872 protein-coding genes, 15 tRNA genes, 2 other RNA genes, 5 pseudogenes and 1 riboswitch (2 of these 895 only partly in view) are annotated in these 914809 nt (G+C 69.5%); of the genes and pseudogenes, 396 read left to right on the forward strand and 498 right to left on the reverse strand.

Annotated features, from left to right (window positions below; translation table 11 throughout):
- The 5 genes from NGH83_RS06215 to NGH83_RS06235 form a co-directional block, all read right to left on the reverse strand.
- Positions 1 to 1095, reverse strand: the 5' portion of a protein-coding gene (locus tag NGH83_RS06215; protein WP_251858193.1) for a major royal jelly family protein. Its footprint begins 42 nt before the window's first position; the window shows 1095 of its 1137 coding nt (coding positions 1–1095); the start codon lies at positions 1093 to 1095; the stop codon falls past the left edge of the window.
- On the reverse strand, positions 1092 to 1337 hold the full coding sequence (locus NGH83_RS06220; RefSeq protein ID WP_251858194.1) for a hypothetical protein: 246 nt from the start codon (positions 1335 to 1337) through the stop codon (positions 1092 to 1094). The genes NGH83_RS06215 and NGH83_RS06220 overlap by 4 nt, the downstream gene beginning before the upstream one ends.
- 60 nt (positions 1338 to 1397) lie before the next feature.
- Complete coding sequence (locus NGH83_RS06225) at positions 1398 to 1571, reverse strand: hypothetical protein (RefSeq protein ID WP_251858195.1); 174 nt, start codon at positions 1569 to 1571, stop codon at positions 1398 to 1400.
- Positions 1568 to 1777, reverse strand: coding sequence for a hypothetical protein (locus NGH83_RS06230; protein WP_251858196.1), 210 nt, complete (start codon positions 1775 to 1777; stop codon positions 1568 to 1570). The genes NGH83_RS06225 and NGH83_RS06230 overlap by 4 nt, the downstream gene beginning before the upstream one ends.
- 267 nt (positions 1778 to 2044) lie before the next feature.
- Positions 2045 to 3184: a glutathione-independent formaldehyde dehydrogenase gene (locus tag NGH83_RS06235; protein ID WP_251858197.1), complete on the reverse strand. Its 1140-nt coding sequence runs from the start codon at positions 3182 to 3184 to the stop codon at positions 2045 to 2047.
- Positions 3185 to 3369: 185 nt separating this feature from the next.
- Here NGH83_RS06235 and NGH83_RS06240 point away from each other — a divergent pair, with 185 nt between their 5' ends.
- Positions 3370 to 4179 (forward strand): CPBP family intramembrane glutamic endopeptidase, encoded by an 810-nt coding sequence (locus tag NGH83_RS06240; protein WP_251858198.1) that lies wholly within the window; start codon positions 3370 to 3372, stop codon positions 4177 to 4179.
- Positions 4180 to 4267: 88 nt separating this feature from the next.
- Positions 4268 to 5092, forward strand: a complete 825-nt coding sequence (locus tag NGH83_RS06245) for a hypothetical protein (protein WP_251858199.1) — start codon at positions 4268 to 4270, stop codon at positions 5090 to 5092.
- On the opposite strand, the gene NGH83_RS06250 is transcribed toward NGH83_RS06245, so the two are convergent.
- On the reverse strand, positions 5083 to 6552 hold the full coding sequence (locus tag NGH83_RS06250; RefSeq protein WP_371872773.1) for a lipase maturation factor family protein: 1470 nt from the start codon (positions 6550 to 6552) through the stop codon (positions 5083 to 5085). The two genes, NGH83_RS06245 and NGH83_RS06250, sit on opposite strands and share 10 nt — an antisense overlap.
- Between NGH83_RS06250 and NGH83_RS06255 the strand changes: the two genes are divergently transcribed.
- Together NGH83_RS06255 and NGH83_RS06260 are read left to right on the forward strand one after the other, a co-directional pair.
- The gene (locus NGH83_RS06255) at positions 6553 to 7572 is read left to right on the forward strand and encodes an LLM class flavin-dependent oxidoreductase (RefSeq protein WP_251858200.1); all 1020 of its coding nucleotides are present in this window, start codon (positions 6553 to 6555) and stop codon (positions 7570 to 7572) included. It begins immediately after the preceding gene.
- A 29-nt stretch (positions 7573 to 7601) separates the two neighbouring features.
- Positions 7602 to 7934 carry a TfoX/Sxy family protein gene (locus NGH83_RS06260; protein WP_251858201.1) on the forward strand — a complete coding sequence of 111 codons (333 nt, stop codon included), beginning with the start codon at positions 7602 to 7604 and terminating at the stop codon, positions 7932 to 7934.
- Here the strand turns inward: NGH83_RS06260 and NGH83_RS06265 are convergent.
- From NGH83_RS06265 to NGH83_RS06290, 6 genes are all read right to left on the reverse strand, one after another.
- Positions 7913 to 9286 carry a transaminase gene (locus NGH83_RS06265; RefSeq protein ID WP_251858202.1) on the reverse strand — a complete coding sequence of 458 codons (1374 nt, stop codon included), beginning with the start codon at positions 9284 to 9286 and terminating at the stop codon, positions 7913 to 7915. The two genes, NGH83_RS06260 and NGH83_RS06265, sit on opposite strands and share 22 nt — an antisense overlap.
- The gene (locus tag NGH83_RS06270) at positions 9283 to 12858 is read right to left on the reverse strand and encodes a bifunctional RecB family nuclease/DEAD/DEAH box helicase (RefSeq protein WP_251858203.1); all 3576 of its coding nucleotides are present in this window, start codon (positions 12856 to 12858) and stop codon (positions 9283 to 9285) included. Before NGH83_RS06270 ends, NGH83_RS06265 begins: the two co-directional genes overlap by 4 nt.
- 71 nt (positions 12859 to 12929) lie before the next feature.
- Positions 12930 to 13118: a DUF2795 domain-containing protein gene (locus NGH83_RS06275; protein ID WP_251858204.1), complete on the reverse strand. Its 189-nt coding sequence runs from the start codon at positions 13116 to 13118 to the stop codon at positions 12930 to 12932.
- 67 nt (positions 13119 to 13185) lie between these two features.
- Positions 13186 to 14322, reverse strand: coding sequence for a Vms1/Ankzf1 family peptidyl-tRNA hydrolase (locus NGH83_RS06280; protein WP_251858205.1), 1137 nt, complete (start codon positions 14320 to 14322; stop codon positions 13186 to 13188).
- Positions 14323 to 14359: 37 nt separating this feature from the next.
- Positions 14360 to 14581, reverse strand: coding sequence for a hypothetical protein (locus tag NGH83_RS06285; protein WP_251858206.1), 222 nt, complete (start codon positions 14579 to 14581; stop codon positions 14360 to 14362).
- Between the two features lie 46 nt (positions 14582 to 14627).
- Positions 14628 to 14873, reverse strand: coding sequence for a hypothetical protein (locus tag NGH83_RS06290; protein WP_251858207.1), 246 nt, complete (start codon positions 14871 to 14873; stop codon positions 14628 to 14630).
- Between the two features lie 229 nt (positions 14874 to 15102).
- Here NGH83_RS06290 and NGH83_RS06295 point away from each other — a divergent pair, with 229 nt between their 5' ends.
- Positions 15103 to 15897 carry an MBL fold metallo-hydrolase gene (locus NGH83_RS06295; protein ID WP_251858208.1) on the forward strand — a complete coding sequence of 265 codons (795 nt, stop codon included), beginning with the start codon at positions 15103 to 15105 and terminating at the stop codon, positions 15895 to 15897.
- Here NGH83_RS06295 and NGH83_RS06300 read toward each other — a convergent pair.
- Positions 15894 to 16658: a glycosyltransferase family 2 protein gene (locus NGH83_RS06300; RefSeq protein WP_251858209.1), complete on the reverse strand. Its 765-nt coding sequence runs from the start codon at positions 16656 to 16658 to the stop codon at positions 15894 to 15896. The two genes, NGH83_RS06295 and NGH83_RS06300, sit on opposite strands and share 4 nt — an antisense overlap.
- Positions 16659 to 16837: 179 nt before the next feature.
- Here NGH83_RS06300 and NGH83_RS06305 point away from each other — a divergent pair.
- From NGH83_RS06305 to NGH83_RS06330, 6 genes and pseudogenes are all read left to right on the forward strand, one after another.
- A pseudogene (locus tag NGH83_RS06305) lies at positions 16838 to 17718 on the forward strand (manganese catalase family protein).
- 156 nt (positions 17719 to 17874) lie between these two features.
- A complete protein-coding gene (locus NGH83_RS06310) occupies positions 17875 to 18270 on the forward strand; it encodes a hypothetical protein (protein WP_251858210.1) in 396 nt (131 codons plus the stop codon).
- A 168-nt stretch (positions 18271 to 18438) separates the two neighbouring features.
- Positions 18439 to 20499, forward strand: coding sequence for a hypothetical protein (locus tag NGH83_RS06315; protein WP_251858211.1), 2061 nt, complete (start codon positions 18439 to 18441; stop codon positions 20497 to 20499).
- A 2-nt stretch (positions 20500 to 20501) separates the two neighbouring features.
- Complete coding sequence (locus NGH83_RS06320) at positions 20502 to 22076, forward strand: bifunctional phosphatase PAP2/diacylglycerol kinase family protein (RefSeq protein ID WP_251858212.1); 1575 nt, start codon at positions 20502 to 20504, stop codon at positions 22074 to 22076.
- Between the two features lie 45 nt (positions 22077 to 22121).
- The gene (locus NGH83_RS06325; RefSeq protein WP_251858213.1) at positions 22122 to 22898 is read left to right on the forward strand and encodes a DarT ssDNA thymidine ADP-ribosyltransferase family protein; all 777 of its coding nucleotides are present in this window, start codon (positions 22122 to 22124) and stop codon (positions 22896 to 22898) included.
- Between the two features lie 197 nt (positions 22899 to 23095).
- The gene (locus NGH83_RS06330) at positions 23096 to 23371 is read left to right on the forward strand and encodes a GlsB/YeaQ/YmgE family stress response membrane protein (RefSeq protein WP_251858214.1); all 276 of its coding nucleotides are present in this window, start codon (positions 23096 to 23098) and stop codon (positions 23369 to 23371) included.
- Between the two features lie 34 nt (positions 23372 to 23405).
- Here NGH83_RS06330 and NGH83_RS06335 read toward each other — a convergent pair whose 3' ends face one another.
- A complete protein-coding gene (locus tag NGH83_RS06335; protein WP_251858215.1) occupies positions 23406 to 26774 on the reverse strand; it encodes a DEAD/DEAH box helicase in 3369 nt (1122 codons plus the stop codon).
- Between the two features lie 76 nt (positions 26775 to 26850).
- Complete coding sequence (locus tag NGH83_RS06340; RefSeq protein WP_251858216.1) at positions 26851 to 28131, reverse strand: uracil-xanthine permease family protein; 1281 nt, start codon at positions 28129 to 28131, stop codon at positions 26851 to 26853.
- Positions 28132 to 28286: 155 nt separating this feature from the next.
- On the opposite strand from NGH83_RS06340, the gene NGH83_RS06345 reads away from it, so the two are divergent.
- The 5 genes from NGH83_RS06345 to kynU are packed head-to-tail and all read left to right on the forward strand — an operon-like array spanning position 28287 to position 33275.
- Positions 28287 to 29558, forward strand: a complete 1272-nt coding sequence (locus NGH83_RS06345) for an amidohydrolase family protein (protein WP_251858217.1) — start codon at positions 28287 to 28289, stop codon at positions 29556 to 29558.
- 21 nt (positions 29559 to 29579) lie between these two features.
- The gene (locus tag NGH83_RS06350; protein WP_251858218.1) at positions 29580 to 29918 is read left to right on the forward strand and encodes a TIGR04076 family protein; all 339 of its coding nucleotides are present in this window, start codon (positions 29580 to 29582) and stop codon (positions 29916 to 29918) included.
- Positions 29918 to 30949, forward strand: coding sequence for an LLM class flavin-dependent oxidoreductase (locus NGH83_RS06355; protein ID WP_251858219.1), 1032 nt, complete (start codon positions 29918 to 29920; stop codon positions 30947 to 30949). The genes NGH83_RS06350 and NGH83_RS06355 overlap by 1 nt, the downstream gene beginning before the upstream one ends.
- Positions 30946 to 32028, forward strand: coding sequence for an alpha/beta fold hydrolase (locus tag NGH83_RS06360; RefSeq protein WP_251858220.1), 1083 nt, complete (start codon positions 30946 to 30948; stop codon positions 32026 to 32028). Before NGH83_RS06355 ends, NGH83_RS06360 begins: the two co-directional genes overlap by 4 nt.
- The gene (gene kynU, locus NGH83_RS06365) at positions 32025 to 33275 is read left to right on the forward strand and encodes a kynureninase (protein ID WP_251858221.1); all 1251 of its coding nucleotides are present in this window, start codon (positions 32025 to 32027) and stop codon (positions 33273 to 33275) included. Before NGH83_RS06360 ends, kynU begins: the two co-directional genes overlap by 4 nt.
- Here kynU and NGH83_RS06370 read toward each other — a convergent pair.
- From NGH83_RS06370 to NGH83_RS06375, 3 genes and pseudogenes are all read right to left on the reverse strand, one after another.
- On the reverse strand, positions 33272 to 33862 hold the full coding sequence (locus NGH83_RS06370) for a hypothetical protein (RefSeq protein ID WP_251858222.1): 591 nt from the start codon (positions 33860 to 33862) through the stop codon (positions 33272 to 33274). The genes kynU and NGH83_RS06370 overlap by 4 nt on opposite strands.
- A 72-nt stretch (positions 33863 to 33934) precedes the next feature.
- Entirely contained in the window at positions 33935 to 34204 is a 270-nt protein-coding gene (locus tag NGH83_RS15330) for an HNH endonuclease signature motif containing protein (protein ID WP_371872793.1), read from the reverse strand.
- Between the two features lie 45 nt (positions 34205 to 34249).
- A pseudogene (locus tag NGH83_RS06375) lies at positions 34250 to 35306 on the reverse strand (DUF222 domain-containing protein); the annotation flags it as partial.
- A gap of 794 nt (positions 35307 to 36100) precedes the next feature.
- Here NGH83_RS06375 and NGH83_RS06380 point away from each other — a divergent pair.
- Positions 36101 to 37051, forward strand: a complete 951-nt coding sequence (locus NGH83_RS06380) for a cation diffusion facilitator family transporter (protein WP_251858223.1) — start codon at positions 36101 to 36103, stop codon at positions 37049 to 37051.
- A 124-nt stretch (positions 37052 to 37175) separates the two neighbouring features.
- Here NGH83_RS06380 and NGH83_RS06385 read toward each other — a convergent pair whose 3' ends face one another.
- From NGH83_RS06385 to NGH83_RS06405, 5 genes are read right to left on the reverse strand one after another with little or no spacing between them, the layout of a single operon-like run.
- On the reverse strand, positions 37176 to 37868 hold the full coding sequence (locus NGH83_RS06385) for a histidine phosphatase family protein (protein ID WP_251858224.1): 693 nt from the start codon (positions 37866 to 37868) through the stop codon (positions 37176 to 37178).
- Between the two features lie 10 nt (positions 37869 to 37878).
- On the reverse strand, positions 37879 to 38148 hold the full coding sequence (locus tag NGH83_RS06390; RefSeq protein ID WP_251858225.1) for an HPr family phosphocarrier protein: 270 nt from the start codon (positions 38146 to 38148) through the stop codon (positions 37879 to 37881).
- Between the two features lie 60 nt (positions 38149 to 38208).
- Positions 38209 to 39039, reverse strand: coding sequence for a PRD domain-containing protein (locus tag NGH83_RS06395; RefSeq protein ID WP_251858226.1), 831 nt, complete (start codon positions 39037 to 39039; stop codon positions 38209 to 38211).
- Between the two features lie 56 nt (positions 39040 to 39095).
- Positions 39096 to 40547, reverse strand: a complete 1452-nt coding sequence (locus NGH83_RS06400) for a glycoside hydrolase family 1 protein (protein ID WP_251858227.1) — start codon at positions 40545 to 40547, stop codon at positions 39096 to 39098.
- Positions 40534 to 42495 carry a beta-glucoside-specific PTS transporter subunit IIABC gene (locus NGH83_RS06405; RefSeq protein ID WP_251858228.1) on the reverse strand — a complete coding sequence of 654 codons (1962 nt, stop codon included), beginning with the start codon at positions 42493 to 42495 and terminating at the stop codon, positions 40534 to 40536. The genes NGH83_RS06400 and NGH83_RS06405 overlap by 14 nt, the downstream gene beginning before the upstream one ends.
- A 239-nt stretch (positions 42496 to 42734) precedes the next feature.
- Between NGH83_RS06405 and NGH83_RS06410 the strand changes: the two genes are divergently transcribed.
- The 4 genes from NGH83_RS06410 (at position 42735) to NGH83_RS06425 (ending at position 45165) form a co-directional block, all read left to right on the forward strand.
- Complete coding sequence (locus tag NGH83_RS06410; protein ID WP_251858229.1) at positions 42735 to 43274, forward strand: putative glycolipid-binding domain-containing protein; 540 nt, start codon at positions 42735 to 42737, stop codon at positions 43272 to 43274.
- Positions 43275 to 43614: 340 nt separating this feature from the next.
- Positions 43615 to 43980, forward strand: a complete 366-nt coding sequence (locus NGH83_RS06415; RefSeq protein ID WP_251858230.1) for a DUF3054 family protein — start codon at positions 43615 to 43617, stop codon at positions 43978 to 43980.
- A gap of 52 nt (positions 43981 to 44032) precedes the next feature.
- Positions 44033 to 44434, forward strand: coding sequence for a DUF2256 and DUF3253 domain-containing protein (locus NGH83_RS06420; protein ID WP_251858231.1), 402 nt, complete (start codon positions 44033 to 44035; stop codon positions 44432 to 44434).
- 32 nt (positions 44435 to 44466) lie between these two features.
- On the forward strand, positions 44467 to 45165 hold the full coding sequence (locus tag NGH83_RS06425) for an HAD family phosphatase (RefSeq protein ID WP_251858232.1): 699 nt from the start codon (positions 44467 to 44469) through the stop codon (positions 45163 to 45165).
- Between the two features lie 9 nt (positions 45166 to 45174).
- On the opposite strand, the gene NGH83_RS06430 is transcribed toward NGH83_RS06425, so the two are convergent.
- Both NGH83_RS06430 and NGH83_RS06435 read right to left on the reverse strand, forming a co-directional pair.
- Entirely contained in the window at positions 45175 to 46047 is an 873-nt protein-coding gene (locus tag NGH83_RS06430) for a 3,4-dioxygenase subunit beta (protein WP_251858233.1), read from the reverse strand.
- Positions 46048 to 46192: 145 nt separating this feature from the next.
- Positions 46193 to 47023: a VOC family protein gene (locus tag NGH83_RS06435; RefSeq protein WP_251858234.1), complete on the reverse strand. Its 831-nt coding sequence runs from the start codon at positions 47021 to 47023 to the stop codon at positions 46193 to 46195.
- Positions 47024 to 47458: 435 nt separating this feature from the next.
- Here NGH83_RS06435 and NGH83_RS06440 point away from each other — a divergent pair, with 435 nt between their 5' ends.
- Positions 47459 to 48178: a gamma-glutamyl-gamma-aminobutyrate hydrolase family protein gene (locus tag NGH83_RS06440; protein WP_251858235.1), complete on the forward strand. Its 720-nt coding sequence runs from the start codon at positions 47459 to 47461 to the stop codon at positions 48176 to 48178.
- 46 nt (positions 48179 to 48224) lie between these two features.
- On the opposite strand, the gene NGH83_RS06445 is transcribed toward NGH83_RS06440, so the two are convergent.
- Entirely contained in the window at positions 48225 to 49070 is an 846-nt protein-coding gene (locus NGH83_RS06445) for an SDR family oxidoreductase (RefSeq protein ID WP_251858236.1), read from the reverse strand.
- 162 nt (positions 49071 to 49232) lie between these two features.
- On the opposite strand from NGH83_RS06445, the gene NGH83_RS06450 reads away from it, so the two are divergent.
- Positions 49233 to 49697, forward strand: coding sequence for a DIP1984 family protein (locus NGH83_RS06450; RefSeq protein WP_251858237.1), 465 nt, complete (start codon positions 49233 to 49235; stop codon positions 49695 to 49697).
- Between the two features lie 257 nt (positions 49698 to 49954).
- Here the strand turns inward: NGH83_RS06450 and NGH83_RS06455 are convergent, their stop codons facing one another.
- The 3 genes from NGH83_RS06455 to mftR all read right to left on the reverse strand — a co-directional run bounded on the left by NGH83_RS06455 (position 49955) and on the right by mftR (position 52661).
- Positions 49955 to 50428: a heme-degrading domain-containing protein gene (locus tag NGH83_RS06455; RefSeq protein ID WP_251858238.1), complete on the reverse strand. Its 474-nt coding sequence runs from the start codon at positions 50426 to 50428 to the stop codon at positions 49955 to 49957.
- Between the two features lie 95 nt (positions 50429 to 50523).
- The gene (mftG, locus tag NGH83_RS06460) at positions 50524 to 52050 is read right to left on the reverse strand and encodes a mycofactocin system GMC family oxidoreductase MftG (RefSeq protein ID WP_251858239.1); all 1527 of its coding nucleotides are present in this window, start codon (positions 52048 to 52050) and stop codon (positions 50524 to 50526) included.
- Complete coding sequence (gene mftR / locus NGH83_RS06465) at positions 52050 to 52661, reverse strand: mycofactocin system transcriptional regulator (protein WP_251858240.1); 612 nt, start codon at positions 52659 to 52661, stop codon at positions 52050 to 52052. The genes mftG and mftR overlap by 1 nt, the downstream gene beginning before the upstream one ends.
- A gap of 95 nt (positions 52662 to 52756) precedes the next feature.
- Between mftR and NGH83_RS15270 the strand changes: the two genes are divergently transcribed.
- From NGH83_RS15270 to NGH83_RS06505, 9 genes are all read left to right on the forward strand, one after another.
- Positions 52757 to 52891 carry a hypothetical protein gene (locus tag NGH83_RS15270; RefSeq protein WP_256470125.1) on the forward strand — a complete coding sequence of 45 codons (135 nt, stop codon included), beginning with the start codon at positions 52757 to 52759 and terminating at the stop codon, positions 52889 to 52891.
- Positions 52892 to 53257: 366 nt separating this feature from the next.
- Positions 53258 to 54064: a mycofactocin-coupled SDR family oxidoreductase gene (locus tag NGH83_RS06470; protein WP_251858241.1), complete on the forward strand. Its 807-nt coding sequence runs from the start codon at positions 53258 to 53260 to the stop codon at positions 54062 to 54064.
- Positions 54065 to 54211: 147 nt separating this feature from the next.
- On the forward strand, positions 54212 to 55030 hold the full coding sequence (locus NGH83_RS06475; RefSeq protein ID WP_251858242.1) for a mycofactocin-coupled SDR family oxidoreductase: 819 nt from the start codon (positions 54212 to 54214) through the stop codon (positions 55028 to 55030).
- Positions 55031 to 55053: 23 nt separating this feature from the next.
- Positions 55054 to 55893 carry a mycofactocin-coupled SDR family oxidoreductase gene (locus NGH83_RS06480; RefSeq protein ID WP_251858243.1) on the forward strand — a complete coding sequence of 280 codons (840 nt, stop codon included), beginning with the start codon at positions 55054 to 55056 and terminating at the stop codon, positions 55891 to 55893.
- Positions 55894 to 55900: 7 nt separating this feature from the next.
- Entirely contained in the window at positions 55901 to 56743 is an 843-nt protein-coding gene (locus NGH83_RS06485; protein ID WP_251858244.1) for a mycofactocin-coupled SDR family oxidoreductase, read from the forward strand.
- 23 nt (positions 56744 to 56766) lie between these two features.
- Positions 56767 to 57696, forward strand: a complete 930-nt coding sequence (locus NGH83_RS06490) for a MoxR family ATPase (RefSeq protein WP_251858245.1) — start codon at positions 56767 to 56769, stop codon at positions 57694 to 57696.
- Positions 57697 to 57795: 99 nt separating this feature from the next.
- Positions 57796 to 58671 carry a VWA domain-containing protein gene (locus NGH83_RS06495; RefSeq protein WP_251858246.1) on the forward strand — a complete coding sequence of 292 codons (876 nt, stop codon included), beginning with the start codon at positions 57796 to 57798 and terminating at the stop codon, positions 58669 to 58671.
- A gap of 185 nt (positions 58672 to 58856) precedes the next feature.
- Positions 58857 to 59684: a mycofactocin-coupled SDR family oxidoreductase gene (locus tag NGH83_RS06500; RefSeq protein WP_251858247.1), complete on the forward strand. Its 828-nt coding sequence runs from the start codon at positions 58857 to 58859 to the stop codon at positions 59682 to 59684.
- 125 nt (positions 59685 to 59809) lie between these two features.
- Positions 59810 to 60826 (forward strand): N-acetylglucosamine kinase, encoded by a 1017-nt coding sequence (locus NGH83_RS06505; protein ID WP_256470126.1) that lies wholly within the window; start codon positions 59810 to 59812, stop codon positions 60824 to 60826.
- A gap of 48 nt (positions 60827 to 60874) precedes the next feature.
- Here the strand turns inward: NGH83_RS06505 and NGH83_RS06510 are convergent, their stop codons facing one another.
- From NGH83_RS06510 to mftF (NGH83_RS06540), 7 genes are all read right to left on the reverse strand, one after another.
- Positions 60875 to 61585: an ABC transporter ATP-binding protein gene (locus tag NGH83_RS06510; protein WP_251858249.1), complete on the reverse strand. Its 711-nt coding sequence runs from the start codon at positions 61583 to 61585 to the stop codon at positions 60875 to 60877.
- The gene (locus NGH83_RS06515) at positions 61582 to 63288 is read right to left on the reverse strand and encodes an ATP-binding cassette domain-containing protein (protein WP_251858250.1); all 1707 of its coding nucleotides are present in this window, start codon (positions 63286 to 63288) and stop codon (positions 61582 to 61584) included. The genes NGH83_RS06510 and NGH83_RS06515 overlap by 4 nt, the downstream gene beginning before the upstream one ends.
- A 70-nt stretch (positions 63289 to 63358) precedes the next feature.
- A complete protein-coding gene (locus NGH83_RS06520; RefSeq protein ID WP_251858251.1) occupies positions 63359 to 64216 on the reverse strand; it encodes a branched-chain amino acid ABC transporter permease in 858 nt (285 codons plus the stop codon).
- Between the two features lie 57 nt (positions 64217 to 64273).
- Positions 64274 to 65464, reverse strand: a complete 1191-nt coding sequence (locus NGH83_RS06525) for an ABC transporter substrate-binding protein (protein ID WP_251858252.1) — start codon at positions 65462 to 65464, stop codon at positions 64274 to 64276.
- A gap of 61 nt (positions 65465 to 65525) precedes the next feature.
- Positions 65526 to 67085, reverse strand: a complete 1560-nt coding sequence (gene mftF, locus NGH83_RS06530; protein ID WP_251858253.1) for a mycofactocin biosynthesis glycosyltransferase MftF — start codon at positions 67083 to 67085, stop codon at positions 65526 to 65528.
- Between the two features lie 63 nt (positions 67086 to 67148).
- Positions 67149 to 68426, reverse strand: coding sequence for a pre-mycofactocin synthase MftD (mftD, locus tag NGH83_RS06535; RefSeq protein ID WP_251858254.1), 1278 nt, complete (start codon positions 68424 to 68426; stop codon positions 67149 to 67151).
- A gap of 91 nt (positions 68427 to 68517) precedes the next feature.
- Complete coding sequence (gene mftF, locus NGH83_RS06540; RefSeq protein ID WP_251858255.1) at positions 68518 to 70029, reverse strand: mycofactocin biosynthesis glycosyltransferase MftF; 1512 nt, start codon at positions 70027 to 70029, stop codon at positions 68518 to 68520.
- 215 nt (positions 70030 to 70244) lie between these two features.
- Between mftF (NGH83_RS06540) and NGH83_RS06545 the strand changes: the two genes are divergently transcribed.
- Positions 70245 to 70880, forward strand: coding sequence for a TetR family transcriptional regulator (locus NGH83_RS06545; protein WP_251858256.1), 636 nt, complete (start codon positions 70245 to 70247; stop codon positions 70878 to 70880).
- A 215-nt stretch (positions 70881 to 71095) separates the two neighbouring features.
- Here NGH83_RS06545 and NGH83_RS06550 read toward each other — a convergent pair whose 3' ends face one another.
- Both NGH83_RS06550 and NGH83_RS06560 read right to left on the reverse strand, forming a co-directional pair.
- Complete coding sequence (locus tag NGH83_RS06550) at positions 71096 to 72481, reverse strand: DUF1524 domain-containing protein (RefSeq protein WP_371872776.1); 1386 nt, start codon at positions 72479 to 72481, stop codon at positions 71096 to 71098.
- A 1230-nt stretch (positions 72482 to 73711) separates the two neighbouring features.
- Positions 73712 to 74545, reverse strand: a complete 834-nt coding sequence (locus NGH83_RS06560; protein WP_251858257.1) for a DUF429 domain-containing protein — start codon at positions 74543 to 74545, stop codon at positions 73712 to 73714.
- Between the two features lie 72 nt (positions 74546 to 74617).
- Between NGH83_RS06560 and NGH83_RS06565 the strand changes: the two genes are divergently transcribed.
- Complete coding sequence (locus NGH83_RS06565; protein ID WP_251858258.1) at positions 74618 to 76201, forward strand: carboxylesterase/lipase family protein; 1584 nt, start codon at positions 74618 to 74620, stop codon at positions 76199 to 76201.
- Positions 76202 to 76353: 152 nt separating this feature from the next.
- Here the strand turns inward: NGH83_RS06565 and NGH83_RS06570 are convergent, their stop codons facing one another.
- From NGH83_RS06570 to NGH83_RS06590, 5 genes are all read right to left on the reverse strand, one after another.
- The gene (locus NGH83_RS06570; protein WP_251858259.1) at positions 76354 to 77199 is read right to left on the reverse strand and encodes a helix-turn-helix transcriptional regulator; all 846 of its coding nucleotides are present in this window, start codon (positions 77197 to 77199) and stop codon (positions 76354 to 76356) included.
- A gap of 62 nt (positions 77200 to 77261) precedes the next feature.
- Positions 77262 to 78200 (reverse strand): SDR family oxidoreductase, encoded by a 939-nt coding sequence (locus NGH83_RS06575; protein ID WP_251858260.1) that lies wholly within the window; start codon positions 78198 to 78200, stop codon positions 77262 to 77264.
- A gap of 176 nt (positions 78201 to 78376) precedes the next feature.
- Positions 78377 to 79381 carry a hypothetical protein gene (locus tag NGH83_RS06580; RefSeq protein WP_251858261.1) on the reverse strand — a complete coding sequence of 335 codons (1005 nt, stop codon included), beginning with the start codon at positions 79379 to 79381 and terminating at the stop codon, positions 78377 to 78379.
- A gap of 175 nt (positions 79382 to 79556) precedes the next feature.
- Entirely contained in the window at positions 79557 to 79922 is a 366-nt protein-coding gene (locus NGH83_RS06585; RefSeq protein ID WP_251858262.1) for an SDR family NAD(P)-dependent oxidoreductase, read from the reverse strand.
- 45 nt (positions 79923 to 79967) lie between these two features.
- On the reverse strand, positions 79968 to 80132 hold the full coding sequence (locus NGH83_RS06590) for a hypothetical protein (RefSeq protein ID WP_251858263.1): 165 nt from the start codon (positions 80130 to 80132) through the stop codon (positions 79968 to 79970).
- A 124-nt stretch (positions 80133 to 80256) separates the two neighbouring features.
- Here NGH83_RS06590 and NGH83_RS06595 point away from each other — a divergent pair, with 124 nt between their 5' ends.
- Together NGH83_RS06595 and NGH83_RS06600 are read left to right on the forward strand one after the other, a co-directional pair.
- A complete protein-coding gene (locus NGH83_RS06595) occupies positions 80257 to 80616 on the forward strand; it encodes a metalloregulator ArsR/SmtB family transcription factor (RefSeq protein WP_251858264.1) in 360 nt (119 codons plus the stop codon).
- 11 nt (positions 80617 to 80627) lie between these two features.
- The gene (locus tag NGH83_RS06600) at positions 80628 to 81626 is read left to right on the forward strand and encodes an SRPBCC family protein (protein WP_251858265.1); all 999 of its coding nucleotides are present in this window, start codon (positions 80628 to 80630) and stop codon (positions 81624 to 81626) included.
- 98 nt (positions 81627 to 81724) lie between these two features.
- Here NGH83_RS06600 and NGH83_RS06605 read toward each other — a convergent pair whose 3' ends face one another.
- From NGH83_RS06605 to NGH83_RS06615, 3 genes are all read right to left on the reverse strand, one after another.
- Positions 81725 to 82036, reverse strand: a complete 312-nt coding sequence (locus NGH83_RS06605) for a DUF6157 family protein (RefSeq protein WP_251858266.1) — start codon at positions 82034 to 82036, stop codon at positions 81725 to 81727.
- A 178-nt stretch (positions 82037 to 82214) separates the two neighbouring features.
- Positions 82215 to 82622, reverse strand: a complete 408-nt coding sequence (locus tag NGH83_RS06610; RefSeq protein ID WP_251858267.1) for a thermonuclease family protein — start codon at positions 82620 to 82622, stop codon at positions 82215 to 82217.
- A 215-nt stretch (positions 82623 to 82837) separates the two neighbouring features.
- Positions 82838 to 83500 (reverse strand): response regulator transcription factor, encoded by a 663-nt coding sequence (locus NGH83_RS06615; protein WP_251858268.1) that lies wholly within the window; start codon positions 83498 to 83500, stop codon positions 82838 to 82840.
- Positions 83501 to 83648: 148 nt separating this feature from the next.
- Here NGH83_RS06615 and NGH83_RS06620 point away from each other — a divergent pair, with 148 nt between their 5' ends.
- From NGH83_RS06620 to NGH83_RS06630, 3 genes are all read left to right on the forward strand, one after another.
- Positions 83649 to 83927 (forward strand): GlsB/YeaQ/YmgE family stress response membrane protein, encoded by a 279-nt coding sequence (locus NGH83_RS06620; RefSeq protein WP_251858269.1) that lies wholly within the window; start codon positions 83649 to 83651, stop codon positions 83925 to 83927.
- Between the two features lie 164 nt (positions 83928 to 84091).
- Entirely contained in the window at positions 84092 to 84904 is an 813-nt protein-coding gene (locus NGH83_RS06625; protein ID WP_251858270.1) for an ABC transporter ATP-binding protein, read from the forward strand.
- Positions 84886 to 86460, forward strand: a complete 1575-nt coding sequence (locus NGH83_RS06630) for a transporter (protein WP_251858271.1) — start codon at positions 84886 to 84888, stop codon at positions 86458 to 86460. The genes NGH83_RS06625 and NGH83_RS06630 overlap by 19 nt, the downstream gene beginning before the upstream one ends.
- Before the next feature lie 66 nt (positions 86461 to 86526).
- Here the strand turns inward: NGH83_RS06630 and NGH83_RS06635 are convergent, their stop codons facing one another.
- Genes NGH83_RS06635 through NGH83_RS06645 form a run of 3 tightly spaced genes read right to left on the reverse strand, consistent with a single transcriptional unit; the run spans position 86527 to position 92513 of the window.
- Entirely contained in the window at positions 86527 to 89895 is a 3369-nt protein-coding gene (locus tag NGH83_RS06635; protein WP_251858272.1) for a DEAD/DEAH box helicase family protein, read from the reverse strand.
- Positions 89896 to 91047 carry a restriction endonuclease subunit S gene (locus NGH83_RS06640; RefSeq protein ID WP_251858273.1) on the reverse strand — a complete coding sequence of 384 codons (1152 nt, stop codon included), beginning with the start codon at positions 91045 to 91047 and terminating at the stop codon, positions 89896 to 89898.
- The gene (locus NGH83_RS06645; RefSeq protein WP_251858274.1) at positions 91044 to 92513 is read right to left on the reverse strand and encodes a class I SAM-dependent DNA methyltransferase; all 1470 of its coding nucleotides are present in this window, start codon (positions 92511 to 92513) and stop codon (positions 91044 to 91046) included. The genes NGH83_RS06640 and NGH83_RS06645 overlap by 4 nt, the downstream gene beginning before the upstream one ends.
- Positions 92514 to 92708: 195 nt before the next feature.
- Here NGH83_RS06645 and NGH83_RS06650 point away from each other — a divergent pair, with 195 nt between their 5' ends.
- The 7 genes from NGH83_RS06650 (at position 92709) to NGH83_RS06680 (ending at position 107214) form a co-directional block, all read left to right on the forward strand.
- Positions 92709 to 94613 (forward strand): hypothetical protein, encoded by a 1905-nt coding sequence (locus tag NGH83_RS06650; RefSeq protein WP_251858275.1) that lies wholly within the window; start codon positions 92709 to 92711, stop codon positions 94611 to 94613.
- 160 nt (positions 94614 to 94773) lie between these two features.
- A complete protein-coding gene (locus NGH83_RS06655; protein ID WP_251858276.1) occupies positions 94774 to 101220 on the forward strand; it encodes a DUF3320 domain-containing protein in 6447 nt (2148 codons plus the stop codon).
- Positions 101221 to 101723: 503 nt separating this feature from the next.
- The gene (locus tag NGH83_RS06660; protein WP_251858277.1) at positions 101724 to 102959 is read left to right on the forward strand and encodes an exonuclease domain-containing protein; all 1236 of its coding nucleotides are present in this window, start codon (positions 101724 to 101726) and stop codon (positions 102957 to 102959) included.
- An 80-nt stretch (positions 102960 to 103039) separates the two neighbouring features.
- Positions 103040 to 103537 carry a hypothetical protein gene (locus NGH83_RS06665; protein WP_251858278.1) on the forward strand — a complete coding sequence of 166 codons (498 nt, stop codon included), beginning with the start codon at positions 103040 to 103042 and terminating at the stop codon, positions 103535 to 103537.
- Between the two features lie 219 nt (positions 103538 to 103756).
- Complete coding sequence (locus NGH83_RS06670; RefSeq protein ID WP_251858279.1) at positions 103757 to 104299, forward strand: PadR family transcriptional regulator; 543 nt, start codon at positions 103757 to 103759, stop codon at positions 104297 to 104299.
- A gap of 5 nt (positions 104300 to 104304) precedes the next feature.
- Positions 104305 to 106038: an ABC1 kinase family protein gene (locus NGH83_RS06675; RefSeq protein WP_371872778.1), complete on the forward strand. Its 1734-nt coding sequence runs from the start codon at positions 104305 to 104307 to the stop codon at positions 106036 to 106038.
- 81 nt (positions 106039 to 106119) lie between these two features.
- Complete coding sequence (locus tag NGH83_RS06680; RefSeq protein WP_251858280.1) at positions 106120 to 107214, forward strand: PD-(D/E)XK nuclease family protein; 1095 nt, start codon at positions 106120 to 106122, stop codon at positions 107212 to 107214.
- A 78-nt stretch (positions 107215 to 107292) separates the two neighbouring features.
- On the opposite strand, the gene NGH83_RS06685 is transcribed toward NGH83_RS06680, so the two are convergent.
- From NGH83_RS06685 to NGH83_RS06710, 6 genes are all read right to left on the reverse strand, one after another.
- The gene (locus NGH83_RS06685; RefSeq protein ID WP_251858281.1) at positions 107293 to 108195 is read right to left on the reverse strand and encodes a nuclease-related domain-containing protein; all 903 of its coding nucleotides are present in this window, start codon (positions 108193 to 108195) and stop codon (positions 107293 to 107295) included.
- A 921-nt stretch (positions 108196 to 109116) separates the two neighbouring features.
- Positions 109117 to 110514 (reverse strand): FGGY-family carbohydrate kinase, encoded by a 1398-nt coding sequence (locus NGH83_RS06690; protein ID WP_251858282.1) that lies wholly within the window; start codon positions 110512 to 110514, stop codon positions 109117 to 109119.
- On the reverse strand, positions 110511 to 111323 hold the full coding sequence (locus tag NGH83_RS06695) for a carbohydrate ABC transporter permease (protein ID WP_251858283.1): 813 nt from the start codon (positions 111321 to 111323) through the stop codon (positions 110511 to 110513). Before NGH83_RS06695 ends, NGH83_RS06690 begins: the two co-directional genes overlap by 4 nt.
- Before the next feature lie 2 nt (positions 111324 to 111325).
- On the reverse strand, positions 111326 to 112267 hold the full coding sequence (locus NGH83_RS06700; RefSeq protein WP_251858284.1) for a carbohydrate ABC transporter permease: 942 nt from the start codon (positions 112265 to 112267) through the stop codon (positions 111326 to 111328).
- A gap of 97 nt (positions 112268 to 112364) precedes the next feature.
- The gene (locus tag NGH83_RS06705) at positions 112365 to 113708 is read right to left on the reverse strand and encodes an ABC transporter substrate-binding protein (protein WP_251858285.1); all 1344 of its coding nucleotides are present in this window, start codon (positions 113706 to 113708) and stop codon (positions 112365 to 112367) included.
- 204 nt (positions 113709 to 113912) lie between these two features.
- Positions 113913 to 115349 carry a PLP-dependent aminotransferase family protein gene (locus NGH83_RS06710; protein ID WP_251858286.1) on the reverse strand — a complete coding sequence of 479 codons (1437 nt, stop codon included), beginning with the start codon at positions 115347 to 115349 and terminating at the stop codon, positions 113913 to 113915.
- A gap of 161 nt (positions 115350 to 115510) precedes the next feature.
- On the opposite strand from NGH83_RS06710, the gene NGH83_RS06715 reads away from it, so the two are divergent.
- The 4 genes from NGH83_RS06715 to NGH83_RS06730 all read left to right on the forward strand — a co-directional run bounded on the left by NGH83_RS06715 (position 115511) and on the right by NGH83_RS06730 (position 118474).
- Positions 115511 to 116392, forward strand: a complete 882-nt coding sequence (locus NGH83_RS06715) for an NADP-dependent phosphogluconate dehydrogenase (protein ID WP_251858287.1) — start codon at positions 115511 to 115513, stop codon at positions 116390 to 116392.
- Positions 116389 to 116925 (forward strand): SIS domain-containing protein, encoded by a 537-nt coding sequence (locus tag NGH83_RS06720; protein WP_251858288.1) that lies wholly within the window; start codon positions 116389 to 116391, stop codon positions 116923 to 116925. Before NGH83_RS06715 ends, NGH83_RS06720 begins: the two co-directional genes overlap by 4 nt.
- 175 nt (positions 116926 to 117100) lie before the next feature.
- Entirely contained in the window at positions 117101 to 117925 is an 825-nt protein-coding gene (locus NGH83_RS06725; RefSeq protein ID WP_251858289.1) for a polyphosphate kinase 2 family protein, read from the forward strand.
- An 87-nt stretch (positions 117926 to 118012) separates the two neighbouring features.
- Positions 118013 to 118474 carry a VOC family protein gene (locus tag NGH83_RS06730; RefSeq protein WP_251858290.1) on the forward strand — a complete coding sequence of 154 codons (462 nt, stop codon included), beginning with the start codon at positions 118013 to 118015 and terminating at the stop codon, positions 118472 to 118474.
- A gap of 8 nt (positions 118475 to 118482) precedes the next feature.
- Here the strand turns inward: NGH83_RS06730 and NGH83_RS06735 are convergent, their stop codons facing one another.
- Both NGH83_RS06735 and NGH83_RS06740 read right to left on the reverse strand, forming a co-directional pair.
- Entirely contained in the window at positions 118483 to 119604 is a 1122-nt protein-coding gene (locus tag NGH83_RS06735; protein ID WP_251858291.1) for a glycosyltransferase, read from the reverse strand.
- Positions 119605 to 119791: 187 nt separating this feature from the next.
- Positions 119792 to 120616: an alpha/beta fold hydrolase gene (locus NGH83_RS06740; protein ID WP_251858292.1), complete on the reverse strand. Its 825-nt coding sequence runs from the start codon at positions 120614 to 120616 to the stop codon at positions 119792 to 119794.
- Positions 120617 to 120962: 346 nt separating this feature from the next.
- On the opposite strand from NGH83_RS06740, the gene NGH83_RS06745 reads away from it, so the two are divergent.
- Positions 120963 to 122195 carry a GAF domain-containing protein gene (locus NGH83_RS06745; protein WP_251858293.1) on the forward strand — a complete coding sequence of 411 codons (1233 nt, stop codon included), beginning with the start codon at positions 120963 to 120965 and terminating at the stop codon, positions 122193 to 122195.
- Positions 122196 to 122459: 264 nt separating this feature from the next.
- Here the strand turns inward: NGH83_RS06745 and NGH83_RS06750 are convergent, their stop codons facing one another.
- From NGH83_RS06750 to NGH83_RS06765, 4 genes are all read right to left on the reverse strand, one after another.
- Positions 122460 to 123491: a hypothetical protein gene (locus tag NGH83_RS06750; protein ID WP_251858294.1), complete on the reverse strand. Its 1032-nt coding sequence runs from the start codon at positions 123489 to 123491 to the stop codon at positions 122460 to 122462.
- A 420-nt stretch (positions 123492 to 123911) separates the two neighbouring features.
- Positions 123912 to 124697 carry an amino acid ABC transporter ATP-binding protein gene (locus NGH83_RS06755; protein WP_251858295.1) on the reverse strand — a complete coding sequence of 262 codons (786 nt, stop codon included), beginning with the start codon at positions 124695 to 124697 and terminating at the stop codon, positions 123912 to 123914.
- Positions 124681 to 125343 (reverse strand): amino acid ABC transporter permease, encoded by a 663-nt coding sequence (locus tag NGH83_RS06760; protein WP_251858296.1) that lies wholly within the window; start codon positions 125341 to 125343, stop codon positions 124681 to 124683. Before NGH83_RS06760 ends, NGH83_RS06755 begins: the two co-directional genes overlap by 17 nt.
- Before the next feature lie 55 nt (positions 125344 to 125398).
- The gene (locus NGH83_RS06765) at positions 125399 to 126229 is read right to left on the reverse strand and encodes an amino acid ABC transporter substrate-binding protein (RefSeq protein WP_251858297.1); all 831 of its coding nucleotides are present in this window, start codon (positions 126227 to 126229) and stop codon (positions 125399 to 125401) included.
- A gap of 330 nt (positions 126230 to 126559) precedes the next feature.
- Here NGH83_RS06765 and NGH83_RS06770 point away from each other — a divergent pair, with 330 nt between their 5' ends.
- A complete protein-coding gene (locus tag NGH83_RS06770) occupies positions 126560 to 127579 on the forward strand; it encodes a 3'-5' exonuclease (protein ID WP_251858298.1) in 1020 nt (339 codons plus the stop codon).
- Positions 127580 to 127588: 9 nt separating this feature from the next.
- Here NGH83_RS06770 and NGH83_RS06775 read toward each other — a convergent pair whose 3' ends face one another.
- Positions 127589 to 128161, reverse strand: coding sequence for a hypothetical protein (locus NGH83_RS06775; protein WP_251858299.1), 573 nt, complete (start codon positions 128159 to 128161; stop codon positions 127589 to 127591).
- Between the two features lie 124 nt (positions 128162 to 128285).
- Between NGH83_RS06775 and NGH83_RS06780 the strand changes: the two genes are divergently transcribed.
- The 12 genes from NGH83_RS06780 to NGH83_RS06835 all read left to right on the forward strand — a co-directional run bounded on the left by NGH83_RS06780 (position 128286) and on the right by NGH83_RS06835 (position 145132).
- A complete protein-coding gene (locus tag NGH83_RS06780; RefSeq protein WP_251858300.1) occupies positions 128286 to 128981 on the forward strand; it encodes an HAD family hydrolase in 696 nt (231 codons plus the stop codon).
- Between the two features lie 551 nt (positions 128982 to 129532).
- Entirely contained in the window at positions 129533 to 130903 is a 1371-nt protein-coding gene (locus NGH83_RS06785; protein ID WP_251858301.1) for an FAD-binding oxidoreductase, read from the forward strand.
- A gap of 3 nt (positions 130904 to 130906) precedes the next feature.
- On the forward strand, positions 130907 to 131275 hold the full coding sequence (locus tag NGH83_RS06790; RefSeq protein ID WP_251858302.1) for a hypothetical protein: 369 nt from the start codon (positions 130907 to 130909) through the stop codon (positions 131273 to 131275).
- Between the two features lie 74 nt (positions 131276 to 131349).
- Positions 131350 to 134124, forward strand: a complete 2775-nt coding sequence (locus tag NGH83_RS06795) for a BTAD domain-containing putative transcriptional regulator (protein ID WP_251858303.1) — start codon at positions 131350 to 131352, stop codon at positions 134122 to 134124.
- Positions 134125 to 134167: 43 nt separating this feature from the next.
- On the forward strand, positions 134168 to 136897 hold the full coding sequence (locus tag NGH83_RS06800; RefSeq protein WP_251858304.1) for a BTAD domain-containing putative transcriptional regulator: 2730 nt from the start codon (positions 134168 to 134170) through the stop codon (positions 136895 to 136897).
- 162 nt (positions 136898 to 137059) lie between these two features.
- Complete coding sequence (locus NGH83_RS06805; protein WP_251858305.1) at positions 137060 to 137707, forward strand: hypothetical protein; 648 nt, start codon at positions 137060 to 137062, stop codon at positions 137705 to 137707.
- A gap of 292 nt (positions 137708 to 137999) precedes the next feature.
- The gene (locus NGH83_RS06810) at positions 138000 to 139487 is read left to right on the forward strand and encodes a PTS transporter subunit EIIC (protein ID WP_251858306.1); all 1488 of its coding nucleotides are present in this window, start codon (positions 138000 to 138002) and stop codon (positions 139485 to 139487) included.
- Positions 139488 to 139549: 62 nt separating this feature from the next.
- Positions 139550 to 141439 carry an FAD-dependent oxidoreductase gene (locus NGH83_RS06815; protein ID WP_251858307.1) on the forward strand — a complete coding sequence of 630 codons (1890 nt, stop codon included), beginning with the start codon at positions 139550 to 139552 and terminating at the stop codon, positions 141437 to 141439.
- Positions 141440 to 141494: 55 nt separating this feature from the next.
- Positions 141495 to 141992: a PTS glucose transporter subunit IIA gene (locus tag NGH83_RS06820; RefSeq protein ID WP_251858308.1), complete on the forward strand. Its 498-nt coding sequence runs from the start codon at positions 141495 to 141497 to the stop codon at positions 141990 to 141992.
- Between the two features lie 4 nt (positions 141993 to 141996).
- Positions 141997 to 143424: a glycoside hydrolase family 1 protein gene (locus NGH83_RS06825; RefSeq protein WP_251858309.1), complete on the forward strand. Its 1428-nt coding sequence runs from the start codon at positions 141997 to 141999 to the stop codon at positions 143422 to 143424.
- Between the two features lie 13 nt (positions 143425 to 143437).
- Positions 143438 to 144277 carry a PRD domain-containing protein gene (locus tag NGH83_RS06830; protein ID WP_251858310.1) on the forward strand — a complete coding sequence of 280 codons (840 nt, stop codon included), beginning with the start codon at positions 143438 to 143440 and terminating at the stop codon, positions 144275 to 144277.
- Between the two features lie 498 nt (positions 144278 to 144775).
- Positions 144776 to 145132 (forward strand): STAS/SEC14 domain-containing protein, encoded by a 357-nt coding sequence (locus NGH83_RS06835; protein WP_251858311.1) that lies wholly within the window; start codon positions 144776 to 144778, stop codon positions 145130 to 145132.
- A 33-nt stretch (positions 145133 to 145165) separates the two neighbouring features.
- On the opposite strand, the gene NGH83_RS06840 is transcribed toward NGH83_RS06835, so the two are convergent.
- The 14 genes from NGH83_RS06840 to NGH83_RS06905 all read right to left on the reverse strand — a co-directional run bounded on the left by NGH83_RS06840 (position 145166) and on the right by NGH83_RS06905 (position 160183).
- Positions 145166 to 146314 carry a DUF4190 domain-containing protein gene (locus NGH83_RS06840; RefSeq protein WP_251858312.1) on the reverse strand — a complete coding sequence of 383 codons (1149 nt, stop codon included), beginning with the start codon at positions 146312 to 146314 and terminating at the stop codon, positions 145166 to 145168.
- Between the two features lie 68 nt (positions 146315 to 146382).
- Complete coding sequence (locus NGH83_RS06845) at positions 146383 to 147324, reverse strand: sugar kinase (RefSeq protein WP_251858313.1); 942 nt, start codon at positions 147322 to 147324, stop codon at positions 146383 to 146385.
- Complete coding sequence (locus tag NGH83_RS06850; RefSeq protein WP_251858314.1) at positions 147317 to 147958, reverse strand: bifunctional 4-hydroxy-2-oxoglutarate aldolase/2-dehydro-3-deoxy-phosphogluconate aldolase; 642 nt, start codon at positions 147956 to 147958, stop codon at positions 147317 to 147319. The genes NGH83_RS06845 and NGH83_RS06850 overlap by 8 nt, the downstream gene beginning before the upstream one ends.
- Positions 147955 to 149100 carry a pyridoxal phosphate-dependent aminotransferase gene (locus tag NGH83_RS06855; RefSeq protein ID WP_251858315.1) on the reverse strand — a complete coding sequence of 382 codons (1146 nt, stop codon included), beginning with the start codon at positions 149098 to 149100 and terminating at the stop codon, positions 147955 to 147957. Before NGH83_RS06855 ends, NGH83_RS06850 begins: the two co-directional genes overlap by 4 nt.
- A gap of 27 nt (positions 149101 to 149127) precedes the next feature.
- Positions 149128 to 150045: an amidohydrolase gene (locus NGH83_RS06860; protein WP_251858316.1), complete on the reverse strand. Its 918-nt coding sequence runs from the start codon at positions 150043 to 150045 to the stop codon at positions 149128 to 149130.
- 5 nt (positions 150046 to 150050) lie between these two features.
- A complete protein-coding gene (locus tag NGH83_RS06865) occupies positions 150051 to 151046 on the reverse strand; it encodes an ABC transporter permease (protein ID WP_251858317.1) in 996 nt (331 codons plus the stop codon).
- The gene (locus NGH83_RS06870) at positions 151043 to 152539 is read right to left on the reverse strand and encodes a sugar ABC transporter ATP-binding protein (protein ID WP_251858318.1); all 1497 of its coding nucleotides are present in this window, start codon (positions 152537 to 152539) and stop codon (positions 151043 to 151045) included. The genes NGH83_RS06865 and NGH83_RS06870 overlap by 4 nt, the downstream gene beginning before the upstream one ends.
- A 78-nt stretch (positions 152540 to 152617) precedes the next feature.
- Positions 152618 to 153817 (reverse strand): substrate-binding domain-containing protein, encoded by a 1200-nt coding sequence (locus NGH83_RS06875; RefSeq protein WP_251858319.1) that lies wholly within the window; start codon positions 153815 to 153817, stop codon positions 152618 to 152620.
- A 19-nt stretch (positions 153818 to 153836) separates the two neighbouring features.
- Positions 153837 to 154832, reverse strand: coding sequence for an ABC transporter permease (locus NGH83_RS06880; RefSeq protein ID WP_251858320.1), 996 nt, complete (start codon positions 154830 to 154832; stop codon positions 153837 to 153839).
- Entirely contained in the window at positions 154829 to 156040 is a 1212-nt protein-coding gene (locus tag NGH83_RS06885) for a M20 family metallopeptidase (RefSeq protein WP_251858321.1), read from the reverse strand. The genes NGH83_RS06880 and NGH83_RS06885 overlap by 4 nt, the downstream gene beginning before the upstream one ends.
- 60 nt (positions 156041 to 156100) lie before the next feature.
- Positions 156101 to 156592: a pyridoxamine 5'-phosphate oxidase family protein gene (locus NGH83_RS06890; RefSeq protein ID WP_251858322.1), complete on the reverse strand. Its 492-nt coding sequence runs from the start codon at positions 156590 to 156592 to the stop codon at positions 156101 to 156103.
- On the reverse strand, positions 156592 to 157455 hold the full coding sequence (locus NGH83_RS06895; RefSeq protein WP_251858323.1) for an IclR family transcriptional regulator: 864 nt from the start codon (positions 157453 to 157455) through the stop codon (positions 156592 to 156594). The genes NGH83_RS06890 and NGH83_RS06895 overlap by 1 nt, the downstream gene beginning before the upstream one ends.
- A gap of 95 nt (positions 157456 to 157550) precedes the next feature.
- Complete coding sequence (locus NGH83_RS06900; protein ID WP_251858324.1) at positions 157551 to 159137, reverse strand: Na+/H+ antiporter; 1587 nt, start codon at positions 159135 to 159137, stop codon at positions 157551 to 157553.
- A 653-nt stretch (positions 159138 to 159790) separates the two neighbouring features.
- Complete coding sequence (locus NGH83_RS06905) at positions 159791 to 160183, reverse strand: PPOX class F420-dependent oxidoreductase (protein WP_251858325.1); 393 nt, start codon at positions 160181 to 160183, stop codon at positions 159791 to 159793.
- A 181-nt stretch (positions 160184 to 160364) separates the two neighbouring features.
- On the opposite strand from NGH83_RS06905, the gene NGH83_RS06910 reads away from it, so the two are divergent.
- The 4 genes from NGH83_RS06910 to NGH83_RS06925 are packed head-to-tail and all read left to right on the forward strand — an operon-like array spanning position 160365 to position 166141.
- Positions 160365 to 161495 (forward strand): aldo/keto reductase, encoded by a 1131-nt coding sequence (locus NGH83_RS06910; protein WP_371872781.1) that lies wholly within the window; start codon positions 160365 to 160367, stop codon positions 161493 to 161495.
- Positions 161473 to 162495, forward strand: coding sequence for a 3-oxoacyl-ACP synthase III (locus NGH83_RS06915; RefSeq protein WP_251858326.1), 1023 nt, complete (start codon positions 161473 to 161475; stop codon positions 162493 to 162495). The genes NGH83_RS06910 and NGH83_RS06915 overlap by 23 nt, the downstream gene beginning before the upstream one ends.
- Positions 162492 to 165179: an alpha/beta fold hydrolase gene (locus NGH83_RS06920; protein WP_251858327.1), complete on the forward strand. Its 2688-nt coding sequence runs from the start codon at positions 162492 to 162494 to the stop codon at positions 165177 to 165179. The genes NGH83_RS06915 and NGH83_RS06920 overlap by 4 nt, the downstream gene beginning before the upstream one ends.
- Positions 165176 to 166141, forward strand: a complete 966-nt coding sequence (locus NGH83_RS06925; protein WP_251858328.1) for an NAD(P)-dependent oxidoreductase — start codon at positions 165176 to 165178, stop codon at positions 166139 to 166141. The genes NGH83_RS06920 and NGH83_RS06925 overlap by 4 nt, the downstream gene beginning before the upstream one ends.
- Positions 166142 to 166209: 68 nt before the next feature.
- On the opposite strand, the gene NGH83_RS06930 is transcribed toward NGH83_RS06925, so the two are convergent.
- The 4 genes from NGH83_RS06930 to NGH83_RS06945 all read right to left on the reverse strand — a co-directional run bounded on the left by NGH83_RS06930 (position 166210) and on the right by NGH83_RS06945 (position 169507).
- Positions 166210 to 167634 carry an Nramp family divalent metal transporter gene (locus NGH83_RS06930; protein ID WP_251858329.1) on the reverse strand — a complete coding sequence of 475 codons (1425 nt, stop codon included), beginning with the start codon at positions 167632 to 167634 and terminating at the stop codon, positions 166210 to 166212.
- An 89-nt stretch (positions 167635 to 167723) separates the two neighbouring features.
- Entirely contained in the window at positions 167724 to 168104 is a 381-nt protein-coding gene (locus NGH83_RS06935; protein ID WP_251858330.1) for a nuclear transport factor 2 family protein, read from the reverse strand.
- Positions 168101 to 168355 (reverse strand): zinc-ribbon domain-containing protein, encoded by a 255-nt coding sequence (locus tag NGH83_RS06940; RefSeq protein ID WP_251858331.1) that lies wholly within the window; start codon positions 168353 to 168355, stop codon positions 168101 to 168103. The genes NGH83_RS06935 and NGH83_RS06940 overlap by 4 nt, the downstream gene beginning before the upstream one ends.
- A gap of 105 nt (positions 168356 to 168460) precedes the next feature.
- Positions 168461 to 169507, reverse strand: coding sequence for a TerC family protein (locus NGH83_RS06945; RefSeq protein ID WP_251858332.1), 1047 nt, complete (start codon positions 169505 to 169507; stop codon positions 168461 to 168463).
- Positions 169508 to 169735: 228 nt separating this feature from the next.
- Between NGH83_RS06945 and NGH83_RS06950 the strand changes: the two genes are divergently transcribed.
- The 5 genes from NGH83_RS06950 to NGH83_RS06970 all read left to right on the forward strand — a co-directional run bounded on the left by NGH83_RS06950 (position 169736) and on the right by NGH83_RS06970 (position 173419).
- Positions 169736 to 170311, forward strand: coding sequence for an HhH-GPD-type base excision DNA repair protein (locus tag NGH83_RS06950; RefSeq protein WP_251858333.1), 576 nt, complete (start codon positions 169736 to 169738; stop codon positions 170309 to 170311).
- Between the two features lie 4 nt (positions 170312 to 170315).
- Positions 170316 to 171038 (forward strand): NAD(P)H-hydrate epimerase, encoded by a 723-nt coding sequence (locus NGH83_RS06955; RefSeq protein WP_251858334.1) that lies wholly within the window; start codon positions 170316 to 170318, stop codon positions 171036 to 171038.
- A gap of 119 nt (positions 171039 to 171157) precedes the next feature.
- Positions 171158 to 172471 carry an HNH endonuclease signature motif containing protein gene (locus NGH83_RS06960; RefSeq protein ID WP_251858335.1) on the forward strand — a complete coding sequence of 438 codons (1314 nt, stop codon included), beginning with the start codon at positions 171158 to 171160 and terminating at the stop codon, positions 172469 to 172471.
- Positions 172472 to 172614: 143 nt separating this feature from the next.
- Entirely contained in the window at positions 172615 to 173103 is a 489-nt protein-coding gene (locus tag NGH83_RS06965; protein ID WP_251858336.1) for a pyridoxamine 5'-phosphate oxidase family protein, read from the forward strand.
- 61 nt (positions 173104 to 173164) lie between these two features.
- Positions 173165 to 173419, forward strand: a complete 255-nt coding sequence (locus NGH83_RS06970) for a glutaredoxin domain-containing protein (RefSeq protein ID WP_251858337.1) — start codon at positions 173165 to 173167, stop codon at positions 173417 to 173419.
- A 21-nt stretch (positions 173420 to 173440) separates the two neighbouring features.
- Here NGH83_RS06970 and NGH83_RS06975 read toward each other — a convergent pair whose 3' ends face one another.
- Positions 173441 to 174421 carry an epimerase gene (locus NGH83_RS06975; RefSeq protein ID WP_251858338.1) on the reverse strand — a complete coding sequence of 327 codons (981 nt, stop codon included), beginning with the start codon at positions 174419 to 174421 and terminating at the stop codon, positions 173441 to 173443.
- Between the two features lie 63 nt (positions 174422 to 174484).
- On the opposite strand from NGH83_RS06975, the gene NGH83_RS06980 reads away from it, so the two are divergent.
- Complete coding sequence (locus NGH83_RS06980; protein ID WP_251858339.1) at positions 174485 to 174778, forward strand: hypothetical protein; 294 nt, start codon at positions 174485 to 174487, stop codon at positions 174776 to 174778.
- Positions 174779 to 174796: 18 nt separating this feature from the next.
- Here the strand turns inward: NGH83_RS06980 and NGH83_RS06985 are convergent, their stop codons facing one another.
- Positions 174797 to 175399, reverse strand: a complete 603-nt coding sequence (locus tag NGH83_RS06985) for a TetR/AcrR family transcriptional regulator (protein WP_251858340.1) — start codon at positions 175397 to 175399, stop codon at positions 174797 to 174799.
- Between the two features lie 133 nt (positions 175400 to 175532).
- Between NGH83_RS06985 and NGH83_RS06990 the strand changes: the two genes are divergently transcribed.
- Positions 175533 to 175925, forward strand: a complete 393-nt coding sequence (locus NGH83_RS06990) for a ChaB family protein (RefSeq protein ID WP_251858341.1) — start codon at positions 175533 to 175535, stop codon at positions 175923 to 175925.
- Positions 175926 to 176019: 94 nt separating this feature from the next.
- Entirely contained in the window at positions 176020 to 176382 is a 363-nt protein-coding gene (locus NGH83_RS06995) for an ATP-dependent DNA ligase (RefSeq protein WP_251858342.1), read from the forward strand.
- Here the strand turns inward: NGH83_RS06995 and NGH83_RS07000 are convergent.
- Positions 176364 to 176639 (reverse strand): hypothetical protein, encoded by a 276-nt coding sequence (locus NGH83_RS07000; protein WP_251858343.1) that lies wholly within the window; start codon positions 176637 to 176639, stop codon positions 176364 to 176366. The two genes, NGH83_RS06995 and NGH83_RS07000, sit on opposite strands and share 19 nt — an antisense overlap.
- Before the next feature lie 373 nt (positions 176640 to 177012).
- Between NGH83_RS07000 and NGH83_RS07005 the strand changes: the two genes are divergently transcribed.
- Together NGH83_RS07005 and NGH83_RS07010 are read left to right on the forward strand one after the other, a co-directional pair.
- Positions 177013 to 177333 carry a hypothetical protein gene (locus NGH83_RS07005; protein ID WP_251858344.1) on the forward strand — a complete coding sequence of 107 codons (321 nt, stop codon included), beginning with the start codon at positions 177013 to 177015 and terminating at the stop codon, positions 177331 to 177333.
- 3 nt (positions 177334 to 177336) lie between these two features.
- A complete protein-coding gene (locus NGH83_RS07010) occupies positions 177337 to 177666 on the forward strand; it encodes an ATP-dependent DNA ligase (RefSeq protein WP_251858345.1) in 330 nt (109 codons plus the stop codon).
- A 70-nt stretch (positions 177667 to 177736) separates the two neighbouring features.
- On the opposite strand, the gene NGH83_RS07015 is transcribed toward NGH83_RS07010, so the two are convergent.
- Positions 177737 to 177821, reverse strand: a tRNA-Leu gene (locus NGH83_RS07015).
- Between the two features lie 161 nt (positions 177822 to 177982).
- On the opposite strand from NGH83_RS07015, the gene NGH83_RS07020 reads away from it, so the two are divergent.
- The 6 genes from NGH83_RS07020 (at position 177983) to NGH83_RS07045 (ending at position 183788) form a co-directional block, all read left to right on the forward strand.
- On the forward strand, positions 177983 to 179287 hold the full coding sequence (locus NGH83_RS07020; protein ID WP_251858346.1) for a M20/M25/M40 family metallo-hydrolase: 1305 nt from the start codon (positions 177983 to 177985) through the stop codon (positions 179285 to 179287).
- A 53-nt stretch (positions 179288 to 179340) separates the two neighbouring features.
- On the forward strand, positions 179341 to 180627 hold the full coding sequence (locus NGH83_RS07025; protein ID WP_251858347.1) for a GAF domain-containing protein: 1287 nt from the start codon (positions 179341 to 179343) through the stop codon (positions 180625 to 180627).
- 35 nt (positions 180628 to 180662) lie between these two features.
- Positions 180663 to 181457 carry an SDR family NAD(P)-dependent oxidoreductase gene (locus tag NGH83_RS07030; protein WP_251858348.1) on the forward strand — a complete coding sequence of 265 codons (795 nt, stop codon included), beginning with the start codon at positions 180663 to 180665 and terminating at the stop codon, positions 181455 to 181457.
- Between the two features lie 88 nt (positions 181458 to 181545).
- Positions 181546 to 182439, forward strand: coding sequence for an undecaprenyl-diphosphate phosphatase (locus tag NGH83_RS07035; RefSeq protein ID WP_251858349.1), 894 nt, complete (start codon positions 181546 to 181548; stop codon positions 182437 to 182439).
- Between the two features lie 32 nt (positions 182440 to 182471).
- Complete coding sequence (locus NGH83_RS07040) at positions 182472 to 183458, forward strand: pirin family protein (RefSeq protein ID WP_251858350.1); 987 nt, start codon at positions 182472 to 182474, stop codon at positions 183456 to 183458.
- Between the two features lie 30 nt (positions 183459 to 183488).
- Entirely contained in the window at positions 183489 to 183788 is a 300-nt protein-coding gene (locus NGH83_RS07045) for a GNAT family N-acetyltransferase (protein ID WP_251858351.1), read from the forward strand.
- Positions 183789 to 184077: 289 nt separating this feature from the next.
- Here the strand turns inward: NGH83_RS07045 and NGH83_RS07050 are convergent, their stop codons facing one another.
- Positions 184078 to 185025, reverse strand: coding sequence for a PAC2 family protein (locus tag NGH83_RS07050; protein ID WP_251858352.1), 948 nt, complete (start codon positions 185023 to 185025; stop codon positions 184078 to 184080).
- Positions 185026 to 185165: 140 nt separating this feature from the next.
- Here NGH83_RS07050 and NGH83_RS07055 point away from each other — a divergent pair, with 140 nt between their 5' ends.
- The 10 genes from NGH83_RS07055 to lnt all read left to right on the forward strand — a co-directional run bounded on the left by NGH83_RS07055 (position 185166) and on the right by lnt (position 195359).
- Positions 185166 to 185867 carry an HAD family phosphatase gene (locus tag NGH83_RS07055; protein ID WP_251858353.1) on the forward strand — a complete coding sequence of 234 codons (702 nt, stop codon included), beginning with the start codon at positions 185166 to 185168 and terminating at the stop codon, positions 185865 to 185867.
- A complete protein-coding gene (locus tag NGH83_RS07060; RefSeq protein WP_251858354.1) occupies positions 185864 to 186895 on the forward strand; it encodes a tRNA (adenine-N1)-methyltransferase in 1032 nt (343 codons plus the stop codon). Before NGH83_RS07055 ends, NGH83_RS07060 begins: the two co-directional genes overlap by 4 nt.
- A 90-nt stretch (positions 186896 to 186985) precedes the next feature.
- Positions 186986 to 187942 (forward strand): FKBP-type peptidyl-prolyl cis-trans isomerase, encoded by a 957-nt coding sequence (locus NGH83_RS07065; RefSeq protein WP_251858355.1) that lies wholly within the window; start codon positions 186986 to 186988, stop codon positions 187940 to 187942.
- Between the two features lie 44 nt (positions 187943 to 187986).
- Positions 187987 to 188997 (forward strand): YafY family protein, encoded by a 1011-nt coding sequence (locus tag NGH83_RS07070; RefSeq protein ID WP_251858356.1) that lies wholly within the window; start codon positions 187987 to 187989, stop codon positions 188995 to 188997.
- Positions 188997 to 189971 carry a YafY family protein gene (locus tag NGH83_RS07075; protein WP_251858357.1) on the forward strand — a complete coding sequence of 325 codons (975 nt, stop codon included), beginning with the start codon at positions 188997 to 188999 and terminating at the stop codon, positions 189969 to 189971. The genes NGH83_RS07070 and NGH83_RS07075 overlap by 1 nt, the downstream gene beginning before the upstream one ends.
- Before the next feature lie 9 nt (positions 189972 to 189980).
- Positions 189981 to 190328 (forward strand): hypothetical protein, encoded by a 348-nt coding sequence (locus tag NGH83_RS07080; RefSeq protein ID WP_251858358.1) that lies wholly within the window; start codon positions 189981 to 189983, stop codon positions 190326 to 190328.
- Entirely contained in the window at positions 190318 to 190572 is a 255-nt protein-coding gene (gene tatA, locus NGH83_RS07085; protein WP_251858359.1) for a twin-arginine translocase TatA/TatE family subunit, read from the forward strand. Before NGH83_RS07080 ends, tatA begins: the two co-directional genes overlap by 11 nt.
- A gap of 2 nt (positions 190573 to 190574) precedes the next feature.
- On the forward strand, positions 190575 to 191363 hold the full coding sequence (gene tatC / locus NGH83_RS07090) for a twin-arginine translocase subunit TatC (protein WP_371872782.1): 789 nt from the start codon (positions 190575 to 190577) through the stop codon (positions 191361 to 191363).
- Complete coding sequence (locus NGH83_RS07095) at positions 191360 to 193816, forward strand: RNA helicase (protein ID WP_251858360.1); 2457 nt, start codon at positions 191360 to 191362, stop codon at positions 193814 to 193816. The genes tatC and NGH83_RS07095 overlap by 4 nt, the downstream gene beginning before the upstream one ends.
- On the forward strand, positions 193806 to 195359 hold the full coding sequence (gene lnt / locus NGH83_RS07100; RefSeq protein ID WP_251858361.1) for an apolipoprotein N-acyltransferase: 1554 nt from the start codon (positions 193806 to 193808) through the stop codon (positions 195357 to 195359). The genes NGH83_RS07095 and lnt overlap by 11 nt, the downstream gene beginning before the upstream one ends.
- A 100-nt stretch (positions 195360 to 195459) precedes the next feature.
- Here lnt and NGH83_RS07105 read toward each other — a convergent pair whose 3' ends face one another.
- From NGH83_RS07105 to NGH83_RS07120, 4 genes are all read right to left on the reverse strand, one after another.
- Positions 195460 to 195828: an RNA polymerase-binding protein RbpA gene (locus NGH83_RS07105; protein WP_251858362.1), complete on the reverse strand. Its 369-nt coding sequence runs from the start codon at positions 195826 to 195828 to the stop codon at positions 195460 to 195462.
- 147 nt (positions 195829 to 195975) lie between these two features.
- Entirely contained in the window at positions 195976 to 196749 is a 774-nt protein-coding gene (locus NGH83_RS07110) for a glycerophosphodiester phosphodiesterase family protein (protein WP_251858363.1), read from the reverse strand.
- Entirely contained in the window at positions 196746 to 197930 is a 1185-nt protein-coding gene (locus NGH83_RS07115; protein WP_251858364.1) for an SPFH domain-containing protein, read from the reverse strand. Before NGH83_RS07115 ends, NGH83_RS07110 begins: the two co-directional genes overlap by 4 nt.
- Positions 197927 to 198427 (reverse strand): NfeD family protein, encoded by a 501-nt coding sequence (locus tag NGH83_RS07120; RefSeq protein ID WP_251858365.1) that lies wholly within the window; start codon positions 198425 to 198427, stop codon positions 197927 to 197929. Before NGH83_RS07120 ends, NGH83_RS07115 begins: the two co-directional genes overlap by 4 nt.
- Positions 198428 to 198500: 73 nt before the next feature.
- On the opposite strand from NGH83_RS07120, the gene NGH83_RS07125 reads away from it, so the two are divergent.
- Positions 198501 to 199274 (forward strand): SDR family oxidoreductase, encoded by a 774-nt coding sequence (locus NGH83_RS07125; RefSeq protein ID WP_251858366.1) that lies wholly within the window; start codon positions 198501 to 198503, stop codon positions 199272 to 199274.
- A gap of 11 nt (positions 199275 to 199285) precedes the next feature.
- Positions 199286 to 199738: an NUDIX hydrolase gene (locus tag NGH83_RS07130; protein ID WP_251858367.1), complete on the forward strand. Its 453-nt coding sequence runs from the start codon at positions 199286 to 199288 to the stop codon at positions 199736 to 199738.
- A 58-nt stretch (positions 199739 to 199796) separates the two neighbouring features.
- On the opposite strand, the gene NGH83_RS07135 is transcribed toward NGH83_RS07130, so the two are convergent.
- Positions 199797 to 200285 carry a MarR family winged helix-turn-helix transcriptional regulator gene (locus NGH83_RS07135; RefSeq protein WP_251858368.1) on the reverse strand — a complete coding sequence of 163 codons (489 nt, stop codon included), beginning with the start codon at positions 200283 to 200285 and terminating at the stop codon, positions 199797 to 199799.
- A gap of 56 nt (positions 200286 to 200341) precedes the next feature.
- Here NGH83_RS07135 and NGH83_RS07140 point away from each other — a divergent pair, with 56 nt between their 5' ends.
- Both NGH83_RS07140 and NGH83_RS07145 read left to right on the forward strand, forming a co-directional pair.
- The gene (locus NGH83_RS07140) at positions 200342 to 202438 is read left to right on the forward strand and encodes an MMPL family transporter (protein ID WP_251858369.1); all 2097 of its coding nucleotides are present in this window, start codon (positions 200342 to 200344) and stop codon (positions 202436 to 202438) included.
- Positions 202435 to 203160 carry a phosphatase PAP2 family protein gene (locus NGH83_RS07145; protein WP_251858370.1) on the forward strand — a complete coding sequence of 242 codons (726 nt, stop codon included), beginning with the start codon at positions 202435 to 202437 and terminating at the stop codon, positions 203158 to 203160. Before NGH83_RS07140 ends, NGH83_RS07145 begins: the two co-directional genes overlap by 4 nt.
- Here the strand turns inward: NGH83_RS07145 and NGH83_RS07150 are convergent.
- A pseudogene (locus NGH83_RS07150) lies at positions 203126 to 204799 on the reverse strand (cation:proton antiporter). The gene NGH83_RS07145 and the pseudogene NGH83_RS07150 sit on opposite strands and share 35 nt — an antisense overlap.
- A gap of 30 nt (positions 204800 to 204829) precedes the next feature.
- Here NGH83_RS07150 and NGH83_RS07155 point away from each other — a divergent pair.
- The 3 genes from NGH83_RS07155 (at position 204830) to NGH83_RS07165 (ending at position 206859) form a co-directional block, all read left to right on the forward strand.
- Complete coding sequence (locus NGH83_RS07155; protein WP_251858371.1) at positions 204830 to 205723, forward strand: endonuclease/exonuclease/phosphatase family protein; 894 nt, start codon at positions 204830 to 204832, stop codon at positions 205721 to 205723.
- On the forward strand, positions 205720 to 206349 hold the full coding sequence (locus NGH83_RS07160) for a hypothetical protein (RefSeq protein ID WP_251858372.1): 630 nt from the start codon (positions 205720 to 205722) through the stop codon (positions 206347 to 206349). The genes NGH83_RS07155 and NGH83_RS07160 overlap by 4 nt, the downstream gene beginning before the upstream one ends.
- Positions 206350 to 206442: 93 nt before the next feature.
- Positions 206443 to 206859 carry a MarR family winged helix-turn-helix transcriptional regulator gene (locus tag NGH83_RS07165; protein ID WP_251858373.1) on the forward strand — a complete coding sequence of 139 codons (417 nt, stop codon included), beginning with the start codon at positions 206443 to 206445 and terminating at the stop codon, positions 206857 to 206859.
- A 290-nt stretch (positions 206860 to 207149) separates the two neighbouring features.
- Here NGH83_RS07165 and NGH83_RS07170 read toward each other — a convergent pair whose 3' ends face one another.
- The gene (locus NGH83_RS07170) at positions 207150 to 208430 is read right to left on the reverse strand and encodes an MFS transporter (RefSeq protein ID WP_251858374.1); all 1281 of its coding nucleotides are present in this window, start codon (positions 208428 to 208430) and stop codon (positions 207150 to 207152) included.
- Positions 208431 to 208500: 70 nt separating this feature from the next.
- Here NGH83_RS07170 and NGH83_RS07175 point away from each other — a divergent pair, with 70 nt between their 5' ends.
- On the forward strand, positions 208501 to 209115 hold the full coding sequence (locus NGH83_RS07175; protein WP_251858375.1) for a TetR/AcrR family transcriptional regulator: 615 nt from the start codon (positions 208501 to 208503) through the stop codon (positions 209113 to 209115).
- Positions 209116 to 209343: 228 nt separating this feature from the next.
- Here the strand turns inward: NGH83_RS07175 and NGH83_RS07180 are convergent, their stop codons facing one another.
- Together NGH83_RS07180 and NGH83_RS07185 are read right to left on the reverse strand one after the other, a co-directional pair.
- Positions 209344 to 209886 (reverse strand): dihydrofolate reductase family protein, encoded by a 543-nt coding sequence (locus NGH83_RS07180; RefSeq protein WP_251858376.1) that lies wholly within the window; start codon positions 209884 to 209886, stop codon positions 209344 to 209346.
- Between the two features lie 117 nt (positions 209887 to 210003).
- Positions 210004 to 210831 (reverse strand): AraC family transcriptional regulator, encoded by an 828-nt coding sequence (locus NGH83_RS07185; protein WP_251858377.1) that lies wholly within the window; start codon positions 210829 to 210831, stop codon positions 210004 to 210006.
- On the opposite strand from NGH83_RS07185, the gene NGH83_RS07190 reads away from it, so the two are divergent.
- Positions 210830 to 211291: a DUF2000 family protein gene (locus tag NGH83_RS07190; RefSeq protein ID WP_251858378.1), complete on the forward strand. Its 462-nt coding sequence runs from the start codon at positions 210830 to 210832 to the stop codon at positions 211289 to 211291. The two genes, NGH83_RS07185 and NGH83_RS07190, sit on opposite strands and share 2 nt — an antisense overlap.
- 24 nt (positions 211292 to 211315) lie before the next feature.
- Here the strand turns inward: NGH83_RS07190 and NGH83_RS07195 are convergent, their stop codons facing one another.
- Positions 211316 to 211879, reverse strand: a complete 564-nt coding sequence (locus tag NGH83_RS07195) for a TetR/AcrR family transcriptional regulator (RefSeq protein WP_251858379.1) — start codon at positions 211877 to 211879, stop codon at positions 211316 to 211318.
- Complete coding sequence (locus tag NGH83_RS07200) at positions 211876 to 212463, reverse strand: sugar O-acetyltransferase (RefSeq protein ID WP_251858380.1); 588 nt, start codon at positions 212461 to 212463, stop codon at positions 211876 to 211878. Before NGH83_RS07200 ends, NGH83_RS07195 begins: the two co-directional genes overlap by 4 nt.
- A gap of 38 nt (positions 212464 to 212501) precedes the next feature.
- Here NGH83_RS07200 and NGH83_RS07205 point away from each other — a divergent pair, with 38 nt between their 5' ends.
- Positions 212502 to 213737: an MFS transporter gene (locus NGH83_RS07205; RefSeq protein WP_251858381.1), complete on the forward strand. Its 1236-nt coding sequence runs from the start codon at positions 212502 to 212504 to the stop codon at positions 213735 to 213737.
- A gap of 52 nt (positions 213738 to 213789) precedes the next feature.
- Here NGH83_RS07205 and NGH83_RS07210 read toward each other — a convergent pair whose 3' ends face one another.
- The 11 genes from NGH83_RS07210 to NGH83_RS07260 form a co-directional block, all read right to left on the reverse strand.
- Positions 213790 to 215052, reverse strand: coding sequence for an MFS transporter (locus NGH83_RS07210; RefSeq protein ID WP_251858382.1), 1263 nt, complete (start codon positions 215050 to 215052; stop codon positions 213790 to 213792).
- Between the two features lie 10 nt (positions 215053 to 215062).
- Positions 215063 to 215434, reverse strand: a complete 372-nt coding sequence (locus NGH83_RS07215; protein WP_251858383.1) for a nuclear transport factor 2 family protein — start codon at positions 215432 to 215434, stop codon at positions 215063 to 215065.
- The gene (locus NGH83_RS07220; RefSeq protein WP_251858384.1) at positions 215431 to 216831 is read right to left on the reverse strand and encodes an MFS transporter; all 1401 of its coding nucleotides are present in this window, start codon (positions 216829 to 216831) and stop codon (positions 215431 to 215433) included. The genes NGH83_RS07215 and NGH83_RS07220 overlap by 4 nt, the downstream gene beginning before the upstream one ends.
- Positions 216828 to 219755 carry a glycoside hydrolase family 38 C-terminal domain-containing protein gene (locus NGH83_RS07225; RefSeq protein ID WP_251858385.1) on the reverse strand — a complete coding sequence of 976 codons (2928 nt, stop codon included), beginning with the start codon at positions 219753 to 219755 and terminating at the stop codon, positions 216828 to 216830. The genes NGH83_RS07220 and NGH83_RS07225 overlap by 4 nt, the downstream gene beginning before the upstream one ends.
- Positions 219756 to 219874: 119 nt before the next feature.
- Positions 219875 to 220387 (reverse strand): low molecular weight protein-tyrosine-phosphatase, encoded by a 513-nt coding sequence (locus tag NGH83_RS07230; protein WP_251858386.1) that lies wholly within the window; start codon positions 220385 to 220387, stop codon positions 219875 to 219877.
- A gap of 11 nt (positions 220388 to 220398) precedes the next feature.
- Positions 220399 to 221838, reverse strand: a complete 1440-nt coding sequence (gene argG / locus NGH83_RS07235; RefSeq protein ID WP_251858387.1) for an argininosuccinate synthase — start codon at positions 221836 to 221838, stop codon at positions 220399 to 220401.
- 52 nt (positions 221839 to 221890) lie between these two features.
- The gene (locus tag NGH83_RS07240) at positions 221891 to 222448 is read right to left on the reverse strand and encodes a dihydrofolate reductase family protein (protein ID WP_251858388.1); all 558 of its coding nucleotides are present in this window, start codon (positions 222446 to 222448) and stop codon (positions 221891 to 221893) included.
- 46 nt (positions 222449 to 222494) lie between these two features.
- Entirely contained in the window at positions 222495 to 222992 is a 498-nt protein-coding gene (locus tag NGH83_RS07245) for a glutaminase (protein ID WP_251858389.1), read from the reverse strand.
- Entirely contained in the window at positions 222989 to 223432 is a 444-nt protein-coding gene (locus tag NGH83_RS07250; RefSeq protein ID WP_251858390.1) for an SRPBCC domain-containing protein, read from the reverse strand. Before NGH83_RS07250 ends, NGH83_RS07245 begins: the two co-directional genes overlap by 4 nt.
- Positions 223433 to 223479: 47 nt before the next feature.
- Complete coding sequence (locus NGH83_RS07255) at positions 223480 to 223929, reverse strand: YdeI/OmpD-associated family protein (protein WP_251858391.1); 450 nt, start codon at positions 223927 to 223929, stop codon at positions 223480 to 223482.
- A 76-nt stretch (positions 223930 to 224005) separates the two neighbouring features.
- Positions 224006 to 224296 (reverse strand): 2TM domain-containing protein, encoded by a 291-nt coding sequence (locus NGH83_RS07260; protein ID WP_251858392.1) that lies wholly within the window; start codon positions 224294 to 224296, stop codon positions 224006 to 224008.
- Between the two features lie 151 nt (positions 224297 to 224447).
- Between NGH83_RS07260 and NGH83_RS07265 the strand changes: the two genes are divergently transcribed.
- The 3 genes from NGH83_RS07265 (at position 224448) to NGH83_RS07275 (ending at position 227111) form a co-directional block, all read left to right on the forward strand.
- Positions 224448 to 224855, forward strand: coding sequence for a DUF5684 domain-containing protein (locus NGH83_RS07265; protein ID WP_251858393.1), 408 nt, complete (start codon positions 224448 to 224450; stop codon positions 224853 to 224855).
- A 147-nt stretch (positions 224856 to 225002) separates the two neighbouring features.
- Positions 225003 to 225428 (forward strand): Fur family transcriptional regulator, encoded by a 426-nt coding sequence (locus NGH83_RS07270; protein WP_251858394.1) that lies wholly within the window; start codon positions 225003 to 225005, stop codon positions 225426 to 225428.
- A gap of 48 nt (positions 225429 to 225476) precedes the next feature.
- Positions 225477 to 227111 (forward strand): catalase, encoded by a 1635-nt coding sequence (locus tag NGH83_RS07275; RefSeq protein WP_251858395.1) that lies wholly within the window; start codon positions 225477 to 225479, stop codon positions 227109 to 227111.
- Positions 227112 to 227202: 91 nt separating this feature from the next.
- Here NGH83_RS07275 and dhaM read toward each other — a convergent pair whose 3' ends face one another.
- From dhaM to dhaK, 3 genes are read right to left on the reverse strand one after another with little or no spacing between them, the layout of a single operon-like run.
- Positions 227203 to 227886: a dihydroxyacetone kinase phosphoryl donor subunit DhaM gene (gene dhaM, locus NGH83_RS07280; protein WP_251858396.1), complete on the reverse strand. Its 684-nt coding sequence runs from the start codon at positions 227884 to 227886 to the stop codon at positions 227203 to 227205.
- Positions 227883 to 228518, reverse strand: a complete 636-nt coding sequence (gene dhaL / locus NGH83_RS07285) for a dihydroxyacetone kinase subunit DhaL (RefSeq protein ID WP_251858397.1) — start codon at positions 228516 to 228518, stop codon at positions 227883 to 227885. Before dhaL ends, dhaM begins: the two co-directional genes overlap by 4 nt.
- Before the next feature lie 3 nt (positions 228519 to 228521).
- Positions 228522 to 229523, reverse strand: coding sequence for a dihydroxyacetone kinase subunit DhaK (gene dhaK / locus NGH83_RS07290; RefSeq protein WP_251858398.1), 1002 nt, complete (start codon positions 229521 to 229523; stop codon positions 228522 to 228524).
- A gap of 219 nt (positions 229524 to 229742) precedes the next feature.
- Between dhaK and NGH83_RS07295 the strand changes: the two genes are divergently transcribed.
- From NGH83_RS07295 to NGH83_RS07305, 3 genes are all read left to right on the forward strand, one after another.
- Positions 229743 to 230501: an MIP/aquaporin family protein gene (locus NGH83_RS07295; protein ID WP_251858399.1), complete on the forward strand. Its 759-nt coding sequence runs from the start codon at positions 229743 to 229745 to the stop codon at positions 230499 to 230501.
- A gap of 174 nt (positions 230502 to 230675) precedes the next feature.
- Positions 230676 to 232190, forward strand: coding sequence for a glycerol kinase GlpK (glpK, locus tag NGH83_RS07300; RefSeq protein ID WP_251858400.1), 1515 nt, complete (start codon positions 230676 to 230678; stop codon positions 232188 to 232190).
- A 160-nt stretch (positions 232191 to 232350) separates the two neighbouring features.
- Entirely contained in the window at positions 232351 to 233232 is an 882-nt protein-coding gene (locus NGH83_RS07305; protein ID WP_251858401.1) for an endonuclease domain-containing protein, read from the forward strand.
- 52 nt (positions 233233 to 233284) lie between these two features.
- Here the strand turns inward: NGH83_RS07305 and NGH83_RS07310 are convergent, their stop codons facing one another.
- Both NGH83_RS07310 and NGH83_RS07315 read right to left on the reverse strand, forming a co-directional pair.
- Positions 233285 to 234847, reverse strand: coding sequence for an APC family permease (locus NGH83_RS07310; protein ID WP_251858402.1), 1563 nt, complete (start codon positions 234845 to 234847; stop codon positions 233285 to 233287).
- 94 nt (positions 234848 to 234941) lie between these two features.
- The gene (locus NGH83_RS07315; protein ID WP_251858474.1) at positions 234942 to 235739 is read right to left on the reverse strand and encodes an RNA methyltransferase; all 798 of its coding nucleotides are present in this window, start codon (positions 235737 to 235739) and stop codon (positions 234942 to 234944) included.
- 84 nt (positions 235740 to 235823) lie between these two features.
- On the opposite strand from NGH83_RS07315, the gene NGH83_RS07320 reads away from it, so the two are divergent.
- Positions 235824 to 236729: an NAD-dependent protein deacetylase gene (locus NGH83_RS07320; RefSeq protein ID WP_251858403.1), complete on the forward strand. Its 906-nt coding sequence runs from the start codon at positions 235824 to 235826 to the stop codon at positions 236727 to 236729.
- Between the two features lie 23 nt (positions 236730 to 236752).
- Complete coding sequence (locus tag NGH83_RS07325) at positions 236753 to 237376, forward strand: histidine phosphatase family protein (protein ID WP_251858404.1); 624 nt, start codon at positions 236753 to 236755, stop codon at positions 237374 to 237376.
- Between the two features lie 30 nt (positions 237377 to 237406).
- Here NGH83_RS07325 and NGH83_RS07330 read toward each other — a convergent pair whose 3' ends face one another.
- Complete coding sequence (locus NGH83_RS07330) at positions 237407 to 238498, reverse strand: glycosyltransferase family 1 protein (protein ID WP_251858405.1); 1092 nt, start codon at positions 238496 to 238498, stop codon at positions 237407 to 237409.
- Complete coding sequence (locus NGH83_RS07335) at positions 238495 to 239409, reverse strand: alpha/beta fold hydrolase (protein WP_251858406.1); 915 nt, start codon at positions 239407 to 239409, stop codon at positions 238495 to 238497. Before NGH83_RS07335 ends, NGH83_RS07330 begins: the two co-directional genes overlap by 4 nt.
- 164 nt (positions 239410 to 239573) lie before the next feature.
- On the opposite strand from NGH83_RS07335, the gene treS reads away from it, so the two are divergent.
- Both treS and NGH83_RS07345 read left to right on the forward strand, forming a co-directional pair.
- Entirely contained in the window at positions 239574 to 241304 is a 1731-nt protein-coding gene (gene treS, locus NGH83_RS07340) for a maltose alpha-D-glucosyltransferase (RefSeq protein WP_371872785.1), read from the forward strand.
- A 93-nt stretch (positions 241305 to 241397) separates the two neighbouring features.
- Positions 241398 to 242285, forward strand: coding sequence for a 3'-5' exonuclease (locus tag NGH83_RS07345; RefSeq protein ID WP_371872786.1), 888 nt, complete (start codon positions 241398 to 241400; stop codon positions 242283 to 242285).
- A 242-nt stretch (positions 242286 to 242527) separates the two neighbouring features.
- On the opposite strand, the gene NGH83_RS07350 is transcribed toward NGH83_RS07345, so the two are convergent.
- The 3 genes from NGH83_RS07350 to glgA form a co-directional block, all read right to left on the reverse strand.
- Positions 242528 to 242779, reverse strand: a complete 252-nt coding sequence (locus tag NGH83_RS07350) for a type B 50S ribosomal protein L31 (RefSeq protein WP_251858407.1) — start codon at positions 242777 to 242779, stop codon at positions 242528 to 242530.
- 124 nt (positions 242780 to 242903) lie between these two features.
- On the reverse strand, positions 242904 to 243692 hold the full coding sequence (locus NGH83_RS07355) for an ABC transporter ATP-binding protein (RefSeq protein WP_251858408.1): 789 nt from the start codon (positions 243690 to 243692) through the stop codon (positions 242904 to 242906).
- Between the two features lie 28 nt (positions 243693 to 243720).
- Positions 243721 to 244908, reverse strand: a complete 1188-nt coding sequence (gene glgA, locus NGH83_RS07360) for a glycogen synthase (RefSeq protein ID WP_251858409.1) — start codon at positions 244906 to 244908, stop codon at positions 243721 to 243723.
- Between the two features lie 84 nt (positions 244909 to 244992).
- Between glgA and glgC the strand changes: the two genes are divergently transcribed.
- Entirely contained in the window at positions 244993 to 246234 is a 1242-nt protein-coding gene (gene glgC / locus NGH83_RS07365) for a glucose-1-phosphate adenylyltransferase (RefSeq protein WP_251858410.1), read from the forward strand.
- Between the two features lie 20 nt (positions 246235 to 246254).
- Positions 246255 to 246893, forward strand: a complete 639-nt coding sequence (serB, locus tag NGH83_RS07370) for a phosphoserine phosphatase SerB (RefSeq protein WP_251858411.1) — start codon at positions 246255 to 246257, stop codon at positions 246891 to 246893.
- A gap of 15 nt (positions 246894 to 246908) precedes the next feature.
- On the opposite strand, the gene NGH83_RS07375 is transcribed toward serB, so the two are convergent.
- The 7 genes from NGH83_RS07375 to NGH83_RS07405 are packed head-to-tail and all read right to left on the reverse strand — an operon-like array spanning position 246909 to position 253685.
- Positions 246909 to 247886 carry a glycoside hydrolase family 43 protein gene (locus tag NGH83_RS07375; RefSeq protein WP_251858412.1) on the reverse strand — a complete coding sequence of 326 codons (978 nt, stop codon included), beginning with the start codon at positions 247884 to 247886 and terminating at the stop codon, positions 246909 to 246911.
- 33 nt (positions 247887 to 247919) lie between these two features.
- Positions 247920 to 248639, reverse strand: a complete 720-nt coding sequence (locus NGH83_RS07380; protein WP_251858413.1) for a ThuA domain-containing protein — start codon at positions 248637 to 248639, stop codon at positions 247920 to 247922.
- A 2-nt stretch (positions 248640 to 248641) separates the two neighbouring features.
- The gene (locus NGH83_RS07385; protein WP_251858414.1) at positions 248642 to 249439 is read right to left on the reverse strand and encodes a sugar phosphate isomerase/epimerase; all 798 of its coding nucleotides are present in this window, start codon (positions 249437 to 249439) and stop codon (positions 248642 to 248644) included.
- A 2-nt stretch (positions 249440 to 249441) separates the two neighbouring features.
- Complete coding sequence (locus tag NGH83_RS07390) at positions 249442 to 250485, reverse strand: zinc-binding dehydrogenase (protein ID WP_251858415.1); 1044 nt, start codon at positions 250483 to 250485, stop codon at positions 249442 to 249444.
- A gap of 49 nt (positions 250486 to 250534) precedes the next feature.
- Positions 250535 to 251437, reverse strand: coding sequence for a carbohydrate ABC transporter permease (locus tag NGH83_RS07395; RefSeq protein ID WP_251858416.1), 903 nt, complete (start codon positions 251435 to 251437; stop codon positions 250535 to 250537).
- Complete coding sequence (locus NGH83_RS07400; RefSeq protein WP_251855633.1) at positions 251437 to 252417, reverse strand: carbohydrate ABC transporter permease; 981 nt, start codon at positions 252415 to 252417, stop codon at positions 251437 to 251439. The genes NGH83_RS07395 and NGH83_RS07400 overlap by 1 nt, the downstream gene beginning before the upstream one ends.
- Positions 252418 to 252419: 2 nt before the next feature.
- The gene (locus tag NGH83_RS07405) at positions 252420 to 253685 is read right to left on the reverse strand and encodes an ABC transporter substrate-binding protein (RefSeq protein ID WP_251855634.1); all 1266 of its coding nucleotides are present in this window, start codon (positions 253683 to 253685) and stop codon (positions 252420 to 252422) included.
- 122 nt (positions 253686 to 253807) lie between these two features.
- Between NGH83_RS07405 and NGH83_RS07410 the strand changes: the two genes are divergently transcribed.
- The gene (locus NGH83_RS07410) at positions 253808 to 254836 is read left to right on the forward strand and encodes a LacI family DNA-binding transcriptional regulator (protein ID WP_251855635.1); all 1029 of its coding nucleotides are present in this window, start codon (positions 253808 to 253810) and stop codon (positions 254834 to 254836) included.
- 18 nt (positions 254837 to 254854) lie between these two features.
- On the opposite strand, the gene fabG is transcribed toward NGH83_RS07410, so the two are convergent.
- Positions 254855 to 255565, reverse strand: coding sequence for a 3-oxoacyl-ACP reductase FabG (fabG, locus tag NGH83_RS07415; protein WP_251855636.1), 711 nt, complete (start codon positions 255563 to 255565; stop codon positions 254855 to 254857).
- Between the two features lie 105 nt (positions 255566 to 255670).
- Between fabG and NGH83_RS07420 the strand changes: the two genes are divergently transcribed.
- From NGH83_RS07420 to NGH83_RS07430, 3 genes are read left to right on the forward strand one after another with little or no spacing between them, the layout of a single operon-like run.
- Positions 255671 to 255976 (forward strand): DUF3099 domain-containing protein, encoded by a 306-nt coding sequence (locus NGH83_RS07420; protein ID WP_251855637.1) that lies wholly within the window; start codon positions 255671 to 255673, stop codon positions 255974 to 255976.
- Positions 255973 to 256191 carry a hypothetical protein gene (locus NGH83_RS07425; protein WP_371872630.1) on the forward strand — a complete coding sequence of 73 codons (219 nt, stop codon included), beginning with the start codon at positions 255973 to 255975 and terminating at the stop codon, positions 256189 to 256191. Before NGH83_RS07420 ends, NGH83_RS07425 begins: the two co-directional genes overlap by 4 nt.
- Positions 256188 to 257024 carry an SURF1 family protein gene (locus NGH83_RS07430; protein ID WP_251855638.1) on the forward strand — a complete coding sequence of 279 codons (837 nt, stop codon included), beginning with the start codon at positions 256188 to 256190 and terminating at the stop codon, positions 257022 to 257024. Before NGH83_RS07425 ends, NGH83_RS07430 begins: the two co-directional genes overlap by 4 nt.
- Positions 257025 to 257034: 10 nt before the next feature.
- Here the strand turns inward: NGH83_RS07430 and NGH83_RS07435 are convergent, their stop codons facing one another.
- Positions 257035 to 258633: an ABC-F family ATP-binding cassette domain-containing protein gene (locus NGH83_RS07435; RefSeq protein WP_251855639.1), complete on the reverse strand. Its 1599-nt coding sequence runs from the start codon at positions 258631 to 258633 to the stop codon at positions 257035 to 257037.
- A gap of 153 nt (positions 258634 to 258786) precedes the next feature.
- On the opposite strand from NGH83_RS07435, the gene NGH83_RS07440 reads away from it, so the two are divergent.
- A complete protein-coding gene (locus tag NGH83_RS07440) occupies positions 258787 to 259377 on the forward strand; it encodes a biotin transporter BioY (protein ID WP_251855640.1) in 591 nt (196 codons plus the stop codon).
- A gap of 68 nt (positions 259378 to 259445) precedes the next feature.
- Positions 259446 to 259898 carry a VOC family protein gene (locus NGH83_RS07445; RefSeq protein WP_251855641.1) on the forward strand — a complete coding sequence of 151 codons (453 nt, stop codon included), beginning with the start codon at positions 259446 to 259448 and terminating at the stop codon, positions 259896 to 259898.
- 77 nt (positions 259899 to 259975) lie between these two features.
- On the opposite strand, the gene NGH83_RS07450 is transcribed toward NGH83_RS07445, so the two are convergent.
- Genes NGH83_RS07450 through sufB form a run of 5 tightly spaced genes read right to left on the reverse strand, consistent with a single transcriptional unit; the run spans position 259976 to position 264087 of the window.
- The gene (locus NGH83_RS07450) at positions 259976 to 260305 is read right to left on the reverse strand and encodes a metal-sulfur cluster assembly factor (RefSeq protein ID WP_251855642.1); all 330 of its coding nucleotides are present in this window, start codon (positions 260303 to 260305) and stop codon (positions 259976 to 259978) included.
- Positions 260305 to 261063: a Fe-S cluster assembly ATPase SufC gene (sufC, locus tag NGH83_RS07455; RefSeq protein ID WP_251855643.1), complete on the reverse strand. Its 759-nt coding sequence runs from the start codon at positions 261061 to 261063 to the stop codon at positions 260305 to 260307. The genes NGH83_RS07450 and sufC overlap by 1 nt, the downstream gene beginning before the upstream one ends.
- Before the next feature lie 43 nt (positions 261064 to 261106).
- Positions 261107 to 261436, reverse strand: coding sequence for a non-heme iron oxygenase ferredoxin subunit (locus tag NGH83_RS07460; RefSeq protein WP_251855644.1), 330 nt, complete (start codon positions 261434 to 261436; stop codon positions 261107 to 261109).
- Positions 261436 to 262665: a Fe-S cluster assembly protein SufD gene (gene sufD / locus NGH83_RS07465; protein WP_251855645.1), complete on the reverse strand. Its 1230-nt coding sequence runs from the start codon at positions 262663 to 262665 to the stop codon at positions 261436 to 261438. The genes NGH83_RS07460 and sufD overlap by 1 nt, the downstream gene beginning before the upstream one ends.
- A 3-nt stretch (positions 262666 to 262668) precedes the next feature.
- Complete coding sequence (gene sufB / locus NGH83_RS07470; RefSeq protein ID WP_251855646.1) at positions 262669 to 264087, reverse strand: Fe-S cluster assembly protein SufB; 1419 nt, start codon at positions 264085 to 264087, stop codon at positions 262669 to 262671.
- A gap of 488 nt (positions 264088 to 264575) precedes the next feature.
- Here sufB and NGH83_RS07475 point away from each other — a divergent pair, with 488 nt between their 5' ends.
- Positions 264576 to 265499 carry a heme A synthase gene (locus tag NGH83_RS07475; RefSeq protein WP_371872794.1) on the forward strand — a complete coding sequence of 308 codons (924 nt, stop codon included), beginning with the start codon at positions 264576 to 264578 and terminating at the stop codon, positions 265497 to 265499.
- A 376-nt stretch (positions 265500 to 265875) separates the two neighbouring features.
- On the opposite strand, the gene NGH83_RS07480 is transcribed toward NGH83_RS07475, so the two are convergent.
- Positions 265876 to 266805: a heme o synthase gene (locus NGH83_RS07480; protein ID WP_251855648.1), complete on the reverse strand. Its 930-nt coding sequence runs from the start codon at positions 266803 to 266805 to the stop codon at positions 265876 to 265878.
- Between the two features lie 175 nt (positions 266806 to 266980).
- On the opposite strand from NGH83_RS07480, the gene tkt reads away from it, so the two are divergent.
- Genes tkt through pgl form a run of 6 tightly spaced genes read left to right on the forward strand, consistent with a single transcriptional unit; the run spans position 266981 to position 275157 of the window.
- Positions 266981 to 269074, forward strand: a complete 2094-nt coding sequence (tkt, locus tag NGH83_RS07485; protein ID WP_251855649.1) for a transketolase — start codon at positions 266981 to 266983, stop codon at positions 269072 to 269074.
- A gap of 33 nt (positions 269075 to 269107) precedes the next feature.
- Positions 269108 to 270232, forward strand: coding sequence for a transaldolase (tal, locus tag NGH83_RS07490; protein ID WP_251855650.1), 1125 nt, complete (start codon positions 269108 to 269110; stop codon positions 270230 to 270232).
- Positions 270229 to 271836 carry a glucose-6-phosphate isomerase gene (locus NGH83_RS07495; RefSeq protein WP_251855651.1) on the forward strand — a complete coding sequence of 536 codons (1608 nt, stop codon included), beginning with the start codon at positions 270229 to 270231 and terminating at the stop codon, positions 271834 to 271836. Before tal ends, NGH83_RS07495 begins: the two co-directional genes overlap by 4 nt.
- A gap of 29 nt (positions 271837 to 271865) precedes the next feature.
- Entirely contained in the window at positions 271866 to 273404 is a 1539-nt protein-coding gene (zwf, locus tag NGH83_RS07500; protein WP_251855652.1) for a glucose-6-phosphate dehydrogenase, read from the forward strand.
- Complete coding sequence (locus tag NGH83_RS07505) at positions 273401 to 274393, forward strand: glucose-6-phosphate dehydrogenase assembly protein OpcA (RefSeq protein WP_251855653.1); 993 nt, start codon at positions 273401 to 273403, stop codon at positions 274391 to 274393. Before zwf ends, NGH83_RS07505 begins: the two co-directional genes overlap by 4 nt.
- A complete protein-coding gene (pgl, locus tag NGH83_RS07510) occupies positions 274390 to 275157 on the forward strand; it encodes a 6-phosphogluconolactonase (protein WP_251855654.1) in 768 nt (255 codons plus the stop codon). Before NGH83_RS07505 ends, pgl begins: the two co-directional genes overlap by 4 nt.
- A gap of 727 nt (positions 275158 to 275884) precedes the next feature.
- Here pgl and NGH83_RS07515 read toward each other — a convergent pair.
- The 13 genes from NGH83_RS07515 to NGH83_RS07575 all read right to left on the reverse strand — a co-directional run bounded on the left by NGH83_RS07515 (position 275885) and on the right by NGH83_RS07575 (position 290932).
- Complete coding sequence (locus NGH83_RS07515) at positions 275885 to 276247, reverse strand: RNA polymerase-binding protein RbpA (RefSeq protein ID WP_251855655.1); 363 nt, start codon at positions 276245 to 276247, stop codon at positions 275885 to 275887.
- Positions 276248 to 276297: 50 nt separating this feature from the next.
- Positions 276298 to 276549: a preprotein translocase subunit SecG gene (secG, locus tag NGH83_RS07520; RefSeq protein WP_251855656.1), complete on the reverse strand. Its 252-nt coding sequence runs from the start codon at positions 276547 to 276549 to the stop codon at positions 276298 to 276300.
- Positions 276550 to 276650: 101 nt separating this feature from the next.
- Positions 276651 to 277445, reverse strand: coding sequence for a triose-phosphate isomerase (tpiA, locus tag NGH83_RS07525; protein WP_251855657.1), 795 nt, complete (start codon positions 277443 to 277445; stop codon positions 276651 to 276653).
- Complete coding sequence (pgk, locus tag NGH83_RS07530; protein ID WP_251855658.1) at positions 277430 to 278632, reverse strand: phosphoglycerate kinase; 1203 nt, start codon at positions 278630 to 278632, stop codon at positions 277430 to 277432. Before pgk ends, tpiA begins: the two co-directional genes overlap by 16 nt.
- 5 nt (positions 278633 to 278637) lie before the next feature.
- Positions 278638 to 279642, reverse strand: a complete 1005-nt coding sequence (gene gap, locus NGH83_RS07535) for a type I glyceraldehyde-3-phosphate dehydrogenase (protein WP_251855659.1) — start codon at positions 279640 to 279642, stop codon at positions 278638 to 278640.
- Positions 279643 to 279756: 114 nt separating this feature from the next.
- Positions 279757 to 280383, reverse strand: a complete 627-nt coding sequence (locus tag NGH83_RS07540) for a superoxide dismutase (RefSeq protein ID WP_251855660.1) — start codon at positions 280381 to 280383, stop codon at positions 279757 to 279759.
- 151 nt (positions 280384 to 280534) lie between these two features.
- Positions 280535 to 281509: a DNA-binding protein WhiA gene (gene whiA, locus NGH83_RS07545; protein WP_251855661.1), complete on the reverse strand. Its 975-nt coding sequence runs from the start codon at positions 281507 to 281509 to the stop codon at positions 280535 to 280537.
- A gap of 59 nt (positions 281510 to 281568) precedes the next feature.
- A complete protein-coding gene (gene rapZ / locus NGH83_RS07550; RefSeq protein WP_256470095.1) occupies positions 281569 to 282480 on the reverse strand; it encodes an RNase adapter RapZ in 912 nt (303 codons plus the stop codon).
- A gap of 36 nt (positions 282481 to 282516) precedes the next feature.
- Positions 282517 to 284493 carry an excinuclease ABC subunit UvrC gene (uvrC, locus tag NGH83_RS07555; RefSeq protein ID WP_251855662.1) on the reverse strand — a complete coding sequence of 659 codons (1977 nt, stop codon included), beginning with the start codon at positions 284491 to 284493 and terminating at the stop codon, positions 282517 to 282519.
- Positions 284494 to 284503: 10 nt separating this feature from the next.
- Complete coding sequence (gene uvrA, locus NGH83_RS07560; RefSeq protein WP_251855663.1) at positions 284504 to 287392, reverse strand: excinuclease ABC subunit UvrA; 2889 nt, start codon at positions 287390 to 287392, stop codon at positions 284504 to 284506.
- A 79-nt stretch (positions 287393 to 287471) separates the two neighbouring features.
- Positions 287472 to 287894, reverse strand: a complete 423-nt coding sequence (locus NGH83_RS07565) for a VOC family protein (protein ID WP_251855664.1) — start codon at positions 287892 to 287894, stop codon at positions 287472 to 287474.
- A 43-nt stretch (positions 287895 to 287937) separates the two neighbouring features.
- The gene (gene uvrB / locus NGH83_RS07570) at positions 287938 to 290010 is read right to left on the reverse strand and encodes an excinuclease ABC subunit UvrB (RefSeq protein ID WP_251855665.1); all 2073 of its coding nucleotides are present in this window, start codon (positions 290008 to 290010) and stop codon (positions 287938 to 287940) included.
- 58 nt (positions 290011 to 290068) lie between these two features.
- Entirely contained in the window at positions 290069 to 290932 is an 864-nt protein-coding gene (locus tag NGH83_RS07575) for a LysR family transcriptional regulator (protein WP_251855666.1), read from the reverse strand.
- 68 nt (positions 290933 to 291000) lie between these two features.
- On the opposite strand from NGH83_RS07575, the gene NGH83_RS07580 reads away from it, so the two are divergent.
- Positions 291001 to 291900, forward strand: a complete 900-nt coding sequence (locus NGH83_RS07580) for a DMT family transporter (RefSeq protein WP_251855667.1) — start codon at positions 291001 to 291003, stop codon at positions 291898 to 291900.
- Here the strand turns inward: NGH83_RS07580 and coaE are convergent.
- The gene (coaE, locus tag NGH83_RS07585) at positions 291890 to 292498 is read right to left on the reverse strand and encodes a dephospho-CoA kinase (RefSeq protein ID WP_251855668.1); all 609 of its coding nucleotides are present in this window, start codon (positions 292496 to 292498) and stop codon (positions 291890 to 291892) included. The two genes, NGH83_RS07580 and coaE, sit on opposite strands and share 11 nt — an antisense overlap.
- A gap of 9 nt (positions 292499 to 292507) precedes the next feature.
- Positions 292508 to 293791 (reverse strand): MFS transporter, encoded by a 1284-nt coding sequence (locus NGH83_RS07590; protein ID WP_251855669.1) that lies wholly within the window; start codon positions 293789 to 293791, stop codon positions 292508 to 292510.
- Positions 293792 to 293933: 142 nt separating this feature from the next.
- On the opposite strand from NGH83_RS07590, the gene NGH83_RS07595 reads away from it, so the two are divergent.
- Positions 293934 to 294782, forward strand: coding sequence for a LysR substrate-binding domain-containing protein (locus NGH83_RS07595; protein ID WP_251855670.1), 849 nt, complete (start codon positions 293934 to 293936; stop codon positions 294780 to 294782).
- 83 nt (positions 294783 to 294865) lie between these two features.
- On the opposite strand, the gene rpsA is transcribed toward NGH83_RS07595, so the two are convergent.
- Positions 294866 to 296344 (reverse strand): 30S ribosomal protein S1, encoded by a 1479-nt coding sequence (gene rpsA / locus NGH83_RS07600; RefSeq protein ID WP_251855671.1) that lies wholly within the window; start codon positions 296342 to 296344, stop codon positions 294866 to 294868.
- A 246-nt stretch (positions 296345 to 296590) separates the two neighbouring features.
- Here rpsA and NGH83_RS07605 point away from each other — a divergent pair, with 246 nt between their 5' ends.
- The 3 genes from NGH83_RS07605 to NGH83_RS07615 all read left to right on the forward strand — a co-directional run bounded on the left by NGH83_RS07605 (position 296591) and on the right by NGH83_RS07615 (position 299296).
- The gene (locus tag NGH83_RS07605) at positions 296591 to 297589 is read left to right on the forward strand and encodes a methionine ABC transporter ATP-binding protein (protein ID WP_305881781.1); all 999 of its coding nucleotides are present in this window, start codon (positions 296591 to 296593) and stop codon (positions 297587 to 297589) included.
- Entirely contained in the window at positions 297586 to 298347 is a 762-nt protein-coding gene (locus tag NGH83_RS07610) for a methionine ABC transporter permease (RefSeq protein WP_251855672.1), read from the forward strand. The genes NGH83_RS07605 and NGH83_RS07610 overlap by 4 nt, the downstream gene beginning before the upstream one ends.
- A 106-nt stretch (positions 298348 to 298453) precedes the next feature.
- The gene (locus NGH83_RS07615) at positions 298454 to 299296 is read left to right on the forward strand and encodes a MetQ/NlpA family ABC transporter substrate-binding protein (protein ID WP_251855673.1); all 843 of its coding nucleotides are present in this window, start codon (positions 298454 to 298456) and stop codon (positions 299294 to 299296) included.
- 78 nt (positions 299297 to 299374) lie between these two features.
- Here NGH83_RS07615 and NGH83_RS07620 read toward each other — a convergent pair whose 3' ends face one another.
- Genes NGH83_RS07620 through polA form a run of 3 tightly spaced genes read right to left on the reverse strand, consistent with a single transcriptional unit; the run spans position 299375 to position 304275 of the window.
- Positions 299375 to 301057 carry a DUF885 domain-containing protein gene (locus NGH83_RS07620; protein WP_251855674.1) on the reverse strand — a complete coding sequence of 561 codons (1683 nt, stop codon included), beginning with the start codon at positions 301055 to 301057 and terminating at the stop codon, positions 299375 to 299377.
- A gap of 43 nt (positions 301058 to 301100) precedes the next feature.
- A complete protein-coding gene (locus tag NGH83_RS07625; protein WP_251855675.1) occupies positions 301101 to 301553 on the reverse strand; it encodes a PTS sugar transporter subunit IIA in 453 nt (150 codons plus the stop codon).
- Between the two features lie 28 nt (positions 301554 to 301581).
- Positions 301582 to 304275, reverse strand: coding sequence for a DNA polymerase I (gene polA, locus NGH83_RS07630; RefSeq protein WP_251855676.1), 2694 nt, complete (start codon positions 304273 to 304275; stop codon positions 301582 to 301584).
- Between the two features lie 69 nt (positions 304276 to 304344).
- Between polA and NGH83_RS07635 the strand changes: the two genes are divergently transcribed.
- Positions 304345 to 304770, forward strand: a complete 426-nt coding sequence (locus tag NGH83_RS07635) for a PaaI family thioesterase (RefSeq protein WP_251855677.1) — start codon at positions 304345 to 304347, stop codon at positions 304768 to 304770.
- Positions 304771 to 305021: 251 nt separating this feature from the next.
- On the opposite strand, the gene NGH83_RS07640 is transcribed toward NGH83_RS07635, so the two are convergent.
- A complete protein-coding gene (locus NGH83_RS07640; RefSeq protein ID WP_251855678.1) occupies positions 305022 to 305630 on the reverse strand; it encodes an ANTAR domain-containing response regulator in 609 nt (202 codons plus the stop codon).
- A gap of 50 nt (positions 305631 to 305680) precedes the next feature.
- Between NGH83_RS07640 and NGH83_RS07645 the strand changes: the two genes are divergently transcribed.
- Positions 305681 to 305763, forward strand: a tRNA-Leu gene (locus NGH83_RS07645).
- A 351-nt stretch (positions 305764 to 306114) separates the two neighbouring features.
- On the opposite strand, the gene pyk is transcribed toward NGH83_RS07645, so the two are convergent.
- From pyk to pyrR, 30 genes are all read right to left on the reverse strand, one after another.
- Positions 306115 to 307554, reverse strand: coding sequence for a pyruvate kinase (gene pyk / locus NGH83_RS07650; RefSeq protein WP_251855679.1), 1440 nt, complete (start codon positions 307552 to 307554; stop codon positions 306115 to 306117).
- 41 nt (positions 307555 to 307595) lie between these two features.
- Positions 307596 to 309053 (reverse strand): glutamate synthase subunit beta, encoded by a 1458-nt coding sequence (locus tag NGH83_RS07655; protein WP_251855680.1) that lies wholly within the window; start codon positions 309051 to 309053, stop codon positions 307596 to 307598.
- Positions 309046 to 313569, reverse strand: a complete 4524-nt coding sequence (gene gltB, locus NGH83_RS07660; RefSeq protein WP_251858479.1) for a glutamate synthase large subunit — start codon at positions 313567 to 313569, stop codon at positions 309046 to 309048. The genes NGH83_RS07655 and gltB overlap by 8 nt, the downstream gene beginning before the upstream one ends.
- A 262-nt stretch (positions 313570 to 313831) precedes the next feature.
- On the reverse strand, positions 313832 to 314815 hold the full coding sequence (lgt, locus tag NGH83_RS07665; RefSeq protein WP_371872795.1) for a prolipoprotein diacylglyceryl transferase: 984 nt from the start codon (positions 314813 to 314815) through the stop codon (positions 313832 to 313834).
- A gap of 49 nt (positions 314816 to 314864) precedes the next feature.
- On the reverse strand, positions 314865 to 315668 hold the full coding sequence (gene trpA, locus NGH83_RS07670; RefSeq protein ID WP_251855682.1) for a tryptophan synthase subunit alpha: 804 nt from the start codon (positions 315666 to 315668) through the stop codon (positions 314865 to 314867).
- Positions 315669 to 315673: 5 nt separating this feature from the next.
- On the reverse strand, positions 315674 to 316900 hold the full coding sequence (gene trpB, locus NGH83_RS07675; RefSeq protein ID WP_251855683.1) for a tryptophan synthase subunit beta: 1227 nt from the start codon (positions 316898 to 316900) through the stop codon (positions 315674 to 315676).
- A complete protein-coding gene (gene trpC, locus NGH83_RS07680; RefSeq protein WP_251858480.1) occupies positions 316897 to 317667 on the reverse strand; it encodes an indole-3-glycerol phosphate synthase TrpC in 771 nt (256 codons plus the stop codon). The genes trpB and trpC overlap by 4 nt, the downstream gene beginning before the upstream one ends.
- A 12-nt stretch (positions 317668 to 317679) precedes the next feature.
- Positions 317680 to 317913, reverse strand: coding sequence for an HGxxPAAW family protein (locus NGH83_RS07685; protein ID WP_251855684.1), 234 nt, complete (start codon positions 317911 to 317913; stop codon positions 317680 to 317682).
- 9 nt (positions 317914 to 317922) lie between these two features.
- Positions 317923 to 318609, reverse strand: a complete 687-nt coding sequence (locus tag NGH83_RS07690; protein WP_256470133.1) for a Trp biosynthesis-associated membrane protein — start codon at positions 318607 to 318609, stop codon at positions 317923 to 317925.
- Positions 318525 to 320054 (reverse strand): anthranilate synthase component I, encoded by a 1530-nt coding sequence (locus tag NGH83_RS07695; protein WP_251855686.1) that lies wholly within the window; start codon positions 320052 to 320054, stop codon positions 318525 to 318527. The genes NGH83_RS07690 and NGH83_RS07695 overlap by 85 nt, the downstream gene beginning before the upstream one ends.
- Positions 320047 to 320436 (reverse strand): phosphoribosyl-AMP cyclohydrolase, encoded by a 390-nt coding sequence (gene hisI / locus NGH83_RS07700; protein WP_251858481.1) that lies wholly within the window; start codon positions 320434 to 320436, stop codon positions 320047 to 320049. The genes NGH83_RS07695 and hisI overlap by 8 nt, the downstream gene beginning before the upstream one ends.
- A gap of 17 nt (positions 320437 to 320453) precedes the next feature.
- Positions 320454 to 321218, reverse strand: a complete 765-nt coding sequence (hisF, locus tag NGH83_RS07705; RefSeq protein WP_251855687.1) for an imidazole glycerol phosphate synthase subunit HisF — start codon at positions 321216 to 321218, stop codon at positions 320454 to 320456.
- Positions 321219 to 321227: 9 nt separating this feature from the next.
- Positions 321228 to 322067 (reverse strand): ATP phosphoribosyltransferase, encoded by an 840-nt coding sequence (gene hisG / locus NGH83_RS07710; protein WP_251855688.1) that lies wholly within the window; start codon positions 322065 to 322067, stop codon positions 321228 to 321230.
- 67 nt (positions 322068 to 322134) lie between these two features.
- A complete protein-coding gene (locus NGH83_RS07715; RefSeq protein WP_251855689.1) occupies positions 322135 to 322398 on the reverse strand; it encodes a phosphoribosyl-ATP diphosphatase in 264 nt (87 codons plus the stop codon).
- A gap of 49 nt (positions 322399 to 322447) precedes the next feature.
- Positions 322448 to 323116 (reverse strand): ribulose-phosphate 3-epimerase, encoded by a 669-nt coding sequence (gene rpe, locus NGH83_RS07720; protein ID WP_251855690.1) that lies wholly within the window; start codon positions 323114 to 323116, stop codon positions 322448 to 322450.
- Positions 323117 to 323152: 36 nt separating this feature from the next.
- Positions 323153 to 324505, reverse strand: coding sequence for a four-carbon acid sugar kinase family protein (locus NGH83_RS07725; RefSeq protein WP_251855691.1), 1353 nt, complete (start codon positions 324503 to 324505; stop codon positions 323153 to 323155).
- Positions 324502 to 325869, reverse strand: coding sequence for an RsmB/NOP family class I SAM-dependent RNA methyltransferase (locus NGH83_RS07730; RefSeq protein ID WP_251855692.1), 1368 nt, complete (start codon positions 325867 to 325869; stop codon positions 324502 to 324504). Before NGH83_RS07730 ends, NGH83_RS07725 begins: the two co-directional genes overlap by 4 nt.
- Complete coding sequence (gene fmt, locus NGH83_RS07735) at positions 325866 to 326786, reverse strand: methionyl-tRNA formyltransferase (protein ID WP_251855693.1); 921 nt, start codon at positions 326784 to 326786, stop codon at positions 325866 to 325868. The genes NGH83_RS07730 and fmt overlap by 4 nt, the downstream gene beginning before the upstream one ends.
- A gap of 54 nt (positions 326787 to 326840) precedes the next feature.
- Entirely contained in the window at positions 326841 to 328652 is a 1812-nt protein-coding gene (locus tag NGH83_RS07740) for a primosomal protein N' (RefSeq protein WP_251855694.1), read from the reverse strand.
- A gap of 56 nt (positions 328653 to 328708) precedes the next feature.
- The gene (metK, locus tag NGH83_RS07745; protein WP_251855695.1) at positions 328709 to 329914 is read right to left on the reverse strand and encodes a methionine adenosyltransferase; all 1206 of its coding nucleotides are present in this window, start codon (positions 329912 to 329914) and stop codon (positions 328709 to 328711) included.
- 103 nt (positions 329915 to 330017) lie between these two features.
- Entirely contained in the window at positions 330018 to 331211 is a 1194-nt protein-coding gene (gene coaBC / locus NGH83_RS07750) for a bifunctional phosphopantothenoylcysteine decarboxylase/phosphopantothenate--cysteine ligase CoaBC (RefSeq protein ID WP_251858482.1), read from the reverse strand.
- Positions 331212 to 331257: 46 nt separating this feature from the next.
- Positions 331258 to 331512 carry a DNA-directed RNA polymerase subunit omega gene (gene rpoZ, locus NGH83_RS07755; protein ID WP_371872631.1) on the reverse strand — a complete coding sequence of 85 codons (255 nt, stop codon included), beginning with the start codon at positions 331510 to 331512 and terminating at the stop codon, positions 331258 to 331260.
- Positions 331513 to 331588: 76 nt separating this feature from the next.
- Positions 331589 to 332485: a guanylate kinase gene (gene gmk, locus NGH83_RS07760; protein WP_251855696.1), complete on the reverse strand. Its 897-nt coding sequence runs from the start codon at positions 332483 to 332485 to the stop codon at positions 331589 to 331591.
- Entirely contained in the window at positions 332482 to 333360 is an 879-nt protein-coding gene (gene pyrF, locus NGH83_RS07765; RefSeq protein ID WP_251855697.1) for an orotidine-5'-phosphate decarboxylase, read from the reverse strand. The genes gmk and pyrF overlap by 4 nt, the downstream gene beginning before the upstream one ends.
- A complete protein-coding gene (carB, locus tag NGH83_RS07770) occupies positions 333357 to 336686 on the reverse strand; it encodes a carbamoyl-phosphate synthase large subunit (protein ID WP_251855698.1) in 3330 nt (1109 codons plus the stop codon). Before carB ends, pyrF begins: the two co-directional genes overlap by 4 nt.
- Complete coding sequence (gene carA, locus NGH83_RS07775; protein WP_251855699.1) at positions 336686 to 337948, reverse strand: glutamine-hydrolyzing carbamoyl-phosphate synthase small subunit; 1263 nt, start codon at positions 337946 to 337948, stop codon at positions 336686 to 336688. The genes carB and carA overlap by 1 nt, the downstream gene beginning before the upstream one ends.
- Positions 337945 to 338481 carry a hypothetical protein gene (locus tag NGH83_RS07780; protein WP_251855700.1) on the reverse strand — a complete coding sequence of 179 codons (537 nt, stop codon included), beginning with the start codon at positions 338479 to 338481 and terminating at the stop codon, positions 337945 to 337947. The genes carA and NGH83_RS07780 overlap by 4 nt, the downstream gene beginning before the upstream one ends.
- Complete coding sequence (locus tag NGH83_RS07785; RefSeq protein ID WP_251855701.1) at positions 338474 to 339787, reverse strand: dihydroorotase; 1314 nt, start codon at positions 339785 to 339787, stop codon at positions 338474 to 338476. Before NGH83_RS07785 ends, NGH83_RS07780 begins: the two co-directional genes overlap by 8 nt.
- Complete coding sequence (locus NGH83_RS07790) at positions 339784 to 340731, reverse strand: aspartate carbamoyltransferase catalytic subunit (protein ID WP_251855702.1); 948 nt, start codon at positions 340729 to 340731, stop codon at positions 339784 to 339786. The genes NGH83_RS07785 and NGH83_RS07790 overlap by 4 nt, the downstream gene beginning before the upstream one ends.
- Positions 340728 to 341273, reverse strand: coding sequence for a bifunctional pyr operon transcriptional regulator/uracil phosphoribosyltransferase PyrR (gene pyrR / locus NGH83_RS07795; RefSeq protein ID WP_251855703.1), 546 nt, complete (start codon positions 341271 to 341273; stop codon positions 340728 to 340730). Before pyrR ends, NGH83_RS07790 begins: the two co-directional genes overlap by 4 nt.
- A 168-nt stretch (positions 341274 to 341441) precedes the next feature.
- Between pyrR and deoC the strand changes: the two genes are divergently transcribed.
- The 3 genes from deoC to NGH83_RS07810 all read left to right on the forward strand — a co-directional run bounded on the left by deoC (position 341442) and on the right by NGH83_RS07810 (position 344839).
- Positions 341442 to 342140 carry a deoxyribose-phosphate aldolase gene (gene deoC / locus NGH83_RS07800; protein ID WP_251855704.1) on the forward strand — a complete coding sequence of 233 codons (699 nt, stop codon included), beginning with the start codon at positions 341442 to 341444 and terminating at the stop codon, positions 342138 to 342140.
- A gap of 99 nt (positions 342141 to 342239) precedes the next feature.
- Complete coding sequence (locus NGH83_RS07805) at positions 342240 to 344093, forward strand: choice-of-anchor I family protein (protein ID WP_251855705.1); 1854 nt, start codon at positions 342240 to 342242, stop codon at positions 344091 to 344093.
- A gap of 200 nt (positions 344094 to 344293) precedes the next feature.
- Positions 344294 to 344839 (forward strand): DoxX family membrane protein, encoded by a 546-nt coding sequence (locus NGH83_RS07810; RefSeq protein WP_251855706.1) that lies wholly within the window; start codon positions 344294 to 344296, stop codon positions 344837 to 344839.
- Between the two features lie 86 nt (positions 344840 to 344925).
- Here NGH83_RS07810 and nusB read toward each other — a convergent pair whose 3' ends face one another.
- The 15 genes from nusB to NGH83_RS07885 all read right to left on the reverse strand — a co-directional run bounded on the left by nusB (position 344926) and on the right by NGH83_RS07885 (position 360628).
- The gene (gene nusB, locus NGH83_RS07815; RefSeq protein ID WP_251855707.1) at positions 344926 to 345342 is read right to left on the reverse strand and encodes a transcription antitermination factor NusB; all 417 of its coding nucleotides are present in this window, start codon (positions 345340 to 345342) and stop codon (positions 344926 to 344928) included.
- A gap of 1 nt (position 345343) precedes the next feature.
- Positions 345344 to 345907: an elongation factor P gene (gene efp / locus NGH83_RS07820; RefSeq protein ID WP_251855708.1), complete on the reverse strand. Its 564-nt coding sequence runs from the start codon at positions 345905 to 345907 to the stop codon at positions 345344 to 345346.
- A 101-nt stretch (positions 345908 to 346008) separates the two neighbouring features.
- Positions 346009 to 346446, reverse strand: coding sequence for a type II 3-dehydroquinate dehydratase (gene aroQ / locus NGH83_RS07825; RefSeq protein ID WP_251855709.1), 438 nt, complete (start codon positions 346444 to 346446; stop codon positions 346009 to 346011).
- 49 nt (positions 346447 to 346495) lie between these two features.
- Complete coding sequence (locus NGH83_RS07830; RefSeq protein WP_251855710.1) at positions 346496 to 349120, reverse strand: RCC1 domain-containing protein; 2625 nt, start codon at positions 349118 to 349120, stop codon at positions 346496 to 346498.
- A gap of 170 nt (positions 349121 to 349290) precedes the next feature.
- Positions 349291 to 350367, reverse strand: coding sequence for a 3-dehydroquinate synthase (gene aroB / locus NGH83_RS07835; protein WP_251855711.1), 1077 nt, complete (start codon positions 350365 to 350367; stop codon positions 349291 to 349293).
- Complete coding sequence (locus NGH83_RS07840) at positions 350364 to 350876, reverse strand: shikimate kinase (RefSeq protein WP_251855712.1); 513 nt, start codon at positions 350874 to 350876, stop codon at positions 350364 to 350366. The genes aroB and NGH83_RS07840 overlap by 4 nt, the downstream gene beginning before the upstream one ends.
- On the reverse strand, positions 350869 to 352107 hold the full coding sequence (gene aroC, locus NGH83_RS07845) for a chorismate synthase (protein ID WP_251855713.1): 1239 nt from the start codon (positions 352105 to 352107) through the stop codon (positions 350869 to 350871). Before aroC ends, NGH83_RS07840 begins: the two co-directional genes overlap by 8 nt.
- 10 nt (positions 352108 to 352117) lie before the next feature.
- Positions 352118 to 352969: a shikimate dehydrogenase gene (locus tag NGH83_RS07850; protein WP_251855714.1), complete on the reverse strand. Its 852-nt coding sequence runs from the start codon at positions 352967 to 352969 to the stop codon at positions 352118 to 352120.
- Positions 352966 to 354285, reverse strand: a complete 1320-nt coding sequence (gene mltG / locus NGH83_RS07855; RefSeq protein ID WP_251855715.1) for an endolytic transglycosylase MltG — start codon at positions 354283 to 354285, stop codon at positions 352966 to 352968. The genes NGH83_RS07850 and mltG overlap by 4 nt, the downstream gene beginning before the upstream one ends.
- A gap of 11 nt (positions 354286 to 354296) precedes the next feature.
- Positions 354297 to 354758, reverse strand: a complete 462-nt coding sequence (gene ruvX, locus NGH83_RS07860; protein ID WP_251855716.1) for a Holliday junction resolvase RuvX — start codon at positions 354756 to 354758, stop codon at positions 354297 to 354299.
- A 2-nt stretch (positions 354759 to 354760) separates the two neighbouring features.
- Positions 354761 to 357412, reverse strand: coding sequence for an alanine--tRNA ligase (alaS, locus tag NGH83_RS07865; RefSeq protein ID WP_251855717.1), 2652 nt, complete (start codon positions 357410 to 357412; stop codon positions 354761 to 354763).
- 117 nt (positions 357413 to 357529) lie between these two features.
- A complete protein-coding gene (locus NGH83_RS07870) occupies positions 357530 to 357739 on the reverse strand; it encodes a hypothetical protein (protein ID WP_251855718.1) in 210 nt (69 codons plus the stop codon).
- A 53-nt stretch (positions 357740 to 357792) separates the two neighbouring features.
- A complete protein-coding gene (locus tag NGH83_RS07875; protein WP_251855719.1) occupies positions 357793 to 358191 on the reverse strand; it encodes a DUF948 domain-containing protein in 399 nt (132 codons plus the stop codon).
- 138 nt (positions 358192 to 358329) lie between these two features.
- Complete coding sequence (gene rpsD, locus NGH83_RS07880) at positions 358330 to 358959, reverse strand: 30S ribosomal protein S4 (RefSeq protein WP_251855720.1); 630 nt, start codon at positions 358957 to 358959, stop codon at positions 358330 to 358332.
- 220 nt (positions 358960 to 359179) lie between these two features.
- Positions 359180 to 360628, reverse strand: coding sequence for a replication-associated recombination protein A (locus tag NGH83_RS07885; protein WP_251858484.1), 1449 nt, complete (start codon positions 360626 to 360628; stop codon positions 359180 to 359182).
- Positions 360629 to 360779: 151 nt separating this feature from the next.
- Here NGH83_RS07885 and NGH83_RS07890 point away from each other — a divergent pair, with 151 nt between their 5' ends.
- The 3 genes from NGH83_RS07890 to NGH83_RS07900 all read left to right on the forward strand — a co-directional run bounded on the left by NGH83_RS07890 (position 360780) and on the right by NGH83_RS07900 (position 363573).
- Positions 360780 to 361562: a peptidylprolyl isomerase gene (locus NGH83_RS07890; protein ID WP_251855721.1), complete on the forward strand. Its 783-nt coding sequence runs from the start codon at positions 360780 to 360782 to the stop codon at positions 361560 to 361562.
- Positions 361563 to 361713: 151 nt separating this feature from the next.
- Entirely contained in the window at positions 361714 to 362943 is a 1230-nt protein-coding gene (locus NGH83_RS07895; protein ID WP_251855722.1) for a DUF349 domain-containing protein, read from the forward strand.
- A gap of 87 nt (positions 362944 to 363030) precedes the next feature.
- Positions 363031 to 363573 (forward strand): hypothetical protein, encoded by a 543-nt coding sequence (locus NGH83_RS07900; protein ID WP_251855723.1) that lies wholly within the window; start codon positions 363031 to 363033, stop codon positions 363571 to 363573.
- Between the two features lie 167 nt (positions 363574 to 363740).
- Here the strand turns inward: NGH83_RS07900 and NGH83_RS07905 are convergent, their stop codons facing one another.
- The 9 genes from NGH83_RS07905 to NGH83_RS07945 form a co-directional block, all read right to left on the reverse strand.
- On the reverse strand, positions 363741 to 365999 hold the full coding sequence (locus tag NGH83_RS07905; RefSeq protein ID WP_251855724.1) for a bifunctional (p)ppGpp synthetase/guanosine-3',5'-bis(diphosphate) 3'-pyrophosphohydrolase: 2259 nt from the start codon (positions 365997 to 365999) through the stop codon (positions 363741 to 363743).
- Positions 366000 to 366074: 75 nt separating this feature from the next.
- The gene (gene secF, locus NGH83_RS07910) at positions 366075 to 367061 is read right to left on the reverse strand and encodes a protein translocase subunit SecF (protein WP_251855725.1); all 987 of its coding nucleotides are present in this window, start codon (positions 367059 to 367061) and stop codon (positions 366075 to 366077) included.
- Entirely contained in the window at positions 367061 to 368824 is a 1764-nt protein-coding gene (gene secD, locus NGH83_RS07915) for a protein translocase subunit SecD (protein ID WP_251855726.1), read from the reverse strand. The genes secF and secD overlap by 1 nt, the downstream gene beginning before the upstream one ends.
- Before the next feature lie 77 nt (positions 368825 to 368901).
- Positions 368902 to 369315: a preprotein translocase subunit YajC gene (yajC, locus tag NGH83_RS07920; RefSeq protein WP_251855727.1), complete on the reverse strand. Its 414-nt coding sequence runs from the start codon at positions 369313 to 369315 to the stop codon at positions 368902 to 368904.
- Between the two features lie 154 nt (positions 369316 to 369469).
- Positions 369470 to 370480 (reverse strand): Holliday junction branch migration DNA helicase RuvB, encoded by a 1011-nt coding sequence (ruvB, locus tag NGH83_RS07925; RefSeq protein WP_251858486.1) that lies wholly within the window; start codon positions 370478 to 370480, stop codon positions 369470 to 369472.
- Between the two features lie 11 nt (positions 370481 to 370491).
- Positions 370492 to 371112: a Holliday junction branch migration protein RuvA gene (gene ruvA / locus NGH83_RS07930; RefSeq protein WP_251855729.1), complete on the reverse strand. Its 621-nt coding sequence runs from the start codon at positions 371110 to 371112 to the stop codon at positions 370492 to 370494.
- 78 nt (positions 371113 to 371190) lie between these two features.
- The gene (gene ruvC, locus NGH83_RS07935) at positions 371191 to 371775 is read right to left on the reverse strand and encodes a crossover junction endodeoxyribonuclease RuvC (RefSeq protein WP_251858487.1); all 585 of its coding nucleotides are present in this window, start codon (positions 371773 to 371775) and stop codon (positions 371191 to 371193) included.
- Between the two features lie 12 nt (positions 371776 to 371787).
- Entirely contained in the window at positions 371788 to 372549 is a 762-nt protein-coding gene (locus NGH83_RS07940) for a YebC/PmpR family DNA-binding transcriptional regulator (protein ID WP_251855730.1), read from the reverse strand.
- Between the two features lie 44 nt (positions 372550 to 372593).
- A complete protein-coding gene (locus NGH83_RS07945; protein WP_251855731.1) occupies positions 372594 to 373313 on the reverse strand; it encodes an AAA family ATPase in 720 nt (239 codons plus the stop codon).
- A gap of 102 nt (positions 373314 to 373415) precedes the next feature.
- On the opposite strand from NGH83_RS07945, the gene NGH83_RS07950 reads away from it, so the two are divergent.
- Together NGH83_RS07950 and NGH83_RS07955 are read left to right on the forward strand one after the other, a co-directional pair.
- Entirely contained in the window at positions 373416 to 374441 is a 1026-nt protein-coding gene (locus NGH83_RS07950; protein WP_251855732.1) for an SDR family NAD(P)-dependent oxidoreductase, read from the forward strand.
- A gap of 81 nt (positions 374442 to 374522) precedes the next feature.
- A complete protein-coding gene (locus tag NGH83_RS07955; protein ID WP_251855733.1) occupies positions 374523 to 375098 on the forward strand; it encodes a TetR/AcrR family transcriptional regulator in 576 nt (191 codons plus the stop codon).
- 20 nt (positions 375099 to 375118) lie between these two features.
- Here the strand turns inward: NGH83_RS07955 and pdxT are convergent, their stop codons facing one another.
- From pdxT to NGH83_RS07980, 5 genes are all read right to left on the reverse strand, one after another.
- Positions 375119 to 375706, reverse strand: coding sequence for a pyridoxal 5'-phosphate synthase glutaminase subunit PdxT (pdxT, locus tag NGH83_RS07960; protein ID WP_251855734.1), 588 nt, complete (start codon positions 375704 to 375706; stop codon positions 375119 to 375121).
- The gene (pdxS, locus tag NGH83_RS07965; protein ID WP_371872632.1) at positions 375703 to 376605 is read right to left on the reverse strand and encodes a pyridoxal 5'-phosphate synthase lyase subunit PdxS; all 903 of its coding nucleotides are present in this window, start codon (positions 376603 to 376605) and stop codon (positions 375703 to 375705) included. Before pdxS ends, pdxT begins: the two co-directional genes overlap by 4 nt.
- Before the next feature lie 108 nt (positions 376606 to 376713).
- Positions 376714 to 377289: an HIT domain-containing protein gene (locus NGH83_RS07970; protein ID WP_251855736.1), complete on the reverse strand. Its 576-nt coding sequence runs from the start codon at positions 377287 to 377289 to the stop codon at positions 376714 to 376716.
- Positions 377286 to 379232, reverse strand: coding sequence for a threonine--tRNA ligase (thrS, locus tag NGH83_RS07975; protein WP_251858488.1), 1947 nt, complete (start codon positions 379230 to 379232; stop codon positions 377286 to 377288). The genes NGH83_RS07970 and thrS overlap by 4 nt, the downstream gene beginning before the upstream one ends.
- A gap of 211 nt (positions 379233 to 379443) precedes the next feature.
- Entirely contained in the window at positions 379444 to 379740 is a 297-nt protein-coding gene (locus NGH83_RS07980; protein ID WP_251855737.1) for a TM2 domain-containing protein, read from the reverse strand.
- 305 nt (positions 379741 to 380045) lie between these two features.
- Between NGH83_RS07980 and NGH83_RS07985 the strand changes: the two genes are divergently transcribed.
- On the forward strand, positions 380046 to 380219 hold the full coding sequence (locus tag NGH83_RS07985) for a CsbD family protein (protein ID WP_251855738.1): 174 nt from the start codon (positions 380046 to 380048) through the stop codon (positions 380217 to 380219).
- A gap of 97 nt (positions 380220 to 380316) precedes the next feature.
- Here NGH83_RS07985 and NGH83_RS07990 read toward each other — a convergent pair whose 3' ends face one another.
- Positions 380317 to 381504, reverse strand: coding sequence for an MFS transporter (locus tag NGH83_RS07990; protein ID WP_251858489.1), 1188 nt, complete (start codon positions 381502 to 381504; stop codon positions 380317 to 380319).
- Positions 381505 to 381584: 80 nt separating this feature from the next.
- On the opposite strand from NGH83_RS07990, the gene NGH83_RS07995 reads away from it, so the two are divergent.
- The 3 genes from NGH83_RS07995 to NGH83_RS08005 all read left to right on the forward strand — a co-directional run bounded on the left by NGH83_RS07995 (position 381585) and on the right by NGH83_RS08005 (position 384915).
- Positions 381585 to 381869, forward strand: a complete 285-nt coding sequence (locus tag NGH83_RS07995; protein ID WP_251855739.1) for a hypothetical protein — start codon at positions 381585 to 381587, stop codon at positions 381867 to 381869.
- 180 nt (positions 381870 to 382049) lie between these two features.
- A complete protein-coding gene (locus NGH83_RS08000; protein ID WP_371872633.1) occupies positions 382050 to 384185 on the forward strand; it encodes an MFS transporter in 2136 nt (711 codons plus the stop codon).
- A 115-nt stretch (positions 384186 to 384300) separates the two neighbouring features.
- Positions 384301 to 384915, forward strand: coding sequence for a TetR/AcrR family transcriptional regulator (locus NGH83_RS08005; protein ID WP_371872634.1), 615 nt, complete (start codon positions 384301 to 384303; stop codon positions 384913 to 384915).
- A gap of 31 nt (positions 384916 to 384946) precedes the next feature.
- Here NGH83_RS08005 and NGH83_RS08010 read toward each other — a convergent pair whose 3' ends face one another.
- The 4 genes from NGH83_RS08010 to NGH83_RS08025 form a co-directional block, all read right to left on the reverse strand.
- Positions 384947 to 385237: a hypothetical protein gene (locus NGH83_RS08010; RefSeq protein ID WP_251855740.1), complete on the reverse strand. Its 291-nt coding sequence runs from the start codon at positions 385235 to 385237 to the stop codon at positions 384947 to 384949.
- 100 nt (positions 385238 to 385337) lie between these two features.
- Positions 385338 to 385412: transfer RNA gene (locus tag NGH83_RS08015), tRNA-Val, on the reverse strand.
- A 31-nt stretch (positions 385413 to 385443) separates the two neighbouring features.
- Positions 385444 to 385514, reverse strand: a tRNA-Cys gene (locus NGH83_RS08020).
- Between the two features lie 41 nt (positions 385515 to 385555).
- Positions 385556 to 385628: transfer RNA gene (locus NGH83_RS08025), tRNA-Gly, on the reverse strand.
- 148 nt (positions 385629 to 385776) lie between these two features.
- On the opposite strand from NGH83_RS08025, the gene NGH83_RS08030 reads away from it, so the two are divergent.
- Positions 385777 to 385852: transfer RNA gene (locus NGH83_RS08030), tRNA-Val, on the forward strand.
- Between the two features lie 72 nt (positions 385853 to 385924).
- Here the strand turns inward: NGH83_RS08030 and NGH83_RS08035 are convergent.
- The gene (locus tag NGH83_RS08035; RefSeq protein WP_251855741.1) at positions 385925 to 386719 is read right to left on the reverse strand and encodes an SDR family oxidoreductase; all 795 of its coding nucleotides are present in this window, start codon (positions 386717 to 386719) and stop codon (positions 385925 to 385927) included.
- A 160-nt stretch (positions 386720 to 386879) separates the two neighbouring features.
- On the opposite strand from NGH83_RS08035, the gene NGH83_RS08040 reads away from it, so the two are divergent.
- Both NGH83_RS08040 and NGH83_RS08045 read left to right on the forward strand, forming a co-directional pair.
- Positions 386880 to 388085 (forward strand): MFS transporter, encoded by a 1206-nt coding sequence (locus tag NGH83_RS08040; protein ID WP_251855742.1) that lies wholly within the window; start codon positions 386880 to 386882, stop codon positions 388083 to 388085.
- A gap of 52 nt (positions 388086 to 388137) precedes the next feature.
- A complete protein-coding gene (locus NGH83_RS08045; RefSeq protein WP_251855743.1) occupies positions 388138 to 388794 on the forward strand; it encodes an SGNH/GDSL hydrolase family protein in 657 nt (218 codons plus the stop codon).
- 21 nt (positions 388795 to 388815) lie between these two features.
- Here NGH83_RS08045 and NGH83_RS08050 read toward each other — a convergent pair whose 3' ends face one another.
- The 4 genes from NGH83_RS08050 to zapE form a co-directional block, all read right to left on the reverse strand.
- A complete protein-coding gene (locus NGH83_RS08050; RefSeq protein WP_251855744.1) occupies positions 388816 to 389025 on the reverse strand; it encodes a hypothetical protein in 210 nt (69 codons plus the stop codon).
- Between the two features lie 46 nt (positions 389026 to 389071).
- Positions 389072 to 390343: an ammonium transporter gene (locus NGH83_RS08055; RefSeq protein ID WP_251855745.1), complete on the reverse strand. Its 1272-nt coding sequence runs from the start codon at positions 390341 to 390343 to the stop codon at positions 389072 to 389074.
- Positions 390344 to 390485: 142 nt separating this feature from the next.
- Positions 390486 to 391757 (reverse strand): ammonium transporter, encoded by a 1272-nt coding sequence (locus NGH83_RS08060; protein ID WP_251855746.1) that lies wholly within the window; start codon positions 391755 to 391757, stop codon positions 390486 to 390488.
- Between the two features lie 215 nt (positions 391758 to 391972).
- On the reverse strand, positions 391973 to 392992 hold the full coding sequence (zapE, locus tag NGH83_RS08065) for a cell division protein ZapE (RefSeq protein WP_251855747.1): 1020 nt from the start codon (positions 392990 to 392992) through the stop codon (positions 391973 to 391975).
- 178 nt (positions 392993 to 393170) lie between these two features.
- Here zapE and NGH83_RS08070 point away from each other — a divergent pair, with 178 nt between their 5' ends.
- Complete coding sequence (locus NGH83_RS08070; protein ID WP_251855748.1) at positions 393171 to 394070, forward strand: sulfurtransferase; 900 nt, start codon at positions 393171 to 393173, stop codon at positions 394068 to 394070.
- Positions 394071 to 394506: 436 nt separating this feature from the next.
- On the opposite strand, the gene NGH83_RS08075 is transcribed toward NGH83_RS08070, so the two are convergent.
- Positions 394507 to 395820 (reverse strand): HNH endonuclease signature motif containing protein, encoded by a 1314-nt coding sequence (locus tag NGH83_RS08075; RefSeq protein ID WP_251855749.1) that lies wholly within the window; start codon positions 395818 to 395820, stop codon positions 394507 to 394509.
- 158 nt (positions 395821 to 395978) lie between these two features.
- Here NGH83_RS08075 and NGH83_RS08080 point away from each other — a divergent pair, with 158 nt between their 5' ends.
- Together NGH83_RS08080 and NGH83_RS08085 are read left to right on the forward strand one after the other, a co-directional pair.
- Positions 395979 to 396413: a SufE family protein gene (locus NGH83_RS08080; protein ID WP_251855750.1), complete on the forward strand. Its 435-nt coding sequence runs from the start codon at positions 395979 to 395981 to the stop codon at positions 396411 to 396413.
- The gene (locus NGH83_RS08085; protein WP_251855751.1) at positions 396410 to 397114 is read left to right on the forward strand and encodes a dihydrofolate reductase family protein; all 705 of its coding nucleotides are present in this window, start codon (positions 396410 to 396412) and stop codon (positions 397112 to 397114) included. The genes NGH83_RS08080 and NGH83_RS08085 overlap by 4 nt, the downstream gene beginning before the upstream one ends.
- 54 nt (positions 397115 to 397168) lie before the next feature.
- Here the strand turns inward: NGH83_RS08085 and NGH83_RS08090 are convergent, their stop codons facing one another.
- On the reverse strand, positions 397169 to 398407 hold the full coding sequence (locus tag NGH83_RS08090; RefSeq protein ID WP_251855752.1) for a S9 family peptidase: 1239 nt from the start codon (positions 398405 to 398407) through the stop codon (positions 397169 to 397171).
- A 105-nt stretch (positions 398408 to 398512) separates the two neighbouring features.
- Here NGH83_RS08090 and NGH83_RS08095 point away from each other — a divergent pair, with 105 nt between their 5' ends.
- The 5 genes from NGH83_RS08095 (at position 398513) to NGH83_RS08115 (ending at position 404570) form a co-directional block, all read left to right on the forward strand.
- A complete protein-coding gene (locus NGH83_RS08095; protein ID WP_251855753.1) occupies positions 398513 to 399106 on the forward strand; it encodes a DUF3000 domain-containing protein in 594 nt (197 codons plus the stop codon).
- A 112-nt stretch (positions 399107 to 399218) separates the two neighbouring features.
- Complete coding sequence (locus NGH83_RS08100) at positions 399219 to 400445, forward strand: HRDC domain-containing protein (protein WP_371872635.1); 1227 nt, start codon at positions 399219 to 399221, stop codon at positions 400443 to 400445.
- A gap of 78 nt (positions 400446 to 400523) precedes the next feature.
- Positions 400524 to 401795 (forward strand): thiolase family protein, encoded by a 1272-nt coding sequence (locus tag NGH83_RS08105; RefSeq protein WP_251855754.1) that lies wholly within the window; start codon positions 400524 to 400526, stop codon positions 401793 to 401795.
- Complete coding sequence (locus NGH83_RS08110) at positions 401792 to 403954, forward strand: 3-hydroxyacyl-CoA dehydrogenase NAD-binding domain-containing protein (RefSeq protein WP_251855755.1); 2163 nt, start codon at positions 401792 to 401794, stop codon at positions 403952 to 403954. The genes NGH83_RS08105 and NGH83_RS08110 overlap by 4 nt, the downstream gene beginning before the upstream one ends.
- 76 nt (positions 403955 to 404030) lie before the next feature.
- Positions 404031 to 404570, forward strand: coding sequence for a dihydrofolate reductase family protein (locus NGH83_RS08115; RefSeq protein ID WP_251855756.1), 540 nt, complete (start codon positions 404031 to 404033; stop codon positions 404568 to 404570).
- A 27-nt stretch (positions 404571 to 404597) separates the two neighbouring features.
- Here NGH83_RS08115 and NGH83_RS08120 read toward each other — a convergent pair whose 3' ends face one another.
- From NGH83_RS08120 to dut, 6 genes are all read right to left on the reverse strand, one after another.
- The gene (locus tag NGH83_RS08120) at positions 404598 to 405464 is read right to left on the reverse strand and encodes a carboxylesterase (protein WP_251855757.1); all 867 of its coding nucleotides are present in this window, start codon (positions 405462 to 405464) and stop codon (positions 404598 to 404600) included.
- Positions 405465 to 405557: 93 nt separating this feature from the next.
- Positions 405558 to 407513, reverse strand: coding sequence for a 1-deoxy-D-xylulose-5-phosphate synthase (gene dxs, locus NGH83_RS08125; protein ID WP_251855758.1), 1956 nt, complete (start codon positions 407511 to 407513; stop codon positions 405558 to 405560).
- A gap of 140 nt (positions 407514 to 407653) precedes the next feature.
- Positions 407654 to 410500, reverse strand: coding sequence for an aconitate hydratase (locus NGH83_RS08130; protein WP_251855759.1), 2847 nt, complete (start codon positions 410498 to 410500; stop codon positions 407654 to 407656).
- A 142-nt stretch (positions 410501 to 410642) separates the two neighbouring features.
- Positions 410643 to 411428, reverse strand: coding sequence for a DUF3159 domain-containing protein (locus tag NGH83_RS08135; protein WP_251855760.1), 786 nt, complete (start codon positions 411426 to 411428; stop codon positions 410643 to 410645).
- Entirely contained in the window at positions 411421 to 412053 is a 633-nt protein-coding gene (locus NGH83_RS08140; RefSeq protein ID WP_251855761.1) for a DUF3710 domain-containing protein, read from the reverse strand. Before NGH83_RS08140 ends, NGH83_RS08135 begins: the two co-directional genes overlap by 8 nt.
- Entirely contained in the window at positions 412050 to 412523 is a 474-nt protein-coding gene (gene dut / locus NGH83_RS08145) for a dUTP diphosphatase (protein ID WP_251855762.1), read from the reverse strand. The genes NGH83_RS08140 and dut overlap by 4 nt, the downstream gene beginning before the upstream one ends.
- A gap of 39 nt (positions 412524 to 412562) precedes the next feature.
- Here dut and NGH83_RS08150 point away from each other — a divergent pair, with 39 nt between their 5' ends.
- Positions 412563 to 413006 (forward strand): DUF3093 domain-containing protein, encoded by a 444-nt coding sequence (locus NGH83_RS08150; RefSeq protein ID WP_251855763.1) that lies wholly within the window; start codon positions 412563 to 412565, stop codon positions 413004 to 413006.
- Between the two features lie 179 nt (positions 413007 to 413185).
- On the opposite strand, the gene NGH83_RS08155 is transcribed toward NGH83_RS08150, so the two are convergent.
- Positions 413186 to 413479: a DUF4193 domain-containing protein gene (locus tag NGH83_RS08155; RefSeq protein ID WP_251855764.1), complete on the reverse strand. Its 294-nt coding sequence runs from the start codon at positions 413477 to 413479 to the stop codon at positions 413186 to 413188.
- 211 nt (positions 413480 to 413690) lie between these two features.
- Here NGH83_RS08155 and sepH point away from each other — a divergent pair, with 211 nt between their 5' ends.
- Entirely contained in the window at positions 413691 to 414860 is a 1170-nt protein-coding gene (gene sepH / locus NGH83_RS08160) for a septation protein SepH (protein ID WP_251855765.1), read from the forward strand.
- 63 nt (positions 414861 to 414923) lie between these two features.
- On the opposite strand, the gene NGH83_RS08165 is transcribed toward sepH, so the two are convergent.
- A complete protein-coding gene (locus tag NGH83_RS08165) occupies positions 414924 to 416066 on the reverse strand; it encodes an alkaline phosphatase family protein (protein ID WP_371872636.1) in 1143 nt (380 codons plus the stop codon).
- A 190-nt stretch (positions 416067 to 416256) separates the two neighbouring features.
- Here NGH83_RS08165 and NGH83_RS08170 point away from each other — a divergent pair, with 190 nt between their 5' ends.
- Positions 416257 to 418710 carry a DNA topoisomerase (ATP-hydrolyzing) subunit A gene (locus NGH83_RS08170; protein WP_251855766.1) on the forward strand — a complete coding sequence of 818 codons (2454 nt, stop codon included), beginning with the start codon at positions 416257 to 416259 and terminating at the stop codon, positions 418708 to 418710.
- A gap of 7 nt (positions 418711 to 418717) precedes the next feature.
- Here NGH83_RS08170 and NGH83_RS08175 read toward each other — a convergent pair whose 3' ends face one another.
- Positions 418718 to 419140 carry a VOC family protein gene (locus NGH83_RS08175; RefSeq protein WP_251855767.1) on the reverse strand — a complete coding sequence of 141 codons (423 nt, stop codon included), beginning with the start codon at positions 419138 to 419140 and terminating at the stop codon, positions 418718 to 418720.
- Between the two features lie 147 nt (positions 419141 to 419287).
- Complete coding sequence (locus NGH83_RS08180) at positions 419288 to 421381, reverse strand: type IIA DNA topoisomerase subunit B (protein ID WP_251855768.1); 2094 nt, start codon at positions 421379 to 421381, stop codon at positions 419288 to 419290.
- A 208-nt stretch (positions 421382 to 421589) separates the two neighbouring features.
- On the opposite strand from NGH83_RS08180, the gene NGH83_RS08185 reads away from it, so the two are divergent.
- Complete coding sequence (locus NGH83_RS08185; RefSeq protein WP_251855769.1) at positions 421590 to 421814, forward strand: hypothetical protein; 225 nt, start codon at positions 421590 to 421592, stop codon at positions 421812 to 421814.
- Positions 421815 to 421889: 75 nt separating this feature from the next.
- Here the strand turns inward: NGH83_RS08185 and NGH83_RS08190 are convergent, their stop codons facing one another.
- Complete coding sequence (locus NGH83_RS08190; RefSeq protein WP_251855770.1) at positions 421890 to 422375, reverse strand: MarR family winged helix-turn-helix transcriptional regulator; 486 nt, start codon at positions 422373 to 422375, stop codon at positions 421890 to 421892.
- A gap of 189 nt (positions 422376 to 422564) precedes the next feature.
- On the opposite strand from NGH83_RS08190, the gene NGH83_RS08195 reads away from it, so the two are divergent.
- Positions 422565 to 423176 carry a CalY family protein gene (locus NGH83_RS08195; protein ID WP_251855771.1) on the forward strand — a complete coding sequence of 204 codons (612 nt, stop codon included), beginning with the start codon at positions 422565 to 422567 and terminating at the stop codon, positions 423174 to 423176.
- A 40-nt stretch (positions 423177 to 423216) separates the two neighbouring features.
- A complete protein-coding gene (locus NGH83_RS08200; RefSeq protein WP_251855772.1) occupies positions 423217 to 424638 on the forward strand; it encodes a LamG-like jellyroll fold domain-containing protein in 1422 nt (473 codons plus the stop codon).
- Positions 424639 to 424747: 109 nt separating this feature from the next.
- Here NGH83_RS08200 and NGH83_RS08205 read toward each other — a convergent pair whose 3' ends face one another.
- The 4 genes from NGH83_RS08205 to NGH83_RS08220 form a co-directional block, all read right to left on the reverse strand.
- Positions 424748 to 425626 carry a hypothetical protein gene (locus NGH83_RS08205; RefSeq protein ID WP_251855773.1) on the reverse strand — a complete coding sequence of 293 codons (879 nt, stop codon included), beginning with the start codon at positions 425624 to 425626 and terminating at the stop codon, positions 424748 to 424750.
- A gap of 51 nt (positions 425627 to 425677) precedes the next feature.
- On the reverse strand, positions 425678 to 426256 hold the full coding sequence (locus NGH83_RS08210) for a dienelactone hydrolase family protein (RefSeq protein WP_251855774.1): 579 nt from the start codon (positions 426254 to 426256) through the stop codon (positions 425678 to 425680).
- 61 nt (positions 426257 to 426317) lie between these two features.
- Positions 426318 to 427748 (reverse strand): APC family permease, encoded by a 1431-nt coding sequence (locus tag NGH83_RS08215; RefSeq protein ID WP_251855775.1) that lies wholly within the window; start codon positions 427746 to 427748, stop codon positions 426318 to 426320.
- 129 nt (positions 427749 to 427877) lie between these two features.
- Positions 427878 to 428693: a putative protein N(5)-glutamine methyltransferase gene (locus tag NGH83_RS08220; protein WP_251855776.1), complete on the reverse strand. Its 816-nt coding sequence runs from the start codon at positions 428691 to 428693 to the stop codon at positions 427878 to 427880.
- A gap of 52 nt (positions 428694 to 428745) precedes the next feature.
- Between NGH83_RS08220 and NGH83_RS08225 the strand changes: the two genes are divergently transcribed.
- The 3 genes from NGH83_RS08225 (at position 428746) to NGH83_RS08235 (ending at position 432072) form a co-directional block, all read left to right on the forward strand.
- Positions 428746 to 429465, forward strand: coding sequence for an ABC transporter ATP-binding protein (locus NGH83_RS08225; RefSeq protein WP_251855777.1), 720 nt, complete (start codon positions 428746 to 428748; stop codon positions 429463 to 429465).
- Complete coding sequence (locus tag NGH83_RS08230) at positions 429462 to 430196, forward strand: ABC transporter permease (RefSeq protein WP_251855778.1); 735 nt, start codon at positions 429462 to 429464, stop codon at positions 430194 to 430196. Before NGH83_RS08225 ends, NGH83_RS08230 begins: the two co-directional genes overlap by 4 nt.
- A 64-nt stretch (positions 430197 to 430260) precedes the next feature.
- Positions 430261 to 432072, forward strand: coding sequence for a long-chain fatty acid--CoA ligase (locus NGH83_RS08235; RefSeq protein WP_251855779.1), 1812 nt, complete (start codon positions 430261 to 430263; stop codon positions 432070 to 432072).
- Positions 432073 to 432136: 64 nt separating this feature from the next.
- Here NGH83_RS08235 and NGH83_RS08240 read toward each other — a convergent pair whose 3' ends face one another.
- From NGH83_RS08240 to NGH83_RS08275, 8 genes are all read right to left on the reverse strand, one after another.
- The gene (locus NGH83_RS08240; RefSeq protein WP_251855780.1) at positions 432137 to 433714 is read right to left on the reverse strand and encodes an alpha-amylase family glycosyl hydrolase; all 1578 of its coding nucleotides are present in this window, start codon (positions 433712 to 433714) and stop codon (positions 432137 to 432139) included.
- Positions 433715 to 433761: 47 nt separating this feature from the next.
- Positions 433762 to 434625, reverse strand: coding sequence for a PhzF family phenazine biosynthesis protein (locus NGH83_RS08245; protein ID WP_251855781.1), 864 nt, complete (start codon positions 434623 to 434625; stop codon positions 433762 to 433764).
- Positions 434626 to 434688: 63 nt separating this feature from the next.
- Positions 434689 to 434898, reverse strand: a complete 210-nt coding sequence (locus tag NGH83_RS08250; protein WP_251855782.1) for a PspC domain-containing protein — start codon at positions 434896 to 434898, stop codon at positions 434689 to 434691.
- Positions 434899 to 434990: 92 nt separating this feature from the next.
- Positions 434991 to 435368, reverse strand: coding sequence for a DUF1801 domain-containing protein (locus NGH83_RS08255; RefSeq protein WP_251855783.1), 378 nt, complete (start codon positions 435366 to 435368; stop codon positions 434991 to 434993).
- Positions 435365 to 436177: a nitroreductase family protein gene (locus NGH83_RS08260; RefSeq protein WP_251855784.1), complete on the reverse strand. Its 813-nt coding sequence runs from the start codon at positions 436175 to 436177 to the stop codon at positions 435365 to 435367. The genes NGH83_RS08255 and NGH83_RS08260 overlap by 4 nt, the downstream gene beginning before the upstream one ends.
- 3 nt (positions 436178 to 436180) lie before the next feature.
- Positions 436181 to 436519: a hypothetical protein gene (locus NGH83_RS08265; protein WP_251855785.1), complete on the reverse strand. Its 339-nt coding sequence runs from the start codon at positions 436517 to 436519 to the stop codon at positions 436181 to 436183.
- Positions 436520 to 436591: 72 nt separating this feature from the next.
- Positions 436592 to 437215: a CYTH domain-containing protein gene (locus tag NGH83_RS08270; RefSeq protein WP_251855786.1), complete on the reverse strand. Its 624-nt coding sequence runs from the start codon at positions 437213 to 437215 to the stop codon at positions 436592 to 436594.
- 40 nt (positions 437216 to 437255) lie between these two features.
- Positions 437256 to 438659: a hypothetical protein gene (locus NGH83_RS08275; protein ID WP_251855787.1), complete on the reverse strand. Its 1404-nt coding sequence runs from the start codon at positions 438657 to 438659 to the stop codon at positions 437256 to 437258.
- Between the two features lie 94 nt (positions 438660 to 438753).
- Between NGH83_RS08275 and NGH83_RS08280 the strand changes: the two genes are divergently transcribed.
- Positions 438754 to 439125 (forward strand): hypothetical protein, encoded by a 372-nt coding sequence (locus NGH83_RS08280; protein WP_251855788.1) that lies wholly within the window; start codon positions 438754 to 438756, stop codon positions 439123 to 439125.
- Between the two features lie 9 nt (positions 439126 to 439134).
- Positions 439135 to 439305, forward strand: a complete 171-nt coding sequence (locus NGH83_RS08285; protein WP_251855789.1) for a hypothetical protein — start codon at positions 439135 to 439137, stop codon at positions 439303 to 439305.
- A 28-nt stretch (positions 439306 to 439333) separates the two neighbouring features.
- Here the strand turns inward: NGH83_RS08285 and NGH83_RS08290 are convergent, their stop codons facing one another.
- Genes NGH83_RS08290 through NGH83_RS08300 form a run of 3 tightly spaced genes read right to left on the reverse strand, consistent with a single transcriptional unit; the run spans position 439334 to position 441487 of the window.
- Entirely contained in the window at positions 439334 to 439975 is a 642-nt protein-coding gene (locus NGH83_RS08290) for a DUF3349 domain-containing protein (protein WP_251855790.1), read from the reverse strand.
- Entirely contained in the window at positions 439972 to 440259 is a 288-nt protein-coding gene (locus NGH83_RS08295; protein WP_251855791.1) for a hypothetical protein, read from the reverse strand. The genes NGH83_RS08290 and NGH83_RS08295 overlap by 4 nt, the downstream gene beginning before the upstream one ends.
- Before the next feature lie 13 nt (positions 440260 to 440272).
- Positions 440273 to 441487: an inorganic phosphate transporter gene (locus NGH83_RS08300; RefSeq protein ID WP_251855792.1), complete on the reverse strand. Its 1215-nt coding sequence runs from the start codon at positions 441485 to 441487 to the stop codon at positions 440273 to 440275.
- 120 nt (positions 441488 to 441607) lie between these two features.
- Here NGH83_RS08300 and NGH83_RS08305 point away from each other — a divergent pair, with 120 nt between their 5' ends.
- Positions 441608 to 442525 carry an NYN domain-containing protein gene (locus tag NGH83_RS08305; protein WP_251855793.1) on the forward strand — a complete coding sequence of 306 codons (918 nt, stop codon included), beginning with the start codon at positions 441608 to 441610 and terminating at the stop codon, positions 442523 to 442525.
- Positions 442526 to 442543: 18 nt separating this feature from the next.
- Here the strand turns inward: NGH83_RS08305 and NGH83_RS08310 are convergent, their stop codons facing one another.
- From NGH83_RS08310 to NGH83_RS08335, 6 genes are all read right to left on the reverse strand, one after another.
- Positions 442544 to 443944, reverse strand: a complete 1401-nt coding sequence (locus NGH83_RS08310) for an HNH endonuclease signature motif containing protein (RefSeq protein ID WP_251855794.1) — start codon at positions 443942 to 443944, stop codon at positions 442544 to 442546.
- A gap of 113 nt (positions 443945 to 444057) precedes the next feature.
- Entirely contained in the window at positions 444058 to 444459 is a 402-nt protein-coding gene (locus NGH83_RS08315) for a YchJ family protein (protein ID WP_251855795.1), read from the reverse strand.
- A 17-nt stretch (positions 444460 to 444476) separates the two neighbouring features.
- Positions 444477 to 444845, reverse strand: a complete 369-nt coding sequence (locus NGH83_RS08320) for a hypothetical protein (protein WP_251855796.1) — start codon at positions 444843 to 444845, stop codon at positions 444477 to 444479.
- A gap of 34 nt (positions 444846 to 444879) precedes the next feature.
- Positions 444880 to 445344 carry a DUF3817 domain-containing protein gene (locus tag NGH83_RS08325; protein ID WP_251855797.1) on the reverse strand — a complete coding sequence of 155 codons (465 nt, stop codon included), beginning with the start codon at positions 445342 to 445344 and terminating at the stop codon, positions 444880 to 444882.
- A 64-nt stretch (positions 445345 to 445408) separates the two neighbouring features.
- Positions 445409 to 446113 (reverse strand): type 1 glutamine amidotransferase, encoded by a 705-nt coding sequence (locus NGH83_RS08330; RefSeq protein WP_251855798.1) that lies wholly within the window; start codon positions 446111 to 446113, stop codon positions 445409 to 445411.
- Positions 446110 to 447372 (reverse strand): MurT ligase domain-containing protein, encoded by a 1263-nt coding sequence (locus NGH83_RS08335; protein ID WP_251855799.1) that lies wholly within the window; start codon positions 447370 to 447372, stop codon positions 446110 to 446112. Before NGH83_RS08335 ends, NGH83_RS08330 begins: the two co-directional genes overlap by 4 nt.
- A gap of 131 nt (positions 447373 to 447503) precedes the next feature.
- On the opposite strand from NGH83_RS08335, the gene NGH83_RS08340 reads away from it, so the two are divergent.
- A complete protein-coding gene (locus NGH83_RS08340) occupies positions 447504 to 448139 on the forward strand; it encodes a hypothetical protein (protein ID WP_251855800.1) in 636 nt (211 codons plus the stop codon).
- A gap of 73 nt (positions 448140 to 448212) precedes the next feature.
- Here the strand turns inward: NGH83_RS08340 and NGH83_RS08345 are convergent, their stop codons facing one another.
- Positions 448213 to 449586, reverse strand: a complete 1374-nt coding sequence (locus tag NGH83_RS08345; RefSeq protein WP_251855801.1) for an RNA polymerase sigma factor — start codon at positions 449584 to 449586, stop codon at positions 448213 to 448215.
- Between the two features lie 332 nt (positions 449587 to 449918).
- Positions 449919 to 451241, reverse strand: coding sequence for a nitrate/nitrite transporter (locus tag NGH83_RS08350; RefSeq protein WP_251855802.1), 1323 nt, complete (start codon positions 451239 to 451241; stop codon positions 449919 to 449921).
- 60 nt (positions 451242 to 451301) lie between these two features.
- Here NGH83_RS08350 and NGH83_RS08355 point away from each other — a divergent pair, with 60 nt between their 5' ends.
- A complete protein-coding gene (locus NGH83_RS08355) occupies positions 451302 to 452168 on the forward strand; it encodes an SDR family NAD(P)-dependent oxidoreductase (RefSeq protein ID WP_251855803.1) in 867 nt (288 codons plus the stop codon).
- An 11-nt stretch (positions 452169 to 452179) separates the two neighbouring features.
- Here NGH83_RS08355 and NGH83_RS08360 read toward each other — a convergent pair whose 3' ends face one another.
- Positions 452180 to 453094 (reverse strand): proteasome assembly chaperone family protein, encoded by a 915-nt coding sequence (locus NGH83_RS08360; protein WP_251855804.1) that lies wholly within the window; start codon positions 453092 to 453094, stop codon positions 452180 to 452182.
- 90 nt (positions 453095 to 453184) lie between these two features.
- Between NGH83_RS08360 and NGH83_RS08365 the strand changes: the two genes are divergently transcribed.
- From NGH83_RS08365 to sucB, 3 genes are all read left to right on the forward strand, one after another.
- The gene (locus NGH83_RS08365) at positions 453185 to 454687 is read left to right on the forward strand and encodes a leucyl aminopeptidase (protein ID WP_251855805.1); all 1503 of its coding nucleotides are present in this window, start codon (positions 453185 to 453187) and stop codon (positions 454685 to 454687) included.
- Between the two features lie 62 nt (positions 454688 to 454749).
- On the forward strand, positions 454750 to 456123 hold the full coding sequence (lpdA, locus tag NGH83_RS08370) for a dihydrolipoyl dehydrogenase (RefSeq protein WP_251855806.1): 1374 nt from the start codon (positions 454750 to 454752) through the stop codon (positions 456121 to 456123).
- A 100-nt stretch (positions 456124 to 456223) separates the two neighbouring features.
- Positions 456224 to 457873: a 2-oxoglutarate dehydrogenase, E2 component, dihydrolipoamide succinyltransferase gene (gene sucB, locus NGH83_RS08375; protein ID WP_251855807.1), complete on the forward strand. Its 1650-nt coding sequence runs from the start codon at positions 456224 to 456226 to the stop codon at positions 457871 to 457873.
- An 89-nt stretch (positions 457874 to 457962) separates the two neighbouring features.
- Here sucB and NGH83_RS08380 read toward each other — a convergent pair whose 3' ends face one another.
- Positions 457963 to 459333 (reverse strand): protein kinase, encoded by a 1371-nt coding sequence (locus NGH83_RS08380; RefSeq protein WP_251855808.1) that lies wholly within the window; start codon positions 459331 to 459333, stop codon positions 457963 to 457965.
- Positions 459334 to 459462: 129 nt separating this feature from the next.
- On the opposite strand from NGH83_RS08380, the gene NGH83_RS08385 reads away from it, so the two are divergent.
- Both NGH83_RS08385 and NGH83_RS08390 read left to right on the forward strand, forming a co-directional pair.
- Positions 459463 to 460176, forward strand: a complete 714-nt coding sequence (locus NGH83_RS08385; protein WP_251855809.1) for a DUF4191 domain-containing protein — start codon at positions 459463 to 459465, stop codon at positions 460174 to 460176.
- Positions 460177 to 460184: 8 nt separating this feature from the next.
- Positions 460185 to 460556 (forward strand): J domain-containing protein, encoded by a 372-nt coding sequence (locus NGH83_RS08390; RefSeq protein ID WP_251855810.1) that lies wholly within the window; start codon positions 460185 to 460187, stop codon positions 460554 to 460556.
- Between the two features lie 21 nt (positions 460557 to 460577).
- On the opposite strand, the gene NGH83_RS08395 is transcribed toward NGH83_RS08390, so the two are convergent.
- Together NGH83_RS08395 and NGH83_RS08400 are read right to left on the reverse strand one after the other, a co-directional pair.
- Positions 460578 to 461168: a dihydrofolate reductase family protein gene (locus NGH83_RS08395; RefSeq protein WP_251855811.1), complete on the reverse strand. Its 591-nt coding sequence runs from the start codon at positions 461166 to 461168 to the stop codon at positions 460578 to 460580.
- Between the two features lie 96 nt (positions 461169 to 461264).
- The gene (locus NGH83_RS08400; RefSeq protein WP_251855812.1) at positions 461265 to 461678 is read right to left on the reverse strand and encodes an RDD family protein; all 414 of its coding nucleotides are present in this window, start codon (positions 461676 to 461678) and stop codon (positions 461265 to 461267) included.
- Between the two features lie 135 nt (positions 461679 to 461813).
- Here NGH83_RS08400 and glnA point away from each other — a divergent pair, with 135 nt between their 5' ends.
- Together glnA and NGH83_RS08410 are read left to right on the forward strand one after the other, a co-directional pair.
- Entirely contained in the window at positions 461814 to 463250 is a 1437-nt protein-coding gene (gene glnA, locus NGH83_RS08405; protein ID WP_251855813.1) for a type I glutamate--ammonia ligase, read from the forward strand.
- Positions 463251 to 463443: 193 nt separating this feature from the next.
- Positions 463444 to 463920, forward strand: a complete 477-nt coding sequence (locus NGH83_RS08410; protein ID WP_251855814.1) for a DUF4160 domain-containing protein — start codon at positions 463444 to 463446, stop codon at positions 463918 to 463920.
- A 136-nt stretch (positions 463921 to 464056) separates the two neighbouring features.
- On the opposite strand, the gene NGH83_RS08415 is transcribed toward NGH83_RS08410, so the two are convergent.
- From NGH83_RS08415 to NGH83_RS08430, 4 genes are all read right to left on the reverse strand, one after another.
- Positions 464057 to 465346: an RES domain-containing protein gene (locus NGH83_RS08415; RefSeq protein WP_251855815.1), complete on the reverse strand. Its 1290-nt coding sequence runs from the start codon at positions 465344 to 465346 to the stop codon at positions 464057 to 464059.
- A gap of 123 nt (positions 465347 to 465469) precedes the next feature.
- Complete coding sequence (locus NGH83_RS08420; RefSeq protein ID WP_251855816.1) at positions 465470 to 468481, reverse strand: bifunctional [glutamine synthetase] adenylyltransferase/[glutamine synthetase]-adenylyl-L-tyrosine phosphorylase; 3012 nt, start codon at positions 468479 to 468481, stop codon at positions 465470 to 465472.
- Between the two features lie 12 nt (positions 468482 to 468493).
- A complete protein-coding gene (locus NGH83_RS08425) occupies positions 468494 to 469852 on the reverse strand; it encodes a glutamine synthetase family protein (RefSeq protein WP_251855817.1) in 1359 nt (452 codons plus the stop codon).
- A gap of 124 nt (positions 469853 to 469976) precedes the next feature.
- A complete protein-coding gene (locus NGH83_RS08430) occupies positions 469977 to 470639 on the reverse strand; it encodes a hypothetical protein (RefSeq protein ID WP_251855818.1) in 663 nt (220 codons plus the stop codon).
- 84 nt (positions 470640 to 470723) lie between these two features.
- Here NGH83_RS08430 and panB point away from each other — a divergent pair, with 84 nt between their 5' ends.
- Positions 470724 to 471539 (forward strand): 3-methyl-2-oxobutanoate hydroxymethyltransferase, encoded by an 816-nt coding sequence (gene panB, locus NGH83_RS08435; protein WP_251855819.1) that lies wholly within the window; start codon positions 470724 to 470726, stop codon positions 471537 to 471539.
- A 39-nt stretch (positions 471540 to 471578) separates the two neighbouring features.
- Here the strand turns inward: panB and NGH83_RS08440 are convergent, their stop codons facing one another.
- Positions 471579 to 471755: an SPOR domain-containing protein gene (locus NGH83_RS08440; protein ID WP_251855820.1), complete on the reverse strand. Its 177-nt coding sequence runs from the start codon at positions 471753 to 471755 to the stop codon at positions 471579 to 471581.
- Between the two features lie 44 nt (positions 471756 to 471799).
- Here NGH83_RS08440 and map point away from each other — a divergent pair, with 44 nt between their 5' ends.
- The 9 genes from map (at position 471800) to NGH83_RS08485 (ending at position 483188) form a co-directional block, all read left to right on the forward strand.
- A complete protein-coding gene (gene map, locus NGH83_RS08445) occupies positions 471800 to 472669 on the forward strand; it encodes a type I methionyl aminopeptidase (protein ID WP_251855821.1) in 870 nt (289 codons plus the stop codon).
- A gap of 180 nt (positions 472670 to 472849) precedes the next feature.
- Positions 472850 to 473662: a polyphosphate--glucose phosphotransferase gene (ppgK, locus tag NGH83_RS08450; protein WP_251855822.1), complete on the forward strand. Its 813-nt coding sequence runs from the start codon at positions 472850 to 472852 to the stop codon at positions 473660 to 473662.
- A gap of 531 nt (positions 473663 to 474193) precedes the next feature.
- Positions 474194 to 474283, forward strand: a complete 90-nt coding sequence (kdpF, locus tag NGH83_RS08455) for a K(+)-transporting ATPase subunit F (protein ID WP_251855823.1) — start codon at positions 474194 to 474196, stop codon at positions 474281 to 474283.
- Complete coding sequence (gene kdpA, locus NGH83_RS08460; RefSeq protein ID WP_251855824.1) at positions 474283 to 475959, forward strand: potassium-transporting ATPase subunit KdpA; 1677 nt, start codon at positions 474283 to 474285, stop codon at positions 475957 to 475959. Before kdpF ends, kdpA begins: the two co-directional genes overlap by 1 nt.
- Before the next feature lie 5 nt (positions 475960 to 475964).
- Positions 475965 to 478121 carry a potassium-transporting ATPase subunit KdpB gene (kdpB, locus tag NGH83_RS08465; protein ID WP_251855825.1) on the forward strand — a complete coding sequence of 719 codons (2157 nt, stop codon included), beginning with the start codon at positions 475965 to 475967 and terminating at the stop codon, positions 478119 to 478121.
- A 28-nt stretch (positions 478122 to 478149) separates the two neighbouring features.
- A complete protein-coding gene (kdpC, locus tag NGH83_RS08470) occupies positions 478150 to 478758 on the forward strand; it encodes a potassium-transporting ATPase subunit KdpC (RefSeq protein ID WP_251855826.1) in 609 nt (202 codons plus the stop codon).
- Between the two features lie 3 nt (positions 478759 to 478761).
- Positions 478762 to 481275 carry a DUF4118 domain-containing protein gene (locus NGH83_RS08475; protein ID WP_251855827.1) on the forward strand — a complete coding sequence of 838 codons (2514 nt, stop codon included), beginning with the start codon at positions 478762 to 478764 and terminating at the stop codon, positions 481273 to 481275.
- A complete protein-coding gene (locus tag NGH83_RS08480; protein ID WP_251855828.1) occupies positions 481272 to 481985 on the forward strand; it encodes a response regulator in 714 nt (237 codons plus the stop codon). Before NGH83_RS08475 ends, NGH83_RS08480 begins: the two co-directional genes overlap by 4 nt.
- Positions 481986 to 482033: 48 nt before the next feature.
- Positions 482034 to 483188 (forward strand): SLC13 family permease, encoded by a 1155-nt coding sequence (locus tag NGH83_RS08485; RefSeq protein ID WP_251855829.1) that lies wholly within the window; start codon positions 482034 to 482036, stop codon positions 483186 to 483188.
- A gap of 16 nt (positions 483189 to 483204) precedes the next feature.
- On the opposite strand, the gene rnpB is transcribed toward NGH83_RS08485, so the two are convergent.
- The 3 genes from rnpB to NGH83_RS08500 all read right to left on the reverse strand — a co-directional run bounded on the left by rnpB (position 483205) and on the right by NGH83_RS08500 (position 487613).
- An RNA gene (rnpB, locus tag NGH83_RS08490) (RNase P RNA component class A) lies at positions 483205 to 483583 on the reverse strand.
- 201 nt (positions 483584 to 483784) lie between these two features.
- Positions 483785 to 484549 carry a zinc ribbon domain-containing protein gene (locus NGH83_RS08495; RefSeq protein ID WP_251855830.1) on the reverse strand — a complete coding sequence of 255 codons (765 nt, stop codon included), beginning with the start codon at positions 484547 to 484549 and terminating at the stop codon, positions 483785 to 483787.
- A 10-nt stretch (positions 484550 to 484559) separates the two neighbouring features.
- Positions 484560 to 487613, reverse strand: coding sequence for a cytosine permease (locus tag NGH83_RS08500; RefSeq protein WP_251855831.1), 3054 nt, complete (start codon positions 487611 to 487613; stop codon positions 484560 to 484562).
- A 159-nt stretch (positions 487614 to 487772) separates the two neighbouring features.
- On the opposite strand from NGH83_RS08500, the gene NGH83_RS08505 reads away from it, so the two are divergent.
- Complete coding sequence (locus tag NGH83_RS08505) at positions 487773 to 488372, forward strand: cysteine hydrolase family protein (RefSeq protein ID WP_251855832.1); 600 nt, start codon at positions 487773 to 487775, stop codon at positions 488370 to 488372.
- A 370-nt stretch (positions 488373 to 488742) separates the two neighbouring features.
- On the opposite strand, the gene NGH83_RS08510 is transcribed toward NGH83_RS08505, so the two are convergent.
- The 7 genes from NGH83_RS08510 to NGH83_RS08540 form a co-directional block, all read right to left on the reverse strand.
- Positions 488743 to 489582 carry a DUF72 domain-containing protein gene (locus NGH83_RS08510; protein ID WP_251855833.1) on the reverse strand — a complete coding sequence of 280 codons (840 nt, stop codon included), beginning with the start codon at positions 489580 to 489582 and terminating at the stop codon, positions 488743 to 488745.
- A gap of 25 nt (positions 489583 to 489607) precedes the next feature.
- Positions 489608 to 490090, reverse strand: coding sequence for a hypothetical protein (locus NGH83_RS08515; RefSeq protein ID WP_251855834.1), 483 nt, complete (start codon positions 490088 to 490090; stop codon positions 489608 to 489610).
- A 150-nt stretch (positions 490091 to 490240) separates the two neighbouring features.
- The gene (locus NGH83_RS08520) at positions 490241 to 491260 is read right to left on the reverse strand and encodes a PHP domain-containing protein (protein ID WP_251855835.1); all 1020 of its coding nucleotides are present in this window, start codon (positions 491258 to 491260) and stop codon (positions 490241 to 490243) included.
- Positions 491261 to 491297: 37 nt separating this feature from the next.
- Positions 491298 to 491537, reverse strand: a complete 240-nt coding sequence (locus NGH83_RS08525) for a hypothetical protein (protein ID WP_251855836.1) — start codon at positions 491535 to 491537, stop codon at positions 491298 to 491300.
- 39 nt (positions 491538 to 491576) lie between these two features.
- Positions 491577 to 492584 (reverse strand): cation transporter, encoded by a 1008-nt coding sequence (locus NGH83_RS08530; RefSeq protein ID WP_251855837.1) that lies wholly within the window; start codon positions 492582 to 492584, stop codon positions 491577 to 491579.
- Positions 492581 to 493063 (reverse strand): transporter substrate-binding domain-containing protein, encoded by a 483-nt coding sequence (locus NGH83_RS08535; protein WP_251855838.1) that lies wholly within the window; start codon positions 493061 to 493063, stop codon positions 492581 to 492583. The genes NGH83_RS08530 and NGH83_RS08535 overlap by 4 nt, the downstream gene beginning before the upstream one ends.
- Positions 493064 to 493093: 30 nt before the next feature.
- A complete protein-coding gene (locus NGH83_RS08540; protein ID WP_251855839.1) occupies positions 493094 to 493600 on the reverse strand; it encodes a nitroreductase family deazaflavin-dependent oxidoreductase in 507 nt (168 codons plus the stop codon).
- 52 nt (positions 493601 to 493652) lie between these two features.
- Here NGH83_RS08540 and NGH83_RS08545 point away from each other — a divergent pair, with 52 nt between their 5' ends.
- The 3 genes from NGH83_RS08545 to NGH83_RS08555 all read left to right on the forward strand — a co-directional run bounded on the left by NGH83_RS08545 (position 493653) and on the right by NGH83_RS08555 (position 497258).
- Positions 493653 to 493919: a hypothetical protein gene (locus tag NGH83_RS08545; protein WP_251855840.1), complete on the forward strand. Its 267-nt coding sequence runs from the start codon at positions 493653 to 493655 to the stop codon at positions 493917 to 493919.
- A gap of 404 nt (positions 493920 to 494323) precedes the next feature.
- Positions 494324 to 495241: a PrsW family intramembrane metalloprotease gene (locus NGH83_RS08550; RefSeq protein ID WP_251855841.1), complete on the forward strand. Its 918-nt coding sequence runs from the start codon at positions 494324 to 494326 to the stop codon at positions 495239 to 495241.
- A 655-nt stretch (positions 495242 to 495896) separates the two neighbouring features.
- Positions 495897 to 497258 carry an HNH endonuclease signature motif containing protein gene (locus NGH83_RS08555; protein WP_251855842.1) on the forward strand — a complete coding sequence of 454 codons (1362 nt, stop codon included), beginning with the start codon at positions 495897 to 495899 and terminating at the stop codon, positions 497256 to 497258.
- 28 nt (positions 497259 to 497286) lie between these two features.
- On the opposite strand, the gene NGH83_RS08560 is transcribed toward NGH83_RS08555, so the two are convergent.
- Positions 497287 to 497363: transfer RNA gene (locus tag NGH83_RS08560), tRNA-Val, on the reverse strand.
- 112 nt (positions 497364 to 497475) lie between these two features.
- Here NGH83_RS08560 and NGH83_RS08565 point away from each other — a divergent pair.
- Positions 497476 to 497919, forward strand: a complete 444-nt coding sequence (locus NGH83_RS08565) for a GIY-YIG nuclease family protein (RefSeq protein ID WP_251855843.1) — start codon at positions 497476 to 497478, stop codon at positions 497917 to 497919.
- A 1-nt stretch (position 497920) separates the two neighbouring features.
- Here NGH83_RS08565 and NGH83_RS08570 read toward each other — a convergent pair whose 3' ends face one another.
- The 3 genes from NGH83_RS08570 to NGH83_RS08580 form a co-directional block, all read right to left on the reverse strand.
- Positions 497921 to 498766 carry an endonuclease domain-containing protein gene (locus NGH83_RS08570; RefSeq protein ID WP_251855844.1) on the reverse strand — a complete coding sequence of 282 codons (846 nt, stop codon included), beginning with the start codon at positions 498764 to 498766 and terminating at the stop codon, positions 497921 to 497923.
- A gap of 110 nt (positions 498767 to 498876) precedes the next feature.
- A complete protein-coding gene (locus NGH83_RS08575; RefSeq protein WP_251855845.1) occupies positions 498877 to 500046 on the reverse strand; it encodes an LPXTG cell wall anchor domain-containing protein in 1170 nt (389 codons plus the stop codon).
- Positions 500047 to 500218: 172 nt separating this feature from the next.
- Positions 500219 to 501340, reverse strand: a complete 1122-nt coding sequence (locus NGH83_RS08580) for a glutamate--cysteine ligase (RefSeq protein ID WP_251855846.1) — start codon at positions 501338 to 501340, stop codon at positions 500219 to 500221.
- Positions 501341 to 501628: 288 nt separating this feature from the next.
- Between NGH83_RS08580 and aceE the strand changes: the two genes are divergently transcribed.
- Together aceE and NGH83_RS08590 are read left to right on the forward strand one after the other, a co-directional pair.
- The gene (aceE, locus tag NGH83_RS08585) at positions 501629 to 504355 is read left to right on the forward strand and encodes a pyruvate dehydrogenase (acetyl-transferring), homodimeric type (RefSeq protein WP_251855847.1); all 2727 of its coding nucleotides are present in this window, start codon (positions 501629 to 501631) and stop codon (positions 504353 to 504355) included.
- Between the two features lie 31 nt (positions 504356 to 504386).
- Positions 504387 to 505583, forward strand: coding sequence for a CdaR family transcriptional regulator (locus NGH83_RS08590; RefSeq protein ID WP_251855848.1), 1197 nt, complete (start codon positions 504387 to 504389; stop codon positions 505581 to 505583).
- Between the two features lie 25 nt (positions 505584 to 505608).
- Here NGH83_RS08590 and NGH83_RS08595 read toward each other — a convergent pair whose 3' ends face one another.
- Positions 505609 to 506376, reverse strand: coding sequence for an SDR family oxidoreductase (locus NGH83_RS08595; protein ID WP_251855849.1), 768 nt, complete (start codon positions 506374 to 506376; stop codon positions 505609 to 505611).
- A 133-nt stretch (positions 506377 to 506509) separates the two neighbouring features.
- Here NGH83_RS08595 and NGH83_RS08600 point away from each other — a divergent pair, with 133 nt between their 5' ends.
- The 5 genes from NGH83_RS08600 (at position 506510) to NGH83_RS08620 (ending at position 510827) form a co-directional block, all read left to right on the forward strand.
- Entirely contained in the window at positions 506510 to 507457 is a 948-nt protein-coding gene (locus NGH83_RS08600; protein ID WP_251855850.1) for an ACP S-malonyltransferase, read from the forward strand.
- Positions 507454 to 508452, forward strand: a complete 999-nt coding sequence (locus NGH83_RS08605) for a beta-ketoacyl-ACP synthase III (RefSeq protein ID WP_251855851.1) — start codon at positions 507454 to 507456, stop codon at positions 508450 to 508452. Before NGH83_RS08600 ends, NGH83_RS08605 begins: the two co-directional genes overlap by 4 nt.
- Before the next feature lie 87 nt (positions 508453 to 508539).
- Positions 508540 to 508788, forward strand: a complete 249-nt coding sequence (locus NGH83_RS08610; RefSeq protein WP_251855852.1) for an acyl carrier protein — start codon at positions 508540 to 508542, stop codon at positions 508786 to 508788.
- 48 nt (positions 508789 to 508836) lie between these two features.
- On the forward strand, positions 508837 to 510072 hold the full coding sequence (locus NGH83_RS08615; protein WP_251855853.1) for a beta-ketoacyl synthase: 1236 nt from the start codon (positions 508837 to 508839) through the stop codon (positions 510070 to 510072).
- A 2-nt stretch (positions 510073 to 510074) separates the two neighbouring features.
- On the forward strand, positions 510075 to 510827 hold the full coding sequence (locus tag NGH83_RS08620; protein WP_251855854.1) for a class I SAM-dependent methyltransferase: 753 nt from the start codon (positions 510075 to 510077) through the stop codon (positions 510825 to 510827).
- Positions 510828 to 511338: 511 nt separating this feature from the next.
- Here NGH83_RS08620 and NGH83_RS08625 read toward each other — a convergent pair.
- Positions 511339 to 511842, reverse strand: coding sequence for a DUF3145 domain-containing protein (locus NGH83_RS08625; protein ID WP_251855855.1), 504 nt, complete (start codon positions 511840 to 511842; stop codon positions 511339 to 511341).
- Between the two features lie 203 nt (positions 511843 to 512045).
- Here NGH83_RS08625 and NGH83_RS08630 point away from each other — a divergent pair, with 203 nt between their 5' ends.
- The gene (locus tag NGH83_RS08630) at positions 512046 to 512621 is read left to right on the forward strand and encodes a PadR family transcriptional regulator (protein WP_251855856.1); all 576 of its coding nucleotides are present in this window, start codon (positions 512046 to 512048) and stop codon (positions 512619 to 512621) included.
- Here NGH83_RS08630 and NGH83_RS08635 read toward each other — a convergent pair.
- The 3 genes from NGH83_RS08635 to NGH83_RS08645 form a co-directional block, all read right to left on the reverse strand.
- Positions 512601 to 513419 (reverse strand): DUF1684 domain-containing protein, encoded by an 819-nt coding sequence (locus NGH83_RS08635; RefSeq protein WP_251855857.1) that lies wholly within the window; start codon positions 513417 to 513419, stop codon positions 512601 to 512603. The two genes, NGH83_RS08630 and NGH83_RS08635, sit on opposite strands and share 21 nt — an antisense overlap.
- Before the next feature lie 70 nt (positions 513420 to 513489).
- Positions 513490 to 515448: a S9 family peptidase gene (locus tag NGH83_RS08640; protein ID WP_251855858.1), complete on the reverse strand. Its 1959-nt coding sequence runs from the start codon at positions 515446 to 515448 to the stop codon at positions 513490 to 513492.
- Positions 515445 to 516377, reverse strand: a complete 933-nt coding sequence (locus NGH83_RS08645; RefSeq protein ID WP_251855859.1) for an NADP-dependent oxidoreductase — start codon at positions 516375 to 516377, stop codon at positions 515445 to 515447. Before NGH83_RS08645 ends, NGH83_RS08640 begins: the two co-directional genes overlap by 4 nt.
- Before the next feature lie 122 nt (positions 516378 to 516499).
- Here NGH83_RS08645 and NGH83_RS08650 point away from each other — a divergent pair, with 122 nt between their 5' ends.
- The 9 genes from NGH83_RS08650 to NGH83_RS08690 all read left to right on the forward strand — a co-directional run bounded on the left by NGH83_RS08650 (position 516500) and on the right by NGH83_RS08690 (position 524232).
- Positions 516500 to 517660 carry a hypothetical protein gene (locus NGH83_RS08650; protein ID WP_251855860.1) on the forward strand — a complete coding sequence of 387 codons (1161 nt, stop codon included), beginning with the start codon at positions 516500 to 516502 and terminating at the stop codon, positions 517658 to 517660.
- A gap of 85 nt (positions 517661 to 517745) precedes the next feature.
- Complete coding sequence (locus NGH83_RS08655) at positions 517746 to 518534, forward strand: DUF4239 domain-containing protein (protein WP_251855861.1); 789 nt, start codon at positions 517746 to 517748, stop codon at positions 518532 to 518534.
- 244 nt (positions 518535 to 518778) lie between these two features.
- Positions 518779 to 519558, forward strand: a complete 780-nt coding sequence (locus NGH83_RS08660; RefSeq protein ID WP_251855862.1) for a hypothetical protein — start codon at positions 518779 to 518781, stop codon at positions 519556 to 519558.
- Positions 519555 to 519971, forward strand: a complete 417-nt coding sequence (locus NGH83_RS08665) for a phage holin family protein (RefSeq protein WP_251855863.1) — start codon at positions 519555 to 519557, stop codon at positions 519969 to 519971. The genes NGH83_RS08660 and NGH83_RS08665 overlap by 4 nt, the downstream gene beginning before the upstream one ends.
- Positions 519968 to 520540, forward strand: a complete 573-nt coding sequence (locus NGH83_RS08670; RefSeq protein ID WP_251855864.1) for a DUF3618 domain-containing protein — start codon at positions 519968 to 519970, stop codon at positions 520538 to 520540. The genes NGH83_RS08665 and NGH83_RS08670 overlap by 4 nt, the downstream gene beginning before the upstream one ends.
- A gap of 90 nt (positions 520541 to 520630) precedes the next feature.
- Positions 520631 to 521722 (forward strand): YihY/virulence factor BrkB family protein, encoded by a 1092-nt coding sequence (locus NGH83_RS08675; protein ID WP_251855865.1) that lies wholly within the window; start codon positions 520631 to 520633, stop codon positions 521720 to 521722.
- A 112-nt stretch (positions 521723 to 521834) separates the two neighbouring features.
- On the forward strand, positions 521835 to 522392 hold the full coding sequence (locus tag NGH83_RS08680; protein ID WP_371872643.1) for a phage holin family protein: 558 nt from the start codon (positions 521835 to 521837) through the stop codon (positions 522390 to 522392).
- Positions 522393 to 522447: 55 nt separating this feature from the next.
- Complete coding sequence (locus tag NGH83_RS08685; protein ID WP_251855866.1) at positions 522448 to 523269, forward strand: DUF1206 domain-containing protein; 822 nt, start codon at positions 522448 to 522450, stop codon at positions 523267 to 523269.
- 75 nt (positions 523270 to 523344) lie between these two features.
- The gene (locus NGH83_RS08690; protein ID WP_251855867.1) at positions 523345 to 524232 is read left to right on the forward strand and encodes a helix-turn-helix transcriptional regulator; all 888 of its coding nucleotides are present in this window, start codon (positions 523345 to 523347) and stop codon (positions 524230 to 524232) included.
- 67 nt (positions 524233 to 524299) lie between these two features.
- Here the strand turns inward: NGH83_RS08690 and NGH83_RS08695 are convergent, their stop codons facing one another.
- Genes NGH83_RS08695 through NGH83_RS08705 form a run of 3 tightly spaced genes read right to left on the reverse strand, consistent with a single transcriptional unit; the run spans position 524300 to position 527271 of the window.
- Positions 524300 to 524716, reverse strand: coding sequence for a cupin domain-containing protein (locus tag NGH83_RS08695; protein ID WP_251855868.1), 417 nt, complete (start codon positions 524714 to 524716; stop codon positions 524300 to 524302).
- Positions 524717 to 524755: 39 nt separating this feature from the next.
- Complete coding sequence (locus tag NGH83_RS08700; RefSeq protein ID WP_251855869.1) at positions 524756 to 526231, reverse strand: MFS transporter; 1476 nt, start codon at positions 526229 to 526231, stop codon at positions 524756 to 524758.
- Positions 526231 to 527271: a zinc-binding dehydrogenase gene (locus tag NGH83_RS08705; RefSeq protein ID WP_251855870.1), complete on the reverse strand. Its 1041-nt coding sequence runs from the start codon at positions 527269 to 527271 to the stop codon at positions 526231 to 526233. Before NGH83_RS08705 ends, NGH83_RS08700 begins: the two co-directional genes overlap by 1 nt.
- Positions 527272 to 527458: 187 nt before the next feature.
- Between NGH83_RS08705 and NGH83_RS08710 the strand changes: the two genes are divergently transcribed.
- A complete protein-coding gene (locus NGH83_RS08710; protein WP_251855871.1) occupies positions 527459 to 527830 on the forward strand; it encodes a DUF2255 family protein in 372 nt (123 codons plus the stop codon).
- A 554-nt stretch (positions 527831 to 528384) separates the two neighbouring features.
- On the opposite strand, the gene NGH83_RS08715 is transcribed toward NGH83_RS08710, so the two are convergent.
- On the reverse strand, positions 528385 to 528804 hold the full coding sequence (locus NGH83_RS08715) for an arsenate reductase ArsC (RefSeq protein ID WP_251855872.1): 420 nt from the start codon (positions 528802 to 528804) through the stop codon (positions 528385 to 528387).
- A 53-nt stretch (positions 528805 to 528857) separates the two neighbouring features.
- Between NGH83_RS08715 and NGH83_RS08720 the strand changes: the two genes are divergently transcribed.
- Positions 528858 to 529496, forward strand: a complete 639-nt coding sequence (locus tag NGH83_RS08720) for a LysE family translocator (RefSeq protein WP_251855873.1) — start codon at positions 528858 to 528860, stop codon at positions 529494 to 529496.
- Between the two features lie 76 nt (positions 529497 to 529572).
- Positions 529573 to 530307 carry a hypothetical protein gene (locus NGH83_RS08725; protein WP_251855874.1) on the forward strand — a complete coding sequence of 245 codons (735 nt, stop codon included), beginning with the start codon at positions 529573 to 529575 and terminating at the stop codon, positions 530305 to 530307.
- Between the two features lie 12 nt (positions 530308 to 530319).
- On the opposite strand, the gene NGH83_RS08730 is transcribed toward NGH83_RS08725, so the two are convergent.
- On the reverse strand, positions 530320 to 530970 hold the full coding sequence (locus NGH83_RS08730) for a GNAT family N-acetyltransferase (protein WP_251855875.1): 651 nt from the start codon (positions 530968 to 530970) through the stop codon (positions 530320 to 530322).
- Positions 530971 to 531116: 146 nt separating this feature from the next.
- Between NGH83_RS08730 and NGH83_RS08735 the strand changes: the two genes are divergently transcribed.
- Positions 531117 to 531860 carry a response regulator transcription factor gene (locus tag NGH83_RS08735; protein WP_305881795.1) on the forward strand — a complete coding sequence of 248 codons (744 nt, stop codon included), beginning with the start codon at positions 531117 to 531119 and terminating at the stop codon, positions 531858 to 531860.
- A complete protein-coding gene (locus NGH83_RS08740) occupies positions 531857 to 533353 on the forward strand; it encodes a cell wall metabolism sensor histidine kinase WalK (RefSeq protein WP_251855876.1) in 1497 nt (498 codons plus the stop codon). Before NGH83_RS08735 ends, NGH83_RS08740 begins: the two co-directional genes overlap by 4 nt.
- Before the next feature lie 107 nt (positions 533354 to 533460).
- On the opposite strand, the gene NGH83_RS08745 is transcribed toward NGH83_RS08740, so the two are convergent.
- The 5 genes from NGH83_RS08745 to NGH83_RS08765 form a co-directional block, all read right to left on the reverse strand.
- A complete protein-coding gene (locus NGH83_RS08745) occupies positions 533461 to 535926 on the reverse strand; it encodes a transglycosylase domain-containing protein (RefSeq protein ID WP_251855877.1) in 2466 nt (821 codons plus the stop codon).
- Between the two features lie 150 nt (positions 535927 to 536076).
- Positions 536077 to 538308 carry a glycoside hydrolase family 3 N-terminal domain-containing protein gene (locus NGH83_RS08750; protein ID WP_251858496.1) on the reverse strand — a complete coding sequence of 744 codons (2232 nt, stop codon included), beginning with the start codon at positions 538306 to 538308 and terminating at the stop codon, positions 536077 to 536079.
- An 82-nt stretch (positions 538309 to 538390) separates the two neighbouring features.
- Positions 538391 to 539266: a carbohydrate ABC transporter permease gene (locus NGH83_RS08755; protein ID WP_251855878.1), complete on the reverse strand. Its 876-nt coding sequence runs from the start codon at positions 539264 to 539266 to the stop codon at positions 538391 to 538393.
- Positions 539263 to 540300 (reverse strand): carbohydrate ABC transporter permease, encoded by a 1038-nt coding sequence (locus NGH83_RS08760; protein WP_251855879.1) that lies wholly within the window; start codon positions 540298 to 540300, stop codon positions 539263 to 539265. The genes NGH83_RS08755 and NGH83_RS08760 overlap by 4 nt, the downstream gene beginning before the upstream one ends.
- Positions 540301 to 540315: 15 nt before the next feature.
- Positions 540316 to 541599, reverse strand: coding sequence for an extracellular solute-binding protein (locus NGH83_RS08765; RefSeq protein ID WP_251855880.1), 1284 nt, complete (start codon positions 541597 to 541599; stop codon positions 540316 to 540318).
- A 195-nt stretch (positions 541600 to 541794) separates the two neighbouring features.
- On the opposite strand from NGH83_RS08765, the gene NGH83_RS08770 reads away from it, so the two are divergent.
- Together NGH83_RS08770 and NGH83_RS08775 are read left to right on the forward strand one after the other, a co-directional pair.
- Positions 541795 to 542790 carry a LacI family DNA-binding transcriptional regulator gene (locus NGH83_RS08770; RefSeq protein ID WP_251855881.1) on the forward strand — a complete coding sequence of 332 codons (996 nt, stop codon included), beginning with the start codon at positions 541795 to 541797 and terminating at the stop codon, positions 542788 to 542790.
- A 50-nt stretch (positions 542791 to 542840) separates the two neighbouring features.
- Positions 542841 to 544367, forward strand: a complete 1527-nt coding sequence (locus tag NGH83_RS08775; RefSeq protein WP_251855882.1) for a glycoside hydrolase family 43 protein — start codon at positions 542841 to 542843, stop codon at positions 544365 to 544367.
- Between the two features lie 161 nt (positions 544368 to 544528).
- Here the strand turns inward: NGH83_RS08775 and NGH83_RS08780 are convergent, their stop codons facing one another.
- From NGH83_RS08780 to NGH83_RS08790, 3 genes are all read right to left on the reverse strand, one after another.
- Positions 544529 to 545809: an MFS transporter gene (locus tag NGH83_RS08780; protein ID WP_251855883.1), complete on the reverse strand. Its 1281-nt coding sequence runs from the start codon at positions 545807 to 545809 to the stop codon at positions 544529 to 544531.
- 99 nt (positions 545810 to 545908) lie between these two features.
- A complete protein-coding gene (locus NGH83_RS08785) occupies positions 545909 to 546877 on the reverse strand; it encodes an alpha/beta hydrolase (protein WP_251855884.1) in 969 nt (322 codons plus the stop codon).
- The gene (locus tag NGH83_RS08790) at positions 546874 to 547899 is read right to left on the reverse strand and encodes an alpha/beta hydrolase (RefSeq protein WP_251855885.1); all 1026 of its coding nucleotides are present in this window, start codon (positions 547897 to 547899) and stop codon (positions 546874 to 546876) included. The genes NGH83_RS08785 and NGH83_RS08790 overlap by 4 nt, the downstream gene beginning before the upstream one ends.
- A 79-nt stretch (positions 547900 to 547978) precedes the next feature.
- Here NGH83_RS08790 and NGH83_RS08795 point away from each other — a divergent pair, with 79 nt between their 5' ends.
- Positions 547979 to 548953 carry a LacI family DNA-binding transcriptional regulator gene (locus NGH83_RS08795; protein ID WP_251855886.1) on the forward strand — a complete coding sequence of 325 codons (975 nt, stop codon included), beginning with the start codon at positions 547979 to 547981 and terminating at the stop codon, positions 548951 to 548953.
- A 17-nt stretch (positions 548954 to 548970) separates the two neighbouring features.
- On the opposite strand, the gene NGH83_RS08800 is transcribed toward NGH83_RS08795, so the two are convergent.
- The 10 genes from NGH83_RS08800 to NGH83_RS08845 form a co-directional block, all read right to left on the reverse strand.
- Positions 548971 to 549879, reverse strand: coding sequence for a carbohydrate ABC transporter permease (locus NGH83_RS08800; protein WP_251855887.1), 909 nt, complete (start codon positions 549877 to 549879; stop codon positions 548971 to 548973).
- A complete protein-coding gene (locus tag NGH83_RS08805; RefSeq protein WP_251855888.1) occupies positions 549876 to 550778 on the reverse strand; it encodes a carbohydrate ABC transporter permease in 903 nt (300 codons plus the stop codon). The genes NGH83_RS08800 and NGH83_RS08805 overlap by 4 nt, the downstream gene beginning before the upstream one ends.
- Positions 550779 to 550802: 24 nt before the next feature.
- Positions 550803 to 552083 (reverse strand): ABC transporter substrate-binding protein, encoded by a 1281-nt coding sequence (locus tag NGH83_RS08810; RefSeq protein ID WP_371872645.1) that lies wholly within the window; start codon positions 552081 to 552083, stop codon positions 550803 to 550805.
- Positions 552084 to 552254: 171 nt separating this feature from the next.
- Positions 552255 to 553433, reverse strand: a complete 1179-nt coding sequence (locus NGH83_RS08815) for a Gfo/Idh/MocA family protein (protein ID WP_251855889.1) — start codon at positions 553431 to 553433, stop codon at positions 552255 to 552257.
- A 35-nt stretch (positions 553434 to 553468) separates the two neighbouring features.
- On the reverse strand, positions 553469 to 554512 hold the full coding sequence (locus NGH83_RS08820; RefSeq protein WP_251855890.1) for a zinc-binding dehydrogenase: 1044 nt from the start codon (positions 554510 to 554512) through the stop codon (positions 553469 to 553471).
- Complete coding sequence (locus NGH83_RS08825; RefSeq protein WP_251855891.1) at positions 554509 to 555327, reverse strand: sugar phosphate isomerase/epimerase; 819 nt, start codon at positions 555325 to 555327, stop codon at positions 554509 to 554511. The genes NGH83_RS08820 and NGH83_RS08825 overlap by 4 nt, the downstream gene beginning before the upstream one ends.
- Positions 555328 to 555364: 37 nt before the next feature.
- Positions 555365 to 556081, reverse strand: coding sequence for a ThuA domain-containing protein (locus NGH83_RS08830; protein WP_251855892.1), 717 nt, complete (start codon positions 556079 to 556081; stop codon positions 555365 to 555367).
- A 19-nt stretch (positions 556082 to 556100) separates the two neighbouring features.
- Positions 556101 to 556721 carry a TetR/AcrR family transcriptional regulator gene (locus tag NGH83_RS08835; RefSeq protein WP_251855893.1) on the reverse strand — a complete coding sequence of 207 codons (621 nt, stop codon included), beginning with the start codon at positions 556719 to 556721 and terminating at the stop codon, positions 556101 to 556103.
- A 59-nt stretch (positions 556722 to 556780) separates the two neighbouring features.
- The gene (locus tag NGH83_RS08840; RefSeq protein ID WP_251855894.1) at positions 556781 to 557590 is read right to left on the reverse strand and encodes a hypothetical protein; all 810 of its coding nucleotides are present in this window, start codon (positions 557588 to 557590) and stop codon (positions 556781 to 556783) included.
- Positions 557587 to 558645 (reverse strand): Gfo/Idh/MocA family protein, encoded by a 1059-nt coding sequence (locus NGH83_RS08845; protein ID WP_251855895.1) that lies wholly within the window; start codon positions 558643 to 558645, stop codon positions 557587 to 557589. Before NGH83_RS08845 ends, NGH83_RS08840 begins: the two co-directional genes overlap by 4 nt.
- 253 nt (positions 558646 to 558898) lie before the next feature.
- Here NGH83_RS08845 and NGH83_RS08850 point away from each other — a divergent pair, with 253 nt between their 5' ends.
- From NGH83_RS08850 to NGH83_RS08885, 9 genes are all read left to right on the forward strand, one after another.
- Positions 558899 to 560200, forward strand: coding sequence for an ABC transporter substrate-binding protein (locus NGH83_RS08850; RefSeq protein WP_251855896.1), 1302 nt, complete (start codon positions 558899 to 558901; stop codon positions 560198 to 560200).
- Positions 560201 to 560473: 273 nt separating this feature from the next.
- The gene (locus NGH83_RS08855; RefSeq protein ID WP_251855897.1) at positions 560474 to 560980 is read left to right on the forward strand and encodes a 2'-5' RNA ligase family protein; all 507 of its coding nucleotides are present in this window, start codon (positions 560474 to 560476) and stop codon (positions 560978 to 560980) included.
- Between the two features lie 132 nt (positions 560981 to 561112).
- On the forward strand, positions 561113 to 562216 hold the full coding sequence (locus NGH83_RS08860) for an amidase (RefSeq protein ID WP_251855898.1): 1104 nt from the start codon (positions 561113 to 561115) through the stop codon (positions 562214 to 562216).
- A gap of 153 nt (positions 562217 to 562369) precedes the next feature.
- Positions 562370 to 563455 (forward strand): AGE family epimerase/isomerase, encoded by a 1086-nt coding sequence (locus tag NGH83_RS08865; protein ID WP_251855899.1) that lies wholly within the window; start codon positions 562370 to 562372, stop codon positions 563453 to 563455.
- Positions 563452 to 564033, forward strand: coding sequence for an ATP-binding protein (locus NGH83_RS08870; protein WP_251855900.1), 582 nt, complete (start codon positions 563452 to 563454; stop codon positions 564031 to 564033). The genes NGH83_RS08865 and NGH83_RS08870 overlap by 4 nt, the downstream gene beginning before the upstream one ends.
- Before the next feature lie 77 nt (positions 564034 to 564110).
- On the forward strand, positions 564111 to 564461 hold the full coding sequence (locus NGH83_RS08875; protein ID WP_251855901.1) for a MazG nucleotide pyrophosphohydrolase domain-containing protein: 351 nt from the start codon (positions 564111 to 564113) through the stop codon (positions 564459 to 564461).
- Positions 564458 to 564895, forward strand: a complete 438-nt coding sequence (locus NGH83_RS15335) for an HIT family protein (RefSeq protein WP_371872647.1) — start codon at positions 564458 to 564460, stop codon at positions 564893 to 564895. The genes NGH83_RS08875 and NGH83_RS15335 overlap by 4 nt, the downstream gene beginning before the upstream one ends.
- Positions 564896 to 564948: 53 nt before the next feature.
- Positions 564949 to 565614 carry an SDR family oxidoreductase gene (locus NGH83_RS08880; RefSeq protein WP_251855902.1) on the forward strand — a complete coding sequence of 222 codons (666 nt, stop codon included), beginning with the start codon at positions 564949 to 564951 and terminating at the stop codon, positions 565612 to 565614.
- Between the two features lie 85 nt (positions 565615 to 565699).
- Positions 565700 to 566395, forward strand: coding sequence for a hypothetical protein (locus tag NGH83_RS08885; RefSeq protein WP_251855903.1), 696 nt, complete (start codon positions 565700 to 565702; stop codon positions 566393 to 566395).
- A gap of 52 nt (positions 566396 to 566447) precedes the next feature.
- Here NGH83_RS08885 and NGH83_RS08890 read toward each other — a convergent pair whose 3' ends face one another.
- The 6 genes from NGH83_RS08890 to NGH83_RS08915 all read right to left on the reverse strand — a co-directional run bounded on the left by NGH83_RS08890 (position 566448) and on the right by NGH83_RS08915 (position 571741).
- Complete coding sequence (locus NGH83_RS08890; RefSeq protein WP_251855904.1) at positions 566448 to 566984, reverse strand: AAA family ATPase; 537 nt, start codon at positions 566982 to 566984, stop codon at positions 566448 to 566450.
- A gap of 560 nt (positions 566985 to 567544) precedes the next feature.
- Entirely contained in the window at positions 567545 to 567979 is a 435-nt protein-coding gene (locus tag NGH83_RS08895; RefSeq protein ID WP_251855905.1) for a DUF3560 domain-containing protein, read from the reverse strand.
- A gap of 265 nt (positions 567980 to 568244) precedes the next feature.
- Positions 568245 to 568391, reverse strand: a complete 147-nt coding sequence (locus tag NGH83_RS08900) for a hypothetical protein (RefSeq protein WP_251855906.1) — start codon at positions 568389 to 568391, stop codon at positions 568245 to 568247.
- 13 nt (positions 568392 to 568404) lie between these two features.
- Positions 568405 to 569724, reverse strand: a complete 1320-nt coding sequence (locus NGH83_RS08905) for a 2Fe-2S iron-sulfur cluster-binding protein (RefSeq protein WP_251855907.1) — start codon at positions 569722 to 569724, stop codon at positions 568405 to 568407.
- Positions 569721 to 570875, reverse strand: a complete 1155-nt coding sequence (locus NGH83_RS08910) for an amidohydrolase family protein (protein WP_251855908.1) — start codon at positions 570873 to 570875, stop codon at positions 569721 to 569723. The genes NGH83_RS08905 and NGH83_RS08910 overlap by 4 nt, the downstream gene beginning before the upstream one ends.
- Positions 570876 to 570877: 2 nt before the next feature.
- Complete coding sequence (locus NGH83_RS08915; protein ID WP_251855909.1) at positions 570878 to 571741, reverse strand: IclR family transcriptional regulator; 864 nt, start codon at positions 571739 to 571741, stop codon at positions 570878 to 570880.
- Between the two features lie 268 nt (positions 571742 to 572009).
- Here NGH83_RS08915 and NGH83_RS08920 point away from each other — a divergent pair, with 268 nt between their 5' ends.
- From NGH83_RS08920 to NGH83_RS08935, 4 genes are read left to right on the forward strand one after another with little or no spacing between them, the layout of a single operon-like run.
- The gene (locus NGH83_RS08920; RefSeq protein ID WP_251855910.1) at positions 572010 to 572927 is read left to right on the forward strand and encodes a carbohydrate ABC transporter permease; all 918 of its coding nucleotides are present in this window, start codon (positions 572010 to 572012) and stop codon (positions 572925 to 572927) included.
- Positions 572927 to 573853 carry a carbohydrate ABC transporter permease gene (locus NGH83_RS08925; protein WP_251855911.1) on the forward strand — a complete coding sequence of 309 codons (927 nt, stop codon included), beginning with the start codon at positions 572927 to 572929 and terminating at the stop codon, positions 573851 to 573853. Before NGH83_RS08920 ends, NGH83_RS08925 begins: the two co-directional genes overlap by 1 nt.
- A 28-nt stretch (positions 573854 to 573881) precedes the next feature.
- Positions 573882 to 575447: an endo-1,4-beta-xylanase gene (locus tag NGH83_RS08930; RefSeq protein ID WP_251855912.1), complete on the forward strand. Its 1566-nt coding sequence runs from the start codon at positions 573882 to 573884 to the stop codon at positions 575445 to 575447.
- Entirely contained in the window at positions 575444 to 576436 is a 993-nt protein-coding gene (locus NGH83_RS08935) for a zinc-binding dehydrogenase (RefSeq protein WP_251855913.1), read from the forward strand. The genes NGH83_RS08930 and NGH83_RS08935 overlap by 4 nt, the downstream gene beginning before the upstream one ends.
- On the opposite strand, the gene NGH83_RS08940 is transcribed toward NGH83_RS08935, so the two are convergent.
- A complete protein-coding gene (locus NGH83_RS08940; RefSeq protein ID WP_251855914.1) occupies positions 576335 to 577375 on the reverse strand; it encodes a nucleoside hydrolase in 1041 nt (346 codons plus the stop codon). The two genes, NGH83_RS08935 and NGH83_RS08940, sit on opposite strands and share 102 nt — an antisense overlap.
- A 388-nt stretch (positions 577376 to 577763) precedes the next feature.
- Here NGH83_RS08940 and NGH83_RS08945 point away from each other — a divergent pair, with 388 nt between their 5' ends.
- The gene (locus tag NGH83_RS08945) at positions 577764 to 578459 is read left to right on the forward strand and encodes a hypothetical protein (protein WP_251855915.1); all 696 of its coding nucleotides are present in this window, start codon (positions 577764 to 577766) and stop codon (positions 578457 to 578459) included.
- Between the two features lie 50 nt (positions 578460 to 578509).
- Here the strand turns inward: NGH83_RS08945 and NGH83_RS08950 are convergent, their stop codons facing one another.
- The 4 genes from NGH83_RS08950 to NGH83_RS15275 all read right to left on the reverse strand — a co-directional run bounded on the left by NGH83_RS08950 (position 578510) and on the right by NGH83_RS15275 (position 581676).
- Positions 578510 to 579730, reverse strand: coding sequence for an acyltransferase (locus NGH83_RS08950; protein ID WP_251855916.1), 1221 nt, complete (start codon positions 579728 to 579730; stop codon positions 578510 to 578512).
- A 191-nt stretch (positions 579731 to 579921) separates the two neighbouring features.
- Positions 579922 to 580002: transfer RNA gene (locus NGH83_RS08955), tRNA-OTHER, on the reverse strand.
- 114 nt (positions 580003 to 580116) lie between these two features.
- Positions 580117 to 581409 (reverse strand): serine/threonine-protein kinase, encoded by a 1293-nt coding sequence (locus NGH83_RS08960; RefSeq protein ID WP_251855917.1) that lies wholly within the window; start codon positions 581407 to 581409, stop codon positions 580117 to 580119.
- 135 nt (positions 581410 to 581544) lie between these two features.
- Entirely contained in the window at positions 581545 to 581676 is a 132-nt protein-coding gene (locus tag NGH83_RS15275) for a hypothetical protein (protein WP_256470096.1), read from the reverse strand.
- Between the two features lie 346 nt (positions 581677 to 582022).
- Here NGH83_RS15275 and NGH83_RS15340 point away from each other — a divergent pair, with 346 nt between their 5' ends.
- Positions 582023 to 582358 carry a tyrosine-type recombinase/integrase gene (locus tag NGH83_RS15340; protein WP_371872796.1) on the forward strand — a complete coding sequence of 112 codons (336 nt, stop codon included), beginning with the start codon at positions 582023 to 582025 and terminating at the stop codon, positions 582356 to 582358.
- Here NGH83_RS15340 and NGH83_RS08965 read toward each other — a convergent pair.
- The 3 genes from NGH83_RS08965 to NGH83_RS08975 all read right to left on the reverse strand — a co-directional run bounded on the left by NGH83_RS08965 (position 582306) and on the right by NGH83_RS08975 (position 584872).
- The gene (locus tag NGH83_RS08965; RefSeq protein WP_251855918.1) at positions 582306 to 582974 is read right to left on the reverse strand and encodes a hypothetical protein; all 669 of its coding nucleotides are present in this window, start codon (positions 582972 to 582974) and stop codon (positions 582306 to 582308) included. The two genes, NGH83_RS15340 and NGH83_RS08965, sit on opposite strands and share 53 nt — an antisense overlap.
- Positions 582975 to 583151: 177 nt before the next feature.
- A tRNA-Ile gene (locus tag NGH83_RS08970) sits at positions 583152 to 583228 on the reverse strand.
- 108 nt (positions 583229 to 583336) lie between these two features.
- Positions 583337 to 584872, reverse strand: a complete 1536-nt coding sequence (locus NGH83_RS08975; RefSeq protein WP_251855919.1) for an MFS transporter — start codon at positions 584870 to 584872, stop codon at positions 583337 to 583339.
- A gap of 80 nt (positions 584873 to 584952) precedes the next feature.
- On the opposite strand from NGH83_RS08975, the gene NGH83_RS08980 reads away from it, so the two are divergent.
- The gene (locus NGH83_RS08980; RefSeq protein WP_251855920.1) at positions 584953 to 585528 is read left to right on the forward strand and encodes a TetR/AcrR family transcriptional regulator; all 576 of its coding nucleotides are present in this window, start codon (positions 584953 to 584955) and stop codon (positions 585526 to 585528) included.
- 147 nt (positions 585529 to 585675) lie between these two features.
- Here the strand turns inward: NGH83_RS08980 and NGH83_RS08985 are convergent, their stop codons facing one another.
- Together NGH83_RS08985 and NGH83_RS08990 are read right to left on the reverse strand one after the other, a co-directional pair.
- The gene (locus tag NGH83_RS08985) at positions 585676 to 586992 is read right to left on the reverse strand and encodes a glycosyltransferase (protein ID WP_251855921.1); all 1317 of its coding nucleotides are present in this window, start codon (positions 586990 to 586992) and stop codon (positions 585676 to 585678) included.
- A 141-nt stretch (positions 586993 to 587133) separates the two neighbouring features.
- Positions 587134 to 588048, reverse strand: a complete 915-nt coding sequence (locus NGH83_RS08990; protein ID WP_251855922.1) for a DMT family transporter — start codon at positions 588046 to 588048, stop codon at positions 587134 to 587136.
- A 46-nt stretch (positions 588049 to 588094) separates the two neighbouring features.
- Between NGH83_RS08990 and def the strand changes: the two genes are divergently transcribed.
- Positions 588095 to 588661: a peptide deformylase gene (gene def, locus NGH83_RS08995; protein ID WP_251855923.1), complete on the forward strand. Its 567-nt coding sequence runs from the start codon at positions 588095 to 588097 to the stop codon at positions 588659 to 588661.
- 104 nt (positions 588662 to 588765) lie between these two features.
- Here the strand turns inward: def and NGH83_RS09000 are convergent, their stop codons facing one another.
- Genes NGH83_RS09000 through NGH83_RS09010 form a run of 3 tightly spaced genes read right to left on the reverse strand, consistent with a single transcriptional unit; the run spans position 588766 to position 590670 of the window.
- Positions 588766 to 589071: an AzlD domain-containing protein gene (locus NGH83_RS09000; protein ID WP_251855924.1), complete on the reverse strand. Its 306-nt coding sequence runs from the start codon at positions 589069 to 589071 to the stop codon at positions 588766 to 588768.
- Positions 589068 to 589772, reverse strand: a complete 705-nt coding sequence (locus NGH83_RS09005) for an AzlC family ABC transporter permease (RefSeq protein WP_251855925.1) — start codon at positions 589770 to 589772, stop codon at positions 589068 to 589070. The genes NGH83_RS09000 and NGH83_RS09005 overlap by 4 nt, the downstream gene beginning before the upstream one ends.
- A gap of 7 nt (positions 589773 to 589779) precedes the next feature.
- Positions 589780 to 590670, reverse strand: coding sequence for a sensor histidine kinase (locus NGH83_RS09010; protein ID WP_251855926.1), 891 nt, complete (start codon positions 590668 to 590670; stop codon positions 589780 to 589782).
- A gap of 111 nt (positions 590671 to 590781) precedes the next feature.
- Here NGH83_RS09010 and NGH83_RS09015 point away from each other — a divergent pair, with 111 nt between their 5' ends.
- From NGH83_RS09015 to NGH83_RS09030, 4 genes and pseudogenes are all read left to right on the forward strand, one after another.
- Positions 590782 to 591120 carry a TraR/DksA C4-type zinc finger protein gene (locus tag NGH83_RS09015; protein ID WP_251855927.1) on the forward strand — a complete coding sequence of 113 codons (339 nt, stop codon included), beginning with the start codon at positions 590782 to 590784 and terminating at the stop codon, positions 591118 to 591120.
- A 62-nt stretch (positions 591121 to 591182) separates the two neighbouring features.
- Positions 591183 to 591686 (forward strand): annotated as a pseudogene (locus NGH83_RS09020) (LssY C-terminal domain-containing protein); the annotation flags it as partial.
- A gap of 47 nt (positions 591687 to 591733) precedes the next feature.
- A complete protein-coding gene (locus NGH83_RS09025) occupies positions 591734 to 592561 on the forward strand; it encodes an LssY C-terminal domain-containing protein (protein WP_251855928.1) in 828 nt (275 codons plus the stop codon).
- A gap of 87 nt (positions 592562 to 592648) precedes the next feature.
- A complete protein-coding gene (locus tag NGH83_RS09030; RefSeq protein WP_251855929.1) occupies positions 592649 to 593206 on the forward strand; it encodes a flavodoxin domain-containing protein in 558 nt (185 codons plus the stop codon).
- A 58-nt stretch (positions 593207 to 593264) separates the two neighbouring features.
- On the opposite strand, the gene NGH83_RS09035 is transcribed toward NGH83_RS09030, so the two are convergent.
- The 12 genes from NGH83_RS09035 to dusB form a co-directional block, all read right to left on the reverse strand.
- Positions 593265 to 593337, reverse strand: a tRNA-Asn gene (locus NGH83_RS09035).
- A 77-nt stretch (positions 593338 to 593414) separates the two neighbouring features.
- Positions 593415 to 594452, reverse strand: coding sequence for a beta-propeller fold lactonase family protein (locus NGH83_RS09040; protein ID WP_251855930.1), 1038 nt, complete (start codon positions 594450 to 594452; stop codon positions 593415 to 593417).
- 15 nt (positions 594453 to 594467) lie between these two features.
- Positions 594468 to 595469, reverse strand: a complete 1002-nt coding sequence (locus NGH83_RS09045; RefSeq protein ID WP_251855931.1) for a D-isomer specific 2-hydroxyacid dehydrogenase family protein — start codon at positions 595467 to 595469, stop codon at positions 594468 to 594470.
- Positions 595470 to 595571: 102 nt separating this feature from the next.
- On the reverse strand, positions 595572 to 596417 hold the full coding sequence (locus tag NGH83_RS09050) for an ATP-binding cassette domain-containing protein (RefSeq protein WP_251855932.1): 846 nt from the start codon (positions 596415 to 596417) through the stop codon (positions 595572 to 595574).
- A gap of 79 nt (positions 596418 to 596496) precedes the next feature.
- Complete coding sequence (locus tag NGH83_RS09055) at positions 596497 to 598179, reverse strand: ABC transporter ATP-binding protein (RefSeq protein ID WP_251855933.1); 1683 nt, start codon at positions 598177 to 598179, stop codon at positions 596497 to 596499.
- On the reverse strand, positions 598176 to 599132 hold the full coding sequence (locus NGH83_RS09060) for an ABC transporter permease (protein ID WP_371872798.1): 957 nt from the start codon (positions 599130 to 599132) through the stop codon (positions 598176 to 598178). The genes NGH83_RS09055 and NGH83_RS09060 overlap by 4 nt, the downstream gene beginning before the upstream one ends.
- A gap of 94 nt (positions 599133 to 599226) precedes the next feature.
- On the reverse strand, positions 599227 to 600315 hold the full coding sequence (locus NGH83_RS09065; RefSeq protein ID WP_251855935.1) for an ABC transporter permease: 1089 nt from the start codon (positions 600313 to 600315) through the stop codon (positions 599227 to 599229).
- A 98-nt stretch (positions 600316 to 600413) separates the two neighbouring features.
- Complete coding sequence (locus tag NGH83_RS09070) at positions 600414 to 602057, reverse strand: ABC transporter substrate-binding protein (protein ID WP_251855936.1); 1644 nt, start codon at positions 602055 to 602057, stop codon at positions 600414 to 600416.
- A gap of 177 nt (positions 602058 to 602234) precedes the next feature.
- Positions 602235 to 604115, reverse strand: coding sequence for a DNA primase (dnaG, locus tag NGH83_RS09075; protein WP_251855937.1), 1881 nt, complete (start codon positions 604113 to 604115; stop codon positions 602235 to 602237).
- Positions 604116 to 604632: 517 nt separating this feature from the next.
- The gene (locus NGH83_RS09080) at positions 604633 to 605457 is read right to left on the reverse strand and encodes an oxygenase MpaB family protein (protein ID WP_251855938.1); all 825 of its coding nucleotides are present in this window, start codon (positions 605455 to 605457) and stop codon (positions 604633 to 604635) included.
- Positions 605433 to 606677: a deoxyguanosinetriphosphate triphosphohydrolase gene (locus NGH83_RS09085; RefSeq protein ID WP_251858498.1), complete on the reverse strand. Its 1245-nt coding sequence runs from the start codon at positions 606675 to 606677 to the stop codon at positions 605433 to 605435. The genes NGH83_RS09080 and NGH83_RS09085 overlap by 25 nt, the downstream gene beginning before the upstream one ends.
- A 4-nt stretch (positions 606678 to 606681) precedes the next feature.
- The gene (dusB, locus tag NGH83_RS09090) at positions 606682 to 607848 is read right to left on the reverse strand and encodes a tRNA dihydrouridine synthase DusB (protein ID WP_251855939.1); all 1167 of its coding nucleotides are present in this window, start codon (positions 607846 to 607848) and stop codon (positions 606682 to 606684) included.
- A 119-nt stretch (positions 607849 to 607967) separates the two neighbouring features.
- Between dusB and NGH83_RS09095 the strand changes: the two genes are divergently transcribed.
- Both NGH83_RS09095 and NGH83_RS09100 read left to right on the forward strand, forming a co-directional pair.
- Positions 607968 to 608210, forward strand: a complete 243-nt coding sequence (locus NGH83_RS09095) for a hypothetical protein (RefSeq protein ID WP_251855940.1) — start codon at positions 607968 to 607970, stop codon at positions 608208 to 608210.
- Positions 608211 to 608255: 45 nt separating this feature from the next.
- Entirely contained in the window at positions 608256 to 608714 is a 459-nt protein-coding gene (locus NGH83_RS09100) for an aminoacyl-tRNA deacylase (RefSeq protein WP_251855941.1), read from the forward strand.
- 142 nt (positions 608715 to 608856) lie between these two features.
- On the opposite strand, the gene NGH83_RS09105 is transcribed toward NGH83_RS09100, so the two are convergent.
- The 3 genes from NGH83_RS09105 to NGH83_RS09115 form a co-directional block, all read right to left on the reverse strand.
- Entirely contained in the window at positions 608857 to 609048 is a 192-nt protein-coding gene (locus NGH83_RS09105; RefSeq protein WP_251855942.1) for a hypothetical protein, read from the reverse strand.
- Positions 609045 to 609701 carry a DsbA family protein gene (locus tag NGH83_RS09110; RefSeq protein WP_251855943.1) on the reverse strand — a complete coding sequence of 219 codons (657 nt, stop codon included), beginning with the start codon at positions 609699 to 609701 and terminating at the stop codon, positions 609045 to 609047. Before NGH83_RS09110 ends, NGH83_RS09105 begins: the two co-directional genes overlap by 4 nt.
- A 92-nt stretch (positions 609702 to 609793) precedes the next feature.
- On the reverse strand, positions 609794 to 612274 hold the full coding sequence (locus NGH83_RS09115; protein ID WP_251855944.1) for an HtaA domain-containing protein: 2481 nt from the start codon (positions 612272 to 612274) through the stop codon (positions 609794 to 609796).
- Between the two features lie 186 nt (positions 612275 to 612460).
- Between NGH83_RS09115 and NGH83_RS09120 the strand changes: the two genes are divergently transcribed.
- From NGH83_RS09120 to NGH83_RS09140, 5 genes are read left to right on the forward strand one after another with little or no spacing between them, the layout of a single operon-like run.
- Positions 612461 to 613564: a hemin ABC transporter substrate-binding protein gene (locus NGH83_RS09120; RefSeq protein WP_251855945.1), complete on the forward strand. Its 1104-nt coding sequence runs from the start codon at positions 612461 to 612463 to the stop codon at positions 613562 to 613564.
- Positions 613561 to 614649, forward strand: coding sequence for a FecCD family ABC transporter permease (locus NGH83_RS09125; protein WP_371872649.1), 1089 nt, complete (start codon positions 613561 to 613563; stop codon positions 614647 to 614649). The genes NGH83_RS09120 and NGH83_RS09125 overlap by 4 nt, the downstream gene beginning before the upstream one ends.
- Positions 614646 to 615434, forward strand: coding sequence for a heme ABC transporter ATP-binding protein (locus NGH83_RS09130; protein WP_251855946.1), 789 nt, complete (start codon positions 614646 to 614648; stop codon positions 615432 to 615434). The genes NGH83_RS09125 and NGH83_RS09130 overlap by 4 nt, the downstream gene beginning before the upstream one ends.
- Positions 615431 to 616201: a hypothetical protein gene (locus NGH83_RS09135; RefSeq protein ID WP_251855947.1), complete on the forward strand. Its 771-nt coding sequence runs from the start codon at positions 615431 to 615433 to the stop codon at positions 616199 to 616201. Before NGH83_RS09130 ends, NGH83_RS09135 begins: the two co-directional genes overlap by 4 nt.
- Before the next feature lie 59 nt (positions 616202 to 616260).
- Entirely contained in the window at positions 616261 to 616503 is a 243-nt protein-coding gene (locus NGH83_RS09140; RefSeq protein ID WP_251855948.1) for a hypothetical protein, read from the forward strand.
- A 57-nt stretch (positions 616504 to 616560) separates the two neighbouring features.
- Here NGH83_RS09140 and NGH83_RS09145 read toward each other — a convergent pair whose 3' ends face one another.
- Positions 616561 to 617943: a glycine--tRNA ligase gene (locus NGH83_RS09145; protein WP_251855949.1), complete on the reverse strand. Its 1383-nt coding sequence runs from the start codon at positions 617941 to 617943 to the stop codon at positions 616561 to 616563.
- Positions 617944 to 618038: 95 nt separating this feature from the next.
- A complete protein-coding gene (locus tag NGH83_RS09150) occupies positions 618039 to 619145 on the reverse strand; it encodes an aminotransferase class V-fold PLP-dependent enzyme (RefSeq protein ID WP_251855950.1) in 1107 nt (368 codons plus the stop codon).
- A 55-nt stretch (positions 619146 to 619200) separates the two neighbouring features.
- Between NGH83_RS09150 and NGH83_RS09155 the strand changes: the two genes are divergently transcribed.
- Positions 619201 to 619755: an AAA family ATPase gene (locus NGH83_RS09155; RefSeq protein ID WP_251855951.1), complete on the forward strand. Its 555-nt coding sequence runs from the start codon at positions 619201 to 619203 to the stop codon at positions 619753 to 619755.
- A gap of 6 nt (positions 619756 to 619761) precedes the next feature.
- Here NGH83_RS09155 and NGH83_RS09160 read toward each other — a convergent pair whose 3' ends face one another.
- The 3 genes from NGH83_RS09160 to NGH83_RS09170 are packed head-to-tail and all read right to left on the reverse strand — an operon-like array spanning position 619762 to position 621599.
- Positions 619762 to 620574, reverse strand: a complete 813-nt coding sequence (locus NGH83_RS09160) for an isoprenyl transferase (protein ID WP_251855952.1) — start codon at positions 620572 to 620574, stop codon at positions 619762 to 619764.
- Positions 620571 to 621317, reverse strand: coding sequence for a DNA repair protein RecO (gene recO / locus NGH83_RS09165; protein WP_251855953.1), 747 nt, complete (start codon positions 621315 to 621317; stop codon positions 620571 to 620573). Before recO ends, NGH83_RS09160 begins: the two co-directional genes overlap by 4 nt.
- Before the next feature lie 48 nt (positions 621318 to 621365).
- The gene (locus NGH83_RS09170) at positions 621366 to 621599 is read right to left on the reverse strand and encodes a hypothetical protein (RefSeq protein WP_251855954.1); all 234 of its coding nucleotides are present in this window, start codon (positions 621597 to 621599) and stop codon (positions 621366 to 621368) included.
- Positions 621600 to 621606: 7 nt separating this feature from the next.
- On the opposite strand from NGH83_RS09170, the gene NGH83_RS09175 reads away from it, so the two are divergent.
- The gene (locus NGH83_RS09175; RefSeq protein ID WP_251855955.1) at positions 621607 to 621762 is read left to right on the forward strand and encodes an SDR family NAD(P)-dependent oxidoreductase; all 156 of its coding nucleotides are present in this window, start codon (positions 621607 to 621609) and stop codon (positions 621760 to 621762) included.
- Between the two features lie 16 nt (positions 621763 to 621778).
- Here NGH83_RS09175 and NGH83_RS09180 read toward each other — a convergent pair whose 3' ends face one another.
- From NGH83_RS09180 to NGH83_RS09190, 3 genes and pseudogenes are all read right to left on the reverse strand, one after another.
- Entirely contained in the window at positions 621779 to 622444 is a 666-nt protein-coding gene (locus NGH83_RS09180) for a DNA glycosylase AlkZ-like family protein (RefSeq protein ID WP_251855956.1), read from the reverse strand.
- Positions 622445 to 622517: 73 nt separating this feature from the next.
- Positions 622518 to 623024, reverse strand: a pseudogene (locus NGH83_RS15345) (DNA glycosylase AlkZ-like family protein); the annotation flags it as partial.
- Complete coding sequence (locus NGH83_RS09190; protein WP_251855958.1) at positions 622906 to 623283, reverse strand: nuclear transport factor 2 family protein; 378 nt, start codon at positions 623281 to 623283, stop codon at positions 622906 to 622908. The pseudogene NGH83_RS15345 and the gene NGH83_RS09190, both read right to left, overlap by 119 nt.
- Positions 623284 to 623651: 368 nt before the next feature.
- On the opposite strand from NGH83_RS09190, the gene NGH83_RS09195 reads away from it, so the two are divergent.
- The 5 genes from NGH83_RS09195 (at position 623652) to NGH83_RS09215 (ending at position 627931) form a co-directional block, all read left to right on the forward strand.
- Entirely contained in the window at positions 623652 to 624188 is a 537-nt protein-coding gene (locus NGH83_RS09195; protein WP_251855959.1) for an alternate-type signal peptide domain-containing protein, read from the forward strand.
- A 153-nt stretch (positions 624189 to 624341) separates the two neighbouring features.
- Positions 624342 to 625697 carry an RICIN domain-containing protein gene (locus NGH83_RS09200; RefSeq protein WP_251855960.1) on the forward strand — a complete coding sequence of 452 codons (1356 nt, stop codon included), beginning with the start codon at positions 624342 to 624344 and terminating at the stop codon, positions 625695 to 625697.
- A 17-nt stretch (positions 625698 to 625714) separates the two neighbouring features.
- Positions 625715 to 626617 (forward strand): hypothetical protein, encoded by a 903-nt coding sequence (locus NGH83_RS09205; protein WP_251855961.1) that lies wholly within the window; start codon positions 625715 to 625717, stop codon positions 626615 to 626617.
- On the forward strand, positions 626614 to 627261 hold the full coding sequence (locus NGH83_RS09210; protein WP_251855962.1) for a signal peptidase I: 648 nt from the start codon (positions 626614 to 626616) through the stop codon (positions 627259 to 627261). Before NGH83_RS09205 ends, NGH83_RS09210 begins: the two co-directional genes overlap by 4 nt.
- Positions 627262 to 627271: 10 nt before the next feature.
- A complete protein-coding gene (locus NGH83_RS09215) occupies positions 627272 to 627931 on the forward strand; it encodes a trimeric intracellular cation channel family protein (protein WP_251855963.1) in 660 nt (219 codons plus the stop codon).
- Between the two features lie 220 nt (positions 627932 to 628151).
- On the opposite strand, the gene leuA is transcribed toward NGH83_RS09215, so the two are convergent.
- From leuA to NGH83_RS09240, 5 genes are all read right to left on the reverse strand, one after another.
- Positions 628152 to 629915 (reverse strand): 2-isopropylmalate synthase, encoded by a 1764-nt coding sequence (gene leuA, locus NGH83_RS09220; RefSeq protein WP_251855964.1) that lies wholly within the window; start codon positions 629913 to 629915, stop codon positions 628152 to 628154.
- Positions 629916 to 630104: 189 nt separating this feature from the next.
- Entirely contained in the window at positions 630105 to 632600 is a 2496-nt protein-coding gene (locus NGH83_RS09225) for a bifunctional lysylphosphatidylglycerol flippase/synthetase MprF (protein WP_251855965.1), read from the reverse strand.
- The gene (locus tag NGH83_RS09230) at positions 632597 to 633889 is read right to left on the reverse strand and encodes an esterase family protein (RefSeq protein WP_251855966.1); all 1293 of its coding nucleotides are present in this window, start codon (positions 633887 to 633889) and stop codon (positions 632597 to 632599) included. The genes NGH83_RS09225 and NGH83_RS09230 overlap by 4 nt, the downstream gene beginning before the upstream one ends.
- Positions 633890 to 634006: 117 nt before the next feature.
- Complete coding sequence (locus NGH83_RS09235; protein WP_251855967.1) at positions 634007 to 634699, reverse strand: response regulator transcription factor; 693 nt, start codon at positions 634697 to 634699, stop codon at positions 634007 to 634009.
- Positions 634696 to 635958 carry a sensor histidine kinase gene (locus NGH83_RS09240; RefSeq protein ID WP_251855968.1) on the reverse strand — a complete coding sequence of 421 codons (1263 nt, stop codon included), beginning with the start codon at positions 635956 to 635958 and terminating at the stop codon, positions 634696 to 634698. Before NGH83_RS09240 ends, NGH83_RS09235 begins: the two co-directional genes overlap by 4 nt.
- 221 nt (positions 635959 to 636179) lie before the next feature.
- Here NGH83_RS09240 and NGH83_RS09245 point away from each other — a divergent pair, with 221 nt between their 5' ends.
- A complete protein-coding gene (locus tag NGH83_RS09245; protein ID WP_251855969.1) occupies positions 636180 to 637184 on the forward strand; it encodes a hypothetical protein in 1005 nt (334 codons plus the stop codon).
- Positions 637185 to 637290: 106 nt separating this feature from the next.
- Here NGH83_RS09245 and era read toward each other — a convergent pair whose 3' ends face one another.
- The 8 genes from era to hrcA all read right to left on the reverse strand — a co-directional run bounded on the left by era (position 637291) and on the right by hrcA (position 644534).
- Entirely contained in the window at positions 637291 to 638199 is a 909-nt protein-coding gene (gene era, locus NGH83_RS09250) for a GTPase Era (RefSeq protein WP_251855970.1), read from the reverse strand.
- The gene (locus NGH83_RS09255; protein ID WP_251855971.1) at positions 638196 to 639524 is read right to left on the reverse strand and encodes a hemolysin family protein; all 1329 of its coding nucleotides are present in this window, start codon (positions 639522 to 639524) and stop codon (positions 638196 to 638198) included. Before NGH83_RS09255 ends, era begins: the two co-directional genes overlap by 4 nt.
- Complete coding sequence (gene ybeY / locus NGH83_RS09260) at positions 639521 to 640012, reverse strand: rRNA maturation RNase YbeY (protein ID WP_251855972.1); 492 nt, start codon at positions 640010 to 640012, stop codon at positions 639521 to 639523. Before ybeY ends, NGH83_RS09255 begins: the two co-directional genes overlap by 4 nt.
- Positions 640013 to 640015: 3 nt before the next feature.
- The gene (locus NGH83_RS09265) at positions 640016 to 641074 is read right to left on the reverse strand and encodes a PhoH family protein (protein ID WP_251858500.1); all 1059 of its coding nucleotides are present in this window, start codon (positions 641072 to 641074) and stop codon (positions 640016 to 640018) included.
- 94 nt (positions 641075 to 641168) lie between these two features.
- Complete coding sequence (locus NGH83_RS09270) at positions 641169 to 641519, reverse strand: HIT domain-containing protein (protein WP_251855973.1); 351 nt, start codon at positions 641517 to 641519, stop codon at positions 641169 to 641171.
- Positions 641520 to 641591: 72 nt separating this feature from the next.
- Positions 641592 to 642320 carry a 16S rRNA (uracil(1498)-N(3))-methyltransferase gene (locus NGH83_RS09275; protein ID WP_251855974.1) on the reverse strand — a complete coding sequence of 243 codons (729 nt, stop codon included), beginning with the start codon at positions 642318 to 642320 and terminating at the stop codon, positions 641592 to 641594.
- Positions 642321 to 642326: 6 nt separating this feature from the next.
- Complete coding sequence (gene dnaJ / locus NGH83_RS09280; RefSeq protein WP_251855975.1) at positions 642327 to 643430, reverse strand: molecular chaperone DnaJ; 1104 nt, start codon at positions 643428 to 643430, stop codon at positions 642327 to 642329.
- Positions 643431 to 643511: 81 nt separating this feature from the next.
- The gene (gene hrcA, locus NGH83_RS09285) at positions 643512 to 644534 is read right to left on the reverse strand and encodes a heat-inducible transcriptional repressor HrcA (protein WP_251855976.1); all 1023 of its coding nucleotides are present in this window, start codon (positions 644532 to 644534) and stop codon (positions 643512 to 643514) included.
- A 208-nt stretch (positions 644535 to 644742) separates the two neighbouring features.
- Between hrcA and NGH83_RS09290 the strand changes: the two genes are divergently transcribed.
- Complete coding sequence (locus NGH83_RS09290) at positions 644743 to 645216, forward strand: DUF4870 domain-containing protein (RefSeq protein ID WP_251855977.1); 474 nt, start codon at positions 644743 to 644745, stop codon at positions 645214 to 645216.
- Between the two features lie 102 nt (positions 645217 to 645318).
- On the forward strand, positions 645319 to 645723 hold the full coding sequence (locus NGH83_RS09295) for a DUF4870 domain-containing protein (RefSeq protein WP_251855978.1): 405 nt from the start codon (positions 645319 to 645321) through the stop codon (positions 645721 to 645723).
- 97 nt (positions 645724 to 645820) lie between these two features.
- Here the strand turns inward: NGH83_RS09295 and hemW are convergent, their stop codons facing one another.
- The gene (hemW, locus tag NGH83_RS09300; RefSeq protein ID WP_251855979.1) at positions 645821 to 647062 is read right to left on the reverse strand and encodes a radical SAM family heme chaperone HemW; all 1242 of its coding nucleotides are present in this window, start codon (positions 647060 to 647062) and stop codon (positions 645821 to 645823) included.
- Between the two features lie 245 nt (positions 647063 to 647307).
- On the opposite strand from hemW, the gene NGH83_RS09305 reads away from it, so the two are divergent.
- Positions 647308 to 647994, forward strand: a complete 687-nt coding sequence (locus tag NGH83_RS09305; RefSeq protein WP_251855980.1) for an HAD family hydrolase — start codon at positions 647308 to 647310, stop codon at positions 647992 to 647994.
- A 7-nt stretch (positions 647995 to 648001) separates the two neighbouring features.
- Here NGH83_RS09305 and NGH83_RS09310 read toward each other — a convergent pair whose 3' ends face one another.
- The 4 genes from NGH83_RS09310 to NGH83_RS09325 form a co-directional block, all read right to left on the reverse strand.
- Positions 648002 to 648682 carry a DUF1990 family protein gene (locus NGH83_RS09310; protein ID WP_251855981.1) on the reverse strand — a complete coding sequence of 227 codons (681 nt, stop codon included), beginning with the start codon at positions 648680 to 648682 and terminating at the stop codon, positions 648002 to 648004.
- 125 nt (positions 648683 to 648807) lie between these two features.
- Positions 648808 to 649947: a hypothetical protein gene (locus NGH83_RS09315; RefSeq protein ID WP_251855982.1), complete on the reverse strand. Its 1140-nt coding sequence runs from the start codon at positions 649945 to 649947 to the stop codon at positions 648808 to 648810.
- Positions 649948 to 650106: 159 nt separating this feature from the next.
- Positions 650107 to 651960, reverse strand: a complete 1854-nt coding sequence (gene lepA / locus NGH83_RS09320; RefSeq protein WP_251855983.1) for a translation elongation factor 4 — start codon at positions 651958 to 651960, stop codon at positions 650107 to 650109.
- Between the two features lie 202 nt (positions 651961 to 652162).
- Positions 652163 to 653311, reverse strand: coding sequence for a pyridoxal phosphate-dependent aminotransferase (locus NGH83_RS09325; protein ID WP_251855984.1), 1149 nt, complete (start codon positions 653309 to 653311; stop codon positions 652163 to 652165).
- 25 nt (positions 653312 to 653336) lie between these two features.
- Between NGH83_RS09325 and NGH83_RS09330 the strand changes: the two genes are divergently transcribed.
- From NGH83_RS09330 to NGH83_RS09340, 3 genes are all read left to right on the forward strand, one after another.
- On the forward strand, positions 653337 to 654086 hold the full coding sequence (locus NGH83_RS09330) for an alpha/beta fold hydrolase (protein ID WP_251855985.1): 750 nt from the start codon (positions 653337 to 653339) through the stop codon (positions 654084 to 654086).
- Between the two features lie 152 nt (positions 654087 to 654238).
- Positions 654239 to 654499: a 30S ribosomal protein S20 gene (gene rpsT, locus NGH83_RS09335; RefSeq protein ID WP_251855986.1), complete on the forward strand. Its 261-nt coding sequence runs from the start codon at positions 654239 to 654241 to the stop codon at positions 654497 to 654499.
- A 149-nt stretch (positions 654500 to 654648) separates the two neighbouring features.
- Positions 654649 to 655074 carry a rhodanese-like domain-containing protein gene (locus NGH83_RS09340; protein WP_251855987.1) on the forward strand — a complete coding sequence of 142 codons (426 nt, stop codon included), beginning with the start codon at positions 654649 to 654651 and terminating at the stop codon, positions 655072 to 655074.
- On the opposite strand, the gene holA is transcribed toward NGH83_RS09340, so the two are convergent.
- Genes holA through NGH83_RS09355 form a run of 3 tightly spaced genes read right to left on the reverse strand, consistent with a single transcriptional unit; the run spans position 655071 to position 659129 of the window.
- Positions 655071 to 656099, reverse strand: coding sequence for a DNA polymerase III subunit delta (holA, locus tag NGH83_RS09345; protein ID WP_251855988.1), 1029 nt, complete (start codon positions 656097 to 656099; stop codon positions 655071 to 655073). The two genes, NGH83_RS09340 and holA, sit on opposite strands and share 4 nt — an antisense overlap.
- A 10-nt stretch (positions 656100 to 656109) precedes the next feature.
- Positions 656110 to 658515 carry a ComEC/Rec2 family competence protein gene (locus NGH83_RS09350; protein ID WP_251855989.1) on the reverse strand — a complete coding sequence of 802 codons (2406 nt, stop codon included), beginning with the start codon at positions 658513 to 658515 and terminating at the stop codon, positions 656110 to 656112.
- Positions 658512 to 659129, reverse strand: coding sequence for a ComEA family DNA-binding protein (locus tag NGH83_RS09355; protein ID WP_251855990.1), 618 nt, complete (start codon positions 659127 to 659129; stop codon positions 658512 to 658514). Before NGH83_RS09355 ends, NGH83_RS09350 begins: the two co-directional genes overlap by 4 nt.
- Positions 659130 to 659362: 233 nt before the next feature.
- Here NGH83_RS09355 and NGH83_RS09360 point away from each other — a divergent pair, with 233 nt between their 5' ends.
- From NGH83_RS09360 to NGH83_RS09370, 3 genes are read left to right on the forward strand one after another with little or no spacing between them, the layout of a single operon-like run.
- Positions 659363 to 660793 carry a hypothetical protein gene (locus NGH83_RS09360; protein WP_251855991.1) on the forward strand — a complete coding sequence of 477 codons (1431 nt, stop codon included), beginning with the start codon at positions 659363 to 659365 and terminating at the stop codon, positions 660791 to 660793.
- A 47-nt stretch (positions 660794 to 660840) separates the two neighbouring features.
- Positions 660841 to 661695: a DUF4397 domain-containing protein gene (locus NGH83_RS09365; protein WP_251855992.1), complete on the forward strand. Its 855-nt coding sequence runs from the start codon at positions 660841 to 660843 to the stop codon at positions 661693 to 661695.
- Complete coding sequence (locus NGH83_RS09370) at positions 661692 to 662453, forward strand: class F sortase (protein WP_251855993.1); 762 nt, start codon at positions 661692 to 661694, stop codon at positions 662451 to 662453. The genes NGH83_RS09365 and NGH83_RS09370 overlap by 4 nt, the downstream gene beginning before the upstream one ends.
- Before the next feature lie 375 nt (positions 662454 to 662828).
- Here NGH83_RS09370 and leuS read toward each other — a convergent pair whose 3' ends face one another.
- Positions 662829 to 665375: a leucine--tRNA ligase gene (gene leuS / locus NGH83_RS09375; RefSeq protein ID WP_251855994.1), complete on the reverse strand. Its 2547-nt coding sequence runs from the start codon at positions 665373 to 665375 to the stop codon at positions 662829 to 662831.
- 185 nt (positions 665376 to 665560) lie between these two features.
- On the opposite strand from leuS, the gene NGH83_RS09380 reads away from it, so the two are divergent.
- The 3 genes from NGH83_RS09380 to NGH83_RS09390 are packed head-to-tail and all read left to right on the forward strand — an operon-like array spanning position 665561 to position 667700.
- A complete protein-coding gene (locus NGH83_RS09380) occupies positions 665561 to 666028 on the forward strand; it encodes a hypothetical protein (RefSeq protein WP_251855995.1) in 468 nt (155 codons plus the stop codon).
- Complete coding sequence (locus NGH83_RS09385) at positions 666025 to 667194, forward strand: zinc-dependent alcohol dehydrogenase (protein ID WP_251855996.1); 1170 nt, start codon at positions 666025 to 666027, stop codon at positions 667192 to 667194. The genes NGH83_RS09380 and NGH83_RS09385 overlap by 4 nt, the downstream gene beginning before the upstream one ends.
- A 50-nt stretch (positions 667195 to 667244) precedes the next feature.
- A complete protein-coding gene (locus tag NGH83_RS09390) occupies positions 667245 to 667700 on the forward strand; it encodes a hypothetical protein (protein ID WP_251855997.1) in 456 nt (151 codons plus the stop codon).
- Positions 667701 to 667715: 15 nt separating this feature from the next.
- Here the strand turns inward: NGH83_RS09390 and NGH83_RS09395 are convergent, their stop codons facing one another.
- On the reverse strand, positions 667716 to 668936 hold the full coding sequence (locus tag NGH83_RS09395; RefSeq protein WP_251855998.1) for an anthranilate synthase component I family protein: 1221 nt from the start codon (positions 668934 to 668936) through the stop codon (positions 667716 to 667718).
- An 11-nt stretch (positions 668937 to 668947) separates the two neighbouring features.
- On the opposite strand from NGH83_RS09395, the gene NGH83_RS09400 reads away from it, so the two are divergent.
- Complete coding sequence (locus tag NGH83_RS09400) at positions 668948 to 669742, forward strand: aminotransferase class IV (RefSeq protein ID WP_251855999.1); 795 nt, start codon at positions 668948 to 668950, stop codon at positions 669740 to 669742.
- Here NGH83_RS09400 and NGH83_RS09405 read toward each other — a convergent pair.
- Positions 669739 to 670980: an APC family permease gene (locus NGH83_RS09405; protein WP_251856000.1), complete on the reverse strand. Its 1242-nt coding sequence runs from the start codon at positions 670978 to 670980 to the stop codon at positions 669739 to 669741. The genes NGH83_RS09400 and NGH83_RS09405 overlap by 4 nt on opposite strands.
- Positions 670981 to 671088: 108 nt before the next feature.
- On the opposite strand from NGH83_RS09405, the gene NGH83_RS09410 reads away from it, so the two are divergent.
- Entirely contained in the window at positions 671089 to 671748 is a 660-nt protein-coding gene (locus NGH83_RS09410; protein ID WP_251858501.1) for a DedA family protein, read from the forward strand.
- A gap of 225 nt (positions 671749 to 671973) precedes the next feature.
- On the opposite strand, the gene NGH83_RS09415 is transcribed toward NGH83_RS09410, so the two are convergent.
- The 5 genes from NGH83_RS09415 to NGH83_RS09435 form a co-directional block, all read right to left on the reverse strand.
- Positions 671974 to 672912 carry an ABC transporter substrate-binding protein gene (locus NGH83_RS09415; protein ID WP_251856001.1) on the reverse strand — a complete coding sequence of 313 codons (939 nt, stop codon included), beginning with the start codon at positions 672910 to 672912 and terminating at the stop codon, positions 671974 to 671976.
- Positions 672913 to 672956: 44 nt separating this feature from the next.
- Positions 672957 to 673706, reverse strand: a complete 750-nt coding sequence (locus NGH83_RS09420; protein ID WP_251856002.1) for an ABC transporter permease — start codon at positions 673704 to 673706, stop codon at positions 672957 to 672959.
- The gene (locus tag NGH83_RS09425) at positions 673703 to 674410 is read right to left on the reverse strand and encodes an ABC transporter permease (protein WP_251856003.1); all 708 of its coding nucleotides are present in this window, start codon (positions 674408 to 674410) and stop codon (positions 673703 to 673705) included. The genes NGH83_RS09420 and NGH83_RS09425 overlap by 4 nt, the downstream gene beginning before the upstream one ends.
- Positions 674407 to 675282, reverse strand: a complete 876-nt coding sequence (locus NGH83_RS09430; RefSeq protein WP_251856004.1) for an ABC transporter ATP-binding protein — start codon at positions 675280 to 675282, stop codon at positions 674407 to 674409. Before NGH83_RS09430 ends, NGH83_RS09425 begins: the two co-directional genes overlap by 4 nt.
- A gap of 111 nt (positions 675283 to 675393) precedes the next feature.
- Positions 675394 to 676029 (reverse strand): TetR/AcrR family transcriptional regulator, encoded by a 636-nt coding sequence (locus NGH83_RS09435; RefSeq protein WP_251856005.1) that lies wholly within the window; start codon positions 676027 to 676029, stop codon positions 675394 to 675396.
- Between the two features lie 171 nt (positions 676030 to 676200).
- Here NGH83_RS09435 and NGH83_RS09440 point away from each other — a divergent pair, with 171 nt between their 5' ends.
- The gene (locus NGH83_RS09440; RefSeq protein ID WP_251856006.1) at positions 676201 to 676926 is read left to right on the forward strand and encodes an SOS response-associated peptidase; all 726 of its coding nucleotides are present in this window, start codon (positions 676201 to 676203) and stop codon (positions 676924 to 676926) included.
- 52 nt (positions 676927 to 676978) lie between these two features.
- The gene (locus tag NGH83_RS09445; protein WP_251856007.1) at positions 676979 to 678034 is read left to right on the forward strand and encodes an App1 family protein; all 1056 of its coding nucleotides are present in this window, start codon (positions 676979 to 676981) and stop codon (positions 678032 to 678034) included.
- Positions 678035 to 678056: 22 nt separating this feature from the next.
- Here NGH83_RS09445 and NGH83_RS09450 read toward each other — a convergent pair whose 3' ends face one another.
- Complete coding sequence (locus NGH83_RS09450; protein WP_251856008.1) at positions 678057 to 679454, reverse strand: glucose-6-phosphate dehydrogenase; 1398 nt, start codon at positions 679452 to 679454, stop codon at positions 678057 to 678059.
- Positions 679455 to 679571: 117 nt separating this feature from the next.
- Between NGH83_RS09450 and NGH83_RS09455 the strand changes: the two genes are divergently transcribed.
- A complete protein-coding gene (locus NGH83_RS09455; RefSeq protein ID WP_251856009.1) occupies positions 679572 to 680111 on the forward strand; it encodes a MarR family winged helix-turn-helix transcriptional regulator in 540 nt (179 codons plus the stop codon).
- 71 nt (positions 680112 to 680182) lie between these two features.
- On the forward strand, positions 680183 to 681241 hold the full coding sequence (locus NGH83_RS09460) for an aromatic acid exporter family protein (protein WP_251856010.1): 1059 nt from the start codon (positions 680183 to 680185) through the stop codon (positions 681239 to 681241).
- 25 nt (positions 681242 to 681266) lie between these two features.
- Here NGH83_RS09460 and NGH83_RS09465 read toward each other — a convergent pair whose 3' ends face one another.
- Positions 681267 to 682424, reverse strand: a complete 1158-nt coding sequence (locus NGH83_RS09465) for a glycoside hydrolase family 3 N-terminal domain-containing protein (RefSeq protein ID WP_251856011.1) — start codon at positions 682422 to 682424, stop codon at positions 681267 to 681269.
- Between the two features lies 1 nt (position 682425).
- Positions 682426 to 682911, reverse strand: a complete 486-nt coding sequence (locus tag NGH83_RS09470; RefSeq protein ID WP_251856012.1) for a hypothetical protein — start codon at positions 682909 to 682911, stop codon at positions 682426 to 682428.
- 148 nt (positions 682912 to 683059) lie between these two features.
- Here NGH83_RS09470 and NGH83_RS09475 point away from each other — a divergent pair, with 148 nt between their 5' ends.
- The 4 genes from NGH83_RS09475 (at position 683060) to NGH83_RS09490 (ending at position 687465) form a co-directional block, all read left to right on the forward strand.
- Positions 683060 to 684301, forward strand: a complete 1242-nt coding sequence (locus tag NGH83_RS09475) for an FAD-binding protein (RefSeq protein WP_251856013.1) — start codon at positions 683060 to 683062, stop codon at positions 684299 to 684301.
- Positions 684302 to 684306: 5 nt separating this feature from the next.
- On the forward strand, positions 684307 to 685455 hold the full coding sequence (locus tag NGH83_RS09480; protein ID WP_251856014.1) for an acyl-CoA dehydrogenase family protein: 1149 nt from the start codon (positions 684307 to 684309) through the stop codon (positions 685453 to 685455).
- Between the two features lie 6 nt (positions 685456 to 685461).
- On the forward strand, positions 685462 to 685986 hold the full coding sequence (locus NGH83_RS09485) for a 2'-5' RNA ligase family protein (protein ID WP_251856015.1): 525 nt from the start codon (positions 685462 to 685464) through the stop codon (positions 685984 to 685986).
- A 672-nt stretch (positions 685987 to 686658) separates the two neighbouring features.
- Positions 686659 to 687465 carry an alpha/beta fold hydrolase gene (locus NGH83_RS09490; RefSeq protein ID WP_251856016.1) on the forward strand — a complete coding sequence of 269 codons (807 nt, stop codon included), beginning with the start codon at positions 686659 to 686661 and terminating at the stop codon, positions 687463 to 687465.
- A gap of 6 nt (positions 687466 to 687471) precedes the next feature.
- On the opposite strand, the gene NGH83_RS09495 is transcribed toward NGH83_RS09490, so the two are convergent.
- A complete protein-coding gene (locus NGH83_RS09495) occupies positions 687472 to 687819 on the reverse strand; it encodes a nuclear transport factor 2 family protein (RefSeq protein ID WP_251856017.1) in 348 nt (115 codons plus the stop codon).
- Between the two features lie 46 nt (positions 687820 to 687865).
- Complete coding sequence (locus tag NGH83_RS09500) at positions 687866 to 689266, reverse strand: FAD-binding oxidoreductase (RefSeq protein WP_251856018.1); 1401 nt, start codon at positions 689264 to 689266, stop codon at positions 687866 to 687868.
- A gap of 152 nt (positions 689267 to 689418) precedes the next feature.
- Between NGH83_RS09500 and NGH83_RS09505 the strand changes: the two genes are divergently transcribed.
- Positions 689419 to 689841 (forward strand): DUF1801 domain-containing protein, encoded by a 423-nt coding sequence (locus NGH83_RS09505; protein ID WP_251856019.1) that lies wholly within the window; start codon positions 689419 to 689421, stop codon positions 689839 to 689841.
- Here the strand turns inward: NGH83_RS09505 and cydD are convergent.
- The 3 genes from cydD to NGH83_RS09520 are packed head-to-tail and all read right to left on the reverse strand — an operon-like array spanning position 689838 to position 695863.
- On the reverse strand, positions 689838 to 693176 hold the full coding sequence (gene cydD, locus NGH83_RS09510) for a thiol reductant ABC exporter subunit CydD (RefSeq protein WP_251856020.1): 3339 nt from the start codon (positions 693174 to 693176) through the stop codon (positions 689838 to 689840). The genes NGH83_RS09505 and cydD overlap by 4 nt on opposite strands.
- Positions 693173 to 694246: a cytochrome d ubiquinol oxidase subunit II gene (gene cydB, locus NGH83_RS09515; protein WP_251856021.1), complete on the reverse strand. Its 1074-nt coding sequence runs from the start codon at positions 694244 to 694246 to the stop codon at positions 693173 to 693175. Before cydB ends, cydD begins: the two co-directional genes overlap by 4 nt.
- Positions 694247 to 694276: 30 nt before the next feature.
- Positions 694277 to 695863 (reverse strand): cytochrome ubiquinol oxidase subunit I, encoded by a 1587-nt coding sequence (locus NGH83_RS09520; RefSeq protein WP_251856022.1) that lies wholly within the window; start codon positions 695861 to 695863, stop codon positions 694277 to 694279.
- A gap of 233 nt (positions 695864 to 696096) precedes the next feature.
- Between NGH83_RS09520 and NGH83_RS09525 the strand changes: the two genes are divergently transcribed.
- From NGH83_RS09525 to NGH83_RS09535, 3 genes are all read left to right on the forward strand, one after another.
- Positions 696097 to 696456, forward strand: coding sequence for a BlaI/MecI/CopY family transcriptional regulator (locus NGH83_RS09525; protein WP_251856023.1), 360 nt, complete (start codon positions 696097 to 696099; stop codon positions 696454 to 696456).
- Positions 696457 to 696842: 386 nt separating this feature from the next.
- Positions 696843 to 697619: a MerR family transcriptional regulator gene (locus NGH83_RS09530; RefSeq protein ID WP_251856024.1), complete on the forward strand. Its 777-nt coding sequence runs from the start codon at positions 696843 to 696845 to the stop codon at positions 697617 to 697619.
- 106 nt (positions 697620 to 697725) lie between these two features.
- Complete coding sequence (locus NGH83_RS09535) at positions 697726 to 698670, forward strand: M56 family metallopeptidase (protein WP_251856025.1); 945 nt, start codon at positions 697726 to 697728, stop codon at positions 698668 to 698670.
- Here NGH83_RS09535 and NGH83_RS09540 read toward each other — a convergent pair.
- The 4 genes from NGH83_RS09540 to NGH83_RS09555 are packed head-to-tail and all read right to left on the reverse strand — an operon-like array spanning position 698667 to position 701507.
- Positions 698667 to 699320, reverse strand: a complete 654-nt coding sequence (locus NGH83_RS09540; protein WP_251856026.1) for a GntR family transcriptional regulator — start codon at positions 699318 to 699320, stop codon at positions 698667 to 698669. The genes NGH83_RS09535 and NGH83_RS09540 overlap by 4 nt on opposite strands.
- A complete protein-coding gene (locus NGH83_RS09545; protein ID WP_251856027.1) occupies positions 699320 to 700228 on the reverse strand; it encodes a DMT family transporter in 909 nt (302 codons plus the stop codon). Before NGH83_RS09545 ends, NGH83_RS09540 begins: the two co-directional genes overlap by 1 nt.
- 23 nt (positions 700229 to 700251) lie before the next feature.
- Positions 700252 to 701025, reverse strand: coding sequence for an EI24 domain-containing protein (locus NGH83_RS09550; protein ID WP_251856028.1), 774 nt, complete (start codon positions 701023 to 701025; stop codon positions 700252 to 700254).
- Between the two features lie 2 nt (positions 701026 to 701027).
- Complete coding sequence (locus tag NGH83_RS09555) at positions 701028 to 701507, reverse strand: glutathione peroxidase (RefSeq protein WP_251856029.1); 480 nt, start codon at positions 701505 to 701507, stop codon at positions 701028 to 701030.
- 64 nt (positions 701508 to 701571) lie between these two features.
- Between NGH83_RS09555 and NGH83_RS09560 the strand changes: the two genes are divergently transcribed.
- The 4 genes from NGH83_RS09560 (at position 701572) to NGH83_RS09575 (ending at position 706268) form a co-directional block, all read left to right on the forward strand.
- Positions 701572 to 702906, forward strand: coding sequence for an FAD-binding oxidoreductase (locus tag NGH83_RS09560; protein WP_251856030.1), 1335 nt, complete (start codon positions 701572 to 701574; stop codon positions 702904 to 702906).
- A gap of 131 nt (positions 702907 to 703037) precedes the next feature.
- Positions 703038 to 704138 (forward strand): glycerate kinase, encoded by a 1101-nt coding sequence (locus NGH83_RS09565; protein WP_251856031.1) that lies wholly within the window; start codon positions 703038 to 703040, stop codon positions 704136 to 704138.
- A 57-nt stretch (positions 704139 to 704195) separates the two neighbouring features.
- The gene (locus NGH83_RS09570) at positions 704196 to 705215 is read left to right on the forward strand and encodes a RimK family alpha-L-glutamate ligase (RefSeq protein WP_251856032.1); all 1020 of its coding nucleotides are present in this window, start codon (positions 704196 to 704198) and stop codon (positions 705213 to 705215) included.
- Positions 705216 to 705239: 24 nt separating this feature from the next.
- Positions 705240 to 706268: an LLM class flavin-dependent oxidoreductase gene (locus NGH83_RS09575; protein ID WP_251856033.1), complete on the forward strand. Its 1029-nt coding sequence runs from the start codon at positions 705240 to 705242 to the stop codon at positions 706266 to 706268.
- Between the two features lie 12 nt (positions 706269 to 706280).
- On the opposite strand, the gene NGH83_RS09580 is transcribed toward NGH83_RS09575, so the two are convergent.
- Entirely contained in the window at positions 706281 to 706640 is a 360-nt protein-coding gene (locus tag NGH83_RS09580; protein WP_251856034.1) for a helix-turn-helix domain-containing protein, read from the reverse strand.
- Between the two features lie 64 nt (positions 706641 to 706704).
- On the opposite strand from NGH83_RS09580, the gene NGH83_RS09585 reads away from it, so the two are divergent.
- Entirely contained in the window at positions 706705 to 708978 is a 2274-nt protein-coding gene (locus tag NGH83_RS09585) for an LLM class flavin-dependent oxidoreductase (protein WP_251856035.1), read from the forward strand.
- Between the two features lie 7 nt (positions 708979 to 708985).
- On the opposite strand, the gene NGH83_RS09590 is transcribed toward NGH83_RS09585, so the two are convergent.
- The 5 genes from NGH83_RS09590 to NGH83_RS09610 form a co-directional block, all read right to left on the reverse strand.
- Positions 708986 to 709339: a UBP-type zinc finger domain-containing protein gene (locus tag NGH83_RS09590; RefSeq protein ID WP_251856036.1), complete on the reverse strand. Its 354-nt coding sequence runs from the start codon at positions 709337 to 709339 to the stop codon at positions 708986 to 708988.
- Between the two features lie 62 nt (positions 709340 to 709401).
- Positions 709402 to 711138 (reverse strand): ubiquinone-dependent pyruvate dehydrogenase, encoded by a 1737-nt coding sequence (gene poxB / locus NGH83_RS09595; protein WP_251856037.1) that lies wholly within the window; start codon positions 711136 to 711138, stop codon positions 709402 to 709404.
- Positions 711135 to 711434 (reverse strand): DUF6510 family protein, encoded by a 300-nt coding sequence (locus NGH83_RS09600; protein ID WP_251856038.1) that lies wholly within the window; start codon positions 711432 to 711434, stop codon positions 711135 to 711137. The genes poxB and NGH83_RS09600 overlap by 4 nt, the downstream gene beginning before the upstream one ends.
- Positions 711431 to 712153: an FAD-binding oxidoreductase gene (locus NGH83_RS09605; protein WP_251856039.1), complete on the reverse strand. Its 723-nt coding sequence runs from the start codon at positions 712151 to 712153 to the stop codon at positions 711431 to 711433. Before NGH83_RS09605 ends, NGH83_RS09600 begins: the two co-directional genes overlap by 4 nt.
- Positions 712150 to 712743 carry a sulfite oxidase-like oxidoreductase gene (locus tag NGH83_RS09610; protein ID WP_251856040.1) on the reverse strand — a complete coding sequence of 198 codons (594 nt, stop codon included), beginning with the start codon at positions 712741 to 712743 and terminating at the stop codon, positions 712150 to 712152. Before NGH83_RS09610 ends, NGH83_RS09605 begins: the two co-directional genes overlap by 4 nt.
- Positions 712744 to 712874: 131 nt before the next feature.
- On the opposite strand from NGH83_RS09610, the gene NGH83_RS09615 reads away from it, so the two are divergent.
- Positions 712875 to 714140: an NAD(P)/FAD-dependent oxidoreductase gene (locus tag NGH83_RS09615; RefSeq protein ID WP_251856041.1), complete on the forward strand. Its 1266-nt coding sequence runs from the start codon at positions 712875 to 712877 to the stop codon at positions 714138 to 714140.
- Between the two features lie 70 nt (positions 714141 to 714210).
- On the opposite strand, the gene NGH83_RS09620 is transcribed toward NGH83_RS09615, so the two are convergent.
- Positions 714211 to 714933: a hypothetical protein gene (locus NGH83_RS09620; protein ID WP_251856042.1), complete on the reverse strand. Its 723-nt coding sequence runs from the start codon at positions 714931 to 714933 to the stop codon at positions 714211 to 714213.
- A gap of 271 nt (positions 714934 to 715204) precedes the next feature.
- Positions 715205 to 715280: transfer RNA gene (locus NGH83_RS09625), tRNA-Ala, on the reverse strand.
- Between the two features lie 119 nt (positions 715281 to 715399).
- Here NGH83_RS09625 and NGH83_RS09630 point away from each other — a divergent pair.
- Positions 715400 to 715993, forward strand: a complete 594-nt coding sequence (locus NGH83_RS09630; protein ID WP_251856043.1) for an antibiotic biosynthesis monooxygenase — start codon at positions 715400 to 715402, stop codon at positions 715991 to 715993.
- A 15-nt stretch (positions 715994 to 716008) separates the two neighbouring features.
- Here the strand turns inward: NGH83_RS09630 and NGH83_RS09635 are convergent, their stop codons facing one another.
- From NGH83_RS09635 to rplU, 10 genes are all read right to left on the reverse strand, one after another.
- Positions 716009 to 716338, reverse strand: coding sequence for a zf-TFIIB domain-containing protein (locus tag NGH83_RS09635; RefSeq protein ID WP_251856044.1), 330 nt, complete (start codon positions 716336 to 716338; stop codon positions 716009 to 716011).
- A gap of 104 nt (positions 716339 to 716442) precedes the next feature.
- Positions 716443 to 716790 (reverse strand): ribosome silencing factor, encoded by a 348-nt coding sequence (gene rsfS / locus NGH83_RS09640; protein WP_251856045.1) that lies wholly within the window; start codon positions 716788 to 716790, stop codon positions 716443 to 716445.
- A 53-nt stretch (positions 716791 to 716843) separates the two neighbouring features.
- Entirely contained in the window at positions 716844 to 718394 is a 1551-nt protein-coding gene (locus tag NGH83_RS09645; RefSeq protein WP_251856046.1) for a hypothetical protein, read from the reverse strand.
- A 54-nt stretch (positions 718395 to 718448) separates the two neighbouring features.
- Entirely contained in the window at positions 718449 to 719048 is a 600-nt protein-coding gene (gene nadD, locus NGH83_RS09650) for a nicotinate-nucleotide adenylyltransferase (RefSeq protein ID WP_256470097.1), read from the reverse strand.
- Positions 719049 to 719056: 8 nt separating this feature from the next.
- Positions 719057 to 719272: a hypothetical protein gene (locus NGH83_RS09655; RefSeq protein ID WP_251856048.1), complete on the reverse strand. Its 216-nt coding sequence runs from the start codon at positions 719270 to 719272 to the stop codon at positions 719057 to 719059.
- 72 nt (positions 719273 to 719344) lie between these two features.
- Entirely contained in the window at positions 719345 to 720613 is a 1269-nt protein-coding gene (locus tag NGH83_RS09660) for a glutamate-5-semialdehyde dehydrogenase (protein ID WP_251856049.1), read from the reverse strand.
- Between the two features lie 28 nt (positions 720614 to 720641).
- Positions 720642 to 721475 (reverse strand): glutamate 5-kinase, encoded by an 834-nt coding sequence (proB, locus tag NGH83_RS09665; RefSeq protein ID WP_251856050.1) that lies wholly within the window; start codon positions 721473 to 721475, stop codon positions 720642 to 720644.
- Positions 721472 to 722992, reverse strand: a complete 1521-nt coding sequence (obgE, locus tag NGH83_RS09670; protein ID WP_251856051.1) for a GTPase ObgE — start codon at positions 722990 to 722992, stop codon at positions 721472 to 721474. The genes proB and obgE overlap by 4 nt, the downstream gene beginning before the upstream one ends.
- Positions 722993 to 723106: 114 nt before the next feature.
- Complete coding sequence (gene rpmA / locus NGH83_RS09675) at positions 723107 to 723367, reverse strand: 50S ribosomal protein L27 (protein WP_251856052.1); 261 nt, start codon at positions 723365 to 723367, stop codon at positions 723107 to 723109.
- 19 nt (positions 723368 to 723386) lie between these two features.
- Positions 723387 to 723695, reverse strand: coding sequence for a 50S ribosomal protein L21 (rplU, locus tag NGH83_RS09680; protein ID WP_251858502.1), 309 nt, complete (start codon positions 723693 to 723695; stop codon positions 723387 to 723389).
- Positions 723696 to 723942: 247 nt separating this feature from the next.
- Between rplU and NGH83_RS09685 the strand changes: the two genes are divergently transcribed.
- Positions 723943 to 724209, forward strand: coding sequence for a DUF4031 domain-containing protein (locus tag NGH83_RS09685; RefSeq protein ID WP_251856053.1), 267 nt, complete (start codon positions 723943 to 723945; stop codon positions 724207 to 724209).
- 362 nt (positions 724210 to 724571) lie between these two features.
- Here the strand turns inward: NGH83_RS09685 and NGH83_RS09690 are convergent, their stop codons facing one another.
- Positions 724572 to 726938, reverse strand: coding sequence for an Rne/Rng family ribonuclease (locus NGH83_RS09690; protein ID WP_251856054.1), 2367 nt, complete (start codon positions 726936 to 726938; stop codon positions 724572 to 724574).
- A 303-nt stretch (positions 726939 to 727241) separates the two neighbouring features.
- Here NGH83_RS09690 and NGH83_RS09695 point away from each other — a divergent pair, with 303 nt between their 5' ends.
- Complete coding sequence (locus NGH83_RS09695; RefSeq protein WP_251856055.1) at positions 727242 to 727793, forward strand: GNAT family N-acetyltransferase; 552 nt, start codon at positions 727242 to 727244, stop codon at positions 727791 to 727793.
- Positions 727794 to 727846: 53 nt separating this feature from the next.
- Positions 727847 to 728452: a vitamin K epoxide reductase family protein gene (locus tag NGH83_RS09700; RefSeq protein WP_251856056.1), complete on the forward strand. Its 606-nt coding sequence runs from the start codon at positions 727847 to 727849 to the stop codon at positions 728450 to 728452.
- Positions 728453 to 728733: 281 nt separating this feature from the next.
- On the opposite strand, the gene ndk is transcribed toward NGH83_RS09700, so the two are convergent.
- Genes ndk through ileS form a run of 4 tightly spaced genes read right to left on the reverse strand, consistent with a single transcriptional unit; the run spans position 728734 to position 734340 of the window.
- On the reverse strand, positions 728734 to 729147 hold the full coding sequence (gene ndk, locus NGH83_RS09705) for a nucleoside-diphosphate kinase (protein WP_251856057.1): 414 nt from the start codon (positions 729145 to 729147) through the stop codon (positions 728734 to 728736).
- Positions 729148 to 729192: 45 nt separating this feature from the next.
- Positions 729193 to 729576, reverse strand: coding sequence for a DUF4233 domain-containing protein (locus tag NGH83_RS09710; protein ID WP_251856058.1), 384 nt, complete (start codon positions 729574 to 729576; stop codon positions 729193 to 729195).
- Positions 729573 to 730946 carry a folylpolyglutamate synthase/dihydrofolate synthase family protein gene (locus NGH83_RS09715; RefSeq protein ID WP_251856059.1) on the reverse strand — a complete coding sequence of 458 codons (1374 nt, stop codon included), beginning with the start codon at positions 730944 to 730946 and terminating at the stop codon, positions 729573 to 729575. Before NGH83_RS09715 ends, NGH83_RS09710 begins: the two co-directional genes overlap by 4 nt.
- Positions 730939 to 734340 carry an isoleucine--tRNA ligase gene (gene ileS, locus NGH83_RS09720; RefSeq protein WP_251856060.1) on the reverse strand — a complete coding sequence of 1134 codons (3402 nt, stop codon included), beginning with the start codon at positions 734338 to 734340 and terminating at the stop codon, positions 730939 to 730941. The genes NGH83_RS09715 and ileS overlap by 8 nt, the downstream gene beginning before the upstream one ends.
- A gap of 314 nt (positions 734341 to 734654) precedes the next feature.
- On the opposite strand from ileS, the gene NGH83_RS09725 reads away from it, so the two are divergent.
- On the forward strand, positions 734655 to 735101 hold the full coding sequence (locus NGH83_RS09725) for a PLD nuclease N-terminal domain-containing protein (protein WP_251856061.1): 447 nt from the start codon (positions 734655 to 734657) through the stop codon (positions 735099 to 735101).
- 4 nt (positions 735102 to 735105) lie between these two features.
- On the opposite strand, the gene NGH83_RS09730 is transcribed toward NGH83_RS09725, so the two are convergent.
- Complete coding sequence (locus NGH83_RS09730) at positions 735106 to 736260, reverse strand: ROK family transcriptional regulator (protein WP_251856062.1); 1155 nt, start codon at positions 736258 to 736260, stop codon at positions 735106 to 735108.
- Between the two features lie 173 nt (positions 736261 to 736433).
- Here NGH83_RS09730 and NGH83_RS09735 point away from each other — a divergent pair, with 173 nt between their 5' ends.
- The 7 genes from NGH83_RS09735 (at position 736434) to NGH83_RS09765 (ending at position 743597) form a co-directional block, all read left to right on the forward strand.
- Entirely contained in the window at positions 736434 to 737552 is a 1119-nt protein-coding gene (locus NGH83_RS09735) for a substrate-binding domain-containing protein (RefSeq protein ID WP_251856063.1), read from the forward strand.
- Between the two features lie 88 nt (positions 737553 to 737640).
- Positions 737641 to 738648, forward strand: coding sequence for a phosphotriesterase (locus tag NGH83_RS09740; RefSeq protein WP_251856064.1), 1008 nt, complete (start codon positions 737641 to 737643; stop codon positions 738646 to 738648).
- On the forward strand, positions 738645 to 739556 hold the full coding sequence (locus NGH83_RS09745) for an ROK family protein (protein WP_251856065.1): 912 nt from the start codon (positions 738645 to 738647) through the stop codon (positions 739554 to 739556). The genes NGH83_RS09740 and NGH83_RS09745 overlap by 4 nt, the downstream gene beginning before the upstream one ends.
- Positions 739553 to 740554, forward strand: coding sequence for an ABC transporter permease (locus NGH83_RS09750; protein WP_251856066.1), 1002 nt, complete (start codon positions 739553 to 739555; stop codon positions 740552 to 740554). Before NGH83_RS09745 ends, NGH83_RS09750 begins: the two co-directional genes overlap by 4 nt.
- 9 nt (positions 740555 to 740563) lie before the next feature.
- Positions 740564 to 741790 (forward strand): alanine racemase, encoded by a 1227-nt coding sequence (locus NGH83_RS09755; RefSeq protein ID WP_251856067.1) that lies wholly within the window; start codon positions 740564 to 740566, stop codon positions 741788 to 741790.
- On the forward strand, positions 741787 to 742536 hold the full coding sequence (locus NGH83_RS09760; protein WP_251856068.1) for an ATP-binding cassette domain-containing protein: 750 nt from the start codon (positions 741787 to 741789) through the stop codon (positions 742534 to 742536). Before NGH83_RS09755 ends, NGH83_RS09760 begins: the two co-directional genes overlap by 4 nt.
- Positions 742533 to 743597 carry an SIS domain-containing protein gene (locus NGH83_RS09765; RefSeq protein WP_251856069.1) on the forward strand — a complete coding sequence of 355 codons (1065 nt, stop codon included), beginning with the start codon at positions 742533 to 742535 and terminating at the stop codon, positions 743595 to 743597. The genes NGH83_RS09760 and NGH83_RS09765 overlap by 4 nt, the downstream gene beginning before the upstream one ends.
- Here NGH83_RS09765 and NGH83_RS09770 read toward each other — a convergent pair whose 3' ends face one another.
- The 5 genes from NGH83_RS09770 to NGH83_RS09785 are packed head-to-tail and all read right to left on the reverse strand — an operon-like array spanning position 743598 to position 746430.
- Positions 743598 to 744590, reverse strand: coding sequence for a hypothetical protein (locus NGH83_RS09770; RefSeq protein WP_251856070.1), 993 nt, complete (start codon positions 744588 to 744590; stop codon positions 743598 to 743600). It lies immediately after the preceding gene.
- Positions 744587 to 744940, reverse strand: coding sequence for a GntR family transcriptional regulator (locus tag NGH83_RS09775; protein ID WP_251856071.1), 354 nt, complete (start codon positions 744938 to 744940; stop codon positions 744587 to 744589). The genes NGH83_RS09770 and NGH83_RS09775 overlap by 4 nt, the downstream gene beginning before the upstream one ends.
- A 53-nt stretch (positions 744941 to 744993) precedes the next feature.
- Positions 744994 to 745701: an SDR family NAD(P)-dependent oxidoreductase gene (locus NGH83_RS09780; RefSeq protein WP_251856072.1), complete on the reverse strand. Its 708-nt coding sequence runs from the start codon at positions 745699 to 745701 to the stop codon at positions 744994 to 744996.
- A 2-nt stretch (positions 745702 to 745703) separates the two neighbouring features.
- Complete coding sequence (locus NGH83_RS15280) at positions 745704 to 745838, reverse strand: hypothetical protein (RefSeq protein ID WP_256470098.1); 135 nt, start codon at positions 745836 to 745838, stop codon at positions 745704 to 745706.
- Between the two features lie 19 nt (positions 745839 to 745857).
- Positions 745858 to 746430 carry a TetR/AcrR family transcriptional regulator gene (locus NGH83_RS09785; protein WP_251856073.1) on the reverse strand — a complete coding sequence of 191 codons (573 nt, stop codon included), beginning with the start codon at positions 746428 to 746430 and terminating at the stop codon, positions 745858 to 745860.
- A 79-nt stretch (positions 746431 to 746509) separates the two neighbouring features.
- On the opposite strand from NGH83_RS09785, the gene NGH83_RS09790 reads away from it, so the two are divergent.
- The 4 genes from NGH83_RS09790 to NGH83_RS09805 all read left to right on the forward strand — a co-directional run bounded on the left by NGH83_RS09790 (position 746510) and on the right by NGH83_RS09805 (position 751496).
- Positions 746510 to 747856, forward strand: coding sequence for an MFS transporter (locus NGH83_RS09790; protein ID WP_251856074.1), 1347 nt, complete (start codon positions 746510 to 746512; stop codon positions 747854 to 747856).
- Between the two features lie 239 nt (positions 747857 to 748095).
- The gene (valS, locus tag NGH83_RS09795) at positions 748096 to 750702 is read left to right on the forward strand and encodes a valine--tRNA ligase (protein ID WP_251856075.1); all 2607 of its coding nucleotides are present in this window, start codon (positions 748096 to 748098) and stop codon (positions 750700 to 750702) included.
- Positions 750703 to 750766: 64 nt separating this feature from the next.
- The gene (locus tag NGH83_RS09800; protein ID WP_251856076.1) at positions 750767 to 751219 is read left to right on the forward strand and encodes a GNAT family N-acetyltransferase; all 453 of its coding nucleotides are present in this window, start codon (positions 750767 to 750769) and stop codon (positions 751217 to 751219) included.
- Positions 751212 to 751496, forward strand: a complete 285-nt coding sequence (locus tag NGH83_RS09805) for a hypothetical protein (protein WP_251856077.1) — start codon at positions 751212 to 751214, stop codon at positions 751494 to 751496. Before NGH83_RS09800 ends, NGH83_RS09805 begins: the two co-directional genes overlap by 8 nt.
- 6 nt (positions 751497 to 751502) lie before the next feature.
- Here the strand turns inward: NGH83_RS09805 and NGH83_RS09810 are convergent, their stop codons facing one another.
- From NGH83_RS09810 to NGH83_RS09820, 3 genes are all read right to left on the reverse strand, one after another.
- Positions 751503 to 752084, reverse strand: coding sequence for an HdeD family acid-resistance protein (locus NGH83_RS09810; protein WP_251856078.1), 582 nt, complete (start codon positions 752082 to 752084; stop codon positions 751503 to 751505).
- Positions 752085 to 752201: 117 nt separating this feature from the next.
- Positions 752202 to 752456, reverse strand: coding sequence for a hypothetical protein (locus NGH83_RS09815; RefSeq protein WP_251856079.1), 255 nt, complete (start codon positions 752454 to 752456; stop codon positions 752202 to 752204).
- Positions 752457 to 752798: 342 nt separating this feature from the next.
- Positions 752799 to 753605, reverse strand: coding sequence for a methyltransferase domain-containing protein (locus NGH83_RS09820; protein ID WP_251856080.1), 807 nt, complete (start codon positions 753603 to 753605; stop codon positions 752799 to 752801).
- Positions 753606 to 753664: 59 nt separating this feature from the next.
- Between NGH83_RS09820 and NGH83_RS09825 the strand changes: the two genes are divergently transcribed.
- Complete coding sequence (locus NGH83_RS09825) at positions 753665 to 755203, forward strand: molybdopterin-dependent oxidoreductase (RefSeq protein ID WP_251856081.1); 1539 nt, start codon at positions 753665 to 753667, stop codon at positions 755201 to 755203.
- Between the two features lie 54 nt (positions 755204 to 755257).
- Here NGH83_RS09825 and NGH83_RS09830 read toward each other — a convergent pair whose 3' ends face one another.
- The 5 genes from NGH83_RS09830 to NGH83_RS09850 form a co-directional block, all read right to left on the reverse strand.
- Complete coding sequence (locus tag NGH83_RS09830; RefSeq protein ID WP_251856082.1) at positions 755258 to 755464, reverse strand: hypothetical protein; 207 nt, start codon at positions 755462 to 755464, stop codon at positions 755258 to 755260.
- 62 nt (positions 755465 to 755526) lie between these two features.
- Positions 755527 to 756804 carry an ATP-dependent Clp protease ATP-binding subunit ClpX gene (gene clpX, locus NGH83_RS09835; protein WP_251856083.1) on the reverse strand — a complete coding sequence of 426 codons (1278 nt, stop codon included), beginning with the start codon at positions 756802 to 756804 and terminating at the stop codon, positions 755527 to 755529.
- A gap of 111 nt (positions 756805 to 756915) precedes the next feature.
- Positions 756916 to 757305, reverse strand: a complete 390-nt coding sequence (locus NGH83_RS09840; RefSeq protein WP_251856084.1) for a RidA family protein — start codon at positions 757303 to 757305, stop codon at positions 756916 to 756918.
- Between the two features lie 66 nt (positions 757306 to 757371).
- Positions 757372 to 758040 carry an ATP-dependent Clp protease proteolytic subunit gene (locus tag NGH83_RS09845; RefSeq protein WP_251856085.1) on the reverse strand — a complete coding sequence of 223 codons (669 nt, stop codon included), beginning with the start codon at positions 758038 to 758040 and terminating at the stop codon, positions 757372 to 757374.
- A gap of 37 nt (positions 758041 to 758077) precedes the next feature.
- Entirely contained in the window at positions 758078 to 758683 is a 606-nt protein-coding gene (locus tag NGH83_RS09850; RefSeq protein WP_251856086.1) for an ATP-dependent Clp protease proteolytic subunit, read from the reverse strand.
- Positions 758684 to 758868: 185 nt separating this feature from the next.
- Here NGH83_RS09850 and NGH83_RS09855 point away from each other — a divergent pair, with 185 nt between their 5' ends.
- The 5 genes from NGH83_RS09855 (at position 758869) to NGH83_RS09875 (ending at position 762148) form a co-directional block, all read left to right on the forward strand.
- Complete coding sequence (locus tag NGH83_RS09855) at positions 758869 to 759693, forward strand: DUF4397 domain-containing protein (RefSeq protein WP_251856087.1); 825 nt, start codon at positions 758869 to 758871, stop codon at positions 759691 to 759693.
- Positions 759694 to 759803: 110 nt separating this feature from the next.
- The gene (locus tag NGH83_RS09860) at positions 759804 to 760355 is read left to right on the forward strand and encodes a class F sortase (RefSeq protein ID WP_251856088.1); all 552 of its coding nucleotides are present in this window, start codon (positions 759804 to 759806) and stop codon (positions 760353 to 760355) included.
- Positions 760352 to 760933: an RNA polymerase sigma factor gene (locus tag NGH83_RS09865; protein ID WP_251856089.1), complete on the forward strand. Its 582-nt coding sequence runs from the start codon at positions 760352 to 760354 to the stop codon at positions 760931 to 760933. Before NGH83_RS09860 ends, NGH83_RS09865 begins: the two co-directional genes overlap by 4 nt.
- Positions 760920 to 761654: an anti-sigma factor gene (locus NGH83_RS09870; RefSeq protein WP_251856090.1), complete on the forward strand. Its 735-nt coding sequence runs from the start codon at positions 760920 to 760922 to the stop codon at positions 761652 to 761654. Before NGH83_RS09865 ends, NGH83_RS09870 begins: the two co-directional genes overlap by 14 nt.
- Positions 761655 to 761836: 182 nt before the next feature.
- Complete coding sequence (locus NGH83_RS09875; protein WP_251856091.1) at positions 761837 to 762148, forward strand: hypothetical protein; 312 nt, start codon at positions 761837 to 761839, stop codon at positions 762146 to 762148.
- A 93-nt stretch (positions 762149 to 762241) separates the two neighbouring features.
- Here the strand turns inward: NGH83_RS09875 and tig are convergent, their stop codons facing one another.
- The 3 genes from tig to NGH83_RS09890 form a co-directional block, all read right to left on the reverse strand.
- Positions 762242 to 763621: a trigger factor gene (tig, locus tag NGH83_RS09880; protein ID WP_251856092.1), complete on the reverse strand. Its 1380-nt coding sequence runs from the start codon at positions 763619 to 763621 to the stop codon at positions 762242 to 762244.
- Positions 763622 to 763697: 76 nt separating this feature from the next.
- Positions 763698 to 763771 (reverse strand) — tRNA-Pro (locus NGH83_RS09885).
- 109 nt (positions 763772 to 763880) lie between these two features.
- The gene (locus tag NGH83_RS09890) at positions 763881 to 764087 is read right to left on the reverse strand and encodes a hypothetical protein (protein WP_251856093.1); all 207 of its coding nucleotides are present in this window, start codon (positions 764085 to 764087) and stop codon (positions 763881 to 763883) included.
- A gap of 154 nt (positions 764088 to 764241) precedes the next feature.
- On the opposite strand from NGH83_RS09890, the gene NGH83_RS09895 reads away from it, so the two are divergent.
- The 4 genes from NGH83_RS09895 to NGH83_RS09910 all read left to right on the forward strand — a co-directional run bounded on the left by NGH83_RS09895 (position 764242) and on the right by NGH83_RS09910 (position 766907).
- The gene (locus NGH83_RS09895) at positions 764242 to 765012 is read left to right on the forward strand and encodes a DNA alkylation repair protein (protein ID WP_251856094.1); all 771 of its coding nucleotides are present in this window, start codon (positions 764242 to 764244) and stop codon (positions 765010 to 765012) included.
- 79 nt (positions 765013 to 765091) lie between these two features.
- Positions 765092 to 765165: transfer RNA gene (locus NGH83_RS09900), tRNA-Gly, on the forward strand.
- Between the two features lie 118 nt (positions 765166 to 765283).
- On the forward strand, positions 765284 to 765904 hold the full coding sequence (locus NGH83_RS09905) for a hypothetical protein (protein ID WP_251856095.1): 621 nt from the start codon (positions 765284 to 765286) through the stop codon (positions 765902 to 765904).
- Positions 765905 to 766616: 712 nt separating this feature from the next.
- Entirely contained in the window at positions 766617 to 766907 is a 291-nt protein-coding gene (locus NGH83_RS09910) for a hypothetical protein (protein ID WP_251856096.1), read from the forward strand.
- A 16-nt stretch (positions 766908 to 766923) separates the two neighbouring features.
- On the opposite strand, the gene NGH83_RS09915 is transcribed toward NGH83_RS09910, so the two are convergent.
- The gene (locus NGH83_RS09915) at positions 766924 to 767340 is read right to left on the reverse strand and encodes a nitroreductase family deazaflavin-dependent oxidoreductase (protein ID WP_251856097.1); all 417 of its coding nucleotides are present in this window, start codon (positions 767338 to 767340) and stop codon (positions 766924 to 766926) included.
- Positions 767341 to 767456: 116 nt separating this feature from the next.
- Between NGH83_RS09915 and NGH83_RS09920 the strand changes: the two genes are divergently transcribed.
- On the forward strand, positions 767457 to 767882 hold the full coding sequence (locus NGH83_RS09920; RefSeq protein ID WP_251856098.1) for a hypothetical protein: 426 nt from the start codon (positions 767457 to 767459) through the stop codon (positions 767880 to 767882).
- Between the two features lie 169 nt (positions 767883 to 768051).
- Here the strand turns inward: NGH83_RS09920 and NGH83_RS09925 are convergent, their stop codons facing one another.
- The 5 genes from NGH83_RS09925 to hisD form a co-directional block, all read right to left on the reverse strand.
- Entirely contained in the window at positions 768052 to 768447 is a 396-nt protein-coding gene (locus NGH83_RS09925; RefSeq protein WP_251856099.1) for a CrcB family protein, read from the reverse strand.
- Entirely contained in the window at positions 768444 to 768860 is a 417-nt protein-coding gene (locus NGH83_RS09930; RefSeq protein WP_251856100.1) for a CrcB family protein, read from the reverse strand. The genes NGH83_RS09925 and NGH83_RS09930 overlap by 4 nt, the downstream gene beginning before the upstream one ends.
- Before the next feature lie 98 nt (positions 768861 to 768958).
- Positions 768959 to 770461 carry a cytosine permease gene (locus NGH83_RS09935; protein ID WP_251856101.1) on the reverse strand — a complete coding sequence of 501 codons (1503 nt, stop codon included), beginning with the start codon at positions 770459 to 770461 and terminating at the stop codon, positions 768959 to 768961.
- 36 nt (positions 770462 to 770497) lie between these two features.
- Positions 770498 to 771337: a nitrilase-related carbon-nitrogen hydrolase gene (locus NGH83_RS09940; protein ID WP_251856102.1), complete on the reverse strand. Its 840-nt coding sequence runs from the start codon at positions 771335 to 771337 to the stop codon at positions 770498 to 770500.
- A 23-nt stretch (positions 771338 to 771360) separates the two neighbouring features.
- Complete coding sequence (gene hisD, locus NGH83_RS09945; protein WP_251856103.1) at positions 771361 to 772692, reverse strand: histidinol dehydrogenase; 1332 nt, start codon at positions 772690 to 772692, stop codon at positions 771361 to 771363.
- 72 nt (positions 772693 to 772764) lie between these two features.
- Between hisD and NGH83_RS09950 the strand changes: the two genes are divergently transcribed.
- Positions 772765 to 773685 carry a LysR family transcriptional regulator gene (locus NGH83_RS09950; protein WP_251856104.1) on the forward strand — a complete coding sequence of 307 codons (921 nt, stop codon included), beginning with the start codon at positions 772765 to 772767 and terminating at the stop codon, positions 773683 to 773685.
- 138 nt (positions 773686 to 773823) lie between these two features.
- Here the strand turns inward: NGH83_RS09950 and NGH83_RS09955 are convergent, their stop codons facing one another.
- Positions 773824 to 774027, reverse strand: coding sequence for a hypothetical protein (locus NGH83_RS09955; protein WP_251856105.1), 204 nt, complete (start codon positions 774025 to 774027; stop codon positions 773824 to 773826).
- A gap of 120 nt (positions 774028 to 774147) precedes the next feature.
- On the opposite strand from NGH83_RS09955, the gene NGH83_RS09960 reads away from it, so the two are divergent.
- Positions 774148 to 775677: a flotillin family protein gene (locus NGH83_RS09960; protein ID WP_251856106.1), complete on the forward strand. Its 1530-nt coding sequence runs from the start codon at positions 774148 to 774150 to the stop codon at positions 775675 to 775677.
- A gap of 19 nt (positions 775678 to 775696) precedes the next feature.
- Here NGH83_RS09960 and NGH83_RS09965 read toward each other — a convergent pair whose 3' ends face one another.
- On the reverse strand, positions 775697 to 775879 hold the full coding sequence (locus NGH83_RS09965) for a hypothetical protein (protein WP_251856107.1): 183 nt from the start codon (positions 775877 to 775879) through the stop codon (positions 775697 to 775699).
- 245 nt (positions 775880 to 776124) lie between these two features.
- Between NGH83_RS09965 and NGH83_RS09970 the strand changes: the two genes are divergently transcribed.
- Together NGH83_RS09970 and NGH83_RS09975 are read left to right on the forward strand one after the other, a co-directional pair.
- A complete protein-coding gene (locus NGH83_RS09970; protein WP_251856108.1) occupies positions 776125 to 779856 on the forward strand; it encodes an SCO7613 C-terminal domain-containing membrane protein in 3732 nt (1243 codons plus the stop codon).
- A 75-nt stretch (positions 779857 to 779931) separates the two neighbouring features.
- Positions 779932 to 780558, forward strand: a complete 627-nt coding sequence (locus tag NGH83_RS09975) for a flavodoxin family protein (RefSeq protein WP_251856109.1) — start codon at positions 779932 to 779934, stop codon at positions 780556 to 780558.
- 43 nt (positions 780559 to 780601) lie between these two features.
- Here the strand turns inward: NGH83_RS09975 and sufU are convergent, their stop codons facing one another.
- Together sufU and NGH83_RS09985 are read right to left on the reverse strand one after the other, a co-directional pair.
- Positions 780602 to 781054: a Fe-S cluster assembly sulfur transfer protein SufU gene (gene sufU, locus NGH83_RS09980; protein WP_251856110.1), complete on the reverse strand. Its 453-nt coding sequence runs from the start codon at positions 781052 to 781054 to the stop codon at positions 780602 to 780604.
- A complete protein-coding gene (locus NGH83_RS09985) occupies positions 781051 to 782346 on the reverse strand; it encodes a SufS family cysteine desulfurase (RefSeq protein ID WP_251856111.1) in 1296 nt (431 codons plus the stop codon). Before NGH83_RS09985 ends, sufU begins: the two co-directional genes overlap by 4 nt.
- 209 nt (positions 782347 to 782555) lie before the next feature.
- Between NGH83_RS09985 and NGH83_RS09990 the strand changes: the two genes are divergently transcribed.
- Complete coding sequence (locus tag NGH83_RS09990) at positions 782556 to 783053, forward strand: Dps family protein (RefSeq protein ID WP_251856112.1); 498 nt, start codon at positions 782556 to 782558, stop codon at positions 783051 to 783053.
- A 77-nt stretch (positions 783054 to 783130) separates the two neighbouring features.
- Here the strand turns inward: NGH83_RS09990 and NGH83_RS09995 are convergent, their stop codons facing one another.
- From NGH83_RS09995 to NGH83_RS10020, 6 genes are all read right to left on the reverse strand, one after another.
- Positions 783131 to 783853 (reverse strand): Pr6Pr family membrane protein, encoded by a 723-nt coding sequence (locus NGH83_RS09995; RefSeq protein WP_251856113.1) that lies wholly within the window; start codon positions 783851 to 783853, stop codon positions 783131 to 783133.
- Between the two features lie 77 nt (positions 783854 to 783930).
- Positions 783931 to 785430 (reverse strand): amidohydrolase, encoded by a 1500-nt coding sequence (locus NGH83_RS10000; protein ID WP_251856114.1) that lies wholly within the window; start codon positions 785428 to 785430, stop codon positions 783931 to 783933.
- Entirely contained in the window at positions 785423 to 786064 is a 642-nt protein-coding gene (locus NGH83_RS10005) for an FMN-binding negative transcriptional regulator (RefSeq protein WP_251856115.1), read from the reverse strand. Before NGH83_RS10005 ends, NGH83_RS10000 begins: the two co-directional genes overlap by 8 nt.
- Before the next feature lie 16 nt (positions 786065 to 786080).
- On the reverse strand, positions 786081 to 787130 hold the full coding sequence (locus tag NGH83_RS10010) for an Fpg/Nei family DNA glycosylase (RefSeq protein WP_251856116.1): 1050 nt from the start codon (positions 787128 to 787130) through the stop codon (positions 786081 to 786083).
- Positions 787123 to 787632, reverse strand: coding sequence for a ribose-5-phosphate isomerase (locus NGH83_RS10015; RefSeq protein WP_251856117.1), 510 nt, complete (start codon positions 787630 to 787632; stop codon positions 787123 to 787125). The genes NGH83_RS10010 and NGH83_RS10015 overlap by 8 nt, the downstream gene beginning before the upstream one ends.
- Before the next feature lie 52 nt (positions 787633 to 787684).
- Positions 787685 to 788677, reverse strand: a complete 993-nt coding sequence (locus NGH83_RS10020; RefSeq protein WP_251856118.1) for a DUF2332 domain-containing protein — start codon at positions 788675 to 788677, stop codon at positions 787685 to 787687.
- An 85-nt stretch (positions 788678 to 788762) separates the two neighbouring features.
- Between NGH83_RS10020 and pepN the strand changes: the two genes are divergently transcribed.
- The 9 genes from pepN (at position 788763) to NGH83_RS10065 (ending at position 800288) form a co-directional block, all read left to right on the forward strand.
- Positions 788763 to 791306, forward strand: coding sequence for an aminopeptidase N (pepN, locus tag NGH83_RS10025; RefSeq protein WP_251856119.1), 2544 nt, complete (start codon positions 788763 to 788765; stop codon positions 791304 to 791306).
- Positions 791307 to 791715: 409 nt separating this feature from the next.
- Positions 791716 to 793359 carry an amidohydrolase gene (locus tag NGH83_RS10030; protein ID WP_251856120.1) on the forward strand — a complete coding sequence of 548 codons (1644 nt, stop codon included), beginning with the start codon at positions 791716 to 791718 and terminating at the stop codon, positions 793357 to 793359.
- A gap of 52 nt (positions 793360 to 793411) precedes the next feature.
- Complete coding sequence (locus NGH83_RS10035) at positions 793412 to 794311, forward strand: ABC transporter substrate-binding protein (protein ID WP_251856121.1); 900 nt, start codon at positions 793412 to 793414, stop codon at positions 794309 to 794311.
- 2 nt (positions 794312 to 794313) lie between these two features.
- The gene (locus tag NGH83_RS10040; protein WP_251856122.1) at positions 794314 to 795312 is read left to right on the forward strand and encodes an amino acid ABC transporter permease; all 999 of its coding nucleotides are present in this window, start codon (positions 794314 to 794316) and stop codon (positions 795310 to 795312) included.
- Positions 795309 to 796088, forward strand: a complete 780-nt coding sequence (locus tag NGH83_RS10045) for an amino acid ABC transporter ATP-binding protein (RefSeq protein ID WP_305881782.1) — start codon at positions 795309 to 795311, stop codon at positions 796086 to 796088. The genes NGH83_RS10040 and NGH83_RS10045 overlap by 4 nt, the downstream gene beginning before the upstream one ends.
- Before the next feature lie 127 nt (positions 796089 to 796215).
- Positions 796216 to 797238 carry a mechanosensitive ion channel family protein gene (locus NGH83_RS10050; protein WP_251856123.1) on the forward strand — a complete coding sequence of 341 codons (1023 nt, stop codon included), beginning with the start codon at positions 796216 to 796218 and terminating at the stop codon, positions 797236 to 797238.
- Positions 797239 to 797294: 56 nt separating this feature from the next.
- On the forward strand, positions 797295 to 797708 hold the full coding sequence (locus NGH83_RS10055) for a globin (protein WP_305881796.1): 414 nt from the start codon (positions 797295 to 797297) through the stop codon (positions 797706 to 797708).
- Between the two features lie 40 nt (positions 797709 to 797748).
- Complete coding sequence (locus NGH83_RS10060) at positions 797749 to 799413, forward strand: FAD-binding dehydrogenase (protein ID WP_371872654.1); 1665 nt, start codon at positions 797749 to 797751, stop codon at positions 799411 to 799413.
- A complete protein-coding gene (locus tag NGH83_RS10065; RefSeq protein WP_251856124.1) occupies positions 799410 to 800288 on the forward strand; it encodes an aminoglycoside phosphotransferase family protein in 879 nt (292 codons plus the stop codon). Before NGH83_RS10060 ends, NGH83_RS10065 begins: the two co-directional genes overlap by 4 nt.
- 68 nt (positions 800289 to 800356) lie before the next feature.
- Here NGH83_RS10065 and NGH83_RS10070 read toward each other — a convergent pair whose 3' ends face one another.
- Positions 800357 to 801037, reverse strand: coding sequence for a hypothetical protein (locus tag NGH83_RS10070; protein WP_251856125.1), 681 nt, complete (start codon positions 801035 to 801037; stop codon positions 800357 to 800359).
- A 93-nt stretch (positions 801038 to 801130) separates the two neighbouring features.
- On the opposite strand from NGH83_RS10070, the gene NGH83_RS10075 reads away from it, so the two are divergent.
- Both NGH83_RS10075 and NGH83_RS10080 read left to right on the forward strand, forming a co-directional pair.
- The gene (locus tag NGH83_RS10075; protein WP_251858506.1) at positions 801131 to 801976 is read left to right on the forward strand and encodes an acyl-CoA thioesterase II; all 846 of its coding nucleotides are present in this window, start codon (positions 801131 to 801133) and stop codon (positions 801974 to 801976) included.
- Positions 801977 to 802213: 237 nt separating this feature from the next.
- Entirely contained in the window at positions 802214 to 802336 is a 123-nt protein-coding gene (locus tag NGH83_RS10080; protein ID WP_251856126.1) for a 50S ribosomal protein L36, read from the forward strand.
- A 70-nt stretch (positions 802337 to 802406) separates the two neighbouring features.
- On the opposite strand, the gene NGH83_RS10085 is transcribed toward NGH83_RS10080, so the two are convergent.
- From NGH83_RS10085 to msrA, 6 genes are all read right to left on the reverse strand, one after another.
- Entirely contained in the window at positions 802407 to 802871 is a 465-nt protein-coding gene (locus NGH83_RS10085; protein WP_251856127.1) for a thioesterase family protein, read from the reverse strand.
- A gap of 191 nt (positions 802872 to 803062) precedes the next feature.
- Complete coding sequence (ettA, locus tag NGH83_RS10090; RefSeq protein WP_251856128.1) at positions 803063 to 804745, reverse strand: energy-dependent translational throttle protein EttA; 1683 nt, start codon at positions 804743 to 804745, stop codon at positions 803063 to 803065.
- A gap of 53 nt (positions 804746 to 804798) precedes the next feature.
- On the reverse strand, positions 804799 to 805260 hold the full coding sequence (locus NGH83_RS10095) for a hypothetical protein (RefSeq protein ID WP_251856129.1): 462 nt from the start codon (positions 805258 to 805260) through the stop codon (positions 804799 to 804801).
- 178 nt (positions 805261 to 805438) lie between these two features.
- Positions 805439 to 805924 (reverse strand): single-stranded DNA-binding protein, encoded by a 486-nt coding sequence (locus NGH83_RS10100; protein WP_251856130.1) that lies wholly within the window; start codon positions 805922 to 805924, stop codon positions 805439 to 805441.
- A 258-nt stretch (positions 805925 to 806182) separates the two neighbouring features.
- Positions 806183 to 806389 (reverse strand): hypothetical protein, encoded by a 207-nt coding sequence (locus NGH83_RS10105; protein ID WP_251856131.1) that lies wholly within the window; start codon positions 806387 to 806389, stop codon positions 806183 to 806185.
- Between the two features lie 69 nt (positions 806390 to 806458).
- Positions 806459 to 806986, reverse strand: a complete 528-nt coding sequence (msrA, locus tag NGH83_RS10110) for a peptide-methionine (S)-S-oxide reductase MsrA (RefSeq protein WP_251856132.1) — start codon at positions 806984 to 806986, stop codon at positions 806459 to 806461.
- Between the two features lie 126 nt (positions 806987 to 807112).
- Between msrA and mgrA the strand changes: the two genes are divergently transcribed.
- The 10 genes from mgrA to NGH83_RS10160 all read left to right on the forward strand — a co-directional run bounded on the left by mgrA (position 807113) and on the right by NGH83_RS10160 (position 817057).
- The gene (gene mgrA, locus NGH83_RS10115) at positions 807113 to 808114 is read left to right on the forward strand and encodes an L-glyceraldehyde 3-phosphate reductase (protein ID WP_251856133.1); all 1002 of its coding nucleotides are present in this window, start codon (positions 807113 to 807115) and stop codon (positions 808112 to 808114) included.
- Positions 808115 to 808119: 5 nt separating this feature from the next.
- On the forward strand, positions 808120 to 809088 hold the full coding sequence (locus NGH83_RS10120) for a DMT family transporter (protein ID WP_251856134.1): 969 nt from the start codon (positions 808120 to 808122) through the stop codon (positions 809086 to 809088).
- Between the two features lie 57 nt (positions 809089 to 809145).
- Complete coding sequence (locus NGH83_RS10125) at positions 809146 to 809409, forward strand: hypothetical protein (RefSeq protein WP_251856135.1); 264 nt, start codon at positions 809146 to 809148, stop codon at positions 809407 to 809409.
- 33 nt (positions 809410 to 809442) lie between these two features.
- A complete protein-coding gene (locus NGH83_RS10130) occupies positions 809443 to 810273 on the forward strand; it encodes a hypothetical protein (protein WP_251856136.1) in 831 nt (276 codons plus the stop codon).
- Positions 810274 to 811111: 838 nt separating this feature from the next.
- Complete coding sequence (locus NGH83_RS10135) at positions 811112 to 811546, forward strand: MarR family winged helix-turn-helix transcriptional regulator (RefSeq protein WP_251856137.1); 435 nt, start codon at positions 811112 to 811114, stop codon at positions 811544 to 811546.
- Entirely contained in the window at positions 811543 to 812772 is a 1230-nt protein-coding gene (locus NGH83_RS10140; protein WP_251856138.1) for an MFS transporter, read from the forward strand. Before NGH83_RS10135 ends, NGH83_RS10140 begins: the two co-directional genes overlap by 4 nt.
- A gap of 87 nt (positions 812773 to 812859) precedes the next feature.
- The gene (locus tag NGH83_RS10145; protein ID WP_251856139.1) at positions 812860 to 814122 is read left to right on the forward strand and encodes a sensor histidine kinase; all 1263 of its coding nucleotides are present in this window, start codon (positions 812860 to 812862) and stop codon (positions 814120 to 814122) included.
- The gene (locus NGH83_RS10150; protein WP_251856140.1) at positions 814119 to 814832 is read left to right on the forward strand and encodes a response regulator transcription factor; all 714 of its coding nucleotides are present in this window, start codon (positions 814119 to 814121) and stop codon (positions 814830 to 814832) included. Before NGH83_RS10145 ends, NGH83_RS10150 begins: the two co-directional genes overlap by 4 nt.
- A gap of 78 nt (positions 814833 to 814910) precedes the next feature.
- Positions 814911 to 815666 carry an ABC transporter ATP-binding protein gene (locus tag NGH83_RS10155; protein ID WP_251856141.1) on the forward strand — a complete coding sequence of 252 codons (756 nt, stop codon included), beginning with the start codon at positions 814911 to 814913 and terminating at the stop codon, positions 815664 to 815666.
- Complete coding sequence (locus NGH83_RS10160) at positions 815663 to 817057, forward strand: FtsX-like permease family protein (protein WP_251856142.1); 1395 nt, start codon at positions 815663 to 815665, stop codon at positions 817055 to 817057. Before NGH83_RS10155 ends, NGH83_RS10160 begins: the two co-directional genes overlap by 4 nt.
- A gap of 1 nt (position 817058) precedes the next feature.
- Here the strand turns inward: NGH83_RS10160 and NGH83_RS10165 are convergent.
- From NGH83_RS10165 to NGH83_RS10175, 3 genes are all read right to left on the reverse strand, one after another.
- Positions 817059 to 817131, reverse strand: a tRNA-Arg gene (locus NGH83_RS10165).
- Positions 817132 to 817204: 73 nt separating this feature from the next.
- The gene (locus NGH83_RS10170) at positions 817205 to 818236 is read right to left on the reverse strand and encodes a methionine synthase (protein ID WP_251856143.1); all 1032 of its coding nucleotides are present in this window, start codon (positions 818234 to 818236) and stop codon (positions 817205 to 817207) included.
- A gap of 53 nt (positions 818237 to 818289) precedes the next feature.
- Complete coding sequence (locus NGH83_RS10175) at positions 818290 to 819282, reverse strand: putative oxygenase MesX (protein WP_251856144.1); 993 nt, start codon at positions 819280 to 819282, stop codon at positions 818290 to 818292.
- Between the two features lie 122 nt (positions 819283 to 819404).
- On the opposite strand from NGH83_RS10175, the gene NGH83_RS10180 reads away from it, so the two are divergent.
- Both NGH83_RS10180 and NGH83_RS10185 read left to right on the forward strand, forming a co-directional pair.
- A complete protein-coding gene (locus tag NGH83_RS10180; protein ID WP_251856145.1) occupies positions 819405 to 820346 on the forward strand; it encodes a LysR family transcriptional regulator in 942 nt (313 codons plus the stop codon).
- A 97-nt stretch (positions 820347 to 820443) separates the two neighbouring features.
- On the forward strand, positions 820444 to 821334 hold the full coding sequence (locus tag NGH83_RS10185; protein WP_251856146.1) for a DUF808 domain-containing protein: 891 nt from the start codon (positions 820444 to 820446) through the stop codon (positions 821332 to 821334).
- Between the two features lie 6 nt (positions 821335 to 821340).
- Here the strand turns inward: NGH83_RS10185 and NGH83_RS10190 are convergent, their stop codons facing one another.
- Positions 821341 to 821562: an SCO4848 family membrane protein gene (locus NGH83_RS10190; protein WP_371872655.1), complete on the reverse strand. Its 222-nt coding sequence runs from the start codon at positions 821560 to 821562 to the stop codon at positions 821341 to 821343.
- Positions 821563 to 821625: 63 nt separating this feature from the next.
- On the opposite strand from NGH83_RS10190, the gene orn reads away from it, so the two are divergent.
- The 4 genes from orn to NGH83_RS10210 all read left to right on the forward strand — a co-directional run bounded on the left by orn (position 821626) and on the right by NGH83_RS10210 (position 823923).
- Positions 821626 to 822246, forward strand: coding sequence for an oligoribonuclease (orn, locus tag NGH83_RS10195; RefSeq protein ID WP_251856147.1), 621 nt, complete (start codon positions 821626 to 821628; stop codon positions 822244 to 822246).
- A gap of 45 nt (positions 822247 to 822291) precedes the next feature.
- Positions 822292 to 822367 (forward strand) — tRNA-His (locus tag NGH83_RS10200).
- Between the two features lie 52 nt (positions 822368 to 822419).
- Positions 822420 to 822761 carry a metallopeptidase family protein gene (locus NGH83_RS10205; RefSeq protein WP_251858508.1) on the forward strand — a complete coding sequence of 114 codons (342 nt, stop codon included), beginning with the start codon at positions 822420 to 822422 and terminating at the stop codon, positions 822759 to 822761.
- Between the two features lie 25 nt (positions 822762 to 822786).
- Complete coding sequence (locus NGH83_RS10210) at positions 822787 to 823923, forward strand: benzoate/H(+) symporter BenE family transporter (RefSeq protein ID WP_371872799.1); 1137 nt, start codon at positions 822787 to 822789, stop codon at positions 823921 to 823923.
- Between the two features lie 13 nt (positions 823924 to 823936).
- On the opposite strand, the gene NGH83_RS10215 is transcribed toward NGH83_RS10210, so the two are convergent.
- Complete coding sequence (locus tag NGH83_RS10215; RefSeq protein ID WP_251856148.1) at positions 823937 to 824212, reverse strand: hypothetical protein; 276 nt, start codon at positions 824210 to 824212, stop codon at positions 823937 to 823939.
- Positions 824213 to 824283: 71 nt separating this feature from the next.
- Here NGH83_RS10215 and NGH83_RS10220 point away from each other — a divergent pair, with 71 nt between their 5' ends.
- Positions 824284 to 825531 carry a hypothetical protein gene (locus tag NGH83_RS10220; protein WP_251856149.1) on the forward strand — a complete coding sequence of 416 codons (1248 nt, stop codon included), beginning with the start codon at positions 824284 to 824286 and terminating at the stop codon, positions 825529 to 825531.
- Positions 825532 to 826111: 580 nt separating this feature from the next.
- On the opposite strand, the gene NGH83_RS10225 is transcribed toward NGH83_RS10220, so the two are convergent.
- The 4 genes from NGH83_RS10225 to NGH83_RS10240 are packed head-to-tail and all read right to left on the reverse strand — an operon-like array spanning position 826112 to position 829657.
- Positions 826112 to 826627: an ATP-binding protein gene (locus NGH83_RS10225; RefSeq protein ID WP_251856150.1), complete on the reverse strand. Its 516-nt coding sequence runs from the start codon at positions 826625 to 826627 to the stop codon at positions 826112 to 826114.
- Between the two features lie 35 nt (positions 826628 to 826662).
- Positions 826663 to 827460, reverse strand: a complete 798-nt coding sequence (locus NGH83_RS10230; protein ID WP_251856151.1) for an energy-coupling factor transporter transmembrane protein EcfT — start codon at positions 827458 to 827460, stop codon at positions 826663 to 826665.
- A complete protein-coding gene (locus NGH83_RS10235; protein ID WP_251856152.1) occupies positions 827457 to 828983 on the reverse strand; it encodes an ABC transporter ATP-binding protein in 1527 nt (508 codons plus the stop codon). The genes NGH83_RS10230 and NGH83_RS10235 overlap by 4 nt, the downstream gene beginning before the upstream one ends.
- A gap of 8 nt (positions 828984 to 828991) precedes the next feature.
- On the reverse strand, positions 828992 to 829657 hold the full coding sequence (locus tag NGH83_RS10240) for an ECF transporter S component (RefSeq protein WP_251856153.1): 666 nt from the start codon (positions 829655 to 829657) through the stop codon (positions 828992 to 828994).
- Between the two features lie 12 nt (positions 829658 to 829669).
- Positions 829670 to 829780, reverse strand: a riboswitch (TPP riboswitch).
- Between the two features lie 373 nt (positions 829781 to 830153).
- On the opposite strand from NGH83_RS10240, the gene NGH83_RS10245 reads away from it, so the two are divergent.
- From NGH83_RS10245 to NGH83_RS10275, 7 genes are all read left to right on the forward strand, one after another.
- Entirely contained in the window at positions 830154 to 831077 is a 924-nt protein-coding gene (locus tag NGH83_RS10245) for an LLM class F420-dependent oxidoreductase (protein ID WP_251856154.1), read from the forward strand.
- A 227-nt stretch (positions 831078 to 831304) separates the two neighbouring features.
- A complete protein-coding gene (gene glgX / locus NGH83_RS10250; RefSeq protein WP_251856155.1) occupies positions 831305 to 833509 on the forward strand; it encodes a glycogen debranching protein GlgX in 2205 nt (734 codons plus the stop codon).
- A 29-nt stretch (positions 833510 to 833538) separates the two neighbouring features.
- Positions 833539 to 835908: a malto-oligosyltrehalose synthase gene (gene treY, locus NGH83_RS10255; protein ID WP_251856156.1), complete on the forward strand. Its 2370-nt coding sequence runs from the start codon at positions 833539 to 833541 to the stop codon at positions 835906 to 835908.
- Positions 835905 to 837647 carry a malto-oligosyltrehalose trehalohydrolase gene (gene treZ, locus NGH83_RS10260; RefSeq protein ID WP_251856157.1) on the forward strand — a complete coding sequence of 581 codons (1743 nt, stop codon included), beginning with the start codon at positions 835905 to 835907 and terminating at the stop codon, positions 837645 to 837647. Before treY ends, treZ begins: the two co-directional genes overlap by 4 nt.
- On the forward strand, positions 837644 to 838849 hold the full coding sequence (locus tag NGH83_RS10265) for an NAD(P)/FAD-dependent oxidoreductase (RefSeq protein ID WP_251856158.1): 1206 nt from the start codon (positions 837644 to 837646) through the stop codon (positions 838847 to 838849). Before treZ ends, NGH83_RS10265 begins: the two co-directional genes overlap by 4 nt.
- Positions 838850 to 838953: 104 nt before the next feature.
- Entirely contained in the window at positions 838954 to 839295 is a 342-nt protein-coding gene (locus NGH83_RS10270; RefSeq protein WP_251856159.1) for a PadR family transcriptional regulator, read from the forward strand.
- A complete protein-coding gene (locus tag NGH83_RS10275) occupies positions 839292 to 840260 on the forward strand; it encodes a permease prefix domain 1-containing protein (RefSeq protein ID WP_251856160.1) in 969 nt (322 codons plus the stop codon). Before NGH83_RS10270 ends, NGH83_RS10275 begins: the two co-directional genes overlap by 4 nt.
- Positions 840261 to 840290: 30 nt before the next feature.
- Here the strand turns inward: NGH83_RS10275 and NGH83_RS10280 are convergent, their stop codons facing one another.
- The 4 genes from NGH83_RS10280 to NGH83_RS10295 all read right to left on the reverse strand — a co-directional run bounded on the left by NGH83_RS10280 (position 840291) and on the right by NGH83_RS10295 (position 843905).
- The gene (locus tag NGH83_RS10280; RefSeq protein ID WP_251856161.1) at positions 840291 to 840503 is read right to left on the reverse strand and encodes a DUF2945 domain-containing protein; all 213 of its coding nucleotides are present in this window, start codon (positions 840501 to 840503) and stop codon (positions 840291 to 840293) included.
- Between the two features lie 106 nt (positions 840504 to 840609).
- Complete coding sequence (locus NGH83_RS10285) at positions 840610 to 841881, reverse strand: DNA polymerase IV (protein ID WP_371872657.1); 1272 nt, start codon at positions 841879 to 841881, stop codon at positions 840610 to 840612.
- A 420-nt stretch (positions 841882 to 842301) separates the two neighbouring features.
- On the reverse strand, positions 842302 to 842820 hold the full coding sequence (locus NGH83_RS10290) for an isoprenylcysteine carboxyl methyltransferase family protein (RefSeq protein ID WP_251856162.1): 519 nt from the start codon (positions 842818 to 842820) through the stop codon (positions 842302 to 842304).
- Entirely contained in the window at positions 842817 to 843905 is a 1089-nt protein-coding gene (locus tag NGH83_RS10295; protein ID WP_251856163.1) for a type III polyketide synthase, read from the reverse strand. The genes NGH83_RS10290 and NGH83_RS10295 overlap by 4 nt, the downstream gene beginning before the upstream one ends.
- A gap of 272 nt (positions 843906 to 844177) precedes the next feature.
- On the opposite strand from NGH83_RS10295, the gene NGH83_RS10300 reads away from it, so the two are divergent.
- The 7 genes from NGH83_RS10300 (at position 844178) to NGH83_RS10330 (ending at position 850472) form a co-directional block, all read left to right on the forward strand.
- Positions 844178 to 844837 carry an SDR family oxidoreductase gene (locus NGH83_RS10300; protein ID WP_251856164.1) on the forward strand — a complete coding sequence of 220 codons (660 nt, stop codon included), beginning with the start codon at positions 844178 to 844180 and terminating at the stop codon, positions 844835 to 844837.
- A 2-nt stretch (positions 844838 to 844839) separates the two neighbouring features.
- Complete coding sequence (locus tag NGH83_RS10305) at positions 844840 to 845856, forward strand: magnesium and cobalt transport protein CorA (RefSeq protein ID WP_251856165.1); 1017 nt, start codon at positions 844840 to 844842, stop codon at positions 845854 to 845856.
- A 64-nt stretch (positions 845857 to 845920) separates the two neighbouring features.
- Complete coding sequence (locus NGH83_RS10310) at positions 845921 to 846754, forward strand: arginase family protein (RefSeq protein WP_251856166.1); 834 nt, start codon at positions 845921 to 845923, stop codon at positions 846752 to 846754.
- Positions 846755 to 846824: 70 nt separating this feature from the next.
- The gene (locus NGH83_RS10315; protein WP_251856167.1) at positions 846825 to 847625 is read left to right on the forward strand and encodes a crotonase/enoyl-CoA hydratase family protein; all 801 of its coding nucleotides are present in this window, start codon (positions 846825 to 846827) and stop codon (positions 847623 to 847625) included.
- On the forward strand, positions 847622 to 849088 hold the full coding sequence (locus NGH83_RS10320) for an NAD(P)/FAD-dependent oxidoreductase (protein WP_251856168.1): 1467 nt from the start codon (positions 847622 to 847624) through the stop codon (positions 849086 to 849088). The genes NGH83_RS10315 and NGH83_RS10320 overlap by 4 nt, the downstream gene beginning before the upstream one ends.
- Entirely contained in the window at positions 849085 to 849588 is a 504-nt protein-coding gene (locus tag NGH83_RS10325; RefSeq protein ID WP_371872660.1) for a hypothetical protein, read from the forward strand. Before NGH83_RS10320 ends, NGH83_RS10325 begins: the two co-directional genes overlap by 4 nt.
- Positions 849585 to 850472 (forward strand): SDR family NAD(P)-dependent oxidoreductase, encoded by an 888-nt coding sequence (locus NGH83_RS10330; RefSeq protein WP_251856169.1) that lies wholly within the window; start codon positions 849585 to 849587, stop codon positions 850470 to 850472. The genes NGH83_RS10325 and NGH83_RS10330 overlap by 4 nt, the downstream gene beginning before the upstream one ends.
- A 25-nt stretch (positions 850473 to 850497) precedes the next feature.
- On the opposite strand, the gene NGH83_RS10335 is transcribed toward NGH83_RS10330, so the two are convergent.
- The 6 genes from NGH83_RS10335 to NGH83_RS10360 all read right to left on the reverse strand — a co-directional run bounded on the left by NGH83_RS10335 (position 850498) and on the right by NGH83_RS10360 (position 855616).
- Positions 850498 to 851421: a siderophore-interacting protein gene (locus tag NGH83_RS10335; RefSeq protein ID WP_251856170.1), complete on the reverse strand. Its 924-nt coding sequence runs from the start codon at positions 851419 to 851421 to the stop codon at positions 850498 to 850500.
- Positions 851422 to 851481: 60 nt separating this feature from the next.
- Entirely contained in the window at positions 851482 to 852909 is a 1428-nt protein-coding gene (locus NGH83_RS10340; RefSeq protein WP_251856171.1) for an amidase, read from the reverse strand.
- A gap of 94 nt (positions 852910 to 853003) precedes the next feature.
- On the reverse strand, positions 853004 to 853582 hold the full coding sequence (locus NGH83_RS10345; protein WP_251856172.1) for a GNAT family N-acetyltransferase: 579 nt from the start codon (positions 853580 to 853582) through the stop codon (positions 853004 to 853006).
- A 53-nt stretch (positions 853583 to 853635) separates the two neighbouring features.
- A complete protein-coding gene (locus NGH83_RS10350) occupies positions 853636 to 854328 on the reverse strand; it encodes a uracil-DNA glycosylase (RefSeq protein ID WP_251856173.1) in 693 nt (230 codons plus the stop codon).
- Between the two features lie 6 nt (positions 854329 to 854334).
- The gene (locus NGH83_RS10355; RefSeq protein ID WP_251856174.1) at positions 854335 to 855057 is read right to left on the reverse strand and encodes a Type 1 glutamine amidotransferase-like domain-containing protein; all 723 of its coding nucleotides are present in this window, start codon (positions 855055 to 855057) and stop codon (positions 854335 to 854337) included.
- A 13-nt stretch (positions 855058 to 855070) separates the two neighbouring features.
- Positions 855071 to 855616: a phosphoribosyltransferase gene (locus NGH83_RS10360; protein ID WP_251856175.1), complete on the reverse strand. Its 546-nt coding sequence runs from the start codon at positions 855614 to 855616 to the stop codon at positions 855071 to 855073.
- Positions 855617 to 855696: 80 nt separating this feature from the next.
- On the opposite strand from NGH83_RS10360, the gene NGH83_RS10365 reads away from it, so the two are divergent.
- Positions 855697 to 857175, forward strand: coding sequence for an MFS transporter (locus NGH83_RS10365; protein ID WP_251856176.1), 1479 nt, complete (start codon positions 855697 to 855699; stop codon positions 857173 to 857175).
- A 152-nt stretch (positions 857176 to 857327) separates the two neighbouring features.
- Positions 857328 to 858689, forward strand: coding sequence for an HNH endonuclease signature motif containing protein (locus tag NGH83_RS10370; RefSeq protein WP_251856177.1), 1362 nt, complete (start codon positions 857328 to 857330; stop codon positions 858687 to 858689).
- A 455-nt stretch (positions 858690 to 859144) separates the two neighbouring features.
- Here NGH83_RS10370 and NGH83_RS10375 read toward each other — a convergent pair whose 3' ends face one another.
- Both NGH83_RS10375 and NGH83_RS10380 read right to left on the reverse strand, forming a co-directional pair.
- Complete coding sequence (locus NGH83_RS10375) at positions 859145 to 859951, reverse strand: potassium channel family protein (protein WP_251856178.1); 807 nt, start codon at positions 859949 to 859951, stop codon at positions 859145 to 859147.
- A 45-nt stretch (positions 859952 to 859996) separates the two neighbouring features.
- On the reverse strand, positions 859997 to 860773 hold the full coding sequence (locus NGH83_RS10380) for an SDR family oxidoreductase (RefSeq protein ID WP_251856179.1): 777 nt from the start codon (positions 860771 to 860773) through the stop codon (positions 859997 to 859999).
- An 84-nt stretch (positions 860774 to 860857) separates the two neighbouring features.
- On the opposite strand from NGH83_RS10380, the gene NGH83_RS10385 reads away from it, so the two are divergent.
- The 12 genes from NGH83_RS10385 to NGH83_RS10440 all read left to right on the forward strand — a co-directional run bounded on the left by NGH83_RS10385 (position 860858) and on the right by NGH83_RS10440 (position 872157).
- Positions 860858 to 861943 carry an acyltransferase family protein gene (locus NGH83_RS10385; RefSeq protein WP_251856180.1) on the forward strand — a complete coding sequence of 362 codons (1086 nt, stop codon included), beginning with the start codon at positions 860858 to 860860 and terminating at the stop codon, positions 861941 to 861943.
- An 84-nt stretch (positions 861944 to 862027) separates the two neighbouring features.
- Positions 862028 to 863344 (forward strand): bifunctional o-acetylhomoserine/o-acetylserine sulfhydrylase, encoded by a 1317-nt coding sequence (locus NGH83_RS10390; RefSeq protein WP_251856181.1) that lies wholly within the window; start codon positions 862028 to 862030, stop codon positions 863342 to 863344.
- A 109-nt stretch (positions 863345 to 863453) separates the two neighbouring features.
- Complete coding sequence (locus NGH83_RS10395) at positions 863454 to 864662, forward strand: homoserine O-acetyltransferase (protein ID WP_251856182.1); 1209 nt, start codon at positions 863454 to 863456, stop codon at positions 864660 to 864662.
- Between the two features lie 115 nt (positions 864663 to 864777).
- Entirely contained in the window at positions 864778 to 865449 is a 672-nt protein-coding gene (locus NGH83_RS10400) for a response regulator (protein WP_251856183.1), read from the forward strand.
- Positions 865450 to 865547: 98 nt separating this feature from the next.
- Positions 865548 to 865925, forward strand: coding sequence for a sensor domain-containing protein (locus tag NGH83_RS10405; RefSeq protein ID WP_251856184.1), 378 nt, complete (start codon positions 865548 to 865550; stop codon positions 865923 to 865925).
- Positions 865859 to 866815: a sensor histidine kinase gene (locus NGH83_RS10410; protein WP_251856185.1), complete on the forward strand. Its 957-nt coding sequence runs from the start codon at positions 865859 to 865861 to the stop codon at positions 866813 to 866815. The genes NGH83_RS10405 and NGH83_RS10410 overlap by 67 nt, the downstream gene beginning before the upstream one ends.
- A complete protein-coding gene (locus NGH83_RS10415) occupies positions 866803 to 867477 on the forward strand; it encodes a response regulator transcription factor (RefSeq protein ID WP_251856186.1) in 675 nt (224 codons plus the stop codon). The genes NGH83_RS10410 and NGH83_RS10415 overlap by 13 nt, the downstream gene beginning before the upstream one ends.
- A complete protein-coding gene (locus tag NGH83_RS10420; protein ID WP_251856187.1) occupies positions 867477 to 868328 on the forward strand; it encodes a hypothetical protein in 852 nt (283 codons plus the stop codon). The genes NGH83_RS10415 and NGH83_RS10420 overlap by 1 nt, the downstream gene beginning before the upstream one ends.
- Positions 868329 to 868511: 183 nt before the next feature.
- Positions 868512 to 869717, forward strand: a complete 1206-nt coding sequence (locus NGH83_RS10425) for a sensor histidine kinase (RefSeq protein WP_251856188.1) — start codon at positions 868512 to 868514, stop codon at positions 869715 to 869717.
- Positions 869714 to 871030 (forward strand): hypothetical protein, encoded by a 1317-nt coding sequence (locus NGH83_RS10430; protein WP_251856189.1) that lies wholly within the window; start codon positions 869714 to 869716, stop codon positions 871028 to 871030. Before NGH83_RS10425 ends, NGH83_RS10430 begins: the two co-directional genes overlap by 4 nt.
- 35 nt (positions 871031 to 871065) lie before the next feature.
- The gene (locus NGH83_RS10435) at positions 871066 to 871719 is read left to right on the forward strand and encodes a response regulator transcription factor (RefSeq protein ID WP_256470099.1); all 654 of its coding nucleotides are present in this window, start codon (positions 871066 to 871068) and stop codon (positions 871717 to 871719) included.
- Positions 871720 to 871860: 141 nt separating this feature from the next.
- Positions 871861 to 872157, forward strand: coding sequence for a GIY-YIG nuclease family protein (locus NGH83_RS10440; protein WP_251856190.1), 297 nt, complete (start codon positions 871861 to 871863; stop codon positions 872155 to 872157).
- Between the two features lie 433 nt (positions 872158 to 872590).
- Here the strand turns inward: NGH83_RS10440 and NGH83_RS10445 are convergent, their stop codons facing one another.
- The 7 genes from NGH83_RS10445 to NGH83_RS10475 form a co-directional block, all read right to left on the reverse strand.
- On the reverse strand, positions 872591 to 873832 hold the full coding sequence (locus NGH83_RS10445) for an MFS transporter (RefSeq protein ID WP_251856191.1): 1242 nt from the start codon (positions 873830 to 873832) through the stop codon (positions 872591 to 872593).
- 227 nt (positions 873833 to 874059) lie between these two features.
- Positions 874060 to 874392: a thiamine-binding protein gene (locus NGH83_RS10450; RefSeq protein WP_251856192.1), complete on the reverse strand. Its 333-nt coding sequence runs from the start codon at positions 874390 to 874392 to the stop codon at positions 874060 to 874062.
- Positions 874393 to 874416: 24 nt separating this feature from the next.
- Positions 874417 to 875685, reverse strand: a complete 1269-nt coding sequence (locus NGH83_RS10455; RefSeq protein ID WP_251856193.1) for a glycosyltransferase family 87 protein — start codon at positions 875683 to 875685, stop codon at positions 874417 to 874419.
- Positions 875686 to 875722: 37 nt separating this feature from the next.
- Positions 875723 to 877225 carry an FAD-dependent oxidoreductase gene (locus tag NGH83_RS10460; RefSeq protein WP_251856194.1) on the reverse strand — a complete coding sequence of 501 codons (1503 nt, stop codon included), beginning with the start codon at positions 877223 to 877225 and terminating at the stop codon, positions 875723 to 875725.
- Positions 877222 to 878109, reverse strand: a complete 888-nt coding sequence (locus NGH83_RS10465) for an FAD:protein FMN transferase (protein WP_251856195.1) — start codon at positions 878107 to 878109, stop codon at positions 877222 to 877224. The genes NGH83_RS10460 and NGH83_RS10465 overlap by 4 nt, the downstream gene beginning before the upstream one ends.
- Positions 878096 to 878596 carry an FMN-binding protein gene (locus tag NGH83_RS10470; RefSeq protein ID WP_251856196.1) on the reverse strand — a complete coding sequence of 167 codons (501 nt, stop codon included), beginning with the start codon at positions 878594 to 878596 and terminating at the stop codon, positions 878096 to 878098. The genes NGH83_RS10465 and NGH83_RS10470 overlap by 14 nt, the downstream gene beginning before the upstream one ends.
- A gap of 183 nt (positions 878597 to 878779) precedes the next feature.
- The gene (locus NGH83_RS10475; RefSeq protein ID WP_251856197.1) at positions 878780 to 879613 is read right to left on the reverse strand and encodes an ADP/ATP-dependent (S)-NAD(P)H-hydrate dehydratase; all 834 of its coding nucleotides are present in this window, start codon (positions 879611 to 879613) and stop codon (positions 878780 to 878782) included.
- Between the two features lie 91 nt (positions 879614 to 879704).
- On the opposite strand from NGH83_RS10475, the gene NGH83_RS10480 reads away from it, so the two are divergent.
- Complete coding sequence (locus tag NGH83_RS10480; protein WP_251856198.1) at positions 879705 to 880805, forward strand: NADH:flavin oxidoreductase/NADH oxidase; 1101 nt, start codon at positions 879705 to 879707, stop codon at positions 880803 to 880805.
- On the opposite strand, the gene NGH83_RS10485 is transcribed toward NGH83_RS10480, so the two are convergent.
- From NGH83_RS10485 to NGH83_RS10495, 3 genes are read right to left on the reverse strand one after another with little or no spacing between them, the layout of a single operon-like run.
- A complete protein-coding gene (locus NGH83_RS10485; RefSeq protein WP_251856199.1) occupies positions 880806 to 882050 on the reverse strand; it encodes an MFS transporter in 1245 nt (414 codons plus the stop codon).
- 16 nt (positions 882051 to 882066) lie between these two features.
- Positions 882067 to 883104: a hemolysin family protein gene (locus NGH83_RS10490; RefSeq protein WP_251856200.1), complete on the reverse strand. Its 1038-nt coding sequence runs from the start codon at positions 883102 to 883104 to the stop codon at positions 882067 to 882069.
- Entirely contained in the window at positions 883101 to 884453 is a 1353-nt protein-coding gene (locus tag NGH83_RS10495; RefSeq protein ID WP_251856201.1) for a hemolysin family protein, read from the reverse strand. The genes NGH83_RS10490 and NGH83_RS10495 overlap by 4 nt, the downstream gene beginning before the upstream one ends.
- A gap of 271 nt (positions 884454 to 884724) precedes the next feature.
- On the opposite strand from NGH83_RS10495, the gene NGH83_RS10500 reads away from it, so the two are divergent.
- Together NGH83_RS10500 and NGH83_RS10505 are read left to right on the forward strand one after the other, a co-directional pair.
- A complete protein-coding gene (locus tag NGH83_RS10500) occupies positions 884725 to 888687 on the forward strand; it encodes a multifunctional oxoglutarate decarboxylase/oxoglutarate dehydrogenase thiamine pyrophosphate-binding subunit/dihydrolipoyllysine-residue succinyltransferase subunit (protein ID WP_251856202.1) in 3963 nt (1320 codons plus the stop codon).
- A gap of 156 nt (positions 888688 to 888843) precedes the next feature.
- The gene (locus NGH83_RS10505) at positions 888844 to 889173 is read left to right on the forward strand and encodes a DUF4190 domain-containing protein (RefSeq protein WP_251856203.1); all 330 of its coding nucleotides are present in this window, start codon (positions 888844 to 888846) and stop codon (positions 889171 to 889173) included.
- Positions 889174 to 889226: 53 nt separating this feature from the next.
- Here the strand turns inward: NGH83_RS10505 and NGH83_RS10510 are convergent, their stop codons facing one another.
- From NGH83_RS10510 to NGH83_RS10520, 3 genes are all read right to left on the reverse strand, one after another.
- Positions 889227 to 889892: an SGNH/GDSL hydrolase family protein gene (locus NGH83_RS10510; RefSeq protein WP_251856204.1), complete on the reverse strand. Its 666-nt coding sequence runs from the start codon at positions 889890 to 889892 to the stop codon at positions 889227 to 889229.
- 94 nt (positions 889893 to 889986) lie between these two features.
- Positions 889987 to 890229 (reverse strand): zf-HC2 domain-containing protein, encoded by a 243-nt coding sequence (locus NGH83_RS10515; protein ID WP_251856205.1) that lies wholly within the window; start codon positions 890227 to 890229, stop codon positions 889987 to 889989.
- A 4-nt stretch (positions 890230 to 890233) separates the two neighbouring features.
- Positions 890234 to 891013, reverse strand: coding sequence for a sigma-70 family RNA polymerase sigma factor (locus tag NGH83_RS10520; RefSeq protein ID WP_251856206.1), 780 nt, complete (start codon positions 891011 to 891013; stop codon positions 890234 to 890236).
- A 207-nt stretch (positions 891014 to 891220) separates the two neighbouring features.
- Between NGH83_RS10520 and aroA the strand changes: the two genes are divergently transcribed.
- From aroA to NGH83_RS10535, 3 genes are all read left to right on the forward strand, one after another.
- Positions 891221 to 892660: a 3-phosphoshikimate 1-carboxyvinyltransferase gene (gene aroA / locus NGH83_RS10525; protein ID WP_251856207.1), complete on the forward strand. Its 1440-nt coding sequence runs from the start codon at positions 891221 to 891223 to the stop codon at positions 892658 to 892660.
- Positions 892661 to 892662: 2 nt separating this feature from the next.
- Positions 892663 to 893745: a ribosome small subunit-dependent GTPase A gene (gene rsgA / locus NGH83_RS10530; protein WP_251856208.1), complete on the forward strand. Its 1083-nt coding sequence runs from the start codon at positions 892663 to 892665 to the stop codon at positions 893743 to 893745.
- A 73-nt stretch (positions 893746 to 893818) separates the two neighbouring features.
- Positions 893819 to 894682 (forward strand): NmrA family NAD(P)-binding protein, encoded by an 864-nt coding sequence (locus NGH83_RS10535; RefSeq protein WP_251856209.1) that lies wholly within the window; start codon positions 893819 to 893821, stop codon positions 894680 to 894682.
- Here the strand turns inward: NGH83_RS10535 and NGH83_RS10540 are convergent.
- Entirely contained in the window at positions 894679 to 895623 is a 945-nt protein-coding gene (locus NGH83_RS10540; protein WP_251856210.1) for a glycosyltransferase family 9 protein, read from the reverse strand. The genes NGH83_RS10535 and NGH83_RS10540 overlap by 4 nt on opposite strands.
- Before the next feature lie 149 nt (positions 895624 to 895772).
- On the opposite strand from NGH83_RS10540, the gene NGH83_RS10545 reads away from it, so the two are divergent.
- Positions 895773 to 896756: a glycosyltransferase gene (locus tag NGH83_RS10545; protein ID WP_251856211.1), complete on the forward strand. Its 984-nt coding sequence runs from the start codon at positions 895773 to 895775 to the stop codon at positions 896754 to 896756.
- A gap of 3 nt (positions 896757 to 896759) precedes the next feature.
- Here NGH83_RS10545 and NGH83_RS10550 read toward each other — a convergent pair whose 3' ends face one another.
- Positions 896760 to 897887 carry a glycosyltransferase family 9 protein gene (locus tag NGH83_RS10550; protein WP_251856212.1) on the reverse strand — a complete coding sequence of 376 codons (1128 nt, stop codon included), beginning with the start codon at positions 897885 to 897887 and terminating at the stop codon, positions 896760 to 896762.
- A 155-nt stretch (positions 897888 to 898042) separates the two neighbouring features.
- Here NGH83_RS10550 and rfaE2 point away from each other — a divergent pair, with 155 nt between their 5' ends.
- From rfaE2 to NGH83_RS10570, 4 genes are read left to right on the forward strand one after another with little or no spacing between them, the layout of a single operon-like run.
- On the forward strand, positions 898043 to 899569 hold the full coding sequence (gene rfaE2 / locus NGH83_RS10555) for a D-glycero-beta-D-manno-heptose 1-phosphate adenylyltransferase (protein ID WP_251856213.1): 1527 nt from the start codon (positions 898043 to 898045) through the stop codon (positions 899567 to 899569).
- Positions 899566 to 900483 (forward strand): glycosyltransferase family 2 protein, encoded by a 918-nt coding sequence (locus NGH83_RS10560; protein WP_251856214.1) that lies wholly within the window; start codon positions 899566 to 899568, stop codon positions 900481 to 900483. The genes rfaE2 and NGH83_RS10560 overlap by 4 nt, the downstream gene beginning before the upstream one ends.
- Complete coding sequence (locus NGH83_RS10565) at positions 900480 to 901265, forward strand: inositol monophosphatase family protein (RefSeq protein ID WP_256470100.1); 786 nt, start codon at positions 900480 to 900482, stop codon at positions 901263 to 901265. Before NGH83_RS10560 ends, NGH83_RS10565 begins: the two co-directional genes overlap by 4 nt.
- Positions 901266 to 901275: 10 nt before the next feature.
- Positions 901276 to 902154: an EamA family transporter gene (locus tag NGH83_RS10570; RefSeq protein WP_251856215.1), complete on the forward strand. Its 879-nt coding sequence runs from the start codon at positions 901276 to 901278 to the stop codon at positions 902152 to 902154.
- A gap of 145 nt (positions 902155 to 902299) precedes the next feature.
- On the opposite strand, the gene NGH83_RS10575 is transcribed toward NGH83_RS10570, so the two are convergent.
- From NGH83_RS10575 to NGH83_RS10585, 3 genes are all read right to left on the reverse strand, one after another.
- Positions 902300 to 903745 (reverse strand): MFS transporter, encoded by a 1446-nt coding sequence (locus NGH83_RS10575; protein WP_251856216.1) that lies wholly within the window; start codon positions 903743 to 903745, stop codon positions 902300 to 902302.
- A gap of 82 nt (positions 903746 to 903827) precedes the next feature.
- Positions 903828 to 904724 carry a PfkB family carbohydrate kinase gene (locus tag NGH83_RS10580; RefSeq protein ID WP_251856217.1) on the reverse strand — a complete coding sequence of 299 codons (897 nt, stop codon included), beginning with the start codon at positions 904722 to 904724 and terminating at the stop codon, positions 903828 to 903830.
- 71 nt (positions 904725 to 904795) lie between these two features.
- Positions 904796 to 905479: a spermidine/putrescine ABC transporter substrate-binding protein gene (locus tag NGH83_RS10585; RefSeq protein WP_251856218.1), complete on the reverse strand. Its 684-nt coding sequence runs from the start codon at positions 905477 to 905479 to the stop codon at positions 904796 to 904798.
- A 91-nt stretch (positions 905480 to 905570) separates the two neighbouring features.
- On the opposite strand from NGH83_RS10585, the gene NGH83_RS10590 reads away from it, so the two are divergent.
- Genes NGH83_RS10590 through NGH83_RS10610 form a run of 5 tightly spaced genes read left to right on the forward strand, consistent with a single transcriptional unit; the run spans position 905571 to position 909235 of the window.
- Positions 905571 to 906536 carry an ROK family protein gene (locus NGH83_RS10590; protein ID WP_251856219.1) on the forward strand — a complete coding sequence of 322 codons (966 nt, stop codon included), beginning with the start codon at positions 905571 to 905573 and terminating at the stop codon, positions 906534 to 906536.
- A gap of 56 nt (positions 906537 to 906592) precedes the next feature.
- A complete protein-coding gene (locus tag NGH83_RS10595; RefSeq protein WP_251856220.1) occupies positions 906593 to 906868 on the forward strand; it encodes a glutaredoxin in 276 nt (91 codons plus the stop codon).
- A 33-nt stretch (positions 906869 to 906901) separates the two neighbouring features.
- Positions 906902 to 907549 (forward strand): HAD-IA family hydrolase, encoded by a 648-nt coding sequence (locus NGH83_RS10600; protein WP_251856221.1) that lies wholly within the window; start codon positions 906902 to 906904, stop codon positions 907547 to 907549.
- 52 nt (positions 907550 to 907601) lie between these two features.
- Positions 907602 to 908294: a MerR family transcriptional regulator gene (locus NGH83_RS10605; protein ID WP_251856222.1), complete on the forward strand. Its 693-nt coding sequence runs from the start codon at positions 907602 to 907604 to the stop codon at positions 908292 to 908294.
- Positions 908291 to 909235, forward strand: a complete 945-nt coding sequence (locus NGH83_RS10610) for an NAD-dependent epimerase/dehydratase family protein (protein ID WP_251856223.1) — start codon at positions 908291 to 908293, stop codon at positions 909233 to 909235. Before NGH83_RS10605 ends, NGH83_RS10610 begins: the two co-directional genes overlap by 4 nt.
- Positions 909236 to 909255: 20 nt before the next feature.
- Here NGH83_RS10610 and NGH83_RS10615 read toward each other — a convergent pair whose 3' ends face one another.
- Positions 909256 to 909861 (reverse strand): flavin reductase family protein, encoded by a 606-nt coding sequence (locus NGH83_RS10615; RefSeq protein ID WP_251856224.1) that lies wholly within the window; start codon positions 909859 to 909861, stop codon positions 909256 to 909258.
- 117 nt (positions 909862 to 909978) lie between these two features.
- On the opposite strand from NGH83_RS10615, the gene NGH83_RS10620 reads away from it, so the two are divergent.
- Positions 909979 to 910578, forward strand: coding sequence for a dihydrofolate reductase family protein (locus NGH83_RS10620; protein WP_251856225.1), 600 nt, complete (start codon positions 909979 to 909981; stop codon positions 910576 to 910578).
- A gap of 131 nt (positions 910579 to 910709) precedes the next feature.
- On the opposite strand, the gene ssrA is transcribed toward NGH83_RS10620, so the two are convergent.
- Positions 910710 to 911081: a transfer-messenger RNA gene (gene ssrA / locus NGH83_RS10625) on the reverse strand.
- A gap of 190 nt (positions 911082 to 911271) precedes the next feature.
- Here ssrA and NGH83_RS10630 point away from each other — a divergent pair.
- From NGH83_RS10630 to NGH83_RS10640, 3 genes are all read left to right on the forward strand, one after another.
- On the forward strand, positions 911272 to 911682 hold the full coding sequence (locus NGH83_RS10630) for a PPOX class F420-dependent oxidoreductase (RefSeq protein ID WP_251856226.1): 411 nt from the start codon (positions 911272 to 911274) through the stop codon (positions 911680 to 911682).
- Positions 911679 to 912611, forward strand: a complete 933-nt coding sequence (locus NGH83_RS10635; RefSeq protein WP_251856227.1) for an NADP-dependent oxidoreductase — start codon at positions 911679 to 911681, stop codon at positions 912609 to 912611. The genes NGH83_RS10630 and NGH83_RS10635 overlap by 4 nt, the downstream gene beginning before the upstream one ends.
- Positions 912612 to 912705: 94 nt before the next feature.
- The gene (locus NGH83_RS10640; protein ID WP_251856228.1) at positions 912706 to 912897 is read left to right on the forward strand and encodes a hypothetical protein; all 192 of its coding nucleotides are present in this window, start codon (positions 912706 to 912708) and stop codon (positions 912895 to 912897) included.
- Here NGH83_RS10640 and NGH83_RS10645 read toward each other — a convergent pair.
- The 3 genes from NGH83_RS10645 to ftsX all read right to left on the reverse strand — a co-directional run.
- Complete coding sequence (locus NGH83_RS10645; RefSeq protein ID WP_251856229.1) at positions 912886 to 913350, reverse strand: GNAT family N-acetyltransferase; 465 nt, start codon at positions 913348 to 913350, stop codon at positions 912886 to 912888. The genes NGH83_RS10640 and NGH83_RS10645 overlap by 12 nt on opposite strands.
- A gap of 8 nt (positions 913351 to 913358) precedes the next feature.
- A complete protein-coding gene (gene smpB, locus NGH83_RS10650) occupies positions 913359 to 913835 on the reverse strand; it encodes an SsrA-binding protein SmpB (protein ID WP_251856230.1) in 477 nt (158 codons plus the stop codon).
- 159 nt (positions 913836 to 913994) lie between these two features.
- Positions 913995 to 914809, reverse strand: the 3' portion of a protein-coding gene (gene ftsX / locus NGH83_RS10655; protein WP_251856231.1) for a permease-like cell division protein FtsX. Its footprint extends 100 nt past the window's final position; the window shows 815 of its 915 coding nt (coding positions 101–915); its start codon lies off the right edge, out of view; it ends in the stop codon at positions 913995 to 913997.

Raw genomic sequence — 914809 nt, forward strand, 5'->3', positions numbered from 1 at the left:
GAAGAGGTAGTAAGGGTAGCTCCGCAGATCCTCGCCACCCTGGTACTTCGCCTGACGGTGGAGCTGATTGCAGGTGACGTACAGGTGTCCGTCCGCCGCCACCGACATCGTGTCGGGCCACAGCATCCGCTCGTCGTGCACGAGGGTCTCGATGGTGCCGTCGACCCCGCGTCGGACGATCGCGTTGTGCTCGTAGCTCGTCGCGTAGATCCGCCCGGCGTCGTCGGTCTCGAGACCGTCGGCGCCCCCGCCCTTGTCGCCCTCGTCGCGCACCGTCTGCGCGACGGCGTCGTCGTCGATGCTGTGATCGACGAGTGCGTCGGTGGCGACGCTGTACCAGCGGCGTGAGGCGAGCGGGCAGTACCAGAGCCTGCTGCCGTCGCTCGAGATGGCGATGCCGTCGGCGCCCATCGTGACCGGCTTCGACTCCTCGCCCGGCGTGCGTTCGGCGAAGACGCGGCCCTCGGCGATGGGGACGAACTCGGCTCTCGTCTCGGCCTTGGTCGTGGGGTGGTCGCGCAGGCGTCGCCAGGCCTCGCCGCTCGCGAGGTCGACGACGATGATGCCGTTCTCGCCCTGGTCCGCGGAGTCGGTGATGTAGGCCACCCCTGCCTCCCCGCGGCCGAGGTCGAAGCGCACGTCGTTCAGGTAGGTCGTCGGCAGGGCGACGTCCTCATCGAAGACGATGCTCTGGAACACCTCGTTCGTGGTGAGGTCGATGCCGACGAGCTTCGGTCCGCCGTACTGCGTCGGCTGGAACATCGGCGATCCGGTGTCGAGCACCCAGAGCCGGTCGTCGGGGTCGACGACGATCGACTGGACCGACACGAACGCGGTCTTGTCCGCGTCCCCGGACGGGCTGTTCCAGCGCTCGTCGGGGAAGGCGCGGGGAACACCGTCGACGATCTCGACCACGGTCGCCTCGACCTCGTCGCCCCACTTCGGGAAGTTCACGAAGATCCGTCCGGTGCGCGAGACGCTGACGCCGGTCGGCATCGGGCCCGAGTCGAAGGCGTGGACGACCTCGAGCGCCCCGGCCGGTGCGTCGACCGATCGGATGCTCTGCTCGGGGCCGCCCGCCCAGAACCGGTTCACGACCCGAAGCCCTCCGGCGTCTCCGAGGTGGCGGACGGCTCGGGGTTGGCCTCGAACTCGGACCAGGCGCGCTCGTAACGCTCCCGGTTCGATTCGAGGCCGGTCTCGAAGTAGCCGTCGTAGATGGGCTTGCCGCCGGACTCCGGGAAGTCGTCGAGGGTGCCGACCTCGCGAGCGAACTCGCCGGTCTCGTCGTCGCGCTTCTGCTGGTCGTGCAGCCATGCGGGGAAGGTCTGGGTCATGTCGGAAGTCTTTCGTGTGTTGTGGTCGCGTGATGTCGTCGGGATGGCGGATGCGGCTGATCAGACGGGCGAGACGCCCGAGCCCTCGTCCGGAGCGTCCGGCGCGAACTCAGTGACCGCCGCCGTGCCGTCCGGCGGGATGACGGTGCCGGGCACCGGCTCGCCGAGCTCCTCGGGCTGCTGCTCGGCGTCGTCGTTTCCGGCGGCGTCCCGGTCGCGCAGCTCCGCCGTCATCGCGTCGCCGCTCCCGTGTCGAGGTCGTCGCCCGCCTGCAGATCGGGTCCGTCGGCTTCGGTGATGTCGATGCCCTCCTCGCTCAGCGGCTCGTCGTTCTCGGTTCCCGGGGCGGGCGGGACGGCGGCCGCTCCGCCGTTCATGTCGGGGACGAGGGTCGAGTAGTCGGGATCACCCAGGGTCGGTTCCACGTTCGGATCGCTCATGTCATCGATGCTCCGTCTCGTTCCTTGCGGTTCGGTGGGCACCACCTGGACGCGTCTCCAGCGTCCTCGGAGGAGGCGTCCAGCCGCGGCCGACAGGTTCGCTCTCGATACGCTCCTTCGTCGCTACTCGACGACCGGAGCGGACTCGGTCGTTGAGTAGGGCGAAGCCCGTATCGAAACGGGTCGAGTAAGCGAAGCGCATCGAGACCACCGCGCCGGGATCGGTGCGTGTGCTCTCGATGCGCTCCGTCGTCGCTACCCGGAAGCTCACGCAGCGGGGTGCAGGAGCACTTTCGTCCAGCCGTCGTCGCGCGCGTCGAAGTGCTTGTATGCGTCGGGGGCCTCATCGAGGCCGAGCTCGTGCGAGACGATCGCCGACGGGCTGGCCTTGCCGCGGATGATGAGGTCGCGCAGCTGACGGTTGTACTTCTTGACCGGGCACTGTCCCGTGCCGATCGCGATGCCCTTGGTGAACGCGGTGCCGAAGTCGAACGCGATGCGGCCCTTCGCTGCCTCCTCGTTCGGCGCCTCGGGGTCCTCGGGGACGTAGACCCCCACGACACCGAGCCGGCCCGTGGCGCGGACGACTTTCACCAGGTTGTCGAGCACCATCTCGGGGTGCTCCTCACCGGTGTGGTCGTGCGCCTGGAATCCCACCGCCTCGACGCCGCAGTCGACGCCGAAACCGTCGGTGTACTCCATGATCGCCTCCTCGACGTCGACCTTCGAGAAGTCGATGGCCGTGGCGCCCATCCGCTCGGCGAGCGCGAGCCGGTCGGGTTCCTTGTCGACGACGAACGTCTGCGAGGCTCCACGGAGGTTGGCGCTGAGCGCCGCCATCAGGCCGACGGGACCGCCGCCGAAGATCGCGACCGTGTCACCGGGAGAGACGCCCGCGAGCTCCGTCGCGTGGTAGCCGGTCGGGAAGATGTCGGAGAGCATGGTGAAGTCGTTCTCCCATTCGGTGCCGGCGGGCAGCTCCAGGAGATTGAAGTCCGCCCACGGCACGCGAAGAAGCTCGGCTTGGCCTCCCCAGTACGGTCCCATCATCGGATAGCCGTACCCCGCGCCCGGCTGACCCGACGGGTTCGCGCGCAGGCAGGCGCTCGTGAAGCCCTCGTTGCAGTTCCGGCACGTCCCGCAGGCGAGGTTGAAGGGCACGGACACGCGATCGCCGACCTTGATCCGCTCGACTCCGGCGCCCACCTCTTCGACGATGCCCATGTTCTCGTGTCCGAGAACCATTCCGGGATCGAGCGCCGACCGCCCCTCGTAGGGATGCAGGTCGGAGCCGCAGATGTTCGCGGTGGTGATCCTGATCACCGCATCGAGAGGGTTCTCGATCTTGGGGTCGTCGACCTCTTCGACCTGCAGTTCAAACGGTCCCTTGAATACCACTGCCTTCATCTGCGTCTCTCCCGCTCGCTCGCTGCGGCCGGATCGGACCGGGCCGCGCCCCGACGATCGGGGCCCTTTCAGTCGACCCGCCTCCCCGGAGCAGCGCCAAGGATCAGCACGAACCGCACAGGACACCGGCGGCGACAGTTCAGGAACCGCACCCCAATCGGCGTGTTTGCCTAGAGTTGTCGGCGATGACGATCGACGCCGTCCGCCCACCGTCCGCCTCCTGGGCGATCCTCCCCGCGCTCGGTGTCGCCGCCGCCGCGGTGCTGCTGTTCGGGTTCGAGCAGAAGCTCGCCGGCTACCTCGTGCTCGCCGCGAGCGTCGGGATCGCCTTCGCCGCGGGGCGGGAACTCGGCAAGGACCTGCTGCTGATCGGCGTCGGGATGTCGATCGTCGGTGCCGTGTCCGTCGAGGCCAACATCGACTGGTGGAACATCGTGCTGCTCGGCGTGGTGCTCTCGGCATCCGTCGCGGTGCCCTTCGCGATCGACCGCTTCGTCTACCGTCACCGCACCATCGCGTTCCCGGTGCCGCGGACACCGTGGACGACTCTCGAGCGCGCCTGGTTGATCGGCGCTGTCGTCGCCGCGTACCTGATCCTGCCGGTCTACTTCATCCGGTCGGGGGTGTACCAGAACTGGCCGGCCGTGCACGAGTGGCACGAGCTCCTGCGACTGTTCGTGGGCGTGAACGCGGTCGGCATCTGGGACGAGCTGTTCTTCATCTGCGTGATCTTCAGTCTGCTGCGCCGGCACTTCCCCGACTGGCAGGCGATCCTGCTGCAGGCCGTCATCTTCGTGTCGTTCCTGTGGGAGCTCGGCTACCGCTCATGGGGCCCCGCCATCACCATCCCGTTCGCGATCATGCAGGCGTTCATCTTCACGAGGACGAAGTCGCTGCCGTACGTGATCTGCGTGCACCTGCTGTTCGACTTCCTCGTCTTCCTCTCGATCGTGCACGCGCACAACCGCGAGTGGCTGCGGATCTTCCTCTACTGACGGCCCCCGCATTCACCTCGGCACGGGGCAGTTAACCGGCGTTCGCTAAGTTGTGCGCCAGCAACCGTCAGCGATCGAGGAGTTCCCGGTGTCGAAGAACGCCAAGAAGTCGAAGAACGTCAGCAAGCCCGACCACGGCACGAAGCCGGACGACGCCAAGGTCAAGGCCTCGAAGAAGGCGAAGAAGAGCGGCCCGTCGCTCGAGCATCTGCTCACCGTCGTCACCGAGACGGCGAAGGAGGCCGTCCGCGCCGGCGTCGCAGCGCAGGCCGCCGGCAACAAGGCGTCGGCGAAAAAGGGGGCGCTGAAGGAGGCGCGGGCCCGGGCCGCGCAGGCGAAGGCGCAGGCGGCGAAGGCCGCCGACGAACTGGCGATCGCCGAGGCCGCCGCTCGCGGCGCCGAGCACGATGAGCGTGAGGCGAAGAAGGCGCTCGCGAAGGCGAAGAAGAAGCGCGTCGACGCCGAAGCCGCCGCCTCGAAGGCCACCGCCAAGGCGGGCCGCGCCCGGGCGGACCTCGACGCGCACCCCTCGGCGCCGGCGCAGCAGGCTCAGGCGGCGGCGATCGTCGCGGAGGCCGCCGAGGTGCAGCCGGTCACGCACGACGACGAGCGTCCCGAGTCGGTGCCGACCGCCCTCGTCGAGGATCCGGTCGCCGTGCCGCTGGCCGACGACGCGAGCTCAGCGTCCGAATCGACCGAGGACCCCGCCGACACCTCGGTGCCGGACGAAGTCTCGGTGACCTCGGTGCAGGCGCCGACCGTCCCCGCCGTGGTGACGCCCTCCGGGGACTGGACCCTCGCGCGCCTGCGCCTCATGGCACGCGGTCGGGGCATCCGCGGCTACTCGGCGATGTCGAAAGCCCGCCTCCTCGAGGTGCTGCTCACCACATCACCGATCGACGGTCAGGGCTGACGACGTCGGGGGCGCGCGAAGTCGTCGATCTCGGTGCGCACCCACCACGCCCCGGTCTCCGCCTTCTCGGCTCGTGTCGTGAACCGGTAGGCGAAGAGCCGCGCCCTCACCCAGGTCGGCCGCTCACCGCCGAACGGGTCGAGCCGCAGCAGCGCGAGCGTCGGACGGTCGGCCTCGAGGAGGCGTTGCAGGAAGACGTCGAACCAGCGGGAGTCGCCCCCGAGCGGCAGGAACCACATCAGCCAGTCGAGTCGCAGATGGTACGGCGCGAACTGCCGTGGGCGGCGCATCGGGTCGCCAGGCTTGCCGCGGAATCCGTACTCCCGCCACGTCGCCGTCTCCGGGTCGGCGTCCAGGGTGCCTTCGACGACGACCTCGTATCGGGGTCTCGTCACACTCCCGAAGGCGCCGTACGTGTTGACCAGGTGCAGGCGGTTGAAGCTCGCGTTCATCAGCTGTCGACGTGACAGCAGATTCCGCACCGGCCAGAAGCTGAGCACGACGAACGCCACCGTGACGCCCACCGTGACGACGAGCCACCACAGCGGGGTCGACTCGCCGGATCCGAGGTCGGCGGGAACGAAGGGCAGCACCGCGTGGACAGCGTCGTCGCCGATCGCGGCGAAGGCGAGCACGATGGTGATCCAGTTCAGCCAGGCGAAGTTGCCGGTGACGACGAGCCACAGCTGACTGAGGACCACCAGGGCGCCCGCGACGGAGGCGATCGGCTGCGGGAAGAACAGCAGGAACGGCACGATCAACTGGGTGACGTGGTTGCCGACCACCTCCATCCGATGCGCCCGCTTCGACAGGTGGTGGGCGGCGCGGCTGAACGGCCCCGGCATCGGCTGGGTCTCGTGGTGGTAGTAGAGGGCGGTCAGATCGCGCCAGGCGGGGTCCCCGCGGAGCTTGATGAGTCCCGCCCCGAACTCGAGCCGGAACACCAGCCACACGACGAGAAGCAGTACGAGCGTCGGTGGCGGCACTCGATCGGATCCGAGGAAGGCGACGGTGAAGCCCGCCTCGAGCAGCAACGTCTCCCAGCCGAACCCGTAGAAGGTCTGTCCGACGTTGACGACCGACAGGTAGAGCCCCCACATGGCGAGGAACACGAGCAGCGGCAGCCACGGCGGCCCCGTCTGCGGGAGGCCGACGACGACGGTGAGGCCGAGGAGCGCGCCCACCCAGCACACGATGCGCAGCAGCCGGTCCGAGTAGTGCAGGCGGAAGAGCGTCGGGCCTCGGAGCGCGCGAGGTCCCCGGTCGAGTACACGACGTACTGGGAGGAGGCCTCGGTCGCCGAGCAGGGCGGGGAACTGCAGGGCGGTGGAGACGAAGGCGACGAGGAACAGCGCGGCGATCCCGCGTTGCAGCACGAACCGGGCGATCTCGCCGTCGCCCTGCGCGAACCAGTCCATCTCGTCGCCGACGATACGCCCGGTTTCGACGATGATCTTCATGTGAAACGAATCGGCTTCCTCACGTTCGGCCACTGGCAGCCCGTGCCGGGATCGCTCGCCCGCACCGCCGCCGACGCCTACCGGCAGACCATCGATCTGGCGGCCGCCGCCGAAGAGCTCGGCGTGGACGGCGCCTTCGTGCGGGTGCACCACTTCGCGCGCCAGATCGCGTCCCCGTTCCCGCTGCTCGCCGCCATGGCCGCGAAGACGAGCACGATCGAGGTCGGCACCGGCGTCATCGACATGCGCTACGAGAACCCGCTGTACATGGCGGAGGAGGCGGCGATCACCGACCTGATCAGCGGCGGTCGCCTGCAGCTCGGCGTGAGCCGGGGATCGCCCGAGACCGCCCTTCGCGGTTACGAGTCGTTCGGCTACATCCCGGACGAGGGCAGCAGCGACGCCGACGACGCACGCGAGCGCACCGAGGTGTTCCGCGCCGCCATCAGCGGCGCCGGGGTGGCGCAGGCCGACCCGCGGATGACCGGGACGGCGGGCGCGCTCGCGGTGCAGCCCCAGTCGCCGGGGCTGTCGGACCGCATCTGGTGGGGCAGCGGCACCCGGGCCACTGCGGAGTGGACGGCGGAGCGCGGCATGAACCTGATGAGCTCGACACTGCTCACCGAGGACACCGGCGTTCCCTTCGACGAGCTGCAGGCAGAGCAGATCTCGCTGTACCGCGAGAAGTGGAAGGCGGCCGGCTGGACTCACGAGCCGCGCGTCTCGGTCAGTCGGAGCATCCTGCCGATCGTCAACGACATGGACGAGATGTACTTCGGCGGTCGCGCCGGCGGTGAGAGCGAAGACCAGGTCGGCTACCTCGACGGCGGCCTCGCCCGGTTCGGCAAGAGCTACGTGGGAAGTCCCGAGCAGCTCGTGCGCGAACTCGGACGCGACGCCGCGGTGGCCGAGGCCGACACCCTGCTGGTGACCGTGCCGAACCAGTTGGGCGTCGACTACAACGCCCACCTGCTGGAGTCGATCGTGCAGTACATCGCCCCGGAGCTAGGCTGGCGCTGACTCCCACCTTCCCGTCAGGAGGTCAGCCCGTGGTCGGTGCCGATCATCCGCTCGTCGAACGAGTGAGGGCGATGCTGCCCGCCGATCGGGTGCGCGAGGTGTCGATGTTCGGCGGGCGCGCCTTCATGCTCGACGAGCGGATGCTGGTCTGCGTCGACCGAGGCGACGGCCTTCTCGTTCGGGTCTCACCCGAGCGCGATGGCGAGCTGATGACGAGGCCCGGTGCCGGCCGGATGACGATGGGATCCAAGCAGCTCGAGGACGGCTGGATCCTGGTCGATGCCGAGGCGGTCGCCGACCACGCCGGACTGACGTTCTGGGTGCAGGAGGCTCTCCGGTATCACGCCGAAGCGCGCGCCTGAGAGCCGGTGAGCGCTCGGAGCGCCTGAGCGAGCACATCGAGGTGCACGTCGACATCCGCCCGAGTCGTGCTGGGTGCCATCAGCGCCATGTTGTGGAACGGGGTCAGCAGGATGCCCCGGTTGGCGAGGAACAGGTGCAGGAAGTCTTCCAGCTCACCGTCGGCCGCCTCCGCCGCCTCGGTGCCGGTGCGCGGCGCCGGGTCGGCGAAACGGTACTCGGCCCGCGCGCCGAGCTGGGTGATCGACCAGGGGAGGCCGAAATCCTCGAACAGGTGCCGCACCCCGTCGGTGTAGTGGGTGGCGGTGTCGATCATCGTCTCGAAGGCCGCGTCGGTGAGGACCTGTTCGAGCGTCGCTCGCATCGCCGCGACCGACATCGGATTGCCGGCGAGAGTGCCGCCCACCCCGCCCATGTCGACCAGGTCGAGATCGTCGCGGTCGAGGATGCGGTCGGCCAGCTCTCGTGAGAGCCCGTAGGCGCCGCTCGGGATGCCGCCACCGATCGCCTTGCCGATGACGAGGACGTCGGGTTCGAGACCCCACGCCGCCGTCGCCCCGCCGGGGCCCGCGGAGAAGGTGTGGGTCTCGTCGATGATGAGGAGTGCCCCGTAGCGGCGGGTGAGGTCGCGCACCCGGGCGTGGTAGCCCTCGTCGGGCAGGACGATGCCGATGTTCGTGAGTGCCGGTTCGATGAGGACCGCCGCGACGTCACCGTCCGCGAGCTGTCTTTCGAGGCCCTCGAGGTCGTTGATCTCGGCGACCCGGCTGGTCTCGGTGACCGGCATGGGCGCGCCGACATTGCCGGGCCGGTCGATGCCGGCGCCGCCCGGCCCGGCGACGATGAGGGACTCGTCGACGCTGCCGTGGTAGCAGTAGCTGTGGAAGAGGATCTTGCTGCGACCGGTGACCGCCCGCACCAGGCGGATCGCCCACCGGTTCGCGTCGGTCGCCGTGAGCGAGAAGCTCCAGAGGTCGAGACCGAAGCGGCGGTGCAGCTCGGCGCCGACCCATTCCGCCTCCTCGGTGGGCAGCATCGTGGTGATGCCACCCCGTTCGGCGATGCGGCGGTTCACCGCCTCGACCACCGGCGCGGGCGAGTGGCCTGCCATCGCCCCGGTGTCCCCGAGGGCGAAGTCGAGGTACTCGTGCCCGTCGATGTCGCGCACCCGGTTGCCGAACCCGCCGTCGAAGTAGAGCGGGAAACCGCCGGCCTTCTTGTTCATCCACGTCATCGGGACGTTGCCGAAGAGGTGCGTCGCCGCTTCGTACGCCGCCCGCGACCGGGGGTTGCGTTCGGCGAACGACTCGCGTTCGGTGGCGAGCAGGGTGGTGAGGCGGGCTCTGTCGATCACCCGGTCAGTATCGCGGAGTGAGCCGCCTGAGAGCGAGGAACCGCACCGGTCAGGCGGAGGAAGCCGCTCAACTCGGCGACCCCTTCGGCGGTGTACGGAAGGTAGTCGCGGAGGGCGGGGGAGTGCACGAGGTAGGCCGCCCACTTGGCCCGTGAGATGGCGACGTTCAGACGGTTGCGCAGCAGCAGGAACGAGATGCCGCGTGGCACATCGGTGGCGGATGACGCGGTCAACGACACGATGGCCACCGCCGCCTCCTGCCCCTGGAACTTGTCGACCGTTCCGACCGGGGTGCCGGTGAACCCGGCCTCGTCGAGGCGGGTGCGGAGGAGGCCGACCTGAGCGTTGTAGGGCGCGACCACGATGATGTCGGAGGGGCGGAGCGGGTCGGCGACCCGTCCGGTGGTCGGGTCGGTCCACTCGCGGCCGACGTGGGCCCGCACGAGGTCGACGACCGCCGCCGCCTCTTCGGGCGACTCGGTCGCATTGCCCGAGTGCTCGATGCGGATCGGGTGCAACCCGGGTGCGGCCCCATCGAGCCGGCGCTCGAGGGTCTCGGGGAGCCGCGGGCTCAGCCGTCCCTCGTAGGACAGGTCGGAGACCGCGGCGCACAGCGTCGGGTGCATCCGCCAGCTCTGAGCGAGGAAGTAGCCGTACTCGGCGGGGAGCACGTCATGACCCGACGACAGCCAGCCGAGCGCCGACGTGTCGATCGGCTCGGGATGGAGCCCCTGACTGACCTGCGGCAGCTGCTGCGGGTCGCCGAGGAGCAGCAGGTTGCGGGCACTGCCGCCGACGGCGATCGTGTTCGCGAGCGAGAACTGCCCGGCCTCGTCGACGACGAGGAGATCGAGTCCGTTGCGGGGCACCTGCGACGCGTTCGCGAAGTTCCACGCCGTGCCGCCGAGCACGAAACCGCTCGTGCGACGGTCGAGCTGGAACGGCACCATCTGCTTGGGTTCGTCGAGCACCGTCCACGGCGGGGTCGTCTGGTAGCCGGACCGCGGAGGACGCTTGCCGACGAGGTCGGCGGGGACCCCCTCGGCGACGATGCGGCGGAGGAGGTTCTCGACCACCTCGTGCGACTGGGCGACCACGCCGATGCGCCATCGGTGCTCGCGCACCAGTTCGGCGATCACCTTGGCGCCGACGTAGGTCTTGCCCGACCCCGGCGGGCCCTGCACTGCGAGGTAGGAGCGGTCGAGTCGCGAGGTCGCGAGGGCGATCGGCCGCCAGCTCTCGGCGTCGGTCGGCTCCGGGAGGGCACCGCCGCCGGTGAGGCGGGGAGGGATGCGGCGCAGCAGATCGAGGCTCGGCTCGGCGCGCATCGCCGGCAGATCGTCGCCGATCGACTGCCCCCACTCGAGGATCGCGGCGCGCTGGTTCTTCGTCGCGATCGGCGCCGCCGGCGTCAGCGCCAGAGGGAGGGAGCGCCAGGTCTCGCCCTCGATGCCGGCTCCCTCTTCGATGAGCACGTCGGTGCGTTCGCCCTCGACAATGACCTCGATGACGCGGATGCCGGCATGCTCGCCCCGCTGCCCAGGGGGCACCGGGTTGCAGCGCGCGGGGAGCGGCTGCTCGTACATGGCGAACGGGTTCGACCCGATGTCGAGCCGGCTGCCGGGGGAGAGACGCCCGCGGAGCACCAGAGTCCGGGTCGGCTGGCGCCGCCCCTCGTCGACCGACCAGTCGGAGACGATGCGCACCAGGTCGACGACGAAGACGTCACGCTGATCGGCCCATTCCTCGATAGGGGCGACCTGGCGGTTGTAGTGCTCCCACCAGAAGGTCTTGTCCTCGCGGCGGTGGTACTCGATGGCGGCCGCGGCGAGAGCGAGCGCCGTCTGGTCGGCGTCCCGGTCGGCCGCGGGAACGCCCTCGACGCTGCGCAGCAGTCGGTTGCGAGCGGCGTCCTCGTCGCGTTCGAGTCGCTCGTTGCGCGGCACATCGGGCAGGACGTCGCTGCGTCTCGCCACCCCGCGCTCGTCGGCGCGCTCGATCAGCCAGTTGCGAAGACGGTGAGTGGAGACGCAGTCGTAGCGGTTGTACTCCTCGATCTGCGCCAACTGCGCGGCGGCCTCGTCGGCGCGTCCGGCGTCGACGAGCAGCGTGTAGTCGACGTAGGCGGTGATGGAGTCGGCCGCGTTGGTGACGTCGCTCTCGCGCAGCTCGTCGCCCATGTACAGCGGCTCGAGCTTCTTCAGGCTGTACGAGCGCTCGGAGATGCGGATGGACCGTTTGACGACGGGGTAGAGGTCGACGAACACGTGCTCGCGCAGCAGCTCGTCGAGGATCGCCTCGCCGACGCCGTACCTCGAGCACAGCAGCTGCAGGTGGGCCCGCTCGTAGTCGGCGTAGTGGTAGATGTGCAGGCCGGGGTGCCGCGCCCGCCGGCGCTGCACGTAGTCGAGGAAGTCGAGAAGCGCCTGCTTCTCACCCGCCCGGTCGTGCGCCCAGAACGCGCGGAAGTGCTCGGGCTCGTTCGGCTCGTGCTCGACGACGCCGAAGAGGTAGTCGAGCCCCCAGTCGCGACCGTGCTCGTCGCTCCAGAGCGGGTCGCCCTCGAAGTCGAAGAAGATGTCGCCCTCGTCGGGTGCGGGCAGCGCGGCGAGGCCCATGGAGTCGTACACGTGGTACGCGACCCGGGCCCGTTCGCCCGGTTCGTGCGGCGGCGCCTCGAGCTGCATCCGCGCCTGATCGCGCAGCTTCTCGAACGTCGCGGGACCGATGCCCGGCACGAGATCGGCGCGTGCCGCGAGTTCGTCGATCGTGCGGACCCCCGCCGCGGCGAGATGCGCGCGCTGGCCCGCACGCAGGCCGGCGACGAGGAGGACGTCGCGGGTCGCCTCGACCTGCACGGTGCACTCGGCGCACCGGCCGCAAGCGACGTAGCCGTCGGCGCCCCAGGCGATCGGAGCGGTATCGGCGACACGGGCGTCGATCATCGCCCTCAGGCGGGCCATGCGGTCGAGGAAGACGGGCTCGACCTCGTCGAGGCGATGCGTGGTGAGGGTGCCGTCGCCGAGGATGAGATGCACCTCGTCGTCGACGGGGATGCCGATGCGGCGCAGTTGACCGGCGTAGGCGGCGAGCTGCATCATCGCGGTGATCTTCGCCTTGCGCGCGAGCTTGGTGTCGTACACCGCGAACCGGGGGAGCCCGCCCTCGTCGCCGGTGCGCACGAGGAAGTCGGCGAACCCGACGAAGCCCTCGTCGACGAACGTGGCCTGGTACACGACCTCGGCCCCGTCGCGGAGCGCCTCGAGCGTTGCGGCCATCGCCTCGCGGAGCGCGTCGAGATCGCCCTTCGACGCCGGTTCGGCGATCTCGGCCACCCCGCCCGAAGTCCCGGGCGTGTACGGGCCGAAGCTCTCACGGAAGCGGCCGAGCTCGCGCTGTTCGTGCTCGCCGCCCAGCACGCTCGCGCGCTCGAGCATCGCATCGACCGGCTCGGGGACGGCCTCGATGCGGCCGAGCTTCGCGTCGAGACGGCGCATGAGCGCCCACTCGCACGTGACGGCGGCGGTCAGGTCTGACGCGCTCGTGAAGACGACGTCATCGCGGACGAACATCGCGGCCTCCTTCCAGGATCGACCTGCTGAAGCTAACAGCAGCCGCCGACACCGGAGGGGGCCGCGGATGCTCAGTCGAAGATCGCCGCGCTGACGCCCGTGGGGCCGTCGTAGGTCTTGTCCGGGATGCCGCGGAGGGCTTCGAGGACCTCGTCGCTCGCGCCCGACGACTCGGCGTTGCTCACCAACGCTTCCTTGTCGGCCGGATAGTCGACGCCTCCGAGCGCCTTCTGGATGTCGATGGGGCTGACGTCCGCCATATGTCGTCCTTTCCGTTCTCTTCTTGTTCTTCTTCTTCTTCGGATCGCTTCTTCTTGGATCTCTCCGTCAGGAGGGCGTGCCCGGCCAGCGGAGCAGGGCCGCGGCCCCGCCACCGCCCGGAAGCTGCGACGCGGTCACGAAGCGGATGTCCGCGTCGGTGATGATCGCCGCGCGGGCGAGCGCCTCTGCGGCGGGAACGGGCGCGATGATGCCGGCGGGTGCGGCGTCCTCGGGTGCCGTGGCGACCCAGGGGACGTCATCGAGCGCGAGCAGCGTGCGGTCGCCGAGCGAGTCCGGGTCGAGGAACAGCGTCTCGACCTGAGCCTGGCGCAGCGCGTGGACGACCCAGCCCACCCCGGTGACCCCCGAGCTGTCGCCACGGCCCACCTCCTGGCGCAGGCGGTCGAGGCGGGAGTCGAGGTCGGCGGCGCACAGCGCGTCGATGCGCTGCTCGACGAACTCCTGCAGGACGGTGGGCGAGGCGCCATCCGCGCGGGTGTGCACGGGGAGCTCCTCCACGAGCGCGCGGGTCGCGGGCGCGAACGCGTCGAGGAGGAGCTGGCGTGCGCGCACATCGCCGCTCACGACCACCAGGCGGGGACGGTGCTCGAGGACGAGCGCGTCGACGGCCGCCGCCAGCTGGGTCTCGTTCTGTTTCCAGATCTCCTCGCTGTGGTGCTGCCAGCGCAGGTGCGACCAGCCGCCCATCTGCACCTTGGGGAGGCTGTCGGTGCGGCCCTGCACCGTCTCGGTCAGTTCGGCCGCGACGGAGCCGGTGCGGTACAGGGCGATATCGCCCGCGTCGCGTCCGGCCTCGACCACGAGGTAGCACATCTCCAGGCGCCGCTGTCGCAGCAGCGGCACCAGCAGGGGGAGCGGACCGTACGCCGCGAGCTCTTCGACCGGTGGCGTCCCCGGGATGGCGTCCGCGAAATCGATGCGGTCCCCGTGGGCCAACAGGCACCGGGTGAGCGGACTCGGCATCCCCAGCGGTTCGAGGAGCGCGTCCTCGATGCGGTCGATGAGACCGTCGGGCGCGCCCTCCTTGCCGAGCGCATCGCGCACGGACCGGCGCCGCGACGCTGCGAGACCCGCCGGATCGGACCGGTCTCCCGAGACATCGACGACCACGCTCACCCACGGCCCCGGCGTCCGCACCAGTTCCGACAGTCGTTCTTTCACCCCTGCTCCGGCGTCCGCCACTGCAGTTCCTTCCTCTTCGTCCCTCGCCCGCGGTCCGTCAGTCCTGGTCGGTCGCGCCGGGGCGCGTGCTGTCCTGCAGGTCCCCGTCGACGCCCAGCGCCTGCGCGGCCTCCGCGTCGTCGGTGTCGTCGGGAAGCGCGGTGCTCTGCCGCCATTCCTCGACGTGTCCCGACCCGTGTCCCTGCACGACGGACTGCGCCTCGTGCTTCAGCTCGTCGTCACGCTGCTGTCCGTGGGTCCCGCTCGATTGCGAACTCATCGCTTCTCCTCACTCGTCGTCGTCGATCGACGCACTGAACGCGCGCCTAGGCCTCCGGGTCGCCGAACTCGCCGTCGGAGACCTGCGGCGCGGCGGCCTCCGGCTCGCTCGCACCCGGCTCGGTGCCGAGCGCCGCCGTGTCGACGTTCACGCCGACCGGGCGGTCGGGATGCGTCGGCTCGGCCGCCTCGACGTCCTCGGTCGTCGATGCGACCGCGGCGACCGACGCGACAGTCGGGGGAGATGCCACCTCGGTGTGCTCCGGTCGGCCGTCGTGTGCGCTCGTGCTCATGGGCATGCCTCCTCGCGTCGTGGTGTGCCAAGCCAACGCCTCGCCCCCGCCGGGCGGCAAGCCGGTCCCGGCGACTCGCCGCCAAGGCCCCGGGGATTCACAGGGACGCGGAATCGGCGCCCGTTTCTCCCACCCCGTCATCGGCATCCACTCAGCCACTGAGGCGGGAGGTACGCCTAGATTCTCGTTCCTTGCGACGTGCGAACCGCGCGCGACGTGGGAGGGAACGATGACGGTCGGAAACAGAACCGGGGGACGCCGGGCGCGCGCCGGTGACGCGGTGCTCACCCGCAACGTGGCGCCCGGAGTGCATCGGCTGGCGCACGCGTTCGTCAACTGCTACCTCCTGGTGGAGGGCGACGAGGTGACGATCGTCGACGCAGCGCTGCCCAAGACGTGGGCCCTGCTGCCCGCCGCCCTCGAGGCGATCGGGGCCGACCGGCGGGCGGTCAAGGCGCTGGTTCTGACCCACGCCCACTTCGACCATCTCGGATTCGCGCGTCGGATGCACGAGCAGTGGCGCGTGCCCGTCTTCGGCCACCCGATCGAGGACTACATCGCCGCCCACCCCTACCGCTACGCGCACGAGAACCCGCGGGCGATCTACCCGATCGCGCACCCGCGGGGCATCCCGATCCTGACCCGCATGGCGGCCGCCGGCGCCTTCGGAGTGCGCGGCATCGAGTCGCTCCGAGGATTCGCGCCGGGAGACGTCCTCCCCGTCCCCGGTTCGCCTCGCGTGGTGTTCTCACCCGGCCACACCTACGGGCACAGCGCCCTCCACCTGCCCGAACGCGACGCGCTGCTCTCGGGCGATGCGCTCGTCACCCTCGACCCGTACACGGGCAGGACGGGGCCGCGCATCGTCGCCGGTGCCGCGACCGCGGACAGCGCCCTCGCCCTCGCCTCGCTCGACGCCCTCGCGGCCACCGAGGCGCGCATCGTTCTGCCCGGTCACGGCGAGCCGTGGCGGGCGGGGGTGCGCAGCGCGGTCGCCCTCGCCCGCTCGGCCGGACGGGCCTAGACGGTCCGCAGACGCCGTCGAAGCGCTCGGCCGGAGAGCCTCGCCCAGCGCAGCGGCGGCAGGTCGTGGGGCCAGTGCACGAACACCGAGCGGAACCCCCGCGCCAGACGGGTGAACGCTCCGCCGCGCAGCGGATCGGCGGAGATGCCGACCGTGAGGGCGGGATCGAACACGATCCTCGCGCGCTCGCCGACGTGGAAGCTGAGGTCCATGTCGTCGTGGAGGTCGGGCGTCAGGTGCACGTCGTCTCGGATCGCCCGCCACAGGCCGCTCCGGACCGCGAGGTTCGATCCGAAGAGCGGCGGATGTCCGAGGGCCGTGCCCGCAGCGAGGCGGTAGGCGCCCATGTACGCCCACGACAGGGGGCGATCGAACGCGCGGGCGACGCCGGTCAGACCGTAGAAGCGACCCGGACCGCTGACGGCGCCGACGTGCGGGTCGTCGAACGCGTCCACCATCCGCTCGAGCCAGTCGCCGGGGAGTCGCGAGTCGGCGTCGCAGCGGGCGATCAGGTCGCCGCGCGCGGCGTCGAACCCCGTCGCCGCCGCGGCCGGGATCCCCGGTCGCCCCTCGGGCACCACCCGGGCGCCCATCGCCCGGGCGACCGACCCGACATCGCGCGAACTCGCATTGTCGACGACCACCACCTCGTCGGCCGGTCGCGTCTGCCGGGACAGGTCGACGAGGCAGCGGCGGAGCTCCTCGACATCGTCCTTGACCGGGATGACGACGCTGATCGTCTCGATGCGCTGACGGGGCATGGGGGAACTGGATCCTCTTCTTCCGTATCGACGGCACGCGCCCCCGTCAAGGGGCGCGTGCGGATGCTCGGAAAGTCTGTCTCGGCTTCCAGGGAGTGGTCCGAGAACGCCCAGCGGAACCCCTTGGTATGGATGCGCGGGCAATCGCCTGCGAGTCGAAACCCCGAGATTGGACACGCATGTTCTTCCACCGTCAAGAACTCCAGCACAAGGCCGTCCCCGACAAGCCCGACGCCATCTACGCCCGTCGACTCCAAGAGGTGCTGGGTGGCCAGTACGGCGAGATCACCATCGCCATGCAGTACGGCTTCCAGGCCTGGAACACCCATATCCCCGGCAAGTACCGCGACCTGCTCTACGGCATCGCCGCCGAGGAGTTCGGACACGTCGAGATGCTCGCCATCATGATCGCCCAGCTGCTCGAGAAGGCCCCCGTCCAACAGGCCGAGGATGCCGCCAAGGCCGACCCGGTGCTCGGCGCCGTGATCGGCGGCATGGATGTGCAGCACGCCATCGTCGCGGGTGCGGGCGCCCGCGCGGTCGACTCGAACGGCAACCCGTGGCAGGGCAGCTACATCACCGCGAGCGGCAACCTGCTCGCCGACTTCACGGCCAACGCGAACGGCGAGATGCAGGGGCGCCTCCAGGCCGCCCGGCTCTACCACATGACCGACGACAAGGGGGTCCGCGATCTCCTGTCCTTCCTCATCGCGCGCGACACGATGCACCAGAACCAGTGGATCGCCGCCGCCCGCGAGCTGCAGGAGGAGGGCGCCGAGCTGCTGCCGGTGCCGAACAACTTCCCGCAGGCGAAGGAGGATCAGGACGTGCACTACCAGTACCTCAACTTCTCCGATGGGGCCGCTGCGGCCGAGGGCAGCTGGGCCAAGGGACCGACTCCGGACGGGAAGGGCGAGTTCAGCTACCACGACGGCCCCACCTCGAGCGTGCCGATGCCGCCGCCGACGGTGCCCGATGAGCGCTTCTACGGCACCGATCCGAAGCCGAACCTCGTCGAGAGGCGACGGGAGCCCTGAAGGACGCCGTCGAGAAGAAGTAGACGTAGCACGACAACGAGTCGGCGTGCCGGGGTGTCCCGGCACGCCGTCTGCGCGTCGCCTGCGCGTCGGCCGATGGGCGTAACCACACCCTGACTGGGGGTTCTTCTCCTTCCCGGCGCGGCAATAGCGTTCAGACACCGGATTGGGGGATCCACATGTCTGTTCCGCTCGCTATGTCTGCTCCGCTCGTTCCCGAGCTCCTGCTCGGTCTCGGCGCCGGCGTCGCCGGCGTGCTGCTGCTCGTGCTCGGACTGCCGCTGTGCGGTGCGATCTTCGGCCGCCGCTTCGTGCGGGCCTACCGGCACCGCCGACTCGAACGCGTCACCACGGCGCTCGCGATCACCGCAGCGGTCGCCGTCGCGGGCATCGGACTCTGGAGCCTCGCGATCGCGAGCGCGCCCGGCGTCTACGACGAGCCGCTCGTCATGCTGGCCGTGACCTTCCTGCCCTTCACCGTCGCTTTCGCGGCACTGGCCGTCGTCGTGCAGCACTTCACGGTGCTGCCCGCCCGGCCCGTCGCCGCCTCGGTGCGTCGCGCCAGCTTCCACTGACTTCCGGTCCCGCTCGCCCGGCCCGCCGCTAGCACCACCCAGCCACGCCCGCGGCGAGCGACCCGCCGCCAATCCGCTGAACGACCGCTGTACAGCCGTCGGCAGGCGGCTCACGACGCGCCGAAAGCCCTTGTCATGCCGTCGCGGGTATACGCACACTGGGCGTAGGTGGCAGCGAGGTCCTTGCAGGAGGCGTACATGGGCGGTTCGGTTCGGCGCGACCAGCGAGGGACCGAACCGGGGACGCGCCGTCGCAGGCTCGTCCTCGCGGTCGCCGTGACGTTTCTCGCCGGCGCCGCCCTCAGCGGCTGCGCCGCGACGGCCGGTCCCGCGCCCGCGGTCACCGCGCTGTCCGCGGACGACGCGACGGTCCAAGCGGTCTGCGACCGCGCCGCCACGCTCACCGACTCGGGCGAACCGGACGCCGCGCTCGACCTCATCGACCGCTACCGCGACGGCGCCCCGACGCCGGCGCCCACCGTGACGCGACGCACCAGCACGCCGACGCCGTCCCCGACGCCGGTGGTCGACTGCGAGCCCGAGCGGCTCGCCGCGCTCGACGCCGCGGCGCAGGCCGGCTCGATGCAGGAGGTGCCGTCGCCCGCCCAATCGTTCGCACGCGACTGGGATCGCGTCGCTGTCGGTCTCATCGTTCCGCTGCTCCCGGCACTGTTGACCGCCGGGGTCGCCTTCCTCGTCTTCGCGATCCTCGGCCGTCTCGCGGCGCTCCTGCCGGGCATGCCGTGGCCGGCGGTGCGGAGCCGTGTGCGGCGGGTGACGGTCACGTCCGCGGGGCTCGTGCTCGCGGCGGCCGGCGCTGTTCTTCTCGCTGCGACCCTTCCGCTCGGCATCCCGTCGCTCCTCGCGCTCTGGGCTCTCGTCGGTCTTGCGGGCAGCGTGCTGCTCGGCGCCGCCTTCGCGGGAAGGCTCCGCATCGGCATCGAAGTCCGCGAGGGGGACCGGAACATCCGAGAGGCGTCCGCTCAGGTCATCGCTCAGCTGCAGTCGATCGGCGCGGCGCCGCCGCGCGGAGTCGAGGCGCCCATCGGCTCCGACGTGACGGCCCTCGCCGATGCGGTGCTGCAGGCTCCCGCGACGAACCCCGTCGTGCAGCTCGTTCGTCTCGTCGGCTCCGCGCTCTTCACGACGACTCCGTGGCGCGTCCTCGTCGCCATCGAGGACGACCGCGCCTCCGTCATCGTGACCCGGAACGGCCGCGCGGTCGCCGCCCACGAGGTCGACCCGTCGCGCCTCTTCCCGGTCGGCATCACCGATCCGGCGAGCGGGGAGTCGAGCCCGCCCGCGATCGCCGCCGCCCGACCCGTGGACGAGCCCGCGCCGCCCGTGCTCCTGCCGTTCGTGCACGAGTGCGCGGCCGCCGTCGTGATCACCGCGCTCGCGACCGAATACGACGGATTCGAGGCGCTCGGCTCGACCTCATGGGAGAGCGTCGCACTCCAGTACGTCGCGACCACCGCGTTCGATGCCGACCCTGAGACGAAGCGTCGGCTGCTCGCCGCGTCGCTCGAAGCGGATCCGGACAACCTCGTCGCCGAGAGCGCACTCCACCATGCGATGTTCCGGCACGCGGACCGGCCCGAGGAGATCGTGCCCTACCTGGAGCTGCTCGAGCGCCGGATCGAGTCGCTGCTCGTGGCTCCGTCGAGCGTTCCGGCGTCGACGAGCCCCGTGGTCGTGACACCGGACCCCGAGGTCGGCCACATCGAGGGCGAGATGCCGGCGCCCGGTTCTCTCGACCTCGTCCGGCGTCTGCTCATCGGGTACCTCGCCGCCTCCCTCAACCTGCAGGAGTTCGGCATCGGCGACGCCCGCCGTGAGCGCAACGCGCGCCGTCTCGTCGACCTGCTCGCCAACGGCACCCCCGCATCCGGCGGTCTCCGCGACCGCATGCGGCTGTCCGCCGGGCTCATGTACGTCGAGGTCGTCCCGGGGGAGAAGGGCACGTCGTCACCGGTGGACCTCTGGTCGCAGCGCGCCCTCCGGTCCTCGTCGCCGAGGGTCGCCTTCAACGGCGCCTGCTACTTCTCGACGCAGTGGCGCGACTCCCTGCCGCCATCGCAGAAGGTGGTGATCGAGGCGCACGTCGCCGAGCGGCTGCGGTACGCCCTGGTCGTGCCCGAACTGCGGGCGGCGGCGCGGGTCGACCCGGTGCTGGCGCACCACCGTGGCCACCCCTGGTTCGAAGACCTCCTCGACTCGTACGAGTGAGCATGAGACACCCGGTCGTCGCCTACCGCCGTGCCCGGCTGCTGCCCGGTTGGGTGCGACGTCTCGATCGACGCGCGGGTCGACTGATCAACGCACGTCGCGCGCACCGGTGGCGCGACGGCGGATATCGGCGGCTCTCACGGACGGCCGATCACGGCCGGCTCTGGTTCGCGATCGCCGGCGTCCTCTTCCTCACCGGGCGTCGGCGGGCCGCGATCCGCGGTGTGCTGTCCCTCCTCGCCGCGAGCGCTCTCGCCAACCTCGTAGGGAAGCGTCTCTTCGGCGGTCCCCGCCCGCTCGTGAAGCACATCCCGCTCGCCCGTCGCCTGCACGTCTATCCCGCGTCGGCATCCTTCCCATCGGGGCACTCGGCGAGCGCCGCCGCGTTCGCGACCGGGGTGACGCTCGAATCGCCTGCGGCCGGGTTCCTCGTCGCGCCGCTCGCCGCCGGGGTCGTCTACTCGAGACTGCACGTGGGGGCCCACTGGCTGTCGGATGTCGTCGCGGGAGCCGCCCTGGGCGGTGCGGTGGCGGTCGTCGGCCGCCTCGTCGCTCCGGCGCAGACACCGAGCGAGCAGCCGATACCCGGTACGGGCGAGGCGGTCGAGCTGCCGACGCTGGGCGATGGCGCCGACGCGTTCATCGTGATGAATCGCAAGGCGGGCAAGGACGTGCTGCGCGCGGATCCGCGCCTGCAGATCACGCGCCGGCTACCGGCGGCGCAGGTGCACGAGCTCCGTCCCGATGAGACGGCCGACGACGCCGTCCGCGAGGCGATGGGCTCCGATCGGCCGCCGCGGGTGCTCGGCGTCCTCGGCGGCGACGGTTCGGTGTCGCGGATGGCGCATCTCGCGCGCGAGTTCGACCTCCCGCTGCTGGTCCTTCCCGGCGGAACCTTCAACCACTTCGCCCGGGCCGCCGGCGTGCCCACCGTCGACGATTCGCTGGATGCCGCGGAGCGCGGCACCGGCGTTCTGGTCAGTGCGGCCGACCTCGAGGTCGACGGGCGGTCTCTGACCGTGCTGAACACCGCGTCCGTCGGTGTGTACCCGGACTTCGTGGCGGACCGCAAGAAGCGCAAGAAGCGGCTCGGCAAGTGGCTCGCCGGGGTACTCGCCGCCGCCACGGTGCTGCGCTCCGCGTCGCCCGTCGATGTCGAGGTCGACGGCCGCCGGATCCGGGTCTGGTCGCTGTTCGCGAGCGTCGGCCGCAACGAGCCCGAACAGATCGCGACGATGCAGCGGCGCAGTCTCGACGACGACGTGCTCGACGTCCGGATGCTGCACGCGCGCGGTTCGCGGCTTCGCGCCATCACGTCGTTGGCGTTCGGGCGCAAGACCTCGGCGGTGCTGCGCGTGCTGCACCTGCTGCCGCCGCGATCCGACGTCGAGTCGTTCACGGCGTCGTCGGTGCGCCTCGGCGTGACGTCGAAAGGTCGCGGGGATGTGCCGTTCGCCCACGACGGTGAGCTCGAACGTCCCGGCAGCGACTACGGGGCGGAGTTGAGGGTGCAGGCGCGGGCGCTCCGCGTCTATGCGCCGCCCCCGCGGCGGCCGGAGGGCTCCACGCTCGCGTAGCCTTGGAGGCAGGACGAGACCGGCGAGAGGGGCTGTTTTTTGGCGGTGGCGGAATGCATTCACGGATTCGACGAGGGCCTTTGCGACATCTGCTTCCCGCGGGAGGAGCCGAAGAAGGCGGTCGCGGCGCCGAAGACCCGCGCGCGAGCGGCATCGGTCGGCCCGCGCAGCAGGGTTCCCGGCTCGTCGAGGAAGGCCCCTGAACTCGACTCGGCCCCGTTCGCGGAGCGACGGATCTACCACGTCACCCACCTGCGCAATCTCGACGCGATCTTCATCGACGGCGCGATCCGTTCGTCGGCGGTGCCCGAGTTCGACATCGCGTCCCCGTTCCTGCGCGAGCGACGCGCGGGCGTCGAGGTGGCGCCCGACGCGCCGCTGACCGACTTCGTGTCGTTCTCGCTGAGCCCTCACGCGTCGTGGTGGGACGAGGTGCGCACCGGAGCGCACGACGGACGCTGGTCACCGGAGGCGCGTCAGTCGAAGCCGACCCAGTTCGCGGTGCTCGTCGGCACGGTCGCCGCGGTCGGGCCCGAGATCGTGGTGTCCGACGGCGACGCCGGTGCGCCGTCCTCCCGCTTCGGGGTGGGCTCGGTCGCTGCGTCGCAGCTGGCTCGCCGAGCCGAGCTCGCCGACCCCGAACTGCTCGATGCCGAAGTCCTGGTGCGAGGGGAGTACCCGCTGGCGAAGGTCGCGGTGCTCGCCGTGCCGAACGAGCCGGTGCGAGACCACGTCCGTGCCACTCTGCGCGAGAGCGGCACGAAGGCGCCTCGCATCGTCGTGTACCCGCCGTGGTTCCTCCCGGTGCCCGAGAACGTCTGACCGGGCACCTCGGCGCGATCCTCGACGCGATTCCTTCAAGCGCGGGCAGGGCGTTCTCAGGGCGCACTCGCGGCTGACGTGCGTGTCAGCCGAGCATCAGCTGAGTGTCGGCTGGTCAGCTGGCATGAGCGGGCCGTGGATGATCGACTTGTCGTGTCGGGGCGGAAGCGTCCCGTTCGCATGTCGAAAGGAACACCGTGATCGGTCTCATCATCAGCATCATCGTCATCGGCTTGATCGCGGGTGCGCTCGCCCGGCTCATCGTGCCGGGACGTCAGAGCATGTCGATCCTCATGACCATCGTCCTCGGTGTCATCGGATCGTTCGTCGGAGGCTTCCTCGGATTCCTCATCTTCGGCGCCGACTCGCAGGACGGCTTCTTCCAGCCGGCCGGCATCATCGGCTCCGTGATCGGCGCGATCATCGTGCTGCTCATCTACATCAGCGTGAAGGGCCGCGGCGCCCGCCGCTGACCCGAAGGTCACGCCGCATCCGCGCGCTGCTCGTTCAGTCGAGCAGCGCGCGGATGTCGTCTGCCGTGAGGGAGTCGCTGAACATCGCGTCGTCATCGATGACCGCGTCGAAGAGTCGCGCTTTCTGCTCCTTCAACGCCATCACCTTTTCCTCGATGGTGCCGCTCGCGACCAGCCGGTAGACGTTCACCGACCGGGTCTGCCCGATGCGGTGCGTGCGGTCGACGGCCTGTTCCTCGGCGGCGGGATTCCACCACGGATCGAGTAGGAAGACGTAGTCGGCCTCGGTCAGGTTGAGGCCGAAGCCTCCCGCCTTGAGGCTGATCAGGAACACCGGGGCCGGACCGGTTCTGAACCGGTCGATCACCTCCGACCGCCGCGTGGTCGACCCGTCGAGGTATTCGAAGTCGATGCCCGCAGCCGTCAACCTCTCGCCCGCCTTGCCGAGGAACGAGGTGAACTGGCTGAAGACGAGCGCCTTGTGGCCCTCTGCGATGACGTCCTCGAGGTGTTCGAGCAGGGCGTCGAGCTTCGCCGACGGCGTGCCGGCGTACTTCTCGTCGAGCAGCGATGCATCGAGGCTCAGCATGCGCAGCAGGGTGAGCGAGCGGAAGACGATGAACCGGTTCTTGTTCATGTCCGCGAGCAGTCCCAGCAGCTTCTGACGTTCCCGCTGCAGGAACCGGTCGTAGAGCGCGCGGTGCGCGGGAGCGAGGTCGACCCTCAGCTCCTGCTCCTGCTTCGGCGGGAGATCCGCGGCGACCAGCTCCTTCGTGCGGCGCATCATGAGCGGCCGGATGCGGCGGCGCAGCGTCGCCAGCTTGTCGAGCCCGCTGCCCGAGGTGATGGGCCGCAGGTAGTCCTCACGGAACCGTCGGGACGAGGGGAACAGGCCGGGGGCGACGATCCGGAACAGCGACCACAGGTCGGTGAGACTGTTCTCCATCGGCGTGCCGGTGATCGCGAACTTCACCGCCGCGTCGAGCTCCACCGCGTTCTCGTGCGCCTTCGACTCGGGGTTCTTCACGAACTGTGCCTCGTCGAGCACCAGAGCCTCCCATCTCACCGCCTTGTAGCCCGCGAAGTCGAGGCGGAACAGGGCGTAGGAGGTGATCACGATGTCGGCCTGCTCGGCGTGCGACGCCGGCGAGACCCGCGATTTGCGCTCGGTCTCGGTGATGCCGACGACCCGCAGACCGGGGGTGAACCGCTTCGCCTCGCTCACCCAGTTGGGGACCACCGAGGTGGGAGCGACGACGAGGAACGGCCGGCGCTGCGCAGCGGGCCGGGTCTCGACGGCGTGCGCCGCCAGGGCGAGCGTCTGGATCGTCTTGCCGAGTCCCATGTCGTCGGCGAGGACACCGCCGAGCCGGTGCTCCCAGAGGAAGGCGAGCCAGTCGAACCCGTCGTGCTGGTACGGGCGCAGCTGCGCGTCGAGCCCGGTCGGCAGAGGCGTGTGGTCGACGCCCTCCTTGTCGACGAGGGCCAGCAGCCCGGCGACGGATTCGCGCCACGCGATCGACTGCTCGCTCTCGTCGGCGAGGTCCTCGAAGTCGGCCCAGAGGCCCGCCTGGTAGCGGCTGATGCGGACTCCGGTCTCCCACTCGTCGAGCTCGGAGGCCTCGAGGATGAGGTCGCGGAGCCGGTCGAAGACCGGCTGCCGCAGGTTCAGGTACGACTTGTCGATGAGCAGGAGCTTGTTCTGCCCCTTAACGAGTGCCTTGAAGATCGGACCGAACGGCACCTTCTTGCCGTCGATCGTGATGATGACGCCGAGGTCGAACCAGTCGCGCTGGTCGGTCTCGACGGTCGACACCGTCAGCGAGGGGTCGCCGGAGAGCTCGCGGTAGTCGGGCTGGTCGCCGATCACGACGACCGTGACCCCGGGAATCTCTCGGATCCGGGGGAGCTGATGCTCGGTGAACTCGGCGGCGTCGACGCCGTGCAGGGTCGTCGCGTCGGTCGCCGCGACCGCGATGCCGGCGGCCGCGGCCTCCTGGAGGATCTTCGTCTCGGCGTCGGGGTCGCGGAATCCGTCGCCCGTCGCGAACGGGAGCTTCGCCCGATCGGGGCCGTACTGCCAGCGCCAGTCGAGACGCAGCACGTCGCCCTTCGCGAAGGTCGCGGTCAGCTCGAGCACGGCCGACGGGGCGGCCGGCAGGTCGACGGACGCGTCGGGGCTGCTCACCGCGATCGTGCGGCGCAGAGTCGGGAAGTACTCGGTGAGGAACTCGTCGGCGTCGGCGGCGGGAACGACGACGGTCGTCGGGTTGCGCAGCAACTGTCGCTGCTCGCCCGACACTGGCGCCGATGTCGGTGCGAGCGTGAGGCGGGTGGCGGGGTCGAAGCTCCACGAGTACAGGCCGTGGTCGCCGATCAGACGGGTCGTCGCCACCGGTCGGGCTTCGCCGCCGATGCGCACGGCGGGGACCACCCGGAGGTCGCGCGGCCCGTCGGCACTCCCGGTGGAGTCGTTCGACGCGAAGATCTCGACGGCGATGCTGGCGCTGTCCCCGAACTCGATCGGGTCGCCCTTCTTGCCGGTGACGAGCGCGATGCCGAGGTCGTCGGCGCTTTGCAGCAGGGGCCACAGCAGCGGGCTCGTGATGTGGTCGAGGTAGATCCAGTCGGCTTCGGTGAAACCGAAGTTGCCACGGGTCGACCGGTCGAGGGCGGCGATCTGGCCGAGCCAGCTCTGGTGGTCGGGGTTCAGGCGCAGGCGGCCGGTGTGGTAGCCGACCGTGCTCCAAGTGACCGTGTTGCGGACCCAGTTGCCGGCACCGCTCCGGGTCACGGGTCGGACGGCGAGGCGCACATCGGCGCGGTCGGGGGTCGCGGCATCGGCCGTGCGGGCGGAGGCGCCCCGCCACCGGTCGCGTATCGCGCCCATCTCGCGCAGTTCGAACAGCAGCCCCATCGAGGTGTACGCGGTGGGTCCGTTGTCGGCGAGGCTCCGCGGCACGGTGAGGGCGGTGAGCGCCGACTTCCAATCGTTCGGGGCGGGTGCGGTCGGCGTCGCGGTCTTCGAGGCGACCACCTCTTCGGTGACGGCGCCGCCGATCTCGCCCCACCGCATCCCGCCGCCGATGCGCTCCTGGACGGTGAGCAGGTTGCGCCGGATCAGCGTCGCGGCGACGTGCTTGCAGTCGCCGCCGACGGGGCAGGTGCAGGTGCTGGTGATGTTCTGCGCCGCGTCCTCGGGGAAGTGGATGCGGCTGAGGTAGGGGCGCGGGGCGCCGCCGCGCACCCGACCGGTGAGCACCGACTCGTCGGCGTCCCACGACAGCTCGAGCACGTTGCCGCGCGAGGCGTAGTCCTGACCGCGTTCGAAGGACTGCGGACCGACGAGTTGCGCGATGCCGCGCACGTCGAGGAAGGGCTGCGCGCCACCGTTCGAAGGCATCCTTCCAGGATAACGGCGCCCCCGACATCGACGGCCGCCGCGAGTGCGGCGGCAGTCGTTGTCGGGACCGGTCCGGTCAGCTGAGGCGCTGCTTCTCGGTTCCGCGCAGGCGGGCGATGCCCGTCATCAGGTGGTAGACGACGATCGCGGCGATGGTGCCGAGGACGATGCCGCTGAAGCTGAGGTCGCCGGCCATGATCGTGAAGTTCGCGATGCCCATGATCAGGGCGATGCCGGCGGTCAGCTGGTTCGCCGGTCGGCTGAAGTCGACCTTGTTCTCGACCCAGATCCGCACGCCGATGATGCCGATCAGACCGTAGAGCGCGGTGGTAACGCCGCCGAGGACCCCCGGCGGGATGGTGTTGATGATCGCGCCGATCTTGGGTGACAGTCCGAGCAGGATCGCGGTGAAGCCGGCGACCCAGTAGGCGGCAGTCGAGAAGACGCGGGTCGCGGCCATGACGCCGATGTTCTCGCCGTAGGTGGTGGTGGGGGAGCCGCCGCCGATGCCGGCGAGCACGGTCGCGATGCCGTCGGCGAAGAGCGCGCGTCCGGTCAGGGGGTCGAGGTCGCGGCGGATCAGCTGACCGACGCCCTTCACGTGGCCGACGTTCTCGGCGATGAGCGCGAGGACGACGGGCAGGAACATCAGGTAGATGCCGATCTGGTCTCCCGAGAAGGTGGGAGTGGTGAACTGCGGCAGACCGATCCACGCGGCGTCGCCCACCTCGCTGTAGTCGACCTCGCCGGCGATGACCGAGGCGACGTAGCCGACGACGACGCCGATCACGATGGAGAGGCGGCCGAGGAAGCCCTTGAAGACCACGGCCGAGAGCACGATGGCGAGCAGCGTGATGGTGGCGATGAGCGGCGAGAGCGCGAAGTTGTCGCGCGCGGCGGGTGCGAGGTTGAAGCCGATGAGCGCGACGATCGCGCCGCTCACCACCGGCGGCATGAGGATGTCGATCCAGCGGGTGCCGACGACCTGCACGAGAACGCCGACGAGGGCGAGGATCGCGCCGGTGATGATCATGCCGGCGAGCGCCGTGCCGGGGCCGCCCGTGGTTGTCGCCGCACCGATCGGGGCGAGGAACGCGAACGAGGAGCCGAGGTAGCTGGGGAGCTTGTTGCGGGTGATCAGCAGGAACAACAGCGTGCCGATGCCCGAGAACAGGAGGGTGGTTGCGGGCGGGAAGCCGGTGATGAGCGGCACGAGGAAGGTCGCGCCGAACATGGCGACGACGTGCTGCATGCCGAAGCCGATCGTGCGGCCCCATGTGAGTCGCTCCTCGGGGAGCACGATCTCGTCGGCGCCGACGGTCTTGCCGTCGCCGTGCAGAGTCCAGGGAAGTGCCATCGCTAGCTCCTTGCGGCCCGATGGGATCGGAGGGGGCGCGAGGCGCGCGGCGGGCCGACGCCGAGCGTAGCGGCGTGTCGCGCCCCGACGTGCGCGCCGCGCGAGGTGTCGCGTGTGAAACGATGCGAAGGACATCCGGCGACGAAAGGCCCTGAGTGAGCGACATCGACCTCTTCCTCGCGGGTGCCGCCCAGCCGGACGAGCTCCTCGTGACCGACGCGCGGGTCATCGACGTCGTCGCCGGAACCGCGTCCCCGGGGGCGCTATGGATCCGCGCCGGACTGCTCGAGGCGGTCGGAGCCGAGAGCGACGTGCGCGCGGCGATCGCCGCCGCGGAAGCGAACCCGGCGGAGCTCGACCTCGACGGCGCCTACGTCATGCCCGGGCTGATCAACATGCACAACCACCTGTCGCTGTCGCTGCCCGGCAGCGCGGGCGAGGTGCTGAACTCGCTCGACGCGGCGGGGCTCGCGCTCTACATGGCCGACGGCGCACGCCGCACCCTGCACAGCGGGGTGACGACGGTACGCAGCGTCGCCGAGAAGGGGCACGCGGACTTCGCGCTGCGCGACGCGATCCGGGCCGGACGCGCGCAGGGTCCCGATATCTTCACCGCGGGTCGCGCCCTCGTCTGCACCGGTGGGCACGGTCACGAGGGGGACGACACGCTCGAATGCGACGGCCCCGTCGGGTTCGCCACCGGGGTGCGCAGCCAGATCAAGGCCGGCGCCGACCTCATCAAGGTGATGATCTCGGGCGGGATCGCGGGCGAGCACGAGGGCATCGCCACCCCGCAGCTGACCGACGACGAGATGGCCTCCGTCATCGAGATCGCCCACGCGTGGGGCCGCAAGGTCACCGCGCACGCGGGCCCGGCGCCGATCATCGGCCGCGCCGTCGAACTCGGGCTCGACTGCGTCGAGCACGGCTACGAGCTGACCCCCGAGGTCGCGGCGCTCATGGCGGAGAGGGGCACAGCACTCGTGCCGACCCTCATCGTGACCCGCTGCGGCGCCTTCTTCGACGAACTCGGCGTGCCGGCCTGGATGCAGGAGCGCTCGCTCGGCGCCGGTCCCCGGCACATCGAGTCGTACCGGATGGCGCTCGACGCGGGTGTCGAGATCCTGCTCGGCAGCGACATGCCGCCGTTCTGGCGGTTCGAGGGGACCACCGCGATCGTGCGCGAGCTCGAGCACATGGCCGCGTTCGGACTCGACCCGGCGGCGGCGCTGCGCGCGGCGACGATCGCGCCGGCACGTTGGCTGCGAGCCGACGACGCGATCGGCAGCGTCGACGTCGGCAAGCGGGCCGACCTGATCGCGATGGACGAGAATCCGCTCGAGGACGTCAGCGCCCTGCGTGGCATCCGCTGGGTGATGAAGTCGGGCGACGTCGTCCGCGACGACCTGCTCGTCACCGCCCGATGAGCGATCGCGGAAGGGACACCGATGCCCGCTGAGAACCTCGGCTCCGATGGCAAGCCCGACATGGAGCTGTACGACATCAAGGTCGTCGTCGACCGTATCGAGGGCCGGTCGGTCTGCGATATGCGCGTCGGCGACTACGCCGAGATCGTGCACTCGAGCAGGCTGAAGATCCCGCGTCACTTCTGCATGTACGCCCTGCAGGCGGTGCTGCCCCTCATCCCGGCGAAGCAGCGTCAGCTGCCGGAGCACGACTGGCTCGAAGGCGAGCAGTACGTCGCCTGCCCCGATCCCGAGGAGCGCCTCATCATGCGGATCGAACGTGGCGCGCTCTGCGCCATGCGGTCGGATGAGCTGACCTGATGGGCGCGGAACAGGGGCAGCGGATGCCGATCGAGATCGGTCTGGGCATCCAGTCGGACAAACGGCCCGGCGAGTACGCCGCCATCGCGCGGACCGCCGAGCGGTACGGCATCGACGTGCTCAGCGTGTTCAGCGACCTGCTGTTCCAGCCGCCCATCGCGGCCCTGCTCGAGATGGCCGCCGCCACCTCGCTGGTGCGCCTCGGTGCCGCCTGCTGGAACCCGTACACGCTGCACCCGTACGAGATCGCCGGTCAACTCGCCGCGCTCGACCTCGCGAGTGACGGACGCGCGTACCTCGGGCTGGCGAAGGGGACGTGGCTCGACGCCATCGGCCGCGAGCAGCCGAAACCCGTCGGGCACCTGCGCGATGCCGCCGGCTTCATCTACGCGCTGCTCTCGGGGACAGGCGAGGGCTTCGATGGCGAGTACTTCGCGCTGCAGCCGGGCGTCGCACTGCGCTACCCGGTGCTGCGGACGAGGCCGCCGCTGCTGCTCGGCAGCTGGGGGCCGCAGGGCGCCGCCCTCGCCGGACGCATCGCCGATGAGATGAAGATCGGTGGCACCGCGAACCCTGCCATGGTCGCGGTGATGCGGGATCGGATGGCACCCGGAGCCGCGCGCGCCGACCGCAGCGCCGACGACGTCCGCCTGGTGCTCGGCGCGGTGACCGTCGTCGACCGCGACGGCGCCGCCGCACGCTCGGCGGCTCGCCGCGAGGTCGCCATGTACCTCGACGCCGTCGCCGAACTCGATCCGACGGTCGAGGTCCCCGCCGATCTGCTCGCGGGCGTTCGCGACCGTCTGCGCGACGGCGATCACGAGGCAGCCGGACGCGCGATCCCCGACGACATCCTCGATCTCTTCGCGTTCGCGGGTACGCCGGAGCACGTCGCCGCTCAGGCGCAGGCGATCATCGATGCGGGCGCCGACCGCGTCGAGTTCGGCACTCCGCACGGGCTCACCGACCTCGGGGGAGTCACCCTCATCGGCGAGGCCGTCGTGCCCCTGCTCGACCGGACGCGACGGTGACCGCGACCCTCGTCGTCGTGGTCGCCGACGACCTCCCGGTGGACGCGGACCTGTTCGACGAGACGGTCGCCGGCGCGGCCCGGCGTCGGGACTGGGTGGCGGAGGTCCGCCGGGTGCCGCGCGCGGCGCTTCCGACCGAGATCGACTCGGCCGCCGCCTCTCCCGTCCTCCTCGTTCCGGGCATGACCGTCGGGGCGACCGAGCTGGAGTTCCGCGACCGGGTCGACTCGGCGCCGGTGACCCGGTTCGACCTCGGGCGCCGGCCCCGGGACACCGATCCGCGCGTGCGTCATCACCTTTCGGGGCTCGGCCTCGACCACATGGCCTGGGCGGTGCTCGCCGCGATCGACGCCGCGCGGTCGCCCGCCGAGCGAGTCTCCTACGGCGGCGACGTCGACCAGTACGTCGACGTCCGTCGCCCGGCTGAGTCTCGTGGCACCGTCGTCCTGCTGCACGGCGGCTTCTATCGGTCGCGTTGGCAGGCGTCGCTGATGGACGACCTCGCCATCGATCTCGCCTCCGCCGGCCTCACGGCGCTCAACGTCGAGTATCGCCGCCCCGACGTTCACGACTGGGCGGAGACCGTCGCCGACGTGCGCGAGGCGATCCTGCTCGCCGTGCAGATCGCGCCCGGCCCGCTCGTGCTCGTCGGGCTCTCGGCGGGTGCGCAACTCGCGCTGCAGGCGGCGGAGCATGTCGCCGCGGGCGGCGACATCCATCCGACGCTCGCCGTCTCCCTCACCGGAGTGCTCGATGTCGTCGAAGCGGACGCCCGCTTCATGGGGGAAGGCGCCGTGCAGATGGCGCTCGGCGGCCGCCCGTCGGAGCTCCCCGCCGACTACGCCGACGCGTCGCCCATGGCGGTGCGCCACAACTCGGTGCCGTGGCTGGTCGTCGAGACCGACCGCGATTCACTCGACTTCCGGGAGATGGCGCGACGCCTCGCCCGCGCGGCCACCGGGCCTGTCGACACCATCGAGGGCGAGGGCGACCACTTCACGGTGCTCGATTCGGGCAGCGCAGTGTGGCGGCGGACCAGGGAGCGCATCCTCGCCGCGGTCGAGGGAGGCCGACGATGAGCGACCTGGCGACCGCTCGCGAGCTGGACGCCCGCGACCAGGCGCCGGCTCGGGACCAATTCCTCTTCCCGATGCACGGCGATCGCGAGGTCGCGTATCTTTCGGGCAACGCGCTCGGCCTGCAGCCGAAGTCTGCTCGCGCCGCCGTCCTGACAGAGCTCGATCGGTGGGCGGGCCTGGCGCACGCCGGCCACTACGAGGGACGTCTGCCGTGGACCCGGTACGCCGAGGCGCTGCGCGTGCCGATGGGGTCGATCGTCGGCGCCCTCCCGCAGGAGACCGTGGCGATGAACGGGCTGTCAGTGAATCTGCATCTGCTGCTCACCACGTTCTACCGGCCGAGCGGCGCGCGCACGAAGGTGCTGATGGAGCGCCACGCGTTCCCGTCCGACGTATTCGCGATCCGCAGCCATGTCGCCGCGCGGGGTCTCGACCCCGACGTCGAGATCCTCCTTCTCGAGCCGCGGGAGGGCGAGGACACGCTGCGCACCGCCGACATCATCGACACGCTCGAGCGACATGGGCAGCAGATCGCGGTCGTCCTCTTCGGCGGAGTGAACTTCCTCTCCGGCGAACTGCTCGACATCCCGGCGATCACCGCTGCCGCTCGGGCCATGGGGTGCCTCGTCGGCTGGGACTTGGCGCACGCGGCGGGCAATGTCGAACTGGCTCTCCACGACTGGGACGTCGATTTCGCCGCCTGGTGCACGTACAAGTACCTGAACGGCGGCCCCGGTGCGGTGGCCGGGGCGTTCGTGCACGAGCGCCACCTGGGCCGCGCCGATCTGCCGCGTCTCGCCGGCTGGTACGGGCAGGACGTGTCGGATCGCTTCGGCGACCACGAACGCCTCATGCCTTCTGCGACCGCCGACGCGTGGCAGATCAGCAACCCGGCGATCCTGTCGCTCGCGCCGGTGCTCGCGGCGGCCGAAATCACCGCTGGCATCGGGATGCCCTCGCTGGCTGCGCGCAGCCGGCGGCTGACCGGATACGTCGAAGAGCTCGTCGCTCCTCTGATGGAGGCAGGTCGGCTGGACCAGCTCACGCCGTCGGATGCAGATCGGCGCGGAGCGCAGCTGTCCTACCGTCTCGACGGGTCGTCGCAGGAGGTCGTCGACGCGATGCACGCGCTCGGCGTCTCGGCGGATGCCCGAGTGCCCGACGTGCTGCGCCTTTCCCCGTCGCCGCTATACAACTCGTACGAGGACTGCGCCCGCGCGGTCGCCGCACTGGTCGAGGTGCTCTAGCCCGCTGCCGTCACGGTCTCGGTCGGCAGGGAGTCGAGGACACGGCGTACGCGTCGCTCGTGCCGGCGTTGCAGCGGGATGAAGACCACCTCGGAAGCCACGACGAAGACGAACAACCCCCACGCGAAGGGGGCGAGAGGACCGGCCTGCATTGCGAGGCCGACCGCGATGAGCGCGATGGTGGCGAATCCGAGCCTCGAACTTGCCTGTTGAAGGCGGATGTTCAAGAGGAAGGATCGGGCGTACCGGCGCGCGATCTGCGTGTCCGGAGGTGACGGCAGAGGCCCCGTATGGCGGAGGGCGTGGCGCAACCATGCGGCGAGGTCGATGTCGGTTGCTTCACGTGCGATTCGAGCGGACAGTGCGGTGAGACGGCAATCGCGGATGAGGATCGGAATCTCGGCGGTGAGAAGAACGAATGCGAGAGCGATCACGCCGAACGCGAGAGAGCTGGCAGCGTCGAGCCGGAGCAGCCAGGCGGCGAGGGTCACGACGGCGGCGACGACAACGAAAGCGCCCGCGGCTGCGAGAAGGACATCACGTCGGAGGTGTCGGGTGATGCTGGCAGGGTCGAGCACGTCGGACATGGGGTCTCCGCGAGGGTTGGGGTCCTCGAACGCTAGCGAGTGGGAGCGGAAGCGCCAAGCGACGCCGGTTCCTCAGTGCTGCGGGATCTTCACTCTTCCGCCGCGGCGGGGTCTTCGAGTGGAGTCGATGTGGGATGGCGGTGTGAACCACGGCACCCCGTCGATCATCTGCAACGTCCACCCGTCTTCGTCGTATCGGCGATGGTGGAAGTGGCAGAGGAGAACGCCGTTCTCGATGTCGGTGCATTGGGATGCCGACCACGGGTCGATGTGAGCTCCGTCGCACCACCGCGGGGGAGCGGTGCATCCCGGCCAGACGCAGCCGCCGTCGCGGGCGGCCATCGCTCTGCGCTGGGCGGCGGTGAAGTAGCGCTTCGTCGCTCCCAGTCGGAGCGGCTGCTCTCGTCCGTCGAGCAGTACCGTGACGATCTCGGCGCACTGCAGGACCCGCTTCACCGTGGCCGCCGACACTGCGGCGGCGACGCCTTCGAACCAGGCGGCTCCCTGACCGGTGGCAGCCATTTCGGATGAGATGTGGAGGACCGCTGTCGCGGGCGAGGTCGACGAAGGCATCGGCGCGCTTCTGCTTCCAGCTGCGGTCGTCCCATTCCGTCGGGTCTGGAAGGAGTTCGCTTTCGGCCGTGTCCGCGTCGTCGATATCACCACCGTCGACCTCGCAGAATCTGACCTGACGTCGAGGAGCGGTGCGGGCATCGAGGGCCGCGTCGACGTAGGCGGAGCCCTCGGCGTCGACGCGGAGCAGGTACTCGAAGAGGTTGTCGTCGACCTGGCGCTTGGTGAGCTCGACGCGGGCTCGCGCCGCCTTCTCGCGCGGCTCCACCCCGTCCGGATCGAACTGATCGGGCAGCATCCGGCAGACGTCTCGAAGCTGAGTGGCAGTCCAGTCGGACACTGCGCCGTCGACGAGGAAGCCTTCGGCCCACTCGAATCCTTCGACGGTGGCGTGCGGCCCGATCTTCGCGAGTGCCCGGACGATTTCGCGACCGGCACGGGCACTGAGCAGCCCATCGCTGAGTGCGCCGGCGAGGTGAGGAAGGAACGACGGGAGGATCTCGCCGGTGATGCCTTCGCGTGGGGTGACCGCCAAGCCGAGCGCGCAGTGCATCGCGATGTCAGCCTCTGACTGCTTGGTGCGCTTCGCCAGCAGCTCGACCGCGTTCTTCTCGCCCGACCGGCGCGCGAGCGGCTCGGGCACCGTCGGCTCGCTGCGCCGCGCGACCTCGCCCGCCGCGGCGACGACGACGGCCTCGGCGAGCCGAAGGACCTCGACCGCGTGCTGGTGCATGGCGAGCAGATCGGCGTCGGTCGCCGCCATCAGTGACTCGACGACCGTCGACGACTCCGGCCGAGCGGCCAGCACGTCGGCGCGCGTCGCCAACGCGACGGCCTCTTCGGCCAACCGTGTCGTCGTGCGCCCCGCCATGACTGCACTCTTCCACCACCCTCCGACATCGCCTTCTGGCGGCTTCGCGCTTCGCGACGGCCGTGGACGGCCTCCTCAGCGACCAGGGTGTTCTGGTCATTGAGGAGGGCCGCCAGGCCCGTCGCGAAATGACATGAGTCGATGGTGCGCCGAGTTCGGCGCCCTGTTGCGGACCCGCGCTTCGCGACGGCCGTGGACGGCCTCCTCAGCGACCAGGTTGTTCCGGTCATTGAGGAGGGCCGCCAGGCCCGTCGCGAAATGACATGAGTCGTTGGTGCGCCGAGTTCGGCGCCCTGTTGCGGTCCCGCGCTTCGCGACGGCCGTGGACGGCCTCCTCAGCGAGCAGGGTGTTCTGGTCATTGAGGAGGGCCGCCAGGCCCGTCGCGAAATGACATGAGTCGTTGGTGCGCCGAGTTCGGCGCCCTGTTGCGGTCCCGCGCTTCGCGACGGCCGTGGACGGCCTCCTCAGCGAGCAGGGTGTTCTGGTCATTGAGGAGGGCCGCCAGGCCCGTCGCGAAATGACATGAGTCGTTGGTGCGCCGAGTTCGGCGCCCCGTTGCGGTCCCGCGCTTCGCGACGGCCGCGGGCGGCCTCCTCAGCGAGCAGGGTGTTCTGGTCATTGAGGAGGGCCGCCAGGCCCGTCGCGAAATGACATGAGTCGTTGGTGCGCAGAGTTCGGCGCCCTGTTGCGGTCCCGCGCTTCGCGACGGCCGCGGGCGGCCTCCTCAGCGACCAGGGTGCGGGACCAGGGTGCGCGGGCGGGGTCCTCAGCGAGCAGGTGACAGGATCTTCCCGTGGATGACGCAGCAACCGAGAAGCAGGGGAGCGGATCGACTCTCACGGTCGTCATCGCTCTCGCCGCCAATGCGCTCATCGCTATCGCGAAGACGTTCGCCGCCGTAATCACCGGGGCGGCCTCGATGTTCGCTGAGGCGGCGCACTCGTGGGCCGATGCCGGCAATGAGATCTTCCTGCTGATGGCCGACCGCCGCTCGCGCCGGCCCGCCGACGAACGGCACCCGCTCGGCCACGGTCGCGACGCGTACGTATGGAGCCTGTTCGCCGCGTTCGGACTCTTCGCCGTCGGAGCCGCAGTGTCGGTGTTCCACGGCGTCCAGGAGCTCTTCGAATCCGAGGAGGCCGGCAACTACCTCGTCTCGTACATCGTGCTGGCCCTCGCGTTCATCCTCGAGGGCATCTCGTTCCGGCGCGCAGTCGTGCAGGCCCGCGGAACGGCACGCGAGAACGAACGCGACCTGTTCGACGAGATCCTGTCGACCTCCGACCCCACGGTGCGTGCGGTGTTCTTCGAGGACGCGGCCGCGCTCATCGGCGTGCTCATCGCGTTCACCGGCATCCTGCTGCACCAGATCACCGGGTCGCCGATCCCCGACGCGATCGGATCGATCCTCGTCGGCCTGCTCCTGGGCGCGGTCGCGGTGGTACTGATCCAGCGCAATCGTCGCTTCATCGTCGGCGAGGTGGTCGACGAGCGGGTGCGGCGAGCGGCGCTCGGACGGCTCGGCGAGCACCCCGAGATCGCGTCGGTGTCGTACCTGCACATCGAGTACGTCGGCCCGGCGAGAGTGTTCCTGGTCGCCGCGGTCGACCTGGTCGGAGACGAGACCGAGCACACCGTGGCCGCGCGCCTCAACGCCATCGAGGAAGAGTTGCAAACGAGCGAGCGCGTCGTGCGCGCGGTGCTGACGCTCTCGGCACCCGGAGCGGCGGCGCTCGTCGCCTGAGCGTGAAGCCAGCCCAGCTCGCCCTCCCCGCACGGCGGTCCGAGGGACGGCAGATCCCGGAGTGTGTCGCATCGCGACAGCCGTGAACGGCCTCCTCAGCGACCAGGTTCGCAGGTCGCGCGGCTCAGCGGGCCGCGGCCGCCGGCTCCGGTAGCGAGCAGGAGGCGTCGACCTCGCCGACCGTGCCGGCACCGTCGGCCCACTCGACTGTGACGACTCCGCAGTTCGGGAAGCCGGGCAGCATCCGATGCGCCGGCACGAGGTGGCGCAGGATGCTCTGCATCACGCTGCCGTGCGTCACGACCAGCACATCCCCGCCGCTTTCGACCGCGCGCAGCACGGTCGCGAGCCCGCTCTCGATCCGCTCGCGCACCTGCACTCCCGTCTCGGCGCGCCCCATCGGGTCGGCCGCGGCGATGGCGTCGAGCAGGGAATCGAAGCCGTTCTCGGTCATCGCCGGCCAGGTGCCGGGAACATCGGCGTAGTCCGCGCCGAGACCCGAGAACACCGGATCCCACAGCGAGTCGTTGGGTTGCCCCTCGAAGCCGCCGAAGTTCCACTCCCGCAACTCGACGAGCGGCACCGGCTCGATGGACGGATGATGCCGCAGGGCCGCCGCCATCGTGGTGCGGGTGCGGGTGAGGTCGCTCATGAAGGCGGCCGTCAGTGGAACGTCGCGCATCCGTTCGCCGAGCGCTGCGACCTGCCGCTCACCGTGTTCGGTGAGCGGCGAGTCGCACCAGCCCTGCAGCTGGCGGCGGATGTTGAAGAGGGTCTCGGCGTGCCGGACGAGATGCAGTCGCGCAGCGGTGCTCACGCAGCAGTGCTCACGCGGCGTCGAGGTCGGACTCGAGCAGCGCGTGCAGCTCGTCGGCCACTCGATCGGCGTCGGCGCCGTCGACGTCGAGCACGACGGTGTCGCCGTGCTTCGCGGCGAGCCCCATGATGCCGAGGATGCTCTTGGCATCGACCGTCTTCTCGTTCACCGTGATCTTCACGTCGTGTCCGGTCGCCGCGGCGGCGGCCTTCGAGAAGATGGCGGCGGGACGGGCGTGCAGTCCGACGCTCGACGCGATCGTCGCGGTGCGCTGTGCCATAGGGGTAGTGCCTTTCGTGGTGGATCGGGTGGGGCGGGTGCGGCGGTTCTGCCGCATCCGTCATTCGGGGGAGTTGCGGGCGATGTGGAGCGCCAGGTAGGCGACCTCTTCGTTGGGCAGCGCCACCTCGTACTCCTTCTGAACGAAGCTGCGCACCCGCTCGGCCGAGTCGACGGCCTTCGGGTAGCGCTCGCTCAGAGTGGTGAAGAGGAAGTCGTCGTCGCTCGTCGAGAGCTTCCCGTCGAAGAAGCGCTCGGCGAAGTACTGCAGGTGCGCCACGAAGCGCGAGGTGTGCAGGTCGTCGCGGCTGAGCTGCGCGGCGCCGGTGTGCGACACGATCTGGGCGATGCGGCTGATCAGCTGCACCACCTGCATCGAGTCGACCCCGGCTTTGCCGACGGCCGCGTTGACGAGGTGGAAGGCGATGTTCGCCGCCTCCTCGTCGGGCAGTTCGACGCCGAGCCGCTCACGCAGGGTGTCGACGGCGCGCATCCCCACCGCGTACTGCGCGGGATAGACCGTCTTCACCTCCCACACGAGCCGGTTCACGATCTTCATGCCGCGACGCTGCCGCTCGACGGCGAAGTTCAGGTGGTCGGTGAGAGTCAGGTATACGTGCGGGTCGAGTTCGAGCCCGTTCGCCGTCGCGTCGGCGACGATCGAGCGGGTGATGTCGACGAACTCGGCGGGGATCTGCGCGAGCAGCTCTACCAGGTTCCGCTGGTCGGCGTCGGGCAGCGACACGAAGACCTGGTCGACCGCGTCGGCTTGGACAGGGGCACCGGGCTTCTGCCCGAAGCCGATGCCCTTGCCCAGCACGACGCGCTCGACGCCGCGCTCGTCCTCGACGAGCACGACGCTCGAGTTGAGCACCTTCTTGATGGTCTGCATGTCAGTCTCCGTCGACGTCCGCAGCGACCCCGCCTCAGCGGGGAGGGTCGCCGACGTCACGCCAGGTCGGATCCGTTCGTCGCGATGACCTTCTGGTACCAGAAGAACGAGTCCTTGCGTCGACGTTCAAGACTGCCATGCCCGAGGTCGTCCATATCGACGTGGATGAACCCGTAGCGCTTGCTGATCTGCGACGTCGAGGCGCTGATCAGGTCGATCGGCGCCCAGCTGACGTAGCCCATCAGGTCGACGCCCTCCTCGACGGCGGCGATCATCTGCTCGAAGTGCGCGCGGAAGTAGTCGATGCGGTACGGGTCGTGGATGGTGCCGTCGTCGTTCAGCTCGTCGCGCATGCCGAGACCGTTCTCCACGATGAAGAGCGGCTTGCCGTAGCGGTCGTAGAGGTCGATGAGCGAGATGCGCAGGCCGACCGGGTCGATCTGCCACCCCCACTCACTCGACTCGAGGAACGGGTTCTTCACCCCGAGCACCGTGTTGCCGGGGGTGCGCTCGGCGTCGGGGCGCACCGACTCGGTCATCGACATGTAGTAGCTGAACGAGATGAAGTCGACGGGGTGCTCGCGGAGCACCTCGACGTCGTCCTCCTCGAACGGGATGGTGACGCCCTTCCGCTCCAGCGCCTTGAGAGCGAGCACCGGATAGGCGCCGCCCGCCTGCACGTCGGTGCAGAGGTAGAGCAGCCGCTCCTTCGCCTGCGTCGCCGCGACGTCGTCGGGGTGGCAGGTGTTGGGGTAGGTGGTCAGCATGGTGAGCATGCAGCCCATCTGCGCCTCGGGCCACAGCTCCTTCAGCGTCTTCGTGACGCGGGCGGAGGCGACGAACTGGTGGTGCAGCGCCGAGTAGCAGGCCTGCTCGAGGCTGCCCTCGACGGTCTCCTCGATGATCGCGCCCGAGGTGAACGGGTGGCGGATGATGCCGTCGATCTCGTTGAAGCTGAGCCACAGCTTCACGATGTGCCCGAAGCGTTCGAAGCAGGTGCGCGAGAACCGCTCGAACAGCTCGATGGTGCGCCGCTCCACCCACCCGTTGTGCTTCAGGGCGAGGGCGAGCGGCGGGTCGTAGTGCGACAGTGTCACGAGCGGTTCGATCCCGACGCGCTGCATCTCCTCGAACAGGGCGAGGTAGTAGGCGACGCCCTCCTCGTTCGGCTCGAGCTCCTCGCCGGTCGGGTAGAGCCGGGTCCAGGCGATTGACACGCGAAGGGTGGTGAAGCCCATCTCGGCGAAGAGCGCGAGGTCTTCGGGGTAGCGGTGGTAGAAGTCGATGCCGCGGCGCTTGGGGTAGTAGACGGTGTCGTCGTCCGCCATCGCCTTCGTGATGCTCTCGACGGTGTGGATGTGGTGCGCCGCGTATTCGCGCGGGTCCATCTTCGGCTTGTAGGTCGCGACGTCGGACACGGCGGGGCCGCGGCCGCCTTCACGCCAGGCGCCTTCGACCTGGTTGGCGGCGAGTGCCCCGCCCCAGCGGAAGTTCTCAGGCAGCGCCATGGGTGAGCTCCTTCTCGTTCGCGGCGGCGCTGTTCGCGGCGGCGCTCACGAGCGCGTCGCCGGCGGTCACGGATCCGGTGGCGTGCACGGTTACGGGGTGGTCGGCCGAGTTGACGACGACGACGGGGGTGACCGTGTCGAAGCCGGCGGCGGTGATGGCGGCGAGATCGGCGGTGACGAGCAGTTGCCCGGCCTCGACGCGGTCGCCCTGAGCGACGTGGGCGGTGAACGGCGCACCGTTCAGCTGCACGGTGTCGAGACCGACGTGCACGAGCACCTCGACGCCGTCATCGCCGCGGATGCCGATGGCGTGCTTCGAGTCCTGCAGCGTGGTGACGACGCCCGAGATCGGCGCGCGCACCGCGCCGTCGGTGGGGCGGATCGCGACCCCGTCGCCGAGGATCCCGGCCGAGAAGACGGCGTCGTCGACCGCACTGAGTGCGACGACCTCACCGGTCAGCGGGCTGACGACGCGGGAGTGGACGGGTCCGGTCGCGGCGTCGCCGGGCGCGGGGGAGAGATCCTGCTCCTTCTCGACGCCCGACTCCTTGTTCAGCGCACGGATGGTGCCCGAGTCGGAGTCGCGCCAGAGCAGCGCCGAGACGACGAACGAGACGACGACGGCGATGACGAGGCCGATCGCGGCGTTCACGATGTTCATCGGGTTAAGCGCATCAACGAACATCGAGAAGCTCGCAAGCCCCGGGCTGACGACGGCGAACGCGGCGACCTGCGTGAGTCCGAGGTAGGTACCGGCCGACAGGCTTCCGACGATCACGGCGGCCAGGGTGCGGCGGTTCTGCAGGGTCACACCGTAGAGCGCGGGCTCGGTGATGCCGAACAGCGCCGAGATGCCGCCGGACAGCGCGGTCGCGCGGAGCGTGGTGTTCTTGGTGCGCACGGCGACGGCGAGGTTCGCGCCCGCCTCGCTGAGGTTGTGGGCGAGCGAGGCGACCAGGTAGAAGGGGTCGCGGCCGGTCGCGCCGACGGTGGCGATGGTCGGGGGAATGAACGCCTTGTGCATGCCGACCGAGATGATGAGCGGCAGGATGGCGGCCATCAGGGCGACGGCGACCCAGCCGAGTCCGCTGTACAGGCCGAGCATGGCGCTCGTCAGCAGCGAGCCGAGGAAGTAGCCGAGCGGGCCGAGCAGGAAGATCATGATCGGCGCGACGATGATGAAGCACATTAGCGGCACGAAGAAGGTGCGGATGGGGCTCCACGTGATCTTCATGAAGAAGCGCTCGACACCCCAGAGGGCGAGCACGGCGAGGATCGCGGGGAACACCTGCGCGTTGTAGTTGACGTTCGGCACGGTGAGGCCGAACAGCTGCACGCCGCCCTCCTGCGCGAGCAGGGCGGTGAATGCGGGGAAGACGAGCACGCCGACGAGGCCGAGGGCGACCGGACGGTTGACGTCGAGCTTCTTCGCGCTCGTGTAGGCGACGAGCAGCGGCAGGAAGCCGAACACCGCGTCGGGGATCGCGGACAGCAGGCGGTAGTCGTCGCTGTCGGTCGCGAGCCAGCCGACGGCCGACGCGAGTACGAGCAGCGACTTGAAGATGCCGGCACCCGCGATGGCGGGGATGATCGGCGTGAAGACGCTGACGACGAAGTCCATGATCGCCGAGCCGGTGCGCTTCCAGGAGAACCCGCGCTTCGGGGCCGCAGCGCCGCCGCCGGCCTGGGCGGGGCCGGAGCCGCCGCTGGTGCGCTCCTTCTCGACCGCGCGGTACACGTCGGCGACGGCGGTGCCGACGATGACCTGGGTCTGCGCGCCGGTCACGACGCCGATGACGCCCGGGATCGCCTTGAGGGCGTCGGCGTCGACCTTGGTCTCGTCGTTCAGCGCGAACCGCAGACGGGTCGAGCAGTGGTGGAGGTTCGAGATGTTGGCGGCTCCGCCGACGTTCTCGAGGATCGCTTTCGCGTTCTCCTGCGTGGTCATGGTTCTCCTTGGTGCGGGCGGACATACACGCTCCGATGCGCTCCCGGCGATGCAGTTTCGGGCAATAAAAAAGGACCCGACCGCAAGCGCTTACGCACTCATCGTTCGGATCCTGCCTGCATGACCAGTCACATGTCCGCGGACAGGTTAGACACATGGTCTTGGCGTGCGCAAATCGACACGGGTGCCCGCGGGGGCGTGAAGCTGGGTGCGTTCGAAGGTCGCGGGAGGACTCTGACGTGGTGACGGAGTACCACTGGACCGGTACCGATCCGGCGTCGACCGAACGGCTGAGACTCACGAACGGCGGGTCGCTTCTCGCGCGCTCGGAAGTGGATCGGTCGGGCACCCGGTACCGCTACGAGGTGCGGCTCGACTCCGACTGGACGTTTCGATCGTTGCGGATCGCGATGATCGGCGGTTGCGCGGTGACGCTCGAACACTCGGCGGAGTGCGGGTGGGTGGTGGACGGGACGGTCCGCGATGATCTCGACGGTGCGGTCGACATCGACCTGGTGGTGAGCCCATTCACGAACACGCTGCCGTTGCGGCGGCTCGGGCTCGAGGTGGGGGCGTCGGCGGAGGTGGTGGTCGCGTGGGTCGACGACGACCTGAACGTCCTGCCCGACCCGCAGCGGTACACGCGTCTCGGCGCCGACCGGGTGCTGTTCGAGTCGCTGGACTCCGGGTTCTCGCGCGAACTGCTGGTCGATCCGGATGCGTTCGTCGTCGACTACCCGGGCCTCTTCCACCGCACCGGCTACCGCCCCGTCCGTTGAGCGAAGCGATACGAAGGGGTGCGGCGGCTGCGCTCTCGATACGCTCGTTCCTCGCGGGGGACTCGGTGCGCTTCGCTTACTCGACGACCGAAATCCCGGTCGTCGAGGAGCGACGAAGGAGCGTATCGAGTCCCTGGCGCAAGCGTGCGCCATGGGCCCAGGGTCGAGTAAGCGAAGCGCATCGAGACCATGGGCGCAGGTGGGACTGTCGCCTCCGTATCGCTTCGCTCAACGAGCGGGCTGTTTCCGGTCGTCGAGTAGCGACGAAGGAGCGTATCGAGACGGGTCGAGTAAGCGAAGCGCATCGAGACCATCGCGCCGAGCGCGCTAGCGTCGTCAGGTGCGCATCGACCGTCCCGCCCTCGTCGCCTGGGCGGTCGACGCCGCCCTCGTCGCCGCGTTCGTGCTCCTCGGGCGGCGCAGTCACGGCGAGGACCTCGCCGGATTCGCGACCACCTTCCTGCCCTTCTTCGCCGCGCTGCAGGTCGGCTGGCTCCTCCGCTCCGGACTCGCAGCCACGAGCGTCGCCTCCGGCCTGATCGTGTGGCTCACCACCACCATCCTCGGCCTCCTGCTGCGCCTTGCCACCGGCGACAGCGCCGAGCTGCCGTTCGTGATCGTCACCGTCCTCGTGCTTGGCGTGCTCCTGCTCGGCTGGCGCGCAGCCTGGACCGGAATCCGCCGGCTGTCGCGGTCGCGGGCGTGATCGCGGGCACGCTGAGGCAACGGCCAGGGTCGGCGACGAAGATCGAGGTCCTATGTCGCACCGCCGAACCGCCGTTCCCGCCGCCCGGAAAGAGAAGACCTGCGCGGTCTGCGGGCGCCGCATCGAGTGGCGCAAGAAGTGGGAGCGCTCCTTCGACGAGGTCAAGTACTGCAGCGACTCCTGCCGCCGGTCGAAGCTGACCGAGGCGGACGAACGCTACGAGCGGCGCATCCTCGAGCTGCTGTCGACGCGCGCCGAGTCGGCCACGATCTGCCCCTCGGAGGTGGCCCGGTCGGAGTCGGCCGACGAGTGGCGCGACCTGATGGAGCCGGTGCGCCGCGCCGCCCGCCGACTCGTCGCCCAGGGCGAGGTCGAGATCACGCAGCGCGGCTCGGTGGTCGACCCGTCGACCGCGAAGGGGCCGATCCGCATCCGTCGCGCGCGCCGACCGTGACGGCTCCGGATGCCGGTTAGGGTTGACCGGCCATGGTGAGACCGGTCGGCGCAGTCGCGTTCTTCGACATCGACAACACGCTGCTTCGCGGAGCATCGCTGTTCCACCTGGCGCGCGGGATGCACCGCGGAGGTCTCGTCTCCAACCGCGACATCGCCCGTTTCGCCTGGAAGGCCCGCCATTTCGCCAGCCGCGGCGAGAACCTGTCGCACCTCGACGAGATCCGCGCCCGCGCGCTGCAGCTCGCCGCGGGCATCTCCGTGGTGCGGATCGACGCGATCGCCCGCGATATCTACGAGAACTACACCGAGTCGGCGCTGTGGCCGAAGAGCGTCGCCCTCGCTCGGCAGCACATCGCCGACGGTCACGAGGTGTGGCTGCTGTCCGCGACCCCGCAGGTGCTCGCCGGCCTCATCGCCGAACGGCTCGGTCTCACCGGAGCGGTCGGCACCCGGCTCATCGAGGCGGACGGGCACTACACGGGTGAGATCGACGGCTCGGTGATGCACGGCGCCGCGAAGGCAGTCGTTGCCGCGCAGCTCGCCGAGCGCGCCGGCGTTGCCCCCGCCGACTGCTTCGCCTACAGCGACTCGCACAACGACCTCCCGCTGCTCGGCTTCGCCGGTCACCCGACCGCCGTCAACCCCGACCGTGCTCTGCGCGCGCACGCGGTCGCCGCGGGATGGCCGCTCCTCGAGCACCGAGGCCGCCGCAAGACGCTCGGCCGCTGACCGATCCGGCTACACCCCGACGGTGAGCGCCGCCGTGTACCCGGCGGCGACGGATCCGGACATGGTCGCGATCTGGTGGATGCCGCCGTCGTCGCCGAAGACGTTGTCGGATCCGAGGGACACCTGCGCGACGTTGCGGACGCTCTGCTCATACCCGCTCGTCGCGTACACTGCGGTGCACGCTTCGACCGGCAGCGCGATCTGCGACGTCTTCACGATGGGTCCCGACGCGACGGCGGTCGCGACGTCGGAGTACACCTCGAAGTGGATGTGCGGCCAGCGTCCCGAGTAGCAGGCGGGGAAGATCGACGTGAAGGTGACGGTGCCGTTCGCGTCGACCTCCTGCACCCCGCGCAGGTAGTTCTCGTTCGCGAGGCCGTTGCTGTAGAGCGAGTAGTTCCCGGCGCGGTCGCAGTGCCACAGGTACACCGCCGCGCCGGTGAGGGCGGCTCCGGTTGCGGCGTCGCGCACCCCCAGCTGAATGGTCAACGGAACGCCCTCGGCGACGGTCGTTGATGATCCGAAGCTCGACCGGATGTCGCTGCGCACGATGCCGGAGTCGTCGAGCACGTTGACGCCGTTCGACCCGTCGGCGGGATACGGGCCGCCGGTCTCGTCGGGCACCTCGGTCAGCGGGGAGGTGGCCGACGTCGCCGTCGGTGACGGGGTCGACGTGCTCGACGGCGTGGAGGCGGTCGTCCTCGTGGTGCCGGTGAGGGGAGCGCACGCCGCGAGCAGCGCTGTCGCAGAGATCCCGCCGAACAGACCGAGCACGCGCCGCCGGTCGACCAGGGTCTGCACGTCGTAGACGAGGCCGCGATCCTCCTCGTCGATCTCCTCGCCGTGCGGGTCCCGCCACTCGCGGGTGCTTCTCTTCGCCATGACTCGTCCTCTCGATCGGTCGTGGTCCAGTCAGTCAGCCGTCGCTATGCGCGCCCGATGCGATGGCGATGCGGCGCCGGTGGAGACGCGATGGGTTGTCAATGCCGCCTGACTCGCTTCGCGGGGCGGGCGGGGAGTTGGTGGCTCAGGCGCGGACGAACTGGCTGGCGGTGAAGACGGCGCCGGCGGGGTCGCGGATGAGTGCTTCGTGGGTCCAGTCGGTCTCCCGAGTGGACACGACGGTGGCACCGAGTTCCGTCGCCGACGCGATCGCCGCCTCGCGGTCCTCGACCGAGAACTGCACCCGCCAGCGCGCAGGCTCCCCATCGATGCTCGGACCGATGCCCGCGACAACATCGGCGAACCCCTCGGGTGCGCCGACCTGTCGCTCGAAGATGTCGGGGTCGACGGTGTCGGTGAGGTGCTGCCCGTAGCCCGGCTGCGCGACCATCAGATCGCCGAGCGCCGAGTCGGAACCGATCGACGTCCAGCCGAACACCGCGGAGTAGAACTGCAAGGCGGCCCGCGGGTCGGGGGTGTCGAGGATGCTGAAGTTCCACGCACCGGGAATGTTGGTGACCTGCACGCCGAGCCGGTTCTTCGCCTGCCAGAGCCGGAATTCGGCCCCCGCGGGGTCGGCGCAGACGGCGAGCCGGCCGGCGGGACCGATGTCTTGGGCCGGAACGAGCACGCTGCCGCCCGCCGCTTCGACCTTCTTCTCGTAGGTCTCGACGTCGTCGACGGCGATATAGGTGTTCCACTGCGAGTCGGCCTCGGTCGGCCCGCTGATCGCCGCGGCGTCCGCGCCGTCGAGGGTCGCGACCAGGTACTGCGGCTCTACGCCCGGAGGAGTTGCGACGGTGAACTCCCAGCCGAGCACCGCGCTGTAGAAGGTGGTGGCGGCGCGGGTGTCGACGCGTTCGAGGTCGATCCAACTGGGGACGCCGGTCGGGTAGGTGTGCGGGGGAGTGGTCATCGTCGTGCCGTCCTTTCCGTTACGGCGCCAGGGTAGAACCGGGAAGCGGACACACCCCCGTCTCGGAGCCACCTCCCAGTTGCGCGAGCAGCCCCGGTCGCCGAGTAAGCGGAGCGCATCGAGACCGCAGTGCCGAACTCCGGGGCTGCGCTCTCGGTGCGCTCGTTCCTCGCTTACTCGAGCCGTCTCGATACGGGCTTCGCCCTACTCGACGACCGGTGTGGGAGTCGTGTCCTTCGTATCGCTGCGCTCAACCGGCGGGATGAACCCGGTCGTCGAGTAGCGACGGAGGAGCGTATCGAGACGGGTCGAGTAAGCGAAGCGCATCGAGACCGGAGTGCCGAGATCACCGCACCGCCGTAGCGCGGCGTCATATTCCAGGCGCCTCCGCGCCCCGCGGCATATCGTCGACACCTACGCCGCAGGAGAGGGGACATGATGACAGTACGTCGCGTCGCCGTCCTGCACGTCACCGAGTCGCGCGAGACGAACCCGCGGTACCAGCGGCTCGCCGACGAGCTCAACCTCTCGGCACTCGCCACCATCCGCTCGCTCGGGTGGCAGCCGCGGCTGCACGCCAGCGGCGACGCATCCGTCACGGCCACCCTCGAGGTCGTCCGCGCCAGCGACCTCGTCGTCATCGTCGGCGGCGAAGACGTGCACCCCGACTTCTACGGCGGCCCTCTCGACTACGTCGGCGGCGGAAACCACCGCGAGGCGGCCGACGAGGCGCAGCTCGCCGCGATCGCCGAAGCGGCCACCATCGGGGTACCCGTGCTCGGCATCTGCCGCGGGCACCAGATCGTCAACGTCGCGTTCGGCGGCGACCTCATCCAGCACCTCGACGACACCGACCACCACCGCGTCGACCGTCCCGGCGCCGGCTCCTTCACCCGCCACACCGTCGACCTCGCGGGCGGGCGGCTCCGTGGTGCCATCCGACCCGGCGAAGAGGTGCAGAGCTCGCACCACCAGGCGGTCGCCCGGCTCGGTCGCGGGCTCAGCGCCGCCGCATCGAGCGAGGACGGCATCGTCGAAGCCATCGCGCACGACGATCTCCCGATCCTCGGCGTGCAGTGGCACCCCGAGCACCACGGCGCCCCGACCGACCAGTTCGGCCGACTGCTCCGACACCTCGACGCCCACGCCGCCTGAGAGACGACGCGGGCGTCGGAAGCCCGTCGAACGCTCGACCTGACGGTCAGGCTCCGAGAATCGGTTTCCCGCCGGTGACGGGCAGCACCGCGCCGGAGATGTAGCTGCCCTCATCCGAGGCGAGCAGCACATAGGCGGGAGCAAGCTCGGCGGGCAGGCCCGCTCGACCGAGCGGGGTGTCGCCGCCGAAGTCCTCGACCTTCTCGGGAGGCATGGTCGCGGGGATGAGCGGCGTCCAGATCGGTCCCGGCGCGACCGCGTTGACGCGGATGCCCTTCTCGCCCCACAGCTGGGCGAGCGACGCGATCATGCTCGCGAGCCCGGCCTTCGTCATCGCGTAGGGCAGCAGGTCGGGGCTCGGCGAGTCGGACTGGATCGACGACGTGGCGATGACGGCCGACCCGGCCTTCAGGTGGGGCTCGGCGGCCTTCGACAGGTGGAAGAACGCGCTGAGGTTCGTCGCGACCGTGAAGTCCCACTCCTCGTCGGGGGTCTCCTGCAGGCTCGGCCGCGACATCTGGAAGGCGGCGTTGCTGACCAGGATGTCGAGTCCGCCGAGGTCTTCGACGGTCTTCTGCACGAGGTAGCGGCACTGGTCGGGGTCTGCGACGTCGCCGGGCAGCAGGATGGCGCGGCGGCCGGCCTGCTCCACCCAGTGCGCGGTGTCCTTCGCGTCCTCCTCCTCCGAGAGGTAGGAGATCGCGATGTCGGCGCCCTCGCGGGCGTAGGCGATGGCGACGGCTTTGCCGATGCCGCTGTCGCCGCCGGTGATGAGCGCCACCTTGCCCTCGAGCAGGCCGCGCCCCTGGTAGCTCTGCTCGCCGTGGTCGGCGGTGGGCGTCAGGTCGGCCTCGGTGCCGGGCACCGGCTGTTGCTGGGCGGGGATGTCCATCGGATGTTCTCCTTCGGCGTCGTGGTTCGCGCCGCGCCGCCGAGAGGCGGGCGGTGCTCGTCGTGTTTCCCATCCGACCGGGCCTAGCTGGGGGAACTCCGACCACCAGCTGAGTCGACGCCTTCTCAGCGCCGACAGGTCGGTGTGCGCCACACTGGGATCATGCGTCTAGCCGAAGCTCTGATGGAACGCGGTGACTTGCAGAAGCGCATCGAGCAGCTGCGCGCACGCATCGCGGCGAACGCCCGCTACCAGGAGGGCGAGGAGCCCGGTGAGGATGCGGCCGCACTGTTGCTCGAGGCGATCGCCGCGGTCGACGCCCTCGGGGTGCTGGTCGCGCGCATCAACGCCACCAACGCGATCACTCGCGGCGCGTCCGATCTGACCGTCACCGACCTGCTCGCCTCGCGGGACACACTGCGGATGCAGCACTCGCTGCTGACCTCCGCCGCCGATGCGGCGACCGGTGCGAGCGGGTTCCGTCAGCTGCGCAGCGAACTGCGCACCGTCTCAGCACTGCCCGCGGGCGAGCTGCGCCTCCGCGCCGACGAGGTCGCGAAGCGTCTGCGCGAGGTCGACAGCGAGATCCAACGCATCAACTGGGAGGCCGACCTGCTGGGCGAGTGACGACGGAACGCGATGCGGTGAGTCGGTAGGCGCACCGGGGCGAGTACGAACCCGACGGGTCGGCGGGATCTCCGACCCTCCTGTGGCGCTGAGGGCGGCGCCGTGGCTCACGCCGCGCACTTCGCAGCCCAGCACGCCGCACGAGTGACAGCGCACCTCGCACTGTTCATCACCACGTACTGACCGGATGCGCCGAGGGTGGGCTCGGGGACCTCCACCGCATGCTGAGGCGGCGTCACGGCGGCGCCGCGGCGCTCTCAGCGGGCGACGAACTCCATCGCCGCGGCGATGGCGACCTCGTGATCGATGACGTCCGGTTCGCCCGAGGTAGTGATGGTCGCGACCAGCTCGTCGTCGACGAAGATCGGCACGGCGCCGCCGTGCGCGGCGAAGTCGGCCTCGTCGAGGCCGCCGTCGGCGAGCGTGTGCCCCTCGGCCTCGAGGCGGCGGCGGACGAGCAGCGACGGCTCGCCCCGGCGCTTCGCCGTGTTCGACTTGCGGCGCAGCCAGTCGGCGGTGTCGCCCGAGACCCCGTTCAGCGCGGCCTTGTAGACGACGTGCTCGCCGATCACGATCTGCACCGCCATGACGAGCCCCCGGTCGCGGATCATCTCGGCGGCGATGGTGCCGAGGGCGTACGCGTCGTCCTGGTCGAACGAGCGCAGGCGCAGCAGCGCGAGCTGCGGCTCGAGGCTCTCGATCGTGAACACGGGCAGCGCATCGTCGGTCATCCCCCCATTCTCCCGGATCCGATATTGCGGGCACAGACGCACGTTCCGGCGGGCGCACGTGCCCGGAACGTGCGTTCTCGTGGAGCTCCTGGCGATTACCGCATCGCCCGAGCGATCACCTCGCCGACCAGCACCGCAGAGGCGGCAGGGCCGCGGCGCGGGGTGTCGGGCAGGATCGACGTGTCCGCCACCCGGAGTCCGGTGACCCCGTGCACCCGTCCGCTGCCGTCGACGACAGCCGCGGGGTCGCTTTCCGACCCCATCGGTGCGGTGGCGCTCGCATGCACCGAGGTACCGAGGCGCGCCCCGATCCACGAGTCGAGCCGGTCGTCGTCCGAGTCGAGCAGCGCCGGTTCGGCGTTCCGAACACCGACGTCCTGCATGGCGTCGCTCGCGAGCAGCCCCGCGGCAATCCGAACGGCGTCGCGCAGCCCCGCTCGATCGGCCTGCTCGCTCAGGTACTGGTAATCGATGATCGGCGGCCCGTTCGGATCTCGCGGGTCGAGCCGGAGTGTTCCGCGCGACCGCGACACCTGCAGGGACACCAATAACGGCAACGGCAACTCCGCGCCGTCGGAGTCGTCGCCTGCGAGAACGGCGAGAGGGGTCGACGATTGCAGGATCTCGGCTTCGCCCGCCTCGCCGCGATGCTCTGTGCGCAGATTCAGAGCGTGAGAGAGCCACCGCTCCGACACCTCGAGCGGCGCCGACCGAGCCGCCTCGACGATGACCTGCGGGTGATCGGCGAACGAGGTGCCGACCGGCGAATCAGCGACGACCTCGACCCCGGCTGAGGTCAGTGCGTCGGCGGGCCCGACTCCCGACCGAAAAAGCAGCGCGGCGCTGCCGAACGCGCCCGCGCACAGCACGACCTCTCCCGCCTCGATCAGCTCCACCCGACCGGCGCGAACGACCTCCACGCCGACCGCCCGGCCGTTCTCGATTCGGATGCGGTGGACGTTCTCGTCGCCGCGGACCTCCAGATTCGATCGGCCCATCGCGGGAAGCAGGTAGGCGGCTCCCGCATTCCAGCGCACGCCATCGGCCACGTTCATCGGCACCGGCCCCACACCGATAGGACCCTCGGCGTTCTTGTCGACCTCGTCGACGTGACCCATCGAACGGGCGGCATCGGCGAACGCCCGCGACCACGCATCATCCGCTCGGGGTCTGCTGACGGGGATCGGGCCGGCGTCGCCGTGCAGGGCGGACGCACCGTAGTCGAGGTCCCGTTCCATCCGCCGCAGCACCGGCAGGACGTTCGGGTATCGCCACGCGTCGCCTCCCGCCTCCGCCCACCGTTCGAGGTCGATGCGGCGCGGGCGGATGAAGTAGCCGCCGTTCACCGCCATGGAGCCTCCGAGCATCCGCCCGCGCAGCACCGTGTAGTCGCGATCGGACGTCAGCCGGACCGGGTACCGCCACACCTCCTCCGTGCGCGGATCGGCGCCGGGGACCCGCGCCGCATCGAGCAGCGCCGAGCCAAAACCGGCCACGTCGGTCGGCACCCGCCCCGCCTCGAGCACCAGGACACGTCGATCGGGGTTCTCGGACAGCCGCGCGGCGAGTGCCGACCCGGCCGCACCGGCGCCCACGACGATGACATCCCACCCGTCCCGCATCAGTCGCGCCTCAGCTGGTGTCGTTCGAACACGGCGAACGCCGCGTCAATCAGCGTCGCGAGATCCGCGTCGTCGTGCCGGAGCCACTGCTCGTAGGCCGAAAGCGAGAGCGAGAGTAGTGCCCAGCCGAGGGTCTGCGGCTCGAGGTCGTCGGCGGAGAGGCCGAGACGCTCGGCTGCGTACTCGGCGATCACCTGCCGCCACGAGGCGTAGCGGAGGGTCGAATGGGCGACGAGCGAGGGAACGTTCAGCAGCAGCGTCATTCGCTGGCGGTGGTACTCGATCTCCTCGTCGGGGAACGCGTTGAACTCGATGACCGCCGCGTGCAGGGCGTCGATCAGCGGCACCTCCGGCGGCACGGACGCGAGGTAGTCGCGCATCGAGTCGAGCAGGTCCTCGAACTCGCCCCACGGCAGGTCGTTCTTCGATGAGAAATAGCGGAAGAAGGTGCGTCGCCCGATTCCGGCCGCTGTGGCGATGTCGTCGACCGTCGTGGCATCGAAGCCGTTCTCGATGAACAGTGCGAGCCCGATGTGGCTCAGCTCGGTGACGGTGGTCGATCGTTGCCGCCCGGTCCGGGGGCGAGGAACCGACGGATCCGCCTCACTCATCGATCTGCCCCTTTCCTTCGGCACTGGGTGTCATTAGTCTCGAACGCAAGCAGAGAAATCGCCAACAGAGCCGATTCTCGTCGTGAGGAGCAACGATGCACATCGCCGAACCGACCGCCTCGAACCTGTCGTTCAGTGCCGACGAATCCGTCACCGTCGGCGAATTCGTCGGCCGAGCCGACGCCCATTTCGAGAAGGCTTCGATCGAGAGCCTGTGCAGCGTCTACTGAGCCGACGCTCGACCATTCTCGGGCCGATGCGCTTCCGACCCCGATCACCACACGCCGCAGGGTGCGACCAGACACCGCACGCCGGTCTCTCAGATCGCACCCGTCGCAGTGTTCCCGGTCGCGGCTTCGCCAGCCAGGGCACGAGACGAGATCCTCACCGTGGGAGTGACCAGCCCACCTTCACAAGGAAGCTGCCGCGTATGCAGCGCCGACCCCGCTCGAGGAGGTTACGGCTGCTGACACCGAGACACCCCGCGGGCCGCCCCATCGGGTGAGTGCGCGTGAACCAAGCGCGGGTTCCGACCGGAACCTGTGATCGACGGCCCCGAACCGGGGACCTGGATGAGAGAAAGAAGGTGCACGCACATGGGGCGTGTTGAAGGAAAAGTCGCGTTCGTCACCGGGGCAGCTCGTGGTCAAGGGCGTTCGCACGCGCTGCGACTGGCGCAGGAGGGCGCCGACATCATCGCGGTCGACATCGCGGAGCACATTCCGAACATCGCCTACCCGTCCCCGACCGAGGAGGACCTCGCTGAGACGGTGCGGCAGGTCGAAGCGCTCGACCGTCGCATTATCGCCACGAAGGCGGACGTCCGCGATCGGGGAGCGTTGAAGAAGGCGATCGACGACGGCGTGGCCGAGCTCGGACATCTCGACATCGTGGTCGCCAACGCCGGAATCTGCGTTGTCGCCGATTGGCAGAACACCACGGAAGACATCTGGGATCAGACCGTCGACACGAACCTCAAGGGTGTCTGGAACACGATCTCGCTCACCGCCCCGCACCTCATCGAAGCCGGCGGCGGATCGATGATCCTGACCAGCTCGGCCGCCGGGCTCAAGGGCCTGCCGTTCCTCAGCGCCTACGTTGCAGCGAAGCACGGTGTCGTCGGTCTCATGCGGGCCTACGCGACCGAATTGGCTCAGCACAACATCCGCGTCAACACCATCCACCCGACAGGCGTCGAGACGCCGATGGGTGAGATGGGCAACGCCTTCGGTCCGCTGCTCGAGAAGAACCCGGCCGTGGGCGGCATGCTCGCCAATCTGCTGCCGATCCAGAGCACCAAGCCGGTCGACCAGAGCAACGCGGTGCTGTTCCTCGCCTCCGACGAGGCCCGTTACATCACCTCGCTCGCCATGACGGTGGACGCCGGCAACACGCAGTACTGATTCATCGAGGGTGCGCCGCCGCACGCCGCGGCGCGCCCTCGATCAGTAGGCGCCCTAGCGGGCGCATCTGACGGAAGACGGCCCCGGCCACGCCTTCCGTCCCTTCTCGGCCGGGACGATGAAGATCCAGCTAAGGAAATGAACACAATGGGCAACACACTCGAAGGCAGAGTCGCCTTCATCACCGGTGCGGCGCGCGGTCAGGGCCGCAGCCACGCCATCCGGCTCGCGCAAGAGGGAGCCGACATCATCGCGATCGACATCAATGCGCAGATCGAGAGCGTCAAGTACCCGATGTCGACACCGGAGGACATGGAGGAGACGGTCCGGCAGGTCGAAGCGCTCGACCGGCGGATCGTCGCCCGCACCGCCGATGTGCGCGACCGGGCCGCACTGCAGGCGGTGTTCGACGAGGGCACCGCGGAGCTGGGTCCAGTCGACATCGTGCTCGGCAACGCCGGCATCGCGCCCATGTCGATGTCTCCCACCGAGCAAGAGTGGTTCGACGTCCTCGACGTCAATCTCACCGGCGTCTACAACACCGTCGAGGTCGCCAAGCCGTCGATGATCGAGGGAGGCCGGGGCGGGGCGATCGTGCTCACCAGCTCCACCGCCGGCATCGCGGGCATCGGCGGGAACTCGCCCGGCGGACTCGGCTACACGGCCGCCAAGCACGGGGTCGTCGGCTTGATGCGCGCCTATGCCAATCAGCTGGCCGAGTACAGCATCCGCGTCAACACGATCCACCCGACCGGGGTGAACACGCCGATGGTCATGAACGACGTCATCCAGGAGTTCCTGCAGAGCGACCCGTCCATGTCTCAGGCGATCCAGAACGCACTTCCCGTTCCGATGATCGAGGCGGTCGACCTATCGAACGCGATCCTCTTCCTCGTCTCGGACGCCGCCCGTTACATCACGGGCGTCACCCTGCCGGTCGACGCCGGCTTCCTCAACAAGAAGTGACGGAGAGGCAAGGAGAAGGACTGATGGCAGGACGAGTCGAAGGCAAAGTCGCCTTCATCACCGGCGCGGCACGCGGACAGGGACGCAGCCACGCGTTGCGACTCGCGCAGGAGGGCGCCGACATCATCGCGATCGACGCCTGCGAGAAGCAGCCGAACACGCCCTACGACGGGGCGACCGAGGAGGACCTGCAGGAGACGGTGCGGCAGGTCGAGGCGCTCGACCGTCGCATCGTGGCGACGAAAGCCGACGTGCGGGACTTCGCGCAGCTGAAGGGCGCCGTCGACGACGGGGTCGCCGAACTCGGCCGGCTCGACATCGTGTCGGCGAACGCGGGGATCAGCGGCATGCCGCACCTCTCGGAGGAGATCGAGGACTCCGAGTGGGTCGACATGCCGGAGGTCAACCTCAACGGAGTGTGGCGCACCTGCAAAGCGGCGATCCCTCACCTGAAGGCGAATGGGAAGAAGGGCGGGTCGATCATCCTCACCAGCTCGGACGCCGGCCTGTTCGCCTACCAGAACATTTCGCACTACGTGGCCGCAAAGCACGGCGTCGTCGGGCTCATGCGTACCTTGGCGCTCGAGCTCGGGCCGCACTTCATCCGCGTGAACAGCATCCACCCGACGACGGTCGACACTCCCATGGTGCAGAACGACGACATCTACAGGCTGTTCCGGCCCGACCTCGACTCGCCGACGAAGCAGGACTTCGCCGACGCGGCCACGCAGATGAACTCCCTCCCGATCCCGTGGGTCGAGGCAGTGGACATCAGCAACGCCCTGTTGTTCCTCGCCTCCGACGAGTCGCGCTACATCACCGGGGTGCCCCTCCCGGTCGATGCGGGCGCGGCGGTGAAGTAGGCGCACGATGGCAGGACGCGTCGAAGGCAAGGTGGCCTTCATCACGGGCGCAGCCCGAGGCCAGGGTCGCAGCCACGCGCTGCGACTCGCCCAGGAGGGAGCCGACATCATCGCGGTCGACGTCGCGGAGCCGCTGCCCGGGATGGACCGGTATTACGCCGGCGCGACTCAGGCCGACCTCGACGAGACGGTGCGGCAGGTCGAAGCGCTCGATCGGCGCATCATCGCGCGCAAGGCCGACGTCCGCGACTACGGGGCTCTGAAGGGCGCCCTCGACGAAGGGGTCGCCGAGCTCGGCCACGTCGACATCGTGAGCGCGAACGCGGGCATCTTCGCGTTCGGTGACAAGACGCAGGACGTCACCGACGAGGAGTGGGACCTCGTCAACGACATCAACGCGAAGGGCGTCTGGCACACGGCGAAGGCGGTGATCCCGCACCTCATCGAGCAGGGCACGGGCGGATCGATCATCCTGACCAGCTCGACCGCGGGCATCAAGGGCACCCCGAACGTGGCGGCGTACACGGCGAGCAAACACGCGGTGGTGGGCATCATGCGCACCCTCGCGCTCGAGCTCGCCCCGCACCGAATCCGGGTGAACACGGTGCACCCCACCGGGGTCGCGACGGACATGATCCTCAATGAGGCGACCTTCCGCCTCTTCATGCCCGACGTCGAGCATCCGACCAAGGAGCAGGCGGCACCGATCTTCGAAGGCACGAACGCGCTGCCCATTCCGTGGGTGGAGGCGGTCGACATCTCGAACGCGGTGCTGTTCCTCGCCAGCGACGAGGCACGGTACGTGACCGGGACCGAGCTCAAGGTCGACGCGGGATACACGATCAAGTGACAGCGGAAGTAGGAGAGGTGTCGATGGAACGCACGACGCAGACCGGGGGAGGGCGCCTCACCGAAAGCCGTGCTCGTATCGCCGAACGCATCGTCGGCCGTGAGCGTGAGTTGGAGCTCACGCTCGCGGCCGTCGCCGCGGGGCGCGACATGCTGCTCGAGGGGCCGCCCGGTACCAGCAAGACGACCATGCTGAAGGCGATCACCGAGGAGTGGGGCATCCCGCTGTTCTTCGTCGAGGGCAATGCCGACCTGACACCCGCGAAGATCGTGGGTCATCACAATCCTTCGCGCGTGTTGAAGGAGGATTACAGCGCCGACAACTTTGTCGCGGGCCCTCTCGTCGAGGCGATGCAGCACGGCGGGTTCCTCTACATCGAGGAGTTCAACCGTGCCCCCGAGGACACCCTCAACACTCTGCTCACGGCGATGGCCGATCGTCGAATCTCGATTCCCCGAGTGGGAACGGTGGCGGCGAAACCGACCTTCCGGGTGATCGCGTCGATGAATCCGTACGACAACGTGGGCACCACGCGGCTGTCGACCAGTGTGCACGACCGCCTCAACCGGCTCGCCGTCGACTACCAGGACGAGGAGGCGGAGCGGGGCATCGTCGCTCTGCGAACCGGGGTGACCGGTCCGCTCGGCGAGCGTCAGATCGCCGACTCCGTCGCGGTGACCCGTGCCACTCGCACGCATCCGGATGTGCGCCAGGGCAGCAGCGTGCGTGGAGCGATCGACTGCGTTCTCGTGGCATCGCAACTCGCTGTGCTGCGCGGAGTCGAGCGCGCGGACGACGAGCGGTACGCCGAGCTGATGTACGACGCGATGATCGTCTCGCTCTCGGGGCGCATCCACCTCGACGAGGCGATCGGCACGACGCCGGAGCGGGTGCTGCGTGAGATCTGGGAAGACCGGTTCATTCTCGAACCGGCGACCGCGGCGCCGGGTTGAAGAGCGGTCGAAGCTGAGACGCCGATTACCCGTCGGTCTGAGGCCGGTGCGCCGCCGCGGCGGCGTCCGAAGCCGAAGCAGCTCGACGAGGCGCCGACGGTGTTCGAGCCGTCGGCGGGTTCGGGAGGTTTCGTACTTCAGCCGCGGGCGCGGGAGCGCGCCGCTGGCGGGGAGACGCGTCCGGGCGGTGTCGTCGCGGGGTTCACCGACGAGAAGGGTGAACTGGTGGGCATCGACGAGTTCGCCGAGGTCGACCAGCTCGTGCGGCAGCGGGCGCGACAGATCGCATCGCGGCTGGCCCTGCGCAAGCCCCGCAACGACGCGTCCGCCCGTCGCGGCGTCGGGGACCTGATGAGCATGCCGTACCGGGGCGGCTCCGACGACATCGACCTCGACCGCACCATCGAGCTGCTGGCAGAGCGCCCGATGCCCGAGGACGAGGACATCATCGTCCGAGACCGGATGCGCACGGGACGTTCAGTCGTGCTCGCCGTCGACGTGAGCGGATCGATGAAGGGCGAACGGGTGAGGACGGCGGCGGCGACCGTCGGTGCGCTGGCGGCCGAGCTGCAACGCGACGACCTCGGCGTGCTCGCGTTCTGGTCGGATGCGGCGATCCTGCTTCCGCTCGGCGCAGACGTGCGACCTCTCGAGGTGCTCGACGACCTGCTCCGCATCCCGGCGCGGGGTCTGACCAATGTGAGCTTCCCGCTGGAGATCGCGGCGACGCAGCTCGCCGGGGCTCCGGCGCGCGACTCGCGGGTCGTGCTCCTCTCGGACTGCGTGCACAACGCAGGCCCCGACCCTCGCGTCGCCGCCGCACGGCTCCCAAGACTCGACGTGCTGCTCGACACCAGCGGCGAGAAAGACGTCGAACTCGGCCGCGACCTCGCTCGCGTCGGGCGGGGTCGGTTCCGCGCGATCCGCTCTTTCCACGACGTCGCCCCGGCGCTCAGCGCTCTGTTCTCCGAGTGATGAGTGCCGCGGGGTGGAACCGAGGTCGCACGCGTGCTCGACATCGTGAGGGCAGCCATCCCTTCGAGCGAGGGAGAACTCAGGAAGGGCGTCGGTGGCAGCCGCTGCTGTAGCGCTACGCAGATCTCCTGCGAGATGCAGGGAGAATGCCCGCCACGAAGCGGGAACGAGAGAAGGAAGAAGCAATGGGCAAGCTAGATGGCAAGGTCGCGTTCATCACCGGCGCGGCCCGAGGACAGGGTCGAAGCCACGCGGTGCGTTTGGCGCAAGAGGGTGCCGACATCATCGCGATCGATATCGCGGGCCCGGTCGAGACGGTGCCATACCCGGGAGCGACTCCGGACGACCTGGCTGAGACGGTGCGGCAGGTCGAAGCGCTCGACCGCCGCATCGTCGCGACGAAGGCCGACGTGCGCGATGCCGCCGCGCTCAAGGCCGCCGTCGATGACGGGGTCGCGCAGCTGGGCCGGCTCGACATTGTGCTTGCGAACGCGGGCATCTCCACGCCGGCATCCACGCTCGAGATGGACGAGGAGGTCTGGCAGACGATGATCGATGTCAACCTCACCGGAGTGTGGAAGACACTCAAGGCCTCGGTTCCGCACATCATCGCCGGTGGTCGCGGCGGGGCAGTCGTGATCACGAGCTCCCTCGCGGCGATCTACGCGAACCCGAACACCGCGCACTACTCCGCGGCGAAGGCTGGGCTGGTCATGCTCTCGAAGGTGCTCGCCAAAGAGCTCGGACCGCAGTCGATTCGCGTGAACACGGTGCACCCGACGACGGTTGCCACCGACATGATCCTCAACGACGCGACCTACCGGCTGTTCCGACCCGACCTCGAGCAGCCGACTCGCGCGGACTTCGAGCAGGCTGCGCTCACCCTCAACAAGCTGCCCATCCCGGCGATCGAGTCTGAGGACATCTCGAACGCGATCCTCTATCTCGTCTCCGACGACGGGCGATACGTGACCGGGACGACCCACATCGTCGATGCCGGCGGTCAGTTGTGATTCTTCGCTAACGACCTCGAATGCCGGGCGGGACCTCGTGCTCGAGGGCCCGCCCGGCACGAGGGAGTCGAGGTGGGAGAAGTTATTGTGCTGAACATGCCTCTCGTCGACGACAGCGCGACCGAATGACCGCGGACACTGCGCTCGGCGGCACATCGCGTCGCCCATCGGTGGTGGTCGCGGTGGACGGCGGCGGTGAGAAGACGGATGCTGTCGTGCTCACCATCGAAGGCGAGTTGAGGGCGCGCGTCACAGGGCCTGGGTCCAGCCCGCGCGTAGCGGGAGTCGAGAAGGCCGCCGCGACGCTCGAGGACATCGTGGGCACCGTGCTCGCCGAAGCCGGTGAAACGACACCGGACGGTGTTCATGCGTTCGTGTCGGGTTTGAATCTGCCGGACGACACCGTTGCTCTTCGCGCCGCGCTCGGTCGTGCGCCGTGGACGCATCGAGCGGTTCTCACGCTCGACAACGACATGCCCGCGTTGCTGCGAGCGGGCACCGACGCCGCAGACGCGGTCGCCGTCGTGTGTGGAACGGGAATCAACGCGCTGGGCGTTCGCGCGGACGGCGCCACCGCGACCTTCGCCGCGCTCGGCACGATAAGCGGTGACTGGGGCGGCGGCTGGGAGCTGGGTCAACAGGCCCTCTGGCACGCTGCCCGATCCCGGGACGGGCGGGGCCCGGCCACGCTCCTCGCCGACGCCATCCCCGCTGCCTTCGGGATGTCGACTCTGGACGACGTCATCGCCGCGCTGGACGGAGGCCGGCTGCCTCATGCAGAACTGCGCCGCCTCGCTCCGGTCCTTCTGACCGCGGCCACCTCGGGCGACGAGGTAGCCGGCGCCCTCGTCGACCGTCAGGCCGACGAGATCATCACGTTGGCGTGCGCTGCACTGAACCGGCTGCAGCTCAGCAACGCTGCGGTCCCGGTGGTGTTCGGCGGCGGCGTCATCGCTTCCGGCAATCCGCGCCTGAGCCGCGGCATCCGAGACGGACTGGCTGAACGCGCCCCCCATGCGCACCCGGTCCTGCTGAAGACCGCCCCCATCGTGGGTGCCGGGGTACTGGCCGTCGCGGCAGCCGGCGGCGACGATCACGCTCGTGCACGAGCACGCGCAGCCCTCACCGCCGGCCAGCACTGACGACGGCGTTGATCGTCACCCGAAGCACCCCACCGACCACGAACCGTCTCAACTGAAGTCATCGGGGTCTGCCAGGTAGGGGGCCGCGAGCGCGGCTCTGTCGCTCAGAAGGTCGACGCACGGGGCGGATCGGACGATGCGACCGCCCTGCATGATGTGGGCCGTGGTCCCGATCGCGAGGGCTTGCTCCGCGAACTGTTCCACGAGCAGAACTCCGACGCCCGTGGAGGCGAGATCGGCGAGGGTCTGCATGAGGCTGTTCACGACCATCGGCGCCAGGCCGAGGGAGAGCTCGTCGACGAGGAGGAGGCGTGGCCGCGTGGCCAGAGCGCGGGCGATGACGAGCATCTGCTGCTCACCGCCCGAGAGGAGCCCTGCGCGCGTGGTGCGCTTCTCGGCGAGGCGGGGGAAGAGCTCGAACGCACGTCGGAGTGCGGACGGTGAGCGGTCCACCACGGCGATGTTCTGTGTCACCGTGAGGTGTCCGAACACGCTGCGACCCTGTTCGATGTACGCGAGCCCATGCCTGGCGCGCCGGTGCATCGTCATGGTGTCGATGCGGCGTCCCTGCAGCGTCACGGCTCCGTCCGCGGGCGGAATCACGCCGGCGATCCCGTCGAGCAGGGTGGTCTTCCCTGCTCCGTTGGCGCCGAGCAGCACGGTGATCTCGCCCTCGGGCACGACGAGGGAGATGTTGCGGCAGATGGTCAGTCCGCCGCGCCTCAGGGTGAGAGCCGAGACGTGCAGCCCGCCGGTCATGCCGCCGCCTCCGTGCCGAGATACGCTGCGACGACCCGCGGGTCGCGCAGTACCTCGGCCACCGGCCCGGAGCTGATCACGCGGCCCTCGTCGAGCACCGTGGCACGACGGGCGGCCACTCGGATGAAGCCCATGTCGTGTTCGATCAGCAGCACCGACGTGCCGAAAGTGTCGGGAATGCGTCGCACGAGTTCAGCGAAGGCATGATGCTCCTCCTCGCCCAGGCCGGCCGCGGGCTCGTCGAGCAACAGCACGCCGGGCCGCGAGGCGAGAGCCGCCGCGACCTCGAGGATGCGGCGCGATCCGATGTCCATGAGCCGGATCGGGACATCGCCGTCCGGCAGGCCGAAGAACGTATGCACGACGTCGACGGGCATACCCTCTGCGGCTAAGCACAGATACTCGGCCACCGTGAGCGCCTCGACCGCGCGCGATTGCTGGAAGGTGCGCCGGATCCCAAGCTTCGCCCTCCGGCGGGCGGAGAGAGCGTCGACGGATGTGCCGTCGAACATCACGCTGCCCTGGTGGCGAGCAAGGAAGCCCGTGACCGCGTCGACGAGGGTCGACTTCCCCGCACCGTTCGGCCCGATGAGCGCCTGCACCTCTCCCACCGCGAGATCGAGATCGACCCCGTCCAGGGCGCGATTGCCGCCGAAGTCGACCGTCAGTCCGCGGACGCTCAGGCGCGGCCGGCGCTCAGCCGCACCCGCGCCGGCCTCAGCGCCGGCGAGATCGGGACCCGCGCCCGACCTCGCCGTCTCTGCGATCTCGCACGTGACCCTGACATCGCGGAAGGAACGCTCCTCACGCCACCTCGTGAACTGTTCCATGAGCCCGCCATTGCCGCGACGTAGGGTGTCGAACGCGCCGATGGCGAGCAGCGCGTTGCCGAGATCGAGCGGAAGGTCCAAGCGCCTGAGCACCTCGGGGATGAGCACACCGAACGCGCCCGCCAGCACAGCGCCGCTGAACAGTGCGGCACCGCACAGCACCGCCGTCGCCAGGGAGACGAGTGACGCGAGGGGACTGAACACGCTCGTCGTGAGCAGACCGTATTGCCCGGCGAGCAGGCCACCCGCGAGCCCAGCGATCAGCGCCGACGTCCCGAACGCCGTGGCCTTCGACGCAAGGACCGGGACGCCGAGCGATGCTGCTGCTCGTTCGCCGCCCCGCACGGCCTGCCAGCTGACACCGTGCCGCGACCGGGCGAGGGCAGCGACCCCGAGCTGCGTCACGATGAGCACAGCCACGGCGAAGACGGTGAACCAGCGCGCATCATCGAATGGAGCAGTGGGCAGCACCGGAACCCCCTGCCCAACGCCGGGGAAGCTGGTCTGCCGGAGTACGAGGTCGAGCGCGGTGGCGAAGCCGAGCGTCACGACCGCGAGCTCTACCCCTCGGATCCGGGCCGTCACGACGCCGATCACCGTCCCGATGGGGAAAGTGGCGAGCCCCCCGAGCAGCACGAGAACGGGGAAGGGAGCGGAGGGCCACTGCAGCGCGAGCCAGGAGACGACCCAGCCTCCAATGGCGGCGAACGACAGCTGGCAGAGCGTGATGATGCCGACCTGGCCGGTGAGAAGGCCGATGCTGCGCGCCACCAGCGCGCCGACCCCGACCGTCGACAGCAGGTACACCCAGTAGAAGGGGAGGAACGCGGACAGCAGAGCGACGACTGCGAGGAAGACTGCGCCGGCGAACATCGACCGGGCACGTCGGGCCCGCCGCCGCGCGGCGGCATCCGGCGGCCTCGGCGTCACCTCGCGCCGTCCCTCATCGGGCCTCACCCCACACCTCCCGCCTGCGTTGCCAGATGAGCGCGACGATGATGATGACGAACGGAAGCGCGCCTCGATAATCGGCGACGAGCGGCAGGTGCACGCCGACTCCCTCGAGGGCGCCGATGGCGAGACCACCCGCAGCCGCGACCCAGACATTCGTGAAGGCCCCGAGGAGCCCCGCCGCGAGAGCAGGGACCACGAGGAACGCCATCGTCTCGAACGTCGGATTCCGGGTGGGCGCGACGAGGAGCATGGCCAGGGTCGACACCGCCCCGGTCGCCGCCCACGCGCCGATCGCGAGCCGATGCGAGTTCACGCCGAGCAGTTGAGCAGTCGTCGGCCGCTCGGACATCGCCTGCAGGCGGAGGCCGATCTGCGTCCGTGAGAGCAGCAGCGACAGGCCTCCCGCGAGGAGGAAGGTGAGCGCCAGCGCGACGACGGTCGTCAGGGAGACCCGAACACCGCCGAGGTCGAACGACACCGCGGGAACCAGGCTCGGCATGACCCGCGGAGAGTCGCCGAACAGGCGGAACCCGAGCGTGAGCACGAGGATCAGCAGCACCACTGCGACCGTGGCCCGGACGGTTTCCGTCGGTTCCGCGAACCAGCGCGCGAACAGCCCCCCGGCGAGCGCCGACGCCGACGCCGCGGCCGCGACGCCGAGGATCGCCGCGACGGGCAGCGGAACGCCCAGCCCGAGAAGGGTGTAGCAGCTGTAGGCCCCGAGGCCTCCGAGCGCCGCCTGGCCGACGTTCAACACCCCTCCGAGCCGGTACAGCACGACGATGCATACGGCGAGAATCGCGTAGGCGGCCCCATTGACCAGTCCGGCGACGAGGCTTTCAAGCATGATCACGTGCCTTGTCGTGGTGCATCGTGTTCACGAGCGTCCGTCGTGGTGCCGCGGTTACTCCGGAACCTCGACCCAGTCGCCGACGGGCTCCCACCCGTTCTCCGTCGCCCGCACCATCATGCTCGCCCGGTTCGGATTGTGCGCATCGGAGTCGTCGAACACGTACGGCATACCCATGAGCGGGTTCTCGATCTCGCCGGCGCCGCGCAGGGCCTCTGCCACCGATTCTGCGGTGATCTCTCCGTCGATGCTCCTCAGCACCTCGACGAGGATCTGCGCCGCCACGTAGCCGCCCTCGGACAGCGAGGTGATCGGCACATCAGCCGCTTCCAGGGTCTCGCGCCACTCGGCGACTTCGGGAGCGTCGGCGGAGGCGGGGAGGAACTCGGAGTTGGCGTACACGCCATCGGTCGTTCCCTGCGCCTGCAACGCCTCGATGGCGGAGTCGGTGTAGACGTTGGACAGCATCAGCCAATCGGCCTGATCGAGGACGCCCTGCTGCTGGACGGTGTTCATGAACGACACACCCTCGGGCTCGGTGGGGTTCACAGCGACAGCATCGCAGCCCGCATCCTTCACGGCGAGAATCGCCGGGGTCGGGTCGTCGCCGAGATTGACCGACGTGTCGACGTGCGCGAACGTCATGCCCGCCTTGTCTTGCCACGCGTCGAGCAATGCCAGGTACGGCTCGGTGAGCCCCTCGCTCTTGAGGATCACCGGGCAGATCCGCTCCGCCTCGAGCTCATCCTTGGCGAACCAGAGGAGGCTCTCGTAGCCGTTGAAGGTGCCGGCGTTGACGGGCGCGATGTTCCTCGAACCGAAGCAGGACGGCTCGACGCCCGTGCCCATGATGTTCACGACGTCGCGCTGCTCGTAGAAGGCCGCGTTGGCGCTGCACTCGACGAGGCTGGCCCCGCCGACCATCGCGACGACGCCCTCTTCGTCGACGAGTCGACGGGCCGACTGGCTGGCCTTGGCAGGATCGGCCCCGTCGTCCTCGGAGAAGTACTCGATCATGCGCCCGTTGATTCCGCCCTCGTCGTTCACCTGGTCGAACACCGCCTGCGCGGCTCCGGGTACCTCGGGGAAGGGCGCGGGACCGGTGAGCGAGCTGATGGCTCCGATCTTGATGGGCTGATCGGAACTGCCTGGCTCTCCCGAATCCGACGAGCAGCCGGTCGCCGCGAGGCCGACGACGAGGGACAGCGACAGCAGCAGGACACTCCGGTTGGCGCGCGACGACATGAACAGACTTCCTCTTCGTGAGTGGATCCCGCGCGGAAGTCGCGCGGGTCTTGCTTGAGACCTACTGGGGGTCCGCGACTTGCGGTCCGGCTTGCATCGACACGCCGCCCGACGTCGTCCTCCGCGGCCAGGAGGGGAAACGCACGCGGGGGAGTACGACCGCGGGCACGCCCCTGCGGATCGCCCCACGGATCACCCCGGTCCCGTACGAGGCGTCGTCGAGCAGCCGCAACGCAAGGCTCTTCACGGGGCCGAGCCGTGTGGGACGCAGCAGGTGATCGCGCACCGGCTCCCACGCCATCGCCGCGGCGACGCCACGGGCCAGGCGGGAGAACGGGGTCAGCGCGAGAACGCCCCAGCCAACGGGCCACCAGTCGCGGCGCAACAGGTGCCCCGTCCAGAACGCGTCGGAGAACAGCGATCTGCCGGTCATCTCGATCGCGACCGACAGCGGCATGTCGGGCCCGAGCATCCGTCGCTGACGCACAAGCTCATAACCGGCGATGGGGAGCGCCAGCAGGCGGACCCACCCCCTCTTGTTCGAGAGTGTCGCGATGACCGCGAGTCCTGCGAGCGACGGACTGGCGGGGGTCAGCCTGCCGGGATGCCGTATCTCGAGGTCTGCGGCAGAGCCGCCGTACCCGGCGCGACGGGACGTGAAGTCGGCGATCCTCGTGCGCACCTCGTGATGGTTGACGACGTCGGTGACGTAGCGCACGGTCCACCCCGCCTCGTGCATGCGCCAGAACAGGTCGACGTCCTCTCCCAAGCGGATCGTGGGATCGAACGGGGGTTCCGTGACGGCGCTTCGCCTGACGATGGCGGAGGCGGTGGGCAGCCAGCCGGCGGGGACGCCGAAGACGACCCGGCTCGGGTCGGCGCCCATGTCGAGCTCGGAGCGCGCCTCTTCGTACAGCTCGATGTCGGACGTGCCCTTCACGTCGGGAAGTACTCGGGGGCCGACCGCCCCGACGAGAGGGTCTTCGAAGATCGGGCGAAGCCGGGATACCCACTTCGGCGACGCGATCGCATCGGCATCGATGAACGCGACGATCGGCGCGGTGGACGCCTTGAACCCGTCGGTGCGCGCCGCTCCCGGCCCGCCGTTCTCCGTTCGCACGATGAGCCGGGCGCCGTGCTTCTCCGCGAGCTGCCGGATGCGGGCCGCGTGCGGGGCCGGTGAGGCGTCGTCGACGACGATCACGGGCACCCCTTCGGCATCGAGCGACGCGAGGCACCGCTCGAGCGGGCCGGGGTCGCCGTAGACGGGGACGACGATCTCGACATCCGACGGCTTCTCCGCCTGCGCTTCCGACGACGGCAGCGGGTCGGCGATACCGCGGTCGAGCAGGTAGACCGCAGCGTCTTGCTCCTCTGGAGTGGACGCGGTGATGCCGGTGCGGTTCGCCGCGTAGAGCTTCCGCGCGAAGGGGAGCACCGACTCAGGTAGTCGAGTGACCGCCCACGGAGATCCGCCGATCGTGACCTCACCCGCGCGCAGAGCCACGCCTGAGGTCCACGCGAGCGGCACCCGCGTCGTGAACTCGGACGTGACTCGCGTGCGGACGGGAGGCTCGGGGAACGGCATGCTCCAGCGCGCGCCGACTTCAGGGGTGGCCATCCGCTACTTTCCTCACTGCTTCAGGGCCACCGACAGGGTCGATGTTCCCCTTCTTCTTCCGGGTTACTGGATGGTCTTCTCGATGGGGCGGTCGGCCACCGGCTTCTTCGTCTTCCTCTGCTGCGGCGCGGCTGCCGGAGCGGCATCGCCGTCGGCGCCGAACGCGCGCTCGAAGCCCGCGGGAACGTAGAGGTCGTCCCGGCTGAGCTCCGAGATAGACGAGTGCCCGAGGCCGAGCACGGCCGAATCGAGTCCCATGCGCAGCAGGTCGAGGACGTTCTCGACGCCCTTCTGACCGTTCGCGCCGAGACCCCAGAGGTAGGCGCGGCCGATCATCACGGCGTGAGCGCCGAGTGCTAGCGCCTTGGCGACGTCACCGCCGCGGCGGATGCCGCCGTCGAGGAGCACCTCGATCTGGTCGCCCACGGCGTCGGCGATGCCGGGGAGACAACGGATCGGCGCCGGGGTGGTGTCGAGGTTGTTGCCGCCGTGGTTCGACACGGAGATCGCGTCGGCGCCGATGTCGACCGCGTGCTTGGCATCGTCGATGCGGGAGATGCCCTTGACCATGAACGGGCCGCCCCACTGTTCACGCAACCACTCGAGGTCTTCCCAGGTGGGGGGCGGTGTCCGCGACCACTCGCCATAGGCCTGGAAGAACGTGGGCGCCGGGCCGGTCGGGGGCTTCAAGTTCGGCGCAGTGAGGTCGGGCAGGCCCGCCCTCAGCCAGGTCAGCGTCCACTTGGGCCGCACGATGCCCTCAGGCATCATCTTGTAGACGGCCGGGAAGTTCATCTTCTCCGGGATCGAGGGGCTGCCCCAGTCGCGGCCGATCGAGAACGACCAGTCGGTGGTGGTGATGAGCGCCTTGGCGCCCGCCGCCCTCGCGCGTTCCATGCGCTGCAGGATGTCGTCTTTCGACCCCGTCCAATACATCTGGAAGAACGTGTTGGGGTTCGCCGCCGTGACTTCCTCGACCGACTTCGAGGCGAAGCTGCTGAGGCCCATGATGGTGCCGCGGCGCGCGGCGGCCTTCGCGACGGCGACCTCACCCTCGGGGCGGATCGCCTGTACACCGGTGGGGGAGATCATCACCGGCATCGACACCGGAACCCCGAGGATGGTGGTCGACAGGTCGCGTTCGGCCTTGTGGCCTGCGACCTTCGGCTTGAACTCGAGTTCGGCGAAGGCGCTCACGTTGTCCTGCGGCGTGCGGCCCCTCTCGGATCCCGCCACGAGCGCCGCATACACCGACGCCGGAAGGAACTTCTTGGTGCGGCGCTGCGCCTCGAGCACCGTTTCGAACCAGGGATTCTTCACCCACGGCCAGATCTTGCTCATTCGATCTCCTCGCTCTCGCTCTCGCTCTCGCGCCCGATTGCGTCACGCGGCGTGGTCCACCGATCTGCGACGTCATTGGCACCCGGTGCCATTATGCCTTCGTCCAGCGTGGAACGTGCACGCGGGGTCCGATCACGGTGAACTCGCGCCGACGGGCGGCGCCGACGATGACGCCAGTGCCGTAGGAGGCGTCGTCCATCATCCGCAGGGCGAGGCCGCGCGCCGGGTCGACACGTGACGTGCTCAGGATGTGATCGCGGATCGGCGGCCACATCATGCACGCCGCAACGACGCGCGCGACGCGGGAGAACGGCGTGACGGCGAGCACTGCCCAGCCGATGGGCCACCATTCGCGTCGCAGCAGATGGCCGAGCCAGTACGCGTCGTTGTAGAGCGAGCGGCCGGTCATCTCCACCGCGACGGACGCCGGCACCTCAGAACCCAGTACCCGACGCTGGCGCAGGAACTCGAGCGCGGCGATCGGCAGGACGAGAGCCCGCACCCACCGGTGGCGACTCGTCAGCACTGCGATCATCGACAGCCCGATGACTGAGAGCCAGGCGGGAATCAGGCGGTTCGGATGCCGCGCGTCGAGGGAGGCTGCACCGGTGCCATAGCTCACGCGACGACCGACGAAGTCGCGGAGCGAGGTGCGCACCCGGTGGTGGCTCACCACGTCGGGGGCGTAGCGCACGGTCCACCCCGCGTCACTCATGCGCCAGAACAGGTCGACGTCTTCCCCCACCCGCAACTCGGGGTCGAACGGCGGATCGGGGAGGGCGCTGCGGCGGACGATCACGGAGGCTGTCGGCAGGAAATTGACTGGCACCCCGTAGACCACCCGGCTCGGCTCCTCGCCCATGTCGACGCTCGAGTGCCTTTGCTCGTACCCTTCGATCGCCGAAGCTCCCGTAATCAGCGGACCCACACGCGGTGCCACCGCACCGACCAGAGGGTCATCGAACAGCGGCCTCAGTTGCGACACCCATGCCGGCGCGGCGACTACATCGGCGTCGACGAACGCGACGAAGGGCCGCTCGGTCGCGGCGACCCCGGTCGCGCGAGCGGCACCAGGGCCGCCGTTCGTCTCGCGAACGACCAATCTCGCTCCGTACCGGAGAGTCAGGCGCCGGATCCGAGCAGCCTCTGCCGGCTCAGACGCGTCGTCGACGACCGTGACCGGCAGCCCCTCCTGCGCCAGCGCGGCGAGGCAGTCCGCGAGCACGCCCGCGTCGCCCCGCACCGGAACCACGACGTCGACGTCCGTCGGCCGCGTCGCCTCCCCGGCTGGCATCGGAAGTGGATCCGCGATGCCCCGATCGAGGAGCTCGAGCGCAGCTCGCTGCTCGACGGGATTCGAGGCGATGAGCCCCGCGCGTCCCGCAGCGAACAGTCGCCTCGCGAATGGCAGCGTGTCCGGCGGCAGTACCGTGACCTCCGACGGCGACCCGCCGACGATGACCCTGCCCGCCCGCAAGCGGACCCCGGTCGTCCACGCGATCCGAGCCGCGCCCGCATAGGCGATGCGCTCGACCTTCTCGACCGTCGGCGCCGGGGCCCGGCGCGAGCGTCGCCACGACGCGGTGCGCGTCCTATCGGTCACCGGCTGTTCCTTCGTTGGTAATGCCGCCACGGCCTCGAGAGTTGAGTGGTACCCGCCATGATTCCACCTCTGCGTGCCTTTTTGGCGCTCGATGCCAAAATCAGTCGAAGGCTCCGATGCGTTCGCGGGCCGGTACGCGGTACTGTCCATCACCGAGATGAGGAGCTTCTCCATCTCGCCCGCCTTCCGGCTGACTTTCGAGAAGGGATGCCACTGTGCCGCAGCAGGATGCCGGGGCCGCCCATCGAGAGGCTGTCGACAGCTTCCGCGGTCGCCCCGCGGCCACCTCCCGCGGTGAGATCGAGCGCGCGGCGTTCGTCCTGTTCGAGACGTACGGCTTCGGCGACACGACCATTGCGATGATCGCCGCGGAACTCGGCGTATCGCCGCGCACCGTCACCCGCTACTTCCCGTCGAAGAACGACATCCCTTGGGGGGCCTTCGATGCGACGCTCCCGCGCTTCCATGACATCCTCGCCACGACCCCGGATGATCTGCCGCTGTGGGCAAGGATCCACGACGGTGTCCTGCGTTTCAACGAGTTCCCGGACGATGCCCGGCCGTCCCACCGCGCCCGTATGAGCCTGATCTTCTCGACGCCGTCGCTGCAGGCGCATTCGGTGCTGCGCAACGCCCGGTGGAAGGCGGAGATCGAGCGCTTCGTCGTCGGGCAGCTCGGACCCGAAGCAGAAGGGAGCGCCCTGCCCAACGTCGCCGGTCAGGTCAGCATGGCGCTGGCCACGTCGGCCTACGAGCAGTGGCTCGCCTCCGGCGCCGTCGCGAACAGCGACCTCATCGCCATCATGAATCGCTCCATGTCGGCCCTGCGCGACTATCTCCGCGAGACCTGACCGGGGGCGAACCGAGATGGAGATGGCGACGAGAATCGCCCTCAAGAAACAGTCGGGGCACTCAGTCCTCCACCGGTACCGGCGCGATGGGCAGAGTACGGCGCCGCCGTCGATGAACCGCTCCGACCCGGTGCCGTAGGTGGTTCGGAGCCGTGCGCGGACGGTCGATCCCGGCGTTGATCCCGCGGATCGCCGCCCGAGCGCGTCGCTCCGCGCTACTCGCAGCCGACCCCGTCGCCGTCCCGGTCGAGCTTGCGCGAGTATCCGGGCTGGCCGGCGTAGATCGGTGCCGCTCCAGCGGCGCGGACGGCGTCGCAGTTGGCGTAGAAGGCGTCGGCGACCGGTGCCGGGGCGGGCGCGGGTGCGGTCTGTGCGGGCGGCGCTTCGACGACCGGTGCGGGCGCGGGGGCGACGACGGGCGCCGGCTCGGGCGCCGGCGGTGCGGGGATCGGCGTGAAGCCCGAGATCGGCGCCATCTCATCCGGGCAGGCGGTGAGCACACGGGCGATCGCGTCGTGCTCGGCCGCCGTCACCCACAGCGAGTAGGTCGCCTTCACCGCGACCTGTCGTGCGACGTAGGCGCAGCGGAAGGCGCGGTTGGCGGGAAGCCAAGTGGCCGCATCGCCGTCGCCCTTCTGGCTGTTCGCGGGGCCATCGACCGCCAGCAGGTTGAGCGGGTCGTTGGCGAGGCTGGTGCGCTGCTCGGCGGTGAGCTGCTGGGCGCCCTTCTGCCACGCGTCGGAGAGCGCGACGACGTGGTCGATCTGCACGAGGGTGCTCGTGGTGTTGCCGCGGACGAAGTCGATCGTCGTCGCGGTGTACGGGTCGGCGAGGCGTCCGGTGAGCACCTTGCAGGGGCCGGACAGTGTTTCGTCGACGAGGTCGCGCTGGAGAATGTCGTTGCGAGTGTCGCATCCGTTGCGGTCGACATCGAGCCACGCCTGCCCGAACTGCCCGACCCTGTCGTAGCCGGTCTTCGCGGCGCGGCCCTTGATGGGCAGCGTCGCCAAGAGGTCGACCGCCCGCACGGAACTGCTCGGCGCGGTGGCGGCGACCGCGATGGCGCCCCCGGCGACCGGCTCGTCGGGGTCGAGCTCGACGGTGGCGGTGGGGGTCGGGGTGGGTGTTTGTGTCGGTCGAGCGGTCTTCGTCGGGATGGGCGACGCCGTCTCGGTCGAGGTGGCCGCCGCGAGGTCGGCGTCGGCCCGCCCGGTGGTCGCGCCGTAGACGCTGGTGCCGGCGATGACAGTGACGAGCGCGCCGGCGAGCACGGCGGCGCCGAGCTTGCGGGTGCCGAGCAGCAGCCACGAGCGGCGTCCGGTCGCCAGTGTGTAGAGGGCGCTGAAAAGCGCGACGATGCCGGCGAGAATCAGCAGTCCGCCGATCCCGCTGGAGATGAGGGTGATGATGCCGAAGAGCGCGAAGGCGCCGGCGCCGACCCAGGTGAGGAACGGGATCCGCGAGACGGCGCCCGACGCTCGTGGTGCGGGAGCGGGTGTGGGTGGCGCGGGGGCGTAGTGCTCGGTCCAAGCGGACCCGTCCCAGTACCGCAGCCGCTCGTCCTCGTCGGACGCCCTGTACCACCCGGCTTCGGCAGCCATCTCCACCCTCTCGCGCCCCGCCGTCGGAGCAGTCGCGCCACGCTACTGCCGAGCCCCCGCCCACCCGCCACGGCGCGCCGCCTGGTCATTGAGGAGGGCCGCCAGGCCCGTCGCGAAAAGACGTGACTCGCACTTCCCTTGAGGCCTGGAACCCCAGCCGCCCGTTGAGCAAAGCGATACGAAGGCAAGACGCCGGGGCTCCACCTGGTCATTGAGGAGGGCCGCCAGGCCCGTCGCGAAATGACGCGACTCGCACTTCCATCGAAGCTGAGGGACCCGGGCCGCTCGTTGAGCGAAGCGATACGGAGGCACTGCACCCTTCGTATCGCTCCGCTCAACGGGCGGGCATCTGGTCATTGAGGAGGGCCGCCAGGCCCGTCGCGAAATGACGCGACTCGCAGACTCCCAAGTCCGGCGCAGGCAGAGACCCGTGTCGCATCGCGACGGTCGCAGAGCGACCTCCTCAGCGACCAGTGAGACCCGTCGTGCTCCATCTGGTCATTGAGGAGGGCCGCCAGGCCCGTCGCGAAATGACGCGACTCGCAGGTTAGCTAGTCCGACGCACGCAGAAACCCTGTCGCATCGCGACGGTCGCAGAGCGACCTCCTCAGCGACCAGCGGAACTGAGCTGCTCTGGTCATTGAGGAGGGCCGCCGGGCCCGTCGCGAAATGACGCAACTCGCAGCTTCCCAAGTCCGGCGCCGCTGTAACTCGTGTCGCATCGCGACGGTTGCAGAGCGACCTCCTCAGCGACCAGCGGAACTGAGCTGCTCTGGTCATTGAGGAGGGCCGCCAGGCCCGTGGCAAAATGACGCGACTCGCAGGTTCCCAAGTCCGGCCTCGCTGTAACTCGTGTCGCATCGCGACGGTTGCAGAGCGACCTCCTCAGCGACCAGTGCAACTGAGCTGCCTCTGGTCATTGAGGAGGGCCGCCAGGCCCGTCGCGATATGACGCGACTCGCAGGTTCCCCTGGTCCGGCACACGCAGAAACTCGTGTCGCATCGCGACGGTCGCAGAGCGCCCTCCTCAGCGACCAGCGGAACCCGACCGCCCGTTGAGCGAAGCGATACGAAGGCACCCTCGCGCCTTCGTATCGCTCCTCTCAACGGGCGGGCATCTGGTCATTGAGGAGGGCCGCCAGGCCCGTCGCGAAATGACGGGACTCGCAGATTCCCCCGTCCGGCGATGATGAAACCTTTGTCGCATCGCGACGGGCCTGGCGGCCCTCCTCAGCGACCAGCCGGCATCACCGCCCGGTGCTCGGCCCTCGCCGGCGCCACGATCGTCGCCCGCCGACCCGACTCGTCCGGCTCCGAGTCCCGGCCGAGGATCAGCGTGCGAGCTTCGCCATGCCGGTGCCAGATGCTCGCCGTCCACGCGCAGAGGACCGCGTCGAGCAAGTCCTCCCGATGCTTGTATACGCGGTCGCTCAGCGGCGACGGCTCCGAAACCAACGCGGCAGTGACCGGGTGACTCATCAGATCGACCGGCGGATCCGCATCCCGCAGCGTCGCCACTCGTTGAATCAACTCATCGCAGATCGCGGCCCGAGTCACTCGACTCTCCGCGGGCGACAACTTCGGATCGCGCCCTTTGTACCGCGGCTTGCGTTCGTCGTAGCCGAGCTCGGGCATCCCGACGATCGTGGTGCTCGGATAGCACTCGAACATGACGAGCTCGTCGGCGGCCGAGACGCGAGTGCCGTCGGTGTACGCGATCCCCGCACTCTCGAGCCGCTCCCGCAGCGCCACACCGCTCAACCACCCGAGCCCCGGATGCGACGGATACGCGGAGAACCCCCACCGCCCATACCGTCGACCGACCTCGCGTTCGCACTCCCGCATAATCCTCGGCGCATTGTGAACCACGAGCGGCCCGTCGGCGGCGACGACCGCGCCCCCGGCCATCCGTTCAGTGATCCACTCGGCGACCTCATCCACGCCGCGGGCCCACCCCGCATCGATCACGACGCCGCGCTCATCGATCACCACGAGACCCGACTCATTCGCCGGCCGCGCGGCGGACCCGACACCCCACGCGAGGTCGACACCGAAGTACTGCACCCACACACCTCAGCACACTGATCTGCGGTTCGAGGCGGCGGAGGGCGTGCCGGGTGTGGGATCGTGGCCACCATGACCGATGCCATCACGTCACCCGCGGGTCTCACCCCCGACGAGGGCGAGCGGGTCGAGGCGGCGGCGTCGGCGGGCACCTTCATCGGTCGCCGCGACGGCAGCGTCGCCGTGTGGAAGGGCATCCGCTACGCCGAAGCCCCGGTCGGACCGCTGCGGTGGCGAGCCCCGCGTCCGGCTCCGGCAGCCGCCGAACCGGTCACGGCTTTGGCTTTCGGCAACGCGTCGCCGCAGGAGCTCGTGCCCGAGATGCACCTCGGCGAGGGCGTCGCGCTCAGCGAGGACTGCCTCTTTCTCAACGTGTGGAGCCCATCCGCATCACTGCCGAGCAACTCCGACCCGGCGCCCGCACGCCCGGTGATGGTGTGGATCCATGGCGGCGCCTACACCTACGGCGCGGCGAGCCAGCCCGTCTACGACGGCGCTGCCCTCGCCTCCATCGGCGATGTCGTCATCGTGACCGTGAACTACCGGCTCGGCGCGCTCGGCTACCTCGACCTCACTTCCTTCGCCACCGACACCGAGCAGTTCGACTCGAATCTCGCGCTGCGCGACGTGCTGCTCGCACTCGAGTGGGTGCGCGACAACATCGCGGCCTTCGGCGGCGACCCCGACGCGGTCACCGTATTCGGCGAGAGCGCCGGCGCCGGCATGATCACCGCCCTGCTCGCGACCCCCAGCGCCGAGGGCCTGTTTCACCGGGCGATCGCCGAGAGCTCGCCCGCGTCGTCGATGTACGGGCCTGCCCGCTCGAAGCTCGTCGCCGAGCATTTCCTCGCCGAGGCGCGGATGGGTGAGGGCCCGATCGGTGAGGTGCGGTCGATGCCCGTGTCGGCGATCGTCGAGGCCGCGACCCGGGTGTACAGCTCGGTGCCGAGCGAGTCGCCGGGCCTGCTCGCCTTCGCGCCCGTGGTCGACGGCGACCTGCTTCCCGAACATCCCATCACGGTGCTGCATCAGGGGCGCGGCCTGCCGGTGCCGCTGATCATCGGCACGAATCACGATGAGGCGACGCTGTTCAAGTTCATGAAGTCGCCGCTGATGCCGATCACCCCGGCGGCGATCACGACGATGATGCAGCGGCTCGCGTCCGAAAACCCTGATGCGGTGCTGCCGTCGCGCGAGCAGCTGCTCGGCGCGTACGAGGGGGTGCGGTCGCGGGCGGTCGGGCTCGGAATCGCGCGGGACATCGGATTCCGGATGCCGACCGTCTGGCTCGTCGAGGGCCACTCGACCATCGCGCCGACCTACCTGTACCGGTTCGACTGGGCGACACCGATGCTGCGCCTGATCGGCATGGCGGCGGCGCACGCGACCGAGTTGCCGTACGTCTGGGGCAACCTCGACTCCAATCGCCGCGACTACACGTTCGCGCTCGGCGGCCGCCGCACGGGCGAGGAGATCTCGGACCGGATGACCCAGTGGTGGACCTCCTTCGCCGCGACCGGCACCCCGGGATCGGAGTGGCCGTCGTACGACGCCGACCGGGCGAGCCTCGTGATCGACCGCACCGACCGCGTGGAGCACGACCTCGACGCGGGCCTGCGCAAGGGCTGGGGCGACGCGGTCCTCAGCTTCACCTGACCCGCGCCCGCCCGCCCGTTGAGCGCAGCGATACGAAGGGACGCACTGCCTCCGTATCGCTTCGCTCAACGAGCGGTGGGCTCACCCGCCCGTTGAGCGCAGCGATACGAAGGGACACACTGCTTCCGTATCGCTTCGCTCAACGACCGGGGTCAGCCCACGGACCCCATGCGCTGCTCGCCGATGACGGACAGCAGCTGCAGCTTCTCGTAGCTCTCGGTGCCGGGCGTCGCGGTGAACACGAGCAGCGAGTGCCCCTGCTCCTCGTCGAGCAGCACCTGGCATTGCACTTCGATGACCCCGACCTCGGGATGCATCACCCGCTTCTCCCGCGCATGCACCGCGTTGATCTCGTGCGCCGCCCACAGCTCGGCGAATTCGGGACTGCGCTCCAGGAGGTCCTCGGCCATGGCGGCGGCGCGGGATCCGCGTCCGTGCTGGGCCGCGATGGACCGGAGCCCGGCGGTGAACCCACGTGACAGGGCGGCCTGATCCTCCACCGGATACGCCGCGCGCGCGTCGGGGTCGACGAACCACCGGTATCCGACGCTGCGTCGGAACCCCTCGTGCCGGGTCTCGTCGCCGAACAGCGCCCGCGCTGCGGCGGTCTGGATGAGCGTCTCGCCGAGGTCGTTCATGACCTGGGCGGGAGTGTCGGCGAGCCGGTCGAGGATGCGCATCAGGCCGGGTGAGACGTGGTCGCTGCGCGGACCGCGGGCGGGCGCGTTCTGCCCGGCGAGGCGGAACAGGTGGTCGCGTTCTTCGAGGCTGAGCCGCAGCCCCCGCGAGATCGCGGAGAGCATCTGCTCCGACGGCTGCGGCCCGCGCTGCTGCTCGAGCCGGCTGTAGTAGTCGACCGACATGTCGCTGAGCGCCGCGACCTCTTCGCGTCGCAGCCCGGCGGTGCGGCGGCGAGCGCCCCGCCCCAGCCCCACATCTTCGGGCTGCAGCGCTTCGCGTCGGCGCCGCAAGAAGTCGGCGAGCTGTTCACGATCCATGCGACGAGTCTGCGGGGTACGCGGCGCGCGTGCCAGGGACCCGGAATCCCTGGGTGCCGCGGTCACGAGGCGACGACCACGCCGGAGAGCCGTTCGGAAAGCTGCCAGACGCGGCGCGCATCCGCCTCGCTGCGCAGCCGCGAGTACATCGCCTGCTCGGCGGGAGCGCCGCCGAGGTGCCCCAGACCGCGCGGCCCGTAGAGCTGTCCGCCCTTGGCGTCGGGGCTTGTCGCGGCGAGTACGGCGGGCAGCGCGGCCGATTCGGGGGTGCCGAGCAGGATGCGGTGGCGCGAGAGCCAGCTGATCACTCTCCACTCTGTGGTGACGCTCGGGCGTCCCATCTGCGGTTGCGCGGCGAGCAGGTTGGTGGGGGAGACGCCCGGGTGCGAGAGGTTGCTGCGGATGCCCCACCCGCCCGCCGCGCTGAGCCGATCGAGTTCTGCAGCGAAGAGGCCGAAGGCGATCTTCGACGAGCCGTACGCACGCCCCGCGTTGTAGCTGTTCTGCCAGTTGATGTCGTCCCAGTTGATGGCGCCCGTGTTGGCGGCGATGCTCACCTGGCTCGTGACGTGGGCGCGGCCCGCCTTGAGCAGCGGCAGCAGTGAGCCGACGAGCGCGAAGTGTCCGAGATGGTTGGTGGCGAACTGCAGCTCGAACCCGTCGACGGTCACCTGCCGCGTCGGCGGGGTCATCACTCCGGCGTTGTTGATGAGGATGTCGACCGGTCGCCCGTCGCGGAGGAGTTCGTCGGCGAAACCGCGGACCGACGCGAGCGACGACAGGTCCATCGTGCGAACCTCGATCCTCGCGCCGGCGACGTCGTCGCGGATGCGGCGGGCAGCATCCTGCCCCTTCTTCTCGTTGCGGACGGGCATGAGCACGTCGGCACCGGCGCGCGCGAGTCGCGAGGCGACGCGCAGCCCGATGCCGTCGCTGGCGCCGGTGACGATCGCGAGCTTTCCGCTGAGGTTGAGAACGGTGATGTCGATGTTCTTCGGCATGAGGATCCTCCAGATGTGTTGGTTCCTCCACATTCGCGTCGATCTGCGGCGGCGTTCAGGCCGCAGTTACCCACGGATCGCCGATCCCTGCCTCCGCCTTCCCGTTCACGCGTTGAGCGAAGCGATACGAAGGGTACGCCGGCCTCCGCACTGCGGCGCGGGGCGAGCGGTCCGAATTACTGCGTAGACGTAGCGACTCCGACGGTGCGCTCGCCCTCGCGCTCATGGACATACCGCCGAAGGTTCCTGAAATAGCGCCCGTAGGCCACGACGAGGAACACGATTGCCACGACCAGGAGCGAGACCGAGATCACGTTCAGCAGGTCCGGCTCGTCGTCACTCAGGATCCGCGGAAGCTGCAGCGGAAACTGCGCACCGAAGATCAGTCCGAACAGCCACGCCTGCACCGGAAGCAGGCGCTGCATGCCCGACGCGTAGGCATCTGCTCGCTCGAGCTCGTCGGGAGTGAGCGATTCGTTCTTGCCCGAGAGAACTCGCCGCTGCACGCGCTTGCTCAGGCCGAAGGATCCGTGCGTCGTGGCGCGAACAGCCTGCGACCCCTCGTAGACGGGGAGGAAGAGCGAACTTCCCGCTGCGAGCATGACGATGGCGAGGACGAACCAGCCCGTGTCGAGGAGGTCGCCGGGGTTGCCGTCGCCGACGGCGAAGTTCAGTCCGACGGCGATCGTCACGCCGATGACGAGTCCGATGCCTGCTCCGAAGCTGACGTTGCGGGCCACCCGCCGGGCGCTCAAGCGGACGACCCCGGTGCCGCCTCCGTCCCGGGGCGGCAGCGCCGTCTTCTGGAGGTGATTGGCGATCGCGTACAACGCGGCGGTGGCGGCCGCCGAGCCGACGACCTGCGCGATGACGAGCCACACAGGGAGGGCGCCGAGGACGGACGCGGTGATGAGAGCGGCGGCTCCGATGATCTGAATCGCGGTCACGATGACGAGCCAGCGGCGGAACTGCGTGGCGCCGTCGCCGCGGAACGGATCGGAGGGCCAGTACTGCCACTGGGAGCCGAATGTCACGGGAGGCAATGCCATCGCGAGACCGGCGCAGAGGGTGACGAAGAGCCAGCCGGCGCCCTGGAACTCGCGGATCGAGGCGAGCGGGATGAGCAGGGTCGTGCCGACGACGAGCACGGCGACGAGCGCGAAGTAGAGGAAACGCAGCATGGAAGGGGGCCTCTCGTGGGGGTGGCGAGGTCCCCAGCACGATAGCGAGCCCAAAGCGGAAGCCCGGTCAACTCCCAGAGTTCTTACAGGCTGCGATATCCCGCTCGTTGAGCGCAGCGATACGAAGGGAACAGTCACCTCCGTATCGCTGCGCTCGACGAGCGGCGCCGGAAGGTCAGTCCTCCATCGGCACCGGCACGACGGGGCCGAGCACGGCGCCACCGTCGATGACCCACTCGGAGCCGGTGCTGTAGGTGGCCTCGGCGGCGAGGAAGATCATCAGCGCCGTCACCTCGCTCTGCTTGCCCATGCGGGGGATCGGCTGCTGGTTGTACGACTCTTCCTGCACCTGCGCGGTCATCGGCGTCTCGACGACGCCCGGGTGAACCGACACGACGCGGATGCCGAGCGGCGCGAACTCGAGCGCGGCTGCCTTCGTCAGTCCGCGGACACCCCACTTCGACGCGACATAGGCCGGCTCGGCGGCGAAGCCCTGCAGGCCCGCGGTCGACGACACGTTGATGATTAGCGTCTCAGTCAAGCGCCGGGGGATGTCAAGCGCCGCGGCGACGCGGCGAACTGCGAGCTAGTCGATCGCTCGCCGCTTCGCTAGTAGTTCAGCGGCGAGTCGCTCGGCCGCTGCCTCGTCGAGGATCTGCCCGGACAGGGTGGTCCATGGTTTTTCGTCGAGGTCGATGTCCTCGATTGTCGAGTCCGGTGTGACTCGGAAGTCCTCGGGATTGATGCGCACCCTCAACTCCCTGTCTTGTAAGCATCTCTTGTCTCAGCGGTCTCGAGGGTAGTAGCAGCGGCTCGTGGGCGGCTTCTTATTACCCCCTTGCGCTCGATCTCGGCGAGTCCTAACCTACAACCAAATGGTTGTACGACAGCAGATCGAACTCAGCGACGACGACGTGGATCGCATGTTCCGCGCCCTCGCCGACGCCACCCGGCGTGACATCGTCCGACGCACACTCCGTGCCGAGGCGACGGTCTCCGAGCTCGCCACCTCGTACGCCATGTCGTTCGCGGCCGTGCAGAAGCACGTCGCCGTATTGGAGGAGGCGGGTCTGGTGACCAAGCAACCTCGTGGACGTGAGCGCATCGTGCGCGGCAACCCGGACGCGATCCGGCGCGCGCAGGCGGCACTCGACCAGTTCGAATCCATCTGGCGGGCGCGCATCGATCGACTCGACGCGCTGCTCGAAGAAGACACCCCCACGAAATCCGACTGAAAGGTTCTGTCATGCCCGTCACTTCTGTCGAGAAGGATCTCGACGCACTGACCCTGACGATCGTCGCCGACTTCGCCGCCCCGGTGCAGCGAGTGTGGGACGCCTACACCGACCCGCGCCAGATCGAACGCTTCTGGGGTCCGCCCACCTATCCCGCCACCTTCACCCGCCATGATGTCGCGGTCGGCGGCCGCAGCATCTACGCGATGACCGGCACCGAGAACGGCGACTCGCACGGCGGCTACTGGGAGTGGACCGCCGTCGACGCCCCGAACTCGTTCGTCGTGAACGACGGCTTCCTCGCCGAGGATGGCACCGCGACCACCGGGCTCCCGGTCACGCGGATGTACTTCACCTTCGCTCCCACCGACTCCGGCACCCGAGTAACCACGGTCTCCTCCTACGACTCGCTCGAGGGGCTCGAGCAGGTTCTCGCGATGGGCATGGAGGAAGGCCTTCGTCAGTCGATGGCGCAGATCGACGACGTGCTCGCCGACCTCTCGTCGTTCGCGGCGGACCACGCAGCCGAGTCGCAGATCCTCAGCGACACAAAGGTGCGCGTCTCTCGCGTCATTCGTGGGTCGGTGGCGCAGGTGTGGCAGGCGCACAACGATGCCGACCTGATGAAGCAGTGGCTGCTCGGCCCCGACGGCTGGACGATGCCCGTCTGCGAGATTGCAACGAACGTGGGCGACACCTACCGCTACGAGTGGGAGCAGGACGGGGGAGAGGGCCGCTTCGGCTTCACCGGCGAGCTCCTCGAGAGCGACGCGCCCTACCGCGCGGTCACGACGGAGTCGATGATCGGCATGGAGGGCCCGGGCACCACCAACGAGATGACCCTCACTCCGGTGGAGGGTGGCACGCTGCTCACGATCCTGATCACCTACCCGAGCGCCGAGGTCCGCGACATGGTGCTCAACACGGGAATGGTCGGCGGCATGGAGGCCAGCTACGCCCGCCTCGAGTCGGTCATCGCCTCCGACGCCCGGGAGCTCGCCGACGCCTAGCCCATCCGGGACCGCCCGTTGAGCGAAGCGACACGAAGGGACCCCGCCACCACCGGTCGGGGTCCCTTCGTCACGCCTGGGGCAGTTCATCGCAACAGCTAGGCCCGCTTCGACCGCATCGCCTTCAGCTGCTTGATCCCGTCGTCCGCCACCAACTCGGCGTACCGCTCCGACCCGAGCGCGACGAGCGCGAGCCGGCCTTCCGCATCGTGGTGTGTGCCCCACCCGTACCGCTTGCCGAGCGGCGACGAACGGAAGCAGGCCTGATCCTTCGCGAAGAACGCTTCTCGCGCGGCGGGCTTGTCGGCATCCGCGATCTGTTGGCGGGTGGCATACACCTCGAACAGAACATCGTCGGAGGTGAACTCGTAGGGATGCGCGGCGATGAGCTCGTATTGAAGTGCTGCCACGGTCGGGCCTTTTCGCGTTCGCGGGAGGCTCCTCCGGCCCGCTCACCGGGCAGTCGTCGGCGACCTGGATGAACGCGTTGGCGTAGTTCGTGGTTCCCATGACACCACCTTGCCGAGCGCGGCATGGCTCCGCTAGCCCGCGGCGAAGCTGCAGCCGCTCGTCGCGTCGAGATGGGCGCTACTGGGCGCAGGCGAGGTCGGACGCGAACAAGCCGACGCCGGCTGCGCGGGCCTCGGCGGACGCCGCTTCGATCTCAGCGAGGAACCGGAAGTTGTCGCCGTACTGCACCGGCTCGGCGAGCCCGGCCCGCGCGAGCTCGGTGCCGACGCTACGTCCGTCCTCGAGGTAGACCGCGGCGAGCAGCCGGTCGTACCGGCCGGTCGGCTCGACATCGAAGGCGAGCCGCACGGACGTCCCCGACGGGAGCAGCTGCGACGTGAACGCCGACGCTTCGGGCCCCAGGCACTCGACCGGCGAGTCCGGCTTGACGCTCTCGGGGGCGTCGACATTGAGGATGCGCACCCGCTGACTCCCGCCGTCGAACGTGACGATCACGGTGTCGCCATCGACGACCCGCTCGACCACCGCTTCAGCTTCGGAGGCCCCCGAGCTCCCAGCGACCGGAACGTTCGCGCCGGGAGCGTCCTTGAGTCCCGAAGTACCAGACAGCTACCAGCACGATGAGCGCGCCGATTACCACAGACGCAAACCGTCCTTCTATCCGCCGCGACCGCGCCACGTCGACTCACTTTCTGCTGGAACCCGGCCCGCCCGCTGAGCAAAGCGATACGGAGTCCCGCCTACGGCCCACCCCGCCAGTGATCGATCCGATGGTGATCAGGCGTGAACCCATGATCCACACCCCAGAGCACCGCTTGGGTACGACTCTCGACACCGATCTTGCGGTAGGTGCTGCGGATGTACGACTTCACCGTGTTCGGGCTCAAGTAGGTGAGCTGGGCGACCTCGGCGTTGCTCTTGCCCTGCGTGATCAGCGCCAGGATCTCGGATTCCCGATCCGTGATCCCCTCGCGCTTGCCCGGCCAATCGAGTCCCGGCGCACTCCGTGCCCGACGTGGCTCCTCCATAAAGAGGACCTCGCCGGCGTGGATGCGCTCGAGCGCCTCGACGAGCTCGCCTGCGCCGAGTGTCTTCGACAGGTACCCGTCGACGCCGTGGTCGCGGGCGCTCTGCACGAGCGAGGGCTGGAAGTTCCAGGTGTAGACGACGACTTTGTCGGCACTCGGATTCTTCACCAGCTCGGCGATCTGGTCGTGATCCGATTCGGGCTGCGCGAACGAGTCGTAGAGCACGATGTCGACCCGGTCGTTGGTGTCGGTGTTCGCGTTGATCTCGGCGACGAGCACGCGGTCGCGGTAGTCGTCGAACATCCGGGCCAGCCCCATGAGCACGACGTCGTAGTCGTCGACGAGGGCGACCGTGATCGCGTCGGAGCCGTTCATGATGCGCCCACGCTAACCCTCCCTAGGGGTGTAGTCCCACCTCCCCAAGGGTGGAAAGACTGGAACCTCATCCCGGCGCCGCGCTCACTCGGGCGCAGTCGGGGAAGCGCATGTCGGTAGACGTGCACCAACGAAGAAGGCGGACATCATGCTCGGTCTCATCATCAGCATCATCGTCATCGGCCTGATCGCGGGCGCTCTCGCCCGACTGATCGTGCCGGGCAAGCAAAACGTCGGAATCGTCGCGACGATCCTGCTCGGCATCGTCGGGTCGTTCATTGGAGGCTTCCTCGGCTTCCTGCTCTTCGGCCAGGACGCGCAGGACGGCTTCCTCCAGCCCGCGGGCATCATCGGCTCGATCATCGGCGCCATCATCGCCCTGCTGATCTGGATCGCGGTCACCCGCCGCAGCGCCGCCCGCCGCTGAGGCGTTGACTCGCTCGGAGGCCCGGCAGCTCATCGCGAGCCGCTGGGCCTTCGCGCACCCGCCCGTTGAGCGAAGCGATACGAAGGGAACAGTCGCAAGCGCCCACCTGTGGGTCCCCCTTGAGACGGACGCGAGCGAGCCGAGCATTCCCTAACGTGCTGGACATGGCCAACGAAACCGCAGCACCTGCCGTCCCGTCGCCTGAACCCGTCGCCCCCGGCGGCGCACCAGCCTTACGCATCTCCGGCTTACGCAAGTCGTTCGGTCAGAAGGTCGCGGTCGATACCCTCGACCTCACCGTCCCGACCGGCTCCTTCTACGGTCTCGTCGGCCCGAACGGCGCCGGCAAGACGACGACCCTGTCGATGGCGACCGGGCTCCTCCGCCCCGACGCCGGCACGATCGAGGTGCTCGGCACCGACGTGTGGCGCGACACCGTCAAGGCGAAGTCGCTCGTTGGCGTGCTGAGCGACGGCATCGCGATGTTCGACCGGCTCACCGGCGAACAGCTCGTCACCTACCACGGCCTCCTCAACGGCATGGACAAGCCGACCGTCGCCGAACGCGTCTCCGACCTGCTCGACCTGCTCGACCTGAAGTCCGCGGGCGGCACCCTCGTCGTCGACTACTCGGCCGGTATGCAGAAGAAGATCGCGCTCGCCTGCGCCCTCGTCCATGCTCCGCGTCTGCTGGTGCTGGATGAGCCGTTCGAGTCGGTGGATCCGGTGTCGGCGGCGAACATCCGCGACATCCTCGCCGGATACGTCCGCGGCGGCGGAACCGTCATCGTGTCCAGCCACTCGATGGATCTCGTGCAGCGCATGTGCGACCACGTCGCCGTGATCGGCGCCGGCCGGCTGCTCGCCGCGGGCACCGTCGATGAGGTGCGCGGCGGATCTACCCTCGAAGACCGTTTCGTCGAGCTCGTCGGCGGACGCCAGCACTCGGAGGGCCCGGCATGGTTGCACACCTCCTGAGCCTGCGTTACCGCTTGATGTGGAACGGGATGCGCCGCAGCACCCTGATCCTCATCTCGACCCTGCTCGGTGCGTTGTGGGGTCTGTTCGTGCTCGTCGGCCTGGTCATCGGCCTTTTCGCGCTGTCGTTCACCGACCCGCAGACCATCTGGATGGTTGCCACCCTCGTCGGCGCGGTGACCGTGCTCGGCTGGGTGATCGTGCCGCTTCTACTGCGTGCGATGGACCAGTCGCTCAGCGTCGAGAAATTCCGCACCTTCCCGATCCAGCCGCGCCGCCTCGTCGTCGCGCTGCTGGCCGTGGCGCTGCTCAGCGTCCCGGCGATCGTGACCGCCGTGGCGGCGCTCGGCACGACCCTTAGCTGGGTGCGGGAGCCGACCGCACTGATCGCGGCGCCGTTCGCCGGTGCCCTCGGTGTGCTGATCTGCGTCACCGCGTCGAAGGCGTTCGAGTCGGTGGGCGCGTCGCTGTCGTCGGGACGCCGTTACCGCGAGGTGATGGGCGTGATCGTCTTCGTGCCGCTCATCCTGATCGGCCCGATCATCGGCCTGGTCGGTTCGTCGGTGGAGTCGATCGCCGGCGACCTGCCGCGCATTGCGTCGATTGTGTCGTGGACGCCGCTCGGCGCTCCGTGGTCGATCCCGGGCGACATTGCGCTCGGCCGCCCGCTCGAGGCGCTGGCGAAGCTCGCGATCGCGCTCGTCACGCTGGCGGTGCTGGTCCTGCTGTGGAGCCGCAGCCTCGCCGTGCTGCTGGTGGCGTCGCCGCGCGCCGGTTCAGGGTCGTCGAAGTCGAAGGGCCTCGGACCGTTCAACTGGTTCCCCGGCACCCCGACGGGCGCGGTCGCCGCCCGCACCTCCGTCTACTGGATGCGCGACCCCCGCTACGGCGGATCCCTCGTCGTCCTACCCGCACTCGCCATCCTGGCCGTGTTCCTAGCCTTCACGGGCTCGGACTGGTTCCTGCTGGGCCTCGGCCCGATCTTCGCGGCGATCCTGTCGATCACGTTGTGCGCGGAGGTGTCGTACGACGGCACCGCGTTCGCCTCGCACTTGTCGTCGCGCCTGAGCGGCCGCGCAGACCGGGCGGGTCGGGTGTGGACATTCGCGATCATCTCGGTGCCGCTCGTGCTGGTCGCAACCATCGTCCCGCTGATCGCGCTCGATCGCGCCGCGGACATCCCCGCGCTGCTGGGCATCGCCCTGGGCGTCCTGCTGACAGGCTTCGGTGTCTCGAGCGTCGCATCGGCCCGGTTCTTGATGCCGGTGCCGGCGGCGGGGGACAGCCCTTTCAAGTCTCCGTCGGGCAGCTCCTTTGCGGGCCAGCTGCAGATGTTCGTGACCTGGGCGATCGTGTTCGCGCTGGCGATCCCCGAGCTAGTGCTCGGGGCGATCGGGCTGATCACGGGACAGGTGCTCTTCGGTGTCCTTACGCTGGCCGTCGGCGTAGTGCTCGGGGTGGTGCTGATGATCGTCGGCATCCGCCAGGGCGGTGCGCTGCTTGACCGCCGCGGGCCGGAGCTGCTGACCGCACTGCGGCGCGCGAAGGGTGCCTGATTTCGGCGTCCTTCCTGTTTGCAGCGCCTAATGAGTGGCGCAGTGCGCGCGGTTAGTCTTCGGCGCCTAAGCCGCACCCGAGGGCACAGCGTGCAACTTCACTTCCTCGAGAATCTGCACGATCTCGCCAACCTGCTCTTCACTGAAAAGGTGCTCGGGTCCGGTTGGAGCATGGTCAGTGAAGGGAGATTCGAATAGTCGGCGCGGTTCCATGACCCCGTTGCGGGTCAGCTCCTCGACGATCAAGCCGATGAATCGAATCTGGTCAACGGTGAAGCGCAGCTCGTCGAGATAACTACCGAAGGCATCAGTTGCGGCAACCCGGTCGAGACCAACCAGTGAACGGATGAAGAGCCCAAGACCGTTCGACTCTGCGGCTGCCTGCGCTAGGTCGCCGTCTTGAACAATGCCGGCGCTGACAAGCATCTGCTCGAGCGATTCAAGGTCCATGTTGGTGAGCTGTCGATTGCGGCGCAGCCGCTGCAACGCGACGTGCTCTTCGTGGTCTCGGAGATACGCCGCCGTCTTCTGCTTGAACCGTTGCCAGTCTGTGCCGGGAGTGGGGCGCCCGAGGTCCACATCGACAGCGGCACTGAGCTCGTCCTCGAAGTCTGTGTAAACGACCAAGCGCTGACCCCTCGGTACGAAGCGTGCAAGTGAGCGCAGCCGCAGACGCACGAATTCGAGCATTGGCAGGGTTACATCTACCCACCACTCGTCGCCCGCCACCTCGTCGAGGAGAGCCTGTTGCGCAGCGACGGAGGGGATGGCTGTGTTGGCGAGAAGGACACTCGCGATCTGCTGCACCGTCTGTCGGACTCGCTCGGCGGTGAAGGTGTCGCCGTCGAGCTGTGCGAGCTGTCGGGTGAGGATGAGGAGGTCGAAGCGTTTCGCCGTCTCATCGGTGTCGCGCACAGCGGAGGGGAGTCCGCTGAGTCGCTCCGCGACTTCACTCACCTCGCGCGGATCGAGCTTCTCCCAGCGCGAGGGATCCGCCCATGCCTCGACTTGCTCGCGATGCGGCTTGACAAGGAAGTTGTCGAGGTTCATCCCGCCGACCACGCGGCTCAGCCAGGTGACGGTGCTCGTGCGGATATCGAAGTCGGCAACAGTGCGGTCAAGGGCGGTGACGAGCGCGACACGACCTTCGAACAGGCGCTGAGTGAGTGACTTCTGGGTCGAGCCTTCGCTGCCGGGGAGACCCTGGCTGAAGTACTCGAGGTTGCCGCAGAAGTCGAAAACGAGGAACTCGGACTTGTCCTCGCCCGGCCCGAAGAGGTCGGGCCGCAGACGAGTGCCGCGTCCGATCATTTGCCAGAACTTCGACGTCGAGCGAACGAGCTTGAAGAGGACGAGGTTGACGACTTCGGGCACGTCGATACCGGTGTCGAGCATGTCGACCGAGATTGCGATGTGCGGAGCCTTGTCGGCCTGCGAGAAGTCGTCGATGAGGGTTTCGGCGTAGGTGGTGGCGTGGGTGATGACTCGCGCGAATTGGCCGCCGTATTCGGGATACTGGGCGTCGAAGCGCTCTTGGATGTATTCGGCGTGCGCCTGGCTTTTCGCAAAGATGATGGTCTTGCCCAGCCGGTCGCCGCCAGCAACCTTGAGGCCGTCGACCATAAGGGTGGCGAGCACCTTGTCGACGGTGTCTTCGTTGAACAGGAACCGGTTCAGCTCTTCTGCACCGACCTCATCTGGGATGTCGCCGTCGCCCCAGTCGAGGGAGTCCCACGCGTCCTTTTCCTCGTCGGTCAGCTCGTCGTACTTGATGCCGTCCCGCATGAACTTGGTGCCAACGGCGACTCCGTGTGGCGGAACGAGGAAGCCGTCGTTGATCGCCTCGTCAAGGCTGTAGGCGTCGGTGGGAACGCCGTCCTCCAAATCGAAGAGTCGATACGTGTTGTGGTCGACCTCATCCTTCGGTGTTGCGGTCAGGCCGACGAGCATGGCGTCAAACCAGCCGAAGATGGCGCCGTACTTCTGGTAGACCGAGCGGTGGGCCTCGTCGATGACGATGAGGTCGAAGTATCCGGGCCCGAAGCGGCGGACCCCGGCGTCAACGTCGTCGATGAGACCCATCATCGTCGGGTAGGTGGAGACGTAGACGCGACCTTCACCGTTGTGGTCGGTGACGAGGTTGACGGTCGTCGCGGACGGCAGGTGTTCTTTGAACGCGTTGGTCGCCTGCCGGACGAGGGCGGTGCGGTCGGCAAGGAACAGGACGTTCTTCACCCATCCGCGGTTCATCAGCTGGTCGACCAGGGCGATCACGGTGCGGGTCTTGCCCGAGCCGGTTGCCATCACGAGAAGCGCTTCCCGCTGCTTGCGGTCGAACGCGTCGCCGACCGCTTTGATCGCGCGGTGCTGGTAGGGGCGCTCGACTATCTCGCTCTTGATCGGGGCATCCGCGAGCGGGAAACGGGTGCGCCGACGCTGCTCCATGAGTTCAAGTTCGTCGCGGGTGAAGAAGCCCTGCACTTCGCGGGGCGGATACCCGGCGGCGTCGTCCCAGAGCCAGTGCGTGTAGCCGTTGGAGTAGAAGATGACGGGCCGCCGTCCGGTCTGCGCTTCTAGCGCATCGGCGTAGAGCTTGGCCTGCTGCTGACCGAACTGCGGACTGCTTCCGGTGCGCTTGGCTTCGACTATCGCAAGGGGGAGGCCGTCGCTTCCCCACAAGACGTAGTCGACGTATCCGCTGCCCTGTCCGCCCGCCATCTCGGCGACCTCATATTCGCGGTCACGGTCGTTGGTGAGCGGCCAGCCCGCCTCGGCGAGGTCGACGTCGATGAAGCTGCGGCGCGTCTCCGCCTCGTTGTAGTCGCGGTCGTCGGTAACCGTCGCGACCGCTTGCGCCTGAGCGATTTTGGCCCGGAGGCGCTTGATCTCGGCCTCCTGCTGGGCAGCGAGGTCGTCTCGTTCGGCGAGCTGCTTGGCGTGGGCCTCGTCCTTCGCCTTGAACTTAGCGGCGAGCCCGGCCACCTGATCACGCGACAGCCGCGGTGCTGGTGCAGCCGCAAGCTTCACGTCGAAGACGGCATTCTTCGGAACGGACTCAGGCGAGAGCGAGTAGTGGAAGGCTGCCCAGATCAGCACGTGATGCAGCTCGCGAAGAGCGGCCAGCGCGATCTCGGGGCGGATGGGTCGAGTGTCGTGGACGGCCGCGTTCCCGGCCTTGCGGAGCAGGTTGAGCTTCTGACCGATGCCAACGCCGACCCTTGCCTTGAAGGCTGAATCGTTGATCCTCGCCGCGAGGTCGTTGGAGTAGGGGAGCGGCAACGCCATCAGGTCGTAGAGGTGAGCGACAAGCTGCTCGACTGTGCGGCGACCGTAGAAGCACGCCGACCGGGGGTCAGTGGCCATGTACGACTCAGCTAAAGCGGCGTCGGTGAACACGTCAGGCCAGACCGGCTTCAGAAAGTCGAAGTTCGACATCTACAGTTCACCCTTGAATGCGCGGAATTGAAGCGATGCGAAGAGGGCCTCAGCTTCGGCGAACGCAGCAGTGCTAGACAATTCTGACATCGAAACGGCGTCTAGAAATGATACGAATTGCGCTTGAAGCGCCAGAGGTGGAAGGGAGATCTCCACGGCTTTAACGATTGGCCCATTGAGGTTCTTCTGGGTACCTTCCGGCGCGAGGGCGACGAGTTGCGTCCGAAGAGACTCGAGCGCGGCCTGCAACCATCGCGTCATAACGGACGAACTGACATCGAGAAATGCCAGGAAACCATCGTGGATACATGTTGACGGACCAATAATTTTTGCCACTCCTACCGTCGCGCTATTCGTGAGTATCAGTGTTTCCGCCGGAATAAGCACGCTTCGTGCGCGACCTTCCTCAGTGACGGTTTCTCTGATCCGTTGAACGACTGGGCCGCGAGTTGCGGTGATGTCGGAGATCTTCAGCCAAGGGATATCGCCTCCGAAGTACCGAGGATCCCCGGCTGGCCGGGGGCTCGCCCCTCGTACTATGCGACTGATTTCCCCAAGCTTGACGCGCGGCCAACTCGACGATGACTCGACCTTGAAAAGCCTCTGGAAGACTGCCTGGGGGAGGGCGTCGAGGTGGGCGAGGACCTGGCGGCGTTTCGCGCGGAGTTCATCGGCTTGGTCGAGGATCTCGGCGATCCGTCGTTGCTCATCCATCGGAGGCAGCGGAATCTGAATCTTCCTCACATGTTCCGGTCTTGCCCGCATGAGGGAACCGCCGACTCCCGCGACGGTGTTCATGAAAGAAGCGTGGAAACTGTCGCTCAGCAGAAAATGACGCAGGTAGTCGGGGTATATCTCGGGATGTCGAAGCACAATCCATTCACCGGAGGCGATCTGTCGGTGGCCGAGCTGTTTGCCTACTCGGCGAGCCCGCCTAATATGCGGGACTATCTTCGATATCAAGATGTCGTCGGGTGCAACAACTTGCTTGGCCGATCCGATTTCGGAGCCCAAAATAAACTCGGAACCCCCGCGATCGTGCGCAGCAATGCTATAAAGCTCGAAAGTCTCGTCGGGGAAGCGTGACGGCAAAACGGAACCGCCTCGAGCAACCATCGAATCTCCGAGCGGGACCCGCCGATCGGAGATCACCTGAACATCCCCCTAAGCTGCCGCAGACCTTCCGCAATCTCCGCCTCGATCGCCTCAAGGTCAGCGATGATGTCAAGCGGGGCGCGGTGTTCGGTCTCGTCGTGGACGACCTCTTTGTAGCGGTTGATGGAGAGGTCGTAGCCCTGGGCGACGATGTCGTCCTTCGGGACGGTGAACGACCTGTCGGTGCGAGCCCGATCGCGTTCGCTACCCGTTCGGTTCTGCCATCGTGCGAGCACGTCGGATAGGTCGCTGGTTTCGGTGGGGGAGCGCTTGTCGTCGAGAGAGAAGCCATCGGCTTGCACGTCGTAGAACCAGACGTCCTCGGTGCCGCCGGAGTCGGTCTTGGTGAAGAAAACGATTGCGGTGGAAACTCCCGCGTACGGCCGGAAGACGCCAGACGGCAGCTTCACGATGCCGTCGAGCTTCTGATCCTCGACGAGCGCCTTTCGCAATGCTTTATGTGCGGTCGAGGAGCCGAAGAGCACACCATCCGGGACGATGACGGCTGCCCGCCCGCCGGGCTTCAGAAGCTTCAGGAAGAGCGCGAGGAAGAGAAGCTCGGTCTTTTTCGTCTTCACCATGCGCTGTAGGTCCTTCGCGGTCGACTCGTAGTCGAGCGAGCCGGCGAAGGGCGGGTTAGCGAGGATGAGCGAGTACCGTTCAGTGTCCTCGCTGGCGCCCTCCGAGAGCGAGTCGCGATAGCGGATGTCTGGCGACTCGACACCGTGGAGAAGCATGTTCATGCTGCCGATTCGCAGCATGGTGGAGTCGAAGTCGTAGCCATGGAACATCGACCGGTGGAAGTGCTTTCGCTGTGTCGCGTCGGTCAGCGCATCGGCGTGATGCTTGCGAAGGTACTCCGACGCGGCGACAAGGAAGCCAGCAGTACCTGCGGCGGGGTCGCAGATGTCATCGGTCGGGGTCGGGGCCATCATGTCGACCATGAGTTTGATGATGTGACGCGGAGTCCGGAACTGACCGTTGACGCCCGCGCTGGCGATCTTCGAGAGCAGGTACTCGTAGAGGTCGCCGTTGGTGTCCCGGTCGGCCATTGGGATGTCGTTGAGGAGGTCGACAACCTTGCTCAGTAGAGCAGGGGTCGGAATGGTGTATCGGGCGTCACGCATGTGGTCGCCGTAGGTGGAGCCGTCGCCACCAACCTGGTCTCCGAGTCCGCGCAGGAACGGGAACACCTCGTCGGCGACGAGCCGGTGCATCACCTCGGGGCTCTCGTTCTTAAAGCTGCTCCACCGCAGCCGCTCTTGGTCGGACACGTAGACCGGACTCTCGATCGTGCCGGTGATGCGTCCCTTGTTCTCGGCGAGACGCTGCAGGTCGTCGAGACGGCGGAGGAAGAGCAGGTAGGTGATCTGCTCGATGACCTCGAGCGGATTGCTGATCCCGCCCGACCAGAACGCGTTCCAAACCTGATCGACCTTGCTCTTGATTTCGCCCGTGATCACCCGACCACCTTATGAGAGCGCTGCGCTCCCGCGGCGGAGGCGGTCTCGATGAGCGCCGGGTGGCCCGCGATCTGGAGCGCCTGATGTCGTTGGCATACGGTTCAATAAACGCGGGAAACTATGCGGCGATTGCCATCTTGCTGACGCGGAAGCTCGGGGAACTGCATGACATTGGGGTATAGAGCGATTCTTCGCTTGAGCGATCGCGACGACGCGGTGCAAATCGCTGACGAGGAGCTTCGCAGCTGGCTGCGAACCAAGGCTGGCGGCCGTCGTCGGTCGGTGGAATCGATCGACTGGGACGGACCGGGTGAGTACCGCCTAGGCCCACGCGCCGACCTGCGAGTCGTTCGCATCGAACACGAGACCGATCCCGGCGTCCGGCAGTTGGCTCGCTTCACTGAGCGCAATGAGGCCGGCGAGTGGCTCGTGAACCTATACGCCTTCTCAACGCCTACCTCGCGTCGAGGCGCTTCCCAGACGATCGTCGTTGAGGCCGGACTGGTGGGTGCCGACGAGGATGAGGTTCATCGGAAGCTCGCGCCACCGCGGGTCGTCGAGCAGATCTTGACGCGCGCCAATGCCTTCGACGGGGACATTGTCCTTCGAGGCCGCCCCGAGGTGGTCCGTCAGGACGACGTGCAGGAGGTCATCGACGCCATCTTCGACGACGGGCGTTCGGTTTCTCTGATTGTCGCGTCCTCACCGGGGTATGAAGTCGACCAGGCCTGGACCGAGATAGCAGGCTCACTCACCAAACACAGCGTCGGTGTAGCAACGACGTTTGTCGTCACAGATGGCGCCGTTGAATCGCTCAATGCGCAACTTCCGAGCCACCTGCAAGTCCGGCGTGGACGGGTGCGCACCTTCATGCCCGGCGTCGATGCTGCGAATGAGGCGGACGGTGTGCGGCACCGAATTTTGGGGCCCGCCACACTTGCGCGCGCCATTCGAGGGAGACGCGTCGACTCAGCCTTGCAAACTATCCACGCAACCGGTCCGCGTCGCCGTCTGCTCGAGCAGGTCCTTCCCGCAGACGTCCGACGAGGGATGGAGCTGCTTGCGAAGGAAGAGACGGCTCGCGAGCGACTCGTTCGGGTCAACGAGCGGATACTGCAGTCGGTCGAGCCATCAGCGGCGGACATACGAACAGAAGCGGACTCGACACGGTCTCCTGACTCGCAGGCAGAAGCTGACCATGAAGCAGCGCAATCGGGTTCGAATGCCACCGGTTCCGAAAATCGGCCTGGCGCGGCACCGTTGCCTCAGCGCCTTGCGCGCTTCCTAGCCCGCTGGCTCGGTCGTCCGGCTCGTTCCGAAGCGGAACTCGATGAAGTAGACCACTTGCTCACGCGCCACAAGACGGAAGCTGAGGTGGCCCTCGAGCAGATCGACGAACTCCTGGTAACGCAAAACAACCTCGAACAAGAGCTCAAGACTTTGCGCACGGAACTCGACGAGATGGAGATCGACACCGCGCTTCAAGAGCTGGAAGCACAGGAAGCCCGCCGCCAGGCGGAGGCCTACCGGGCGAGACTCAAAGCGGCGAAGAGATTCGACGACCTGTTCGTCGCTCCCGAGCAGGAGCGATGGAACCCACCTGAGTCAATCCAGGAGCTACTTGCGAGGCTGACGGAAGGTGAAGAAGCCCATCCTGTGCTCGAGCGAGTGGTCTTTACAGGGGACGCCAGCATCGCCTTGGAAGTGCAGAAGCGAGATCAGATGGGCCGGTACGCGGCAACATTCTGGGACTACGTCCGCGTGTTGCACGACTACGCACGCGCAAAGGCAACCGACTCCTACGCGGGCGGTGTGCACCAGTACCTCACGGACCCGAACGCTCCCGAAGGCAGACGCTGCCCGCCCCAACGCCACGCAGCAACCGAAAGCGAATCGGTCATCAACCAGTGGCTGCATGAAAGGATCTTCCCTGTGCCACTTGAGGTGGATGGCTCCGGGAAAAAGGCGATGCTCGCTCATTTCAAACCAACCCACGAGAACACCTTCGCGCCTCGGATGCACTACTTCGACGACACGTCCAGAAGCGGCAAGGTCTACATCGGCTACATCGGGAAACACCTCACCAACACGAAGACCTGACCGAATCCCAGCCGGCCGTTGCGACCCTTTGCTGCGGGGTGTGGGGGGGGGTAATTGCTGCAAGCGGCGTGCGCAGGACTGGCGACACCACAATGTCGTCCATCCTCAATATGCTGACCCGTGCTGGATTAGCTCATGCTCATGCATGGAGGGGGCTTCAATGGAGACGGTCGACTACCGAGCGAAGATCGGCGACGCGCTGGTTGCGCTGATTGAAGGGCTAGGACCCTTCGTCGAGACCACTCTCGCTGGCGCCGCCCCCGAGCTCGGTGACTGGACGTCGCTCCTCGAACACAAGGACAAACAGAACGGGCGCCACGGTCTCCGTTACTCGAAGGGCGACGTTTCCCTGCTTCTGCGGGTGATGACCGAGCGACTCGGCTCGCTCGGGTATCCGTTCGAGCGCACCCTTGGTCGACGCGGGTCCAATTACGCGAGCGAGCTTCGGAACGTGCGCAATAGATGGGCGCACCACGAGGCCTTCTCGCAGGCTGAGACTTACCGAGCTCTCGACTCCGCCGAGCTCTTGCTCGCGCTCGTCGGCGCAGATCAGCAGGCGGCAGACATCTCGACGCTCAAGGGCGACGTGATGCCTGCGGCGCCGGGTACACCTCAGACTGACAGCGAGCGTGCGGCCGTGGAAGAGCCTGGGACGGGCGAGTCCGCTGGTCTTACGCCCGAGGGAGCTCCAGCCGAACCGAATGGCGGCATCGAGATGTCGGTCACGACCTCGCCGTTCCTCAACTACGCCATGGCGCACAACCGTATTCAGGTGGTGAACGAGCTTCGAATCGAGAACAGCGGCGACGAGCAACGGGGGGTGTCGGTCGAAGTTGAAGTAGTTACTGCGCGTGGCCAGCTCGGCGATCCGAAGATCCTGTTCGCCGATCTCGGTCGACAGGCGAGTACGACCTTCCGCGACATCGACCTGCTGCTTGACCCGGCGCGCATGCTCGATGTCGACGAGCAGATGCCCGGAAGCATCCGGATCACCGTTCGCTCGGCCTCCGGCGAACCGTTGGCGACCTCGCAGACACAGGTCGACGTGCTGGCGGCAAGCCAGTGGCAGTCGAAGATGCGTGAACTCGAGCTGGAGCTGCTCACCTCGTTCATCCAGCCGAACTCGCTGAGTGTTGCGCCGCTGCTCACCGAGGCGTCCGATCGCCTGCTCGGGATGACTGGGAGTGGCGATCTGAACGGTTATCAGTCGGATTCACCGCAACGCGTCGATGCCATCGTCCGGTCAATCGCGGAAGCGATGACCGCGCGAGACATCCGCTACGCCGAGCCGCCCGCCAGCTGGCAGGAAGGACAGAAGGTTCGCACGCCGGCCGAGGTGCTCGAAGGTCGCTTGGGCACATGTCTCGACACGACTCTGACCCTCGCCGCGGCTCTCGAACAGGCTGGTGTTCACGCGACCCTGTGGCTCATTCCGGGTCATATCTTCCTCGGGTACTGGCGCGAAGAATTCCTCGAGCTCGAAACTCCCGTAGAGACAGCGCCAGAAAGCGTCGTCAACGCCGTCGCCCTCGGCCACATGGGGGTTATCGAGACGACGCTTCTCACCGGCGGCGCGTCTGCTCCTCCATTCGAGGTCGCGGCATCGACGCCTCGCCAGACGCATCTGCAGAACGTGGAGCGAATCGCCGCAGTTGTGGACGTCGCGCTCGCGCGTCAGCGAGTGCTGCCGCTCCCGTCCCGACGCTTCGATCCCGACGGTGAGATCACTGTCACGACCTACCAGCCCGCGGGGGCGAAGCTACCGGAGGCTTACGTCTCGACGGGCGGTGGCCGCCGTAGAGACGGTGAGGCCATCCCGCTTCGCGTCGCCCAATGGAAGAACGCGCTGCTCGACCTGAGCCTCCGCAACCGACTCATCAACTACACCGAGCGCGCGGGCTACTCACTCGCCGTCCCGTCTGTTTCGCTGTCGCGTCTCGAGGACATGGTCAACGGCGGAGCCGCTATCACCTTGCTCCCAAGTGACCAGATAGCCGCCATCGATAAAGCGCGAGGTGTGCGCTCTGCGCGTGACCTTCCCGAGCTGACTCGCGATCAGACGCTCAACGACAAGAAGTCCGTCTACATCGAAACGACGGATGCGTCGTACACCAGCAAGCTCCGTTACCTCGCCAACAAGGCGAAGACGATCGCTGAAGAAACTGGTGCGAACAACCTCTACCTGGCGTTCGGGATGCTGAAATGGCGTTCAGGAGACCGCGACTTGCGCTCTCCCCTCGTCCTCGTTCCGGTCACGCTGCAAACTCCGAGCCGCGGCGCCAGCTACCGCATTCAAGTCGACGAGTCCGGCACTTCAACGCCGAACTACTGCCTGCTCGAGAAGCTTCGCACTCAGCTAGGGCTCGCGATCCCAGGCCTTGAGAATCCGGCGGAGGATGACTCGGGAATCGACTTGGAAGCGGCGTTCGCAGCCACCCGTGCCGCAATCCGAGAAGCAGGGCTTCCGTTCCTCGTGGAAGAGACGGTCGACCTCGCGATTCTGCAGTTCTCGAAGTTCCGGTTGTGGAAGGACCTCGACGAAAACTGGGCGCAGTTCGACACTAACTCGCTCGTTCATCATCTGATCGAGACGCCACTCAGCCCCTTTGTGGATCCCGTCCCCACACGAGCGGACGTCGATCTCGACGCGCTGGGGGCCGCGTGCCCCGTGCCAGCCGACTCGTCGCAACTCGACGCCGTCGCTGAAGCAGTCGCAGACCGAACGTTTGTGCTCGAAGGACCTCCGGGCACCGGCAAGTCGCAGACCATCACCAACCTTCTCGCTCGGGCCTTGGCTGAGGGCAAGCGGGTGTTGTTCGTCGCCGAGAAGCGCGCTGCGCTCGAAGTTGTCAAGAAGAGGCTCGACGCTGTCGGACTCGGGAAGCTGTCGCTCGATCTCCACGATAAGGGCGCGCGGCCCGCAGCGGTCCGAGCACAAATCAAGCAGGCCCTCGACCTGCGCATCGCGAGCGACGTCGCCGGTTACCAGGCGGCAGCGAAGGCGTCGGCTGCGGCTCGGGGCTCCCTCGCGCGCTATGCGGATCGCCTGCATGAGGAGAACCCGGTGGGCTTCTCCATGTACAGCGCACGCGGCGAAGAACTCGCCGGCGACGACACGATCGAGCCACTCGAACTGCCGGTAACGTTCGTGGCGACCGCGGCTCCCGAACAGCTCGAGCGGTTGCGCGACGCGCTCGCAGCGCTTCCGGAGACCGCTGATCTCGCCCGCCCCCGCCGCGACCACCCATGGGGCTTCCTCGATGAAGCCGCAGGCGGCCAGCTGGATGGGGTGGAGGTTCACCGACTCGCGGCCGCTTTCGATGAGGCGCTCGAAGCGACGATCAGGAGCGGCATCGAGATCGACGCGCTCGACCGTGCCGGCACTCCTGAGCGCCTCGACCGTTTCATTCGAGTGGCTTCCGCCCCGCGTCACGACCTGTCCACGCTCGACGCTCTCGGATCCGACGACTGGCTGAAGTACATCGACGGTCTGGCGAAGCAACTAGCCGAGGCAAACGCCGCCCTACCCCCGGTGCTCGCAACCGTGCGGCCGGCAGCCCTGCATCTCGACACATCAGCACTGCACGCCGAAGCACTGGCTGCCGACCAGGCCGGCTTCTTTGGGCGCAAGAAGCGGCGCCGGGCCGTGCTCGGCAAACTCGACGGACTGTTGACAGTCGACGCCAAGAGCATTCCCCTCAAGACGGTGAGCCATTTGACGGCTTCCTTGGCTGAGGCGCAGCAGCGGAGCCAGGAGCTCCGCAAGGCGATCGACGCAGTTCCGCTCGGGCTCGTGGCCGCTGACTGGGCCGCTTACGACGAAGGTGCCCTAGAGCGTGCTGCGGCGGCTGTGGGCTGGGTGGGCTGGCTCGCGCGGTCCCTACGGACAGATGACAGCGACCCCATGTCCTCCGACCTGCGACGGCACTATTCGTCCACCCCGTCCGGCGCGTCGGTAGAAGCGTTGAGTTCGCTTGCCGGATCGATGCGCGCATTCGACATCGGGGTCCGTTCTGTCAGGGGCGACCTCTACACCGAGTGGGCTCAACAGCGGTTCCTGCAACGGTGGCGCGTCACCGCCTCCGCCCGCTCGCTGCAGACCGGAAGTGTCTCGCTGGAGAGGTGGCTCGCGTTCCTTCGTTCCACGGAGGAGCTGCGCGCCGCAGGGCTCGATGCCGCGAGGAAGACCCTTCTTCAAGGTGACGCTCCGGCGGACACTGCGGTGCTTGCTTTCGACAGGGGGCTGGCCGTGGCTTCCATTAGTGAACGACGTGACGCCACGGCGCTCATCGACTTCGACGTCGAGGCGCACAACAAGGCGATCGGACGGTTCACCGCCACAGCCTCGCTCCTTCGGGCCGCCCTTCCCACGGTGATCCCTAACGGCGTGCTCAGTCAGAGAAGCTTCGACGCGTTGAACAGCGGGGGACAGATCGGTGGCCTCCGCCGCCAGCTTGACCGGCAGCGGGGCGGGCTGTCAGTGCGCAAGTTGATGGAGAACTACGGCGACGTGATCACTCAGATCGCGCCCTGTACTCTCATCAGCCCAGAGTCCGTCGCGCGATTCTTCCCTGCCCAAGCCGGCATGTTCGACATCGTCGTATTCGATGAAGCGTCGCAGATCCGCGTGGCGGACGCGGTCGGTGCGATGGGCAGAGGGCGTTCGGTCGTCGTCGTCGGAGACAGCAAGCAGATGCCGCCGACGTCCTTCGCCGAAGCGAGCATCGGTGGTGAAGACGACGCTGGGGAATCGGTGGCCGCGGTTAAGGATGAGGAGTCGATCCTCACTGAGTGTGTGCAAGCACAGGTGCCGAGCAAGTGGCTCTCCTGGCACTACCGGAGCCAAGACGAGTCACTGATCTCCTTCAGTAATCACCACTACTACGAGGACCGACTTTCGTCGTTCCCGGCCCCTCTGACCGGTACGGCGAGCGATGGATCGGATGGTCATGGGCTGTCTTTGATCCGTGTCAACGGCCATTTCGAGCGCAACGGCAAGGGGCGTGCGCTTCGCACGAACAGTGTTGAAGCCACCGCCATCGTGGAGGACATTCTGCGGCGGTTCGCGCTGTCGATCGATGAGACTCCGTCCGTCGGAGTGGTGACGTTCAACTCGCAGCAGCGGGACCTGATCGAGAACCTCCTGCGCGACAGCGACGACCCTCGTGTCAGTGCCGCGCTGGACGAGCCTGACGGATTGTTCGTTAAGAACCTCGAGAACGTCCAGGGCGACGAGCGAGACGCGATCCTCTTCTCGATCGCATTCAGCGCCAACGACAAGGGAGTGGTCCCGTTGAACTTCGGCCCGCTTACCCGCGCGGGCGGTGAACGGCGGCTGAATGTCGCCATCACCCGCGCCAGGCGACAGGTCGTTCTGTATTCGAGCTTCGACCCCTCCGAGCTCCGAGCCCACGAGACCGCCTCCATTGGGCTCAAACATCTGAAGGCGTATCTCGAGCTAGCGCAGCGAGGAGTGGAGGCAGAAGCGGCAGGGCTCGCGCGGCAGGGGTACGTCGACCGTCACCGGGACGAGATAGCCAACGAGCTGCGCATGCGCGGCTACGCGGTGAGAACGGACCTGGGACTTTCCGACTTTCGCGTCGACATCAGCATCGCGACAGCGCAATCGCCCGAGGTCCCGCTCGTTGCAGTCCTCCTCGATGGGCCGTCTTGGCGCCTGAGGAGAACAGTGGCCGACCGTGACGGCTTGCCGGTCGAAGTGCTCGGCAACCTCATGCGGTGGCCGTCGGTTCAGCGTGTGTGGCTCCCGGAGTGGCTGCAGGACAAGGAGGCGACGCTCGATCGGCTCGAGGACGCAGTCGCGTCTTCCACTGAGAGTTTCGACTCGCGGCCCTCCACAACAGTCGAGCCTGCGTCGATCGAGATCGATGAGCTCGGAATCGACGAACTCCTTGAGGAGGCTTGGGCGAGCGGCGAGGCGGGGTCGAGTGGGCAAGCGGCTGCAGGAAAGTCGACAGCTGAAGGTATGGCTCTTCGCACGGCTTCCGCCGCATCCGTGGTGTCCGCGGGCCGCAGGCATCCTCTGATCGAAGACTTCGACGAGTGGAGGCCGCCGCGTCTCGGCACAGTCGCGACGCTCGACGACCTGCCGAGATCGGATGCCCGCCGGCGTGTGAGCGCAGCGATTGCGGACGCCGTCGAGGCGGAGGGGCCCGTCAGTCGAGCCCGACTTGCAAAGCTGGTGGCGGGAGCCTTCGGGCTGGAGCGAGTCGCGCAGAGTCGCGTCCAAGCGATTCTTCGTTGCACGCCGGAACACTTGGCGACGCACGGCGACCGTGAGTTCTTGTGGCCGAGCGGCATTACGCCGAGCGAGTGGATGAGCGTGCGTGAGACTGCAGCTGGTTCGTCGCGGTCGATCGAGGCCATCCCGCTGGAAGAGATCGCTAACGCCTTCATGGTCGTCGCGGAGCAGTCGGCCGGGGGCGAGGAGTCCGAGCTCAAGCGTGCTGCGATGGCGCTGTTTGGCATTCGCCGCCTCACGACCCAAATCGACGAGCGGCTTTCACGGGGACTCGAGTTTGGGCTCAAGTCCGGCCGGGTGGAGCGCGCGGCGTCGGGACTAGTCGTCAGCGCGAGGCGTGGCTGACCCACCGAACAGGAGGCAATCAGTGCCTGTTAGCGCTGTGCGAGATATTGAGCGTCGGCTGGCCGAGCTTGAGCGCGGTGTGCTAGTGAGGGACAAGGTCGAGGGGGTTGCGGTGCAGTCATTTCATCGCGTCCTAGAGGACCTGAGTCAGCTACAGCGGGAGCTCGAACGGATACCGCGCGTGATGGTTCCCAGGAGATTGAGGAGTCGAATGCAGCACCTCGTCGACCTGATCCATCGGCTACCAAAGGAAGTGCGGTCGGGGAACGGCGTGCCCGCGCAGACGCGAGTGACGCCTGAGCAACCTGCACAGTCCACCGCCATCGCGTCCCCTCGGTCGATTCCCGAGTCACAGCAGGGACCGATCTCGGACAATTACCACATGGATCCGCGAGACAAGTAGTGGTAGGCGGCGACACTCTCAAGACACACCGAGTTCAGGTTTGGACGCTGCGGGGGCACAGCCATACATTCGCTTCATTCGGGTCCGGGGGAGGGCGCACGTGCTAGATGGCGGTTTCGCGATCATCGACTTCGAGACGACCGGGTTGTTCCCCGGGCGACATGATCGAATCATTGAGGTTGCCGTCGTCCATACCGACCGGCTAGGCAACGTAACGGGCGTCTACGAGACACTGGTCAATCCGGGACGCGACCTCGGACGGCAGGATATCCACGGCATCACGGCAGCCGAAATTCAGCGTGCGCCGGCGTTCGAGCAGATCGCCCCGCGTCTCGTCGAGCTCCTGTCGGGACGTGTGATCGTCGCTCACAACGCCCGCTTTGACACCGGGTTCCTACTCGCCGAACTGGACCGAATCGCATACGGACTCGACATTGACCTTCCGTCCATCTGCACCATGCGGCTTGCTCGCGAGTTCCTTCCGGGCGCTGGGCGTTCGCTCGCTGACTGCTGCGCGGCGCTCGACATCAATCTCAACGGTGCGCATCGTGCTTCGGTCGACGCGCTTGCTACGGCGCAGCTCCTCGCTGCCTACATCGGCATGTCTGAGGACTTGGCGTATTGGGACGGGCTGATCGACGGTGCTGCGGAGCTGGTGTGGCCGCCGCTCGCCATCATCGATTCCGAGTGGATCGCGCGCGAGTTGGCACAGTCGGGATCGACGAGCTTCTTGCAGCGCATCTCGACCCAGTTGCCCGATTATTCGGGACCGTCGGAGCACTCCGACTACCTCGCTCTGCTCGATCGCTGCCTTCTCGACCGGCGCTTGGCGGTGCACGAGGCCGAAGCGCTCGTCGAGGTAGCTGAGTCGCTTGGAATCGGGCGTGAAACGTGCCAGCACCTGCATCGCAGCTACTTCGACGACCTCGTTCGAGTCGCGTGGGCAGACGCCCATCTGACGTCTGACGAGGTCGCCGACATCGTCACCGTCGGAAAGCTCCTCGAAGTCGGTAGCGAAGCAATTCTTGCGGCGATGCTTGAACCGACTCCCGTTGACTCAGGATCGTCTGAAGCGCGCTCCTCGTCCTTTGCGCTAGAGGCAGGAGACCTAGTGGTTCTGACGGGGGAGATGTCCCGCCCGCGGGAGCTGTGGCTGTCCGAGCTCGAAGCCCGAGGTTTCGTCCCGTGGAGCGCCGTGACCAAGAAGGTCAAGCTGGTCGTCGCAGCCGACCCCGACTCCCTATCAGGAAAAGCCCGTAAGGCCCGCGACTACGGGATCACAATTGTTGATGAGGCCGGCCTCGAATCGCTTCTTCGGCGTGCTGTCCCGGCGTGACTCAGTCAACAACTCGACGGAAAATCATCCGGGCGGCTCGCGGCCCATGTGGATAAGAAAGTGGATGGTAGGGAACTGGCATGAGTGAAGTCGACAGTGATGGCTTGTCAGAGCGCGAGTTCGGCTCTCTGAAGAAACTGGCTCGGAAAAACTTCGCCAAGTTTGCAGTGGCGATACAGCACGTGAGCACTGAGGCGCAGTTGAAGCTCATCGAGCAGCTGCCGGAGTTTCGGAAGCTAGCCATGGGAGCTGTCGAATCCATCAGCAGTGCCTTCGAGGCAACTCTCGATGCAGACGAGCGCAGCGAGGCGCACGTGCACGAGGGGTACCGCGAATGGCGGCGCGCGCTTATCTCGCTGCTCGAACAGCAGGACTTGTCGCTGGACGAGAAGCTCCGGATTGCCAGCCTGATCGGCGAGACCGTCAAGGAGCAGGCCCAGTTCGATTCTCGAGGGAAGGCCTTCAAGAAGGAGGTGCTCGCGAAAGTTGGTCTGAGCGTGCTGGGAGTGGTCGGCGTTATCGCTTTGGCGCTCACCGGCGGCAAGCTGATGGTGGACGATGAAACCGATGATGCCTGAGCGCTGTCTGAGGCAGCCTTCGAGAGTGACGGAAGACAGGGACATCGAGTTGCTTTGACGGCGTTACGTCGACATAGGGCCGGAGCCGCCGTCCTTCGCGACTGAGTCACCCAAGGTTCGAAACCTGACGTGTGCGTTGTCGTTCAAAGGCTCGCACCCTGATCCCAGCCCCCTCATATATCGCTGAGTATCGTTGACCTCGATCGAGGAGGTTCACTCATGAACGGATCATTTAGGGCCGATCAGTTCGGCGCGGCGGGGTCGATCCCTGTCGACGGCATCTGGCAGGCGTTCGAGCAGCTGCGTTCCAAGTTCGAGAAGAGCGGCGGCAGCCGTGTCGGCCGCGGTGACGTGCGCGCCGCAGTGCTCGCGCTGCTCGCCGAGCAGCCGATGCACGGCTACCAGCTCATCCGCGAGATCGAAGAGCGCAGCGGCGGCAACTGGAAGCCCAGCGCCGGCTCCGTCTACCCGACGCTGCAGCTGCTCGCCGACGAAGGGCTCATCAGCGCCGAGGAGTTCAACGGTCGCAAGACCTACACGCTCACCCCGGCGGGACGCATCGAGGTGGAGAAGTCCGGCGGCACCGCACCGTGGAGCACCAGCGACGGCGACAAGTCGTCCTCGTTGCCCAAGGCCGGCGTCGAGCTCGCGCAGGCGGCCGCGCAGGTCGGACGCACCGGGACGGACGAGCAGACCAAGCAGGCCGTCGAGGTGCTGAACGAGGCGCGGCGCAAGCTCTACGCGATCCTCGCCCAGAGCTGACCCGAGTGGCGACAGTTCAACCCCAACGCGGCGGAAGCGCGGCGGGCGCAGGCCTGACCGGCAACAACGCGGGCCGCGCCCGCTACCGCCGCATCCTCCGGTTCGCGGCCCGGCACCTCGCCGCGACCTGGTGGTGGGAGATCCTCCTGCCCCGCATCGGCCTCAGCCGCCTCAGCGAACGCACCCGCACCCGCCGCATGCAACGCATCGCGCGCCGGTTCCACGGGCTTGCGCTCGACCTCGGCGGGCTCATGATCAAGGTCGGCCAGTACATGTCGTCGCGCCTCGACGTGTTGCCGCCCGAGATCACCAGAGAGCTCGAAGGGCTGCAGGACGAAGTGCCCGCCGTGCCGTTCCCCGCGGTCCGCACCCTCGCGGAGGCGGAGCTCGGGACGGCGCTCACCAGCGCCTTCGCGACGTTTGACGAGCGGCCCATCGCATCCGCGTCGCTCGGGCAGGCCTACCGCGCCCGGCTCGTGCCGTCGCTCGCGGACGAGGCCGGGTTCGAGGATGTGGTCGTCAAGATCCAGCGACCCGGCATCGACACGATCGTCGCCGTCGACCTCTCGGCGCTGCGCCGGGTTGGGGGATGGCTGAGCCGCATCCGCCTCGTCTACACGCGCGTCGACATGCCCGCCCTCGTCGAGGAGTTCGCGACGACGAGCCTCGAAGAGATCGACTACCTGCACGAGGCCGCCAGCTCGGAGCGCTTCGCCGAGGTGTTCGAGGGCGACTCGCGCGTCGCCGTGCCGCGGGTGGTGTGGGAGCGGATCAGCCGCCGCGTTCTCACCCTCGAAGACGTCACCGCTATCAAGATCAATGACGTCGACGCCCTCGTCGCCGCCGGCATCGACCCGTCCGAGGTCGCGGGCGTCTTCGCGACGGTGATGTTCGACCAGGTGTTCACCGACGGCTGGTTCCACGCCGACCCGCACCCCGGCAACATCTTCGTCACCCCGCTCGCCGAGCCGGTGAGGGAGGGCGGCCGCACCTGGAAGCTCACCTTCATCGACTTCGGCATGATGGGCCAAGTCCCGCCCACCCTCCGCGCCGGCCTACGCAAACTGCTCATCTCGGCGGCGGGACGCGACGGCAAGGGGCTGGTCGACGGCATCCGCGATGTCGGGATGCTGCTGCCCTCGGCCGACACTGTCGAACTCGAACGCGCGATGACCGCCCTGTTCGGCCGGTTCGGGGGGATGGGTTTCGCGGAGCTGCGTGAGGTGGATCCGCGCGAGTTCCGCGACTTCGCGAAGCAGTTCAACGACGTGGTGCGCACGCTGCCGTTCATGCTGCCCGAGAACCTGCTGCTCGTCATCCGCGCCATGTCGCTGACGTCGGGGGTGTGCAGCGCGCTCGACCCGAAGTTCAACCTGTGGGACTCCGTCGAGCCCTACGCCCGCCAGTTGCTGCGCGACGAGCGCGGCAACCTCGTGCAGGACATTGGCCAGCAGGCGCTCGACTTCGTGTCGGTTCTCGCGCGGCTGCCGAGGCGAATGGATGGGCTGCTCGACACCATTGAGGATGGGCGCCTCGAAGTTCAGATGCCGCGGCTCGAGAAGCGGATCGCGCAGTTGGATCGCACGCTGCGGCGTATCGGCGCGGCGCTGGTGTTCGCGGGGCTGATCGTCGCGGGGGCGCTGGTGCGGCCGGATGATGGGGGGCTCGGGACCGTGCTGATGATCGGGTCTGCCGTGCCGTTGCTGGTCGCGGTGTTCTCGGGGCGGAACGGGCGGTAAGGGCTGCCCTTCGTACCGCTTCGCTCAACGGGCGAGCTCGTCGAGGCGCGTCGTCGGAAGGCGATCGGCCAAACTGAGACCGTGATCGACGAAGACTCCCTGGCCCGAGCCGCATCCGCTCTCGACTCTGAACCGCTTGGACGCATCATGTTCGGTCAGCGAGAGTTGTTCCATAGCAATTTGCTGGCCTGGTTCTTCGATGCTCTTCCGACCGCGGCGGATCGGGTGTTCGGCGAGCTCACCGTCGCCGCCGACAGCGGTGATGATCGCAGCGCGAGGCGTGAGGAAGAGAAGATCGACCTCATGCTGCGGTGGCCTGACAAGGCCCCTCTCGCCATCGAGAACAAGGTCTTCTCTCTTCCCGACATGTCTCAGCTCGACCGATACTCGGACGTGCTCGACAAGCGTCGAGGTGTATCGGCGCGTCGAGTACTGCTGAGCGCGTCAGGTGCCGCCACAGCCCTGCACGCCGACGCGACTGACGGGGCGCTTCCGATTCTGCCCAATGGTTGGAGGGTCCTTACCTACGGACAGCTCGCTGCTCGCATCGAGTCCGCCTTGGGAGACGCGCCCACCGACTATTCGCACGACACGATGCGTCACTACGCGTCGATAGCTCGTCATATCGACACGCTCGTCTCGGCGACGGCCGTCGAATCCGATGAGGAGACAGCATGGCTGCCCTCGTCAGCCCTCCGCTTGATCTCGTCGCCGCAGGTGCAGCAGGCGCTCATGAAGGTTCGTGCGCGTCGAGTGGCGGAGCGCATCAGCGAGGAATATCCCGACGGATGGGCCGGAGCTACGCTGCTGCATGCGCAGCCCCTCGTCGAATGGCGAGTCCCAGCGGAGCGCGACGGTGCCCGCATCGAGGTGGGGTGGCAGTACCAGGAGGGTGATCTTCGGCGGTACGTCATCGCCCCGCACCTGACCGGCCGCGGGAAGGATGCGCGACTCCGCCGCGAGGAGTGGGCTGATCGGTACCCGGATCTCTTCGATTTCCAGCCCCTCGAGGCCGCGCTGGGCGGCAACGCGGTCATTCAGGGTTTTCGAGGCGGTGGCTCCTACGGTCACTTCGACCCCGACTTCCTCTACCAGCGGGTACGCCGCAACGATCTCACCGTCCGTCAACTGCTTGAGGTAACGAGGACGCTCCTCGCCAGCGTTCGCTCGCGCTGACCGCCGCTCACCTTCGCTTCCAGGGGCGCGGGGGCGGGAGGCGCGGCTCCGGATGGCTGTGGCGAGCAGGAGGCGCTCCTACGGCGTGGACATCTCGGCGAGCATCGTGGGGATGACCACCGTCAAGAAGATCCACAAGCCGCCGAGGGTCAGGGCGACCTTCACGAGAGCCTCAGCCGGCGAGCGCTTCGCTCGCCGCCTAGGAGGTCGCCGACGAGCTGGCGTAGAAGACGTCGACGGCGCGCGGCGGCGCATTGGTGGCGCAGCTGTCGCTGGGGCACCAGCAGGTGCCCCGCCCTCAATAGGGGCCGGCTGCGCCCCTTGAAGACTGCGGGCAACGATGGCGTTGAACTGCAGGATCGTCTTCTGGCTGGTCAGCACCGAGGTGGGCGAGGCATTCCACGTTTCGGGACGGGCGGCGGCGAACGCTATTCGCTGCACCTGCTCTTGGCTGAACTCGCGGCGCTGTGTCTGCAGGAAGTGGAGCAACTCCCAGTCCGCGAGCACCTGCACGCCCTTCTCGGGCGGGGCTTTCGTCGTTCGAGTGCCCGGGTTGACAAAGACGATGAGTGGGGTCACGGGGACCGTGAATCCCACGCCAGCTGCGAGCAACGAATCGGCTCGTTCCGCTTCGAAGGCGGCTTTGTTGACGTAGTTCGTCTTGTGTCCGCCGACTATCAGGCCGAATCCGCCGATCCACAGATCCTGCCGTGGGTGACTCTTCGTGTTGATGGTGAAGACGCCAGGCGGCCCGATGACGACGTGGTCGATGTCGGCTCCGTTGGTACCGACTGGGACGGAGTGGAGGACGGCCCAGTCGGCATCGAGGTACGAAAGGACACCGGCGACGGCGATCTCTCCGAGCGCGCCGCGATACCAAGACAGCGCCTCCCCCGACGGCGTTGTGAAGCCTTGCGGGTGCAACGCGAGCGTCTGCTCCATCAGCGACTGCCCGGGCACGCGCGACCTGAGGTCGGCCATAGCGACTCCGTTCGGCCGCGCCCCCCAGCGCGACGTCCATCGACCATATGCCTCGAGGGCACAGACGCGGATGCCCCAGTTCGAGTGCGATTTCTACGTCGAAGCATCGTGGCCCGTGACATTCTGCTGCGATAAAGCGCTGGCGACGCGATGTCGGAGGTTGTTTATAGCGTTCTGGCAGCCGGAAAACCGGCGACGAAGCGAAATCAAAGGGGATGCATTGTGAAAGTAGCGGCTTACCACTCGTCCAACTACGTTATTCCGCACGTCCACCACACCTACGACGACTGCCCTTCGGGCAAGCAGATTCCGTCGTACTACAAGGTCAGCGGTACTGGCGGCCTGCGCCTGTGTGACCACTGCGCGGAGCGATGAGGCTTCAGGACCTCGGGACTCGACATCTGGCTCGCAGCCAACGTCAGTCGGACGCGCCGAGAAGGGCGTCCGACTGACGCTGCTCATCCGCTCACACAAGGCGATGATCAGCGATCACATCTCCTGTGTGGGGCGTTGCGGTTCTCGTCGTTTGTTGATGTGCCGCCGGCAACAGATGAGGATAGGGAGTGCAGTCATCAAGGTGGTCTTCGCGCAGCAGACGTCGCAGCCCGCGCCCTCGAGATTCGGATGGTCGAAACGATGAGTGAGTACAGCGAACTCTCGCAACAACTCGCCCGAGAGCTCGCCGCCAAAGCGGCCAAGAACCTGAGTCGGTCGGGCAAGACTGTGCGACTCGATTCCAGCGGGCGGTACGTCGTCTCGGATCGCGCGAATGCTGAACGAGGCGGGGCAGATCGCAGGCGTCGCAGCGCTCGGTAGGAGTCAGTCCTACGTATCGCTTCGCTCAACGGGCGGGTAGGGGTGGTGCTTCGTATCGCCCCGGTCAACGGGCGGGCGGGCAGGGGAGCCTTCGTGTCGCTTCTCTCAGCGGGCGGCGGGGGTACGGATCGCTATCGCATTCACCCAGTCCGGGCGAGGGTCGAAGACCTGGCCGCTGATAACTGGTGCTGGCCGGCCTGCCGCCAACAGGGCGGCACCAAACAACGAGGACTCAGCCTCGGTGCTCACCGAGACCGGGCGGGCGGTTGCGTCGGCGAGGAGTTGGGCGAAGATCGGGGAGCCCGTCACCACGCCGCCCGAGGCGATCAGCGAACTCAGCTGCGGCTTCGTCTGAGCGACGAGGTCGGTGAGCTCGCGGTACACGCCGAGTGCCGAGAGCACGAAAGCCTGGGCGATGTCGTCGCGGGTGTGGTGCGAGCGAAGTCCGGTGAGGGATCCCGAAGCGTCGCGGCGGTAGCCCGGGCCACGTTCGCCCGCCAAGTTCGGGGTTGCGAGCAGGCCGTCGAAGGCCGGGGGAGCGCTCGCCCCGAACGCGAGCGGGTCAGCGACGCCGAGGGAGGTGCGCAACCACTCGATGAGGTTGCCGGCGTTCGAGACCGCGCCGCCGATCGCGACGTCGCCGCCACGCAGGCGGTAGCGCCAGAGGCCGCGCGGCACGGAGACGTCCTCGGCGCCGAGCAGCATCCGCAGGCTGCCTGAGGTGCCCGCGGTCAGGGCGCTGACGGTGGGGCCGACGGCGCCGATGCCGACGCTGTTGCAGACGCCGTCGCCGAACACCGGCAGCAATACGGCGCCCGAGAGGTCGAGCGCGGACGCGGCGTCACCGACGAGGGAGACCGGCTCACGCCACACCGGTCCGAGTGCGGACGCATCGAGGTCGACCGCATCGAGCACGGTGGCGTCCCACTCGGCGCGGTCCTGATTCCAGATCCCCGAGCCCGCGGCGAGGTCCACGCTCCAGCCGGTGTCGACGCCGAACACCTGGCGCATCAGCCAGCCGGACAGGTCGATCCACCGAGCGGAAGAAGGGACGGTGCCGCGCAGATACCAATAGGCGGCGAGGGGATAGGAGGAGTGCAGGTACGAGCCGGTGCTCGCGCGATACTCCTCCGGGGCGAAGCGGTCGAACAGGCCGTCGAGAGTCGCGTCGGGTCCCGACGACTCCCACGTGAACACCTCCGTGAGCGGCCGATCGTGCTCATCGACCGCGAGGAGGCTGTGCCACAGCGACGACACCGACACGGTCGCGACCGAGCGGAGGTCGAGGCGCGACAGGCTCGCGACAATCAGGTCGCGCAGCGGCTCAGCCGGAAACGACCCCGCCGGGCTGCGGCCCGAGCGGAACTCGTAGTGCACCTGGTCGTGCTGCCGGACGACGAGGTCGCTGTCGTAGATCGCCGCGCGGAAGCTACTACTGCCGATATCCAGCGCGAGGATCGACGACCGACTCGACCGGCCGTGCGAGCTGCCAGACAGCGTCATCCCTTGACGGCGCCGGCGGTCAGGCCCGAGACGATCCACCGCTGGACGAGCAGCGAGATCGCGACGACGGGAACGGTGATGACCACCGCGGCGGCAGCAATCTGACCCCAGTTGTTCGACCCGTAGGAGAGGAAGTTGAACACGGCCACCGGCACAGTCTGCGTGTTGCGCCCTGAGAGCACGACCGCGAACAGGAACTGGTTCCACGAGAAGATGAACGCGAGGATCGCGGCGGCCGCCATCCCGGTGCGCACCAGCGGTGCGGCGATCGTGAAGAAGTAGCGCCCCTGCGTGGCCCCGTCGACGAGCGACGCCTCGTGGATGTCCTTCGGCAGCTCCTCGAAGAACGGGATCATCATCCAGGTGATGAACGGCATCGTGATGAACACGTGCGACAGGATCATGCCGAGATAGGTGTCGATCAGGTCGATCTGCGTGTAGATCACGAACCACGGCACGACGAGCGCGATGCCGGGCAGCATGCGGGCCAGCAGGAACACGAAGCTGGTGCGGCGCAGGCCCCAGTGCGCAAGCGCGAACGCAGCAGGCACCCCGAACGCGAGCGACAGCAGGGTCGAGCCCACGCCGATCAGCAGCGAGTTGAAGATGAACGACATGAAGTCGTCGGTCTCGAACACGGCGGCGAAGTTGTCGAACGTGAGTCCGCGGTTCGGCCACAGGCTGCCCGAGGTGATGTCGAGCGGCTGCTGGAACGCGATCAGGATCATGTAGACGAACACGGACAGGAACGGCAGGATCGCGATCGTTGCGAAGACTCCTGCTCGGATGGCGCGGGCGCGCGATCTCATGGTCAGGACCTCCTGGAGAGACGGACGATCACGAAGCTGAAGATCAGCATCACGAGGACGAAGACGAGCACGACCGCGGCGGCGTAGCTGGGGTCGAGGAACTGGAAGGCGAGGTTGTAGGCGTAGATGTTGAGCGTCTCGGTCGCCTGACCGGGCCCACCGCCGGTGATCACGTAGATCGGGTCGAAGGTGCGCATCGCCTCGATGAGGCGGGTTACCGCGGCGACCGCGATCACGGGACGCAGCGCCGGGAGGGTGATGCGCCAGAACCGCTGCCACGCGTTCGCGCCGTCGACCATCGCGGCCTCTTGCGTCTCGGTCGGCAGCCCGGAGAGGCCGGCGAGCACGATGAGGGCGATGAACGGAGTCCACTGCCACACGTCGACGAGCATCAGCGACGGCAGGGCGAGCACCGGATCCGACACCCACGGGATGCTCGGCAGACCGAAGAACGACCCGATCGTCGCGAAGAGGCCGAGATCCGGCTGGAACATGAGGCGCCACACCATCGCGATCGCGACCGGGGTGGCGATCATCGGGATGAGGAACAGGGCGCGGAGGAATCCGCGGCCCCGGAAGTGCTGGTTCAGCAGCAGCGCGTAGAGAACGCCGAGCACCAGCTCGACGGCGACGGAGCCGACCGAGTAGATGATCGTGCGCAGGGTCGCATCCCAGAAGCGCTGGTCGTTCGCGATGTCCACGAAGTTCTGTAGGCCGACGAATTCGCCGCCCTCCAGCGAGGCCGGCACGTCCTGGAACGCCATCGCGATGTTGTTGACCAACGGGTAGGCGACGAGGATGAGCAGCAGCCCGAGCGCCGGCCCGAGGAACGCGGCGCGGGTGCCCCACTCCTTCGGAAGCGCTCGGCGCCTCTTCGCGGGCGCAGGCGACGGATGGTCGCCCGAGATGCGCTGGCCCGCAGCGGCTTCGGTGGTGACTGTCATGGTTGTCCTCGTCGTGGCAGTTGCGGGGCCGGCACCTGTGCGCGGCCCCGCAACTCGTTTACTTCAGAACTCGGTTACTGCAGAGGGCGGAGGAGGGTCAGCGTGCGGAGAGCGCGTTGAACGCCTCCGCCGCGGTCTCCACCGCAGCCGCCACGTCGCCGCCCTGAATGGCGGTGACGATCGCCGCGCCGATCGCGTCGCGGGCCTCGGGGACCTGCGCGATGGTCGGGTGCTGGGCGACCGCGTTCTGTCGCGAGCTGTCGAACGCGTCGATCCACTCCTGCGGCAGCGTGTCGGGGAACTCGGTGATGCTGGTGCGGGCACCGGCGACGCCGTCCTCGGCCTGGGTCGCCTGGACGACCTCGGGGCTGGTGGCCCACTGCATGAACAGCCACGAGGCGCCCTGGTTCTCCGAGAAGTTCGACAGCGCGAGGTCCCAACCGTAGAACGCCTGTGTGTCGCCGCCGGGGCCCGACGGAACGGGCAGGAAGCCGACGTTCTCGGAGACGGTCGACTGCTCGGGGTCGAGCAGCTGCGGGGCGAAGACGCTGGAGTCGGGGAACATCGCGACGCGTCCCTGCTGGAACAGCGGCAGGATCTCCTGCCACGAGTTGTTCACGGCACCCTCGGGTCCGTTCTCGCGGACGAGGTCGCCGTAGTAGGTGAACGCGTCGATGCCCTCAGCGGTATCGAAGGCGGCCTCGCCATCCTCGGTGTTCCACTGCGCGCCCTCGTTGTAGAGGAACGGTGTGAACTGGCTCGTCGCCGACGCGCCCTTGCCGCGGCCGGTGAAGCCGTACAGCTCGCCCGCGGCGGTGATCGCCTCCGCCGACGACTGCAGCTCGTCGAGCGTGGTCGGGGGAGTGAGGCCGAGGGCCTTGAACACGTCGGTGCGGTAGTAGAGCATCGTCGTCTCGATCTGGATCGGAACGCCGATCACCTCGTCGTCGATTGTGTCTGCGGCGAGCACGTCGGCCGAGAAGTCGTCGTAGTCGTAGTCCTCCGAGGTCAGCGACGGGTTGTCGATGAACTCGGAGAGGTCGGCGTACCAGCCGTTCTGCTGGAAGAGGCGACCCTCGGCGGTGGGGCCGGTCATGAAGACGTCGAGGTCGTCGGAACGCGCCGACAGGTTGACCTGCACGCGCTGACGGAACTGCTCCTCGGGCAGCGCGGTCACGTTGACGGTGATGCCGGTGAGGTCCTCGAACTCGGCGATGCGCGGCTCGATGGCCTGCTGCCACGGGTGCTGGTTGAGCAGCACCTCGATGGTGGCGCCGTCGTAGCGCTCCCAGTCGAAGTCGCCGGTCGCGCCAGCGCCGTCGTCGGACGCGCCGCCGCCGTCACCACCGGCGCAGCCGGCGAGGAGGGCGGTCGAGGCGGTGATGGCGAGGGCGACGGTCGCGAACCGCGCCGACCTCCTCGCGGGGAACTTCGTGCTCACGTGATTGCTCCTTTGGAATACGTGCATCTGTGCTGACGCCTTGGGGTGCTGTGGTTGCAGACGTCTCGACGAGCGGATGGCCGATTGAGTCCGCCCGACCGTCTTCGGCAAACCAAAGCGGCCGGGATGACTCCATGCTCATCGGCGATTGGACTCGATCACAGTGCCAAAACGAGGACATTGGATTGCGGATGCGGAGCCCCGTCACACGAGCGGCGGGCCGAGCGGAGAACCGCTCGGGTTCGCCGCCCCGCGGTCGTACTCCGTCCACGCGCGACCGAGCCGGGCGACTCCGTCAGCGAAAGCGGTGGCGTCGGCGCCGAGCGCGAGCCGGATGTAGGGGTCGCTCGCGCCGTCGGCCGAGAGCGAGTCTCCGGGCACGATCGCGACGCCCAGACGGCGCGCCGTCTCGGCGAACGGTCGGGAGGCGCCGTGCGGCATCCGCAGCCACAGCGACACCGCGCCGGCCGGCTCGGTGAGCTCGAAGTCGGGCAGCTCGCGGCGCACCACATCGACCGCCTCGGCGGTGCGCAGGTCGATCTCGCGGTGTCGTTGCGCCTTCACCTCGGGAAGCCGGCGCAGCAGCCAGGCCGAGAGCATCTGGCTGAGCAGCGGGGTGCCCAGGTCAGCGCGCGCCTTGGCACGGGAGAGGCGCAGGATCGCGTTCTCATCTCCGCGGATCCAGCCGATGCGCAAGCCTCCCCAGAACAGCTTGCTCATCGAGCCGACCGTGAAGACGGTCGTGTCACGGGCGAGCGCGGCGAGGTGCGGGGGAGCGTCGTCGCGCAGCAGGTGCCGCGAACTCGAATCCTCGATCACCGCACCCGAGAAGCCGCGCAGGCCCGAGGCGAGGCGGCGCAGCGAGTCGCCGTCGCAAACGAGACCCTCGGGCCCGAACGACGAGATCAGGTAGACCAGCGAGGGCTCCGACTTCGCCACCACGCCGAGCAGGGCCTGCTCGCCGCTACTCGACAGGGACCGGGCGCTCCGCACCACGACAGGCTCGCGGCGCACGAGGTCGAGCATGCCGGGAGAGGTCGGGTCCTCGACGAGTACCGAGTCGCCGGTGTCGAGCAGGTGCTGGGTGAGCAACGACAGCGCCTGCTGGTCGCCGGTCGTGATGAGGATCTGCTCGGGCGAGGTGTGCAGGCCCTCCTCGCTGAACATGTCGGCGACCGCCCGGCGCAGCTCGAGCAACCCGAGGGCGGAGTAGCCGGTCTGCTCGAGCAGCGGCTCGGCCATGCCGTCGCCGAGCGCGACGATCGCGTCGCGCACCGCCGGTGCGGCCGGCAGGGTCGCGGTGGCGAGGTCGATCAGCTGCTCGCCGCCCGAGAGCGCGGCGCGACCGAGCGACTCCTGTTGGCTCGACCGCGACGATGCGTTGCGTTCGGCGCCCGCCACCCAGGTGCCGCTGCCCTGCTTGCTCGTCAGCACGCCATCCGAGCGGAGCATGTCGTAGGCGGCGACCACCGTGCTGCGTCCCACGGCGAGCGCGCGGGCCATGTGACGTTCGGCGGGGAGGATCGTTCCCGGTGCGAGATCGCCGCGGAGCACCGCGTTGCGGATGGCGATCGCGAGCCGCTGGTAGAGCGGACCCGAGTGGATCGTCCACTCGCCTACGGCATCCAACACGTTGACCACGTGGCCTCCTCAACAGTCCAATCGCCATCGAATGGCACTGTCACCGGTGCCTCTCGACGGCAACTATGGCTAATGGTGGCCCCATGCACAAATCATGCGGCCCTGTTCGCGCCCGGCGGTTCCGAGGCGTGGACTCGCGACTACGAGGGGTTTGACCGTCGATGCAGATCGGATTGCTGGGACTCGGCAAGATGGGCGGCGGCATGGCGCTGCGCCTCGCGCAGGGCGGCCACGACGTGCTCGGTGTCGACCTCTCGGAGGAGTCGCGTCGGCGTGCCGAGGACAACGGCGCCCGCACCTTCGGCGACCTCCGGTCGATGCTCGCCGCCCTCGACGGACCTCGCATCGTGTGGGTCATGCTCCCTGCCGGTCGACTGACCCGCGAAGCGGTCACGACCCTCGCCGGCCTGCTCTCGGAGGGCGACCTCGTCATCGACGGCGGCAACAGCGACTTCCGTGACGCACCCGGCCACGTCGAGACGCTGTCGGCCCGCGGCATCCGCTTTGCCGACATCGGGGTGAGTGGCGGCCAGTGGGGCTGGCAGAACGGCTACGGGCTCATGGTCGGCTCCGACGAGCCCACCTACCGCGAGATCGTCCCGATTCTCGACTCCCTCGCGGCCGAGGGCGGCTACTCGCGGGTCGGCGATGTCGGTGCCGGACACCTGGTGAAGGCCATCCACAACGGCATCCAGTACGGGGTGCTCCAGGCCTACGCCGAGGGTTTCGCGCTGCTGAAGGCGCACCCCGAGGTCGACACGGTCGCCGCGATGTCGGCGTGGCAGGGCGGTAGTTCGATCCGGTCGTGGCTGCTCGAGCAGACCGTCGAAGCGCTCAAGGAGAACCCGACCCTCGACGGCGTCGGGTCGCAGGTGTCCGACTCGGGAATGGGGCGCTGGACCGCCGAAGAGGCGATCCGTCTCGCGGTGCCGACCCCCGTGCTGACCGCCGGGCTGCACGCGCGATTCGCGAGCCGCGCCGACGACGACGCCGCGAAGCTGCTCGTCGCGGCCCGGGGCCGTATTGGCGGGCAGAAGTCGTGAGCCCGGTGTCGGCCTACGCCCGATCGAACGTCGAGGAGCTGGCCGCCGTCGTCGCCGAGCTCGATGACGCCGCCCTCGACGCACTCGTTGACGCGATCGTCGCCGCACCCCGCGTCTACTTCACCGGCATCGGGCGGTCGGGTCTGTCGGCGCGGGCGATCGCGATGCGGCTGATGCACATCGGCATCCACGCGTTCGTGGTCGGCGAGGTGGCGACGCCCGGCATCGGCGCGGGCGACCTGCTCGTCGCGTTCACGTCGAGCGGGCGCGGATCGGTGCAGGCTCAGGCGGATGTCGCGTCGTCGGTCGGTGCTTGGATTGCGACGTTCACCACGAAGGAGAACGAGTTGACGGCCCGGTCGGTGGCGTCCGTGATCCTGCCCGCCCGCACCGTGGTGGCGACGCAGCAGCATGCCGGCTCATTGTTCGAGCAGGCCTGCCTCGTCGTGGGCGACGCGATCTGCCGCGCGGTTCAGGAGCGCCTCGGCGTTCCTACCGAGGAACTCGACCGCCGCCACGCGAACCTCCAGTAGCGGGCCGTCCCTTCGTATCGCTGCGCTCAACGGGCGGTTGGTACTTCAGTCGCCCGTTGAGCGAAACGATACGCAGACGGCGGCGGGCCGGCACATCCGTCGCCCGCCGCGCGGAGCGATACGACGACGGCGGCGGGGTGAGGAGTGGCGCAGGGGAGAGGCGTAGCGTGCCCGCATGACTGAGATGACTCGCGTATCCGACGGCTTCTCGCTCGCTGACGTCGACCCCGACAGCACGCCCGGCTTCGACGGCGGCAAAGCAGAGGGCGAAACCGCGCTCAGAGACGGCGTCGACGAGCTGTCCGAACTGCAGGAGCGGCTCTTCGCCGCCAGCCGCGCGGGCGACACACGCAACGTGCTGCTCGTGATCCAGGCGATGGATACCGCCGGCAAGGGCGGCATCGTGCGGCACGTCGTCGGGCAGGTCGACCCGCAAGGCGTGGCGCTGCGGTCATTCAAGGCGCCCACCGACGAGGAGCGCTCGCATCACTTCCTGTGGCGCATCGAACGAGCGCTGCCCGGGCCGGGGATGATCGGCGTGTTCGACCGATCCCACTACGAGGACGTGCTCATCGGCCGTGTCCGTCAACTCGCGCCCGCCGACGAGATCGAGCGGCGGTACGGCGAGATCGTCGACTTCGAGCAGCGCATCGTCGACAGCGGCACCGAGCTGATCAAGGTCATGCTGCACATCTCGCCCGATGAGCAGAAGAAGCGGCTGCAGGAACGGCTCGACCGGCCGGACAAGTACTGGAAGTTCAACCCCGGCGACATCGACGAACGCAGCCAGTGGGACGCCTACATGGAGGCCTACCAGATTGCGTTGACCCGCACCTCGACCGAGCGGGCGCCCTGGTACGTCGTTCCGGCCAACCGCAAGTGGTACGCACGGCTCGCGGTCCAGCGCCTGCTGACCGACGCTCTGCGGCGCATCGACCCGCAGTGGCCGGACGCCGACTTCGATGTCGAGCACGAGAGGGCACGACTCGCCGCTAGCTGAAAGCCGACGTTCAGTGGCCGAACGTGCGCTGACACTGTCCACCAGGCTCGCCAGGGTGGAGACGAACCCCGAGCGAAGGAGCCCGCCGTGATCGAGAACGTCTTCATCAACCTGCCCGTGACCGACCTCGAACGGTCGAAAGCGTTCTACAGCGCGCTGGGATGGGAGAACAACGCCGACTTCTCCGACGCGAACGCCGCCAGCTTCCAGGCGTCCGACAACATCTACGTGATGGTGCTGAACCACGACCACTACCGCAACTTCACCCCGAAGCCGATCGCCGATCCGTCGGTGTCCGGCGTGATCAACTCGTTGGGGGTGTCTGAGACCGCGGGGGTCGACGAGCTGGTCGAGAAGGCGATCGCCGCGGGTGCCACCGAGAACAAGGCGCAAGACTACGGCTTCATGCGCACCCGCTCGTTCGACGACCCCGATGGCCACACCTGGGAAGTGATGTGGATGGATCCCATCGCGCAGTCCGGTGACTGGGAAGCAGTGCAGGCCAAGTACCCGGACATGCCTCCCATGCCGGGCGCCGAGACCGCGTAGCCGGCTCTCTAGAGGGGTGCCCGCGGGACGTCCTGGTGTCCCGCCGCGTGCAGGATCGCGTGACACGCGGCATCCACACCGTGCGCCGCCCGCAGCCGTGAGCGGATCGCCTCCGCTGACCGCCGATAGTCGGGCCGCTTCAGCAGGGTCGTGACCGCCTCGGCGATCATGGAGGGCGCCGCGTGCTTCCGCAGCACGATCCCCGCCCCCGCCCGTTCGACCGCGCGTCCGACCAGCGGCTGGTCGATGCGGGTGTCGCACGGGATGATCACCATCGGTTTGCCGTTCATCAGCGACCGCATCGTCGTCGAGTGACCGCCGTGACCGATGACGGCACTGACGGTCGGCAGCACGGTCGCGTGCGACGCCGACGCCACGAGTTCAGTGTTCACACCGGCGCGGAGGCGGGTCGCGTCGATCGCGGGACCGGTCGTCGCGAGAACCGTGATCGGAAGATGCGCGACGGCATCGAGGATGCGCTGCAGCACCGCGGCCTGGCCGGGCGCCGCGACCGTGCTGAGGCTGACGAGGAGACGAGGGAGCGGGGTGGATGTCTCGCTCGAGTCCCATGGCTGGCGCTCGGCAGGCCCGGTCCAGATGAAGTTCGGCGGGAACTCTCGCCGGGATGCGGGATCGAGGAGGCGATCCGATGTCACGAGGACAGAGTTCGCCGACGCCCAAGCGTCGCGTGCGCGCACGCCTTGCAGTGAGGTGAGGGCGGTGACCGCGCGGTTGCGGAGGAAGAACTCCGCCAGGGTGTGCATCAGGACCACGACTGGGACCCGGCCCCGCACCGCCCGGGAGATGGAGGCGGGGATAAGAGCGTCCATCACGACCACATCGGCCGGGGTGCCGGCCAGTTCGTCGGCGAGATCGTCGGCGTAGCCGGGATCGGAGAGCAGGCGGGCGAACGCGAGCGCGCCCTTCGCGCCGGACGTCGTGCGCGGGTACCAGCCGCGAGCACGACGGTAGGGGGCTGCGTCGAGGTCGTCGGCGGCGAGCGTTTCGATCTGCGTCGGCGCCGCGAGGAAGCGGACCGCGTGGCCGCGGCGGAGGAGTTCGTGGGCGATCGGGATCACCGGGGCGACGTTGCCGCCGCCGTCGAGCGTGAGGAAGAGGATGTGTGCCATGCGGGTGGCCGCTTCGGGGTGTGAAGAGAGTGCGAGTCGGTCGTTGAGTGGTGCGAAGCGGGTTTCGAAACGGGTCGAGTAGCGCTTCGAATCGAGCCGCAGCGGTGTGCTCTCGATAAGCTCCTTCGTCGCTACTCGAGCCGTTTCGATACGCGCTGGCGCGCCTACTCAACGACCGGCTAAGGCATTAGGACTTGAGCCACTCCAGGAGGTCGGCGTTGATCGTCGCCGCCTCCGTTGTTGGCATGCCATGGGGGAAACCGGCGTACGTCTTCAGGGTGCCGTTCTGCACCAGCTTCGCCGAGAGCGGGCCCGAGTCCTCGTAGGGGACGACCTGGTCGTCGTCTCCGTGCATGACGAGCGTGGGCACCGAGATCTTCTTCAGGTCGTCGGTGAAGTCCGTCTGCGAGAACGCGACGACACCGTCGTAGTGAGCCTTCGCGCCGCCCATCATGCCCTGACGCCACCAGTTCGCGATGATCGCCTCCGACGGCTCGCGGTCCGGCCGGTTGTAGCCGTAGAACTGCTGCGACGGCAGCTCCCGGTAGAACTCCGAACGACGCGTCGCGACCTGCTCCTGGATGCCGTCGAACACCTCCTTCGGCAGACCGCCGGGGTTGTTCTCGGTCTTCACCATGATGGGCGGCACCGCGCTGATCAGCACCGCGCGGGCGACGCGGCTCTCGCCGTGCTGGCCGATGTAGTGCGCGACCTCGCCGCCGCCGGTCGAGTGACCGACGTGGATGGCGTCGTGCAGGTCGAGGTGCTCGGTGAGGGCTGCGAGGTCGGCGGCGTAGTGGTCCATGTCGTGGCCGCCGCTCGTCTGCGTCGACCGGCCGTGACCACGGCGGTCGTGCGCGATGACCCGGTAGCCGTTGGCCAGGAAGAACATCATCTGCGCATCCCAGTCGTCGGCCGACAGCGGCCAGCCATGACTGAAGACGATGGGCTGCCCCTCGCCCCAGTCCTTGAAGAAGATCTCCGTACCGTCTTGCGTGGTGATGAAACCCATTGCTTCTCCCAGAGGTGATGTGTGGATCGAACCGCTGTGTGAGAAACGCTGCGCGGCAGCATGGTGGTGCTTCGCCTCTGGCTCGGCCGCCGCAGCCACGTCGCCTGCCCGAGAAGGTAGCGCTCTCACCGTCGTCGGCGCTAGAGCAGATCGCCAACGGCGCCGGGCGCGGCGGTGAACACTGCGGGCCGGACGCCGCGGGGTTCCGGGGGATCGGGGGCGCCGACGCGGCGAGGCGCGCTCCCTAACGGGGGCGTCGGCGTGGCGACGCAGCGGGATCTCCGCCGGGGCCTAGTGTCCGTCGAGAGGTCGCGCCGTCGATGGTCGCCTCGGTGAGGAGAGCGGCGTGGCCCTCTACGAGATCCTTCGTCCTGTCGCGTCGTTCTGGTACGCCTACCACTTGACCCGTGGTGCCGACATCCCGCAGCCGCGGACCTCGCCGACGGCGTCGTCCGGTGCGGGAACCCCCGCCCGAATCCTGCTCCTCGGCAACGGGCCTGCGCATGGATGGGGCGTCGTCTCGCACCAGCTGGCCCTCACCGGCGCCCTCGCCAACCGGCTCGGAGCGCGATGCGGTCGCGCCGCGCGGGTCGACTACGTCGGCGAAGAGATGATGAACGCGGCGGCCGCCCCCGCGTGGCTGCGTCGCGCCGACCTCGCCACCTACGACGCCGTCGTCGTCGTCATGGGGATGAGCGACGCGGTGCGTCTCACCCCGGTGCCGCAGTGGACGGCGTCGATGCGCACGGTGCTCGGAGCGCTGCGGGCGGGGCTGCCCGAGACGTCGCCGATCCTCGTCGCCGAGATCCAGGCCGTACGGTCGGTGCCCGTCTACGACTCGCTCCTCGGCGGCGTCGGCCAGCGTCACGCGGACAGGTTGAACGAGGCCACCCGCACGCTCGTCACCGAGTTCGAGCGCACCTGGCCGTTCGAGCTCGGCGAGCCCGCACCGCGGCATGGCGGGGCGCTCGGCAGCACGGCGCTCTACAGCGACTGGGCCGACGTCATCGTCGACGCGATCGTCCCTGTTCTTCCGGTCGACTGCGCCACCGGACGTGACGCTGTGCCGTCGGCGCCCGCGTGGGCGGGGCTCGAACGGGCGAAGCTGATGGCGAGCGGCGCGCCCGACTCCGAACTCGCCCGCATCACCGCCGCCGCCCGTAAAGCGTTCAAGGTGCCGGTCGCCGGCGTCAGCCTCCTCGAAGGCGACGAGGTGCACTACCTCGGCGCCGGGCAGCCGGTCGCGATCCCCAGCGAATACGCGCACTGCACCCTCGTCGTCGAGAACGGGGCGCCCCTCGTCGTGCAGCGCTCAAGCCTCGACTCCCGGTTCCGCGGCAACCCCGTCATCGACCTCACCAAGGGCGACTTCTACGCCGGTCACCCGCTGTACTCGTCGTCGGGCGACGCGATCGGATCGTTCTGCCTCATGGGAACCGCGCCTCGTCGGATGTCGCCCGCCGCGATGGAGCGGCTCGGCCAGTTCGCGGCGATGGCGCAGATCGAGCTCTGGAAGCTCGAGGCGGCGGCCCCTGACGCGGTCGGCGTCACCGACGTGCAAGAGCCTGAGCTGGCGTAGGGACTGACTTCTTAGTGTCGCTCCGCTCAACGGGCGGGCGAGCGGTGCGCTCGTTGAGCGAAGCGATACGGAGGATTGCAACTCGTGTCGCATCGCGACGGGCCTGGCGGCCCTCCTCAGCGACCAGAGTGAGACCTGGTCATTGAGGAGGCCGTTCACGGCCGTCGCGAAATGACGGAGTTGCAGGTTCGCCGCTGTGGTGCACCTGGAACTCGTGTCGCATCGCGACGGGCCTGGCGGCCCTCCTCAGCGACCAGGTGGCGGTCAGAGGATGCCGAGCCAGGCGAGGAGGCCCACGGCCATCGACACGATCGGGAATGCCATCGACAGGATCGTGCCCGCGGACGGTCGGACGCGGAGGCGGCGGCCGGCGGAGGCGACGACCTGACGGTAGGCGTCGGCGTGGTCGTCCTGGTAGCGCGACGTCTGGCGTTGCACCTTCGGCGCGAGCGCGTCGACGAGGGCGAGCACCGAGGCGAAGCGGCGCGGCCGCCACAGCTTCCACGGCGACCCCCGGTACAGCACCAGGCGGCTGCCGACGAGTTCCACCTCGCAGTCCGACGCCACGTCGAGCAGCAGCGCCATCAGGTCGGGAGTGAACAGGTAGAGGGCGTCCCGCTCATAGCCTTCCGGGCAGAACAGGGAGAAGGTCCGGTCGAAGTCTCCCTCGAGGCGCAGCCGCTGCGTCTGCAGGAATCGCGAGCCGGTCGTCCGCAGCACCCGCGAGCGGCGGTTGAGGAGAACGATGTGCGGCACCTCACGGTCGAGACGCAGACGCACGAAGCCCATCCGTCGCAGGGTGAAGCCGGGGATCGGGCCGAAGGTCCCCGCGTCGAACTCGACGCCCCCGGCCTGAGGGGGCGAGCTGATCATGTCCGCCGTCATCCGGTTGTGCAGGATGTCGAGCGCGCTTCCGCCCGACCCGTAGATCGCCGACCGGTCCGCGTACTCGAGCCCATTGGCCGCCGCGGTGCGATCGAGGCGCACCTGGCGGGACGCGTTGCGCCAGATCAGCCACATCAGGAAGAGGGCGTAGGCGCCGGTGGCGATCAGGATCACGCCGTAGACGGAACGGTTCGCCTCCGGGCCGAGTCCCGCAAGCGGCAGGTAGATGTTGACCAGCACCGCCTGGCCGATGAGGTAGCCGCCGACGATCAGGGCGATCAGCCACCACTGGCGAGACGCCGGGACGCGGTGCGCCCGGTAGTAGCGCGACACGTCCGAGAGCGTCACCCGGCTGTGGAGCGCCGCGAGGTCGATGCGTCTGCCGGTGGCCGTCTCGGGCGTCTGCTGCACGCAACGACCCTACGGCGCGGGCGGTTCTCCTCTGGTCATTGAGGAGGCCGTTCACGGCCGTCGCGAAATGACGCGGGCTGCAGGTTCCCCACAGTGGCGCACCTGGAACTCGTGTCGCATCGCGACGGGCCTGGCGGCCCTCCTCAGCGACCAGGTTGCGATCTGGTCATTGAGGAGGCCGTTCACGGCCGTCGCGAAATGACGCGGGCTGCGGATTCCCCACAGTGGCGCACCTGGAACTCGTGTCACATCGCGACGGGCCTGGCGGCCCTCCTCAGCGACCAGGTTGCGATCTGGTCATTGAGGAGGCCGTTCACGGGCGTCGCGAAACGACGCGGGCTGCGGATTCCCCACAGTGGCGCACCTGGAACTCGTGTCGCACCGCGACGGGCCTGGCGGCCCTCCTCAGCGACCGGGCCATCAGTGGAGGAGGCGGGTCAAGAAGTCTTTTGTGCGTTGTTCGCGTGGGGTTGTGAAGAGGGCGGTCGGGGTGCCGCGCTCCACGACGACGCCGCCGTCGAGGAAGGCGACCTCGTCGGCGACCTCGCGGGCGAAGGACAGCTCGTGGGTGACGACCACCATCGTCCAACCTTCGCGGGCCAGCTCGGACATGATGGTCAGCACGTCGCCGACGATCTCCGGGTCGAGCGCCGACGTCGGCTCGTCGAAGAGCAGCAGCTTCGGCCGTAGCGCGAGGGCGCGGACGATGCCGACGCGCTGCTGCTGACCGCCCGACAGCTGGAACGGGTACACGTCGCGCTTCGACTCGAGACCCACCCGGGCGAGCAACGCCTCCGCGTCGGCGACTGCCTCCGCGCGCGGCCGCTTCTGCACGACGACGGGGCCCTCGATCACGTTTTCGAGCACCGTCTTGTGCGGGAACAGGTTGTAGTGCTGGAACACCATGCCCGACGCGTCCCGCAGCCGCGCCCGCTGAGCCGCTCGGGCACGATTCGAGGCGGGCTCGCCGAAGTCGATGCGATCGTCGTCGAGCTCGATGACACCGGAATCCGGCGGCGTGAGCGCGTTCAGGGCGCGCAGCACGGTCGTCTTGCCCGACCCGGACGGGCCGATCAGCACGAGGACCTCCCCGCGCCGCACCTCGAGGTCGACGCCCTTCAGCACCTCGAGCGCGCCGAACGATTTGTGCAGGTCGGTGGCGCGCAGCAGCGGAGCGCGCGATGAGGAATCAGACGTGGGCGACATAGCGGTCGAGCCTCCTCTCGAGGCGGCCCTGCAGGGCAGATAGGCCGAGGCAGATCACCCAGTAGACGAGCGCCGCCTCGATGTAGAGCAGCATGAACTCCTGGCTGAACGCCGCGATCTTCTGCGCCTCACGGAACAGTTCGGTGACGAGGATCAGCGACGCGAGCGACGTGTCCTTCACCAGGCTGATGAACGTGTTCGACAGCGGCGGCACCGAGACGCGGGCGGCCTGCGGCAGGATGATCCGCCGCAGGGTGAGCGCGCGCGACATGCCGATCGTGTATCCGGCCTCCCACTGCCCGGCCGGAACCGAGAGGATCGCGGCGCGGATGATCTCGGCGCCGTAGCCGCCCACGTTGATCGAGAACGCGATCACCGCGGACGGCCACGGCGGGATGGTGAGACCGAGCGAAGGCAGGCCGTAGAAGATGACGAACAGCTGCACTAGCAGGGGAGTGCCGCGCACCACCGAGATCACGAACCGGGCCGCCGTCGACAGGGGCACGATCCGCGACATACGGGCCAGGGCGATGCCGAGCGCCAGCACGAGGCCGACGGCGAACGAGATCAGCGCGAGCGGGATGGTGCCGAGGATCCCGCCGCGCACGATCGGCCCGAGCGAGTCCCAGGCGAGCTGCCAATCCATCCTTGAATTCTGACGGGTGCCATCCGATCACCGGCTGACACCCCGCCCCTTCTGACTACTCGCTGACGTCCGCGCCGAAGTACTTCTCGCTGATCGCGGCGAGGGTGCCGTCCGCGCGGAGCTCATCGAGCGCCTCGTCGATCGCCTCGACCAGGGAGTCGCTGCCCTTGCGCAGCGCGAACGCGTTGTACGAGACCTCGTCGCTGTCGGCGGCGATCTTGAGGCCCTCGGTGTCGCCGTTCGTCTGGGCGTCGAGGAAGGTCAGCTCGTCGTTCACGGTCGCGTCGACGCGGCCCTGCTTCAGCAGCTCCACGGCCTGCGCCCACCCCTCGACCGACTCGACCTGGGCGCCGTACGACTCGGCGAGCTCGTACCAGTTGCTGGTCAGCGACTGGGCGGAGGTGCGGCCCTCGAGATCCTCGAAGGTGGTGATGTCGGAGTTCTCGGGCACGACGAGCACGCCGGGCGACACGGTGTACGGCTCGCTGAAGTCGTACTTCGCCTCGCGCTCGTCGTTGATCGACACCTGGTTGGCGATCAGGTCGAAACGTCCCGCTTCGAGTCCGGCGAAGATCGCGTCCCACTGGGTCTCTTCGAACTCGACCTCGACGCCGAGCTTATCGGCGACCGCGGTGATGATCTCCACGTCATAGCCGGTGAGGTCGCCGGCGCCGCCCTCGTGGAACGAGAACGGGCGGTAGGTGCCCTCGGTGGCGACGACGAGCTTGCCCGCGTCCTGCACGTCCTGCAGCGAGAGACCGGCCTCCGACTCGCCGGATCCGGTGCTGCCCGTGTCGTCGGCGGGACCGCCCGCGCAGGCGGCGAGCGTCAGGGCGGCGGCGGCCGCGGCGATGGTGGCGGTGAAGATTCGGGATGTGTGGCGCATGGCTTCTTCCTGACGTGCCCGTCGCCCTTGTGGAGGCGGCCGAGCGGTGCTGTGGTGCGAGCGGTGATGCTCCGCTTGAGGGGGCCGCGTGATGGGCGGCCAGATGAGGCTAACCAGCGGTTGTAGGAGCGCATTCCGATGTGACGGTGAATGACGTGCGAATCGCAACGAAGTCGGCGCGGCGTCCGCTCTTTGGGGGACCCGGGGCTGTGAGTTGCGGCGGAAGAAGGCCCGGGTCGCCTGAAAGGAGCGCGCCCTCGCCGTGGGGCGGGCAGGCTCGCGAACACGATTCCCACAAGCACGGGTGCGACGGGCGACAGGGAGAGGGACATGGTCGGTGGAGGATATGCAGTAGTCGATTACGAGACGACCGTCTTCGGGGACGGGCGCGAGTACATCGTCGAGATCGCGGTGGTGCACACCGACGCGGCCGGTGAGGTGACCGGGCTGTGGGAGACGCTCGTCAATCCCGGCAGCGTGACGGGCGACGACCTCGACGGGGTCGACGCGAGCGAGATCGAGGCGGCGCCCACCTTCGAGCAGGTCGCCCCCGACCTCGTGGGCCTGCTCTCCGGCCGCGTCATCGTCGCCCACCAGGCTCGGTTCGACACTAGGCGACTGCTCGCCGAGCTTCGGGCGCTGGCCGACCGGATGCAGTTACCGGCGCTCGGCATCCAGCAGATCGCGGAAGAGACGATGCACGGTCGCGACGAGCGGGCCGCCGATCGCTGCGAGGAGGTCGCGGTCGGTGTCGTCGGCGCTCACCGCGCCATGGTCAACGCGATCGCCACGGCTCGGCTCCTCGCCCTGCTGCTGCGGTCGTCGGACGACCGCGACTACTGGGGCGACCTCGTCGAGTCGTCCGCGGATCTCGTCTGGCCGCCCCTGTCGGTGATCGACGTCGAGTGGATCGCGCGGGAAATCGGCCCGAACGATCCGAGCGGCTTCGTGCAGCGCATCCCGCGACACGACCGCGATCGGTCGAGCTCCGCGGCGCACGTCGAGTACTTCACCCTGCTCGATATGACCCTGCAGGCGCCGCCGCTGTCGTTCTACGACGCCGACCGCCTGGTCACGCTCGCGGCCCGTCGACGCATCGGACGCGACAAGTGCGAGGAGCTGCACCGCGCGTACTTCGACGACCTGGCCCGCATCGCGTGGGGTCGCGGCATGACTCCGACCGACATGGCGGACCTCGTGACCATCGGGCGCGACCTCAGCCTCCCGCTGTACACGGTGCGCAATGCGCTGACGCGGCCGGAGGTGGCGACGAACGTCGATCCCGAGCCGGGCAGCGACGGGCGTTGGCAGGTCCGCCGACCGGACAACGGCCTCAACCCCGCCGCCTGACCCGCACCGTCACCGCCGCTGCTGCACCGTCTCGACGATCGCCGCCAACTGGTCCACCGTGAAGGCCGGCACGCCCTCAGGGTGGTAGAAGTCGACGACGCCGATGACAGCATCGCCGAAGCGCGCGGCGACATCACCGGTTCCCGCATAGGCTTCGTCGCCCAGGCCGGCCAGCGGCGCCGATTCGGAGGTGCCGAAGCGGTCGCGCCAATCGGCGAAGGCAGCTTCGGCGTCGGCGGGATAGACGTTGACGGTGAGCATCAGCATGCTGTCGAGCTCCTCCGACTCACCCTGGTAGAGGCACCCGGTAAGAGGTGCCGCGCCCAGGTCGTCGGCGGCTCCGGTCGATCGCGTGTACGGTCGGCCGGTAATAGCGACCAGGTCCCCGACCGGGAGCAGCGAGCAGACGTCGTCGACCGCCTCGTCGGCTGCGGACGTGCCGACATCCTCTGCTGCCTCGGATGATGGCTCGCTCGGCGGGGTCGCCCGAGCATCGGACGGCGGCGCGGAGCAGCCCGTGGACAGCGCGAAGGCCAGGGTTGCGACGATGACGAGGACGGTGGACTTTCTGTTGGGTGTCATGACGGGACCGTAGGAACGCGCGCGATATCTCCGCGTCGGTGCCAGCACTGAGATCCGCGATTCGGGGCGCGTGCGTTCGGCCGGCGTGCGGCTGACGTGCAGACACCGGCGACAGGGTGGGGGCATGAGCGAAGCGAAGTTGCAGGCGGTCCTGTTCGACATCGACGGCACCCTCGTCGACTCCAACTACCTGCACGTCGATGCGTGGATGCGGGCCTTCGCCGCCGTCGAGCGGTACCCAGACGCCGCGTTCGTGCACGAGGCCATCGGCCTCGACTCGGCGAAACTGCTCGAGCGGCTCCTCGGCGAGGAGGGGGAGACCGAGGTCGCCGACCGTGCGAAGGAGCTGCACGGCGAATATTACGAAGCCTCCGCCGAGCGCCTGCGGCGCTTCGACGGCGTCCGCGAGCTCTTCGCCGCCGTGAGGGATCGGGGTTTCAAGGTCGTGCTCGCGAGTTCCGCGCCGCAGGAGGAGCTCGACATCCTGCTGAAGGTCCTCGAGGCCGACGACCTCATCGACGCCGCGACGACCTCGAGCGATGTCGAGACCGCGAAGCCCGAACCCGACGTCATCGGCGTCGCGCTCGAGAAGGCCGGGGTCGAGCCGGACGAGGCGATCATGGTCGGCGACACCCGCTGGGACATCGAAGCCGCACGACGCGCGGGCGTCGACACCATCGCGGTGCTCACCGGTGGGCGCGGCAAGACCGAACTGGTCGAGGCCGGCGCGGTCGCGGTCCACACCGACGTCGCAGAGCTCTTCGAGGAGCTCGACCGCAGCCCGATCGGCCGTCGCAGCCAGCACACCACCGGGAGGTGACTGGGTGAAGCCCGCCCGTTGAGCGGAGCGATACGAAGGGCTGCCGAGTTGGTGTGCCTTCATATCGCTGCGCTCAACGGGCGGCGGGGTGTCGTCTGGTCATTGAGGAGGCCGTTCACGGCCGTCGCGAACTGACGTGAGCGTTGCGCAGTTGGCGAGTCGTGTCGCATCGCGACGTGCCTGGCGGCCCTCCTCAGCGACCAGGCCTCTGGTGCCTTCGTATCGCTGCGCTCAACGGGCGGCGGGTTGCGTCTGGTCATTGAGGAGGCCGTTCACGGCCGTCGCGAAATGACGTGAGTTGCAGGTTTCCCGCTGTGGCGCAGTTGGGGAGTCGTGTCGCATCGCGACGGGCCTGGCGGCCCTCCTCAGCGACCAGGTCGAGGTGCCTTCGTATCGCTGCGCTCAACGGGCGGCGGGCGGCGGGTGGCGTCTGTAGTCGGGTTGCAACCGGGTTGCAGGGGGCGGCGCCCCGCAGTGGGGTCGGGCGGTGGTCGCGAGGCTGTGGGCATCAGCTTCCGGCTCGGTCGAGCCGCCTCACGAAAGGTCAGCCCATGTTCCTCGATTTCCGCGCCCGTCGCCTGCGCGACGAACTCGCCGCCGCCGTCGACGGACCCGTCTTCCTCCCCGGATCCGCCGGCTACCGCGACGAGGTCACCGGACACAATCTCTCCGCCGTCCGCCGACCCGCGGCCGTCGTCGGCGCCACCTCCGCGGAGGACATCGCCTTCGCGGTGCAGATCGCGCGCCGCTACGAACTCGGCGTCACCATCAAGGCCACCGGTCACGGCGCACTCACCGAACCCGACGGGACCCTGCTCATCACCACAGCACGGATGCGATCGGTCGAGATCGACCCCGAACGCGGCACCGCGAGGATCGCGGCCGGCGCCACCTGGCGCGACGTGATCGACGCCGCCGCCCCGCACGGCCTCGTGCCCCTCTCCGGCTCCCACGACTCCGTCGGCGCGGTCGGCTACACCCTCGGCGGTGGGCTCAGCCCCCTCGCGCGCACCTTCGGATTCGCCGCCGACCACGTCCGCGCCTTCCAGGTCGTCACCAGCGAAGGACGTCACCTCACCGTGGACGCCGAAAGCCACCCCGACCTGTTCTGGGCGCTGTGCGGTGGGAAGGGAGGGCTCGCCCTCGTCAGCGAGATGACCATCGAACTCGTCCGCCTGGACAGCGTGTACGGCGGGCCGCTCATCTGGGGCGCCGACGATGCCGCCGCCGTTCTGCGGGCCTACTCGGCGTGGACTCCAACGCTCCCCGATGAGGTCACCACCTCGATCAGCCTGCTGCGCATGCCCGACCTGGACGCGGTCCCCGCCCCGCTACGGGGCCGATTCGCCGTGCAGCTCGATGTCGCCGTCGTCGCCGCACCCGAGGTCGCCGAAGCCTTGCTGGCGCCCATGCGTCTCGCCGCACGTCCGATGATCGACATGGCCGGAGTCGTTCCGCCGCAGGCACTCTGCCAGCCCGGCGCACCGATGCCGCAGTGGGACAAGGGGGTACTGCTCGGCTCGCTCCCCGACAGCGCCGTCGGTACTCTGCTCGCGCACGCCGGGCCGCAGCGGGAGCTGCCGTTCCTCGCCGTGCAGATCCGACACCTCGGCGGTGCACTGGCCGCGTCCCGAGCCAACGCGGTCGGCGGTCGTGACGCCGCATACCTGCTCTTCCTCGTCGGAGCGCCGGTGCCGCAGCTCATCGAGACCAGCATTCCCGCCGCAGCCGACGCGCTCCTCGATGCGATGTCGCCGTGGACGACCGGTGGAACGCTGGCGAACTTCGTCGGTACCCCGAGGACCGAATCCGAGCTCGCGGCAGCCTGGTCGACCGAGATCGGCGAGCGCCTCGACGAGGTGCGTCGACGCTGGAACGGCGACGGTGTGCTCGCGTGGGACGACGCCTACGAGCGGGTCTGAACCGTGACCGACACGGCGTCCGGCGTGGGTCTCGGCGGCGGCGACTTCTTCGCCGCCGAGGGGGAGCGCGTGCTCGACGACCTCAGCCTTCCGATGCTGCTCCTGCCGCTCGGCGAGGTCGACGTGCTCGCCGTCGACGTCGTCGAGCACCGGATCGAGCTCGGCGTCGCGAGCCCGGTGCGGCGTCCGGTGGTCGAGACCGCCGCTCTCCTGTGCGCCCTGCTCGCCGCACCGCGGACCTCGCGCCTGTCGTTCGGCAGGACGGAGGCCGGTGCGTGGCGGTGCTCGGCCCGATGCACCGGCCCTGGCGGGGAGTGGACGATCGCGATCGACCTGCCAGGGCTCTCGGGACGAAGGTTGCACCAGCGTTAAACGCCCTCACCTCGGTGCTCAGGCGGTCGATGCGTTTCGTAGCGTCTGAGCGTCCCAGCACAAGGAGCTTCTCCATGACGATCGCCGTCGCCCTGTCCGGACCGCTCACCGTCACGGCGGAGGGCGCACCGTTGCGGGTGAAAGGCGCGATCCCGTCCGCCATCCTCGCGCGGCTCGCCCTGTCGGCCGGTGAGTACGTCGACACGGACACCCTCATCGGCGATGTGTGGGTCGACGCGCCGGAGAAGGCGCTCACGAGTCTCCGCGCGCACATCTCACGGCTCCGGGACCTCCACCCGGCACTCGGGTCGGCTCTGCAGGGCAGCCGCCGCGGTTACCTGCTCGACCTCGCCCGCGACCGGGTCGACGTGCTGCGCTTCCGGGACGGAGTGGGGGCACTCGATCAGTGGGGAGTCCGCGGCGACTCCGACGCGCGATTGCGGGTGCTCGTCGAACTCGAAGCGATGACGGACGGCGAGCCGCTCGCGGGTCTCGATGCGTTCCCATTCGTGGCGCCGGTCCGGGCCGCTCTGCGGTCGGAGCGACGGATGGTGCTCGAAGAGCTCGCCGAGCAACGGTTGGAGCGCGGCGAGAACGCCCTCGCGATCGCGCTGCTCGCCGATCTCGTGGAGCAGCATCCCACCCACGAGCGGCCGGTGCGCCTGCTCGCCGTCGCGCTCGCGCGAGTCGGGCGCACGACCGACGCGACGGAGACGGTCGACTCGTTCGAGCGTCGCCTGGCAGCGCTCGACGGGATTCCGCTCTCCGGGCGCATGCGCGACCTCCGTCAGGCGATCCTGCGCCGGGATCCGGAAATCGTGCAGGGCGGAGGTGCGAACGCCGCCACCGTGAAGCGCACAGGGGTTCCCATCCCACTCACCCGCTTCATCGGCCGACGCGCCGAAGTGCAGTCGGTTCAGGCGCTTCGCCGCAAGCACCGCGTCATCACCATCGTCGGGCCGGGCGGCGTCGGCAAGACACGACTCGCCGTCGAGATCGCGCGATCGGCGACGACCGCCGACGACGACGACCAGTGGATGGTCGACCTCGCCCCCGTGCCGGTCGAGGGCGTCCTCGGCGAGATCGCCGTCGTCGTCGGCGCACGCGAAGCCGGGATCGAGGCTGTGCTGCGCCGGGTCACGGGACGGCGGGGGCTGTTGATCCTCGACAACGCCGATCTGCTGATCGGCGCCGTGTCCGCCATCGTCGACGAGCTCTCGGCGCGGGCACCCGAGCTCACCATCCTGACCACGAGTCGGGAGTCCCTGCGCCTGCCGCACGAACGGGTCGTGGTCGTCGGCCCCATGCTGGGCGACGACGCGGCGGACGCGCTCCGCATCTTCGAGCAGCGCGCCGCCGACGCGACGGGTGCGACTCTCGGAGACTCGGGACTCGAGGCAGCCAGTCAGCTCTGCGATCTGCTCGACGGCATCCCGCTTGCTCTCGAGATCGCCGCCGCGCGCCTCGACGTCTACTCGGTGGAAGAGGTGCGGGACGCCGTCGCCCGTCACGTCCGGCTCGACGGCGGTGGCGGCGGCCGTCACGCGAGCGTCGAGGCCGCCGTCGAATGGAGTCTCACCCTGGTGACCGCGCCGCAGCGGGACCTCCTCGCGGGGCTCGCCCGCTTCGTCGGCCCCTTCACCCCGACGGCCGTGGAAGGCGTGCTCGGCACCTCTCCCGACGCAACCGATCGGCTCATCCAGGACCTCGTCGAGAAGTCGCTCGTCGCCGTCGTGCGCGGTGATGCGGGCGAACGGTCCTGGCGGCTGCTCGAATCGGTGAAGTCGGTCGCCCGGCGCATCCCCGCCGCCGACGACGTGCTCCGGCTGGCGCACCGCGACTGGTTCGCCCGCTTCGCGCGCGAGGTCGCTCCCACGTTGCGCACATTCGACGCCGCTCGCGGCCGTGCCCTCTTCGATCTCCACCGTGCCGACCTCGACACCGCCCTCGGCCGCGCGATCGATGACGGCGACCGCGAGGCCGCGCTCAGTATCGCGGGGTCGCAGGCGAACCACTGGTTCGCCCGCGGCATGCTCGTCGACGGCCGGGCCACCATCGAGCGCGCGCTCGCCGTCGAGGGGACGGCGGCGCCGCAGACCGAAGCGGATGCGCTTCTCGGCGCCTGCATCCTCGCCTATCAGGGTGGCGACGCGGCGGCGGCGTTCGACTACATCGGCGCTGCGGGGGCGAAGGGGCTCGAGGCGGGCGACGCGGCGGTCCCGCTGGTCGCACTCGCGCAGGAGGCGTACGGGCGGTCGCTGTTCGGTGCGGTCCATGCCGCGGACGCATTGTTGGAGGAGGCGGATGCCCTGCTCCCCGCCGCCCCCGACTGGGCGAAGAGCGAGTACCACATGTGCCGTGGCCAGATGCTCCGCGCCGCCGGCGACCTCGGCGGTGCGCTCGACGCCCTCACCGAGGCTCACCGCATCAGCGCGAGCATCGGTTACGCCTGGATCGTCGCCTCCTCGCTGTACGTGACGGGCAAGGTCCTCGTCGACGCTCGTCGCCCACGCCGTGCGATCGCGGTTCTGCGGTCGGGGTTCGACGGCTGCATCGGTTCCGACCAGCAGACGAGCGCACTCGCGCTGCTGCACGTCATCGCCGGCGCGTGCGCCTTCGTCGAACGGCACGAGGAGGGCGCGGCGCTGTTCGGCGCGATCGACCGGATGGGCGTGCGTCACGACTACAACCCGGTGATCGCCGAAGGCGACGACGCGAAGAAGCGTCGCGACGCCGTCGCCGCCGGGTTGACCGGTGAGGAATTCGACCGCGCCTACCGCAGCGGGGGCCGGATGGGTGTGAACGAGGTGCGCGCGGTGATCGCCGCGCTTCCCCAGGAGACGTCGTGAGGGTCCTATGGTGGTGCCCACGTGGCAGGAAGGAGCCGGTTCGATGTCGTATCGGCTGACCCTGTTCGGCTCGTTCGCGGCAACCGTCGACGGTCGGCCGCTCCCGATCCGCGGCGAGATCCCGCGCGCGATCGTGTCGCGCCTCGCTTTCAGGCCCGGGGAACGGGTGACGCCGCAGGAGCTGATCGACGACGTCTGGCGCGAGGCGCCCTCGGGCGTGGTGTCGAGCCTTCGCGCCCACCTGTCGCGTCTCCGTGCCGAGGGGTGGAGCGCCGTTCTCAGTGGCGGGCGGAACGGCTACGCGCTCGAGGTGGACTCCGCCGATGTTGACGTCGCCCGGTGGCGGCAGCTTCTCGAGACCCGCGGCGAGGGGCGGATCGAGGGGCTCATCGAAGCCGAGTCGCTGTGGCGCGGGCAGCCCTTCGCCGGCCTCGACGCGCCGTTCGCCGAGGCGAGTCGGCCCGAGTTCCTGCGCCTCCGACGTGAAGCGATGCTCGAGATCGCCGATGCGCGGCTCGAGACGGGGGAGAACGTCGACGCTTCGCTCGACCTCGAACGGCTGCTTCGCGACCTCCCCGGCGACAGTGAACTCACGCGTCGCTACGCGGCCGCTCTCGCCGGAGCAGGCCGCGCCGGGGACGCCCTCGACGTCATCGACGCGGTGATGGGCGACCTAGGCGATCACGCACGCGGGCCGCTCGCCGAGCTGCGCCGATCGATCGTGCGACAGGATCCCGTTCTGCTCGGACGCACCGACGATCGCCATGCGACCGTCGAGCGGACCGGAATCCCCGTACCTCTCACCCGCTTCGTCGGTCGTGCCGGTGAGCTCGATCAGGTCGCCACGGCCCGCGCCGAGGCGAGACTCGTGACCCTCGTGGGGCCGGCGGGAGTCGGCAAGACCCGCCTGGCCGCAGAAGCCGCCCGCCGGGCGGGAGCGGACGTCGACGAGCAGCAGTGGCTCGTCGACCTCACCGTCATCGTCGACCCCGGCCATGTGCTCGGTGTCGTCGCCGACGTGGTCCGCGCCGGGTCCGACACCCTCGACGCCGTCGCCGCGCGACTGACCGGGAGACGGACCCTCCTCATCCTCGACAACGCCGAACACGTCCTCGGAGCGGTCGCCTCCCTCGCCAGCCGGTTGCTCGGGCGCTGCGAGGGGCTCGCCGTCATGGTCACGAGCCGAGAAGCGTTGCGGATGCCGGGGGAGCGGGTCGTTCCCGTCGCTCCGTTCGTCGGCGACGCCGCGCCCGACGCGGTCCGGCTCTTCCTCGATCGCGCCCGCGACAGTTCGGGGCTGTCGCAGTGGGACGACCACAGCATGCGCGAGATCTCGGCGCTCTGCCGCGACCTCGACGGTCTTCCGCTCGCCCTGGAGCTCGCCGCGGCTCGACTCGACGTGCTGAGTCTCGCGGAGGTCGCCGACTCCGTCCAGCGGGGCGGCACGGACGCGGGGCGACACGGCTCGCTCGACAGCGCGCTGGGGTGGAGCCTCGACCTGCTGAGCCCGCCCGAGGTCGACATGCTCACCCAGCTCGCCCGGTTCGCGGGGTCGTTCGGCCTCGACGCGGTGGCGGGGATCTGCGTACCCGCTGAGGGCGCGGACGCCCGCGAGCTAGCCGCGGCGCTGGCCCGGAAGTCCCTCGTCACCCCTCTCGGCACGGACACCGGCGCCCGCCGGTTCCGCCTGCTCGACTCGGTGCGTCGGTACGTCCGGCAGCGCGACACGCGGCAGGACGCCCACCAGTGGCGGGACCGGCATGCGGCCTGGTTCGCCGACTGGATTTCGGGCATCGAAGAGCAGATGCGCACCGCGGAGAACGCGAGGGCACGCACCCTTCTCGGCGCCTATCGAGCCGACCTGCACGCCGCCGTCGATCACGCAGTGGAGACCGGCGACCGGGCGACAGCGGTCCGACTGCTCGCCGTTCTCGCGTGGTACTGGTTCGAGCGCGGCCTCCGCGTCGACGGGCTCGACACCGCCGAGCGGGTCCTCGCCATGCCCGGCGAGCGCGACCCCGCCCGAGAGGCGCGTGTCCTGCGGGCATGCGCCTACATGGCCGCCGTCGGTGCGGACGAACGACAGGTGGCCCGGTACATGTCGCGCATGCGCGACGCGGCGGCGGCGTCCGACGACGCGGCCGAACGGGTGCTCGCGGCGACGATGAGCGGCTACGTCGCCGCGGTCGCCGGCGAGGCCGATCAGGCCGACGCCTATCTCACGCATGCCACCGCCGAGATCGCGGCGGCGGGTGACTCACTGCCCATCTGGGCTCGCGTGGACGAATTGATGGTGCGAGGAGATGTGCTCCGAGCGCTCGGCCGGCCCTCGCAGGCGCTGACCAGCACGAGCGAGGCGTACCGAGTGTCCGTCGAAGCGGGCGACGCGTGGGGCGCGCGCAGCGCCTGCTACGTCACCGGCAAGGCCCTCGTCGACGTGCGGCGCGGCAAGGAGGCGGTTGGGATCCTGCGAAGCGGCGCGATCCGGTCGCTCGAGGCCGAAGACGCGTCGTCCGCTCTCGCCGCGATCAACGTCATCGCCGCCGCCTGCCACGTCCTCGGCCGCGACGACGACGCGGTGACCATCTATTCGGCGATCGACGTCCTCGGGGCGCGGCACGGGTATTCGGCGCTGGGGTCCGATCCCGAGCACACGGAACGGCACCGGGCCGCGGCGAGCGCGGCGCTCGATCGAGACGATCTGGCCGCCGCCACGCAGCGCGGAGCGGACCTGTCGCTCATGGAGCTGATGCGGCTCGTCACCACGTTCTGACCGGCGCCGCAGCGAGCCCGCCAGTCCACGGTTACAGCCGGATTGCAGGCCGGTCCTTGCGACTCCGCGACCCGCGCCGCGCTCCTACCGTGGTGCTCGCACGGTGCGAGAGCCGTGCCGGCGGACCCGTCCGCATCACGACTCGACACTGAGGAGCACACCATGACCACCACGGCCCCCGTCGCCGTCCCCGCCGCCCGGCACACCTCCGCAGTGGAAGCCCCTGCACCGACGCGCGACCGGCGATTCGGTCCCCGCGTCACCGGCGCTGTCTTCGCGATCGGCGGCGCCCTCTACTCGATCAGCCACGCACTGAACCTGCTCGGCTCGACCGGCATGAACAGTGCTCCCCACGAGATCGCGGCGAAGTACCTGTTCGGCATCGGCGCTCTCACCATGATGGCGAGTGCCGGCGCGCTGCTGCGCATGTTCCGCAACTCGCCGACCGGTCTCATCGGGACCGGCTTGCTCTGGTTCGGGATGCTGTTCATCGCCCTGTCCGCCTACTCGCAGCTCTACATCCTCCCGGTCGTCGGGTGGGAGACCTTGGGAGAGATCGATGAGCGGGCGTGGATCCCCGGACTGCTCGCGATGCCCGCCGTGCTCGGCGGACCTGTCCTGATCGCGATCGCCGGGCTCCGTCATCGCGTGGTCCCTGTTCCGGTCGCCATCGCGTTCTTCGTCGCGACGGTCGCGTTCCTCGCGCAGCCGGCGATCCCCGGTTCGCTGGCTCCGATCATGATCGGCACCACCATCGTCTTCGGTGCAGGCTACGCCTGGATCGGGATCCGAGCCCGTCGGTCCGCGTGACCGGCGCCCGCGCACCGTCGGGTGGTGCGCGGGAGGAGGGGCGGCCCAGGGGTGGGCTGCCCCTCATGTCTTCTCCGCCCGGCCTGCCTGCCGACACGCTCCCGTCGAATTTGCGGAGGCGGGGTCCCTCGGCGTTATAGTTCTGGCAACACCTCGGCCAATGAGGTTGTTACTCCCCGTGAGGCAAGACTCTTGGCCCGGCGTCATCACCAATTCATCGGTCGACGCTCGGGCTTCGTCTCACATCTTCTCGTGCGGCAACCGCCCGGCGTCTTTCATCACGGAGGACGACGTGGTCCAGAACACGAAATACGACGGCTTCGCCGCAGAGACGGTCGACGCCGTCGGCGGGCCGGGCAACATCAAGCAGGTCACCCACTGCACGACCCGCCTGCGGTTCCAGCTCAACGACCTCGGCAAGGTCGACAAGGCGCGCATTCAGGCGCTGCCCGAGGCGATCACCGTCATGGAGGCGAGCGGCGGACTGCACGTCGTGGTCGGCATGGGCGTGCCCGACGCCCACAAGGCCGTGGCCGCGATCCCGGGCGTCAACGCCGGCGGCGAGGTCGCCGCGACCAGCGGCGCCGGTGACGATGGAGCCGGCGACGCGACCGAGGCCCGCGCCACCCCGGCCGATCCGGACGCGAAGAAGCCGAAGGTCATCGACCGCATCCTCGGCACCATCTCGGCGATCTTCACGCCCTACATCCCGGTGCTCGCCTCGATCGGAATCATCAAGGGTCTGCTCGGACTCTTCGTCGGCTTCGGCTGGATGTCGGTCGAGTCGGACACCTACATCATCCTGAACGCGGCCCCCACGGCGCTGATCTACTTCTTCCCGATCCTGCTCGCCTTCACTGCGGCGAAGCAGTTCGGGGCCAACCCGTACGTCGGCGCGGTCATCGGCGCAGCGCTGCTCGAACCGGGTCTCGCGGCGATCAACGTGAGCGGCGAGACGGCCGACTTCCTGGGAATCCCGTTCCCGGCGCAGTCGTTCGCGAACACGGTCATCCCGATCATCCTCGGCATGTGGGCGTTCGGATACCTCGAGAAGGGCCTGAAGCGGGCCCTGCCGAAGATCACCCATCTGATCCTCGTGCCGGTCATCTCGGTGCTGGTCATGGTGCCGCTGATGCTTCTCGTCTTCGGCCCCGTCGGCTTCACCATCGCGAACGGCATCGCGTCGGGCTACAACTGGCTCGTCCAGTTCCCGATCGTGCTGAGCCTCATCTTCGGCGGCTTCTTCATCTACGTCATCATGATCGGCGCGCACTGGATCGTGCTGCCCATCCAGCTCGGCATTCTCGCCGACCAGGGCATGGAGTACTCGCTGGCGGCGGGCGGCATGGGCAACTACGCGCTGCTCGGCGTGACCCTCGCGGTGATGTTCTTCAACCGCGACAAGGCGACCAAGCAGGTCGCCGGGTCGGCGTCGTTCGTGAACGCCCTGTCGGGTGTCACCGAGCCGGGCATGTTCGGCGTCATCGTCCGCAACAAGCGCTACTTCATCACGTTGACCCTCGGTGGTCTCGCCGGTGGTCTGGTCTGCGGCATCTTCGGCACCTACATCACGGCGTTCGCCTTCACCGGCCTCTTCGGCCTGCCGGCGTTCGCGTCGTCGCCGACCGCGGTGCCGTACTTCATCGCTGTCGGCGTGACGATCCTCGTGTCGTTCATCGGCACGTTCTTCGTCGAGAAGGGCATGGCCCGATCGCTGCGTCGCAACGCCGGGGCGGACGAGACGGTGGGCGAGAAGCAGACCGCTTCCGTCCCCGCCTGACCGACCTGACGAGGGGCGGCCGGCCCGACCGGCGGGCCGCCCCTTTCGACAGAAAGAGCTCCATGCGTTTCCCCACACTGTTCAGCCCGTTGCTGCTCAACGGGATGATGACGAAGAACCGGATCGTCGCGACGCCGACGGGCGAGATCTTCGAGGACAAGGCCCTCGGCGGCGCCGGCATCGTGATCGCCGGACACGCCATCGTCGAGCCCGGGCACTCGAGCTACTCGAGTGCCGACGAGCCCGACGCGTTCTTCAAGTACGAGGTCGAGGACACCCGTCGCCGGGTGCTGAAGATCCACCAGGCGGGGGCGCGCGCCTCCATCGAGATCTTCCATGCCGGCGAGTTCGCCCGCGCCCACGGCTTCGTCCGCGGCCCCGTGTCGAAGACGCGCGACGACGGACTCGAGATCCGCGGCATGACCGAAGCGGACATGGAGCACGTCCTCGAGCTCTACAAGACCTGCGTCCGCAACGCCAAAGATGTCGGCTTCGACATGGTGTTCCTGCACTTCGGGCACGGCTGGCTGCCCGCCCAGTTCCTGTCGCCCCGCAACAACAAGCGCACCGACGAGTACGGCGGATCGCTCGAGAACCGCGCGCGCTTCCCGCTGCGCATCCTCGCCGCTGTGCGTGAGGCGGTCGGCCCGGACTTCCCGGTCGACATGCGCATCAGCGCCCACGAATGGGTGGCGGACTCGATCGCGTTCGAGGACGTCGTCGCCTTCCTGAAGATGGCCGAGCCCTACCTCGACACGGTGCAGATCTCGGCCGGCCTCGACATCGGCATCGAGGGCAACGTGCATATGGCGACCACGAACTTCGAAGAGCACATGCCGAACGCGCACTGGGCCGCCGAAGTGAAGCGCACCCTGTCCATCCCCGTCGGTGTGGTGGGCGCCATCATGTCGCCGGAGGAGGCGGAGGGCCTGCTCGCGAGCGGCGCCGTCGACCTCGTCGCCCTCGGTCGCCCGCTGATCGCCGACCCGAACTGGCCGCGGAAGGCGCAGGAGGGACGCGAGGACGAGATCGTCCCGTGCATCCGGTGCCTGCAGTGCTACCACATCGCGAGCGACCGCCGGAATGTGGGCTGCTCGGTGAACCCGCGCTACACCAACGAGTCGTTCGTGCCGAAGACGCTGACCATCGCGCCCCGACCGCGCCGCATGGTGGTCGTCGGTGGCGGACCCGGCGGTATCACCGCGGCCCTCGCCGCGTCCGAGCGGGGGCACGAGGTGACGCTCATCGACCGCAACGAGGAACTCGGCGGGCTGATGCGCTACATCTCTCGCGAGCACTACAAGCGCGACATCAAGAGCTACCACGAGTATCTTCTCGGCCGGGTCGCGAAGAGCCGCATCGACGTGCAGCTCGGCGTCGAGGCGACCCCCGAGTCGGTCGCCGCGATGGGCCCCGACATCCTCGTCCTCGCGCTCGGTGCGAAGCCCGTCATCCCGCGGATCCCCGGGGTCGACCTGCCGCACGTGTTCGACGGCAATCAGGCCATCGAACGCGAAAGCGAGATCGGCGACCGTGTCGTCGTGCTCGGCTCGGGCTCGGTCGGTGCTGAGATCGGGCTCGAGCTCGCGTCGCTGCACGGCAAGGACGTCACGATCGTCGACCGCGGCACCACCTTCGCCCGGCGCAACAACAAGCTCTACCGCGAAGGTCTGCGGCAGAAGCTCGTCGCCGCCGACACGCTCGAGATGGTGTGGGAGAGCACCTGCGAGGAGATCACGCCCGAGCACGTCGCCATCCGCGGCAAGGACGGCGAGATCAGGCTCGTCCCCGCCGACCATGTGATCCTGTCGGCGGGCATGCGGCCGCTGACGCGCGAGGCGCAGGCCTACTTCGGCATCACGCCCGAGATCGCGATGATCGGCGACTGCGTGCGCCCCCGCATCATCATGGACGCCGTCTTCGAGGGCCACACCTACGCGATGAACGTCTGACGTGTCGAGCAGCACCGCGCCACACGTCACCCCCGGAACCACTGCAAGGAGAACCATGTCTGACAACGCACCCGACCACATCATCACCGACGCGGGATCGGCCCAGTCGACCCGGACGATCGTCGCCCCTGTCGCCGGCGCGGTGGTCGCCCGTGAGGCGATCGGCGACCCCGTCTTCTCGTCGGGGGCGATGGGGGAGGGCGCGGGTATCCACCCGACCGACGGCACCGTTATCGCACCCATCGCCGGCGAGGTGATCGCGGCGATGCCGCACGCCTACGGCATCTCCGGCGGGGGAGTGGAGGTGCTCGTGCACATCGGCATCGACACCGTCGAGATGGGCGGCACGGGCTTCACGAGTGCGGTGACCACCGGTCAGAAGGTCGAACCGGGTGATGTGCTCGCCACCGTCGATTTCGGCGCCGTCCGCGCGGCCGGCTTCGACACCACCGTGGTGGTCGTCGTCACCAACAGCGCTGCCCTTGGCGGAGTCGACGCCACGGTCGCCGCATCGGTCGACGCCGGCGAGCCGCTGCTCACCGTGGGGCTCTGAGCTCATGGACTACCGCGAACTCGCCCCGTTCCCCGACGGCTTCCTCTGGGGCGCCTCGACCTCCGCCTATCAGACCGAGGGGGGCTGGGACGCCGACGGCAAGGGACCGTCGGTGATCGACGCCCGCACCGACTTCCCCGAGGGCACCACCGACTACCGCGACGGTGTCGACCATTACCACCGCTTCCGAGACGATGTCGCGCTCTTCGCGGAGCTCGGTCTCAAGGCGTACCGGTTCTCGGTGTCGTGGAGTCGCGTCATCCCCGACGGCGACGGCGAGGTCAACCCCGCCGGTATCCGCTTCTATCGCGAACTGCTCACCGAACTGCGCCACGCCGGCATCACCCCGGTCGTCACGCTCTACCACTTCGACCTGCCGCAGGCGCTGCAGGAGAAGGGCGGATGGTCATCGCGCGCCACCGCCGACGCGTTCGTGCGCTACGCGAGGGTGCTGTTCGAGGAGCTGGGCGACCTCGCGCCCTACTGGCTCACCATCAACGAGCAGAACATGATGATCATGCTCGGCGCCATGCTCGGCAGCGGCACCACCGGCGACCGCCGCGACATCTGGCAGCAGAACCACCACATGCTCGTCGCCCAGGCCGAGGTGATGGCGCTGGCCCACGAGCTGCTGCCCGAGGCGAAGATCGGCCCCGCACCGAACATCGCGTGCGTCTACCCGGCGACACCGCATCCCTTCGACGTGATCGCCGCGGCCGACTTCACCGCCATCCGCAACTGGCTCTACCTCGACGTCGCGGTGAAGGGCGTCTACAACCCGACCGCGTGGGCGTTCCTCGTGGAGCGGGGCTGGCAGCCCGAGTTCGCAGAGGGCGACGCCGAGAAGCTCGCGGCCGCGAAGCCCGACTTCATCGCCTTCAACTACTACACCTCGCACACGGTGGCCGCGCCGAAGGGCGACGGCACCGACATCCGCGACAACGGGGATCAGCACATCGTGCTCGGCGAGGAGGGCGTCTACCGCGGTGCCGACAACCCGAACCTGCCGCGCAACCAGTTCAACTGGGAGATCGACCCGGTCGGATTCCGCACCACGTTCCGCGAGATCTACGACCGATACCGCCTGCCGCTGCTCGTCACCGAGAACGGGCTCGGCGCGTTCGACGAGCTCACCGCCGACGGGCGGGTGCACGACGACTACCGCATCGAGTACCTCGAGCAGCACATCCGACAGATCCAGTACGCCATCACCGACGGGGTCGAGGTCATGGGGTACTGCCCGTGGTCGGCGATCGACCTGATCTCGACGCACCAGGGCATCCGCAAGCGCTACGGCTTCATCTACGTCGACCGCGACGAGTTCGACCTGAAGCAGCTCGCCCGGCACCGGAAGGACAGCTTCTTCTGGTACCAGGAGCTCATCCGCGGCAACGCGCTGCCTGAGCGGGCGTCCGTCGCCGAAGGTCGTTGAGGGGCAGCGGTCGATGAGGATCGTGAAGGTGTTCAACAACTCGGTGGTGCTCGCCGCCGACGACGAGGGACGCGAGACGGTGGTGCTGGGCCGCGGTGTCGGCTTCCAGCGGGCATCCGGTGACCCGGTCGATGAGGCGCTCGTGGAGAAGCGCTTCGTCCCCGGAGGCGCCGACGTGAGCGCGCGGGTCGCCGCGTATCTCGAAGACGTGCCGCTCGAGGACATCGCGGTGGCGCAGGAGATCGTCGTCGCAGCGCGTGCGGCGCTCGGCACCGCGGTCCCCGACACCGCCGTGCTGCCGCTCGCCGACCACCTCAGCTTCGCGCTGCGGCGCATCCGCGAGGGCATCGCGATCGACTACCCGCTGCGGTGGGAGGTGAACACGCTCTACCCGCGCGAGTTCGAGTTCGCCCGAACAGCGCTCGCCCTCGTGGAGCAGAAGCGAGGCGTGACACTGCCCGAGGGTGAGGCGGTGTCGTTGACCCTGCACCTCGTGAACGCGCAGTTCGGTGTCACCGAGATGGCGGAGACGATGCAGCTGACGACGGCGATGAGTCGCGCGCTGGCGCTCATCGGCGAGGAGCTCGGGGCGCCGATCGAGGAGGACTCCGTCGACGCGGCCCGATTCGTCACCCACCTGCGGTACCTGGTTGTGCGGCGGATGCGCGGGCTGCACCCGGCGAGCGTCGACTCGGCGCTCGGCGAAGCGCTGCGCACCGCCGACCCCGACGCGTACCGGGTCGCGATGCAGGTCGCCGACCAGCTCGCCGGCGACCTGGGCTGGGACATCGACGACGACGAACGCCTGTACCTGGCGATCCACGTCCGCCGCCTCCGCACAGCCCACCACTGAGGCGGCCGCCCGCGTACCCGCCCGTTGAGCGAAGCGATACGAAGGGGTGCATCTGGTCATTGAGGAGGCCGTTCACGGCCGTCGCGAAATGACTTGGGCTGCAGGACCGCCGCACTGGCGCACCCTGGAAGTCGTGTCGCATCGCGACGGGCCTGGCGGCCCTCCTCAGCGACCAGTGGCGGCGGGTGATTCGGGTCATTGAGGAGGCCGGCCACGGCCGTCGCGACATGACGTGACGCTGCAGATTCCCCGCACCGGCGCATCCGAGACTTGTGTCGCATCGCGACGGGCCTGGCGGCCCTCCTCAGCGACCAGAGTGGCCCGCTCGTTGAGCGAAGCGATACGGAGGGTGTGTCTGAAGTGCCCTCGTATCGCTGCGCTCAACGAGCGGCAGGGTGCGTGATGTCGCGCATCGTGACGGGCCTGGCGGCCCTCCTCGGCAACCGGGCGGGCGATCGGGGTCAGGGGGTTCGCAAGTCGTGCGGGTTGGATGAAATCATGTCGCTCACCTATGCCACCACCGAAGGAACCAATCTCGTCACCGTCGCGTTCGCCGGAGACCTCGAAGCCGACCAGGTCGACGCGTTGCGACGGCACATCGAGGGCGTCGTCGCCGAGCGCGGCAGCGTTCGACTGCTGCTCGAATACGGCAGCGCAGGCAAGGTCGAGCCAAAGGCGATCTACGAGGATCTCCGAAACGCCGAGTTCGTGAAGAAGATCGACCGTGCCGCCATCGTCAGCGACGCGTCTTGGCTCGGTGGTCTCACCTCGATCGCGAAGCACTTCGTGCCGTTCGACGTGAAGACCTTCCGGCCCGACGAGCACGGCGCCGCACTCGAGTGGGTCACCGACTGACGGCGACCCACTCAGGCGTCGGATGCTGCCTCGTCAGCGGCCGGCTCCCGCGAGGGTGCCGACCGTCTGCGCCGCCGGGTCGATGATCAGGCACGACACCAGACGGTCGCCGCCGGCCCACGACTCCTCGGTGGGCGCGAAGTAGGAGTAGTCGAGAGTCGACTCCTCGTACGACAGCCCGACGAAGGCGGGGAACGCGGCGTAGCATCCGTCGCTCGCGGCGAGGTCCACCTCATCGATCCCCGGGAAGGCGTCGCCCGGAACCTGGAACTCGGTGAAGACCTCGTAGTCGTGCGGGGCGGCGCAGTCGACCGCCTCGACGCTCGAGACCACGTCGGCCGACGCCTCGTTGAGGCAGTCGCCGATCTGCAGCGTGAACACGTCCACCGACTCGGGGGCGTCGTCGGAATCCCCGCCGAAGATGTCCTCCTGCGAGGGAGGGGCGCCGAGCGAGTCGCGGGTCGGGTCGTTCGCCTGCGACGAGGTGAACGCGGCGAGGGCGACGAGCCCGATGACGGCGAGGATCGTGAGCACCGTCATGATCGAGCCGACGACGATGCCGCCGATCGCGAGTCCGCGTCCCTTCTCACCGGTGCGCTTCACCTGCGCGAGCCCGACCGCGCCGGCGATGATGCCGCCGAGGGGGAAGAGGAAGCCGAGGATCAGCGCCACGATCGAGACGACGTTGGTGCGGTTCGCGTAGTCGATCGGCGGAGGGATGGACGCCGATCCGGCGCCGCTGTACGCGGGCTGCGGGGCCGGCGCCGCGCCGGTGACGTAGGCGGGCTCCGCACCGACCGGAACGGCGGCGGGGACCGATCCTTCGAGCAGCCCCTGCTCGGCGAGCCGGGTGCCGATGAGGTGCGCTGCTTCGCGCACCACGTCGGATGCCTTCGACGCCCCGATCACGCCGCCCTTGAGGAAGCCGCCGGCCGCGGAGTGCTCGAACTCGGCGACCGCTCCACCGTCAGTGGGAGTGACATGGACGTCGAAGCGGACGTGCATGTCCTGCCCGGCGAACGCGCCTGCGATGACGGTCGTCCCCAGGCTGCCGCGGGACACGTCGAGCGTGCCGGAGGGAGTCGATTGCACCGTGAACCCCTGCTCGGTGAGCACGGACGCAACGGCGTTCCGCGCGTCCTCGACGGGGATGTTGAGCCGCAGCTGCGCGGTCGATGCCATGAACGCTCCCAGAGCTAGACGCGACGCCCGTGCGGCGGCGCGATCACACCCTATAGATCAGCGGGGACTCAGCGGTGAACCTCGCCCGCCTGGTCGAGCAGATGCAGATCCTCGCGGGAGGGGAGACCCTCCCAGTCGCCTTCGACGGTGACGGCGAAGGCGCCGCACTGCGCCGCAGTGGTGAGCCGTTGCTCGGGCGACCCGCCGGTCACGAACTCGGCGAGGTAGCCGGCGGTGAACGCGTCGCCCGCGCCGACCGGATCGATCTCGGTGACCCGGAACACGGGCGCCTCGTATCGTGCGCCGTCGATGATCGCGGTCGCGCCGGCGGCGCCGCGTTTCACGACGACCTCCGCGGCCCCGAGCTCCGCGAGCGCGTCGACCAGACGGTCGTCGTCGGCGCTGTCCACCAGCAGACGCGCCTCGGCGACGCCGGCGAAGAGGATGTCGGCGCGAGCGGCGACGCCGCGCAGCACCTCGCCCGCCTCGCCGTCCTTCCAGAGAGTCTTGCGATAGTTGACGTCGAACGACACCGTGGTGCCGACCTCGCGCGCGATGTCGATCGCGTGATCCACGGCGGCGCGGGCGGTGTCGCTCAGGGCGAGCGTGATCCCCGTCACGTGCAGCACCGACGCGGCCTCGATCGCGGCGCGGTCGACGTCCTCGGGGGTGAGGCGCGAGCCGGCGCTCGCGCGACGGTAGTAGAGGACCTTGCTGTGCTCGACGGTGCGCCGCTCCTTGAAGAGCAGTCCGGTGTTGGCGACGTCGTCGACGATCGCGTCGGCCGTCACCCCCTCACCGCGGAGCACCGAGGTGATCAGCCGACCGAACTCGTCGTCGCCGACGCGGCCGAGCCAGCGGGAGTCGACACCGAGGCGGGCGAGGCCGATCGCGACGTTCGACTCCGCGCCGGCGACACCCAGCCCCAGCGCGTGGGCGTGACGGAGGGGTCCGGTGATGGTGGAGGAGATCCGCGCCATCGACTCGCCGAGCGTGTAGACCTCAGCCACGGGAGGACACCGCTTCGACCGCGGTCCGTGCGCGGGCGGCGAGGTCGTCGAGCGACCCGCCCTTCAGCGCGTCGCCGAGCAGCGGCGACCCGAGCCCGACCGCGACCGCGCCGGCGGCGAGGTAGGCGGGGATCGTGTCGAGGTCGACCCCGCCGGTGGGGACGAGCGGGATGTAGTCGAGCGGTGCCAGCACGTTCTTGAGGTACGAGGGGCCGCCCATCGCGCTGGCGGGGAACACCTTCACCGCGGTTGCGCCCGCGCGGTAGGCGGTGACGATCTCGGTGGGGGTGAGCGCGCCGGGGTACCACCCCATGCCCGCGGCGATGCCGGCCTCGCCGACGAGCAGGTTGGTGTCGGGGGAGACGAGGAACTGCGCCCCGGCCGCCGCCGACTGCTCGACGTGCTCGACCGACAGCACGGTGCCCACACCGACGAGCAGGTCGTCGCGCGTCGACAGGGTCGCGACGGCCTTCTGCCACCCGGGGGTGTTGGTGGTGACTTCGAGGCAGCGCACACCGTTCGCGACGAGGGTCTCGCACACCGGCAGCACGCGGTCGGCTTTCCCACCGCGGATAATCGCGATGATCGGGCTCTCCTGCAGGACGGTGGGCAGCTGGGCGGTGAGGGCGTTCATCGCATTTCTCCGATCCGCTCGATTCCCCGAGCGATGTCGTCGCTGTCGGCGGCCAACGACAGCCGGGCCCACCCTTCGCCGCCGGCGCCGAAGGCGGTGCCGGGGGCGATGGCGACCTGGTGTTCGGTGAGGAGGCGCACGGCCCACTCTTCGACGTCGCCTCCGGTGAGGGCCGACACGTCGATCCAGATGTAGAACGCTCCGCGTGGTTCGATGAACGGCACACCGATCTCGGTCAGCTTCCGCATGGCGAGCTCGCGCCTCGAGGCGTAGGTGTCGCGCATGAAGGCGACCTGGTCCTGCGGGCCGGTGAGGGCTGCGATGGCGGCCGCCTGAGCGGGGGCGTTCACGCAGGCGACCATGGGCTCCTGCAGCTTCGCGGCGATGGGGGCGACGCCCTTCGGGGTGACGAGGTAGCCGACGCGGACGCCGGTCATCGCGTACGTCTTCGAGAACGAGAACGCCGAGAGGACGACGCCCTTGGTGTCGAAGCGGGCGGGGGAGACGTGCTCGACTCCGTAGGTGAGCGCGTCGTAGCACTCGTCGGAGAGCAGCCAGATGTCGTGGCGCTCCGCGAACCGGACGAGCTCCTCGATGACCTCGCCCGGGATGACGGTGCCGAGCGGGTTGGACGGCGAATTGACGATGATCACCTTGGTCGCAGGGGTGACCAGGGCTTCGAGGTCGGCGATCTCGGGGATGAAGCCGCGCTCGGGCTTCAGCGGGTAGCGCACCGGGGTGGCCTGCAGCAGGCCGACGGCCATGGCGTAGTTGGGCCAGCCGGGGTCGGGGATGAGCACCTCGTCGCCCGAGGCGATGATCATCGAGAGGGCGAGGTGCAGCGCCTGCGCACCGCCGGCCGAGACGACGATCTGGGTCGCGTCGGCGTCGATGCCGTTCTGCTCGCGGATCTTCTGCGCGAGTGCGGCCTGCAGCGCGGGCACGCCGGCGTTGGGCACGTAGTGGGTGTCGCCGCGTTCGTACGCCTCTTCGGCGGCGCGGATGACATGGTCGGGCGGGGTGAAGCTGGGCTCGCCGACGTGCATGCCGATGAAGGGTTTGCCGAGCGCCCAGGCGGCGTCCATGACGCGGCGGATGCCGGAACGGGGCATGGTGTCGGCGGCGGGAGTGACGAGAGGCATGGTGGTGCGGGTGCTCCTAGTGGTGGTTCAGGCGGTGCGGGAAGCGTCGGTGTCGCGGTCGTCGGTGCGGCGATCGTCGGACAGGGAGAGCAGGCGGGCGACGGTGCCCCCGAGGATGAGGGCGCTGTCGTCGGCCGAGAGGCCGGGCAGGGTGCGGTCGACGATCTCGTGGGTCGCCGCGTAGCCGGGGACGTCGTCGATCCAAGGCGAGTCCGACCCCCACAGGGTGCGGTCGGCGCCGAACGCGTCGACGAGACGCGCGCCCGCGCCGTGCAGGTCGACGTAGGGGTACGCATCCGCGGAGAGGGCGTAGTGGCCCGAGAACATGAGGTGGAAGCGCCGGTGCCGGGCGAGGCGCTCGATCCGGGTCAGCTCCTCCTCGGGCAGCGGGTCGGTGAACCGGGGGCGTCGGTGCTCATCGACCGTCATGTCGTGCGGGGCGAAGCCGAGGTGGTTGAGCACGACGGCGAGGTCGGGCACGAGCGCGCCGAGCTCGTCGAGCAGGGAGGTCTGCTCGGGCGGGAGGTAGCTCCACAGCGCGATGCCCTGCCCCGCCAGGTACCGCAGCGCCGGCAGCATGGGGGAGTCGGCGAGGGCTGTTCCGGGGTCGCCGAGCCACATGGTGCGAAGCGCCCGGAACGGGAACCCCTCGTGGCGGGCGCGGAGCGCGTCGACCGGGTCGACGCCGCCGCGGCCCTGCTCGGCGGGGGACGCGACGGCGACGGTCGCGAAGCTGCCGGGCAGCTCCTTCGCCACGGTCGAGACGTAGTCGTCGTGCGAATCGAGCGGCACGAGCACGGCGCCGTCGATCCCCTGCTCCGCGAGGCGTTCCCGGTAGGCACCGATCGGCGCGATGCGGGCCTCGGGCGCGAGGTCGTCTATGCCGCGCGGCGAGGAGCTCGCCGCGACGAAGACGTGCGCGTGCGCGTCGATCACGAGGGTCACGGGCGCTACCGCCGTCGCTTCGCGACGAACACGGCGACGGCCGCGATGATGATGATGCCGCGGATGAGGTCGGTGATCGTCGACGGGAACTGCAGCAGCGTGATCGAGTTGGTGATCAGCGACAGCAGGAGCACGCCGCCCATCGTGCCGAGCAGCGTGCCCCGGCCTCCGAGCAGCGACGTGCCGCCGATGACGACGGCGGTGATCGCCGACAGCTCTAGGCCGGCGCCGGCGGTGGGGGAGCCGATCGACGAGCGCGCGGCCAGCAGGATGCCGCCGATGGCAGCGAGGATCCCGGAGACGACGTAGACCCAGATCAGCACCCGGTTGGTACTGATGCCCGCGGCGCGCGCCGAGTGCAGGTCGCCGCCGACGGCGAAGACGGCCTTGCCCCAGACGGTGCGGGTGAGCAGGAACCAGAGCGCGGCGACCGCGACGACGAGCACGAGGAAGGTCAGCGGGATCGGGCCGAGGCGGGCGAACGCGAAGTCGGAGAGGGCCGAGGTGACCTGACCCGCCGGGGTGCTGCTGATCCAGAGCGCCGCGCCGCCGACCAGGTAGAAGGTGCCGAGCGTCACGATGAACGGCGGCATGTTCAGCAGCGTCACCAGGACGCCGTTGACGAGGCCGATCAGCGCGCCGAGCGCCAGCATCCCGATCAGCACCGGTGCCGTGCGGATCGGGTAGGCATCGATCAGCACGGCGGTCAGCAGACACGTGATGGTGACGTTCGAGCCGACCGAGAGGTCGATGCCGCCGGAGAGGATGACCGTGTGTTGGCCGAGGGCGACGAGACCGAGCACCACCGCCGAGGTGAGCAGGGCGGCGATGTTGCCGGTGCTCCAGAACCCCTCGCCGCGCAGCACCGACAGCACGATGATGAGGGCGGCGACGATGAACCAGACGGCGGCGCCGCGACGGACCGCGAGTGCGACCCAGTTGCGTCGAGGTTTCGCCGGAGCGGGTGACGGGGGAGCGGTAGCGGGCGCGGTGGCGGTCATGATTCGGTTCCCAGGGCCAGGTGCATGATCTTCTCGGACGATTCGGGATCGCGCTCGACGTCGCCGACGACGCTGCCGTCGCGGAAGACGAGCACGCGGTGAGCGAGGCCGATGACCTCGGGCAGCTCACTGGAGGCCACGATGATGGCCATGCCCGACGCGGCGAGCTCGGTGATGATGCGGTAGATCTCGCTCTTCGCGCCGACGTCGACCCCGCGCGTGGGCTCATCGAGCAGCAGGACGCGAGGGCCGACGCGCAGCCACTTCGCGATGACGATCTTCTGCTGGTTGCCGCCCGAGAGCTGCTTCGCGAGCTGGGTGCCACCCGCGGCGCGGATGCCGAGCCGGCTCTGCTCCTCGGCGAAGGCCGCCTTCTCCTTGCCGCCCCTGATCCATCCGGCGGTGCTGATGGCGGGAAGGGAGGTGAGGGTGGTGTTCTGGCTGATCGGGAGGTCGAGCACGAGCCCGTCTCGCTTGCGCTCCTCGGGGACGAGAACGACGCCCGAGTCGATGGTCGCGCCGAGCGAGGCGCGCAGCGGGCGTCCCCCGACGGTGACGGATCCGGTGCCGCGACCGCGGACTCCGGCGAGGGTCTTGAGAAGACGGGACCGGCCCGAGCCGACGAGGCCCGCGAGGCCGACGATCTCGCCGGCGCGGACGTCGAGGCTGACCGGCTTGCAGTCGGCGCCGTACGGCACGAGGTCCTTCACGGAGAACACGACGTCGTCGCCGTGGGCGGCGGGGTCCGGGAAGACCGACTCGACCTGCCGGCCGACCATCTCGCGCACGATCCGGTCCATCGAGTACTCGGAGGCGGGGCCCGTCGAGACGAACTTGCCGTCGCGGAGGATGGTGACGTCGTCGGCGAGGGCTTCCACCTCGTCGAGGAGGTGGGTGATGTAGACGACCGCGGTGCCTTCGGCGGCGATCGAGCGGACCACGCCGTGCAGTGCCTCGAGCTTGTCGCCCGAGAGCACGGCGGAGGGCTCGTCGAGGATGAGCACGTTGCTCTTGCGAACGAGGGCCCGTGCGATCTCGATGAGCTGCTGGTTCGCGAGCGACAGGTCGCCGGCGATGCCATTCAGATCCAGGTCGCCGAGGGCGACCCGTTCGAGGGCGCGCCGGGCGTGCTCGCGCTGCTCGCGCAGCTTGAGCACGCCACGGCGTGCCGACTCGTGGCCCATCATCACGTTGTCGAGCACCGTCATCTCAGGGAGCACGGTGAGCTCCTGGTAGACGGGCGTCACCCCGAGGGCGAGTGCGTCGCGGGGGCTGCCGAAGCTCACGTCCTTCCCCTCGACGACGACGGTCCCGCTGTCGGGGGTCTGGTCGCCGGTGAGGATCTTGATGAGCGTCGACTTGCCCGCGCCGTTCTCGCCGAGCAGCGCGTGCACCCGGCCGGGAGCGACCGAGAGGGTGACGTTCTCGAGGGCCCGGACACCCGGGAAGGACTTCGTCACTTCCCGGGCGCCGAGGGCGATGGTTTCGGCCATGAGCCTTTCCTTGCCTGTTACTTCTTCAGTCCGGTATCGCTACCGAGGGGTATCGCTACCGAAGGTCTGATCGGTGGATCAGGCCGAGCACATTCCGAGCTCGACGAGCAGGTCCTCCGGGGCGCTGGAGGGGACCAGGAGGCCTCCGTCGCAGTCCTCGCGGGCGTACTGCGCGCCGTCCTCGTTGGTGAAGCTCGGCGAGTCGATGTAGACCTTGTTGAGCACCGGCTCGCCCTGGACGAGCGCGAGGGCGGTGTCGAGGCAGGTGCTGCTCATCTCCGGCGGGAAGGTCGACAGCGCGTACTTCACATCGGTGCCGTTGGTGGCGAGGAGGAAGTCGTTGACGGCGTCACCGGTGATCGGCGGCACCTCCTTGCCGGCTTCCTGGTACGCCTGCACCACACCCACGCCGCCGTAGCCCGAGTCGGACCAGATGGCGTCGAGGTCGGGGTAGCTCGCGATGAGGTTCTGCGCGACGGTCTTCGCGACGGTGGGCGACCACTCCGTGTACTGGGTCGTGACGACCTCGATGTCGGGGTAGTTCGCGAAGGTCGCCTCGGCGGCGGCCTTCTGGTACTCGGCCGTCGGCACACCGGCGAGGCCGGACAGGATGGCGACCTGGCCCTCTCCGCCGATCTGCTGCGCGATCCACTCGGCGTAGGCCGAGCCGAGCAGGTCGTACTGACGGGTGACCGTCGAGGTGACGTTGCTCGAGGCGGGCAGGATACCCGAGCAGGCGACGACGGGGATGCCCGCGTCGGTGGCGGCTTTCACCTGTCCGGCGATGCCGTCACCCATGGGGACGACGACCATGACGTCGGGGTCCTGGCTGGTGAGCTGCTCGATGTTGTCGACCTGCGTGGTCGCGTCGCCGTTGGCGGATGCGTACAGCACGTCCACGCCGAGCTCGTCGGCGCGGTAGTTGAAGGCTTCCTCGCTCAGTACACCCCACGAGTTGTTGGGGCCCTGCGCGGCGAAGGCGACGCGGTAGGTGTCGCCCTGCTTCGGCTCGGCGGTCCAGGCCTCGGCGTCGACCTCGCAGACCTCCTCCTCGACGGGGGTGAAGTCCGCGAGCCCGAACGCGTCGGCGACGGACGACCACGACGACTCGTAGGTGGCCTGTGCTTCCTCGGCGTTGATGCAGTCCTCGGCGGTGGCGGAGCCGCCCTCGCCTTCACGCTCGGCGCTACAGCCGGCGACGGCGATGAGCGTGGCGAAGCCGACTGCGGCGGCGGCGACGCGGACGAGTCCGCGGCGACGGAACGCTGTGTTCGTCATTGCTTTCCTTTCGAATGTGTTACTTGGAGGGTGTTGCGGTGGTGCGGAACGGAAGTCGGATGCGGCGGCCCTGCAGGAAGACCGCGAGCAGGATGACGGCGCCCGAGACGACGAGCTGAGCGCCGCCCCCCGCGCCGAGCTGGATGAGCCAGGTGAGCAGCACCGAGAGCAGGACGACGCCGAGCACGGTCTGCGAGATGCGGCCCTTGCCGCCGGTGAGCGCGATGCCGCCGATGACGGCCGCGGCGACGGAGTCGAGGTCGAGGTTGCCGACGAGCGCCGAATCGACGAAGCCGATGAAGCTCGAGTTGACGAGTCCGGCGAGCACCCCGAGCAGGGAGGAGAGCACGTAGCAGGAGGCGACCACGAGCCCGGTGCGCACACCCGACATGCGGGCGGCGTCGATGTTGAGTCCGGTCGCGTACACGCGGCGGCCGGCGGTGGTCTTGGCGAGCACGACGGCGGCGATGATGGCGAGGACCGCGAACACGATGAGCGGGGTGGGGATCTCGAAGATCCGACCGCCGCCGAGCCACGACAGCGACGGCGGAATGCGTCCCGACGGCGCACCGCGGGTCCACGCGATGATGACGCCCTGGATGAGCACGAAGGTTGCGAAGGTCGCGACGAAGGGGGGAACGTTGCGCAGCACGACGAGGCCTGCGTTGACGAGGCCGACGACGAGGCCGGCGAGGGCGGCGAGCAGCACGCCGACGACGAGCATGCTGTCGTCGCCGGAGCTGTAGGTGGCGAGCACGACCGATGACAGCGCCATGACGCCGCTGATCGAGAGGTCGATGCCGCCGACGAGCAGCACGAGGGTCTGGCCGAGCGCGGCGATGCCGATGAGGCCGACCTGGAACAGCACGAGGCGCAGCACGTCGAGGCTGTAGAACTGCGGCGTCGTCACGGCGGCGAGGATGAGCACGACGACGAGGCCGGCGAGCGGCGCGAGCACGCTCGAGAAGCGGCTCACCAGCGTCGGGGTCGCGGCGGTTGCGGGGGCGGTCGTCATGGTCGGTCCTCTCGCGACGAGGCGCAGAAGTCGGTGATCAGGGCGCGGTAGAGGTCGACGCTGCGGCGCACCGCGTCGACGGAGACCCATTCGTCGGCGCCATGGGCGCGGGAGATGAGGCCGGGCCCCAAGGCGGGGAGGCTCGGGATGCCGTTCGGTGCGAACCAGCTCGTGTCGGTGGTGCCCGGGAAGACCGTGAGCGGCAGGGAGGCGCCGAAGACGTTCTCGGTGACCCGCTGGATGGAGGCGACGAGAGGGTCGGCGGCGCGGACGCGGGTGCCCTCGATCCAGTGGTGGGGCGCGTTGTCGAACTCGACGGCCACGTCGGCGCCGGTGGCGGCGGCGCGCGGGGCGACGGCGGCGCGGAGGTCGGCGAGCAGTTGCTCGTCTGTCATCCCGGGGATCGTGCGCACCTCGACCGTGGCGGTCATCTCCTGGGGAAGCACTCCGTATCCGACGCCGCCGCGGAAGGTGAGGGCCGGGTTGACGGTGGCGCCCCAGTGGCGGAGGTCGTCGGTGTTGTCGGGGACGGTGACCTCGACGACACCGGCGAGCGACTGCAGCGCGTCGGCGAGGTCGAGTCCCGCGTTGCGGCGGGGCAGGATGGTCGACAGGCTCGAGTGTCCCTGCACCGCGGTCGCGGTGAGCGTGAACCGGCCGAGGCCTCGGCTCACGAGGTGCAGGCCGTCGAAGTCGTCCTCGATGCCGCCCGGCTCCCCGATGACGAGGGCGTCGGCGGAGAGGTCGAGCGCACCCGACGAGAGGTACTTCGCGCCGTAGGTGGAGCCGTCCTCCTCATCGGCGGTGAGCAGCAGGGTCAGCCGGCCGGCGGTGAGCGCTCCGGCGTCGACGACGTCGCGGGTGGCGACGAGCATCGCGGCGATCGCCGCCTTCATGTCTCCCGAGCCGAGCCCGTAGAGACGGTCGCCGTCGATGTCGGCACCGAACGGGTCGACGGTCCACTTCGCTGCGCCCACCGGCTTGGTGTCGAGGTGCCCCGAGAGCACGAGGTGGGAGCCGCCCGTGCCGAAGTCGATCGTCGCCACCAGGTTCGGTCGGTCGGGGGCGAGCGCGTAGACCTCCGCGGCGGGCAGGCCGGCATCCGCGAGCCAGTCCTGCACGAGTGCGGCGACGAGGGTTTCGTCTCCGTCGTACACGGGGCTCGGCGTGCGGATGAGCTGCTGGGCCAGCTCGATCACATCGTTCATCGGGGGGTTCCTGCTCGGGGCATGGTCAGGGGCGGGAGGGGAGTGAGGGGTGTGCTCCGCTCACTCCTTGTACTTGTTCGCCCATTCGACGCCCTGCCAGGTCTGCATGGCGATCGGGTCGAGGCGGAAGAGCCAGCGCTGCTTGTCGCGGGTGGGCTCGAAGTACTTGAGACCGTTCTCGCCGAGGTAGCGGATCGACATGCGCTCGGCGATCGGCACCCACGCGCCACCCACGTTCGGCTCTTCGATCAGCACCGCCTTGCACTGGGCGGACACCTTGCGCTGGCCGCCCTCCTCGTCGATGGTGATCGCGCAGCGCTCGTCGTCGGCGAGCATCTGCGCCCACGCCGACTTCTTGCGGGGGATCACCCAGAACGACTCGCCGTCCCACTCGTGCCAGCACGGCACCACGTAAGGCCAGCCGTTGCCGTCGAGGGTCGCGAGGCGGGTGATGATGCCCTCGCCCAGGAACGCGTCGAGTTCGCCGCCGGCGAGCTTGCCGATCTTGCCGCGCCAGCTCTCGTCCTGCGCTGCGACGTCCTGCTCTGCCATCAGATGGTTCCTTCCTGCTGTGCCGCGAGCGCGGCGGGGGGCTGCGGGGCCGCGGTCGCGGCGGAAGTCGGGGTGCGGTAGCCGGCGCGGAACGACAGCTCCATCGCCGTGGCGACCACGCGGGGCGCGAAGCGTTCGACGTCCTCGTGCGAGAAGCGGTACGCCGGCGCCGACACCGAGATCGCCGCGACGACCTCGCCGAGATGATCGCGGACGGGGGCCGCGACGCAGCGCACGCCCTCCTCGTTCTCGATCTCGTCGATCGCGTAACCGCGTTCGCGGATGACGTCGAGCTCGGCGAGGAGCTCGGTCTTGTCGGTGATCGTGTTGGGGGTGCGACGGATCAGCTCGCCCTGCAGCAGCGCGTCGCGCTTCTCGTCCGACGAGTAGGCGAGCAGGGTCTTGCCGATGCCCGTGCAGTGCAGCGGGTTGCGGTGGCCGACGCGCGAGACGGGGCGGACCGGCTGCGGGCTGCTGACGGCCGCGACGTACAGCACCTGGTTGCGGTCGAGGATGCCCATGAAGCTCGTCTCGTTCGTCTCTTCGACGAGGCCCTCGATGAGATCGAAGGCGAGTCGCGAGATGTCGAGCCCGTCGAGGAACGCCTGACCCCAGCCTGCGACTCGGGGTCCGAGGCTGTAAAGCCCTCGCGAATCGACTCGGACCATTTCCAGCTCGACGAGCACGTCGACGAGCCGCACCGCGGTGGCGTGGGGGAGTCCGGTCGCTCCGACGATGTCCGTCTGGCGGAGCGGGCGGGTGCTCGCGGCGAGGAGGTCGACGATCGCGACGCCCTTCACCAGGCCCTTCGCCGATCCGGAAATGGACGAGAGGTCCAATCTGCTTTCGGACATGTCGTCCATATTGGCGATCGTGCGCCGCGACGCCCAATCCGGGCGCACGATTTAACACACCGTTTACATGCGGTGAACGGTGCGGATGGGTCTCGGAGCCGGGTTCAGCCCTCGTCGGGCATGGACCGAGAGAGGCGCAGCTCCTCGAGGTCGATGCGGGATTGAATGCGCCGCATCACCGCGTCGTCGATCTCCCCGCGGTCGCGGAGGCCGATGACGGTTTCGCGTTTGATCGTGAGTAACGCGAGGCGCAGGGGGCCTTCCCGGTCGACGTCGTCGCCGTCCGCCCGGTCGTCGAGATCGTCGCCCTGTCGGCGGAACTCGTCGAGTCGCTCCGAGTACTCCCGCTCGAGCAGGTCGCGGAGTTCTTGCGGTGCGCCGATGCGGTCGGCTTCACGGGGGAGGGCGTCGAGCACGGCGGTGAGGGCGCGGTCCTCCGCCATCCGGTATTCCTCCTCCGCCTTGTCGTCGGCGGGGAAGCGCGCCCAGCGCACGATCGCTCCCATCGTCGACCCCTGCACGATGATCGTGACGAGGATCACGATGGTCGTCACGGCGATGATGAGGTTGCGTCCCGGGAACTGCTCGCCGGACTGAACGGTCGTGGGCAGGGCGAGCGCGGCGGCGAGCGATACGGCTCCGCGGAAGCCGGCCCACGCGATGGGCAGCCGTTGACGTGCCCCGACCCGCCGGGCCCGCTGCGAGGGGCGGCGGTCGATCGCGCGGATGAGGTAGGGCGTCGTGAAACTCCATGCGAGGCGCACCGCCATGACGGCGAGCGCGGTGAGCAGCCCGAGGGTGAGCACCGTCTCCCAGTCGCCGTCGATCTCGGCGATCACTGCGTGCAGCTCGAGCCCGACGAGCACGAACAGCGAGCCGTTCAGCAGGTAGGAGGTGAGCCCCCAGAAGCCGAAGACCTGGGTGCGGGCGCTCGCGTCGACGATGCGGGGTGTGTAGTGGCTGATCACCAGGCCTGCGGTGACCACCGCGACGACGCCCGAGACGCCGATGAGCTCGGCGGGAAGGTAGACGAGGAACGGCGTCAGCACGCTGAGGGTGTTCGCGAGCAGACGATTCGAGAGGACCCGGCGGATGAGGACCACGACGAAGCCCACCGCGACTCCGATGGTGATGCCGCCGGCGTAGGCGAGCACGAACTGGAGTACGCCTTCGCCGAGTTGGATGGTGCGCTCCGCGACGGAGGCGGTGACGGCGACCGCGTAGACGGCGAGCGCGGTGCCGTCGTTGATGAGGCTCTCGGCGCGCAGGATGGTGAGCGGACGGCGCGGCAGTCTGCCCGCGACCGAGGCCATCGCGGTCGCGTCGGTGGGGGCGACGATCGCCCCGAGGGCGATGGCGACCGACCAGGGGAGCCCGAATGCGTGACCGATGACGGCGACGACGCCGGCGGTGACGAGGACGAGCGGCACCGCCTGCAGCACGATGACGCGCAGGTTGCGGCGCATCTCCCGCAGCGACGAGTTGATCGATTCCCAGTAGAGGATCGCGGGGAGGAAGAGCAGCAGCACGAGGTCGGGCGGCAGTTGGATCTCGTCGAAGAGCGGGATGAAGCCGATGGCGCCGCCGAGGATGAGCAGGACGATGGGTCCGCTGACGCGCAGCTTCTGCGCGATGACTCCGCCGACGAGCATGACGGCGCCCACCAGCACCGCGACCTCGAGCCCATTCACCCCAACACCCTGGCACGGGCCTCCGTCCCGCGACACCCGCCCGCTCCCGCCCGTTGAGCGCGGCGATACGAAGGGGGCGCGGGGTCCCGTCATTTCGCGACGGCCGTGAACGGCCTCCTCACTGACCAGGGGGCGAGGTGGGCCTTCGTATCGCTTCGCTCAACGAGCGGAGGCAGTGCCGGTCTGGTCGCTGAGGAGGGCCGCCAGGCCCGTCGCGATGCGACACCAGTGTGCGAGGCCCGCTCGTTGAGCGCAGCGATACGGAAGGGCGCCGGGGTGCGAGCGGGCCTTCGTATCGCTTCGCTCAACGGGCGGAGCAGTGCCGGTCTGGTCGCTGAGGAGGGCCGCCAGGCCCGTCGCGATGCGACACCAGTGTGCGAGGCCCGCTCGTTGAGCGCAGCGATACGGAAGGGCGCCGGGGTGCGAGCGGGCCTTCGTATCGCTTCGCTCAACGGGCGGAGCAGTGCCGACCTGGTCGCTGAGGAGGGCCGCCAGGCCCGTCGCGATGCGACACCAGTGCGAGAGACCCGCCCGTTGAGCGCAGCGATACGCAGGGGGGTGTGTCATTTCGCGACGGCCGTGGACGGCCTCCTCAATGACCAGGGTGCGAGGTGGGCCTTCGTATCGCTTCGCTCAACGGGCGGGCGGGCGGGTCAGCCCTGGGCGGTGGTCGAGTCCGGGGTGATGGTGAGGATGATGCGTTGCTGGTCGCGGCCGCCGTACCAGGGGTAGGGGCGGCCCGTGTACTTCTGCGACAGCGCCTCGATGTGCTCGGCACCGCCCTCCGTCGTCGACGACGTCACCCGGCCGCGCACCTGGATGTACCGGAACGGGTTCTCGGGATCCTGCACGGCGAGAGCCACCCGCGGGTCGCGCTCCACGTTGCGCACCTTCACGAACCCCACCACCGTGTTGATCAGCACGTTCTCGCCGTCGGTGTCCACCCACGTCTCGGTCACTTGCGGCGACCCGTCGGCCATCAGCGTCGACAGGAAGCAGGGGCTCGGTGCGCGCAGCAGCTCGAGCAGGTCGGGGGAGAGAGGCATCGCGGTCCGCTTCGTCGATCGTGTCGTGGGCGGAGCAAGCCTCCGACACCGACGCCGGGAGGACGCCGAGAACGCTACGGATGCGCTGAGCGTCGGCCGGGGTCCGGAATACGGACATCCGCGACCGGTTGTCGGTTCGGAGGCGGTCGACACGACGGCCTCGTGTCTTGGAAGGACCTCGATGACCATCTCGACCGATGCTCTCGTCCCCGTCGGAGGCTCCGACCTCCGCGTGTTCCCGCTCTCGCTCGGCGGCAACGTGTTCGGATGGACGACCGACCGCGACACCGCGTTCGACGTGCTCGACGCGTTCCGCGCCGGCGGCGGCAACCTGGTCGACACGGCCGACAGCTACTCGGCGTGGGTGCCGGGCAACTCGGGCGGCGAGAGCGAACGCATCATCGGCGAGTGGATCGCGTCTCGCGGGGTCCGCGACGACACCGTCATCGCCACGAAGGTGAGCCAGCACCCCGAGTTCCGCGGCCTCGCCGCGACCAACGTCCGCTCCGCCGCGGAGGCGTCGCTGTCGCGCCTCGGCACCTCGTACATCGACGTCTACTACGCCCACTACGACGACGAGGCGACGCCGCTCGCCGAGACGGTGGAGGCGTTCTCACGCCTCGTCGACGATGGCCTCGTCCGTACCATCGGCCTCTCCAACTACACCGCCGAGCGCATCGACGAGTGGGTCGAGATCGCCGACCGTGGAGGCTTCCACCGCCCGACCGCGCTGCAGCCGCAGTACAACCTGGTCGAGCGCGGCTTCGAGACCGCACTGCAGTCACGGGCGGCGACGCACGACCTGGGCGTCTTCCCCTACTACGCGCTGGCGGCGGGCTTCCTCACCGGCAAGTACCGCCCGGGCGCCGACCGCGGAGACAGTCCGCGGGCCGGCCAGGCGGCCGGATACCTCGACGCCCGCGGCATTCGGATCCTCGGCGCCCTCGACCAGATCGCGGCAGCGCACGGAGTCAGCGTCACCAGCGTGGCCCTCGCGTGGCTCCGCGCACGCCCGACCGTCGTCGCGCCGATCGCAAGTGCCCGTACGATCGATCAGCTGCCCGACCTCCTCGTCTCGGCCTCTCTGGAGCTCGCCGACGACGAGATGCGGGCACTCGACGCGGCGTCGGAATCGACGCCCGAGCAGGCGCAGGCGGCGGCCCGGAGACGGTGCCGCCGACCCGGCCGGTTCAGTATGCGGTGTTCAGCGTTCACACGGCTTGCGGATATCCGGCTGGGAGAGAATTCGGAAACTACAGCGAAGCGAGCAAGTGAACAGGGGTCCGGCCTTGGACGGCAATGCCACCACTAAGCATCGGAATGCGTCTCTGCTCTCGGTGACGAGCACCGTCGCCCCGAGGGTCACCACCTCCGAGCAGATCGACGCGAAGCTCGCGCCGGCGCTCAAGCGCCTGCGCCTGCCCAAGGGGCTGCTGCAGCGCGTCGCCGGCATCCACGAGCGCCGCAACTGGGATGGCGAGGAGGGCTTCGAGGACGCCGCCGTCGCCGCAGGCCGTCGCGCTCTCGCCGAAGCGGGCGTGCGACCCGAGCAGGTCGGCCTCCTGATCAATACGTCTGTCACGCGCAAGCACCTCGAGCCGTCGGTCGCGGTGCGCCTGCACCACGGGCTCGGGCTGCCCTCGTCGGCCGTCAACTTCGACATCGCGAACGCCTGTCTCGGCTTCGTCAACGGCATGAGCCTCGCCGCGCAGATGATCGACTCGGGTCAGATCCAGTACGCGGTCGTCATCGACGGCGAGGACGCCGACGAGATCCAGCTGAACACCATCGAGCGCCTTTCGCGCGACGGCATCGACCGTGAGGACTTCATGGCCGAGTTCGCGAGCCTCACCCTCGGGTCGGGTGCAGCGGCCGCCGTGCTCGGCCCCTCGGACGCGCACCCCGAAGGGCACCGACTCATCGGTGGCGTCACCCGAGCCGCCACCGAGTTCCACGACGTGTGCGTCGGCAGCGTCGAGGGCATGTTCACCGACGCCAAGGCGCTGCTGAAGGGCGGCCTCGACCTCGTCGTGTCCGCCTGGAAGGAGGCGACGGGCGACTGGAACTGGAAGCGGATGGACCGCTACATCCTCCACCAGGTATCCGACGTGCACATCAACGCCATCGTCAAGGCGATCGGCCTCGATCGCTCGCGGGTGCCGCTCACCTACCCGCGCTTCGGCAACGTGGGGCCCGCCTCGATCCCCATGACGCTCGCCGAGGAGGCGCCGACCTTGAATCGCGGCGACCGCGTCCTGATGATGGGTGTCGGCTCCGGCCTCAACACCTCGATGATGGAACTGGCCTGGTGATCACCGGCCGCGGCGGCTCCCGTCTCGCCGCGTCGCGTGCGCCGAGCGGCCTCGCCGGCCTCGACCGGGCCTTTTCGCGGCTCGTCACGACCGATGACCCGCTCGCCGGCGGCCCCGTCTCCTGGCAGGTGCTCGACACGGGCCCCGCCCTCGCGGAGCTCGGGGTCGAGCCGGTCGGCACCATCGTCGCCGTGCACGGCAACCCGACCTGGTCGTACCTCTGGCGCCGGCTCGCGAGTGCGAGCGTGGAGCGCGCCGCGGACGGGCTGCCGGCGTGGCGGGTCGTCGCCCCCGACCAGCTCGAGATGGGCTACTCCGAGCGCTCCGGAGCGCCGCGGCGCCTGCCCGACCGCGTGCGCGACGTCGGCGCGCTGAGCGACGCCCTCGACATCGCGGGCCCAGTGGTCGCGCTCGGCCACGACTGGGGCGGCGTCGTCGCGATGGGCTGGGCCGTCGACCACCCCGACGAGCTCGTCGCGCTCACCCTCCTCAACACGGCCGTCCATCAGCCCGACGGCGTGCCCATCCCCGCGCCGCTCCGACTCGCGCTGACGCCGGGCGTCTTCGACACGGCGACCACGCTGACGCCGGCGTTCCTCGAGACCACCCTCTCGCTCGCCCACCCGTCGCTTCCGCGGGAGGTGCGCGAGGGCTACCGTGCCCCGTATCGCACGCGGGCACGGCGAGACGGCATCGGCGGGTTCGTCGCCGACATCCCGGCCACCGCGGAGCACTCGAGCAGACCCGAACTGGACCGCATCGCGAACGGTCTGCGGTCGCTGCGGGTGCCAGCGCTGCTGCTGTGGGGCCCGGAGGACCCGATCTTCAGCGACCGCTACCTCGACGACCTCATCGACCGGATGCCGCACGCCGACGTGCACCGCTTCGAGGGCGCCGGACACCTCATCGCCGAGGACGCGGACTACGCGCCGATCCTGCTCGACTGGCTCGACGATGCGGTGGCGAGCACCGATCGTCCCGCCGACGCCGACGCCGGCGCCGTCCCCGTCTCCGTCCGCGTCCCCGCAGCCGAAGCCGACTCGGGGGAGCGGCGACCGCTCTGGCACACGCTCGACCGCCTCGCGACGAGCCGCGAGCCCGCTCTCGTCGAACTCGCGCCGCCGTCAGGGCCGGCGCCGCGCACGATCACCTGGTCTGCGCTCGCTCGGCGGGTGACCGAGCTCGCGGCCGGACTGACGTCGTTCGGCGTCACCGCCGGCGACCGCGTCTCGCTGCTCGTCCCTCCGGGAGCCGACCTGACCGCCGCCCTGTACGCGTGCCTGCGCATCGGCGCGATCGCCGTCGTCGCCGATGCCGGCCTCGGAGCCGCCGGGCTGACGCGCGCGGTGCGCGGTGCGCAGCCGGACTTCGTCATCGGTGCCCGGAAGGGTCTCGCTGCCGCGCGGATGCTGGGCTGGCCCGGGCGGCGGATCTCCAGCACGCGGCTGCCGGTGGAGCAGCGCCTCGCCCTCGGAGTCGAGACCTCGCTGCCCGAGCTAGCGCGCCGCGGTCGCGGTCGGGCGCTGCCGCCGGTGCCGGCAGCCGACGATGTTGCCGCCATTCTCTTCACCTCCGGGTCGACCGGCCCGGCCAAGGGCGTCGTCTACACGCACCGACAGCTCGAGGCGCTCCGCGACCTCCTCGCCGACCGCTTCGCGGTGACCGACGGCACCGGCCTGGTCGCGGGGTTCGCCCCGTTCGCCCTGCTCGGACCCGCTCTCGGCGCGCGCACCGCGACCCCCGACATGGACGTCAGCGCCCCGCGCACCCTCACCGCGTCGGGAGTCGCCGCCGCCGTCGATGCGGTGGGCGCCGAGATCGTCTTCCTGTCGCCCGCCGCCATCGCGAACGTCGTCGCCACCGCGAGCGACCTCGCGCCGGGTTCGCGCACGGGCCTGTCGCGCGTGCGACTCGCGCTGTCGGCCGGCGCACCCGTGTCCGCCGCGCTGCTCGGCGACCTGCAGCAGCTGATGCCCGCCGCCTCCCTGCACACGCCCTACGGCATGACCGAGGGGCTGCTGATGACGGACATCACGCTGGACGAGATCCGGGTGCTGGCCGCCGCGAGCGATGAGGGCGTCTGCGTCGGCCGCCCGGCGCCCGGCGTGTCGGTGCGCATCGCCCCGCTCGGCTCCGCCGGACGCGCGGCCGACGAGGCGGCGGACACCGTGTCGCTGACCGGCGAGATCGTCGTGTCGGCCCCGCACCTCAAGCGCGGCTACGACCGCCTCCACCTCACCGACGCGGACGCCGCCCGCGGGCTCGAGGGTCGCTGGCACCGCACCGGAGATGTGGGCCATCTCGACTCCGACGGTCGGCTCTGGGTCGAAGGACGCCTCCCGCACGTCATCGTCACCGCCGGCGGACCCGTCACCCCGGTGGGACCCGAGCAGCGGACCGAGACAGTTGGTGCGGTGCGTCGCGCCGGTGTCGCCGGCATCGGCCCGGTCGGCACCCAGCAGATCGTCGCCGTCGTCGAGACGACCCCGGCGGCGCGGCGACCGAGCCTCGCGGGGGAGCAGCTGGCGGCCGCGGTCCGCGAGGCGGCCGGAGTGCCCGTCGCGGCGGTGCTCGTAGTGCCGAGGCTGCCCACCGATATCCGGCACAACTCCAAGATCGACCGCACGCGACTGTCACGGTGGGCGCAGGACGTGCTCGCCGGAGGACGGATGCGCACCCCATGACCGTCCTCGTCACGGGAGCGAGCGGCATGCTCGGCCGAGCCGCCGCGACCCGCATCGCGCGCGACGGCCACTCGGTCCGCGTGCTTCAACGACGTTCGTCGAGTCTCGACGTCGACGAGGTCCTCGGCTCGGTCACCGACCGCGAGGCCGTGCGCCGCGCCCTCGACGGCGTCGACTCGGTCGTGCATCTAGCGGCGAAGGTCTCTCTGGCGGGAGATCCGGCCGAGTTCGAGGCGGTCAACGTCGGCGGCACCGCGACGCTCCTCGACGAGGCGCGGGACGCCGGAGTGCGGCGCTTCGTGCACATCTCGTCACCGTCGGTGGCCCACTCCGGCTCGTCCATCGCCGGCGCGGGCGCGACTGCCGCCGATCCTGTCAGGGCGCGTGGAGAGTACGCGCGCACGAAGGCGGCGGGCGAGCTGCTGGCCCTCGCCGCGGACGCTCCGGGATTCGCGGTCGTCGCCGTCCGCCCCCACCTCGTGTGGGGGCCCGGCGACACCCAGCTCGTCGGCCGCATCGTCGACCGCGCACGCTCCGGACGGCTCCCGATCCTCGGCTCCGGCGCCGCCCTCATCGACACCCTCTACATCGACAACGCGGCGTCCGCCATCTCCGCCGCGCTGTCGAAGGCCGAGAGCGTGCACGGCAACGCCTACGTGGTGACCAACGGGGAGCCGCGTCCGGTCGCCGATCTGATCGCCGGGATCTGCCGGGCGGCGGGCGTCGCCCCGCCCACGTGGTCGGTCCCGGCCGGGCTCGCTCGCGCGGCGGGCGGTGTCGTCGAGGCGGTGTGGCGTGTGCGACCCGGGGTGGACGAGCCGCCGATGACACGGTTCCTCGCCGAGCAGCTGTCGACCTCGCACTGGTTCGACCAACGCGCCACCCGCCACGACCTCGACTGGACCCCCGGGGTCACCCTCGACGAGGGCTTCCGCCGCCTCGCCGCCCACTACGCCGGCTGAGACTCCCTGGCGTGGCGACCCGCCCGTTGAGGGAGCGATACGAAGGGCCGACCGAGAACCGTCGACGCTCACCCGCCGAGCAGGACTCCGATCTGCTGCTGGATCGTGAGGAACGCCAGCACGCCGAAGAGCAGGATGGCCCACACGAGGGCGACCAGGCGGACCCCGCGGATGCGGATCTCCTTCGGCAGCATCCTGCGGTTGATCATGATGAGCAGCCCCGAGTAGGCGAACATCATGACCCCGCCGACGCACGCTGCGATCACGGCGAGCACGATCGGCTGGTCGAACCCGACGCCGATGACGACGATTCCGACACCGGCGAGCAGCCACACGAGGCCCGCGTAGAGCTTCGACTCGCTGACCTTCGGCAGGTACGCGGTCTTCAGGACATCGGCGCCGAGCCGTGCGGTGTAGTCGACGATGCCGAGCGCCGCCGAGAAGAGGGCGAGCGCCCCGATGAACCAGAAGAAGTAGCCGAACCAGCCGCCGACGCGGTCCATCAGCGCCTCGCCCTCGATCTTGAGGAACGAGATGTCGTTGGTGAGGTCGTCCGCGCCGAAGACCGTCGAGTAGGCGAGCAGCGACATGAACAGGATCGAGACGAACGAGATGAGCACGAAGGTGAACAGCTGCTCCCGGTTCGCGAACTTCCACCATCCGTGCCAGTGCTCGAGGTTCTTCGCGGTCGGCGGGAAGACGACGCCGACACGGTCGCGCGACTCCTTGGCGCCGGTGAACGGTGAGGCGAGCTTCGGGATGTGGGCCCCCATCCCGAAGCCCTTGTCGCGGATCCAGTTGCTCTGCACGAGGTTCTGGCCGCCGCCCGCGCCGGCGAAGGCGAGGGCGCCCATCAGCACGGCGAAGCCGAGCTCCGCGGCCGGGAAGCGCGGTTCGGTGACGACGGTGTGCACGTCGGCCCAGGCGGGTCCGATCGCGAAGAGGGCGGCGACGACGATGAGCAGCACCACTGCCGCGACCTTCACCATCTGCGCCTTCTCGAGCGCCGTGTACACGGATGGCGCCAGGGTGAGGATCAGGCCGATGGCGACCAGCATCCCGATGGCGACGATGTTGGGCTCGCCGCCGAACATGTAGGTGACGAGCGTCGCCGAGCTGGTCGCCCACGCCGGCCAGATGTTGGCGAGGATCGCGAGCACTGCGAACACGATTCCCCAGTGGCGCCACAGCCGGCTGAAACCGGTGATGGCGGTCTCACCTGTCGCCAGCGTGTACCGCTCGATCTCCATGTTGATGAAGAACTGGGTGACGAGGCCGACGAGGGCGGCCCAGACGAAGGTCAGCCCGACCTGCGAGGCGATGTACGGGTAGAGGATGAACTCGCCCGAGGACATTCCGACACCGGCGGCGACGATGCCGGGGCCGATGAAACGCCACTGACGCGACGGGGGAGCGGGAAGGTCCTTCACGCCGGGGGCCGGCAGGTACTTGGTGGGGAATGCCTTGGCGACGTCGTCTCTGACCTCGGTCATCGGTCCGCTCCTCGTCCGCGGCATCGGCGCCGCCCTCGCGTTCCTCACGCTATCGATGCGAACGGGGGCGCCGACTGGGAATCAGCCGATCAAACGGCCGTCTCTCCGGTGGCCGCGATGACCTGCCAGCGTCCGGCGTCGAAGAGCCAGGTGCGGTTGTAGACCGCGACGGTGTCGAACGCAATGCCGTGCGACACTCCGCGCAGGTGGAGCGTCGATCGTGTCTCTCCGATCAGTCCCTCGTGGAGTGAGGCGAGGATCTTCACGGGCTCGACGAGGTCGAGGTGGAGCGCGCCGCTGCGATAGGTCTCGAGGTCGGCCTCGCGGTCGAGGTCGGCCCCGCCCGGGCCGACGTAGTGCGCGTGTTCGCTCATCAGGTCACCGAGCGCCTCCGCGTCGCCGGCGAGCATCGCCTGCTGGAGCCTCGTCTCGGCGGCCCGGAGTCCGGCGACGTCGAACGTGTCGCTCATCGCGTCCGGTCCGCCGCCCACGTCAGCGAGTTCTGCGCCTGCTGCTCGGTGAGCGCGGTGGTGCCTCCGCAGTTCGAGCACTGCACGAAGAAGCGGGAGCCGAACGAGAACAGCGGCACGAAGAAGACGGTGAAGCGGCTCCGCTGTCGCATCACATGCTGCGCGACGTGCTTGTCGCAGTACGGACAAGTGACGCTGACACGGTTGATCTCGGTCAGCTCGGGTCGCGTGCCCATCAGGAGGAAGAACATCGCCGTCGACGGTAGGCGGCGTGGATGCGGAAGCTCTGAGCGAAGGCCTGGAGACGCCGGAAGGCCCGGCCCCACGGTGGGGTCCGAGCCTTCGCGGCGGACGGGTCAGTGAACCGAGTCGGACTCGTCCTCGACCGCGCGGGTGACGGGCTGGCCGTCGACCTGGTCGCGATCCTTCTTCTGCGCATCCCCGCGGGTCTTCAGCAGGCTGGCGGCGGTGGCGACGGCGATCGTGGCACCGATGAACAGCAGCGAGAACCAGATCGGGATCTCAGGCACCCACAGCAGCGGCTCGCCGCCGTTGATGAACGGCACCTCGTTGACGTGCAGGGCGTGGAAGACGAGCTTCACACCGATGAAGGCGAGGATGACCGCGAGGCCCTGGGCCAGGTAGACGAGACGCTCGAGCAGTCCGCCGATGAGGAAGAACAGCTGACGCAGGCCCATGAGGGCGAACGCGTTAGCGGTGAACACGATGTACGGCTCGCTGGTGAGGCCGTAGATGGCGGGGATCGAGTCGAGCGCGAAGACGAGGTCGATGAAGCCGATCGCCACGATGGTCAGCAGCATCGGCGTGACGAAGCGCTTGGCGCCCTTCTTCACGGTCAGCTTGTCCTCGTTGTACTCGTCAGAGACGGGCAGGATGCGCTTCACGAACCGCATGAACGCGTTGTTCGACGGGTCGCCGCCGTGGCTGCCGCGCACCTGCTGGTAGGCGAGCACGAAGAGCAGCAGGCCGAAGAGGTAGAACACCCACGAGAAGTTCTCGATGAGCGTCGCACCGACCGCGATGAACGCGCCGCGCATGATGAGCGCGATGACGATGCCGATCATCAGCACCTTCTGCTGATACGCCTTCGGCACAGCGAACCCGGTCATCACGATGAGGAACACGAAGAGGTTGTCGATCGACAGCGCCTTCTCGGTGAGGTAACCGGCGAAGTACTCGCCCGAGAAGGTCCAGCCCCAGCCGGGGATGAAGCCGATGACGACACCGAAGAGCAGGGCAAGGCCGATGTAGAAGGCCGACCAGCGAGCGGACTCGCCGATCGTCGGCTCGTGCGGTTTGCGCACGTGCACGAAGAACTCGTAGACGAAGAAGGCGATGGTGACGCCGATGGTGATGAGCCAGACGAGTGGGGTGATCTCCACTGAGGTACTCCAAGGGGAAAGGGTGCACGGAAAATGAACCCAAGGTCTCCTCCACCTCGACCGTGCTGGTCGTGGCCGACGGGCCGGGACACTTCGATGAGTCCGTATTGACGGGTCCGCCGCAGACGGGAGTACTCCCCTTGCTGTGCCTCAGTGTACCGGACGGGCAGGGAATCAGCTGAAGACCCGCCCTGTCGGAACCGAGGGAGTGGCTGGGAGGATGAGCGCATGACCGCACCGCTGCACATCACCGGAGATCCCGAGGCCGACGATCTGCTCGCCGCCGATCCGCTCGCGCTGCTCATCGGGATGCTCCTCGACCAGCAGGTGGCGATGGAGACCGCGTTCGCGGGACCACTCAAAGTGAAGCAGCGGTTGGGGGACCTCGATGCGGCGGCGATCGCGTCGACCGACCAGGACCGTCTCACGGAGGTCTTCAAAGAGGCGCCGGCCGTGCACCGGTTCCCCGGTTCGATGGCCGAGCGCACCCGCTCCCTGTGCGAGGCGCTCGTCGAGCACTGGGACGGCGACGCCGCCCGGATCTGGACCCAGGACGACCCGGACGGCCCCGAGGTGCTGCGCCGGCTGAAGGCGTTGCCGGGCTTCGGCGACCAGAAAGCCAAGATCTTCCTCGCCCTGCTCGGCAAGCAGTACGGCGTGGAGCCCGCAGGGTGGCGCGACGCTTCGGCGCCCTACGGCGAGGAGGGCAGTCACCGGTCGGTCGCCGACATCGTCGACTCCGACTCGCTGACCCGGGTGCGCGAGTTCAAACGCGCCGCGAAGGCGGCGGCGAAGGCGAAGTAGCGCCGTGACCGAGGTCGCCGGGTACACCGCCGCGCAGGTGCGTGCCGCGGAGGCGCCCTCCCTCGCGGCCGGGCTACCGCTGATGCGGCGTGCCGCCACCGCGCTCGCGGCGGTCGTCCGCGAGCGGCTCGTCGAACGGGCGGACATGCGGCAGGCGGGCGACCGAGCGCGGGTGCTCGCGTTGGTGGGCCCGGGCAACAACGGCGGGGATGCGCTCTTCGCCGTTGCCGAGCTCGGGGCGGAGGGCGTCGAGGTCGTGGTGATTCCGGTGGTGCCCGAGAAGGTGCACGCCGAGGGGCTGGCCGCTGCGCTGTCGGCCGGGGCGACCACGGTGGCGGCCGGGTCGACCGCGCTCGAGGTGCTGCTGCCGACGGCCGACGTGGTGATCGACGGTCTCTTCGGCACCGGATCCGCGGGGCGTCCCGACCTCGCGCTGCGAGGGCCGGCGCGGGAGGTCGTGGGGCAGCTGCTCGCGGTTGCTGCGCCGGAGCGCCCCACCGTCGTCGCGGTCGACATTCCGAGCGGCATCGACGCGGACACCGGCGCCGTCCCCGACGACTGCGTACTCCCGGCCGATGTCACGGTGACGTTCGGCGGCGTGAAGGCGGGTCTGCTGCTGCCGCCCGCGTCGGCCCTGGCGGGGGAGATCCGCCTGGTCGACATCGGCATCGGCGACGAGCTCGCCCGTCACACCCCGGTCCTCCGCGCCGAACTTCCGTCGCGCTGAGGAGTCTCACACCTGCTCGCTGAGGAGGCCCGCCAGGGCCGTCGTGAATGCGAGCGATATCGGGAGGCGCTCGTGTTCAGGTGCCTCCCAGTGTCGGCGGTTGCTGGTTGAGTCGGTGCATGGACGAAGAGCAGCCGCCGGTGGAGGTGCCGATGTCGGCTGCCCGGTTGCTGGTCGAGCGCATCGCCGAACGGCAGGCCATGTCGCGGGTGTATCAGGCGGAGCAGCTGGAGTACATCGACGCGTTGCGGCTGCAGTTCGGCCGGGACTTCGGCGCCGACTGGCACGACCCCGATTCGCTGGAGTGGCGTGAACTGCGGGCCGAGGTCGCCGCGGTGTTGCAGGTGCATGAGCGCACCGCGCAGTCGATGCTCGATCTCGCCCGTTCCCTCGTGCAGGTGTTCCCGACCACGCTGAGCCGGTTGCGGCAGGCGGAATTCTCCGAACGCCACGCCCGGGTCCTCGTCGAACACGGCCACGGGCTCGCCGCCGAGCTGGCCGCCGAGTATGAGGCCCGCCTGCTGGATTTCGTCGATCTGCCGTTGTCGCGGTTCGACCGAATGGCACGGAAGATCCGCGCCGATCTGCAACCCGAGGAGCTGATCGAGAAGCACCGCGAAGCGCTCGTCGAGAGGCGGACCGCGGTCGAGCCGGCAGGGGCGGGGATGGCCTGGTACGGCGCGTACATGTCCGCCGAGTACGCCATCGGTGCCGCCGCCTCCGTGACCGGTCTCGCGAAGGGTTTGATGGTCGAGGGTGAGACCCGAACCTTGCAGCAGATCGAAGCCGACGTCTTCCGTGACCTGCTCATCGACGCCGGCGGCGTCACCGCACCAGCGCGAGAAGGTGACCCGGTGCAGGCCACCCCGGCCGCCCGCCGCGGCATCAACCCGCAAGTGTCGACCACCGTGCCGGTGCTGACCGCGATGGGCCGGTCGGATGAGCCGGGACAGCTCGACGGGTATGGGCCGATCGATGCCGAGACCGCCCGCCGGATCGCTGGGGAGGCGCAGGGGTGGATCCGGATCCTCACCGACCCGGAGGACGGGGCGATCACCTCATTCGGGCGCACCACCTACAAGGTCCCCAAACAGTTGCGCCGTTACTTGGCGGCTCGGGATGAGGTGTGCCGGTTCGTCGGCTGCACCCGGTCCGTCGAGCACTGCGACGTCGACCACACCAAACCATGGTCCGAAGACGGCGAAACGGTCGCCGCGAACCTCGCGCACCTATGCAAAGGCCACCACATGGTCAAAGGCCGCAAACGGTGGCGGGTCAGCGCATCGCCGGGCGGCGTCCTAACCTGGACCTCGCCGACCGGCCGCACCTACACGACGAAACCGGCCCGCACCTTCGCCCCACCAGGCCGCACCATGCCGGGCGCACCACCACTGGTGATGAAAGCCTGGCTCCCGGACGACGCCCCGTTCTAAGCCGGCTCGCTGAGGAGGCTCTCCAGGGCCGTCCCGAAGCGAGAGAGTCCCGTGGCGTTTGCAAACACAGCGCTCCGGGCGGTACCCATGGGGCGGTGCTAGCGTTCGCGGACCTACCCACCACAGGACTCGAGGGGTGCACGATGACGAGCGCAACGCAGGAAGAGATCGCCGAGATCGGCAAGCTGGTGAAGGGCGGCCGGATCGGGCTGCTCACCACCATCGACGAAGACGGGCGCCTGCTCAGTCGACCCCTCGCCGCCGTCGACACCGAGTTCGACGGCGACCTCTGGTTCATCGTCGCCGACGACTCGCACAAGGTGCACCAGATCGAGAACGACCCTCAGGTCAACGTGAGCTTCGAGTCCGGCAAGGGCTACGTCTCCATCGCGGGCACCGCCAGCCTCGTGAAAGATCCCGCGAAAATCGACGAGTACTGGACCGCCGCCGCCGAGGCGTGGTTCGAGGACGGACGCGACGACCCGCACGTCGCGCTGCTCAAAGTGCAGGCCGACAGTGCCGAGTACTGGTCGAGCATCGACCCGAAGCCGGTCATCCTCCTCAAGTACGCGAAGGCGGCGATCACTCACACCAGCCCGAACGTGGGAGAGAACAACAGCGTCGACCTCTGAACGGTCGTCGCGGGGCGGGCGCCGCGGAATATTCCGCGATGCGCACGCATTGACTCCCTCGATGACTACCACCGAGAATCCCCGCATCGTCATGTTCGGCGCCGACTGGTGCCGTGACTGCCGCCGGTCGAAGGCGGTGCTCGACGCCGACGGCATCGACTACGAGTACGTCGACACCGAGGCCATCGAGGACGCGGCCGACCGGGCGAAGGCCATCAGCGGCCGGATGAACATCCCCGTCATCGTGTTCCCCGACGGGTCGCACCTCGTAGAGCCGAGCGACGCCGACCTGCGCGCCAAGCTCGCGACCGTCTGACCGACGACCCCGACCGCCGGATCAGACGGGTTCGACGACTCCCGAGTGCCGCCCCGTGACGATGTCGCGGAACGCGTCCTCGAGGTCGGGGTGCTCGAACCGGTAGCCGGCCTCGGTGAGCGTCTCGGGCAGCACCCAACGACTCTTCAGCACGAGCTCCGTCTCGGTGCGGATCAGCATCGATCCGAGCTCGAGCACGAACCGGGGGAGCGGGATGCCGAAGGGCACTCCCAGCACTCGGCGGAGCGTCGCCATCATCGTGCGGTTGTCCGACGGGTTCGGCGAGACGACGTTCACCGGCCCGCTGATCCGCGGGTCGTCGCGGACGAACCGGATCGCGCCGACCACGTCATCGATGTGCACCCAGCTGAACCGCTGACGCCCCCACCGGGTGCGGAACCGGTGATAGGTGCCCGCCCGCAGCCGTTCGGCGGTCGCAGGCCAGCGCCCGTCCAGTTGAGCGCCGCCGAGTCCCGAGCGGGCGAGACGCAGGAGCGGCACCAGGGCGCTGCCGTCGCCGAGCACGATCGCCATGCGCAGCGACACCCGCCTCGTGACGGGCAGCGGGGGTGTGAAGAACGCCTCCTCCCAGGCGCGGGCGATGCCGACGGAGAAGCCCTCGCCGAGCTCTCCTGTCGTCTCGGTCATGGGGCGGTCGTCCGCGTGGCGGTAGATCGTGGCGGTCGACGAGTTGATCCACAGCGGTGGAGGATTCTCAGCGCGCGCGATGGCTGTGGCGAGCTCTGTCGTCGTCTCGACCCGCGAGCGCAGGATCTCGCGGCGGTTCGCCTCGTTGTAGCGGCAGTCGACGCTCTTGCCCGCGAAGTTCACCACCAGGTCGGCTCCGTCGACGGCGCGGACGAGCGAGTCGGCGTCGCCCCATGCGACGTCGGGACCCGAACGGCCGACGAGCAGGACCTCGTCGCCCTCGGCTCGGAACGCCTCGGCGACCGCCGTGCCGATGAAGCCGGACGCGCCGGCAAGAACGATGCGCCGCGCCATGTCCCGCCTCTCCTCACGCCGAGCCTACCCATGCGGGCGGCCCCTCATCCGTAAGCTCGAGCGGTGCCCTCGTACCGCGTCGCGATGACGATCGGGGAGCTGGTCCCCGGCGTCCGTCCGGAGGATGTGCTGCCCGGCGCCAGCGCGGCAGCCGAATCGTTCACCGTGCTCGAGGCGGCGAGCGTCGGCATCGTCGGCGGCCTGCCCGTGCTCACCGTCCGCTTCACGGCCGACGGCGACGAGCAGGCGGCGCGCATCGGCGAGGCGATCGTGCTCGGCACCGCCGCGTTCGCGTTCATCCCCCGAGTGCGGATGACTCGTCGCGTCGGCGCACGGTGGCAGACTCTGCGCGCCTGAGCCGGGCGGCGGCCGACGTCACGGCCGCAGGAGCGATGCCAGAGCGTCGAGGTGTTCGCCCATGTCGATCGACGGCTCGAGCAGCCACTGCACCTGCAGGCCGTCCGCCGCGGCGATGAGCAGCGTGGCGACCGTTTCGGCGTCGAGATCGGAGCGGATCGCGCCCTCCCGCTGCGCCGCGCGGACCGAGCCCGCGAACGCCGTCCGCAGGGCACTGAAACGGCCCGCGAAGTAGCGGCGGCTCTCGCGTTCCCCGGCGTCGGCGGCGGCCGCCCCGGCGAGGGCGGTGTACAGCGCGACGAGCCCGGGAACGGTCTCGTTGTGCCGCATGACCGCCGTGAGCTCGGCGAGCACGGTCGCGCTGCCGTCCCCATCGAGGGGGATGGCGCCCTCGTCGACGCGCAGGCGGTTCAGATCGTCCCGGCGGGCGAGTACCGCCACGAGCAGCGCGTCGCGCGAGTCGAAGTGGTGGAGGATGCCCGCCTTGCTCATGCCGACGGCGTCGGCCACCTGTTGCAGCGTCGCTCCGGCGTATCCGGTTTCGGCGATGACGCGCAGTACGGCGTCGAGGACGTGTTCGCGCGTGACGGCGCTCTTCGCATAGGGCCCGCGCTGTGCCATGACGGAAGTGTCGGGGCTCGGGCGCCCACGAGCAAGACCTGTGTGGCAACTGGGGCTTTGCTGTAGCGGCCTTGCCCGCGGTGCCGTGAGCGCGTACGAACGGTGGAGGAGTCCGACCCGACAGGAGGAGACCATGCCCGCGAAGGACGAGATGCCGTCGACCATCGAGCGGTCGCCGAAGCACGCGCAGGAGATCTGGTCGAAGGCGCACGATTCGGCGGTCGAGAGCTACGGCGAGGGGGAGCGCGCTCACCGCACCGCGTTCTCGGCCCTGAAGCATGAGTTCGAGAAGGTGGGCGACCACTGGGAGAAGAAGGACGAGAGCGGACCCTCCGACGAGAAGGCGGCGGGCAGTCGCGGTTCGAAGGGCGACACCCAGGGCGGTGTCGACGCGAATGCTTCGAAGGAGCACTTGCTCGGCATCGCGAAGAAGCTCGACATCTCGGGCCGCTCGACGATGAAGAAGGACGAACTCGTCGACGCGATCAAGAAGGCCAACGCCAAGGCGACACGCGAGGCGCGCTGACTGCGCTATTGACGCATCCCGCGATCGGCGGGAATCTTGGCGCAGGGCTCACGGCTCAACGGGGAGCACGGGTGCCCGGAGAGAAGGTCGCGCCATGGGCAAGTTCGTGTACGGCTCGCATCCGCCGGTCGAGTTCGATGATCGCCTTCTCGCGCACCTTCAGCTCGTCATGGGTGCGAAGCTGCGTCGCAACGAGGCGTTCTTCTTCTCCTGGCGCGACGAGTCGGAATCGGGCGGCGGACGCTCCTCGGTATGGGTGCACCCGTCGATCGAGGTCGGGTTCAAGTTCAGCGGCAGCCGCAGTCCGTCAGTGAATCGGGCGTGGATCGAGGAGTTGATGGCTGCGGCGAACTCCTCGTCGGGTCTTCGGATCGTCCCTGAGCCGAAGGAGGAGCCGCACGAGCACGTCGTGAACGGCTCAGATCACTTCGAGTCGGGTCAGTCGTCGAGGCTCTGATCGAGGCAGCGGATTCTGACCGAGCGAAGGGCGGCGTCGAAGTCGCGGAAGATCGCCCAGCCACGCCCGCCGGCCAGCCAGGTGATCCGATAGGAGTCGCGGCGGCGTTCGATGAAGGCGAGCAGGCGCATGGCGTCGGTCGGTTCACGGCGTGAGTCGCAGACCTGCCACGAGTGCTCGTTGAGCGCCGTCACCTCGAGGAGTTCAGGCTGGACGACCACTCGCTGCGGGGAGAGTCGGTGGCTGACTTGTGGCATACACCCACGAGACACCCGCGGTTCGATTCGAGCCAGGGGATTGACGCCTGCGGCCGGAAGTGCACTATCCGACGACCGCCGATCCTGTCCACCCCCTGGAAGAAGAACGCCGTTTCGTCAGCATTGAAGCGACGCAGTCGCGGCGGAGGGGAGCGGACATGTTCGCGCGATCGGGTGGTATCGGTGTTGCGATGATGCGGCGGAGGGTGCAGACCTGTCCGCAGTGCGGGACGGCGCTGGTGGTGACACCGGTGGGATGGCGATGCCCGGAGTGCGGGTTCCGTACGAAGGACTGACAGGCTGGTCCTAGGGCGATCGCCGGGGATCGTCAATCCCCTGGAAGCCGCCGATTCTCGGCGCCTACGTTCGTGGCGTGAAGCATCTGACGATGGCGGACAAGTCGCTCCTGATCGGCGACGAGGCGGCCGACACCTTGATGGAGTACGCCGCGCTGATAGCCAGAAGCGGGACCGGAGACACCGTCACGCTGCAGGCGATCGGCTTCGACGGCAGCGAGGTGGCGGTGACCTTCCTGCTCAACAGCGGCACCGTGCTTCTCGTCGAGAGTTCCGAATCGAGTCTCCCCGCGCCCGACAATGGCGAGCAGGTCGCGCGGATGCTCGAGCGGCTCCGTGCTTTCGACGCCTCCGACGCCGGCGACACCGAGAGCCGGTCCCCACTGCAGGAGGGCTGATCGATGGGGTCGCTGAGCTACGACGGGACGGTCATCGCGTTCGACGACCGTCTGCTCGCGCACCTGCAGATCGTGATCGTGCAGCAGTTCCGGCGTCGGGAGAGTTTCGTCATGTCCTGGCTCGACGCGTTATCGGTCGGGGACGGTCGCAGTTCCATCTGGCTTCACCCGGATGGCGACGTCTTCTTCAAGTTCGACGGCTCGCGAGCACCGTCGATCAACAAGGCATGGCTGGATGCGTTGACGGTCAGCGCTCGGAGTTCGCACGGGCTGGTCGTCACTCAGGAGAACGGCGAGCTCGCCCGATCCACCGGCATGACGAAGAAGTGGTGAGTCGCTCCGACAAGAGAACAGCCCCGCTTCTTTCTCAGAAGCGGGGCCCTTCGCACTGTCTCAACCAGTGTGTCCGAGGGGGGACTTGAACCCCCACGCCCTATACGGGCACTAGCACCTCAAGCTAGCGCGTCTGCCATTTCCGCCACCCGGACGAGTGATCTGGAAGCGAACCTTTCGGCTCATTTCCCGACGAGCGAGCCTAGCACGAGCCGAAGGGCACTCGTGTACACGGGTGCCTCCGGCGCGCCTCGCGAGCGGTTCGAGCGAGCGGGTTCCGGGGGCGTCAGGGGCGACTGCGGTTAGCGTTGGAGCCATGACCGAGCCCGCTCCGCTCAGCCCCACCGCGTCGATCGCCCGCGACCTCATCCGCTTCCCCACGGTGAACTGGGGCGAGGGGCGCTCCGAAGGGGAGGGCGAGGCGGCGGCCTACGTCGAGGCCCACCTGCGCTCGATCGGTCTCGCCCCTCAGCTCTTCGAGTCGCAGCCCGGGCGTGTCTCGGTCGTCACCCGGGTCGAGGGCGCCGACCGCTCGCTGCCCGGCCTCGTACTGCACGGTCACCTCGACGTCGTGCCCGCGGAGCCGGCCGACTGGTCCGTCGACCCGTTCGCCGGAGAGGTCCGCGACGGGATGCTCTGGGGTCGTGGCGCGGTCGACATGAAGGACATGGACGCCATGATCCTCACGAGTCTCGGCGAGATCCTCCGCTCGGGCGAGCGTCCGCGGCGCGATCTCGTCGTCGCGTTCTTCGCCGACGAGGAGGCCGGGGGAGTCCTGGGCTCGCACTGGCTCGTCGACAACCACCCCGAGCTGTTCGCCGGCGCGACGGAGGCGATCAGCGAGGTGGGCGGCTACTCCGTCACCTTCGGCGGGCGCCGCTCCTACCTGCTGCAGACCGGCGAGAAAGCGCTCGTCTGGATCCGCCTCACCGCGCGCGCCGACGCCGCGCACGGCTCGCGGCTCATCGCCGACAACGCCGTGACTGCTCTCGCCGAGGCGGTCGTCGCCCTCGGTCGCAGGGAGTGGCCGATCCGGCTCACCGACACCACGCGCGAACTCGTCGCGGGCATCGCGGAGATCCTCGGCGCCGACCCCGAGCAGACCGCGCCCGACGAGCTGCTGCTCGCCACCGGCACCGCGTCGGGATTCCTCCGGGCGACCCTTCGCACGACGACGAATCCGACGGTCCTCGCCGCCGGCTACAAGCACAACGTCATCCCCGCCGCGGCGAGCGCCCTGGTCGACGTCCGATGCCTTCCGGGGGAGGAGGAGCAGACGCTCGACGAGATCCGAGCGATCGTCGGACCGGATATCGAGATCGAGGTCGTGCACCGCGACGTCGGCCTCGAGACGGCGTTCTCCGGCCGGCTGGTCGACACGATGGTGTCGCTGCTCGGACGGCACGACCCCGACGCCGGTGTGCTGCCGTACCTGATGTCCGGCGGGACCGACAACAAGGCGCTGTCGGAGCTCGGCATCACCGGATACGGCTTCGCGCCGCTGCGGCTGCCCGCCGATCTCGACTTCCCCGGCATGTTCCACGGCGTCGACGAGCGGGTGCCGCTCGACGCCCTCGACTTCGGTCACCGGGTACTGAAGGACCTTCTGCGAGAGTACTGAACAGCCGCTGACCTGCCGTCTCCCGAACGATTCGCGCGGCTAGCCTGAACGGCATGCCCCGGCCGCAGACGTCTCGTGGAGCGCGCAGAGCGCACCGACGCCTCGCGCCGTCACCACTGAGCCGACTGCTCGGCCCCACCATGCGGCTGTGGTACCGCTCGGTCGATCAGGGACCGCTCGGCACTCTCCCGCAACCGACGGACGAGCCGCGGGGCCACGCACCGGGGCCGTCGCCCATCCGTGCCCTCCTCATCGGCAACGGTCCCGCCGTCGGGCTCGGGGTGGCGAGCCACGAGCTCGCACTGCCCGGACAGATCGCGCGTCACCTCGGCGCAGCGACCGGCCGCGGGGTCGACGTGATCGCCGTCGTCGACCGCGACCTGCGGGTCGGAGACGTGGTCGACCGGGTGCCCGCACGGGCGATCCGACGGTCGCAGCTGGCCGTCGTGGTGATCGGCGGCCCCGAGGCGCTCACCTTCACGCCGCTGTCCGAGTGGTGCGACGGGATCGACCGCATCATCGCGCACCTGCGCGCCGACGACCCCGCACTGCCGATCCTCTTCGTCGGGCCCTATCCGTTCCGATCGATGCGCGTCTTCGACTCCCGGCTCGGTGCCATCGGCGAACGCCGCGCCGTGCGTCTCAACCGGCTGGGCGCCGGCCTCGTCGCCGACCACGAGGGCATCCGCTGGTTCAGCCTCCCGCCGAACACGCCCGGCACCGGCGACCGGTTCCGCACGTCGCGCTCCTACGAGCAGTGGGGGAAGGTGATCGCCGACGAACTCGATTCGACCGTCTTCGTCGCCGCCGTGCCGAACGAGACCGGGGATGACGAAGGCGATCGCGCCGTGGCCGTCGCGGCCTTCCGCAAATTGACCGAGTCCGCGACACCCGACCTCGACAAGGTCGTCGACCTCGCCCAGCGCATGTTCGGCACGGCGGGCGCCGCCATCACCCTCGTCGACGACGAACGGCAGTGGGTCGGGGCGTCGACGGGCATCGAGATGGCGGGAGACGGGCTCGACCGTGCGTCGTCGATCTGCGCGCGCACCATCGAGCAGGACGACGTGATGGTCGTCCCCGACACCGCCGGCGACGAGCGGTTCGCGCGCACGACCGTCGCCGAGCGCGTGCGCTTCTACATGGGCTACCCGCTCAACTCGCCCGACGGTCACCGCCTCGGTGCGCTCTGCGTCTACGACCCCGAGCCGCGTACCGACCGGACCGACGACCCGTCGCTGCTGCGTGAGATCGGGCTGCTCGCGCAGAGGGCGCTGTGGAGCCTCGCCGAGGGCGCGAAGCCCGCACGCACCGACGCCGCACCCGGGCGCAGAGACTGACCCGCGCCCCGGCGACCCGTGATCGAATGGGCGTCATGAAGATCGACCTGTCAGGGAAGACCGCCCTCGTCACCGGATCGACCTCCGGGATCGGCGCCGCCATCGCCCGTGGCCTCGCCGCCGCCGGTGCGCGAGTGGCCGTCAACGGCCGCTCCGAACGCACGGTCTCGGCGGCGATCGACCGGATCGGGGGCGAGATTCCGGGTGCCGATCTGGTTCCCGCCGTCGCCGACGTCGCGACCGAGGACGGCACCGCCGCGCTGCTCGACACGGTGCCGCGGGTCGACGTGCTCGTCAACAACCTCGGCATCTTCGAACAGGCGGCGGCGCTCGAGATCCCCGACGACGAGTGGCGGCGGTACTTCGAGGTCAACGTGCTGACCGCGGTCCGCCTGACCCGCGCCTACCTGCCCGGCATGATCGAGGCCGGATGGGGGCGAGTGCAGAACATCGCGAGCGACTCCGCCATCGTCATCCCCGCCGAGATGATCCACTACGGCATGTCGAAGACGGCGCTGCTCGCCGTCTCCCGCGGCTTCGCGAAAGAGGCCGCGGGCACCGGGGTGACCGTGAACTCGGTGATCGCGGGCCCCACCCACACCGGCGGCGTCGAAGACTTCGTGTACCAGCTCGTCGACCGGGACCTGCCCTGGGAGGAGGCGCAGCGGGTGTTCATGCGCGAACACCGCCCGCAGTCGCTGCTGCAGCGCCTCATCGAGCCCGAAGAGATCGCGAACCTCGTCGTCTACCTCGCGTCGCCGCTCGCATCCGCCACGACCGGGGCGGCGGTGCGCGTCGACGGCGGATACGTCGACTCCATCGTGCCGTGACGGGTCTCGGCCGCGGCGGCGGTTAGGCTGTCGCGGCGGATGTCGCCCGTGGCGTCCTTCTCGCCCGCCCATCCGTGACGGAGGACCCATGCAGCTGCTCGAGGCGCTGTTTCTCGGACTCGTGCAGGGGCTCACCGAGTTCCTGCCGATCTCGTCGAGTGCGCACCTGCGCATCGTCGGCGAACTCCTCCCGGGTGCCAAGGACCCCGGAGCGGCGTTCACGGCGATCACTCAACTCGGCACCGAGACCGCGGTCATCGTGTACTTCTGGCGAGACATCGTCCGCATTGTCTCGCGATGGTTCCTCGCACTCTTCGCGGTGCGGGACAAGGCGGGCTATGTCAGGGTCTGGCGCAACGATCCGGACGCGAAGATGGGCTGGTACATCATTCTCGGCTCGGTGCCGATCGTGGTGCTCGGCCTGCTCTTCCAGGACGACATCGAGACCACGTTCCGGTCGCTCTGGATCGTCGCCGGCACACTGATCGGCTTCGGCATCCTGCTCGGCGTCGCCGACTACTTCGGCCGCCAGACCCGCGAGTTGAAGGACCTCACCGGCTGGCACGCCGTCGCCTACGGCTTCGCCCAGGCCCTCGCGCTGATCCCCGGCGTCTCGCGCTCGGGCGGCACGATCACCGCCGGCCGATTCCTCGGTTACTCCCGCGCCGCGGCCGCCCGGTACGCGTTCCTCCTCGCCATCCCCGCCGTCTTCGGCAGCGGGTTCTACCAGCTGTACAAGGCGGTGTCGGAGCCATGCGCCCCCGACTCCGCCGCGGCCGCGGCCGCGGCGTGCACTCCCGAGGTGTACGGCGGGCTCGAGACGGCTCTCGCGACCGTCGTCGCGTTCGGGGTCGGCCTCGCCGTGATCGCCTTCTTCCTGCGCTACATCTCGAAGCGCTCGTTCCTGCCGTTCGTGATCTACCGCATCCTGCTCGGTGGGCTGCTGATCGTGCTGCTCTCGACGGGCGTTCTGCAGCCGTAGGCGCACGATGCGATGAGTGAGACGATGGGCGCGTGACCAACCTCGAGCGCGATCCCGGCGTCGTCACTGGCGTCGATGCTCCCGCGCGCTCGGCGGTCGAGGTGCTCACCCCGCGCGACGTCCCGCTCGGCGGTGTGCGATCGATGACGGTGCGTCGCACGTTGCCGCAACGCCGGCGCTCGCTCATCGGGGCGTGGTGCTTCGTCGACCATTACGGTCCCGACGATGTCGCCGCGACCGGGGGTATGCGGGTGCCCGGGCATCCCCACACCGGCTTGCAGACCGTCACCTGGCTGTTCGAGGGCGAGGTCGAGCACCGGGACACGGTCGGCACCGTGTCGCTGATCCGCCCGGGCGAGGTGAACCTGATGACGTCGGGCCACGGCATCGCGCACTCCGAGTACTCGACCCCGCTCACCTCTCGCCTGCACGGCGCCCAGCTGTGGATCGCGCTGCCCGACGGACGCCGTGCGGGGCAGCGTGACTTCCAGCACTACGCCGCGCCGCAGGTCGTCTTCGGCGGCGCGCGCCTGCGGGTGTTCCTCGGCGAACTCGTCGGGGAGAGCTCACCGATCCGCACCTGGAGTCGCGTGGTCGGGGCGGAGATCGCTCTCGACCCCGACGCGTCGCTCGATCTGCCGGTCGACGCCGGGTTCGAGCACGGGGTGCTCGTTGACACGGGGTCCGTCCGGCTCGATGGCGTCGCCGGGGAGGCCGCGGAGCTGCTGTTCAGCGCCGCGGGCACCGATCGGCTGCACCTGCAGGCGGGATCCGACGGCGCACGGCTGCTGCTGATCGGCGGCGAGCCGTTCGGTGAGGAGATCGTGATGTGGTGGAACTTCATCGGCCGCAGCCATGAGGAGATCGCCGAGCACCGCCGCGCGTGGCAGGCTCGGGTCGCCACGTTCGAGGACGGCTCGTCCGGCGATGTCGACGACTTCGGCGCCTTCCCGGTCGCGTGGGACCGGGTGCTGCCCGCCCCCGAGCTTCCGACGGTGCGGCTGAAGCCGCGCCGCTGACACGAACGAACCGAACCGAGAGGACGCCCGATGAGCGACGAGACGACAGTGCGCTTCGACCCCGACCACGACCGCTACGTCGCCGAGGTGGGCGGCGAGTACGCCGGTGTTGCGCAGTTCCGCCCCGAGGGCGACGACGTGTGGGTGTTCACGCACACGGTCGTCGACGAGTCGATGGAGGGACGCGGCGTCGGCAGCGCGCTCGTCCGCGCGGCGCTCGACGGCGCCCGCGAGAACGGCAAGCGCATCGAACCGCAGTGCCCGTTCGTCGCCGCGTACGTCCGCAAGCACCACGACTGGGACGACCTCCTAGAGCCTCCGGCCGCCTGAGCGCGGGCTGCGCTCTCGATACGCTCGTTCCTCGCTACTCGAGCCGTCTCGGTGCGCTTCGCTTACTCGACGACCGGGCTGTTAGACCGCGTCCTTCGTATCGCTGCGCTCAACGGGCGGGCCTTGTCCCGGTCGTTGAGTAGCGACGAAGGAGCGTATTGAATCCCTGGCGCAAGCGTGCGCCATGGGCCCAGGGTCGAGTAAGCGGAGCGCATCGAGACCGCAGGGCCGACGTCCGGGTGGGGAGTAGCGCCCTTCGTATCGCTTCGCTCAACGGGCGGGACGAGCGTCAGAGGGGTTGGTCGCCGCCGGCGAAGCCCTCGCGGCCGTCGCCGCGACGGCGGAGGTAGCGTTCGAACTCCTTCGCGATCGCCTCACCGCTCGCCTCCGGCGAATCGACGGTGTCGCGGGCCTGCTCCAACTGCTCGATGTACGCCGCCATGTCCTCGTCCTCACCGGCGAGAGCATCGATGCCCGACTCCCACGCGGTCGCCTCGTCCTCGAGATCGCCGCGGGGGATCGGCAGACCGACGATCTCCTCGAGCTTCTCGATCAGCGCGAGGGTCGCCTTGGGCGACGGAGCGTTGTGCACGTAATGGGGGACCGACGCCCAGATCGACACCGTCGGGATCCCGACCGCGTCGGCGACATCGGCGATCACGCTGAGAATGCCGACCGGCCCCTCGTAGGTGCTGCGCTCCAGCCCGAACTCCTGCCGCAGCTCGGCGCTCTCGCTCGACGCGAACACCGAGATGGGACGCGTGTGCGGGACGTCGGCGAGCATCGCGCCGAGGACGACGATGCCGGTGATGTCATGCACCAGCGCCTGATCGAGGATCTCCGCCGAGAAGCTCTTCCAGCCGCGTGACGGCTCGCTGCCGACGAGCACGAACACGTTCTCGATCTCCGACAGCGGCGCATCGGAGGCCGCCGATTGCCCGTCGGGGACGACCTCGGGCTGGACTCCGCGGGGCAGAGCCGCCGACGAGGTGGCCGGGCCGTAGAAGGTCGCGGACGGCCAGCGCAGTGCGCGGTTGCCGTCGTCGTCGGTGTAGATCACGGGGCGCGTGAACTGGTAGTCGAAGTACTGCTCGGGGTCGGACTCGTGCAGCGCCGTCAACCCGAGGGCGTCGCGGAGCACGGTCACCGCACCCGACGCCGCTTCGCTCGCGTCGTTCCAGCCTTCGAAGGCGACGACGAGAAGGCGTCCTTCGCCGAAGCGCCGTGTCTGATCCACGAGCCCACCCTTCCTTTTCGCCGCAGGTGGCGCGAGCGCTGCTCCACTGGACGCCGCGCTTCCACGCAGCTCCAAGGATAGGTCCTGGATGAGGTGCGCCGACCGGGGCGGGTGCCGCGCGCGCCGTAGACTGGTTCCCCGTGAATGCCGCCCTTCCCTCCGCCGTGCTCTGGGACATGGATGGAACGCTCATCGACAGCGAGCCGTACTGGTTCGACTCGCAGAGCGAGCTCGTCGCCCGCTACGGCGGCACCTGGACTCCCGAGGACGCGCTCGACCTCGTCGGGGCCGGTCTCTGGTACAGCGGCGAGGTGCTGCGCGCCAAGGGTGTGCCGTGGGAGATCGACCGCATCGTCGACCACATGACCGACGAGGTGATGGACCGCATCCGTCAGGAGGTCCCGTGGCGCCCGGGCGCGCGGGAACTGCTGCGCTCGCTGCACGACGCCGGCGTGCCGACCGCGCTCGTCACCATGTCGATCCGACGGATGGCCGAACTGGTCGCCGACGCCATCCCCGAGGCGATCGGCATCGACGGTCCCGCCTTCGAAGTGATCGTGTCGGGCAGCGACGTCGAGCTCCCGAAGCCGCATCCCGAGGCGTATCTGCTCGCCGCCGAGCGGCTGGGCGTCCCGATCGAGGACTGCGTCGTCATCGAGGACTCGGCAACGGGCCTCGCTGCGGCTGTCGCCTCGGGCGCGACGGCGATCGCCGTGCCGCACATCGTCGAGATCCCCGACACCGACCGACACACGACATGGCCGACGCTCGACGGACGCGGCATCGACGACATCACCGAGCTGCTCGCGACCCGCGGCACTCGGATCGAGGAGGACGCGTGAACTTCGCAGGGCCCTTCCGAGAGGGCGACCGAGTACAGCTGACCGGGCCTAAGGGCCGGCTCAACACGATCATCCTGGCCTCGGGCAAGCAGTTCCACAGTCACCGCGGGGTGCTCGACCACGACACCCTCATCGGGCTCGATGACGGTTCGGTCGTCGAGAACTCGGCCGGGGTGAAGTACCTCGCGCTTCGTCCTCTGCTGTCCGACTTCGTCATGTCGATGCCGCGCGGCGCCGCGATCGTCTACCCGAAGGACGCGGCCCAGATCGTCGCGCGCGCCGACGTGTTCCCCGGTGCGACCGTGGTCGAGGCGGGTGTCGGCAGCGGCGCGCTCAGTCTCTGGCTGCTGCGGGCCATCGGTTCGGAGGGGCGGCTCGTCTCGTTCGAGCGCCGCGACGAGTTCGCCGACGTCGCCCGCGGCAACGTGGTCGGCTTCACCGGCGAAGACCCCGACAACTGGAGCATCGTCTCCGGCGACCTGACCGAGCAGCTGCCGAACGCCGTCGAGGCGGGCAGCGTCGACCGGGTCGTCCTCGACATGCTCGCCCCGTGGGAGTGCATCGGCGTCGTCGCCGACGCGCTGACCCCCGGCGGAGTGGTGCTCTGCTACGTCGCGACGGTGACCCAGCTCTCGCGGGTCGCGGAGGCGATCCGCGACACCGGGCTGTTCACCGAACCCGAATCGAACGAGACCCTGGTGCGCGGATGGCACGTGCAGGGTCTCGCCGTCCGCCCCGATCACCGGATGGTCGCGCACACCGGATTCCTGATCACCGCGCGCCGACTCGCCCCCGGCGCCGTGCTGCCCGCGCCGCAGAAGCGCGCCTCGAAGACCGAGTACGGCGACGAGGACGTCGAGATCTGGACTCCCGGTGCGCTCGGCGAGCGGTCGGTCAGTGACAAGAACCTCCGCAAGCGCGCCCGGGAGGCGCAGGCCGGCGCCGCCGCCTCCCTCGCCCGCGAACAGCGTGACAGAGACAACCACGACGAAGACGACGAGGAAGACGGCGACGCGACGGGGGAGTGACGAGCGCATCAGTCGGTCGGCGCGTCGCGCGCGGTTAGACTGATCCGCGGTCGCGAGGGCGACCATTTCGACGAGGTAGGAACAGCTGCGATGAACTCCCGACACGTGCGCGCCGCCGCCGCCATCGCGACGACCGGTGTGCTCGCCTTCGCCCTCACCGCCTGCTCGACGGGTGACCCCGGCTCCTGCGGCGACCCCGTCGCGAGCGGGGGAGCGTCGTCGACCGTCACGGCGACCGGGTCGCTCGGCGACCAGCCCGACATCGAGTTCCCCACTCCTCTCTACTCCGACGGCATCCAGGCCTCGACCCTCATCGAGGGCGACGGTCAGCCGCTCCAGGACGGCCAGTGGGTCGGTCTGCAGCTCACCCTGCTGAGCGGCACCGACGGCTCGGTCGTCGGCACCTCGTCGTACGACGAGGGCAGCCCCAGCCAGTTCGAGTTCGGCGACCTCGTCATCCAGGGGCTGCAGGACGGCCTCGAGTGCAAGACCGTCGGCTCGCGCGTCGCGGTGACACTGCCCGGCGAGGAGGCCTTCCCCGACGGCAACGTGCCGCAGGGCATGTCCGCCGACGACTCGCTCGTCGCGGTCGTCGACATCATCTCGAGCGTCACCTCTCGTGCGCACGGCACCATCCTGCCCTCGGAGGCAGGAGTGCCCTCGGTCGTCCGCGCCCCTGATGGCCGCCCCGGCATCACCCTGCCGACGGGCGACGCTCCCACCGACCTCCGCGTCTCCACCCTGATCGCGGGCGACGGTGACGAGACCGTCGCCGAGGGCGACTCGGTGCTCGTGCAGTACACCGGCGTGCTCTGGGAGGACGGCACCGTCTTCGAGTCGTCGTGGGACACCGGAGAGCCGCTGACCCTGGTCGCCAGCGAGGACTCGACGATCAGCGGCTTCGCGAAGGCGATCATCGGCAGGAAGGTCGGCTCGCAGGTCGTCGCCGTGCTCCCTCCGGATGAGGCCTACGGCGAGCAGGGATCCGCCGCGATCCCGGCGAACTCCACCCTGGTGTTCGTGATCGACATCCTGGCCGTTCAGTAGTCGAGGCGAAACCCACCCCCGAAGCGAGCAGCGAAAGAGAGCCGATGGCGGATACGGTTCCGGCGGAGGAGCGTCTCTTCAGCCTCGTGCTCGCGCTGATCGCCACCGAGCACGGCCTCACGAAGGCCGAGATCCTCTCGAGCGTGCAGGGGTACCGGCAGCGCTACGCGCCGGGCCGCGACAACGCGACGCTCGAGCGTCAGTTCGAGCGCGACAAGGACGACATCCGCGACCTCGGGGTGCCGCTCGAGACGGTCGAGTCGCCGCTCGAGACCGGCAACAACCAGCTGCTGCGCTACCGCATCCCCAAGGGCGCGTACGACCTGCCCGACGAGGTCACCTTCACGCCCGAGGAGACGACGCTGCTGAACCTCGCCGCCGAGGTCTGGCGCGAGGGGTCCCTCTCCAGCGAGTCGCGGCGGGCGCTGCTGAAGCTCCGCTCCCTCGGCATGGAGGTGGACGACAGCACGATCGGATACGCGCCTCGGGTCCGCGTGCGGGACCCCGCTTTCGACACCCTCAGCGAAGCGATCGCCCGGCACCTGGTCGTGCGCTTCGCCTATCTGAAGCCGGGCGAGAGCTCGGCGACCGTGCGCACCGTCGAGCCGTACGCCCTCGTCACGCACGAGGGGCGCTGGCACCTGTCCGCGCGCGACCTCGGGCGCGACGCGATGCGGAACTTCCTGTTGAGCCGGATCACCGGTGCGGTGACGAAGACCCGCACCGTCTTCGACGCCCCCGACGGCGATCCCGCCGCCGACGCGATCGCCGAGCTCGACCGCGTTCTCGCCGCCGGGTCGGTGACGGTCGACGTCGTACCGGGCTCCGACGCGGAGCGACGACTGCAGGTCCGCGACCATCAGGACGCGCCGGTCGTTCAGGGCGACGGCCGGCGTCGCCTCGTCGTGGGCTGCGCCGACCCCGCGCTGATCGCCGACGAGATCGCCTCGTACGGCCCCGAAGCTCGGGTCGTCGAGCCGGCGTCGGTGCGCGACGCCGTCATCGCCCGCCTTCAGCGCGTCGCGGAACGGCACTCGGATCGGAGGGCTCACTGATGGCCAAGCCGCTCGGCGCCCAGGACAAGCTCGCCTTCCTGCTCTCACTGGTGCCCTACCTCATCGAGCACGACGGCGTCACCGTCACCGAGGCGGCCGCCCACTTCGGCGTCTCCGACGACGACATGCGCGACGCCATCCGTCTGATCGCCGTCTCGGGCGTGCCCGGCGAGAGCTCCGCCTATCAGCCCGACGACCTCTTCGACATCAACTGGGACGCGTTCGAGGATCACGACCTGATCGAGCTGACCCACGCGGTCGCGATCGACGACTCGCCGCGCTTCTCGGCGCGCGAGGCGGCGGCGCTGCTCGCCGGGCTGCAGTACCTGTCGGCGCTCCCCGAGAACCTCGATCGTGCCGCGATCGCCTCGCTGTCCCGCAAGCTCGCGAGCGGCGCGTCGTCGGCCCCGAGCCCCGTCGCCGTGTCGACCCGCCAGACCGACCGCGCGCTCGGGCCGCTGCGCGAAGCCCTCGTGGCGGGCCGTCAGGTCGAGTTCGACTACCGGGACGCCCGCGGCGTCGTCGAACACCGCGTCGTCGACCCGCTGCGCATCGACTCCGAGGATCTCAGCTGGTACCTCCGCGGCTGGGACCACAGTCGCGAGGCGGTGCGCACCTTCCGCGTCGACCGGATGAGCGACCTTCGGGCGACCGAGAAGGAGATCGTCCGCAGCCGCGGCGAGGTGTCCATCTCTGACACGCTCTTCGAGACCTCGCCCGACGACCTGCTCGTGCAGATGGAGGTCGCGGACAGCGTGCTGCCGCTCCTTGGCGACTTCCTCCCCGACGGCACCCGGACGACCCGGGGGACTGTGAGCGGCACCACGACGGTCACGGTCCGCGTCGGTCACTTCCATTCGCTCAAGCGTCTCGTCGCGGGGCTGCCCGGGCTCATCACCGTCTACTCGCCCGCGGCGGCGCGCGACGCCGTCGCCGACTGGGCCTCTCAGGGCCTCGCCCAGTACGGGCAATAGGCTCGTCGCATGCCGCCGTGGTCGTGGGTGCTGATCTGGGTGGGCCTCGTGCTCGCCCTCCTCGCCGTGCTCGCCGCGTGCGGGTGGATGCTGTTCCGCAAGGCGATGACCGCGGCGGAGGCGCTCGGCGAGCTCACCGCCAAGCTCGACCTGCTCGACGGCGCCCGCGAGGAGCTCGCCCCCGAGCCGTTCGTGCCGAGCATCCTGCAGCCGCGCAGTGAGGTGGACGCCCGTTACGACGCCGTCCAGGAGGCGCGATCCGAGCGTCGGGAGCGTCGCCGCGAGCTGCGAATCGCGCGGGGTAGACTGTTGACTTCAGCGGAAGCCACTCGAAGGGTCGTAGACGATGCTCGGTAATCTCACCGGTTGGCACTTCCTGATCGTCCTCATCGTGATCCTGCTCGTCTTCGGGGCCACGAAGCTCCCCGCGCTCGCCAAGAGCGTCGGCCAGTCGATGAAGATCTTCCGCAACGAGATCCAGACCGACAAGGTCGAGACCGAGAAGCGCGACGCCGAGACCCCCGTGGTGTACACGGAGGAACCTCCCGCCGGGATGGCGGCCCCGGCGGCCAGCGAGCCTGATCACAAGCCAGAGAAGTAGGCATGGCCACGCGCCCGGCGCGCGGCTCCAATCGTGAGCGTCGGATGACGCTTCGCGATCATCTGGTCGAACTGCGCAGACGTCTGCTCATCTCCGCCATCGCCCTGCTCGTCGGCATGGTGGTCGGGTTCCTCATCTCCGAGAACATCTGGGATGCGTTGCGGGCGCCCGTCGTCGAGATCGCGTCGCAGCACAACGCGAGCATCAACTACACCAACATCTCCGAAGCCTTTGACCTGCGTCTGCAGATCGCGTTGTACACGGGGCTCGTGCTGTCGGCTCCCATCTGGCTGTTCCAGATCTGGGCGTTCATCGTGCCGGGCCTCAGTAAGCGCGAGCGCGCCTACAGCTTCGGCTTCTTCTTCGCCGCGGTTCCGCTGTTCTTCGGCGGGTGCTTCGCGGGCTGGTCGGTGTGGCCGCACATCGTCGAACTGATGGCGAGCTTCGTGCCGCAAGAGGACTCGAGCTTCTACAGCGCCCGGTACTACTTCGACTTCGTGCTGAAGCTCATCATCGTGGTCGGCATCGGTTTCGTGCTGCCCGTCTTCGTCGTGCTGCTCAACTTCCTCGGGGTCGTCTCCGCCCGCGGCATCATCGGCGCGTGGCGGTGGGCGATCGTCGGCATCACCGTGTTCACCGCGATCGCGACGCCCGCCGCCGACGTGTTCTCGATGTTCCTCCTCGCGATCCCCATGGTCTTCCTCTACTTCGCCGCCTGGTTCATCGCGTTCCTGCACGACCGGGCGGTCGCACGTCGGGTCGACGCGCTGAGCGCCGAGCTCGTCACGTGAGCCCCGAACTCTCCCCGTCCGAGCGGTATGCGGCGTCCCGTGCCAAGCGCGAGGCGCCGCTCGTCGAGACCTTCGCCGCCGGTCTCTCGTTCGAGATGGATCCCTTCCAAGAGGCGTCCTGCCGCTCGCTCGAAAAGGGTCGCAGCGTGCTCGTCGCGGCCCCCACCGGCGCGGGGAAGACCCTCGTCGCCGAGTTCGCGGCGTTCCTCGCGATGCGCGGATCGCGGTCGAAGCTGTTCTACACGGCGCCGATGAAGGCGCTGTCGAACCAGAAGTTCAACGAGCTCGTCGACGAGTACGGGCCCGACGAGGTCGGTCTGCTGACCGGCGACACGAACGTCAACGCCGGCGCCCGCCTCGTGGTCATGACCACCGAGGTGCTGCGCAACATGCTGTACGCCGGGTCGGCGCTGCTCGACGACCTCGAATACGTGGTGATGGACGAGGTGCACTACCTCGCCGACCGCTTCCGCGGGGCGGTGTGGGAGGAAGTGATCATCCACCTCCCCGAGCACGTCCGCCTGGTTTCGCTGTCGGCGACGGTGTCCAACGCGGAGGAGTTCGGCGACTGGCTGCAGGCGGTGCGCGGCGACACCGACGTGATCGTCTCGGAAGAGCGTCCGGTGCCGCTCGATCAGCACGTCCTCGTGCGCAGCAAGCTCGTCGACCTCTTCGACACCCAGTCCGCGCTCGACGCGGCGTCGGCGGGCAAGGCGGCGACGCATCGGGTCAACCCCGAGCTCGTCCAGCTGGCCCGCTACGGCTCGCGCACGGTCGGTGGCCGCGGCAACGACGTCGGCCGCCGGCACCCGCGCGCCCCTCGCCCGGACAGCGGGCGCATGGATCGCTCCGAGATGATCTCGATGCTCGGCGAGCGCACCCTGCTCCCGGCGATCTTCTTCATCTTCAGCCGCGCCGGCTGCGACGCCGCGGTCCGCCAGGTGATGCGCGCGGGCGTGCGTCTCACCGACGCGGAGGAGCGCGGCGAGATCCGCGCGATCGTCGAAGAGCGCTGCAGGACCCTGCTCGACGAGGACCTCGCCGTGCTCGGCTACTGGGAGTGGATGGAGGGACTGCTCTCCGGGGTCGCCGCCCACCACGCCGGACTCCTGCCCGCGTTCAAGGAGGTCGTCGAGGAGCTCTTCCAGCGCAAGCTGGTGAAGGTCGTCTTCGCGACGGAGACGCTGGCCCTCGGCATCAACATGCCGGCCCGCACCGTCGTGCTCGAGAAGCTCGAGAAGTTCAACGGCGAGGCCCGCGTGCCGATCACGTCGGGGGAGTACACGCAGCTCACCGGTCGCGCCGGTCGGCGCGGCATCGATGTCGAGGGGCACGCCGTCATCCAGTGGAGCGACGGTCTCGATGCGCAGGCCGTCGCCGCGCTCGCGTCACGGCGCAGCTACCCGTTGAACTCGAGCTTCCGACCCACCTACAACATGGCCGTCAACCTCATCGAGCAGTTCGGCCGGGCGCGCACCCGCGAGATCCTCGAATCGAGCTTCGCCCAGTTCCAGGCCGACCGCGCCGTCGTCGACCTCGCCCGCAAGGTCCGCCAGCAGGAGGAGTCGCTCGCGGGCTACGAGAAGGCGATGAAGGATGACACCGGCCGAAGCGGCGATTTCGCCGAGTACGCCGCGATCCGCCGCGAGATCAGCGACATCGAACGCCGCAACGCCCAGAACCGCGACCGCGGACGCGGTCAGCGGGACAAGGATCAGCGGCAGCTCGCCGCGCTGCGGCAGCGCCTGCGTTCGCACCCGGCCCACTCGTCGCCGCGCCGCGAGGAGCTCTCGCGCTGGGCCGAGCGCTGGTGGCGGCTGAAGCGGCAGACCGACGAACTGCGTCGCCAGATCGAATCGCGCACCGGCGCCGTGGCGAAGATCTTCGACCGGGTCAGCGAGGTGCTGCTCGACGAGGGCTACCTGAAGCGAGGCGACGACGACCTCGTACTCACCGGCAACGGCACCATGCTGAAGCGGATCTACGGCGAGCGCGACCTGCTCGTCGCCGAGACCCTCCGTCGCGGTGTGTGGCGCGAACTCGACCCCGCGTCGTTCGCGGCGCTCGCCACCACCCTCGTCTTCGAGCCTCGGCGCGAGGAGGCGGTCGGGGAGCGGTACCTGCCCCGCGGTGCGTTCCCGGCCGCGCTCGAACAGTTGCAGGAGATCTGGGCGCGACTCGACGACGTCGAACAGCGGCACAGGCTGCCGGGCTCCAATCCGCCGTCGACGGGTCTCGCCACGGCGATGCACCGTTGGGCGCGCGGTGGCCGGCTCGATCAGGTGCTGCGCGACGCCGACCTGCAGGCGGGCGATTTCGTGCGGTGGTCGAAGCAGACCATCGACCTGCTCGACCAGATCTCGATCGTCGCCGACGGCAAGCAGGCGCGTACCGCGCGTCAGGCGATCGACGCGATCCGGCGCGGCATCGTGGCGTACAGCAGTGTCGGCTGACCCCGAGCGGGGAGCACCTCTGCCGTTGTGGGGAGCGCTCGTCACCGCGCTCCTCGCCGGCTTCCTGCTCGACGGCGCGTTCCCGGACCGCGGGATCTGGCCGCTCGCGTTCGTCGGCATCGGCATGGTCCTCGTCGCACTCCAGGGTCGCCGCGCCGGGGCGGCGTTCCTCGTCGGTCTGGTCTTCGGGCTGAGCTTCTACCTGACCCACATCGAGTGGGCGACGCTCTTCCTCGGGGACGTGCCGTGGATCGCTCTGTCGACGCTGCAGGCGTTGTTCGTCGCCGCGGGGTCGACGCTCATCACGCTCGCCTACCGGTGGGTGCCGCGGGTGTGGCCGTCGCGTGCAGGGCGGCTAGGTCTCCTCCCGGTGGTGGTCGCCGGGCTCTGGATCGCCGACGAAGGCATCCGCTCGGTGTGGCCCTACGGCGGCTTCTCGTGGGCTCGGGTCGCGATGTCTCAGGCCGAGAGCCCGCTCCGCGACCTCTTCGCCTGGTTCGGCATCTCTGGCGTCGGCTTCCTGATGGTCTGGCTCACCGCCTTCGCCGTCGCGGTGCTGCAGGCGTTCCTCGCTACCCCGCTTCGGGGAGCGATGGGCGCACGGCGGCCGGTGATGAGCGCTCTCGCCCTGGGCATCGCCGTCGCTGCGACCCTCGCCGTTCCGGCGTGGCAGACCGCCGTGGACGGCACTCTCCGAGTCGCTGCGGTGCAGGGCAACACCCGCTCGGGCTACTTCGACCAGCGGGACTATCAGGGTGAGATCCTCGACGGCCACCTCGCCGCCACGCTGCCCGCGCTCGACGACGATCCCGACGTGATCGTGTGGCCCGAGGGGGCGGCCGACCTCGACCCGCTGGAGTCGCGGTCCGCCGCCGAGGCGATCGATCTGATCTCGGAAGCCGCCGACGCTCCCGTTGTGCTCGGCACGATCACCGAGCGCGGCGACGACGTCTTCAACTCGTCGCTGCTCTGGCAGCCGGGGGAGGGCGTCACCGATATCTACGACAAGCGCCACCCCGTGCCCTTCGGCGAATACGTCCCCGACCGCGAGTTCTGGGAGCCGTTCGCACCCGACCTGATCGGCCTCATCGGCCGCGAGTACACCCCGGGAACGACGAGCCCGATCTTCGACCTCGGCGACGCGGTCGCCGCCGTCAACATCTGCTTCGACATCGTCGACGACGCACTGCTGCGCGAGAGCGCCCGAGACGGGGCGCAGATCATCTTCGCGCAGACCAACAACGCCGACTTCGGGCGCACCGACGAGAGCGTGCAGCAGCTCGCCATCGCCCGCATCCGCGCCCTCGAGACCGGTCGGGCCGTCGTCAACATTTCGACCGTCGGATCGAGCGCGATCATCGGTGCCGACGGGTCGACGGTCGACGCGATCCCCGCCTACACCACGGGGGTAATGGTCGACGACGTCGAGCTGCGCAGCGGGCTCACCCCGGCCGTCCTGCTCGGCGGACAACTGGAACTGCTCGTCGGCGGATTCGGCCTTCTCGTCCTCGCGGGAGCGGGCATCCTCAGCCGGCGTCGCTGACCACACCCGTCGTGACGGGGGTCAGGCAGTCGTCGGCGCACAGAAAGAGGGCCGCCGGGGGAAACGGCGGCCCTCAGGGGGGAGAAGTTCGGGGTGCGGGTCAGGAAGCGATCGTCTGCTTCTTGCCGCGACGTGCGCGCAGGTACTGCAGGCGCTCTTCGAGCAGCTCCTCCAGTTCGGCGCGCGTGCGGCGCTCGAGCAGCATGTCCCAGTGCGTGCGAGGAGCCTTCGTCTCGGTCTGCTCCTGGACGACGCGCGAGCCGTCAGCCTCGAGCAGCACACCGTCCTTGCCCGACTTCGGAGAAGTCCAGGTCTCGGGGATCTCGGCGTCTTCGGCGAACGGGACCTCGAAGGTCGTTCCGTCGTCGGCCTGATAACGGGCGATCGTCCTTCCGGAGAAGACCACGCCCTCTTCGCTCTGCAGGCTCTGACTGCCAAGTCGCATGCCGCGCAGACTGCGATCCGCCATTGTGTGACTCCTCTCGCTTGGGGTTGTGCCTCCCAATGATGAACCCCGGGGTGGGGGACATGATTCCCGACAGGGTGATTCCCAGGGGTTTCCCGGTGATGGAGAGGCATGATCCGAGGTTTTCGGATCGGGGTACGTCGGACGAGTTTAGCGGTCGCGTCGGAGCACGCCGACCAGCAGGTCGCACCGGTCGGTGACGATGCCGTCGACCCCGGCGTCGAGCATGCGCCGCATCTCGGCCGGGTCGTTGACGGTCCAGATGTGAACCTCGCGCACGGCCCGGTGCAGGCGCTCCAGCATGGCCGGCGTCGTCGTCGCGATTCCCAGTACCGACGCGGGAATCTGCAGGGCGTCCACCCGGCGGAGCACCCTCGCCGCCAGGGCCACGGCACCGATCCGGGCGAAGAGGATCGCGAGAGCCGTCTCGATGGCGGATGCGGAGGTCGCGACCGAATCGAGTCTCCGGATGGCCGCCCTCCGACGACGCCTGCTGAAGGAGGTGACGAGGACGCGGCCCTCGGCGCCCGCCTGACGGATCGCGGCGGCGGCGGGAGCGGCGGCCGCCGCCGCCTTCACGTCGATGTTGACGAGGGCAGACGGAAAGGTCTGCAAGGCCTCGGACAGGGTACAGATCTCGAGCCGACCCGTGGCCGCGTCGCGCAGCTCGTCGAGGGTCAGTCGGGCAACGACCGCGTTGACGCCGTCGTCGCCGAGGACGCGCGCGAGGTCGGCGTCGTGCATGATCACCGCGTGGCCGTCGCGGGTGGCGTGCACGTCGGTCTCGAGATGCGTCGCCCCGGCATCGAGCGCCGCGGCGAACGCCCCGAGGGTGTTCTCGGGTGCGTTCGTCGCAAGGCCGCGGTGCGCGATCACCCGCGGCCGCGGCGGCGCGAAGTAGTCCGCTCCGCGCACCGTCGTCACGCGGTGTCGGGGCGCGGCGCCTCGGGCTCCTGCCCACCGCCCGCTCCAGCGACGCCGTTGCCGTCGGTGGTGCGGGCGTCAGCCGGGCTGTCAGCGACCGTGCTCTCCGCGATCGGTTCGTCGAGTCGCCCCGTGGTGGGGCCCGCGTCGGGGGCGGCGTCGTCGGAGGCGCGGGCCGCGCCTTCGCGCGCCTCATCCGCCGAGCGACGCGCGGCCGCCGCGGATTCGGCGGCCTTCGCCCGCGCCTGATCGGCACGCTCGTCGTCGACCGGGCGCGCGTCGGCGATCTTGCCGCCCAGCGCGCCGCCGATGCCCTTCAGCGCCTCCGTCAGTTCGCTCGGGATGATCCACAGCTTGTTCGCCGAGCCATCGGCGAGCTTCGGCAGCATCTGCAGGTACTGGTAGGCGAGCAGCTTGCTGTCGGGGTCGCCGAGGTGGATGGCGTTGAACACCGTCGTGATCGCCTCGGCCTCACCCTCGGCGCGCAGCACCGCCGCCTTCGCGTCACCCTCTGCCCGGAGGATCTCGGCCTGCCGGCGACCCTCGGCCTCGAGGATCTCGGACTGCTTCGTGCCCTCGGCCGTGAGGATGGCGGCGCGGCGGTCGCGCTCGGCGCGCATCTGCTTCTCCATCGAGTCCTGGATGGAGTGGGGCGGGTCGATCGCCTTCAGCTCGACACGCGAGACGCGGATTCCCCACTTGCCCGTCGCCTCGTCGAGCACGATGCGCAGCTGCCCGTTGATGTTGTCGCGGCTGGTCAGCGCCTCTTCGAGGTTCAGGCCGCCGACCACGTTGCGCAGCGTGGTCGTCGTGAGCTGCTCGACCGCGCCCAGGTAGTTGGCGATCTCGTACGTCGCGGCCCGGGCGTCGGTGACCTGGAAGTAGACGACGGTGTCGATCGAGACCACGAGGTTGTCCTCGGTGATCACCGGCTGCGGCGGGAAGGACACCACTTGCTCGCGCATGTCGACGAGCGGGCGGACCCGGTCGATGAAGGGCACGAGGATGCTGAGCCCCGGGTTTAGGGTGCGGTGGTACTTGCCGAGCCGCTCCACCACTCCGGCGTAGGCCTGCGGCACGATGCGGATCGCCCGGATCAGGACGACGATCACAAAGACCGCCGCGACGACGAGCAGGGCGATCACGGAGATCTGCCCGGCGAACTGTTCGAACCCGATCATTCGGGGGTTCCTCCTTCTGTGGCGGCAGCAGCGCCGTGGGTGGCGGGCGCGCGCATGACGAACGCGGTGGAGCCTTGGATCCGGGTGACGACAACGGGGGTGCCCGCATCGAGCGGATCGGATGTGCCGGGCGCGAGGTGCGCGGTCCACGTCTCGCCGTTCGCCAGCCGCGCCTGTCCGCCGGTCTCGCCGATGGCGAGGACGACTCGTCCGGCCATGCCGAGCAGAGCGTCGACGTTGCTGGGTGTCGGATCGGCGCCGCGGTGCATCACGCGCAGCAGCAGCGGCCGGATCGTGAGGATCAACAGCACCGAGAGCGCGAGAGCGACGAGGATTTGAAGCCACCACGGACCGCCGAGCAGATTCGTCGCGAGTCCGCCGACGCTGCCGGCGGCGATCATCAGGAACGTGAACTCGAGCGAGAGCAGTTCGATGATGACGCAGACGAGGATGACGACGAGCCACGCGATCCACGCGAATTGAGTGAGGTCTGGCAAGGCGTCGCACCACCATCGGTTCGGGGCTTTCCCTCGAATCTATCAGCGGCTCCCTGATTGGTAGTCTCGGGCCGTGCCAGTCTCTGCATCGAACCCTCTCGCTCCCTCGTCCCTCGACGGCAAGCGCGCCCTCGTCACCGGCTCCTCGCGCGGTATCGGCGCCGACACGGCCACCTACTTCGCCGAGGCCGGCGCCCGTGTGGTGATCAACTACCGGAACAAGGAGAAGCGGGCGCTGCAACTCGTCGACAAGCTCGCCGCGGCGGGCGGCACGGCCATCGCCGTCGGAGCCGACCTCACCGACCGGTCCGCCGTCGAGGCGATGATGGACCGGGTCCGCGAGGAGTGGGGCGGCCTCGACATCCTGGTCCTCAACGCTTCGGGCGGCATGGAGTCGGGAGTCGAAGCGGACTACGCCTTGAAGCTGAACCGCGACGCGCAGGTCGGGGTGCTCGACGCAGCGCTTCCGCTGCTGTCGCAGGGGAGCCGCGTGGTCTTCGTCACGAGCCACCAGGCGCACTTCATCGAGACCACCCCGACCATGCCGGAGTACGAGCCCGTCGCACGGTCGAAGCGCGCCGGCGAAGACGCGCTCCGCGCGCGCATCGCCGAGCTGCAGGACAAGGGCGTCGGGTTCGTCGTCGTCTCCGGCGACATGATCGAAGGCACCGTGACCGCCACGCTCCTCGACCGCGCCCGCCCCGGCGCCATCGATGAGCGCAAGGCCGCCGCCGGTCGCCTCTACAACGTCTCCGAGTTCGCGGCCGAGGTCGCCCTCGCCGCCGTCGAGCCCCTTCCCGCCGACAACACCCGCCTCGTCGGCGACGTGTCGAGCTTCACCGACTGATCGAGCGGAACGTGGCCCCGGTCTTCCGCGCGACCTCGCGGGTGCTCCTGTTCGATGAGGACGACCGCGTCCTGCTCTTCCTCCAGTACGGGAAGTCGCATGACGTCGCCCCGCGCTGGATCACGCCCGGCGGGGGAGTCGATCCGGGGGAGACCCACGACGACGCCGCCGTGCGCGAGGTCCAGGAGGAGACGGGCCTGGTGCTCGACTCGGTGCCCGCAGCGTTCTGGAGTCATGATTTCGACGCCGATCAGCGCTGGCACGAGTATCTGCGCGGCCACTCCGACTGGTACGCGGTGAGGGTCGAGCGGTTCGACCCGGTCGACGCCGGGTGGACCGACGAGGAGAAGACCGACATCGTCCGCTCGAAGTGGTGGTCCCTCGACGAGCTCGCCGCGACCGACGATGCGGTCGAACCGGCCGATCTCGCCGCGCTCGCCCGTCGAGGGCACGCCACGCTCTGACCCGAGCGGTCTTCCACGAGACTCGCCGTCGCTGAGCGGTGCCGCTCCTCGTGAGGCGCTACTGCTCCTCGCCGAGGACGTCGCGGTAGACCTCGAGCACGTCGCCGAGGAAGCGCGTCACGGTCGCGGCGTCCTCCTCGCTCAGACGCGCGGTCACCTCGGCTACGCCGCGGATGAGCGGCATCAGCTCGGCCGCAGCGCGGTCCACCGACTCGCGCGCCGGGGTGACGACGATCTTGCGGCGGTCGTCGGGATGAGGGTGCCTCGAGGCATGCCCCAGGTTCTCGAGTCGGTCGACCATCATGGTGGCCGCCGCCGTCGAGATGAGCAGGCGCCGGGCGAGCTCCGACGGCGGAAGCGGTCCCGACACCATGAGGTGCTGCATCGCGGAGAGATCGGTCGGGCCGACTCCGAGCGTGTGGCCGAGCCGTCGTTCGAAGTCGCCGGAGAGCTCGATCATCTGACGCAGCTGCCGTGAGATCTCGTCGCCTCGTGGCATCGCCTCGAAGGCGTTCTTCTCCGCTTCGGAGTTCGGGAGATCGTTCACCGTGACAGTCTAGGACTCGTATCGCTAATCTAGTTAGCGAAACGAAGGAGGTTGCGGTGTCCGTTGTCGCTTGGCTGGTCGCACGGAGTCGACGCGCGTGGATCACGGCGGTCGCCGGTGCGCTGATCGTCGGTGCGCTGTTCGTGGCGCTGCCCAAGGCGGCGGTCGAGGGCGCACCCGAGGGTGGTCTGCCCGAGACCGCGGAGTCGGCACGCGTGTCGGCGATCCTCGAGGAGTTCCCTTCGGCCGACGTCACCGCGGGGCTACTGGTGTGGTGGCGTGCCGAGGGTCTGACGGACGCCGACCGGCAGGCCGTCACGGAGCGGGCGAGCGCCCTCGCCGAGGAGTCGATCACTCCGGAGGCGGTGCGGCCGCAGTTCAGCGACGACGGCGAGGCGGCCCTCGTGGCGGTGCCGCTCGACGGCGCCGAGGCGGAGGACGACGTGACGGCGTCGGCCGACCGGCTCAGGGCGATCGCAGCGGACGATCTTCCTGCCGGGCTGCAGTCGGCGCTCACCGGGCCCGTCGGGTTCCAGGCCGATGTCACCGGTGCCTTCGCGGGAGCGGACCTCCGCCTGCTCCTCGTCACCGTCGCGGTCGTCGCGCTGCTGCTGATCATCACCTACCGCTCGCCGCTGCTGTGGATCGTGCCGCTGCTCGTGGTCGGAGCCGCCGACGGGCTCGCCCGGTTCGTGGTCGCCGCGATCGCGGAGGCCACCGGCCTCCCGGTCGACGCCTCGATCGCCGGCATCCTGTCCGTGCTCGTCTTCGGGGCGGGGACCAACTATGCGCTGCTCCTCGTCGCCCGTTACCGGGAGGAGCTGCGGCACCGCGCCGATCGGTTCGAGGCGATGGCGGTCGCGGTCCGCAGCGCCGGCCCCGCGATCCTGGCGAGCGCCGGCACCGTCGCGCTCAGCCTGCTGATGTTGCTCTTCGCCGAACTCGCGGGCAATCGGGCGCTCGGCATCGCGTGCGCGATCGGCATCGTGCTCGCCATGTCCTTCGCCCTCCTGCTCCTGCCCGCGGTGCTGGTGCTCTGCGGCCGCGGGCTGTTCTGGCCCTTCGTGCCGCGGGCCGGCGACGGGGAGCAGAGGGTCGGATTCTGGCGCCGCCTGGGCGACGCCGTGTCGCATCGGCCCGCCCTCGTGAGCATCGCCTCCGTCGCGGGTCTCGTCGTGCTCGCCCTCGGCCTCGGCGGCTACTCCGTCGGGCTCTCGCAGACGGATCAACTGCTCGGCGACCCGGAATCGGTGCAAGCGCAGGAGGTCATCGACGACTCGTTCTCGGCCGGCGCGACGGGTGGCACCATCGTCCTCGCCCGCGATGCGAGCGTCGGTGACGCCGTCGCGATCGCCGAGGACGTGCCGGGGGTGTCGAGCGCTCGTCCCGGTGAGAGCGCCGACGGGTGGACGCGAGTGGACGTCGGCCTCGACGCGGAGCCGCAGAGCGACGAGGCCTTCGCGGCCGTTTCCGCCCTCCGGAGCGCGTTCGCGGGGCAGACGGGCGAGGTGGGGGAGAGTCTCGTCGGCGGATCCGACGCCACCGAGCTCGACATCCGGGATGCGGCGGGGCGCGACCTCGGACTCGTCGCACCGCTGATCCTCGGGGTGGTCTTCGCGGTGCTCGCGCTGCTGCTGCGCTCGCTCGTGGCGCCCGTCCTGCTGCTGCTCACCGTGGTGGCGACCTTCCTCGCGTCGCTCGGAGTCTCGACGTGGCTGTTCCAGAACGTGTTCGGCTTCGCCGCCCTCGACACGGGAGTCACGCTGTTCGCGTTCCTCTTCCTCGTGGCACTCGGCGTCGACTACAACATCTTTCTCACCACCCGTGCGCGGGAGGAGCGCGCCCGCGAGGGCACCCGTCGCGGCATGGTGGTCGCCCTCGCGACGACGGGAGCCGTCATCACGAGCGCCGGTGTGCTGCTCGCCGCGGTGTTCGCCGTGCTCGGCGTGCTCCCCGTGGTCGCACTCGCCCAGATCGGGCTCATCGTCTGCATCGGTGTGCTGCTCGATACGCTCGTCGTCCGCACACTGCTCGTGCCCGCACTGGTGATGCTGGTGGGGGACGCGTTCTGGTGGCCGAGCGGCTTCCGGTCGCCGCACTCGCACGCGGCGACGCGCGCATCGTCAGGTCGCGCCGCTAGCGTGAGCGGATGACGGAGCAGCCGGACCCTCGCACCATCGAGCGCGCCTCCGACGTGCAGCGGCGTTGGCCGCTCTTCAGCGGTCTCGCCGCGCTGGCCCTCGTCATCGTCGGTGGTGCGCTGATCGCGGTGCGCGAGTTCGAGGTCGTGCCCTACGCCATCGACGACGCGTGGATGAACACGCTGATCGCCCTGCGCACTCCGTTCCTCGACGGGGTGGCACGCGTGTTCGACATGTTGGGCGGGGGAGTGGTCGGCGTCTTCGTCGTGCCGATTGCGGTGCTGCTGCTGCTCCTTGCGCTGCGTCGCTGGTGGGCGGCCCTGTACTTCCTCGCGGCCAGCGTCGTCAGTGCCGGACTCGTGCAACTGGTCAAGAACACGGTCGACCGGCCGCGACCCGAGGAGATCCTCGTCGCCGTCGACTTCGGTTCGTTCCCGAGCGGACATGCAGCGAACGCGGCGACGATCGCGGTGGTCTTGGGCATCGTGCTGCGGCGCTGGTGGGTGTGGGCGATCGGGGCCCTCTGGGTGGTCGGCATGATGCTCAGTCGCAACTACCTCGGCGCGCACTGGCTGACGGACACCGTCGGCGGGCTGGTCCTCGGCACCGGGGTCGCGCTCGTTCTGTGGGCGCCGTTCGCCTTGCGGCTCTACCGCGAGGACGTCCGTCGCAAGTCGGGGGAGCGGGCCGCCGACGTCGTCACCCTCGAGTCGGAGAACCGGACGCCGTCTTGACGGCGAGCTCTTCCGCGTCGATCGCGGCGAGCACGTCGCGCACCGCGTACTCCTCGTAGCGCCCCTCCGCACGCGCGGAGATGACCGCATCACGCTCACCGCGAAGCATCGCCTTGCGCAGGGAGGTGTACGCCATCAGCTGCGGCTCGTCGGATTCGGCGTCGAGGTCGCCGACCTCGGCGAGGAAGCTGGCGTTGTCGCGCAGGCGCGTGAGCACCCGCTCGTCGACACCGTCGTGGTCGAGGCTCTCGAGCAAGCGGAGGCCTGCCGCTTGCGCCTCGGCGGTGAGCAGCTGACGCTGGGTGCGCTCCTGAGCGTCGTTGGGGGCCGGCAGGTGCAGGAGACGGATGAGGATCGGCAGCGCCAACCCGCCGAGCAGGCTCGCGACGATCACGACGACGGCGAGCAGCTGCAGGAACGCCCGATGCGGGGTCTCGTCGGGAAGGAGGAACACGGCGATGAGAGTCACGACGCCCCGGACGCCCGCCGCGCTGACGGCCACGCTGTTGCGCCAGCCCCAGCGTCGTTCGCGCAGGCCGCGTGGACCGAAGCGGTAGAGGGCGGCTGACGCACTCACCCAGGCGGCGCGGGAGAGGAGCACGGCGGCGAGGACGGCGACGACGATCCAGATCGCCGGCCAGACGCCCGGGAAGTCGTCGACGGCGGCGTCGACGATGCCGGAGAGACTCAGTCCGATGAGGAGGAAGACCGCGTTCTCGAGCAGGAAGCCGATGGTGCGCCAGTTGATCGACTCGGCGATGCGGGCCGATGCCGACGAGGTCGCGGGGGAGCGGTAGGCGAGGAAGAGACCGGCGACGACGACCGCGAGCACACCCGAACCGTGCAGCAGCTGGGTCGGGATGAAGGCGACCTACGGGGTGATGAGCGAGATGCTGGTGTCGAGCACGGGTGCGCGGAGTCTGCGGCGGATGGCGGCGAAGACGAAGCCGGTGGCGAGCCCGCCGGCGAGGCCGACGCCGACCGCGAGGAGGAGGTCGACTCCGATGACCCCGGCCGTCACCGTGTCGGAGGTGATGGCGAGGATCGATGCGTTGAGCGCGACGAGGGCGACCGCGTCGTTCAACAGGCTCTCGCCCTCGAGCACGGTCACGAGGCGCCGGGGGAGTCGGAGTCGTCCGACGACCGCGTTGACCGCGACGGTATCGGTGGGGGCGACCACGGCCCCGAACGCGAGCCCGGCGGCGAGGGTGATCCCGGGGACGACGAGCCACGTGGTGACGCCGACGGTGAGAACGGTGAACGCGACGAGTCCCACCGACAGCAGCAGGATCGAGTCGAGTCGCGCCCGGATGTCGACGACCGATGTGCGGATGGCCGCCGCGAACAGCAGGGGCGGCACGACGGCGTAGAGGATCGTGTCCGACTCGACGACGACCTCGGGGACGAACGGCAGGAACGACGCGACCGCGCCGATCGCGACCAGCGCGACCGGCGCCGACCAGCCCAGCCGTCCGGTGAGTCCGGTGACGCCGACCGTGACGATGACGAAGAGGACGACCCAGATGATCGTCATGACCGAATCCGATTCCACGTCCACTCCTCCTGCGATGCCTTGCCTGCGATTCCCGCTTGCGATCCGCTGCGCCTGGTCTGCAACCGCGGACGGCCCTCCGATCATCCCGTCAGGCACCGCTGTTAGCGTCACAGCATGACGCAGCCGGTGTTCGGAGCGGTGGAATCCCCGCTGCTGCACCTGATGTCGTGGAACATCCGGCGACGCATGCCGCTGTCCCTCCGGGGTGGTCGGGACTCGTGGGAGCGTCGTGCGCCGCTCGTGCGCCTCATGCTCGACACGGAGCGGCCGAGCGTCCTCGGGGTGCAGGAGGCGCTGCCCGAGCAGGACGACCGGATCGCCGACGCGCTCGGTCCGCTGTACCGCAGGGTCGGCGGCGGCAGGAACGCCGACGGCACCGGGGAGCGCTGCACCGTCTACTTCGACTCCGCCCGCCTCGACCTCGTCCGCTGGCGCCAGGTCGCCCTGTCGACCACTCCCGATCTCCTCGGGTCCCGCTCGTGGGGTGCGCCGATGCCGCGGATCGCCACGACCGTGACGCTGCGCGATCGGACGACGGGAGGCGAGCTGTCGGTGATCAACACCCATCTCGACGTCTTCTCGCCGTTGGCACGGGTCGAATCGGCGCGGCAGTTGCGCGGTCTCGCCGGCGAGCTCGGTCCCGCGGTCGCGCTCTTCGGGGACCTCAACGCGCGGCGCGGGTCGCCGGCCCTGCACGTGCTCACCGCCGACGGCGGACTCCGCGACTCGTGGTCGCAGGCGGAGCGCCGTGCGACCCCCGGCTACCGGACCTATTCGGGGTATCGCGCGCCCCGGCTCGGCCCGCGCATCGACTGGATCCTCGTCGGGTCCGCGCTGCGCATCCGAGCCGCCGGCGTCGGTTCGGGGCGGTTCGAGGGGTACGCGCCCTCCGATCACGAACCCGTGCACGCCCTCGTCGAGCTTGCCGGGGCGACCCGGTCGAAGGAGACGACCCAGTCGAAGGAGACGCAGGTGAAGGAGACGACGCAGTGGGAGGAGAACCTGTGACGCGATCCGAGACGACGACCGGTACGAGAGCGCGGTCGGCCGGGAGGCGCCCTGCGCTCGTCGAGACGTTCCTCGTTCCGCCCGCCACCCCGCTCGAGTGGGCGGCCGATGCGATCCGCCTGATCGGTGCCGTCTCGCTGATCGTCGGCGTCGTCGGCTGGGGCGCGCTGCAGGGCGCGGTACTCGCCCTGATGTTCCTCGGCCTGGTCGTGCCACGGTTCCTCGGCGTCCGCGCCTCGATCGACGTCGCCGTCGGAATCATCCTCCTCGTCGCCGCGTGGTCGAGCGTGCTCGACCTGTACCGGTCGGTCGCCTGGATCGACATCCCCATCCACCTCGCCCTCAACGGCCTGCTGGCGCTGCTCGTCGTCGTCGCGGCGGATCGCGCCGGCGTCGTGTTCGATCACCGCCCCGCACCGCTGGTGGCACTGACGCTCGCAGTCGGGCTGGCGCTCGCGGCGCTGTGGGAGATGGGGGAGTGGGGTGGTCACCAGTTCGACGAGGCGGTGCTCGTGGGCTACGACGACTCGATCCTCGACATGGCGGTCGGCGGGCTCGGCGCCGCGCTCGTCGCGTTCCTGGTGCCCGCCGCGCTCCGCGAGGGGCGCTGGCAGGGCGGTCGGTGACGCGGGCGCCGGGTGGCGATCCTCGGGTTGGAGCAGTATAGTTAGTGCCCTAAGTAATTAGGGGGAGCGGCAGTGGCGACAGAGCAGGACGACGTGCTGGCGCTCGACAATCAGGTCTGCTTCGCCCTCGCTGTCGCCTCGCGCAGCGTGATCGCCCTGTATCGGCCGCTGCTCGAGCCGCTCGGCATCACGCACCCGCAGTATCTGGTGCTGCTGGCCCTCTGGGAACGCGACGGACGTTCGGTCAGCGACCTGGCCTCGACGCTGCGGCTCGAACCGGCGACGCTGTCGCCGCTGCTCAAGCGTCTCGAGGTCCTGCGGTATCTCGAGCGTCGTCGCAGCATGACCGATGAGCGCAGTCTGGAGATCGTCCTGACGACCCGCGGCCAACAGTTGCGTGCCGAGGCGGAACCGATTCCGGCAAAGATCGTCGAGCGCCTCGGCCTGCCGATCGAGCAACTCGAAACGCTCCGGGACGCCCTGCAGCGCGTCATCGCCGTCTCGGCCTGAGCGGACCGCAGAGGCCGTCCCCGTCCCTGTTAGCGCTTAGCCGATAATGCACATTATGTCAGTTAGAGTTGCGGGAGGCCCTCCTCATCACCTGTGGCACTCCTCCTGTTCGCTGCGGAGCCTCCGTATCGCTTCGCTCAACGAGCGGCGCTCTTTCTGGTCGCTGAGGAGGCCGTTCACGTCCGTCGCGATGCGACACGAGTCTCTCCGTGCCGGTCCGGGAAACCGGCGACTGTCGTCATCTCGCGACGGCCGCGGACGGCCTCCTCAATGGCCGGGCCGCAGTCCTGTTACCGGGCGGCGGTCGCCGGGACGGCGTCCGCCGGCGCATCGTCCGCCGTCTTTTTCGCCGGGCTCGCGATGTGCGCGCGGCTGATGACGATCGCCGCAACCACCATGATCGCCGCTCCGAGCCAGTACGGCGCCGCATGGCTGACGAGCACGTAGAGTCCGCCCGCGATCAGCGGGGCGACGGTGCTCATCGCCGCCTGCAGGGACTGCGTCGCTCCCCCGAGCCAGCCCTGCTCGTCGTCTCCCACGGAGTTCGACATCGCGCCGTCCATCGCCGCCTGGGCCGCGCCCTGGCCGGCGGCAAGGGTGAGCGCTCCGACGATGAACAGCCACGGCTGCGCCAGGATCGATGCCACGAGCGCGAGGGCGACGAGCCCCGCGATCTGAGCGGCGATACCGCTCACGATGACGCCCCGCTCCCCCATCCGCGGCAGCAGGATGCCGAGCAGCACGCCCTGGATGAGGATGTCGATGATCCCGACCGCCGCGGTGAGCAAACCGATCGCGGTCGGCCCCCAGTGGATCGAGTCCAAGGCGAGCACACTGAAGTTGTTGACGAAGAAGCCGAACGGCAGTGCGATGAGTCCGAAGCCGAGAAGGAGACCGCGGAGCTCCTTGCGGGCGAAGGCGTTCTTGAACACGGCGAACGGCTGCACGTCGCGCAGCGAGATGCTCGTGATGCGGTTGGCGGGCTTCAGGCTCTCGGGGAGCAGGAAGATGCTGAGGATGGCGACGGCCAGCGCGACCGCTGCGGTCACGAACACCGGCAGTTCGACGCTGACGGCGGCGAGCAGGCCTCCCACTGCGGGGCCGATCATCATGCCGATGCCCGAGAGGGCGCCGAGCAGGCCGAAGCGCTTGGCGCGCTGGTCCGCCGGAGTGATGTCGGCCAGGTAGGCGAAGAGGGCCGGGAGGTCGCCGGCGGTCAGTCCCTGGATGACTCGGGCGAGGATCAGCACCCATAGTCCCCCGCCGATGCCGAACAGCGTCATTGCGAACGCGGCCCCGAAGGCTGCCGCGATGATGACCGGCCGACGCCCGAAGCGGTCCGAGAGGCGGCCGAGGAACGGTGCGACGAGGAATGCGCAGAGCCCGTTGACGGCTTCGAGTACCCCCACCCAGGCGGCGAGGTCGTTCTCGGATGAGACGTAGCGCAGTACCACGAACGGCAGCACCGGCAGGACGACGGTCATCCCGACCACAGTGAGGAGGGTCAGGACGATGAGCATGATCCAGGCGCGATCGAAGCGCGGCAGGAGGCGAGGGGTCGAGGAGTTCACGCCGAAACTGTATCAATACCAGTTTCGGTGTCAAGCCACTTTTGTATCGGGTTCACGGTAAGCTGTCCGGATGACGCTCTCCGATCCTCCCGGACGCCGCGAACGCAAGAAGGCCGCCACGCGCAAGGCGATCTCCGACGTCGCGACCATGATGTTCCTCGAGCGCGGCTTCGACAACGTCAGCATCCGCGAGGTCGCCGACGCGGCCGACGTCTCCCCCACGACCGTGTTCGCGCACTTCCCGCAGAAGGAGGCTCTCGTCTTCGACGAGGACGACGAGCAGCGCGACCGACTGGTCGCCGCGGTGCGAGACCGCCCCGAGGGCAGCACCATCAACGGGGCGCTCCACGACTTCTACGCCGCCGAAATCGCGACCAACATCGACGAGCACGGCGACGATGTCGCACGGATCTTCATCCGCTTCCTGAATGAGACGCCGGCGCTGCGCGACTACGCCGCGAGGATGTGGTTGCGTCACGAGGACGCGCTCGCCCTGGCGATCGCGGAGGCGCTGGGCGAGCCGACGCCGACGGCGGAGATCCGCGTGTACGCCCGCTTCGTGCTCCAGATGCAGCTGCTCATCACCGACAGCGACGACCAGCTCGCGACACTCGACGCCGGGTTCGCCGTCCTCGAGAACGGCTGGGCGCCGGTCGAGTCGCGTCTCTCCGGCTCCGGTCGCTGAGGAGGCCGTTCACGGCCGTCGCGATGCGATACGAGTTCGTCGTCGCGCCGGTGCGGCGGGTCTGCGACCTTCGTCATTTCGCGACGGGCCTGGCGGCCCTCCTCAATGACTAGGAGTGCGGCTTCGGTCGCTGAGGAGGCCGTTCACGGCCGTCGCGAAGCGGCACTCTTCTGCGACCTTCGTCATATCGCGACGGGCCTGGCGGCCCTTCTCGATGACCAGGTCAGGTCAACGAAGGACTCGGTACCGGAGGTGGGTCTCGCTCGCGTAGGCCGCCGTGTCGATGCGTTCGAGGGTCACGCGACGTCCGAGCCCGCCGAACAGGGAGATCCCCTCCCCCAGCAGCACGGGGACGACATGGAGCTGGATCTCGTCGACCAGGCCGAGAGTCAGAGCCTGCCGGGCGATGCTGCCGCCCAGCAGGCTCACCGTCCGCTCCCCCGCCGCGAGCGCCGCCGCAGCGACCGCCGCGCCGATGTCGTCGACGACGAAGCTGTACTCCGTGCCGTCCCGTACAACAGGGTCGTGCGGGGTGTGGGTCATCAGGAAGACCGGCACTCCGAGGATGCCGCCGTAGGGCAGTTCGCCCTCCACGATGGTCTGTTCGCGATCGGCGCCGCCGACGACCGCCCCGATCCCCGACATGATGTCCTGCACCAGTCGTTGGTCCTCGTCGGCCGAGGGGAACCCGAACATCCAGTCGACGCCGCCATCCGGGTCCGCCATGAAGCCGTCGAGCGACACGGTCGCGTGGATGAGTACCGTCGCCATCTCGGAAACGCCCCTTCGCGTCGATGCCTGAGCAGCCAGTCTCACGCATCAACGCACTCCCCGGAAGCGCTCGAGCCGTGCCTTCCGGCGCTCAGAGCCGCGACCCGAGGCGGCGGCTCAGGCGGCGAAGGCGCCCGGTGTGGTGCCGAGGGTGCGGCGGAAATGACGGGAGAGGTGCGCCTGGTCGTGGAAGCCCACCTCGACGGCCGCATCGGCGACGGACCAGCCGGCGAGCAGGAGTCGGCGGGCACGATCGACGCGACGCCCCGTGACGTACCGGTGCGGGGCGATGCCGTAGGTCTGCGAGAACACCCGCACCAGATGCCCGGGGTGGGCACCGAGCAGCTCCGCGGCCTCGGCCAGCGGGAACGTCTCGTCGAGCCGATCGTCGAGCAGTGCACGAAGGCGTCGCGCCAGAGGGACATCCCTCGTCTCGACCGGTGCTGCACCGAGATGCTCGGACACGAGCTCGCGCAGGGCGAGGACGCCCTCTTCGGCCGCCATCGCATCGTGCGGGAAGTCGAGCGCATGATGGACTCCGGCGAGCGCCCGGAGCGTCCGCGGATCCTGCGTCGTCGGTCGCGCCGCCGCAGCGTCGGCGGCGGCGCCCGGCAACCAGTCCTCGTCGAGGTAGAGCACTCTCTTGCGGAACGCGGTGCCGGCGACGGCGGAGCGGCCGTCGTGCGGGATCCGCGGCGGCAGGAGGGAGAGCGCTCCGGGAACCGCGTGATGACGCGAGCGGTCGAGATCGTACGCGACGGCGCCCTCGTCGATCAGGAGCAGGGTCCACGCGTCATGCGTGTGCGCCGGATACGCGTGCTGCTCGAACGTCGCATGCAGCACCTCGCGCACCGTCGGGACGGCGGGATGCCATGCCCGCACCGACTCCGTCATGTGAGAAACGTACAAGACGACGACGCCCGCTCGGCCGGAGACTGCAGGCATGGATGGCACCCTCACCGAAGACCCCGCCGCCACCGCCGGGGCCGCCCCTGTCCGCTTCGACACGAAGGTCGTGGTGCTGCTGCGCGAAGACCTCCTCCCCTGGCAGGAGCTCAACGTGACCGCGTTCCTGATGAGCGGTATCGCGACGAGCGTGCCCGACCTCGTCGGCGAGCCCTACCGCGATCGGGACGGCAATGCCTACCTGCCGATGCTCCGGCAGCCGGTCGTCGTGATGACCGCGTCGCCGGAAACCCTCGCCGCGGCCCGCTCGCGCGCCGCCAGCCGGGAGGTGACCATCGCCATCTACACAAAAGAGCTGTTCTCGACGGGGCACGATGCCGCCAACCGGGCAGCGGTCGCCGCCGTCGACGCCGATTCGCTCGACCTTGTCGGGATCGGCATCCGTGGTCCGAAGAACGCCGTGGATCGGATCATCAAAGGCGCGCGCATGCACGCCTGAGCGCCACGTCGAGTATCGGGATCGTCAGTCGATCGCGAGTCGGCCGACGGCGGTGCGCACGAGGGCGTCGTCCGGCGGATCGGTGTCGAGCGCGCGGTGGATGGTGACGCCTTCGATCATCGCGTCGAGCAGCCGCGCCTCGGCGGGTGAGAAGTGGCGCTCGAGCGCTGCTCGGCTCCGCCGCATCCAATGGTTGGTGATGCTCCGGTAGCGCGGTTCGCGTGCGGCCAGGGTGTAGAGCTCGCAGGTCAGCACGAGGTCGCGCGAGCTGTCGAAGACGTCATCCTCGATGATCGCGATGACCGCGGCGCGCGCCTCGCCCACGTCGGCCGCGGCGGACAGCCGTGCTTCGAAGCCCGCTGCCTCGCCGTCGGCGAATCGCGTGAAGGCTTCGACCAGGAGCTCGTCGATGCCGCTGAAGTGGTAGGTCATCGACCCGAGCGGCACGTCGGCGGCCGCGGCGATGCGGCGGTGGGTCGCGCCCGCGACGCCGACCTCGGCGATGACGTCGAGGCAGCGGTCGATGATGCGATCGCGGCGGTCCGGGTCGAGTCGCCGCGACCCGTGCGTCTCGCCGGTTCCGCTCACGGCTCGATGCTCCGGATCACGCGCGCGGGATTGCCGACGGCGATGACGTTCGCGGGGATGTCCCTCGTCACCACCGCGCCGGCGCCGACGACGCTGTTGTCGCCGATCGTGACACCGGGGCAGACGATGACGCCGCCGCCCAGCCACACGTTGTCGCCGATCGTGATCGGTTTCGCCGCCTCGAGCTTGTCCCGTCGCGGCTCCGCCTCGATCGGATGGGTGGGCGTGAGGAGCTGGACGTTCGGCCCGAGCTGGCAGTCGGCACCGATCGTGATCGCCGCCACATCGAGTGCCGTCAGGCTGTAGTTGACGAATGTGCGCGCACCGATGCGCAGATTCTCGCCGTAGTCGACGAAGAGGGGCGGCTTGACGAAGGCGTCCTCCCCCAGGTCGCCGACCAGCTCCGCGAGGATCGAGACGGCCGACATCCCCTCGGCCACGAATGCGCGATGGTAAGCATCGGCGAGCTGCACGGCACGGAGCGCGATCCGCTCGCTCTCGGGGTCGTCCGCGATGTACAGATCGCCCGCGAGCATCCGCTCGCGGTTGGTCCGCGGATTGCCCGCGAAATAGTCGTGCGCCATGCGTACGATTGTACACTTCTGCGCTACTGTCGTCTCTCGTGTCGACCTCCGTTCCTTCCCCCGACGTCCGCCGCGCCCGCCTCGCGGTGGCCGCCCTCTTCCTGACCAACGGCGCCCTCTTCGCCAACGTGGTGCCGCGCTTCCCGGGGATCAAGGCCGACCTCGACCTCGACAATGCCCTCTACGGGCTCGCGATCGCGGCGATGCCGACCGGCGCGATTCTCGCCGGACTCGCCGCTGCCGCCGTCATCCGCCGTCTCGGGTCGGCTCGCGCGGCGGCGTTCGGCACGGTGCTCACCGCGGTCGCCGTCGTCACGGTGGGACTCGCGCCGTCGATCGCGTTCTTCGCGGCGTCGCTGCTCCTGGCCGGCATGTTCGACTCGATCACCGACGTGGCGCAGAACACCCACGGCCTGCGGGTGCAGCGCCGATTCGGACGGTCGATCATCAACTCCTTCCACGCGATCTGGTCGATCGGCGCCGTGCTCGGCGGCGGCATGGCCGCCGGCGCGATCGCGCTCAACATCCCGCGCGAGGTGCACCTGCCCATCGCGGCCGCGCTCTTCACCGTCGTCGCGCTCACCGCCTTGCGCTTCTGCCTGCCCGGCAAGGACGAGCGTGTCGACGACGTCGCCGCATCCACAGCCGATGCCGTCGCCCCCGCCGGGCGGACGAAGACCAGGACGGCTTTCGTGCTCGTCGCCCTCGTGCTCGTCGCAATGTCCGGAACCCTCGTCGAGGACTCCGGGTCCACCTGGGCCGCGGTCTACCTCGACGGTGTGCTCGGAGCCCCGGCGGCGATCGCCGCGATCGGCTTCGTCGCCCTCGTCGGCGCTCAGTTCATCGGTCGCATCTTCGGTGACCGACTCGTCGACCGCTTCGGTCAACGCCTGGTCGTGCGCGTCGGCGGCGTCATCGCCGCGGTCGGCATGGGGCTCGCGCTGCTGCTGCCGACGGTGCCGGGCACGATCATCGGCTTCGCCGCGGCGGGCTTCGGCCTCGCCACCACGGTGCCCGCGGCCATGCACGAAGCGGACGAGCTGCCCGGCCTTCGACCGGGCACGGGCATCACCGTCGTGTCGTGGCTGATGCGCCTCGGCTTCCTCATCTCGCCCCCGATCGTCGGCCTCATCGCCGACAACGCGGGCCTTCGAGTCGGGCTGCTCGTCGTGCCGCTCGCCGGGGTCATGGCCGTCGTGCTCGCGTCGGTGCTGAGCCCGCGCCGGGTGCGCCCGGCGGTCGACACGGAAGCGTCCCGCGTCCCCGCGCACTGATTCCCAAGCACCGATCTCCGCGCATCGATCCGGAACCGTGAAGCAGGTCGCTTCAGGAGCGCGGTCCGGCGGCGGCCGAGGCGTCGGCGCCGAGCGCCTCGTCTTCGAGGATGCGCGGACGGCTGGCGAGGATCCCGGCGACCAGCATGACGCCGAGGCTCACGAACAGGAAGACGTAGGCGCCGGTCCACGAGCCCGTGACCTGGTGCAGGAAGCCGATCGACAGGGGGCCGACGCAGGCGATGGCGTAGCCGATCCCCTGCGTGGCCGCCGAGAGCTGCGAGGCCCCGGCGGTCGTCCTGGTGCGCACGTTCACGAGCGTCAGGCTCATGGGGAAGGTGCTGACGCCGAGGCCGAGCGCCGCCACCCACACGATCGTGCCCTCCATCGGCGACAGGGCGAGGCCCAGATATCCGACGGCGAGCAGGGCGACGCAGGCCACGACGATGGGCGCCGGGTTGCGAAGGCCGACCGTCAGCGGAGGAATCACGAAAGCAGCGCCGAGCCCGAAGATCGAGAACAGTGCGAGGAGGGCGCCGCCCAGCGCCGGGTCGGCCCCGGCGTCGGTGAGGATCGTCGGCAGCCACGTGATGATCACGTAGGTGTTGAGCGAGGTCATCCCGAACAGCGTCACCGTGCTCCACAGCACGGAGGTCCGCCAGGCACCGGGAACGGCGTGGATGCGCGATGGGCCCGCCGCGAGGACAGACGCGACGCCGGCGGGGTTCGCCGAGCGGCTCGCCACGATGAGCCACGCCACGGCGGCGAGAGCGGTCAGGATCGCCCAGAAACCGATGGCCGCCCTCCAGCCGAAGCTCATCGCCATCGGTACCGCGATGAGCGGGGCGACGAACTGCCCGATCTGGTGCAGAGCGAGGTACATCGATGTGACCGGCTTCAGGCGGTCGGCGAAGTAGCGCTTCACGGCCGGCACGATGAGCACATTCGTGGTGCCGATGCCGGCGAAGGCGATGATGGTCGTGATCACGACCGTCTCGGGCGTGCCGCTGACGGCGCGGAGGAGGATCCCGGCCGTCGTCATCGCGGTCGCGATGGCGAGGGTCCGCTCGAGCCCCAGGCGGTTCGCGACCGCTGCGGCGAAGAACCCGAACACGGCGAAGGTCGCGGTGACGATCGCTCCGAACGCCCCGTAGAGGTCGGTGCCGAAGCCGGTGTCGGAGCCGACGGCCTCGAGGAGCGGGCTGAAGCCGGTGACGGCGGTGCGCAGATTCAGTGCGGTGAGGGCGATGGCGATGAGCACCAGGGCCGCGGTGCGGCGTCCGCCGGCGGGCGCGGTCGTAGACGGTGTCGTCACGGACGGGCGCTCAGCGGGTCGGCGCGGCGAGCAGGGTCTGCAGCGCGCTGATCCTGCCGTCCGTCACCGTGATGACGTCGACGCCGCGGACCGCGGGTGCTCCGGCCGGGCCGAACGTCCACGCGAGTGCCGCCGTGTCCCCGGCGAGGTAGGCGGGGCCGTCGGGTGCGAACACGAAATCGGCGGGGGCGGAGGAGAGCAGCGCGGCCGCCTTCGCCTCCAGCGCGTCGGCTCCGACGACGGTCTCATCGGGATCGGTGAACGCCACGTCCGTCGTGTAGACCCGGTCGATCTCCGCCCGGCGGGACGCTTCATCCCGGTTGCCGAACACCCGCAGCAGGTTCGATTCGAGCAACAGGGTCAGTTCGGCGGAGTCGGTCATCGTTCGCCTCTCGATCGGGCAGCGTGCGACGCCTCACCGGCGCCGGGAGAAACAGTAGCGCGACCGCGCCCCGTGCCGCCGAGGCGGTAGAAGAAGAACGGGATTGCCGAGAGCAGGCAGCTGACCGCCGGGACCACGGTGATCGAGGTGAAGATGACGTCCTGGATCGTGCGGGTCACCACGACCCCGTCCTCGTAGCCGGCGATGACGACGAAGACCCCGAAGACCAGCACGGCGAGCGCATTCATGATCTTCGACACGAAGGTGAGCGTCGCGAACGAGATCCCGTCGTTGCGCACCCCGAGGCGACGCTCGACGTCGTCGACCGCGTCGGCGATGAGAGTGGCCTGCACCACCATGAAGATCCCGAGCGCGAGGCCGGTGAGGAAGATGAACGCGATGATCACGAGCAGGTTCGAGAAGCCGGCGAACCACATGGCGAGGTAGAGGACGGCGCCGACGAGGGAACTGGCGATCGCGAGGGTCCTGCCCGAGGTCGCCCGCAGCAGCAACGGGGTCGTGAACGACGCCAGCACCATCCCCGCGATGATCGCGGCGCCGACGAGGGTGAAGGTGCCCTCGTCGCCGTAGGCGATCACGACGAAGACCGCTCCCCCGGCTTGCACGATGAACCGGCCGAAGCCGAGCACCGAACCGAGCAGCACCATGAGCAGGGGCGTGTTGGCGATGAGAGTGCCGAACAGTTGTCGGAAGCGCAGGCCTGTGCTCGCCGCCTCGGTGCGGCGCTCGCGGGCGCCGAAGAAGGCGAGCAGGTAGAGGCCCATCCCGAGCACGGAGGTGAGGAACACGGCGAGCGACCATCCTGCGCTCGTCGTCTCGGGTCCGAAGCTCAGTGCACGGGCGATCCACGGCATGCCGAGCGTCGACAGGCCGAGGGCGATCGCGCCGAACGCCCTGACGTCGCCGATCACTCGGGTGCGTTTCGCCGGTTCGGTGAAGGCCGACCCGATGAGGCCCCAGAACGGCACGTCGCAGGCGGTGTAGGCGACGCCCCACAGCACGTAGAAGAGGCAGAACCAGGTCAGCTTCACCGGTTCCGACGCGTCCGGCACCGAGAAGAGCAGGCCCGAGAGGATCGCGACCGGCGCGGCCGAGAACAGGATGTAGGGGCGCAACTTCCCCCACCGCGTGCGCGTCATGTCGATGAGGCTGCCGAGCACCGGGTCGAGCACCGCGTCGGCGATCTTCGACACCGTGATGACGACGGTGACGACCGCGATCCCCGCGGTGCTGATGCCCGCGTACTGCAGCAGGTAGACGAGCATGAACGTCGACACCGTCGTGAGCACGAAATTCTGCCCGAAGCCGGCGGTGACGATGGCGAGCCCCTGTCGACGCAGTGGGGCGGAATTCAGGGGAACGGCGGAGGTGGTCATGATCGGTCGTCCTCCAGCAGGATTGTCTTGATCTCGAAGGGGCGGAACGCGAGACGATCGAGGTCCGCGGGCCCGAGTCGGCGTTCGAGCAGGTCGGTCTCGTACGCCGAACCGTGCGGAAGGCTGACCCGCAGCGCCGTGGTGACCGGCCGGCCGAGGCTCTCGTACAACCGGAGCACCACCCCGCCGCCGTCTTCCGCCTTCTTGAGGGTCTCGATGACGACGGCGGGGTCGTCGACCGACGCGACGCTCGGAACGCTGCCGCCCGTGAGTACCTGCAACGGGGCGCCGAGCCGGTAGCCGGCGGCGATGACCGGGGTGAGGTCGCCGGCCTCGAACGGGCGGACGGCGTAGCTGAAGCGGTGGTGGCCGCGGTCGGCCGTCTTGTCGGGGAACGTCGGTGCTCGGAGCAGGTTGAGGCTGATCAGCCCGTTCTTGACCCGGTGCCCGTACTTGCCGTCGTTCAACAGTGCGAAGCCGCGCGAGTCGCTTTCGGTTGCCACCCACCGGTGCGCGCAGACCTCGAACTGCGCCTTCTCGACCGAGTCCCTCTCCGTGGTCGCCCGCTCGATGTGACCGAACTGGATCTCGCAGCGGACCGTGTCCCCGTACGCCAAAGGGCGGAACTCGGCCCGCAGCATCGTGTGCTTCTCATGCCACTCCACCTCCGTCTCGAATCGGACGAGGTCGCTGCCCGCCTCGAGGACGACGCGTTGCACGATCGTCGACGTCCGAGTCCGGTACACCTGCCGACGCACGGCGGTGACGTCGTCGACGCTGTTCTCCACCTCGCTCGCGGTGAGGACCCGCGCGGGTGTGTCGAGGTAGCGCGGATCGATGTCCCACGCGTTGAACGGCCAGACGTACGGGTCGTCGTGGGTCACCAGACGGTTGAGGCCCTCGCCTGCGTGCTCGACGCCGTCGGCGTCCAGGCAGGAGCCGATGGAACCGTCGGGCGCGAAGCGCAGCGTGAGCGCGCTGTTCGAGAGCGTGTCGCCGTCGGCTCGCAGCGCGTCCGAGCGCTCCGCGGGGCGGAGGGCGGCGGCCGCATACGGCCCGACATCCGCGACGAACCACTCGCCGCCGACCGACACGTGCTCGCGCCGAGGAAAGCTCGTGAGATTGAGAGCGGTCGGCGCGGAGTCTCGATCCGGTAGACGATCCGCCAGAGCGAACGTGTAGTCGGCGAGCGCCGCCTCCACCCGCTCGTAGTCGTCGATCGCTTCGCGGTTGACGCGCGCGATGGAGGAGCCGGGGATGATGTCGTGGAACTGGTTCAGCAGCACCGCGCGCCAGTGCTCGGCCAAGGTCTCCCGGGAATCGTCGCCCACGATGACGGCGAGCGCCTCGGCGTCGTGTAGCATCCGCTCGACGATCCGGTTGTGACGCTTGATCGCGCCTTGGGTCGTGTAGGTGCCCTGGTGGGTCTCGAGGTACAGCTCGCCGACGTGGGTGTGTTCGATCGGCTTCTGTTCGAGGCGCCCGAAGAATTCGGAGGCGCTCGATCGGCGCACACGGGGAAGCCCGCGCAGGTCGGCCTCCCGGTCGAGGAGTTCGTGATGGATCTCGCCGGGACCGCCGCCGCCGTCACCCGAACCGTAGACGAGCAGTGCGCTCTGCAGGGCCCGTTCGGGGTACCGGGCGAGGCCGGTCAGGAGGTTGTCGGCGCTGGCGCGGCTGTTGTAGTCGCCCTCGGGAGGCATGTGCACGAGCACGCTCGAACCGTCGATGCCCTGCCAGTGGAAGGTGCGGTGCGGGAAGTCGTTGACCTTGTTCCAGGCCAGTTTGATGGTCTGGAACCAGTCCATCCCGGCACCGCGGAGGATCTGCGGAAGGTTGCCGCTGTAGCCGAAGGTGTCGGGGAGCCAGCAGAGGCGCAGCTGCTCGTCGGTTAGGGCGAACTCGTCCTGCAGGAAGCGGCGGCCGACGACCGCCTGGCGCACCAACGACTCCCCCGACGGCAGGTTGGTGTCGGGTTCCACCCAGAAGGACCCCTGGATCTCCATCCGACCGGCGGCGACGGCGCCGCGGATCCGCTCGAACAGGGCGGGGTGCCGCTCGCGCATCCACCACAGCTGCTGGGGCTGCGACGTGCCGTAGACGTAGTCGTCACGGCGGTCGATGGCGTTGAGCGCCCTCACATAGGTGCGCGCGGCTTTGCGCTTCGTCTCGCGGACGGGCCAGAGCCAGGCCATGTCGAGGTGGCCGTGGCCGACCGCGTCGTAGGTGAACTCCGACTCGCTGCGGGCGGCGAGCGGCACGGCGAGCACCGCGCGGGCGCCGCGGACATCGCGCCGACGGAACAGGGAGTAGGCATCGCGCAGCGCTCGCCGCAGCGTGCGCTCCAGGGCCGCGTCCTCCGTCGCGCCCGCGAGCACCACGAGGGCGAGGTAGTCGTAGTACAGGCGGTAGGCGTCATCGTCGCGGGTCGCGAGGTGCGCGCCGTGGTACACGGCCTTGCCCACCTCGTAGAGGATGAAGCCGTTGTAGGTGACGTCGGCGTACACATCCACGGCACCGCTCGACAGGTCGACCTCGACCGGGCGGTACTTACCGCCGCTGTGCGGCAGGTCGCCCTGCTGGAAGACGGTGCTGACCGAGTCGAGCAGCTCCCCCGCCGCCCCGTGCACGAGACCCTCGCCGCGGATGCCGAGCAGCAGCACCAGATCGTCGGGACCGGGCGGGACGAGGCCGGTGAGGTGCAGCCAGGCGCAGTCGAACGGACCGCCCCACGCGGTGTTCGGACGGATCGGCGAGAACGCGGTCCGATCGAGGCGGTCGAACGGGATCGGCTCCGGCGATCGCAGGATCTCGGCGTCGAGGCTGCGAACGCGGGTGTAGACGCGGGAGCGGATGCGGGTGAGTCGCCGGTACTCCTCTGGCTGGGCCGCGGGGAGGCCGATCAGCCATGACGCGAACCCCACCAGAGACGCCTCCTCGCGCTTCGTGCGCTGCCGTCCGTGGGCTGCGCCGCGGGGTCAGCATACGGGCGCCCGGGCTCCGCGCCAGGCGTACCGCCCCTGACACGCGCCGACGCGTCGGGTCAGGCGAGCTTCTGCGCCAGGGCGTCGACGAGTGCGCGGCTGCTGCGCTCGACCATGACGAGGACGTCGTCGAAGTCGCGTTCGTCGCCGTAGTACGGGTCGGGGACGTCGAGATCACCACGGGCGTCCGGGTCGAACTCGCGCAGGAGATGGATCCGCTCGGCCGCGGACCGGCTCGGGGCGAGTGCGCGCAGAGCGTCGACGTGTCCGGCGTCGAGGGCGAGGATCAGGTCGTAATCCTCGAACAGCGACCGGTCGAACTGTCGCGCCCGGTGCGGGCGACCGTCGTAGCCGTGCTCGTGCAGAGCCGCGACCGTGCGCGGATCCGCCCCGTCGCCGACGTGCCAGCCGCCGGTGCCCGACGAGGTGACCGCGACCCGATCTTCGAGCCCGCGTTCGGCGAGCAGGCGTCGCGTGATCACGTCCCCCATCGGCGAACGGCAGATGTTGCCGGTGCAGACGAACGTGATCGCGTAGGGACCGCTCGGATCCTGCTGCTCGGGGAGCTGCATGCGCGACGCGGTCAGTCGGTGCCCGCGTCGAAGGCGGCGCCCTCGGAGGCGGCGTCGGTGGCCCGCTCGAGCGCGTCGGAGGCGGCATCGGCGGCGGGGCCCTCGAGAATCTCCTCGGCCTCGCCCTGCTGGAGCTGTCCGACCAGCTCGGCGGTCGCGCCGCCGATGATGCCCGCGGCGGCGTACTGCTCGAGGCGCGAACGGGAGTCGGCGATGTCGAGGTTGCGCATGGTCAGCTGCCCGATGCGGTCGTCGGGGCCGAACGCGGCGTCGCCGACGCGCTCCATCGACAGCTTGCCGGGGTGGTAGCTGAGCGCGGGGCCCGTGGTGTCGAGGATCGTGTAGTCGTCGCCGCGACGCAGGCGAAGGGTGACCTCGCCGGTCACCGCGGAGCCGACCCAGCGCTGGATGCTTTCGCGCAGCATGAGCGACTGCGGGTCGAGCCAGCGTCCCTCGTACATCAGGCGACCGAGGCGACGACCCTCGGCGTGGTAGTTCGCGATCGTGTCCTCGTTGTGGATCGCGTTGAGCAGCCGCTCGTAGGCGATGTGCAGCAGGGCCATGCCGGGCGCCTCGTAGATGCCGCGGCTCTTCGCCTCGATGATGCGGTTCTCGATCTGGTCCGAGACGCCGAGACCGTGGCGGCCGCCGATGGCGTTGGCTTCGAGCACGAGGGCGACGGGGTCGCCGAACTCCTGCCCGTTGATCGCGACGGGGCGGCCCGCCTCGAAGCGCACTGAGACGACCTCGGTGGCGACCTCGACGTCGTCGCGCCAGGCGGCGACGCCCATGATCGGCTCGACGAGGTCGAGACTCGCGTCGAGGTCTTCGAGCTTCTTCGCCTCGTGCGTCGCGCCCCAGATGTTGGCGTCGGTGCTGTACGCCTTCTCGGCCGAGTCGCGGTAGGGGAAGCCGTGCGCGACGAGCCACTCGCTCATCTCGGTGCGGCCGCCGAGCTCGCCGACGAACTGCGCGTCGAGCCACGGCTTGTAGATGCGCAGCCGCGGGTTGGCGAGCAGGCCGTAGCGGTAGAACCGCTCGATGTCGTTGCCCTTGTAGGTGGAGCCGTCGCCCCAGATGTCGACGCCGTCCTCCTTCATGGCGCGCACCAGGAGGGTGCCGGTGACGGCACGGCCGAGGGGCGTGGTGTTGAAGTAAGTCTTGCCGCCCGAGCGGATGTGGAAGGCGCCGCAGGCGAGGGCGACGAGGCCCTCTTCGACGAGGGCGCTCTTCGCGTCGACGAGGCGGGCGATCTCGGCGCCGTACTCCTTCGCGCGGTCGGGCACGGCGGCGATGTCGGGCTCGTCGTACTGGCCGATGTCGGCGGTGTAGGTGCAGGGCACGGCGCCCTTGTCGCGCATCCAGGCCACCGCGCACGAGGTGTCGAGACCTCCGGAGAACGCGATGCCGACGCGCTCGCCGACGGGAAGAGAGCTGAGCACCTTGGACATGACTACAACCCTAGGGCGAACGCGCCGCCTCGACGGACGCCCGCGGGGTGGCTCAGCGGGGCGGTCGCATCCGGTAGTCGAGGACGACGATGTCGCCGTGCCGGGCGCTCGACACGAGTTCTGCGTCGAGCGGCGCATCGAAGGTCGGGACGCCGGCGCCCATCACGACCGGCATGACCCGCAGCTCGACGCGGTCGACGAGACCCGCGGCGAGCGCCGTGCGCATCAGGCGCAGCGAACCCCAGAGCACGAGGTCGCCCGCGGTCTCGGCCTTGATCGCCGCGATCCGCTGGACGACGTCGCCCCGCTCGATCCGCGCCGGAGCCCAATCCCCCCACGGGGCGTCGACGAGCGTCGACGAGAACACGCTTTTCGGAGTGCGGTTCAACCGGTCGGCGATCAGCTCCTCCGTCTCCTGCGGCCAGAACGCGGCGAAGAGCCGGTAGGTGGTGGCGCCCAGCAGGATCCGGTCGACGCCGGCGAGCCACCGCTCCTCTTCGGAGTCGATGGACCTCCAGTCGCCGGGGGCGGCGACGAAGGTCGCTTCACCGGACGAGTCGGCGGCATAGCCGTCGATGGACACGTTCTGCTGCACCACGAGGGCTCCCATGTCGCAACCCTCCCATGAGTGGACGGTGTCCACAATGGGAGACGGTTCAGACCTCGGGATGAACGAGCAGGAGTTCGGCCCGTTCGCGCAGGTACGCGGCGAGGTCCACCGGATGCTGACCCGGAGCCCATTCGACCCGCACCTCCCCGTCGACGATGCGCAGCGGAGCGTCGAGGGCGCCCGAGTCGTCGACGGCTGTGCGGAGCGGGCGCGTCTCGTAGTTGACGGTCTCGCCCACCGGGAAGGTCTGGGCGGCGAGCGCCCGGACGGCGCTGCGTTCCGCCGCGGACACGGCGGTCCACCCGTGCTGGCGCTCCTCCGCCGCCCGCGTCACCGCTCCGGCGGCGTGCAGGGCGCCGTCGGTGCCGAGCAGCAGAACGCCGAGGCGCCACACCCGGCCGAGCGGCTCGAAGACCGGACCGCCGCCGACGCCGAGGATCCGCCGACGGCGACCGAGGCGGGCGAGCGCCTCGGTCCTCGCGCCGGCGTCGTCGAGGCGCAGCGCTATCGAGTGCAGGAGGCCGGGAAGCTCCTCGGGGATCACGGCGCTCGCAGCAGCAGTTTCTCGAGATCGTCGAAGAACGCGTTGTAGCCGACCACGGTCAGATCGAGCTGCTCGTCCGTGAAGCCCTGCCGCGGCTGGCGGAAGGTCATCTCGGTGCCGGAGGGCACTTCGACGAGGTCGACGGTCACGGGTTCACCGGCGTCCTCCGACGGTGCATCGGTCAGGGTCAGTGCGAGCCGGGTGGGCGGGTCGACCTTGCGGTACTCCCCCACCCAGTCGATCGAGTTGCCGTCGGGGAAGCGCATGATCGCGCTCCAGCGGCCGCCGACACGCACATCCATCGACACGGTGTCGAGCGGCACGTCGACTGCAGCGGTACCGAACCATGCGGCGAACTGCGCAGGCTCGGTCCACGCCGCGAACACCCGATCGGGGCTCGTCGCGAAAGTGCGCATGATCTCCAGGCCGTCGAACGTCATCGGGACTCCTTCAACTAGTGGTGGGCGTCGCACTGGTGGGCGTCGTCTCAGCGACGCTTGCCCTCGGTCAGCATCTCCACGGCGGTCGCGACGCGCGACGCCCGCGTCTCGGGCTTCTTCGCCTCGGTGATCCACACCGTGAACGCCTTCTTCTGGCTCGGCGAGAGGCTGCCGAAGAAGTCGACGGCGGCCGGGGCGTCGGCGAGCGCGGCTGCGAGGTCCGGCGGGACCTCGACCTCGCGAGGCGCCGTGTCGAGCTCGAGGTCGACCTCGACCTCGTCGCCCGCGGCGACCCCCGCCCCGGCCCGGTTCTCGGCGCTGAGGGAGAGCATGTACGGCCCGCGATACGGCGCGACGGTGCTGCGGTACGAGTAACCGTTGATGGTCGCGGTGACGGGGACCCGTTTGCCGGCCCCGAAGCTCTCGACGACCTCGGGCGGCACCTCTATTCCGGTCGTGTTGCCGCCGCCCGACACGATGATGGTACGGAACCTCATGAGGTCAGTATCACCCGCGCCCACCACTCGAAGACGGATGACGCGTCGGGCCGGAGGTCACTTGCAGTCGTCTCCGTCAGGAGGCGGTGCCGCCGCCGGTCATCTTGCGCACCTCGGCGTCGATCTTCTCATCGGTGATGTACCCGCGACCGGGACCGAAGGCGTCGATCCCCGAGAAGACGGCGGCGACCGAGAGACCGAGGATGGGCCAGGCCGGCCAGAAGTATTCGCGGTAGCCGCTGAAAGCCCAGATCGCGATGAGCAGGAGCGACACCGCGGCGGCGACGCCGAGGTACTTCCAGAATCCGGCCTTCTTCTCGAGCCGCTTGCGCGCGGCCAGGCGCAGTTCCTCATCCGACTGTGGCATGAGGCAACAGTATTGCGGCGGCCCGCGCAGCGGAACCCCTGGTCGGCACCCGATCGGGCGACACCCGGAGTGGGGCGAGAGCGGCGTGTCGCAGCGTTGCTACGGTGTCGGTCGGCGCTGAGCGCTTCTCACCTACTTCATGGGGGCAACAATGGAAACGTACAACAACGATCTGCTGGCGAACTATTTCGCCAGCGGCAGCTGGGTCATCAGCCTCGTCATCTACCTGGTCTTCGCGTTCTTCCTCTCGCGGGTCTTCACCAAGGCCGGCATCGAGGCGTGGAAGGGCTGGGTCCCGTTCGTGAACTACTTCCACATCTACAAGCTCGGCGGCTTCAGCGGCTGGTGGATCCTGATCAACCTGGTCCCGTTCATCGGCTCGATCGTCGCTCTGGTCATCCTCTGGATCGCCGAGTACCGCATCAGCAAGGGCTTCGAGAAGCCCGGCGTGTTCGTGCTGCTCGCGATCTTCCTGCAGATCATCTGGACGGGCATCCTCGCCTTCGACAGCTCGAAGTGGCGCGGTACCCCGGAGAGCTCGTACCCCGCCAAGGGCTGAGTTCTCGTTCCACATCCGAAGGCCGTCCGCACTCTCGTGCGGGCGGCCTTCTCGTCGTCGGCGGCGCCGAGACCTGAGCGGGACTCGATTCGCTTTCATGCCAACCGTCGCGCAGGATTGGAACCGTTCCAGACAACGGGAGTGACGATGGACACGAGCGAGAGGCTGCGCGCCGCGGGCCTTCGAGCCACCGCTCCGCGCACCGCCGTGCTCGCCGTGCTCGACTCGGCCGCCGACCACGAGCATCTCAGCGCCGCCGCCGTGCTGGAGCGGGTGCGCGGCGCGATCGGCGCCGTCTCGGTCCAAGCGGTCTACGACTGCCTCGACGCGCTCGAGCAGGCGCGGCTCGTGCGCCGCATCCAGCCGGCCGGACAGCCCGCGCACTTCGAATCGCGCGTCGGCGACAACCACCACCACGCCGTCTGCCGTTCCTGCGGACGCACCAGCGACATCCCCTGCCTGCACGGGTCGGCCCCGTGCCTGACCCCGGCGCAGACGGGCGGCTTCCTGGTCGACCAGGCCGAGATCACCTTCTGGGGTCTCTGCGCCGACTGCGCCGACGCGCCCTCCTGACTCCTCGCTGGACACCCCGGCGAGGCCGCCCATGAAAGGACGTTCCGCATGACGGACGAGACCCCGAACACCCCCTCCCTGACCACCCGTCAAGGACACCCCGTCTACGACAACCAGAACCAGCGGACGGTGGGGGCGCGAGGTCCCGCGACTCTCGAGAACTATCACTTCCTCGAGAAGATCTCGCACTTCGACCGCGAGCGCGTGCCCGAGCGCGTCGTCCACGCCCGCGGCGCCGTCGCGTTCGGCTACTTCGAGGCCACCGGCACCTGGGGCGACGAGCCGATCGCGAAGTACACCCGCGCCAAGCTCTTCCAAGAGCCGGGCAAGCGCACGGATGTCGCGATCCGCTTCTCGACCGTCATCGGCGGCCGCGACTCGAGTGAAGCCGCCCGCGACCCGCGCGGATTCGCGGTGAAGTTCTACACCGAGGACGGCAACTGGGACCTCGTCGGCAACAACCTCGGGGTCTTCTTCATCCGGGACGCGATCAAGTTCCCCGACGTCATCCACTCCCTGAAGCCCGACCCGGTCACCTTCCGTCAGGAGGCGTCGCGCATCTTCGACTTCATGTCGCAGACCCCCGAGGCGATGCACATGATCGTCAACCTGTTCAGCCCCCGCGGCATCCCGGCGAACTACCGCACGCAGCAGGGCTTCGGCGTCAACACCTACAAGTGGGTGAACGAAGCCGGCGAGACCCAGCTGGTGAAGTACCACTGGATCCCGAAGGCGGGAGTCGAGAGCCTCACCGAGGCGGACGCCGCCGTCATCCAGGGCGGCGACCTCGGACACGCGTCGAAGGACCTCTACGAGGCGATCGAGGCGGGCGACTACCCCGAGTGGGAGCTGCGCGTGCAGCTGATAAGCGACGACGAGCACCCCGAGCTCGACTTCGACCCGCTCGACGACACCAAGGTGTGGCCCGAGAACCTGTTTCCGCCGAAGACGGTCGGCACCATGGTCCTGAACCGCAACGTGTCGAACCACTTCGCCGAGAACGAGCAACTCGCCTTCGGCACCGGCGTCCTCGTCGACGGCCTCGACTTCTCCGACGACAAGATGCTGGTCGGTCGCACCTTCTCCTACAGCGACACCCAGCGCTACCGGGTGGGACCCAACTACCTGCAGCTGCCGGTCAACAGCCCCAAGACCCGGGTCGCGACGAACCAGCGCGACGGCCAGATGGCCTACCACGTCGACGGAACGGGGGCGAACCCGCACGTCAACTACGAGCCGTCCATCACGGGCGGACTGCAGGAGGCGCCGAAGCCGATGCACGACGAGCAGGGCCCGGTCCTCGAGGGTCGGCTGACCCGCGCACGGCTCCCCCGCACGAATGACTACCTGCAGGCCGGTCAGCGCTTCCAGCTGATGGAGACGTGGGAGAAGGACGACCTGGTCGCGAACCTCACGAACCTCATCGGTCAGGCGACGCGTCCGGTGCAGGAGCGCATGGTGTGGCACCTGCTTCTCGTCGACGACGAGTTGGGGCTGCGCGTCGGCGAGGGCATCGGGGTGACGGTCGCCGACGTGAAGGATCTGCCGCCTCTCGCGACGCAGACCCTGAACGACGAGGAGCTCGCCCGCCTCGCGAAGCTCGGAGCCAACGGTCCCCGCGACGTCACCGGCCTCATGATGACGCACTGCGTGCCGAACACGCGCGTCGCCCTCGCCGAATAGTGAGGCGTCGGTCCGCCCGTCGAGCGCAGCGATACGAAGGAAGCGCCCTTCGCGGCGCCGACGCTCGACGGGCGGTCCCGTTCGACTGGGATCACTCCTCGCCGAAGCCGGACCGGATGAGGCCCGCCAGGGCGTCGACCGCCTCCGAGGCTTGCCGGCCGCTGGCCTCGAGCCGCACCTCGGCACCCTTCGTGAGTCCAAGGGACATGATGCGCAGCAACGACTTGGCGTCGACGCCGTTGACGGTGACGGTCGCGTCGAAACCGGCAGCGGTCTTCACGAACTCGGCGGCCGGTCGGGCGTGCAGACCCTCCCGATTGACCAGCTGCACGCTCTCGCCGATCACCGAGCGCGGCGGTACCGACGGCGGCGGTGGCGGCGGTGGCAGGGCCTGCTCCCCCGCTGCGGTCTGAGCCGCGGCGACGACCGCGGCGAGGTCGTCGCCGCTCTGAGCCGCCACGGCAGCGGCGACGGCGCCCTCGACCAGCGGCGCGTCGGCGATCCGCACCCGAGCTCGCTGATCGTCGTCGAGGAACTCCAGAGCCGTCTCCGCGGTGAGGATCGCCGAGCCGAGATCGCAGAGCACCACGACTCCGTCTCCGGCATCCGCTTCGTCGATACCCGCCTGGACCTTCTCGAAGCTCGTGCCGATTCCGCCGTCGTCGGTGCCGCCCGCGGCGACCAGGGCCACGTCGGCCGCCATCTGGCGTGCCAACTCGACGACACCCTCCGCGATCTTCCCGCTGTGCGAGACGATCACGAGCCCGACGCTCATGGTGAGGCGGTCTGCGCGGCGGCGCGCAGGAGCAGCGCCGTCGACTGGGCGCCCGGATCGCGGTGGCCGATCGCACGCTCCCCCAGGTAGCTCGCCCGCCCCTTGCGGGCGACGAGCGGCTCGGTGGCGGCGGCCCCGGCCTCGGCGGCGTCCGCCGCGGCCGCGAGGATCTCGGCCTCCGACTTGCCGGCGGCAGCGGCTTCGGCTGCCGCGTCGACCGCGGGGGTCCACGCGTCGATCATGGTCTTGTCGCCCGGCTCCGCCTTGCCGCGCGCCACGATGCCGTCGCGGGCGGCGGTCAGCAGCGCGACCACGCCCTCGCCGTCGAGGGTCTCGGCGCCGCCGACCGCCGACGACGCCCGCAGGTAGGCGGTGCCGTAGAGCGGTCCGGCGGCCCCACCGACCGTCGAGATCAACGTGGTGGCGACGAGCTTCAGCACGTCGGCGAGCGACGCATCGGGCGCGAGTCCATCGAGCTTGGCGATCACGGCCGTGTACCCGCGGTCGAGGTTCTCACCGTGGTCGCCGTCACCGATCTCGCGATCGAGCTTGATCAGCTCGCTCCGGTGCTCGCTGACGGTCGTCGCGCTCGCACGCACCCAGTCCTCAGCCCAGTCCCTGCCAAGCCCCATCGGTCACCTTCCCCAGCGAAGTGCCGCGGTCTGCACTGGCGCATCCCACAGCTCGGTCATCTCGTCGTCGAGTCCCAGAACTGTAATGGAGAAACCCTGCATTTCCAGGGAGGTGACGTAGTTGCCGACGAGGCTGCGGGTGACCTGGAGTCCCCTCTCGGCGAGCACTTCGGCGGCACGACGGAACGCGATGTACAGCTCGATGAGCGGGGTGCCGCCCATCCCGTTCACGAACAGGAGCACCTTGTCGCCCGAGGCGAAGGGGATGTCGTCGACGATCGGCCCGAGGATGCGGTCGACGATGCTGTCCGCCGGCTCGAGACCGACGCGTTCGCGCCCCGGTTCTCCGTGGATGCCGATGCCGATCTCGATCTCGTCCTCGCCGATGTCGAAGCTCGGCTCGCCGGCATGCGGCACCGTCGGCGCAGTGAGAGCCACACCCATCGACCGGGCGCGCGAGTTCACCCGCTCGGCGATGGCGGCGACCTCGTCGAGGCTGTCGCCCCGCTCGGCCGCGGCGCCGGCGATCTTCTCGACCAGCACCGTCCCCGCCACCCCGCGCCGACCCGCGGTGTACAGCGAGTCCTTCACGGCGACGTCGTCGTCGACGATGACCGCGCGGACCTCGATGCCCTCGGCGCCCACGAGGTCGGCGGCGGTCTCGAAGTTGAGCACGTCTCCGGTGTAGTTCTTGACGATGTGGAGCACGCCCGCTCCCCCGTCGACCGCCTTCGTCGCGTCGACGATCGGGTCGGGGGTCGGCGAGGTGAAGACCGCGCCGGGCACCGCGGCATCCAGCATCCCGAACCCGACGAAACCGCCGTGGAGCGGTTCGTGGCCGCTTCCCCCGCCCGAGACGAGACCCACCTTGCCGGCGATCGGGGCGTCGGCGCGGACGATGTAGTCGGGATCGGTGTGCACCGTCACGAGGTCGGGATGGGCGGCGGCGACTCCGGCGATGGCCTCTGCGACCACGTTGCGCGGATCGTTGATGAGCTTCTTCATTGATTGCTCCTGAGGTTCCTACAGATGGGTCAGGCGCGAGAGCACGCCCGCGGCCCTCAACCTACGCCCTTCGCGCGTCCGCGCCCACCTTCCCTTTCCTGAACACCGGCCGCAGGAACCGGTTCCACACAGCGGGCTTGAGGGATATCGTGGGGCTCGTCGCAACGGAGCGACCCCGCGTCCTCGGATGCGGAAAACGCAACGACAAGGAAGGTCGAAGTGGATACACCGAACTACGGAGTCATATTCCTCTCCGAGACAGTCGGAACCGCACTACTCCTGCTGCTCGGCGCCGGTGTGGTCGCCAATGTGATCCTCGCCAAGAACAAGGGCTTCGGCGGCGGTTGGTTGCTCATCAACTTCGGATGGGGCCTCGCGGTCTTCTCCGGTGTGACCGTCTCCTACGCGTCGGGCGCCCATCTCAACCCCGCGGTGACCTTCGGTCTGCTGGCGGCAGGCACGATGGACTTCGACATCGTCCTGATCCTCAGCTACCTGGGCGGTCAGTTCCTCGGAGCCTTCCTCGGTGCCGTGCTCGCCTGGCTCGCCTACCGGCAGCACTTCGACGCCGAGCCCGACCCCGCCGCGAAGCTCGGCGTGTTCTCGACCGGCCCCGCGATCCGCAGCTACGTCTGGAACCTCATCACCGAGATCATCGGCACCTTCGTGCTGGTCTTCGTCGTCATCGGCTTCGGCCGAGCCGGTGACCCCGAGATCGACGCCCCGGGCGGTCTCGCCGCGCTCGGCGCGATCCCGGTCGCGTTCCTGGTGGTCGCGATCGGTGCGTCGCTCGGTGGACCGACCGGCTACGCGATCAACCCCGCCCGTGACCTCGCGCCCCGCATCGCCCACGCGATCCTCCCGATCAAGGGCAAGGGCTCGAGCGACTGGGGCTACTCGTGGGTTCCGGTCGTCGGACCGCTGATCGGTGGTCTCCTCGCGGGATGGCTGAGCATCCCGCTCCTCCCCGTCCTCTAGATCGGCCGCGGCCGGCTGCCTCTCGCAGCCGGCCGCTTCCTTCCTCCGCAATTCTTCTAGGCGGTTTCCAGCGCACGTCCGACAGGCTCGGATGAGTGCGTGCGAACCGCCATCGTGAACCACGCGCCAGCCAGAGAACACGGCGCCATCGTGAAACAAAGGAGTTAGTCCCCCATGAGCGAGTACATCGTCGCCATCGATCAGGGCACCACGAGCACCCGGGCCATCGTCTTCGACCACTCGGGATCCATCGTCTCCGTCGGTCAGAAGGAGCACGAGCAGATCTTCCCCAAAGCGGGCTGGGTCGAGCACGACCCCGAGGAGATCTGGGCCAACACCCGTGAGGTCATCGGCCAGGCGCTGTCGAAGGCGGACATCACCCGCCACGACGTGAAGGCCGTCGGCATCACCAACCAGCGCGAGACCACCGTCGTTTGGGACAAGAACACCGGAAAGCCCGTCTACAACGCGATCGTCTGGCAGGACACGCGTACGCAGCCCATCGTCGACCGGTTCGCCGCCGACGGCGGTGTCGAGCGGTTCAAGGACACCGTGGGCCTGCCGCTGTCCACCTACTTCGCCGGCACGAAGATCGTCTGGATCCTCGAGAACGTCGACGGGGCCCGCGAGAAGGCCGACGCCGGCGACCTGCTTTTCGGCACGACCGACACGTGGGTGCTGTGGAACCTGACCGGCGGCACCGACGGCGGCGTGCACGTCACCGACGTCACCAACGCGTCGCGCACCCTCTTCATGGATCTGAAGACCCTTCAGTGGGATGACAGCATCCTCGACGTGTTCGGGGTGCCGAAGTCGATGCTGCCCGAGATCAAGAGCTCGTCCGAGGTCTACGGCACTGTGGAGTCCTCGAGCCTGCTGCGCGAGGTCCCCGTCGCCGGGATCCTCGGAGACCAGCAGGCCGCGACCTTCGGCCAGGCCGCGTTCGACCAGGGCGAGGCGAAGAACACCTACGGCACCGGTAACTTCATCATCTTCAACACCGGCACCGACATCGTGAAGAGCGAGAACGGGCTGCTCACGACCCTCGGCTACAAGCTGGGCGACGCCGAACCGCACTACGCGCTCGAAGGGTCCATCGCGGTCACCGGGTCGCTCGTGCAGTGGCTGCGCGACAACCTCGGCCTCATCAAGTCGGCGCCCGAGATCGAAGAGCTTGCGAAGACCGTCGAGGACAACGGAGGCGCGTACTTCGTCCCCGCCTTCTCGGGACTGTTCGCGCCGTACTGGCGCGCGGATGCGCGCGGCGCTCTCGTCGGCCTCACCCGCTACGTGAACAAGGGGCACATCGCCCGTGCCGCACTCGAGGCGACCGCGTTCCAGACCCGCGAGGTCATCGACGCGGTCAACGCCGACTCGGGAGTGCCGCTCGAGGAGCTGAAGGTCGACGGCGGCATGATCGCCAACGACCTGCTCATGCAGTTCCAGGCCGACATCCTGGGCGTGCCGGTCGTCCGTCCCGAGGTCGCGGAGACGACGGCGCTCGGCGCCGCGTACGCCGCGGGCCTCGCGGTCGGCTTCTGGGACAACCTCGACGACCTCCGCTCGAACTGGCAGGAGAACAAGCGCTGGGAGCCCTCGCTCGACGAGGCCGAGCGCGAGCGCACCTACCGCAACTGGAAGAAGGCCGTCACCAAGACCTTCGACTGGGTCGACGAGGACGTCAGCTGACCGACCCCCGCTGACTCGCCCACTTCACCCCGTGTTTTCGTCTCGACACGGGGTGAAGTGGGCGAGTCGCTGTTCCTCCCCCGGCAGACGTCGCCGCCGCTGATCCACAGATCTTCTTCGCACCGCCCGGGCGGGTGCGCGCCGCCCGCACTATCGGGCTATGACTCGACGCAAGCCGCTCCCCGAAGAGCTCGGTCTCGCTGCTTTCACCGTCGCCGAGGGCCGCACCGCCGGCGCCGCGAAGAACCGGCTGCAGAGGCAGGACGTCGACGCCTCGGTGTGGGGTGTCAGGACCGCCTCCGTGGTCGACGACCACATCGGCCGAAGTGCCCTGTTCCTCGCTCGTCTGCCCGGCGCGATCGCTTCGCACGTCACCGCCGCCCACATCCTCGGGCTTCCGTTGCCGCCTGCTCTGGCGACGTCACCCACCGTGCATCTGGCGGTGAGCTACCCGGAGCGGGCACCGCACGCGCGCGGACTGCGCGGGCATTCGCTGCTGCTCGGGAGCGACGAGATCGTCTGGGTCGACGACCTTCCCACGACTGCGCCCTTGCGCACCTTCTTCGACCTCGCGGCCATCCTCCCCCTGCCCGACCTCATCGCGATCGGAGATCACCTCTATCGCGAAGGCCTGACGGACCGTGCAGCCATCACCGCCCGCATCCAATCGAACCCCGGGATCCGCGGCCTCACCAAGCTGCGCACGGCGAGCATGCTGCTGACCGGCCGGGCCGAGTCACCGCAGGAGTCGCGTCTGCGCACCGTCCTGATGATGGCGGGACTGCCGGAGCCGACGCCCAATCACGAGGTGATCGAAGCCGGGGCGGTGGTCGCCAGGGTCGACCTGGCATACGTGCGGCAGCGGATCGCCATCGAGTACCAGGGCGACTACCACAGGGAGCGACGTCAATGGAAGGCGGACCAATCCCGCCGACTGATCCTCGAGCGCTTCGGCTGGACGGTGGTGGAGACGACCATCGACGACATCACGAACCCGGAGACCGTGGTCAGACGCCTGAAAGACCTCCTCGCAGGCGCCTGACTCGCCCACTTCACCCCGTATTTCGGCGCGGAAACGGGGTGAAGTGGGCGAGTCAGATGAGGCCGCCGTCGACGCTGCGGCCCTTCGGGTGTTCGGCCTCGGGGACGAGGATCTCGGTCTGCTCGTTGAGGGCCTCGCCGCGGAAGAACGGCTTCGACTCGGGGAAGAACGACCACACGACCATGAGCACTGCGCCGACGAGCAGCGACCCGACACCGACGACGAAGACGCTGCCGACTCCGAGCAGGGTCGTCGAGCCGTACTCCGGGTCGAGCATGTCGTATGCCGACTTGAGGAACGCGGTCGCGAGCAGGATCCCGCCGAGCAGCGGGAACAGGAACTGGAAGACGAAGTTGCGGGCGCTCGTGAACGCGGTCCTCCGGAAGAACCAGACGCACGCGAATCCGGTGATGCCGTAGTAGAACGCGATCGCCAGGCCGAGGGAGGCGATCGTGTCCTCGAGGATGTTCTCGGACACCAGCGTCATGCCGACGTAGAACACGATCGCGACGACGCCCATCACGATCGTCGAGTAGGCGGGCGTCTTGAACTTCGGGTGCACGGTGCCGAAGCGGCGCGGCAGCGCCTTGTACACCGCCATCGCGAGGGTTCCGCGAGCGGTCGGCAGGATGGTCGTCTGCGTCGACGAGATCGCCGACACCATCACCGCGACGACGAGCAGCCACGCCCACGGCCCGAACAGGGCGTCCTTCAGGGCGAAGAACACGTCGTCGGCGTTGCCCTCGTTGCCGAGCCCCAGCCCGGTCTCGCCGAGGCCCGCGTACGCCATCGCGGCGACGGCGACGAGCACGTAGGTGACGACGAGGATGAGGGTGGACAGCAGCGCCGCCCGCCCGGGGATGCGCTCGGGATCCTTCGTCTCCTCGTTGAGCGCCAGGCAGGTGTCCCAGCCCCAGTAGATGAACAGGGCGAGCAGGGTCGCCTCGGTGAAGCCCGACAGGTCGGTGAAGGCGAACGGGTCGAACCACGACAGCTGAGGCGCGGTCGCACCCTCGGGTGCTGTGCCGTTCGCGACGCTCACGAAGGCGAAGATGACGAACAGGGCGAGCGCCAGGTACTGCACCGCGATGAGGACGTTCTGGATGCGTTCGCCGATCTGCAGCCCGCGGTAGCTGACGTAGACCATGATCGCGATGAACAGCACGCCGGTCGCGGTGACGACGACGGTGTTCTCGGCCAGCTCCGGCGAGACGAGCAGCCAGAAGTAGTAGCCGCCGATCTGCGCGAGGTTGGCGAGCACGATGGTGCCGGCGACCGCGACCCCCCAGCCTCCGAGCCACCCGACCCACGGCCCGAACGCCTTCGTCGCCCACGTGAAGGTGGTGCCGCAGTCGGGCACCGCCCGGTTCAGCTCGCGGTACGCGAACGCGACGAAGAACATCGGGATGAAGGCGAGCAGGATCGCGATCGGAGCCTGCGCGCCGACGGCGATGACGATGAAACCGAGGGTCGCCGCGAGCGAGTAGACGGGGGCGGTGGACGCGAGCCCGATGACGGTGGATCCGACGAGCCCGAGCGAGCCTGCGGCGAGACCCTTCGTGCCGTCACCGACGACCTCGACGGGGGCGGATCCGGTTTCGGAATGCTTCGACATGGGGTGTGCCTCACTCGTTCTCGAGTCAGCACGGCGACGGTGACGACTGCTCGTGAGCCGAGCATAGCCACGCCGTCGGGGGCGCACGAGGAGGTCAGCGCGTGATCGCCCAGAGAGCGACAGCCGCAGCGGCGGCGACGTTCAGCGAATCGACGCCGTGCAACATCGGGATGGTGACCACGGTGTCCGCGGCGGCGATCGCCCTGCGGCCGAGCCCGTCGCCCTCGGAGCCGAGCACGAGGGCGACCCGATCGGGCACGGCGTAACGATCGAGGGGCACGGCATCGTCGCTGAGCGCCAACGCGGCGATCTCGAACCCTAGGCCGTGCAGCAGCGGACCGGCCTCACGCCAGTCGGGAAGGCGGGTCCACGGAACCTGCAGGACGGTGCCCATGCTCACGCGGACACTGCGCCGGTAGAGCGGATCGGCGCAGGTCGAGGTGACAAGGACGGCGTCCGCGCCGAGGCCTGCCACCGATCGGAAGATGGCGCCGACGTTGGTGTGGTCGGCGAGCCCGTCGAGGATCACCACCCGCCGTGCGTCGCGCAGCACGTCAGCGGGATCGGCGAGCGGAGGCCGGTGCATCGAGGCGAGGGCGCCGCGGTGCAGGTGGTATCCGGTCAACTGTTCGAGCACCTCGTCGTCGCCGACGAACACCGGCACGTCGGGGAACGGAGCGAGCATCTCGTCGAGGTCGGGAAGCCACGAACGCCGGGTCAGCACCGAACGCGGAACGTGGCCGGCGGCGATCGCGCGGCCGATCACCTTGGTCGACTCGGCGAGGTAGAGCCCACCGGCCGGCTCGAGGCGGCGCCGCAGGGCGACATCGGTCAACCGCGAGAAGTCGTCGAGCTCGGGAGCGTCGAGCGAATCGAGGGCGACGAGACGCATTCGGTTCAGCTCCACGGGTAGATCGACGTTCGGGTGGTCACCGGCACCGCCTCGGGCTGTCTACGCTGAGGGGTGGGAGGAACCATGTCCACGGTAGCGGGCTCGGGCGGCGCAGCCGACCAGGCCGACCAGGTCGCCCCGACCGAAGCGGTCGCTCCGCCTCGGGCGGCAGCAGCCGACGCCGACCTGGATCGGGTCGCGGACCTGCTTCGCGGCCGCGAGGTGGCGGTGCTCACCGGCGCGGGCGTCAGCACCGACTCGGGCATCCCCGACTATCGCGGCCAGGGCGCGCCGAAGCGGTCGCCGATGTCGTTCCAGCAGTTCCTCGCCGGCGAGTCCTACCGGCAGCGCTACTGGGCCGGTTCGCACCTCGGTTGGCGCCGGTTCGACGCGGCGCGGCCGAACGACGGTCATCGGGCGCTCGCCGCGCTCGAGGAGGCCGGGGTCGTCAACGGCGTGGTGACGCAGAACGTCGACGGGCTGCACCTGCGAGCGGGATCCCGGCACGTCGTCGACCTGCACGGCACCGTCGACCGAGTGCGGTGCCTGCAGTGCGGGCAGATCTTCGCCCGCGCGAGCATCTCCGAGCGCATCGATGCGGCTAATCCGTGGCTCGAGCAGCCCGATCAGGTGGTCATCAATCCCGACGGCGACGCCGAGGTCGTCAACTCCGACGACTTCGTCGTGCCCGACTGCACCGTGTGCGGCGGAATACTGAAGCCCGAGGTCGTGTTCTTCGGCGAGTTCGTGCCGTCCGAGAAGTTCTCCGAGGCCAGCGCGCTGGTACGTCGCGCGGACGCGCTGATGATCGTCGGATCCTCGCTCGCCGTGAATTCCGGCATCCGCCTGCTCGAGGTCGCCCGCCGCCGGAAGGTGCCGATCGTCATCGTCAATCGCGGCGAGACCAAGGGCGACACGAAGGCGACCGTTAAGCTCGACGCGGGCACGACCGAGACCCTCACCGGGCTCGCCGCCCGCCTCGTGCCCTGACCCCGCCCCGCGAAGGACTCCCGATGACCCGACTCGAACTCGTGCGCCACGGGCAGACCGACTGGAACCTGCAGGGACGCATCCAGGGTTCGAGCGACATCCCCCTCAACAACGTTGGGCGCCGCCAGGCGGTCGAGGCCGGCCGTCGTCTCGCGAAGCAGCGCTGGGACGCGATCGTCACGAGCCCCCTCTCCCGCGCGGCGGAGACGGCGGAGATCATCGGCCGCGAGATCGGGGTAGCCGACATCGAGATCATCGACGCTCTGCGCGAGCGCGGCTACGGAGACGCCGAAGGACTGACCGGGGCGGAACTCGACGCGATGCGCGAACGCGGTGACTTCGTGCGCGGCCGGGAGAAGCGGTCGCACGTCGTCGAACGGGTGCGTCCCGCCCTCATCGAGGTGGCTCGCCGCCGACCGGACCAGTCGCTGCTCGTCGTCACCCACGGCGGCGTCATCGGCTCGCTGGTGCGTGCGGCGACGGGATACGCGTGGCCCGAGCCCGGCCAGATGATCGCGAACGCGAGCTCGCATCACTTCGCCTACCGCGACGGCGAGATCGGCCTCGTCGAGTTCAACGGGATGCCGTGGCGTCCCGGCGAGGTCGAGACGAACCCGCTCGACGAGGCTGACGCCGCCGCCTGCTAGCGGCGGCACCGTTGGCACCGTCGGCGACTCTCAGGCGCCCGCGCGCTGCCCGCTGTTGTGGACGTCGCGGAGGAGTTCGAGGAGGACCTCGGCGGAACGGTCCCACGAGAAGCGATCGGCCTGCTCGAGGCTCAGGGCCGAGCGGCGCTCCCACTCCCCCGGCGTCTCGAGCGACCGGACCGCGTCGACGATCGACGCGTCGTCGGTGGGATCGAAGTAGACGGCGGCCTCGCCGCCGATCTCGCGGAAGATCGGGATGTCGCTGATCACCGCCGGCGTGCCCACCCGCATCCCCTCGATGACCGGGATGCCGAATCCCTCGTCGAGCGACGCGGTCACGATCGCGGTCGCCCGGCGCAGCACGGCGTCGTACTCCTCGTCGCTGACCCCGTCGTGGAAGACGAGTCGGGCGTCGGGCGCGAGCGCCTCGAGTCGGCGCCGATCGGCGGGGGCGATCCTGCTCATCAGGTGCAGCTCGTACCCGGGGAGCCGCGCCGCCGCGCGCACCAGCGCCTCGACGTTCTTGTAGGCGATGAACGCGCCCATGTAGACGAGCACGCCCTGTTCCGGACGCGGGCGCGGCGCCGTCGAGACGGTTCCGGTGGCGTCGGCCGCGTTGTAGACGACCGTCACCGGACGGCGGGTCAGGCGGTGCTCCGTCATCAACGACTTCGTGGTCTCGGACACCGTGACCACGGCGTCGGCCCGGTCGAGCAGCACCCGCTGCGGCCACCACGCCAGGTGGTAGACCCGCCACAACAGCCGCAACCACCACGCGAACTGCGCGGGCGGCGTGCGGTGCCGGTAGTAGATGAGGTCGTGCAGTGTGAGTACGAGCCGGTAGCGCCGACCGAACGAGCCCATGGTCTGCATGGGGCTGAACACGATGTCGGGTCCGAGCCGGTTCACCCTGAGTGCGACGAGCGGCTCGAGCGGCGAGGTCGGTGCCGACGTGCGCACCCACGGCAGGTCGGGAAGCAGCGCGAGCTGACGCTCGTCGCTGACCAGCATGGTCACCTCGTGCAGGCGCCCGAGGGCGGCCACGATACCGGCGGAGTAGCGGGAGATGCCGTCGTGCCGTCCATCGGCCCGCACGTACCGGCAGTCGAAGACGATCTTCACGACGCGGGCTCCGCGGCACGGAGGAACGCGTCGATCGACTCGGCGCTCTCCCGCGGGCGCTCGTAGTGCACGAGGTGTCCGACATCAGACAGCATCTCGAGCCTCGCGTCGGGGAACAGCGTCGCGAGCTTCTCCACATCGGCGACCGGGGTGATGTCATCGCGGTCGGCGCCGATCAGGAGGACGGGGATGCCGATCTTCGCCGCGTATTCGCTGACGTCGTTGCTCACGGACGCCCGGAACGCGTCGAGCACCACGTCGCGGTTCGCGAAGGCGCCGAAGTAGCGGTCGTGCTGATCGTGGATCCACCGTCGGAGGGCGCGGTCGCGGGACTTCGCCATGGTGACGCTCATGCCCCTCGTCACCGCACCCCACCGCAGCACGGCGAAGCCGACCTGCTCGGGCAGTCGAGCGCCCAGCCAGTAGTAGAAGACGGCGAGCCGGGTGCCGACGCCGTTAGGTCCCGAGAGGGCGGGCGCGGCGATCGGGTTGACCAGGATTGCGCGCTCGGCGGTCATCCCCGACGCGAGCGCCGCGGACACCACGATCGAACCGAACGAGTGGCCGAGCACCGGAGTGTCCGAGACGGCGAGGTGTCGACGGAACTCCGTGAGCCACGTCGAATAGCCGTCGATGTCGTGGCGGACCTCGCCGAGCGGGGTCGAGACACCGAACCCCGGGAGGTCCGGCGCGATGACGCGCAGGCCCGGGTCGATCGCGCAGAGGTGCGCGGCGACCGCCTCGAGTCCGTGGTGGTCGCCGCGGAAGCCGTGCACCAGCACGAGGGTCCGCACCGCGTCGACGGCGCCGTACTCCCAGTAGGCGGTCGTGCCGCCCAGCAGATCGACGTCGGAGCGTCGCCCCGGTTCGCGCGACATCACGGCGGCGTAGGGCGAGACGACCTGCTTCATCGGGTCGAGTCTACGGTCGGTCCGCCGCTCCGCACGTGCGCTCCGACCGGTATCCGGAGCCGTGTGCGCACGGGAGACACTCGGCATTCGCTCAGGCGGCGGTCTCGGTGCATTCAACTCGCACCTACCTAGACTGGAGAGGTTCCGCCGCCGGAAGGAGAGCTGTGAGCTTCACCGCACCGATCACACTGCCAGGCCTCACCCTCGATCCTCAGTGGTACCGCCGCGCGGTGTTCTACGAGGTCATGGTGCGCTCGTTCGCCGACAGCAACGGAGACGGGACCGGCGATCTCGGCGGGCTCACCGCCCGCCTCGACTACCTGCAGTGGCTCGGTGTCGATGCGCTCTGGCTGCCGCCGTTCTACCGTTCGCCCCTGCGTGACGGCGGGTACGACGTCTCCGACTTCAAGGCAGTGCTGCCGGAGTTCGGCACGATCGACGAGTTCCGCGAGCTCGTCACCAAGGCGCACGAGCGCAACATGCGCATCGTCATGGACTTCCCGCTGAACCACACCTCCGACGCGCACGAGTGGTTCCAGCAGTCCCGTGAAGACCCCGATGGTCCCTTCGGCGACTTCTACGTGTGGAGCGACACCGACGAGAAGTACGAGAACATCCGCATCATCTTCGTCGACACCGAGGAGTCCAACTGGACCTTCGATTCGGTGCGTCGGCAGTTCTTCTTCCACCGCTTCTTCTCCCACCAGCCCGACCTCAACTTCGAGAACCCGGCCGTGCACGACGCGATCTTCGACATCGTGCGCTTCTGGCTCGACCTCGGCGTCGACGGCCTCCGGCTCGACGCCATCCCGTACCTCTACGAGTCGGAGGACGGCAACGGCGAGGGCGAGCCGCCCACCCACGACTTCATCAAGAAGCTGCGGGCCATGGTCGATCGCGACTACCCGGGCCGCATCCTGATCGCGGAGGCCAACCAGTGGCCGCGCGAGGTCGCCGCGTTCTTCGGCACCGAGGAGGAGCCCGAATGCCACATGGCGTTCGACTTCCCCACGATGCCGCGCATCTTCTACTCGCTCCGGGCGCAGACCTCCGGCGAGCTGATCCGCATCCTGAAGGAGACCACCGACGTCCCCGAGGGCGCCGCGTGGGGCGTGTTCCTGCGCAACCACGACGAGCTGACGCTCGAGATGGTCTCCGAGGAGTACCGGCAGGCGATGTACGGCTGGTACGCGTACGACCCGCGGATGCGTTCGAACATCGGCATCCGTCGGCGCCTCGCGAGCTTGCTCGACAACTCGCGCGCCGAGATGGAGTTGGCGCACGCGCTGCTGTTCTCGCTGCCCGGCAGCCCGTTCCTCTACTACGGCGACGAGATCGGGATGGGCGACAACATCTGGTTGCCCGACCGTGACGCGAGCCGCACGCCGATGCAGTGGACCCCCGACCGCAACGCCGGGTTCTCGTCGGCCGACCCCGGCAAGCTGTTCCTGCCGGTCGTGCAGTCGCTGGTCTACAACTACACGCTCGTCAACGTCGAGGCGCAGCTCGCCCAGTCGCGGTCGCTGCTGCACTGGGTGCGCAACGTGATCCACACCCGCAAGGCGCACCCCACGTTCGGTCTCGGGTCGCTGCACGTGCAGGACACCGACCACGAGTCGGCGCTGGCGTTCGTCCGCTCCTACGCCGGCTCCCCCGGCGCCGGCGTCGGGCAGCACGTCGGCGACGCGGCCGAGGACATCCTCTGCGTGTTCAATTTCTCGCACAACCCGATCAGCGTGCGCATCACCGCGCCCGAGCACGCCGGCGCGAGACTCGTCGATCTGTTCGGCGGCGGCGAGTTCCCGAGCATCGACGCCGAAGGCGGGGTCGCGTTGACGCTCGGCAGCCAGAGCTTCTACTGGCTGAAGATCGTCGACGCGCAGCCCGCGGTCTGATCCCGCGTTCGCGTCTGCGGTTCGCGTCTGCGGTTTGCGTCGATGCGGCGCGTGATCCGCGGGCCGGTCGGAGGTGCCCCGTAGCCTGACCGCGTGGCAGCAGATCTGACCCTCGACGGACTCGACTTCGACGAGCTCAACGGCGCGACGACGCAGGCCCCCGGCGGTGGCGTCATCCCCCGCACCGTGTTCCGGGCCGACCCTGTGCAGGAGCTCGTCATCGAGGCCGAGCTCGAAGCCGACGCCCCGATGGTGTTCGTCGCCCCCGACGTGCCCGAGTGGGCGTCGATCGTCGGTGTCTTCGACCTCGAGACGACCGGCATCGATCCCGCCACCGCGCGCATCGTCAGCGCCCACATCGGCGTCCTTGACGCCGCCGGAGAGTCGATCGAGCGCAATGACTGGCTCGCCGACCCCGGCATCGAGATCCCCGAGGGCGCGTCGGCCATCCACGGCATCACGACGGAGAGGGCCCGTGCGGAGGGCCGCGACGCGTCGACCGTGGTCGCCGAGATCCTCGACACCCTGCGCTCGCTCGCGGGGCGGGGCATTCCGGTCGTCGTCTACAACGCCCCGTACGACCTGACGGTGCTGCTCCACGAGGCGCGGCGCCACGGTCACGACGAGCTCGAGGACACGCTGCACGTCATCGATCCGCTGGTGATCGACAAGGCCGTCGACCGCTACCGCAAGGGCAAGCGCACGCTGACCGCGGCGTCCGAGTACTACGGGGTGGCGCTGGTCGACGCCCACGATGCGAGCGCCGACGCCATCGCCGCGGGTCGCGTTGCGCAGGCGCTCGCACGTCGCTACTCGGCGGAGCTGAGGGTCTCGGCGGCCAAACTGCACGACCTGCAGGTCGGGTGGTGCCGCGAGCAGACCGAGAGCTTCATCGAGTACATGCGCCGCGTGAAGGATCCCGACTTCACCTGCCACACGGGGTGGCCCCTCCGCGCCGAGTTGGCCACCACCACGAAGTAGCGGCACCGCCGCCTCGCGCAGCGCTGTGGTCTCGGTGCGCTGCGCTTACTCGACCCGTTTCGGTACGCTCCTTCGTCGCTACTCGACGATCGGGATTTCGGTCGTCGAGTAGGCGCGAAGCGCCGTGTCGAGACGGCTCGAGTAGCGAGGAACGAGCGTATCGAGAGCGCAGCGTGCCCAGGAACGAGGGAAGCCCCGCCGCTGATGCGGCGGGGCTTCCTCTGCTCGAAACTTCGGCGGGCTTACTTGCCGAAGTTCTTGAAGCGCTGGTTGAACTTCTCGACGCGGCCGGCGCTGTCCATGATGCGCTGCTTGCCGGTGTAGAAGGGGTGCGAGGCCGACGAGATCTCGACGTCGATCACCGGGTAGGTGCTGCCGTCTTCCCACTCGATGGTCTTGCTGCTCGAAACGGTCGAACGAGTGAGGAAGGTCTCACCCGAGGCCAGGTCGCGGAAAACGACGGGAGCGTACTCGGGGTGTGCACCGGACTTCATGAAAGAACCTTTTGATCGAAAGATGGGAGACGGACAAACTTCTGGCCGCGCGTCCGCAGACTCTGGGCCGACAGACAAGGATAGCACCCGCCCGCGCACCCGGCGAGGCCGAGCAGGCGGAGTGTCAGCGATCGGCGGCGCGAGCGGTGAAGCGGCCGTCGGTCTCATCGACGGTGAGCGGCAGACCGAACGTCCCCGACAGCACCTCCGACGTGATGACCTCGCCGATGGGGCCGGCTGCGGCGACCTTGCCCTGATCGAGCAGCAGCGCATGCGTGAAGCCCGGCGGGATCTCTTCGACGTGGTGGGTGACCATGATGATCCCCGGCGCGTACGGTGAGCTCGCGTATCCGCCGAGCAGCTGCAGCAGCTCTTCACGGGCGCCGAGGTCGAGGCTCGCGGCCGGCTCGTCGAGCAGCAGGAGCTCGGGGTCGGTCATCACGGCGCGGGCGATCTGGACGCGCTTCTGCTCGCCGTCGCTGAGTTCGCCGAACCGGCGCTGCTCGAGGTGCGAGAGCTTCCATTCGGCGAGCACGCGGGAGGCGCGACGCACGTCGAGCTCCTCGTACTGCTCGTTCCAGCGTCCCGTCACCGAGTACGCGGCGGTGAGGACGACGTCGATGACGGATTCGCTGGCGGGCACACGGCGGGCCATCGCGGTGGATGCGAAGCCGATGCGGGGGCGCAGCTCGAACAGGTCGACGGAGCCGATGCGCTGCCCGAGGACGTCCGCGGTGCCGAGGGACGGGTGCATGAGCGCCGCCGCGACCTGGAGCATCGTGGTCTTGCCTGCACCGTTCGGTCCGAGGATGACCCAACGCTCAGAGCTGTCGACCTTCCACGACACCTGGTCGAGGATCGTGGTGCCGCTCCGGGTCACCGTGACGTCGGACAACTCGAGAACCGTGCTCATGCGTCAACCCTACCGACGCGGACGCGGCTCAACCGCCGAGTACGCGCTGGTAGACGCGGCGCGTGTCCTCGGCGATCCGGGTCCAGCTGAACAGTTCTTCCGCCCGGCGACGACCGGCCTCGCCGTAGCGCTTCGCCTGCTCGGGATCGGACACCACTTCGATGAGGGTGCCGGCCAGGTCGGCGACGAACCTGTCGGGGTCGATCGGCGTGCCGGTGCCGTCCTCGACCTGTTCGATGGGGACGAGACGCCCGGTCCCGTGGTCGGCGACGACCTCGGGGATGCCGCCGGTGGCGGTGCCGACGACGGCGGCCCCGCAGGCCATGGCTTCGAGGTTCACGATGCCGAGCGGCTCGTAGATGGACGGGCACACGAACACCGTCGCGGCCGTCAGCACCGCCGACAGCTCCTGGCGACTGAGCAGGCGGTCGAGCCAGACGACGCCGGCCCGCTCCTGCTGCAGCTCGCGGACGAGGGCGGTGACCTCGGCGAGGATCTCGGCGGTGTCCGGCGCTCCCGCGCAGAGCACGAGCTGGACGTCGTCGGGCAGCGCACGCGCGGCGCGGAGCAGGTAGGGAAGCCCCTTCTGGCGGGTGATGCGTCCGACGAAGACGACGGCGGGCCGGGTCGGGTCGACGCCGAGCGACCGGACGAGGTCGTCGTCGTGCAGCGGGGCCCACACGTCGAGGTCGATGCCGTTGTAGACGACCTCGACCCGCGACTCGTCGAGCGCCGGGTAGGAACGGAGGATGTCGCGGCGCATGCCCTCGCTCACGGCGATGACGGCGTCGGCGTTCTCGAACGCCTCCCGCTCGATCCAGCTCGAGACGCGGTATCCGCCGCCGAGCTGCTCCGCCTTCCAGGGGCGCAGCGGCTCGAGGCTGTGCGCGGTGACGATGTGCGGGATGCCGTGTAGCAGAGAGGCGACGCGGCCGGCCGCGTTCGCGTACCAGGTGTGCGAGTGCACGAGGTCGGCGCCGGCGGTGTCCTGGGCGATCTGCAGGTCGACGCCGAGCGTCGCGATGCTCGGGTTCGCGTTCGCGAGCTGAGGCGGCACGAGATAGGCGTGGGTGTTCGGCTCGTTGCGAGGAAGACCGAAGCAGCGCACCTGCACGTCGATGTCGTGACGCAGCGCCGTGACGAGCTCGGCGACGTGCACCCCCGCTCCCCCGTATACCTCCGGCGGATACTCCCTTGTCAGCAGATCGACTCGCACGGGGACCAAACTAGCGCAGCGATCTGCGACCGATTCCTGGAAGCTCCCTGGGGGAACGCAGGATCGTAGGAATACACTCAGCCCATGGCATCGAAGAAGATCTTCGGCATCGTTCTGGCTGGCGGCGAGGGTAAGCGCCTCATGCCGCTCACTGCCGACCGGGCGAAGCCGGCGGTGCCGTTCGGCGGCACCTACCGCCTCATCGATTTCGCGCTGTCGAACCTCATCAACTCGGGGCTCACGCAGATCGTCGTTCTCACCCAGTACAAGTCGCACAGTCTCGACCGGCACGTCGCCGAGACCTGGCGTCTGTCGGGACTGCTGAACGCCTACGTGGCGTCGGTGCCCGCGCAGCAGCGACTCGGCAAGCGCTGGTACACGGGCTCGGCCGACGCGATCCTGCAGAGCCTCAACCTGATCAACGACGAGAAGCCCGACATCGTGGTCGTGGTCGGTGCCGACCACGTGTACCGCATGGACTTCAGCCAGATGATCGATGCGCACATCGCCTCGGGTGTCGGCGCGACGGTGGCCGCCATCCGGCAGCCGATCTCGTTGGCCGACCAGTTCGGCGTCATCCAGGTCGACCACTCCGACCCGAGCCGCATCGCCGAGTTCCTCGAGAAGCCGAAGGACGCGGAGGGTCTCCCCGACTCCCCCGGCGAGGTGCTCGCCTCGATGGGCAACTACGTCTTCAACACCGACGCGCTCGTCGACGCGGTCCGTGCCGACGCCGACCTGCCGGGCTCGAACCACGACATGGGCGGCGACATCATCCCGGGCTTCGTGTCGCGCGGCGATGCGGGCGTCTATGACCTCAACAACAACGAGGTGCCCGGGGCCACCGATCGCGACCGTTTCTACTGGCGAGACGTCGGTACCATCGACTCGTTCTTCGAGGCCCACCAGGACCTCATCGCGGCGCTGCCGGTCTTCAACCTCTACAACCGGTCATGGCCGATCTTCACGCAGCAGTTGAACTCGCCGCCCGCGAAGTTCGTGCGCGACTCGGTCGGCAACAATGGCACGATGGTCGACTCGATCGTCTCGCTCGGTTCGCTGATCTCGGGCGCACGCATCGAACGCAGCGTGCTCGGCCCTTGGTCGACGATCGAATCCGGTGCGGTGGTCACCGATTCGGTGCTCTTCGACCGCGCCCGCGTGTACCCGAACGCCGTCGTCTCTCGCGCTATCCTCGACAAGAACGTGGTGGTCGAAGAGGGCGCGCGGGTCGGCATCGACCACGACCTCGACCGCTCACGCGGCTTCACGGTGACCGACAGCGGTATCACCGTCGTGGGCAAGGGAGAGCGGGTATCGGCGTAACCGGAGAGCGGGCCGCGGCAGTGCCGGGTCCCCTCGTGGTGCTCGACGTCGACTCGACGCTGATCGAGGACGAGGTCATCGAACTCCTCGCCGACGCCGCGGGCAGCCGCGCACTCGTCGGCGACGTCACCGAGCGGGCCATGCGCGGCGAGATCGACTTCGCCGAGAGCCTGCGCGAACGGGTGGCGACCCTCGAAGGGCTCGCGGTCGGCGTTCTCGACGAGGTGTACGCGCAGATCAGGGTCACCGAGGGCGTCCCGGAGCTGATCGACGGCGTGCACGGGTCCGGGGGCCTCGTCGGCGTCGTCTCGGGCGGGTTCCACGAGCTCCTCGACCCGCTGGCCGAGCGTCTCGGCCTCGACTTCCACCGCGCGAACCGGCTGGCAGTGCGCGACGGCCGGCTGACCGGAGCCGTCGACGGGCCGATCGTGGATGCTCGCGCCAAGGCCGACGCGGTGATCGAGTGGGCGTCGGCCGCAGCCGTTCCCATGGGTCGCACTGTGGCGGTGGGCGACGGCGCCAACGATCTCGCCATGATGGCGGTCGCCGGACTCTCTGTCGCGTTCGACGCGAAGCCCGCCGTGCGAGCGGCCGCCGACGTGGCCATCGACGTGCGCGACCTCAGTCAGGTGCTGGCGCTGCTCGGTCTGCGCGGCTGACCGCCCCGCACCGACTCAGTCGGGCGCGCGTTCGAGCACGACCTGCGGCCGGTAGCCGTCCCAGGTGAGCGCCAAGCTGCTCATCCCCCGGTATCCGTGTCCGGCGTCCCAGGAGTGGAAGAAGATCCGGTCGTCGGTGACGTCCTGTCCGCCGGGACCGATGTAGGCGAAGTCGGAGCTCTCCGTCGACAGTAGCGGTTGCGGCGCCTTGACGTAGGGGCCGAGCAGCGCCGAAGACGACGCCCAACGGATCGAGTACTCGAGCGTGTAGTAGTCGCCCGCCGAGTGCAGCAGCACGTATCGGCCGTCCCTCCACACCAGCGTCGGCGCCTCGACCACTCGTCCTTCGCCTGGCGTATCGGCGCTGAGCAGCAGGGTCGCCGGGCCCTCGAGCCGCGTCCCGCTGTGGTCGAGCGGCGCGATCCAGATCTCCCCGGTGCCGCCGCAGCAGTTCGCGTCGACCTTCCAGAGCAGGTGGGCGCTGCCATCGACATCGACGAAGAAGGAGGCGTCGATGGCTCCGACACCGGTGGGGCACACGAGCGGCGCCTCCCCCACCTCGACGAACGGGCCGAGCGCCGACCGCGAGCGCGCCACCCCGATGCACTGCACGCCGCTCGCGTCGTCGGTGCTGGTGTGGAAGAGCAGGTGACCGCCCTCCCACGCCACCACATCGGGAGCCCACGTGTCGCCGGCTCGGACCCAGTCCGGCAGCACCGGCATCGCGTCGGTGTCGGTCAGCGTCCACCGCTGCCCGTCCGGCGATGTGGCGACCTGGACGTGCGCGTCCTCCGACTGCGTCGCGTAGGCGATCATGCCCTCGGTCGTCGACAGGATGTCCGGGTCGGCGAAGTCGGCATCGAGGGCGAACGGCTCCGGAAGGTCGACGTCGACCGCAGCGCTGCGCTCCGGCTCGAACGAGCAGCCGGCGACGCCGAGGCAGACCACCGCGGCGGCCGCCGCGACGAGCATCATCCGACGCCGCCGGTGCACGTCAGCTCGTCCCGCGCAGCCCGAGCGGAACTCTCATGTCAGGAACCACTCGGCCGACGGATTGCTGACGGCGGGCAGGACGCGTTCGGCGGGCGGCGCCGCCCAGGTGACCGCGTTGGCGAGGACGAGCTGGATCTCGGGCTGGTGGTAGACCGGGAAGTCCTGATCGCCGGGGCTGAAGTAGAACACCTTGCCGCGCCCGCGGCGGTAGGTGACGCCCGACCGGAAGACCTCGCCGCCCGCGAACGAGCTGATGAAGACGAGCTCGTCGGGCTGCGGGATGTCGAAGTGCTCGCCGTACATCTCCTGCTGACGGATGACGATCGGTTGGGGCACCCCCTCGGCGATGGGATGCCCGGGGTCGACGGTCCACACGAGCTCCCGTTCGCCCTCGTTGCGCCACGCCAGCGAGCACGTGGTCCCCATCAGGGAGATGAAGATCTTCGAGAAGTGCCCGGAGTGCAGCACGATGAGGCCCATCCCGGCGAGGACGCGCTCCTTCACCCGCGCGACGAGCGCGTCGTCGACCTCGTCGTGAGCGACGTGGCCCCACCAGAGCAGCACATCGGTCGTGTCGAGGATCTCGTCGGGCAGCCCCTGCCCGGGGTCGGCCAACGTCGCGGTGCGCACCTCGACGCCGGGTAGGCGCTCCCGGAGGGCGCCGGCGATGGCGCCGTGCATCCCCTTGGGATAGCGGACCTGCATCGTCGGATCCTGCTCGTGGACCCCCTCGTTCCACACCGTGACCCGCATCGTCAGACCCGCCGGAGAAGATCGGCGACTCGAGGGAGCACCTCGCGCGCCGGGCCGCTGAGGCCGCACTCCATCGCGAGCCAGCCCTCGTAGCCGATGTCGTCGAGCGCTTCGAGGGTCTGCGGCCAGTCGTAGTGGCCCGCACCCGGCTCGAGCCGGTTGCTGTCGCCCAACTGGACGTGGCCGATGCGGGAGCCCGCCGCGCGGATCGCAGCGCCGATGTCGGACTCCTCGATGGACATGTGCCAGGTGTCCGCCACCACGGCGAGGCCGGGCGAGGCGATCTCGTCGACGTACCAGCTCGCGTCGGCGAGCGTGTTGACGACGAAGTCCTCGAAGCGGTTCAACGGTTCGAGGTAGGCGGTGACACCGAGTCCCGCGGCGTGTTGGGCGACCTCGTCGAGGGCCTCGAGCAGCAGGCGGCGCGACTCCTCGTCGCTGCGCGGCGGGGTGAACGGGGGCAGATGCCGCGAGAAGAGGCCGAAGGCGTGCGGGGTCACGAAGCCGAGCCCGCCGGCCTCGGCGACGACGCCCAGGAGATCCTTCAGCTCGTCGATCGCGGCGCGTCGACGATCGGGGTCGAAGTCGCCGATGAAGTAGTCGACGTGCGCGACCGCGCTCGGCATCTCCACCCCGGCGGAGCGCGCCGCCTTCAGTTCGTCGACGCGGGACAGGAAGACGCCGTTACCGCGACCGGAGAGCTCGATGCCGTCGAAGCCGACGGACTTCGCGAACGCGAACTTCTCCTCCAGGGTGTCGCCCTCGCAGGTCGACTCCTGGGCAGCCAGCTTGAACGCCACGATCAGACCGCCTTCGCGTCGAGCACGACCTGGAGGACGTCGCGCGGGGCGCCATCGAGCAGTTCGAACGCCTCGCGGCCCTGCTCGAGCGGCATGGTGTGCGAGATCAGCGGAGTCACCTGCAGGCGGCCGGCGACCGCCAGGTCGATCGCCGTGCGCTGCAGGCGGTACTCGTCCCATCGGTGACGGAGCGCCGGAGCGACGCCCGAGATCTGCGAGCCGATGACGGCGACGCGGTTGTGGTGGAACTCCTCGCCGAGACGCAGGCCGACCCCGTCGCCCTGCATGAAGCCGGCGACGCAGACGCGCGAGCTGTAGGCGACCGAGCGGATGGCCTCGTGCATGGCGGCGTAGTTGCCGGTCACCTCGAGGCACACGTCGGCGCCGCGGTTGTCGGTGAGCTCGCGGATGCGCTCCGCCACTCCCCCGGCGCTCGCGTCGATCACCTCGTCGGCGCCGAGTTCGAGCGCGAGGTCGCGGCGTGCGGCGACTCCGTCGACGCCGATGACGCGGGCCCCGTTCAGACGCGCCAGCTGGGCGACGAGCTGGCCGGGGACGCCGAGCCCGAAGACGGCGACCGTCTCGCCGATGTGGATGTCGGCGTCGAGCACGACGTTGAGGGCGATGGCGCCGATGTGGCTGAAGATGCCGATCCGCGGGTCGGCGCCCTTGTCGAGGATGCGCTTCTCGGCCCGGTCGACCTTCTGGATCGTTTCGGATCGGTGCCCCCAGGTGCCCCAGATCACGTCGCCGATGGCGACCGTGGTCACCGCGGAGCCGACCTCCGTCACCTCGCCGACCTCCTCGTACCCCCAGCCGTTGACCGGGTACTCGAAGCTCGTTGACCCGTCGACGAACAGGCGGCGGTCTTCATCCCACCGCTTGTTGAGGTAGGGATTGGTGCCGCGATACGCCGTGAGCTCGGTTCCGGCGGAGATGCCGGAGTAGAGGGTGGCGATGCGGACCTCGTCGGACTCGAGAGGACGCGAGTCCTCGTCGATGACCGAGGCGAGGCGGGGTGAGGTGAAGCTGACCATGCGGCCCATTGGCGGTGTTTCCTTTCCGTGGCTGATGAGCGGGTGGCGGGTCGCGGGCTCAGCCCTTGACCGCTCCCGAGAGGAACCCCTGCGTCACCTGACGCTGGAGCACGATGAAGAGCACGATCACGGGGAGGATCGTGATCAGGGTTCCGGCGGCGAGCGGCCCGATGTCGAGCGACCGGCCGCCGGTGAACATGTAGAGGCCCGAGGTCAGCGGACGGAAGTCGCCGCCGGGCAGGTAGAGCAACGGGATCAGGAAGTTGTTCCAGTTGCCGAGGAAGGTGAACACCGTCAGCGCGCCGATGCCGGAGCGGGCGAGCGGAAGCATGACGCTCAGGAAGATCCGCAGCTCCGACGCCCCGTCGACGCGCGCCGCCTGCTCGAGCTCCATCGGGAGATCCGAGAAGAACGCCCGCATGAAGAAGGTGCCGAACGACAGCCCCGTCGAGGTGAGCAGCAGCACGGCGCCGGCGAGGGTGTCGAGCAGCCCCATCGAGCGCAGCTGGAAGTACAGCGGGATCATGTAGGTGAAGAACGGCACCAGCAGTCCGAGGACCACGAGGTAGAACATCGCCGTGCGTCCCCGGAAGGGCAGCCGCGCGAAGGTGTAGCCGGCCATCGTCGAGAAGATGATGACGAGCGCGGTGCTCGGCACGGTGAGCAGGATGCTGTTCAACAGGTAGTCGCTGAAGCGTCCGACGGTCCACGCGTCGACGATGTTCTGCAGCGAGATCGTCGAGAAGAACCCGAACGGGTTGACCCGCACGTCCTCGGGCGTCTTCAGCGTCGTGGAGATGACGAGCAGCACCGGGAACAGGGTGAACAGCGCCAGCACGAGCAGCAGCAGGTGCCGACCGAACTGCGGACGCGGGCGTCGCAGCTCCGTGGGGGCGTTCCGCTGCTGTCGGTCGCGCGGGCCGCGCGCGGTGTCGGGGCGGGAGAGGGTCGAGCTGGTCATCAGGCACCGGTCCCATCGAGCGAGAGCCGCCGCTGCAGGCGGTTGAGGAAGACGGCGAACGGCACCGACAGCACGGTGATGAGCAACGCGAGCGTCGTGCCGTACCCGATGCGGCTCAGTTCGAACGCCTGGCTGTAGGCGTACGTGCCGATCGTGTTCGTGGCGCCGGCGGGGCCGCCGCCGGTCATGATGAAGATGATGTCGAACACGCTGAACCCGCCGACGAGGGTGAGGGTCAGCACCATCAGGAAGACGGGCATGATCTGCGGCAGGATCACGTACCAGAGCCGCTGCGCCGGGTTCGCGCCGTCGATCTTCGCCGAGTCGACGAGCTCGATGTCGACGTTGCGCAGGGCCGAGAGCAGGATCACGATCACGAAGCCCGTGGAGGCCCACACCGCGGTGGCGAGCACCGCGTAGAGCGCGATGTTCGGGTCGCCGAGCCAGCCGCGGGTGAGATCGCCGAGTCCGATCGCGGTGAGCGCCTGGTTGAGCCAGCCGCTGACTGGGTCGTAGATCCAGCCCCACACGATGCCGATCGCCACTCCGGGCAGCACGTAGGGCAGGAAGAAGATGACCCGGTAGATCGGGCTTCCCGTGCGCGTCGTCCAGAGCAGCACGGACACCAGCAGGCCGATGATGAGCGGCGCGGCGGTGCCGACGATGATCCAGATGAAGTTGTTGCCGAGCGCGTGCCACACCTCGGGGTCGAGGAACATCTCCTGGAAGTTCGCGAGGCCGACGAACTCGGGGTTCGGGTTGATGCCGTTGAAGTCGACGACGGAGTAGTAGAGCGCGTTGCCGAGCGGGAAGAGGAAGAAGACGACCGTCATGATCATGACGGGAGCGACGAGGAGGAGACCGAGGCGCGTCTGCGCCCGTCGGGTGACCGCGGGCGAGGTGCTCGTCGGTCCCCCGCTCCCGCGGCGACGCTTCAAGGGCGTCGCCGCGGTCGCTGCCGGGAGGGCTGCCGTTGTCACTGTCAGTAGTTGGTCTCGAGGTCGGCGGCGACCTGCGCCGCGTCCTTCTGACCGGTGAGGATGGCCTGGATGCCGTCCCACATGGCCTCGTTGAAGGTGTCGGACATCAGGACGTCGACGTTGTAGCCGAAGTCTCCGGTGCCGTCCGCGATTTTCGCCGCGTCCGCGAGGATCTGCGTGAACAGCGGCGTCGCCTCGATTCCCTCCGTGTCGACGGGGAACGCGGGGATGCTCTGCTGGTTCTCGACCTGCCAGCGTCCGTGCTCCGGAGTGAGGTTCCAGTTGAGGAACTCGACGGCTGCGTCGGCCTTGGTCGTGGAGGCCGAGATGAACAGGCCGGACCCGAGTCCACCGCTGAAGATGCCCGGCGAGTCCGACGAGGGCCACGGCATGTAGGCGACCTCGAAGTCGACGTTGCGCTCGATGTCCTGCGCGAGCCAGCTGCCGGTCGGGTTGATCGCGGCGTCACCGGAGTAGAACAGCGCGTTGGCGTTGTCGTAGGTGACGGCCGTCGGCGACGGGGTGAAGAATCCGTCGGCGTTGTAGCTGCTCAGCACGTCGAGGGCGTCGATCACCTCGGGCGAATCCCACGAGCTCTCGCCGTCGATCAGCGCCTCGACCGCGTCGCCGCCGACCTCGCTCGAGAGCACCATGCTGAGCAGGTGGCCGCCCTGCCAGCCTTCCTTGTCGCTGATCGCCATGGGGATGGTGCCGTTGTCGCGGATGGTCTCGGCCGCCGCGGAGAGGTCGGCGAGGTTCTGAGGCTGCCCGATGCCGAGCTCGTCGAACATCGTCTTGTTGTAGAAGAGTCCGACGCTCTCGATCTCGTTCGGGATGCCGACCAGCTTGCCGCCGAAGGTGACGCGCTCCTTCGCGAAGTCGTAGATGGGCCAGTCGTTCTCGGCGTAGGCGTCGGTCAGGTCGTAGAGCAGCCCCGCCTCTTCGAGCGCTCCCGCGAAGCCGGGGCCGGTGTCGTAGCCGAAGACGTCGGGGCCTTCGCCCGAGCGCAGCTGCGTCTGCAGCACGGTCCGCATGTTCTCGGAGGGGACGACGTCGAGTTCGACCTCGATGCCGGTCTCCTCGGTGAACGCGGCGATGTCGGCCTTGGTCAGGTCGAGGTCTGCCGTGTCCTCCGGCTGACCGATGAGGAACCGGATGGTGTTCGGGTCGGAATCACCACCGCCTCCCGGAGCTCCGCCGGTGCAGCCGGCAAGGGGAAGGGCCACGACCGCGGCGAGCGCGGTGGCAGCCAGAACGCCTCTTCTCATGTGACTTCCTCGTCATCGGGGGATCCCTCGGTGCATCCCGTTGCGTGGAACCGTACAGCGCTGTAGAACCGTTGTCCAGGACATTCTGCAGCGCTGTAGAGTTCTGTTCGGAAGGAGCGCGTATGACCCCGCCGAGACCCCGGCTCGCCGACGTCGCCGCGCGCGCCGGCGTGTCCGAGAAGACCGTGTCGAACTTCGTCAACGGCTACCCGTACATGTCCGAGACGACGCGTGCGAAGGTGCAGGCGGCGATCGAGGAGCTCGGCTACCGCGTCAACCTGTCCGCCCGCAGCATGGGCAGCGGCAGGACCGGTTTCATCGCGCTCGCCGTGCCGACTCTCGACAATCCGTACTTCGCTCAGCTCGCGGGGCGCGTCATCGCCGCTGCCGCCGCGCAGAGATGGACGGTGCTGATCGAAGAGACCGGTGGGCGCAAGGCGACCGAGGATCGTTTGGTGCAGTCCATGCCCTACCTCGTCGACGGCATGATCCTGCAGCCCGAGGCGCTGAGCGCCATCGATCTCGTGAGCCGGAGCAAGGACACTCCGATCGTGCTCCTCGAGGAGCCCGAGGCCGACCCGGTGGCCGACCACGTCGCCGCCGAGGGAGTGGACGCGGCGAAGGCGATCACCGAGCACCTCGTCGACACCGGGAGGCGCCGCATCGCGACGATCGGCATCACTCCCGATTCCGAGCTGCGCACCACCCGGCTCCGGCACTCAGGGCATCTGATGGGGCTCGAGGCTGCCGGTGTCACCCCCGAGCCCGAGCTGTGGTTCCCGAGCGCCGGGTACAGCAGGGCCGACGGCGACGCGGTGATGGCCGAGATCCTCGCATCCGGTCAGCGGCCCGATGCGGTGCTCTGCTTCAACGCCGTGACCGCCGCGGGGGCGCTCAGCCGCCTGCACATGTCGGGGGTCCGTGTGCCCGAGGACATCGCCGTCGCCGCGTTCGACGACATCGACGAGTCAGCGTTCACCGTGCCGCCGCTCACCACCGTGGCGTGGGATCTCGACGGCATGGCCGAGGCGGCCGTGCAGCTGCTCGCCGAACGCCAGAGCGACGACGAACGGCCTCCCCGATCGGTGACGCTCGGCTACGAACTGAAGATCAGGGAGAGCACCGCGATCCGACCTGCCGGCGCGCGATGAGTCAGACGTCCGGAAAGGTCAGTGACCCATCCCGAGACCGCCGTCGACAGGGATGACGGCGCCCGAGATATAGGCGGCCTCGTCGCCGGCGACCCAGGCGACGACCTTCGCGACCTCGGCGGCCGACGCGTACCGGCCGGCGGGGATCTGCTTGAGGTATTCGGCCTGCTGCGCCTCGGGCAGCTCCGCGGTCATCTCGGTCTCGATGAACCCGGGGGCGACCACGTTCGCGGTGATGCCACGGGCGCCGAGCTCGCGGGTGAGCGAACGGGCCATGCCGACGAGCGCGGCCTTCGACGAGGAGTAGTTGACCTGTCCGGCGCCGCCCAGCAGACCGACGACGCTCGAGATGAGGACGATGCGTCCGTAGCGCGCCTTGAGCATGCCCTTCGACGCGCGCTTCACGACCCGGAACGCTCCGGTCAGGTTCGTGTCGATCACGGAGGTGAAGTCGTCCTCCGACATGCGCAGTACAAGAGTGTCGTGGGTGATGCCCGCGTTGGCGATCACGACCTCGACGGGCCCGAGCTCCGCCTCGACGGCGGTGAATGCGGCGTCGACGCTGGCCGAATCCGTCACGTCCGCGGCGACGGTCAGCGCACCCTCGGGGCCGCCGCTGCCGGAGCGCGAGGTGACCGCGACCCGGTGCCCCTGGCGCACGAACTCCTCGGCGATGGCGTAGCCGATCCCTCGGTTGCCGCCGGTGATGAGAACCGTCCGTGCCGTCATCGCGTGAATCCCTTCGAAGGTGACGGTCATCAAGCCTAGGCGGTCACGGCCGAGTCACGGTTCGGCGGGCGTAGGCTGAAGGCCTCTCATGAGCGTGCCTTCCCCATGACCAAGCGCAACCAGCCTCAGTCGATCACCAACCTCCCCGCTTCGGCGCAGGACGATCGACGCGCACGCATGATCAAGTACTCGATCGCGATGGGCATCCGCACCATCTGCGTCATCCTGCTGGTGTTCCTGCACGACTGGTGGTGGATCCTGCTCGCCGCTGCCGGCGCGATCGTGCTTCCGTACATCGCGGTCGTCGTCGCGAATGTGACGAGCAAGCCGAAGGTCTCCGATGTCGAGCGGCCGGGCGCGATCCTCCCCGTCGTCGACCCGCTGCGGGGCCGCGACCCGCACCAGCCGTGACGGCCGACATTCTCGCGCCGATCTGCTCGCGCGCGGGATGCGTCTCCCCCGCCACCGCGAGCGTGGTGTGGCGCAACCCGCGCATCCACGACGAGACGCGACGCAAGATCTGGCTCGCCTGCGACGAGCATCGTGACTACCTCCGCGACTACCTGCTCGCTCGCGACTTCCCCGTCGAGGTCGTGGACGGGGTTGGGACGGGTGGTGCCGCATGAACCGGTGGCGTTTCGTGCTCTCCATCCGGTGGGCGCGGTATCTCGGGCTGGCGATCGTGTTCGCCATCGCCTGCGGGCTGCTGTCCTGGTGGCAACTGGCGCGCCGCGAGGAGAAGGTCGTCGAGAACGCGCGCGTCGCCGCCAACTACGACGCGGCGCCGATTCCGCTCGACGAGGCGCTCCCCCGGCTCGACAGCTACGAGCCCGACGACGAGTGGCTGCCCGTCGAGGTGACGGGCGTCTACGAGGAGCAGCTGCTCGTGCGCAACCGGCCCCTCGGCGGCAAGGCCGGCTTCGAACTGCTCGCACCGCTGCGCACCGCCGATGGCTCGGTGTTCGTCGTCGACCGCGGCTGGCTTCCCGTCGGCTCCGATGTCACCGCGCCCGAGACGATCCCCGCCGCTCCCAGCGGCGAGGTGACGGTGATCGCGCGACTTAAGCCGGGTGAGCCGTCCCTTCCCGGCGGCACGTCCGAGGCCGGAGTGCTCGCGTCGATCCAGCTCGAGGAGGTCGCCCGCATCCTCGACGAGCCCGTCTACACCGAGGCGTACGGCCTGGTCGCGTCCGAGGATCCGGCCGTGGCCGAGATGCCGATCGCGTCGATCCGCCCCGAGCCCGACGAGGGCCCGCACCTGTCGTACGCGTTCCAATGGGTGATCTTCGCGATCATCGGCTTCGCCGGACTCGGCTTCGCGATCCGCCAGGAGTACCGCTACCTCAACGCGGAAGACCCCGAGGAGCGCGAACGGGCCGCGAAGCGGGAACGGAAGCGGGCGGCGAAGCGCACCGACTCCGACGTCGAGGACGAGCTGATCGACTCCGGCGGGCGCTAGGCCAGCGAAATCAGGCCAGCGAGATCAGGTCGGCGTAGTCCTTGGTCCAAAGGTCTTCGGTGCCCTCGGGCATGATGAGCACCCGCTCGGGGTTCAGCGCCTCGACCGCGCCCTCGTCGTGGCTGACCAGGACCACGGCGCCCGAGTAGTTGGCGAGCGCGCCGAGGATCTCCTCGCGGCTCGCCGGGTCGAGGTTGTTGGTGGGTTCGTCGAGCAGCAGCACGTTCGCCTTCGAGACGACGAGCATCGCGAGCGACAGACGGGTCTTCTCGCCACCGGAGAGCACGCCGGCGGGCTTGTGGCCGTCGTCGCCGGTGAAGAGGAACGAGCCGAGCACGCGACGGGCCTCGGTCTCGGTGATGTCGGGCGAGGCCGACACCATGTTCTGCAGCACGGTGCGCTTCACGTCGAGGTTCTCATGCTCCTGCGCGTAGTAGCCGATGCGCAGCCCGTGACCCGGGTCGATGGTGCCGGTGTCGGGCTGATCGACGCCCGCGAGCATGCGGAGCAGCGTCGTCTTGCCGGCACCGTTCAGGCCGAGGATGACGACCTTCGAGCCGCGGTCGATCGCGAGGTCGACGGCGGTGAAGATCTCGAGCGACCCGTAGCTCTTGCTGAGGCCGTGCGCCATGAGCGGCGTCTTGCCGCACGGCGCCGGCTCGGGGAAGCGCAGCGCGGCGACCCGGTCGACCTGACGAACCTCGTCGAGCCCGGAGAGCATCTTCTCGGCACGGGCGACCATCTGGTGGGCCGCGGCGGCTTTCGACGCCTTGGCGCCGAAGCGGGCGGCCTGCAGCTGCAGGGCGCTCGCCTTCTTCTCGACGTTGACCCGCTCCTTGCGGCGGCGCTCCTCGTCGGCTTCGCGCTGACGCAGGTAGTTCTTCCACCCCATGTTGTAGATGTCGATGACCTGACGGTTCGCGTCGAGGTAGAACACCTTGTTCACGGTCTCGCCGACGAGCTCGATGTCGTGGCTGATGACGATGAAGCCCCCCTGATAGTTCTTCAGGAAGTCGCGGAGCCAGACGACCGAGTCGGCGTCGAGGTGGTTGGTCGGCTCGTCGAGGATCATCGTCTCGGCATCCGAGAAGAGGATGCGGGCTAGCTCGATGCGGCGTCGCTGACCACCCGACAGGGTGTTGAGGGGCTGGTCGAGGATGCGGTCGGGCAGGTTGAGGTTCGATGCGATCGACGCGGCTTCCGCCTCGGCCGCATAGCCGCCGAGGGCGAGGAAGCGGTCGGTGAGGTTGCCGTAGCGCTTCATCGCGGCGTCGGCGGTCTTCTGGTCGGTGCTCGACATCTCCTCGGTGGCCTTCTGCATGCCGAGGACGAGCTGCCCGAGCCCGCGGGCGTCGAGGATGCGGGTGCGCGCGAGCTGCTCGGGGTCGCCCGAGCGCGGGTCCTGCGGCAGGTAGCCGATCTCGCCCGAGCGGTTGATGACACCGGCGTTCGGCTGCGTCTCCCCCGCGAGGGTCTTCGTCAGAGTCGTCTTGCCGGCACCGTTGCGGCCGACGAGACCGACCTTGTCGCCCTTGTCGACGCGGAAGCTCACCTCGCTCATGAGCGTGCGTGCACCCACTCGGATCTCGAGATCGGAGACGGCGAGCACAGCAATACCTACGTTCTGTTCGACAGTGAGAAAGGTGTTTCCTAGGAGCTTTGCTCCACAAGCCGCAAGATGGCGGCCTTCTAGTATAAGTTCCAGCGCGCGCTTCCCGGCCGCGTCCTCGCCGCCTCGGCGGCCGACCCGCGAAGGATCCTCATGGCATCGAGCGTCTCCGTTCTCCGTCGTCCCGTGCTCGCCGATCGTGTGATCGCGCGCAGCCTCGTCACGGATGGGGCGCTCGTCGTCGCCGGTGCCGCGCTCACCGCGGTGCTCGCCCAGGTCGCGATCCCGCTGTGGCCGGTGCCGATCACCGGCCAGACTCTCGCGGTGCTGCTGGTCGGCGGCGCGCTGGGCATGGCCCGCGGGGCGATCGCCATGGTGCTCTACGCCATCGTCGGTGCGCTCGGAGCCCCGATCTTCAGTGACGCGAGCGCCGGATGGAGCGTGCTGCTCGGGCCGACCGGTGGCTACATCGTCGGGTTCGTGCTCGCCGCCGCACTCACCGGGTGGCTCGCGGAGCGTGAGTGGGACCGTCGCTTCCTCGGCGGCATGGTCAGCTACCTCGCCGGCTCGGCCATCGTCTTCGCCGTCGGACTCCCCTGGCTCGGATTCACCCTCGGCCTCACCGTCGAGCAGACCCTCGTGTCAGGCCTCTACCCGTTCATCGTCGGCGGCATCGTCAAGGCCGTCGTCGCCGCGGGCCTCATCCGCGCCGGATGGTTCTTCGCCTCGCGCAAGCAGGGCTGACCGCTCGACTCCGACCGCTCGCGGCGGGATGATGTGCACGTCGTACACATCATCCCGAGGAGTCTCGAATGAACAAGGTCACGCCGTTCCTCTGGTTCGACGACCAGCTGCCCGAAGCGATGCGCTTCTACACGAGCGTCTTCCCCGACTCCGAGATCCTCGACGACGACGAGTTCGGGCCGACCCGTGTGGTCCGCTTCCGGATCGCGGGTCAGGAGATCCGTGCGATGAACGCCGGCCCGCACTTCGTGCTGAACGAGGCGTTCTCGCTCTTCGTCGACTGCGCTGATCAAGCCGAGGTCGACCGCTACTGGGACGCGCTGCTCGAGGGCGGCGGCGAGGAGAGCCAGTGCGGCTGGCTGAAGGACCGCTTCGGCGTGTCCTGGCAGATTGTCCCCCGACGCCTGATGGAGCTCCAGACCGACCCCGATCCGGGTCGCGCCCGCCGGGCGATGGAGGCGATGCTGACGATGCGGAAGATCGACATCGCCGCCCTGGAACGCGCCGCCGACGCCGCCTGACTCGCCCACTTCACCCCGTTGTCAGCGCCCAGGACGGGGTGAAGTCGGCAAGTCAGCGCCGCCCCTACGACGAAAGGTCAGATCGCGAAGCCGATGGCGCGCATCATCTCGCGGCCGTCGTCGGTGATCTTCTCGGGGCCCCACGGCGGCATCCACACCCAGTTGATGCGGAACCGCTCGGCGTGACCGTCGAGGGCGACCGCGGTCTCCTCCTCGATCACGTCGGTGAGTGGGCAGCCGGCCGAGGTGAGGGTCATCGAGATGATGAGCGCGTCGTTCTCGGTGTCCCACGCCAGGTCGTAGATGAGCCCGAGGTCGACGATGTTGACACCGAGCTCGGGGTCGACGACGTCCTTCAGCGCCTCCGAGATCTCGGAGTAGCGCTCGTCGCTCAGCGAGACCGACATCAGACGTCCGCCGTCACGAAGCGGTCGTAGCCCTCTTCTTCGAGACGCTCGGCGAGCTCAGGGCCGCCCTCTTCGGCGACGCGGCCGGCGACGAAGACGTGCACGAAGTCGGGCTTGATGTAGCGCAGGATGCGCGTGTAGTGCGTGATCAGCAGCACACCGAGGTCGGTCTCGTCGTGGGCGCGGTTGACGCCCTCGGAGACGATCTTCAGCGCGTCGACGTCGAGGCCCGAGTCGGTCTCGTCGAGCACTGCGAACCGCGGCTTGAGCAGCTCGAGCTGCAGGATCTCGTTGCGCTTCTTCTCGCCGCCGGAGAAACCCTCGTTGACGTTGCGCTCGGCGAACGAGCCGTCCATCTTGAGCTTGCCCATCGCGTCGCGGACGTCCTTGACCCACGTGCGGATGGAGGGGGCCTCGCCGGCGATCGCGGTCTTCGCGGTGCGCAGGAAGTTGGAGTTGGTGACGCCGGGGATCTCGACCGGGTACTGCATGGCGAGGAACAGACCGGCCTTCGCGCGCTCGTCGACCGACATCTCGAGCACCTCGACGCCGTCGAGGGTGATCGACCCGCTGTCGACCGTGTACTTGGGGTGACCGGCGATCGCGTAGGCGAGGGTCGACTTGCCCGAGCCGTTGGGGCCCATGATCGCGTGGATCTCACCCTTGTTGATGGTGAGGTTCACGCCGCGCAGGATCTGCTTGGTGCCCTGGTCGGTTTCGACGCTGACGTGCAGGTCGGTGATCTTCAGAGTTGACATCGGTTGGTCCTTCTGGCGTTGCGGAAGACGTTGGTGGCGACGCTCAGGCGTCGACGGGCTTCGGGGTGGGATCGATCCAGATGTCGCCGTCGATGATCTCGACGCCGAACACGGGGACCGGTTCGTAGGCGGGCAGGGTGAGCGGCTTGCCCGTGGTCAGCTCGAACTTCGAGCCGTGGGCCCAGCACTCCAAGGTGTCGTCCTCGACGAAGCCCTCGGAGAGCGAGATGTCGCCATGCGTGCAGGTGTCGCCGATGGCGTGCACCTCACCGGCGCTGTCGCGGACCACGGCGATCGCGATGCCCTCGACGACGACCTTCTTCGCCGATTCGACGGAGATGTCGGACTCGGGCCCGATGTTGACCGCCGCCATCAGCGTCCGCCTTCCAGTTCGGCCTCGATGGCCGCGTGCAGACGCTCTTCGAGCGGTGCGTAGCCGATCTTCTGCACGATCTCGGCGAGGAAGCCGCGCACGACGAGGCGGCGAGCGAGCTCCTCGGGGATGCCGCGCGAGCGCAGGTAGAACAGCTGCTCGTCGTCGAAACGGCCAGTGGCGCTCGCGTGGCCGGCACCCAGGATGTCGCCGGTCTCGATCTCGAGATTCGGGATGCTGTCGGCGCGGGTGCCGTCGGTGAGCACGAGGTTGCGGTTCTGCTCGTAGCTGTCGGTGCCGCTCGCGTCGGGTCCGATGAGCACGTCGCCGATCCAGACCGAGCGGGCACCGTCACCCTGCAGAGCACCCTTGTAGTTGACGCGACCACGGGTGTTCGCCGCCTTGTGGAACAGGAAGACCTGCTGCTCGAGGTGCTGGTGCGCGTCGGAGAAGTAGACGCCGAGCAGCTCGCCGTCGGCTCCCGACTCGGCCAGCGTCACCGCCGGGTTGACGCGCACGATGGCGCCGCCCAGTGAGACCACGACGTGCTTGAACTGCGCGTCGCGACCGACCCGCGCGAAGTGGGTTGCGAGGTACTTGGCGTCGTCGTCGAAGTCCTGCACTGTCACAACGGTGAGCTTGGCTCCGTCGCCGATCAGGATCTCGACGTTCTCACTGAGCACCGCGGACCCGGCGTTGTCGAGCACCACGACGCCGTTGCTGAACGGCTTCGCCTCGATGATCGTGTGCGCGGCACGCGGCGCCTGGCCGAATGCCGAGCGGGCGATGCGCACCTCGCGGTGCTCCTCGCCGCCCACCGTGATGGCGAGAGCCTCGCCGAAGGTAGACCACGCGTTCGCGGAGGCGCGCTCCTCGGGGATGCCGGCGAGACCGATCCGCTCGTCGGTGCGCGGCACCCACGAGACGTCGACGTCGGCGACCGCGTCGGAGGCGATCTCGTAGCGCGAGCCGTCGAGGTCGCCCGCGATCAGCTCGGCGAGCCTGTCGACGGGGGTGAGCTTCCAGCTGGCCTCGCGTCCGGTGACCTCGGGGAAGTCGGAGACCTCGGCCGACGCGAAGCGCTCGTTGCGTGTCTGGACCGGTACGGTGCCGTGCCCGCTCGTCGCGTCGGCGATGATGGCGGGCCGCGTCCCGGTGCCGGTGACCTCTTCGACGGTCTCGCCCTCGGGGGTCGACAGGGTGGTGATTTCGGTGGTGCCGTCAGTCATGACTCAGCCGACGCTGCCTTCCATGCCCATCTCGATGAGCTTGTTGAGTTCGAGTGCGTACTCCATGGGGAGTTCGCGGGCGATCGGCTCGATGAAGCCGCGCACGATCATCGCCATCGCCTCGTCCTCGGGCAGGCCGCGCGACATGAGGTAGAACAGCTGCTCCTCGCTGACCTTCGAGACCGTCGCCTCGTGACCGAGCTGCACGTCGTCGACGCGGATGTCGATCGCCGGGTAGGTGTCGGAGCGGGAGATGGTGTCGACGAGCAGCGCGTCGCAGCGCACCGTGTTCGCCGAGTGGTGAGCGGCCGGGTCGACGCGCACCTCACCGCGGTAGCCGGCGCGGCCACCGCCGCGGGCGATCGACTTCGACACGATGGAGCTCTGCGTGTAGGGCGCCATGTGGATCATCTTCGCGCCGGCGTCCTGGTGCTGGCCGGGGCCCGCGAACGCGACGGAGAGGGTCTCGCCCTTGGCGTGCTCGCCCGCGAGGTAGATGGACGGGTACTTCATCGTCACCTTGGAGCCGATGTTGCCGTCGATCCACTCCATCGTCGCGCCCTCGTGCGCGATCGCGCGCTTGGTGACGAGGTTGTAGACGTTGTTCGACCAGTTCTGGATGGTCGTGTACCGAACGCGGGCGTTCTTCTTGACGATGATCTCGACGACCGCGGAGTGCAGCGAGTCGCTCTTGTAGATCGGCGCGGTGCAGCCCTCGATGTAGTGCACGTAGCTGCCCTCGTCGGCGATGATCAGCGTGCGCTCGAACTGGCCCATGTTCTCGGTGTTGATGCGGAAGTAGGCCTGCAGCGGGATCTCGACGTGCACGCCCTTGGGCACGTACACGAACGAGCCGCCCGACCACACCGCGGTGTTCAACGCCGCGAACTTGTTGTCGCCCGAGGGGATGACGGTGCCGAAGTACTCCTTGAACAGCTCGGGGTGCTCACGGAGGGCGGTGTCGGTGTCGAGGAAGATGACGCCCTGCTGCTCGAGATCCTCACGGATCTGGTGGTAGACGACCTCGGACTCGTACTGGGCGGCGACCCCGGCGACGAGGCGCTGACGCTCGGCCTCGGGGATGCCGAGCTTCTCGTACGTGTTGCGGATGTCCTCGGGAAGGTCTTCCCAGGTCTGCGCCTGCTTCTCGGTGGAGCGCACGAAGTACTTGATGTTCTCGAAGTCGATGTCGCTGAGGTCGGCGCCCCAGGTCGGCATCGGCTTGCGCTCGAACATGGTGAGCGCTTTGAGACGGTTCTTGCGCATCCACTCGGGCTCGTTCTTGAGCGAGGAGATGTCGGTGACGACCTCGGGTGAGAGGCCGCGCCTCGCGGAGGCTCCCGCCGCGTCGGAGTCGGACCAGCCGAATTCGTACTGGCCGAGGCTCTCGAGCTCGGGACGGTCGATCAGAACGTCTGACATGAGCACCTTTCTTGGGGTGGGCTCCACTTCTAAGGCCAACCGACGGGCAGGCCCGCGCATTCCGTGCCGCGGGTTTCTCTGAGGAGAGGTGCGCATCGCGGGTCACGGACGCCGCGGATGCACTTCCTGCCCTCGTCGTCGATCGGCGGATTGCGAGCTTGCGCCCGCATCAGCCCTTCATTCTACGTGAGTGGACCGCGGTTGCGCCCGTGAGTATCGTCCGTGCGCGCCGACGCCTCCGAGGCGATTCGTCGGCGGCGATTGGTCGGCGGCGATGCAGGGCTCACCCCGCGGTCGCCGGAGCCGGGCTGCGCCGACGCGCGTTTAGACTGATCGCGCATCCAGCCGGGCAGCAGGCGACCGCGCGCGGCGATGCGACCGGGCGTCGATCCCGGCTCCCCCGGCTCCTCCGGAGCTGCTCCGCGCGAAAGGCGACCGTGTCCGCACCCATCCCCGGTTCATCGCAGCCGACGCTGCGCGAGCGGCTGATGCCCGCCACGATCACGCGCTGGACCCGGGGACTCGCCTGGGCGACGCTCGTCGCCCAGATCGGAATCGTCGGCACCGGCGGCGCGGTCCGTCTCACCGGCTCGGGGCTCGGCTGCCCCACGTGGCCCCGCTGCACCGAGGACTCGTTCGTGAACGTGCCCGAGATGGGCATCCACGGGGTCATCGAGTTCGGCAACCGACTGCTCACCTTCGTGCTCGTCGCCATCGCGATCCTCACCTTCCTCTCGGTGATCCGCACGCGTGCCACGGGGCGGGGACTGGTGCTGCCCGCGTTCCTCGTGGGCCTGTACATCCCGATCCAGGCGGTCATCGGCGGCATCACGGTGTGGACGGGGCTCAACCCGTACATCGTCGGCGCCCACTTCCTCGCGTCGATCGTGATCGTCGTGTTCTCGGCCTGGTACGTGTGGCGGGTCTATTTCGACCGCCGAGACCGGGTCGACACGGCGGCGACCTGGCTGCGAGTCGTCGGCTGGTTCGCGGCAGCCGCCACCGCGGTCACGCTGGTGATCGGGGTGCTGACCACGGGTTCCGGACCGCATGCCGGCGACGCCGGTGCCGCACGCAACGGCCTCGACTCCGAGTTCCTGCAGCACGTGCACAGCTGGCCGGCCTACGCCCTCCTCGCCCTGACGGTGCTCGTCGTCGCGAGCGCCTACCGGCTGAAGAAGCCGCTCATCCTGCGGTTCTCGACGCTGATGCTCGGCACTCTGCTCGCGCAGATCGCCGTCGGCGTCGCCCAGGCGCGGCTCGGACTCCCGGAGATCCTCGTCGGCATCCACATGGTCATCTCCTGCATGGTTGCGGCGGCGATGACCGCGACGGTGCTGTCGATGCGGCAGCCCTCCCCCGGCGCTGTGACCGTCGAGGACCAGTCGCTCGAGGCCGCCCACGTCGACTGAGCGCGTCCCGGCGATCGTCGTGAGCACTGCGAAGTAGATTTCGCGCTCCTGAGCTCGAAGTCACGATCGCGTGAGTTCCGGTGCCGCCGTGTGCACGGATCAGGATGGTCGTCGCGACACGCCGCATGTCCGGACCCAATCGGTCCTGATCCGTGGCGCATCTCCTGATTCGTGCACAATCTCCTGATTCGTGCACCCGGTGGTGGCGCTGGTCCGGTCTGCGGGCCGGGAGTGTGCACGGATCAGGACGATCGTCGCGACACGCCGAGCTCCGCGACCTGATCAGTCCTGATCTGTGCCGGATGTCCTGATCCATGCACGAACTCCTGATCCGTGCACACCGCCGGGGCGGCCGGGGTGGGCGGAGCAGCCCGGGTCAGAAGGGCAGGAGCGGGTCGATCGCGATCGCGAGGAAGAGCAGCGTCAGATAGGTGATCGAGGCGTGGAAGACGCGCATCGGCTTCGGGTCCTCGCCGCGGATGGCGACGCCGTACAGGCGGTGCGTCTCGTAGACGAACCAGATGCCCGACCCGAGCGCCGCCGCCGAGTAGACGATGCCCATGCCTGCGACGGGGATCAGCAGCAGCGAGCAGGCGACAGTCGCCCACGCGTACAGGATCGTCTGCAGCCCGACGACCTGACGGCTGCGCACCACCGCGAGCATCGGGACACCGGCGGCGGCGTAGTCGTCGCGGTACTTCATCGACAGAGGCCAGTAGTGCGGCGGGGTCCAGAGGAACACGACGAGGAACAGGATGAACGCCGCCCACGACACGTCCCCGGTGACGGCGGCCCAGCCGATCAGTACCGGGAAGCAACCCGCGATGCCGCCCCAGATGATGTTCTGCTCGGTGCGGCGCTTCAGCCACAGCGTGTAGACGACGACGTAGAAGAGGATCGCGGCCACCGACAGGGCTGCGGCGACCCAGTTCGTGAACACCAGCAGCCACACCGTCGACACGACCGCGAGAGTCCACGAGAACACCAGCGCCTCGCGCGGGGTGAGCTCTCCCGTGACCAGCGGACGGCGCTTCGTGCGATGCATCACCGCGTCGATGTCGCGATCGATGTAGCAGTTGAACGCGCTCGCCGCGCCCGCGCTCATCGAACCGCCGATGAGGGTCGCCAGGACGAGCCAGAGGTCGGGGATGCCACCGGCCGCGAGGATCATCACCGGGGCGGTCGTCACGAGGAGCAGTTCGACGACGCGGGGCTTGGTGAGCGCGACGTACGCCCGAGCCTTTGCGGCGAAGCCGATGCGCGGCCTCTCGCCGACGGGGGTCTCGTTCTGGGTCGCGGTGCTCACTAGCCACGATCTTAGTCGTTCGCCGGCACCCCTGCGGGTTCCGGACGGGAACAGGCCGGTGTGGTCCGGTGTTCGCTCACAGGTAGCGGGCAGCGGCCCCTTCGAGCCGCTCCCTATACTTGACGGGGCCCCTCAGGGGTCGCACAACTTCATGACGAAAAGGGGCTTCTCGCACGTGTCTGATCTCCAGTGGGAACCGATCGACGACAAGGCGGTCGACACCGCTCGCATCCTGGCCGCCGACGCGGTCGAAGAGGCCGGCAACGGCCACCCCGGTACCGCGATGAGCCTTGCGCCCGCGGCCTACCTGCTCTTCCAGAAGGTCATGCGCCGTGACCCGAGCGACAACACCTGGATCGGACGCGACCGGTTCATCCTCTCGAACGGCCACGCGTCGCTCATCCAGTACGTCCAGTTCTACCTGGGCGGCTACGGCCTCGAGCTCGAGGACCTGAAGCACCTCCGCAAGTGGGGCTCCAAGACCCCCGGCCACCCCGAGTACGGACACACCGACGGCATCGAGATCACCACCGGCCCGCTCGGCTCCGGTCTCGCCTCCGCGGTCGGCTTCGCCTACGCCTCGCGCTTCGAGCGCGGCCTGTTCGACCCCGACGCGGCCGAGGGCACCAGCCCGTTCGACCACCACGTCTACGTCTTCGCGGGCGACGGCGACCTCGAAGAGGGCGTCACCAGCGAGGCCTCCTCGCTCGCCGGCCACCAGCAGCTCGGCAACCTCGTCCTCATCTACGACGCCAACCAGATCTCGATCGAGGACGACACCAACATCGCCTTCACCGAGGACGTCGCGAAGCGCTACGAGGCCTACGACTGGCACGTCCAGACCGTCGACTACAAGAAGTCCGGCGAGTACGTCGAGAGCCCCGAAGACCTCTACGCCTCCATCGAGGCGGCCAAGGCCGAGACCTCGAAGCCGTCGATCATCATCCTCAAGACCATCATCGGATGGCCCTCGCCGAAGAAGCAGAACACCGGCAAGATCCACGGCTCCGCCCTCGGCGGCGACGAGCTCCGCGCCGTCAAGGAGGTCGTCGGCTTCGACCCCGACAAGACCTTCGAGGTCGCCGACGAGGTCATCGAGCACACCCGCAAGGCGATCGAGCGCGGCAAGGCGCAGCACGCCGAGTGGCAGAAGGACTTCGACGCGTGGGCCGCGGCGAATCCCGAGAAGAAGGCGCTGTTCGACCGCGTCCAGGCGCAGGAGCTGCCCGAGGGCATCGAGGCGGCACTGCCCGTCTTCGAGCCCGGCAAGGACGTGTCGACCCGCGCCGCCTCCGGCAAGGTCATCAACGCCATCGCGCCGCTGATGCCCGAGTTCTGGGGCGGATCCGCCGACCTCGCCGAGTCGAACCTCACCACCATCACGAGCGGCAAGTCGTTCGTCCCCACCGAGTGGTCGACCCACGAGTGGAGCGGTGACCCCTACGGGCGGGTGCTGCACTTCGGCATCCGCGAGCACGCGATGGGCATGATCCTCAACGGCATAGTGCTGCACGGCAACACGCGTCCGTTCGGCGGCACGTTCCTGATCTTCAGCGACTACATGCGCCCGGCGGTTCGTCTCGCCGCGCTCATGCAGGCGCCGACGATCTACGTGTGGACCCACGACTCCATCGCCCTCGGAGAGGACGGCCCCACCCACCAGCCGATCGAGCAGCTCACCGCCCTCCGCGCGATCCCGGGAATGGACGTCGTCCGTCCCGCCGACGCGAACGAGGTCGCCTGGGCGTGGAAGACGATCCTCGAGCGTCGCGAAGGCCCCGCCGGTCTCGCGCTCAGCCGTCAGAACCTGCCCGTCTTCGCCCGTGGCGAGGGTGAGGCCGAGGGTGAGACGTTCGCCGCTGCCAGCGGCGTCGCGAAGGGCGCGTACGTGCTCGCTGAGGCGCCGAACGGCACGCCCGACGTGATCTTCCTCGCGACCGGTTCCGAGGTGCAGATCGCCATCGCCGCCCGTGAGGACCTGAAGGCCGAGGGCATCAACGCCCGCGTCGTGTCGGTCCCCTCCCTCGAGTGGTTCGCCGAGCAGAGCGCCGAGTACCGCGAGAGCGTGCTGCCCGCCGCGATCAAGGCCCGCGTGTCCATCGAGGCCGGCATCGCGCTCAGCTGGCGCCCGTGGATCGGCGACGCCGGTCGCAGCGTCTCGATCGAGCACTTCGGTGCGTCGGCCGACTACCAGACCCTGTACAAGGAGTTCGGTTTCACGAAGGAGGCCGCCGTCGCGGCCGCGAAGGAGTCGCTCGCGGCGCTCTGAGCGCCCGGCGAGAAGGTATCTGGAGAAGGAAATATGACGAACACCGAAACGAACACCACCCCCACGGCCGAGCTGTCGGCCCTCGGGGTCAGCATCTGGCTCGACGACCTGTCGCGCGAGCTGCTGCAAACCGGTTCGCTCGAGAAGCTGATCGCCGAGAAGAACGTCGTCGGGGTCACCACGAACCCCACGATCTTCGCCTCGGCTCTCGCCAAGGGCGAGCGCTACGACGAGCAGGTGCGCTCGCTGGCCGCTGAGGGCGTCGACGTCGACAAGGCGATCTTCGAGATCACCACCGACGACGTGGCCGTTGCGTCGAAGGTCTTCCGCCCGATCTACGACGGCTCGAACGGCTTCGACGGCCGCGTGTCGATCGAGGTCGAGCCGGGTCTCGCCCACGACACCGACGGCACCATCGCCGCCGCGAAGGCGCTGTGGGCCAAGGTCGACCAGCCGAACGCGATGATCAAGATCCCCGCGACGAAGGCCGGTCTCCCCGCCATCACCGAGGTGATCGCGTCGGGCATCAGCGTCAACGTGACCCTGATCTTCGGTCTCGAGCGCTACCTCGAGGTCGTCGACGCCTACCTCGCCGGACTCGAAAAGGCGAAAGCCGCCGGCATCGACCTGTCGACCATCCACTCGGTCGCCTCGTTCTTCGTGTCGCGCGTCGACACCGAGATCGACAAGCGCCTCGACGCCGTCGGCACCGATGAGGCGAAGGCGCATAAGAGCAAGGCGGGCATCGCGAACGCCCGTCTCGCCTACCGCGCCTTCGAGACCGTCTTCGCCGAGGAGCGCGCCGCGGCCCTGCTCGCCGCCGGCGCCAACAAGCAGCGCCCGCTGTGGGCCTCGACCGGCGTCAAGGACCCGAGCCTGCCCGACACCCTCTACGTGACCGAGCTCGCCGTCGCCGACACCGTCAACACGATGCCCGGCAAGACGCTCGAGGCGACCTTCGACCACGGTGTGATCGAAGGCGACCAGGTCACCACCAACTACGCCAACGCGCAGGCCGTGCTCGAGGCGCTCCCCCAGTTCGGCATCGACCTCGACGAGGTCACCGAGCTGCTCGAGAAGGAAGGCGTCGACAAGTTCAACGTCTCGTGGGGCGAGCTCGTCGAGACGGTGAAGACCGCGCTGGACGGCGCTCGTTGAGCATTCGGATCGAAGCCGGCGGCGCTGCGGAACGGGCCATCAAGGCCGTCGTTCCGCAGCTCGTCGGCGACCGGGTGGCGTCCGGCATCACCGCCCAGGACCCCGACCTGTGGGGGAACGCGGCGATCGACGAGGCGTCGAAGCGGCTCGGCTGGACCGAGGCCGTGTCGGTGTCGCGTCCGCTCGTCGACGACATCCTCGCGCTGCGCACGACCCTGCTCGGTCGCGGTGTCGATCACGTGGTCCTCGCGGGGATGGGCGGATCGTCGCTCGCTCCCGAGGTGATCACCCGCACCGCGGGTGTCGAGCTCACCGTGCTCGACTCGACCGCTCCTGGTCAGGTTCTCTCCGCCCTCGACGACCGTCTCGAGCGCACCGTGCTCGTCGTGTCGTCGAAGTCGGGCTCGACCGTCGAGACCGACAGCCAGCGCCGCGCCTACGAGAAGGCGTTCACCGACGCCGGCATCGACCCGGCCGAGCGCATCGTGGTCGTGACCGATCCCGGTTCGCCGCTCGAGACCTCGGCTCGTGAGGCCGGCTATCGCGTCTTCAACGCCGACCCGAACGTGGGTGGCCGGTTCTCGGCTCTCACCGCGTTCGGACTCGTGCCGTCGGGCCTCGCGGGAGCGGACATCTCCGAACTGCTCGAGGAGGCCGAGGCGGAACTCGTCTACCTGGCCTCCGACCAGCCCGACAACCCCGGGCTGCTGCTCGGGGCGGCCATCGCCGGCACCCAGCCGCTCAAGGACAAACTGGGCATCGTCGCGGACGGCACGCACATCGTCGGTTTCGCCGATTGGGCCGAACAGCTGATCGCCGAGTCGACGGGCAAGGACGGCAAGGGGCTGCTCCCCGTCGTGCTCGACCCCGATTCCCCCGAGGTGACGGAGGGGCTCGCCGACGTGCAGATCATCCGCCTCGTGGGTGAGGCGACCCGTCTGCGCCACGAGCGCGAACTCGCCCGCGGCGAGATCGTCATGAGCGGCACGCTGGGCTCCGCGCTGCTGGTGTGGGAGTACGCCGTCGCCGTCGCAGGCCGACTGCTCGGCATCAACCCGTTCGATCAGCCCGACGTCGAGTCGGCCAAGGAGGCGGCGCGCGGACTGCTCGACGCCCGTCCCGAGGCCACTCCCCCGGCATTCGTCGACGGAGGCATCGAGGTCCGCGGCGATTCGGCCCTCGTCGACGGGGTCTCGACCGTCGCCGGTGCGGTCGAGCGGCTGCTCGCCGAGGTCGGACCGACCGGGTACCTGTCCATCCAGGCGTACGTCGACCGTGTAGCGGAGCCGCAGCTCGCGGACCTCCGCGACCTGCTCGCCGCTCGGGTGCAGCGTCCGGTGACCTTCGGGTGGGGGCCCCGGTTCCTGCACTCCACGGGGCAGTTCCACAAGGGCGGCCCGGCCGTCGGAGCCTTCCTGCAGATCACGGCCGACGCGGACGAGGATCTCGCGATCCCCGGCCGCGCGTTCACCTTCGGCGAGCTCATCGCGGCGCAGGCCGCCGGTGACGCCGCCGTCCTCGCGGAACACGGTCGCCCCGTGCTCCGACTCACCCTCACCTCGGATGCGGCAACGGCGGCGCTCCTCGACCAGTTCGTGTCCTGACCTCGCACGGTCCTCTCGAAGGAGTTCCCTTGCCGGTAGAAATCAAGCCGGGATCCAATCCGCTCCGCCTGCCCTCCGACAGGCGCCTCAACCGCATCGCGGGCCCCAGCGCCCTCGTGATCTTCGGTGTGACGGGAGACCTGTCGCGCAAGAAGCTCATGCCCGCGGTGTACGACCTCGCCAACCGTGGACTGCTGCCGCCCGGGTTCGCCCTCGTCGGCTTCGCCCGCCGCGACTGGGAGGACCAGGACTTCGAGCAGGTGGTGTACGAGGCGGTCAAGCAGTACGCCCGCACGCCCTTCGACGAGGACGTCTGGAAGCAGCTCGCCCAGGGCATCCGCTTCGTGTCGGGCACCTTCGACGACGACGCCGCGTTCGAGGAGCTGAAGTCCACGATCGAGGCGCTCGACCGTGAGCGCGGCACGATGGGCAACCACGCGTTCTACCTGTCGATCCCGCCCAAGTCCTTCCCTATCGTGACCGAGCAGCTGCGTCGCTCGGGCCTCGCCGAGCAGAAGGACGGCACCTGGCGTCGCGTCGTCATCGAGAAGCCCTTCGGCAGCGACCTGAAGACCGCCCGCGAGCTCAACGCGGTCGTCGAGTCCGTCTTCCCCGCCGATTCGGTCTTCCGCATCGACCACTACCTCGGCAAGGAGACCGTCCAGAACATCCTGGCCCTCCGCTTCGCGAACCAGCTCTACGAGCCCATCTGGAACGCCAACTACGTCGACCACGTGCAGATCACGATGGCCGAGGACATCGGCGTCGGCGGGCGTGCTGGCTACTACGACGGGATCGGCGCCGCCCGCGACGTCATCCAGAACCACCTGCTGCAGCTGCTCGCTCTCACCGCCATGGAGGAGCCCGTCTCGTTCGACGCGCGCGACCTGCGCGCCGAGAAGGAGAAGGTGCTCTCGGCGGTGCGTCTTCCCGACGACCTCGCGCTGTCGACGGCCCGCGGCCAGTACTCCGGCGGCTGGCAGGGCGGCGAGAAGGTCAGCGGCTTCCTCGACGAGGAGGGAATGAACCCCGAATCGCTGACCGAGACGTACGCGGCCATGCGACTCGACATCGCCACCCGCCGCTGGTCCGGGGTGCCGTTCTACCTGCGCGCCGGCAAGCGTCTCGGACGACGGGTCACCGAGATCGCCGTCATGTTCAAGCGGGCGCCGCAGTACCTGTTCGAGGAGAGCCAGACGGCGACCCTCGGACAGAACGCGCTCGTCATCCGCGTGCAGCCCGACGAGGGCGTCACGATCCGGTTCGGATCGAAGGTGCCGGGCGCCGGGATGCAGGTGCGCGACGTCACGATGGACTTCGGCTACGGCCACGCGTTCACCGAGGCGAGCCCCGAGGCGTACGAGCGCCTGATCCTCGACGTCCTCCTCGGCGACCCGCCGCTGTTCCCCCGCCACGAGGAGGTTGAGCTCTCCTGGAAGATCCTCGACCCGATCGAGGAGTTCTGGGCGACGCAGGGTCAGCCCGAGCAATACCGCCCCGGTACCTGGGGACCGTCGTCGGCCGATGCGCTGATGGCCCGTGACGGACGAGTCTGGAGGCGCCCGTGATCGTCGATCTGCCCAACACCACCACCGCCGGGATCTCCAAGACCCTGGTGAAGATCCGCGAAGAGGGTGGCGCCGTCGCGCTCGGCCGCGTCCTCACCCTCGTGATCGACACCGAGTTCGACGGTGTCGAGGAGGCCATCGAGGCTGCGAACGACGCGTCTCGCGAGCACCCGATGCGCGTCATCGTGGTCGCCCATGCGGCCGACGGCATCGACACCGATGCGCCGGCCCGAGTCGACGCCCAGATCCGCGTCGGCGGCGACGCGGGAGCGAGCGAGGTCATCGTCCTTCGTGCCCTCGGCGCTGCCGCCACCGATGAGGAGAGCCTCGTCACGGGTCTGCTGCTCCCCGACGCGCCGGTCGTCGCCTGGTGGCCGGGCAGCGCGCCGAGCATCGCCTCGACGGCATCGATCGGCGCGATCGCCCAGCGGCGCATCACCGACGCGTCCGCGCAGCCCGAGCCACTCGGCTACCTGCGCCACCTCGCCCGCACCTACGCGCCCGGCGACACCGACTTCGCGTGGACCCGCCTCACCCTGTGGCGCGCCCAGCTCGCCGCCGTGCTCGACCAGCCGCCCTACGAGCCGATCATCGGCGTCGAGGTCCACGGCGCCGCCGACTCCCCGTCGACCGCCCTGCTCGCCGCGTGGCTCGGGCTGCAGCTCGATGTGCCCGTCGCGCACGAAGTGTCCGACCGGGCGACCGGGTCGAGCGGTATCCACGGCGTCAAGCTGGTCCGTCGCTCCGGCGTCATCGAACTGAACCGGCCCGAGGGCAACGTGGCGACGCTGACCCAGCCGAATCAGCCGGTGCACGACATCTCACTCCCCCGCCGCAGCCTCCGCGACTGCCTGGCCGAGGAGCTGCGCCGTCTCGACCCCGACGACCTGTACGGCAAGGTGCTCCGCGTGGGGCTCGCCCGCCTGCACGGGCCCATGGACGAGGCGATCGAGTCTCCCAGCTCCAGCCCGGTAGGCTCTGAGGCGTGACAAACGAACGTCGAGTACTCGTCCACGCCGACAGCGAAGCACTCGTCGGGTCGGTGGCGGCCCGCTTCATCACGAAGATGATCGACCTGCTCGACGAGTTCGACGAGGCGCATGTCGTGCTGACCGGCGGCACCGTCGGCGGGGCCATCCTCGAGGCGGTCCGTCAGTCCCCCGCACGCGACACCGTCGACTGGTCGCGCGTGCACCTGTGGTGGGGTGACGAGCGTTTCGTCCCGGCCGGTCATCCCGACCGGAACGACACCCAGGCCGCCGGCTTCCTCGATTCGCTGACCATCCCGGCGGAGCACATCCACCGGCTGCCGGCGAGCGACGAGATCCCCGACATCGACGAGGCCGCTGTCGCGTACGCCGACGAGCTGCGCCGCTTCGCGCCCGAGGGGGCCGAGCACCCGCGGTTCGACATCACGTTCCTCGGTGTCGGCCCCGACGGACACATCGCGTCGCTGTTCCCCGAGCGGGACATCGCCCGTGCCACCAGCAAGACTGTGGTGCCGGTGCTCAACTCGCCGAAGCCGCCGCCCGAGCGTCTCAGCCTGACGCTGCCGGTGATCAACTCGTCCGACCGCATCTGGATGTCGCTCGCCGGCGCAGACAAGGCGCCGGCCCTCGGCCTCGCCCTGGCGGGCGCGTCGCCGAACGAGGTGCCGGTCGCGGGTGTGCAGGGACGCAAGCGCACCGTGTTCTTCGTCGACCAGGCGGCCGCCGCCCAGGTCCCCGAGAACCTCATCGCCTCCACGTACTGACGCGAAAATCGCGAGGAAGGGCCGGCTCGAAAGTGCCGGCCCTTCTTGCGTTAACGGCTCGCTCGTTGAGCGCAGCGATACGAAGGGCATGACTCGGACCCCGGTCGTCGAGTAGGGCCGCCAGGCCCGTATCGAGTCCCCCGCCCAAGCGTGCGCGGGGGCCCAGACTCGAGTAGCGAGGAACGAGCGTACCGAGAGCGCACTGCTGTGGTCTCGATGCGCTGCGCTTACTCGACCCGTCTCGATACGCTCCTTCGTCGCTACTCGACGACCGCGATAGGGCCCCGCTCGTTGAGCGACGCGATACGAACGGCACCGGCCTCCACCCGGTCGTCGAGTAGGGCGAAGCCCGTATCGAGACGGCTCGAGTAGCGAGGAACGAGCGTATCGAGAGCGCGCGCCGTGGTCTCGATGCGCCTCGCTTACGCGACCCGTCTCGATACGCTCCTTCGTCGCTACTCGACGACCGGGTCAAGTCCCGCTTGTTGAGCGAAGCGATGCGGAGGGCGTGACTCGCAATCCCGGTCGTCGAGTAAGCGAAGCGCACCGAGTCCCCCGCGCAAGCGTGCGCGGTGGGCCAAGGCTCGAGTGGCGAGGAACGAGCGTATCGAGAGCGCCAGCAGACACCGGTTCGACCGAGAGGAACCCGGAGATCTCGGTGCGGCCGCGGGCGGCCTTACTCGATCTTCAGGCTCCGCTCGAGCCTTCGATTCGCGGAAGCCTCGAGCTACGCCTGAATCTTCCCGCGGCGGACGCGGAGGGCGGTGAGCGCCTCGTCGAGGAGCTGCTCTGCTTCCTCTTCGGTGCGACGTTCCTTCACGTAGGCGAGATGGGTCTTGTACGGCTCTGTCTTGCCGACAGCCGGAGGGTTGTCCTTGTCGCGGCCGGCGGGGAGGCCGCTCGACGGGGAGTCGATCGTCTGCGGGATCTCCTCGTCGGGCACGTTCGCCGCGAAGTACCGGACGGTCTCGTTGCCGAGAGCGTCCCAGTAGGAGACCGCGACGCGGTCGGCGTGGAAGCCGTGATCCTGCTCGCCCATGGGGCCCGCGCCGACGCGGGATCCACGGATGGCGCTACCACCTGAAGCCATTACTGCCTCGATTCTGCATTGCGGCTACGGGCCGCACGGGGATGAGGGTGTCAGACCCCGGAGTCGAACCGGGTGATCAGACCGAGGACGACGATGCACGCCACCCACACCAGGCCGAGGATCACCGTGATGCGGTTCAGGTTGCGTTCGGCCACGCCGGAGGCACCGAGGTTGGATGTCACGCCGCCGCCGAACATGTCGGACAGCCCGCCGCCGCGTCCGCGGTGCAGCAGGATGAGCATGGTCAGCAGCAGGCTGGTGATGCCGAGCAGCACCTGCAGCACAACCTGGAGGATCTCCACGCGAAGCCTTTCGTCGCCTTGTCCGCAGGGAGCGGACCTAGAGAAGTATAGACAGGGTCGGATGCTCGCGCCGCGACGAATCGCGGCGCGAGCGGCGTGGCTTACGCTCCGACGTGCTTCTTGAACCGGACGATGCTCGAGAACTCGGCGAGATCGAGGCTCGCCCCGCCGACGAGCGCCCCGTCGACGTCCTGCTCGCGCAGGAAGCCGGCGATGTTGCCGGACTTCACCGATCCGCCGTAGAGGATGCGGGTCGCGGCGGCCGTCTCGGCGGACAGGATCTCGGCGAGGAGGGCGCGGATCGCTCCGGCCACCTGTTGCGCCTGCTCGGGTGTCGCGGCCTGACCGGAGCCGATCGCCCAGACCGGCTCGTAGGCGACGACGATGTCAGCGTCCGCGGGGACGCCCTCGAGTGCGACCCGCAGCTGGGCGACGGGCACCGCGCTCGGGCCGTGCGCTTCGAGGTCTTCGGCCGTCTCGCCGACGCAGATCACCGGGACGAGCCCATGCCGCAGGGCGGCCTGCACCTTGGCGGCGACGATCTCGTCGGTCTCGCCGTGGTAGCTGCGACGCTCGGAGTGACCGATGATCACGTACTTCGCGTCGAGCGACGACAGGAACGCTCCTGAGATCTCACCGGTGTACGCGCCCGAGTCGTGGGCCGACAGGTCCTGCCCGCCGTAGGCGAGCTGGTACTTGTCCGCGGCGACGAGGGTCTGCACCGACCGGAGGTCGGTGAACGGCGGGAAGAGTGCGACCTCGGTCTCGCCGTAGTCGTGTCCGGCGTCCTTCAGAGTCCACGCGAGCTTCTGCACGAACGCGATCGCCTGCAGGTGATCGAGGTTCATCTTCCAGTTGCCCGCGATGAGCGGGACTCGGTTCACTTGCCCTGCCATCCGAGGACCTCCAGTCCGGGGAGCTTCTTGCCTTCGAGGAATTCGAGGCTCGCGCCTCCACCGGTCGAGATGTGCCCGAACCGGTCGTCGTCGAACCCGAGGGCGCGGACCGCGGCGGCGGAGTCTCCCCCGCCGACGACCGAGAGCCCGTCGACCTCGGTGAGCGCCTGCGCGACCGCCTTCGTACCCGCCGCGAACGCATCGAACTCGAACACGCCCATCGGCCCGTTCCAGAACACGGTTCTCGACGCGGCGACGACCTCGGCGAACCGGGCGGATGTCTCGGGACCGATGTCGAGACCGATGCCTGCGGCACCGAACGCGCCGCCCTCGATGTCGTCGGCCGGGCGCACCTCGTGCTCGGCGTCGGCGGCGAACTTCGAGGCCACGACCACGTCGGTCGGGACGATCAAGTCGACCCCGAGCTCCTCCGCACGAGCGATGTACTCGCGCACCCGGTCGAGCTGGTCGGCCTCGAGGAGGCTCGCGCCGACCTTGTGGCCCTGAGCGGCGAGGAAGGTGAACAGCATCCCGCCACCGATCAGCAGCGAGTCGACCCGCGGCAGCAGGTGGTCGATGACCCCGAGCTTGTCGCTGACCTTCGATCCGCCGAGCACGACCGCGTACGGCTTCTCGGGCGTCTCGGTGAGCCGGTCGAGCACCTCCAGCTCGGAGGCGATCAGGGTGCCGGCGGCGCTCGGAAGCGCCTCCGCCAGCTCGTAGACGCTCGCCTGCTTGCGGTGCACGACCCCGAATCCGTCGGAGACCATGACGTCGCCGAGGGCGGCGAGCTCGGATGCGAACGAGGCGCGCTCGCCCGCATCCTTGCTCGTCTCGCGCGGGTCGAAGCGCAGGTTCTCGAGCAGGACGACGTCGCCCTCCACCGAGGAGATGTCCGCCGGGGGCGTCTCCACGAAGGTCACCGGCGCGCCGAGCAGCTCGCTCAGCCGCTGGGCGACCGGGGCGAGGCTGTACTTCGGGTTCGGTTCCCCGTCGGGGCGGCCGAGGTGCGAGCAGGCGATGACCGTGGCGCCCTTCCGGAGCAGCAGGTCGATCGTGGGCAGCGCGGCGCGGATGCGCCCGTCATCGGTGATCTCGCCGTCCTTCAGGGGGACGTTGAAATCGACGCGCACCACGACCCGCTTGCCCTCGAGGTCTCCGAGGGTGTCGATCGTGCGGAGGGTCATCGAACTCAGAGACGCTCGGCGACGTACTCGGTGAGGTCCACGAGACGGTTGGAGTAGCCCCACTCGTTGTCGTACCAGGCCGAGATCTTGACCTCGTTGCCGAGGACGCGGGTCAGGCCGGCGTCGAAGATCGACGAGTGCGGGTCGCTCACGATGTCGCTGGAGACGATCGGGTCCTCGGTGTACTTGAGGTATCCGTCGAGGTAGCCCTCGGCCGCCTCCTTGTACGCCGCATTGACCTCGGCGACCGAGACCGTGCTGTTCGTCACGACGGTGAGGTCGGTGATGGAGCCGGTGGGCACGGGGACGCGCAGCGCGAAGCCGTCGAGCTTGCCCTTGAGCTCGGGCAGCACGAGGCCGATGGCCTTCGCGGCGCCGGTGCTGGTGGGGACGATGTTGACGGCGGCGGCGCGGGCGCGGCGGAGGTCGCTGTGCGGGCCGTCCTGGAGGTTCTGGTCGGCGGTGTACGCGTGGACCGTGGTCATGAGGCCGCGCTCGATGCCGAACTTGTCGTTGAATACCTTGGCGAGGGGCGCGAGGCAGTTCGTGGTGCAGGACGCGTTCGAGATGATGTTGTCGGTCTCGGGGTTGTAGTCCTGGTTGTTGATGCCCATGACGAAGGTGGCGTCCTCGTCGGTCGCGGGGGCCGAGATGATGACCTTCTTCGCGCCGGCCTCGATGTGCTTGCGGGCGTCGGCGGCCTTGGTGAAGCGACCGGTGGACTCGATGACGATGTCGACGCCCAGGTCGCCCCAGCCGAGGTTCGCGGGGTCGCGCTCGGCGAGGACCTTGATGGCCTTGCCGTTGACGACGATCGTGTCGCCCTCGAGTTCGACGGTGGCGTCGAGACGGCCGGTGATCGAGTCGTACTTGAGCAGGTGAGCGAGCGCCGCGTTGTCGGTGAGGTCGTTGACCGCGACGATCTCGAGCTCACTGCCCTTGGCGAGGGCCGCCCGGAAGTAGTTGCGGCCGATGCGACCGAATCCGTTGATGCCGACACGTACTGCCAACGAAAGTCTCCTGAGAACTGGGCGCCGCGCGGCGCCGTGTATGGGTGATGTTGATGTTGGTTACCGGCGCGGGAGCCTCTGTCGGCTCTCCGCGCCGGTAAAGAGCCTAGCCCTCTACGGGAGGACGATCAGGCCCTTGGTCCCCTGGCGGGCGGCGGCGAGACGCTCGCCCACGTTCTGCCAGTTCACGATGTTCCAGAACGCCTTCACGTAGTCGGCGCGGACGTTTTTGTAATCGAGGTAGTAGGCGTGCTCCCAGACGTCGAGCATCAGGACCGGGATCGTCGCCGCGGGCACGTTGCCCTGCTGGTCGAAGAGCTGCTCGATGACGAGCTGCTCGCCGATGCTGTCCCAGGCGAGGAGCGCCCAACCGGAGCCCTGGACGCCGAGCGCGACGGCCGTGAACTGCGCCTGGAACTTGTCGAAGTCGCCGAACGCGTCGTCGATCGCCGCGGCGACCTCGCCCTCGGGGCGACCCTGGCTGTCGGGGGTCAGGTTCGTCCAGAAGATCGAGTGGTTGACGTGACCGCCGAGGTTGAACGCGAGGTCCTTCGACAGCTTGTTGATGTTCGCGAGGTTGCCCGAGTCGCGGGCTTCGGCGATCTGAGCGAGCGCAGTGTTGGCGCCGGTCACGTAGGTCTGGTGGTGCTTGCTGTGGTGCAGCTCCATGATCTGCGCGCTGATGTGCGGTTCGAGTGCCGCGTAGTCGTACGGCAACGCCGGCAAGGTGTACTCAGCCATAGAGTCCTTCTTCTTCCGTCTCGGCCCGGCAGGCGCTCGAACGAGCGCCCCTGGGTGTGCTCTTTCAGTCTATGGACCCGCGGAGAACGTGCGGTATTCCCTCAGAGAACCCTCGGGTTGCCTGACAATGAGCGCCGCCGGGCGGTCCGCGTCAGTCGAGGTCGGCGGGGAGATTTGCCTCGGTGCCGGGGATCCCCTGGTCAGCGGCCTTCTTGTCGGCCATCGCCAGCAGGCGGCGGATACGGCCGGCGACGGCGTCCTTCGTCATCGGAGGATCGGCGTGGTGGCCGAGCTCGTCGAGGCTCGCGTCGCGGTGCGCGAGGCGCAGCTCGCCCGCGTACTTCAGATGGTCGGGGATCGTCGGCCCGAGGATCTCGAGCGCACGCTCCACCCGGGCGCAGGCGGCGACGGCGGCCTGCGCCGATCGACGGAGGTTCGCGTCATCGAAGTTGACGAGGCGATTGGCCGTGGCGCGCACCTCGCGGCGCTGGCGCATCTCCTCCCAGTTGCGGCGGCTGGCACGGGCGCCCATGCGCTCGAGCATGTCGCCGATCGCCTCGCCGTCGCGGATGACGACGCGGTGCACACCGCGCACCTCGCGGGCCTTCGCCGGCACGCGGAGCCGGCTGGCGGCTCCGACGAGCGCCATCGCGGTCTCGTTGCCCGGGCACATGACCTCGAGGGCGGCCGAGCGACCCGGGTCGGTGAGCGTGCCGCGGGCGAGGAACGCGCCCCGCCAGATGGCCTCGAGGTCGTCGAGCGACCCCGTCGTGAGTCGGTTCGGCAGCCCGCGGATCGGTCGACGCCGTGCGTCGAGCAGACCCGTCTGTCGGGCGAGAGTCTCACCGCCGTCGATGACACGGACGACGTACGAATTGGTGCGACGCGTTCCCGAGGCCGAGATGACGGCCACGTCGCCGCGGACGCCGTACAACTCGGCGAGATCCTTGCGGACGCGCTTGGCGAGCTGCACCGAATCGAGCTCGGACTCCACCGCGATACGCCCCGAGATCAGGTGCAGACCTCCGGCGAATCGGAGGATCGTCGCCAATTCCGCCGCTCGCACGGTGGTTTTACCCACATCGATCTTTGCGAGTTCGTCCTTGACGTCCGCGGTCAGTGCCAACTGCTCGTCCTCCAGCGCCTCAATCGTGAACCTCCAGTCTTACATCCTGCTGAAGGGTGTCACTCCCGGCCGAGGTCCCGATGCTTGACGGTGACACCCACACCTGGCAACGAGCCGAGTCGCCGGGCGAGCTCCTCGATGATGGCGACCGAACGGTGTCGACCTCCGGTGCAGCCGACGGCGATCGTGGCGTGGCGCTTGTTCTCGCGCGAGTATCCGGCGAGCACCGGCTCGAGCATCGCGGCGAACCGGTCGACGAACTCCATCGCACCCTCTTGAGCGAACACGTACTCGCTGACATCGCTGTCGAGACCGGATCCCGGCCGCAGCTCGGGGATCCAGTAGGGATTCGGCAGGAAGCGGGCGTCGGCCACGATGTCGGCATCGGTCGGCACCCCGTATTTGTGCCCGAAACTCGCGAGCGTCACGCGGACGGCCGGTTCGTCGGCCTCGCCGAACAGCTCCGTTATCGTCGAGGCGAGCTGGTGCACGTTGAGCTCGGAGGTGTCGACGACGATGTCGGCCATCGCGCGCATCTGCGAGGTGCGCGTGCGTTCGGCGGTGATCCCGTCGAGGAGCGTGCCGCCGCCCTGGAGCGGATGCGGCCGGCGCACCTGCTCGAAGCGCCGCACGAGGGCGCTGTCGCTCGCGTCGAGGAAGAGCACCCGGATGGGCGTGCGGGAGCGCAGACCGCGCACCAGCTCGTCGATCTCGGAGAAGCGCGCACCCCCTCGGACGTCGACGATGACGGCCACCTTGGGGAGGCTGTCGCCGGCGTGCTCCGCGACGTCGATCAACGGGATGAGCATCTGCGGCGGCAGGTTGTCGACGACGTACCAGCCGACGTCCTCGAGCGCATTGCCCGCCGTCGTACGGCCCGCGCCGGACATGCCGGTGACGACGAGCACGGACTGGCCGGAGGACTCGTCGGCGGTGGTCGGCGCCGCGGGTGGCGCGGGTCGGTCGCTCATCGGCTCTGGTCATCCCCTCTCACCGGAGCCTCAAGCCTATCGAGCGCGGAGCCGCTCGTGGACCGTCTGCGCCGTCACCAGGCCGACGCCCTTCACCGCTGTGATCTCCTCGACACTCGCCTTCTTCAGCTTCGCGACCGACCCGAAGTGACGCAGCAGCTCCCGGACCCTGGCCGGTCCGAGCCCGGGGATCTCGCCGAGGACGCTCGTGATGTCCCGCCCGCGCCGTGCGCGCTGGTGGGTGATCGCGAACCGGTGGGCCTCGTCGCGGATGCGTTGGATCATGAACAGCGCTTCGCTGTTGCGGGGAAGGATGATCGGGTAATCGGTGTCGGGCAGCCACACCTCTTCGAGCCGCTTCGCGATGCCGCAGATCTGGATGCCGGTGACTCCCGAGTCGCGCAGCGCCCGCGCGGCCGCCTGCACCTGCGGCTGTCCGCCGTCGACGATCAGCAGGTTGGGACGGTAGGAGAACTTGCCCGGCTTCTTCGGCGCCTGGGCGAGCTCCTCCTCCAGTTCGCGCAGTTCGTCGTCGGCCGATTCGTCGCCGTCGTCGCCAAGGGTCTCGACCGGGTCGATGCCGACGAGGGCCTCGAGCTCGGCCTCCTCGGAGTCGGGCTTGTCGAGATAGGACAGTCGCCTCGAGAGCACCTGATAGAGCGATTCGGTGTCGTCGGTCGAGTCGGCGACGTTGAACCGGCGGTACTGGTCCTTCTTCGGCAGCCCGTCCTCGAAGACGACCATCGACGCGACGATGTTGGTGCCCGACAGATGCGAGACGTCGTAGCACTCCATCCGCAGTGGAGCCTCATCGAGCTCGAGCGCCTCCTGCAGATCGGTGAGCGCCTGGCTGCGGGCGACGTAGTCGGCGCTGCGCCGGGTCTTGTAGAGCCCGAGTGCCTGCTTGGCGTTGATCGTCGCCGTCTGCAGCAGGGCCGCCTTCTCGCCGCGCTGCGCCGCACGCAGCTTGACGCTCCCCCGACCGCGGATCTCGGAGAGCAGCTGCTCGAGCGCGTCGGCGTCGTCGGGGAGCTCCGGAACGATGATCTCGCGCGGCGGCGGCTCACCGCCGTCGTACGCGCTCTGCAGCACCGAGTCGACGAGGTCGGGCAGGCCGATGTCGAGCTCCTTGTCGACGACCCAGGAGCGGACACCGCGCACCCGTCCACCCCGCACCCGGAACTGCTGCACGGCCGCGGCGAGCTCGTCGTGCTCGATGCCGAAGACGTCGGCGTCGACAGCGTCGGAGAGCACGACGGCGCTCGACTCGAGCACGTTCTCGAGGGCGGCGAGACGGTCGCGCAGCACGGCGGCGCGTTCGAAGTCGAGATCGGCGGACGCCGCCTTCATCTCCGCCTGCAACCGGCTGATCATCCGCGGGTCGGGGTTGGCCATGAACGCGACGAACTGGTCGACGATGCGGCGGTGCTCCCCCACCGAGACCTTCATCGAGCAGGGCCCCCCGCACCGGCCGATCTGGCCCGGGAAGCAGGGCCTGCCCGTCTCCATCGCCCGCTTGTAGCTCGAGTCGGAGCAGGTGCGGATCGGGAACGCGCGCACCATCTGATCGATCGTCTCGCGGACGGCCCAGATCTTCGGATACGGGCCGAAGTAGCGGGCCCCCGGGATCTTGCGGTTACGGGTCACCATCACCCGCGGCGCCTCGTCTCCGAGGGTCACCACCATGTACGGGTAGGTCTTGTCGTCGCGGAACTTGACGTTGTACGGCGGAGCGAACTCCTTGATCCACGTGTACTCGAGCTGCAGCGCCTCGAAGTCGGAGCCGACCACCGTCCACTGCACGCTCGATGCGTGGGTGACCATGTGCCGGGTGCGCTCGTGCAGGGTGTGCAGCGGCGCGAAGTAGTTGCTGAGCCGTGCCCGCAGGTTCTTCGCCTTGCCGACGTAGAGCACCCGCCCGGTTGCGTCCTGGAATCGGTAGACGCCGGGCTCGGTCGGGATCTCCCCCGCCTTCGGACGGTACGGGACCGTCGGCGATGTGCGTGTTGCCATCGACGCCAGGCTACGATGCGCGCGAGAGCGACCGGGCCTCGCCGTAGAGGATCTCGGCGAGGAAGCGACCGGTGTGGCTCTCCTCGATGCCCGCGATCTTCTCCGGTGTGCCGCTCGCGACGACGGTGCCGCCACCGGACCCGCCTTCGGGACCCATGTCGACGATCCAGTCGGACGACTTGATCACGTCGAGGTTGTGCTCGATGCAGATGACCGTGTTGCCCTTCTCGACGAGCGAGTTGAGCACCATCAGCAGCTTCTGCACGTCCTCGAAGTGCAGTCCCGTCGTCGGCTCGTCGAGCACGTAGACGGTGCGTCCGTTGGAGCGCCGCTGCAGTTCGGTCGCCAGCTTCACGCGCTGCGCCTCGCCACCGGAGAGCGTCGTGGCGCTCTGACCGAGGCGGACGTAGCCGAGGCCGACGTCGACGAGGGTCTTGAGGTAGCGGTGGATCGCGGAGATCGGCTCGAAGAACTCGGCGGCCTCGGAGATCGGCATGTCGAGGACCTCGGCGATGTTCTTGCCCTTGTAGTGCACGGCGAGGGTGTCGCGGTTGTAGCGGGCGCCCTGGCACACCTCGCAGACGACGTAAACGTCGGGAAGGAAGTTCATCTCGATCTTGATCGTGCCGTCGCCCTGGCAGTTCTCGCAGCGGCCGCCCTTGACGTTGAAGCTGAATCGGCCCGGCTGATAGCCGCGCGACTTCGCCTCGATGGTCTCGCTGAACAGGGTGCGGATGCGGTCGAACACGCCCGTGTAGGTGGCGGGATTCGATCGCGGGGTGCGTCCGATCGGCGCCTGGTCGACGTGCACCACCTTGTCGAGGTTGTCGACGCCGGTCACCCTGGTGTGCTTGCCCGCGACCTTGCGCGCCCCGTTCAACCGGTTGGCGAGCACCCGGTAGAGGATGTCGTTCACGAGCGTGCTCTTGCCCGAGCCGCTGACACCGGTCACGGAGGTGAAGACTCCGAGCGGGAACTCGGCCGACACGTTCTTCAGGTTGTTCGCCTGCGCACCGACGACGGTCAGCATGCGCTTCCTGTCGATCTTGCGGCGCTTCTTCGGCGTCTCGATCGCGCGCCGGCCGGAGAGGTAGTCGCCCGTCACGGACTCGGTGTTGGTGAGCAGCGTGTCGTAGCCGCCCGAGTGGACGACCTTGCCACCGCCCTCGCCGGCGCCGGGGCCGATGTCGACGATCCAGTCGGCGGTGCGGATGGTGTCCTCGTCGTGCTCGACGACAATGAGGGTGTTGCCGAGATCGCGCAGTTTGACGAGCGTGTCGATGAGCCGACGGTTGTCGCGCTGGTGCAGACCGATGCTCGGCTCGTCGAGCACGTAGAGCACGCCGGTGAGCCCCGAACCGATCTGGGTCGCGAGGCGGATGCGCTGAGCCTCGCCTCCGGACAACGATCCCGCCGAACGGCTGAGCGTCAGATAGGTGAGTCCCACCTCCAGCAGGAACTCGAGGCGCACCCGGATCTCACGCAGCACCTGTGCGGCGATCTTCACGTCGCGCTCGTTGAGCGTGAGCCCGTTCACGAACTCGCTCGCGTCCGAGAGGCTCAGGTCGGCGACCTCGGCGATGCTCCTGCCGTCGACGCGGACCGCGAGCACCTCGGGCTTGAGACGCTTGCCGTGGCAGACCGCGCACGGCACCTCGCGCAGGTACTCGGCCCACCGCGCCCGCTGCGTGTCGGACTCGGCCTGCATGTAGTTGCGCTCGAGGTACGGGATCACGCCCTCGAAGCCCTGCGAGTAGGTGACCTCGCGGCCGAAGCGGTTCTTCCACCGCACGTGCACCTCGAAGTTGTTGCCCCGCAGGACCGCCTCCTGCGCTTCGGGGGCGAGCTTGTTCCACGGCGTGCTGAGGCTGAAGCCGAGGTCCTTCGCGAGCCCCTTGAGGAGGCGCTCGTAGTAGTTGTAGAGCCCCTTGCCCTGGCTGGTCCAGGGGATGATGACGCCGTCCTTGATGCTCAGGTCGGGGTCGCCGAGCAGCAGGTCGGCGTCGACCGCCATGCGGGTGCCGAGGCCGGAGCATTCGGGGCACGCGCCGAACGGGGCGTTGAACGAGAAGGTGCGCGGTTCGATCTCGGTGAGCTGAATCGGGTGCTGGTTCGGGCAGGACAGCTTCTCGCTGAACGTCTGCCACGCGGTGTCGCCCTCACGGTCGACGAAGTTGATCTGCACGATCCCGTCGGTGAGACGGAGCGCCGTCTCGAGCGAATCGGTGAGACGGGTGAGGAGGTCGTCGGAGGCGACGAGGCGGTCGACGACGACCGCGATGTCGTGCTTGTACTGCTTCTTCAGGGTCGGCGGGTCGCTCAGCTGCGCCATCTCGCCGTCGACCATGGCGCGGGAGAAGCCCTTCGCCGCGAGCTCCTTGAAGAGGTCGACGAACTCGCCCTTGCGCTGCTGCACGACCGGCGCCGTCACCTGGTATCGGGTGCCCGTCTCGAGCTCCATCAGCTGGTCGGCGATCTGCTGCACCGTCTGCCGCGAGATGACCTCGCCGCAGATCGGACAGTGCGGCACGCCGACGCGCGCCCACAGCAGACGCATGTAGTCGTAGATCTCGGTGATGGTGCCGACCGTGGAGCGCGGGTTGCGGTTGGTCGACTTCTGGTCGATCGAGACCGCGGGGCTCAGACCCTCGATGAAGTCGACGTCGGGGCGGTCGACCTGGCCGAGGAACTGCCGGGCGTACGCGGACAGCGATTCGACGTAGCGACGCTGCCCCTCGGCGAAGATGGTGTCGAACGCGAGGCTCGACTTGCCCGATCCGGAGAGCCCGGTGAACACGACGAGCGAGTCGCGCGGGATCTCGAGGTCGACGTCGCGGAGGTTGTGGACGCGTGCTCCGCGCACGCTGAGCTTGGGACCGGGAACGGGGGAAATCGGCACCCGAAAAGTCTAGGTCGACCCTCCGACATCGGTCCCCCGGTTCGCTGTCAGCAAGGTCTGCTCTCGGTCGGCATCGCGCTCACTCGAGCTCGACCCCGCCATCGTCTCGGAGCGTCCAGTCGGGGTTGACCGCGATCTCCCACGGATGCCCGTCGAGGTCGAGGAAGAGCCCCGAGTATCCGCCCCATTCGGTGGGAGCCCCCGGGCGCCCGATAGTGGCGCCGGCGGCCTCGGCGCGGGCGAGCAGCTCGTCGACCTCCTCGACGCTCGCGACGTTCTGAGCCAGGGTCACCCCGCCCCAACCACCCGTGTCGGTCACCGCCGAGTCGGCCGCGAGCGAAGCCCGCCCCCAGAGCGCCACCACCATGCCGCCGGCCTGGAAGAAGGCGACCTCCCCCGCGACGGACTTCGAGCTGGCCCGCCAGCCGAGCGCCTCGTAGAAGGCGATCGACCGGGCGAGGTCGGTGACCCCCAGCGTGATCAGACTGACGCGTTGCTGCATGGCTCCTCCTCGAGTTCCGGACGATTTCGGTCGGCCCGGTTCGTCAGCTGATGTGGCCGGCCTTGGCCATCTGTCGGAGCTCGCCCTTCATCTCGTTCAGCTCGTCGCGCAGACGCGCCGCCAGCTCGAACTTCAGCTCGGCCGCGGCCTGAAGCATCTGGTCGTTCAGGTCGGCGATGATCGACTCGAGCTCCGCCGCCCCCTGCGCCGCGATGCCCTCGCGCTTCGACCGGAGGTTCGGAGTGGGTGAGCGCTTGCCGGACTGCCGGCCCGCGAGCAGCTCCTTCGTGTCGGCGCCCTCGCGGATCAGCTGATCGGTGATATCGGCGATCTTCTTGCGCAGCGGCTGCGGGTCGATGCCGTTCTCGAGGTTGTACGCGATCTGCTTCTCGCGGCGCCGGGTGGTCTCCTCGATGGCGTTCTTCATCGAGTCGGTCAGTGTGTCGGCGTACATGTGCACCTCGCCGGACACGTTTCGCGCGGCGCGCCCGATGGTCTGGATGAGCGAGGTCGAGGAGCGGAGGAACCCCTCCTTGTCGGCGTCGAGGATCGCCACGAGCGACACCTCGGGCAGGTCGAGGCCTTCGCGGAGCAGGTTGATGCCGACGAGCACGTCGTAGACGCCCGCCCGCAGCTCACTGAGGAGCTCGACGCGTCGCAGGGTGTCGACGTCGGAGTGCAGGTAGCGCACGTTGACGCCCGACTCGGTGAGGAAAGCGGTCAGCTCTTCGGCCATCTTCTTCGTCAGCGTGGTGACGAGGACGCGTTCGTCGCGCTCGACGCGCACTCGGATCTCTTCGAGGAGGTCGTCGATCTGGCCCTTGCTCGGTTTGACGACGATCTGCGGGTCGACGAGTCCGGTGGGGCGGATGATCTGCTCGACGAAGCCGTCGGCCATGCCGAGTTCGTAGCGACCGGGAGTCGCCGACAGGTACACGGTCTGCCCGACCCGGTCCTTGAACTCCTCCCACTTGAGCGGCCGGTTGTCCATCGCGCTCGGCAGGCGGAAACCGTGCTCGACGAGGGTGCGCTTGCGGGAGGCGTCGCCCTCGTACATCGCGCCGATCTGCGGCACGGTCACGTGCGACTCGTCGATGACGACGAGGTAGTCGTCGGGGAAGTAGTCGAGCAGGCAGTTCGGCGCCTCGCCGGGGCGGCGCCCGTCGATGTGCCGCGAATAGTTCTCGATGCCGGAGCAGAAGCCGATCTGCTCCATCATCTCGAGGTCGAACGAGGTGCGCATGCGCAGGCGCTGCGCCTCGAGCAGCTTGCCCGCCTTCTCGAGTCGTGGCAGCTCCTCGGCGAGCTCCTCGCGGATGGTGCCGATCGCCCGCTGCATCGTGACGGGGCTCGCGGCGTAGTGGGTGGCGGGGAAGATCGAAACGGAGTCCATCTGCCTGATCACCTCGCCGGTGAGCGGGTGCAGCGAGTAGAGCGCCTCGATCTCGTCTCCGAACATCTCGATGCGCACCGCGTGCTCTTCGTAGACGGGGATGATCTCGATCGTGTCGCCCTTGACGCGGAAGCGACCGCGGGAGAAGTCGTAGTCGTTGCGCTCGTACTGCATGTTGATGAAGCGCCGCACCAGCTGGTCGCGCGAGATGCGATCGCCCACCTGGACCGCCACCATCGCGCCCAGGTACTCTTCGGCGGCGCCGAGCCCGTAGATGCAGGAGACGGTCGACACGACGACCACGTCGCGACGGCTCAGCAGCGAGTTCGTGGTCGAGTGCCGCAGTCGCTCGACCTCGGCGTTGACCGAGCTGTCCTTCTCGATGAAGGTGTCGGTCTGCGGCACGTAGGCCTCGGGCTGGTAGTAGTCGTAGTAGGAGACGAAGTACTCGACCGCGTTGTTGGGCATGAGCTCGCGGAACTCGTTCGCGAGCTGCGCAGCCAGGGTCTTGTTGTGGGCGAGCACGAGCGTGGGTCGCTGCACCTGCTCGATGAGCCAGGCCGTCGTGGCCGACTTGCCGGTTCCGGTGGCGCCGAGCAGCACGACGTCGGTCTCGCCGGCGTTGATGCGGCCGGCGAGCTCTTTGATCGCGCCCGGCTGGTCGCCGCTCGGGGCGTACTCGCTGATGACCTCGAAGGGGCGCACGGCACGGGTCGGCTGCATGTCCTTCAGTGTAGGAAGACCCTCCGACACGAGGGCCCCTATTCGCTGACGGCGGAGCCTAGGCCGACCGGTACGCCGCCTCGAGCGCGTCGCCCAGCTCGTCGGTGAGCGGATGCGCCCGCTGCGGATCCCAGACCAGGCGTACCTCGAGCGCCGGAGCGTCGACGAGGGGCAGGTACCGGACGCCCGCCCGGGGGTATTGATGACTCGTCGAGACGGCGCTGATGCCGACCACTCCCCCGGCGGCGATCCGATCGACCCATTCGTCGACGTCGCCCGTGAACACCATCGCGGGAGCGGCCGTCAGGCCGACCTCGAGCCACAGCTCCGGCCGCGTCGTGCCCGTGGTGCGGTCGACCGCCACCGTCGCATCGACGAGATCGCGCAGCTGCAGGGTCGAGCGGGCGGCGAGCGGGTCGTCGGCGGCGACCGCGGCGACGCGAGGCTCGGTGCCGACGAGCCGGGAGCGGTAGGCGGTGTCTGTGAGGGCGTGGCGCACGATGGCGGCGTCGACGTGGCCCGCGGCGAGCCCCGAGGTGCGGTCGTTGTGCTTCTCGAGGACGAGCGGCGCATCGGGGTGTGCCGACGCCCACGACCGTGTCACCGGGATGGTCAGCGCCCCGAGGGCCGACCAGGAGTGACCGATCCGCAACGGGCGCACGGCACCGGCCGCGGCGGCGTGGACCCGTTCGGCCTGACGGACCAGCACGCGGGCTTCAGGCAGCATCCGCTCGCCTGCGGGCGTGAGCTCTAGGGACCTCGTGGTGCGGCGGAACAGCGCGGTGCCCACGATGCGCTCGAGGGCGGCCACCGTGCGCGACATGGCCGCCTGAGACGAGCCCAGCGCGATCGCCGCGTCGGTGAACGAGCCCTCGTCGGCGACCGCGAGGAAGGCGCGGAGGTGTCGGAGCTCGAGATCCATACGCGAGAAGCATAAGTGGGAGGCGGGATGCATTTCTCGCTTCGCGGCGCCCGGCGTAGCGTCGCAGGGTGGCACCGCTTCCCTCCCGCAGCTCGCGCACCCTGTTCGCCGCGGGGCCGATCGTCAGCGCGGCGTCGGTGCAGACCGGCGCGGGTTTCGGCGCTTCGCTGCTGCCCCTGATCGGCCCGATCGGCGTGGTCGGACTGCGACAGTTCTTTGCGGCACTGGTGCTACTGCCGGTCGTGATCCGCGGTGCCCGCGGGTTCACCTGGAAGACGGTGCGACCCGCGCTTCTGCTCGGATTGATGCTGGTCGTGATGAATCTCGGCATCTACGGCGCGCTCGAGCGCATCCCGCTCGGACTCGCCGTGACGCTCGAGTTCCTGGGTCCTCTCGCCCTCGCGCTGCTGTCCTCGCGTCGTCTCGTCGATCTGTTCTGCGGGCTCGCCGCCGGCGGGGGCGTCGTTCTGCTGACCGGCACCGTCGACGATCTCGACCTGCTCGGGGTTCTGCTCGCCCTGCTGGCCGGTGCGGCGTGGGTCGGCTACATCGTCTTCGGCCAGGGCGCCTCCCATTCGCTGCCGGGCGCCCAGGGAACCGCCGTCGCGAGCGGCGTGGCGTCGCTGATCACACTGCCGATGCTGGTCGTCATCCTCGTCCACACACCGGCGGAGGAACTCGGTCGCATCGCCCTGATCGGACTCGTCGTCGGAGTGCTCTCGTCCGCGTTGCCCTACTCCATCGACCTCGCCGTGCTGAAGCGGGTGCCACGCGGGCTGTTCAGCGTGCTGCAGAGCGTGCACCCCGCCGCCGCCGCAGTGTCCGGGCTGCTGATCCTCGGGCAGTCGCTCGGCCTCGGTCAGGTGGTGGGGCTCGTCGTCATCAGCCTCGCGAACGTCGTCGCCGTCGCCCAGTCGAGCCGTCGCAGCGCGGCCGCCCGCCGAGCCGAAGAGGCGCTCACCGTCTGAGCGTCCCCCGAAGCACGGGCCAGAGGGCGTCGACCTCGGCGATCGTCTCCGCCAGGGTGCGCGACGAGTCGATCACGTGATCCGCGAGGGCCAGTCTCTCGTCGTCGCCCGCCTGGGCGCCGATCCGCCGCTCCGCCTCGTCGCGCGTCATGCCGCGCTTCTCGACCAGTCGCTGGATCCGCACGTCGGCCGGCGCGTGGACCACGACCACGGCGTCAAACTCGCGGCGCCCCCTCGCCTCAGCGAGGAGCGGCACGTCGTACACGACGACCGCCGCCGGATTGAGCGCGAAGGCGTCGGCGAAGGCGCGCTGCGACAGGCGTCCGACCTCGGGGTGCACGATCGCGTTGAGACGCTCGCGCGCCGCCGCGTCTCCGAAGACGATGGCGCCGAGCGCGGGCCTGTCGAGGGCGCCATCGGGTCCGATCACCGCGGATCCGAACTCCCGCTCGATCGCCTCGAGACCCGGGCTGCCGGGTTCCACGGCGACGCGCGACAGCACGTCGGCGTCGACGATCACCGCCCCCAGAGCCTCGAGCCGGGCGGCGACGGTCGACTTTCCGGCGGCGATCCCGCCGGTGAGCGCGATCAGAGGCATGCCTCCAGCCTAGGCGGCGGGGACCGCGGCTCTCACGGCGGCGCGGCGACGCCACAGCAGCAGCGCGATGACCGCGGCGGCCACCGCGGGCACGATGCCCGAGACGACCATGCCGGTGTGGGCGCCGAAGCTCTCGACGATCCATCCCATGACCGGGCCGCCGATCGCCTGACCGCCGAGCAGCAGCAGGATGTAGACGGACATCACCCGGCCGCGGATCGCCGGGTTGCTGGACAGCTGCACGAGCGAGTTCGCCCCGGTGATGAAGAGCAGGTTCAAGACTCCGACGGCGAAGAGCGCCACGCAGAAGGCGAGCTCGACGGGCATCGTGCCGCCGACCGTCTGCAGGACGGCGAACAGTCCGCCCGCGACGATCACGGTGCGCAGGGTGAGGCTCGCACGCCGCGTCGACGCGATCGCTCCGACGAGCGCACCGCCCGCGAGCACCGCGTTGTAGAGCCCGTAGCCGCCGGGCCCCGAGTGGAAGACGTCGTCTGCGAACGAGGCTAGGAGCACCGGCATCGTGAACGCGAACACCGCGAGCACGCCGACCATCACCAGCGTCCAGAGGATCTCGGGCTTGCGGCCGATGTAGGCGAGCGCCTCGCGGAGCTGTCCCTTGCTGCGAGGTGCGGCCGGCGCAGGCATCAGGTGCTCGGTGCGCAGCGACAGCAGGATGCCGACGACGACCAGGCAGGCGACGGCGTTGATCGCGAACGACCAGCCCGCGCCGACCGAGAGCAGCAGTGCACCGCTGACCGCCGGTCCGATGAGTCCGCCGAGCTGGAAGATCGAGGCGTTGAGGCTGATCGCGTTGCTCAGGTGCTTCTGCCCGACGACTTCGCCGACGAAGACCTGGCGGGCGGGGTTGTCGACCACGGTCACGAGGCCGGAGAGCAGCGCGAGCACGTAGATGTGCCACACCTGGATGGTGCCGGTGAGCGCGAGCACAGCGAGGGTGGCGCTGAGGATCGCGCTCAGCGTCTGCGTCGCGAGCAGCAGGTTGCGCTTCGGGAAGCGGTCGGCGATGAGTCCGCCGACCATGCCGAGCAGCAGCATGGGGGCGAACTGCGCCGCCACGGTGATGCCGACGGCGGAGGCGCTGCCCGAGAGTTCGAGGACGAGCCAGTCCTGTGCGACGCGTTGGATCCACGCCGCCGTCATGGCGACGAAGTGCGAGATCGCGAAGAGGCGGTAGTTGCGCACCGACAGGGCGATGAGGGTGTGCCGCCACGGTGGGCGGGCTCGGAGGACGGGAAGCGGTGCGGTTCGGCTGTCGGTGTAGGCGGTCACGTGTGTGGTGCTCGTTCGATTCTTCTTGCGTTCCGTATCTCGCCGGGAGACCCCGGCGGCGTCTTCGACGGTACTCGCCGTATCGCTATTGAGCGACTAGATTCCTACTATCAGTTCTATTGGCTTCTCGAATGGAGTCGTCATGCTCGATCCGGTCCTCCTCCGCACCTTCCTCGCGGTCGCCGATACGGCCAGCTTCACGGCCGCCGCCGCGCGTCTCGGCATCAGTCAGCCCACCGTGAGCCAGCACGTGCGCCGACTCGAGGAGTCGGTGGGCAGGCGCCTCTTCACCCGCGACACCCGCGACGTGCGCCTCACCGACAACGGGGACGCGATGACCGGGTTCGCGCGCAGCATCCTCGCCGCGCAGGCCGCGGCTGAGAACTATTTCGGCGGTGCGGCGATGAGCGGACGGCTGCGATTCGGCGCGGCGGACGACCTCGCGATCACGCAGCTCCCCCGCATCCTCCGGCAGTTCAGGGCTCTGCACCCGCGGGTGAACCTCGAACTGACGGTCAACCAGAGCGACGTGCTGAAGCGCCGCCTCGCGGCCGGGCATCTGGATCTGGTGTTCGTGAAGGACTTCGTGGGGGCGACCGAGGGGACGTTCGTCGGACGCGACTCACTCGTCTGGGTGGCGGAGGAGCGCACCGAGATCGACCCTTCGGGTCCGGTGCCGCTCATCGTCTATCAGGCGCCGAGCTTCAGTCGCACGCTCGCGATCGAGGCTCTCGAGGCCGAGGGGCGGACCTGGCGGATCACCTGCAACGTCCGCGAGGTCAACGGTCTCCTCGCGGCGGTCAGGGCAGGTCTCGGCGTGGCGGTGTTCCCGCACTCACTGCTGCCGGCGGATCTCGTGAAGGTGAGCCGCCGGTTCGAGCTGCCCGAGCTCGGCGACATCGAGTACCGCCTGCACTCGAACCCGCTCGCGGCGAAAGAGCCGCTCGAGGCGCTCACCGCGGCGATCACCGCGCAGCCCATCCTCCGCTGAGGCAGGTCCGCCGACGAGTCCCCCGGCGGAAGCCGAACGGCCGGCCACCCGAAGGTGACCGGCCGCTCGCTATCCGAATCGGATCAGTTGTTGGAGCTGAGACGCTCGCGCAGGGCGGCCAGCGACTCGTCGTCGGCGAGGGTTCCGCCGCGGCTCTCGCTCGAGTACGAGCTGGAGCTCGACGACGAGGAGGACGAGTTGTCGGGAGTGATGCCCGCGGCCTCGTCGGCGATGCTGCGCAGGATCTGCTCCTTGTGCTGCTCCCAACGGGCCTGAGCGTCGGCGTACTGCTGCTCCCAGGTGGCGCGCTGCTCCTCGAAGCCTTCCTTCCACTCGCCGGTCTCCTGGTCGAAGCCCTCGGGGAACTTGTACTCGCCGCGCTCGTCGTACTCGGTCGGCATGCCGTAGAGGGCCGCGAGACCGGAGTCGAACTCCTGGTTGCTCGGGTCGATCGCCTCGGTGGCCTGCTTGAGGCTCAGCGAGATGCGGCGACGCTCGAGGTCGATGTCGATGATGCGGACGAAGACCTCGTCACCCACCGACACGACCTGCTCGGCCAGCTCGACGTGCTTGTTCGAGAGCTCGGAGATGTGCACCAGACCCTCGATGCCGTCGGCCACGCGGACGAACGCACCGAACGGGACGAGCTTCGTGACCTTGCCCGGTGCGATCTGACCGATCGCGTGGGTGCGGGCGAAGACCTGCCACGGGTCCTCCTGCGTCGCCTTGAGCGACAGGGAGACGCGCTCGCGGTCGAGCTCGACGGAGAGCACCTCGACGGTGACCTCCTGGCCGACCTCGACGACCTCGCTGGCGTGCTCGATGTGCTTCCAGCTGAGCTCGGAGACGTGGACGAGACCGTCGACGCCGCCTAGGTCGACGAACGCACCGAAGTTGACGATCGACGAGATGACACCCTTGCGGACCTGTCCGGGGTGCAGGTTCGCGAGGAACGTGCTGCGGCTCTCGGACTGGGTCTGCTCAAGCAGGGCGCGACGCGACAGGACCACGTTGTTGCGGTTCTTGTCGAGCTCCAGGATCTTCGCCTCGAGCTCCTGACCCAGGTACGGGGTGAGGTCGCGCACGCGGCGCAGCTCGATGAGCGAGGCGGGGAGGAAGCCGCGGAGGCCGATGTCGACGATCAGGCCGCCCTTGACGACCTCGATGACCGTTCCGGTCACGACGCCGTCGGCTTCCTTGATCTTCTCGACGTCACCCCATGCGCGCTCGTACTGGGCGCGCTTCTTGCTCAGGATGAGACGGCCTTCCTTGTCCTCCTTCTGGAGAACGAGGGCCTCGACCGAGTCGCCGACGTTGACGACCTCGTTGGGGTCGACGTCGTGCTTGATGGAGAGTTCGCGGGAGGGGATGACACCCTCGGTCTTGTAGCCGACGTCGAGGAGGACCTCGTCGCGGTCGATCTTGACGACAGTGCCCTCGATCAGGTCTCCGTCGTTGAAGAACTTGAGGGTCTTCTCGACCGCGGCCAGGAAGTCTTCAGCAGATCCGATGTCGTTGATGGCGACCTGCTTGGCGGCCGGGGCGGTCGTAGTGGTTGACATGTAGTAGAAACTCCAGAGGTGGACAGGTAATCAGGTCGCGGCGAGGCAGGAGCCCCGGGAAGTCCACGACGAGCGGACAGGTGTTGTCGCGAACGCACGCCGAAGGCGCGACAGACGCAACACGACAGCTTACCGCGGAACGCCGCCGGGCATAAGCCTCGGCGAGCCGTGCTCGGCACGCGTGTCGTCACATTAGGTAACGCCGATTCGACGCAGGACATTCCGGGCTGATTGGCTCGACGGACCGTGATCACCGCATCCCACCTGTCCAAGTCGTATTCCACCGCCGACGGCTCCGTCGTGCGTGCCCTCGACGACGTGAGCCTCGAGGTCGAGCGCGGTCAGATCTTCGGTGTCCTCGGACAGAGCGGGGCCGGCAAGAGCACGCTGATCCGCACGCTCAACCTGTTGGAGCGGCCCGACTCCGGCACGGTGACGATCGACGGCCAAGAGCTGACGGCACTGTCGGGCGGCGCCCTGCGCGCGGCGCGGCAGCGCATCGGCATGGTGTTCCAGCACTTCAACCTGCTCGGCAGCAGGACCGCTCGCGGCAACGTCGAGCTCGCGCTCGAGATCGCCGGGGTCGGTGGGGACGAGCGTCGCCGTCGCGGAGCAGAGATCCTCGACCTCGTCGGCCTGTCGGCGAGAGCCGACGCGTACCCGGCCCAGCTGTCGGGCGGCCAGAAGCAGCGCGTCGGCATCGCGCGGGCGCTCGCGGCGAAGCCATCGGTGCTGCTCTCGGACGAGGCGACCAGCGCCCTCGACCCCGAGACCACCGCCTCGATCCTCGACCTGATCAAGGGCATCAGCACCGAGCTCGGCCTTACCGTCCTGCTGATCACCCACGAGATGGATGTGGTGAAGCGGATCTGCGACGGCGTCGCCCTCATCGACGATGGCCGCATCCTCGAGCAGGGCGGACTCGTCGACCTCGTCTCGACGCCGGGCTCCCGCCTCGCGCGCCAGCTGTTCCCGCTCGGTCCGCTGCCCGACGGCGACGCGGACACGGTCATCGACGTGACCTTCTCGGGCGGCAGCGCCGACCGTCCGGTGATCGCCCAGCTGGCCCGCACCTACGGTCTCGACGTCAGCATCCTCGGGGCGTCGATCGAGCATCTCGGTGGACGGCAGGCGGGGCGCACCCGTCTCGAGCTGCCGGGCGTCGCATCCACCCACCGGGCCGCGATCGCCGACCTGCGGTCGCAGGGGCTCCTCGTCGAGGTCGTCCGAGGAGGCGCCGAATGATCGACATCAACGCTCCGGAGTTCTGGCCCGATCTCATCGACGTCCTCTGGCTCGGACTGCTGCAGACGCTCTACATGGTCGGCGGCTCGCTGTTCTGGACGATCCTCATCGGTCTCCCCCTCGGCGTGCTGCTCGTGACCACCGAGAAGGGCGGGCTGCTCGCGAGCCCCTTCGGGTCGCGGGCGTTCGGCGCCGTCGTGAACCGGATCATCGACTTCGTCGTCAACCTCGGCCGCAGCGTGCCGTTCATCATCCTGATGATCGCGTTGATCCCGTTCACCCGGCTGCTCCTCGGACGCTTCATCGGCACCGACGCCGCCATCGTGCCGCTCTCGGCCGTCGCGATCCCGTTCTTCGCCCGCATGGTCGAGATCGCGCTCAAGGAGGTCGACTCGGGACTCGTCGAGGCCGGCGAATCGCTCGGCGCCTCGAAGTGGCAGATCATCCGCAAGGTGCTCCTGCCCGAGGCGATGCCGAGCATCATCCTCGGCACGTCGACCACGATCACCTCGATCATCAACTTCTCGGCGATGGCGGGGGTGGTCGCCGCGGGCGGTCTCGGCGACGTCGCCATCCGCTACGGCTACCAGCGGTACAGCTGGCCGCACATCATCGCGGTGATCATCGTGCTCTTCGCGCTGGTGATGCTGCTGCAGGGGCTCGCCGCGCTGATCGCTCGTGCACTGGCGCACCGCGGTCCCGTTCGACGGATCACGCTCGGCCGACTCACCGATCCGCGCGCAGCCGTTCCCGACTGACCCGCATCACTGACCCGTCCCGCATCACGCGCACGACGGTCTCCGCACGACCCGTACCACCGGCACCGCACCATCCGCACCGTTCCCAGATGAGATGAGACACAGCATGTCCCGATTCAGCACCCGCACCGCCCTCGCGGCCGTCGGCGCCCTCGCCGTCGTCGCCTTCGGCCTCACCGCCTGCGCCCCTCCCGGGGAGTCGGGCGGCGCGCCCGCCGACGCCTCCGGCGACTCGCTCGGCACCGTCAAGGTCGGCGCGCTCGCGACGCCCGCCGGGGACATCCTGAACTTCGTGCAGGAGAACCTCGCCGAGGAGGCCGGGCTCACCATCGAGTTCGTCGAGTTCACCGACTACAACACGCCGAACACCTCGCTCGCCGAGGGGTCGACCGACGCGAACCTGTTCCAGAACTCGACGTTCCTCGCCAACTTCAACAGCTCGACGGGCGGCGAACTCGTCGACGCCGGCGAGATCTACCTGCCCACCGCCGCGTTCTACAGCGACACGGTCGACAGCCTCGACGACCTCGAGGACGGCGCGACCATCTCCATCCCGAACGACCCGACCAACGAGGGACGCGCGCTCAAGATCCTCGCCGCCGAAGGCCTCATCGAAACCACCGACGAGCCCACCACGATCGCCGATGTCACCGACAACCCGAAGAACTTCCAGTTCGTCGAGATCGAGAACGCGAGCCTCCCGCAGGCGGTCGCCGACAGCGACGCCGCGTTCGTGACGCTGGCGTTCGCGCTGCCCGCCGGGCTCTCCGCCGACGAGGCGATCCTCGTCGAGGGCGCCGACAGCGACTACTACAACATCCTCGCCACCACCCCGGAGCTCGAGGACGACCCCCGTATCGCGAAGCTCAAGGAGCTGCTGCTCTCCGACGAGACGAAGGCCTTCATCGAGGAGACCTGGGGCGGCCTGGTGGTCCCCGCCGAGAGCTGACCCTTCGAGGTGCCGAGAAGGGGCGGGAGACGCGAGTCGTCTCCCGCCCCTTCTCGTTCCGCGGGGTCCGGGGCTCGGCTAGCCGAGCAGAACCGTCCTGAGCGTGTCGAGGCCCACTCCCCCGAGCTCCAGCGCCCCGCGGTGGAAGGCTTTCGCGTCGAATCCGGCGCCCTCACGTCGAGCCCGCTCCGCCCGGATCTGGCCCCACATGCGCTGACCGACCTTGTACGACGGGGCTTGGCCCGGCCACCCGAGGTAGCGGTCGACTTCGAAGCGCGTGGTCGAATCGTCGGTGTTCGAGTTCGCGCGCATGAAGTCGAGCGCGGAGGCGGCGTCCCAGACCCCGGCGCCGTCGGGCCGCTGCTTGCGGAGGTGCACTCCGATGTCGAGCACGACGCGCGCCGACCGCATCCGCTGAGCGTCGAGCATCCCGAGGCGGTCTGCCGGGTCGGTCAGGTAACCGAGTTCGTCCATGAGCCGTTCGGCGTAGAGGGCCCACCCCTCACCGTGCCCGGACACGAAGTTGTTGCGTCGCCAGCTGTTGAGCGCGGCGCGATTGTGGATCGCGATGCCGTTCTGCAGGTGGTGACCCGGGACGCCCTCGTGGTAGACGGTCGTCTTCTCGCGCCAGGTCGCGAAGCTCGTGACGTCGGTCGGCACCGACCACCACATCCGCCCCGGCCGTGAGAAGTCCTCGGTGGGCGGCGTGTAGTAGATGCCGCCCGTGTGGGTGGGGGCGATCAGGCACTCGAGCGCCCGCACGGCGACGGGGATGTCGAACTCGCTGCGACCGAGTTCGTCGATGGCGCGGTCGCTGAGGTCCTGCATCCATGCCTTCAGCGCGTCGGTGCCGTCGAGCATCCGCGAGGCGTCCGAGTCGAGGGAGGCGATCGCCTCTTGCACTCCCCCGCCGGCGACGATCTCGCGGGCGATGGCCTCCTGCTCGGCGGTGTCCCGGGCGAGTTCTTCGAGGCCCCATTCGTAGGTCTCGTCGAGGTCGACGCTCGCTCCGAGGAAGCCGCGCGACGCCAGTGCGTAGCGGTCGCGCCCGACGGCGTCGTCCTTGCCCGCCACCGGCGCGAGCTCGGTCTCGAGGAACTCGGTGAGCCGGGCGTACGCGCGCATCGCGAGGATGGATCCGGCTTCGAGGTCGCGGCGCAGGGCGTCGCTCACCGGCACGCCGCCGACGCTCGCCCCGCTGGTCATCGAGGCGAAGAACCCGTCGCTCGCCGCGCTCTCCCGCGTTTGAGCGGCGACCGCCTCGACCTGTCGGATCGCCGGAACGACGCCCCGCTCGATGCCGGTGCGGAGGGTCGCGATGTAGCCGTCCACTGCTCCGTCGACCGCGGCGAGGCGCATCGCGATGTGCTCCCACTGCTCCGCCGTGTCGGTCGGCATGACGTCGAAGATCTCGCGGATGTCCTGCGCCGGAGAGGCGATGACGTTGAGGTCGCGCAGGTGCACCTCGGCGTCGTGGTTCTCGAGCGCCAGGTCGAGGTCGCGGAGCAGGTCGAGCTTTGTCACCTCGTCGACGGCGTCGACGGGCTCGGCGGCCTGCAACTGCGCCCGTGTGCGACGGGCGGCGTCGGCACGGGCGTCGTGGCCGGACGGCGACAGGTCGCCGTAGCGTCCCTCACCGCCCGATCGGCCCAGCCAGACGGAGAACTCGGGCGAGAGTTCGACGACGGTGTCGATCCACTCGTCGGCGATGCGGTCGATCGGTGTGTCGCGGGCCGGCCGCGCGGTGCTGTCTTCGCTCATCGCGTCGAGCCTATGCCCGGCGTCTGGCGATGCGGCGGTGCGCTCAGGCGGCGAAGAGGGCGGTGATCTGCTCGGGTTCGCGTGCGGTGCGGAGGCGCTCGGCGAGATCGGGGTCGAGCAAGATCTCGGCGAGCCGCGCCACGAGACCCACGTGGCCGCCGGCGGGTGCCGCGATGCCGATGCAGACCGTCGCGCGCTCGCCGTCGCCCCAGTCGACCCCGTCGGGGAAGCCGAGGACGACCATCGCCGACCGCTTCACGGAGTCCTTGCCGCTCGAGGTGCCGTGGGGAATCGCGACGCCCTCTCCGATGAAGGTGGTCACCGCGCGTTCGCGTTCGAGCATCGACTCGACGTAGGCCTCGTCCACCGCACCCGATGCGACGAGGGCCTCTCCGCACTGGGCGACCGCGTCGAAACGGTCGGTCGCGCTCAGTCCGAGACGGATCGACGATTCGCCGAGCAGCTCGGTGAGAGGCGTTCTGGTCGGTCCGGTCACTGTGCTCCCCTTTTCAGTGCGCGCCGTCTCAGTGCGCAGCGTCATCCCAGTTGGCGCCGTGCCCGACCTGCACCTCGAGCGGGACGCGCAGCTCGGCCGCGTCACCCATGCGGGCCGTCACGATCTCCTCCACCGCGTCGCCCTCGCCGTCGGCGACCTCGAAGACCAGTTCGTCGTGCACTTGGAGGAGCATCCGGGACTCGAGTTCGCGGGCACGCATGTCGGCGTCGATCGCGATCATCGCGAGCTTCATGATGTCGGCGGCGGAGCCCTGGATCGGCGCGTTCAGCGCGGCACGTTCGGCATTGTCCCGAAGCACGCGATTGGGGCTGTTGAGGTCGGGGAACGGACGACGACGCCCATGGATCGTTTCCGTGTATCCGTCGGCCCGAGCCTGCTCCACGACGTTGCGCAGGTAGTCGCGGACCGCGCCGAAGCGGTCGAAGTAGTCGGTCATCAGCTGTCGCGCCTCGCTGGTGTCGATGCGCAGCTGCTTCGAGAGCCCGAACGCGCTGAGGCCGTACGCGAGCCCGTAGGACATGGCCTTGACCTTGGTGCGCATGCCCGGAGTGACGTCGGATGGGTCGACCCCGAAGACACGGGAGCCGACGAAGCGATGCAGGTCCTCGCCGCCGTGGAACGCCTCGATGAGGCCCGCGTCGCCCGAGAGGTGCGCCATGATCCGCATCTCGATCTGCGAATAGTCGGCGGTGAGCAGCGTCTGGAACTTCGGCCCGTGCACGAAGGCGGCGCGCATACGGCGACCCTCGTCGGCACGGATGGGGATGTTCTGCAGGTTCGGGTCGTTCGACGAGATGCGCCCGGTCGTGGTGCCCGTCTGCACGTAGGTGGTGTGGATGCGCCCGTCGGAGCCGATGCCGCGCTCGAGGGTCTCGATGATCTGGCGCAGCTTGCTCGCGTCGCGGTGCTGCAGCAGCAGGTCGAGGAACGGGTGCGGATTCTTGTCCATGAGGTCGGCGAGCGAGTCGGCGTCGGTGGAGTAGCCGGTCTTCGTCGCCCGCGTCTTCGGCATGCCGAGCTCGTCGAAGAGCACCTGCTGCAGCTGCTTCGGCGAGCCGAGATTGAGTTCGTGCCCGAGCACCTCGAACGCCTCGGAGGCCAGGGCGTCGATGCGGGTGGAGAGGTCGGCGCTGAGGCCCTTCAGCAGCTCGGCGTCGATGGCGACGCCGTCGAGCTCCATGCTCGCGAGCACCCGCAGGGTGGGGATCTCGATGTCGCGCAGCACTCGCAGGTCGCGGTCGTCGAGCACCTCGCGGAGGCCGTGCACCGCCCGAAGGGTGAACCAGGCGGTCGTCGCGGGCCCGGTGTCGGCGTCGTTCTCGGGGACCAGCTGGTTGGGGTCGGCTTGCGGCAGCACTTCGCCGAGGTAGCGCTGGACGACGTCGGCGAGCGTCTTGTCGACGCCGCTCGGACGGAGCAGCCATGCTGCGACGAGAGTGTCGAACGCGATGCCGTCGAGCTCGAGCCCGGCGCCGCGGAGCACCTTCAGCTGCGCCTTGGCGTCGTGCAGCACCTTCGGTCGGTCGCTCGCGAGCCACCGTTCGACCGGTGCGTAGTCGGCGCGGCCGGGGATCCAGTTGAGCAGCACCGACTCATCCTGCCCGGCGATGCCGATGCCGGTGAGCTGACCGCCCGTCGTCTCGACCGTGAGCCCGAGACCGTCGGGGTTGGCGGCGTGCTGACGGTCGAGCCACGCGGCGAGCTCCTCGTCGAGGAGCTCTGTCTGCGGCGCGGGTGCGGGAGGCGCGGTGCTCGGCTCCTGCTCGATCGCGCCCTCGACGGTCGACGCGGAGGACTGATCACCGCCGCCCTCGAGCTTCATGACCCGTTCCAGCAGGGTGCGGAACTCGAGCCGCGCGAAGAGGTCGCGCACGGCGCGCTCGTCGATCGGCTTGCGCTCGAGGTCCTTCGGCCCGACCTCGAGCTCAACGTCGTCGATGAGCCGGTTGAGGCGCCGGTTGCGCTCGGCGCGTTCGCGCTGCTCGCGGAGGTTGTTGCCGACGACGCCCTTGATCTCATCGGCGTGCTCGAGGATGCCGGCGAGGCTGCCGTAGAGGCCGAGCCACTTCACGGCGGTCTTCTCGCCGACCTTGTCGATGCCGATCAGGTTGTCGCTCGACTCGCCGACGAGAGCCGCGACGTCGGGGTATTGGGCGGGCTCGATGCCGTACCGCTCGCGCACGGCGGCGGTGTCGTACCGCTTGAGGTCGGACACGCCGCCCTGTCGTCCCGACGGGTAGAGCAGGGTGACGTCGTCGCCGACGAGCTGGATGGTGTCGCGGTCGCCCGAGCAGACGAGGACGTTGAAGCCTTGTTCGCGACCCTGCCGGGCGAGGGTGGCGAGGATGTCGTCGGCCTCGAAGTCCTCTTTGGTGAGAGTGACGATGTTCATCGCCGTGAGCGCGTCCTGCAGCAGCGGCACCTGGCCGACGAACTCGTTGGGCGTCTCGCTGCGGGTGCCCTTGTACTCGGGGTACTCACGGGTGCGGAACGAGTGCCGCGAGATGTCGAACGCGACGGCGATGTGGGTGGGCTTCTCGCGCTGGAGCAGCAGCAGCAGCATCGACAGGAAGCCGTGGATGGCGTTCGTGTGCTGGCCGTCGGAGGTCTGGAAACTGTCGACCGGAAGGGCGTAGAACGCCCGGAACGCGAGCGAGTGGCCGTCGATTACGAGGAGGGTAGGCTTGTCGCTCTCTGACACCCTGCCAGCCTAGCCGCGAGCACCGACACGGGTTCTGCGAGGCTGCCGGGGCCGCGCGAAAGGACTCCGATGACGAAGGTGCCCGACGATCTCCACCCCGAACTCCGGGAGCGGCTGCTCGAGACCGAGGGCGGCGCGCTCGCGCGGAAGATGGGCATCGAATTCGTTGAGCTGTCGGCGTCGCACTCCGTCGCCCGGATGCCCGTCGAGGGCAACACGCAGGTGATCGGACTGCTGCACGGCGGCGCGCACGTCGTGCTCGGCGAGTCGCTCGGATCGGTGTCGTCGGCGATCCACGCGGGTCCCGGCCGATACGCGGTGGGCATCGAGATCAACGCGACCCATTCGCGCTCCATCACCGAGGGCTGGGTGACGGCGACCTGCGACGCGCTGGTGCTCGGCCGCACTCTGGCGACGCACGAGATCGTGGTCCGCGACGACGAGGGCCGCCGCCTCTCGACGATCCGCATGACCAACATGCTCCGCGACCGGTAGGGCGTTCCGGGCGAGCGCGCACGTTCCGCCGGGCTCCCGCGCCGCAACGCACTCCCAGGATCCGATTGGGCCCCACGGCGCACGCTTGCGGCGAGGGATGCGGGCACAGACGCACGTTTCGGCGGGCGCAGACGCCCGGAACGTGCGTTCTCACGGTGACGCGGGGACGCGGAGCGCACGGTCTCGATACACCGCGCACGCGTGCGCGGCTCCTCGCCCTGGTCATGGCGAAGCTCACGCGTCGCGCAGAATCACTTCTTGGCGGCGGACAGCTGCTCGATGATGGCCTGGGCGACGTCGCGCATGGTGAGGCGACGATCCATGGAGGCCTTCTGGATCCAGCGGAACGCGTCGGGCTCGCTGAGCCCCATCTTCTCGTTGAGGAGGCCCTTGGCGCGGTCGACGAGCTTGCGGGTCTCGAAGCGCTCGACCATGTCGGCGACCTCGGCCTCGAGGGTGACGATCTGCTGGTAGCGGCTCAGCGCGATCTCGATCGCGGGGAGCAGGTCGTTGGGCGTGAACGGCTTGACGACGTAGGCGAGGGCGCCGGCCTCGCTGGCCCGCTCGACGAGCTCCTTCTGGCTGAACGCGGTGAGGAGCACGACGGGGGCGATGTGGTTCTTGCTGAGCCGTTCGGCGGCGGAGATACCGTCGAGCTGCGGCATCTTGATGTCCATGATGACGAGGTCGGGACGCAGCTCGGTGGCGAGTGCGACCGCGGTCTCGCCGTCTCCGGCCTCGCCGACGACCTCGAACCCGTTGTCGCGGAGGATCTCGACGATGTCGAGGCGGATCAGCGACTCATCTTCTGCGACGACGACGCGACGCGGCGCAACGGGAGTTTCGGCTTGCTCAGACACCCCGCAAGCCTACGGTATTCTGACCGCGGCGACGGGCAACGGTCGCCCATGCCGGTGTGGCGGAATGGCAGACGCGGAGCACTCAAAATGCTTTGTCCGAGAGGGCATGTGGGTTCGAGTCCCACCACCGGTACGTAAAGAAGAGGCGCCGCCCGGAGGGTGGCGCCTCTTCTTCTGTGATGGCGGTGGATCGAGAAGACGCTGCCCGCCTGCGGCCGTCAAGGCCGCAGGACTGGGTTCGAGTCCCACCACCGGTACGTGAAGAGAAGGGCCGTCCTGATGGGCGGCCCTTCCTCGTGGGCGGGCTCGAGGCGCTGGGCCGGCACGGTCACGCGCACGTTCCGGCGGAGGTTCCCGCCGAATCCTCCGCGCAAGGTGCGCGATGGGCCCAGTGCGCGTTGGCCCGGCGCGGCCTATACGCGAAAACGCACGTTCCGGGCACAGGTGTGCGCCGGAACGTGCGTTTGTGCCCGCAATATCGGATCTAGGCCCAGGCGGGGGCGACTCCGTTGACGGCGTCGCCGATGCGGTGCACGCGGACGTCGTTCGTGGAGCCGGGGATTCCGGGAGGGGATCCGGAGATGATGACGACCTTGTCGCCGATCTCCGCGAGACCCTTGCCGAGGAGGATGTCGTCGACCTGCTGCACCATCTGATCGGTGTGCGTCACCCGGTCGACGACGAAGCTCTCGATGCCCCAGATGACCGACATCTTGCGACGGGTGGCCTCTTCGGGCGTGAACGCCTTCATCGGGATGGACGAACGCAGACGCGACATGCGGCGGGCCGAATCGCCCGACTCGGTGAACACGCACAGGTACTTCGCCTCGACGAAGTCGGCGACCTCGGCGGCGGCGAGGGTCATCGCACCGCCCTGAGTGCGCGGCTTCGTGCCGAGCGGCGGGATGCGCTCGAGCCCGTGCTCCTCGGTGGACGCGACGATGCGCGCCATCGTCTGCACGGTCACGACGGGGTACTCCCCCACGCTCGTCTCGCCGGAGAGCATGACCGCGTCGGCGCCGTCGAGCACCGCGTTGGCGACGTCGGAGGTCTCTGCGCGGGTCGGGACGGGGCTGTGGATCATGGACTCGAGCATCTGGGTCGCCACGATGACGGGCTTCGCCATGCGGCGCGACAGTTCGACGGCGCGCTTCTGCACGATCGGCACTGCCTCGAGCGGCAGCTCGACGCCGAGGTCGCCGCGGGCGACCATGATCGCGTCGAACGCCTCGACGATGCCCTCGAGCGCGTCGACGGCCTGCGGCTTCTCGATCTTCGCGATGACGGGGACGCGGCGTCCCTCTTCGTCCATGATCTCGTGGACTCGTTCGATGTCCTCGGCGTTGCGCACGAACGACAGCGCGATCATGTCGGCGCCGATGCCGAGTCCCCAGCGGAGGTCGGCCTCGTCCTTCTCGGACAGAGCGGGCACGTTGACGGCGACGCCCGGCAGGTTGATGCCCTTGTTGTTCGACACCGGCCCGGCGACGATCACTTCGGTGGTGACGACGGTGCCGTCGGTCTCGAGGACCTTGACGCGCACCTTGCCGTCGTCGATCAGCAGGAAGTCGCCGGGGGCGACGTCCTGGGGCAGCCCCTTGAAGGTGGTGCCCACGATCTCCTTGGTGCCGAGGATGTCCTCGGTGGTGATCTTGAAGATGTCGCCCTGCGCGAGGTCGTGGGGGCCGTCGGCGAACTTGCCGAGGCGGATCTTCGGACCCTGCAGGTCGACGAGGATGCCGACGGCGCGTCCGCTGTCCTCGGCCGCTTGACGCACGTTCGCGTAGACGCCCTCGTGGACGTCGTAGCTGCCGTGGCTCAGGTTGAGCCGCGCGACGTCGACGCCCGCATCGATGATGGCGCGGATCTGGTCGTAACTTGACGTGGCCGGCCCGAGGGTCGCGACGATCTTGGCACGTCTCATTTGGGGGTTCTTCCTCCGGAGTTTCAGGTCGTTCGGGAGCGTCAGACCGCGATGGCCCGGTCGGTGGGCCGAACGGGGAACGGCAGTTCCGTCTCGCCTTCGAGATAAGCGTCGACCGACGCCGCGGCCGCACGGCCTTCGGCGATCGCCCACACGATGAGCGACTGGCCACGGCCCGCATCTCCGGCCACGAACACGCCGGGGAGACTGGTCTGGTAGTCGCCACCGCGCTCAACGTTACCGCGCTGGTCGAACGGAACTCGCAACTGCTCGGTCAGCTCGTGGCTTTCGGGGCCGGTGAAGCCGAGCGAGAGCAGCACGAGATCGGCGGGGATCTCCCGCTCGGTGCCCGCCTTGGGCACGCGACGACCGTCGAGGTACTCGGTCTCGGCGACGCGCAGGGCGCGCACATTGCCCTCGCCGTCGGAGAGGAACTCGACGGTGGAGGCCAGGTATTCGCGCGCGCCGCCCTCCTCGTGGGCGCTGGCGACCTCGAACAGGGTCGGGAAGGTCGGCCACGGCTGCGCCTCGGGACGCTCGTGCGGCGGCTGCTTGCCGATGGCGAGGGTGGTGACCGACGCCGCCTTCTGGCGGTGCGCGGTGCCGAGGCAGTCGGCTCCGGTGTCGCCGCCGCCGAGGACGACGACGTGCTTGTCCTCGGCGTCGATCTGGTCGGGCACCTGGTCGCCGGCGACGGCCCGGTTGGCCTGCACGAGGTACTCCATGGCGAAGTGCACGCCGTTCAGGTCGCGTCCCGGGATCGGCAGGTCGCGCGGCACCATCGCACCGGTCGCGATCACGACGGCGTCGTAGCGGGCGCGGAGGTCGTCCCAGCTGATGTCGACGCCGATGTTCACCCCGGCGCGGAAGCGCGTGCCCTCGGCCATCATCTGGCTGATGCGGGCGTCGATGTGCTTCTTCTCCATCTTGAACTCGGGGATCCCGTAGCGCAGGAGGCCGCCGATGCGGTCGTCGCGCTCGTAGACGGCGACCGTGTGACCGGCGCGGGTGAGCTGCTGCGCCGCGGCGAGCCCGGCCGGGCCGGATCCGACGACGGCGACGGTCTTGCCGGTGAGGCGCTGCGGCGGGTGCGGCTCGACCCAGCCGTTCGAGAACGCCTGGTCGATGATCGACACCTCGACCTGCTTGATGGTGACGGCCGGCTGGTTGATGCCGAGCACGCAGCTCGACTCGCACGGGGCCGGGCAGAGGCGACCGGTGAACTCGGGGAAGTTGTTGGTCGCGTGCAGACGCTCGATGGCCTGACGCCCCTCGCCTCGCCACATGAGGTCGTTCCACTCGGGAATCAGGTTGCCCAAGGGGCAGCCCTGGTGGCAGAACGGGATGCCGCAGTCCATGCAGCGTCCGGCCTGGCGGCGGGTCTCGCCGCTCTGCTGCTGCTCGTACACCTCTTTCCAGTCCTGGATGCGGACGGGAACGGGTCGACGCGCGGGGAGTTCGCGCTTGCGGACCTTCAGGAAGCCTTTGGGATCAGCCACCGGTCACCTCCAGGATGCGGTTCCAGACGACGTCGCCGTCGGGGTCGAGGCCCTCGGCGACGGCGTCGCGCCGGGTTTCGAGCACCGCGGCGTAGTCGCGCGGCAGGACCTTCACGAACTCGGAGGCGACGGTGTCGAAGCCCTCGAGCATGCGCTCTGCGAGGGGCGATCCGGTCTCGACGCGGTGCTGCTCGAGCAGGTCGCGGACGATCTCGAGGTCGGCCGAATCGAGTTCGCGCAGCTCCAGTTCGCCGGAGGCGAGGGATTCGCGGTTCACGGCGCTGGAGTCGAGGCGGTGCACGTAGGCGGTGCCGCCCGACATACCGGCGCCGAGGTTGCGGCCGGTGCCGCCGAGGATGACGACGAGCCCGCCGGTCATGTACTCGAGGGCGTGGTCTCCGACACCCTCGGCGACGGCCGTGGCACCGGAGTTGCGGACCATGAACCGCTCCCCCACGATGCCGCGTAGGAACATGCTGCCCTGCGTCGCGCCGTAGCCGATCACGTTGCCCGCGATCACGTTCTCTTCGGCGGCGAAGCCGGCGTTCTCGTCCGGGCGCAGCACGATGCGTCCGCCCGAGAGCCCCTTGCCGACGTAGTCGTTGCTGTCGCCGATGAGCCGGAGGGTGATGCCGCCGGGCACGAACGCGCCGAAGGACTGCCCGGCCGATCCGCGGAGCGTCACGTCGATCGCGCCGTCGGGCAGCCCGTTCTCGCCGAATCGCTTGGTGACCTCGTGGCCGAGCATGGTGCCGACGGCGCGCTCGGTGTTGCGGATCGGCAGCGAGATGGCGACCGATCCGCCGTGGTCGAGCACGTCGGCGGCGTCGCGGATGAGGCGGACGTCGAAGTGCTGGTCGAGTTCGTGGTCCTGCGCGACGCGGCCGATCCGCGGCTCGTCGGCGGCGAAGTCGGGCCCTTCGAGGATCGGCTTCAGGTCGAGGCCGTCCGCCTTCCAGTGGGCGACGGCGCGGTCGATGTCGAGCAGGTCGTTCCGTCCGATGATCTCGTCGAGCGACCGGAAGCCGAGCTTCGACAGCCACTCGCGCACCTCCTGCGCGAGGAACTCGAAGAAGTTGACGACGAACTCGGGCTTGCCCGTGAAGCGCTTGCGCAGCTCGGGGTTCTGCGTCGCGACACCGACGGGGCACGTGTCGAGGTGACAGACCCGCATGAGGATGCAGCCCTCGACGACGAGCGGCGCGGTCGCGAAACCGTACTCCTCGGCGCCCAGCAGAGCGGCGACGATGACGTCGCGTCCGGTCTTCATCTGGCCGTCGACCTGCACGACGACGCGCTCGCGGAGCCCGTTCAGCATGAGGGTCTGCTGGGTCTCGGCGAGACCGAGCTCCCACGGGGTGCCCGCGTGCTTCAGCGAGTTGAGCGGGCTGGCACCTGTTCCGCCGTCGTGTCCGGAGACGAGCACCACGTCGGCCTTCGCCTTCGCGACGCCCGCCGCGACCGCGCCGATGCCGTTCTGGCTGACGAGCTTCACGTGCACCCGCGCCTCGGGGTTCGCGCGCTTCAGGTCGAAGATCAGCTGCTTGAGGTCTTCGATCGAGTAGATGTCGTGATGCGGGGGCGGCGAGATGAGCCCGACGCCGGCCGTCGCGTGACGGGTGCGCGCGACCCACGGGTACACCTTGCCGGGGGGCAGTTGACCGCCCTCGCCGGGCTTCGCGCCCTGGGCGAGCTTGATCTGGATGTCCGTCGCGTGCGTCAGGTACATGCTCGTCACGCCGAAACGGCCGGAGGCGACCTGCTTGATCGCGCTGCGACGCTCGGGGTCGAGCAGACGGTCGACATCCTCGCCGCCTTCACCGGTGTTGCTGCGTCCGCCGAGCTGGTTCATCGCGATCGCGAGGGTCTCGTGCGCCTCCTTGGAGATGGAGCCGTAGCTCATCGCGCCCGTGTTGAAACGTCGCACGATCGACTCGATCGGCTCGACCTCGTCGAGCGGGACCTCGGGGCGGGTGCCCGCCTTGAGGGCGAACAGTCCGCGCAGGGTCATCAGCTTCTCGGCCTGCTCGTCGATCAGCGCGGTGTACTCGCGGAAGATGTCGTAGCGGCGGTTGCGCGTCGAGTGCTGCAGCCGGAACACCGTGTCGGGGTTGAACAGGTGGGGCGGCCCGTCTCGGCGCCACTGGTACTCGCCGCCGTCCCACAGCCGCTCGTGCGCGAGCGACGCGGGGTCCTCCGGATAGGCGGCGGCGTGGCGCGCCGCGTTCTCGGCGGCGATGACGTCGACGCCCACACCGCCGAGCTTGGTGACGGTGCCGGTGAAGTACTGGTCGATGAAGTCCTGCGCCAGACCGACCGCCTCGAAGGTCTGCGCCGCGGCGTACGACGACACCGTCGAGATGCCCATCTTCGACATGATCTTGAGCACGCCCTTGCCGAGCGCCTTGATCACGTTCGCGACGGCCTTCTCGGGGGTGACGCCGGTGATCATGCCCTGGCGGACCAGCTGCTCGCAGGTCTCCATGGCGAGGTACGGGTTCACCGCGGAGGCGCCGTAGCCGATGAGCAGCGCCACGTGGTGCACCTCGCGCACGTCGCCCGCCTCGGTGACGAGGCCGACCTTCATCCGGTTCTCGCGGCGGATGAGGTGGTGGTGGATCGCGGCGGTCATCAGCAGCGACGGCACGGGCGCGAACTCGCTGTTGGAGTCGCGGTCCGAGAGCACGATGAAGCGCGCGCCGTGCTCGATGGCCTCGTCGACCTCGTCGCACATGGCGTCGAGGCGCTGCTTCAGCGCCTGCGGGCCGTCGCTCACCCGGTAGAGGCCGCGGATCGTCGTGGTGACGGTGCTGCCGGGCGACGGATCGATGTGCTGGATCTTCGCGAGCTCGTCGTTGTCGATCACCGGGAAGTCGAGCAGGACCTGCTCGGCGTGCTCGGGTCCGGCGGCGAGCAGGTTCCGCTCGGGACCGACCCCGGAGCCGAGCGAGGTGACGACCTCTTCGCGGATCGAGTCGAGCGGCGGGTTGGTGACCTGCGCGAACTGCTGCGTGAAGTAGTCGAAGAGCAGACGCGGCCGGTCGGACAGCACCGCGATCGGGGTGTCGGAGCCCATGGCGCCGAGCGGCTCGGCGCCGGCCTTCGCCATCGGCGCGAGCAGGATGCGCACCTCCTCCTCGGTGTAGCCGAAGGTGCGCTGCCGACGTACGACCGACGCCGGGGTGTGCACGATGTGCTCGCGCTCGGGGAGATCCTTCAGGTTGATGCGGCTCTGCTCGAGCCAGTCGCCGTACGGCTTCGCACCGGAGAGCTGCGCCTTGATCTCGTCGTCCTCGATGAGGCGGCCCTCGACGGTGTCGACGATGAACATGCGTCCGGGGCGGAGGCGCCCCTTGCGGACCACCTTCGCCGGGTCGACGTCGATGACGCCGATCTCGCTCGCCGCGACGACGAGGCCGTCGTCGGTGACGACGAAACGTCCGGGGCGCAGGCCGTTGCGGTCGAGCGTGCCGCCGATCAGGGAGCCGTCGGTGAAGACGAGGGCGGCCGGGCCGTCCCACGGCTCCATGAGCATCGAGTGGTACTCGTAGAAGGCGCGCCGCTCGGCGTCCATCGCGGAGTTGTTCTCCCACGCCTCGGGCACCATCATCATGATCGAGTGCGGCAGCGACCGGCCGCTGAGGCTCAGCAGCTCGACGACCTCGTCGAACGAGGCCGAGTCGCTGGCGCCCGGGGTGACGATGGGCAGCAGGGGTCGGATGTCGCCGAGCAGCTCGCTCTCGAGCTGCGACTGACGGGCGCGCATCCAGTTGCGGTTGCCCTGCACCGTGTTGATCTCGCCGTTGTGGGCGATGACACGGAACGGCTGCGCGAGCGGCCACGACGGGAACGTGTTGGTCGAGTAGCGGGAGTGGACGAGGGCGAGCTTCGACGCGAAGCGCTCGTCGGAGAGATCGGGGTAGAACGGCTCGAGCTGGAGCGTCGTGACCATGCCCTTGTAGACGAGGGTGCGGCTCGAGAGCGAGCAGAAGAACGCACCGTGCTCGCGCTCGGCCCGCTTGCGGAGGCGGTAGACCTGCCGGTCGAGGGCGAGGTCCGCCAGAGGCACGCCGTCGGCGTCGTGGCGCCGGCTCGCGACGAAGACCTGCTCGAAGGCGGGCATCGCGCTGCGGGCGAGGTTGCCGATCTCGTCGGGGCGGTGCGGGACGACCCGCCAGCCGAGGACGGTGAGGTTCTCTTCGTCGGCGACCTTCTCGACCGCGGCCTTCAGCGCGGCGCGTTCCGCGTCGTCGGTGGGCAGGAAGCCGAGCCCGACCGCGTACTGTCCGGCGGGCGGCAGTTCGAAGCCGACGACGGCGCGCAGGAACTCGTCGGGGATCTGGGTGAGGATGCCGGCGCCGTCACCGGTGCCCGCGTCGGATCCGACCGCGCCGCGGTGCTCGAGGTTGCGAAGCGCGCCGAGGGCGGTGTCGATGATGTCGTGACCGGCGGTGCCGCGGGTGGTGGCGACCATCGCGAGACCGCAGGCGTCGCGTTCGGCGGTCGGGTCGTACATGCCCGCCGCGTCCGGCACGGTGCTGAAGCGCTGGAACGGCGACGGCACGGGCGAGCGGGTCGCGCGGGTGTCCGAGGTCTCGCTGCTCATCGGCGGGCCCTCCTCAGGGGGTCGATGGAGTGTGGTGCGGAACGGGACGCCGGTCCTGTGGGGAGAGCGGCGTGCGCACCAATTCTGTATCGGTACTGACGTGCAGAAGGTGGATCTGCACCGTGGGATGCGCTGAGTCGACGCAAGACGGCGGAAAAGCGCCGATGGAAGGCTACGGCCGGGGGTCGCTGCCGCTTGTGGCGGGCGTGCGGTCCGGAGTCTTCTCGGCATCATCGCCGTGCTCGAAGTCCGAGGCTGTGTAGGTGGAGTCTACAGTCCCCGCAGCCTTGACCCACTCCCGACCGGGCCGGTACGGACTCGGTTCGATGCCGGGGTGGCGGCGGCTCTGCACGACGAAGACGATGACTCCGAGTGCGACGGCGAGGATCGCGCCCCACACGTTGCTGCGCAGTCCGAGGATGATCTCGCTGGGGTCGAGTCGGATGGACTCGAACCAGATGCGCCCCGCGCCGTACCAGATCAGGTACAGCGCGAGCACCTTGCCCCACTGGAGGCGGAAGCGACGCTCGGCGAGCAGGATCAGCGCGGCGCCCGCGAGGTTCCAGATCATCTCGTAGAGGAACGTCGGGTGGAACAGCGTTCCGTCCTCGAGTCCGATGGGGATGGCGGGGTTGGGGGTGTCGATCTCGAGTCCCCACGGCAGGTCGGTGGGCTGGCCGAACAGCTCCTGGTTGAACCAGTTGCCGAGGCGTCCGATGGCCTGCGCGAGCAGCAGGCCGGGTGCGAGCGCGTCGGCGATGGTCCAGAACCGCAAGCCGGTGAACCGCGCCGCGAGGACGACGCCGATCGCGCCGCCGACGAGCGAGCCGAAGATGGCGTTGCCGCCCTCCCAGATCGCGATGATGCTCCAGACGGTGTTCCAGAGGTCGCGTCCGGCGACGAAGAAGTAGTCGCTCGGGTGGGTGGCGACATGCCAGACGCGAGCGCCGACGATGCCGAGGGGCACGGCCCAGAGTGCGATGTCGATGATGACGCCCGGCTCTGCTCCGCGGCGGGTCAGCCGGCGCGAGGTGAGCGCTGCGGCGATCACGATGCCGATGAGGATGCAGATCGCATAGGTGTGGATCGTGAAGATGCCGAGGCTGAACGAGGCCCATTCGTCGGGCGGACTCGGAATACTGAGCGGCGTCACGATGGTCGAATCTACTACAGTGCCGCGGCGGTGCCGCGCTCGGGGGCGCCGGTCAACCGCGGTGTCGCGTGCCCTCGGCGAGTCGCGCGGCCACCTCGCCGGCCGCGGAAACTCCGCCCTGGGCGAGAGCGCTGACGAGCGCAGAGCCGACGATCGCGCCATCGGCGTAGCCGAGGATCTCGGCGACCTGCTCGGCGGTGGAGATGCCGAGGCCGACGCAGACGCTGTCCGCCCCTTGCGCGCGGAGCCTCTCGACGAGGACGCGGGCGGCGCGATCGACGTCGGCGCGCGCCCCGGTGATCCCCATCGTCGAGACCGCGTAGACGAAGCCGCGGCTCACCTCGGCGGTGTGCCACAGACGCTCGTCGGACGAGGACGGCGCCGCGAGGAACACGCGGTCGAGTCCTGCCCGCTCGGAGGCGGCGATCCACCGCTCCCCCTCGTCGGGGATGAGGTCGGGGGTGATGAGCCCCGCTCCCCCGGCGGCGGCGAGGTCGTCGGCGAAGCGCTCGACGCCGTATTGCAGCACCGGGTTCCAGTACGTCATGAGCAGCACCGGAGCGTCGACCCGGGCGCGCACCTCGCGCACGGCCTCGAAGCCGTGCCGCAGCCGGAAGCCGTTCTCGAGCGCGGTCTGCGTCGCCGCCTGGATGACGGGTCCGTCCATCACCGGGTCGGAGTACGGCAACCCCAGTTCGAGCACGTCGACGCCGTTCTCGACGAGGGCGACGGCCGCGTCGATGCTCGTGGCGAGGTCGGGGAAGCCAACCGGCAGGTAACCGACCAGCGCCCCGGCTCCTTCAGCTGTGCGGGCTGCGATGGCCTCGGCGACGGCGCTCGTGTTCGGTGTGCTCACGTCGCTCACACCTGCTCCGCGTCACGGTCGAGGAGGTCGAACCAGGCGCCGGCGGTCGCCATGTCCTTATCGCCGCGTCCGCTGAGGCTGACCAGGATGACGGAGTCGGGTCCGAGCTCGCGCCCGAGTTCGAGCGCTCCGGCCAGGGCATGCGCCGATTCGATCGCCGGGATGATGCCCTCGGTACGCGAGAGCAGCCGCAGCGCCGCCATGGCGTCGGCGTCGGTGACCGGACGGTAGGAGGCGCGGCCGATGTCGTTGAGCCACGCGTGCTCGGGACCGACGCCGGGATAGTCGAGGCCCGCCGAGATGGAGTGCGACTCGAGGGTCTGCCCGTCCTCGTCCTGCAGCATGTAGCTGCGTGCACCGTGCAGCACCCCGGGGCGTCCCTTGGTGATCGTCGCCGCGGTGCGGGGCGTGTCCGCCCCGTCGCCCGCGGCCTCGAAACCGTACAGCCCGACCTCCGCGTCGTCGATGAAGGCGGTGAAGATGCCCATCGCGTTGCTGCCGCCGCCGACGCACGCCGCCACCGCGGTCGGCAGCGCACCGGTCAGGGCGAGCACCTGCTCGCGCGCCTCGTCGCCGATGACGCGCTGCAGGTCGCGGACCATCGCCGGGAACGGGTGGGGTCCCGCGACGGTGCCGAAGAGGTAGTTGGTGGTCTCGACGTTGGTCACCCAGTCGCGCATCGCCTCGTTGATCGCGTCCTTCAGGGTGCGCGATCCGGCGGTGACGGGGATGACCTCGGCGCCGAGGAGACGCATCCGCGCCACGTTGAGCGCCTGACGTTCGGTGTCGACCTCGCCCATGTAGATCACGCAGTCGAGACCGAAGAGCGCCGCGGCAGTCGCGGTGGCGACGCCGTGCTGGCCGGCGCCCGTCTCGGCGATGACGCGGGTCTTGCCGATGCGCTTGGTCAGCAGCGCCTGCCCGAGCACGTTGTTGATCTTGTGCGAGCCCGTGTGGTTGAGGTCCTCACGCTTCAGGATGATGCGGGCGCCGCCGGCGTGCTCGGCGAACCGGGGTACCTCGGTGATGATCGAGGGGCGTCCGGTGTAGTCGCGCTGCAGCGCCTCGAGCTCGGCCCGATAGTCGGGGTCGGCCTTGGCCTGCTCCCACGCCGCGGTCAGCTCGTCGAGAGCGGCGACGAGCGACTCGGGTACGAAGCGTCCGCCGAACTCGCCGAAGTACGGGCCCGGCTCCTGCAGGTGCTGCGGCTGGTGGACGGTCATACGGAAAGGAACTCCTCGAGGCGGGCGGCGGGGTCGCCGGTCACGAGCGCCTCGCCGACGAGCACGACGTCGGCGCCGGCGCGGCGGTAGTGCGCGACGTCCTCCGCGCTCTTCACGGCGGACTCGGCGACGCGCACCACCGAGCCGGGGATGCCCTCGGCGAGGCGACCGAACAGGTCGCGGTCGAGCTCGAAGGTGCCGAGGTCGCGGGCGTTGACGCCGATGACGCTCGCACCGACGTCGAGGGCCCGCGACACCTCGTCGGCGTCGTGGGTCTCGACGAGCGCGGTCATACCGAGATCGCCGACGAGCATGTGCAGGTCGTGCAGGCTCTGCTGGTCGAGCGCGGCGGCGATGAGCAGCACGATGTCGGCGCCCGCGGCGCGGGCCTCGAGCACCTGGTAGGGCTCGACGATGAAGTCCTTCCGCAGCACGGGGATCTCCACTGCCGAGCGCACGCTGCGGAGGTCGTCGAGGCTGCCGCCGAACCGTCGGCCTTCGGTGAGCACGCTGATCGCGCTGGCCCCGGAGGAGGCGTAGACGCTCGCGAGCTCGGCGGGGTCCGGGATGTCGGCGAGGTGCCCGCGGGACGGGCTCGCGCGCTTCACCTCGGCGATGATCTTCACCGTGTCGGAGGGCTGCAGGGCCTCGACCGCGTCGAGGGCGGGGGCGACGTCGAGCGCGGCGCGTTCGAGGTCTTCAAGCGGTGTCTGCTCGCGACGGGCGGCAGCGTCGAGGCGCGCCCCGTCGACGAGGTCGCTGAGAATGGACACGGCGGCCTAGTTGTGCGCCTTCGGCACGTACCGGGGACCCTTGACGCCGTAACCGGCCTTGCTGAGGATCCACCCGATGACGAAGCCGAGCACGATGACGCCGGCGGCGACGTAGACGACCGGGTACCAGTCGAGGAAGAGGGCCACGGTTCCGAGCGCGAAGCCGAGGAGGCTGATGACGACGGCGGTCCATGCCGCCGGGGAGTCTCCGTGGCCGGGCTCTGAGTGGTCGTTGGTCATAGGAGGATCTTATCCGTTCGGTCTCGTGGGATCATCGCCGCGGGAGAGCGCGTCCCACTCGTCCTCGGCCGTCGGGCTCGCGGTCGGGGCGGCCTGGTCGGCTCCCGCGTCGGCGGGTGCGTTCGCGTAGCGGCGTCCCGGGGTCGGCCAGCGGCGCGCGGTGACGAGGACGACGAGTCCGAGGACGGCGCCGAGGGCTGCGACGATGAGCGCGAGCGTCGGCCAGGCCGTGATGTCCACCGAGTCGATGACGGCGCGCACCGACCGGTCGCCGTCGATACCCGTCGCCTCGGTCACGACCGACGCCGAGGCACCCGCCGGGTCGGTGAGGGCGGGCAGCACGGCGGCCGCCGAGACGGCGCCGAGCACGACCTGCAGGACGGCGAGCACGATCCGCAGGACGGTGCGGGCGAGGCTCAGCGCGCCGGCGAGGGCGACGCTCGCGAGCGCCAGCCCGCTGAGCGGCGGCACGGCGCTCTGGCCCTGCACCTCGATCGCGACGCCGTCGACGTGAGCGGTGAACCAGGTCAGGTTGCCGGCGATCAGGAGCACGCCGGCGAGGACGACAATCCCGGCCAGCGAGGTCGACTTCAGGCGGCGGCCGCGAGCGTTCAGTTCACCCTCCTGAGGGCGTTCGCGACCGCGACGGCGCGCAGCGGCGCGGCGGCCTTGTTCTGCGACTCGAGGTACTCGGATGCGGGGTCGGAGTCGGCGACGAGGCCGCCTCCGGCCTGGACCCGGGCGATGCCGCCGTCGAGGAGCGCTGTCCTGATCGCGATGGCGAGGTCGGCGTCGCCCGCGAAGTCGAAGTAGCCCACCACTCCCCCGTAGACGCCGCGCTGGGCGGGCTCGAGCTCGTCGATGATCTCGAGCGCCCGGGGCTTGGGAGCGCCGGAGAGGGTGCCCGCCGGGAAGGTGGCGCGGAACACGTCGACGGCGTTGCGGTCGGGCCGGAGCTCGCCTTCGACGGAGGAGACGAGGTGCATGATGTGGCTGAAGCGCTCGATCCGCATGAACTCGGTGACCTCGACCGATCCGGCGCGGCACACCTTGGCGACGTCGTTGCGAGCCAGGTCGACGAGCATCAGGTGCTCGGCGCGCTCCTTCGGGTCGGCGAGCAGCGTGTCGGCGTTGGCGGCGTCCTCGTCGGGGGTCGCCCCGCGCGGTTTCGACCCGGCGATGGGGTGGGTGAACACGCGCCCGGCCGAGATCTTGACGAGCGCCTCGGGCGACGAGCCGACGATCGAGTACGCGCCGCCGTCGGGCTTCTCGAAGGCGAGCAGGTACATGTACGGGCTCGGGTTGAGCGAGCGGAGCACACGGTAGACGTCGAGCGGGGCGGCGACGAGGTCGAGTTCGAAGCGCTGCGAGACGACGACCTGGAAGATGTCGCCGTCGCGGATGTACTCCTTCGCCCGGTCGACCGCGGCGAGGAAGTCGCCGCGCGGGGTCCGCAGACGCGGTTCGGCGGCGAGGGTCAGATCGGCGACCGACAGGTCGGCCTCCATCGGCTGAGCGAGCCGCCGCTGCAGGGAGTCGAGGCGCGTCTGCGCGTCGGCCCACAGTGCGTCGGCGCCGTCCTCGCCGTCGGCGAGAGCGGTGGCGACGAGGAGCACCGTGCCGGTCCGGTGGTCGACTGCGACGAGCTCAGAGACGAAGGTGAGGGCCTGGCCCGGGATGTCGAAATCCGCGGGAGGGGCGTCGGGAAGCCGTTCGATCTGCCGGATCGCCTCCCAGCCGACGAACCCGACGAGGCCTCCGGTGAGCGGCGGCATCCCCTCGATCCGCGGGGTCTTCCAGCGTTCGACGATGCCGGCGAGCGCGTCGAGGGGCGCGACGGCGGTGTCGCCGACGACGCGCTCGGCCGGAAGGCCGTAGTCCTGCCAGACCACCTGATCCCCCTGCTGGGTGAGCACGCCGAAGGAGGCGACGCCGATGAACGACCAGCGCGACCAGATGCCGCCCTGCTCGGCCGACTCGAGCAGGAAGGTGCCGGGGCGGGCCTCGCCGTTCGCGCGGAGGGCGAGCTTGCGGAAGATGCCGACGGGCGTCTCCTCGCCCGCGAACAGCTCGCGGACGACGGGGACGACGCGGTGGTCCTCGAGGAGGGTCTCGAACTGCTCCCGGGTGGTGTCAGTCATCGCCCGCCCCTTCAGCGTCGGCGCCGGGCTCGCCGAGCACGGGCGCGAGCGGATGCACGTCGAAGCAGGCGTGCGCGCCGGTGTGGCACGCGGGTCCGGTCTGGTGCACGGTCACGAGCAGCGCGTCGGAGTCGCAGTCGAAGGCCGCGGCCCGCACGTGCTGGTAGTGGCCGGACGTGTCGCCCTTGCGCCAGTACTCCTGGCGGCTGCGCGACCAGAAGGTCACCCGCCCCTCCGAGAGGGTGCGGCGCACCGCCTCGGCGTCCATGTACCCGAGCATGAGCACGTCGCGCGTGCTCTCCTCCTGGATGATCGCGGGCAGCAGGCCATCGTCGCCGTACGTCGCGGAGGCGACGGCGCGCTCGATCTCGTCGGTAGACATCTCCTCGGGCGACATCGTCATGACCTGACCACCACTCCCTGCTCTGACAGTTCCCGCTTCACGTCGTCGATCGTCAGCTGACCGGAGTGGAAGACCGACGCGGCGAGCACGGCGTCGGCGCCGGCCTCGACGGCGGGCGGGAAGTGCTCCACGGACCCCGCGCCGCCGGAGGCGATGACGGGGGCCGTGCTGATTTCGCGCATCGCGCGGATGAGTTCGAGGTCGAACCCGGCCTTGGTGCCGTCGGCATCGATCGAGTTGACGAGCAGCTCCCCCGCGCCGCGGCGGGTCGCCTCAGCCGCCCACTCGAGGGCGTCGAGGTCGGTGAGGCGCCGCCCGCCGTGCGTGGTGACGACGAATCCCGACGGGGTGTCGTCGCTGCGGGTGATGTCGAGCGAGAGGACGACGACCTGGGCGCCGAACCGGTCGGCGATCTCGTCGATCAGGCCGGGGCGGGCGATGGCGGCACTGTTGACGCCGATCTTGTCGGCGCCGCTCTCGAGCAGCCGTCCGACGTCGGCGGCCGAACGGACCCCGCCACCGACGGTGAGCGGGATGAAGACCTGCTCGGCGGTGCGACGCACGACGTCGTACATCGTGGCGCGCTCCTCGGTTGTCGCGGTGACGTCGAGGAAGGTCAGCTCGTCGGCGCCCTGCTCGTAGTAGCGGCGCGAGAGCTCGACGGGGTCGCCCGCGTCGCGCAGGTTCCGGAAGTTGACGCCTTTGACGACGCGCCCCGCAGCGACGTCGAGGCACGGGATGACGCGGACCGCGAGTGACATGCGGGCCGCCTAGATCCTCGCCGCGTGGATGGGGCTCACCAGGATGGCCCGCGCGCCGAGCTCGTAGAGCCGGTCCATGAGCAGATTGGTGTCGTCGCGGGGAACCATGACGCGCACCGCGACCCAGTCCCCGCCGCGCAGCGGGGAGACCGTCGGCGACTCGAAGCCGGGGGTGATGGCCGCGGCGGCGTCGATGAGGTCGGCGGGCAGGTCGTAGTCCATCAGCACGTACTGGTGGGCGACCATGACGCCTTGGAGTCGACGCAGCAGCGTGTCGATGCCGGGCGTCGCGGCGTCGGTCGCCGCGAGCACGGCGGTGGACTTCAGGATGACGGGCCCGAAGATCTCGAGCCCCTGCTTGCGCAGCGTCGATCCGGTCTCGACCACGTCGGCGACTGCGTCGGCCACGCCGAGGCGCACCGCCGACTCGACGGCGCCGTCGAGGTGGATCAGGTCGGCCGCGACTCCTTCGCGGGTGAGGAAGTCGCCGACGAGGCCGGTGTAGCTCGTGGCGATGCGCTTTCCGGCGAGATCCGCGAGGCCGGTGAAGGCCCCGATGGGTCCCGCGAAGCGGAAGGTCGAGGCTCCGAAATCGAGTGCCTCGATCTCGCCGGCGGCCGATCGGGAGTCGAGCAGCAGATCGCGACCGGTGATGCCGACGTCGAGCGCACCCGACCCGACGTAGGTGGCGATGTCCCGCGGGCGGAGGTAGAAGAACTCCACCTCGTTGCGCGGATCCGACACGATCAGTTCCTTCTGGTCGCGCCGCACGGCGTAGCCCGCCTCGCGCAGCATCGCGACGGCGTTCTCACTGAGCGTGCCCTTGTTGGGCACCGCGATCTTCAACATCTTTCTTTCCCTCTCCCACGTCTTCTCCATCGGCACCCGGTCGGCGCGGCGGGCCGGCCGCGCGTGCTCAGAGATGTCGGTAGACGTCGGCGGGTGTCAGGCCGCGCGCGAGCAGCATGACCTGCACGTGGTAGAGCAGCTGGGAGGCCTCTTCGGCGAATCGCTCGTCGGATTCGTGCTCGGCGGCCATCCACACCTCGGCGGCCTCTTCGACGATCTTCTTGCCGATGGTGTGCACGCCGCCGTCGAGCTCGGCGACGGTCGACGAGCCCGCGGGCCGCCGCTTCGCCTTGTCAGCGAGCTCGGCGAACAGTTCGTCGAAGGTCTTCACGAGGATCAAGGGTATCGGTACCGCGCCGCTGGAACGCGGCGTGCCCTGGTCAGAGAGCGCGCGCCGCCTTCTCGGCCGTCTTTCGCAGCGAGGCGATCGCCTCGGCCGGGTCGTCGCTGCGGAACACGCTCGAGCCCGCGACGAACGTGTCGGCCCCGTTCTCCGCGGCCGTGCGGATGGTCGCGAGGGTGATGCCGCCGTCGACCTGCAGGTGCAGCGACCCGCCCCGCTCGGCGGCGAGCTCCGCGGCGGCGCGCAGCTTGTCCATCGTGGACGGCATGAACTCCTGACCGCCGAAGCCCGGTTCGACGGTCATCACGAGCAGCATGTCGATCTCGTCGAGCAGCGGGATCCACGGCTCGAGAGGGGTGCCGGGCTTCAGCGCGGCGCCCGCCCGTGCGCCCTTCGCGCGGATGGAGCGTGCGACGGCGACGGCGTCGGCCGCGGCCTCGACGTGGAAGGTGACCGAGTCGCCGCCGGCGGAGGCGTAGTCGGCCGCCCACCGGTCGGGGTCGTCGATCATCAGGTGGACGTCGAGCGGCACGGGGCTCACCTCGGCGAGCCGCTCCACCATCGGCAGTCCGAAGGTCAGGTTGGGCACGAAGTGGGCGTCCATGATGTCGACGTGGGCGCTATCGGCCGTCGCGATGCGCTGCAGCTCCCGCTGGAAGTTCGCGAAGTCGGCGGCGAGGATGCTGGGGTTGATGCGGATCGACACGCACTCGATCCTAGGGAAACCGCCCGGGCCGACCGGTCAGGCGCCGAGCGCGGCGATGCGCACGAAGTAGTCGGGTGCGCCGACCTGGCCGGACTTCAGGCACAGCTCCATGCCGTCGAAGGCCGAGTCGTCGCTCGAGACCCGACAGAGCGGCGCTCCCGGCGCGAGCGGCTGGATGATCCGCAGCGCGTCGATCGCGAGCGAGCGGGTGACGAACCCCGAGGTGTCTCCCCCGGCGACGACGAGTCGACGTGCCGCGACCTCGCGCACGAGCACACCGGCGATGCGGCCCAGCGCGGATGCGAGGGCGATTCCGTCGACGTCGCCGTCGCCGGTCTTCTTCGGCGTGTGCACCAGCACGTGACCGCCGCCTCGGTACGCCAGGGCGGCGCGGTGCACCACGTCGGTGATCGCCGCGTCGGCGTCGGCACCGGTGACCGCGTGCGGGTCGACGAGGACGTCGGCGAAGCCCTCCGCACGGGCGGCGGCGATCTGCGCGTCGGTCGCGGGTGACCGGGACCCGGCGATCACCAGCGTCTGCTCGATCCTGCCGGGCACGTCGACGGCGGGGCGGGCTGCGGGCGGCGCGGTGCGGGCGAGCGCGTACTCGACCCCCGAGGAGCCGATCACGGCGAGCACAGCGCCGTCGGCGGTGCGTCGATGCGCGAGCCTCAGCAGTTGGCGCCCGGCCTGCCGCTGGCTGGTGGCGTCGAGCACGTCGAGCAGCACGAGGTCGTCGTCGCCCTGCATCGCCGCGTCGGTCGCGGCGTCGGCGGTGTCGTCGTCGCTTTCGAGGGCGCGGATGTCGACGAGCCCTCCGCGCAGATCGGTCTGTCGTCCGAGGTGGACGAGGAGGTCGGCCTCGGTCATCGGGGTGGAGGGGTGCCGCATCATCGTCGGGTGGCGGTCGATGCGGTGCACGCGGCCGTCCGCCGTGGCGAAGAGCTGCCCGAACGCCGTGTACCGGCCGAGCTCCGGCACCCCGACGACCACCGGCACGGGCGCTGCCCCGAACGCGTCCCTCAGCAGTTCGGCCGCACGGCCGATGCTGCCGATGCGCGGCGACGAGTCGAACGTCGAGCAGACCTTGTAGTGGAACAGCGGGGCGCCGAGCGCGGCGATCCGTTCGAAGATCGGCGGGAGGGCCTCGTCCATTTCGTCGGGCGTCATGGCCCGGGCGATGCCGGCGACGCCGACGGCCAGCGCGTCGGGATGCTTCGCCAGCTGCTCGGTCGTCGGAGCCTCGAGGAAGAGCACGGTCGGCACGCCGGCGAGCTCGAGCGCCTCCATCACGTCGGTGGAGCCGGTGAAGTCGTCGCCGTAGAACGACAGGGCGAGATCCCGTCCGCCGCGCGGGCTGTCGGCCGCCCAGCCCTCTGCGCCGCTCATGCGGTCTTCTCCAGAAGGGCGATGAACATGCCGTCGGTTCCGTGTCGGTGCGGCCAGAGCTGCACGGCGTCGCCCGCTGCCGCCCGGGAGAGCGCACCGCCGGTGACCTCGTCGAGGACCGCCGGGGTGTCGAGGCTGCGCAGGCGGGGGTGGCGGGCGAGACCGTCGGCGACGACCTCGCGGGTCTCGGCGACGTGCGGCGAGCAGGTCACGTAGGCGAGGACGCCGCCCGGCTTCAGCGCGGCGACGGCGGCGTCGAAGAGCTCCCGCTGAAGGGGGACGAGCTGTTCGACGTCGGCCGGCTGCTTGCGCCAGCGCGCCTCGGGGCGGCGGCGGAGCGCGCCGAGGCCGGTGCACGGCGCGTCGAGCAGCACTCGGTCGAAAGTTTCGGGCTCGGCGGCGTATCGGCGACCGTCGCCCTCGACGACCTCGGGCTCCCCCGGCAGGGCGTCGAGCGCGCCGCGTACCAGGCGGGCACGGGCGGGCACGACCTCGTTCGCGGTCAGGTGCGCCCCGCCCGCGTGCGCCTCGGCGGCGAGCAGGGCGGCCTTGCCGCCGGGGCCCGCGCACATGTCGAGCCAGCGCTCCCCCGCCTCGATCGGACGGGCGCGGGAGAGGGCGAGCGCCGCGAGCTGCGATCCCTCGTCCTGCACACGGGCTCGTCCGTCGCGCACCGCGGCGACCGTGAACGGGTCTCCGCCGCTCAGCACCGCGCCGAGCGGCGAGAACTCGCTGTGCGGCAACGGTCCGAGGTCGGCGTCGCGGTCGGCGAGGCCGGGGAGCGCGACGACTCCGACCTTCGGCGGCGCGTTGTCGGCCTCGAGGAGGTAGATCAGCTCGGAGGAGGCGTCGTCGAGTTCGAGCACGTCGCGCAAGGCGTCGATGACCCAGCGGGGGTGCGAGTGCAGGACGGCGAGGTGGTCGGCGTCGTCGGCCGCGTCGCCGAGCACGCGGTGCTGCCACTCCTCCCGGTCGACCCGGGCGATCGAACGGAGCACCCCGTTCACGAAGCCCGTCGCCGAGCGCTTGCCCGACGCCTTCGCCTGTTGGACCGCCTCGTTGACGGCCGCGTGCGGCGCGACGCGCATCGACAGCAACTGGTGGGCGCCGAGGCGGAGGATGTCGCGCACCGGAGGGTCGATCTTCGCGATCGGCCGGCCCGAGGCGAGCTCGATGATGCGGTCGTAGTAGCCGGATCGGCGGAGGGTGCCGTAGGTGAGCTCCGTCGCGAGCGCGGCGTCGGCGGTGCCGAGGCCCGATCGGCGGAGTCGGGCGGGCAGCAGCAGGTTCGCGTAGGCGTCGTCGGTGTTGACGGCGCGGATCACCGCGAGAGCGAGATCGCGTGCGGGCTGCACCGGGCTCACTCGGGCACCTCGACCCGCACCGCTCCCGGACGGCCGCGCAACCAGTCCGCGCCGGGCATCGGCTTCCTGCCCGCCGGCTGCACGAGGAGCAGCTCGATCGCATCGGAGCCGGTGCCGAGCAGGGCGTGACGCCCGTCGGCGACGACATCGCCCGGCGCAACCCTCAGCTCGGACTGCGCCGCGGCCGCAGCGAGCACCTTCACACGGTCGCCCTCGATCGAGAGGGACGCGCCGGGCTCGGGCGTCGTGCCGCGGAACCTCTGCAGCACCTCCTCGGCGGAACGGCTCACGTCGAGCACGCCGTCGGTGACGGACAGCTTCGGGGCGTGCGTCGCCTCCCCCTGCTGCGGCACGGCGACGGCGGTGCCGTCGGCGAGCCGCGCGACGACGTCGGCGAGGAGACCGGCGCCGGAGCGGGAGAGCTCGTCGAGCAACTGTCCCGCGGTCTTGTCGGCGGTCGGGGTCTCGATGCCGCCGAACACCGGCCCCGTGTCGAGGCCCTCTTCGAGCTGGAAGACGTTCGCGCCGGTGATCTCGTCGCCGGCGATCACGGCGCGTTGCACGGGTGCGGCGCCCCGCCAGCGGGGCAGCAGCGAGAAGTGCAGGTTGATCCAGCCGAGGCGCGGGGTCTCGAGCAGCGGGCGGCGCAACAGCCCCCCGTAGGCGACCACGACCCCGAGCTCGGGCGCGAGGGCCGCGACCTCGGCGGTCAGAGCGTCGTCGGCCCGCGCCGACTTCAGCACTTTCAGACCGAGGGCTTCGGCGTGATGGGCGACGGGCGACGGGGTCAGGACACGCTTCCGTCCGACCGGGGCGTCGGGCCGGGTGACGACCGCAGCGACATCGTGCCCGGCGGCGAGGAGGGCGTCGAGACTCGGCACGGCGACGTCGGGGGTGCCGGCGAAGACGATCCTCATCGCGCGCCTCCCCTCAGCGGACCTCGGCATCGTGCCGTCGGATGGGACGCGGCATCACAGTGCATCGACGTCGTCCATCCGGACTCTGAGTGTAGGGGCCGGGCGGTATCCGCGCTCGTCGGTCGCGGGGCGCCGACGCCCCGAGGCGGCCGCGACGACCGCGGTGCGCAGCGCGCTCGCGACGTCGTGCCCGTGTCCGTAGTCGAACCGCATCAGGGTGCGCACCGCGCCGGATCCCGGGGCGTCGAGCGGCTCGGTGCTGAGCACCGACGCGCCCACCCGCTCGGCCGCGGCGACGGCCTCCGCGACGAGACGCGACGCGCCGCTGACGGACGCCAGCCGCACGGCGGGCGGGAGGCGCAGCTGCTTGCGTTCAGCCACTTCCCGCGCCAGGAAGTCGTCCTGACGCCAGGTCGCCATCGCGATCCCGAGTTCGCCGCCGATGCCGACGAGGTGCACGGGGGCTCCGGCGGCCGCCAGCGTCGCCGCGGCGGACCACCAGCGCAGGCAGTCCTCGGCGACGCGCAGCGACTCGCGGGCGAGCATCCGGCCGCCGTCGAGGAGCAGAACGGCGTGGTAGCCGCCGTCGGCGATCGGCTCGGCGCCGCGGGTGGCGATGACGAGCAATGGCTCGGATCCGACCCGCTCGACCGGGTGGTCGCCGTCGGCGAGCAGCACCTTCACCCGAGGGAAGGCCCGGGCGAGGTCGTGCGCGGTGCCGCCGGCGTCGGCCGCCATCGCCTCACCGCGTTCCCGCGCCTCGAGCGACGCGCTGCCCGGGCGCGCGACCTGGATGAGCACCGGCCCGGTGGCGAGCGCCTCGCTCGCGGCTTTCCAGGCGGAGGGCGGGATGCGCGGCGACGTCGGGTCGTCGGGGGTCAGGACGACCCGGGGTCCGCGGGCCCGGAGAGGGGCGACCCTGGTCAGCCAGCCGAGACGCACCAGGCGTTCGACCTGGCTCGACGGCGTGTGGGAGAGGAAGACGAGCGCGGCGCCCGACTGCTCCTGCCGGATCAGGGCGGCGTCGCGGGCGTGCACGTACGGGGCGAGCGGCTCGGCGAAGAGCGCGTCCCCGTCGTTCCAGAACGCGATGAGGCCCGGGTCGTGGGCGGGCGCGTAGACGACCGACCGGTTGCCGATCACGATGCGCGGCTCGGGCACGAGGGTGTCGAGGAACGCCCGATACCGCGACGCGGGCGTCTGCTTCGCGTCGAGGCGCAGCACGAACCGTTCGTCGACCAGCGCCGCGAGGGCGATCTCGAGCTGGTCCTGGTCGCGGTAGTCGGGCACCGCGAGAAGCGCGCTGCGGCCATCGGCGAGAGCGCGGACGGCGAGTTGCGCGAGGGTGAGCGCCCAGGCACCGATGAAGCGGCCCCCGACCTCCACCACGCCGACAGGTGCGGCGACCGCGAGCCGGCTGCCACCGAGCTGATCCGCCGCGTAGCCGTCGACCGCGCGGGCCTGAGGAAGAGCGAGCGGCTCTGCCTGCTCGCGCGCGAGCCACGCCTTCTCGACTCGGACGTGTCGGCGCGGCACCGCGAGCCGGATGATGTCCGAGGCGCCGCCGGCCGCACGGTCGGCAGCGGCGCGAGTGAGGTCGAACACCTCACGGCGCAGCACCGAGATCTCGGAGACGAGCTCCTCGATCTCGCTGAGCTCACCCGGCACCTCGGACGAGACCGCCGTCTCGACGACGTACGCATCGGCGATCCGGCGCGCGACCCGCAACGGGACCCGCACTCGCACCCCCTGGACGACCCGCCCCACGAGCGCGTCGGGGATGCGATAGTCGAAGAGGTGATCGAGCTGCGGCAGCGGCGAGTCGATGATGACCCGCGCGACGCGGTGCGGTTCTGCTGCGGCCACGCTGACCCGGTGCTCGTCGTCAGTGCTCGTCGTCGATGATGGTCGTCTCGCGACCGTCAGAGGCCGGCGGCGTCGCGGAGCGCGTCGACGCGGTCGAGACGCTCCCAGGTGAAGTCGGGCAGCTCGCGGCCGAAGTGGCCGTAGGTCGAGGTCTGCGCGTAGATCGGCCGCTTCAGGTCGAGGTCGCGGATGATCGCGGCCGGCCGCAGATCGAAGACCTCCTGGATGGCCTTGATGATCGTCTCGTCGGAGACGACTCCGCTGTCGAAGGTCTCGACGTAGAGGCCGACGGGCGCGGCACGGCCGATCGCGTAGGCCACCTGCACCTCGAGCCGCGTCGCAAGGCCCGCCGCGACGGCGTTCTTCGCGACCCAGCGCAGCGCGTACGCGGCGGATCGGTCGACCTTCGAGGGGTCCTTGCCGCTGAAGGCCCCGCCGCCGTGACGGGCGGCGCCGCCGTAGGTGTCGACGATGATCTTGCGGCCGGTCAGCCCGGCGTCGCCCTTAGGGCCGCCGATCTCGAACCGCCCGGTGGGATTGATCAGCAGCCGCACCGAGTCGGAGTCGAGGGGGCTCGCCTCCAGCACCGGGCGGATCACCGCCTCGGCGACCTCGCTCTGCAGCCGCGCGGTCTCGATGTGCGGCGCGTGCTGGGTGGAGAGCACGACGGTCTCGATCGAGCGGGGCGTGTGGCCGTCGTAGCCGACGGTGACCTGGGTCTTGCCGTCGGGGCGGAGGTAGTCGAGCACGCCCTCCTTGCGCACCGCGGCGAGCCGCTCGGACAGCCGGTGGGCGAGCCAGATGGGCACGGGCATGAGCTCGCGCGTCTCGGTGGTCGCGAAGCCGAACATGATGCCCTGGTCGCCGGCCCCGAGGGTGCTGAGCGCGTCGACCTCGTCGCCCGACGCGTCGGCCTCGCGCGCCTCGAGGGCGCGGTCGACGCCGCCCGCGATGTCGGGCGACTGGGAGCCGATCGACACCGAGACGCCGCAGCTGTCGGCGTCGAAGCTCTTCTCGGACGAGTCGTAGCCGATCTCGCGGATGCGGGAGCGGACGATGCCGGGGATGTCGGCGTACCCCTCGGTCGTCACTTCGCCGGCGACGTGCACGAGGCCGGTCGTGACGAGGGTCTCGAGCGCGACGCGGCTCTCGGGGTCCTGCTCGAGCAGGGCGTCGAGGATGCTGTCGGAGATCTGGTCGCAGATCTTGTCGGGGTGACCTTCGGTCACCGACTCGGACGTGAACAGGCGCAATGCTGCCATGGGAGCTCCAGAGGTACTGCGGGATTTCTCGGCCCGACCGGAAGGGCGACGCTCTCGCGCGTCGACCGTGCCGGTCCGCTCGTTCGCCGACCCGCAGACCGGCTCAGACGAGCAGGTCGAGTATCCGGTGGGCCACCGACACCTTGTCGCCCGCGGCCTCACCCACTATAGAGCCGGCCCGGTCGAGCACGATGACCTCGTTACCGGGGGTGCCGAAACCTTCGTGCCACCCCACCCTGTTGAGGACCAGGTAGTCGACGCCCTTGCGCTCGGCCTTGGCGCGCGCGATCGCGAGGAAGCGGTCGTCGTCGGGCTCGGTCTCGGCGGCGAACCCGATGACACGCTGACCGGCGGCGCGGGTGGGCGTCAGCTCCCCGGATGTCAGCGAGCGCAGGATGTCGGGGTTCTGCACGAGCCGCACGGTCACCGCGGTGCCGAGCGACTCCTTCTTGAGCTTGCCGTCGGCGACCGCCTCGGGCCGGTAGTCGGCGACGGCGGCGGCCATCACGACCACGTCGGCGTCGGCAGCGGAGTCCGCGACGGCGGCGGCCAGCTCGGCGGCGGTCTCGACGCGGACCAGGTCGATGCCGTGCGGCGGGTCGATCTCGAGGTGCGCGGCGATGAGGGTGACCTCGGCACCGCGGTCGCGTGCCGCTTCGGCGAGGGCGACGCCCTGTCTGCCGCTCGAACGGTTGCCGATGAAGCGCACCGGGTCGAGGGGTTCGCGGGTGCCGCCCGCGGTCACGAGCACGCGGAGACCCTCGAGGTCCTTCGTGGCGACGGCGGCGAGGGCGACGCGAACGATGTCGCTCGGCTCGCTCATCCGTCCGGGACCCGAGTCGGCGCCGGTGAGCTGCCCGACCGCCGGGCCGACGGTGATGACGCCGCGCTCGCGGAGGGTGGCGATATTGGCCTGCGTCGCGGCGTTCTGCCACATCTCGGTGTGCATCGCCGGAGCGACGACGAGGGGTGCGCGGCTCGCGAGCACGGTGTTGCCGAGCAGATCGCCCGCCTGACCGCCGGCGAGCTTCGCGAGGAAGTCGGCGGTCGCCGGGGCGACCACGATGAGGTCGGCGGCCTGGCCGAGGGCGACGTGGCGCACGTCGGCGACGCCCTCGTAGAGGTCGGTGCCGAGCGGGTTGCGGCTGATCGCCTCGAGCGTCGGCGCACCGACGAAGCGCAGAGCGGCCTCGGTCGCCACCACGTGCACGTCGTGGCCGGCGAGCACCAGCTCGCGCACCACCTGGACCGCCTTGTAGGCGGCGATCCCGCCGGTGATGCCCACGACGATGTTCAGTCGGGGCGCCTCACCCGCGGCGTGAGCCGCGTTCGCCACGGAAGGCTCAGAGCGCCTTCGAGACGAGCTTGTCCTCGTTGATCTCGTGCATCGCGATCGACAGCGGCTTCTGGTCGATCGGCGCGTCGACCAGCGGGCCGACGTTGTCGAACAGGCTGCCTTCGTGCAGATCGGCGTAGTAGTCGTTGATCTGACGGGCGCGCTTCGAGGCGAAGAGCACGAGCGCGTACTTCGAGTCGACCTTCGAGAGGAGGTCGTCGATCGGCGGGTCGATGATGCCTTCGGACTTCATGCTGCTCATGTGTGCGCCTTTCGTGGCGGTTGATGTGTCGGGCCGACCGGCAGGTGCCGAAGCCGAACGGAAGCGTGAGGGCGCGCTAATCGCGCGAGACCGCCATCAATTGTACGACTTCCCGGGCCGCGGTCTCCACGTCGGAGTTGACGACATGGAAATCGAACTCGTCCTGCGCGGCCAGCTCGATCTTCGCGGTGGCCAGCCGGCGCTCCCGTTCGGCCTCGTCCTCGGTGCCGCGGCCGACGAGCCGCCGCACCAGTTCGTCCCAGGACGGGGGCAGCAGGAAGACCAGCCGCGCCTCGGGGAACGCCTGTCGCACCTGACGCGCGCCCTGCAGGTCGATCTCGAGCAGGACGCTCTTGCCCTGGTTCAGGGCCGTGACGATCGGGGTGCGGGGGGTGCCGTAGCGGTACGCGTTGTGGACCGTCGCCCACTCGAGGAACTCGTTCTCCTCGACCATCGCGTCGAAGCGCGCGTCGTCGACGAAGTAGTAGGTCACGCCCTCGATCTCGCCCGGCCGCGGCGGCCTCGTCGTCGCGCTCACCGAGAGCAGGACGTCGGGGTGGTGGGTGCGGATGTGGCCTGCGACAGTGCCCTTGCCGACGGCCGTCGGACCCGCGAGCACGACGAGACTGCCGGGGCGCAGCGGAGCGCGCCCGGCGGTGCCCTGGCGACGCAGCAGGAACTCGCGCAGCCGCACCTTCTGGTGGGCGCCGAGCCCGCCGACCCGCTTCGACGGCGAGATGGCGAGGTCCTCCATGATGCGGGCGGTGCGGGTGGGTCCGAGCCACGGGATGCTGCCGATCAGCTCGCTGACCCGCAGGGTCGCCTCGGCGGGGTGCTCGTCGCCCGCGGAGTCGACCACATCGATCGCGAGGCGCTCCCCCGAGGCGATCTGCCGCTTGACCTCGGCGCGTGCACGACGCGCGGCGACGGCGGCGCGGGATCCGGCGATCCTGTCGACTTCGGGGGGTTTCACGCGACGGCCTCCATGACCTGCTGCTTCTGCTGCCGCACCGCGGCGACGATGCCGCTCGGGCCGGCGGCGAGGATGCTGCGCGACTCGGCGACGAGGGTGTTCGGCGCGGACGGGCCGAACAGGGTCTTGATGTCTTCGACGCGGGCACCCTGATGCCCGAAGCCGGGAGCGAGGACCGGGACACCCGGCGCCTCGGCGAGGAGTTCGAGGTCGACTCCGAGGTCCGCGAAGTCGACGGTCGCCCCGAGGACGACTCCGATCGAGCCGAGCCGGTCGCCGTGGTAGGTCTCGGCGTCGTGGCGGGCGACGAGCTCGGCGATCGAGCCGGCCACCGTCGACCCCTCGGTGGACCCGCGCCGGACGGCGGAGGTCTGCAGCTCGGCGGCCTCCGGGTTCGACGTCGCCGAGAGCACGAATGCCCCCTTGCCGTGGATCCGCGCCGTCTCGAGGACGACCTCGAGCGAGCCGAAGCCGAGGTAGGGCGCGACCGTCACCGCGTCGGCCTCGAGCGGAGAGCCGGGCTGCAGCCATGCCGTCGCGTAGGCGGCGAGGGTGCTGCCGAGGTCGCCGCGCTTGGCATCGGCGAGGACGAGCAGCCCCGCCGACCGTGCGGCGGCGAAGAGGTCTTCGAGGGCCCGGTAGCCGGCGGAGCCGAACCGCTCGTAGAAGGCGACCTGCGGCTTGATGATCGCCACCTCGCCGACGCACGCGTCGAGCACCCGCATGCCGAAGTCGTGCGCGCCGATCGCGGTCGACGGCAGCGCCCACTCGTCGAGGAGGTACTCGTGCGGATCGATCCCGACGCACAGCGGCCCGTGCAGGGCGATCGCCTCGGCGAGGCGGTCCCCGAAGGCTGCGGTGACGGGATCGGTCATACGGCCGCCTCCCTCTCCGTCGATGCGCTCGCGGTTGCCCTCTGATCAGCGTATTCCTGAAGGCTCGTGACTTCGAACCCCGCGCCGGTCGCTTCGAGCGAGCCGACCGCGGCGGCGAGCTCGGCGATCGTGGTGAACAGCGGCTTGTCGGCGGCGACGGCGGCGGCACGGATCTCGTAGCCATCGGCCCGAGCGGAGCGGCCACTCGGCGTGTTGATGACGATGTCGATCTCGCCCGCGTCGATCAGGTCGACGACGTCGGTGGCGCCCGACGCGGCCTCGGTGCTGCTGTGCTTCAGCACGACCTCGGCACGGATCCCGTTGCGGCGCAGGATCTCGGCCGTGCCCTCGGTCGCGCAGATCTCGTAACCGAGCTGCTGCAGACGAAGGATCGGCAGGATGATGGCGCGCTTGTCGCGGTCGGCGACGGAGACGAACACGCGTCCGCTCTCGGGCAGACCGCCGTAGGCGGCCTCCTGGCTCTTCGCGAACGCTCGAGGGAAGTCGCGGTCGATCCCCATGACCTCGCCGGTCGAGCGCATCTCAGGCCCGAGCACCGAGTCGACGACGCGGCCCTCGGCGGTGCGGAACCGCTTGAACGGCAGCACCGCCTCCTTCACCGCGACCGGGGCGTCGACCGGGACGTTCGAACCGTCCTCGGCCGGGAGCACCCCCGTCTCGATGAGCTCGTCGATGCTCTTGCCCACCATCAGCAGCGACGCGCCCTTCGCGAGTGCGATGCCGAGCGCCTTCGACACGAACGGCACGGTGCGCGAGGCACGCGGGTTCGCCTCGAGCACGTAGAGCACGCCGGCACCGATCGCGAACTGCACGTTGAGCAGACCGCGGACGCCGATGCCCTGCGCGATCGCGAGGGTCGCCTCGCGGACCCGATCGATCTGCGCGCGACCGAGCGTCACCGGCGGCAGGGTGCAGCTGGAGTCGCCGGAGTGGATGCCGGCCTCCTCGATGTGCTCCATGATGCCGCCGACGTAGAGCCGCTCGCCGTCGTAGAGCGCGTCGACGTCGATCTCGATCGCGTCGTCGAGGAAGCGGTCGACGAGCAAGGGGAAGCCGTCGCCAACGATGCCCTGGCCTTCGATGCGACCGAAGTAGTCGACGAGCGATTCGGAGTCGTAGACGATCTCCATGCCGCGTCCGCCGAGCACGTACGAGGGGCGCACGAGCACCGGGTAACCGATTCCGGCGGCGACGTCGAGCGCGCCGGCCAGTTCGACCGCGGTCCCGTTCTTCGGCGCCAGCAGGTCGGCGCCTTCGAGGATGCCGGCGAAGAGCCCCCGCTCTTCGGCGAGGTCGATGGCCGACGGCGAGGTGCCGAGGATCGGCACGCCGGCCGCCTCGAGCCCCTTCGCGAGGCCCAGGGCGGTCTGGCCGCCGAGCTGGACGACGACACCGACGAGCTCACCCGACGCCTTCTCGGCGTCGATGACCTCGAGCACGTCCTCGAGGGTGAGCGGCTCGAAGTAGAGCCGGTCGGAGGTGTCGTAGTCGGTCGACACCGTCTCGGGGTTGCAGTTGATCATGATCGTCTCGTAGCCCGCATCCGACAGGGCGAAGGCCGCGTGCACGCACGAGTAGTCGAACTCGACGCCCTGACCGATGCGGTTCGGACCCGACCCGAGGATGACGACCTTGCGGCGGTCGCTCGCGGCGACCTCGGTCTCTTCGTCGTAGGACGAGTAGTGGTACGGCGTGAGGGCGGGGAACTCGCCCGCGCAGGTGTCGACCGTCTTGAACACCGGGCGGACGCCGGCCTCGTGTCGGATGCGCCGCGCCTCGACCTCGTCGATGCCGCGCAGCTCGGCGAGCTGCGCGTCGGAGAACCCGTGCTCCTTGGCGTAGCGGATCAGTTCCGCGTCGAGCACGGCGGCGTCGCGCACCTCGGCGGCCACCTCGTTGATCAGCACGATCTGGTCGAGGAACCAGGGGTCGATCTTCGTCGCGTCGAAGACCTGCTCGACCGTTGCACCGGCGTACAGCGCCTGCTGGACGGTGACGATGCGCCCGTCTGTCGGGATGCTCGCCTTCGCGAGCAGTTCGTCGACCGAGAGCCGACCGGCCTCGGCGTCCGCCGCCCAGGTGAAGGACGAGCCGCGCTTCTCGAGACTGCGCAGCGACTTCTGCAGCGCCGTGCTGAAATTGCGGCCGATCGCCATCGCCTCGCCGACCGACTTCATGGTGGTGGTGAGGTGCGCATCGGCGGCGGGGAACTTCTCGAACGCGAACCGGGGCACCTTGACGACGATGTAATCGAGGGTCGGCTCGAAGCTTGCGGGCGTGACCTTGGTGATGTCGTTGGGGATCTCGTCGAGGCGGTAGCCGATGGCGAGCTTCGCGGCGATCTTCGCGATCGGGAAACCGGTCGCCTTCGAGGCGAGGGCCGACGAGCGCGAGACGCGCGGGTTCATCTCGATGACGATGACCCGACCGTTCTCGGGGTCGATGGCGAACTGGATGTTGCAGCCGCCGGTGTCGACGCCGACGGCGCGGATGATGTCGATGCCGATGTCGCGCAGCCGCTGGTACTCGCGGTCGGTCAGCGTGAGCGCGGGCGCGACGGTGATGGAGTCACCGGTGTGCACGCCGACGGGGTCGACGTTCTCGATCGAGCAGACGACGACCGTGTTGTCGGCGGTGTCGCGCATGAGCTCGAGCTCGTACTCCTTCCAGCCGAGGATGCTCTCTTCGAGCAGCACCTCGGTGGTCGGACTCTGGTGCAGGCCGTCGCCGACCATGCGGCGCAGCTCGTCGGGGTCGTGGGCGAAGCCCGATCCGAGGCCGCCCATCGTGAACGAGGGGCGCACAACGAGCGGGTAGCCGAGGTCCTCGGCGAACTCGACGGCCTCGTCGACGGTGTGCGCGATGTAGGACTTCGCGACATCGGCACCCGCCTCGAGCACGAGCTCCTTGAAGATCTGCCGGTCTTCGCCCTTGCGGATGGCGTCGACCTTCGCACCGATCAGCTCGACGCCGTGCTTCTCGAGGATGCCGGCCTCGTCGAGCGCGATCGCCGCGTTCAGCGCGGTCTGGCCACCGAGGGTCGGGAGCACCGCGTCGGGCTTCTCCTTCACGATGATCGCCTCGAGCGACTGGCTCGTGATCGGCTCGATGTAGGTCGCGTCGGCGAAGCCCGGGTCGGTCATGATCGTGGCCGGGTTCGGGTTGACCAGGATGACGCGGACGCCCTCCTCGCGCAGCACGCGGCACGCCTGGGTGCCCGAGTAGTCGAACTCGGCGGCCTGCCCGATGACGATCGGGCCGGAGCCGATGACGAGGACGCTGTTGATGTCGGGACGTTTGGGCATCAGGCGTGCTCTCCTGCGATGTCGGTGGTGGTGTCGGGAAGGGTGCCGGCCTTGCGGGCGCCCTCGAGGGGGTCGGCGCCGACGTCTTCACGGGCGGGTGCCGCCTCGACGGCGATCGCGGCGTCGACGCCATCGCGCGCGGCGAGCACCATGTCGCGGAAGCGGTCGAAGAGGTACGACGAGTCGTGCGGGCCGGCGGCGGCCTCCGGGTGGTACTGCACCGAGAAGGCAGGGATGTCGAGGCAGGCGATGCCTTCGACGACTTGGTCGTTGAGGCCGATGTGGCTCACCTCGGCGCGACCGAATCCGGCCGGGGTGTCGACGGGTCCGTCGAGGGGGGCGTCGACCGCGAAGCCGTGGTTGTGGGCGGTGATCTCGACGCGTCCGGTGCGCTTGTCGAGCACCGGCTGGTTGATGCCGCGGTGACCGAAGGGCAGCTTGTAGGTGCCGAAGCCGAGCGCGCGCCCGAGCAGCTGGTTGCCGAAGCAGATGCCGAAGAACGGGGTGCCGCGGCGCAGCACCTGCTGCAGCAGCCCGACGTGGTGCTCGGAGGCTTCAGGGTCGCCGGGACCGTTCGAGTAGAAGACCGCGCTGGGCTCGAGCGCATAGAGGTCGTCGACCGAGATCGACTCGGGAACGACATGGACGTCGAAGCCCCGCTCGGCGAGGGCGTGGATGGTCGCCGCCTTGATGCCGAGGTCGAGGATCGCGACGGATCCGATGCGCTCGGTCGTGGCCGGCACGGTGTACGCCTCGTCGGTCGAGACCTCCGACGAGAGGCTGAGCCCGGTCATCTCGGGCGCCTCGCGCACCACCGCGAGCTGCTCGTCCTCCCCCAACGCCGCCTCGGTGCCCGAGAAGATCCCGGCGCGCATCGCGCCGCGGTCGCGCAGGTGACGGGTGAGCGCACGGGTGTCGATGCCGCTGATGCCGACGACGCCCTGCGCGACGAGGTCGTCGTCGAGGCTGCGGTTCGCGCGGAAGTTGGACACGACGCGAGAGGGGTCGCGCACGATGTAGCCTGCGACCCAGATGCGCTTCGACTCGGGGTCTTCGTCGTTCACCCCGGTGTTGCCGATGTGCGGCGCGGTCTGCATAACGATCTGGCCCGCATACGACGGGTCGGTCAGGGTCTCCTGGTATCCGGTCATGCCGGTCGCGAAGACGGCCTCGCCGAGGGCGCGGCCGGTGGCGCCGTAGGCGCGACCGCGGAAGCGCCGCCCGTCTTCGAGCACGAGCACGGCCGATTCACGAGTTGTCACTGTTGGTTCTTCCCTTCGGGTGAAGCGGTCTTCGACGTTACCGAACCGCCGACGATGCTCTGCACCGCGCCCACGAGGGCGGTCTTCTCGGTTCCGGTCGAGGCGCGGAGGTAGGTGTCGACGCCGGTGTCCCCGAGCGTCCAGCTGATCACGGCGAGGCCGTCGGGTTCGACGACCCGGTCGACGGCGAAAGTGCCGAGGCCCGCCGAGGCAATGGCGTCCGCGGCGAGGAACACCGGCTCGGTGCCGCGGATCGCGATGACCACGCCTTCGGGGTGCACGGCGACGTCTGCCCGACCACGGACGCCGAGGCCGGCGACGGCGATCCGGTCGAGGGGGCGCTCGGCCACGGTGGTCGCGACGTAGAACACCTCGGCCGTGAGGATCGGCGTCGACAGCGCGACGGGGACGGGAACGGCGGCGTCGAGGTGGCTCTGCCGGCGTCGTCGCGCACGCCAGCCGATCGCCATGCCGACGAAGGCCAGCACGACGAGCGCGCCGATGACGAGGAGCGGGATCGGTGAATCAGGCACCCTGCACCTCCACTTCGAGGTCGACGACGGCGCCGTCGCGGACGGTCTGCCTGCCGGAATGGAAGGTCGCGACCACCGTGCCCGGCAGCGAACGGCCGAGATAGGGAGAGTTACGACTCTTCCCCGCGAGGTCGTCGACGTCGAAGTCGTGCCGCGTCGACGGGTCGTAGAGGGTGATCTCGGCGGGGGCGCCTACCGCGATGGGCACACCGTGTCCTGCGACGTCGCCGATCCGGGCAGGGGCGACGGAGAGCACGCGTTCGACGTCCTTCCAGCCGAGCATTCCGGTTTCGACCATCGTCTCCTGCACCACGGACAGCGCCGACTCGAGCCCCACCATGCCGTTCGCGGCGTCGTTCCACTCGCAGCGCTTCGCGTCGGCGCCGTGCGGGGCGTGGTCGGTCGCGACGATGTCGATCGTGCCGTCGGCGAGTCCTGCCCGCACCGCCGCGACGTCCTCGTCGGAGCGCAGCGGCGGGTTCACCTTGTAGCGGGCGTCGTAGCCCTCGGCGAGCCGGTCGGTGAGCAGCAGGTGGTGCGGGGTGACCTCGGCCGTCACCCGGAAGCCGCGGCTCTTCGCCCAGCGGAGCACCTCGACACTGCCGGCGGTCGACACGTGGCAGACGTGCAGGCGCGCACCGGTGTGACCGGCGAGGAGCACGTCGCGCGCGATGATCGCCTCCTCCGCCACGGCGGGCCATCCCGCGAGGCCGAGCTCGGCGCTGACCGGCCCTTCGTTGAGCTGCGCGCCGATCGTGAGCCTCGGCTCCTGCGCGTGCTGGGCGAGGACGCCGTCGAAGGTCTTGATGTATTCGAGCGCACGGCGCATGAGCAGCGCGTCGGCGACGCACATGCCGTCGTCGCTGAAGACCCGGACCCGGGCGCGGGAGCGAGCCATGCCGCCGATGTCGGCGAGGTGCTCGCCCGCGAGCCCCTTGCTCACGGCGCCGATCGGACGCACGGTCACGTAACCGGCGGCCTCGCCGAGCGCCTGCACCTGTTCGACGACGCTCGCCGTGTCGGCGACAGGGCTCGTGTTGGCCATCGCGTTCACCGCGGTGAACCCGCCGGCGGCCGCCGCCCGCGACCCGGTGAGCACCGTCTCGGCGCCTTCGCCTCCCGGCTCGCGGAGGTGCGTGTGCAGGTCGACGAGGCCGGGCAGCGCCAGGAGGCCGTCGGCGTCGGTGACGCGCGCCCCGGCGGCGCTGACGGCACCGGTCTCGGCCACGACGCCGTCGCGCAGCAGCACGTCGGTGCGGGAGCCGTCGGAGAGCGTGACGCCCTTCAGCAGGTGGAGCTCGCTCATGCGGCACCTCCGGTCGCGGTGAGGTAGAGGGCGGCCATGCGGGTCGATACACCCGCGGTGACCTGTTCGAGCACGGTGGAGCGCGGCGAGTCCGCGGCGACCGAGGCGATCTCGAACCCCCGGTTCATGGGGCCGGGATGCATGACGACGCAGGCGTCGGGCAGCGCGGCGAACCGGGCGGCGGTGAGGCCCCAGAGCCCCGCGTACTCGCGTTCGCTCGGGAAGAAGGCGGCGTTCATCCGCTCGCGCTGGACGCGCAGCATCATGACGGCGTCGGGCCGCACCTCGGCGATCGCGTCGTCGAGGTCGTAGCGCACGGCGGCCGGCCAGTCGTCGATGCCGAACGGCATCAGGGTGGGCGGACCAACGAGTGTCACCTCGGCGCCGAGCGTGGTGAGCAGCCACAGGTTCGAGCGGGCGACGCGCGAATGCAGGATGTCGCCGACGATGAGCACGCGCACCCCGTCGAGGCCGCGGCCGCGGCTGGCGTCGCCGTGGATGCGCCGACGCAGGGTGAACGCGTCGAGGAGCGCCTGCGTGGGGTGCTCGTGGGTGCCGTCGCCCGCGTTCAGGACGCTGGCCTCGATCCATCCCGATCGCGCGAGCAGCGCGGGCGCGCCGGAGGCCTGGTGCCGGATGACGATGACGTCGGCGCCGATCGCCTCGAGGGTCTGCGCGGTGTCCTGCAGCGATTCGCCCTTCGACACGGACGAGCCCTTGGCGGCGAAGCTGATGACATCGGCCGAGAGCCGCTTCGCCGCCGCCTCGAAGGAGATGCGGGTGCGGGTGGAGTCCTCGAAGAACAGGTTCACGACGGTCTTGCCGCGCAGGGTGGGCAGCTTCTTGACCTCGCGCTGCCCCGTGGCCGCCATGTCCTCGGTGATGTCGAGGATGCGGACGGCGTCGTCGCGGCCGAGGTCGCGGGTCGAGAGCAGGTGCTTCACGCGGCGCTCCCTTCTCCGATGCTCACGGAGTCGGCCTCGCCGTCGGTGGAGAGGAGTCGGACGTTCACGCGCTCGCTGGCCGCCGATGGCAGGTTCTTGCCGACGAAGTCCGGACGGATCGGCAGCTCGCGGTGCCCTCGGTCGACGAGGACGGCGAGGCGCACCACCGCGGGGCGGCCGACGTCGGCGAGGGCGTCGAGGGCGGCGCGGATCGTGCGCCCGGAGTAGAGCACGTCGTCGACGAGGACGACGGTCTTGCCGTCGATGCCGGCTTCGGGGATCAGGGTCGGCGACGAGCCGCGCATGGGCTGCCGGTCGAGATCGTCACGGTACATGGTGACGTCGAGCGACCCCACCGGAACGGCGACGCCCGCGAAGTCGGTGAGCATCGCGCCGAGACGGTCGGCGAGTTCGACGCCGCGCGTCGGGATGCCGAGGAGGACGAGGTCGTCGGGGCCTTTGGCCGCCTCGAGGATCTCGTGAGCGATACGGGTCAACGCCCGCGTGATGTCGGCCTGGTGCAGCACGGTACGCGCCACCATGAACGACCTCCTTCCCCGCCTCTCGGGACGGCACTTAAAGGATGTCTGGACTTCTCGTGAAGCCTACACTTGCCAGAGCCGGTCTCGGGGCCACTCGCGCCCCGTCGGCACGGCGACCGGTGCCGTCCGCACCTCGCCCGCACCTGCTCCTGACGAAGGACCTCCTCGATGACCAACGCCCCCCATCTCACCGCCGCGCAGCTCGCCCGCTACATCGATCACACCCTCCTGAAGCCCGAGGCGACCGCGGCCGACGTCGCGGCGCTGGTCGCCGAGGGCGTGCGTCTCGGCACCTACTCGGTGTGCGTGTCGCCCAGCATGCTGCCGCTCGCCGTGCCCGAAGGCTCCGATCTGAAGGTCGCCGCGGTCACCGGCTTCCCGAGCGGCAAGCACCTCTCGCAGGTGAAGGCGAGCGAGGCCGCGCTCGCCGTCTCGGCCGGGGCCGACGAGATCGACATGGTGATCGACGTGGGCGCGGCGAAGGAGGGTCGCTTCGGCGACGTCCGCAGCGACATCGAGGCCGTGCGCGCCGCGGTGCCCGCACCGACGGTGCTGAAGGTCATCATCGAGTCGGCGGCGCTGACCGACGAGGAGATCGTCGCCGTCTGCGAGGCCGCGGTGGCCGCCGGGGCCGACTTCGTGAAGACCTCCACCGGATTCCACCCGACGGGCGGCGCCAGCGTGCACGCGGTCGAACTGATGGCGAAGACCGTCGCGGGACGCGCCAAGGTGAAGGCGTCGGGCGGCATCCGCACCCGCGAGGACGCCCTCGCGATGATCGCGGCGGGCGCCGACCGCCTCGGCGTCTCGGCATCCGCGGCCGTGCTCGGCGAAGCCCCCCAGACCTCGGGGCCCGCCGGCTACTGAACCGGGGAACGGGCGCCTCTCGTTCACTCGCCGTACACCGGCACTCAACGGTCGATGCATAGCGTCGAAGAGTCCCATCCGCTCTTCGAAAGAGATCCCGTGCGTCTTCCCAGACCTCTCCTGCCCTTGGGCGCCGCCGCAGCGGCGTGCACCGTCGCGCTTCTCGCGCCGTTCTCCGCATCGGCGGCCATCGTGGCCGCTCCGATCGTGTACTCGGCCGACGACGCCGCGCTCTCGCTCGCGCCCATGGGGTCGTTCGACTCCGGCGAGTTCGGTGAGAGCGCCGCCGAGATCGTCGAGTACTACCCCGCAGCGAAGCGGCTGTTCGTCGTCAACGCCCTGCAGGGAGCGGCTCAGGTGCTCTCCCTCGCGAACCCGGCCGCTCCCACCGACGAGGCGCTGATCACGGTGGGCGGCATCGTCGACACCGACGGCGTCGCGATCCCCGTCGGCGCGTCGGTGAACTCGGTCTCGGTCCGCGCCGATGGCCTCGTCGCCCTCGCGGTGCAATCCGACGTGAAGACCGACGCGGGCTGGGTCGTCTTCCTCGACGGCGACTCGCTGTCCGCGCTCGGCGCGATCCGGGTCGGAGCACTGCCCGACATGGTGACCTTCACTCCCGACGGCACCCACGTCCTGGTCGCCGGCGAAGGCGAGCCGTCCGACGACTACACGATCGATCCGCTCGGCACCATCGGCATCATCGCGACCCCGGCGGGCAAGACGCTTCCCGCGGGACCGGCCACGGTCGCCGACTTCACCGCGTTCGAAGGCGCCCTTCCCCCGGGCGTGCGCGTCTTCGGCCCGAACGTCGAGGCCGACTTCTACGAGGCACGCAATCTCGAGCCCGAGTACATCGCCGTGTCGGCCGACTCGTCGACCGCCTGGGCGACGCTGCAGGAGGCGAACGCTCTGGCGACCATCGACATCGCCACGGGGACGATCACCGAGATCACCGCCCTCGGCACCAAGGATTGGTCCGACCCGGCCATCGCGGGTCTCGACCCGTCGAACGACGACAGCGGCATCGCAATCGCGAACTGGCCCGTGTTCGGCCTGTACCAGCCCGACGCGATCGCCTCCTACTCCGCCGGAACCGGCGACTACCTGGTCACGGCGAACGAGGGCGACGCCCGCGAGTGGGGGAACTACGCCGAGGATGAGCGCGTCGCGGACGTCGCGCTCTGCCCGGGCTTCCCGAATTGGACCACCGCCGACGGCACGGTCCTGACCCCCGCCGAACTGCAGGACGACGCCAACCTGGGTCGACTGAACATCTCCACCGCGAGCGGCTTCAACGCGGCCGACGGATGCTTCGAGGAGCTCTACTCGCACGGCGCCCGGTCGTTCAGCATCTGGGACGCGAACGGCGCCCTCGTGTTCGACTCGGGCAGCGACTTCGAGGAGATCACCGCGGCGGCCGTGCCGGACTTCTTCAACGCGACCAACGACGAGAACAACTTCGACAATCGCAGCGACGACAAGGGTCCTGAGCCCGAGGGCGTGGCGGTCGGTGAGGTCGACGGCCGCACCTATGCCTTCATCGGCTTCGAGCGCGTCGGCGGCGTCGCGGTCTACGACATCACCGACCCGGCTGCCCCGTCGTTCACGACCTATGTCAACAACCGCGACTTCTCCATCGACGACGTCGAGGCCGACCTCGCGCTCACCGGCGACCTCGGGCCCGAGGGACTCGCCTTCATCCCCGCCGTCGAGTCGCCCACGGGAGCCCCACTGCTCGCGGTCGGCAACGAGGTGTCGGGCACGACCACGCTGTTCGGCATCACCGCGCTGACGAGCGGCGGCGGGACGACTCCCGTGGTCGATGGACCGGTCGAGACGCTGCCGGACACCGGCTTCGACGGTGATCTCGCCGGCGCCGTCGCGGGCCTCGTCGTCCTGGCGGGAGCCGCGGCCTTCGTCGGCGCACGGAGAAGCGCCGCACGCGTCTGATCCCACGATGCACCGAACGGCGTCGTCCGGCCTCCGGGTCGGGCGGCGCCGTTCTCGTCCCGCGCCACCGCCCGAAAGTCCCGGGCGACGGCGGGACGCAGACGAGGACGACGGCCTCTGAGGCCTGGGACGGCGGGCTCCCTACCGTCGGAGACACCCCGGCGAACCCGCCGGTACGACTCCCTCGAAAGGTCCTTCCCATGTACACCTCGACCCTCCCCCGCCCCGCCGACGTCGTCGAACACCCTCGTCCGACTCCCCATGTCGAACCCGTGCGACGCGGGCTGCTCGCCACCGCGGTCGCCACCGCGCAGGGCGCCGAACAGGCGACGCTGCGCCTGCTCCGCCGCTTCGCGGCACCCGCCCTGCGCATCGCCCTCGGCGTCGTCTACCTCTGGTTCGGCGCGCTGAAGATCATCGGCGAGAGCCCCATCGCCGACCTCGTCGCCTCGATGGTGCCCTTCCTCCCCGCCGACGCCGTCGTCGTCTCCCTCGGGGTCGTCGAGGTGATCTTCGGAGCGCTGCTGTTGATCGGCAGGCTGGTGCCGTGGGTGTGCGCCGCGATCGTCGGCCACCTGCTCACGACCTTCCTCGTCGCGGTGGTGTTCCCCGCCGTCGTCTTCGTGGACGGCAACCCGCTGCTGGTCACCATGGAGGGCGAGTTCATCGCCAAGAACCTCGTGCTGATCGGCGCGGCCATGGCGGTCGCCGCCTTCTCCCGCTCGAGCCGCCGCTCAACGCGGTGACGCATCCGCGGCATCTCGCCGCTGCAGGAAAGGCTGAGAGGGGCGCCCCGGTCGGGGCGCCCCTCTTCGCACGTTCGCGGGGATACTCAGGCGGTGCGCGAGCGGGCGACCGCCGCGAGCACGCCGTGCACGAATCCGCCCGAGTCGTCGGTGCTCAGCTCCTTGGCCGCCTCGACGGCCTCGTCGATCGCGACGGCGGCGGGGATCTCGTCGTTGTAGACGAGCTCCCAGACGCCGATGCGCAGCAGCGCGCGGTCGACGGCGGGCATCCGGGCCAGCGTCCAGCCCTGCGCGTTCGACGAGATGAGCTCGTCGATCTCGGTGGCGTGGTCGCCGACCCCGTCGACGATCTCGCGGGCGTACAGCCAGCTCGCCTCGCGCTGCGGCTCGCTCGCCGCCCGCTTCGCCTCGGCCTCGAGGACCTCGGACACCGGAGTCTGACGGACATCCGCCGCGTACAGCATGTCCAGCGCGCGCTTGCGCGCCTTCGATCGGGCGCTCACGTCAGTCGTTGACGCGGCCGAGGTAGTCGCCCGTGCGGGTGTCCACCTTGACCTTGGTGCCGATGCCGACGAACAGCGGCACCTGCATCTCGTACCCGGTCTCGACCGTGGCGGGCTTGGTGCCCGCGTTGGAGCGGTCGCCCTGCAGGCCCGGCTCGGTGTACGTGATCTCGAGCACGACGGAGGCGGGAAGGTCGATGTACAGCGGGTTGCCGTTGTTCGTGGCCACGGTCACCGTCTGGTTCTCGAGCAGGAAGTTCGCCGCGTCGCCGACCGTCTCGGACGGGATGGTGATCTGGTCGTAGTCGCTCGTGTCCATGAACACGAAGCCGTCGCCGTCGCGGTACAGGTACTGGAAGTCGCGGCGGTCGACGTTCTCGATGTCGATCTTCGCGCCCGCGTTGTAGGTCTTGTCGACGACCTTGCCGGTGACGACGTTCTTCAGCTTGGTGCGCACGAACGCGCCGCCCTTGCCGGGCTTGACGTGCTGGAACTCGATCACGTTCCAGAGCTGGCCGTCGATGTTGAGCACGACGCCGTTCTTGATGTCAGCGGTAGAGGCCACGAGGAGTATCCGTTCGTTCGATCGAGAGAGGCGTTGCGCGGAACGCCCCGGAAAGTTTACGGGATGCGGGTACCGGCCGGTCGGGGCGGCCTCCGCCTCCGTCAGGCGCGACGCAGGACGGCTTCGAGGGCGAGGCGGTACGAATCGACGCCGAGCCCCGCGATCACCCCGGTCGCAACGCCGGAGATGACGCTGGTGTGCCGGAACTCCTCCCGCGCGTGCGGGTTCGACAGGTGCACCTCGACGAGCGGAAGGCCCGCGCTCGTGACGATCGAGACCGCGTCGCGCAGAGCGTAGGAGTAGTGGGTGAACGCGGCCGGGTTGAGGACGACGGGGGACGCGGTGTCGACCGCCTCGTGCAGCCAGCCGATCAGCGTCGCCTCGTCGTCGGTCTGGCGCAACTCGATCTCGGCCCGCCCGGCGGCGTCCTCGACGAGTCGAGTGCGGATGTCTTCGAGGGTCAAGGTGCCGTACACGTCGGGTTCCCGCGTGCCGAGTCGGCCGAGGTTGGGTCCGTTGAGTACGAGCACACGCGTCACGATCAGTCACCCTAGCGGGCGCAGGTCCGCGCGGCGCGGACCCTCGGGCTCAGCTGCGCGGCGCGAGGGTCACCGTGGGGCTCGCGGGCGAGCGCCACCTGGCGAGCGACTCGGTGGTCTTGATGCGGTAGTAGTACGTCGACCCCGCGCGCAGCGAGCAGGTGAGGTCGACGGTGTCGAGCTTCGCGCCGCGCGCGCAGCCGAGCGACACCGACGGGGTCGGGTTCTGCTTCGACGCGGTCGGGTAGATCACCGTCTGCGTCCACGCGTTGTTCGCGGCCGAGACGATCTGGCTCCACTGGCTGCCCGAGCAGACGACCCGTTCGACGTTCACGATCACGCAGCCCGTGCTCCACGGCTTCGGGACAGAGACGGTCGTCGCCCCCGTGATGGTGATCTTCTCGAGCCTGCCGGACACGCCGCTCACGCCGGGCACGTCCTGGTGCCGCGTCGAATCGCCGTCGATGTAGCACCACACGGATTGGTCCGCCTTGCGGGCGCACCACTTGCCGAGCAGGCCCGCCTCGACATCCACCCAAACCGCATTGTTCGAGGCGGAGGGCGTCGTCACCGTCGTACCGGTGGGAGGCCAGCAGTACAGGGTCCCGCCCTGGGTGCGCACCGCGCAGGCGACGTCGCCGACCGACACGTCTCGGATCCCGGTGACGGCGATGGCTCGGAAGGTCTTCGTCACCCCGGTCCAGCACGTCACCTTCTGATCGGTCGTGAGCGCGCAGTACTGGTCGCCCATCCCGGAGATCTGGGTCGCCCCGGAGAGCACGAGCGCGGGGGTGGTGTTCGCACCCCAGCAGTACACGGACGAGTTGCGGATCGCGCAGGAGGTGGCGTCGTTCGCGACGACCTGCGTGACGTCGCCCGATCCGGGCAGTGCGACGAGTCGGGGGTAGGCGCTGTACGCGGTCGTCGACTTCGCGACGCCGATCTGCCCCGACGTGTTCTGTCCCCAGCAGTACGCCTGCCCCGCGCTCACGGCGCAGACGTGGCTGGAGTGCGAGAGGGAGATGTCGGTGACGGTGTCGCCGAGGAGGGTGATCGTCTCGGGCGTCCAGTGCACGGCCCCGTCGTTCGAGTAGCCGGTGCCCATCAGGTGGCTCTGCCCCATGCAGCGCGCCGATCCAACCTGCTGGTTCGGGTCGGTCCCGACGATGACGCACATGGCGTAGTTGTGGGCGACGACCTTGACCATCGACTTCACCGACCCGGCCGGGTGCTGGATGAGCGAGCCCGAGTCGGGCGCGGTGCTGGTCGTGCCCGTGCCGGTGCCCCAGCAGGAGACCCCCGAACCGTCCTTGCCGTCGATGGTGGCGGCGAGGACGGCGCAGCTGGCGATCCCGCCGCGGACGATGTGCTGGATCTTCTTCCCGCTGCCGCTGACGGCGACCGTCGTCGGCGTCGCCACGACGGCGCCGCCGGCCGCGATCTGCCCGTTGGCGTTCGATCCCCAGCACTTCGCGGTGTCGCCGGCGAGCCGCACGCAGCCGCCGCCGTCCGACATGGTGATGCTCTGCACGGCGCTCGACGCCGACGTGACCGTCGTGGTGACCGGGGTGGCGGACAGCGCCGACGCGGGGGCGGCGAGTTCCGCCGACGTGTTCTGACCCCAGCAGGAGATCGTCGTCGCGGCCGCCGAGCAGATCGAGTACGGGCCTGAGGCGAGCGCCTGCTGGCCGGTCAACGACGAGACCCTCGAGACGGCCAGGGCATCCGGTTCGTCGGCGCCCTGCACCACGCCGGTGCCCTTCTGGCCCAGCTTGTTCGCGCCGACGCAGTAGACGGCGCCCTCGCTGAGCACGCACGAGTGGTTGACACCCATCGCGACGGCGCTGATCGGCAGGTCGCCGAAGGCCGCCGCGCGAACCGCGAAACCCTGGTTCGACGCGGTTCCGGTGCCGAGCTGTCCTCGGTCGCCGCGTCCCCAGCACCACATCTCGTCGAGGACGACGCACGCGCTGTCGTAGCCGACGGCGAGCGTCTGTGCGACCTGGCCGGCGGGAAGGCCCTGGACCTTGACCGGAGTGCTCCGGTTCACGGTGGTGCCGTCGCCGAGCTGCCCGAACTGGTTGCGCCCCCAGCAGTACACCGCGTCGGCGTTGACCGCGCACGCGAAGCGGTCGCCGACGGCGACGGTCGACACCTCGGACAGCCCACCGGCCACCGCGACCGGCGTCGCGCTGGAGCCGGACGCCGCGTTCCCGAGCTGCCCGAGGCCGCCCGCACCCCAACAGGAGACGCCCCGGAAGGCGTTGACCGCGCAGACCGGGCTCTCCGCCGTCGGGCCGATCGCGAGGGTCTGATTGAGCATCCGCGTCGCCGCGCTCTTGCCCGCGTCGGGGGTGCTCGTGGCGCGCCCGGAATAGACGGTCACCGGGTTGAGGAACTCCGGGGTCGAGGAACGCTCGAGTTGGTAGTCGAAGGCCCGGAGACCGTCGTTGACGGGCGAGTCGGCGGCGACGGCGGCCCAGCTCGCTTGAGCGTAGATGTCGTCGGAACTACGGGTGACCGCCAGCCCCGTCGGTGCGGGGACCGACGCGGCGCTCGCCGCGACGCCCTGCGCGTTCGGGGTGCTCGTGAAGTAGGCGCCGCTGCCGGCGACGCCGATCGGCACCGCGATGACCGCGGCGAGCAGCAGGAGCAGACCGCGCTTCAGCTGCACGGTCCGTTTCGAGTGCACGGACCTGCGCCGCGTGCGCGGACGCGTGTGCCTGTTCATACTGCTCCCCCATGCCGGTCCGCGGATGGCGGGATCCCGGCTCCGAGTGAGCGTAACGACGGCCGTGTCGGGCGCGCGAGCAGACGGCGGCCCGAACGTTCGCTAGGCGAAGGTCAGGACGCGATCTCCTGGTAGGCGGCGTACAGCAGCTGATCTTCGGGGCCCTGCAGCACGGTCGGCTTGCCGATGCCGTCGAGCACGATGAAGCGCAGCATCGAGCCGCGGGCCTTCTTGTCGCGGCGCATCGTCGCGAGCAGGGTCGCCCAGCGTCCCGCCGGGTATTCGAGCGGCAGTCCCAGCGACCCGAGGATCTCGCGGTGGCGATCGACCGCCGCGTCGTCGAGACGGCCGACGAGACGGGCGAGTTCGGCGGCGAACACCATGCCGATCGAGATCGCGGCGCCGTGACGCCACTGGTACCGCTCGGCGTGCTCGATCGCGTGTCCGAGGGTGTGGCCGTAGTTGAGGATCTCCCGTCGGCCCGCCTCGGTGAAGTCCTCGGAGACGACGTCGGCCTTGACCGCGATGGCGAGCTCGACGCAGCGGCGGAACTCCTCGCTTGTCGGGTCGGTCGCGCGCAGCGCGTCCGCCTCGATCAGGTCGAGGATCTCGGGAGCGGCGATGAAGCCGCACTTGGCGACCTCGGCGAAACCGGCGAGGATCTCGTTGCGGGGCAGCGTCTCGAGGTGGTCGAAGTCGGCGATGACCGCGGAGGGGGCGTAGAACGACCCGACGAGGTTCTTGCCCTCCGCCGTGTTGATGCCGGTCTTGCCGCCCACGGCGGCGTCGACCATGCCGAGCACCGAGGTCGGCACCTGGACGAGCTTCACGCCGCGCAGCCAGGTGGCGGCGACGAACCCGGCGAGGTCCGTGGTCGATCCCCCGCCGAACCCGATGACGGCGTCCGAGCGGGTGAAGTCGGACTGGCCGAGCACCTGCCAGCAGAACGCGGCGACCTCGACCCGCTTCGCCGCCTCCCCGTCGGGGATCTCGGCGAGCAGGACCTCGAAGCGGTCGCCGAGCGCAGCGCGCAGCGACTCGGCGCGCGCGCCGAGGGTCGGCGGGTGCACGATGAGCACCTTCCGCACCCCGCTGCCGAGCGCCTCGGCGATCGCGCCGGTGAGGCCGCGTCCGACGAGGACGTCGTAGCCGTTCTCCCCGGTGACGGGGATGCGGGTGGGCTCGGTCATCGGGTCTCCTCCAGCAGCCAGGCGACGACGCGCGCGGCGACGGTGTCCATCGGGGTGCTCGACGAATCGAAACGGCGGGTGGCGAGGGACTCGTAGAGCGGCATCCGCTGCTCCACGAGGGTGCGCCAGGCGGCGACTCCCCCGGCGGCGAGCAGCGGACGTTTGCTGCCCGAGATGCGTGCTTCGACCGCGTCGGCCGACACGGTGATCAGTGCGACGGGCAGCGCCTCGAGGTCGGCCTGCGTCCTCGGGTCGAGGACGGCGCCGCCGCCGAGCGATACGACTCCGGAACTGCGCAGCGCCTCGGCGACCTCGGTGCGTTCCCACTCGCGGAATCGGCTCTCGCCGTGCTGGGCGAAGATGTCGGCGATCGGACCGTGCTTTGCGACGATGCGGTGATCGGTGTCGACGAAGCCGACCTCGAGTCGGCGGGCGACGCGCTTGCCGACCTTGGTCTTGCCCGCGCCGGGCGGGCCGATGATGACGACCTTGGGGCGTCCGTCAGTCATTCGCTCTGCCGTCGGCGACGACCGCCGCCTCGGTCTCGAGGATGTCGGTGGTGCGCAGCGCATCGGGGATCGCGGCGAGGAACGATTCGAGGTTGCGGCGGGTCTCGGGCACGGAGTCGCCGCCGAACTTCTCGAGCACCGCGTTCGCGAGCACCAGCGCGACCATCGCCTCAGCCACGACGCCGGCCGCGGGGACCGCGCAGACATCGGAACGCTGGTGGTGCGCCGACGCCGGGTCTCCGCTGGCGATGTCGATGGTGCGCAGCGCTCGCGGCACTGTCGAGATCGGCTTCATGCCCGCACGGACGCGGAGGACGGTGCCGGTCGACATGCCCCCCTCGATGCCTCCGGCGCGGTCGGTGACGCGCGCGATGCCGTCGGCGCCGTGCACCAGTTCGTCGTGCGCCTCGGAGCCGCGACGCGTCGTCGTCAGGAAGCCGTCGCCGACCTCGACACCCTTGATCGCCTGGATGCCCATCAGCGCGCCCGCCAGTTGGGCGTCGAGCCGACGGTCGCCGTGCACGTACGAGCCGACCCCGGGCGGCATGCCGTAGGCGAGGACTTCGACCACACCACCGAGCGTGTCGCCGGCCTTCTTCGCGTCGTCGACCTCGTCGACCATGCAGGCCGACGTCGCCGCGTCGAAGCAGCGCAGCGGATCGGCGTCGATCGTCGCCACGTCGTCGGGCCCCGGCAGCACGGCGCCCTCGGGTACACGGACCGGGCCGATCGAGAGCGTGTGACTCACGAGACGCACCCCGAGCTGCTCGAGGAACGACCGCGCCACCGCGCCGAGCGCGACACGCGCCGCCGTCTCGCGGGCGCTCGCCCGCTCGAGCACCGGGCGGGCCTCGTCGAAGCCGTACTTCTGCATGCCCGTCAGATCGGCGTGCCCCGGCCGCGGCCTCGTCAACGGCGCGCCGCGACCCCGCGACTTCTCCGTCAGCGGCGTCGCCTCGGCGTTCATCACCTCGGACCACTTCGGCCACTCGGTGTTGCCCACTCGCAGCGCGACGGGGCCGCCGATGCTCACGCCCTGCACGACCCCGCCCGAGATGGCGAGCTCGTCCTGCTCGAACTTCTGACGCGACCCGCGCCCGTAGCCGAGCTTGCGGCGCGCGAGGTCGTCGCGGATGAGATCGAGCGAGACGGGCACCCCAGCGGGGAGGCCCTCGAGGATCGCGACCAGCTCAGGGCCGTGCGACTCCCCGGCGGTGAGCCAACGAAGCATACGGTCGATCCTAGACGGCGGGCGGAATCCGGCCGACGGCGGCGTCCATCGCCGCCAGCACGCGATCCTCGTCCGGGAGGGCGATGTCGACGTCGCCGCCCACGAACGCCCGGACCTGGAAGAGCGCCTGCTCGACGAGCATGTCGAGGCCGCTGACGACCACGGCGTCCGGAGCACCGGTACGCCACAGCGCGGGAAACGGACTCTCCGCGTAGGCGACGTCGAAGAGGGCGACACCCGGGCGCGGAACCGGAGCAGTCGTGATCGCGCCGCCCGGAAGCGTGCTGACCACGAGGTCGGCTGCGGTGGGCCACTCGGTGAGGGCGAGGCCGGCGGGGTGGATGTCGGCGCGAAGACCCACCTGTTCCGCGAAGCCCGCCGTCGCCGCGGCGCGTTCCGGCGAGCGGCCGACGACGCTCACCCCCTCGACGCCCATCCGGTGCAGGGCCACGAGGGCCGACCGTGCCGTCGCGCCCGTGCCGAGCAGCACCGCCTGCGAGAGTCCCGCGATCCCGCGCCGCTCGAATGCGCGGACGATGCCCGGCACGTCGGTGTTCCAGCCCTTCCGGGCGCCGTCGAGCAGCACGGTGTTGACGGCGCCGGTCACGGAGGCGACCTCGTCGACCTCGTCGAGCAGCGGGCGGATCGCCTCCTTCAGCGGCATCGTGAGCGAAAGCCCGCGCCACGACCCATCGAGGCCGCCGACGAACCCCGCCAGTTCGTGCTCATCGACCTCGTGCCGGTCGTACGACCAATCGAGCCCGAGCTCCCGGTACGCCGCAGCGTGCAGCAGCGGTGACTTCGAATGCGCGACCGGCGAGCCGAGCACCGCGAGACGCCGCCCGGCCGTGACGGCGCTCACTCGCAGTAGGCGGCGTTCGCGTCGCTCGCCGCGCACCACTCCTGCAGCCGCTCCACCGCGGCCTCGTGCTCATCCGAGGTCGCGCTGAAGACCGTCTCACCGGTCGCCAGGTCGATCGGCACGAAGAACAGCCAGTCGCCGTCGGCCGGGTGGATGGCCGCGTTCAACGCCGCCTCGCCCGGGTTGCCGATGGGGCCGACCGGCAGGCCGGGGTTCGCGTACGTGTTGTAGAGGTTGCCCGCATTCGCGCGCTCCTCGTCGGTGGTCCACACGGTGTGCGTGTTGCCGGTGCCGTAGGCGACCGTGGCGTCGGACTGCAGATTGATGCCCTGGTCGATGCGGTTGAGGAAGACGCGGGAGATCTTCGCCATGTCCTCGACGCTCGGACCGGACTCGCGCTGCACGATCGAGGCGAGCACCACGGTCGTCCAGCGCTGCTCGGGCGCGACGCCGAGGCCGTCGAGCACCTCGAAGCTGCGGTTCACCATCTGCTGCAGCGCATCGCGAGGCGCGGTTCCCGGATCGAACTGGTAGGTGGCCGGGAAGAGGAAGCCCTCGAGGGTGGTCGCCTCGGCGGGGAGGCCGAAGGAGGCGGGATCGGCACTCGCGGCCTGAACCTCCTCCACGGAGACCTGCAGGGCGCTCGCGAGCGAGACCTGGATGTCGGGCAGCGCCTCGCCCTCGATGACGAGGACCTCGTTCTCGAGCCGGTTCGCCGGGTCGAGCAGCGCGTCGAGCGCCGCCTGGGCGCTCATCTTCTGCTTCAGCTGGTAGGCGCCGGGAAGGAAGGTGACCTCGCCCTCCTGCTGCAAAAGGAGGTCGTAGAACGCCTCGAACGTCTTCGTGACGCCCGCCTGCTGGAGGGTGACCGCCACGTCCTGGCCGATGTCGCCATCGCGGATGAGGACCATCGCCTCGCCCTCACCGCCGCCCGTGTAGTCGAGCTCTTCGGGGCCCGCGAGGAGCTCCTGCACCCGCGACGGCCAGTCGGGGACGATCAGGAACGCGGCGGCGGCGCCACCGCCGCCGATGACAAGCAGCGCGACGAGCGGGGTGATGACCCAGGGCAACCAGCGGCGACGGCGTTTCGGCGGCCGGTCGGGCGTGAAGCCGAAGCTCGCCGACTCCTCGAGTCGGCGTCCGGTCGAGCGCACCGCCTCCTGCTCGCGCAGTTCACGACGCGACGTCGCGACGTGACCGGCGGGGACTGTCTCGCGTTCGCGGGCCCCCTCGGTGCCGAGCAGCTCGCTCCAGGTCGGCGGAGTGATCTCAGTACGGTCGTCGTCGTTCCCGTGCTGTGGTGGATTCTCTGCCACGTAAGCAACTCTCAGTCTGGCTCGGCGAGGCGACCGGGGAGCGCTCCACCGGCGCGCTCGGAGTCGAGGGCGTGTTGCAGAAGTATAACGGCGGCCACCTGGTCCACGACGGAACGCGACGAGCGTGTGTTGCGCCCCGACTTGTGCAGCGCCGATTGCGCCGCCACCGTGCTGAGGCGCTCGTCGATGAGTCGGACGGGGACGCTCGACGCCCGCGCGATCGCGTCGGCGACGGCCCGCGCGTCGGCGGTCGACGGCGTGTCGGCTCCCGACAGCGAGATCGGCAGGCCGACCACGATCTCGATCGCCTCCCGTTCGGTCGCCTCGGCCACGATCCGCGTCACCACCGGTGCGATCTCGTCGGCGCGCGCGATCGTCTCGACCGGCGAGGCGAGGTAGCCGTAGGGATCGGATGCGGCGAGACCGACCCGGACCTTGCCGACGTCGACCCCGATGCGAACGCCGTGCCGCACGGTCAGCCCCGCAGGCCGGCGAGCACCGCGTCGAGCGCGGCGGGGATCGCCGCGAGGTCGGCGCCGCCGCCCTGGGCGAGATCGTCCTTGCCGCCACCGCCGCCGCCGAGCACTCCGGCGGCCGCCTTGGCGAGCGCTCCGGCCTTCGCGCCGGCGGCGCGAGCGTCGGGCGTCGTCGCGACGATGACCGCGGGCTTGCCGGAGACGGCGGCCGCGAGGGCGACGACCGCGCTGCCGCCGAGGCGCTCCCGGACCGTGGTCGCGAGCGAGCGGAGCTCGTCGCCGGTGCGGAGGGCGCCGACGGACTGCGCGACGACGGTGTAGCGACCGATGTCGGTCGCTGTCTCGAGCAGCGCGGGCACCTTGCCGGCGAGGGCCTGACGCTCGAATTCGGCGATGCGGCGCTCGGCGGCCTTCAGGTTCGACATGAGGTCCGCGATGCGGTTCGTGATCTGGTCGCGCGGGGCCTTGAGGTCGGTCGTGAGCCGGTTCACGATCGCGCGTTCCGCGGCGAAGTCGCGGAACGCGTCGGGGCCGACGAGCGACTCGACTCGCCGGTTCGTCGATCCGACCGAGGACTCTCCGACCAGGTTGATGAGACCGACACCGGCACTCGAGAGCACGTGGGTGCCGCCGCAGAGCTCGCGCGACCAGGGACCGCCGATGTCGACCATGCGTACGGTGTCGCCGTACTTCTCGCCGAAGAGGGCCATCGCGCCGAGCGCCTTGGCCTCGTCGATCGGAAGGATGCGGGTGACGACCTCGTAGTCCTGCTGGATGGCGTCGTTCGCGACGGTCTCGATCTCGCTGCGGGTCTCGGGCGAGAGGGCCTTGTTCCAGCTGAAGTCGAGCCGCATGTAGCCCGCCTTGTTGTACGAACCCGACTGATGCGCTTCGGGGCCGAGGATCTGACGGAGGGCGGCGTGGATGAGGTGCGTCGCGGTGTGCGCCTGGGTCGCGCCCTTGCGCCACACCGGATCGACGATCGTGGTCGCCGCGTCGCCCACGGCGACCTCGCCCGACTTCACCAGGACGGTGTGCGAGATGAGGCCCTTCACCGGGCGCTGAACGTCTTCGACCTCGAGCTCGAAGCCGACACCGATGATGCTGCCCGCGTCGGCCTCCTGACCACCGGACTCGGGATAGAGGGAGGTCTCGGCGAGGATCACCTCGACGGTCTGACCGGCCGACGCGACGGGCACGGAGACGCCGTCGCGCAGGATGCCGAGCACGCTCGTCTCGGTCTGCAGATACTCGTAACCGGTGAACTCGGTCTCGCCGGCGGCGCGGAACTCGCCGTACACGGACAGGTCGGCGATGGCCTTCTTCTTCGCCTTCGCGTCGGCCTTCGCGCGGGCACGCTGGTCGGCCATCAGACGGTCGAACGCGTTGCGGTCGACGCTCAGCCCGGCCTCGTCGGCCATCTCGAGGGTGAGGTCGATCGGGAAGCCGTAGGTGTCGTGCAGCAGGAACGCGGTGTCGCCCGGGAGCTGGCTGCTGCCCGAATCCTTCGTCTTGGACACGGCGACGTCGAGGATCGTGGTGCCGCCCGCGAGGGTGCGCAGGAAGGTCTCCTCCTCGCCGACCGCGGTGCGGGAGATGCGGTCGTAGTCGGAGTTCACCTCGGGATACGCGGTCTTCATCGCGTCGCGTGACGCGGCGAACAGCTCGGGGAACGTGGGCTCCTCGACGCCGAGCAGCCGCATGGCACGCACGGTGCGGCGCATCAGGCGGCGCAGGATGTAGCCGCGTCCCTCGTTGCCGGGCACGACGCCGTCGGCCATCAGCATCAGGGCGCTGCGCACGTGGTCGGCGACGACGCGCATCCGCACGTCGTGCTCGTGGTCGGCGCCGTAGCGGCGTCCCGACAGCTCGGCCGCCAGATCGAGCACGGGGCGCACCTGGTCGATCTCGTACAGGTTGTCGACACCCTGCTTGAGGAACGCGACCCGCTCGAGCCCCATGCCGGTGTCGATGTTCTTGCGGGGCAGCTCCCCCGCGATGTCGAAGTCGGTCTTCGACCGCACGTCGCTCAGCAGGTACTGCATGAAGACGAGGTTCCAGATCTCGATGTAGCGGTCCTCGTCCGCCTCGGGGCCGCCCTCGACGCCGTAGGCGGGGCCGCGGTCGAAGTAGATCTCGGAGCAGGGGCCGCCGGGGCCCGGCTGTCCGGTGTTCCAGTAGTTGTCCGCCTTGCCGCGGTGCTGGATCCGGCTCTCGGGAACGCCCTGCTTACGCCACAGGTCGAACGCCTCCTGGTCGTCCTGGTAGACGGTGACCCAGAGGTCCTTCTCGGGGAAGCCGAGTCCCCCATCCGACTCGGGCGTGGTGAGCAGCTCCCAGGCGTAGCCGATGGCGCCTTCCTTGAAGTAGTCGCCGAAGGAGAAGTTGCCGTTCATCTGGAAGAACGTGCCGTGGCGGGTGGTCTTGCCGACCTCGTCGATGTCGAGAGTGCGGATGCACTTCTGCACGCTCGTCGCGCGCGGGTAGGGCGCGGGCACGACGCCCGTCAGGTACGGGATGAACGGCACCATCCCCGCGACGGTGAAGAGCAGGGAGGGGTCGTCGCTGACGAGCGAGGCCGACGGCACGACCGTGTGACCTCGCTCACCGAAGAAGTCGAGCCAACGGCGGCGGATTTCGGCAGTCTGCATGGGACCTTCGTCGTCTTTCCGCTCCCGGCGCGGCGCTGACGCCGCATGCCGGAAGACGTGGGAATGGTGCGAAAACGGACGGGCCGGTTCATCGACCCGCCCGACGACCTATGGATTCTACTTGCGAAGCGCGTCGTCGGCCTTGCCGATGGCGGCGCGGAGCTCCGCCTGACGCTCGTGATAGCTCGCGGCCACCGCGTCGCCGAACTCCTTCGCGCGGGCGTCGATGCTCGCAACGAGCTCCTTGCCCCGAGGGGTCTCGGCGAAACGCTTGGCGACGACGTAGCCGACGGCGGCACCGAGCACGAGCCACAACAGTTTCTTCACGCGGAGATCTCCTCGCATCGAGCGGTCCGGGATGGACCTGTCCGGCGGCCAGCCTACTTCTTCGCCCGCTTGCCGCCCTTGACGGTCTCCTCGGCCTTCTTCGCCCCGCGGAGGCCGACGATTCCGGCGCGGACGGCCGCGCTGAAGCCGGCGAGCTTGATGAGCGGGCCGCCGACCGATGCGGCGAAGAGGGCGACGAGTGCGGACACGTTGCCGCTGACCTCTGCCACGTTGGAGGTGATCGTGTCGACTCGTGCGAGCTGGCCGTTGGCCTGCTTGATGGTCTCGGTGGTCTCCTCGAGGATCGGCGTGATCCCGTCGGTGGCCTCCTTGATCGACGCCGTCGTCTGATCGAACACCTTGCCGAGCTTCAGCAGCGGCACCGCGATCAGCGCGACGAGGATCGCGAACACACCCGCAGCGATCAGTCCTGCGATATCCCCACCGGTCATGTCTCCCACCCTACCGGGGCCGACTCGCCCACTTCGCCCCGTTCGCCGCTGTCACGACGGGGTGAAGCGGGCGAGTCACCCTCCTGAACGCGGAAACGCCCGCCCCCAGAGGGACGGGCGCTTCCTGCTCGCGGAGGATCAGCGGGCGGCGTAGTACTCGACGACCAGCTGGACGTCGGCGGTCACGGGGACCTCGGCGCGCAGCGGGCGGCGTACGAGGCGCGCCTGCAGCTTGTCGAGCTCGACCTCGAGGTAGCCCGGAACCTTGGGCAGGACCTCGGAGTGTCCACCGGCGGCGGCGACCTGGAAGGGCTCGAGGCCCTCGCTGCGCTCCTTGACGTGGATGAGCTGGCCCGGCTTCACGCGGAAGGACGGACGGTCGACGAGCTGGCCGTCGACGAGGATGTGGCGGTGCACGACCAGCTGACGGGCCTGCGCGGTGGTGCGGGCGAAGCCGGCACGCAGCACGAGGGCGTCGAGACGCTGCTCGAGGAGCTCGACCAGGTTCTCACCGGTCAGGCCCTGGGTGCGGCGGGCCTCGTTGAAGACGCGGCGCAGCTGCTTCTCGCGGATGCCGTACTGCTCGCGCAGACGCTGCTTCTCGCGCAGACGCACCGCGTAGTCGGAGTCGGCCTTGCGCTTGGTGCGACCGTGCTCACCGGGAGCGTAGGGACGCTTCTCCAGGTAGCGGGCGGCCTTCGGGGTGAGCGCGATGCCGAGGGCACGCGAGAGACGGACCTTGCGGCGGTCCTGTGACTTGGTAACCATGATTCCCTTCGAGAACATGAAGTAGTGCGCGCGTGAGCGCGCCGGGAAGTTGTCTGCCTCGCGCACTGCGCGAACGCAGGTGCGAAACCGATGAGGCCACGGATCCGGCCGGCTACAGGCTCGGATCCCTTTCAACCGTCTCGGTGCGCAGCCGCTCGCTCCGAAGTCGTTTCAGGCCGTCGACCACACTACCATGACCCCGGGTTCGCGCGAGGAGGCGTCAGGACCTGTCTCCGCGGACGATCTTGCGCAGCTTCTCGAGGCGCGCTGAGACGTCACGCTCGTAGCCGTTGCCGGTGGGCCGGTAGTAGTCGACGCCGCGCAGTTCGTCGGGCGGGTACTGCTGCTCGACGACGCCGTGCTCGCCGTCGTGGGCGTACTTGTAGCCCTTGCCGTGCCCGAGCCGCTTCGCGCCGGGGTAGTGCGCGTCGCGGAGGTGCTTCGGCACGCGTCCCATGCGCCCGGCCTTCACGTCGGCGATCGCCTTGTCGATCGCGAGGTACGACGCGTTCGACTTGGGCGCGGTCGCCAGGTAGGTCACGGCTTCAGCCAGCGGGATGCGCCCCTCGGGCATGCCGATGAACTGCACCGCGTCGGCGGCGGCGATGGCGATCACGAGAGCCTGCGGGTCGGCCATGCCGATGTCCTCGGAGGCGGACACGATGATCCGGCGGGCGATGAAGCGCGGGTCCTCGCCTGCCTCGATCATGCGCGCGAGGTAGTGGATCGACGCGTCGACGTCGCTGCCGCGGATCGACTTGATGAACGCGCTGATGACGTCGTAGTGCTCGTCGCCATTGCGGTCGTACCGCAGCAGAGCACGGTCGACGGCGCGCGCGACCAGCTCGGCGGTCACAACCGGCAGATCGGCGACCGGGACCGCTCCATCGCCGGCGCCGTCCCCCTCGTCATCGTCGTCGTCATCGCCCTCGTCGAGGTCGTCGTACTCGACCCCGCGCGGTTCGTCGCCCTCGATCGGCAGCGTCGAGCCCTGCTCCTGTGCGATCGAGACGGCCGAGAACGCCGCCGCCTCGAGGGCGGTCAGAGCGCGGCGGGCATCGCCCGAGGCGAGTCGGACGAGCGCGGCGCGAGCCTCGTCGTCGAGCGCGATGCGGCCCGCCAGTCCGCGCTCGTCGCCGACCGCGCGGTCGATGAGCATGCCGAGATCCTCATCGCTCAGCACCTGCAGGGTCAGCAGCAGCGAGCGGGACAGCAGAGGCGAGATCACCGAGAACGACGGATTCTCGGTCGTCGCCGCGACGAGGATCACCCACCCGTTCTCGACTCCCGGCAGGAGCGCGTCCTGCTGGGCCTTCGTGAAGCGGTGGATCTCGTCGAGGAACAGCACGGTCGAGACGCCGTAGAGGTCGCGTTGGGAATGCGCCTCCTCCATCACCTGGCGGACGTCCTTCACCCCGGCGGTCACCGCGGACAGCTCGACGAATCGACGCCCGGAGCTGTGCGCGATCGCCTGCGCGAGTGTCGTCTTGCCGGTGCCGGGAGGCCCCCAGAGGATCACCGACACGGCACCGGTCTCCCCCGTGCGGTCGCCGGCGAGGGCGACGAGGGGCGAGCCCGGACCCAGGAGGTGCTTCTGGCCGGCCACCTCGTCGAGGCTGCGCGGTCGCATGCGCACCGCGAGCGGGGTCGCCCCGCTGCGCAGGCCCATCTGACTCGTCACGCCGCCAATCGTAGGTCGGACCGCTGACACCCGCGCCCCACCTCGTCGACCGGCGGCCCGCCGCCCGGTGGGACCGTGCCCGCTCAGTAAGCTGAAGCCCGCGTCCGCCCGAGCGGAGGCTGAGGAAGGACGGTCTCAGGTGGCATCGGTGGGTCGCGAGGAGCGCGCTGCGCGGCAGCGTCTTCAGGACTATCAGGCGAAGCAGACGGTGCACTCCGAGCAGATCGGCCGTCGCCGCCGCGACAACGTCATCGCCGCGATCGTGGTCGTCGTCGTCCTCGCCGTGGCGACCACCGCCCAGGTGCTCTACTTCGAGGTCGGCCCCGGCGTTCCCGCCCCGACCCCGACGGCCAGCCCCACCCCCACCCCGACCGAGACCGCCGGCAACACCGGCGACGTGCCGAGCGCCGACATCGCCGAGGACCGCACCTGGACCGGCACGATGCAGCTCAACGACGTGTCCCTCGGCATCTCGCTCGACGGCGCGCTGGCGCCGCAGGGCGTGTCCTCGTTCATCGCGCTCGCCCAGCAGGACTTCTACACCGGCAAGAGCTGCCACCGACTCACCGATGGCGGCTTCTTCGTGCTGCAGTGCGGTTCGGTGAACGGCGACGGCACCGGCGACCCCGGGTTCCAGTTCGGACCCATCGAGAACGCGCCCGCCGAGGACTTCTACCCGGCCGGCACGATCGCCTTCGCGCGCCAATCGGGCAACGCCTACAGCAACAGCAGCCAGTTCTTCATCGTCTACGAGGACACCACCATCCCCTCGGACGAGGCCGGCGGCTACACGATCATCGGACAGGTCACGAGCGGACTCCCCGAGCTCGCGACGGCGATCACCGACGCGGGCACCGCCGATGGCGGCAATGACGGCTCCCCCGCCGTGGCCACGACGATCGGCGCCATCACCCTCCAGTGATGAGGGCGGGACGAACGGCCTTCGGTCCTCGCTTCGTCACGGTCCGATAAAGCTCCCGTGCGCAGGGACGCCGGTGCAATAGGCTGAGTCCTCGCGACCGGGCTGTTTTCGGCGCGCGTTCCGAACCAACGTCTCTCCCGAGGTGACCCGAGTGACCACCACCGACTCTGCGTCCTGGGGTCGTGTCGACCCCGAAGGAAACGTCTACGTCCGCGAAGGCGAGGGTGAGCGCCACGTCGGCCAGTATCCCGACGCCACACCAGAAGAGGCTCTCGCCTACTACGAGCGCAAGTTCGCCGACCTCGAAGGCCAGGTAAAGCTCCTCGAGCAGCGTTCGCGCGCCGGTGCGTCGGCCTCCGACATCGCGAAGGCCGTTCGCAAGCTCGACGAGACGGTGCGCACCGCGTCCGCCGTCGGCGACCTGGCGTCGCTGCAGACCCGCCTTCAGGCGCTCGGCGCCGGGGTCAGCGAGCTCACCGAGAAGCAGAGCGCCGAAGCGAAGGCGCAGCTCGAGCAGGCGGTCGCCGAGCGCGAGGCGCTGGTCGCCGAGGCCGAGGCCCTCGCAGCGGGCGACCCCGCGACCACCCAGTGGAAGCAGACGACGGCGAAGCTCGACGAGCTCTTCACTCGCTGGCAGGCTCAGCAGCACGACGGCCCCCGCCTGCCGAAGTCCACCGCCGATGCGCTGTGGAAGCGCTTCCGCGCCGCGCGCAGCACCGTCGACCACCACCGACGTGCCTTCTTCGCCGAGCTCGACAGCCAGCACCGCGAAGTCCGCGGACGCAAGAGCGAGCTCGTCGACCGCGCCGAGGCGCTGGTCGGCAAGGGCGCACAGGGCATCCCCGCCTACCGCGACCTCCTCGACGAGTGGAAGGGCGCCGGCCGCGCCGGCAAGAAGCAGGACGACGCCCTCTGGGCGCGGTTCAAGGCGGCGGGCGACGCTCTCTTCGCTGCGAAGGCCGAGGTCGACGCCGCCGAGAACGTCGAGTTCTCGGCGAACCTCGAACAGAAGCTCGCACTGCTCGACGAGGCGGAGCCGCTGCTCACCGTCACCGACCCGGCCGCCGCCCGCGAGCGGCTGACCTCGATCCAGCGCCGTTGGGACGAGATCGGCAAGGTGCCGAAGGACCAGATGCGCGTCGTCAACGACCGCCTCCGCAAGGTCGAGAACGCGGTGAAGGGTCTCGAGGACGAGCACTGGCGCCGGTCGAACCCCGAGAAGAAGGCCCGTTCGCAGGGTCTCGCGTCGCAGCTCGAGCAGGCCATCGAGAAGCTCGAAGCCGATATCGCCGCGGCGAAGGAGTCCGGCGACCGGCGCAAGCAGGCCGAGGCCGAGGAAGCCCTCGCGGCGCGCAAGATCTGGCTCGACGCACTCGGCTGAGTCCACAGGCGCTGATGCGGCTGGAAGTTCTCCACAGATCGCGCGCTCACCGGATCGCACCGGACGGCATCGGATGATGCTTGTCCTGTGCGAGTCCCCGACGTCCTGACCGAGAACGACTTCGCTATCGCGGAGCTCTGCGCCCTGCGGCTCGACGGCGGCGCGATCGCCCGCGGCGACGGGTACCTCGCCGTGGACGCGATCGAGGATCCCGCACTGCGCGCCGCGACGTTGGCGTCGAGCATTCCGGCCCCGCGCGTCGCGGACCGGGCGACGGCCGCGTGGATCTGGGGCGCACGCGTCGCGATCCCCCGGCCGATCGAAGTGTGCGTCGGCCGCGGACTGTCGAACAAGGTCGACGCGCTGCGCGGCATGCAGCTGCGCGAGGCGACTCTCGCCTCTCACGACACGGTCGAGCTCGGCGGTATCGCGGTCACGACGCCGCGTCGCACGGCCCTTGACCTGCTGCGCGGCCCGGCCTACTCCCCCGCCACCGAGGAGACGGTGAGGGCGCTACTGCGGATGGACGGGTCGAGCATCGCCGACCTCCTCCCCGACCTGACCGAGACGCGGTTCCAGCGCGAGCGCATCCGAGCTCGGGAACGGATGCGCCAGCTGGGCGCGGCGTAGCGATGGTCTCGATGCGCTCCGCTTACTCGACCCGTCTCGATACGCTCGTTCCTCGCTACTCGACGACCGGGATTTCGGTCGTCGAGTAAGCGAAGCGCAACGAGTCCCCCGCGCAAGCGTGCGCGGTGGGCCCAGGCTCGAGTAGCGAGCGCAGCGCAGCGCCGTCGTCAGCCGGCGCTGACGCGGTAGACGTCGTAGACGGCGTCGATGCGGCGGACGGCGTTCAGGACGCGGTCGAGGTGGGTGGTGTCCCCCATCTCGAAGACGAACCTGCTGAGCGCCAGCCGGTCGCTCGACGTCGACACCGTCGCAGAGAGGATGTTGACGTGGTGCTCGGAGAGCACCCGCGTCACGTCGGAGAGCAGACCGGCGCGGTCGAGCGCCTCCACCTGGATCTGCACCAGGAAGATGCTCTTCGACGACGGCGCCCATTCGACGTCGATCATCCGCTCGGGCTGCTGCAGCAGCGACTGGACGTTCGTGCAGTCGGTGCGGTGGACGGAGACGCCCTGCCCGCGGGTGATGAAGCCGACGATCTCGTCGCCGGGGACGGGCGTGCAGCACTTGGCGAGCTTCACGAGGATGTCGGGCGCGCCGCGCACGAGCACCCCGGAGTCGCTGTTGCGGATCGGACGGCGCGGACGCGTGGGGAGGGCGACCTCGACCTCTTCGCTCTCCTCCTCGCCCTGCACGATGGCGAGCACCTTCTCGATGACCGACTGGGTCGAGACGTGCCCTTCGCCGAGGGCGGCGTAGAGCGCCGACACGTCGTCGTAGCGCATCTGCGCGGCGACCTCGGCGAACACGTCCTGGCTCATGAGTCGCTGCAGCGGCAGGTTCTGCTTGCGCATCGCGCGACTGATCGCGTCCTTGCCGTGCTCGATCGCCTCGTCGCGGCGCTCCTTGGTGAACCACTGGCGGATCTTGTTGCGCGCTCGCGGGCTCTTGACGAAGTTCAGCCAGTCCTGGCTGGGCCCGGAGTCGGGGTTCTTCGAGGTGAAGATCTCGACCACGTCGCCGCTCTGCAGCGCGCTCTCGAGCGGCACGAGCCGCCCGTTGACCTTCGCGCCCATTGTGCGGTGGCCGACGTCGGTGTGCACCGCGTAGGCGAAGTCGACGGGCGTCGCCCCCGAGGGCAGGCCGATGACCTTGCCCTTCGGGGTGAAGACGTAGACCTCTTTCGCGCCGATCTCGAAGCGGAGGGAGTCGAGGAACTCCCCCGGGTCGGCGGTCTCGGCCTGCCAGTCGGACAGGTGCGCGAGCCAGGCCATGTCCGTCTCGTCCTGGGCGGGCGCCACCTCGCGAGTGGCGCCGCGGCCGCCAGCCATCCGCTCCTTGTACTTCCAGTGCGCGGCGACACCGAACTCGGCGCGCTGGTGCATCTCGTGCGTGCGGATCTGGATCTCGACGGGGCGCCCGTGCGGTCCGATCACGGTGGTGTGCAGCGACTGGTAGAGATTGAACTTCGGCGTCGCGATGTAGTCCTTGAACCGGCCCGGCACCGGCGTCCACCGGGCGTGGATCGCACCGAGCACGGCGTAGCAGTCGCGCAGTGAGTCGACGAGCACACGGATGCCGACGAGGTCGTAGATCTCGTCGAAGTCGCGGCCTCGCACGATCATCTTCTGGTAGATCGAGTAGTACTGCTTCGGGCGACCGACGACCTTGCCCTTGATCTTCGCCGAACGCAGATCGTCCTTGACCGAGTCGATGACCTCCTGCACGAAGTTCTCGCGCTGCGGGGTGCGCTGACGCACCAGGCTCTCGATCTCGGCGTACAGCTTCGGGTAGAGCACCGCGAAGGACAGGTCTTCGAGCTCGAGCTTGATCGCCTGGATGCCGAGGCGATGGGCGAGGGGCGCGTAGATCTCGAGGGTCTCCTGCGCCTTCTTCGACGCACGCTGCTGCGACACGAAGCCCCAGGTGCGGGCGTTGTGCAGGCGGTCGGCGAGTTTGATGACGAGGACGCGGATGTCCTTCGACATCGCGACGACCATCTTGCGCACCGTCTCGGCCTGCGCGCTGTCGCCGTACTTCAGCTTGTCGAGCTTGGTGACGCCGTCGACGAGCATGGCGACCTCGTCGCCGAACTCGCTGTGGATCTGCTCGAGCGTGTAGCCGGTGTCCTCGACCGTGTCGTGCAGCAGCGCCGCCGCGACGGTGCGCGGGCCGATGCCGAGGTCGGCGAGGATCTGCGCGACCGCGATCGGGTGGGTGATGTACGGCTCGCCCGAGTCGCGCTTCTGCCCCCGGTGGGCACGTTCTGCGCTCGCGTACGCGCGCTCGACGATGCCGAGATCCGCCTTGGGGTGGTGGGTTCGCAGCGTCCGAAGCAGCGTGTCGACGGCGCCCTGAGGCTGCGCCCGCGAGAAGATGCGGGGCACGAGTCGGCGCAGCGACGTGCTCGTCGTCTGGACTTCACTCATCGCCGCACCTCCACGCAAGTCAACCTCGTCGCCGGTCCGTCTATTCTGCGTGTTCGCTCAGGGGCGAGCGCCGACTCAGGCGACGCTCTTCTCGCGCAGGTCGATCGCGCGCTTGCTCTCCTTCTTGATGGCGGGCTCCCGCTCACGCATCAGCGAGTAGAGGGGCGCGGCCACGAAGATGGTCGAGTAGGTGCCGAGGATCGTTCCGATCAGCAGGGCCAGCGCGATGTCGCGCAGGGTGCCCGCACCGAGCGCCAACGCGCCGATGAAGAGGATGGCGGCGACCGGAAGCACCGCGACGACCGATGTGTTGATCGAGCGGACGAGGGTCTGGTTGACCGCGAGGTTCACGGACTCGCGGAAGGTGCGCGACGACGCCGCCTCTCCGCCGGCCGTGTTCTCGCGGATCTTGTCGAACACCACGACGGTGTCGTAGAGCGAGTACCCGAGGATCGTGAGGAAGCCGATGACGGCGGCCGGAGTCACCTCGAACCCGACGATGCCGTAGACGCCCGCCGTGATGACGAGGTCGTGGATCAGCGAGACCATGGCGGCGACCGACATCTTCCAGGTGCGGAAGTAGATCGCCATGAAGACCGAGGCGAGTACCAGGAAGATCAGCAGACCGCGCACGGCCTGACCCGTGATGTCCGCACCCCACGACGGGCCGATGAACGACTCGGTGACATCGGTGAGGGGCACGTCGTAGGCGTCCGCGAGCGACTGGCGCACCTCGGAGCTCTGGGTGTCCTCGAGCTGATCGGTCTGGATGCGGATGCCGGAGTTGCCGACCACTGAGACGCGCGGGACCGCGTCGGGCACGATCTCCTCGACCGCGTCGGTCGCGATGCTCTGGTCGGTCGTGTCGACGTTCGACACCTGGAACTCGGAGCCGCCGGTGAACTCGATGCCGAAGGTGAAGCCGCCGCGCACGAACGGGAGCGCGATCGAGAGCAGGATCGCGACCGCCGAGATCGTGAACCAGAGGCGGCGACGGCCGATGAAGTCGATCGAGCGGACGCCGGTGTAGAGGTCGTTGCCGAACTGGGAGAAGCTCGCCATCAGCGCGTGCCCTTCTTCTTGCCACCGGTCGTGCCGGTGCGTGTCGTCTCGGGCACGACGCCCTCATCGGGCTGCTCGAGGACCGCGGTGGAGGTTCCTCCCGCCGCGGCACCGGCCTTGCGCTCCGCGATGGTCTGGCGGCGTGCCGCCTCTCCCCTGCTGGCCTGAGAACGCGGACCGACGGTGACCGGCTCCCGGAACCGCGCGCGTCCCCGGTACACGGCGCCGAGCGCCTTCGGGTCGAGCCCGGAGAAGCGGTGCCCCTCGCCGAAGAACTTGGTGCGGGCGAGCAGCTGCAGCATCGGATGGGTGAACAGGGCCACAACGATGAGGTCGATGATGGTCGTGATGCCGAGGGTGACCGCGAAGCCGCGGACGTTGCCGACCGCGAGGACGGTCAGCACGCCGGCGGCGAGGAAGTTGATCGCGTCGGAGGCGAGGATCGTGCGGAAGGCGCGCTTCCATCCGGCCTCGACCGCGCCGTCGAGACCGCGCCCGTCGCGCAGCTCGTCCTTGATGCGTTCGAAGTAGACGATGAACGAGTCGGCGGTGACGCCGATGGCGACGATCAGACCGGCGACACCGGCGAGCGACAGGCGGAAGTCGATGCGCCACCCGAGGATCGCGATGACCAGGTAGGTCAGCGCACCGGCGACGACCAGGGACGCGACGGTCACGAGACCGAGGGTCCGGTACTGGATGAACGAGTAGAGCACGACGAGCAGCAGACCGATGCCGCCCGCGATGAGGCCGCCGAGCAGCTGTTCGGAACCGAGCGTCGCGGAGATGGTGTCGGAGCTCTGCACCGAGAAGCTGATCGGCAGGGCGCCGTACTTCAGCTGGTCGGCGAGGGTCTCCGCGGAGTCCTGGTTGAAGGTTCCGGTGATCTGCGCGCGTCCATCGGTGATCACCGCGTTCGACGAGGGGGCCACGATGACGCGATTGTCGAGGACGACGGCGAACTGGTTGCGCGGCGACTCGAGGCCGGTGAGCCGGCTGGTCACGTCGGCGAACTGCTCGGTTCCGGTGCCGTCGAACTCGAGGTTGACCGCCCAGGTGCCGGTGCTCGCCCCGGTCTGAGTGGTGACGACGCCGGCGGTGGCGTCGCTGAGGTTCTCGCCGGTGACCTCGACCGGGCCGAGGAGGTACTTCGCGGTGCCGTCGTCGGAGCAGGTGATCAGCGGCTCGTCGGTCGGAGGGACCACGGTCTCGTCGATGTCGGCGCACTGGAACGAATCGAACTGGGTCTGCAGCGCCGGGGTGACCTGGGCGAGGTCGCTCGGGTCGGTGGGCTCCGGCGCGGGCGCCGCCTCGGTGGGCTCGGGGGTCGGCGTCGCTGCGGGGTCGTCGACGCTCGCGGTCGACGGCACGTCGGCGAGGAGCACCGGACGGAAGTCGAGCTTGGCGGACGCCTCGATACGGGCGAGCGTCTCCTCGTCGGGCTGGCCCGGGATCGAGACGACGATGTTGTTGCCGCCCTCGGTGGTGATCTCGGCCTCGGAGACCCCCGCGGCGTCGATGCGGTCGCGGATGATCGCGACCGCCTGGTCGACCTGCTCGGAGGAGACGGAGTCGTCGCCCTGCACCACCGGGGCCAAGCGGATCTGCGTGCCGCCCTCGAGGTCGAGCGCCAGCTTCGGAGTCCACTGGGCTCCGAAGAAGCCGACGCCGATCGAGAGGATGCCGATGAGCACGGCGAACAGTGCGGCGAGCCCGATGAGCGCGCGGCGGGCTCTGCGCACGGGGCTGTTCGTCTTGGCCAAGGAGGTCTGCTTTCGTGGTGGAGCGGGCAGATGCGTGTCGCCCACCGGCGGGTGGGCGACACGCGACTCGCGGAAGACTAGCTGTCGGACTTCTTTTCGTTCGGCGACTCGCCCGACGTCCCGTCGACGCGCTGGCCGTAGCGGGGCTCACCGGCCTCGAGCTCCTCGGCGCTCTCGATCTCGCCCTCTTCGATGGCCTCGGCCTCGTCGTCGCTGACGACCTCGTCGGGGGTGATGATCTTCGCGATCGTCTGACGGTGGACGGTGAGAACGGTTCCGGGGGTCGTCTCGACCTGGACCTCGTTCTCTTCCTCGTCGATCGCGACGATGGTGCCGAACAGCCCGAAGTTGGTCATGACGCGGGCGCCGACCTTCGTGCGCTCGTGCATCGCCGCCATGTCGCGCTGACGCTTGCGGCCGTTGCGGAACGTGAAGAAGATGAGAACCGCGAGGACCAAGACCATGACGATGGTCAACGGATCGATTGGCACGTGGAGAAGCCTTCCGAGAGGTTCGGTGTCCGGCCGGAGATCGGCGCGAACCGGGAGTCGGGGCAATAGCAGCCGATCCCTGTTGTCGACAAGCATCCTAGCCGTCTTGTCAGCTACGGCCTCGCTGCGGGGCCGACGGGGGCGCCTCCCGCTGCTATGAGTCCGCCCAGAGTGTGGCGCCGGCCACCGAACGTTGGATGCCGAAGTGACGGTAGGCGGCGGGCGTGGCGACGCGTCCGCGCGGTGTTCGGCCGAGCAGCCCGACTCGCACGAGGAACGGCTCGACGACCGACTCGATGGTCTCGGCCTCCTCGCCGACGGACACCGCGAGCGTGCCGAGGCCGACCGGACCGCCGTCGAAGCGTTCGAGGATGGCGAGCATCACCGCGCGGTCGAGACGGTCGAGTCCGATCGGGTCGACGTCGTAGAGCTCGAGCGCCGCATCGACCGCGTCGTGACCGGCGGCCGTGCGGTGCACCAGCGAGTAGTCGCGCACCCGCCGCAGCAGCCGATTCGCGATGCGCGGCGTGCCGCGGCTGCGTCCGGCGATCTCGCGCAGCGCCGAGCGGTCGACCTCGAGTTCGAGGAGGTCGGCCGCGCGGGCGAGGACCTGTTCGAGCTCTTCGGTCTCGTAGAACTCGAGGTGGGCGGTGAAGCCGAAGCGGTCGCGCAGCGGGTTCGGAAGCAGCCCCGAGCGGGTGGTCGCGCCCACGAGGGTGAACGGGGCGAGATCGAGCGGGATCGACGTAGCCCCCGCTCCCTTGCCGACCATGATGTCGATGCGGAAGTCCTCCATGGCGAGGTAGAGCATCTCCTCCGCCGAGCGCGCCATGCGGTGGATCTCGTCGATGAAGAGGATCTCTCCGGGGACGAGCGAGGACAGGACGGCCGCGAGGTCGCCGGCGTGCTGGATGGCGGGACCGCTCGACATGCGCAGCGGGCGTCCGCTCTCGTGCGAGACGATCATCGCGAGCGTCGTCTTGCCGAGCCCCGGCGGACCGGCGAGGAGGATGTGGTCGGGCGCGCGGTTCTGCAGTGCGGCGGCCTGGAGGAGCAGTTGGAGCTGACCCCTCACCTTGGCCTGCCCGACGAAATCGCCGAGCGACTTCGGGCGGAGGGCGCCTTCGAAGGCGAGTTCGGCCTCGGATTCGGGCGCGGGAGTCATCGCCGGATCGGTCACGAGCGGGTTCCGGCGGGAAGGCGCGGGCCGAGCTGGGCGAGCGCCGCACGCAGCAGCACCTGGGTGTTGCGCTCCTCCGGCTGCTCGGCGAGGACGTCTTCGACCGTCTGCTGCGCGGTCTTCTCGGGCCAGCCGAGCCCGACGAGGGCGACGACGACGTCGTCGCCCGCACGGACGACCGTCGCGGGCGCGGGGGTCGTTCCCGCGGTCGCGGCCGGGGCGACCAGCTTGCCGGCGAGGGAGACGACGATGAGCTTCGCCGTCTTGGGCCCGATACCGGAGACCTTGCGGAACGCCGCATCGTCCTCGGCGCTGACGGCGAAGGCCACCTGCGAGGGCGTCATCGCGGAGAGCACCCCGAGCGCGGACTTGGGGCCGACGCCGGTGACCCCGCGCAGCAGGTCGAAGACGCGCAGCTCGTCGAGGCTCTGGAAGCCGAACAGCGAGAGGTCGTCCTCGCGGACGATGAGGGCCGTGTGCACCAGCAGCTCTCCGCCGACGTGCAGGGCGAGCGAGTGCTGCGGGGTGATGGCGACCGAGTATCCGATGCCCCCGACTTCGACGACAGCGTTGCTGCCGCCGAGAGCGAGCACGGTTCCGCGCAACGACGAGATCATGCCGTCACGCTATGCCGCGCCTCCGACGCCGACGGGCAATCGACGCGGCGAGTCGAATACACGTTCGACTCGTCCGACTCAGCCGCGGGAGGCCCGCTCGGCGTCGCGCCACACCTTCTGCGCCGGGGTCAGTCCCCCTGGACCGGCGGGAGCCGACGACGGGACGCGCGACATCGCTGCCGCCGTCGCCACCGGTCCCCGCCACCCGTGGCAGATCGCGAGCGCCAACGCGTCGGCCGCGTCGGCGGGACTCGGCGGCGCGTCGAGTCCGAGAACCCGCGCGACCATGGTGGCCACCTGTTTCTTGTCGGCTGACCCGTATCCGGTCACCGCCGCCTTGACCTCGCTGGGCGTGTGCAGCGTGACCGTGAGGCCTCGGGCGGCCGCGAGATGCATGACGACACCGCTCGCCTGAGCGGTGCCCATCACGGTGCGGAGGTTGTGCTGGGCGAACACGCGCTCGAGCGCGACGACATCGGGCCGATGCTCATCGAGCACCGCCTCGACGCCGAGGGCGATCAGGTGCACGCGTCGCTCGACGGGGAGGTCGGGGTCGCTGCGCACCACACCGACGTCGACGAGACGGGCCTTCCGGTTCGCCTCGACCTCGATGACCCCGAAGCCGCAGCGCGTGAGCCCGGGATCGATCCCGAGCACGCGCAGGGTCACGAGCGGTCAGTCCTCGTTCTCGAGCTGCGCCATCACGTCGGCCGGAACGTCGATGTTGGCGAAGACGTTCTGCACGTCGTCGCTGTCCTCGAGCGCGTCGATCAGGCGGAACACCTTACGCGCGGTCTCGGCGTCGGCGGTCACCGTGATGCCCGGGACGAACTCGGCCTCGGCCGAGTCGTAGTCGATGCCGGCCTCCTGCAGCGCGGTGCGCGCGGCGACGAGGTCGCTCGGCTCGGTGACGATCTCGAAGCCCTCACCGCGGTCGTTGACATCCTCCACGCCGGCGTCGAGCACGGCGGAGAGCACGTCGTCCTCGGTGAGCCCGTCGGTCTTCGTCACCGCGATGACGCCCTTGCGACTGAAGTTGTACGCGACGCTGCCGGGGTCGGCCATCTGGCCGCCGTTGCGGGTCATCGCGGTACGCACCTCGGCCGCCGCACGGTTGCGGTTGTCGGTGAGGCACTCGATCAGCAGCGCGACGCCGCCGGCGGCGTAGCCCTCGTACATGATCGTCTGGTAGTCGATGGTCTCGCCGGTGAGCCCTGCGCCGCGCTTGATGGCGCGGTCGATGTTGTCGTTGGGGACGGAAGTCTTCTTCGCCTTCTGCACCGCGTCGACGAGCGTCGGGTTGCCCGACAGGTCAGCGCCGCCGATCTTCGCGGCGACCTCGATGTTCTTGATCAGCTTCGCGAACGACTTCGCGCGACGGCTGTCGATGACGGCCTTCTTGTGCTTGGTCGTCGCCCACTTGGAATGTCCGGACACGTCTCTCCTCGATTGACCCGTCCATTGTAGAGCGGCGGGTGCGTTCAGTCGCGCAGGTGCCGCAGGAAGCGCTCGGGGGAATCGAGGAACGAACGCCAGGTGCGCACGAGCTCGAGGTCCTCCCATGCGCTCTCCCGGATGCCCCACTCCCCCAGCTCGAGGATCGTCGCGCCGTCCATCGCCGCCAGCATCGGCGAGTGGGTCGACATGATCACCTGCGAGCCCTCATCGGCGATGAGCCGATTGAGGCTCATCAGCAGCGACATCGTGCTCGACGCCGACAGGGCCGCCTCGGGCTCGTCGAGCAGCCAGAGCCCGCGGTCGGTGAAACGGGTGTTCACCAGTTCGAGGAAGGACTCGCCATGCGAGAGCGAGTGCAGTCCAGCGTCGCCATGAATGCCGTCGAGGTAGGTGTAGAGCCCGTGCATGGTCTCGGCTCGCAGGAAGAACCCGCGCTTCGCTCCCCCGGCACCGCGCACAAGCCGCAGCGAATCGAACAGAGCCGACTCGGTGGCCTTGGTCTGGAATCGGGCCCACGACGAACCGCCCTCGCCCGACAGCCCGAACGCCATCGCGATCGCTTCGACGATGGTGGACTTGCCCGCGCCGTTCTCGCCGACGAGCACGGTGACCGGCCCCAGCTCGATCCCGTCGTCGAGGAGCTGGCGGACCGCCGGCACGGTCGCCGGCCATTCATCCCGCGGCATCGGCCTCACGGCGTGCTCTTCGACCCGTCGAAGCGGCATCGGCGCGAAAAAGGTCACACGGCAACGCTATCCACCTGTGCCGAAACCGGTATGGGCGTACAGTGGCAGAAGCGAGACAGATTGTCTCGTTTTATCGACGACGAGAAGAAGAGTGAGCTCATGGCACCTCGATCCGGCCCGCTGACGGGCACGACCTCCATCGGAGATTGGCTCGACGACCCCGAAGGCGGTGCGCTCATCCGAGCGGTGCTCGGTCAGGGCGGCGCGTTCGACGCCGAGCAGCTCACGCCGGTGCGCAGCCTGCCTCTGCAGCAGCTCGTCGCGCTGAGTCAGGGTCAGCTGCCGCAGGAGCTGGTCGACTCCCTGGTGCTCCAGGCGAACGGCGGCGTCGCGCCGGTCGAGGGCGACGCTCCCGATGGGCAGTGGCGCGAGAAGGTCACCGAGGGTCGGTTCACCGGACAGACCGTCGTCGTGACGGGCGCCGCGTCCGGGATCGGCCGCGCCACGGCGTCGCGCATCGTCCGCGAAGGCGGCCGCGTCATCGCGGTCGACATCACGACCGACCGGCTGCAGGGACTCGTCGACGAGTTCTCCGAAGCGGACGTCGTCGCCGTCGCCGGCGACATTACGAAGCAGGAGGACATCGACGCGATCGTCGCCGCCGCCGACGGCCGGATCGATGCTCTCGCGAACGTCGCCGGCATCAACGACGACTTCTCACCGCTGCACGAGACGACCGACGCGGTCTGGGATCGCGTGATCGGCGTCAACCTCACCGGCGGGTTCAAGCTGACCCGCGCCGTCCTCCCGCTGATGCTCGAGGCCGGTCGCGGATCGATCGTGAACGTCGCCTCCGAGGCGGGCTTGCGCGGCAACGCCTCCGGCAACGCGTACACGGTGTCGAAGCACGGCGTCGTCGGTCTCACGAAGTCCGCCGCGTTCATGTACGCCAAGCAGGGCATCCGGGTGAACGCGGTCGCTCCGGGCGGCGTCGCGACGGGCATCCCGTTCCCCCCGAACGTCTCCGAGGTCGGTTCGGCCCGTCTGCAGCCGTTCCAGGCGACGATCCCGAGCATCGCGACCGCTGAGCAGCTCGCCGCGTCGATCACCTTCCTGCTGAGCGACGACGCGGTCAACATCAACGGCGCGATCCTGGCCTCCGACGGCGGCTGGTCCGTCCAGTAGTGACGAAGGGCGGACGCGTCCGCGCGACGCGTCCGCCCCCTCGCGCACGAGCGGAGGCGATGCATGCAGCACGATGGCCCTATGGATTCCCCGCGCCCCGGCCGCGTGCGCAGCGAAGCGGCGCGGCTCGCGATCCTCGCCGCGACCCGCGATGAACTCGCGCAGGTCGGCTACGACAAGCTGTCGCTCGACCGCATCGCCGCCGCGGCGGGCGTCGGCAAGGCGACGATCTACCGTTGGTACCCCTCGAAGAGCGCGCTCGTGGCCGAGGGGGTGCTCGAGGGCCACCTGTTCCCGGTGACGCCCACACCCCGCACGGATGATGTCCGAGCCGACATCCGGGGCTGGCTGGGGGCGCTCGGCGATCTCGCGCCGACCTCCGAGGCGGCGGCGCTCATCCGGGCGACCGCTGCGGCGACAGCGGAGGACGAGACGGTCGCCGCACGATACGACGAGCAGGTCACCGCCCTGGTGCGCGGAGCGCTCGGCGAACGCGTCCGCGACGCCGTCGCGGAGGGCCAGATCCGCCCCGACGCCCCTGTCGACGTCGTCGTCGACGTACTCATCAGCATCGTCCTCTTCCGAGTGCTGACGAGGCAGGAGCTCGGCGCCGGTTTCATCGACGATTTGATCGGGCTGGTCCTGCCGCACCCGTGATGTCCGGGCGCCGGCCGGACTCAGCCGAGTTTGCTCAGGAAGTACTCGTGGAAACGGGTGTCGCCCGTGATCTCCGGATGGAAGCTCGTGCCGAGCAGCGAGCCCTGCTCCACGGCGACGACACGACCGTCGTCGAGCGTCGACAGCGCCCTCGCCCGCTCGCCGACGCTCTCGACGATGGGCGCGCGGATGAAGACGGCGTGCACGGGCGCCTCTCCGAGCTCCGGGATGGGCAGATCGGTCTCGAACGAGTCGAGCTGGTTGCCGAACGCGTTGCGGCGCACCGCGACGTCGAGCCCGCCGAGGCTCTGCTGCCCCGCGATCGCGTCGAGCACCGTGTCGGCGAGCATGATCAGCCCGGCGCAGGTGCCGTAGACGGGCAGTCCGTCGGCGATCGCCGCCTTGAGCGGCTCGGCGAGACCGAACGTGCGCGAGAGCTTGTCCATCACGCTCGACTCGCCACCGGGGATGACGAGACCGTCGATCTCGCCCAGCTCGCTCTCACGGCGCACCGGGACCGCGTCGGCTCCGAGCCCGTTCAGGACCGCGATGTGCTCACGGAAGTCGCCTTGGAGGGCGAGGACCCCGACGCGCCTGGCGGTCGTCACCAGCCGCGCGAGGCGAGACGGTGGGGCGCGGGCACGTCGGCGACGTTGATGCCGACCATCGCCTCGCCGAGCCCGCGGGACGCCTCGGTGATCACGGCCGGGTCGTCGTGGAAGGTGGTGGCCTTCACGATGGCCGCGGCGCGCTTGGCCGGGTCGCCCGACTTGAAAATGCCCGAGCCGACGAAGACGCCGTCGGCGCCGAGCTGCATCATCATGGCCGCGTCGGCCGGGGTCGCGACGCCGCCCGCGGTGAACAGTACGACGGGCAGCTTGCCGGTCTCGGCGATCTCGACGACGAGGTCGTACGGCGCCTGCAGTTCCTTGGCGGCGACGTAGAGCTCGTCCTTCGTCATCGACTTCAAGGTGTTGATCTCGGAGGTGATCTTGCGGATGTGCTTGGTCGCCTCGGAGACGTCGCCGGTGCCGGCCTCGCCCTTCGAGCGGATCATCGCGGCACCCTCGTTGATGCGGCGCAGCGCCTCACCGAGGTTCGTCGCACCGCAGACGAAGGGGACGGTGAACTTCCACTTGTCGATGTGGTTCACGTAGTCGGCGGGCGAGAGCACCTCGGACTCGTCGATGTAGTCGACGCCGAGGTGCTCGAGCACCTGCGCCTCGACGAAGTGGCCGATGCGCGCCTTCGCCATGACGGGGATCGACACGGCCGCGACGATCTCGTCGATCAGGTGCGGGTCGCTCATGCGGGCGACGCCGCCCTGGGCGCGGATATCGGCAGGGACGCGCTCGAGCGCCATGACGGCGACGGCGCCGGCCTCTTCGGCGATGCGCGCCTGGTCGGCGGTGACGACGTCCATGATGACGCCGCCCTTCAGCATCTCGGCGAGGCCGCGCTTGACCCGGCTGGTGCCGGCGACTCCGTTGTTGCTGCTGTCGCTCACTGTCCCACTGCCCATCTGTTCTTCTCGGCCTCCCGGCAGGAGGCCCGTCCGCTGTTCGCTGCCCGACCGGCGCGAAAGTCCGTTGCGCGTTTCGCGCAGTCCCCGATTCTACGCCTCGCGCGGGGTGGGCCACGCGTCGGCGAGCGAGCGCCTGACGTCGCCGAGCAGCTGGGGCAGCGCCTTCGTCTGCGCGATGATCGGGAAGAAGTTGGCGTCGGTCGCCCATCGCGGCACGACGTGCTGGTGCAGATGCTCCGCGATCCCGGCGCCCGCGACGCGTCCCTGGTTCATGCCGATGTTGAACCCGTCGTTGCGGGAGACCTCCCTGATGACCCGCATCGAGGTCTGCGTGAGGCGCCCGATCTCGTCGATCTCGGCCTCGGTCGCGTCGTCATAGAGCGCAACATGGCGGTACGGGCACACCAGGAGGTGGCCCGAGTTGTAGGGGAACAGGTTCAGCAGCACGAAGGCGTGCGCGCCGCGCGCGACGATCAGGGCGTCCTCGTCAGACAGGGTCGGCGCGATGCAGAACGGGCACTCCTCCTTCGGCGGTTGCCCGCCGCTCTTGATGTACGCCATCCGGTGCGGGGTCCAGAGCCGCTGGAACGCATCGGGCACGGCGGCGAACGAGTCGGCGGGGCGCGCGTCGACGCCCTCGGAACCGGCGGGGAGCCCGTCGGTCATGCCAGGTCGTCCGCCGTGTTCACCAGCAGGTGCTCGTCGATCGACCGACGGATGAGGGCGATCGCCTCGTCGACGGGCACACCGTTGCGCTGGGAACCGTCGCGGAAGCGGAAGCTGACCGCGCCCGCGGCTCGATCCTCATCGCCCGCGATGAGCTGGAACGGCACCTTGGCCTTGGTGTGGGTGCGGATCTTCTTCTGCATCCGGTCGTCGGAGTCGTCGAGCTCCGCGCGCACGCCCGCCTTCTTCAGTGTGGCGACGACTCCGGCGAGGTAGTCGGCGTACTCCTCGGCGACCGGGATGGCGACGACCTGCGAGGGCGACAGCCACACCGGGAACGCGCCGGCGTAGTGCTCGAGCAGCACGCCGAAGAAGCGCTCCACCGATCCGAAGAGGGCGCGGTGGATCATCACGGGACGCTGGCGGCTGCCGTCGGGCGCCGTGTACTCGAGACCGAAGCGCTCAGGCAGGTTGAAGTCGAGCTGCACGGTGGACATCTGCCAGGTGCGGCCGATCGCGTCGCGCGCCTGCACCGAGATCTTGGGTCCGTAGAACGCCGCGCCGCCCGGGTCGGGAACGAGCTCGAGTCCGGATGCGGCGGCGACCTCGGCGAGGGTGGCGGTGGCCTGCTCCCACACCTCGTCGCCGCCGACGTACTTCTCGGGGTCCTTCGTCGAGAGCTCGAGGTAGAAGTCGGTGAGGCCGTAGTCACGCAAGAGCGAGAGCACGAAGTTCAACGTGCCGGTCAGCTCCTCCTTCATCTTCTCCTGGGAGGTGAAGATGTGGGCGTCGTCCTGCGTCATGCCGCGCACACGGGTGAGGCCGTGGATGACACCCGACTTCTCGTAGCGGTAGACCGACCCGAACTCGAAGGTGCGCATCGGCAGTTCCCGGTAGCTGCGTGCCCGCGACCGGTAGATGAGGATGTGCATCGGGCAGTTCATGGGCTTCAGGTAGTAGTCCGCGCCCTGTCGCGTGATGTTGCCCGCCTCGTCGTGCGCCTCGTCGAGGTGCATCGCGGGGAACATGCCATCGGCGTACCAGTCGAGATGCCCCGAGATCTCGTACAGCGTGCCCTTGGTGATGTGCGGGGTCCAGACGAAGTCGTACCCCTCCTCCTCATGCCGGCGACGGGAGTGGTCCTCCATCTCCTTGCGGATGATGCCGCCGTTCGGATGGAACACCGCGAGGCCGGAGCCGATCTCGTCGGGGAAGGAGAACAGGTCCATTTCGGAGCCGAGCTTGCGGTGGTCGCGCTTCGCGGCCTCGTCGAGTCGGGCCTGGTACGCACGGAGGTCGTCCTTGCTCGCCCACGCCGTGCCGTAGATGCGCTGCAGCTGCTTGTTCTTCTCGCTGCCACGCCAGTATGCGGCGGCGACGCGGGACAGAGCCCAGCCGTTCTGGATCAGACGGGTGCTCGGCAGGTGGGGTCCGCGGCAGAGGTCCCGCCAGATCACATCGCCCGACTTGGGGTCGACGTTCTCGTAGACGGTCAGCTCTCCCCCGCCGACCTCGACCGATTCGCCGCTGTCTCCGTCGACACTGTCTTCTTCGACGCTGTCGGCAGCACCCTTGAGGCCGATCAGCTCGAGCTTGTACGGCTCACCGGCGAAGAGTTCGCGCGCCTCGGCCTCGCTGACGACACGGCGTTCGAAACGCTGGCCGGCGCGCTGGATGCGCTCCATCTCCTTCGAGAACGCCTTCAGGTCCTCGGGAGTGAAGGGCTCCTCGACGTCGAAGTCGAAGTAGAAGCCGTCCGTGACGGGCGGCCCGATGCCGAGTCTGGCCTCGGGGTTGATCGACTGCACAGCCTGGGCGAGCACGTGCGCGGTCGAGTGGCGCAGGATGTAGAGCCCGTCGGGCGACTCGATGGTGACGGGCGTGACTTCGTCGCCCTCGGCGACCTCGCGCGCGAGGTCGAGCAGCGCGCCGCCGATGCGCATCGCCACGACGGAACGGTCGCCGGCGAACAACTCCGCGCCCGTTGTCGCCTCACTCGCGATCACCGTTGCTGCGGGCGTGAGTGGTGCGTTCTCGGACACGGCGGTAGGGATCCTCTCGAGCGGCGGTCTGCAAGCAACTGTAGCCGCGCGCGAGGGATCGCCCGGTGCCGTCGGACCGCCGGGCGGCGGACGACGCGTCAGCCGGAAGGATTCAGCGCACCCCGATGGCGTGACGGTTGTTGATGTCGCGCACCTGCCAGCGCAGCGAGATCAGGTCGACGATCGTGCCGATGCCGAAGACCCCGAAGGTGAGCAGGTACACGACGGCGCGGACCGGACGTCCGAGGTAGAAGTGCTGGATGCCGAACAGCCCGATGAGGCCGAGCAGCATGAACGCGTACGCGCTCGAGAGGGACTTGGCGGGCAACCAGGCGTCGAACGGGTGGTCGCCCTGATGCGGATAAAAGCGTTCTAATGCGGGCGCGAAGGCCTCAGCCGTTTGGGTCACGGGTGTTCCTTTCGGGTTTCGCCGGACACGATAAGAGCTGCGATCAGGCGAAAAGACTTCCCACTTCGGGTGGCAGTCCTCCATTATGAGGACAGGATCTGCAAAACGCCTAATAGACCAGCCCTTCCTGTTTCGCGGTCGCGCGTGGCGCGCGCTCAGGAGAATCATTACTCCCTGGTCAATACCAGCTTTCGGGGGCGCGCTCGGAACGGGGCGTCGCTCAAGGCCTGCTCAGCGTCTTTCCACTCAGCTTCCAGCGAGTGTCGTAAAGCTAAGACCATTCGACAACGGAAGTGAGGTTTGCGATGGGCATCGGAGACAAGATCGAGAACGCCGCCGAGAAGCTGACCGGCCAGGCGAAGGAGAAGGTCGGCGAGCACCGCGGCGATGAGGACCTCGCCGCCGAGGGCCGCACCGACCAGGGCAAGGCCGACCTCAAGCAGGCGGGCGAGAAGATCAAGGACGCCTTCAAGAACTGATCACCTGAGTGATCGAAGGGGAGGCCGCGGAAGCGGCCTCCCCTTCTGCATGCCCGGTTCGGGCAGCGCCGCCGCCTCCATCCGGTCGAGAATCGATTCAGTCGAGGATCGGCGGCGCCTGCCGCGGGTAGAGGATCAGGATGCCGGCGGAGACGACCCACGCCGCACCGACGAGAGCGATCAGGAGAGCGGCCGAGATCCCAGCGCTCAGTCCGGCGATCGCCGCGCCGACGGCTCCGGCCGTCGCCCGGAGTCCGGCACCGACCGTGAACACCTGAGACCTGACCGCTGCGGCACTCTGCTGCTTGCGCAGCAGCAGCATCGCCGCGGTCGCCGGAGCGGAGGCGAAACCGGCGGCCGCGGCGGCGGCGAGAGTGAGCACCGTCCCCGGGTGCAATGCCAGGACGAGCGTGAACACTCCGGTGGCGAGGAACCCGCCCAGCATCACCGAGATGGGCGCGAACCGGGTCGAGCTGGTCGCGGTGGCCGCGATCGATCCGACGAGAGCGCCGATGGAGAAGGCGGTCACGATCCACGTCCCCTCCCCCGGGTCGGCACCGCTCTGCAACGCCAGCGCGATCGCCGCGACGGGAAGCGCCCCCTGACCCAACTGGGTGAGAGTGCCCGACCACGTGATGACCGCGAGCGGACGGTGACGCACGAGGTAGGCGAGGCCGCGGCCGATCTCGCCAGCGAGCCCGGCCGGATGTTCGGAACGGGACCGGGCGGTCAGATGCACGGCGAAGGCCGCGACCGCACTGATCGCCGCGGCCACTGCGAGGGCGATCATCGCGACTCGCGCATCCGCGACGGCGATGAGGAGGGAGGCGAGTGCGGGCCCGCCGACCCCTGCCACGTTGTACGACAGGGCGTCCAACGCGTAGGCCCGTCTCTCGTCCTCGACGATCTCGCCGACCACGCTCGACAACCCGCCCATGAAGAACGGGGTGAAGCACCCCGCAGCGATCAGCGCGACCGCAGCGAGCACGACGGGGACGACGCCGATCAGTGCGGTCACGGCGAACGCGGCGGCGGTGACGAGCGCAGAGGCGAGGATCAGGCGTCGGGGACGTCGTGCGCGGTCGAGAGCGGCGCCGGCGAGCGGGGCGACGATGATCGACGGCGCGAGCGAGGCCGCGACGAGCAGCCCGCCGGGCGCGATGCTGCCGAGCTGCTGCACCGCCAGGACCGGGAGCGCGACGGTGATGCCGGAGCTCGCGAGCCGGACGGGGATCGACGCGGCGAGGTAGGAGGACGCCCCTCGACCGGTGCGGGAGGCGTTCATCACCCACTGACGATAGCTCCGCCGATATCCGCCACCCATCACCGGCGCGTCATTCGAACGTTTGTTCTAATGTCGCATCCATGGCGAGAGGTGCGTGGCCCGAGCGGTCGTGGCATCCCCTGCTCGCCGCGGTGGAACCGTCGGCGGGCAGCTGGGAGATGCGCGACGAACGGGGCCGGGTGTACGGCATCATCCGCATCGTCCGCATCGGCGACGAAGTCGGGTACAAGGCCGAGTACGTCGACCGTGACGGCATCCGGATCCTCGTCGGATACCGCACGAACCTCGCGGCCGCCTGCCTGCACGTGCATTGGCGCTTCATCGCCGACCACGCCCCGCGAGGCGGGGTGAACGGCCGCCGCTGACGTCGGAGTCGGCGATTCGCAGTCAGCGAAACACCCCCGCCTGCACTCGTCGCAAACTTGCAGCGCGTGTAACATTGCACGGTAAGCAAGGTGCTCCCGCCGATGTCGGCTCTCCGGCGAAGCCGGACGCCCTCAGACTTCGGCGCCTGCGACCTCCACTTCTTCTCACAAGGGAAACGCATGGCTACAGACGCTCCGACCAGGGAGCACGGCGGCACGGCAGCGTCCGCCGGTTCGACCCCGGTGATGACCCACCGTCAGATCCTCCTCGTCATCTACGGCCTCATGGCCGCGATGTTCCTCTCCGCCCTCGGGCAGACGGTCTTCGGCACCGCGATTCGAACGATCGGCGACGACCTGCACGGACTCGACCAGCAGGCGTGGGTGACGACGGCCTTCCTCATCACCTCCACGATCACGACGCCGATCTACGGCAAGCTGTCCGACATCTTCGGCCGCCGGCCGCTCTTCATCGTCGGCATCTCGATCTTCATCGTCGGTTCGGTCCTGTCCGCGTTCTCGACCTCGATGCTGATGCTGGCCGCGTTCCGCGCCTTCCAGGGCATCGGCGCCGGTGCGCTCATGTCGTTGCCGCTCGCGATCATGGGCGACATGCTCGCCCCGCGTGAGCGCGCCAAGTACCAGGGTTACTTCCTCGCCGTGTTCGGCATCTCCTCCGTCATCGGCCCCCTGGTCGGCGGCCTGTTCGCCGGTACCGACGAGATCCTCTTCATCGACGGATGGCGCTGGGTGCTGCTGATCAATTTGCCCCTCGGCCTCATCGCACTCGCCATGGTGATGGCCTTCCTGCACCTGCCGAAGTTCGGCGACCGCCGGTCGACGCGCATCGACTGGTGGGGAGCCACCGCCGTCATCGTCACGCTCGTTCCGCTGCTGCTCGTCGCCGAGCAGGGACGCGAATGGGGCTGGGGATCACCGATCGCGATCGCCTGCTACGCGCTGGGGGTCATCGGACTGGTCGCCTTCCTCATCATCGAGACCCGTCTCGGTGACGACGCGATCATCCCGATCAAGCTGTTCAAGTCGGGCGTGTTCTCGATGGCGACCGTGCTGTCGTTCCTCGTCGGCTTCGCGATGTTCGGCGCGATGCTCACCATCCCGCTCTACCTCCAGATCGTGATCGGCCTGACGCCGACCGAAGCCGGTTTCGCGACCCTGCCCCTCGTGCTCGGTCTCATGATCGCGTCGATCGCATCCGGCCAGATCGTCGCGAGGACCGGCAAGTACCGCATCTTCCCGGTCACCGGCACCGCATTCACCGCGGTCGGCTTCTTCCTGCTGACCTTCATGTCGATCGACACCCCGCTGTGGTTCCTGTTCCTCGGCATGTTCCTCATCGGTTTCGGCCTCGGACAGCTGATGCAGACCCTGACCCTCGCCAGCCAGAGCGCCGTCGAGGCCCGCGACATGGGTGTGGCGACGAGTGCCGCCACGTTCTTCCGTCAGATCGGTGGAACCCTCGGCACCGCCGTACTCCTCTCCGTCCTGTTCTCGCTCGTCCCGGGCAGCATCAGCACGTCGATGCAGAACGAGGACGACCTGACCGCCGCTCTCGACGCCGCACTCACCCCTGAGGTGGCCTCCGCCCCGGCGAACGCGGGCATCATGGAGCAGATCTGGACGCCGATCACCGAGCCGGTGACCGCGAACGTCCAGTCGGCCCTCGACGAGGGAACCGCCGCGGCGACGCAGGCGGCCGACGCCGCCGTGACCGAGCAGGTGACCGCGGCCGTGCAGCAGCAGGTCGACGCGGGCGTCATCCCCGCCGCCGCAGCCCAGCAGGTCATCGACCAGCAGGTGGCCGCCGCGACCCCCGCCGCGGAGGAGCAGGCGCTCACCGCCGCGGCCGAGCAGGCGAACGCCACGGTGGTCGACGGGCGTCTCGCCATCGACTACAGCGACGAGGCGCAGCGCGAAGCGATCGTCGCCCAGGTGGTGCCGACCATCGTCGATCAGCTCAAGGAGGGCGGCGACTCGTCCGAGACGAACGCCTCGGTGAGCGACACGTCCTTCCTGAACGGTGCCGACAGCCGTCTCACCCGTCCGTTCCTGTCGGGCTTCAACGCCTCGACCCTGGCGATCTTCTGGATCGGTCTCGGCGTGGTGCTGCTCGCCTTCGTGCTGACGCTGTTCTTCAAGACGCCGCCGCTGCGTCAGAAGTCGGCTCTGCAGGAGCAGGCGGACAAGGCCGGCGGCATCGCCGACCTCGAGGCGGAGGCCGTCGCCGCCGCCAACATGACGGGCGCGCTCATCGAGCCCAACACCAGCACCGGTTCGGTTCCCGTCCGCCGGTGACCGCGAACGGCCGGGCGTCTCGTCCGACGCCCGGCCGTTTCGGCCGCAGTTCTTCCGCCACAGTTCTTCCACCACAGTTCTTCGGCCACAGTTCGTCCACCACAATGGAGTCCTCGTGAGTATCAGCGAATCCGATCCCGCTCTCACCACCGGTCCGATCACCACCGGCGGCGCGACGGGCCTGCGCGAGCGTAAGAAGCAGCTCACCTGGCAGGCGATCCATGAAGCCGCCCTTCGTCTCGTCGCCGAGCAGGGTCTCGACGGAGTCACGGTCGAGGCGATCTGCGCCGAGGCGGATGTCTCCCCTCGCACGTTCTTCAACTACTTCTCCTCGAAGGCCGCCGCAGCCCTCGGGCTGCCGCCGACTGCAGTGGGAGACGAGGCGCGCGAGGAGTTCCGGACCACCTCGAAGCCGCTGATCGACGCGGTCTGCGATCTCGTCGCCGCGACGGCCCGCATGGTGAGTGACCGCGAGACCCGAAGAGGGCTGATCCGCCGCGAGCCCGAACTGATGGGCGTTCTGCTGCGCTGGATGGCCGGCCTTCGACATGATCTCGTGGAGGTCGTGTCGGAACGCTACGACGAGGTCACCGCTGGCCGGGCCGTCACCCTGGTGATGGGCGCGCTGATCGACTCGATCCGCGACCGCCGCAGCAGCACCGTCCCCGAGCTCGCCGCACGCCTCCGAGAGTCGATCACCGCCATGGTCGCCCTCGTCGACCACCCCTGAACTCGTCTGGTCCGTCGGTCTCCCGCGGAGCTCAGCGCGGAGGTCGATTACGCCCACGGTCGGTGAGCACGAGCCAGGTCCCGGCGACGGAGACCGCGAGTGCCACCGCCGCGGACATCGCCGCGACGATCGGGCCTCCCTCGTCTCCGGCGAGTCCGGCGAGGACCGCTCCGGCGAGCAGCAGCACGAACGCCGCGCAGACGATGGCGGCGACTCTTCCGCGCCGGGCCCGAACCCCGAGTCGCGACGTGGGCGTGCTGATCACAGCGACGAGCACCACCACGGCGATCCCGCCGAACAGGACGAAGAGGGCCGACCCCATCTCGCGAGCGTAACTGCTCGCGGAGCCATCGAGTCGGTCTGTCACATCGCCGCGCAAGGCGGGCCGAAACGAGAAAAGGCCCGCCGAGGCGGGCCTTTCGTGGTGGGCGATACTGGGATCGAACCAGTGACCTCTTCCGTGTCAGGGAAGCGCGCTACCGCTGCGCCAATCGCCCGCTGCTCATACGAGATGAGAGGCGGTGAGTGAGGTGGCGACGGGATTCGAACCCGTGTGGACGGCTTTGCAGGCCGCTGCCTAGCCTCTCGGCCACGCCACCATGTGTGGTTCCCCACGTGGATTCCCGTGAGACTTCACTCGAGCGGATGACGAGACTCGAACTCGCGACCCTCACCTTGGCAAGGTGATGCGCTACCAACTGCGCTACATCCGCATTCGAAGACCGTTTCCGGACTTCTTCGCTGTCGTTTCCGACCGCTTGAAGACTCTAACGGATGCTCGGCGCGACTACCAACTCGACACGTCATCGAGGTGAAGTTGCACGGAACGGTCCCGTCGTTATGGCAAGATTGAGGACGCGCGGGCGATTGGCGCAGTTGGTAGCGCGCTTCCTTCACACGGAAGAGGTCATCAGTTCGAGTCTGGTATCGCCCACCACCGGTCTCACTACGAGACACGACGAAGCCCCCGGTCATCGGCCGGGGGTTTCGTCGTTCCCGGGGCCCTGACTCAGCCCCGCCAGTCGTCGGAGGTAATGTGCGAGCCGCCGTGGGGGCCCATCTGCAACATCCCGCCGTCGACGGCCCACGACGCTCCCGTCACGTACGCGGAGGCCGGTGAGGCGAGGAAGGCGATGACGGCCGCCACCTCGCGGGCGTCGCCCGGTCGTCCGAGAGGGATGCCGGGACGTTCGGCGCCGTGCGGATCCTCGTCCTCCTGATCGGTCATCGGCGTGGCGATCTCGCCCGGGGCGACTGCGTTAACGGTGATGCCGTACCGAGCGAGTTCGATCGCCGCCGTCTTCACCAGACCGCCGAGACCGTGCTTCGCGGCGTTGTACGCCGACTGCCCGACACGGGGCGCGTGCTCGTGCACGCTGGTCACCGCGACGATGCGGCCCCCGTTACCGGCGTCGACCATGATCTGCGCGGCGCGCTGGATGCCGACGAACGCTCCGTCGAGATCGGTGGCGACGGTGTCCCGCCAGCCGTCGAGCGAGAGCTCGAGCAGCGGAACGTTGTCGCCCGCCCCCGCGTTGTTGACGAACACGTCGAGCCCGCCGAGTCTCCCGGCCAGGTCGCTCACGATGTCGCCGACCCGGTCGAGTCGGCGGACGTCGAGCTGCGCGACGACCGCATTGCGGCCCTGCGCGCGCACCTCGGAGGCGGTCGCCTCCGCACCCGCCTCGTCGTCGAGCCAGGTGATGCCGATGTCCATCCCCTGCTGGGCGAGGGCGACGGCGGTGGCCTTGCCGATGCCCGAGTCGGAGCCGGTGACGATCGCGAAACGTGGAGTGAATGCCATGACCGCATCCGACACCGCCCGCCGGACGGCTGCAAGGGATCACGGCGCTTGCGCACCCCGTGCACAGCGATTGCGGAGCCGGTAGGGCGGCCGGCGTCTTGCGAGACCGCGCGGGGCGAGCCGCTCACTGCGCGTCGGGTCGCGCCGATAGTGTCGGCGCATGGAAGCGCCACTGCTCCCCCGCTCCGGTTCGGGTCGCGCCCGCTGGTCGACGCGCGCGGCGTTCTGGGTCTCGGCGTCGGTCATCGCGATCTGCCTCTGGGGCAGCGCGTCACCGTCCATGGTGTTCCCGCTGTACCTCGAGCAGTGGCATCTCGACCCGGAGGAGATCGAAACGGTCTTCGCCGCGTACCCGTTCACGGTGGCGGCCCTGATGCTCGTCCTCGGCGGACTCTCCGACCGCATCGGACGCCGCCGGGCCATGCTGCTCGGTCTCGCGTCGCTCGCCGCCGGCAGTCTCGTCTTCGCCCTCGCCCCGGCGCTGCCGTTCCTCTACGCGGCCCGGCTGCTGCAGGCGCTCGGGACGGCCTGCGCGCTCGGCGCCGCGACCGCCGCACTGCTCGAGTTCGAACCGCAACGTCGCGCCGCTCGCGTCAGCGCGACCACCGTCGTCGCGACCGCCGTCGGTCTCGTGATCGCCTCCCTCGTCTCCGGCGCACTGATCGAGTACGCGCCACTCCCCCTGCACCTGACCTACTGGGTCGGATTCGCACTCGCCCTCCTCATCGGCGCGGCGGTCGTGTTCCTCCCCGACCACCGGGAGGCGACCCGCGCCGTGCGCGTCCCCTCATCCCGCGTCCCGCTCCGCTCGATCGCGGTCGGCGCGTCCGCCCTCATCGGCGCCTACGCCGTCGGAGCGCTGCTCCTGTCCCTCGGGGCAGACATCGCACGGGACCTCATCCGCACCGACGACGCGGCGCTCGTCGGCGCCGTGATCGCTCTGTTCGCCATCGCGATCGGTACCGGCGGACTCGTGTTCGGTCGGATCGCCGCCGCCCGGTCAGCCCTCCTCGGCACGGTCGCCTCGGTTCTCGGGCTGGCGTCGCTGCTGCTCGCCTCGTCGACGGAGAGTCTTCCGCTGTTCACCCTCAGCTCTGTTCTCGCCGGGTTCGGCTTCGCCGCCTTCGTCGCCGCCGCTCTCGGACTCGTGGTCGCTTCGGCGCCCGCAGAGGCGAAAGCGGTGACCGTGTCGCGGCTCTACGCCTCCGGGTACTCCGCGCAGGGCGTCCTCGCGCTCGTCCTCGGCGCGATCGCCGACGCATCCCTCCCGATCGCCATCGTCGTGTGGATGATCCTCGTCGCGGCGATCGGAGCGGTGTCCAGCTTTCTCATCGCCCGGCACAGTAGCGTCGCCCCTTCTTCGTGAGCTCTTAGCTTCTGCCGTTAGCCTCAGGACCACCCCACACCCGAAGGTCCCCATGCGCGTCGCCCCGAAGCTCACCGCACTCCTCGCCGGAGTCGCCCTCGTCCTCACTGCGTGCGCGGCAGCGCCCGCCGACGGTGCCCCCCGGAGCCCGGCAGCGACGGCGGACCCGACGCTGTCGGTCGCGATCGTCGGCGACTCCCTCACCGCGGTGCTCGGCAAGCGATTCGCCGAGGGCGAGATCGACCCTTCGTCCTGGGTGCCCGTCTTCCTCGAGTCCGACGTCCGATTCGTCGGCGGATGGGCACTGGCTGGGGCCACGACCGCGGATATGCGCGCCGCGGTCGCGGAACAGGATGCCGACCTGCTCATCGTCATGGCGGGCACGAACGACGTCCTGACCGATCGACCGCTCGACGACACGCTCGCCGATATCGACGCCATCGTCGACCGGGTCGGCGCGGCGCAGGTGCTGGTGTCGGCCATCCCGCCGATCGATTTCATGCCCGGGGCCGCCGAGGCCTTCAACGACGCGCTCGAGGAGACCGCGGAGGCGAGGTCGTGGACGTTCGCGGATCCGTTCGCCGCATTGCGGGTCAACGGGGCGTACCGGGAAGGGACCACCCTCGACGGCATTCACCCGACCGCGGAGGCTCAAGTCACCGTCGGAAAGGCGGTCACTCGCGCCGTGGAACGACTCGGCCTCGACTGAGGCGTCTCGGTGGCTCGCCGCTCAGTCGGCGTCCGGCTCGCCCGGACGCACCGCGGCGGTGTCCGCGACGTCGATGCGGGTCGCGCCGCTCGGCGACTCGGTGACCTCGACGCGCGGCGCCACCGACTCGGCTGCCGCGTCCTCGTCCCACTTGTCGCCGGGGGCCGAAGTCAGCTGATCGCGGCGCTTCTCCTCGAAGCTCTCATCCGTCGAGTCCGTCGCATCCGTCATGGGCACAGGGTAGCGCCGCTCACCTGATCGATTCGGAGCGGTCACGTCAGCGCGTCGCGTCCGGGCCGACCGCGGCCTGGCCGTACGGCGCAATGTCGAGACCCGCCTGCTCGATGGCCGTGGTCACGCGGAACCCCATGAGCTTATCGACGAGGTACCCGAGCGCGAGGGTGACCGCGAACGAGTAGACCAGCACCGCGACGGCACCGATCGCCTGCGCCAGGAGCTGATCGACGCGTCCCGAGTAGATGAAGCCGTCACCGTTCGCGAAGAATCCCAGGTAGAGCGTTCCGATCAGGCCGCCGACGAGGTGGATGCCGACCACGTCGAGCGAGTCGTCGAAGCCGAGAACGTACTTGAGGTTGACGGCGAGGGCGCACAGCGCCCCGGCCAGCAGGCCGAGCAGCACCGCCCACAGCGGCGTCAGGTAGGCGCACGCCGGGGTGATCGCCACGAGCCCCGAGACGACCCCCGACGCGGCACCCACCGCCGTCGCCTTGCCATCCCTGATCGTCTCGACGACGAGCCACGACAGCAGCGCGGCGGCCGGCGCCGCGAGGGTGTTCATCACCACAAGGGCTGCGAAGCCGTCGGCGGCGCCCTCGGAGCCGGCGTTGAAGCCGAACCAGCCGAACCAGAGCAGCGCCGCCCCGAGGAGCACGAACGGGATGCTGTGCGGCTTCAGCGGACCCGAGCCGACGCCGGTCCGCTTGCCGAGGACGAGCGCGAGGGCGAGCGCAGCGGCTCCCGCGTTGATGTGGACGGCGGTGCCGCCGGCGAAGTCGAGCACGCCTGCCCCGACGAGATCGCGCAGACCGTAGACGATCCATCCGCCACCCGCCATGCCGTCGGCGCCCCACCGCACGGTGAACACCCACGACGCGACCGGGAAGTAGACAAGGCTCGCCCACAGTCCGGCGAACACCATCCAGGCGCCGAAGCGCGCCCGGTCGGCGATCGCACCGGAGACGAGCGCGACGGCCACGATCGCGAACATGCACTGGAACGCGGCCTGAGCGAGCGGCGCCGAATCATCGGCGCCCTGCAGCAGCGCCCCGAGTCCGATCAGTCCCGTGTCGATGCCGAACACGCCGTCGATGCCGACGAAGCCCGATGCGTTGCCGGAGGAGTTCACGACCGCGTATCCGAAGACGATCCACAGCACGGCGACGAGGGCGAGAGCACCGAAGCTCAGCATCATCAAGCTGATCGCGCTCGACGCGCGGACGAGGCCGCCGTAGAAGAAGGCGAGCGCGGGAGTCATCAGCAGCGCCAGTGCGGCGCAGATCAGCACGAACGCCGTAGTGCCCTGATCCACTCGCGCCTCTCCTGTCAGCCCTTCGTGGCCTCTCAGAGCCTACGACCGGGCAGCACCCGCTCGTCGTCGGCACGCGGCCGGTGCATGGCGACGGGCGCCGCCTCGAGAAGAGACGACGCCCGTCGCGTGATGTGCGGAGCGGTCAGACGCGCGCCGGCTGGTCGAAGAGGTAGGCCTCTTCGCCGTGCACGACGGTGTCGATGCCCGCGATCTCGTCCTCGTTCTTGACGCGGAAGCCCATCGTCTTCTCGATCACGAAGCCGATGATCCAGGCCAGAGCGAAGGAGTAGACGAGCACGGCGATCGCGGCGATGGCCTGAACCAGCAGCTGGGTTCCGTCGCCGCCGGTGAAGAGGCCGGTGTTGTTGGCGAAGAAGCCGAGGAACAGGGTTCCGATGAGACCGCCGACGAGGTGGATGCCCACGACGTCGAGCGAGTCGTCGAAGCCGAGTGCGAACTTCAGGTCGACCGCGACGGCGCAGACGGCGCCGGCGATGACGCCCAGCAGGATCGCGAACATCGGGGTCACCGAGGCGCAGGCCGGGGTGATCGCGACCAGGCCGGCGACGGCACCCGACGCGGCACCGACCGAGGTGGCCTTGCCGTTGCGGAGCTTCTCGACGACAAGCCAGCCGAGCAGAGCGGCGGCGGGGGCGGCGATGGTGTTGAGGAATGCGACCGCGGCGGTGCCGTCGGCGGCGAGCTCAGAGCCCGCGTTGAAGCCGAACCAGCCGAACCAGAGCAGACCGGCGCCCAGCAGGACGAACGGCGGGTTGTGAGGCACGTGCGCTCCCTTCTGGAAGCCGACGCGCTTGCCGAGCACCAGGGCGAGGGCGAGAGCGGCCGCACCGGCGTTGATGTGCACCGCGGTGCCACCGGCGAAGTCGATCACGCCGAGTCCGAAGACCTCCTGCAGTCCGTAGGTCGTCCACCCTCCATAGGAGAAGGAGCCGTCATCGGCGAGCCCGAAGTTGAAGACCCAGCTCGCGACCGGGAAGTAGACGAGCGTCGCCCAGACACCGGCGAAGACCATCCACGCGCCGAACTTGGCGCGGTCGGCGATGGCGCCCGAGACGAGCGCGACCGTGATGATGGCGAAGGTCGCCTGGAAGGCGGCGAACGCGATCGGCGGATACATCGCGTCTTCCGGCGTCTCGAGGAGGCTGGTGAGCCCGATCGCCGCGGTGTCGATTTTCCACGGGAAGAGGGTTCCCTCCGAGCCGGGGAAGGCGATCGCGTAACCGTAGATGACCCACAGCACGCCGATGAGGCCCATCGCGCCGAAGCTCAGCATCATCATGCTGACGACGCTCTTGGCCTTCACGAGGCCGCCGTAGAAGAACGCGAGGCCGGGGGTCATCAGCAGCACGAATGCCGCCGCGATCAGCAAGAAGGCGGTATTGCCCTGATCCATTGGATACCTCTCTTAACAAACGTGCAAAGGGATTCGACCCGGCGGCTCACGTCGGCTGTCGACGAGGGGTGCGCGCTTGCGGGTTCGGCCCAATAGTGGTCCGTGGAGGTTTCGTATCGAGATGAGACAGATTTCGAGGGTGTTACACAGTGCGGCGTCCGGTAAACATCGTGTTTCGTGCCTCGGAGGTCGCTCAAGCGGGCCTCAGCCCGAGTTCAGTGCGAGCTCAAGGCAATGAGTCGCGAGATCGCGCGGAGGTACTTCTTGCGGTAGCCGCCCGCGAGCATGTCCTCGCCGAACACCGAGTCGAGCGGCGCTCCGCTCGCGACGATCCGCACTCCGCCGTCGTAGAGCCGGTCGACGAGGGCGACGAAACGCAAAGCATCGGTCTGACTCGCGAACGGCGAGACGTCGCGGAGTCCGACGGCCTGCAGGTCGTCGACGAGACGCACGTAGCTGGCGGGGTGCACCTTCGCCAGGTGGGCGATGACCGCCCCGAAGTCGTCGACGGTGCTGACACCGCCGTCGGCCTCGGCGGCGAGCCGTTCGTCGAGTTCCGCGGCGTCGGTGACCGCAGCGTGGCCCTCGATGTCGCGGCGCCGGTAGTCGAGGCCGTCGATGCGCACCGTCTCGAAGTGGGCCGAGAGCGAGTGGATCTCCCTCAGGAAGTCGGCGGCCGCGAACCGACCCTCCCCCAACGCATTCGGCGGGGTGTTCGAGGTCGCAGCGACTCGTGTCCCGGTGGCGACGAGTTCGCCGAGCAGGCGGGTCATCACCATCGTGTCGCCCGGGTCGTCGAGCTCGAACTCGTCGATGGCGACGAGGCTCGCTCCCGAGAGCAGGTCGACGGCGCCGCGGTACCCCATCGCGCCGACGAGCGCCGTGTACTCGATGAAGGTGCCGAAGTACTTCCGTGCCGGCGCGAGGTGCCAGAGGGCCGCCAGCAGGTGGGTCTTGCCGACGCCGAATCCGCCGTCGAGGTAGATGCCCGGCTTGCCGACCGACGCTCGCTTCGCGCGCTTGAACCAGCCGCCGCCGCTCGGCGCCGCCGACCACCCCGCGGCGAAGGTTCGCATCTTCTCGAGCGCTTCCGTTTGCGACGGGTAATCGGGGTCGGGCTCGTAGTTGTCGAGGCTCGCCCGGTCGAACTGCCGCGGCGGCACGAGGTACCCGGCGATCTCCTCACCGGTCAGTCGCGGGGCACGCTCGGTGAGTGAGACAGGGGCGGAGGTCACAGGCGCATCCAGACGACGGAAGGAGTCGGAAGTGTTACGAGGTCCTCAGCGGAAGACGAACGAGCGGCGTAACCTCGCTGAGGGCGCATCGCCGACCCGTCGGGAGGCGGTGCGCGATCAGCCTAGACGAGGGCCGTGCACCGACAGCGGCCCCCCTGACGGAAGGTGGCCGAGGCAGATGGCAGTTGAGACGGACTCGTCGCAGAAGTTTCAGGAGTATGCGCACCCCGAGCGTCTCGTCAGCACCGAATGGCTCGCCGAGCATCGGAACGATCCGGGCCTCGTCGTCGTCGAGTCCGATGAGGACGTGCTGCTCTACGAGACCGGACACATCCCCGGCGCCGTCAAGATCGACTGGCACACCGAACTGAACGATCCCGTCACCCGCGATTACGTCGACGGCGAGGGCTTCGCGAAGCTGCTGCGCTCGAAGGGGATCTCCCGCGACAGCACCGTCGTGTTCTACGGCGACAAGAGCAACTGGTGGGCCGCGTACGCCCTCTGGGTGTTCACCCTGTTCGGTCACGACGATCTGCGCCTGCTCGACGGCGGTCGCGCGAAGTGGGTCGACGAGGGTCGCGAGCTGACCACCGATCGCCCCGACGTCTCGCGCAGCGACTATCCGGTGGTGGAGCGCGACGACCTCACCGTGCGCGCGTTCAAGGACGACGTACTCCTGCATCTCGGCAACCCACTCATCGACGTGCGCAGCCCCGAGGAGTTCTCCGGGGAGCGCACCACCGCTCCCGCCTATCCCGAAGAGGGCGCGTTGCGTGGAGGTCACATCCCGAGCGCGCAGAACGTTCCGTGGGCGAAGGCCGCAGCCGAGGACGGCACCTTCCGGTCCCGCTCGGAGCTGGAGGCGATCTATCAGGAAGGTGCGGACCTTCAGGAAGGCGACAGCGTGATCGCCTACTGCCGCATCGGAGAGCGGTCGAGCCACACCTGGTTCGTGCTCACGCACCTGCTCGGTTTCGACGAGGTCCGCAACTACGACGGCTCGTGGACCGAGTGGGGCAGCGCGGTGCGCGTACCCATCGTCCGCGGCAGCGACCCCGGCGCCGTCCCCGGCCGCTGAGTGGCATTCCGGTCGTCGAGCAGGCGCGCCAGCGCCGTATCGAGTCCCCCGCGCAAGCGTGCGCGGGGGCCCAGGCTCGCGTAGCGAGGAACGACCGTCTCGAGAGCGCACGTGCTGTGGTCTCGGTGCGCTTCGCTTACTCGACCCTGGGCCCATGGCGCACGCTTGCGCCAGGGACTCGATACGCTCCTTCGTCGCTACTCGACGACCGCGGTGAGCCCCGCTCGTTGAGCGCAGCGATACGGCGGCACGAGTACCATCCGGTCGTCGAGTAGGGCGAAGCCCGTATCGAGTCCCCCGCGCAAGCGTGCGCGGTGGGCCCAGGCTCGAGTAGCGAGGAACGAGCGTATCGAGAGCACAGCGGCAGGGTCTCGGTGCGCTGCGCTTACTCGACCCGTCTCGATACGCTCCTTCGTCGCTACTCGACGACCGGGGTTCAGAACGGGGCGTCGTCGGGGAGCCAGGCTTTCATCACCAGTGGTGGTGCGCCCGGGATAGTGCGGCCGGGTGGGGCGAAGGTGCGGGCCGGTTTCGTCGTGTACATGCGCCCCGTCGGCGAGGTCCAGGTCAGGGTGCCGCCCGGTGAGGCGCTCACCCGCCACCGTTTGCGGCCCTTGACCATGTGGTGGCCCTTGCACAGATGCGCGAGGTTCGCGGCGACCGTTTCGCCGTCCTCCGCCCACGGTTTCGTGTGATCGACATCGCAATGCTCGATCAATCGGGTGCAGCCCACGAACCGGCACACCTCATCCCGCGCCTGCAGGTACCGCCGCAACTGCTTCGGGACCTTATAGGTGGTCCGCCCGAACGAAGTGATCGCCCCATCCTCCGGATCGGTGAGGATCCGGATCCACCCGGGCGCCTCGCCGGCGATTCGGCGGGCGGTTTCGGCGTCGATCGGCCCGTAGCCCTCGAGCTGGCCCGGCTCGTCCGACCGGCCCAGCGCGGTCAGTACCGGGATCGTCGTGGCGACGTGCGGGTTGATGCCCCGACGCGCCGCAGGGGTGGCCTGCACCGGCTCACCCTCGACCACAGGGGCGGTGACGCCGCCGGCGTCGATCAGCAGATCACGGAAGACATCCGCCTCGATTTGCTGCAAGGTGCGGGTCTCACCCTCGACCATCAGCCCCTTCGCCAGTCCGGTCACTGATGCGGCGGCACCGATGACGTACTCGGCAGACATGTACGCCCGGTACCAGGCCATGCCATCACCGGCCGGTTCGACCGCAGTCCGGCGCTCGGCCAACGCTTCCCGGTGCTTCTCGATCAGGTCTTGGGGTTGCAGATCGGCGCGGATCTTGCGCGCCATCCGATCGAACCGTGACACCGGCAGATCGACGAACTCGAGCAGACGCGCCTCATACTCGCCGACCAGCTCAGCGGCGAGGCCGTGAGAGTGTTCGACGAGAACCCGGGCGTGCCGGTCGGAGAACTCCGCGCGCCGCATCCGACTCAGCGTGGTCGGGAAGACCTGCACAAGGGAGCGGGCGAGATCGAGCATCGACTGCGCGGTGCGCTCGTGCACCTGCAGCACCGCGGCGACTTCCGCCCGGAGCTCACGCCACTCGAGCGAGTCAGGGTCGTACCAGTCGGCCCCGAACTCCCGACCGAACTGCAGGCGCAGCGCGTCGATGTATTCCAGTTGCTCCGCCTGGTACACCCGCGACAGTGCCTGCCGTTCGGCGATGCGCTCGACCAGCAGCCGCGCAGCCGACATCGGCGCTTCGGCCTGCGACTGCTCTTCGTACATGCATCGACCTAACCAGCAACCACCGACACTGGAAGGAACCTCAACGCGACCGCATCCCGAAGCCCCGCGCGTCGCGACGGCCCCAGCGGGCCTCCTCGGCGAGCACGTATTCGACCAGCGCCAGGCAGGCCCTCGGCCGCGGGCGGGATAATCGGGAGGTGACTTCCGCTCTGCCCGCCCAGCTCGCCGACATCCGGGACGAGTTCCTCGCGCTCGACGGCAACGACCGTCTGCAGCTGCTGCTCAAATTCGCGAACGAACTCCCGGAACTCCCCGAGCGTCTCCGCGACCACCCCGGACTCAGCGAGCGGGTCGAGGAGTGCCAGGCGCCCGTGTTCATCACCCTGGAACTCGGCGACGACGGTGTGCACATGTTCGCGACCGCGCCCCGCGAAGCGCCGACCACCCGCGGATTCGCCTCGATCCTCGTGCAGGGCGTCGAGGGGCTCTCGGCGGAGGAGCTGCTCGCGGTGCCCGCCGACTTCCCGCAGATGCTCGGCCTCAACGACCTCGTCTCCCCACTGCGGGTGCGCGGGATGAGCGGCATGCTCGCGCGGGCGAAGCGCCAGATCGCGGCGAGGAGCGCCGCATGAGCCTCACCCGGATCTTCCCGGAGACGGCCGGCCCCGTGGCGCTCGACGGCGAGCACGGCGCCGCGTTCCTCGCGGACGCCTATGCACCGGAGTCGCGCTCGTGGGTGCGCATCAACATGATCGGCAGCCTCAACGGGTCGGCCGTCGGCGAGGACGGCACGTCCGAGACGCTCAGCAATCGCGTCGACCGGCGCATCCTCGGCACCATCAGACGAGCGGCCGACGTGGTCGTCGTCGGAGCGCGGACCGTCCGCCGCGAGGGCTATCTCGGCCCCTCCGAGAGCCGTCTGGCGATCGTCACCTCGTCGGGCGACCTCGCCGGCCACCGGCTGCACGAGCGCGGAAGCGTGCCCATCATCCTCTGCCCTCCTTCCGCCCGCGATCGGGTCCGCGAGCAACTCGCCGACGTGCCGCACGAGATCGAGGTACTCGAGGGATCGGCGCTCGACGCCCGCGAGATCGTCTCGGTCCTCGGCGAGCACGGCCTCACCTCGATCGTCTGCGAGGGCGGCCCGACCCTCGCGGCGGCGTTCATCGACGACCGACTCGTCGACGAGCTCTGCCTCACCACCGCGCCGAAGCTGCGTTCCCCCGGTGTTCCGCTGTTCGCGCGCCTCGGGAATCCTCCGCAGGCGGTGCTCACACAGCTGCTCGTCGACCCCGACAGCACCCTCTACGCACGCTGGCGGCTCGAGTACTGATCCGCCCCGTCTCTCGAGCCACCCAGCCGACTCGCGGTCAGCGGGCGGCGCGACTCAGTGGCGGACTTTCAACCAGTCGGCGATGACGCCGTTCCACCGGTCGCGGTCGAAGTTCCAGAGCTTGGTGTGGCGCGCCGTCTCGAACGGCACGAACGTCACGATGTCGGGGCGTGCGGCGGCGAGCTCTCGCGACCCGTTCGCCGGGACGAAGCCGTCGTCGTCGCTGTGCAGCACGAGGATCGGGACGGCGAGCTCGCCTGCCCGGCGCACGAAGTCGAGGCGGCGCAGATCGATGGGTCGACGCTGACCGGTGAACGGCCTGCCCCACCGGGAGCTGATCATGGCGAGCACTCCGGACTTCACCGGACCGGGCAGCGACATCGCCTCGCCCTGGTAGAGCAGGGTGTCGACCCAGTTCACCACCGGCGACTCGAGCACCACCCCGGTCACCACCGACGAGACCCGCGACCGGGTCGCCGCCTGCAGCACGGTCGCGCCGCCCATCGACCACCCCATCAGCACGATCTCCTTCGCGCCGTGGTCGAGCGCGAAGAGCATCGCGGCCTCGACGTCGAGCCACTCGATGTCGCCGAGGGAGTAGCGTCCGTCCTCGCTCGGCGGCGCCTCGCCGTCGTTGCGGTACGAGATGAGGAGCGAATTGAACCCGGCGTCACGGAATACGGGGATCGCGCGCAGGGCCTCCTGCCGCACCGTCGCACGGCCGTGCACCTGGATGACCCAGCGTGCACTCGGATCGGATCCGTCGTCGACCGCGGCCGGCACGAGCCACGCGGGAGCCGGTCCCAGGGTCGTCTGCACGCGCACGTTCTCGAACGGCACACCGATCTCGCGCGGACTCAGGTAGACCCAGCCGTTGAAACGTCCCTGCCGCGCCTCGGAGAGGTCGCCGAAGTCGACGCCGAGCACCCGGCGGGTCACCGTCGCCGCGGTGCGCGCGACGATCGACCCCACTCGCGCGTGCCCGGTCCCGCCGTCGAACCAGAAGCTGTAGTCGCCCGGCAGCAGGGCGTCTTCGCTCGCGCTGAAGATCACGGTGCCTGCGGACTCGTCGTATCCGAGCACGCGGGTGTCCTCGACGCGTTTACGCGGGGGCTTCACCACCGTGCGGGCGACGGACGTCGTCACCGCGCCCGCGAACAGTGCGCCCGCCGTCGCGAGGCCGCTCAACGCAACCAGCACCCCGAGCGAAGACCGCGACTTGCCCGACACCGCTACCAGCCCTTCGACGAACGCGAGACCGCGTCGGATCGCCGGACGGGTCGCCGATTCCACGCTATCAAAGAGGGGGCGGACGCGATGTCCCGGCCTCATCCGTCCTGGGCGACGCACCGTACCACCATCGGGGCCATCGGCGCATTCCTGATCTAGTCTCGTCGCATGAACGGCGACCCGCACGACGAGACACCGAGGGAGTTCGAGTTCGCGCTCGAGTCCATCGGCCGCGCGAACACGCGCGACGATCTGGTGGTGCGCAGCATTCCCGCACCCGAGGGCCTCGCACCGTGGTCCGTCGCCCTCGCCGCCGAGATCGACGCCGCGTCGCACGGCTCCGAGTACGACCTGGGCGCTGGGCGCTTCGTCCTGCTCTACGACCCCAGCGCCCACGACGCCTGGGGCGGTCGGTTCCGCGTCGTGTGCTTCGCGCAGGCGCCGCTCGAGACCGAGATCGGCATCGACCCGTTCCTCGCCGACGTCGCCTGGTCGTGGCTGACCGACGCCCTCGACGATCGCGTCGCCGACTACACGGCGGCCTCCGGCACCGCCACCAAGATCATCTCCACCGGTTTCGGCGAGTTGGCGGAGCAGGGCGATGGTGCCAAGATCGAACTGCGGGCTTCCTGGACTCCCCTCGAAACAGACATCAGTGCTCACGTCGAGGCGTGGATCGAGCTCGTCGGCATGCTCGCGGGTCTACCCCCCGTGGCAGAAGGAGTGACCTTGCTATCCACGCGACGAGCCGGGCGTGCCTGACGCCCCAAAGAACCCCGTCGGTTCAGATCCCGTCCGTTCAGACCCCGTTGGTTCAAACCCTGTCGGTTCAGCTGCCGTCGGCTCGAAGACGGAGGCGACGCCGGACGCGGCGGTGACCGCTCCCCTGCCCACCGCGCAGATCGCGCGTCCCGTGGTGCTCGTCGCCGACCGGTCGGCCTACCTCGATGCGGTGCGCTCGATCGCCGCGGGCTCGGGCCCGGTCGGAGTCGATGCGGAGCGTGCGAGCGGCTTCCGGTACTCCCAGCGCGCGTACCTGATCCAGATCTACCGCGAAGGCGCCGGCACCTTCCTCTTCGACCCGCCCGCCATCGGCTCGTTCACCGAACTGCAGGACGCGATCGGCGACGAGGAATGGATCCTGCACGCCGCCAGCCAGGACCTCGCCTGCCTGCGCGAGGTCGGCCTCGACCCCGCCGTGATCTTCGACACCGAGCTCGCCGCCCGGCTGCTCGGACTGCCCCGCGTCGGGCTCGCCGCCGTGGTCGAGCAGCTGCTCGGCCTGCACCTCGCCAAGGAGCACTCGGCCGCCGACTGGTCGACGAGGCCCCTGCCTGCATCATGGCTCGACTACGCCGCGCTCGACGTGCAGCTCCTGCCCGAACTGCGCCGCGAAGTGGGCGCGCTGCTGGAGCAGGCCGACAAGGTGGCGATCGCCCGCGAGGAGTTCGACGCGGTCCTCGCCCGCGAACTCCCCGTCGCCCGCACCGACCCGTGGCGCAAGCTCTCGGGTGTGCACACCGTCAAGGGCGTCCGCGGTCTCGCCGTCGCCCGCGAGCTGTGGCTCGCCCGTGACGATCTCGCTCGCACCCTCGACGTCTCCCCGGGACGCCTGGTGCCCGACTCCTCGCTCGTCTCCGTGGCGCGAGCGCTGCCGCGCACCAAGCGCGACCTCGCCGCACTGCGCGAATTCTCGGGGCGTGCGAGCCGCAGCGAACTCGACCGGTGGTGGGCGGCCCTCGAACGCGGACTCACCACGGAAGACCTCCCGATCGCGCGGGTGCCCGGCGACTCGATGCCGCCTCCTCGCGCCTGGGCCGACCGGAATCCCGAAGCGGATCGGCGACTGAAGGCGGCCCGCGCCGCCACCATCGAGGTCGCCGAGCGCCTCGACATGCCCGTCGAGAACCTGCTCACCCCCGACACGCTCCGCCGCGTCGCGTGGCAGCCACCGGTCGAGGTGACCGACGACTCCGTCGCCGCCGCGCTCGGCGCCCTGGGGGCACGGCCGTGGCAGATCAGCGCGACCGTACAAAGCATCGTGAAAGCTTTTGTGGCAGCTCGCCAAGAGCCCGCGGTGGTCGAGGAAACCGGTTCGTAGGAAGAATCAAAGGATTCCCGCCGGTCAGGAGCGCCCGCATAGCATCGGGGCGGTTCACGTAACGCGAGGAGGCAGACGGTGGCCGAGGGCAACGAAGTCGTTTTCATCGACGGGGTGCGCACCCCCTTCGGGCGAGCAGGAGAGAAGGGTGTCTACTGGAACACCCGGAGCGACGACCTCATCGTGAAGGCGATGATCGGTCTGCTCGAGCGCAACCCCACGGTGCCGAAGGAGCGCATCGACGACGTCGCGATCGCGGCGACCACGCAGACGGGTGACCAGGGCCTCACCCTCGGACGCACCGCGGCGCTGCTCGCCGGGCTCCCCCGGTCGGTGCCCGGATACGCGATCGACCGCATGTGCGCGGGGGCGATGACATCGGTCACGACCACCGCCGGCGCGATCGCGTTCGGCGCGTACGACCTCGCCATCGCCGGCGGCGTCGAGCACATGGGCAAGCACCCGATGGGCTTCGACGCCGACCCCAACCCCCGGTTCGTCGCCGAGAAGCTCGTCAGCGAGGACGCGCTCAACATGGGCAAGACGGCCGAGCGCATCCACGACCGGTTCCCGCACCTCACCAAGGAGCGCTCCGACCGGTTCGCGATGCGGAGTCAGCACAAGCTCGCCGCCGCCTACGAGGCGGGGCTGATCCAGCCCGACCTCGTGCCGGTCGCCGCCGGCAGCTCCACCGGCTGGGGCCTCGTGACCGAGGACCAGGGCATGCGTCCCGAGACGACCATGGAGGGTCTCGCCACGCTGAAGACCCCGTTCCGCCCGCACGGCCGCGTGTCGGCGGGCAACTCGTCGCCGCTCACCGACGGGGCGACCGTGTCGCTCATGGCGAGCGCGAAGGCGGCGAAGGAGCTCGGGCTCACCCCGAAGATGAAGCTCGTCTCGTTCGCGTTCGCGGGAGTCGAGCCCGAGATCATGGGCATCGGGCCCGTCCCGTCCACCGAGAAGGCGTTGCAGAAGGCCGGCATGTCGATCGACGACATCGGCCTGTTCGAGCTCAACGAGGCGTTCGCCGTGCAGGTGCTGTCGCTGCTCGACCACTTCGGCATCGACGACGAGGATCCCCGCGTCAACCGCTGGGGCGGCGCAATCGCGATCGGACACCCGCTCGCCGCGTCGGGCGTGCGTCTGATGATCCAGCTCGCCCGCCAGTTCGAGGAGCACCCCGAGGTGCGCTACGGCCTCACCGCCATGTGCATCGGCCTCGGCCAGGGCGGCAGTGTCATCTGGGAGAACCCCAACTGGAACGGCAAGAAGTGGGACAGCGGAGCGCTCGGCAAGGAAGCCAAAGAGCTCGCCAAGCGCCGCAAGGACGAGACGAAGGGCACCAAGTGAGCGACAAGCAGGGCACGGATTACGCCGGAATCGACTTCTCCGATCTGCTCGCCTTCTCCGAGGACGAGGTCGTCACCCACGCGTTCGCCCGCGACGTGCCGCTGTCGAGCGGCAAGGTGCTCGCGCTGGTGACTCTCGACAACGGGCGCGATCACACGCGACCGAACACGCTCGGACCCGCGACGCTCATCGAGCTCGGGGGCGTCTACGACACCCTGCGCGACCGCGCGGCGCGAGGCGAGATCCACGCCGTCGCGACGACGGGCAAGCCGTTCATCCTCGCCGCGGGCGCCGACCTCAGCAAGGTCAGCGAGATCCCCTCGCAGGCCATCGCGAAGAAGCTCGCCCAGCTCGGACACCACGTGCTCGGCAAGCAGGCGACGCTCGGCGTGCCGTCGTTCGTCTTCACGAACGGGCTCGCGCTCGGCGGCGGTGTCGAGATCGGCCTCAACGCCGACTACCGCACCATCGACGCCTCCTGCCCCGCGTTCGCACTGCCCGAGGTGTTCCTCGGCATCGTCCCCGGCTGGGGCGGCGCGTATCTGCTGCCGAACCTCATCGGCATCGAGAACGCCCTCAAGGTGGTGATCGAGAACCCGCTCAAGCAGAACCGGATGCTGAAGGCCGCCGACGTTCTCGAGCTCGGCATCGCCGACGCGCTCTTCCCCTCGGCGACGTTCCTCGAGGACTCCATCCGCTGGGCGGACGGCGTGCTGACCGGTGCTGTGAAGGTGAAGCGTCCGAACGAGCCCGGCAAGCTCGAGAAGCTCGCAAAGTGGGACATCGCCATCGGCATCGCCCGCAAGAGCCTCGAGCAGAAGATCGGTACCGTGCCGAAGGCGCCCTACGCCGCGCTCGAGCTGCTGAAGGCGGCGAAGTCGTCGACGAAGGCGCAGGGTTTCGCGGCCGAGGACGACACCCTCTCCGAGTTGATCGCCGGCGACCAGTTCCAGGCGAGCATCTACGCGTTCAACCTGGTGCAGAAGCGCGCCAAGCGTCCCGCGGGCGCCCCCGACAAGACGCTCGCCCGGCCGGTAACCAAGGTCGGCGTGCTCGGCGCGGGTCTCATGGCGAGCCAGTTCGCCCTGCTCTTCCTGCGTCGCCTCCAGGTGCCGGTCGTGATCACCGACATCGACCAGGCGCGCGTCGACAAGGGCCTCGACTACATCCGCGGCGAGATCGCGACGCTGCTCACGAAGAAGCGCATCTCGCCCGACGAGGCCAACCGCCTGAACGCTCTGCTGACGGGCACCACGGACAAGAGCCTCTTCGCGGACTGCGACTGGGTCATCGAGGCCGTCTTCGAGGAGCTTTCGGTCAAGCAGGACGTGTTCGGCGAGATCGAGAAGATCGTCTCCCCCGAGGCGATCCTCGCGACCAACACGTCGTCGCTGTCGGTCGAGCAGATCGGGTCGAAGCTCGCCCACCCCGAGCGGGTGGTCGGCTTCCACTTCTTCAACCCGGTGGCGGTCATGCCGTTGATCGAGGTCGTGAAGACTCCGTCGACGAACGACGAGACCCTCGCGACGGCGATGGCGACCGCGGCGAAGCTGAAGAAGAACGCGGTGATCACCCGCGACACCCCCGGCTTCGTGGTCAACCGCATCCTCGCCAAGGTGCTCGGCGAGGCGATGCACGCCGTCGACACCGGAACCGCGTTCGAGACGGTCGACGAGGCCGTCCGCCCGTTCGGTCTTCCGATGACCCCGTTCGTGCTGCTCGAGCTGGTCGGCCTCAAGGTCGGCGCGCACGTGCTCGACACGCACCACTCGGCGTTCCCCGAGCGGTTCTTCCGGTCCGACAGCCTGCACGAGCTCGCCGACCTCGGTCGCATCTACGAGCGCGACGGCAAGGGCACGATCAAGGGCGTCGACAAGAAGGCGCAGTCGATCGTGTCGAAGCAGTTCGACGGCAAGGGCTCGCCTCAGACCGCGGAGCAGCTGCGCATCCGGATCGAGGACGGACTCGCCGACGAGGTGAAGCGGATGCTCGACGACCAGGTCGTCGCCGCCGCCGAGGACATCGACCTGTGCCTCATCCTCGGCGCGGGCTACCCGTTCCACATGGGCGGCCTCACCCCCTACCTCGACCGGGCGGGCGCCTCCGAGCGTGTCTTCGGATCGACCTTCCACACGCCGCCGATCCGTGGGGTGAACTGATCCGTCGCGTGAACTGACACCTGCGTCTCTCGCAATACCGACCGCCGTGTCGGCGACTACGTCTAGAGTCGCCGGCATGGCGGTTCAGTATTACGTGGCGGCCTCCGTCGACGGGTTCATCGCGGCACCGGGCGACGATCTCGCCTGGCTCATGCAGTTCGGCATGGAGGAGTTCCAGGCCCACTACGACCGGTTCATCTCCGACGTCGGCGCCCTCGTCATGGGCTCGTCCACCTACGCGTTCATCCGGCGCGAAGGCGGCGACTGGCCGTACGCCGACACCCCGACCTGGGTGCTGACCTCACGCGTCCTCGAGCCGTTCGAGGGAGCCGATCTGCGCTTCGCCGAGGCCGACATCGTCGAGGTGGTCGGGGCGGCGCGTGACGCCGCCGGTGAGCGCAACGTGTGGATCGTCGGCGGCGGTGACGTCGCCGCCCAGGTGGCCGACGCCGGACTCCTCGACGAGTTGCACCTCACCCTCATGCCCGTCGTGCTCGGTCGCGGCACTGCGCTGCTGCCGGTCGGCGCGACGCTCGGCCCGCTTCAGCTGCTGCGGAGCACGACGTTCGACAGCGGGGCCGTCGAGCACGTGTACAGCCTGCACGCCGCGGGCTGAGCGCTCGGGGCGACTTCGCGGCAACCGTCAGCGAACGGGCGTCGCCGCGTAGGTCGTGACGAAGTCGAGAGCGGTGTCGGCGACCTCGCGCCATCCCGCATCGATGATGAGCGAGTGGCCGCGATCCGGCACCTCGACCAGCTCGGTCACCCCGCTGTTACGTGCCTGCAGCTTGTATGCGGCCTCGGCCATCGCGAGCGGCACGGTGTTGTCAGCGGTTCCGGCGAGGATCAGCAGCGGCCCGCGGTCGGGGTTCTTCGAGTCGACCTTGGTCTCTGCGAACGGGTTGAGATTCGCGGTCGCGGCCTGGAACAGCGGCACCCCGGACGCCGGCACGTGGTAGGTGTCGTACAGCCGCCGCGCCTCGATGTCGTCGAGGTTGTTCGCCCACCCGAACTTGTACTGGTCGTAGGTGAGGGCTACCGCACGCCCGATGTTCGCCGGGTTGCCGAGGATCGGCGCCGCCGACTTCAGCGCCGACACCGGGAGCGGGAGCACGCCCTGGAAGGGGGCGGGGTCGATGGCGACCGTCGCGACCGATACGCCCTGCCCGGCCAGCCGTTGGGCGATCAGCCCGCCGAACGAGTGGCCGACGATCGCGGGGCCGATGGTCAACGCTTCGATCGCCTCAAGGTAGTGGTCGGTCACCTGGCCGACCATCTTGTGCGCGAAGACATCGGGGTCGGCTTTGGCAGCGGCGACGCTGTCAGGGTCGTCGGGCCAGCCCGGCGCGATCGTCGTGTATCCGGCCGCCTCGAACAGGTCGCGCCAGGGCTGCCAGCTGCTCGCCAGCAGCCAGAGACCGTGCACGAACATGACGGGTCGAAGACCCGACTGGTTCGCCCGCTCGATCTCGGCCAGTTCCCATTCGGTGAGTGCGATGTCGGCCGCCATGGATCGCTCCTTCGTCGGAGAGTGCGGCCGGGGCCGCCGGTGCGCGGGACGTTACTCCCCGAAACGCGTCGGCCCTCAACGTCGAGGCGCGGGTCAGCGCTCTTCGCGCTCCGCGGCCCCGAGCGACCGTTCGTCGCGCTCCTCGTCGGGGAGCGGCCGGGCGATCGGGATCTTCGCGCCCAGCACCTGCGCGACCAGATCGCGGGCGATGTGCTGCGGGGTCAGGCCGACCTCCTCGAGGATCTCCTTGCGGGATGCATGGTCGAGGAACTCGTCGGGCAGACCGAGCTCGGTGAGTGCCGTGTCGACGCCCGCCGCTCGCATGTCCTGACGAATGCGCGTGCCGATGCCACCGACCCGGATGCCGTCCTCCAGCGTCACGACGATGCGGTGCTGCGCCGCCAGGTCGATGACGCTACGGGGAACCGGCACCACCCAGCGCGGGTCGATGACCGACGCGCCGATGCCCTGCGCGGCGAGGCGCTCGGCGACCTGCATGCCGAGCTCGGCGAAGGGCCCGACGGCGACGATCAGCACGTCGCGGTGCGGGGCTTCACGGAGCACGTCGACACCGTCGTCGGTGCGGCGGACCGCCTCGATCTCGGCGGATGCGGCGCCCTTCGGGAACCGGATCGCGGTGGGGCCGTCGTCGACGGCGACCGCCTCGGCGAGTTCCTCCCGCAGCCGCGTCGCGTCGCGGGGTGCGGCGAGCCGTATTCCGGGGACGACCTGCAGGATCGCGAGATCCCACATGCCGTGGTGGCTCGGCCCATCGGGTCCGGTGACGCCGGCGCGGTCGAGCACGAAGGTGACGCCGGCCTTGTGCAGGGCGACATCCATCAGCACCTGGTCGAAGGCGCGGTTCATGAACGTCGCGTACAGGGCGACGACCGGGTGGAGGCCGCCGAAGGCGAGCCCCGCGGCGGAGGCGACCGCGTGCTGCTCGGCGATGCCCACATCGATGACACGATCGGGGTGCAGGTCGGCGAGCTTCGACAGGCCGGTCGGACGCAGCATGGCGGCGGTCATCGCGATGACCTTCGGATCCTTCTCGGCGATGGTGACGAGTTCGTCCGCGAAGACCGAGGTCCACGACGGCGACGTGCTCGACTCGAGGGACTCCCCCGTCTCGGGATCGATCTGCCCCACCGCGTGGAACTGATCGGCGGCATCGCGGAGGGCGGGCTCGTAGCCACGGCCCTTCTCGGTGATGGCGTGCACGATGACGGGCAGCTCGTAGTTCTTCGCTTGGCGCAGCGCCTCTTCGAGCGCGGCGATGTCGTGCCCGTGGATGGGGCCGATGTACTTGATGTCGAGGTTCGAGTAAAGACCCTCGTTGCCGGCGAACCGGCTGAGGAAGCCGTGAAGGGCACCGCGGGTGGCGCGGTAGATCGCGCGCCCGGGACGTCCGAGCCGGTCGAAGAGTCGGCGGGACGACGCGTGCAGGTCGCGATACGCGCGTCGCGTGCGGACCTCGTTGAGGAAGCGCGCGAGGCCGCCGATGGTGGGCGCGTAGGAGCGACCGTTGTCGTTGACGATGATCACCAGGCGGCGGTCGTTGTCGTCGCTGATGTTGTTGAGCGCTTCCCAGGTCATGCCGCCGGTGAGCGCGCCGTCGCCGACGACCGCGACGACGTGCCGGTCGGTCTGCCCCGTTACGGAGAAGGCACGGGAGATGCCGTCCGCCCACGACAGCGAGCTGGAGGCATGCGAGGACTCGACGATGTCGTGCTCCGACTCCCGGCGCTGCGGGTACCCGGCGACTCCCCCGCGCTGGCGGAGGCCGCCGAAGTCCTGCCGGCCGGTGAGCAGCTTGTGCACGTATGTCTGGTGGCCGGTGTCGAACACCATCGCGTCGCGCGGCGAGTCGAAGACCCGGTGCATGGCGAGCGTCAGTTCGACGACGCCGAGGTTCGGGCCGAGATGCCCGCCCGTCTTGGCGACGTTCTCCACGAGGAAGGTGCGGATCTCGGCCGCGAGCTCGACCATCTGGTCCTTGCTCAGGGAGTCGAGGTCACGCGGCCCGCGGATGTTCTCGAGAATACCCATTCCCCGATCCTAAGTCGCCAACTCTGCACGTCCGGCCAACGCCGCCGGGACGGACCCTGGATGCACGAGAACGCACGTTCCGGCGGAAAGTGCCAGCCGGAACGTGCGTCTGTGCCCGCAATATCTGATCTCGCGGTGTTCTAGAGGAGGGAGCGGAGGACGTACTGGAGGATGCCGCCGTTGCGGTAGTAGTCGGCTTCTCCGGGGGTGTCGATGCGCACGACCGCATCGAACTCGACCGGCTGCTTGCCCTCGGGCGAGTGCTCGGTCGGCGTGGCGGTGACGTGCACCGTCTTCGGGGTCGAACCCTCATTGAGCGCCTCGACGCCGGTGATCGAGATCACCTCGGTGCCGTCGAACCCGAGCGAGGCGATGTTCTCGCCCGCCGGGAACTGCAGCGGCAGCACTCCCATGCCGATGAGGTTCGAGCGGTGGATGCGCTCGAAGCTCTCGGTGATGACCGCTTTCACGCCGAGCAGCGACGTGCCCTTCGCCGCCCAGTCGCGCGACGATCCCGATCCGTACTCCTTGCCGCCGAGCACGACGAGCGGGGTGCCCTGCTCGGCGTAGTTCTGCGCGGCGTCGTAGATGAACGACTGCGGGGCGTCGGCCTGCGTGAAGTCGCGGGTGTACCCGCCCTCGACGCCGTCGAGCAGCTGGTTCTTCAGACGGATGTTCGCGAACGTTCCGCGGATCATCACCTCGTGGTTGCCGCGACGTGAGCCGTAGGAGTTGTAGTCCTTGCGGTCGACGCCGTGCGAGTCGAGGTACTGCGCGGCGGGGGTGCCGGGCTTGATGGAGCCCGCGGGGCTGATGTGGTCGGTGGTGACCGAGTCGCCGAGCTTCGCGAGCACGCGGGCGCCGGTGATGTCGCTGACCTTCGACGGCTGCAGCTCCATGCCGTCGAAGTACGGGGGCTTGCGCACATAGGTCGACTGGGCGTCCCACTCGAAGGTCGCGCCGGTCGGCGTCGGGAGCGAACGCCAGCGCTCGTCGCCGTCGAAGACACCGGCGTACTTGTCGGTGAACATGTCGGTCGAGATCGAGTTGTCGATCGTCTCCTGCACCTCGGCCGCGTCGGGCCAGATGTCCTTCAGGTAGACCGGCGCACCGTCGGTGCCGGTGCCGAGCGCGTCGTTGTCGAAGTCGAAGTTCATCGACCCCGCCAGGGCGTAGGCGATGACGAGCGGCGGGCTCGCCAGGTAGTTCATCTTAACGTCGGGGTTGATGCGGCCCTCGAAGTTGCGGTTGCCCGAGAGGACCGCGGTGACGGCGAGGTCGTTGTCCTGCACGGCCTGCGAGATCTCGTCGGGCAGCGGACCCGAGTTGCCGATGCAGGTGGTGCAGCCGTAGCCGACGAGGTAGAAGCCGAGGTCTTCGAGGTACCCGGTGAGGCCGGCCTTCTCGTAGTAGTCGGTGACGACCTTCGATCCGGGCGCGAGGGTGGTCTTCACCCACGGCTTGGCCTTGAGGCCCTTCTTGCTCGCGTTGCGGGCGAGGAGGCCCGCCGCGAGCATGACGGACGGGTTCGACGTGTTGGTGCACGAGGTGATCGCGGCGATCGCGACGGCGCCGTGGTCGATGGTGAACTCTCCGGCCTCGGTGGCGACCTTCGTGGGCTTCGACGCGGTCGATGGCGCGGCGCTCGAGTGTGCGGCGACGTCGTGCTGGTGGCTGATGTCGTCGTCGGCCGACTGGTGAGCCGAGTTCTCGTCCTGCGGGGTGAAGCCGATCGGGTCGGACGCCGGGAAGGTGCCCTCGACGGCGGCGTCGACCTGCGAGCGGTGCTCGGGGCTGGCGTAGTCGGCGAGGTCGGTCTCGAACTGGTTCTTCGCCACCGACAGCTCGATGCGGTCCTGCGGGCGACGCGGGCCGGCGATCGAGGGTACGACGGTGCCGAGGTCGAGCTCGAGGTATTCGCTGAAGACGGGCTCGCGCGACGGGTCGTGCCAGAGCGTCTGCTCCTTGGCGTACGCCTCGACGAGGGCGACGTTCTGCTCGTCGCGGCCGGTGAAGCGCAGGTAGTCGAGGGTCACGTCGTCGATGGGGAACATCGCGGCCGTCGAGCCGAACTCGGGGCTCATGTTGCCGATGGTCGCGCGGTTCGCGAGCGGCACCTGCGCGACGCCCTCGCCGTAGAACTCGACGAACTTGCCGACGACGCCGTGGCGGCGCAGCATCTGCGTGATGGTGAGCACGACGTCGGTCGCGGTGACGCCGGTCGGGATCGACCCGGTCAGCTTGAAGCCGACGACCTTGGGGATCAGCATCGACACGGGCTGGCCGAGCATCGCAGCCTCGGCCTCGATGCCGCCGACGCCCCAGCCGAGCACGCCGAGGCCGTTGACCATCGTGGTGTGCGAGTCGGTGCCGACGCAGGTGTCGGGGTAGGCCTGCAGGTTGCCACCGACTTCACGCGTCATGGTGACGCGGGCGAGGTACTCGATGTTGACCTGGTGCACGATGCCGGTTCCCGGCGGCACGACCTTGAAGTCGTCGAACGCGGTCTGGCCCCAGCGGAGGAACTGGTAGCGCTCACCGTTGCGCTCGTACTCGATCTCGACGTTGCGCTCGAACGCGTCGGCCTGACCGAAGAGGTCGGCGATGACGGAGTGGTCGATGACGAGCTCGGCGGGCGCGAGCGGGTTGATCTTCGTCGGGTCGCCGCCGAGGGCGCCCACCGCCTCGCGCATGGTGGCGAGGTCGACGATGCACGGCACGCCGGTGAAGTCCTGCATCACCACGCGCGCGGGGGTGAACTGGATCTCGGTGTCGGGCTCGGCCTCGGGCACCCAGCTGCCGAGGGCGCGGATGTGCGCGTCGGTGATGTTCGCGCCGTCCTCGGTGCGGAGGAGGTTCTCGAGCAGGACCTTGAGGCTGAAGGGCAGCTTCTCGTAGCCCGGGACCTTGTCGACCCGGAAGATCTCGTAGTCGGTCGACCCGACCGTCAGAGTGTCCTTCGCTCCGAAGCTGTTGACCGCTGCCACTTCGCTCTCCTCACCCTCAGCCCCTCGACTCGGGGCGTCGCTACCGCAATTCTTCTCGCTCGGAGGCGCCCATCACCAGGAAGGCAAGCCTTACCCGCGGGGTCCCACCGGGAGATATCTCGACGTCGAGATAGTTGCGATACTACTCCAGGCCGCTGGGGTCCCGATCCGTCCGCGTCGGCGCGAAGGTGGCGCGGGCGATCAGCCACGAGAGCACGAGCAACGGCGCGAAGAGCGGCAGGCCCATCGCGAGCTTCAGAGTGCCGAGCAGTTCGACCTGCCCCGAGAGGTAGAGGGGAAGCTGCACGGCGAGGCGGGTGAGGAACAGGGCGACCCAGATGAGGGTCAGCAGCTGCATCGCCCGGAACTTGCGGCGATCGCGGCGCCACGCGGTGCCCTCGCCGAACAGGTACCCGACGGCCAGACCGATGAGGGGCCAGCCGACGAGCACCGAGACGAGCAGGCCTCCGCCGTAGGCCGCGTTGGTGATGAGTCCGAGCACGAAGTTGTCCTCGGCGCGCCCGGTGAAGAGCGCGAGCCCCGCCGACGCGACCGCACCGAGCAGGCCGCCGAGCGCCTGCGTGATCGGCGAGCGCTGGAGGAGTCGGACGATGGCGAATACGACCGCCGATCCCACGGAGACTCCGAGCGCCAACGGCAGGTTCGGCGTGATGCTGTAGATCACGACGAAGAGCAGGCCGGGCACGAGGGTCTCGGCGATGCCCCTGATGCCTCCGACGGCGGCGAGCAGCCCCCGACCGGTGACGGCTCCCCCGTCGGCGACCTGGCCGAACCCGGCACGACGCGCGGCTTCGGCGAGGCTCTCGCGGAAGGTCTCGGGGACCGCGTCGGTCTCATCCCGCTGGACCGCGGGGTCGACGGGGTCGCGGCGGTCGCGTGTCGGCTGACCGTCTTGCTGCTCAGACACCGCTGACCGGCGCTCCGATCTGCGGACCCGCGGGGCCGCCTCCCGACGGCACGTGCAGCGGGATGAGGTCGCGTGGCGGCATGGGGGTTCCCCCGCGGACGACGACGACGCTGCGGAAGAGGTCCTCGACCGCGGCGGCGGCCTCGGGGTTCACGGCACCCTCGCCGGCGATCACTCCGCGGAGGAACCAGCGGGGTCCGTCGACGCCGATGAAGCGCGCGATCCGCGTCGTCTGCGGCTGGCCGGGGCCCGCCGAGACCGGGATGGTGGCGACGAGCTCGGGGCCGAACGGGCCGTCGGCCTCACGGGTCTGCCCGCCCTGCTTCTGGATCTGCTCGACGATCTGCGCGCGGATCTCGTGCCAGAGTCCGCTCGATCGCGGCGCCGCGAACGGCTGCACCTGCAGCGTCGACCCGGCGTAGTCGAGACCGACGGCGACGACGCGCTTCGTCGCCTCCTCGACCTCGAGGCGCAGGTGCAGGCCCTCGCGGGGAACGATCTTCACCCCGCCGAGGTCGACGTACGGGCGCACCGCATTCGCCTCCGACACGTCGAGCGGCCCGTTGATCTCGCGATCCTCGGGCGCCGACTTCGGCTGCAGTTCCTCGAATTCCTCGTCGCTCACGACGCGTCTCCTTCCGCGACGGCGGCGACGACTCGCGCCGCGTACCCCGTCGATCCGAAACCCTGTTCCCCGCGCTCCGAGCCCGGCAACGTCTCGACCGGCAGGAACTCGACCGGCACCACAGGGGTGACGAAGAGCTGCGCGATCCGGTCGCCTGCGGCGATGCGGTAGCTCTCGCGCGGGTCGGTGTTGAGCAGGTTGACCTTGATCTCACCGCGGTAGCCCGCGTCGACGAGTCCGGGCGCGTTCACGATGGTGATGCCGTGCTTCGCGGCGAGGCCGCTGCGCGGCAGCACGAGCGCCGCGTAGCCGTCGGGCAGCGCGATGCGCAGACCGGTGCCGACGAGCTGCCGCTCACCGGGCTCGAGCACGACGTCCTCGGCCGAGATGAGATCGGCGCCGCCGTCGCCGGGATGGGCATACCTGGGTGCGTCTGCACCCGCGGTGAGAACTTGTACGGTCTCTGGCACGTGTCGAGGTTAGTGCAGGGACCTGATCGAATAGACCACATGACCTACACGGAACGGCTCACCCCGTCGGCGGGCGTATTCCTCGCCTGGGCGCTCCTCATCCCCGGCGGACTGCTCGTCTTCCTGCCCGTCTCGATCTGGACCGCCATCGCCGCTGCGATCGTCTTCTACGCCTCCGCCTGCGCGGCTCTGCTGCTGCTCGCGCCGCGGGTGAGCGTCGAGGATGGGGAGTTCCGCGCGGGTCGCGCCCATATCCCGGTGTCGGTCATCGCGGGGGCGAGCGCGCACCGCGGCGCCGACGCGACCGCCGAGCGCGGACCCCGACTCGACGCCCGCGCCTACCTCTGCATCCGCGGGTGGATCGACCCGGTCGTCCGGGTGGAACTCGCCGACCCGACGGACCCGACCCCCTACTGGATCGTCTCGACGAGGCACCCCGAGGACCTCATCGCAGCCCTCGACGCCGCCCGCACCCCCGCCTGACTCGCCCACTCCACCCCGTGTTGCGGCCGTCGGACAGGGTGAAGTGGGCGACTCATCGCCGAGGTGCCCAAATCTGTCGGTGTTAGGGCCTTCGGACCCGCAGAACTGGGCACCTCGCGTTAACGAGCGAAGGCTGAAGACCCATAAGGTCTTCAGCCTTCAGATCGCGTTCGCTGCGGTCAGGCAGCGCACTCCAGGCAGATCGGTCCGAGCTTGTCCTCGTGGTCGAGCTGCGAGCGGTGCTTCACCAGGAAGCACGACACGCACGTGAACTCGTCGGCCTGCGGAGGCAGCACGACGACGTCCATCTCGACGTCGGAGAGGTCGGCACCGGGGAGATCGAAGCTGCCGGGGTTGTCGGCGTCTTCGACGTCGACCTGTCCGGACATCTTGTCCGGAACCCGCTCCTTCAGCGCCTCGATCGACTCCGAGTCGTCGTCGGTCTTGCGGGGCGCGTCGTAATCGGTCGCCATTCCCATCCGTTTCTGTGTTCAGCGCCGTCTCCGGCACTATCAGCGCCTCAATCGGCGGCGACAGTTTGCACGATCGCCTCCCGAACCGCAAACCCGCGCCGTGGGGCCCTGCGACACCCCGAAGAACTTCCGGCACGCCCGCGCTATTCCCCGGATACGGAGGCACCCGGTGGCATCCTGATCTGACCCGGAAACCGAGGAGACACGCGGCATGCACACTCTGAGAGCCGTCGCCATCGACGGCGGCGGCGTCGTCGCCACCGATTCAGACGGGCGCCAGTTCCACGTCGAGATCGACGATGGTCTTCGTTCACGTCTACGCGACACCGCCGCGCCCGTCGGCGGATCGCGCAAACTGTCGCCGCGCGAGATCCAGTCGCACATCCGCGCGGGCATGTCGGCCGACGAGGTCGCCCAGATCACCGGCGCCCCCATCGACTACATCCAGCGCTACGAAGGTCCCGTCCTCGCCGAGCGCGAGTACGTCGTCGAGTCCGCGCTCGGCGTCCCCGTCATGAGCCTCGCCGACTCCGACCCCGAAGCGCCGGTGCCGACCTTCGGCGGCGTCATCGGCGAACGTCTCAGCCAACTCTCGGCTCGCGGCTCGCAGTGGGCGAGCTGGAAGGAGCAGGGCGGCGGCTGGATCCTCCGTCTCTCCTTCACCGCGGACACCATCGATCACGACGCGCGGTGGCGCTTCGATCCCAAGAAGCTCACCCTGTCGCCGCTCAACGGCGAGGCGGTGGCGCTGTCTCAGCAGGGCGAGATCGGTTCGACGCTGATGCCGCGTCTTCGAGCGGTGCCGTTCGAGACGGTCGACCCCGACACCTCGCGCTTCGATTCCGCAGCGTTCCAGTTGCCGGCGGAGTTCGCACCGGAGCCCGCTCCTGTCGCCGCTCCGGCCGAGCCGGTGCACCACCAGGAGCCCATCGCCTACGGACGCGGACGCGTCATCGAGCCGCGCACCGGTGCGGTGTCGGTCGTCGAGGACAAGTCGGGTCAGCAGTTGGGTGAGACCGCCGACCTGCTCGAGGCGCTGCGCCGCCGCCGCGGCGAGCGCGAAGCCGCGGCGTTCGAGGCGGCCTCGTTCGACACCGGCGCATTCGACGCTCCTCCCGCCGAGGAGCCGAAGAAGGAGACCACCGCGGCGATCCGCGTGCTCGAGCGTCGCAGCAAGCGCGACGACGCCACCGCCTCCGCTCCGGCTCCCGCCCCCGCACCCGCGCCGAAGGCGGCCGCCGCGACGAAGTCGTCGAGGGGATCCGATCGACCTCAGCAGACAGCCGAGCTCCCCCAGCAGCGCTCATCGCGCCGCGGCCGCACCTCGATGCCGACGTGGGACGAGATCGTGTTCGGCGCGCGCCCCGACGACGAGTCCTGACGCCTCTCCCGACGCTGCCGCGCTCGCGCGGGACTCAGGCGCGGTCGATCAGGACTGGGTTGATCAGGACTGCGCGGCGCCGAAGCGCAGCAGCGGAACCTCGCGCTCGCGGGCGGTGAACGACCCGTGCTGGCCGATCATCTGCCGCGACGCCGCCGTCGCGACACGCGAGTCGTAGTACGCGATCGGCGCGCGAGCCCCGACCAGGATGTCGCCGATGCGCGGCAGGACCTCGATGTCGACTTCGCCGAACACCCCCGCTGCGACCGCCTCGTCGCGGGTGAGGATCCATGCCCTCTCGCCCTCCGCGTCGCGCCATCGCTCCACGAGCGCGGCTCTCGCGGCACCGGGGAGGTCTGGTTCGAGGTAGAGCGAGAGTAGACGCGGGTCGCCGCCGACGTGCCGCACCCCGTCGACGAGATCCGGACGCTCGTCGATCAGCACGTGCGAGGACTCGGCGACGTCGAGCACTCCGTGATCGGCGGTGAGAAGCAGGGCGACGTCCGGCGGCAGCGAGCGCACGGTGTCGGACACGGCTGCCTCGAGGGCCTCGAGCGCGGCGATCCAGCGATCGGACGAGGTGCCCGCGGCGTGCGCGGCCATGTCGAGTTCGGGCACGTACAGATAGCTGAGCGACGCCTCCCGCGCGCCGACGACGTCGAGCGCCGCCTCGAAGCGGCCGGCGATGTCGTCGGCGGCGAGGTACTCGGCTCCGCGCAGCGCCGCGGAGGTGAAACCGGAGCTGCGGTACCGGCTCTGCCCGATCGCGTAGCTGCGGATGTCGGATTCGCGCTCGAAGACCGTCGGGACCCGTTGCCAGGTCGCCGGGTCGACGGCTCCGCTCCCCCACCCGCTCAGCTGATTCACCACGCGATCGCTCGACGGGTCGAGCACCGCGTAGCCGACGACGCCGTGCTGGCCGGGAGAGGTGCCCGTCGTGAGCGAGGTGATCGCCGCGGCGGTCGTCGTGGGCCCACCGGTGCGGGCGGTCGAGAACCTGCCGAGCGCCGCGGCGAGGGTGCGGGCGTGGCCGCTGCGCTCCCGGAGGTTGGCGGTGCCGAGACCGTCGACGAGTGCGACGACCACCGACCGCACCGGTCGCAGTCGGAGAGGATTGCCGTCGCCGCGCATCGCAGCGACGCAACTCGGCAGAACCGCGGCCAGATGAGGGCCATCGGCGAGGCCGGTGGGTACCATGATGGGCATCGGGGTCAGTCTTGCACAGCGCCCCAGGTAGGCGACCGTGCCCCTGCGCGGCCCGCAGACCGGCGCGGCGACCGCCGCGCAAGACGGAGCCGCGCATGAGACGACCGGGCTCCTCCCGCAGACCAGGAAGACCCGTCAGAGCCGTGCCCCACCTCGACCAGCAGACCGACCGCCGCCCTGAGGGCGCGCGATGACCGCCGCAGCCGACGGCTCGGGCGGCATCGTCGAGCGCATCCAGGACGTCGACGTCTCGACCGAGATGCAGGGGTCGTTCCTCGAGTACGCGTACTCCGTCATCTACTCCCGCGCGTTGCCCGACGCCCGCGACGGCCTGAAGCCGGTGCAGCGGCGCATCCTCTACCAGATGGCCGAGATGGGACTGCGTCCCGATCGCGGACACGTGAAGTCGGCGCGCGTCGTCGGCGAGGTCATGGGCAAGCTCCACCCACATGGCGACTCCGCGATCTACGACGCCCTCGTCCGTCTCGCGCAGCCCTTCACCATGCGCCTGCCGCTCGTCGACGGTCACGGCAACTTCGGCTCCCTCGACGACGGGCCCGCCGCCTCCCGCTACACCGAGGCGCGACTCGCCCCCGCGGCGATGGCGATGGTCGAGAACCTCGACGAGGACGTCGTCGACTTCGTCCCCAACTACGACAACCAGCTGACCCAGCCCGAGGTCCTTCCCGCCGCGTTCCCGAACCTGCTCGTGAACGGTGCCAGCGGCATCGCGGTCGGCATGGCGACGAACATGGCTCCGCACAACCTCATCGAGGTCGTCGCGGGCGCCCGACACCTCATCGAGAACCCCGACGCGACGCTCGACGAGATCATGCGATTCATCCCCGGCCCCGACCTCCCGACCGGCGGCACGATCTCGGGGCTCGACGGCATCCGCGACGCCTACGCGACGGGACGCGGCACGTTCCGCACCCGTGCGCGCGTCACGATCGAGGCGATCACCCCGCGCAAGCAGGGGCTCATCGTCACCGAACTCCCCTACCTCGTCGGCCCCGAACGGGTCATCGAGAAGATCAAGGACGGGGTGCAGGCCAAGAAGATCCAAGGCATCTCCGACGTCAACGACCTCACGGACCGCAAGCACGGGCTGCGCCTCGTGATCGGCATCAAGACAGGCTTCAGCCCCGAAGCGGTGCTCGAACAGCTGTACCGCCTCACTCCCCTCGAGGAGTCGATGGGGATCAACAACGTCGCCCTGGTCGACGGCGGCCCGCGCACCCTGGGCCTCATCGAGCTGCTCCAGGTCTACATCTCGCACCGCATCGAGGTCGTCACGCGGCGCACGCGCTACCGCCTCGACCGCCGGCGCGAACGACTGCACCTCGTCGAGGGTCTGCTCGTCGCGATCCTCGACATCGACGAGGTCATCCAGGTCATCCGCAGCAGCGACGACTCCGAGGCCGCGCGGACACGGCTGGTGCAGGTCTTCGACCTCTCGCAGGTCCAGGCCGAGTACATCCTCGAACTGCGTCTACGCCGCCTCACCCGCTTCTCGCGGATCGAGCTCGAGACCGAGCGCGACGAGCTGCGTGCCGAAATCGCCTACCTCGAGGAGCTCCTCGGCAGCGATCAGAAGCTGCGGGAGCTCGTGTCCGACGAGCTCGACGCGACCGCCGAGAAGTACGGCACGCCCCGTCGCACGCTCCTCACCGAGGCGCCCGCCTCCGCCGCCGGCAGTGCCCGCGGCAAGAAGGCGGCCGTGTCGCTCGAGATCGCCGACGTCCCGGGCATCGTGCTGCTGTCGACGACGGGGCGGGCGGTCCGCGTCGACCTGCCCGACGGCGGTTCGCTCGAACGTCCCGCGCGCCGCAGCAAGCACGACGCCATCCTGTCGCAGATCGCAGGATCGAGCCGCGGTGAGCTCGGCGCCGTGACCTCGACGGGACGCGTCGTCCGCTTCACCCCGGTCGACCTCCCGTCGGTTCCATCGAACTCGGTGCAGCTCGCGGCCGGTGCGAAGATCGCCGACTACCTCGGACTGCCGAAGAACGAGCGGGTGCTCGCCCTCGTCTCGCTCACCAGCGACGAGCCGATCGCGCTCGGCACGAAGACCGGAGTGGTGAAGCGGGTCAGCACCGGCGCCTACCCGAACAAGCCCGATTTCGAGGTCATCGCCCTGAAGAAGGGCGACGAGGTCGTCGGCGCCGTGCAGACGCCCGATGAGGCCGAGCTCGTCTTCGTGAGCAGCGACGCCCAGCTCCTGCACTACGCCGCCGCGCTCGTGCGACCGCAGGGCGTGTCCGCCGGAGGCATGGCCGGCATCAACCTGTCGGCCGACGCGACCGCCATCTTCTTCGGAGCCGTCGCGAAGCCCGAGCACGCGGTGGTCGCGACCATCTCGACCTCGTCGGCGGCGCTGCCCGGAACCGACAACGGGCGCGCCAAGGTCTCGCTCTTCGTCGACTTCCCGGCGAAGGGGCGCGCGACCGGCGGCGTTCGCTCGCACTCGTTCCTCAAGGGCGAGGATGCGCTGGCGCTGGCGTGGGTCGGCACCGACCCGGCTTACGCCCTCGGCTCCGACGGCGCGGTGCGCTCGCTGCCCGACCCGGGTGCGCGTCGCGACGCGTCCGGCGTCGCTCTCGACGCCGCGGTGGCATCGATCGGCTCCCCCGTCGCGAGCTGAGACGCGGTCAGGCGGTCTGGCCGCCGCCCGCGATGTTGACGAGCCACTGGATGCCGTAGCGGTCGGTGAGCATGCCGAAGCTGTCGCCCCACGGCGCCTTCTGCAGCTCCTGCGACACCTCGGCGCCCTCCGACAGCCCCGACCAGAAGCGGGTCAGCTCGGCCTCGTCGTCTCCGCTCAGCGATGCGCTCACCTGGTGTCCCGGATGGAACTCCATGCCGGTCGGCACGTCGGCGCCCATCAAAGTCAGTCCGCCGGGAGTCGTCAGCTGCGAGTGCATGATCAGGTCCTCCTCGCCGGGCTCCGTCGGCATCTGGAACTCGCGGAAGGTGTTGCCGATCAGTTCCCCACCGAAGACCGACCGGTAGAACTCCATCGCCTCCTTCGCCTGTCCACGGAAGTTGAAGTACGGGTTCAGGAGCGTCGGCATGGCGTCCACCTTCATCGTCGAGAGGAGAATGTGGACAGCGTATAGCCGACGACGGCGCCTGTCACCGCCCGCCCAGGATCAACCTGGCGAGGCGTTGCTACGCGTCGCCTGTTCTTCCGCCGCTACGCGTCGCCTCTTCTTCCGCCGCTACGCGTCGATGCGCTCCCGGTCGAGGCGAGTGGAGCCGTCGATGATGAACTCCTTGCGGGGCGCGACCTCGTTGCCCATGAGCAGCTCGAACACCTTCTCGGCGGCGGCCGCATCGTCGACCTTCACGCGGCGAAGCATCCGGTGCTGCCGATCCATGGTCGTCGACGCGAGCTGGTCGGCGTCCATCTCTCCGAGGCCCTTGTAGCGCTGGATCGGATCCTGGTAACGCTTCTTCTGCTTCTCGAGCGACGCCAGCAGGCCCTGCAGCTCCTTCTCGGAGTAGGTGTAGAGCACGTCGTTCGGCTTGCTTCCCGGGTTCATGACGACCACCCGGTGCAGAGGCGGCACCGCGGCGAACACCCGGCCCTCTTCCACCAGCGGGCGCATGTATCGGAAGAACAGGGTCAGCAGCAGGGTGCGGATGTGCGCGCCATCGACGTCGGCGTCGCTCATCAGGATGATCTTGCCGTAGCGGGCCATCTCGAGATCGAACGAGCGACCCGATCCCGCACCGACCACCTGGATGATCGACGCGCATTCGGCGTTGCTCAGCATGTCACTGATCGATGCCTTCTGAACGTTGAGGATCTTGCCGCGGATGGGCAGCAGTGCCTGGTACTCGCTGTCACGCGCGAGCTTCGCAGTGCCGAGCGCCGAGTCGCCCTCGACGATGAACAGCTCGCTCTGCGCCACGTCGTTGCTGCGGCAGTCGACGAGCTTCGTGGGCAGCGACGAGGACTCGAGGGCGTTCTTGCGGCGCTGCGTCTCCTTGTGGGCACGCGCGGAGATCCGCGCCTTCATCTCGGCGACCACCTTGTCGAGTAGAAGCGCCGACTGCGCCTTATCCTCGCGCTTGGTCGAGGCGAAGCGTTCGGTCAGGGCCTTCGACAGCACGTTGGTGACGATGCCGCGCACCGCCGGGGTGCCGAGCACCTCCTTCGTCTGGCCCTCGAACTGCGGTTCGGGCAGCCGCACCGTGAGCACCGCGGTGAGCCCCGCGAGCACGTCGTCCTTGTCGAGCTTGTCGTTGCCGACTTTCAGCCGGCGGGCGTTGGCCTCGACCTGGGCCCGCAGCACCTTGAGCAGACCCGCCTCGAAGCCTGCCTGGTGGCTGCCGCCCTTGGGTGTGGCGATGATGTTGACGAAGCTGCGCACCGTGGTGTCGTACCCGGTGCCCCATCGCAGCGCGATGTCGACCTCGCATTCGCGTTCGACCTCGGTCGGCACCATGTGACCGTTCTCCTGCAGCACGGGCACCGTCTCGGTGAACCCGCCCCGGCCCGTCACACGCCAGGTCTCGATGACCGCTTCGTCGGGGGCGAGGAAGTCGGCGAACTCGGAGATGCCGCCCTCGTAGTGGAAGTCCTCCTCGACGACCTCGGCGCCACGCTCGTCGCGGATCGAGATGCGCAGCCCCGGCACCAGGAAGGCCGTCTGCCGAGCCCGCGCGACGAGGTCGCCGGTCGAGAACGTCGCCTCGGGCGAGAAGATCTGCCGGTCGGCCCAGTAGCGCACCCGTGTGCCGGTGACCCCCTTCGCGACCTTCCCGATGACGGTGAGCTCGCTGCCCGACACGAACGGACTGAAGGCCGATGACGGGCTCTTCTGCGCCGTCGCGCCTGCGCCGTCGGCGAAGGTGCCCGGCTCGCCGCGGTGGAACGACATGGCGTAGGTCTTGCCGCCGCGGTCCACCTCGACGTCGAGGCGCTCGGAGAGCGCGTTGACGACGGAGGCGCCGACGCCGTGGAGCCCTCCGGACGCGGCGTACGACCCGCTGCCGAACTTGCCGCCGGCATGAAGCTTCGTGAAGACCACCTCGACGCCGGTGAGACCGGTCTTCGGCTCGATGTCGACGGGGATGCCGCGGGCGCGGTCGCGGACCTCGACGCTGCCGTCGGAGTGGAGGATGACCTCGATCGCGGTGCCGTGCCCCGCGAGTGCTTCATCGACCGAGTTGTCGATGATCTCCCAGAGACAGTGCATCAACCCGCGCGAGTCGGTGCTGCCGATGTACATGCCGGGGCGCTTGCGCACCGCTTCGAGCCCCTCGAGAACGGAGAGGTGTCTGGCGGAGTAGTCCTGTGCTGCCACCTCGTCAGGGTAATCGCCGCCTCCGACCTCGCCGGCGCTCCACGCCGGGGCTCGGCCGGCTCGAGGCGATGAGCGCCCCGGAATTCGAACGTGTAACGATCCGCTACGCGCACAGCGAAACGGCGACACACTGGGCGAACACGGAACAAAGGCGTGCTTTCATTGTTCAACTCAAGTGACGGACTTTACTAGCGACGAGGAGCCGCACATGTCGAACACCGCAACAGACGCGCTGGACGCTCCCGCCTACGAGCTGACGGCGCTCGACCGCTGCGACAGCTGTGGCGCCCAGGCCTACATCCGAGTGGAGCTCGGCAGCGGAGAGCTGCTGTTCTGCGCCCACCACGGCAAGAAGTACCAGGACAAGCTCGAGGGCGTCGCCCGCAGCTGGCACGACGAGTCGAGCAAGCTGCTCGAGGACACGCGCTCCTGATCTTCCGAACGAACGAAGAAAGGCCCACCGGTTCGCCGGTGGGCCTTTCTCGTCGCTGAGAGGTGGACGTCCGAGTCACACCGCCTTGTCGAAGGACTGCGCGAGTTCGTGGAAGAACTCGGCGATGACCTTGAGGTCCTTCGCGGACTTCGACTTCGCGGCGGCGACGACGAGCTCTTCGTACTCGACGTAGTTGCCTTCGATACTGCGCTTGCCCGTGTCGGTCAGCGCGATGAGGGTGCTACGACGGTCGGACGGGTTGGCTCGACGCTCGATGGCGCCATTCGCCTCGAGTCGGTCGAGCAGGGCGGTGACCGCGCCCGTCGACAGGTCGAGGTGGGCCGCGAGGGCCTTCGGCGTCAAGACGCCGCCCGCCTCGAGGACGTAGGACATCGCCTGCATCTCGGTCATGCCGACTCCGAGGCCGGCGGCGAAGCGGCGACGCAGAGCATCGACGGCGCGCACGAACTCGGCGGACGCCACCAAAGCGGCGTTGTATGGCGAGTCGGGGTCGAACCCACCCGCAGGTGCGGTGGACTGGGTCTCATCAGAGGTGCTCATCGTCTTCTTCCGTCGTAGTGACCCTACAACAAAGTAGTCAGATGACAAAGAAACTGGAGCGTCAAACTTCTTGATCATCGAATAGTTTGACAATCAAGTTTCTTGGTCATAGTGTTTCTTGCGTGCCGAGGTAATCGGCGCCGACCGGGCTCATGGGGGGAACGGTCGAAAGATCTTTGGAGCCCTTTCGTGTCGACCACTCGCGCCATCCGCACGTCCCGCATCATCAAGTGGGCGGCCATCCCGGCCGCGCTGCTCCTCTCCGGAGCGACCATCGCCCAGGCCTCGTACTCGGCCTTCTCCGCCACCACGTCGAACACCGGCAACAGCTGGACCGCCGGCACCGTCGCACTCGCCGACGACGACTCGAGCACCGCGCTCTTCACCACCGCGAACGCCTCGAACCTGAAGCCCGGCTCGACCGGGGTCAAGTGCATCGCGGTCAGCTCGTCGGGCACGCTGCCCGCCGCCGTCAAGCTGTACGGCACCAACGCGGCGACGACCAACGCACTGAGCTCGAGCATCAACCTCAGCATCGTGCAGGGCACCGGAGGCGGCTTCGGCTCCTGCAGCGGCTTCGCGCCTCTCGCGTCGGGCTCGTCGCTGTTCAGCGGAACCCTCGCGAACTTCGCGACCACCTACACCGGCTACTCCAACGGTCTCGGCAACTGGGCGCCCACCGGCGCCGCGACCGAGACCCGCACCTACCAGATCACCTACACGGTCGACGCGGCCGCACCCAACACCACTCAGGGCGGCACCGCGGCTCTCGGCTTCACCTGGGAGAGCCAGAACAGCTGAGTTCACGAGTAGACGACGACGGAGGAAGGGGGATCTCCTGATGGCAACGCTCGAACGCACGCGGGACTCCCGTCCCCGTCGCGCCGCCACCGTGGCGACGGCACTGGTCGCCGGCACCGCCCGCGCCGCACTGCTGTCGATGGCCGCTCTGCTGCTCTGGGCCGCGGTTCCCGCGGCCTGGGGGTGGACGCCGACGACGATCCAGAGCGATTCGATGGCGCCCGCGATCCGCACCGGCGACGTGATCGTCTCGATGCCGCTCGGTGCGGACGAGGTGGTTCCGGGGCTCGACCTCCTGGTGCACGATCCCGACCACCCCGACCGGCTGCGGTTCCACCGCTTCGTCAGCTACGGCGACGACGGCCGGCTCACCCTCAAAGGCGACGCCAACGCCGAACCCGACTCCTCGACGGTCGCCCCGACCGACGTGGTCGGGGTGGGAGTCCTGAGGGTCCCCTACATCGGGCTGCCCATCGTCTGGATCCGCGACGGCCAGGTCGTCCCGCTCGCCGTCACCGGCGCGATCGTGCTCGCCCTGCTCGGTCTCGCCCGACTCGGCCGGTCCTCGGACAGTGAAGGGCCCCGAACCCCGCGCCCGTCCGCGCGGCGCCGCCCCCGCCGTCCGGCTTTCGGGCGCGGTCTCGTCGGCGCCGTCACCGCGGCCTCCGCCATCGCGGTCGTCGTCGCGGCGGTCACCGTCACCGCTCCGCCCGCCAGCGCCGCGTTCGCCTCGGCCTCCCCGAACCCCTCGTCGACGCTCGGTGCCGCCGCGACTTACGACTGCCTCACCGCTACGGCTCCCGACTCGCCGTTCCTCTCCTACCGCTTCCCCGAGACGACCGGAACGACCGCGGCGGATTCCTCCGGCAACGGCCGCACCGGCACCCTGAACGGCGGGATCAGCAGGGTCGCCGGCGGGTGCGTCGGCGGCAGCTCGCCCTATGTCACCCTCGACGGAATCAACGACTTCGTCTCGACCCCGACGCTGGTCACGGCCCCCAACACGTTCTCCGTGGAGATGTGGTTCCAGACGACGACCGCGCGCGGTGGCCGCCTCATCGGCTTCGGCAACTCGCAGACGGGAACGTCGACCAACACCGACCGGCACATCTACATGACGAACGCGGGCAAGCTCAGCTTCGGAGTCGCCCCCGGCGGTACCCGCACCGTCATCGCATCCCCGATCTCGTACAACGACGGCGCCTGGCACCACGTCGTCGCCACGCTGCAGTCGTCGGGCGGCATGTCGCTGTACGTCGACGGCACCCGCGTCGCCCAGAACACCTCGGTCACGACCGCGCGGTCGGCGTCGGGCTACTGGCGGATGGGCAACGACATCCTGACGAACTGGACCGGCGCGCCGACCAGCACGTTCTTCGCCGGCTCCGTTGACGGCGCTGCGGTCTACACCACCGCTCTCACTCAGACGCAGATCTCGGCCCACTACACCGCGGGCCGCTGACCCGACACCTCGCACCACGCCTCCGGCGCCGATCCGACTCCGCACCCGTGAGCCGGATCGGTGCCGTTCATCGGCCGTATGCTCGCGACGACCGTCCTCTAGGAACGCGTCAGCGCAGCGCGAGCGCCTCGACCCAGCGCCGCAGCAGCTCGGCACCGGCCTCGTCGTGGATCCGGCTTCCCATTACCTCGACGGGGTACGGCCGCTCGAGGATGCCGTCGCTCGGGCGCACATCGACATGGGCGACGTCGAACCCCGCACCGTGCAGGTGGTCGGCCATCAGATAGTCGCTGCGCGAGTCGCCGACCGTCCTCCACCGACGCGGCAGCTCGCCGCGCGTCGCGAAGTAGGCGAGCGCGCGCTGCGCACCCCGATCCTTGTCGAGGGCGACCGACTCGATGTCGGTCGAAATGATCGTCGGGTCGAACCGGAACGGCACCTCGCCGTTGGCGTCGGGGCGCTCCTCGGCACCGTTGCGGATGCCGAGACCGTGCACGGCGATGATCTCGAACGCGTCGGCGTCGAACCGCCGCTGCGCGTCCCGATACCGTTCGCGGTCGACATCGGTGCGCTGCTCGACCGAGATCATGGCGCGCTTGGTCTCGTCGAAGAACATCGTGTCCTCGTACCGGCGGTTCACGAGATCGCGGATCTCGGCGATCACCTCGACCGGGAAGACGACCGACTCATCGACCGTGACGGCCGCCAACCCGTCGGCGCCGATCTCGGCCCACACTCCGCCCTTCTCGAACACCCCGAACATGCCGGCCCCGCCCTCCGCGAGCGCCGGCGCGAGACCGGCGGCGAGCAGGGGTTCGACTACCTGAGTGGCGATGAACGCGTCGGACCGGCCGGTGATGAAGGCGATCGGAACTCCACCGCGGGCGAGGGTGACGAGATCGTCGAGGATGCCCGGGATCGCGACCGTCCGTGACTCGGGGCTGGCGATGGGTCCGTCGACGTCGAAGAGCAGTCCGAGTTCAGGCACTCCCCCATCTTCGCCTACCGGCCGGGGCGCGGAGCGCCATGTCGTCAGCCCTCAGAGACGCGCGAGGAATTGGGCCGCGCGGGTCTCGGCCAGCGCGGTCGACTCGGCGTCGTATTCATTCGGCAGGGTCGGGTCGGTGAACAGGTGCCCCGCACCCGGATATTCGAACAGCTCGACCGCGGCACCCGCCTCCTGCGCCTCGACGGCGAAGCGTTCGGTCCAGGGTCCGTCGCGGTAGGGGTCGTTCTCGGTGAGGTGGATCTGCACCGCCGTCGCGCCCGGCCAGGCTTCGAGACCGAACGCCTCGAGCGGAAGGGCGCCCGCGAAGAGAATGCTGCCCGCGACGGTGCGCTGCGTCGCCACCCATTGCGCCATGCCCGCACCGTTCGAGAACCCCGCGGTGACGAACCCGTCGGGCAGGTCGGCCGTGGCGGTGACAGCTTTGTCCATCAACACCGGGAAGGTGATCTCGTCGACGAACGCGCTCGCCTCCTCGTAGTCGTCGAAGACGCGGCCGTCGTACTGGTCGACGACCAGCACATCGTGCCCGTCCCGCCTCCATCGGTCTGCCATGTCGGTGACACCGCGGCGCACCCCGAGGACGGAGTGGAACAGGGCGATCGTGGTCATCGGCGACTCTCCATTCTTCGACGGACCCCTCCGTCGATCCGGCTTGGCATGATGCGTCGCCTCAACGCAGATCCTTGTCGAGGTTCTCCTCGTCGACGGCGGAGCTCCGCGAGTATCCGCGCACGCGGCGGTCGACGTAGGTGACGACCCAGAGGAGGACGCCGAGGACGAGCAGGATGCCGGCGATCGAGTACTGCTCGATGTCGCGTCCCGACGTCCAGGGCAGGACCAGGTAGGCGCAGGCGATCGCTCCGACGATGGGCAGCGCCGTCGGCGTGCGGAAGTGCGAATGCTCGACGGGTTGGCGGCGGAGCACGAGCACGGCGACGTTCACGACGGCGAAGACGGCGAGCAGCAGCAGCGAGGTGGTGCCGCCGAGGAGCACCGCGATCGGGTTGTCGGGGTCGATGGACACGAACGAAGTGAGGCCGAGCGCGATGACGGTCGTGAACAGGATCGCCGCCCACGGGGTCCGCCGTCCCGGCAGCACCTTCGACAGGAAGGGCGGGAGCACGCCCTGCTTGCTCATGCCGTAGAGCAGGCGGCTCGCCATCATCATGTTGATCAGCGCGCTGTTGGCGACGGCGAAGAGCGAGATGAACGGGATCAGCGAGCTGATCGGGAAGTCCGGCGCCGCCGTCTCGACCACGGTGACGAGAGGCGTGTCGTTGCCGGCGAGCTCACCCACCGGGACGACGGCGACCGCGACGATCGAGACGAGCACGTACACCACCGCGGTGATGCCGAGACCCGTCAGCATGATGCGCGGGAAGATGCGGTTCGGCTCCTTCGTCTCCTCCGCCATGTTCACCGAGTCCTCGAAGCCGACCATCGCGAAGAAGGCGAGCGAGGTCGCGGCGCTGACGGCGAGGAACAGGTTCTTGCCATCGGGGGTCTCGAACGCGACGACCCGCGAGAAGTCGGCCTGGCCGCCGAAGATCGCGAAGAAGCTGATGAAGACGACCAGCAGCAGGCCCGAGAGCTCGATGAGGGTCAGCACGACGTTGAGGCCGACGCTCTCGGCGACGCCGCGGAGGTTGACGGCCGCGATCAGCAGCATGAACGCGAGGGCGATGAACAAGGCGGTGCCCGCCGATTCGCCGAGGCCGAATCCGATCGCGAAGTTGCTCGCGAATGCGCCGGCCGCCGCCGACGCCGAGGTGATGCCCGACGACATGACGGTGAAGCAGACGAGGAAGGTGAGGAAGTGGATGCCGAACGCCTTGTGCGCGTACAGGGCGGCCCCCGCTGCTTGCGGGAACTTGGTGACCAGTTCGAGGTAGCTGCATGCGGTGACGAGCGCGACGAGGAAGGCGACGATGAACGGCAGCCATGCCGCACCGCCCACTTCCGCGGCGACCTGTCCGGTGAGCGCGTAGATGCCGGTGCCGAGGATGTCGCCGATGATGAACAGCAGCAGCAGCTTGGGCCCCATCACCCGCTTGAGTTCGGGCCCGTCGGTGTCGACGGTCCTCTTATCGGTCAGCGCCATGCTCGGATCCCTTCTGCACCGGTGCAGAGCAGCCCCGATTCCGCCTCGGTCGGGTGAATCCTCAGTCTTCTCCGAACCGGCTGGGAGCCACCGGAGAGAATTCGATGCACGGCGCGTCCGACCGGCTGGTCAGCGCAGACGCCCGAGTACCGCCGTGCCGTCGATCTCATCGTCGGAGACCACCTGCGCATCGAAGCCCGACGCCGTGAAGACGGCGAGCGTTGCGGCGGCCTGGCGCCTGCTCGTCTCGATGAGGAGGTGTCCACCGGGCCGCAGCCACTCGGGAGCTTCGGCGGCGATCCGTCGGTGCAATCCCAGCCCGTCGACTCCGCCGTCGAGCGCGACGCCGGGCTCGTGTTCGCGGGCTTCGAGCGGCATCATGCCGATCTCACCGCTCGGCACGTACGGCGCGTTCGCGACGACGAGACGGACGGTGCCCCTCAATCGCGGAGGCAGGGGCGCGAAAAGGTCGCCCTGGAACACGGCCGCTTCCGGTCCGAGGTTGCGGCGAGCGGGGATCAGCACGGCCGGATCGATGTCCGCCGCGGAGACGCCGATGCCGGGCACCCGGCGCTCGAGCGCCGCGCTCACCGCGGCCACCCCGCAGCAGAGCTCGACCAGCTCGTCGCCCGCCGCGAGCAACGGTGCGGCGGAGTCGACGAGGATCTCGCTGCGACGGCGCGGCACGAAGACGCGCGGCGCGACCGCCAGCCGCAGCCCCGCGAACTCCACCCACCCGACGATCTGCTCGAGCGGCTCGCCCTCGATCCGACGCCGGGTCATGGCCTCGAGCTGCGCGGCGTCCGCCGCCTCGGCGATCAGCAGTTGCGCCTCCTCCTCGGCGAAGACGCAGCCCGCAGCGCGCAGGCGCTCGACGATCCGCGCGAAGAGGGGGTGGGCGTCCGGATGCGACGCGCTATCGGCCTGCGGCGCGGTCTCGGACATGCGGCGATCCTAGGCGTTGACAGCGGCTCCGCCGCGGCCCTTGAATGCAGCCGTGGACAACGCCCCCGCAGTACGCGTCACCGACCTCGTCGTCCGCCGTCGACGCACGCAGATCCTGCACGGTCTCTCGTTCGAGCTCCCCCACGGGGCGCTCGTCGGCTTGCTCGGCCCGAGCGGATCGGGCAAGACGACCCTCATGCGCGCCCTCGTCGGTGTGCAGAAGATCTCCTCCGGCAGCGTGAGCGTACTCGGCGAGCCGGCGGGCAGCGTGCCCCTGCGCTCGAGCGTCGGGTACGTCACCCAGCAGGCGAGCGTCTACGCCGACCTCACCGTCGAGCAGAACCTGCGCTACTTCGCCTCCATCCTCCGCGTCGGCCGCGACCGGGTCGTCGAGACCCTTGAATCGGTGGACCTCACGGCGCACCGTTCGAGCCTCGTCTCCACCCTGAGCGGCGGCCAACGCGGACGCGTCTCACTCGCCGCCGCACTGCTCGGCACACCGCAGCTCCTCGTGCTCGACGAGCCGACGACCGGGCTCGACCCGGTCCTGCGGGCGAGCCTGTGGGACCTCTTCGCGGACATCACCGCGCGGGGCACGACGCTGATCGTCAGCTCGCACGCGATGGACGAGGCCGACCACTGCTCCCGGTTGCTGCTCCTGCGAGACGGGGCGCTGATCGCCGACGACTCCCCCGCCGGCCTGCTGCGCTCGACCGGTGCGCGCGACACCGAGGGCGCGTTCCTCGCACTCGTGCGCGAGGCCCGCTCGTGAGCCCGCGCCTGACCCTCGCCACGGCGGTGCGGATCCTGCGGCAGATCGCGCACGACCCGCGCACCATCGCGCTGCTCCTCGTCGTGCCGAGCCTGCTGGTCGGGCTGATGGCGTGGATCTTCGAGGAGACGCCGGTGTTCCAGCAGGTGGGGCCCGCCGTGCTCGGGCTCTTCCCGTTCATCGTCATGTTCCTCGTCACCAGCATCACGACGCTCCGCGAGCGGCGGGAGGGCACGCTCGAGCGGCTGCTCACCATGCCGATCGGCAAGGGCGACATCATCGGCGGCTACACGATCGCATTCGGCCTGCTCGCCGTCGCCCAGTCGCTCGTCGCCGTCGGCTACGCGGTGTGGGTCTGCGGGCTGGAGGTGGCGGGCGACCCGTGGCTGCTCGTCCTCGTCGCCGTCGTGGACTCGCTGCTCGGCACCACCCTGGGCCTCTTCGCGAGCGCGTTCGCCGCCACCGAGTTCCAAGTGGTGCAGTTCATGCCCGCCCTCGTCTTCCCTCAGGTCCTGCTCGGCGGCATCATCGTCCCCCGTGAGGACATGCCCGACGTGCTGCACGCGATCTCGGACTGGTTGCCGCTGTCCCACGCGATCGACGCCCTCGATCTGGTGTCCACTGAAGCCGACGCGACCGGGGACGTCCTGCGGGAGCTCGCGATCGTGGCGGCGTTCGCCGTCGTCGCGGTGGTGCTCGCCGCAGTGACCCTGCGCCGCAGGACCGCCTGAACGACGGGCACCCTCCCGCCAGTCGACGCGGTCGGCGGAGCCCGCCGTCATAGGGTGAGTGTCGATGCCCGAAGAACTGCGCGAGACCTGGACCCCCGGTTACGGCACCGCGACGGCGGCGATGTCGCTGTGCTCGGTCGTGCTCGAACGCGCCCGCTCACGTCCCGGCAGCACGCTCGCCGAGATCAAGGGTGACGACGGCGGGTTCGTTCCGGTGACCGCGCAGCGCTTCCTCGATGACGTGCTCGCCACCGCCCGCGGCTTCGTCGCCCTCGGGGTCGAGCCCGGCGACCGGGTGGGCGTCATGGCGAACACCCGGTACGAGTGGTCGGTGCTCGATGTCGCGGGCCTCTTCGCCGGCGCGGTGACGGTGCCCGTCTATCAGACCTCCTCGGCGGACCAGCTGGCGTGGATCGTCACCGACTCGGCCCTCAAGGTCCTCGTCACCGAGAACCGGACGATGGCGGCGCTCGCCGACGCGCTGCTCGAGTCGTCGCCGCTCGAGCGCGTGCTGGTGCTCGAGGACTCCCCCGGCGCCCTCGCGGAACTGCGGACCGCGGGCGCCGAGATCGACGAGGAGGTCGTGCTCGAGCGTGCCGCCGCCGCCGACCTCGACACACTCGCCACCATCGTGTACACCTCCGGCACGACGGGCCGACCCAAGGGCGTCGAGCTGACCCACGGCAACTTCGTCACCCACATCGTGAACGGGGTCGACGACCCGAATCTCGGCGGGGTCGTCAAGGGCGAGGACAAGCGCACCCTGCTGTTCCTCCCGCTCTCCCACGTCTTCGGCCGGTTCATCAACTACCTCTGCATGTATTCGGGCAGCGTCATCGGCTACACCCCCAGCACGAAGACGCTCGTCGCCGACCTGCAGGCGTTCCGTCCAACCTGGCTTCTCGCGGTGCCGCGCGTATTCGAGACCTTCTACAACTCCGCGAACGCCCTCTCCGGGACGGGTGTGAAGCAGCGGATCTTCCAGTGGGCGTCGAAGACCGCGCAGGCCTACTCGCGATCGCTCGACACCGGCGGGCCCTCGCCCGTGCTGGCGGCGCGCATGAAGGTCGCCGACCGGCTGGTGTTCCAGAAGATCCGCGCCGTCATGGGCGGACAGGTCACCTACGCGATCTCGGGCGGCGCCCCGCTCGCCGTCTGGCTCGGGCACTTCTTCCGCGGCATCGGCATCACCGTCATGGAGGGGTACGGCCTGACCGAACTGTCGGCTCCCACCGCCGTGAACCGGCCGGGGCTCATCAAGATCGGCAGCGTCGGCGCTCCCTACCCCGGCACGGGTGTGCACATCGCCGACGACGGCGAGATCCTCGTGAAGGGGCCGAACGTCTTCCGCGGCTACCGCGGCGACCCGGACGCGACGGCCTCCGAGTTCGTCGACGGCTGGTTCGCGACGGGCGACTACGGCCGGCTCGACTCCGACGGCTACCTCTACATCGTGGGGCGCAAGAAGGAGATCATCATCACCGCGGGCGGCAAGAACGTGCAGCCCGCCGGCCTCGAGAACCTGCTCCGATCGCATCCGATCATCTCGGAGGTCGTCGTCGTCGGTGATGAGAAGCCGTTCATCGGCGCGCTCATCGCCCTCGACGAGGCGATGCTCGAGGGGTGGCTGAAGAGCAAGGGGCGCCCCGCTCTGTCGCTCGCCGACGCCGCGAACGACGAGACGGTTCGGGCGGCGCTCGATGAGGAGATCGCCCGTGCGAACCAGTCGGTGTCGCGTGCCGAGGGCATCCGCAAGTACGTGATCCTGCCGCGTGCCCTCAGCGAGGAGCAGGGCGAGCTGTCCGCGTCGCTGAAGGTGCGGCGCAAGGTCGTGCTCGAACACTTCGCCGACGAGTTCGACTCGCTCTACCGCTAGGCGAGGTGCCCGGTTCTGCGGGTGTTTCGGCGTCCGCACCCGCAGAACCGGGCACCTCGTCCGGTCAGTCCGGGATGATCCAGGCTGCCGCGTCGGCGGGCAGGCGACCGTCCATCTGCGGCGCGGAGGCGAGCACGACCTGCCCCTCCGGCAGTACCGCGGGGTTGTCGCCCATCGCGACGGCGATCATCGCCCCGCGATCCCGGCGGCACACGAGCAGACCGTCGTCGGCGAGCGACCACTCGGCGCCCTCGTCGGCGGCGAACACCCCGTCGGCCAGCAGTCGCTTGCGCGTCGCGATCGCCGTACGGAAGAGGTGCAGCGTCGACTCGTCGGTCGCCTCCTGCACGTCGACGGCGTTCTCGCCCCACCAATCGGGCGTCGGCAGCCACGGCGGAGTCACGGCGCCCTCCGGGACGAAACCGTGGTGGCGATCCGTCGATCGCGTCCACGGCATGGGCACCCGCACGCCATCGCGGGACACTCCGCCGCGGAACCACATCGGATCCTTCCGCGCGTCGAGGGGCACGTCGACCTCGGGCAGTCCGAGCTCCTGACCCTGGAACACGTAAGCGCCCCCGGGGAAGCCGAGCACCGACAGCAATCCGGCCCGCGCCCTTGCGAGCCCGCGCTCCCCGCCGCCGAACCGCGTGACCGAGCGCACGAGGTCGTGGTTCTCGAGCGCCCATGTGGGTGACGCCCCGTACTCGCGGCGGACGGCATCGAGCTCGCGGCCGACCTCGAGCCACTGATCGGGCTCCCAGCCCAGCCGCGCGAACGAGAAGGCGAAAGTCTGGTGCAGCTCGTCGGCGCGGGTGTAACGCGCCGAACGCGCCGGAATGAGGTTGACCTCGCCGACCAGCAGGCGTGGCGGCCGGTACTCCTCGGCGACCCGCCGCCAGCGGCGATAGACATCGTGAACCGGTTCCTGGTCCATCGCGAGCGGGTTCGATCGGAGACCGTCGATGACGGTGGGAACGACCTCGGAGTCGGGCAGCCCCTCGGTCTTGAACAATCCGTGCGCGACGTCGACGCGCACGCCGTCGACGCCGCGGTCGAGCCAGAACCGCAGCACGCCCTCGAAGTAGTCGCCGACAGCGGGGTTGCGCCAGTTCCAGTCGGGTTGGGCCGGGGAGAACAGGTGTAGGTACCACTGCGTGTCGTCGGCCGAATCGGGTGCGACCCGCGACCAGGCGGGGCCGCCGAAGACGCTCAGCCAGTTGTTCGGCGGGGTCTGCGGATCCCGCCCCTGCGCGAAGTGGAACAGCTCCCTCTCGGGTGACCCCGGCCCTGCCGCGACGGCGGCGATGAAGCGCTCGTTGTCGACCGAGGTGTGGTTCGGTACCAGGTCGACGAGTACCCGGATGTCGAGCGCGTGCGCATCGGCGAGGAGCTCGTCGAAGTCGGCGAGGGTGCCGAATAGGGGGTCGACATCGCAGTAGTCGCTCACGTCGTAGCCCTGATCCACCCCGGGCGACGGTTGGAACGGCGTCAACCAGATCCCGTCGACGCCGAGCGAGGCGATGTAGTGCAGATGTTCGATCACGCCGCGGAGGTCGCCGATGCCGTCCGCGTCCGTGTCGGCGAATGACCGCGGGTACACCTCGTAGATGACTCCCGTCTCCCACCACCGCTCGTCCATTCGCGACACGGTAGACGGGAAGGCATCGAGTTCCGTGAGCGTCGGCCTCAGTCGGCGATGGCGGCGGCGCCGCCGCTGACGCGGATCCCGCCGATCGCCGGGATGTCGACGAGCAGCGAGCTGGGGCGCCCCACGTGGCGCCCTTGCAGGATCGTCACGGTCGCGGGAGCCTCCACGAGACCGAGGTCTCGCAGGTACCCGCCGAGCGCGGCGGCCGCCGACCCCGTCGCCGGATCCTCGGTCATGGTGCCGACGGGGAACAGGTTGCGGGCCTCGAATCTCGCGTCGTCGAGTGCGCGGAGCACGGTGACGGTGCCGCTCCATCCCTGCTCGTCCATGAGCGCGCGCATCGATGCGGCGTCGAAGGTGAAGCCGTCGAACACCGTCTCGTCGGCGAGGACGACGATCGGATGCCGATTGCCCGCGTAGGCGACCTTCACCGGGTAGTCGGTGTCGAGCGCATCCTCCTCGAGGCCGAGCAGCGAGAGCAGCCGGGTCAGTACTGCGGGGTCGAGCGGACGGACCTCGGGGTCGACGCTCGTGAAGGTGGCGACGATCGGGCCGTCCGGGAACGGCTGCCCGGTGTGGATGACGACCTCGCCGACGGCGGTGTCGAAGTGGAAGGTGCCGTCGCCCTCACGCTCGGCGAGGGCGACCGCGGTCGCCACGGTGGCGTGACCGCAGAACGGGACCTCGGCGATCGGTGAGAAGTAGCGCAGCGCGAAGCGGGGTTCCGCATCGTCGGAGCGTCCGGTGACGAACGCGGTCTCGGCGAAGCCGACCTCGGCCGCTGTCGCCTGCATGTCGGCATCGGTCATCGAGGACGCGTCGAGCACGATGCCGGCCGGGTTGCCTCCCCCGGGTTCGGCGGCGAAGGCGGCGTACCGGAGGACCTCAGGCTCTGCGCTCATCCGTCAAGCCTGCCTCGCCGTGGCGCTCAAGGCCAATCGTCGGGCGCAAGACGGCGGAGCGTGTCAGGGGACCGACCGGGCGCGGGCGGCGCGATCCTCTCCGGGGATGACGATCCACATGACGATGTAGATGAGGATCTGCGGGCCGGGCAGTAACAGGGACACGATCGCGAGGACGCGGACGAGGCCCACCGACCAGCCGAACCGCTTCGCGAGTGCGGCGCAGACACCGGCGATCATGCGGCCGCTGACGGGACGTACGAGGGAGGTCATGCGCCTACGATCCTCCGCACCGCGGCTCATGGCAATCGGGGTATCCCCCGGCACCGAGGTGGTTTACCGGACCGGCGGTCACCGCTCGCCGGCTACTGGGTCGCGGCGATCCAGTCGCGGAGGATGTGCTGCACCGATGCTCGCCGCTCGGAGATCTCGGCGGAGTCACGGAAGGCGAGCACCGCCCTCTCCCCTGACTTCCACTCGAGCAGCCCGTCCGGATCATCGATCTCGGAGGGCAGGTCGGCGCCGCTCTTCTTCGCTCCCGCGTGCAGGATGAGCAGCAGCGGACGGGAAGGGCGGATGTGCATGGTCGCGAAGTGCTCGGCGATGGTGAAGCTCGGCGAGTTCCACTTCACCTCTTCGCGGATGCGCGGGTCGGCCTCGAGGATCACCTCGCGCAGCGCTTGAACGGAAACCGACGCGGCGCCGGCATCGACGCCGTCGGCATGACGCTGGTCGGCGGTCACCGCTCGCCGGGGACGAGCGGCTCGTCCCAGCCCTGCTGCGGGTTGTCCACCGTCTCGCGGAAGACGTACTGCGACGCGAGTTTGCGCTGGTGACTCGACCAGTCGATGGCCGGTCGGCGCTGCTCGGGCGGGAGGTAGCCGAGCCGGTAGACCGCCATGAGTTCGTACTCGGCGGGCACCTTCAACAGGTCGACGATGAGATCCCACTTGCCGGGGACCTCCATCGGGAAGGAGACGAACTGGATCCCCATGCCGAGTTCGAGGGTCGACAGCCACACGTTCTCCATCGCGGCGCCCATGCTGAACACCGAGTAGAACGACGACAGTTCGCCCGGCCGGTACTCGGATCGGTCGAGCATGACGCCGAGGAGGAGCGGTGACCCGGCGACGAGCTTGCGGTTCTCCTCGCCGAGGGTGTGCGGCACGCGCAGGGTGTTCATGAGTTTCTGCCCCCGCGAGGTGAAGGCCTGGCTCGTGAAGGGGCGAAGCGGTGCGGGAAGCTTGTCGAACAGCATCCCGTCGCGACGGCGCTCCATCTCGTCCTTGCTGAAGCGGAAGTACGGCTTGTAGCGCTCGAAGAACGTCCCGTTCGACATCGCCTCGGTCATGCTCTCGCCGCTGATGCGCGCCACGGTCTCGATGGTGTCCCGGTTCTCGACGAGCACGAAGCGCCACGGCTGACTGTTGAGCTGCGACGGCGCTCGCCCCGCGAGTTCCATCAGCGTGCGCTGATGCTCCTCGGACACCGGGTCGGGCAGGAAGTGCCCGTTGGTCGTCTTGCGTCGACGGATGGCGTCGAAGAGCTCCACGCGCTACCTCCAGGATCGGATCAGGCCGGCGAGAAAGAAGGGGGCCGCCGACAGCGCCACCGCGTAGTGCCGCTTCGAGTGCGTCCCGGCGTACGGGATGACCGCGAGCGGGACAGCTGCCGGAGCGAGCAGCACCGTCGCCTCGACCGCCTCGCGACGGGGTTTCGCCCACAGCGCGCTCGTCGCCGCGGCTCCCGCCAGGGTTGCGGTGGTGATGTAGATGGCGTGGTGCACCCAGCGGAAGTTGCGGGTGTCGACGAGGCGCAGGGCGACGCTCGCGCCGAGCGCGCAGTTGAGGACGTAACTCGCGGTCGCCGCGGTGAAAAACGCCCGTGCCCTCACACTCGGAAGTCTCCCACAGCGCAGTCTGAACAGCGCCTGCGAGAGTGCCCATCGACGCCCGAGCGGAAGGTGTCAGAACGTGGGCAGGGGTTCCCGACCGAGCGCGCGGGCGAGCTTCGACGCGGCGGGTGACGGGACTGCGCCGGCCGCGAGGAGACGCTCTTCGATCCGATCGAGCACCGCCGCTCGCTCGTCGCGCCCGGCGGGTGCGTCGGAAAGCAGCTCTGCCTCCCATTCGCGCCACACTCGCGTCTCGCCCACGTCGACCCTGCGCCCGGTGACCCGGTCGTCGGCGATCTCGGCGACCTCGACTTCCCCGGCCACCAATGTGGCCGTCGTCCTGTCGGTCTGCAGCTCGACGACCGGGACCAACTCGGCGTCGCCGATGAGATCCGCGATGAGCCCGCGCAGCTCGGCGGGCACCTGGTCGGTGCCGAGCGGAGCCTGATGCTCGACGCGACCGTCGTCGCCGGGGGTCTTGAGGTGCCACCCGGAGTCGTGTCCGCCCTCTCGGCGGCGCAGGGTGATCCGGTTCTGCGCGAGGACATGGTCGCGGGTGTCGTAGTAGTCGGCCCGCAGAGCGAAGCGGTCGAATTCGACCTCGTATCCGAGCGACGCGAGATGCGGGATCGACGCCTCCGTCGGGACGTCGTACTTGCGCTCGGTCTCGACCCCGACCCTCACCTCGCCGCTCATACTCCGAGGGTAGTTCGACGGCGGTGGACCTACCTGCTGATCAGACGCGGACCTCGTCATCCTGCGACGAGAGGGCAGCCGACGGGAGAGCCGCCTGAATACTCGGATCGACCTCCACCTCGTCGACCGAGCGCAGTCGTGGAGGTGATGCCGACCATGCCTTGAGGCGTTGACCGACGTCGCCGTAGCTCGTGTCGATCGCGGCGAGGACGGAGTCGATGAAGGACCCCCTGCCGGTTCCTCGCTTCGTCCCCATCGGGTGGACCTGCGCGACGCGGAAGGACTTGATCTCTTTCGCAGGATCGAGGATCAGCTTCGCCGGTGCCTCACGGACCTCGCGCAGGAGTTCCGCCGTTCCGGCTCGCGCTCGCGCCGCGAACGCTTCGACTCGAACGGTTTCGGGAGCGTCCTTAAGTTGCCGGACCAGCCAGTTGACGCGAGTCGTGGCGCGGCCCTCCCTGGGCGCATCGATCTCGAAAGAGCAGGTGATCTTCGAGGCACGGAAGTCCGCTTCCACCACGAGATTCGACACCGCATTCGGCACCTTGATGGCCGCGCGAAGGTACCCGTCGCTCGCGAGGCCTGCGACCAGCGCCGAGTTCCGTGAACCCGGATCCACGAGTTCCTGACGCGAGAGAGCCGGGACCACTTCCGTCCCAAGCCGCCGTCCGAGCTGGAGGCAGGCGTACCGGATCAGCGCATCGAAGCGTGCGGTGACCTCCGACGCAGTCTTGTCCCCGACTCGAAGCGTCCGGGCAGTCACCGCCTCGCGAACGCCGACCCAGTTCGGACCCATGTCGTCGAAGGACAGAGCACCAGATCGTGGATGTTCGAGATATCGGATCAGCTCCCCGAGAATCCATGCCTGATCGGGGTCGGCGACACCGCGGTATTCCTTCTGCATCACCGCTTGTGTCACGACTTCGGTCCATGACCAGTGATGGAGATCGACCTTCTTCAATTTGCGTTTGTCGACGTTCGTCGGGTGCATTCCGACCGCGGGCGGCAGCTCATTCGAAATGGTGACCAACGCCTGAAAACCGTGCTCGCGAGCGACGTCGAGATAGTTCTCGAGCTGCTCCCCCGACAGTTGATTCGACCCCGTCTTCACCTCCACGAGAGCCGTCCACTCCTTGCCGCCTCGCCGCGTGCGGATGAGCCCGTCGGGGAACACCCGCTTGTCACCGACCATGAAGGGAACCTCGATGAAGGTCTCGATGGCTCCCGCGGGTGCACCAAGAGGTCCGATGAGGGTGCGGCCGAACTCGCGAACGGATGACATCACGGCAAGAAGCGCGGACGTCGCGCGACGCTCTTGTTCTTCCGCCCCGTTGATCCCGGACGTCGGAATCAGACGCGCCGCATTCCAGGCACTTTCTTCGGTCATGTCAGCTCCCCGCCTTTTCGGGCCGCATTCCTGGCCCTCCGAAATAGAGGCTGGCATTCGGGGTTCGCTGGGCGATATACCCAGTTCCGGTCACATAGGATCACCTCGATTCCGTCCTATGCGAGGGCAGGAAAGAGACGATCGAGGTGACGTGGCTGAATCCTCCGCAGCACCGGTGACGCCCGACGGGCGGTATCTCGTCGTGCGCGGGCGCCTCTGGCGTCGGGCGAATCCGGGGCTGTCCGACGAGGAGCGGTCGGCGCTGGTGCACGAGCTGATGGATGCACGCCGCGCCAAGAAGGCGGCCTTCGGCATCGACGATGCCGACGCGGTGCGCGCAGCGCGCGACCGGGTCGACGCCGCCAAACGGGGTCTCGGGGAGCGTGGGCCGGTGTGGTGGGACGACGGCGCACCCGACCTCAACCGTCACCTCGCGCGCAACACCCCCTACGCCGAGTGGTTCGCGAGCGTCGACGACGATTCTGCTGCCGAGGGTGAGGATCCTGCAGCGGAGGATGGGTAGCGTTCAGTCATGACCTCGAACAGCGACGGCCGTCCCGACGACGACGCAGCGCACTTCCCCGACATCCCCGAGCTCGAGTACGACGAGAACATCGCGCCGCGCCCCGAAGAGGATGCGGCCGACGCCGCACGCTCCGAACCCGACCTGACGGACCGCGCGGGGACCGACGGTCGCGACTAGCCGCGTTCGGTGGCCCGTCGCCTGGCCGTCAGACGGGGAAGTCGACGGGCCACCCGTGCTCGACGAGGGAGCGGCGGACGCGCTCGATGTCGTCCTCGGACGGCAGCGCCGACGTCACCTCGGCGATGGCCGATCCGACATCGACGCGGGTCGGCGGGAGCGCCCCCTCGGCCGATAGGCGCGCGGCGACCTCGATGACCTCGGCGTCGGTGAGTCGGCGACGCAGCAGCGCGACCAGCGGGATGAAGTCGTTCTCGGGCAAGCCCATCGGGTAGCCCTCGCGCAGCCAGCGCACCACCCGCGTCACGAGCCCCACTCGATCCCCCGGGGCGGGCGCGTCGTCGATGGGACGGCCGAGCGGCCATCCCGCGCTCGCCAGCCGGCCCGCCACGCGCGCGACGTCGCTCGGCAACGCCGGTCCCTGGAGCAACTCCTCGATTCGACGCCGCACCGCGTCGACCTCGAGTTCGAGCCCGTCCGCGGCAAGGGTCGCCGCGTCGGCGACGAGCCCGTCGACGACGACGGCGATCTCGCTCGGGGTCAGGCTGCGTTGGAGGATGCCGAGCAGGGCGACATAGTCCTCCTCCGGCACGCCATCGGGGTATCCCGCACGCAGCCAGCCGACGACCCTCGCGACGATGCCGTCGTCCGACTTCGCGTCGTCTGTCATTCCTTGTCCACCACCATCGGGATGATGTTCTCGAAGCTGACTTCCTTGCCGAAACCGGTGGCGATGATGACCGTCAGACCGACGAGTACCGCCACGATGACGAGCACGTAGCAGAGAACACCGAGCGCCCGGAACGCGGGTCGTTGCGTGCGTCCGTCGTCGTGCGCTCCACCGGCGATGGCGAAGGAGCGGACCCCGAGGGCGAACAGCGTGGGAAGGCCGGCGCCGAGCAGCAGCGCAGCGAGGGCCACCTGCCAGGCGGCGTCGAGGAACAAAGGGAACATTTCGAAAAGCTCCTTAGACCGTCGTCGACTTCTTCTCGGGCGAGCGGCGCTTGTCCTGCCACTCGTCGTTGACGTTGTGGGCGCCGACCGCGTTCTGGCGCGACCGGATGAACATGAAGAGCGCGAGAGCGGCGAGGATGACGACGATGATGATGCCGCCGACCGCTCCCCCGGCGAGATGACCGATGTACCACATGATGGCTCCCACGGCCCCGGCCGCCGGAATGGTGATGACCCACGCGATGACCATGCGCAGGGCGACCCGCCAGCGCACCTCGGCTCCCGGTCGTCCGACCCCGGAGCCCAGGATGGATCCGGTCGCGACGTGGGTGGTCGACAGCGCGAAACCGAGGTGGCTCGAGGCCAGGATGACCGCCGCCGACGAGCTCTCCGCCGCCATTCCCTGCGGGGTGTTGATTTCGACCAGGCCCTTGCCGACGGTGCGGATGATGCGCCACCCGCCGATGTAGGTGCCCGCCGAGATCGCCAGGGCGCAGCTGATCTTAACCCAGAGAGGCACCGACTCGGTGTCGTCCCAACCTCCGGCGGCGATCAGGGCGAGCGTGATGACGCCCATCGTCTTCTGAGCGTCGTTCGTGCCGTGGGCGAGTGAGACGAGCGACGCGCTGCCGATCTGACCGATGCGGAAGCTGCGGTCCGTGAACCTGCCGGCGAGGTTGCCGATGACCCGGAACACCAGCCAGGTGCCGATCGCGGCCACGACTCCGGCGAGCACGGGCGACATCAGGGCGGGCAGGATCACCTTGCCGACGACGCCGTCGAGCTTCGTGCCGTCGCCCGCCCAGTTCACGCCCACCCAGCCGAGGCCCGCGATGGTCGAGCCGATCAGGCCGCCGAACAGGGCGTGCGAGGAGCTCGAGGGCAGGCCGAGCAGCCAGGTGAGCAGGTTCCAGATGATTCCGCCGATGAGTCCGGCGAGCACGATGAGCAGCAGCGCCGAGCCGCCGTCCTCCAGCAGCGCTGGGTCTGGTGCGCCATCCGAATCCTGGATCTTCACCACCGCGTTCGTGACGGTCAACGCGACCTCGACGCTGAGGAAGGCGCCCACGAGATTGAGCACCGCGGAAAGGGTGACGGCCACCTTGGGCTTCAGGGCTCCGGTCGCGATGGACGTCGCCATCGCGTTGGCCGTGTCATGGAAGCCGTTGGTGAAATCGAACGCGAGTGCGGTGATCACGACCAAGACGAGAAGCACGATTGGATCCACGCAGAGGAGCATGCGCCTGCTGCCCCGCTTGCTCAATAGCTGGACAGTCGGGGACGGGCACGTTCACCGATTGTTCACGCGGTCGGCGCGATAGCCTCGGGCGACGACGGAGGGATCACCGTGGCCGAAGCCCAGCCGGAAGCACGCGTCGGGGTCTATATCGACTTCGACAACATCGTCATCTCGCGCTACGACGAGGTGCACGGCGACGGCTCATGGCGCTCGGACAACGCTCGCTCCGTTTCCCCCGTCCCGTCGGGTGCGACGCCGACGGGCATCGCGGCGAAGCTGGCTCGGGCTCGCATCGATGTCGGCGCGGTGCTCGACTACGCGTCGTCGTTCGGCACGATCGCGCACAGCCGCGCCTACGCCGACTGGTCGGTGCCGGCCAACGCGGGCTATCGCGACCAGCTCGTCGAGCGGGCGGTCGACCTCACCCAGCTCTTCCCGACCACGCGTGGGCTCAAGAACGGCGCCGACATCCGCCTGGCCGTCGATGTCCTCGAGGATCTGTTCCGGCTGCCGGATCTGACCCACATCGTGATCGTCGCCGGCGATTCGGATTACATCCCGCTCGCGCAACGCACGAAGCGGCTCGGGCGTTACGTCGTGGGCGTCGGCGTCTCGGGCAAGACGAGCAAGGCCCTCGTCGCGGCCTGCGACCGATTCCAGATGTACGACGCGATTCCCGGCACCACGGTGGTCGACGACTCCCGCGAACCCGATCGCACCGGCTCGCGCGCGAAGGGCGAACCGTCGATCACCGAGGCGCCCGCCGAGCAGGCCGCTCCGACGGCGACCGGAGACCGCGCGGCGTCACGACTGCTGGTGCGCGCGCTCGAGCTCGGCCAGGAGAAGAGCGACGATGACGACGAGTGGCAGAACGCTGCAGGGGTGAAGTCGCTGATGAAGCGCATGGATCCGGCGTTCAACGAGCGGGTACTCGGCTACAAGACGTTCACCGACTTCGTGAAGTCGCGGTCGAACCTCGCCGAGGTGAAAGTCGACGGCCAGCAGCGGATGGTGCGTCTGCGCTGAACGCACCACTCCCGTCCGCTAGATCGGTGGACCGAGGTCGGCGGGGGTGCGTCGTCGTCCGCCGCGTCGGGGTGTGCGAGAGGCGTCGAGGTGTCGGGGTGGGGTGAACCACGGTACCCCGTTCGTGATGGTGAGGGTCCAGCCGTCTTCGTCGAAGCGTCGGTGGTGGAAGTGGCAGAGCAGGATGCCGTTCTCGATATCCGTCCGCCCACCTTGCGACCAGGGGATGATGTGGGCGGCGTCGCACCATCGGGGCGGGGCGGTGCAACCGGGCCATTGGCAGCCGCCGTCCCGGGCGGCCATCGCCCGGCGTTGTGCACGGGTGAAGAACCGGCGGGTCGTGCCCAGCCACAACGGTTGACCCTCGCAGTCGAGGACCACGGTGACCACATTCGCCGACGAGGCCAAGTGCTGGCCGGTGCGGGCGGAGATCAAGCCGTCGACGCCCTCGATCCACGCCTCGCCGACGCCGGTCGAGTACGCCTCATCGATCATGTGCAACACGAGGGTCGTGTCGACCCCGCCCATCTCGCCGTCGTCGGCGCTAAGAGACTCGCGCATGATGTCGACGAACGCGTCGAGCCGCTTCTGCTCCCAGGTTCGGGAGTCGTACTCGGGTGCGCTTTCGAGGTCGCCCTCTTCTTCGCCGACCTCGGTGAACCGGACCTGACGGCGCGGCGCGGTGCGGGCATCCATCGCGGCGCGCACGAACGCGGCCTGCTCGGGCGGGGCTTCGGCGGTGAACCGGACGCTGCCGTCCTCCAACTCGCGTTCCCGCCACGCCCGCCGAGCCCGCCGGGCCGCTTCCCGCGGCTCGATGCCGTCGGGATCGAACCGACCTGGCAACGCCCGGCAGACATCCGCGAGCATGACCGCGTCCCACTCCTGCAGCGCCCCATCCACGAGGAAATCCTCGACACCCTCGAGCTGCTCTAGCGAAGCGTTCGGGGCGATGGCGACCAGCGTCCGAACGATCACCGCCGCAGACCGGGCCGGTAACTCACCATCGGCGAGAGCCTGGCTGACGCTCGGGTAGTAGCTGGGCAGGATCTCACCGGTCAAACCCTCTCGCGGCGACAGCGCCAATCCGAGCCGGGCCTGCACGGCGACATCGACCTCCGCAGCGCCGGTGCGCTTGGCCAGCAGCGCCGCCGCACTCTTTTCACCCAAGCGCCGGCTGAGCGGATCGGGAACGGTGCGCTCACTCCTCCGCGCGACCTCACCGGCCGCGGCGATGAACGCCGCCTCGGCCAGCCGCACCACCTGCGCGGCGTGCTCAGCGAACGCCAGCAGATCGGTGTCGGCCGACCCCATCAACGATTCGACCAGGGTCGACGGGTTCCCGGCGCTGAGGGTCTGGCCACGGGTGGACAGCAGCGCGGCCTGTTCGGCCAGCAGTGCCACGGTGTCCGTTCCCATGACTGCACTCTGCCAGCAGCCACCGACATCAGCAGGACCAAATCAGCCCTGATCAGCGCAACCTTCGACCAATGCTTGAAGCGACTTTCCGACAGCGCCCGAGCGGGCTGGCCTCAGTCGAGGATGTCCCCGTCGACGTACTTCCAGGCTCCGCCCACGCGACGGAAGCGGCTGCGCTCGTGCAGCACGTTCACGCCACCGCCTGAGCTCCGGTAGGTGGCGCGGAACTCGACCACACCCTCCTCGTCCGCAGCGGTCCCCGCGACGACGTCGACGATCTGCAGACGCCGCCACGCGGTGTCGTCGTCCGTCGAGACCGAGCGGGGACGCGTGCTCGGATGCCAGCTGTCGAGGAGATAGTCACCGCACCCCAAGACGAAGGCGCTGTAGCGCGACCGCATCAGCTGCTCCGCGGTCTCCACCGGTTCGCCGGCGTGCACGGGACCGCAACACTCCGAGTAGGAGACGCTGCTGCCGCAGGGGCATCGGTCAGAGGCGGCGACGGGATCGTTCATGCGAAACCTGAATCCGCTCAGCGCGCGGCACGACCGGCGGCGCGCGCGGCCACGGCGGCGGCACCGACGGTGATCAGCACGATCGCGACCCGACGCACTGCCGAGCGCTCACGGCCGCGCGTGCGATTGCGGTCGGCGAAGACGCCGCCGCGCGAACGGGAGGACATGAACGACACCGTCGAGGCGTGCGAGCCGATCGACAGCAGCGACAGCGACGAGGCGATCGCGAGCAGGGAGGCGAACGACCCGACGGAGGCGACCGAGGCGAACGAGCCGACCGAACCGATCGACAAGGACGATCCGACCGATCCGACGGAGAGGAACGAGCCCCTCGACGCGATGGAGAGGACCGAGTCCACGGAGCGCACCGACAGTCGCGACGTCATGCCGCCATTATGCGCCAGGTGCTCGCGTCGGCCGTCACGCTGCGTCGCGGCCGGGAGGGCCGACGACGAGCAGCGCGGCGAACGCGGCGACCACGACGACACCCGCGACGACCGCGAGCAGCCTGGGCCGTCGCAGCCACCATCGCAGCAACCGGTCGGCGAGACTGCCATCGCGGGGGTCGTCGGAGGTCTCGGTGCGCCATCCTCCGTCGAGCGCGCCGGCGCGCACGAACCTCACTTCGGCGGGGATCGACGCGAAAGGCACGACCGCGCTCGCCAGGGCGACGATCGCACGACCCGCCGACCACCGCTGATTGATCGCGACGACCACGACGATGACGACGAAGGCGAGGAACACGAAGCCGTGCAGCGCCCCGCCGATGCTCACACCCCAGTCACCCGCGCGGAACACGTACTTCTGCAGCATCCCCGCGATCAGGAGTGCCCAGGTGACGGCTTCGGCGATCGCCGCGGCACGGAAGAGACGCAACGGCGTCATCGATGTCCTTTCGGTGAGGCGGAACAGTCGCTTCGCCGTCGCGCGAGCGCCGGCGAAGGGCGCGTCAGCGGGCGGAGCCCATCAGTCGTGCGGACACCCGCGCGGCGATCGCATCCGCCCGGGCCGACATCTCGCTGGCGACCACGGTGACGCCGGCGTCGGCGAGCAGCGCGTCGGCGAGAACCGGATTGCGGGCGAGCACGGGCCCGTGCAGGTGCGTGCCGTAGACCGACTGCCAGCGGATTCCCTCGGCTCCTTCGCCGTTGCCGGTCCCCGTCAGCACAGTGCCGAGAGGTTCGGCCGGTGAGGCGAGGACGAAGCCGCGCGCGTGGTTCTCGTATCCGGTCAGCGTGCCGTAGCGGGACTCCACCACGAGATCGTCGGCGCTGCGCGTCGCCAGCGGCGTCGCCTCTCCCGGCACGATCCCCAGGCCGTCGACGATCGTGCCGTCGCCGAGCGGGATCGCACGGCCGAGCAGCTCCATGCCGGTTCCGACCGCGAGCAGCGGCACCCCGTCGCCGAGCCACGAGGTGAGCGTCGCCACCATCGGTGCGAGGGCGTCGCGGGTGCGCCGGAGCGCCGAGTCGACCCCGGAGCCGAGCACGATGGCCGTCGGTCGCTCCGCGGGCAGCGGCTCCCCCGCCGCGACGGGAACGAGATCGGCGTCGTGGCCGGCCCACCGCAGGCGCGCCACGAGCACGGCCGCGTTCCGCGCATCGCCGTTGACATCGGTCAGCTGGGGAAGCAGCTGCAGGATTCGGAAGGTCACTGTGCCAGTCCCAGGTGTGAGCGGGTGCGCCGCATCGAGTCGGCGGTGAAGACGATCGTCTTGGTGCCGCGTGCCGGATCGGGCAGCGCGAGGAACCGGTCGAGCGCCACCGTCAGGTCCGGCTCGATCTCGTCGACGTCGACGCCCTGGTAGAGCAGCTGCAGTGCGATGTCGTCGGCCTTCGATCCGGAGACGATGCGTGCGCGGCCGATGCGCGACGAGTCGACCGGCCAGAAGTACGAGGGATCGCGGACATCCGAGCCCATGGCCACAAGCACCTGATCGAGGTCCTCATCGAGCTCGTCGACGTTCAGTTGGAAGCTGGCGGGGTTCTGCACGAGCACGAACTCGACGTCCTTGCCCCGCACCGTCACCACCTCGCCTCGTCCGAAGACGGCGGGCATGGCGGAGATCGCAGAGACCGCGACGCTCGCGTCGAACGAGTCGCCGAGCAGATCGCGCGCCGCGGCGAGGGCGGCGGCGGCGTCGACCGCGTAGTGCACGCCCCGCGCCGGGAGGCCCACCTCGTGCGTCGCACCGTCGAAGGCGATGGTCGCCTGCCGACCGGCGACCGCGGTGACCATCGTGCCGCCGTCGTGCCGGGCGTCGCTCGTCTTCGCATAGCCGAGCCCGCGCGGCGACGAGGCCAGCACCGCCTCGGTGACACCGAACCGCTCGACGACGACGTCGCCGCCCTCGGGGGCGACGGAGCCGACGAGGGCGTCGTCGGCGTTGAGGATCAGGGAGCCGGTCGCGGTCGCGGCGATTCGCCGCAGCATGCCGACGACCTTCTCGGAGTCGTGGAACCGGTCGATCTGATCGGTCATCACGTTCGTGAGCACGACGCTGCGCGCCCGGAACCGGTCGGACAGGAGCGCGCCGTGCCCTTCGTCCATCTCGAGGACGGCGAGGTCGGCGTCGATACGCCCGGTCAGATCGGCGCGTTCGAGGAGAGCGGAGGTGAGCCCCTGGCTGATGTTCGCGGTCGACGGATTGGTGAACACGCGTTTGCCGTGCGCTTCGAGCACGGTGACGAGCATCTTCGTCGTCGTCGACTTGCCGGACGACCCGCTGACGACGACGAGGCCCTCGGGGAAGCCGGAGAGCACGGACCCGAGGAAGGCGGGCGCGACTCGATTGACGACGAGTCCCGGCACCGCGGACCCGCCTCCGCGTTTGCGCAGCCGCGCCGCGACGCGCACCGCCCGTCCGAGCAGGACCGCGGGGATCCAGCGGGCCCCGGTCGTTCGGTTCGTCATGCCTCCAGTCTCTCAGGTCGCCCGTAAACGGCCGGCCGCGGCGCCGCTCGCGTGGCGGTCCCGTCGGCTTTGCGGAAGCGCTCGGGCGAGCGTGGGAAGGTGGAAGGTCCACCGACCCGAAGGGAGACCCGATGGCGAAGAAGAAGAAGAAGAACAAGCAGAAGTCCGACGAGGCCGAAGCGGCGAAGCGCAACCAGACCCCCGGCCCGTCTCCGGAAGAGGCCCGCGAGGCCGAGCGTAAGAAGGCCGCGAAGGCCGCCCGTCGGCGCGCGGACGAACTCCGCACGGCGGCGAGAGCGGCCGAGCGGGAGGCGGGCGATCGGGCGGCCGACTTCGAGGCGCTGACCGAGAAGTACCGCAAGAAGCTCACCCGCGCCGAGGACGCGCTGCGTTCGGCGTCCGAGCGCGCCGAGCGCGCGAAGATCGACGCCGAGAAGGCGAGGGACGAGGCTGAGACGCTCGCCGGTCGTGGGCACTCCCCTCGACCCTCCGATTACACGCCGCCGCTACCGACCGTGCCCGAGGACGAAGTGGAGTCGACGCTCGACGCCGGCACCATCGACGCCTCGGCGAGGAATGACTCGGCGCCCTCCACCGACGAGCCGATCGCCGCGCCCGTCGCCCTCCCGCTCCCCCTCCCCGATTCGGAGGACGAGCCGAGCGAGGCGTGGACGGTCGTCCGCCTCCGCGCTCTCGCCCGATCGCGCGGAGTGACCGGCAGCGCGAACAAGACGAAGGCGCAGCTCCTCGACGCGTTGCGTAGCTGACCAGCCGAACAAGGGAAGGGCCGGAACCCCGTGAGGAGTTCCGGCCCTTCCCATGTCGGATCGTCGAGTCAGATCACTCGAGGTAGTCGCGCAGCGACTGCGACCGCGACGGGTGGCGCAGCTTCGCCATCGTCTTGCTCTCGATCTGGCGGATGCGCTCACGAGTCACACCGAACGTGTCGCCGATCTGGTCGAGGGTCTTCGGCATGCCGTCGCCGAGACCGAAGCGCATGCGGATGACACCGGCCTCGCGCTCGCTGAGCGAATCGAGGAGGCTCTCGAGCTGCTTCTGCAGCATCGTGAAGCCCACCGCGTCGGCCGGGACGACCGCCTCGGTATCCTCGATCAGGTCGCCGAACTCGCTGTCGCCGTCCTCGCCGAGAGGCGTGTGCAGCGAAATCGGCTCGCGACCGTACTTCTGCACCTCGATGACCTTCTCAGGGGTCATGTCGAGCTCGCGCGACAGCTCCTCGGGCGTGGGTTCACGTCCGAGGTCCTGCAGCATCTGGCGCTGCACGCGGGCGAGCTTGTTGATGACCTCGACCATGTGCACGGGGATGCGGATGGTGCGGGCCTGGTCTGCCATGGCACGGGTGATCGCCTGACGGATCCACCAGGTGGCGTAGGTCGAGAACTTGAAGCCCTTGGTGTAGTCGAACTTCTCGACCGCACGGATGAGGCCCAGGTTGCCTTCCTGGATCAGGTCGAGGAACTGCATCCCGCGGCCCGTGTAGCGCTTCGCGAGCGACACGACGAGGCGGAGGTTCGCGCCGAGCAGGTGGCTCTTCGCGCGCTGTCCGTCCTTCGCGACCCACTTGAGCTCGCGGATGAGCTCCTTCGTCATGCCGTCGGTGTTCGACAGCTTGTCCTCGGCGAACAGTCCGGCTTCGATCCGCATGGCGAGCTCGACCTCTTCGGCCGCGTTCAGCAGGGGGACCTTACCGATCTGCTTCAAGTAGTCCTTGACGGGGTCGGCGGTGGCGCCGGTGATCGCCGTCGAGTAGACGGGCACCTCGTCGTCGTCGTCGACCAGCGAGAGGACGAGCGCACCGGTAGGGAGCTTCTCGTCGGCCTCGACGGTCGCGGCGGGCTTGGCCTCGTCATCGTCATCATCGGACTTCTCGTCCGAGTCGGCCTCGGTGTCGCCCTCCGCTTCGGGAGCGCCCTCCTCGATCTCGTCCTCGACGCCCTCCTCGGGCTCGTCGATCTCGTCCTCGCCGGCCTCGTCGTCGTCGGCGGCCTTCGAGGTCGCCTTCTTCGCGGGCGCCTTCTTCGCCGTCGTCGCCTTCGCGGCGGTCGACTTCGCAGGCGTCTTGGCGGCGGTCTTCGCCGCAGGCTTCTTCGCCGCCGGCTTCCCTTCGACAGGCTCAGGGCGTCGCTTGGTCGTCGTGGCCTCGACCTCGACGGTCTCGGGGTCGGCCACAGCAGCAGTCTTACTAGGGGTCATCGGTGCACCTTTCACTCCGGGGGAAGCGGGGTCGGGCGGATGATTCGACGGACGGCAGTACCCCACCTGTACGGCCTTGTCGTCATGCCTTCGAACCACGATGCCGTCGGCGCCACGGGGCGTTTCCCGCGGCTCGTCCGGCATTTCGGACAGCACTTGGACCCTTGTCAAGTCCCCTCGGTGGTCACGACGGTTCGTGGCCCGAGGACTCGACAGGGTCCTATTCCATTATTGCACGCATCTCAGCCGGCGCATTACCAGCCGGAGGCCTCGCTCGGCAATAGCTCTTCTCTATGAAGACGCCTCTGAGCCGTTCGCGCCGTCCGGCGGGGTCAGCGACTGCGCCGCGACCGCAACTTCCCGAAGAGTGCAACCCACAAGGGGCCAACGGATATTCCCTCTTCGTCGAGCATCAGGCGTCTCGTGCGGTGCCGTGCGCGCACCAGCATGATGACGCCGAAGCCGATGATCGGGAACTGCACGAGCATCGCGAGCCGGAACGAGTCGAGCGCATACAGCTCCGACGGAGCGGTCGCCCCTGGGTGCTGCAGATCGAGGAGCACGCCGACGAGCTGCATGATCACGAAGCTCGCGGTGAAGCCGCCGACGTTGACGATGCCGTTCGCCGAGCCGAGGCGCCGCGCGGGGTTGAAGGTGCGTGCGAAGTCGAAGCCGATCTGCGACGCGGGGCCGCCGATGGAGATGGCGATGACGAGGAGCACGATCAGCCACGCGGGGATGGGCGCCGGCCAGAGCAGGACGGCACCCCACGCGACGGCCATGATGACGACGACGAGCAGTGCGAGACTCGACCGTCTCAACGGATAGCGGACCATGAGGAAGCCGAGCAGCGGTCCGACGAGGATCGCGACGACGACCATCCCGGCGATCATCGCCGAGGCGAAGGCGGGGTCGAGCCCGACGCCGAAGACCATGAACGGGACGCCCCAGAAGAGAGCGAAGACGGTGCCCGGCGCCTGAGTGACGAAGTGCGCCCAGAAGCCGAGCTGGGTGCCGGGTCGGCGGAAGCTCTCGCCGAGGGCGACGAGGGCGCTGCGGAAGTCCGGTGCCCCGGCCGCCGCCTCGTGCACTCCCCTGCCGTTGGAGAGCAGAGCGACGACGAGCACGAACGAGAACACCGCGACGCTCGCCGCCGAGAGGAAGGCCGGCTCCCATCCCGCGGCGTGCAGCACGATCGCGAACGGGATCGCCGACAGCACCTGACCGAACTGGCCGAGGTTCGTGAGCCATTGGGTGACGACCGGCACGTTGCGCCCTGCGAACCAGGTGTTCACGAGCCGCAGGACGGAGATGAAGGTGGCCGCGTCGCCGGCGCCGACGAGCACCCGGCCGACGACGGCCCCGACGAGGTCGGGGGCGAGCGCGACGACGACCTGCCCGATCGCCATCAGGGCGGCGCCGGAGGCGACGAGCGCCTTCGGCCCGAGCCGGTCGACCAGCACCCCGACCGGGATCTGCAGGCCGGCGTAGACGATGAGCTGCAACACGCCGAGCGTCGACAGGGCGGCGGCGCTCGAGGAGAACCGCTCGCTCGCCTCCACGCCCGCCACGCCGAGACTCGAGCGCTGCATGACCGCGGTCACGTAGGCGACGACACCGATGGCGAAGATGATCCAATGGCGCCTCGAGTTCACTCCCCCAACGATAAGTCGTAGGGCCGTCTGCATGAAGGAGGCGGGGCTAGCATCGAGGACGTGGTGGCAGCGAACGGAGCAGGGGGCCCAGTCGTCCTCACCGGAGGGACCCGCGGCATCGGCTCCGCCGCCGCGCTCGAGCTCGCCGCTCGAGGTGTCCCCCTGGTGCTCGGCGTCCGCGACATCGAGCGGGGCCTGACCTCGCGTCGCGCGATCCTCCAGCAGGTGCCCGGCGCCGAGGTCGGCCTGCTTCCCCTCGATCTCGCCTCCCTCGGCTCGGTGCGGGAGTTCGCGGCGATGTACGCCGACGCGTACGGGCCGTGGTCGGCGCTCGTGCTGAACGCGGGAGTGAAGCTGCAGCCGAAGCGCACCCTCACGCCCGACGGGTTCGAGATGCACTTCGGCGTGAACCACCTCGGACACTTCGCCCTCACCGGGCTGCTGCTCCCCGTCGCCGCACCCGAGGCGCGCGTGGTCACCGTCACCTCGATCGCGGCGCGGATGGGGCACATCCTGTTCCATGACCTCCGGTTCGATCACGGCTACCGGCCGTTCCGCGCGTACGCGGCGAGCAAGCGCGCGAACCTCGTCTTCGCGGCGGCGCTGCACCGACGCATCCGCGAGGACGCCCTTCCGTTGCGGTCGATCGCAACGCATCCCGGCTATGCGCTGTCGCGCGAGCAGCTCCGGTCGCCGCTGCACCTCGCAGAACGCGCGTTCGCCCACGACTACGCGGCGGGCGCGGAGACCATCGTCACCGCCGTCACCTCACCGGACCTCGTCGGCGGCGAACTGGTCGCGCCGACGGGACCGATGCAGACCTCGGGATCGCCCGGGGTCGTGCCGACGCCGTCGATCGTCGACGACGAACTACTCGGGGCTCGCCTCTGGCGCATCTCGGGTCAGCTGACCCGCATCCCCTGGTGAGCTGAGCCGGGTCAGCGGTCGTCGTCGTCGCGGCGGCCGGCGAGGAAGCGCTCGAGTTCCGCGGCGATCTCGTCGGCGCTCGGCACCTCGCCCTCCTCGTCGGTGAGCGGCGACGGAAGCGGGTTGCCCTCGACGTAGCTGTCGTGGCGCTCCTCGAGCGTCGACACGAGACGCGCCAGCTCCTCGTTGCCCGCCACCTGGGAGTCGACCTTGCCGAGGAACTCGCGGCTCTCCTCACGGAGGCGGTCGGTCGGGAAGATCAGTCCGGTCGCGGCGCTGATGCTCTCGAGCGCGGTGACCGCGGCGCCGGGGAACTCGGTGTCGGCGAGGTAATGCGGCACGAGCGCGACGAAGCCGGCGACGGGGGCACCGAGCTCCTGCAGCTTCCACTCGACGAGGTGGAGCAGGTTCGCGGGCGCCTGCGTGCGCGGCTTCCAGATCGACATCTGCTCGATGAGCTCTTCACGGTTGCCGCTCACCGTGACCCGCACGGGCCGCGTGTGCGGAACCGGCATGGGGATGGCGTGCACCCAGGTGGTGCTCGCGACCTCGTAGCGCTCGATGAAGCGAAGCACCGCGGCGGCGAAGGCCTCCCAGCGGAAATCGGGCTCGTAACCCGTCAGCAGCAGGAACGGCGCGCCGAGCTCGTCGTGCGCGAGCGACAGCGTGAGAGTCGGCGGCGAGTACTCGGCCAGGTGGTCCTGATCGAAGAGGATCGAGGGGCGGCGCGCCCGGTAGTCGAGCAGTTCGTCGTTGTCGAACAGCACGAGCTCGGTCGTCTCGAGCGTGTCGACGAGGTACTGGCCGAGTTGGGTGACGACACCGCCGGCGTCGGCGAAGCCCGTGAGGCCGGCGACAAGCGGGAGCCCGCGCGGCACCGAATCGGCCGCGGGCGTCAGTTCGTAGAGCTCTTCCGGATCCCGCATGCTTCGATGCTAACGAGCGGTGCACCCCGCGGCGCCGTTGTCCGCTGAAGGCTGAAGGGGGTGCGCCGAGCCGCGTTCTAGGGTTGATGCATGCCTCTGCCCGCGCTGTCCTTCTCCGTCTCCCCCGCCACCGAGATCGTCGCCGACGTCCTCGCCATCGGCGTGCGATCCGTCGACGACTCGCCCGTGCTGCACGCGATCGACGGCGTCGAATCGTTCGCCGCGGTGCTCGAGCCGATCGGCGTCACCGGCAAGGTCGATCAGGTCGTCCGGGTGCCTGCACCCGCAGGCGTCGCCGCGAAGAGCATCGCGTTCATCGGACTCGGATCCGGCGAGGTCACCCCCGATTCGCTGCGCTACGCGGCGGGCTCCTTGACCCGTCAGCTGCGCGGGGCGACGAGCGTCGCGATCGCCCTCCCCGTCGACGACGAGGATGCCGCGCTCGCCGCCCTCGAGGGGGCCGCGATCGGCGCCTACGCCTTCCTCGACTACCGGGTCGACTCGCTCGACGCGGCGCAGCAGCCGGTCGACGACATCACGGTCCTCACCGATCAGGGCTCCGACGAGCTCGTCGCCCGTGCCACCGCGACGGCGACGGCGATGCTCACGGTCCGCGACCTCGTGAACACGCCGCCGAACGACCTGTACCCGGCGAGCTTCGCCGCCCGCGCCGAGGAGCTCGCGCAGGGCCTGCCCGTCGAGATCACCGTCTGGGACGAGGAGCGGCTCGCGGCCGACGGCTTCGGCGGCATCCTCGGCGTCGGTCAGGGATCCGTGCGTCCGCCGCGACTGGTGAAGGTGGTCTGGTCACCCGCGGACGCGACCCGCCACATCGCGCTCGTCGGCAAGGGCATCACCTTCGACAGCGGCGGCCTCAGCCTGAAGCCCGCCGCGTCCATGATCGGCATGAAGTACGACATGACCGGGGCCGCCACCGTGCTCTCGGTCGCACTGGCCGCCGCCCGCCTCGAACTGCCGATCAAGGTCACCGCGTGGCTGTGCCTCGCCGAAAACATGCCGTCCGGCTCGGCGAACCGCCCGAACGACGTGCTGCGCATTCGCGGCGGCAAGACCGTCGAGAACCTGAACAGCGATGCCGAGGGTCGCCTCGTGCTCGCCGACGGCCTCGTCGCGGCGAGCGAGGAGGAGCCCGACGCGATCATCGACGTCGCGACGCTGACCGGTGCCGCCACGGTCGCGCTCGGCACCCGCTATGTCGGCGCGATGGGCGACGAGAAGCTCGTGCGCGAGACGCTCGACGCCGCGAAGACCGCCGGCGAGCCGCTCTGGCACATGCCGCTCCCCGGCGAACTGCGGGCACTGCTCAACTCCGACATCGCCGACATCGCGAACGTCAAGCCGGGCAACACCGCGGGCGGCATGCTGCTCGCCGGGGTGTTCCTCCGCGAGTTCGTCGGCAAGGCCGCGTCGGGCTCCCCCATCCCGTGGGCGCACCTCGACATCGCGGGCGCGGCGAACAACTCGGGCGCGTTCTTCGGATTCACCGGGAAGGGCCCGACGGGGGTCTCCGTGAGGACGCTGATCGCGCTCGTCGAGCAGCACTCGAAGGCGTCGGCCGTCGCCGCGAAGTAGTAGGTTGTTGGAGGCGATTCGCCGCCGCGACCGCCTCCGCCACAAGCGTCAAGGAGCAATGGGTGCCTGAGCAGAACTTCGATCTCGTCGTACTGGGTGGAGGAAGCGGTGGCTACGCCACCGCGCTGCGTGCCGCGGAGCTCGGCATGTCCGTCGCCATGATCGAGAAGGACAAGGTCGGCGGCACCTGCCTCCACCGCGGCTGCATCCCCACCAAGGCTTTGCTGCACTCGGCCGAAGTCGCCGACTCGTCGCGCGACTCCGAGCACTACGGCGTGAAGACCACCTTCGAGGGCGTCGACATCCAGGGCGTCACCGCCTACCGCGAGGGCATCGTCGCGAAGAAGTACAAGGGCCTCCAGTCGCTGGTCAAGGCGCGCGGCATCACCACCATCGAGGGTGAGGGCCGCGTCGTCGGCGGCACCTCGGTGCAGGTCGGCGACCAGACCGTCACCGGCAAGAACCTCGTCCTCGCGACGGGCTCCTACTCGCGCAGCCTGCCCGGCCTCGAGCTCGGCGGCCGCGTCATCACCTCCGAGCAGGCGCTGCAGCTCGACTTCATCCCGAAGACCGTCGCCGTGCTCGGCGGCGGCGTGATCGGCGTCGAGTTCGCGAGCGTCTGGAAGTCGTTCGGCGCCGACGTCACCATCATCGAAGCCCTCCCCCACCTCGTCCCCAACGAGGAGGAGGTGCTGAGCAAGTCGCTCGAGCGCGCGTTCCGCCGCCGCGGCATCAACTACAAGCTCGGCATCCGCTTCCAGAGCGTCACTCAGAACGACCAGGGCGTCGTCGTCACGCTCGAGAACGGCGAGACCATCGAGGCGGAACTGCTGCTCGTGGCCGTCGGCCGCGGGCCCGCGACCGCGGGTCTCGGACTCGAGGAGGCGGGCATCGAGCTCGACCGCGGCTTCGTGAAGACCAACGAGCGCCTGCTCACCTCGGTGCCGAACATGTATGCCGTCGGAGACATCGTCTTCGGCCTGCAGCTCGCGCACCGCAGCTTCCAGCAGGGCATCTTCGTCGCGGAGGAGATCGCGGGTCAGAACCCCGTCATCATCGACGAGGCGAACATCCCCCGCATCACCTACTGCGAGCCCGAGGTCGCCTCCGTCGGACTCACCGAGGCGAAGGCCGTCGAGAAGTACGGCGCCGACAAGGTCTCGAGCTACGACTACAGCCTCGCGGGCAACGCGAAGAGCGAGATCATCGGCACCTCCGGCTCGATCAAGGTCGTGCGGGTCAAGGACGGCCCCGTCATCGGAGTGCACGGCATCGGCACCCGCGTCGGCGAGCTCATCGGCGAAGCGCAGCTCGTCGTCGGCTGGGAGGCGTACCCCGAGGACATCGCGCCCTTCATCCACGCGCACCCTACGCAGAACGAAGCCCTCGGCGAGGCGTTCCTCGCGCTCGCGGGCAAGCCGCTGCACGCCCTGTGACCCACAGGGCGGGCGCTCACGCCGCCTGGCTTCCGAGCGCCTCCGAAGCACCTCGACCTAGACTAGAAACACCAGTTCTGCCCCGAAGGGAAAACCTCACATGAGCGAGTCCGTCAACCTCCCCGCACTCGGAGAGAGTGTCACTGAGGGGACGGTGACCCGTTGGCTGAAGAACGTGGGTGACCAGGTCGAGGTCGACGAGCCCCTGCTCGAAGTCTCCACCGACAAGGTCGACACCGAGATCCCGTCGCCGATCGCCGGCGTGATCGAGGAGATCCTCGTCCAGGAGGACGAGACGGTCGACGTGGGAACCGCTCTCGTGCGCATCGGCGACGGCTCCGGCGGAGGCGCTTCCGGCGAGGCGACCCCGCAGCCCACCGAGGAGGCGACCCCCGCCGCCGAGGCTCCGGCCCCGGTCTCCGAGCAGCCCTCGCAGCCGCAGTCGACCGAGTCGTCGACGCAGGAGGCGGGCGCCTCGTACACGAGCCCCACACCCGAAGAGGAGAGCGCCGCACCGCAGCAGGCCCAGCCCGAGCAGGCGCAGCCCGCTCAGCAGCAGCCGGCACAGGAGCAGCCCGCCCAGGGGCAGCCGGCAGAGCAGCAGCAGCCGACCGAGCAGCAGACTCCCCCGGCTCCCGCGGGCGCCGAGGTGCCGTCGGTCGACACCCCTCACACGCAGGAGGGTGCTCCGCAGCAGCAGGCGTCGGTCGACGCCCCTGCACCGGCTCCGGCCCCCGAGGCTCAGGCGCCCAGCCAGCCGGCCCCCGACCACCAGGCCGTTCAGCCGTCGGTGACCGGCACGACCGAGGCTCCGGCTCCGGCATCGAGCGGCGGCTCGCACGCCGGTCCCGCCTACGTGACCCCGATCGTGCGCAAGCTCGCCGGTGAGCGCGGCATCGACCTCGCCAGCCTCTCCGGCTCGGGCGTCGGCGGACGCATCCGCAAGGAGGACGTCCTCGCTGCGGCCGACAAGCCGGCTGCCGCAGCGCCCGCCGCTGCCGCCGCGCCGCAGAAGGCAGCTCCGACCGTGTCGGAGCTGCGCGGAACGACGGTGCCGATGACCCGCCTGCGCAAGGTGGTCGCCGAGCGCGCCGTCGTGTCGATGCAGACGAGCGCCCAGCTCACCAGCGTGGTCGAGGTCGACGTCACCAAGGTCGCCGCCCTCCGCGACAAGGTGAAGGGCTCGTTCCTCGAGAAAACCGGCAACAAGCTCTCGTTCCTGCCGTTCTTCACCCTGGCCGCCGCCGAGGCGCTGCGCACCTACCCGATCATCAACGCGACGATCGACGGTGACAGCATCGTCTACCCCGACACCGAGAACATCTCGATCGCGGTCGACACCGAGCGCGGCCTGCTGACCCCGGTGGTCCGCAACGCCGGATCGCTCGACATCGCCGGTCTCACCGCGCAGATCGCCGATCTGGCCGCCCGCACCCGCGACAACAAGCTGAAGCCCGACGAGCTCGCCGGTGGCACCTTCACGGTGACCAACACGGGCTCGCGCGGCGCGCTCTTCGACACTCCGATCGTGTTCCTTCCGCAGGTTGCGATCCTCGGCACCGGTGTCGTCGTGAAGAAGCCCGTCGTCGTCTCGGTCGACGGCAACGACGCGATCGCGATCCGGTCGACGGTGTACCTGGCGCTCAGCTACGACCACCGCATCGTCGACGGTGCCGACGCCGCACGCTTCCTCGTGCAGGTCAAGAACCGTCTCGAAGAGGCCGACTTCGAGGGCGACCTCGGACTCTGATCCGCGTCGACGACGACTGACCGCGTCAGTCGAAAAGGGCCCGCCGGCTTCCGGCGGGCCCTTTCTCGATCTCCCCGCGCCGCGGTCCGTCAGCCTGCCGTCGTGTCGTCGAAGGTGTCGCGGATGCGCCACCCGTCTGCCCCTCGGACGAGCAGGATCGAGACCTGCTCGCCGGCGATGATCGCGGAGTCGCCGGTGCGCTGCACGAACGGCGCGTCGCCGAGCGCGATCGCCGCGGGCACGGCTCCCCCGTCGGCGATGTCGTCGAGGGTCGCGAGATCGTCGCTGAGCGCGGCGGAGTCGGCGCCGTCGACTCGGGCGAGGCAGTCGGCGTCCGCCGTCTCGAAGCAGAGCCGGCGGGTGCGCAGCAGCTGACGGGCGGCGTCGAGCGGATCGTCGGCACCCCCGAGCTCCGCCGTCGACGTCTCGACATCCGCGGGCGCCTGCGGGACCGTCGGCTCATCCATCGGGCTGGTCGGCGTCTCGACGTCGGCGGCGTCGAGCGACTTCGGTACGGCGGCCGCGTCGGCATCCGACGTGGGGTCACTCTGCGCCGGAACGAGGGTTATCGCGACGATCAGTGCGGCGCCGACTGCCCCCGCTGCGATCCACACGGGCCGTCTGACGGCTCGGAGCGAGGCGAGCAGGGGCCGCGCGACGCCCGCGAGTCCTTCCGCATCGAAGAAGCGGTCGATCAGCCCGCGACGGAGCGTGAGGGCCTCCCCCTCATTCCCGCTGTCTGATCGGACGAGGAACGCGAACGGGTCCGCGCGACCCGCCGGCGCGGTCTGTTCGAATCGGGCCCGTTCTGAGACCGTCCGAGGAGGGGCCGACAGCAGCACGGGAGCAGCGTCGGCGATCTCCGCGAGCGCCCACTCGATCGCGTCGAGGGTCGGTGTCTCGCGTTCGAATCGGCGCAGCGCGTGCTCCGCCCTCGGGGTGGAGGCCAGCAGCAACCGGCAGAGGTCGATCACCGCCTCGATGTCCTCCGACGTGTCGACATCGGGACCGAGTCGGGCGGCGCTCCCGAAACCCGCGAGCACAGGGGTGCCGTCGGAGGCGAGGAGGATGCTCCGCGGTTCGACGCGGCCATGCGCCCACCCGGCCCCGTGCAGCGCCCGGAGCGCACCGATGATCGCCGTCAGCACCGTCACCGCTTCGCCGGGCGCGATGCCGCCGCGGCCGGCGATCAGCTCGCCGAGCGTGCCCCCTGCCAGACGCGGGGTCACGATCGCGGTGCTGCCATCGCTCTGCACAGCGACGTCGGCGAGCGGCAGGAGCGAAGGATGGTCGACCGCGGTCATCACCTGCACCGTCGCCGCGACCTCCGCCGGCGACAAGGCGCGGTCGAGCACCCGGACGACGACGACCCGGTCCTCGTGGTCATGCACGAGCAGCACCCGCGAACGCTCGCCGCCCGTCACCTCGCGGATGACGCGATACCCGCACACGGTCTGCATCGCTCCAGCGTCGCCCCCGCAAGGTCCGATCACCGGAAGCGCGTCACGAACTGGGGGTAACGACGGCGCGCCGCCGACTGGGGAGGACGCGCGCGTCCGGGGAGTCCGCGCGGCGCTATCCTTGACCTCATGGCACGTCCCACCGCTTCGTCGCGCCCGGCAGAGAAGGAGCCCGGTCGCTTCCGGCAGCTCTGGCAGGTCTTCCAGATGACCCGCCGGCTCGACAAGCGGGCGATCCCCTACCTGATCCTCGTCTTCGTGCTGCCGATCCTCGTCGCGATCGGCGTCGGCATCTTCACGGCCGAGGGCAACGGCTTCGTCATCGCCATCTGGATCGTCGCCGGCGTCCTGCTCGGCCTGCTGCTGTTCCTGATCGTGCTCGGCCGTCGCGCCGAACGTGCGGCGTACGGACAGATCGCGGGTCAGCCCGGCGCGGTCGGCGCGGTGCTGCGCAGTTCGCTGCGTCGCGGGTGGCGCGGCAACGAGATGCCCGTCGCCGTCAACCCGAAGACGCAGGACGCCATCTACCGCGCCGTCGGACGTCCCGGCGTCGTGCTCATCGCCGAAGGCCCGAAGAGCCGCACCAACCGGATGCTCGAGGAGGAGCGTCGCAAGGTGGGCCGCGTGCTCCCCAACGTGCCCGTGTCGACCCTCCACGTCGGCCCCGACGCCGGGTCGGTCGAGCTGCACCGCATCAACAGGAGCCTCGGCAAGTTCAAGCGCACCCTGACGCGGGCCGAGGTTGTCGCGGTCAGCAACCGTCTCAGCTCCCTGTCGGGCAACCAGCTGCCCATCCCGAAGGGCATCGACCCTCTGCGGGTGCGCCCGCAACGGATGCGCTGAGGCTCGTCATGACCACGGCGGAAGCGGCTGCCCTCCTCGGGGTGACCGCCGACGCCTCGATCGCCGACGTGCAACACGCCTATCAGCGCGCCGCCCGCCGAACCCACCCCGACCTGATGGGCGGCGACGACGATCCACGCGTCGCGGGCGCTCGTTTCGCAGTGCTGAACGAGGCACGCGACACGCTGCTGCGCTCGCACCCCGTCATCCCGGTGCGCTTCGAGCCGCTGCGGCAGGAGCCGAAGCGGAAGGGCATCGGCGGATCGGTCGTCATCCTGCTGCTGCTCGCCGCGGCGCTCGTCGCGTCGGTGACCCTTGCCGACTCCTACCGCACGCAGACGGTCGAGAACCTGCGCGGCGGGGTCGTCCAGACCCCCTGAGCAGGCCTAGCCCTCGAGTGGTCAGGCGTGCACGACCCGGTAGCTCGCGACCACGATGCCGGTCTTCGACGTGATGCTGCGCTCCACCTCGAGCGCGGCGTAGCTATGGTCGAAGAGCCGCTGCCCCTTTCCGAGCACCACCGGCAGGGTGGTGAGGGTGTAGCTGTCGATGAGGCCCGCCGCCGCGAGTTGACGCACGACGTCGCCGCTGCCGAGGATGACGATGTCGCCGTCCACCGACTCCTTGACGGCACGAACCGCCCCGGTCAGCTCACCCTCGAGCAGGATCGAGTTCGGATGCGGCAGCTCCCGGTTCGGGGTGCGGGAGGCGACGTATTTCGGGGTCGAGCGGAGGATCTCGGTGAACGGGTTCGGCTGATCGGTGCCGAGCCAGTAGCCGACGAGGTCGTCGTACGTTCGCCGCCCGAACAGCAGACCCCCGGTTCGCCCCTCTCCGCTCATCGACGCGGCCGCCGCTTCAGGATCGGCGGCAAGGAAGGGCATCGCCCATCCGCCGAGGTCGAAGCCGTCACGGGTGTCCTCATCCGGTCGCCCGGGTGACTGCATCACGCCGTCCAGGGACACGTTCTCGACTGCGGTGATGGTGGCCATTCGTCCTCCCCGACGGGCGACGCCGGATGCGCCGGACCTCCAGATATACACCGTCCACATACTGGACGGGAAGAGGCGAGTGAGGGAGGCGCCCGGTCAGCGAGTTCGGACGAGGAGGGTGTCGGCGAAGACGTCGTGGAGGCCGCGCTGATCGGCGTCCCAAATGACGGCGGGGATCAGCAGGCAGAGCAGCGCGGTGCGCACGGCGGGACGCCACCAGCCCGCCCATCCCCCGTGGAGTCGGATGACGCGCATCCCGAGGAGCAGGTGCCCGACGCCACCGCCCAGCAGCGTCACGAGCACGATCTGCTCGACGGCGAAGATCGCGAGGCTCGCCCAGTTGGAGCCGAAGAAGAATGCCGCGTAGACGACGTAGCAGAGGGCGAAGTCGATGAGGATGGCCCCGATCCGCCGCCCCGGGCGGGCGATCGACCCGGGACCCGACTCGGGCAGGCCGAGCCGTTCGCCCGGGTAGCGCCCGGGAGATGCGGAGGCACTGGCTGCTGACACCGTCCCACCCTAGTTCTGCCCACGTAACATCCCTGAAACAATGGTGTCACGGTGGCGAAACTGCCTGCGCCTAAGGTCGAGGCGGTTGCACCCACGCAGCCGGTGTCCCTACACGCAGTTATGGAGACGTTCTCTATGTCGCACCCCAAGTTCAGTGACTCCTCCGAGGTGATCAAGTTCATCAAGGACACTGACGTCAAGTTCCTTGACATCCGTTTCACCGATCTTCCGGGTGTGCAGCAGCACTTCAACATCCCGGCTTCCACCGTCGACGAGGAGTTCTTCTCCGTCGGCCAGCTCTTCGACGGCTCCTCGATCCGCGGTTTCGCGAACATCCACGAGTCGGACATGCAGCTCATCCCCGACATCTCGACGGCGTACATCGACCCGTTCCGTGTCGAGCGCACCCTCATCGTCATCTTCGACATCTACAACCCGCGCAACGGCGAGATCTACTCGAAGGACCCGCGTCAGGTCGCCAAGAAGGCAGAGAAGTACCTCGCCTCCACCGGCATCGCCGACACCGCGTTCTTCGCCCCTGAGGCCGAGTTCTACATCTTCGACGACGTGCGCTACGAAGTCACGCAGGGCTCGAGCTTCTACAAGGTCGACTCCGACGAGGCGGCCTGGAACTCCGGCCGCGAAGAGGTCGGCGGCAACCTCGCCAACAAGACCCCCTACAAGGGCGGCTACTTCCCCGTCAGCCCGGTCGACCAGCACGCCGACCTGCGCGACGACATCTCACTGAAGCTGATCGACGCGGGCCTCATCCTCGAGCGCGCCCACCACGAGGTCGGCACCGCCGGTCAGGGTGAGATCAACTACCGCTTCGACACCATGGTGCACGCGGCCGACGACATCCTGAAGTTCAAGTACATCGTCAAGAACGTCGCGAACCAGTGGGGCAAGACGGCGACCTTCATGCCGAAGCCGCTCTTCGGCGACAACGGCTCGGGCATGCACACCCACCAGTCGCTGTGGAACGACGGCACGCCGCTGTTCTACGACGAGGCCGGCTACGGCGGCCTGTCCGACATCGCCCGCTGGTACATCGGCGGCATCCTCAAGCACGCGCCATCGCTGCTCGCCTTCACGAACCCCACGGTGAACAGCTACCACCGTCTGGTCCCCGGCTTCGAGGCGCCCGTCAACCTGGTCTACTCGGCCGGCAACCGTTCGGCGGCGATCCGCATCCCGATCACCGGCACGAACCCGAAGGCGAAGCGCATCGAGTTCCGCGCGCCCGACGCCTCCGGCAACCCGTACCTCGCCTTCGCGGCGCAGCTCATGGCGGGCCTCGACGGCATCAAGCACCGCATCGAGCCGCACGAGCCCGTCGACAAGGACCTGTACGAGCTTCCCCCCGAGGAGGCGAAGAACATCCCGCAGGTCCCCGGCTCGCTGGGCGCGGTGCTCGATGCTCTCGAGGCCGACCACGACTACCTCCTCGAGGGTGGCGTGTTCACGCAGGACCTCATCGACACGTGGATCGACTACAAGCGCGAGAAGGAGATCAAGCCCCTCGCGCAGCGTCCCCACCCGTTCGAGTTCGAGCTGTACTACGGCGTCTGATCCTCCCGGATCGGTCGAAGGCCCCGTCTCCCCTGGGAGGCGGGGCCTTTCCCGTCGCCGAGCTCAACGCCGGGAACCGAAATCATTCGTCTGTCCTAAAGAATGATCCCGATGGTTATGGCTATTGAAGAGCGACTAACGGTGAGATCTGAGTCGGTGCAGTGCTGCTGCCCTTGTTCCATAGACTTGGAGCATGCTAGAGGACGACCTTACGCCTTATGAACGGGCCGAGCGGAATCTTAACGAGCCCGCCGGATGGGCGCTCGCCGAAGATGAAGGTCGTTTGGAGGACAGCGACATATTGAGCCGCCTGGTTCGCATGGCGTTGTTCGAGTTCGGAGAGGGGAAAGAAACCTGGCCTGCGGCCTTCGATGAAGAAGGCTTTCTGACCGCTCTGACCGCAGAGGGACGACGTTTCGACGGCGGAATCAGCGTCCACGTTTGGCCGAACGACCATCCGCCACCTCACGTACACATACTGAAAAAGTCAGAGCCGGACAACCACCACCTTAGAATCAGTCTTGAAACTGGCGACCCCTTGGGCGACCTTCCTCCCTGGGTAGATCACAACCAGCTGAAGAGGATCAAAGCGCTCATAGCGAAGCACCATCAACTGCTCGAAGGATGGTGGGAAAAACATCACGAAAAGGCGGTCACCCTCCTTGAGTAGGATCGGCTTCGGGTGAGGCTAGGCTGGAATTGCCTACCGTGGCGCGGCATGTTCGACAAGATTCCCCACTTGCATAACCAACGCTCGGTCGGCCTGATTAACCGGCAACGTCAGAGCTGCCACTACTCGAAGTGCTTCAAACGTCCATAAACATCGGGTCCGGGTCATCAACGTCGCCGAGAAGACCGACCGCGGAGGTCTCGACCACTCGACGCACCCGGTACCTTTTCACGTCGAGCATTGAGAGAGTTAGAGTTGGCGTTGGCGGACCAAACGTTCGCCGCCATAAATCAGAATCTGCAGGGTCGCCATCAGGAGCCGGGTCCGATCGGACGTCGTTACTATTCGCCCACACGAGTATATTCATGCCGTCCTCGCCCTGATTGAGTAAATGACTCTCCCATGCAATACCGTCGAGCGGTTCTGCGGTCGCCCACCGGAAGTATTCGCCGATCACTTGAGTAACCACGTATTCGATCCGTTCTGCACCGGTCAAGGGCACGGACTGCGTGATGCGCTCCACAAAGTCATCGGCGAACCGCGCGAAGAGGTACTCCCTTCGCCGGTGAGTGTCGAAGATACTAGGAAGCTGCGGGCGCTTCGTGAAGTCTAAGATCGTCAGCGGCCGCTGAACCTTGAACCCACCAACCAACGCCTCGTCATAGCGACTGTGTAGGGCAGTCTCCTTCACGGCTAGGTTTGCAGTAGTGGCTCCGTAGAAAAGTCCTACGCCCTCGGGATTCAGACGCCCCGCAGATGCTATTCCTGCGGGCGCCGGGCCGAGATGCTTTGCAGGGTCCTTCCGCGTTCTGTGATCCAGGTCCTCGTCCTCGATCATGCGAGCGCGATACAACGTGTCCCCAACCGCGAGTGTGGTGAACATGCCGTCCTGTACGTAACTATTCAGACCGTCCAAGAAGCGTGATAGGCGAGCCGGGGCCTCCTCGCGCCTCCCGGCGCGCTCCCGCTCAGCCATATACACAAATCGCGTTTCATACTTCACGGTCCTAGCGAAGCTCTCCCAAGAGAACAGAAAGTCTTCATGGAGCTGCGAGCTAACCCACGCTTCCGGCGTCGCGATCGCCTCAGCGATATCACCCGCAACTGCCTCCCATACCGACGGTGCGAAAGCGCCATCAGTCACATCAGCGATGACCTCGTTCGTGTCGTACTGCGACTGATACCCCTCGTGGAAGTACTCGTCGAACCCGTCGTGGTAGAGCCAGGTAGCCGCGTTGAAGACGTGCCGTCCAACTACGTTCATCGAGACAGCGAAGGGTGTTTCGCCTTCTTCAGCGACCCGGCCACAGTATGAGCAGCTACTCCCGGCGAGATCACTCCGAACCAATCCTGCGAGAGCAGCGTCAACTAGGTGATCGAGGCAGATGGTTTCAGCGAGGCCCGTGAAGCCTTCGGGGATGTCCACACGCTGATGTTAGTCACGACTGACGACGGCCTCCGAGCTCGTCCAAAACGCCGATGGGTGCCTCACGGTTTGCAGCGTCTGACCGGCGTGGCAGGGCAGTGGCGGGTCGCGCGGGAGCAATCGTCAGGCGGTCGAGGGGCGGGGGCGCGACTGGACGCCGTAGAAGATGCGCTCGAAGACCGAGCGGGAGCGGCGCGTGACCTTTAAGAAGTCGTCCTCGAGGATCGCGGCGGACCCCGGCGGATACTCCAGTAGGCGCGCGATACCGTCGAGCTGACGCACCTCCGTCGGCAGGATGTCGGAGGTCTTGTTGCTCCACAGCGTCATCGCCGACCGCAGCCGTGACGACAGCAGCCACGCCTCGCGCAGCTTCTCTGCGTCGTCGGAGCTGAGCAGCGCCGCCTCCTCCGCCGCGGTCAGCGCCTGCAGCGTCGACGGGGTGCGAAGCCCGTGCACTCGAGCTCCATGACGCAGTTGCAGCAGCTGCAGCAGCCACTCGACGTCGCTGAGCGTGCCGCGGCCGAGCTTCAGGTGGCGGGCAGGGTCGGCGCCCTGCGGCAGCCGTTCGCTCTCGACCCGCGCCTTGATGCGCTTGATCTCGCGGATCTCTGTCTCGGGCACGTCCTCCGGGTACCGGATGGTGTCGGCCAGCGCGGTGAAGTCGGCGACGAGGCCGTGGTCGCCGGCGACACCGCGAGCACGGAGCAGCGCCTGCGCCTCCCACGTGAGCGACCAGCGGGCGTAGTAGGCCTCGTACGAGCGCAGTGAACGGACGACGGCGCCGTTCTTGCCCTCCGGCCGCAGGCCGAGGTCGAGGTCGAGCGGCAGGCGGTTGTCGGTGGTCAGCCGCTTGATCTCGGCGACGATCTGCTCGGCCTTCGACTGGGCGAGCTCCGGCGCCATGCCCGCGATCGGCCGGTACACGTACATGATGTCGGCGTCGGAGCCGAAGCCGAGCTCCGCTCCCCCGTACCGCCCCATCGCGATCACCGCGAACTCCGGCCACGGTCCGTCCTCGCGCCGGATCGAACGAAGCACGCCCGTGATCACCGCGCTCGTGACCGCGGCGAGGGCCTGCCCCAACTCGTGGATGCGGACAGTGCCGGCGATACTGCCGAGCGCCAAGCGAAGCACCTCGCGCCGACGGGCGGTCCGCAGCGCCGCCGCGGCGGCGTCGCTGGTGGCGTGCCGCGCGACCGTCGCCGTCGTCTCCTCGCGGAGCGCCTCCCAGCTGCGCGGACGCAGGTCGTCGTCGTTCTCGAGCCAGCGTGCCGCCTCGGGGTAGAGCTCGAGGAGGCTCACGACGAACCGGGACGCCGACAGCGCCTCGGTGAGACGCTGGGCCGCCGCCTGCGAATCGCGCAGCATCCGCAGATACCAGTGGGCGTCGCCGAGGCTCTCGCTGATCCGCCGGAACGCGAGCAGGCCGCCGTCGGGATCGGCGCCGTCGGCGAACCACTGCAGCAGCACCGGCAGCAGGGTCCGTTGGATCGCGGCACGGCGGGAGACCCCCGCGGTTAGGGCGGCGATGTGCGCGAGAGCGCCGCGTGGATCCTGGAAGCCGATCACGGCGAGGCGCGCCTCGGCCTGCGCCGACGTCAGGGCGAGTCCCTGCTCGGGCACACGCGCGACCGCCGAGAGCAGTGGCCGGTAGAAGAGGCGCTCGTGCAGGCTCCGCACCGCCGTCTTCGTGCGCTGCCAGCGCAGCACGAGGTCCTCGGCTCCCGACGCGAGCCCGCTCGCACGGGCGAGCACCCGCAGATGCTCGGAGTCGGACGGCATCAGGTGGGTTCGCGACAGCCGCTGCAGCTGCAAGCGGTGTTCGAGCACCCGCAGCAGCCGGTACTCCTCGGCGAACTCCTCCGCCTCGGACCGGCCGATGTATCCTCCCGCCGCCAGCGCGCCGAGCGCACGGAGCGTGCCCCGCTCGCGCACCGTCGGGTCGAGCTGACCGTGCACCAGTTCGAGCAGCTGCACCGTGAACTCGATGTCGCGCAGACCGCCGGGGCCGAGCTTCAACTGCCGGTCGACCTCGTCGGCCGGGATGTTGTCGGTGACGCGGCCGCGCATCCGCTGCACCTGCTCGACGAAACTCTCGCGGCTGGCGCTGCTCCACACCTTCGGCGCGACCGCCTCGACGTAGCGCGCACCGAGCTCGGCGTCACCGGCGAGCGGTCGCGCCTTCAGCAGAGCCTGGAACTCCCAGTCCTTCGCCCAGCGGTCGTAGTAGGCGAGGTGCGACTCGAGCGTCCGCACCAGCGCGCCGTCCTTGCCCTCAGGCCGGAGGTTCGCGTCGACCTCCCAGAGCGGCGGCTCGATCGCGATCTCGTTGATGCCGCGCATCGTGAGCATGGCGAGTCGCGTGGCGGCGGCCATGGCACGCTCGTCGCCGATCGCGGTGTCCGGCACCGCCTGGCCGACGAAGATCACGTCGACGTCGCTGACGTAATTGAGCTCGCGGGCGCCCGCCTTGCCCATCCCGATGACGGCGAGCGAGGTGGAGGCGATCTCCTCGGCGGTGAAGACACCCGGCCCGGCGCCGGCACGGGTCGCGTCGGCGCGCGCGACGGCGAGCGACGCCTCGAGCGCCGCGGCCGCCATGTCCGCGAGGATCTCGGTGACGGTCTGCAGGGCGTCGAGCGACCGAGGCTGGCTGAGATCCCACGCGGCGAGCCGGAGCAGCTGACGCCGATACCGCACCCGCAACGCCACTCGGCCGGCGTCACCGGACACGGTCGCGACACCATTAGCCGCATCGACCGCGGCGAGGAGGTCATCCGTCAGTTCATCGGGTTCCGGCCGACCCGTGTACGGCTCGGTCAGCGCCTCCAACTGCTCGGGGCGGCGCAGCAGGAAGTCCGCCAGCCCCCTCGACGCCCCCAGCACGACGATCAAACGGCTCGCGCTCGCCTCGGACGCGAGCACCGGTTTCATCGGGTCGGGATGCCGGCGCAGGAGCTCGAGCAGCGCTGCGAGGGCGGCGTCCGGGTCGGCGGCGGATCCGAAGAGAGGCAGGAGCGCGTCGGCGGACTCCCCCGTCAGCGACTCGACTTCGAGGAGCCGCTGCTGCACCTCGCCCAACTCGGTGAAACCGAGCCGTGCGAGCTCACTGAGCGTGGCGAGCTCACGTCGCATGATCGACCGAGGTCAGAGCATCTCGAGGTTCGAGCGCAGCTCGTACGGCGTGACCTGCGCGCGGTAGTCGCGCCAGTCCCTGCGCTTGTTGAGCAGCACGTAGTTGAACACCTGCTCGCCGAGGGTCTCGGCGACGAGCTCGGACTCCTCCATGTACGAGATCGCGTGGTCGAGGCTCGCGGGCAGGGGTGCGTAGCCGAGGGCGCGGCGCTCGGCCTCGCTCAGCTCCCACACGTTGTCCTCGGCCTCGGCGGGCAGCTCGTAGCCCTCCTCGATTCCCTTGAGGCCCGCCGCGAGCAGCAGCGAGAGGGCGAGGTACGGGTTGGCGGCGGAGTCGATGGCGCGGTACTCGACGCGCGAGGACTGCCCCTTGCCGGGCTTGTACAGCGGGACGCGCACGAGCGCGGAACGATTGTTGTGGCCCCAGGTGACGTAGCTCGGCGCCTCGCCGAGCTTCGACTCGGTCTCGCCCGCCCACAGCCGCTTGTAGGAGTTCACGAACTGGTTGGTAACGGCCGTGATCTCGGGCGCGTGGCGCAGCAGACCCGCGATGAACTGGCGACCGATCTTCGACAGCTGGTACTGCGCCGCCGGGTCGAAGAACGCGTTGGTGTCGCCCTCGAACAGCGACAGGTGCATGTGCATGCCCGAGCCCGGCTCGTTCTGCAGCGGCTTCGGCATGAACGTCGCGTAGACGCCCTGCTCGATCGCGACCTCCTTGATGACCGTGCGGAAGGTCATGATGTTGTCCGCGGTCGTCAGGGCGTCGGCGTACCGGAGGTCGATCTCGTTCTGACCGGGACCCGCCTCGTGGTGGCTGAATTCGACGGAGATGCCGAGGTCCTCGAGCATCCGCACCGAACGGCGTCGGAAGTCGTGGGCGGTGCCGCCGGGGACGTTGTCGAAGTAGCCGGCGCGGTCGACCGGTTCGGGGCCCTCGGCGCCGTACTGGCTCGACTTCAGCAGGTAGAACTCGATCTCGGGGTGCGTGTAGTAGGTGAAGCCGCGGTCGGCCGCCTTCGCGAGGGTGCGCTTCAGCACGTTGCGGGGGTCGGCGGCATGGGGCTGCCCGTCGGGGGTCGAGATGTCGCAGAACATGCGGGCGGTCGGGTCGATCTCGCCGCGCCACGGCAGAACCTGGAACGTGGTCGGATCGGGATGCGCGAGGACGTCGGCCTCGTATGCGCGAGTCAGGCCCTCGATGGCGGAGCCGTCGAATCCGACCCCTTCGGTGAAGGCGCCCTCGACCTCGGCCGGAGCCAACGCGACGGATTTCAGAGTGCCGACGACGTCGGTGAACCACAGCCGTACGAACTTGATTCCACGCTCTTCGATGGTGCGCAGAACGAAGTCGCGTTGCTTGTCGACCACTTGGGTTCCCCTCGCTGAGAGCTGCGTGATCAGCCCCGATGGATGCCCCATAAGGCTAGTGGTTCGGCGGTGCGTTCGCGCGGCGGCGGCACCGCTCCGCCGCCGACGGTCGCGGGGAGGCGCGTCAGCCTTGGGCGAGCAGTTCTTCGAACAGCGGCAGGAGCGACCGCTCACGCCAGGCGAGGATGCGCAGCAGCTTCACCGACGTCCACTCGCCGCCCTCGGCGGTCGTCCTGATCCGCACGTCCTCGAGCGTCTGCACCTGGCGCACGACGTGGGCGTGCGAACGCTGCAGTTCGAGCGCGAGGTCCGCGAGACGGGGGCGGGTGGGCAGGCCGAGCGCGGGGAGGTACGTGCGGCTCTCGGCATCCGCGAAGCTCCAGGCGAGCGCCTCGGCCGACTCCCACCCCTGCGCATCGACGTGCGGCGCCCACGCGGCGGGGCGGGTCAGCTGGTCCTCGGTCGCTCCGGCCACCAGCTCGAGCGTGCGCCGTCGCGCCGCATCGAGGATCGAGAGCGTCGCCGCCCGCTCGCCGGGGCTCGCCGGTTCGAGGTCGCGCGAGAACGCCGGATCGGGTCCTTCGACGACCTCTTCCAGCTCGATCGTCGAGACCCGCGTCGCGCGCTGCAACGCCGACAGGGCCCCCGCCGTCGTGTCCGCCGTCCGGCAGACGCCCCAGTGGGCGAGATCGAACGCCCAGGCGCGCGTCGAATCGGATCGCGGCGAGGCGCCCTCATGCGCGCCCGCCTCATCGGGGAAGGGCTGCACTTCGACGTAAGCGCGCATGGTGCTCTCACCCTAAATCGTGCGGATGAGGACGCGCTCCCGGCCTCGGGCTGCACGCGCCCCCGACAGACCTAGACTGACCGGATGAGCGAATCGTCCGCGCCGAAGCGGGTGCGCAAACGGCACTTCCAGCAGGCCCGCGAGAATGGCATCGCCATCACCGGCCTCACCAGCTACGACGCGCTGACCGCCGGGATCTTCGACGAGGCGGGCATCGACTTCCTCCTGATCGGCGACTCCGCCGGCAACGTGATGCTCGGATACGACTCGACGGTGCCGGTCACCGTCGACGAGCTCATCCCGCTCGCACGGGCCGTCTCCGGCGCCGTGTCCCGCGCCCTCGTCGTCGCCGACCTGCCGTTCGGCTCCTACGAGCTCGGCCCCGACCAGGCGCTGCAGACCGCGTTCCGCTTCATGAAGGAGGCGGGAGCGCACGCGGTGAAGCTCGAGGGCGGCGTCCGCAGCGCCGAGCAGATCCGACGCGTCGTCGAGGCGGGCATCCCCGTCATGGGACACGTCGGATACACGCCGCAGAGCGAGCACCAGTTCGGTGGACACGTCGTCCAGGGGCGCGGCGAGGCGGCCGAGCAGGTCATCGCCGACGCGATCGCCGTCGAGAAGGCCGGTGCGTTCGCTGTCGTGCTCGAGATGGTGCCGAGCGAGGTCGCCCGCCGGGTGACCGAGACGCTCACCATCCCGACGATCGGTATCGGCGCGGGTCCGCACGTCAGCGGTCAGATCCTCGTCTGGACCGACTTCGCCGGGCTCGGCGGCGGGCGGTACCCGAAGTTCGTGAAGAAGTTCGCCGACCTGCGCGGCCAGCTGCTCGAGGCGGCGCGTGACTACCGCGACGAGGTCGCCGCCGGCACGTATCCGGGGCCCGAGCACTCGTTCGAGTGAGCCGAGAGGCGCTCCGGCAGTGGCCTCGGCGCTGAGGGCTCAGCGGTCCTCTTCGGCTTCTTCCTCGGCCCAGCGGCGGGCGTTCTCCTGCAGCTTCTCGGGCGCTCGCTCGGCTTCGGCGCGCGTGTCGAAGGGGCCGACGCGCTCGATGGCGTTCGAGATCTCGCCGAGCTCGACCTCGCCGGTGCGCGAGTTGTACCACCACTTGTCCGTCATCGGAGCCTCCCATCGGCAGAGGCGAGCGCCCCTAGGCTGATCCTATGCCGCGCGATTCTCACGGGCACCTCGTCGGCGGCCGGGTCTCGGCTCGTCGGGACGTGCCCGCCTCGATCCCCCGCCCCGAGTACGTCGGCAAGCCGGCACCAGCGCCGTACCGCGGATCCGACGTCATCTCCCCGGAGAAGATCGCGCTCATCCGCGAAGCCGGCGGCATCGCCGCGGAGGCGCTCGCCCTCGTCGGCGAGGCGGTCCGGCCCGGCGTGACAACCGAGGAGCTCGACCGCATCGGGCACGACTACATCGTCGCGAACGGCGCCTACCCGTCGACGCTCGGCTACCGCGGCTACCCCAAGTCGGTGTGCACCTCGGTGAACGAGGTCATCTGCCACGGCATCCCCGACGACACGGTGCTGCAGGACGGCGACATCGTGAACATCGACATCACGGCGTTCAAGGACGGCGTGCACGGCGACCTCAACGCGACGTTCCTCGTGGGCGACGTGTCCGAGGAGGTGCGCCTGCTCGTCGAGCGCACCCGCGAGGCACTGAACCGCGGCATCAAGGCGGTCGCGCCCGGGCGGCAGATCAATGTGATCGGACGGGCGATCGAGTCCTACGCGAAGCGTTTCGGCTACGGGGTGGTCCGCGACTACACGGGCCACGGCGTGCACGAGACGTTCCACTCGGGTCTGGTGATCCCCCACTACGACGCGGCCCCGCAGTACGACACGGTGCTGGAGCCGGGCATGGTGTTCACCATCGAGCCGATGCTGACCCTCGGCGGCACCGAGTGGGACCTCTGGGACGACGACTGGACGGTGACGACCCGCGACAAGTCGTGGACCGCCCAGTTCGAGCACACCCTCGTCGTCACCGACCGCGGCGCCGACCTCCTCACCCTCCCCCGGTAGGGCGTTCCGGCCGAGCGCGCACGTTCGGGCCGGCCACGCACGCCGGAACGTGCGCGCGAGATCCGATTGGGCCCAACGCGGCACGCTTGCCGCGAGGGATGCGGGCATGAACGCACGTTCCGGCGGGGCGCACATGCCCGGAACGCACGTTTTCGCACCTTTCAGGCTCGAAGAACTAGGTTGGATCGTGTGAGCACTGAGGCGATCGGCATCGACATCGGCGGAACCGGCATCAAGGGGGCACTGGTCGACGTCGACTCGGGCGAACTCCTCTCCGACCGGATCAAGCTGCCCACCCCCGAGGGCGGCAAGCCCGACGACATCGTGAAGACCGTCACCGAGGTGATCTCACAGATCCCGAAGGTGCAGGAGGGCACGCCCGTCGGCGTCTGCTTCCCCGCGATCGTCCGCCACGGCGTCACGATGTCGGCCGCGAACGTGTCGAAGGACTGGATCGGCCTCGAAGCGGAAGCGCTGTTCGAGAAGGCGATCGGACGCGACATCACCTTCGTGAACGACGCCGACGCCGCCGGCTACGCCGAGACGCAGTTCGGCGCGGGCAAGGATCAGAGCGGCCTCATCCTCGTCACCACGCTCGGCACCGGCATCGGCTCGGCGATCGTCTACAACCACCGCCTGGTGCCCAACGCCGAGCTCGGCCACCTGCAGCTCGACGGCCACGAAGACTACGAGAAAGTCGCCTCGTACGCGGCCAAGGAGCGCGACGACCTCAGCTGGAAGCAGTGGGCGAAGCGGCTGCAGAAGTACTACAGCCACCTCGAGTTCCTCTTCTCGCCCGATCTCTTCATCGTCGGCGGCGGCGTCTCGAAGCACTACGACGACTTCCTGCCCCTGCTCGATCTGAAGACGCCGACCATCCCGGCGCAGTTCCGCAACAACGCGGGCATCCTCGGCTGCGCGTCGCTCGCCGCTCACGGCGCGGGGACCCGCCGCAGCGAGGCCGCCGAGACGGCCGTCGAGCGCACCAACTGACCTGACGCGCACTCGGCGCGAGTCGTCGAGGTGCCCAGATCTGCGGGTCCGGGCGATCCAACACCCGCAGAACTGGGCACCTCGTCGAGGCGCCCCGCGCGTGAGTCGCTGAGATGACCCGCGGTCGGGTGTGCACGGATCAGGACCGAGCCGCCGACACGCCGCGTCTCGTGCACGGATCAGGAGCATCCGCGCACATTCTCCTGATCCGCGCACAATCTCCTGATCCGTGTACCCACGGGTTCGAGGTGCCGGGGTATGCGGATTGCGACGGCTACGCACCCGCAGAAGTGGGCACCTCGTGCGGGGGTGCTCGGGTTGCGTTAGGGGTCGCTTCCGCGGCGTGAGGATTGCGTTAGGAACGCGCTCACGCCTCCCGAGCAGGAGTGGACTGCTGCGAAGCGGTCGGCACTCCGACCGCTTCCGCATGCAAGTCGGGAGGCAATCCCTCGTGTTCGACGTCCTCTTCGTCGTCCTCATCCTCGGCCTCATGGGCCTCGTATCCCTCGTCGCCTGGGGGGTCGGCAAGCTGTGATCGCGCTCACCCTCATCGCCGGCGTACTCGGGGTCGCGGCCGTCGCGTACCTCGTCTACGCCCTGATCCGTCCTGAGCGGTTCTGATGCCCGCCGCACTGATCGCCGTCCTCCAGATCGCGACCCTCGTCGGGATGCTCGCGCTCGCCTACCGTCCTCTCGGCGACTACCTCGCCCACACCTTCACGACGGCACGCGACCTGCGCGGCGAGCGTCTGCTCTACCGGCTCGTCGGAGTCGACCCGCGCAGCGCGCAGAGCTGGCAGGTGTACCTGCGCAGCGTCCTCGCCTTCTCACTCGTCGGCATCCTGCTCGTCTACCTGCTGCAGCGCCTGCAGGCGGTGCTCCCCTACTCGCTCGGCCTTCCGCCGGTCGAGGAGTCGCTCGCGTTCAACACCGCGATCTCGTTCGTGACGAACACCAACTGGCAGTCGTACTCCCCCGAGCCGACCGTCGGCTACGTGGTGCAGATGGCGGGCCTCGCGGTGCAGAACTTCGTCTCCGCCGCCGTCGGCCTCGCCGTCGCCGTCGCCCTCGTCCGCGGCATCGGATCGCGCTCGACCGGCACGCTCGGCAACTTCTGGGTCGACCTGGTGCGCGGCACCGGCCGTGTGCTGCTTCCCCTCGCGGGCGTCGCAGCCATCGCGTTCGTCTTCGGGGGCGTCGTGCAGAACTTCAACGGGTTCGTCGACGTGACCACGCTGACCGGCGGGACCCAGTCCGTTCCGGGCGGCCCCGCCGCGTCCCAGGAGGCCATCAAGCTGCTCGGCACCAACGGCGGCGGCTTCTACAACGCGAACTCCGCGCATCCCTTCGAGAACCCGAGCGGCTGGACGAACATCTTCTCGATCTTCCTGCTGACGGTGATCCCGTTCGCGATGCCTCGCGCCTTCGGCCGCATGGTCGGCGACAACCGGCAGGGTTACGCCATCCTCGGCGCCATGTCGGTGCTCGCGATCGCGTCGGTGTCGCTGCTCATCTGGGCCGAGACCGCCGGCGCCGGCACGGCACCACAGGCGGCGGGCGCCGCGATGGAGGGCAAGGAGACCCGCTTCGGCCTCGTCGCCTCACCGCTGTTCGCCGCGACGACCACCCTCACTTCGACCGGCGCCGTGAACTCGATGCATGACAGTTACACCGCGTTCGGCGGCGCGATCGCCATGGTCAACATGATGCTCGGCGAGCTCGCCCCGGGCGGCGTCGGATCGGGTCTCTACGGGATCCTCATCATCGCGATCCTCGCCGTGTTCATCGCGGGCCTCATGGTCGGTCGCACCCCCGAGTACCTCGGCAAGAAGATCGGCACCCGCGAGGTGAAGCTCGTCGGGCTCTACATCCTGGTGACGCCGACCCTCGTGCTGCTCGGCACCGCGCTGAGCTTCGCGATCCCCGCGGTCCGCGACGACGTGATCACTGTCTCGATGGCGAACGGCGGGTTGCACGGCTTCTCCGAAGTGCTCTACGCCTACACCTCGGCGGCCAACAACAACGGGTCCGCCTTCGCCGGCCTCACCGCGAACACGCCCTGGTTCAACACGACCCTCGGCATCGCGATGCTGCTCGGCCGGTTCCTGCCCATCGTCTTCGTCCTCGCGCTCGCCGGCTCGTTCGCCGCCGCGCCGAAGATCCCGACGACCTCCGGCACCCTTCCGACGCACCGACCGCTGTTCGTCGGACTCCTCGTCGGCACCGTGCTGATCGTGTCGGCCCTCACCTATCTCCCCGTTCTCGCGCTGGGTCCCCTGGCGGAAGGGTTGCTGTAACCACCATGTCCACCGTTCTCACCCCCACCGGCCCCGACGCCGACCGGACCGAGCACACGGCGCCGCACAAGGCGCCGAGCGCCTTCGGGCTCGCAGGTCTCCTGCAGGCGCTGCCCGGCGCCCTGCGGAAGCTCGACCCGCGCCAGATGGTGCGCAACCCGGTGATGTTCATCGTCGAGGTCGGCGCCGCGCTCACGACCGTGCTCGCGATCGTGCAGCCGTTCCTGCCCGACGACGCGCGCACGGACGGCGCCTCGCTCCCGTTCGTGTGGGCGATCACCGTCTGGCTGTGGCTCACCGTCGTGTTCGCGAACCTCGCCGAGTCGGTCGCCGAAGGCCGCGGCAAGGCGCAGGCCGCGAGTTTGCGGCAGACCCGCACCACCACGCAGGCGACACGGGTCGCCGACTACGACGCCGCCGCCGACCCGGGCGCGCAGAGCGCCCGCACCGAGAGCGTCGCCTCCGCGGAGCTCACCCTCGGCGACATCGTGATCGTCACCGCCGGCGAACTCGTGCCGGGCGACGGCGAGATCGAATGGGGCATCGCGTCGGTCGACGAGTCGGCCATCACCGGCGAATCAGCGCCCGTGGTCCGCGAGTCGGGCGGCGACCGCAGCGCCGTCACCGGCGGCACCCGGGTGCTGTCCGACCGCATCGTGGTGCGCATCACCAGCAAGCCGGGCCAGACCTTCGTCGACCGGATGATCGCGCTCGTCGAAGGCGCCTCCCGGCAGAAGACCCCGAACGAGCTGGCGCTCAGCATCCTGCTGGCCGCCCTGTCGATCGTCTTCGTCGTCGTCGTGCTCACCATCGGCGGCCCCGCCGACTACGCGGGAGCGCCCCAGAGCGTCCCGGTGCTCGTCGCGCTGCTGGTGTGCCTCATCCCGACGACCATCGGCGCGCTGCTGTCGGCGATCGGCATCGCGGGGATGGACCGGCTCGTGCAGCGCAACGTGCTCGCGATGTCGGGGCGCGCGGTCGAGGCCGCGGGCGACGTGACGACGTTGCTGCTCGACAAGACCGGCACCATCACCTACGGCAACCGCCGCGCGAGCGAGTTCGTGCCGGTCGACGGCCACTCGATCCGTCAGCTCGTCGTCGCCTCGGCGGCGTCGTCGGCGAGCGACCCCACCCCCGAGGGAACCTCGATCGTGACCCTCGCCGAGCAGACCGGCTACCTCACGGCCCACGAGCCGACCGGCGACGTGGTCCCCTTCACCGCGCAGACTCGCATGAGCGGGGTCGACTACCCCGACGGCCGGATGGTGCGCAAGGGCGCCCGGAGCGCGGTGCTCGCGTGGCTCGAGGACGACGGGCCGCTCGCGAGCTCGCTCGTCGACGAGCTGACCACGGTGACCGATCGGATCGCGCAGACCGGCGGCACCCCGCTCGTCGTCGCCGAGAAGTCCTCCGACGGCCGCGGCAGCCTGCTCGGCGTCGTGCACCTCAAGGACGTCGTCAAGGAGGGGCTCGCCGAGCGCTTCGCCGACCTGCGCAGCATGGGCATCCGCACGGTGATGATCACCGGTGACAACGCCCTCACCGCGAAGGCGATCGCCGCGGAGGCCGGCGTCGACGACTATCTCGCCGAGGCGACCCCCGAGGACAAGCTGGCGCTCATCCGCCGCGAGCAGGAGGGCGGCAACCTCGTCGCGATGACGGGCGACGGCACCAACGATGCGCCCGCGCTCGCGCAGGCCGACGTCGGCGTCGCGATGAACACGGGGACCTCGGCCGCGAAGGAGGCCGGCAACATGGTCGACCTCGACTCCGACCCCACGAAGCTCATCGACATCGTGCGGATCGGCAAGCAGCTGCTCATCACCCGTGGGTCGCTGACGACGTTCTCCATCGCGAACGACGTCGCCAAGTACTTCGCGATCATCCCCGCGATGTTCTCGGTCGCGATTCCGAGCCTCTCGGCGCTCAACTTCATGCAGCTGTCGACGCCCGAATCGGCGATCCTCTCGGCGGTGATCTTCAACGCGATCATCATCGTGCTGCTGATCCCCCTCGCCCTCCGCGGTACGAAGTACCGGGCGGTGCCGGCGAGCAAGCTCCTCAGCCGCAACCTGCTGGTATACGGGCTCGGCGGACTCGTGGCCCCCTTCATCGGGATCAAGCTCATCGACCTCGTCGTGAGCCTCCTCCCCGGTTTCTAGACGCGTAACGAAAGACGAAGGACAGATCATGGCTACAGGCCGCGGCGCACTGCGCCAGTACTCGGTGGCAGTGCGGATGATGCTCGCCGCCACCGTCCTCCTCGGCATCGCCTACCCGCTCGCGGTGACCGGCATCGGCCAGCTCGCCGCGTCCGCCCAGGCGAACGGCTCGATGCTCACCGACGAATCGGGGAATCCGGTCGGATCGGCGCTCCTCGGTCAGTCGTTCACCGACGCCGACGGGGCTCCCCTGCCCGAGTGGTTCCAGTCGCGGCTCTCCGCCGCCGGCGACGGCTACGACGGGACGTCCTCGGGCGGATCGAACCAGGGTCCCGAGAGCGAGGACCTCGTCGCCGCGATCGACGAGCGCCGCGCAGCGATCGCCGAGTTCGAGGGCGTCGACCCCGCCGAGGTGCCGGCCGACGCCCTCACCGCGTCCGCCTCGGGACTCGACCCGCACATCAGCCCCGACTACGCGCTGCTGCAGGTCGACCGGGTCGCCGCGGCCCGCGGCCTCGACGCCGACGCGGTGGAAGACCTCGTCAGGTCTATGATTCAGCCGGGCGACCTCGGCTATCTCGGGGATCCGACGGTGAACGTGCTGCGACTGAACCTCGCCCTGCAGCAGATGGGCTGAGCGATGGCGAGAGGCAGACTGCGCGTCTTCCTGGGGGCGGCGCCGGGGGTCGGCAAGACCTACGCGATGCTCGAGGAAGGGCACCGTCTGCGCGCCGCCGGACGCGATGTGGTCGTCGCGATCGTGGAGACCCACGATCGCGCGGCCACTGCCGCATTGGTGGACGGGCTCGAGACCGTTCCCCGCCGTCGCGTCGCGCACCGCGGGATGGAGCTCGACGAGATGGACGTGGATGCGGTGCTCCGCCGTGCGCCGGACCTCGCCCTCGTCGACGAACTCGCGCACACCAACGCCCCCGGCGCCGAGAACGCGAAGCGCTGGCAGGACGTCGAACTGCTACTCGCCGCCGGGATCGACGTGCTCTCGACGGTGAACGTGCAGCACATCGAGTCGCTCGGCGACGTGGTCCGCGAGATCACCGGCGTCGCCCAGCGCGAGACGATCCCCGACGCGGTACTGCGCAGCGCCGACCAGGTCGAGGTCGTCGACCTCGCACCGCAGGCTCTCCGCGACCGCCTCGCCGACGGCAAGGTGTATCCGGCCGTCCGCATCGACGCCGCCCTCTCGAACTACTTCCGCCTCGGCAACTTGACCGCCCTCCGCGAGCTGGCACTCCTCTGGCTCGCCGACGAGGTCGATGTCGCGCTGCAGCAGTACCGCGCCGAGCACGGCATCCAGGGCAAGTGGGAGGCGCGCGAACGCATCGTCGTCACGCTGACCGGCGGGCCCGAGGGCGAGACGTTGATCCGCCGCGGTGCGAGGATCGCCGCGCGATCGAGCGGCGGCCAGCTCTTCGCCGTGCACATCAGCAGCCCCGACGGGCTCGCGCAGGGCGATCCGGCGGTGCTCGGCGCCCAGCGCGCCCTGGTCGAGAGCTTCGGCGGCAGCTACCACCAGGTGGTGGGCGAACAGATCCCGACCACACTCGTCGAGTTCGCTCGCGGGGTGAACGCCACCCAGTTGGTCATCGGATCGAGCCGTCGAAGCCGACTCGCCGCCCTGCTCACCGGCCCCGGCATCGGGGCGAGCGTGGTGCGGATGGCGGGCGACATCGACGTGCACATCGTCACGCACTCCGAAGCGGGCAGACGTGCGCTGCCGCGCGTCGGAGGCGCGCTCGGCTGGCGCCGCCGCAGCGCGGGCTTCGTGCTGACCGCTCTGGGACTCCCCGCCGTCACCGCGCTGCTCGTCGCGTTCCGGTCGGAGGAGAGCATCGCGAGCGACGTGCTCGTCTTCCAACTGTTCGTCGTCGTCGTGGCGCTGATCGGCGGCATCTGGCCGGCCCTCGTCGCCGCTCTCGCCGCCGGCGCCCTGCTCGACTTCTTCTTCGTCTTCCCGCTCTACACGGTCGCGATCGACGACCCGTTGCACCTGCTCGCCCTCGTCATCTTCCTCCTGGTCGCCGCGCTGGTGAGCCTCGTCGTCGATCGAGCCGCCCGGCAGACTCGCGCGGCGCGTCGATCGGCGGCCGAGGCCGAGACCCTCGCGACCGTCGCAGGCAGCGTGCTCGGCGGCCAGGATGCGCTCGACGCGCTCGTCACCCGCCTGCGCGAGTCGCTCGGCATGACGAGCGTGCTGCTGCGCGAGAACGGCGACGTCGTCTACGCGTCGACGGACGGATCGAGTGCTCGCGAGGACGACCACGAGACGTCGTCTCCGGTGGGTCCCTCGGCATCGCTCGACCTGCGGGGACGGTCGCTGCCGAGCGCCGACCGACGCCTTCTCGGCGCGTTCCTGTCGCAGATCGAATCGGCGCTCACCCAGCGCCGGCTCACCGCCGAAGCGGAACGGATGCGTCCTCTCGCCGACGCCGACCGGGTGCGGACCGCCCTGCTGCTCGCGGTCGGGCACGACCTCCGGCGTCCGCTCGCGGCCGCGACGGCCGCGGTGACCAGCCTGCGCTCGAAGGAGGTCGATTGGAATCCCGCCGACCGGTCTGAGCTGCTCGACACCGCCGCCGAGAGCCTCGGCTCGCTCGCGAACCTCGTCACCGACATCCTCGACGTCAGCCGCCTGCAGACCGGGGCCTTCGCGCTGTCGCTGCGGTCGACCGATCTCGACGACGTCGTCTCCGCGGCGCTCGACGAGCTCGGAGTCGGCCCGGGAGACGTCGCTCTCGACATGGGGGTCGACGTACCCGACGCCGACGCCGACGCGGCACTGCTGCAGCGGGTCGTCGTGAACCTCCTCGGCAACGCCCTGCGCTACTCCCCCGACGGCGCGGCACCGAGCATCGGAGTCAGCGAGTTCGGCGGGCGGGTTCAGCTGCGGGTCGTCGATCACGGCCCCGGTATCCCCGTCGAGCGACGCGACGAGGTCTTCCTGCCATTCCAACGGCAGGGCGACATCGACAACGCCACCGGACTCGGTCTCGGCCTGGCTCTCTCGCGCGGGTTCGTCGAGGGCATGGGTGGCACGATCGAGGCCGAAGACACTCCGGGCGGCGGGCTCACCATGGTCGTGTCGCTGCCGGTGGCGTCCGCCACGACGGCGACGATTGCAGGAGAGGTGCGATGAAGATCCTCGTCGCCGACGACGACCCGCAGATGGTGCGCGCGCTGCGGATCACCCTCGCTGCGCATGGGCACGACGTGATCACCGCCGCCGACGGACGCGAGGCGATCACCACCGCGGTCGCCGCTCACCCCGACCTGGTGCTGCTCGACCTCGGCATGCCCGGCCTCAGCGGCCTCGAGGTCATCGAGGCGATTCGAGGCTGGAGCACCCTGCCGATCCTGGTGATCTCGGGACGCACCGACTCGGCGGACAAGGTCGACGCGCTCGACGCGGGCGCCGACGACTACGTCACCAAGCCGTTCGCCGCCGACGAGCTGCTGGCGAGAGTCCGTGCCCTCGCCCGTCGCACCCCGAACGCCGCCGACGAGCCGACCGTCGCGTTCGGCGACGTCGTCGTCGATCTCGCCAACCGGCAGGTGACCCGCGACGGCGCCGTGGTGCGTCTCACACCCACCGAGTGGAAGATCCTCGACGTCCTCGTGCGCAACCCCGGACGCCTGGTCACCCGGGAGCGGCTGCTCACCGAGGTGTGGGGGCCGCAGTACACGAGCGACACCGGATATCTCCGCCTCTACCTCGCCCAGCTGCGCAAGAAGCTCGAGCGCGATTCCTCGCATCCCGAACATCTGCTCACCGAGCAGGGCATGGGCTACCGCTTCTCTCCCGACACCTCCAGCGCGGCCCCGGAGCAGCCGGACACGACGTCCTGAACGGGCGCTTGTCACCGGCATGCCCCGGTCGGTGATTCGATAGCCCTCGTGCGTTCTCTCCTGGTCGGTGCCGCCCTCCTCGTGGTCGGGCTGCTCGCCGTCCTGACCGGCGTGCTGCCGACGTCCGACGCGCTCGAACTGGTCGAGCGGGTCTGGCCCATCCTCCTGTTCGTCGTGGCGATCACGGTCGTGACCGAGCTCGCGGCCGATGCAGGCCTCTTCCGAGCCGTCGCCGAGCGGCTCGCCCGGTGGGGCCGCAGGCGGACGCTCGTGCTGTGGCTACTCATCATCGTGCTCGCCACGGCGTCGACCGTCTTCCTCTCGCTCGATACGACCGCCGTGCTGCTCACCCCGGTCGTCGTGGTGCTGGCGCGCCACATCGGGGTCTCGCCCATCCCGTTCGCGCTCACGACCGTGTGGCTCGCGAACACCGGGTCGCTGCTGCTGCCGGTGTCGAACCTCACCAATCTGCTCGCCCAGCACGAGCTCGACGGCGTCGACCCCGCCACGTTCGCCAGCGTCACCGCGGTGCCCGCGCTGGTGGCCGTCGTCGTGCCCCTCGTCATCGTCTTCGTCGTCTACCGCCGCGATCTCGTCGGAACATACGAGCCCGAGACCGCGGAACCCGCGGCAGACCGGATTCTGCTCACGATCAGCGGGATCGTCATCGTCCTGCTCGTGCCGGCGCTGGTGTCGGGAGTCGAGGTGTGGCTGCCCGCGACGATCGCAGCCGTGGTGCTGCTCGCCGTGTTCGCGGTGCGCCGTCCCGCCGTCGTGCGTCCGAACCTCGTGCCGTGGTCGCTTCTCGTGATGGCGTCCGGGCTGTTCCTCGTCGTCGAAGCGGGTCACGCGCTGGGCCTCGCCGACCTGCTCGGACGGGTCATCGGATCCGGGGACGACCTCGGCTCGCTCCTCGGCGTCGCCGGGGCGGGCGCTCTGGGAGCGAACGTCGCCAACAACCTGCCCGCCTATCTGGCGCTCGAACCGATCGCGGGCAGCCCCGAACGGCTCGTCGCTCTGCTCATCGGGGTGAACGCGGGGCCGCTCATCACGCCGTGGGCCTCGCTCGCGACGCTGCTCTGGCACGAACGGCTGAAGGCGGAGGGCGTCGAGATCTCGTGGCCGCGATACGCGCTGCTGGGGCTCGTCGCCGCGCCGCTCACCGTCGGGCTCGCCGTCGTCGCGTTCGCTCTCACCCGCTGACGCGGGTCGAAGAAGGGGAATGGGCCGGCGCATACGCCGGGTTCTGTCGGGACCCGAAGGTCACTGGACGGTCATCTATCTCGGACGTACGTTGCCGCACATCTCTAGCGGTCTACCCGGAGACTCGGCGAGCCACCTCGACGCCTCCTGCTTGACCTTGCTCCAGGCGAGGTTTACCAAGCAGGCCTGGTCACCCAGGCCCCTGGTGGTCTCTTACACCACCGTTTCACCCTTACCCCGCGTGATCGCTCACGCGTGGCGGTCTGCTTTCTGTTGCACTAGCTCTCGGGTTACCCCGGGTGGGCGTTACCCACCGCCTTGCTCTGCGGAGCCCGGACGTTCCTCGGCATCCGTCGCCTCGCGACTCCGGATGACGTGACCGCCTTGCCGACCCATTCGACTGGCAAGCCTACCGTCCGCGCGCCCGTTGCGGCATCCGTGGCCCGCCGCAACGTGCGCGCTCGCCCGGAACGCCCGACACGGGCTGAGAACGCACGTTCCGGGCAAGATCCGATATTGCGGGCACAGGCGCACGTTCTAACGTGCGTTTCTGCCCGCAATATCGGATCTCGTGCGCCGCGGGGGCCGATCGGATCTCAGTCGTCTTGGCGGGGCTTGGGGTCGAGGCCCGACTCGTCGGTGCGGACCAGGATGCAGCCGCTCTCGGGATCGAGGACGACCTCGTCGGGAGCGGCGGCGCGGATCGCGGCCAGATCGGATCCGGTGAGGGCCACGTTGCTGCCCTCGGAGACGCCGCGACGCAACAGCGCCGCACCGATGCCGTACCGGGCACGCTGACGTTCGTACAACTCGACGAGGTCGGCGGGCAGCAGCGCGACGAGGTCGAGGCGCTTCTCGGTCAGCGCCGCGGACTCGGTGTCGATCGCGGAGAACGCCTCATCGCGTCCCGTCTCGAGGGTTGCGACGATCTGCGCGAGCGACGCCTGCTCGGCTTCGATCGACGCGAACTCCGCTTCGGCCGCCTCGACCCGCTCCATCACCGCCAGCTCGATGTCCTCGAGGTCGCTCTTACGGCCGGCCAGCGAGGCGAGCTCGTGCTCGAGCCCCTGCGCGTCCTTCGCGTTGGTGACGCTCTGCAGTCGGGTGGTGTCGCGCACGATGCGCGCGTCGACCACGGCGACGTCCGATTCGACGCGCTTCAGCTCCGCGCGCGCATCCTCGAGAACGCCCCGCGCCTCGATCGCGCGACGACGCAGCGCGTCGGCTTCCGCGGAGCGGGCGCTGAGCTCCGCGAGCTGCGGGAGCGTCCGCCTCGAGTTCGCCAGCTGCGCCGCCCGGTTGTCGTACGCCTGCAGCTGGAGGAGTTGCTTCTGGTCTTCGGGAAGGGCGCGCACGGTCACGCCCCTCAGCCTACCCAGCCGTTCCCTCGGCCACCGTGGCGGGCGACTCGCTGCGGGACGCGTGCGGTGCGGCGGCAGGGTCGACCTCCGCGGCCTCCTGGCGCCGGATGGTCGGGACCGAGAAGGCGATCGGGGTGAGGACTCCGAGGACGAGCGCGATGAGCACTCCGAGGTCCGCCGAACCGATCCCGGTGTCCGTCGCGACACCGAGCACGCGCCACAGGTAGCCCTCGAAGAGGAACCAGCCCTGGGTGCCCGAGATGAGGCCGAGCCCCAGCACCGTGATGACCACCAGGGCGATCAGATTGCTCCAGCGCACGTCGGCGTACACCCCACCGCGTCGCAGCAGGGACGAAGCGTCGAACCCGCGTCGGCGCAGCAGCATCTCCCCCGCGACGATGCCTCCCCACGCTGCGACCGGCACCGCCAGGGTCGGGGCGAGGTCGAGCAGAACCGGGGTCAGCGACGGCAGGAGGGCGAGCATCCCGAACGCGGCGAGGATGCCGACGGCGGCGACGATGCCGCTCGCCACCGATCGCCGGGCGCGGACGCCGGTCGCGAGGAGCGTGAGCCCGCCCGAGTAGACGATCGCCGCCACTCCGGAGAGCACGCTGATGACGAGAGCGAGGAGCAGCGGCACCGGGTACCAGCCGGGCAGGGCGCCGGTGATGGTGGCGATCGGGTCGGTCTGCAGGCCCACCGAGACGGCCTCGTCGGAGGACGCGAGGAGGACGCCCCACACGATGAGCAGCAGCGACGGCAGCGCCGCACCGAGGCTCGTCATCGCGATGGTCGCGCCGCTCGACGACTCGGGATGTTGGTAGCGAGCCAGGTCGCCGCCCGACGCGGCCCACGCGGTGCCGAGCAGCGAGAAGACCGTGATGGCGCCGGCGAGCACTCCGAGCCAGTCGCCGTCCGTCGTGCCGGAGATGTTCGCGAAATCGAGCAGGGGCGCGGTGAGCGCGACGACGAGACCGGCGACGACGACGCCGAGAATGCCGAGCACCGCCTGCAGTGCGGCGAGCACCCGGAATCCGAACACGGCCACCACTCCGGCGCCGAGCCCGAACACCGCCAGCGCGACGACTCCCGCGATACGCGGCTCGACGAAGAGGTCGTAGCCGGACTCGAAGGTGAGTGACGCGGTGGTGACGGACAGCAGCCACAGCAGCACGGCGACCCAGAACAGACGCACCACCAGCAGCAGCACGGTCGGCACGATGTTGCCCACCACACCGAAACTCGCCCGGGAGACGATGGCCGTCGGTTGCCCGCTGCGCTTCACCGCCAGGGTCGTGAGGGCGAGCGGGAAGCACGCCAGAACCACGCCGAGCAGCACCGCGACGATCGACTGCCGCGCACTCAGGCCGGCACCGACGACGACGGCGCCGAGCGCGAAGGTCAGGATGGACGTGTTGGGTGCGATCCACAACCAGAACATGCGCGCGACATCCCCGATGCGCCGGTCGATCGGCGTCGGCTCGATTCCGATCGCCTCGACGCGGGGTTCGGGCTCGGGCTCGGCGTCCACCTCGTACTCGTCGGGGACGGGCAGCACCGGCGGGACGCCGATGAGGCTGGCGGTCGAGATGGGCACGATCGGGCCGGTGTGCTGCCCGGGCTCGGGCGGCGCGACCGGCAGCGGCGCCGCCGCACTGCCCGGAACCGCTTCGAACGGTGCCGCCACGTCGTCGACTCCGTCGGTGGCGTCGACATCGACGTCCAACTCGATGGGGCCGCTCAGCACCGGGATCGACCCGGTGTCCGCGCGAGAGCGCTCGTCGGCGATCACCGACGGGTCGAACGAGATCGGGATGGATCCGGTGGTGACCGCGACGGCGTCGGGCGCGACCGGCTCGACCACGACGGCGTCGTCGATCTCCTCGAACGCGTCGTCGGGTGCCGACGTGTCGGAAGTGTCGGCAACAGCGACGGGTTCGGCCTGGCCGTCGCCGGTGGAGGCGCCTGCTCCGTCGGCGTCGTCGTCGGAGGAGTCGGGTTCGAGGATGACGGCCTCGACCACATCTCCCGTGACCTCGGCGGGCAGTGTGCTCGCGACGAGCTCGTCGTGCGGGACCTCGGAATCGGTGAGGGGCGGGAGGTCGATCGACGAGGTCACCGTGGCGGGCTGCGTGTCGCCCGGCTCCTCGATCTGCTCGTCGAACGCCGGATCGTCGGCATCGTTCCCGCGACTACCCGCCAGTTCGGCGCGAGCGTCATCGGCGCGGACGACGCTGCCCGCCGACACAGGGGCGGCTTCCGCCACGGTCAGCGTCGCCTCGTCGGGAGCCTCGACCTCGGCGGCGAGCGGGGCGGCGGCGGTGTCCTCGGTTCGGTCGCGTTGCGGGGCCACGGTCGGCGAGTTGCCGAGGCTCACCCCGCGCAACGACTCCTCCCACTCGCGGTAGGCGGCCTCATCGAGGTCGATGCGCGACAGAGCGGCCTGCAGGCGTTCGGCCCGTTCGAGCGCGGTGCCCTCCCCCAGCAAGGGTGCGGCTGGCGGCGCGACCGGTTCCGGCAGCGGAGCAGGCTCGGCACCGGACGGTGCGGCCGTCGGCGGCACTGCTGCCGCGGCGGCGCCGGCAGCGACCACCGGCGCGACTCCGGGGACGCCGGGGATCGACGGTCGGCTCATGACCGGGCGACCGGACGGGGCGGGCGGCGCAGCGGGCGCGATCGGCTCATCGCCGCTGGAAGCATTCGACGACTCGGTCGCGTTCCGCGGCGAAGTCGGCGTCGATGCGGTGCTGCTCGGCTCCGACGGCCCCAACTGGGAGATGGGCGGCGCGTCGGCGGGCTCCGACCCGGCAGGCTGCGGAGCGGCGGGCGCGGTGAAGCGGGGCCCGGTGGGTTCGAGCCCCAGGGCGCCGGTGTCAGCGCGACGAGGTGCCGGCGGCTCCTCGCCCTCCTGTCGGATGATCGGGATGGGACCCGACGGCGCGAAACGCAGCAACTGAGCGGCGAGCGCGCTCGCGAGCTCGTCGTCGTCGTGGACGGCATCGCGGGGCTCGGGCGCGGGCGTCGCGTCGGGCACTGCGGAAGCCTCGTCGGGCGGCTCGGACATGGCGGAATCGTACCGGCGCGGGGACAACGATCCGAGGAGGCGCACGGAACCGACATCGACCTCGTCTGAGCGGACGCTGAGCCGCGGCTGTCCGTAACCGAAGGATAGACGGCGAGAACGGTGCGGCGACACGATCCTGGTAGCGGCAGAGTGGAGCGCATGACCTCGTCCTCGCTCACCCTCGCCGCCGACGCGGCCCTCGTCGTCATCGACTTGCAACGAGGTTTCGACGACTCGACGTTCTGGGGGCGACGCAACAACCCCGCCGCCGAAGGCAATGTGTCGCGCCTCGTGCGCGCTTGGGCCTCGACCGGCCGGCCGCTCGTCATCGTCCGCCACGAGTCGGCTAATCCGAATAGCCCGCTGTCACCCAGCGGGGCCGGGGGCGACCTCAAGCCCGAGGTCGCCGACGCGTCGGCCGACCTGCACATCACCAAGACGGTCAACTCGGCGTTCTACGGCACTCCCGATCTGCACGCCTGGCTCACGGAGCGGGGTATCGGTCAGGTGGTGCTCGCCGGCATCCAGACCAACATGTGCAACGAGACCACCGCGCGCATGGCCGGCAACCTCGGCCACGACGTCCTGTTCGTGCTCGACGCGATGCATACCTTCGACCTCGAAGGCCCCGACGGCTCGGTGATGAGCGCCGACGAGCTGACCCGCGCGACCGCGACCTCCCTCCACGGCGGCGGCTTCGCCCGAGTCGTCGCCACCGACGACGTACTGCAGGCCGCCGGAGTTCCGGTCGTCGAGTAGCGACGAAGGAGCGTATCGAGACGGGTCGAGTAAGCGAAGCGCATCGAGACCACAGTGCACGCTCTCGATGCGCTCGTTCCTCGCTTACTCGAGCCGTCTCGGTGCGCTTCGCTTACTCGACGACCGGAATTGAGACTGGCGCCCTCCGTATCGCTTCGCTCAACGAGCGGGCTCTATCCCGGTCGTCGAGTAGCGACGAAGGAGCGTATCGAGACGGGTCGAGTAAGCGGAGCGCATCGAGAGCACCGCACACGCTCTCGATGCGCTCGTTCCTCGCTTACTCGAGCCGTCGGTGCGCTTCGCTTACTCGACTACCGGGATGGGAGTCGTGTCCTTCGTATCGCTTCGCTCAACGAGCGGGGGCAGCCGCCTACTCCGCCGAGGTCGCGGTGAAGGGGGCGAGGCGGGTGCGCAGGGCGATCGCGTCGAACGGGGCGTGCACCTTCGCGTCGTTGTCGAAGTAGACGTACACGTCGCGGCCCGCCTCGAGGCGCGGCGCGAGCTGCTGCGCCCACGCATCCAGCTGAGGCTCGGAGTAGCCGCTCGTGTACAGCTCCTCCGCGCCGTGCAGCCGCACGTAGTCGAAGTCCGCGGTGCGCTCGTCGAGCAGCGGCCACCCGCCCGCGCCATCGGAGGCCACCAGTGCCACACCGTGGCGTCGCAGCACGGCGAGCGCCTCCTCGGACGCGAAGCTCTCGTGTCGCGGCTCGAACGCGTGGCGGATCCCGCGATCGACGTCGGCGCCGAAGACCGGATCGTGGGGCAGCTTCTCGTCGCGCCCCCGCGCGAGGTCCTTCGCCTCACCGACGGTGCGCGGCAACGCCGCAAGGAAGGCGTCGAGCACCTCCGCATCGAAGGTCTCCCGCGCCGGAACCTGCCAGAGGAACGGACCCAGCGACTCCCCGAGGCCGAGCACGCCGCTGCCGAAGAAGTTGCCGAGCGCGCTGTCGACGCCCCGCATCCGACGCATGTGGGTGATAAACCGTCCGCCCTTGACGGCGAAGACGAACCCGGGCGTCGCCTGTTCGCGCCACGACGCGTAGCTCGACGGCCGCTGCAGCGAGTAGAACGAGCCGTTGATCTCGACCGAGTCGAAACGACTCGCCGAGTATTCGAGCTCGCGGCGCTGCACGAGCCCCTTCGGGTAGAAGCGTCCGCGCCACGACGTGTACCTCCACCCGGAGATGCCGATGTACGCCCGACCCGTCACGAGAGGCGAGGGTAGCCGCCGGAACTCAGCGCCAGGCGAGTTCGGTCAACTCCTGCCGGGTGAGCCCGAGGCGCGGATACTCTTCGCTGATCCGTCGCCGCACCCCCGCCGGCGCCGCCTCATCGCGTCGCACGATCAGCGTGCCCGCCTCCGCGACCATCGAACCCGGATTGCGAAGAGCGGCGACCGCGCCGTCGGATGTCACCGCGAAACTCCAGCCCGAGCGCGATGCGAGCAGCAGTGCGCCTCTCCCCCGCCAGCGGTAGTTGCCGTCTTCGCTGACCCGCGCCGGCGTGCTCGCCCGGATCGTCCGCGACCGGCCGCGCAACTCGAACTCGATGGTGAACCGGATGCGCCCGTTCGCGGGCGGCTCGAAGACGAACTCGGCGCGGTCGACCCGCTGCGGGAAGGTGAAGTAGCCGTTCGTGGTCGCGACGAGGTGCCAGCGTCCGAGCATGTCGAAGATGGTGGCGCGGCCGCCGGTGGTGGTGGTGAGGTTGTCGGTCATGGTCCTCGCGAACTGCGTCGCCGCGCCCTGGCGCGCGGGAGTGAAGCGAGGGTACGCACCGCTCCTGCGACGTCGGCCGCGGGTGAGAGCCATTCAGTGGTGGATCAGTGAGGTTTCAGCGACACCGGGATGTCCACGGCGCGCGTCGACTCACCGGTTGCGGCCGGTCCACTCGAGCAGGCGCTCGACCGGCCACGTGGTGACGATGCGGTCGACCGGTACTCCGTTCTTCTCCGCGCGGGCGGCGCCGTAGTCGAGGAACGCGAGCTGTCCCGGGGCGTGCGCGTCGGAGTCGATGCTGAACAGGCACCCCGCGTCGAGCGCGACCTGGATCAGCCGGTCGGGCGGATCCTGCCGCTCGGGGCGCGAGTTGATCTCGACCGCCACCCCGGCAGCGGCGCACGCGGCGAAGACCGCGTCGGCGTCGAACTCCGACTCGGGTCGAGTGCCCCTGCTGCCTTCCACGAGACGCCCCGTGCAGTGCCCGAGCACGTCGGTGTGCGGATCCGCGATGCCCCCGAGCATGCGCGTCGTCATCGTCTTCGCATCCGACCGGAGTTTCGAGTGCACACTCGCGACGACGACATCGAGCCGCCCGAGCATCTCGGGGGTCTGATCGAGCGTGCCGTCCTCGAGGATGTCGACCTCGATCCCCGAAAGCAATCGCGCGCCGTCGGCGGAGGCGTTCAGCGTCTCGACCACGTCGAGCTCCTCGGTGAGCCGCTCCACGGTGAGGCCATTCGCGATCGTGAGATTGGGCGAGTGATCGGTGAGCGCCATGTACTCGCGGCCCAGCACGTGCCCGGCGGCGAGCATGACGTCGATCGGCACGGTGCCGTCGGACCACTCGCTGTGCGTGTGCAGGTCTCCGCGGATCGCCTTCCGGATCTCGTCCCCGCCGTCGGCGAGCGGCGCCTGTCCGCGCTCGCGAAGGGCTTCGAGGTACTCGGGGACGGCGCCGTCGACGCTTTGCCGGACCACCTCGAAGGTGCGCCCGCCGATGCCCTTCATGCTCTTCAGACGACCGTCGCGGGTACGGGCCGCAAGGTCGTCGGCGTCGAGCCCTCCGATGGCGGCGGCGGCTTTGCGGAAGGCCTGCACCTTGAACACCGCGGCCCGTTCGCGCTCCAGCCAGAACGCGATCTCATTCAGCGCGGCGATGGCATCCATGGGGCAATACTGCCCGTCGGGCCTGAGGATGTGCGGGTCAGGCCGGGCAGTGCACCCGGGTCGGCACGGTCGCGGTGCCGCGCTCGATGCGGTGCTCGGCCATCGCGGCGCCGCAGATCGGACACTTCGGGTCGGCCGGCGGCTGGTACGGCGCCTCGGTCTTCCCCCGCCCGACGCCCACCTGGGCGGCGCCGGAGAAGCTGTAGGTGATGCGGTTCCAGCGATTCCAGAACCCCGGCAGCCCGGTGTACGGGTTGGTCACATCTGGTTTGCCCACGAATAGTTAGTGTACTCGGCAATCAGCGGACCGGGGCGGTCATTCTTCGGTTCGCGGCGTCAGGCCGGGCAGGAACTCCTCCGGCAGCTCCGCGACGAGGATGAGGTTCAGGTCCTGCACCTTCCAGTCGAGCCCTATGCAGGCGGCCCGCGCCTCCTCGAGGGTCGACAGCGGCGGCACCTCGCCGTCGCGCGGCACGACGAACGATTCGACGTGGAAGACGTGACCCTGATCCCGAACCCGCGAACGCGCGGCGGCCACCCAGCTGAGCGACGACAGCACCTCGTCGATCCGACCGCCGACGGGGTGCGGTTCCGAGTCGTCGAAGGTCTTGGCCCAGGTGTCGATGAGCGCGGAGACGGCGGCGCGGACGTTCTTCACGCCGTCCCACGCGATGCTCGCGGAGATCAGGATCGCGGCCGCCGCGTCGGCCCACCAGAGGCCGAGACCGATCCCGAGGATGCCGACGATCGCCGCGGCCGCCGTCTGCCAGTCGGCCTTGTTCATGTCCGCGTCGGCGTAGAGCACCTTGTCGTGCAGCGCCTCCGCACGCTTCAGCTTGGCGCGGCCGAGCAGAACCGGCGGCACGACGGTGAGCGAGAGGACGCCGATCATCAACCAGCCGAGCCAGATCGTCTGCCCGAACAGCTCGATGCCGCCGATCGCCGGATGCTCGGCGGTGATGAGCTTGATCGTCGAGTCGACGAGCAGGTATCCGCCCATCACGAGCAGAGACACCGCAGCGACCAGGTGGGCGATGCCGGTCGCGCGGTGGAAGCCGTAGGGGTGCTCCTCCGTCGGGCGTTTGCGGATGACGCGCGACGCGATGAGGAACGCGATGGGCGGAAGGAAGGAGAGGAGGTCCTCGATCCACGCCGCGCGCATCGCTTGCGAGCTGCCGAGCACGAGATAGACGAGCGTCACCGTGACGACGAGGAAGCCGATGGTCAGCCACTCGAGACGCGCGGCGTCGGCGAGGGCCTTCTTCTGCTCGGCGGGAAGCTCGGTGTGCCCGAACCGCACCGTGGCGTCGGCGGCGCGGCTCACGGCGTCACGTCCTGGCTCAGCAGGAAACGGTCGAGGGCGAGCAGCAGCGCGTTCTCCCCCATCCGCGCGAGCACGACGTGCTTCTCGATGGCGCCGGTCTCGTCGCGGCTCTCGGCGTAGGGACGGGTCATGCCGGTGCGATCGAACCACGGGGTGTCGTCGGTGAATCCGCCGAGCAGGATGTCGAGGTCGCCGCGTTCGAGGTCGGCGATCAGCTCCTGCTCGCTGCCCTCGACCCATTCGATGGTCGCGTCGTGGTCGGATGCGAAGTCGCGCAGCAGGTCGGGTTCGATACCGGAGGGCTCGTCGCCGTCGAGTCGGACCCAGTCACCGTTCTCGGTCACCCCGACGAGCAACGTGCCACCCTCAGCCGAGGCGAGGGTCCCCTCCGGATCCATCGGGATCGAGCATCCGGCGAGCGCCGCGGTCAACGCGACCGTCAGTGCTGCTGCCGCCCACCGCGTGATGGTCCCCCTCATCACCGACCTCCCGAGTTCATCCCTTCGAACTCAAGCATCACTTCCCTGTGAGCGCACCGGGCGCAGCCTGAAGAGTCTGACGACGCGCCCCGAATCGCGCTCATATCCGCGATAGCCGGGCCACTGCTGCTCGATGCGCTGCCAGGTGGCCTCGCGTTCGATCGGGTCGACGATCTGCTCGGCGCGGACCGCCAGCCGGCGTCGGCGCACCGTGATCTCGGCGGACGGGTCGGCGAGGAGGTTGTACGTCCATCCCGGATGGCGCCCGCGCGCGAAGTTCGTGCCGGCGACGATCGCGTTCCCGTCGCCGTCCGGGGTGTACATCAGCTCGATCGCCCGCGTCTCGCCCGTCCGCGCGCCGGTGCTGCGGAGCACCAGGGAGGGCACGAGCAGTCCGCTGACCTGCACCCGACCGCCGGTGAACCGCTGCAGTGCGCGCTCCACCGGTGGCAGCACTTTCGGCCCGACGGCACGGAAGGCTCGGGTTCGGGAGAGCGGCGCGATGATGCGGCGCACCGTCTGCTGGACGAGCGGCATGCCGCCATCATGCTCCTTCCGCCGCGCGGAGCGAAGCGTCTACCGTTGAGGGGTGGCGGATGAAATCGACGACCTGGAGCTGGCGATCCTCCGCGCGATCGTGCGGTGGGGGCTCGAACCCGGGCCGACCGGCAACCGGCACGAACTCGGGATGGCGGCTATTCAAAAGGTGCACGTGGAGCGCGGCGGCACCCCCGACGACTGGTACACGCTGAAACGACTCATGCCGCACGCGATGGAGACCCTGGTCCTCGGCGGCTACCTCGACGAGGACACCGCCACCGCCACCTCGCTCGGCCACCGGGCCCTCAACCGCTGACGGTTTCGCGGCCGCTCGTTGAGCGAAGCGATACGCGAGGCACCCCCTTCGTATCGCTGCGCTCAACGGGCGGACGGGTATCCGAGAGCCGTGTCGCACCGCGAAGGGCCTGGCGGCCCTCTTCAGCGACCAGAGCAACCATCTGGTCACCCCGGAGGCCGTCCACGGCCGTCGCGAAATGACGGAACCCGCAGACTCCATAAGGCGGGCGCACCGAAGCCGTGTCCCATCGCGACGGGCCTGGCGACCCACCTCAGCGACCAGAGCACCTGTCACCCGTTCGAGCGGGCCCTGTGTTGGGGGTCGCACCCCTACCTGGGAATTCGCCATGCTCGGAGGACGGTAGATCGCCGCTCGATCCGCGCGGGGGCGCGGACGGCGACACCAAGGGGGCAACCACCACTATGACCACGATCCTCGATCAGGACACCGCGCCGGCGACGCCGCCGGTCGCCCACGAGACTCGCGCCGAGCGTAAGCAGCGCTCGCACAACGGGCCGAAGCACAGCCACACCGCGCTCGTGCTCGGCCTCGGCTTCGCGCTGTGGCTGTTCGTCGGCTTCGTCACCATCCACCTGCTCCACAACACTGCGGCCGTGCCCGGTTGGATCATCATCGGCGCCGCGCTGGTGCCGTCGACTGTCGTCTGGAGCATGGCCCACCGCCTGACTGCGTCCGACAGCCTGACCGGCGCGAAGCTCGTGCAGACCGTCCTCATCGGCGGCGCCCTGTCCTTCTCGCTCGGTGCCACCCTCGATCAGCTGGTGGAACTCATCCCGCAGCCCGACTCGGCCGCAATGGGCAACGGCGTCATCGCCCTCGCTCTCGCCGGCTTCGTCGAAGAGTTCGCGAAGGGTGCGATCATCGTCGCGGTCGGCTGGAACGCCGTGAAGACCGCCCGTAACGGCCTCTTCATCGGCGGCTCGGTCGGCGCCGGATTCGCGATCCTCGAGACCGTCTCATACATCATCCGCAACTACGCGGGCGACAGCCCCGTCTACGCCGCCGCCCAGGTCACCGCCGAGCGCGGACTGCTCGCGCCGTTCATGCACATCCTCTGGAGCGCCCTTCTCGGCGCGGCGATCTTCGCCGCGGCGAAGAACCGCCGCTTCGGCTTCTCGGCCGGCCTGCTCGGCACCTACGTGCTCGTCTCGGTGCTACACGGCAGCTTCGACGGCGGCGGTTCGCTCATCTCGATCGCCGTGGGCGACACCGCGATCGGCGGCGTTCTCACCGTCCCGATCATGCTGATCGTGACCGTCATCGGCTTTTTCACCTGGCGCCACGTCGCGAGGAAGAACCGTGCGGTGGTCAACGCCTGACGCCAGCTGCGTTTGAACGAGAGGGGCACCCGGTCCACACGGACCGGGTGCCCCTCTCGTGTTGGTGCGCGAGCCCGCTCCGGGAGGACGCGTCGTTAGGACTCGCGCGCTATGCCGAGTCCCGTCATTTCGCGACGGGCCTGGCGGCCCTCCTCAGTGACCCGGTCGCTGAGCCGCCGCGCAGCGGCCCTGCGATGCGACCAGGTGGGCAGGTTGCGCTGAAGCTCTGGCGCCGGCGCCAAGTCCCGTCATTTCGCGACGGGCCTAGCGGCCCTCCTCAATGACCAGGAATCCCCGGTCGCTGAGCCGCCCCGCAGCGGCCCTAGCGACGCGACCAGTCGGCAGATTGCGGCTGAGCTTCGGCGCCGGTGCCGAGTCCCGTCATTTCGCGACGGGCCTGGCGGCCCTCCTCAATGACCAGTTCGCTGAGCCGCCGCGAAGCGGCCAGCGACGCGACCAGTGGGCAGGTTGCGCTGAAGCTCCGACCCTGTGCCGAGTCCCCTCATTTCGCGACGGGCCTGGCGGCCCTCCGGGGTGACCAGGCATTCCCGGTCGTTGAGCCGCCGCGCAGCGGCCCTGCGATGCGACTAGTGGGCAGGTTGCGGCCGGGTCCTGATGCCGGGGCAATGTCGGTGGTCACTGCTTCACTATCGGTATGTCGACCCCGCCGCTCCCCCCACTCGTGGCTGAGCGCTGGGACGACTTCGAAGAGTTCGACGACCTCGACACGACCTCCGACGAGGAGTCCCGGCAGCACCTGAACCGGCTCGCCGACCGGCTCCTCGACACCAAGCGAGCCGAGGCCGCGGCGGCCGCGGACCGGTACAAGGTCGTGGATCAGTTCCGCCGCGAATGGGAGTCCTCGTCCGCCTCGAAAGCGTCCCTGGCGGGGATGCGGGTGCGGGCGATGCGCGCCGAACTCGCCGCCGCCCTCGGCCTGTCCGAACGCACCATCGAATCGTTGGTCGGCCGGGCCCGAGCGTTGAACGACGACCTGCCCTCGACCCTGATCGCACTGCAGCGCGGAGAAGTCACGGATCGGCAGGTGCAGGTCATCGTCGACGAAGCCGCCGGACTCACCCCCGAAGAAACAGCCGTGTTCGAAGCCGCGATCCTCCCCGAAGCCACCCCCCTGTCCGGCCCGAAGTTCGCCCGGAAAGCCCGCACCCTGCGCGAACACCTCCGCGCCACCGACCTCACACAACGCCACGCGGCCGCGGCCGAGTTCCGCGACCTGAGCCTTGCCGGGCAACGCGACGGGATGGCCGACCTGCTCCTACACGCCCCCGCACAGCACTCGGTCGCGATCTACAACCGGGTCGATCAGATCGCCCGCACCCTCACCGACCCCGACGACACACGGATCCTCGCGCAGAAGCGCGCCGACGTGTTCATCGCCCTGCTCCTCGACCCGGGCGCGGTGTTCCCCTCCACCGACACCGACGCGGAAAAGGGGCCGCGGCAGGCGACCCTGCACCGGGGTGTCCGGCCGAACGTGAACGTCACTGTCCCGGCCCTGTCACTCCTCGGCAAATCGGATGAGCCCGCAAACCTCGAAGGCTACGGACCCATCTCGGTTGAGACCGCCCGGGAGCTGGCCGGGGCGGCGACCGGGTTCCACCGGATCCTCACCCACCCTGAAACCGGGGTGATCCTTTCCTTCGGCCGCGACAGGTACGAAGTCCCGACCGAGTTGAAGCGGTTCCTGCGGGCGCGGGATGAGACCTGCCGGTTCGTCGGCTGCAACCGGCCCGCCATCGCCACCGACATCGACCACACCGTCGCGTGGGAAGACGGCGGCGGCACCAACGTCTGGAACCTCGGTTGTCTGTGCAAAGGGCATCACCGGTTGAAACACAACACAGCCTGGGTGGTGAAACAGAAACCCGACGGCACCGGGGACTACACCTGGACCTCACCCCTCGGCCGCGACTACACCACCAAACCCGCCATCAGAATCGGCGCCGGCGTCATCACCCAAACCGCCTGGCTCGACAACGACCCACCACCGTTCTAGCCGGAGCGGTGACAGCAGTTCGCGGAAATGGTGGGCCCTGAGGGACTCGAACCCCCGACATCCACGGTGTAAACGTGGCGCTCTAACCAACTGAGCTAAGAGCCCGGAGATCACAGTGTAGAGGTCGGGACCCGCGCATCCCGACGGAGCTTTTCGTCCCCGGAGAGTGTCTCGACCCGCTGGCGCGAGTGTCGGGGGTGGCACGTTGAATGAGCACATGGCCGAACCGAGCAGCAACGCACTTGCGGCGCCGTGCTTCTTCTGCCGGGGCGAGCGCGGCGTGCGCGTCGACGGACGGCTGCGGTGCGCGACCTGCGACTGGAGGGTCGGCGACGTCATCGATCACGAGTTGCCGCCGCCCCGCGTCGACGTCGTCTACTACCTCCGCTACCGCGACCGGGTGAAGATCGGCACGACGGCGAACCCGCGGCAACGCTTCGCCGCCATCCGGTTCGACAGCCTGCTGGCGTTCGAGCTCGGTGATCGCCACCGGGAGCACGAGCGTCATCTCGAGTTCGCCGATGCGCGACTCGAACGCAGCGAATGGTTCGACCTCACTCCGACACTCGCCAAGCACATCGAGCGACTCCGCAGCGACGGCGACGACCCGTGGCTGGTGCACTTGCGGTGGACGAGCGCCGCGTATGCGGCCCAACTCTGACTCAGTGGCGCAGGTAGGCGTCGACCATCAGGTCGCCGCGGATCGCCCGCAGCTCGTCGAACAGACGGTCGAAGACCTTCTTGTTGAAGCCGTGCACCCTGATGTCGTGCGGACCGAGCTTCGGGAGGTGCCCGTCGCGGAGGCGCACCACCTCCCAGCCGACGGAGCGCAGCGCCCGGTCCTTGCGTTTGTCGGCCTCCTCCTTCTTGCCCACGTGCTCGAGTCCGTGCCGGCCGGTCGAGTCGTACTCGATCGCCACCCGCAGCTCTGGCAGCACGATGTCGGGCCACGCCTCGAGGTGCTCGAAGAAGGGCTTCACCAACCGCACCGCGTTGAGACCTTGCGTGTAGAGCAGCCGCTCACCGAGCCCGGCTCGCAGCTCGCCCTCGACGGCGGAGGCCGGCTTCGGGGCGCAGACGCTCGTGAACGGTTGCCCCGCCGGCAGTGACGGCGTCTTCGTGCACACCTGCACCGTCGGCCGCTCCCGCCCGGGGCGCACGACCGCGACCGGCCCTTCGAGGCCGTTGCGGATGACGGGTCGCGGGTTCGCGAGTTCGAGGCACTCGGGGCACCATGAGGAACGTCGGCGAACCCGCCCCGGCCGGTGCCGCTGCTCGTCGGGAGTGGCCACGAAGACGTGGCCCGCATCGCACAACCACGTCAGATAGACATCGGCGGCCGGCGGCACCTGGCTGAGCAGGATGCCACGGTTCATCTCGGGCCGGTACTGCAGGGCGAGCACCGGGAACGACGCCCACGCCTCCGCGTAGGTGCCCGGCTCGTACGGCACCTCGACGCCGCGCGAGAAGCGACGCCGCTCCCACCAGAGCTCGATCGGTTCGGGCATACCGGGACGGTACGCCGCACCGCCGACACCGCCCAGCGCATTCGGCGGTGAACAGCCCGGACAGCACGAAGGGGCGGAGCCTTTCGACTCCGCCCCTCGTTATCGCGCTATCAGGCGTGCGCGGCCTTGCGGCGGCGGACCGCCACGAGAGCGCCACCGAGCAGCAGAAGGGCCGCTCCACCCGCAAGCGGCAGGCCGAGGTCCGCACCGGTGCTCGCGAGAGCCGGCAGGATCTCGAACGCCACGGCGTCGACGGCACCCGAGGTCTGGCCGACGAAGACGAGCGTGTGAGTGCCCGACCCGATGAGCGACAGCATCTCCGGGGTCAGAGTGACCTGGACGACGTCGTTCACGACCGGGAACGTGCCGACCAGGCGAGGAGCCGAGTAGGCGTACACGTCGACGAACGAGTCACCGGCGAACCAGTCGATCGTCGCGGTGTAGCTCGACTCGGTCGACAGACCGGCGGCCGGCAGACCGGCCGACGCGGCGTCCTTCTTCACGACCGACTTCGAGGCGAGGAACTGGTCGACGAGCGACGAGTCCGCGACCGGGGCGGGCGCGGCGGGCAGCTGCGGGGCCGTCACCTCGATGGTCGAGTACCACGAGGTCTGGGTCTTCGCGTAGCCGTCGGCGCGAGCCGTGGCGGTGAAGGCCAGGTGCGAGCCGACCGTCTCCGCCGGCACCAGGAGGCTGGTCGTGTTCGCGCCGTCGATGGCGCTGCCGTAATTGCCGCCGCTGTAACCCCACTCGTAGGTCACCTCGGGGACGACGCTGGTAGTGCCGGTGAACGGAGCGACGGCGGCGGTGACCGTCTGGCCGAAGACCTGCTCGCCCGTGACCGTGATGGCGCCGCCATCGAGGTAGTAGGGGTAGAGGGCCTGGTTCGGCACGGTGACGTCGCTGGAAAGCTCGAGCACGTCGACGAACTCGTCGTCCGCCGGGTAGTCGGCGTCCTCGGATTCGAACTCGAGCTCGTAGTCGAGGCCTGCCTCGACACCGGTGAACGCGTATCCGCCGCCCGTCTGCGAGGAGGTGTAGACCTCGTCGACGACCTCTTCGGCATCCGCATCCCACAGGGTGACGAGGATGTCGTCGGAGGCGCGCAGCGAGTCGGTCGAGCCGTCCTCCCACGCGAATCCGGCGACACCGCTGATGGTGAAGACATCGAGCGGCGCGGCGACCGCCGGCCCTGCGACGAGCGCACCGCCGAAGGCGACGGTGCAGCCGAGAACGACGGCGGATGCGCGGGTGAATGATTTGCGGACGGGGCTGATCATGTGTACCTCGGTTTCGTAGCGACTTGATTCTTCGGTGCATACCGAGGTGAGCGAATGTCGGCTTCAATGCCGGCATTGGAATGCATCCCCCGATGAGAAAGACGCTATCGGCGGCTATGAATCGGCTGCTAGAGACGCACCACCGAGAAACACCTATTTCTCGGGCCTTCTACTACTGAGCAGTGGCGTAATCCGCCGATCCGACGGTCAATCCGACCGCGGACTCGACCATCGCCGCCATCGACCCGAGCTCCGCCACGAGGAGCCGCTGCACGTCGGCACCGCTGCCGCGACCGAGGATTCGAGTGACCCCTTTCGCGATGAATGCTGCATCCGACATGGATAGGGACGGGCGCACGTAGGCATAGAGCGCCGCGACCGCTTCGTCGGCCCGACACGGGGTCGCCGTCGACGGGTGCAGCAGCGATCCGCCGACCCCGCTGAGGGCGGCACGCCAGGCGGCGAGTCGGATGAGCGGAGTGGGAGTGATGGATGCGGGCCGCCCCTCCCGCCAATCGCGTGAGGCCTGCTCGACCAGTCCCCGACACAGTCCGGCGAGCACCGCAGCGTCCTCGACGAGCAGGCACATGTCGGCCACCCGGATCTCGACCGTCGGGTGCGCACGAGACAGTCGTGCATCGAAGTAGAGCATTCCGCTGTCGAGCAGGGTGCCCGTCGCCAGCACTCGTCGCTCGTGCTCGTCGTAGGCGGCGACCGAGCCGAACACGTCGTTCGGACCCGAGCACGGCCACGCTCGCCACAGCATCGTGCGGTAGCTCGCGTACCCGGTGTCGACGCCGCCGTCGAACGGAGAATCGGCGCTCAGGGCGATGAGCACGGGAAGCCAGTCGCGGATCCGGTCGAGCACCGCGACGCCTTCCTCCCGCGACTCGATCGCCACGTGCGTGTGCAGGCCGCAGGCGAGGCTGAACCTCGTGGTGCTGCCGTAGGTGTCCATCATCGTGTGGTAGCGCGGCGACACCGTCGCATGCGGCCGGTAGGGCATCGGCGACGTCGATGCCGCCAGGATGCGAGCCCCCACGAGTCGCGCTCCCGCGTCGGCCTGCGCGCGCCCCTCGCGCAGCTGACCGAGCAGCGCCGCCAGTTCGCGGTGAGGAGCGCTGATCACCTCGATCATCTCCTGCTGCATCTCCGCCTCGACAGTGAGATCTCCGGAGTCCTGCTGACGCAGCTGCGAGCGGAACGTGGACAGCATGGCGGGCGCGACCGGCACCGGCGCCCATGTCGTCGCGTCGACGAGCAGCAGCTCCTCCTCCACACCGAGGGTTCGCATGGGGCCAGTATCGAGCGGCGCAGGCCCGGGCGAAGCGGGGTTGACACCGACGACGAACCGCCTCAGGCGGGGTCGGCGCCCTCCCGCATCACTCGTCGGGCACCGCCCCTGCGGCGCTCCACGACATGCCGACGAGAGACTAGGCTCATCTATCGGCCGAGAGTCCTGTCGCAACCCGACAACGACGGCCACCGGGCGCGCCGGATCACGGCACGGACGGACGATTTGGATCTCGACCCGCAGACCACAGGCAGCGGGCAGGGCCACCACCTCGAAGAAAGGTCGCAGTTGACTGTCAACGACCAGGATCCGTATTCGGTCGAACACACCGATCTCGATCCCGAAGAGACCGCTGAGTGGAACGAATCACTCTCCGCCCTCGTCGCGACCCACGGCCCCGAGCGTGGTCGGGAGATCATGCTCAGCCTGCTGAAGCGCTCGAAGGAGCTCCAGCTCGGCGTCCCGATGGTCCCGACCACCGACTACATCAACACCATCGCCCCCTCCGATGAGGCGCAGTTCCCCGGCGACGAGGCCATCGAGCGCCAGTACCGCGCCTGGCTGCGCTGGAACGCCGCGATCATGGTGCACCGCGCTCAGCGTCCGGGCATCGCGGTCGGCGGCCACATCTCCACCTATGCCTCCTCGGCGACGCTGTACGAGGTCGGCTACAACCACTTCTGGCGCGCCAAGGAGCACGAGTCCGGCGGCGACCAGGTCTTCTTCCAGGGCCACGCCTCCCCCGGCATGTACTCGCGCGCCTTCCTCGAAGGCCGTCTCGACGAGCACCAGATGGACGGCTTCCGTCAGGAGAAGTCGCACGCGGGCGGCGGACTCTCGTCGTATCCGCACCCGCGGCTCATGCCGAACTTCTGGCAGTTCCCCACCGTGTCGATGGGTCTCGGCCCGATCAACGCGATCTATCAGGCGCAGCTCAACAAGTACCTGACCAACCGCGGCATCAAGGACGCGTCGCAGCAGCACGTGTGGGCGTTCCTCGGCGACGGCGAGATGGACGAGGTCGAGAGCCGCGGCCAGCTCCAGGTCGCCGCGAACGAGGGGCTCGACAACCTCACCTTCGTCATCAACGCGAACCTGCAGCGCCTCGACGGCCCGGTGCGCGGCAACGGCAAGATCATCCAGGAGCTCGAGAGCTTCTTCCGCGGCGCCGGCTGGAACGTCATCAAGGTCGTCTGGGGCCGCGAGTGGGACGACCTGCTCGCCCGCGACACCGAGGGCGCGCTCGTCGACCTGATGAACCGCACCCCCGACGGGGACTACCAGACCTACAAGACCGAAGACGGCGCCTACGTGCGCGAGAACTTCTTCGGCCGCGACCCGCGCGCGCTCGAGCTGGTCAAGGACTACACCGACGACCAGGTGTGGGCCCTCAAGCGCGGTGGCCACGACTACCGCAAGGTCTACGCCGCGTACAAGGCGGCGACCGAGCACAAGGGCAAGCCGACCGTCATCATCGCGAAGACGATCAAGGGCTACGGGCTCGGCAAGAGCTTCGAGGGCCGCAACGCGACCCACCAGATGAAGAAGCTCACCCTGAACGACCTCAAGCAGTTCCGCGACGAGATGCGCATCCCGATCTCCGACCAGGTGCTCGAAGAGAACCCGTACCTGCCGCCGTACTATCACCCGGGTCAGGACGACGAGGCGATCCAGTACCTGCAGGAACGTCGCCGCGAGCTCGGCGGGTTTCTGCCGAAGCGCAGCGCAGAGCACACCGCCATCTCGATCCCCGAGGACTCGGCGTACGCGATCGCGAAGAAGGGCTCCGGCCAGCAGCCGGTCGCCACGACCATGGCGTTCGTCCGGGTGCTGAAGGACCTGATGCGTCAGAAGGACTTCGGCAACCGCATCGTCCCCGTCATCCCCGACGAAGCCCGCACCTTCGGCATGGACGCGTTCTTCCCGAACGCGAAGATCTACAACCCGTTCGGCCAGCACTACACGTCGGTCGACCGCGAACTGCTGCTCGCCTACAAGGAGAGCCCGCAGGGTCAGATCGTGCACGTCGGCATCAACGAGGCCGGCGCCCTCGCCGCGTTCACCGCGCTCGGCACCTCGTACTCGACGCAGGGCGAGCCGCTCATCCCGGTCTACGTCTTCTACTCGATGTTCGGCTTCCAGCGCACCGGCGACGCCCTCTGGGCGGCGGGCGACCAGATGGCGCGCGGATTCCTGATCGGCGCCACCGCCGGCCGCACCACCCTCACGGGTGAGGGCCTGCAACACGCCGACGGCCACTCGCTGGTCCTCGCGAGCACCAACCCGGCGGTCGTCGCGTACGACCCGGCGTACGGATACGAGATCGGCCACATCATGAAGGCCGGCATCGACCGCATGTATGGCGGTCAGCACCCGGATCCGAACGTCATGTATTACCTGACGGTCTACAACGAGCCGATGCCGCAGCCTGCGGAGCCCGAGGGACTCGACATCGAGGGCGTGCTGAAGGGCATCTACCAGCTCAAGAAGTCCGAGCAGCAGGGGCCGAAGGCCCAGATCCTCGCCTCCGGAGTCTCGGTGCCGTGGGCCCTCGAAGCGCAGGAGCTGCTGGCGAACGACTGGGGCGTCTCGGCCGATGTGTGGAGCGTCACCTCGTGGGGCGAGCTGCGCCGCGACGGCCTCGAGGCCGAGAGCCACAACTTCCTGAACCCGGATGCCGCCCCCCGCGCCGCGTACCTCACCTCGAAGCTCGCGCACACCGACGGCCCCGTCGTCGCCGTCACCGACTACTCGCACTCGGTCCCCGACATGGTGCGCCAGTTCGTGCCCGGCGACTACGCGACCCTCGGTGCCGACGACTTCGGTTTCAGCGACACCCGCGCCGCCGCGCGCCGGTTCTTCAAGATCGACGGCCCCTCGGTCGTCGTGCGCACGCTCGAGATGCTCGCCCGCCGCGGCGAGGTCGACCGTTCGCTCGCCGCTCAGGCGATCGAGAAGTACCGCCTGTACGACGTGAACGCGGGAACCACCGGCAGCGCCGGCGGCGAGAGCTGACACCCGAGCACCGCACGACGACGACGAGCTAGTGGCACGCACGAAACCCGAGACCCTCGCGTGGTTGCGCACGGTTTCGGGCGAGCTCGCGACCGCGACGCTGAAGCGACTCGAGGAGACGCTGCCCTGGTACGGCGACATGCCGCCGGGGCGGCGCTCCGCGGTCGGCCTCGTCGCCCAGGCCGGCATCACGTCGTTCATCAGTTGGTACGACGACCCGCGGGCGACTCCGTGGATCGCGGCCGACGTCTTCGGCGCCGCTCCCCGTGAGCTGCTCCGCTCGGTCAGCCTGCAGCAGACGCTGCAGCTGATCCGGGTTGTCGTCGAGGTCGTCGAGGAGCGGGTGAAGGACGGCGGCGACGGCCTCCGCGACGCGATCCTGCTCTACTCGCGCGAGATCGCGTTCGCCGCTGCCGACGTCTACGCGCGCGCCGCCGAGGCGCGAGGACTCTGGGACGCGCGGCTCGAAGCCCTCGTCGTCGACTCGATCCTCTCTGGCGAGGCCGACGACGAGCTGCCGAGCCGCATCGCCGCCCTCGGCTGGCACGGGCACGGCGAAGTCTGCGTGCTCGTCGGGACGACGCCGAAGATGCTCGACGTCGACCAGCTGCGCCGCACCGCCCGGCACGTGCAGGCCGACGTGCTGATCGGCGTGCAGGGCACCCGCCTCGTGCTCGTCATCGGGCGGGCCGAGCCGTTGCAGCCCGAGACCGACGAGCCGAAGACGGGCCCGCGGCAGATGAGTTTCCTCGAGATCGCCGAGCGACTCGAGCCCGACTTCGGACCCGGCCACCTGGTGCTCGGACACGAGGTGCCCGACCTGGTGCAGGCGTCGCGCAGTGCGCGGGCCGCTCTCGCCGGCTTCGCCGTCGCCCGAGCGTGGCGCAACGCGCCGCGCCCGGTGCTCGCCGACGACCTGCTGCCCGAGCGCGCGCTCGCGGGCGATCCGCTGGCGCGGGCGACGCTGATCAGCCGTGTCTACCGGCCGCTCGCCGACCACTCCTCCGAGCTGCTCACCACTCTCTGGTGCTATCTCGACAACGGCCGCTCCCTCGAAGCGACCGCGCGCGAGCTGTTCGTGCACCCGAACACGGTGCGCTACCGCCTGAAGCGGATCTCCGAAGTGATCGGCTACGACGCAACGGGTGCCCGCGAGGCCGTCATCCTGCAGTCGGCCCTGATCCTCGGCGCGATCGCGGAACCGACGCCCGGGCCGAAGCGGCGCTGAGCACCGCCGGAACGGCCCCGTCCGGTCAGTAGTTGACGTTGCTCGTCGGGGTGATGACCAGCTCGTTCACGCACACCCGCGGCGGAAGCGCCGCCACGAAGTCGACAGCCGCGCCGATGTCGTCGGCGGTCAGCATCAACTCCATCGCCTCCTCGGTGGGCACCACCGGCCGGGTGTAGAGGATGTCGGTGCGCACCTCGCCCGGGCAGAAATGGGTGGCGCGGATGCCGTTTCCCCGCTCCTCCGCGTTCACCGTCTCGGCCAGCACGCCGAGCGCCGTCTTGCTCGCGGAGTACGCGGCGCCGGCGCCCGGTGAATACCGCCACGCCGCCCACGACGAGACGAGGATCACCAGTCCCCCGCCGCGCCTGCGCATGCCCGGGAGCACGCTCTGCACGGCGCGCACCGCGCCGGTCAGGTTCACGTCGACGACCGAGGCGAACTCGGCGGGGGCGAGGTCCTGCCAGAAGCGCGATCGCACGTTGGTGCCGGCCGAGAAGACGAGGGTGTCGACCTCTCCGTACTCGTCGACGATGCTCCGCACGGCCGCTGCGACGGACGCGTCGTCCGCCACGTCGACGACCGCGATGGAGGCCGACCCTCCCTCGGCACGGATGCTCGCGGCCGACGACTCGAGGACGTCGGTGCGGCGTCCGGAGAGGACGACGTGCGCACCCTGGCGGGCGAGCGCCCGTGCCGCCCCGAGCCCGATCCCCGTGCCACCGCCGATCACCCACGCCACGTTCTGCGGTACAGGATCGAGATCGGAGACTGAAGAGGCGCCGGCGGTCATCCCTCGACCCTGCCACGAGTCGCTCGCGCCGGACATGGGGATCGACGCCGTGTGGGCGACACCTCCAAAGGTTTCCGCGATTGTTGGTGCCCATCTCACCGCCGATGACACCGAGGCTTGGCAGGATGGACTGGTGATCGTCGTCGTCGCGCCCGGACAGGGCTCTCAGACCCCCGGGTTCCTCACCCCCTGGCTCGAACAGCCCCGTCTGCGCGAGAAGCTCGAGCAGCTCTCCGACGCCGCCGCGATCGATCTCGTCGCGCACGGCACCGTGTCGGATGCGGACACCATCCGCGACACCGGCGTCGCGCAGCCGCTGATCGTCGCGGCCGGCCTGCTGACTCTCTCAGCACTGTTCGACCCCACCGACGACGAGCACGCGGTCGCGCCGAGCGGCGTCGCCGGTCACTCCGTCGGCGAGATCACCGCCGCCGCCGCGGCGGGCATCCTCGGCGAGGTCGACGCCATGCGGCTCGTCGCCACTCGCGGTCGCGCCATGGCCGACGCCGCCTCCGCCGCCGAGACCGGCATGAGCGCCGTCATCGGGGGCGACGAGACGCAGCTGCTCGCCCGCCTCGACGAACTCGGACTGCACCCCGCCAACTACAACGGCGGCGGTCAGATCGTCGTCGCCGGCCCCCGCGACGCTCTCGCCGCTCTGGCCGAGACCCCGGTCGCCGGCACGCGCGTCATCCCGCTCCAGGTCGCGGGTGCATTCCACACGCCCTACATGGCGAGCGCGGTCGAGACCGTCCGCGACTTCGCCTCGACGCTCGCACCGACCAACCCGCAGCTGCGCATCTGGTCGAACCGCGACGGCGGCGAGGTGACCTCGGGCACCGAGTTCCTGAACCTGCTCGTCGGCCAGATCTCCTCGCCCGTCCGCTGGGATCTCACCATGACCTCGTTCGCGTCTGCCGGGATCACGGGTATCGTCGAGCTCGCCCCCGCCGGCGCCCTGGTCGGACTCGCCAAGCGCGGCCTCAAGGGGGTCCCGACCGTCGCGGTGAAGACCCCCGACGACATCCAGGCCGCTCGCGACCTGCTCGCCACCAGCAACGACACCGCAGGAGATGCATGAGCTCGCTCAAGCAGGCCGAAGGCCCGCGTCACACCCGGATCCTCGGCCTCGGAGCCGCTCGCGGCGACCTCGTCGTCCCCAATGACGACCTCGTCGGACCGATCGACTCGTCGGACGAGTGGATCCGCCAGCGCACCGGCATCGTGACCCGCACCCGCGCGTCCCACGACATCCTCGCCGTCGATCTCGCCAGCGACGCCGCGAAGGAGGCCATCGAGGCCTCCGGCGTCCCCGCCGACCAGATCGACCTCGTGCTCGTCGCGACGATCAGCAACGTGCAGCAGACGCCGTCGATCGCCGCCGTCGTCGCCGACCGGGTCGGGGCGAACCCCGCACCGGCGTACGACCTGAATGCCGCGTGCGCCGGGTACACCTACGCCATCGCGCAGGCCGACGCCCTCATCCGGGCCGGCGCCGCGCACTATGCGCTCGTCATCGGCGCCGAGAAGCTGTCGGACGTCGTCGACCCCACCGACCGGAGCATCTCCTTCCTTCTCGGCGACGGCGCCGGTGCCGCGGTCATCGGACCGAGCGAGACCCCCGGGATCTCGACCACCGTCTGGGGATCCGACGGGTCGAAGGCCGACGCCGTCGGCATGAACGCGACCCTCACCGACTTCCGCGATGGCGACGCCGCCTGGCCGACCCTTCGTCAAGAGGGCCAGACCGTCTTCCGCTGGGCGGTGTGGGAGATGGCGAAGGTCGCTCAGAAGGCCCTCGACGAAGCCGGTATCACCGTCGACGACCTCGCCGCGTTCGTGCCGCACCAGGCCAACATGCGCATCGTCGACGAGTTCGCGAAGCAGCTGAAGCTGCCCGAGACGGTCGTCATCGCCCGAGACATCCAGACCACCGGCAACACCTCCGCCGCGTCGATCCCCCTCGCCACCCACCGACTGCTCAGCGAACACCCCGAACTCTCGGGCGGGCTCGCGCTGCAGATCGGCTTCGGCGCAGGGCTCGTCTACGGCGCCCAGGTCGTCGTCCTCCCCTGACTCGCGCCGGGCTCCCGAGCCCGTCCGCGAGCGTTAGCTAGGCTCGAATCCGCGTTCCGCACCACCCCGATCAAGGAGAACCAAGAAATGGCTCAGTCCACCGAAGAAGTACTCGCAGGCCTCGCTGAGCTCGTCAGCGACGAGACCGGCATCGCGACCGACACCGTCGAGCTCGACAAGTCGTTCACCGACGACCTCGACATCGACTCGATCTCGATGATGACGATCGTCGTCAACGCCGAAGAGAAGTTCGACGTCAAGATCCCCGACGAAGAGGTCAAGAACCTGAAGACCGTCGGCGACGCCGTCAGCTTCATCGTCAAGGCGCAGGGCTGAGTTCCTAGCGAACCGAGACCCCGAACAACACTGCACAGGAGCCCCTCCATGCCCAAGAAGATCGTCGTCACCGGCCTCGGCGCCACCACCCCGCTCGGTGGGACCGCCCGCGACTCGTGGAACGCTCTGCTCGCCGGTGAGTCCGGCGCGAGCACGATCGAGGAGGAGTGGGTTTCCGCGCTCGAGCTGCCGGTGACCTTCGCCGCCCAGGCGAAGGTCCCGGCCAGCGAGCAGCTGGAGCGGATCGAGGCGAAGCGTCTCGACCCGGGCAGCCAGTTCGCGCTCATCGCCGCCCGTGAGGCGTGGAGCGACGCCGGGCTCGAGGACGTCGTGCCCGAGCGTTTCGGCATCGACTGGGCTACCGGAATCGGCGGGGTCTGGACCCTGCTCGACGCGTGGGACACCCTGCGCGAACGCGGGCCGCGCCGCGTGCTGCCGATGACAGTGCCGATGCTGATGCCGAACGCGCCCGCAGCGGCGATCGAGATGGCTCTCGGCGCGCGCGGCGGCGCCCGCACCGTCGTCTCGGCCTGCGCGTCGAGCACCGAGTCGATCGCCAACGCCTACGAGCACCTGCAGGCGGGCCTCGTCGACGTGGTCGTGGCCGGTGGTTCCGAGGCGGCGATCCACCCGCTGCCGCTCGCGTCGTTCGCGTCGATGCAGGCGCTGTCGAAGCGCAACGACGACCCCCAGCATGCCTCGCGTCCCTACGACGCGACCCGCGACGGCTTCGTGCTCGGTGAGGGCGGTGCCGCCATCGTCCTCGAGACCGAGGAGCACGCCCTCGCTCGCGGCGCCCGTATCTACGCCGCGGTCGTCGGTGGCGCTGTCACCAGCGACGCCTACCACATCACCGCCCCCGACCCCGAGGGGTCGGCCGCGGCCCGCGCGATGATCGCCGCCATCGAAGGCGCCGGCTACAGCCGCGCCGACGTGGCGCACATCAACGCGCACGCGACCAGCACGCCCGTCGGCGACATCGCCGAGTACAACGCGCTGAAGCACGTCTTCGGCGACGGGCTCGCCGGCATCCCGGTCACCGCCACCAAGGCGTCGACCGGCCATCTGCTCGGCGGCGCGGGCGGTATCGAGGCGATCTTCACGATCCTTGCGCTCAACGAGCGCGTCGCACCTCCGACGATCAACCTCACCGAGCAGGATCCGGCGATCGATCTCGACATCGTCACCTCGCCGCGTCCGCTCGGCGACGGCGACCTGTTCGCGATCAGCAACTCCTTCGGCTTCGGCGGCCACAACGCCGTCGCCGCGTTCAAGACCTACTGAGCATGGCGGGCGGCGACGACGACCCCTGGTCGTCGATCGCCGCCGCCTGGTCCGGTCTGTGGGGTCGCCTTGCCGACCCGGTGCGGTCTGTGCTGATCGACGCGGCCGGGGTAGGAACCGGTAGCCAGGTGCTCGATGTGGGGTGCGGCAGTGGCGAGTTCGTCGCCCTCCTCGACTCCGTCGGTGCTCGAGCGGTCGGAGTCGATCCGTCGCCGGCGATGCTCGCGCTCGCCCGTGAGGCGGCGCCGGATGCGGAGTTCCGGCTCGGGTCGTTCGAGGACCTGCGCTGGGCCGACGGTGCGTTCGATGTGGTCGTCGCCGTCAACGCGCTGCAGTTCGCCGAGGACGCAGACGATGCTGTGGTGGCGATGACCCGTGCGCTCCGGACGGGCGGGCGGGTTGCGATCGCGCAGTGGGCCCACGGGCCGCACAGCGACATCGATGCGCTCGAAGCGGCCATCGCGGAGTACGACGGGGAAGATCCGCCTGACGACGAGCAGGCGCCCTCGGACGGCGGGTTGGTGGCGCTGCTCGAGGACGCGGGGCTCGTGACGTCGGGTGCGGGCGTGACGCCCATCGGGTTCGATGTGCCGGACGCCGACACCCTGCTGCGGATGCTCCTGCTCGGCGAGGACTCGAAGCGGCGCGAAGAAGTCCGGGCGACGGTCCTCGATGCGGCGTCGACCCTCCGCCGTCCCGACGGCACCTACCACCTCAAGACCACCATGCGCTGGGCCGTCGCCGCCGTCGACTGAGGAGGCCGCCCCCACGGCCGTCGCGATGCGACACCACAATGCGAGACTCCCCACTGGTCGCTGAGGAGGCCGCCCGCGGCCGTCGCGATGCGACACCACCTCCCAGGTGTGCCACACCGGCGAACCGGCAACACCCGTCATCTCGCGACGGCCGTAGACGGCCTCCTCAATGACCAGGAATGCGAGGCTCCCCACTGGTCGCTGAGGAGGCCGCCCGCGGCCGTCGCGATGCGACACCACCTCCCGGGTGTGCCACACCGGCGAACCGGAAACCCCGTCATTTCGCGACGGCCGTGAACGGCCTCCTCAATGACCAGGAATGCAGCGCCCGAGAAAGGGGAAGAGCCCCGAGCCGGTACCCATCCGGTCGGGGCTCTTCATGTCGCTGTCGCTAAGTTCGAGGGTCGCTACCCTTACGACCCGAACGCGTTGGAGCGCGAGGCGAACAAGACAAGGCTACGACTGCGAGTCCCCCGAACGAGTCACATCCGCTCGGCGTGTCGCGAAGCTCTCAGCCCGCTCTGTGCATCCAGACGACGGGGCTGTGCTCGCCGGCGTGACGGAACGGTTCCAGCTCCTCATCCCACGCCTGCCCGAGCGCCAGACGGAGCTCGCGGTGCAGTTCGAGGGCGTTCACACCGGCCACATCCATCGCGTAACGGATGCGATCCTCGGGGACCACCACATTGCCGGACGTGTCCGTCTGCGCGTAGAAGATGCCCAGATCGGGCGTGTGCATCCAGCGAGCACCATCGGTGCCGTACCCGGCGTCCTCGGTCACCTCGAAACGGAGGTGCTCCCACCCGCGGAGGGCGGACGCGATCGCAGCGCCGGTGCCCTGAGGGCCCTCCCAGTAGAAGTCGGTGCGCTGCGAGTTCTTCAGAACGGGCTGCTCGATCCACTTGAAGTTCACGGCACGCCCGATAGCGCGACCTGCGGCCCATTCGACATGGGGGCAGAGCGCGCGCGGCGAGGAGTGCACGTACAGCACACCCCGGGCAGACGGTGCAGTCATAGTGGTTCTCCGTTCGGATAGGTACGTCTTCCCCAACGACCTGGTGAACGGACAATCCTCCTGTTGCACCGATATGAAGTTATTGCCTGGGAGACCCAGTGCTTGGAATTATGCCCGACGACACGCCGGAATGACAACGGTGCGATCCGGTCGAACGTGAGCGACTATCGAGCGGAGTGTTTCGAGCCCGTGAGGAGGGACACATGTCCGTGCGGAACGGCCTCCTCGGAGTGCTCACCCTGGGCCCCGCCTACGGCCTGCAACTGCACGGTGAGCTGCTCGCGCGCGCCGCTCACCGCGGTGCCGTGAACGTCGGCCAGATCTACGGCACTCTCGACCGTTTGCAGAAGCAGGGTCGCATCAGCCGGGCGGGCGACACCGCCGACGGCTCCCCGCTCTACGAGCTCACCCCGTCGGGGCGCGACGAGGCGATCGCCTGGGTGACCGGGGTCAGCCCGATCGACCCGGACTGGACCGAGATGCTCGACCGTGTACTGGTTTCGAGCACGGTCCCGAGCGGCGATACCGACGCGGTCATCGACGGCTACCTCAAGCACTGGACGGCGGTCATCGCGTCGCTCGACGAGCCCGAGCTCGCCTCGGCGACGACCCTGGCGGACGCCGCGGCCGCCGACCTCGCCGGCGCCGCGGTCAGATGGCTGGCCCGCGCCCGCGACACCGCGGCGAGCGGAACCCTGGTGCGCCCGCTCGCGGTCGCCCGTCCGCGGCGCGGCCGTCCGGCCACCGCGTCACCCGCGTCAGTGCAGCAGACCGCCTGAGGCGTCGAGCACGTTCTTCTCCCCCGCCGTGACCGGGAACGGGAACCGATTCTGCGCGGGTGGGATCGGGCAGTTGAAGTTGTAGCTGAACGCGCAGGGCGGCAGCACCGCCCGGTTGAAGTCGAGCACGACCTCGCCGTGCTCGTCGGGGGCGACGAACAGGAAGCGGCCGACGCTGTACGTGCTGTCCCCGTTGGTGGCGTCGGCGAACACCAGCTGCAGGCGCGACCCCTCGGGGAAGGCGACGACGGTGTAGCTGCCGCCGTCGTGGTCGAAGCCGATCTCACCGGGAATCGGCTTCAGCCGCTCATCGTCGCCGGCGACATGTTCGAAGGCGACGGTCGTGCCCTCGGCGAGCGGCGTGAACCGGCCGGTGATCACCCACGCGGGGTCGTAGGGGAAGCTGTCGATCCCTCCGAAACGGGCGATCCCCTCCGACTGGGAGTCCCACACCCGCAGGCCGTATCCGCCGCTCTCGCTGCGCACGACGGTCCCCCGGGTGTGATCGTCGAACACCACCGTCGACGGGGCGATGGCCTCCGGGCCGGCGACGATCGCGACGCCGTCGACGAGCGTCCCGTCCACCTCGACACCATCCGCGGCCGTGGCGCGCACGATGAGCCCCGACTGCCCTTCGGGGAGCGGAGCCCATGTGCCGGGCACGCCCCAGATCGGCTGCTCGGAGTCGACCCACTGCGTGTTGACGAGCGCGAGCGCGCCGAGCGGTCCCCGGGCGCTGTCGATTCGGCGCGCCTTGAGGCGGGCGTCGAGCTCGGCTTCGGCGTTCACGTCGGTCATCGGGTGGTCTCCTGTCGGACGTCCCGGCACGCAGCCGGGGTCCTTCGAGTCAACCGGACGAGCATGCGCATTATTCGGGAACCGCCTGATCAGGCCGCCAGAGAGACAACTCCGGCACGCTGGGCGGGGTGAATCCGAGGATCTGGCCGTAGAACGACAGCGCTGCCTCGCGCACCGCCGTCCGCGTCTCGGCCCGGCGGAAGCCGTGCGACTCCCCCTCGAACGTCAGGTAGGCGTGCGGAACCCCGGCCGCGACGAGCGCATCGCGCACCTGCTCCGACTGCGCGGGCGGGACCACCGGGTCCTCGAGGCCTTGCAGAAGGAGGATCGGACGCTCGAACGGCTCACCGCAGGTCAGCGGCGAGCGTTCGACATACAACGCCTCGGCGCCGGGCAGAGGACCGACGAGCCCCTGCAGATAGCTGCGTTCGAAGTCGTGGGTCGCGGCGATGAGAGTGCGCAGGTCGGCGACGCCGTAGAGGGAGACCCCGCAGGCGAAGACGTCGCCGCGCACCAGGCTCGACAGCACCGTCCATCCGCCGGCGGAGCTGCCCTCGATGGCCATGCGGGCACCGTCCGCCTCCCCCGCGGCGACGAGCCCTCGCGCCGCGGTCTCGACGTCGGCGACGTCGACGACTCCCCACTCGCCGTCGAGCCGCTCCCGGTAGGCGCGGCCGTATCCCGTCGAGCCGCCGTAGTTGACGTCGAGCACACCGATGCCGCGGCTGGTGTAGTACGCGAAGACCGGGTTCACCGAGGCCTGCGAGTGCGCCGTCGGCCCGCCGTGCACGATGGTCACGTACGGGGGCGGCTCCCCGTCGGGCGCGACGTGGTCGGGGTTACGCGGCGGATAGACGACGGCGTGCACCTCGCGCCCCTCCCCCTGGAAGGTCCGCTCGACCGGCGCGGGCAGGTACGCCGCGTCGGGGAGCTCCTCGAAGTCGGACCGCACGGTTTCGACCGCGCCGATCTCGACCGACCCATCGGCGATATCGAGCAGGTGAAGACCGCCGGGGAGATCGGGACCGCCTCCGCGCACGAGCACGCGTCCATCGGCGTAGTCGAGCAGCTCGAACGAGGTGAAGGGGCTGTCGAGCACCGACCGGGTGCCATCCGCCTCAAGGACCTCGAGCCGGTCGGAGCCGAACGTCGAGCGCAGCAGCAACCGGTCGGCGGCGAGCGGCAGGTACCAACGGGCACCGAGGTTCCAAAGGGGCCCTCCGGTCTCCCGCTCGGTGACGGCCTCACGGATCATCGTGCCGCCCGTGTCGACGAGCACCGGATTCCAGAAGCCGCTGCGATCGGTGACGCACCAGAGCGTCTCGTCGTCGCGCCACTCCGGCTGCAGCACCGACTCCACTGGGCCGCCCAGCAGAGTGCGCCACTCCGGAACGACGCCGTCGACGACCTCACCGACGCGCAGCTCGGTGCCGTCCCACGGCATGCGGGGGTGGTCCCACGCGATCCAGGCGAGCCGGCGTCCGTCGGGCGAGATGCGCGGGTAGGCGACGAAGTCGGACCCGGCGACGAGCGCGCGGATCGCGTCGCGGCTCTCTGCCGCCGATCCGTCGAGCGGCACCGCCACGATGTCGCGCGACACCGAGTGCTCGTTCACATGCTCGCGGACGGCGAGGATCTCGTCGCCGTGCACGGCGATCTCCGCGTACGAGGTCCCCCTGATGTGCGGCGTGAGCGGCTCGGCGAGGCCGTCGGGGCGGAGCCGGTGGATGCGCTGATCGCGCGCGTCGACGTAGACGAGCGTTCCGTCGGACGTCGCCGTCCACGCACCGCCGCCGTACTCGTGCACGCGACTGCGCGCTCCGGCCGGCGCCGGGAGCACGGTCTCGACGGCCCCGTCGAATCGTCGGCGGAAGACGCCGGTGCGCCCACCCTCAGTGGGGCGGCGCTCGGACCACCAGACCTCGTCACCGACGAACCGGGCGTCCTCGACCGCGTGGGTGCCGCCGGCGATCGCGGCCGCGTCGATCGGCGAGTGCCATGAACCGTAGGGGGCGACTCGAGGTGTCACGGGTGCAGCACGACCTTGCCTCCGGGGTGACCGGTCGTGACGAGCCGAAGCGCCTCGACGGCGTCCTCGAGCGGGAACGACGGGCCGAGCTCGACGAGGAGCCGCCCCTCGCCGGCGAGTGCGATGAGTTTCGCCTTGGCCGCATTGCGGATGTCGGTTCCGGGGTCGGCCCCGGGGCTTCCGCCGAGCAGCTGGATGCCCGCCTCGCCACCGCGTCCGAAGGCCGCGATCGTGGCGATGCGGTGGCGGTCGGCGACGAGGGCGACGGACACGTCGACGGCCTCGTCGGTGCCGACCGTGTCGAGCGCGACGGTGATCTCGGGCGCGATCTCGCGCACGCGATCGAGAAGCCCGTCGCCGTACTCGACCGGCTCCACGCCGAAGCGGCGCAGCACGTCGAATCGGGCTGCACTCGACGTTCCGATCACCCGCGCTCCGCGACCGATCGCGAGCTGGGCGGCGAGGAGACCGACGCTGCCCGACGCGCCGTGGATGAGCACGGTGTCGCCGTCGTGCACATCGGTCGCCACGAGGAGGTGCTCCGCCGTCGTCCCGGTGAGCAGCAGGCCCGCGGCCGCATCGAACGAGAGCGACGCGGGCTTCGCGAAGACGGAGCGCGCGGCGACGGTGATGCTGTCCGCCCATCCGCCGCGGACACGGAACGCGACGACCTCGTCGCCTTCGGCGAAGGGGCCGGCTTCGAGTCCTACCGCGGTGATGACCCCGGCGACCTCGTTGCCGACGGGAAGCGGAAGCGAGGCGTCGTTCCGGCCGAACTCGCCCGAGATGGTCTTGAAGTCGGAGGGGTTGACGCCCGCGGCGCGTACCTCGATCGTCACCTCGCCGATACCGGGCGATGGCACCTCCTTCTCCACGACCGTCAGGACTTCGAGTCCCCCGTACGCTTCGGCGACCACCGCTCGTGCCATCCCGCTCCTCCTTCGATCGTGATCGGACGTGCGCCGTCCGCCCGTCGATCGTCGCACGCGCGGATTCGGAGCGCCCGCGCGCCCTGCCCGCACGCCCCTCTCCGCGGCTCTAGCCTGACCAGGTGACTGCCCGCCGCCCGCAGGCGCTGCTGCGCGCCGCCCTCGTCGCGGCGCTGGTCGCCGGCGCCGAGCTCGCGGAGCCGGCGGTGGCCGCCGACTACCCCTCATGGGACGAGGTCGCTGACGCGAAGAGCGACGCCGCGGCCACTCAGACCGAGGTCTCGCGCATCGCGGGCCTGCTCGACGGCCTCGAGGCGGAAGCCGCTCGACTCGGTGACGTCGCGGTCGATCAGGCGGCCGCCTCCAGCGCGGCTCGGGCCGCCGCGGACGAGGCCGCCGCGGTGTCGGCCGCGCTCGCGGCGAGCGCCGCGGAGGCCGAACAGCGCGCCCGCGATTCGTCCCGCCAAGCGGGCGCGGTGGCGGCGAGCATGGCCCGCGCCGGAGACCCGGTGCTCGATCTGTGGTTGTCGGGCAGCGACGCCGACGATCTGCTCGGCCGGATCGGCACGATGTCGAAGGTGACCGAGTCGCTCGCGCTCCTCCGCGACGCGGCGGCGCGCGAGCAGCGCCAGGCCGAATCGCTCGGGGAGCAGGCGGAGATCGCGACGAGGGAGCGGGACCGCTTCGCGGACGCGGCGCAGGCCCGATCAGAGGAGGCGAACGCGGCCCAGCAGAGCGCGGAGGCGGCGCTGGCGGAGATGAACGCGCGCTCGTCGACCCTGTACGAGCAGTTGGCGGAGCTCAACGACACCTCCAGTGAGCTGGAACGGCAGTACCGCGCGGGTCAGCAGCTCGAGGATTCGTACTCGGGTGGCACCGGCTCCGGTGGATCGAGCGGTGGCGGCACCACCGGTGGGGGCGGCTCGGGCGGCTCCGGCGAGGAGCTCGGCGGGGTCACGCCCGGCGCCGGCTCGATGAGTCCCGCCGAGGCCCGCGCGCACGCGGCGACGCGCATGCCCGCGTACGGCTGGAACGACGGCGAATACCAGTGCCTCGTCTGGCTGTGGACCCGCGAATCGAGCTGGCGGTGGAACGCCTACAACGGCTCGAGCGGCGCGTACGGCATCCCTCAGTCGCTGCCCGGCAGCAAGATGGCAGCCGCCGGCGGCGACTGGCGCACCAACGCGGCCACGCAGATCGAGTGGGGCCTTGGCTACATCGCCAACCGATATGGGTCGCCCTGCGCCGCGTGGGCTCACTCCGAAGACGTCGGCTGGTACTGAGCCCACCGCGACGGCGGCGAGCCGCGTGGATGGCGGCGGCCACCGCGCCTGCACGCCATCATGATCGGAGACGAAAGAAGAGGCGATGGACACCTTCCTGTACGACTGGCCGGTCTGGCTGTCTCTGCCGGTCGCCGTGCTCGGCTTCCTCGCCGGGTCGTGGCTCATCCTGCTCGGCGTCCGTCGCCCGGTCATGCGCGCCGCCGGCAACAACTCCGAGTGGGACCGGGTGCTCGGCTACGCCATCACTGCGTACGGGGTCTTCTACGGCATCCTCCTCGCCCTCGTCGCCGTGTCGGTGTACGAGAACTTCACGAGTGTCGACGACGCGGTGCTCGGTGAGACCTCCGCGATCGCCACACTCTTCCGCGACGCCGCAGGATACCCGCAGCCTTTCTCGGGGCAGCTGCAGGACACCATCCGCGAGTACACGCAAGGGGTGGTGACCCTGGACTGGCCGCAGCAGGCGGCGGGGGTCGTGCCGCGCGAGACCGACGAGCGCCTCGCCGCCGTGCAGCAGCTGCTGCTCTCCTACGAGCCGGTCACGAACGGTGCGCAGGCCCTGCACACCAACACGATCGAGACCTTCAACGAACTGGTCGACGCGAGACGAACCCGCATCGACATGACCGATCTGTCGCTGCCGCCGCTGCTCTGGTTCGTGATCGCGGTCGGCGCCGTGCTCAACGCGGTTCTCCTAGCACTGATCGAGGTGCGGCGACTGCAGGTGCATCTGTTCATGTCGGGCATCATCGCCGTCTTCGTCGGGTTGCTCATCTTCGTCACCGCTGACATGGATCACCCCTACCAGGGCGGCGTCAGCGTCACGTCCGAGGACTACCAGATCCTCCTCGACGACCTGATGGGCAAGTAACTCCCGCCTCTACCTCTCCACCGACCGCGCGCAGCCCTCGAGGCGCGACGGTGCGCCCTTCGATGCACCGATTCACAGCCCCCTTCCCGCGACCCGTCTGAGGGATTCTCAGGGCTCGCCGCGAACGACTGTTTCTCCCAGGCGGCGCCCATCGACCGGTCCTGGTGCGTCCAGTTTTGGCGCTCACGGTCGTTGGTGCGAACCGAAGCGCGTGGAGCCGAACTCCCGCACCGAAAGGACGATCATGAGCAACAGCATCTCCTCGGGCGACTACCCCGACCTCCCCGTCGAGCGGATTCCGACGCCCCCGCCGACAACGCCCGTCACCCCTCCCCCTGTCGGCGGCGGCACCACCGGCGGCTACTCCGGCGGCAGCGGCGGTTCCGGCGATCAGGGCAAGGCCGCTGCGGCGAAGGAGCAGGCGGCCGAAGTGGGCCAAACCGCCGCCGAGGCCGGCAAGCACGTGGCGGGCACCGCGAAGGACAAGGCCTCCGAGGTCGCCTCCGAAGCGAAGCACCAGGCCCGCGACCTGTACGACCAGACCAAGGGCGAGCTCTCCGAGCAGGCAGCACGACAGCAGGAGCGCGTCGCCGCCGGCCTGCGCTCGATCTCCGAGGAACTCGGATCGATGTCGTCATCCGCCGAGAACGGCGGCGTCGCTGCCGACCTCGTCGGACAGGCGGCGGGCAAGCTCGACGGCGTCGCATCGTGGCTCGACCAGCGCGACCCGGGCTCGCTCCTCGACGAGGTGCGCCAGTTCGCAGCGCGCCGTCCGGGAGTGTTCATCGGCGTCGCCGCCGCGGCCGGGCTGCTCGCCGGCCGGCTGACCCGCGGCATCACCGAGACGGTGAAGGAGGAGAAGGAGGCCGAGGCGACCGGAAGCTCCACCTCGTCCACGACGTACGACACCAGCGTGCCCGCTCCGGCACCGACCGGCGCCTACAGCAGCAACGTGCCCGCCTACGACGTGAACTCCGGCGCGACGACCGCGACCCCGCTGCCCGGCGAGAGCGAGTACCGATGAGCGACCCGGGCACGCCCTCCGAACAGAAGGCCGCACGGACGTCGCTCGGCGATCTGCTCGGCGAGGTCACCAAAGACCTGTCCACGCTGGTGCGGCAGGAGATCGACCTCGCCAAGGCTGAGGCGAAGGAGAGCGCGACGCGCGCCGGGAAGGGTGCGGGGCTCCTCGGCGGCGCAGGATACGCGGCGCTCATGGCCGTGCTCTTCCTGTCCATCGCGCTCTGGTGGGGGCTCGGTCATCTGATCGACAACGGCTGGTCGGCCGTCGTCGTCGCCCTGATCTGGGCCGTCATCGCACTGGTGCTCTTCGTCGTCGGCCGCAAGCAGCTGAAGACGATCAAGGGCGCACCGCAAACCGTGGACAGCATCAAGCGCATCCCGGACAGCTTCAAGAGGAATGAGGAGAACCGATGAGCGACGCCGATCGCATCCGAGCGGAGATCGACCGCACACGTACCGAATTGAGCGGCGACGTCGACGCGCTCGCCGACAAGGTGACCCCGTCGAAGGTCGTGCACCGTCAGACGGTCAAGGTGAAAGACGCATTCAGCGGAGTGAAGGAGAAGGTCATGGGCGCAGCGTCCGACGCGAGGGACAGCGTGGCATCGTCGACGTCGTCAGCGGGTGAGTCGCTCGGCGCCGCCCCGCGTGCCGCGGTGCAGAAGGCGAAAGGCAATCCGCTCGCCGTCGGCCTGATCGCGTTCGGCGCCGGCTGGCTCGTGTCGTCGCTGCTGCCCTCGACGACGGTGGAGAAGAACGCAGCCTCGCAGGTGAAGGACGCGGCGCAGCCGCTCGTCGAGAAGGCGCAGGACGCGGCGAAGGAGGTCGGCGAGCACCTCAAGGAGCCCGCCCAGCAGGCCGCGCAGGCCGTCAAGGAGACCGCCACCGACGCGGCCGCCGAGGTCAAGTCGGAGGCGCAGTCCGCCGCCAGCGACGTGAAGTCGCAGGCACAGGACTCGAAGGACGCCGTTCAGAACGGCTGAGTAACCCCGACCGCTGGGGGCCGCGTCGTCACGCGGCCCCCGGCGTCTTCTCCCAGCGTTTTCTCTCCAACAAGCGATGAGAGGTCGGCCATGACCGACGCAGGTGCCAGCGAACGTCTCAAGGACGCGCCCGAGCCGGAGGATTCTCGGAAGCCCGACAAACCCACCGAGGTCAGCAAACGGTCGTGGCTCTACGTGCTGCGGAAGACCGCACGCGAATTCACGAGCGACCAGTGCACCGACATCGCCGCCTCGCTCACCTATTACGCGGTGCTGTCGATCTTCCCGGCGTTCATCGCCCTCATCTCGGTGCTCGGGGTGATCGGCAACGGCAAACAGGTCGTCGACGGCCTCCTCGAAGTGCTGAGCTCGGTTGCGCCCGAGTCGGCGCTCGACGTCCTCCGGGGACCGCTCGAGGGCTTCGCAGAGTCGCCCGCCGCCGGGTTCGCCCTCGTCAGCGGCATCGTGCTCGCGATCTGGTCGGCGTCTGGCTACGTCGGCGCCTTCTCGCGAGCGATGAACCGCATCTACGAGATCGACGAGGGGCGCCCCGTCTGGAAGCTCAAGCCGGTGCAGCTGCTCGTCACCATCATCGGGCTGGCGCTCATCCTCGTCGTCGTCCTGCTGCTCGTCGTGTCCGGTCCCGTCGCGGACTCCGTCGGCGCGCTGTTCGGCGCCGGCGATGCGTTCACCGCCGTCTGGGACATCGCGAAGTGGCCGGTGATCGCCGCGATCCTCGTCTTCCTCCTCGCCGTGCTCTACTACATGACCCCGAACGCGAAACAGCCGAAGTTCCGGTGGATGAGCATGGGCGCCCTGCTCGCCCTCATCGCCCTGGTGGTCGCGTCGGCACTGTTCGGCCTCTACGTCACGAACTTCTCGAACTATGCCAAGAACTACGGGTCTCTTGCGGGCGTTGTCGTATTCCTGCTGTGGCTCTGGATCGCGAACCTCGCCCTGCTGTTCGGCGCGGAGTTCGACGCCGAACTGGAACGCGGACGGCAGTTGCAGGCCGGCATCGCCGCCGAGAAGGACATTCAACTGCCGCCGCGAGACACCAAGAAGAGCGAGAAGGCGGCGGCGCAGGAGGAGAAGGACATCGAACTCGGTCGACGCATCCGCGAAAGCTCCGATGACGACGGCGAGCGCCGGCAGAACGACGACGGGCGGCAGCATCGCTGAACTCCCAGGCCGGTCGCATCCGGCGGTCGAGAGACGCTCAGTCTCGGCGGGGACCGTCTGAGCAGCACCGTCGTGCTTCCGCGATGGCGCCGATCGTGAGAGGACACGCGCGATGACGAATCTCCCGACGGGGCAGCACCCCGAGGTGCCGGCGGAGTCCGGCCCGATTCGGACCGATGCCGGGCGGCACGCCGCGCCGGTCGCTCCCGACTCACTTCCGGGCTCAGACGGTCTCGCCGCTCCGAGGGCGGCGCGCTCGTCGCTCGGCGAGCTGCTCGGGGACGTCTCGAAGGATCTCTCGACACTGGTGCGGCAAGAGATCGAGCTCGCCAAGGCCGAGACCAAGGAGACGGCGGTGCGCGCCGGCAAAGGTGCGGGGCTGTTGGGAGGCGCTGGGTACGCCGCCCTCATGGCGTTGCTGTTCGTGTCGATCGCCCTCTGGTGGGGGCTCGGGCACCTGATCGACAACGGTTGGTCGGCGGTCGTCGTCGCCGCCGTCTGGGGAGCCGCTGCGCTCGTGCTGTATACGATCGGCCGTACCCAACTGAAGAAGGTGAAGGGCCTTCCGCAGACGATCGACAGTGTGAAGCGCATCCCTCAGTCCGTCGCGCATCGAGACGATGTCGAGACGCTGAGGGAGGCGGCGCGCGAGACCGCCGACCGCGGCTGACCCTCGCCGCCCGGGGTCTCGGCATTCCTCCTGCTGCCGTGTCTAGCCTGACCGCATGATGGCATCGGTGAAGCAGGTCGCTCATCCCAAAGGCGCTGCACGGTCGGTCGGTTCGAGCCGCGCCGTGAAGGTCCTCGCCCGCACGGGCTACGCCGCGAACGGCGTCCTCCACATCCTGATCGGCGTCATCGCCATCTCGGTCGCGCTCGGCGGAGGTGGCAGCGCCGATCAGTCCGGCGCGCTCGGCGCACTCGCGGGCAACCCGTTCGGCGCCAACCTGCTGTGGGTGATGGCCGTCGGACTCGCGGCCCTCGCCCTCTGGGGCGTCGTGCAGGCGATCATCGCGAGCTCGGCCGATACGAAGGAGACCTGGAAGCTGCGCGCCAAGGAGGGCGGCAAAGCGGTCGCCTACGCCGCGGTGTCGGTGACCGCGTTCCGCTATGCGATGGGAAGCAGTTCCGACGGAGACCAGAGCGCGCAGTCCCTCAGCGCGACGCTGCTCGAGAACCCGTTCGGAGTGGCGCTGCTCCTCGTCGTCGCGGCCGGCATCCTCGGCATCGGCGCGTACTTCGTGGTCAAGGGCGCGAACCGGAAGTTCCTCGACGACATCGACCGCCCGTCCGGTCGGGCCGGACGGGCGACGGAGCTGATCGGCATGGTCGGCTACATCGCGAAGGGCGTCGCGCTCGCCGTGGTCGGCATCCTGTTCGGCACCGCCGCCGTGACGACCGACCCCGAGCAGGCGGCCGGCCTCGACGGCGCTCTCAAGGCGCTGGCCGAGCTCCCCTTTGGCGCCGTCGTGCTCGCGCTGATCGGACTGGGCTTTATCGCGTACGGCGTCTACTGCGGGATCCGCGCGCGGTACGCGCGGCTCTGACCGGCTGCGTCCCGGTCGGCTGACAGGTACCCGCAGGCCCTCCCCGGGTGTTCGGCGGGAATCTACCCTGGGACGATGACCGAAGTACGCGCCGAGATCCGCGAGTTCCTCAGCTCCCGCCGCGCCCGCATCACCCCCGAGATGGCGGGACTGCCGGCCTACGGCGGCAACCGTCGCGTCGCCGGTCTGCGTCGCGAAGAGGTCGCGATGCTCGCCGGAGTGTCGGTCGACTACTACGTGCGGCTCGAGCGCGGCGACCTCGCGGGAGCATCCGAAAGCGTGCTCGACTCGATCGCGTCGACGCTGAAGCTCGACGACGCCGAGCGGGTCTACCTCTTCGACCTCGCCCGCGCCGCCGGCCCGTCGAGGCGAGCGCCGAGCAAGCCGAAGGCGTCGGTGCGCCCCGCAGTGCAGCAGGTGCTCGACGCCATCGCCGACGCACCCGCCTGGGTTCGCAACGGCCGGCACGACATCATCGCGGCGAACCGGATGGGTCGCGCCCTCTACTCCCCCGTCTTCGACGACCCGCGCCGCCCGGTGAACACCACCCGCTTCGCTTACCTCAACCCCGAGGCCAAGACCTTCTGGCGCGACTACGACCAGATCACCCACGACGCGGCGTCGATGCTGCGCCTCGAAGCGGGACGCAACCCGCACGACCCCGACATCATCACGCTCGTGGGCGAGCTGTCGACGCAGAGCGAACTGTTCCGTCAGCGCTGGGCGTCGCGGGACGTCATGTTCCACCGCAGCGGCACGAAGCGTCTGCACCACCCGGTGGTCGGCGACCTCGATCTCGACTACGAGTCGATGGAGCTGCCGAGCGAACCGGGCCTGGTGCTGAACGTCTACACCGCCCGGGCCGGCTCGCCGTCCGCGGACGGACTGAAGCTCCTCGCCTCCTGGGCGGCGACGCAAGAGGAGGCGTTCGCACGCCAGGAGGCGGAGAGCCGCGGGCTTTAGCTCGGGTACTCCGGCCGTTGAGCGAAGCGATACGAAGGTTGATCGAACAGCCTCCGTATCGCTTCGCTCAACGGGCGGCGCTCGGGTACTCCGCGTCGGAGACCTTCTCGCCCCACGTCGTCTCCGGCTCGCCCGTCTCGGGTGCGGGCGCCTCCCAGAGCGCGAGGTGGCACATGAACTGGTCGGCGGTCGCGCCGTGCCAGTGCCACTCACCGGCGGGAGTGTGCACGGTATCGCCGGGATGCATCTCGATCAGCTCGCCTCCGCGACTCTGCACGTATCCGACGCCTTCGGTGACGTGCAGCGTCTGCCCGACCGCGTGCTTGTGCCAGGCGGTGCGCGCCCCGGGGGTGAACCGCACGAGGTTCAGTCGTGCCCGCGAGGGCTCATCGCCGCTGTAGTAGGCGTTGAAATAGACGTCGCCGCTGAACCACTCGGCCGGCCCTTTCACCGTGGGGGTCTTCGTCTGGATAGTGGTGCTCATTGCGTTCCTTTCGTCGGGGCTGGTTGTGAGGGCTGGTCGTCAGGGCTGGGCGTCGAGACTGGTCGCCGAGCCACCTCGGGTCGCGGTCGCCTGCGAGGCGACGAAGTGCGCAGGGGGCTCGGAGAGCCGACGGCGACGGGCTCGGTCGCCGGGCACGATGAGTGCCAGGCATACCGTGAGACAGAGGGCGAGAAGCACGGCGCCCGCGGTGAGCGCGGCGGAGACGGCGCCAACCGCCGCTCCCCCGTCGTTCGCGAAGGGAGCGGCGACGGCGACGAGAACGCCGAGCCCCACCGACATGCCGAGCTGGTGGAAGGTGTTCACCAGTCCGGACGCCGCCCCCGCATCCTCGTCGCGCACGCCGGCGATCCCGGCGGAGGTCAGCGGGGCGAACACCAGCCCCTGGCCCGCACCGATGACGACCATCGGCGCGGCGACGCTCAGGAGGTAGTTGCTGTCCGCGTCGAGGCGGCTGAGCCAGAACATTCCGACGAGGGTGAGGGCCACTCCGGCGAGAAGGGGCGGCGTCTCGCCGAAACGGCGGGTGATGCGCGGGATTGCCATCGCGACGGCGAAGTTCACCACGGTCATCGGCAGGAAGCCGATACCCGCCTGCAGCGGGTTCAGCCCCAGGATGTCCTGCAGGTACTGGGTCGTGAAGTAGAAGAACCCGATCATGGCGCCCATGTAGAGCATCCGCGCGAGGTAGGCGCCGGTGCGGATCCTGCTGGCGAACAGACGCAGCGGCATGATCGGCTGGGCGGCCCTCGCCTCGTTGACCACGAGCGCGACGAGGAGGAGCACTCCGACGGCGAGCGCCCCGAGGGTGACCGGCGACGTCCAGGACGTATCCGCGGATTCGATCACCGCGAGGACGATGGCGCCGATCCCGAGGGTGGTGGCCACCGCGCCGAATGCGTCGAATCGGCCCTGACTGCGCGCCGACTCGGGAAGGAAGCGCGGGGCGAGGAGGATCATCGCGATCCCGATCGGCACGTTCACGAAGAATCCGGCCCGCCAGGAGATCCAGTGCGCTAGGGCTCCCCCGACGACCAGCCCGAGGCTCGCCCCGATGCCGGCGGTCGCTCCGTACAGGGCGACCGCGCGCGACCGTTCGCGTCCTGCGGGAAAGCTCGAGGTGATGAGCGACAACGACGACGGGGCGACGATCGCCGCGCCGACGCCCTGCAGGGCGCGGCCTCCGATGATCCACCAGTCGCTCTGAGCGAGGCCGATGAGAAGTGACGCGGCCGAGAAGACGACCAGGCCGAACACGAACACGCGGCGGCGGCCGAGGAGGTCGCCGGCGCGCGCACCGAGCAGCAGCAGCCCGCCGAACACGAGGGTGTACGCGTCCTGCACCCACGAGAGCTCCCCCGCGCCCAATCGCAGGTCGTTCTCGAGGCTCGGCAGCGCGGTGAAGATCACCGAATTGTCGAGCAGGATCATGAAATAGCTGAGCAGGACGATCGCGAGGATCGCCCCCTTGTGTGCGGCGGGCTGCTGCGCACGCATCAGAAGGTGACCAGGACCTTGAGCGCCTCTCGCGCATCCATCGACGCGTATCCGGCAGGGACTCCGTCGATGGTGACGCTGCTGTCGAACACCCGGCCGGGGTCGATCTCGCCGTTCAGCACCTGCGGGATGGCCTGCTCGAGGTAGGCGCGCACCGGCGCGGGGCCGCCCGTGAGGGTGACGTTCTTGCCGAACAGCGAACCGAATCCGATCGGAGCCTCCTCGTATTGCGGAACCCCGACGCGCGAGATGACGCCGCCCGGGCGGACGATGCCGAACGACTGCTCGTACGCGGGCATGTGTCCGACCGCTTCGAGCACGACGTGCGAGCCTTCGCCGCCGGTGAGCTCCAGCACCTTCGCGATGCCCTCGTCGCCGCGTTCGGCGACGACGTCGGTGGCGCCGAACTCGATGCCGAGGTCGGTTCGCGCCGTGTGCCGCCCCATCAGGATGATGCGCTCGGCACCGAGCTGACGCGACGCCAACACCGCCGACAGACCCACGGCACCGTCGCCGATCACCGTGACGGTCTTCCCCTCGGTGACACGGCCCATGTGCGCGGCGTGGTACCCGGTGAGGTAGACGTCGGAAAGCGTGAGCAGCGACGGGAGCAGGTCGCTCGTCTCGTCGATGCCGGGAACGACGACGAGGCTGCCGTCGGCCTGTGGGATGCGGGCGAGCTCCGCCTGGAGCCCGCCGATCTCACGGCTGCCGTAGAAGCCGCCGTGCACGCACGAGGTGTGGAAGCCTTCGCGGCAGAAGACGCAGGTGTTGTCGCTGAACGCGAACGGGGCGATCACGAAATCGCCCTTCTTCAAGGTGGTCACAGCGGAGCCGATCTCCTCGACCACGCCGATCAGTTCATGCCCCATCGGGGTGCCCTGCTCGCCGTGCTCCATCGTGTGGAACGGGTGCAGGTCCGATCCGCAGACGCAGGCCCGCACGGCGCGGACGATCGCGTCGGTGGGGGCGACGATGACGGGGTCGGGCACGGTCTCGACGCGGACGTCGCCGGCGCCGTACATGAATGTGGCTCTCATGGATTCCTTCGGTTCGGGTCGTCGCGCAGCATTCGCGACCGTTCCATCCCAACCGAGGCCGCTCACGTGCGGGAGGCCCTGTCGTAGCAGGCACTGACAAGGCCTCCCTCGCGGCGGCGCTCCGACGTACGTTCTGCGGGAAGGGACGCGGAAGACGCCGCGTCCCTCGCAGACGAGAGGGCAGGCGATGAGCAGCTGGAGCGACGCGGACCTCGCGACGTTGGATCGGGTCGGAGAGATCCGCATCGCCGGTCGGCGCGACGACGGGTCCACGCGGAAGCCGGTCATCATCTGGCACGTCGTCGTCGATGGAGTCCTGTACGTGAGGTCGGTGCGCGGCACCGCCGGCGGCTGGTACCGGGGCGTCGCACGGCGCTTCGAGGGGACCATCGAGTGGGACGGCGCGCCGCACGCGGTGACCTTCGTGCTCGATGGATCGCGTGACGACGAAGTCGACGCCGCCTACTTCGCGAAGTACGGCCGCGGCTCCTCGAGCCAGGCGATCACGTCCGCCACGGCGAAAGCGACCACCCTGCGAGTGGAGCCGGCTGCCGCATAGGGCGCGGCACCACGGTCTCGATGCGCTGCGCTTACTCGACCCGTTTCGATACGCTCCTTCGTCGCTACTCAACGACCGGTTTCAGGGCCCGCCCGTTGAGCGAAGCGATACGAAGGGCCATACCTCCAACCGGTCGTCGAGTAGGGCCGCCAGGCCCGTATCGAGACGGCTTGAGTAAGCGAGGAACGAGCGCATCGAGAGCGCGCGCTGTGGTCTCGATGCGCTCCGCTTACTCGACCCGTTTCGATACGCTCCTTCGTCGCTACTCAACGACCGGTTTCAGGGCCCGCTCGTTGAGCGAAGCGATACGAAGGGCATGACTCCCCCACCCGGTCGTCGAGTAAGCGAAGCGCACCGAGACGGCTCGAGTAGCGAGGAACGAGCGTATCGAGAGCACAGCGCCACGGTCGCGGGTTTCGCCCGGTCGCTGAGGAGGCCGTTCACGGCCGTCGCGATGCGACGCGAGTCGGTCGGTGTGCTGACAGTGAAGGGGGATGCGCAGTTCCTCGCATCGCGACGGCCTGGCGGGTCTCCTCAGCGAGCAGAGTGACGCGCTACGGGCGACCGGCGGAAGGCACCTCGAGGTCGGCGAGCAGGGCCTCCACCCGGGCGCGGATGGCGTCGCGGATGGGGCGGACCGTATCGAGCCCCTGGCCCGCAGGGTCGTCGAGTTCCCAGTCCTCGTAGCGCTTCCCCGGGAAGAACGGGCAGGCGTCGCCACAGCCCATGGTGACGACCACGTCGGCGGCGCGCACCGAGTCGGGAGTGAGCAGCTTCGGCGTCTCGTTCGCGATATCGATGCCCTCTTCGGCCATCGCCGCCACCGCCACCGGATTGATGCCGTCCGCCGGTGCCGACCCGGCGGAGAAGACATCGACCGCGCCGCCGCTCAGAGCCGCGAGATATCCCGCCGCCATCTGCGAGCGACCCGCGTTGTGGACGCAGACGAACAACACGGAGGGCTTCGCGCTCATCCCATCAGCGTAGCTCCGCGGCCGGCCACCGTACGGGGCTTAGCCTGCCTCCCGTGGACATCCCCCAAGCGCTCCTCGGCTTCACCGTCGTCGCCGCCCTGCTCACGATCGTGCCGGGAATCGACACCGCCCTGGTGCTGCGCTCGGCGATCGGCCGCGGTCCGGTCGCGGCCATGGTCACGGCCGCCGGAGTCGGCACCGGAACCCTCGTCTGGGGTGTTGTCGCCGCGGTCGGTGCCTCCGCGGTCCTCGCCGCATCCGAGACCGCGTACCGGGTGCTCACTCTCGCCGGCGCCGCCTACATGATCTGGCTGGGCGTCTCCATGTTCGCGAAGACGTTCCGACCGGGCGCCGCCCACTCCCCCGACACGCTGCCGACTCCGGCCCGAGCTGGGCTGTGGCGGGCGTGGGCGACCGGCGCGGGCACGAACCTGCTCAACCCGAAGGTCGGCGCGTTCTACCTCGCGACCATCCCCCAGTTCATCCCGGCGGGCACGTCGCCGATCCTGATGGGCGTCGCGCTCGCCGCCATCCACTTCGCGCTCGGCCTCGTCTGGGCCGGGATCATCGTCGCCGCGTCGAGAGCGGCGTCGCGGTGGTTGCAGAACGCCAAGGCGGTGAAGCTCGTCGACCGCATCACCGGGGGCGTGCTGGTCGCCTTCGGCGTGCGGCTCGCCCTGCAACCCCACTGACGGCCGGCGGGCCTCGGTCGCCGATGTCCGCGCGTCAGAGCCGTCGGCTGCGGGGGGCTCGCCCTAGGTTGAGCGCATGAGGACTCCGGATGTTCGCCGCTGGACCGGGCTGTCGGCTCTCGCCGTCGCCCTGTTCCTCGCCGTCGAGGCGATCACCAAGCTGACCATGCCCCCGCGTCCGCAGCTCGACGACTCCGATGCACTCGTCGCCTACGCGCAGGCCTCCAGCTCGCAGACCTTCATCGTGATCCTCGCCGACACGTTCGTGATGGCGTTCCTCATCGTCTTCCTCGCGAGCTTCCGGCAGCTGATCAACCGGGCACGACCCGATGTCGAGTGGCTCGCCGACCTCGCGTTCGGCGCCGGGCTCGTGTTCATCGCGGTCACCCTCGTCGGCGACGCTATGGACGGCGGCGCAGCGCTCGACACGCTGGGGCTCACCCCGGATCCTTCGGCCATCCGGACGCTGATCGAAGGGCACGCGATCATGTTCGGCTCGACCGGCGCCGTGCTGCTCGCGCTCGTCTCGGCCACCGCCGCGTACCTGACGTTCCTGTCCGGAGCCGTGCCGCGGTGGACGGGCTACCTCGCTGCGGCGACGGCCGTGTCGAACCTCGTGTGGGCGCCGCTCGGGTTCACGGGCACGTCGCCCACGAGCTTCTTCGCGACGGGCGGGGCCGGTAACGCGATCCTCGCCATCTTCCCGTGGCTCGTCTGGGTGTTCTGCGTCGGCATCACGACGGTGCGCGGCGCGCGTCCCGGGACTGCCCGCTCCGGTGGGCCGAAGGCCGTCGCCGACGCGGCGGTGTGACGCCGGCGCAGGTCAGCGGCGGCGCAGTCGGTCCCAGTCGGCGCGGGTGAGAGTATGCCGGGTCGCGCTCACCTGCACGAAGCCGAGCCGACCGGCGAGCGCCCGTGAGCGGAGGTTCTCCGGACGGATCTCCGCGTGCACCACGGTGACCGCCAAGCGCAGGAAGGCGAGAGCGAGGGCGGCATCCGCCGCTTCGGCGGCGTAGCCCTTGCCCGTGTAGGCGGGGTTCAGCACCCAGCCCATCTCTGCCGAGCGTGTCGCGGCGCGGACGTCGCGCAGGTGCAGAGACACGTCGCCGATGACGACCCCATCGAACTCGACGGCCCAGGCGGCGAAGTCGTCGGCCTGCTCCAGCCGGACGTGACGGGTGCGGTCTCGCAGGTGACGCCGGGACTGACGGGCGTCGCGGGTCGGCCAGCGCAACCCGTCCCGGACACTCGCCGACGACTGCAACGCGAACCAGTCCGCGGTGTCCGACATGCGGTGCCGGCGCAGGACGAGCCGGTCGGTGTCGACCCGCCGCACCAGGAGAGGGCGCTCCACCCTGTCGCCGCGCAGGAACCGAGGACGTCGCACTCCGAGCGCGCGAGCGATGCGACGTACGCCGTCGGAGAGGGATGCGACCTGGGGTCCGTTCGGGAAGGCGGGCCGAGCTGTGGTCATCCGCCGACAGTAGGCGGCTCGGGCAAGCGCGTTCTGTGGCTTCGTGTGCGGTTGATGTGAAGCCCTGCTCCCCGGACAGCGGCGGTCGAAGGGCCGACTACAGTTGGCGCGTGTCGGCAGCAGAACCCGAGCAGAGCGTCTCGACCATGGAGCGCAGGCGAGCCGTCCTCGCCCAGCTTCCGCGCATGCACCGGGCCGACGGCACACCGATCCGGGTGCTGCTCGTCGACGACGAACGGGTGCTCACCGATCTCGTCAAACTGGCGCTCGGTTACGAGGGCTGGGTCGTCGACGTGACGCTCACGGGCCGCGCGGGCATCGAACGCTACAAGTCGCTCCGCCCCGACGTCGTGGTGCTCGACATCATGCTGCCCGACCTCGACGGTCTCGCGGTGCTGTCCGAGATGCGCGCGCTCGGCCGATCGACGCCGACCCTCTTCCTCACCGCCAAGGACTCGATCGACGACCGCATCGTCGGGCTCACCGCAGGCGGCGACGACTACATGACCAAGCCGTTCGCTCTCGAGGAGCTCGTCGCGCGGCTTCGCGGTCTGCTCCGTCGCACCGCCGAGCAGGTCGTCGAGGAGGACCCCATCCTCGTCGTCGGCGACCTCGTGCTCGACGAGAGCAGCCACGAGGTCACCCGTAGCGGCGACCCGATCGCCCTCACCACGACCGAGTTCGAACTGCTGCGATACCTGATGCGCAACCCGAAGCGGGTGGTCAGCCGAGCGCAGATACTCGACCGGGTGTGGAACTACGACTTCTCGGGTCGGGTGAACATCGTCGACCTCTACGTCTCATACCTGCGCAAGAAGATCGACGCCGAGCGCAAACCGATGATCCACACGGTCCGCGGTGTCGGCTATGTGCTGAGGCCCACCGAATGAGCCACCGACGACGTCCGACGACGTTGCGGCGCCGTTTGATGTGGGGCGTCGTCGGCTACCTGTCCGCGGTGCTCGTCGCGGTCGGCGCCGTGAGCCTCGTGACGGTGACGACGACCACCGCGAGCGTCGCGGACAACCAGCTGACCGCGTCGCTCGACGGCTTCGAGCACACCGTCCGCAAGGTGACCGACAACCCGGACCGTCGGCTCGGCAAGCCGCTCGTCGACTTCGTCGGCCAGGCGCCCGGCTCGGTGATCGCCCTCGTACGCGACGGCCAGGTCGTGGACTCGGCATCCTTCTCGTCGGAGGATCCGTCGCGCCTCGGTCCAGCCGCGGTCGCACAGCTGGAGACCTCCGACTTCACGGACGAACGCAAGCACACGGTGAGCCTCGCCGGGATGGGCGACTACCGGGTCGACAGCGTCGTGACGCCGCGCGGCGACGTCCTCATCGCCGGAGTCTCGCTCGCGGTGCAGCGCGCGGCGATCATGCAGGAGGCGATCACGCTCGCCGTCATCGCGTTGCTCGCGGTGGGAATCGCGGCGGTCGGCACCGTTCTCATCGTCCGCCGGAGCCTGCGTCCCCTCGATCGGGTCGTCGCGTCGGCGGCGGAGGTGACGCGCATCCCGCTCGACCGCGGCGAAGTCGCCATCCGTGAACGCGTCGTCATCCCGGACACCGACCCGCGCACCGAGGTGGGTCAGGTCGGCGAAGCGCTCGACAAGCTCCTCCACCACGTCGACGACGCCCTCGCCGTGCGCTCGCAGACCGATCGACGGATGCGCCGCTTCATCACGGACGCGAGCCACGAGCTGCGGACCCCCCTGGCCGCGATCCGCGGCTACGCCGAGCTGACCCGGCAGGACAGCGACCGGCTCCCCGAGATGACCGAGTACGCGCTCGCACGGATCGAATCCGAGTCACGACGGATGTCCTCGCTGGTGTCCGACCTGCTGCTGCTCGCGCGCCTCGACGAGGGCCAGGACCTGCACCTGGCGCCACTCGATCTCGCGAGCATCGTGGCCGACGTCGTCAGCGACGCGCGCGCGGCCCATCCCGACCACCGGTGGGCCGCGGAGCTGCATGACGATCACGTCGCCCTCGTCGGCGACGCGGAGCGGATGCATCAACTGGTCGTGAACCTGCTGACCAACGCCGCGACCCACACACCGCCGGGATCGTCGGTCGTCGCGGCGTTGCGGATCGACGGCGACACGGCGGAGCTGACGGTGCGCGACGACGGACCCGGTATCGACCCGGAGGTCCTGCCGGAACTGTTCCAGCGCTTCACCCGGGCGGATCTCGCCCGCACCCGAGACGCCGGAAGCACCGGACTCGGGCTGGCGATCGTCGCGTCGATCGTCGACGCCCACGGCGGCACGATCGAGGCGGCGAACGACGAGGCCGGCAGCGTGTTCACCGTTCGGCTGCCGCTCGAGTCGCAACCGACTGAAGAAGCCGCGGACACGGATCCGGTCGTCGTCGGCGGCTGATCCCCCGACCGGTCCTCAACCCCCGCGAGCGCGGTGTGTTGCTGCGAGCGCTGGTGTTCAAACATCCGCGCTCGCAGCAACACACCGCGCTCGCTGGGGTCGTCAGTTCAGTCGTCGTCCTCGTCGTCGCCGTCGCCGTTGCCTCCGCCGCCGGGGCCGCCGTTTCCTCCGAACGGGGTCGGCACCCCGTTCTGCGCCTGCGAGCCGTTCGAGGTGTAAAGGGTGACGGTGCCGCCGCGTCCGCCGGACGCTTCCGCCGCCACCACGGTGCCGGCCAGCTGATCGGAGTCGCGGGCGCCGCCGTCGCGCACCGTGAAGCCCGCCCTTTCGAGCACGTCCGTCGCGGCGTCGAGGGTGAGTCCCGTCACGTCCGGCACGCTCACCTGCGATCCGCGCAGCAGCTGCTGGGACGGCTCCGGCAGGGGGTCTCCGCCCCACTTCGCGTTCGCGACCGACATCACGGCGGGGAAGATCCGGTGCCGCTTGACCGCGGCCTGCTCGCCACCCAGTCGGTACTCGCGCTGGTTGACGAACCCGGTCACGTTGTAGACGCCGCTCACCGTCGCCGCCTTCGTGGTCGCGCCGCTCATCCATGTCGCGTACGCCTCGTCGGTCGTGCCCGTCTTGCCGAAGGTCGGCGCGGACGGGTCGAGCCGCCCGCTCGACGTGGCCCCCGTGCCGTCCTCGAACGCGTTCTCGAGCGCGTACGCCGCCGTGGCCGCGACCGCAGGGTCGAGCACCTGCTGGCACTGGTTCGCCGGGAGGGGCACGTCGGATCCGTCGGGGGCGACGATCCGCTCGATGGCGGTCGGCGGGCAGTAGAGGCCGCCCGCGGCGATCGTGGCGAAGGCGCCCGCCATCTGCAGCGGGGCGACCTCGTTGGTGCCGAGCACGTCGGCGGGGTTCTTCAGCAGTTCGCCCGTGCCGACGGCTCCGGTCGCCGCGTCGACGATCGCACCCTGATCGGCGCGGTGCACGCCCATCGACGCCGCGGTATCGCGGATGCCGCAGAGATCGAGTTCGTTCGCCATGGCAAGGAAGCCGGTGTTCTTCGATGTCACCGTGCTCTGCAGCGCACTGATCGAGCCGGGGCTGTCGTTCTCGTCGTTGCGAGGGCGGTACGACTCGCCCACGGTGATAGAGCCGCCGTCGACGCAGGAGTCCTGCCAGGTCGACCCCTGCCAGTCTCGCACCCTGCCGTCGACGGTCTCGTTGAGGCCGTGCCCCTCCTTCAGCCACTCGAGCAGGGTGAAGATCTTGTAGGTCGACCCCGGCTGGAAACCGGTCGAGCCGCCCATCTCGTAGTCGGCGTTGAAGTTGACCGCGCTGTAGCTCGGATCGCTCGCCAGCACTCCCGGGTCGTCCGAGTAGATCTTGTTCTGGGCCATGGCCCGGATCTTGCCCGTTCCCGGTTCGACGGTGACCACGCTCGCGCCGATGTCGAAGTCGGCGAGCGTCATGGGGACGTTGTCGTTGATGGCCGACTCGGCGGCGGCCTGCAGGTCCATATCGAGGGTCGTGTAGATGTCGTATCCGGACGTGATCAGCGATTGCAGGCGCTCGTCGGCCGTGTCGCCGAAGAACCCGTCGGTCGTGATCGCGCGGCGGACGTAGTCGCAGAAGAAGCCCGCCTGCCCCGCGGCCGAACACCCGACCGTCGGTTGCACGATGTTGGGCTCGACGGGAGCCGCGACCGCGTCGTCGTGCTCCTGCTGGGTGATCATCCCCTCGGTCAGCATGCTGCCGAGGATGTAGTCGCGGCGGGTCTTGTTGGCCGCGTAGCCGTTCTCAGCACCGTTCTCGGGGTCGTCCGCCTGGTCGAGTCGGAACCGCTCGGGGTTGTTCACGATGGCGAGGAGGCTCGCCGCCTGCGGCAGGGTCGCATTCGCCGCCGTCGTGCCGAAGTAGTAGTTGGCGGCCGCTTCGACGCCGTAGACGGTGCCGCCGAAACCCGCGATGTTGAGGTACCCCATCAGGATCTCGTCCTTGGTGTAGCGCTTCTCGAGACCGATCGCGTACTTCATCTCCTGCACCTTGCGCGACTCGGTCGTCGCGGTCGCCTTCTCGTAGGCGGCGGTGATCTCGTCCTGATCGGTGAGGTTGCGGATGGCGTTCTGGATGTTGACGTTCTTGACGTACTGCTGCGTGATGCTCGACCCGCCCTGCACCGATCCGCCGAGGATGTAGGTGTTCACGATGGCGCGGACGGTGCCCTGCAGATCCACTCCCCCGTGGTCGTAGTAGCGGGGGTTCTCACCGGCGATGGCGGCGTCCTTGACGAAGCCGTTGACCTGCTCCGGACCGACCTCGACGCGGTTCTGGTTGTAGAAGTAGGCGAGGAGATGCGCGGAGCCGTCGGCGTTCGTCGCATACACGTTGGTGCGCTGCGACAGCGGCTGGATCTCGAGGTAGTCGGGCAGGTCCTCGAACACGCCGATCGTGCTGTTCGCGGCCGCCCCCGACAGCGCGATCGCGGGGGTGACCGCGGCGGTGGCGAGCACGCCCGCGGCGACGCTCAAACCGATGAAACCGAGGAGACCGCCGACGCGGCCTCCGAGGGACGAAACGGGCACGAGGCTCCTCTCCAGCGGACACAGTAGGCAGACGCGGAGGCTCGACCCTGCCGAAACGGTCCGATCCAAAGGGGTCTCACACGAAACCTCGGCGTCTACTCATGTGCGCCTGCGAGCGCCGCGCCGCCTCCCGCCACTCGTTCGCCCGTGTCAGAGGCCTCGGACGACTCGCGTCACGACCTCGCGGCGGTCGGTCGGAAGGACCTCGTGCACCGACCCGTCGACCACGGTGGTCGCAACGGTCTCCTTGTCGGCACTGGAAGCTCCGACCCAGAACTCGATCTCGCCGGGTTCGACGATGCGACGCAGCTTCGCGTCCGAGAACGCCAGCCGCGTGGTCGGAACGTCGAACACGACCTCCGCCTGCTCGCCCGCCTCGAGCGCGACCCGTGCGTACCCGACGAGTTGCGCCAACGGGCGAGTGACCGACGCGACGACGTCGTGCGAGTAGAGCTGCACCACGTCGACTCCCGCGCGCTCTCCGGTGTTGCGGACGCGGACCCGCGCCTCGAAGGCGCCGCCGGCCGAGATGACCGGCGCCACCTGCAGATCCTCGTGCGAGAACGTCGTGTAGCCGAGCCCGAAACCGAACGGCCGCACCGGGGTGCTGTCGGCGCTGGTGATCTCGTTGGCGGCCCCGAGCGGCGGATGCAGGTAGCTGAACGGCTGCGCTCCGGCCGAGCGCGGGAGAGAGACGGGCAGCCGTCCCGACGGGAAGACATCGCCCGAAATGATCGAGGCGAGGGCGCTACCGCCCTCCTCGCCGGGGAAGAACGCCTGCAGCACCGCGGCGGCGGTCGCCGTGCCGTCGAGCGCCCAGGCGAGTTCGTAGGGACGCCCGGAGAGCACGACGAGCACCACCGGCGTTCCCGTGGCGATGACGGCCTCGACGAGTTCGCGCTGCACGCCCGGCAGGGCGAGCGACTCGACGTCGTTGCCCTCCCCCACCGTGCCTCGGCCGAAGAGACCGGCGCGGTCGCCGACGGCGACGATCGCCACCTCGGCCTGCGCGGCTGCGTCGACGGCGGCGCCGAAGCCGGCGCGATCGAGGCCTTCGACCTCGGCGCCTTGTTCGACCGTGATCGTCGCGCCCGGATACCGCGAGCGCACGGCCTCGGCCAACGAGGGCGCGTCGAAGCCGAGCTCGGTGCCGGGGTGGTGCGCGAGCACGTGGTTCGCGAACGAGTAGCAGCCCATCAGCGATTCGGTGCTGTCGGCGTTGGGGCCGATGAGGGCGATGCGGCGCGGTTCCGCGAGCGGAAGAGTTCCATCGTTCGAAAGCAGCACGATCGACTCCTCGGCGAGTCGGCGGGCGATCCGTCGGTGCTCGCTCGAGTCGAGGTCGATCTCGGTCGGCGGCGAATCGAAGGTCTCATCGAGGAGACCGAGCCGTTCTTTCTGCTCGAGCACGCGCAGCACTGCGCGGTCGACGAGCGCCTCGGGCACATCGCCGGCACGGACCGCCGCGGCCAACGGCGCGAGGTAGGCGTCGCCGCTCGGCAGTTCGACATCGATCCCTGCGGTGAGGGCGAGCACCGCCGCGTCGCCGTCCGACGCGGCGATCGCGTGCATGGTCCTGAGGAAGGCCACGGCGAAGTAGTCGGACACCACCACACCGTCGAAGCCCCACTGTTCACGCAGGAGGTGGGTGAGCAGCTCCGCCGACGAGGCGACGGGCACCCCGTCGATCTCGGCATACGAGTTCATCACCGAGCGCACTCCCCCGTCGCGCACCGCCATCTCGAAGGGAGGCAGGAACACGTCGGCGAGTTCACGCGGACCGGCGTGGACGGGCGCATGGTTGCGCCCCGCCTGCGACGCCGAGTACCCCACGAAGTGCTTGAGCGTGGCATCGACTCCGCTGCTCTGGAGCCCCTTCACGTAGGCGGTTCCGATCGTGCCGACGACGTGGGGGTCCTCAGCGATGCACTCATCGACGCGACCCCAGCGCGGGTCGCGGATGACGTCCAGAACCGGAGCGAGGCCCTGGTGGATGCCGAGATCCCGCATCGGCTGCCCGATCGAGCGAGCCATTTCCTCGACCAGTTCTGGGTCGAAGGACGCTCCCCACGCGAGTGGGGTGGGGAAGGTCGCCGCCTTCCACGCCGCGAGTCCGGTGAGGCATTCCTCGTGCACGATGGCCGGGATGCCGAGCCGGGTCTTCTCGCGCAGACGCCGCTGCTCGCCCCACAGCCACGCGGCTCGATCGACCGGGTCGACCGGACGGGTGCCGTAGACACGGGTGAGGTGGCCGATGCCATGGGCCGTCGCCTCCTCATAGCTGGCGGAGCTGCCCATCTCGCCGGCCATGGGGGCGACGATCTCATCGCCCTGGTCGACCCAGTACCCGACCAGTTGGGCGAGCTTCTCATCGAGCGTCATCGCCTCGAGGAGTCCGAGAACCCTGCTCGAGGGCTCGGTCGTAGTGGACGACCTCTGGTCGTCGAGAATGGTCACGAGCGGGTCAGCCTTTCACGGCGCCGGTGAGGCCGCCGACGATGCGCCTCTCGAAGAGGCTGAAGAAGATGAGCGCCGGGATCATCGACAGCGCGGTGAACGCGAGCACCCGCGCGGTGTCCACCGAGTACTGCGACGCGAACGCCTGCGTACCGAGGGGCAGCGTGTAGGCACCCTCGTTGTTGAGGATGAACAGCGGCAGGATGTACGAGTTCCAGCTGTTGATGAAGGCCAGGATCCCGACGGTGATGACTCCCGGAAGCGACAGTGGGAGCATCATCCGCCAGAAGAAGCCGAGTCGGCTCGCCCCGTCGATCGAGGCCGCCTCCTGCAGCTCGTTCGGGATCGCCGACAGGAACGGCACCAGGATGATGATGGTCGTCGGCAGAGCGAACGCGATCTGCGGCAGGATGACGCCCGCGAGCGAGTTCATCAGGCCGAGGTCGCGGACCAGGATGTAGAGCGGGGTGATCGCCACCGTCATCGGGAACATCAGTCCCGCCGTGAACAGGGCGTAGATCGCGCCGCGTCCGCGGAACCGGTAGCGGGCAAGAGCGAACGCAGCCATGAGCCCCAGTCCGACGACGACGGCCGTGGTGCTGAGCGCGGCGATCGCCGAGTTGCCGACCTGACCCCAGAACAGCCCGCTGCCGAGCACGTCGCCGTAGTTCTGCCAGTTCCAGACCGTGGGGAAGCCCGACGGGTCGACCGTGATCTCGGAGTTCGAGCGGAAGCCGCCGAGCACCAGGTAGCCGACGGGCGCGAGCATCAGCACGACGAGCACGAGGGCGACGAGGTAGATCACGCCGTTACCCCGCCGGGTCTGCCCCGGCACCGGACGGCGCGGCGCGCGCGGGGCGAGAAGGCTGGTCGCGGCGGTCATTTGACCCCTCCTGTGATCGCACCGGCGGTGTCGCGTCGCAGCAGGAACCGCTGATAGAGCAGAGCGACGACGAGGGAGATGATGAACATGACGACCGCGACGGCGCTGCCGTAGCCGTAGCTGCCCGCGTTGCGGCCGTTCGCGACCATGTAGGTCGCCATGGTCGACGTGCCCGCGGTCGAGGCGACGTACTGGCCCCAGATGATCCAGACGAGGTCGAATAGCTGCAGCGAGCCGATGATCGACAGGAACGCCCAGATGCGCACGGTCGGTCCCATGAGCGGCAGCACGATGTGCCGCTGGACCTGCCAGTAGCTGGCGCCGTCGATGGCCGCCGCTTCGGAGAGTTCCTCGGGGATGCCCTGCAGCCCCGCGAGGAAGAGGATGACGGCGAAGCCGATGTACTTCCACGTGATGATCACCATCAGAGTCCAGATGGCGATGTTCGGGTCCGAGATCCAGTCGGCGGCGAAGGCGCCGAGGCCGACCTTCTCAAGTGCGCCGTTGACCGCTCCGCTCGACTGCAGCATCAGCCCCCAGCCGAGGCCGACGACGACCTCGGAGATCACATAGGGGACGAAGATCAGCACTCGGATGGTCGATTGGAAGCGCAGCTTGCGGTTGAGCAGCAACGCCAGACCGAGTGCGAGCGGGCCCTGCAGCACGAGTGAGGCGATCACGATGAACGCGTTGTGACCGAGCGCCTCGTGGAAGGCCGGATCGGTGAGGATCGTGACGTAGTTCTTCAGCCCGACGAAGTCGACGGGAGCGCCGTAGCCCGCCCAGCTGAAGAAGCCGTAGTAGGCGGCCATCACGACCGGGAAGATCACGAAGGCCAGGAAGATTAGGAGTGCGGGGCCGAGGAGGAGCGCGAGCTCCCCGCGGATCACCCAGCGCCGACGCCTGATCGAGTCCGACGGGCGGCGGGTGGGGGTGCCGCCGGTGGGCGGTGACGTCTGTGCGTCACCGCCCACCGGGGCGAGGCTCCCGGACGCGAGGTCCGCGGGAACAGTGCGCTCGCGCACGGAAGCCATCTACCTATCCCTCTCTCAGGACTTCGCGGCGGCGTCGTTCACGGCGTCGACGATGGCCTGCGGCGATCCCTTGCCTGCGAAGAGGTCGACGACCGCGACGTTGAGCGCATTGCCGACGTTCTGCCCGTAGAGGGTGTCGAGCCAGAGCACGACGTAGGGCGCCTCGTTGTAGGCGGCGAGCACGTCCTTCAGGGCGGGGTCGGTGACGACGCTCTGCGCTTCGGTCGACGCGGGCAGCGTCTGGAAGGCGTCGGCGTAGGCCTCCTGGTTCTCCTTCTCGACCATGAAGTTGAGGAAGTCCACGCACGCGGCCGGGGCGTTGACCCAGCAGGTGAAGCCGTCGACGCCGCCGAGCATGGCGCCGGGCTCGCCGTCGCCTCCGTCGACCTCGGGGAAGGCGAACCACTTCAGGTCGGCGAGCGGCTGCTGGTCGGGGGTGAGCGAGGCGATGACCCCGGGATTCCAGGCGCCCATCAGCTCCATGGCGGCCTGGTGGTTGGCGAGGAGCCCGGCCGACGAACCGGCGCCCTGCTGAGCGGCGGTGGTGAGGAAGCCGTCGTTGAAGGGCGATGACCCCAGGAACGATTCGAGGTTCTCCCCTGCGGTGAGCCAGCAGGGATCGTCGAAGGAGCGTGATTCGGCTGCCTCGTCGAGGGCGTCCTTCGAGCAGGCGCGCAGCGCGAAGTTGTAGTACCAGTGCGCCGCGGGCCAGGCATCCTTCGCACCGACGGCGATCGGGTCGATTCCCGCCCCGGCGAGCTGCTCATCGACCGACTCGAGCTCGTCGATCGTGGTGGGAGGCGCGGCGACGCCCGCCTCGGTGAAGAGGTCGGACGAGTAGTAGATGCCGGAGGGCAGCACCGAGACGGGCATGCCGTAGTTCTTGCCGTCGAATTCGAAGGCGCTGAGCGCGCTGCCGACCACCGATCGCGTCTCCTCGGAGATGCCCTCGGTGATGTCCATTGCCTGTCCGGCCTTCACGACGTCGGCGAGCTTGCCGCCGCCTCGGGCCAGGAAGACGTCGGGGGCGTCGCCCGAGTTGAGGGCGGTCTGCAGCTTGCCGTCCATCTCCTCGTTCTGGATCGCCTGGACCTCGATCGTGACGCCCGGGTTGGCCTCTTCGAATGCGGCCGCGGTGTCGAGCCAGTACTGCTTGCCGTCACCGGTGGTGGAGTTGTGCCAGAAGGTGAGCGTCGTCGACCCGTCATCGCCTCCACCGGCGCCGCCGCTGCAGCCGGCGAGCGCGAGCCCGCTGACGACGAGGAGCGCCGATCCTGCGAGGAACTTCCTGCTTTTCATGTGATTCCAACCGTTCTCTTCATCGAGGTGCATCGGAGATGCAAGGGGGTGCAGGGAGCCCGCCGACGCGCTTTCCGGATCTCGAGCGACTTCGCTCGTGACCACTCCGGTCGGCTGGACGTGGGCAACTATCGCAACGAGGCGAAACCATGTCAAACGTTTTCGAAAACCTTTTCCATCTGTACAGTCGGCTCTATGACGCGGCGAGCGACGATCCAGGATGTAGCGGCTGCGGCCGGCGTCTCGGTGGCCAGCGTGTCGAAGGCGGTGAACGGCCGCTACGGGGTTTCGTCGGAGATGACCGAGCGCGTGATGGCCGCCGTGGAGCGGCTCGGGTACGAGTCGAGCCTCGTTGCGAGCAGCATGCGATCGCGTCGCACCGGCGTGATCGGCGTGCTCGTCGCCGACTTCGAGCCGTTCTCGGCCGAGGTCCTGAAAGGAGTCGCGCGAGCGCTCGCCGACACCTCATACGATCTGCTCGCCTATAGCGGCTCGCATCAGCACGGAGCCGGCTGGGAACGTCGTTCGCTCAGCCGCCTGAGCGGCACACTCATCGACGGCGCCGTGATGGTGACTCCCTCGGTCGTCGGGGTGGCAGCCGATGTCCCGGTCGTCGCCATCGACCCTCACACCGGTCGCGGCGAGCTGCCGACCGTCGAGTCCGACAGCTACAACGGCGCCCGCCAGGCGACCGATCACCTGATCGAGCTCGGTCATCGCCGCATCGGGTTCATCGCCGGCCGCCCCGATCTGCGCTCGGCCGTGGCCCGAGAACGCGGCTACCGCGACGCTCTCACCGCGGCGGGAATCGGCTTCGACGCCGCTCTTATCGGGGTGGGCCGATACGAGGAGGACATCGCACGCGACGCAGCCCGACGGATGCTCGCCCTGCCGACGCCGCCGACCGCGATCTTCGCCGCGAACGATCTCTCCGCGCTGTCGATCATCGCCGTCGCCCGTGACCTCGGGCTCTCGGTTCCCGCCGACCTCTCGGTGATCGGCTTCGACGATGTGCCCGAGGCCGCCCGCGCCGATCCGCCGCTGTCGACGGTGCGGCAGCCGATCCAGCGGCTCGGCGAGGCGGCCACCCGCCTGGTGCTGGAGCTCATCGCGGGTGGCACCCCGGAGATCACGCACTTCACGCTTCCGACCCGGCTGGTGGCCCGAGCCACCACCGCCCCTCTGCGCTGACCGCGTCCGGTCCCCCGCAGTCCGCCCCCAAACTCGAACGAAGGAGTTCCGTGGGTCGCTATGAGAACCCGATCCTGGCGGGATGCCACCCCGATCCGAGCATCTGCCGGGTCGGTGACACCTACTACCTGGTCACCTCCACCTTCGAATACCTTCCCGGCCTGCCGATCCACGCGTCGAAGAACCTCGTCGACTGGGAGTTGATCGGGCACGCCATTCATCGGCCCGAGCAGCTCGACCTCCGCGGCCTCGAGTCGTCGCGGGGGCTCTACGCGCCGACGATCCGCGCCATCGGGGACTTGCTCGTCGTGGTGTGCACCGCGGTCGGCCCCGACGACGGCAGCTGGACCGGTCGGACCGGTCACTTCCTCGTCACCGCCTCCGACGCTGCGGGTCCATGGTCGGACCCGGTCTGGATCGACGATGTGGGCGGGTTCGATCCGTCGATCACCGTCGACGGCGATCGCGTCTGGCTCTGCGGGACCCGACCGCCCGAGCCGATGCGGTGGCCGGGCGAGACCGAGGTGTGGCTGGCGGAGCTCGAACTCGCGACGGGACGACTGCTGACCGAGCCGATCGTCGTCTGGCGCGGCGCGGACTCCCATGCCGTGTGGGCGGAGGGTCCGCACATCGTCGCTCGACCCGGGGGCGGCTGGATGCTCGTCGCCGCCGAGGGCGGAACGGATACGGACCATGCGGTGGTCGTCGCCTACGCGGATGAGATCACCGGACCCTACGTCGGGGACACCGGAAATCCGCGACTCACGCACCGCGATCTCGGCGCGACCGCCCCCATCAACAGCGTCGGTCACGCCGACGTGGTCGACACCCCCGATGGGCGCGCGTTCGCGACGGTCCTGGCCCTCCATGCCGTCGACGGGCGCCGTGGCCTGCTCGGTCGCCGCACATCGCTCGTCCCCGTCGACTGGGAGGACGGCCGCCCGCTGTTCGCGCCGGGCGTGGCTCGAGTCCCGCCGGTCGTCGAGACGGACGGCGTGCCGGACGCGGTCACCGCGTCCCGTGTGTTCATCGACGATTTCGAGTCGAAGACGCTACGACCGGAGTGGACGTCCGTCGGACGATTCCCGAGCACCTTCGTCGACCTCGCCGCACGAGCCGGTCATGCGCGACTCGACGGCGGCGCCCATTCCACCTCCATCGAACGCGTCTCCGCACTGCTGACACGTCTCCCGTCCGAGCGAACGGCGATCGAGGCGGTCATCGACCTAGTCCCGGGCGGGGACGAGTTTCGCGCCGGGCTGCTGCTGCGCGTATCGGAGCGCAACCATCTCGAGTTCACGGTCGGACGTGACGGCGGTGTCGAGGCGAGCCTCCTCGCCCACGGGGACCGCCATCCCGCAGGCGTCGGCACCGTTTCCATCGACGGACCCGTCCGACTCGGAATCGACATCACCGATCTCGTCGCGTCGTGTCACGTCTCGGGGACCGTGATCGCAACGGCGGACGTATCGGCTCTCGCTCCTGGCCCGCCGACCGGCTTCGTCGGCGCCTGGGTCGGCGTCGTCGCGGTCGGAGACGGGTACTGCGACGTCGATCGGGTGGACCTCCGCTGGTGACGACTGCCACTGACGAGCGAACCGCTCCCGCCGACCGCCGCCGCTACACGGATCAGGAGTTCGTCCACCGATCAGGAGAAATCGGCTGATCTCTCCTGATCCGTGTGCGAGTTGCCCGGTTTCCGAGCAGAACTCCTGATCCGTGCACCGACCGGGTGCGGTTACTTCACGGCCTTGATCGGCAGCACGGCCAGCCCGCCGAGCACGCCGATCACGATCGCCGCGATGAACAGGGCCGTGTAGTTCTCGGTTCCTCCGCCGATCGCGAGCAGCGGGATCGCGATGATCGGCACCAGTACCTGCGGCACCTGGTACGACAGCGACACGATGCCGAGGTCCTTGCCCGCCTCTTCGAAGGTCGGCAGCACCTCGGTCATCAGCGCCACGTCGACCGAGACGAAGGCACCCTGAGCGGCCCCCACCAGTGCCATCGCGATGAGGAACGTCGACAGGTCGGGTGACAGCGCCGCGCCGATCAGGCCGCCGGCGGAGAGGAGCGCCGACACCCAGACGATCGCCTTGCGTCGACCGGTCTTGTCCGAGATCCAACCGAAGATGATCGTCGTCACGATGCTCGACGCCGTGTAGGCGATCAGCACGGTCGCGAGCGCGCCCGACGCCTCCTCCTTCGGCACGTCGAGCCGGTCGATGATGAAGAACAGCAGGTAGATCGAGACGGTGACGATCGACATGGTCACGAGTAGCCGGCACATCCACGCCCAGAAGAAGTCGCGGTACGCGACCGGGTCGAGCCGGTAGGTCGAGAGCACGTCGGACCACTTCCACGGCTCGGGCTTGTCGGTGCGCACGATGTCGTGCAGCCGGAAGTACAGCAGCACGCTGAAGACGGTGCCGATGACGCCGGGGACGATGAACCAGGTCCACTGCTGGTCGTTCGGCAGGGCCGCGATGATCAGCGAGCCGCCGATGATCGCGATGGCGTTCGCGGCGCTCGCCGCCGCCGAGACTCTGGCGCGGATGCGGAAAGGAATCTGGTCGGCGAGCAGCGCGTGGATCGCCGCGTTGGTCGCGCCGTAGCCGATCTGCGCGATCGCCCAGCCGATGACGACCTGCCAGAGGTCGGCCGAGAACGCGAGCACGACGACGCCCGCCATGCCGACGAGCGCGCCGCCGAGGATCCACGGTCGCCGCTTGCCGAGCCGCGACATCGTCCGGTCGCTGAACCGGCCGAACAGCGGCGTGATGATCATCACCACGACCCCGCCGAGGGCCGCGACGATCGACAGGTTCAGGCCTTTGGTCTCGTCGTCGAGGAAGGCGAAGACCTTCGGGATCGATGCACCGATGAGCGTGCTCAGTACGATGCTGAGGCCGAACCAGGCGGCCACGAAGGCGAAAAGGAAGCCGCGCGGTTGCGGACCTCCCGGGATGACTTCGGGGCCGACGGCGCCGATGGGATCGAGTGCGGTGGATTGGGACAACGGTGTCTCCTTCGTGTGTTGCGGCGCGTTTTCACGCAGGGGGTACCGCCGAGGCGGACCTCGTGCGGATGCATCGGATGGTGCGAGTCGGTCGACGGCTCAGGCGGCGGGTCCCGCGGAGTAGGCGGCCTGAAGCAGCGCGGCGTGGCGTTCCTGCCATCTCCGGGCGCCGTCGAACGCCGCGGTGATGCCGGGGGCGCCGTGCAGGTGCCCCTCGCCGACGACGAGTTCGACGGTTACTCCGGCGACGCGCAGGCGCTCGGCGTATTCGAGCCCCATGTCGCGCAGCAGGTCGTGCTCGGCGACGAAGATCAGATGCGGCGGCAGGCAGGTGAGGTCGTCGACGTCGAGCGGACCGATGTTGCGGTCGGCGGGCCCGTCGGGTCCGACGTAGAAGGCGAGGATCGTCTCCAGTTCGTCGAGTCCGAAGCCCGAGGCGTAGTCGACCGCCGACTGGCCGACCGCTCGGGTCGCTGTCGGCGGCACCTCGAGGTCGACGTGGATCAGGGTGTCGTCCCCCGCGTCGCGTAGCCGCAGCGACGTGCTCGCCGAGATACCCGCGCCGGCGGAGTTGCCGCCGATGCCGAGGCGGGTGGGGTTGACGCCGAACTGGTCGGCACGGGCGACCAGGTCCGCCAGCGCGGCGACCGCGTCCTCGACGGCGGCCGGGTACGGGTGCTCCGGAGCCAGCCGGTAGTCGAGCGAGAAGATCTGGATGCCGCTGTCGGCGGCTCGACGCGCGAGCAGCCGGTCGTTGAGGATCTCGTCCGGCGTGCCCGCGAAGAACCCGCCGCCGTGCAGCCACAGCTGAGTGGGCGCCGACGCCGGCATGGTCGCCGACCGGTACCGCCGTGCGGGGCGCCCGCCGAGCTCGATCGCGGAGATCTCGATCGACTCGGGCGCCGGCAGCGTGAAGTCCACGGCGAGAGCATCCGAGAGTTCGCGGTCGGCGGCACGACGCGTCACCGGATCCGCGCTGCCGAGGCCGGGGATCGTCGGGGCGAGCTCTTCGATGCGGGCGATCCAGCGACGCAGGCCGGGGTCGAGATCGATATCGGACAGGTTCATCGAGCGCCTCCCGGCGTTGGATAGGGAACGGGTTGGTCGTGCAGGGTTCGGAGTGTGGCGACGATGTCGCGGTGCAGGTGGTCTGCGGTGGCGGAGTGACGCTGATATCCGGCCGAGCCGTGATTCTGGCCGATGAGGCGGATGCAGGAGACTGGTACCCCCGCCTCGCCCAGCGCTCGTGCGAAGGCCTCGCCGTCGCCGCGCAGCGCGTCGAGTTCGGCCGTGTAGATGACGGTCTGCGGCATGCCAGCGAGCGAGGGGGCGAGCAGCGGGCTGGCATAAGGGTTGCGCCGTAACGCCGTGGTTTTTCCGAGGTATTGCGTGACGATCGTGCCGGCCAGCTTGCGGAAGAGGAAGGCGGGGATGCCCGGCTGCGATGCCATATGCCGCATCGTCATGTCGAGTAGCGGCACTTCGAGCAGCAGAAGCCGCACCGGACGGTTCGCCCGGTCGCGGTTCATCAGCGCCGTCGCCGTGGCCAGGTTGCCGCCGGCCGACCCGCCGCCGAGCGCCATGCGCTCGGGGTCGCCGCCGAGCTCACGCGCATGCTCGGCCGCCCACTCGAACACGGTCCAGCACTGCTCGGGCTGCGCCGGGAACTTCACCTCGGGAGCGTGCGAGTACTCCCCCGCGACGACGATGACGCCGGCGTCATGAGCACGCTCGCGGAAGCGGGCATCCCACGACACCCAGTCGATGCCCGCGATCTCGAATCCGCCGCCGAAGAAGTAGACGAGCACGGGCAGGCCGGGGCCCTCCGTCGTAGCGGCGGGGCGCTCGGTCGTCGGCCAGTACACGCGCAGCCGCACGTCGGGGTGGCCTGGCACCGGCAGCGTGTGCTCCTCGGTCGCGACATCGATCGGCTCGATGCCGAGCTCACGGGACATGATTGGGTCGAAGGCCGCGGCGTCGGCGCGGCGCTGCTGCGCGGTCTTGCCCTGAGGGGCGGTCTGGAGCGGCTTCAGGCGCGCTTCGACAGCGGCGGCGAACGCATCCAGACGGGGCTTGCGGAACGACTTCACGGTTCGAACTCCTTCGGTCGGATCCCATGGTGCGGCTGTCGAAGCACTTCGATGAAGTAATTTTGTTCGCGTGTCGAAGGTGACGATCTATACGGTCGCCGAGCGGGCCGGCGTGAGCATCTCGACGGTCTCGCTCGCCATCAACGCGCCGCATCGCGTCAGCTCGGCGACGCGTGCTCGAGTCGTCGCGGCGGCCGGCGAGCTGGGATACCGCGCCGGTGTCGGGCCGCGCGGCTCGGCCGGCGGCACCCGCGTCGCGGTCGCGGCGCCGTTCAGCACCTACGCCACGTACTTCCGTCGGTTCTCGGGGATGCTCGTACGGGCGCGCGAGACGGCCATCGATCTCGAGGCGCACGACCTCGAGTCGGCGGCGTCCGTCGCGGCACCGCTGCTCGACGCCCTCCCCGCCCGTCGTGGCATCGACGGGCTGATCCTCATGGGGGTTCCGCTCGGCAGCGCCGCGCTGCGCGCCTCCCGCGAGTCCGCCCTGCCTCTCGTCTTCATCGACGTGCGGCGTGCGCGTCCGGTGGGCAACGACGTGCCGTCGGTGCACATCGACGACGAGGAGGGCGGCCGCCTCGCGGGTGCGCACCTCGCCGCGCTCGGGCACACCCGCACTGTGTATCTCGGCGAGCCGCAGCGATCGCAGGACTACGTCTCGGCGGGCATGCTCCGGATGCAAGGCGCCCGAGAGCACCTCGACGTTCAGATGGTGACGGTGCCGTTGCACGGCGACCCGACCCCGGCGCTGAAGCAGGCGCTGTCGGGCTCGGGTGCTCCGACGGCGATCATGGCGAACCACGACGAGCTCGCCTCGCGGGCCTGGCGGGCGGTGACGGCGCTCGGATTACGCGTGCCCGACGACGTCGCGATCGTCGGCTACGACGACGGGCCGCTCGCCGAAGGGCTGGGGCTCACCACGGTGCGGCAGCCGTTCGAGGAGTCGGGTCGAGTCGCGCTCGACCTGCTGCTCGGCGCATCGACGGGCGGTGGCGGCGCCGCGGTGCGCAGAGTGGATATGGTGCCGTCGCTCGTGGTGCGAAGCAGCACCTGAGCGCAGCCGTCCGCCGACTACTTGATGGCGCCCTGCGTCACCCCGGACAGCACCCAGCGCTGGGTGAACAGGTACACGACGATCGCCGGTGCCATCGCCATCAGATACGACGCGAAGGCGACGTTGTAGTTGGCGGTGAACTGATCCTGGAACAGGCTCTGCACGACCGGCAGCGTCTGCAGCGCCGGGTCGGAGGTGATGAGCGACGGCATCATGAAGTCGTTCCACGAGGCGAGGAACGCGAAGATGCCGACGGTCGCGCTCATCGGTGCGAGCAGGGGGAAGACCAGCCGCCAGAAGGTCTGCCACGTCGTCGCGCCGTCCACGTGCGCGCTCTCCTCGAGCTCCTTCGGCAGCGACCGCAGGAACGCGGTGAACAGCAGGATGCTGAACGACATCTGGAACATGATGTGCAGGAACGCGACGCCGAGCGGGTTGTCGAGGCCGACGGCGCCGGTCAGTTTGATCTGGGTCAGCGCCACGACGGGGAACGGCAGGAACATGGCGGCCAGCAGGTAGAAGAACGACCAGCGGAAGAGCCGATGCTCCCAGTTGCGGACGATCGCATACGACGCGAGGGCGCTGAGGATGATGGTGCCCGCCACCGCGACGGCGCTGACGAACACCGAGACCCCGAACGCGCGCGGGAAGTCGGTGAGCTCCCACGCTCGTGCGAAGGTCGTGAAGTCGAGCGGCAACGGCAGGCTGAACGCGTTGCCGTCGACCGCCTGCCCGTCGGTCTTCAGCGACATCATGACGGTCACGTAGAGCGGGACGACCACGGTGATCGCGGCGAGGAGCAGCAAGACGGTGACGCTCCAGTTGGTGCGTTCCTGGCCGACCCTCCCCCGCGTGCGGTTCTTCGGGCTGGCGGGAGCCGCTTGAGCGGCGGGCTCGGCGACGGTCTCGATGGTCGGCGTGCTCATCCGATGGCCGCCCTTCCTCTGGTCACGCGCAACTGGAGCACCGCGAGGAAGATCGCGATGAGGAAGAAGATCGCGGCGTTCGCCATCTGGTAGGCGTAGTCGCCGCCGGTGAAGCCGGTGAAGATCGTCATCGCGACACTGCGGGTGGCGGTGCCGGGGCCGCCGTTCGTCAAGCCGACGATGATGTCGTACGAGTTGATGAAGTTCTTGAAGCTGACGATGACGTTGATGACGATGTAGCCCGCGACCAGCGGGATCGTGATCGAGCGCAGCCGCTGCCATCCGCCAGCGCCGTCGATCTGCGCCGCCTCGTAGACGTCGCCCGGAATCGAGAGCAGGCCGGCGATGTAGATGAGCATCGCGCTCGGGACGGCCTGCCAGGCGGTGACGATGACGACGCCGATCCACGCGAGGTCCGCGTTGGCGAGGATGCTCTGCGACAGCACCGGGTTGCCGATCGTCTCCCCGAGCGCCGGCAGCGAGTTGGAGAACAGGTACTGGAAGACGTAGGCGATGATGATGCCCGACACGACCATGGGGATGACGAAGGCCGAGCGCAACGCGTTCTTCAGGCGGATCTGCGAGGTCAGCCCCAGCGCGAGGAAGAACGCGATGAGGTTGACGAGGATGACGGTCGCCAGCGAGAAGCCGAGCGTGAAGCCGTAGGAGCTGAGCACCGCCGGGTCGGTGAAGAGCACGGCGTAGTTGAGGAAGCCGATGAACTCGGAGTCCCCGAATCCGATCGAGTCGGTGAAGCTGTAGACGATGCCCGTGATGGCCGGGACTGTGATCGCCACGGTGAACAGCGCGAGCGCCGGCAGCAGGAAGAGGTAGTAGACGGGGTCGACCCGTTGACGCTTCTGCCGTATCCGGGGCGGCGCCTCGGTGGTGCTGGTCATGGTCGAACCTCCTCCGCTCGTCGGTCAGCTGCGCGTCGCGAGCCGACGCCAGTCGTCGTCCATGGTGCGGAGGGTGCCCTCGACGCTGGCGCCCGTCATCATGCCCTGGATGTAGCCCTCTGCCGGGATGGTGAGCGGGATCGCCTTGGAGGGCCCCTGATAGAAGCGGCCCTCGTCGTAGAACGACTGCAGCTGCGCGATCCGCGGATCCTCCTGCGGCGGCGCGTCCTCCCTCGTTCCGAACGCGAGGAACTGCTGGTTGTAGGTGTCTTGAATCTCGGGCTGGGTGAGGTACTCGAGGAACTCGCGCGCCGCCTCCTGCCGGGGCGACGATTCGGGGATCCAGAGGGCGAGGTCGAGGTTGACGCGCACGCGAGTGTCGGCGGGGTCGTCGGTCATCGGCAGCGGGAAGTTGCCGAGGGGCGCGTCGGGCGCGGTCTTCTCGATCTCGGTGAGCGCCCACGGGCCCTGCATGTACATGGCGGCTTCGCCCTCGCCGAGGGCGAAGTTGCCCTCGCCGTAGCCGCGGCTCGCCGCGTTGCCGTTCGACCACTCGTTGAGCTGCACCATCCGCTGCATCGGCTCGAGGAAGTCCTTCGAGAACGACACCGACGAGTCGACGCCGACGTTCGGGCCCTCCTCCCGCATCGCCTCGAAGAACGCGGCGGGATCGAGCGAACCGCCGGAGGTGTAGTCGAACTGCCCTTGCGCGATCGTCCACGGGTCGCGATACGTTCCGTAGATCGGGGTGATGTCGGCGGCGACCAGGGCCTCGCAGACCTCGGTGAACTCCGTCCACGTCTGCGGCACCTCGAGCCCTTGCTCGTCGAAGATCTGCTGGTTGTAGATCACGGACGCCGCCGTCACCGACCACGGGATCACGCTCGTGCGGCCGGGATAGGTCGCGTACTGGTCGACCAGTTCCTGCACCTCGGGACGGATCTGCGACGCGATGCTCACGTCCGACAGGTCGCTCAGCGCACCGCGCTCCATGAAGCGCGCCATCTCGAGGTTGTAGGTGAAGCAGGCGAGGTCGGGCGGGTTGCCGCGCACGAACGTCGCCGCGATGTTGGAGCTCGAGTCGAGGATCACCCGCACGCGCGACTGAGACGAGTTGAACTCGTCGATGATGTCGTTGAAGAAGTCGAGCACTTCGGTCTTGCTCATGAAGAAGCGGACGTCCGTGCGTCCGCCACCCGGAGCACTGCATCCGGCCAGAAGGGTCGTCACCCCGAGTGCACCCATGCCGCCGAGCATGGCGCGACGGCTGATTGGGCGGGAGAGGAAGTCTGCGGGTGAGCTCACACGTTTCCCGTCTGTTCGCCGCTGAATCGAGGAGTCGGCGCTCGGTCTCACATTCCGGGAGCTCCGTGTGCCGCTGCGTCCACTATCGCATCGAGCAGCTCACGAATCAGGCGACTTCCAGCTGATCCTCAGACGCGGGCGCCGCTCGCCTGCGGCGTGCCGGATCCTCCCTCATTCGACGGGGATCCAGCCGCTGCCGTTGTCTGAACTGCGCTCGATCGCATCGAGCACGCGCTGCACCTGCAGACCTTCCTCGAAGCTCGGCGACGGCGCCGCCCCGGCCACGATCGCTTCGACGAAATCTTTGGCCTGATGCGAGAAGCCGTGCTCGTAGCCGATCATGTGGCCGGTCGGCCACCAGTTCGCCATGTAGGGATGTTCGAGCTCGGTGACGATGACGCGCGTGAATCCCTGCCGCCCGCCCGGCGCTGTGGCGTCGTAGACATGCAGGACGTTCATGTCCTCGAGGTCGAACGAGAGCGCACCGCTCGACCCGGCGATCTCGATCCGGAATGCGTTCTTGCGCCCGGTGGCGAATCGGGTCGCTTCGAACGAGCCGACCGCACCGCCGCTGAATCGGCCGGTGAACAGGGCAAGGTCATCGACGGTGACCTCGCCGCGTTCGGATGATGCGGTGCCGCCGAGGCCGATCGCCTCGCCGCGCAGCGGGCGCTCCTTCACGAACGTCTCGAGCATGCCCGACACCGAGGTGAGGGTCTGACCGGTCATGTACTGAGCGAGGTCGATCGCGTGAGCTCCGATGTCGCCGAGCGCACCCGACCCGGCGAGCTCCTTCTTCAGTCGCCACGTCAGCGGAGCCTCCGCGTCGGAGAGCCAGTCCTGCAGATAGTTCGCCCGCACCTGACGGACCTCGCCGATGGCTCCGGACGCGATCAGGTCTCGGGCGTAGGTCGCTGCCGGGACACGACGGTAGGTGAACCCCACCATCGACCGCACTCCCTTCTCGGCCGCACGCTCGGCGGCGAGGGCCATCTGCTCGGCCTCGGCCACCGTGTTCGCGAGCGGCTTCTCGCACAGGACATGCTTGCCCGCGTCGAGTGCCGCGATCGCGATCTCGGCGTGGGTGTCACCCGGTGTCACGATGTCGACCACATCGATGTCGTCGCGCTCCAGCACCGAGCGCCAGTCGGTGGAGGTCTCGTCCCACCCCCACCGTTCGGCGGCGGCTCGAGTGCGGCCTGGGTCGCGACCGACGAGCACCGCCATCTCGACGCCGGTGGGCAGCTCGAAGAATCGCGGCGCGACCCGCCAGCCCTGCGAGTGCGCAGCCCCCATGAAGCCGTATCCCACCATCGCGATCCGCAATGGTGGGGTCGTCGTGTCCGTCATCGAATAGTCCTCGTCTTTCGCTTGTCGAAAGGTGATCAGCGCACGGGAGCGGAGATGACCGCTTCGTCGACCTCGTGAGGCAGGAGCATCACCTTGCCGCACGCGCCGGTGTCCTGGATGTCCATCGCCGCGGCGACCGCATCGAGCGGCAGGGTGTGCGTGATGAGCGTGTCGATGAGCGGGCCGGCGCGGCGGATCATCTCCCACATCTCGTGCGAGCTGGTCAGGCTGTTCCAGTGCCACACCCCGAAGATGTCGAGTCCGTGCGGCACGAGCGGTGGGAACACGACGTCACCCGCCCATGCCACGATGCTCAGACGTCCGCGGGCGCGCAGCGATCGGGCGAGGGCGCTCGGCCCGGTGGGGGCGCCGCTCGTCTCGATTCCCGCATCGGCGCCGCGTCCGTACGTGGCCTCGTGGACGAGTGCCGGCACGTCTTCCTCGAGCGGGTTGAAGACGCGTTCGGCACCGAGATCGAGCGCGAGCTGAGCGCGGTACGGATGGGTCTCGATCGCGAGAACGCGAGCATTGCGGGTAACCCCCTGGACGACCGCACCGAGGCCGACCGGTCCGCATCCCGACACCAGGAGTGTGTCGGTCGCATCCACGTGCATGCGCTCGAGCGCCCCGAAGGTCGGCCCGAATCCGCAGCAGGCCATTGCGCCGTGGAGGAGCGAGATGTCGTCAGGGATTCGCTCCACCAGCCAGTCGGGCTTCAGCACGTACTGCGCGTAGCTGCCGACACCGTATTCCTGCCCTGTCTCCGCGAGCACATCGCGCTGGTCTGGGCAGTGCATGTAATCGCCCGAGGTGCAGAGGAAGCACACTCCGCAGCCGTAGTGCGGCATGACGGCCACACGGTCGCCGACGCGCACGCGCCGCGAGTCGCCGGCGTCGACGACGACGCCGACCGACTCGTGCCCGAGAGCGAGCTCTTCGGCGCCGTCCTTACGCCGCTTGAACTCGGTGCACATCGGGGCGACGAGGATCTGCACGACGACGAGGTCTCCCGAGGCGACGGGGCGCGGCTGCTCGAGGACCTCGACGACGCCCGGACCCGTGATCCCTGCGGCCTTCACGCGGCGACCTCGGTCTTCTCGAGGAGTTCGACGAGGGTCACGCGGCTGCGGATCACCTCGGGGAAGGGGTCGTAGTGCTCGGGCTCGTGCTCGATGCTGATCGGCCGGTCGTAGCCGATCTCGCGCATCGCAGCGACGCAGTCGGCGATGGGAACGATGCCGTCGCCGTACGCGCACGTGTCGTGAGCACCTTCGGCGCGGACGTCTTTGAGATGCACGTACACGACGCGGTCGCCGAGCTCACGGATGGCCCGGGCGGCGTCGTAGCCCTGGGTGCCGAACCAGCCGGTGTCGACTGTCACTCCGATGACATCGGAGTCCTCGTCGCCGATCTCCGCGAGGATCTCCGCCGAGCTCTTCTGCGGGTGGTTCTCGAGCCCCCACACGTTGCCGTATTCGCGGAGGATCGCCACGAGCGAGTCGCGATCACGTTCGAGCAGGTGCGTTCCTCCACCGAGAATGCGGGTGCCGAGCACGTGCGCGACCTCGTTGGCACGCCGGAACTGCTCGGGAGTCGAACCGTAGTGGCTGCCGTAACTGGCCACCGTGACGCCGTGACGATCGAGCACACGACGCGCCGCGGCGAAGTGCGCGTCGGTGGCCCACTCGTAGCTGAGCTGCGGGTGCCACACGTCGACGGTGTCGAAACCGGCGTCGACGGCGCTCTGCACGAAGGCGTCGAAGCGCTCCTCGTAGGTCTCGATGGGACGGTAGTGCGCGTTCGCGGCGGCATCGCCCTGCATCCACCCCTCGGTCATGTTCCAGTCGAGCTGCTGGGCGACGAGGTTCGCGCCCATGAAGGAGATGCGGTTCAAGAACTGCTCCGTTCTTTCGTTCTCGGATGAAGGTGATTCAGGCGGTGCGGGCGGCCCAGAGCAGGCCGCGCTCCACGACGGTGCGCACGGTGGGGTCTTCGAGCACCTCGACACGGTGGCCGACGGTGCTGACGAAGATGCGCCCCTCGCCCCATTGCCGCGTCCAGAAGACGGGCGAGGTGACGGGGCGCTTCCACGGGTCCCATGCCCGCGCCGGCGTGGTCGTGGTGGCGAGGATGTCGATGAGGTCGTCATGCAGCACCCAGTACTGCTCGGTGACGAGATCGAAGTCGTCGACGCCGCGGGTGATCTCGTGCTCCCGGCCCAGCTCGGTCATCGTGACCGTGTAGGGAAGGTAGTTGTCGGACTGCTCGCCGATCCGCTCGTCGGGGTGCTTGCCCGCGTGGTGCGCGAACTGCCCGCCGATCAGTTGCAGGTAGTCGGCTTCATTCCGATAGGAGTCGGCGATGCCGCCGTGCCATCCGCCCATGCCGGTTCCGGCTTCGACCGCCGCGCGGAGGCCTGCGATCTCGTCGCCCTGGATGACCGTCATGGTGTTGCACTGCACGATGAGGTCGAACCCGCTCATCGTCCGCGCGTCGGCGTAGACCCGCGTGTCCTCGTGCACCTCGACTCGGAAGCCATTCGCTTCGAGGAACGGGATGAACAGCTCGGTGGCCTCACGAGGCTGGTGTCCGTCCCACCCGCCTCTCACGATGAGAGCACGGCGAGGGGGCTGAACGTCAGCGGTCATGCAAAAAGTATATAGGTAACTACCTTTCGCGGGAAGTGCTCGAGAGGCGGTCGAGCACGCCGTCGACATACGCGTTGAACGACGCCACCAGGTCGAATCCGGGAATCAGGATGAACTGGATCTGCAGGCCGTCCATCGCCGCGAGCAGAAACTCCCCTTCGTGCGCGATCTCGACTTCGGACATCGCACGGAAATGCCCCGCCCCGGCGGCATCTCTGAACTGCCGCTTCATGTCCTCGAGCGTGCGGTGGTAGCGCGCCGTCATGTACTCATGCGCGGGGTGCTGCGGGTTGGACGCCTCGGCGGCCATCGTCGTGTAGAGCTGCAGCAGCCCCTTGTGCTCGACGTGGTAGCTCATCAACTTGACCAAGCCGTCGAGACGCGCGAGCTCTTCGGTGCCCTGCACCGCGATCTCGCGGGTGATGACATCCCAATGGTCGAGTACCGCGAGAAGGAGCTTCTCCTTCGTGCCGAACAGTTTCAGCACGGCGGCCGGAGTGCCTCCGACTCGATCGGCGACCTGTTGGAGGGTGCCCCCCTTGAAGCCGAACTCGCCGAAGACCTCGGTGGCGATGTCGACGACCTCGCGCCGACGCTCGATCCCGCGCCGATACGGTCCTCTGATGGTCGCGGTCGTCATTCGGACACTCTAGGACTCGCGACGATCGGCAGCACAGAAGGCGCCCGACGCTTCGAAGGTCATGCCGACACGCTCGCCGACTCGAGCGCTGCCCGCACCAGGGCGGAGTCCTCGTCGAATCCGTCGAGTTCGTTCACCACCGCACCGCCGACGACAACCGCATGCAGCCGCCGCCATGCGCAGCGGTGCGGCGTCTCGAAGGGGGTGAGCGGAGCGACGTCGCTCGTCGCGTCGAGGATGCGAACACGTCCGGGTGCGGCCACGTCGATGGCGCCCATCTCGAGCACGACGGTCGCGTGATGGCGGACGATGCGGACACGCGCGGATTCCGGGAGCGCGTCGGTGAAAACGCCCGAGAGCACGAGGTCGGCACCGCCCTCGACCTCGCCGAGCACGTCGTAGCCCGCCGCGTCGGCCCGAAGCAGTCGCAGGGAAGCGATGGGGGCGACGGCCGCTCGGATGAGCGCGACGTGGCGCGAGAGCACGCGGGCGACGTCGGCGCCGACCGGCGCGTCGATGCGGCTCTCGATCAGCGCGGTCGGTTCGGCGAGCCGAGCGAAGTCGTCAGCCGCCCGCTCGACGCTGGGCGACGAGGCCCATCCATGATCGAGCACCACCACCGCGTTGTGCGTGGCGAGCGCCGCGCGCAGCCGAGCGACGTCGGCGATTTCGGGGTCGACGACGAGCACCCCGCGAGCGCCACGCTCGACGGCCTCGACGGCACGCGCCACCCAGTCGCCGTCGCCGACGAGTCCGACGACGTCAGCATCGCCGTCAACGTAGCGGAACGACTCCGGAAGAGTCGCTGCGCCGAGACGGAGGCGCGCTTCCGCGCGCTCGACGGATGAGACGGTGAGCTTGGCGGTCATCGCGCGGTCTCCATTTCCCGGTTGAAACGGTCGCGGACCTCGGTCGACCCGGTGCCGGCGATCCGGATGGCGAACACGACGTCGTCGATGAGCCGCTCGATCGGGATCGGTTCGGCTCGACCGTTCACGAGGTCGGCGAGATAGCGCCACTCCCCCACGTATCCGTTCTCCTCGAACGGGCCGACGCGCTCAGCCGACGTACCACGGGACAGTGTCGCCACGGCGGATCCGTAGTGCACGTACGAGTTCGGGAAGTCGACGTCGAGGGCGATGTCGTCGCCGATGGCCTCGAGACGCCACTCGGGCTGAAGGGTCTGGGTCATCACCGCAGCGACGCGGACGTTACGGGCGCCGATGCGGAGGTGGAGAAGGTATCCGCCCGAGCGGATGATCTGGGCCGAGAGCACTTCGGCCTCTTCCCAGTCGGGGCAGAACATGCGGATCAGCGGGAGGTCGTGGATGGCGAGCCCCATGATGCTGCCGCTCATCATCGAGGCGGCGGCGTCGGCGTCGAACTCGCCGCCCTGCCAGGGCCCCGGGCGACCGACGATGTCGGTGGCGAAGTCCTCGAAACGCGGGTTCGGAGGCAGGGTGATCGAGTAGCGCAGGGTGTGCGCCGCGGTGAGGATCTCGTTCCAGTTGTCGAGCGCGGCGAGCCATCCCGGGTCGAAGGTGTGCATCGCCCCCACGATCACGGGTACGCCGGTCTCCGTCGAGACTCGGGCGATCTCGGCGGCCTCCTCCTCGGTCATGGCGAGCGGCTTCTCGCACAGCACCGCCTTCTTGCCCGCGCGGCAGGCGGCGATGACCTGCTCGGCGTGGAAACCGTTCGGACTGCAGACGAGGACGACGTCGACATCCGGGTCGGCGATCACCTCGTCGGCGTCGGTCGACCACTTCGCCCCGACACGGCCGGCGACCGATTCGGCGACTTCCGGATTGATGTCCATCACACGGGCGACATGGAACTCAGGGACCCTCTCGAGGGTCGGAAGATGGATGGCCTGGGTCACCGGGCCGCAGCCCAGCACTCCCACTCCGGCGGTCGCGCTCATCGGTTCTCTCCTTTGCGAACTGATACGCACCCGATCACGGCCTCGCAGGCGGTGGGATCGAGCGGCTACAAAAGTATATAGGCGTGCGCTTTTGATGGCGCAAGCGGCGGATCTCGACAGCCCCGGCGTAGGGGAAGATCGAGTCTCGAGAGGTCGTCACATCCGACCCTTGCCATAAAAGTGCACGAATATATACTTTTGGCATCTCGGCAGCGTTGCCGTGAGTTCATCCCAGCAATGAAGGAGTTGTGTGGTGAGAAGACGCAATCACAAGAGGCTTACAGTGGTGATCGGCGGTGCGCTCGTTCTGTCATTGACCGCGTGCGGCGGGTCGTCCGGCGCCGACACCAGCGGCGAGACTTCCGGCGCGGTGGAAGACCCGACGTCCCCCGTCACGATCACATTCGCCTCGTGGGTCGGCGAGAGCGAAGAGATGCAGTCGATCAAGGCCGCATTCGAGAAAGAACATCCCAACATCACGGTCGAGCTGCAGCAGGTTCCGGCTGACTCGATGACCCAGAAGCTGACGACCCAGATCGCGGGCAACAACCCGCCCGACGCGGCGTACATCGACTCGAGCACCGTCGCGAACTTCGCGGCGCGCAACGCGCTCGTCAACCTCGACAACTACATCGGACGTAGCGACGTCGTGGATCCCGACGCCTATGTGAAGGTCTTCCGAGACTTCGCCACCTACGACGACAGCCTCTACGGCCTTCCGATCGATGGCGAATCGACGGGCCTCTTCTACCGCACCGACATGTTCGAAGCTGCCGGCATCGCGACTCCGCCCACCACCTGGGAGGAGTACCGCGAGGCAGCCGAGAAGCTCACCGACCCGGCGAACAAGCAGTACGGCACCGCGATCTTCGCTCCCGAGGCGGCCTACTACTGGTACCCGTGGCTCTGGCAGAACGGCGGGGACGTGCTCAACGAGGACGGAACCGAGATCGCCTTCAACTCCCCAGAGGGACTCGAGGCCGCCGAGTACTACGTCGAGCTGTCGGAGTTCGCGCCGCCGGACTACCTCAACTCGAACTCGTACGACGCCCGACTCGGCTTCTTCCAGGGCCAGATCGCGATGTACCCGGCGGGCGCCTGGTTCGCCGGCGTGATCGCCGAGGAGGCGCCCGACCTCGACGGCAAGTGGGCCACGGCCCCCCTGCCCGAGGGTTCGGAAGGGTGTGCGACCACGGTCGCGAGTGACACGCTCGTGATCTTCGAGGCGGCGGAGAACAAGGATGCCGCGTGGCAATGGATCGAGTACCTGCAGCAGCCCGAGAACATGGCGCTGCTCACCTACGAGGCCGAGGGCACTGTGCTCCCGACGACGACCGAGCTGCTCGAGTCGCCCGACCTCGTGGCGGCCAAGCCCGAGTTGGCGGGCTTCGCCGAGGCCATGGCCTGCGGTGAGAGCAACACCGTCGTGAACAAGGCGTGGCCGCAGATCGAGGAGGCGCTCAACATTCAGCTGGGCGCCGCCATGTACGGCGACGTCACCGTGGAGGAGGCGCTCGAGAACGCCGCCGCCGAGGGACAGGAGCTGCTCGAGTAGCAGCGAGAAAGACCAGGCGGGGGTGAGCACATCGTGCCCACCCCCGCTTCCGTCTGCCGGACGGCCAGGCGCGAAGCTGACCGTCCGGAGGATGAACCGAGCGATCCCAAGCAGAGGGTCACGTTTCAGAGAGGGGGCCCTGAGCGGGAATCGCTATGAACGGGGCATTCGGTACAGGCGACCTCCAACATTCGCGCGGATCGCGCGAGCAGCCCGCCTGCCCCGTTTGAGGATCCTCTTACGGGCCCGGCTTCGAGCTCGTAATCTGCGAGTGTGAACGTCGCCGAAGAGACACTGTTTGTCGTCGTCGCGACGCCGGACCCGCTCCCCGCAACCATCGATCGCTCTCGGTGGCCCGCACACGTGACCATCGGTGGAAACTTCGCGGTCCTCGCCGAGGGCGAGACGCTTCTCCCGACGATCGTCCAGGTCGCGCTCGAGGATATTGCGGCGTTCACCGTGAGCCTCGGCGGCCTCGACTACTTCGGCGATGCTGGGCGTCTCCCAGTTCTTCTCGCGCCGCACGAATCGTTGAGTCGCATGCACAACACCCTCGCCGACGGTCTGGTTTCCGCGCCGGGCTTCCGGCCGGCCGAACCTGCGTACTGGCGTCACGGTTACCGTGCCCACCTGACCTTGGCCGAAAACGTGGAGCTACGCGAGGGCGATGAGCTGCACATCGAACGAGTAGCACTGCTCTCGCTGACCGGCTCAAAGGCGCTGCGCCGGTGCCAGTGGATGCTGCCCGCGACCCTCGCAGCGCGCCCTCTTGTGCCGTAGGAGGTTCCTCTTACAGTAGATCTGTCCTCTATGTAGGGTCGCGTTGTGCGGCCGACCACACTCCAGATCGCAGACCGTAATCTCCACGCGTTCGTGGAACTCGCGGGCATCCGCGAACCTGTAGCCGCACCTATGGAGCGCACCAGCGGGACTCTCGCGGGACTCGCAGTCGGAGTCAAGGACGTCATACGCGTTGACGGCTTCCCGACTCGGGCCGGTTCACGGCTGCCCGTTCATCTGTTCGACGGCACACAAGCCTCCGCTGTTGATCGGCTGATCGCGGCGGGCGCCACAGTGGCTGGAAAGACCGTGACCGCGGAGTTTGCCCTGACCGCCCCTGGGGCGACGCTCAATCCACTCGACCCGGCTCGCACACCGGGCGGATCCAGCAGCGGCTCAGCGGCGGCAGTGGCCGCGGGACTCGTACCTCTTGCACTTGGTACGCAGACAGTCGGGTCCGTCATCCGGCCCGCCGCGTTCTGCGGGGTAGTCGGATTCCGTCCAACCAAGGGCGCGTTTCCGGGTGACGGACTGATTCACAACTCCCCAACCCTCGACACCATCGGCGTCTTCGCCCCCGACGTTGCCTCCGTGACGACCGCGTCGCGTGTTCTCGCCGGATGGGACGAGGTAAATAACAGCGAGCCGGCCGAGCTGCCTGCGCTTGCCGTGCCGGGTGGGTCCTACCTCGACGCGCTCACGGCAGAGGGCGCAGAGGCGTTCGACCTTCACATCACGAAGTTGCGGCAAGCCGGCTATCAGGTCACTCAAGTTGACCTTCCCTGCGAGCTCAGAGAGCTCGACCGGCAGCTCAACGTGCTGCAGCGGTACGAGCTGGCACAGGTGCACGCCTCCTGGTTCCCGGCTTTCCGGGATCTGTATCGTCCGGAGAGTGCCCGAGCGGTGGAGGAAGGCCAGGCAATCACGGCGGACCAATACCAGTCGTCGCTCGTCTGGCGGGACATATACCGCGCCAAGCTGCGCGATCTGATGGAACACCGGCACATCGACGTGTGGGTGTCGCCGAGCGCTCCGGGCCTTGCCCCGCTCGGGCTGGCGAGCACCGGCTCAGCGGTCATGTCTGCACCATTCAGCCTGGCCGGGCTCCCGGCGATCAGCCTGCCCGCGCGCGGCCCCTCAACAAGCCTGCCCTTCGGTGTGCAGTTCGCGGCAGGAGAGGGCCAAGACCGCTACCTCCTCTCGGTCAGCGAGGCCCTACAGTGGGCCATCGCCTGACGAGGAGCGTCGTCCGACTGCGCGCGCATCAGCGCCCGCAACAGTCTTTGCATTGGGCACTGCGCGAGGGGGCTCTAGGGTTGCGCTCATGTCGATGGGCGGCTCGAGTGGGTGGGAGTTCCGCCGCTGGGCGATCGAGATGGCGTTGCCGCTGTGGTCGACCAATGGATACGACCCATTCCGACGACGTTTCGCCGATCAGCTTTCCCTCGCCGGCGACCCCATTCAGGCTGCGTCCCGGACGATGGTCCGGCCCGGCAGGTCAGCGTCTTTGCTCTCGCCGCTCGCCGCGGGTGGGCCGACTCCCGCGACCTGGCTGTTGAGGCCGGCGCTGCACTGATCGATGACTACTGGGCCGCCGACGGACAACCCGGGTGGGTGTTCTCGCTGGACCCGTCGGGCACGATCGCTGATGGTCGGCGCGATCTCTACGCGCACGCGTTCGCGCTGTTCGCGCTCGGCGGCCTCCTAAAGCTCGACCCCGGCAACGCCGGATACCTTCACGCGGTCGGCGTGACAACGCGGTTTCTCGATGAACACTTCGCTGATGTTCAGTGCGGCGGCTATTGGGACGCTCTCCCCCGCCCTGACGCGTTGCGGCGCCAGAACCCACACATGCATCTCCTCGAGGCGTGGCTCGAGCTCTTCGAAGCAACCGAGAACCCGCAGTCCCTCGAACGCGCCGACGACCTCGTCGCTCTCGCCACAAGCCACTTCATTGACACAGGCTCGGGAGCGTTACGCGAGTTCTACCGCGACGACTGGAGCGTGCATCCCTCCCTCGGCCACGGATCAGTGGAACCGGGACACCAAATGGAATGGGCCTGGCTCCTCCGCCGCTATCAGAGCCTCGGTGGCGCGATCGACGATCTCCCGGTCGCGGCACTCATCGCCGCAGCTGTCATCACGGGCATCGACCAGACGACCGGCCGGGTGATTGATGGAACCGGAGAGGACGGCGCCGCTAACATCCACTCGAGTAGAAGCTGGCCCTACTGCGAATCGATCAAGGCGCTCTCGCTCGAATCAGCCGCGGCCACGGATGACCACGGCGACCTCATCGACCTGCTCTGGGACCGCCTGCTCCGCCTCTACTGCCGACCAGAGCTTCGCGGAGGCTGGATCGACCGGCTCGACCAGAACGACGATCCGATCAGCACGACCATGCCGGCGAGCACTCTCTACCACCTGATGCACGCGCTTTCAGAGTGGAAGCAGGCAGCCCCGAGGCCCTCATGACGCCCGCGACCGTTGGGGGCCGCGTCCCGTACATCGTTCTGGTCGTTGGGCGCCCAGCATCAGGCAAAAGCACGATCAGCGCGGCGGTCGCCGAACGCTTCAACCTTCCCCTCCTATCGAAAGACGCACTCAAGGAGCTGCTGTTCGACCACCTCGGTAGCGGCGACCGTGCGCGATCCATCGAGTTGGGCCGAACCGCCTTCGCCCTCCTGGACCACTTGATCCACCTGCAGCTCCAATCCGGAGCACCGTTCCTCGTCGACGCTGCCTATGACGCCCAGATCGAGAACGAGAAGTTCCGGGCGTGGCAGCAGGAATTCGGCTTCATCGCCGTGCAGGTGCACTGCACCGCCCCAATCGACGAGCTGATGCGCCGTTTCATCGTGCGGGCGCAGGACGGGACCCGCCACAGCGGCCACGCCGACCACGACTCGATCGACGAGTACCGCCGATCACTATCCGACGATCGCCACGAAACGCTCGACCTCGATGGGCCGATCGTAAAATACGACTTCACTGTCACCACTACCGCTGACCTCCTGGAAGAACTGGTCGCCGTGATGGGCACTCACCCGTAGCTCACGTCCCGCGAACGGATCCTCCTACGGACAGAGCGCGAGAGGCGAAGCAGCCCGTTCTTCAGTACCGTCTGGTCATGACGAACGACTTCGATGGATTGAGAACAGCAGCGCTAGCGGTTGCCTCCTCCTACGACGAACTCAGTGCACGGACCACCGGCCGCCCCTGGACCAATCAGGAATTTGCTCTCGGCCTGATGGGCGACGTCGGAGACCTGGCAAAGATCGTGATGACCCTCGAGGGCACCCGCCGCATCGACGGGATCGAGTTGAGAGATCTCGAGCACGAGCTCTGCGACGTCATGTGGTCGTGCCTTGTCCTCGCAAATAGATACGGGCTTGATCTCGGCGAGGCCTTTCCTCGCCAAATGACGGACCTCCTGCGTCACATTGAGAGCATCACGCCCAACATGAGCGGCACTCCATGAAAGACCGGGACGAGCCCAAGCGCTGCGTCTTCTGCGATCTCATTCGAGAGGACTCGGCAACTTGGGTCGCAGTCGAAAGCGACGCCGTGGCCTTCAAACCGCTTCCGGAAGACACTCTCGCGCCGGGTCACACCCTGGTCATCCCGAGGGAACATCGAGAAGGACTATTTGGGCCTAATGACTTAGAGCTCGCCTTGGTGCTATCTCTAGTGCGACGGGTAGCAGAAGCGATGCGGCATCAGCTTGGCAGCAGCGGCACGGTCTTGTTGCAAGCAAGCGGACCTGACTCCGGTGGCTCTGTTGCCCACCTCCATTTCCATGTCGTCCCGTGCTGGCCCGATGACGAAGCAACGTTCTGGCCGGACGGCCGATCAGCACACGCGATCGAGGGCGACCCCTATGCCGCGATGCGCCACGCCCTCTCACTCCCGTAAGGGGATCCTCCTACGGACACGCCGCGCGAGCCGCAGATCGCTACCCTTCGTCTATGCCCCTCGCCCTCGTCACTGGCGCCGCGCGCACGAACAGCATCGCCGCGGGCGTAGTCACCCGGCTCAAGAAGGACGGATGGACGGTAGTCACCAGCGACCTAAACTCAGGTGACGCCCCTTGCGACCTGTCGACCGCGGACGGCCCTGACGCCCTCATCGAACGGGTGTCCCGCGAACACGGGCGCATTGGCGCTCTGATTCTCAGCCACGCACACGACGTCGAGACCGGAGTGCTCGACACCACCGCGGAAAGCTTCGACCGGCACGTCGCCGTCAACGCACGCGCATCATTGCTGCTCATTGCAGCATTCGCGCGACAGACCGACGAAACTGGCGGAGCCATCGTCGCGTTCACGAGCGACCACACCACAGGCAACCTGCCGTACGGCGCCTCAAAGGGCGCACTCGACCGCATCGTCACTTCCGCCGCCCGCGAGCTTGGACCCCGACATATCTCGGCCAATGTCGTGAACCCGGGACCCATCGCCACCGGCTGGATGGACGCCGACCTTCGGGTAACCCTCGCGACGGAACATCCGCTCGGCCGTCTCGGAACACCATCCGATATCGCGGCCGTTGTGGCGTTCTTGGTCTCACCCGAAGGCCGGTGGGTATCTGGTCAACTCCTCAACACCGACGGAGCGTTCTCCGCGCAATTCTGACCCGGTTGACGATCCCGTTACGGGACCCGCTACGTGGCCCCCTTCTCCTCCCCCGCGGCGCAGTCGAACCGCCTAGTGTGCACGTGTGCGGAACGAAATCGATCATGTCGAAGCGATCGATGCGACCGCCGACCACTCTGGAGCAGAAGCTCACCTCTGCGCGTTGGGCTGGACCGTGTGCGGTCGGGGTGATTGGGCAATCGCCCTTCGGTCACCGTCCAAGCAGTTAGCTGCACGGATCAGCCCGTTCGACCCCACTGCAGCGTTCACAGCCGATCTCTACCGGGCCGGCCGCCACACCGGCTGGTTTCCGACACTCTTCCTCGAACGTTCACTAGCCGGCGGCGCCAACCTGCTCCTCATGGAGTTCCTGCACCCCGCGGACCCGGCCGTTGGAATGGAAGTGCACCGGCGCCGGCGGGAGAAGGATCCCGGCATAAAGAACGCCGCAGACCTGATCGAACAGGTGCACGCCGATGCCTCGCGCACGCTCCCGTGGTGCGGCCCGATCGACGACAACCCCGCGAACATCACGACCAGCGCCGACGGCTCGCCGCGGATCACCGACCCCTACTACGCCGCCGGCCCGGCACTCTATGGCGCCATTCTCGACGCACCACTCGAGGTCGCCCGCACGATCCCCGCCGCACAGCGCCAGCACATCCTCGAGATCCCGATGGACAGTACCGGCCGGTGGGAACAGCAGCAGGTCGCGAAAATGCGCGACAACCTCGCGCGTGCCGACGCCGCCCTTGGCCACGATCGGACCATCGGCACCTGATCCGGCCAAGTGCGCCCAAGCGTTCCGCATACGGATCCCCAACGGACGGTTTCTAGCCGCGGAGGACCGTGGCGGCGATCTGCTCGGCAGCCTCGGGCGCCGGGGCGCTGGTTGTGTCGACGACGTAGGCATCGGCGTGCAGCCAGGTCCGGGCAGCCTCTGCGTACTTGTCGAGGTGAGCGAACCGGAACGTCGAGGGTCCCAGGTCCGGATCGTTCTGGATGCGGGCGCGCAACGTCGCCTGATCGGCGTGAAGCACGAAGTGATGCACGAGGATCTCGTACTTAGCGAGACCGGCGCAGATTTCCCGCCAGTAGCCCTCGACCAACACTGTCATGGGCATCACGAGCGTTCCGCCCGTGTACTCGAGCAGGCGACACGCTGTCTCGACAACGAGAGGGCGCCAGGGGTCCCAATGCTGGAAGTTGTCCGTAGGTGGCAGCCCCGGTTTGACGTCCATGAGCACTTCGCCGACCTTCTCGGCGTCGAAGATCCGGGAGTCCGGGAGTAGCTGCTGCACGAGCTTACTGGTCGTGGTCTTCCCCGCGCCGTGCGTGCCGTTGAGCCAGACGATCATCGGTTCCGACATGCCGCGAGAGTACCTGTTGGGCGGCGCTCCGTCGCCGCTCGCGAGCGGAAATCGCGTCCCGGAACGGGCCGTGGGGAGCGCGAGGGGTCCGCCCCTCGCGGCCGGCCCTCGGGTCGGCCGCCGCGCCCGGACGGGTGGCCGACCCGAGTAACCGGGGCGGCGGTGCTCGTCACTGCTCGGGATCTCCGGCGGCTTCGATGCGGGCGGCGTAGTCGGCTGCGGTGATGTGGCCGGAATGTCTCCGTAGGCGACGCCGTAGGGGTGGAAGGTGTCGTGCCAGTCGAGCGCGATCGATACCGCCTTCGGGTTTACTTGGGTTACGTCGTGCCAGCCCCATCGGCTCTCGATCCGGTCGCCCTTGGCGATCGTCTCGCGGCTGCAGATGACCACTGCCCCGCCTCGGCCTGCGCTTCGTGAACGGCGGCCCAATAGTCACGCTCGTCTTCCCACGGGGCGCGCTGCGCGGTCAGCCGCTCGAGGTAGCGGCCGGTCGCGGGCGGCGTCGTCTTGACGTAGCCGCCGCCGAAGTTGTGGCTGCCCTCGATCTTTCGGGTGCAGAGTCAGATATCCCGCTCGAGGCGTTCGATGCGGCGGGCAACCATCGCAGGCGCGTACCGGTTATCCGTGGTGCGGGCGGCGGCGGCGACGCGAGCTCGCGCGCGGGTCGCGTCCTCGTCAACCTTCACGCTGCGCCCCATCGCGGCGTCAGCTTTCGCGATCGCGTTCCGGTGCCGGCTCTCGGAGTGGTGGCCTACCTTGATCGGCTCACCTCCCCACGGGAGGCGGTCAACCGCGTTCCGGGCGGCCTGATCGGCGGTTGCGGCGTCGGCTTCGCGGCGGTTTGCTCTGGCGTCGAGCGCTTCGACGCGGGCGGCTTGGCGTTCGATCTTCGCGGCCTCGACCTCGGCCGCGGGCCGCAGGGTCTCATCAACTTCGGCGGTGACCTCGAAACCTGCCGCGCGGAGAGCTTGGGCGGCGCGGTTGATGGTGTGCACCTTGGGCAGGCGGTTGCGGGACTGCGGGACGTACCACGCGCCGATGCTGCGGCCCCAGCGCTAGGCACGTCCGAAACCTGCGGCACCGAGCGGCCGAGAGCGAAAAAGTTTGAGACCGCGGAGAGGTGAAGAAAACCTCAAGGGACGGGCCGCATAGCGGCTCCCTCGGGCGGCGTCTTGTCGCCGCTGAGTGGGCGCAGCCCGCTCCACCGGAACGAGTAGGCCGCGGGGCCTGTTCAAGCGCCGGCGGCAGGGCGGCTCAGGACTATCCGCGGTCGACGCGGTACGACTGCAGCGCGGCGCCCTCAGGTAAGAGGGCGCGAGCGGCGTCGCCGGCTTCCTCGTAGGTGCCTGCTTCGGCTTCGACCCGGGAGTCTTGGCCGTCGAGTGAGTAGGCGGCCGGGACCTTCATCGGAATATGAAGTTTAGAGGGCGAGCACCAGACCGGCGGATTCGGCTCGGCTCACGCAGATCATCATCGTGTCGCCGGTTGCCCGCTCCTCATCGCTGAGCACGGTGTCCCGATGCTCGGGCACTCCGTCGAGCACGGGGGTCTCGCAGGTGCCGCACCAGCCGCCCTCGCAGGACGAGCCGGCGGAGACGCCGGCAGCGCGCACCGCCGAAAGGATGCTCGTGCCGGCCGGCACCCGGATCGTGCCACCGCTCGCGGCGAGGGTGACCGAGACGTCGCGATCGGGCCGGTCGGGCGCGGTCACCAGCCCCACCCGAAGCGGCTGGAAGGCCTCGGTGCGCAGCTCGAGTGGTTGCGGGGCGTCGGCCACCGCGGTGCGCAGCTCATCGAGGAGCGCGTCGGGGCCGCAGGCCAGCACTGCGGTGCCGGGCGCCGCATCGCGCACCAGTGCGCGCAAGTCGACACGGCCCGTGCGCCGCGACTCGACGACCGTCACCTCAGGGATGCAGTCGAGCTCGTCGAGGAAGGCCATGGTCGCGCGCTCTCGCCCGAGATACACCAGCCGGAAGTCGGCGCGCTTGCGGCGCAGCACCTCGATCATCGGCAGCAGCGCCGTGATGCCGATGCCGCCGGCGACGAGGAGGTAGCTCGACGCGAGGGGAAGCGGGAAGCGGTTGCGGATGGCCGTGGCGTGAAGAGCCAATCCGGCCGACGCGACGCGATGGAACTCCTCCGAACCTCCTCGGCCGTCGGCCTCGCGGAGAACCGCGATGCGGTACTTCGTCCGGTCCCTGGGGTCGCCGCACAGCGAATAGTGACGCACCAGCCCAGAGGGCAGCACGACCTCGAGGTGCGAACCCGGCGTCCATGCCGGCAGGCGCTGCCCGCCCGCCGCCACCAGGTCGACGACGAGGATACGGTCGGTCTCCTTCGTCAGCCGCTCGACCGTGAGCGGGAGGTCGATGACATTGCCTCGGGAGGCGTCGTAGATTCGCCCGTCCTCGACACGGATGGGATGTCGGCGGAGGCGAGCCGCCGACCCTGCGGCGAGGTGCTCGCCGCTGCGCAGGTCGAATTCCCACCCGTGCCACGGGCACTGCAGGATCTCTCGGTCGCGGCCGTACTCGTACTCGTAGACGGCGGACGGCATACGCGTGCCGTCGACCGCGCCGACGCACACCGGGGCGGCCGCGTGCGGGCAGACGCTCCGCCAAGCGACGACCTCGTCGCCCACACGGAACAACCCCACCGGCACATCGCCGACCTGCACCTGCAGGCCGCCCGAACCCTGCGGCGGCACCGCGTCGAGCTGCGCCAGGACGGCGCCGGTCATTCGATCGGCCCCGCGCCGAGCGACGAGCCGGTCACGGGCGGGAGCCCCCCGGCATGCGGGGGCAGATCCTCGCGCGCCGGCGCCTCGCGCAACTGATAGACCTCCATCGCGGTCCCACCCATGACGCGCGCGCGCATGACGGGGTCGATGTCGCGCAGCACCAGGTCGGGGTTGTCGAAGTCCCAGTGCGGGTAGTCGGAGGAGAACATCAGCGTGCGGCTCGCGTCGATCATGTCCAGGATCTGGGCGAGGTGCTCGGGGTCGCGCGGCTCCTCGATGGGCTGGGTGGTCAGCACCAGGTGGTCGAGGATGTACTCCGACGGCAGCCGGCGCAGCCACGGCGCGGTGTCGCGCAGGGCCTTGTAGTTCTTGTCCATCCGCCACATCAGGTGTGGCAGCCAGGCGACGCCGCCCTCGATCGCGATGAACCTGAGGTCGGGGAAGTCTTCGAACACCCCCTCGGTGACGAGGCTGTTGACCTGCGCCATGTAGGCGGTCGGCAGGATGTTATGCCACTCCATGTAGCGCGACGGCCACCCCACCGGGGTGGGCGGCCATGCCGTCCCCGCCCCCTCGGTGCCCGGGTGGACGGCGACCGGCAGACCGGCCTCGCTCGCGGCCTCGAAGATCGGCCGGTACTCGCGCCGGCCGAGCGGCGAGCGCGTCGCCGCGGCGAAGAGGACCTGCGCGTACTGCGGGTTTCCGGCCCGGCGTCGGATCTCGTTGGCCGCGCCGAGCGGATCGTCGGCGTTGACGATGATGGAGCCGCGGAATCGTTGCGAGACGGACAGCCAAAGGTCTTCGCCGCAGTCGTTGTAGGCCGACGCAATCGCGTTCATGTAGTCCGGGTCGACCCCGAGCGGAATCTGCCCCGGCCCGCACAGGATCGCGTAGTCGATGCCGTAGCGGTCCATGTGGCTGCTGAGCACGAAGAGCGGGTCGCTCCCCGGTGCGGCGCCGTTCGGCGGCATCACATCGCGGCGCGAGACCCCTCGAGGGTTCTGGTAGTTCCAGCCGACGCCCATGCCGGTGGCCATCCAGCGGTCCTGCCACTCGCGCGGCAGATACCGCTCGAGATGGTGCAGGGTGTTGTGGACGTCGGTGTCGATGAGCAGGGGGCGCGTCGTCGTCGCCCCGTCGGCTGCGGTCATTCTCATGCTCCTGTGGTGGTGGTGGTTGTGGACCGGACGACGCGAGGGTTGTCCGCGGCGAGATATGGAACCGCCGCCGGGAAGTCGACGACCGGGCGGGGCCCTGGCACTCCCCCGAGCGCCGCCGTCACCCGCTCGCTGGTGTCGAGGATGCGCGCGAGGACGCGCGGCTGGAACAGGTCTTCGGCGACGAAGGAGGGCGCCGAGCATCCGATCGCACAGACGACCGTGTCGCCTGCGCCGAGCACCGGCACCGCAAGGCTTACCTCGAGACGCGGATCGCGCGTGGTCTTCAGCGCAACCCCGACCGAGCGGATCCGCACGAGCTCCCGCTGCCACCGCGCCCGGTTCCACCCGGGCTCCACCCCGGCGAAGGACCGGAGGTAGTGCGCCCATCCGCCCGCGTCGCCGAGGGCGACCAGCAGGCGTCCGGTTGCGAGTTCGAGCGGGTTACGCCGACGAGCCCCGCCGCGGACGGTGATCGGCCCCGGCGCCGGAGCGTAGGCGACGATCTGCGCCACCTCGCCGTCGAGGATCGTGGCAGTCGAGGCCATCCCGGTCGACTCCGAGAGCTCGGTCATCGCCTGCTCGAGCACCATCCCGAGCGAGCGGGCAGGACTCCAGCGGCCTGCCAGCGCGACGACGGCGGGACCTAGCTCGTATCCTTGGGCACCGTGCAGCAGGTAGCTCCGGTCGGCCAGCGTCGCGACGATGCCATGGGCCGTCGAGACCGCGACTCCCATCTGCTTCGAGAGCGCGGTGACGCCGATGCCCGGTGACCGTCCGACCACCTCGAGGGCATCGAGGGCGCGGTGGATGGACTGGATTCCCGAGCCCGCTCCGGCGCCCGCTGCACGCGTGGTCATGCCGGGAAAACGTAGCCAGGTGCTTCGACGGGAACAAACCCTCTTCGACGATGTCGAAAGCTCATGATCGCACCTTGCCATAAAAGTGCATGAATATATACTTTTGAAATCGCAGCGCTGAAGCTGCCCCGCATCACGCGGAGACCTCCGACATCGACGTCGAGAAAGGTGAGACCGGATGGCAATCGACCGGACTGTGCGGGAGCGGCCTTCAAGGCCGGATGGGAGCGGTAGCACTCCCCCTCCGCCTCAGCAGGAACGCAAGACGGTGCGCAGTTCAGCTGCTCCCCGCATCCGCCAGAACAGCGTCTGGTTCCGGGTGCGGAAAGAGAAGAGCGCCTATCTCTTCCTCGCTCCGGGGCTCATCATCTTCTCGCTCTTCACCGTCTTCGCTCTCCTCTTCGCGTTCTATCTGACGTTCCACGAGTGGAGCATCATCGAGCCCGAGAAGCCCTTCGTCGGCTTCGACAACTACGCGCGACTGGCCGGAGACGAGACCTTCCTGCGCTCGGTGCTCAACACCTTCTACTTCACCGGCGCCTCGGTGCCGCTCGGCATGATCATCGGACTCGGCCTCGCACTGCTGCTCAACCAGGCGATCCGAGCCCGCGGACTGTTCCGTGCGATCTTCTTCCTGCCGCAGGTCACCCCGTTCGTCGTCGTCGCGATCATCTGGAAGTGGCTCTACAACGGCGACTTCGGCCTCATCAACTACTACCTGCTCGAGGCGGGCATCATCCGGGAGCCGCTGCTGTGGCTGTCGGATCAGAACCTCGCGATGCCGGCGGTCGTGCTCATGAGCGTCTGGGCGAGCGTCGGCTTCTCGATGGTGATCTACCTCGCCGGCCTCCAGGGAGTGCCGGAGGAGCTGCACGAGGCGGCGAAGGTCGACGGGGCGAACGCCTTCCAACGCTTCTTCAACGTGACCATCCCGCAGCTGGCACCGACCACCCTGTTCCTCGCGGTGATGGGAGTCATCGGGTCGCTGCAGGTCTTCACTCAGATCTTCATCATGACCCGAGGCGGCCCCGTCGAGCGCACGACGACGATGGTCTATTACATCTACCAGGCCGCCTTCAAATTCTTCGACATGGGGTACGCGAGCACCCTCGCCTTCGCCCTCTTCGCGATCACACTCGTGTTCACGATCATCCAGCTGCGGATCAACAGGAAGGTGACCGACTGATGGCCGTCACGCTCGTCGAACCCGAACTCAAGCCGGCGTCTGCGCAGGGCCGCAAGCCGTCGCTGCGACGGCGCGTCGCGCACCTGCCGATCTACGTCGTCCTGATCATCGGGGGCGTCATCTTCGCCGCCCCCTTCGCCTGGCTCATCAGCGCGTCGTTCCAGACGTCGGGCGACATCTTCTCGTGGCCTCCTAAGTGGATCCCCGAGAACCCGACGTTCGACGGATACATCAGCTTCTTCACCGAGACCAATGCCGCTCAATGGTTCCTGAACAGCACATTCGTCGCCGGCTCGGTCACCTTCCTTCAGCTGTTCTTCAATTCGCTGGCTGCGTTCGTCTTCGCGAAGCGCAAGTTCCCGGGCCGGGACATCATCTTCATCCTCGTGCTGGCGACGATGATGGTGCCGCCGCAGGTCACCATGATCCCGAACTACCTGATCCTGCAGCACTTCCCGTTGTTCGGCGGCAATGACCTGCTCGGACAGGGCGGCCACGGCATGCTCGACTCGTATTGGGGCCTCATCCTCCCCGGCGCGGTGAGCGCGTTCGGCATCTTCCTGCTCCGCCAATTCATGATGGGCATCCCGGACGAGCTGCTCGACGCGGCGCGCATCGACGGCGCGTCCGAGTTCAAGGTGTATCTGCGGATCATGCTGCCGCTGTCGCGTCCCGTGCTCGCCGCAACCGCGATCTTCACCTTCATGTCGGCGTGGGAGGACTTCCTCTGGCCGCTGATCATCCTCTCCGACGAGTCGAAGTTCACCGCGCCGCTCGGCCTGGCGATGTTCGTCCAGAAGAACCAGACCGACTGGGGACTCCTGCTCGCAGGATCGGTGATCGCCACCCTCCCGATGGTGATCATCTTCATCATCTTCCAGCGTCAATTCATCCAGGGCATCGCGATGAGCGGGCTCAAAGGCTGACCCTCCAGGACGAGAACGGAGATCATCGATGATGCAACGACGCCTCATCGCGGCAGGTCTGGTCGCAGTCACCACGATCGCGGTGGCCGGATGCTCGTCGGCGGCGCCGCCGATCTCGCCGGCCGACATGAGCGGTGAGCTGCGCCCCATCGTGGTCGCGGACGCTCCCGTGTCGCTCTCGAGCGACCAGGAGGAAACCGTCGTCTGGCCCATCTGGGGATCGGCATTCGTCCCCGACGAGGTGGTCACGATGACGGGGCGCTTCGAACCGGGCGGGGACGCTGCGAGCGGCGTCGTCGTCGCAGGGCCCGGTGAGCCCGAGGAACGGGTCGCCGTCGCGATCGTCGCATCCGACGGCGCGTGGACCGCGCGGGAGACCGCCGGAGAGGACGTGGTTCAGGAGAAGGCCGTCGCGGGCGATGTCGCGTCGCCGCTCACCGTGACCGTCACCCGCGAGCAGGTCATGGTGAACGCCGGCGACGAGGAGATCACCACGCTCGACCTCGCTGCTCCCCTCGGCGGAGCGGGCGAGGCCGTCGGCTTCTACGCCTACCTCGAGCCGGGTGCCACCCTCGACCTCGTCGAGCTCGACTCGTCGCAGCCGCTGCCCACCCACTCCGATCTCGGCACCCCGCTCCGCGAGCTGGCCGATGAACGCGATTTCGGGATCGGCACGGCGCTCGACATCTGGCCGCCGCTGCACGACATCGAGTTCGAGTCGCTGCTCGGTGAGCAGTTCAACGCCGCGACCCCCACCGAGTTCTATTGGGCTACGACCCGCGGCGAGGACGAGGACTTCTTCTTCGTCCCCGCAGACCTCAGTGTCAACTACGCGACCGTTCACGAACTCGACCTGACGGGGATGTTCCTCGTCTGGGACTTCGAGCTGCCCGAATGGGTGATGGAGATCGCCGAGTCGGGCGACGTCGACGAGCTCGGCGACGTCTACGACGAGCACATCAGCACCCTCGTCTCGCGCTACGCCGACCAGGTCGACACGTGGGTCGTCGTGAACGAGGCCATCTGGGGCCCGGCCGAGCTCGACGGAGGAGACCCGCAGTATGCCGACACGGTGTGGAACGACGTGCTCGGCGAGGAGCACATCGAGCGCGCCTTCCGCGCCGCCCGCACCGCCGACCCCGACGCCGAGCTGATGTACAACGAGACCGGTGCCGAGGAGCTCGGACCGAAATCCGACTTCCTCTACGCAATGGTGAAGGACTTCCTCGAGCGGGACGTGCCGATCGACACCGTGGGCCTGCAGTTCCACATCGAGTCGACCGACCCGCCCGACATGGAGAGCGTGCAGCAGAACCTGCAGCGCTTCGCCGACCTCGGCGTCGACGTCCGCATCACCGAGCTCGACGTCGTCATCGACGGCGACTCGGAGGACCGAGAGCAGTTGCAGGCCGACATCTACTCCGGCGTGCTGGACGCCTGCCTCGCGGTCGACGGCTGCACCGGGTACACGACCTTCGGGTTCAGCGACCGCTACTCGTGGGATGAGCTCGGCGAGGCGATGCCGCTCATGTTCACCGCGGACTACGAGCCGAAGCCCGCCTACTTCGCGCTGCAGGACGCGCTGCGAGGATGACCGACGGATATTCGTTCTCGTCGTCGAGCACTGCCACCCTCTCCCGCACATCCCCCAACGAAGGAACCTCCTTGCACTACCTGGTCGAGACCGGCCCGCACACCGTCGACATCGTCGAAGCGGAAGCGCCCCGATTGGATGACGGACACGTTCGAGTGACGGTCGCCCATGTGGGCGTCTGCCACTCCGACACTGCCCGGGTCGCCGCGGCCCGCGGACCGTTCCCGGCCCGCATCGGTCACGAGGTCTCCGGAATCGTCACCGAGTCGCGCAGCGACGACATCGAGGTCGGCGCTCGGGTCGTCGCCTACGTGGTCGACGGCTACGCGACCGAACTCGTCGTGCCCCGAAACCGGATCGTCCCCCTGCACCCCGACTGCGACCTCGTCGACGCCGCGCTCGCCGAGCCGCTCGCCTGTGTGATCGGCGGCGTCGAGATGCTCGACCTTGCCCACGTGCCACACGTGGTGCTCGTCGGTGCCGGGTTCATGGGACTGCTGACGCTTCGACTGCTCGTCGCCGGCGGACATCGAGTCATCGTGATCGAGCCGCGCGACGCCGGACGGGAGCGGGCGACGGAGTGGGGGGCCGAGGTCGTCCTGCATCCCGACGACGCGCGCGCCTATTTCCCGGATGGCGCTCCCGTCGTGATCGAGGCGACCGGTGCCGCAGCGGGTCTCGAGCTCGCGGGCGACCTGACCGAGCTGGAGGGGACCCTCGGCATCATGGGCTTCCACCAGTCCGGCGGCGGAGTGCGCACCGTGCCGATGGAGGGGTGGAACTACAAGGCGCTGCGAGTGCTCAACCTGCATCACCGCGACCCCGAGAACGTCATGCGCTGGATCGATCGCGCTCAGCGTCTCAGTGCCCACGGCGTCGTGCGCCCGTCACTGCTGGTGGACGGCCGGGTCACCTTCGACCAGCTGCCGGCCGTCTTCGCCGACCCGCGCGAGTACGGCGCATTCAAGACCGTCCTCGACGTCGACTGATCGCCGTCCCCTCGAACTCCGTGTCGCAGGGCTCGGGCTCCGGTCGCGTCTGCGGGCGGACGCCTCGCACGCCGTCCGGATGCGCGCGACGATCTCGCGTGAGACCGCGTCGACGTCGAAATCGGTGACGATGTGGTGCGGCCCGGCCGGGTCGGGCTCGAAGCGGGTGACGCCGGCGCCCTCTCCCCCGCGCACCACAGTGATGGTGCCGCGCTCGAATCCGAACAGCTCGGGCGAGGCGAGCATCACGACGGCGACCGGATCGTGCGGGGTGTTCCACTCCTGCTCCGCGAACGACCAGTAGCGGCGCACCTCACCGTCGAGTAGCGACCCCAGCGGGCCAGCGAGACCGTCGAGTTCGGCCTCGGTGAAGCGGACGCGCTCGGTCTGCTCGATCCCGACCGTGACGAGCGGGATCGCGGACCGGAAGACGACGTCGGCGGCGTCGACGTCGGAGCGGATGTTGTGCTCCGTGCGACCGTCGAACGCACCGCCCATCATGACGATCCGGGCGATGCGGCACTCGGGGGTTTCGATCGCGGCGGCGATGTTCGTGAGCGGGCCGATGGGAACGACGGATGCGCTCGCGGCGAGGTCGAGCACCGCGTCGCGGTCGGCGTCGTAGGCCTGCGCGGCCAGGTCGACGATCGTCGACCCTTCGTGGCCGGGCCACCACACCTCGCGTCCCGATCGAGTGTCGGAGAGCCCGGCGACGATCAGTGGCGCGGGCCGTCCGGCCTCGGCGAACATCTTCGCGACGATCCGCGCCCGGAGCGCCGTGTCTCCGTATACGGTGGCGACCGTCTTGAGGTCGAGCTCGGGGGATCCGAGGATCACGGCGAGAGCGAGTAGGTCGTCGACATCGCTGCCGATATCCGTGTCCAACGCCACCTCGAGCGGCGCATCTGCCGTGCCGGCGGTCAAGGGCTGACGCATCATCGCGTTCATCTCCGGTCGGCTCGCGCACTCGCTGCGGCTGGGCTGCCGCCTGCACCAGCCTAGGGTGCGGCGGGCACTTCGTCGCCGCCGAGCATGGCGCGACGGCTGATCGGGCGGGAGAGGAAGTCTGCCGGTGAGCTCACGCGTTCCCGTCTGTTCGCCGCTGAATCGAGGAGTCGGCGCTCGGTCTCACGTTCTGGTAGCTCCGTGTGCCGCTGCGTTCCACTATCGCATCCAGCGTCCGTCGGGTCAGGCGACTTCCAGCTGATCCTCAGACCCGAGGAAACCTCCTCCGAAGAACGAGACCTGCGTCCCAGCCATCGAGCGGCCCGCAGGGTCCGGGCGTGGCCGCCGCGTCGCAACCGCGTCGACTGCCAGAATTCGTTGCATGCGACTCCGATCGACCGCATTCATCGCGGTGCCCCTGCTCACCGCGCTCGCCATCGCCGGATGCACCGCGACACCTCAGCCTGCGCCGACGACGGCCGGGCCGCAACGAACGACCACTCCGACTCCGACCGTCACAGCGACGCCTACCGCCGCGGCCCAGCCCACGGTGGATGGTCTCGTCGTTCGGCCGGAAGTACTGGAGTTCCGCAGCAGCGGATCCGTGGTCGAGACATTCGACTACATGACCGATCCTGGGCAGGTGGTCGCCGCGCTCACCGCCCTATTCGGCCGCCCGCCAGTCGACGAGCCGATCGCCGGTAACTCGCACTTCCCGCCGGGTGTCACTCACGCGTGGGGGAACGTCCTGATCGAGGAGGGAGTGCGCACCGATCGATGGGTCGACATCCCTTACACGCTCGCAAACCCGAGGTTCCGCGTCCGATTCATCGGGCCGGCGGAGGGGTCGGTGTGGCTCAGCTCCGTCGACGGGCAGCAGGCGGGTGACTCTTGGCAGCTGATCAGTGACGACCCGGACAGCGCCGCCTTCGCCTGTCAGGGTTCGCCCGTCGAGCTCTCCGCAAGCTCCGGCATGGAGGGTTACGGCCGGACCGCGGTGATCGCGAGAGAGTCCGACGACTGGACGACAGTCTTATGGATCGGCGCTCCCGACCTGGAAACCACCGGTTGCGCCTGACCGTCGGCCGAGACCCGCGAGACCGTTCGTCGTAGGGCGGATGGGACTCCTCAGGACCCGTCTCCAGGACGATCCGGGGTCTCGGCGGCGCCTTCGGGCGACGTGCGCCTCTGATCTGCGGCGCCGAGCGGCGGCGCGGAGGACTGCGCCGAAAGCCGTCGTGCGGATGCATTCCGCCTCCTGCCGTCGGGCCAAAGCCTCAGCGGCCGGCTTGCGGCCAAATCCTCCACCCAGCCGATAGCGAGGATCACGAGACCGAGCAGAACCCAGACAGCGGCGAATTGAAGCCACTGACTCTCGATGAGCCACGGCATCCCTTCGGCGAGGAACGGCACCTGCCACAAGAGGTCGATCAGGGGAACGACCGCCACCAGGAGGGGGATATGCCAGAGGTAGACGGTGATCGCTCGGTTGTTGATGAGAGTGATGAATCCGTCGAAGGGACGCAGGAATCCCGGCAGCGCAGACCACGACGGCGAGATCCGCAGCAGCAGCGCCACGAATCCGAACGACCACAGCGCCTGTGCGAGCGGAATCTGGCCGAGATCCCAGCCCGCATCACCGGAGTGCCCTGCCGCCCAGCCGAGACCCACGGCCATGATCGCGAGCGCGACGAGAACAGTGGGGACTCTGCGCAGTGAGTGCAGGACGCCTCGCTGGTAGGCGAAGCCGAGCATCCAGCACGCACCGAAGGTGGCGAAGTCGTAGACGACCGACGCAACCGGCCCCTGGATGGGGATGAGGCCGAACTCGAGTGCGGCGATGAGGGCGAGCGGGGCCGCGAGAGCGACGAACGGCAGCCGTTTGAACGCCGCGAGCATGAGGGGCGAGAGCAGGACGAACCAGAAGTAGGCACGGATGTACCAGAGGTGGATCACTGCGATCTCGCCCCACGCGAGCGGCGAGTCGAGCTCAACGACCGGGAACGGAGGGTCGCCGATCGGCAGGAACCACAGCGTGAGCTGAAGCCACCAGCCGCCCACGTCGCCGGCGTCCGGGCGCCACCCTTGTAGGACGAGCACCCCCACGACGACTGCGCTGTACAGCCAGAGGGGCAGCAGCAGACGCTTCATCCTGCTCTTGAAGACCTGCCCGGTCGGCCGATCGAGTGAGCGCGCCATCAGCGCTCCCGCGAGGGCGAACATGACGCCGATCGAGGGGAAGATCACCGACAGCCAGACGGCCTGATAGAAGGTGTGGAAGGCGACGACGCGGACCAGCGCGATGGCGCGCAGCAGATCGAGGTACCGGTCCCGTCCAGGAACGAGCACGTTCCGGCCGCTGAGTGGGCCGTCGACGTGTGGCCGCCCCCTGGTCACCGCAGGCCGCCGTCATCCCTCGGAGGAGCACTCGGTGCTCTCGTGGAAGCTGGCTTCGGCGCCATAAGCGATGCTAGCAATCGCCGTCGCGCACCCCTAGTGCCAGTCGGCACGGAGTCGACGCCGGCACGGTGCGAACCTTTGTGGGCGGACGGGACTTGAACCCGTGACCGATGAATATGAGAGCGGCTCGGAGGGGTTCCCGAGCTGACCGGCACCGCCCATCTATGACCCGTACTGGCCCGTGAGTGCACGGATCTAGAGGGTCAATCTGGGTCACTACGGGTCGACGCGGATCGATCGGATCAGATGCAGTTGGAGTGGTTCTTCGAGGGGGTTCAGGCCGCGAGCGCCTCTGCGATGATCGGTGGCAGCGAGCGAGTACTCAGGGCGGGGCGCAGGAAGTCCTTCACCGCAGAGTTGTCGTGCAGTATGTTCGTCACGACCACAACGTAGACGCTCTGGTCCAGGACCTCCGCGACGAGATCGGCGAAGATCTCGCGCACCCGGTAGCGGTTATGACGATGGGCCAGCAGGATCATGCTCTTCAAGATCACGGTGTGCACTTCGAGGTCTTCGGTCGCATGGAAGGCCCTGAGAAGGAAGCGGCCGATCGTGTCGGTGAAGTCGAAGTCGAAGTGCCGATCGGTGTAGCGGTCCACCGACTTGAGGATGTGCTTGAACGCAGTCGGTTCGACCCGAGCCAGCTCCGAGGTGGCATCCTCCGAAGCCGTCATGAGGAGGTTGTACAGCTCGACATCGTCGGAGTGCTGCATCAGGATTCGTGCCAGTGCCGAGTAGTCGGTCGACTTGGCGACGCCCTTCGTCATCGCCCGCAGCAACTTCTTCGCGCGGGCGCTGGGCGCCTGCAAACGCTCGATGTCAGCGGCGACCAGCTTGAACTGCCGGGAGAACTCCATCACCGTGGCGTGACGCCGGTTCCGGTCGTTATCGGTGGCAACGAGGATGAGGTGCCGGTACTTCTCAGGCACCAAGTTGACGTCTCTCTTGAAGAACCACACCTGCCCGCACAGCAGCTCGAAGAGGATGCATCCGAGCGAGTACACGTCAGCTCGCGCGTCGGCGTCGTGCGCGTCTGCGAGTTGCTCCGGCGACGAGTAGGCAAAGGTCCCGACCCCGACGTTCGCCACCGTGATCGTGGTGCTGTCGCTGAGCAGCCGACGCCCCAGGCCGAAGTCCGAGAGCTTCGGCTCGCCCGCGAACATCAAGATGTTCTCCGGCTTGAGGTCGCGGTGCAGGACACCTTCCCGGTGCGCGTAGATGACGGCGTCCAGCACCTTCTGGAAAGTGACGATCACCTGGTGGTCGAAGAGACCGCCGGGATTTCCGAGCAGCACCTGCCGCAGCGATCCGTCTGCGAGCGGCATCACATAGGACGGGAACTCCGCTTCGAGGTCAACGTCGAGGATCTCGACGATGCCAGTGTGGTTCAGCTGCCGCTGACAAGCGATCTCGCGCTCGAACCGCTTCAGCTCAGCCCCGGTGTTTGTGATCGCGTTCGGCAGCTTCAGAAACTTGATCGCGACAGGCGTGCCGTCCTCGTCCGCTCCCCGCCAGATCTCCCCTTGGCCGCCACTGTTAGTGATCTGCTCGATGCGTTGTACTTCCATCTGACCCTCCCCGTCAGTCGCGCCCCCACGTGGCCGCCAGTGTCCTCCAAAGTGCGGACACGGAGTCGGCACAGCGGCGGCGTGTCGCACAGCGGCAGGAGTGCGGCCCGCCGGAACAGGCCGCACCCCGTCCCGCTACTTCTTGCGGGACTCCGAGACGGTCGTCTTCGGGCTCGCCTTGGCCTGCTTCGAGGTCACGTAACGGCCCGAGATCGCGCTGCGGTGGCTCTTGCCACTGCCGCCCTTCGAGGAGGACTTACCGGTCACTGTCGTAATGGAACGGCTTCACCGCTCGAAAGTTGTTACGTACCTCTGGGGGCACGACCACTTCGGGCGGCTAGGGTTGGTGTGTTCCCGCCAAGGACACTGGACCCCGGAAGCCGCTGACCCCGTTTGATGGAAGAAGCGTCTGCTCTTCCGGGGTCTTCCTTTTCCCGGGAGCAACACTACATATGCGCGCCGCTATTGCCGCCGACCACTACATGATGTGGTCGGCGTGTCGCATCCTTCGAGGCCTTCTGTGGAGGGAACCAGCTCCAGGATCAGGGGTTTAACGCTTCGGGGACAAGTTTGTCCACAGGGGTCAGTATCTGTGGAGGGTGTTTCGGGCGGCGTGTCGGGCGGTTCACGACCGCCTCACGGCGCTCGCCCACTTGACTACGAGAGCTCCTACCGGAACCGGTTCCGCCCCGCAGCCGCCGCGATCGGGCAACCCGAGCTTCGGTTCCACGACCTGCGGCACACCGCAGCGAGCCTGTTCGCGGCGTCGGGGATGAAGCTCGAATGCGTCGCGCAGGTTATCGGCCACGCAGACACCAGCACCACCTACAAGGTGTACCTGCACTTCTTCCAGGACGACTTCGACGCCGACATGGACCGCCTCGATACCTACCTGACTAACCGGATTGAGGCAACGGGGGAAGTTCAGGCCCTTTGCCACCGGGGATAGGGGCGTCGTCGGGCTCGTAGTTCTCGGCTGCCTCCATCTCTCGTTCCTCCCATCGGAGATACTCCGTGCGTGCCGTCTCTAGCGAGACCATCAGCTCGAGCCGGTTCGAGGTGTGGGGTACGCGCCGGATGTAGGCACCCACCACCTCAACTCCTTCGGCGGTCAGATGACCCGTTATATTGCGAAGCCGCATATTGATCGTCGGGTGCGTCGGGTACATGTCCTCCTTCGCAAAGTCGGACGCGCTGTCAAGAAGTTGGACTATCCGCTGTACAGCAATGCGAGCGTCGTCGTCTGCGAGTAAGCGCGATTTGACGTCGAGGTCGAGACTCATGTCTTCAGTCCACATCTGTCGCCAAACCGGCACCCACGAGGCGCCGCTCAAGATGTCGCTGATCGACGGCTGCGCGGCCTGTATCGAGCGCTGCAGTGCGGTGAAGTCTTTGAACAGCTCAGTCGCCGACTCCAGTGAATCGCTTACGGCAAGACCGCGTTGCTCGCGTTCCCACCGACCGAGCGCCGACTTCTCTTCGGCGCTGAACTGCTCTGTTTGCATCTTTCGCTGGGCCTCCGCTTGGCGGGCTTGTCCGAGCAGGGTGAACACGCCACCGACCACAGCACCGACCTATGCGGCCAAGCCGGTCCTGATCCAGTCCCAGACGGTCGAGTCGCCGGTCCATGCCCAGAAGAGATCCAAGTCCACGACCCGAACGGTAGCAGCAGCTCGGAGGGGGCTTGGAGTGGTTAAGCCGCTGCACCCTCGGCGCTGAGAGCCCTACTTCCAGTGATTACTTGGTAGGGCGGACGGGACTTGAACCCGTGACCGATGGATTATGAGTCCACTGCTCTAACCAGCTGAGCTACCGCCCCGTGCCGCTTCCAATGCGTCAGTCGCGACGAGGAAACCATACCCGGCGGCGACCCGCGGCTCGGCTCAGCGCACCGGGCAGCGACTGAGGCGCAGCGTAAGGACCTCGGTCAGTGGTCCACTGCGACTCGGTCGCGGCCGGCCGGGATGACGCGCCACGCCACGACCGCAGCGATGGCGGTGAGCACCGCGGCGATGATGGCGGCGATCTGCATGCCGGACGTGAATGCCTCCTGCGCCTGGGCGAGCACGGCCTCCGCCGCCGCTCCCCCGCCCGCGAGGAACCGGTCGGCCGACGCCAGCGATTCACTCACGCGGGCGGAAGCGTCGGCGTCGAAGTCCGACGGCAGGTTCAAGCCTGCACGGTAGGTCGCAGTCTGGATCGACCCGAGCACCGCGATGCCCAGGGCGACACCGAGTTCGTAGCCGGTCTCCGAGATCGCGGAGGCCGCTCCCGCCCGCTGCGGCGGCACCGCGGACATGACGGCGTCGGTGGAGACCGTCATCGCGACCCCGCTGCCAAACCCGATCACGACCAGCGCGGCGATCAGCCAGACCAACCCGGGCATCGCTTCGCCCACCGCGAGCAGGCCCATGCCGAGAGCAGCCACGGCGAGGCCCGCGGCGATGGTTGGCCCGCGTCCGAGGCGCGACACGAGCATCCCGACGATCGCGATGACCAGCAGCGAGGCGATGGTGGCGGGCAGCTCGGTGAGGCCGGCCTGCAGTGGGCTCAGCCCGCGCACGAGCTGGAGGTACTGCGAGAAGAAGAAGAGCATCCCGATGAACGCGAAGATCGCCATCGTGTTCGCCACGACCGCGCCACTGAAGGCCGGATTCGAGAAGAGACGGATGTCGATCAGCGGCTCCGCGAGGCGACGCTGACGGCGGACGAAGAACACACCGCTCGCCACACCGACCACGAGTGCGACGACGGCGGCGACGGTGACGCCGTCGGACGCGACGGTCTTGATGGCGTAGACCACGGGCACGATCGCCAGCATCGACAGCGCCGCACTGAAGAGGTCGATGCGAGGGCGTGCCGGATTCTTCGACTCGGGGATCACGAGCCCGCCTGCGATCAGCAGGACCACAACGACCGGGACGTTGATGAGGAAGACGGATCCCCACCAGAAGTGCTCGAGCAGCGCCCCGCCGACGAGCGGGCCGACCGCGGCCCCGCCGGTCGCGCCGGCCGACCAGACGGCGATCGCTCTCGTCCGCTGCCGCGAGTCCGAGAACAGGTTGCGGATGATCGACAGCGTCGACGGCATGAGCGTCGCCCCGCTGACACCGAGCAGCACGCGAGCGGCGATGAGCAGTTCAGGTGTCGGGGCGAAGGCGGCGATCACTGAGGCGATGCCGAAGCCCGCGGCCCCGATGAGCAGGAGACGCTTGCGGCCGAAGCGGTCGGCGACGTTGCCCATCGTCACGAGCAGACCGGCGAGGGCGAACGAATAGATGTCGCCGATCCAGAGGATCTGCGTCGCCGTGGGATCGAGGGCCGCGGTCAGCGAAGGCACGGCGAGGGCGAGCACCGTGCCGTCGATCGCCAGAAGCACGACCGCGAGGGTCACGACGGCGAGGGCGGTCCACTCACGGGCACCCGCGAGGGAAGGGATTTCGGTGCGGGAGGTCGATGTCACCCGATCAGCTTACCGACCAGTTGGTCGGTATTACCGACCGGGTCGTTTGATTTCTCGGTTGATGCGCAGAGAATGGGGAGGTGAGCACTGACGATCGCCCCTCTCGCAACACCGAGCGCACACGACGCGCGATCCTCGACTCGGCCCGCGCTGTGCTGCGCCGAAGCGGCACCGGGGCGGCGATCGGCGAGATCGCGAACGAGGCGCAGGTGTCGAAGAGTGGACTACTGCATCACTTCCCGTCGCGCGAGGTGCTCCTCATCGCGGTGGTCGAAGACACCCTCGACCGACTGCACCGGCTGGCGCGCGACCACATCGACCTGGCCGAGAACCACCCCGGCAAGGCGCTCCGCGGATACATCCGCGCCGTCTTCTCCGACAACGACGACGTGCGCGACGTCTTCCACTACAGCGAATTCTGGAGTGTGCTGAAGATCGAGGGCATGGACGACCTCCTCCGCGCGGACGCGGAACGCTGGGATCGGTTCTTCGCCGAAGACGGTCTGCATCCCGACCGTGTGCTCATCGTGCGCAGCGCGGCCGAGGGGTTCGCGGGCGCGGTGAGCTGGGATCCGACCATCGACGACGAGTTGCTCGCGCACGGGCGTGGACTGCTGCTGGCTCTCACCGAGCAGGGCGGGCCGCTACTCCCCTAGCCCGGGTGCCCGCCGGTCGTGTGCACGGATCAGGAGTTTGCACCCGAAACCGGGCAACTCGCACACGGATCAGGACCAATCCGGCCACTTCTCCTGATCGGCGCATGAACTCCTGATCCGTGCACCCACCAGTAGCGGGGTCGGACCTCAGGCGTGGTCGGACTCGAGGGCCTCGCGGGCGCGGCGGCGCAGCGAGCGGAACTGCTCGCGCAGCTTCGCCGACAGCGGCGGCACCTCGGTGACCGGGTCGTCGATCTGCTCCCCGCGGTAGAGCTGCTCGAACACGTCGAGGGTCGTCTCGATGTCGTGCGGCTCGATGAGTCGCAGCGACGCGTTCTTCATCACGTTGAGCTCGTCCTCGGGCAGACGCAGCACCTGCTCGAGCCGGTCGGCGAGCGCCTGCACATCGTCGGGCGGGAACAGATAGCCGTTCTCGCCGTCGTGCACGAGATGCGGCAGCGCCATCGCGTCGGCGGCGACCACCGGCAGGGCGGAGGCCATCGCCTCCATCGTCGCGATGCTCTGCAGCTCCGCGATGGAGGGCATCGCGAATACCGTCGCCTGGGTGAGGGTGCGGCGCAGCTTCGCGTCGCTCACCCGGCCGTGGAAGATCACGCGATCGGCGACCCCGAGCTTCTCGGCGAGGGCCTGCAGGTTCTTCAGCTGGTCGCCGCCGCCGATGATGTCGAGCTTAGTGTCGAGATCGGCCGGAAGCATGGAGACCGCCTCGATCAGCTTGTCGATCTGCTTCTCGCCGGTGACGCGTCCGGTGAACACGATGCGGTTCTCGGTGCGCGGCTCGAAGTTCGGCGTGTAGTCGGAGGCGCGGATGCCGCACGAGATCGCGTTGACCCCGGTGAGTCCCGTCATCTGCTCGAGGTAGAGCGCGGCCTTGCGGGTCGGGGTGGTGACGGCCGCCGACTTGCGCAGCACCCGCTCCGCGTCCTTCCAGGTGAGCTTGATGGCGAGCGGCCAGATGAAGCGGGGCAGGATGCCGGTGTGCTCGATCAGGTTCTCGGGCATGAAGTGGTTGGTCGCCACGAGACGGACGCCGGCGTTCTGCGCCTCGGTCGAGGCGCCGCGGCCCGCCATGATGTGCGACTGGATGTGCACGACGTCGGGCTTCACGAGGTCGAGTGTGCGCCGGGCGTTCGCGCGCAGCCGCCACGGGTACGGGAAGCGCAGCCAGTCGTGCCAGGGCCAGCGCATGCTGAGGTCGCGGTGCACCGTGAAGCGGGCACCCCCGTGCTCTTCCTTCTTCACCGTGCGACGGTTGTTGTGCGACTGCGCCATGACGTGCACGTCGTGTCCGCGCTCCGACAGGCCGGCGGCGAGGCGGACAGCGAAGTTCGCCGCGCCGTTCACGTCGGGGGCGAAGGTGTCGCAGACGATCAGGACGGTGAGCTTCGTGGGCTCCTGCGTCTCGTTCGTCGGATCGAGTGGGGCGTCGATGGTCTTCCTCACAATGCGTACTCGACGCTCGTCGCGGCTCTGCTGAGCGGCCCGCGCGTCACGCGGTATCGGGGGGGGGCGATCCCCTCCACGGTAGCCCATGGCCCCCATCCGGCGACCCGCCGGGCCGCGTGGCGGGAAAAGCGGCGTCGATCAGCGCTTGATCTGCGGATGGTGGCGTGCGAGATCGAAGACGCCGAACACGGCGATCGCGCCGGCGACGATGAATGCGGGAACCGCCCACCACGGCGCTTGCGACGCCTCGCCGAGCACGATGATGCCGATCCCGACGGCGACCATCGGATCGACGACGGTGAGGCCCGCGATCACGAGGTCGGGCGGGCCCGACGAGTACGCGGTCTGAACAAAGTAGGCCCCGAGTCCTGCCGCGAGTAGCAGTGCGGCGAGGCAGGTGAGGGTCAGCCACTCGAAGTCGCCCTGGATGACCCGGTTGATGACGACCTTCGCGAGGGTCGCGACGAAGCCGTAGAGCACGCCGGCGCCGATGATGTAGAAGATCGCCCGGAACCGGTGCCGGAAGAATCCGAACGCGAGGGCGAAGGCGACGAGTACGACGCCCAGCACGATGAGGATCGTGATGAGGTGCCCGTCGGTGATGGTCTGCTCGATGGCGGTGAGCGCCGCGATCGTGACGAACAGGGCGACGCCGCCGACGCAGAGCGCAATCGCCCGAACCGTGCGTCGATTGAGGCGCGTGTGCGTCACGCGGGCGTTGAGGATCGCGGTGATCACGAGCGCGATCGCGCCGAGCGGCTGCACGACGATGAGCGGCGCGAAACCGAGACTCGTCAGTTGCAAGACGATGGCGAGTCCCAGCATCAGGGTGCCGAACACCCACGACGGACGCTGGATCAGCGCGAGGATCTGCGCGACCGACAGGCCGCCGAGGGTCTCGCCCTTCTTCGCCTCCATCTTCGCGACGCCGCGATGCTGGAACTGGGCGCCGAGGCTGAGGAAGACGGCGCCGACGAGGGCGATCGGGATGCCGATCCACTGCGTCGACTGACGGATGATCTGCTCGGAGATGTCGTTCAGGTCCGGCGTCACGCCCTCGACCTTATTACAGGCGGTCTTTCGCTAGGGTTAGGCCGCTATGGCGATCCTTCCCATCCGCATCACCGGTGACCCGGTGCTGCACGAACCCGCACGTCCCGTCACCGTCTTCGACGACGAGCTGCGCACCCTCGTCTCCGACATGTACGAGACGATGCTCGCCGCTCCGGGCGTCGGCCTCGCCGCCCCTCAGGTGGGCGTGCCGTTGCGGCTGTTCGTCTACAACTATCCCGACGACGACGGCACCGAGCGGCGCGGCGTCGCCATCAACCCCGAGCTGTGGCTCTCGCCGACGCCCACGCACGAAGCCGACGAGGACTCCGAGGCCGAGGGCTGCCTCTCCGTGCCGGGCGAGCGCTTCCCGCTGGTGCGCGCCGACAGGGCCATCCTGCGCGCCGTGGACCTCGATCAGAACCCGTTCGAGATCGAGGCCGAGGGCTGGTTCGCCCGCATCTTCCAACACGAGTACGACCACCTCGACGGCGTGCTCTACGTCGACCGCCTCGACTTCCTCTACGCCCGCCGCGCCGCGAAGGTCATCCGGAAAGCGGGGTGGGGCATCGACGGCAACTTCTGGACCCCGGGCATCGACGACCTCGAAGGCTGACCCATCTTCACCGCCTCACCCCTGCGAGCGCGGTGTGTTGCTCCCAGCGCTGGTGTTTAGACACCCGCGCTCGGAGCAACACACCGCGCTCGCGGGGGTAGAGGTCAGGTGAGAAGGCGGATCAGGGCTGCGACCGCCGCTGCCGCCAGGACGACCAGCACGAATGGGACTCGCAGGGCGAAGAGGATGGCGGCGACGCCGAGCGCCGGGATGCGGGCGTCCGCCTCGATCGCCTGACCCGAGCCGAGCGTCTGGACGGCGATGAGCGCTGCGAGCAGAGCCACGGTCAGCAGCTCCGCCGTCCGCGCCGTCGCCGGCTTCGCGAGCACCGATGCCGGCACCAGATAGCCGAGCAGCTTGAGGGCGAGGCAGGCGATGGACGCCAGCAGCACGATCTGCCACAGGGTCACGCCGCACTCCCCTCGCTCGTCGACCGTCGGCCGAACCAGTTCGTCAGCCCGACGACGATCGCGGTTACCGCGGCGACGAGCACGGGCAGCCCGGGCGGCAGCCACGGCGTGAGCACCGTCGCGACCACCGCGGCACCGATGGCGACGACGACCGGCTGCAGGCGCTTCAGCCTCGGCCAGAGCAGCCCGAGGAAGGCGGCCCCGGCGGCGGCGTCGAGCCCCCATGCGCGCACGTCGCCGAGCGCATCACCGAGCAGTGCGCCGATCAACGTCGTCAGGTTCCAGCCGAGGAAGACGGCGAGCCCGGTGACCCAGAAGCCCCGCCGACGACTCCGCGGCGTCGGCTGCGCGCTCGCCACCGCCGTCGACTCGTCGATCGTGAGCCAGGCCGCGGCGACCTGCTTCCAGAATCCACCGCCGACGATAGGCTTCGTGCGGATGCCGTACAGCGCGTTTCGCGCCCCGAGCAGCGCGGCGCCCGCGATGGCCGATCCCCCGGCCGCCGCCCCGCCGCTCGCGATGACGCCGACGAGCGCGAACTGCGACCCGCCGGTGAACATCAGCAGGCTGAGGACGCAGGTCTGCCAGACGTCGAGTCCGGCGGCGACGGAGAGCGCGCCGAACGAGATCCCGTACGCCGCGGTCGCGACTCCGACGGCGATGCCCGCTCGTGTGGCCGCCCGCACCGCGGGGTCGGCCACGGCAGGCTCAGCGGGATCCACCGCGGGTGAGGTCGACGCCGTGCACGCCGTTGTGGTGCTTGAGCGCGGGGAACACCGCGGCGACCGAGAACCCGACCCCCGCCGTCTGGGATGCACTGAAGACGCCGCCGAACAGTTCGGTGCGTTCGCGCATCTCCTCGATGCCGGGGCCGACGATCTCCTGCGTCAACGTGCGCAGGTCGTCCTCGACCGTGTACCCGGTCGACGTGTTCGGGTCGAGGCCGCGGCGCGCAGCAGCGTTGCGGAAGCCGTCGTCGTCGACCCGCACCTGGAGGCCCTGCGCCGTCCAGGTGAAGCCGACCCGAGCGGTCGTGCCGTCGCCGCCGTACTTGAGCGCGTTGGTGAGGGCTTCCTGGAGAATGCGGTAGACGGCGAGCTCCGCCGCGGGAGCGAGGTCGTAGGGTGCGCCGCTCTCCTCGAAGACGACGGACAGGCCGGCGTCGCGCATCAGCTTGAACAGGTCGCGGGTCGAGCGCAGCGTGGGCTGCGGCAGCATGTCGGCCTCGCTGTCGCGCACCAGGGTGCTGACCCGACGCATGTCGGCGAGCATCGCCCGGGCAGTCTCGCCCATGCCGATCGCACCGCGCACCGCCGCCTGCGGGTTGCGCTCCCCCGCCAGGCGGGCTCCTTCGGCGTCGGAGACGAGCGACGACACCCGGTGCAGGGTGAGATCGTGCAGCTCGCGGATGATGCGGAGCCGCCCGCCCTGCTCGGCCACGAGCATCTCGAGGTCGATCCGCTCGCGCGCCGATGCGTTGAGGTCGGCGAGCATCGTGCGGTACCGGCGACGCAGCAGCAGCCAGAGCACGAAGAAGACGACGGCCACCACGGCCAGCACGGGCACGAGGATCAGCCCGAGAGTGACGAGATCGACCATGCGGGCAGTCTATTTCCGCCGGTCCGCCGGAGCCCGGAGCCACTCGGCGCTGTCGGACCTCGGGCGCAGAATGTGTGTTGCACGGCACGCGTGCCCGGAAGGAGCCGACGGATGGATGCGACCGCCGCCCGCGACGCGCTGACCCGCGCGCGCTCCGAAACCCGGGAGTTGCTTCGCAGTCTGGGAGCCGAGATCGACGGCATCGTCGACGCCCGCCGCGATTCGAACAACGACGACGAGCACGACCCCGAGGGCACCACGCTCGCCTACGAGCGTTCACAGGCCGACGCCCTGCGGGTCGGCGCGCTCGCGCGTCTCGACGAGATCGGCGGGGCGCTGGATCGGCTGAGCGCCGGCGACTACGGCCGCTGCGAGGTGTGCGGCGCGGCCATCGCCGAGGGTCGCCTCGCCGCGCGCCCGTGGGCCTCCCGCTGCATCACCCACGCCTGACCGGAGTGCAGCGGGCCACCGTGTCGAGCGGCGCGCGCCGCCTTGCCGATAGCGTCTGACGCATGGCGAGAACGGGCAGGGCGCCGACGCCGCGGGCGCCGAAGCGATACCGGGTGAGCCGCACGCTCGACAGCGCCTTCTTCGTGTTCGCCGGAGCGGCCGCCGTGTGGCTCGCCTATCTCGTGCTCCGTCAGGGCTTCGACTCGGGCTGGAGCCAGGTGTGGTTCTACGTGCTGTTCTGGCTCGTGCTCGCTTACGTCGCGCTCCCCCGTCTGCACCGCATCCTCACCGACATCTACGTGCCCGACTACTTCATCGGCCGCACCCGCACGAGCGACGGCCTGCTGGGCGACCCGGTGAACGTCGCGCTCCTCGGCTCCGAGGAGCAGGTGCACCAGGCCATGCTCGCGGCGGGCTGGACGCGGGCCGACGACGTGTCGCTGCGCAGCGGATGGCGGATCGTCGCGTCGACCCTGCTGCATCGAAGCTACGACCGGGCGCCCGTCAGCCCGCTGCTGCTGTTCGGCCGCAATCAGGACTTCGCCTACCAACAGGAGGTGCGCGGCAACCCGTCGCGGCGCCACCACGTCCGCTTCTGGCGCTGCCCCGACGGGTGGCGCCTCCCCGGCGGGGGGCCCGTGCCGAGTGGCTCGCGGCCGGCACCTACGACCGCTCGGTGGGCTTCTCGCTCTTCACCCTGCAGATCACCCACAAGATCGCGCCGGACACCGACGCCGAACGCGACCACATCCTCAGCACGCTCACCTCGAGCGCCCCCGCCGTCTCGGTCACCATGCTCGAGGACTTCGCGACCGGCTACCACGCGCGCAACGGCGGCGGCGACGCCATCGAGACCGACGGCGACCTGCCGGTCGTCGACCTCCGCGCGGTCACCGTGGACGCCACCGCGGTGAACGAGACGGCCGTCCCCGTCCCAGCCCCGAAGCGGCGGCGGGCGGGTGCGCCCGAGAAGCGCGTCCTTCGCCCCTCCCCCACCGTCTTCGGCGCCGTCGTCGTGATGCTGCGTGCCGTCACCCCTCTCGTCGTCTACGTGGGGGCGGTGCTCGGCTGGTCGGGCCTCGGCGACGTGCTGCTCATCGACGACAACGCGCGGTCGCTGAGCGACTCGGAGATCGAGGCCGAATCCACCCTCTACCTCGCGGTCGCGATCGTCTTCCTCGTCTACCAGGGCGGCTTGGGGCTGCTCGTGCTGTTCGGCAGTGACATCGCCCGCATCGTCGTGATGCTCGGCGCGGTGGGCAGCATCGCCGTGTCGGCCGTCGCGCATTTCCAGGACGGCCAGGAGATCTCACTGGCGACGAACCTGGTGTCGCTGTCGCTCGACATCCTGATCCTCACCGCGCTGTCGAGCTCGCGGGCCCGCGACTTCGCCCACCGTCGGCGCGCTCCTCAGGCGCACCCCACCCTCACCGCAACCTGAAAAAGGGGGCGAAGTCCCCTTTCTCGACGCCGGACTTCCGAGCACCGTGCTTGCTGAGCGCATCGCTCGCGGAAGAAGGGACGGGTCATGGCCGTCAACGCTCTCGTGCTCTACGAGTCGTGGTTCGGCAACACTCGCCGCATCGCCGAGGAGGTCACGGCGGGACTCGTCGACGAGGACGTCGCCGCGCTCGCCATGGCGGTCGACGACTGCGCCGCCACGGACCTGCGTGAAGTCGGGCTGGTCGTCGTCGGGGCTCCCACCCACACGCACGGTCTGCCGACGCCCCGCAGCCGAGCGGAGGCGCGACGATGGTCGCAATCTCCCGCCAACCGCGTCGATCTCGAGGCCGACACCTCGCGGCCGGGAGTGCGTGAGTGGCTCGACCGCGTGCCCGACCTCGTGCACCCGCGATTCGCGGCGTTCGAGACGCGCGCCGACCTGGCACCCCTCTTCGGCGCGTCGTCTGCACGGCGCATCGCGCGGTCGCTGATCTCGCACGGGTGGGAGCAACTGACTCCGCCCGCGAGCTTCATCATGCCGTCGCACGGTCTGACTCTCGCGGACGGCGGCGAGGAGGAGGCCCGTTCATGGGGCAGCCGGCTCGGCCTCGCGTTCCGGCTCGAGCTCGACGCAGTGCACTGACGGAACGTGGCGCGGCGGCAAAGGAAAAAGCCCAGAGAGTGGAGTCTCTGGGCTTTCGCTCCCCGACTTGGACTCGAACCAAGAACCTGCCGGTTAACAGCCGGCTGCTCTGCCAATTGAGCTATCGAGGAATGCTGGAACAGCGACGACTAGCTTAGCGCACTGCGAGGGCCTCCGTTGTCCATCGATGCGCACAGGGCCGATCGACTCATGCGGGCAGCAGGAAAGTCGGCGCCGCGACGGGCACGGGCGCGCCGATCAAGGCCGCCCCGTCGGTCAACGGATCGAGCCGCAGACTGACCACGGTGTTGCTGCGCTCGCCCGCCACGTGCACGATGTCCACCTCGAGCAGATGGTGACGCGGCCACTCGACCGCGGCGTCGAAGGTGCCGACCGGATGCGGGGACGCGTCGTCGAGGTCGGCGGCGAGAACCGCGATCCGGTTGCTGCCGCGCAGCCCAGCGAACGCCCGGGTCCCGTCGGCCGAGACGCTCAGCGCGGCGGCCTGATCGGCGGCCACATCCCCGAGCTGGGCGTGCGGGGCCAGCGGTACCGTCTCGCCGAGACGGAACCCGCGTGCGATCGGGACGAGCACCGTGACGGTCTTCCCGTGCTCCCCCAGCACCCACACCGCACCGGACGGATGCCGGATGAGGTCGCGCGGTCCCGTTCCGGCGGGAAGCCGCAGGGAGTCGACGCGGTCGAGCATCCCGTCGGAGCGGACCTCGTGCACGTGGACGTCGTCGCTGCCGAGGTCGGCGCTCAGCACGAGGCCGTCGACCCGCAGAGTCGAGTGCGCGTGCGGGCCGTCCTGCTCGGCGTGCGGGCCGGATCCCGTTCCCGCCAGGGTCTGGACGGGTTCGCCGATTCGGCCGTCGTCATCGACAGGGTGGACGACGACACCGCCGTCGCCGTAGCAGGACACGTCGAGGAACGCACCCGCCCTGCTCTCACGGAAGCCGAGGTGGCACGGGTAGTCGCCGTTCGTCGCCACCCAGCCGATCGGCTCGAGCCGATGCTCGCTCGTGCGTCGGAACGACTGGACGCCGCGGCCGCCTTCGTCGACCGCGTAGACGATGTCGCGGCGACGCGGGTCGCGCAGCAGATACGACGGGTCCGGAGCCTCCACCGCGGTGCCGACGACCTCGAGGCCGCCGTCGGCGAGCCGCGTCATCGCGGTGATCCCGGCGGAGGGCGTCTCGCTGAGCGTGGTGTACGCCCCCACCCAGACCGTGCGCTCGGTCACCTGGAGGGCCCCACGTCAGTAGCCGCCCTTGGGGTCGACGACTCCGACGAAATCGCCGTGGTTCACGTAGGCGTCGACGTTGAGCCTGATGCGCTCGGCGAGCAGCGGCGTGATCATGTCGGGGGTGTCCGCCGAGTGCGGGGTGATGATGGCGCGCGGCTCGTCCCAGAGCGGGTGGCCGTCGGGAAGCGGTTCGGGGTCGGTGACGTCGACGCCCGCGCCGTAGAGCGCCCCCGATCGCAGCGCGTCGAGCAGCGCGTCGGTGTCTACAAGGGCTCCGCGGGCGATGTTGACGAGTACGGCAGTCGGCTTCAGCATGGCCAGGCGTTCGGCGCCGATCAGCCGCTTCGTCTCGGCGGTGGAGGCGGCGGCGAGCACGACGACATCCGCGGCGGGCAGGACCTCGTCGAGGCGGTCGGCGGTGACCGTGCGGTACGCACCGGCCACCGGGCTCTCGGACTTGCGCACGACCGTGACCCGCACGTCGAAGGGCTCCATGAGTCGGATCAACTCGATGGCGATGCCGCCTGCCCCGACCACGACGACCTCGCGTCCGTAGAGCGACTCGCCCGCCTTGCCGCCCCACGAGCCGGCGCGGGCTCGCACGCCGAGCTCCCGCAGCGTCGCGAGGACGAGGGCGAAGGCGTGCTCGGCGACCGGCTGCGCGTACGCGCCCTTCGCGCTCGTCCAGACCAGGTCATCCCGGTCGTGGTCGCGCAGCGCCTCGGCGAACGCGTCGACGCCCGCCCACGGAAGCTGCACCCACTGGATCTGCGGGTTCGCCTCGAGCGCGGTGAGCAGCCCCGCGGGGTCGCTGTTCGAGAGCCAGACGATCGCCCGGGTGGAGTCGTCGAGAGCCGCCAGCCGGCCGCCCGCGCCCTCGATGGCGTCACGGTAGACCTGCTTCGCCCCCGCTTCCGGCAGCAGCGCGATCGATCCGACCTCGGGCCTGCGCTCGGGCTGGCGTGCGGCGTCGGCGCCTTGGACGGCCGTGTGGGTGAACCGTGACTCGGTCATCGAACTCCTCGTCGAGTGGGGCTGCGCACCTCGTCGGCAGGCGCAACGGAACAGCTCGTCCCATTCTGTCGCGCACCGGTCCGGCGCGCATCGGCGACGAGGTCAGATGCCGGCGGCGGGCGGCAGGTGGATCGGGCCCGTGGTCACCTCGTACTCGTGCGCGAGACCGCGCAGGTACGGGTGCTGAGGATCGGTGAGCACCTCTTCGAGGCGTCCGAGGCCGATCAGCTGCCCCTTTTGCAGCACGGCGATCCGATCGGTCACCCGCGAGGTGATCGCCGCGTCGTGGCTGATGATGATCGCCGAGAACTCGCGGTCGCTCTGGAGCTCGAGGAGCGTGTCGAGCACGGGACCGCGCACGGTGACGTCGACCCCGCCGGTCGGCTCGTCGGCGATCCACACGGTCGGTTCGAGGATGAGCGAGCGCGCGATCGCGACCCGCTGGCGCTGACCACCCGACAGCTCGTGGGGGTAGACGTTCATGAGCCCGAGCGGCAGCTGCACCGCGTCGATGAGCTCGGCGACGAGACGTCCGAGCTCGCGCCGGTCGAAGCGGCGGTCGCGTTCGAGCACCGGCGAGGCCACGTTCTCGGCGACGGTCGAGCCGGGCACGAGCGAGCGCCCGGCGTTCTGCGGCAGGTAGCCGACCTCGAGCTGCAGCCGGGCGCGTTCCCGCGGTCGGAGGCGCCGGAGGTCGTGCCCGAGCACGTGCATCCCGCCGCCGACGATCTCGGTGGCGCCCTCCCCCGCACCCTTGCCGACGTAGCCGGCGAGGGTCTTCGCGAGGGTGCTCTTGCCCGAGCCGGTCTCGCCGACGAGGCCGACGAGCTCGCCCGGGGCGACGGTGAACGACACGCCCTCGACGGCGCGAAAGCGTCCGTTACCCCGCGCGGGCGGGTACTCGATCGTCACGTCGTCGATCACGACGGGGTTGCGGTTCAGCGACACGATCTCATCTTCTCCTCCCGCGGCGCCCCGTGGTCCCTGCCCCAGCGGACTCGAAGCGACGGCGCCGTCTGCAGGCGGATCACGCCTCGGCGGCCCGGATCCTGCGCAACTCGTCGCGCCGCGACGCCTGAGCGACCGGGTCGGGCACCGGGAGCGACGCCAGCAGGCGCTGCGTGTAGGGGTGCTGCGGCGCCCCGAGCACCTCGGCGCCGGTGCCCTGCTCGACCAGATCGCCGCGGTAGAGCACCGCGATCCGGTCGGCCAGGATGTCGACGACCGCGAGGTCGTGGCTGATGAACAGCGCCGCGAAGCCGAGCTCCTGCTGCAGTTCCCGGAACAGGGTGAGCACGCGCGCCTGCACCGACACGTCGAGCGCCGAGGTCGGCTCATCGGCGATCAGCAGCTTCGGGTCGAGGGCCAGCGCACGGGCGAGGCTCGCCCGCTGCCGCTGACCGCCCGAGAGCTCGTGCGGGTACCGGTCGCCGTAGCTCTTCGGCAGCTGGACGGCCTCGAGCAGCTCGTCGACGCGCTTTCGGGCGTCGCCGGTCGACTTCGCGCGTCCGTGCACGATGAGCGGCTCGGCCACGCAGTCGGCGATGGTGAGCAGCGGGTTGAAGCTCGACGCGGGGTCCTGGAAGACGAACCCGATGTCGACGCGGTGCCGCCGGAAGTCCTTCTCGCGGACTCCGACCATCTCGGTGCCGAGCACGTTCAGCGATCCGCCGGTCGCGGCGGTGAGGCCGGCGATGGCGCGTCCCATGGTCGTCTTGCCCGAGCCGCTCTCACCGACGAGGCCGAGCACCTCGCCGGCGCCGATCTCGAACGAGACGCCGTTCACCGCACGGAAGCCGGCGCGGCCGAGACGGCCCGGGTACTCGATGACGAGACCATCCGCCTTCACGAGCGGCGCTCCGGTGCTGCCGACGCGGGCCGCGGCACGTTCCGCGGCTGCGGCCGTCCCCTGACCGACGTAGGGCACCGCGGCGAGGAGGTCCTTCGTGTACTGGGCCTGCGGCGAGGCGAACAGGGTGCGGACGTCGGCCTGCTCGACGAGCTCGCCCTGGTACATGACGGCGACGCGGTCGGCGAGGTCGGCGACGACGCCCATGTTGTGGGTGATCAGCACGATCGAGGTGCCGAACTCGTCGCGGACACGGCGGAGCAGGTCGAGGATCTCGGCCTGCACGGTCACATCGAGCGCCGTGGTCGGCTCGTCCGCGACGATCAGGCCGGGGTTCAGCACCAGCGCCATCGCGATGACGACGCGCTGCTTCTGCCCTCCCGAGAACTGGTGCGGGTAGTAGTTCACCCGCGTCTCAGGGTCGGGGATTCCGACCTTGCGGAGGATGTCGACCGCCTTGGCCTTCGCCTCGGCGCGGCTGATCTTGCCGTGCGCGCGCAGGCCCTCGGCGATCTGCCAGCCGACCGGGTAGACCGGGTTCAGAGCCGTCGACGGCTCCTGGAAGACCATCGCGACGTCGGTGCCGCGCACTTCCCGCAATTGCTTCTTGTCGACCGCCACCACATCGGTGGCGGCGCCGCCGCGCGTGCTCGACAGCAGCAGAACGCCCTGCGACGTGGCGGTCTCGGGCAGCAGACCGAGGATGCTCTTGGCCGTCACCGTCTTGCCGCTGCCGCTCTCGCCGACGATGGCGAGCACTTCGCCTCGCTCGACGGACAGGCTGACACCGTCGACGGCCTTCACCGCTCCGGCGTCGGTCGAGAACGAGACGGACAGATCCTTGATGTCGACGACGCTCATCGGTCGCCACCTCCCTCTCCGGGGCTCTCGAGCCCGTCCACCCCGCCTGGCGCGTCGATCACGCCGCCGGCGACGACCGAGGTCTGCGCGACGGTGCCCGACGCGGCCCCGACCGCGCGACGACCGCGCAGGCGCGGGTCGGCGAGGTCGTTGAGGCTCTCACCGACGAGGGTGATGCCGAGCACGACGAACACGATGGCGAGGCCCGGGTAGAGCGCCGTCCACCAGATTCCGCTCGTGACATCCGACAGCGCCTTGTTGAGGTCGTAGCCCCATTCGGCGGCCGAGCTCGGCTCGATGCCGAAGCCGAGGAAGCCGAGCCCCGCGAGGGTCAGGATCGCCTCCGACGAGTTGAGCGTGAAGATCAGCGGCAGAGTCCTGGTCGCGTTGCGTAGCACGTGACGGAACATCACGCGCGGGGTGCTCGCGCCGATTACCCGAGCGGACTCGACGAACGCCTCCGCCTTGATCCGCACGGTCTCCGCGCGGATGACGCGGAAGTACTGCGGGATGAAGATGACGGTGATCGAGATCGCGGCGGCGAGCACGCCCGCGATCTGGTTCGACTGGCCGCCCGAGATGACGATGGCGACGACGATGGCGAGCAGCAGCGACGGGAACGCGTACACGGCGTCGGCGATCACGACGAGCACGCGGTCGAGCCAGCCGCCGATGTAGCCGGAGACGAGGCCGAGGAAGACGCCGAGGAAGATCGACAGGATGACGGCGATGACGATCACGAGGAGCGCGGTCTGCGTTCCCCAGATCACCCGTGAGAGCACGTCGTAGCCGCCGACGGTGGTACCGAACCAGTGCGCGGCCGACGGCGGCTGCTGTGCGCCGAACGCGCCGTCGTCGTCGCGGAGCTGGGCGTAGCCGTAGGGCGCGATCAGCGGGGCGAAGATCGCGAGCAGCACGAACACCGCGGTGATGATGAGACCGGCCACGAGCATGCCGCGCTGCAGCCCGACGCTCTGTCGGAGCTGGTGCACGACCGGGAGGCGGCCGAGGAGACTGCGGCGGGGAGCCGCGGTGGGGGTCGTCACGTCAGTACCTCACTCTCGGGTCGACCAGTGCGGCGATGACGTCGACGATGAAGTTGGTGAGCGCGACGATCACGGCGAGCAGCGCAACGATGCCCTGCACGGCCACGAAGTCGCGCGCCTGCAGGTACTCGGCGAGCTGGAAGCCGAGCCCCTTCCACTCGAAGGTCGTCTCGGTCAGCACCGCGCCGCCGAGGAGCAGCGCGATCTGCAGGCCGATGACGGTGATGATCGGGATGAGCGCCGGCTTGTAGGCGTGCTTGCGGACCAGTCGCAGTTCGCCGACGCCGCGCGAACGGGCCGCGTCGACGTAGTCGGTGCCGAAGGTGCCGATCACGTTCGTGCGCACGAGGCGGAGGAAGACTCCCGCCGTCAGGAGGCCGAGCGCGAGACCCGGCAGCACCGCGTGGGCGAGGACGTCGCCGATGACGTCGGGGTCGCCGGTGCGGAGCGAGTCGATCAGGTAGATGCCCGTCTTGCCGGGAAGCACCTGCATCTGCAGTTCCGCTCCGGTCGACGCGCGACCGGCGACAGGCAGCCACTTCAGCTGCACCGCGAAGATGAGCTTCAGCAGAAGCCCCGCGAAGAACACCGGGGTCGCGTAGCAGAGGATCGCGAAGATGCGCAGGACCGCGTCGCCCCACTTGTCGCGCAGGTAGGCGGCGAGCATCCCGAGCGGGATGCCGACGATGAACGCGACGATGAGGGCGTAGAAGGCCAGCTCGAGGGTGGCGCCGCCGTAGGTGATCAGGACCTCGGTCACCGGACGGTTGTCGCTGATCGTCGTGCCGAAGTCGAAAGTCGCGATCTGGCCGAGGTACTCGAAGTACTGCACGATCAGCGGACGGTCGTATCCGGCCTCGGCGATGCGCTCCGCCAACTGGTCGGCGGGCAGCCGACCGCCGAGAGCGGCGGTGATCGGGTCGCCCGTGGTCCTCATCAGGAGGAACACCATCGTCACCAGGATGAAGATGGTCGGGAAGATCAGCAGGAACCGGATCAGCAGGTAGCGTCCGAGCCCGCCTCCCTGCTTACGGCTGCGAGCCGCGGGAGCGGGAGCCCCGGCGGTCTCTGGTGGTGCGGTGACAGTCATGTCGCCCTTCGGAAGAAAAGGATGGACGGCGCGACGAGCGGCCCGCCTCGAAGATGAGGCGGGCCGCCCGGAGCCGTCAGGGCCGATTCCTTATCGGATCAGCCCTTGGTGATCGGCGCGTAACGGAACTTGAACGACGCGTCGAGCGTAACGCCGTCGACGTCGGTTCCGGACACCGCGACCTGCGCACCCTGGAGGTACGGGACGGTCGAGAGCTGCGCCGCGACCTTGTCCTGGATCTCCTCGATCAGCGCCTGACGCTCGGCGGGGTCGGTGGTGCTGACCTGCTGGGCGATGAGGCCCTGGACCTCGGCGTCGTCGAAGTGGTTGCCGAGGAAGTTCTCCTTGATGAAGAACGGCGACAGGTAGTTGTCGGCGTCGGAGTAGTCCGGGAACCAGCCCAGCTGGTAGGCCGGGTACACGTCGGAGGTGCGGTCCTTCGAGTACTGCACCCACTCGGTGGTCTGCAGGTTCACGGTGAACAGGCCGGTCGACTCGAGCTGGTCCTTGATCAGCGCGTACTCGTCGGCCGACGAGGGGCCGTAGTGGTCGTTGCTGTACTGGAGGTTCAGCTCGACCGGGGTGCTGACGCCCGCCGCGGACAGGGTCGCCGCCGCCTTCTCGGCGTCCGCGCCGCCCTCGCCGTCGCCGTAGAGCGGCTTCAGCGCCTCGGTCGCACCGGTCAGACCGGCGGGGACGAAGGAGTAGAGCGGGGTGTAGGTGCCCTTGTAGATCTGCTCCGCGAGAGCCTCGCGGTCGATCAGGTCGGCGACCGCCTGACGCACGGCGAGAGCCTTGGCCGGGTCGGCCTCCGCGGTCGTCGCCCCGAAGGGCTGCGTGTCGAAGTTGAAGACGATGTAGCGGATCTCTCCACCGGGGCCGTCCCACACCTTGACGTCGTCGTTGCCGGAGAGGTCTTCGACGTCGGTCGCGGAGAGGCTCCGGAACGCCACGTCGATGTTGCCCTCCTGCACGTCGAGCTTGAGGTTCGACGACTCGGCGTAGTACTTGACGTTGACCGTCTCGTTCTCGGCCGCGCCGAGGACGCCCTGGTAGTCGTCGAAGCGCGTGTACGAGATCAGGTTGTTGAAGTCGTAGCTCGCGATGTCGTACTGACCGGCGAACGCGTGACCCTCGACGATGTCCTCGTCGGAGGTGAGCTCGGTGGCCGAGAAGACGTCCTCATCCACGATCGGGCCGGCGGGGCTCGAGAGGATCTGCGGGAAGGTCTGGTCGTTCTCGCTCTTCAGCGTGAACACGACGGTGAGGTCGTCGGGCGCCTCGACCGAGTCGAGGTTCGCGAGCAGGCTGGACGGGCCGTTCTCGTCGGCGATGGCGACCTGGCGATCGAAGGTGAACTTCACATCCGACGAGGTCAGCTCGTTGCCGTTCGCGAAGGTCAGGCCCTCCTTGAGCGTCACCGTGTACTCGGTCGGCGAGGTGAACTCGGCCGACTCCGCGATGTCGGGCTCGACGTCGGGGCTGCCGTACGGGGTGTTGAGAAGGAAGGGGAAGACCTGGTTCATGACGGCGAACGAGCCGTTGTCGTACGAGCCGGCCGGGTCGAGGACGGTCACCTTGTCGGTGGTGCCGATGGTGACCGTGCCACCGTCGCCGCCGCCGTCGCCGCCGGTGTCTCCACCCGACGCGCAGCCGGCGAGGACGATCGCGCTGGCGCCGAGTCCGGCGACGGCGATCAGGGCGCGCCTGCTGCGACGGCCCTTCGAGAATGCGGATGCCATATCCGTCTTCCTCTCTTCATTCGAGATTGCATAGACGAACGCGCAAGACCATGGAGATCCCGCGCGTTCCGGTTATCCCAGGTCTAACACAGGTGCTCTCGATCGCTTTCCTCGGAGCGGTTTTCGTTACTCCGATGAGACATCGTCGACGCGCGGGCGCCGTCAGAGCCGGCTGTTCTAGAGCTGGCTGAGCGAGCGCCGTTCGGCTTCGAGTTCGACGAGCGACTGCTGCACCGCGCGATAGCGCTCGGGGTCCTCCCCCGAGCCGGTGCGCTGGAGCTGCGCGAGGAGGTCGCGCTTGCGGCGCTGCAGGTCGCGGTCGACGAGCCTCGAGGCGAGGTCCCGCACGTAGACCCGCAGCAGCTCCTCACCGCGGGTCTGCGGCAGCGGGGCGATGCTGAGCTCGCGGGCGAGCCCCACGAGGACTTCCGGCACCGCATCGGCGAGGGTGTCGAGCCACTCGGGCGATGACGCGGTGGCGATGTTCGCGCCCACGGCGTCGCGCACGGCGGCGAGGGCGCGGTTACCGAACCCGGTCTTGGTGGCGCGTTCGAGCAGCGCGTCGCCGACGAGGGCGGGGTGCTGGATCATCCCCATCAGCGCGTCGCGCTCGAGACGCGTGCTCGCGTCGGTCGGAAGCTGCGCGAGCGTCGGCCCCTGCGGGCGCGGCGCCGGCTCGGCGGCGGGCTCGCCACCGGACAGTCGGGGCGGTGCCTCGTCGCGTTCGACCGGGGCGGGCCGCGACGCCGCGCTGCTGACCGCGCGCGACACCTCGCCGAGCTCCATGCCGAGCCACCGCGCCAATTCGCGTGAGTAGCCGGGACGCAGCGATGGGTCGCGGATGCCGGCGACGATCGGCGCGGCCGCACGCAGGGCGCCGACGCGACCCTCGACCGTGTCGAGGTCGTGGGCGGCGAGCTGCTGCTTGATCATGAACTCGAACATCGGCTTCTTCGAGTCGATCATGCCGCGCACGGCCTCGTCGCCCCGGGCGAGGCGGAGGTCGCACGGGTCGAGACCCTCCGGTCCGGTGGCGACATAGGTCTGGGCGGCGAACCGCTGCTCCTCGGCGAAGGCGCGCACCGCCGCCTTCTGCCCTGCGGCGTCGGGGTCGAAGGTGAAGACGACCTCGCCGAGCCCGCTGTCGTCGCCGAGGACGCGGCGGATGATCTTGATGTGCTCGACGCCGAACGAGGTGCCGCAGGTCGCGACCGCGGTGGTGATGCCCGCGAGGTGGCAGGCCATCACGTCGGTGTAGCCCTCGACGACGACGACCTGCCGTGCGCGGGACATGTCGCGTTTGGCGAGGTCGAGCCCGTAGAGCACCTGCGACTTGTGGTAGATCGGCGTCTCGGGGGTGTTGAGGTATTTGGGGCCCTTGTCGTCGTCGAACAGGCGCCGCGCGCCGAAGCCGACGGTCTCGCCGGTGAGGTCGCGGATGGGCCAGACGACCCGGCCGCGGAAGCGGTCGTAGGGTCCGCGGTCGCCGCTCGAGACCAGGCCTGCGGCCGAGAGCTCCTCGTTCGTGAAGCCGCGTCCGCGCAGGTGCTTGGTGAGCTCGTCCCAACTCTTCGGTGCGAAGCCGACGCCGAAGTGGGCGGCGGCGGCGCGGTCAAAGCCGCGCTCGCCGAGGAACCGGCGACCCGCATCCGCGTCGGGGCTCGCGAGGCGTTCGACGAAGAACTCCCCCGCCGCTCGGTTCGCGGCGAGAAGTCGCGCGCGGTTGCCGCTCTCGGACGCGGCAGGGCCGCCGTCCTCGTAGTGCAGCGTGTAGCCGATGCGGCCGGCGAGACGCTCGACGGCTTCGGCGAAGGTGGCGTGGTCGAGCTTCTGCAGGAAGGTGTAGACGTCGCCGTCCTCACCGCAGCCGAAGCAGTGGTAGCGGCCGACGGCGGGTCGGACGTGGAAGCTGGGGCTGCGCTCGTCGTGGAAGGGGCAGAGACCCTTGAGCGACCCGACTCCGGCGGGCTTCAGCGCGACGTGGTCGCCGACGATGTCGGCGATGTTGGTGCGGGTCCTCACCTCATCGATGTCACTCTTCCGGATACGACCCGCCACGCCACGATTCTAAATTCCCGCTGCGACACCCGAGCCGGGCCGCCGCTAGCGGCCTTCAACGACGCCCCTCTCACGGGGTGTCTGACCAAATGCAGGAGAAATCGACGCCGGACCCCGTCTCAGCCCCGTTTTCGCCCCCTCGGCGCGAAAATCTCCTGCACTTGGTCAGCCACACCGGCAGCAGCTGACCAAATCAAGGAGATCTCGCCCTTCGACCCGCCCCGATCCGCATGAACGTGTGACTCGGGGGCGCTTTCTCCTTGATTCGGTCAGTTGCATCGGCCTGGATGCTGAGCTGCTGACCAAATGCAGGAGATTTTGGCGCTGCACCGCCCTCTAGAGCTGTTTTCGAGCCCGCGGCACCAGAATCTCCTGCATTTGGTCAGCCATACACGAGCATCGGCTGACCGAAGCAAGGAAATCCTGGCGCTCGACCTGCCCCGATCGGCATGAACGTGTGACTCGGGGGTGCTTTCTCCTTGATTCGGTCAGCAGCACGCCGGGAAGCGCGGGGCGATCAGGCGTGGGTGCCGGGCCAGGCGAGAGTGGCGCGGCCCCGACGGGATCTCGCGCTCGGGACCCGGCGTACCGCGCGCGGCAGCACGCGGTAGAACGCCAGGAGGAAGCGCAGTCGGCGCTCGAAGTCGCGCTGCAGCGACGGCGTCCACCGGATCCCGTACGACGCCCGCAATCGCGGCGGCAGCAGTCCCGCCGTCACGACCCGCGCGAGCGGCAGCAACGGACGCATCCACGCCGGACCGTGATCGGGACGCAGCAACTGTCGGGCGACGTGCCGCGCGACCGGCGTCACCTCGAGCGTTGCAACCTGCTCGTTCCAGTAGGCGTCGAACGCCGCGCGATCCGCGGGCCAGAGCTCCGACGGCATGCCGAGCGCCGTGCCGATGCGGGCGCTGCGTCGGTACACCTCATCCGCAGCCTCCGGCGGAAGAGGCCCCCACGCCAGCTCGTACATCATGACGGTCGTGTCGTAGAGCGTCGCCGCCACCCACAGCTGCAGGGCGGGGTCGCGAGCGTCGTACGCGTGCGGCGTCGTTTCGGAGCGGACCCCGCGATGCGCCCGCCCGACGGCGCGCGCGGCCGCCCTGATCTCCTCCTCGCTGCCGAACGCCAGCGTGTACAGGTAATCAGTCGTGCCCACGAGGCGACGCGTCGGGTCGGAGGCGAACCCGCTGTGTTCGGCCACCCCGCGCGCGACGCCCGGCGCCGCGAGCTGCAGCAGCAGCGCCCGTCCCCCGCCGGCGAGCAGGATGAACTCCCCTGCGACGTCCCCGAACGAGGGCGAGGAGGCGGCAGCGGTCAGCCGACGAGGCGTTCGTGCCATGCGATGGCCGACTGGTCGGTGAGGCTCGCCACCTGATCGACGACCGCGCGCCCGCGGGCGATGTCGTCGACGGCGTCACGGTGGTCCGCTCGGAAGGACGGGTCCATCTCGTCGGGCCGCTCGGCGAGGACATCGGCGAGCTCCCGCAGGATGGCGCGCTGCTGCTGGTAGACCGGCTCGCGGCTGCTGCTCGTCATGACGAACGCGGCGACGATGCCCTTCAGCACGGCGATCTCCGCCCCGATGTCGCGCGGCACGACGACGCTCGCGCCGAAACGGGCGAGCTGCTCCCACGGGTACGCCTCGCGCGTCGCCCGGGTCGCGCTGCCCGCGAACCGGCCGATCAGCTGGCTGGTCAGGTTCTTGAGACGCCCCTGGTCGCGGCGGGATGCGTCCCAGGTCGAGATCCAGAACGGCAGCGCTGCGAGCCGGTCGAACGCGGCGACCAGTTCGGCGTGGTCGAACTCGCCGCCGACCCAGGCGTGCATCGCGGTCACCAGGTCGTCCTGGCCGGCGACATCGCCGAGGGAGGCGACGTCGATGTAACCGCCCGTCACCGCGTCCTCGAAGTCGTGCACCGAGTAGGCGATGTCGTCGGAGAGATCCATGACCTGCGCTTCGACGCAGCGGACGCCCGTCGGCGCGTCCCGGCGCAGCCACTCGAACGCGTCGATGTCGTCGGCGTAGAAGCCGAACTTCGCCCGACCGCTCGGGTCGGCGACCGACTGTACGGCCGACCACGGGTACTTGCAGCTCGCGTCGAGGCTCGCGCGGGTGAGATTGAGACCGTACGGACGGCCGTCGGGCCCGAAGGTCTTCGGCTCGAGGCGGGTCAGCAGGCGCAGCGACTGCGCGTTGCCCTCGAACCCGCCGATGTCCTCCGCCCAGTCGGAGAGGGCCTTCTCGCCGTTGTGTCCGAACGGCGGATGTCCGAGATCGTGCGCGAGGCAGGCGGTGTCGACGACGTCGGGGTCGAGTCCGAGGTTCGCGCCGATCTCGCGCCCGACCTGCGCGACCTCGAGCGAGTGGGTGAGCCGGTTGCGGGCGAAATCGAGGCCCGCGGTCGGGCTCAGCACCTGCGTCTTCGCGGCGAGGCGCCGCAGCGCGCTGCTGTGCAGCAGGCGCGCGCGGTCGCGGGCGAAGTCGCTGCGCCGGCTCGAGTGTTCTTCGGGCAGCCAGCGTTCGCTGTCGCGCTCGTCGTATCCGACGCCCGACAGCATCGGATCAACCACCGCTGTTCTCGAGCTCTGCTCCGGCGACCTCACCGCGCGCCACGGCGCCCAGCTCGCGACTCTCGAGCCACCCCTCGGGCAGCACGGGACGCTTAGGCGTGCCCGCGCGTCCGCGCTGCCCCTCGGCGGCGTCGCCCGGATACGGGATGTCGGGGTCGAGTTCGCCGAGGAGGTCGTCGATGCGCTGCAGGCTGTCGCTGGTCGCGAGCGCGGCGCGGGTCTCACCACCGACCGGGTAGCCCTTGAAGTACCAGGCGACGTGCTTGCGGATGTCGCGGCAGCCGCGCTCCTCGCTGCCGAAGAACTCCACGAGCAGCTCCGCGTGACGGCGGAAGGCGGCGGCGACCTCGCCGAGCGTCGGGGTGACGAGGGTGTCGTCGCCCGCGAATGCGGCCGCGAGGTCGGCGAACAGCCAGGGCCGACCGAGGCAACCGCGGCCGACGACCACTCCGTCGCATCCGGTCTCCTCGACCATGCGCACCGCGTCGGCTCCCGACCAGATGTCGCCGTTGCCGAGCACGGGGACGCTCGTGATGGTCTGCTTGAGCTTCGCGATGGCCGACCAGTCGGCATGCCCCGAGTAGAACTCCGACGCGGTGCGGGCGTGCAGGGCCATGCTCGCCACTCCGGCGCCCTCGGCGATGCGGCCCGCCTCGAGGTAGGTGAGGTGGTCCTCGTCGATGCCCTTGCGCATCTTCACGGTGAGCGGCACGTGCCGGGCGGACTTCACCGCGCCTTCGACGATGTCGCGGAACAGGTCGAGCTTCCACGGCAGCGCGGCGCCGCCGCCCTTGCGGGTGACCTTGGGCACCGGGCAGCCGAAGTTGAGGTCGATGTGGTCGGCGCGGTCCTCGTCGACGAGGATTCGGACGGCCTCGGCGACGGTCGCCGGGTCGACTCCGTAGAGCTGGATGCTGCGCGGAGTCTCGGACTCGTGATGGGTGATGAGCCGCATCGTCTCGGGCGTGCGTTCGACGAGGGCGCGGCTCGTGATCATCTCGCTCACGTACAGACCCGCCCCGAATTCGCGGCACAGGCGACGGAAGGCGGTGTTCGTGATGCCGGCCATGGGCGCCAGCACGACCGGAGTGTCGAGCCGCAGCGGCCCGATCTCGAGGGCCGGCGCGGGCGAGGCCAGCGTGGCGGAAGCGATCGACATGGCATCGATTCTCCCAGGTTCTGCAGCGAGGGCCCGCGTCGGCTGTCCCGAAGAGTCGGGACCGGCGGCGGGACGGCGCGCTCTGCCCGCCCGGGACGCGCCGCAGGAAGAGTCGCGGCATGACCACGACACCCGCTCCCTCACCCCGTCCCCGCGCCACCGGCTTCGTCGTCGGCGCCCTGTCGATCCTGCTGCTCGCCGGATGCGTCGGCCCCGGCGACGACGCTCGCCGCGCCGATCCCGACGTCACGGCTCGCAGCGTCTCGCCGATCGAGTCGCTCTTCTCCCCCACCGCGCTCGTCCCCACAGCACTGCTGGGCGAGGAGGACCGCCTCGCGCGCGGCTCGCTGCTGCAGCCGTGAGCCGCGTCCGACGCGACGGCCGGCCCCGGATGCGAGGATCGAGCCATGTCACGTGAACGAGTCCTCGCCGATGCGGCCGAGCGCGGCCTGACCGTCGAGATCATCGAGCGCCCCGCGGCGGGATCCCTCGAGGAGGCGGCCGGACTGCTCGGCATCTCCCCCGCGGACATCGTGAAGTCGCTCGTCGTCAAGCGTAAGGACGGCACCTACCTGTTCGCGCTCGTCCCCGGCGACCGGCAGATCGCGTGGGCGAAGCTGCGCGCCGTCGTCGGCGTCAACAAGCTGCAGCTGCCCGACGCGGGTCAGGCGCTCGAGGCCACCGGGTACGAGCGCGGCACCATCACCCCGCTCGGCAGCACGACGGCGTGGCCGGTGTACGCCGACTCCCGCATCGCGGGTCGCCGCATCGCGATGGGGGCGGGCGAGCACGGCTCGAGCCTCTTCGTCGACGCCGACGCGCTCGTCGCCGCGTTCGACGCCACCCTCGCCGACATCAGCGACTGAGTCCGCCCGCGGTCGAGTACACGGATCAGGAGATCCGGCCGGAAAGTGGGCAAGTCGCACACGGATCAGGAGCGGATCGCCCGATGCTCCTGATCTGTGCACAAACTCCTGATCCGTGCACCCACGGGTTCGGAGGGTCGGGTCAGTGGGTTGCGGGCGGGCCGCAGTAGCCGGAGTCGTCGCACATGTCGGCGGCCGGGGCGATCAGTCGGAGGCCCAACGCCGGGAATGCGATCGGGGCCGAGGCCGCCGGGATCTCGCCCGCCGCAGACGACACGGCGAACCCCGCCGCGGGTTCGGGCTTCGCCGCAACGGGCGTCGCGTCGGCGGTCACGCCGCGTCGCCTTCGCGCTCGGCCGAGACCTGGCTCAGCACGTTCTCGAACACCGACGGGTCCTGCGCACCCGAAACCCCGTACTTGCCGTCGAGGACGAAGAAGGGCACACCCTGGATGCCGTAGGCGATCGCCTGCTGCTGGTCGGCGCGCACATCGGCCAGATAGCGGTCCGACTGCAACGCGGCCAGCACGTCGTCGCGGTCGAATCCCAGCTCCGCGGCGATGTCGGCGAGGTCCTCGATCCGGCCGACGTGGCGCCCCTCCTCGAAGTACGCCGAGAGCAGGCGCTCCTTCATCTCCGCCTGCCGGCCGTGTGCCTTGGCGTAGTGGATGAGCTGGTGCCCCTTGACGGTGTTGGTGTGCTTCACCGCGTCGAAGTCGTAGTCGAGTCCCACCGACGAGGCGATGCCGGTCACGTGAGCGAGCATCTGCTCGACCTGAGCGTGGGGCATCCCCTTGCGCTCGGCGAGGAAGTCGGTGGTGCTGCCGTCGAAGTCGACCGGGGTGTCGGGCGAGAGCTCGAACGAGTGGTACTCGACCTCGACGTCGCCGCCGAATCGCTTCAGCCCCTCTTCGAACTTGCGCTTGCCGATGAAGCACCACGGGCAGGCGATGTCGGACCAGATGTCGACCTTGATGGGTTCAGCCATATCCATGTCAATCCATCGACCCACCCGCGCATTCCCGCCGAGACGCGAAAGGTGGGGCAGGACCCGGAAGTCCTGCCCCACCCCTCCTGCGATCAGGCCGCGGAGCGGACCCGACGGCGGATGACCACGACGGCGAGACCGGCCACGAGCATCGCGAGCGCGACCCCCAGCGCGAGGTCGGCGCGCACACCGGTCGACGCGATCGCGGTGTCGGTGTAGGTGCCGCACGCGACCTCGCCACCCAGCGGGAAGGCGAACGACACCGGGTCGAGCGCAGTACCGGACTGGTAGAACCCGCCGAACGCCTGCGCACCCGTCGAGGTGAGCGTGGCCGAAGCGTTGCTCCACGAGATCTCCGACGACGAGCGGTCGGCCGACGGCAGGGCGAGAGTCGCGAGCACGATGCCGGAGGCGTCGACGTCGGGACCGTTCAGCGAATTCGACTTCACGTCCGCGATGAGCGACGCGGTGTTCGCGCCGGTCACCCGGACACGCACATCCGAGATCTTCAGGTCGAGCTGACCGCCGTGGCCCGTGAAGCGCACGGAGCCGCCGAAACCGACCTGGCCGATCGAGCCGTCGGTGTTGAACGATCCGGTTCCCCCGGTCCAGCGATAGTCGCCGCCGTTCTCGGCGACGCTGCTGAAGGTGACGCTGCCGTTCGCGATGGGACCGCTGATGTACGACCGGAACGACTGCTTGACGCCCCACTCGACCGACGCACCGGACACCGCGCGGGCGACGCACTCCTTCTGCACCGACGCCGGGTCGGCGGAGGGCAGGGTGATCGGCGGGACGACGACCGGCGGGGTGACCGCGGCCGCGGGCCAGGTGAAGTTCAGCGTGACGGCTGCCGGCGGCTTGTTCGCCTGCGCGGGAGTCGTTCCGCTCAGGTAGAAGAAGGCGCGGATGGCCGACGGGACCTCGGCGATGAACTGGTTGGGCCACGCGTCGGCGTACTCACCGGACCAGGTGCCCGGAGCCGTGGTTCCCGCGTAGGCGGGGGTCGCCGTGACCGCGCCGGCGGCACCCGCCGCCGGAGCGCCGGTCGCACCGGTGAAGGTGGCGAAGGTGACGCGCTTCGCGGTGGTCATGGTGTCGGTCGTCATGTCGGCGCTCCAGCTGCCGCGTCCGTCGCGTCCGAGGGTCAGGACGGGGTCGGTGAGCGTGAACTGGGCGGGACTCATGCCGGGGTACGGCAGGACGCTGAGCGAACCGTCGAACTCGATGCGGGCGCAGTTCGCGTCGGCGGTGACGTCGCCGCCCGCGAAGACGAAGGTCTCGCCGTCGACGGTGACATCGCCGGTCGCCGACTTCGTCCACGCGTCGCTGTACACGCTCATGCCCCAACGCGCGGTGGCGCCGGTCGAGCTCGTCGCGGAGCTCGCGGGGGCGCAGACGGCGGTGACCGTGCTGTCGACGATGCGGAAGTTCTGCGCGGTGGCGGTCTGCGAGGCGGCGAAACCGGTCGACGGGACGAACACCGCCGTGATGGCGGTGGCGCCGGCCGCGAGGGTCGTCGAATACGTCGCGACGCCGTTCACGACGGGTGCGGTGCCGAGGACGGTCGAGGTCGTCGAGCCGGCGCGCACGCCGCGGAACTCGACGGTGCCGGCCGCGGTTCCGGTCGTCGCGGTGACCGTGGCGGTGAGGGTCGACGCGGTCCCCACGAACGTGGGTCCTGCGGGCGCGGCCGCGAGCGTCGTGGTGGTGGTCACGGCGGGCGTCGTCGCGGCGGTCACGGAGTGGGTGACGCTCTGCGAGGTGGACGAGGTGAAGGCCGCTGCGTCCGTGGGCGTGAACACCGCACTGAGCTGGTGGCTGCCGACGGTCAGCGCGGTGGCCGACGTCGTCGCGACACCGGACGAGGTCGGGGCGCTGCCGAGCGACGTCGTGCCGTCGAAGAACTCGACGGTGCCTGCTGCGGCGGGCGACACGGTCGCGGTGAGCGAGACGGGGGTGCCCTCGGTCGACGGGGTCGGCGCGGCGACGAGGCTGGTGGTGGTCGTCTGCTGCACGGGGGCCGCTTCGTACGGCCACGAGAAGGTCATCGTGTCGAGGGCGGTGCCCGCGCCGTAGCTGGCGCCGAAGATCTCACCGAGCTTCGCGGTTCCGGTGACCGGCACGTTGGAGTAGGTGAGGACGCCGTTCGCGTCGGTCGGCGTTCCCGCAGTGAACGTGGCGATGACATCGGTGCCGCTTGCGGAGGAGGTGGTCGTGTAGTCGTAATCGGCGGTGATGGTGCCGGCGCCGCTCGAATCGACGGCCACGATGAGATCCGATAGACGGATGTTCGTGATCCCGTGCGCGGGGACGGCCCACGTCAGGTCGCCGGTGTACTCGACGCTGCCGCCGCCGGTGCGCGAACCGCTGCCGGTGCCCCAGGTGTATCCGCTTCCGGTGACGGCGGCGTCGTCAGCGGCGGTCGCCGTTCCGCCGAACGCGGCGACGTAGCTGCGCCAGCTGGCTTTGAAGCCCCAGTCGAGCGTTGCGCCTGAGACGTCGCCGGGGGCGGCGTTCGCGGGCATCGCGGTGACGAGGCCCGCGCCGGTGGCGAGGAGCGCTGCCGTCACTGCCGCGAGCAGTCGGGTCGGGCGCCGTCTGGCGCGCGTGCGTGATGAAGGTAATGACACGAGAGTTCTCCGGTATCGAGAGAGCCCCAGGGGTGGGGGCGGCGCCGGTCGGCGCATGAGGTAAGGCTTACCTCACATAACTTCTATCAGTAAGGTAAGGCTTACCGAAAGACCTGGATCGGATCTATGTCACAGCTTCCTCGGCGAGCGTCGGCTGCGCTCGCATCGCTCGTCGTCGTGCTCGGGCTCGCCGCGTGCGCCCCCGCGTCCGCCACCTCCAGCGGCGGGGAGTCGGTCGACTGCTCCGCAGCGGTCGCCACCCCGCTGTCCGAGATCGCCGAATCGTCGGGCGACGCAACAGGACCTGCGACGGCATGCCTCGTCGACTCCGACGTCCCTGCACCGCAGGTCGCGCCCGAGCCCGAACTGCCCGCCACCGTGACCGACGTGCAGGGCACCACGGTGACCGTCACGGACACGAGCCGCATCCTCGCTCTCGACGTGAGCGGCACGCTCGCATCGACGGTCTATTCTCTCGGGCTCGGCGACAGCCTCGTCGGTCGCGACGTGGCGACCTCTTTCCCCGGCTCCGACGAGCTCCCGCTCGTGACCGGCAGCGGGCACGACCTGAACGGCGAGGCTATCCTCGGCCTCGCCCCGACCGTCCTGCTCACCGACTCGTCGGTGGGGCCCTGGGATACCGTGCTGCAGGTCCGCGATGCCGGCATCCCCGTCGTCGTCGTGACCCCCGAACGCAGCATGGACAACGTCGGCGATCTGACCATGGCCATCGCAACCGCGCTCGGCGTTCCGGAGGCAGGCGAGGCGCTCGTCGACGAGGTCGACCGCCGCCTCGACGAGGTCCAGGACCAGATCGACCGCATTGCGCCCGCGGCGGCCGACGACAAGGTGCGGATGATCTTCCTCTACGTCCGCGGCGCCGCCAACGTCTATTACGTCTTCGGCGAGGGATCGGGCGCCGATTCGCTCATCACCCGACTGGGCGGCATCGACGTCGCGGCGGAGGTCGGCATCGCGAACGCACGGCCGATCACCGCTGAGAGCCTCGTGGCCGCGGCACCCGACCTCGTACTCGTGATGACGAAGGGACTCGCATCGGTGAACGGGGTCGACGGCCTCCTCGAGGCGGTGCCGGCGCTCGCCCAGACCCCGGCCGGTGCCGATCGTCGGATCGTCGACATGGCCGACTCGGAGATCCTCGGCTTCGGACCGCGCTCTCCCGCCGTCCTCGAGGCGCTCGCGCGGGCCATCTACGCGCCCGCGTCGTGACGACGCTCCCCCGCACGGCGGACGCAGCGGCACCGTCTCCCGCACGCACTCGCGGCGGCCGTGCCGTCCTGCTCGGCGGAGCACTGCTCGTCGCGCTCATCGTCGCCGTCGTCGCGTCGGCGGCGTCGGGCCAGCTCGCCATCCCCGCCCGCGAGGTGCTGGGATCGCTGCTCCACGCGGCGGGGATCGACGCCCTGCCGCTTCCGCAACAGCCCGGGGCCGAAGAGACGCTCTGGACGATCCGCTTCCCGCGCGTGGTGATGTCGATCCTCGTCGGGGCCGCACTCGCGGCTTCCGGCGCCGTCCTGCAGGCCGTCTTCGGCAACCCGCTGGCCGAGCCGGGCGTCATCGGCGTCTCCTCCGGGGCGGCCGTCGGCGCTGCGGCCGCGATCGTCTTCGGCTGGAGCGCTGCAGGTCCGTGGACGGTCGCCGCCGCCGCGTTCGTCACCGGCGTCGCGTCGGTGCTCGTCGTCTACCTGACCGCGAGGCGGGCCGGTCGCACCGAGGTCGTCACCCTCCTCCTCACCGGCGTCGCCGTGACCGCCGTCACCGGCGCGGGCCTCGCCCTGCTCACTTTCCTCGGAGACCAGCAGGCACGAGAGCAGATCGTCTTCTGGCAGCTGGGCAGCCTCAACGGATCGCGCTGGAGCGACATCGCGGTCGTTCTGCCGGTCACCGTCGCGGGGGTCGCCGTGTCGGTGCTTCTCGGCCGTCGCCTCGATCTGCTTGCGCTCGGTGAGCGCTCCGCCCGCCACCTCGGAGTGCGCGTCGAGGCGTTGCGCGCGGTGTCCGTCGTCACGGTCGCGCTCCTGGTCGCCGTCGCGGTCGCGTTCACCGGAGTCATCGGCTTCGTGGGCCTCGTGGTACCGCACCTCGTGCGGATGGTGATCGGTCCTGCCCACCGGCCGCTCATCCTCGACAGCGCGATCGGCGGCGCACTGCTGCTCGTCGTCGCCGACCTCGTCGCCCGCACCGCGGTCCCCTACGCGGACCTCCCGATCGGCATGCTCACCGCCCTCGTCGGCGGCCCGTTCTTCTTCTGGCTGCTCCGCCGCACCCGTAACCGGGCGGGAGGGTGGTCGTGACCGCCGCGGTCGTCGCCTCGGACATCGTCGTCTCGATCGGCGGCCGCCGAATCCTCGACGGCGTCTCCGTCGAGGTGCCCGCGGGTCGCGTGCACGCGCTGCTGGGACCGAACGGCGCCGGCAAGTCGACGCTGCTCGCCGCACTGTCCGGCGACCTCCCCGCGGAGTCCGGCCGAGTCGAGATCGTCGGACGCTCCATCGCGCAGTGGCGTGTCCGCGAACTCGCCCGCGAACGCGCGGTGCTGACCCAGGATCACGCGGTCTCTTTCTCCTTCCCGGTCAGCGACGTCGTCACGATGGGTCGTGCCCCGTGGGTCCGCACCCCTCGGGAGGAGGATGACGAGCGCGCCGTCGACGCCGCCATCGCCGCCGTCGAGCTCGATCACCTCCGCGACCGGGCGGTGCCGACACTGTCCGGAGGAGAGCGGGCGCGCACGGCCATCGCCCGCGTCCTCGCCCAAGAGGCCGGCATCCTGCTGCTCGACGAACCCACCGCAGCCCTCGACCTGCGACACCAGGAGCAGACCATGCGCCTCGCGCGGCGGGTGGCATCGGGGGGCGGAACGGTGATCGTCGTCGTCCACGACCTGACCCTCGCCGCGGCCTACGCCGACCGGGTGACCCTGCTCGCCGAGGGCCGCGTCGCCGCCGAGGGCACTCTCGACGAGATCGGCGCCGACCTGCTCGGCGCCGTGTACGACCAGCCGGTCGAGTTCATCCGCCATCCGTCCAGCGGCTCCGTCATCGTGCAGCCGATCCGCCCCCGTCTCGAGGACCAGCCATGACATTCCGTTCCGCCCGCCGCATCGCCGCACTCTCCGCCCTGCTCGTCGCCGGGATCGCCGTGCTCACCCCGGCCTCCCCCGCCCTCGCCGCCGGCACCGTCGACGCGGTGGCGCCCGACGGCAGCCGTCTGACGGCCGCCGCCGACGCGGAGACGGTGCTGACGGTCTCGGGTTCCGGCTTCCAGTCGATTCCGGCGGGCTTCGGCGGGATCTACGTCATGTTCGGCACCGTGTCGGGCGATTCCTGGCAGCCGAGCGCCGGGGGTGAGTCCGGCATCGACTACCGCTACGTGAACGACGACCCCGAGTCGCCCGCCGGCTTCCAGCAGTTCATCGCGTTCCCCGGCAGCTCGACCGAGGCCGAGGCGTCCGGCGGCACGATCTCGCCGGAGGGCACCTGGTCGGCCACCATCACCATCCCGGGATCCGCGCTCGAGGTCACCGATTCGAGTGGTGCGGTGTCGCAGCTCGACTGCCTCGTCGAGCGATGCGGCATCATCACGATCGGCGCCCACGGCGTGGTCAACGCGAACAACGAGAGCTTCACCCCGGTCGTCTTCGAGGCGGCCGCGACCCCCGAGCCGACGACCCCGGCGACGCCCGAGCCCGCCGCCGAACCGACGCCGGACGACAGCGCAGTACCGGTCGCCGACGTCGACGGATCCGACCCGATACTGCCTCTCGTCGTCGGGATCGCCGTCATCGTCGTCGCCGCCGTCGGCGCGGTACTCGTCGCGCGGCGCCGGGCGCGTCGCACGCAGGCCTGAGCGGACAGCCGATCGCGTCGTTCAGCCGCCGTTCACCCGGCTGAGCGACGCTTCGGCGCATGTCGATGTCAGATCCGTTCCTCCCCGTCGATCCCGAACGTCCCGAGGTCGACGACGACCGCGACGTGCACGAGGGCGCGGCGGACGAGCCCGACGAGCTTCCCGACGCGGCCGTCGATGAAACCGGCGTCGACGAGTCCGAAGACGAGCTCCACCCGCACGCGTCGGTGTTCCGCACCTCTCACGCGGGCGAGCGCCTCACGGCGGGCGAGCTCGAGACGGATCTCGACACCGAGAGCTGAAAAGAGAAGGCGTCGGGACCGGATCGGTCCCGACGCCTTATCGCGGCATGCGACTGCTCAGGAGCCGATGAGGCGCTCCGCCAGGTAGCCGTGCAGACGGTCGAGCGAGACGCGCTCCTGCGACATCGTGTCGCGCTCGCGGATCGTGGCCGCCTTGTCGTCGAGGGTCTCGAAGTCGACGGTGATGCAGAACGGCGTACCGATCTCGTCCTGACGGCGGTAGCGGCGGCCGATGGCGCCGGCGTCGTCGAAGTCGACGTTCCAGTCGAGACGCAGGTCGGCGGCGAGCTGCTTCGCGACGGGCGAGAGCTGCTCGTTGCGCGAGAGGGGCAGCACGGCGGCCTTCACCGGCGCGAGGCGACGATCGAGGCGCAGCACGGTGCGCTTGTCGACGCCGCCCTTGGTGTTGGGCGCCTCGTCCTCGGAGTAGGCGTCGACGAGGAAGGCCATCAGCGAGCGGGTGAGACCGGCGGCGGGCTCGATGACGTACGGAGTCCAGCGCTCGTTCTTCGTCTGATCGAAGTAGCTGAGGTCGGTGCCCGAGTGCTTCGAGTGGGTCGACAGGTCGAAGTCGGTGCGGTTCGCGACGCCTTCGAGCTCGCCGAACTCGCTGCCCTGGAAGCCGAAGCGGTACTCGATGTCGACGGTGCGCTTCGAGTAGTGCGACAGCTTCTCCTTCGGGTGCTCGTAGAGCCGGAGGTTGTCGGGGTTGATGCCGAGGTCGGTGTACCAGGCGAAGCGCTGGTCGATCCAGTACTGGTGCCACTCTTCGTCGGTGCCGGGCTCGACGAAGAACTCCATCTCCATCTGCTCGAACTCGCGGGTGCGGAAGATGAAGTTGCCGGGCGTGATCTCGTTGCGGAAGCTCTTGCCGATCTGGCCGATGCCGAACGGCGGCTTCTGACGCGCCGCGTTCAGCACGTTGTTGAAGTTCACGAAGATGCCCTGCGCCGTCTCGGGGCGCAGGTAGTGCAGGCCCGCCTCGTCGTCGACGGGGCCGAGGAAGGTCTTCAACAGACCGGAGAAGCCGCGGGGCTCGGTCCACTGGCCACGGGTGCCGCAGTTGGCGCAGACGATGTCGAACAGGCCGTTCTCGGGCGCGCGACCCTTCTTCTCCTCGTACTCCTCCTCGAGGTGGTCGGCGCGGTAGCGCTTGTGGCAGACGAGGCACTCGACGAGCGGGTCGCTGAAGACCTCGACGTGGCCGGACGCCTCCCACACCTTGCGGGGCAGGATGACCGACGAGTCGAGGCCGACGACGTCTTCCCGACTGCGCACGACGGAACGCCACCACTGGCGCTTGATGTTCTCCTTGAGCTCGGTGCCGAGCGGACCGTAGTCCCACGCCGACCGCGAACCGCCGTAGATCTCACCGGCCTGGAAGACGAAGCCCCTGCGCTTGGCGAGGGCGATGACGTTGTCGAGACGGGAGGCGGCCACGAGAGCTCCTGAGGTAGGGCCGGTCTGGCTGACCGGCCGATGCTGTGAAGGCTGTTGAAAAAGACGGCGCTGTCGGAAAAAAGCGCCCGGCCAGTCTACCGACGACGACGCAGCGCCATCTCCCGCCTCCTCCGTCCGGTCCGCCGCAGCGCTCCGGCCTCGTGCAGGACGGCGGCGACGCGGTCAACATCCGACTCGTCGTTCCACAGGTGGAACGCCGCGCGCAGCCTTCCCGCGCGCCCCGAGACGCGGATCCCCGCCGCGATCAGCAGTGCGAGGTGCGCGCCGTCGGGATCGGGCCAGGTGACGATCGCCTGATGCTGCTCGTCGATGCCCAACGCATCGCAGAGCATGTCACCGAGGCCGCTCGCGCGCTGCCACACCTCGGCGATGTCGAGTCCCCCGAACATCGTGATCGCGGGCTCTGCTCCCACCCACGCCTGCCACGCCGGAGAGACATCGAAACGCCGCGCATCGGTGGCGAGAGACATGGCGGGCCCGTAGCAGTTCGCCCACGGGTCGTCGCCGGCGTACCAGCCGGCCTGCGTCGGGACGAGCAGGTCGGCGAGTCGCGAGCGGAGGGTGAGGAAGGCGACTCCGCGCGGCGAGCACAGCCATTTGTAGCTGTGGCAGATGGTGGCGTCCCAGGGCGATGCGTCGACCGGGAGCACTCCGACGGCCTGGGTGGTGTCGCAGAGCGTCAGCACGTCGTGACGCCGGGCGGCCTCGAGGATCGCATCGGTGTCGGCGATCCGTCCCGTCGCCGACTGCACGAGCGAGAACGCGACCAGCCAGGTCTCGTCCGTCAGCGCGTCGGCGAGCGCGTCGAGTTCCACGGCGCGAAGCCGGATGCCAGGACGCGCGACGAAGGGGAACTCGATCGACGAGAAGTCCCCCGCCACGACGACCACCTCGGCGCCGTCCGGTGCGGCGTCGGCGATGAGACTCGTAATCACCGACGTCTGCGATCCGATCGCGACCGCCTCGACCGGGACCGCCACGAGGCCCGCGTAGGCGGCACGGGTCCGGGCGATGACGGCGTCGTATCCCTGGGGGTCGCGGTCGGCGGCGTACCAGGCGGCGAGGTCCGCGGTCATTGCGGCGACGCTGTGTCTGGTCGGCAGCCCGATCGACGCGACCGCCAGGTAGCCGCGGGGGTCGGCGAACTGGTCGATCGCGGCGGTGAGCGCGTCAGAGGTCATGCCCCATCCTCACTCCGAGAGCGGCGCGCCACCAGGGTTTCGCTAGCATGAGCCGGTGCCGAGGGGCGAGACCGTCGAGCCCGCGGAGCCGGGACGGGTGCTCGTCGCGGGCGTGACCGGCGTCGGCAAGACGACCCTCGCGAAGACGATCGCCGAGGCGATCGGGTCACCGTACGTCGAGCTCGATGCGCTGTACCACGGCCCGCAATGGAGCTACCGAGACAGCTTCCTCGACGAGGTGGCGGAGATCGCGACCACGGACCGCTGGGTCACCGAATGGCAGTACGCATCCGCCCGCCCGATCCTCGCCGACCGCGCGCAGCTGCTCGTCTGGCTCGACCTGCCGACCCCTGTGATGCTCTGGCGGCTCGTCCGGCGTACGATCCGGCGTCGGCTGCGCCGCGAGGTTCTCTGGAACGGCAACCGGGAGGCGCCGCTCTGGCACTTCCTGACCGGCAGGGACCATGTGCTCGCCTGGGCCCTGCGCTCGGGCCGCACCTATCGCGAGCTGGTGCCGCAGGCGGCGGCCGCGCATCCCGGTCTCACCGTGGTGCGACTGCGGACGCAACGCGAGGTCGACCGCTGGCTGCGGACACTTCCGGCAGGGTGACGCGCCTCAGCCTGCCGCATTGGCCGCGTCGGGAGCGTCGACCGCTCCCCCGAACCGTCGGTTGCGTGCCGAGAAGAGCTCGATGCCGCGCCACAGGTCGGTGCGGCTGAAGTCGGGCCACAGCGTGTCGAGGAAGACCATCTCGGCGTAGGCGGCCTGCCAGAGCAGGAAGTTGCTGGTTCGCTGCTCCCCCGAACTGCGGAGGAACAGGTCGACGTCCGGCATCTCGGGCTGGTACAGGTGGCGGGCGATGAGGCGCTCGGTCACGCCCGACGGCTTGACGCGGCCGGCGGCGACGTCGTCCGCGATGGCACGGACGGCGTCTGCGATCTCGGTGCGCCCGCCGTAGTTCACGCACATCGTGAGCGTGAGCACGTCGTTGCCCGCCGTGAGCTGCTCGGCGTACTGCAGCTCCTTGATGACCGATCCCCATAGACGCGGCTTGCGCCCCGCCCAGCGCACGCGCACCCCCCACTCGTTCAGCTGGTCGCGTCGGCGGTGCAGCACGTCGCGGTTGAAGCCCATCAGGAAGCGGACCTCCTCCGGCGAGCGCCGCCAGTTCTCGGTCGAGAACGCGTAGACGCTGAGGTGCTTGACACCCGCCTGGATGGCGCCCGCGACGACGTCGAGCAGCGCCGCCTCCCCCGCCCGGTGCCCCTCGACCCGGGTGAGTCCTCGCGCGTTGGCCCAACGGCCGTTGCCGTCCATCACGATGGCGACGTGGTTCGGGACCTCCGGGAAGGCCGGCGGATACACGTTCGTCCAGTCGATCGGCCGATAGGGCACCGCGTCGCGATGGGTGAACGGCTTCGGTGTCACAGGGAGGATCCTCTCGTGGGCTCCCGGTCGACGTGCTGCAGCGAGCGCAGCCCCCGTTCCAGGTGCCATTGCGTGTAGGCGGCGACGACTCCGCTCGCCTGCGAACGGGTGCGCTCATCGGCGTCCTCGGCGTGACTCCAGTCGCCGGTGAGGAGCGCGGCCAGCAGCTCGACGACCTCGGGCTTCAGCCGAGGCGTGCCAGGCGGGGCGACCTCGTCGGCGACGACCCCGCCGAGCTGCACCACGAAGGCGCTGTGCGGGCCGGGGGCGCCGGTGACGGCGCAGTCCGAGAAGCTCGGCGCCCATCCGGCGATCGACAGGGCGCGCAGCAGGTACGAGTCGAGGGTCAGCGTCGGACCGTGCTCGCGCCGTGACAGCGATCGGAGGGCCCCGACGAGCAGCAGGTACTGCTGCAGCGACCCTTCCGTCTCGGTGATCCGGTCGGCGGTTTCGACCATCGCATTCGCCGCGGTGTACGCGGCGTAGTCGCTCGCGATCGTCGCGCCGTACGAGGCGAGCGACTCGGCCTGCGTCACCGTGTCGAGGCTTCGCCCCTCGTAGAGCTGCACGTCGACGACCATGAACGGCTCGAGTCGCGCACCGAACTTCGACGAGGTGCGCCGGACGCCTTTCGCCACGGCCCGGATCTTGCCGTGCTGTCGCGACAGCATGGTGACGATGCGGTCCGCTTCACCCAGCTTGTGGGTGCGCAGCACGACCGCTTCATCTCGGTAGACCGGCACCAGTCAAGTATCCGGCCTGCGCGGCCCGGCATGGCGGGGCGGCGCCGGTCAGTCGCCGACCGGCCGTTCCCACCACTCGGCGTTGCCGCGCAGCAGCAGCTGCACCAGCGCCTCCTGGTCGAGGCCGCCGGGGTCGAGCAGCCAGCGCTCGATGCCGGCGACGGTTCCCGCGGCGGCGATGGCGGCGTACACCCCCGCCTCGACCCGCCAGATGTCCTCGCGCGGGTCTCGGGCGGGCGCGATCTGCGGGTTGCGGAACTTCCTCGGCACGCGTGCGGCCATCCCCTCGATGCCCACGGCGGGCGGCGGCTCGATCATCGACATCTCGTCGTGCACGGAACTCGTCTCGACGCCGTTCAGCAGCGACTACACGACGAGCGAGTTCGCCGTACGCGACTTCGGCAAGGCGGCGGCCACGGAGGTCGCCACCGATCGGATCCGGTGAACTCGGTGCACCCGGGCTACGTCCGCACGCCCGTCCTCATCCAGGACGCCTGAGCCGACTCGTCCGAGACAGGAGCCCGAACGCTCGGGCTCCCGTCGCCCGTGAGAAAGCGTTCGACGCGCTCCGACTCGAGCCGCAGCAGCTCGAGATCGAGCGCGGGGTCGGCGAACGGCTGGGTTGCGACGTCACCGTCGCGGGCGGACCAGGTTCCGACGATCCTGCCCGGCTGCGCGAGAGTGGGCGACGCGATGCCGTTCGACGACATCACCTCGAGCCAGCGCGCGGGATCGATCGACAGGGAGCGGTCGCGGTAGCCGAGGAGGAGCTCATCGAAGGCCGGCAACAGCTGGAGCTCGGCAGGCGCTCCGCCCGGACGATCGACGGCGGGAACCCACCACGTCACGCCGTCCCGCTCGTAGCGCTCGACGCGACCCGCGGACTCCGCAGCTGCGAACGCGCGTCTGGCGGCCCCCACGGTCAGCTTCGTCCACCAGCACAGATCGGCGACGGTCGCGGGCCCGTGCCCCTCGGCGTATCTCGCCGCGAGCTCGGCGAGAGCCTCGTCGCCCTCGAGGACGCGGGGCGAGCGGATCCACTCGTCGGCGAGCACGAACCGATGATCGCGCGGTCCGGCGGGTGGTCCGGCAACCAGGGTCCCGGTCTGGGAGAGCCACCAGATCACGTGATATGCGCATCGCGATGCCTCGCCGCTCGAACGCGGAGATCAGCTCGGCCCGGGTGAGGGCGCCACCTCCCGTGAGGTCTTCGACGGCGATCTCGCGCATCCGCTCGAGCAGCGGGATTTCGAGGCCGAGCTGCGCCCGCCGTCGGCTCGCGTCGCCCATGATGCGATCGTTCGTCAGTCGCTGCACCCAGCCGATGTCCTCGGCGGCGACGACGTGGAGCGTGCCGCGCATCGGCCACGACCGCACGATGAGACCGCGGTCGAACGCCGCACGGACGTCGTCGCGGGTCGCGCCGGCGCGGAGTCCGAGGGCCCACTGCGCCGAGACGGGGTCCTGCCCCTGTACCGCGAGGAGGTGCCGAGCGACCGCCGCGACTCGGTCGGCGCCATCGGCCGGGGCGTCGAGGGGACGGCTGAGCAGCAGTGAATCGAGCCGCAGCCGGAGCAGATCGGCGGCGTCAGGCGGCGATCGGGGCCGCCTTCGCCTCGTCGAGCGACTCGTATCGCAGGATGCTCGAGATCTCGCCGTCGCGCAGACCGAACGCCGTGTAGAGACGCTGAGGCGCCTCCTCCGCACGGTCGGCGTTGCCGGGCCACGTGACCTCCTGTGCGACGACGATGCCGCCCGGGATGTCGTAGGCCTCCTTCGGCATCAGGCGGATGCCGGACTCCTCCACCCACCGTCGCAGCTCGCCGCGGCCGCGAGATTCGCCCTCGGGTCCGCCGAGGACGACGTCTTCGGCGCACGCGGCGGCGGCCGCATCCGCATCCCGCGCATTAACCGCGACATGCCAGACGACGATGACGGAATCGAGGGTTGAGGTTTCGAGAGCCATGGGTCAAGGGTGCCTCACGCCGCCCCGCCCCGCCACCAAAGTGGCCAGAAGTTCTCGCTGAGAGAAACCGCGAACTCTCCCCAGTAAGTAGACAGTTCTGTCTGTCGGTAAAACGACCCACTCGAGGGAAGCTTTGATGAAAAATATGGCCTTTGAGCAGGCATTTTTATCGTATGCGTATGTATGGGATCGGTGCCACATGCTTTTCTGAATGACCCCCGTTTTGGGTTCGTCCCCCGAGTTGTCCCCCACAATGCGGACACGGCATGATGTTTGAGGGGGACAGCAAGACCACGCACTGGGCTACCCGGTTCCCCGCCCACCAAGTCGGCTATCAGCCGCACCACCCGAACCCAAGAGGAACTGAAATGAACAAGCTCATGAAGGGTGCCGTCGCCGGCGCCGCTGGAATCGCCCTCCTCCTCGGAGGCGCCGGAACCTTCGCCGTCTGGAACGCCGAAGCCTCCCTTCAGGCCGCCACCATCAAGTCCGGCAATCTCGCCCTCACGGCGAACACCGACGGCGTGTGGAAGGACGGCAGCACCACCGTCAACCTGGCGACCTACAAGATCATCCCGGGTAAGACCCTCACCTACACGCAGACCCTCGACGTGATCGCCGACGGCAACGACCTCACCGCCACGCTGACCAACAGCGGCGTCACCACCTCCTCGAACACCATCACCGGCCTCACTACGTCGATGAGCGTCGAGAAGGTCAGCGGCTCCAACCTCACCGTGGGCGGCACCAACGGCAGCACCATCGCCGTGACCAACGGTGGAACCACCGCCGGCAAGATCAAGGCGACCGTCACCGTCACCTTCCCCTCCTCCTCGACCGAGGGCAAGTCGGGCACCGCCGTCATCACGGCGCCGACCTTCACGCTCACGCAGACCACCGCCTGAGCCGCTTCACCACCTCGGGTCGCCCAGACCCGCAGCTGAGCTACACCTAGCAGATCCTCGCATCGGAATACATCCGGGCCGGAACCCCTGTCCGGCCCGGATGTACCGATGCGTACCCGAAGAACCGACCCTCCACCCGAGAAGGGAGTCAGCATGCTCGCGCGTCACCGTGAACCTCGTCGCCGAAGCACCGGCTGGCTCACCCTCATCGCCGCTATCGTCGTGACGGCCGCCCTCGGCAGCGCCGGCGGCACCTACGCGACCTGGTCTCAGCAGACCAAGATCCTCACCTCGTCGACCACGTCGACCATCAAGGCGGCCACGCCGGCGGTGAGCATCGCCGGCTTCACCACCAACGGCGGTACCTACGCCACGGTCGGCGCGGTCAAGACCGCGCCGCTCACCGTGACCAACACCGGCGACGCCACCCTCACCAGCACCACGGTCTCGGCCGCGCTCGCGTCCGGCTCCGCGACCGTCGCGAACGCCTTCGACGTGGTGCGCTGGGGCCCGGTCACCGCGGCCTCCTCGTGCACGGCGAGTGCACAGCCCGGCTCGTACACGAACGGCAACTACGCCACCGTGCTGAAGTTCTCGGTGGCGAGCCTCGCCCCCGGTGCCTCCGCCATCTACTGCGTGCGGACCAAGCTGACATCGGCGACGAGCGGCACCGCGAACATCATCCTCACCGCCACCGGGACCGTCACGACGAACTGGAAGGCGACCGGAACGAACTCGGCCACTTTCACCGCCCAGACCGCCGACACCGTGGCGCCCACCGCGCCGTGGGAGCCCTGGCAGCCATGGACCACCACCATCACCGGCACGACGGTGGGCCTCGGCTGGTCCGCAGCGAACGACAACGTCGGCGTCACCGACTACGAGGTCTACCGCAACGGTGTCCTCGTCGGCACGTCGGGTGGCGCCACCAGCTTCACCGACAAGTACCTGAAGCTCGGGACCACCTACACGTACACCGTGCGGGCAAAAGACGCCGCGGGCAACTTCTCCGCGATGTCGACGAGCGTGTCGGCGACGACCGCCACCTGGGTCGATTCCAACGAGTCCTACCGGATCAACAACGTCCAAAGCGGACTCTGCATCCAGATCGACGCCTTCTCGAACGGTAGCCCGATCAAACAGCAGCCGTGCGCGGCCGACGGGACCGACCGTCAGACCTGGAAGTTCAACGACACGGGGAACGGCAGCGGGAGCTTCTGGATCATGCCGCGCAACGGCAGCCCGATCGGATTCGACGTCAACCTCGACAACGGCACCACGCGCGGCATGGGCGACTACGTCCCGGTGCAGGGTTGGAGCTACGGCGGATCCACCAACCAGCAGTGGAAGGTCGAGGCAACCACGCCCGGCAACTTCCGTATCGTGTCGGTGCTGAGCGGGAAGTGCCTCGACGTCCCGAACGCGCAGTCGACGGCCGGCCTGCAGCTGCAGCAGTACACCTGCAACGGAACGAACGCTCAGAACTTCACGCTCACGGCGGTCAGCTGATGCGCCGGACGCGTCGAATGGCCGCCACGGGGATCGCGATCGCGGGCCTCGTGGCGTCGCTCGTCGCACCCGTCACCGCCGCGAACGCCGCTGAGGAGCCGTTGCTCCTGAGCTCGGACGGCGTCTCGTGGTCGGCGTCGCTTCACGGCGGGCTGTTCAGCGAAGGCATTACCCTCATCCCCGGCGGAGCGTACTCGGACGTCCTCTGGGTCAAGAGCACCGTCGCCGGCGACCATGAGATCTCGGCGTCGCTCTGCGATGCGACGGCATCGTCGCCGGCTTTCGCCGACTCCTTGTCCCTCACCGCGACGACTCAGGCGGGCGCCGAGGCCGCCCCCGCTCGCTTCACCGCCGCACCCGCGAGCGGATCGTGCATCGATCTCCTCCCCGCCGAGGCGCTACGGACGGGCATGGCGTTACCGATCACGCTGACGCTGCGCATGGCGGCGGACGTAGTGAACCTCGGCACCGTCGACTCGAGCGCCGGTTTCAGCGTCGGATTGACCCTGCAGGACAGCATCGGCGGCGGCGTCGCGCCGACGCCCGGCAACGACGGCTCGGGGGCACTGACACCGAACTCTTCGGGGTCGGGATCCGCTCCGACCGCCGTCCGCGGCCCGACGACCGGGAAACCCGACGCCCGTACCGACGCCGACGGGTCCGTCTCGGCGACCGATCTCGCCACCCCGTACACGGTCCGCATCCCCGACGGCCTTGGCGACGTCGACACGCGCGCCTTCCCCGCCGAACCCGCTCGCGGCGCTTACCCTGGGCCCGGGTCAGGGGATCTCTCGCTGGAACCCGTCGTCTTCGGCGGTGTCGCGATCCTGCTCGGCGTGCTCGCCGGCATGTTCTTCCTGATCCTCGCCCGCCGCCGGCGCCGCGATGAGGATGAGGACGAGGCGGCACCTTCGACATGACGCGGCGACAGCGCGAACGGCCCGACAAGCGTGAGCGCGGCGTACTGCACTACCTCTGGACGGGCTTGAGCGCCGGTGTGCTCGCCCTGGTCGTCGCCATCGGACTCGCCGCGGTCGTCGTCCCCATGGTGGCGGGAGCAACTCCCCTTACCGTCCTCACTCGGTCGATGGAGCCGACACTGCCGCCCGGCACACTCGTCGTCGTCAGGCCGACCCCGGTCGATCAGATCCGGATCGGCGATGTCCTCACCTATCAGATCGAGTCCGGCAAGGCCGACGTCATCTCGCACCGGGTGATCGAGGTGCGCTCCGGCTCCGACGGCCTCACGACCTTCATCACCAAGGGCGACAACAACGACGCCGCCGACACCGAGCCAGTGATCCCCGCCCAGATCAAGGGCACCGTCTGGTACAGCATCCCGTGGATCGGGTATGTGAGCGTCAACCTGGTCGGTGCGAACCGGTCGTGGCTCGTGCCCGCCGCCGGCGGTGCGCTGCTCGTCTACGCGGTCGTCATGGTCGTGCTCGGACTGTTCGGCAAGAAGGGCACCGCGCGCGGTGGCGGCAAGCGGCCGAAGGGCGAGCGGGCCCGACACGCGGCCGACCCCGCGCCGCAGAGCTCGGAGCCGCAGCAGAAGTCTTAGGGTTCGTGGAGTGACATCCGCGATCTCGATCCCCCTCTGGACCGACCTCCTGGCGGTCGCCGTCGGCGGGCTGCAGGGAGCGATGCTCGCCGGTGAGCTGCGCACCCGCCGTCTCGATCTGCTCGGCGTCGCGATCGTCGGCACGGCGACGGGGCTCGGCGGCGGTCTGCTGCGCGACATCTTCCTCGGGGTGCCGGCCGTCGCGCTGAGCACCGACTGGTACCTGCCGGTCGCGGTGGTCGCATCCCTCATCGGCATGCTGCTGCAGCAGGTGTTCTCGAAGGTCGACTGGGCTGTGACCGCGCTCGACGCCCTGACCATCGGGCTGTTCGGGGCGATCGGTGCGTCGAAGGCGCTCTCGCTCGGTCTGCCGGTGATCCCGTCGATCTTCATTGGCGTCGTCTCGGCCGTCGGTGGCGGTGTGGTGCGCGACGTGCTGCTCGGCGTCCCGATCGCGCTCATGCACGTCGGATCGCTCTACGCGGTCGCCGCCGGAGCGGGCACGGTGCTGCTGGTCGCGCTGGAGCGGTTGGGCGCTCCGATCGAGGTGGCCGCGACGACGTGCGTGGTGGCGACGACTCTGATCCGCATACTCGCGGTCCGTTTCGGTTGGAGCCTCCCCGAACAACGCGCCCTCGCCCGCCTCGGCTTCCCCCGCCGCCCCCGTTAGATCCGATATTGCGGGCACAGACGCACGTTCCGGCGCGGCGTGTCGCCCGGAACGTGCGTTCTCACCGCCGCGCGGTGCTGACCGCAAGCTCAGGGAACTCCGGGCCGAGCTGACGCGGGTGAGCGTCGCCGGATCCGGCCGCATTCGGCTCCGCTGAGAACGCACGTTCCGGGCACGATGGGTATGCCGGAACGTGCGTTCATGCCCGCAATATCGGATCTCAGGTGAGGGCGAGGGTGACCTCGTCGAGGATGTCGGCGCGGATGGCGCGGTTCACGCTGGAGACGATCGCCTTCAGCGACGCCGTGCTGCTGTCGGGGTCGATGCCGACGCCCCACAGGCGCTTGCCCATGACCTCGAGCTCGACGTAGGACGCCGCATACGCGTCGCCGGATGCGGAGAGGGCGTGCTCGACGTAGTCGTACAGCTTCACCTCGAAGCCCTGCTGCTGCAGCACATCGAGGAACGCCGCGATCGGGCCGTTGCCGGTGCCCTCGACGTCGAAGACGTCGTCACCGACTCGGAGGCTCGCCTGCAGCGACACGACCCCGGTCATCTCGCTCGCGGTGCGGGTGCGCATCAGCTCGAAGCGTCCCCACTTGTCGGCGTCGCGTGCGGCGGGCAGGTACTCGTCGGTGAAGATCTCCCAGATCTGCTCGCTGGTGACCTCGCCGCCCTCGGCGTCGGTCTTCGCCTGCACGACCCCCGAGAACTCGATCTGCAGTCGACGCGGCAGGTCGAGAGCATGGTCGGTCTTCAGCAGGTACGCGACCCCGCCCTTTCCGGACTGCGAGTTGACGCGGATGACCGCCTCGTAGGAGCGCCCGAGGTCCTTCGGGTCGACGGGCAGGTACGGCACCGCCCATTCGGTCTCGTCGATGCTCACGCCGGCGTCGCGCGCCGACGCCTCCATCGCCTCGAAGCCCTTCTTGATCGCGTCCTGGTGGCTGCCGCTGAACGCGGTGTAGACGAGATCGCCCGCCCACGGGCTGCGCTCGTGCACGCGCAACTGGTTGCAGTACTCGGCGGTGCGACGGATCTCGTCGAGGTCGGAGAAGTCGATCTGCGGGTCGATGCCCTGCGTGAACAGGTTGATGCCGAGCGCGACGAGGTCGACGTTGCCGGTGCGCTCCCCGTTGCCGAACAAGCAGCCCTCGATGCGGTCGGCGCCCGCCAGGTAGCCGAGCTCGGCGGCCGCGATCGCGGTGCCGCGGTCGTTGTGCGGGTGCAGCGACAGGATGATGTTCTCGCGATGCGCGAGGCGGCGCGACATCCACTCGATCGAATCCGCATAGACATTGGGGGTCGCCATCTCGACCGTGGCAGGCAGGTTGATGATCACCTTGCGCTCGGGCGACGGCTCGAAGATCTCGATGACCTGGTTGCAGATGTCGACGGCGAACTCGAGCTCGGTGCCGGTGTAGCTCTCGGGCGAGTATTCGTAGTAGACGGTGGTGCCGGGGATCGTCTTCTCGAGCTCACGGCAGAGGCGCGCACCCTCGAGCGCGATGTCGACGATGCCCTGACGATCGGTGCGGAAGACCACGTCGCGCTGCAGGATGCTCGTCGAGTTGTACAGGTGCACGACGGCCTGCTTGGCGCCGTGCAGCGACTCGTAGGTGCGACGGATCAGGTGCTCGCGCGCCTGCGTCAGCACCTGGATGGTGACGTCGTCGGGGATCGCGTCCTCTTCGATGAGGTGACGCACGAAGTCGAAGTCGGTCTGGCTCGCCGACGGGAAGCCGACCTCGATCTCCTTGTAGCCCATGCGCACGAGGAGGTCGAACATGATGCGCTTGCGCTCGGGGCTCATCGGATCGATGAGCGCCTGGTTGCCGTCTCGGAGGTCGACGGCGCACCAGCGGGGTGCCTCGGTGATCCGCTTCGCGGGCCAGGTGCGATCGGCCAGCTCGACGTCGAACTGCTCGGAGTACGGACGGTAGCGATGCACCGGCATCGCGGAAGGCTTCTGGTTGTTCTTCATGAGGTTTCTCCACGGTCTGTCTGCGACGAGGGTCATCCCGATACGGGATGCAGGCATCAGCGACTCCGCGACGGGGAGGCCTGGAAGAACTAGACCCCGTCGCGGCGACTAAGAAGGAGGCCGTGAGGAAGCATCAGCGCAACCATAGCATCGTGGCGCCGGCGTCCTCCCGGGAGCCGTGATCGCCGGTCACGGAGCGGGAGCGTGTTCGAGCCGCGGTTCCGTCTCCGCGGGCCTCGCTGCCCGGCGCATGAGCGACATCACCTGAGGAACGGTCATCGACGGCAGGTACGACCGCATCAGCGCCATTCCGACCGCGGGAAGCACCAACGGGTCGGGGTACGCGATCGACAGCGGCCGGAAGTCCGGGCTGAACTTCTGCTTGAACGCGAGCAGCGTCCGGAAGCCGTAGAACGACTCGAGGCGGCGGCCGACATAGCCGAGCACGTGCGCGGCGACACCCTGATCGGTGGCGGTCTCGGCCACCCGAGACAAGGGCGCCGCCGACAGCGAGACGAACTCCCGCTCCTCGCGGGCGGCACGGTGCACGGTCTCGGCGATGAGGAACTCGGTGACACCGTTCATCGACTCGGGCCGCCGCCGCATGAAGTCGAGGGTCCAGCCGATCACCCGGCCGTTGCGGTAGGTGGGCATCCAGCTGGTTGCGGCGAGCACGTGCCCGTCGGCGTCGACGGCCAGCATCAGACGCACTTCCGCGTCGTCGAGCTCGTCGACCCCGCCGAGGGTGAAGCCCATCTCGGGCAGGCCCCGGCCGGCGACCCACTCCTCGGAGATGCCGGCGATCTGCGCACGCATCGGTCCGGATAGGTCGGACCACCGCGTCCACACCGCGACGACGCCGAGTTTCGCGGCCCGGTTCGCGGAGGTGCGGATGTCCTTCCATCGCCTCCCCGCGAGCGAGAAGGTGGCGGGTCGGAGGACGGCGTCGTCGCCGATCTCGGTGCTCGACCAGCCGAGGGAGTCGAGGAGTTCGCGCACGTCGGCCGAGACGCTGTAGAACGCGGGAACCCACCCGCTCGCGTCGCAGTGCGCGATGAAGCCGCGCACGGATCCCGCCCAGGTCTCGGGCCGGCCGATGGGTCCTCCCGTCGTGACGGCGACACCGGAGACGACCCGGTAGGCGACCGCTCCCCTGCCGTCGGCGGAGAACCAGTAGGAGTTGCCCTGCCAGGTGGCCATGTGGGACAGCGATCCGCTCGCCCCGTCGCGCAACAGCGTGCGCACGCGATCCAAATCGCTGGTGCGGCCACCTCCCGCGACGTCGGCGATGAGGACGGCGCTCGCGATCAGGAGGATCGACCAGAACAGTGCGCCGACCCCCGAGTAGACGAGTGCTGCGACGGGACCCGCCGGTGCGAATTCGAGGGCGCGAAGGTGCAGGAAGCCGGCCGGGACGAAGCGCTCGGGCAGGTCGATCAGAAGCGACAGCAGGGTCACCGGGGGTCGGAATTCACGGGCGCTCGCGAATCCGAGCAATACGTACAGGGCTGCGGAGACAGCCGCTCCGACACCCGCGGTGATCCAGAACCGCCGGATCGCCCGCCGACGTGGACGTCCGGGGAAGCGGCCGAGGTTGATCAGCAGCGCGACGCCGAGTCCGAGTGGGATCAGCACCGACAGCAGGTCGGCGATGAGGTTCGCCCGACCGGCGGGATCGGCGGCCAGCTGCCCGGCGTCCGGCAGCAGCCGGAGAACCCCGTCGTAAAGCGCGGCGAGGCCGGCGAGCAGGAACAGCACCGAGATCGCGAGCCACGCCGCCGCTCGTCGCCCGCGCAGCAGCCCCAGCACGCAGAGGCCGAGGAGCGCGAGCGGCAGGACGGCGACGAGCACCGCCCCCACGCCGTCGACTCGGGTGAGCGCCAGCGCGCGCACGCAATCCGCGGTCGCCACCGCCGCGTCGCAGGCAGCCGGATCGATCGCGCCCGGCGAGAACAACTGCGCGAGTGGGTGGAGGGGTCCTCTCGCCGCTCCGGTGATCATGGTGATGAGCGGACCCGCTGCGACGAGGGCGACGAGCCCGGCGAGGAGGGCGCGGGCCTCGTGGTGCGAGCTGCGGCTGAGGCGCAACGAGTGCCGCGACGGGGCGAACGCCATACCGACGACGACTCCGGCGAGACCGGCGCAGAGCCGGTACACGTCGACGGCGTTCGCCGAGTACAGGACGAACACGAGCAGCACCGCGACGCCCCCGACGCGGAGGCGACGACGCCACAGGTGGTCGGTGAACGCCGTGGCCGCGAGGGCGGCGCCGATTGCCGGGGTCAGCGGGTCGAGGACGACGTCGACGGAGCTCCGGTCGGCTCCGGCGATCATGGCGGCGAGGGTGACGAGACCCTGCCCTGCCACGACACCGAGCAATCCGGTCAGCACGTACGCTCCCAGCGCGCGCCCCGATCCCATGACCCGCTCGCTCGCGCCGAGCAGGATGAGGACGCCGAGCAGGCCGACGACGAGCGGCAGCAGACCGTCGGCGACGAGCCCGGCGGTGAACGGCGAGAACACCGACGCACCCCCGACGAACGCCGCGGGTCCGACGCCGAGCGCGTCGCGCACGCCGGCGCTCGCGCCGCCGACGGCCCCGGTGGCGAGCGTCACGGTGAGCACGGTCGCGAACACCGCGAGCGTGACGACCTGCCGTCGCGCGACGGCGATGAGCCGCCTCATCCGATTCCCCATCGGTCGAGGAGGGCGGCGACGGCGGATGCGAACCCGAATCTGGCCGTGTTCCAGTCATGGCCGGTGCCCGGCGACACCGCCCGGAACACCGACATGCCCGCATTCTCGGCAGCGGCGGAAACCGCCTGCATGTACGCAGAGTACTGAAGGTCGTGCTCGCCCGCGACGAAATAGGCGACCGAGTCGACGTAGGGCGCCTGCGCGTCGAGCAGCGCGATGGGCGTCTCCGCTCGGTAGGCGTCGGCGTCCCCGCCGAAGCCGTCGTCGATCGTCTTCTCCGGTGAGCCGAGACTCGGCGCCTCTTCACCGGAGACGTCGATGATCGAGCCGAAGATCTCGGGGTACGCCGCGCCGAGCTGGATGGCGCACGTGCCGCCCTGCGAGAATCCGGCGATGGTCCACGACGTCCGGTCTGTCGCGACAGGGAGTGTGGATCGGATCCAGTCGGCCACGTCGACGGTGAGGTAGGTCGCCGAGTCGCCGGCCGCGCCGTCGACGCACATCGGGTTGCGCGACGGATCTCCGAGCTGATCGGGAACGACGACGATGGGTGCGACGCCGTCGTGCCGCGCGGCGATCGAATCCATCAGCGCATCCATGCCGCCCGCCGAGAAGACGTCGGTCGGCGTGCCGGGCTGGCCGGACAGCGCGACGATGACGGGGAGGCGCGGCGGTCCGGCGACCAGGGCTGCGGGCGGCAGATAGACCGCGGCCGGCCGAGGCGCGAAGGCGGCCTCGACCGCCGGGATGTCGACGACTCCGACCATGCCGGTGTCGGGGAGGTCGGCGGGCGCGGTCCAGTCAGCGAGCGATCCGCCCGCCCGCTCCGGCGGCACGAACGCCTCGCCGTAGCTCGTGCCCAGCGCGTCGCCCACGGTCGGGTACTGCCCGAAATCGACGTTGATCGTGAGGAAGAGGCACCACGCGGTGAGCGCGGCGAGCACCGCGCCGAGCACCGCCCGCCACCATCGCGCGAAGACCAGCGTGGCGAGTGCGATTCCGAAGGCGGCGAACGCGATGGTGTCGGCGATCCGCACCACCCAGGTCAGCGAGACTCCGAAGATGTTCAGCACATCGCTGAGCAGCAAGTTGACGACGGCGCCGATCACGGCACCCACCAGTCCTGCCCCTGCGACGATCAGGAAGAAGCGCTTCGCGGGGAGACGGATGCCGTAGCGGGGTACGAGGAGCGCGAGGGCGAGCGCACCGGCGAGCACGAAGCTCGCGATGAAGAGCGGGCCGTCGACGATGCTGACGGTCGACACGAAGTCAGCCATCAGCCTCCTCACAGCGCGTTCGCCGGTTCTTCCGACACCGACGATGCTATGGCGACCGGACGCCTGTTCGGTGCTCCCCCGCCGACGTCGCGAACCGCCGGAGACGGCCGAGACTCGTCAGAGGACGCCGTGCTCGTAGGCGAAGACGACCAGCTGCACCCGATCCCGCAGCCCCAGTTTGCCGAGGACGCGGGAGATGTGCGTCTTTACCGTCGCCTCGCTGACGTACTCGTGAGCGGCGATCTCGGCGTTGCTGAGGCCTCTCGCGGCGAGCATGAAGATCTCGCGCTCGCGGTCGCTGAGTTCGGCCAGCACCGATGCGTCGGCACCGCGAGGCCCCGAACCGAAGTGCTGGAACAGCTCGGCGGTCGCGGACGGCGCGAGCACCGCGGTGCCGGCATGCACCGTGCGGATCGCGGAGAGCAGGAATTCGGGTTCGGCGTCCTTCAGCACGAAACCGCTGGCGCCGGCGCGGATCGCGCGCGCCGCCGCCTCGTCGAGGTCGAAGGTGGTGAGCACGATGATCCTCGGCGGCGCGGCATCGCGGGCGTCCGCGTCGGCGATGATGCCCTCGGTGCCGGCGATGCCGTCGGCGACCGGCATACGGATGTCCATGAGCACCACGTCCGGCGCGGCACGAGCGACCATCGCGACCGCGGCACGACCGTCGGCCGCCTCGCCGACGACGCTCATGTCGGGCTGCGACTCGATCAGCATGCGCAGTCCCGACCGGAACAGAGCCTGGTCGTCGACCAGCGCGACACGGATGGGGCGGGACTGCGGATCCGTGTCGTCGGCTGCCTGCGTCATGCGCGCACCTGGCTGATCGGCATCGGCTGGGTGAGGCCGCTGGTGCGATCGAGGGGCAGCACGATGCGCACCCGGTAGCGGCCGTTCGTTCCGTCGCCTGCCGCGAAGCTGCCGCCCGCGAGGGTCGCACGCTCGCGCATCCCGGGGATGCCGTGGCCGGACGGATTCACGCTGCGCTCCCCCTGCGGCACGTCATTCGTGACGCTGACGGTGAGGGTCGAGTCGCTCCAGTCGAACTCCAGGTCGGCGGGCGACGTCCGGGCGCCGTGGCGCAAAGCGTTGGTCAGCGACTCTTGAACGACCCGATACACCGCGAGCCCCGCCGACTCGCTGAGCGGAACGCCGACTCCATAGCTCGTCCAGTCGATCTCGAGCCCCGACTCGCGGAAGCCGCGCACCAGGTTGTCGAGATCGTTCATGCCCGGCTGCGGGCCCGCCTCCTGGCTGTGCCGCAGCTCGGTAAGCAGCGCGCGCACGTCGCCGAGCGCCCCGCGTGCGGTGGAGGCGATCGTCGCGAGCGCCTCATCGACCGACTCGGGCGAGGCCTTCGCCGCGTAGCGGGCCCCGTCGGCCTGCGCGATCACAACGGCGAGCGAGTGCGCGACGATGTCGTGCACGTCACGGGCGACGCGGTTGCGCTCGTGCTCGAGGGCCGCCTCCTGCTCGGCCGCCGTGAGGCGCACCTCGGCGTGCGCCTTCGACTCGCCGAGCACCCGCCGCTCCTCGGTCAGAGCGCGACGGTCGAGCAGCGACCGCACCAGCACGCCCGCCGTCCACGGCAGACCGGCGGCGGCGAGGCCGAAGACGAAGAAGAACGCCCCGCCCTGCGATCCGAAGATCCAGGAGATGCCCGCCAGCCCGACCGCTCCGACGATCACGCAGACGAACCCGAGCCACTTGGTCACGGGCCGCCCGTAGGCCGACGAGCCGAAGAGCACGAGGAGCAGCGGGAACCAGAAGACGGACATCGTCGTCGCGTCGGCGATGCCGAGGAACGGGACCGTGATGGTAGCGAAGGCGGCGACACCGAGCGCGGCGAGCGGCTGCACGCGATGCAGGCCGATCGCAACGGCGAGGAGGAGGGCGAGCAGCACGACGGCCATCCCCCCGCGTCCGATCTCGCCGAGGGACGCGGCCATGAAGTAGAGCAGCGCCACCCCGACCTCGACGAATCCGCGATACCGCACCCACGCCGCGGGCGTCGCGAGTTCGAGCAGACGCCGTTCGAACGTCGAGAGCCCTGTCGCCTTGTCATCCATGACGCCCACCGTACGACGCCGGACACCGGCGGAACCCGCTGTGGTCGAGCTTTCATCCCCGCGGCGGCACGGGTCATCCCCCCGGCTGATTGGGCGCTCCTCGTCGCGTCGGAGGCGCTTGCCACAGGCCGACTTCAGCAAACGAACGACCGCCGTTCAGGATTCACCCAGCTTGGCCCAATAGATGTGGGCCACCCATCTCCCCCACCCCGGAGGTACCCGTGACCGCTCTGTACATCGCCGGCCTCGTCGTGTTCTCGCTTCTCACCGTTGTCGCCGCAGGCGTGATGCGGGGGACGCAAGGCGACGATGGATTCTTCGACGCACTCGGCAATTTCCCGACGCTGCTGATGCTCCTGCCGGTCGTGTATGCCGCGCAACACTCGCTCGCCCGCACCACCTACAGCGATGACGAGCGCGCACGTGCCTCGCGGCGGGTTCTCCTCGTCGTCGGCGGAATGACGCTTGCCGGCGCGCTCCTCACCTGCGTGCAGTCGGCGGCACTCGGTGGCAGCGGACCGATCACCGCGGTGACGGTGATCCTCGGCCTTGCGTCAGTCGGCTACTCGCTCTTCGTGGGGCGCAGGATCTCCCGCCGCCGACAGTCGACCTCGGAGACGGGGCAGGACACGGGCTCCGCTTCCGGGAGCGGCTCGGCAGCGCCGGTCGCGGCTTCCAGTGACTCCGAGGCGATCGAGCCGGTCCATGCTCCGAGGCATCTGCTTCCCATCTTCATCGTGGCCGCTGTCGTCGGGTTCGTCGCTCCGTTCCTCGTTACCCGCTCGACCCCACTCGACCTCGCGATCTCGATCGCGCTCAGCCTTGTCGCGTCGGGCGTCGTCTCCGCACTGGTGTCCATCGCATTCTTCGCATCCACCACCAGCCGGATGCGCAAGATCGCCGGGGAGAGCCCGATCGGCGGTGGCCCGATCACTCGAGCGGTTCTGCAGCGCAAGCGCGTCGATCTCGACGCCGATCAGCGTTCTCGGGCCGAGGCGTACGCCCGCTCCTTCCTGAATCTGATGCCGTACAGCCTCGTGATCCTCGGCTACTTCTTCGTCTCGATCGCCGCCGGCTCACTGGTCGTTCTGTCAACCGACGACTCTCCGAGCAGCAGGGGCCTCTTCGCAGTACTGCTGCTTCCCGTCGCCATCGTCGTCCTGGTCGTCGTCTTCACGCGACAGATCGTGAGCGCCCGTCGCTACCTCACGTCGACTTCGTCCTGACCGCGCCGCCGCCGGAGCGAGGCGGCGGTCGTCGAGGTGCCCAGTTCTGTCGGTGTTCGCGCCCGAACACCCGCAGAACTGGGCACCTCGCGCGCGCGGACGCGGGTTAGAAGCCGAGGCGGCCGAGGAGCTTGGGGTCGCGCTGCCACTCCTTCGCGACCTTGACCTGGATCGCGAGGTACACGGGCTTGCCGACGAGCGGCTCGATGCCCGCGCGGGCCTTCGCACCGATCTGCTTCAGGCGGCTGCCGCCCTTGCCGATGATGATGCCCTTCTGGCTGTCGCGTTCGACCCAGAGGTTGATGTAGATCTCGAGCAGATCCTTGTCGTCGCGCTCGATCATGTCGTCGACCGTGACGGCCAGCGAGTGCGGCAGCTCGTCGCTGACCCCTTCGAGCGCCGCCTCGCGCACCAGCTCGGCGATGCGCTCCTCGAGCCCCTCGTCGGTGACGGCGTCGTCGCCGTAAAGAGCGGGCGACTCGGGCATCAGAGCGATGAGCTCGCTGGTCAGGGCGTCGAGTTGGATGGCCTGAGTGGCGGAGACGGGGACGATGGCCTCCCACTCGCGCAGCTGCGACACGGCCAGCAGTTGATCGCCGACGACCTCGCGCGGCACGCTGTCGACCTTGGTGACGACGGCGACCTTCTTCGCCTTGGGGTACCGGTCGAGCTGCTCGTTGATGAACCTGTCGCCCGGACCGATCGGGTCGCCGGCGGGAACGCAGAACCCGATGACGTCGACGTCGGCGAGGGTCGACTGCACGAGATCGTTGAGGCGTTCGCCGAGCAGGGTGCGCGGGCGGTGCACGCCCGGGGTGTCGACGACGATGAGCTGCCCCTCGGGGCGGTGCACGATGCCGCGGATCGCGCGCCTCGTGGTCTGCGGCTTCGCCGAGGTGATCGCGACCTTCTCGCCGACGAGCGCGTTCATGAGCGTCGACTTGCCGACGTTCGGGCGGCCGACGAACGAGACGAAGCCCGCCCGGAAGTCGGGAGTGGGTGCGTCGTCGCTCATGCGCCTGCCGTGTCCTTCGTGGGGGTCTGCTCGACGCGGATCTCGCCGGTGTCGTAAAGGGGGCGGGCGTCGGGGTCTCGTTCGACGAGCACCGTGCTGACACCGCGTCGGCGCCCGTCGGTGCGGTCGGCGGTGAGGATGAGCCCCGCGGTCTTCGCCGTCGAACCGCGCACGGGGAGCCGCCCGATCGCCTTGGTGAGCAGGCCGCCGACGGAGTCGACGTCGTCGTCGTCGAGTTCGAGCTCGAACAGATCGCCGAGCTCGTCGATCGGCAGGCGGGCGCTGACCCGGAACACCCCTGCAGAGACCTCTTCGACCTCGGCGGCGTCACGGTCGTACTCGTCGGAGATGTCGCCCACGAGCTCCTCGATGAGGTCTTCCATGGTGACGAGGCCGGCGACCCCGCCGTACTCGTCGAAGACGATCGCGATGTGGTTCGACTCGAGCTGCATCTGCCGCAGCGTCGCGTCGGCCTTCTTCGACTCGGGCAGGAAGAGGGCGGGGCGGGCGACCCGGGAGACGAGGTACTCGTCGGCGGAGGACGGGCGTTCGTAGATGAGGCGGGCGAGGTCGCGCAGGTACAGCACACCGGTGATCTCGTCGAGGTCGCCGCCCTTGGTGACCGGGATGCGGGAGTAGCCGCGCGACAGGAAGACGCCCATCGCCGCGCCCACGGTGGCGCTGTCCTCGATCGTCGCCATGTCGGTGCGCGGCACCATCACCTCGCGGATCACGGTGTCGCTGAACTCGAAGATCGAGTGGATCAGCTCCCGGTCGCCCTCTTCGAGCACATCGAGCTCGGTGGCCTCGTCGACCATGCTGAGCAGCTGCTCCTCGGAGGTGAACGTCGCCGACCGCGGACGCCCCGGCGTGACCCTGTTGCCGAGCGCCACGAGCGCGTCGGCGATGGGCCCGAGGAACACGCGTGCGCCGCGTACGAGCGGCGCCGCGAAGCGCAGCAGCGGACGCGCGTTGGCCCGGCCGACGGACCGCGGTGACGATCCGACCAGCACGAACGAGACGGCGGTCATGATGAGCGCGGCGAGGATGAGCGCCAGCCAGAGCGGCTCGACCGACGTCGCGAGGGCGAAGGTGACGAGCACCGCCGCCGTCGTCTCGGACGTGATGCGAAGGAAGCTGATCGCGTTGACGTGCGCGCTGCTCTCGGCTCCGATCGCGAGCAGCGATTTGCGGGCACGGGCGGTGAGCGCGAGTTCTTGGATGTCGGCGCGCGAGAGGGCGCCGATGGCCGCGTCGGAGGCCGCCATGAGGCCCGCGAAGCCGACGAGGACGAGTGCCGCGATGAGCAGCACGAGGGTGGTCATCTGCGCGACCGTCCACCCTTGCGACCTTCGCCGTGACGCTCCTCGTGCGCGAAGCCGACGAGGATGTCGCGCTGGATGCCGAACATCTCGCGCTCCTCTTCGGCCTCGGCGTGGTCGAAGCCGAGCAGGTGCAGCAGACCGTGCGCGGTCAGCAGTTGCATCTCCTCGAGCGGGCTGTGCCCCGCCTGCTCGGCCTGAGCGTTCGCGACCTGCGGGCACACCACGATGTCGCCCAGCAGCCCTGGCGGGGTGATGCGGTCGTCGGTGCCGGGGCGCAGCTCGTCCATCGGGAAGCTGAGCACGTCGGTCGGGCCCGGCTCGTCCATCCATTGGACGTGCAGCCGCTCCATCGCGCCCTCGTCGACGAACAGCACGGCCACGTCGGCGTCGGGGTGCACGTGCAGGAGGTCGAGCGCGAAGGTGAGCAGACGCTGGATGGCCGCCTCGTCGACGGCCATCCCGGACTCGTTGGTGATCTCGATCGACACGGCTTAGTGCTGTCCTCGTCGGTTGTGGTCGCGCGCGGCTTCCTGCGCGCGGCGCTCGGCGCGGTTCTGCGGGGGCCGGTGGTCGGCGAGTCCGCGACCGGACGTCTCGCCGCCGCGCTCGCCGCCCCGGCGCTCGTAGGAGCGCAGTTGCTGCTCGGCGTCGAACTTCGTGTACGCATCGACGATACGGCCCACGAGGGTGTGGCGCACGACGTCGTCGCTCGTCAGCTCGGAGAAGTGGATGTCGTCGATTCCGTCGAGCACGCGGGTGACGCGCGTGAGTCCGCTCGCCCCGCCGGGCAGGTCGACCTGGGTGATGTCGCCCGTGACGACCATCTTGGAGCCGAACCCGAGTCGGGTGAGGAACATCTTCATCTGCTCGGGGGTGGTGTTCTGCGCCTCGTCGAGCACGACGAACGAGTCGTTGAGCGTGCGTCCGCGCATGTAGGCGAGCGGCGCGACCTCGATGGTGTTGCTCGCCATGAGCTTCGGCACCAGCTCGGGGTCCATCATCTCGTTGAGCGCGTCGTAGAGCGGCCGCAGGTACGGGTCGATCTTGTCGGTGAGCGACCCGGGCAGGTACCCCAGCCGTTCGCCGGCCTCGACCGCGGGACGGGTGAGGATGATGCGGCTCACCTCGCGGCGCTGCAGCGCCTGCACGGCCTTCGCCATCGCGAGGTAGGTTTTGCCCGTGCCGGCGGGACCGATGCCGAACACGATCGTGTTGTGGTCGATCGCGTCGACGTACTGCTTCTGACCGAGGGTCTTCGGCCGCACCGACTTGCCGCGCGCCTGCACGATGGGGGTGCCGAGCAGATCGGCCGGGCTCGACGAGCGGTCGGCCTCGAGGATGCGGGCCGAGCTGCCCACCTCGACGGGATCGACGTCGCGGCCGCTGCGCACCATCTGCAGCAGCTCTTCGATCAGCCGGCGGGTGGCGTGCACCTGGTCGGCCTCGCCCGTGAGCGTGATCTCGTTGCCGCGGGCGTGCACCTCGACGAGCGGGTACTCATTCTCGATCTGCTTCAGGAGCCGGTCCTGCGGCCCGAACAGCCGCACCATCGCGATCCCGTCGATCTGGATGCGCACCTCGGCCTGTTTGGGCCCGCCCACCGTGCCGATCGCCACGGTGTCGAGTTCGGAGGAGCGGAAATCGTCAGCCGTCGCCAAGGGAACCTTCCGTCAAGCCGCCCGCGAGGACGTGGGCGTGCACATGGAACACGGTCTGGCCTGCGCCTTCGCCCGTGTTGAAGATGAGTCTGAAATCGCCATCGGAATTCGCCGCCGCGACCTTGTTCGCCACCGCGACCACCTCGGCGAGCAACGACGGGTCTCCGGCCGCGAGTTCGACGACCGTGCGGTACTGCTCGGTCTTGGGGATGACCAGCAGATGCACCGGCGCCTTGGGCGCGATGTCCTTGAGCACGAAGACCCGATCGGTCTCGTGCAGGATCTCTCCGGGGATCTCCCCCGCGCGGATCTTCGAAAACACCGACGTTTCAGCCATCGCCGATGATTCTACGTCCCACCGCCGACGTCCGAGTCGGGAAGTCAGCGCCGACGACCTCGTGCCGGCGGCCTAGCGCCAGCGCCCCGTGAGGGACGACAGGGCGGCGATCGCCGCGGGACCCGCCGTGGAGGTCCGCAGCACCTCGGATCCGAGGCGCACCCCCACCGCGCCGGCGTCGCGCAGCCGCGCGAGCTCGGCGGGCGAGACTCCGCCTTCGGGGCCGACGACGAGCACGAGGTCGCCGTCTCCTGCGGCGGCGTCGGCGAGCGAGCTCTCGGCCCCCGGGTGCAGCACGAGCAGGCGGCCCGACCGGGCGAGCGCGGCGACGTCGGACGTCGTCGCGAGCCCGGAGACCTCGGGGAGCCACGGACGCAGCGACTGCTTGACCGCCTCGCGGACGATCGCGCGCCACCTCTCCACCCCCTTGACGACCTTCGCGCCCTCCCAACGGGAGACGCTGCGCTCGGCGAGCCAGGGTACGACCCGGTCGACGCCGAGCTCCGTCGAGGCCTGGACCGCGAGCTCGTCGCGGTCGCCCTTCGCGAGCGCCTGGACGAGGGTGATCGTGCGTGCCGGGGCGGCAGTCCGCGAGACCGACCGCACCTGCAACTCGACGAGCGTGGCGGCCGCGGACACCACGACGCAGTCCGCCACTCCCCCGGCACCGTCACCGACGAGCAGTTGCTCGCCGACGCGCACCCGGCTCACCGTCGCGGCGTGCTTCGCCTCGGTGCCGGTCAGCTCGACGACCCCGCGCGCTCCGGGAAGGTCGGCATCGGTCAGATAGAAGTGGGCCACGTGGGCTCAGCCCATGAAACGGTCGCGCAGCTTCGCGAACATCCCCTGATGGAAAGTCGCCAGCTGCGGCTTCTGCTTGCCGCGCTTGGCGTGGAACTGCTCGATCAGCTCGCGCTCGTGGCGGTCGAGCTTGGTGGGCGTCACCACCTGCACGCCGACGCGGAGGTCGCCGCGCCCCTGCCCACGCAGGTGGGTGATGCCGCGATCCTTGACCACGAGCACGTCGGCGCTCTGCACGCCGGGGCGGATCTCGAGTTCGACCTCGCCGTCGAGCGACTGGATGGTCGTCTTCGTGCCGAGGATCGCGTCGCCCATCGGCACCTCGAGGGTGGCGAGCAGGTCGTCGCCGTTGCGGCTGAAGGTGTCGTGCGTGCGCACCTTGATCTCGAGGTACAGGTCGCCGTTGGGGCCGCCGGCGGGGCCGACCTCGCCCTGACCCGGCATCTGCAGACGCAGCCCGGTCTCGACGCCGGCGGGGATGTCGACCGGGACGTTGCGGCGGGCACGGACGCGCCCCTGCCCCTGGCAGGTGACGCAGGGGTTGGGGATGACGGTGCCGTAGCCGCGGCAGGTGCCGCACGGGCTCGAGGTCATCACGTTGCCGAGCAGCGAGCGGACGGTGCGCTGGATCTGCCCGGTGCCGCGGCAGATGTCGCAGGTGACGGGCGAGGTGCCGGGCTGCGCGCAGCTGCCCTTGCACGTCTCGCAGAGCACGGCCGTGTCGACCTCCACGTCGCGGTGGGTGCCGAAGACGACCTCGTCGAGATCGACTTCGAGACGCAGCAGCGCATCCTGCCCGCGTTCACGACGCGACCGGGGACCCGACTGGCGCCCGCCTCCCCCTCCGAAGAACGTCTCGAAGATGTCGCCGAAGCCGCCGAACCCGGCGCCGTCGAACCCGCCTCGGCCGCCGTTGTCGTACTGCTCGCGCTGACGCGGGTCGCTCAGCACGTCGTAGGCGTGTGTGACGAGCTTGAACCGCTCGGACGCGTCGGCGCCGGGGTTCACGTCGGGGTGCAGCTCGCGGGCGAGCTTGCGGTAGGCCTTCTTGATCTCCTCGGTGCTCGCTTCACGCGAGACCCCGAGCACCTCGTAATGGTCAGCAGCCACGGATCACCCTCAAAGTCTCTTGCATGCGTGGACGAGTCGAAAAACGGCGGACGGATCCGCTCGCGGAACGGTCGACTCCGGTCACCCCTCACCGAGCAGGCGGGACAGGTAACGCGCGACGGCGCGCACGGCCGCCATGTTGTTCGAGTAGTCCATTCTGGTCGGCCCCAGCACACCGAGATGCGCGAGTTCGCCAGAAGAGGAACTGTAACCGCTCGTCAGCACCGACGCTTCGGCGAGCCCCGACACCGTGTTCTCGCGGCCGATGCTGACGGCGATGCCGTTCTGGTCGAGCGCCATCTCACGGAAGAGGCGCAGCAGCACCACCTGCTCCTCGATGGCGTCGAGCACGGGGTGGATGCTGCCCGGGAAGTCGCGTTCGGTGCGCGCGAGGTTGCCGGTGCCGGCGAGCACGATGCGGTCCTGTCGGTTCTCGAGCACCTGATCGACGAGGGCGGTCGCGACCGCCGCGGCGGTGGAGGCGCGATCGGGCGCGAACTGGGCGGGGACCGCGGCGAGCGCCTCGGCGGCGGCCTGCAGCGCGGATCCGGCGGCGGCCGTGACGAACCGGGCGCGCAGGTCGGCGAGGAACTCCTCGTCCGCGGGCTCCGGCAGGTCGACCACCCTCTGCGCGACGTGGCCGCCGTCGGTGATCACGACGGTGAGCACTCGGTCGTGTGCGATCGGCACGAGCTCGATGTGCCGCAACGTGGTGCGCGACAGGGTCGGGTACTGCACCATCGCGACTTGGCCGGTGAACTGCGAGAGCAGCCGGACGGTGCGCGAGAGCACGTCGTCGAGGTCGAGGGAACTGCCGAGGAAGGTCTCGATCGCCTGCTTCTGCGCGGGCGAGAGCGGGCGCAGGTCGGCGAGCTGGTCGACGAAGACGCGGTAGCCCTTGTCGGTCGGGATGCGGCCGGACGAGGTGTGCGGCGCCGCGATCAGCTCCTCTTCTTCGAGCTGCGCCATGTCGTTGCGGATCGTCGCGGCGGACACACCGAAGCCGTGGCGCTCGACGATCGCCTTCGATCCGACGGGCTCACGGGAGGAGACGTAGTCCTGCACGATGACACGGAGCACCTCGAGACTGCGTTCCGACGCCATCCGCACTCCTTCCGACAGGCGACCGCGGGCGGGCGGAGGCTACTGCTGGCACTCAACGACTACGAGTGCCAATTCTAGCGCGAGCGGGCGCCGATCAGGCCATTGCCACGCCCGCGCGGCGCGGAGTATCTTGGGCGCCACTTGGCGCAGGGTGGCGCCGGAGAGCCTCTCCGCGCCTACGGATCGCCACTCATCGAAAGGCATGAGCATGACCGATTCATCCCTCCCGCCGAGCGATCCTGCCGGTGCGCCTGGCCAGCCGGGCCAGTCGGGCCAACCGAGCCAGCCCTACGCGCCCGCTCCCGCCCCGGCCGCTCCGCTGAGCGCCGCCGACGACAAGCTGTGGGCGTCGCTGTCGCACTTCGGTGGTGTACTCGGCATCCTGCCCTCGCTCATCATCTTCCTGGTGCTAAAGGATCGCGGCCCCCTGGTGCGGCAGGAGTCGAAGGAGGCGCTGAACTGGCAGATCACCTTCACGATCGGCATGATCGCCCTCTGGATCGTGGTCGGCATCCTGCAGGCGGTCCTCTACTTCACGCCGGTATGGTTCCTCAGCGCGATCATCGGCCTCGTGCCGTGGGTGCTCTACGTCGCCAACCTGGTCTTCTCGATCCTCGGCGGCGTCAACGTGCAGCAGGGCGGCAGCTACCGCTACCCGTTCGCGCTCCGCCTCGTGAAGTAGCGCCGTTCGCTAGCGGGCCGGAGGCCGCCGGGCCGCTAGCGTTAGTGCTGAAGGCGCCAGTGGGCGCATCGTCTGACCGATCCTTTTCCAGGAGGGACCGTTATGTCCGAAGTACCCCCGCCGCCGCCGTCGTACCCGGCGCAGCCCACCGCAACTCCGATGTCTCCCGAGGACCAGCGTCTCTGGGCGACCCTCACCCACGTCGGAGGCATCGTCGGCGTCGTCGTCTTCGGTGGTGGACTCGGATGGGTGATGCCGCTCATCACGTTCCTCACCATGAAGGAGCGCGGCGGCTTCATCCGCGAGCACGCCCGCGCCGCCCTCAACTTCCACCTGACGATGCTCATCGCGATCGTCGCCGGCTGGATCCTCACCATCGTGATCATCGGCATCCTGGTGCTCATCGCGGTGCCGATCCTCGTGATCATCTTCGGCATCATCGCCTCGATCCGCGCCAACAAGGGCGAGATGTACACCTACCCGCTCAGCATCCCGTTCGTGAAGTGAGCTGACGCGAGCACGATTCGCGAGGAGGGTCGCCGGGAACGGCGGCCCTCCTTCGTTTATGTGTGGTCGTGTTCTGCTCGGCCCGGCGACGCTGCAATCAGGTGATGCGGCGCACGACGTCGTCGGCCAGCAGGCGTCCCTTGAGGGTCAGCACCAGCCGTCCGCGAAGCGCGGCGGCCGGGTCGACGAGCCCGTCGGCGAGCAGCCCCGCCACCCGGATGCGCGCGTCGGCGTCGAGCGCATCGATCGACAGGCCCTCGCGGATGCGGACTTCGAGCAGCACCCGTTCGACCCGTCGCGTGTCGGCGTCGAGCGTTTCGCGCCCGACGGCGGGCGATTCGCCACGTCCGATCCGCTCGGCGTAGGCGGCGGGGTGGCGGGCGTTCCACCAGCGCACTCCCCCGACGTGGCTGTGCGCCCCGGGGCCGACGCCCCACCAGTCCGCACTGCGCCAGTAATTGAGGTTGTGCCGCGACATGTGCGCGGGATCGGGCAAACCGTCCGGCGTGGTGCGAGCCCAGTTGCTCACCTCGTACCAGCCGTATCCGGCGGCGGTGAGCAGTTCGTCGGCCAGCTCGTACATGTCGGCCTGCAGGTCGTCGTCAGGCGTCGCGACGATATCTGATCGGATCTGACGGGCTAGCTTGGTCCCGTCCTCGACGATCAGCGCGTAGGCCGACAGGTGGTCGGGGGCCTGCGCGATGGCGTGCTCGAGCGAGCGGCGCCAGTCATCGAGGCTCTCGCCGGGGGTGCCGTAGATGAGGTCGACGCTCACGTCGAGACCCACCCGGCGGGCGAGGTCGACGACGATGGGGATCCGCTCCGGGTCGTGGGTGCGGTCGAGGGTGCGCAGCACTGAAGGCACCGCCGACTGCATGCCGAACGACACCCGGGTGAAGCCCGCGTCGCGGAGCCGGGCGAGGTAGTCGGCGTCGACGGAGTCGGGGTTCGCCTCGGTCGTGACCTCGGCGCCCGGCACGATGCCGATGTGCTCGCGGATGGCGGCGAGCATGAAGGCGAGGTCGTCGGCGGGCAGCAGGGTGGGCGTGCCGCCACCGAAGAACACGGTCGACGCGGGGCGTGAGGCGATACCCGAGCGTTCGAGCCGTTCGGCGGCGAAGGCGACCTCGGCGGCGGCCTGCCCCGCGAAGTCCGCCCTCTTCGCGCCGCGCAGCTCGTCGGCCGTGTAGGTGTTGAAGTCGCAGTAGCCGCACCGGACCCGGCAGAACGGCACGTGCAGGTAGACCCCGAGCGCACGGTCGGCCGACCCCTCGGCGGCGGTCGCGGGCAGCAGCCCGTCGACGGGCGCCGGGTCGGCGAGCGGCAGAGCGGAGGGCATCCCTCCATTCTCCCCGAGCTGGCGCCCCTCCCGGCCGAGGTGCCCAGTTCTGCGGGTGCGGAGGCGAGAACACCCGCAGATCTGGGCACCTCGACGCGGAGCGAGTCGCCCACTTCACCCCGTGTCGAGCGCCCTCTACGGGGTGAAGTGGGCGACTCGGCGGCCGAGGTGCCCAGTTCTGTCGGTGTCGAGGCCCGAACACCCGCAGAACTGGGCACCTCGACGCGTGTGAGAGGGTTTTTCCCGTGGCCAATTACGTGCTCTGGGATGTCGACGGGACTCTGCTGAAGAACGGAGCGCGTGCCAGCCGGCTGTACGACGAGGCCATCGAGGCGGTCGCCGAGTTCGTGCCCGATACCCCGGGGCAGGGCGAGCACGGCAAAACCGACGGGCAGATCATCGCCGAGCGGCTCGCCCAGTACGGGCTCGACGCCGACCTGCACGACGCGGTCACCGCGAAGCTCGCAGACCTGTCCGAGGTCGCCTACTCCGGCCCGAACCGTCGCGAGGTCGCGCCCGGCGTGCGCGAGGCGCTGGTCGCCGTCCGCGAGGCGGGATGGGTCAACGCGCTGCTGACCGGCAACTCCCCCGCCCGCGCACGGGTGAAGATCGCAGGAGCGGGACTCGACGCCGACGACTTCGACTGGGCGCACTCCTACTTCGGCGACCGCGCCCGCGAGCGCAGTGAGATCACGGTCGCCGCGAACGCGGCACTCACCGGACACGCGCAGGTCATCGTCGGCGACACTCCGTCCGACGACGCGGCCGCGCAGGCCGCCGGCATCCCGTTCATCGCGGTCGCCACCGGAGTGTTCAGCGCCGACGAGCTGCGCAGCACCGGCGCACTCGTCGTGCTCGACGACCTGGTCAGCGGCCTCGACGAGCTGATCGCCCAGCTCGACGGGCTGGCGCGCGAGGCCGCCGCGTCCTGAGCGGTCGCTACTCCGCGGCCCCGGTCTGCCCGGCGGACCGCGTCGGGTGCAGTGCGGTGAGGTACTTGTCGGTGTAGCGCTTCTGCCCGAGCCGCAGCACGGCGAACGCGATCCGCCACCGCCAGTTCGTCGGTCTCGCGATCGAGCGGATGGTGAACCACACGGATCCGTCGTCGCGCGACTCGACGAGCATGAGCCGCTCGAACTCGGATGGCGAGCCGACCCGGCTGCCGTAGGCGTAGCCGACGCGCTTCGGCTCGTCGATGACGTAGACGACCTTGATCGGCACCTGGATGTGAGCGGGCCCCGACGAGTAGGTCGCGACCGCCGTCATGCCCGCCGACACGTACGGCGTGCCGTCGGGGGCGAAGAGCTCCTCCTCAGCGAGGTTCACCTGGCCGACGGGTCGGCCGTTCTCGTCGTACTCGATACCGACGTAGGCGTCCTCGTCGGCCTCGGCCTGGATGTCCCTCACCTCGACGCCGCTCGCCCGCAGCACGCCCCAGGTCATGAGCGACCGCGCGGCCTGATCGAAGCGCTCCTGGCCACTGCCGAGGCGGCGGCTGGCCTGCATCGCGCGGTACCCGGCGGGCGGATACTGCAGGATCTCTTCGGTCTGCGTCGCACCGATCGCCGCATAGTTGAGCGACGAGTCTTCCGGCGCTCCCGAGCGCATGGGTCCTGACATGTGTCGACGTGCTCCTCACTGCGGCGGGTCGGAAGGGACCTTCAACCCGCCCTCGAACTTAGCAAGGTCGAGCGGACGTCGGGCCAATCGCCGCCTGCGGGAGGCCTCCGAAGACTTTCAGTCCGTCACTCGAAGCCGCTCGTCGTATTCACGCCTATGCGCTCGACCCCAACGCGCTCTAGCAGCTCCCGATACTCGATCGCCAGGCGAACGCCTGTGCGCGTAAGATCCCCCCTGGCTATTAGCGTATTGACTGCCAGAATCGTTTCGTCGTCGTTTTCTAGAATCAGGTCCCGATAGTGCGATAGCGCGAGGTCTAGCCCTCTCACGTCGAAGTTCTCCACCTCACCGCGTATTGCATCGAGCCCCTCCTCGCTTTTCCTCGCCAACCACTCCGTGACCTGAAGGTCGACCTGCTGCGGTCGATCGAGTCGCCCGCGCGCCACGTCGAGTAGCTTGCGGCTTACCCGACGCGCGGCGCCCGTCGCACCCTCTTCCAGCAACTCCCGCGCTTGTCTTGAACCCCAGCTGTACGTGGCGTCGAGCTCTCCCGGAACTAGCGTCAATGCTGAGCTCGCGCACATGAGGAGCCCGAAGGAGACCAGCTCATCACGAGCTCGATTGAGGTAGGGCCGGTCGATAAGCAACCGCTCCCCGTCGGCCGGAACGGATGGCGCGCTGTTCGATTTGGCGAGCCCGGTATAGATCGAGTTGACACGTCCGTCGGTGTGCGCCACCAAGTTTCTCCGGGCATCAACCTCACGGAAGGCCCACCAAGACTCCGGGATGTCTCGCCAATTGACGCCGAACTGCAGGAACCACTTCGCCCAATCGTCGATGCCGCCATGCATCAGTCCTTCGACGACCTGAGAAGCCACATACGTCTTCGCCGCTTCAGGCGAAGATAGCTGTTCGAATACCGCCAGCTCCAGCTTCTTGGATCCGAGGCTTACGACCTCAGGTTTAGTCATTATGAGCAACGCGCTCACGCGGGCGACGAGCGTTTCGAAGGACGCCGAGATCAGTAGGAGAGCCGCTCGCCCCGCAGACTCAGCTACATCCGGTCGTTTCACAAACCTCGCCGCCTGAAGAACTGAGCGCATGAGCACTTCCTCCAGCTCAGGGTCCGAAGTGGTCACTGAAAACTCAGCTTCTTCCCCCTTGCCGCTGTCCGCGGTCAGGCGCTCCAGCCCATGCCCAAGTTCTCGAAGCAAGTCTCTATAGATAACCTGCTGCTGCCCAGAGAGCCCGGCTCGTTCGAGCACCGAGCCGAATGGCTCCCGCATATTGGGCTCTGGTGCGGCTAGAGCCAACTCGAGCGCGACCTCAATCCGCGCCCGGAACTGCGCAGCTTCGTCATAGAGGGCGACGTGAAGGGGATGGGGTTGACCCCCTCGACCGTGGCGCGAGCCTCTTACAGCCAATTACTTGTCCTTCTTCGCCGTCTCGACGTCGCCCGAGAGCGCAGCGATGAACGCCTCCTGGGGCACCTCGACGCGGCCCACCATCTTCATGCGCTTCTTGCCCTCCTTCTGCTTCTCGAGGAGCTTGCGCTTGCGGGTGATGTCACCGCCGTAGCACTTGGCGAGCACATCCTTGCGCATGGCGCGGATGTTCTCGCGGGCGATGATGCGGGCGCCGATCGCGGCCTGGATGGGCACCTCGAACTGCTGACGCGGGATCAGTTTGCGGAGGCGCTCGGCCATCATCGTGCCGTACGCGTACGCCTTGTCGCGGTGCACGATGGCGCTGAAGGCGTCGACCTGCTCACCCTGCAGCAGGATGTCGACCTTCACCAGGTCGGCCTCCTGCTGACCGGACGGCTCGTAGTCGAGGCTCGCGTACCCTTGCGTCCGGCTCTTCAGCTGGTCGAAGAAGTCGAACACAATCTCACCGAGCGGCAGCGTGTACTTCAGCTCCACGCGGTCCTCGCCGAGGTAGTCCATGCTCTGCATGGTGCCGCGGCGGGTCTGGCAGAGGTCCATGATCGCGCCAACGTAGTCCTTCGGCGCGAGGATCGACGCGTTGACGATCGGCTCGACGACCTTCTCGATGCGGCCCGTCGGATACTCGCTCGGGTTCGTCACCGTGACCGTCTTGCGGTCCTCGGTCGTCACGTCGTACGGCACGCTCGGAGCGGTCGTGATGAGGTCGAGGTCGAACTCGCGGCTGAGCCGCTCCGTGACGATCTCGAGGTGCAGCAGGCCGAGGAAGCCGCAGCGGAAACCGAAGCCGAGCGCCACCGAGGTCTCGGGCTCGTACTGCAGCGCCGCGTCGGAGAGCTTCAGCTTGTCGAGCGCCTCACGCAGGTCGGGGTAGTCGCTCGCGTCGATCGGGTAGATGCCCGAGAAGACCATCGGCAGCGGATCGGTGTAACCCGACAGCGCCTCCAATGCCGGCTTCGCCGCACTCGTGACCGTGTCGCCGACCTTCGACTGGCGCACGTCCTTCACGCCGGTGATCAGGTAGCCGACCTCGCCGACGCCGAGACCCTCCGACGGGGTCGGCTCGGGCGAGCTCACACCGATCTCGAGGATCTCGTGAGTGGCGCGCGTCGACATCATCTGAATGCGCTCACGTGGGTTCAGCTTGCCGTCGACCATGCGGACGTAGGTGACGACGCCGCGGTAGGCGTCGTAGACCGAGTCGAAGATCATGGCGCGGGCGGGCGCGTCGGCGTCGCCCTTCGGCGCGGGGATGCGCTCGACGACGCGGTCGAGCAGCTCCTCGACGCCCATCCCGGTCTTGCCCGAGACGCGGAGCACGTCGTCGGGATCTCCGCCGATCAGCTGCGCCAGCTCGCGCGCGTACTTATCGGGGTCGGCCGCGGGCAGGTCGATCTTGTTGAGCACCGGGATGATCTCGAGATCGTTCTCGAGCGCCAGGTACAGGTTCGCGAGCGTCTGCGCCTCGATGCCCTGTGCCGCGTCCACCAGCAGGATCGCACCCTCGCACGCGGCGAGCGACCGCGAGACCTCATAGGTGAAGTCGACGTGGCCGGGGGTGTCGATCATGTTGAGCGCGAAGGTGTCGGATCCGATCTGCCACGGCATGCGCACCGCCTGGCTCTTGATCGTGATGCCCCGCTCGCGCTCGATGTCCATGCGGTCGAGATACTGGGCGCGCATGTCACGGTCGGCGACGACGCCCGTGATCTGCAGCATGCGGTCGGCCAGAGTCGACTTGCCGTGGTCGATGTGGGCGATGATGCAGAAGTTGCGGATCGCCTCCGGGGCGGTTGCGGCGGGCTGGAGCGCCTGAAGAGCACGAGGAGACATGACGAATCAGTCTCCCATGTTTTTCGCGACCACCCATCCTGCCGCCGGGCCTGCCGTGGGGCTGCTATCGGCGGTGCACGGATCAGGACGGCAGGGGCGACACGCCCACTCCGACGGCGGTTTCGGTCCTGATCGGTGGCGCTCCTCCTGAACCGTGCACGATCTCCTGATCCGTGCACCGCGGGCGGGGAGGGACGTGCCGTCAGCCGGCGTCGGGTGCGGGCAGCCGCCCGAGGCCCTCGAGGAGGTCGGCGCGGGCGGCCGCGACGCACACGCGGATCCACCCCTCGCCGCTGCGCCCGAACGCCGATCCCGGCGCCACGGAGACCCGCTTCTGCAGCAGGAAGGACTCCGCCCACGACGCGACGTCGCCGTCGGTCGCGTGCGACATGTCGATCCACAGGTAGAACGCGCCGGTGGGCGGCAGGTACCGGATGCCGCGCTCGCGCAGCAGCTCGGTCGCCGCGTCGAGGTTGACGCGATAGTGGGCCGCCGCCGCGTCGACGTGCGACTGGTCGCCGGTGATCGCGGCGACCGCCGCCCGCTGCGCAGGAGTGTTGACGCAGCTGATGGTCGCCTCCTGGTAGGTGCGCATGATGTCGGCGAGGCCCGGAGGGGTGACGAGGTAGCCGACCCGCGCACCGGTGAGCGCGTAGGTCTTCGACACGGAGAACACGCTGAAGACCCGGTCGTCGGTGTCGAGGGCCGCGAGGCTCACGTGCGGGTGGCCGTAGCTGAACGCCTCGTACACCTCGTCGGAGATGACCCAGAGGTCGTGCCGAGCCGCGAAGTCGAGGAGTGAGACGAGCACCTCGTCGGGGAACACGGCTCCGAGCGGGTTCGACGGCGAGTTGACGATGAGCAGCCGGGTGCGGTCGCCGACCAGCTTCTCGAGCTCGTCGATGTCGGGCAGGAATCCGGCGTCGGCGTGCAGCGGATACGGCACCGGTTCGGCGTGCAGCATCCGCGCGTTCATCGTGAACGTCGTGTAGCCGGGGTCGGGCACGAGCACCTCGTCACCGGGCGCGAGGGTCAGCGCCATGGCGAGGTTGAGAGCCTGCGTCGCCCCGGAGGTCACCCAGATGCGCTCGAGATCGACGTCGATGCCGTTTCGCTCGCGCAGCTTGTGCTTGATCGCGCCGCGCAGCTCCGGGATGCCCCCGTTCGCCGTGTAGTTCGTGTCATCGGCGAGCCACGCCGCGCTGCCCGCCTCGAGGACGTGCCGAGAGACGTCCACATCGGGTTCGCCGACGGCGAGGGCGATGACGTCGTCGAGCTGCAGCGCCAGCTCGTGGATGCGGCGGATGCCCGACGCGGGAACCGAGGCGACCTGTGAGGCGAGGAGTGGCATAGACGCCTCAGCGTAGTCTCGCCGTGTGCCCGCAACGGTCGTCCTCGTCCACGGCATCCGGACGTCTGCGACCATGTGGCGCGCGCAGATCGACGCGCTCGAACAGGCCGGGGTCCGTGCCGTCGCCGTCGACCTCCCCGGGCACGGCGTCCGCATCGACGAGGCCTTCACCCTGGACGCCGCGATGGACGCCATCGACGCCGCGGTCACCGCCGCAGCGGACTCCGACGGGCCGCTGCTGCTCTGCGGACTCTCGCTCGGCGGCTACCTGGCACTGCACTACGCGGGTGGGCCTGGAATCGGACGGCTCGACGGGGTCGTCGCCGCGTCCTGCGGAACGCGCCCTCGGGCGCTCGCGCTCGGCGCCTACCGTGCGATCGCGGGCGTCATCGGGCGCTTGCCCGACCGGGGCGACGCGATCAACCGGTTCATGGTCGACCGGTTCGTGCCCGAACCCGGACGCGGCGATGTCCTCCGGGGCGGCGTCGCCCTCGACGCCATGGGGCCGACCTTGAAGGCGATGCTCGCGGTGCGTCCCATCGAAGCGATCGGGCGGATCCGCTGCCCCATCCTGTTCGTCAACGGCACGCTCGACCACTTCCGGCTCGAGGAGCGCCTCTACCTCGCGGCGGCCCGTGCCAGACCGGTCCCCGAGAGCTGGTCCGAGCTCATCCACGTGGCCGGTGCCACCCACTTGGTCAGCCTCGTGCGGCCTGATGAATTCACCCGCGTCCTCCTCGGCGCTGCGCTGGCAACCGCCCCGCCACCCTGGTAATGTTCTCTGTTGGCTTGCATGCGGTCGAGGCCCGACGCTTCGACGGCAGTGCGCCGGCCGACCCCACATCCTCTCGTGGTCACTGATCGCCGTCTCGACGGCGCGACCTCGGCCGGCAGATACAAGACGATCCGAATCAGAAAGAGCTCTTCGTGGCAAACATCAAGTCGCAGATCAAGCGCATCAACACCAACAAGAAGGCGCAGGAGCGCAACAAGGCGGTCAAGAGCCAGCTCAAGACCGTCATCCGCTCCACCCGCGAGGCCGTCGCCACCGGCGATAAGGACAAGGCGCTGAAGGCGCTGACCCTCGCGTCGAAGCGCCTCGACAAGGCCGTCTCCAAGGGCGTCATCCACAAGAACCAGGCCGCCAACCGCAAGTCGGCGATCGCCAAGCAGGTCAGCGCTCTCTGAGCCGACCGGCAATGAGGAAAGGCCCCGCTTTGGCGGGGCCTTTCCTCGTTCACGGGGTCTGCTCGACCTCAGGGTGCGCTGGCGGGATCTCGGGGCGCGGTGACCGGGGATCGGCGGCGTCAGCCGCGGCCAGCCAGCAGAGTCGACCCATGACCACCGCGATCGATCACTTCACCGCCAAGCTCCGTTTCGAGACCGACGCCTCCGACGTCGCCGCCGCGCTCGGTTCCTCGACCCCCTCGATCACCGTGGTCGACTCACGGGGCGACGCGGCGTGGGCTCAGGGTCGCGTGCCGGGCGCCCTGCACCTTCCGACCGCGCGGATCGAGACGGACGCCGCATCTCTCGTCCCGGAGGGCACTCCCGTCGTCGTGTACTGCTGGGGTCCGGGATGCAACGGGGCGACGAAGGCCGCCCTCGAGTTCGCTCGACTCGGCTACCCGGTGCGCGAGATGATCGGCGGCTTCGAGTACTGGGCGCGGGAAGGACTCGATGTGGAAACCGACGACGGGATCGCCCATCGCACGCCCGACCCGCTCACCGCGCCGAGCACCGTGCCGGTCTGCGACTGCTAGAGGATTCCGCGGGACGAGACGATGCGCACCATGCGCTCGAGCGCGTAAAGCGGGTCGCGTCCCGCGCCCTTGATGCGCTCGTCGGTGTCGGCGAGCACCTCGATGCAGACGCCGAGGCCCTGCTCGCTCCAGCCTTCGAGGTCGCGTCGGGCCCGGTCGACCTGCCAGGGGGCGACGCCGATGGCCGACGCGACCTGCCCGGACGGACCTCGCCGCCCCATCACCCGCGCCATCGTGCGGAGCTTGGCGGCGAACGCCGCGACCGTCGGCACCGGGTCGGCGCCGCTCGCCAGAGCGTGCCGCAGCAGCCCGAGCGCCTCGCCCGATCGCCCCGCGATAGCCGAATCGGCGACCTTGAAGGCGTTCGTCTCGATGCGGCCGCCGTAGTACTTGTCGACGACGGTCTCGGTGATCTCGTCGCTCGCGTCGGCGATGAGCTGACTGCACGCCGTCGCCAGCTCGGCGAGGTCGTCCGAGAACGCGGCGAGCACGGCGCGCAGGGCGCCCGGCGTGATGCGGCGGCCGGCGTTCTTGAACTCGGCGACCGCGAAGTCGTACTTGTCGGAGTCGCGCTTCAGTTCGGCGCACGCGACCTCGATGGCGCCCGACGTGCCGGCCCGGACGGCGTCGAGCAGCTTCTTGCCGCGCACCCCTCCACCGTGGCGGAGCACGATGTAGGCGTCGGCCGCCGGTGACTGCAGGTAGTCGAGCGCGTCGGCGAGGAATTGATCGCTGCACCGCTCGACGTTCGACACCCGCACGAGCCGTGGCTCGCCGAATAGCGACGGGCTCGCCATGGTGACGAGCGCACCCGGCGCGTAGTCGGTGGCGTCGAGATCGCTGACCTCGAGGCTCGGATCCTCGGTCGTCAGGATGTCGCGGAGCGCGCGGATGGCGCGGTCGGCGAGGAAGCCCTCGGTGCCCGACACGAGCACGACGGGCGCCGGCCGGATCTCGTTCCAGGCGAGAGCCGCGGACTTCACGGGGGCCGATCGACCCGAGGGTTTCGAGGTTCTCGCTGCCACGACTGCAACCCTACCCACCACCTCCGTCACGGGCGGCGGGCGCCACGGAGTCATCCTCCCGCTCGGTCCACACCGCGACGCCGCCGTCCGCGCGGGAGAGGAACGCGGTGCCGGAGCGGTCGGTGCGCAGCACCTCGGGGCCCAGGGACTCGAGCATGTCGATGAGGCTCGGCGCCGGGTGGCCGTAGTCGTTGTCGGCACCGACCGAGACCAGCGCCACGGCGGGCGCGAGGCGCTCGTAGAGCCGCCGGCTCTGATCGGCCGACCCGTGGTGAGCGACCCCGACGATGTCGACACCGCTCCCGAGCGCGCCCCCGGCACCGGCGCTCGCATCGAGCTCCGCGAGCACCGCATCCTGCGCCTGCTCGTCGAGGTCGCCGAGGAAGACCGAGGTGAGCCCGCCTCCGTCGACCAGCAGCGCGATGCTCGCACCGTTGCCCGCAGGGGTGCCCTCCTCGGGCCAGAGCACGGTCCACGCCGTGTCGCCGAGCGCGCCGGTCTCCCCCACGGTGAGGCGCCGCACCCGAGCGCCGCCCGACTCCAGCCCGCCGACGAGCAGATCGGCGTCGGCCCCGTCACTCGGACCGACGAGCACCTCGTCCACCCGACCCGCGACGACGTCCACCGCGCCCACATGGTCCCGGTCGAAATGCGTGAGCACCAGGAGGTCGAGTCGACCGATCCCTGCGTCTCCGAGGCAGCGTGCGAGCGCCTCGGGATCGTCCCCCGTATCGATCAGGGCCGTCTCGTCGCCGCCGCGGAGCAGTGTCGCGGCGCCCTGACCGACATCGCACGAGACCACTCGCCAGTCGCCCGGGCGCGACAGCGCCGTGCCGATCCGCCCACCCTGGAGCGTCCCGACGGTCACGACGACCAGCGCGACCCCGACGACGAGGGGCCAGCGGCGTCGCCGACCGACTCCGACGACGATGAGTGCGATCGCTGCGGCGAGCATCGCCGCCCCCGCGAGGCCGGGGAGCCACGGAAGCGACGCCGGGATCGCGGCGAAGAAGCGGGCGACGGCGGCGATCCAGGCGGACGGCACCCACGCCGACCATCCCGCGACCGTACCGAGCGGAGGGGCTAGGGGAAGGGCGAGGCAGGCGAGCAGACCGAGCATCGTCGCGACCGGGGCGGCCGGGGCGGCGAGCAGGTTCGAGACCACCGACAGCAGGGGCAGTGAGGGGTCGAGCAGCACGAGCACCGGCTGGCAGGCGACCTGCGCCGCCACCGGAAGCGCGATCGCGGCGGCCACCGGCTCCGGCAGCACGGCGGCGAGCCGCCGGGTGATGGGACCTGCGAGCAGCAGCAGCCCGGCCGTGGCGAGCGCCGACAGCGCGAAGCCGTATTCGCGGGAGAGCCAGGGGTCGGCGACGAGCAGGACGATGACGGCGAGGGAGAGCGCCGCGACACCGCTTCCACGCCGACCCGTCGCGGTGGCGAGAAGTACGACGACGGCCATGGTCGCGGCGCGGAGCACACTCGGCTGCGGCGTCACGAGCACGACGAAGAGCCCGAGGGCGACGAGTGCGACGACCACCCGAAGGGCTCGCCGTATCCTCAGGAGCCCGGCGGCTCCCATCGCCGCCGCAACGACGAGGGCGCAGTTCGCGCCGGAGACGGCGGTGAGGTGACTGAGCGAGCTCGCCGTCATGGCCTCATCGAGCGACTCGGACACGGCCCGGGTGTCACCGATCGCGAGCCCGGGGAGGAGCGCACCGCCGTCCCCCGGCAGGGCGGAACTCCACTCGACCATGCTCTCGCGCAGGCCGTCCGCGATGTCGAGCAGCGCCGGAGCGGGCGCTACCTGATGGGGCGTCCCTGCCAGGAAGAGCAGCCATGCCACGGAGTCGCCCGCCTCGGCGGGCTCGACTCGGGCGTCGATCCGCAGCCGGGCGCCGATGCCCGCGTCGAGCTGCGGCGCATCCGCATCGGCGAAGAGAAGGGCCGGCGAGCGGACGGGCACGGCGATGCCGTCGACCTCGGCGTCGACGAGGAGCACGCGGACGCGTACCCCGCCCGACGTCGCCGCGGAGGCGATCGGCGACCCGGTCAGTTCGACGACGGCGTCGACGCTCTCCGCCGTCCGGAGCTCGTCCGGCGACCGCCTCTGCGAGGTCGTCGTGAGCACCGTGAGCACGAGCGACGCGACGGCGAGCGACACCGCGAGCGCCGCGAACCACGCCGACCTCGACGGCCTGACGACCAGCACGGCGAGGGTGACGGCGACCAGAGTCGACGCCCACCCGATCCACATCAGCCACCCGGTGTCGCCGGCCCCGACGGCCAGTCCTGCCGTCGCCCACGCCGCGAGTGCGGGCGCGAGGAGACGCAGATCGAGCGCGGTGCGCCGCCCCGGCTCGGAATCACGGTCGGCGGTCGCCTGCCCGGGCCGTATCGGAACGCCCGCCGTCACGGCACCACGAGGTCGCGCACCGCATCGACGGTCTTCTCGCCGAACCCGCTGATCTCGAGAAGATCATCGACGCTCTCGAACCTGCCGCCGGCCTCCCGCCAGTCCACGATGCGCTGCGCCATCGCCGGCCCGATCCGCGGCAGAGTCTCGAGCTGCTGGACCGTCGCGGTGCTCAGGCTCACCGGGCCGCCTCCTGCCGCCTCGCCCGGGACGACAGCGGCAGTGGGCGCTTCCCCCACCCGCGGCACGGTGATCTGCTCGCCGTCGGCCACACGTCGCGCGAGATTCACGCCATCCGGAGCCGCGTCGTCGGCGAGCCCACCCGCGGAGGCGATGGCGTCGATCATCCGCGCCCCCTCGGGCAACTCGTAAAGGCCCGGGGCGCGTACCGCGCCGGCGACATGGACGAACAGCGGCGGTGCGGCCTGCTCGTGCGGGGTCACCGCGGATCCCGTGTCGTGAGGAGCGGGCACCACCTGCGTGCTGCGCCCACCGCCCACCGCACCGACGACGATCGCGATGACCAGCGCGACAACGACGACGCACACGGCCGCTCCGACCCCCATCCGCCACCGGGGACGCCGCAGAGCGTCGAGAAGATCGGACTCGGGCATCCCCGCACGCTACGGAGCGACCGGTGCACCGCGCCGAGGATCGGCCGGTTCTGGGCGACGTCGCGCACCGGCCGCGGATGGGGAGGAACAGCACTTACCTTGAGACCCCGTGGGCTTCACCTGAATACCGGCCCGGAGACCCCCGACGGGGTCAGCGCCCCACTTAGCCTGGAAAAGGTGAGCCGTGATCGATACGGCGACCCGAGGCGACGCGCGGGGAGGGAGCGGTCGAGATGACTCTGGCTGTGCGCCGCTCGTCCGGCGACCCCGACCGCGATGGTGACGCGCCCGCGCGCCGCGGCACGCACGTCGCGCTCGACGGTGAAGCGGTGCCGTCGGTCGCGGACACCCCCTCCGCCGGCGGCCCCGGCCACGGACGCCGCCGATCGGCTTCGCGGCATCGACGCGCGAACGGTCAGAGCAACTCCGCGATCAGTAAACCGCTGCTCCGCATCGGCGCACCCGCTCTGCTGATCGTCGTTCTGTTGGCGCTCGCGACCACCGCGTCGCTGCTCTCTCCGAGTCACGCGGGCCCCATGCCGACCCTCGTCACCCTGCCGCTCGTGCTGCTCGCCGTGCCGCTGGTGGCCGCCGCCGCGCTCCGGCTCGGCCTCAGCAGCATCGGCGCCGTCGTCGCCGCCGCGCTGTCGAGCTTCCTCCTTCCGACCGCGTCGTCGGATGTCGTCGGGGTCGTCGAGCACCTGTCCGTGGTGCTCGGCCTGATCGCCGTGGTGCTGTGGCCGCCGAACGCGTACGGAACCGTCCGACGGTACCTGTCGAGCGGCGTCGCGGGCGCGGCCATCGCGACGAGCCCGCTCGCGATCCTCGCGGTGGGCGCCGTCATCGGTTGGCTGCTGCGGCATCCCGACGACCGTACGCGTCGCGCGAAGGCCCTCGTCGGCCCGCTCGCGACCGGTCTCGTGGTCGCCGGCGCCGGTGTCACGGCCCTGGCGGTGACCGACACGCTGTCCGCGACGACGTGGGCCGGCAACGTCAGCTTCGCCACGATCGTCGTCGCCCTGGCACCCGCGTTCGGCGTGGCGGGCGGACTCGCCGCCGACCGGTCGCTCGCTGCGCTCGGCGCCCGCTCGACCAAGCCGCTCGTGATCGGATCGATCGGAGTCGTCGGTCTCTGCCTGCTGCTCGCCGCAACCGCGGGGGCGACGATCGCGCAGATCCGTGACCGCGCCGTCGCCACCGAGGAGGCGCCCGCGAACGCCTCCATCGCCGACTCCCCCTTCGAGCCGGCCTCACCGAAGGAGACGTCCGCCCCGCAGGACGTGGCTCCCGAAGACCCTGCGGAGGTCGCTCGCCGCGCGGACGACGGCGCCCAGCTGCTGCAGAATCCGCGGCTCTCGGTGTCCGACACGGCGCGGGAACTTCTCGAGGACGGGGCGGTCGACCGCCGCGTGATGCTCGTCCTCGCCCAACTGCTCGCCCAGCACGACCTCACCGTCGCCGACTTCCCCGAGTCCGACGGCGAAGCGGTCAGACGGTCGCTTCTCGTGACCGACGCCGACGGCGACCGGCTCGAGACCGGCGGCGCCTCGATCCCCGTCCTCGGCTCCTACCTCTCTGGGCTCACCGGCGATTACGCCGTCGAGACTCTCTCCGTCGATTCCGACGGTGTGCTCGCCGTCTTCCCTCCGGAAACCGCCGACTGAGACCGACCATCTTCCGCGCCCTATCCCCCAAGAAGAGGAGACTCTCAATGAGCTCACGCAAGATCCGCACCGCCGGCGCCGCCATCGCCACCGGTGTGCTCGTACTCGCCCCCGCCGCGGCAGGGTTCGCCGCCCCGACGGGCGACGTCGGATACATCCGCGTGGCGCACCTCTCCCCCGACACCACTCCGGTCGACCTGACCCTCACCGCGCTCGCCGGCGACTCGGTCGTGTACGAGCAGAGCGGCATCGGTTACGGCGCCGTCTCCGCCTATCTGCCGCTCGCTCCGGGCACCTACGGCATCTCTATGGTTCCGACCGGTGAGCCGAGCGACTCGACGCCCGTGCTGTCGGGCGAGATCGAGGTGAAGGACGACATGGCCGCGACCATCGCCGGCATCGGCCCGAACGCCGAACTGCAGAGCGTTGTCATCGACGACGACTTCACCGCACCCTCCGACGGCACCGCGCGGGTCCGCGTCGTCCAGGCGTCCGCCCTCGCCGACAGCGTCGATGTGACGACGGCCGACGGCACCGAGCTGGCCCGCGGGGCGGCTCTCGCCGATGTGGGCGATTACGTCGATGTCCCCGCCGGGTCCACCGAGCTCTCCCTCGTCGCCGGCACCACGGAGGACGTCGCCACGACCGACCTCGCCGCGGGCTCCGTGCACACCCTCTTCGTCGTCGACGACGCTGACGGCGCGCTCACCGTCACCGCGGCGCTCGACAGCGCCGGCGTCGACCAGGCCCCGATCGGCGGCGTCGACACCGGCGGTGGCGCCCTCGCGACCGCCGACCGTCAGACCCAGGTCGTCACGATGGCGGGCCTCGCCGCGATCGTCGTCGCGGCCGCGGCCGTCGTGTTCGCCCGCGTCCGCCGGGGAGCGCGGAGCTCGGCGTGACCGCATCCCGTGAACGCGTCGCCGGCCGCCACCGTGCTCGGTGGTCGGCGGCACGCGCGTTCGGCGGCGCGGAACGGGTCGCCGCCGCCGGCATCGTGCTCGTCGCCGCGATCGGCGTCGTCGTCGACGGCGCCGCGATCGGTGACGCGCCGCTGCTGAGCGGGCCTGCGGAGATCGCTCGGGTCGACACGACGGCTGCCGACCCGGATCTGGATCTGGCCGGCTCTTCGGCGACGACGACGGGTGCGTCGGCGGGTCTCGGGCTCGCGTCCGGTCCGCAGCAGCCGATCCCCGCGCAGTCGGACTCGCCCGCCCCGGGTGTCGTTCCCGCGCATCTCTCCATTCCGAGCATCGGCGTCGATGCCGACACGTCGACGATCGGACGCAGCGCCGACGGGGTGCTCGAACCTCCGGTCGGCCTGCTCGACGCGGGCTGGTTCGACGGCAGCGCGGTACCCGGCGCGGTGGGTCCTGCGGTGATCGCCGGACATGTCGACGACACCACCGATGCGGGCGTGTTCGCACGACTGCACGAACTCGCGCCTGGGGCGGAGATCGTGGTGACGTTGACCGACGGTTCGGAGCGCCGCTTCACCGTCGACGGCGCGGTGGATGTCGCGAAGTCGGCGTTCCCGACCGACGCCGTGTACGGCCCGACCCGCGAACCGCAGCTGCGCCTCATCACCTGCAATGGCCCCTACGACTACGGCGTCATGCACTACAGCAACAACCTCGTCGTCTTCGCCTCCGCCGCGTGACGACCGCACGGCCCGCCCGTTGAGCGCAGCGATACGACGGGCAGCCTCAGCGCCTCCGTATCGCTTCGCTCAACGAGCGGCCTCCTCCGGTCATTGAGGAGGCCGTTCACGGCCGTCGCGAATGACGGGACCACCCATCCGCCGAAGGTCCGACCCCACCACCAGCCCCTCGCATCGCGACGGCCCTGGCGGGCCTCCTCAGCGAGCAGGGATGCGACCCGGCCTCCGTATCGCTGCGCTCAACGAGCGGCTCCCCTCTGGTCATTGAGGAGGCCGCCCGCGGCCGTCGCGAAATGACGCTCGGACCCCACCTGCAGCCCCTCGCATCGTGACTGCCCTGGCGGGCCTCCTCAGCGAGCAGGGATGGGACCCGGCTCAGGCCTTCGTCGCGATGTTCACCACTCGAGGGGCCCGGACGATGACGTTGACGATCTGGCGGTCGCCGATCGAGCGCACCACCGCCGCGGAGGCGCGGGCGAGCTGCTCGAGGTCGTCGGCCGCGATCTTCGGCGACACCTCGATGCGGTCGCGCACCTTGCCGTCGACCTGGATGACCGCGGTCACCGACTCATCGACGAGCAGCGTCGGGTCGGGCTTGCGCCACCCGAACAGCGCCACCGACGGCTCGTAGCCGAGGGTCTCCCACATCTCCTCCGCCGTGTACGGCGCGAAGAGGCTGAGGGTCAACGCGATCGCCTCGGCGGCCTCGCGCACCGCTGCGTCGGCGGGACCCGCCCCACTGTCGATCGCCTTGCGGGTCGCGTTCGTCAGCTCCATCACGCGGGCGACGAGCACGTTGAACTTGAACGCCTCGACGAGACCGGGAGCATCCGCCCACAGCTTGTGGGTCTGCCGACGCAGCTTCTCGTCGCCGGTCTTCCACACCACGTCCGGCGAGCTCGTCACGTCGTTCGCGACACGCAGCGCACGGGCGAGGAACTTCGACGACCCGGCGGGCGAGACGTCCGCCCAGTCGATGTCGTCCTCGGGCGGCCCCGCGAAGGCCATGGTCAGGCGCACGGCGTCGACACCGAATTCGTCGAGCTGGTCGGAGAGGCGCACCAGGTTGCCCTTGGACTTCGACATCGCCGACCCGTCCATCAGCACCATGCCCTGGTTGAGCAGCGCGGTGAAGGGCTCGGTGAAGCTCACGTAGCCCATGTCGAACAGGACCTTGGTGATGAAGCGGGCGTACAGCAGGTGGAGGATCGCGTGGGTGACGCCGCCGACGTACTGGTCGACGGGGGCCCACTTGTCGACCTCCTTGGGGTCGAACGCCTTGGTGTCGTCGTTCGGCGACAGGAAGCGCAGGAAGTACCAGGAGCTGTCGACGAACGTGTCCATCGTGTCGGTGTCGCGGGTGACGGGCTTGCCGTCGAGCTCGGTGTTCACCCACTCGGTGGCACCGCCGAGCGGCGACGTGCCCTTCGGCTTCAGGTCGAGGCCCTCCGACGGCGGCAACGCCACCGGCAGCTGGTCTTCGGGCACCGGGATCTCGTTGCCGTCCTCGTCGTACAGGATCGGGATCGGCGTGCCCCAGTAGCGCTGGCGGGAGATCAGCCAGTCGCGGAGGCGGTAGTTCTTCGCCTTGCGGCCGACGCCCTGCGCCTCGAGGAACGCGGTCACCTTGCTGATGGCGGTGTTCTTGCTGAAGCCGTCGAACTGGCCCGAGTTGATGAGGCGCCCCTCACCGGACAGGGCGACACCCGTCTTGGCGGGGTCGAGCTCGTCGATCTCGGGCAGGTCGCCGTCGAGGTCGACGACGGGGATCGCGCCGGTCACCGCCTGCGTGGTGTCCACGACGACGCGGACCGGGAGGTCGAAGGCGCGGGCGAAGTCGAGGTCGCGCTGGTCGTGCGCGGGCACGGCCATGATGGCGCCCTGCCCGTAGTCGCTCAGCACGTAGTCGGCCGCCCAGATGGGCAGGCGCTCGCCGTTCAGCGGGTTGATTGCGTAACGGCCGGTGAACACGCCGGTCTTCTCGCGGTCGGCGGTGAGGCGTTCGATCTCGGTGCTCTTCTGCACCCGCTCGAGGTACGACTGGAAGCGCATCCGCACCTCGGCGTCGTCACTGCCGGCGACGAGCTCGGCGGCCAGGTCGGAGTCGGGCGCGACGACCATGAAGGTGGCGCCGTACAGCGTGTCGGGACGGGTCGTGTAGACGGTCACACGCTCGGCGCGGCCCTCGACCTCGAAGTCGATGTCGGCACCGGTGGAGCGGCCGATCCAGTTGCGCTGCATCGAGATGACCTTCGACGGCCACGATCCCTCGAGCTGGTTGAGGTCGTCGAGCAGACGGTCGGCGTACGCGGTGATGCGCAGGTACCACTGGGTGAGCTTCTTCTTGACGACGACGGCGCCGCTGCGCTCGGAGGTGCCGTCGGGCAGGACCTGCTCGTTGGCGAGCACCGTCTGATCCACCGGGTCCCAGTTGACCCAGCTGTCCTTGCGGTAGGCGAGCCCGCGCTCGTACATCTTGAGGAACAGCCACTGGTTCCACTTGTAGTACTCGGGGTCGCTGGTGTGCAGCACCCGGTCCCAGTCGAAGGACGGCGCGTAGCGGCGCATCGACTCGCGCTGCTGCTCGATGTTCGCGTAGGTCCAGTCGCGGGGGTCGACCCCACGCTTGATGGCGGCGTTCTCGGCGGGCAGGCCGAAGGAGTCCCAGCCGATGGGGTGCAGCACGTTGAAGCCCTGCTGGCGCCAGTACCGCGCGATGACGTCGCCGAGCGCGTACGCCTCGGCGTGTCCCATGTGCAGGTCGCCCGAGGGGTACGGGAACATGTCGAGGATGTACTTGCGGGGCCTCGAGTCGCCGCTCGTCGCGGTCGCGAACGGCTTCAGCTCATCCCAGACGTTCTGCCACTTGGCCTGCAGGGGGACGAAGCCCGCCTCGTCGTTCTCGGCGCGGGTATCTGTCACTTTGTAAGACTCGACCTTCGAAAAGTACTGCGGATCCGTCGTCACGGACCGACGATCAAGCGTAGCCGGTGGGCGGCTCCCCCCAATCCGCTGGTCGATGTCTGGGAGCGATGCCCAGCGCGAACAGGGCGACCTAACGTCGATCACGGATGTCCGCCAGACCGCGGATCCTCGCGAGGAGCGCCATGTCGAAGACCGTCAACCGTTCGCTCGCCGTCGTGCTCGCCACCGCCGGCGGGCTCACGGCACAGCGGCTATGGAAGCTGCACGAGCAACGCAACCCGGCCGCGCAAGGCAAGGACACGGCGGGCAGCTTGCGCTGGAACGTCGTCACCATTCAGGCGCCGCACGAGCTCTCGGTCGACGCCGAGCTGCCCGATCCGCTCCGCCGGCTCTCCTCGAAAGTCGAGGTGCGCTTCCGACCGGCGCCCGGAGACCGTGGCGTCGAGCTGGCCGCCCGACCGCGCGAGGGGTTCGAGGACGAGGGGCTCCGCCGCGAGATCCGCGAGGCGCTGCGCGACAGCAAGCAGCTGATCGAGACGGGCGAGATCCTCCGCATCCTGCCGAGACCCGAGGGCGCGCGTCCCGCGACACCGACCGGCGCGATCGTCGATCTCGCGGAGCGCATCGGCAAGAAGGGCGGCGTGCTGTGAGGGCCCTCGTCTGGAACGGGATCAACAAGCTCACGGTGGAGAGCGTCGACGACCCGAAGATCCTCAACTCGCACGACGCCATCGTGAAGGTCACCCGCACCGCGGCGTGCGGCTCGGACCTGCACCTGCTCGCGGGGTACGTCCCCACCATGCGCGCCGGGGATGTGATCGGGCACGAGTTCATCGGCGAGATCGTCGAGGTCGGCAGCGGCGTGACGAAGCGGAAGGTCGGCGACCGCGTCGCGGTGAGCTCGTTCATCTCGTGCGGCAAATGCTTCTACTGCCGCACCGAGCAGTACTCGCTGTGCGACAACACCGACCCCAACCCCGACATCCCCGAAGCGCTGTGGGGCGCGGCGCCGGGCGGATGCTTCGGCTACTCGCACGCTCTCGGCGGCTGGGCCGGATCGCACGCCGAGTACATCCGTGTGCCGCACATCGATGTCGGGTCTTTCGTCATTCCCGACGGCGTGAGCGACGACCGCGCCGTGTTCGCCTCCGACGCAGCGCCGACCGGGTGGATGGGCGCCGACCTCGCCGGCGTGAAGCCGGGCGACGTGGTCGTGGTGTGGGGTGCCGGTGCCGTCGGGCAGATGGCGGCGCGCGCGTCGATGCTGCTCGGCGCCGAACGGGTGATCGTCATCGACCGGTTCGACTACCGCCTTCGTCAGGTGCGCGACGTGATCGGCGCCGAGACGCTCGACTACACGAAGACCAGCGTGCTCGCCGAACTGAAGGAGCTGACCGGCGGCCGCGGACCCGACGTCTGCATCGAGGCGGTCGGCATGGAGGCGCACAGCGCCCGGCCGGACTTCGCCTACGACATGGTGAAGCAGCAGTTGCGGATGCAGACCGACCGTCCGACGGCGGTGCGCGAGGCGATCATGGCGTGCCGCAAGGGCGGCAGCGTGTTCGTGCTCGGCGTCTTCGGTGGCCTGGTCGACAAGTTCCCGCTCGGCGCGGTGATGAACAAGGGGCTCACTCTGCGCGGCGCGCAGGTGCACGGCCCGCGCTACATCCCGATGCTGCTCGAGCGGATGCAGCGCGGCGAGCTCGTCACCGAGCACTTCGCGACCCACGTGATGCCGCTCGAGGAGGCGCCGCGGGGCTACGAGCTGTTCAAGCACAAGCAGGACGACTGCGTACGGCCCGTGTTCGTGCCCTGAGCCGTCGACACCTGGTCGACGTCCGACCCTGTGCACGCCAGGATGTGGACATGGACTTCGAAGGCATGCCCGAAGAGAAGCGCCGGGCGCTACTCGAATCGCTCGCCGCGGCGCACTCGGGGGCGTCGGCGCGCGCCGCCGGAGTGCTGGCAGGCCCCGCGACGCCCGACCGGCCGGACGTGCCGATCTGGGAGTACCGGCGCCACGTCTCCGAGCATCCGGAGGTCGATCTCGCAGACCTGATCGCCGTTCGCTTCCCCATGCTGTTCCACGGAACGGACGAGTTTACGATCACGTCGGCGGAGGAAGAGCTGGAACCGGCTCCGATCGCTGCACCGAACCCCGTGACGCTCGACCAGGTCCTCGGCATGTGGGAGCACCTCCACGATGCAGGTGTCGTCCGGTGGGACAGCGAGCGCCGACTGGTCGAGCTCATCCGCCCGATGGACGACTACGCGGCCGCGATCGCGGACTGGTGGGCCGGCGCCCAGTGCGACTCCTCCTAGCGCTTACCTAGAAGGTCAGCCCTCGGCGCCGAGGGCGGCGAGCAGCGGCGCCGCCTTGAGGCGGACCTCCGCGAGTTCGGCGTCGGGCTTCGACGACGCGGTGATGCCGCCGCCAGCGCCGACCGTTGCCGTGTCGCCGTCGAAGACGATGCTGCGGATGACCATCGCGAGATCTGCCGACCCGTCGGCTCGGACCAGGCCGAACGCCCCCGAATAGACGCCGCGCGGGCCGTGTTCGAGCCCGGCGAGGATCGACATGGCGCTCGCCTTCGGCGCCCCGGTCATCGACCCGGCGGGGAACAGCGCGTCCACGGCGTCGGCGGTGGCGAGCCCCGGCAGTAGTTCTGCCTCGACCGTGCTGACGAGTTGGTGCACCTGGGCGTAGCGCTCGACCTCGAGCAGCTGGGTGACCCGCACGGTGCCGAGCCGGGCGACCTTGCTGAGGTCGTTGCGGACGAGGTCGACGATCATCAGGTTCTCCGCGCGCTCCTTCTCGTCGGCCTCGAGTTCGGCGGCGAGGGCGTCGTCCACCTCGGGACGTGCGTCGCGACGCCGCGTGCCCTTGATCGGGCTGCTCTGCACCGTCCCGGACGCGCTCGTCTCGAGGAATCGTTCGGGTGACGCGCTGACGAGCGTCACGCCGCCGAGGCGGAGGAAGCCGGCGTGATGGGTGCGGCTCGTGGCGCGCAGCCGCAGGTAGGTGTCCCATGGGTCGGGCGCGGGCGTGACCGTGGCCGCGTTGGTGAGGCACAGCTGGTAGGCGTCGCCACGCACGATCGCCGCGTGGCAAGCGGCGATCATCGTGAGGTACTCGGTGTCGTCGTGGCGCCATCGAACGATCGGCGGCTGCGGCGGCGCCGGCAGGTTCCCGTTGGCCTGCGCACCGGACTGCGCGTCGACTGCTGCCGCGACCGCATCGTGCCAGGCGTCGTCGCCGCGCACGACGAGCTCGCGGGCCTCGTGATCGAAGGTGATCGACCGGTCTACGTGCAGGAATCGCGCGTCGCCCTCGTATCCGATCCAGCCCGCCGCCATCGGTGCGTTCCCGGCCGATTCGTCGAGCGGGATGCGGGGCAATGATGCTTCGACCCGGTCCCCCAGCAGCAGATGACTGCGGCCGCTCTCATCGGTGGACTCGAGCAGCACCACATCGGCGGCGGCCGGGACGAGCGCCTCGACGGCGAGCGCCGGGTCGAGCCAGACGGGCGACCGCCGCGTCGTGGAGGAGCCGCGCATACGCTAACCCTATGAGCGAACAGGACGCCGGGGCGCCCGCCCTCTCCCGATTCCGGAACGGGGCGCTCGAGGCGATCGACACCTGCGAGGTCGCGCCGACCGCGGTGGTCGCCGCCGACTCGTGGTTCGTCGACGACGGCCGTGTGCTCGCCATCGACCTGCACCGCCAACGGTTCCTGCGGTCGATTCCCGCAGAGCTGCGGCCCGAGGGTGAGGCGTTCTTCGACGCGGTGCTCGCCGCGCTGCCACGGCAGGGCGAGTGGTTCCCGCGCGTCGACCTCCGTCGGTCCGGAGAGCGCTATGAGTTCCAGTTCCGCTCCCGTCCGGCTCCGAGAAGGGAGCGTTCGGTCGTGCTCGCCACTCACCGCGGACGCGACCCTCGCCGGGAGCCGACGGTCAAGGGTCCCGACCTCGAGGCGATGCTGCGGATCCGCACCGAGGCGCAGTCGCGCGGCGCTGGCGAGGCGGTCATCACCTCACCGGAGGGGTACCTGGTCGAGGGCGCGTACAGCGCGCTCGTCTGGTGGCGCGGCGACATCCTCGCCCTCCCCTCGGACGACCTCGAGCGCGTCGACTCGGTGACGGCACGCTCTCTCGAGACCCTGGCCACCGCGCTCGGCACCGAGGTCGTCCGCGAGCACACCACCGCGAACGAGCTCGACGGGCACGAGGTCTGGGCGTTGAGCGCGCTGCACGGCATCCGGATCGCGACCGCCTGGATCGACGGCCCCTCGCTCGCCGAGCGTCCGGGTCGCCTCGATCTGTGGCGTCGCCGACTCGACGCCCTCCGCCGGCCGCTCCCCTAGCGGCAAAGCGACCGCAGGATCAGGCGTAGCCCCGCACCGACCAGCACGACGACCGCGCCGGCGACGATCGACGCGGGCGGCAGGGTGACGACGAGCACGACGCAGCCGACCGCCCCGACGACGTCCAGGACGCGAGGATGCAGCCGATCGGCGCCCCTCTGCGTCGCCGCGGCGATGTTCGCGATCAGGTAGTAGAGCAGCACCCCGAACGACGAGAAGCCGATCGCGCCGCGCAGGTCGATGCTGAGCACGAGGACGACGACCACCACCGTGACGGTCGCTTCCGCGATGTAAGGCACGCCTCGACGCGAGACCCGCGCGAGCGACCTCGGCAGGTCGTCTTCGCGTCCCATGGCGAGTGCGGTGCGCGAGACGCCTGCCATCAGGGCGAGGAGCGCTCCGAGGGAGGCGAGGGCGGCCGCGACTGCGACCACCGGGGTGAGGGCGTCGAAGCCTGCCGCCGAGACCAGCGCAGACAGCGGCGCGGCCTCATCCTCGAGGCGCTCGGGACCCAGCCCGGTGAGGAGCGCGAACGCCACGGCGAGGTAGACGCCGAAGGCGACGACGAGGCAGATGATGACCGCGCGCGGGATGGTGCGACGCGGATCCCGCACCTCTTCGGCGAGGGTCGCGATGCGCGCGTACCCGGCGAAGGCGAAGAACAGGAGCCCGGCTGCCGACAGGATCCCGAGCGGCCCGCCCTCGATCCCGAGCGACTCGACGCGGATGCCGCCTCCTCCCCCGAATCCGACAATCACCACCATGACGAGCACGAGCAGCACCAGCACGACGACGATCCGCGCGACGAGTGCGGTGCGGGTGACGCCGAACCCTCCGACGATGCCCAGCACGACCACTGCCAGCGCCGCGACCGGCCGCTGCCAGGGTTCTGGCACCGCGTAGGCGGCGAAGGTCATGGCCATCGCCGCGCAGCTCGCGGTCTTGCCGACGACGAAGCTCCAGCCGGCGAGGTACCCCGCCCACGGTCCGAGCCGCTCGCGCCCGTAGACGTAGGTGCCTCCGGAGCGCGGGTACTGAACGGCGAGCTGCGCCGATGCCATCGCGTTGCAGAACGCGACGAAGCCGGCGATGACCAACGCGACGAGGATGCCGCCGCCCGCCGCCGCGGCAGCCGGGGCGAAGACCGAGAAGACTCCCGCGCCGACCATCGCCGCGAGCCCGATCGCGACGGCATCCGCAGTGCCGAGTCGTCGTTGAAGTGGCGGCTGCGGATGCACGCGCGAAGCGTACCGGCACCCGGTGAACCGACGGAGATGTGGATCAGCGGTCAGCATCACCCTCGAGAGTGAGGTGCCTCATAGGGCTCGACTTCTAAAGTGGCCAGTGTGAACGAGGTGCTCGACTGGGTGTTGCAGACGGTGCGCGACGTCGATCCCGTGCTCCGCACCGTGCTCTCGGGTGTCGCGATGTTCCTCGAGACCTCGATCCTCATCGGACTCATCGTGCCCGGCGACACCATCGTCATCGTCTCGGCCACCGGCGTCGCGAACCCGGTCGAATACTGGTCGCTCGTGGCGGTCGTCATCGTAGGGTCGCTCGCCGGCGAGAGCGTCGGCTTCGCCCTCGGCCGGTTCTTCGGACCCCGCCTGCGCGAGAGCCGATTGGGTCGACGACTGGGACACGACAACTGGCGTCGCGCCGAGTACTACCTCGCCCGCCGCGGCGGGCCGGCCGTCTTCATCAGCCGCTTCCTCCCCGTGCTGCACGCACTCATCCCGCTGACGGTCGGCATGAGCAAGATGAGCTATCGCCGCTTCATGGCGTGGACCGTGCCCGCCTGCACCATCTGGGCGTTCGCTTACATCTCGGTCGCCGCCGCCGCGGCTGAGGGGTACCGCTCGCTCGCCGACCGTCTGCACTACGCCGGTTACCTCTTCGTCGGCGCGATCGTCGGGTTCATCCTGCTCGCCGCACTCGTGCGGTGGCTGCTGCACCGCAGCCAGCGCCGTCACATGCAGGACCCGGACGAGCCGACTGCCCCGTAGCCCTGCCGAGGTGCCCAGTTCTGCGGGTGTTCGGGCGCTGCAACGCGCAGAACTGGGCACCTGAGCGGCCGGAGCCCGCTGAGGTGCCCAGTTCTGCGGGTGTTCACGCCTCGGCACCCGCAGAACTGGGCACCTCGCGCATACGCGACCGAGCATCGGGCGAAATGAAGCCGCCCGCCGCACCCCGGGGGTGCGACGGGCGGCTCCGTCAATCGATCCGACGGATCAGACGAGTCCCTTGGCCTCGAGGAACTTCGTCGCGATCTCGGCCGACGAGAGCTGGTCGTTGACGCTCTCGCCGTTCAGGGCGACGAGGTCCTCGGGAGTGAGGGCCGCGTCGACCTCGTTGATGACCGCCGCGATGTCGTCGGTCACCTTCTCGCTCGCGATCGGCACGACGTTCGAGGCCAGGAACAGGCCCTCGGGGTCGTCGAGCACGACGAGGTCGTTGGTGCCGATGTTCGGGTCGCCGGTGTAGATGTTGCCGACGTCGATGCTGCCGTCCTTCAGCGACTGCACCGTGACGGGGCCACCGCTGTCCTCGATCGCGAGGAACGACACGGTCACGCCGTACACCGACGACAGGCCCTCGGGCCCGTACGGACGGGTCTCGAGCTCGGAGTTGCCGCCGAGCACGACGTCGGAGACGTTCGCCAGGTCGGCGATGCTCGCCACGTTGTTCTCGTCGGCGAAGGCGCGGGTGACGACGTAGGAGTCCTGGTCGGTCGCGGGAGCCTGGTCGAGGACGCGGAGGCCCTCGGGCAGAGCGTCCTGGAGCGCCGCGTAGACGTCGTCGCTGGTCTTCGCCTCGGTCTCGGGGTCGTAGTACTGGAGCAGGTTGCCCGAGTACTCGGGGAACAGGTCGACCTCACCGTCTTCGATGGCGGGCAGGTACGCCTCGCGCTGACCGATCTGGAAGTTGCGCTCGACCTCGAAGCCGGCGTTCTCGAGCGCCTGAGCGTAGATCTCGGCGATGATCTCGTTCGAGTAGTACGCCTGCGAGCCGATGACGATGGCCTCGGTCTCGCTGGCGTCGCTGTCCGATCCCGACTCGAGCGGGTCGCCCGACGCGCACCCTGCCAGGGCGATTACGGCCCCGACCGCGATCGCGCCGACGGCGAAACGGCCGCGGCCGAATCGGCCCTTCCCTCGTGCTGTGTTCATTGCAGTACCTCTCTGGTTTGCTCTGCCGCGCAGGCGGCGGAGCCTCATTCGGCGGTGGATTCCGCCAGCCGGGGCGCCCTGCGAGCGCGTCCCCGGACGACTGTGGCCTGACCCGCCGACACCCCGCGGGGGACGACGACGCGTTGCAGGACGATGAAGACGCCCTCGAAGAGGAGGGCGAGGAGGGTGACGAGGAGCGAACCGGCGAGCATGAGCGCGTAGTCGCGGCTTGCGAGGCCCTCGAAGATGTAGCGTCCGAGGCCGCCGTTGAACGCATACGCCCCGATCGTCACCGTCGCGATGACCTGGAGGAACGCGGCGCGGAGTCCGCCGATCAGCAGCGGGAGTCCGAGCGGCATCTCCACCTTGGTGAGGATCTGCAGCTCGGTCATCCCCACCGCGCGCGCCGAGTCGATGGTGGTGCGATCGATCGCCTCGAGTCCCGAGTACGCGCCGGCGAGCACCGACGGGATCGCGAGCAGTACGAGCACGACCTCCATCGACCAGTACGCCGCCGAGATGCTGCCGATCGGCACGGCGAGCAGTAGCAGGAGGAAGACGAAGAGGCCGAGGGTCGGCAGCGCCCGCGCGGCACCCGACAGCACGACCGCGATGTTGCGGCCGCGCCCGGTGTGCCCGATGAGGTAGCCGAGCGGGATGGCGATGACCGCCGCGATCGCGACGGCGACGACCGTATATCCGAGGTGCTCGAGGAGGCGGATGGGCACGCCCTTCGCGCCCGTCCAGTTCGCGGGGTCGAGCAGCCAGCCGAAGGCGTCGCCGAACAGGTTCACGAGGTCACCTCCTCCACGGTCACGGCGCGAGCGCGGCGGGCCCCGGCCTTGCGGGGGGCGGTCCACGGCAGGGCGAGGCGCCCGAGCAGCACGAGCAGTAGATCGAACGCCACCGCGATGACGACCACGGCGACGATGCCCGCGAGCACCTCTTCGGGGATGCGACGCTGCAGGCCGTTCGTGAACAGGTATCCGAGGGTCGTCACGCCGACGAGCTGCCCGACGGTCAGCAGGCTGACGGTGCTGACGGCGACGACCCGCACCCCCGAGAGCAGAACCGGCCCCGCGAGCGGCAGCTCGACCCGCCAGAACCGCTGCCACGGCGAGAAGCCCATCGCGGTGGCGGACTGCAGGATGCCCCTGTCCACCTCGGAGAACCCGTTGGCGGCGACGCCGACCATCAACGCGATCGCATAGAGCGTCAGCGCGATCTGCACGTTGATCGGGTCGGTGATCGGCGTTCCGATGACCGCCGGCAGGCTCACGAACAGCGGCAGGGAGGGGATCGTGTAGAGCAGCGCGCTGATGGTGAGGAGCAGTCCGCTCACCCAGCGCAGCGACGCGCGGGCGGAACGCGAGCGGTAGGCGACCCACCCGATCGGCACGCTGAGCAGGAAGCCGATCACGATCGGCGGGATGCTGAGCGCGATGTGCGTGAGCGAGAGTTCGAGAATCAGGCCGATGTTCGACCACACCCACGTCACGACCGGTGCTCACCCTGCGCCGAAGCACCCACGGCGTGGGCCGTGGCCTCTCCCCGCTCGCCGACGAGTCGACCGGCCGGACGCCCGTCGGCGTCGATGAGCACGTCGGCGCCGTCGCGACGCTCGATGCGGAGGGCGCGGCGACCGCGGTCGGCGCCGATGAAATCGGCGACGAAGTCGTTCGCGGGCGCAGCGAGGATCTCGGCGGGCGACCCCTTCTGCGCGATGCGGCCGCCCTTCTGCAGGATGACGATCTGGTCGCCGAGCAGGAAGGCCTCGTCGATGTCGTGGGTGACGAACACGACGGTCTTGTCGAGCTCCTTCTGCAGTCGTACGGTCTCGCGCTGCAGCTCGGTGCGCACGATGGGGTCGACCGCACCGAACGGCTCGTCCATCAGCAGGATGTTGGGGTCGGCGGCGAGACCGCGGGCGACGCCGACGCGCTGCTGCTGGCCGCCGGAGAGCTGGCTCGGGTACCGGTCGGCGAGCGAGCGGTCGAGCCCGACGACGTCGAGCAGTTCGAGGGCGCGCTCACGCGCCTGCTTCTTCGACACGCCCTCGAGCAGCGGGACGGTGGCGACGTTGTCGACCACCTTTCGGTGCGGCAGCAGACCGGAGTTCTGCATCACGTAGCCGATGCGGCGGCGCAGGGCGACGGCCGGCGACGACGCCACGTCGTCGTCGTCGATGAGGACCGCGCCGGCAGTCGGGTCGACCATGCGGTTGATCATGCGCAGCAGGGTCGTCTTGCCGCAGCCGGACGACCCGACGAGCACCGTGATGCTGCGCGACGGGATCAGGAGATTGAAGTCCTCGACCGCGAGGGTCCCGTCGGGGAACCGCTTGGAGACAGAGCGGAACTCGATCGACATCTCTGAGCGCTCTTTCCTTCGGCTGACGTAGGGCAGACCGACGAGGAACTCAACCACCGAAGGCTGAGGAATCCCTCACAGTCCGCGCGGCCAGCGTAGGCCGAAGACGCGTCAGTCGAGCGGATGTTGCGCTAAGTAACGTCCGCCTACGCTCTTCGCCTCGGCGATGAGCCGCTCGTCACCCTCGGCCGACGCATCGAACGCGCGGTGCACGAGCACCTCGCACAGGGCGAGGGTCACCCGCAGACGGAACTCGAGATCGTCATCCTCGGTCGCCGCCTCGCGGAGCCCTCCCGCGAGGGCGCGGATGAGCGCCTGCTCCATGGTGTCGCCGCCGCCCGGGCCCGGCGTCGCCACGGCGGTGCCGAGCTTCAGGACCCGATAGCCGGGCTCGCGGCGGTGGAACTCGACGAGCACATCGACGATCGTGTCGACCCTATCCTGCGGCGACGCCTCCGGCTGGGTGGCGAACGCCTCGTCGATGCGCGTGAGCAGCCGGGTGAGGGCGCGGTGCGCGAGCCCGTCGAGAACCGCCACACGATCAGGGAAATAGCGGTAGACGGTGCCGATGGACGCCCCCGCCCGATCGGCCACCATCGCGGTCGTCATGCGGTCGGCGCCGACCTCTTCAATGACCTCCGCCGCAGCATCGAGCAACGCCGAGAGACGTGCGGCGCTGCGGGCCTGGACGGGCTCGTTGCGCAACCGCGACTCCTGCGAATCGCTGCGCGCTCCGTCGATCAGCATTTTCCTCCCCCATGTCCCCGGCGACAATAACCGGCGCCCCCAGGCGGGGGCAAACTGAGCATCGGACATGATGCCCGACCACGCGGGGCCGCTCCGACCAGACGCCCCCGTCCTGACGAGATCTCAGTACCGACTCCGTGCGATGTCAGTGGTGCCGACGAGAATGGGAGCATGTGCGGGCGATACGTGGCGGCGAAAGATGTGAAGAGCATCGTCGAGTTCTTCGACGTCGATCTGGTGGGCGAGAACCTCGCGCCGCAGTCGTGGAACGTCGCCCCCACGGTGCCGGTCAACGTGCTGATCGACACGGTGCCGAAGGGCGCGTCGGCGAGCGAGCCGACCCGCAGGCTCGAGGCGGCCCGCTGGGGGCTGGTCCCGACGTGGGCGAAGGATGTCGCGGTCGGGTCGCGCATGTTCAACGCCCGCATCGAGGAGGCCGCCGACAAGCCGGCGTTCAAGAAGGCCGTCGCGAAGCGTCGGGCCGCGATCCCCGCGAGCGGTTACTACGAGTGGCGCACCCTCGCCGACGGATCGAAGACGCCGTTCTACATCAGCCCGGGCGACGACGGGTTCCTCGTCTTCGCGGGGCTCTACGAGTGGTGGCGCAACCCCGCCGCCGCCGACGACGCCCCCGACAAGTGGCTGCTGTCGACCACGATCCTCACGCAGGACTCCTCCGGTCCGCTCAGCGAGATCCACGACCGCATGCCGGTGGTGCTCGACGTCGACGCGCTCGACCACTGGCTCGACCCGGCGATGGAGGGCGACATCGATCTGCTCACCGACATCGCCGACGAGGGCGCGGCGATCTCGTCCGATCTCGACCTCCGCCAGGTCGGTGGCGCCGTCGGCAACGTGCGCAACGACTCTCCCGCGCTGCTCGAGCCCGTCGCCTGACGGCCGCGGAGGGTCGCCGGGGCGCCCGGACCTCACGCAATAGGCTGAAGAGGTGTCCGGCACCCGCAAGCAACGCAGTCAGGCGACCGGGTCGGCTGCGCTGATCCTCGGCCGCGCAGCCCGGATCGAAGACGCGATCCAGGAGTTCCGCGAGAAGCGAGCGCGTTCGCGCGGTCTGCTACCGACGGTGATCCCGTACGCCGGCTACGGTGGCGCAGGCTGGGTTCGTGTGCTCGGCAGGGTGCTGCTCACCCGCGAGGCACGCTCCCCCCGCCCCAGCGTGCGCGGATGGCGCAGCTTCACGAGCGTCGCCGTGAACGACGTCAACGTCGTCATCACCATCGGCAAGACCGAGCACCGCGTGCACGCCGACCGGGGCGGCGTGATCGATGTGCGACTGAAGTCGCGCCTGTCGCCCGGGTGGCGGACGGTGACGATGCGCACCGACGATCCCGACGGCCCCGACTCGGCCGCCGTCGAGGCACCGGTCTACATCGTCGACGGCGAGACCCGCTTCGGGCTGCTCTCCGACATCGACGACACGGTCATGGTGACGGCGCTGCCCCGCCCTCTGCTGGCGGCGTGGAACACGTTCGTGCTCAACGAGCACGCGCGAACCCCCACGCCCGGCATGGCGGTGCTCTACGACCGGATCATCAAGGCGCACGACGGCAGCCCCACCATCTACCTGTCGACGGGCGCGTGGAACGTCGCCCCGACCCTGTCGCGGTTCCTCGGACGCAACCTGTACCCGCGCGGGCCGATGCTGCTGACCGATTGGGGCCCGACCCACGACCGGCTGTTCCGCAGCGGCCGACAGCACAAGGTCGACTCCCTCGCGCGCCTCGCCACCGAGTTCCCCGACGTCAAGTGGCTGCTCGTCGGCGACGACGGTCAGCACGACGAGGAGATCTACGGCGAGTTCGCCCTCGCGCATCCGAACAACGTCGCGGCGGTGGCGATCCGTCAGCTGTCGAGCGGTGAAGCGGTGCTCGCCGGTGGTCGCAGCAAAGCCGACGACTACAGCAGGCGCACCGACGTGCCGTGGGTGTACGCCCCCGACGGGGCGGGGCTCGCGTCGGGGCTCGCCGGCATCGGCGTCCTCTGACGGCAGCCCACTCCGCCCGGGGTCAGCGCCAGTCGGTCGGTCCGTGCGAGCCGGCGCGGTAGCTGTCGAGCGGCACGTCGCCCGATCGCCACGCCTCGAGGACAGGGGTGACGATCCGCCAGCACTGCTCGGCCACATCACCGCGCACCGACAGAGTCGGGTCGCCGGCGAGCACTCCGCGCAGCACCTCGCCGTACTGGGTCAGTTCGGGGCTCGCCACCTCGGTCTCGAGCGTCGCCCGGTCGAGGTGGAAGGGATCCTTCTCGCCGTTCACCGCGAAGTCGAGCTCGAAGACCTGAGGGTGGATGCCGATCACGAATCGCTCGGGAACCCGTTTGCCGGTGAGGCCGTGCGGCACGAAGGCGGGCGCCCGGAAGTGCACCTCGATCTGCCGACGCGGCTCGGCGATCGCCTTGCCCGAGCGCAGGGTGAAGGGAACCCCGGCGAAGCGGCGGGTGTTCACCTCGACGACCATCTCGGCGAGCGTCTCGGTCTCGCGCGACGGGTCGACGCCCTCCTCGTCGACGTACGACGGGAGCGTGCGTCCGTCGATGGTGCCCGCCGTGTAGCGGGCGCGACGCGACGGCGCATCGGTGCTGTGCAGCACCGGCTCGCCGGTCCACACGCGGGTCGCCTTCAGGACCTGGGCGGTGCTGTTGCGGAAGTCGTCCTCGTCGATCGAGATCGGCGGCTCCATGGCGATGATCGACAGCAGCTGAAGCAGATGCGACTGGAGCATGTCGACGAGGGCGCCCGCTCCGTCGTAGTAGCCGGCGCGCCCCTCGAGGCCGAGCTGCTCGTCGTAGACGATCTCGACGCGCTCGATGTTCTCGGCGTTCCAGACGGGTTCGAGGATGCGCCCCGCGAAGCGCATGCCGAGCAGCCCGAGCACGGTCGGCTCGCCGAGGAAGTGGTCGATGCGGTGCACCTGATGCTCGGGCACGATCTTCGCGATCTTGCGGTTGAGCGCGGCGGCCGACCGGGTGTCCGACCCGAACGGCTTCTCGAGGGCGAGGATGGTGCCCTTCGGTAACTCGATGTCGGCGAGCACGTCGATCACGTCGGTCACCACCGACGGCGGCAGTGCGAAGTAGAGCACGGGGATGCCGGTCACCGACCCGAGAATGCGTTCGAGATCGGCCTTGTCGGTCGGGTCTCCGGCCACGTAGTCGGCGTGCTGCGCGAGCGAGGCCGCCGCGTCGTCGCCGGCACCGCCCTCGACGAGCCCCTCGCGCACCGCGCTGCGCCACTCGTCCGTCGACTTCTCGGAGCGTCCCGAGCCGAGGATGACGAGGTCGTCGGCGAGCGCGGATTCGCGGTCGTCGCTCGAGCCGAGCAGACTGCCGAGTCCCGGCAGCAGCAACCGCTTGGTGAGATCGCCGCTCGCACCGAAGATGACCAGGGTTCCGACATCGCTCATGCCCCGACCCTATTGCGCGACGTCCAGCTGCGGCTGAGCCGCCGCCCAGGAACGCTCGCGAATTCCCCGGGTCGGCGTGAGCCGCGCGCCGCGCCCGCGATGCACTAGCGTTCTGCCATGGCGGACGGCGATATCCGGTTGCCCTTCGAGGGGGGCACCAGTTTCCTGCTGACCGCCTGCGGCTCGGAGGTGCGCAAGCGGTGGGCGCGCATGCTCGCCGACCACGGTCTGACGCCGCACCACTTCGCGTTGCTGCAGGTGCTCGAGCACATCGAGGAGGCCAGCCAGAAGCAGCTGTCCGCGGCGGTCGGCATCGACCCCCGCAACGCGCCTCCCCTGCTCGACCTCCTCGACGACCGCGACCTGATCTCGCGCGCCGACTCGACGGAGGATCGACGCCGTCAGGTGATCCGATTGACCGCTCTGGGACGCTCGATCGTCGGCTTCCTGCAGAAGACCGGCCAGGAGATCGAGGACGAGTACTTCGCGCCGCTCGGAGCAGACGAGACGCAGGAGCTGCGCCGACTCCTGCTCCGCCTCAGCACACGCGGCCTGCGCGGCGCCCCCGCCGAAGAGCAGGACGGGGCGGCGTACGCCGCCGCGCCGCGCCGCGCGATCCGGTCGCGCGCGGGTGAAGGCCACCCGTTCCTCTACTGACGTTCCGCTTCCCGTGACGGCCGAGGGCCGAACAGCCTCATCGGTCGCGGCGGTCTCGTTAGCCTTGGAGGGTGCGAGTCTCCCTGCCCGTCCGCGTCGCCCGCCGCGTCCCGTTCGTGCAGGTGGTCAAGACGGCGCTCGCGGCGGTCCTCGCCTGGGTCGTGGTGTCGGCGCTTCTGCCGGACGAGCCTCCGATCTTCGCCGTGATCGCCGCCCTGATCGTCGTCCAGCCGAGCGTCAACCAGACGTACGCGAAGGCTTTCGAGCGCAGCCTCGGAGTGGTGCTCGGCGTCGTCCTCGCTCTCGGAGCGGTCCTCGCGCTCGGCCAGCAGAGCTGGTTGGTGCTGCTCGCCACTGTCATCGCCGTGTTCGCGGGCTGGGCACTGCGGCTCACACCCGGTTCGTCGACGCAGGTCGCGATCAGCGCACTGCTCGTGCTCTCGATCGGCGCCGCCACCCCCGAGTACGCGTTCGCCCGCATCATCGAGACGCTGATCGGCGCGGCCATCGCTCTGATCGTGAACGCTGCGATCGTCCCGCCCCTGCTCACCGCGCCCGCTCGACTGGCCGTCGCCCGGCTGGCGCACGCCGAAGCGGACCGCATGGACGACCTCGCCGTGCTGCTCGACTCCGATCCGTCACCGAAGCAGTTGCACGACGCACTGCTCGCCGCTCGCGGGCTCCGAGAGCTGCGCGCCGCGGCGCTCGACGCGGTCGCCCAGGGCTCCGACTCGCTCGCATTCAACCCGCGGCGATCGAGGCACCGCGAGCAGTTCACCCGAGATTCGGCGCTCATGGCGCGCCTCGATCCGCTCGTCACGCAGATCATCGGACTCGCCCGCGGGCTGCGCGACTCGTGGAGCCCCGACCTCGTCGGCGAGCCGCTGATTGCGGGGATCGCCGAAGAGCTGCGCCGCGCCGCCCACGATCTGCGGCTGCTGGTGCGCCACCTGGAAGGACCGGACTCGAGGCGCACCACCGAGTTCGCGCCGGCCGCCGCCGACGACGACGCGGTCCCGGCGCTCACGCGTCCGCTCGCCGTCGCCGCGCCTCCCCCGAGGCACTGGGTGCTCGTGGGCGCTCTCCTCGAGGATCTGCGCCGCATCCGTCAGGAGATCCGCGGCGAATGAGGCCGCTCGTTTCGGCGGAGCGGGTTCAGCGCGCGGCGATCCGGGCGGCGAGCACACGACGCGCGGCGTCGTCGAGGGTCTCCATAGGGATGCGCCCCGTCTCGACCGCGGCCGTGACGCCGTCGACGAGCGCGATCGGGTCGACCCCCGACACCTCCGGGTCGGCGGCGAGCACGTAGACGAGCACGTCGTTGCCCGCCTCGACCGCGCGCACGGCGTTCTCGACCGGGTCCTGGAACTCGGCGACCCCACTGTGCTGCAGCATGAGCATGTCGTCGGTCACCGCGAGCCCGTCGAAGCCGAGGTCGTCGCGAAGCACCTCGTGCCACCGCGTCGACAACGACGCGGGCTGCGGGTCGACCGCGGTGTAGGCGAGGTGGCCGAACATGACCGCCTCGGCCTTCGCGGCGATTCCGCGCTCGAAGGGCAGCGCGTCGGTCGCCCGCCATTCATCGAATCCCACATCGGTTGACGGCACCGAGACATGCGAGTCGGAGTCCGAACGCCCGTGCCCGGGGAAGTGCTTGAGGGTCGACATGGTGACGCCGCTCTCGCCGAGCACCGCCTGCTCGACGCGGGCGGCGCTGTCTTCGGGTGTCGTGCCGAGCACGCGGTCGAAGATGAACGAGTCGGGGTCAGCGGTGACGTCGGCGACGATGCCGAAATTCATGTCGATGCCGGCGCGCGCGATGAGGTCGGCCCGGCCGCGGAACGCCGCCTGCGTCGCCTCCGCCGGTTCGGCGCGCAGCTGCTCGGCAGCAGGCAGGTCGTCCTCGTCGATGCGCGCGACGTATCCGCCTTCCTGGTCGACCGCCACGAGCGGCGGGAGGGTCGGATCGACCGTGAGCGACGCGGTCGTCGCGGCGATCTGGTCGACCCCGCCACCGACGTTGTCGCCCATCACGATGAAGCCGCCCGCCCCCGTCGATGCCATGAAGCCGTTGAGCGCCGCCCCGTCGGTTCCCGGGTAGTGCAGCATCATCAGGCTCGCGACCTTGTCGCGCACCGAGAGTTGCGCGAGGCGCTCGTCGATCTCCGCCTTCACCGGATCGGTGGGCGTCGGCGAAGGGGTCGGCGACGCGGTCGTCGCCGAGGGGCTCGGTGCGGCGGCGGGCGCGGCGCAGGCGCCGAGCGCGGCGACCACCCCGACGACGAGGAGTCCGGCTGCGGCGCGGCGGATCACCTCAGTCGACGCACCAGCGGAGCGTCGCGAGCTCGGAGCGTCCGATGCCGAGCGCGACCGCCTCGCGCGTGACACGGTCGCGGAGTCCGTCGCGGGCGAGGCCGTCCGTGTCCGTTCCGCCGACCCCGTCGCGGGCGAGGATCCAGACCGTCGTGCCGGTGCGGAGAGTCGGAGTCGAGCGGACCAGGGCGACGCTGCGGGCACCGTCGACGACGATCGATCCGGCGGCGCGGAACGCGAAGGCCCACCCTCGGCCCCGCCAGTGGTGGACGGCGTGCTCATCGAGGCGATGGTAGCCGCGGAGGATGCGAGGCCGCCCCGATTCGACCCATCTGATGTCGCTGCGCATCCGGTGGGGGTCTCCATCGATCCGTTCATCGACGATGACGAGGTCGGACTTGCGCGGGTCGCCTCCGAAGGAGGAGTTCGTCGCACACACGCGCCACGTCGCATGGGCGAGACGCAGCGACGACTCGGAACTGAGCATGGGCGAGACAGTAGGGGCACCCGGCGCGTCGCCGGTAGAGGCCGTCGGTAACGGATCGGAAACGCCGGGGCGACGACGCCGGAAAAGGAGTCGCCGGCCGCGCGGAACCGCCGGAAAGCGCCGACTCCCGCCCTGTACCCTGTGCTGCGTGACTCCACGCAACTGGGCGGGCAACTACGAATTCGCGGCGCGCCGGTGGGCGCACCCGGCCTCGGTCGGCGAGCTGCAGGAGATCGTCTCCGCCGGTGGGCCGGTGCGCGCGGTCGGTACCCGGCACTCGTTCAACGACATCGCCGATTCCCCCGGCACCCTCGTCGTGCTCGACCGGATGGACGGCGGTGTCGAGATCGACGAGGTGGAGGGCATCGCCTGGGTGTCCGGCGGCATGCGGTACGGCGATCTCGGCGCTCTGCTGCAGGATGCGGGGCTCGCTCTGCACAACCTCGCCTCGCTCCCCCACATCTCCGTGGCCGGGTCGATCGCGACCGGCACCCACGGTTCGGGGGCGCGCAACGGTTCGCTCGCGACGGCGGTCGCCGCTCTCGAACTGGTCACCGCCGACGGCGAGCTGCGAACGCTCCAGCGAGGCGACCCCGACTTCGACGGCGCCGTGGTCGGGCTCGGCGCGCTCGGCATCGTCACCCGGGTGGCGCTCGAGGTCCGTCCCACATTCGAGCTCGAACAGAACGTGCTGCTCGACCTGCCCTTCGAGGAGGTCGCCGACTCGCTCGGAGCCATCCTCGGGCAGGGGTACAGCACGAGCCTCTTCACCCGGTGGCAGACGCCCACCATCGACCAGCTGTGGGTCAAGGCTCCCGCCGGCGAGGGCGTCACCGTTCCCGCGGGTGGCACCCCTGCACCGGGCAAGATGCATCCGATCGTCGGCGTCGACCCTCAGCACACGACCGACCAGGGCGGCGTGCCCGGAGCGTGGCTCGACCGACTCCCCCACTTCAAGATGGGCTTCACCCCCAGCGCCGGCGACGAGCTGCAGAGCGAGTTCTTCGTGGGCGCCGACCGTGCCGCCGACGCGCTCGCAGTGGTGGCGTCCCTCGCCGATCGCATCGCGTCGGTGCTGCTGGTCAACGAGATCCGCGCCATCGCGGAGGACGAGCTGTGGCTTTCGGGCGCGTACGGTCGCGACACGGTGGCGTTCCACTTCACCTGGCAGCAGCGACCCGACGAGGTCCGCGACGTTCTCACCGTGCTTGAACGCGAGCTCGCGCCGTTCGAGGCGCGCCCGCACTGGGGCAAGGTGTTCACCGCACGGCGTGAGCAGATCGCGCCGCTCTACCCACGCTTCGACGACTTCCTATCGCTGCGCGCGCGACTTGATCCCGATGACGTCTTCGTGGGCCAGTACACCCGGCGCATCCTCCTCGAGGACTGACACCGATGCGACGTCTGCTCTCCGACGACCTGCTCGAACGCATCCACGAGCGCGCCCCGGGCTACGACCGCGACAATCGCTTCTTCACCGAGGATCTCGACGAGCTGAAGGCCGCCGGATACCTCTCGGCGCTCGTTCCCGAATCGTTCGGGGGTCGCGGGCTGAGTCTCCGCGAGGTCGCCGCCGAGCAGCAGCGTCTCGCGGCCGCCGCCCCGGCGACCGCTCTCGGAGTGAACATGCACCTCGTGTGGACGGGCGTCGCGAAGGCCGTGCACGACCGCGGCCTCGACTTTCTCGACCAGGTGCTCATCGAGGCGGCGCAGGGCGAGGTCTTCGGCTTCGGGATCAGCGAGGCGGGCAACGATCTCGTCCTCTCGGGCTCGCGCACCGAGGCGGCGCCCGACGGCGACGGCGGATATCGGTTCACCGGCACGAAGATCTTCACCTCCCTCTCGCCCGCGTGGACCCGGCTCGGGCTGTTCGGACTCGACACCACCTCGGCCGATGCGCCGAAGCTCGTGCACGCGTTCATCCGCCGCGACCAGCCCGGCTACCGCATCCTCGACGACTGGAACACCCTCGGCATGCGGGCCACTCAGAGCAACAGCACCGTGCTCGAAGGCGCCCACGCACCCGCGGTCCGCGTCGTCCGCCGGCTCGATCCCGGCCCCAACCCCGATCCGCTGGTGTTCGGGATCTTCGCGAACTTCGAGATCCTGCTCGCCTCCGTGTACACGGGAATCGGCGCGAGGGCCCTGGAGCTCGCCGTCGCGGCGGCGAAACGGCGGACGTCGATGAAGAATGACGGCGCCCCCTATTCCGACGACCCGGACATCCGCTGGCGGATCGCCGACGCCGCCATCGCGCAGGACGCCCTCGCGCCGCAGATCGCTTCCCTCGCCCGCGATGTCGATGAGCTGGTCGACCATGGTGCGCAGTGGTTCCCGAAGCTGGTGGGGCTGAAGGTCCGTGCGACCGAGACCGCCCGGGTCGTGGTCGACAAGGCGATCCGCGTGTCAGGGGGCTCGTCGTATTCGGCGGAGTCGGAACTCGCGCGGCTCTACCGCGATGTGCTGGCGGGCATGTTCCATCCCTCCGACGATGAGTCCGCGCACGCCACCGTGGCGAACGCCTGGCTCGGACCGGTCGGCTGACCCGCGGTGCCGAGCATCGAGCTGATCCTCGACGACGACGGCGACGCCCGAGTCCGGGAGGGCTGGCGCGCGCTCGCCGACGCGGGGCTGCCGAGCCAGGCCGACCACCAGGGCACTTCGAACGCGCCGCACGTGACCGCCGCGTTCACGACGACGCCGCTCGCACCGTTCGCCGTCGAACCTCCGGCCGGGCCGGTGACGCTCGGCGGGGTGCTGCTCTTCCCGCACCGTCGCGGGGTGGTGCTCGGACGCGCGGTGGTCGTGACCGCGGATCTTCTCGACTGGCACCGACGCCTGCACGCCTCCCTGCCGCCCGACGCGGACGTCGACCCTCGCACTCGCCCGGACGCCTGGACCCCGCACGTCACCCTCGCCCGCCGCATCCCCGCGGACGCGGTCGGCCGCGCCGTCGAGGTCTTGGCCCACGACGACCTCCGCATCCGCTTCACGTCGGTCCGCCTCTGGAACGGAGCATCGAAGACCCTGACGCCGCTCTCCCCGGTCGTCGAGTCCCACCCGGTCGTCGAGTAGGGCCGCCAGGCCCGTACCGAGAGCGCAGCGTCTGACCTCGGCGCCATGGTCTCGATGCGCTTCGCTTACTCGACCCGTCTCGATACGCTCCGCTACTCGACGACCGGGAAAAGGCCCGCCCGCCCGTTGAGCGAAGCGATACGAAGGGCGCCGGGTCCACACAGTGCCATGGTCTCGATGCGCTTCGATTACTCGACCCGTCTCGATACGCTCCGCTACTCGACGACCGGGTGAAGGCCCGCCCGCCCCGAGAAGCGATACGAAGGGCGGCTGGTCGCTGAGGAGGCCGTTCGCGGCCGTCGCGATGCGACGCGAGTTTGTCGTTGTGCTCGAAGTTCGAACGGATGCGAAGTTCCTCGCTTCGCGACGGCCCTGGCGGGCCTCCTCAGCGAGCAGGGGTCGAAGCTCATTGCTGTGGTCTCGATGCGCTCCGCTCACTCGAGCCTGGGCCCACCGCGCACGCTTGCGCGGGGGACTCGATACGCTCCTCCGTCGCTACTCGACGACCGGGTCAGGGTCCGCCCGCTGAGCGAAGCGATACGTCAGCTCGCGGCCTCAGTGTCTGCTGAGGTGGGCACTCAAGGGGGCGTGGGCGGCGTGGGCGGGGCGGTCGGCGCGTTATCGTCTCCGGGGTGCCGCCGCGAACCGAGCAGTGGCGACAGAGAGGGAACGATGCCGTCCATCACGACCGACGACGGGGTGCGCCTCAGCTACACCGAACACGGCGACCCGAACGGTCGCCCCGTTGTGCTGATCGCCGGCTTCAAAGCACCCGCTACGACGTGGGTGTACCAGCAGAAGGCGCTCGCCAAAGCGGGATACCGGGTCATCTCCTTCGATCGACGCGGCCACGGCCTCTCCGACCGGCCCGGCACGGGCGCGTCCATGGCGGGACACGGCGACGACCTCGCCGCCCTGCTCGACACCCTCGACCTGCACGGCGTCGTGCTCGTCGGCGGGTCGATGGGAGGCAACACGATCTGGGCGTACGTCGACCGGCACGGCACCGACCGGCTGCGCGGCGTCGTCATCGTCGATCAGACGCCCAAGATGCTGAACACCGCCGACTGGCCGTACGGCTTCTACGACTACGACGAGAGCAACCGCGACACCTTCTTCGCCGACAGCGTCCCGAATCCGGGGCGGCACTCGTTGGCGTCGAAGGGCCCCGTGCGCTTCCTCCGGATGCTCGGCGCCTTCAACGCCCGGGAGCCGCGCGAGCTCACCGCCCCCGACAAGGAGCTCCTCGCCTCGCATGCCAAGGCCGACTGGCGCGACGTCATCGCACGCACCGACGTGCCCGCGCTCTTCGTCGCGGGACGGCAGAGCGAACTCTGGCCCGCCGAGCACGCCGCCGCCTCCGCCCGCCTCGCCCCGAGAGGCGAGTCCGTCGTCATCGAACGCGACGGTCACGCCGCGAACATCGAGCAGCCCGGTCGGTTCAACTCGATCCTGATCGACTTCCTGGGCCGCGCCTGACGCTCGTCACCCCGCGACCGGACCCCCGAAGTAGACCCGGATCTCGACGATCCTGCCCTCCCGCACCCTGGAGATCTCGACGTTGCTGAACGCGGGCCCGTCCGGCGGTCGGGCGATGTACTCGAGCAGCACCACGCCCGGCTCGATCTCGAGCGACCGGACCATCTCCTGCTCGGAGAAGCGGTCGGCGGTGGGAAAGCACACCGCCATGAACCCGTCGCGGTCGAGGTGGTCGTCCTGCGGCGAGGTGAACGTCAGGCTCTCGTCGAGGAGCTCCCACGCGAGCGCCGCGTCCTGCCGCCGATACGCGTCCGCCTGTGCCAGTACGGTCTCGACCGGTGTCCTCGTCGTCATGCCCGAACCGTAGCCGCGAAGACCGCACCGGCGGAAGGGCCGTGCGTCAGGCGGGGAACGCCTTGCCCGGGTTGAGGATGCCGCGCGGGTCGAGCGCGTCCTTGATCGAGCGGTGCAGCTCGAGCACCCGCTCGCCGAGTTCGGCGCCGGCGCCCGGCAGCTTCAGCAGACCGACTCCGTGCTCGCCCGTGACGGTGCCGCCGAGCGCGAGGCAGTCGTCGACGATGCGGTCGAAGGCGCGCTTCGCCCGATCCTTCGCGGCGTCGTCGCCCTCGGGCGCGATGATCAGCGGGTGCAGGTTGCCGTCGCCGGCGTGCGCGATGTTCGCGATCGTCACGTCGTTGTCCTCCGCCGCCTGCTGGATTCGTGCGAGCATCTCGGGAACGGCGGCGCGCGGCACGCAGATGTCTTCGGTGAGCACGGGTCCGAGGCGTTCGAGCGCCGGGTACGCGAGCCGGCGGGCGAGGAACAGCCGCGCGACCTCGTCGCGGTCGGCGGCGGTCTCGGTGGAGACCGCTCCGGCCGCCGCCATGAGTTCGGCCACGCGGGCCGCGGCGGCGTCGCCCACGACGCCGGGCTCGTCCACCTTCGCGAGCAGCATCGTGTCGACCTCGTGCGGCAGGCCGAGGCCCTGCCAGTCGTCGACCGCGCGCAGGCAGGTGCGGTCGATGATCTCGAGCGCCGACGGGATGATGCCGGCCGCCGAGATCGCGGCCACCGCATCGCCCGCCGCGGTGAGGGAGGGGAACGATCCGACGACCGCGCGCTCCTCGCGCCCGGCGAGGGGCAGCAGCTTCAGGGTCAGCTCGACGATGATGCCGAGGGTGCCCTCGGAGCCGACGAGCAGGTGGGTGAGGTCGTATCCGACAACCCCTTTCGCGGTGCTGCGGCCGAGGCGGACGACGGAGCCGTCGGCGAGGACGACGGTCATGCCGAGCACGTAGTCGCGGGTGACGCCGTACTTCACGCAGCAGATGCCGCCCGCGTTGGTGGCCGCGTTGCCGCCGATCGTCGAGATGGCGGAGCTGGCCGGGTCGGGCGGGTACCACAGCCCGTGCTCGGCGACCGCGGCGCGGAGGGCGTCGTTGAGAACACCCGCCTGGGCGCGGACGAAGCGTTCGGCCGTGTTCACCTCGAGCACGGCGGCCATGCGCTCGAGCGTGAGCACGATGCTGTCCTCCACCGCGTTCGCTCCACCCGAGAGCCCGGTGCCCGCGCCGCGCGGCACGATGCGGATGCCCAGCTCCGCGGCGCGGCGCACCACCGCCGCGACCTCCTCGAGGGTTTCGGGGCGCACCACCGCGATCGGAGCGACGAACGGCGCCCACTCGGCGTCGTCGTGGCTGTACCGCGCGAGCTCGGAGTCGTCGACCACCACGCGCGCGGCGGGGATCACGGAGTGGAGAGCGTCGACGACGTCGTGACGCGATCGGGTGGCGGTGCTCATGGGACTCCTCCGTCCCGCGCTCCCGGGACTCTCGGTACGGTACCCGATCGGTCGCGGATGGGACGGCGCGTGGCGGGCTGCTGCCGGGTGAGACCAGCGCTTCACCCGGACCAGTGCGGGTGAATAGGCTCGGCCCGACGGAAGGACATCTCATGGCGGAGAAGAGGGTCGGGCTCAGCGCAGAGGAGCGCGCGGCCATGAAGGCGTACGCGAAGGAGCAGAAGGCGGCGGCCGAAGGTGCCGCCGCGTTGCAGGCCTGCCTCGACGCGATCGCGAAGATGTCGGACGAGGACCGCCCGATCGTGCAGCGCCTGCACAAGCTCATCCTGGAGGCCTCTCCCGAGCTGCAGGCGACCACCTGGTACGGGATGCCCGCGTATGCGAAGGCGGGCACCACCATCTGCTTCGTCAAGAACGCGGGCAAGTTCAAGGACCGGTACGCGACCCTCGGCTTCCAGAGCGCCGCGAACCTCGACGACGGCGGCATGTGGGCCAAGGAGTTCGCGGTGCTCGCGTTGGGACCCGACGAAGAGCGCCGGGTCGTCGAGCTCGTGACGAAGGCGGTGTCCAGCTAGCGGCTGGCGGGCACGCTCTCGCTCGCCGTGGAGAGGTCGAGGAGCCGGTCACCGAGTCGGAAGTCGTCCGGGCGGTGACTGACGAGCACGACCGCACGATCGGCGAGGGCCTCCCGGAGATCGCCCATGAGCTGCGCCGCGGTCGGCGCGTCGAGGTGCGCAGTGGGCTCGTCGAGCAGGACGACGTCGGCACGGCTGAGCAACGCTCGAGCGACGGCCAGACGCTGCCGCTCGCCGCCCGAGAGGTTGGCACCGGCGTCGCCGACCAGGGTGTCGAGCCCGTCCGACATCCCCTCGACGAGCGGCCCGAGTCCGACCCGCGACAGCACTTCGTGCAGCTCGGCCTCGTCGGGCCTGTCATCGGACGGGCGGGCGAGCAGCAGATTGCCACGGATCGTCGACGAGAACAGGTGCGCCTCCTGCGGGCACCATGCCAGGCGTTCGCGCACCGATGCGTCGGCGAAGGAGAGGGCGTCGCGGTCGTCGAGCGAGTACCGCCCCGCCGCGGGGTCGAGGTAGCGCAACAGGACCGAGAGCAGCGTCGTCTTGCCGCTGCCCGACGGGCCGGAGACCGCGAGCCACTCGCCGCGAGCCGCCGTCGCGGTGACACCCGCGAACGCCGGAGCGTCGGCGCCCGGCCAGCGTGCCGAGAGCTCGTCGAGCGTCACCGTGCCGACCGAGGGCGCGGCGGGAAGTGCGCCGTCGTCGCGACGATCGACCGGCTCGAGCACGGGTCCCAGTCGGCGGAGGCCGCCGGCGAGGGCGGGCCACTGCTGGACCGCTTCGACGGCGGCGAGCATCGGGTCGATGAGTCCGAGCGGAAGCAGGGCGAGCACCCCGACCACCTCGACGGGCAGAGTGCCGGCGACCACGGCGGGAGCCGCGAGCGCGATCATCGCGACGGCGGCGCCGCCGAGGGCCGCGACGGTGAGCGCGTTCCCGAGCCCGAGCGCCCACGAGCTGCGACGGGCCTCCCGCCCGGCCTCCGCGTCGAGGGCGGCGAGCCCCTCACGGACCCGGTCCGCGACTGCGTTCGCGGACAGATCGTCGGCGGCGGTCAGCGTCGAGGCGAGCCGCCGGGCGGCGCGCGCCCGGAGCGCGCGTTCGTCGGCGCTGGCACGCCGGTCGGCGGCGAGGGCGATCGCGGGTGCGATGAGGAGGCAGACGGCGACGACGGCGGCCATCGGCGCGAGCACCGCCGGATGCAGGAGAGCGACCGCGATGAGGGAGGCGACGCCGGTCGCGAGAGCGACGAACGGCGGGAGCAGCACGCGAGGGGCGAGATCGCGCACCTGATCGGCGGTGACCACCAGCAGATCGAGGGCGGTGCCGCCGCGGCGCAGCGCGGGCGAGGCGGTTCCGCGCGCGGCGATCGCCGACCACAGTCGGTCGCGCAGGGTCGTCACCGACCCGAACACGGCGTCGTGGGTGACCAGTCGCTCGCTGTAGCGCAGCACCGATCGGGCGATGCCGAAGAAGCGCACGCCGACGATGGCGACGAGCAGGTACATGATCGCGGGCTGCTCCGCGGCGCGCACGATCAGCCAGCCGGAGACCGCGGTGAGCGCGGCGGCGCTCATCGCCGCGAGTGCGCCGAGCGCGACGGCCGCGGCGAGCCGACCGGCGACAGGACGGAACAGGGCGGCGAGCAGCCGCAGCACCGCGGCCGTCCCCAGCGGCGAATCGGTCGCCGCCGCCGGGGCAGGTGCCGCGAATCCGGCCGAAACGGCCTCGTCCGTCGGTGCGGAGGCAACGACGTCGGCCCCGGACCCGTGGATATCGGACCCATCGACCGTGATGACGCGGTCGGCGAGCGCCACGACGCGGGGATCGTGCGAGACGAGGACGACGGTGACGGCGCCGAGCTCGGCGATGAGCCGCTCCACGATGCGCGCCGTGCGCGAGTCGAGGTGGGCGGTCGGTTCGTCGAGCAGCAGCACCGTCGCGCCGTCCTCGACGCGCAGCAGGGCACGCGCGAAGGCGACACGGCGCAGCTCGCCGGGGCTCAGCTCTGCGGGCTCGCGCCGGAGCAGAGCGGCGAGGCCCAGCGCGTCGACGAGTTCGTCGCGGCGGGCCGCTCCCCCGTCTCCCGTGTAGAGGCGCAGTTCCTCCTCGACCGTCTCGCCGACGGTCGACGGATGCTGCGGGAGCCAGGCGACGCTCCCCGTGGTCACGACGGTGCCGTCGACGGAGACGCCGTCGCCGGTGTCGAGGCGTCCGGCGAGCACGCGCAGCACCGTCGACTTGCCGGCTCCGCTGCGACCGACGAGCGCCACCCGTTCCCCGTGCGACACATCGAAGGAGAGCCGGTCGACGGCGGCGTCCTCGCGCCCCGCGTACACGACGTGCAGCCGGTCCACCTCGATCGCGCCGGCGATCGACCTCGCGCGGTCGAGCACGCGGCGGGGGCGGGCCCGGTCGAGCGCGGCTCGCACCCGGTCGAGGGCGGCGACGCCGTCCTGCGAGGCGTGGAACGCGACGCCCACCTCACGCAGCGGGGTGTAGCACTCGGGTGCGAGGATCAGCACGAGGAGACCGGTTCCGAGGTCCATGTCGCCGTTCACGAGACGGATGCCGACCGTCACGGCGACGACCGCGACCGAGATGGTGGCGATCAGTTCGAGGGCGAGCGACGACAGGAACGCCGTCCGCAGCGTCGCGAGCGTGCGCACCCGGTACTGCTCCGAGATCCGGTGCAGGGCGGCCGACTGCTCGTCGACGCGGCCGAGCCCGACGAGCACCGGCAGTCCGCGGGCCAGTTCGACGAGGTGGTCGGCGAGCCGGCTCAGCGCACCGGCGGCGGCATCGACACGGTCACGCGTGTACTGCCCGATGAGGATCATGAATACCGGGATCAGCGGAACGGTGAGCACGACGATCAGCGCGCTCAGCCAGTCGGCGGAAAGGATGCGCGCGCCGACGGCGAGCGGGATGACCGCGGCGCCGATCGCCGTCGGCAGCACCGTGCGGTAATAGGGGTCGAGATCGTCGAGCCCACGGGTCGCGAGCGTCGTCGCCTCGCCCACGCGGAGGTCGGAGCCCTCGAGCATCCGTTCCGTGAGTTGCGCACGGAGCGTCTCCTTCGCGCCGAGCGACGCCCTCGTCGCATACCACTGGGTGAGCCACGCCGCGGCCGCGCGGGCGACGACCGCGGCGAAGCCCAACAGCAAGGCGTCGCGCCACGAGTCCGACCCGTCGAACAGCGAGGAGATGCCCCGAGCCAGCGCTTCGGCGATGCCGAGCAGGCCGGCCGCCTTGACGGCGGCGAGCAGCCCGAGGACGTACAGCGTGCGCGCGCCTCCGGGACCGAACCCCGCTGCGAAGGGTGATCTCACCGCCCCGACACTCCTGCAGCATCCTCGCTTTTTCCGCCGCCGGCGCGGAGTACCGCGGGGATGATCTCGTGGGCTGACGGGATGTGGTCCTCGGAGAGGCGCTTGCTGAAGACCCGGATGCTCCACGCCTGGTACGCGAGCACCAGGGGAAGCCCGATCGCCGTGACGACGGTCATCACGGTGAGCGTGTAGTCGCCGCTCGACGCGTTCGAGATCGTGAGGTTCCACGCCGGATCGAGCGTCGACGGCAGCACCACCGGGTACACCGCCGAGAACAGGGCGCCGGCGCCGGCGCCGAGGAAGACCGACATCGCCGCGAAGGAGCGGCCTTCACGGCCCGCGCGCGCGAACAGCCACGACAGCAGGACGGCGACGACCGCGACCACCACCAGCATCCAGGAGAGGAGATCGCCGTAAAGGAATTGGACGACGAGCACCCACGCGACGATGGGCAGCAGGGCGATCGGGGCCCGGTGGGTCACGAAACGGCGCATGCGGTGGCGCACGTCGCCGTCGGTCTTGAGCGCGAGATACGCGGCGCCCTGCACGAGCGCGAACCCGACGACGGCGAGACCGCCGAGCACCGCCGGCCAGCTCAGCCACGCGAAGGCACCGCCTTCACGGTCCCCGTTCTCATTCAGCGGCAGCCCGAGTGTGCTCACCGCGAGCGCGGCACCCACCCCGAAGGCCGCGACCAGCGAGCCGAAGCCGAGGGCGCGGTCCCACCAGCGACGCCAGCGGTCGGTGCTGCCCTTGCCCCGGTATTCGATGGCGACCGCGCGGAAGATGAGCCCGAGCAGCACGAACACGAGCGGCAGGTACAGCGCCGAGAACAGCGAGGCGTACCAGAGCGGGAACGCGGCGAAAGTCGCGGCACCGGCGGTGATGAGCCACACCTGATTGCCGTCCCAGACCGGGCCGATCGTGTTGAGCATCAGACGACGCTCACGGTCGGACTTCGAACTGAACAGCAGGTGCATCCCGACGCCGAGGTCGAAGCCTTCGAGGATGAGGTAGCCGACCCAGAGCAGGGCGATGGCGACGAACCAGATGGTGGGCAGGACGTCCACGGTCTTCTCCTTCTTCTGCGATCGGTCTTGTCAGTACGCGAAGGCGAGCACGTCGTCCTTGCGGCCGCCATGGTCGACCCCGCCGCCGTCGGACTCGTCGTCGTCGTTCTCGTGCGCGAGCTCCGGCATCGCCGAAACGACGCCTCCTCGGACGTACTTCACGATGAGCTTCACCTCGACGACCATCAGGGCGCCGTAGACGAGGGTGAGCGCGATCAGGGAGAAGAGCATCTCGCCCCACGAGACTCCGGGCGACACCGCGGCGGCGGTGAACATGAACACCCCGTCGACCCCGGTCGGGTTGGGTGCGACGACGAACGGCTGCCGGCCCATCTCGGTGAAGACCCATCCGGCCGAATTCGCGACGAACGGGGCGAAGATGCCGAGGATCGCGAGGCGCATGAGCCACTTCGAGCTCGGCACCGTGCCCTTGCGGGTCAGCCACAGCGCGACGGCGGAGGCGAACGCGGCGAGGCCGCCGAACCCGATCATGATGCGGAAGCCCCAGTAGGTGACCTCCATCAGCGGCACGTAGTTGATCTCGGCGCTGGCGCGGTCTCCGTACATGGGGTCGTCCGGCAGATTCGTGCCGTAGGCCTCCTGGTACTGGGGCACCAGGTCGACGACGCCGGGGAGCTCGGTGTCGAAGTCGCTGTGCGCCAGGAAGGACAGCATTCCGGGCACGGAGATGAGCGTCTCGACCTGGTCGCAGTCGTTGGTGCCGAGCGCGCCGACCGAGAGCACCGAGAAGTCGGTGCCGGTGTGACAGGCGGCCTCGGCGGCGGCCATCTTCATCGGCTGCTGCTCGTACATGAGCTTGCCCTGCAGGTCGCCGGTGACGGCGACGCCCGCGAACGCGACGATGCCGACGACCGCGCCGACGCGGAGGGCCTTGATCCAGACGCCGTGGTCGGCCTTGTCGCGTCCCGGGATGGCGGCGTTCTCGCCGACGACGACGTAGCCCTTGGCGTCGACCGTGTCGATCCCGTCCTTGCGCCGGCGCCATAGCTGGTACCAGGAGATGCCGACGAGGAACATGGCGCCGACCGCGATCGAGCCGGTGAGGACGTGCGGGTAGGCGACGAGCGCGGTGTTGTTGAACAGCACCGCCCAGATGTCGGTCATCACCGGCCTGCCGTCGACGAGCTCGACCCCGACGGGATGCTGCATCCACGAGTTCGCGACGATGATGAAGTACGCGGAGAAGATCGAGCCGATCACCGCGAGATACAGGGCGGCGAGGTGCACCTTCTTGTTCAGGCGGTCCCAGCCGAAGATCCAGACGCCGAGGAAGGTGGACTCGAAGAAGAAGGCGAGCAGTCCCTCCATCGCGAGCGGGGCGCCGAAGACGTCGCCGACGAAGCGGGAGTACTCGCTCCACGCCATGCCGAACTGGAACTCCTGCACGAGGCCGGTCGCGACGCCCATGATGAAGTTGATCAGGTAGAGCTTGCCCCAGAACTTGGTGAGCTTCAGCCACTTGGTGTCGCCCGAGCGCACCCACCTGGTCTGGAAGTAGGCGACGAGGGGGCCGAGGCCCAGCGTGAGCGGAACCATCCAGAAGTGGTAGACGGTCGTGATGCCGAACTGCCAACGTGCGATTTCGACGGGATCCACCTGAAGTGCCCTCTTGTTCTCTCGATGTCGAGATATTTCTACACGCTGTAGAAATTGCTCGTGAGATGAGTATGACACTGGTTCGGCCCGCGTCAACAGCGGCGACGGCGGCGACGAGCAACTTCGCTTCGACGCCGTGGGCGAACGGCGACGCGCCGTTCTACGTGACGTAGAAAGGCGTCGCTCGTCGGGTTACTATCGGAGGATCAGCCACGGCGCGGAAGGGACGAACGGTGCCAACTCTCGGTGATCTCGAGCGCTCGGTGATGGACGCGCTCTGGAACTCGGAGTCGCCGCTGTCGGCCTACGACATCCAGGCCGCGCTCGCCGACACCTCCGCGAAGCCGCACGCGGCGACCACCGTGCTGACGGTGCTGTCCCGACTGGAGAAGAAGGGCTTCGTGCGCCGCGAGCGCACTGAACGCCCGCACCGGTACGCGGCGGTCGCGTCGCGTGAGGACCACATGGCCGAGCTGATGCACGAAGTGCTCGGCGGCGCTGACGACCGCACCGCGGTGCTCGCCCGCTTCGTCGGGCAGGTCTCCCCCGCCGAGGCCGAGGCCCTCCGCCGCCTCCTCGACACCCCCTCCTGACCTCGGTTGTCGAGTAGCGGAGCGCACCGAGTCCCCCGCGCCGAACTTCGCCCTCTGCTCGCTGAGGGGGCCCGCCAGGGCCGTCGCGATGCGAGGAACTCCGCATCCGCCCGAACTTCGAGCACACCAACCAACTCGTGTCGCATCGCGACGGCCGTGAACGGCCTCCTCAGCGACCAGCCGCCCCTCGTATCGCTTCGCTCAACGGGCGGGCCACTTTCACCGGTAGTCGAGTAGCGACGAAGGAGCGTACCGAGACGGGTCGAGTAAGCGAAGCGCATCAAGACCGCAGCCCACGCTCTCGATACTGCGCTGGCGCACCTACTCGATGACCGGAACACCCACCCCTTGACATTGACGCAGCGTCAAGCCGTAGCGTCGGTGGCATGACGCTGGAGACGAGGGATGAGTGGGCGATCAGCGAGGTCGCGCGGCTTACCGGGACGACCAGCAGGACGCTGCGCCACTACCAGGCGGAGGGGCTGCTCGAACCGAGCCGGGTCGGCGCGAACGGCTATCGCTATTACGACGCCCACGCACTCGTCCGACTCCAACGCATCCTGCTGCTGCGCAGCCTCGGACTCGGGATCGACGCCATCCGCGACGCACTCGCCGGCGAACCGGACACCGCGGCGGCATTGCGCACCCATCTCGGGTGGTTGCGGCAGGAGCAGGACCGGCTGGCGCGGCGCATCGCGGCGGTCGAACACACCATAGGAATCGAGGAAGGAGGTGGACGAGTCGTGGCAGAGAAGATGTTCGACGGCTTCGACCACACGCGGTATAAGGACGAGGTCGAGCAGCGGTGGGGCGCCGACGCCTATGCGACGAGCGACGCGTGGTGGCGCGGCATGAGCGACAACGACCGCGCCGACTGGAGGGCGACCTCGGAAGCGCTCGCCCGCGCGTGGATGGAGGCGGCGGAGAGCGGCACGTCGCCCGACAGCGATGAGGCGCAGCAGCTCGCCGAGCGCCAGGTCGAGTGGCTGAGCGCGATCCCGGGCACTCCGCGTGCTGCCGACGGGTCTCTCGACGAGGACTACCTGCGGGGTCTCGGCGACATGTACGCGGCGGACGACCGCTTCGCCGCGAACTACGGCGGCACGGAGGGCGCACGGTTCGTCCGCGACACCCTGAACGCCTGGATCGAACGACACCCCTGATTTCCCCTGCGAGCGCGGTGTGTTGCAACGAGCGCGCCTGTTTGAACACCCGCGCTCGCAGCAACACACCGCGCTCGTGGGGGTGAGGGGGTGGAAGACTCGACGAATGCCGATCGCCCCCGTCGCCCTCGCGCTGCTCGCGCTGGCGCTCGCGTGGCCAATCCCGCTGTGGCTGTCGGCCGCGCGCTGGCCGGCCCGTGCGCCGGCGCTCGCGCTGCTGCTCTGGCAGTCGATCGCCCTCGCCGGTGGACTGTCGATGATCGGCGCCCTGCTGACCTACGGGCTGCTCCCGTTCGGCACCGATCTGGTGCACGGCCTGCTCGAGTTCGCCGGGGCGGTGCAGGACGGCACGGCGGCGCAGCGCGGCGGCCTGCTGCACCTCGCCGCCCTGGTCGGAGCGGCTCTCCTCGGTGCGCACCTGGTGCTGAACCTCGCCCTCACGATCGGACGCACGGTGCGCGACCGTCGGCGCCACCGCCGACTGCTCGAGCTGCTCGGCACCCCCGACCCGGAGCTGCCCGCGACCCGGATCCTCGACTCCCCCCTGCCCGTCGCCTACTGCCTGCCCGGCGGGTCGGGCTCGGTCACGGTGTTCTCGGCGGGGCTCGTCGCACTGCTGTCGCGCGACGAGCTGTTGGCCGTCACCGAGCACGAGCGGGCGCACCTCACCCAGCGACATGATCTGGTCCTGGTGGCGTTCCGCGCCTGGCACGCGTCGCTGCCCTGGTTCCCGGTCGCGTATCGCGCTCAGAGCGAGGTGGAGTTGCTCATCGAGATGCTCGCCGACGATCGGGCGCGCGCCCACGTCGAGGACACGTCGCTGGCCCGGGCGATCGCGTTGGTGGGTGACGCCGGCGGCCAGGGGCCCCTCGCGGCGGCCGACGACCCCGAACGACTGCGTCCGACGTCCGTCGCCCGGATCACCCGACTCGCCGCAGTGGGACCGCTTCCGGCGACCCTCCGAGCTCTCGTCGTCGCGACGGCCGTCGCCCTGCTCGTCGTGCCAACGGCCCTGCTCCTGCTGCCCGCCGCGGTGTCGCTCGTCGCCTAGCCCTCGCGGCGTCCGACGAGCATCGCCGTCGATTCGGCGATGTGCTCCGCGATCGCCGCGTCACCGCGCGCCTGCACCTCGTCGAGCAGCCGCCGATGCTCGTCGGCGAGCAGGCGACGCTCGTACTCCGGCCGGGTGTGCAGGAGCAGCAGCGCCACCTCGGCACCGAGCATCCGATACGCCTCGGTCAGCCGTGGGCTGCGCGCCGCCTCCACCAGCGCCAGATGCACCGCCGCGTGCGCGGACTCCACCGCCGACCAGTCGACCTCCGCCCCTCGCGCGACGCGGTCGAGTTCGTCGATGGCGGCCTCGATCGGGGCGACGTCGACATCCGGCCACCGGCCGCCTCCGTTCCGTGCGGCGACGATGCGCACCGCCTCGCTCTCGAGCGCTCGTCGCAGATCGGCGAGCGCGGCGACCTGGTCGTCGTCGAAGCGGGTGACGCGCACACCCTTGAAGGGCTCCGACACTGCCAGGTGCTCTGACACGAGCTGCGCGAGCGCCGCCCGCACCGTGTGCCGCGAGAGCCCGAACCGGAGGGCGATCTGCTCCTCGCGCAGAGGCGCGCCGGCACCGAGCGCGCCGGACAGGATCTCGCCGCGGAGCGCAGCACTCAACGCCTCGACCGAGCGTGCCCGCTCACCGCCCATCAGGCCACCACCTCGCGAGCGGGCCGGGGTCTCACGACCAGGATGAGGATGCCGGCGATGATCGCAGCGATGCCGAGCCACGCGACCGGTGCGAGTCTCTCGCCGAGGACGAGGATGCCGAGCAGGCTCGCCGTCAGGGGCTCGGCCAACGTGAGGGTCGACACGGTCGGCGCGGGCAGCACCCGCAGGCCGGCACCGAAGAGCAGATAGGCCACGGTCACCGTGCCGAGTCCCAACCAGGCCGCCATCGCCAGCCCGTCGGCGCTCGCCAACCACCGGGTGTCCGTCGTGAGGAGCACCGCGAGACCGAACACGGCCGCGGTGCCGAACACGGCGCCCATCGCGCTCGGCGGCGTCCATCCGGCGTCGAGCAGCCGCTTCGAGGCGAGGGTGTAGACGGCGTACGAGAGACCCGCGCCGAGTGAGCCGGCCAAGCCCACCGGGTCGATCCCTCCGCCGTTCCCACCCGTCACACCGCCGAGCAGTGCCACCCCGGCGGCGGCGACGATCGTGGCCGCCGCCCATCTCGCACCCGGGAAACGACGGTCGAGCAGCCAGGTGAGTCCGCCGGTCAGCACGGGTGCCGAGCCGAGCGCGACGAGGGTGCCGGTGGCGACGCCGTTGGAGCTGGTTCCGAGGAAGAACGCGGGCTGGTAGGCGATGACGCCGAGACCACCGACGAGGATGGTGACGATGGTCCCCGCTCGGGTGAGCGGTGCGACCGCGACGACGAGGCCGCGTCCGGCACGGCGGGCGAGAGTCCACGCGACGACGGCGAGAGCGGCGCCGCCGATCAGGATGCGGGCGGCGCCGATCGAGAAGACGCTCGCCTCCGGTCCGAAGGCCTGAGCAGTGCCGGTCGTTCCGAACAGCAGCGAGGCGAGGAGGACGAAGACGACGGCGCGCACGACCAGATTGTTACACAATCCGGTCAGGCGTCGCGCGCCGCCTCACCGTCGAGGCCACGCTGTTCGACGAGTTCTCGAGCGAGCACCGCGGACCCCGCGACGGCGGCGGGCATCGCGAACACGGCACCGAGCGGCAGCAGGAACAGCAGGTACGCGCTGGTTCCGAAGCCTCCCACCCGGGCTCCGGCCGCACGGCGCAGCGCCTTCTGCGCGCGACCGTCCAGCCCTCGTCCGTCGAGGGGACGCGCGAGCAGTTCGACCGCGAGCAGGCGGCCGCCGATGAGGGCGCCGAGCACGAGCGCAACCACTCCCCCGACGACCGGGATGAAACCGATCGCGAAGAGCGCGAGGCCGAGCGCCACCGACGGCACCAGCAATCGCAGTCCTGCGACGGTGCCCCGGCGCAGCGACGCCCAGAAGCCCAGGTCGTCGACCGCCTGGAAGCCGCCGAGCCGCGCTTCCACCGCCAACCAGATCCGCTCGTAGAAGGGATCGCCGATGGCGAGCGTCAGCGCGGTGAACGTCGACACCGCGAGCAGCACGAGCACGAGGAACAGCGCGATCCCGGCCGCGAGCCGCGTGAGCGCACGCCACGGCTCGTCCCATTCCGCCGCGAACGGGGTGACCCACAGTGCGAGGGCGTCGAGGTTCGCCGTGATCACCACGAAGACCGTCAGCACCAGGATGCCGACGATGAACGCCGGGACGGCGCCGAGCAGCATCAGCTTCGGCGAAGTCGCCCACATCCGGAAGCCGCGGAGGAAGAGGGCGACGCCGTGACCGAACTCCCGGATCACGGCTAACGCGCCAGCGACGCCTCGATCAGCCCGACGATCTCAGGGGCGTCGGGCTCGACGGTCGGACGGAAGCGGTGGATCTCGCCGTCGGCGGTGATGAGGAACTTCTCGAAGTTCCACTTCACCTTCCCCGCCTTGCCCGCGCCGTCCTCGACCTTGACCAGCTCGGTGTAGAGCGGATGCTGCGAACGCCCGTTCACCCGGACCTTCTCGAACATCGGGAAGGTCACACCCCACGTCGTCGAGCAGTACTCCTGGATGGCCTCTTCGCTGCCGAGCTCCTGCAGGAACTGGTTGCTCGGGAAGCCGAGCACGGTGAAGCCGCGCTCGCCGTACGTCTTCTGCAGCTCCTCGAGCTTCTCGTATTGCGGAGCGAGACCACAGCGCGATGCCACGTTCACGATGAGCTTCACCCCGCCGTACGCGCCGAGGTTCGTCTGCTTGCCGTCGATCGTCGTGAGGGGGATCTCGTCGATGTTCACGAGCCAGAGAATACGACCCGTTGCCGACCTTCCGCCGCTCCCACCGCTTGTGTACCCTGTCCACATGCCGAGCCTCGCAGAGTTGCGAACTCTTCTCCCCGACAGCGTCCGCATCGCGGGCGACCCCGATTTCGAGAGCATCAGGGCCGATTTCGCCTACAGCGGTGAGCCGAGCGTGATGGTGTGCCCCGCGTCCGCCGAGGAGGTGTCGGTCGCCGTCCGATACGCCGCATCGGAGGGACTCGGTGTCACGATCCGCAGCGGCGGCCACGGAGGCAAGGGCTTCCGCAATCCAGACGGCATGGTCATCGACCTGCGCCGCCTCGCCTCGATCACCGTGTACGACGACGACGTGGTGCGGATCGGCGGCGGCGCGACCTGGGGCGACGTCGCGACGGCGCTCGGAGCGCGAGACCTCGCGCTCAGCTCCGGCGACACCGCGAGCGTGGGAGTCGGCGGGCTCACTCTCGGCGGTGGCGTCGGCTGGCTCGTCCGCCAGTACGGCCTCGCCCTCGACAGCCTCATCGGGGCTGAGGTGGTACTCGCGAACGGCGAGGTGGTCACGGCGAGCGAGACCGAGAATCCGGTCCTCTTCTGGGCGCTGCGCGGTGGCGGGGGCAACTTCGGTGTCGTGACCTCGTTCGTGTTCCAGGCCCACCCGCTCTCCGGGGTCGTGTTCGGCGCGCTCACGTTCCGTCGCGATGATCTCGGGCCGCTGCTGCGGGGCTGGCGCGACGTCCTGCGGGAGGCGCCGGTGCAGTTCAACTCCACGGTCATGGCTCTGCCACCGTTCGACGGCGGCGACCCGACGGTCGCGATCCATGTCTGTCATGCCGGCGACGCTGCGGCCGCCGACCCGTGGATCGGCCGACTGCGGCGCCTGCCCGGCCTGCTCTCCGAGGAGATCGTGTCGACCCGTTACGAGTCCATCCTCGAAGAAGAGCCTCCGCCGATGGGCCCGATCACGATCGTCGGCGACAACGCGTTCGCCGACGACTTCGACGATGCGACGGTCGACGCCCTCCTGGCGGCGATCGACGGTCTGGGCGCCTCCGTTCTGATGATCCGCTTCCTGCGAGGCGCGTTCAACGAGGTAGGGCCGGATGACACCGCGTTCGCGTATCGCGGCGCCGAGGTGCTGCTCATCTCCGCCGCTTTTCTGCCACTGGACGCCCCCGCCGACGCGGCGCGCGAGGTCCACACCCGTTGGGGCCGACTCGCACCGCACACGAACGGGACCTACGGGAACTTCTCGATGGAGCCGGGCGACGGGGTCACGACCCTCATGTATCCGCCGAAGACGCTCGCGCGGCTGCGCCGGGCGAAGCGGCGCTACGACCCCGACAACCTCTTCAGCCGCAACCACAACGTGCGGGTCGAAGAGAACGTCGCTCTCTAGGGACAGCGCTCTTTAGGAACAGCGCGCTCCAGGAACGTCGCCGTGTGAAAAACATCGCACCATCAGAGGGCCCGCCGCTACGCTCGGCAGTGACGTCGGTCCTTTCCGCTAACGGCCGGAATGAGGTGCGCGTGCGCGTCGTGATCGCTCCCGACTCGTTCAAGGGCTCCGCGAGCGCCACGCAGGTGGCTTCGGCGCTCGCAGACGGCTGGCGGGACGAGTATCCGGACGACACCCTCGTGCCCCTGCCGATGGCGGACGGCGGCGAGGGCACCCTCGACGCGTTCGTCGCCGCGGTGCCCGATGCCCTGCGGATGCCCGTCACCGTCGACGGGCCGGACGGCCGGGAGCACGACACGTTCTGGGTACGCCTGCCCGACGGCACCGGGGTCGTCGAGCTCGCCGCGACCTCCGGACTCCCCCTCATGCTCGAGCTCGATCCGATGGGTGCCGACAGCCGCGGTTTCGGTCAGGCGATCGCGGCGGCGCTCGACGACGGCGTCGAGGCCCTGCTGCTGGCGATCGGCGGCAGCGCGTCGACCGACGGCGGAGCGGGCGTGCTCGGCGCGCTCGGCGCCCGTCTCACCGACCGGCACGGCGACCCGATCGCCGGCGGGAACACCGGATTGCACGCTCTCACCGGAGTCGACCTCGACCGTCTGCGCCCGCTGCCGTCGGGCGGCGCCATCGTGCTCACCGATGTCCGCTCACCACTGCTCGGGTCAAGCGGAAGCGCCGCGGTCTTCGGACCGCAGAAGGGCGCGGACGCCGACCAGGTGACGCAGCTCGAGGAGGGGCTTCGGCGATTCGCCGCGCGTGTGCCCGGCGACACTGACGCTCCGGGTGCCGGTGCGGCCGGCGGAGTCGGCTTCGGCCTGCAGGTCTGGGGCGCACGCATGCGCTCCGGCGCCGAGGCGGTCGCCCGGCTGATCGGTCTCGACGAGGCGGTCGCCGACGCCGATCTGGTCATCACCGGAGAGGGACGCTTCGACACCCAGTCGGCCGAGGGCAAGACCGTGTCGACGGTGCTGCGCATCGCGGCGGACACCGACACCGCGGCCGGCCTCGTCGCCGGAAGCATCGTCGCCGACACCTCCGCCTTCCGCGCCGCGGTCGACCTCAGCCGGCTGGCCGGCGACGGGGCGCTCGCCTACGCCGATCCCCTGCCCTGGTTGCGTGAGGCGGGCGCGGGTCTCGCCCGTGCTGTCGCGGGTGCGTCCGCCGGACGTTGATGACGCCGCGCGTCACGTGAGCCGAACGCGGCCGCAGACCGGCCTACGATCGATTCCATGTCTTCGATCGACGACGTGGCTCCGCGCGTCTACATCCTGCACGAGAACCCCGACTGGATCCCGCCCCTCGCGGCCGCCCTCGAGGCCGAGGGGGTCGCGTTCAGCGAGCTCCATCTCACGGGCGGATCGATCGACCTGACCGCCGCGCCCGCCGACGGCGTCTACTGGTCGCGGTTCAGCGCTTCGTCGCACACCCGCGGACACGCCGGAGCGAAGGACTTCGCCCGTTCCACGCTGCGATGGCTCGAGGCGCACGGCCGCCGGGTCGTGAACGGCAGCCGCGTCGTCGATCTCGAGGTGAGCAAGGTCTCGCAGTACCTCGCGCTCGCCGCCGCCGGGTTCGACGTGCCCCGCACCATCGCCGTCTTCGGCCGCGACGACCTGTCGCGTCGTGCGCGCGAGCTGCCCACCCCGTTCATCACGAAGCACAATCAGGGCGGCAAGGGTCTCGGCGTCCGCCGCTTCGACAGCTACGACGAGTTCGACGCGTACGTCTCGGGCCCGGATTTCGAGGAGCCGATCGACGGCATCACCCTCCTGCAGGAGTACCTGCTGGCGCGGGAGCCCTTCATCACCCGTGCCGAGTTCGTCGGCGGTCGCTTCGTGTACGCGGTGCGGGTCGACACCTCGGCGGGCAGCTTCGAACTGTGCCCGGCCGAAGCCTGCGCCGTGCCGGAGCAGGGGTTCGCGCCCGCCGTCTGCGAGGTGCCCGGAGCGGTCGACGCAGGCCTCGTCATCGATCCGCCGACTCCGGCGCCGCTGTTCACCCGCCGGGAGGACATCACGGCGGAGACGCCGCTGATCGCCCGATTGGAGGCGTTCCTCCGCGACAACGGCATCGAGGTCGCCGGGATCGAGTTCATCGAGACCGCCGACGGACGAGTGGTGCCCTACGACGTCAACACCAACACCAACTACAACCCCGACGTCGAGCACGACGGCGGCCCTTCGGGAGCCGCCGCCGTCGCCCGATTCCTCGCCGACGAGCTCAGCCGCACCGCGGCCGTCCGCGCCTAGACACGAAAGAACATCGCACCGCACATGAGATTCGGATACTGGACCCCCATCTTCGGCGGATGGCTCCGCAACGTCGAGGACGAGAACACTCCGGCGACCTTCGCCCACATCGCCGAGGTGGCGGCCGCCGCCGAACGCGGCGGGTTCGACCTCACCCTCATCCCCGAGCTCAACCTCAACGACATCAAGGGCGCCGACGGGCCCGCGCTCGACGCGTGGACCCTCGCCGCCGCGACCGCCGCGATCACCTCGACGCTCGAGATCATGGCGGCCGTGCGCCCGAGTTTCCACCCGCCGGCCATCGCGGCGAAGCAGGCGAGCACCATCCAGGAGATCTCAGGCGGCCGCTTCACGCTCAACGTCGTCTCCGCCTGGTGGGAGGAGGAGGCACGGCAGTACGGCGTGCCCTTCGCGCATCACGACGGGCGATACGCGCTGACTCGCGAGTACGTGGCCGCACTGCGCGGCCTGTGGACGAAGACCCCGTTCTCGTACTCGGGTGACCACATCACCCTCGAGGGCACCTACTCCGAACCGAAGCCGGCCGTGCAGCCCCTCATCTACGCCGGCGGCGAGAGCGAGGCGGGCCGCGCGGCCATCAGCGACTTCGCCGACGCCTACCTGACCCACGGAGGCACGGTCGAGGAGCTGGCGACGAAGATCGCGGACATGCGTCGGCGCCGCGAGGAGGCGGGCAAGGCTCCGTTCAGCCGTTTCGGCATGGCGGCGTTCGCGATCGTCCGCGACACCGAGGAGGAGGCGCAGGCCGAGCTCGAGCGCATCACCGATGTCCGCAGCGGCGCCGCGTACGACTCGTACCAGCAGTTCGTGACGAAGTCGCAGCTCGACACCGAGGTCAGTCTGCGCGACTACTCGGTCTCGAATCGCGGGCTGCGACCGAACCTCGTCGGAACCCCCGAACAGGTCGCCGAGCGCATCCGCGAATTCGAAGCCGTCGGCGTCGACGTGCTGCTGCTGCAGTTCTCGCCGATGCTCCAGGAGCTCGAGCGCTTCGCGGAGCAGGTCATCCCGCTGGTGAACACGCCGCGCTGACGCGCAGCACGATCAGAGCGCGGCTTCGGCCTCGACGCCCTCGTCGGGATTCCATCGCGCGCTCCACGCCGCGAGCGGCTGCAGGGAGGAGAGCAGCTCGCGGCCGCGATCGGTGAGGTGGTATCGCACCTGCACCGGCGTGCTCGGCGTGATCGAGCGCACGACGAGACCGCGCGCGGTCAGCTCCTTGAGGCGCTGCGCCAACATGCGATCCGAGAGCCCGTCGACCGAGGCGATGATCTCGGAGAACCGGGTGGCGCCGCGCCCCAACGCGAGAAGAATGCCGGAGCTCCAGCGCTGCCCGACGAGCTCCACCGAGCCGATCAGTCGTCGGCACAGCTCGTCGTCGATCGTCTCCCAGGGATTGGTCACTTACCCATCGTAAGTCACTTACGGCGAGGTCGGCGTCCGCCGACGGATGAGCCAGTATCGTGCCATGCCTGACTACGGACATCCGCTCGAGTTCGGAACCTTCCTCACCCCCACCAACTCCCCCGCGAATCAACCGGTCGCGCTCGCGCAGCTGAGCGACCGACTCGGGTACGACCTCGTCACGTTCCAGGACCACCCCTACCAGCCGCGCTTCGCGGACACGTGGACGCTGCTCACCTGGGTCGCCGCGTCGACGGAGCGGATCCGCCTCTCGGGCAACGTGCTCAATCTGCCGCTGCGCCAGCCCGCGGTTCTCGCCCGATCGGCGGCAACCCTCGACCTGCTCTCCGGTGGCCGGTTCGAGCTCGGTCTCGGCGCCGGCGGATTCTGGGACGCGATCGAGGCGATGGGCGGCCGGCGCCTCACCCCGGGCGAAGGGGTCACCGCGCTGAGCGAGGCCATCGACATCATCCGCGGCATCTGGGCGGACAGCGACAGGGCGCCGCTGCGCACCGGCGGGGACTTCTACTCCGTGGACGGCGCGAAGCGCGGCCCCGCCCCGGCCCACGACATCCCGATCTGGCTCGGCGCGTACAAGCCGCGCATGCTGCGCCTCATCGGCACGAGGGCCGACGGATGGCTGCCGTCACTGGCCTACATGAAGGACGGGGACATCGCGGCGGCGTCGCGGACGATCGACGATGCCGCGATCGATGCCGGCCGGGACCCCCGCGAGATCCGTAGGCTCCTCAACATCGGGGGCCATTTCGGCCCGCGCCGCGGAGGGCTGCTCGATGGCCCGCCCGAGCAGTGGGTGGAGCAGCTGCTGCCGCTCGCGGTCGACGACGGCTTCGGCACCTTCATCCTCGCCTCGGACGACCCTGCGACCCTCGAGCGCTTCGCGGAGGAGGTCGCTCCCGCACTCCGCGAGGCCGTCGCCCACGAGCGCGGAGAGAGGGGCGTCTCCACTGCACGGTCGCGAAGCGCCGCCGCGCTCGCCGCCCGGCGCGACGGCATCGACTACGACGCGCTGCCCGCCTCCCTCGCAGGCGCCGCGATCGAGCCCGGCGACTTCGGCTTCGCCCGAGTCCGCTCGACCTATCTCCGCGGTGGCGACCCGGGACTCGTGCTCCCCGTCACCGACGCCGGTCAGGTAGTCGATGCGCTGGCCTTCGCCCGTGAGCAGAACGTGCCGCTCGCCGTCCGCAGCGGCGGTCACGGGATCTCCGGCCGGTCGACGAACGACGGCGGCATCGTCATCGATCTATCGGCGATCGAGTCCGTCGAGGTCCTCGACGAAGCCCGCCGACTCGTGCGGGTCGGTGCCGGCGCGAGATGGATGGACGTCGCCGCGGCGCTTGCCCCGCACGGCTGGGCGTTGAGCTCGGGCGACTACGGCGGCGTCGGCGTCGGTGGACTGGCGACGGCGGGCGGCATCGGCTGGCTGGTGCGCGAGCACGGCCTGACCATCGACCACGTCCGCGCGGTCGAGATGGTGCTCGCCGACGGGACGATCGCCCGCGCGAGCGCCGACGAGAATCCCGACCTGTTCTGGGCGGTGCGAGGCGCAGGGGCGAACTTCGGCATCGTGACCTCGTTCGAGTTCGAGGTCGACGAGGTGGGAGACGTCGGCTGGGCACAGCTCGCCTTCGACGCCACGGACACCGCCGACTTCCTGCAGCAGTGGGGTGACTGGCTCGAAGGCTCGCCGCGCGACGTCACGAGCTTCGCGATCATGGGGCCGCCGCGTCCCGGTCGCCCCACCGTCGCACAGGTGATGACGATGGTCGACTCCGACGACCCCGAGGTCATTCTCGATCGCCTGCAGCCACTCGCTCCCGTCGCCCCGCTGCTCGACCAGTCGGTTCAGGTCACTACTTATGCGGCCGTGATGGCGAACGCGCAGGAGCGGCACCACGACGGTCAGGGCGAACCCAACGCGCGCTCGGCACTGGTGGAGCACATCACGCCCGAGGTCGCCGCGGCGATGGCCGAACTGCTGCGCACCGGGGCGGTGTACTTCCTGTCCATCCGCGCGCTCGGCGGCGCGGTCGCCGACGTTCCCGACGACGCCACCGCGTACGGCCGCCGGTCGGCGAACTTCTCCATCGCCGCGTTCGGCGCAGACAGGGAGCGGATCGACGCGGCGTGGGACGCGATGCGTCCGCACTTCTCGGGGCTGTATCTGAGCTTCGAGACGGACCAGCGGCCCGAGCGGATCGACGACGCCTTCCCGCCCGCGACCCTCGCCCGACTGCGTGCGTTGAAGGCGGTCTACGACCCGTCGAACGTGTTCCGCGACAACTTCAACGTCGCCCCGTCGCCCGCCGAAGGGTGAGCGACGGTCAGCGTCCGGCGAGGAGGATCCGCTGCCAGTCGTCGGGTACCCGCCCGGCGGGGCCCGGCGTGGGCTGGTCGACGGGGTGGTTCTCCGGCGGAGCGAGTCGCGGCCCCGAGACGTAGCGGTCGGCGACGTAGTCCCAGAACCAGTCCTCGCCGGGCTCGAAGCTCTGGATCACGCGGTGCCCCGTCTCGGCGGCGTGACGACGCGCGTGGGTGTTGAGCGAGTCGTCGCAGCAGCCGATGTGCCCGCACTCGGCGCAGCGACGCAGGTGCAGCCACCAGGAGCCGGTCTCGTCGCACTCGACGCAGTCCGTGCCCGACGGCGGCACCGTCGTATCGATCCCGGGTCTCGCCATGGTCTTCGTCCTCCCGTTTCGCGTGGCACCGGTATCGAAGCCGGCGCCGCTGTCGGCGCTCGTCAGCGGTGGAAGAGCCGCCGCACGACGTTGGTGTCGGCGAGGTCGAGCAGTTCGTCGCCCCGCCCCGACATGATGGCCCGCAGCGCGTAGACCGCGAAACCCTTGGCCTGGGCCGCCGTGATCGAGGGCGGGATGCTGAGCTCCTCGCGTGCGACCACCACATCGAGTAGAGCGGGCCCCGGAGTGGCGAGCAGTCTGGCCACCGCGTCCTCGAGTTCGCCGGGCTCCTCCACGCGGATGCCGGTGATGCCGACCGACTCGGCCACTCTCGCGAAGTCGGGGTTGACGAGTTCGGTGCCGAAGTCGACGATGCCGGCGGCCTTCATCTCCAGCTCGACGAAGTTCAGGGACGAGTTGTTGAAGACGACCACCTTGATGGGCAGGCGGTTCTGCGCGATGGAGAGCAGGTCGCCGAGCAGCATCGCGAGACCGCCGTCGCCCGACAGGGCGATCACCTGACGGTCGCGGTCGACGGCCTGAACCCCGAGAGCCTGCGGCATCGCGTTCGCCATCGAGCCGTGCGTGAACGACCCGATGAGGCGCCGTCCGCCGCCCATCCTCAGATATCGGGCCGCCCAGATGACCGGGGTGCCGACGTCGGCGGTGAACACGGCGTCGGGGGCGGCGGCGCGGTCGAGCAGACGGGCGAGGTACTGCGGGTGGATCGGCGCCTTGCCGTCGTCGTCGGCGAGGTCGTCGAGATCCTTCCGAGCCTTGGCGTAGTGCTCGCGACTGTCGGCCAGGTGCTTCTCGGAGCGGTCGCCCGCGATCAGGGGCAGCAGCGCGGCGGCCGTCGACCGCACGTCGCCGACGAGACCGAGGTCGACGGGGGTGCGCCGGCCGAGCTGCTCGCCGCGGCTGTCGACCTGCACGACCTTCGCCTTGGAGGGGTAGAACTGCCGGTAGGGGAAGTCGGTGCCGAGCATCAGCAGGGTGTCGCACGCCTCCATCGCCCGATAGCCGGAGGCGAAGCCGAGCAGCCCGGTCATGCCGACGTCGTACGGGTTGTCGTACTCGATGTACTCCTTGCCGCGGAAAGCGTGCACGATGGGAGCCTGCAGCCGCTCGGCGAGCGCGAGCACCTCGTCGCGGGCGCCGGCCACACCCGCACCGGCGAGGATCGTGACCTTCTTGGCACCGTTCAGCAGGTCGGCCGCGGCCTCCAGCTCCTCACTATTGGGCGTGACGCTGGGCGCCGAGGCGCGGATCGGCGCGGATGGGCGCCGATCGGGCGCGGTCTCGTAGAACACGTCGCCCGGCACGACCACTACGGCCACGCCGCGCTTCTCCACGGCGGCGCGCATCGCGATCTCGAGCACCCAGGGCAGCTGCTCGGGGTCGCTCACGAGCTCGACGTAGACGCTGCATTCGCGGAACAGCTCCTGCGGATGGGTCTCCTGGAAGTAGCCGCTGCCGATCTCGGACGACGGGATGTGCGACGCGATCGCGAGCACCGGCACGCGGCTGCGCTGGGCGTCGAAGAGGCCGTTGATGAAGTGCAGGTTGCCGGGTCCGCAACTGCCCGCGACGACCGCGAGCTCGCCCGTGAGTTCGGCCTCGGCGCCCGCCGCGAAGGCGCCCGCCTCCTCGTGCCGCACGTGCAGCCACTCGATGTCGTCGGTGCGGCGGAGGACATCGGTGAACCCGTTGAGGGAATCGCCCGAGAGACCCCAGATCCGTCGCACTCCCGCTCGTTTCAGAGTGTCGACGAACAGTTCGGCGACGGTCGCGCTCATCGACCGACCTCGTCGCGTCCGGGCTCATCGCCCGGCTGTCCGGCGGGCTGCTGCAACCGGGCCAGCGATGCGATGACGACGGCGAGCCCGCCCGGTTCGTCGAGCACGGTGAAGAGGGTGTGCGTGCAGGATCGGCACCGGACGATCGCGGCGAAGTCGTCCCGCTCGACCATGGTGCCGCCGAGCGGCCCGGCCGCGCCGCACTCCCCGCACACCGCCACGAGCATCGTCGGGTCTGCTCGGAAGAGTCCGCTCAGCTCCCCCGCGATCGCGTTGCCGTCGACGATCTGCATCATGCTCCTCCGAACCTCTCGGTGCGCACGCGCGCCGCGTTCTGTCCGCCCGCCACGAGGGCATCGGCGGACGCCTCGACGAACCCGGTGGGGCCGCAGACGAAGGTGAGCGGGTTCTCGGCTGCCGGCCACACCGACGCCGCCAGCGCTTGCGGGGTGAGCCGCCCGGTCGTTCCCGCCCATCCGGCGGGCGCCTCGCGCGTGTACGCCCACGTCACCTCGATGCCTTGGGCGGCGAGGCCGTCGATCTCGTCGGCGTACATCGCATCAGCCCGGGTGCGCACCGAGTACAGCAACCGGAAGGGCGTGCTCACGCGGGCACTCGCCCTGGCTCTGGCCATCGCGAGCAGCGGCACGATGCCGGACCCGCCCGCGATCAGTTGCACCGGCGACGGGTCGTCCGCGTGCCAGACGAAGTACCCGCCGAGCGGACCCTTCACCTCGAGTTCGTCGCCCGGTTCGATCACCTGGGTGAGATACGGCGACACCTCGCCGTCAGGCACCTCGTCGACTCCGAGCTCCACCACCTCGCCGGGACCCGACGAGGCGATCGAGTACGACCGTTCGGCCTGGTAGCCGTCGTCGGCGGTCAGCCGGATGTCGAGGTGTTGGCCGGGGAGGTTGCCGGGCCAGCCCGGCACGACGATCTCGAGGATCCGCGCGTTCGTCGTCGAGGCGGTCACCGTCGACACCCGCGCGGGCATCCACCCGCCGACGATCACCAGTAGCGCTCCTCGGTCCACGGGTCGCCGTGGAGGTTGTAGCCGTTCTGCTCCCAGAACCCCGGGTCGTCCCGCTTCTGCAGCGTGATGCCATTGACCCACTTCGCGCTCTTCCAGAAGTACAGGTGCGGCACGAGCAGACGTGCGGGGCCTCCGTGCGCGGGCTCGAGTGGCTTGCCGTCGAACTCGAACGCGACCCACGACTTGCCCCCGAGCAGGTCGGCGAGCGGGATGTTGGTCGTGTAGCCGCCATAGCTGTGCGCCATCGCGAACTGGTAGTCGGTGTCGATGTCCTTGAAGAGCGTGTCGAGCGACACCCCACGCCAGGTGGTGCCGAGCTTCGACCACCGTGTGACGCAGTGGATGTCGGTGTCGATCGTCTCGATGGGCAGCGCCATCAGGTCGGCCCAGGTCCAGGTCGTCGCGAGGTTCTTCTCGGTGACGATGCGGAAGGCCCACTGATCCGTGTCGATGCGGGGGGTGGGTCCCGCCGACAGGACAGGGAAGTCCTCGGTGAGGTACTGGCCGGGCGGCAGCTTCGGGTCGCTCTCCCGCGCGCGCCGTCCGAATCCTCTGGAGATCACAGCCATCTGCTCGCCTTCCCTTGCACGTCGTCCCCTCACGCTAGCGACATCCGGGCGCGGCCGCCGGACGAATATCGGATGCGACGCTCCCCTACGCTGTGCTCACGACCCCCACCGCGTTCCGAAGGGATCCGCCGATGGCGAGCACGTCCCCCGCAGCCGACACCGTACGCCTGTACGGCCAGCGATGGAGTCGGGACGCGTACGCGATCCGCGACTTCCTCACCCGTAGCGTCGTGCACTTCACCTGGACCGACATCGAGGACGACGAGTCGTGCATGCGGGTCCTCGGGCGGTCGCTCGCCGAGGCCGGCCTCCCGATCGTCGACCTGCCCGACGGCACGCGCTTGATCGACCCGAGCATCGCCGAGATCGCCGCCCGGCTCGGTTGGGTCGCCCGACCGAAGCTCGCCGAGTACGACCTGTCGGTCTACGGGGCCGGGCCCGCCGGTCTCTCCGCCGCGGTCTACGCCGCCTCGGAAGGCCTCAGCGTCGTGCTCGTCGAGCGCGAGGCCGTCGGCGGTCAGGCCGGCTACAGCAGCCTGATCGAGAACTACCTCGGCTTCCCGACCGGGGTGTCCGGCGGCGACCTCGCCGAACGCGCCCGTCAGCAGGCGGTGAAGTTCGGGGCCGAGCTGCTGCTCATGCGAGGCGGCATCGCCGGTTCGTTCACCGACGGACGCATTCACGCCCAGCTCGACGATGGAACGACGATGGTCGCGAAGGCGAACATCTGCGCCACCGGGGTCGAATGGCGGCGCCTCGGCATCGACCGCGAGGAGGAGCTGCTCGGCGTCGGCGTCTACTACGGCGCGGGAACCAGCGAGGCTCCCGACTGCGCCGGAGACACCGTCTACGTCGTGGGCGGCGGCAACTCGGCCGGTCAAGCGGTGATGAACCTCGCGGCCTACGCCGAGCACGTCACCATGCTGGTGCGCGGTCCCGATCTCGCCTCGACCCTGTCCGACTACCTCGAGCAGCGGGTGCGGCGGGCACCCAACATCGACATCCGCCTCGACACGCGCGTGTCGCGGCTCGACGGCGACACCGCGCTCGCCGGGCTGGAGCTCGAGGACGCCCGCACCGGGCGCCGCGAGGAGGTCGCCGCCGACCGCCTCTTCGTCTGCATCGGCGGCTCCCCCGACACGGCGTGGGCCGAACCGACCGACATCGTCTGCGACGAACGCGGCTACATGGTCACCGGCCCGGACATCGATGCGGCGGCGCTGTCGAAGGTGTGGCCCCTCGAACGTCCGCCGTTCTTCCTCGAGACCAGCGTGCCCGGCGCCTTCGCAGCCGGGGACGTGCGGCATGGCTCCGTCAAGCGCGTCGCCTCGGCGGTGGGCGAAGGAGCGATGGCGGTCACCTTCGCGCACCGCTACCTGGCCGAGACCTTCGGCTGACTCATGGTGGAAGCCGCGACGCGGACTGACGCCGCACTCTGAAGGGCGAGCCATCTCGACTCGGGGTAAGTCATCGGCGGTCGAGCCCAATCGCCGCGAGAATGCGGCGGTTGCGAGCCCCGACGAAGGCGAGTTGTCGCTCTCGGAACACTCGATACTGTTCGATAGTGCCAGGCAGGACTGGGCCGGTATAGCCGTCGAACGGCAGGTAGAACCGGACTGAGTTCGTGGCGTCGTCGACGAGGTCGTGGAGCAGAAAAAAGTCGACGTAGCCGCGGAAGTCGCCGAAGAGGGCAAAGAAGTCGCCGTACCGCTCGATTGTCGTAGCGAGCGGACTGTCTTCCCCCACGTAGTGACGGCGGATGCTCTCCAACGTCAAGTCGAATCGGTCGCGGATTCGCGGGTGCGTGCCGCGGCGCTGATTGATGGTCTGGTTGCCGCCGACCCGGTTCCGTGGAAAGAGTAACCGACCACCAATGGTGCCGCCGTCCCGATGCCAGGCGGTATTGGACTCCGATCCCATCGCCTCGTAGAAGTCGCGCAGCTTACGACGGTTTGAGTTCGCCAGGGTGTCGCTGGATAGCACGAACACTCCGAGGTCGGACTCGTGACGCAGCACGAACGCGCGTCCGACCTTCGCTGCTGTCAGCTCGAACGGAGCGCCTCCAGGCAACGGTTTGCTCCACAGTCGCTGGTGATATTTCTGCAGCAAAGGACTATACGAATCCGGGTCACGACGGCCCGCATCGTCTTGGAAGTCGATAGTCACGTCGACGGGGTCGATCAGAGTCATAGCGCTGACTGTAGTGACCACGTCCGCCATTACCTTCAGTCGCAGGGCTACCGCAGTCAGCCGGCGGGCAGCTTCCTCAGCCATCCGAGGCGAATATGGTAGCGGCCTGCACACGCGGCGCTCGTAGTTCGGTTTAGTCCACGAGACCCGGGCTGAACGAGACAATAGCCGAGGTGAAGAGGCGGGTCGACGCCCATCTTCTTCAGACCTCTCGATCATTTACGTCATCAACGAGAAAGAGCGCCACCCTTCGGGCGACGCTCTCTCTCGTTGGTGGACCTGAGGGGACTCGAACCCCTGACCCCCTGCATGCCATGCAGGTGCGCTACCAGCTGCGCCACAGGCCCTCACCGGCCCTCCGTGGAAGGCCTCGACAAGATTACTACATCCGGGAGGCAAATCCCGACCGCGCCACCTCATCGACGCGAACATCTCCCCGTAACACGGCTCCGATTGAATGAACGACATGTCGAACAGCGCTCCACAAGAGCCGATCACCGTCTCCATCGTCCGGCGCGTCGCACCCGACCGCGCCAAAGAAGCCGCCGCCTGGGCCCGCGCCGGGCAAGAACTCATGAGCGCCAGACCCGGCTACCTCGGGTCCGGGTGGGTGAGACCCCAAGCGGGATCGCCCCTCTGGCACATGCTCTACCGGTTCGCCGACGACCAGAGCCTCGACGCGTGGGAGAGATCCACCGAACGGCAATGGTGGGTCGACTCCGCCGTCGGCATCGTCGAACATGATCGATCCGAGCGGCGCACCGGCATCGAGGGCTGGTTCGACGAGCCCTCCACCGTCACTGTCGAGCAGCCCGCTCAGACCGCCGCGGTCGTGCCGCCGCGGTGGAAGCAGATGGTCAGCATCTTCATCGTCTTCTTCCCGCTCAGCCTCGTGGCTCAGTCGACGCTCACCCCACTGCTCGCCGCGTGGCCTCTGCCGCTGCGCGTGCTCGCCACGGTGACCGTGATGATGCCCTTGATGACCTACCTGCTGCTGCCCGCCGCCACCCGGGCGCTCCGCCCGTGGCTGCAACGTCCGAGCACCCGCAGTCCTCGCTGACGGGCGCGGGAGGCGTCAGTCGAACAGCTCGCTGAGCCAGTTGTCCTTCTTCTTGCGGCGGTACCCGTCACCGCCGTAGCCGTATCCCTGCTGCTGCGGATACGGGCGGCCGTACTGCTGCGGCGGCACCTGCTGCGGATATCCGCCCTGTTGGGGATATCCCGGCTGCACCGGCGGGTGCGACACCGTCGGGGCGGGCCCGCCGGCGACCTCGCCGGAACGCTCGATGATCTTGTCCAGCTCGCCACGGTCGAGCCACACGCCCCGGCATTCGGGGCAGTAGTCGATCTCGATGCCGTTGCGCTCGCTCATCACGAGGGTGGCGTTGTCGTTCGGGCACTTCATGCGCGGCTCACTTCCGGGTCGCTGGATCTGACCCGCCGACGCTAACAGCCGACCCTATGACCTTCCGAAGAGCCGACAAATCCGAGAACCGGACTCAGTGCGGGTCAGTCGGCGTGGGCAGGAGTCGGAAGGTTCACCGGGATGACCGGGCAGTCCTTCCAGAGGCGCTCGAGCGAGTAGTAGGAGCGGTCCTCCTCGTGGAAGACGTGCACCACAAGGTCGCCGAAGTCGATGAGCACCCAGCGACCCTCGGTGCGCCCCTCACGGCGCAGCGGCTTCGCACCCGCCTCGATCAGCTTCTCCTCGACGGCCTCGGCGATCGCGAGCACGTTGCGCTCGGTGCGCCCCGAGACCAGCAGGAAGGCGTCCGTGAGCGGTAGCGGTCCTGTCACATCGAGCGCGACGAGGTCGGAGCCGCCCTTGGAATCGGCGGCCTCGGCCGCGAGCTGCACCAGCTCGCGGGCACGAGAGCTCGCGCCGGTTCCTGAATCGTTCGTCGGGGAAATCAGAGCGTCCCCGTGATCCAGCTGGCGATCCACAGACCGATGACCCCGAGGCCCATCGCCGAGGCGACGACCGCCAGCACGACTGGCAGCGTTCCACCGCGACGCTTGCGGGGGCTGACCACGCTGCGAGTCGACGTGTGGGTGCTGACGGCACGAGCGGCACGCACCGGCGCGACGTCGGCGTTGTGGTGCTCCTCCTGGCTCGCCTCGAACAGGCGGTCGATCTCGGAGGAGTCGTAGTGATCCGAGTTCGCCCCCGTGGAGGAGAGGCTGCGCGGCAGGTCGAGCGAGCCGGTCACCAGGATCTCGCCCGTGCTGTTCAGCGCGTGGATGAGGTCGGGCTGCGGATCGGTCGGCATGATGAGCGCGTTGGTCGAGCCGCTCGAGGTTCCGACGTTGCGCGACAGGAGCCCGTCGAACGGCGTCAGGTCGTCGTCGTCCTCTTCGACCTGCAGCGACCAGTGACCGGTCGACTGCGAGGCGGGCTTCGGCACCTCGACGGGCTGAGGCGCGATGATCTGCTGCGGGCCGGTCGCGGGGACCGACGGCGCGTCGAGACCGGCGCTCGCCTGAGCGATCAGCGCCTCGAAGCCCTGCAGCCCGGTGATGGGCTCGTCGGAGAACGGGGCGGGCTCAGCGGCTTCGGGCTCGTCCTCGACGACCGGCGCGGACCGGACGGGCAGCGGAGCGGCGGCGACCGGCTCGACGACCTCGATCGCCTCGGCGATCGGCGACGCCTTCGGCAGGACGGGCTCCTCGGCGATCAGCGCGGCGCGGTCGACGGCCGACATCGGAGCGGTGGCGGTGTCCTCGAACGCGGCGAACGCGGATCCGAGCGGGATGCCGGCGATCGGCGTCTCGGGTGCGGGCTCGCGGTGACCGACCGGCGGCGCCACCGACGGCGCGGGAGCGGCGGCCCAGCCGCCGGGACGCGGCGCGAGGTCGGCCGCGGAGAACGCAGGGAGCACTCCGGACTCGCGCATCTCGCGGAGCTCGCGGCGGGTCAGAGTGTGGTCGAGCGCGGTCGCCTCGGCGGCGGGCGCTTCGGGAGCCGCGGGAGCTGCGGAGCGCAGCGGCGGCGTGCGGGTCTGCGTGTGGTAGTCGAGGCCGCCCACCGATGCGGGAGCGAGCGGAGCCGAGGCGGCCGCCGCGGGCGCGAAGCTGCGCTCGCGGAAACCCGCCTGCACGTCGGCGGCGGTGGGAGCCTGCGGGCGGCGAGCGAAGGCGGGGCCCTCGTACGTCGGGATGTTGGGGCGCCCCTGAGTGACGTAGCTGAGCGGCTCGGGAGGAACGCTGCCCTCACGGTCCTGATCGGCGACGCGACGGCCGGTGCGGCGCTCGGCCTCGGTCGCCGCATCGGTCAGCTGCGACGCCGCGCGGCGCGAGATGCTGTCCCAGATGCCGCCCGAGGCGTTCAGGTCGAAGGCGCCGGAGGGGTGCTCGCCGGCGGGGATGCCGGAGAGGTCGCCGGTCTCGCGCGCCTCCGCCTGGGCGCGACGCTCGGCGTCACGCGCTTCGCGTCGACTGCGGGGTTGGTTCGCGGAAGCCACGGCGCCTGTTCCTCGGCGCTCTTGTGGCTGCTGTTCCTGCGACAACGTCATGGACTAACTCCGATACAGGTCATGCTTGGAGATGTATTGAACGACGCCGTCGGGAACGAGATACCAAACAGGAAACCCCCTGTTCACCCGACTTCGGCAGTCGGTTGACGATATCGCCAGCGCCGGAACTTCCAGCCAGCTTACGTCGCCCTTGGGCAAATCAGAAATGGACACGACGTGTCCCGGCCGACTGACCGCGACGAAGTGCGCGAGGTCCCAGAGGTCGTCGACGTTCTTCCAGCCGACGATCTGCTTGATGGCGTCGGCACCGGTGATGAAGAACAGGTCGGCGTCGGGGTAGGCGGTGTTGAGATCGCGCAACGTGTCGATCGTGTAGGTGGGGCCGCCGCGGTCGATGTCGACCCGGGAGACGGTGAATCGGGGGTTCGACGCCGTCGCGATGACCGTCATCAGGTAGCGGTGCTCGGCGGCTGAGACGCCCCGCTTCTGCCATGGCTGCCCGGTGGGCACAAAGACGACCTCGTCGAGACCGAAGGACTGGGCGACCTCACTGGCCGCCACGAGGTGTCCGTGGTGGATCGGGTCGAAGGTTCCGCCCATCACGCCGACGCGTCGCCGACGCGTGTCGCGTGTGTCCTGCACCGGCGTCGTCAGGCGTCTTTCGCGGAACCGTGACCGGACCCGTCGCCGCCGCGCGCCCCGGAGACCTGGCTGTGACGGTTGGCGACGTCACGATAGCTCCAGGTCACGAGCGCGAGCGCGGCGAAGATGACGAGGGCGATGACACCGAAGACGTACGCCGGCATCGGCAGCTCGGTGTGGCCAGACTCGGCGGCGGCCAACACCACGGTCAGCGGCAACGACATGCTCTCTCCGTTTCGTCACGCCCGGACGGGCGGCCCGGCGTCGGGCTCAGACCAGCTTAGGCGAAGTCGGGTTCACTTCCTCGTCTGGCCGGTGCCGCGCACGAGCCATTTGGTGCTCGTGAGCTCCTGAAGCCCCATCGGACCGCGGGCGTGCAGCTTCTGGGTCGAGATGCCGACCTCGGCGCCGAACCCGAACTCGCCGCCGTCGGTGAAGCGCGTCGACGCGTTGACCATGACGACCGCGGAGTCGACCTCGGCGAGGAACCGCTCGGCGTTCGCGTAGTCGCTCGTGATGATCGTCTCGGTGTGGTGCGTCGAATAGCGGTCGATGTGCGCGATCGCCTCGTCGAGCGAGTCGACGATCTTCACGGCGAGATCGAGCGAGTAGTACTCGGCCGTCCAGTCGTCCTCGGTGGCATCCACCGAGTCGGCGTACAGCGCGCGGGTCGCCGGATCGGCGTGCAGCGTGACACCGGCGGCCCGCAGCGAGTCGAGGACGGGACGGAGCACCCGGTCGGCCGCGCCCCGGTGCACGAGCAGGGTCTCGAGCGTGTTGCAAACGCTCACGCGCTGCACCTTCGCGTTGGTCACCACGTCGGCGGCGAGCTCCGGGTCGGCGGACTCGTCGATGAACGCGTGCACGACTCCCGCGCCGGTCTCGATGACGGGCACCTTCGACTCGGAGACGACGGTGCTGATCAGCTCTGCGCTGCCTCTCGGGATCAGGACGTCGACGTAGCCGCGGGCCTGCATAAGCGCCTTGACGCCGTCGCGGCCGAACTCGTCGATGGTCTGCACCGCTTCAGCGGGCAGACCGATCGAGGTGAGCGCCGCCTGGATCGATTCGACGAGCACGCGGTTCGAGTTCGCGGCGGCACTGCCGCCGCGGAGGATCGCCGCGTTGCCGCTCTTCAGGGCGAGCGCCGCGATGTCGATGGTGACGTTGGGGCGCGCCTCGTAGATGGCGCCGACGACACCGAACGGCACACGGACCTGATTGATCCGCAGACCGTTGGGGAGCGTGCGGCCGCGCACGCTCTCCCCCACCGGGTCGACGAGTTTCGTGATGTCGATGACCGCGTCGGCGAGGGAGGCGAGACGGACCTCGTCGAGCCGCAGGCGATCCTGCAGCCCCGCGGAGACGCCGTTCTCGCGTGCCGCCTGCAGGTCGAGACCGTTCGCCTCGATGATGCGGGCCGAGTCTTCGACGATGCGGTCGGCGATCGCCCGGAGCGCCGCATCCTTGGTCTCGGTCGGGAGGGTCGCGAGGGCGCGGGACGCGGCGCGCGCGGCGACGAGTTTGTCCTCGAAGGAGACCTGGAGTGCTGAGCCGGTCGACATGCGCCCCATCCTATTCAGGGCGCGGGCCCTAGTCGGCGGTGACGGTGCCGATCTCGGACGTGCGCGGCGCGCGCTCGGCTCCCGCCGGCGCGGGGTCGAACCAGGTGCCGATGCTCGCGCCCTGGAGGGCGTCGGCGACCTGTCCGGTCGAGGTGAGCAGCACCGCGGTGCCGGCGTCGGCGGCGAGCCGCGCAGCCGCGACCTTGGTCATCGCTCCCCCGGTTCCGACACCGGTGCCGACCGAGCCGATGACGACGTCGTCGAGCGGGTCGCCGTACCGCACATGGTCGATGAGCACCGCACCGGGCTCCTGCGGCGGTCGCGTGTAGAGCGCGTCGACGTCGCTCAGCAGCACCAGCAGGTCGGCGCGCACGAGCACCGACACGAGGGCGGCGAGGCGGTCGTTGTCGCCGAATCGGATCTCGTGCGTCGCGACCGTGTCGTTCTCGTTCACGATCGGCAGGATTCGGAGGGCGAGCAGTTTCTCCATGGCCCGTTCCGCGTTCTTGCGGTGGGTGTGGTTCTCGAGGTCGCCCGCGGTGAGCAGCACCTGACCGGCGACGATGCCGAACTGGTCGAGGCTGTCCTGGTAACGGAAGATGAGCACGTTCTGGCCCACCGCGGCCGCCGCCTGCTGGGTCGCGAGGTCTCCCGGGCGGGCGTCGAGCTTGAGGTAGGGCATGCCGGTTGCGATCGCGCCGGAGCTCACGAGGATCACCTCGGTGCCGCGCCCGTGCGCCTCGGCGAGGGCGGCGACGAGCGGCACGATCTGGCCGGCGTTGTCGCCGCTGATCGACGACGAACCGACTTTGACGACGATGCGCCGAGCGGACGAGATGCCGCTCCGGTCGGTCACGCTCACTCCTGCTCCTCCGCGTCGGCGTGGTCCTCGCGCCAGATGCCCGCCTCGCGTTCGCGCTGCATCTCGGCGCGCGCTTCGGCCTTCGCGTCCATGCGCTCGAAGTAGTGTTCGCGGCGCTCGTTGCGGGTCGGGCGCGCGTTGCGATCGAGACGCGCGTCGCTGCCGCGGGGGCTCGTGATGAGCTCCGCCGCGGAGGTGAGGGTGGGCTCCCAGTCGAACACGACGCCGCCGCCGCGCCCGATGACGACCGCGGATCCGGGCACGGCGCCCGCGGCGAAGAGGGCGTCTTCGACTCCGAGCGCGGCCAGCCGGTCTGCGAGGTAGCCGACCGCCTCGTCGTTGGCGAAGTCGGTCTGCGCGACCCAGCGCTCGGGCTTCTCGCCCTTGACGCGGTACACGGTGCCGCCGCTGCCGCCCTCGCGGACGACCTCGTACTCCTTCTCGTCGACCGCGCGAGGCCGCAGCACGATGCGCGGCTTCGCCGGCGGCTCGGCGGTCCGCGCCTCTTCGACCACCCCGGCGAGGGCGAAGGAGAGTTCGCGCAGGCCCGCGTGACTGACCGTGGAGATTTCGAAGACCCGGTATCCGCGCGCCTCGAGGTCGGGACGGACCAGGTCGGCGAGGTCGTGCGCCTCGGGGACGTCGACCTTGTTGAGGGCGATGAGCTGCGGGCGCTCCAGCAGCGGCACCTGCCCCTCGGGCACCGGATACGCGCCGAGCTCGCCGAGGATGACGTCGAGGTCGCTGATCGGGTCGCGGCCGGGGTCGAGGGTGGCGCAGTCGAGCACATGCAGCAGCGCGCTGCACCGCTCGACGTGACGGAGGAACTCGAGGCCGAGCCCCTTGCCCTCGCTCGCGCCCTCGATCAGGCCGGGGACGTCGGCGACGGTGTAGCGCACCGAGCCGGCCTCGACGACGCCGAGGTTCGGCTGGAGGGTCGTGAACGGGTAGTCGGCGATCTTGGGACGCGCGGCCGACATCGCGGCGATCAGGCTCGACTTGCCGGCCGACGGGAATCCGACGAGCGCGACGTCGGCGACGGTCTTCAGTTCGAGCTCGACGTCGCCTTCCCACCCGGGGGTGCCGAGCAGCGCGAAGCCGGGCGCCTTGCGCTTGTTGGTCGCGAGCGCGGCGTTGCCGAGACCACCGCGGCCGCCGGGGGCGACGACGATGCGCATCCCGGGCTCGGTGAGATCGGCGAGCACCGTTCCGTCGGGGTCTTTCACGACGGTGCCGACGGGGACGGGGAGTTCGAGGTTCTCGCCGCTCGTCCCGCTGCGGTTGTCGCCCATGCCGGGCGTGCCGTTGTCGGACGACCGGTGGGGGCCCCGGTGGTAGCCGAGGAGGGTGGTGACCTGGGGGTCGGAGACGACGACGATGTCGCCTCCGTCACCGCCGTTGCCGCCGTCGGGGCCGGCGAGCGGCTTGAACTTCTCGCGGCGCACGGAGACGCAGCCGTTGCCGCCGTGCCCCGCCCTGAGGTGCAACGTCACGTGATCGACGAAGCTCGCGACCATGTCGTGCTCCTTGCCTGTGTCGAGCCGCCATCCGCTTTGCGCGGGCGCGGAGCTCGGGGATGAAAATGCGAATGGGCGAGCCGTTCGGCTCGCCCATTCACCACGGAGTGATCGTTACTCGGCTGCCGCCGCGACGATGTTGACGACCTTGCGGCCGCCCTTGGCACCGAACTCGACCGCACCGGCCGAGAGGGCGAACAGGGTGTCGTCGCCACCACGTCCGACGTTCACGCCGGGGTGGAAGTGGGTGCCGCGCTGGCGGACGAGGATCTCGCCGGCCTTGACGACCTGACCGCCGAAGCGCTTCACGCCGAGACGCTGCGCGTTGGAGTCGCGACCGTTGCGAGTGGAGCTAGCTCCCTTTTTGTGTGCCATTGCCTATGCCCCTTCGCGCTTACTTGATGCCGGTGATTTTGACGCGCGTGAGCTCCTGACGGTGGCCCTGGCGCTTCTTGTAGCCGGTCTTGTTCTTGAACTTCTGGATGACGATCTTCTTGCCACGCAGGTCGCCCAGCACCTCGGCAGTCACGGAGACCTTCGCGAGGGCCTTGGCGTCGTGCGTGATGGTCTCGCCGTCGACGAGGAGCACCGGCGCGAGCTGCACGGTGCCGTTCTCGTCTGCCTTGATGCGGTCGAGCGTGACGATCGAGCCGACCTCGACCTTCTCCTGACGCCCGCCGGCGCGCACAATCGCGTAAACCACTTGCTTAGCCAATCTGTTGGGATGTCCGCGGGAAACGAGCCCCTGCGGCGAAGATCCGGTGCGGGCAATGCCGCGCACACCGACGGTCAAGCATACCCGCTCCCCCGACCTCCGGCAACCAACCTCGGGTCAGCGTGGCGCGAAGCCACGGGTCGTCGGGCAGCGCCGCGACTCTGCTCCGCCGCCTGCCGCTCCGAGCCGCTCCGATCGGACCGGTATGTCCGCGTCGGTGCGAGAGACTGGGGATATGACGGTGCTGATCGACACGGCGATGTGGCCCGCGCACGGCACCGTCTGGGCGCACCTCGTGAGCGACGAATCGCTCGAGGAGCTGCACGCCTTCGCCCGCGCGAACGAGGTTCCCCCGCGCAGCTTCGACCTCGACCACTACGACGTCCCCGAGCGGCGTGTCGCCGAACTGGTCGCCGCGGGCGCGGTGTCCGTCTCGGGCCACGAGCTGGTGCGCCGCCTCATCGCCAGCGGCCTCCGAGTCCGCGGCCGCGACCGCCACTGACCGCCGGCGGATCTGGAAACGACTCCGCGACATCCGGCGGTCGACGGTCGGCGGTCGGACTCACGAGTGCACGGTTCAGGAGCGGGTGCGCCGATCAGGACTGTGTGCGCCGATCAGGAGGTGCGGCGCGGATCAGGACGGATCCGGCGGAATCCTCGGCGGGTCGTAGCGCTGGTCCTGATCCGTGCACCCGCCCGGTACGCCGATCAGGAGTTTCGCGCCGAAACCGGGCAACTCGCACACCGATCAGGAGCCGGAGCGCGCTTTCTCCTGATCCGTGCACCAACTCCTGATCCGCGCACGAACTCCTGATCCGTGCACCAACTCCTGATCCGTGCTCACTCCCGGTCAGGGAGGGCCGACTACTCGGAGTCGCCGGTGGAGTGGCGTGCCGCGTCGCCCGCAGTTAGCGCACCCGTCGAGACGCGGCGGCTGCGCGAGCGGCCCTGGCCCGGCTTCTTCGGCTCGGGCAGGGCGTCGAGCACCGTGGAAAGCAGCGACTCGGCGTCCGCGGCGATCGTGCGCTGCGGTGCCGGAGCGACCTCGGGAAGCGGGATGACCGGCTCGACGACCGGCGCCGCCGCGACCTCGCCGCCCGCGGTCGACACCTCGGCGGTCTCGGCCACCGTGTGCTCCTCGACGGCGTCGCCCTTATGGAGGGTGCTCTTCGCGATCAGGGCGAGCGCGTTCTTCGCACCGTCCGTGATCTCGTGCGTGCTGCCCGTCGCGGGACGCTGCTGATTCTGCTGAGCCTGCTTGCGGCGACGCGGCTCCGGCTTGCCCTCGGGCTGGCGCGGCGCGTCGGTCATCGACTCGGCGAGCCCCAGACCCAGCTTCTTGCGGGTCATCTGCACGAGGCCCAGCGAGGTGACCTCGGCCACCTGGTGCTTGGTGCGGTCGCGGCTCAGGCACTCGACGAGACGGCGCAGCACGAGGTCGCGGTTCGTCTCGAGCACCATGTCGATGAAGTCGATGACGATAATGCCGCCGATGTCGCGCAGCCGCAGCTGACGGACGATCTCTTCTGCCGCCTCGAGGTTGTTCTTCGTGACCGTCTCTTCGAGGTTTCCGCCCGACCCGACGAACTTGCCGGTGTTGACGTCGATGACCGTCATCGCCTCGGTGCGGTCGATGATGAGCGAACCACCCGACGGCAGCCACACCTTGCGCTCGAGCGCCTTGTCGATCTGCTCCTGCACGCGGTATCCGGCGAACACGTCGCCGTTGCCCTGCCAGCTCTCGACCCGGTCGAGCAGGTCGGGGGCGACCGACGTGAGGTAGCCCTCGATCGTCTTCTGGGCGTCGTCGCCGTCGATGACGAGCTTCGCGAAGTCCTCGTTGAAGACGTCGCGGATGATCTTCACCAGCAGGTCGGGCTCGCTGTGCAGCAGAGCGGGCGCGTTAGCCTTCTCGACCTGCCCGCTGATGTGCTTCCACTGGCTGGTGAGACGGTTGACGTCGCGGGTCAGCTGCTCCTCGGTCGCCCCCTCCGCGGCGGTGCGCACGATGACGCCGACGCCCTCGGGCAGCACGTCCTTGAGGATCTTCTTGAGGCGCGCGCGCTCGGTGTCGGGAAGCTTCCGCGAGATGCCGTTCATCGATCCGCCGGGCACGTACACGAGGTAGCGGCCGGGCAGCGAGATCTGACTGGTGAGGCGGGCTCCCTTGTGACCGACGGGATCCTTGGTGACCTGCACGAGGACGCGGTCGCCGGCCTTCAGCGCCAGCTCGATGCGGCGGGGCTGGTTCTTCTCCCCTTCGGCCGCTGCGGCGTCCCAATCGACCTCACCCGAGTAGAGCACCGCGTTGCGGCCGCGGCCGATGTCGACGAACGCCGCCTCCATGCTGGGCAGAACGTTCTGCACGCGGCCGAGGTAGACGTTGCCGATCAGCGACGCGTTCTGAGCCTTCGCCACGTAGTGCTCGGCGAGCACCGAGTCTTCGAGCACACCGATCTCGATGCGACTGTCGGTGCTGCGGACCACCATGACGCGCTCGACCGACTCGCGGCGGGCGAGGAACTCGGCCTCGGTGACGACGGCGCGGCGGCGACCGGCATCGCGACCGTCGCGGCGACGCTGCTTCTTGGCCTCGAGCCTCGTCGAGCCCTTGATCTTCTGCGGCTCGGTGATCTGCACGGTGACGCGCTCGCGAGGCTGCTGCTGCTGCTCGTTGTCGCCTCCGCCGGAGCGGCGACGCGAACGGCGGCGGCTGGTGCTCGACCGGGAGTCGGAGTCGCGCTCGTCGTCGTCCTCGTCCTGCTCGTCCGGAAGCGCCGGCAGGGGCGCGAGCGCAGGCGGGGCCTGGAAGAGGGGGAACAGGCTGAAGCCGCGCGGCGACTCCGGGGCCTCGACCGCCGGGACGACCTCGTCGGCAACGGGCTCGGAACCGGCGGCGCTCAACGCGAGCGCCTCGACATCGACGGCACTCGCGTCAACGGCGTTCGCGTCACCGGCGCTCGTGTCGGACGGAGCCGCGTTCACCGCGACGGCGTCGACGGTCGCCTCGGCGGCGACCTGCTCCGTCGCGGTCGCCTCAGGGCCGACCTCGGCGGGCTGCGGCGACGGTTCGCGCGTCACCGGCGCCGACGCGGCCGCGGCGCGAGCCCGACCGAGACCGACTCGCGGGCGGAAGGTGCGGCGACGCTTGGTCTTCTCGTCGCCACCCTCGGGCGCCCCATTGCCCGATCCTGTGCTGCTCGATCCGTTGATGTTGTTGTCTTCCACCATTGCTGGTGCACTCCTCGCGGGTGCGGCGTCCGCGCCACCACAACCAAAACCTGGCGGTGGAGATCCTCCACCTAACTCTGTGTGAGCCCCGTGCACCCGGCCGTGGGCTCTGCGTCACCGAAGTCCGGTGGCGCTTCCTCGGATCGCTGGTGATCCTCGTTTCGGAACCGACTGGGCGGGTCCAAAGAAAGTCTTCGACCCACGCGCGGCGCGGGTACTGACGACGATTATCGCATGCCGACCCCGAAGAGCCCCACGACCCGCGGGAGGCGCTCGCGCGGTCGGCGGGCATAGAGTCCACGCATGACCCGGCTCACGCTGCGTCCCATGACCCGCGCGGACCTTCCGCTCATGTCGCACTGGCTGGCCGCGCCGCATGTGCACGCCTGGTGGGGCGACAACCCGGCCCCCGACTCCGTGGAGAGCGAATACGGCCCCTCGCTCGACGGCACCGACCCGGCGCGACTGCGGATCGCACTGCAGGACGGACGGCCGGTCGGCTTCATCCAGTGGTACGCGATGAGCGACGAACCCGAATACGTCGACGTGCTCTCGAGCGTCATCCCGATCCTCGACGGCGACATGAGCCTCGACTACCTGATCGGCGAAGCCGACGCGCTCGGCCACGGCGCGGCGGCGGTCATGATCCGCCTCGCCGCCGACGAGATCTGGCACGACGTCCCGTCGGCGCACCGCATCATCGTTCCCGTCCATGCCACGAACCGGGCCTCATGGCGCAGCCTCGAGAATGCCGGATTCCGGCGGATCGCCGAAGGGGAGCTCGAGCCCGACTTCGCCACCGACGACCACCGCCACGTCCTCTACTCGGCCACACGCTCGAAGGTCGCGGAATAGTCTCCGGCACGCCGCTGCTTTCTACCGGGGATAGAAATGGCAGGATTCCAGGCATGACCAACACCACCCCGGCGCGTCGACCGATCGCGATGTCGATCCTGTTCATCGTCACCGGTCTGATCGGACTGTGGGCGTCGTTCCAGCTGGTGCTCGAACGCTTCCAGCTGATCGAGGCGCCCGGTGAGGCGCTCGGCTGCGACATCAACCCGTTCGTCGCGTGCAGCACGGTCATCCAGAGCGCTCAGGGGTCGGTGTTCGGCTTCCCGAACCCGCTGCTCGGTGTGATGGGGTTCGTCGCCCCCATCGCGGTCGGCGTCGCGCTCCTCGCCCGCGCCCGCTTCGACCGGTGGTTCTGGATCTTCTTCAACGCGGGCCTCGTGTTCGCCATCGTCTTCATCCACTGGCTGATGACCCAGACCGTGTACGTCATCGGCACCCTGTGCCCTTACTGCCTCGTCGTCTGGACCGTCACCATCCCGCTGTTCTGGTACGGCACCGTGTGGAACCTCGCGAAGAACTTCGGCCTCACCGGTTCGGCTCAGCGGTTCTTCCAGGGGCTGCTGAAGTGGACCTGGATCATCGTCCTCGTCGACTACGCGATCATCCTGCTGATCATCTACGTGAACTTCCCCCTCCTCCCGACCCTCCTCTTCCGCTAGGGCCGCAGGGGCGCGGGCGCTCTCGATACGCTCGTTCCTCGCTACTCGAGCCGTCTCGATGCGGGCCTGGCGGCCCTACTCGACGACCGGATCAGGAGTCGTGCCTTCCGTATCGCTGCGCTCAACGGGCGGGCTTCACCCCGGTCGTCGAGTAGCGACGAAGGAGCGTATCGAGACGGGTCGAGTAAGCGAAGCGCACCGAGACCACAGTGCGCCCGATGCCGCAGACGGAGGAAGGCCCCGCTGCTCGTCGCACAGGGGCCCTCCTCGCGGTCAGCGGGTCAGAACCAGAGGGCCAGCTCGCGGGCGGCGGACTCGGGCGAGTCGCTCCCGTGCACCAGGTTCTGCTGCACCTTCAGACCCCAGTCGCGGCCCAGGTCGCCGCGGATCGTGCCCGGCGCGGCGGTCGTTGGGTCGGTGGTGCCGGCGAGGGCGCGGAAGCCCTCGATCACCCGGTTGCCGGCCACCCGGATCGCGACGACAGGGCCCGACTCCATGAACTCGACGAGCGGCTCGTAGAACGGCTTGCCGACATGCTCCTCGTAATGCTTGCCGAGCAGCTCACGGTCGGCCTCGACCAGCCGGATGTCGACGAGCGAGTACCCCTTCGCCTCGATGCGGCGCAGGATCTCGCCGGTCAGTCCGCGGGCGACACCATCGGGCTTCACCAGCACCAGCGTCTCTTCGACAGCCATCTTCTTCTCCTCGTCGTTTCTTTCGTTCAGGTCGGGGTGGACCGGTCAGGCCGTCGCGCCGCTCGGCGGTCGGTCACGATCCACTCGCCCGCCCACAATGATGCAGTACGCCCAGATGCCGACGAACAGCGCCGCGACGATGAAAATCTCACCGACGAGCAGCCCACCGGCCATGAAGACCGCCTGGCAGAACCAGCCGAGCCACACACCCGACGGGTATCGCAGCACGCCGACGGTGACGAGCATCAGCACGCACAACCCGATTCCGACGGGCAGCGCGACCACCCACGGCAGACGTCCGAGCCCCGCGACGACGAGCGCGGCGAGGAACACCACGATCACCTCGAAGCCGAGGACGATCGAGCCGAGACTCTCGGTGACGCTGCGACGCCGACGCGGACGCGGAACGCGCTCCGGGGATGCGCTCATGAGGCCGGCTTCCAGCCTTCTTCGGCGGCGACCTCGATCACGCGACCGACGAGGGTGATGGAGCCGAACACCACGACCGCGCCGTTGGCGGTGTCGCGCACGTCGTCGCGCGCCACCTCGAGGGCGGTCGAGATCGTCGGCTCGACGCGCACCCGGTCGGCACCCGCCACGGACACGGCGATCGCAGCGAGGTCGTCGACGTCGGTGGTGCGCTCGGACGGCGCGAAGGTGACCACGAACTCGTCGACGACCGGTTCGACGGCGCGGAGCATCCCCTCGGCGTCCTTGTCCTGCAGCACCCCGACGACGGCGACGATGCGGTCGAAGTTGAAGTAGGTCTTCAGCGCGGCGGCGAGCGATTCGGCACCGTGCGGGTTGTGCGCCGCGTCGACGAGCACGGTCGGCTCGATGCCGACCAGCTGGAGGCGACCCGGCGACGTCACGGTGGCGAATCCTTCGGCGACGACGTCGGAGTCGAGCGCGGTCGACCCGCCGCCGAGGAACGACTCGACCGCGGCGACCGCGAGCGCGGCGTTGTGGGCCTGGTGATCGCCGTACAGCGGCACGAAGACGTCGGTGTAGTGCCCGACGAGGCCCTTGATGTCGACGAGCTGTCCACCGACGCCCACCGCGGAGGTTTCCGAGAACTCGTCGCCCTCGACCGCGAGGGTGGCCTCGCTGAGCTCGGCGGCGCGGCGCAGCTCGGTCAGCGCATCGGCCGACTGGCTCGCGCTGACGACCGTCGCGACGGGCTTGATGATGCCGGCCTTGGTGCGCGCGATTTCCGCGATCGTCGAACCGAGACGCTCCTGATGGTCGAGCGCGATGGGCGTGAACACGGCGACCTGGGCGTCGGCGACGTTCGTCGCATCCCATTCCCCACCCATGCCGACCTCGATGACGGCGACATCGACCGGGGCGTCGGCGAACGCGGCGAAGGCGAGCACGACGAGGGCTTCGAAATAGGTGAGCGGCGCTTCGCCCGCCTGCTCGAGCTCGCGATCGACGATGCCGAGGTAGGGCTCGATGTCTCGCCAGTTGGCGACGAGCCTCTCGTCGGTGATCGGCACCCCGTCGATGAGGATGCGCTCGTTGAAGCGCACCAGGTGCGGGCTGGTCAGCAGGCCGGGTCGGAGGCCGGATGCGCGCAGCAGGCTGTCGATCATCCGGCTCGTGCTGGTCTTGCCGTTCGTTCCCGCGATCTGGATGATCGGGTACGCCCGGTGCGGGTCGCCGAGCAGCTCGACGGCCTTCCGCACCGGCTCGAGCCGGGGCTGCGGGGACGCCTCGCCGAGGCGGTCCTGCAGTTCGAGGACGACCTGGTCGGCCTCGTCCCGGAAGTCGTCGAGGTCGTCGTAGTCGTCAGACATCGAGCACCACCGGTCCCGTCTTGCGCAGTTCGAATCGGCCGCCGTCGCGGGCGCCCCACGCGCCGGGCTTCAGCACGGTGAGGTGGCCGTCGGGCCATGTCGTCAGGTTACCCGTCGAGTCGGCCGTCGCTTCGGCGAAGTCGAGCTGGACGGTGAGCGTCTCGCCTGCGATCAGGTCGCGGTGCGCGTCGATCACGGCGCCCAGCTCGTCGTCGCCCTCGAAGCGCACCTCGATGCGGTCGGACACGTCGAGTCCGGCGGCCCGGCGGGCCTGTTGCAGGTCGCGGATGAGGTCGCGTGCGCGCCCTTCCGCCTCGAGCTCGGGAGTGAGCGCCGTGTCCAGCAACAGGAAACCTCCACCGGGCAGCAGGGACAGTGCGGGACCCGCGTCGTCGGCCGACTGCGAGGCGACCTCGAGGACGAGGTCGTACTCCCCCGCCTGCAATTCGACGCCACCGGCGACGACGACACCGGCCGCCTCGGACCAGTCGCCGGACTTCGCGGCTGTGATGACGCGCTGCACATCCTTGCCGATGCGCGGCCCGAGAGCGCGTGCGTTGACGGCGAGGCGGGTGCTGATGCCGTACTCGGCGGCGCTCGTCGTGGCGAGGTCGACCAGGTCGATCGACTTCAGGTTGAGCTCGTCGCGGAGGATGCCCTCGAACGGCGCGAGGGACGCGGCATCCGGCGTCACGACCGTGAGGCCGGCGAGCGGCAGACGCACCCGCAGGCCCGCCTGCTTCCGCAGCGCGAGAGCGGTCGAAGTGACCACCCGCACGCGGTCCATCGCGGTGACGAGCGTCTCGTCGGCGGGGAACTCGGCGGCGTCGGGCCAGTCGGTGAGGTGGACGCTGCGTCCACCCGTCAGGCCGCGCCAGATCTCCTCGGTGACGAGCGGCAGCAGCGGCGCCGCGAGTCGGGTGAGCGTCTCGAGCACGGTGAACAGGGTGTCGAAGGCTTCGGGGCGCCCCTCCCAGAAGCGATCGCGGCTGCGACGCACGTACCAGTTGGTCAGCACGTCGGAGAACTCGCGTAGCCGGTCGGCGGCGGCCGACGCGTCGAGCCGGTCGAAGTCGGCGGTGATCGCCTCGACGAGATCGCGGAGCTTCGCGAGCACGTAGCGGTCGAGCACATCCTCCGAGTCGGTGCGGCGCACCGCGTCGTGGTCGGAGGCGTTCGCGTACAGGGTGAAGAAGTAGTACGTGCTCCAGAGCGGCAGCAGAACCTGGCGCACGCCCTCGCGGATGCCCTCCTCGGTGACGATGAGGTTGCCGCCGCGCAGCACGGGGCTCGCCATCAGGAACCAGCGCATCGCGTCGGAGCCGTCGCGGTCGAATACCTCGTTGACGTCGGGGTAGTTGCGCAGCGACTTCGACATCTTCTGCCCGTCGTTGCCGAGGACGATGCCGTGGCTCACGACGCTCTTGAACGCCGGACGGTCGAAGAGCGCGGTGGAAAGCGCGTGCATGACGTAGAACCAGCCGCGGGTCTGACCGATGTACTCGACGATGAAGTCGGCGGGGCTGTGCCCGTCGAACCAGTCCGTGTTCTCGAAGGGGTAGTGAACCTGGGCGAACGGCATCGAACCCGAGTCGAACCAGACGTCGAACACATCCGAGATGCGCCGCATGGTGCTCTTCCCGGTCGGGTCATCGGGGTTCGGCCTGGTGAGGTCGTCGATGAACGGCCGGTGCAGGTCGGGGTTGCCGTCGGCGCCGACCGGCAGGCGCCCGAAGTCGCGCTCGAGCTCCTCGAGCGACCCGTAGACGTCGGTGCGCGGATGCTCGGGGTCGTCGCTCTTCCACACCGGGATGGGGCTGCCCCAATACCGGTTGCGCGAGATCGACCAGTCGCGGGCGCCGTTCAGCCACTTGCCGAACTGACCGTCCTTGACGTTCTCGGGCACCCAGTCGATCCGCTGGTTGAGCTCCTCCATGCGGTCGCGGAACTCGGTGACCCGAACGAACCAGCTCGAGACCGCCTTGTAGATGAGCGGCTTGCGGCAACGCCAGCAGTGCGGGTACGGGTGCTCGTAGCTCGCCTGACGGAGCAGACGGCCCTTCTCGCGGAGGATGCGGGTGAGGTGCTTGTTCGCCTCGAAGACCTGGAGGCCGGCGACCTCCTGGATGTTGGGCAGGAACCGACCGCCGTCGTCGACCGAGACGATCGTCGGGATGCCGGCCGCGGAGCAGACGAGCTGGTCGTCCTCGCCGTAGGCCGGAGCCTGGTGGACGATGCCGGTGCCCTCGCCGGTGGCGACGTAGTCGGCGACGAGGATCTGCCACGCCTTCTCGGTGCCCCACACCTCGGTGTCGGCGTAGTAGTCCCAGAGGCGGTCATAGCGGACGCCGTCGAGCTCGCTCCCCTTGAGGGTGCGGCTGATCGCCGCGACCGCATCCTCGGCGCTGTCGTAGCCGAGCTCCTTCGCATACGCGCCGACGAGGTCGGCGGCGAGCAGGTACTCGGCGCCCATCACCTCGACGTCGAGCACCGGGCCCTCGCCGATCTCCTCGCCGGTCAGGCTGTCGGGCGCCTCGGAGTCCGGCGTCCCGTTCGGGCCGGATCGGACCACCGCGTAGTCGATGTCGGGTCCGACGGCGAGCGCCATGTTCGTCGGAAGGGTCCACGGCGTCGTCGTCCACGCGAGCGCACGCGCCGCGGTGAGGCCGAGCGCCTCGGCCTTGGGACCGACGAGCGGGAACGTCACGGTGACGGTCTGGTCCTGACGGCTCTGGTAGACGTCGTCGTCCATCCGCAGCTCGTGGTTCGACAGGGGCGTCTCGTCGTTCCAGCAGTACGGCAGCACTCGGAAGCCCTCGTAGGCGAGGCCCTTGTCGTAGAGCTGCTTGAACGCCCACAGGACGCTCTCCATGAAGGTCGGATCGAGCGTCTTGTAGTCGTTCTCGAAGTCGACCCAGCGAGCCGAGCGGGTGACGTAGTCCTCCCACTCCTTCGTGTAGCGCAGCACCGAGGCGCGGGCCGAGGCGTTGAACTCGCCGACTCCCATCGACTCGATCTCGCCCTTGGTGGTGATGCCGAGCTGGCGCATCGCCTCGAGCTCGGCGGGCAGCCCATGGGTGTCCCACCCGAAGCGGCGGTGCACCTGCTTGCCCCGCATCGTCTGGAAGCGCGGGAAGACGTCCTTTGCGTATCCGGTCAGCAGGTGGCCGTAGTGCGGCAGTCCGTTCGCGAACGGCGGGCCGTCGTAGAACACCCACTCGGGTGCGCCCTCGCGCTGGTCGATCGACGCCTGGAAGGTGCAGTCCTCATCCCAGTAACGCAGGATCCGAGTCTCGATCGCCGGGAACGACGGCGAGGGCACGACGCCGAAGGAGGCGCCGGGCTCGTGGGCCGCTGCGCCGCCCGCGGTCGGGGCACTGGTCTTGGGGTACATCCGCTACTCCTGTGCTGGCATGTCATCTGATGCGTCGCACGAGGACGCTCCTGCAAGAGAAGCGCGGTACCACCTCGTTTGGCCGCCCGTCCGCGAAGACGAAAGGCCCACTCGTTCACTGCTGTGACGGGCTTACCCGCTCGGTTCTAACGGACTCGCCGAAGCGGGTCTTTCTTCCGAGGACTCCCCGGTGATGGCCGGATCGATGTCGTTGCCCCCATGCTACCGGCTGAGGCCCCGCACATCGGTGCCGTTCGCGGCGAGGGAAGCGGGACCATCCCCCGTTCCGCGAACCTTTCGTACAATCGTCGCTTGTGATCGTCCTGTCGTTCCTCCTCCTGGTCCTGGTGATCGGGGCGCTGGTCGATGTCGTGCGCGCACCGCTCGATCAGGTGAAGCGGGGAACGAAGGCCGGCTGGCTGCTCGCCGTGCTGCTTTTGCCGGGTATCGGCGGTGCTCTCTGGTTCGCATTCGGACGCCGGCGCGGCTCATACGACCTCGACGAGTACATTGAAGAGCCCGCGCCGCACGACCCGGCCCGAGCCGCCGAGCGGATCGGCAGCGTCGACGGCCCCACCGAGCGCGTCGACGACGGTCCGCGACTCCCGACGCCGCCCGAGGGTCCGCGCAGCACCGAAGAGCAGCTCGCCGACCTCGAGGCGGAGATCGCCTACTGGGAGGACTGGTCGCAGCGACGCGGCACGGCAGCACTGCCGGCTGGCTCGCAGCCGGGCGACGACCCCTCGCCCGCTCGCGACTGATCGCTCAGGCGATGGCGGGCAGGTCGGCTGGTGGGGATGCGACCGGCAGATCGTCGAGATCGCCCTCGTCGACGCCGAGCTCGCGGTAGAGCGTCCGCACCGCGTCGATCACCGCCCCCATCGCACCGGAGAACTCGCCCAACCGGGCAGGCACCAGACGCGGAGCGATCCGCAGGTTCGCCTCGAGCGCCGACTGGTATCGCTGGAGGTCGCTCGCGAGCGATTCGGCGATACCGCCGCCGAGCACGATGACCTCCGGCTCGCTCGACACCGAGATCGCGGTGAGGACGATCTGCAGGGCGTGGTCGAACTGGGCGCGCAGCGCGAAGAGCGAGGGATCGGTGAAGAGCTCCTCGGGAGCGTCGATGGTGACACCCGATTCGGCGGCGCGACGGATGATGCCGGGCCCGGTGACCATGTGCTCGAGGCGCGCGCCGAACGGACCGATGGGCAGCTGACCGAACTCCCCGACCAGCCCGTGCTTGCCATGGATGATGCGTCCGTCAATGGCGAGAGCGGCGCCGAGGCCGGCGCCGATGGTGACCATCGCGGCCGCCGGGGTTCCGGCCGCCGCACCCATCCTCTGTTCGCCGAGCAGGGCGTAGTTCGCGTCGTTGTCGAGCCTGACCTCGAGGCCGAGGCGCCGCTCGAGCGCCTCGACGAATTCCGCCGACTCGACCTGCACGAGGTTGGGGGCGTTCGACACGGTTCGAGCCTCCGACACCGCGCCAGGAAGGCCGATCGCCACTGCTCCCAGGTCGCGAGGGTCGTCCTCGACCATCGCCCCCACGATGTCGGCCAGCCATTCCCCGAGGCGGGCGGGGTTGAGGCTCGATGGGGTCGGGAGCTCGGCGCGCTGCAACGGCTCGGCCGCGAAGTCCCCGATCACGATGCGGGTGTTCGAGGCTCCGAGATCGATTCCGACGACGAGGCTGCGTTCGGCGACGACATCGAGCTGCACGGCGCGGCGCCCTCGGTTCTCGGAGACGATCTCGGACGCCTCGTGGATGACTCCTTCGACGACGAGGGCATCGACGGTCCTCGAGACCGTTGCCGCGGAGAGGCCGGTGCGCGCCGCGATGGCCTTGCGGCTCGTCGGCCGGTTCCGGAGCAGATCGGCGAGGACCGAACGGCGACTGAAGTCGCGAGCGTCCGTCATCACTGCCTCCTTTGCTCTCTCGACGAACGCAAAGCTAGCGGAAAATGCCGTCGATCGCGCTTCTCGCGGTCCTGAAACACGATGGAAACACTTTGCCCGTTGACTTTGCTTGCGCAGTGAAACCAAACTGTCGACGTCCGCTCCATCGTTCCCCTCATCGAGAAGGTCCTCCCATGCAGCAAACCCCCCGCGCCGTGCGGCGAGGTGCCCGCGCGGCCGCCGCCGCGTCGATCGCACTGGCCCTCGCCCTCACCTCCTGCGCCGCCCAACCCGCCGAGGAGGCCGAGTCCGCCCCGGCCACCGAGCCGAGCCTCGAGTTCGTCGGCCCCAATGGCGAGGTCCCCGGCACGCTCGACGAGCTGACCCTCACCGATGAGGAGACCACGTCGGTGCGGGACGGCGGTTACACGGCCGCATTTGTCTGGCACACCTCGTCCGAGTTCGTCTCCGCCGTCGAGAAGGGTGCGACCGAGCAGTTCGACGATCTCGGCATCGAGGTCGTCGCCAGCACCCAGGCCGACTTCGATGCGGCGACCCAGGCGAACAATCTGCAGAGCGTGCTCGCGCTCGATCCCGACATCATCGTCACCATCGCCGTTGACGCCACCTCGGCGGCCGCAGCGTTCCAGCCCGCGGTCGACGCCGGGAAGACGCTGGTGATCATGACCACCCCGCCCGCCGGGTACGAAGCGGGCGACCAGTTCGTCTCGATCGTCACCGAGTCGCTCACCGAGGCAGGACGAGCCAACGCCGAGATCCTGGGCGACGCGCTCGGCGACGAGGGCCAGGTCGGCTACATGTTCCACGACGCCGACTTCTGGTTCACCAATCAGCGCGACGAAGCGTTCAAGTCGTGGCTCGCCTACGAGTACCCGGACATGGAGATCGTCGCCGAAGAGGGCTTCGCCGACGAGGCCCGCACCGAAGAGGTGGCCGCGGCGATGATCGCCCGCAACCCCAACATCAAGGGCATCTACGTCTCGTGGGCGACGGCAGCGCAGGGCGTGCTCTCGGCGCTGCGCAACGCCGGACGCAGCGATGTGAAGGTGGTCACCAACGACCTCGACGCCACCCTCGCCGCCGACATGGCCGCGGGCGGCAATGTCGTCGGCCTGGTCGGGAACGGCTCGCTGGACATCGGCCGTGGGCTCGCCATCGCCGCCGCGTACGGTGTCCTCGACAAGGAGGCGCCGGCGCTCGTCGCCTCGCCGCCCGTCAAGGTGACCACCGACAACCTCGACGAGGCGTGGCGCGAGGATTACGGAACCGACCTCCCCGCCAGCGTGAAGTAGGGTTCGGGCCGCTCACACCGATCAGCACCACCCCGGGGCGGTCCGGCTCGAACCGGATCGCCCCTCCCCTCTCTCGAACAGGTACCCCGTGGCTCACGTCCAGACCGTCCTCGGTCCCGTGCCCGCCGCCGATCTCGGCCGCGTCATGGCACACGAACACCTCCTCTCCCTCACCCCCGGCCCGTGGCTCCCGGCCGGCGGCGGGCTCGACCCGGTCGCCATCGCGGTGGCCGCCCTCGACGGTCTGACCGACCGGGGCTTCGGCACCATCGTCGACCTCAGCCCCTACGGTGTCGTCGGCCGGGATGCCGACGGATCGAACACCGCTCTGCTCGCGGAGATCTCGCGACGCAGCGGACTGCACGTGGTCTCCGGAACCGCCCTCTATCTCGAGTCGTGGACCCCGGCATGGGCAGCCGGGGCGTCGATCGACGAGCTCGCCGACAGGCTCACCTCCGACCTCGACACCGGCATCGGCGGCTCCGGGGTCCGCGCGGGCATCCTCGGGGAGCAGGCCACCGGGCTCGACACGATGACCGAGCACGAAGAGCGCACGCTCCGTGCCGCGGCTCGGGCGATGCGACGCACCGGCGCCGCCCTCATGACCCACACGACGCACGGCACGCTCGCGCTCCGACAGATCGAGATCCTCGCCGACGAGGGCGTCGCGCTCGACCGCGTGGTGATCGGTCATCTCGACACCCAACTCGACCCCGCGCTCGTGCGCCGCGTCCTCGGAACCGGCGCGAACGTCGCGATCGACACCATCGGCAAGCAGGAGTGGGACTTCTTCCTCGGCCCGCCCTCAGACCGGGGCGACGGCGAGTTCACCAAACGCGCCTTCCACCGCGCGGACTCCGGTCGCGCCGACCTCGTCGCCCGCCTCGTCGCCGACGGCTTCGGCGACCGCGTCGTGCTCGCGCAGGACCTCACCGGTGCGGAGATCTGGATGAACCCGTCGACCCACGGCATGCACGGGTACCGCTACCTCCACGACGTGTTCGCGCCGATGCTCGCGGAACGCGGCGTCACCGCCGACCAGTACGAACAGCTCATCAGGCACACCCCCGCGCGACTGCTCGAGGTCGGGCAGTGACCGCGCCGCTCTTCGCCGGACTCGATCTCGGCGGCACGAAGATCCACGGCGCGATCGCGGGCGGCGACGGCGTGATCCTCGCCGAAGCCCGCATCCTGACGACGGGCGACGTCATCGACCGGGTCGCCGAGCTCGAGGCGCAGCTCGTCGACGCCGTCGGCGCGACCACCGCGTCGATCGTCACCACCGTCATCGGCGGCGCGGGGGTCCCCGCCGAATCGGGCGGCTTCGACCTCAACTCGAATCTCGAGCTGTCCGACGCGAAATCGTTCGGCGTCGACCTCGCCGACCGGCTGGGTCATCGCGTCCTGATCGAGAACGACGTCAACATCGCCGCGATCGGCGAGCTGCACTACGGCATCGGCGCCCGCTACGACGACTTCGTCGTCGTCGCCTCCGGCACCGGGATCGGCATGGGCATCGTCGTCGGGCGCACCCTGGTGCGCGGCGCGCGCGGAGCCGCCGGGGAGATCGGCTTCCTCCCCCTCGGCACCGACCCGTTCGACCGGGCGAATCACCGACGAGGACCCTTCGAAGAGGCGGTCGCGGGCGACGCGCTCCAGGGACGCTTCGTCGCGGTGCACGGGCGTGCGCTCACCCCGGTGGAGATCTTCGACTCCGGAGACGGCGATCCCGCCACCGCGGCGGCGATCGATGAGCACGCCCGATTCCTCGCCCTTGGACTCCTCGCCGTCCGGGCGGTGATCGACCCCGCCGCCGTCGTGCTGATGGGCGGCATGGGGTCCCGCCCCGAGTTGCTCGCTCCTCTGCAGCGGCACCTCACCGACCTCGGCGCCGGCGACCTCCCGGTCGAACCGAGCACCCTCGGCACCCGTGCGCCGGTCCTCGGCGCCCTCCATCTCGCTCGCACCGCAGCGAACGCGCTCCCGGAAGGACTCCCCCGATGACCATCTCCACCGACCCCGACACGAAACGCACCGGCACGAGCCCCGCGGCGTGGGGCGACCGCCTGCGCGGCTTCGACTGGCGCGCCTCGGTCGTCTACATCGGATTCGTGCTCGTCTTCCTGTTCTTCGCCGTCACGCAGGCCCAGTACTTCCTGACGCCCACGAACCTGACGAACGTGGTCATCCAGGCGGCCCCCATCGCGATCATGGCCGTCGGCGCGGTGTTCGTGCTGAGCACCGGAGAGATCGATCTCTCCATCGGCTCGACGGTCGCGCTCGCGGCACTGGGCGCCGGCCTCACCATCCAGACGACCGGGCAGTGGTGGCTCGGCGCCGTCGTCGGGCTCGCCGTCGGCGCCGCGGTCGGCGCGATCAACGGGCTCTTCGTCACCCTCGTGCGCCTTCCGTCGTTCCTCGTCACCCTCGCGATGATGGGGCTCGTCACCGGACTCGCGCGACAGCTGACCGACCTGCAGTCCGTGCCCGTGACCGACCCGACCTTCGTGTGGCTCTTCGGCGGCGGCACGCTCCTCGGCATCCCCACCATCATCTGGTGGACCGCGGTGGTGACGGCACTCGGCTGGCACGTGCTGCGACAGCGACGCCTCGGCGCCCACGTGCTGGCCGTCGGCAACAACACGTCGGCCGCTCGGGTCAGCGGTATCCGCGTCAACCGCGTGCGCATGTGGGTCTTCATCGCCAGTGGCGTGACCGCCGCGATGGCGGCGCTGCTCTACACCGGTCGCCTGCAGGGCGCGCGGTACACCCTCGGTGAGAGCGACCTGATGTCGGTGCTCGCCGCGGTGATCATCGGTGGCACCGCTCTTGCCGGCGGGAAGGGGTCGATCATCGGCGCCCTGATCGGCTCGCTCCTGATGAGCATGATCAACAACGGACTGATCCTCGCCGGCCTCAACGTCTCGCAGCAGATGATCGTGCGAGGCATCATCATCCTCGTCGCCGTGTCCCTGTCGCTGCGCGGCAAGAAGAACAGTTAGGCGGACCCCGTGTTCCTCTCCCTCCTCACCCGCCGCAACCCGGGTCTGCTCCGCGCCGCCGTCGACCTGCACCGCTCGGGTCAACTTCCGCCGAACACCTACGTCCTCGACCTCGACGCGATCCAGCGCAACGCCGCGGCTCTCGCCGCCGAATCCGCGCGGCTCGGTCTCACGCCATATGCCATGACGAAGCAGATCGGTCGGAACCGTGACGCATCCGCCGCGATCGTCGCGGGTGGGATCAGCCACTCGGTGGGTGTCGACCTCGAGTGCACCATCGCCGCCGCCGCCGGCGGACTCGCGGCCGGTCACGTCGGTCACCTCGTCCAGATCCCGCGCTCGTCCGCCGATGTCGCCGCGGCGATACGCCCCCTGCACTGGACGGTGTTCTCCGAGGCCAAGGCCGCCGAGGCCGCCGCTGCCGCCGACCGCGCCGGCTTCGTGCAGGACATCCTGGTGCGCGTCGCCGCTCCCGGCGACCGCTTCTACCGCGGCCACGAGGGCGGTGTCCCCGCCGCGGACATCGTCGCCGTCGCCGACCGCATCGACGCCCTTCCCGGCGCGCGATTCGCGGGGGTGACCAGCTTTCCGGCGACCCTGTTCGATGCCGAGACCGGCACGGCCCGGTCGACGCCAAATCTCGCAACCCTCACCGCGGCGAAGGAGGCGCTCCTCGCGGCCGGGCGCTCCAGCGTCGAGCTGAACGCCCCGGGCACCACCTCGGTCTCGGTGCTCGCGACGCTCGCCGAGGCCGGCGCCACGCAGGTCGAGCCGGGCCACGGTCTCACGGGCACGACCCCCCTGCACGCGGTCGAGGACCTCGTCGAAGATCCGGCCATCGCCTACATCAGCGAGGTGTCGCACCTCTACGACGGAGACGCCTACGTCTTCGGCGGCGGTCTCTACGTCGATCCGGTGCTCGGCGGCACCACCACCGATGCGCTGATCGTCGGCGCCGACGACGATGTCGAGACCGCGACCCGGTTGCGCGTCGACATGCCCGCTGCCGAGGCGATCGACTACTACGCGACCATCCCGACCAAAGGGCAGACCGTCACCGCGGGCGACACCGTCGTCTTCGGCTTCCGACCGCAGGTCTTCGTCACTCGAGGACTCACCGCCGGCATCCGCGGCCTCTCGACCGGACGCCCCGAACTCGCCGGCGTCTGGTCGGCCGACGGCGCCACCCCCCTCACCATCGATGACGCCCTTCGCGGGGCCGGAAGGCAGTCATGACCTCCACAGCAACCTCATCGCCGCTCCGGCTCGAGGGCATCACCAAGCACTTCGGCGGCGTCGTCGCCATCAAGCAGTTCGACCTCGAGGTCAACGCGGGCGAGATCGTCGCCCTGGTGGGCGACAACGGCGCGGGCAAGTCGACGCTCGTCAAGATCATCTCCGGGCTCTACCAGCCGACCGCCGGCAGCATTCAGCTGAACGGTGAGCCGGTGTCGTTCAACGACGCGGCCGATGCGCGGGCGAAAGGGGTCGAGGTCGTCTACCAGGACCTGGCGCTCGTCGATCAGCAGCCCGTCTACATGAACCTCTTCCTCGGGCGTGAGCTGCGCAAGGGCCCGTTGCGCACCCTTGACCGCAAGGAGATGCAGCGCCAGACGCAGGGCCTCGTCGACGACCTCGACGTGCGCATCCCCTCCGCCAAGGCGATGCTCGCCGACCTCTCGGGCGGTCAGCGCCAGGGCATCGCGATCGCCCGTGCCACGCATTGGGCTTCGGGTCTCGTGCTGATGGACGAGCCGACCGCGGCGCTCGGCGTGGCCGAGACCGGCAAGGTCGAAGAGGTCATCCTGAAGCTGAAGCAGCGGGGCGCTGCCGTGCTGATCGTGTCGCACAACCTCGACCAGGTCTTCCGCATCGCCGACCGGGTCACGGTAATGCGCCGCGGCACCCAGGTGGGGACGCGCGAGACCGCCGGCACCGACAAGAACGAGATCATCGCCATGATCACGGGGCTCACCTCATGAGCGGCGCCGACAGCACCACCCCCGGGGCGCTCATCCGGGCGGAGATCGCCGAGCAGCCCGCAGCGTGGCGCAGACTGCTGACTGCGGGCCGCGAGCAGATCATCGCGGCGGCGACGCTGCTGCGCGACACCGACCCCGAGCTGATCGTGTTCGCGGCGCGCGGCACCAGCGATCATGCGGCGATGTACGCGCAGTACCTCGCCCACGTTCGGCTCGGCATCCCTGCGATGCTCGCGACCCCCAGCGCGTTCACCGCCTACGGGGCCCGCCTGAGTTACCCGCGCGCGGTGCTCGTCGCCGTGACGCAGTCGGGCGAGTCACCCGATCTGATCGAGACGGTGAGGGTTGCGAAGTCCGCCGGCGTCCCGGTGATCGCGGTCACCAACGTGGCCGAGAGCATGGTCGCGGGACTCGGCGACGTACCCCTCGACCTGGTGGCGGGGCCCGAGCTCTCGGTCGCGGCGACCAAGACCTACACCGCCGAGCTGCTCGCTCTGCATGCCGTCATCTCGCTCGCCGCGGGCGATCGCTGGGACGACGTCGCCGCCCGCATCGGCGCTGTCGCGGACGCGGCGGAGAAGCTGCTCGCGGGCGAACACCCGGGGTGGAACGCTCTCGCCGACACCGTCGCAAAGACCGATCGCATCCTCGTGGTCGGCCGCGGCTACTCGATGGCGAGCGCTCGAGAAGGCGCCCTCAAGCTGATGGAGACGAACGGCATCGCCGCGTCGGGGTGGAGCGCCGCGGATGCGACGCACGGGCCGCTCGGCCAGGTGCGCCCGGCCACGCTCGTGTTCCTGCTGACGGCGTCGCCCAGCACCCGTGCGGCCGCCGCCGCGTTCGGTGAGAAGGCCTCGGCGCTCGGCGGCACGCTCGTCGAGGTCGGCGGGCCGGCTTCGACGCCGCTGCACCTCGCGCTTCCGACCGACGGCGTGGACGAGACTCTGATCCCGGTGCTGGAGATCATCCCGTTCCAGCTGCTCGCCCTGGATGCCGCGCTCCGCCGCGGTCTCGACCCCGACAATCCGGAAGGGTTGGCCAAAGTCACCAAGACCCGGTGATCACTCTCGACGCTCGGGCGCGGCCCGGCGGCGTGCGAGCAGGGCGCGAACCAGTCCCGCAGCCCGCGGAGCGTCGTCGAGGGTGATGGTGAATGCGCCGCCGGTCTGCTCGAGCCGCAACGCGGAGCCGGCGCGAAGGATCACGCCCGTGCCGTAGGAGCTGTAGCGCAGGCCCCATCCGCCGAAGTCGTTCACGGGCGACACCTCGACCACCGAGGCGTCCTTCACATGATCGAGCGGGATGCGGACCCGCGGAATCCCGATGGCGGGGCGCGCCACCAATCCGCTGTCGTCGATGCGCACCCGCCAGCTGAGGGTGAGGCAGGCGACGGCGAGGATCACGGGGGCGGCGAGGAGCGCGAGGCCCGGGGTGCCGACCGAGAAGGTCACGCCGACGCCCACCACCACGAGCACGGCGGCCGAGATGCCGAGGACCGCGATCAGCGGCCGCGGGGCCGACGCGGTGTCGAGCCAGATGACGCGCACCCCGTCGGCGACGGACAGGTCCTCGGGCTGAGCCGCGACACGGTCGAAGGGCGGAGCGACGGGAGCGAGCGCCCACACGCCGGCGCCGACGAGAACACCGCAGGCGGCGCCGACGAGAAGAGCGATCCCCGGGAACGGGCTCCCCGCGGGATCGGTCGTGTCGAGCTGCGGGGCGAGGCTTCCGGCGAAGCCGATCGCGAGGAAGGTCGGCAACCAGCCGGCGGTGGCGAGGAGGAACCGACCGGTCCCCCGCCTGCCGTCGCCCGGGTTCCATAGGGCGGTGACGACGATCGCGGTGAAGAGTGCGGTGATCAGCACGAGCATGCCCGGATACAGGAGCGGCGTCGCGAAGCCGTCTGCACCCGACGAGGTCCAATGCACGGCGACCTCGTCGGGAAGGCGCGGGAGCCAACTGAGGATCACGGCCGCCCCGCTCAGTGCGAGGGTCAGCGGCAGCACAGCGCCGATCGCGATCAGCTTGTGTCGATACGCACGGGGACCGGTCATCTCGAGTACTCCTCTTTGATCAAGGCGGACAGTGCGGCGGCGCCGATCCCCGCCGCTTTGGCTCGGGCGACGAGCGACGGCACGTCGGCGGCCACATCGCCGAGAACCGCCGCTTGCGCGGTGAGGACCGCGCCGCGACCACGACGCAGGTCGAGCAGGCCCTCGTCGCGGAGCATCTGATACGCCTTCAGCACGGTGTGGAGGTTTAGCTGCAGCGATTCGGCGAGCTCCTTCGCGGCGGGCAGACGCGAGCCCGCTCCGAGCGTTCCGCGGATGACCTCGGCGCGCACGCCGTCCGCGATCTGCTGGAACAGCGGCGTCGCGGAGGCGGGATCGACGGTCAGGAGCACGAACCGATCCTATAGTTCTAGTTCGACTAGAACAAACTAGTTCCCGGTGCGGTCTACGTCTGACCCGCCGACGCATCGATGTCAGTCTCTGCGGCGACGAAACGAGGGTCGCGACGGTAGTCCGCGAGGCGCATGCCGATCGCCGTGGCGACCTGGGAAGGCGCATCGTCGCCCACGAGATGCCGGAGCCCCGTCGGATCCTCGGCGACGATCCGAAGGATGGCGGCGGCCGCATCCGCCGGCGAAGCACCGCCTGCGGTGCCTTCGGCCGGCCACGGCACCTCGGCCGTTCCGAAAAGGCTCTCTCGCAGACCGTCGTAGGCGGGGTTGGGTGCGGCGAAGCGCATGCTGCCGGTGCCCCACTCGGTGTCGAGACCGCCGGGCTCGACGATGAGCACCCGGATTCCCGCGCCCTCGACCTCGGCGGCCATCGCTTCACTGAACGCTTCGAAGCCCCACTTCGCGGCATTGTAGAGCCCGAGAGTCGGCATCGTGCCGACGGCGCCGACCGTCGAGATCTGCACGATGGTTCCCGCCGCACGAGCCCGCATCCCGGGCAGAACCGCTTGACTGAGCCAGAGCGGTCCGGACAAGTCGGTGTCGACGATGGCGCGGGCATCGGACTCCGACACCTCCTCGATCGCGCCGATTAGCCCGTATCCGGCGTTATTGACGAGCACGTCGACTCCGCCGGATTCCGCCTCGACCTGGGCCACGACGTCGAACGCCGCGCGCCGGTCGCGCACATCGAGGGTCAGCACCCTCAGGCGCTCATGCCCCGAAGAGTGCCGCTCCGAACGGTCGCGACGACACGGTGCCCGGCGGCGAGAGCCGCATCGACGAGTGCTCGTCCGAGTCCGCGGCTCGCTCCGGTGATGAGCCATGTCTGGTCTGCCATCCGCCCATGCTGACGGGTTCTAAAGGCGGATGTGGTCGACCAGGCTCCCCCGAGGCCGATCCGTCAGCCACGTTTCGGCGGCGGCGGTGATCTCCGCGGCGAGCCGCCACGCGTCGGCGCGAGCGGTCGCGCCGTCCGGCGAGGCGGGCGCCCACGCCGCACCGAGCAGGTCCACGAGCCGCGCGAGCCGCGGGAACGCCGACGCGCGGAGCTCGTCGACGACGCCCATGGTGCCGGCCTCGACGAAGGGCAGCGGCATCTCGCCGGGACCGAAGGAGGCGGCCACCTCCCGCACCGCCTCACGGATGCCGACAGCGCGATCATCATGATCGGTGTGCTCGACACGCTCTGCGGCGAGCGCCGCGAGTCGTCGTTCGAGCCGGTCGAGAGCGGCGTCGACGTCGAACCACAACAGGTCGCTCTTCGACGCGGCGTACCCCCAGAAGGTCGAGCGGGACACTCCCGCGGTGCGGGCGATCTCATCGATCGGGACGGCCGCGTAGCCCCGCTCGAGGAAGAGCTCGTACGCGGCGTCCTGCAGCGTCGATCGCGACGAGCGCCTCGGGCGCCCCGCCGTGCTTTCTCCAGGCATATACTCGATCCTCGGACGCTATTTCTGTACTGAGTGCAGAAAGTGTCTCGTTTCTCGTCCCTCATCGCAAACCGAGGCCATGACAACCACAGCTGACTCCCCCGCCATCGCTCCGTCGTCCGCCGGGTCCACCCGCCGCGTCGTCTGGGCATCCTTCGTGGGCACCGCCCTCGAATCGTTCGACTTCTACGTCTACGCCTACTTCGCCGCCTTCTTCGTCGGTCCCCTGTTCTTCGAACCGCTCGGCACCTTCGGCGCGACGCTCACCGCGTTCCTCACCATCGGCATCAGCTACGTGGTGCGCCCGCTTGGGGCGATCGTCTTCGGGCACCTGGGCGACCGCATCGGGAGGCGGAAGACCCTGCTCGTCACGATCGCGATCATGGGCGTCGCGACGGGCCTGATCGGCGTCCTGCCGACCTACGCGGTCGCGGGCTGGTTCGGCGCGGTGGTGCTCGTCATCCTCCGTCTCGCCCAGGGCATCTCGCTCGGCGGCGAGTGGGGTGGAGCGATCCTGCTCGCCACCGAGCACTCCGACTCGCGGCGCCGCGCGTTCTGGGCGGCCTTCCCGCAGCTCGGCTCCCCCGTCGGCTCGATCCTCTCCGCCGTCGCGTTCCTCGTGCTCACGTTCGTGATGTCCGCCGAGGAGCTCGCCGCGTGGGGGTGGCGCATCCCCTTCCTCCTCGCGATCCCGCTGCTCCTGGTCTCGCTCTATCTGCGCTGGTCGATCGACGAGACGCCGGTGTTCAAGAACCTCGTCGCCACCGACCGCCGCGACCGCATCCCGTTCCTCGCGATGTTCAAGCGCCAGCCCGTCGTGCTGCTCATCGCCGTCGGCGTCTCGCTGCTCGGCATCGGCTCGTACTCGCTGATGAACACGTACACGGTGAACTACGGCGTCGCAGTGCTCGGCTTCTCATACCAGGATCTGCTCATCGCAACCACGATCGGCGGTCTGCTGCAGCTCATCACCATTCCGACGTTCGGCTGGCTGGCGACGAAGATCGGGTCGGCCCGTGTCGTCGCGATCGGCGCCGCCGGGACGCTGCTGATCGCGTTCCCGATGTACTTCCTGCTGCAGTTCTCGACGTTCGGCATCCTCGTCGCCACGATGATCATCGGCGGAATCCTGCCGACCCTCAGCTGGGCGGCGCTCGGCGGGCTGATGAGCGACCTGTTCGACGACGACTTCCGCTACTCGGCCCTGTCGGTGGCGTACAGCGTCGGCGCCCTGATCTCGGGCTTCGTCCCCGCGGCCACCGGCGTGCTGGCCGAGGCGACGGCGAACGCCTGGTGGCACCCCGGCATCGTGCTCGCCATCATGTCCGCGATCACCCTGGTCGCCTCGATCGCGGCGGCCCGCGTCGTCGCCGCCCGCGGCACGGAACCGGTCACCGCCGTCCGTAGCGACCCGGTCTCCGCCTAACCCCTTCACCCCTGCGAGCTGGGCCCATCGCGCGCTTCAGCGCGAGGGAGGTGTGTTGCTGCGAGCGCGGGTGTTTAGACGCCCGCGCTCGGTGCACTCCCTCCGGGCGAACATGCCCGGTGGGGCCCAACCGCGCTCGCGGGGGTGAGGGGTTCGGGTAGCCTTGATGGGTCGCATTCGCGGCCACATTCAGGCACCCTCACGCGGTGCCGCACATAGCGGATCCGGAGTTTCTTTTCGTGTCGACCCCTGCAGCCATCCCCGACAAGCCGGCCCTCGAAGGACTCGAGTCCAAGTGGGGCGTCCGCTGGGACGAGAGCGGCGTGTACCGCTTCGACCGCACCGACCGGACCCGCTCCGACATCTACTCGATCGACACCCCGCCTCCCACTGCGTCCGGGTCGCTGCACATCGGGCACGTCTTCAGCTACACCCACACCGACGTCATCGCGCGCTACCAGCGCATGACCGGCAAGACCGTCTTCTACCCGATGGGCTGGGACGACAACGGTCTGCCCACCGAGCGCCGGGTGCAGAACTACTACGGGGTCCGCTGCGACCCCACCCTCCCCTACGACGCCGAGTTCGCGCCGCCGTTCGAGGGCGGCGACAACAAGAGCAGCAAAGCCGCCGACCAGATCCCGATCTCGCGCCGCAACTTCATCGAGCTGTGCGAGAAGCTGACCGTCGAAGACGAGAAGCAGTTCGAAGCCGTCTGGCGTTCGCTCGGACTCTCGGTCGACTGGACGCAGACCTACCGCACCATCGGCGACGACGCCCGCGCCGCGTCGCAGAAGGCGTTCCTACGCAACCTCGCCCGTGGGGAGGCGTATCAGGCCGACGCGCCCACCCTGTGGGATGTGACCTTCCGCACCGCGGTCGCCCAGGCCGAGCTCGAAGACCGGGTGCAGCCGGGCCACTATCACCGGGTCGCCTTCGCGAAGACCGACGCCCCCGGCGAGCACGTCGAGATCGAGACGAGCCGCCCCGAGCTGCTGCCCGCCTGCGTCGCCCTCGTCGCGCATCCCGACGACGAGCGCTACAAGCCGCTCTTCGGCAGCACCGTCACCACGCCCGTCTTCGGTGTCGAGGTCCCCGTGCTCGCGCACCACCTCGCGCAGCCCGACAAGGGCACCGGCATCGCCATGATCTGTACCTTCGGCGACGTGACCGACATCGTCTGGTGGCGCGAGCTCGACCTGCCGAACCGTGCGGTCATCGGCTTCGACGGTCGCTTCGTCAGCGAGGCACCCGACGCCATCGACACCGAAGCGGGTCGCGAGGCCTACGCGCAGCTCGCGGGCAAGACGGTGTTCTCGGCGAAGCAGGCCGTCGTCGAGATGCTCCGCGAGTCCGGTGCGCTTCTCGAGGAGCCGAAGGCCGTTCAGCACCCCGTGAAGTTCTTCGAGAAGGGCGACCGGCCCCTCGAGATCGTCTCGACCCGCCAGTGGTACATCACCAATGGCGGACGCGACGAGTCCCTGCGGGACCGTCTCCTCGAGCTCGGCCAGGGCATCGACTTCCTGCCCGACTTCATGCGGGTGCGGTACGAGAACTGGGTGAAGGGGCTCGCGGGCGACTGGCTGATCTCGCGTCAGCGCTTCTTCGGCGTGCCGATCCCCGTCTGGTACCCCCTCGACGGCGACGGCAACCCGGTCTTCGACCAGCCGATCGCCGCCGACGAGGCGTCGCTCCCGGTCGACCCGTCGAGCGACGTGCCCGCCGGCTACACCGAGGATCAGCGGGGCGTCGCGGGCGGCTTCATCGGCGAACTCGACGTCATGGACACCTGGGCGACCTCGTCGCTCACACCGCAGCTCGCCGGCGGGTGGGAGCGCGACGAGGAGCTGTGGAACCTCGTGTTCCCCTACGACCTCCGCCCCCAGGGCCAGGACATCATCCGCACCTGGCTCTTCTCCACCGCGCTGCGCTCGCTGCTCGAGTACGGGGTCAGCCCGTGGTCGCACGCCGCCATCTCGGGGTTCATCGTCGACCCCGACCGCAAGAAGATGTCGAAGTCGAAGGGCAACGTCGTCACTCCGGCGGCGATGCTCGAGCAGCACGGATCCGACGCGGTGCGCTACTGGGCGGCCTCGAGCCGTCTCGGCACCGATGCGGCGTTCGACCCGCAGAACCCGACTCAGATCCGCATCGGTCGGCGCCTCGCGATCAAGATCCTCAACGCCGCGAAGTTCATCCTCGGCTTCGACGCGGCCGACGTGCCGACCGGGCGCGACGCCGTGTCCCACCCGCTCGACTGGAGCATGCTGGCCACCCTCGACCGGGTCGTCGCCACGTCCACGGCCGCGCTCGACGAGTACGACCACGCACGCGCCCTCGAGACCGCCGAGGCGTTCTTCTGGACCTTCTGCGACGACTACCTCGAGCTCGTCAAGGAGCGCGCATACGGCTCGGCCGAGTCGGAGGACGGCGGTCAGGCGTCGGCGGTCGCCGCCCTGCGCGACGCCCTCGCGACCCTGCTGCGGCTCTTCGCCCCGTTCGTCCCGTTCGCCACCGAGGAGGCATGGTCCTGGTTCGGTGAAGGCTCCGTGCACGTCGCCGCGTGGCCGACGGCCGGCGGAGTGCCCGACACCGCGGACACCGGCCTGCTGAGCCTCGCCAGCGAGGCGCTGATCGGCATCCGCCGCGCCAAGACCGACGCGAAGGCATCGCAGAAGACCCGGGTCGCGCAGGCCACCATCGTCGGTCCGCTCGCCTCCGTCGAGAAGCTCCAGCTCGCCGAGGGCGACCTCAAGGCGGTGGGCCGCATCGACGAGCTCAGCTTCGAGGAAGGGACCGAGCTCGCGGTGACACGCATCGAGCTCGCCCCGAACGACGAACTCTGAGTACCGGATTCGGAGCTTTCAGGCCTACATTTCGCACCACAACCACCACGCAGGGGGCAACACAATGAGCGTCACAGTACGACCGGTCGAGCAGGGCGACTTCTTCGCCTGGTACGGGCTCTTCGCGAGCTACGCGGACTTCTACCAGCAGCCGCTCACCGACGACCGCGCGATGCGGGCTTGGGCATGGCTGAACAGCGACGAGTACTCCGTGCGGGGCCTGGTCGCCGTCGACGACGAGTCGGGGGACATCGTCGGCATCGCGCATGTGCGCCCGTTCGAGCGTCCCCTGTCGGGCGGCATCGGCCTCTACCTCGACGACCTCTACGTGCGCGAGGACGAGCGGGGAAAGGGCGTCGGCAAGGCGCTCATCCACGCCGTCACGCAGCAGGCCAGCGAGCGCGGCTACAACGTCGTGCGCTGGGTCACCGCCGAGGACAACGAGACCGCGCGCAAGCTCTACGACGAGCTGGCCGAGAAGACCCAGTGGGTCACCTACGACATCAGCGTTGGCTGACCCTCTCGTGATCCAGCTCGGTACGCGGTGGCCGTTCGGCTCGGAACCGCCGGCACGCCTCGATGGCGACGTCGTCGCGCTGCTGCGCGCGGTCGAGTCGGATCTCGCGGGCGACCGGCCGATCACCGGCATGTGGACCCTGACCTGGCTCGAGGGTCGCCCCGTGGCGACCCTCGAGCAGGACGGGTCCGACGGCGAGGTCGTCGTGACGGTCGACGCTCACGGCGTCCCGGTCACCCGACACTCCGACGACGACCCCGACGATGAGGCCTGGTGACGGCGATCAGGCGGTGACCGTCTCGGCCTTCGACTTGCGCGGAAGGGTGAGCAGGGTCGAAAGGCTGACGACGATCAGCAGGAACGACCCGATCTGGACGAGCAGGGCAAGGCTGGTGAACGGGAGCACGAAGAACGCAACTCCGGCCGCGATGGAGATGATCCCGCTGACCCAGGCGAACCAGCGCGGGTGGACGGCGCCGTTCACGCCGGCGGCGATGTCCATGACACCGTCGATGATCCAGCCGATGCCGATGAAGATCGCCAGCGTACTCCAGGCCTCGAACGGGTCGGCGAGGCAGAGCACGCCGACAGCGAGGAGCAGCACGCCGACGATGGCGCTCAGCCAGCGGAGCGCGGCGTTGAGGCTGTGCGCGATGATCGCCGAGACGATGCGCGAGACGCCGAGCACCAGCAGGAACGCACCGAAGATGATCGAGATGGTGAGTGCGGTGGCCGCGGGGAAGATCGCCCCGATGATGCCGAGGACGAGTCCGATCACGGCGACGGCGATCAGCTGCCCCCGGTAGGCCCGGCGCAGCCAGGTCAGGTCGAGGGTGAACGCGTCGGTGGTGGGGTTCGTGGTCATCGGAGCCTCTCTCAGGTCGCGCTCAGTGCGGCGCGGACTCCAGTGTGGCACCGGTGATGCCGCGAGGAACGGAAGCGGGGCGACGGTTCTCGCGCGCCCCGCTCCCGTCGCACATCATCAGAGGAAGTTCGGCAGCCGCGAGCGGAGGCGTTCGCGGTCGCGCTCGGCGTCGAGCGCCGCCGCGCGGAGCAGCCGCACCTCGTCGGGTGAGCGCCGACGCCGGTCGCGCTGACCCCAGAGGAGCAGAGCGAGACCGACCCTCATGGCGAGCCGGTCGAGCACGCCGAGGCGGTCGCTCGAGGTCTCGACGACGATGGTTCGAGAGCGGATGGAGGAGACGGCGCGGGAACGAGCGCCGAGCGTGGTGTTCACAGGGAGAGTCCTCGTGGACGGCACCGCTGAGATGACGGTGCGAAGAGGTCGCGCGCTGAGCGCGCGGAGACGTGGGTGTTCCCGGACCCGTCAGGGTCGGGACGGCCGCAGAGGGTGCGACGGCGGTGGCGTCGGCTGACGACGCGACGCGGGGCGGACCTTCGGGGTCAGCCCGCGATGACGGAGGCCGGGAACGCTGGGATCGCTTCCATGATGCGGCCTCCTCTCCTGCCTCGAACGGCTCGCCCACAGTAACGCCGCCCGCGCACCGAACTCAACCCCCGCGGACGATTCGGGCAGGGACGATCCGGCTCGGACGACTCGTGCTCGGAAGGATCTGCCTCAGGCGACCCGGGCGACGATCTCGCCGTGCGGGAAGGAGAACCATCCGTCGGGATGCTCCGCCCAGGTCCGCCACGCGTCGGCGATACGCTCGAGGTCGGTGCGGGTGGCGAGCCCCGCCTCGAGCGCCTGCTCGGCGAACGACGATCGCACCGCACGGTCGGCCCAGAGGCCACCCCACCACTGCCGCTCCTCGTCGGAGGCGAAAGCCCAGATCGACGCTGTGCTGGTCACGTCGGTGAGACCCGCCGCACGAGCCCACGCGCCGAGTCGCCGGCCCGCGTCGGGCTCGCCGCCGCCCGCCCGAGCCACCGCGTCGTAGAGCCGGAGCCACTCGCCGAGGCCGTCGATCTCGGGGAACCAGATGGAGCCGCCGTAGTCGACGTCGCGCGCCGCGATCAGCCCGCCGGGCCTCACCACCCGCGCCATCTCGGTCAGCACCGCGACCGGATCGGCCAGGTGCTGCAGGACTTGGTGGGCGTGTGCGATGTCGACGCTGTCGTCGTCGAGAGGCAGCGCGTACGCGTCTCCGACGATGAAGCGGGCGTTGGTGATGCCGCGCTCGGTCGCGAGCGACCGCGCCTGCTCGACGATGACCTCGGCGGCATCCACGCCGACCACATCCCCGGGGGCGACGCGCTCGGCGAAGTCGACAGTGATGGTGCCGGGGCCGCTGCCGACATCAAGGAGCTCGAGCCCCGGCCGCAGGTGCGGGACGAGGTATGCCGCGGAGTTCCCGACGGTGCGCCAGGTGTGCGAGCGCAGCACGCTCTCGTGATGGCCGTGGATGTAGCGCTCGTTCTGCACCTGCCCACGCTAGCGCTCGGCACGGCGGCCGCTCGGGCGGCGGGGATAGCCTGTGCCCTATGAAGCGACCGGCGGGATGGGCGGCTCTCGCCGGGTTCGCGTCGGCGGCCGCGGGTCTCGGTGCGTCGGAGCTGATCGCGGGGATCTTCGCGCCGAGCGCGAGTCCGCTCGTGTCGATCGGCACCTGGCTCATCGATCTCGCCCCGTCGTGGGCGAAGGAGACGATGATCGCCCTGTTCGGCACGGGCGACAAGCCCGCCTTGATCGTCCTGCTCGTCGTCGCCGTGTCGGTGCTCGGGGCACTCGCCGGCATCCTGCAGCGCCGACGCCCGCCGTGGGGCGCTCTGGTGTTCGTGGCACTCGGAGTCGTGTCCCTCGTCGCCGCGCTGACGCGCCCGGAGAGCGGGATGCTCTCCAGCGTGCCGGCGGCGGCGGGGACGGTGCTCGCCGCGATCCTGCTCGACCGCCTCATCCGTCGGGTGCGCGACGGCCTCGACGCCGATCGGACGTCTGCGCGGCCCGAGGCGACCCCGCGATCAGTCGGTGATCGTCGGAACTTTCTTCGACTCAGCGCGGTCGCCGGCACTGCCGGTCTCGTGGCGGTGGCAGGGGGTCAGTGGATCGGCTCGTCCGCGAGACGCGCCCGCGACCTCATCGCGGACGTGCGGCTGCCCGCCGCGACGAAGACCGCCGCGGCGCCGCCGTCCGGCGCGAGCTTCTCGATCGACGGCCTGCCGCCCGTCATCACCCCCAACGACGACTTCTACCGCATCGACACCGCACTGGTCGTACCGGAGATCGATCCGGCCGACTGGTCGCTGCGGATCACCGGCATGGTCGACGAGGAGGTCGAGATCACCTGGAACGAGCTGCTCGCTCTGCCCCTCGAGGAGTCGACGACCACCCTGCTGTGCGTGTCGAACGAGGTCGGCGGTGACCTGATCTCGACAGCGACCTGGCTCGGCTACCCGATACGGCACCTGCTCGAACGGGCGGGCCCCTCCCCCGACGCCGACATGGTGCTCTCGCGCAGCACCGACGGCTTCACGGCCGGCTCGCCCATCGACGCGCTCACCGACGACCGCAACGCCATCGTCGCCGTCGGGATGAATGGCGAGGCGCTCCCCGTCGAGCACGGTTTCCCGGCCCGACTCGTCGTGCCCGGCCTGTACGGCTACGTGTCGGCGACGAAATGGGTGGTCGAACTCGAAGTCACGCGCTACGACCGGGCGAGCGCGTATTGGACCGACCGTGGGTGGGGCGAGCGCGGGCCGGTGAAGCTGTCGAGCCGCATCGACGTCGTGTCCCCTGCCGCCGACGGAACCGTGACGCTCGCGGGGTTCGCGTGGCAGCCCGGAACGGGTATCGAGACGGTCGAGGTGCAGATCGACGACGGCGACTGGCGGGCGGCGGAGCTGGCGGACGAGATCAGCGTCGACACCTGGCGTCAGTGGCGGGCACTCGTCGAGGTCGAGCCGGGCAACCACGTTGCACGGGTGCGCGCCACATCGAAGACCGGCGAGGTGCAGACCGCCAAGGAGCAGGGCGTGCTCCCCGACGGAGCTACCGGACTCGACGCGCGGCGCTTCGCCCTCTGACGACGCCGCCCGCCCGCACCACTCGATGCGAAGGGCCCGAACTGAGCGCCCGGCTCAGACTTCGGCGAGCCGCCGCATCAGGTCGGCGTCGGATTCGAGAATGCGTTCGATGCCCGCGGAGATCTCAGCCTTTCGGGTCTCCCGGCTGACGAGGAGTTCGGCGGCCTGAAGCAGCACTGCGTGCTTCGAGACGTGCCACTCTTCGGCGATCGTCGAGAGCTGAGCGTTGAGGTCTTCGGGCAGCCTCAATGTCATAGCCATTGGGCAAAGCTAACACGACACGCCGAAGCGCCCCACGAGTGGGATGCTTTCTCAGCGACGGATCAGGCGCTCTTCTCGGCCCGCATCGGCTTGCGGGGCACGATGGTCGGCGCCGCGTTCTCGGCGACGGCCTCACGGGTGATGACCACCCGGCCGACCTCGTCGCTCGACGGGACCTCGAACATGATCGGCCCCAGCACCTCTTCGAGGATCGCCCGGAGTCCGCGCGCTCCCGTCTGACGCAGCACGGCGAGATCGGCGATCGCCTCGAGCGCACCGCGGTCGAACTCGAGCTCGACGCCGTCGATCTCGAACATCTTCTGGTACTGGCGCACGAGGGCGTTACGGGGCTCGGTGAGGATCTGCATCAGCGCGTGCTGATCGAGCGGCGTCACGGTCGTGACCACGGGCAGTCGGCCGATGAACTCGGGGATGAGACCGAACTTGTGCAGGTCTTCGGGGAGGACCTCGCTGAAGAGGTTCATCTCGTCGCCCTTGCTGTGCAGAGGGGCGCCGAAGCCGATGCCCTTCTTGCCTGCGCGGTTGGAGATGATGTCCTCGAGTCCCGCGAACGCACCGGCCACGATGAACAGCACGTTCGTGGTGTCGATCTGGATGAACTCCTGATGCGGGTGCTTGCGACCGCCCTGCGGCGGCACCGAGGCGACGGTGCCTTCGAGGATCTTCAGCAGCGCCTGCTGCACGCCCTCGCCCGAGACGTCGCGCGTGATCGACGGGTTCTCGGCCTTACGGGCGATCTTGTCGACCTCGTCGATGTAGATGATGCCGGTCTCGGCGCGCTTCACGTCGTAGTCGGCGGCCTGGATGAGCTTGAGGAGGATGTTCTCGACGTCTTCGCCGACGTAGCCCGCCTCGGTCAGCGCGGTCGCATCGGCGACGGCGAAGGGCACGTTGAGGCGCTTGGCGAGAGTCTGCGCGAGGTAGGTCTTGCCGCACCCGGTCGGACCGATGAGCAGGATGTTGCTCTTGGCGATCTCGACGTCGTCGGCGAGGGCCTCGGCCGGCGTCAGCGTCTGACGCGAGCGGATGCGCTTGTAGTGGTTGTAGACGGCCACCGACAGCGAGCGCTTGGCCTGCTCCTGACCGATGACGTACTCCTCGAGGAAGGAGTAGATCTCTTTCGGCTTCGGCAGGTCGAACTCGCTGCTCGTCTCTTCGCCGGCTTCGGCGAGACGTTCTTCGATGATCTCGTTGCACAGCTCGACGCACTCGTCGCAGATGTACACGCCGGGGCCCGCGATGAGCTGTTGAACCTGCTTCTGGCTCTTCCCGCAGAAAGAGCACTTGAGCAGGTCTGCGCTCTCACCGATTCGCGCCATCCCGTACCCCTCCCGGTGCTCCGTCTTCACGGAGCCGTTGCCGTGGCAAAGAGCCTAACCCGCACTGGCGACATCAGGTGCTAACGAGGCGGATCGGAGCGTCGATCGACGTCATGCGTCGCGGCGGACCGCCATCGCGTCGACGGCGACGAGCACACCCGGCAGGTCGACGCCCATGATGGTGCGCACCGGGAACGGGGTGCCGAAGCGGCGCGCCCACACCTCGTTGCAGCCGGCGAAGTCGCGGTCGAGGTGCTGCACCAGCAGGGTCGTCTTGACCACGTCGGCGAGGCTCAACCCGAACTCGGCGAGCGCGGTCTCGACGTTGTCGAGCGCCTGCTCGGTCTGCGCGACGATGCCCTCGGGGATCGGACCCTCGGCCGTGAACGGCCCGAAGCCCGAGGTGTAGACCGTGTCACCGACCCGGACGACGTGACTGTACGCGCCGCGCGGCGCGGCGAGAGCGGCGGAGTCGACGATGCGGATTTCGTCGGGCGACATTGGTTCCTCCTCGGGGACGAGAAGAAGGGCCGCCGGTCTCCCGACGGCCCTTCCGGCGCCCGCTCGTTACTTGACGAGTGCGGGCAGGTTCTTGCGGCTGGTGAGCACCTGGTCGATGAGGCCGTACTCGAGCGCCTCGCTCGCCGACAGGATCTTGTCGCGGTCGATGTCCTTATTCACCTGCTCGATGCTGCGGTTCGAGTGACGCGACAGCGTCTCCTCGAGCCACTCGCGCATGCGCATGATCTCGCGGGCCTGGATCTCGATGTCGGACGCCTGACCGCGGCCGGCGTCACCGGTGGCGGGCTGGTGGATGAGGATGCGGGCGTTCGGCAGCGCGAGACGCTTGCCGGGGGTTCCCGCGGCCATCAGCACCGCGGCGGCCGACGCGGCCTGGCCGAGCACGACCGTCTGGATGTGCGGACGGATGTACTGCATCGTGTCGTAGATCGCCGTCATCGCGGTGAACGAGCCACCGGGCGAGTTGATGTACATCACGATGTCGCGGTCGGGGTCCTGGCTCTCGAGCACGAGGAGCTGCGCCATGATGTCGTCGGCCGACGCGTCGTCGACCTGGACGCCGAGGAAGATGATGCGGTCCTCGAAGAGCTTGGCGTAGGGGTCCTGACGCTTGTAGCCGTAGGCGGTGCGCTCTTCGAAGCTCGGCAGGATGTAACGCGACGAGGGCGCCTCACCCTGACCGAACGCGGTGCCACCGAAGTCGTAGTTCGTCATTTCGTGTAGTTCTTCCGTTTCTGCTCGGGAGGCCTGATCAGAGCTCGCCCTTGGTGGAGGGCTCGAGCGTTCCGCCGCCGCCGGTGACGTCGCTGGCCGACTCGCGGATGTGGTCGACGAACCCGTACTCGAGGGCTTCCTGCGCGCTGAACCAGCGGTCGCGGTCGCCGTCGGCGTTGATCTGCTCGACGCTCTTGCCGGTCTGCGACGCGGTGATCTCGGCGAGACGCTTCTTCATGTCGAGGATGAGCTGCGCCTGGGTCTGGATGTCGCTCGCGGTGCCGCCGAAGCCGCCGTGCGGCTGGTGCAGCAGCACGCGGGCGTTGGGCGTGATGTAGCGCTTGCCCTTGGTGCCCGCGGTGAGCAGCAGCTGACCCATCGACGCGGCCATGCCGATGCCGACGGTCACGATGTCGTTGGGCACGAACTGCATGGTGTCGTAGATCGCCATGCCGGCCGTGATCGAGCCGCCGGGCGAGTTGATGTAGAGGTAGATGTCCTTCTCGGCATCTTCCGCGGCGAGCAGCAGGAGCTTGGCCGCGATCTCGTTCGCGTTGTCGTCGCGCACCTCGGATCCGAGCCAGATGATGCGGTCGCGGAGAAGGCGGTCGAAGACACTCTGCTGCATGACGGGTTCGGCCATTGGTGTGACTCCTTGTCGTTTACGTCCTCACGAATCTATCGAAGTGAACAGGGGCGGATGTCGCTGTTCGCCGTGGGCGTCAGCCGCGGATGGGACCCGTGGCTCGGGTGCATCCAATCACCGCATCCGTCCGGAAGTGAGGTCGAGAGGCACCCGCCTCGGGGCCTCACGAGAGGAACGAAACGATGAAGAAGACGACCATCGGCATCGTCGCCATAGGTCTCGCATCCGGCGTCGCCGCCGTCGCCGCGGCTCCGGCCGCCGCCATCTCGGACAGCACCGCCGACCTCGCCGTGCTGCACGCCATCCCGGACACCCCGGTCGATGTCTGGGTAGACGAGGAGCTCACGCTCGACGACTTCGCGCCCGGTGATCTCGCAGGCCCCCTCGATCTGCCTGCGGGGAGCTACAGCATCGTCATCACGGCACCGGACGCCACCGACACGACTGCTCCCGTGCTCGGCCCGCTCGATGTGGAGCTCGCGGCCGGCACCAGTTACACCGCCGCGGCGCATCTCGACGAGGCCGGGGAACCGACCGTGACCGTCTTCACCAACGACATCTCGACCACCGCACCGTCCGAGGGGCGGCTCACCGTGCGACACGTCGCGGCCGCACCGGCCGTCGACGTCCTGGCGGGAGGAACCGCCGTCGTGTCGGGTCTCACGAACCCGAACGAGGCGATCCTGAACCTGCCGGCGGGCACGGTGAACGCATCCGTCGCGCTCGCGGGCACGACCGACCCCGTGATCGGCCCGGCCGATGTGACGGTGGCGGAGGGCGCGAACACCATCGTCTACGCGTGGGGCAGCGCCGAGGGCGGCAACCTGGCGCTCGCACTGCAGACCATCGACGGACTCCACGGATCGCCCGACGGGGTGAACACCGGCGAGGCGGGGCTCGCAGCCGAGCAGCCGGTCCCGGTGCTGCCGATCATCGCGGCAGGTGCGGTGCTCGTCGCCGCCGTCGGCCTGGCGTTCGCGCGGCGGCACGCGACCGCGCGCCGCTGACCGTGCACCGTAGCCGACCACTCGTCGCGGCCGCCCTCGTCGTGGCCGCGGCGGCCGGGAGCGCCTCCTGCAGCGCTCCCGGTTCCGATCCTGCGGCGGTCCCCCGGCCGATGTCACCGGCCGGGGGGCCGTCGCAGCAGGAATCGCAGATCCGCAGGGCTGCCGTCGACCCCGAGGTCCGATCCGCCGCGCTGCCGCCGGTCGCGCCGGAGCCTGCTCCCCCGGCACGCGTCGCGCTGCCGTCGGTGGGCGTCGACGTCCCGATCGTCCCCACCGGGGTGCGCGCGGACGGCGGCATGGAGATCCCCGACGACCCATCGGTCGCCGGCTGGTACCGGTGGAGCGCCGCGCCCGGCGGGCCGGCGGGCAACACCGTGGTCGCGGCGCACGTCGACTCGCTGCGCTTCGGCCTCGGCCCGTTCGTCGCCCTGCGCGACGTCGCGGTGGGCGCGACCGTCACCGTCACGACCGCGGACGGTGCGGCGCACGACTACCTGGTCGAGTCGGTGACCCACGTCCCGAAAGCCGACCTCGCCTCCCTCGACGTGTTCGATCGGACGGGGCCGCCGACTCTCGCCCTGATCACCTGCGGGGGTGGTTTCGACGAGGTGACGAGGACATACTCGGACAACGTCGTCGTGCTGGCGACGGAGGCGACATGACCGATTCCGACGGCACCGTCCGGCCCGATGACGAGGCGGACGACACCCGCCTGCTCGAAGCACGTTTCGTGGCGGGCGACGAGCGCGCCGTCGCCGCGGCCTACGCGAGGTGGGGAGCGCTCGTCTACACCCTCGCGCTGCGCTCGCTCGGCGACGTCGGCGATGCGGAAGACGTGACCCAGAAGACCTTCGTAGCCGCGTGGACGGGGCGCGACCGTTTCCATCCCGAGCGGGGCCCGCTGCCCGCGTGGCTCGTGGGTATCGCCCGCAAGAAGATCGCCGATACCCACGAAGCCAGGTCGCACGTGCGCAGACTGCATGAACGCGCGGTGGCGAGCGGCTTGTTCGATGCGGAGTCCTACGATGTCGACATCGCCGACCGACTGATGATGGCCGATGAGATCGCGCACCTCGAGCCCGATGCCCAGCGCGTCATCCGGCTCGCGTTCTTCGACGGCCTGACGCACGTGCAGATCGCCGAGCGCACCGCACTCCCCCTCGGCAGTGTGAAGAGCTTGATCCGCCGAAGTCTGCAGCGACTGCGGAAGCGTTTGGAGGCGAGCCATGTCGGCCAGTGACCGTCCCCCGCACGTCGACCCCGAAGCGCTCGCGCTCATGGCGCTCGGCGAGGACACCGATGCCCGAATTCGCGACCATCTCGCCGGATGCCCCGAGTGCCAGGATGAGCTCGAAGAACTGCGCGCCACCGTCGCCGTCGGGCGCGCCGGCCTCGGCGACGAACGCCTGGCCGAACCGGCGCCCCGGGTGTGGTCGGCGATCGCCGACGAGCTCGGCCTCGACCGCGATGTCTCCCCCACGACGACGACACCGGCGTCCGCGTCGGGCCCGCCGGACGTGGTTCCGCGACGCCGGATCGGTCGCCGCGCTGCGGTCGCCGTCATCGCGACGACGCTCGCCGCGGCAGGCGTGGTCACCGCCGTGGTCGTCGCCGTGCAGGCGACGCGACCGACCGTCGTGGCCTCGGCCGCGCTGGAGCCGCTCCCCGACTGGCTGGGCGCCGAGGGCGAGGCCGTCGTCGAGGAGTCGCCGGATGGGGCGAGGGATGTCCGCGTCACGCTCGACGCGTCGGACGGCGACGGCTACCGCGAAGTGTGGCTGCTGACGCGCGATGCGACCGCGCTCGTGAGCCTCGGCGTGCTCGACGGGTCGACCGGCCGCTTCACCATCCCGGCCGACGTCGACCTCGGCGAGTATCCGATCATCGACGTGTCGCAGGAGCCTGCCGACGGCGACCCGACCCACTCGGGCGACTCCATCGTGCGCGGCCTCCTCGGCTGACCTGTCCGACCGCCGGTCCCACGAAGCCGAGTGCCGGACCGAATGCAGGAGAAATTGCTCGAGAACCCCCGCAAAGGCCCCTTTCTCGGCCCGTCTCGAGAAAATCTCCTGCATTCGGTCCGCCACCGGATCGCGGAGATGGGAGGCCGTCTCCGCCGCGGTTCGCGTGCCATGCTGACGGCATGGCGACTCCGGGACCCGATTCACGAAACGTCGACGCTCACTCCGGTTGGCTGCGCGCGGTCCTCATCGCCGGCGCGATGATCGCGCTGATCGGCGTTCTGCTGTTCATCTGGGACGCGAGCCAGCCGCGCAGCTTCGGATGGTTCGCGTATGCGCCGCTCCAGACTTCGACCCTCCCGCCGACCGGATCATTCGGGCCGTTCGGTCCGTCTGTCGCCGCGGCATGGGGCGGGCTGCTCACCGGCCTGGGCTTCGTGCTGATCGCGTTCTGGGCCGGAGCGACGGTGGGCCGCCGCCTGCAGCAGCCCTGACGAGCCCGCCGCACCGCCGCGAAGCCCCCTCGGGGCAGGGACGACGAAGGCCCCCGCTCACTCGAGCGGGGGCCTTCGTCTGTCACGCGACGATCAGTGGCTGTGGCCCTCGTGATCGTGGTCGTGGTCGTGGCTGTTCGCGTCCTGCAACGCCTGAGTGGCGGCGGAGACGTCGAACGCGTCGTCCTCGTCGCCGCCCTGAGCGGTGAAGTCGGTCATGTCGATGGCGTTGCCCTCGGTGTCGACGACCTTGGCCTTGCCGAGCACGACGGCGAGTGCCTTCGAGCGGGCGACCTCGGCGATGACGCCGGGGAGCTGGCCGTTCTGCTGGAGCACGTCGGCGAACTCCTGCGGCTGCATGCCGTACTGCGTCGCCGCCTGGATGACGTAGTTGGTGAGCTCGCCCTGGCCGACCTTGACGTTCTCCTTGTCGACGATCGCGTCGAGCAGCAGCTGCTGGCGGAAGGTCTTCTCGCTGGCTTCCTTCACCTCGGCACGGTGGGTGTCGTCGTCGAGGCGGCTCTCCTGCTCGAGGTGACGGTGCACCTCGTCCTCGACGAGGCTCTCGGGCACGGGGATCTCGACCTGCTCGAGGAGCGTGTCGACGAGCTTGTTGCGCGCCTCCGTGGCCTGACCGAAGGTCTTCGAGCGGGCGACCTGCTCGCGCAGCTGCACCTTGAGCTCGTCGAGGGTGTCGAATTCGCTGGCCATCTGAGCGAAGTCGTCGTCGGCGTCGGGCAGCTCGCGCTCCTTGACGGCGATGAGCTTGACGTTGATCTCGGCCTTCTCGCCCTCACGGTCGCCGCCGAGCAGCGTCGACTCGAAGGTGGTCTCCTCACCGGCGGAGAGCGAGTCGAGGGCCTCGTCGATGCCCTCGATGAGCTCGCCGGAGCCGATCTCGTAGGAGATGCCGGTGGCGTTGTCGACCTGGGTGCCGTCGATGGTGGCGACGAGGTCGAGCTGGGCGAAGTCGCCGGCCTTGGCGGGACGGTCGACCGTGATGAGGGTGCCGAAGCGGCTGCGCAGGCGCTCGAGCTCGGCGTCGACCTCGGTGTCGTCGACCTCGGCGGCGTCGACCGTGATGGTCAGGTCGTCGTAGGCGGGCAGGTCGAACTCGGGGCGGACATCCACCTCGACGGTGATCTCGAGATCGCCGGAGAAGTCCTTGATCTCGGGGAGCTTCGTGACGTCGGCCTCGGGGCGGCCGAGCGCCTTGAGGTCGTGATCGGCGAGGGCGAGACGGTAGTAGCGGTCGAGGCCCTCGTTGACGGCGTGCTCGATGACGGCGGCCTTGCCGACGCGCTGGTCGATGATGGGCGGCGGCACCTTGCCCTTGCGGAAGCCGGGGATGTTCACCTGCTCCGCGATGTGCTTGTAGGCGTGGTCGATGCTCGGCTTGAACTCCTCAGGAGTCACCGAGATGGCGAGCTTCACCCGGGTGGGGCTGAGCTTCTCGACGGTGGACGTGACCATGTGCTTTCCTCGTTCGTACGTCTGGCGTGGGCCTCGTGGCGTGACCGGCATCCGCTAGGCGGTCCGTTCGCACCAGTCGGGGCGACAGGATTTGAACCTGCGGCCTCCCGCTCCCAAAGCGGGCGCTCTACCAAGCTGAGCTACGCCCCGGTCTTTCGACCTTCGTCCCGGTGAAGCGGTCTTCGGTGATCAGGCCGCGGGAGAGTCTAGCCGAGTCGCGCTGGCGCGCGCTGAGCGGGGCGGCAGCCGGGTCAGCCGATCAGGCTCCGATGCCGAGGAAGTGCTTCACCCGACCCATCCCGGTGGCACGGTAGGTGGTCCGGCGACCGTGGTGGCCGAAGAGGCCGGCGAGGCTCAGGCGGTGGTGTCGGCGGGCGCCGTCGGGGTCGAGCGGCATGGCGATTCGGCTCGATTCGCGGGCGTCGACGGGCTTGCCGAATCCGTCGCTCCAGTGCAGGTCAGACATGGCGGGTGGCCTTCCGTGGGTGGCTGTCGGCACCGTTGCCGAGGCGGATGTTGACACCGTTCCCGACACTGTATTGGCGCGCGTGCCCCTTCGCGGGGGTATTGACAGGCGCCCTGGTCTGTGCGCCCGCGCGGTTGTCCGTAGGGTGGCCGCCATGACCGCCGTCGACGATGTCAAGGCCGAGATCGATGCCGTCGCCGACCCGGAGACGGGTCGGTTCCTGCAGGGCTTCTTCAAGACCGGTCCTGGCCAGTACGGCGAGGGCGATCGATTCGTCGGAGTGCGGGTTCCGGTGCTGCGGCGGATCGCGAAGGGATACACCGACCTCTCCCCCGGCGACCTGCGGGACCTGCTCGACAGCGCCATGCACGAGCACCGTCTCATCGCGCTCGTCATCCTGGTCGGCCAGTGGAAGGCGTCCGCGGCCGGTCGCGGCGACGACGGCGGCGTCGAGGTCCGACACGGCCGTCGCGCCGAGCTGCACCGGTTCTACCTCGATACCCTGCGGGCAGGGCGAGTGAATAACTGGGATCTCATCGACGCGTCCGCCGAGTACCTGATCGGCGAGTATCTGCTCGGCGAGGGTGCGGACCCTCGGAAGTCGCCCTTGCTGGACGAACTCGCCGCGGCCCCGAGCCAGTGGGAGCGACGCGCCGCCGTGCTCGCGACCTTCGCCTTCATCAAGTCCGGTGACCCGATGCCCACTCTCGCTCTCGCGGGGCGGCTACTCGGAGATCCTGAGCCGTTGATGCACAAGGCGGTCGGGTGGATGCTCCGCGAAGTGGGCAAGCGCGTGAGCCGCGACGACCTGCTCGGGTTCCTCGATGCGAACGCGGGAGGGATGCCGCGCACCATGCTGAGCTACGCGACCGAGCACCTCGCGCCCGACCAGCGGGCGGCGTACCGGGCGGTGCCGCGGAGGTGACACGCGGCGGCGGCCGTGGCCGCGAGCGCCGAGCCGATACGTTAGGCTTTCACCGCTGTTCGGCCCCGGCTGAGCACGCGGGGATGTAGCTCAATGGTAGAGCCTCAGTCTTCCAAACTGATTACGCGGGTTCGATTCCCGTCATCCCCTCCACTTCGCTCTTCCCGGCGACCTCCGGTCTTTCTCGCCGCTCGCCTCTCTGCTGCTTCGCGGGCTCGTCGATCCTCCTCTTCATAGATTCGTCTGACGCCGACGATCAGGAGACCTCCGCATGCGCCGACCTCTGACCGCTCTTCTCGCCGCCGCGGGAGCCGTGCTTCTGCTCACCGCCTGCTCCTCTCCCGAGCCGGCGGGGCCCGACTTCGAGCCCATCGAATTCGGTCAGCCGGGCGAGTTCGTTGCGCCGGGCACCGAGCTGCAAGAGGGCGACGTCGCCTGGATGTCGGTGACGGCGGGATCCGACGTCGAGACCCAGGGCGCCACGGTGCTCGGCGCGATCCCCGGCAGCCGCGACCGGTTCGACGACGAGAGCGCCGACGAGTCGCTCGCGGGCATGGTGCCCGTCGAGGTCTACGTGCAGTACGCCGATGTCGACGCGAGCAGGCTGATGCTCATCCCGATCCTCGACAGCGGCGACGAGGCGGGTCAGGTGGTGCTCGGCAACACCGGTGGACTCGCGAGCAGCTGCGAGACCGATCTCGTCGACGAGTACGACGTCCCCTATGACGGCGTCACCTGCTTCGTAGTGCCGGTGCCCGACGGCGAGACTCTCGCCGCCCTCGAGTGGCGCGGGCTCGCCGACAGTGCGATGTTCGAGCCCGACCCGAACGAGGTCCCCTACTGGACGAACCCGATCCGGTGGACCGTGACCGTGCCCGCTCCCGCGAACTGACCGGGCGGCCACCGGCGCTGCACTCTCGATGCGCTCCTCCGTCGCTTACTCGAGCCGACTCGATACGGGCTTCGCCCTACACAACGACCGGGTTCAACTCGGTCGTCGAGTAGCGACGAAGGAGCGTATCGAGTCCCTGGCGCAAGCGTGCGCCATGGGCCCAGGGTCGAGTAAACGAAGCGCATCGAGACCACAGTGCCGAACTCCGTGGCTGCGCTCTCGATACGCTCGTTCCTCGCTACTCGAGCCGTCTCGGTGCGCTTCGCTTACTCGACGACCGGGTGAGACTCGCGCCCTTCGTATCGCTTCGCGGGGCGGGCGGACTCCATCCCGGTCGTTGAGTAGCGACGAAGGAGCGTATCGAAACGGGTCGAGTAAGCGAAGCGCACCGAGACCACAGCGTGTGCTCTCGATGCGCTCGTTCCTCGCTTACTCGAGCCGTCTCGATACGGCGCTGGCGCGCCTACTCGACGACCGGTGTGGAGACTCGTGATCTTCATATCGCTTCGCTCAACGGGCGGGCTGCCTCCACCGGTCGTCGAGTAGCGACGAAGGAGCGTATCGAGTCCCCCGCGCAAGCGTGCGCGGTGGGCCCAGGGTCGAGTAAGCGAAGCGCATCGAGACCGCAGCGTGCGCTCTCGATACGGGCTTCGCCCTACTCGATGACCGAGGGCCGCGGGCGGCGTCGGGGGCTCGTCCTAGGGTTCCGGGCGTGGGGCGGAACAGGCGATACGACACCGAGCTGAGCTACCGAGCGGTCGCCGAGACGGTCATCCGGGCCGAGCCGGTCTCGCTCGAACGAGCCCAGGTCGGGGAGCAGGTCACGCAGGCGACCCGCGAGAACAAGGTCATCGCGTGGGTGCCGTTCCGCAGCGAGGCGATCGCCGAAATCGAGGGGCGGGTGCTCGCCTGGACAGAACGAGCAGTGCTCGTCGAGTTCGAGATGAAGGACGGCCGGACCCGCCGCAGCTGGGTGTGGGCCGGTGCGGTACGCCGACCCTGACCCGCTCGCGTCGGCGTCAGCCGCGGCGCGCCAGGCGAAGCACCGGGATGACCCGAGACGTGCGCTTCTCGTAGGAGGCGAATCCCGGGCTCATCGACGTGAACCGCGCCCAGGCGACGTCGCGGTCTTCGCCCTGCAGGTCGGTGACGTGGACGTCGACGGCCGGCTCGTCCGCCGTCTCGATGGTGACGTCGGAGTTAGCGAGCAGGTTGTGGTACCAGGCGGGGTGGTCGTCGGCGCCGGCCTTCGACGCGGCGATCAGCCAGGCGTCGTCGCCGTCGCGGATGGCCATCACCGGGGCGATGCGCTCGATCCCGCTCTTCGCTCCGACGTGGTGAACGAGGACGAGGCTGCGACCGAACCTCGAAACGGTTCCGCCGTTGGCGCGGAACTCCTCGATGATCGTGTCGTTGAAGCTCGCGTGGTCTGACATTCGGCGCACCGGTCTCTCGGTTGAAGGCTGTCGAGCGGAACGCTCCCCCACGCCAACGACGCATCCCGACCGGTTGTTCCAGGGTTCGGTCATCCGCGATGCGGCAGGCTGAGATCGTGTCCACCGTCGCTGCCGTCGAGCGCCTCGCGCAGGTGGCCGACCGCCTGGCGCGCAAGGACCTGACCGTCGAGCGCTTCCTGCGCGCACTCGCGTGGAACTGCGCCGGCATCCGCCTTGGGCCGCTCGGCTACCTCGACCTCGCTTCCGGCGGCCGCAACCGCTTCTCGGGTCGCGGGTTCCGCCGCCGATTCGATGATGGCACCGACGGACAGGTGCGCCACTTCGCGGGCATGGCGGTCGCCCCCGTGCTGCTCGGTGAGCGGGCCGCCCGGTGGAGCAGCATCCACGTCCTCGGCGACGCCCCCGGGTCCGCGGACGGGCAACTGAGCGAAGCCGCCCTCACCTTCTCGCGCGAGTTGCGCACCGGCCGACTCGCTCCGTCGGATGCGGGCGACTGGATCCGCCATCACCTCGCCTCCTGAGCAGCCCGGCGCATCCCGCCCGGGTGCACGGATCAGGAGTTCTCGCCCGAAACTGGGCAACTCGCACACGGATCAGGAGGGTTCGCGCCGCTTCTCCTGATCCGCGCACATTCTCCTGATCCGTGCACCTTCGAGTTCGGCAGGGCGGGGCTCGAGGGCCGGCTCGGGTTCAGGATGCCAGGGCCTGGGTGGCGTAGTAGGCGGCGGCCGCGAAGGCGATGCCTATCGCGTAGTTCGCGGCGACGCTCGTGATGGCGATGCGATAGCGGCGCGCGAGCACCAGCTGCACGGTCTCGACGTTGAAAGTGGAGAACGTCGTCAGGCCGCCCGCGATGCCGACGAGCAGCACCGTTTCGATCTCGGACGGCAGAAGGCCCGCCGCGGCGAAGCCCGCCGCGGCGCCCGCGATCGCCGACCCGACCGCGTTGACGATCAGCACGGCAGCTGGGAACCCGGTCGTCACCGCCGATCGACGCCGCGACGACGCCCACGTCGCGACGAGGAAGCGGACCACCGCCATCACGGCGCCCGAGAGCAGTACCGCGGCGACGAGCGCCGGGCTCACTCGAGAGCCTCCGGCGCACGGCGAGCCAGGGCGCGACTGCCGAGGGCGATACCGGCGACCGCGGCGCCGAGCCCGCCCGCCAGCGAGAGCACGAAGTACAGCGCGGCGATCCCCGGCCGCGACGCATCGACGAGCGTGACGAGGGCGAGCGCCACCGCCGAGAAGGTCGTGTAGGTGCCGAGCACCCCAGGCCCCAACCCCGCCTTCACCCAGACGGGCGTTCGCGGGCGCATCCATACGCCGGCGACCAGCGCGGCCAGGAGAAAGGTGCCGAGCAGGTTTGTGATCAGGGTGCTGGTCGGGAACTCGTCGGCGGCGTGCGGGAGCAGGAGGTCGAGGCCCCACCGGAGCCCGGTGCCGATCACTCCCCCGACCGCCACCGCGACGATCTCGGAGGTCGTCGGCGCGGTCACGGCATCACGTTACGCCGACCCGACAGGCCCGGACGGCAGGGCTGCACGGGAAGCGCGGGACCCGGAACCGGGCCCCGCGCTTCGACCTCTCCGCCGGGTCAGCGTCCAAGCGACTGCTCGGGCGCGGTCTCGACCGGTGCTTCGCGACCGGCGAACGCGACCGCTTCTTCGCCGTGCTCGGACGCGTCGCGTCGCGCCTGCTCGCGCTCGGCCGCCAGGTTCAGCGAGCGGGCGAAGAGCAGGTAGGCGACGGCCGACACGATGAGTCCCACGAACAGGGCGATGTCGATGCCACCCATCGCCGCTGCGATCGGCCCGGTGAACCACGCGGTCACCACGAACGGGATCATGGCGAGGATGCCGATCCCGTACGCCGCGAGGCCGCGCCACGCCCAGTTGCCGTAGATGCCGCCGGGGGTGAAGATCTCGCGGATCGCGTAGTGGCCGCGGCGCACCAGGTAGTAGTCGACCAGGTTGACGGACGTCCACGGCACGAGCACGTACAGCAGCACCACGAGGAAGCTGCTGAAGTTCGCGAGGAACTCGCCCGTGCTGAGCGCGGCGCCGAGGAAACCGGCGAGGGCGATGATCGAGCAGGCGATCACCCGGACGGTGCGCGTCGGCCGGATCGAGCGGAACGACGCGACGATCGTGATCAGCTCGAGCGCGGAGGCGTAGATGTTGACCGTGATCACCGTGACCAGCCCGGGCAGTGCCGAGATGAGGAGCCAGAACCCGGCCCCCGGCAGCACCTCGTCGGCGGCGTCGCGGACCGCGTCGAGCGGGGCTGCTCCGGCGAAGAGGGCGGCGACGAACGCGCCGAGCACCATCAGCCAGCCGGCGCCCACGATGACGCCCGCCGAGGTGTAGAACAGCGCCTTGCGGGGCGAGGTCTGGGGCGGCAGGTAGCGCGAGTAGTCGGACACGTACGGCGCCCAGCCGAGGGCATACGCCGCGGCCGCGCCGAACTGCACGAGGAACCCGGGCCAGTTGAATCCGCCGAAGCCGAGCTGGTCGGCGGGCAGCGGCAGCAGGATCACCGCGGCGACGGTGAAGACGCCGAAGGTGGCGAGGAACAGCCAGGTGAGCCAGGTCTGCGCGCGGTGGATCCAGTGGTATCCGAAGATCGCGAGCGCCAGCGCGAGTGCCGTGACCACGATGTAGTTCACGACGGGCGTCTCGACACCGGTCACCATGACGACCACGTCCGAGGCGAGCATCTGGTTGAAGATGTTGAATCCGACGATGCTGAACACGACGACCGCGCAGATCACGATGACACCGCGGTAGCCGAACTGGGCGCGCGACTGGATCATCTGCGGCAGCCCGAGCTGCGGGCCCTGCGCCGAGTGGAACGACGTGAACACGGTGCCGACGATCACGCCGAGGACGATCGCGACGAGCGAGGTCGCGAACGAGGCGCCCAGCGCCGCACCGACCATGCCCGTGGCGAGGGTGGTGAGGTTCGCGTTCGACATGAACCACAGCGGGAACAGGGTCGTCGGCTTGCCGCGTCGCTCGTCGAGCGGCACCCAGTCGATGGACTTGACCTCGACGGCGGGTCGCGACGGTGCGGTGCCGGTGGGGGCGGATGAGGACATGAGGCTCCTTGTGGAGTCGGCCGCGATGATGCGGAGTCAGTCGATGGACGGTGGAGCGATGGTTCGTGGAGCAGGGTGGTACAGCTCTGGTCGGCGGTCGCCGATGAGGTCGTTGAACTCGCCGAGCACCGTGTGGCCGACGATCTCGATGTCGGCCACGACGGGCGCGCCGGTGTTCTCGGGCCCGGCGACGATCCACCCGTCGCCCGAGACGACCGCCGTGCCGCCCGTCCACGGAATTCCGCGTTCGAGGCCGTGGCGGTCGGCGATGACGGTCGGCAGACGCGACGAACGCGCCGCCGCCATCGCCTGGATGATCTCGGGGGCGTGCTCGCCGTCGGGACGCTCGACCAGCGGCCAGTTCACCGGGAGGGCGAGCACCTCCGCGCCGGCGAGCGCGAGCCCGCGCGGCACTTCGGGGAACTCGTTGTCGTAGCAGATAGCCACTCCCACCCGTCCGACCGGGGTGTCGACGACGACGCCGGCGGCGTCTCCGGTGGCGAAGATCGTCTTCTCGCGCGCCCAGAGGTGCGACTTGCGGTACACCGACAGCACCTCCCCGCCGCTCAGGACGGCCGCGGAGTTGAAGAGCTCGTCGCCGTCGCGCTCGCAGAAGCCGACGACCGCGACGCGGTCCGCCGGCACCAGGGCGGCGAGGTCGCGCAACCGGTGATCGTCGGCGGGGATGGCCACGGCGGACGCCTCGGCCTTGTCGTCGAAGACGTAGCCGCTCGTGGCCAGCTCGGGCAGCACGATGAACTCGGCGCCCGCACCGACGGCGCGACCGAGCGCGGCGGACGCGGCGGCGAGGTTCGCGACGAGATCGCCGATGCGGATCTCGTGCGAGACCGCTGCGACCCGCAGGGTGCGCGCCATCGCCGGGCTCCCGTCCCTGTCCCTCAGCGGCGCCCGGCCGACGCGGCCAGACGATCGAGCCGCATGGTCGCGGTGGCGTCGTGCGCGGCCATCCCCTCGGACTCGGAGATGACGTGCACCGCCTCCGCGAGCTGCGGCGTGGCCGCCTCGGCGATGCGCTGGTAGGTGAGCGGCTTCAGGAAGCGCGAGACCGACAGTCCGCCGCTGTGCTTCGCACCACCCGCGGTCGGCAGGGTGTGGTTCGTACCCGCCATGCCCTTGTCGGAGTAGGCGACCGTGCTCCAGGGCCCGAGGAAGATCGATCCGTAGTTCGTGAGCGCCGAGTGGTAGTAGTCGTCGTCCTCGGTGAGGATCTCGAGGTGCTCGGGCGCGAGGTCGTCCATGAGGCGCACCGCGGTCTCACGGTCGGCGGCCACGATGACCGAGCCGTAGTCGCGCCACGCGGCGCCCGCGATCGACGCGGTGGCGAGGGTCTCGAGCTGCCGGTCGACGGCGGCGATCACCGCGTCGGCGAGCGCCTGCGACGTGGTGACGAGGGCGGCCGGCGAGTTGGGGCCATGCTCGGCCTGGCCGAGGAGATCCGCGGCGACGAGCTCGGGATCGGCGGAGTCGTCGGCGATGACGGCGACCTCGGAGGGGCCGGCGAGCAAGTCGATCGCGACGGTGCCGAAGAGCTGACGCTTCGCCTCGGCGACGAACGCGTTGCCGGCGCCGACCACCATGTTGACGGGCGACTCGAGCAGACCGAACGCCATCGCGGCGAGCGCCTGCACTCCCCCGATGACGTAGACGCGGTCGACCCCGGAGAGGTGAGCCGCGTAGAGCACGGCGTCGTTCGGTCCGCCGTCCGGCTGCGGCGGGGTGCACGCGATCACGTCGGGCACGCCCGCCTCCTTCGCCACGCCGACGGTCATGAATGCCGACGCGGTGAGCGGGAAGCGGCCGGCGGGCAGATAGGCGCCCACCTTGCCGACGGGCACGTACCGCGTTCCGGTGACGAGCCCCGGCACGAGCTCGACCTCGAAGTCCTCGAGGTGCGCGCGGTGCACTCGGGCGAAGGCGCGGGTGCGCTCGCTGCCGAGCTCGATCGCGGCGCGCAGGTCGGGGGCGATGCGCGATCCGCTCTCGGCGATGCGCTCGGCGGAGAGCTCGAAGTCGCGTCCGTCCCAGTTGTCGAGCTTGCGGGCGGCGTCGCCGACCGCGTCGAGTCCGCGCTTCTCGATGTCCTGCAGCATCGAGGTGACGGTCGCGACGACCGCCGGGTCCTGCTGCGCCGCGGGGGCGTCGATGCCGGGGGCCTTGGCGATGGAGTAGCGGCCGTCGAGGGAGGAGAGCACGGAGGGGGTGAAACGCATAGGGGCGATCGTAGGCAGCGGCGGAGTACGGGACAACGGTCATATACCCCGCACCTGCCATAGGGTTTGCCTATGCGTATCTCGCAGCTGCGCGCGTTCGCGACGGCCGCCCGGCTCGGATCCTTCACCGCCGCCGCCCGCGAGCTGGGTCTCGCCCAGCCCACCGTCTCGGAGCTGGTCCGCGCCCTCGAGCAGGGCTGCGGCCTCGAGCTGTTCGTCCGCGGCGGTCGCCGACTGGTGCTCACCGCGGCGGGCGAACAGCTGCTGCCCTGGGCGCGCCAGGCGACCGACAGCGTCGACGGCGCCGAGGACCTCGTGCGGTCGCTGCGCGGCATCTCCGGCGGCGTCGCGAGCTTCGGTGTGCTGCGCAACGCCGAGTTCTACCTGCTCTCCCCCCTGGCGCAGGAGTTCCACCATCGCTATCCGGGCGTGCAGATCCGCCTGGTCGGACAGAACTCGGTGAGCGTCGCCGAAGCGGTCCGAGCCGGTGAGCTCGAAGCAGGACTCGTGGTGCTTCCGGTGCCCCACGAGGGGCTCGATGTCCGGCCGCTGCTGCGCGACGAGGTGGTGTGGGTGAGCCGTGACGCCTCCCGGACGCGGAAGCCGATGACGATCGGGGCCATCCCCGAGGCGCCGCTCATCCTCTACGACGCGCAGTACGGCTCATCGGATCCGACCCGACGTCAGCTCACCGACCGCGCGCAGGCCGCCGGGGTGCGGATCGACCCGCTGATCGAGGTCGAGAACGTCGACACCGCGCTGGCGCTCGTCGCCCGAGGCCTCGGCGACACGATGGTCGCCTCGGCGGTCACCCGCAGCGCCCTCTTCCCGCCGGGACTCACCACGACGCCGTTCGCGGAGCCGCTCCACGACGTGATCGCGCTGGTGCGCCGCGAGCGCAGCACCCTGTCGCCGGTATCGCAGGCGCTCGCGGATCTCGCGACCGACATGCTGCTCCGCGGCGACACCACACTGACCCCGCCCGCCCGCTGAAGAGGCCCGCCTGCCCGCCCGTTGAGCGAAGCGATACGAAGGGCCCCCCCTCCGCTCGCCGATAAGGCCCGCCCTGCTCGCTGAGGAGGCCCGCCAGGGCCGTCGCGAAGCGAGGAACTCGTCGCACCCTCTGCGGGTTCAGGCGAACAGCGACCGCTCACCGAGCGCCGACGAGATGACCACCCAGAGCATGCTGTTCTGGTCGAAGTCCTCATCACCCGGACCGTAGCCCTGCGACCGCAGTTCGGCATGCTCGGCGAGGTTCTCGTCGAGCATGACCTGAAGCTCGGAGAGCGGAACCGACCTCAGCTCTTCGAGCATGAGCGTCATGGTCGGATCCATGCGGGCGAAGCTACTTCGTGAGACTGCATGGATCCCGAAAGAATGATCTCGTTCCCATCACGGTTCGCTTTCATCAGACGTTTCCTTGCCGCGCCGCGCCCCCTCCGACAGACTGAAGCGGTGATCGACTTCTTCTCCGACCTGATCGGAACGGCATTTCTCATCGGCGCACTGATCGTCGTCGTCCTGATCGTGCTCATCATCGTGCTCCGCGGCATCAAGGTCGCGAAGCCCGACGAGGCGATCATCGTGACCTCTCGGCAGAAGGGCCCGAAGACGGGAGCCGAGAACGACGAGAACGCCGGACAGCGCGTCGTCTTCGGCTCGCGCGTATTCGTGAAGCCCATCGTCGAGGCCTACTTCAAGCTGAGCCTGCGCAGCCGGCAGCTGAACGTGCAGGCCACCGCGCAGACGCGGGACGCGATCACCATCCGGGTCAACGCCGTGGCGGTGGTCAAGGTCGGCGGCTCGGAGCAGATGGTGCGCGCCGCCGCCCAGCGCTTCCTCAACCAGCAGGATCAGATCGAGGCGTCGACCGAGGAGGTCCTCAGCGGATCGGTCCGCTCGATCGTCGGTCAGCTGACGGTGACCGAGATCATCACCAACCGGTCGGCGCTGCAGGGCCAGGTGCTCGAGGCCGTCCGTGAGGCGCTCGACGTGCAGGGTCTGCAGATCGACACTCTGCAGATCAAGGAGATCGACGACGACAACGGCTACATCCGCGACCTCGGACGCGCCGAGGCCGCCCGTGTGAAGCAGGTCGCCGAGATCGCCGAGTCGGTCGCACGCCAGGCCTCCGAGGAGGCCCGCATCACCGCCGATCAAGCGGTCGCCGAGTCGCAGCGCAAGCTCGACCTGCGTAAGGCCGAGATCCAGAAGGAGACCGACAAGGCTCGTGCCGAGGCCGCGTCGGCGGCCCCGCTCGCCGAGGCGATCGCGCAGCAGGAGGTCGTCAGCCAGCAGGAGCTCACCGCGGGCAAGCGCGTCGGACTGCGCAAGCAGGAGCTGGACGCCGAGATCCGCGCGGTCGCCGACGCCGAGGCGTACGCGATCGCGAAGAAGGCCGAGGCCGACGCGCAGGCGTCGATCGCCGCGGCGAACGCCACTCGCGACGCCCGCAAGTCGGCCGCCGAGGCCATCGAGGCCGAAGGTGTCGCCGACCGCAACCGCCGCCGTTCCGCGGCGGAGGCCATCGAGGCGGAAGGTATCGCCGACAAGAACCGCCGTATCGCCGCCGCCGAAGCGCTCCGAGCCGAAGGCGAGGCGCAGGCCGACTCGATCCGCGTCACCGGTAACGCCGAGGCCGAGTCGACGAGGGCTCAGGCCGAGGCGCTGCAGGAGCGCGCCATGGATCTGCTCCGACAGCAGGTCATCAACCAGCTCCCCGAGATCGTCCGCGCGGCCGCGGAGCCGCTCGCCGGCATCCGCTCGATGACCGTGATCTCCTCCGACGGCGACCCCACCGGTCAGCTCGGTCAGAGCGTCGCGGGCCAGCTGGCGACGTCGACGAAGCTCATCAAGGACCTGGTCGGCATCGACATCGCCGACATCGTCAATGGTCGTGCGACGGGCGCGGCGGTCGGCGAGGCGCTCGCCGCGGCGGGCGATGGCAGGGCGACGCGGGGGTCCGCAGCTCCTGCGAAGGACTGAGACCGACCGCTCAGAGCTCCTACTCCACGTAGAAGGCGTGGTCGTCGAGCGCGGTGCGCCGCGCCGCGACGCCCGCCGGGAGAAGGGTGTCGATCGCGGTGAGCACCTCGTCGAGCTGAGCGACCAGGGTCGCCGTCGGCCGACCGGAGGCTTCGATGATCTCGAGCTGTTCGCGGAGCTCCGCGACGGTGCGGTCGGTCACAGCGGCCCGGCAGCGGTGCCGTGTTCGACCGCGCCGCTGCGGTCTGGGGAGGAAATCATGAGCGGAATTGTTCTGCAGGGGTATGCACCGCACCAGGGCTGGACACGACACGGTCGAGGGCGCTACACCGCACCCCGTCCGACCGGCGCCGGATCGATCGTGAGCGCCGTTTCCACAACCGCCGATCTCTCCACAGACCGCCGGTCCGCCCGCATCGCCGCCGACCGCTCTGACACAGTGATCGCATGAGCGGCTCCCGCCCCACGCACGCCTTCCGGTTCTGGGCCTCGTCACCGGACGAGCTGCTCGACACGACCAAGTGCCCGGCCTGCTTCACACCCCTGCGCACCCTCGTCTGCTCCCGCTGCGGGCTCGATCTCGGGGTCGACGGTGCGGATGAGCTGCTCGCCGCGTCGAGGGCCGTCGTCGGGTGGGAGGAGCAGCGCCAGCGCATCATCGCCGGGATGCGCGAGAGGCAGCGCGCCGCGGTCGCCGCCCGCACCGGAGCAGCCGCAGTCTCCGCGCCCCTCGCGGCTCCCCTTTCTCCGTCTGACCTCCAGGGTCCGCCGGCGGAGGCGACTCCACGACAGACCACTCCCCTGCCTGCACCCGCTGCCGCCCCTGCTGCCTCGTCGGTCGCGGCACCCTTCGCGGCGACCCCGCCGCCCGCCGCCGCTCCCGCGTTCACGACGGCGCCTCCGGCCGCACCCCCGAGGCGGCGTCCCACCGTCCAAGCCGTGCTGCTCACCACCGGCGTCATCGCCGTCTCGGTGACCGCCGTCTTCTTCCTGCTCGTGGCGTACCTCCTCGCCTCCCTCGAGGTGCGATCCGCGATCATCGCCGCCGCGAGCCTCCTCGTCATCGGCGTCGCGATCGTGCTGCGCCGCCGCGGACTGCGCGCCACGGCCGAAGGCGTCGCCGTGATCGCCCTCGTGCTGCTGCTGCTCGACGTCTGGATCATCCGCGCCAACGATCTCTTCGGCACGGGTGGTGTCGACCCGTATCTGCACGCCGGTGCCGGCGTCGCCGTGATCGCAGGCCTCGCGCTGCTCAGCCGGCGCGCCGCCCCACTGCGCACGGTCACCCTCTTCGCCGCCGGCGCCCTTCCCGCCGCCGTGGCTCTGATCACTGCCGGCGCCATCGACGGGCCCGCGAGCACCCGCGTCTGGGCGGGTGCCGCCGCCGCAGTCGCAGCTCTCGCCGGATCGCGCGTTACCCGAGCGGCGATCGAGCACAACCTCCTCGTCGGCGGGACCCTGCTGGGCGCGCTCGTCGCGGGAGTCGCCGCCTGGATCGCGCTTCCCGATCTCGCCATCACGCGCCTGCTCACCTTCGCGGTCGTCGCGCTTCTCTGGGCGGGGGAGTCGATCATCGCCCGCGCCGCCGGCCCACGCGACCGGTGGCGCACCGTCGTCGCGGGCGCGGGCCTCGGCTACGCGTTCGCCGGCGCCGCGATCGGAGGCCTGTCCGTCGGCACCGACGCGCTGCTCACGCTCCTCGAGGTCTCCGCCGTCGGCGCGGGGGTGGTCGCCGCCCTGGTCCTCGTGCGGGCGGGAGTGCCGCTCGCCTCGAAGCCGCAGGCTACGGCCGCGGTCATCGGCGGCCTGGTCGTGTCGGCGTTGGGTCTGCTCGTCGCAGCGGGCTCCGCCGTGAGCGCCGGCGCCGTCGCGCTCACGCGACCGCTGTTCTCGGGGCTCTTCGCCGGAGGGTCTCCGATCGGCCCCGACGACGGGCTGCTCTTCGCCCTCACCGTCACGACGACCGTGGCCGTGCTGCTCGCCGCGCTCCGGCGTCGGACGGTATGGACCGTCGTCGCGATCGAGATCGCCGCCGGTGCGGCGCTCGTCCTTCCCGCGGCGCTCGCACCCGGTGCGGGCTCGGCGGTCGCCGCCGCCCTCATCGCGGCCGCCGCAGGGGCGGGAATGCTCGTTCTCGGAGGGTCGCGGCGCTGGCTCCGTTTCGCCCTGTACCCGGTCGGAGCCGCGGCGCTGCTCTTCCTCGCGGCCGCCGCGTTCACCGACCGCGGTGCGTGGCCGTGGGCCTCGGGTGCGGCGGTCGTCATCCTCGCGGGAACGGCCTTCGCCACGCGCATCCCTGCCGAGCGCACCGTCCTCCTCGGTGTCGGTCTGATCGCGCTCGTCGGGACCGCCGCCTCCACGCCGGAGTGGGCGCGCATCGACCTCCACGCGTCGCTGCTACCCGCGTTCGTCGGCGCCGCGGCGCTCCTCATCGTCGCGGCACTACCGCGGCTGCGCCGGCCGGACGCGGGCGTGCTCGCCGCCGTCTCCGCGGTCACCCTCACGGTCACGGGCCCCCTCGCGATCGTGACCGGAGGAGAGCAGGCGGATCTGATCGGCGCCGGGCTCGCGGGTATCGTCGCGGTCGCATCGGCGGCGACCCTCGCGTCTCCGACCGCCCGGCGACGAGCGCCCGAGGCGGTCGTCGCCGCCCTCGTCGGTCCGCTCGCCGTGATGGCGACCGCAGGACAGATCGCCGCTGTGCTGCGCCTCGACGGGGCGGTCGTCTGGGCGGTCTCCTCAGCCGTCGTCACCTCCGCTCTCGCGGTGCCGCCTGCCATCCGTCGCGCGACGGGATCGTCGCCGTGGCTGACCGGCGGCAACCTCGCCGCGGCTCTTCTCCCGGTCGTCGTCGTACTGGCGACGGGCAGCGACTGGACCTGGCTCGTCCTCGTGCTCGCGGCCGTGGCCGTCGGGATCTCGTCCACGACCGACGGCGACCCCGTCCGCGCCACCGGCGCACGCCGCCACCTCGGCTGGCTGGCAGCGGCTCTCGCATCGGGGGCCCTCTGGTGGTCGCTCGCCGACGGCGGCGTCCGCGAGGTCGAGCCGTACACGCTCCCCGTCACGGGCCTCCTCCTGATCATCACCGGTGCGATCACCGCGCGGCGTGCGAGCGAGCACGGCGCCGGCCGGTCCCTCCTGTTCGCTGCGGCTCTCGCCCTCGCCTTCCTGCCGAGTGTCCTCGCCTCGTTCGACACCGGAGGGGTTCGAGCGGTCGTCGTCGCTGTCGCCGGGGGCGTCCTCGCCCTCGCCGCCCCCTTCCTGCCCGAGCGCCTCCGAACGCTGGCACTGCGGGGGATCGTGCTCGCCTTCGCGCTGTCGTCACTGCTGCTGGTGGCGGCGGACCGCGCGTTCGACGAGGCGACGGGACGCGGCAGCCTCCTCGTCGAGGCGTGGCTGCTTCCGGCCGTCGCGGTGTCCGGGGTGGTCGGGCTGCTCTGGTTCGAGCGCGGGCTCCTCCCCCGGAACGTCGCCACCACCGCTCTCACCGCTTCCATCGTGCTTCTCGCGGGGATCGAGACGGTCGCCGTGATCGAGGGCGGCTTCGTCGTCCCTCGCCTCGTCGGCACTCTCAGCCTGCTCGGCGCCGCCTGGATCGTGCAGAACGCACTGCAGTCGGAGCGGCCCTCGCGGTTGGTCCGCGGTGCGACGATCACCGGGCTCGGAGTCGTCACGGCGACCGGTATCGCGCTGTCGGGGCTGCTGCCCACCGCCGTCGTTCCCGGCGCCGGTAGCGTGCCCGCCGTCGAGCTGGCGACCGTGCCGACCGCGCTCGCACTCCTCGCGGGCGGCGCCCTTCTGCTCGAGCGCCGCGCCGACCTCGGCAGCGGGACCGCCCTCGGTCCGGGACTGGCGCTGCTGCTCGTGCCGTCCCTGCTCCTCGACTTCTGGCCGACCGAGCTCTGGCGCGCAGTCGCACTCGGGGTCGTCGCCCTCGCGGTGCTGCTCGTCGGCGTCGTCGGCCGCCTTCGCGCACCCCTGCTGGTCGGCGCGGCGACCTTCGCCATCCATGCCCTGGCGCAGCTGTGGCCGTGGTTGTCGGACGTCTACGACGCGGTGCCGTGGTGGCTGTGGGTCGGTGTCGGGGGTGTCGTGCTGATCGTGATCGCCGCCCGCTACGAGCAGCGGGTCAAGAACCTGAAGGACGCGGTGCTCTACCTCGGCGCGTTGCGCTGACCTCGATCAGGCGGCTCCCAGCACCTTCCCGACTGCGCCATCGAGAGTGAGGCGACCCCGACGGAAGAGAACACCATGACAGCGTCCCAGACCACCACGACCCTGACCGCGTTCGCCCTCAACTGCACGCTGAAGCCGTCACCGGCTCCCTCGAGCACGGAGCTGCTGATGAACCAGGTCCTCGACGCCCTCGGCGAGCACGGCGTGACGAGTTCGTCGGTGCGTCTCGTCGACCACGACGTGAAGCCGGGAGTCGAGACCGACATGGGTGACGGCGACGCGTGGCCCGCCATCCGCGAGAAGATCCTCGCCGCCGACATCCTGCTCATCGCGACACCCACCTGGATGGGACACATGACGAGCATCGCGCAGCGGGCGCTCGAACGTCTCGACGCCGAACTGTCCGAGACCGACGACGCGGGCCGCCCGATCCTGTTCGACAAGGTCGCCATCGTCGCCAACGTCGGCAACGAGGACGGCGCGCACCAGATCAGCGCGGAGCTGTTCCAGGGATGGAACGACGTCGGCTACACGATCCCCGCACAGGGCGTTACCTATTGGCACGGCGAGGCGATGGGGTCCACGGACTACAACGACCTCGACGAGACGCCCGAGGCCACCGCGGCCACGAACAAGACCGTAGCGGCGAATGCTGCGCATCTGGCGCGGGCCCTGAAGATCAGCAGCTATCCCGCCGAGTGACGCGAGGACCGGGCGTCGTGATGCGCGGCGCCCGGCACCCGTCTCAGTGGGCCTCGGCCAGCGCGTGCTCGGCGGCGACCCAGGCGAGCATCGCGCACTTCACACGAGCCGGGTACCGGGAGACCCCGGCGAACGCGGCCGCGTCGCCGAGCGTCTCCTCGTGCTCCTCGAAGTCGTCCCGCGAACGCATCATGCCGCGGAACTCCTCGAACGCCGCGCGGAAGCCGTCGACGTCCATGTCCTTCGCGAGTTCCGTCAGCACCGAGGCGGAGGCCATCGAGATCGAGCACCCCATGCCGTCCCACCGCACCTGGGCGATGCGGTCGCCGTCGAGGGCGAGACGCAGCGTGATCTCGTCGCCGCAGGTGGGATTGATCTGATGCGAGCTGCCGACACCCGTTCCCTCTGGGGCGGGAGCGGCGTCGATCCCTCGGCCGTGCGCCTGCTTCGAATGGTCGAGGATGATCTGCCGGTACAGGTCGTCGAGCCCGCTCATGCACCTGCTCCGAAGTACGCGCGGACGCCCGCGACAGCATCGAGGAACTCGTCCACCTCGTCGGTGGTCGTGTAGAGGTAGGCGCTCGCCCGCGTGGTGGCAGCGACGCCGAGGCGCCGGTGCAGGGGCTGGGCGCAGTGGTGTCCGACGCGCACGGCGATGCCGCGGTCGTCGAGGAACTGGCCGACGTCATGCGCGTGGACGCCGTCGACGTCGAAGGCGGCGAGTCCGACGCGCGCGGCGCCGGGACCGGGACCCACGACCCGGATGCCGGGCACACGGGCGAGCCCCTCGACGAGTCGCTGCCCGAGGGCGGCCTCCCACTCGTGCACCGCGTCGAGCCCCACCTCGTCGAGGTAGCGCACGGCGGCGTCGAGCCCGACGGCCTGCGCGATCGGCTGGCTGCCCGCCTCGAAACGCTGGGGGGCGGGCAGGAACTCGGCGCGCTCCATCGTGACCGTCGTAATCATCGATCCGCCGGTGATGAACGGCGGCATGGAGTTCAGCAGGTCGCGCTTGCCGTAGAGCACGCCGATGCCGGTGGGGCCCAGCATCTTGTGGCTCGAGAACGCGGCGAAATCGACGTCGAGGGCGTGCAGATCGAGCGGCAGGTGCGGAGCCGACTGGCACGCGTCGAGCATCACGAGGGCACCGGCCCCGCGCGCGAGCGCGACGAGCCCGTCGACCGGGTTGACGACCCCGAGCACGTTCGACACGTGCGTGAAGGCGAGAAGCTTCGTGCGCGGCCCGATGACGGTGCGCGCGGCATCCAGGTCGAGCACCTCGCCGTCGGTGATGGGGATGAACCGCAGTGTCGCGCCGACCCGGGCGGCGAGCTGCTGCCACGGGATGAGGTTCGCGTGATGCTCCATCTCGGTGACGACGATCTCGTCGCCCGGAGCGAAGACGATGGGCCCGTCGCCCTGGAGGCTTCCGGCGCCGAGCGAGTAAGCGACGAGGTTGAACCCCTCGGTCGCGTTCGCGGTCCAGACGATCTCGTCGTCGTCGGCGCCGACGAAGCGGGCGACGCTCGATCGGGCCTGCTCGAACGCCTCGGTGGCTTCGACGGCGAGGTGGTGCGCACCGCGGTGCACGGCGGCGTTGCGGTGCATCGCGAAGTCGCGTTCGGCGTCGATCACCGCGAGGGGGCGCTGCGACGTCGCACCGGAGTCCAGGTAGACGAGCGGGCGTCCACCGACGTTCGTTCCGAGGATCGGGAAGTCGGCACGCAGGCGCGTGACTGCGGCGTCATCGAGCGTTTCGATGGTGGGAGGGGCGGCCCCAACACTCATGAGCGGGTCACTCCTTCTTTCTCGGCGGTCCACCCGGGTCAACCGCGGCGCGGCGGTGCGGTATTCCGTGCGACCTCTGCCTCCACCGTAGAGCGTGGCGGGAGCTTCGATCCGCCCGCGGCATGCGGTTAGCCCAGCCTCAGCTTGCTTGCGAACAATTCCCAGACGCGTAGCGTTGGGTTGGACAACGGAGAACGGAAGGAATGTTCATGACGGACACCACTACTGTCGCAGCAGCCACCAAGTCGATCTGGGGAGCCGACGTGGCCGCTGGAGTCGCACAGTTCCTCCAGCCGCTGGTCGTCAACCTGACCGCGCTGAGCGTCGACGGCAAGCAGGCGCACTGGCATGTGCGCGGACACAACTTCATCGGCATCCACGAGTTGCTCGACGTCTACGTCGCGCACACCCGTGAGTGGGCCGACCTCGTCGCCGAGCGCGTCGTCGCGCTGGGACTTCCCGTCGACGGACGCGTCCAGACCGTCGCCGCCTCGACCACCACGCCGATCTACCCCGACGGCTTCGTCAGCGTCGAGGACACCGTGGCGAACGTCGTGACGCAGATCGACGCGACGCTCGAGGTGCTGCACAAGGGCATCACCGACCTCGAGGACATCGACGTGTCCAGCCAGGACGTGCTCATCGAGATCGAGCGCGGACTCGTCAAAGACCGCTGGTTCCTGCAGGCGCATATCGCAAAGGCCTGACCCGCCTGAATCGTATGAAGGGACGCCCCGATCGGGGCGTCCCTTCGTCGTTGCGGAGCCCCTTCGTATCGCTGCGCTCAGCGGGCGGGTTGCAGCGCCTCGTCTTCCGCAGCACGCGATATGCGCTGAGCGGGCCCGGCGAAGCGCCGCGAGATCCAGATAGCGAGTGCCGCGAGCGAGGCGATCACGAGCGCGATGATGACGACGTAGAACGCGACCGACAGGTAGCCGTTGTGCGAGAGGTTCGGGTTGAGGAACGGGTACGGGTACCAGTAGTCGACGCCGCGCAGCACGTCGGGGGTCAGCGGGCCGCGGATCAGGGTGTAGACGACCCAGACGATCGGGAAGACGAGCACCCGGGGCAGCACCTGCCAGCGGACCGGGGAGCGCCCGGGGGCGAACAGCCAGTCGAGCACGACGACGAGCGGGGCGACGACGTGGAACACCTCGTTCGACCATTCGAGCGTGGTGCCCTGCGGGAGCGCGATGCCCCGCAGCAGCAGGTTGTAGACGATGCCGGTGATCGCCATGTAGGTGAAGTCCGCGACACGGAACGCGAGGAACACGCGGCTGTCGGTGGTGCGTCCGCGGAACAGCCGGGCGGCGCCCCACGCCATCACGCCGATGGTGAGGACGTTCGACTGCACGGTGAAGAAGCTGAAGAAGCTGACCAGCGGGCTCGTCAGGTCGGTGAGGCCGTTCGACTGCCAGTAGCCGACGCTGGTGTTGATCTGGCCGATGATCGCGGCGACGATGGCGATCGCCAGAAGCGCTCGGACGGCTGCGACGGCGACGCGCACTCTGACTCCCCTGATCGGTCGCTGAACCATATCGGAGTGCCGACGCGAGCGACAAGAGCCGCGGCGGCGCGGGCCGGTCAGAGGGCGCGGTGCGTGAACCGGCCGGCGAGGAGCGTGGCTGCGACGGGGATCCCGGTGAGCCGGAACTCGGGGTCTATGCGTTGGAGCTCGATCGGGTCGTCGTCGACTACCGCGAGATCGGCGGGCGCACCGACCTGCAGCCTCGTTCGTCCGTCCGTCGACGCCGCGAGCGCCTCCTCGACGGTGAGCGCCTGCTCGGGGTGCCACGACTGATCGCCGGGCCGGCTGCGGTGCACGGCGGCGTCGATGGTCTGCCACGGGTCGAGCGCCGAGACCGGCGCATCGGATCCGAGTGCCAACGAGGCGCCTGCGTCGAGCAGGCTCCGCAGGGGGAACGCACGGTCGGTGCGGCCCGCCCACAGCTCGTCGGCCACGTCCCTGTCGTCGAGCAGATGCGCGGGCTGGACGCTCGCCACCACTCCGAGTCGGCCGAAGCGCGCGACGTCGTCGGCGCCGACGAGCTGCGCGTGCTCGACCCTGCCGCCGATCCCGAGCCGCTCGAACACGTCGAGCGCGAGCCCGAGGGCCCGGTCGCCGATGGCGTGCACGGTGGGCACCAGTCCGCCGGAGCGTCCCGTGCGCAGCAGGCGCTCGAGGTCATCGGGCCCGACGGTCAGCAGGCCGCTGCCGCTGTCCGGGTCGCCGGCATAGGGGTCGAAGCAGTACGCGGTGCGCGTGTTGAGCGAGCCGTCGATGAGGACCTTGAGGTACCCGACCTCGATCAGGTCGTCGATGCGCCCGCCGGTGCGCAGCCCTTCCGCGATGGCCCGCTCGACGTGCTGCGGGTAGACACCGAATCGCACGCGGAGCGAGTTGAAGGAGGCGGCCCGGCGTCGCCGCCAGGTGTCGAGGGTCCAGTCCATCTCGAGGTCGACGACGCCGACCACTCCCCTGGCCGCCGCCCGTTTCGCCGCATCGGCCGCCCATCCGTCGACGACGTGCTCGGGCACCTCGTCGAGGGCGCGCTGCACGGCGAAGGCGGGACCTTCGCGCAGCAGCCCGGAGTCGTCGATCTCGACGCCGAGGTTCGCGGCGGCGCGGGTGCTCAGCCAGACGCAGTGCAGGTCGCCGCTGATCAGGACGACGTCCCCGCCGCCGGTTGCCTGGTCGAGCAGGCGCGAGTTCGGCGCGTCGGGCCAGAGCCCGTCGCGGAAGCCGTAGCCGATGATCGTCCCCGGCGCGGCAGTATCGGGTCCCGCGGGGGCCCCGGCGTCGGCGAGGCTCGCGGAGACCATGGTCGCCGCCTCGAACGCGGACGAGGCGGCCGAGACGTCGAGTCGCCTGCTCATCAGGCTGAGCTGGGTGAAGTGGACGTGCTGATCCCAGAGTCCCGGGAGGACGAAGCGCCCCTCGAGATCGATGACCTCCGTCGGCGTCCCCACCCGATCGGCGGCGTCGCCCGGCAGTCCGACGATCAGACCGTCCTCGAGGAGGATGTCGCCCGGCCGGGCGACGCCGCGCACTCGGGCGTTCCGCAGCAGGAGCCGCTCAGCCACGCGCGGCCCGGCGGACCTCGTGCACGCGGCGCATCTCGGCGGCGAGCGCCGGCTGGGCGTAGGGGCCGTCGCCCTCGAGCTCGCCGATGATGACGTCGACGGTCTCGTCGGGCCGGTTCTGGCTCAGCTTCGACTTCGCCGTGACGCGGGTGGGGGTGAGCCGCAGCCCGACCGTTCCCGAGCTGATGCGCGCGGCGTACGCGGCGTTCTCGAGCGTGCCGTTCATGCGGCGCGGTTCGGGCATCCGGTCCTCGAAGGAGTCGACGAGGTCGCTGAGAACGCGCAGATTCTCCTCGTCGGAGAGGATCTCGGGCACCCCGTAGAAGTGCGCGACGACGAAGTTCCAGGTGGGCACGGCGGGCTTCGCGTCGTACCAGCCGGGCGAGATGTAGCCGTGCGGGCCTTGCACGATCATCATCAGCTCGTGCTGACCGAGCTCGAGGATGTTCTCGTCGGGACGGCCGACGTGGGTGAGGATGGACAGCTCGTCGCGCGTCTCGTCGAGCACGATCGGGTAGTGCGATGCGGCGAGGCCCGCCGCGGTGTTCGCGACCAGGATCGCCCACGGGTTCTCGCGGACCAACCGCTTCAGCTCGTCGGTGTCCTGCAGCACGAAGCTCGGGTTCTGTCTCATCGCTCGCGCTCCCTCGTCAGTCGTTCTTCGGCGCCGGGCGCTTCTGCCAGCCGGGTGCCCAGTAGAGGTTGCGGCCGCCCATCTCCTCCATGACGACCTCGCCCTTGCCGCGCGGCGACTTCTTGCCGGTCTGCTTGTAGACGTAGTGCCGCTCGTCACGGCTCGCCATGGCCCGCCGGTACTCGTCGGGCTCGAGGTCGTCCTTCGTCATCATCTGCCCGGTCTCGACTCCGATGGTGAGCAGCTTCGCCCAGTCGCGCCAGATCGCCCGAAGCTGCCGTTCGGGCACATCGCGCCCGGGGGTGTGCGGGTCGAGGCGGGCGCGGAACAGCAGTTCGGCACGGTACACGTTGCCGATGCCGCTCACGACGCTCTGGTCCATCAGCAGCAGGCCGATGGCGGTCGGCTTCTTCCGGACCTTCGCGACGAAGGCGTCCTCGGCCTTCTTCCCCGGATCGACGAGCGGATCGGGACCCAGCTTCGCGAGCACCTGGCGCACCTGCTCGGGGTCGAGCACCTCGCAGGCGGTCGGGCCGCGGAGGTCGGCGACGGTGGTGTCGGTCAGCAGCCGCAGACGCACCGCGCCGACGGGGGCAGGCGGGAAGTCCTCGAGCGAGGTCTCGCGCTCGGACTCGGCCATGCGCAGGCGGGCCCGGCGCGGAGCGCCGATCGAGCCGAGCGACTCTTCGGGCAACGCATCCGGCACGAAGTCGGACTCGAGCTCGGAAGCGACCTCCTCGAGGAAGGTGCCGCGCTGATTCGTCTGACCGATCCGCCCGCTCGCGGCCAGCAGCGTCGGGTCGACGGTCACCTCTCCGGCGAAGTCCCACGCGCCGTAGAGGCCGAGGTGCACGCGGAGGATGCGGTCGCCGATGTCGGCGCCCTTCGGCCCGAACTCGACGAAGAGCTGCTTGCCGACCGCGTTGGAGGCGACGACCTCACGGCCGTCGAGATCGTCGGCGCCCGCGGCGAAACGTCCCTGAGGACTCGACGCGTGCACTCGCTTGCCGACGAAGTTCGCGCGGAACTGCCGCGCGATGCGGTGGATCGAATGGCCCTCAGGCATCGGCGGAGGTGACCCCGGGGGTGTGCTCGCCCGCGGCGATGGCGCCGTCGGCCTCGTACTCGGCGAGCTGGGCGATGCGGCGCTCGTGGCGCGGGTCGAACGAGAACGGCTCGGCCACGAACGCGTCGATCAGCGCCGTCGCCTCCTCCAGCGTGTGCTGGCGAGCGCCGATCGAGATGACGTTGGCGTCGTTGTGCTGGCGGGCGAGCTGCGCGGTGGAGAGGTTCCAGACGAGAGCCGCCCGGATGCCCTTCACCTTGTTCGCCGCGATCTGCTCCCCGTTGCCGGATCCGCCGAACACCACGCCGAGCGTCTCGACGCCCGCCGCCTGGTCGCGTGCGACGGCGAGCGCCGCGCGGATGATGAACGCCGGGTAGTCGTCGAGGGGGTCGTAGGAGGTCGGTCCGTGGTCCACGACCTCGTGGCCCTGCGCTCCGAGGTGCTCGACGAGGTGCCGGCTGAAGTCGAGGCCGGCGTGATCGGTCGCGATGTGGATGCGCATGGTTGCGATTCTAGGTGCGCTGAACCGCGCGGTGAGGGTCGGAGCCGCCCTCTCAGTCCGTAGGTGTCAGCCACCGCACCCACGCCCCGTGGGGGTGGGTGCGGGCGACCGGGACACCGTCCTTCGCGACGACGAACGAGAACGATTCGGTCGAGTCGCGTTCGCCGGCGTCCGAGACGCCCGGGACGACGTCGGCGAGTTCGTTGGCGATCCACACGGCGCCGAGCGCGCGGACCGTGGCGACGAAACGGTCGGCGTCCTCCTGGGTGAGGTACGAGAGCACCGCCGAGTGCATGACGACGAGGGTCGCCTCGGGCGGTGCCGTCTCGGCCAGTCGGGCGAGCTCGTCGTTGAGGTCCCCGGGCACGATGCGCACCGGTTCGCGGCGCATCAGTTCGATCGCAGCGCTCGTCGCCTGCACCCGTGACGGGTCGTCGGGCCAGAGCAGCGCACTGAGCCACGCGACGTCGTCGGGGTCCTCGAGGTCGAGCGGGTTCATCTCGATGCCGGCGCGCCACACGATCTGCGGCATCCGCTCGGGCACGGGCACCGGTCCCCGCGTCTCGGTGGTCAGGCGCACCTCGCTCGGACCGTCCGCGGGGTGCAGCCATGGGCCGTCGTCGTACTGGTAGCTGTACCGATCCGCATTGAGCAGCAGGCCCGCCGAGGCGCCGACTTCGAGCAGGGCGATCGGCCCCTCGATTCCGGCGAGCACCGGCAGCAGCGCGAGCAGCCGGGCGGGATCGTTGGTCTGCATGGTGCGCTCGCGCGCGATCCGCTCGACCTCGTCCCACCGATCGATGAGGTGCTGCTTGAAGCGGTCGTAGCTGTCGAGCGGCGCCTCGAGGTAGCGGGCGACGGAGAACAGGTAGCCCGCGTGCCGCTTCGACGGCGGCAGCGAGTCGATGTACTCGAGCATCGACGGGTCGGACGCGATGCCGACGGCGGACTTCACGTAGGAGGGCGAGAGGTCGTGCGCGTCGATCTGCGAGAACACGCGGTACCGCTCGGCCGTCAGGGATTCGTTGATGTCCTCGGCCGTCACGGGTCTCATCAAAGGGCCGCAGGCCGGGTAAAGCAACTCCGCCTAGGGTGGATTGACAAGCACGGAACGAAGAACGGAACCCGTCATGCCCGGAGAGAACCTCACCCGCCTCGAAGCCCAAGAGCGCAAGTCGATCGTCGATGTGCGCAGCTACGAGGTCGATCTCGACCTCACGACGGGACCCGAGACGTTCCGCAGCATCACGACGGTCCGCTTCGCCGCCACCGAGGGGGCGTCCACCTTCATCGACGCGATCACCCGCACCGTGCACTCCGTCACGCTGAACGGTCGCGAACTCGACCCTGCGACGGTCAGCGACGGTGTGCGCATCCAGCTCGACGACCTCGCCGCCGACAACGAGCTGCGCGTCGACGCCGACGCGATCTACACGAACACGGGCGAGGGACTGCACCGCTTCGTCGACCCCGCCGACGGCGAGGTCTACCTCTACAGCCAGTTCGAGGTGCCGGACTCGCGCCGCATGTTCGCAGTGTTCGAGCAGCCCGACCTGAAGGCGACCTTCCAGTTCACGGTCACCGCGCCCGACTACTGGGAGGTCGTGTCGAACTCCCCCACGCCCGAGCCGACCGACGTCGGGTCGAGCAACTTCCGTTGGGAGTTCCCGCCCACCCCGGTGATCTCGAGCTACATCACCGCGCTCATCGCAGGGCCCTACTCGGTCGAGCGCAGCGAGCTCACCTCGTCGGACGGACGCGTCATCCCCCTCGGCGTCTTCGCCCGGGCGTCGCTCGCGAAGTACGTCGACACCGACTACATCGTCGAGAAGACCCGTCAGGGCTTCGCGTTCTACGAGTCGATCTTCGGCTACCCCTACCCCTTCGAGAAGTACGACCAGATGTTCGTGCCCGAGTTCAACGCGGGTGCCATGGAGAACGCCGGCGCGGTGACCTTCACCGAGACCTACGTGTTCCGGTCGAAGGTGACCGACGCCGTCCGCGAGCGCCGGGTGGTCACCATCCTGCACGAGCTCGCTCACATGTGGTTCGGCGACCTGGTGACCATGAAGTGGTGGAACGACCTGTGGCTCAACGAGTCGTTCGCCGAGTACATCTCGACCCTCGCCACCGCCGAGGCCAGTGAGTGGCACGAGGCGTGGACGACGTTCGCCGCGATGGAGAAGAGCTGGGCGTACCGCCAGGACCAGCTGCCCTCGACGCACCCCATCGTCGCGACCATCAACGACCTCGAGGACGTGCAGGTCAACTTCGACGGCATCACCTACGCCAAGGGCGCGTCGGTGCTGAAGCAGCTCGTCGCCTGGGTGGGACGCGACGAGTTCCTGAAGGGCGTTGGCCAGTACTTCCAGAAGCACGCCTTCAAGAACACCGAGCTGAAGGACCTGCTCGTCGAGCTCGAGGCGACGAGCGGCCGCGACCTCGCTCTGTGGTCGCAGCTGTGGCTCGAGACCGCCGGTGTCAATACGCTCCGCTCCGAGTTCACGGTCGACGACGACGAGAACTTCACCTCCTTCGCGGTGACGCAGACCACCCCGCCCGAGTGGCCGACCCAGCGCCCCCACCGCCTCGCAATCGGCCTCTACAACCTCCGCGACGGCAAGCTGGTGCGCGAGCAGCGGTTCGAGGTCGACATCGACGGCGCCCGCACCGAGCTGCCCGAGCTGGTGGGCGCGAAGCGTCCCGACCTGCTGCTGGTGAACGACGACGACCTCGCCTACGCGAAGATCCGTCTCGACGATCGCTCGCTGCTCGTCGCGATCGACCACCTCGCCGCCATCGAGTCGCCGCTCGCGCGGTCGCTCGTCTGGGGGTCCGTGTGGGACTCCACCCGCGACGCCGAGACGAGCCCCCGCGACTACGTTCGGCTCGCCCTGCGCAACCTGGGCGCGGAGACCGAGTCGACGACGCTCCGCACGAACCTCGCGCAGCTCGTCCTGGCGGCAACGCTGTACGTCGCCCCTGAGAACCGGCCCGAGGTGCTCGCCGAGGTCGGCGACACGCTGTGGTCGCTCGCCCGGTCCGCCGAGGCGGGATCGGACGCGCAGTTCCAGTTCGTCCGCTCCTTCGCGGCGGTCGCGCACACCGACGCGCACCTCGACGTCGTCCAGTCGGTGCTCGATGAGAAGGTGGCCCTCGAGGGTCTCGACATCGACACCGACCTCGGCTGGGAGCTGCTGATCGCCCTCGCCGCGGGTGGACGCGTCGGCGCCGCCGAGATCGACGCGGCGCTCGCGAGCGACAACACCGCGACCGGTCAGCAGTCGGCTGCGCACGCCCGCGCGGCGATGCCGACCCACGAGGCCAAGCTCGCAGCCTGGAACTCGATCGTCGAATCCGAGGGCGCGTCGAACCTGATCGTGCGCGCGACCGGCCTCGGCTTCCTCCGCGCCGCCGACCCCGACCTGCTGCGTCCGTTCGTCGAGAAGTACTTCGGCGCCCTCGACCGCCTGTGGGAGACCCGCAGCTACGCGATCGCGTCCGGCATCATCAACGGTTTCTACCCGGCGCCGCTCGCCGACCAGGAGCTCGTCGACGCCACCCGCGAGTGGCTCGAATCGCACCCCGACACGCCCGCCCTGCGCCGCCTCATCCAGGAGGACCTCGCCGGCGTCGAGCGCGCCCTCCGAGTCCAGGACCGCGACCGCGCCTGACCCACTCGCCCACTTCACCCCGTGTCGCAGCGCCGACACAGGGTGAAGTGGGCGAGTCAGCGTCAGCACCTGCCGAGGTGCCCAGATCTGTCGGTGTTCGCGGTCGAACACCGACAGAACCGGGCACCTCGTCGCGTTGAAGCGCGACGCCCCGACTCGCCCACTTCGCCCCGTGTCGCAGCGCTGACACGGGGTGAAGTGGGCGAGTCGGCATCCCCTCGCGCCCAGGTGCCCAGATCTGTCGGTGTTCGCGGCCGAACACCCGCAGAACTGGGCACCTCGCTCACGTCACAACTACTCGATTCGAAGCACTTCTCGCTGGATCGGTCGTTAAGTTCCGGTTACGCAACGGATTCAGCGACCGATCCCGCGTTAGGGTGACGAAATCGATCGTGAGAAAGAGGGTGGGATGCGCGACGCCGATGTGGTCTTCCGGGGCGGGGTCGTCTTCGACGGCAGCGGCTCCGCGGCCAGAAGCGGAACAGTCGCCGTGCGCGACGGACGCATCATCGCCGTCGACCGCGACCTCGATCGAGACCTCATCGGCTCGGCTACCGAGGTCGTCGACCTCGACGGCGGCATGGTGCTCCCCGGTTTCGTCGACGCCCACGTGCACCCCGTCGAGGGCGGTCTCGAGCGGCGCGCGTGCGACCTCTCGGAGGGCCACACCCGAGACCAGTACCTCGCGACCATCGAGGCCTACGCCCGCGCGCATCCCGACGCGGAGTGGATCGTCGGCGGAGGCTGGCACTCGGCCGCGTTCCCCGGCGGCACCCCACTCGCCGCCGATCTCGACCGCGTCGTCCCCGACCGACCCGTCTTCCTCTCGAACCGCGACCACCACGGCGCCTGGGTCAACTCCGCCGCCCTGAAGCGGGCCGGCCTCGACCGCGACACCCCCGACCCCGACGACGGCCGGCTCGAGCGGGACGCCGACGGCAACCCCTCCGGCACCCTCCACGAGGGCGCCCGCCTGCTCGTGCACGACCTCATCCCCCGCGTCACCGACGAGGAGAACCGGCTCGGCCTGCTCGAGGGCCAGCGCTACCTGCACTCGTTCGGCGTCACCTCCTGGCAGGACGCCATCGTCGGCGAATACGGCAGCCACACCGACACCGGCGATGTCTACCTCGCCGCCGCGCAGAGCGGCGAGCTGACCGCCCGCGTGGTCGCCGCACTCTGGTGGGACCGGCACTCAGGGCTCGAGCAGCTCGACCATCTCCGCGCCCGTCGGGCTGCGCTGCGGCACGAGAAGTTCGTCGCGACGAGCGTCAAGATCATGCAGGACGGTATCCCCGAGAACCGCACCGCTGCGCTGCTCGACCCCTACCTCGCACCGGGATGCACATGCGGCACCGAGCGCGGGCTCGCCTTCCTCGAGCGGGACGAGCTGATCGCCGCGGTGCACGCTCTCGACGCGGACGACTTCCAGGTGCACGTCCACGCGATCGGCGACCGGGCGGTGCGCGACGCGCTCGACGCGTTCGAGTCCGTGCCCGACCGGCTCCGGCCCGGCGCCCCGCTGCATCACATCGCCCACCTGCAGATCGTGCATCCCGACGATGTCGCCCGCTTCGCCACGATCGGGGTGGCCGCGAACATGCAGGCGCTCTGGGCGACCTTCGAGCCGCAGATGGTGGAGCTGAACCTCCCCTCACTGGGACCGGAACGCGCAGCCTGGCAGTACCCCTTCGCGGGGATCGCCCGCTCGGGCGCGCTGCTGTGCGCCGGCTCCGACTGGCCCGTCACCACCCCAGACCCGTGGGCCGCCCTGCACGTCGCCGTCAACCGGCGCCTGCCCGAGGGCGACCCCGACTTCGATCCCCGCCCCTTCTACCCGGAGCAGGCGCTCGACCTCGGCACCGCACTGAAGGCCTACACGGCCGGCTCGGCGCGCATCAACTCGTTGAACGGCACCGGCACCATCGCCGTCGGAGCCGTCGCCGACCTCGTCGTCGTGGACCGCGATCCGTTCGCGGGCCCGGCCGACGAGATCGCCTCGACCACCACCTCGTCGACGTGGGTCGGCGGGCAGCGGGTCTACGGCGACTGATCCTCCCTCCACACCTGCAGATCGACCAAGAAAGCGAAGACACAGAAGAACCATGCGCGCACGCAGATTCCTCCTCCCCGCGGCCCTGATGGTGGGCGCCCTCGCCCTCACCGGATGCGTCAACAACGAAGTGGCGACCCCTGATTCGGACTCGGACGGCTCCGCGCCCGCGATCGCGGTCGACGACGCGGCCGCGGCGCTGCTGCCTGACGACATCGTCGAGGCGGGCGTGCTCGAGATCGGCACCGACGCCACCTATGCGCCCAACGAGTTCAAGGACGCCGACGGCAACCCGGTGGGTTGGGAGATCGAACTGGCCGACGCGATGGCCGCGAAGCTGGGGCTGACCACCAATTACAACATCGCCAAGTTCGACAACATCCTGCCCGCCGTGATCGGCGCGAAGTACGACCTCGGCCTGTCGTCGTTCTTCGACACGCTCGAGCGTCAGGAGCAGGTCGACATGGTCGACTACTACACCGCCGGCATCCAGTGGGCGACGCCCGCCGGCACCACCGTCGACCCCGACGACGCGTGCGGCCTGACCGTCGCCGTGCAGAACGGCACCACCCAGGCGCTCGACGACGTGCCCGCGAAGTCGCAGGCCTGCGTCGACGCCGGCAAGGCCGCGATCGAGATCCTCGGCTACGACACCCAGGACGACGCCACCGCCGCGGTGACGCTCGGCCGCGCCGACGCGATGACCGCCGACTCCCCCGTCATCCAGTACGCGGTCAAGCAGAGCGGCGGCAAGCTCGAGCTGTCGGGCGACGTCTACTCGGTCTTCCTCTACGGCATGCCCGTGCAGAAGGACCGCGGCACCCTCGCCGAGGCGCTGCAGGCGTCGCTGCAGTCGCTGATGGACGACGGCACCTACAGCGAGATCCTCAGCAAGTGGGGCGTCGAGACCGGCGCGATCGACTCGATCGACATCAACGGCGCCACGGAGTAACAGTGACCTCACACACCGCGGGGCCGGCCACCGAGCCGGCCCCCGGGCTCCAGCCCATCCGCGCGGTGCCACTGCGGCACCCGTGGCGCAACCTGATCGGCGTCGTGCTGATCATCCTGATCGCGGCGTTCGTCTGGGACGCCGCCGTCAATCGCACCGCGTACGACTGGCCCTCGGTCGGCAAGTACCTCTTCGACCGCCGCATCTCCGAGGCCGCGCTCGTCACGGTGCAGCTGACCGTGTACTCGATGATCGGCGCGATCGTGCTCGGCGTGCTGCTCGCCGTGATGCGCCTGTCGCCGAACCCGATCCTCAAGTCGATCGCGTGGGCGTACATCTGGATCTTCCGCGGCACTCCGGTCTACGTGCAGCTCGTGTTCTGGGGCCTGCTCTCGACCATCTACCCGACCCTCGACATCGGATTGCCGTTCCTGCCGCCGATCGCGCAGCTGCCGACGGACCAGGCGCTCAACACGTTCTGGATCGCCGTCATCGGGCTCGCGCTCAACGAGGCCGCCTACATGTCCGAGATCGTGCGCGCCGGCATCCTCTCGGTCGACCGCGGCCAGGAGGAGGCGGCGACGGCGCTCGGCATGAACTGGGGTCTGACGATGCGGCGGATCATCATCCCGCAGGCGATGCGCATCATCATCCCGCCGACCGGCAACGAGGTGATCTCGATGCTGAAGACCACGTCGCTGGTGACCGCGGTGCCGTTCACCCTCGACCTCTACACGCGGTCCCGCGACATCTCGGCCGAGACGTTCAACCCGATTCCGCTGCTCATCGTGGCGTCGCTCTGGTATCTCGCGATCACGTCGGTGCTGATGGTCGGCCAGTTCTACCTCGAGAAGCGGTTCGCCCGCGGCATCGACCGGGTCGACGTCCGAAAGGGCGCGCGGCTGCCGCAGGGCGACGCGCCGACCGCCTCCACCGTCGTCAACACCGGCGACATGACCACCGGTGATTCCGCCCCGAGCGAGACGAAGGAAGGCCGATGAGCGCCGCAGCCTCCCCTGTTCCCATGGTGCGGGCCGAGCACCTGTTCAAGAAGTACGGCTCGAACGTGGTGCTCACCGACGTGTCGCTCGAGGTCGCCGCGGGCGAGGTGCTCTGCGTCATCGGCCCGTCGGGGTCGGGCAAGAGCACGTTCCTGCGCTGCATCAACCACCTCGAGAAGATCGACGGCGGACGGCTCGAGGTGGACGGCGAGCTCGTCGGCTACCGCGAGAAGGGCGGTGCACTCCACGAGCTGCACGCGAAGGACGCGGCACGGCAGCGCCGGGACATCGGCATGGTGTTCCAGCGCTTCAATCTGTTCCCGCATCTCACCGTGCTCGAGAACGTGATCGAGGCGCCGATCCGCGTGAAGCGGCAGTCGAAGCAGGCCGCGATGGAGCGCGCCCGCGCACTGCTCGACCGGGTGGGGCTCGCCGACAAGATCGACAGCTACCCCGGGCACCTCTCGGGCGGGCAGCAGCAGCGCGTCGCGATCGCGCGGGCGCTCGCGATGGACCCGAAGCTGATGCTCTTCGACGAGCCGACCTCGGCGCTCGACCCCGAGCTGGTGGGCGAGGTGCTCGATGTGATGAAGGGTCTCGCCGCCGACGGGATGACGATGATCGTCGTGACCCACGAGATGGGCTTCGCGCGCGAGGTCGCCGATTCGCTCGTCTTCATGGATCAGGGCCGCATCGTCGAGAGCGGCGCCCCGCGGGACGTGCTCGCGAACGCCGCGCACGAGCGCACCCGCGCCTTCCTGTCGAAGGTGCTGTAGCTGCCGCTCGACTCGCCCACTTCACCCTGTGTTCCGGCCTCGGAACGGGGCGAAGTGGGCGAGTCAGCGCCCCGCCGACGCGCCGCCCAGCCGGCGGGGAGGCCGTCGCGGCTAAAATCTTCGGCCTATGGATTTGGACGCATTCTTCGAGACAGGCCTCGGCCAGGCGGTCGGCAACGCCATCAGCGTGGTCGTCATCATCGTCGTCGCGATCCTCGTCAGGGTCGCTCTGCACTTCGTCATCAAGGGCGTCGTCGACCGCGTCGTCAACGGTGTCAAGCGCCGGCAGCGGGTCGATGACACGCAGGCTCTCGCCGCATCGCCCGTCGCGGCGGTGCGCACGGTGCAGCGCGCGAGGACCCTCGGCGACGTGCTCAACAACATCGTCACCGTCACCATCACGGCGGTGGCGCTGCTCGCGATCATCACCACGATCGCCCCGAACATCACAGGCTCGTTCGCGCTGATCACCGCCGCGCTCGGTGCCGGTCTCGGTTTCGGCGCCCAGAACATCGTCAAGGACGTGCTCAACGGCCTGTTCATGGTGATCGAGGATCAGCTCGGTGTCGGCGACGTCGTCGACACCGGTCAGGCCACCGGCGTGGTCGAGAGCGTCGCGATCCGCATCACCCAGATCCGCGACGTGAACGGCACCCTCTGGTACGTGCGCAACGGCGAGATCACCCGCGTCGGCAACATGTCGCAGGGCTGGGCCCGCGTCATCATCGACCTCGCGGTGCCGTACGACGCCGACGTGCAGGCGGTGCAGCAGCGGATGCTTGAGACCGCCGAATCGCTCGCGGACGAACCGAAGTGGCGGCCGAGCGTGATGGAGAAGCCCGAGATCTGGGGTCTCGAGTCGATCTCCTCCGAGGCGGTCGTCATGCGCGTCGTGATCAAGACCCGCACGTCGGCGCGCGACGACGTGGCCCGCGAGCTGCGGATGCGGCTGAAGGAGTCGCTCGACGACATGGGCGTCAAGCTGCCCTCGCTCAACACCGTCGTGCTGTCGGGCATGGAGGGGGCCGCGAGCGTCCGGGGAGCGCGTCCGCCGCGCACCAACTCGGTGCCGACGATCCCCCGCGCAGCGCAGGCACCGAAGAAGCCCCGCGCCCCCCGCAAGCCGAAGGATCCGGGCACGGCAGAATGAGCGTCGTGCCAGAAACGCCCGCCGACTCCCCCGCGCCCGCCTCGGGAGCGACCCCGATGACGTTGCGCTCCTCTCCCGGAGGCGACGCGGTGGGCGGCAACTTCTACGACCAGATCGGCGGCCGGCCGACGTTCGAGAAGCTCGTGCGCGAGTTCTACCGGGGTGTCGCGTCCGATCCGGTGCTCCTCTCGCTGTACCCGGAGAAGGACCTCGAGCCGGCGATCCAGCGCCTCACCGGCTTCCTCGAGCAGTACTGGGGCGGGCCGACCACCTACAGCCAGCAGCGTGGGCATCCCCGACTTCGCATGCGGCACAACGTCTTCCGCATCAATCCCGATCAGCGCGACCGCTGGCTGAGGCACATGCGAGTGGCGGTCGACAGCCTCGACCTCCCGCCGCTTCAGGACGCGACCCTCTGGGCGTACCTCGAGCGCGCGGCGCACGCGATGGTGAACACCTTCGAGGACTGACCCCGCGCCGCAATAGGGTGTCCCGTGACGAGGAGGTCACGTGACGGGTATCGCGGATGCGCTGGAATTCGACGCCATCGTGGTGGGAGCGGGGCTGGCGGGACTCGCCGCCGCCGCCGAGCTGATCGCCGCGGGGCGCCGCGTCGCGATCGTCGACCAGGAGCCGGAGGGCGCGCTCGGCGGACAGGCGTGGTGGTCGTTCGGTGGACTCTTCCTCGTCGACTCCCCCGAGCAGCGCCGCATGGGCGTGAAGGACAGCCTCGAACTCGCCCGGCAGGACTGGTTCGCCTCGGCGGGCTTCGACCGCCCCGAGGATCACTGGCCCCGCGAGTGGGCAGAGGCCTACCTCGACTTCGCCGCCGGCGAGAAGCGGGCGTGGCTGCACGAGATGGGGGTGCGCTGGTTCCCGATCGTCGGGTGGGCGGAGCGCGGCGGCCAGACGGCGACCGCCCACGGCAACTCGGTGCCGCGCTTCCACATCACCTGGGGCACCGGGCCCGGCATCGTGGCGCCCTTCGAAGCGCGGGTCCGCGCCGCCGCGGAGGCGGGCCTCGCGACCATCCGGTCCCGCCACCGCGTCGACGAGCTCCTCGTCGAGAGCGGGGCGGTCATCGGCGTGCGCGGCGCCGTCCTCGCGCCGAGCAGCGTGGAGCGGGGCGTCTCGAGCAGTCGCGACACGGTCGGCGAGTTCGAATTCCGCGCCCCCGCCGTCGTGCTCACCACCGGCGGAATCGGCGGCGACCACGACCTGGTTCGCAACTCCTGGCCCGAGCGGCTGGGCGCCGCTCCGTCGGAGCTGCTGTCGGGTGTGCCGGCGTCGGTCGATGGACGCGGGCTCGAGATCGCGCAGGACGCGGGCGCGCGCGTCATCAACGGCGACCGCATGTGGCATTACGTCGAGGGCATCGCCAACCACTCGTCGGTGTGGCCGATGCACGGCATCAGGATCCTGCCGGGGCCGTCGTCGCTGTGGCTCGACCCGACCGGGCGCCGCCTGCCCGCTCCCCTCTTCCCCGGTTTCGACACGCTCGCAACGCTCGATCATCTGACCCGCAACGGGCACTCGCACAGCTGGTTCGTCCTGACGCGGAAGATCGTCGAGAAGGAGTTCGCCCTGTCGGGCAGCGAGCAGAACCCGGATCTCACCGGCAAGGACCTGCGTCTCCTCGCGAAGCGGGTCGCCCCCGGCGCCCCGGCGCCGGTGCAGGCCTTCGTCGAACGCGGCGAGGACTTCGTCGTCGCCGACACCCTCGACGACCTGATCGACGGGATGCAGCGGCTCACCCCCGAGCATCCGATCGACCGCGCCCAGGTCGAGCGAGAGGTTCTCGCCCGTGACCGCGAGATGGACAACGAGTTCACGAAGGATGCGCAGATCCACGCGATCCGCAACGCCCGGAAGTACCGCGGCGACCGCCTGATCCGCGTCGCGACCCCGCACAAGCTGCTCGACACGAAGGCGGGTCCGCTCATCGCGGTGAAGCTGCACATCCTCACCCGCAAGAGCCTCGGCGGCATCGAGACCGACCTGTCGTCGCGGGCGCTTGGTACCGACGGGCAGCCGATCCCCGGCCTGTTCGCGGCGGGCGAGGTCGCGGGCTTCGGGGGCGGAGGGGTCCACGGCTACCGGTCGCTCGAGGGCACCTTCCTGGGCGGCTGCCTGTTCTCGGGACGGATCGCCGGCCGGGCCGCCGCGGACCGGTGACGGACGCCGCCGTTCCGCCCATCGACGTCGCCCTCGTGCGACGGCTGATCGCGGCCCAGTTCCCGCAGTGGTCGGCACTGCCGGTCGCCGCAGTCGTGCCGGGCGGCTGGGACAACCGGACGTTCCGGCTCGGCGCCGATCTCTCCGTGCGGCTGCCGAGCGCGGCCCGATACGCGGCCGCCGTCGAGAAGGAGGCGCGGTGGCTGCCCGTGCTGGCGCCCCTACTGCCGCTCCCAATCCCGTCGGTCGTCGCGGTCGGAGCACCGGGTGAGGGATATCCGTTCGCCTGGTCGGTCCGCGATTGGCTGCCCGGACGCATTCCGGTGAGCGAAGCGATCCGCTCGTCGATCGGATTCCGCGACGCGCTCGCCGGTTTCCTGTCGGCGCTGCACTCCATCCCGAGCGCGGGGGGACCTGTGGCCGGCGCTCACTCCTTCCACCGCGGTGCGGACCTGCGCGTGTACGAGCGCGAGACGCTCGCCGCCGCGCACCGTCTCGGAGAGGAGGATCGCGAGCGCGCACTCGCGATCTGGTCCCGCGCGACGCTAAACCCCTATACGGGCCCGCGCCGCTGGTTCCACGGCGACATCGCGACGGGCAACCTGCTCGTCGCCGACTCGGGCGATCTGGCCGCCGTCATCGACTTCGGCACGAGCGGGGTCGGGGACCCGGCGTGCGACCTCGTCATCGCGTGGAACGAGTTCGACGCGTCGTCCCGCATGGCGTTCCTCGACCGCGTCGCCGACGACGCCGCGATGGTCGACCGCGCGCGCGGATGGGCACTGTGGAAGGCGCTGATCACGCTCGACTCCCCCGAGCCGGAGAAGTCGGAGTGGGCGCGCCGGGCGCTCGCCACCGTGCTCGCCGACGCCTGAGCGACAGGGCGGATCGACCGAAGCGGCCGTTCGTCCCGTCGACCCGGCGGTGCCGAGAAGCGCGAGTGTCAGCCGAGCAGCGACCAGGCCCGACGACGGACGAGAACGTGTCCGCGCTTCGACGAGACCCTCGACCACGGCCCCGACTCGTAGATCGGGATGACCTCGTCGGGGTCGCCGATGAAGCCCAGGCTGTACGCGGCGAAACCCACGCCGGCGGGCAGATGCTCGATCTCGGGGATGGGCCTGCCCCACACCTCGGAGCGCACGCGGTGCACGATCTGCTCGCCGGTTCCGGACGGGATCGCGGCGGCGACCTCGTCGATGCCTGCGCGCGCTGCGGACTCGAACACGGCGCCCGTCGTCTCGTCGACCTTCTTCCAGCCTCCGCGCGGGGGCGAGATCCCGGCCCACGTCACGGTGCTCACCTCGATCGGCAGCGAGATGGTCACCGGGCCCTCCGCGGGTCCCTGCGACTCGGCGCGCTTCAGCCGTTCGACGAGCGATCGGACGGGGACGACGACATCGAAGTCCGCATCCCGCCCGTCGAGCGCCATGGTGCGCAGCCCGAGCACGGTGGGGCTCTCATCGAGCAACCCGGACGGGTAGAAGATCGCCGTGTACACGGCGAGCACGCCGGAGCCCGCGATCATGCGGACGGACCCGTCTTCGACGCGGCCCGCGCGACCGAGATAGGTCGCGAGGTCGCCGACGGACGGGGAGTCGAGGAGGGAGAATGAACGGCTCATCTGCCCCTCTAAACTAGCTGACCACCGGGTCTGTTCCCTGTTCGGACCGACGGCCGAACGGAAGGACCTGGCGTGCAGGATCCCATCTCCTCGATGCTCTCCTCACTCGATCTCGTCGACACCGGCGCGCGCACCAATGAGGACATCTTCACCGGCCCCTCCGAGTGGACTCCGCAGCGGCGGGTGTTCGGCGGTCAGGTGCTCGCGCAGTCGATCACGGCGGCGATCCGCACCGTCGACGCCGACCGCGTCGTCCACTCCATGCACGGCTACTTCCTGCGTCCCGGCGACATCGAGCAGCCCATCACCTTCGCGGTCGACCGCATCCACGACGGGCGCTCGTTCTCAACCCGCCGCACGCAGGCGTACCAGGACGGCCAGCCGATCCTGTCGATGATCGCCTCGTTCCAGATCGAGGACGACGGGCTCGACCACCAGATCGACATGCCCGACGTGCCGGCACCCGAGGATCTGCCGACCGCGGCCGAGGTGCTCGGCGGACTCGACCATCCCGTCGCCCGGTTCTGGGCGACGCGGCGGCCGTTCGACATGCGCCACGCCCCGTCGCCCGTGTACCTCAAGGTGGACGGCGATCACGTCGCTCATCAGGCGGTGTGGTTCAAGGCGCTCGACGCCCTGCCCGACGATCCGAACCTGCACCGTGCCGCGCTGGCGTACGCGAGCGACTACACGATCCTCGAGTCCATCCTGCGGCGGCACGGGGTCGCCTGGGTGACGGCGGGACTCAAGATGGCGAGCCTCGATCACGCGATGTGGTGGCACCGGTTCGCCCGCGTCGATGACTGGCTGCTGTACGTGCAGGAGTCGCCGAGCGCGAGCGGCGGCCGAGGCCTGTCGCTCGGCCGCATCTACCGCCGCGACGGAGTGCTGGTCGCGAGCGTCGCCCAGGAGGGCATGGTCCGCCTCCCCCGCGACTGACCAGGGCCCTGGCACCTCAACCGCGGCGTCCCCGAACGCCGGCCCTCCGACACCGGTGGTACACGGATCAGGAGATTGTGCACGGATCAGGAGATGGTGCGCCGATCAGGAGTCTTCGGGCGCGACACGCCGTGTTCTGGGTGGGTCGATCCTGATCCGCGCACACCGCTCGGAGCGCACCGACTTGGGAAGATTTCTGCACGGTTCGGCGTTATATGGGATGGAAGCGAGGAAACCATGAAGGTTCGCAACTCGATCAGCTCGTTGAAGAAGATCCCCGGATCGCAGGTGGTACGCCGCCGCGGCCGCGTGTTCGTCATCAACAAGCGGAACCCGCGCATCACCGCCCGCCAGGGCTGACGCGCCAGCAGACGACAGAAGGGCCCGGACACGCGAGTGTCCGGGCCCTTCGCCGTTTCGTCGGCCGACGTCAGCGGCGGCTGAACTCGATGGGCGCCTCGATGTACGGCTCCCAGGCGGCGCGCTGCGCGTCGTCGATGCGACGCGGCTTGCCGGTGGTCGAGTCGACCATCACGAGAGTGGTCGCCGCCTTCGCGAACAGCACCCGCGGCTCGACGCCATCGGGCGAGAAGATCTCGTAGCAGAGCTTGAGGCTCGCGCCGCCGAGGTGTCCGATCCACAGTTCGATCGCGAGCGGAGCACGGGAGTACGGGATGGGCGCGAGGTACTCGACCTCCTGTCGCGCGATCAGCGTCATGCTGTCGGCGCCCGGCCGACCATCGAGGATGGCGGTGCCGGCGGATGATCCGTCATCCCGCGTCCAGAACGCCTCGATGCGGGCCTCTTCGAGGATGCGTAGCAGCTCGGCGTTGTTGACGTGCTGGTAGGCGTCGAAGTCGGACCAGCGCAGCTTGATCGGAACCGTGAGTCGCATAGTTCATCCTCCTGCTTCGGCGAGCGAGAACGCACGTTCCGGGTTTGTGTGCCCGCCGGAACGTGCGTGCAAGCCCGCATTATCGGATCCCAGAGGGTGGCGCGCACGTTGCGGCAGCTGGGGCCCGCCGCAACGTGCGCGCTCGCCCGGATCCCTCGCCGCAACCGTGCGACGTGGGGCCCAGCCCTCCCTCAGTCGCGGGTGAGCTTGCGGTAGGTGACGCGGCTCGGCTTCGCGGCCTCGGGGCCGAGGCGCTCGATCTTGTTCTCCTCGTAGGCGGCGAAGTTGCCCTCGAACCAGTACCAGTTGGCCGGGTCTTCCGGGGTGCCCTCGTAGGCGAGGATGTGGGTTGCGATCCGGTCGAGGAACCACCGGTCGTGCGTGATGACCACGGCGCAGCCCGGGTACTCGAGCAGAGCGTTCTCGAGGCTGCCGAGGGTTTCGACGTCGAGGTCGTTGGTCGGCTCGTCGAGGAGCAGCAGGTTGCCGCCCTGCTTCAGGGTCAGCGCGAGGTTCAGGCGATTGCGCTCACCACCCGAGAGCACGCCGGCCTTCTTCTGCTGGTCGGGGCCCTTGAAGCCGAACTGCGACACGTAGGCCCGCGAGGGGATCTCCTGCTTGCCGACCTGGATGTAGTCGAGCCCGTCGGAGACGACCTCCCACAGGTTCTTGTTCGGGTCGATGCCGCCGCGGCTCTGGTCGACGTACGAGATGTCGACCGTCTCGCCGATCTTCAGGTCGCCCGAGTCGAGCGGCTCGAGACCGACGATGGTCTTGAACAGGGTCGTCTTTCCGACACCGTTCGGGCCGATGACGCCGACGATGCCGTTGCGCGGCAGAGTGAAGCTGAGGTCGTCGATGAGGACGCGCTCGCCGAACGCCTTGTGCAGCTTCTTCGCGTCGATGACCTGCGACCCGAGTCGGGGACCGACGGGGATCGTGATCTCCTCGAAGTCGAGCACCCTCGTCTTCTCGGCCTCGGCCGCCATCTCCTCGTAGCGCGACAGACGCGCCTTCGACTTCGCCTGGCGGCCCTTCGCGTTGCTGCGCACCCAGTCGAGCTCGGTGCTGAGGCGCTTCGCGAGCTTCGCGTCCTTCTTGCCCTGCACCTCGAGGCGCGCACGCTTCTTCTCGAGGTAGGTGGAGTAGTTGCCCTCGTAGGGGTAGAGGTGACCGCGGTCGACCTCGGCGATCCACTCGGCCACGTTGTCGAGGAAGTACCGGTCGTGGGTGACGGCGAGCACGGCGCCCGGGTACTTCGACAGGAACTGCTCGAGCCAGAGCACGCTCTCGGCGTCGAGGTGGTTGGTGGGCTCGTCGAGGAGCAGCAGGTCGGGCTTCTGCAGCAGCAGCTTCGTGAGCGCGACCCGGCGCTTCTCACCGCCGGAGAGGTTCGTGACGGGCGAGTCGCCCGGCGGGGTGCGCAGCGCGTCCATCGCCTGCTCGAGCTGCGAGTCGAGGTCCCACGCGTCGGCGGCGTCGATGGCCTCCTGGAGGGTGCCCATCTCGGCGAGCAGGGCGTCGAAGTCGGCGTCGGGCTCGGCCATCAGCGCGGAGATCTCGTTGAACCGGTCGATCTTGCCCTTGATCTCGCCGACGCCCTCCTGGACGTTCTCGAGCACGGTCTTCGACTCGTCGAGCTGGGGCTCCTGCATGAGGATGCCGACGGTGTAGCCGGGGCTCAGCCGCGCCTCGCCGTTGCTCGGGGTGTCGAGCCCCGCCATGATGCGCAGGATGGTCGACTTACCGGCACCGTTCGGGCCGACGACTCCGATCTTCGCGCCGGGGAGGAACGACATGGTGACGTCGTCGAGGATGAGCTTGTCGCCGACCGCCTTGCGGGCGCGCACCATCGAGTAAATGTATTCGGCCATTGGTCAATCCTATTCGGCGCGAGCGCCGGCGTCTGAGCAGTCGACCGGGCCGCTCACCAGTCGATGGGGCGCGTCTCGCCGATCAGGCACCGGCCGGTGCTCAGCAGGTTCCGCGTCTGGGAGACGTACCCGGTGACCTGCCCGCTCTGCCCGATCAGGCAGCCGTCCGCGAACCGCACCGAGAACTGGATGCTGTCGGCCTGCAGGTCGACGGCGGTGCGGTCGGCGGTGAGCTCCATGGAGGCCTTGTCGAAGCCGGCGGCGACGAGCGAGTCGATGAAGGTGCGTCCGTCGGCACCCGCGTTCTGCGCGAGCGTCGCCTGGTTGACGTAGTCGAAGTACTCGCGGTTGCCCTCGGCCCCTGCCGTGGGCGAGAAGGTCGGAGCCACGGTCGGAGTGGCGGTCGGTGTCGGAGCCTTGGACGACGACTCGGTCGGTTCGGGCTCGTCGGCGATCGCGCAGCCGGCGAGCACCGACAGCACGAGCGCGGGCGCGAAGACGGACGCGAACAGCACGCGTGATCGACCGGTGCGCATCTTCCCCCGAACCCTTCGACGTGCAGCGAGCGCTCCCGAGTCTAGGCGGCGCACGTCGCGCGAAGGGTCGAGCACGCGAGGGTTCCGCGCGTCACCGCACGCGATTCAGTGTGCCCGCCAGTGGAGTCATCCGCTGCGCGCGTCCCGGCCCACGGTCTCAGAACGGTAATTCCTCATCGGTTCCGGGCGACGCCCACCCCGCCGTCACCGGCTGCGCCTCGCCGCCGCGCCGACCGTCGGCCGTCTCACCGTTCGGCGCGTCACCGCTGGAACCGCCGGAGCTCGTTGAGGTCGGACTCAGCACGGTGGTCCCCCGCCGCAGGTCGTGCCCCAGCGCGTCGGCCGTGATGGTCACATCGAGCCGCTCCGCTCCCGCATCGTCGCGCCACGTCCGCTGCTCGAGCCTTCCCCTCACGACGATCTGCTCGCCGACCTTGAGGGAATCCATGGCGTTGTCGCCGAGCCCCCGCCACGCCTTGACGGAGTACCAGTTGGTGCCGAGGTCGACCCACCGCCCGGCCTTCTCGTCGTAGCGGCTGCTGTTCGTCGCCATGCGGAACGAGACGAACGACCCGCTGTCGCCCACCTCGATCCGGCGTGGTGCCGTCGCGACGCGTCCGGTCGCGGAGATGTGATCGGTCATCAGGGTCCTCGTTTCTCGATGTGGTGCGGTGGTCTCCCCGACGTCCGACGACGTGCCGGTGCCGCCGGACATCGGGGAGCACGTCGATGATCCACGCCGGCTGCCCCGCCCTGCCGGCGATATCGGGCATCGGTGCAGTCCGACCGCGATTCGCGACCTGGGGAGGATCAGCGCGTGCGGTACCGACGCACGGCGGCATCCCCTCGGAGACGACGAACGCCCCGCCGGATCGGCGGGGCGTTCAAGGCGAAGAGAACCTCAGTGCTCTTCGAAGGTCACATCGGATCCGCGGTGGGCGGTGACCGCTCGCTTGGCGATCTCGAGCGTCTCGTAGACGCTCGACGAGCCGTCGCGGTCGAGTCGCCGCACCTCGAACCCGTCATCGGTGCGGTGGATCGACGCGATCGCGCCGTTCTCACCGAACGCCACCCAGGTCTTGCGGATCTCGGTCTGTGCCTCAGTCATCGCCACTCCTCCTCGAGTCGGACTGGACGCCGCCCGCGAAGAGCCGACGACGTCGTCAGACTCGAAAGGCTACGCCGCCTTGATGTACTCGGCGTAGGACTTACGGACCTTGTTCACCTTCGGCACAGCGACCGCCAAGCAGTAGCCCTGGTTCGGGTTCTTCGCGAAGAAGTCCTGGTGGTACTCCTCGGCGTCGAAGTACTCTCCGAGCGGCTCGATCTGGGTGACGATGGGACCGTCCCACCAGTCGGCGGCGCGCTCGGCCGCGGCCTCGAAGAGCGCCTTCTGCTCGTCGTTCGCGTAGTACATCGCCGATCGGTACTGGGTGCCGACGTCGTTGCCCTGACGGTTCAGCTGGCGCGGGTCGTGCAGGGTGAAGAACACGTCGAGGATGACCTCGCGCGGGATGACGTCGGGGTCGAAGGTGACCGCGACGGCCTCGGCGTGCCCGGTCGTGCCGGTGCAGACCAGCTCGTACGACGGGTTCGGCACGGCACCGCCGGTGTAACCCGACACCACCTCGGAGACGCCCTGCAGGTCGCGGTAGACCGCGTCGAGACACCAGAAACAACCACCGGCGAGAACGAAAGTCTCCATGGGAACTCCTTGGGATAACGGCCTCTCGTAGAGGCCTCGCTTCGATCGGCCACGATAGCCGAGCGCACATCTATGACAACCGATGGAACGTGCGCGGCATTCCGCGGCGTCACTAGGATCGGGCGGGTGAGCTACGTCGCCGCCGATGACCGTTATTCGACCCTCGACTACCGCCGTACCGGCCGCAGCGGACTGCTCCTCCCGCCGCTGTCGCTCGGACTGTGGCACAACTTCGGCGACGAGCGCAGCAGCGGCTCGCAGCGGGCGATCCTGCGTCGCGCCTTCGACCGCGGGGTGACCCACTTCGACCTCGCCAACAACTACGGCCCGCCTCCCGGATCGGCCGAGACGAACTTCGGACGCGCGCTCGCCACCGACTTCGCGTCCTACCGCGACGAGCTCGTCATCTCGACCAAGGCCGGCTACGACATGTGGGACGGCCCGTACGGAGACTGGGGCTCCCGCAAGTACCTGCTGTCCTCGCTCGACGCGAGCCTCGGCCGCATGGGCCTCGACTACGTCGACATCTTCTACCACCACCGTCCCGACCCCGAAACGCCGATCGAGGAGACGGCGGGCGCTCTCGCCTCGGCGGTCACCAGCGGCAAGGCGTTGTACGTCGGCATCTCGAACTACTCGCCCGAGCAGACCGAGGCGATGGTCGAGGCGCTCGACGCGCACGGCATCCACCTCCTCATCCACCAGCCCCGCTACTCGATGTTCGACCGTCACATCGAGCGCGGACTGTTCCCCGTGCTCGAGAAGCACGGCGTCGGATCGATCGTCTTCTCGCCGCTCGCGCAGGGCATGCTCACGAACCGGTACCTCGACGGCACGGTGCCCTCCGATTCGCGCGCCGCGACGAGCCGCTTCCTGTCGGAGGACGCGCTCGACGACACGTATCTCTCGCGCGCCCGCGCCCTCGATGAGATCGCGAAGGGCCGCGGCCAGAGCCTCGCGCAGCTCGCCCTCTCGTGGGTGCTGCGGCAGAAGGCCGTCACCTCGGCCCTCATCGGGGCCTCGAGCCCCGAGCAGCTCGATGAGAACCTGAAGGCGCTCGACGCTCCCGCGCTCACGGACGACGAGCTCGCGGCGATCGAGCCGTACGCGGTGGACGGCACGGTCTGACCCGAGTGGGCTACGTCTGGGCGGTTCTCTCGGCGATCCTGTTCGGGATCAACGGAAGTGTCGCGAAGGTCGCGATCGAGGCCGGCATCACGGCGGCGCAGCTCACCTTCTTCCGATCGATCGGCGCGGCCGTACTCTGCGCTGTGGCGCTCCTCATCGTCGATCGCCGAGGATTCCGCCCCGACCGCCGATCCCTGCTCGGGTTCGCCGTGCTCGGTCTCATCGGGGTCGCGGGTGTGCAGTGGCTCTACGCCATGGCGATCTCGCGGCTGCCGGTCGGCATCGCGCTGATGATCGAGTACCTGGGCGTGCCGCTCGTCGCGTTGGCGGCCCTCGTGCTCTTCCGCGAGCGGATCCGACCGCGTCTCTGGGCGGGGATCGCACTCATGCTCGCGGGGCTCGCCGTGGTCGCGCAGGTCTGGGATTCGCGCCTCGACGCGCTCGGGTTAATCTTCGCCGTGCTGGCCGCGGTGGCGCTCGCCGTCTACTTCATCGTCGGCGAACGCGGCGTCCGGTCGTCGTCGCCGCTGGCGGTGGGGTTCTGGTCGATGCTCACGGCCGCGGTGTTCTGGAGCCTGTTCAGCGGCTGGTGGGAAATCGACCCCGCGGTCTTCGGCAGGAGCGTCGCGCTCGAGGGCGTGCCCGGAGTCGAGCCGCCCGTGTGGGTCGCGCTCATCTGGATCGTCGCCCTCGGCTCGTTCGCCCCGTTCGTGCTGAGCTTCCTCGCCCTGCGCACACTCGGCGCGACCCGCGGTGGAGTGCTCGCGTCAGCCGAGGTCGTGTTCGCCTTCGCGGCAGCATGGTTGCTGCTCGGCGAGTCGCTCGATCTGCTGCAGCTGCTCGGCGGCGCGGCGGTGATCGCGGGCATCGTGCTCGCCCAGACGGCACGCCCCGGCACCGCCGTCGACGCGGATCTCGCGCTCCCGCCGCCGACGGATCCGCCACGGCGCGAGCGTGTCGGAGGCTGGTCGTAGCGTCCTCGAGTACCGGATCACACGAGAAGAATCCGATCCCGCTCGAGGAGCCACCCCGTGTCAACGCTCAGCACCGCCAGCCGTTCCTCGCACCCCGTCATCGGCCGGGCCGCCGCAGGGCTCGGCTTCACGCAGCTCAACAACGGTCTCTGGCGGGTCACCCGCGCCGACGGGTCGGTGCTCGGCTACGTCGAGCAGCCCGACGTCGGCAAGGGCGGCGCCTACGTGGCGAAGCGACTCGGCAACGACCGCCGTTCCTTCTTCACCCTCGGCGATTTCCGGTCGTTCTCCGAAGCGCTCGAGTGCCTGCGGTTCTCCTGAGTCCCGGCCGACTCGAGAGGTATAGTCCGGGGCATGCAGTGGTGGAACGACTTCGTGGACTGGTTCTATTCGGACTCGGGTGAGCGGGTGATCCTCGGGGCGGTGGTCCCGTTCGTCGCCATCATCGTCGCCGCGCTGGTCGCCGGAGCGGTCGCTCGGGGTGGCATGAAGCGGCTCATCAGCAGCCGTGATCGCGAGCTGAAGGCCGCCGCGGTCAGCAGCCTCGTCGACGCCGCCCGTCAGGCGTCCACCTGGAACTCGCTCACCCCGCACGAGCAGGCGCTGGCCGACCGTTCCGCCTCGTCGGCCGATGTGCAGCTGCGTCTGCTGCCCATCGCGGGCGCTTCGGTCGCCGCGAACTGGGCTGGCCACGAGATCCGCCAGTTCAAGCGCGCGTCCGCCACCTACTCGGTGCAGTTCGACGCGCCGCTCGCCGAGTTCCGCGACCGCCTGCTCGACTGGCAGCAGCACCCGCGCCGCGCCCGCAAGATCTTCGAAAGCGACCTCGAGCGCTGGAACACGGAGACCTCCCGCGAGGACCGCGAGCTGCAGGAGCAGCAGGACGCCTGGGTCGCCCAGCAGCACGCGCAGAAGTTCACCCCGGCGCCGGCGGCCGCCGACACTCCCCCGAGCCCGCTCCTCGCGACCGCCCCGAGTGCCGCCGAGCAGCCGGCGGCGAGCACGCCGGCCCCGTCGACGGAGTCCACCACTCCCCCGTCGAGGCCGTCGGTTCCGGTGGTCACCGAGTCCCGTTCCGACCACGACGACGAGCCCGGCCAGGTCGAGGCTCCCACCGACGACTCCTACGCTCCCCCGGTGTCGGCGAGCACTGTGCGACGCCGCAACGAGGCCCCAGAAGCCTGAGAGGAAACGAGCTCCGCGCGCGGAGAACGCAGCAGAGGACGGCGAGCGATCGCCGTCCTCTTCTCTTTGCGGGATCGCATCCCTGGTCATGGAGAAGGCCGTCCACGGCCGTCGCGAAATGACGCGGTTGCAGATTCGCCAAAGCAGCGCACCGCGAAGTCGAGTCGCATCGCGACGGCCGCGAGCGGCCTCCTCAGCGACCAGTGAAGGCACGCTCCTTCGTATCGCTTCGCTCAACAGGCGGGCAAAGTCGCGTCCCGGTCATTGAGGAGGCCGTCCACGGCCGTCGCGAAATGACAGAGGTCCCAGACCCGCCAGAGCAGCGGACCGCACAGTTGCGTCGCATCGCGACGGCCGCGAGCGGCCTCCTCAGCGACCAGTGAAAGCGGCGCCCGTTGAGCGCGGCGATACGCAGGCAACCGCTACGGCTCCTTCGTATCGCTTCGCGGGGCGGGCGGAGAGAGTCGAATCCCGGTCATTGAGGAGGCCGTCCACGGCCGTCGCGAAATGACAGAGGTCGCAGATCCGCCGGAGCAGCGACCGCACAGTTGCGTCGCATCGCGACGGCCGCGAGCGGCCTCCTCAGCGACCAGTGAAGGCACGATCCTTCGTATCGCTTCGCTCAACGGGCGGGCAAAGCCGCGTCCCGGTCATTGAGGAGGCCGTCCACGGCCGTCGCGAAATGACATGAGTCGCCGATCCGCCGCACTGGCGCATCAGAAGTTCCTGTCGCATGGCGACGGCCGCGGGCGGCCTCCTTCGCGACCAATAGACCTGCCGGTTCGCTCTGCGCGAGCACACATAGCTCGGCTATATAGCTGAGCTATGATTGTCGTTCGTGAACGAGACAAACGACACCATCGAATCCCTCATCGTCTCGGCCTACCGTCTCACTCGCGTCGCGACGCAGAGCACCGGAGACCAGACCTCCCCCGCCGTCTGGCGGACCCTGTCGATCCTCACGCAGGACGGCCCCATGCGCCTCGGTCAGCTCGCCACCGCGAGCCGGGTCGCGCAGCCCACCATGACGAAGATCGTGCAGAACCTCGCCTCCGACGACTGGGTGCTGCGCATCGCCGACGTCGAGGACGCCCGCTCGTGGCTGATCGACATCTCCCCGAAGGGCCGGCAGAAGCTCGCCGACTGGCGCGTGCGCGTCACGCAGGCCGCCGAGCCGCTGTTCGACGACCTGACCGCCGGCGAGTGGAGCACGTTGCGCGACGCCGCCGCGATCCTGCAGAGCCGCCTCGTCAGCCAGGCGGTCGCGGCGTGAGCGCCGGCGCCTCGTCCTCGCAGATCTTCCGTCAGCCCCGCACCGTGTGGGCGGTCGCGTTCGCAAGCGTGGTCGCCTTCATGGGCATCGGACTCGTCGACCCGATCCTCCCGAAGATCGCGGCGGATCTCGACGCGACACCGACCGAGACGGAACTGCTGTTCACGAGCTACCTGCTGATCACCGGTCTCGCCATGCTCGTGACGAGCTGGGTCTCGTCCCGCATCGGCGCGAAGCGCACCCTGCTGGTCGGACTCGCCCTCATCGTCCTGTTCGCCGCGCTGGCAGCACTCAGCGGCAACGTGGAGATGGTGATCGGCTTCCGCGCCGGATGGGGACTCGGCAACGCCCTGTTCATCTCCACCGCACTCGCCACCATCGTCGGCGTCGCCACCGGTGGGACCGCGTCGGCGATCATCCTCTACGAAGCGGCGCTCGGTCTCGGCATCGCCATCGGTCCGCTGCTCGGCGGGCTGCTCGGCAGCATCAGCTGGCGCGGCCCGTTCTTCGGCACCGCAGCGCTGATGGCGGTCGGCTTCATCGCGATCCTCACCCTGCTGCGAAGCGAGAAGACCGAGAAGCCCACCCCGATCCCGTTCACCGCCCCGTTCCGGGCACTGCGCCAGCCCGCGCTGGCCGCGCTGGCCGCGACGGCGTTCCTCTACAACATCGGGTTCTTCATCCTGCTGGCCTACACGCCGTTCCCGCTCGGCTTCGACGCGCTCGGCATCGGCTTCACCTTCTTCGGTTGGGGCGTCGGACTCGCCATCACCTCGGTGTGGGTCGCGCCGATCCTCACGAGCCGGTTGCCGCGGACGACGGTGATCGCCATCGCGCTGCTCGTGCTCGCACTCGACCTCGTGTTCGCGGCCTTCGCGATCGCCTCCCCCGCCGCGCTGGTCGTGGCGGTCGTGGTGGGCGGACTCGTGCTCGGCGTCCTCAACACGGTGCTGACCGAGAGCGTGATGGAGGCGACGGACCTGCCGCGGTCAGTGGCGTCGTCCTCGTACTCCGCGGTGCGGTTCATCGGCGGCGCCGTCGCCCCACCGCTCGCCACCCTCCTCGCCGACACCGTGGCCGCCTCCACGCCGTACTTCGTCGCCGCCGTCGCCGTGCTGGCCGCCACCCTCGTCGTCCTGCTCTCGCGCCGCGCGCTCGCCCGAGTGAATGGCGGCGTCGAGCCTCCTCGCGTCGAGGCCCAGGCGATCGCTCTCGGCGACGCCTGATCCGATCGGTCGCGGTATACGGGCCGCGACCGATCTCATCCCTGCGGCCGATCTGCGCTCGAGACCCCGCGGCTAGGCTCGCCAGTCGTGACCGAGAAGCCCGTCGCCGCCTCAGGGGCCGCCTCCGCCTCGACGGGCGCGTTCTACCGCTTCCTCGCAGCGCATCCCCGCCTCGTCGACGCGGTCATCGCGAGTGCGGTGCTGTTCTTCACCGGGATGCCGTACCTCATCGTCGCGGCGGTCTCCATCGTCACCGGCTCGCCGGATGCTCCCGGCGAGCTCTTCGTGCTCGCCATCGAGCTCGCGCTCGTGGTGCCGCTGTTCTGGCGCCGCACCCATCCGGTCATCGCCGCCGCCGTCATGCTGGTGCCGTGCCTGATCCAGCTGATCTGGGACGTCGAGATCGTCGCCGGTCAGGTGGCGGTGCTGATCATCATCGCCGCCCTCGCCGGCTACGCGCCGCGATGGGCGTCCCGCGGCGGGTTGGCGCTCGCGCTCGTCGGCATCCTCCTGCTGGCGATCCGCACCTCCGGCTTCTCCAGCCAGGGCGGCCACCCCTGGATCGGCCTCGTGATCTTCACCGTGCTCGGCTGGTCGCTCGTGGGAGTGGCGTGGTTGACCGGCGACCAGACCCGCTCACGCCGGGTCGAGCGCGCCGCGCTCGCCGACCGCGCGGATCGGATCGAGCGGGAACGCGACCGCGAACTGAAGCTCGCCGCCGCCGACGAGCGCGCGCACATCGCTCGCGAGATGCACGACATCGTCGCGCACTCGCTCTCGATCATCGTCACGCAGGCCGACGGCGCACGGTACGCGGCACCGCCCGCCGCGGGTCCGGTGCTGCCCGCGCTCGAGGCGATCGCCGAGACCGCCCGCACCTCGCTCTCCGACATGCGGCGCCTGCTCGGCGTCTTCCGCGCCGACGAGGACGCCCCGACGGCGCCGTCGCCGCGGGTCGCCGAGATCCCCGCGCTGCTCGACGCCGTGCGCGCCTCGGGGCTCGCGGTGCGCTTCACCACATCGGGCGAGCGGAATCGACCAGAGCTGCCGATGGGTGCCGAGCTCGTGCTCTACCGGGTGATCCAGGAATCGCTCACCAACGTGCTGAAGCATGCCGGTGGCGGCGCTCATGCGGAGGTTGACCTCGCGTGGGGCGCCCGAGAGGTCGTCGTCAGCGTGTCGGACAACGGGCGCGGCATGGCCGCAGAGCAGCACGACCCCGGACACGGCCTCCACGGCATGCGCGAGCGACTCGCGCTCTACGGCGGAGGACTCGCGGTCGGTGAGTCGCCCGCCGGCGGGGTCTCGGTGCGGGCGTCGCTGCCCTACGAACGGGAGCTCGGAACATGACGGAAGCGCACAGCGAGACCCCCACCATCCGAGTGGCGGTGGTCGACGACCAAGCCCTCGTGCGCGGCGGGCTCTCGATGCTGATCGCGTCGCAGCCCGACATGACGGTGGCCGTCGAGGCGTCCGACGGGCAGGAAGCGCTCGACATTCTGACCCGGACACCCGTCGACGTAGTGCTCATGGATGTCCGCATGCCGCGCGTCGATGGCCTCGAAGCGACGCGGCGACTGCTCGACGGGCGCGCCGACGGACCCAAAGTGGTCATGCTCACCACGTTCGACCTGGACGAGTACGTGCTCGCCGCCATCCGGGTCGGCGCGAGCGGCTTCCTGTTGAAGGACGCGCGTCCGGAGCAGCTGCTCGAGGCCGTTCGCACCGTCGCGCGTGGCGACGCCGTCATCGCCCCCTCGATGACCCGCAGGCTGCTCGACCACGTCGCCCCGCTCATCGCCGCAGAGCCCGCGGTGGTGAGCGACGCCGCACGCCTCGTCGCCACCCTCACCGAGCGGGAGCGCGACGTGTTCCTGCTGATCGCCGCGGCGCGATCGAACGCCGAGATCGCCTCCGACCTCTTCCTCTCCGAGGCGACGGTGAAGACGCATGTCGCGCACATCCTCACCAAGCTCGGCGCCCGCGACCGGGTGCAGGCGGTCGTGGTCGCCTACGAGGCCGGCGTGGTCGGGCCGAGTTCATCTCATCCGAAGGGATGACATCGCGCCGGTCAGTGGGCGCCGATCTCGCCCGCCGGGCCGATTCGACGGCGGCAGGCCGTTCGTAGCGTTGAGGGCATGCCGAACAACACACCAGCCCTCTCCGCCGCGTCCGCCGTCGGCGTCACCAAGGTCTTCGGATCCGGGGACGGCGCCGTGCACGCCCTCCGCGGCGTCGACCTCGAGATCAGCCGCGGCCGCGTCACCGCCATCATGGGGCAGTCCGGGTCGGGCAAGTCGACGCTCCTGCAGGTGATGGCGGGGCTCGAGCCGCCGACCGAGGGTCGGGTGCTGCTCGGCGACGAGGTCATCAGCGCGATGGGCGACGAGCAGCTCACCCGCCTCCGCCGCACCCGGATGGGCTTCGTCTTCCAGTCGTTCAACCTGCTGCCCGCCCTCGACGCCCTCGAGAACATCCGGCTGCCCTTCCTGCTCGCCGGCCGCTCCGTCGATCGCGACACGGAAGCCTGGATCCAGCTGCTCGTCGACCGGCTCGGCCTGCGCGAGCGGGTCACGCACCGCCCGCAGCAGCTGTCGGGCGGCCAGCAGCAGAGGGTCGCGATCGCGCGGGCCCTCGCGACCCGACCCGACGTGCTGTTCGCCGACGAACCGACCGGAAGCCTCGACAGCGCGTCGAGCCGCGACGTGCTCGACCTCCTCCGCACCGCGTCGGCCGAATGGGGGCAGACCGTCGTGCTCGTCACTCACGACCCCGTCGCCGCGAGCACCGCCGACCGCATCGTGCGCATGGCAGACGGCCGCATCGTCGACGACTGGGATGGCGGCACCGCCGAGCAGATCGCGGAGCGCATGCTCGAGGGGAGCATCCGATGAAGATCTGGGCTCTTCGCGAACTGCGCGAATCGGCCGGACGCTACTCGGCGAGCGTCGCCGTGGTCGCGGTCGTCTCGGCGTTCGCCGTGCTGCTCCTCGAGACGATCGCGGTCTTCGGCGCTGCACTGCGTCAGGCCGGATTCGACGGGGTCGAATCGGTGCAGGCGGGCCTCCTGAGCGTCGGGGTCGTCTTCCTCGGCATCGCCGTGCTCGTCGCCGCGATCGTCATCAGCAACACGTTCTCGATGGTCTACGCCGGTAGGGTGCGCGACATCGCGCTGTTGCGCCTCGTCGGCGCGACCGGCGCTCAGGTGCGCCGCACATCGCTGCTCGACGGCGCCGCGGTCGGTCTCGCCGGCGCCGTGCTCGGCATCGCCGCGGGCGCTCTGCTGAGCATCGCCGGCATCTCCGCGATCAATGCGTCGGCCGGCGCAGAACTCGCATTCCTGATCGAGCCGCAGATCGTGCTCGTGCCGCTGCTTGGCTCGCTGCTGGCGACCATCGGCGCGTCCTACGCGGGATCGCGCACCGTCTCACGCGTCGCTCCGGGCGAGGCGGGACGCTCGATGCCCGAAGGGCAACGCATCCCGGAGCGGGCGTCGCGGGTCCGCGTCGTCGTCGGCATCGTGCTCTTCGCGCTCGGCACCGGTCTGCTGCTGCTCGGGGTCGCCGTCGGAGCGGTGTCGCCGTTCGGCATCCTCGTCGCCTTCCCCGGCGGGGTGCTGTCGATCATCGGCGTGATCGTCGGAGCACCGGTGCTGCTGCCGCCGGTACTCGCCCTCGGCGCTCGGCTGATGCCGCGCGGCGCGGCCGCACGGCTCGCCGGAGCGAACCTCCGCCACGACCCGGTCCGCACCGCGCGAACCGTTCTCGCGATGGTGATCGGCGTCACCCTGCTGACCATGTTCACGGTCGCCGGTCAGATGTTCATCGCCTCGACGCGCGACTACCTCGGCGACGAGGCGGCCGGGGTGTCGGAGGTCATCGACGGGTTGCTCACCGCCGTGTACGTGTTGACCTCGTTCTCGGTGATCGTCGCCGCGATCGGCCTCGGCAGCACCTTGTCGATGTCGGTGCTGCAGCGGCGACGCGAACTCGGAGTGCTGCGCGCCCTCGGGCTCACGACCCGTCAGTCGCGCGGAATGCTGCTGGCCGAGAGCCTGCTCATCTCGGCGGTCGGCATCGTCGTCGGACTCGCCCTGGGCATCGGCTACGGCTTCGTCGGCGCGAACTCGGTGCTCGGATCGCAGTCGTTCCAACTGCCGAGCGTGCCGCCGCCGTTCCTGCTCGCAGTGATCGCAGGCGGCCTGGCCTTCGGCGCCATCGCGTCGCTCGCCCCCGGAGTGCGCGCGAGCCGCATACCGCCGGCCGAGGCCCTGCGCGAGGCCTGAGTGCCCCGAGCAGGACTCGAACCTGCAACCTACGGATTAGAAGGCCGTTGCTCTATCCATTGAGCTATCGGGGCGCGGTTCCCGATTCTACCGAGAGGCCGTCGGCACCTTCGTGCCGGCGGCCTTTCGGCGTGCCCGGGACGGAGCTCAGACCGCCGCGAGCTCTCCGCGCACGATCTCGGCACCCGCACTCAGAGCGGTCAGCTTGCCGAGCGCGACGTTCCTCGGCAACGGAGCCATGCCGCAGTTGGTGCTCGGGATGAGCTTGTCGGCGTCGACGAACTCGAGTGCCCTGCGGAGGGTGTCGGCGACCTCGTCAGGCGTCTCGACCGCCTCGGTCGCCACGTCGATGGCTCCGAGCATGACTTTCTTGCCGCGGATGAGCTCGATCAGATCCATCGGCACATGGGAGTGCTGGCATTCGAGCGACACGATGTCGATGCTCGACCGCTGCAGCAGCGGGAACGACTGCTCGTACTGCCGCCACTCCGCCCCGAGGGTCGCCTTCCAGTCGGTGTTGGCCTTGATCCCGTAGCCGTAGCAGATGTGCACCGCAGTCTCGGCCCGCAGGCCTTCGGCCGCCCGCTCCAGGGTTGCGACCCCCCAGTCGCGCACGTCGTCGTGGAAGACGTTGAACGCGGGCTCGTCGAACTGGATGATGTCGACGCCCGCCGCCTCGAGCTCCCGCGCCTCCTCGTTGAGGATCGTCGCGAACTCCCACGCCAGTTTCTCGCGGCTCTTGTAGTGCCGGTCGTAGAGCGTGTCGATCATCGTCATCGGTCCGGGCAGCGCCCATTTGATCGGCTGGTCGGTCTGGGCGCGGAGGAACTTCGCGTCATCGACGAAGACGGGCCTGTCCCGCCCGACGGCACCGACGACGGTCGGCACGCTCGCGTCGTACCGGTCGCGGATGCGCACCGTCTCCCGCTGCTCGAAGTCGACCCCGCTGAGGTGCTCGATGAACGTCGTCACGAAGTGCTGCCGGGTCTGCTCGCCATCGCTCACGATGTCGATGCCGCGCACTCGCTGCTCCTGCACGGCGATGCGCAGAGCATCCTGCTTGCCTTCGACGAGCGCATCCCCGTCGAGCTTCCAGGGAGACCAGAGCTTCTCGGGCTCCGCGAGCCACGAGGGCTTCGGAAGGCTGCCGGCGGTCGAGGTGGGAAGAAGAGGAGGCATGCTCGAAGTTCCTCGGGTCGGGAAGCGGGCGGGAGTCGGACGGTCGGTCGGGGTCAACGGACGGCCGCTGAGTAGTCGGCGGCCCACCGCCGCAGCACGTCCCCGTGCGGCGTGATGAAGTGCTCGTCGGTGAACGCGCCCTGCGTGACCGCGAGCCGGCTCCGCTCCTCGCGGTCGTAGATGATCTTGGTGAGCGAGTAGTCCTGCTGGGTGAGACTCGGCCGATAGATGCTCGCGGCTGCCGAATTGGCGTTGTAAATCTCGGGCCGGTAGATCTTTTGGAACGACTCCATCGTGCTGATGGTGCCGATGAGCTGCAGGTCCGAGTAGTCGCTCAGCAGGTCGCCCCGGAAGTACAAGGCGAGCGGCGCCTTGCCGCCCGGCGGCATGAAGTAGCGGACCTGCAGCCCCATCCGCCCGAAGTACGCGTCGGTCAGCGAGGCGTCGCCGTCCTGCACGTACTCGACGCCGAGGACCGGGTGGCGGTGCTCCGTCTGGCGGTAGGTCCTGCTCGTCGAGACGCTGATGCAGATGACGGGCGAGGCGGCGAAGCGTTCGCGGTACGCGTCCGAGTCGAGGAAGTGTTGGAACAGCTTGCCGTGCAGATCCCCGAAATCGTCGGGGATCGAGGGCCCGGCGCCGCCGCTCACCGATGGCAGCAGGACGCTGAAGTCGTAGTCGCGGACATAGGAGGAGAAGTTGTTGCCGACGATTCCAGGATGATGCTCCCCTGTGGCGCGGTCGACGATCTCGACGTCGAGCACCTCGATCAGGGGGAACTCGCGATCCTCGCCCTCTGCGTCGAAACGCAGTTCCACGGAGACGATCTCGAGCTCGACGGCGTACCGGTCGCCGTCCGGATTGTCCTCCCGGGCAAGGTCGTTGAAGCGTCGATCGATCATCGTCAGAGCGTTGCGGAGGTTCTCCTGACGCTGATCTCCGCGGGCGAGGTTGGCGAAGTTCGTGGTGGCCCGCGAGCTCTCCGACGGCGCGTAGTCCTCGTCGAAAGCGGTGGTGGTGATGCGATAGGTGAACTCGTTCGCCATGGTCGGCCAATCCGGTGTCTAATCGGCCGGGGTGGCCTCGTTACGTCGGTGGCTCCATAGTGCTGGCGATCGACTGGTATCGGGTAACTAGCCGTAACTATGTCGTCATATAGCCTTCGCCTATGACTCGGAGGTCGGGCGGCGTCACGCTGCAGCAGCTCAGCTACTTCATCGAGGTCGCCGCCGCGGGGTCGATCACCGCCGCGGCCGACCTGCTCTACGTCGCGCAGCCGACCATGTCGGCGGCGATGCGGGATCTCGAGACGCGCGTGGGCCGCGATCTGCTGGTCCGCTCCGCTCGCGGGGTGACTCTGACGACCGACGGCGCGGAGTTCCTCGGCTACGCCCGGCAGGTCGTCGAGCAGGTCGAGCTGCTCGAGCAGCGCTATCTTGATCGGCCGCCGTCCCGACGATTGCTGGGGGTGTCCACCCAGCACTACTCGTTCGCGGTCGACGCTTTCGTCCGCATGGTGAGAGCAACCGAGGCCGAGGGGTACGAGCTCTCGCTGCGCGAGACCCGCACCTGGGAGATCATCGAAGACGTCCGCACCCTCCGCAGCGAGCTGGGCATCCTCTACCGCAACGACTTCAACCGCAGCGTGATCGACAAGCTGCTGCGGGATTCGGGGCTCGCGTTCCACCCGCTCTTCCTGGCCGAGCCGCACATCTTCATCTCCCGCAAGAACCCGCTCGCCTCGGCGAAGCGCGCGACGCTGGCCGACCTCGCCGAGCTGCCGCGCCTCACCTTCGACCAGGGCACCAACAACTCGTTCTACTTCGCGGAGGAGATCCTCTCCACCCTGTCGAGCAAGCGCGAGATCCGGGTCTCGGACCGGGCGACCATCTTCAACCTGATGATCGGACTCGACGGCTACACGATCTCGACCGGCATCATCAGCGACGACCTCGATCCGGAGATCGTCGCGGTGCCGCTCGACGTCGACGAGCGCATCGAGATCGGCTGGATCGGCCACTCCTCGATCCCCCTCACCGAGCAGGCCCAGCGGTACCTCGCCGAAGTGCGGAGCGTCGTCGCCGGTTTCGGCGTGACGCTCCTCGACTAGCGCTGCTCAGCCCGCAACGGACCTCCGCCCGCTAACCTCGCTACGGGCTCCTTCTCGGCGGCCGCCCGGCCTCGACCATCAGCCCTGGAGTGCGCACATGTCGGTCGGTCTGCTCGCCGTCGTCGATGACATCCTCACCGCCGCCGTCAAGGCGAGCGCGAAGACCGCCGGGGTGGTGATCGACGACGCCGCCGTCACGCCGCAGTACGTGCAGGGCATCACGCCGGCGCGCGAGCTGCCGGTCGTGTTCAAGATCGCGCTCGGCAGCCTCGTCAACAAGTTCGTGATCATCACCCCGATCGCGCTGCTGCTCACCGCCTTCGCGCCGTGGGCGCTGCCGTTCCTGCTGGTGATCGGCGGCTCGTTCCTCTGCTTCGAGGGCGCCGAGAAGGTGCTCGAATGGTTCGGCTTCCATCACGGTTCCGCAGAGGACGAGGGGCCGCGCGACGAGAGGAAACTCGTACTGGGAGCCGTCCGCACCGACCTCATCCTCAGCGCCGAGATCATGCTCATCGCCCTCGCCAACCTCGACCCCGGTCTCAGCATCTGGATGACGCTCATCGTGCTGCTGCTCATCGGCCTCGCCCTGACTGCGCTCGTCTACGGCGCCGTCGCTCTCCTCGTCAAGATCGACGACGTCGGATTGGGCCTGATGAAGTCGCCGCGGCGGTCGACCCGTCGCGCCGGAGCCCGCGTGGTCGCCGCCATGCCCGCCGTGTTCCGGGTCATCAGCATCGTCGGCACGGTGGCGATGCTGTGGGTCGGCGGGCACATCGTGATCGAGAACCTCGCCGCGACCCTGTGGGCGGGGCTCTACGACGTCGTGCACGCCGTCACGCATGCGATCGAAGCCGTCGGCCCGGTCGTCTCGTGGATCGTCGAGACCGTGCTCTTCGCGATCCTCGGCCTCGTCTGGGGACTCGTCATCGTCGCCGTGGTGACGGGCGTCTCACGGCTGATGAGACGCGGCGCGACGACGGCGCACTGACAAGGGTCACCGTTCCCCCACGAGCAGCGCGACGCCCATGAGAACGAGGGCGAGCGCCAGAACGAGCGAGACGCTCACGAGCACGATGTGCACGGTCAAGAACTTCGTCGCCCTGCCGCTCTCGTCGCGCGACCGCGGGTCGCGGATGACGCGGCGCAGGAACGGCGGCCACACCACCCCGCTCCAGATCCCGGCGACGAGCATGAGGACGGCGGCGGTCGTGATCACCGGTTCAGGCTACAGAAGACCCTCCCCACAGCCGGCGTCGGAGCACGCCGGTAGACTCCGGGGGTGGCCAATGGTTCTGAAAGACTCGTCTGGATCGATTGCGAAATGACGGGTCTCGACCTCGCCGTCGACGAACTCGTCGAGGTGGCGGTCGTCATCACCGACTACGACCTCGTGCCCGTCGACCCCGGTTTCACGATCGTGATCCGCCCCGACCAGTCGGCGCTCGACAACATGAACGAGGTCGTCACCGCGATGCACACCGACTCGGGGCTGCTCGACGAGATCCCTCACGGGGTGAGCCTCGCCGACGCCGAGTTCAAGGTGCTCGAGTACATCCAGCGCTTCATCCCGACGTCGGGGCAGGCGCCGCTCGCGGGCAACACCATCGGCACCGACCGCTCGTTCCTCGCGAAGTACATGCCGCGGGTCGACGGCTGGCTGCACTACCGCAGCGTCGATGTCTCGTCGATCAAGGAGCTCGCCCGCCGCTGGTTCCCCCGCATCTACTTCAACGCGCCCACCAAGGCCGGTGGCCACCGCGCCCTCGCCGACATCCTCGAATCGATCCGCGAGCTCGCCTACTACCGGCGCGCGGCCTTCGTCGCACCTCCTGGGCCGTCGACCGAAGACGTGCAGGCCGCCTCGGCGGCCACGGTCGAAGAATTCTCCTCGCGGATGTAATAGACTTTCCTGGTTGTCACGAGCGGGAAACCGTTGGTGCGCATGGTGGGCGTAGCTCAGTTGGTAGAGCGCTGGCTTGTGGTGCCGGATGTCGCGGGTTCGAGTCCCGTCGTTCACCCCACTTCTTCCTTTCGTCGTATCTCCCCCGATCACTGAGGAGTCGGAACGTGGAGATGACGGCGGAGCGGTTCGAGCAGCTGGTCGTCGATGAGCTCGACGCGCTGCCCGACGACATGGTCGATGGGCTCGAGAACGTCGTCTTCGTCGTCGAGGACCGTCCCGAAGACGGATCGCTCGATCTGCTCGGCGTCTACGACGGCGTGGCCGTCACCGAACGCGGCCAGTACGGGTTCGGCGAGATGCCCGACCGCATCGTGATCTTCCGCGAGCCGCTGCTGGCCATCTGCGACGACGAAGAGACCCTCCGTGACGAGGTGCACGTGACGCTCGTCCACGAGATCGCACACTTCTACGGCATCGACGACGACCGGCTCCACGAGCTCGGTTGGGCCTGAGAGGTCGGGCCTCATCGTCCAGCCGATTGTCGCCGGTATTGTCGGCGCCGTCACCGGGTTCGCGAGCACCTTCGCGGTCGTTCTCGCCGGACTGCTCGCGGTGGGTGCGACGCCCGCCGAGGCCGCGTCCGGTCTGCTGACGCTGTGCCTGCTGCAGGCCGCTCTCGCCGTGGTGCTGTCGTGGCGCGCCCGTCAGCCGCTGTCGTTCGCCTGGTCGACGCCGGGGGCCGCGCTCCTCGTCGCCGCGCAGGGCTCGACCTCGTCGTTCGGAGCCGCGGTCGGCGCGTTCATCGTGTGCGGTGCCCTCGTCGTGCTCACCGGACTCTGGCCGCGACTCGGCCGCATGATGACGAGCATCCCGGCTCCGCTCACGGGCGCGATGCTCGCGGGAATCCTCTTCCCGCTGTGTCTCGCGCCGGTGACCGCGTCGGTGGAAGCGCCTCTGCTGGCGCTCCCGATCGTCGTCGTCTGGCTGGTGCTGCAACGCTTCGCCCCGCGGTGGGCGGTGCCGGCGGCGATGGTCGTCGCCCTGATCGGCATCGTCATCGTCAGCGGCGGCGCGCCGATCGAGGCCGGATCGGCGCTGCCCGGCCTGCACCTCGTGATCCCCGAGCTCGATCCGCTCGTCATCGTGAGCCTCGGAATCCCGCTCTACATCGTCACGATGGCCGGACAGAACGTGCCCGGATTCGCCGTGCTGAGCACCTTCGGATACGACCACGTGCCCACGCGGGCGGTGCTGGTCGGCTCGGGCGCGGCGACGATGATCGGTGCCCCGTTCGGCGCGCACGCGGTGAATCTCGCGGCGCTCTCGGCCGCCATCATGGCCGGACCCGACGCGCATCCCGACCGCGGTCGACGGTGGATCGCCGCGGTGGCCGGGGGCATCTCCTACCTGCCGCTGGGACTCGCCGCCGGCATCGCAGGCAGCTTCGTCACCGGAGCCTCACCGCTTCTCATCGAAGCGGTCGCCGGACTCGCCCTGATCGGCGCCTTCATCTCGGGGCTCGTCTCCGCCTTCGCGGACGAACGTCACCGCCTCGCTGCGGCGGCGACGTTCGTGGTGGTCGCGTCGGGCATGGCGGTCGTCGGCATCGGCAGCGCCTTCTGGGGGCTGCTCGTCGGCGGCGCCGTCTACCTCTGGACGTCGCGGCGCCGCTGAGGGGTAGCTCGCGTCAGAAGCGCAGCGAGTCGTCTTCCTCGTCGGCGGTCACCGGGTCGCTGTCGGAGCGGTCGAAGCTGTACGTGACGTGCAGCTCGCCCTCGATCTCGCGGGTGTCGCCGGCGGTGTACCAGTAGAGCGACTCCGCTCCCCCGACGGCCGCGATGGAGCTGACCTCGCGGTCGTACTTACCGTCGACGAGCACCCGGGTCTCGGTGGTGCCGTCGAGCGGACCGCCGACGAACTCCGCCAGGTACTTCACGTTCGAAGGGGTCTGTGCATCACTCATACGGCAACCCTAGCGACCCCTCATCGGCGATGCTGGAGAGTCGCCGACCGCCTCGCAGCTACCCTGACGGCATGGCACGGCGTGAACGCAATCGGGTGGTCGTCGGAGCGGTCGCGGTGCTCATCCTCGCCCTCGCCGTGTACGGTCCCGTCGCGCTGCTCGCGCCGCTGCCCGCCGCCGACGGCGTCGCGGTCTCGGCGGAGTCGGTCCCGTCCGAGTCGGCCCCAGTGGTCGCGCTGAGCGCCGACGGGGCGAGCGCGGTCACGCTGTCCGCCGATGCCGCCCCGCTCACCGCCGGCACCGCCGACCCGATCCCGATGGCGGCGAGCGCGAAGCTCGTCACCGCCCTCGTCGTGCTCGAGCAGTACCCGCTCATCGAAGGCCGCGCCGGCCCGGCGATCCCGGTGACGGCCCACGACTTCGCCGCCTACTCGCGCTACCAGGCGGAGGGGACGAAGGCGGTCAGGGTGGTACCCGGTGATCAGTGGAGCGAGCGGGAGACTCTGCAGGCGACGCTCATCGCATCCAGCAACAATCACGCCGAGATGCTGGCGCGGTGGGCGTTCGGCACGATGGACGGGTATCTCGAGGCGGCGACCGCTTGGCTGGCCGAGCACGGTCTCGACGGCACTCGGGTCGCCGATGCGACGGGCCTGTCGGCCGAGAGCGTGTCGACCGGCACCGATCTCGCCCGTCTCGCGGCACTCGCGATGGCGGACCCCCTGGTCGGCGAGATCGTCGCGACTCCGAGCGCGACGACGCTGCGCGGACTCGACTTCGAGAACACCATCTCCTACCGCACCGCGCAGGGGCTGCTCGGCATCTCCCGCAGCTATACGGACGAGGCGGGCGTCGTCCTGCTCTTCGCCTACGAGGCTGAAGTGACGGGCGGCTCGGCCACCGTCTACGGCGCGTTCGCCGGGGAACCGAGCTATGACAGCCTGGACGCCGACGTCAGCGCCCTGCTCGCGAGCCTGCCGACAGCCCTCGCGTTGCAGCCGGTCGTCGTCGCCGGGAAGTCGTACGGAACGTTCACCACGCAGTGGGATCAGAGGGTCGACGCCGTCGCCGAGGTGGACCTCTTCGGCATCGGTTGGAACGGAGTCGACCCGGGAGCGAGCGTCGCCGTCGAACTCGAGGAGCTCACCGTCGGACGCAAGGGCCGCGAGGTCGGCCGCGTCGTCGCCGAAACCCTCGTCGGCGAACAGAGCTCCCCGCTCGTGCTGGCCGAGACGGTCGGAGATCCTGGCCCCGTCTGGCGCCTGCTGCACCCGGGCGTCATGGTCCCCGGCTTCCTCGACATGGTTTCCTCCGACTGACCCTGGACCGCGGCCTGCCACTGACCAAATCAAGGAAAAACCGGGGTCGAGTCACACTTTCATGCCGATCCGAGCCCGCCAACGCCGAGATCTCCTTGATTCGGTCAGCGGCAGGCGCTCGGGGCCTGACCAAATGCAGGAGATTCTGACGCCGAGCACCCGTTTCGGCCCGGATATGGCCGCTCGAGGTGAGAATCTCCTGCACTTGGTCAGCGACGCAGGCGCGCACTGACCAAATCAAGTAAAACCCGGGGTCTAGTCACACGTTCACGCCGATCCGGGCACGCGAAGAGCGAGATCTCCTTGATTCGGTCAGTCCGTCGTCACGGTCTCCGACCAAATGCAGGAGATTTTGATCCCGAGGGCCCGTTTCAGCCCCGATATGGCCACCCGAGGCGAAAATCTCCTGTACTTGGTCAGCGACGCCGGTGGACACTGACCGAATCAAGGAAAAAGCGGGGTCGAGTCGCACATTCATGCCGATCCGGGGCCGTTCCCGCTCGGATGTCCTTGATTCGGTCAGTCGCGGCGGTCGCACCGGTCGAACTGCGCGTCCAGGCCGTGAGATTCGACAGACGTTCTACGGAACGCGGTGGCCGTCGAGCACGAGGTCTGCGAGGCGGTCGGGATGCTCGCGGAGGAAGAAGGCGCGCTCCTGCTCCGCCCATCGCTCCCAGTGCGGCTCGTAGGTGTCGCCATCGCGGGCGATCGCACGGCGTCGACGCTCGTCCGGGTCGAGGTCGATCCAGATCCCGAAGGTCGCGAGACGACGCGCCGCACGGCTCAGCGCACCGCACCCCTCGACGATCAGGGGCCGGGTGTCGTCGATGTGGTGCCGCTCCGCCGGAGCCGAACCGTTCCAGTCCCACCGGTGCCACCGTGACAGCGGGATGATCTCGGTGTGCACGGCCTCGCTGCCCGCCTCGAGCCCGTCCCATCCTGGGTAGACGTCGTCGAGACGGACCAGCTCCGCCCCGAGTGCTGCAGCGAGAGGCGTCGCAAGCGTGCTCTTCCCCGCCCCCGACCCACCGTCGAGCAGGACGATCGGCCGGTCGTCGCCTCGGGCGCGCACCGACTCGGCGATCGACGAGGCCAATGTCCGTAGGTCGGCCGAGCCGCGCGCATCCCCACTCATCGCGCCCCGATGAAGGTGAAGGTGCCGAGCCCGACGGATGCGGCGAGCGCGACGGCCGCGATGATGACACCGACGCCGACGAGTGCCCATTCGGCCGCACCGAAGCGCGCCGGGCGAGCCCACGTCCTGGTTCCCGTCCGACCGAATCCGCGGGCCTCCATCGCGGTCGCGAGGGTCCCGGCGCGGCGCAGCGCGAGCACGAGCAGCGAGAAGGCGAGACCGAGCGCGAACCGGATGCGGCCCAGCACGCCGCCCGAGTCGCCGACACCGCGGGCGCGGCGGGCGAGCACGATCGCCCGCCAGTCCTCGGCGAGCAGGCCGACCAGACGGAACGCCGCGAGTCCGCCGAGCACGAACCGGGCGGGCAGGCGCCAGGTCTGCGCGAGCCCGTCGGCGAGATCCGTGGAGTCGACCGTCGCGACTAGGAGCACCGCGGGCACGCCGATGGCGAGGACGCGGAGCATGGCCGCGAAGGCGAGAGCGAGCGAGCCGTCGCTCACCGTGATGAGCAGGAAGCGCCAGTGCACCTCACCGGACGGAGCGCCGTAGAGCGCGAGCGTCACGGCGGTGAGCGGCGCCGCGATCAGGATCGGGGTGAGCCGCAGCAGCAGGGAGCGCCAGGGAACGCCGGCGAACGGGATGAGCAACAGTTCGAGCGCCAGCGCCGTCGCCCCCGACACGGGGTCGATGGTGATGAGCAACGCGACGGCGATGGCCGCGGACGCCGCGATCTTCGCGACGGGGTTGATCAGATGGATCGCGCGGTTCCCGGTGACCGGCGCGAGCAAGGTCATCGCACGGCTCCCCCGTGGCGTTTGAGAACGAGCTCCTCGTCGCACAGGGCGTCGACGACCTCGCGGTCGTGGGTCACGGCGACGATCGCGCGCCCGTCGTCGAGTTGCTCGCGGAAGAGGTCGAGCAGTTCGCGCAAGGTGCCGGCATCCTGCCCGAAGGTCGGCTCGTCGAGCACCAGCAGCGCGGGAGCGGTGGCGAGCACCGTCGCGACCGAGAGCCTGCGCTTCTCCCCGCCCGACAACGAGTACGGATTAGCGCGGTCGAGACGGCTGAGGCGCAGGCGCTCGAGCAACGGCCCGACCGCAGCGTCGAGACCTTCGCCGCGCAGGCCGAGCGCGCGCGGCCCGAGTTCGAGTTCGGCGCGGACCGTTCCGGTGAGGAACTGGTGCTCGGGGCTCTGGAAGACGGTCCCGATGCGGGTCAGCAGGTCACGGGAGCGCCAGCGGCGCGGTTCGCTCTGCGCGAGGCCGTTCCGCAGCCGCGTAGTGGCGGCGAGCGTTCCGCTCTGCGGTGGGAGGAGGCCGGCGACGGTGAGCGCGAGAGTCGACTTCCCTGCACCGTTCGGTCCCGTGATCCCGAGGGCCGACCCTTCGCGGATCGTCAGGTCGATGTCCGAGGCGACCGCCGTATCCCGCGCGCGCCCGACCGAGAGGGCGGATGCCGTGAGGAGGTCGTCCCCGTTGCGCGGCACCGGTCGCGCAGTGCGCTCCTCCGGCCGGTGCGGCAGCCAGATCCCGGCAGCGTCCATTTGGGAGCGGTAACCGGCGAGCACCTCGTCGGGCCGCCCGTCGGCGAGGATCCCGTCGACACCGAGGACGACGACGCGGGTGACGAGCTCCCACCAGACGGACACCCGGTGCTCGATGACGACGAGGGTGCGTCCCTCGGCGACGCGGGCGACCGCATCCCGGATCTCAGAGGCGCCGTCCGGATCGAGGTTCGCGGTCGGCTCGTCGAGCAGGATCAAACCGGGCTCCATCGCGAGCACGCCCGCGAGAGCGAGCCGCTGCTTCTGCCCGCCCGACAGCGCGGACGTGGAACGGTCGAGCGGAACGTCGAGCCCGACCGCGGCGAGCGCCGCGGTGACGCGGGGACCGATCTCCTGCGGCGGCACCCCGAGGTTCTCCAGGCCGAACGCCACGTCGTCGCCGACGCGGGCGAGCACCGCCTGCGTGTCCGGGTCCTGCAGCACCAGGCCGATGCGTCCACGCTGCGCGTCGGCGGGGGCGCCGTCGACGAGGATGCGTCCGCGTTGCTCGCCCTCGTCGGCCCCGCCCAGCAGCCCGGCGATCCCGTGCAGCAGCGTCGACTTGCCCGATCCGGACGCGCCGAGCAGGAGGATGCGCTCCCCTGGTTCGATGCGGAGATCGACTCCGTCGAGAGCGAAGGCGCGCCGGGCGGCGTGACGCCACCCCCAGCCCTGCACGTCGACGGAGGCGCCGCCCGCGGAGCGCTCGCGGCGGTCGGACACCGACTTCGCCGCGACCGTCTCCTGCGCTCGGCGCCCCCGCATGCTGGACATGCGCCCGATCAGACGAGCTCGCTGTGCTCGCGACCCGACGCGAACCGCGAGAGCGCTCCGGTGCGGGCGATGGCACGGACGAGCAGCCAGCCGAGCAGCCCCGCGAGCACGATGCCGGTGACGACCGAGCTGACCGTGTAGACGACGGCGAAGGTGGGGGTGAGTGCGCTCGCGTACCAGACGATGAGGTCGTTGACCGCCATGGCGAGCCCCGCGCCGGCACCGGCGAGGAGTGCCGGGACGATGCCCCAGCGGCGGTAGAAAAACAGGGCGAAGACGAGCTCGGCGCCGAGTCCCTGCACTAGACCGGCCTCGATGGTCCACCATCCCCACTCGTTCGGGACGATGAGCACCGACACGGTGGCGGCGAGCAGCTCGGTGTAGAGCGCCGCGCCCGGCTTGCGGATGATGAGGGCGCCGATCACGGCGGGCAGCAGCCAGATGCCGGCGAGCAGCGCGCTGAGTCCGGGGACGAGCGCGCCGAGGGCGTCGCGCAACGGGGACCCGGCGGTGTTCCAGAGGATGAAGACGAGGCCGAGCGCGACGCCGAGGACGCTGGCGGTCACGATGTCGACGACCCGCCAGCGGGTGCGCGAGTTGTCTGCGGTGGACTCGGTGGTGGATGGTGTTGCAGCGGTCACGAAGATCGTGCCCCTTTCGTGTCGTTGTGACATGGAGGGCACGGGAGAAATTGAAAGAGGCCTCCCTGCGCTGGCATTACCCAGATCAGGTTCGACGGTCGAAGCTTGGAGAAGCTTCCTCTCAGCCCGGCATACCGGACTCCCGTGTTCACGGCTCACACTACCCCCGCGTAGGGCGTTCCGGGCGAACGCGCACTGGGCCCATCGTCGCCCGTTCGCGGCGAGGCATCCGGCGGGCCCCGTCCGCCGCAACGCACTCGCACGATCCGATATTGCGGGCACAGACGCACTGGGCCCACCCGCGCCCGTTCGCGCGGGGGGATCCGGCGGGCGCACGTGCCCGGAACGTGCGTTCTCGCGGCACCCGTCGTTCGCGGCTTGCCCGCTGCGCGTCTGCTGAGCCAATGCAGCCCTGTGAAGTCGGCCGCGCGCACGTTCCGGCGCCGGGGGCCCGCCGGATCCCTCGCCGCGAACGGGCGACGATGGGCCCAGTGCGCTTTCGCCCGGAACGCCCTACTAGGGTGCGGGGGTGGAGTTCTGCATTTTCACCGAGCCGCAGCAGGGATACGAGTACGAGGAGCTGCTCGCCAGCGCGCAGCTCGCAGAGAGGCTCGGCTTCGACGGGTGGTTCCGCAGCGACCACTACCTCAAGATGGGCGACCACTTCGACGGGCTGCCCGGCCCGACCGACGCGTGGACGACGCTCGCCGGTCTTTCACGCGAGACTGAGCGGATCCGCCTCGGCACCCTCGTCTCGTCGGTCACCTACCGCTACCCCGGCGTCCTCGCGATCCAGGTCGCCCAGGTCGATCGGATGTCGGGCGGTCGCGCCGAGCTCGGCCTCGGCACCGGCTGGTACGGCGCGGAGCACCGGGCGTACGGCATCCCGTTCCCCGAGAAGCGGTTCGGGATCCTCGAGGAGCAGCTCGAGATCGTGACAGGACTCTGGTCGACCCCGGTCGGCGAGACCTTCCACTTCGCGGGCCGTCACTACTCGCTCGAGGACTCCCCCGCGTTGCCGAAGCCGATCCAGGACCGCATCCCTGTCATCGTCGGCGGTTCGGGCGCCAAGCGGACCCCGCTCGCCGCCGCCCGCTTCGCCAGCGAGTACAACGCCAACTTCGTCGATGACGCCGGAGTGGCCGCGAACTTCGCCCGCGTCCGGGAGGCCGCCGACAGCATCGGACGCGACCCCGACGACCTCAAGTACTCGGTCGCCCTCGCGACGGTCGTCGGCGAGGACGAGTCCGAGTTCCAGCGGCGCGCCGCCGCGATCGGCTCGAATCCGGCCGACCTGCGCCGCACGAATCTCGGCGGCACGCGCGCCGAGGTGGAGGACCGCCTGGGCCGCCTGCGCGACCTCGGCGCCGAGCGCGTCTACGTGCAGGTCATCGACCTGGCCGACACGGACCACCTGGAATTGATCGCGGATATCGTCCGCCCGTTCCGCTGACCCCGTCTCCCTGACGTTCGCCGCCCGACACTGCTGGCGCCCCAGGGACGAGAAAGCACGTTCCGGGCTTGCGCGCCCGCCGCAACGTGCGTCTGTGCCCGCAACATCGGATCGCGGGGGTGGGGTGGGAAAAAGCGGGGAGCCGCCTGGGTGGTTCTCAGCATCGGTCTGAGAGAGTTCATCCGCTTGTAGTTTGATCAGCAGATCGAGCCCCAGACGGAGGATTCATGGAAGCCTGGCCCGGAACCGCCTACCCCCTCGGAGCGACTTTCGACGGCAGCGGAACCAACTTCGCGATCTTCAGCGAAGGGGCTGAACGGATCGAGCTGTGCCTCTTCGACGAGGACGGCACCGAGACCCGTGTCGAACTGCAGGATGTCGACGCCTTCGTCTGGCACGCCTACCTCCCGCAGGTGCAGCCAGGGCAGCGATACGGGTTCCGCGTGCACGGCGACTACAGCCCCGCGGAGGGCAAGCGCTTCAACCCCAACAAGGTGCTCCTCGACCCGTACTCGAAGGCCACGGCCGGGGCGTACGACTGGGATCAGGCTCTCTTCTCCTACAACTTCGGCGACCCTGATTCGCGCAACGACGACGACTCCGCCGCGCACGTGATGCACTCGGTGGTCATCAACCCGTTCTTCGACTGGGCGGGCGACCGGCACCCCAAGACCCCGTATTCCGAGAGCGTCATCTACGAGGCCCACGTCAAGGGCCTCACCGAGCTGCACCCCGACATCCCCGAGGAGCAGCGCGGCACCTACGCCGGTCTCACCCACCCCGCGATCATCGAGCACCTGCAGAAGCTCGGCATCACCGCGATCGAGCTGATGCCGGTGCACCAGTTCGTGCAGGACTCGACGCTGCTCGACAAGGGCCTCCGCAATTACTGGGGCTACAACACCATCGGCTTCTTCGCCCCGCACAACGAGTACTCGTCGACCGGCGAGCTCGGCCAGCAGGTGCAGGAGTTCAAGAGCATGGTGCGCACCATGCACGCCGCCGGAATCGAGGTCATCCTCGACGTGGTCTACAACCACACCGCCGAGGGCAACCACATGGGCCCGACCCTCAGCTTCCGCGGCATCGACAACGAGGCCTACTACCGCCTCGAAGAAGACGACAAGCGCTACTACACCGACTACACGGGCACCGGCAACACCCTCAACGTGCGCCACCCGCACGCGCTGCAGCTGATCATGGACAGCCTGCGCTACTGGGTGACCGAGATGCGCGTCGACGGCTTCCGCTTCGACCTCGCCTCGACCCTCGCCCGCGAGTTCTACGACGTCGACCGCCTCTCCACCTTCTTCGAGCTCGTGCAGCAGGACCCGGTGGTCTCGCAGGTCAAGCTCATCGCCGAGCCGTGGGACGTCGGCCCCGGCGGCTACCAGGTCGGCAACTTCCCTCCGCAATGGACGGAGTGGAACGGCAAGTTCCGCGACACGGTCCGCGACTTCTGGCGCGGCGAGCCGTCCACCCTGGGTGAGTTCGCGGCCCGCATCACCGGATCCGCAGACCTGTACGAGAACGACGGACGCCGCCCGGTCGCCTCGATCAACTTCGTCACCGCGCACGACGGCTTCACCATCAGCGACCTCGTCTCGTACAACGAGAAGCACAACGACGCGAACGGCGAGGACAACAACGACGGCGAATCGCACAACCGGTCGTGGAACTCGGGCGCCGAAGGCCCGACCGACGACCCCGAGGTCCTCACCATCCGCGCCCGCCAGCAGCGCAACTTCCTCGCCACCCTGCTGCTCTCGCAGGGCGTGCCGATGATCCTGCACGGCGACGAACTCGGCCGCAGCCAGGGCGGCAACAACAACACTTACGCCCAGGACAGCGAGATCAGCTGGGTGCACTGGGACCGTGCTGACGAGCCGCTGGTCGAGTTCACGGCCGCCGTCTCCCGCCTGCGTCGCGACCACCCGGTCTTCCGCCGCAGCTCCTTCTTCGACGGCCGCCCTGTCGAACGCGAAGAGGGCGCTCCGGCTCCCGACATCCTGTGGCTCGGCCCGAACGGCGAGGAGATGCGTTCGGAAGACTGGGACACCGGCCAGACCCGCTCGGTCGGCGTCTTCCTCAACGGACAGGGCGTGCATCGGCGCGACGCACGCGGCCAGGAGATGGTCGACGTCGACTTCCTCGTTTACTTCAACGCCGACCCCGAGGACGTCGAGTTCGAGCTGCCGAGCGCGTTCGACGAGACCTGGGACATCGTCGTCGACACGGCCGGACAGCTGGCCGACAGCGAACCGCGTAAGAAGGGCAGTGCGCTGACCGTCGCGGCCCGATCGTTGGTCGTGCTGCGCGCGCACTCCGAGCCCGAGGTGGAGCCCGACCATTCGGTCGCCGCGTCCCTCGCGGTGCTGAGCGCCGGACAGGTCGACCCGACAGCGCCCGTCACCGCCACCACCGCCGAGTGACCGACCGGATCCGAAAGGCCAGACCGACCATGAAGATCCCCGTCTCCACCTACCGCATCCAGGTGCGGAAGTCGTTCGACCTCGACGAGGTCGCCGCGACCGTCGACTACGTGAAGGCTCTCGGCGCCGACTGGGTCTACCTGTCACCGCTGCTCGAAGCCGAGGCGGGGTCCGACCACGGCTACGACGTCGTCGACCACTCGCGCGTCGATCCCGCGCGTGGCGGCGACGAGGCGCTCGTGCGCGCTGCGAAGGCCGCACACGATGCGGGCCTCGGCGTGCTGATCGACATAGTGCCGAACCACGTCGGCGTCGCCACCCCGGCGGCGATGGCGTGGTGGTGGGATGTGCTCGAGAAGGGCCGCGACTCCCGCTACGCCGAAGCGTTCGACATCGACTGGGAATTCGGGCAGGGCAAGCTGCGCATCCCCGTCTTGGGCAGCGGCGACGATCTGCCCGCGCTGACGCTCGTCGAGTCGTCCACTTCACCCCGTCCGGACGGCGCAACACAGGGCGAAGTGGGCGAGTCGGGCTTCGAGCTGCATTACTACGACCACCGCTTCCCCGTCGCCGCCGGCACCGCCTCCGCGGGCGACGACCCGGTCGAGGTGCACTCCCGACAGAACTACGAACTCGTCGACTGGCGCCGCGCCGACTACGACCTCAACTACCGCCGCTTCTTCGCGGTCAACACCCTCGCCGCGATCCGCGTCGAGGTGCCGTGGGTGTTCGACGAGTCGCACGAGCGCATCGTGTCGTGGATCACCGACGGCATCGCCGACGGCCTCCGCGTCGACCACCCCGACGGCCTGTTCGACCCGGGCGCCTACATCGACGACCTCGCCAAGGCGACGAAGGGCGCGTACGTCCTCGTCGAGAAGATCCTCGAGGGCGACGAGCGCATGCCCGCTGAGTGGAAGACGCAGGGCACCACCGGCTACGACGCGCTCGCCGACATCGACCGCGTGCTCGTCGATCCTGAAGGTCAGGCGGCGCTCGATGCACTCGACGGTCGCCTGCGCGACGGCGATCCGATCGACTGGCACGATCTCATCCACACGACGAAGCGCGGCATCGCCGACGGCATCCTCAAGTCGGAGGTGCTCCGCATCGACCGCATCATCGCGGCCCGCTCCGCCGAGCGCGACGATCGGATCGCGGACGCCGTCGCCGAGCTCCTGACCTGCTTCCCGGTCTACCGCTCCTACCTGCCCTTCGGGCTCGGCCATCTCGAGCACGCGGCGCAGCTCGCGAAGCAGCACCGTCCCGACCTCGCGGGCACCGTCGACGCTCTGCTGCCGATCCTCTCCGACCCCGACGACCCGGCGGCGCAGCGCTTCCAGCAGACCTCGGGCATGGTCATGGCGAAGGGCGTCGAGGACACCGCGTTCTACCGCTACTCCCGCCTGACGAGCCTCACCGAGGTCGGCGCCGATCCTTCGGAGTTCGCCATCCCGGTCGACGAGTTCCACACGCGGGCGCAGCGCCGCTTCGAGAACTTCCCCGCCTCGATGACCACCCTGTCGACGCACGACACGAAGCGCGGCGAGGACGTCCGCTTCCGTATCGACGCTATCGCCGAGATCCCGGACGAGTGGGCTGCGGCGATCGAGGAGCTCCGCACGCTCGCCCCGCTCGGCGACGGCCCGCTCGAGAACCTCATCTGGCAGGCGATCGTCGGATCCTGGCCGGCGAGCCGCGAGCGCCTGCACGCCTACGTCGAGAAGGCTTCGCGTGAGGCGGGCGACTCGACGACGTGGACCGCGCCGGACGAGGACTTCGAGAGGCGGATGCACGCCCTGGTCGACGCCGCGTTCGACGACGCCCGCGTGCGCACCATCGTCGACGGCCTCGTCGACCGCCTCTCGGCCGCCGGCTGGTCGAACTCGCTGTCGGCCAAGTTGCTGCAGCTCACCGAGCCCGGCGTGCCCGACGTCTATCAGGGCAGCGAACTGTGGGAGACCTCCCTCGTCGACCCCGATAACCGTCGCCCGGTCGACTTCGCCGAACGCCGCCGGATCCTCGCCGAGATCGACGGCGGAGCGAAGCCCGCCGTCGACGAGACCGGCGCCGCGAAGCTGCTCGTCACCGCGACCGCGCTGCGCCTGCGCCGCGACCGGCCGGAGCTGTTCGAGTCGTACACGCCGCTCACCGCGACCGGACCGGCCGCAGGGCACCTCGTCGGCTTCGACCGCGGCGGTGCCATCACCCTCGCCACCCGGCTTCCGCTCGGCCTCGCTTCGGCGGGCGGCTGGGAGGGCACGAGCGTCGACGTGGGCTCCGCGCCGTGCGTCGACCTGATCACCGGACGCCGATACCAGGGCGGCGCGCTGCCGCTCGCCGACGTGTTCGCCGACTACCCCGTTGCACTGCTCGTCGAAGACGGAGGCAAGCCATGACCCTGTTCCGCGTCTGGGCACCGAAAGCGCCCTCGATGACCCTGCTGCTCGACGGGCAGCGCGTGCCGATGCTCTCCGAAGCGGACGGCTGGTGGAGTGTCGAGGCAGAGGGCAGCGACTACGGCTATCTGATCGGCGAGAGCGACAGCCCTCGCCCGGATCCGCGGTCGCGGCGCCAGCCCGACGGCGTCCACGGACTCAGCCGCGTCTTCGACCCCACCGCCTACGTGTGGGGCGACGCGGCGTGGACCGGTCGTCAGCTGCCCGGTGCCGTGATCTACGAGCTGCACATCGGCACCTACACCCCCGAGGGCACCCTCGACTCTGCGATCGAGCGGCTCGACCACCTCGTCGACCTCGGCGTCACCCACGTCGAGGTCCTCCCGGTCAACGCGTTCAACGGCACGCACAACTGGGGTTACGACGGGGTCCTCTGGTACGCCGTGCAGGAGACCTACGGCGGCCCCGAGGCCTACCAGCGCTTCGTCGACGCGTGCCACCAGCGCGGTCTCGCGGTCATCCAGGACGTCGTCTACAACCACCTCGGACCGAGCGGCAACTACCTGCCCGAGTACGGCCCGTACCTGCACGAGGCGAGCGCCAACACGTGGGGCTCCTCCGTGAACCTCGACGGTGAGGACTCGGACGTCGTCCGCCGTTACATCCTCGACAATGCCCTGATGTGGCTGCGCGACTACCACGTCGACGGGCTCCGGCTCGATGCCGTGCACGCGCTGCTCGATCACCGGGCGGTGCACCTGCTCGAGGAGATGTCCGAGGAGGTCGCCGCCCTGTCGGCGCACGTCGGACGCCCCCTCACCCTCATCGCGGAGAGCGACCTCAACGATCCGAAGATGATCCGTCCCCGCGAGGCGAACGGTCTGGGCATCGACGCGCAGTGGAGCGACGACTTCCACCACGCGCTGCACGTCAATCTCACCGGCGAGACCACGGGCTACTACGCGGACTTCGACTCCGTCGAGGCGCTCGCGACCGTGCTGCAGGAGGGCTTCTTCCACGCCCGGTCGCTGTCCTCCTTCCGCGGCCGAGTCCACGGGCGCCCGCTCGACCTCGATCGCACGCCCGCCTGGCGTCTGGTGACCTTCAATCAGGACCACGACCAGATCGGCAACCGTGCCATCGGCGACCGACTCTCGGCGACCCTCGACGAGAACCGCCTCGCCCTCGCCGCGCTGATCACCCTCACCGCTCCGTCGACCCCCATGCTGTTCATGGGTGAGGAGTGGGCGGCGTCGACCCCGTGGCAGTTCTTCACCTCGCACCCCGAGAAGGATCTCGGTGAGGCGACCGCGAAGGGCCGCATCGCCGAGTTTGCGAAGATGGGCTGGGATCCCGAGGTCGTGCCCGATCCGCAGGACCCCGAGACTTATCAGCGGTCGAAGCTCGATTGGAGCGAACCGGCTACCGAGGACTCCCCGCACGCCCGCATGCTCCGTCTCTACCGCCGCCTCATCGAGCTGCGTCGCACCCGGCCCGAACTGACCGACCCGCGCTTCGGAGCGGTCGAGGTCGACTTCGACGAGAACGCCCGCTGGCTCGTGATGCACCGTGGCGCGCTGAGCGTCGCCGTCAACCTGTCCGATCAGGTGATCAGCCTGCCGATCGGCGGACGCATCCTCGTGGCGACCGATCCGGGCGCGGACCTCGCCGACGGACTCGAGCTTCCGCCGGCGAGCGGCGCGATCATCGACTCTGGTGCGGGAGCACCGGTCGCATGACCCGGTACGACTACCTGATCGTCGGCGGAGGCATGGTCGCGGCGGGAGCGGTGCACGGCATCCGCGAGCGGGATCAGGTGGGCACCGTCGGGGTGATCAGCGCCGATGTCGACCCGCCCTATACGCGGCCCGCGCTGTCGAAGAAGCTGTGGACCGATGACGAGTTCGGGCGCGACCAGGTGCCACTCGACCTCGACAACACGGCGGTCGACCTGGTGCTCGAAACGGTCGTGACCTCGATCGATCCCGGGGCGCATACGGTGACGACGGCCGCGGGCGACTCCCACGAGTACGGTCGCCTGCTGGTCGCCACCGGCGGAACGCCGAGGGAGCTCGACGGGCTTCCGGCGTCGGACCGGGTCTTCTACTTCCGGTCCTTCGACGACTACCGGCACCTGCGCACCCTGGCAGCCGACGCCCCGCACGTCGCCGTGGTGGGTGGCGGCTACATCGGGTCGGAACTCGCGGCCGCCCTCGTGCAGAACGGGTGCCGCGTGACCCTCGTCACTCCCGACGAGGTGCTCGGCGCCTCCACCTTCCCCGCCGAACTCGCCGCGCGCTACGAGCGACTCTTCACCGACGCGGGCGTCGAGCTCCGCCGCGGAACGCGCGTCGAGTCGGGCAGTGAGAGCGCCGACGGCGTCCGGCTCGACCTCGGGAACGCGGGTTCCCTCGATGTCGACGCCGTGGTCGTCGGACTCGGCATCGACCCGGTCACCGGCATCCTCGAGGAGGCCGGGATCGAGACCGACGACGGCGTGATCGTCGACGCGCGCCTCTCGACCAGCGCCGCCGACGTATTCGCCGCCGGCGACATCGCCAGCTACCCCGACCGCATCCTGGGTCGCCGCCGCGTCGAGCACGTCGACAACGCCAACGAGCAGGGCCCGGTCGTCGGCCGCATCATGGCGGGCTCCAACGAGACCTACGACCACACGCCTTACTACTACTCCGCGGTCTTCGGCGAGCGCTACGAGGCGGTGGGCACGATCGACGGATCGCTCACCGTGCGCGAGCGGTGGAGCGAAAACGGTACCCGTGGCGTCGTCTACTACCTCGACGGCGCCGACCTGGTCGGCGTGCTGCTCTGGAACCTGTCGGACGACGACGACCCCTCGAAGCGCGACGACGCGCGCGCGGTGCTGTCGGATCCCGACGCGGGCGCCGATCCCGACCTCGAATCGCGCATTTCCCTCGACTGACCTGCAGGACAGGTGACGGCCCCGCATCCTTCGGAATGTCGGGTCTTTCCTCTGGGCGCCTGCGCGATTGACATTACCGTGTGACGCACTCTATCGTCTGACGCATGCTCGACGACCAGACCGTAGCGGGACACCTTCAGGAGCTTCGACGTGGCACCGTCGTCGTGGCCTGTCTTGCCGTGCTGGTCACCCCTGGCTACGGCTACGGGCTGCTCGAGACGCTCGATCGACTGGGCTTCACGGTCGATGCGAACACCCTCTACCCGTTGCTGCGCCGCCTCGAGAAGCAGGGGCTGCTGCAGAGCGAGTGGAACACCGACGAGTCGCGCCCGCGCAAGTTCTACCGAACGAGCGACGACGGTCGTGAACTCCTCCGCGTCCTCGTCTCCGACTGGCGCGCCCTCACCGCATCGCTCGACTCCCTCGACGAAGGACTGCCCTCATGACCTCCCCCACCGACCGCTACATCGCCGCGACCCTCTCCGGGGTGCCCGAAAGCTCCCGCACCGATGTCGAACGCGAGCTCCGCGCCTCGATCGCCGACGCGGTCGACGCCCGCACCGAACAGGGTGAGCCGGTCGAGTCGGCGGAACGCGGGGTTCTCACCGACCTCGGCGACCCCGCCAGGCTCTCCGCCTCGTACGCCGAGCGGCCGCTCTATCTGATCGGGCCAGCCCATTTCCTGCCGTGGCGGCGAACGCTCATCACCCTCATCAGCGTCATCCCGCCGCTGGTGGCTGTGATCAATTTCCTGATCCGCTCAGCCCTCGCACCCGAACCTTCCAGCATCGCAGACGCTCTGGCCGACGCGATCGTGCTCGGCCTCGGTGTCGCCCTGCAGGTCGCGTTCTGGGTCACGGTCGGGTTCGCCGTGCTGGAACGGGTGCCGACCGGTCGCGTGTTCGGCTCGTGGACACCCGACGCTCTGCCCGACCCGTCAGCGAGACAGAGCCGCACCGACGCGGTCGGTGTGCTCATCTTCGCCGGGCTGATGATCGCCGCGTTGGTGTGGCAGCAGTTCGCGACGGTCGCCGTGACCGCGGACGGTCCGGTCGAGGCGCCCGTGCTGGCGCCGTCGCTATGGACTCTGTGGTTGCCGGTGCTGATCGTCGTGCTGGTGGGGCAGATCGCCGTCGCCGTGCTTCGTCTGCGTCAGGCGTCGCCGACGCGGGCTCTCGACGTCGTCAAGCTGGTGTTCGACCTCGCTTTCCCGCTCGTCGTGCTGTACCTCGCGGCGCAGGACATGCTGGTGAACCGCGAGTTCCTCGCCGCCTTCGACGCACCGGTCGACGACACCGCGGCGGTCGTCGACGCGTTCGTGATCATCGGATCCGCGATCGTGATCGTCTTCATCCTGATCGACTTCGCCGTGAAGGCGCTTCGGCTCCGACGCGGGCACGCCACGGCGTGACCTCCGGCAGGAGGGCGGCCCTCGCCGAGCTCAGGACTTGAGCTTGTTGAGGGCCGAGCCCTTGTGGGCGGCCTTCGCGCCGGTCTTCTCGCTCTCGACGACGAAGGCCGGCTCGTCCTTGCTGGCGGTGAACTTCTGCCCGTCGAACTCGAAGTCCTTATCGTGCCGCTCGACGACCTTGCCACGGGTGCGTCCCTGCGAGGTGTTCCAGCTGACGTGGTCGCCCTTGGAGAAAGAAGTCATGCCGCGACGCTAAGCGGCGTCACTGTCATCCGGCCGGGCGGGTGCTGGGAAGCCGCCGGTGAGGTCGTGGCGGTTTGCGACGGCGGGCGCTCAGCTGCGGCGGGGCTCAGTGCTCGAAGCGCGGGGCCTCGGGCGGCTTGGTGTCATAGGCCCGCTCGGCGCGCCCGAGCAGTGCGGCGGGACGGATCGCGCCGCGGCCGAATCGGGCGGATGCGGCATCCATGACGCCTTCCGCCTCGCGCCAACCGTCATCCTCGTCGTCGCTCCACAGCGTGAAGGCGGACTGCTCGTCGCCGTCGGTCAGCTGCTCGGCGCGAACGCCGATGAGCCGGATCTTGCGCCCCTTGAGTTCGACCTCGTCGAGCAGCTCGACGGCCTGCTCGTAGATGCGCCGACCGGTGTCGGTCGCCTCGTGCAGAGTGCGCGACCGGGTGATGGTGGTGAAGTCCGAGAAGCGCAGCTTGAGCGCGATGGTGCGGCCCTTGAAGCCGCCCTTGCGCAGCCGATACGCCACCCGTTCGGACTGGTCGAGCAGCTCACGACGCAGGAACTCGGCGTCGGCGGTGTCGGCGGCGAAGGTGTTCTCGTGTCCGACGCTCTTCTCGGTGCCGTGCGGATTGACCCGGCGCGGGTCGCGACCCCAGGCAAGGTCGTGCAGGTGGGATCCGGCCGCCGGCCCCAACCAGTTGCGCAGCACGTCGGGCGGGGTGTCGGCGAGGTCGCCGACGGTCTTGATGCCCCGTTTCGTCAGCGACTCGGCGGTCACCTTGCCGACCCCCCACAGGGCGCCGACCGGCAGGGGGCGCAGGAACTCGAGCGTCTTCTCGGCGGGCACGACGAGCAGCCCGTCGGGCTTCGAATGGGTGGAGGCGAGTTTCGCGACGAACTTCGTCGACGCGGCGCCGATGGAGCAGGTGAGGCCGGTCTCCTCGCGGACGCGCGCACGGATCGCGCGGGCGATCTGCAATGGCGAGCCGAGCAGTCGGCGGGCGCCGGCCACGTCGAGGAACGCCTCGTCGATACTGAGCGGCTCGACGAGCGGGGTGACGTCGCGGAACATGCCCATGACGACCTTCGAGTAGTGGGAGTACTTGGCGCCGTTCGGCGGGATCACGACGGCCTTCGGGCACAGCCGCATCGCCAGGCCGACGGGCATCGCCGAGCGGACGCCGTAGCGGCGGGCCTCATACGTGGCGGAGGTGACGACACCGCGGCCCGACGCGCCGCCGACGATGACGGGCTTGCCGACGAGATCGGGGCGGTCGAGCAGTTCGACGCTCGCGAAGAACGCGTCCATGTCGATGTGCAGCACGGTGGCGGTGTCGCTGTCGAGCTCGCCCGACACCTGCCTCTCGCCCTGCCCACCCTTCACGCTCACGCGTCAATCATGCGCCATCCCCCCGACACCAGGGCGGTAGGGCGTTCCGCGCGAACGCGCACGTTGCGGCGGGCCCCGTCCGCCGCAACGCACTCGCGAGATCCGATATTGCGGGCACAGACGCACGTTCCGGCAGGCGCATAAGCCCGGAACGTGCGTTCTCGCGCGCGGGTATGGCGGGGAACCGGGTCGAACTTCCGCCCGCTTTTCCGGCGTTGGGTCGGTCGTCGCTCCGACTCGGCATGCGACCGCGACGCGACGACTCTCCGCTATCGGCCGTCAGACATGCGCGATCTGCGATCTGCGATCTGCCACCTGCGAGAACGTACGTTCCGGGCACGATGGGTATGCCGGAACGTGCGGATATGCCCGCAATATCGGATCTCGCGGGTGCGGGGTCGGCCGGAACGCACTACTCCGTCAGCGGGAGGGGGCCAGGGCCTTGTTCTCCGTGGGGATGCGGAAGGCCAGCAGCAGCCAGGCGTTCAGCGCCGTGAAGGCCAGTGCGGTGATCCACGCCGAGTGGACCAGCGGGAGGGCGATGCCCTCGAGGGCGACCACGACGTAGTTCGGGTGGGTGAGAAACCGGTACGGCCCCCGCGTGACGAGCGGCATGCTCGGCACCACGATGACCCGGGTGTTCCACTGATGCCCGAGAGTCGCGATGCACCAGTACCGCAGCACCTGCGAGAGCACGACCAGCGCGAGCATCGGCCAGCCGAGCCACGGGATGAACGGGCGATCCAACGCGACCACCTCGATGAAGCACGCCACCAGAAGCCCGGTGTGCAGGGCGACCATCCACGGGAAGTGGCCCTTGCCGTATTCGACTCCCCCGCGTGCGAACGCCCACTTGGCGTTGCGGGTCGAGAGCACCAGCTCGACGATGCGCTCGACACCGGTCGCGAGCAGCAGCGCCGCGTACCAGGCGACGCTCACGCCGCCGCGCCGTACTGCTCGGGCCAGCGCAGCAGCACCAGCTCGGCGCTCAGCCCGGGGCCGAGCGCGAACAGCAGGCCGCTGTCGCCCGAGCGGTGCTCGGCGCGTTCCAGCGAATCGGCGAGCACGTGCAGCACCGACGACGACGAGAGATTGCCGACCGCCGCCATCGACCGCCAGCTCGACTCGAGCGCATCGTCGGAGATATCGAGCGCGCGGGCGAACGCCTCGAGCACCCGCGGGCCGCCCGGGTGGGCGAAGTATTCGGCGACCCCGCCGAGATCGAGACCGTTGTCGCCGAGGAACTCGATGACGTCGTGCGAGAAGTGCGCATCGACGACATCGGCGACGCCGCCGGTCAGGATGATGCGGAACCCGGTCGACCCCGGCGTGAAGCCGAGGACGTGACCGCTGTCCGGGTAGAGGTGACTGCGGGCGTCGACGATCTCGGGACCGGTGTGCTGCAGGCTCGCAGCCCGGCGTGCCCCGACCGCGACGACGGCGGCCGCGCCGTCGCCGAACAGCCCGCTCGCCACCAGGTTCGCCATGGAGTCGTCGTCGCGCTGCACCGTGAGCGAGCACAGCTCGACCGAGACGAGCAGCGCGACATCGTCGGAATGACCGAGCAGGTAGTCATGCAGCCGCCCGATCCCGGCGGCGCCACCCACGCAGCCGAGCCCGAACATCGGCACCCGCTTCACGTTCTCGCGGAGACCGAGGCGCGGCACCAGCAGCGCGTCGACCGACGGCGCGGAGACGCCGGTGACCGAGGTGAAAATGACGAGATCGACCTCGTCGGCGCGGATGCCCGCCCGATCGAGCGCGCGCTGCGACGCCTGCTCGGCGAGCCCGGTGGCGGCGTCGATGAACCGGTCGTTCGACTGCGTGAAGGTGAGCGCCTCGCGGTACTGCTCGAGCGGCATGACGAGGTGCCGGGTCGCCACTTTGCTGCCCTCGTGCAGTCGTCGCATCACCGCCTGCTTGGCGGGATCGGAGGTGATCATGGGCGCGAGCATCTCGGTGATCTCACTCTGCGCGTACCGATAGGGCGGTAGCGCGGTGGCGACGGCGGCGATCCTGCTCACGTGTCGCAACGTACCACCGCGATCCTGAGCGGATTCCCCCGCTTCCGACAGGATGGGCGCGGCCGCAGTGCACACGACCAGGTGCACGGATCAGGAGTTCGTGCGTCGTTCAGGACGATTTCGCCCGACACGCCGAGCCTCGGGATCAGAACTCCTGATCCGCGCACGATCTCCTGATCCGTGCACCCGCTGGGGCGAGGAGGCGGCGCGAGAGCGCGAACGGAGCGCGGGGCGCGGAGCGGGCTCGGACCTCGCGGGTCCACAATGGGGGCATGACTCGTATCGCGGTGATCGGCGCTCACGGACAGGTGGGGCAGCGGCTCCTCAACCAGATCTACAACCGAGGCGACGAAGGCGTCGGCATCATCCGCAATCGCGACCACGGCGAGGACCTCGTCCGTCTCGGCGCCGAAGCCGTGCTGCTCGACATCGAGAACTCCGACGTCGAAGCGCTCGCCTCGGTGCTGCGCGGGGTGGACGTCGTCGTCTTCAGCGCCGGCGCCGGCCCGAACTCCGGCCCCGCGCGCAAGCGCACCGTCGACTACAACGGCTCGGTGAAGACGGCCTGGGCGGCCGACCTCGCCGGGGTCGAGCGCATGATCCAGGTCTCGGCGATGGGCGTCGACGAGCCGCTCGCCGACGACACCGAAGAGGGATGGCGCGCCTACGTCGAGGCCAAGCGCGACGCCGACGCGAATCTGCGCGACACCGACCTCGACTGGACCATCATCCGACCCGGCGGGCTCACCACCGACGAGGGCACCGGCCTCGTCACGCTCGGCGACAGCGTCGGGCGAGGCGAGATCCCGCGCGACGACGTCGCCGCCCTGATCCTCGCCGCCATCGACGACGACCGCACCATCGGTCGCACCTTCGAGGCGATCTCGGGCGACACCCCCATCGTGGACGCGATCGACGCCCTGGTGCGCTGACCGTGCCCATCGTCGACAACGCCGTCTACGTCGACGGCCGTCGGGTCGCGGTCCCGCCCACCCTCGAGGAGACCTTCGAGACGGCGCGAGCCCACAAGGGCATGGCCTGGATCGGTCTGTACCGTCCCAGCGAGCAGGAGCTCCGCGCGGTCGCGACCGAGTTCGGGCTGCACCCTCTCGCGGTCGAGGATGCGCTGCACGGTCACCAGCGGGCGAAGCTCGAGAAGTACGGTGACGTCACCTTCGTCGTGCTTCGTCCCGCCCGCTACCTCGACGCCGAGGAGCGGGTCGAGTTCGGCGAGGTCGGCGTCTTCATCGGCGCGGACTTCGTCGTCACCGTCCGCCACGCCGAGTCCCCCGACCTCGCGGCGGTGCGGCATCGGATGGAGGCCTCCCCCGAACTGCTGAAGCTGGGCCCGCCCGCGGCGCTCTACGGAGTCCTCGACCAGGTCGTCGACGAGTACGGTCCCGTCACCGCGGGCCTCGAGAACGACATCGACGAGATCGAGGACCAGCTCTTCGGCGGCGCGACCGATGTCGCCCGTCGCATCTACGAGCTGCTGCGCGAGGTCATCGCGTTCCAGCGCGCCGTCGCGCCGCTCGAGTCGATCCTCCGCAACCTGCAGAGCGCGTTCGAAGCGCACGGAAAGGACGTGGAGCTGATCCGCTACCTGCGCGACGTCCACGATCACGCCATCCAGGTCGCGGAGCGGGCGGACTCGTTCCGTGCTCTGCTGCAGAACGCGCTGATCACCAACTCGGCGCTCGTCGCCGAGGCGCAGAACAGCGAGACGCGGAAGCTGACCGAGACGAGCCTCGCCCAGGGCGAGCAGGTCAAGCGCATCTCGTCGTACGCGGCGATCCTCTTCGCCCCGAGCCTCGTCGGCAGCGTCTACGGCATGAATTTCGTGCACATGCCCGAACTGCACTGGCTGCTCGGCTACCCGTTCGCGCTCGCGCTGATGGCGTTGCTGAGCGGCGGCCTCTTCCTGCTCTTCCGCCGCAACGGCTGGCTCTGACGCCGCGCGCGAACAGGGCGGTCCGGCCCGGCCGTCGCCGGGCGCATGGTCGATACTGAGACCCATGGCTTGGCGCTACGTGGTCACTCCCCAATGGCAGGGTTCCGGTTCCAGCAGGGCGATGCGATTGATCGACGGCGCCGAGGCCATCAAGGGCGACCTCCCCGCCCGCCTGACGATCGAGGTCGACGCTCCGATCGGAGCCGGCGACTCCCTCGGCACAGGGGTGCACCGTCTCTCGTCGATCATCACCGTGCGCGATCGCCTCGCCGACGCACTCGATGGACTCGACGCCGGGGAGACGCCGCTCGTGATCGGCGGCGACTGCGGCGTCGAACTCGCCGCGGTGACGCGCGCGATCCGCACCGAACCGGACACCTGCGTGCTCTGGTTCGACGCGCACGGCGACCTCAACACCCCTGATACATCGCGGAGCTCCGCATTCGGCGGCATGGTGTTGCGCAGCCTGCTCGGCGACGGTGAACCGCTGATCGCCGCCGCGCCGGCGGTCGACCCGTCGCGGGTCGTCCTCGTCGGCGCCCGCGCGCTCGACGACGGCGAAGCCGACTACCTCGCCGGCGGGAGCCTGCACTCGATCTCGGCGGCGGACGTCGACGCCACGACCGTGGTCGACGCGATCGCCGCGACCGGGGCCACGTCCGTCTATCTCCATCTCGATCTCGACGTGCTCGACCCGGCCGAGATCGCCGGCGTCGGATCGGGTGAGCCGTTCGGGCTCTCCCTCGAGACGGTGCTCGCCGTCATCGGGGCGGTCCGAGCCCGCTACCCGCTCTCGGGCGGCGCGATCCTCGGTTTCGCGCCCGAATCCCTTGCCGCCGCGGTCGACGATCTGCCCGCGATCCTGCGCATCCTGTCGGCGATCACGTCCTCCCGCTGACGCCGCCGCGTTCAGCGGAGGCTCAGCCAACACCCGGAATCGGACGCCCCCGTCGCGGTAGCCTTCAGCCATGACTCCCGACGACGGCCGCCCGAGAGTGGTCGTCGAGCGCCGCGGTCACGTGACCCTGGTCGGCCTCGACCGCCCCGAGAAGCGCAACGCGGCCGACGTGCGGATGCTTCGCGAGCTGGCCTCGGCGTACGGCGAGTTCGAACGCGACCCCGAGGCACGCGTCGCGGTGGTGCACGGCGTCGGCGACCACTTCACCGGCGGCCTCGACCTCGCCGACATCGGCCCCCGCATGGCATCGAGCGGTGGGCTCGACCTGGTGCCCGACGGCGGACGCGACCCGTGGGGACTCATCGGCCCCGACCGCACGAAGCCGGTGGTCGTCGCGGTCCAGGGCACCTGCCTCACCCTCGGCGTCGAGCTGATCCTCGCCAGCGAGATCGCGGTCGCCGCCGACTCGACGCGTTTCGGTCAGATCGAGGTCTCGCGCGCCATCCTGCCGTTCGGCGGCGCGACCCTGCGCTTCCCCCGCGCCGTCGGCTGGGGCGACGCGATGCGCTGGATGCTCACGGGCGAGCTCTTCGACGCCGCCGAAGCGCACCGCATCGGCCTCGTCAGCGAGGTCGTGCCGCACGGTCAGCAGCTCGACCGGGCGCTCGCCATCGCCGCGCGGATCGCGGCGCAGGCCCCGCTCGCCGTGCAGGCGACGCTCTCGAACGCCCGCCTCGCCGTCCGAGAGGGCGACGCCGCAGCCGCCGCCCGATTGGGCGACGAATTGACCCGGCTCGCGGCCAGCGAGGACGCCGCCATCGGGATGCGCGCGTTCCTGACGCGAACCGATCCCGACTTCGTCGGTCGATGACCGACGCGAGAGGAGCAGAATCCGTGACGAAGACCTACGACCTGATCGTGATCGGCGCCGGGCCGGTCGGCGAGAACGTCGCCGATTATGCGACGAAGCGCGGGCTCAGCACCGTCATCGTCGAGAGCGAACTCGTCGGAGGCGAGTGCTCCTATTGGGCGTGCACGCCGTCGAAGGCGATCCTGCGGCCCGTGCTCGCTCGCGACTCCGCGCTGCGGGTCGAAGGGGCGAAGGAGTCGATCACCGCACCGATCGACTCCGCCGCCGTACTGCGCCGCCGCGACTCGTTCGTGCACGACTGGAGCGACCAGGGTCAGGTCGACTGGCTCGATTCGGCCGGAATCGATCTCGTGCGCGGTCACGGCCGCATCACCGGGGTGAAGAAGGTCACCGTCACCGCACCCGACGGGTCCGAAATCGAGCTCGAGGCGCGCGCCGCCGTCACCATCGCCACCGGGAGCGCAGCGCTGCTCCCCGACATCCCCGGCCTGCTCGACGTCGACCCGTGGACCAGCCGCGAGGCGACGGGCGCCAAGGAGGTCCCCGCGTCCCTCGCGATCATCGGCGGCGGCGTCGTCGCCGCCGAGATGGCCACCGCCTACACCGGCCTCGGCAGCGAGGTCACGCTCATCGTGCGCGGCACGCTCCTCGAGAAGATGGAGCCGTTCGCCGGGGAACTCGTCGCCGAGCAGCTCGAGAAGAGCGGCGCGACCCTGAAGTCCGGCTCGTCGCCGACTTCCGCCCGGCGCGGAGACGATGGCCTGGTCGTGCTCGAGTTCGATGACGGCAGCACCGTGACGGCGGCGGAAGTGCTCGTCGCGACCGGCCGCACGCCCCGCACCGAAGACCTCGGTCTCGGCAGCATCGGTCTCACCAACGGCGACTGGCTGCAGGTCGACGACACCCTGCTGGTGACGGCGCCGACCAACGACGACGAGAAGTGGCTCTACGCGACCGGCGACGTGAACCATCGCGCGCTCCTCACCCACCAGGGCAAGTACCAGGCGCGCGCCGCCGGCGAGGTCATCGCCGCCCGCGCGCAGGGCCGCCCCGTCGACGACGCCCCGTGGGGGCTGCACGTCGCCACCGCCGACGCCGAAGCCGTCCCGCAGGTAACCTTCACCGACCCCGAGGTCGCCTCGATCGGCCACACCGAGAAGACCGCGACGGACGCCGGATACCCGGTGCGCGTCGTCGACTACGACATCGGCTCGGTCGCGGGCGCCGCCCTGCAAGCCGACGGATACGCGGGCAAGGCGCGACTGATCGTGGACACCGACCGCGACGTCATACTCGGCGCGACCTTCGTCGGCCAAGACGTCGCCGACCTGCTGCATTCGGCCACCATCGCCGTCGTCGGCGAGGTGCCGCTGCGCCGACTCTGGCACGCGGTCCCCTCCTACCCGACCATCAGCGAAATCTGGCTGCGACTGCTCGAGACCTACGGAAGGCCCGAATCGTGAACATCACGCAGGCTCTGGGCGATGCCCGCGACAGCCTTCGCCGAGTCCGCAACTCCCCCGAGATGATGCGCACCTTCCCGCCCGGGTGGATGCGCGCGATCGGCTTCGAGTACGCGACCATCGTCGGCCTCACCATCGGCCTGCCCCTCAGCAAGGGCCGAATCCGCACGGAGGGCGATCTGATCGTGCTCACCGGGCTGCCGAAATGGGCGTTCAAGCGCGGCGGCACGACCGTCGGACGCGTCTACCTGACGCGCAGCAACGACGGTCCCGACGTCATCAAGCACGAGCAGGTGCACCTCGAGCAGTGGCGCAAGTACGGATTCTGGTTCCCGCTGCTCTACGCCCTCGCAGGCCCCGACCCGCTCACGAACCGCTTCGAGATCGAGGCCGGACTCGAAGACGGCGGCTACCTGCCGAAGAAGAAGCGCGCGCCCGCTCGGCGGCCGCGCACGCAGTCGGCGACCGCCACGTTCGAGACCGAAGAGCCCGCCGAGTGAGCCCGCAGCACGACCGCGAGCTGCCGCCGCCGACCGGCATGGTCGGCCGTACGGTCATCCTCACCGGGGCGAGCTCGGGCATCGGACGCGCCGCCGCACGTGCCCTGTCGGCCCTGGGCGCCGATGTGGCCGTCGTCGGTCGCAACCCCGACCGCACCCGCGAGATCGCGTCCGAGCTCGGCGCCGAGCCCTTCGTCGCCGACTTCGGCCGACTCTCCGACGTCAGGGAACTCGCCGATCAGCTGCTCGAGCGCTTCCCGCGCATCCACGTCCTCGCGAACAACGCCGGCGCCATGCAGCACGCGCGCGAGTACACGGTCGACCGCAACGAGCGCACGTTCCAAGAGAGCCACCTGGGCGGATTCCTGCTCACCTCGCTGCTGCTACCCCGCCTGATCGAGACCGCTGCCGATGCCCCTCCCGGCAGCGTGAGGGTGCTGCAGACCGCGAGCATCGCGGCGCGCGGCGGCCGCATCCGACTCGACGACCTCGACAATCAGCACGGTCCATGGCTCGGCGGCTGGCGGGCGTACTCGAACGTCAAGCTCGAGAACGTCATCTTCATCAAGGAGCTCGCCCGCCGCCTGCAGGGCACCGGGGTCGAGGCGTTCTCGTTCCACCCCGGCTTCGTGCGCTCGAACTTCGGCGCGGGGAACTGGGCGATGAGCGTCCTGAACTTCGTCACTCAGGGTCACTACGGCATCAGCCCCGAGCAGGGAGCGGAGCCGCTCATCCGGCTGGCGGCGACGCCCGAGGTCGGCTTCCCGAGCGGGACCTACTTCGACCGTCTCACGGGCGACGGTCCGACCGCGCCCCAGGCCGAGCAGCGTTCGCTCGCCGCCGGACTCTGGCGCGCGAGCGAAGAGCGGGTCGCTCGCAGCTGAGCGGCGGACACGACGGGACCGGCGGTCAGCTGGCTTCCGCGCTGCCTTCGCGCCAGTACCCCATGAACGCGACCTGTCGGCGATCGATGCCGCAGTCGCGGACGAGGTAGCGGCGGATGAGCTTGATCATGCTCGATTCGCCCGCGATCCACACGTAGAGGCCCTCGTGCGGATCCTCGACGGGGGTCTCCCAGAGCATCTCGTCGGTGTCGGGCTCGACCGTGTCATCGGCAGAGGCGAACACGCCGCCGCATTCCGCGGCGTACCAGTCGCGCACCGCGGGAGCGAGCAGCTCGCCGGCACGAGCGCCGTTCCGGGCGATCCAGCGGGTGCTGACCCCGGGGTGCGCGACGACGGTGAGCGCGTCGTCGGCGTGCGGCACTTCGAGGATCGCGTGCGCGCTGATGCTCGCCGGCAGGTTCTCGAGGATCGCGCAGATAGCGGGAACCGCCGTCTCGTCCCCGGCGAAGAGCACCCGCGTGGCGATGCCCGGCTTGAACTCGATGCCCTCGTGCGAGAGGGGGCTGCGTGAATCGGGGCCCACGATGACGAGCGGGTCGCCGACGGCCGCCCGGGACACCCAGGTCGATGCGGGGCCGGTCTCGCCGTGCAGGGCGAAGTCGACATCCAGCCGGCGGGAGTCGGCGTCGATGCGGCGCACCGTGTAGGTGCGGATGGGGTTGCGCAGGTCGTCGGGCAGCTCGCGCCAGCGGGCGTACCAGGTGCCCTCGAGGTGCGTCTCCTCGTCGTCGATGCCGAAGTCGCTGAATCCGCGCCCCGGCAGCGGAAGCACCAGCTTGATGCGCTGATCGAGCCCGTCGACGCCGAAGACGTCGAGGTCGGGACCCGTGAAGGTCACGCGGGTGAACGTGCTGCTGACGCGTTCGATCGCGGCCACCTCCACACGGTACGGACGGTACGACGGCCGGACGAGGGTGGAAGTTAGCACAGCCTTACTTTACTTGCCGTTCGGCGCGAGTCGACCTCCGCGGCGGAAAATCGTCCGCGATCACCAGCCGGGCGGGTGCCGGCGCTGCCACTGCAACGCCCGTTCGAGCTGGCGTCCGATCGAGAGGATGGTGGCCTCCCCACCGGGCCGCCCGATCAGCTGCACTCCCATGGGCAGCCCCTGCTCGGTCGTCGAGACCGGCAGGGTGACGGCCGGCAGCCCGGACACGTTCACGAACGAGGTGAACGGCGTGTAGGCGACCTGCTGCGCGAAGTTCGCGGCACCGTCGTCGGGGTCGTACCAGCCGAGCGGCCGGGGCGGCAGCGCCAGCGCGGGTGTCAGCACGGCGTCGAGCCGTGCCCCCTCGCGCGAGAACCAGGCCCGGTTCACGCCCTTCTCGAAGCGCGACAGGGTCGCGAGCGCCTCGACGAGAGCGGCGACCGGAAGCGAACGGCCCTCCCGGATCAGCCACGCGGTGAGCGGCTCCACGAGACCGAGGCCCTCGTCGCCGAGCGGGATCGCGGCGGCCCCCGCCTTCCACACCGTCTCGAACGCGCCCGCGTATCCGATGCTGTCGGGGAACGGGACCTCCTCGAGCCCGTGGCCGCGGTCGGCCAGCAGCTCGATGGTGTCGTCGAGCGCGCGGCGTGCCGACGGGTCGAGCGCGATCTCGTGCGTGTCGTGCCAGGGCGAGCTCGTGGTGATGCCGATCTGGAAGCGACCTTCGCCGCGCACCGCCTCGCCGAGCAGCCGTCCGGGGTCGGGTGGGCGGAGGGTCGAGAGGAAGTCGATCTCCCCCGACGTCCTGGCGGTCATGGCGTCGAGCAGCATCGCGGCGTCTTCGACGGTGCGGGCGAGGGCGCCGTTCGAGACGAAGCCGGCGAGGCTGTCGGCCGTCGCCGGCACGAGGCCGCGGGTGGGCTTCAACCCGACGAGCCCCGTCGCGGCCGCGGGGATGCGCACCGACCCGCCCCCGTCGGAGCCGGGCGCGAACGGCAGCAGACCCGCGGCGACCGCGACCGCCGCTCCCCCGCTCGAACCGCCCGCACCGAGCGAGAGGTCGTAGGGGTTGCTCGCCGCCGGACGTCCGAGCGGCTCGGTGTAGGAGGGCATCCCGAACTCGGGTGCCGTGGTGGCGCCCACGCTCACGGCACCGGCCTCGTCGAGCACACGGACGATGTCGTCGGTGCCGTCGGCCACGCGGTCGGCGAAGGCACGGGACCCGCCCGTCCAGGAGGCCCCTTCGCGTCGCGAGAGCTCCTTCTCGGCGAGGGGCAGCCCCCACAGCTCGAGACTGCGGGGACGGTCGGCGAGGCGCTTCGCGGTGTCGAGCGCCCGATCCGGGTCGACCCGCGAGAACGCGCCGAGCGGGCCGTTCAGGCGGTCGATGCGGGTCAGGTAGTGCTCGAGCAGCTCGACGGGAGAGACGTCGCCGCGCTGCAGCCAGTCCCACTGTTCCTGCGCGCTCAGGTGATGCAGCTCGAACATGTTCCCGAGCCTAGGTGGTCCCTCCCGGCGTCGGGCTGACCCGACGGGACGGAGCGGCCCGCTGGGCCGGCCACTCGCGGACGCCCGACGAGAGCTACTTCAGGCTCTTCTGCAACAGCACGGTGCCGAGCCAGCGGTCGAACTTGAAGCCGACGCGTCCCATCCGCCCGATCTCCTTGAAGCCGAACGACTCGTGCGTGCGAATGGAGGCTTCGGCGCCCTTGTCGGCGATGACCGCGAGGATCTCCTTCAGCCCCGCCTCCTTCGACCGGTCGATCAGCGCCGCGAGCAGGTCGCGCCCCAACCCCTTGCCGGTGGCGGCGGGACGGAGATAGATCGAGTTCTCGACGGTGTAGCGGTAGGCGCGCTTCTGCTTCCACGGCTGCACGAGCGCGTAACCGAGCACTCCCCCGGTCGGCGACACCGCGACGAGGAACGGCAGCTCGAGCTTCTTCAACATCGCGTACTTCGCGCGCCACTCGCGCAGCGTCATCTGGTCTTCGTCGAAGGTGACCACGCTGTTGACGACGTAGTAGTTGTAGATCTCGCGGACGTCCGGCAGGTCGCGCGGGGCGGCGTCGCGGATCTCGAACGAGAACGGCGCCTCGGGTTCGGCCGGCTTCCGCAGGTGAGGCGGCAGCGACCGGCGAGGCTGGTACTCCTCTTCGAGCATGCCGCCCTCCTTCTCGCCGTACGACGCGATTTTAGTCGCGCGAGAGACACGACTCAGCGCACCGTCCAGTCGACCGGCTCGGCGCCCTGCTCCTCGAGCAGCGCGTTCGCACGGCTGAACGGCCGCGATCCGAAGAATCCGCGCGACGCCGACAGCGGGCTCGGATGCACCGACGCGATCACGGGAACATCACCGAGCATGGGCTTCAGGGTCTGGGCGTCGTTGCCCCAGAGGATCGCGACGAGCGGTCCGCCGCGTTCGACGAGCCTCCGGATGGCGAGCTCGGTGACCCGCTCCCACCCTTTGCGGCGATGGGATCCGGGAGCGCCGGCGTCGACGGTGAGGACCCTGTTGAGCAGCAGCACGCCGTTCTCGCTCCACGAGGTGAGGTCGCCATGCGAGGCGGGTGCGATGCCGAGATCGTCGTTCAGTTCGCGGTAGATGTTGGCGAGGCTGCGTGGCAGCGGGCGCACCGCGCGGGACGTCGCGAAGGACAACCCGATCGGGTGGCCGGGCGTCGGGTAGGGGTCCTGACCGACGATGAGCACCCGCACCTCTGCCAGCGGTCGCCGGAATGCGCGCAGTACGTCCGGCCCGGCGGGGAGGGTCTGTCGGCCGGCCGCGTGCTCGGCCCGCAGGAACTCGCCGAGCGCGGTCAGAGTGGGCTGGGCATCCGCAAGCGCCTCGGCCCAGCCGGGGTCGACCTCACCGTCGGCGGCCAGCTCGGCGAGGCTCTTTGCCTGCACGAGCCGTCAGCTCACAGCCGAGAGCACCGAGACACCCACGCCGCCGTCGGCCGGCGAGACGCGCCACACGTTGCCAGTGCCGACCACCAGTGCGCCCTGGGGCCCGACGATGAGGGATGTTCCCTCGTCGATGGCGACCGCGCCGTCGATCAGACCGGCGGCAGCCGCCGCGACCACGCGCGACAGCGTTCCCCACTGGGCGGCGTGCACGTCGACGGTGAGGTCGACGAGCCCGATGCCGGGCGCGATGGTGACCTCGTCGAGCTCTTCGGAGGTCTCTTCGGGGGCCACCTCGACGTCGCCGATGCGCCATCCGCCGAGCACCGCGCGCTCCGCCGCGATCATGGCGCCCGCCGAGAACCCGAGGTAGGGGACGCCGTCGGCGACGAGCTCGCGGAGCCGGGCGAAGATCGGCTCGAGCGACCGATGGTAGGCGGGGGTGAGGCCTCCGCCGACGAACACGCCGTCGACCTCGTCCAAGATGTCGACGGAGGCCGGGAAGCCTTCGACGAGAACGGTGACCCGTTCATCGACCGCCCCGACGTGGGTGAGGCCTGCGACGAGCTTCGCAGCGTGCTCGAGTCCGTCGCCGTCGCGGACGACGATCACCGCGATGCGCGGTTTGCCCGCGTATCCCGTTGCCTCGGCGCGCTCGGCGCACTCGGCGACGAAACGCTCGTACACGCCAGGGGCGTCGCCCCAACCGCCGCCGACCAGATGGACGCTCACCGACCGCCCGCTCTCAGGCGCCGGCCGGGCGCGCGGCAGCCGTGACAGGGGGCTGCGCCGACCAGGGGAAGGTGATCCACAGGTCGGTGTCGCGCCACGCGTAGTCGGGCACGAAGATCGTCTGCGGCTTCGTGTACAGCGTCACGCTGCGCACCTCGGCGCCCATGCCCTCGATGATCTCGACCGCCAGCTTGAGCGTCTGCCCCGACTGGGAGACGTCGTCGGCGAGCAGCACGCGCTTGCCGGCGAGCGCCGACCCGTCGAGCAGCGGCGGCAGGACGAGCGGCTCGGGCAGGGTCTCGTCGATGCCGGTGTAGAGCTCGACGTTGATCGCGCCGCAGCTCTTCACCCCGAGCGCGTACGCGATGGCGCCTCCGACGGTGAGCCCGCCTCGTGCGATCGCGATCACGATCTCGGGTTCGAAGCCGCTGTCCGCGATCTGCTGGGCGAGGGCACGCGACGCGTCGCCGAAGTCAGCCCAGCTGAGGACCTCCTTCGCGATGGCGGTCGTCTGCGCCGCAGTCGGCGCGGGGTCTGAGGTGGCAGGCTCCGAAGTCACATCAGCAACGGTACCGCCACGCGATCGGACCGATTCGCGCCGGTTCCCGCCCCGGGGCGACCTCGCGGATAGCATGCAGCATGGCATCAGCGGTGCGCTCCCGTGCGGGCGCGGTGACGTTCGGACTCGTCGGGTGGTTGTTCGCGGTCGAGATCGTGAGCGGCCTCCTGCAGGGCTACTACATCCCGATCGCCTCGCCGATCGCCCGCCACCTGCAGATCGACGACGCGCAGTTCAACTGGTTCGAGGCCGCCCAGCTGCTGGTGTCGTCGATCGCGTTGCCCGTGCTCGCGAAGCTCGGCGACATGTACGGCCACAAGCGGATCCTGCTGATCTCGAGCGCGCTGACCGCGGGCGCCAGCTGGTGGCTGGTCGCGGCGGGCGACTTCTCCTCGTTCCTCGCCGCCTGGGCACTGCAGGGCTTCTACGTGGTGTGGCTGCCGCTCGAGGTGGCGATCATCTTCTCTCGGGCGCGTGCGACCGGGGTCGCGAACGCGACGACGAGGCGCGCATCCGGCGCCCTCATCGCGGCGCTGCAACTCGGCGCCATCCTTGGCGCCCTGACCGGCGGCAGGCTGCTCACCGCGTTCGGAGGCGAGGTGGCGCCCACTCTCGCCGTGCCTGCAATCGCGGTCACGCTGGTGTTCTTCGTCGTGCTCTTCGGAGTGCCGTCGATGAAGCCCGACCTCACCGACCGGAAGCTCGATCTCGGCGGTTTCGTGCTGCTCGGCTTCGCGCTGCTCGTCATCACCTCGGCGCTCACTTTCTTCCGCATCAACGGCGTCGACACCTGGTGGGTGTGGCTGCTGCTGGTCGTCGGCGTCGCCCTGTTCGCGCCGTTCGGGTTCTACGAGCTGCGCAAGAAGGACCCCGCCATCGACCTGCGGATGCTGCGTCGCCCCGAGATGTGGCCGATTCAGACAACGGCGGGCCTGTTCGGCATCAGCGTGCTCGGGGCGCAGGTGCCGTTGTCGACGTTCGCCGCGACCGATCCGGCGGCCGGATACGGGCTGGGGCTCGATCCGTCGACGGTGTCGAACCTGATCGGCGTCTATCTCGGCGGCGTCATCCTCGGTGCCGTTGCGTTCCCCTTCGTAGTGAAGCTGGTCTCCCCTCGGGTGACGCTGATCGGCGCCTCCCTCCTCGTCGGCGTCGGATACCTGCTGTTCCTGCCGTTCCACGCGACGATCGTGCACGTCATCACCAACATGGTGATCGCGGGGCTCGGTTCCGGCGCGCTCCTCGCGGCGCTCCCGTCCGCGGCCGCCGCGGCGGCGCCCGTAGGCCAGACGGGCATCGGCGCCGGGCTCACGAATACGACGAAGACAATCGGGGGGACGTTCTCGTCGGCGATCTTCGCGGTCGCGCTCGCCGCCGGTGCCGGCGGGGTGATCACGACGGCGGCGTCGTTCTCGGGCTATGTCACGGTCTGGGCGGTGTGCGGCGGTGCCGCGATCCTGTCCGCCGTGCTGCTGCTGTTCGTCCCCCGCCTGGCCTTCTCCGACCCGCCCCTCACCGAAAGCGCCGAAGAGTCCCCCAGCCCGGACCTGGTCGCGTAGGCCCCGGTCGCTGAGCCGCCGCACAGCGGCCCAGCTCAGAAGACCCGGTCGCTGAGCCGCCGCGAAGCGGCCCTGCGATGCGACTAGTGGGCAGGTTGCGGCCAGCCTTTCGACCCCGCGGCAATGTCGGTGGCCACTGCTTCACTATTCGTATGTCGACCCCGCCGCTCCCCCCTCTGCTGGCTGAGCGGTGGGACGACTTCGAAGAGTTCGACGACCTCGACGCCACCCCCGACGACGAGTCGCGGCGGCACCTGAACCGGCTCGCCGACCGGCTCCTCGACACCAAGCGAGCCGAGGCCGCGGCGGCCGCTGACCGGTACCGGGTGGTGGATGAGTTCCGCCGGGAATGGGAGTCCTCGTCCGCCTCGAAAGCGTCGTTGGCGGGGATGCGGGTCCGGGCGATGCGCGCCGAACTCGCCGCCGCCCTCGGCCTGTCCGAGCGCACCGTCGAATCGTTGGTCGGTCGCGCCAAGGCGTTGACCACCGATCTGCCCTCGACCCTGATCGCGCTCCAGCGCGGGCAGGTGTCGGATCGGCAGGTGCAGGTCATCGTCGACGAAGCCGCCGGCCTCACTTCTGAAGAGATGGCGGGGTTCGAGGCGGCGATCCTCCCCGAAGCCACGATTCTGTCGGGTCCGAAGTTCGCCCGGAAGGCCCGCACCCTGCGAGAGCACCTGCGCGCCACCGACCTCACCCAACGCCACACCACCGCGGCCGAGTTCCGCGACCTGAGCCTTGCCGGTCAACGCGACGGGATGGCCGACCTGCTGCTGCACGCCCCCGCCCAGCACTCGGTCGCGATCTACCAGCGGGTCGACCAGATCGCCCGCACCCTCACCGGCCCGGACGACACCCGCACCCTGGCGCAGAAACGCGCCGACGTGTTCATCGCCCTGCTCCTCGACCCCGGCGCCGTGTTCCCCTCCACGGACACCGATAACGAGCAAGGGCCCCGGCAGGCGACCCTGCACAGGGGTGTCCGGCCGAACGTGAACGTCACCGTCCCGGCCCTGTCGCTCCTCGGCCAGTCGAATGAGCCCGCGAACCTTGAAGGGTACGGGCCCATCAGCGTTGACACCGCCCGGGAGCTGGCCGGGGCGGCGACCGGGTTCCACCGGATCCTCACCCACCCCGAAACCGGGGTGATCCTCTCCATCGGCCGCGACAAGTACGAAGTCCCCGCCGAGCTGAAGCGGTTCCTCCGGGCGCGGGATGAGACCTGCCGGTTCGTGGGCTGCAACCGACCCGCCGCAGCGTCGGACATCGACCACACGGTCGCCTGGGAAGACGGTGGCGGCACCAACGTGTGGAACCTGGGCTGCCTCTGCAAGGGCCACCACCGGTTGAAACACAACACCGCCTGGGTCGTCACACAGACCCGGGACGGGACCGGGGACTACACCTGGACCTCACCCCTCGGCCGGGACTACACCACCAAACCCGCCATCCGAATCGGCGCCGGCGTCATCACCCAAACCACCTGGCTCGACAACGACCCACCACCCTTCTGACGCTTCACAACAGCGAATACGAGAGTCCCGTCATTTCGCGACGGGCCTGGCGGCCCTCCTCAATGACCAGAAACCGCCGGTCGCTGAGCCGCCGCGCAGCGGCCCTGCGATGCGACGGGCCAACGAATCCCGCTGAGGCTCCGACCCCAATGCAACCCCCGTCATTTCGCGACGGGCCTGGCGGCCCTTCTCAATGACCAGGAAATCCGGGTCGCTGAGCCGCCGCGCAGCGACCCTGCGACGCGACCAGCCAAAAGATCGCGCCCGAGCTTCAGCGCAAGCACGAGAGTCCCGTCATCTCGCGACGGGCCTAGCGGCCCTCCGGGGTGACCAGGAAACCCCGGTCGCTGAGCCGCCGCGCAGCGGCCCTGCGATGCGACGGGTCGACGAATCACGCTAAGGCTCCTACCCCAAGCGCAACTCCCGTCATTTCGCGACGGGCCTGGCGGCCCTCCTCAATGACCAGGTGCCTGATTGGCTGCGGGCGGCGTCGACTGAGCGGCGGCTCCCTGGTCGTGCAGCAGCCGGCGGAGGATCTCGATCTCGCTCTTCAGCTGGTCGATCTCGTTGTGGCCGAGACCCGCCTGCTTCGCCGGGCGGGAGACGACCTCGACGAACCACGACGCGAAGCTCGCGGTGACGACACCGAGCAGGGCGACGCCGCCGACCATGAGGCCGATCGCGATCGCGCGACCGAGCACCGTCACCGGATACACGTCGCCGTATCCGACGGTCGTGATCGTCGTGCACGCCCACCACACCGCATCGCCGAAACTGGTGATGTTCGCACCGGGCGCGCCCCGTTCGACGTCGAACACGGCGAGCGCCGCCGCGAGCACCAGCAGCACGGTGCCGCCCGCGATGTACAGCCCCACCCGGCTGCGCAGACGCGCACCCGCGTGCCGGTCGATGACGAGGAGCACGGTGACGAGCCGCAGCAGCGCCAGCGGCCGCAGCACCGGGAGCACGATGAAGAGCAGGTCGAACCAGTGCCGGCGGACGAACATCCACTTCCTCGGCACGAGCGCGAACCGCACGATGTAGTCGGCTGCGAACAACAGCCAGGTGCCCCACACGACCACACGGCACGCGGCGCGCACCCACGGCCACAGATCCTGCTCGAGGATCGGCAGGGCGTACGCGACGAGGAAGATCAGCGCGGCGCCGAGCAGCGGCCAACTCGTGCGCTGCACCCACGCCTCGTAGCGCCTGTTCGTGTTGTCCTTTGACACCTCGTCGAGAACGTCAGCGGTCGTCGTCACCCCGCCAGAGTAGGGGCGGCACAACGGCCCGGCGTTCCGGCGCGCTCAGTCGCCCTTCACGCGGAGCGGCCCGCGGATCACCTTGAACTGCGCCGGCTGCGCAACGGGACGCACGGTGATGTGGTCGAGGTTCACGTGCCCCGGCAGTTCGACCGAGTAGACGACGACATCGGCGATGTCCTCGGCGGTCAGCGGATGCTCGACACCCGCGTACACCTTGTCGGCACGTTCCTGGTCGCCGTCGAAACGGTTGAGCGAGAACTCCTCGGTCTTCACCATGCCGGGCGCCACCTCGATGACCCGCAACGGCTCCCCCGCCAACTCGAGACGCAGCACCTCGGTGAGCTTCAGCAGCGCAGCCTTCGTGGCGTTGTACCCGGCGCCGCCCTCGTACACCTCGGTCGCCGCGATCGAGGTGATGTTGACGATGCTCGCCCAGCCGGCCTCCGACGCGGCGCGACGCAGCAGCGGAAGCAGGGCGGCCGTCGTGCGCTGCACCGACACGACGTTGACCTCGAACATCCACCGCCAGTCGTCGGCGTCGCCCGCTTCGACACTGTCGAGCCCGCGAGCGCCGCCCGCGTTGTTCACCAGCAGATCGACCCCTCCGCGCTCAGCGAGATGGGCTCGCAGCGCCTCGATGTCGTCCGCCACGGTCAGATCGGCGACGAACCACTCGGCACCCGTCTCGGCGGCCAGCGCCTCGAGACGATCTTGACGCCGCGCGACACCGGTCACATCCCAGCCGTGCTCGCGCAGCCGGGCCGCGATCGCCCAGCCGATACCCGAGCTTGCTCCGGTCACCACAGCATGACGCGCCACGGGCGCCTCCCTCTCTCCGTCGGATCGATCGGGCGCCGCTGCCCGTCCCCGCCACGCTAGCCGCTCGCGCCCTAGGCTGTGGCCGTGGCCTCCCCCGACAATGATGCCGGAACAGACAGTGTCGCCGGAACCGCGACGAAGCGGCGGATCCCGCTCTGGGACAACGCCCGGTTCGCGGCGATCTTCCTCGTCGTCGTCGGTCACGCGATCCTGCGCCTCACCCCCGCGGACGGACCCGCGTCGGTGCTCTACCTGGTCGTCTACCAGTTCCACATCCCGCTGCTCGTGCTGGTCAGCGGCTACTTCGCGAAGTCGTCGCTCGGCCGCCGCGAGCTCACCCGCATCGTCACCGACATCGCCATCCCCTACTTCGTCTTCGAGACGATCTGGACGATCGTGCAATGGCTCGTCGAAGGCAACGACGTCGTCAACTACGCGAACCCGTCATGGACCCTCTGGTTCCTCCTCGCCCTCATCGGCTGGCGCCTCCTGCTGCCGGTGCTCGCCGTCACCCGGTTCCCGCTGGCGGCGGCGGCGCTGATCTCGATCGGGGCCGGTTACCTCGGCGACATCGACCAGACCTTCGCGATCTCGCGGATGCTCGGCCTGCTCCCCTTCTTCGTGCTCGGCTGGCGGCTGCGCACCTGGGAGCCGGGAGGGCGCACCCTCACGAGCCGTTGGGACGACGCCTCACGCCGCGGCGTCATCATCGTCCGGGTCGTCGCCGCCGCGCTGTTCGCCGTCGTGATCGTGGCGACCGCCCTGCAACTCGAGACCTGGCGCGACCTCAAGATCCGGCGGTTCCTGCTTTTCGACGAGGCCTACCCCTTCATCGGATACGACGAGTGGTGGGCAGGACTCGTCCGCCTCGCCGTCCTCCTTCTCGGCGCCGTGCTCAGCGTCGCGTTCCTCACGCTGCTCCCCCGCCGCACCACGTGGTTCACCGGGTTCGGTTCGGCGACCATGTACGTCTATCTGCTGCACACCTTCTTCCTCTACCCGCTGCGCGAGACCGGGTTCATCGAGGACAACGCGTCGACCTGGCTGCTCGTCGTCCTCCTCGCCCTCTCGTTCGGGATCACCGTGCTGCTCAGCACCGCGCCCGTGCGCCGCCTCCTCCGACCCCTCGTGGAACCGCGCCCGAATTTCCTGCTGGGGCCCGAGCGCTGAGACCGTCGTCACGGCCACCCGCTTTCGGTTACGCCGTGTTTCGGGAGCATTGCCGCTCCCCTTGCCGCTTCGTAGAGTCGCGTCATGACTCATTCGCAGTGGAGATTCGAGACCCAGCAGATCCACGCCGGCGCCTCACCCGACCCGGTCACCAACGCCCGGGCCACGCCCATCTACAAGACGACCTCCTACGTCTTCAACAGCGCCCAGCACGCGAAGAACCTCTTCGCCCTCGCCGAGTTCGGCAACATCTACAACCGCATCCAGAACCCCACGCAGGCCGTCGTCGAAGACCGCATCGCTGCGCTCGAGGGCGGGACTGCGGCGCTGCTGCTCGCCTCCGGTCAGGCCGCCGAGACCTACGCGGTGCTCAACATCGCGCAGGCGGGCGACCACATCGTCTCGTCGAGCTCGATCTACGGCGGCACCTACAACCTCTTCAAGTACACGCTCGCGAAGCTCGGCATCGAGACCACCTTCGTCGAGAACCAGGACGACCCCGAAGAGTGGCGTCGCGCGGTCCGCCCGAACACGAAGCTGTTCTTCGCCGAGACCATCGGCAACCCGCGCATCAACGTCCTCGACATCGAGTCCGTCGCCGACATCGCCCACGAGGCGGGCGTGCCGCTCATCGTCGACAACACGATCGCGACCCCGTACCTCATCCGCCCGCTCGAGCACGGCGCCGACATCGTCGTCCACTCGGCGACGAAGTTCCTCGGCGGACACGGCATCGTCGTCGCCGGCGTGATCGTCGACGGCGGCAAGTTCAAGTGGAGCGAGAACTCCGAGAAGTTCCCCGGCCTCTCGACCCCCGACCCGTCGTACCACGGCGCCGTGTTCACCGACGCCGTCGGCGACGAGATCGCCTACATCATCAAGGCGCGCGTGCAGCTGCTGCGCGACCTCGGCGCATCCATCTCGCCCGACAGCGCGTTCAGCCTCATCCAGGGCATCGAGACGCTGTCGCTGCGCATCGAGCGTCACGTGCAGAACGCGCAGGACATCGCGCTGTGGCTCGAGAACCACGCCGACGTCGCGAGCGTCAACTACGCGGGACTGCAGTCGAGCCCCTGGTACGACGCCGGACAGAAGTACGCCCCGAAGGGGGCGGGCGCGATCATCTCGTTCGAGCTGAAGGGCGGCGTCGACGCCGGCGCGAAGTTCGTCGAGAGCCTCGAACTGTTCAGCCACCTGGCGAACATCGGCGACGTCCGCTCGCTCGTCATCCACCCCGCGTCGACGACGCACTCGCAGCTCACCCCCGAGCAGCAGCTCACCACCGGTGTCACCCCCGGTCTCGTGCGGCTGTCGATCGGGCTCGAGAACGTCGAGGACCTGAAGGCCGATCTCGACGCCGGCCTCAAGGCCGCGCGCGAGTACAGCTCGCAGGCCGTCTGACCGCTCATTGCGTCTCGAGGGCCGGCTCCGCAACGCGGGCCGGCCCTCATCCTTTCCCGCCGTAACAATGCACCGCCGCGCCCCGGCCGTCCTCGATACTGAAACCGGAATGGACTGGCAGACACCTGAAGACGCCGTGCCGTCGACCTTCATCACCGAGGCCGACCAGCGCGCGCTGCTCGGCAAGCCGCCCGCGACCGGCGCCTGGCGCGAAGGCGACCCGGTGGCAGGCCGCCGCTTCGTCGACGTCGGCGCGCTCACCGTCGAATCCGGCACCGAGATCCCCGCCGTACGGATCGCCTACGAGACCTTCGGCGAGCTCTCCCCCACCCGCGACAACGCGATCCTCGTGCTGCACGCGCTCACCGGCGACGCGCACCTCACCGGTCCGGCAGGCCCCGGCCAGCCGACCGCCGGATGGTGGACCGGCGTCGTCGGTCCCGGACTCGCGCTCGACACCGACCGCTGGTTCGTCGTCGCGCCCAACATCCTCGGCGGATGCCAGGGCAGCACCGGGCCCGCGTCCCTCGCCCCGGACCGGGTCGAGTGGGCGGCTCGGTTCCCCCGCGTCACCATTCGAGACCAGGTCGCGGCGCAGCGTGCGTTCACCGATGCGATCGGCATCAGCCGGTGGGCGGCCGTCGTCGGCGGTTCGATGGGCGGCATGCATGCCCTCGAGTGGGCGGTCGAACACCAGGATCTCGTCGACCGGGTCGCGATCCTCGCCGCCCCCGCGGTCGCCAGCGCCGACCAGATCGCGCTCAACTCCGTGCAGGCCGAGGCGATCCGTATGGATCCGCGCTTCCGGCACGGCGGCTATTACGCCTCCCCCGACGGCGAAGGCCCGCACCGTGGACTCGCGCTCGCGCGCCGGATGGCACTGCTCAACTACCGCAGCCCCGACGAGCTCAACGACCGGTTCGCCCGATCGTGGCAGAGCGGACTCGACCCGCTGCTGACCACGAGCGGCCGATACGCCGTCGAGTCGTACCTCGACTTCCACGGCAACAAATTCACCCGTCGCTTCGACGCCAACAGCTACCTCCGACTCGTCGGGGCGATGAGCTCGCACGACCTCGGGCGCGGGAGGGACAGTCTGCAGGCGGCTCTCGCCCGCATCGACATGCCCGCCCTCGTGCTCGGCATCGACAGCGACCGGCTCTTCCCCGTCGACGACCAGCGCGTCATCGCCCGCCACGTGCCCGGCAACATCGACGGTGACGACCCGGTCGTCATCTCCTCCGAATACGGTCACGACGGGTTCCTCATCGAGAACGACCTGGTCGGCGCCCAGCTGAGGCGCCTCCTCGACGCCTAACCCTCGACCGCTCGGCTGACGATCAGGAGGTCGGCGTATCGTCCCGATCTCACCCGAATGCAATAGTTGAGAATTCCACTACTATTGGGTTCCATTCGAGCCGAGCCTGCAGCGTATGGAACAGATCACAGAGCAATCTCCCGCCCAACGGCCGGTCACCGTCGCCGTGCTCGACGACCATCAGATGGTCGCCGAAGGGATTGCGTCGCGCCTGTCCGCCACTCCCGAGGCGATCGAGGTCGTGGCCACGGTCACGTCGTGGGGCGCTCTTCTCGCTCATGAGGCATTCCCTGTCGACGTCGTCATCCTCGATCTGAACCTCGAGGACAACATCCCCGTCTCCACCAAGATCCGCGCGCTCTCGTCCGCGGGCAGCCGTGCGGTCATCATCAGTCGGCACGCCGACTCGGGGTCCATCCACGGCGCCATCCAGGCCGGAGCCGCCGCCTTCATCGCGAAGAGCGAATCAGCCGCGGCGCTGACCGCGACCGTGCTCGCCGCGGCGCAGGGGTCCGCGGAGCACAGCGACGCGGTGCGCCGCGCGCTCGCCGAGTTCCAGAACGCCGAAGACCCGGGGCTCGGCCGGCAGGAGCACCGCGCGCTCGTGCTCTACGCGGCGGGGCGATCGATCAAAGAGGTCGCCCACGACATGGACACCACCGAGGAGACGATCAAGTCGTACATCAAGCGCGCCCGCCGCAAGTACCGCGCGATCGGCGTCGACCTCGGCACCAAGAACCTCCTCCGACGTCACGCGATCCGCGAAGGCTGGATCACCCCCGAGTGAGCCCCGCTTCCGGGCCAGTTCCGCTTCGGGATATCCCGAACCGGATGCTCCGGGGAACGGGGCGGTGCGAGGCAGCGCCTCGGTCCTAGCGTTGAGCCATGACCACAGCCACCTCCGTGCTTCCGCGACGGCGATCGACGACGGCGTCCCCGCTGAGGCTCGCCGGCGCCATCGCCCAACTCGCCGCGCTCGGCCTCGTCGGGCCCCTTGTCCTCACCGTCGTCCTCACCCTCTTCTCCGTGGGACTCGGGCTGCTCCCGGTGCTCGGCATCGGAGTCGTCTTCCTCATCGCCTTCATCTACTCGCTCTTCGCCGTCGGCTGGCTCGAGACCGCCCGCGTCGACGGGCTCTACGACCTCGGCCTCCCCGCCCTGCGTCCTCGCCCTCGACCCGACCCGGGTCCGGCGGGGTGCTGCACCTCTTCTGGCATCAGGCGATCGACCCCGCCATGTGGCGGGCGATCGCGAACGCCGTGATCTCCACCCTCATCGGCCTGCTCGTGCTGCCGCTCGCGACCGCCGCCCTGACCGGACTCGCCGGCGCGTTCGCCCCCCTCTACGCCGGAGGCGCGACCGTCCGAATCGTCGGCCTCGACATTCCCGTCGGCTGGGCGACCCTCAGCGGGATCCTCGTCTTCCTCTTCGCCGCGGCCGCGGTCATCGGGCTCGCCCTTCTGCACGGTGTCCTGGCCCGCGCGATCGTCGTGCCGAGCCGCGAGGCGGAGCTCGCCGAAGACGTCCGCCGCTCCGACGCCCGCCGCGCCGGCGCCGTCCGCGCCTCCGAGGTGGAACGCACCCGCATCGAACGCGACCTGCACGACGGCGTCCAGCCGCGGCTCGTCTCCGTCGGGATGACGCTGGGGCTCGCCCAGCAGAAGATCGACGACGACCCGGCCGCCGCCCGCGCGCTCATCGAGGAGGCTCACACGTCGACGAAGGCGGCGATCACCGAACTCCGGCAGCTCGCCCGCGGCATCCACGCGTCGGTGCTCGACGACCGCGGACTCGACGCCGCTCTGTCGGCGCTGGCGGGCCGCTCGCACATCCCCGTCGCCCTCGATGTGCGGATCGACGGGCGCTGCAGCCGGGAGGCGGAGGCCGCCGTGTACTTCGCGATCGCCGAGTCGCTGACCAACGCCGCGAAGCACTCGCGGGCGAGCGAATGCCGTGTCGTGGTGCGACGCCGCGAAGACGGCACACTGTGGGCGAGGGTCGAGGACAACGGCATCGGCGGCGCTCGCGTTCTGCCGGGCGGCGGCCTCGACGGCATCACCAACCGGGTGCTCGCCGCGAGCGGGCAGATCCGGCTCGACAGCCCCACCGGGGGCCCGACCGCTCTGGAGGTGACGGTGCCGTGCGCATCCTGATCTGCGAGGACTCCGTCCTCCTCCGCGAAGGACTCGTCCGACTGCTGGAGGACGCCGGCCACACGGTGGTCGCCGCCCTGCCGGACGCGTCCGAACTCGGCGAGACCGTCGCGGCGACCGCGCCCGAACTCAGCATCCTCGACGTCCGTCTGCCGCCGACGTTCACCGACGAAGGCATCAGAGCCGCCGTCGCCCTCCGCGCCGAGAACCCCGAACTGCCCGTCCTCGTGCTGTCGCAGTACGTCGAGGAGCGGTACGCGAGCGAGCTCATCGCAGGCCGCGGCGGCGCCATCGGCTACCTGCTGAAGGACCGGGTCGCCGATGTACGCGACTTCCTCGACTCGGTGGAGCGCATCGCGGCCGGCGCGAGCGTCCTCGATCCCGAGGTCGTCGCCCAGCTGCTCAGCAGGCGCACCCGCGACGACCGGCTCGTCGCTCTGACCGACCGTGAACGGACCGTGCTCGCGCTCATCGCCGAGGGCAAGTCCAATCAGGCGATCGCCGGAGTGCTGTACGTCTCCGAGGCGAGCGTCGAGAAGTACGTGACCGCCATCTTCCAGAAGCTCGGCCTCGAGCAGGACGGCGCAGGCAACCGACGGGTGCTCGCCGCACTCGTGCACATCGAAAGCAGCGGCACGACGCCGACTGCGGGAAGGCAATAATGACCGCGATCACTCCCCCGGCACCGCCCGAGCAGGGCACCGCGCCCACTCCGCCGTCGGCACCGCGCCGCAACGGCGCCGCGAAGCCTGTCGCGATCGTCACGATCGCCGTCGGCGCGGTCCTCCTCCTCGGCGCCGCGGCGTCGGCGGTGGCGAGCACGGTGCTCGGCGCCTCCTCCGGCAGCCAGACCCTCACCGCCGACGCCGACGGCGTCGAGAGGCTCGAGGTCGACACGTCGGAGGGCGACGTGCGCGTCGAGTTCGGCGACGTCGACGAGGCCGTGCTCGAGGTGACGGGCCGCGTGGAGGGCTCGTGGAGACTCGAACGCGCGGGCTCGACGCTGACGCTGGACAGCCCCGAGACCATGTTCGACTGGACATGGGGCGGCAACACGCGCGCCACGCTCACCCTGCCGGAGGGGCTCGCCACCGCAGGCCTCGACGCCGACCTCTCCCTCGACGCGGGCAGCCTCACCACCGCGGCGGACTTCGGCGCGGTCGCGGCCGAGGTCGATGCCGGCGCCCTGCGGCTCGACGGCAGCGCCCGTTCGCTCGACCTGTCCATCGACGCGGGCCGCGCCGACGTGGACCTCGCCGACGTCGGCGACGCGACCTTCGACGTGTCCGCCGGCATGGTGGTCGCCGAACTGTCGGGCGACGCCCCGCGTCGCATCGGTGTCGAGGTGAGTGCCGGGTCCGTCGAACTCACGGTTCCGGACGGCAGCTACGACGTGACCGAGGACGTGTCGGCAGGGTCGATCGACAACCGACTCGAGACGAGCACCAGCGCCTCGCGACAGATCGGTGTGACGGTGTCGGCCGGAAGCGTCACCCTTCGAAGCGCGGGCTGACGCGGCTACTTGCATGGGGTCGGTCGGCGCTTCGTGCGTCGACCGGCCCCTTTCCGTCGTCACGAAGCTGAGAAATCAAGAGCAAGACACTCGGTGTGGCACCCCCACTAGTGGGCACAGGGGTGACAGCATGTGCTCGCCGCGGCACACCCCACGCGGCGGTACAGCTGATCCGGAAGCGACATGGAAAGAATCGTCAAGGAGCGCGACCGGCTCCTGCGCCGCAGCGCTCGACTGCTCGGTATCGCCGGAGTCCTCGCCTCGCTCCTCTGCCTCGCGCTTCCGGGGAGCATCGATCTCGCGACCCTCGCGGTGCTGCTGCCGCTCTACGCCGTGCTCCTCACGGCGTTCTACCGGATCGGCGCGAACGGCTCGCTGATCTGGGTCGGCGCCGCCGTGCTGGCCGGGGCGGGGGCCGTGCTGCTCGGTCAGGTCGCGGTCACCGGCGGTCTCGCCGCACTCACCGGCGTCGGCGCGAGCCCCACCGGTCAGTCGGCGGCCGCCGACGCCGCCTTCTCGTTCCTCTCCTCGTGGGCGGTCGCCAGCGTCGCGCTCATCCTCGTCACCTCGCTCGGGCGCATGCTGCTGCTCGTCGGCGCCTTCGCGGTGACCGTCGCCGCCACGCTCTTCGCCACCGCCGGTCGTCCCGTCGGCCTGGTGACGCTCGCCGCCGTGGTCGCCGGGTGGGCGGTCGCCAGCGCGGTCGGCACCCTGCTCGGCGTGGGCGTCGTCCGCGCCGCCCGTCGCATCTCGAACATCGGCCGCGCCCACCGCGCCGAACGCCACGCGAGCGAGACCGAGGCGCAGCGCCGCCAGGGCGCGCGCCTGCTGCACGACACCGTGCTCGCGAGCCTCACCCTCCTCGCCCACCAGGGGGTCGGCGTCTCCGCCGACGCTCTCACCCAGCAGGCCGCGGACGACGCCCGACTGCTCCGCCAGCTCCGACTCGGCACCGCTCCCCTGCCGTCGGCCGCGAGCGAGTACAACCTCAAGACGCCCGTGCAGGAGTCGACCCTCGGCAACACGCTCGAGGCCGTCAAGCAGCGCTTCGGCCGCATGGGTCTCGTCGTCAGCTGGCACGGAACCGGCCAGGTCCTGCTCCCCGCCGACGTGCTCGACGCGTTCCTCGGTTCGCTCGCGGAGTGCCTCGAGAACGTCCGCCGTCACGCCGGCGTCGAGGAGGCGCACGTGACGATCACCGACGACGACACGAGCATCCGCGCGATGGTCACCGACAGCGGCGTCGGATTCGACCAGTCGACGATCGCCGAGGGACGGCTCGGCTTCAAGGAGTCGGTCGTCGCACGCCTCCGCGAAGTCGGCGGCAATGTCCGCGTCTTCTCCGCCCCCGGCTCGGGTACAACCGTCGTCCTGGAGGTGCCGAAATGACCTCGATCGCCGACCTCGCGAACGAACCCCCCAAGCGGCCCGAGAACCCGGCACCGGTCGTCGAGGAGGACACCCTCGGCTCGGTCGCCGTCACCGGCAAGCGCTCGGGACGACCCATGAAGCAGGCGCCGTCTCGCGGACGCTCACGCATCATCGACGAGCACGCCGGCAGCCTCGGCACCGGACTCCTCGGAGTCGGCGCCATGTTCGTCGGCGTCACGATCTCGCTGTTCGACCTCGCCCGCTTCGTGCAGGCGTGGCCGATCTACCCGGTGCCGCTCGCCGCGGCCGCGGCGTGGCTGCTGTTCACCGTCATGCTGGTCTCGGCCGGTGTCGTCATCCGCCGCAACGACGACCGCATGCCCGACTGGATGTTCATCGTCTTCCTGGCGGGGCTCGCCGGGGTGATCGCCTTGGACCTCATCGCGATCTGGCCCCTCCACGACGTGTCGGGCAGCGCGACCGCCGCCATCGCCGCCGGTGTCGGACTCGTCACCGTGATCGGGGTGCGCAGCGCCCGCGAGATGTGGCTCGCCGCCGCCGGGGTGGGCACGATACTGCTCGCCGCCGACCTCCTCGACGGCGACATCGACCTCGGCCGCCTCGCCCCCACGATCACGATGCTCTGCCAAGCGGTGCTGCCCGCGCTGCTCGGCTCCCTCATCGTCCGCTCGTTCCGTCGCATGGTGACCCTCGAGCTCGACCGCGTTCTCGTGCAGAGCACCGTCTCGGCCCCCCGGTACGCGGTCGGCATGCTCGCCTCCGAGGAGCTCGCCCGGCTCGACCTCGCCGCCGAGCAGCTGCTCGAAGGCATCGCGAGCGGCGCGACCCCGCTTCCGCTCGAACCGAAGCTCGCGCAACGCGCCTCCTCCCTCGCCACCGAGCTGCGCCTCCACCTCATCGAGGGGCGGCGCGAGACCTGGCTGCACCACGCGATCACCGAGTCCGAGCTGCTCGGGCGAAGCGTCACCCTGAGCGACCCCGGCACCCTCGCCGGGCTCCTCGACCCCCGCCAACGCGACGGACTCTTCTCCGCCGTCTGGCTGCTCGCCGGCGAGGCCGGCACGAAGGCCGCGAAGCAGGGCCGCACCTTGCAGCTCACGCTCGGGCCCATCGCGACGGCGCAGAATTCCGCGCCGTTGCACAAGGTTCTCGTTCCGATAACCATCGAAACGACGGGTGTGGCGCGCGGCCGCGTCGACCCGGCCACATGGGATGCTGTCCGCAGAGTCGGGAAGCACGTCGATTCGATGCGCGGGGGAAGTCTGCACATCGAGATCGAGTGCGTCGCCGATAACCCGGCCGACTCATGAACGTTCAGGCCGCATTGCTTGCCCAGGAGGACACAGTGCAAGACACCCCCCGTATCCGCCTCGCGCTGGTCGACGACCACAAGATGCTGCTCGGTGCGCTCACCGAGTGGATCCGCAACGCCGCGGGCGACATCGAGCTGGTGGCCGCGGTCACCACGTGGCCCGAGCTGCTGACGCATCCGCGCTTCCCCGTGGACGTCGTGCTGCTCGACCTCGACCTGAAGGACAACATCCCGATCTCGCTGAAGCTGTCGACGCTGAAGACGACGGGCGTGAAGACGGTGCTGATGAGCACCTACTCCGAGCCCAACGTCGTGCGCGAGGCTCTCGCGTCGGGTGCCCTCGGGTACCTCGTGAAGAGCGAGGAGGCGTCGATGATCGTGCAGGCGCTGCGCGCCGCGTACCGTGGCGAGTCGTTCATCTCGGCCGAGCTCGACCTGGCGCTCAACGCCGGCGACGTCGGCGGGGCCCCGAAGCTCAGCGCGCAGGAGCGCCGGGTGATGGCGCTGTACGGCGGCGGCGAGCCGGTGAAGACCGTCGCGTACGAACTCGGCATCTCCGAGGAGACCGCGAAGTCGTACCTGAAGCGCATCCGCGAGAAGTACCGTGTCGCCGGGTTCGATGTCGGCACCAAAGTGGCCCTGCGAAAGCGCGCCATCCAGGACGGCATCCTCCTCCAGACCGACTGACCACCGCGTCACGCAGAACGCCGCTCACCGCGAGGTGGGCGGCGTTCCGCGTTGTTCCTTCACACGTCGTCCACGAGGTAGGTATCCCCCAACTGGACTTCATTCTTCCTTCGCCTCGCTCCAGCGAAGCACCATCGCTGGATGGCGTGGATGTACATGTTGGAGTGCTCGGACGGTACCTACTACGTCGGCAGCACGGTCGATCTCCGATTGCGCTTCGAGCAGCATCAAGCCGGTGCGGGAGCGCGCTACACGAGCGTGCGATTGCCCGTCCGGCTCGTCTATCACGAGGAGTTCGACGAGGTGCGCGCAGCCTTCGCCCGCGAGAAACAAGTCCAGAAGTGGAGCCGCGCTAAACGCCAGGCGTTGATCGACGGCCGCCAGAAGTCATTGCCGGAGCTGTCGGAAAAGCGACGCCCCGACCCGGTCGTCGAGTAGCGACGAAGGAGCGTATCGAGACGGGTCGAGTAAGCGAAGCGCATCGAGACCACAGCGCGCGTGCTCTCGATACGCTCGTTCCTCGCTACTCGAGCCTGGGCCCACCGCGCACGCTTGCGCTGCGCTCTCGATACGGCGCTGGCGCGCCTACTCGACGACCGGGGTGGAACTCGCGCCCTCCGAATCGCTTCGCGGGGCGAGCGGGGCTCAGCCCGGTCGTCGAGTAGCGACGAAGGAGCGTACCGAGGCGGGTCGAGTAAGCGAAGCGCACCGAGACCATCCGCGCTGCGCTCTCGGTACGCTCGTTCCTCGCTACTCGAGCCGTCTCGATACGGGCCTGGCGGCCCTACTCGACGACCAAATCCCGGTCGTCGAGTAGCGAAGCGTATCGAGACGGGTCGAGTAAGCGGAGCGCACCGAGACCCTCGCGCCCCTACTCCGCAGGCAGCGGGATCGGGGCCGTGTGCGGGGTGACCGGAGGGGCGTCCGGGCGGCGGTCGACGGCGAAGGCGACGAGGGCGAGCACGAGGCCCGCGGCCGTCACCAGGAGGCCCACCACGATCGGCGACAGGTAGCCGAAGCCCGCCGCGATCGTCACACCGCCGAGGTACGCGCCCATGCCGTTGCCGATGTTCAACGCCGAATGGTTCACCGCCGCGGCGATCGTCTGGCTCCCCCGCGCCACATCCATGAGCCGCACCTGGATCGCCGGGGACAGCGCCGACGACGACACCCCGATGAGGAGCACGAACAGGAACAGCAGCGGCGGGATCGTCGCGAACGCGAGCAGCCCGCCGAGCGACGCGAGGACGCCGACGAACGACACCAGCACCGCCCTGCGGACCCCCCGGTCGACGAACGCCCCACCGGCGAAGTTGCCGATCGTCATCCCGATGCCGAAGCACACCAGCAGCAGCGGCACGCTCCACTCGGGCAGCCCGGCCACCTCGGTCGCGATCGGCGCGACGTACGAGTACGCGGCGAAGAAGCCGCCGAAGCCGATCGCGCCGATGCCGAGGGCGAACCACACCTGCGGGATCGTGAACGCCCGCAACTCGCCGCGAGAGGTGGCGCTCGGGTCGCCCTTCATCGCCGGCAGCGCCGCGACCAGCGCCGCGGTGGTCAGCACGAACACGGTCGCGACCGCGAGATAGGCGCTGCGCCACCCTGCGTGCTGGCCGAGGAAGGTGATCGCAGGGACCCCGACGACATTCGCGATCGTGAGACCGCCGAGTACATACGCCGCCGCCTTGCCGCGGTTGCCGGGCCCGAGCAGGTTCGCGGCGACCAGCGACGCGACGCCGAAGTACGCACCGTGCGGGAGCGCGGCGAGGAAGCGGGCGGCGAAGACCAGCCCGAAGCTCGGCAGCAGCGCCGACGCGATCGAGCCGAGCGCGAACCATGCGGCGAGCACGATGAGCAGACGCTTGCGCGAGAACCGCGCCGCGAATACGCCGATCGTGGGCGCACCGACGACGACACCCGCCGCGTAGGCCGAGATCAGCGCACCCGCCTGGGCGATCGCCTGCTCGGGGTCGCTGGTGTAGAGCTCGGGCAGCAGGTCGCGCGCGATGTCGGGCAGCAGACCCATCGCGACGAACTCGGTGCAGCCGATGCCGAATCCGCCGAGGGCGAGAGCGAGGAGCGCGAGACGGGCGCGACCGGGAGAGAGCACGGGAGGTCCTTCAGGAGACGTGTGGCGACGGCTCCGATGCCGTGGAAGACCTCAAGGCTAAGCGCTGCGCAGCATCCGACGGCGCGAGTCGCCCACTTCACCCCGTCCGTGGCGCCCCACACGGGGTGAAGTGGGCGAGTCAGCCGATCAGCTCGGCCCCGCCGGCGAGGCCGTGAGCGACGCCGCCCGCCGGATGTCCGCCCGACTCGGCTACTCGGCCGCCTGACTCAATCAGCCGGCTGAAGGTCGGATCCGGCCCCGTCGGCGAGGGCGCGCTCGAGACGCTCGACCTTGCCGGAAAGCTCCCCGGAGTAGCCGGGGCGGATGTCGGCCTTCAGCACCAGCGACACCCGCGAGCCGTGTCGGCCGACGGCCTCGGTGGCGCGACGGATCACGTCGAAGACCTCGTCCCATTCGCCCTCGATCGTGGTGAACATGGAGTCGGTCTGATTCGGCAGCCCCGACTCGCGCACGATGCGCACCGCATCGGCGACCGCGTCGTGCACCGACGCGTCGGCCCCTTCTCCCCCGCTCGGGGCGACCGAGAACGCGACAAGCATGAGATCTCCTTCTTCGTGTTCGAACTACGACTCTGACAGAGCGTGCGGTGGTGCGGCAGGGGGTCGCGCTCCGGTCGCGAGCCGCACCAGTTCCGCCACCGCGACGACGAGCAGGACGACGAGGGCGATGTTGCGCGCGGTGAGCACGAGCACCGGCAGCCACGTCGGGGCGGTGATGCCGTCGTACGCCCACGGGTAGACGAACTGGGTGGCCGCCGCGATCGCGAGCACCGCGAGCGCACGCCCACGGAAGGCGGGCCTCGAGTGCAGGATCGCGAGGATCGCCGGCGCCGCCAGCCACCCGATGAACTGCGGCGAACCGACCTTGTTCACCACGATCAGGGCCAGGACGAGCGCCATCGCGACCTGGACGAGCACCTCGGTCCGGTCCTGCCCCCTGCGCACCGCGAGGGCACCGAGCGCAGCGACCCCGGCGACCACGAGCACGAGGAGCGGCGTCATCAGCGCGGCGACGGGTGCCGTTCCCGGCCCGGCCACCTGGTAGGTGAGGATGTCGGTGTCGTAGTAGACCCGCCCTTCGGGCAGTCCGAGCAGCGCCGACCACAGCCACCACGACGCGACAGGCGCCTCGACCTGCAGCCCGCGACCGGTCTGCTCGAGGATGAACCCGAAGATCCCGCCCCTGGCGCCGAGTGCGAGCGCGGCGACGAGGATGGCGGCCGTCACGACCGCGCCGGCGATCACGATGCGCAGGCGGCTGCGCAGCGCGAGCACGGCGGCGCCGATGAGCGCGACGGGCCACACTTTGATCCAGGTCGCGAGAGCCAGCAGCGCACCCGCGACCACCGGTCGGTCGAGGAGCCAGACGACGGCGAGGATCGCGAGCGGCGCGGTGACCGCGTCGATCCGTGCCAGGGACACGGGGCCGAGGCAGGCGAGGAAGAGCATCCACCACCAGGCCGCCGCGGTGCTCCGCCGCGCGAGGACGACGGTGGCGACCGCGTCGAGTGCCACGATCGTCGCGAGCCACAGCTGACCGTAGGCGTCGGGGCCGAGCACATAGGCGAAACCCATCGGAAGCAGAGCGCCGATCGGATAGACCCACGACGTGTCGATGCCGACGAGCACGCCGTTGTCCGCGGCGTACTCCATCCAGAACCGGTACACCTGGGTGACGTCGCCGAACGGGAAGTGCACGACGTCGTAGAGGTTGATGCCCGCGAGGATCCCGTGGATCGCCAGGAACGCGACGGCCAGCCCGACGGGGCCGGCGATCGTGCGCAGGACGACGCCGCGGCTCGCGAGCACCCGTTCCCGCTCGTCGACTCGCACGAGATCCGAGGCTACCGGAGCACGTGACGGGCGAGTTTCAGTACCCCGAGAAGCGGTCGGTGCGGATGCGGCGCACGCCGGCTCCCCGCAGCGCCGATCGCGCGCGGTTCACGAACGACGGCGCGCCCGACACGAATGCGTTCCGGTCCTTCGCATCGCCGACCGCGGCGAGCGCCGTGTCGAGGTCCGGCGCCCACCGCCACGACGCCGGCAGCGATGCGGGTTCGGTCGGTGTCACGAGGAGCACGGGCCACCCCGACGCCTCGAGTTCGGCGCGGTAGAGGACGTCGTCCTCGGAGCGCACGCGATAGACGAGAACGGCCTCGCGAGGGCTGGCGAACGACGCGACGAAGGGCGTGATCCCGATCCCTCCTGCCACGAGGAGCACCGGCGTGGCCGCGTCGTCGGGCAGCACGAAGTCGCCGCCGAGCCAAGTGGCCCGCGCCTCATCCCCCGGTTCCAGGGAGGCGAGGCGGCGCTTGAAGCTGCTCGAGCGCTCGGGCGTGCGCACGGCGATGCTGAGCTCGCGGGAGTCGCCGCCGGTGCCGACGAGGGAGAGGTGACGGCGGGCACCGCGCTGGTCGACCCCGGGGTGCGGCAGATGCAGCTCGGCGTACTGCCCCGGCTTCGCCGCCCGCAGGGGCCGTGCGGTCTCGAAGGTGTACTCGACCGCGTCGGGGCCGACCGGCCTGCTGCGGAGGAACCGGAGCCGCTGTCCCGTCGGCAGGATGAGGGCCGCCGCGACGAGGTTGCCGACGAGCAGCGCGAACTCCTGGCTGAGGTAGAAGGTGCCGAACGACACCGACACGTAGAGGGGCAGCGCGAACAGCACGGCCACGACGGCGGCCACGATGATCTGTTGCCGTCGGCGCGGCGGCAGGGTCGATGGCTCGGTGAGCATGAAGGCGCCCAGGAACACGATCGGGTAGGAGCCGATGGCGGTCCACACCGCATCGAGCGGGGCGCTGCCGAAGCCGATCAGAGCGGGCACGACGAGCGCCGTGGCGAGCACCATGAAGGTGAGGCCCACCCAATGGGTACGGGTGCGCCACAGCACGAGGATCGCGCCGATCGCGACGACGGGCAGCAGCAGCGGCGTCGCGACCCACCATCCGGCGGCCCCGAGACCGGTGAGGGCGACGAGGAAGACACCGGCCGCTGCGGGATTCAGCAGGTGCCGACCGCGCCACGCGATGACGAACTTCGACGCAGCGGCGAGCAGCGACGCGAGGGCGATGACGGCGAGTCCGCCGAGGTCGGTGGTCGGCAGCATCAGGAAGGTCAACAGATACCCGGTGATGATCGACGACTCGGTGTGCACCGGTACCCGGAACACCAGCCCGAGTAGCTTCGACGCGATCACGCCGACGAGGATCGCCACCGCCGCGGAGGCGACGAGGTCGACGGCCGGGTAGAACAGCTGCCCGGTCAGCGAGAGGATCACGGCGAGCGCGAAGGTCGCGGCGAGCACGATCGTCAGCAGCCGGTACATGGGGACCCGACCCGTGACGCGGTCGAGGAACGCGGCGATCGCGGTCATCGGGTGAACACCTCTCCTGGCAGTCCGGAGGTCGCGGAGACCGTCCCGTCGGTCATCATGCGGACGGCGTCGAAGCGCCAGCCGGTCCGTTCGGCGAGCGTAGCGGCGTCGGTGAAGAAGAGCGCGGTGGCGAGAGCGTCGGCGTGGAGGGCGTCGTCGGCGATGGCCCATGCGGCGGCGACCTCGTGCACCGGTTCGCCCGTCAGTCCATCGACGACGTGGTGCAGGCCGTTCCCCCACGCGCGTCGGTTGACCGCCGATCCGCAGATCGCTCCCCCGGTAATCTCGACGACGCCGATCGCCTTCGTCGCGTCGTAGGGATGCTCGAGCGCCACGCGCAGCGGCCCCGGTGCGTGGTGCAACAGGTCCCCTCCGGCATCGATCGTGGCCTCGGCGACACCGGCCTCCTCGAGGGCCCCTGCCACCAGATCGACGAGGTATCCCTTGCCGGCGGCGCCGAAGTCGAGCAGCACGGGCGAGGTCGCGGTGATCGCGCTGCCATCGATCTCGAGTGCCGACTCCCAGTCGGGCGCGCCGATCGCAGGGCCTGCGGGAACGAGCGAGTACGCGGCGTCGTAACCGAGCTGCTCGAGCGACGATCCGACGAGCGGCGTCATCCGCCCGTCGGTCGCGTCGGACAGCGTCCGATAGACCTCGAGCATCGGCGGCAGGTCGTCGGGGAAGAGCACCGTCCCGCCGTTCTCGGCGAGCGCGGTGACGAGCGAGTCGGCGCGGAACCGCGAGTACGCCGCGTCGAAGGTCTCAACCCGCTGGTGCACCGCCTGTCGCTGCGCCGGGGTCAGGAGTTCTGCGGTGTCGATCTGCCAGCCGGTGCCGATGGCGTCGAACCGCAGTGTATGCAGGGCGGCGTCAGCCTGCTGCATCGGCCTTGATGGTCTCGACGGCCTCGTTGAAGCCGCCGCTGGTGAGGGACGACCCCGAGACCTTCGACACGTCCAGCTCGTCGATGTCCTTGCCGACGACGACGTCGGCGATGCCGCCGGCGAACGCGGTCTGGTACTGCTTCGAGTTGCCGCTCGTCGCCGTCGGGGTCACCGTGACGGCCGTGACGACGTCGTCCTCGAGGGTGATGGACACCTGCACGGTTTCGTTGCCGCCCGGCGACCGGTACGACCCTTCGGCCTCGTAGGTGCCGTCCGCGTAGGTGCTCGCGGAGTCCTCGGCGTCGGTCTCGGTGTCGGTCTCGGGGGCGGTGGTCGCCGACGAGTCCTGGGAGCCGCTGTCACCGCCGTCGGGCGTCTGCTCCTCGGCTTCGGCGGGCGCGCACGCGGCGAGGACGCCGATCAGTCCGAGCCCCGCGAGTGCGGCGAGGGTGGGGCGGGCGAACTGACGTGTGCGGGTGGTGACCATGGCGGTTCCTCAATCCGTAGGGCGTCGAAAAAGTTGTCGTGTCACCAACGCTACTCGCGCTCCCTTGTGCCTCCCGGTGGCATCCGATGAGTCTTCTATGAGACGGCGGACGGCGCCCCGGCGCCGAGGTGCCCAGATTTGCCGGTGTTTGAGCGCCGCAACCCGCAGAAGTGGGCACCTCGGTCAGAGGGAGGAGGCGATGGTCGCCGGAAGGGCCTCGGCGATGTCGAGGGCGACGATCGGGCCGCCGGCCGATGCGCGGTCACCGGCGCGTCCGTGCAGAGATGCTCCCGCCGCGGCGATCTCGGCGAGGAGGCTCGGGTCCTCGACGATCCGCTCCGACTGCGCGGCGAGCAGTGCGCCGAGCACTCCCCCGAGGACATCGCCGGACCCGGCGGTCGCGAGCCACGGAGAGCCCGCGCGCACCCGGATCCCGTCGCGATCAGGTGCGACGACGTGCGTGACGGCGCCCTTCAACAGCACCGTGGCACCGGTGAGCTCCGCCGCGCGCCGCGCCCACAGCTCCGGCTCCGCCTCCACGGCGGCACGGTCCGTCTCCACGCCGAGACCGCGGAGCAGGGTCACCAGCTCACCCGCGTGCGGGGTGAGGAGCACGGGCCCGCGGGCCTCCCCCGCCAGATCGAGCGCGCCCGCGTCGAGCACGGTCGGCAGCTTCTGCGCGAGCGCCTCGCGGATGCGCCCGGCCAGCTCGCCGGTGCGCTTCGCTGCGTCCATTCCCGAGCCGATGAGCCACGACTGGACGCGTCCGGGGGCCGTGACGATCTCCGGTCGGCGCTGCAGGACGAGACGAGCGGCCTCCGGGTCGCCGAGGTAGCGCACCATCCCCGACCCGGCTCGCGCGGCCGCATCGACACCGAGCACCGCGGCGCCCGGATACTCGGCGGAACCGGTGAGCACGCCCACCACACCACGCGAGTACTTGTCGTCGCCCGCGACCGGCACCCGGATCCAGATCGCCGTCTCCTCGAGACTCCAGTCGCGCCAGCCGTCCGTCATGGCGCCACCCTACGCGAGCCGATCCGGCCCCTTCTGGATCGCGAACACCGGTCGGGAATCGATCCCGGCGGGGCTGGGTTGAAGATCAACGATGAACGCGAACGCACCGACCGCCACCTCTCCCCTGTTCGAGCCGATGACCCTGCGCTCGTTGACCACCCGCAACCGCATTTGGGTCGCCCCGATGTGCGAGTACTCGGTCGATCGGCGCGACGGAGTCCCCACCGACTGGCATCTCGTGCACCTCGGGGCGATGGCGTCGGGCGGAGCCGGTCTCGTGATGGCCGAGGCCACCGCCGTGCTCCCCGAGGGCCGCATCTCACCCCACGACACCGGCATCTGGAACGACGAGCAGGCTCGGGCGTGGCGGCGCATCAACGACTTCATCCACTCGCAGGGCGCCGCGACCGCGGTGCAGCTCGCGCACGCCGGGCGCAAGGCGTCGATCTACCCCGAGTGGGGTGTCGAGGGCACGGGCACCATGCCGGTCGATGAAGGCGGCTGGCAGAGCGTCGCCCCCTCGGCCATCGCCTTCCCCGGATACGCCGAACCGGTCGCCCTCGACCTCGCCGGCATCGACGCGGTCGTCGACGGTTTCGTCGCCGCCGCCGTCCGTTCGGTCGATGCCGGCTTCGATGCGCTCGAGATCCACGCCGCGCACGGCTACCTGCTCCACGAGTTCCTGTCCCCGATCAGCAACCGGCGCGACGACGAGTACGGCGGGTCGCTCGAGAACCGCGCCAGGATCCTGCTGCGCGTCGTCACCGGCATCCGCGGTGCGGTCGGCGAGGGCACCGCGCTCATCGTCCGCTTCAGCGGCACCGACTGGCTCGAGGGCGGCTGGCACATCGAGGAGACCACGACGGTCGCCGGGTGGGTCCGCGACGCGGGCGTCGACCTCGTCGACATCTCGAGCGGCGGCGTGCACCCCGCGCCGATCACCGTCACCCCCGGGTACCAGGTGCCCCTCGCATCGCAGGTTCGTGCGGCGACGGGGATGCCCGTCAGCGCGGTCGGACTCATCACCGAGCCGCGTCAGGCCGAAGAGATCATCGCCCGCGGCGACGCCGACGTCGTCTCCCTCGGCCGCGAGCTGATGCGCGACCCGCACTGGCCGCTCCGAGCGGCGCACGAGCTGGGAGTCGAGATCGGCTACTGGCCGCCGCAGTACCTCAGGGCGCGCTGGCGCTGATCAGGACCGCTCGGCGGCCGACCTCGGCGCGACCGCCGTCTCCGGATCCTCGAGGCGGCGCCGCACCGCGGGCAGGGCGAGCGCGGTGAGGCCGGCGACCACGCAGCCGAGCGCCGAGACCGCGAGGATCGGGCCGACGGGGAACGCCTCATGGGCGATGCTGCCGAGCGCGGCGCCGACCGGCGTCGCGGTCTGCAGCAGCGCGCGCAGGGTCCCGAACAGACGGCCGTGCGTCGACGGCGGCGCCCATCGGTGCAGCGCCGTCGTCTCGATGGCGGTGTACGGGCCCCACACCGCCCCGGAGAGGAAGAACACGACGATGCCCGCGACGGGTCCGGTCGCGAAGACGACCGGCAACGTCACGAGCCCCCAGGCGACCGCGTTCAGCGCGTTCACCACGCCGGGTCGGCGCCGGGCGAGCATCGGCGCGAGCGGCAGCGTCACGAGCGCACCGAGCCCGAACGCGACCCACATCGCGCTATACGTCGCCGACCCCGAACCCATGTCGTCGCGGACGAACGAGGGCAGCACCGTCTCGAACGGCCCGTACGCACCGTAGTAGAGCACCGAGAGGACGACGAGCGCGAGGACGCTCGGGATGCGCCACCAGGGCCGGGCGGGAGCGCCGTCGGTCTCGTGCGGGTGCGGTGCGACGGCGGCGGTCGGCCAGCGGCGCACCGACGCCACGAGCACGACCACCACGGCGAGGAGCGCGACCGGCACGAGGAACGAGGGGCCGACGCCGAGCAGCTCGACCGCAGGACTGATGAGCGCGGCGCTGATGATGAGGGGCAGCTGGTCGCCGACCGCGAGCAGCGCGTTCGCACGGGGCAGCGCAGCCCGATCGACCATCCTCGGGATCAGGGTCCGAGCCGATGCGTACGTGATCGGCGCCGACGCCGCGGCGATCCCGCCGAGGATCATGACGGCCACCGGCGGCAGCTCGCCGTTCCACGCCACGACCGCGAGCCCCGCGGCCGACGCGACTCGGATCGCCACATCGACGCCGATCATCCGGATCGGTCCGAACCGGTCGACCGCGGCACCGCCCAGCCATCCGCCAAGCAGGGAGGGCACCCGGGTGACGATGACCACGACGGCCGTCTGCACCCCGGACCAGCCCTGGAGCCCCGCGACCCAGAAGACGAAGAAGATCACGAACAGGTCGGCGGTAGCCGACAGCAGGCCGATCAGTGAGAGTAGGTAGACCCGGCCCGGCAGCCTCCGAGGCGCGACGGCGCTCATCCGCATCGACCCCGGTTCAGGAACGTCGGGTGGCGTCGTGGACCTCGCCGACGAGCTCCTCGATGATGTCCTCGAGGAACAGCACGCCCGTGGTCGCCCCCTGCTCGTCGAACGCCCGCGCCACGTGCACGCCGGAGCGGCGCATGGTCGCGAGGGCGTCTTCGAGTTCGGTGCCGCGGTAGATCGAGACGAGCTGGCGCACGAACTTCTGCGGCACCGGGCTGTCGTACTCGTCCTCGTCGAGTTCGAGCACGTCCTTCAGGTGCAGGTAACCGGTCGGCTCCCCCGCCTCGTCGACGAGCACGTAACGCGAGAAGCCGTGCTGGCTCACCGCCCGCTCCAGGTCGGCAGGGGTCGCGTCCTCGGGCAGCGTGACGAGGCCCGACAGGGCGAGAGCGATGTCGGACACCTTCTTCTCGGTGAACTCGAACGCCGCGGTGAGCGCGCCGCTGGTGTCGCTCAGCACTCCCTCACGGGTCGACTGGCCGACGATCGTCTGCACCTCTTCGAGCGTGAACGTGCTCGCGGCCTCGTCCTTCGGCTCGACCCGGAGCAGCCGGACGAACGCGTTCGCGATGCCGTTGAGCGCCGCGATGATGGGACGCAGGATCGTCGCGATGAACACGAGCGGCGCCGCGAGCAACAGCACGGCCCGATCGGGCAGCGAGAACGAGATGTTCTTCGGCACCATCTCGCCGAGCACGACGTGCAGGTACGACACCAGCAGCAGGGTGATGACGAAGGCGATGCCGCCGATCACCGCGTCGGGCAGGCCGGTGAGGTGCAGCGGGATCTCGAGCAGGTGGTGGATCGCCGGCTCGGAGACGTTGAGGATGAGCAGCGAGCAGACCGTGATGCCGAGCTGCGTCGTCGCGAGCATGAGCGTCGCGTGCTCCATCGCGAACAGCGCCGTCCTGGCACTGCGCTTGCCCTTCTCGGCGAGCGGCTCGATCTGCGATCGACGCGCGGAGATGACCGCGAACTCGGCCGCGACGAAGAAGGCGTTGGCTGCCAACAGCACGAACAGCCAGGCGATTCCGGCCCAGTCGTTCATCGCCCGCTCACCTCCCCGTTGCCGTCGGCGCCTGCGGGAACCCCGTCGGGCTGCGTCGGCGCCGGCGTGAACCGCAGACGGTCGATGCGGCGGCCGTCGAGCCGCAGCACCCGCAGGGTTCCGGCGGGCAGCGGCACCTCGTCACCGACCTTCGCCAGGCGGCCGAGCTGCGCGAGCACGAAGCCGGCGACGGTCTCGTAATCGCCGTCCTCGGGGATCTCGATGCCCGACTGCTCGAGCACCTCGTCGGGTCGGAGGCTTCCCGGGAAGGTGGTCGAGGTCTTGCCGCGCACCACTCCGGCGCGGGTCCTGTCGTGCTCGTCGACGAGGTCGCCGACCAGCTCTTCGACGAGGTCCTCGAGGGTCGCGACGCCGGCGGTCCCGCCGTACTCGTCGACGACGACGGCCATCTGGTACCCGCTCTCCCGCAGCTCCCCGAGCAGGGTGTCGACCTGCATCGTCTCGGGCACCCGCAACGCGTCGCTCTGGAGCGCGCCGACGGGCACGGTCGCGCGCTTCTCCCGCGGCACAGCGACGGCCTGCTTGATGTGCACGAGGCCGACGATGTCGTCGAGTCCGCCGTCGGTGACGGGGAAGCGGGAGTATCCGGTGCGGCGGGCGAGTTCGATCACGTCGGCCGCGGTGTCGCCGCGCTCGAGCGACGCGAGCCGGGGCCGCGGAGTCATCACATCGGCGGCGCTCAGCTCCGAGAAGCCGAGCGTGCGTGTGAGCAGGGTCGCGGTGTCGCTGTCGAGGACGCCGGCCATCGCGGAGCGGCGCACCAATGAGCTCAATTCCTCCGCGGAGCGCGCGCCCGACAGCTCCTCCTTGGGCTCGATGCCGAACAGCCGCAGGATGGCGTTTGCCGTGCCGTTCAGCAGCGCGACCGCGGGACGGAACACGGTCGTGAACACCGTCTGGAACGGGATGACGATCTTCGCGGTGACCCGCGGCACCGCGAGCGCCAGGTTCTTCGGCACCAGCTCGCCGATGATCATCGAGAACAGCGTCGCGATGAGGATTCCGACGACCGAGCCGATCGGTCGGACGATGTCGTCCGCGATGCCCCAGGCGTTCAGCGGCGCCTCGAGCAGGCGACTGATCGCCGGCTCCATCGTGTACCCGGTGAGCAGCGTGGTGAGCGTGATGCCGAGCTGCGCGCTCGACAGGTGCGTCGAGGTGATTTTCAGCGCCGCGATGGTGCTGCCGAGATGCCGCTCGCCCTTCGCCTCACGCGCTTCGAGGTCGCCGCGGTCGAGGTTGACGAGCGCGAACTCGGAGGCGACGAAGAAACCGGTGCCGACCGTCAGCACGATGCCGACGCCGAGCCAGACCCAGTCAAGCCACATGGGGAACACCCCCACTCAGGAGAAGCCGCCCGCGCGAGAGGTATCGGGCGTGCGGCGCCGGTGAGTGGGAGTGGGCGTTCGGAGGGTCGTCCATCGGTCGCACCAGTATACGGATCCGCGACGGCTCATCGGCCACCCGCATCCACCGTACGCCCAGCGCGATCGGACACCCTTGGGAGGAGTCGGCGACACCGTCTGAAGGACTAGGCTTGGTGCCCGATCTGATTCGCGAACGAAGACGAGAGTGGGCGATAACGTCGTGTCGAATCAAGTGACCGGAACCGACGAGGGTGCATCGGGAGAATTCGGCGCGAACGAGTGGCTCGTAGACGAGCTCTACGAGCGCTACCTCGTCGACAAGAACTCGGTCGACAAGTCCTGGTGGCCGATCCTCGAGAGCTACCATCCCGTCACCACCGAGACGGGCACCATCACTCTGCCGCCGCTGAACGGCGGCTCGAACGGCGCGGTATCCGACGCCGCCGTCGAGCCGGGCGCTCCGGCGCCCGAGCCCGAGACGCCGCCGACCACGCCCGCCGAGCCGACGGCGCCGACGCCGACCGAGCCGGTCGCACCGAACCCGGTCGAGCCGAACGCGCCGTCCCCGGCTGAGCCCAGCACGCCGGCCCCCGAGCCGACCTCGCCGAGCCCCGCGCCGGGCGCCCCGACTCCCCCGGAGCCCGCCCCCTCCGCACCGACGGCGCCCGCCGCCCCGTCGGCGACCCAGGCCGCCCCCGCGGCCGAGGCTCCGTCGACCGAGAAGGTCGCCGCTCGCACCACCTCCGTTGCCCCGCGCCAGCAGCCGGTCCCCGCACAGGCCCCCGCTCCCGCGAAGCAGGACGCCGAGGCTCAAGCCGACGCCGTCACCCCGCTGCGCGGAATGGCGAAGACGCTCGCCACGAACATGGACCAGAGCCTCGCCATCCCCACGGCGACGAGCGTGCGCACCATCCCCGCGAAGCTGATGATCGACAACCGCATCGTCATCAACAACCACCTGACGAGGGCCCGCGGCGGCAAGGTGTCGTTCACCCACCTCATCGGCTGGGCACTCGTGCAGGTGCTGAAGGACTTCCCGAGTCAGAACGTGCACTACACCGAGGTCGACGGCAAGCCGTCGCTGGTGCAGCCCGCGCACGTGAACCTCGGCATCGCGATCGACATCCCGAAGCCCGACGGCTCGCGGGCGCTGCTCGTGCCGAGCATCAAGCGCGCCGACACGATGGACTTCGGCGAGTTCGTCGCCGCCTACGAGGCCCTCGTCAAGAAGGCCCGCTCGAACAAGCTCGAGGCCGCCGACTTCCAGGGCACCACGATCTCGCTGACGAACCCGGGCGGCATCGGCACCGTGCACTCCGTACCGCGCCTCATGCAGGGGCAGGGCGCGATCATCGGCGCCGGCGCCCTCGAGTACCCGGCCGAGTTCGCCGGCTCGAGCGAGAAGACGCTCGTGGAGCTCGGCATCGGCAAGACGATCACGCTGACCTCGACCTACGACCACCGTGTCATCCAGGGCGCAGGGTCGGGCGAGTTCCTGAAACTCGTGCACGAGCTGCTGATCGGCAAGAACGGGTTCTACGACGACATCTTCGCGGCGCTGCGCATCCCCTACGCGCCGATCCACTGGAACGCTGACATCAACGTGAACCTCGCGGCGGCGATCTCGAAGACCGCGCGCGTGCACGAGCTGATCAACGCCTACCGGGTCCGGGGCCACCTGATGGCCGACATCGACCCGCTCGAGTACGTGCAGCGCACGCACCCCGACCTCGAGATCGAGAGCCACGGCCTCACCTTCTGGGACCTCGACCGCGAATTCGTCGTCGGCGGCTTCGGGGGTCTGCGCGAGGCGAAGCTGCGCAACATCCTCGGCATCCTGCGCGACTCGTACTGCCGCACCGTCGGCCTCGAGTACATGCACATCCAGCATCCCGAGCAGCGCAAGTGGATCCAGGACAAGGTCGAGCGGCCGTACGAGAAGCCGCAGCACGACGAGCAGATGCGCATCCTCAGCAAGCTCAACGAGGCCGAGGCCTTCGAGACCTTTTTGCAGACCAAGTACGTCGGCCAGAAGCGCTTCAGCCTCGAGGGCAGCGAGTCGCTGATCTCGATGCTCGACACCACCATCCAGGAGGCCGCCGAGGACGGGCTCTCCGAGGTCGCGATCGGCATGGCCCACCGCGGCCGGCTGAACGTGCTCACGAACATCGCGGGCAAGACCTACGGGCAGATCTTCCGCGAGTTCGAGGGCACGCAGGACCCCCGCACCGTGCAGGGCTCCGGCGACGTGAAGTACCACCTCGGCACCGAGGGCACCTACCAGGGCGCCGGCGGCGCGACGATCCCGGTGTACCTCGCCGCGAACCCGTCGCACCTCGAGGCCGTCGACGGAGTGCTCGAGGGCATCGTCCGGGCGAAGCAGGACCGCTTCCCCGTCGGCAGCTTCACGGTGCTGCCGATCCTCATCCACGGCGACGCGGCCATGGCGGGCCAGGGCGTCGTCGTCGAGACGCTGCAGATGTCGCAGCTGCGCGCCTACCGCACCGGCGGCACGATCCACATCGTCGTCAACAACCAGGTCGGCTTCACCACGCCGCCGTCCGAGAGCCGCTCGTCGATCTACTCGACGGACGTGGCGAAGACGATCCAGTCGCCGATCTTCCACGTCAACGGCGACGACCCCGAGGCCGTCGCCCGCGTCGCGCAACTCGCGTACGAGTTCCGCCAGGAGTTCCACCGCGACGTCGTCATCGACCTCGTCACCTACCGCCGCCGCGGCCACAACGAGGGCGACGACCCGTCGATGACGCAGCCGCTCATGTACAACCTCATCGAGGCGAAGCGCAGCGTCCGCAAGCTGTACACCGAGGCCCTCGTCGGCCGCGGCGACATCAGCCAGGACGAGTACGACGACGCGCACCGCGACTTCCAGGACCGCCTGGAACGCGCCTTCGCCGAGACGCACGCCGCGCAGACCGCGTCGACGCCGATCGTCGAGCCCGACGCCGACGCCGACGAGGTCGCCGACCTCGAGCTGCCCGAGTCGCAGCAGAATGACGACGCGCCGGGCGAGCCGCAGAGCACTGGCGTCTCCGAGTCGGTCGTCACGACCATCGGCGACGCGCACGACAACCCTCCCGAGGGCTTCACGGTGCACAGCAAGCTGCAGGCGCTGCTGAAGAAGCGGCTCGAGATGAGCCGCAACGGCGGCATCGATTGGGGCTTCGGCGAGATCCTCGCGATCGGTTCGCTCCTCGTCGAGGGCACCGCGGTGCGTCTCGTGGGGCAGGACAGCCGTCGCGGGACGTTCGTGCAGCGTCACGCGGTGTTCCACGACCGGTCGAACGGGCAGGAGTGGCTGCCGCTGCTCAACCTCAACGACCGTCAGGCGAAGCTGTGGATCTACGACTCGCTGCTGTCGGAGTACGCGGCGATGGGCTTCGAGTACGGCTACTCGGTCGAGCGGCCCGACGCGCTCGTCATGTGGGAGGCGCAGTTCGGCGACTTCGCCAACGGTGCGCAGACCATCATCGACGAGTTCATCTCCTCGGCCGAGCAGAAGTGGGGTCAGCGCTCGTCGGTCGTGCTGCTGCTCCCCCACGGCTACGAAGGCCAGGGACCCGACCACTCGTCGGCGCGCATCGAGCGCTACCTGCAGCTGTGCGCCGAGGACAACATGACGGTCGCGCAGCCCTCCACTCCCGCGTCGTACTTCCACCTGCTGCGCCGTCAGGCGTACGCCCGCCCGCGCCGGCCGCTCATCGTCTTCACGCCGAAGTCGATGCTGCGCCTGCGGGGTGCCACGAGCGCGGTCGAGGACTTCACGTCGGGCCGTTTTGAGCCGGTCATCGACGACGCGCGGATCCAGGACAAGGCCGCCGTCACGCGGGTCCTGCTGCACTCCGGCAAGATCCACTATGACCTGGTGAACGAGCTCGCGAAGCGCGAGAAGAGCGACGACATCGCCCTCGTCCGTCTCGAGCAGCTGTACCCGCTCGCGACCGACCGGATCAACGAGGTGGTGTCCGAGTATCCGAACGCCGAGCTGGTGTGGGTGCAGGACGAGCCCGAGAACCAGGGGGCGTGGCCGTTCATGTTCCTCGAGCTCTCGAAGCAGCTGAAGGACCGACCGCTCCGAGTCATCTCGCGCAAGGCAGCCGCCTCGCCCGCCGCGGGATCGGCGAAGCGCCACGCGCAGGAGCAGGCCGAGATCATCCGCCGCGCCCTCTCATAAGCGCGAGAGGAAAGGGCCCCGCCGAAAGGCGGGGCCCTTTTCTCTGCCGACACGGCCGAGAAGTTCCTGAACGTTCCTGAGCCAGCTCTATGCGCGCACGCTAAGTTTGCTGTGACAAATCGGCGCCGCTCGTGCGGCATGAAGAGGAGACGAATAGTGAGCACCCCGGAACCCACGTCCGCCAACTATGGTTCGTCCAGTGCGACGCCCGCATCCACGGAGAAGAAGACCCTCGGCATCGTCTCGCTGGTGCTGAGCATCGTCGGGCTCGGCCTCGTCTTCCTCTCGCCGCTGTTCGGCGGAATCGCCGCGATCGTCGGAATCGTCCTCGGATTCCTCTCGCGCGGTCGTGAGCCGGGCGCTCGCAAGCTGGCTCTGGCGGGCATCGTCGTCGGCTTCGTGGCGATCGCCGTCGGCCTCGTGGTGTTCGTGCTCACCACCATCGCCGTCATGTCGGCGATCAACTCGGGCACCGTCACCGGCTGACCTCAGCGACGGAAAAGACGAAGGGCCCCGCCGATCGGCGGGGCCCTTCGTCGTCAGAGCCCGAGCGCGTCCAGCTCCTCGTCCATCCGTTTCGCCATCTCGGCGTAGCCGTCGTCGTTCGGATGCAGACCGTCGCTCGCCATCCATTCCGGGTGCCCCTCGATCCAGTGCGAGGCCCCCTCGATGTGATCGGCGCCGATCCTGTCGGCCGCGTCGGCCACCCAGCCGGAGATGACCTCGAGCGACTCGGGACGCTCGTCGGTGTACCAGAACGGCTCGACCACGATGAAGCGCGCGTCGGGCAGCGCATCGTGCAGGCGGGTGAGGTCGGCGTCGATCTGCGCTTCGATCTTCTCGGAGGCCCGGTCGTAGCTGAAGTTGTCGTTGAGGCCCATGGTCACGAAGACGATGTCCGGGTCCTGCTCGATGATGAGCGACGGCAGGTCGCCGCTGTCCTCGCCGTAGAGGCTGCGGTTGTTGACGAAGCCGAGGCCGTTGACGCTCGGGTTGAACTCGCGCCAGCCGCGCTCGGCGCTGATGACCGTCGACCAGCGCTCGTCATAGGAACTCGCCCCGGTTCCGAGCGTGTACGAGTCGCCATAGAACGCGACGAGAGGGCCCGAGCCACCCGGAACCTCGGCCGCGGGAGCAGGACTGCTGCATCCTGCGAGGGCCAGCACCCCGGCGGCCACGGCGATACGAAGACTCTTCAGCGTCATGGCAGTCGTTCGGAGCGAAGCGCTCGATCGGTTCACTCGCCCACTTCGCCCCGTCGCAACGCCGTCGGACGGGGTGAAGTGGGCGAGTGGGCGCTCAGTGGGTGGTCTGGATCGCGCGGATGCGCGTCATGACCTGGACGCGCAGCTCTTCCGGCGCGGTGTCGCGGCAGGCGCGGCGCACGGCCTCGGTCAGCACGAGTCCGACCTTCAGCTCGCCGGAGCAGTCGGCGCAGTTCTCCATGTGCTCACGGATGTCGGCCGCATCGTCGCGGCGCAGTTCGTTGTGCAGATACTCCTCGAGTTCTGCTTTGGCCTTCTCGCAACCGCAGTCGCTCATGTCCTCACTCCGTTGTCTCGACGCTTGCGGGTTCTGTTTTCTTGGGGGAACGACGACGGGACGTCGCTCCGACGCTGAGGCCGCGCTCGGCGGCGTAGTCGGTGAGCAGTTCGCGCAGCAGGCGGCGGCCGCGGTGCAGTCGGCTCATCACGGTGCCGACCGGGGTCTTCATGATGTCCGCGATCTCCTGGTAGGAGAACCCCTCGACGTCGGCGAAGTACACGGCCAGGCGGAAGTCCTCGGGAACGGCCTGGAGAGCGTCCTTCACCGCCGAGTCGGGCAGGTGGTCGATGGCCTCGGCTTCGGCGCTGCGCCCGACGGTGGAGCCGGCCGTCGCGGACTCGGCCGAGCCGAGCTGCCAGTCTTCGAGGTCGTCGATCGTGTGCTGGTACGGGTTGCGCTGGTTCTTGCGGTAGTTGTTGATGAACGTGTTCGTGAGGATGCGGTACAGCCACGCCTTGAGGTTGGTGCCCTGCTGAAAGCCACCGAACGCGGCGAACGCCTTCACGAAGGTCTCCTGAACGAGGTCTTGCGCATCCGCCGGGTTGCGGGTCATCCGCAGGCCGGCCGCATAGAGCTGATCGATGAACGGCAGGGCCTGTTCCTCGAACAGTGAGCGGAGCTCGTCGCTGGTCGGCGTCGCCGCCTCTTCGATCGCCTCGACGATCGTCTCTTCGGCCTCGGTCTCGTGGACGTCGGTCTCGTGGACGTCCGTGTCGCGGTCGTCGGTCTCATCGACCTCGGCGCCGTGGACGTCGGCGGGCTCGCCCGGTTCGCTGCTCATCGCAGCCAAGCGTACTCGCGGAGGTCGAGCGTCGAGCGTGAGTAGCACGTGCCCCGCCTTCCGTTCGAGCGGCCGCCCGTCGCAGCCGATGTAGAGGTGAACCGGCCCGCTCCGGGCCTTATTCCGCGCCGCACCGCAGGCGCGCGGCATCCCGGTCGCTCGTCGATCGCCGCAACCGTCGACGGGGAGGCCGGTACGCTGGGCCCGATGGGAATCCTCGGCGAAGCAGGTCCTCGATTCCGCCTTCCGGGCGACGACTTCGAGGCGCGCGACACGGTCAGCGGCCCTCCCCCTGCGTGGGCGGCGCCCACAGCGTCCGGGCCGCTCGCAGCGCGTCTGTCACTGCCCGGGTCGAAGAGCCTCACCAACCGCGAGCTGGTGCTCGCGTCGCTGGCCGACGGGGAGTCGATCCTGCGAGCGCCGCTGCACTCGCGCGACACCACGCTGATGATCGCCGCGCTGCGCGAGCTCGGCATCGCGATCGATGAGCTGGAGGGCACCGACACGGGATACGGTCCCGATCTGCGCATCACCCCCGCCGAACTCGGCGGCGGCGTCTCGATCGACTGCGGGCTCGCCGGAACCTTGATGCGCTTCCTGCCGCCCCTGGCCTCCCTCGGTCTCGGCCCGATCACCTTCGACGGCGACGAGGGCGCGCGCCGGCGGCCGATGCGCACCACGATCGAATCGCTGCGCGCGCTCGGCGTCGAGGTGGGCGACGACGCCCGCGGCACCCTCCCCTTCACCGTCTACGGGATGGGCCGGGTCGCGGGTGGCGAGCTCGCGATCGACGCGTCGGCGTCGAGCCAGTTCGTCTCCGGTCTGCTGCTCTCCGCCGCTCGCTTCGAGAACGGACTCACACTGCGGCACACCGGCGAGACGCTGCCGAGCCTGCCGCACATCGCGATGACGATCGACGTGCTCGCCCGACGCGGCGTCGCGGTCGAGAACCCGGAACCGGGCGTCTGGGTGGTCCCCGCCGGTCCGATCGCGGGTCGCGTGGTCGACATCGAGCCCGACCTCTCGAACGCCGCCCCGTTCCTCGTCGCCGCCGTTGTCGCGGGCGGCTCCGTCACGATCGCCGGCTGGCCGGCCGAGACGACCCAGGTCGGCGACGATCTCCGCGAGCTGCTCACCCGCTTCGGGGCCGAGACGACGCTCACCGATGGGTCGCTGCGCGTCGACGGCGGCACCGGCGTCGCCTTCGGGCGGAGCATGCCCGGGGTCCACCTCGACCTCTCCACCGGCGGCGAACTCGCCCCCGCCCTCGTCGCCCTGGCCGCGCTCGCCGACTCGCCCAGCCGCATCACGGGCATCGGGCACCTGCGGGGGCACGAGACCGACCGACTCGCCGCGCTCGCCGCCGAGCTCAACGCTCTCGGCGGTGCGGTGACCGAGCTCCCCGACGGCCTCGCGATCGATCCCCGACCGCTGACCGCCGACCCGGATCGCCCCTGGCAGAGCTACGAGGACCACCGCATGGCGACGGCCGGGGCGATCATCGGCCTCGCCGTGCCCGGACTGCTCGTCGACGACATCGCGACGACCTCGAAGACGCTCCCCCAGTTCACCGAGCTCTGGCGAACCCTGCTCGGCGACGCCGGTTCGGGCGGTATCCCGATCAGCGGAACCGGCGCGACGGCCTGATCATGAGCTGGCTGACCGACGACGAAGACGAGCCCTACTCCGACTACGACGAGTCGGCCGCGCGGGTCCGGCCGAACCCGCGCGGTACGCGTCCCCGGTCGAAGCAGCGCCCCGAGCACGACGACGCCGTCCGCGGGCGCGTGCTCACCGTCGACCGCGGTCGTCTCACCGTCCTCCTCGAGGAGAACACCGAGGCGGAGCGCGAGCTGCAGGCCAAGCGGGCCCGAGAACTCGGCCGCACCCCCATCGTCACGGGCGATCTGGTAGACGTCGTCGGCGACCTCTCCGGCGACGAGGGAACCCTCGCCCGCGTGGTGCGGATCGCGCCGCGCAGCACATTGCTGCGACGCAGCGCCGACGACTCCGACGAGGTCGAGCGGGTCGTCGTGGCCAACGCCGACCAGCTGATGATCGTCGTCGCCGCCGCGAACCCCGAGCCGCGCGCGGGACTCGTCGACCGCTACCTGATCGCCGCATTCGACGCCGGCATCGAACCGATCCTCGTCGTCACGAAGACCGACCTCGCCGACCCGGCGTCATTCCTCGCGGAGTTCGACATCCTCGATCTCGACATCGTGCTCACCGCGCGCGGCGGGGTACCGCTCGAGGAGTTCCGCCGTCGTCTGATCGGGCACACGACCGTCGCCGTCGGCCACTCGGGTGTCGGCAAGTCCACCCTGGTGAACGCACTGGTGCCCGGCGCGGCGCGCGCGACCGGCGTCGTCAACGAGGTGACGGGCCGCGGCCGGCACACCTCGTCGTCGACGATCTCGCTGCGGGTCCGCGACAACGCGGGCGGATCGGGCTGGATCATCGATACCCCGGGGGTCCGCTCCTTCGGACTCGGCCACGTCGACCCGGCCAGCGTGATGCGCTCGTTCGCGCTGCACGCGATCGCGCCCGAACCTCCCGACGGCGAGGTGCCCCTCGTCGAGGCGCACGACTGGGAGATCGTCGACCGGGTACGCGAGGGCGAACTCGGCCCCGTCGGCCAGCGTCGCCTCGACTCGCTGCAGCGCATCCTCACGACCCTCGACCCGAAGGCCGAGCGCGACTGGGAGCCCGCCCCCGACCCCGAGGACTGACGGCTCTTCCGCCGATGCGACCGGCTCCAGTAGCGTGCGTCCCGAGACGTCCGCACGACCCTCTGGAGGAACCGTGATCCTGATCCTCGGCGCGACGGGCATGTTCGGCAGTCGGGTTCTGCGCGAGACGGCGGCACGGGGAGCGAGCGTGCGGGCGCTGGTCCACTCGGACGACCACGCGGCCCCACTTCGAGCGAGCGGCATCGATGCCGTCGTCGGCGACCTCGACGACCGAGCGAGCCTCGCGCCGGCGTTCGCAGGCGTCGACACCGTATTCGTCGTGACGCCGATGGACGGGCGCATCCTCGAACGGGAGACGAACGCGCTCGACGCCGCCGTCGCCGCCGGGGTACGGCGCATCGTCAAGCTCTACGGCGCCGTCCGACACCTGCCCGATGAGCCGCTCGACCAGCAGCACAAGGCCAGCATCGCGGCGATCGCGGCGTCCGGGCTCCGTTATGCCCTCGTCTCCCCCAACTCGGTGATGGAGACCAGCTTCCTGTCGCAGGCTCCTGCCGTGCAGCAGGCGAACAGGCTGTTCGGCTGCGCCGGCGACGGCAGGGTCGGGGTCGTCGCCGCCGACGACGTCGCCCGCGCGATCGCGGTCGTACTCACCGACCGCGACGAGCAGGGCGAGAACTACGTGCTCACCGGACCGTCCGCGATCACCATGTCCGACGAGGCGGCGGCTCTCACCCGACTGCTCGGCCGGCCGATCGCGTATCAGGACATGCCGGACACCGACTTCCGTGCCTTCATGGTGAACGAGGTCGGCATCCCCGACGACCGGGTCGACGAGGCGGTCATGGTGCACTTCGCCGCGTGGAAGCGCGGCGACGCCGACATCGTCACCGACACCGTCGAGCAGCTGACCGGCACGGCGGCGATGTCGATCGACGAGTGGCTCGCCGCGAATCGATCGGTCTTCAGCGGCTAGCCGAGCAAGCCTCGGGCCGCGGCCAGCACATCGTCGGCCGTGACCGCGAGCAGCGCGGGATCCGGGTCGTCGGCGAAGCCGTCTCCGCGCCGCAGCGAGGCGTCGGTCAACGCGATGTGCGGACCTGCGGGCGGCCCCCACTCCTCGACCGGCGCCGGTCCGAACACGATCACCGACGGGGTCCGGTAGGCGGACGCGAGGTGCGCCGCTCCGGTATCGACCGTGACGACGAGGCGGGCGGACGCGACCGTGGCCGCGAACTCCCGCAGATCGGCGCGTCCCGCGATGATGCGGTCCTCCGGCAGCCCGGCGAGTTCGGCGACGTGGGCTGCGCGATCGCGCTCGGACGCGCCACCCGAGATCAGCACGCGACCGCCCTCGCGTTCGAGGATTCGGGCGACGAGACCGAAGCGCTCCGCGGGCCACAGCCGCGACCCGTAGGCGGCGCCGATGTGCACGACGACCGCGTCGGGGTTCGCGCTGGGACCCGGGTCCTTCAGCCAGAGCTCATCGGGATCGGCCGGCATCCCGTGCCACTGCACAAGCTCCGCCCACCGCACCCGCTCGAGACCGCCGTCGCGCCACTCGGGTCCGTCCCAGCGCTCCCCGAAGCGGTGCCCGACGCGTCGCCGCGGGTCGAGGGCGTCGAGGAGATCGGTGCTCTGAGGGCCTCGACCGTGCAGGTTGACGACGGTGTCGACTCGCCCTCGCTCCAACGCGATCGGATGGTCGAGACCGTGCTGCGGGAGGAAGGCATCGAGCCCGTCGATGAGTTCGGCGAGAGGCTCGAGCCACCCCGTCGTCGCGAGAATCAGCCGATGCTCGGGGTTGGCACGGCGGATCGCGTGCAGCGCGGGCACCGCGAGCAACAGGTCGCCGACCTTGATGGCGCGCAGCACGACGAGCTCGGGTCGGCCATCGGACTCGGTCGGCTTCCTCACGGTGCTTACGCTCGCACGCGACCCGCTCGCGTTGCTGAGAGCCGTATCGGCGCCGGTACGAAGTCCCTAGAGGTCGGTCAGCCGACTCCCCGTCGACTTCCAGCAGAGCACTGGCACCCTCGAACTCGAGGACGAGGAGAGACGAGACGATGCGGGTTTTCGGGTGGCACATGCACGGCGGATGGATGGACGCGTTCGTCCGCGGGGATCACGACTACGTGCTCCCGATCGACGCCGACGGCGGCGGTGGGATCGGGAAGCGCGATTGGGACCGGGCCCACGTGCACGAGGCTCCCGCCGGATCCGTGACGGGAGCCGACGTCGACGTCCTCGTGCTGCAACGCCTCGAGGAATTCGACTGGGCCGAGGAGCGTCTCGGGCTGCGGCCGGGGCGGGACATCCCGACGATCTTCGTCGAGCACAACACCCCGCGAGCGTCGGTGCCCGAGTCGCGGCATCCGCTCGCCGACCGCGACGACATCCTCATCGCGCACGTCACGCACTTCAACGCGCTGTTCTGGGACACCGGTCGGGCGCCGACGACGGTCATCGAGCACGGCATCGTCGACCGCGGGTACCTCTACACCGGTGAGCTGGCGCGCATGGGAGTGGTCATCAACGAGCCGGTCCGGCGCTGGCGCGTGTCCGGCAGCGACCTCATCGGCGGGTTCTCCCGCGTCGCCCCCGTCGACGTGTTCGGCATGAAGGTCGACGGCCTCGCCCGAGAGCTGGGCGTGAGCTCCGACGTGGTGGCCGACGCCGGCGACCTGCCCACCGACGATCTGCACCGCGAGCTCGCCCGTCGGCGGCTCTACCTGCACACGACCCGCTGGACTTCGCTGGGGCTCGCGCTGCTCGAGGCGATGCACGCGGGGATCCCGGTCGTCGGCATCGAGGCGACCGAAATCCGGCGCGCCGTCCCACCCGAGGCGGGCACCGTGTCCACTCGTCTCGACGAGCTGCACCGCGCCGCCCGGCGCTTCATCGAAGACCCCGAGGCGGCGCGCACCGCCGGGCTCGCCGCCCGCGAGTACGCGCTCGAACACTACGGCCTGCGTCGTTTCCAGGACGACTGGAACACGGTTCTCGCCGACTGGACGGAGAGCTTCGCCCGCCGGCGTCGAGCGGCCTGACGACTACCCGCGCGACGCGAGCTCTGCGGTCATCAGCCGCCGGAGGTCCTGCCACACCGGCGCTACCGGGACCTCGGCGACGAACGACGGATTGTGCGAGCAGCGTTCGGCCGACCAGCCGACCTGCGTGACATCACGTCCGCAGACGGGGCAGCGGGTGAGCCACGAGATGTGGATGCGGTGCCGGGCGCGAGTGAGCGGGGCGGCGGTGATGACGTTGCCCGCCCAGTAGATCGCGACCGTCGCCGTGCCGACCGCCTGTGCCAGGTGCCGCGGCCCGCTGTCGTCGGAGACGAGGACGTCCGCTCGGTCGAGCACCCCGACGAGCGCCCCGAGCGAGCACCTGCCGGTGAGGTCGAGGGCGCCGGCGTCCGGTGCGGCGGCGAGGATCGCGCGGGCGAGCGGGATGTCGCCCGCGTCGCCGACGATCACCGTGCGCCAGCCGTCCTCGGCGGCGAGTGCGGCGATCTCGGCGAAGCGGTCGGGCGGCCACCGACGGCGCGGATCGGTCGCACCGGGATGCATCGCCAGGAGAGGCCGGGAATCGTCGCCGAGCAGTGCGGTCGCGGTCTCGCGGTCGGCGTCGGTGACGGCGAGCGCCGGCTCGAGGGCGACCGGGGCGGCGCCGACGAGGCCCGCCACCTCGATGCCGCGCAGGAACTCCTGCTGGTAGTAGACGTAGTCCATCGCGCGGTCGAGCGGCGGCGCGTCGACGGTGTTGGGCCCCGCGGTGACCCGCGCGCCGAGGGAGCGCAGGAACGGGTTCGAGAAGGCGCCGCCGCCGTGCAGTTGCAGGGCGAGGTCGAAGCGGCGCGCGCGCATCCGCGCCACGAAGCGGGCGAGCTCCTCGGGGTCGGGCAGCGCTCCCTCGGGCAGGCGCAGTCCCTCGGCGACGGGCAGCACCTCGACGACGTCGACCGGTCCCGGGCGCCCGGCGAGCAGTTCGCGGTGCATCGGAGTTCCGAGGAGTGTGATCTCCGCGTCCGGGTAGGCGGCGGCGAGCGCGTCGAGGGCGGGGAAGGCGAACAGGAGATCGCCGAGTCCGCCGCCGCGGAGCACCGCGATGCGCCGCACGTCCGGCACCCGGGCGCCGGACCTCCGCTGCGCCGTCCGGTCGTCGGATGCCCGCATGTCACCCCTTCCTGCATCGAGCATGCCGGGCCGCTCACTGCGAATGGCCTGGGATGCGCTGGGAAAGCGTCGCAGCGGTGGAAGCCGGAGCCCCGCCGGTGGTCGGATGGACCGAGGTCCCGTGTCGGGTGGCATGCGGCCGGAGAGGCGCCCGCATGAGCGAACTGTCGTCACCACTGTCCCTCGACGCCGCGCCGACTCCCGACGTGGCGCTGGGGATCCGCCGCATGGCTCCCATCGTCACCGTGATCGGCGAGCCGATCCTCGACGGCTGGTGGCACGGTCGCAGCGACCGCATCGCGCGGGAGGCGCCCGCCCCGGTGGTGTCGGTGGGCGACCACGTCTTCGTGCCCGGCGGCGCCGCCAACACCGCCCGGAATCTCGCCGAGCTCGGAGCGCAGGTGCGCTTCGTCGGTGCGGCCGGCGACGATGAGGCGGGACGTCGGCTGCGCGATCTGCTCGCCGCGGACGGCATCGACGTCACCCATCTGCTGCTTCGCGACGACGTGACCACCATCACCAAGACGCGCGTGGTCGTCGCCGATCAGGTGCTCCTCCGACTCGACGAGGGAGTCGATGAGGAGTGGACCTCCGACGCACTCGACGCCGTGCGCGACGCCGCCCTGGCGGCGACCGACGGCGCGGACGCCGAGGTCGTCTGCGACTACGGCTGCGGCATGCTGAGCTTCCGAGTGCGCGACGCGCTCGCCTCCCGCGACGCCCGTCCCGCACTCACCGTCGTCGACGCGCACGACCCGGTCTTCTGGGCGCCGCTGCGCCCCGACATCGTCACGCCCAACTCCGAGGAGACCGCCGCGCTGTTGCACCGACCGTTGAAGCGCGGCAGTGACCGGGCCGGAAGTGTGGCCGCCCACGCGGAGGAGCTACTCGCGACGACGAACTCGCGCGATGCCGTCGTGACCCTCGACCGGGACGGCACGCTCGTGCTCTGCGGCGACGGCAAGGTGCACCGCACCTGGGCGCGACCCGCGTCCGAGAAGCAGGCTTCGGGCGCCGGGGACACCTTCGTCGCGGCGCTCACGATCGCTCGCGCCTGCGGGCTGCCGCTCACGACGAGCGCGGACTTCGCGCAGGCCGCGGCCGACGTCGTCGTCGGCCGCGCGGGGACCTCGGTGTGCTCGACCGCCGACATCATCGCTCAGCTGGCCCGCTCCGCCGAGAACGCGTTGGACGAGGACGAGCTGATCCGCCGGCTGAAGGACGAGCGCGCCGCGGGCAGGCGGATCGTGTTCACGAACGGCTGCTTCGACGTGCTCCACCGCGGGCACACCGCGTACCTCAACCAGGCGAAGCGACTGGGCGACATCCTCGTCGTCGCCATCAACAGCGACGACTCGGTGCGCCGCCTGAAGGGCGAATCCCGCCCGATCAACCACGCCGGCGATCGCGCCGGAGTGCTCGCCGCCCTGAGCTCGGTCGACTACGTGACCGTCTTCGACACCGACACCCCCATCCCGCTGCTCGAACGGATCGCGCCCGACATCTACGCGAAGGGCGGCGACTACTCCGCCGAGACCCTCGCCGAGACGCCGGTCGTGCTCGCCGCCGGCGGCGAAGTACGCATCCTGGACTTCCTCCCGGAGCACTCGACCACCGCGATCGTCGAGCGCATCCGTGTCGGCGACCTGCCGGGGCCCCATCCGGGCGGCGCATCGACATGACCGCGCGCCGCCTGTCGGGCGAGTGGGGCGACACCCTGCCGCAGTCCGACGGGCTCGTCGACGTCCTGATCCCCACGATCGGCTCGCGTCCCGCCGAGCTGGCGGCGACGCTCGCCGGTCTCGCCGCGCAGGACGATCCCGCTTTCGACATCGTCATCAGCGACCAGTCGGTCGAGGGCGCGGTGTTCGAGGAGGCGGCGGTGCTCGCGATGCTGCGCGTGCTCAGGGCGCAGGGGCACCATGTCGAGCTGCACCGTCATCTGCCCCGCCGCGGGCTCGCCGAGCAGCGTCAGTTCCTGCTCGATCGGGCGCGCGCCGAGTTCGTGCTCTTCCTCGACGACGACATCTGGCTCGAACCGGATTCCCTCCACCGCATGGTGGACGCGATCGAGGAGCTCCGTTGCGGCTTCGTGGGACTCAACCCGCAGGGGCTGTCGGCCATCGACGACCGTCGCCCCCACGACACCGCCGTGTTCGAGGAATGGGAGGGGCCCGTGCTGCCCGAGCGGATGCGCTCGGACGCTGCCGGCTTCGAACGCAAGTCCCTGCACGTTGCGGCGAACCTGCTGCACGTCGCCGCCGACCGCCGGCTCGGCCTCGCGGACGATCGGCTCTGGGTCGCCTACAAGATCGCCTGGCTCGGCGCCTGCACCTTATACCGGCGGAGCTGTCTCGTCGAGGTGGGCGGTTTCGACTTCTGGCCGAGGCTGCCCGCCGACCACGCGGGCGAAGACGTCGCGGCGCAGTGGCGGGTGATGGAGCGCTTCGGCGGCGCCGGACTCGTGCCGAGCGGGGCGGTGCACATGCAGTCGGCGACCACGGTCGAGGATCGGTCGATCGAGGCGCGCGACATCCTCTTCCCGAACGACCCGAGCGGAGAACCGGACGGCGGCGCCGATACGCTGAACCCGTGACCGGAGACTTCAGCGAGGACCTGCGTTTCGCCCGCGACCTGGCCGACATGGCGCACGTCATCTCCCTCGAGCGCTACCGCGCGCTCGACCTGGCCGTCGAGACCAAGCCCGACCGCAGCCCCGTCACGGACGCGGACCGCGCCGTCGAGCAGGCCCTCCGGGCCGCCATCCGCGAGGAGCGTCCCGACGACGCGGTCTTCGGCGAGGAGTTCGGCGGCGAATTGCAGAAGGGGCGCCAGTGGATCATCGATCCGATCGACGCCACCGCCAACTTCCTGCGCGGAGTGCCGATCTGGGGCACCCTCATCGCCCTCGCCGTCGATGACGACCCCGTGGTCGGAGTGGTGAGCGCACCCGCGCTCGGGCGCCGCTGGTGGGCGGCTCGCGGCGAGGGGGCGTGGCTGGTCGAGAACGGTGCGGCGCCGCGCCGGCTGGCCGTCTCGGCGGTGCGCGAGCTGGCGGACGCCTCGTTCAGCTACAACGACCTCCAGTACTGGCGCGGCGCCGGCAAGACCGAGCAGCTGCTCGCCCTCGCCGACTCGGTCTGGCGCACCCGCGCCTATGGCGACTTCTGGTCGTACATGATGGTCGCCGAAGGCAGCGTCGACCTGGTCGCCGAGTTCGGCCCGCAGATCTACGACCTCGCCGCCCTCGCGCCGATCATCGAGGAGGCGGGCGGACGGATCTCGTCGACGACGGGTGAGCGGATCTTCACCGCTCGCGACGCACTCGTCAGCAACGGGCTGCTGCACGAGCGCGCCGTCGCCGCGATCGGCGACTGAGCACTCCCCCGTGACCGCCGTCCTCGCGGCCCTCGTCGCGGCCGCCGCGTACGGGACGTCCGACTTCTTCGGCGGCCTCGCGGCGAGACGGCGCGGCACCGTCACGGGCACGACCGCCGTCTACGCCGCCGCGACGATCGTCGCGCTCGGGTCGATGCTCGTGCTGCCGTGGCGGGCGAGCCCCGAGGCGGTGGTCGCCGGTGTGGCGGCGGGCCTCTTCGCGATCGTCGGATTCCTGTTCTTCTACGCCGCCCTCGCGATCGGGCCCATGAGCGTGCTCTCCCCCTCCATCGCCCTCGTCAACACTCTCGTCCCCGTCGTCGCCGCGGTGCTGCTCGGCGAGCGGCTCGGGCCGCTCGGATGGACCGGCGTCGGAGCGGCCCTCGCCGCGGGAGTGCTTGTCTCGCTCGAACCGCGCAGCGGCGCCGGCGTGCGGCCCCGCGGTCTGCTGCTCGCCGTCGCCGCCGGGCTGCTGCTCGGCGCCTCGATCGTCGCGCTCGACGCCGCACCGAAGGATGCGGGCGTGCTTCCCGCTGTGCTCGACACGGGAGTCGGCTTCGTCGCGATCATCCCGTTGCTCCTGCTCGTGCGCCGCGCACGCGGCACGGGCTTCCTGGCGACGCTCGACCGACCGGAATCGGCCGCGCAGCGGCCAGACCGGTTCGCTTCGCTCGCGATCGGGGCGGGCGTGCTGCTCGGGATCTCGAACATCCTCATCGTCCTGGCGCTGCAGGGCGGCGAGCTCGCGATCGTGTCGGTGCTGGTCAGCCTGTACCCGGTCGTGACCGTGGTGCTCGCCGCAGCGGTGCTCCGCGAACGGCTCGCTCTCCCCCAACTCCTCGGGGTCGCCCTCGCCCTGCTCGCCGCCGCCCTCCTGTCCCTCTCCTGACCCCGGCCTGCCCGACCCCTCCCTCTCCTGACCCGTGTGCACGGATCAGGAGATCCGGCACCGATCAGGATGTTCCCGCGGCGTGTCGCGCGGGGTCATCCTGATCCGTGCACACCGCCTCGGGCGCTGGACCGAAGAGCGAGGGTCAGGCTCGGCGACGCTGACGGAGGTCGAGCAGCGCGAGCACGAAGGCCACGGCGATGAGGGAGAGGGTGACGAACGAGCCGTTGCGGAATCCGTCGTGGTAGACCGCCACCGTGTCGGCGGCGGTGCTCTCGGCGTACAGGGTCGCGAAGAACGTCGACGACGCCGCGGCCACGCCCACCGCGGTGCCGACGCGCTGCCCGACCTGCGCCATCGATCCGGCGACGCCGCCATCGGTGACCGGGATCTCGGCGAGCGTCAGCGTCTGGTTCGGCGAGATGACGAAGCCACCGCCCGCTCCGGCGACCGCGAGCGCCGCCGACATCAGCCACGGGCTCAGCTCGGCCGGCGGCAGGATCGCGGCCAGCACTGCGAGCCCGAAGCCGACGAGCACGATCGCGAGCCCCATGACGACGAGGGATCGGCCGCGCGTCTCGACGAGTCGACCGCCGATCCAGGCGGTCACCGCCGAGGCGAGCGCGAACGGGATGGTCACCATTCCGGCGAACACCGGCGCGAGCCCCAACCCCTGCTGCAAGTACAGGGTCGTGATGAGGAAGGTCGCCGGCATCGCCGCGAAGTAGACGGTGGCGATGAGCAGCCCGTTGCGGTACGACCCGAGCGAGAACAGCGAGAACCGCACGACGGGCGTCTTGCCGCGCGCGGAGTATCGCCGCTCCCACCATACGAAGGCCGCGCCGAACACGGCGGCGGAGGCGAGGAAGAACCACCGGCGCGGGTCGTCGTCGGGTCCTCCGGTGGTGAGCACGAACGGCAGCATGAAACTCACGACGACGATGCCGAGGAGCACGATCCCGATCGGATCGATGCTCGCGGCGCCCTCGTGGCTCTGCCGCTTGGGCAGGAGCCGTGCCGCGAAGAACAGGAGGATGAGCCCGAGGGGGACGTTCATCCAGAACAGCAGGCGCCAGCCGTCCTGCTCACCGCCGACGGCGATCAGCAGCCCGCCGATGGTGGGACCGAACGCGGTGGACAGGCCGATGATCGCTCCGAAGAGCCCGAACGCCCGACCGCGCTCGGCGCCCTGGAACAGCGCCTGCGTGAGGCCGACGACCTGCGGCATCTGGATGCCCGCGGCGATGCCCTGCAGGAACCGGCCGATGATGAGGAAGACGGTGTTCGGGGCGAGCGCGCAGAACAGGCTCGTAAGGGTGAAGGCGGTGAGCCCGATGAGGAAGAGAAGGCGCCGCGACTTGATGTCGCCGAGCCGCCCGGCGGGCACCAGGGCGAGACCGAACGCGAGGGCGTAGCCGGCGACGACGGTCTGCAGTTCGGTGGGGCCTGCACCGAGCGACTCCTCAATCGAGGGCAGTCCGACGTTCACCTTCGACAGGTCGAGGATGGTGAGCGCCGCGACCGCGACCGCGATGCCGAACGCCTGCCACCGGACTCGTTCTCTCGTCGGGTCGGTCACCGCGTCACTCACTCGACGAACGCTATACCTCCGCTGAGAACGAAGCCTGCGCCTCGGCTGAGACGTTCGGGGCCGTGGAGTCCGGACGCGTCGGTCACTCGTCGAGGCCGAGCTGATCGCGCCACGGCAGGTCGGCGCCGGTGCGGGACACGGTGATGGCGGCGGCGCGGCCGGCGCGCGCACCGATGCGCGTCAGCAGCGGCACCGTCAGCTCGTCGGTACGGGTCTGCAGCAGCGAGTCGACGATCGACGCCATGTACGAGTCGCCCGCCCCGATGGTGTCGGCGACCGTGGTGGCCGCGCCCGGCACTCGCGCGCTGATACCCCGGGCGACGAGCAGCGACCCGTGCTCACCGAGGGTCGCGATGGCGAGTCGGGGGCCGAGTCCGAGCACCCGTTGCAGCACGTCGGCGACGTCGATCCCCGGGTAGAGCCAGGCGGCGTCCTCGTCGCTCAGCTTCACGACGGTCGCGAGCGACGCGGTGTCCTCGAACACCGTCCGGGCGGACTCGACCGCGCCGAGCAGAGCCGGACGGACGTTGGCGTCGAAGGTGATCTCCCGGGCGTCGGCGGCGCGGAGGATCTCGCGGACCGACGAGGCGCCCGGCTCGAGGAAGGCGGCGATGGATCCGACGTGCAGCACCGCCGCGTCGGGCAGGCCGCCGACCGGGATGTCCCAGTCGATCTCGAACGAGTAGGTCGCGTGACCCCCGGGTCCGATCGTCGCCGTGGCCGTCGAGGTCGGCGACGAGGTGAACGACTGGGGAAGCACGACCACGCCCGACTGTTCGAGTCGACCGGCGATCATGTCGCCGCGCGGATCGCGGCCGATCCGAGTGAGAAGGGCGACCCTCGCACCGAGGCGGCCGAGGCCGAGGGCCACGTTGGCGGGACTGCCGCCGGCGCGTTCGGTCACTTCGTCGCCGGTGTCCACGAGATCGACGAGCGCTTCGCCGATCACGAGGACATCGAACCCGCTGTGCTGCGCCATCTCCGCCCCGTCCTCGGGTCGCGTCGGCCCGCGCTTCGACGATAACCCCGGCAGCGCGTGACGGCGATGGGTCAGGCGAGTGTGGGGCCTCGACCCTGCCCCGGGTCGTCGACGCGTGCGGGGATCTCGAGGCCCGCTGAGAGTTCGGACATCAGCGACTCGATCTGCGGCGTGACCACCGAGTCGATCGCCTCGGCGATGCGCGGCCGATGCCCGACCAGGGCCAGGCAGGCCGCCCGGCCCACGCCGACCGCCCGCTCGTCGGAGAGCGCTATCTCGCGCCGCAACTGCTGTTTGGCCGCCTCGTCGTAGCTGCGGGTCGCGGCAGGAGGCGCGGGTTCCGCCGCATCCTCGGCGAGACCGGCGAGGGTGAAGAGGTAGGGCTCGCCCGGCACCGGTTCCGGGTCGACGCCCAATCCCTCGAACTCGGGTCCGAGGCCCTCCTCCGGCCGGTAGGGGCGGGCGGCGCGTCTCTCGGCTTCGCTGCGGTCGAGTTCGGCATGCAGCAGGGGCAGCTCGGTGGCGGTGAACGAGGCGACGTCGTCGTCGATCAGGGAATGGATGCGGCTCACGAGCGCGTGCTGCACCTGGTGCGGAGCTTCGCGCAGTCCTGCCGCGTCGATCACCGGCGAGCCGACGCAGCGCCGGCAGACCCGCGGACGCGTCCGCGCGAGGCTCGGGCTCCACCGCGGCAGCCACGCGAGCCAGGCATCGACGGCGGCGTCCACGCGCGCGTCGACGTCCGGATCGGGCATGGGTCAACGGTACAGAGGTTGCGCCGCCTCGCGCCCGTCCCTGTGCGGGGGTCGGTTTGCGAGGGCTGAGCACGCCCGCGACGATGGAGGCATGGATCGCTCAGCCGACGCGGCACGGATCGCGGTCGACATCGGCGGAACCACCATCAAGCTGATGGCGTTCGACGGCACCGGCACGGTGATCGACCGTCGGATCGTCGCGACGCGCATCGGACGGGAGCCGGTGCTGACCGGCCTCTCTCGCACGCTGGCGGACGTCCGCGAACGAACCGAGGCTGCGGGCCGCGCGCTCGACGGCGTCGGTATCGGCTCCCCCGGCATCGTGCATCCGTCCGATGGCGTCGTGGCCTTCGCAGCCAACCTCGACTGGCGCGACCTGCCGCTCGCGAGGCTCATCGAGGATCAGCTCGACGTCCCCGTTCGGGTCGAGAACGACGGGCGCGCCGGGGCCCTCGCCGAGCGGGCGCTCGCCGATCCCGGCGACGCGGGCTCCCTCGCCTTCGTCCCGATCGGCACGGGTGTCTCAGCGGCCTTCTTCTCCCACGGTGCGCTGCACGGCGGGACCACCGGGGCCGCCGGAGAGCTCGGCCACATCCGCGCGGTCCGCGACGGCGAGGCGTGCCCGTGCGGCGGCCGCGGCTGCGTCGAGGTCTACGCCTCGGCGTCGGGCATCGCCCGACGGTACGAGCGGTCGACCGGGACGCCCGCGACCTCCGCCGAGGTCATCGCGGCGGTCGGCGACGACGAGAGCGCGCAGCGCGTGTGGCGGGACGCGATCTCGGCACTCGCCATCGGCGTGGCCGCGCTCATCTCGATCACCGACCCGACCCGCGTCGTGATCGGCGGAGGACTGTCCCTGGCAGGCGACCGCCTGATCGCTCCTCTGCGCGAGGCCGTCGCCGAGGAGCTGCCATGGCGCTCCGTGCCGGTCATCGTCTCGTCAACGCTCGGCAGCTCATCGGGCCTCGTCGGAGCGGCGCTGCTCGATGCGGCATCCGACGCCGAAGCGCGGGAACGAGCCGACCGCCTCGGCGCTGCGCTCAGGATGGCGGACTGAATCCCGATGGGAATGCCCGCCTGCGATCCGCCGTTTCCTCCACGGAGGGAGGGCCCGTGTCGGAGCTGAGTGTGACGTTGTACTCGTCGAGTTTCTGCGGCGCCTGCGCGGCGACGAGGCGCACGCTCGGTCGCGTCGAGGCTCTGCTCGACGACCGGGTGCGGTGGCGCGAGGTCAACGTCGCCGACGCGCCCGACGAGAGCGAAGACCGCGCGATCACCACGACCCCCACCGTCGTCATCACCGATCGCACCGGCGCCGAGGTGATGCGCGCTTCGGGCGTGCCCACCGCGAACCAGGTGCTCGCCGCCATCGGGAACGCACTCGCCTGATCCGCGACCGGCGCGCCCACGAGAATGGCTGTCGTGCCGATCACACTCACCGCCCGCGCTCTGCTCTTCGACATGGACGGCACGCTCGTCGACTCGACGGTCGCCGTGGAACGCATCTGGAGCCTCTTCGCCGACCGCTTCGGTCTCGACCGCCGCGAGCTCCTCGACGCCGTGCACGGGGTGCGCATGATCGACAGCGTGCGGCGCTTCGTTCCCGTGGGCACCGATGCGGATGCCGTGTCGGCGGAGCTCGCCGCACGCGAACTCGAAGACTTCGACGGCGTGGTGGCGGTGTCAGGAGCGGCAGAGTTCCTCGCCGCACTGCCCTCGGACCGCATCGCAGTGGTGACGAGCGCGTCGGCGGAACTCGCGTCGATCCGTCTCGGGGCCGCGGGCATCGCGCAACCCGAGGTCTTCGTGACGGCCGACACCGTCGAGCGCGGCAAGCCGGACCCCGAGCCCTTCCTCGCCGCTGCTGCCGCGCTGGGAGTCGATCCCCGGGACTGCCTCGTGTTCGAAGACGCCGAAGCGGGCATCACCGCAGGTCTCGCCGCGGGCGCCCGGGTCGTCGTGGTCGGACCTCACGAGAGCGAGACGACGCGCGGACTTCCGCGGATCGTCGATTACCGCGATGCTGCGGCGGGCGTGATCGATGGAGTCATCTCCCTCACCTTCCCGTGATCGAGCACCAAGCGACTGGTAGCGCTGCTACCGGTAGTGCTACTATCGGTGCATGCGCATCACCGAACTGTCCGCCGCGAGCGGCGTCGCCGCTCCGACGATCAAGTACTACGTTCGCGAAGGACTGCTCCACGACGGCGAGCGGCTGAGCGGCAACCGCACCGATTACGACGAGAGTCACGTGCGCAGGGTGCGGCTCATCCGAGCGCTCCTCGAGACGGGTGGCCTTTCGGTCGCGGCGACGAAATCGGTGATCGCCGAGTTGGACTCGCGCAGTCCGCTCGCGAACACCTTCGAGGTCGCGCAGCACGCGTTGAGCCGATCGGCGACCGGCACCGCGACACCGAGCGAAGACGCGACGGATCGCATCCGCGCGGTGACCGCGTCACTCGGATGGCGCACGAGCGAGTCGAACCCCGGCACCGACCTCGCCGCGCGGGTGCTCGACGGCTTCGCCGCGATCGACTTCGTGCCGAGCGAGTCCTACCTGCGCGCCTATGCCGATGCGGGCGCGCTCGCCGCGCGCGCCGACCTCGAGGCGCTCACGACGAGGACCGACCCCGACGCGATCGCCGAGCTGATGGTGGTCGGCACCGTGCTCGGCGACGCGCTGGCGGCAGGACTTCGACGCCTCGCCCAGGAAGACGCGACCGCCGATCTCTTCCCGGCCCGCCCTGCCGACGCCGCGTCGACACGCCAGGACCAGAACCAGACCAACCAGCAGAACCAGAAGGAGAAGTCATGACCACCAATCCGAAGCACGTCGTGCTCGGCGGCACCGGAGTCATCGGTCGCGAGACGGTGTCAACCCTCGTCGCCGCAGGGCTCGACACCGTGTCCGTCGCGCGCAACGCCGGCCGCGCCGACGGCGCCGAGCATCGGTCGGCGGATCTGCTCGACGCCGACGCGACCCGTCGCGCGGTCGACGGAGCCGGCACCGTCTACCTGACCGCCGGACTCCCCTACAGTGCACGTACCTGGGAGCGCGAGTGGCCTCGGGTGCTCGCGAACGTCATCGACGCCAGTCGCCGCGCCGGCGCCCACCTCGTCTACTTCGACAACGTGTACGCCTACGGGCCGACATCCGGCCCGATGGTCGAGTCGACTCCCCTGCACCCCACGAGCCGCAAGGGACGGCTGCGCGCGCGCCTCCTCGAAACCCTCGCCGATGCGTCGGCCGACGGCTCGCTCGTCGTCACCATCGCCCGCAGCGCCGACTTCTACGGCCCCGGCGCGTCGACCAGCGTGTTCAACGGCTACGTCGCCGATCGAGTGGCCGCCGGCAAGGACCCGATCTGGCTGCTCGACGCGAGCATGCCCCACTCGATGACCTACACGCCCGATGCCGCGCGTGCGCTCGTCACCATCGGCACCGATCCGCGCGCCGCGGGACGTACCTGGCATGTACCGACGGCCGACCCGCTGACCGGGGCCGACTACATGGAGCTCGCGACCGACGGGCGCTCCCGGGGCGGCACGATGTCGCTCGCGACGCTCAGAATGGGGTCGCTCTTCGTCGGCGCCGCGCGCGAATCGCTCGAGCTCGCCTATCAGCAGCGCGGCCCGTACGTGTTCGACTCGAGCGCGTTCGAGTCCGCGTTCGGTGTCGCGCCGACACCGTACGACGAAGGCATCGCGGCGACGATCGCCTCCGCCCGCGGCGAGTCGACGGTGGCGACGCGCTGACCCCCCCCGGCCCGCCGCCCTCAGCCGTCGAGGCGGGAGTGCTCGCCGAGCTGGTGCCAGGTGCGGTTGTGGTAGACCAGCGGGTTCGCGAGCGACGCGCCCTGCGACACCGAGGACTCGAGCGCATGCACGGCGACGACGGTCGACCCGCCGGCTTCCATCCGATCGATGACGGCTCCGCGGATCCACACCGAAGCACCGGTCAGATAGGGCTCGCCCGTCGGCAGCCGGTCCCACGAGGACGCGTCGGCGAACCGGTCGACGCCGCTCGTCGCGAAGAGCTTGGCGGCGTCGACCTGATCGGAGGCGAGCAGGTGCACCACGAGCGTGGACGCGCGGCGGATCGTCGGTGCGCTGGACGAGGTCGACGAAAGCGAGAAGACGAGCAGCGGCGGTTCGGCGCTGACCGAGAACACCGAGGTCGCGGTGAGACCGACGGGGCCGTCGCCGGCGTCCGCGGTGATGACCGCGACGCCGGCCGGGTGGTTGCGGAAGGCCAGCTTGAACTCGTCGGGAGTGAGCCCTGGGAAGCCGTGGCGGGCGGCCTCGTCGTTCGAGCCGCGCGAGTCCGCGGCCTCGCGCTCCGCGCGGATGCTCGCCGCCGCCGTCGATTCGATTCCGGTCATCGTGATCCCCTCCGCCATCGACCTTCGTCGCTGGGGCGGTGATCTGCAAATCGGGTGTCGAACTGTGACGGCCGATCGCATCTGGCGCGGTCGATGCCGCGGTCGTACCCTGCTGGCATGCGGAGCATCGTCGCCCTCACCTTCGTCAGTCTCGACGGGGTCATGCAGGCGCCCGGCGGCAAAGGGGAAGATTCTTCGGGCGGCTTCGATCTCGAAGGGTGGACGGTGCCGTACTTCGACGAGACGGCCGCGCAGCTGATGGCCCGGCAGATGACGCCGCCGCTCGATCTGCTCCTCGGCCGCCGGACTTACGACATCTTCGCCGGCTACTGGCCGCAGCATGAGGAGCTCGGCGGCGGCCCGCTCAACGCGGCCACCAAGTACGTCGCGACTCATCGCGACCTCGACGTGGACTGGCCGACGACGATCCGCCTACGAGACGACGTCGTCGGTCACCTGCGCGAACTGAAGGTCGGCGACGGCCCGACTCTGCAGGTGCACGGCAGCAGCGACTTCCTGCAGACCCTGTTCGCGAACGACCTCGTCGACGAGCTGTGGCTGAAGATCTTCCCCGTCACCCTCGGACGCGGCAAGCGTCTCTTCCGCGACGGCGTCATCCCCGCACGGTTCGAGCTCACCGAATCAACCGTGACGCCGGGCGGTGTGATCTTCGCCTCGTACCGCCGATCGGGCGACGTTGCGACGGGCGAATTCTGACGCCGCGAGCCGCGACGGCGCTGGGTGACAGCTCCAGCAGCGCGATGGTGACCGAATGTGGAGATGGGGGGAATCGCGCGGAAAGCAGAGTCCCGTCCCTGGCGAAACTCCATCAGCGCGATGGTGACCGGAAGTGGAGATGGGGGGAATTGAACCCCCGTCCATTGCTGTAATCCCGTGCCTTCTACGGGCGTAGCCTGCGGAAAGCGTTCTACTCGGCTCCGGAGTTTGTCGCAAGCACCTGCCCCGACGAGCCCAGCCTCAGGAAAAGTCCCGCGATGCCCTGAGACGCAGCATCGCGGCGAGCTCCCTAGATGACGCCAGACACCGGGGCGGAAGCGGACCCGGGCTGACGGACTTACAGCTCTAGCTCAGACGGCGAGAGCGAAGTCGGTGCGCTTGGAATTGGCACCTATGGTTTGCAGAGATCGTTTACGAGATAACCCTGCATCCTCGGCCCGCTTCTCACGGTCATTCAGGCAATGTCGAAACCGATCATCCCCGTACTGGCCTTCGCGACCGAACTCGTCGGTCTCGTTGCGAAGGGGCCACCATCGCGCTGTGGAGTTGTCTTGTGCTCCGCATTCGTTGCACGAAGCGCAGCACCACAGACTACAACCGCACGGTCGCTGGGTCCATTCCCCCAGAGGGTGGTGCGGCGATCTCGCGGGATCACTCCGGCAGGATTACTGCATGCAGACCTCGCCGTCCTCTCCCGCGCTCGACCTCCTCGGCACCGAGGACTACGTCTCGTTCACGACCTACCGCGCATCGGGTGCGCCGGTCGCGACCCCCGTGTGGATCGCACAGCTGGGCGACGCGTTGGTCTTCACCACCGACGGCGGGTCGGGCAAGGTGAAGCGGCTGCGGCGCGAAAGTCGCGTGGTGCTGACAGCATGCTCGCGCTCGGGTGAGATCGCGCCGGACGCGGTGCCCGTCGCGGCGCACGCCGTAGTCGTCGACGATCGCGAGGGCATCGCTGACACCATCCGAGCGATCACCGCGAAGTACGGCGCGGCAGCGGAGCGCATCTTCGGTTCCCTCGAAGCGGCCCTCGACTCCTCGCGCGTCGCCGTCCGCATCACTCGGGCGGTCGCCGAATGAGCGCCCAGTGGCTCGCGCGACGCTTCGGGGACCTCGACGCGCTCGAGCTCGTCGACAGCGACGTCCCAGCGCCGGGAGCCGGTGAGGTGACCATCGAGGTGCGGGCGGCGGGGATGAATCCCGCCGACTGGAAGTACATGCGAAACGGCGACGCGCAGGATCTGCCGTACCGCATCGGGTACGAGGTCGCCGGTGTTCTCACCGCCGTCGGCCCCGACACCGAGATCGGGTCGGGCGGCGGCGCCCTGGGCGACGAGGTGCTGGCCTTCCGTATCCGCGGCGGGTATTCGGCCCGAGTGACGGTGCCGGCGAAGGACGTGTTCGCGAAGCCCGCCGAGCTCGGCTTCCCCGAGGCGGCGAACCTGCTGCTCGTCGGCACGACGGCCGCCGAGATGCTCGACGTCACGCGGGTCTCGCCCGGCGAGACGATCCTCGTGCATGGCGCCTCGGGCGCGACAGGGGTCAGCGTGCTCCAGCAGGCGCGCCTGATCGGCGCGCGCGTCATCGGTACGGCGAGCGAGACGAACTTCGACGTGGTCCGCCGCTTCGGCGGCGAACCGGTCCGCTACGGCGACGGTCTGCAGGAGCGGGTTCAGGCGCTCGCCCCCGATGGCGTCCACGCCGCGCTCGACACCGTCGGCACCGCCGAGGCGATCGACGTCTCCGTCGCGCTCGTCGACGATCGGTCGCGCATCGTCTCGATCGCCGCGTTCGGACGCGCCGAGGAGCTCGGCTACCGCATCATCGCGGGGCGCATGCCGGCGAGCGCCCGGTTCCGGGACGCAGCCCGAGCACGGCTCATCGAGATGGCCGGGCGGGGTGAGCTCGTCGTCCCGCTCGCCCGCACCTATCCGCTCGCGGAGGCCATCGATGCGCTCGAACTGCTGCGATCCGAGCATCCGGGCGGAAAGCTCGCGCTCATCCCCTGACCCGGATCCAGCCACCCGTGCATCCGGTGTGCCTCGCCGGTGAGTTCGCCGCCGCCGGGTCGCCCATTCACGGGTCGCCGGTAGCGTCGTTCGGGTGACAGATCCTGCCGACCGCGAGAACGCTCGAACCCCCGCATGGCGCCGCGTGCCGTGGTGGCTGTGGGTCGCGTTCGCCGTCGTCATCGTCGTCGGCGTCGTCCTCGCGGTCGTCGCGCGCGGTCAAGCCGTGGACGAGGTCTCGATGCCCGCAGCCGAGGCGTTCCTCGTCGTCTACTCAGGAGCCTGAGAGCCCGGATTCCCGCCGCATCGGCACATGAGGGATGTCGTCTTCGCTGAACTCGGGGCCGCTGACCGCGAAACCGAACCGGGCGTACCAGTCGGCGAGATGCTTCTGGGCGTCGAGCGAGATCGGCGCCGACGGGGCGAGCTCTTCGCACCGGGCGACCGCCTGGCGCATGAGCTGCGATGCCACTCCCCTGCTGCGTGCGGCGACCAATGTCGCCACCCGGCCTATCCGCATCCCACCGTGCGCGTCGCGGAGCACACGAAGGGTCGCGAGGATCTCGTCGCCCTCCTCCGCCCAGAGCAGCTCGGCGCCGGGCTCGATGTCGCGGCCGTCGAGCTCGTCGTAGGCGGCCTCCTGCTCGACGACGAAGACCTGAACGCGCAGCCAGAGTATGCGGTACAGGGTGGTCGGGTCGCAATCGGCGACGCGCGACCGGTGGTACTGGATGCTCAACGCTTTCGCTACTCGCCCAGGTGCCGGCGGGTGGACATGGCCCGCTGGGCCTCGCGGTTGTCCTGCCGTTCGCGCAGCGCCTGACGCTTGTCGTAGTCGCGCTTGCCCTTGGCGATCGCGATCTCGACCTTCGCGCGGCCCTCGTTGAAGTAGATCTGCAGCGGGACGAGCGTGTAGCCGCCGTCCTTGATGCGGTTGCTGATCTTGACGATCTGCTCCTTGTGCAGCAGCAGCTTCCGCTTGCGTCGGGTCGAGTGGTTGGTCCACGATCCCGATCCCCACTCGGGGATGTAGACGGCGTCGAGCCATGCCTCGCCCGCGTCGATGAACGCGTAGCCGTCGACGAGCGACGCGCGCCCCTCTCGGAGGGACTTCACCTCGGTGCCGGTCAGGACGAGGCCAGCCTCGTAGGTGTCCTCGATCGTGTAGTCGTGGCGCGCCTTGCGGTTCGTCGCGACGACCTTCTGCCCCTTCTCCTTGGGCATGGGCGCACCTCCTTCACTCGTAGACCGCGGCTAAGACAGCCCTCAAGCCTACTCCACCCCGGCGAGCGCGGTGTGTTGCTCCGAGCGCTGGTGTTTATACAGGCGCGCTCGCGTCAACACACCGCGCTCGCCGGGGTGAGGGGTGTGGGGTGAGGAGGTCTAGACGCGGAGGTGGCGGCGGATCGAGATCTGGGCCGAGACCGCGGCGAGCAGGACGCCCACCAGGATCAGGAGTGGGACCACCAGGAGGGCGTCGGACATCGTCACGTACGAGAAGCCCAGCTGCGTCGTCGCCAGGTAGCCCTGCACGAAGAACTGCACGATCGCCACGACCACCCCGCCCGCGAGCAGGGCGCCGAGCAACGACGCGAAGGCGCCCTCGAGGATGAACGGGGTCTGGATGAACCGGTTCGACGCCCCCACCAGCCGCATGATGCCGAGTTCGCGGCGGCGCGAGTACGCCGAGAGACGGATGGTCGTCGAGATCAGCAGGCCGGCGGCGACGAGCATGATCGAGGCGATGCCGATGGCGGTGATGCTCGCCACGTTCAGAACCGAGAAGATCTGATCGAGGAGGCGGCGCTGGTCGGTGACGCTGTCGACTCCCGCGAGCGCGCTGAGGCTCTCCTGCAGCACGTCGGCCTGCGACGGATCCTTGAGGTTCACCCAGTAGGCCTCGTTGAGCAGGTCGGGGGTGACGTAATCGACGACCGCGTTGCCGGCGAACTGCTCCTGGAAGTTCGCGTAGGCGTCGTCCTGCGACTCGTAGTAGTACCGGTCGATGAGCGGCGCGAGCGTGGGCGAGTCGAGTTGGGCCTCGACGGCAGCGACCTGCTCGGGCGTCGCGGCACCGGCGGCGCACGCCTCGCTGCCGACGGTGCCGTTGCACATGTAGATCGCGACCTGCGCCTTGTCGTACCAGAAGGTCTTCATCTGGGTGATCTGCAGCTGCAGCAGGGCCGCGGCGCCGACGA

This window comes from Herbiconiux sp. L3-i23 (assembly GCF_023734115.1).
Lineage (GTDB): Bacteria > Actinomycetota > Actinomycetes > Actinomycetales > Microbacteriaceae > Naasia.

Bases quoted from the DNA above. Each gene is read 5' to 3' on its own strand.
- NGH83_RS08680 (WP_371872643.1), top strand. From the start codon at position 521,835: ATGACGAATCTCCCGACGGGGCAGCACCCCGAGGTGCCGGCGGAGTCC.
- NGH83_RS09655 (WP_251856048.1), bottom strand. From the start codon at position 719,272: ATGTCGTTGCCGCTGACCGTGGTGTTGGCCGCCGCCGAGTCTGGCCAC.
- NGH83_RS08395 (WP_251855811.1), bottom strand. From the start codon at position 461,168: ATGGCCACCATCACCGCAGTCGAGAACGTGTCCCTGGACGGCGTGATG.
- NGH83_RS08505 (WP_251855832.1), top strand. From the start codon at position 487,773: ATGACCTCGTCCTCGCTCACCCTCGCCGCCGACGCGGCCCTCGTCGTC.
- alaS (WP_251855717.1), bottom strand. From the start codon at position 357,412: ATGCAGACTGCCGAAATCCGCCGCCGTTGGCTCGACTTCTTCGGTGAG.
- NGH83_RS06805 (WP_251858305.1), top strand. From the start codon at position 137,060: ATGACCACCACGGCCCCCGTCGCCGTCCCCGCCGCCCGGCACACCTCC.
- NGH83_RS07325 (WP_251858404.1), top strand. From the start codon at position 236,753: ATGACCCGACTCGAACTCGTGCGCCACGGGCAGACCGACTGGAACCTG.
- NGH83_RS07615 (WP_251855673.1), top strand. From the start codon at position 298,454: ATGTCCCGATTCAGCACCCGCACCGCCCTCGCGGCCGTCGGCGCCCTC.
- NGH83_RS06440 (WP_251858235.1), top strand. From the start codon at position 47,459: ATGATGACAGTACGTCGCGTCGCCGTCCTGCACGTCACCGAGTCGCGC.
- NGH83_RS10010 (WP_251856116.1), bottom strand. From the start codon at position 787,130: ATGCCTGAGGGCCATTCGATCCACCGCATCGCGCGGCAGTTCCGCGCG.
- NGH83_RS10070 (WP_251856125.1), bottom strand. From the start codon at position 801,037: ATGAGCCGTTCATTCTCCCTCCTCGACTCCCCGTCCGTCGGCGACCTC.
- NGH83_RS09530 (WP_251856024.1), top strand. From the start codon at position 696,843: ATGACGCTGGAGACGAGGGATGAGTGGGCGATCAGCGAGGTCGCGCGG.
- NGH83_RS08635 (WP_251855857.1), bottom strand. From the start codon at position 513,419: ATGACCGACGTGAACGCCGAAGCCGAGCTCGACGCCCGCCTCAAGGCG.
- fmt (WP_251855693.1), bottom strand. From the start codon at position 326,786: ATGAGGATCGTCTTCGCCGGCACCCCCGACGTCGCCGTGCCGAGTCTC.
- NGH83_RS08645 (WP_251855859.1), bottom strand. From the start codon at position 516,377: ATGGCACGAGCGGTGGTCGCCGAAGCGTACGGGGGACTCGAAGTCCTG.
- NGH83_RS10080 (WP_251856126.1), top strand. From the start codon at position 802,214: ATGAAGGTTCGCAACTCGATCAGCTCGTTGAAGAAGATCCCCGGATCG.
- NGH83_RS08535 (WP_251855838.1), bottom strand. From the start codon at position 493,063: ATGAGGGGGACCATCACGCGGTGGGCGGCAGCAGCACTGACGGTCGCG.
- NGH83_RS08900 (WP_251855906.1), bottom strand. From the start codon at position 568,391: ATGAAGGTCCCGGCCGCCTACTCACTCGACGGCCAAGACTCCCGGGTC.
- NGH83_RS06885 (WP_251858321.1), bottom strand. From the start codon at position 156,040: ATGAACGATGTGATCGAGCTGGCCCAGCAGCTCATCCGCACGCCGAGC.
- NGH83_RS06600 (WP_251858265.1), top strand. From the start codon at position 80,628: ATGCCCGTCACTTCTGTCGAGAAGGATCTCGACGCACTGACCCTGACG.
- NGH83_RS08665 (WP_251855863.1), top strand. From the start codon at position 519,555: ATGAGCGACCCGGGCACGCCCTCCGAACAGAAGGCCGCACGGACGTCG.
- NGH83_RS10450 (WP_251856192.1), bottom strand. From the start codon at position 874,392: ATGCTTGTCGCGTTCTCGGTCGCCCCGAGCGGGGGAGAAGGGGCCGAC.
- NGH83_RS09310 (WP_251855981.1), bottom strand. From the start codon at position 648,682: ATGTCAGGACCCATGCGCTCGGGAGCGCCGGAAGACTCGTCGCTCAAC.
- NGH83_RS07260 (WP_251858392.1), bottom strand. From the start codon at position 224,296: ATGCCACAGTCGGATGAGGAACTGCGCCTGGCCGCGCGCAAGCGGCTC.
- NGH83_RS09505 (WP_251856019.1), top strand. From the start codon at position 689,419: ATGGCGGAGAAGAGGGTCGGGCTCAGCGCAGAGGAGCGCGCGGCCATG.
- pyrF (WP_251855697.1), bottom strand. From the start codon at position 333,360: ATGACCGATCCCGTCACCGCAGCCTTCGGGGACCGCCTCGCCGAGGCG.
- NGH83_RS15270 (WP_256470125.1), top strand. From the start codon at position 52,757: ATGCACATCGCCGAACCGACCGCCTCGAACCTGTCGTTCAGTGCCGAC.
- NGH83_RS06965 (WP_251858336.1), top strand. From the start codon at position 172,615: ATGACGAGCGCAACGCAGGAAGAGATCGCCGAGATCGGCAAGCTGGTG.
- pgk (WP_251855658.1), bottom strand. From the start codon at position 278,632: ATGACCCTCCGCACGATCGACACCCTCGGAGACCTCGAGGGCAAGCGG.
- NGH83_RS07145 (WP_251858370.1), top strand. From the start codon at position 202,435: ATGACGGAGCAGCCGGACCCTCGCACCATCGAGCGCGCCTCCGACGTG.
- NGH83_RS06395 (WP_251858226.1), bottom strand. From the start codon at position 39,039: ATGCAGACCATCAAGAAGGTGCTCAACTCGAGCGTCGTGCTCGTCGAG.
- NGH83_RS06575 (WP_251858260.1), bottom strand. From the start codon at position 78,200: ATGCCGAAGAACATCGACATCACCGTTCTCAACCTCAGCGGAAAGCTC.
- NGH83_RS09850 (WP_251856086.1), bottom strand. From the start codon at position 758,683: ATGGCCGAACCCGTCATGCAGCAGAGTGTCTTCGACCGCCTTCTCCGC.
- NGH83_RS08615 (WP_251855853.1), top strand. From the start codon at position 508,837: ATGCCCAAGAAGATCGTCGTCACCGGCCTCGGCGCCACCACCCCGCTC.
- NGH83_RS08150 (WP_251855763.1), top strand. From the start codon at position 412,563: ATGACCTACACGGAACGGCTCACCCCGTCGGCGGGCGTATTCCTCGCC.
- NGH83_RS08660 (WP_251855862.1), top strand. From the start codon at position 518,779: ATGAGCAACAGCATCTCCTCGGGCGACTACCCCGACCTCCCCGTCGAG.
- NGH83_RS07065 (WP_251858355.1), top strand. From the start codon at position 186,986: ATGAACTCCCGACACGTGCGCGCCGCCGCCGCCATCGCGACGACCGGT.
- sepH (WP_251855765.1), top strand. From the start codon at position 413,691: ATGCACACTCTGAGAGCCGTCGCCATCGACGGCGGCGGCGTCGTCGCC.
- NGH83_RS06850 (WP_251858314.1), bottom strand. From the start codon at position 147,958: ATGAACGCCCTCACCGCCCAGCTGCCCACCGTCCTGCAGGAGAGCCCG.
- NGH83_RS10340 (WP_251856171.1), bottom strand. From the start codon at position 852,909: ATGTTCGAGCTGCATCACCTGAGCGCGCAGGAACAGTGGGACTGGCTG.
- NGH83_RS08655 (WP_251855861.1), top strand. From the start codon at position 517,746: ATGGACACCTTCCTGTACGACTGGCCGGTCTGGCTGTCTCTGCCGGTC.
- NGH83_RS06950 (WP_251858333.1), top strand. From the start codon at position 169,736: ATGACCGCACCGCTGCACATCACCGGAGATCCCGAGGCCGACGATCTG.
- NGH83_RS07420 (WP_251855637.1), top strand. From the start codon at position 255,671: ATGACCAAGCGCAACCAGCCTCAGTCGATCACCAACCTCCCCGCTTCG.
- NGH83_RS07990 (WP_251858489.1), bottom strand. From the start codon at position 381,504: ATGAACGCCTCCCGCACCGGTCGAGGGGCGTCCTCCTACCTCGCCGCG.
- NGH83_RS10475 (WP_251856197.1), bottom strand. From the start codon at position 879,613: ATGACGGACGGCTGGCGCGACTGGAGTCTCGAGGAGACGGCGATCTGG.
- NGH83_RS08845 (WP_251855895.1), bottom strand. From the start codon at position 558,645: ATGAGCGCGACCGCCGGAGTGGGAGTGCTGGGCTGCGGCCCGGTGACC.
- NGH83_RS09630 (WP_251856043.1), top strand. From the start codon at position 715,400: ATGTCGAACAGCGCTCCACAAGAGCCGATCACCGTCTCCATCGTCCGG.
- metK (WP_251855695.1), bottom strand. From the start codon at position 329,914: ATGGCAGCATTGCGCCTGTTCACGTCCGAGTCGGTGACCGAAGGTCAC.
- NGH83_RS07440 (WP_251855640.1), top strand. From the start codon at position 258,787: ATGGCATCGAGCGTCTCCGTTCTCCGTCGTCCCGTGCTCGCCGATCGT.
- NGH83_RS07565 (WP_251855664.1), bottom strand. From the start codon at position 287,894: ATGCAGCAACGCGTCAGTCTGATCACGCTGGGGGTCACCGACCTCGCC.
- NGH83_RS08610 (WP_251855852.1), top strand. From the start codon at position 508,540: ATGGCTCAGTCCACCGAAGAAGTACTCGCAGGCCTCGCTGAGCTCGTC.
- NGH83_RS08550 (WP_251855841.1), top strand. From the start codon at position 494,324: ATGACCACGATCCTCGATCAGGACACCGCGCCGGCGACGCCGCCGGTC.
- msrA (WP_251856132.1), bottom strand. From the start codon at position 806,986: ATGGAGACTTTCGTTCTCGCCGGTGGTTGTTTCTGGTGTCTCGACGCG.
- NGH83_RS10635 (WP_251856227.1), top strand. From the start codon at position 911,679: ATGAGCGCCCAGTGGCTCGCGCGACGCTTCGGGGACCTCGACGCGCTC.
- NGH83_RS09750 (WP_251856066.1), top strand. From the start codon at position 739,553: ATGACCATCTCCACCGACCCCGACACGAAACGCACCGGCACGAGCCCC.
- NGH83_RS10470 (WP_251856196.1), bottom strand. From the start codon at position 878,596: ATGGTCACCACCCGCACACGTCAGTTCGCCCGCCCCACCCTCGCCGCA.
- NGH83_RS10180 (WP_251856145.1), top strand. From the start codon at position 819,405: ATGACTCGGAGGTCGGGCGGCGTCACGCTGCAGCAGCTCAGCTACTTC.
- NGH83_RS09615 (WP_251856041.1), top strand. From the start codon at position 712,875: ATGGCGAGCACGTCCCCCGCAGCCGACACCGTACGCCTGTACGGCCAG.
- NGH83_RS07230 (WP_251858386.1), bottom strand. From the start codon at position 220,387: ATGCAGCTCCCCGAGCAGCAGGATCCGAGCGGTCCCTACGCGATCACG.
- NGH83_RS08760 (WP_251855879.1), bottom strand. From the start codon at position 540,300: ATGGCTTCCGTGCGCGAGCGCACTGTTCCCGCGGACCTCGCGTCCGGG.
- NGH83_RS06550 (WP_371872776.1), bottom strand. From the start codon at position 72,481: ATGGCTGCCGAAGCCGGGTGGTACAGGGCGTCCGACGAGGACGAGCGG.
- NGH83_RS07030 (WP_251858348.1), top strand. From the start codon at position 180,663: ATGAAGATCGACCTGTCAGGGAAGACCGCCCTCGTCACCGGATCGACC.
- NGH83_RS09205 (WP_251855961.1), top strand. From the start codon at position 625,715: ATGGCCGCCACGGGGATCGCGATCGCGGGCCTCGTGGCGTCGCTCGTC.
- NGH83_RS07045 (WP_251858351.1), top strand. From the start codon at position 183,489: ATGAGCGACGAGACGACAGTGCGCTTCGACCCCGACCACGACCGCTAC.
- NGH83_RS06630 (WP_251858271.1), top strand. From the start codon at position 84,886: ATGGTTGCACACCTCCTGAGCCTGCGTTACCGCTTGATGTGGAACGGG.
- NGH83_RS10620 (WP_251856225.1), top strand. From the start codon at position 909,979: ATGCGGAGCATCGTCGCCCTCACCTTCGTCAGTCTCGACGGGGTCATG.
- NGH83_RS08310 (WP_251855794.1), bottom strand. From the start codon at position 443,944: ATGGGAACGGACACCGTGGCACTGCTGGCCGAACAGGCCGCGCTGCTG.
- NGH83_RS06715 (WP_251858287.1), top strand. From the start codon at position 115,511: ATGCAGATCGGATTGCTGGGACTCGGCAAGATGGGCGGCGGCATGGCG.
- NGH83_RS08335 (WP_251855799.1), bottom strand. From the start codon at position 447,372: ATGACGAACCGAACGACCGGGGCCCGCTGGATCCCCGCGGTCCTGCTC.
- NGH83_RS09760 (WP_251856068.1), top strand. From the start codon at position 741,787: ATGACCTCCACAGCAACCTCATCGCCGCTCCGGCTCGAGGGCATCACC.
- NGH83_RS09915 (WP_251856097.1), bottom strand. From the start codon at position 767,340: ATGTCAGACCACGCGAGCTTCAACGACACGATCATCGAGGAGTTCCGC.
- sucB (WP_251855807.1), top strand. From the start codon at position 456,224: ATGAGCGAGTCCGTCAACCTCCCCGCACTCGGAGAGAGTGTCACTGAG.
- NGH83_RS15335 (WP_371872647.1), top strand. From the start codon at position 564,458: ATGAAAGACCGGGACGAGCCCAAGCGCTGCGTCTTCTGCGATCTCATT.
- tpiA (WP_251855657.1), bottom strand. From the start codon at position 277,445: ATGGCAGGGCAAGTGAACCGAGTCCCGCTCATCGCGGGCAACTGGAAG.
- mftD (WP_251858254.1), bottom strand. From the start codon at position 68,426: ATGAGCAAGATCTGGCCGTGGGTGAAGAATCCCTGGTTCGAAACGGTG.
- NGH83_RS06905 (WP_251858325.1), bottom strand. From the start codon at position 160,183: ATGCCTCTCTCCCCCGACCTGCTCGAGCTGCTGCGCGCACCGAGCCCC.
- NGH83_RS06835 (WP_251858311.1), top strand. From the start codon at position 144,776: ATGTCGCTCACCTATGCCACCACCGAAGGAACCAATCTCGTCACCGTC.
- NGH83_RS08915 (WP_251855909.1), bottom strand. From the start codon at position 571,741: ATGACCACGCGTGCAGCGGGCGCCGGAGCGGGCTCGGGAATCCAGTCC.
- NGH83_RS10215 (WP_251856148.1), bottom strand. From the start codon at position 824,212: ATGAGTGATGCACAGACCCCTTCGAACGTGAAGTACCTGGCGGAGTTC.
- NGH83_RS08515 (WP_251855834.1), bottom strand. From the start codon at position 490,090: ATGACCGACAACCTCACCACCACCACCGGCGGCCGCGCCACCATCTTC.
- NGH83_RS06620 (WP_251858269.1), top strand. From the start codon at position 83,649: ATGCTCGGTCTCATCATCAGCATCATCGTCATCGGCCTGATCGCGGGC.
- NGH83_RS09700 (WP_251856056.1), top strand. From the start codon at position 727,847: ATGACCAACACCACCCCGGCGCGTCGACCGATCGCGATGTCGATCCTG.
- NGH83_RS10275 (WP_251856160.1), top strand. From the start codon at position 839,292: ATGACCTCCCCCACCGACCGCTACATCGCCGCGACCCTCTCCGGGGTG.
- NGH83_RS06580 (WP_251858261.1), bottom strand. From the start codon at position 79,381: ATGCTGCGTTTCCTCTACTTCGCGCTCGTCGCCGTGCTCGTCGTCGGC.
- NGH83_RS08070 (WP_251855748.1), top strand. From the start codon at position 393,171: ATGGCAGTTGAGACGGACTCGTCGCAGAAGTTTCAGGAGTATGCGCAC.
- hemW (WP_251855979.1), bottom strand. From the start codon at position 647,062: ATGCCCTCCGCTCTGCCGCTCGCCGACCCGGCGCCCGTCGACGGGCTG.
- NGH83_RS09380 (WP_251855995.1), top strand. From the start codon at position 665,561: ATGTCGAAGACCGTCAACCGTTCGCTCGCCGTCGTGCTCGCCACCGCC.
- NGH83_RS06485 (WP_251858244.1), top strand. From the start codon at position 55,901: ATGGCAGGACGCGTCGAAGGCAAGGTGGCCTTCATCACGGGCGCAGCC.
- NGH83_RS06250 (WP_371872773.1), bottom strand. From the start codon at position 6,552: ATGAAGATCATCGTCGAAACCGGGCGTATCGTCGGCGACGAGATGGAC.
- NGH83_RS07540 (WP_251855660.1), bottom strand. From the start codon at position 280,383: ATGGCTGAGTACACCTTGCCGGCGTTGCCGTACGACTACGCGGCACTC.
- NGH83_RS08075 (WP_251855749.1), bottom strand. From the start codon at position 395,820: ATGTACGAAGAGCAGTCGCAGGCCGAAGCGCCGATGTCGGCTGCGCGG.
- NGH83_RS08725 (WP_251855874.1), top strand. From the start codon at position 529,573: ATGAGGACTCCGGATGTTCGCCGCTGGACCGGGCTGTCGGCTCTCGCC.
- NGH83_RS09440 (WP_251856006.1), top strand. From the start codon at position 676,201: ATGTGCGGGCGATACGTGGCGGCGAAAGATGTGAAGAGCATCGTCGAG.
- NGH83_RS09935 (WP_251856101.1), bottom strand. From the start codon at position 770,461: ATGTCCTCATCCGCCCCCACCGGCACCGCACCGTCGCGACCCGCCGTC.
- NGH83_RS09135 (WP_251855947.1), top strand. From the start codon at position 615,431: ATGACATTCCGTTCCGCCCGCCGCATCGCCGCACTCTCCGCCCTGCTC.
- NGH83_RS09010 (WP_251855926.1), bottom strand. From the start codon at position 590,670: ATGGTCGATCTCGTCACTCTCGGGCTGATCCTCGTGCCCGTGCTGGCC.
- NGH83_RS09490 (WP_251856016.1), top strand. From the start codon at position 686,659: ATGCCGTCCATCACGACCGACGACGGGGTGCGCCTCAGCTACACCGAA.
- NGH83_RS06820 (WP_251858308.1), top strand. From the start codon at position 141,495: ATGTCTGACAACGCACCCGACCACATCATCACCGACGCGGGATCGGCC.
- NGH83_RS10485 (WP_251856199.1), bottom strand. From the start codon at position 882,050: ATGAGCGCCGTCGCGCCTCGGAGGCTGCCGGGCCGGGTCTACCTACTC.
- NGH83_RS10205 (WP_251858508.1), top strand. From the start codon at position 822,420: ATGACGGCGGAGCGGTTCGAGCAGCTGGTCGTCGATGAGCTCGACGCG.
- NGH83_RS10235 (WP_251856152.1), bottom strand. From the start codon at position 828,983: ATGTCCAGCATGCGGGGGCGCCGAGCGCAGGAGACGGTCGCGGCGAAG.
- ruvB (WP_251858486.1), bottom strand. From the start codon at position 370,480: ATGACTCCCGCGCCCGAATCCGAGGCCGAACTCGCCTTCGAAGGCGCC.
- NGH83_RS07335 (WP_251858406.1), bottom strand. From the start codon at position 239,409: ATGAAGCAGGTCGTCTCGCCCTACGCCGCCGTGATGTCGCGCGAACCG.
- NGH83_RS06450 (WP_251858237.1), top strand. From the start codon at position 49,233: ATGCGTCTAGCCGAAGCTCTGATGGAACGCGGTGACTTGCAGAAGCGC.
- NGH83_RS10035 (WP_251856121.1), top strand. From the start codon at position 793,412: ATGCGCGCACGCAGATTCCTCCTCCCCGCGGCCCTGATGGTGGGCGCC.
- NGH83_RS09230 (WP_251855966.1), bottom strand. From the start codon at position 633,889: ATGGCTGACTTCGTGTCGACCGTCAGCATCGTCGACGGCCCGCTCTTC.
- NGH83_RS08235 (WP_251855779.1), top strand. From the start codon at position 430,261: ATGCCCGAAGAACTGCGCGAGACCTGGACCCCCGGTTACGGCACCGCG.
- NGH83_RS06685 (WP_251858281.1), bottom strand. From the start codon at position 108,195: ATGGCCGACCTCAGGTCGCGCGTGCCCGGGCAGTCGCTGATGGAGCAG.
- NGH83_RS10050 (WP_251856123.1), top strand. From the start codon at position 796,216: ATGGATTTGGACGCATTCTTCGAGACAGGCCTCGGCCAGGCGGTCGGC.
- clpX (WP_251856083.1), bottom strand. From the start codon at position 756,804: ATGGCGCGAATCGGTGAGAGCGCAGACCTGCTCAAGTGCTCTTTCTGC.
- NGH83_RS09905 (WP_251856095.1), top strand. From the start codon at position 765,284: ATGCGCCGACCTCTGACCGCTCTTCTCGCCGCCGCGGGAGCCGTGCTT.
- NGH83_RS06985 (WP_251858340.1), bottom strand. From the start codon at position 175,399: ATGGCACAGCGCGGGCCCTATGCGAAGAGCGCCGTCACGCGCGAACAC.
- NGH83_RS06220 (WP_251858194.1), bottom strand. From the start codon at position 1,337: ATGACCCAGACCTTCCCCGCATGGCTGCACGACCAGCAGAAGCGCGAC.
- NGH83_RS07410 (WP_251855635.1), top strand. From the start codon at position 253,808: ATGACCCCGCCGAGACCCCGGCTCGCCGACGTCGCCGCGCGCGCCGGC.
- NGH83_RS06815 (WP_251858307.1), top strand. From the start codon at position 139,550: ATGCGTTTCCCCACACTGTTCAGCCCGTTGCTGCTCAACGGGATGATG.
- NGH83_RS06570 (WP_251858259.1), bottom strand. From the start codon at position 77,199: ATGGATCGTGAACAGCTCGCCGACTTCTTGCGGCGCCGACGCGAAGCG.
- NGH83_RS07265 (WP_251858393.1), top strand. From the start codon at position 224,448: ATGGAAACGTACAACAACGATCTGCTGGCGAACTATTTCGCCAGCGGC.
- NGH83_RS06740 (WP_251858292.1), bottom strand. From the start codon at position 120,616: ATGGGTTTCATCACCACGCAAGACGGTACGGAGATCTTCTTCAAGGAC.
- NGH83_RS09840 (WP_251856084.1), bottom strand. From the start codon at position 757,305: ATGTCGCCCGACGAAATCCGCATCGTCGACTCCGCCGCTCTCGCCGCG.
- NGH83_RS06350 (WP_251858218.1), top strand. From the start codon at position 29,580: ATGCCCGCTGAGAACCTCGGCTCCGATGGCAAGCCCGACATGGAGCTG.
- NGH83_RS08220 (WP_251855776.1), bottom strand. From the start codon at position 428,693: ATGTCCGAGACCGCGCCGCAGGCCGATAGCGCGTCGCATCCGGACGCC.
- NGH83_RS08290 (WP_251855790.1), bottom strand. From the start codon at position 439,975: ATGACAGACGACGCGAAGTCGGACGACGGCATCGTCGCGAGGGTCGTC.
- NGH83_RS09150 (WP_251855950.1), bottom strand. From the start codon at position 619,145: ATGACCTCTGACGCGCTCACCGCCGCGATCGACCAGTTCGCCGACCCC.
- NGH83_RS06475 (WP_251858242.1), top strand. From the start codon at position 54,212: ATGGGCAACACACTCGAAGGCAGAGTCGCCTTCATCACCGGTGCGGCG.
- NGH83_RS07575 (WP_251855666.1), bottom strand. From the start codon at position 290,932: ATGGATCTCGAGCTCCGACACCTCCGCGCCTTCCTCGCGGTCGCCGAC.
- NGH83_RS08580 (WP_251855846.1), bottom strand. From the start codon at position 501,340: ATGCGAACCCTCGGTGTGGAGGAGGAGCTGCTGCTCGTCGACGCGACG.
- NGH83_RS09015 (WP_251855927.1), top strand. From the start codon at position 590,782: ATGGATGCGACCGCCGCCCGCGACGCGCTGACCCGCGCGCGCTCCGAA.
- NGH83_RS08320 (WP_251855796.1), bottom strand. From the start codon at position 444,845: ATGACGTCGCGACTGTCGGTGCGCTCCGTGGACTCGGTCCTCTCCATC.
- NGH83_RS08115 (WP_251855756.1), top strand. From the start codon at position 404,031: ATGGCGGTTCAGTATTACGTGGCGGCCTCCGTCGACGGGTTCATCGCG.
- NGH83_RS06785 (WP_251858301.1), top strand. From the start codon at position 129,533: ATGTTCCTCGATTTCCGCGCCCGTCGCCTGCGCGACGAACTCGCCGCC.
- NGH83_RS06230 (WP_251858196.1), bottom strand. From the start codon at position 1,777: ATGAGCGATCCGAACGTGGAACCGACCCTGGGTGATCCCGACTACTCG.
- pepN (WP_251856119.1), top strand. From the start codon at position 788,763: ATGCCCGGAGAGAACCTCACCCGCCTCGAAGCCCAAGAGCGCAAGTCG.
- NGH83_RS07395 (WP_251858416.1), bottom strand. From the start codon at position 251,437: ATGACCAGCTCGACCCTCTCCCGCCCCGACACCGCGCGCGGCCCGCGC.
- NGH83_RS07185 (WP_251858377.1), bottom strand. From the start codon at position 210,831: ATGCCTGCAGTCTCCGGCCGAGCGGGCGTCGTCGTCTTGTACGTTTCT.
- NGH83_RS09540 (WP_251856026.1), bottom strand. From the start codon at position 699,320: ATGGGCGGTGAGCGGGCACGCTCGGTCGAGGCGTTGAGTGCTGCGCTC.
- NGH83_RS07310 (WP_251858402.1), bottom strand. From the start codon at position 234,847: ATGTCGAAGCATTCCGAAACCGGATCCGCCCCCGTCGAGGTCGTCGGT.
- NGH83_RS07840 (WP_251855712.1), bottom strand. From the start codon at position 350,876: ATGACTGACGGACGCCCCAAGGTCGTCATCATCGGCCCGCCCGGCGCG.
- NGH83_RS08630 (WP_251855856.1), top strand. From the start codon at position 512,046: ATGTCCGTGCGGAACGGCCTCCTCGGAGTGCTCACCCTGGGCCCCGCC.
- NGH83_RS06390 (WP_251858225.1), bottom strand. From the start codon at position 38,148: ATGGCACAGCGCACCGCGACGATCGCGTCGAGCGTCGGACTGCACGCC.
- NGH83_RS09855 (WP_251856087.1), top strand. From the start codon at position 758,869: ATGAAGAAGACGACCATCGGCATCGTCGCCATAGGTCTCGCATCCGGC.
- NGH83_RS08475 (WP_251855827.1), top strand. From the start codon at position 478,762: ATGGCGAGAGGCAGACTGCGCGTCTTCCTGGGGGCGGCGCCGGGGGTC.
- NGH83_RS08360 (WP_251855804.1), bottom strand. From the start codon at position 453,094: ATGCGGGATCCGGAAGAGCTCTACGAACTGACGCCCGCGGCCGATTCG.
- NGH83_RS08050 (WP_251855744.1), bottom strand. From the start codon at position 389,025: ATGACGGATGCGACGGACTCGACGGATGAGAGCTTCGAGGAGAAGCGC.
- NGH83_RS06755 (WP_251858295.1), bottom strand. From the start codon at position 124,697: ATGTCGCCCACGTCTGATTCCTCATCGCGCGCTCCGCTGCTGCGCGCC.
- NGH83_RS07595 (WP_251855670.1), top strand. From the start codon at position 293,934: ATGCTCGATCCGGTCCTCCTCCGCACCTTCCTCGCGGTCGCCGATACG.
- NGH83_RS08575 (WP_251855845.1), bottom strand. From the start codon at position 500,046: ATGATCAGCCCCGTCCGCAAATCATTCACCCGCGCATCCGCCGTCGTT.
- NGH83_RS08365 (WP_251855805.1), top strand. From the start codon at position 453,185: ATGCCTCTGCCCGCGCTGTCCTTCTCCGTCTCCCCCGCCACCGAGATC.
- NGH83_RS09175 (WP_251855955.1), top strand. From the start codon at position 621,607: ATGCCCACGGCGGGCGGCGGCTCGATCATCGACATCTCGTCGTGCACG.
- NGH83_RS15330 (WP_371872793.1), bottom strand. From the start codon at position 34,204: ATGGCCGCCCGCGACGGCGGCTGCGTCTGGCCGGGATGCACCGCTCCC.
- NGH83_RS09575 (WP_251856033.1), top strand. From the start codon at position 705,240: ATGAGATTCGGATACTGGACCCCCATCTTCGGCGGATGGCTCCGCAAC.
- NGH83_RS09660 (WP_251856049.1), bottom strand. From the start codon at position 720,613: ATGTCGACCGGCTCAGCACTCCAGGTCTCCTTCGAGGACAAACTCGTC.
- NGH83_RS09985 (WP_251856111.1), bottom strand. From the start codon at position 782,346: ATGAGTGTTGGGGCCGCCCCTCCCACCATCGAAACGCTCGATGACGCC.
- NGH83_RS09955 (WP_251856105.1), bottom strand. From the start codon at position 774,027: ATGGATCCGACCATGACGCTCATGCTCGAAGAGCTGAGGTCGGTTCCG.
- NGH83_RS08840 (WP_251855894.1), bottom strand. From the start codon at position 557,590: ATGACCGCCAAGCTCACCGTCTCATCCGTCGAGCGCGCGGAAGCGCGC.
- NGH83_RS07080 (WP_251858358.1), top strand. From the start codon at position 189,981: ATGCCGCCGTGGTCGTGGGTGCTGATCTGGGTGGGCCTCGTGCTCGCC.
- NGH83_RS07075 (WP_251858357.1), top strand. From the start codon at position 188,997: ATGGCCAAGCCGCTCGGCGCCCAGGACAAGCTCGCCTTCCTGCTCTCA.
- NGH83_RS08625 (WP_251855855.1), bottom strand. From the start codon at position 511,842: ATGACTGCACCGTCTGCCCGGGGTGTGCTGTACGTGCACTCCTCGCCG.
- NGH83_RS10230 (WP_251856151.1), bottom strand. From the start codon at position 827,460: ATGACCTTGCTCGCGCCGGTCACCGGGAACCGCGCGATCCATCTGATC.
- hisF (WP_251855687.1), bottom strand. From the start codon at position 321,218: ATGTCACTCGCGGTCCGCGTCATCCCGTGCCTCGACGTCGCTGCGGGG.
- NGH83_RS08175 (WP_251855767.1), bottom strand. From the start codon at position 419,140: ATGCCGACGCTCCTGAACCCGTACTTCAACTTCCGTGGACAGGCGAAG.
- NGH83_RS09055 (WP_251855933.1), bottom strand. From the start codon at position 598,179: ATGAGCGTCGTCGACATCAAGGATCTGTCCGTCTCGTTCTCGACCGAC.
- NGH83_RS09890 (WP_251856093.1), bottom strand. From the start codon at position 764,087: ATGTCTGACCTGCACTGGAGCGACGGATTCGGCAAGCCCGTCGACGCC.
- NGH83_RS08440 (WP_251855820.1), bottom strand. From the start codon at position 471,755: ATGACGGACAAGTGGTGGTACAACTCGCGCACCGGCGAGGTCGAGCTC.
- NGH83_RS08715 (WP_251855872.1), bottom strand. From the start codon at position 528,804: ATGAGCGCGAAGCCCTCCGTGTTGTTCGTCTGCGTCCACAACGCGGGT.
- NGH83_RS09500 (WP_251856018.1), bottom strand. From the start codon at position 689,266: ATGAGCACCGCCACCCGATCGCGTCACGACGTCGTCGACGCTCTCCAC.
- lepA (WP_251855983.1), bottom strand. From the start codon at position 651,960: ATGTCTCCTCGTGCTCTTCAGGCGCTCCAGCCCGCCGCAACCGCCCCG.
- NGH83_RS08120 (WP_251855757.1), bottom strand. From the start codon at position 405,464: ATGGCGGCCGACATCGCACTCACCGAATGGGAACTGGCCGAGATCGAG.
- NGH83_RS08605 (WP_251855851.1), top strand. From the start codon at position 507,454: ATGAGCTCGCTCAAGCAGGCCGAAGGCCCGCGTCACACCCGGATCCTC.
- hrcA (WP_251855976.1), bottom strand. From the start codon at position 644,534: ATGGCGTCGGAACGCAGTCTCGAGGTGCTCCGTGTCATCGTGCAGGAC.
- ileS (WP_251856060.1), bottom strand. From the start codon at position 734,340: ATGTACCCCAAGACCAGTGCCCCGACCGCGGGCGGCGCAGCGGCCCAC.
- NGH83_RS07405 (WP_251855634.1), bottom strand. From the start codon at position 253,685: ATGAGAAGAGGCGTTCTGGCTGCCACCGCGCTCGCCGCGGTCGTGGCC.
- glgC (WP_251858410.1), top strand. From the start codon at position 244,993: ATGGCATCGAAGAAGATCTTCGGCATCGTTCTGGCTGGCGGCGAGGGT.
- argG (WP_251858387.1), bottom strand. From the start codon at position 221,838: ATGTCCAAGGTGCTCAGCTCTCTTCCCGTCGGCGAGCGCGTCGGCATC.
- NGH83_RS06340 (WP_251858216.1), bottom strand. From the start codon at position 28,131: ATGGCACTTCCCTGGACTCTGCACGGCGACGGCAAGACCGTCGGCGCC.
- mftG (WP_251858239.1), bottom strand. From the start codon at position 52,050: ATGCGGGACGGGTGGGATGTCATCGTCGTGGGCGCCGGTGCGGCCGGG.
- ettA (WP_251856128.1), bottom strand. From the start codon at position 804,745: ATGGCCGAATACATTTACTCGATGGTGCGCGCCCGCAAGGCGGTCGGC.
- NGH83_RS10240 (WP_251856153.1), bottom strand. From the start codon at position 829,657: ATGTCACAACGACACGAAAGGGGCACGATCTTCGTGACCGCTGCAACA.
- NGH83_RS08040 (WP_251855742.1), top strand. From the start codon at position 386,880: ATGGAAGCGCCACTGCTCCCCCGCTCCGGTTCGGGTCGCGCCCGCTGG.
- NGH83_RS09830 (WP_251856082.1), bottom strand. From the start codon at position 755,464: ATGGCTATGACATTGAGGCTGCCCGAAGACCTCAACGCTCAGCTCTCG.
- NGH83_RS10130 (WP_251856136.1), top strand. From the start codon at position 809,443: ATGCAGTGGTGGAACGACTTCGTGGACTGGTTCTATTCGGACTCGGGT.
- NGH83_RS06990 (WP_251858341.1), top strand. From the start codon at position 175,533: ATGCCCGCGAAGGACGAGATGCCGTCGACCATCGAGCGGTCGCCGAAG.
- NGH83_RS06875 (WP_251858319.1), bottom strand. From the start codon at position 153,817: ATGACGAACACAGCGTTCCGTCGCCGCGGACTCGTCCGCGTCGCCGCC.
- NGH83_RS09470 (WP_251856012.1), bottom strand. From the start codon at position 682,911: ATGCTCAGTTCCGAGTCGTCGCTGCGTCTCGCCCATGCGACGTGGCGC.
- NGH83_RS09845 (WP_251856085.1), bottom strand. From the start codon at position 758,040: ATGACGAACTACGACTTCGGTGGCACCGCGTTCGGTCAGGGTGAGGCG.
- NGH83_RS08345 (WP_251855801.1), bottom strand. From the start codon at position 449,586: ATGACCCCTAGTAAGACTGCTGCTGTGGCCGACCCCGAGACCGTCGAG.
- NGH83_RS09360 (WP_251855991.1), top strand. From the start codon at position 659,363: ATGACTCTGGCTGTGCGCCGCTCGTCCGGCGACCCCGACCGCGATGGT.
- NGH83_RS07950 (WP_251855732.1), top strand. From the start codon at position 373,416: ATGGCACCTCGATCCGGCCCGCTGACGGGCACGACCTCCATCGGAGAT.
- NGH83_RS07070 (WP_251858356.1), top strand. From the start codon at position 187,987: ATGGCGGATACGGTTCCGGCGGAGGAGCGTCTCTTCAGCCTCGTGCTC.
- NGH83_RS10395 (WP_251856182.1), top strand. From the start codon at position 863,454: ATGGACTGGCAGACACCTGAAGACGCCGTGCCGTCGACCTTCATCACC.
- NGH83_RS08890 (WP_251855904.1), bottom strand. From the start codon at position 566,984: ATGTCGGAACCGATGATCGTCTGGCTCAACGGCACGCACGGCGCGGGG.
- NGH83_RS06625 (WP_251858270.1), top strand. From the start codon at position 84,092: ATGGCCAACGAAACCGCAGCACCTGCCGTCCCGTCGCCTGAACCCGTC.
- NGH83_RS07115 (WP_251858364.1), bottom strand. From the start codon at position 197,930: ATGATCGGGTTCGAACAGTTCGCCGGGCAGATCTCCGTGATCGCCCTG.
- NGH83_RS06595 (WP_251858264.1), top strand. From the start codon at position 80,257: ATGGTTGTACGACAGCAGATCGAACTCAGCGACGACGACGTGGATCGC.
- glgX (WP_251856155.1), top strand. From the start codon at position 831,305: ATGGAAGCCTGGCCCGGAACCGCCTACCCCCTCGGAGCGACTTTCGAC.
- NGH83_RS06775 (WP_251858299.1), bottom strand. From the start codon at position 128,161: ATGACACCCAACAGAAAGTCCACCGTCCTCGTCATCGTCGCAACCCTG.
- NGH83_RS06355 (WP_251858219.1), top strand. From the start codon at position 29,918: ATGGGCGCGGAACAGGGGCAGCGGATGCCGATCGAGATCGGTCTGGGC.
- dhaL (WP_251858397.1), bottom strand. From the start codon at position 228,518: ATGGGGCTTGGCAGGGACTGGGCTGAGGACTGGGTGCGTGCGAGCGCG.
- NGH83_RS09570 (WP_251856032.1), top strand. From the start codon at position 704,196: ATGTCTTCGATCGACGACGTGGCTCCGCGCGTCTACATCCTGCACGAG.
- NGH83_RS06420 (WP_251858231.1), top strand. From the start codon at position 44,033: ATGTCGCACCGCCGAACCGCCGTTCCCGCCGCCCGGAAAGAGAAGACC.
- NGH83_RS10495 (WP_251856201.1), bottom strand. From the start codon at position 884,453: ATGTGGCTTGACTGGGTCTGGCTCGGCGTCGGCATCGTGCTGACGGTC.
- NGH83_RS10420 (WP_251856187.1), top strand. From the start codon at position 867,477: ATGACCGCGATCACTCCCCCGGCACCGCCCGAGCAGGGCACCGCGCCC.
- map (WP_251855821.1), top strand. From the start codon at position 471,800: ATGCCGCGCGATTCTCACGGGCACCTCGTCGGCGGCCGGGTCTCGGCT.
- NGH83_RS06770 (WP_251858298.1), top strand. From the start codon at position 126,560: ATGGTCGGTGGAGGATATGCAGTAGTCGATTACGAGACGACCGTCTTC.
- fabG (WP_251855636.1), bottom strand. From the start codon at position 255,565: ATGACGGCACGGACGGTTCTCATCACCGGCGGCAACCGAGGGATCGGC.
- dhaK (WP_251858398.1), bottom strand. From the start codon at position 229,523: ATGAAGAAGCTCATCAACGATCCGCGCAACGTGGTCGCAGAGGCCATC.
- NGH83_RS10365 (WP_251856176.1), top strand. From the start codon at position 855,697: ATGGCATCAGCGGTGCGCTCCCGTGCGGGCGCGGTGACGTTCGGACTC.
- tatA (WP_251858359.1), top strand. From the start codon at position 190,318: ATGCTCGGTAATCTCACCGGTTGGCACTTCCTGATCGTCCTCATCGTG.
- NGH83_RS10370 (WP_251856177.1), top strand. From the start codon at position 857,328: ATGTCGACCCCGCCGCTCCCCCCTCTGCTGGCTGAGCGGTGGGACGAC.
- NGH83_RS06295 (WP_251858208.1), top strand. From the start codon at position 15,103: ATGACGGTCGGAAACAGAACCGGGGGACGCCGGGCGCGCGCCGGTGAC.
- NGH83_RS09060 (WP_371872798.1), bottom strand. From the start codon at position 599,132: ATGCTCGTGGCCGGTCTCATCATCACCGCGGTGTTCGTGCTGCTCGCG.
- NGH83_RS06425 (WP_251858232.1), top strand. From the start codon at position 44,467: ATGGTGAGACCGGTCGGCGCAGTCGCGTTCTTCGACATCGACAACACG.
- NGH83_RS07430 (WP_251855638.1), top strand. From the start codon at position 256,188: ATGAACCGGTGGCGTTTCGTGCTCTCCATCCGGTGGGCGCGGTATCTC.
- NGH83_RS09590 (WP_251856036.1), bottom strand. From the start codon at position 709,339: ATGGCGAGACCCGGGATCGATACGACGGTGCCGCCGTCGGGCACGGAC.
- NGH83_RS09790 (WP_251856074.1), top strand. From the start codon at position 746,510: ATGACAACCACAGCTGACTCCCCCGCCATCGCTCCGTCGTCCGCCGGG.
- NGH83_RS08245 (WP_251855781.1), bottom strand. From the start codon at position 434,625: ATGAGCGCAGAGCCTGAGGTCCTCCGGTACGCCGCCTTCGCCGCCGAA.
- NGH83_RS08925 (WP_251855911.1), top strand. From the start codon at position 572,927: ATGGCCGTCACGCTCGTCGAACCCGAACTCAAGCCGGCGTCTGCGCAG.
- NGH83_RS06430 (WP_251858233.1), bottom strand. From the start codon at position 46,047: ATGGCGAAGAGAAGCACCCGCGAGTGGCGGGACCCGCACGGCGAGGAG.
- NGH83_RS10425 (WP_251856188.1), top strand. From the start codon at position 868,512: ATGGAAAGAATCGTCAAGGAGCGCGACCGGCTCCTGCGCCGCAGCGCT.
- aroA (WP_251856207.1), top strand. From the start codon at position 891,221: ATGGGAATCCTCGGCGAAGCAGGTCCTCGATTCCGCCTTCCGGGCGAC.
- NGH83_RS10630 (WP_251856226.1), top strand. From the start codon at position 911,272: ATGCAGACCTCGCCGTCCTCTCCCGCGCTCGACCTCCTCGGCACCGAG.
- NGH83_RS10520 (WP_251856206.1), bottom strand. From the start codon at position 891,013: ATGAGCAGCGAACCGGGCGAGCCCGCCGACGTCCACGGCGCCGAGGTC.
- NGH83_RS09480 (WP_251856014.1), top strand. From the start codon at position 684,307: ATGCGACGTCTGCTCTCCGACGACCTGCTCGAACGCATCCACGAGCGC.
- kdpC (WP_251855826.1), top strand. From the start codon at position 478,150: ATGGCTACAGGCCGCGGCGCACTGCGCCAGTACTCGGTGGCAGTGCGG.
- NGH83_RS09610 (WP_251856040.1), bottom strand. From the start codon at position 712,743: ATGGCTGTGATCTCCAGAGGATTCGGACGGCGCGCGCGGGAGAGCGAC.
- NGH83_RS08060 (WP_251855746.1), bottom strand. From the start codon at position 391,757: ATGGATCAGGGCAATACCGCCTTCTTGCTGATCGCGGCGGCATTCGTG.
- NGH83_RS07905 (WP_251855724.1), bottom strand. From the start codon at position 365,999: ATGAGTGAAGTCCAGACGACGAGCACGTCGCTGCGCCGACTCGTGCCC.
- NGH83_RS06455 (WP_251858238.1), bottom strand. From the start codon at position 50,428: ATGACCGACGATGCGCTGCCCGTGTTCACGATCGAGAGCCTCGAGCCG.
- NGH83_RS10580 (WP_251856217.1), bottom strand. From the start codon at position 904,724: ATGGCGCAGCACAGCGGGTTCGATGTCCTCGTGATCGGCGAAGCGCTC.
- NGH83_RS09865 (WP_251856089.1), top strand. From the start codon at position 760,352: ATGACCGATTCCGACGGCACCGTCCGGCCCGATGACGAGGCGGACGAC.
- NGH83_RS10465 (WP_251856195.1), bottom strand. From the start codon at position 878,109: ATGCAGCAGGCTGACGCCGCCCTGCATACACTGCGGTTCGACGCCATC.
- ndk (WP_251856057.1), bottom strand. From the start codon at position 729,147: ATGGCTGTCGAAGAGACGCTGGTGCTGGTGAAGCCCGATGGTGTCGCC.
- NGH83_RS09585 (WP_251856035.1), top strand. From the start codon at position 706,705: ATGCCTGACTACGGACATCCGCTCGAGTTCGGAACCTTCCTCACCCCC.
- NGH83_RS09685 (WP_251856053.1), top strand. From the start codon at position 723,943: ATGACGGTGCTGATCGACACGGCGATGTGGCCCGCGCACGGCACCGTC.
- NGH83_RS09950 (WP_251856104.1), top strand. From the start codon at position 772,765: ATGCGTATCTCGCAGCTGCGCGCGTTCGCGACGGCCGCCCGGCTCGGA.
- NGH83_RS09340 (WP_251855987.1), top strand. From the start codon at position 654,649: ATGACCACCGCGATCGATCACTTCACCGCCAAGCTCCGTTTCGAGACC.
- NGH83_RS10590 (WP_251856219.1), top strand. From the start codon at position 905,571: ATGGATCGCTCAGCCGACGCGGCACGGATCGCGGTCGACATCGGCGGA.
- secF (WP_251855725.1), bottom strand. From the start codon at position 367,061: ATGGCGAGCTTCTCCCAGTTCGGCAACGACCTCTACACCGGCGTCCGC.
- sufC (WP_251855643.1), bottom strand. From the start codon at position 261,063: ATGTCAACTCTGAAGATCACCGACCTGCACGTCAGCGTCGAAACCGAC.
- glpK (WP_251858400.1), top strand. From the start codon at position 230,676: ATGAGCGAGTACATCGTCGCCATCGATCAGGGCACCACGAGCACCCGG.
- NGH83_RS06940 (WP_251858331.1), bottom strand. From the start codon at position 168,355: ATGTTCTTCCTCCTGATGGGCACGCGACCCGAGCTGACCGAGATCAAC.
- NGH83_RS06400 (WP_251858227.1), bottom strand. From the start codon at position 40,547: ATGGCGCTGCCTGAGAACTTCCGCTGGGGCGGGGCACTCGCCGCCAAC.
- NGH83_RS07020 (WP_251858346.1), top strand. From the start codon at position 177,983: ATGACCGAGCCCGCTCCGCTCAGCCCCACCGCGTCGATCGCCCGCGAC.
- NGH83_RS06780 (WP_251858300.1), top strand. From the start codon at position 128,286: ATGAGCGAAGCGAAGTTGCAGGCGGTCCTGTTCGACATCGACGGCACC.
- NGH83_RS08210 (WP_251855774.1), bottom strand. From the start codon at position 426,256: ATGACCACGATCGCCCTGTTCCACTCCGTCCTCGGGGTGCGCCGCGGT.
- NGH83_RS08275 (WP_251855787.1), bottom strand. From the start codon at position 438,659: ATGCCAGCCTCTATTTCGGAGGGCCAGGAATGCGGCCCGAAAAGGCGG.
- NGH83_RS10510 (WP_251856204.1), bottom strand. From the start codon at position 889,892: ATGACGCTGAAGAGTCTTCGTATCGCCGTGGCCGCCGGGGTGCTGGCC.
- NGH83_RS07635 (WP_251855677.1), top strand. From the start codon at position 304,345: ATGACGAAGGTGCCCGACGATCTCCACCCCGAACTCCGGGAGCGGCTG.
- NGH83_RS09100 (WP_251855941.1), top strand. From the start codon at position 608,256: ATGTCACGTGAACGAGTCCTCGCCGATGCGGCCGAGCGCGGCCTGACC.
- NGH83_RS10460 (WP_251856194.1), bottom strand. From the start codon at position 877,225: ATGACCGCGATCGCCGCGTTCCTCGACCGCGTCACGGGTCGGGTCCCC.
- NGH83_RS10030 (WP_251856120.1), top strand. From the start codon at position 791,716: ATGCGCGACGCCGATGTGGTCTTCCGGGGCGGGGTCGTCTTCGACGGC.
- NGH83_RS09765 (WP_251856069.1), top strand. From the start codon at position 742,533: ATGAGCGGCGCCGACAGCACCACCCCCGGGGCGCTCATCCGGGCGGAG.
- def (WP_251855923.1), top strand. From the start codon at position 588,095: ATGGCGATCCTTCCCATCCGCATCACCGGTGACCCGGTGCTGCACGAA.
- leuA (WP_251855964.1), bottom strand. From the start codon at position 629,915: ATGAAGAACAACCAGAAGCCTTCCGCGATGCCGGTGCATCGCTACCGT.
- NGH83_RS06925 (WP_251858328.1), top strand. From the start codon at position 165,176: ATGACCGTCCTCGTCACGGGAGCGAGCGGCATGCTCGGCCGAGCCGCC.
- NGH83_RS08570 (WP_251855844.1), bottom strand. From the start codon at position 498,766: ATGCCCGAACCGATCGAGCTCTGGTGGGAGCGGCGTCGCTTCTCGCGC.
- NGH83_RS07240 (WP_251858388.1), bottom strand. From the start codon at position 222,448: ATGGGAGCCCTCGTGGTGCAGCAGAACGTGTCCATCGACGGCTATGCC.
- NGH83_RS08805 (WP_251855888.1), bottom strand. From the start codon at position 550,778: ATGACCAGCACCACCGAGGCGCCGCCCCGGATACGGCAGAAGCGTCAA.
- NGH83_RS10280 (WP_251856161.1), bottom strand. From the start codon at position 840,503: ATGACTTCTTTCTCCAAGGGCGACCACGTCAGCTGGAACACCTCGCAG.
- NGH83_RS07180 (WP_251858376.1), bottom strand. From the start codon at position 209,886: ATGGCGACGGTACTCATCCACGCGACCGTGTCGCTCGACGGCTTCATG.
- NGH83_RS09225 (WP_251855965.1), bottom strand. From the start codon at position 632,600: ATGAGGCGGCTCATCGCCGTCGCGCGACGGCAGGTCGTCACGCTCGCG.
- NGH83_RS09715 (WP_251856059.1), bottom strand. From the start codon at position 730,946: ATGTCTGACGACTACGACGACCTCGACGACTTCCGGGACGAGGCCGAC.
- NGH83_RS06765 (WP_251858297.1), bottom strand. From the start codon at position 126,229: ATGCGCCACACATCCCGAATCTTCACCGCCACCATCGCCGCGGCCGCC.
- NGH83_RS09860 (WP_251856088.1), top strand. From the start codon at position 759,804: ATGTCACCGGCCGGGGGGCCGTCGCAGCAGGAATCGCAGATCCGCAGG.
- NGH83_RS06855 (WP_251858315.1), bottom strand. From the start codon at position 149,100: ATGCCTCTCGTCACTCCCGCCGCCGACACCATGCCCCGTTCCGGCATC.
- tig (WP_251856092.1), bottom strand. From the start codon at position 763,621: ATGGTCACGTCCACCGTCGAGAAGCTCAGCCCCACCCGGGTGAAGCTC.
- NGH83_RS08765 (WP_251855880.1), bottom strand. From the start codon at position 541,599: ATGAAAAGCAGGAAGTTCCTCGCAGGATCGGCGCTCCTCGTCGTCAGC.
- NGH83_RS08860 (WP_251855898.1), top strand. From the start codon at position 561,113: ATGGAGCGCACCAGCGGGACTCTCGCGGGACTCGCAGTCGGAGTCAAG.
- NGH83_RS08700 (WP_251855869.1), bottom strand. From the start codon at position 526,231: ATGCGTGCGCAGCAGCCCGCCGCACACAAGGGGGCGATCCTCGCGATC.
- NGH83_RS06890 (WP_251858322.1), bottom strand. From the start codon at position 156,592: ATGGCAGAGCAGGACGTCGCAGCGCAGGACGAGAGCTGGCGCGGCAAG.
- NGH83_RS09070 (WP_251855936.1), bottom strand. From the start codon at position 602,057: ATGGCATCCGCATTCTCGAAGGGCCGTCGCAGCAGGCGCGCCCTGATC.
- NGH83_RS06225 (WP_251858195.1), bottom strand. From the start codon at position 1,571: ATGACGGCGGAGCTGCGCGACCGGGACGCCGCCGGAAACGACGACGCC.
- aroC (WP_251855713.1), bottom strand. From the start codon at position 352,107: ATGCTTCGTTGGCTCACCGCCGGGGAGTCGCACGGCCCTGAGCTGGTC.
- NGH83_RS06270 (WP_251858203.1), bottom strand. From the start codon at position 12,858: ATGTTCGTCCGCGATGACGTCGTCTTCACGAGCGCGTCAGACCTGACC.
- aroB (WP_251855711.1), bottom strand. From the start codon at position 350,367: ATGACCGAGCCCACCCGCATCCCCGTCACCGGGGAGAACGGCTACGAC.
- NGH83_RS09065 (WP_251855935.1), bottom strand. From the start codon at position 600,315: ATGACTGTCACCGCACCACCAGAGACCGCCGGGGCTCCCGCTCCCGCG.
- NGH83_RS06880 (WP_251858320.1), bottom strand. From the start codon at position 154,832: ATGACGACCGCCCCCGCAACCGCCGCGACCCCGACGCTGGTGAGCCGC.
- NGH83_RS06870 (WP_251858318.1), bottom strand. From the start codon at position 152,539: ATGGCCGAAACCATCGCCCTCGGCGCCCGGGAAGTGACGAAGTCCTTC.
- NGH83_RS07190 (WP_251858378.1), top strand. From the start codon at position 210,830: ATGGATGGCACCCTCACCGAAGACCCCGCCGCCACCGCCGGGGCCGCC.
- dxs (WP_251855758.1), bottom strand. From the start codon at position 407,513: ATGGGTATTCTCGAGAACATCCGCGGGCCGCGTGACCTCGACTCCCTG.
- NGH83_RS08960 (WP_251855917.1), bottom strand. From the start codon at position 581,409: ATGGAAGTACAACGCATCGAGCAGATCACTAACAGTGGCGGCCAAGGG.
- NGH83_RS10055 (WP_305881796.1), top strand. From the start codon at position 797,295: ATGACGTTGCGCTCCTCTCCCGGAGGCGACGCGGTGGGCGGCAACTTC.
- NGH83_RS06435 (WP_251858234.1), bottom strand. From the start codon at position 47,023: ATGACCACTCCCCCGCACACCTACCCGACCGGCGTCCCCAGTTGGATC.
- sufD (WP_251855645.1), bottom strand. From the start codon at position 262,665: ATGACTGACGGCACCACCGAAATCACCACCCTGTCGACCCCCGAGGGC.
- NGH83_RS10015 (WP_251856117.1), bottom strand. From the start codon at position 787,632: ATGCGCATCCACATCGCGACCGATCACGCCGGCCTCGACTTCAGCCGG.
- glnA (WP_251855813.1), top strand. From the start codon at position 461,814: ATGTCGCACCCCAAGTTCAGTGACTCCTCCGAGGTGATCAAGTTCATC.
- NGH83_RS06335 (WP_251858215.1), bottom strand. From the start codon at position 26,774: ATGCCTTCGAACGGTGGCGCGCAGCCCTTCCTCGACGTGCGCGGCATC.
- NGH83_RS06520 (WP_251858251.1), bottom strand. From the start codon at position 64,216: ATGCTTGAAAGCCTCGTCGCCGGACTGGTCAATGGGGCCGCCTACGCG.
- NGH83_RS08285 (WP_251855789.1), top strand. From the start codon at position 439,135: ATGACCTCGAACAGCGACGGCCGTCCCGACGACGACGCAGCGCACTTC.
- sufU (WP_251856110.1), bottom strand. From the start codon at position 781,054: ATGAGCGGGCTCGACGACCTGTACCGGCAGATCATCCTCGACCATTCG.
- NGH83_RS07215 (WP_251858383.1), bottom strand. From the start codon at position 215,434: ATGACCGACTCCGCCGAACTGACCCTGTTGCTCGAATCGAACCTGCTG.
- NGH83_RS08095 (WP_251855753.1), top strand. From the start codon at position 398,513: ATGAACGGCGACCCGCACGACGAGACACCGAGGGAGTTCGAGTTCGCG.
- NGH83_RS06760 (WP_251858296.1), bottom strand. From the start codon at position 125,343: ATGGATTGGCAGCTCGCCTGGGACTCGCTCGGGCCGATCGTGCGCGGC.
- NGH83_RS06840 (WP_251858312.1), bottom strand. From the start codon at position 146,314: ATGGCATCGACCGCGCAGCTGCGGCTCAACATCCCCGTCGAGGACGCG.
- NGH83_RS09110 (WP_251855943.1), bottom strand. From the start codon at position 609,701: ATGGCTGAACCCATCAAGGTCGACATCTGGTCCGACATCGCCTGCCCG.
- obgE (WP_251856051.1), bottom strand. From the start codon at position 722,992: ATGGTCGCGAGCTTCGTCGATCACGTGACGTTGCACCTCAGGGCGGGG.
- NGH83_RS09560 (WP_251856030.1), top strand. From the start codon at position 701,572: ATGCCGAGCCTCGCAGAGTTGCGAACTCTTCTCCCCGACAGCGTCCGC.
- NGH83_RS10390 (WP_251856181.1), top strand. From the start codon at position 862,028: ATGACTCATTCGCAGTGGAGATTCGAGACCCAGCAGATCCACGCCGGC.
- NGH83_RS06310 (WP_251858210.1), top strand. From the start codon at position 17,875: ATGTCTGTTCCGCTCGCTATGTCTGCTCCGCTCGTTCCCGAGCTCCTG.
- NGH83_RS06800 (WP_251858304.1), top strand. From the start codon at position 134,168: ATGTCGTATCGGCTGACCCTGTTCGGCTCGTTCGCGGCAACCGTCGAC.
- kynU (WP_251858221.1), top strand. From the start codon at position 32,025: ATGAGCGACCTGGCGACCGCTCGCGAGCTGGACGCCCGCGACCAGGCG.
- NGH83_RS08480 (WP_251855828.1), top strand. From the start codon at position 481,272: ATGAAGATCCTCGTCGCCGACGACGACCCGCAGATGGTGCGCGCGCTG.
- NGH83_RS08380 (WP_251855808.1), bottom strand. From the start codon at position 459,333: ATGCAGACCGTGTGCGGGTATCGCGTCATCCGCGAGGTGACGGGCGGC.
- NGH83_RS08770 (WP_251855881.1), top strand. From the start codon at position 541,795: ATGACGCGGCGAGCGACGATCCAGGATGTAGCGGCTGCGGCCGGCGTC.
- rsgA (WP_251856208.1), top strand. From the start codon at position 892,663: ATGAGCTGGCTGACCGACGACGAAGACGAGCCCTACTCCGACTACGAC.
- NGH83_RS09195 (WP_251855959.1), top strand. From the start codon at position 623,652: ATGAACAAGCTCATGAAGGGTGCCGTCGCCGGCGCCGCTGGAATCGCC.
- NGH83_RS06240 (WP_251858198.1), top strand. From the start codon at position 3,370: ATGACGATCGACGCCGTCCGCCCACCGTCCGCCTCCTGGGCGATCCTC.
- NGH83_RS08385 (WP_251855809.1), top strand. From the start codon at position 459,463: ATGGCACGTCCCACCGCTTCGTCGCGCCCGGCAGAGAAGGAGCCCGGT.
- NGH83_RS09990 (WP_251856112.1), top strand. From the start codon at position 782,556: ATGACGGACACCACTACTGTCGCAGCAGCCACCAAGTCGATCTGGGGA.
- NGH83_RS06515 (WP_251858250.1), bottom strand. From the start codon at position 63,288: ATGTTCGCCGGCGCAGTCTTCCTCGCAGTCGTCGCTCTGCTGTCCGCG.
- NGH83_RS09455 (WP_251856009.1), top strand. From the start codon at position 679,572: ATGGCGGACGGCGATATCCGGTTGCCCTTCGAGGGGGGCACCAGTTTC.
- NGH83_RS09785 (WP_251856073.1), bottom strand. From the start codon at position 746,430: ATGCCTGGAGAAAGCACGGCGGGGCGCCCGAGGCGCTCGTCGCGATCG.
- NGH83_RS08690 (WP_251855867.1), top strand. From the start codon at position 523,345: ATGACCGAAGTACGCGCCGAGATCCGCGAGTTCCTCAGCTCCCGCCGC.
- NGH83_RS09635 (WP_251856044.1), bottom strand. From the start codon at position 716,338: ATGAAGTGCCCGAACGACAACGCCACCCTCGTGATGAGCGAGCGCAAC.
- NGH83_RS10320 (WP_251856168.1), top strand. From the start codon at position 847,622: ATGACCGACGCGAGAGGAGCAGAATCCGTGACGAAGACCTACGACCTG.
- NGH83_RS06615 (WP_251858268.1), bottom strand. From the start codon at position 83,500: ATGAACGGCTCCGACGCGATCACGGTCGCCCTCGTCGACGACTACGAC.
- NGH83_RS10545 (WP_251856211.1), top strand. From the start codon at position 895,773: ATGCGGGTTTTCGGGTGGCACATGCACGGCGGATGGATGGACGCGTTC.
- NGH83_RS06975 (WP_251858338.1), bottom strand. From the start codon at position 174,421: ATGGCGCGGCGCATCGTTCTTGCCGGCGCGTCCGGCTTCATCGGCACG.
- NGH83_RS09875 (WP_251856091.1), top strand. From the start codon at position 761,837: ATGGCGACTCCGGGACCCGATTCACGAAACGTCGACGCTCACTCCGGT.
- NGH83_RS09620 (WP_251856042.1), bottom strand. From the start codon at position 714,933: ATGACTCTGATCGACCCCGTCGACGTGACTATCGACTTCCAAGACGAT.
- NGH83_RS08945 (WP_251855915.1), top strand. From the start codon at position 577,764: ATGCGACTCCGATCGACCGCATTCATCGCGGTGCCCCTGCTCACCGCG.
- NGH83_RS08155 (WP_251855764.1), bottom strand. From the start codon at position 413,479: ATGGCGACCGATTACGACGCGCCCCGCAAGACCGACGACGACTCGGAG.
- NGH83_RS06995 (WP_251858342.1), top strand. From the start codon at position 176,020: ATGGGCAAGTTCGTGTACGGCTCGCATCCGCCGGTCGAGTTCGATGAT.
- NGH83_RS09435 (WP_251856005.1), bottom strand. From the start codon at position 676,029: ATGCTGATCGACGGAGCGCGCAGCGATTCGCAGGAGTCGCGGTTGCGC.
- NGH83_RS09495 (WP_251856017.1), bottom strand. From the start codon at position 687,819: ATGACGACGAGGACACCGGTCGAGACCGTACTGGCACAGGCGGACGCG.
- gltB (WP_251858479.1), bottom strand. From the start codon at position 313,569: ATGTACGACCCGACCGCCGAACGCGACGCCTGCGGTCTCGCGATGGTC.
- NGH83_RS06235 (WP_251858197.1), bottom strand. From the start codon at position 3,184: ATGAAGGCAGTGGTATTCAAGGGACCGTTTGAACTGCAGGTCGAAGAG.
- NGH83_RS09395 (WP_251855998.1), bottom strand. From the start codon at position 668,936: ATGCGCGGCTCCTCCACGACGCGGCGGTCGCCCGTCTGGCTCGACCCG.
- NGH83_RS09030 (WP_251855929.1), top strand. From the start codon at position 592,649: ATGGCCGTCAACGCTCTCGTGCTCTACGAGTCGTGGTTCGGCAACACT.
- NGH83_RS09200 (WP_251855960.1), top strand. From the start codon at position 624,342: ATGCTCGCGCGTCACCGTGAACCTCGTCGCCGAAGCACCGGCTGGCTC.
- NGH83_RS09355 (WP_251855990.1), bottom strand. From the start codon at position 659,129: ATGCCCGAGTCCGATCTTCTCGACGCTCTGCGGCGTCCCCGGTGGCGG.
- NGH83_RS10515 (WP_251856205.1), bottom strand. From the start codon at position 890,229: ATGAGCGACTGCGGTTGCGAGAAGGCCAAAGCAGAACTCGAGGAGTAT.
- NGH83_RS08595 (WP_251855849.1), bottom strand. From the start codon at position 506,376: ATGACCGCCGGCGCCTCTTCAGTCTCCGATCTCGATCCTGTACCGCAG.
- NGH83_RS10400 (WP_251856183.1), top strand. From the start codon at position 864,778: ATGGAACAGATCACAGAGCAATCTCCCGCCCAACGGCCGGTCACCGTC.
- NGH83_RS09085 (WP_251858498.1), bottom strand. From the start codon at position 606,677: ATGCTGTCGGGCGTCGGATACGACGAGCGCGACAGCGAACGCTGGCTG.
- NGH83_RS08340 (WP_251855800.1), top strand. From the start codon at position 447,504: ATGGCGAAGAAGAAGAAGAAGAACAAGCAGAAGTCCGACGAGGCCGAA.
- NGH83_RS09710 (WP_251856058.1), bottom strand. From the start codon at position 729,576: ATGAGCGCATCCCCGGAGCGCGTTCCGCGTCCGCGTCGGCGTCGCAGC.
- NGH83_RS10490 (WP_251856200.1), bottom strand. From the start codon at position 883,104: ATGAACGACTGGGCCGGAATCGCCTGGCTGTTCGTGCTGTTGGCAGCC.
- NGH83_RS08735 (WP_305881795.1), top strand. From the start codon at position 531,117: ATGGAGCGCAGGCGAGCCGTCCTCGCCCAGCTTCCGCGCATGCACCGG.
- NGH83_RS07785 (WP_251855701.1), bottom strand. From the start codon at position 339,787: ATGAGCGAGCTCCACCTGCTGAAGGGCGTCACGCTCTCCGACGGCTCC.
- NGH83_RS09240 (WP_251855968.1), bottom strand. From the start codon at position 635,958: ATGGATGACAAGGCGACAGGGCTCTCGACGTTCGAACGGCGTCTGCTC.
- NGH83_RS08295 (WP_251855791.1), bottom strand. From the start codon at position 440,259: ATGTTCCCTTTGTTCCTCGACGCCGCCTGGCAGGTGGCCCTCGCTGCG.
- NGH83_RS08045 (WP_251855743.1), top strand. From the start codon at position 388,138: ATGCGCGTCGCCCCGAAGCTCACCGCACTCCTCGCCGGAGTCGCCCTC.
- NGH83_RS07270 (WP_251858394.1), top strand. From the start codon at position 225,003: ATGGACACGAGCGAGAGGCTGCGCGCCGCGGGCCTTCGAGCCACCGCT.
- NGH83_RS10480 (WP_251856198.1), top strand. From the start codon at position 879,705: ATGAACGCGAACGCACCGACCGCCACCTCTCCCCTGTTCGAGCCGATG.
- NGH83_RS06470 (WP_251858241.1), top strand. From the start codon at position 53,258: ATGGGGCGTGTTGAAGGAAAAGTCGCGTTCGTCACCGGGGCAGCTCGT.
- NGH83_RS08740 (WP_251855876.1), top strand. From the start codon at position 531,857: ATGAGCCACCGACGACGTCCGACGACGTTGCGGCGCCGTTTGATGTGG.
- uvrC (WP_251855662.1), bottom strand. From the start codon at position 284,493: ATGGCAACACGCACATCGCCGACGGTCCCGTACCGTCCGAAGGCGGGG.
- NGH83_RS08875 (WP_251855901.1), top strand. From the start codon at position 564,111: ATGACGAACGACTTCGATGGATTGAGAACAGCAGCGCTAGCGGTTGCC.
- NGH83_RS07255 (WP_251858391.1), bottom strand. From the start codon at position 223,929: ATGAGGTTCCGTACCATCATCGTGTCGGGCGGCGGCAACACGACCGGA.
- NGH83_RS06370 (WP_251858222.1), bottom strand. From the start codon at position 33,862: ATGTCCGACGTGCTCGACCCTGCCAGCATCACCCGACACCTCCGACGT.
- NGH83_RS09170 (WP_251855954.1), bottom strand. From the start codon at position 621,599: ATGGCCGCACGCGTGCCGAGGAAGTTCCGCAACCCGCAGATCGCGCCC.
- dusB (WP_251855939.1), bottom strand. From the start codon at position 607,848: ATGTCGATCGCTTCCGCCACGCTGGCCTCGCCCGCGCCGGCCCTCGAG.
- NGH83_RS07380 (WP_251858413.1), bottom strand. From the start codon at position 248,639: ATGCGGGTCACGGTGTGGAACGAGGGGGTCCACGAGCAGGATCCGACG.
- NGH83_RS08410 (WP_251855814.1), top strand. From the start codon at position 463,444: ATGCTAGAGGACGACCTTACGCCTTATGAACGGGCCGAGCGGAATCTT.
- tal (WP_251855650.1), top strand. From the start codon at position 269,108: ATGACGAACACCGAAACGAACACCACCCCCACGGCCGAGCTGTCGGCC.
- NGH83_RS06930 (WP_251858329.1), bottom strand. From the start codon at position 167,634: ATGACCGAGGTCAGAGACGACGTCGCCAAGGCATTCCCCACCAAGTAC.
- NGH83_RS08905 (WP_251855907.1), bottom strand. From the start codon at position 569,724: ATGACCGGCGCCGTCCTGGCGCAGCTCGACGCGGTGCCGCCGCAGGGT.
- NGH83_RS08010 (WP_251855740.1), bottom strand. From the start codon at position 385,237: ATGGGGTCGGCCCTCTTCGTCCTGTTCGGCGGGATCGCCGTGGTGGTG.
- NGH83_RS07620 (WP_251855674.1), bottom strand. From the start codon at position 301,057: ATGAGCGAAGACAGCACCGCGCGGCCGGCCCGCGACACACCGATCGAC.
- NGH83_RS08315 (WP_251855795.1), bottom strand. From the start codon at position 444,459: ATGAACGATCCCGTCGCCGCCTCTGACCGATGCCCCTGCGGCAGCAGC.
- NGH83_RS10605 (WP_251856222.1), top strand. From the start codon at position 907,602: ATGCGCATCACCGAACTGTCCGCCGCGAGCGGCGTCGCCGCTCCGACG.
- NGH83_RS10100 (WP_251856130.1), bottom strand. From the start codon at position 805,924: ATGACCGATCACATCTCCGCGACCGGACGCGTCGCGACGGCACCACGC.
- NGH83_RS06285 (WP_251858206.1), bottom strand. From the start codon at position 14,581: ATGAGTTCGCAATCGAGCGGGACCCACGGACAGCAGCGTGACGACGAG.
- NGH83_RS10585 (WP_251856218.1), bottom strand. From the start codon at position 905,479: ATGCCCGATCCGGACGTCGACGCGCGCGTGGACGCCGCCGTCGATGCC.
- NGH83_RS09120 (WP_251855945.1), top strand. From the start codon at position 612,461: ATGTCACAGCTTCCTCGGCGAGCGTCGGCTGCGCTCGCATCGCTCGTC.
- thrS (WP_251858488.1), bottom strand. From the start codon at position 379,232: ATGCGCATCGGCGGCGCGCTGCTCGACCTCGCGCGCGAGGTCGCCGAG.
- NGH83_RS10085 (WP_251856127.1), bottom strand. From the start codon at position 802,871: ATGCGACTCACGGTTCCGATCAAGCTGCGCTGGTCCGACTTCGACGCC.
- NGH83_RS06895 (WP_251858323.1), bottom strand. From the start codon at position 157,455: ATGGACGACATGTCCGAAAGCAGATTGGACCTCTCGTCCATTTCCGGA.
- NGH83_RS08250 (WP_251855782.1), bottom strand. From the start codon at position 434,898: ATGACCTCCCTCGTACGTCCCGTCAGCGGCCGCATGATCGCCGGTGTC.
- NGH83_RS08750 (WP_251858496.1), bottom strand. From the start codon at position 538,308: ATGACGCTCGATGAGAAGCTCGCCCAACTGGTCGGGTACTGGGTCGAC.
- NGH83_RS09600 (WP_251856038.1), bottom strand. From the start codon at position 711,434: ATGATGCAGATCGTCGACGGCAACGCGATCGCGGGGGAGCTGAGCGGA.
- NGH83_RS06635 (WP_251858272.1), bottom strand. From the start codon at position 89,895: ATGTCGAACTTCGACTTTCTGAAGCCGGTCTGGCCTGACGTGTTCACC.
- NGH83_RS06500 (WP_251858247.1), top strand. From the start codon at position 58,857: ATGGGCAAGCTAGATGGCAAGGTCGCGTTCATCACCGGCGCGGCCCGA.
- era (WP_251855970.1), bottom strand. From the start codon at position 638,199: ATGAGCGACGACGCACCCACTCCCGACTTCCGGGCGGGCTTCGTCTCG.
- NGH83_RS08170 (WP_251855766.1), top strand. From the start codon at position 416,257: ATGACCGCCGCAGCCGACGGCTCGGGCGGCATCGTCGAGCGCATCCAG.
- deoC (WP_251855704.1), top strand. From the start codon at position 341,442: ATGACCAACGCCCCCCATCTCACCGCCGCGCAGCTCGCCCGCTACATC.
- pyrR (WP_251855703.1), bottom strand. From the start codon at position 341,273: ATGGTGGCGCGTACCGTGCTGCACCAGGCCGACATCACGCGGGCGTTG.
- kdpB (WP_251855825.1), top strand. From the start codon at position 475,965: ATGTCCACCGTTCTCACCCCCACCGGCCCCGACGCCGACCGGACCGAG.
- NGH83_RS08240 (WP_251855780.1), bottom strand. From the start codon at position 433,714: ATGGACGAGCGGTGGTGGGAGACGGGAGTCATCTACGAGGTGTACCCG.
- NGH83_RS06445 (WP_251858236.1), bottom strand. From the start codon at position 49,070: ATGGACATCCCCGCCCAGCAACAGCCGGTGCCCGGCACCGAGGCCGAC.
- NGH83_RS06960 (WP_251858335.1), top strand. From the start codon at position 171,158: ATGGACGAAGAGCAGCCGCCGGTGGAGGTGCCGATGTCGGCTGCCCGG.
- NGH83_RS09430 (WP_251856004.1), bottom strand. From the start codon at position 675,282: ATGTCGATCGAGTTCCGCTCTGTCTCCAAGCGGTTCCCCGACGGGACC.
- NGH83_RS09255 (WP_251855971.1), bottom strand. From the start codon at position 639,524: ATGACCACCCTCGTGCTGCTCATCGCGGCACTCGTCCTCGTCGGCTTC.
- NGH83_RS08555 (WP_251855842.1), top strand. From the start codon at position 495,897: ATGTCGACCCCGCCGCTCCCCCCACTCGTGGCTGAGCGCTGGGACGAC.
- NGH83_RS07955 (WP_251855733.1), top strand. From the start codon at position 374,523: ATGGATTCCCCGCGCCCCGGCCGCGTGCGCAGCGAAGCGGCGCGGCTC.
- NGH83_RS07350 (WP_251858407.1), bottom strand. From the start codon at position 242,779: ATGAAGTCCGGTGCACACCCCGAGTACGCTCCCGTCGTTTTCCGCGAC.
- NGH83_RS08085 (WP_251855751.1), top strand. From the start codon at position 396,410: ATGAGCCTCACCCGGATCTTCCCGGAGACGGCCGGCCCCGTGGCGCTC.
- NGH83_RS10155 (WP_251856141.1), top strand. From the start codon at position 814,911: ATGCCGAACAACACACCAGCCCTCTCCGCCGCGTCCGCCGTCGGCGTC.
- NGH83_RS07460 (WP_251855644.1), bottom strand. From the start codon at position 261,436: ATGGCGGCGGTCAACATCGGGCCCGAGTCCGACATCTCCGTCGAATCG.
- NGH83_RS08565 (WP_251855843.1), top strand. From the start codon at position 497,476: ATGGCCGAACCGAGCAGCAACGCACTTGCGGCGCCGTGCTTCTTCTGC.
- NGH83_RS06505 (WP_256470126.1), top strand. From the start codon at position 59,810: ATGACCGCGGACACTGCGCTCGGCGGCACATCGCGTCGCCCATCGGTG.
- NGH83_RS06565 (WP_251858258.1), top strand. From the start codon at position 74,618: ATGACCGATGCCATCACGTCACCCGCGGGTCTCACCCCCGACGAGGGC.
- NGH83_RS07315 (WP_251858474.1), bottom strand. From the start codon at position 235,739: ATGCGTCTCGTCGCCCTCGATTCGCTCGACGCTCCCGAGCTCGACGAC.
- NGH83_RS07390 (WP_251858415.1), bottom strand. From the start codon at position 250,485: ATGGGCCGCATGGTCAGCTTCACCTCACCCCGCCTCGCCTCGGTCATC.
- NGH83_RS09535 (WP_251856025.1), top strand. From the start codon at position 697,726: ATGCCGATCGCCCCCGTCGCCCTCGCGCTGCTCGCGCTGGCGCTCGCG.
- NGH83_RS06320 (WP_251858212.1), top strand. From the start codon at position 20,502: ATGAGACACCCGGTCGTCGCCTACCGCCGTGCCCGGCTGCTGCCCGGT.
- NGH83_RS06735 (WP_251858291.1), bottom strand. From the start codon at position 119,604: ATGGCACACATCCTCTTCCTCACGCTCGACGGCGGCGGCAACGTCGCC.
- NGH83_RS07445 (WP_251855641.1), top strand. From the start codon at position 259,446: ATGAACAAGGTCACGCCGTTCCTCTGGTTCGACGACCAGCTGCCCGAA.
- NGH83_RS06910 (WP_371872781.1), top strand. From the start codon at position 160,365: ATGACCATCTCGACCGATGCTCTCGTCCCCGTCGGAGGCTCCGACCTC.
- NGH83_RS10345 (WP_251856172.1), bottom strand. From the start codon at position 853,582: ATGCTCGAAGAGGAGTACCAGCCTCGCCGGTCGCTGCCGCCTCACCTG.
- NGH83_RS08420 (WP_251855816.1), bottom strand. From the start codon at position 468,481: ATGCGACGTGAGCTCGCCACGCTCAGTGAGCTCGCACGGCTCGGTTTC.
- NGH83_RS06795 (WP_251858303.1), top strand. From the start codon at position 131,350: ATGACGATCGCCGTCGCCCTGTCCGGACCGCTCACCGTCACGGCGGAG.
- NGH83_RS07010 (WP_251858345.1), top strand. From the start codon at position 177,337: ATGGGGTCGCTGAGCTACGACGGGACGGTCATCGCGTTCGACGACCGT.
- NGH83_RS10160 (WP_251856142.1), top strand. From the start codon at position 815,663: ATGAAGATCTGGGCTCTTCGCGAACTGCGCGAATCGGCCGGACGCTAC.
- NGH83_RS07175 (WP_251858375.1), top strand. From the start codon at position 208,501: ATGACGCTCTCCGATCCTCCCGGACGCCGCGAACGCAAGAAGGCCGCC.
- NGH83_RS08035 (WP_251855741.1), bottom strand. From the start codon at position 386,719: ATGGCATTCACTCCACGTTTCGCGATCGTCACCGGCTCCGACTCGGGC.
- NGH83_RS07220 (WP_251858384.1), bottom strand. From the start codon at position 216,831: ATGACCACCTCCGCCGTTCCCCTGAATTCCGCCCCACTGCGTCGACAG.
- NGH83_RS08000 (WP_371872633.1), top strand. From the start codon at position 382,050: ATGGCTACAGACGCTCCGACCAGGGAGCACGGCGGCACGGCAGCGTCC.
- NGH83_RS09895 (WP_251856094.1), top strand. From the start codon at position 764,242: ATGACCGCCGTCGACGATGTCAAGGCCGAGATCGATGCCGTCGCCGAC.
- NGH83_RS08730 (WP_251855875.1), bottom strand. From the start codon at position 530,970: ATGACCACAGCTCGGCCCGCCTTCCCGAACGGACCCCAGGTCGCATCC.
- NGH83_RS07200 (WP_251858380.1), bottom strand. From the start codon at position 212,463: ATGGCGCACGACTATTTCGCGGGCAATCCGCGGACCAACCGCGAGCGG.
- NGH83_RS06490 (WP_251858245.1), top strand. From the start codon at position 56,767: ATGGAACGCACGACGCAGACCGGGGGAGGGCGCCTCACCGAAAGCCGT.
- NGH83_RS09970 (WP_251856108.1), top strand. From the start codon at position 776,125: ATGAGCGGCTCCCGCCCCACGCACGCCTTCCGGTTCTGGGCCTCGTCA.
- NGH83_RS08670 (WP_251855864.1), top strand. From the start codon at position 519,968: ATGAGCGACGCCGATCGCATCCGAGCGGAGATCGACCGCACACGTACC.
- NGH83_RS06935 (WP_251858330.1), bottom strand. From the start codon at position 168,104: ATGAGCGACACGTTCGACGTCGCCGGACTCCGGGCCGCCGAGACGAGG.
- kdpA (WP_251855824.1), top strand. From the start codon at position 474,283: ATGCCCGCCGCACTGATCGCCGTCCTCCAGATCGCGACCCTCGTCGGG.
- NGH83_RS08215 (WP_251855775.1), bottom strand. From the start codon at position 427,748: ATGGCGCTGACCGATAAGAGGACCGTCGACACCGACGGGCCCGAACTC.
- NGH83_RS08190 (WP_251855770.1), bottom strand. From the start codon at position 422,375: ATGAGCACCTCTGATGAGACCCAGTCCACCGCACCTGCGGGTGGGTTC.
- poxB (WP_251856037.1), bottom strand. From the start codon at position 711,138: ATGAGCGCGACCGTCGCCGAACTGTTCGTCGACACTCTGAAACGAGCG.
- NGH83_RS09095 (WP_251855940.1), top strand. From the start codon at position 607,968: ATGACCACGACACCCGCTCCCTCACCCCGTCCCCGCGCCACCGGCTTC.
- mftR (WP_251858240.1), bottom strand. From the start codon at position 52,661: ATGAGTGAGGCGGATCCGTCGGTTCCTCGCCCCCGGACCGGGCGGCAA.
- panB (WP_251855819.1), top strand. From the start codon at position 470,724: ATGAGCGAATCGTCCGCGCCGAAGCGGGTGCGCAAACGGCACTTCCAG.
- rpsA (WP_251855671.1), bottom strand. From the start codon at position 296,344: ATGTCAACCACTACGACCGCCCCGGCCGCCAAGCAGGTCGCCATCAAC.
- NGH83_RS10610 (WP_251856223.1), top strand. From the start codon at position 908,291: ATGACCACCAATCCGAAGCACGTCGTGCTCGGCGGCACCGGAGTCATC.
- NGH83_RS06405 (WP_251858228.1), bottom strand. From the start codon at position 42,495: ATGACCACGCAGGAGAACGCGAAAGCGATCCTCGAGAACGTCGGCGGA.
- NGH83_RS08930 (WP_251855912.1), top strand. From the start codon at position 573,882: ATGATGCAACGACGCCTCATCGCGGCAGGTCTGGTCGCAGTCACCACG.
- NGH83_RS09810 (WP_251856078.1), bottom strand. From the start codon at position 752,084: ATGACCACGAACCCCACCACCGACGCGTTCACCCTCGACCTGACCTGG.
- NGH83_RS07155 (WP_251858371.1), top strand. From the start codon at position 204,830: ATGACGCAGCCGGTGTTCGGAGCGGTGGAATCCCCGCTGCTGCACCTG.
- dhaM (WP_251858396.1), bottom strand. From the start codon at position 227,886: ATGAGCGTCGGGCTCGTGATCGTCTCGCACAGCGGGAAGATCGCGGAG.
- NGH83_RS10550 (WP_251856212.1), bottom strand. From the start codon at position 897,887: ATGCGGGCATCCGACGACCGGACGGCGCAGCGGAGGTCCGGCGCCCGG.
- NGH83_RS08685 (WP_251855866.1), top strand. From the start codon at position 522,448: ATGATGGCATCGGTGAAGCAGGTCGCTCATCCCAAAGGCGCTGCACGG.
- NGH83_RS10175 (WP_251856144.1), bottom strand. From the start codon at position 819,282: ATGGCGAACGAGTTCACCTATCGCATCACCACCACCGCTTTCGACGAG.
- NGH83_RS10265 (WP_251856158.1), top strand. From the start codon at position 837,644: ATGACCCGGTACGACTACCTGATCGTCGGCGGAGGCATGGTCGCGGCG.
- NGH83_RS08430 (WP_251855818.1), bottom strand. From the start codon at position 470,639: ATGCGCGCTTACGTCGAAGTGCAGCCCTTCCCCGATGAGGCGGGCGCG.
- NGH83_RS09695 (WP_251856055.1), top strand. From the start codon at position 727,242: ATGACCCGGCTCACGCTGCGTCCCATGACCCGCGCGGACCTTCCGCTC.
- NGH83_RS06670 (WP_251858279.1), top strand. From the start codon at position 103,757: ATGAACGGATCATTTAGGGCCGATCAGTTCGGCGCGGCGGGGTCGATC.
- NGH83_RS09400 (WP_251855999.1), top strand. From the start codon at position 668,948: ATGAGCGAACAGGACGCCGGGGCGCCCGCCCTCTCCCGATTCCGGAAC.
- NGH83_RS09975 (WP_251856109.1), top strand. From the start codon at position 779,932: ATGACAGCGTCCCAGACCACCACGACCCTGACCGCGTTCGCCCTCAAC.
- NGH83_RS07025 (WP_251858347.1), top strand. From the start codon at position 179,341: ATGCCCCGGCCGCAGACGTCTCGTGGAGCGCGCAGAGCGCACCGACGC.
- NGH83_RS08500 (WP_251855831.1), bottom strand. From the start codon at position 487,613: ATGTCCGAGCCGCCCGACGAGGCTTCCGCAGTGCCCGACGCGACGCCC.
- NGH83_RS06825 (WP_251858309.1), top strand. From the start codon at position 141,997: ATGGACTACCGCGAACTCGCCCCGTTCCCCGACGGCTTCCTCTGGGGC.
- NGH83_RS09415 (WP_251856001.1), bottom strand. From the start codon at position 672,912: ATGAACACAGCACGAGGGAAGGGCCGATTCGGCCGCGGCCGTTTCGCC.
- NGH83_RS08710 (WP_251855871.1), top strand. From the start codon at position 527,459: ATGAGCAGCTGGAGCGACGCGGACCTCGCGACGTTGGATCGGGTCGGA.
- NGH83_RS06970 (WP_251858337.1), top strand. From the start codon at position 173,165: ATGACTACCACCGAGAATCCCCGCATCGTCATGTTCGGCGCCGACTGG.
- NGH83_RS09940 (WP_251856102.1), bottom strand. From the start codon at position 771,337: ATGGCGCGCACCCTGCGGGTCGCAGCGGTCTCGCACGAGATCCGCATC.
- NGH83_RS06290 (WP_251858207.1), bottom strand. From the start codon at position 14,873: ATGAGCACGAGCGCACACGACGGCCGACCGGAGCACACCGAGGTGGCA.
- NGH83_RS07610 (WP_251855672.1), top strand. From the start codon at position 297,586: ATGATCGACATCAACGCTCCGGAGTTCTGGCCCGATCTCATCGACGTC.
- hisG (WP_251855688.1), bottom strand. From the start codon at position 322,067: ATGTTGAAGATCGCGGTGCCCAACAAGGGCACGCTCAGTGAGAACGCC.
- NGH83_RS10270 (WP_251856159.1), top strand. From the start codon at position 838,954: ATGCTCGACGACCAGACCGTAGCGGGACACCTTCAGGAGCTTCGACGT.
- NGH83_RS07810 (WP_251855706.1), top strand. From the start codon at position 344,294: ATGTACACCTCGACCCTCCCCCGCCCCGCCGACGTCGTCGAACACCCT.
- rfaE2 (WP_251856213.1), top strand. From the start codon at position 898,043: ATGAGCGAACTGTCGTCACCACTGTCCCTCGACGCCGCGCCGACTCCC.
- NGH83_RS06510 (WP_251858249.1), bottom strand. From the start codon at position 61,585: ATGACCGGCGGGCTGCACGTCTCGGCTCTCACCCTGAGGCGCGGCGGA.
- NGH83_RS09270 (WP_251855973.1), bottom strand. From the start codon at position 641,519: ATGGCTGAAACGTCGGTGTTTTCGAAGATCCGCGCGGGGGAGATCCCC.
- NGH83_RS07685 (WP_251855684.1), bottom strand. From the start codon at position 317,913: ATGACCAACGACCACTCAGAGCCCGGCCACGGAGACTCCCCGGCGGCA.
- NGH83_RS09045 (WP_251855931.1), bottom strand. From the start codon at position 595,469: ATGACCGAGTCACGGTTCACCCACACGGCCGTCCAAGGCGCCGACGCC.
- pyk (WP_251855679.1), bottom strand. From the start codon at position 307,554: ATGAGACGTGCCAAGATCGTCGCGACCCTCGGGCCGGCCACGTCAAGT.
- NGH83_RS07995 (WP_251855739.1), top strand. From the start codon at position 381,585: ATGGCGAGAGGTGCGTGGCCCGAGCGGTCGTGGCATCCCCTGCTCGCC.
- NGH83_RS09235 (WP_251855967.1), bottom strand. From the start codon at position 634,699: ATGACGCAGGCAGCCGACGACACGGATCCGCAGTCCCGCCCCATCCGT.
- NGH83_RS08830 (WP_251855892.1), bottom strand. From the start codon at position 556,081: ATGACCGCTGACGTTCAGCCCCCTCGCCGTGCTCTCATCGTGAGAGGC.
- NGH83_RS10440 (WP_251856190.1), top strand. From the start codon at position 871,861: ATGGCGTGGATGTACATGTTGGAGTGCTCGGACGGTACCTACTACGTC.
- NGH83_RS08185 (WP_251855769.1), top strand. From the start codon at position 421,590: ATGTCGAACACCGCAACAGACGCGCTGGACGCTCCCGCCTACGAGCTG.
- NGH83_RS07000 (WP_251858343.1), bottom strand. From the start codon at position 176,639: ATGCCACAAGTCAGCCACCGACTCTCCCCGCAGCGAGTGGTCGTCCAG.
- NGH83_RS10005 (WP_251856115.1), bottom strand. From the start codon at position 786,064: ATGAGACAGAACCCGAGCTTCGTGCTGCAGGACACCGACGAGCTGAAG.
- NGH83_RS09450 (WP_251856008.1), bottom strand. From the start codon at position 679,454: ATGAGCGATGTCGGAACCCTGGTCATCTTCGGTGCGAGCGGCGATCTC.
- NGH83_RS10185 (WP_251856146.1), top strand. From the start codon at position 820,444: ATGTCGGTCGGTCTGCTCGCCGTCGTCGATGACATCCTCACCGCCGCC.
- NGH83_RS09390 (WP_251855997.1), top strand. From the start codon at position 667,245: ATGGACTTCGAAGGCATGCCCGAAGAGAAGCGCCGGGCGCTACTCGAA.
- uvrB (WP_251855665.1), bottom strand. From the start codon at position 290,010: ATGCAGCCGACCCGTGCCGTGCGCCCCTTCGAGGTCATCAGCGAGTAC.
- NGH83_RS09190 (WP_251855958.1), bottom strand. From the start codon at position 623,283: ATGGCTCTCGAAACCTCAACCCTCGATTCCGTCATCGTCGTCTGGCAT.
- NGH83_RS06300 (WP_251858209.1), bottom strand. From the start codon at position 16,658: ATGCCCCGTCAGCGCATCGAGACGATCAGCGTCGTCATCCCGGTCAAG.
- tatC (WP_371872782.1), top strand. From the start codon at position 190,575: ATGGCCACGCGCCCGGCGCGCGGCTCCAATCGTGAGCGTCGGATGACG.
- NGH83_RS08620 (WP_251855854.1), top strand. From the start codon at position 510,075: ATGGCGGGCGGCGACGACGACCCCTGGTCGTCGATCGCCGCCGCCTGG.
- NGH83_RS07515 (WP_251855655.1), bottom strand. From the start codon at position 276,247: ATGGCTTCAGGTGGTAGCGCCATCCGTGGATCCCGCGTCGGCGCGGGC.
- NGH83_RS08815 (WP_251855889.1), bottom strand. From the start codon at position 553,433: ATGACGGACACGACGACCCCACCATTGCGGATCGCGATGGTGGGATAC.
- NGH83_RS10315 (WP_251856167.1), top strand. From the start codon at position 846,825: ATGACTCCCGACGACGGCCGCCCGAGAGTGGTCGTCGAGCGCCGCGGT.
- carB (WP_251855698.1), bottom strand. From the start codon at position 336,686: ATGCCCAAACGTCCCGACATCAACAGCGTCCTCGTCATCGGCTCCGGC.
- NGH83_RS06830 (WP_251858310.1), top strand. From the start codon at position 143,438: ATGAGGATCGTGAAGGTGTTCAACAACTCGGTGGTGCTCGCCGCCGAC.
- NGH83_RS07250 (WP_251858390.1), bottom strand. From the start codon at position 223,432: ATGACGTTCGACGGCCTGGAGATCATGCGCACTTTCGCGACGAGCCCC.
- trpB (WP_251855683.1), bottom strand. From the start codon at position 316,900: ATGACCGTCCACCAGCCGCAGCACCTGCAGGAGCCGGGCCCGTACTTC.
- NGH83_RS06700 (WP_251858284.1), bottom strand. From the start codon at position 112,267: ATGACAGTCACCACCGAAGCCGCTGCGGGCCAGCGCATCTCGGGCGAC.
- NGH83_RS08390 (WP_251855810.1), top strand. From the start codon at position 460,185: ATGACCACGGCGGAAGCGGCTGCCCTCCTCGGGGTGACCGCCGACGCC.
- NGH83_RS08880 (WP_251855902.1), top strand. From the start codon at position 564,949: ATGCCCCTCGCCCTCGTCACTGGCGCCGCGCGCACGAACAGCATCGCC.
- NGH83_RS06865 (WP_251858317.1), bottom strand. From the start codon at position 151,046: ATGACCGCCACCGCGCCCGCTACCGCTCCCCCGTCACCCGCTCCGGCG.
- rpoZ (WP_371872631.1), bottom strand. From the start codon at position 331,512: ATGAGCAGCATGAAGTCCGAAGGCATCATCGACCCGCCGATCGACGAC.
- NGH83_RS06275 (WP_251858204.1), bottom strand. From the start codon at position 13,118: ATGGCGGACGTCAGCCCCATCGACATCCAGAAGGCGCTCGGAGGCGTC.
- NGH83_RS09140 (WP_251855948.1), top strand. From the start codon at position 616,261: ATGTCGATGTCAGATCCGTTCCTCCCCGTCGATCCCGAACGTCCCGAG.
- rapZ (WP_256470095.1), bottom strand. From the start codon at position 282,480: ATGAGCGACCGACCCGCGCCACCCGCGGCGCCGACCACCGCCGACGAG.
- NGH83_RS08695 (WP_251855868.1), bottom strand. From the start codon at position 524,716: ATGAGCACCACTATCCAGACGAAGACCCCCACGGTGAAAGGGCCGGCC.
- NGH83_RS09690 (WP_251856054.1), bottom strand. From the start codon at position 726,938: ATGGTGGAAGACAACAACATCAACGGATCGAGCAGCACAGGATCGGGC.
- NGH83_RS08540 (WP_251855839.1), bottom strand. From the start codon at position 493,600: ATGCCGCTCGTCCAGCAGACGGTGCGCCGCATCATCGCGCCGCTCTCC.
- NGH83_RS09730 (WP_251856062.1), bottom strand. From the start codon at position 736,260: ATGACGGACGCTCGCGACTTCAGTCGCCGTTCGGTCCTCGCCGATCTG.
- NGH83_RS07970 (WP_251855736.1), bottom strand. From the start codon at position 377,289: ATGACCGACGGGCTCCCCGCCGGTTCCGAGGGCGTCGACGCGCGCCCC.
- NGH83_RS08870 (WP_251855900.1), top strand. From the start codon at position 563,452: ATGACGCCCGCGACCGTTGGGGGCCGCGTCCCGTACATCGTTCTGGTC.
- NGH83_RS07885 (WP_251858484.1), bottom strand. From the start codon at position 360,628: ATGGGCCTGCGCAGCGGGGCGACCCCGCTCGCGGTGCGCATGCGACCG.
- NGH83_RS06665 (WP_251858278.1), top strand. From the start codon at position 103,040: ATGAGTGAAGTCGACAGTGATGGCTTGTCAGAGCGCGAGTTCGGCTCT.
- NGH83_RS07725 (WP_251855691.1), bottom strand. From the start codon at position 324,505: ATGAGCGGCGCAGAGGGCTGGGCGGCCGACAGCCCGCGCGGCGGACGG.
- NGH83_RS09825 (WP_251856081.1), top strand. From the start codon at position 753,665: ATGAAGCGACCGGCGGGATGGGCGGCTCTCGCCGGGTTCGCGTCGGCG.
- NGH83_RS08705 (WP_251855870.1), bottom strand. From the start codon at position 527,271: ATGAGAGCCACATTCATGTACGGCGCCGGCGACGTCCGCGTCGAGACC.
- NGH83_RS10430 (WP_251856189.1), top strand. From the start codon at position 869,714: ATGACCTCGATCGCCGACCTCGCGAACGAACCCCCCAAGCGGCCCGAG.
- NGH83_RS10075 (WP_251858506.1), top strand. From the start codon at position 801,131: ATGCTCTCCTCACTCGATCTCGTCGACACCGGCGCGCGCACCAATGAG.
- NGH83_RS09325 (WP_251855984.1), bottom strand. From the start codon at position 653,311: ATGCCACTCCTCGCCTCACAGGTCGCCTCGGTTCCCGCGTCGGGCATC.
- NGH83_RS15280 (WP_256470098.1), bottom strand. From the start codon at position 745,838: ATGGCAGACCAGACATGGCTCATCACCGGAGCGAGCCGCGGACTCGGA.
- NGH83_RS07985 (WP_251855738.1), top strand. From the start codon at position 380,046: ATGGGCATCGGAGACAAGATCGAGAACGCCGCCGAGAAGCTGACCGGC.
- NGH83_RS07275 (WP_251858395.1), top strand. From the start codon at position 225,477: ATGACGGACGAGACCCCGAACACCCCCTCCCTGACCACCCGTCAAGGA.
- coaE (WP_251855668.1), bottom strand. From the start codon at position 292,498: ATGCCTCTGATCGCGCTCACCGGCGGGATCGCCGCCGGAAAGTCGACC.
- NGH83_RS09290 (WP_251855977.1), top strand. From the start codon at position 644,743: ATGACCGATTCATCCCTCCCGCCGAGCGATCCTGCCGGTGCGCCTGGC.
- NGH83_RS09265 (WP_251858500.1), bottom strand. From the start codon at position 641,074: ATGGTGCGGCTGTTCGGGCCGCAGGACCGGCTCCTGAAGCAGATCGAG.
- NGH83_RS10170 (WP_251856143.1), bottom strand. From the start codon at position 818,236: ATGCCTCCTCTTCTTCCCACCTCGACCGCCGGCAGCCTTCCGAAGCCC.
- NGH83_RS08910 (WP_251855908.1), bottom strand. From the start codon at position 570,875: ATGACCGCAGCCGACGGGGCGACGACGACGCGCCCCCTGCTCATCGAC.
- NGH83_RS09870 (WP_251856090.1), top strand. From the start codon at position 760,920: ATGTCGGCCAGTGACCGTCCCCCGCACGTCGACCCCGAAGCGCTCGCG.
- NGH83_RS09295 (WP_251855978.1), top strand. From the start codon at position 645,319: ATGTCCGAAGTACCCCCGCCGCCGCCGTCGTACCCGGCGCAGCCCACC.
- NGH83_RS10220 (WP_251856149.1), top strand. From the start codon at position 824,284: ATGGCACGGCGTGAACGCAATCGGGTGGTCGTCGGAGCGGTCGCGGTG.
- NGH83_RS09080 (WP_251855938.1), bottom strand. From the start codon at position 605,457: ATGGCACGAACGCCTCGTCGGCTGACCGCTGCCGCCTCCTCGCCCTCG.
- NGH83_RS08200 (WP_251855772.1), top strand. From the start codon at position 423,217: ATGGCAACGCTCGAACGCACGCGGGACTCCCGTCCCCGTCGCGCCGCC.
- NGH83_RS10150 (WP_251856140.1), top strand. From the start codon at position 814,119: ATGACGGAAGCGCACAGCGAGACCCCCACCATCCGAGTGGCGGTGGTC.
- NGH83_RS08520 (WP_251855835.1), bottom strand. From the start codon at position 491,260: ATGGATGCCATCGCCGCGCTGAATGAGATCGCGTTCTGGCTGGAGCGC.
- NGH83_RS08165 (WP_371872636.1), bottom strand. From the start codon at position 416,066: ATGCCCATCATGGTACCCACCGGCCTCGCCGATGGCCCTCATCTGGCC.
- NGH83_RS09365 (WP_251855992.1), top strand. From the start codon at position 660,841: ATGAGCTCACGCAAGATCCGCACCGCCGGCGCCGCCATCGCCACCGGT.
- NGH83_RS07305 (WP_251858401.1), top strand. From the start codon at position 232,351: ATGACTCGACGCAAGCCGCTCCCCGAAGAGCTCGGTCTCGCTGCTTTC.
- NGH83_RS06725 (WP_251858289.1), top strand. From the start codon at position 117,101: ATGACTGAGATGACTCGCGTATCCGACGGCTTCTCGCTCGCTGACGTC.
- treZ (WP_251856157.1), top strand. From the start codon at position 835,905: ATGACCCTGTTCCGCGTCTGGGCACCGAAAGCGCCCTCGATGACCCTG.
- NGH83_RS06690 (WP_251858282.1), bottom strand. From the start codon at position 110,514: ATGACGCTGTCTGGCAGCTCGCACGGCCGGTCGAGTCGGTCGTCGATC.
- NGH83_RS10105 (WP_251856131.1), bottom strand. From the start codon at position 806,389: ATGACTGAGGCACAGACCGAGATCCGCAAGACCTGGGTGGCGTTCGGT.
- NGH83_RS08675 (WP_251855865.1), top strand. From the start codon at position 520,631: ATGACCGACGCAGGTGCCAGCGAACGTCTCAAGGACGCGCCCGAGCCG.
- NGH83_RS10560 (WP_251856214.1), top strand. From the start codon at position 899,566: ATGACCGCGCGCCGCCTGTCGGGCGAGTGGGGCGACACCCTGCCGCAG.
- NGH83_RS08835 (WP_251855893.1), bottom strand. From the start codon at position 556,721: ATGACGACCGCGACCATCAGAGGACCGTATCGGCGCGGGATCGAGCGT.
- NGH83_RS08940 (WP_251855914.1), bottom strand. From the start codon at position 577,375: ATGATGCGTCAGCCCTTGACCGCCGGCACGGCAGATGCGCCGCTCGAG.
- NGH83_RS08785 (WP_251855884.1), bottom strand. From the start codon at position 546,877: ATGAACCTGTCCGATATCGATCTCGACCCCGGCCTGCGTCGCTGGATC.
- smpB (WP_251856230.1), bottom strand. From the start codon at position 913,835: ATGCCCAAGGAGAAGGGGCAGAAGGTCGTCGCGACGAACCGCAAGGCG.
- NGH83_RS07695 (WP_251855686.1), bottom strand. From the start codon at position 320,054: ATGACTGACACCACCCGGGAGCAGTTCGAGACCCTCCTCGAGGACCAC.
- NGH83_RS08935 (WP_251855913.1), top strand. From the start codon at position 575,444: ATGACCGACGGATATTCGTTCTCGTCGTCGAGCACTGCCACCCTCTCC.
- NGH83_RS07105 (WP_251858362.1), bottom strand. From the start codon at position 195,828: ATGGCGGATCGCAGTCTGCGCGGCATGCGACTTGGCAGTCAGAGCCTG.
- NGH83_RS09735 (WP_251856063.1), top strand. From the start codon at position 736,434: ATGCAGCAAACCCCCCGCGCCGTGCGGCGAGGTGCCCGCGCGGCCGCC.
- NGH83_RS10615 (WP_251856224.1), bottom strand. From the start codon at position 909,861: ATGACCGGAATCGAATCGACGGCGGCGGCGAGCATCCGCGCGGAGCGC.
- NGH83_RS06695 (WP_251858283.1), bottom strand. From the start codon at position 111,323: ATGAGATCGCGCGCCCGCGCCATCCGAGCAGGAGTCTTCGCAACGATC.
- treY (WP_251856156.1), top strand. From the start codon at position 833,539: ATGAAGATCCCCGTCTCCACCTACCGCATCCAGGTGCGGAAGTCGTTC.
- NGH83_RS09210 (WP_251855962.1), top strand. From the start codon at position 626,614: ATGACGCGGCGACAGCGCGAACGGCCCGACAAGCGTGAGCGCGGCGTA.
- mftF (WP_251858253.1), bottom strand. From the start codon at position 67,085: ATGGCCACCCCTGAAGTCGGCGCGCGCTGGAGCATGCCGTTCCCCGAG.
- NGH83_RS09770 (WP_251856070.1), bottom strand. From the start codon at position 744,590: ATGACCGGTCCCCGTGCGTATCGACACAAGCTGATCGCGATCGGCGCT.
- hisI (WP_251858481.1), bottom strand. From the start codon at position 320,436: ATGTCTACCGACGAGATCGAGCGCGCCGTCGCCTCCGCGACGTACGGC.
- rpmA (WP_251856052.1), bottom strand. From the start codon at position 723,367: ATGGCACACAAAAAGGGAGCTAGCTCCACTCGCAACGGTCGCGACTCC.
- NGH83_RS10300 (WP_251856164.1), top strand. From the start codon at position 844,178: ATGACTCGTATCGCGGTGATCGGCGCTCACGGACAGGTGGGGCAGCGG.
- NGH83_RS07355 (WP_251858408.1), bottom strand. From the start codon at position 243,692: ATGAGCACGGTTCTCGAGTTGTCCGACGTCACGGTGACCCGGAGCGGC.
- NGH83_RS07450 (WP_251855642.1), bottom strand. From the start codon at position 260,305: ATGTCGGTCTCGCTGAGCGACGAGCGCTACTCCGAGATCTCGGAGGCG.
- NGH83_RS10045 (WP_305881782.1), top strand. From the start codon at position 795,309: ATGAGCGCCGCAGCCTCCCCTGTTCCCATGGTGCGGGCCGAGCACCTG.
- NGH83_RS08755 (WP_251855878.1), bottom strand. From the start codon at position 539,266: ATGACCGCCGCGACCAGCCTTCTCGCCCCGCGCGCGCCGCGCCGTCCG.
- NGH83_RS10310 (WP_251856166.1), top strand. From the start codon at position 845,921: ATGGCTTGGCGCTACGTGGTCACTCCCCAATGGCAGGGTTCCGGTTCC.
- NGH83_RS08325 (WP_251855797.1), bottom strand. From the start codon at position 445,344: ATGACGCCGTTGCGTCTCTTCCGTGCCGCGGCGATCGCCGAAGCCGTC.
- NGH83_RS08800 (WP_251855887.1), bottom strand. From the start codon at position 549,879: ATGAGCACGCCGACCATCGAGACCGTCGCCGAGCCCGCCGCTCAAGCG.
- NGH83_RS06480 (WP_251858243.1), top strand. From the start codon at position 55,054: ATGGCAGGACGAGTCGAAGGCAAAGTCGCCTTCATCACCGGCGCGGCA.
- NGH83_RS08270 (WP_251855786.1), bottom strand. From the start codon at position 437,215: ATGAGCGGCGAGGTGAGGGTCGGGGTCGAGACCGAGCGCAAGTACGAC.
- NGH83_RS06525 (WP_251858252.1), bottom strand. From the start codon at position 65,464: ATGTCGTCGCGCGCCAACCGGAGTGTCCTGCTGCTGTCGCTGTCCCTC.
- sufB (WP_251855646.1), bottom strand. From the start codon at position 264,087: ATGTCAGACGTTCTGATCGACCGTCCCGAGCTCGAGAGCCTCGGCCAG.
- NGH83_RS07320 (WP_251858403.1), top strand. From the start codon at position 235,824: ATGTCCACGGTAGCGGGCTCGGGCGGCGCAGCCGACCAGGCCGACCAG.
- NGH83_RS07475 (WP_371872794.1), top strand. From the start codon at position 264,576: ATGCCCGCCACGATCACGCGCTGGACCCGGGGACTCGCCTGGGCGACG.
- rpsD (WP_251855720.1), bottom strand. From the start codon at position 358,959: ATGGTTACCAAGTCACAGGACCGCCGCAAGGTCCGTCTCTCGCGTGCC.
- NGH83_RS06655 (WP_251858276.1), top strand. From the start codon at position 94,774: ATGGAGACGGTCGACTACCGAGCGAAGATCGGCGACGCGCTGGTTGCG.
- NGH83_RS07035 (WP_251858349.1), top strand. From the start codon at position 181,546: ATGCAGCTGCTCGAGGCGCTGTTTCTCGGACTCGTGCAGGGGCTCACC.
- NGH83_RS09800 (WP_251856076.1), top strand. From the start codon at position 750,767: ATGAGCGTCACAGTACGACCGGTCGAGCAGGGCGACTTCTTCGCCTGG.
- NGH83_RS07875 (WP_251855719.1), bottom strand. From the start codon at position 358,191: ATGACCGGTGGGGATATCGCAGGACTGATCGCTGCGGGTGTGTTCGCG.
- hisD (WP_251856103.1), bottom strand. From the start codon at position 772,692: ATGCGTTTCACCCCCTCCGTGCTCTCCTCCCTCGACGGCCGCTACTCC.
- NGH83_RS10405 (WP_251856184.1), top strand. From the start codon at position 865,548: ATGACCACAGCCACCTCCGTGCTTCCGCGACGGCGATCGACGACGGCG.
- ruvA (WP_251855729.1), bottom strand. From the start codon at position 371,112: ATGATCTCGTCGTTGCGCGGAACCGTGCTCGCTCTCGGCGGCAGCAAC.